This is a genomic window from Clostridioides sp. LIBA-7602 (assembly GCF_056688945.1).
In genome coordinates this window covers 2249184-3171929 of sequence record NZ_CP196991.1, presented here as the reverse complement: position 1 = coordinate 3171929, position 922746 = coordinate 2249184, and the positions used below count along the sequence as shown (strand labels likewise).

At 28.2% G+C, this 922746-nt stretch carries 830 protein-coding genes, 1 tRNA gene, 10 pseudogenes, 9 riboswitches and 8 other annotated features (2 of these 858 running past the window's edge); of the genes and pseudogenes, 682 read left to right on the top strand and 159 right to left on the bottom strand.

All coding sequences use genetic code 11. From position 1 onward, the window contains the following. The 6 genes from ACTG45_RS15065 to ACTG45_RS15040 all read left to right on the top strand — a co-directional run. On the top strand, positions 1–15 hold the 3' end of the coding sequence (locus ACTG45_RS15065; protein ID WP_021385583.1) for a hypothetical protein. The gene continues 1977 nt to the left of window position 1, outside the view; 15 of the gene's 1992 nt are visible here — the last part of the coding sequence; its start codon lies beyond the left edge, outside the window; it ends in the stop codon at positions 13–15. Then, positions 5–325, top strand: a complete 321-nt coding sequence (locus ACTG45_RS15060; RefSeq protein ID WP_479917302.1) for a hypothetical protein — start codon at positions 5–7, stop codon at positions 323–325. The genes ACTG45_RS15065 and ACTG45_RS15060 overlap by 11 nt, the downstream gene beginning before the upstream one ends. A gap of 191 nt (positions 326–516) precedes the next feature. Then, positions 517–1392: a UTP--glucose-1-phosphate uridylyltransferase GalU gene (galU, locus tag ACTG45_RS15055; protein WP_044213845.1), complete on the top strand. Its 876-nt coding sequence runs from the start codon at positions 517–519 to the stop codon at positions 1390–1392. Positions 1393–1415: 23 nt separating this feature from the next. Beyond that, positions 1416–2429 carry a UDP-glucose 4-epimerase GalE gene (galE, locus tag ACTG45_RS15050; RefSeq protein WP_021385580.1) on the top strand — a complete coding sequence of 338 codons (1014 nt, stop codon included), beginning with the start codon at positions 1416–1418 and terminating at the stop codon, positions 2427–2429. A 109-nt stretch (positions 2430–2538) separates the two neighbouring features. Continuing rightward, complete coding sequence (locus tag ACTG45_RS15045; RefSeq protein ID WP_021385607.1) at positions 2539–4473, top strand: cell wall-binding repeat-containing protein; 1935 nt, start codon at positions 2539–2541, stop codon at positions 4471–4473. Positions 4474–4629: 156 nt separating this feature from the next. After that, positions 4630–5493, top strand: coding sequence for a DUF3800 domain-containing protein (locus tag ACTG45_RS15040; protein ID WP_021385641.1), 864 nt, complete (start codon positions 4630–4632; stop codon positions 5491–5493). Positions 5494–5701: 208 nt separating this feature from the next. On the opposite strand, the gene ACTG45_RS15035 is transcribed toward ACTG45_RS15040, so the two are convergent. Further along, entirely contained in the window at positions 5702–6583 is an 882-nt protein-coding gene (locus ACTG45_RS15035) for a LysR family transcriptional regulator (RefSeq protein ID WP_021385590.1), read from the bottom strand. A 412-nt stretch (positions 6584–6995) separates the two neighbouring features. Between ACTG45_RS15035 and ACTG45_RS15030 the strand changes: the two genes are divergently transcribed. The 7 genes from ACTG45_RS15030 (at position 6996) to ACTG45_RS15000 (ending at position 18657) form a co-directional block, all read left to right on the top strand. Further along, positions 6996–7844, top strand: coding sequence for a sugar phosphate isomerase/epimerase family protein (locus tag ACTG45_RS15030; protein ID WP_021385594.1), 849 nt, complete (start codon positions 6996–6998; stop codon positions 7842–7844). 77 nt (positions 7845–7921) lie between these two features. Next, positions 7922–9844, top strand: coding sequence for an oxidoreductase (locus tag ACTG45_RS15025; RefSeq protein WP_021385605.1), 1923 nt, complete (start codon positions 7922–7924; stop codon positions 9842–9844). An 80-nt stretch (positions 9845–9924) separates the two neighbouring features. After that, a complete protein-coding gene (aroE, locus tag ACTG45_RS15020) occupies positions 9925–10788 on the top strand; it encodes a shikimate dehydrogenase (protein ID WP_021385619.1) in 864 nt (287 codons plus the stop codon). A gap of 143 nt (positions 10789–10931) precedes the next feature. Beyond that, positions 10932–12149: an MFS transporter gene (locus ACTG45_RS15015; RefSeq protein ID WP_021385647.1), complete on the top strand. Its 1218-nt coding sequence runs from the start codon at positions 10932–10934 to the stop codon at positions 12147–12149. 63 nt (positions 12150–12212) lie between these two features. Beyond that, positions 12213–12995, top strand: a complete 783-nt coding sequence (locus tag ACTG45_RS15010; RefSeq protein ID WP_021385643.1) for a shikimate kinase — start codon at positions 12213–12215, stop codon at positions 12993–12995. Positions 12996–13210: 215 nt separating this feature from the next. Then, positions 13211–15076 (top strand): HIRAN domain-containing protein, encoded by a 1866-nt coding sequence (locus tag ACTG45_RS15005; RefSeq protein ID WP_479919280.1) that lies wholly within the window; start codon positions 13211–13213, stop codon positions 15074–15076. 236 nt (positions 15077–15312) lie between these two features. After that, positions 15313–18657 carry a diguanylate cyclase domain-containing protein gene (locus tag ACTG45_RS15000; RefSeq protein ID WP_479919279.1) on the top strand — a complete coding sequence of 1115 codons (3345 nt, stop codon included), beginning with the start codon at positions 15313–15315 and terminating at the stop codon, positions 18655–18657. A gap of 130 nt (positions 18658–18787) precedes the next feature. Here ACTG45_RS15000 and ACTG45_RS14995 read toward each other — a convergent pair whose 3' ends face one another. Together ACTG45_RS14995 and ACTG45_RS14990 are read right to left on the bottom strand one after the other, a co-directional pair. Then, a complete protein-coding gene (locus tag ACTG45_RS14995; protein ID WP_021385610.1) occupies positions 18788–20152 on the bottom strand; it encodes an amidohydrolase in 1365 nt (454 codons plus the stop codon). Between the two features lie 156 nt (positions 20153–20308). Next, positions 20309–21652 carry an NCS2 family permease gene (locus ACTG45_RS14990; RefSeq protein ID WP_021385637.1) on the bottom strand — a complete coding sequence of 448 codons (1344 nt, stop codon included), beginning with the start codon at positions 21650–21652 and terminating at the stop codon, positions 20309–20311. A gap of 71 nt (positions 21653–21723) precedes the next feature. After that, a riboswitch (purine riboswitch) is annotated at positions 21724–21825 on the bottom strand. 328 nt (positions 21826–22153) lie between these two features. Here ACTG45_RS14990 and ACTG45_RS14985 point away from each other — a divergent pair. The 3 genes from ACTG45_RS14985 (at position 22154) to ACTG45_RS14975 (ending at position 25609) form a co-directional block, all read left to right on the top strand. After that, entirely contained in the window at positions 22154–22807 is a 654-nt protein-coding gene (locus ACTG45_RS14985; RefSeq protein WP_021385622.1) for a pentapeptide repeat-containing protein, read from the top strand. Positions 22808–22947: 140 nt separating this feature from the next. Beyond that, positions 22948–24219 carry a branched-chain amino acid transport system II carrier protein gene (brnQ, locus tag ACTG45_RS14980; protein WP_479918802.1) on the top strand — a complete coding sequence of 424 codons (1272 nt, stop codon included), beginning with the start codon at positions 22948–22950 and terminating at the stop codon, positions 24217–24219. 202 nt (positions 24220–24421) lie between these two features. After that, positions 24422–25609: a DUF3798 domain-containing protein gene (locus tag ACTG45_RS14975; RefSeq protein ID WP_479919278.1), complete on the top strand. Its 1188-nt coding sequence runs from the start codon at positions 24422–24424 to the stop codon at positions 25607–25609. 151 nt (positions 25610–25760) lie between these two features. On the opposite strand, the gene ACTG45_RS14970 is transcribed toward ACTG45_RS14975, so the two are convergent. After that, entirely contained in the window at positions 25761–27785 is a 2025-nt protein-coding gene (locus ACTG45_RS14970; RefSeq protein ID WP_021385602.1) for a sigma-54 interaction domain-containing protein, read from the bottom strand. A 385-nt stretch (positions 27786–28170) separates the two neighbouring features. On the opposite strand from ACTG45_RS14970, the gene ACTG45_RS14965 reads away from it, so the two are divergent. The 7 genes from ACTG45_RS14965 (at position 28171) to ACTG45_RS14935 (ending at position 35284) form a co-directional block, all read left to right on the top strand. After that, positions 28171–28839 (top strand): nucleoside recognition domain-containing protein, encoded by a 669-nt coding sequence (locus ACTG45_RS14965; protein ID WP_021385630.1) that lies wholly within the window; start codon positions 28171–28173, stop codon positions 28837–28839. A 1-nt stretch (position 28840) separates the two neighbouring features. Continuing rightward, positions 28841–29326, top strand: coding sequence for a YjiG family protein (locus ACTG45_RS14960; RefSeq protein ID WP_021385587.1), 486 nt, complete (start codon positions 28841–28843; stop codon positions 29324–29326). 60 nt (positions 29327–29386) lie between these two features. Further along, complete coding sequence (locus ACTG45_RS14955) at positions 29387–30514, top strand: M20 peptidase aminoacylase family protein (protein WP_021385645.1); 1128 nt, start codon at positions 29387–29389, stop codon at positions 30512–30514. Positions 30515–30784: 270 nt separating this feature from the next. Continuing rightward, positions 30785–31975: a MalY/PatB family protein gene (locus tag ACTG45_RS14950; protein ID WP_479919277.1), complete on the top strand. Its 1191-nt coding sequence runs from the start codon at positions 30785–30787 to the stop codon at positions 31973–31975. 131 nt (positions 31976–32106) lie between these two features. After that, positions 32107–32362: a binding site (T-box leader), on the top strand. Between the two features lie 58 nt (positions 32363–32420). Next, positions 32421–33422: an aspartate--ammonia ligase gene (gene asnA, locus ACTG45_RS14945; RefSeq protein ID WP_021385601.1), complete on the top strand. Its 1002-nt coding sequence runs from the start codon at positions 32421–32423 to the stop codon at positions 33420–33422. Positions 33423–33525: 103 nt separating this feature from the next. Beyond that, entirely contained in the window at positions 33526–33915 is a 390-nt protein-coding gene (locus ACTG45_RS14940) for a YkvA family protein (protein ID WP_021385599.1), read from the top strand. A 160-nt stretch (positions 33916–34075) separates the two neighbouring features. Then, positions 34076–35284: a dicarboxylate/amino acid:cation symporter gene (locus ACTG45_RS14935; protein ID WP_021385368.1), complete on the top strand. Its 1209-nt coding sequence runs from the start codon at positions 34076–34078 to the stop codon at positions 35282–35284. A gap of 85 nt (positions 35285–35369) precedes the next feature. Here ACTG45_RS14935 and ACTG45_RS14930 read toward each other — a convergent pair whose 3' ends face one another. Beyond that, positions 35370–36446 (bottom strand): pyridoxal phosphate-dependent aminotransferase, encoded by a 1077-nt coding sequence (locus ACTG45_RS14930; RefSeq protein ID WP_479919276.1) that lies wholly within the window; start codon positions 36444–36446, stop codon positions 35370–35372. A 228-nt stretch (positions 36447–36674) separates the two neighbouring features. On the opposite strand from ACTG45_RS14930, the gene hpt reads away from it, so the two are divergent. From hpt to ACTG45_RS14905, 5 genes are all read left to right on the top strand, one after another. Next, positions 36675–37202: a hypoxanthine phosphoribosyltransferase gene (hpt, locus tag ACTG45_RS14925; protein ID WP_044213776.1), complete on the top strand. Its 528-nt coding sequence runs from the start codon at positions 36675–36677 to the stop codon at positions 37200–37202. An 89-nt stretch (positions 37203–37291) separates the two neighbouring features. Beyond that, entirely contained in the window at positions 37292–38224 is a 933-nt protein-coding gene (locus tag ACTG45_RS14920; protein WP_479919275.1) for a phosphatase PAP2 family protein, read from the top strand. Between the two features lie 54 nt (positions 38225–38278). Beyond that, positions 38279–39505, top strand: coding sequence for a BaiN/RdsA family NAD(P)/FAD-dependent oxidoreductase (locus tag ACTG45_RS14915; protein WP_021385378.1), 1227 nt, complete (start codon positions 38279–38281; stop codon positions 39503–39505). Positions 39506–39588: 83 nt separating this feature from the next. Next, on the top strand, positions 39589–39810 hold the full coding sequence (locus ACTG45_RS14910; protein ID WP_003416009.1) for an alpha/beta-type small acid-soluble spore protein: 222 nt from the start codon (positions 39589–39591) through the stop codon (positions 39808–39810). A gap of 189 nt (positions 39811–39999) precedes the next feature. Next, the gene (locus ACTG45_RS14905; protein WP_021385572.1) at positions 40000–40170 is read left to right on the top strand and encodes a hypothetical protein; all 171 of its coding nucleotides are present in this window, start codon (positions 40000–40002) and stop codon (positions 40168–40170) included. Between the two features lie 92 nt (positions 40171–40262). On the opposite strand, the gene ACTG45_RS14900 is transcribed toward ACTG45_RS14905, so the two are convergent. After that, on the bottom strand, positions 40263–40724 hold the full coding sequence (locus ACTG45_RS14900; RefSeq protein ID WP_021385554.1) for a hypothetical protein: 462 nt from the start codon (positions 40722–40724) through the stop codon (positions 40263–40265). 191 nt (positions 40725–40915) lie between these two features. Between ACTG45_RS14900 and ACTG45_RS14895 the strand changes: the two genes are divergently transcribed. From ACTG45_RS14895 to nifJ, 5 genes are all read left to right on the top strand, one after another. After that, a complete protein-coding gene (locus ACTG45_RS14895) occupies positions 40916–41377 on the top strand; it encodes a hypothetical protein (RefSeq protein ID WP_021385435.1) in 462 nt (153 codons plus the stop codon). Positions 41378–41419: 42 nt separating this feature from the next. Further along, on the top strand, positions 41420–43183 hold the full coding sequence (locus tag ACTG45_RS14890) for a GAF domain-containing SpoIIE family protein phosphatase (protein ID WP_479919274.1): 1764 nt from the start codon (positions 41420–41422) through the stop codon (positions 43181–43183). 7 nt (positions 43184–43190) lie between these two features. Then, positions 43191–43799, top strand: a complete 609-nt coding sequence (locus ACTG45_RS14885; protein WP_479919273.1) for a flavodoxin family protein — start codon at positions 43191–43193, stop codon at positions 43797–43799. Positions 43800–43871: 72 nt separating this feature from the next. Next, on the top strand, positions 43872–44441 hold the full coding sequence (gene pduL, locus ACTG45_RS14880; protein ID WP_021385571.1) for a phosphate propanoyltransferase: 570 nt from the start codon (positions 43872–43874) through the stop codon (positions 44439–44441). A gap of 517 nt (positions 44442–44958) precedes the next feature. Then, a complete protein-coding gene (gene nifJ, locus ACTG45_RS14875; protein ID WP_021385465.1) occupies positions 44959–48498 on the top strand; it encodes a pyruvate:ferredoxin (flavodoxin) oxidoreductase in 3540 nt (1179 codons plus the stop codon). Positions 48499–48674: 176 nt separating this feature from the next. Here nifJ and ACTG45_RS14870 read toward each other — a convergent pair whose 3' ends face one another. The 8 genes from ACTG45_RS14870 to ACTG45_RS14835 form a co-directional block, all read right to left on the bottom strand. Beyond that, the gene (locus ACTG45_RS14870; protein WP_479919272.1) at positions 48675–48824 is read right to left on the bottom strand and encodes a methyltransferase family protein; all 150 of its coding nucleotides are present in this window, start codon (positions 48822–48824) and stop codon (positions 48675–48677) included. After that, on the bottom strand, positions 48817–49146 hold the full coding sequence (locus ACTG45_RS14865; RefSeq protein ID WP_479919271.1) for a methyltransferase: 330 nt from the start codon (positions 49144–49146) through the stop codon (positions 48817–48819). The genes ACTG45_RS14870 and ACTG45_RS14865 overlap by 8 nt, the downstream gene beginning before the upstream one ends. 393 nt (positions 49147–49539) lie before the next feature. Beyond that, positions 49540–50472: a CAP domain-containing protein gene (locus tag ACTG45_RS14860; RefSeq protein ID WP_479919270.1), complete on the bottom strand. Its 933-nt coding sequence runs from the start codon at positions 50470–50472 to the stop codon at positions 49540–49542. Positions 50473–50879: 407 nt separating this feature from the next. After that, a complete protein-coding gene (locus ACTG45_RS14855) occupies positions 50880–52214 on the bottom strand; it encodes a GntP family permease (protein ID WP_021385488.1) in 1335 nt (444 codons plus the stop codon). Between the two features lie 59 nt (positions 52215–52273). Next, positions 52274–53050: a 3-hydroxybutyrate dehydrogenase gene (locus ACTG45_RS14850; protein ID WP_021385548.1), complete on the bottom strand. Its 777-nt coding sequence runs from the start codon at positions 53048–53050 to the stop codon at positions 52274–52276. Between the two features lie 76 nt (positions 53051–53126). Then, positions 53127–53792: a 3-oxoacid CoA-transferase subunit B gene (locus ACTG45_RS14845; RefSeq protein WP_479919269.1), complete on the bottom strand. Its 666-nt coding sequence runs from the start codon at positions 53790–53792 to the stop codon at positions 53127–53129. Then, complete coding sequence (locus tag ACTG45_RS14840; RefSeq protein WP_479919268.1) at positions 53792–54448, bottom strand: CoA transferase subunit A; 657 nt, start codon at positions 54446–54448, stop codon at positions 53792–53794. The genes ACTG45_RS14845 and ACTG45_RS14840 overlap by 1 nt, the downstream gene beginning before the upstream one ends. Positions 54449–54456: 8 nt before the next feature. Further along, positions 54457–55635: an acetyl-CoA C-acetyltransferase gene (locus tag ACTG45_RS14835; protein WP_021385519.1), complete on the bottom strand. Its 1179-nt coding sequence runs from the start codon at positions 55633–55635 to the stop codon at positions 54457–54459. Between the two features lie 352 nt (positions 55636–55987). Between ACTG45_RS14835 and ACTG45_RS14830 the strand changes: the two genes are divergently transcribed. After that, positions 55988–56890, top strand: coding sequence for a LysR family transcriptional regulator (locus ACTG45_RS14830; protein ID WP_021385361.1), 903 nt, complete (start codon positions 55988–55990; stop codon positions 56888–56890). A gap of 227 nt (positions 56891–57117) precedes the next feature. Here ACTG45_RS14830 and ACTG45_RS14825 read toward each other — a convergent pair whose 3' ends face one another. The 3 genes from ACTG45_RS14825 to ACTG45_RS14815 form a co-directional block, all read right to left on the bottom strand. Beyond that, entirely contained in the window at positions 57118–57930 is an 813-nt protein-coding gene (locus ACTG45_RS14825) for an ABC transporter permease (protein ID WP_021385410.1), read from the bottom strand. Positions 57931–57932: 2 nt separating this feature from the next. Further along, entirely contained in the window at positions 57933–58892 is a 960-nt protein-coding gene (locus ACTG45_RS14820; protein WP_021385424.1) for an ABC transporter permease, read from the bottom strand. A 134-nt stretch (positions 58893–59026) separates the two neighbouring features. Next, on the bottom strand, positions 59027–60595 hold the full coding sequence (locus tag ACTG45_RS14815; protein ID WP_479919267.1) for an ABC transporter substrate-binding protein: 1569 nt from the start codon (positions 60593–60595) through the stop codon (positions 59027–59029). A 217-nt stretch (positions 60596–60812) separates the two neighbouring features. On the opposite strand from ACTG45_RS14815, the gene ACTG45_RS14810 reads away from it, so the two are divergent. The 3 genes from ACTG45_RS14810 to ACTG45_RS14800 all read left to right on the top strand — a co-directional run bounded on the left by ACTG45_RS14810 (position 60813) and on the right by ACTG45_RS14800 (position 64952). After that, the gene (locus ACTG45_RS14810; RefSeq protein WP_021385515.1) at positions 60813–61790 is read left to right on the top strand and encodes an ABC transporter ATP-binding protein; all 978 of its coding nucleotides are present in this window, start codon (positions 60813–60815) and stop codon (positions 61788–61790) included. Next, on the top strand, positions 61791–62762 hold the full coding sequence (locus ACTG45_RS14805) for an ABC transporter ATP-binding protein (RefSeq protein ID WP_021385557.1): 972 nt from the start codon (positions 61791–61793) through the stop codon (positions 62760–62762). It abuts the gene before it with no gap. A 150-nt stretch (positions 62763–62912) separates the two neighbouring features. Beyond that, positions 62913–64952, top strand: coding sequence for a cation:proton antiporter (locus tag ACTG45_RS14800; protein ID WP_479919266.1), 2040 nt, complete (start codon positions 62913–62915; stop codon positions 64950–64952). Positions 64953–65043: 91 nt separating this feature from the next. On the opposite strand, the gene ACTG45_RS14795 is transcribed toward ACTG45_RS14800, so the two are convergent. After that, on the bottom strand, positions 65044–65913 hold the full coding sequence (locus ACTG45_RS14795) for an AraC family transcriptional regulator (protein ID WP_021385525.1): 870 nt from the start codon (positions 65911–65913) through the stop codon (positions 65044–65046). A gap of 163 nt (positions 65914–66076) precedes the next feature. Here ACTG45_RS14795 and ACTG45_RS14790 point away from each other — a divergent pair, with 163 nt between their 5' ends. From ACTG45_RS14790 to ACTG45_RS14780, 3 genes are all read left to right on the top strand, one after another. Beyond that, on the top strand, positions 66077–67531 hold the full coding sequence (locus tag ACTG45_RS14790; protein WP_479919265.1) for a UDP-N-acetylmuramoyl-L-alanyl-D-glutamate--2,6-diaminopimelate ligase: 1455 nt from the start codon (positions 66077–66079) through the stop codon (positions 67529–67531). A gap of 274 nt (positions 67532–67805) precedes the next feature. Continuing rightward, complete coding sequence (locus tag ACTG45_RS14785) at positions 67806–70085, top strand: bifunctional diguanylate cyclase/phosphodiesterase (RefSeq protein ID WP_479919264.1); 2280 nt, start codon at positions 67806–67808, stop codon at positions 70083–70085. A 243-nt stretch (positions 70086–70328) separates the two neighbouring features. After that, a complete protein-coding gene (locus tag ACTG45_RS14780; protein WP_479919263.1) occupies positions 70329–71366 on the top strand; it encodes a GNAT family N-acetyltransferase in 1038 nt (345 codons plus the stop codon). Between the two features lie 270 nt (positions 71367–71636). Here the strand turns inward: ACTG45_RS14780 and ychF are convergent, their stop codons facing one another. Continuing rightward, positions 71637–72734, bottom strand: a complete 1098-nt coding sequence (gene ychF, locus ACTG45_RS14775) for a redox-regulated ATPase YchF (RefSeq protein WP_479919262.1) — start codon at positions 72732–72734, stop codon at positions 71637–71639. Between the two features lie 315 nt (positions 72735–73049). On the opposite strand from ychF, the gene yfmF reads away from it, so the two are divergent. The 32 genes from yfmF to ACTG45_RS14615 all read left to right on the top strand — a co-directional run bounded on the left by yfmF (position 73050) and on the right by ACTG45_RS14615 (position 105800). Next, positions 73050–74315 carry an EF-P 5-aminopentanol modification-associated protein YfmF gene (gene yfmF, locus ACTG45_RS14770; protein WP_479919261.1) on the top strand — a complete coding sequence of 422 codons (1266 nt, stop codon included), beginning with the start codon at positions 73050–73052 and terminating at the stop codon, positions 74313–74315. 14 nt (positions 74316–74329) lie between these two features. Continuing rightward, positions 74330–75616, top strand: coding sequence for an EF-P 5-aminopentanol modification-associated protein YfmH (yfmH, locus tag ACTG45_RS14765; protein ID WP_021385478.1), 1287 nt, complete (start codon positions 74330–74332; stop codon positions 75614–75616). Between the two features lie 354 nt (positions 75617–75970). After that, positions 75971–76717 (top strand): prolipoprotein diacylglyceryl transferase, encoded by a 747-nt coding sequence (gene lgt, locus ACTG45_RS14760; protein WP_479917277.1) that lies wholly within the window; start codon positions 75971–75973, stop codon positions 76715–76717. 29 nt (positions 76718–76746) lie between these two features. After that, positions 76747–77682, top strand: a complete 936-nt coding sequence (rsmH, locus tag ACTG45_RS14755; protein WP_479919260.1) for a 16S rRNA (cytosine(1402)-N(4))-methyltransferase RsmH — start codon at positions 76747–76749, stop codon at positions 77680–77682. Between the two features lie 478 nt (positions 77683–78160). Next, complete coding sequence (locus ACTG45_RS14750; RefSeq protein ID WP_021385411.1) at positions 78161–78508, top strand: hypothetical protein; 348 nt, start codon at positions 78161–78163, stop codon at positions 78506–78508. Positions 78509–78519: 11 nt separating this feature from the next. Next, positions 78520–80499 carry a stage V sporulation protein D gene (locus tag ACTG45_RS14745; RefSeq protein ID WP_479917276.1) on the top strand — a complete coding sequence of 660 codons (1980 nt, stop codon included), beginning with the start codon at positions 78520–78522 and terminating at the stop codon, positions 80497–80499. Positions 80500–80665: 166 nt separating this feature from the next. Beyond that, complete coding sequence (locus ACTG45_RS14740; protein ID WP_479917275.1) at positions 80666–82039, top strand: UDP-N-acetylmuramoyl-tripeptide--D-alanyl-D-alanine ligase; 1374 nt, start codon at positions 80666–80668, stop codon at positions 82037–82039. 43 nt (positions 82040–82082) lie between these two features. Then, the gene (mraY, locus tag ACTG45_RS14735; RefSeq protein ID WP_021385460.1) at positions 82083–83048 is read left to right on the top strand and encodes a phospho-N-acetylmuramoyl-pentapeptide-transferase; all 966 of its coding nucleotides are present in this window, start codon (positions 82083–82085) and stop codon (positions 83046–83048) included. A gap of 18 nt (positions 83049–83066) precedes the next feature. Further along, positions 83067–84422, top strand: a complete 1356-nt coding sequence (murD, locus tag ACTG45_RS14730) for a UDP-N-acetylmuramoyl-L-alanine--D-glutamate ligase (protein ID WP_479919259.1) — start codon at positions 83067–83069, stop codon at positions 84420–84422. 51 nt (positions 84423–84473) lie between these two features. After that, the gene (spoVE, locus tag ACTG45_RS14725; protein WP_021385452.1) at positions 84474–85604 is read left to right on the top strand and encodes a stage V sporulation protein E; all 1131 of its coding nucleotides are present in this window, start codon (positions 84474–84476) and stop codon (positions 85602–85604) included. Positions 85605–85621: 17 nt separating this feature from the next. After that, positions 85622–86848: an undecaprenyldiphospho-muramoylpentapeptide beta-N-acetylglucosaminyltransferase gene (murG, locus tag ACTG45_RS14720; RefSeq protein WP_021385369.1), complete on the top strand. Its 1227-nt coding sequence runs from the start codon at positions 85622–85624 to the stop codon at positions 86846–86848. Between the two features lie 270 nt (positions 86849–87118). After that, positions 87119–87859 carry a cell division protein FtsQ/DivIB gene (locus ACTG45_RS14715; protein ID WP_479919258.1) on the top strand — a complete coding sequence of 247 codons (741 nt, stop codon included), beginning with the start codon at positions 87119–87121 and terminating at the stop codon, positions 87857–87859. Between the two features lie 22 nt (positions 87860–87881). After that, positions 87882–88580, top strand: a complete 699-nt coding sequence (locus ACTG45_RS14710) for a DUF881 domain-containing protein (protein WP_021385446.1) — start codon at positions 87882–87884, stop codon at positions 88578–88580. 4 nt (positions 88581–88584) lie between these two features. Then, the gene (locus ACTG45_RS14705; RefSeq protein ID WP_021385504.1) at positions 88585–89259 is read left to right on the top strand and encodes a DUF881 domain-containing protein; all 675 of its coding nucleotides are present in this window, start codon (positions 88585–88587) and stop codon (positions 89257–89259) included. A 98-nt stretch (positions 89260–89357) separates the two neighbouring features. Next, a complete protein-coding gene (locus ACTG45_RS14700; RefSeq protein ID WP_021385508.1) occupies positions 89358–89711 on the top strand; it encodes a small basic family protein in 354 nt (117 codons plus the stop codon). Between the two features lie 188 nt (positions 89712–89899). After that, on the top strand, positions 89900–91057 hold the full coding sequence (ftsZ, locus tag ACTG45_RS14695; protein WP_021385415.1) for a cell division protein FtsZ: 1158 nt from the start codon (positions 89900–89902) through the stop codon (positions 91055–91057). 273 nt (positions 91058–91330) lie between these two features. Then, positions 91331–92605, top strand: coding sequence for an ABC transporter substrate-binding protein (locus ACTG45_RS14690; protein WP_479919257.1), 1275 nt, complete (start codon positions 91331–91333; stop codon positions 92603–92605). A 319-nt stretch (positions 92606–92924) separates the two neighbouring features. Further along, positions 92925–93770: a sigma-E processing peptidase SpoIIGA gene (locus tag ACTG45_RS14685; RefSeq protein WP_079747033.1), complete on the top strand. Its 846-nt coding sequence runs from the start codon at positions 92925–92927 to the stop codon at positions 93768–93770. 24 nt (positions 93771–93794) lie between these two features. Further along, positions 93795–94517 carry an RNA polymerase sporulation sigma factor SigE gene (sigE, locus tag ACTG45_RS14680; RefSeq protein WP_021385541.1) on the top strand — a complete coding sequence of 241 codons (723 nt, stop codon included), beginning with the start codon at positions 93795–93797 and terminating at the stop codon, positions 94515–94517. 91 nt (positions 94518–94608) lie between these two features. After that, entirely contained in the window at positions 94609–95382 is a 774-nt protein-coding gene (gene sigG / locus ACTG45_RS14675) for an RNA polymerase sporulation sigma factor SigG (RefSeq protein ID WP_021385524.1), read from the top strand. Between the two features lie 104 nt (positions 95383–95486). Continuing rightward, positions 95487–95750 (top strand): YlmC/YmxH family sporulation protein, encoded by a 264-nt coding sequence (locus tag ACTG45_RS14670; RefSeq protein ID WP_021385512.1) that lies wholly within the window; start codon positions 95487–95489, stop codon positions 95748–95750. A gap of 22 nt (positions 95751–95772) precedes the next feature. Continuing rightward, the gene (gene nrdR / locus ACTG45_RS14665; RefSeq protein WP_021385527.1) at positions 95773–96234 is read left to right on the top strand and encodes a transcriptional regulator NrdR; all 462 of its coding nucleotides are present in this window, start codon (positions 95773–95775) and stop codon (positions 96232–96234) included. Next, positions 96231–96992 (top strand): peptidoglycan editing factor PgeF, encoded by a 762-nt coding sequence (gene pgeF / locus ACTG45_RS14660; RefSeq protein ID WP_079747032.1) that lies wholly within the window; start codon positions 96231–96233, stop codon positions 96990–96992. Before nrdR ends, pgeF begins: the two co-directional genes overlap by 4 nt. 14 nt (positions 96993–97006) lie before the next feature. Continuing rightward, entirely contained in the window at positions 97007–97699 is a 693-nt protein-coding gene (locus ACTG45_RS14655; RefSeq protein WP_003416112.1) for a winged helix-turn-helix domain-containing protein, read from the top strand. 28 nt (positions 97700–97727) lie between these two features. Continuing rightward, positions 97728–99017: a HAMP domain-containing sensor histidine kinase gene (locus ACTG45_RS14650; RefSeq protein ID WP_021385406.1), complete on the top strand. Its 1290-nt coding sequence runs from the start codon at positions 97728–97730 to the stop codon at positions 99015–99017. A gap of 54 nt (positions 99018–99071) precedes the next feature. Further along, a complete protein-coding gene (locus tag ACTG45_RS14645; RefSeq protein ID WP_021385421.1) occupies positions 99072–100004 on the top strand; it encodes a YIEGIA family protein in 933 nt (310 codons plus the stop codon). A 44-nt stretch (positions 100005–100048) separates the two neighbouring features. Continuing rightward, positions 100049–100981: a YIEGIA family protein gene (locus tag ACTG45_RS14640; protein WP_021385495.1), complete on the top strand. Its 933-nt coding sequence runs from the start codon at positions 100049–100051 to the stop codon at positions 100979–100981. 1 nt (position 100982) lies between these two features. Further along, entirely contained in the window at positions 100983–101183 is a 201-nt protein-coding gene (locus ACTG45_RS14635; RefSeq protein ID WP_021385530.1) for a capping complex subunit for YIEGIA, read from the top strand. 237 nt (positions 101184–101420) lie between these two features. After that, positions 101421–102749: a DUF512 domain-containing protein gene (locus tag ACTG45_RS14630; RefSeq protein ID WP_021385483.1), complete on the top strand. Its 1329-nt coding sequence runs from the start codon at positions 101421–101423 to the stop codon at positions 102747–102749. A gap of 27 nt (positions 102750–102776) precedes the next feature. Next, complete coding sequence (gene der, locus ACTG45_RS14625) at positions 102777–104102, top strand: ribosome biogenesis GTPase Der (protein WP_021385505.1); 1326 nt, start codon at positions 102777–102779, stop codon at positions 104100–104102. Between the two features lie 33 nt (positions 104103–104135). Continuing rightward, positions 104136–104750, top strand: a complete 615-nt coding sequence (gene plsY, locus ACTG45_RS14620; protein ID WP_021385546.1) for a glycerol-3-phosphate 1-O-acyltransferase PlsY — start codon at positions 104136–104138, stop codon at positions 104748–104750. A gap of 30 nt (positions 104751–104780) precedes the next feature. Continuing rightward, positions 104781–105800 (top strand): NAD(P)H-dependent glycerol-3-phosphate dehydrogenase, encoded by a 1020-nt coding sequence (locus ACTG45_RS14615; protein WP_021385389.1) that lies wholly within the window; start codon positions 104781–104783, stop codon positions 105798–105800. Between the two features lie 67 nt (positions 105801–105867). Here ACTG45_RS14615 and ACTG45_RS14610 read toward each other — a convergent pair whose 3' ends face one another. Continuing rightward, positions 105868–106518: a TetR family transcriptional regulator gene (locus ACTG45_RS14610; RefSeq protein ID WP_021385457.1), complete on the bottom strand. Its 651-nt coding sequence runs from the start codon at positions 106516–106518 to the stop codon at positions 105868–105870. Between the two features lie 316 nt (positions 106519–106834). Here ACTG45_RS14610 and ACTG45_RS14605 point away from each other — a divergent pair, with 316 nt between their 5' ends. The 9 genes from ACTG45_RS14605 (at position 106835) to ACTG45_RS14565 (ending at position 120530) form a co-directional block, all read left to right on the top strand. Further along, a complete protein-coding gene (locus ACTG45_RS14605; protein WP_479919256.1) occupies positions 106835–107974 on the top strand; it encodes a M24 family metallopeptidase in 1140 nt (379 codons plus the stop codon). A 47-nt stretch (positions 107975–108021) separates the two neighbouring features. Beyond that, positions 108022–109440, top strand: a complete 1419-nt coding sequence (locus tag ACTG45_RS14600) for an APC family permease (RefSeq protein ID WP_479919255.1) — start codon at positions 108022–108024, stop codon at positions 109438–109440. A gap of 109 nt (positions 109441–109549) precedes the next feature. Then, positions 109550–110845 (top strand): MFS transporter, encoded by a 1296-nt coding sequence (locus ACTG45_RS14595; protein ID WP_479919254.1) that lies wholly within the window; start codon positions 109550–109552, stop codon positions 110843–110845. A 170-nt stretch (positions 110846–111015) separates the two neighbouring features. Next, positions 111016–112491 (top strand): stage IV sporulation protein A, encoded by a 1476-nt coding sequence (spoIVA, locus tag ACTG45_RS14590; protein WP_479919253.1) that lies wholly within the window; start codon positions 111016–111018, stop codon positions 112489–112491. Positions 112492–112643: 152 nt separating this feature from the next. After that, positions 112644–114590 (top strand): hypothetical protein, encoded by a 1947-nt coding sequence (locus tag ACTG45_RS14585; protein ID WP_479919252.1) that lies wholly within the window; start codon positions 112644–112646, stop codon positions 114588–114590. A 54-nt stretch (positions 114591–114644) separates the two neighbouring features. Next, on the top strand, positions 114645–116588 hold the full coding sequence (locus tag ACTG45_RS14580) for a hypothetical protein (RefSeq protein ID WP_479919251.1): 1944 nt from the start codon (positions 114645–114647) through the stop codon (positions 116586–116588). Positions 116589–116632: 44 nt separating this feature from the next. Then, positions 116633–118588: a hypothetical protein gene (locus ACTG45_RS14575; protein WP_479919250.1), complete on the top strand. Its 1956-nt coding sequence runs from the start codon at positions 116633–116635 to the stop codon at positions 118586–118588. Positions 118589–118878: 290 nt separating this feature from the next. Beyond that, the gene (locus ACTG45_RS14570; RefSeq protein WP_021385426.1) at positions 118879–119148 is read left to right on the top strand and encodes an ACT domain-containing protein; all 270 of its coding nucleotides are present in this window, start codon (positions 118879–118881) and stop codon (positions 119146–119148) included. Between the two features lie 26 nt (positions 119149–119174). Beyond that, positions 119175–120530: a DUF711 family protein gene (locus ACTG45_RS14565; RefSeq protein ID WP_479919249.1), complete on the top strand. Its 1356-nt coding sequence runs from the start codon at positions 119175–119177 to the stop codon at positions 120528–120530. A gap of 449 nt (positions 120531–120979) precedes the next feature. Here ACTG45_RS14565 and ACTG45_RS14560 read toward each other — a convergent pair whose 3' ends face one another. After that, a complete protein-coding gene (locus ACTG45_RS14560; RefSeq protein WP_479919248.1) occupies positions 120980–122020 on the bottom strand; it encodes a PTS sugar transporter subunit IIC in 1041 nt (346 codons plus the stop codon). Positions 122021–122401: 381 nt separating this feature from the next. On the opposite strand from ACTG45_RS14560, the gene ACTG45_RS14555 reads away from it, so the two are divergent. The 9 genes from ACTG45_RS14555 to ACTG45_RS14515 all read left to right on the top strand — a co-directional run bounded on the left by ACTG45_RS14555 (position 122402) and on the right by ACTG45_RS14515 (position 131041). Beyond that, on the top strand, positions 122402–123037 hold the full coding sequence (locus ACTG45_RS14555) for a biotin/lipoyl attachment domain-containing protein (protein ID WP_479919247.1): 636 nt from the start codon (positions 122402–122404) through the stop codon (positions 123035–123037). Between the two features lie 9 nt (positions 123038–123046). Next, complete coding sequence (locus ACTG45_RS14550) at positions 123047–123751, top strand: YggS family pyridoxal phosphate-dependent enzyme (RefSeq protein ID WP_479919246.1); 705 nt, start codon at positions 123047–123049, stop codon at positions 123749–123751. Between the two features lie 39 nt (positions 123752–123790). Continuing rightward, the gene (locus tag ACTG45_RS14545; RefSeq protein ID WP_021385412.1) at positions 123791–124249 is read left to right on the top strand and encodes a cell division protein SepF; all 459 of its coding nucleotides are present in this window, start codon (positions 123791–123793) and stop codon (positions 124247–124249) included. An 18-nt stretch (positions 124250–124267) separates the two neighbouring features. Next, complete coding sequence (locus ACTG45_RS14540; protein ID WP_021385428.1) at positions 124268–124525, top strand: YggT family protein; 258 nt, start codon at positions 124268–124270, stop codon at positions 124523–124525. Between the two features lie 10 nt (positions 124526–124535). Beyond that, positions 124536–125321 (top strand): YlmH family RNA-binding protein, encoded by a 786-nt coding sequence (locus ACTG45_RS14535; RefSeq protein WP_479919245.1) that lies wholly within the window; start codon positions 124536–124538, stop codon positions 125319–125321. A 34-nt stretch (positions 125322–125355) separates the two neighbouring features. Further along, complete coding sequence (locus ACTG45_RS14530; RefSeq protein WP_003426928.1) at positions 125356–125883, top strand: DivIVA domain-containing protein; 528 nt, start codon at positions 125356–125358, stop codon at positions 125881–125883. A gap of 173 nt (positions 125884–126056) precedes the next feature. Continuing rightward, positions 126057–126289: a binding site (T-box leader), on the top strand. Positions 126290–126379: 90 nt separating this feature from the next. Then, on the top strand, positions 126380–129487 hold the full coding sequence (gene ileS, locus ACTG45_RS14525; protein ID WP_021385522.1) for an isoleucine--tRNA ligase: 3108 nt from the start codon (positions 126380–126382) through the stop codon (positions 129485–129487). 297 nt (positions 129488–129784) lie between these two features. Beyond that, positions 129785–130657 carry a YitT family protein gene (locus tag ACTG45_RS14520; protein WP_021385396.1) on the top strand — a complete coding sequence of 291 codons (873 nt, stop codon included), beginning with the start codon at positions 129785–129787 and terminating at the stop codon, positions 130655–130657. A 111-nt stretch (positions 130658–130768) separates the two neighbouring features. Then, positions 130769–131041 carry a hypothetical protein gene (locus tag ACTG45_RS14515; RefSeq protein ID WP_021385539.1) on the top strand — a complete coding sequence of 91 codons (273 nt, stop codon included), beginning with the start codon at positions 130769–130771 and terminating at the stop codon, positions 131039–131041. 161 nt (positions 131042–131202) lie between these two features. On the opposite strand, the gene ACTG45_RS14510 is transcribed toward ACTG45_RS14515, so the two are convergent. After that, positions 131203–131775 carry a TetR/AcrR family transcriptional regulator gene (locus tag ACTG45_RS14510; protein ID WP_021385499.1) on the bottom strand — a complete coding sequence of 191 codons (573 nt, stop codon included), beginning with the start codon at positions 131773–131775 and terminating at the stop codon, positions 131203–131205. A 184-nt stretch (positions 131776–131959) separates the two neighbouring features. Between ACTG45_RS14510 and ACTG45_RS14505 the strand changes: the two genes are divergently transcribed. Then, the gene (locus ACTG45_RS14505) at positions 131960–132802 is read left to right on the top strand and encodes a DegV family protein (RefSeq protein ID WP_021385542.1); all 843 of its coding nucleotides are present in this window, start codon (positions 131960–131962) and stop codon (positions 132800–132802) included. A gap of 87 nt (positions 132803–132889) precedes the next feature. Here ACTG45_RS14505 and ACTG45_RS14500 read toward each other — a convergent pair whose 3' ends face one another. Further along, positions 132890–133966, bottom strand: a complete 1077-nt coding sequence (locus tag ACTG45_RS14500) for a M24 family metallopeptidase (RefSeq protein WP_021385511.1) — start codon at positions 133964–133966, stop codon at positions 132890–132892. Between the two features lie 495 nt (positions 133967–134461). On the opposite strand from ACTG45_RS14500, the gene ACTG45_RS14495 reads away from it, so the two are divergent. The 13 genes from ACTG45_RS14495 to cplR all read left to right on the top strand — a co-directional run bounded on the left by ACTG45_RS14495 (position 134462) and on the right by cplR (position 149287). Beyond that, entirely contained in the window at positions 134462–135865 is a 1404-nt protein-coding gene (locus tag ACTG45_RS14495) for an APC family permease (protein ID WP_021385372.1), read from the top strand. 90 nt (positions 135866–135955) lie between these two features. Then, positions 135956–136196, top strand: a binding site (T-box leader). Positions 136197–136238: 42 nt separating this feature from the next. Continuing rightward, positions 136239–136937 carry a 5'-methylthioadenosine/adenosylhomocysteine nucleosidase gene (locus tag ACTG45_RS14490; protein ID WP_021385395.1) on the top strand — a complete coding sequence of 233 codons (699 nt, stop codon included), beginning with the start codon at positions 136239–136241 and terminating at the stop codon, positions 136935–136937. A gap of 23 nt (positions 136938–136960) precedes the next feature. Next, positions 136961–137962, top strand: a complete 1002-nt coding sequence (gene trpS, locus ACTG45_RS14485) for a tryptophan--tRNA ligase (protein WP_479917259.1) — start codon at positions 136961–136963, stop codon at positions 137960–137962. Positions 137963–138408: 446 nt separating this feature from the next. Then, positions 138409–139611, top strand: a complete 1203-nt coding sequence (locus tag ACTG45_RS14480) for a sensor histidine kinase (RefSeq protein ID WP_479919244.1) — start codon at positions 138409–138411, stop codon at positions 139609–139611. Positions 139612–139615: 4 nt separating this feature from the next. Next, positions 139616–140386 carry a LytR/AlgR family response regulator transcription factor gene (locus ACTG45_RS14475; RefSeq protein WP_479919243.1) on the top strand — a complete coding sequence of 257 codons (771 nt, stop codon included), beginning with the start codon at positions 139616–139618 and terminating at the stop codon, positions 140384–140386. 146 nt (positions 140387–140532) lie between these two features. Beyond that, on the top strand, positions 140533–141954 hold the full coding sequence (locus tag ACTG45_RS14470; protein ID WP_021385467.1) for a carbon starvation CstA family protein: 1422 nt from the start codon (positions 140533–140535) through the stop codon (positions 141952–141954). 176 nt (positions 141955–142130) lie between these two features. Next, the gene (locus ACTG45_RS14465) at positions 142131–142613 is read left to right on the top strand and encodes a TraR/DksA C4-type zinc finger protein (RefSeq protein WP_479917257.1); all 483 of its coding nucleotides are present in this window, start codon (positions 142131–142133) and stop codon (positions 142611–142613) included. A gap of 48 nt (positions 142614–142661) precedes the next feature. Further along, positions 142662–143432: a polysaccharide deacetylase family protein gene (locus ACTG45_RS14460; RefSeq protein ID WP_479919242.1), complete on the top strand. Its 771-nt coding sequence runs from the start codon at positions 142662–142664 to the stop codon at positions 143430–143432. A gap of 158 nt (positions 143433–143590) precedes the next feature. Then, on the top strand, positions 143591–144037 hold the full coding sequence (gene lspA, locus ACTG45_RS14455) for a signal peptidase II (protein ID WP_021385553.1): 447 nt from the start codon (positions 143591–143593) through the stop codon (positions 144035–144037). Beyond that, positions 144006–144953: an RluA family pseudouridine synthase gene (locus tag ACTG45_RS14450; protein ID WP_044213762.1), complete on the top strand. Its 948-nt coding sequence runs from the start codon at positions 144006–144008 to the stop codon at positions 144951–144953. Before lspA ends, ACTG45_RS14450 begins: the two co-directional genes overlap by 32 nt. 356 nt (positions 144954–145309) lie before the next feature. Next, a complete protein-coding gene (gene pyrR / locus ACTG45_RS14445; RefSeq protein WP_021385574.1) occupies positions 145310–145843 on the top strand; it encodes a bifunctional pyr operon transcriptional regulator/uracil phosphoribosyltransferase PyrR in 534 nt (177 codons plus the stop codon). Between the two features lie 283 nt (positions 145844–146126). Further along, positions 146127–147335 (top strand): uracil-xanthine permease family protein, encoded by a 1209-nt coding sequence (locus ACTG45_RS14440; protein ID WP_479919241.1) that lies wholly within the window; start codon positions 146127–146129, stop codon positions 147333–147335. A gap of 290 nt (positions 147336–147625) precedes the next feature. Continuing rightward, entirely contained in the window at positions 147626–149287 is a 1662-nt protein-coding gene (gene cplR, locus ACTG45_RS14435; RefSeq protein WP_479919240.1) for an ABC-F type ribosomal protection protein CplR, read from the top strand. Positions 149288–149483: 196 nt separating this feature from the next. On the opposite strand, the gene ACTG45_RS14430 is transcribed toward cplR, so the two are convergent. Further along, positions 149484–151259: an Rqc2 family fibronectin-binding protein gene (locus tag ACTG45_RS14430; RefSeq protein WP_479919239.1), complete on the bottom strand. Its 1776-nt coding sequence runs from the start codon at positions 151257–151259 to the stop codon at positions 149484–149486. A 294-nt stretch (positions 151260–151553) separates the two neighbouring features. Here ACTG45_RS14430 and ltaE point away from each other — a divergent pair, with 294 nt between their 5' ends. The 23 genes and pseudogenes from ltaE (at position 151554) to ACTG45_RS14315 (ending at position 175702) form a co-directional block, all read left to right on the top strand. After that, positions 151554–152588: a low-specificity L-threonine aldolase gene (gene ltaE / locus ACTG45_RS14425; protein ID WP_479919238.1), complete on the top strand. Its 1035-nt coding sequence runs from the start codon at positions 151554–151556 to the stop codon at positions 152586–152588. Positions 152589–152876: 288 nt separating this feature from the next. Then, a complete protein-coding gene (gene dapF, locus ACTG45_RS14420) occupies positions 152877–153707 on the top strand; it encodes a diaminopimelate epimerase (protein ID WP_021385362.1) in 831 nt (276 codons plus the stop codon). 3 nt (positions 153708–153710) lie between these two features. Further along, positions 153711–154592: a YicC/YloC family endoribonuclease gene (locus ACTG45_RS14415; RefSeq protein WP_021385520.1), complete on the top strand. Its 882-nt coding sequence runs from the start codon at positions 153711–153713 to the stop codon at positions 154590–154592. Positions 154593–154621: 29 nt separating this feature from the next. Then, positions 154622–155239 (top strand): guanylate kinase, encoded by a 618-nt coding sequence (gene gmk, locus ACTG45_RS14410; protein ID WP_021385567.1) that lies wholly within the window; start codon positions 154622–154624, stop codon positions 155237–155239. A gap of 2 nt (positions 155240–155241) precedes the next feature. After that, a complete protein-coding gene (gene rpoZ, locus ACTG45_RS14405; protein WP_021385513.1) occupies positions 155242–155508 on the top strand; it encodes a DNA-directed RNA polymerase subunit omega in 267 nt (88 codons plus the stop codon). Between the two features lie 4 nt (positions 155509–155512). Then, on the top strand, positions 155513–156712 hold the full coding sequence (gene coaBC, locus ACTG45_RS14400; protein ID WP_021385549.1) for a bifunctional phosphopantothenoylcysteine decarboxylase/phosphopantothenate--cysteine ligase CoaBC: 1200 nt from the start codon (positions 155513–155515) through the stop codon (positions 156710–156712). Between the two features lie 278 nt (positions 156713–156990). Continuing rightward, complete coding sequence (gene priA, locus ACTG45_RS14395) at positions 156991–159480, top strand: primosomal protein N' (RefSeq protein ID WP_479919237.1); 2490 nt, start codon at positions 156991–156993, stop codon at positions 159478–159480. 17 nt (positions 159481–159497) lie between these two features. Then, on the top strand, positions 159498–159938 hold the full coding sequence (gene def, locus ACTG45_RS14390) for a peptide deformylase (RefSeq protein ID WP_021385382.1): 441 nt from the start codon (positions 159498–159500) through the stop codon (positions 159936–159938). 14 nt (positions 159939–159952) lie between these two features. After that, complete coding sequence (fmt, locus tag ACTG45_RS14385; RefSeq protein ID WP_021385518.1) at positions 159953–160882, top strand: methionyl-tRNA formyltransferase; 930 nt, start codon at positions 159953–159955, stop codon at positions 160880–160882. 9 nt (positions 160883–160891) lie between these two features. Further along, positions 160892–161644, top strand: coding sequence for a DUF116 domain-containing protein (locus tag ACTG45_RS14380; RefSeq protein WP_479919236.1), 753 nt, complete (start codon positions 160892–160894; stop codon positions 161642–161644). A gap of 65 nt (positions 161645–161709) precedes the next feature. Next, on the top strand, positions 161710–162411 hold the full coding sequence (locus tag ACTG45_RS14375; RefSeq protein ID WP_021385405.1) for a zinc metallopeptidase: 702 nt from the start codon (positions 161710–161712) through the stop codon (positions 162409–162411). Between the two features lie 61 nt (positions 162412–162472). Beyond that, positions 162473–163798 carry a 16S rRNA (cytosine(967)-C(5))-methyltransferase RsmB gene (rsmB, locus tag ACTG45_RS14370; RefSeq protein WP_021385566.1) on the top strand — a complete coding sequence of 442 codons (1326 nt, stop codon included), beginning with the start codon at positions 162473–162475 and terminating at the stop codon, positions 163796–163798. Positions 163799–163806: 8 nt separating this feature from the next. After that, positions 163807–164836: pseudogene (gene rlmN, locus ACTG45_RS14365) on the top strand (dual-specificity RNA methyltransferase RlmN). A gap of 19 nt (positions 164837–164855) precedes the next feature. Beyond that, positions 164856–165608 carry a Stp1/IreP family PP2C-type Ser/Thr phosphatase gene (locus tag ACTG45_RS14360; protein ID WP_021385496.1) on the top strand — a complete coding sequence of 251 codons (753 nt, stop codon included), beginning with the start codon at positions 164856–164858 and terminating at the stop codon, positions 165606–165608. A 16-nt stretch (positions 165609–165624) separates the two neighbouring features. After that, positions 165625–167646, top strand: a complete 2022-nt coding sequence (gene prkC / locus ACTG45_RS14355) for a PASTA domain-containing Ser/Thr kinase PrkC (RefSeq protein ID WP_021385376.1) — start codon at positions 165625–165627, stop codon at positions 167644–167646. A gap of 107 nt (positions 167647–167753) precedes the next feature. Continuing rightward, positions 167754–168491 (top strand): elongation factor P 5-aminopentanone reductase, encoded by a 738-nt coding sequence (gene ymfI, locus ACTG45_RS14350; RefSeq protein WP_479919235.1) that lies wholly within the window; start codon positions 167754–167756, stop codon positions 168489–168491. Between the two features lie 97 nt (positions 168492–168588). Next, the gene (gene rsgA / locus ACTG45_RS14345) at positions 168589–169473 is read left to right on the top strand and encodes a ribosome small subunit-dependent GTPase A (RefSeq protein WP_479919234.1); all 885 of its coding nucleotides are present in this window, start codon (positions 168589–168591) and stop codon (positions 169471–169473) included. A 4-nt stretch (positions 169474–169477) separates the two neighbouring features. After that, the gene (gene rpe, locus ACTG45_RS14340; protein ID WP_021385379.1) at positions 169478–170149 is read left to right on the top strand and encodes a ribulose-phosphate 3-epimerase; all 672 of its coding nucleotides are present in this window, start codon (positions 169478–169480) and stop codon (positions 170147–170149) included. A gap of 8 nt (positions 170150–170157) precedes the next feature. Next, positions 170158–170799, top strand: a complete 642-nt coding sequence (locus ACTG45_RS14335) for a thiamine diphosphokinase (protein ID WP_479919233.1) — start codon at positions 170158–170160, stop codon at positions 170797–170799. A gap of 132 nt (positions 170800–170931) precedes the next feature. Further along, positions 170932–171561, top strand: a complete 630-nt coding sequence (locus ACTG45_RS14330; RefSeq protein WP_021385482.1) for an HAD family hydrolase — start codon at positions 170932–170934, stop codon at positions 171559–171561. A 54-nt stretch (positions 171562–171615) separates the two neighbouring features. Next, the gene (locus ACTG45_RS14325) at positions 171616–172272 is read left to right on the top strand and encodes a nitroreductase family protein (RefSeq protein WP_021385448.1); all 657 of its coding nucleotides are present in this window, start codon (positions 171616–171618) and stop codon (positions 172270–172272) included. 405 nt (positions 172273–172677) lie between these two features. Next, positions 172678–173394, top strand: coding sequence for a response regulator transcription factor (locus ACTG45_RS14320; protein WP_021385509.1), 717 nt, complete (start codon positions 172678–172680; stop codon positions 173392–173394). Further along, complete coding sequence (locus tag ACTG45_RS14315) at positions 173366–175702, top strand: sensor histidine kinase (protein WP_479919232.1); 2337 nt, start codon at positions 173366–173368, stop codon at positions 175700–175702. The genes ACTG45_RS14320 and ACTG45_RS14315 overlap by 29 nt, the downstream gene beginning before the upstream one ends. 205 nt (positions 175703–175907) lie before the next feature. On the opposite strand, the gene ACTG45_RS14310 is transcribed toward ACTG45_RS14315, so the two are convergent. The 5 genes from ACTG45_RS14310 to ACTG45_RS14290 form a co-directional block, all read right to left on the bottom strand. Continuing rightward, a complete protein-coding gene (locus tag ACTG45_RS14310) occupies positions 175908–176804 on the bottom strand; it encodes an ROK family protein (RefSeq protein WP_479919231.1) in 897 nt (298 codons plus the stop codon). 157 nt (positions 176805–176961) lie between these two features. Continuing rightward, complete coding sequence (mngB, locus tag ACTG45_RS14305; RefSeq protein WP_479919230.1) at positions 176962–179640, bottom strand: mannosylglycerate hydrolase; 2679 nt, start codon at positions 179638–179640, stop codon at positions 176962–176964. Between the two features lie 73 nt (positions 179641–179713). Beyond that, the gene (locus ACTG45_RS14300) at positions 179714–180820 is read right to left on the bottom strand and encodes a PTS fructose transporter subunit IIC (RefSeq protein WP_021385439.1); all 1107 of its coding nucleotides are present in this window, start codon (positions 180818–180820) and stop codon (positions 179714–179716) included. Positions 180821–180934: 114 nt separating this feature from the next. Then, a complete protein-coding gene (locus ACTG45_RS14295) occupies positions 180935–181243 on the bottom strand; it encodes a PTS fructose transporter subunit IIB (RefSeq protein WP_021385450.1) in 309 nt (102 codons plus the stop codon). Positions 181244–181245: 2 nt separating this feature from the next. After that, positions 181246–181698: a PTS sugar transporter subunit IIA gene (locus ACTG45_RS14290; RefSeq protein ID WP_021385366.1), complete on the bottom strand. Its 453-nt coding sequence runs from the start codon at positions 181696–181698 to the stop codon at positions 181246–181248. Positions 181699–181937: 239 nt separating this feature from the next. On the opposite strand from ACTG45_RS14290, the gene ACTG45_RS14285 reads away from it, so the two are divergent. Beyond that, a complete protein-coding gene (locus tag ACTG45_RS14285) occupies positions 181938–183866 on the top strand; it encodes a BglG family transcription antiterminator (RefSeq protein ID WP_479919229.1) in 1929 nt (642 codons plus the stop codon). 152 nt (positions 183867–184018) lie between these two features. On the opposite strand, the gene ACTG45_RS14280 is transcribed toward ACTG45_RS14285, so the two are convergent. Beyond that, complete coding sequence (locus tag ACTG45_RS14280) at positions 184019–184780, bottom strand: MerR family transcriptional regulator (protein ID WP_479919228.1); 762 nt, start codon at positions 184778–184780, stop codon at positions 184019–184021. Positions 184781–184998: 218 nt separating this feature from the next. Here ACTG45_RS14280 and ACTG45_RS14275 point away from each other — a divergent pair, with 218 nt between their 5' ends. Then, complete coding sequence (locus ACTG45_RS14275; protein ID WP_479919227.1) at positions 184999–185475, top strand: Rpn family recombination-promoting nuclease/putative transposase; 477 nt, start codon at positions 184999–185001, stop codon at positions 185473–185475. Between the two features lie 97 nt (positions 185476–185572). Beyond that, entirely contained in the window at positions 185573–185725 is a 153-nt protein-coding gene (locus tag ACTG45_RS14270; RefSeq protein WP_009893656.1) for a hypothetical protein, read from the top strand. A gap of 159 nt (positions 185726–185884) precedes the next feature. On the opposite strand, the gene rpmB is transcribed toward ACTG45_RS14270, so the two are convergent. Further along, complete coding sequence (rpmB, locus tag ACTG45_RS14265) at positions 185885–186073, bottom strand: 50S ribosomal protein L28 (protein WP_003416297.1); 189 nt, start codon at positions 186071–186073, stop codon at positions 185885–185887. Between the two features lie 360 nt (positions 186074–186433). On the opposite strand from rpmB, the gene ACTG45_RS14260 reads away from it, so the two are divergent. From ACTG45_RS14260 to ACTG45_RS14170, 19 genes are all read left to right on the top strand, one after another. After that, complete coding sequence (locus ACTG45_RS14260) at positions 186434–186784, top strand: Asp23/Gls24 family envelope stress response protein (RefSeq protein ID WP_021385398.1); 351 nt, start codon at positions 186434–186436, stop codon at positions 186782–186784. Between the two features lie 18 nt (positions 186785–186802). After that, a complete protein-coding gene (locus tag ACTG45_RS14255; protein ID WP_021385474.1) occupies positions 186803–188446 on the top strand; it encodes a DAK2 domain-containing protein in 1644 nt (547 codons plus the stop codon). Positions 188447–188526: 80 nt separating this feature from the next. Next, entirely contained in the window at positions 188527–190584 is a 2058-nt protein-coding gene (gene recG, locus ACTG45_RS14250; protein ID WP_021385455.1) for an ATP-dependent DNA helicase RecG, read from the top strand. Between the two features lie 58 nt (positions 190585–190642). Further along, positions 190643–191197: a 16S rRNA (guanine(966)-N(2))-methyltransferase RsmD gene (gene rsmD / locus ACTG45_RS14245; protein WP_021385565.1), complete on the top strand. Its 555-nt coding sequence runs from the start codon at positions 190643–190645 to the stop codon at positions 191195–191197. Between the two features lies 1 nt (position 191198). Next, positions 191199–191696, top strand: a complete 498-nt coding sequence (gene coaD / locus ACTG45_RS14240; RefSeq protein WP_021385493.1) for a pantetheine-phosphate adenylyltransferase — start codon at positions 191199–191201, stop codon at positions 191694–191696. A 3-nt stretch (positions 191697–191699) separates the two neighbouring features. After that, on the top strand, positions 191700–192224 hold the full coding sequence (locus ACTG45_RS14235; protein ID WP_021385431.1) for a hypothetical protein: 525 nt from the start codon (positions 191700–191702) through the stop codon (positions 192222–192224). 189 nt (positions 192225–192413) lie between these two features. Continuing rightward, a complete protein-coding gene (locus ACTG45_RS14230) occupies positions 192414–194333 on the top strand; it encodes a BglG family transcription antiterminator (RefSeq protein ID WP_479919226.1) in 1920 nt (639 codons plus the stop codon). Between the two features lie 12 nt (positions 194334–194345). Further along, positions 194346–194624, top strand: a complete 279-nt coding sequence (locus tag ACTG45_RS14225; protein ID WP_021385399.1) for a PTS sugar transporter subunit IIB — start codon at positions 194346–194348, stop codon at positions 194622–194624. Positions 194625–194757: 133 nt separating this feature from the next. Beyond that, entirely contained in the window at positions 194758–196017 is a 1260-nt protein-coding gene (locus ACTG45_RS14220) for a PTS ascorbate transporter subunit IIC (RefSeq protein WP_479919225.1), read from the top strand. Positions 196018–196019: 2 nt separating this feature from the next. After that, the gene (locus tag ACTG45_RS14215; RefSeq protein ID WP_479919224.1) at positions 196020–196760 is read left to right on the top strand and encodes an SIS domain-containing protein; all 741 of its coding nucleotides are present in this window, start codon (positions 196020–196022) and stop codon (positions 196758–196760) included. 404 nt (positions 196761–197164) lie between these two features. Next, positions 197165–198457, top strand: coding sequence for an ABC transporter substrate-binding protein (locus ACTG45_RS14210; protein ID WP_479917240.1), 1293 nt, complete (start codon positions 197165–197167; stop codon positions 198455–198457). 96 nt (positions 198458–198553) lie between these two features. Continuing rightward, positions 198554–199471 carry a carbohydrate ABC transporter permease gene (locus ACTG45_RS14205; RefSeq protein ID WP_021385409.1) on the top strand — a complete coding sequence of 306 codons (918 nt, stop codon included), beginning with the start codon at positions 198554–198556 and terminating at the stop codon, positions 199469–199471. A 15-nt stretch (positions 199472–199486) separates the two neighbouring features. Further along, on the top strand, positions 199487–200296 hold the full coding sequence (locus ACTG45_RS14200) for a carbohydrate ABC transporter permease (protein WP_479919223.1): 810 nt from the start codon (positions 199487–199489) through the stop codon (positions 200294–200296). Positions 200297–200353: 57 nt separating this feature from the next. After that, positions 200354–202102 carry a DUF4091 domain-containing protein gene (locus ACTG45_RS14195; protein WP_479919222.1) on the top strand — a complete coding sequence of 583 codons (1749 nt, stop codon included), beginning with the start codon at positions 200354–200356 and terminating at the stop codon, positions 202100–202102. A 441-nt stretch (positions 202103–202543) separates the two neighbouring features. Then, positions 202544–203389, top strand: coding sequence for a glycoside hydrolase family 5 protein (locus ACTG45_RS14190; protein WP_479919221.1), 846 nt, complete (start codon positions 202544–202546; stop codon positions 203387–203389). A gap of 4 nt (positions 203390–203393) precedes the next feature. After that, a complete protein-coding gene (locus ACTG45_RS14185) occupies positions 203394–205700 on the top strand; it encodes a glycosyltransferase (protein ID WP_479917237.1) in 2307 nt (768 codons plus the stop codon). Positions 205701–205710: 10 nt separating this feature from the next. Continuing rightward, entirely contained in the window at positions 205711–206787 is a 1077-nt protein-coding gene (locus ACTG45_RS14180; protein WP_479917236.1) for a hypothetical protein, read from the top strand. Between the two features lie 17 nt (positions 206788–206804). Beyond that, entirely contained in the window at positions 206805–208223 is a 1419-nt protein-coding gene (locus ACTG45_RS14175) for an MBOAT family O-acyltransferase (RefSeq protein ID WP_044213747.1), read from the top strand. 16 nt (positions 208224–208239) lie between these two features. Further along, positions 208240–209448, top strand: a complete 1209-nt coding sequence (locus ACTG45_RS14170; RefSeq protein ID WP_479919220.1) for an alginate O-acetyltransferase AlgX-related protein — start codon at positions 208240–208242, stop codon at positions 209446–209448. Positions 209449–209623: 175 nt separating this feature from the next. Here ACTG45_RS14170 and ACTG45_RS14165 read toward each other — a convergent pair whose 3' ends face one another. Continuing rightward, positions 209624–211012 (bottom strand): cation:dicarboxylate symporter family transporter, encoded by a 1389-nt coding sequence (locus tag ACTG45_RS14165; protein ID WP_479917234.1) that lies wholly within the window; start codon positions 211010–211012, stop codon positions 209624–209626. 339 nt (positions 211013–211351) lie between these two features. Here ACTG45_RS14165 and ACTG45_RS14160 point away from each other — a divergent pair, with 339 nt between their 5' ends. After that, positions 211352–212686 carry a CoA-disulfide reductase gene (locus ACTG45_RS14160; protein WP_479917233.1) on the top strand — a complete coding sequence of 445 codons (1335 nt, stop codon included), beginning with the start codon at positions 211352–211354 and terminating at the stop codon, positions 212684–212686. A 108-nt stretch (positions 212687–212794) separates the two neighbouring features. On the opposite strand, the gene ACTG45_RS14155 is transcribed toward ACTG45_RS14160, so the two are convergent. Further along, positions 212795–213712 carry a ribonuclease Z gene (locus ACTG45_RS14155; protein WP_479919219.1) on the bottom strand — a complete coding sequence of 306 codons (918 nt, stop codon included), beginning with the start codon at positions 213710–213712 and terminating at the stop codon, positions 212795–212797. Positions 213713–213919: 207 nt separating this feature from the next. Here ACTG45_RS14155 and ACTG45_RS14150 point away from each other — a divergent pair, with 207 nt between their 5' ends. From ACTG45_RS14150 to ACTG45_RS14105, 10 genes are all read left to right on the top strand, one after another. Further along, positions 213920–214804: a DUF4846 domain-containing protein gene (locus tag ACTG45_RS14150; protein WP_479917231.1), complete on the top strand. Its 885-nt coding sequence runs from the start codon at positions 213920–213922 to the stop codon at positions 214802–214804. Between the two features lie 211 nt (positions 214805–215015). Further along, positions 215016–216860, top strand: a complete 1845-nt coding sequence (locus ACTG45_RS14145; protein WP_479919218.1) for a bifunctional metallophosphatase/5'-nucleotidase — start codon at positions 215016–215018, stop codon at positions 216858–216860. A gap of 233 nt (positions 216861–217093) precedes the next feature. Continuing rightward, complete coding sequence (locus ACTG45_RS14140) at positions 217094–217801, top strand: response regulator transcription factor (RefSeq protein WP_021385381.1); 708 nt, start codon at positions 217094–217096, stop codon at positions 217799–217801. Beyond that, positions 217795–219105, top strand: coding sequence for a sensor histidine kinase (locus tag ACTG45_RS14135; RefSeq protein WP_479919217.1), 1311 nt, complete (start codon positions 217795–217797; stop codon positions 219103–219105). Before ACTG45_RS14140 ends, ACTG45_RS14135 begins: the two co-directional genes overlap by 7 nt. Positions 219106–219220: 115 nt before the next feature. Then, positions 219221–219904, top strand: a complete 684-nt coding sequence (locus ACTG45_RS14130) for an ABC transporter ATP-binding protein (protein ID WP_479919216.1) — start codon at positions 219221–219223, stop codon at positions 219902–219904. Continuing rightward, on the top strand, positions 219897–222284 hold the full coding sequence (locus tag ACTG45_RS14125) for an ABC transporter permease (protein WP_479919215.1): 2388 nt from the start codon (positions 219897–219899) through the stop codon (positions 222282–222284). Before ACTG45_RS14130 ends, ACTG45_RS14125 begins: the two co-directional genes overlap by 8 nt. A 270-nt stretch (positions 222285–222554) precedes the next feature. Continuing rightward, positions 222555–223697: a pyridoxal-phosphate-dependent aminotransferase family protein gene (locus tag ACTG45_RS14120; RefSeq protein WP_479919214.1), complete on the top strand. Its 1143-nt coding sequence runs from the start codon at positions 222555–222557 to the stop codon at positions 223695–223697. Between the two features lie 23 nt (positions 223698–223720). Then, the gene (locus ACTG45_RS14115; protein WP_021385547.1) at positions 223721–224245 is read left to right on the top strand and encodes an ECF transporter S component; all 525 of its coding nucleotides are present in this window, start codon (positions 223721–223723) and stop codon (positions 224243–224245) included. 99 nt (positions 224246–224344) lie between these two features. Next, complete coding sequence (locus ACTG45_RS14110) at positions 224345–225163, top strand: DUF6597 domain-containing transcriptional factor (RefSeq protein ID WP_479919213.1); 819 nt, start codon at positions 224345–224347, stop codon at positions 225161–225163. Between the two features lie 78 nt (positions 225164–225241). Beyond that, positions 225242–225553 carry an antibiotic biosynthesis monooxygenase family protein gene (locus ACTG45_RS14105; RefSeq protein WP_479917224.1) on the top strand — a complete coding sequence of 104 codons (312 nt, stop codon included), beginning with the start codon at positions 225242–225244 and terminating at the stop codon, positions 225551–225553. A 99-nt stretch (positions 225554–225652) separates the two neighbouring features. Here the strand turns inward: ACTG45_RS14105 and ACTG45_RS14100 are convergent, their stop codons facing one another. Further along, positions 225653–227656: an alpha-amylase family glycosyl hydrolase gene (locus ACTG45_RS14100; protein WP_479919212.1), complete on the bottom strand. Its 2004-nt coding sequence runs from the start codon at positions 227654–227656 to the stop codon at positions 225653–225655. 152 nt (positions 227657–227808) lie between these two features. Then, positions 227809–228447 (bottom strand): recombination regulator RecX, encoded by a 639-nt coding sequence (recX, locus tag ACTG45_RS14095; RefSeq protein WP_021385486.1) that lies wholly within the window; start codon positions 228445–228447, stop codon positions 227809–227811. Between the two features lie 275 nt (positions 228448–228722). Here recX and nadD point away from each other — a divergent pair, with 275 nt between their 5' ends. The 4 genes from nadD (at position 228723) to leuS (ending at position 233222) form a co-directional block, all read left to right on the top strand. After that, a complete protein-coding gene (gene nadD, locus ACTG45_RS14090) occupies positions 228723–229412 on the top strand; it encodes a nicotinate-nucleotide adenylyltransferase (RefSeq protein WP_021385558.1) in 690 nt (229 codons plus the stop codon). Continuing rightward, positions 229413–229985 carry a bis(5'-nucleosyl)-tetraphosphatase (symmetrical) YqeK gene (yqeK, locus tag ACTG45_RS14085; RefSeq protein WP_021385417.1) on the top strand — a complete coding sequence of 191 codons (573 nt, stop codon included), beginning with the start codon at positions 229413–229415 and terminating at the stop codon, positions 229983–229985. 115 nt (positions 229986–230100) lie between these two features. Then, positions 230101–230451, top strand: a complete 351-nt coding sequence (gene rsfS / locus ACTG45_RS14080) for a ribosome silencing factor (RefSeq protein ID WP_021385550.1) — start codon at positions 230101–230103, stop codon at positions 230449–230451. 52 nt (positions 230452–230503) lie between these two features. After that, positions 230504–230694 (top strand) — a binding site (T-box leader). Positions 230695–230801: 107 nt separating this feature from the next. Then, positions 230802–233222: a leucine--tRNA ligase gene (gene leuS / locus ACTG45_RS14075; protein ID WP_479919211.1), complete on the top strand. Its 2421-nt coding sequence runs from the start codon at positions 230802–230804 to the stop codon at positions 233220–233222. A gap of 87 nt (positions 233223–233309) precedes the next feature. Here the strand turns inward: leuS and ACTG45_RS14070 are convergent, their stop codons facing one another. Then, positions 233310–234305: an asparaginase gene (locus ACTG45_RS14070; protein WP_021385532.1), complete on the bottom strand. Its 996-nt coding sequence runs from the start codon at positions 234303–234305 to the stop codon at positions 233310–233312. A gap of 120 nt (positions 234306–234425) precedes the next feature. Continuing rightward, entirely contained in the window at positions 234426–236054 is a 1629-nt protein-coding gene (gene aspD / locus ACTG45_RS14065; RefSeq protein WP_021385413.1) for an aspartate 4-decarboxylase, read from the bottom strand. Between the two features lie 658 nt (positions 236055–236712). On the opposite strand from aspD, the gene ilvA reads away from it, so the two are divergent. From ilvA to ACTG45_RS14045, 4 genes are all read left to right on the top strand, one after another. Further along, entirely contained in the window at positions 236713–237930 is a 1218-nt protein-coding gene (ilvA, locus tag ACTG45_RS14060; RefSeq protein ID WP_021385388.1) for a threonine ammonia-lyase, read from the top strand. A gap of 94 nt (positions 237931–238024) precedes the next feature. Continuing rightward, positions 238025–238405 (top strand): RidA family protein, encoded by a 381-nt coding sequence (locus ACTG45_RS14055; RefSeq protein ID WP_003416451.1) that lies wholly within the window; start codon positions 238025–238027, stop codon positions 238403–238405. Positions 238406–238573: 168 nt separating this feature from the next. Continuing rightward, positions 238574–239332 carry a helix-turn-helix domain-containing protein gene (locus ACTG45_RS14050; RefSeq protein ID WP_479919210.1) on the top strand — a complete coding sequence of 253 codons (759 nt, stop codon included), beginning with the start codon at positions 238574–238576 and terminating at the stop codon, positions 239330–239332. 46 nt (positions 239333–239378) lie between these two features. After that, positions 239379–240098, top strand: coding sequence for a transglutaminase-like domain-containing protein (locus ACTG45_RS14045; RefSeq protein ID WP_021385420.1), 720 nt, complete (start codon positions 239379–239381; stop codon positions 240096–240098). Positions 240099–240235: 137 nt separating this feature from the next. Here the strand turns inward: ACTG45_RS14045 and ACTG45_RS14040 are convergent, their stop codons facing one another. Next, positions 240236–241636 carry an MDR family MFS transporter gene (locus tag ACTG45_RS14040; RefSeq protein WP_021385492.1) on the bottom strand — a complete coding sequence of 467 codons (1401 nt, stop codon included), beginning with the start codon at positions 241634–241636 and terminating at the stop codon, positions 240236–240238. 3 nt (positions 241637–241639) lie between these two features. Beyond that, a complete protein-coding gene (locus ACTG45_RS14035) occupies positions 241640–242530 on the bottom strand; it encodes a TetR/AcrR family transcriptional regulator (RefSeq protein ID WP_021385533.1) in 891 nt (296 codons plus the stop codon). Positions 242531–242808: 278 nt separating this feature from the next. Here ACTG45_RS14035 and ACTG45_RS14030 point away from each other — a divergent pair, with 278 nt between their 5' ends. Beyond that, on the top strand, positions 242809–243456 hold the full coding sequence (locus ACTG45_RS14030; RefSeq protein WP_479919209.1) for a M15 family metallopeptidase: 648 nt from the start codon (positions 242809–242811) through the stop codon (positions 243454–243456). A gap of 326 nt (positions 243457–243782) precedes the next feature. Beyond that, positions 243783–246422 carry a cation-translocating P-type ATPase gene (locus ACTG45_RS14025; protein ID WP_021385475.1) on the top strand — a complete coding sequence of 880 codons (2640 nt, stop codon included), beginning with the start codon at positions 243783–243785 and terminating at the stop codon, positions 246420–246422. 51 nt (positions 246423–246473) lie between these two features. Here the strand turns inward: ACTG45_RS14025 and ACTG45_RS14020 are convergent, their stop codons facing one another. Beyond that, entirely contained in the window at positions 246474–247577 is a 1104-nt protein-coding gene (locus tag ACTG45_RS14020; protein WP_021385535.1) for a pyridoxal phosphate-dependent aminotransferase, read from the bottom strand. Positions 247578–247937: 360 nt separating this feature from the next. Between ACTG45_RS14020 and ACTG45_RS14015 the strand changes: the two genes are divergently transcribed. From ACTG45_RS14015 to ACTG45_RS14005, 3 genes are all read left to right on the top strand, one after another. After that, positions 247938–248759: a Cof-type HAD-IIB family hydrolase gene (locus ACTG45_RS14015; protein ID WP_021385490.1), complete on the top strand. Its 822-nt coding sequence runs from the start codon at positions 247938–247940 to the stop codon at positions 248757–248759. A 79-nt stretch (positions 248760–248838) separates the two neighbouring features. Continuing rightward, positions 248839–249049: a binding site (T-box leader), on the top strand. Between the two features lie 87 nt (positions 249050–249136). Then, positions 249137–250453 (top strand): argininosuccinate lyase, encoded by a 1317-nt coding sequence (gene argH / locus ACTG45_RS14010; RefSeq protein WP_074178451.1) that lies wholly within the window; start codon positions 249137–249139, stop codon positions 250451–250453. Positions 250454–250703: 250 nt separating this feature from the next. Further along, positions 250704–251042 (top strand): DUF2325 domain-containing protein, encoded by a 339-nt coding sequence (locus ACTG45_RS14005; RefSeq protein WP_021385441.1) that lies wholly within the window; start codon positions 250704–250706, stop codon positions 251040–251042. A gap of 134 nt (positions 251043–251176) precedes the next feature. Here ACTG45_RS14005 and ACTG45_RS14000 read toward each other — a convergent pair whose 3' ends face one another. Beyond that, positions 251177–252463, bottom strand: coding sequence for a D-alanyl-D-alanine carboxypeptidase family protein (locus ACTG45_RS14000; RefSeq protein WP_479919208.1), 1287 nt, complete (start codon positions 252461–252463; stop codon positions 251177–251179). A gap of 79 nt (positions 252464–252542) precedes the next feature. On the opposite strand from ACTG45_RS14000, the gene ACTG45_RS13995 reads away from it, so the two are divergent. The 5 genes from ACTG45_RS13995 to ACTG45_RS13975 all read left to right on the top strand — a co-directional run bounded on the left by ACTG45_RS13995 (position 252543) and on the right by ACTG45_RS13975 (position 260606). Further along, complete coding sequence (locus tag ACTG45_RS13995) at positions 252543–253235, top strand: helix-hairpin-helix domain-containing protein (protein ID WP_479919207.1); 693 nt, start codon at positions 252543–252545, stop codon at positions 253233–253235. A 91-nt stretch (positions 253236–253326) separates the two neighbouring features. Then, on the top strand, positions 253327–254373 hold the full coding sequence (gene selD, locus ACTG45_RS13990; RefSeq protein WP_079747027.1) for a selenide, water dikinase SelD: 1047 nt from the start codon (positions 253327–253329) through the stop codon (positions 254371–254373). A 50-nt stretch (positions 254374–254423) separates the two neighbouring features. Continuing rightward, positions 254424–255803 carry an L-seryl-tRNA(Sec) selenium transferase gene (gene selA / locus ACTG45_RS13985; RefSeq protein ID WP_479920300.1) on the top strand — a complete coding sequence of 460 codons (1380 nt, stop codon included), beginning with the start codon at positions 254424–254426 and terminating at the stop codon, positions 255801–255803. A gap of 75 nt (positions 255804–255878) precedes the next feature. Then, on the top strand, positions 255879–257762 hold the full coding sequence (gene selB, locus ACTG45_RS13980) for a selenocysteine-specific translation elongation factor (RefSeq protein WP_479917212.1): 1884 nt from the start codon (positions 255879–255881) through the stop codon (positions 257760–257762). A gap of 105 nt (positions 257763–257867) precedes the next feature. After that, on the top strand, positions 257868–260606 hold the full coding sequence (locus ACTG45_RS13975) for a PAS domain-containing sensor histidine kinase (protein WP_479919206.1): 2739 nt from the start codon (positions 257868–257870) through the stop codon (positions 260604–260606). 118 nt (positions 260607–260724) lie between these two features. On the opposite strand, the gene manA is transcribed toward ACTG45_RS13975, so the two are convergent. Beyond that, complete coding sequence (gene manA / locus ACTG45_RS13970; protein ID WP_479919205.1) at positions 260725–261669, bottom strand: mannose-6-phosphate isomerase, class I; 945 nt, start codon at positions 261667–261669, stop codon at positions 260725–260727. 172 nt (positions 261670–261841) lie between these two features. On the opposite strand from manA, the gene ACTG45_RS13965 reads away from it, so the two are divergent. The 7 genes from ACTG45_RS13965 (at position 261842) to ACTG45_RS13935 (ending at position 269717) form a co-directional block, all read left to right on the top strand. After that, the gene (locus ACTG45_RS13965; protein WP_479917210.1) at positions 261842–263203 is read left to right on the top strand and encodes a M20 family metallopeptidase; all 1362 of its coding nucleotides are present in this window, start codon (positions 261842–261844) and stop codon (positions 263201–263203) included. A gap of 87 nt (positions 263204–263290) precedes the next feature. Next, positions 263291–265180 carry a BglG family transcription antiterminator gene (locus tag ACTG45_RS13960; protein WP_479917209.1) on the top strand — a complete coding sequence of 630 codons (1890 nt, stop codon included), beginning with the start codon at positions 263291–263293 and terminating at the stop codon, positions 265178–265180. 14 nt (positions 265181–265194) lie between these two features. Continuing rightward, entirely contained in the window at positions 265195–265650 is a 456-nt protein-coding gene (locus ACTG45_RS13955) for a PTS sugar transporter subunit IIA (protein WP_021385484.1), read from the top strand. A 58-nt stretch (positions 265651–265708) separates the two neighbouring features. Beyond that, a complete protein-coding gene (locus ACTG45_RS13950) occupies positions 265709–266026 on the top strand; it encodes a PTS fructose transporter subunit IIB (protein WP_003416512.1) in 318 nt (105 codons plus the stop codon). Between the two features lie 23 nt (positions 266027–266049). Next, positions 266050–267312 (top strand): PTS fructose transporter subunit IIC, encoded by a 1263-nt coding sequence (locus ACTG45_RS13945; RefSeq protein WP_021385521.1) that lies wholly within the window; start codon positions 266050–266052, stop codon positions 267310–267312. 99 nt (positions 267313–267411) lie between these two features. Then, entirely contained in the window at positions 267412–268476 is a 1065-nt protein-coding gene (locus ACTG45_RS13940; RefSeq protein ID WP_479919204.1) for an aminopeptidase P family protein, read from the top strand. A 62-nt stretch (positions 268477–268538) separates the two neighbouring features. Next, positions 268539–269717: a MalY/PatB family protein gene (locus tag ACTG45_RS13935; protein ID WP_479917206.1), complete on the top strand. Its 1179-nt coding sequence runs from the start codon at positions 268539–268541 to the stop codon at positions 269715–269717. Positions 269718–269963: 246 nt separating this feature from the next. Here the strand turns inward: ACTG45_RS13935 and ACTG45_RS13930 are convergent, their stop codons facing one another. Further along, a complete protein-coding gene (locus ACTG45_RS13930) occupies positions 269964–271019 on the bottom strand; it encodes an FAD:protein FMN transferase (RefSeq protein ID WP_479917205.1) in 1056 nt (351 codons plus the stop codon). A 66-nt stretch (positions 271020–271085) separates the two neighbouring features. Here ACTG45_RS13930 and ACTG45_RS13925 point away from each other — a divergent pair, with 66 nt between their 5' ends. From ACTG45_RS13925 to ACTG45_RS13905, 5 genes are all read left to right on the top strand, one after another. Continuing rightward, positions 271086–271457: a NusG domain II-containing protein gene (locus ACTG45_RS13925; RefSeq protein ID WP_479919203.1), complete on the top strand. Its 372-nt coding sequence runs from the start codon at positions 271086–271088 to the stop codon at positions 271455–271457. 35 nt (positions 271458–271492) lie between these two features. Next, entirely contained in the window at positions 271493–272167 is a 675-nt protein-coding gene (locus ACTG45_RS13920) for a uracil-DNA glycosylase (protein WP_479919202.1), read from the top strand. Positions 272168–272415: 248 nt separating this feature from the next. Further along, a complete protein-coding gene (locus ACTG45_RS13915) occupies positions 272416–273255 on the top strand; it encodes a G5 domain-containing protein (protein WP_479919201.1) in 840 nt (279 codons plus the stop codon). A gap of 243 nt (positions 273256–273498) precedes the next feature. Further along, a tRNA-Sec gene (locus ACTG45_RS13910) sits at positions 273499–273595 on the top strand. A 146-nt stretch (positions 273596–273741) separates the two neighbouring features. Further along, positions 273742–274449 carry a tRNA threonylcarbamoyladenosine dehydratase gene (locus ACTG45_RS13905; RefSeq protein ID WP_479917204.1) on the top strand — a complete coding sequence of 236 codons (708 nt, stop codon included), beginning with the start codon at positions 273742–273744 and terminating at the stop codon, positions 274447–274449. Positions 274450–274575: 126 nt separating this feature from the next. Here the strand turns inward: ACTG45_RS13905 and ACTG45_RS13900 are convergent, their stop codons facing one another. Beyond that, positions 274576–275412 carry a ComEC/Rec2 family competence protein gene (locus ACTG45_RS13900; RefSeq protein WP_044213738.1) on the bottom strand — a complete coding sequence of 279 codons (837 nt, stop codon included), beginning with the start codon at positions 275410–275412 and terminating at the stop codon, positions 274576–274578. Positions 275413–275595: 183 nt separating this feature from the next. Here ACTG45_RS13900 and ACTG45_RS13895 point away from each other — a divergent pair, with 183 nt between their 5' ends. The 4 genes from ACTG45_RS13895 to holA all read left to right on the top strand — a co-directional run bounded on the left by ACTG45_RS13895 (position 275596) and on the right by holA (position 280105). After that, positions 275596–276501 (top strand): DUF2156 domain-containing protein, encoded by a 906-nt coding sequence (locus ACTG45_RS13895; RefSeq protein WP_479919200.1) that lies wholly within the window; start codon positions 275596–275598, stop codon positions 276499–276501. 8 nt (positions 276502–276509) lie between these two features. After that, on the top strand, positions 276510–277694 hold the full coding sequence (locus ACTG45_RS13890; protein WP_479919199.1) for a GNAT family N-acetyltransferase: 1185 nt from the start codon (positions 276510–276512) through the stop codon (positions 277692–277694). 112 nt (positions 277695–277806) lie between these two features. Continuing rightward, complete coding sequence (locus ACTG45_RS13885) at positions 277807–279108, top strand: ComEC/Rec2 family competence protein (RefSeq protein WP_479920299.1); 1302 nt, start codon at positions 277807–277809, stop codon at positions 279106–279108. Beyond that, positions 279062–280105, top strand: a complete 1044-nt coding sequence (gene holA, locus ACTG45_RS13880; protein WP_479919198.1) for a DNA polymerase III subunit delta — start codon at positions 279062–279064, stop codon at positions 280103–280105. Before ACTG45_RS13885 ends, holA begins: the two co-directional genes overlap by 47 nt. 177 nt (positions 280106–280282) lie before the next feature. Here holA and rpsT read toward each other — a convergent pair whose 3' ends face one another. Beyond that, complete coding sequence (gene rpsT, locus ACTG45_RS13875; protein WP_021385419.1) at positions 280283–280549, bottom strand: 30S ribosomal protein S20; 267 nt, start codon at positions 280547–280549, stop codon at positions 280283–280285. 460 nt (positions 280550–281009) lie between these two features. Between rpsT and ACTG45_RS13870 the strand changes: the two genes are divergently transcribed. The 4 genes from ACTG45_RS13870 (at position 281010) to ACTG45_RS13855 (ending at position 286076) form a co-directional block, all read left to right on the top strand. Next, a complete protein-coding gene (locus tag ACTG45_RS13870; RefSeq protein WP_479917202.1) occupies positions 281010–282662 on the top strand; it encodes a cell wall-binding repeat-containing protein in 1653 nt (550 codons plus the stop codon). Positions 282663–282851: 189 nt separating this feature from the next. Then, the gene (locus ACTG45_RS13865; protein ID WP_479917201.1) at positions 282852–284504 is read left to right on the top strand and encodes a cell wall-binding repeat-containing protein; all 1653 of its coding nucleotides are present in this window, start codon (positions 282852–282854) and stop codon (positions 284502–284504) included. A gap of 243 nt (positions 284505–284747) precedes the next feature. Then, entirely contained in the window at positions 284748–285266 is a 519-nt protein-coding gene (locus ACTG45_RS13860) for a helix-turn-helix domain-containing protein (protein WP_021385313.1), read from the top strand. 33 nt (positions 285267–285299) lie between these two features. Next, positions 285300–286076 carry an alpha/beta hydrolase gene (locus tag ACTG45_RS13855; protein ID WP_021385315.1) on the top strand — a complete coding sequence of 259 codons (777 nt, stop codon included), beginning with the start codon at positions 285300–285302 and terminating at the stop codon, positions 286074–286076. A 463-nt stretch (positions 286077–286539) separates the two neighbouring features. On the opposite strand, the gene ACTG45_RS13850 is transcribed toward ACTG45_RS13855, so the two are convergent. Continuing rightward, a complete protein-coding gene (locus tag ACTG45_RS13850) occupies positions 286540–287661 on the bottom strand; it encodes a tyrosine-type recombinase/integrase (protein WP_479919197.1) in 1122 nt (373 codons plus the stop codon). Positions 287662–288101: 440 nt separating this feature from the next. Between ACTG45_RS13850 and ACTG45_RS13845 the strand changes: the two genes are divergently transcribed. Next, positions 288102–288239 carry a hypothetical protein gene (locus tag ACTG45_RS13845; protein ID WP_479919196.1) on the top strand — a complete coding sequence of 46 codons (138 nt, stop codon included), beginning with the start codon at positions 288102–288104 and terminating at the stop codon, positions 288237–288239. Here the strand turns inward: ACTG45_RS13845 and ACTG45_RS13840 are convergent. Further along, complete coding sequence (locus ACTG45_RS13840; protein WP_479917199.1) at positions 288236–288631, bottom strand: helix-turn-helix domain-containing protein; 396 nt, start codon at positions 288629–288631, stop codon at positions 288236–288238. The two genes, ACTG45_RS13845 and ACTG45_RS13840, sit on opposite strands and share 4 nt — an antisense overlap. A 176-nt stretch (positions 288632–288807) precedes the next feature. On the opposite strand from ACTG45_RS13840, the gene ACTG45_RS13835 reads away from it, so the two are divergent. The 4 genes from ACTG45_RS13835 to ACTG45_RS13820 are packed head-to-tail and all read left to right on the top strand — an operon-like array spanning position 288808 to position 290357. Then, on the top strand, positions 288808–289017 hold the full coding sequence (locus ACTG45_RS13835) for a hypothetical protein (protein ID WP_021385649.1): 210 nt from the start codon (positions 288808–288810) through the stop codon (positions 289015–289017). 36 nt (positions 289018–289053) lie between these two features. Next, positions 289054–289797 carry an antA/AntB antirepressor family protein gene (locus ACTG45_RS13830; RefSeq protein ID WP_479917198.1) on the top strand — a complete coding sequence of 248 codons (744 nt, stop codon included), beginning with the start codon at positions 289054–289056 and terminating at the stop codon, positions 289795–289797. A 56-nt stretch (positions 289798–289853) separates the two neighbouring features. Continuing rightward, positions 289854–290156 (top strand): hypothetical protein, encoded by a 303-nt coding sequence (locus ACTG45_RS13825; RefSeq protein WP_479919195.1) that lies wholly within the window; start codon positions 289854–289856, stop codon positions 290154–290156. Between the two features lie 12 nt (positions 290157–290168). Next, the gene (locus ACTG45_RS13820; RefSeq protein WP_479919194.1) at positions 290169–290357 is read left to right on the top strand and encodes a hypothetical protein; all 189 of its coding nucleotides are present in this window, start codon (positions 290169–290171) and stop codon (positions 290355–290357) included. A 134-nt stretch (positions 290358–290491) separates the two neighbouring features. Here ACTG45_RS13820 and ACTG45_RS13815 read toward each other — a convergent pair whose 3' ends face one another. Beyond that, complete coding sequence (locus ACTG45_RS13815) at positions 290492–290662, bottom strand: hypothetical protein (protein WP_021401433.1); 171 nt, start codon at positions 290660–290662, stop codon at positions 290492–290494. A gap of 95 nt (positions 290663–290757) precedes the next feature. Here ACTG45_RS13815 and ACTG45_RS13810 point away from each other — a divergent pair, with 95 nt between their 5' ends. The 57 genes from ACTG45_RS13810 to ACTG45_RS13530 all read left to right on the top strand — a co-directional run bounded on the left by ACTG45_RS13810 (position 290758) and on the right by ACTG45_RS13530 (position 332656). Further along, positions 290758–290910, top strand: a complete 153-nt coding sequence (locus ACTG45_RS13810) for an Arc family DNA-binding protein (RefSeq protein WP_479919193.1) — start codon at positions 290758–290760, stop codon at positions 290908–290910. A 10-nt stretch (positions 290911–290920) separates the two neighbouring features. Continuing rightward, complete coding sequence (locus ACTG45_RS13805) at positions 290921–291136, top strand: hypothetical protein (RefSeq protein WP_479919192.1); 216 nt, start codon at positions 290921–290923, stop codon at positions 291134–291136. A gap of 10 nt (positions 291137–291146) precedes the next feature. After that, a complete protein-coding gene (locus ACTG45_RS13800) occupies positions 291147–291461 on the top strand; it encodes a hypothetical protein (RefSeq protein ID WP_479919191.1) in 315 nt (104 codons plus the stop codon). 83 nt (positions 291462–291544) lie between these two features. After that, a complete protein-coding gene (locus ACTG45_RS13795; protein ID WP_479919190.1) occupies positions 291545–292054 on the top strand; it encodes a siphovirus Gp157 family protein in 510 nt (169 codons plus the stop codon). A 9-nt stretch (positions 292055–292063) separates the two neighbouring features. Beyond that, complete coding sequence (locus ACTG45_RS13790) at positions 292064–292672, top strand: ERF family protein (protein ID WP_479919189.1); 609 nt, start codon at positions 292064–292066, stop codon at positions 292670–292672. 8 nt (positions 292673–292680) lie between these two features. Further along, positions 292681–293634: a DnaD domain-containing protein gene (locus tag ACTG45_RS13785; RefSeq protein WP_479919188.1), complete on the top strand. Its 954-nt coding sequence runs from the start codon at positions 292681–292683 to the stop codon at positions 293632–293634. Between the two features lie 62 nt (positions 293635–293696). Then, entirely contained in the window at positions 293697–293861 is a 165-nt protein-coding gene (locus tag ACTG45_RS13780) for a resolvase (RefSeq protein WP_479919187.1), read from the top strand. A 16-nt stretch (positions 293862–293877) separates the two neighbouring features. After that, positions 293878–294288: a single-stranded DNA-binding protein gene (locus ACTG45_RS13775; protein ID WP_479919186.1), complete on the top strand. Its 411-nt coding sequence runs from the start codon at positions 293878–293880 to the stop codon at positions 294286–294288. 82 nt (positions 294289–294370) lie between these two features. After that, the gene (locus ACTG45_RS13770) at positions 294371–294628 is read left to right on the top strand and encodes a hypothetical protein (protein ID WP_167640229.1); all 258 of its coding nucleotides are present in this window, start codon (positions 294371–294373) and stop codon (positions 294626–294628) included. Between the two features lie 11 nt (positions 294629–294639). Beyond that, positions 294640–295005, top strand: coding sequence for a hypothetical protein (locus tag ACTG45_RS13765; RefSeq protein ID WP_243194479.1), 366 nt, complete (start codon positions 294640–294642; stop codon positions 295003–295005). Continuing rightward, positions 295005–295139, top strand: coding sequence for a hypothetical protein (locus ACTG45_RS13760; protein ID WP_479919185.1), 135 nt, complete (start codon positions 295005–295007; stop codon positions 295137–295139). The genes ACTG45_RS13765 and ACTG45_RS13760 overlap by 1 nt, the downstream gene beginning before the upstream one ends. Further along, positions 295123–295245, top strand: coding sequence for a hypothetical protein (locus tag ACTG45_RS13755; protein WP_479919184.1), 123 nt, complete (start codon positions 295123–295125; stop codon positions 295243–295245). The genes ACTG45_RS13760 and ACTG45_RS13755 overlap by 17 nt, the downstream gene beginning before the upstream one ends. 96 nt (positions 295246–295341) lie before the next feature. Then, positions 295342–295527: a hypothetical protein gene (locus ACTG45_RS13750; RefSeq protein ID WP_479918925.1), complete on the top strand. Its 186-nt coding sequence runs from the start codon at positions 295342–295344 to the stop codon at positions 295525–295527. Positions 295528–295540: 13 nt separating this feature from the next. Continuing rightward, positions 295541–295780, top strand: coding sequence for a zinc ribbon domain-containing protein (locus tag ACTG45_RS13745; RefSeq protein ID WP_227824576.1), 240 nt, complete (start codon positions 295541–295543; stop codon positions 295778–295780). An 18-nt stretch (positions 295781–295798) separates the two neighbouring features. Then, positions 295799–296014 carry a DUF3850 domain-containing protein gene (locus tag ACTG45_RS13740; RefSeq protein WP_479919183.1) on the top strand — a complete coding sequence of 72 codons (216 nt, stop codon included), beginning with the start codon at positions 295799–295801 and terminating at the stop codon, positions 296012–296014. Positions 296015–296027: 13 nt separating this feature from the next. Next, a complete protein-coding gene (locus ACTG45_RS13735; protein WP_479919182.1) occupies positions 296028–296459 on the top strand; it encodes a hypothetical protein in 432 nt (143 codons plus the stop codon). Continuing rightward, positions 296449–296856 (top strand): RusA family crossover junction endodeoxyribonuclease, encoded by a 408-nt coding sequence (locus tag ACTG45_RS13730; RefSeq protein ID WP_479919181.1) that lies wholly within the window; start codon positions 296449–296451, stop codon positions 296854–296856. Before ACTG45_RS13735 ends, ACTG45_RS13730 begins: the two co-directional genes overlap by 11 nt. Positions 296857–296869: 13 nt before the next feature. Continuing rightward, complete coding sequence (locus tag ACTG45_RS13725) at positions 296870–297595, top strand: antA/AntB antirepressor family protein (protein ID WP_479919180.1); 726 nt, start codon at positions 296870–296872, stop codon at positions 297593–297595. 101 nt (positions 297596–297696) lie between these two features. Beyond that, on the top strand, positions 297697–298179 hold the full coding sequence (locus ACTG45_RS13720; protein WP_479917171.1) for a hypothetical protein: 483 nt from the start codon (positions 297697–297699) through the stop codon (positions 298177–298179). A 549-nt stretch (positions 298180–298728) separates the two neighbouring features. Next, complete coding sequence (locus ACTG45_RS13715) at positions 298729–298947, top strand: hypothetical protein (protein ID WP_107578201.1); 219 nt, start codon at positions 298729–298731, stop codon at positions 298945–298947. 68 nt (positions 298948–299015) lie between these two features. Beyond that, a complete protein-coding gene (locus ACTG45_RS13710) occupies positions 299016–299165 on the top strand; it encodes a Thoeris anti-defense Tad2 family protein (protein ID WP_479919179.1) in 150 nt (49 codons plus the stop codon). A gap of 92 nt (positions 299166–299257) precedes the next feature. Next, positions 299258–301291: an NACHT domain-containing protein gene (locus ACTG45_RS13705; RefSeq protein ID WP_479919178.1), complete on the top strand. Its 2034-nt coding sequence runs from the start codon at positions 299258–299260 to the stop codon at positions 301289–301291. Between the two features lie 55 nt (positions 301292–301346). Then, positions 301347–301772, top strand: coding sequence for a helix-turn-helix domain-containing protein (locus ACTG45_RS13700; RefSeq protein ID WP_479919177.1), 426 nt, complete (start codon positions 301347–301349; stop codon positions 301770–301772). After that, positions 301762–303003 (top strand): PBSX family phage terminase large subunit, encoded by a 1242-nt coding sequence (locus ACTG45_RS13695; RefSeq protein ID WP_479919176.1) that lies wholly within the window; start codon positions 301762–301764, stop codon positions 303001–303003. Before ACTG45_RS13700 ends, ACTG45_RS13695 begins: the two co-directional genes overlap by 11 nt. A gap of 4 nt (positions 303004–303007) precedes the next feature. Continuing rightward, on the top strand, positions 303008–304459 hold the full coding sequence (locus ACTG45_RS13690) for a phage portal protein (protein WP_479919175.1): 1452 nt from the start codon (positions 303008–303010) through the stop codon (positions 304457–304459). Beyond that, a complete protein-coding gene (locus tag ACTG45_RS13685; RefSeq protein ID WP_479919174.1) occupies positions 304452–305948 on the top strand; it encodes a minor capsid protein in 1497 nt (498 codons plus the stop codon). The genes ACTG45_RS13690 and ACTG45_RS13685 overlap by 8 nt, the downstream gene beginning before the upstream one ends. Next, positions 305926–306156 (top strand): hypothetical protein, encoded by a 231-nt coding sequence (locus ACTG45_RS13680; RefSeq protein ID WP_479919173.1) that lies wholly within the window; start codon positions 305926–305928, stop codon positions 306154–306156. The genes ACTG45_RS13685 and ACTG45_RS13680 overlap by 23 nt, the downstream gene beginning before the upstream one ends. A gap of 67 nt (positions 306157–306223) precedes the next feature. Next, a complete protein-coding gene (locus tag ACTG45_RS13675) occupies positions 306224–306790 on the top strand; it encodes a phage scaffolding protein (protein ID WP_479919172.1) in 567 nt (188 codons plus the stop codon). Between the two features lie 17 nt (positions 306791–306807). Beyond that, positions 306808–307710 carry a capsid protein gene (locus tag ACTG45_RS13670; protein WP_479919171.1) on the top strand — a complete coding sequence of 301 codons (903 nt, stop codon included), beginning with the start codon at positions 306808–306810 and terminating at the stop codon, positions 307708–307710. Further along, the gene (locus ACTG45_RS13665; RefSeq protein WP_479919170.1) at positions 307710–307943 is read left to right on the top strand and encodes a hypothetical protein; all 234 of its coding nucleotides are present in this window, start codon (positions 307710–307712) and stop codon (positions 307941–307943) included. The genes ACTG45_RS13670 and ACTG45_RS13665 overlap by 1 nt, the downstream gene beginning before the upstream one ends. 9 nt (positions 307944–307952) lie before the next feature. Continuing rightward, positions 307953–308354: a hypothetical protein gene (locus ACTG45_RS13660; protein ID WP_479919169.1), complete on the top strand. Its 402-nt coding sequence runs from the start codon at positions 307953–307955 to the stop codon at positions 308352–308354. Then, a complete protein-coding gene (locus ACTG45_RS13655) occupies positions 308348–308710 on the top strand; it encodes a hypothetical protein (protein WP_479919168.1) in 363 nt (120 codons plus the stop codon). The genes ACTG45_RS13660 and ACTG45_RS13655 overlap by 7 nt, the downstream gene beginning before the upstream one ends. Further along, positions 308710–309135, top strand: coding sequence for an HK97 gp10 family phage protein (locus ACTG45_RS13650; RefSeq protein WP_479919167.1), 426 nt, complete (start codon positions 308710–308712; stop codon positions 309133–309135). The genes ACTG45_RS13655 and ACTG45_RS13650 overlap by 1 nt, the downstream gene beginning before the upstream one ends. Then, complete coding sequence (locus ACTG45_RS13645) at positions 309128–309565, top strand: phage tail terminator family protein (RefSeq protein ID WP_479919166.1); 438 nt, start codon at positions 309128–309130, stop codon at positions 309563–309565. The genes ACTG45_RS13650 and ACTG45_RS13645 overlap by 8 nt, the downstream gene beginning before the upstream one ends. Further along, positions 309549–309734 carry a hypothetical protein gene (locus ACTG45_RS13640; protein WP_479919165.1) on the top strand — a complete coding sequence of 62 codons (186 nt, stop codon included), beginning with the start codon at positions 309549–309551 and terminating at the stop codon, positions 309732–309734. Before ACTG45_RS13645 ends, ACTG45_RS13640 begins: the two co-directional genes overlap by 17 nt. A gap of 1 nt (position 309735) precedes the next feature. Next, entirely contained in the window at positions 309736–311046 is a 1311-nt protein-coding gene (locus ACTG45_RS13635; protein ID WP_479919164.1) for a phage tail sheath family protein, read from the top strand. A gap of 27 nt (positions 311047–311073) precedes the next feature. Further along, positions 311074–311550: a phage tail tube protein gene (locus ACTG45_RS13630; protein WP_479919163.1), complete on the top strand. Its 477-nt coding sequence runs from the start codon at positions 311074–311076 to the stop codon at positions 311548–311550. 72 nt (positions 311551–311622) lie between these two features. After that, the gene (locus ACTG45_RS13625) at positions 311623–312063 is read left to right on the top strand and encodes a phage tail assembly chaperone (protein WP_479919162.1); all 441 of its coding nucleotides are present in this window, start codon (positions 311623–311625) and stop codon (positions 312061–312063) included. 263 nt (positions 312064–312326) lie between these two features. Continuing rightward, entirely contained in the window at positions 312327–312893 is a 567-nt protein-coding gene (locus ACTG45_RS13620; RefSeq protein WP_227836541.1) for a ribosomal protein L7/L12, read from the top strand. A gap of 77 nt (positions 312894–312970) precedes the next feature. Next, complete coding sequence (locus tag ACTG45_RS13615) at positions 312971–315337, top strand: tape measure protein (RefSeq protein ID WP_479919161.1); 2367 nt, start codon at positions 312971–312973, stop codon at positions 315335–315337. 11 nt (positions 315338–315348) lie between these two features. After that, positions 315349–316038, top strand: a complete 690-nt coding sequence (locus ACTG45_RS13610; RefSeq protein WP_479919160.1) for a LysM peptidoglycan-binding domain-containing protein — start codon at positions 315349–315351, stop codon at positions 316036–316038. Continuing rightward, positions 316031–317926 carry an XkdQ/YqbQ family protein gene (locus tag ACTG45_RS13605; RefSeq protein ID WP_479919159.1) on the top strand — a complete coding sequence of 632 codons (1896 nt, stop codon included), beginning with the start codon at positions 316031–316033 and terminating at the stop codon, positions 317924–317926. The genes ACTG45_RS13610 and ACTG45_RS13605 overlap by 8 nt, the downstream gene beginning before the upstream one ends. Before the next feature lie 13 nt (positions 317927–317939). Further along, the gene (locus ACTG45_RS13600; protein WP_479919158.1) at positions 317940–318200 is read left to right on the top strand and encodes a DUF2577 domain-containing protein; all 261 of its coding nucleotides are present in this window, start codon (positions 317940–317942) and stop codon (positions 318198–318200) included. Between the two features lie 4 nt (positions 318201–318204). Next, the gene (locus tag ACTG45_RS13595) at positions 318205–318624 is read left to right on the top strand and encodes a DUF2634 domain-containing protein (RefSeq protein ID WP_479919157.1); all 420 of its coding nucleotides are present in this window, start codon (positions 318205–318207) and stop codon (positions 318622–318624) included. Next, positions 318624–319670, top strand: coding sequence for a baseplate J/gp47 family protein (locus ACTG45_RS13590; RefSeq protein WP_479919156.1), 1047 nt, complete (start codon positions 318624–318626; stop codon positions 319668–319670). The genes ACTG45_RS13595 and ACTG45_RS13590 overlap by 1 nt, the downstream gene beginning before the upstream one ends. Then, positions 319663–320280: a YmfQ family protein gene (locus ACTG45_RS13585; RefSeq protein WP_479919155.1), complete on the top strand. Its 618-nt coding sequence runs from the start codon at positions 319663–319665 to the stop codon at positions 320278–320280. The genes ACTG45_RS13590 and ACTG45_RS13585 overlap by 8 nt, the downstream gene beginning before the upstream one ends. Positions 320281–320291: 11 nt before the next feature. Continuing rightward, positions 320292–321095, top strand: a complete 804-nt coding sequence (locus ACTG45_RS13580; protein WP_479919154.1) for a phage tail protein — start codon at positions 320292–320294, stop codon at positions 321093–321095. A 17-nt stretch (positions 321096–321112) separates the two neighbouring features. Continuing rightward, positions 321113–322768, top strand: a complete 1656-nt coding sequence (locus ACTG45_RS13575; protein ID WP_479919153.1) for a glycine rich domain-containing protein — start codon at positions 321113–321115, stop codon at positions 322766–322768. Between the two features lie 17 nt (positions 322769–322785). Further along, positions 322786–323133: a hypothetical protein gene (locus tag ACTG45_RS13570; RefSeq protein WP_479919152.1), complete on the top strand. Its 348-nt coding sequence runs from the start codon at positions 322786–322788 to the stop codon at positions 323131–323133. An 11-nt stretch (positions 323134–323144) separates the two neighbouring features. After that, a complete protein-coding gene (locus ACTG45_RS13565) occupies positions 323145–323315 on the top strand; it encodes a hypothetical protein (protein WP_021362020.1) in 171 nt (56 codons plus the stop codon). 133 nt (positions 323316–323448) lie between these two features. Next, the gene (locus tag ACTG45_RS13560; protein ID WP_479919151.1) at positions 323449–325218 is read left to right on the top strand and encodes a glycine rich domain-containing protein; all 1770 of its coding nucleotides are present in this window, start codon (positions 323449–323451) and stop codon (positions 325216–325218) included. A 56-nt stretch (positions 325219–325274) separates the two neighbouring features. Continuing rightward, entirely contained in the window at positions 325275–325505 is a 231-nt protein-coding gene (locus ACTG45_RS13555) for a hemolysin XhlA family protein (protein WP_054271786.1), read from the top strand. A 16-nt stretch (positions 325506–325521) separates the two neighbouring features. Next, positions 325522–325782, top strand: coding sequence for a phage holin family protein (locus ACTG45_RS13550; protein ID WP_479919150.1), 261 nt, complete (start codon positions 325522–325524; stop codon positions 325780–325782). Beyond that, the gene (locus ACTG45_RS13545) at positions 325779–326576 is read left to right on the top strand and encodes an N-acetylmuramoyl-L-alanine amidase (protein WP_479919149.1); all 798 of its coding nucleotides are present in this window, start codon (positions 325779–325781) and stop codon (positions 326574–326576) included. The genes ACTG45_RS13550 and ACTG45_RS13545 overlap by 4 nt, the downstream gene beginning before the upstream one ends. Before the next feature lie 547 nt (positions 326577–327123). Then, complete coding sequence (locus tag ACTG45_RS13540) at positions 327124–328587, top strand: hypothetical protein (protein WP_479919148.1); 1464 nt, start codon at positions 327124–327126, stop codon at positions 328585–328587. Between the two features lie 43 nt (positions 328588–328630). After that, positions 328631–330067, top strand: a complete 1437-nt coding sequence (locus ACTG45_RS13535) for a hypothetical protein (RefSeq protein ID WP_479919147.1) — start codon at positions 328631–328633, stop codon at positions 330065–330067. An 18-nt stretch (positions 330068–330085) separates the two neighbouring features. Further along, positions 330086–332656, top strand: a complete 2571-nt coding sequence (locus tag ACTG45_RS13530) for a hypothetical protein (protein WP_479919146.1) — start codon at positions 330086–330088, stop codon at positions 332654–332656. Between the two features lie 191 nt (positions 332657–332847). Here ACTG45_RS13530 and ACTG45_RS13525 read toward each other — a convergent pair whose 3' ends face one another. Continuing rightward, a complete protein-coding gene (locus ACTG45_RS13525; protein ID WP_479919145.1) occupies positions 332848–333165 on the bottom strand; it encodes a hypothetical protein in 318 nt (105 codons plus the stop codon). A gap of 422 nt (positions 333166–333587) precedes the next feature. Here ACTG45_RS13525 and ACTG45_RS13520 point away from each other — a divergent pair, with 422 nt between their 5' ends. Continuing rightward, positions 333588–335243, top strand: coding sequence for a DUF6765 family protein (locus tag ACTG45_RS13520; RefSeq protein ID WP_479919144.1), 1656 nt, complete (start codon positions 333588–333590; stop codon positions 335241–335243). 250 nt (positions 335244–335493) lie between these two features. Here the strand turns inward: ACTG45_RS13520 and ACTG45_RS13515 are convergent, their stop codons facing one another. Further along, the gene (locus tag ACTG45_RS13515) at positions 335494–335694 is read right to left on the bottom strand and encodes a hypothetical protein (protein WP_479919143.1); all 201 of its coding nucleotides are present in this window, start codon (positions 335692–335694) and stop codon (positions 335494–335496) included. A 181-nt stretch (positions 335695–335875) separates the two neighbouring features. Between ACTG45_RS13515 and ACTG45_RS13510 the strand changes: the two genes are divergently transcribed. The 17 genes from ACTG45_RS13510 (at position 335876) to ACTG45_RS13430 (ending at position 355034) form a co-directional block, all read left to right on the top strand. Beyond that, positions 335876–336082 (top strand): helix-turn-helix domain-containing protein, encoded by a 207-nt coding sequence (locus tag ACTG45_RS13510; RefSeq protein WP_021385363.1) that lies wholly within the window; start codon positions 335876–335878, stop codon positions 336080–336082. 103 nt (positions 336083–336185) lie between these two features. Then, positions 336186–336362, top strand: a complete 177-nt coding sequence (locus ACTG45_RS13505) for a hypothetical protein (protein ID WP_021385485.1) — start codon at positions 336186–336188, stop codon at positions 336360–336362. A 518-nt stretch (positions 336363–336880) separates the two neighbouring features. Beyond that, complete coding sequence (locus ACTG45_RS13500) at positions 336881–337276, top strand: BlaI/MecI/CopY family transcriptional regulator (protein ID WP_479919142.1); 396 nt, start codon at positions 336881–336883, stop codon at positions 337274–337276. A 25-nt stretch (positions 337277–337301) separates the two neighbouring features. Further along, the gene (locus ACTG45_RS13495; protein ID WP_479919141.1) at positions 337302–337685 is read left to right on the top strand and encodes a BlaI/MecI/CopY family transcriptional regulator; all 384 of its coding nucleotides are present in this window, start codon (positions 337302–337304) and stop codon (positions 337683–337685) included. 248 nt (positions 337686–337933) lie between these two features. Continuing rightward, the gene (gene gpr / locus ACTG45_RS13490; RefSeq protein WP_021385350.1) at positions 337934–338887 is read left to right on the top strand and encodes a GPR endopeptidase; all 954 of its coding nucleotides are present in this window, start codon (positions 337934–337936) and stop codon (positions 338885–338887) included. A gap of 17 nt (positions 338888–338904) precedes the next feature. Beyond that, positions 338905–339912 (top strand): stage II sporulation protein P, encoded by a 1008-nt coding sequence (gene spoIIP / locus ACTG45_RS13485; RefSeq protein ID WP_479919140.1) that lies wholly within the window; start codon positions 338905–338907, stop codon positions 339910–339912. A 29-nt stretch (positions 339913–339941) separates the two neighbouring features. Then, positions 339942–340193 (top strand): hypothetical protein, encoded by a 252-nt coding sequence (locus ACTG45_RS13480; RefSeq protein WP_021385354.1) that lies wholly within the window; start codon positions 339942–339944, stop codon positions 340191–340193. A 278-nt stretch (positions 340194–340471) separates the two neighbouring features. Next, positions 340472–342277, top strand: coding sequence for a translation elongation factor 4 (gene lepA, locus ACTG45_RS13475; RefSeq protein WP_479919139.1), 1806 nt, complete (start codon positions 340472–340474; stop codon positions 342275–342277). A 150-nt stretch (positions 342278–342427) separates the two neighbouring features. Continuing rightward, positions 342428–343765, top strand: coding sequence for a CCA tRNA nucleotidyltransferase (locus tag ACTG45_RS13470; protein ID WP_021385308.1), 1338 nt, complete (start codon positions 342428–342430; stop codon positions 343763–343765). A gap of 237 nt (positions 343766–344002) precedes the next feature. Then, positions 344003–345316, top strand: a complete 1314-nt coding sequence (locus ACTG45_RS13465; protein WP_479919138.1) for an APC family permease — start codon at positions 344003–344005, stop codon at positions 345314–345316. A 173-nt stretch (positions 345317–345489) separates the two neighbouring features. Beyond that, positions 345490–346659 (top strand): radical SAM family heme chaperone HemW, encoded by a 1170-nt coding sequence (hemW, locus tag ACTG45_RS13460; RefSeq protein ID WP_479919137.1) that lies wholly within the window; start codon positions 345490–345492, stop codon positions 346657–346659. Positions 346660–346762: 103 nt separating this feature from the next. Beyond that, positions 346763–347782: a heat-inducible transcriptional repressor HrcA gene (gene hrcA, locus ACTG45_RS13455; RefSeq protein WP_004454754.1), complete on the top strand. Its 1020-nt coding sequence runs from the start codon at positions 346763–346765 to the stop codon at positions 347780–347782. Positions 347783–347811: 29 nt separating this feature from the next. After that, positions 347812–348432, top strand: a complete 621-nt coding sequence (gene grpE, locus ACTG45_RS13450; RefSeq protein WP_479919136.1) for a nucleotide exchange factor GrpE — start codon at positions 347812–347814, stop codon at positions 348430–348432. 91 nt (positions 348433–348523) lie between these two features. Further along, positions 348524–350371, top strand: a complete 1848-nt coding sequence (gene dnaK, locus ACTG45_RS13445; RefSeq protein WP_021385295.1) for a molecular chaperone DnaK — start codon at positions 348524–348526, stop codon at positions 350369–350371. Between the two features lie 210 nt (positions 350372–350581). Further along, entirely contained in the window at positions 350582–351736 is a 1155-nt protein-coding gene (dnaJ, locus tag ACTG45_RS13440) for a molecular chaperone DnaJ (protein WP_021385307.1), read from the top strand. Positions 351737–352692: 956 nt separating this feature from the next. Continuing rightward, a complete protein-coding gene (locus ACTG45_RS13435; RefSeq protein WP_021385304.1) occupies positions 352693–353628 on the top strand; it encodes an ROK family protein in 936 nt (311 codons plus the stop codon). A 32-nt stretch (positions 353629–353660) separates the two neighbouring features. Then, positions 353661–355034, top strand: coding sequence for an MFS transporter (locus tag ACTG45_RS13430; RefSeq protein ID WP_479919135.1), 1374 nt, complete (start codon positions 353661–353663; stop codon positions 355032–355034). Positions 355035–355220: 186 nt separating this feature from the next. Here ACTG45_RS13430 and ACTG45_RS13425 read toward each other — a convergent pair whose 3' ends face one another. Continuing rightward, on the bottom strand, positions 355221–355988 hold the full coding sequence (locus ACTG45_RS13425; RefSeq protein WP_479917118.1) for a PucR family transcriptional regulator: 768 nt from the start codon (positions 355986–355988) through the stop codon (positions 355221–355223). A gap of 29 nt (positions 355989–356017) precedes the next feature. Beyond that, positions 356018–357127, bottom strand: coding sequence for an ABC transporter ATP-binding protein (locus ACTG45_RS13420; RefSeq protein WP_479919134.1), 1110 nt, complete (start codon positions 357125–357127; stop codon positions 356018–356020). 363 nt (positions 357128–357490) lie between these two features. Here ACTG45_RS13420 and prmA point away from each other — a divergent pair, with 363 nt between their 5' ends. From prmA to glyS, 21 genes are all read left to right on the top strand, one after another. Continuing rightward, positions 357491–358438 carry a 50S ribosomal protein L11 methyltransferase gene (gene prmA / locus ACTG45_RS13415; RefSeq protein WP_021385334.1) on the top strand — a complete coding sequence of 316 codons (948 nt, stop codon included), beginning with the start codon at positions 357491–357493 and terminating at the stop codon, positions 358436–358438. Between the two features lie 18 nt (positions 358439–358456). Next, positions 358457–359215, top strand: coding sequence for an RsmE family RNA methyltransferase (locus ACTG45_RS13410; RefSeq protein WP_479919133.1), 759 nt, complete (start codon positions 358457–358459; stop codon positions 359213–359215). Position 359216: 1 nt separating this feature from the next. Further along, on the top strand, positions 359217–360515 hold the full coding sequence (gene mtaB, locus ACTG45_RS13405; RefSeq protein WP_054271055.1) for a tRNA (N(6)-L-threonylcarbamoyladenosine(37)-C(2))-methylthiotransferase MtaB: 1299 nt from the start codon (positions 359217–359219) through the stop codon (positions 360513–360515). A 42-nt stretch (positions 360516–360557) separates the two neighbouring features. Further along, positions 360558–360908, top strand: coding sequence for a histidine triad nucleotide-binding protein (locus ACTG45_RS13400; RefSeq protein ID WP_021385324.1), 351 nt, complete (start codon positions 360558–360560; stop codon positions 360906–360908). Positions 360909–361071: 163 nt separating this feature from the next. After that, a complete protein-coding gene (rpsU, locus tag ACTG45_RS13395; protein ID WP_003416618.1) occupies positions 361072–361251 on the top strand; it encodes a 30S ribosomal protein S21 in 180 nt (59 codons plus the stop codon). Positions 361252–361280: 29 nt separating this feature from the next. After that, positions 361281–361724 (top strand): GatB/YqeY domain-containing protein, encoded by a 444-nt coding sequence (locus ACTG45_RS13390; RefSeq protein ID WP_054271053.1) that lies wholly within the window; start codon positions 361281–361283, stop codon positions 361722–361724. Between the two features lie 110 nt (positions 361725–361834). Continuing rightward, the gene (locus ACTG45_RS13385; protein WP_021385352.1) at positions 361835–362332 is read left to right on the top strand and encodes a TspO/MBR family protein; all 498 of its coding nucleotides are present in this window, start codon (positions 361835–361837) and stop codon (positions 362330–362332) included. Between the two features lie 192 nt (positions 362333–362524). Beyond that, positions 362525–363088 (top strand): ribosome hibernation-promoting factor, HPF/YfiA family, encoded by a 564-nt coding sequence (hpf, locus tag ACTG45_RS13380; protein WP_021385351.1) that lies wholly within the window; start codon positions 362525–362527, stop codon positions 363086–363088. A gap of 216 nt (positions 363089–363304) precedes the next feature. Next, entirely contained in the window at positions 363305–363541 is a 237-nt protein-coding gene (locus ACTG45_RS13375) for a YabP/YqfC family sporulation protein (RefSeq protein ID WP_021385288.1), read from the top strand. Between the two features lie 12 nt (positions 363542–363553). Beyond that, on the top strand, positions 363554–364888 hold the full coding sequence (yqfD, locus tag ACTG45_RS13370; RefSeq protein WP_021385305.1) for a sporulation protein YqfD: 1335 nt from the start codon (positions 363554–363556) through the stop codon (positions 364886–364888). A gap of 37 nt (positions 364889–364925) precedes the next feature. After that, entirely contained in the window at positions 364926–365942 is a 1017-nt protein-coding gene (locus ACTG45_RS13365; protein WP_021385298.1) for a PhoH family protein, read from the top strand. Between the two features lie 56 nt (positions 365943–365998). Then, positions 365999–366460: an rRNA maturation RNase YbeY gene (gene ybeY / locus ACTG45_RS13360; protein WP_021385287.1), complete on the top strand. Its 462-nt coding sequence runs from the start codon at positions 365999–366001 to the stop codon at positions 366458–366460. 5 nt (positions 366461–366465) lie between these two features. Then, a complete protein-coding gene (locus tag ACTG45_RS13355) occupies positions 366466–367185 on the top strand; it encodes a diacylglycerol kinase (protein WP_021385290.1) in 720 nt (239 codons plus the stop codon). 118 nt (positions 367186–367303) lie between these two features. Continuing rightward, positions 367304–367705: a cytidine deaminase gene (locus tag ACTG45_RS13350; RefSeq protein ID WP_021385346.1), complete on the top strand. Its 402-nt coding sequence runs from the start codon at positions 367304–367306 to the stop codon at positions 367703–367705. Positions 367706–367762: 57 nt separating this feature from the next. Continuing rightward, positions 367763–368656, top strand: a complete 894-nt coding sequence (era, locus tag ACTG45_RS13345; protein ID WP_021385319.1) for a GTPase Era — start codon at positions 367763–367765, stop codon at positions 368654–368656. Between the two features lie 11 nt (positions 368657–368667). After that, the gene (gene mgtE / locus ACTG45_RS13340; protein ID WP_021385353.1) at positions 368668–370047 is read left to right on the top strand and encodes a magnesium transporter; all 1380 of its coding nucleotides are present in this window, start codon (positions 368668–368670) and stop codon (positions 370045–370047) included. Positions 370048–370119: 72 nt separating this feature from the next. Then, the gene (locus ACTG45_RS13335) at positions 370120–370275 is read left to right on the top strand and encodes a YqzL family protein (protein ID WP_003416649.1); all 156 of its coding nucleotides are present in this window, start codon (positions 370120–370122) and stop codon (positions 370273–370275) included. Further along, positions 370241–371014, top strand: coding sequence for a DNA repair protein RecO (gene recO / locus ACTG45_RS13330; protein ID WP_021385310.1), 774 nt, complete (start codon positions 370241–370243; stop codon positions 371012–371014). The genes ACTG45_RS13335 and recO overlap by 35 nt, the downstream gene beginning before the upstream one ends. Continuing rightward, positions 371007–371606, top strand: a complete 600-nt coding sequence (locus tag ACTG45_RS13325; protein ID WP_021385335.1) for a DUF4342 domain-containing protein — start codon at positions 371007–371009, stop codon at positions 371604–371606. The genes recO and ACTG45_RS13325 overlap by 8 nt, the downstream gene beginning before the upstream one ends. A 159-nt stretch (positions 371607–371765) precedes the next feature. Continuing rightward, positions 371766–372644, top strand: a complete 879-nt coding sequence (glyQ, locus tag ACTG45_RS13320; protein ID WP_021385338.1) for a glycine--tRNA ligase subunit alpha — start codon at positions 371766–371768, stop codon at positions 372642–372644. Then, complete coding sequence (gene glyS / locus ACTG45_RS13315) at positions 372644–374710, top strand: glycine--tRNA ligase subunit beta (RefSeq protein ID WP_479919132.1); 2067 nt, start codon at positions 372644–372646, stop codon at positions 374708–374710. Before glyQ ends, glyS begins: the two co-directional genes overlap by 1 nt. 72 nt (positions 374711–374782) lie before the next feature. Here glyS and ACTG45_RS13310 read toward each other — a convergent pair whose 3' ends face one another. Beyond that, on the bottom strand, positions 374783–376330 hold the full coding sequence (locus ACTG45_RS13310) for a nitrite/sulfite reductase (protein ID WP_479917115.1): 1548 nt from the start codon (positions 376328–376330) through the stop codon (positions 374783–374785). Between the two features lie 283 nt (positions 376331–376613). Between ACTG45_RS13310 and ACTG45_RS13305 the strand changes: the two genes are divergently transcribed. From ACTG45_RS13305 to ACTG45_RS13175, 27 genes and pseudogenes are all read left to right on the top strand, one after another. Then, positions 376614–377381, top strand: coding sequence for an IclR family transcriptional regulator (locus tag ACTG45_RS13305; RefSeq protein ID WP_021385347.1), 768 nt, complete (start codon positions 376614–376616; stop codon positions 377379–377381). 289 nt (positions 377382–377670) lie between these two features. Further along, positions 377671–377868 carry a 4Fe-4S binding protein gene (locus ACTG45_RS13300; protein ID WP_003416663.1) on the top strand — a complete coding sequence of 66 codons (198 nt, stop codon included), beginning with the start codon at positions 377671–377673 and terminating at the stop codon, positions 377866–377868. A 29-nt stretch (positions 377869–377897) separates the two neighbouring features. Further along, positions 377898–378974 (top strand): 3-methyl-2-oxobutanoate dehydrogenase subunit VorB, encoded by a 1077-nt coding sequence (gene vorB, locus ACTG45_RS13295; RefSeq protein ID WP_021385349.1) that lies wholly within the window; start codon positions 377898–377900, stop codon positions 378972–378974. A gap of 2 nt (positions 378975–378976) precedes the next feature. After that, positions 378977–379696 carry a thiamine pyrophosphate-dependent enzyme gene (locus tag ACTG45_RS13290; RefSeq protein WP_021385321.1) on the top strand — a complete coding sequence of 240 codons (720 nt, stop codon included), beginning with the start codon at positions 378977–378979 and terminating at the stop codon, positions 379694–379696. 12 nt (positions 379697–379708) lie between these two features. Then, positions 379709–380248, top strand: a complete 540-nt coding sequence (locus tag ACTG45_RS13285; protein ID WP_021385325.1) for a 2-oxoacid:acceptor oxidoreductase family protein — start codon at positions 379709–379711, stop codon at positions 380246–380248. Between the two features lie 160 nt (positions 380249–380408). Further along, positions 380409–381467 carry a butyrate kinase gene (gene buk, locus ACTG45_RS13280; RefSeq protein WP_021385301.1) on the top strand — a complete coding sequence of 353 codons (1059 nt, stop codon included), beginning with the start codon at positions 380409–380411 and terminating at the stop codon, positions 381465–381467. 17 nt (positions 381468–381484) lie between these two features. Further along, positions 381485–382378, top strand: coding sequence for a bifunctional enoyl-CoA hydratase/phosphate acetyltransferase (locus tag ACTG45_RS13275; RefSeq protein WP_021385300.1), 894 nt, complete (start codon positions 381485–381487; stop codon positions 382376–382378). A gap of 30 nt (positions 382379–382408) precedes the next feature. Further along, positions 382409–383617 (top strand): aminotransferase-like domain-containing protein, encoded by a 1209-nt coding sequence (locus ACTG45_RS13270; protein ID WP_021385332.1) that lies wholly within the window; start codon positions 382409–382411, stop codon positions 383615–383617. Between the two features lie 23 nt (positions 383618–383640). Next, positions 383641–384900: an MFS transporter gene (locus ACTG45_RS13265; protein WP_479919131.1), complete on the top strand. Its 1260-nt coding sequence runs from the start codon at positions 383641–383643 to the stop codon at positions 384898–384900. Between the two features lie 577 nt (positions 384901–385477). Continuing rightward, positions 385478–386941 (top strand): alanine/glycine:cation symporter family protein, encoded by a 1464-nt coding sequence (locus tag ACTG45_RS13260; RefSeq protein ID WP_021385330.1) that lies wholly within the window; start codon positions 385478–385480, stop codon positions 386939–386941. A gap of 258 nt (positions 386942–387199) precedes the next feature. After that, on the top strand, positions 387200–388339 hold the full coding sequence (locus ACTG45_RS13255) for a M20 family metallopeptidase (RefSeq protein WP_021385322.1): 1140 nt from the start codon (positions 387200–387202) through the stop codon (positions 388337–388339). Between the two features lie 24 nt (positions 388340–388363). Further along, positions 388364–389782, top strand: coding sequence for a YfcC family protein (locus ACTG45_RS13250; protein WP_021385355.1), 1419 nt, complete (start codon positions 388364–388366; stop codon positions 389780–389782). Between the two features lie 249 nt (positions 389783–390031). Further along, positions 390032–390427, top strand: a complete 396-nt coding sequence (locus ACTG45_RS13245) for a MerR family transcriptional regulator (protein ID WP_021385331.1) — start codon at positions 390032–390034, stop codon at positions 390425–390427. A 77-nt stretch (positions 390428–390504) separates the two neighbouring features. After that, entirely contained in the window at positions 390505–391059 is a 555-nt protein-coding gene (locus ACTG45_RS13240) for a flavin reductase family protein (protein WP_021385292.1), read from the top strand. 2 nt (positions 391060–391061) lie between these two features. Then, positions 391062–391553, top strand: a pseudogene (locus tag ACTG45_RS13235) (flavodoxin). Between the two features lie 171 nt (positions 391554–391724). Continuing rightward, entirely contained in the window at positions 391725–392843 is a 1119-nt protein-coding gene (locus ACTG45_RS13230) for a C45 family autoproteolytic acyltransferase/hydolase (RefSeq protein ID WP_479919130.1), read from the top strand. Between the two features lie 149 nt (positions 392844–392992). After that, the gene (locus tag ACTG45_RS13225) at positions 392993–393862 is read left to right on the top strand and encodes an AraC family transcriptional regulator (protein ID WP_479919129.1); all 870 of its coding nucleotides are present in this window, start codon (positions 392993–392995) and stop codon (positions 393860–393862) included. 376 nt (positions 393863–394238) lie between these two features. Continuing rightward, the gene (gene srlA, locus ACTG45_RS13220; RefSeq protein WP_021385333.1) at positions 394239–394784 is read left to right on the top strand and encodes a PTS glucitol/sorbitol transporter subunit IIC; all 546 of its coding nucleotides are present in this window, start codon (positions 394239–394241) and stop codon (positions 394782–394784) included. Positions 394785–394796: 12 nt separating this feature from the next. Further along, positions 394797–395810, top strand: coding sequence for a PTS glucitol/sorbitol transporter subunit IIB (gene srlE / locus ACTG45_RS13215; protein WP_479919128.1), 1014 nt, complete (start codon positions 394797–394799; stop codon positions 395808–395810). Positions 395811–396030: 220 nt separating this feature from the next. After that, on the top strand, positions 396031–398004 hold the full coding sequence (locus tag ACTG45_RS13210; protein WP_479917110.1) for a BglG family transcription antiterminator: 1974 nt from the start codon (positions 396031–396033) through the stop codon (positions 398002–398004). Between the two features lie 48 nt (positions 398005–398052). After that, positions 398053–398412: a transcriptional regulator GutM gene (locus ACTG45_RS13205; RefSeq protein ID WP_021385328.1), complete on the top strand. Its 360-nt coding sequence runs from the start codon at positions 398053–398055 to the stop codon at positions 398410–398412. A gap of 34 nt (positions 398413–398446) precedes the next feature. Next, positions 398447–398803, top strand: coding sequence for a PTS glucitol/sorbitol transporter subunit IIA (locus tag ACTG45_RS13200; protein ID WP_021385302.1), 357 nt, complete (start codon positions 398447–398449; stop codon positions 398801–398803). A 37-nt stretch (positions 398804–398840) separates the two neighbouring features. Beyond that, a complete protein-coding gene (locus tag ACTG45_RS13195; RefSeq protein ID WP_021385342.1) occupies positions 398841–400133 on the top strand; it encodes an NAD(P)H-dependent oxidoreductase in 1293 nt (430 codons plus the stop codon). A 448-nt stretch (positions 400134–400581) separates the two neighbouring features. Continuing rightward, positions 400582–401220 carry a transcriptional regulator CcpN gene (gene ccpN, locus ACTG45_RS13190; RefSeq protein ID WP_044213709.1) on the top strand — a complete coding sequence of 213 codons (639 nt, stop codon included), beginning with the start codon at positions 400582–400584 and terminating at the stop codon, positions 401218–401220. 6 nt (positions 401221–401226) lie between these two features. Further along, positions 401227–402069 carry a pyruvate, water dikinase regulatory protein gene (locus tag ACTG45_RS13185; protein ID WP_044213707.1) on the top strand — a complete coding sequence of 281 codons (843 nt, stop codon included), beginning with the start codon at positions 401227–401229 and terminating at the stop codon, positions 402067–402069. Positions 402070–402129: 60 nt separating this feature from the next. Beyond that, entirely contained in the window at positions 402130–404757 is a 2628-nt protein-coding gene (gene ppdK / locus ACTG45_RS13180; protein WP_021385345.1) for a pyruvate, phosphate dikinase, read from the top strand. Positions 404758–404972: 215 nt separating this feature from the next. After that, positions 404973–405218, top strand: coding sequence for a zinc ribbon domain-containing protein (locus tag ACTG45_RS13175; RefSeq protein ID WP_021385311.1), 246 nt, complete (start codon positions 404973–404975; stop codon positions 405216–405218). Positions 405219–405284: 66 nt separating this feature from the next. Here the strand turns inward: ACTG45_RS13175 and ACTG45_RS13170 are convergent, their stop codons facing one another. Continuing rightward, positions 405285–406550 (bottom strand): ROK family protein, encoded by a 1266-nt coding sequence (locus tag ACTG45_RS13170; protein WP_479917109.1) that lies wholly within the window; start codon positions 406548–406550, stop codon positions 405285–405287. Positions 406551–406718: 168 nt separating this feature from the next. On the opposite strand from ACTG45_RS13170, the gene ACTG45_RS13165 reads away from it, so the two are divergent. The 4 genes and pseudogenes from ACTG45_RS13165 (at position 406719) to ACTG45_RS13150 (ending at position 409658) form a co-directional block, all read left to right on the top strand. Beyond that, positions 406719–407225 (top strand): proline racemase family protein, encoded by a 507-nt coding sequence (locus ACTG45_RS13165; protein WP_479919127.1) that lies wholly within the window; start codon positions 406719–406721, stop codon positions 407223–407225. Positions 407226–407807: 582 nt separating this feature from the next. Next, positions 407808–407873 (top strand): annotated as a pseudogene (locus ACTG45_RS13160) (transposase); the annotation flags it as partial. Positions 407874–407895: 22 nt separating this feature from the next. Then, positions 407896–409005 (top strand): IS200/IS605 family element RNA-guided endonuclease TnpB, encoded by a 1110-nt coding sequence (gene tnpB, locus ACTG45_RS13155; protein ID WP_479919126.1) that lies wholly within the window; start codon positions 407896–407898, stop codon positions 409003–409005. A 134-nt stretch (positions 409006–409139) separates the two neighbouring features. Then, positions 409140–409658, top strand: a complete 519-nt coding sequence (locus ACTG45_RS13150) for a proline racemase family protein (protein WP_479920298.1) — start codon at positions 409140–409142, stop codon at positions 409656–409658. A gap of 318 nt (positions 409659–409976) precedes the next feature. On the opposite strand, the gene ACTG45_RS13145 is transcribed toward ACTG45_RS13150, so the two are convergent. The 3 genes from ACTG45_RS13145 to ACTG45_RS13135 are packed head-to-tail and all read right to left on the bottom strand — an operon-like array spanning position 409977 to position 415671. Continuing rightward, positions 409977–411287, bottom strand: a complete 1311-nt coding sequence (locus tag ACTG45_RS13145; RefSeq protein ID WP_479919125.1) for a TolC family protein — start codon at positions 411285–411287, stop codon at positions 409977–409979. A gap of 21 nt (positions 411288–411308) precedes the next feature. Then, positions 411309–414443, bottom strand: coding sequence for an efflux RND transporter permease subunit (locus tag ACTG45_RS13140; protein ID WP_479919124.1), 3135 nt, complete (start codon positions 414441–414443; stop codon positions 411309–411311). A 4-nt stretch (positions 414444–414447) separates the two neighbouring features. Then, entirely contained in the window at positions 414448–415671 is a 1224-nt protein-coding gene (locus ACTG45_RS13135) for an efflux RND transporter periplasmic adaptor subunit (RefSeq protein ID WP_021385269.1), read from the bottom strand. A 251-nt stretch (positions 415672–415922) separates the two neighbouring features. Between ACTG45_RS13135 and ACTG45_RS13130 the strand changes: the two genes are divergently transcribed. After that, the gene (locus tag ACTG45_RS13130; protein WP_021385271.1) at positions 415923–416408 is read left to right on the top strand and encodes a MarR family winged helix-turn-helix transcriptional regulator; all 486 of its coding nucleotides are present in this window, start codon (positions 415923–415925) and stop codon (positions 416406–416408) included. Between the two features lie 112 nt (positions 416409–416520). On the opposite strand, the gene ACTG45_RS13125 is transcribed toward ACTG45_RS13130, so the two are convergent. Then, a complete protein-coding gene (locus ACTG45_RS13125; RefSeq protein WP_479919123.1) occupies positions 416521–418749 on the bottom strand; it encodes a type IA DNA topoisomerase in 2229 nt (742 codons plus the stop codon). A 112-nt stretch (positions 418750–418861) separates the two neighbouring features. Here ACTG45_RS13125 and dut point away from each other — a divergent pair, with 112 nt between their 5' ends. Further along, entirely contained in the window at positions 418862–419293 is a 432-nt protein-coding gene (gene dut, locus ACTG45_RS13120; protein WP_021385268.1) for a dUTP diphosphatase, read from the top strand. 261 nt (positions 419294–419554) lie between these two features. Continuing rightward, positions 419555–420745, top strand: a complete 1191-nt coding sequence (locus tag ACTG45_RS13115) for a C40 family peptidase (protein ID WP_021385281.1) — start codon at positions 419555–419557, stop codon at positions 420743–420745. A gap of 239 nt (positions 420746–420984) precedes the next feature. Here ACTG45_RS13115 and ACTG45_RS13110 read toward each other — a convergent pair whose 3' ends face one another. From ACTG45_RS13110 to ACTG45_RS13100, 3 genes are read right to left on the bottom strand one after another with little or no spacing between them, the layout of a single operon-like run. Continuing rightward, the gene (locus ACTG45_RS13110; RefSeq protein WP_021385285.1) at positions 420985–421557 is read right to left on the bottom strand and encodes a manganese catalase family protein; all 573 of its coding nucleotides are present in this window, start codon (positions 421555–421557) and stop codon (positions 420985–420987) included. Between the two features lie 28 nt (positions 421558–421585). Next, positions 421586–421852 (bottom strand): spore coat protein CotJB, encoded by a 267-nt coding sequence (locus ACTG45_RS13105; RefSeq protein ID WP_021385274.1) that lies wholly within the window; start codon positions 421850–421852, stop codon positions 421586–421588. Continuing rightward, positions 421852–422061 carry a spore coat associated protein CotJA gene (locus ACTG45_RS13100; protein WP_021385270.1) on the bottom strand — a complete coding sequence of 70 codons (210 nt, stop codon included), beginning with the start codon at positions 422059–422061 and terminating at the stop codon, positions 421852–421854. The genes ACTG45_RS13105 and ACTG45_RS13100 overlap by 1 nt, the downstream gene beginning before the upstream one ends. 268 nt (positions 422062–422329) lie before the next feature. Here ACTG45_RS13100 and ACTG45_RS13095 point away from each other — a divergent pair, with 268 nt between their 5' ends. From ACTG45_RS13095 to ACTG45_RS13070, 6 genes are all read left to right on the top strand, one after another. Continuing rightward, positions 422330–423190 (top strand): tRNA 2-thiocytidine biosynthesis TtcA family protein, encoded by an 861-nt coding sequence (locus ACTG45_RS13095; protein WP_021385277.1) that lies wholly within the window; start codon positions 422330–422332, stop codon positions 423188–423190. A 47-nt stretch (positions 423191–423237) separates the two neighbouring features. Next, the gene (locus ACTG45_RS13090) at positions 423238–424266 is read left to right on the top strand and encodes a 3'-5' exonuclease (RefSeq protein ID WP_021385272.1); all 1029 of its coding nucleotides are present in this window, start codon (positions 423238–423240) and stop codon (positions 424264–424266) included. 359 nt (positions 424267–424625) lie between these two features. Then, positions 424626–425132, top strand: coding sequence for a flavin reductase (locus ACTG45_RS13085; protein WP_021385273.1), 507 nt, complete (start codon positions 424626–424628; stop codon positions 425130–425132). A 403-nt stretch (positions 425133–425535) separates the two neighbouring features. Beyond that, the gene (locus ACTG45_RS13080; protein ID WP_021385278.1) at positions 425536–426210 is read left to right on the top strand and encodes an MORN repeat-containing protein; all 675 of its coding nucleotides are present in this window, start codon (positions 425536–425538) and stop codon (positions 426208–426210) included. A 211-nt stretch (positions 426211–426421) separates the two neighbouring features. Next, positions 426422–426928, top strand: coding sequence for a 3'-5' exonuclease (locus ACTG45_RS13075; protein WP_021385266.1), 507 nt, complete (start codon positions 426422–426424; stop codon positions 426926–426928). A gap of 128 nt (positions 426929–427056) precedes the next feature. Beyond that, a complete protein-coding gene (locus tag ACTG45_RS13070; RefSeq protein WP_479919122.1) occupies positions 427057–428073 on the top strand; it encodes a transglycosylase domain-containing protein in 1017 nt (338 codons plus the stop codon). Positions 428074–428313: 240 nt separating this feature from the next. Here the strand turns inward: ACTG45_RS13070 and ACTG45_RS13065 are convergent, their stop codons facing one another. Together ACTG45_RS13065 and ACTG45_RS13060 are read right to left on the bottom strand one after the other, a co-directional pair. Then, positions 428314–429300: a CPBP family intramembrane glutamic endopeptidase gene (locus ACTG45_RS13065; protein WP_479919121.1), complete on the bottom strand. Its 987-nt coding sequence runs from the start codon at positions 429298–429300 to the stop codon at positions 428314–428316. Positions 429301–429320: 20 nt separating this feature from the next. Further along, complete coding sequence (locus ACTG45_RS13060; RefSeq protein WP_479917099.1) at positions 429321–429485, bottom strand: succinate dehydrogenase; 165 nt, start codon at positions 429483–429485, stop codon at positions 429321–429323. Positions 429486–429890: 405 nt separating this feature from the next. On the opposite strand from ACTG45_RS13060, the pseudogene ACTG45_RS13055 reads away from it, so the two are divergent. The 6 genes and pseudogenes from ACTG45_RS13055 to ACTG45_RS13030 all read left to right on the top strand — a co-directional run. After that, positions 429891–430064 (top strand): annotated as a pseudogene (locus tag ACTG45_RS13055) (BlaI/MecI/CopY family transcriptional regulator); the annotation flags it as partial. 130 nt (positions 430065–430194) lie between these two features. After that, positions 430195–430289: riboswitch (guanidine-I (ykkC/yxkD leader) on the top strand. Between the two features lie 63 nt (positions 430290–430352). Beyond that, positions 430353–431057, top strand: coding sequence for a B3/B4 domain-containing protein (locus tag ACTG45_RS13050; RefSeq protein WP_479919120.1), 705 nt, complete (start codon positions 430353–430355; stop codon positions 431055–431057). A gap of 19 nt (positions 431058–431076) precedes the next feature. Further along, positions 431077–431766: a radical SAM protein gene (locus tag ACTG45_RS13045; RefSeq protein ID WP_479919119.1), complete on the top strand. Its 690-nt coding sequence runs from the start codon at positions 431077–431079 to the stop codon at positions 431764–431766. A 368-nt stretch (positions 431767–432134) separates the two neighbouring features. Next, complete coding sequence (locus tag ACTG45_RS13040; protein WP_021385207.1) at positions 432135–432509, top strand: BlaI/MecI/CopY family transcriptional regulator; 375 nt, start codon at positions 432135–432137, stop codon at positions 432507–432509. Next, positions 432502–433533, top strand: a complete 1032-nt coding sequence (locus ACTG45_RS13035) for a M56 family metallopeptidase (protein ID WP_479919118.1) — start codon at positions 432502–432504, stop codon at positions 433531–433533. Before ACTG45_RS13040 ends, ACTG45_RS13035 begins: the two co-directional genes overlap by 8 nt. 55 nt (positions 433534–433588) lie before the next feature. Continuing rightward, complete coding sequence (locus tag ACTG45_RS13030) at positions 433589–434185, top strand: peptidoglycan-binding domain-containing protein (protein WP_479920297.1); 597 nt, start codon at positions 433589–433591, stop codon at positions 434183–434185. A 190-nt stretch (positions 434186–434375) separates the two neighbouring features. Here ACTG45_RS13030 and ACTG45_RS13025 read toward each other — a convergent pair whose 3' ends face one another. Further along, complete coding sequence (locus tag ACTG45_RS13025; RefSeq protein ID WP_479919117.1) at positions 434376–435392, bottom strand: alpha-hydroxy-acid oxidizing protein; 1017 nt, start codon at positions 435390–435392, stop codon at positions 434376–434378. 336 nt (positions 435393–435728) lie between these two features. Then, entirely contained in the window at positions 435729–435911 is a 183-nt protein-coding gene (locus tag ACTG45_RS13020) for a hypothetical protein (RefSeq protein ID WP_227432649.1), read from the bottom strand. Between the two features lie 317 nt (positions 435912–436228). Here ACTG45_RS13020 and ACTG45_RS13015 point away from each other — a divergent pair, with 317 nt between their 5' ends. The 11 genes from ACTG45_RS13015 (at position 436229) to ACTG45_RS12965 (ending at position 450293) form a co-directional block, all read left to right on the top strand. Beyond that, positions 436229–436648: a DUF3785 domain-containing protein gene (locus tag ACTG45_RS13015; RefSeq protein WP_479919116.1), complete on the top strand. Its 420-nt coding sequence runs from the start codon at positions 436229–436231 to the stop codon at positions 436646–436648. Between the two features lie 193 nt (positions 436649–436841). Then, positions 436842–438620: a GGDEF domain-containing protein gene (locus ACTG45_RS13010; protein WP_234781123.1), complete on the top strand. Its 1779-nt coding sequence runs from the start codon at positions 436842–436844 to the stop codon at positions 438618–438620. Positions 438621–438703: 83 nt separating this feature from the next. Continuing rightward, on the top strand, positions 438704–440533 hold the full coding sequence (locus ACTG45_RS13005) for a diguanylate cyclase (RefSeq protein WP_479920296.1): 1830 nt from the start codon (positions 438704–438706) through the stop codon (positions 440531–440533). A 16-nt stretch (positions 440534–440549) separates the two neighbouring features. After that, the gene (locus ACTG45_RS13000; RefSeq protein WP_021385125.1) at positions 440550–442541 is read left to right on the top strand and encodes a sigma 54-interacting transcriptional regulator; all 1992 of its coding nucleotides are present in this window, start codon (positions 440550–440552) and stop codon (positions 442539–442541) included. A 263-nt stretch (positions 442542–442804) separates the two neighbouring features. Then, complete coding sequence (locus ACTG45_RS12995) at positions 442805–444064, top strand: pyridoxal phosphate-dependent aminotransferase (RefSeq protein WP_479919115.1); 1260 nt, start codon at positions 442805–442807, stop codon at positions 444062–444064. Positions 444065–444124: 60 nt separating this feature from the next. Further along, positions 444125–445912 carry an indolepyruvate ferredoxin oxidoreductase subunit alpha gene (gene iorA, locus ACTG45_RS12990; RefSeq protein ID WP_479919114.1) on the top strand — a complete coding sequence of 596 codons (1788 nt, stop codon included), beginning with the start codon at positions 444125–444127 and terminating at the stop codon, positions 445910–445912. A 1-nt stretch (position 445913) separates the two neighbouring features. Next, on the top strand, positions 445914–446489 hold the full coding sequence (locus ACTG45_RS12985) for an indolepyruvate oxidoreductase subunit beta (RefSeq protein WP_021385150.1): 576 nt from the start codon (positions 445914–445916) through the stop codon (positions 446487–446489). A 52-nt stretch (positions 446490–446541) separates the two neighbouring features. After that, complete coding sequence (gene buk, locus ACTG45_RS12980) at positions 446542–447612, top strand: butyrate kinase (RefSeq protein ID WP_021385231.1); 1071 nt, start codon at positions 446542–446544, stop codon at positions 447610–447612. A gap of 217 nt (positions 447613–447829) precedes the next feature. Next, positions 447830–448531: a YczE/YyaS/YitT family protein gene (locus ACTG45_RS12975; RefSeq protein ID WP_021385203.1), complete on the top strand. Its 702-nt coding sequence runs from the start codon at positions 447830–447832 to the stop codon at positions 448529–448531. A 58-nt stretch (positions 448532–448589) separates the two neighbouring features. Beyond that, on the top strand, positions 448590–449096 hold the full coding sequence (locus tag ACTG45_RS12970; protein WP_021385184.1) for an NUDIX hydrolase: 507 nt from the start codon (positions 448590–448592) through the stop codon (positions 449094–449096). A 174-nt stretch (positions 449097–449270) separates the two neighbouring features. Further along, positions 449271–450293 carry an AI-2E family transporter gene (locus ACTG45_RS12965; RefSeq protein ID WP_021385219.1) on the top strand — a complete coding sequence of 341 codons (1023 nt, stop codon included), beginning with the start codon at positions 449271–449273 and terminating at the stop codon, positions 450291–450293. A 146-nt stretch (positions 450294–450439) separates the two neighbouring features. Here ACTG45_RS12965 and ACTG45_RS12960 read toward each other — a convergent pair whose 3' ends face one another. The 3 genes from ACTG45_RS12960 to ACTG45_RS12950 all read right to left on the bottom strand — a co-directional run bounded on the left by ACTG45_RS12960 (position 450440) and on the right by ACTG45_RS12950 (position 452913). Next, the gene (locus ACTG45_RS12960; RefSeq protein ID WP_021385244.1) at positions 450440–450748 is read right to left on the bottom strand and encodes a DUF1540 domain-containing protein; all 309 of its coding nucleotides are present in this window, start codon (positions 450746–450748) and stop codon (positions 450440–450442) included. Between the two features lie 59 nt (positions 450749–450807). Then, positions 450808–451236, bottom strand: a complete 429-nt coding sequence (locus ACTG45_RS12955) for a hypothetical protein (protein WP_479919113.1) — start codon at positions 451234–451236, stop codon at positions 450808–450810. Positions 451237–451455: 219 nt separating this feature from the next. Then, complete coding sequence (locus ACTG45_RS12950) at positions 451456–452913, bottom strand: carbon starvation CstA family protein (protein ID WP_479919112.1); 1458 nt, start codon at positions 452911–452913, stop codon at positions 451456–451458. Between the two features lie 383 nt (positions 452914–453296). Here ACTG45_RS12950 and nadA point away from each other — a divergent pair, with 383 nt between their 5' ends. From nadA to saoL, 12 genes are all read left to right on the top strand, one after another. Continuing rightward, positions 453297–454211: a quinolinate synthase NadA gene (gene nadA / locus ACTG45_RS12945; RefSeq protein ID WP_479919111.1), complete on the top strand. Its 915-nt coding sequence runs from the start codon at positions 453297–453299 to the stop codon at positions 454209–454211. Positions 454212–454223: 12 nt separating this feature from the next. Beyond that, a complete protein-coding gene (locus ACTG45_RS12940; protein WP_479919110.1) occupies positions 454224–455525 on the top strand; it encodes an L-aspartate oxidase in 1302 nt (433 codons plus the stop codon). Beyond that, positions 455506–456342 carry a carboxylating nicotinate-nucleotide diphosphorylase gene (gene nadC, locus ACTG45_RS12935; protein WP_479917090.1) on the top strand — a complete coding sequence of 279 codons (837 nt, stop codon included), beginning with the start codon at positions 455506–455508 and terminating at the stop codon, positions 456340–456342. Before ACTG45_RS12940 ends, nadC begins: the two co-directional genes overlap by 20 nt. 262 nt (positions 456343–456604) lie before the next feature. Then, on the top strand, positions 456605–456937 hold the full coding sequence (saoD, locus tag ACTG45_RS12930) for a DsrE-related protein SaoD (RefSeq protein WP_021385110.1): 333 nt from the start codon (positions 456605–456607) through the stop codon (positions 456935–456937). An 88-nt stretch (positions 456938–457025) separates the two neighbouring features. Next, a complete protein-coding gene (saoT, locus tag ACTG45_RS12925) occupies positions 457026–457283 on the top strand; it encodes a thioredoxin-like (seleno)protein SaoT (protein ID WP_243192668.1) in 258 nt (85 codons plus the stop codon). A gap of 26 nt (positions 457284–457309) precedes the next feature. Further along, positions 457310–458395 carry an efflux transporter SaoE gene (gene saoE, locus ACTG45_RS12920; protein ID WP_479919109.1) on the top strand — a complete coding sequence of 362 codons (1086 nt, stop codon included), beginning with the start codon at positions 457310–457312 and terminating at the stop codon, positions 458393–458395. After that, a complete protein-coding gene (gene saoC / locus ACTG45_RS12915) occupies positions 458388–458846 on the top strand; it encodes a Cys-Cys-COOH (seleno)protein SaoC (RefSeq protein ID WP_021385152.1) in 459 nt (152 codons plus the stop codon). The genes saoE and saoC overlap by 8 nt, the downstream gene beginning before the upstream one ends. A gap of 34 nt (positions 458847–458880) precedes the next feature. After that, positions 458881–459972 (top strand): ABC transporter substrate-binding subunit SaoX, encoded by a 1092-nt coding sequence (gene saoX, locus ACTG45_RS12910; RefSeq protein ID WP_021385154.1) that lies wholly within the window; start codon positions 458881–458883, stop codon positions 459970–459972. Positions 459973–459985: 13 nt separating this feature from the next. Next, entirely contained in the window at positions 459986–460765 is a 780-nt protein-coding gene (gene saoB / locus ACTG45_RS12905; protein ID WP_479918797.1) for an ABC transporter substrate-binding (seleno)protein SaoB, read from the top strand. Then, positions 460741–461541 (top strand): ABC transporter permease subunit SaoP, encoded by an 801-nt coding sequence (gene saoP, locus ACTG45_RS12900; protein WP_479918796.1) that lies wholly within the window; start codon positions 460741–460743, stop codon positions 461539–461541. Before saoB ends, saoP begins: the two co-directional genes overlap by 25 nt. Beyond that, entirely contained in the window at positions 461541–462293 is a 753-nt protein-coding gene (saoA, locus tag ACTG45_RS12895; protein ID WP_021385238.1) for an ABC transporter ATP-binding protein SaoA, read from the top strand. The genes saoP and saoA overlap by 1 nt, the downstream gene beginning before the upstream one ends. A 12-nt stretch (positions 462294–462305) precedes the next feature. Continuing rightward, positions 462306–462947 carry a MerB-like organometallic lyase SaoL gene (saoL, locus tag ACTG45_RS12890; RefSeq protein ID WP_265113941.1) on the top strand — a complete coding sequence of 214 codons (642 nt, stop codon included), beginning with the start codon at positions 462306–462308 and terminating at the stop codon, positions 462945–462947. Between the two features lie 134 nt (positions 462948–463081). Here the strand turns inward: saoL and yidA are convergent, their stop codons facing one another. After that, positions 463082–463903, bottom strand: a complete 822-nt coding sequence (gene yidA / locus ACTG45_RS12885; RefSeq protein WP_021385259.1) for a sugar-phosphatase — start codon at positions 463901–463903, stop codon at positions 463082–463084. Between the two features lie 510 nt (positions 463904–464413). On the opposite strand from yidA, the gene ACTG45_RS12880 reads away from it, so the two are divergent. The 16 genes from ACTG45_RS12880 to ACTG45_RS12805 all read left to right on the top strand — a co-directional run bounded on the left by ACTG45_RS12880 (position 464414) and on the right by ACTG45_RS12805 (position 480759). After that, on the top strand, positions 464414–466108 hold the full coding sequence (locus tag ACTG45_RS12880; RefSeq protein WP_479919108.1) for a M3 family oligoendopeptidase: 1695 nt from the start codon (positions 464414–464416) through the stop codon (positions 466106–466108). A gap of 330 nt (positions 466109–466438) precedes the next feature. Further along, positions 466439–466550, top strand: a riboswitch (glycine riboswitch). Between the two features lie 103 nt (positions 466551–466653). Further along, the gene (locus ACTG45_RS12875) at positions 466654–467025 is read left to right on the top strand and encodes a GrdX family protein (RefSeq protein WP_021385187.1); all 372 of its coding nucleotides are present in this window, start codon (positions 466654–466656) and stop codon (positions 467023–467025) included. Between the two features lie 95 nt (positions 467026–467120). Continuing rightward, entirely contained in the window at positions 467121–468068 is a 948-nt protein-coding gene (trxB, locus tag ACTG45_RS12870) for a thioredoxin-disulfide reductase (RefSeq protein WP_021385149.1), read from the top strand. A 65-nt stretch (positions 468069–468133) separates the two neighbouring features. After that, entirely contained in the window at positions 468134–468451 is a 318-nt protein-coding gene (gene trxA, locus ACTG45_RS12865) for a thioredoxin TrxA (RefSeq protein ID WP_021385220.1), read from the top strand. 273 nt (positions 468452–468724) lie between these two features. Further along, complete coding sequence (locus ACTG45_RS12860; RefSeq protein ID WP_021385101.1) at positions 468725–470011, top strand: glycine/sarcosine/betaine reductase component B subunit; 1287 nt, start codon at positions 468725–468727, stop codon at positions 470009–470011. Positions 470012–470123: 112 nt separating this feature from the next. Beyond that, positions 470124–470597 carry a glycine/sarcosine/betaine reductase complex selenoprotein A gene (grdA, locus tag ACTG45_RS12855; RefSeq protein WP_079739759.1) on the top strand — a complete coding sequence of 158 codons (474 nt, stop codon included), beginning with the start codon at positions 470124–470126 and terminating at the stop codon, positions 470595–470597. A gap of 31 nt (positions 470598–470628) precedes the next feature. Beyond that, complete coding sequence (gene grdB / locus ACTG45_RS12850) at positions 470629–471939, top strand: glycine reductase complex selenoprotein B (RefSeq protein WP_079747011.1); 1311 nt, start codon at positions 470629–470631, stop codon at positions 471937–471939. 253 nt (positions 471940–472192) lie between these two features. Continuing rightward, on the top strand, positions 472193–473725 hold the full coding sequence (grdC, locus tag ACTG45_RS12845; RefSeq protein ID WP_021385181.1) for a glycine/sarcosine/betaine reductase complex component C subunit beta: 1533 nt from the start codon (positions 472193–472195) through the stop codon (positions 473723–473725). A gap of 10 nt (positions 473726–473735) precedes the next feature. Further along, positions 473736–474881, top strand: a complete 1146-nt coding sequence (gene grdD, locus ACTG45_RS12840) for a glycine/sarcosine/betaine reductase complex component C subunit alpha (RefSeq protein ID WP_021385103.1) — start codon at positions 473736–473738, stop codon at positions 474879–474881. Positions 474882–475450: 569 nt separating this feature from the next. After that, the gene (locus ACTG45_RS12835) at positions 475451–475753 is read left to right on the top strand and encodes an ArsR/SmtB family transcription factor (RefSeq protein ID WP_479919107.1); all 303 of its coding nucleotides are present in this window, start codon (positions 475451–475453) and stop codon (positions 475751–475753) included. A gap of 78 nt (positions 475754–475831) precedes the next feature. Beyond that, positions 475832–476848 (top strand): permease, encoded by a 1017-nt coding sequence (locus ACTG45_RS12830; protein ID WP_021385155.1) that lies wholly within the window; start codon positions 475832–475834, stop codon positions 476846–476848. Between the two features lie 19 nt (positions 476849–476867). Then, positions 476868–477218: a thioredoxin family protein gene (locus ACTG45_RS12825; protein ID WP_479919106.1), complete on the top strand. Its 351-nt coding sequence runs from the start codon at positions 476868–476870 to the stop codon at positions 477216–477218. Beyond that, a complete protein-coding gene (locus ACTG45_RS12820) occupies positions 477205–477621 on the top strand; it encodes an arsenate reductase ArsC (protein ID WP_021385212.1) in 417 nt (138 codons plus the stop codon). Before ACTG45_RS12825 ends, ACTG45_RS12820 begins: the two co-directional genes overlap by 14 nt. Positions 477622–477874: 253 nt before the next feature. After that, positions 477875–478450, top strand: a complete 576-nt coding sequence (locus ACTG45_RS12815; RefSeq protein WP_021385247.1) for a flavodoxin family protein — start codon at positions 477875–477877, stop codon at positions 478448–478450. Between the two features lie 517 nt (positions 478451–478967). Next, positions 478968–480047: a M24 family metallopeptidase gene (locus tag ACTG45_RS12810; protein WP_479919105.1), complete on the top strand. Its 1080-nt coding sequence runs from the start codon at positions 478968–478970 to the stop codon at positions 480045–480047. A 112-nt stretch (positions 480048–480159) separates the two neighbouring features. Then, positions 480160–480759 carry a hypothetical protein gene (locus ACTG45_RS12805; protein ID WP_021385234.1) on the top strand — a complete coding sequence of 200 codons (600 nt, stop codon included), beginning with the start codon at positions 480160–480162 and terminating at the stop codon, positions 480757–480759. A gap of 175 nt (positions 480760–480934) precedes the next feature. Here ACTG45_RS12805 and ACTG45_RS12800 read toward each other — a convergent pair whose 3' ends face one another. Then, on the bottom strand, positions 480935–481807 hold the full coding sequence (locus tag ACTG45_RS12800; protein WP_021385235.1) for a LysR family transcriptional regulator: 873 nt from the start codon (positions 481805–481807) through the stop codon (positions 480935–480937). A gap of 432 nt (positions 481808–482239) precedes the next feature. On the opposite strand from ACTG45_RS12800, the gene ACTG45_RS12795 reads away from it, so the two are divergent. The 9 genes from ACTG45_RS12795 to ACTG45_RS12755 all read left to right on the top strand — a co-directional run bounded on the left by ACTG45_RS12795 (position 482240) and on the right by ACTG45_RS12755 (position 493662). Continuing rightward, a complete protein-coding gene (locus ACTG45_RS12795) occupies positions 482240–483625 on the top strand; it encodes an aspartate-alanine antiporter-like transporter (RefSeq protein ID WP_021385236.1) in 1386 nt (461 codons plus the stop codon). A 26-nt stretch (positions 483626–483651) separates the two neighbouring features. After that, positions 483652–485196 (top strand): acetyl-CoA hydrolase/transferase family protein, encoded by a 1545-nt coding sequence (locus ACTG45_RS12790; protein WP_479919104.1) that lies wholly within the window; start codon positions 483652–483654, stop codon positions 485194–485196. Between the two features lie 31 nt (positions 485197–485227). Next, complete coding sequence (locus ACTG45_RS12785) at positions 485228–486619, top strand: aldehyde dehydrogenase family protein (RefSeq protein WP_021385100.1); 1392 nt, start codon at positions 485228–485230, stop codon at positions 486617–486619. A 188-nt stretch (positions 486620–486807) separates the two neighbouring features. Continuing rightward, a complete protein-coding gene (gene abfD, locus ACTG45_RS12780; protein ID WP_021385092.1) occupies positions 486808–488304 on the top strand; it encodes a 4-hydroxybutyryl-CoA dehydratase/vinylacetyl-CoA-Delta-isomerase in 1497 nt (498 codons plus the stop codon). 134 nt (positions 488305–488438) lie between these two features. After that, positions 488439–488714 carry a hypothetical protein gene (locus ACTG45_RS12775; protein WP_021385158.1) on the top strand — a complete coding sequence of 92 codons (276 nt, stop codon included), beginning with the start codon at positions 488439–488441 and terminating at the stop codon, positions 488712–488714. Between the two features lie 25 nt (positions 488715–488739). Then, the gene (locus tag ACTG45_RS12770) at positions 488740–490047 is read left to right on the top strand and encodes an acetyl-CoA hydrolase/transferase family protein (RefSeq protein ID WP_021385124.1); all 1308 of its coding nucleotides are present in this window, start codon (positions 488740–488742) and stop codon (positions 490045–490047) included. A 19-nt stretch (positions 490048–490066) separates the two neighbouring features. Then, a complete protein-coding gene (locus ACTG45_RS12765) occupies positions 490067–491185 on the top strand; it encodes a 4-hydroxybutyrate dehydrogenase (RefSeq protein ID WP_479919103.1) in 1119 nt (372 codons plus the stop codon). 284 nt (positions 491186–491469) lie between these two features. Then, positions 491470–492390, top strand: a complete 921-nt coding sequence (locus tag ACTG45_RS12760; protein ID WP_479919102.1) for a 5-bromo-4-chloroindolyl phosphate hydrolysis family protein — start codon at positions 491470–491472, stop codon at positions 492388–492390. Positions 492391–492504: 114 nt separating this feature from the next. After that, complete coding sequence (locus ACTG45_RS12755) at positions 492505–493662, top strand: toxic anion resistance protein (RefSeq protein WP_021385209.1); 1158 nt, start codon at positions 492505–492507, stop codon at positions 493660–493662. Positions 493663–493805: 143 nt separating this feature from the next. Here the strand turns inward: ACTG45_RS12755 and ACTG45_RS12750 are convergent, their stop codons facing one another. Continuing rightward, positions 493806–495305 (bottom strand): IMP dehydrogenase, encoded by a 1500-nt coding sequence (locus ACTG45_RS12750; protein ID WP_021385196.1) that lies wholly within the window; start codon positions 495303–495305, stop codon positions 493806–493808. Between the two features lie 811 nt (positions 495306–496116). Here ACTG45_RS12750 and ACTG45_RS12745 point away from each other — a divergent pair. The 9 genes from ACTG45_RS12745 to ACTG45_RS12705 all read left to right on the top strand — a co-directional run bounded on the left by ACTG45_RS12745 (position 496117) and on the right by ACTG45_RS12705 (position 510985). Continuing rightward, positions 496117–497538 (top strand): PTS mannitol transporter subunit IIBC, encoded by a 1422-nt coding sequence (locus ACTG45_RS12745; protein ID WP_479919101.1) that lies wholly within the window; start codon positions 496117–496119, stop codon positions 497536–497538. A gap of 25 nt (positions 497539–497563) precedes the next feature. Beyond that, the gene (locus ACTG45_RS12740) at positions 497564–499702 is read left to right on the top strand and encodes a BglG family transcription antiterminator (protein WP_234781121.1); all 2139 of its coding nucleotides are present in this window, start codon (positions 497564–497566) and stop codon (positions 499700–499702) included. Between the two features lie 28 nt (positions 499703–499730). Next, entirely contained in the window at positions 499731–500153 is a 423-nt protein-coding gene (locus tag ACTG45_RS12735; RefSeq protein ID WP_021385085.1) for a PTS mannitol transporter subunit IIA, read from the top strand. 18 nt (positions 500154–500171) lie between these two features. After that, a complete protein-coding gene (locus ACTG45_RS12730) occupies positions 500172–501320 on the top strand; it encodes a mannitol-1-phosphate 5-dehydrogenase (RefSeq protein ID WP_479919100.1) in 1149 nt (382 codons plus the stop codon). A gap of 104 nt (positions 501321–501424) precedes the next feature. Further along, positions 501425–501526, top strand: a riboswitch (purine riboswitch). 181 nt (positions 501527–501707) lie between these two features. Next, the gene (locus ACTG45_RS12725) at positions 501708–502280 is read left to right on the top strand and encodes a xanthine phosphoribosyltransferase (protein ID WP_021385179.1); all 573 of its coding nucleotides are present in this window, start codon (positions 501708–501710) and stop codon (positions 502278–502280) included. 64 nt (positions 502281–502344) lie between these two features. Then, the gene (fsa, locus tag ACTG45_RS12720) at positions 502345–502995 is read left to right on the top strand and encodes a fructose-6-phosphate aldolase (protein WP_003423115.1); all 651 of its coding nucleotides are present in this window, start codon (positions 502345–502347) and stop codon (positions 502993–502995) included. A 137-nt stretch (positions 502996–503132) separates the two neighbouring features. Next, the gene (locus ACTG45_RS12715; RefSeq protein WP_021385120.1) at positions 503133–506057 is read left to right on the top strand and encodes a sigma 54-interacting transcriptional regulator; all 2925 of its coding nucleotides are present in this window, start codon (positions 503133–503135) and stop codon (positions 506055–506057) included. Positions 506058–506773: 716 nt separating this feature from the next. Further along, on the top strand, positions 506774–509059 hold the full coding sequence (locus ACTG45_RS12710) for a bifunctional diguanylate cyclase/phosphodiesterase (protein WP_479919099.1): 2286 nt from the start codon (positions 506774–506776) through the stop codon (positions 509057–509059). A gap of 6 nt (positions 509060–509065) precedes the next feature. Beyond that, positions 509066–510985 (top strand): extracellular solute-binding protein, encoded by a 1920-nt coding sequence (locus ACTG45_RS12705; RefSeq protein WP_479919098.1) that lies wholly within the window; start codon positions 509066–509068, stop codon positions 510983–510985. A 306-nt stretch (positions 510986–511291) separates the two neighbouring features. Here the strand turns inward: ACTG45_RS12705 and ACTG45_RS12700 are convergent, their stop codons facing one another. Further along, on the bottom strand, positions 511292–512770 hold the full coding sequence (locus ACTG45_RS12700) for an arylsulfotransferase family protein (RefSeq protein WP_479919097.1): 1479 nt from the start codon (positions 512768–512770) through the stop codon (positions 511292–511294). 492 nt (positions 512771–513262) lie between these two features. Between ACTG45_RS12700 and ACTG45_RS12695 the strand changes: the two genes are divergently transcribed. The 11 genes from ACTG45_RS12695 (at position 513263) to ACTG45_RS12645 (ending at position 523700) form a co-directional block, all read left to right on the top strand. Next, complete coding sequence (locus ACTG45_RS12695; protein WP_021385161.1) at positions 513263–513721, top strand: PTS sugar transporter subunit IIA; 459 nt, start codon at positions 513263–513265, stop codon at positions 513719–513721. Positions 513722–513785: 64 nt separating this feature from the next. Then, positions 513786–514061 carry a PTS sugar transporter subunit IIB gene (locus ACTG45_RS12690; RefSeq protein ID WP_021385190.1) on the top strand — a complete coding sequence of 92 codons (276 nt, stop codon included), beginning with the start codon at positions 513786–513788 and terminating at the stop codon, positions 514059–514061. A 58-nt stretch (positions 514062–514119) separates the two neighbouring features. Next, positions 514120–515394 carry a PTS galactitol transporter subunit IIC gene (locus ACTG45_RS12685; protein WP_021385204.1) on the top strand — a complete coding sequence of 425 codons (1275 nt, stop codon included), beginning with the start codon at positions 514120–514122 and terminating at the stop codon, positions 515392–515394. 130 nt (positions 515395–515524) lie between these two features. Then, positions 515525–516577, top strand: coding sequence for a galactitol-1-phosphate 5-dehydrogenase (locus ACTG45_RS12680; RefSeq protein WP_021385173.1), 1053 nt, complete (start codon positions 515525–515527; stop codon positions 516575–516577). Further along, a complete protein-coding gene (locus ACTG45_RS12675; RefSeq protein WP_021385090.1) occupies positions 516577–517608 on the top strand; it encodes a zinc-binding dehydrogenase in 1032 nt (343 codons plus the stop codon). The genes ACTG45_RS12680 and ACTG45_RS12675 overlap by 1 nt, the downstream gene beginning before the upstream one ends. 90 nt (positions 517609–517698) lie before the next feature. Next, positions 517699–518511, top strand: coding sequence for a transketolase (locus ACTG45_RS12670; protein WP_021385185.1), 813 nt, complete (start codon positions 517699–517701; stop codon positions 518509–518511). A 2-nt stretch (positions 518512–518513) separates the two neighbouring features. Continuing rightward, positions 518514–519434: a transketolase family protein gene (locus ACTG45_RS12665; RefSeq protein WP_021385137.1), complete on the top strand. Its 921-nt coding sequence runs from the start codon at positions 518514–518516 to the stop codon at positions 519432–519434. Between the two features lie 174 nt (positions 519435–519608). Then, the gene (rpiB, locus tag ACTG45_RS12660; RefSeq protein WP_021385129.1) at positions 519609–520055 is read left to right on the top strand and encodes a ribose 5-phosphate isomerase B; all 447 of its coding nucleotides are present in this window, start codon (positions 519609–519611) and stop codon (positions 520053–520055) included. 31 nt (positions 520056–520086) lie between these two features. Next, a complete protein-coding gene (locus ACTG45_RS12655) occupies positions 520087–520752 on the top strand; it encodes a ribulose-phosphate 3-epimerase (protein ID WP_021385138.1) in 666 nt (221 codons plus the stop codon). Positions 520753–520862: 110 nt separating this feature from the next. Next, a complete protein-coding gene (locus ACTG45_RS12650; RefSeq protein ID WP_479919096.1) occupies positions 520863–522365 on the top strand; it encodes a phosphohexomutase domain-containing protein in 1503 nt (500 codons plus the stop codon). Positions 522366–522704: 339 nt separating this feature from the next. After that, positions 522705–523700: a GGDEF domain-containing protein gene (locus ACTG45_RS12645; RefSeq protein ID WP_021385188.1), complete on the top strand. Its 996-nt coding sequence runs from the start codon at positions 522705–522707 to the stop codon at positions 523698–523700. A 113-nt stretch (positions 523701–523813) separates the two neighbouring features. Here ACTG45_RS12645 and ACTG45_RS12640 read toward each other — a convergent pair whose 3' ends face one another. Continuing rightward, on the bottom strand, positions 523814–525406 hold the full coding sequence (locus ACTG45_RS12640) for a sensor histidine kinase (protein ID WP_044213649.1): 1593 nt from the start codon (positions 525404–525406) through the stop codon (positions 523814–523816). Then, entirely contained in the window at positions 525375–526091 is a 717-nt protein-coding gene (locus ACTG45_RS12635; protein ID WP_021385102.1) for a response regulator transcription factor, read from the bottom strand. Before ACTG45_RS12635 ends, ACTG45_RS12640 begins: the two co-directional genes overlap by 32 nt. Positions 526092–526543: 452 nt before the next feature. Here ACTG45_RS12635 and ACTG45_RS12630 point away from each other — a divergent pair, with 452 nt between their 5' ends. Beyond that, entirely contained in the window at positions 526544–527197 is a 654-nt protein-coding gene (locus tag ACTG45_RS12630) for an NUDIX hydrolase N-terminal domain-containing protein (protein WP_021385241.1), read from the top strand. 105 nt (positions 527198–527302) lie between these two features. Here the strand turns inward: ACTG45_RS12630 and ACTG45_RS12625 are convergent, their stop codons facing one another. The 5 genes from ACTG45_RS12625 to modA form a co-directional block, all read right to left on the bottom strand. After that, entirely contained in the window at positions 527303–528103 is an 801-nt protein-coding gene (locus ACTG45_RS12625) for a PIG-L family deacetylase (protein ID WP_021385246.1), read from the bottom strand. A 236-nt stretch (positions 528104–528339) separates the two neighbouring features. Then, positions 528340–529071: a Rossmann-like domain-containing protein gene (locus ACTG45_RS12620; RefSeq protein ID WP_021385098.1), complete on the bottom strand. Its 732-nt coding sequence runs from the start codon at positions 529069–529071 to the stop codon at positions 528340–528342. Continuing rightward, the gene (locus tag ACTG45_RS12615) at positions 529058–529753 is read right to left on the bottom strand and encodes an ATP-binding cassette domain-containing protein (protein WP_021385115.1); all 696 of its coding nucleotides are present in this window, start codon (positions 529751–529753) and stop codon (positions 529058–529060) included. Before ACTG45_RS12615 ends, ACTG45_RS12620 begins: the two co-directional genes overlap by 14 nt. Position 529754: 1 nt before the next feature. Then, positions 529755–530546 (bottom strand): ABC transporter permease, encoded by a 792-nt coding sequence (locus tag ACTG45_RS12610; protein WP_044213648.1) that lies wholly within the window; start codon positions 530544–530546, stop codon positions 529755–529757. A gap of 9 nt (positions 530547–530555) precedes the next feature. Continuing rightward, entirely contained in the window at positions 530556–531368 is an 813-nt protein-coding gene (gene modA / locus ACTG45_RS12605; protein ID WP_479919095.1) for a molybdate ABC transporter substrate-binding protein, read from the bottom strand. 549 nt (positions 531369–531917) lie between these two features. On the opposite strand from modA, the gene ACTG45_RS12600 reads away from it, so the two are divergent. Next, a complete protein-coding gene (locus tag ACTG45_RS12600) occupies positions 531918–532985 on the top strand; it encodes a GGDEF domain-containing protein (protein ID WP_479919094.1) in 1068 nt (355 codons plus the stop codon). A 958-nt stretch (positions 532986–533943) separates the two neighbouring features. Then, positions 533944–534039, bottom strand: a riboswitch (cyclic di-GMP riboswitch). 359 nt (positions 534040–534398) lie between these two features. On the opposite strand, the gene ACTG45_RS12595 is transcribed toward ACTG45_RS12600, so the two are convergent. Then, positions 534399–534599, bottom strand: a complete 201-nt coding sequence (locus ACTG45_RS12595; protein WP_021385087.1) for a cold-shock protein — start codon at positions 534597–534599, stop codon at positions 534399–534401. 1768 nt (positions 534600–536367) lie between these two features. Here ACTG45_RS12595 and ACTG45_RS12590 point away from each other — a divergent pair. The 3 genes from ACTG45_RS12590 (at position 536368) to ACTG45_RS12580 (ending at position 537635) form a co-directional block, all read left to right on the top strand. Further along, entirely contained in the window at positions 536368–537048 is a 681-nt protein-coding gene (locus ACTG45_RS12590; protein ID WP_479919093.1) for a response regulator transcription factor, read from the top strand. 262 nt (positions 537049–537310) lie between these two features. Then, the gene (locus tag ACTG45_RS12585; RefSeq protein WP_044213646.1) at positions 537311–537496 is read left to right on the top strand and encodes a hypothetical protein; all 186 of its coding nucleotides are present in this window, start codon (positions 537311–537313) and stop codon (positions 537494–537496) included. Beyond that, positions 537486–537635 carry a hypothetical protein gene (locus ACTG45_RS12580; RefSeq protein WP_021385182.1) on the top strand — a complete coding sequence of 50 codons (150 nt, stop codon included), beginning with the start codon at positions 537486–537488 and terminating at the stop codon, positions 537633–537635. The genes ACTG45_RS12585 and ACTG45_RS12580 overlap by 11 nt, the downstream gene beginning before the upstream one ends. 511 nt (positions 537636–538146) lie before the next feature. Here ACTG45_RS12580 and ACTG45_RS12575 read toward each other — a convergent pair. Next, positions 538147–538323 (bottom strand): hypothetical protein, encoded by a 177-nt coding sequence (locus tag ACTG45_RS12575; RefSeq protein ID WP_021385172.1) that lies wholly within the window; start codon positions 538321–538323, stop codon positions 538147–538149. Positions 538324–538376: 53 nt separating this feature from the next. Beyond that, positions 538377–538473, bottom strand: a riboswitch (cyclic di-GMP riboswitch). 147 nt (positions 538474–538620) lie between these two features. Here ACTG45_RS12575 and ACTG45_RS12570 point away from each other — a divergent pair. Both ACTG45_RS12570 and ACTG45_RS12565 read left to right on the top strand, forming a co-directional pair. Further along, positions 538621–538895, top strand: a pseudogene (locus tag ACTG45_RS12570) (N-acetylmuramoyl-L-alanine amidase); the annotation flags it as partial. Positions 538896–539000: 105 nt separating this feature from the next. Beyond that, positions 539001–539288: a hypothetical protein gene (locus ACTG45_RS12565; RefSeq protein ID WP_021385224.1), complete on the top strand. Its 288-nt coding sequence runs from the start codon at positions 539001–539003 to the stop codon at positions 539286–539288. A gap of 73 nt (positions 539289–539361) precedes the next feature. On the opposite strand, the gene ACTG45_RS12560 is transcribed toward ACTG45_RS12565, so the two are convergent. From ACTG45_RS12560 to ACTG45_RS12550, 3 genes are all read right to left on the bottom strand, one after another. Continuing rightward, complete coding sequence (locus ACTG45_RS12560) at positions 539362–539679, bottom strand: hypothetical protein (protein WP_479919092.1); 318 nt, start codon at positions 539677–539679, stop codon at positions 539362–539364. A 191-nt stretch (positions 539680–539870) separates the two neighbouring features. Then, entirely contained in the window at positions 539871–540671 is an 801-nt protein-coding gene (locus ACTG45_RS12555) for a CPBP family intramembrane glutamic endopeptidase (protein ID WP_021385248.1), read from the bottom strand. 76 nt (positions 540672–540747) lie between these two features. After that, positions 540748–541761: an ArsR/SmtB family transcription factor gene (locus ACTG45_RS12550; protein WP_479919091.1), complete on the bottom strand. Its 1014-nt coding sequence runs from the start codon at positions 541759–541761 to the stop codon at positions 540748–540750. Between the two features lie 783 nt (positions 541762–542544). On the opposite strand from ACTG45_RS12550, the gene ACTG45_RS12545 reads away from it, so the two are divergent. Both ACTG45_RS12545 and ACTG45_RS12540 read left to right on the top strand, forming a co-directional pair. Continuing rightward, entirely contained in the window at positions 542545–543237 is a 693-nt protein-coding gene (locus ACTG45_RS12545) for a response regulator transcription factor (protein ID WP_003423181.1), read from the top strand. A gap of 195 nt (positions 543238–543432) precedes the next feature. Beyond that, positions 543433–545508 carry a HAMP domain-containing sensor histidine kinase gene (locus ACTG45_RS12540; protein WP_479919090.1) on the top strand — a complete coding sequence of 692 codons (2076 nt, stop codon included), beginning with the start codon at positions 543433–543435 and terminating at the stop codon, positions 545506–545508. A 202-nt stretch (positions 545509–545710) separates the two neighbouring features. On the opposite strand, the gene ACTG45_RS12535 is transcribed toward ACTG45_RS12540, so the two are convergent. The 4 genes from ACTG45_RS12535 to ACTG45_RS12520 form a co-directional block, all read right to left on the bottom strand. After that, on the bottom strand, positions 545711–546037 hold the full coding sequence (locus ACTG45_RS12535) for an AzlD domain-containing protein (RefSeq protein ID WP_021385118.1): 327 nt from the start codon (positions 546035–546037) through the stop codon (positions 545711–545713). Continuing rightward, complete coding sequence (locus tag ACTG45_RS12530) at positions 546030–546731, bottom strand: AzlC family ABC transporter permease (RefSeq protein ID WP_021385123.1); 702 nt, start codon at positions 546729–546731, stop codon at positions 546030–546032. The genes ACTG45_RS12535 and ACTG45_RS12530 overlap by 8 nt, the downstream gene beginning before the upstream one ends. A 276-nt stretch (positions 546732–547007) precedes the next feature. Then, the gene (locus ACTG45_RS12525; RefSeq protein ID WP_479919089.1) at positions 547008–548393 is read right to left on the bottom strand and encodes an aminotransferase-like domain-containing protein; all 1386 of its coding nucleotides are present in this window, start codon (positions 548391–548393) and stop codon (positions 547008–547010) included. Positions 548394–548703: 310 nt separating this feature from the next. Further along, positions 548704–549126, bottom strand: a complete 423-nt coding sequence (locus tag ACTG45_RS12520; RefSeq protein ID WP_479916987.1) for a DUF3284 domain-containing protein — start codon at positions 549124–549126, stop codon at positions 548704–548706. 483 nt (positions 549127–549609) lie between these two features. Between ACTG45_RS12520 and ACTG45_RS12515 the strand changes: the two genes are divergently transcribed. The 7 genes from ACTG45_RS12515 (at position 549610) to ACTG45_RS12485 (ending at position 557857) form a co-directional block, all read left to right on the top strand. Continuing rightward, positions 549610–552513 carry a sigma 54-interacting transcriptional regulator gene (locus ACTG45_RS12515; RefSeq protein ID WP_479919088.1) on the top strand — a complete coding sequence of 968 codons (2904 nt, stop codon included), beginning with the start codon at positions 549610–549612 and terminating at the stop codon, positions 552511–552513. A gap of 31 nt (positions 552514–552544) precedes the next feature. Beyond that, on the top strand, positions 552545–552991 hold the full coding sequence (locus ACTG45_RS12510) for a PTS sugar transporter subunit IIA (RefSeq protein WP_479919087.1): 447 nt from the start codon (positions 552545–552547) through the stop codon (positions 552989–552991). Between the two features lie 120 nt (positions 552992–553111). Next, the gene (locus ACTG45_RS12505) at positions 553112–553414 is read left to right on the top strand and encodes a PTS sugar transporter subunit IIB (RefSeq protein ID WP_021385097.1); all 303 of its coding nucleotides are present in this window, start codon (positions 553112–553114) and stop codon (positions 553412–553414) included. 189 nt (positions 553415–553603) lie between these two features. Continuing rightward, entirely contained in the window at positions 553604–555010 is a 1407-nt protein-coding gene (locus tag ACTG45_RS12500; RefSeq protein WP_479919086.1) for a PTS galactitol transporter subunit IIC, read from the top strand. A 341-nt stretch (positions 555011–555351) separates the two neighbouring features. Next, complete coding sequence (locus tag ACTG45_RS12495) at positions 555352–556410, top strand: galactitol-1-phosphate 5-dehydrogenase (RefSeq protein ID WP_479919085.1); 1059 nt, start codon at positions 555352–555354, stop codon at positions 556408–556410. Between the two features lie 95 nt (positions 556411–556505). Further along, complete coding sequence (locus tag ACTG45_RS12490; RefSeq protein WP_021385157.1) at positions 556506–557192, top strand: L-ribulose-5-phosphate 4-epimerase; 687 nt, start codon at positions 556506–556508, stop codon at positions 557190–557192. Between the two features lie 17 nt (positions 557193–557209). Further along, positions 557210–557857: a class II aldolase/adducin family protein gene (locus ACTG45_RS12485; RefSeq protein ID WP_021385208.1), complete on the top strand. Its 648-nt coding sequence runs from the start codon at positions 557210–557212 to the stop codon at positions 557855–557857. Between the two features lie 151 nt (positions 557858–558008). On the opposite strand, the gene ACTG45_RS12480 is transcribed toward ACTG45_RS12485, so the two are convergent. Next, the gene (locus tag ACTG45_RS12480; RefSeq protein ID WP_021385186.1) at positions 558009–559376 is read right to left on the bottom strand and encodes an alanine/glycine:cation symporter family protein; all 1368 of its coding nucleotides are present in this window, start codon (positions 559374–559376) and stop codon (positions 558009–558011) included. A 186-nt stretch (positions 559377–559562) separates the two neighbouring features. Further along, positions 559563–559651: riboswitch (glycine riboswitch) on the bottom strand. 420 nt (positions 559652–560071) lie between these two features. Here ACTG45_RS12480 and ACTG45_RS12475 point away from each other — a divergent pair. Together ACTG45_RS12475 and ACTG45_RS12470 are read left to right on the top strand one after the other, a co-directional pair. Then, positions 560072–562192: a DNA topoisomerase III gene (locus ACTG45_RS12475; RefSeq protein WP_021385145.1), complete on the top strand. Its 2121-nt coding sequence runs from the start codon at positions 560072–560074 to the stop codon at positions 562190–562192. Positions 562193–562295: 103 nt separating this feature from the next. Then, positions 562296–563549 (top strand): hypothetical protein, encoded by a 1254-nt coding sequence (locus ACTG45_RS12470; protein ID WP_021385132.1) that lies wholly within the window; start codon positions 562296–562298, stop codon positions 563547–563549. Between the two features lie 87 nt (positions 563550–563636). Here ACTG45_RS12470 and ytvI read toward each other — a convergent pair whose 3' ends face one another. After that, positions 563637–564698, bottom strand: coding sequence for a sporulation integral membrane protein YtvI (gene ytvI, locus ACTG45_RS12465; protein ID WP_021385169.1), 1062 nt, complete (start codon positions 564696–564698; stop codon positions 563637–563639). A 274-nt stretch (positions 564699–564972) separates the two neighbouring features. Between ytvI and ACTG45_RS12460 the strand changes: the two genes are divergently transcribed. The 13 genes from ACTG45_RS12460 (at position 564973) to ACTG45_RS12400 (ending at position 581506) form a co-directional block, all read left to right on the top strand. Then, entirely contained in the window at positions 564973–565713 is a 741-nt protein-coding gene (locus ACTG45_RS12460; protein ID WP_479919084.1) for a tyrosine-protein phosphatase, read from the top strand. 11 nt (positions 565714–565724) lie between these two features. Then, complete coding sequence (locus ACTG45_RS12455; protein ID WP_479919083.1) at positions 565725–566309, top strand: HTH domain-containing protein; 585 nt, start codon at positions 565725–565727, stop codon at positions 566307–566309. Then, positions 566287–567501: a BglG family transcription antiterminator gene (locus ACTG45_RS12450; protein WP_479919082.1), complete on the top strand. Its 1215-nt coding sequence runs from the start codon at positions 566287–566289 to the stop codon at positions 567499–567501. The genes ACTG45_RS12455 and ACTG45_RS12450 overlap by 23 nt, the downstream gene beginning before the upstream one ends. Positions 567502–567674: 173 nt before the next feature. Next, positions 567675–568592: a 1-phosphofructokinase gene (gene pfkB / locus ACTG45_RS12445; RefSeq protein ID WP_479919081.1), complete on the top strand. Its 918-nt coding sequence runs from the start codon at positions 567675–567677 to the stop codon at positions 568590–568592. Between the two features lie 36 nt (positions 568593–568628). Continuing rightward, positions 568629–570548 carry a PTS fructose transporter subunit IIABC gene (locus ACTG45_RS12440; RefSeq protein ID WP_479919080.1) on the top strand — a complete coding sequence of 640 codons (1920 nt, stop codon included), beginning with the start codon at positions 568629–568631 and terminating at the stop codon, positions 570546–570548. A gap of 376 nt (positions 570549–570924) precedes the next feature. Next, positions 570925–571746 (top strand): transporter substrate-binding domain-containing protein, encoded by an 822-nt coding sequence (locus ACTG45_RS12435; protein WP_021385223.1) that lies wholly within the window; start codon positions 570925–570927, stop codon positions 571744–571746. Positions 571747–571759: 13 nt separating this feature from the next. After that, complete coding sequence (locus ACTG45_RS12430; protein ID WP_479919079.1) at positions 571760–572428, top strand: amino acid ABC transporter permease; 669 nt, start codon at positions 571760–571762, stop codon at positions 572426–572428. A 333-nt stretch (positions 572429–572761) separates the two neighbouring features. Further along, positions 572762–574288, top strand: a complete 1527-nt coding sequence (locus ACTG45_RS12425) for an FAD-dependent oxidoreductase (RefSeq protein ID WP_479919078.1) — start codon at positions 572762–572764, stop codon at positions 574286–574288. 26 nt (positions 574289–574314) lie between these two features. Next, positions 574315–574872, top strand: a complete 558-nt coding sequence (locus ACTG45_RS12420) for a DUF2238 domain-containing protein (protein WP_021385210.1) — start codon at positions 574315–574317, stop codon at positions 574870–574872. Between the two features lie 363 nt (positions 574873–575235). Then, on the top strand, positions 575236–576375 hold the full coding sequence (locus tag ACTG45_RS12415; RefSeq protein ID WP_479919077.1) for a hypothetical protein: 1140 nt from the start codon (positions 575236–575238) through the stop codon (positions 576373–576375). 110 nt (positions 576376–576485) lie between these two features. Next, positions 576486–577628 (top strand): peptidylprolyl isomerase, encoded by a 1143-nt coding sequence (locus ACTG45_RS12410; RefSeq protein ID WP_021385262.1) that lies wholly within the window; start codon positions 576486–576488, stop codon positions 577626–577628. A gap of 458 nt (positions 577629–578086) precedes the next feature. After that, positions 578087–579478 carry a peptide MFS transporter gene (locus tag ACTG45_RS12405; RefSeq protein ID WP_021385177.1) on the top strand — a complete coding sequence of 464 codons (1392 nt, stop codon included), beginning with the start codon at positions 578087–578089 and terminating at the stop codon, positions 579476–579478. A gap of 234 nt (positions 579479–579712) precedes the next feature. Next, positions 579713–581506 carry an aminopeptidase P family protein gene (locus ACTG45_RS12400; RefSeq protein WP_021385127.1) on the top strand — a complete coding sequence of 598 codons (1794 nt, stop codon included), beginning with the start codon at positions 579713–579715 and terminating at the stop codon, positions 581504–581506. Between the two features lie 82 nt (positions 581507–581588). On the opposite strand, the gene ACTG45_RS12395 is transcribed toward ACTG45_RS12400, so the two are convergent. Beyond that, positions 581589–582971, bottom strand: a complete 1383-nt coding sequence (locus tag ACTG45_RS12395) for a peptide MFS transporter (protein WP_479919076.1) — start codon at positions 582969–582971, stop codon at positions 581589–581591. Positions 582972–583226: 255 nt separating this feature from the next. Here ACTG45_RS12395 and ACTG45_RS12390 point away from each other — a divergent pair, with 255 nt between their 5' ends. Continuing rightward, positions 583227–583574 (top strand): cupin domain-containing protein, encoded by a 348-nt coding sequence (locus tag ACTG45_RS12390; RefSeq protein WP_021385151.1) that lies wholly within the window; start codon positions 583227–583229, stop codon positions 583572–583574. A gap of 17 nt (positions 583575–583591) precedes the next feature. Then, positions 583592–584626, top strand: coding sequence for a DUF6398 domain-containing protein (locus ACTG45_RS12385; protein WP_021385116.1), 1035 nt, complete (start codon positions 583592–583594; stop codon positions 584624–584626). A gap of 48 nt (positions 584627–584674) precedes the next feature. On the opposite strand, the gene ACTG45_RS12380 is transcribed toward ACTG45_RS12385, so the two are convergent. After that, positions 584675–585724 carry a PTS sugar transporter subunit IIC gene (locus ACTG45_RS12380; RefSeq protein WP_479919075.1) on the bottom strand — a complete coding sequence of 350 codons (1050 nt, stop codon included), beginning with the start codon at positions 585722–585724 and terminating at the stop codon, positions 584675–584677. Between the two features lie 274 nt (positions 585725–585998). On the opposite strand from ACTG45_RS12380, the gene ACTG45_RS12375 reads away from it, so the two are divergent. Continuing rightward, the gene (locus ACTG45_RS12375) at positions 585999–587534 is read left to right on the top strand and encodes a hypothetical protein (RefSeq protein ID WP_479916972.1); all 1536 of its coding nucleotides are present in this window, start codon (positions 585999–586001) and stop codon (positions 587532–587534) included. A gap of 226 nt (positions 587535–587760) precedes the next feature. On the opposite strand, the gene ACTG45_RS12370 is transcribed toward ACTG45_RS12375, so the two are convergent. Then, complete coding sequence (locus tag ACTG45_RS12370; RefSeq protein WP_479916971.1) at positions 587761–588447, bottom strand: aspartate/glutamate racemase family protein; 687 nt, start codon at positions 588445–588447, stop codon at positions 587761–587763. A 125-nt stretch (positions 588448–588572) separates the two neighbouring features. Here ACTG45_RS12370 and ACTG45_RS12365 point away from each other — a divergent pair, with 125 nt between their 5' ends. Both ACTG45_RS12365 and eam read left to right on the top strand, forming a co-directional pair. Beyond that, complete coding sequence (locus tag ACTG45_RS12365) at positions 588573–589976, top strand: aminotransferase-like domain-containing protein (protein WP_479919074.1); 1404 nt, start codon at positions 588573–588575, stop codon at positions 589974–589976. A gap of 380 nt (positions 589977–590356) precedes the next feature. After that, positions 590357–591625, top strand: coding sequence for a glutamate 2,3-aminomutase (gene eam / locus ACTG45_RS12360; RefSeq protein ID WP_021385198.1), 1269 nt, complete (start codon positions 590357–590359; stop codon positions 591623–591625). 91 nt (positions 591626–591716) lie between these two features. Here the strand turns inward: eam and ACTG45_RS12355 are convergent, their stop codons facing one another. Both ACTG45_RS12355 and ACTG45_RS12350 read right to left on the bottom strand, forming a co-directional pair. Beyond that, complete coding sequence (locus ACTG45_RS12355; RefSeq protein WP_021385105.1) at positions 591717–592073, bottom strand: hypothetical protein; 357 nt, start codon at positions 592071–592073, stop codon at positions 591717–591719. 150 nt (positions 592074–592223) lie between these two features. Next, entirely contained in the window at positions 592224–593318 is a 1095-nt protein-coding gene (locus ACTG45_RS12350; RefSeq protein ID WP_479916970.1) for an AI-2E family transporter, read from the bottom strand. Positions 593319–593787: 469 nt separating this feature from the next. On the opposite strand from ACTG45_RS12350, the gene ACTG45_RS12345 reads away from it, so the two are divergent. The 8 genes from ACTG45_RS12345 (at position 593788) to ACTG45_RS12310 (ending at position 606249) form a co-directional block, all read left to right on the top strand. Next, positions 593788–594609, top strand: coding sequence for an AAA family ATPase (locus ACTG45_RS12345; protein WP_021385230.1), 822 nt, complete (start codon positions 593788–593790; stop codon positions 594607–594609). Positions 594610–594629: 20 nt separating this feature from the next. Next, positions 594630–595826, top strand: a complete 1197-nt coding sequence (locus ACTG45_RS12340) for a vWA domain-containing protein (protein WP_479919073.1) — start codon at positions 594630–594632, stop codon at positions 595824–595826. A 187-nt stretch (positions 595827–596013) separates the two neighbouring features. Then, positions 596014–599412: a bifunctional germination protease/germinant receptor pseudoprotease CspBA gene (cspBA, locus tag ACTG45_RS12335; protein ID WP_479918794.1), complete on the top strand. Its 3399-nt coding sequence runs from the start codon at positions 596014–596016 to the stop codon at positions 599410–599412. Positions 599413–599422: 10 nt separating this feature from the next. Then, positions 599423–601096, top strand: a complete 1674-nt coding sequence (cspC, locus tag ACTG45_RS12330) for a bile acid germinant receptor pseudoprotease CspC (protein WP_021385243.1) — start codon at positions 599423–599425, stop codon at positions 601094–601096. A gap of 258 nt (positions 601097–601354) precedes the next feature. Then, a complete protein-coding gene (locus ACTG45_RS12325; RefSeq protein ID WP_021385202.1) occupies positions 601355–601549 on the top strand; it encodes a CDIF630_02480 family spore surface protein in 195 nt (64 codons plus the stop codon). Between the two features lie 218 nt (positions 601550–601767). Continuing rightward, positions 601768–602002, top strand: a binding site (T-box leader). 76 nt (positions 602003–602078) lie between these two features. Next, the gene (asnS, locus tag ACTG45_RS12320) at positions 602079–603476 is read left to right on the top strand and encodes an asparagine--tRNA ligase (protein WP_021385136.1); all 1398 of its coding nucleotides are present in this window, start codon (positions 602079–602081) and stop codon (positions 603474–603476) included. Between the two features lie 175 nt (positions 603477–603651). Further along, positions 603652–604110: a hypothetical protein gene (locus ACTG45_RS12315; RefSeq protein WP_021385146.1), complete on the top strand. Its 459-nt coding sequence runs from the start codon at positions 603652–603654 to the stop codon at positions 604108–604110. 195 nt (positions 604111–604305) lie between these two features. Next, positions 604306–606249 (top strand): YARHG domain-containing protein, encoded by a 1944-nt coding sequence (locus tag ACTG45_RS12310; RefSeq protein WP_479919072.1) that lies wholly within the window; start codon positions 604306–604308, stop codon positions 606247–606249. 223 nt (positions 606250–606472) lie between these two features. Here the strand turns inward: ACTG45_RS12310 and ACTG45_RS12305 are convergent, their stop codons facing one another. Further along, complete coding sequence (locus tag ACTG45_RS12305) at positions 606473–607648, bottom strand: GGDEF domain-containing protein (protein ID WP_479916967.1); 1176 nt, start codon at positions 607646–607648, stop codon at positions 606473–606475. 642 nt (positions 607649–608290) lie between these two features. Between ACTG45_RS12305 and ACTG45_RS12300 the strand changes: the two genes are divergently transcribed. From ACTG45_RS12300 to ACTG45_RS12205, 20 genes are all read left to right on the top strand, one after another. After that, entirely contained in the window at positions 608291–609655 is a 1365-nt protein-coding gene (locus tag ACTG45_RS12300) for a hypothetical protein (RefSeq protein WP_479916966.1), read from the top strand. A gap of 21 nt (positions 609656–609676) precedes the next feature. Next, positions 609677–610168 carry a zinc ribbon domain-containing protein gene (locus ACTG45_RS12295; RefSeq protein WP_021385114.1) on the top strand — a complete coding sequence of 164 codons (492 nt, stop codon included), beginning with the start codon at positions 609677–609679 and terminating at the stop codon, positions 610166–610168. A gap of 275 nt (positions 610169–610443) precedes the next feature. Beyond that, on the top strand, positions 610444–611115 hold the full coding sequence (locus ACTG45_RS12290; RefSeq protein WP_479919071.1) for an N-acetylmannosamine-6-phosphate 2-epimerase: 672 nt from the start codon (positions 610444–610446) through the stop codon (positions 611113–611115). Positions 611116–611184: 69 nt separating this feature from the next. Further along, entirely contained in the window at positions 611185–612066 is an 882-nt protein-coding gene (locus ACTG45_RS12285; RefSeq protein ID WP_479916965.1) for an N-acetylneuraminate lyase, read from the top strand. Positions 612067–612098: 32 nt separating this feature from the next. After that, positions 612099–613601 (top strand): sodium:solute symporter family protein, encoded by a 1503-nt coding sequence (locus tag ACTG45_RS12280; RefSeq protein ID WP_021385095.1) that lies wholly within the window; start codon positions 612099–612101, stop codon positions 613599–613601. Between the two features lie 138 nt (positions 613602–613739). Further along, positions 613740–614192: a NanQ anomerase/TabA/YiaL family protein gene (locus ACTG45_RS12275; protein WP_479916964.1), complete on the top strand. Its 453-nt coding sequence runs from the start codon at positions 613740–613742 to the stop codon at positions 614190–614192. A gap of 159 nt (positions 614193–614351) precedes the next feature. Continuing rightward, entirely contained in the window at positions 614352–615155 is an 804-nt protein-coding gene (locus ACTG45_RS12270; protein ID WP_021385089.1) for a sialate O-acetylesterase, read from the top strand. 57 nt (positions 615156–615212) lie between these two features. Further along, the gene (locus ACTG45_RS12265; RefSeq protein ID WP_021385200.1) at positions 615213–616100 is read left to right on the top strand and encodes an ROK family protein; all 888 of its coding nucleotides are present in this window, start codon (positions 615213–615215) and stop codon (positions 616098–616100) included. A gap of 18 nt (positions 616101–616118) precedes the next feature. Next, positions 616119–616967: a MurR/RpiR family transcriptional regulator gene (locus ACTG45_RS12260; RefSeq protein WP_021385148.1), complete on the top strand. Its 849-nt coding sequence runs from the start codon at positions 616119–616121 to the stop codon at positions 616965–616967. 62 nt (positions 616968–617029) lie between these two features. Next, positions 617030–617719 carry a Crp/Fnr family transcriptional regulator gene (locus ACTG45_RS12255; protein WP_479916962.1) on the top strand — a complete coding sequence of 230 codons (690 nt, stop codon included), beginning with the start codon at positions 617030–617032 and terminating at the stop codon, positions 617717–617719. A gap of 185 nt (positions 617720–617904) precedes the next feature. Beyond that, positions 617905–620544 (top strand): sensor domain-containing diguanylate cyclase, encoded by a 2640-nt coding sequence (locus ACTG45_RS12250; RefSeq protein ID WP_021385216.1) that lies wholly within the window; start codon positions 617905–617907, stop codon positions 620542–620544. Positions 620545–620654: 110 nt separating this feature from the next. Continuing rightward, positions 620655–623519, top strand: coding sequence for an EAL domain-containing protein (locus tag ACTG45_RS12245; protein ID WP_479919070.1), 2865 nt, complete (start codon positions 620655–620657; stop codon positions 623517–623519). A 185-nt stretch (positions 623520–623704) separates the two neighbouring features. Then, positions 623705–624712, top strand: coding sequence for an anaerobic sulfite reductase subunit AsrA (asrA, locus tag ACTG45_RS12240; protein ID WP_479919069.1), 1008 nt, complete (start codon positions 623705–623707; stop codon positions 624710–624712). Then, positions 624713–625504: an anaerobic sulfite reductase subunit AsrB gene (gene asrB / locus ACTG45_RS12235; protein ID WP_021385237.1), complete on the top strand. Its 792-nt coding sequence runs from the start codon at positions 624713–624715 to the stop codon at positions 625502–625504. A gap of 12 nt (positions 625505–625516) precedes the next feature. Next, positions 625517–626488, top strand: a complete 972-nt coding sequence (gene asrC / locus ACTG45_RS12230; RefSeq protein WP_021385099.1) for a sulfite reductase subunit C — start codon at positions 625517–625519, stop codon at positions 626486–626488. 57 nt (positions 626489–626545) lie between these two features. Continuing rightward, positions 626546–627322: a formate/nitrite transporter family protein gene (locus ACTG45_RS12225; RefSeq protein ID WP_021385242.1), complete on the top strand. Its 777-nt coding sequence runs from the start codon at positions 626546–626548 to the stop codon at positions 627320–627322. Between the two features lie 274 nt (positions 627323–627596). After that, positions 627597–629615 carry an FUSC family protein gene (locus ACTG45_RS12220; protein ID WP_479919068.1) on the top strand — a complete coding sequence of 673 codons (2019 nt, stop codon included), beginning with the start codon at positions 627597–627599 and terminating at the stop codon, positions 629613–629615. Positions 629616–629835: 220 nt separating this feature from the next. After that, the gene (locus tag ACTG45_RS12215) at positions 629836–630696 is read left to right on the top strand and encodes an alpha/beta hydrolase (protein WP_021385147.1); all 861 of its coding nucleotides are present in this window, start codon (positions 629836–629838) and stop codon (positions 630694–630696) included. Between the two features lie 96 nt (positions 630697–630792). Then, positions 630793–631662: a radical SAM protein gene (locus ACTG45_RS12210; protein WP_021385163.1), complete on the top strand. Its 870-nt coding sequence runs from the start codon at positions 630793–630795 to the stop codon at positions 631660–631662. Positions 631663–631916: 254 nt separating this feature from the next. Then, positions 631917–633917: an oxidoreductase gene (locus tag ACTG45_RS12205; RefSeq protein ID WP_479919067.1), complete on the top strand. Its 2001-nt coding sequence runs from the start codon at positions 631917–631919 to the stop codon at positions 633915–633917. Between the two features lie 162 nt (positions 633918–634079). On the opposite strand, the gene ACTG45_RS12200 is transcribed toward ACTG45_RS12205, so the two are convergent. Next, positions 634080–634712, bottom strand: a complete 633-nt coding sequence (locus ACTG45_RS12200) for a CatB-related O-acetyltransferase (RefSeq protein WP_021385176.1) — start codon at positions 634710–634712, stop codon at positions 634080–634082. Positions 634713–635124: 412 nt separating this feature from the next. Between ACTG45_RS12200 and ACTG45_RS12195 the strand changes: the two genes are divergently transcribed. Continuing rightward, complete coding sequence (locus ACTG45_RS12195) at positions 635125–636336, top strand: GNAT family N-acetyltransferase (protein ID WP_021385258.1); 1212 nt, start codon at positions 635125–635127, stop codon at positions 636334–636336. A gap of 65 nt (positions 636337–636401) precedes the next feature. Here ACTG45_RS12195 and ACTG45_RS12190 read toward each other — a convergent pair whose 3' ends face one another. Continuing rightward, positions 636402–637307 (bottom strand): LysR family transcriptional regulator, encoded by a 906-nt coding sequence (locus ACTG45_RS12190; RefSeq protein ID WP_021385255.1) that lies wholly within the window; start codon positions 637305–637307, stop codon positions 636402–636404. 373 nt (positions 637308–637680) lie between these two features. On the opposite strand from ACTG45_RS12190, the gene aroD reads away from it, so the two are divergent. Then, complete coding sequence (gene aroD, locus ACTG45_RS12185) at positions 637681–638448, top strand: type I 3-dehydroquinate dehydratase (RefSeq protein ID WP_021385195.1); 768 nt, start codon at positions 637681–637683, stop codon at positions 638446–638448. 66 nt (positions 638449–638514) lie between these two features. Here the strand turns inward: aroD and ACTG45_RS12180 are convergent, their stop codons facing one another. From ACTG45_RS12180 to ACTG45_RS12170, 3 genes are all read right to left on the bottom strand, one after another. After that, positions 638515–639192 (bottom strand): hypothetical protein, encoded by a 678-nt coding sequence (locus ACTG45_RS12180; protein WP_021385141.1) that lies wholly within the window; start codon positions 639190–639192, stop codon positions 638515–638517. 149 nt (positions 639193–639341) lie between these two features. Continuing rightward, positions 639342–639668, bottom strand: a complete 327-nt coding sequence (locus ACTG45_RS12175; RefSeq protein ID WP_234781119.1) for a helix-turn-helix domain-containing protein — start codon at positions 639666–639668, stop codon at positions 639342–639344. A 12-nt stretch (positions 639669–639680) separates the two neighbouring features. Then, on the bottom strand, positions 639681–640019 hold the full coding sequence (locus tag ACTG45_RS12170; RefSeq protein WP_021385206.1) for a helix-turn-helix domain-containing protein: 339 nt from the start codon (positions 640017–640019) through the stop codon (positions 639681–639683). 690 nt (positions 640020–640709) lie between these two features. Between ACTG45_RS12170 and ACTG45_RS12165 the strand changes: the two genes are divergently transcribed. The 5 genes from ACTG45_RS12165 (at position 640710) to hflX (ending at position 648086) form a co-directional block, all read left to right on the top strand. Further along, positions 640710–641276, top strand: coding sequence for a beta-class carbonic anhydrase (locus ACTG45_RS12165; protein WP_021385074.1), 567 nt, complete (start codon positions 640710–640712; stop codon positions 641274–641276). A 304-nt stretch (positions 641277–641580) separates the two neighbouring features. Further along, a complete protein-coding gene (locus tag ACTG45_RS12160; protein WP_021385058.1) occupies positions 641581–642042 on the top strand; it encodes a MarR family winged helix-turn-helix transcriptional regulator in 462 nt (153 codons plus the stop codon). A gap of 67 nt (positions 642043–642109) precedes the next feature. Then, positions 642110–644356: an ABC transporter ATP-binding protein gene (locus tag ACTG45_RS12155; protein ID WP_479919066.1), complete on the top strand. Its 2247-nt coding sequence runs from the start codon at positions 642110–642112 to the stop codon at positions 644354–644356. Beyond that, complete coding sequence (locus ACTG45_RS12150; protein WP_021385076.1) at positions 644349–646181, top strand: ABC transporter ATP-binding protein; 1833 nt, start codon at positions 644349–644351, stop codon at positions 646179–646181. The genes ACTG45_RS12155 and ACTG45_RS12150 overlap by 8 nt, the downstream gene beginning before the upstream one ends. Positions 646182–646820: 639 nt before the next feature. Then, positions 646821–648086, top strand: a complete 1266-nt coding sequence (gene hflX, locus ACTG45_RS12145; protein ID WP_021385067.1) for a GTPase HflX — start codon at positions 646821–646823, stop codon at positions 648084–648086. Positions 648087–648305: 219 nt separating this feature from the next. Here hflX and ACTG45_RS12140 read toward each other — a convergent pair. Then, positions 648306–648449: pseudogene (locus ACTG45_RS12140) on the bottom strand (transglutaminase-like domain-containing protein); the annotation flags it as partial. Positions 648450–648577: 128 nt separating this feature from the next. Here ACTG45_RS12140 and ACTG45_RS12135 point away from each other — a divergent pair. From ACTG45_RS12135 to ACTG45_RS12115, 5 genes are all read left to right on the top strand, one after another. After that, a complete protein-coding gene (locus tag ACTG45_RS12135; RefSeq protein WP_021385082.1) occupies positions 648578–649069 on the top strand; it encodes a MarR family winged helix-turn-helix transcriptional regulator in 492 nt (163 codons plus the stop codon). 50 nt (positions 649070–649119) lie between these two features. Continuing rightward, a complete protein-coding gene (locus tag ACTG45_RS12130) occupies positions 649120–649659 on the top strand; it encodes a flavodoxin domain-containing protein (RefSeq protein WP_479919065.1) in 540 nt (179 codons plus the stop codon). 290 nt (positions 649660–649949) lie between these two features. Beyond that, positions 649950–651314 (top strand): aldehyde dehydrogenase, encoded by a 1365-nt coding sequence (locus ACTG45_RS12125; RefSeq protein WP_479919064.1) that lies wholly within the window; start codon positions 649950–649952, stop codon positions 651312–651314. A 149-nt stretch (positions 651315–651463) separates the two neighbouring features. After that, complete coding sequence (locus tag ACTG45_RS12120; RefSeq protein WP_021385059.1) at positions 651464–652630, top strand: AI-2E family transporter; 1167 nt, start codon at positions 651464–651466, stop codon at positions 652628–652630. A 119-nt stretch (positions 652631–652749) separates the two neighbouring features. Then, positions 652750–653532, top strand: a complete 783-nt coding sequence (locus ACTG45_RS12115; protein WP_021385078.1) for an alpha/beta hydrolase — start codon at positions 652750–652752, stop codon at positions 653530–653532. A gap of 119 nt (positions 653533–653651) precedes the next feature. Here ACTG45_RS12115 and ACTG45_RS12110 read toward each other — a convergent pair whose 3' ends face one another. Both ACTG45_RS12110 and ACTG45_RS12105 read right to left on the bottom strand, forming a co-directional pair. Beyond that, the gene (locus ACTG45_RS12110; RefSeq protein ID WP_021385052.1) at positions 653652–654305 is read right to left on the bottom strand and encodes a TetR/AcrR family transcriptional regulator; all 654 of its coding nucleotides are present in this window, start codon (positions 654303–654305) and stop codon (positions 653652–653654) included. A 23-nt stretch (positions 654306–654328) separates the two neighbouring features. Beyond that, on the bottom strand, positions 654329–655693 hold the full coding sequence (locus ACTG45_RS12105; RefSeq protein ID WP_479916952.1) for a sodium:solute symporter family protein: 1365 nt from the start codon (positions 655691–655693) through the stop codon (positions 654329–654331). A gap of 658 nt (positions 655694–656351) precedes the next feature. On the opposite strand from ACTG45_RS12105, the gene ACTG45_RS12100 reads away from it, so the two are divergent. From ACTG45_RS12100 to ACTG45_RS12070, 7 genes are all read left to right on the top strand, one after another. Beyond that, positions 656352–657782, top strand: a complete 1431-nt coding sequence (locus tag ACTG45_RS12100; RefSeq protein WP_021385065.1) for an MFS transporter — start codon at positions 656352–656354, stop codon at positions 657780–657782. A gap of 111 nt (positions 657783–657893) precedes the next feature. Continuing rightward, complete coding sequence (gene hisC, locus ACTG45_RS12095; RefSeq protein ID WP_479916950.1) at positions 657894–658997, top strand: histidinol-phosphate transaminase; 1104 nt, start codon at positions 657894–657896, stop codon at positions 658995–658997. 32 nt (positions 658998–659029) lie between these two features. After that, positions 659030–659248 carry an indolepyruvate ferredoxin oxidoreductase subunit alpha gene (locus ACTG45_RS12090; protein ID WP_021385063.1) on the top strand — a complete coding sequence of 73 codons (219 nt, stop codon included), beginning with the start codon at positions 659030–659032 and terminating at the stop codon, positions 659246–659248. Between the two features lie 16 nt (positions 659249–659264). Next, positions 659265–660314: a 3-methyl-2-oxobutanoate dehydrogenase subunit VorB gene (gene vorB / locus ACTG45_RS12085; protein ID WP_021385064.1), complete on the top strand. Its 1050-nt coding sequence runs from the start codon at positions 659265–659267 to the stop codon at positions 660312–660314. Between the two features lies 1 nt (position 660315). Next, on the top strand, positions 660316–661056 hold the full coding sequence (locus ACTG45_RS12080; protein WP_479919063.1) for a thiamine pyrophosphate-dependent enzyme: 741 nt from the start codon (positions 660316–660318) through the stop codon (positions 661054–661056). Between the two features lie 2 nt (positions 661057–661058). Continuing rightward, entirely contained in the window at positions 661059–661598 is a 540-nt protein-coding gene (locus ACTG45_RS12075) for a 2-oxoacid:acceptor oxidoreductase family protein (RefSeq protein ID WP_021385071.1), read from the top strand. 123 nt (positions 661599–661721) lie between these two features. After that, positions 661722–663821, top strand: a complete 2100-nt coding sequence (locus ACTG45_RS12070) for an acetate--CoA ligase family protein (protein ID WP_479919062.1) — start codon at positions 661722–661724, stop codon at positions 663819–663821. A gap of 262 nt (positions 663822–664083) precedes the next feature. Here ACTG45_RS12070 and ACTG45_RS12065 read toward each other — a convergent pair whose 3' ends face one another. Further along, the gene (locus ACTG45_RS12065; RefSeq protein WP_021385062.1) at positions 664084–664599 is read right to left on the bottom strand and encodes a ferritin; all 516 of its coding nucleotides are present in this window, start codon (positions 664597–664599) and stop codon (positions 664084–664086) included. 91 nt (positions 664600–664690) lie between these two features. Beyond that, a complete protein-coding gene (locus ACTG45_RS12060; protein ID WP_479919061.1) occupies positions 664691–665902 on the bottom strand; it encodes an ROK family protein in 1212 nt (403 codons plus the stop codon). Between the two features lie 610 nt (positions 665903–666512). Between ACTG45_RS12060 and ACTG45_RS12055 the strand changes: the two genes are divergently transcribed. From ACTG45_RS12055 to ACTG45_RS12015, 9 genes are all read left to right on the top strand, one after another. Beyond that, entirely contained in the window at positions 666513–667955 is a 1443-nt protein-coding gene (locus tag ACTG45_RS12055) for a cell wall-binding repeat-containing protein (RefSeq protein ID WP_479916948.1), read from the top strand. Between the two features lie 68 nt (positions 667956–668023). Further along, entirely contained in the window at positions 668024–668377 is a 354-nt protein-coding gene (locus ACTG45_RS12050; RefSeq protein ID WP_479919060.1) for a hypothetical protein, read from the top strand. Positions 668378–668553: 176 nt separating this feature from the next. Further along, a complete protein-coding gene (locus ACTG45_RS12045) occupies positions 668554–669375 on the top strand; it encodes a histidinol-phosphatase HisJ family protein (RefSeq protein WP_021385072.1) in 822 nt (273 codons plus the stop codon). Between the two features lie 256 nt (positions 669376–669631). Next, positions 669632–671515 (top strand): glycoside hydrolase family 13 protein, encoded by a 1884-nt coding sequence (locus tag ACTG45_RS12040; protein WP_479919059.1) that lies wholly within the window; start codon positions 669632–669634, stop codon positions 671513–671515. Positions 671516–671751: 236 nt separating this feature from the next. Beyond that, positions 671752–672636 (top strand): hypothetical protein, encoded by an 885-nt coding sequence (locus tag ACTG45_RS12035; RefSeq protein WP_479919058.1) that lies wholly within the window; start codon positions 671752–671754, stop codon positions 672634–672636. A 94-nt stretch (positions 672637–672730) separates the two neighbouring features. After that, positions 672731–673411, top strand: a complete 681-nt coding sequence (gene pgmB / locus ACTG45_RS12030; protein ID WP_021385051.1) for a beta-phosphoglucomutase — start codon at positions 672731–672733, stop codon at positions 673409–673411. Then, positions 673408–675705 carry a glycoside hydrolase family 65 protein gene (locus ACTG45_RS12025; protein ID WP_479919057.1) on the top strand — a complete coding sequence of 766 codons (2298 nt, stop codon included), beginning with the start codon at positions 673408–673410 and terminating at the stop codon, positions 675703–675705. Before pgmB ends, ACTG45_RS12025 begins: the two co-directional genes overlap by 4 nt. A gap of 216 nt (positions 675706–675921) precedes the next feature. Then, entirely contained in the window at positions 675922–676815 is an 894-nt protein-coding gene (locus ACTG45_RS12020) for a glycoside hydrolase family 73 protein (protein WP_479919056.1), read from the top strand. 47 nt (positions 676816–676862) lie between these two features. Further along, positions 676863–679166, top strand: a complete 2304-nt coding sequence (locus tag ACTG45_RS12015) for a glycoside hydrolase (protein WP_021385047.1) — start codon at positions 676863–676865, stop codon at positions 679164–679166. A gap of 357 nt (positions 679167–679523) precedes the next feature. Here the strand turns inward: ACTG45_RS12015 and ACTG45_RS12010 are convergent, their stop codons facing one another. Further along, entirely contained in the window at positions 679524–680777 is a 1254-nt protein-coding gene (locus ACTG45_RS12010) for an MFS transporter (protein ID WP_021385055.1), read from the bottom strand. Between the two features lie 260 nt (positions 680778–681037). Here ACTG45_RS12010 and ACTG45_RS12005 point away from each other — a divergent pair, with 260 nt between their 5' ends. The 5 genes from ACTG45_RS12005 to ACTG45_RS11985 all read left to right on the top strand — a co-directional run bounded on the left by ACTG45_RS12005 (position 681038) and on the right by ACTG45_RS11985 (position 686112). Next, positions 681038–681532 (top strand): hypothetical protein, encoded by a 495-nt coding sequence (locus tag ACTG45_RS12005; protein ID WP_479919055.1) that lies wholly within the window; start codon positions 681038–681040, stop codon positions 681530–681532. A 27-nt stretch (positions 681533–681559) separates the two neighbouring features. Further along, positions 681560–682507, top strand: coding sequence for a hypothetical protein (locus tag ACTG45_RS12000; RefSeq protein ID WP_021385066.1), 948 nt, complete (start codon positions 681560–681562; stop codon positions 682505–682507). A 299-nt stretch (positions 682508–682806) separates the two neighbouring features. After that, a complete protein-coding gene (locus tag ACTG45_RS11995) occupies positions 682807–683349 on the top strand; it encodes an N-acetylmuramoyl-L-alanine amidase (RefSeq protein ID WP_021385077.1) in 543 nt (180 codons plus the stop codon). A gap of 325 nt (positions 683350–683674) precedes the next feature. Next, a complete protein-coding gene (locus tag ACTG45_RS11990; RefSeq protein ID WP_479919054.1) occupies positions 683675–685168 on the top strand; it encodes a DEAD/DEAH box helicase in 1494 nt (497 codons plus the stop codon). Positions 685169–685347: 179 nt separating this feature from the next. Beyond that, positions 685348–686112, top strand: a complete 765-nt coding sequence (locus ACTG45_RS11985; RefSeq protein WP_479919053.1) for an alpha/beta fold hydrolase — start codon at positions 685348–685350, stop codon at positions 686110–686112. Between the two features lie 104 nt (positions 686113–686216). On the opposite strand, the gene ACTG45_RS11980 is transcribed toward ACTG45_RS11985, so the two are convergent. Beyond that, positions 686217–689402: a DEAD/DEAH box helicase gene (locus ACTG45_RS11980; protein ID WP_479919052.1), complete on the bottom strand. Its 3186-nt coding sequence runs from the start codon at positions 689400–689402 to the stop codon at positions 686217–686219. Positions 689403–689731: 329 nt separating this feature from the next. On the opposite strand from ACTG45_RS11980, the gene ACTG45_RS11975 reads away from it, so the two are divergent. The 21 genes and pseudogenes from ACTG45_RS11975 to ACTG45_RS11875 all read left to right on the top strand — a co-directional run bounded on the left by ACTG45_RS11975 (position 689732) and on the right by ACTG45_RS11875 (position 711986). After that, positions 689732–691855, top strand: a complete 2124-nt coding sequence (locus tag ACTG45_RS11975; RefSeq protein WP_479919051.1) for a molybdopterin-containing oxidoreductase family protein — start codon at positions 689732–689734, stop codon at positions 691853–691855. 13 nt (positions 691856–691868) lie between these two features. Further along, a complete protein-coding gene (locus tag ACTG45_RS11970) occupies positions 691869–692291 on the top strand; it encodes a 4Fe-4S dicluster domain-containing protein (protein WP_479919050.1) in 423 nt (140 codons plus the stop codon). Positions 692292–692549: 258 nt separating this feature from the next. After that, positions 692550–693362 (top strand): ABC transporter ATP-binding protein, encoded by an 813-nt coding sequence (locus ACTG45_RS11965; RefSeq protein ID WP_479919049.1) that lies wholly within the window; start codon positions 692550–692552, stop codon positions 693360–693362. After that, a complete protein-coding gene (locus tag ACTG45_RS11960) occupies positions 693352–694119 on the top strand; it encodes an ABC transporter permease (RefSeq protein WP_021385026.1) in 768 nt (255 codons plus the stop codon). Before ACTG45_RS11965 ends, ACTG45_RS11960 begins: the two co-directional genes overlap by 11 nt. 23 nt (positions 694120–694142) lie before the next feature. Then, the gene (locus tag ACTG45_RS11955; protein WP_479919048.1) at positions 694143–695186 is read left to right on the top strand and encodes an ABC transporter substrate-binding protein; all 1044 of its coding nucleotides are present in this window, start codon (positions 694143–694145) and stop codon (positions 695184–695186) included. Positions 695187–695288: 102 nt separating this feature from the next. After that, the gene (locus ACTG45_RS11950; protein ID WP_479919047.1) at positions 695289–696347 is read left to right on the top strand and encodes a uroporphyrinogen decarboxylase family protein; all 1059 of its coding nucleotides are present in this window, start codon (positions 695289–695291) and stop codon (positions 696345–696347) included. A 218-nt stretch (positions 696348–696565) separates the two neighbouring features. Continuing rightward, the gene (locus tag ACTG45_RS11945) at positions 696566–697213 is read left to right on the top strand and encodes a corrinoid protein (protein WP_021385005.1); all 648 of its coding nucleotides are present in this window, start codon (positions 696566–696568) and stop codon (positions 697211–697213) included. A 38-nt stretch (positions 697214–697251) separates the two neighbouring features. Continuing rightward, complete coding sequence (locus ACTG45_RS11940) at positions 697252–698277, top strand: methylcobamide:CoM methyltransferase MtbA (protein ID WP_044213618.1); 1026 nt, start codon at positions 697252–697254, stop codon at positions 698275–698277. Between the two features lie 19 nt (positions 698278–698296). Then, positions 698297–700108 carry an ASKHA domain-containing protein gene (locus ACTG45_RS11935; protein ID WP_479919046.1) on the top strand — a complete coding sequence of 604 codons (1812 nt, stop codon included), beginning with the start codon at positions 698297–698299 and terminating at the stop codon, positions 700106–700108. 65 nt (positions 700109–700173) lie between these two features. After that, positions 700174–700998, top strand: coding sequence for a uroporphyrinogen decarboxylase family protein (locus ACTG45_RS11930; RefSeq protein WP_479919045.1), 825 nt, complete (start codon positions 700174–700176; stop codon positions 700996–700998). A 50-nt stretch (positions 700999–701048) separates the two neighbouring features. Further along, the gene (locus tag ACTG45_RS11925) at positions 701049–702125 is read left to right on the top strand and encodes a uroporphyrinogen decarboxylase family protein (protein WP_021385006.1); all 1077 of its coding nucleotides are present in this window, start codon (positions 701049–701051) and stop codon (positions 702123–702125) included. A gap of 30 nt (positions 702126–702155) precedes the next feature. After that, complete coding sequence (locus ACTG45_RS11920) at positions 702156–702995, top strand: MetQ/NlpA family ABC transporter substrate-binding protein (protein ID WP_021385023.1); 840 nt, start codon at positions 702156–702158, stop codon at positions 702993–702995. A gap of 95 nt (positions 702996–703090) precedes the next feature. Beyond that, positions 703091–704059 (top strand): methionine ABC transporter ATP-binding protein, encoded by a 969-nt coding sequence (locus ACTG45_RS11915; protein ID WP_479919044.1) that lies wholly within the window; start codon positions 703091–703093, stop codon positions 704057–704059. Then, the gene (locus tag ACTG45_RS11910) at positions 704052–704708 is read left to right on the top strand and encodes a methionine ABC transporter permease (RefSeq protein WP_021385024.1); all 657 of its coding nucleotides are present in this window, start codon (positions 704052–704054) and stop codon (positions 704706–704708) included. The genes ACTG45_RS11915 and ACTG45_RS11910 overlap by 8 nt, the downstream gene beginning before the upstream one ends. Before the next feature lie 28 nt (positions 704709–704736). Then, entirely contained in the window at positions 704737–705540 is an 804-nt protein-coding gene (locus ACTG45_RS11905; protein ID WP_479919043.1) for a transporter substrate-binding domain-containing protein, read from the top strand. Next, complete coding sequence (locus ACTG45_RS11900; protein WP_021385036.1) at positions 705533–706201, top strand: amino acid ABC transporter permease; 669 nt, start codon at positions 705533–705535, stop codon at positions 706199–706201. The genes ACTG45_RS11905 and ACTG45_RS11900 overlap by 8 nt, the downstream gene beginning before the upstream one ends. Before the next feature lie 237 nt (positions 706202–706438). Beyond that, positions 706439–707101 carry an amino acid ABC transporter permease gene (locus ACTG45_RS11895; protein WP_021385034.1) on the top strand — a complete coding sequence of 221 codons (663 nt, stop codon included), beginning with the start codon at positions 706439–706441 and terminating at the stop codon, positions 707099–707101. Between the two features lie 59 nt (positions 707102–707160). Next, complete coding sequence (locus ACTG45_RS11890) at positions 707161–707958, top strand: amino acid ABC transporter substrate-binding protein (RefSeq protein ID WP_021385033.1); 798 nt, start codon at positions 707161–707163, stop codon at positions 707956–707958. Between the two features lie 132 nt (positions 707959–708090). After that, positions 708091–709266 carry a M20 metallopeptidase family protein gene (locus ACTG45_RS11885; protein WP_479919042.1) on the top strand — a complete coding sequence of 392 codons (1176 nt, stop codon included), beginning with the start codon at positions 708091–708093 and terminating at the stop codon, positions 709264–709266. Between the two features lie 106 nt (positions 709267–709372). Continuing rightward, positions 709373–710122 carry an amino acid ABC transporter ATP-binding protein gene (locus ACTG45_RS11880; protein ID WP_021385040.1) on the top strand — a complete coding sequence of 250 codons (750 nt, stop codon included), beginning with the start codon at positions 709373–709375 and terminating at the stop codon, positions 710120–710122. Between the two features lie 592 nt (positions 710123–710714). Beyond that, positions 710715–711986: pseudogene (locus ACTG45_RS11875) on the top strand (dicarboxylate/amino acid:cation symporter). A 169-nt stretch (positions 711987–712155) separates the two neighbouring features. On the opposite strand, the gene ACTG45_RS11870 reads toward ACTG45_RS11875, so the two are convergent. Beyond that, positions 712156–712860 carry a Crp/Fnr family transcriptional regulator gene (locus tag ACTG45_RS11870; RefSeq protein WP_044213616.1) on the bottom strand — a complete coding sequence of 235 codons (705 nt, stop codon included), beginning with the start codon at positions 712858–712860 and terminating at the stop codon, positions 712156–712158. A gap of 161 nt (positions 712861–713021) precedes the next feature. On the opposite strand from ACTG45_RS11870, the gene ACTG45_RS11865 reads away from it, so the two are divergent. The 5 genes from ACTG45_RS11865 (at position 713022) to ACTG45_RS11845 (ending at position 719024) form a co-directional block, all read left to right on the top strand. After that, entirely contained in the window at positions 713022–713750 is a 729-nt protein-coding gene (locus ACTG45_RS11865; RefSeq protein WP_479919041.1) for an ATP-binding protein, read from the top strand. A gap of 57 nt (positions 713751–713807) precedes the next feature. Continuing rightward, positions 713808–715400 carry a hydroxylamine reductase gene (gene hcp, locus ACTG45_RS11860; RefSeq protein WP_021385025.1) on the top strand — a complete coding sequence of 531 codons (1593 nt, stop codon included), beginning with the start codon at positions 713808–713810 and terminating at the stop codon, positions 715398–715400. Between the two features lie 359 nt (positions 715401–715759). Then, positions 715760–716665, top strand: a complete 906-nt coding sequence (locus ACTG45_RS11855; RefSeq protein ID WP_021385003.1) for a patatin-like phospholipase family protein — start codon at positions 715760–715762, stop codon at positions 716663–716665. 125 nt (positions 716666–716790) lie between these two features. Further along, positions 716791–717744, top strand: a complete 954-nt coding sequence (gene msrA, locus ACTG45_RS11850; protein WP_021385038.1) for a peptide-methionine (S)-S-oxide reductase MsrA — start codon at positions 716791–716793, stop codon at positions 717742–717744. Between the two features lie 149 nt (positions 717745–717893). Then, positions 717894–719024 (top strand): helix-turn-helix domain-containing protein, encoded by a 1131-nt coding sequence (locus tag ACTG45_RS11845; protein WP_021385020.1) that lies wholly within the window; start codon positions 717894–717896, stop codon positions 719022–719024. Positions 719025–719172: 148 nt separating this feature from the next. Here ACTG45_RS11845 and ACTG45_RS11840 read toward each other — a convergent pair whose 3' ends face one another. Then, the gene (locus ACTG45_RS11840; RefSeq protein ID WP_479919040.1) at positions 719173–720126 is read right to left on the bottom strand and encodes an L-lactate dehydrogenase; all 954 of its coding nucleotides are present in this window, start codon (positions 720124–720126) and stop codon (positions 719173–719175) included. Positions 720127–720236: 110 nt separating this feature from the next. After that, complete coding sequence (locus ACTG45_RS11835; RefSeq protein WP_479919039.1) at positions 720237–721205, bottom strand: L-lactate dehydrogenase; 969 nt, start codon at positions 721203–721205, stop codon at positions 720237–720239. A gap of 347 nt (positions 721206–721552) precedes the next feature. Between ACTG45_RS11835 and ACTG45_RS11830 the strand changes: the two genes are divergently transcribed. From ACTG45_RS11830 to ACTG45_RS11800, 7 genes are all read left to right on the top strand, one after another. Then, complete coding sequence (locus tag ACTG45_RS11830) at positions 721553–721918, top strand: hypothetical protein (protein WP_479919038.1); 366 nt, start codon at positions 721553–721555, stop codon at positions 721916–721918. Positions 721919–722180: 262 nt separating this feature from the next. After that, the gene (locus ACTG45_RS11825) at positions 722181–723380 is read left to right on the top strand and encodes a DHHA1 domain-containing protein (RefSeq protein WP_479919037.1); all 1200 of its coding nucleotides are present in this window, start codon (positions 722181–722183) and stop codon (positions 723378–723380) included. Between the two features lie 52 nt (positions 723381–723432). Beyond that, on the top strand, positions 723433–723933 hold the full coding sequence (locus tag ACTG45_RS11820) for a GNAT family N-acetyltransferase (RefSeq protein WP_021385039.1): 501 nt from the start codon (positions 723433–723435) through the stop codon (positions 723931–723933). Between the two features lie 96 nt (positions 723934–724029). Next, positions 724030–724347 carry a hypothetical protein gene (locus tag ACTG45_RS11815; protein WP_021385041.1) on the top strand — a complete coding sequence of 106 codons (318 nt, stop codon included), beginning with the start codon at positions 724030–724032 and terminating at the stop codon, positions 724345–724347. 155 nt (positions 724348–724502) lie between these two features. Then, on the top strand, positions 724503–725462 hold the full coding sequence (locus tag ACTG45_RS11810; protein ID WP_479919036.1) for a VanZ family protein: 960 nt from the start codon (positions 724503–724505) through the stop codon (positions 725460–725462). Between the two features lie 115 nt (positions 725463–725577). Then, complete coding sequence (locus tag ACTG45_RS11805) at positions 725578–726366, top strand: putative ABC transporter permease (protein WP_479919035.1); 789 nt, start codon at positions 725578–725580, stop codon at positions 726364–726366. Between the two features lie 292 nt (positions 726367–726658). Further along, complete coding sequence (locus ACTG45_RS11800) at positions 726659–727978, top strand: aminotransferase class III-fold pyridoxal phosphate-dependent enzyme (RefSeq protein ID WP_044213613.1); 1320 nt, start codon at positions 726659–726661, stop codon at positions 727976–727978. A 74-nt stretch (positions 727979–728052) separates the two neighbouring features. On the opposite strand, the gene ACTG45_RS11795 is transcribed toward ACTG45_RS11800, so the two are convergent. From ACTG45_RS11795 to ACTG45_RS11770, 6 genes are all read right to left on the bottom strand, one after another. Further along, a complete protein-coding gene (locus ACTG45_RS11795; RefSeq protein ID WP_021385013.1) occupies positions 728053–728487 on the bottom strand; it encodes a hypothetical protein in 435 nt (144 codons plus the stop codon). Between the two features lie 90 nt (positions 728488–728577). Beyond that, complete coding sequence (gene hydG, locus ACTG45_RS11790; RefSeq protein ID WP_479919034.1) at positions 728578–729954, bottom strand: [FeFe] hydrogenase H-cluster radical SAM maturase HydG; 1377 nt, start codon at positions 729952–729954, stop codon at positions 728578–728580. Then, complete coding sequence (gene hydE, locus ACTG45_RS11785; protein WP_021385018.1) at positions 729955–731040, bottom strand: [FeFe] hydrogenase H-cluster radical SAM maturase HydE; 1086 nt, start codon at positions 731038–731040, stop codon at positions 729955–729957. A 35-nt stretch (positions 731041–731075) separates the two neighbouring features. Continuing rightward, positions 731076–732284, bottom strand: coding sequence for a [FeFe] hydrogenase H-cluster maturation GTPase HydF (gene hydF / locus ACTG45_RS11780; RefSeq protein ID WP_479919033.1), 1209 nt, complete (start codon positions 732282–732284; stop codon positions 731076–731078). Between the two features lie 14 nt (positions 732285–732298). Further along, on the bottom strand, positions 732299–732550 hold the full coding sequence (locus ACTG45_RS11775) for a TM1266 family iron-only hydrogenase system putative regulator (protein ID WP_003430584.1): 252 nt from the start codon (positions 732548–732550) through the stop codon (positions 732299–732301). A 332-nt stretch (positions 732551–732882) separates the two neighbouring features. Beyond that, positions 732883–733923, bottom strand: coding sequence for a M42 family metallopeptidase (locus tag ACTG45_RS11770; RefSeq protein ID WP_479919032.1), 1041 nt, complete (start codon positions 733921–733923; stop codon positions 732883–732885). Positions 733924–734397: 474 nt separating this feature from the next. Here ACTG45_RS11770 and ACTG45_RS11765 point away from each other — a divergent pair, with 474 nt between their 5' ends. The 7 genes from ACTG45_RS11765 (at position 734398) to ACTG45_RS11735 (ending at position 743301) form a co-directional block, all read left to right on the top strand. Next, positions 734398–735558, top strand: coding sequence for a DUF819 family protein (locus ACTG45_RS11765; RefSeq protein ID WP_021384976.1), 1161 nt, complete (start codon positions 734398–734400; stop codon positions 735556–735558). A 340-nt stretch (positions 735559–735898) separates the two neighbouring features. Continuing rightward, positions 735899–736060 carry a hypothetical protein gene (locus tag ACTG45_RS11760; protein WP_003424559.1) on the top strand — a complete coding sequence of 54 codons (162 nt, stop codon included), beginning with the start codon at positions 735899–735901 and terminating at the stop codon, positions 736058–736060. A gap of 192 nt (positions 736061–736252) precedes the next feature. Continuing rightward, positions 736253–736882 (top strand): endonuclease/exonuclease/phosphatase family protein, encoded by a 630-nt coding sequence (locus tag ACTG45_RS11755; RefSeq protein WP_479919031.1) that lies wholly within the window; start codon positions 736253–736255, stop codon positions 736880–736882. 237 nt (positions 736883–737119) lie between these two features. Next, positions 737120–738379 (top strand): VanW family protein, encoded by a 1260-nt coding sequence (locus tag ACTG45_RS11750; protein WP_021384988.1) that lies wholly within the window; start codon positions 737120–737122, stop codon positions 738377–738379. A gap of 181 nt (positions 738380–738560) precedes the next feature. Then, entirely contained in the window at positions 738561–739541 is a 981-nt protein-coding gene (locus tag ACTG45_RS11745; RefSeq protein ID WP_234781117.1) for a protein kinase domain-containing protein, read from the top strand. 251 nt (positions 739542–739792) lie between these two features. Next, on the top strand, positions 739793–740860 hold the full coding sequence (locus ACTG45_RS11740; protein WP_479919030.1) for an RNA ligase RtcB family protein: 1068 nt from the start codon (positions 739793–739795) through the stop codon (positions 740858–740860). Between the two features lie 524 nt (positions 740861–741384). After that, the gene (locus ACTG45_RS11735) at positions 741385–743301 is read left to right on the top strand and encodes an endonuclease MutS2 (protein ID WP_479916920.1); all 1917 of its coding nucleotides are present in this window, start codon (positions 741385–741387) and stop codon (positions 743299–743301) included. A gap of 54 nt (positions 743302–743355) precedes the next feature. Here ACTG45_RS11735 and ytaF read toward each other — a convergent pair whose 3' ends face one another. Further along, positions 743356–743979, bottom strand: coding sequence for a sporulation membrane protein YtaF (gene ytaF / locus ACTG45_RS11730; protein ID WP_021384999.1), 624 nt, complete (start codon positions 743977–743979; stop codon positions 743356–743358). A gap of 182 nt (positions 743980–744161) precedes the next feature. On the opposite strand from ytaF, the gene ACTG45_RS11725 reads away from it, so the two are divergent. The 12 genes from ACTG45_RS11725 to ACTG45_RS11670 all read left to right on the top strand — a co-directional run bounded on the left by ACTG45_RS11725 (position 744162) and on the right by ACTG45_RS11670 (position 758081). Then, a complete protein-coding gene (locus ACTG45_RS11725; protein ID WP_021384958.1) occupies positions 744162–744806 on the top strand; it encodes a helix-turn-helix domain-containing protein in 645 nt (214 codons plus the stop codon). Positions 744807–744997: 191 nt separating this feature from the next. Beyond that, complete coding sequence (locus ACTG45_RS11720) at positions 744998–746053, top strand: ion channel (protein ID WP_021384996.1); 1056 nt, start codon at positions 744998–745000, stop codon at positions 746051–746053. Positions 746054–746156: 103 nt separating this feature from the next. Then, complete coding sequence (locus ACTG45_RS11715) at positions 746157–747341, top strand: D-alanyl-D-alanine carboxypeptidase family protein (protein WP_021384995.1); 1185 nt, start codon at positions 746157–746159, stop codon at positions 747339–747341. 207 nt (positions 747342–747548) lie between these two features. Beyond that, the gene (gene rpsB / locus ACTG45_RS11710; RefSeq protein ID WP_003424537.1) at positions 747549–748262 is read left to right on the top strand and encodes a 30S ribosomal protein S2; all 714 of its coding nucleotides are present in this window, start codon (positions 747549–747551) and stop codon (positions 748260–748262) included. Between the two features lie 78 nt (positions 748263–748340). Further along, positions 748341–749252: a translation elongation factor Ts gene (gene tsf / locus ACTG45_RS11705; RefSeq protein WP_021384993.1), complete on the top strand. Its 912-nt coding sequence runs from the start codon at positions 748341–748343 to the stop codon at positions 749250–749252. A gap of 84 nt (positions 749253–749336) precedes the next feature. After that, complete coding sequence (gene pyrH, locus ACTG45_RS11700) at positions 749337–750041, top strand: UMP kinase (protein ID WP_021384989.1); 705 nt, start codon at positions 749337–749339, stop codon at positions 750039–750041. Positions 750042–750066: 25 nt separating this feature from the next. Then, complete coding sequence (gene frr, locus ACTG45_RS11695; RefSeq protein ID WP_021384992.1) at positions 750067–750624, top strand: ribosome recycling factor; 558 nt, start codon at positions 750067–750069, stop codon at positions 750622–750624. A gap of 2 nt (positions 750625–750626) precedes the next feature. After that, complete coding sequence (locus ACTG45_RS11690) at positions 750627–750830, top strand: hypothetical protein (protein WP_021384961.1); 204 nt, start codon at positions 750627–750629, stop codon at positions 750828–750830. A 28-nt stretch (positions 750831–750858) separates the two neighbouring features. Continuing rightward, positions 750859–751593 (top strand): isoprenyl transferase, encoded by a 735-nt coding sequence (locus ACTG45_RS11685; protein WP_021384985.1) that lies wholly within the window; start codon positions 750859–750861, stop codon positions 751591–751593. Positions 751594–751605: 12 nt separating this feature from the next. Beyond that, entirely contained in the window at positions 751606–752385 is a 780-nt protein-coding gene (locus tag ACTG45_RS11680; protein ID WP_479919029.1) for a phosphatidate cytidylyltransferase, read from the top strand. A gap of 684 nt (positions 752386–753069) precedes the next feature. Beyond that, the gene (locus ACTG45_RS11675) at positions 753070–756111 is read left to right on the top strand and encodes a diguanylate cyclase domain-containing protein (RefSeq protein ID WP_479919028.1); all 3042 of its coding nucleotides are present in this window, start codon (positions 753070–753072) and stop codon (positions 756109–756111) included. A 158-nt stretch (positions 756112–756269) separates the two neighbouring features. Beyond that, the gene (locus ACTG45_RS11670; protein WP_479919027.1) at positions 756270–758081 is read left to right on the top strand and encodes a putative bifunctional diguanylate cyclase/phosphodiesterase; all 1812 of its coding nucleotides are present in this window, start codon (positions 756270–756272) and stop codon (positions 758079–758081) included. A gap of 92 nt (positions 758082–758173) precedes the next feature. On the opposite strand, the gene ACTG45_RS11665 is transcribed toward ACTG45_RS11670, so the two are convergent. Next, positions 758174–758755 carry a hypothetical protein gene (locus ACTG45_RS11665; RefSeq protein ID WP_479916914.1) on the bottom strand — a complete coding sequence of 194 codons (582 nt, stop codon included), beginning with the start codon at positions 758753–758755 and terminating at the stop codon, positions 758174–758176. A gap of 128 nt (positions 758756–758883) precedes the next feature. After that, positions 758884–759609 carry a hypothetical protein gene (locus ACTG45_RS11660; RefSeq protein WP_479919026.1) on the bottom strand — a complete coding sequence of 242 codons (726 nt, stop codon included), beginning with the start codon at positions 759607–759609 and terminating at the stop codon, positions 758884–758886. Between the two features lie 179 nt (positions 759610–759788). On the opposite strand from ACTG45_RS11660, the gene ACTG45_RS11655 reads away from it, so the two are divergent. The 5 genes from ACTG45_RS11655 (at position 759789) to ACTG45_RS11635 (ending at position 764740) form a co-directional block, all read left to right on the top strand. Beyond that, positions 759789–759992 (top strand): helix-turn-helix domain-containing protein, encoded by a 204-nt coding sequence (locus tag ACTG45_RS11655; protein WP_021384994.1) that lies wholly within the window; start codon positions 759789–759791, stop codon positions 759990–759992. A 162-nt stretch (positions 759993–760154) separates the two neighbouring features. Continuing rightward, positions 760155–761309 (top strand): 1-deoxy-D-xylulose-5-phosphate reductoisomerase, encoded by a 1155-nt coding sequence (locus ACTG45_RS11650; protein ID WP_479919025.1) that lies wholly within the window; start codon positions 760155–760157, stop codon positions 761307–761309. A 12-nt stretch (positions 761310–761321) separates the two neighbouring features. Beyond that, complete coding sequence (rseP, locus tag ACTG45_RS11645) at positions 761322–762326, top strand: RIP metalloprotease RseP (protein ID WP_021384977.1); 1005 nt, start codon at positions 761322–761324, stop codon at positions 762324–762326. A 188-nt stretch (positions 762327–762514) separates the two neighbouring features. Further along, positions 762515–763570, top strand: a complete 1056-nt coding sequence (ispG, locus tag ACTG45_RS11640; protein WP_479919024.1) for a flavodoxin-dependent (E)-4-hydroxy-3-methylbut-2-enyl-diphosphate synthase — start codon at positions 762515–762517, stop codon at positions 763568–763570. 345 nt (positions 763571–763915) lie between these two features. Beyond that, on the top strand, positions 763916–764740 hold the full coding sequence (locus ACTG45_RS11635; protein ID WP_479919023.1) for a DUF5780 domain-containing protein: 825 nt from the start codon (positions 763916–763918) through the stop codon (positions 764738–764740). 478 nt (positions 764741–765218) lie between these two features. Here the strand turns inward: ACTG45_RS11635 and ACTG45_RS11630 are convergent, their stop codons facing one another. Then, positions 765219–766340 (bottom strand): DUF3810 domain-containing protein, encoded by a 1122-nt coding sequence (locus ACTG45_RS11630; protein WP_479919022.1) that lies wholly within the window; start codon positions 766338–766340, stop codon positions 765219–765221. A gap of 197 nt (positions 766341–766537) precedes the next feature. Between ACTG45_RS11630 and ACTG45_RS11625 the strand changes: the two genes are divergently transcribed. After that, a complete protein-coding gene (locus ACTG45_RS11625) occupies positions 766538–766762 on the top strand; it encodes a hypothetical protein (protein WP_479919021.1) in 225 nt (74 codons plus the stop codon). A gap of 46 nt (positions 766763–766808) precedes the next feature. Continuing rightward, positions 766809–767333, top strand: a complete 525-nt coding sequence (locus ACTG45_RS11620) for a GNAT family N-acetyltransferase (RefSeq protein ID WP_479916908.1) — start codon at positions 766809–766811, stop codon at positions 767331–767333. A gap of 110 nt (positions 767334–767443) precedes the next feature. Here the strand turns inward: ACTG45_RS11620 and ACTG45_RS11615 are convergent, their stop codons facing one another. Together ACTG45_RS11615 and ACTG45_RS11610 are read right to left on the bottom strand one after the other, a co-directional pair. Further along, a complete protein-coding gene (locus tag ACTG45_RS11615; protein ID WP_021384980.1) occupies positions 767444–767590 on the bottom strand; it encodes a hypothetical protein in 147 nt (48 codons plus the stop codon). Between the two features lie 138 nt (positions 767591–767728). Next, positions 767729–768655: an AEC family transporter gene (locus ACTG45_RS11610; protein WP_479919020.1), complete on the bottom strand. Its 927-nt coding sequence runs from the start codon at positions 768653–768655 to the stop codon at positions 767729–767731. A gap of 191 nt (positions 768656–768846) precedes the next feature. Here ACTG45_RS11610 and ACTG45_RS11605 point away from each other — a divergent pair, with 191 nt between their 5' ends. Further along, positions 768847–770718, top strand: coding sequence for a tetratricopeptide repeat protein (locus ACTG45_RS11605; protein WP_021384960.1), 1872 nt, complete (start codon positions 768847–768849; stop codon positions 770716–770718). 91 nt (positions 770719–770809) lie between these two features. Here ACTG45_RS11605 and ACTG45_RS11600 read toward each other — a convergent pair whose 3' ends face one another. Then, complete coding sequence (locus ACTG45_RS11600; RefSeq protein WP_021384983.1) at positions 770810–771745, bottom strand: magnesium transporter CorA family protein; 936 nt, start codon at positions 771743–771745, stop codon at positions 770810–770812. Between the two features lie 501 nt (positions 771746–772246). On the opposite strand from ACTG45_RS11600, the gene ACTG45_RS11595 reads away from it, so the two are divergent. Further along, complete coding sequence (locus tag ACTG45_RS11595; protein WP_021384966.1) at positions 772247–772759, top strand: flavin reductase family protein; 513 nt, start codon at positions 772247–772249, stop codon at positions 772757–772759. Positions 772760–772923: 164 nt separating this feature from the next. On the opposite strand, the gene ACTG45_RS11590 is transcribed toward ACTG45_RS11595, so the two are convergent. From ACTG45_RS11590 to thrC, 3 genes are all read right to left on the bottom strand, one after another. Then, a complete protein-coding gene (locus ACTG45_RS11590; protein ID WP_079747000.1) occupies positions 772924–773982 on the bottom strand; it encodes an NAD(P)H-dependent flavin oxidoreductase in 1059 nt (352 codons plus the stop codon). Positions 773983–774108: 126 nt separating this feature from the next. Further along, positions 774109–775002, bottom strand: coding sequence for a homoserine kinase (gene thrB, locus ACTG45_RS11585; protein ID WP_479919019.1), 894 nt, complete (start codon positions 775000–775002; stop codon positions 774109–774111). Between the two features lie 9 nt (positions 775003–775011). Next, positions 775012–776493 (bottom strand): threonine synthase, encoded by a 1482-nt coding sequence (gene thrC / locus ACTG45_RS11580; protein ID WP_479916907.1) that lies wholly within the window; start codon positions 776491–776493, stop codon positions 775012–775014. Positions 776494–776598: 105 nt separating this feature from the next. Then, positions 776599–776830: a binding site (T-box leader), on the bottom strand. Between the two features lie 869 nt (positions 776831–777699). Here thrC and trxB (ACTG45_RS11575) point away from each other — a divergent pair. Beyond that, positions 777700–778608: a thioredoxin-disulfide reductase gene (trxB, locus tag ACTG45_RS11575; protein ID WP_021384962.1), complete on the top strand. Its 909-nt coding sequence runs from the start codon at positions 777700–777702 to the stop codon at positions 778606–778608. A gap of 89 nt (positions 778609–778697) precedes the next feature. Here trxB (ACTG45_RS11575) and typA read toward each other — a convergent pair whose 3' ends face one another. Continuing rightward, positions 778698–780521 carry a translational GTPase TypA gene (gene typA, locus ACTG45_RS11570; protein ID WP_021384963.1) on the bottom strand — a complete coding sequence of 608 codons (1824 nt, stop codon included), beginning with the start codon at positions 780519–780521 and terminating at the stop codon, positions 778698–778700. 210 nt (positions 780522–780731) lie between these two features. On the opposite strand from typA, the gene ACTG45_RS11565 reads away from it, so the two are divergent. The 6 genes from ACTG45_RS11565 (at position 780732) to ACTG45_RS11540 (ending at position 786822) form a co-directional block, all read left to right on the top strand. After that, positions 780732–780974, top strand: a complete 243-nt coding sequence (locus ACTG45_RS11565) for a hypothetical protein (RefSeq protein WP_021384973.1) — start codon at positions 780732–780734, stop codon at positions 780972–780974. A 148-nt stretch (positions 780975–781122) separates the two neighbouring features. Beyond that, positions 781123–781314: a hypothetical protein gene (locus tag ACTG45_RS11560; RefSeq protein WP_003424459.1), complete on the top strand. Its 192-nt coding sequence runs from the start codon at positions 781123–781125 to the stop codon at positions 781312–781314. Between the two features lie 291 nt (positions 781315–781605). After that, a complete protein-coding gene (locus tag ACTG45_RS11555; RefSeq protein WP_479919018.1) occupies positions 781606–784104 on the top strand; it encodes a heavy metal translocating P-type ATPase in 2499 nt (832 codons plus the stop codon). Between the two features lie 159 nt (positions 784105–784263). Then, entirely contained in the window at positions 784264–784932 is a 669-nt protein-coding gene (locus ACTG45_RS11550; RefSeq protein WP_003424455.1) for a response regulator transcription factor, read from the top strand. After that, positions 784916–786193: a sensor histidine kinase gene (locus ACTG45_RS11545; RefSeq protein WP_021385000.1), complete on the top strand. Its 1278-nt coding sequence runs from the start codon at positions 784916–784918 to the stop codon at positions 786191–786193. The genes ACTG45_RS11550 and ACTG45_RS11545 overlap by 17 nt, the downstream gene beginning before the upstream one ends. 407 nt (positions 786194–786600) lie before the next feature. Further along, a complete protein-coding gene (locus ACTG45_RS11540) occupies positions 786601–786822 on the top strand; it encodes a hypothetical protein (protein ID WP_021384971.1) in 222 nt (73 codons plus the stop codon). A 244-nt stretch (positions 786823–787066) separates the two neighbouring features. Here the strand turns inward: ACTG45_RS11540 and ACTG45_RS11535 are convergent, their stop codons facing one another. Next, the gene (locus ACTG45_RS11535; protein ID WP_479919017.1) at positions 787067–787831 is read right to left on the bottom strand and encodes a DeoR/GlpR family DNA-binding transcription regulator; all 765 of its coding nucleotides are present in this window, start codon (positions 787829–787831) and stop codon (positions 787067–787069) included. 270 nt (positions 787832–788101) lie between these two features. Here ACTG45_RS11535 and fsa (ACTG45_RS11530) point away from each other — a divergent pair, with 270 nt between their 5' ends. Further along, a complete protein-coding gene (gene fsa / locus ACTG45_RS11530) occupies positions 788102–788776 on the top strand; it encodes a fructose-6-phosphate aldolase (protein ID WP_479919016.1) in 675 nt (224 codons plus the stop codon). A gap of 127 nt (positions 788777–788903) precedes the next feature. Here the strand turns inward: fsa (ACTG45_RS11530) and ACTG45_RS11525 are convergent, their stop codons facing one another. After that, complete coding sequence (locus tag ACTG45_RS11525; RefSeq protein WP_479919015.1) at positions 788904–790304, bottom strand: SLC13 family permease; 1401 nt, start codon at positions 790302–790304, stop codon at positions 788904–788906. A 380-nt stretch (positions 790305–790684) separates the two neighbouring features. After that, positions 790685–790787: riboswitch (purine riboswitch) on the top strand. A 93-nt stretch (positions 790788–790880) separates the two neighbouring features. Between ACTG45_RS11525 and ACTG45_RS11520 the strand changes: the two genes are divergently transcribed. Beyond that, positions 790881–792257: an NCS2 family permease gene (locus tag ACTG45_RS11520; protein ID WP_021384949.1), complete on the top strand. Its 1377-nt coding sequence runs from the start codon at positions 790881–790883 to the stop codon at positions 792255–792257. A 94-nt stretch (positions 792258–792351) separates the two neighbouring features. On the opposite strand, the gene ACTG45_RS11515 is transcribed toward ACTG45_RS11520, so the two are convergent. Further along, a complete protein-coding gene (locus tag ACTG45_RS11515; protein ID WP_021384948.1) occupies positions 792352–793497 on the bottom strand; it encodes a DEAD/DEAH box helicase in 1146 nt (381 codons plus the stop codon). Between the two features lie 254 nt (positions 793498–793751). Between ACTG45_RS11515 and ACTG45_RS11510 the strand changes: the two genes are divergently transcribed. The 40 genes from ACTG45_RS11510 (at position 793752) to ACTG45_RS11315 (ending at position 843800) form a co-directional block, all read left to right on the top strand. Then, positions 793752–794459, top strand: a complete 708-nt coding sequence (locus ACTG45_RS11510; RefSeq protein WP_479919014.1) for an ABC transporter ATP-binding protein — start codon at positions 793752–793754, stop codon at positions 794457–794459. A 46-nt stretch (positions 794460–794505) separates the two neighbouring features. Then, a complete protein-coding gene (locus ACTG45_RS11505) occupies positions 794506–796101 on the top strand; it encodes a putative ABC transporter permease subunit (RefSeq protein ID WP_479919013.1) in 1596 nt (531 codons plus the stop codon). 103 nt (positions 796102–796204) lie between these two features. Continuing rightward, positions 796205–797287: a lysylphosphatidylglycerol synthase transmembrane domain-containing protein gene (locus ACTG45_RS11500; RefSeq protein WP_479919012.1), complete on the top strand. Its 1083-nt coding sequence runs from the start codon at positions 796205–796207 to the stop codon at positions 797285–797287. A gap of 148 nt (positions 797288–797435) precedes the next feature. After that, complete coding sequence (locus ACTG45_RS11495; RefSeq protein WP_021384941.1) at positions 797436–797597, top strand: hypothetical protein; 162 nt, start codon at positions 797436–797438, stop codon at positions 797595–797597. A gap of 346 nt (positions 797598–797943) precedes the next feature. Beyond that, positions 797944–799212 (top strand): cation:proton antiporter, encoded by a 1269-nt coding sequence (locus ACTG45_RS11490; RefSeq protein WP_021384937.1) that lies wholly within the window; start codon positions 797944–797946, stop codon positions 799210–799212. Positions 799213–799404: 192 nt separating this feature from the next. Next, the gene (locus ACTG45_RS11485; RefSeq protein ID WP_479919011.1) at positions 799405–800193 is read left to right on the top strand and encodes an FAD binding domain-containing protein; all 789 of its coding nucleotides are present in this window, start codon (positions 799405–799407) and stop codon (positions 800191–800193) included. A 2-nt stretch (positions 800194–800195) separates the two neighbouring features. Next, complete coding sequence (locus ACTG45_RS11480; RefSeq protein ID WP_479916899.1) at positions 800196–800645, top strand: (2Fe-2S)-binding protein; 450 nt, start codon at positions 800196–800198, stop codon at positions 800643–800645. Between the two features lie 3 nt (positions 800646–800648). Then, positions 800649–802913 carry a xanthine dehydrogenase family protein molybdopterin-binding subunit gene (locus ACTG45_RS11475; RefSeq protein WP_479919010.1) on the top strand — a complete coding sequence of 755 codons (2265 nt, stop codon included), beginning with the start codon at positions 800649–800651 and terminating at the stop codon, positions 802911–802913. Between the two features lie 140 nt (positions 802914–803053). Next, positions 803054–803362, top strand: a complete 309-nt coding sequence (locus tag ACTG45_RS11470) for a hypothetical protein (protein ID WP_021384952.1) — start codon at positions 803054–803056, stop codon at positions 803360–803362. Between the two features lie 283 nt (positions 803363–803645). Next, positions 803646–804146, top strand: a complete 501-nt coding sequence (locus tag ACTG45_RS11465; protein WP_479919009.1) for a QueT transporter family protein — start codon at positions 803646–803648, stop codon at positions 804144–804146. 57 nt (positions 804147–804203) lie between these two features. Continuing rightward, on the top strand, positions 804204–805181 hold the full coding sequence (locus tag ACTG45_RS11460) for a helix-turn-helix transcriptional regulator (RefSeq protein WP_479919008.1): 978 nt from the start codon (positions 804204–804206) through the stop codon (positions 805179–805181). A gap of 42 nt (positions 805182–805223) precedes the next feature. Beyond that, positions 805224–805952, top strand: a complete 729-nt coding sequence (locus ACTG45_RS11455; protein ID WP_234781116.1) for an FtsZ/tubulin family protein — start codon at positions 805224–805226, stop codon at positions 805950–805952. 27 nt (positions 805953–805979) lie between these two features. Continuing rightward, positions 805980–807914 (top strand): McrB family protein, encoded by a 1935-nt coding sequence (locus ACTG45_RS11450; RefSeq protein WP_479919007.1) that lies wholly within the window; start codon positions 805980–805982, stop codon positions 807912–807914. Then, positions 807907–808059, top strand: a complete 153-nt coding sequence (locus tag ACTG45_RS11445) for a hypothetical protein (protein WP_479919006.1) — start codon at positions 807907–807909, stop codon at positions 808057–808059. Before ACTG45_RS11450 ends, ACTG45_RS11445 begins: the two co-directional genes overlap by 8 nt. Then, positions 808049–809173: an McrC family protein gene (locus ACTG45_RS11440; protein WP_479920295.1), complete on the top strand. Its 1125-nt coding sequence runs from the start codon at positions 808049–808051 to the stop codon at positions 809171–809173. Before ACTG45_RS11445 ends, ACTG45_RS11440 begins: the two co-directional genes overlap by 11 nt. 353 nt (positions 809174–809526) lie before the next feature. Further along, positions 809527–810567 (top strand): sigma-54 interaction domain-containing protein, encoded by a 1041-nt coding sequence (locus tag ACTG45_RS11435; protein ID WP_021384940.1) that lies wholly within the window; start codon positions 809527–809529, stop codon positions 810565–810567. 355 nt (positions 810568–810922) lie between these two features. Then, entirely contained in the window at positions 810923–812245 is a 1323-nt protein-coding gene (locus ACTG45_RS11430; RefSeq protein WP_479920294.1) for a uracil-xanthine permease family protein, read from the top strand. Positions 812246–812533: 288 nt separating this feature from the next. Continuing rightward, positions 812534–813895: a uracil-xanthine permease family protein gene (locus ACTG45_RS11425; protein ID WP_021384951.1), complete on the top strand. Its 1362-nt coding sequence runs from the start codon at positions 812534–812536 to the stop codon at positions 813893–813895. Positions 813896–813968: 73 nt separating this feature from the next. Beyond that, entirely contained in the window at positions 813969–815363 is a 1395-nt protein-coding gene (locus ACTG45_RS11420) for an amidohydrolase family protein (RefSeq protein ID WP_021384955.1), read from the top strand. Positions 815364–815424: 61 nt separating this feature from the next. Next, positions 815425–815895, top strand: coding sequence for a (2Fe-2S)-binding protein (locus tag ACTG45_RS11415; protein WP_021384954.1), 471 nt, complete (start codon positions 815425–815427; stop codon positions 815893–815895). 2 nt (positions 815896–815897) lie between these two features. Continuing rightward, positions 815898–818114, top strand: a complete 2217-nt coding sequence (locus tag ACTG45_RS11410) for a xanthine dehydrogenase family protein molybdopterin-binding subunit (RefSeq protein ID WP_479919005.1) — start codon at positions 815898–815900, stop codon at positions 818112–818114. An 81-nt stretch (positions 818115–818195) separates the two neighbouring features. Continuing rightward, entirely contained in the window at positions 818196–818867 is a 672-nt protein-coding gene (locus ACTG45_RS11405; RefSeq protein ID WP_021384946.1) for a flavodoxin family protein, read from the top strand. A 357-nt stretch (positions 818868–819224) separates the two neighbouring features. After that, positions 819225–820439, top strand: coding sequence for a diaminopropionate ammonia-lyase (dpaL, locus tag ACTG45_RS11400; protein WP_054270550.1), 1215 nt, complete (start codon positions 819225–819227; stop codon positions 820437–820439). 116 nt (positions 820440–820555) lie between these two features. Next, positions 820556–821743 (top strand): YgeY family selenium metabolism-linked hydrolase, encoded by a 1188-nt coding sequence (locus ACTG45_RS11395; protein ID WP_479916891.1) that lies wholly within the window; start codon positions 820556–820558, stop codon positions 821741–821743. Between the two features lie 128 nt (positions 821744–821871). Beyond that, the gene (gene hydA / locus ACTG45_RS11390; RefSeq protein WP_479919004.1) at positions 821872–823242 is read left to right on the top strand and encodes a dihydropyrimidinase; all 1371 of its coding nucleotides are present in this window, start codon (positions 821872–821874) and stop codon (positions 823240–823242) included. A gap of 17 nt (positions 823243–823259) precedes the next feature. Next, complete coding sequence (locus tag ACTG45_RS11385) at positions 823260–824666, top strand: amidohydrolase family protein (RefSeq protein ID WP_479916890.1); 1407 nt, start codon at positions 823260–823262, stop codon at positions 824664–824666. A 73-nt stretch (positions 824667–824739) separates the two neighbouring features. Next, positions 824740–825186, top strand: coding sequence for a (2Fe-2S)-binding protein (locus tag ACTG45_RS11380; protein WP_021384923.1), 447 nt, complete (start codon positions 824740–824742; stop codon positions 825184–825186). 38 nt (positions 825187–825224) lie between these two features. After that, the gene (locus tag ACTG45_RS11375) at positions 825225–826019 is read left to right on the top strand and encodes an FAD binding domain-containing protein (RefSeq protein WP_479916889.1); all 795 of its coding nucleotides are present in this window, start codon (positions 825225–825227) and stop codon (positions 826017–826019) included. Then, positions 826009–828300 (top strand): xanthine dehydrogenase family protein molybdopterin-binding subunit, encoded by a 2292-nt coding sequence (locus tag ACTG45_RS11370; protein WP_479916888.1) that lies wholly within the window; start codon positions 826009–826011, stop codon positions 828298–828300. Before ACTG45_RS11375 ends, ACTG45_RS11370 begins: the two co-directional genes overlap by 11 nt. Further along, positions 828301–829614: an amidohydrolase family protein gene (locus ACTG45_RS11365; RefSeq protein ID WP_479919003.1), complete on the top strand. Its 1314-nt coding sequence runs from the start codon at positions 828301–828303 to the stop codon at positions 829612–829614. It abuts the gene before it with no gap. Between the two features lie 51 nt (positions 829615–829665). Further along, entirely contained in the window at positions 829666–830751 is a 1086-nt protein-coding gene (locus tag ACTG45_RS11360; protein ID WP_021384921.1) for a hypothetical protein, read from the top strand. Positions 830752–831041: 290 nt separating this feature from the next. After that, positions 831042–831911, top strand: coding sequence for a coiled-coil domain-containing protein (locus ACTG45_RS11355; protein WP_479919002.1), 870 nt, complete (start codon positions 831042–831044; stop codon positions 831909–831911). Between the two features lie 1350 nt (positions 831912–833261). Further along, the gene (locus tag ACTG45_RS11350; RefSeq protein ID WP_479919001.1) at positions 833262–834620 is read left to right on the top strand and encodes a uracil-xanthine permease family protein; all 1359 of its coding nucleotides are present in this window, start codon (positions 833262–833264) and stop codon (positions 834618–834620) included. Positions 834621–834728: 108 nt separating this feature from the next. After that, on the top strand, positions 834729–835517 hold the full coding sequence (locus tag ACTG45_RS11345; protein ID WP_479919000.1) for an FAD binding domain-containing protein: 789 nt from the start codon (positions 834729–834731) through the stop codon (positions 835515–835517). Next, positions 835517–837823: a xanthine dehydrogenase family protein molybdopterin-binding subunit gene (locus tag ACTG45_RS11340; protein ID WP_479918999.1), complete on the top strand. Its 2307-nt coding sequence runs from the start codon at positions 835517–835519 to the stop codon at positions 837821–837823. Before ACTG45_RS11345 ends, ACTG45_RS11340 begins: the two co-directional genes overlap by 1 nt. Before the next feature lie 138 nt (positions 837824–837961). After that, positions 837962–839239: an RNA-guided endonuclease InsQ/TnpB family protein gene (locus ACTG45_RS11335; protein WP_479918998.1), complete on the top strand. Its 1278-nt coding sequence runs from the start codon at positions 837962–837964 to the stop codon at positions 839237–839239. Between the two features lie 180 nt (positions 839240–839419). Continuing rightward, positions 839420–840142, top strand: coding sequence for a selenium cofactor biosynthesis protein YqeC (gene yqeC / locus ACTG45_RS11330; protein WP_021384914.1), 723 nt, complete (start codon positions 839420–839422; stop codon positions 840140–840142). A gap of 109 nt (positions 840143–840251) precedes the next feature. Then, a complete protein-coding gene (mocA, locus tag ACTG45_RS11325; protein WP_021384916.1) occupies positions 840252–840821 on the top strand; it encodes a molybdenum cofactor cytidylyltransferase in 570 nt (189 codons plus the stop codon). Beyond that, on the top strand, positions 840818–841837 hold the full coding sequence (locus ACTG45_RS11320; protein WP_021384915.1) for a molybdopterin-binding protein: 1020 nt from the start codon (positions 840818–840820) through the stop codon (positions 841835–841837). The genes mocA and ACTG45_RS11320 overlap by 4 nt, the downstream gene beginning before the upstream one ends. Before the next feature lie 337 nt (positions 841838–842174). After that, complete coding sequence (locus ACTG45_RS11315; RefSeq protein ID WP_479918997.1) at positions 842175–843800, top strand: ABC-F family ATP-binding cassette domain-containing protein; 1626 nt, start codon at positions 842175–842177, stop codon at positions 843798–843800. A 409-nt stretch (positions 843801–844209) separates the two neighbouring features. Here ACTG45_RS11315 and ACTG45_RS11310 read toward each other — a convergent pair whose 3' ends face one another. Beyond that, on the bottom strand, positions 844210–845322 hold the full coding sequence (locus ACTG45_RS11310; protein ID WP_479916880.1) for a tyrosine-type recombinase/integrase: 1113 nt from the start codon (positions 845320–845322) through the stop codon (positions 844210–844212). Positions 845323–845666: 344 nt separating this feature from the next. Here ACTG45_RS11310 and ACTG45_RS11305 point away from each other — a divergent pair, with 344 nt between their 5' ends. Then, positions 845667–846044, top strand: a complete 378-nt coding sequence (locus ACTG45_RS11305; protein WP_021384899.1) for a BlaI/MecI/CopY family transcriptional regulator — start codon at positions 845667–845669, stop codon at positions 846042–846044. A gap of 587 nt (positions 846045–846631) precedes the next feature. Here ACTG45_RS11305 and ACTG45_RS11300 read toward each other — a convergent pair. Further along, a complete protein-coding gene (locus tag ACTG45_RS11300) occupies positions 846632–846895 on the bottom strand; it encodes a hypothetical protein (protein ID WP_021384896.1) in 264 nt (87 codons plus the stop codon). 317 nt (positions 846896–847212) lie between these two features. On the opposite strand from ACTG45_RS11300, the gene ACTG45_RS11295 reads away from it, so the two are divergent. From ACTG45_RS11295 to ACTG45_RS11280, 4 genes are all read left to right on the top strand, one after another. Beyond that, positions 847213–847788 (top strand): RlpA-like double-psi beta-barrel domain-containing protein, encoded by a 576-nt coding sequence (locus ACTG45_RS11295; RefSeq protein WP_021384908.1) that lies wholly within the window; start codon positions 847213–847215, stop codon positions 847786–847788. A 99-nt stretch (positions 847789–847887) separates the two neighbouring features. Beyond that, positions 847888–848886, top strand: coding sequence for a DUF4003 domain-containing protein (locus ACTG45_RS11290; protein ID WP_021384903.1), 999 nt, complete (start codon positions 847888–847890; stop codon positions 848884–848886). A 458-nt stretch (positions 848887–849344) separates the two neighbouring features. Continuing rightward, entirely contained in the window at positions 849345–849983 is a 639-nt protein-coding gene (locus ACTG45_RS11285; protein WP_479916879.1) for a lactate utilization protein, read from the top strand. Between the two features lie 26 nt (positions 849984–850009). Beyond that, positions 850010–850909 carry a YegS/Rv2252/BmrU family lipid kinase gene (locus tag ACTG45_RS11280; RefSeq protein ID WP_021384909.1) on the top strand — a complete coding sequence of 300 codons (900 nt, stop codon included), beginning with the start codon at positions 850010–850012 and terminating at the stop codon, positions 850907–850909. A 105-nt stretch (positions 850910–851014) separates the two neighbouring features. Here ACTG45_RS11280 and ACTG45_RS11275 read toward each other — a convergent pair whose 3' ends face one another. Then, a complete protein-coding gene (locus tag ACTG45_RS11275; protein ID WP_479918996.1) occupies positions 851015–852679 on the bottom strand; it encodes a glutamine--tRNA ligase/YqeY domain fusion protein in 1665 nt (554 codons plus the stop codon). Between the two features lie 292 nt (positions 852680–852971). Here ACTG45_RS11275 and ACTG45_RS11270 point away from each other — a divergent pair, with 292 nt between their 5' ends. The 7 genes from ACTG45_RS11270 (at position 852972) to ACTG45_RS11240 (ending at position 860931) form a co-directional block, all read left to right on the top strand. Further along, a complete protein-coding gene (locus tag ACTG45_RS11270) occupies positions 852972–853685 on the top strand; it encodes a hypothetical protein (protein ID WP_021384893.1) in 714 nt (237 codons plus the stop codon). A gap of 160 nt (positions 853686–853845) precedes the next feature. After that, positions 853846–854409: a hypothetical protein gene (locus tag ACTG45_RS11265; protein ID WP_479918995.1), complete on the top strand. Its 564-nt coding sequence runs from the start codon at positions 853846–853848 to the stop codon at positions 854407–854409. Positions 854410–854716: 307 nt separating this feature from the next. Next, entirely contained in the window at positions 854717–856417 is a 1701-nt protein-coding gene (locus ACTG45_RS11260; protein ID WP_479916878.1) for a hypothetical protein, read from the top strand. 170 nt (positions 856418–856587) lie between these two features. After that, a complete protein-coding gene (locus tag ACTG45_RS11255; RefSeq protein ID WP_021384904.1) occupies positions 856588–857205 on the top strand; it encodes a hypothetical protein in 618 nt (205 codons plus the stop codon). A 111-nt stretch (positions 857206–857316) separates the two neighbouring features. Next, positions 857317–857485, top strand: a riboswitch (Lysine riboswitch). Between the two features lie 81 nt (positions 857486–857566). Further along, positions 857567–858760: an aspartate kinase gene (locus ACTG45_RS11250; RefSeq protein WP_479916877.1), complete on the top strand. Its 1194-nt coding sequence runs from the start codon at positions 857567–857569 to the stop codon at positions 858758–858760. Positions 858761–858777: 17 nt separating this feature from the next. Beyond that, positions 858778–860070: a diaminopimelate decarboxylase gene (gene lysA / locus ACTG45_RS11245; protein ID WP_021384905.1), complete on the top strand. Its 1293-nt coding sequence runs from the start codon at positions 858778–858780 to the stop codon at positions 860068–860070. Positions 860071–860274: 204 nt separating this feature from the next. Beyond that, positions 860275–860931 (top strand): outer membrane protein assembly factor BamD, encoded by a 657-nt coding sequence (locus ACTG45_RS11240; RefSeq protein ID WP_021384890.1) that lies wholly within the window; start codon positions 860275–860277, stop codon positions 860929–860931. Positions 860932–861076: 145 nt separating this feature from the next. Here ACTG45_RS11240 and ACTG45_RS11235 read toward each other — a convergent pair whose 3' ends face one another. Beyond that, positions 861077–862162 (bottom strand): AI-2E family transporter, encoded by a 1086-nt coding sequence (locus ACTG45_RS11235; protein WP_044213561.1) that lies wholly within the window; start codon positions 862160–862162, stop codon positions 861077–861079. A gap of 191 nt (positions 862163–862353) precedes the next feature. On the opposite strand from ACTG45_RS11235, the gene ACTG45_RS11230 reads away from it, so the two are divergent. From ACTG45_RS11230 to ACTG45_RS11220, 3 genes are all read left to right on the top strand, one after another. Beyond that, the gene (locus tag ACTG45_RS11230) at positions 862354–863070 is read left to right on the top strand and encodes a pseudouridine synthase (RefSeq protein ID WP_479918994.1); all 717 of its coding nucleotides are present in this window, start codon (positions 862354–862356) and stop codon (positions 863068–863070) included. Positions 863071–863107: 37 nt separating this feature from the next. Next, positions 863108–863689, top strand: coding sequence for a tRNA 5-(aminomethyl)-2-thiouridylate-methyltransferase MnmM (mnmM, locus tag ACTG45_RS11225; protein WP_479918993.1), 582 nt, complete (start codon positions 863108–863110; stop codon positions 863687–863689). A gap of 399 nt (positions 863690–864088) precedes the next feature. After that, positions 864089–864961 carry a MurR/RpiR family transcriptional regulator gene (locus ACTG45_RS11220; protein ID WP_021384902.1) on the top strand — a complete coding sequence of 291 codons (873 nt, stop codon included), beginning with the start codon at positions 864089–864091 and terminating at the stop codon, positions 864959–864961. A gap of 113 nt (positions 864962–865074) precedes the next feature. On the opposite strand, the pseudogene ACTG45_RS11215 reads toward ACTG45_RS11220, so the two are convergent. Further along, a pseudogene (locus ACTG45_RS11215) lies at positions 865075–865344 on the bottom strand (tyrosine-type recombinase/integrase); the annotation flags it as partial. Between the two features lie 821 nt (positions 865345–866165). Here ACTG45_RS11215 and ACTG45_RS11210 point away from each other — a divergent pair. The 11 genes from ACTG45_RS11210 (at position 866166) to ACTG45_RS11160 (ending at position 873283) form a co-directional block, all read left to right on the top strand. Further along, on the top strand, positions 866166–866417 hold the full coding sequence (locus ACTG45_RS11210; protein ID WP_479918992.1) for a DUF1413 domain-containing protein: 252 nt from the start codon (positions 866166–866168) through the stop codon (positions 866415–866417). Between the two features lie 84 nt (positions 866418–866501). Beyond that, positions 866502–866741: a hypothetical protein gene (locus tag ACTG45_RS11205; protein ID WP_479918991.1), complete on the top strand. Its 240-nt coding sequence runs from the start codon at positions 866502–866504 to the stop codon at positions 866739–866741. 83 nt (positions 866742–866824) lie between these two features. Continuing rightward, on the top strand, positions 866825–867010 hold the full coding sequence (locus ACTG45_RS11200) for a DUF4177 domain-containing protein (RefSeq protein WP_169470346.1): 186 nt from the start codon (positions 866825–866827) through the stop codon (positions 867008–867010). A gap of 38 nt (positions 867011–867048) precedes the next feature. Then, positions 867049–867261 carry a hypothetical protein gene (locus ACTG45_RS11195; RefSeq protein ID WP_479918990.1) on the top strand — a complete coding sequence of 71 codons (213 nt, stop codon included), beginning with the start codon at positions 867049–867051 and terminating at the stop codon, positions 867259–867261. 107 nt (positions 867262–867368) lie between these two features. Continuing rightward, positions 867369–867719 (top strand): hypothetical protein, encoded by a 351-nt coding sequence (locus tag ACTG45_RS11190; RefSeq protein ID WP_479918989.1) that lies wholly within the window; start codon positions 867369–867371, stop codon positions 867717–867719. Positions 867720–868179: 460 nt separating this feature from the next. Next, a complete protein-coding gene (locus ACTG45_RS11185; RefSeq protein ID WP_021384867.1) occupies positions 868180–868746 on the top strand; it encodes a hypothetical protein in 567 nt (188 codons plus the stop codon). A gap of 279 nt (positions 868747–869025) precedes the next feature. Beyond that, a complete protein-coding gene (locus ACTG45_RS11180; RefSeq protein ID WP_479918988.1) occupies positions 869026–869427 on the top strand; it encodes a hypothetical protein in 402 nt (133 codons plus the stop codon). A gap of 611 nt (positions 869428–870038) precedes the next feature. After that, positions 870039–870176: a phage holin family protein gene (locus ACTG45_RS11175; RefSeq protein ID WP_479920293.1), complete on the top strand. Its 138-nt coding sequence runs from the start codon at positions 870039–870041 to the stop codon at positions 870174–870176. 11 nt (positions 870177–870187) lie between these two features. After that, entirely contained in the window at positions 870188–870376 is a 189-nt protein-coding gene (locus tag ACTG45_RS11170) for a hypothetical protein (protein ID WP_479918987.1), read from the top strand. Next, entirely contained in the window at positions 870373–870594 is a 222-nt protein-coding gene (locus ACTG45_RS11165; RefSeq protein ID WP_479920292.1) for an N-acetylmuramoyl-L-alanine amidase, read from the top strand. Before ACTG45_RS11170 ends, ACTG45_RS11165 begins: the two co-directional genes overlap by 4 nt. A gap of 673 nt (positions 870595–871267) precedes the next feature. Continuing rightward, the gene (locus ACTG45_RS11160) at positions 871268–873283 is read left to right on the top strand and encodes a cell wall-binding repeat-containing protein (protein ID WP_479918986.1); all 2016 of its coding nucleotides are present in this window, start codon (positions 871268–871270) and stop codon (positions 873281–873283) included. A 60-nt stretch (positions 873284–873343) separates the two neighbouring features. Here the strand turns inward: ACTG45_RS11160 and ACTG45_RS11155 are convergent, their stop codons facing one another. After that, the gene (locus tag ACTG45_RS11155) at positions 873344–873661 is read right to left on the bottom strand and encodes a hypothetical protein (protein WP_479918985.1); all 318 of its coding nucleotides are present in this window, start codon (positions 873659–873661) and stop codon (positions 873344–873346) included. A gap of 31 nt (positions 873662–873692) precedes the next feature. Continuing rightward, on the bottom strand, positions 873693–874661 hold the full coding sequence (locus ACTG45_RS11150; protein WP_479918984.1) for a CPBP family intramembrane glutamic endopeptidase: 969 nt from the start codon (positions 874659–874661) through the stop codon (positions 873693–873695). A gap of 414 nt (positions 874662–875075) precedes the next feature. On the opposite strand from ACTG45_RS11150, the gene ACTG45_RS11145 reads away from it, so the two are divergent. From ACTG45_RS11145 to hcp (ACTG45_RS11130), 4 genes are all read left to right on the top strand, one after another. Then, the gene (locus tag ACTG45_RS11145) at positions 875076–875363 is read left to right on the top strand and encodes a hypothetical protein (protein WP_479918983.1); all 288 of its coding nucleotides are present in this window, start codon (positions 875076–875078) and stop codon (positions 875361–875363) included. Between the two features lie 509 nt (positions 875364–875872). Beyond that, complete coding sequence (locus ACTG45_RS11140; protein ID WP_479918982.1) at positions 875873–876460, top strand: TetR/AcrR family transcriptional regulator; 588 nt, start codon at positions 875873–875875, stop codon at positions 876458–876460. A 31-nt stretch (positions 876461–876491) separates the two neighbouring features. Next, positions 876492–877283, top strand: coding sequence for a class I SAM-dependent methyltransferase (locus tag ACTG45_RS11135; protein WP_479916864.1), 792 nt, complete (start codon positions 876492–876494; stop codon positions 877281–877283). 655 nt (positions 877284–877938) lie between these two features. Further along, positions 877939–879597: a hydroxylamine reductase gene (hcp, locus tag ACTG45_RS11130; RefSeq protein ID WP_479918981.1), complete on the top strand. Its 1659-nt coding sequence runs from the start codon at positions 877939–877941 to the stop codon at positions 879595–879597. A gap of 49 nt (positions 879598–879646) precedes the next feature. Here hcp (ACTG45_RS11130) and ACTG45_RS11125 read toward each other — a convergent pair whose 3' ends face one another. After that, positions 879647–879862 (bottom strand): helix-turn-helix domain-containing protein, encoded by a 216-nt coding sequence (locus ACTG45_RS11125; protein ID WP_021384856.1) that lies wholly within the window; start codon positions 879860–879862, stop codon positions 879647–879649. Between the two features lie 10 nt (positions 879863–879872). Then, on the bottom strand, positions 879873–880340 hold the full coding sequence (locus tag ACTG45_RS11120; protein ID WP_479918980.1) for a DUF2975 domain-containing protein: 468 nt from the start codon (positions 880338–880340) through the stop codon (positions 879873–879875). Positions 880341–880618: 278 nt separating this feature from the next. Between ACTG45_RS11120 and ACTG45_RS11115 the strand changes: the two genes are divergently transcribed. Beyond that, complete coding sequence (locus ACTG45_RS11115) at positions 880619–880774, top strand: hypothetical protein (protein ID WP_479918979.1); 156 nt, start codon at positions 880619–880621, stop codon at positions 880772–880774. Between the two features lie 205 nt (positions 880775–880979). Here ACTG45_RS11115 and ACTG45_RS11110 read toward each other — a convergent pair whose 3' ends face one another. After that, positions 880980–881678, bottom strand: a complete 699-nt coding sequence (locus ACTG45_RS11110; RefSeq protein ID WP_479918978.1) for an alpha/beta hydrolase — start codon at positions 881676–881678, stop codon at positions 880980–880982. Positions 881679–881934: 256 nt separating this feature from the next. On the opposite strand from ACTG45_RS11110, the gene ACTG45_RS11105 reads away from it, so the two are divergent. Continuing rightward, entirely contained in the window at positions 881935–882492 is a 558-nt protein-coding gene (locus tag ACTG45_RS11105; protein WP_479918977.1) for a TetR/AcrR family transcriptional regulator, read from the top strand. A 294-nt stretch (positions 882493–882786) separates the two neighbouring features. Here ACTG45_RS11105 and ACTG45_RS11100 read toward each other — a convergent pair whose 3' ends face one another. Then, positions 882787–883263 carry a GNAT family N-acetyltransferase gene (locus ACTG45_RS11100; RefSeq protein WP_479918976.1) on the bottom strand — a complete coding sequence of 159 codons (477 nt, stop codon included), beginning with the start codon at positions 883261–883263 and terminating at the stop codon, positions 882787–882789. A gap of 295 nt (positions 883264–883558) precedes the next feature. Between ACTG45_RS11100 and ACTG45_RS11095 the strand changes: the two genes are divergently transcribed. The 8 genes from ACTG45_RS11095 to ACTG45_RS11060 all read left to right on the top strand — a co-directional run bounded on the left by ACTG45_RS11095 (position 883559) and on the right by ACTG45_RS11060 (position 891888). Further along, positions 883559–884323, top strand: coding sequence for a YoaP domain-containing protein (locus ACTG45_RS11095; protein WP_479918975.1), 765 nt, complete (start codon positions 883559–883561; stop codon positions 884321–884323). A 242-nt stretch (positions 884324–884565) separates the two neighbouring features. Next, positions 884566–885066, top strand: coding sequence for a GNAT family N-acetyltransferase (locus ACTG45_RS11090; RefSeq protein WP_021384842.1), 501 nt, complete (start codon positions 884566–884568; stop codon positions 885064–885066). Between the two features lie 80 nt (positions 885067–885146). After that, positions 885147–885358: a binding site (T-box leader), on the top strand. 252 nt (positions 885359–885610) lie between these two features. Further along, positions 885611–886645 (top strand): N-acetyl-gamma-glutamyl-phosphate reductase, encoded by a 1035-nt coding sequence (gene argC, locus ACTG45_RS11085; RefSeq protein WP_479916859.1) that lies wholly within the window; start codon positions 885611–885613, stop codon positions 886643–886645. Positions 886646–886686: 41 nt separating this feature from the next. After that, entirely contained in the window at positions 886687–887904 is a 1218-nt protein-coding gene (gene argJ / locus ACTG45_RS11080) for a bifunctional glutamate N-acetyltransferase/amino-acid acetyltransferase ArgJ (protein WP_479916858.1), read from the top strand. 14 nt (positions 887905–887918) lie between these two features. Further along, positions 887919–888779 carry an acetylglutamate kinase gene (gene argB / locus ACTG45_RS11075; RefSeq protein WP_021384875.1) on the top strand — a complete coding sequence of 287 codons (861 nt, stop codon included), beginning with the start codon at positions 887919–887921 and terminating at the stop codon, positions 888777–888779. A gap of 51 nt (positions 888780–888830) precedes the next feature. Further along, positions 888831–890018: an aspartate aminotransferase family protein gene (locus tag ACTG45_RS11070; protein WP_479918974.1), complete on the top strand. Its 1188-nt coding sequence runs from the start codon at positions 888831–888833 to the stop codon at positions 890016–890018. Positions 890019–890121: 103 nt separating this feature from the next. Then, positions 890122–891144 carry an ornithine carbamoyltransferase gene (gene argF, locus ACTG45_RS11065; RefSeq protein WP_479918973.1) on the top strand — a complete coding sequence of 341 codons (1023 nt, stop codon included), beginning with the start codon at positions 890122–890124 and terminating at the stop codon, positions 891142–891144. Between the two features lie 126 nt (positions 891145–891270). Further along, positions 891271–891888: a nuclear transport factor 2 family protein gene (locus tag ACTG45_RS11060; protein ID WP_479918972.1), complete on the top strand. Its 618-nt coding sequence runs from the start codon at positions 891271–891273 to the stop codon at positions 891886–891888. Positions 891889–892078: 190 nt separating this feature from the next. On the opposite strand, the gene ACTG45_RS11055 is transcribed toward ACTG45_RS11060, so the two are convergent. From ACTG45_RS11055 to ACTG45_RS11025, 7 genes and pseudogenes are all read right to left on the bottom strand, one after another. Continuing rightward, positions 892079–892777 carry an aspartate/glutamate racemase family protein gene (locus tag ACTG45_RS11055; RefSeq protein WP_479918971.1) on the bottom strand — a complete coding sequence of 233 codons (699 nt, stop codon included), beginning with the start codon at positions 892775–892777 and terminating at the stop codon, positions 892079–892081. 165 nt (positions 892778–892942) lie between these two features. Further along, positions 892943–894160, bottom strand: coding sequence for a M20 family metallo-hydrolase (locus ACTG45_RS11050; protein ID WP_479918970.1), 1218 nt, complete (start codon positions 894158–894160; stop codon positions 892943–892945). 185 nt (positions 894161–894345) lie between these two features. Continuing rightward, positions 894346–894546, bottom strand: a pseudogene (locus tag ACTG45_RS11045) (GNAT family N-acetyltransferase); the annotation flags it as partial. A 12-nt stretch (positions 894547–894558) separates the two neighbouring features. Further along, a complete protein-coding gene (locus ACTG45_RS11040; protein ID WP_021384870.1) occupies positions 894559–894759 on the bottom strand; it encodes a hypothetical protein in 201 nt (66 codons plus the stop codon). A 496-nt stretch (positions 894760–895255) separates the two neighbouring features. After that, positions 895256–895894, bottom strand: a complete 639-nt coding sequence (locus tag ACTG45_RS11035; protein ID WP_021384849.1) for an ABC-2 transporter permease — start codon at positions 895892–895894, stop codon at positions 895256–895258. Next, on the bottom strand, positions 895894–896757 hold the full coding sequence (locus tag ACTG45_RS11030) for an ABC transporter ATP-binding protein (protein ID WP_479916855.1): 864 nt from the start codon (positions 896755–896757) through the stop codon (positions 895894–895896). Before ACTG45_RS11030 ends, ACTG45_RS11035 begins: the two co-directional genes overlap by 1 nt. Further along, on the bottom strand, positions 896754–897128 hold the full coding sequence (locus ACTG45_RS11025) for a GntR family transcriptional regulator (RefSeq protein ID WP_021384840.1): 375 nt from the start codon (positions 897126–897128) through the stop codon (positions 896754–896756). Before ACTG45_RS11025 ends, ACTG45_RS11030 begins: the two co-directional genes overlap by 4 nt. A 423-nt stretch (positions 897129–897551) precedes the next feature. On the opposite strand from ACTG45_RS11025, the gene ACTG45_RS11020 reads away from it, so the two are divergent. Genes ACTG45_RS11020 through clpB form a run of 3 tightly spaced genes read left to right on the top strand, consistent with a single transcriptional unit; the run spans position 897552 to position 901140 of the window. Further along, positions 897552–897896: a replication/maintenance protein RepL gene (locus tag ACTG45_RS11020; RefSeq protein ID WP_021384882.1), complete on the top strand. Its 345-nt coding sequence runs from the start codon at positions 897552–897554 to the stop codon at positions 897894–897896. Between the two features lie 16 nt (positions 897897–897912). Continuing rightward, positions 897913–898509 (top strand): hypothetical protein, encoded by a 597-nt coding sequence (locus ACTG45_RS11015; protein WP_021384862.1) that lies wholly within the window; start codon positions 897913–897915, stop codon positions 898507–898509. A gap of 36 nt (positions 898510–898545) precedes the next feature. Then, entirely contained in the window at positions 898546–901140 is a 2595-nt protein-coding gene (gene clpB, locus ACTG45_RS11010) for an ATP-dependent chaperone ClpB (protein WP_479916854.1), read from the top strand. A gap of 214 nt (positions 901141–901354) precedes the next feature. On the opposite strand, the gene ACTG45_RS11005 is transcribed toward clpB, so the two are convergent. Continuing rightward, complete coding sequence (locus tag ACTG45_RS11005; RefSeq protein ID WP_479916853.1) at positions 901355–902782, bottom strand: MFS transporter; 1428 nt, start codon at positions 902780–902782, stop codon at positions 901355–901357. Positions 902783–902923: 141 nt separating this feature from the next. On the opposite strand from ACTG45_RS11005, the gene ACTG45_RS11000 reads away from it, so the two are divergent. From ACTG45_RS11000 to ACTG45_RS10990, 3 genes are all read left to right on the top strand, one after another. Then, complete coding sequence (locus ACTG45_RS11000) at positions 902924–903820, top strand: AraC family transcriptional regulator (protein WP_479916852.1); 897 nt, start codon at positions 902924–902926, stop codon at positions 903818–903820. 131 nt (positions 903821–903951) lie between these two features. Next, entirely contained in the window at positions 903952–904422 is a 471-nt protein-coding gene (locus tag ACTG45_RS10995) for a methylated-DNA--[protein]-cysteine S-methyltransferase (RefSeq protein ID WP_021384864.1), read from the top strand. Between the two features lie 388 nt (positions 904423–904810). Continuing rightward, the gene (locus tag ACTG45_RS10990) at positions 904811–904951 is read left to right on the top strand and encodes a hypothetical protein (RefSeq protein WP_021384801.1); all 141 of its coding nucleotides are present in this window, start codon (positions 904811–904813) and stop codon (positions 904949–904951) included. Here ACTG45_RS10990 and ACTG45_RS10985 read toward each other — a convergent pair. Then, positions 904948–905319, bottom strand: coding sequence for a helix-turn-helix domain-containing protein (locus ACTG45_RS10985; protein WP_021384829.1), 372 nt, complete (start codon positions 905317–905319; stop codon positions 904948–904950). The two genes, ACTG45_RS10990 and ACTG45_RS10985, sit on opposite strands and share 4 nt — an antisense overlap. Positions 905320–905713: 394 nt before the next feature. On the opposite strand from ACTG45_RS10985, the gene ACTG45_RS10980 reads away from it, so the two are divergent. After that, complete coding sequence (locus ACTG45_RS10980) at positions 905714–905968, top strand: hypothetical protein (RefSeq protein WP_479916851.1); 255 nt, start codon at positions 905714–905716, stop codon at positions 905966–905968. 115 nt (positions 905969–906083) lie between these two features. Here the strand turns inward: ACTG45_RS10980 and ACTG45_RS10975 are convergent, their stop codons facing one another. Next, complete coding sequence (locus ACTG45_RS10975; RefSeq protein ID WP_479918969.1) at positions 906084–906683, bottom strand: VanZ family protein; 600 nt, start codon at positions 906681–906683, stop codon at positions 906084–906086. Between the two features lie 360 nt (positions 906684–907043). Between ACTG45_RS10975 and ACTG45_RS10970 the strand changes: the two genes are divergently transcribed. From ACTG45_RS10970 to ACTG45_RS10955, 4 genes are all read left to right on the top strand, one after another. Next, complete coding sequence (locus tag ACTG45_RS10970; protein ID WP_021384806.1) at positions 907044–907343, top strand: hypothetical protein; 300 nt, start codon at positions 907044–907046, stop codon at positions 907341–907343. Between the two features lie 351 nt (positions 907344–907694). Beyond that, positions 907695–909350 (top strand): dihydroxy-acid dehydratase, encoded by a 1656-nt coding sequence (gene ilvD, locus ACTG45_RS10965; protein ID WP_479916850.1) that lies wholly within the window; start codon positions 907695–907697, stop codon positions 909348–909350. 333 nt (positions 909351–909683) lie between these two features. Continuing rightward, on the top strand, positions 909684–910622 hold the full coding sequence (locus ACTG45_RS10960) for a S8 family peptidase (protein WP_479916849.1): 939 nt from the start codon (positions 909684–909686) through the stop codon (positions 910620–910622). Positions 910623–911157: 535 nt separating this feature from the next. Next, positions 911158–911586: a flavodoxin gene (locus ACTG45_RS10955; protein ID WP_021384808.1), complete on the top strand. Its 429-nt coding sequence runs from the start codon at positions 911158–911160 to the stop codon at positions 911584–911586. Between the two features lie 186 nt (positions 911587–911772). On the opposite strand, the gene ACTG45_RS10950 is transcribed toward ACTG45_RS10955, so the two are convergent. After that, entirely contained in the window at positions 911773–912006 is a 234-nt protein-coding gene (locus tag ACTG45_RS10950) for a hypothetical protein (RefSeq protein ID WP_479918787.1), read from the bottom strand. 54 nt (positions 912007–912060) lie between these two features. Further along, positions 912061–912264 carry a hypothetical protein gene (locus tag ACTG45_RS10945; protein ID WP_479918968.1) on the bottom strand — a complete coding sequence of 68 codons (204 nt, stop codon included), beginning with the start codon at positions 912262–912264 and terminating at the stop codon, positions 912061–912063. 494 nt (positions 912265–912758) lie between these two features. Between ACTG45_RS10945 and ACTG45_RS10940 the strand changes: the two are divergent. The 4 genes and pseudogenes from ACTG45_RS10940 to ACTG45_RS10925 form a co-directional block, all read left to right on the top strand. Further along, a pseudogene (locus ACTG45_RS10940) lies at positions 912759–912812 on the top strand (MerR family transcriptional regulator); the annotation flags it as partial. Continuing rightward, positions 912813–912986 (top strand): MerR family DNA-binding protein, encoded by a 174-nt coding sequence (locus tag ACTG45_RS10935; RefSeq protein WP_479918967.1) that lies wholly within the window; start codon positions 912813–912815, stop codon positions 912984–912986. A 369-nt stretch (positions 912987–913355) separates the two neighbouring features. Then, positions 913356–913718 carry a metal-dependent transcriptional regulator gene (locus ACTG45_RS10930; protein WP_021384817.1) on the top strand — a complete coding sequence of 121 codons (363 nt, stop codon included), beginning with the start codon at positions 913356–913358 and terminating at the stop codon, positions 913716–913718. Between the two features lie 11 nt (positions 913719–913729). Beyond that, complete coding sequence (locus ACTG45_RS10925) at positions 913730–915385, top strand: PocR ligand-binding domain-containing protein (RefSeq protein WP_479918966.1); 1656 nt, start codon at positions 913730–913732, stop codon at positions 915383–915385. A gap of 201 nt (positions 915386–915586) precedes the next feature. Here ACTG45_RS10925 and ACTG45_RS10920 read toward each other — a convergent pair whose 3' ends face one another. From ACTG45_RS10920 to ACTG45_RS10905, 4 genes are all read right to left on the bottom strand, one after another. After that, complete coding sequence (locus ACTG45_RS10920; protein WP_479918965.1) at positions 915587–916717, bottom strand: tyrosine-type recombinase/integrase; 1131 nt, start codon at positions 916715–916717, stop codon at positions 915587–915589. Positions 916718–916816: 99 nt separating this feature from the next. Further along, the gene (locus ACTG45_RS10915; protein WP_479918964.1) at positions 916817–917848 is read right to left on the bottom strand and encodes a type I restriction endonuclease; all 1032 of its coding nucleotides are present in this window, start codon (positions 917846–917848) and stop codon (positions 916817–916819) included. Continuing rightward, the gene (locus ACTG45_RS10910; protein WP_021384823.1) at positions 917820–918245 is read right to left on the bottom strand and encodes an ImmA/IrrE family metallo-endopeptidase; all 426 of its coding nucleotides are present in this window, start codon (positions 918243–918245) and stop codon (positions 917820–917822) included. The genes ACTG45_RS10915 and ACTG45_RS10910 overlap by 29 nt, the downstream gene beginning before the upstream one ends. Positions 918246–918262: 17 nt before the next feature. Next, the gene (locus tag ACTG45_RS10905; RefSeq protein WP_021384833.1) at positions 918263–918670 is read right to left on the bottom strand and encodes a helix-turn-helix domain-containing protein; all 408 of its coding nucleotides are present in this window, start codon (positions 918668–918670) and stop codon (positions 918263–918265) included. Positions 918671–919772: 1102 nt separating this feature from the next. On the opposite strand from ACTG45_RS10905, the gene ACTG45_RS10900 reads away from it, so the two are divergent. Beyond that, on the top strand, positions 919773–919913 hold the full coding sequence (locus ACTG45_RS10900; RefSeq protein ID WP_153885238.1) for a hypothetical protein: 141 nt from the start codon (positions 919773–919775) through the stop codon (positions 919911–919913). Between the two features lie 15 nt (positions 919914–919928). On the opposite strand, the gene ACTG45_RS10895 is transcribed toward ACTG45_RS10900, so the two are convergent. After that, positions 919929–920312 carry a helix-turn-helix domain-containing protein gene (locus ACTG45_RS10895; RefSeq protein ID WP_479918963.1) on the bottom strand — a complete coding sequence of 128 codons (384 nt, stop codon included), beginning with the start codon at positions 920310–920312 and terminating at the stop codon, positions 919929–919931. Between the two features lie 137 nt (positions 920313–920449). On the opposite strand from ACTG45_RS10895, the gene ACTG45_RS10890 reads away from it, so the two are divergent. From ACTG45_RS10890 to ACTG45_RS10865, 6 genes are all read left to right on the top strand, one after another. Continuing rightward, a complete protein-coding gene (locus ACTG45_RS10890) occupies positions 920450–920620 on the top strand; it encodes a hypothetical protein (protein ID WP_479918962.1) in 171 nt (56 codons plus the stop codon). A gap of 193 nt (positions 920621–920813) precedes the next feature. Further along, positions 920814–921572: a BRO-N domain-containing protein gene (locus ACTG45_RS10885; protein WP_479918961.1), complete on the top strand. Its 759-nt coding sequence runs from the start codon at positions 920814–920816 to the stop codon at positions 921570–921572. Between the two features lie 55 nt (positions 921573–921627). After that, positions 921628–922020 carry a helix-turn-helix domain-containing protein gene (locus ACTG45_RS10880; protein WP_021384818.1) on the top strand — a complete coding sequence of 131 codons (393 nt, stop codon included), beginning with the start codon at positions 921628–921630 and terminating at the stop codon, positions 922018–922020. Further along, entirely contained in the window at positions 922007–922168 is a 162-nt protein-coding gene (locus ACTG45_RS10875; RefSeq protein WP_021384815.1) for a hypothetical protein, read from the top strand. The genes ACTG45_RS10880 and ACTG45_RS10875 overlap by 14 nt, the downstream gene beginning before the upstream one ends. Positions 922169–922219: 51 nt before the next feature. Beyond that, a complete protein-coding gene (locus ACTG45_RS10870; protein WP_021384807.1) occupies positions 922220–922657 on the top strand; it encodes a hypothetical protein in 438 nt (145 codons plus the stop codon). 11 nt (positions 922658–922668) lie between these two features. Then, positions 922669–922746, top strand: partial view of a DUF2800 domain-containing protein gene (locus ACTG45_RS10865; RefSeq protein WP_021384812.1) — the 5' end (the start) only. Its footprint extends 1086 nt past the window's final position; the window shows 78 of its 1164 coding nt (coding positions 1–78); the start codon lies at positions 922669–922671; the stop codon falls past the right edge of the window.

Sequence of the window (922746 nt, the reverse complement as noted above, 5' to 3'; positions counted from 1 at the left end):
AAGTATGTCAAGTAAATACAATGTTTGGAATTTTAACTATGAGTTTTTAGGATTAAACTCAGGAGATGAAAAAAATAATGAAGTTTATTATGAGATTGATTTAGATGAAATTTTAAATGAAAATTATATAGGTGAAGATATAGATGGAGATTTAGATGCTGATGGAAATAGCATTTTAGGAGAATTGATATCGGAGATGGATATAGACGAAGATGTAAGTGTTGATATGACATATCAAGAATTAGAAGTTGATTTGGAAGATTTAGATTCTTATTTGGATGATGATATAGATAGCGATATTAAAGGTATCTTAGATGAAATTTAGTGCCGATATAAGTTTCAGATAAAATATAAACAATAATATATTAACTTATAAAATTAAAGGTAGATGAAATTTCATCTACCTTATATGGTCTTAAGGCATTAATTATTGGGATAATATAGAGTTTGAAGAAAAAGTATAAATATGGTATATTAATTTGGTACAAGAGAAAATTTATGAAGAAGGGTGAAAAGATGCAGATGACAGTTAAAAAAGCGATAATACCAGCAGCAGGGCTAGGAACTAGGTTTTTACCAGCAACAAAATCACAGCCCAAAGAAATGCTTCCTATAGTAGATAAACCAACTTTACAGTATATAATAGAAGAAGCTATAGAATCAGGAATTGAAGAAATTCTTATAATAACAGGTAGAAATAAAAAATCTATAGAAGACCATTTTGATAAATCAGTTGAATTAGAGTTAGAATTAGAGCAAAAAGGTAAGACAGAGATGTTAGAAATGGTAAGAGATATATCAAATATGGTAAATATTCATTATATAAGACAAAAAGAGCCAAAAGGTCTTGGGCATGCAATTTACTGTGCAAAAAGCTTTATAGGTGATGAACCATTTGCTGTATTGTTAGGTGATGATATAGTAGATTCAAATGTTCCTTGTCTAAAACAATTAATAGATACTTATAATGAGTATAAAACAACTGTTCTAGGTGTACAAAAGATAGCTAAAGAAGATACTAATAAATATGGTATATTGGATGTAAAACATATAGAAGATAGAGTATACAAAGTTAAGGATATGGTTGAAAAACCTGCAATTGAAGAAGCACCATCAGACATAGCTATACTTGGAAGATATATAATAACTCCTGCAATATTTGATATATTAGAGAAGCAAACGCCTGGTAAAGGTGGAGAGATACAACTGACAGATGCGCTTCAGACTCTTGGAAAACAAGAGGCCATTTATGCGTATAATTTTGAAGGTAAAAGATATGATGTGGGAGATAAAATTGGTTTTCTAGAGGCGACGATAGACTTTGCATTAAAAAGAGAAAATCTAAAAGACGATTTAATGGATTATATGAGAAAAAAAGTAAGTGAAAAATAAATATTAGAAAAGAGGTAATTACTATGGCAGTTTTAGTAGCTGGGGGAGCAGGATATATAGGAAGCCATACAGCAATAGAACTTTTAGAATCAGGTTATGAAGTTGTTATAGTTGATAACTTAAGTAATAGTAGTTCAATAGTAGTTGATAGAATTAAAGAGTTATCTGGAAAACCAATAAAATTTTATAATATTGATATCAGAAATAAAAATGAAATGCATGTTGTATTTAAAGAAAATAATATTGAATCAATTATACATTTTGCAGCTTTAAAGGCTGTTGGTGAATCAGTAGAAAAGCCGATTGAATATTATAGCAATAATCTAATAAGTACTTTAAATTTATTTGAATTAATGAGAGAATATGGTGTTAAAAAGTTTGTATTTAGTTCTTCAGCTACTGTATATGGAGACCCACATACTTGTCCTATATTAGAAGATTTTCCACTTTCTGTAACTAACCCATATGGAAGAACTAAGCTTATGATAGAGCAGATGTTAGTAGATATATCAAAAGCAGATGAATCATTAGATATAGCACTTTTAAGATACTTTAATCCAGTAGGTGCTCATAAGAGTGGTAGAATAGGTGAAGAGCCAAATGGAGTTCCAAGTAATTTAATGCCTTATATAACAAAAATAGCAGTAGGTAAATTAAAAGAATTAAGTGTGTATGGAAATGATTATCCAACACATGATGGAACAGGGGTTAGAGACTATATACATGTATTAGATTTAGCTGCTGGTCATGTGAAAGCATTACAAAAACTAGAAGAAAATCCAGGTCTTGTTGTTTATAATTTAGGAACTGGGAAGGGCTATAGTGTTCTCGATTTAGTCAAAGCATTTTCTAAAGCAAGTGGAAAAGAAATACCATACAAAATTGTAGGAAGAAGAGCTGGAGATGTAGCTATGTGTTATGCAGATTCTTCTAAGGCAGAAAAAGAGCTTGGATGGAAAGCTAAATATGAACTTGAAGAAATGTGTCAAGATTCTTGGAGATGGCAAAGTATGAATCCAAATGGATACGAGGAATAGAATATAATCAAATGTATAAATGTAACAAATTTGTAAATATAAGGGATTGGTAATTTTATGTTATAATTAGACACATGTAGTAATGTTTCTAAAAGAGGGGGAAGTTATAGTGAAAAAAAGTCTAAAAAAGTATTTAGTACTAGCACTGACTTTAGTTTTAGTATTCGCATGTGGGGTACCAGAATCAAGTGCAGCCAGCAAACATGTGATTATAGTAAACTCAAGAAAAAATACTCTAGGATACTTTGTAAATAGTAAACTTGTAAAAGAGTTTAAAATTGCAACAGGGAAAAAAGGTTCAGAGACACCAACAGGGAAGACAAAAGTAGTTAATAAGATAAAAAACAGACCATATTATAAAGGTAATATACCTGGAGGAAGCCCAAGAAATCCATTAGGAGATAGATGGATGGGACTTGCATTAAAAGGAACTTATGGAGATACATATGGAATACATGGAAATAATGATGAGAGTTCTATAGGAAAGCATATTTCTGGTGGATGTATAAGAATGCATAATAAAGAAGTTAGATGGTTATTTGACCAAGTTCCAGTGGGTTCAGATGTAATTATAGATTATAGCAATGACAGTTATATAAAAATAGCAGCAAAATATAAGATAAATTTAAACCAAACAGGATGGAAAACAGAAAATGGTAAGAAGTATTATGTAAAATCTGATGGAACATACCAAAAAAATAGTTGGTTAAAAGTAAATGGAAAAATGTATTATTTTGATGCTTCAGGAGTAATGCAAACAGGATGGAAAACAATTAACAACAAAAAATATTACTTAGGAACTGATGGAGTAAGAGTATCTGGATGGAAAGTAATTGATGGAAAGACTTATTACTTTAATGCAGATGGAGTAATGCAAACAGGCTGGCAAGAAATAGATGGAAAGAAATACTATCTAGATGCTGATGGATTATCAGTTACAGGCTGGCAAGAAATAGATGGTAACAAATATTACTTTGACAAAACAGGAGTAATGCAGACAGGATGGCAACAAATAGAAGGAAAATCTTACTATTTAGATAAAGATGGTAAAATGCTAACTGGTACTCAAAAAATAGATGGAAAAGATTATACTTTCAATGAAGATGGAACTATAAATCCTACATGGGATACAGTTATAGGCGCAAATAGATTTGATACAGCTAAGAAGATAAGTTCAGTTGGAAACTGGAATGCTGAGAGTTCAGATACTGTAATATTAGTAAATGGTAATGCAATAGCTGATGGTATAACAGCTACTCCTTTAGCAAGTAGTTATAATTCAACAATATTACTTACTAATACAGATAAATTACCATCTGAGACTATTGAACAAATGAATTTATTAGCACCTAAAACAGTAATATTGATAGGTGGAGAAAATGCAATAAGCTCTAAATTAGAACAAGAAATAAAAACTACTTTTAATACAGAAACAAAGAGAATAGCAGGTCAAGACAGATACCAAACTGCTACAAAAATAGCTACAGAACTTGGAAGTAGAGAAGAAATAAAAACAGCTTATATGGTTTCTGGAAGTGGAGAAGCAGATGCACTATCTATAGCTTCTAAAGCTGGAGAAGAAAAGCAACCTATAATATTGCTTAAAAAAGATGGAATTACTGAAGAATCTTATGCATGGCTAACAGAAAGAAAATTAGAAAATGCATACTTTATAGGTGGACCAAGTGCAATTAGTGATTCAGCAATAGCAAAAATGAATGAGATAACTACTGAAGATGTTTCAGGAAATAGAATATATGGAAATAGCAGAGTAGATACTAATGCTAAAGTAATAGAGAAATTCTATGGAGATGTTGATTTACAAGCTATATTAGTTAGTAAATCAGATACTTTAGTGGATGCTTTATCAGCTGGACCATTAGCTGTAAAATTACATTCACCAATAGTTCTAGTGGATAATTCAGGATTATCATCAGAACAACAAAGAGTATTTGCAAATAAAAAAGTTGAAACTCCTTATCAAATTGGAGGAGGAGTATCTTATATAGTAATGGACAAATTAATGGATATTATTGGAAAATAATAAACCTATACATTAAGAAATAACTATAATTGAGATGTGAAATTCAATCGTCAAAAGCGTTGATTGTTTTTACATCTCAATTTTTTAGTGTAAAATTAAATTTAAGTTATATAAAAATCTTGGAATATTTTTAAAACTCATATAAAATGGATATAGATGCTATCATCATATGTTAAGAGGGTGAGTGAGATTACAAAGAAAAAATATATAATGTTTATTGATGAAAGTGGAAGGGCCGATATAAATCATGAAGACCCATTTACATTAACAGGAGTAATTTTTGAATATAAATATGCAGTGAGTCAAGGAGATTATGTCTGTTCTTTAAGGAAAGAAATGGATGTATTTAAAGAACAGTGCTTTGGTACTAGTAATATAGGAATACATTTGACAGATATATCAAGAAAATCAAGAGCATTTGAGAAGTTTGATGATTCACAAATTAAGTTTTTTTATGATGAATTACCTTTATTTCTATCTAGATTAGAGTGTACTATAATATCAGTAACAGTAGATAAAGCTAGATTAAAAAAATATTATGCACCTTCAAAGGAACCTTATGTAGTGGCTTTTATACATGTACTTCAGAACTTTTATTCGTTCGTAAATGATGAAACTGTGGAATCTGCAAGAATAGTTATCGAATCAAGAGACGACGTATCAAATCTAAAAGTACAAAAGGCATTTTTTGATGTTTTTAATAATGGAACAATATATTTAGACATAGATGAGGAATTAAGAGATAAGGTTAAAGGTTTTATAATTGCTAAAAAGGAAGATGTAGATTATAGAGAAGGTTTGGAGATAGCAGATATTTTATGTAATCCTCTTAGCAGAGCAAGAAGAGGCTTAATAGAAGCTAATCCAAAATGCATGCAATATGGAGAAAAAAATAAAATATTTAAATCTGTAAGAAATAAAATATATACTCCAACTAGTGTAAATGATATAAGAAATTGGGGATTCAAAGAGGTTCCTATTGTAGAGCCTGTTGGACCATGGCTCGAAAAAATGAGGTAGGTAGCATTGACAAGTGCTATAAAGTTTGATATAATGTAAATAACCTAGTTATTCAGGAACTGAAATTCAGTTGCTGTTGTATAACGATAATTACTGAGACTCGGATGCCGACTGTCAGTTAGGAATCTATACTTTTAAAAGTATAGATTTTTTTATTTTATAAAAATAATAAAAGAGGGTATTTAAAAATAACCCCTTTATTAATAAATTATAGTTGAGCGTTTTTAATGACGAAGTTTTTAAAGTTTTTAATTGCAGGAGGTAAATATCTATCTTTTATAACTGCTAAGTAGAAATTTCTTTCCCAACTTGGGTGAACAATCTGAATTACTTTCACTTTTGTAAAGCTGAGCATATTCATATTTGGTACTACAGCAATTCCAAAATTTTTTGCAACTAATCCAGCAATTACTTGGTCTTCTTCCACTTCATAGACTATGTTAGGTTGTTGATTTATTTTTTTAAACATATCATCAATTATATATCTAAGCCCACTTCTCTGATTAAATACTATTTGAGGATAAGGGATGGTTTCTTTTAAGTCTATAGTATCCTTTGCAGCTAATGGATGGCTATATGGTACAATTAATACTAAATCTTGTTTAGCAACAGGTATAAATTCAATTCCTTTTTCCTTTTCAAGTTTCGAACAAAAAGCAATATCGTATTTTCTTTCTTTAAGACCTTGAATAATGTCAGTCGTTACACCAGTATGAAATTTAAAATCTATTGATTTATCAGGATTAGATTTTAAAAATTTATGCACTATATCAGGGATAAAGTCAGTACCTAAGGTTCTAAGGAAAGCCAGGTCTATTTGTCCTTCACCAGTACCAGTTATTTTTAATGATTTTACACTTGAATCTAAAATTTCTAATGATTTTTCCACGTCTTTTAAAAATATTTTTCCATATTTAGTAAGTACTATGTTTCTACCTTCCTTTTCAAATAGAGCCACTCCAAGTTCACTTTCTAGCAAAGATATAGCATGACTTAAGCTTGGTTGTGTTATAGATAAATTTTCTGCTGCTTTTGTATAGTGTTCTAAATGTGCCAATGTAACAAAATAGCGTAGGTGATATAAATTCAATTTTTGTTCATCCTTTCCTGGGTATTTTTATTTATATATTTGGAGAAGCTGATCTTCAAGATATTTTTCACATTTTTATTATATATGATTATGCAGTAAGAATAAAAGCTTTTAAAAAAATTTATCGTTTTTTGTCTGAATTATAAGATAAAGATATTTATATGATGCACTAGAAAGCAAAATAAGTATCCCATAAATAAAATCTATAAACAAAATCTATGAATTGATAGGAAATTATCAATTTGTTATTAGTAAAGTCTCATGGTACAATAAATTTATAAAATCTAGATAAAGATAAATCAAAAAATACTATTGTTTTTAAAGTTAAATAATACTACTAGTAGGATAAATAAAAATATAAAATCAAAAATACTATTGTTTTTAAAGAAAATAAAGGGGGCAAATTTAACTCATGAATAATCAAAAAAATCTTAATATTCCAATTACAATTAGTTCTTATACACTAGGTACAGAAGTTTCATTCCGTGATAGAGTGCGTATTGCGAAAGAAGCTGGTTTTGATGGTATTGGATTACGAGCTGAAAATTATGTAGATGCAAAAAACGCTGGAGTTACAGATGAAGAAATGCTTGCAATTCTTGAGGAATATAATATGAAAGTTACAGAAGTAGAGTATATAACTCAATGGGGAACAGAAGAAGACAGAAGCGAAGCTCAAAGAGAAAAAGAGCAAAATGTTTATCATATGGCTCGTTTATTTAATGTTAAACATATAAATTGCGGTTTATTAGAAATGATACCTGAAGAACAAATTATAACAGCATTGGGACAATTATGTGATAGAGCAGGAGAACTTATTATAGGTCTTGAGTTTATGCCATATAGTGGTGTGCCAGACTTAGCTACTGCATGGCGTGTTGTTAAGGGATGTAATCGCGAAAATGCAATGCTTATATTAGATACTTGGCACTGGGCTAGAGCAAAACAGACAGCAAAAGACCTTGCACCTGTTCCAGCAGACAAGATAGTATCAATTCAAGTATGTGATGTTTTAGAAACTCCTTATGAAAAACTTAGAGATGAATCACTACATGACCGTGTAGTTCCAGGTGAGGGATATGGAAATACAGAAGAATTTGTGAAAATAATAAAAGAGCACAATATATCACCAAGAGTTATAGGAGCAGAAGTAATATCTGACTCTTTAATATCTAAGGGATTATCAACTGCTGCTGAAACTGTATTTAATGCAACTAAAAAAGTTTTAGATAAAGCATGGCCTGAAGTATCTCCAAAATAAATCTATAAAATAGAAAAATATACAAAGTATTATAATATGAAAATTTTAAATCAAAACTTGAAAGGAAGGAAAACCTTATGAAGATTAGTTCTATGTTTACACCTATAAAAATTGGTTCGATGACAGTTCCAAATCGTTTTGTAGTTCCTCCTATGGGAAATAATTTTGCAAATACAGACGGGACTTTAAGTGAAACTTCTAAAGCTTATTATCTTGAACGTGCTTTAGGTGGTTTTGGATTGATAACTATAGAATCTAGTGTTGTAGACAAAAAAGCAAAAGGAGGCCCTCGTAAACCTTGTTTATATGATGATAGTACAATAGATAGTTTTAAAAATGTAATAGATGCTTGTCATAATGCAGGTTCAAAGGTATCTATACAATTACAACATGCTGGTTCTGAAGGGAATGAAAAAATAGCAGGTCATCCACTAAAAGCTGCATCTGCAATCCCTGCATCGAATGGTCGTAACACACCATTAGCAATAACAACTGAAGAAATATATGAACTTATAGAATCTTATGGAGATGCTGCATTACGTGCACAAAAAGCTGGTGCAGATGCTGTTGAAGTTCACTGTGCTCATGGATATTTAGTTAGTAGTTTTATATCACCAAGAACAAATAAGCGTGTAGATGAGTTTGGTGGATGTTTTGAAAATAGAATGAGATTAGCTCGTCTTATTATTGAAAATATACGTAAAAAAGTAGGAGATTCTCTAGCAATATTATGTCGTATAAATAGTACAGATGATATTTTAGGTGGAATAGATGTACATGATAGTTCAGTAATAGCAGCATATCTAGAAGACTGTGGAGTAGATGGACTTCATGTTTCTCGTAGTATACATATACATGATGAATATATGTGGGCTCCTACAGTTTTACATGCTGGATTCAGTGCAGAATTAGTCACAGAAATAAAAAAAGCTGTTAGTATACCAGTAATAACAGTTGGACGTTACACAGAACCACAATTTGCTGAGTTAATGGTTAAACAAGGTAGATGTGATTTAGTAGCATTTGGTAGACAAAGTTTGGCTGACCCAGAAATGCCTAATAAGGCTAAAAATGGAAAGTTAGATGAAATGATACCATGTATTGCCTGCTTACAAGGATGTGTACCAAATATGTTCCAAGGTAAACCTATAGCCTGTCTTGCAAATCCTATATTAGGTCATGAGGCAGAACTTAAACCAGCTGAAACTAGTAAAGAAGTGTTGGTTGTTGGTGGAGGCGTTGGAGGTATGCTTGCAGCATGGGTATGTGCTAAAAGAGGGCATAATGTAACTTTAGTTGAAAAGTCTGAAGTTCTAGGTGGTCAAATGCGTTTAGCTGCATATCCTCCAGGTAAGGGAGATATCACTAATTTAGTTAGAAGTTACATTTCAAAATGTAATCAATATGGTGTGAAAATATGTACTAACACAGAAGCTACAGTAGAACTTATAAAAGAAAAATCACCTAATGCAGTTATTATAGCTACTGGAGCAACTCCACTTGTACTTCCTATACCAGGAATTAATGATTCAGGATTGATACATGCTGTAGACCTTCTTGATGGTAATAAATCTTGTGGGAAAAAAGTACTTGTTGTTGGTGGTGGAATGGTTGGTTGTGAAGTGGCAGCTTTCCTTGGAGAACAAGAGCATGAGGTTACTGTTATTGAGCTTAGAGAAGAAGTTGGTGCAGACGTGATTTCAGAGCACCGTAAGTTCCTTATGAATGATTTTGAAAATTATAATATACATACTGTTACTGGTGCAAAAGTTGCTAAATTTTATAATGATGGTGTCGACTATTTACTTGCAGATGGTACAGAACACGATTTAAAAGGATTTGACTCAGTAGTGCTTGCTATGGGTTCTCGTAATTATGACCCATTAAGTGAATCTGTAAAACAATTTGTAAAAGAAACTTATGTTGTTGGGGATGCAGTAAAAGCACGTAGAGCATTAGATGCAACAAAAGAAGCCTTTGAGGTAGCATTAAATATATAAAAATAAATAAATTTTTCTTTGCAAATAATTGAGTAGATTATTTGCAAAGAAAATGATAATATCGGGAGGAAATGATAGTTATGGAAATTTCAGGTAGAACAGGTTTGTTTGCATTAATAGGTACACCAGTTGGTCATTCTAAATCGCCAGTGATGTATAACTATAGTTTTGAAAAATTAGATTTAGATTATAGATATTTAGCTTTTGATATTACAGTAGACAAGGTAAAAGATGCACTTTCAGCAATAAAAACTTTTAATATAAAGGGAGCTAATGTAACTATGCCATGTAAATCTGCTGTTACAGGATATATGGATGAACTTTCTCCAGCAGCTCGTATAATTGGAGCATGTAACACAATTGTAAATGAAGATGGAAAGTTAATTGGTCATATAACAGATGGAGTAGGTTATGTTCGTAATTTAAAAGAAAATGGAGTAGAAGTTAAAGGTAAAAAGATTACGATTATGGGTGCTGGTGGAGCAGCGACTGCTATACAAGTACAGTGTGCATTAGATGGAGCAAGAGAAATCTCTATCTTCAATGCTAAGGATGATTTTTATAAAAGAGCAGAACAAACAGTTGAGAACATCAAAAAAGAAGTTCCAGAATGTGTTGTTAATCTATATGATTTAGAAGATACAGAAAAACTTTATGAAGAGATAGCATCAAGTGACATATTGACGAATGCAACTCTTATCGGTATGAAACCTCATGATAATGAAACTAATATAAAAGATGTTAGTGTTTTAAGAAAAGAATTAGTAGTAACAGATGTGGTCTATAATCCAAAGAAAACAAAAATGATTGAAGATGCTGAAGCTAATGGATGTAAGGCTATTGGTGGATTAGGAATGTTATTATACCAAGGAGCAGAAGCTTTTAATTTATATACTGGATTAGAAATGCCTGTAGAAGAGGTAAATGAGTTATGTTTTAAATAATAATTTACAAATTGTCATGGTGGGTTTTGTATTGTAGTCTAGTTAAATTTAAAGGTTTAACTGACTATACTTTAATCCCATTATGGTGATAAGTTTATTGTACATAAAAATGTTAATAAATTAACAAGAATAGGAGAAGAACTATGAACAATAAAAAATATTATCCTACTGCCATAGCGTTGTATTTTTCATATTTTTTACTTGGTATCGGAATTTCAATTTTAGGACAATATAAACCAGAATTTTCATCAATGTGGGGGGCTAAAACACTATCAGATGGGACATTAGATGTAAGTATTGTTTTGGCTGTTATTGCCGCATTAGGGTTGGGTAGACTTATATCATATCCATTTGCAGGACCTATTTCAGATAAGTATGGAAGAAAAGTAAGTGGTCTTATAGGAAATTTTCTGCATGCAATTTTCTTCGTTGGAATTGTATTTTCACCAAACTTTTATGTAGCATATGTATTTGCAATAATTGGAGGAGCTGCTAACTCGTTTTTAGATACGTGTGTAACTCCTTCTTGTATGGAGATATTTGCTAGTTTAGGAACAATAGCAAATATGTTTACTAAATTTACAATAGCTTTAGCACAATTTTTACTTCCTTTTGTAATTGGTTTTGTCGCAGCAAATTCAATATCATTTAAAGTTATTTTTATAGTAACAGCTATTCTTATTATCATAGACGCAATTTTGATAGCTGTATTACCATTTCCACCAGCTAATAATGTTACTGATAATAAAGGAAAAACAGTTAAATCAGAAAAGATGAAATTTACACCAACAAGTATAGCTCTTGTTTGTATTGGATTTACATGTACATCAACGTTTGTATTATGGTTAAATTGTAATCAGGAATTGGGGAAATTATATGGTATGGCTGACCCTACAAAAATTCAGTCTTTCTATTCAATGGGAGTAATATGTGCAGTATTAATAACTTCTGTACTTATTAAAAAATATATTAAGCCAATCAGAATACTAGTTATATATCCTATAATTGCTTTGATTATGCTATTAGTCGTATATTTTGTTCAAACTCCAACTATTTGTATGTTAGGGGGATTTGTAATAGGCTATTCAGCAGCAGGTGGTGTTCTCCAATTAACAACATCAACAGCAAATGAAATGTTTCCAACTAATAAAGGAAAAATAACATCTATAGTTATGATTGCATCTAGTATAGCGAACTATGTTATTTTAAATATAGCAGGTATTATTACAAAATCAGGTGGAGTGAATGGACCAAAATATGTTGTATTATTTAACGTAGCTATAACTTTTGTTGGAATTTTACTTGCTTTATTTGTAAATATGAGATATGGAAAAGAAAAAGTGTGTGATTATGAGGTTTAATATCAGTATAATATAATTGCAAAGTTTTTAAATTTTGTCCAGTTTGAAAGTTGAGGTGTCACTATGGAAAATATAGAAAATATAAGAGCAAAAATAGATTTATATGATGATGAGTTTATAAAATTGCTTGAAAAAAGAATGGAATGTATAAAAGATATTATAGATATTAAGAAAGAAAAAGGTCTACCTATTTTACAATCAGATTATGAAAATAAAAAAGAAGTGGCATTGATTAATAAATTAAAAGGTAATAAGTTTGAAAATGAAATTATAGATATTTTTAGATATATGGTTAAAACAAGTAAGAAAATACAAGCTAAAAATTTATTTTCTTACAATATAATGCTTGTTGGATTTATGGGTGTAGGTAAAAGTACTATATCATCATACTTAAGTCATTTATTAGAGATGGAACGAGTAGAAACAGATTCATATATAGTAAAACAACAAGGTATGAGTATTTCTGAAATATTTGAAAAAATGGGGGAGGAGTATTTTAGAAATCTTGAAAGCCAAACACTAATAAATCTGCAACAAAAGAAAGGTATTGTTGTTTCTTGTGGGGGAGGAATTGTACTTAAAGATAAAAATGTAGAGTATATGAAAAAAAGCGGAAGGATTGTTTTGTTGACAGCAAGTCCAGAAACTATTTTTCAGCGTGTTAAACATAGTGATGAAAGACCGATACTTAATAATAATATGAATGTAGAATTTATATCTGACCTGATGAAAAAACGAGAAGCAAAATACATGGCATGTGCAGATATTATTATCAATACAGATAATAAGACAATAAAAGAAATTTGTGAAGAGATGATTGTAAAGTTAACTGAATTTGATAGATAAATTTAACGTTATAGTAGATTTATATTAAGAGGAATTAAAATTTAAACTAATAATGACATCATTTACTGTTAGAAGATAAGGTATTTACATAATCAATTTTACTAATATTACTAGAATTTCAAATTCTAGTAATATTTTTTTGCGTAGAAATGTAAACTTACCGAAATAAGTAGTATAATCAATATAAATTATATCATGTAAAGGAGGATAATTTAATGGGTAATATTTTTAAACAATTGCAGGAAGTTAAGGGTTATGATGGATATAAAGAATCATTTGAAATGAATTATCTATGTATATATGAAAATATACCTTTAAGAGAGCAAGTAGAACTTGCAAATAATCTAGTAGATGGAATTTTAAATATGTATAAAAGTGAATCTAATGAAATCTATCTATTGGAGAATAATAATTCCAAACCTCTAATTTGCTATTTTGAAGTTTTTATAAAAAAGATAAATACTTTAGTAAAAGAAATGATGATTGATGAAAAGTGGTTATATAAGCTAACTAAAGAATTAATATATAAAAGTAAAAAGGCTGAGTATGTAAAACTTGGATTAATTTTAAGTGAAAAATATTTAGAGAAAGAAAATATAAGAGAAGTTGTAGATACATTTTCTAAATCTGGAGAATACGTGTTTTACTTGAGCAATACTATCAAGAAACTAGAATTTTACAATACATATTTATTTAATTTATCTAAAAAGGCTACAGGTTCAATAAAAGTATTTGCTATTGTTAACATGGAAATTTTGGACTTTAAAATAAATTCCTACCTAATTGAAGAGGGGTATAAGGATACAAAATATGAACGATTATTAATGAATTATATTATTTCTATTATTGATTTGAGTGAATATCTTGAAAGAAGAGATTTAGATAGAGAAAAGATAGATAACTTAGCACATCTAATATGTAACTACTTATTAAGTGTAGATTTTAAATACATAGGTAATAAAGTACAATTAGTAAATCAATTTTTACCAATTGTAGTCAATTATGGAACCACATTTGAAAGTTTATATTCAATTTTCTTAATAGCTATAAATGTATTGAAAGATGAAACTGTAGAATGTGATAAGGTTGAATTTGAGAAAGAAATGAATGCTGTCCTACTTAGTGAAAAGTGGAAGAACATATATTTTAAAGCATTAAGAAATGCAAGTGGAAAAACAGAAGATATGATAAAAATGTCAGAAATTTATGCTATGAATTTATCTTTTGATGATTTATTGCCGTACTTGGATAGAGATATTAGAGATTTTGAGGTGTATTGGCATATATCTAAAAAAGGAAGTACAGATTCTAGATTAAAGTTATTAAACTTTTTTGAAAAGACATTTAACATAGATGACTTAATTGGAAAAATGGAAGATATAGAGAAAGATAGATTAACTCAAGAATATTATGATGATATGTTATTTTTTATTGTTATTAAAGGCAGTAATTCATTATATCCTGAAGGAAAAAGCATATCTTTAAAAGGTATATTTGGAAATATAAATGAAGTAAGAAAAGAGTCCATAAATATTTTAAAAAGATACAGAGAAAAATTATCTCTTGGAGAATTGAAAATAGTTAAAGAAGCTTATGAAAAAGAAAAAAACCTAAGGTTGAAGGATGAATTGAGAAGACTATTATATGAGAGTAATAATTTGAAGAAAGAATTTATAAATATCGAAAAAGTAAAAGTGGATGAACATGGTAAGGATATCTATTTAACTTCAGTAGCTGTTGCTGGTTCAAGATTCAGAAATAGAGAATGCCTTGAAAAAGAATTAGAGAAGAGTAAAATATATTATCTAAATAGAGAGAAAGATAATTTGTATGATGAAAATGCTATTAAAATAGTTGGAGAAACAGGTTATGTAATAGGCTATGTTCCAAGAAAAGATAATTATATTTTAAGCAATCTAATAGATGGAGGAAAGCTATTATATTGCAGAGTAACAGAATACAATTTATATGAAGATTATATTTATGCAAATGTATACTTAAGTTATAAGGATGTAATTGAAACAGTTGAAAATTCTCTAAAAATGGTATTGGATAGGAGCAAAGTAAAAATTATAAACTAATAATTCTATATATTAATTAAGAATTGGATTATAAACAATAATATTTAGTATTATATAGTTGAAATGTAGAAAAATTTAAAATACAATGAATATATAAATAATTTTGATTTGAAATCTGTAAATATAGTTTTAATTTTGGGGAATAAATACATAAGTTTTATAAGTCAAATAAATGAATAGTAAATATTTAAAGAAATTTATATTTATATTGTTTATTAAAAATAGGGGGAGAACTTATGAAGATACAAAAAAAAATATTTATTATTCTTATATTAGTTTCAATAATTCCATCAATAATTATTGCTGGAATTTGTATACATAAGTTTACTAATAATTCTAATGAATTGATGAAAAATAACATTAAAACAGCCACAATAATAGAATCAAAGCGATTAAAGAGTTATTTTAGCCAAAAAGAAGTTACATTAAAAACAACTTCTCAAATTTCTTTAATTCAAGAATATCTATATAATGAAAATAGGAGAATTATAGATGATAGATTAAAACAAGAAAATATAAATAGTATATTAAGAGATATTAATAGTAAGGAAAAGTTTTTGCTTAGAATGTCGCTTATTGATAAAAATGATGTAGTAGTTGCATCAAGTGATGAAAATATTATTAATAAAAAGGCACTAATGTCAGGGTCAGAGTTTAAAGGTTTACCACAAGATAGTTTTAAAATCTCTAACATAAATAATAAAAAGAGTTTTTATATAAGTAAAAGAAACTTTGTAATGGGATATCCAATTTGGCTCAACAATGAATATCAAGGTTTTGTGTCCTTTATTGTAGATACAGACTATATTAAAAGTACAATAAATGATATACCTTCTTTTGATACAGGTAAAATGATTGTGATTGATTCTATAGGAAATGTAGTTTCTAATGATGGTAAATATAAATATAAAAATATAATAGACGATGAAAGTTTTTTTAATGAATGGAAATCTACAAATTTAAAAAATAATCCAGATGGGTTTATAAGTTACTCTGAAGATAATATCAAAAATATTGGGTATTATTCTGAAGTATCAGATGGATGGTTTATATTAAGTAGTGTAGAAGAGTCAGAGATAATGAAGCCAATTGATAGGGCTATATTTGTTGTATTACTTTTTATGGTTTTGATTATATTTTTTATATGTCTAATCTCTGTATATGTAAAAAAACACTTTTTAAATCCTATGGGTAAGTTAATTGAAGGCATAGAAAAAATAAGAGATGGAGATACGAGTATAAGATTTAATCTTGATAAAAATAATGAATATGCTAAAATTATCAAAGCTTTCAATAATTTGATTGATACCATGGTCAATAATTCTGAAGAGCTAAAAAGAATAAATGATGACTTAAAAGTGCTGACTTCAAACATTCCTGGAGGAGTATATAAATATAGTTGTGATGGAAACTACATATTTAATTTTGTTAATGAAGGATATCAAAATTTATTGGGATATACAAAAGAAGAGATTGAATCATTTTTCGATAACAAATTGTTAAATGTTATATATGAAGATGACCGTGAAATAGTTAAAAATGAACTAGAAAGGCAACTAAAAAATGGCAATATACTTGAAGTTGAATATAGAGTAGTTCATTCAGATGGAGAGATACGTTGGTTATTAGATAAAGGACAAATAGTAAAAGATAAATATGGAGATTCATGGGTGTATTGTGTTGTGATTGATATTACATCAAGTAAGTCAGCACAAGAACAATTAGATGTAAGTGAAGAGTGCTATAGAATTGTTATGGACCAAGAGAATAACATTGTCTTTGAGTGGAACCTAAATACAGATACAGTAAACATTTCTGACAAATGGGAGAAGAAATTTGGATACAAACCAGTGAGAAATAATCTAATTGAGAATATGTTAGAAAGGGAAATGATATACAAAGATGATATATCAAAATATATAGACCTTTTCACTAGTGCTATGGAAGGCAATAATGCATATAATGAAACAGAACTTAGATTTAGAAAAGGAAAAAATGAATATATTTGGTGTAAAGTTAGATTATCTAGTATTATTGATAAGCACAATCAATGTACACGTGTTATAGGTATTGTTGTAGATATAGATAAAGAAAAAAGAAATAATGACGAACTTAAAAATAGAGCACAGAGAGACTTACTTACAGGATTATATAATAAAATTACAACAGAAGATTTAGTTAGAAATTATTTAGAAAATGAAGGTAGGGAATGTAGTAGTGCATTATTTATAATAGATATTGATGATTTCAAGAGAATTAATGATAATCTAGGGCATTTATTTGGAGATGCAGTTTTAAATGATATAGCATCTAAATTTATAAATATTTTTAGAGAAAGTGATATTATTGGACGTATAGGAGGAGATGAGTTTTTAATTCTTCTAAAAAACTTGAATTCAGAAGAAATACTAAAGCAAAAAGCAGATGATTTAATGAATTTATTTAGACGTTCATTTACAGGAAAAAATAAAGATTATAAAATTTCTGGAAGCATAGGGATTGCTATTTATCCTCAACATGGTAAAAACTTTAATGAACTTTTTAAAAGTGCAGACAATTCACTATATGTTGCAAAAGATAAGGGTAAAGATTGCTATTGGATATGTGAAAATAATAGTCAAACTATAGATAGTAAAAGAATAAGAGCTAAAAATTTTACTTCTGTGTTAGGTGGAGAAGAAGATATTGATGATGTGTACAAGAGCAAATCTACATTTAAACAAAATCTTTCTGAGTATATATTTAGAATTTTATATGAATCTAAAGATGTTGATACAGCAGTAAATTTTATATTGGAATTAGTTGGCAGGTCTTATAATGTAAGTCGTGCATATGTATTTGAAAATTCAGATGATAATACTTATTGTAGCAATACATTTGAATGGTGTAATGATGGTATTAAACCAGAAATAGATAATCTTAGAGAAGTATACTACAGTGTAATTGGAGATTATAAGCAATATTTTAATGAGAGAGGGATTTTTTATTGTAAAGATATATCTACACTTAAAGGTGGATTATATGAAATATTGAAAGCACAGGGTATTGTATCTATGTTGCAGTGTGCAATCTTAGATGAAGGCGAATTTAGTGGATATGTAGGATTTGATGAATGTAATGGAAATAGATTTTGGACCAAGGAAGAAATAGAATCATTGACATTTATATCAGAAATCTTAAGTGTATTTTTGATTAACAAGCATAAACAAGATAAATTAATAAAATCTTATGAGACTACAAAAGTGATTATGGATAATCTTAATTCATGGACTTATGTAATAAACAAAAATACTTATGAACTATTATTCATAAACCAAAAGACATTAAGTATTGCTCCAAATGCAAAGATAAATCAACTATGCTACAAGGCATTTTGGGGTAGAGATGAGCCATGTGAAATTTGTCCAATGAATGAACTTAATGAAGAAAAAAGGTCTTGTACAATTGAGATGTATAATGACAATCTTAATGTTTGGAGTAGTGCAAATGCTTCATATATAGAATGGAATGAAGAAAAAGGGGCTTGTCTAATGTGTTGTAATGATATAACTAAGTATAAAGGTAATAAATGTAAAGTTTAATATATTTTTTCTTGTTGTTAGATAAAACGAATATATGACTAAATTATTTTCTTAAAAAAACAATTGTTTTGTATATATGATGTATAATTAGAATTATATATTCATATTTACAAAACAATTGAAATTTGTATTATTTTATGATTTTAAATTTAGAAGGAATTGTAACTTCAGCCTTTTCTTTTATTTTAGAAGCTTGTTCTTTAACCTTATTTAACAATTCAGATTCATTTACAACTAATACTTTTCTTTCTTTCATTAGCCATTTACCATCACAAATTGTAGAGTCTACATTTTCACTAGTCATAGAATAAACTATATTTCCAATTGGATTATGCATTGGTAAACTATGAATTGTATCTGGATTTAGAATAATCATGTCAGCTTTTTTTCCTACTTCAAGACTACCAATTTCTTTTTCCAATAGAGCACATTTTGCTCCATTTAGAGTAGCCATTTCTAATACCTCTTCAGCAGGAATGACTGTTGGATTTAAAGTTCTACCTTTATGTATTAATGAAGTTAAATACATATCTCTCATAAGGTCCATTCTATTATTTGAAGGTGCGCCATCAGTACCAATTGAAACTGGCATTCCTTTTTCCAACATTTCAGGAATTGATGCAAACCCTAGAACTACTTTCATAGCTGCAGCTGGATTATGAGAAACTTTTACATCATGTAATCTAAATAAATCAATTTCTTTATGAGTAAGCCAAACTGTATGAGCAGCTAAAAGGTTTGGACCTAACACACCCAACTTATCAAGATACTCAACTGTTCCAACTCCATTATTTTGTTTTACAAATGAAATCTCATCAGCTATTTCAGCAATATGCATATGTATACCTGTATCGTACTTATCAGCTAGTTGTTTAGTCCTAACAAGTAATTCGTCTGTTGTATTAAAAATAGTTCTTAATGCAAACCATATTTTAATTCTCTCATTAGATGTATTATTAAATTTGTGGAATAAATCTAATTGAGTATTGATTTCTTCATCAGTAGTTTTTTGCCATGCCTCAGGAAGCCCATCTCCTGTATCCATAACCGATTTAGCTAAACATGCTCTAAGTCCAGTTTTGTCAACCGCTTCAACCATAGCGTCTACATATTGACCACCAGATTCTAAAAATGTAGTAACACCAGATTTTATCAACTCAATACAACATGCAGTGGATGAAATTAATGAATCTTCATAATTAAAGCTACTTTCAAATGGCCAGATTCTTTCTCTAAGCCAAGTTAAAAGTACAACATCATCTGCAAGACCACGTTCTAATTGTTGAGATAAATGAACATGTGTATTTACTAATCCTGGCATTAATATTTTTCCTTTAGCATCGTATATCTCGGCATCTTTATCAGCAATATTACTATCAAACTTACCAACCTTTTTTATAATGTTATTTTCAATAAGTATACTTCCATTCTCGTATACTTCTCTATCTGCATTCATAGTAATTAGATATGCATTTTTTATAAGTAATTGTGACATAAGTATCCTTCCTTTTCTATATATTTTTGTATCTACATATTATGATAATAAATTTTCTATACAAAGTTAATAGCAAAATCAATTTATATATAAAATTGATTTTGCTATTCATAAAATTTAAAATAAATAAGATTTTATTTTATATATTTTAAACTATTAACTTAGAACTAAGTTTACAACTGCAAGTAAACCTATAACCCAAAGTGTAATACTGATTTTATTAGTTTCTTTAGCTACAACATGCATTATTATATATGAAATAAATCCAAAGCATAAACCAATACTTATACTATAAGTCAAAGGCATTAATAAAACTGTGACAAAAGCAGGTACTGCTATTTTACTATCAGCAAAATCAATTTGTTTTATGCTTTCAAACATGAACACACCAACCATTACAAGTGCAGGTGCTGCAGCATAAGTAGGAACTACACCAAGTAATGGTGTAAATATAAGTGTAGCTAAGAATAATGCTGCTGTTACTATTGAAGCAAGACCAGTTCTTGCACCTGCTGCTATACCAGAAGCAGATTCTCCAAATGTTGTAACTGTACTAGTTCCTAAGAATGAACCTATTAAAGTAGAAGAAACATCTGCATATAACATTTTTCCTAAATCTTTTATTTCGCCATTTTCATCTTCAAGACCCATTTGTTTACAGCAAGTAATAAGAAATGCTAATGAATCAAACATATCTATAAACATAAAAGAGAATATAGGTCCAATTAATGAGAATTTCAATGCTCCTACAATATCTAATTTAAAAGCAATTGGTGCTATACTAGGTGGTTTTGAAATTATTGCTGTTGGTAATTCTACAAATCCAAATATAATAGATATTATTGTTGCAACAACGATACTTATTAATATTCCACCTTTAACTTTCTTATATTCTAATATTGCCATTAAGATAAGAGCAAAAAGAGCTATTAAAACTGTTGGTGTAAAATCTGCAAGTGAAACTATAGTGTCTGGATTTGCTATTATAACACCCATATTTTTTAAACCAACAAAAGCAAGGAAAAGACCTATACCTGCTGAAGATGCTACTGCTAATTCTCTAGGAATCGCGTCTGCAATGGTCTTTCGAAGACCAGTTACTGCGAGTGTAAAGAATACACATCCAGATAAAAAGACTACCCCAAGACCTGTTTGCCACGGAATTCCTGCTCCTATAACCAAAGAGTATGTGAAAAATGCATTTAATCCCATACCAGGTGCTAGAGCAAATGGAGCATTTCCTAAAAGTGCAAATATAAGTGTACCAATGGCTGTAGCTAATATAGTAACAGTTATAAGTGCGGCTTTATCCATACCAGCTTCAGATAATATTGCTGGATTTACGAAAACTATATATGCCATTGTTAAGAATGTAGTAACTCCACCTATCACTTCTGTTTTAAGATTAGAGCCACGTTCGCTGAATTTAAACATTTTGTCTAAAAAGCTTAGTGATGAATTATTTCCATCTGGTTGTACATTGTTAGTGTTTGGTACCATTTTTACCTCCAAAAAACTTAAGATATAAACAAAAAAATATATATTCATATAGATAGAATAGAATATATATTCAAAGTTGACATTCTATTCATAGAAAACTCATTTAAGGTGAGTTTGTAGAAACTATTAGACCATATTACTAATATTATATGAACATTTTCTATTTGTTTTTCTGTTGTATTATATCGTAATATTGTATTATTTACAATAAATTTAATGAAATTATTCGTTTTTTTTGTCGATTTTATAAAAAATTAAGGTTATTATTATTAAAAATTATTATCTTCAATAATAAAATACGTATGAGAATAGAACAAGCTATACCTATATACCTTATACTATTAATGGAAGTTTATTATAGTTAAGTTTGTGATATAATTATAAATGTACTGAATACAAGAATATTTCGTAAAAACTTTTTAATATATTAAATATATATATTAAGTTAATATATTAAATAAAACAATGATAAAAAGAATATAATTTATAGTGGAGGGGAAAATGACTAAAATTATTAAAGTACAAAAGCCTAAATTTACAGGGGAATTAGAAACTATTGAAAATTTTGAAAATATACTTGATGATATACTTAATGATGAAAAAATATTTAATAAAATTATAGAAAATGAAATTATAAGTGATTTAGATGCTGTAAGAGTTAGCTTTGAGTCTTGTATATTTAGAAATGTATCTTTTGAAAATTGTAACTTAAAAAAGATTGATTTACTGGATGTGGTGTTTGAAAATTGTAATTTATCAAATACATTTTTTGATGAAGGAAGTATATATAGAGTTGAATTTAAAGACAGTAAATTGATAGGAGTTAGATTTGATGATTGTATACTTAAAAACGTTTTGTTCAAGGATGTTTTAGGTAAGTATTCTAACTTTTCATTCTCTAAATTTAAGATAGTTTCTATTTTAGATTCAAATTTTGAAAATTCTGTCTTTCAAGAAGTAAAAAATGATAACTTGGTATTCGAGTATACAAATCTTAGAAAAGCAAATTTTAATGGAGCTAGACTTTCTGGTGTAGATTTTACTACTAATAATATTGAAGGAATTGAGGTTGGAATAAACGATATTAGAGGAGCTATCTTTGATGTATCACAAGCAATTGATTTAACGAAATTGATGGGAATTATCATAAAATGAAAAAAATATTCATGAAATAAATTGGGAAAACGTTAACAATGTGTGAATTTTTACCAGATTGACATTTTTATGAAAATAAAGTAAGATTATCTTAATATTCAAAATATTTTCAAAGGGGGTAGTTTAGTGTGAGTAAGCAGATGAGAGATATTTTTATAGTTGGTTTTGCTTTATTTTCTATGTTCTTTGGCGCAGGAAATCTTATGTTCCCTCCATTTTTAGGAATGGAATCCGGCAAAGACTGGTTAATTCCTCTTGTTGGCTTTGTTGTTGCAGATGCTGGTATAGCAATGCTTGTTATTATAGCAACAGCAAGATGTAAGGGAAGCATGGATGATGTACTTAGGAGAGCTGGTAAAGGATTAGCAAGAGTAATGAGTGTAGCTGCTCTAGCATGTTTGGCACTTCTTGTTATACCAAGAACTTGCGCAACAACATATGAAATGGGTATTATACCAATATTTGGAGACCATGGACCAGTAGCTAAAGCAATATTTTCAGTAATCTTCTTTGGATTGACTTTAGCATTTACAATTAGGTCTTCTAAGGTTATAGACATAATAGGTAAGTATTTAACTCCAGCGTTATTATTAGTATTATTTGTTTTAATAGTAAAAGGTATAATTTCACCAGCAGGACCTATGAGTCCAGAGCATATGATAGATAGAAATCTATTTGGTGAAGGTATATCACAAGGTTATCAGACAATGGATGCTCTAGGAGCAGCATCTATGGCAACTATAATGTTGATGTCTATAGTAGGTAAAGGATATACATCAGATAAAGACCAAATAGGAATGACTATTAAAGCTGGTTTTGTAGCTTGTGTATTTCTAGCATTAGTATATGGAGGTCTTACTTATTTAGGTGCAACAGTTTCAACAATATATGATACTAGTGTTCCTCAAGCATCTTTATTAGTTGAAATAACTAGTATACTATTATATGGTCAAGTAGGAAAGGTAATTTTAGGTATAATTGTAGCACTTGCCTGTCTTACTACTTCTACAGGTTTAACAGCATCAATATCAACTTATTTTGAAGGAATAAGCAAGGCAACTTACAAACAACTAGTTATAGGGATATGTATAGCTAGTATGCTTATATCAAATTTAGGTGTTGATTCTATAATAGCTATATCAGTTCCAATCCTACAAACTATATATCCTGTTTTATTAGCAATAGTTATCATGGAGTTGGCTGGTAAAAATATAAAGAATGATAACGCATTTAAAGGTGCAGCATATGTTACATTAGTGGTTAGTTTATTATCTGCTGTAAATGGAATGACAGGAGCTGTTCCATTTATACAAAGCTTACCACTTGCAGGTTTGGGCTTTAACTGGGTAATACCAGCTATATTGGGTGGAATAGTTGGTAACTTCATAAAAAGCAACAAACAAGTAGCATAATAATTTGTAATTAATTTAATTTTATAATATATAATTTTTTTAGTACTATGGGTAGGTTTAATCAAAACCTAATCTACCCATAGTACTTTTTAGATTGAAGTACAATAATGTGTATATAATTTTTTATAATATAATTTTTCTTTGAAGTATGATAAAATTAGTAATAGTGATAAGAAAGTACAAATTTAGGAGGTTTTAACTAATGCTTAGAAAAATAACAGCATTTATGCTATCCATATGTTTAATTATTGGACTTACAGGCTGTAGTTTGCTTACAGGCAAGAAAGATAAAAAGGAAATTATAGATGACTTTAAAGTTGCAGTAGTGACTCAACCATTATCTGAAAACAAAGTACAGTATAATATAGTAGAAGAGTTGGCAAAAGAGTATGAAGAAGAGAATAAAATTGATAAAGACAAAGATGGTAAAGCTAAAGTTAAACAAACTATAAAGCATGTTGTATTACCAGAAAACTTTACTTCTAATATAGATAACGCTATAAATCAAATAGTAAAATTGGCTGATGATAAAGAAATTCAGGCAATTGTAGTATCTACAGATCAAGCAGGTCTTTTACCAGCGTTACAAAAGGTAAAGGAAAAGCGTTCAGAAATAATAACTATTTCTGCACCTATGGGAGATGACAAGAATCAATTAAGCCAGTATGTTGATGTGAATTTAGGAATTAATATAGAGGAAAGAGGAAAGTTGTTAGCAGAACATTCAAAAGAAATGGGAGCAAAGGCTTTTATTCATTATGCTTCTAAAGATGACTTAAAAGATGCTAATATAGCCAAAAGACTAGAGAAGATTAAAGAGGCTTGTAAAAATATAGGATTGCAATTTGTACAAGTGGATACACCAAACATGAATACTGAAGAAGATAAAAATAAAGTCAAGCAATTTTTAAATGAAGATATTGAAAAACAAGTTAAAAAATATGGAAAAGACATAAATGTATTTGGTGTAAATGAGTATGTGGACGAAGTTATATTAACGAAGGCTTTAGAGTTAAAGTATATAGTTGCAGAGCAAAGTAATCCATCACCAATACAAACATATCCTGAGGTTATGGGATTAAAAATATCTAAAAAAGATGCTCAAAATTATGATAAAATAAACGATATGATAAGTGAAAAAGCTAAGGCTGCTGGTATGTCAAATAGACTTGGCGGATATCCTATGCCAATGGATGCTTTTATACCATCATTAGCAATCTATCTTGCTAGTGAAATGGTAAAGGGTGACTTGACACAAGAAGATGTAAGTGAACCAGATTATTTAGAGGCATTTGCAGAATTAAAATTTGGAATTGGTGCTGAATTTGCACCTTTAACAGATGTACTTTATAATTATCAATTAGTAATTTTAAATCAATTAATCTATTAATATTAAAAGCTATGAGATTAGTAATAAAATACTAATTTCATAGCTTTTTCTGATAATAAATGAGTTTTATTATTTTATATAAAAACTTATAAAAAAATAAAATCTTATAGATATATAAAACTTGATAAAGTAAATATGAATTACTATAGATTTAAATTATATTATTTTCTATTATTTTTATGCCTTTTTCGGTTAAAGTGGAACCTTTTCTTCCTTTACTAGAAGATAAGTATCCATTGTGTGTCAAATATTCTAGCATATTTCTTACTTCATATTCTGTGACATTATATTCCATAAATTTCATTAGTTTTGTCCTTCCCATGGGTTTCATATATAATGATTTTAAAATAGAAATACATATGTTTTTGTCATATTGACTTAATTCATGAAATATAGAGATATTATTTGATACATGATGATTATTTAATTTTGAAGATATATTTTGAGGTAAATCATTTATTGTAAGATAATTAGAACCCATGTAAGCCATATATTCAATACAATTTCTTAATTCCCTAATATTACCCATCCAAGTGTAGGAATTTAAAGTCTCTAAAAGATATTTATCTAGTTTAACATTTTTATAGGGAAGTTCTTTTAAAAATGATTCTAAAAGAAGTGGGATATCTTCTAATCTCTTTCTAAGAGGAGGTAAGTCCAAAGTAAACATACTTATTCTATAAAATAAATCCATCCTAAATTTATTTTCTATGATTAATTTTTCTAAGTCTTTATTTGTGGCAGCTAATATCCTTACATCAATTGGAATGATGCTTGTACCACCAATTTTTCTGATTTCTTTTTCTTGTAAAACTCTCAGAAGTTTAACTTGTAAATTATGTGGCATATCTCCTATTTCATCTAAAAATATAGTACCAGTATGAGCTAATTCAAATAATCCTTTTTTTCCACCCTTTTTTGCACCAGTAAAAGAACCATCTTCATATCCGAATAGCTCACTTTCAAGTAGCTCGCTTGGTAATGAAGCACAATTTATGGCTACAAAAGGTTTATTTTTTCTATTTGAATGGTTATGTATTGATTGAATGAAGGCTTCTTTACCTGTTCCTGTTTCACCTGTTATTAATATAGGATTGTCTGTAAGGGCCATTTTCTTTGCTTTTTCAATACAATCTTTTATAACCACACTATTTCCAATAATATTATTAAATTTATATTTAGCTACATAACCTCTTTTAACAGAATCACTTCTTATTTTCTGTTCTAATATCTCTATATCGTTTACATCTTTTAAGGTAACTAAGCAACCTTCTATATTTTTATAAAGATAAAATGGTTTTTTAGAAAGTATGAATTTTTTATCTATTTCATCTATGTATATAATCATATTATCTATGTTTAAATTCTTCGTAATTTTATGTAAAAAACTCTTTGGTAGATAATCCATTAAAGATGGAGATTTTATAAGCTTTTCATCTAGTTCCAACATGTTAAGTAAAGACTTATTTACAAAGGTAACTTTGTTGAAGGTGTTAAAAAATATTAAACCATCCCCTATTTCATCAATAGTCATGTAAAGTATAGTTTTTAATTTAGATATATTATCTAATGATGTATTTAAAAAGTCATGACTGAGTGTTTCCTTGGATAATTTGTATAATCTTTCTATAAATTTTTCATTTTTTAATTTTAATACCACTAGTAATGACATATATGTATCTAATGAAATTTTTCTCCATCCTAAATCAACTATGTTTTTTATGTATTTTGGTATAAATCTAATTTGTCCTGGCGTTATAGCTGTATCTAAATCATATATTTCGTTACAATCTGGATATGTTGGTACAAAATCTATATGATTTATCCCAATTTTATATAGGTAAGTAGCCATTTCAAATGCGGATGTTTTATTAGTTGTCATAAGTAATGATTTTGTACCAGGAGGTAGTTGCATCATTTTTTCATAACCAAGCTTTGAAAGTGCTTTTGTTCCATGGATAATTTCAATATCTTCTTTAAAATGTTTTATTAAAAAATTACTAGTTAAAGGTGATAGAGAAAGTACAACGTCTCCTTCTAAATTTTCTTTTATACCATCGAGTATATTTTGTGTTTCTATTATTATCTCATCTCCAAAAAAGTTTATTAACTCTTCTTTGTAATGATTACTATTCAATTTATCGTATGTTATAAGGATTAATTTCTTTTTATCCATTTTATTTCTCCTAACAAAGTAGTATTTATTTTATTTTTTAAAGTATAAGGTAAGTTATATTATACAACAAATAAGATGATAAATTTAGAAATTCAATCAAAAAAAGGTTTTTGTAGGTTTTTATCCTATAAAAACCTATTTATAAATATTTTTTAAGAAATAAATAATGTGTGTTTTTATTTAAATAAGTATGTTTTAATAGGCAGTAAAAAAAATAAGGTATTTGTAGACTTTAGAAGTTAGTAATTATAAGCAATTTACTGAATGGAATAAATTTACAATAAAAAGATATATACAAAAACATTATTATTAAGTTATTGGCATAAATTTTGCTTATTAAAGAGATATACTAATAAATTTTATTTAAACAGGAGGGAGAATTTAAATGAGCAAATTAGAATCAACAACAGAAAAAGTAGAGGTAAAATGGTATGGGTATGTAGCATTAATCTTGGGTGCATTATTCTTTTCAGGAATATTTAAAGATGCATCAGGGCCATTAAAAGTATTGGATTTTAACAATGTATTGGGTTCTTTTGGAACATTAGGAACAGTTAATGATGGTGTAGGTACATTAGCTGCAAATTTTAGAGGAGATGGAGGCACTGGTCCTAGAGATGGGTGGTTATACGCATTGACACTGATACCATCAGTTATGTTTGCACTTGGAATAGTTAGAGTTATAGACCATTTAGATGGAATGAAGGCAGCTCAAAAACTTCTTAGTCCTCTATTAAAACCATTACTAGGATTGCCTGGATTTGCAGGGTTAACTTTAATAGCTAGTTTACAATCTACTGATGCAGCTGCATCTATGACTAAAGAACTTAAAGATGATGGATATATAGATGATAAACAAAAAGCTGTATTTTGTGCATTTCAGTTTTCAGGTGCATCTGCAATCACGAACTTCTTTGCTTCTGGAGCAGCATTGTTTCCATTTATCGGAGATGTTCCAATATTTATACCACTTGCTTTAATATTAATTATGAAGTTTGTTGGAGCAAACTTACTTAGACTATATTTAAATAAATTTGACAAGGAGGAAGTTTAATATGAGTGAGGTAGCAAAAAAAGAAGTAAAAGCTAAGAAAGGGAATGTAATAGACGCATTTATTGGAGGAGCTAGAAATGGATTTCAAATAAGTACAAATTCAATGGCTCCAAATGTTATATTCGGTTTTGCTATAATTTCTATATTTAATTTAACAGGTCTTTTGGATTTAATAGGGACAATATTTACGCCTGTAATGAGTATATTTGGACTTCCAGGTGTTGCAGCAACTGCAATAATGACAATATTTATATCAATGGGAGGTGCATCTGGAGTAATAGCAGGTCTATTTACAGCAGGTCAGATAAGCCAAGCACATGTTGCAATTCTTTTACCAATGTTATTGCTTTCAGGAGCTCAGATACAATTTATGGGTAGACTCTTAGGGACTGCTGAATTAAAGACAAAATATTATCCACATATGTTTGTTATAGCAACTTTAAATGGTTGTATTGCAATGCTTATAATGAATTATTTCGTAGTATAGGTAATTATAAGAAAAGTTTAATATAAATAGAAGATTTACATTCTGAGGAGGAGTTATATTATGGAAACTAATAAAAATTATATTGAATATGTACATAGAGTGTATGATTATTTACACACTATACCAGAAAAAGGGTTTGAAGAATACAAGACATCGGAGTTTGTTTTAAAAGAACTTGAAAAAATGGGTTTTGAAGATATTAGTAAAGGCATTGCAGGAACTGGTATTATAGTAACTATAGATTCTAAAAAAGAAGGACCAGTATTTGCTATAAGAGCAGATATGGATGCGTTGGAATTTATAATAGATGGAGAAAAGAAAATGATACATGCTTGTGGTCATGATGGTCATACTTCTATGCTTTTAACAGCTGCAAAGTTAATAAAAGAAAGAAATTTAGTAAAGAGAGGAATTCTAAAAATACTTTTTCAACCAGGAGAAGAAAAGTTATATGGTGCATTAAGAGTAATTGATTCTGGTTTATTGGATGATGTGGAAGAAATGGTAGGTATGCACTTAAGACCTGGACAAGATTGTAGATTGGGAAAGGCAATACCTGCAATGTATCATTGTGCTAGTTGTATAATGGAATTTACGATTAAAGGTGTTACTTGTCATGGTTCTAAACCGCATTTAGGAGTAAATGCAGTAGATGCTGTTTGCTTAGCAGTGAATGCAATAAATGCAATAAGAGTAAATCCAGCTGTACCAAATTCTATAAAAGTAACAAATGTATCTGTTAAAGGAGAAACATATAATAATATACCAGATGAAGCATTTATGGCTTTAGATATAAGAGCAGAAAGTAATGAGATAATAGAAGAATTAAAAGAAAAAGCAATACATGCTGTAAAAACTTCTGCCAATTCTATAAATGCAGAAGCTGTGTTGCTTTCAAAAGATGGAGTCCCAGCAGCAGAGTTTGACGAAGAGCTTGTAAACTTAGCTGAAGAAACTATAAAAGATGTATTGGGAGAAGATGCGTCTATAGGTATATTTAAAAATTCTGGTGGAGAAGATTTTCACTATTATACACAAAAACTAAAATGTAAAACTACATATATTGGATTGGGAGCTGATGCTACACCAGGATTTCATAATCCAAATGTGACATTCGATACAAAAGCTTTAGAATATGGCGTTGATATATGGTGTAGATTAGTTGAAAAGAGATTGGGTAATATATAAATTAATGATTCCACATTTAGAATTTTAAAAATTGTAGAAAAAGATTGCTTATATTAGTTGAAATGTAATTAATATGAGCAATCTTATTTTGATATGGTGAAATTATTTTTGCAACATTGAAAAAAACTATGACAATAAAAATAAGTATATTTTTAATCTATTGGACAAAAAAGTGTTACTATTATAATATGTAGAATTGTAAAATGACACCAAATTACATCTAGTAATATACGTAATAATTATAAAATTTATATTTTTAGGAGGAGTAAAATGAGTAAATATAATTTTGACCGAGTAATAGATAGAGTGGGGACAGATTGTGTAAAATGGGACTTTAGAACTAATTGTTCACCAAAAGCACAAAAAGATGGTTTACCTTTTTGGATTGCAGATATGGATTTTGAATGTGCAGAGCCAATAATAGAAGCATTACATAAAAAAGTTGACCACAAAATATTTGGATACAGTTCTAATGACAGCGAGAGATACTTTAATGCAGTTTGTGGTTGGTATAAAAGAAGATTTAACTGGGAGATAAACAGAGAAGATATTATTTTTAGCCCAGGAGTTGTACCAGCTGTTGCTATTTTAGTAAGAATATTAACCGATTCTAATGAAGGTGTAATAGTTCAAAAACCAGTGTATTATCCATTTGAAGCTAAGATAAAAAGTAATAATAGAGAAGTTGTAAACAATCCTCTGATATATGAGAATGGCACATATAGAATGGATTATGTTGATTTAGAAGAAAAGGCTAAGTGTAGTAAAAATAAAGTACTTATACTTTGTAGTCCTCATAACCCTGTGGGCAGAGTATGGAGGGAAGATGAATTAAAAAAAGTTGTAGAAATATGCAAAAAATATGACTTATGGATAATAGCTGATGAGATACATTCTGACTTAATTAGAAAAGGATTTAAACATACTCCTTTACAATCATTATGCCCAGAATATAAAGATAAAATAGTTACATGTATAGCACCAAGTAAAACGTTTAATTTGGCTGGAATGCAACTATCTAATATAATAGTGAATAATAATGAATTAAAAAAGAAATATCAAGAAGAGGTCACAGCTGTTGGAGTTGGAACTTCACCAAATCCTTTTGCTATTGTGGCTACTATAGCAGCATATAATGAAAGTGAAGATTGGCTTAATGAATTGAATGAATATTTAGATAGTAATATAAAATTTATTGATGAATACTTAAAAGAAAATTTACCAAAAGTAAAACTTGTTTATCCAGAAGGAACGTATTTAGCATGGTTAGATTTTACTGCATATGGATTGAATGAAATAGAACTTGAAGATTTAATGTTTAAGAAAGCTAATGTATTATTTGATGAAGGCTATATATTTGGAAAACAAGGAATAGGATTTGAAAGAATAAATGTAGCATGCCCACAGTCTTTATTAAAAGAATGTATGGATAGATTAAAGGCTACATTTGAAAATTTATAAGTATATGTAAAAATTTATAGGATGTATAGAAATAAAAAATATTAAACTTGACAAATTTTAACTAATCACTTATCATACTATTATGAATAAATAGAAAACATAAGAGAGTTAAATTTTATTAGATTAAATTCTTAAAGACTTTGAAAGGAAGAGTAGTTATAGAATGTAGTTAAAGCGAGTTGGTGATGGTGTGAGACCAATATGAAGTCTATAATGAAGAACATCCTGGAGTTGCTAACCGAAATTTTAAAATAGTAGGCTTAGTCGGAACCAAACCGTTATCATATTGGGATGTATCGAGTAATATCTGTACATTATGAGCTGGGTTTAAATTTATTTTAAACTAATCAGGGTGGTACCGCGGAAAGATAACCTTTCGTCCCTTTTATATAGGGATGAGAGGTTTTTTTAATGGAAAAATATATAAATCTAGGGAGTGAATAATATGAGTACAATAATACCAAAGGATTATAAAAGTAGTTTGAATGTAATTGATACACAAGTAGCTATAAAAAAATTAAAAGATTTTTTTGAAATGAGATTAAGTAATGAGCTAAATCTAATAAGAGTTTCTTCTCCATTATTTGTATTACCTGAAACAGGTGCAAATGATAATTTAAATGGAGAAAAGGCTGTAAGTTTTGATATACCATTTATGAATAAAAATGCAGAAATTGTTCAATCACTTGCAAAATGGAAGAGATTAGCTCTTAAAAAATATGGCTTTGAAGTTGGTAGTGGTTTATATACAGATATGAATGCGATAAGAAAAAATGAAGAATTAGATAACATACATTCTCTTTATGTAGACCAATGGGATTGGGAATTGGTGATAGATAAAAGTAGCAGAAATGAAAAAACTTTGAAAGATATTGTAAAAAGATTGTATGGAGTATTTAAAGATACTGAAATATTTGTATGTAGCATGTATGAAGGTATAAAAGAAATATTGCCAGAAGAAATAACATTTATAACATCACAAGAGTTAGAAGATATGTATCCAGAACTATCTCCAAAGGAAAGAGAAGATAAAATTGTAAAAGATAAGAAAGCTGTATTTATAACTCAAATAGGAAAGACACTAATGTCAGGAGAAAAGCATGATGGAAGAAGCCCTGACTACGATGATTGGGAATTGAATGGAGATATATTATTTTATAACCCTGTTTTAGATTCTGCATTAGAACTATCTTCAATGGGAATTAGGGTTGATGAAGAGTCTCTTGATAGACAATTAAAACTGGCTGAATGTGAAGAAAGAAAAGAGTTTGATTATCATAAGATGCTTTTAAATGGTGAACTTCCATATACAATTGGTGGAGGTATTGGTCAGTCAAGAATATGTATGTATTTCTTACAAAAAGCTCATATAGGAGAAGTACAAGTTGGAGTATGGCCACAAGATATGATTAAAAATTGTAGTAGTGCAGGAATTGAATTATTATAATTTAAATATATACTAATTGATAAAATTTATAGCTAATATACTCATCAAATTAATTATATCGGTTATAATGTAGAATAACCTATAATTATAAGAGGTGGTAAATATGGAATCTCTAAGAAGAGTCGTTAATATAATTTTAGATTTTTTAAAAAAAATTTTAGTGAGATTTAAAAATGCTAAATTTGGTTTACTTTTTATATTTGATTTACTCAAACTACCTGATTTTATGACTGATAAAAGAATCAATATAGTTTATAAAGTAAAAGTAGTTTCTGTTTTGATTTTCACTATATCATACTTTGTATCTGGAGTTGATATAATCCCGGAGATGCTTACTGGAGCATTTGGATTTATAGACGATATTATAGTATTAATTTGGAGTATAGGTATTGTGAATGAAGAAATTAATAGATATAGAGATATTACAAAAAAAGATAAACATTCAAATATAATTGAAAATGTAGAATTTTCTATAAAAGATGAAGAAGAATAACAATTTATATATGTTATTCTTTTTTTTATTAACAAAAACTGGTTAAATTGTTGACGGACAGTTAAAACTCTATTATCATAATAAGTGGATATCCAATATTTAGCTAAGTATTCAATGTACAAGGATGCTTAATTTAAAAAAATTATGGAGGGTAAATATTATGAAGAAAAAAATAGGTTTAGTGCCCAAACTAATCATCGGTATCATAGTCGGTATTTTAATCGGAAGTTATGCACCAGAAATACTTGTACAAATATTAGTAACAGTTAGTACTCTATTCTCAGCATTCCTAAAGTTTGTCATACCATTTATAATTATAGGGTTTGTAACAGCAGGTATAGCAGATTTAGCAACAGGAGCAGGAAAATTATTAGGAATAACTACAGCAATAGCATATGGTTCTACTCTAATTGCAGGGTTATTATCATTTGCAGTATCTATGCTAATTTTCCCAAATTTTATTGATGCAAGTGTAGCAAGTCAAATTGGAGACCCAGAAGCAGGAATGTTAGCTCCAATCTTCACAATTCCATTAGAGCCTATGGTAGATGTAACAGCAGCAATTGTGTTTGCATTTGTAATGGGACTTGGAATATCAGCTTTAAGAAATCATGGAAAGGGAGAAACTTTATTTAAATTCTTCCAAGAATTCCAAGAAATTGTGACGAAAACGTTGTCAACAGTAATTATACCTTTATTACCTTTATACATAGCAGGAACTTTTGCAAATATAACTATAGCAGGGCAAGTATGGACAATATTAGGGGTATTCTGGAAAGTTTATTTAGTGGTAATACCTTTACATTTTGTATATATGGCATGTCAATTTACAGCATCAGGAATGTTTTCAGGAAAAAACCCAGTAAAAATGTTAAAAAATCAAATACCTGGATATTTAACAGCTATAGGTACTCAGTCTTCAGCAGCAACTATACCAGTTAACGTTGGTTGTGCAGAAAAAAATGGAGTAAGTAAGCAAATCAGAGAATTTGTTGTGCCTCTTTGTGCAACAATACATTTATCAGGTAGTATGATATCAATAACAGGATTCACAACAGCAGTTTTAATGATGAATGGTATGCCACATGGAATAGGTGTATTATTCCCTTATATTGCAATGTTAGGTATAGCAATGGTTGCAGCACCAGGAGCACCAGGGGGAGCTATAATGAGTGCACTTCCTTTCTTACCAATGGTTGGAATACCATCAGATGGTGGTCTTGCGAGCTTAATGATAGCTTTATACTTAACTCAAGACAGTTTTGGTACAGCATGTAATGTATCAGGAGATAATGCAATAGCAGCAGTTGTTGATAAAATAAATGATGGAATGAGTAAAAAAGGAAACAAAGAAAAGCAAAGTGCTTAGTTTGTTAATAAACGAAAATGAGTTATCTCGCATAGAGATAACTCATTTTTTATATTATATAGAGTTATAAAATAAAGTGATTTTTCTATTTGAAAATTGATTTAAGAGATGATATTAATAATTTGTTTTCATTAGGTTTTAGTATACATACTCTAAAGAAATATTCATCTAGACCTTCAAATGAATAACAATCTCTTATTATTATCTTTTGAGGAATTAATTTCTCACGAAGAGCTTTAGCAGTAAATTCCTTTGTTTTAATTTTACATAGTATGAAATTACCTTTAGTATCATACACATCTAAGTGCTTAATCTTTTTAAGTTCTTTAAGTAAATAATCTCTTTCAGTATTCATTAAAGAAATAGTGCTTGATATAAAATTTGAATCACTAAACATGATTTCTCCCATTTTGGAAGCTATTATATTTATATTCCATAAATCTAGATTTTTATTTATTTCAGTTTTAACATCAGTGTTAGATATAAGGCCATATCCAAGTCTTATGCCAGGTGTTGAAAAAAATTTTGATGTACCTCTTATAACAAATAAATTATGATAATCATCAACTAATTGAGTACAAGAGTATATGTCTGTATCAGTAAACTCTACATAAGTCTCATCAATCATCAAAAATGAGTCTGTGTTTTTTAAAATCTCTCTCACTTCTATTTTAGTAAATGCAAATCCAGTAGGATTGCTAGGGTTGCAGATTACAACCAAATCATAATCTTTAGAGTTAATAGTTTTTATAAGATTTTCTAAATTTATATGAAAATTATCCTCTTCTTTGGCAAAGTATTTATCTATAGAACAATTAATTTTAGATAGCTCTTTTTCATATTCTGAATAAGCAGGAGAAAGTAAAAGTGCTTGTTTAGGGTTAATTGTATGTATAAATGATGAAATTAATTCTGTAGCTCCACTACCAAGTACTATATTATCTATAGAACATTTGCAGTAATTGGATATAGAAGTTTTTAAGTCTATGTAATCGGGGTCAGGATACATAGATACCATATCTATATTGTTTACAATGTACTGTTTGGCTAAACTTGATGTACCAAAAGGATTGATATTTGAACTAAAATCCATAAATTCTTCCTTTGAAAAGCCATACTTACTAGATAAACTATATAAATTAGCTCCATGATTTGTGCTCATAAAAGTACCTCCAAAAATAAAATTATATAATTGATAAAAATAACTGATTAATATACGTACATATAGATTATAATACAAAGGAATGTTTATTCCAAATTTTTAAGATAAAAAGCAAAAAAGTATGGATAAGCTGTTACTTTGAGTTCAAAAATGATGAAAAATATTTTAATTGATATTTTGGTATGCTATAATATATAGGTTAATAGATGGAAAGCGGGAGGATACAAGATGTACAAAATTACAGGAAAAATGTTGACAGAAGAACAAATAAAAGAAAAAGTTTATGAATTAGGTAAAAAGATAGAAGAAGATTTTAAAGGTGAAGATTTACTAGTAGTAGGTATCCTTAAAGGAGCTAGTGTATTTGTTTCAGATTTAATAAGATGTATAGATTTAGATGTAAATATAGATTTTATGAGTGTTACAAGTTATGGTAGTTCAACAGAATCTTCTGGAACAGTTAAAATATTAAAAGACTTAGATGTAGATATTGAAGGAAAGAATGTGTTAATTGTTGAAGACATAATAGATTCTGGATTGACATTAAGCAACCTGGTTGCAGCTTTAAAGACTAGAAGCCCAAAATGTCTAAAACTATGTACTTTACTTGATAAACCTCAAAGAAGAAAAGCTAATATACCTGTAGATTATGTGGGGTTTGTTATTGAAGATAAATTTATTGTTGGCTATGGAATAGATTATGCTGAGAAGTATAGAAATTTACCTTATATAGGTATAGTTGAGGATGTAGAATAAGACTTAAATGTGAATTAAAAGCACTAATCTCTAAGGGAGTTAGTGCTTTTTAATTAAGTATATAAAATTTTAGTGAAGGAGACATCTATATGGATATTCAATTAAGTATATTATTATTTTTCCAAAATTTAAGAAATCCAATTTTGAACTTTATATTTCTTGTATTCACAATAAGTACAGAAGCACCACTATTAATATTAATTACAACAATCATTTACTGGTGTATAAATAAAAAATGCGGACAGAAAATATTGTTTGCTATAATTGGAAACTTCGTTGTAAATTTAGGAATCAAAGAATTTGTAAAAGCACCTAGACCAATAGGAATAAAAGGTCTTGAATCATTGAGAGTTTCTACTGCTGGTGGTTACTCTTTCCCAAGTGCTCATACTCAAACTGCAACTACATTTTGGGTTAGCATTATGACTATATTTAAAAATAGATATATTCACTTAATAGGTGCAGTAATGGTCTTAGGCGTTGGATTTTCTAGACTATATTTGGCAGTTCATTGGCCTATAGACGTAATTGCTGGCTGGATATTAGGTATATTTTTTACAGTGATATTTGTAAAAATATTTGACTATATCGATGATAATAAAAATTATATTTTTCTTGTAACTTTACTAATACCATTTGTAATAGTAGCTATATTTCTAAATAGTCCTGAGTATTTTGAAAAATTTGGTATTATAGTAGGGTTTGTATTTGGATATATAGTTGAAGATATATTTGTTAAATTTAATACAGATAATAATACAAAAAAAATTAATTTTAGTAGTAAAAATAAAAACAGTAAAAATATAATATTTTCAAGAATATGTAGGTTTTTGATTGGGATAGTAACAATAGGCATGTTATATATTGGTATTAAAGTATTTATTTCAATGTTAATTGTTACTTTAAATCTAAGTGATTCCAATGTGAGTATAATTTTTATGAACTTTATAAAGAATACTGTAGTTGTTTTTTATGGAGTCGCAGGAGCTCCTGCATTATTTAAACTTTTGAAATTAAATTAAATTATTAAATTAATAGTTTAATTTAAAAAATTAAGGGAAGAAGAGAGTGATTATTTGAAAAAGGTAGTAGTAATAGGTGGAGGACCAGCAGGGATGATAGCAGCATCAACTGCATGTGAAAGAGGATTTGACGTAACATTAATTGAGAAAAATTATAAATTAGGTAAAAAACTTTCGATAACAGGAAAAGGTAGATGTAATATAACTAATGCTTGTGATATAGAAGAACTAATAGAAAATGTTCCTACAAATGGAAAGTTTTTATATAGTGCTTTTTATACTTTTACAAATGATGATGTAATAAGTATGTTTAATAATCTTGGTGTAAAAACTAAAACAGAAAGAGGAAAAAGAGTGTTTCCAGAAAGTGATAAAGCATTTGATGTTGTAAAGGCTCTTGAAAAACAACTTAAAAACAAGAAAGTAGATATATTATTAAATTCGAAAGTAGAAAAAATAATATCTAAAAATAATAAAATTGAAAAAGTAGTTCTAGCCAATAAAAAAGAAATCAAGTGCGACTCAGTTATAGTAGCAACTGGAGGATTAAGTTATCCACTTACTGGTTCTACTGGTGATGGATATAAATTTGCTGCTTCTCAGGGACACACTATTGTAGATACAAAGCCATCTTTAATTGGTATTGAAATACAAGAAAGCTTTATAAAAGATTTGGAAAAATTATCATTAAGAAATGTTGAGATAAGAGTATTTAATAGCAAACAAAAGAAAGTTTATAGTGATTTTGGAGAACTTGAATTTACTAAGTTTGGCTTAGATGGACCTATAATAAAATCTGCAAGTTGTAGAATGAAAGATACAACTAAAGAAAATTACACTATATTGTTGGATTTAAAACCAGCATTAGACGAAGAAAAGCTGGATAAAAGAGTTCAAAAAGATTTCACAAAGTATACAAATAAAAAATTTGAAAAAGCATTGGACGATTTACTTCCAAAAAAACTTATACCTGTAATAATAAATTTAAGTGATATTAATCCAGATACAGTTGTTCACCAAATTTCTAGAGAACAGCGAAAAAACTTAGTTCATTTACTAAAAAATTTAAAGTTTACTGTAAAAAGATACAGACCTATTGATGAAGCTATAATAACTTCTGGTGGTGTAAAAGTAAATGAGATAAATGCAAGTACAATGGAGTCAAAATTAGTAGAAGGTCTATTTTTTGCTGGAGAGATAATAGATATAGATGCATATACAGGAGGATTCAATTTACAAATAGCTTTTTCTACTGGATATTTAGCAGGCTTTAATTGCTAAAAATTACCTGAATTAAAAATGTTTAAAATCACATAATATTATCAGCAACACAAAATAAATTAAACAGAAGGAAGGTAATCAACATGGCAAGTAACAATAACAACAACAGAACAGTAGTACCAGGAGCAAAAGAGGCTTTAAACCAAATGAAATTAGAAATAGCTAATGAACTTGGTATGAGTAATTATCAACAAGTTGATAAAGGAAACCTTACTGCAAGAGAAAATGGTTATGTAGGTGGATACATGACTAAAAAATTAGTTGAAATGGCTGAACAACAAATGGCTGGAAAAAGCAACAGATAGTTAATAAATAATTATTTATAACTATTAGGCTATTAGTTTAGCTAAAGCTATCTCAAATATAGAAAGTAATTTCTAAATTGAGATAGCTTTTTTTTATTAAATTTTACATAGGTGCATTTTTATGTAATAAATTTTAGGAATTTGGATAAAATAATACAAATGAATATGTTACATAAGGAGTGATGTAAAATGAGTAGCGTAAATTTTGAGGATTTAAAAAACAAATTTATTAATAGTGACTTAGATGAAAAGATAAGAATATACACAACAACAGAAGGTCTATCAGTAGAACAATTCAAAGAGCTATTGAGATATTATCCAATACAACATTTATCTAAATTAGAAAAAGCTCTTGGATAATAATCTTTGATTAAAAAATTAAAAGGCAATTTATTTAATATTAAAAATAGTTTTTATTAAATAAATTGCCTTTTTATAATAATTTTATATTATCATACTTTTGATATATAATTATAGATTCTCTCATTTCCAAGCTCAATAGAACCAGTATTAATAAGAGTAACGATTCCTTCTATATCCTTAGAAGTTAAGTATTTATATGGAATCAATAAATTATAACCAGTATCATTTAGTAAGTTTTTTAATTGGATTACTTGAGAGATGTTGAAACACTCTACAGACTTAGTAAATTTTTTTCTAGAGTTAGATAAATTTTCATTTTGTATTTTTATCAAAGTTTCTATATAGTCTATATAAGATAATTTAAAGTCGTACTCCTTGACTATTTTTTCATCAAGTATATTACTAATAAAACCTTGAGATAATATATTATCTGCAAATTTATCTGCGGTTAATTTACCAGATGTTATACCTTTTTGGTATTTCCTAAGTATTTTTTTAGTATAGCAGTATATTTTATTTCTTGTTTCTAAATCAAGTTGTTCTATTTGCACACAACCACTTCCTTCTAATTGTAAAAATATTTATTTTAAAAAATTTATACTTAGCCTATAAAGTTTTACTAACTTATTTACAATAAATACTAAATTATAAAATATTTGTTATTTTTTATTATTACCAAGTATAAAAAATATTATAATTGTAAAACTTACAAATATATGTAAAATATTTAGGAGTGATGAAAATGTTAAATGGGATAATAAAGCTTTTTTATTCTGAAATTGTAAAAACAAAGATTAATAATTTAGATTCAAGTGGATATTCTTTAAGAGATGAATGTAAAGAAATCAGAAATATAACTTTAAAAATAGACAGCGTATTTTTTAAACTTTTAAAGTTAGTTTTTGGTTCAATATTACTTATGCTAGCATTTAATTTAAATTTGGTTTTAGGTATAGGAGTGTTTTTAATTGGTGTGGTTTATATTCTATATAAGAGAAATATGGAAGAACAAGTAAAAGAACATATAAATAATGTAAAGAATAATATAGACATCTCTAAAATTACTTTTATGGATGAAAAAGGAAGAACAGGTCTAAATGCACTAATTACATTGCTTCTTATAGGATTATTGACAGGATTTAACTGGATATTAGTTGCTAGTTTTGTCGTTGTTTTTGTTTTTACTATAAAGAATGTATGTTAAAATACTAATAAATAGTTTAATATATAGGGGGAGAAATTGAGTATGACTAATGGCAGTTATAAAATGAAGAATTTAGTGGAAATATCCGCTATGGTGACTGAATCTACAGATTTTTTTAATATAAAAGACGACATAATAGAAAAAATGTTAGAGGTTGTTCACCCTACAAAGGCATGTGTAAATCTATTCTATAAAAATGATTCTAAACATGCCTACTTAGTATGTTCACAAACCTTAGAATATGTACCTCAAATTTTTCCAATCAATAGTCTTAAAGGTGCAAAGATTGATTTTGACACGTATCCAGAATATATACATGAAGCTGTAAATGAAAAGAAGATAATATATGTAAAAAATGTATTTGAAGATTCTAGAGCAGAAGGTGAACGAGATTTAGCAAAATCTGAAGGTTATATTGGGAGAATAGTTTTTCCTTTTATAATAAACAATGTAGTTGTTGGATTTATGACTTGCTTTTTAAAAGAGGAGGATTATTTAACAGAACAAGATATAGACTTTATATCCTCTGTTGCATCACTTCTAAGTTTATCAATAGAAATAACTAATAAAAACAATAATGTACAAATTTTAATTGATAAGTTAAGAGGTTCAATAAGTGCTATAAATGAAGCTACTAAAAAATTATACCTTAATAAGAGTATAGATGGTTTTTTAGAAAATTTAAGTAAACAAGCTTGCAATATTACTAATAGTAAAGAAGCTTTAATAATTATAACTGGTCATGAAAATAAGGATAAAATATTTAGCTGTTATAATACTGAGCAAAAAAAGAAAACCAATTTATACCCTATGCTTGATACATTTTTGAAGAAAGAGTCATTGGGAGGATACCTAAATAACTTAAAACCATGTTCAAAAAAGGGAATAAACTTGGAAAGTTATATATATTATAAACTTCAGGATAAGAATGAGACTATAGGGTGTATAGTTTGTGCAAACAGTAAAAACTATACTAGTGATGATTTAAATATTCTTAGTATATTGTCCAAACAAGTTTCTGTTGGAATGCAATTATATGAGCACAACGAAAAAGAAGTAAAACACAAAGTTCTTGAAAATGAGTTGAATATATTAAATAAACAGCAACAACTTATTATGGACAAAGGAAAAATGGATTGTAATGATGAGAAAGAGCTTTATTTTTATCATAAACCAGCAAGAGTAGTAGGAGGAGATTTTTATTATGCTACAAGGGTAGATGATGAACACATAGTTTATATTGTAGCTGATGTAATGGGACATGGAATGGTATCAAATTATGTTGTTGCGATGATAAAAGGAGCTTTTAAAGTATTATGCAATCAATATAATACACCAAGAGAAATAATGACACATTTAAATAGCATGTTGTATGATGAATTTGATAAAATGGGTGTATTTACAACATGTTTGATAGGTACTATAGATACTAAAGAAAATATTATTACAGTATCTAATGCTGGTCACTACAGTCCTGTAGTTGTAAAGAAGGATGGGACGATAGAAAATAATTTGAATTGTAAAAAAGGAATACCTATTGGGATAATGGAAGATGCTACCTATGAAAATAATACTCTTTCAATGGAAGATTATGCAATGGTATGTATGTACACTGATGGAATTTTAGAGATAAAAAATACATCAAAAGAAGAATATGGTATAAATAGATTAGAAAACTTTCTAAAAGAAAACTTTAGATTGAATCAGCAGTTAATAGTAGAAAATCTAAAATTAGATTTAAAGAATTTCTCATCAAAAGATAATTATGATGATGATATTTTAATCGTTATGTTAAAGGATAGGTAGATTGATTATGGATTTAAATAATAAAAAACAACTTAAAAGTCCAGAGATTATGATAATAAATGGAAGCCCAAGAAATAATAAAAATTGCAGTTTTATAGCAAATGAAGTAAAGGTTAAGTTAGAAGAGAGTGGATTGAGTAGTAAAATATTTAACATATATGATATGGATATTGAATATTGTACAGCATGTGAATTTTGTGAAAAAACAGGTTTTTGCAAGTTTAATGATGACATGAAACCATTATATAAAATGTTTGATGAATCAAAAGGAACTATCGTGATAAGCCCTGTACACTTTGATTCAATCTCAGCTAAATTAAAAACTGTTGTTGATAGAACTCAAGCTATATATGCAAGTAAATATGTGCTAAAGAAGCCCTCAATTGATAGGAATAAGAAACGTATTGGTATGTATATTGCAGTAGGAGGTAGTAAATCCTATGATTCACAATTTAAAGGTGGGCAGATTGTCATGGATTTTTTCTTTAAGAGTATAAATACTAAACTTTTACACAATATATATTTAAATAATACAGACAATATACCTTACACAGATAATCAAGAATTTAAAGATATAATATATAAAAATTTAAAGATATATATTGATTCAATATAATTTGATTTTGTAGGTAATATTATGTATAATTGTATTGCAATAATTTAAAATAATTAAAAGGAGGGAATTTCAATGAAATTACCAATAGCATTATCTAATAAACATGTTCATTTGAGTCAAGCTGATATAGACGTATTATTTGGAGCAGGTCATGAATTAACTAAATTTAAACCATTATCTCAACCAGGACAATATGCCTGTGAAGAAAAGGTAGATTTAGTAGGACCAAAAGGAACTTTAAAAGGAGTTAGAGTATTAGGACCAGCTAGAGCTCACACTCAAGTTGAAATATCTTTAGCAGATGGATTCCCATTAGGAGTAAAAGCACCAATAAAAGAATCTGGTGATATAGCTGGAACTCCAGGTGTTAAATTAGTAGGACCTGCTGGAGAAGTGGAAATGAAAGAAGGAGTTATAGTTGCTTCTAGACATATACATATGAGCAATGAAGACGCTGCTAAATTTGGTGTAGCTGATAAGCAAATAGTAAAAGTTAAAACTTCTGGACCAAGAGCATTAGTATTTGAAAATGTATTAGTAAGAGCTAGTGATAGCTTCAATCTAGAAATGCATGTTGACATGGAAGAAGGAAATGCAGCAGGAGTTAAAAATGGAGAGTTAGTAGAATTAATAGTTGATTAATATTATAAATGAAATTTATGCTAGTGGATGCTCTATTTGCTAGCATATTTTTTTAAATGTAATAAATTTCTATTTGATAAAATTAATCTATTAGATTAATTTATAAAATAAAGGGGTATTATGAAAAATATAATAAAAACTTACAAAAACATAATGTAATATGGTAAAATTATATATATAAAAATTTGCATATATAAAGATAACTATTTTACTCTTTAGACCAATATATACAAATAGATAAAAAAGTTTGAAAAATCTAACTTAATTTATTATATATTGTATACAAAATTATGAAGAAAACTTAACATATTTAATTTAAAAAAAAATCTACTTAAATATGTAATTAATTTACAATTTTCAAAGGAATTTTATCTAATCTGTAGTATTATATTAGAAGATAGAGTATTTGCGCGACTATATGTGTGTTTATATTTTTGTTGTGTAAATTATATGTAAATATAAAAAATAGACTTGTTATAAACAAGTACAATTGTAGCTATCAAGGAGGATACATATTATGGCTAAGTTTATGAAAACACTTGATGGAAATACAGCTGCAGCTCACGTTGCCTATGCGTTTACAGATGTAGCAGCTATATATCCAATCACACCATCTTCAACTATGGCTGAAGTAGTTGATGAGTGGGCATCACAAGGAAGAAAAAATGTATTTGGACAAGAAGTTAATGTTGTTGAAATGCAGTCAGAAGCAGGAGCAGCAGGAGCATTCCATGGTTCTTTACAAGGAGGCGCTTTAACTTCTACTTTTACAGCATCTCAAGGTTTATTATTAATGATACCTAACATGTATAAAGTTGCAGGAGAGTTATTACCAGGAGTATTCCATGTAAGTGCTCGTGCTTTAGCATCTCAAGCTTTATCAATATTTGGGGATCATCAAGACGTTATGGCTGCTAGACAAACTGGATGTGTATTATTAGCTTCTGGTTCAGTTCAAGAAGTAGCTGATATAGCACCAGTTGCACATTTAGCTGCAATAGAAGGTAGATTACCATTTATACATTTCTTTGATGGATTCAGAACTTCACATGAAATCCAAAAAGTTGAATTATTAGAAAATGAAGATTACGCAAGTTTATTAAATTTTGAAGCAGTTCAAGCATTTAGAGATAACGCATTATCTCCAAATCATCCAGTTACTCGTGGTACTGCTCAAAATCCAGATATATATTTCCAAACTAGAGAAGCTTCTAACAAATACTATCAAAATATAGTAGGTATAGTTGAAAAATACATGGAAAAAATGAGTAATTTAACAGGTAGAAAACATAGTTTATTTGATTATTATGGAGCAGAAGATGCTAAATATGTATTAATAGCTATGGGGTCTGTAACAGAGACAATAGAAGAAACTATAGATTACTTAAATGCTAAGGGAGAAAAGTATGGTTTAGTTAAAGTTCATTTATATAGACCATTCTCAATGAAACATTTCTTAGATGCTATGCCATCTACTGTTGAAAGAATATGTGTACTTGATAGAACTAAAGAGCCAGGTGCAACTGGTGAACCATTATACTTAGATGTACGTGATGTATTCTATGGAAAAGAAAATGCTCCTATGATAATAGGTGGAAGATATGGATTAGGTTCAAAAGATACTACTCCTTCAGATATAAAAACTGTTTTTGATAACTTAGTTTCAGAACAACCTAAGAATGGATTCACAGTAGGTATAGTTGATGATGTAACTAATACTTCTTTAAATCCAGCTGAGCCAATTAAAATAGCTTCTAAAGGAACTATAAGATGTAAGTTCTGGGGATTAGGTTCTGACGGTACTGTTGGAGCTAACAAACAAGCTATAAAAATAATCGGTGACCACACTGAAAAATATGCTCAAGCTTACTTTGATTATGACTCTAAAAAATCTGGTGGTATAACTATGTCTCACTTAAGATTTGGTGATACTCCAATAAGAGCAACTTATTTAATAGATGAGGCTGACTATATTGCCTGTCATAAACAATCATATGTTTATCAATATGATTTATTAAAAGGTCTTAAAAAAGGTGGTACATTTGTACTTAACACTATATGGGACCAAGCTGGAATTGAAGAAAACTTACCAGCTCATATGAAACAATATATAGCTAAAAATGATATAAAATTCTATACAGTTAATGCTGTTAAATTAGGACAAGAAATAGGTCTTGGAAACAGAATAAACATGATAATGCAATCTGCATTCTTTAAATTAGCTGAAATAATACCAGAAGAAGATGCTGTTAAATACTTAAAAGATTCTATAGTTAAAGCTTATGGTAAAAAAGGTGAAAAAATAGTTAACATGAACTATGCTGCTGTTGATGCAGGAATAAATGCTTTAGTTAAAGTTGAAGTTCCAGCTTCTTGGACAAATGCTGTTGATGCAGATAAAGAAGAAGTTAAAGAACCAGAATTTATAAGAAATATATTAAGACCAATGACTGCACAAGAAGGAAATAACTTACCAGTAAGTACATTCAATGGTATAGAAGATGGAACATTCCCTTGTGGTACTTCAGCTTACGAAAAACGTGGTATAGCTGTTGATGTTCCTGAATGGATAACAGATAACTGTATCCAATGTAACCAATGTTCTTTTATATGTCCTCATGCATGTATAAGACCAGTATTAGTTACTGAAGAAGAATTAGCTAATGCTCCAAAAGGATTTGAGACTAAAAAAGCATTAGGTAAAGGATTAGAAGGATTAAAATATAGAATTCAAGTTAGTCCACTTGACTGTACAGGATGTGGAAACTGTGCTGACATATGTCCAGCTAAAGAAAAAGCTTTAGTTATGAAGCCAATAGATACTCAACTTGATACAGAGTTAGATAATTGGGCATTTGCAGTAAATCCTGATGAAGTAGCTCCAAAAGTAGATGTTATGCCTGCAAATACTGTTAAAGGAAGTCAATTTAGACAACCATTAATGGAATTCTCAGGAGCATGTGCTGGATGTGGAGAAACTGCATACATCAAGTTAGTTACACAATTATATGGAGATAGAATGATGATAGCTAATGCTACTGGATGTTCTTCTATATGGGGAGCTTCTGCACCATCAACTCCTTATACTTGTAACCATGAAGGTAAAGGTCCATCTTGGGCAAACTCTTTATTTGAAGACAATGCTGAATACGGATTTGGTATGTACACAGCTGTTAAACAAATAAGAGGAAAAATAGTAGATGCTATGACAGAATTAGTTTCTATGGATATCTGTGAAGATGCTAAAGCAGTATTTACAGAATGGTTAGATTCTAGAAATGATGGAGAAGCTTCTAAAGTAGCAAGTGCTAAAGTTGTTGAATTATTAGCAAAAGCAGATTGTGATTGTACAGATGCAAAAGCTAAAGAATTAGTAAAAGCTATCGAGGATAGAAAAGATTATCTAGTTAAGAGATCTCAATGGATACTAGGTGGAGATGGTTGGGCATATGATATCGGTTATGGTGGATTAGACCATGTTCTTGCATCTGGTGAAAATGTAAATGTACTTGTATTTGATACAGAAGTATACTCAAATACAGGAGGTCAAGCTTCTAAAGCTACTCCAGCTGCTGCTATGGCTAAATTTGCTGCTGCAGGTAAGCAATCTAGAAAGAAAGATTTAGGAATGATGGCTATGACTTACGGAAACGTATATGTAGCTCAAGTTGCTATGGGTGCTGATAAAAACCAATTTATCAAAGCTGTTCTAGAAGCTGAAAAACATGATGGACCATCTTTAATAATAGCTTATGCTCCATGTATAAACCATGGATTAAAAGAAGGTATGGGAAGAACTGTAGCTAACGAAGCACAAGCTGTTGCTTGCGGATACTGGCATTTATACAGATTCAATCCAGAAGTGAAAGCTGAAGGTAAAAACCCATTCACTTTAGACTCTAAAGAACCAACTGCAAGCTTCAGAGATTTCATACTTGCACAAGTAAGATACTCTGCTATAGCTAAGCAATTCCCAGAGCAAGCTGAGGGATTATTTACTAAAGCTGAAGCTGATGCTAAAGAAAGATATGAAGGATATAAAAAATTAGCTGAATAATATTAAAGTGTTATAAGCTTATGTAAAGTATAGATTTAATAAAAAGGGGCTATCTCAAAATAGAGATAAGCTCTTTTTTATTGTTGAAATGATAAAAATATATTTGATTTCATACAAAAAAGAGAGTCTCATGAACTAAAAAATTCATCTGAGACACCTCCTTTTTCTATAAAATATTAAAATTTTGTTTCTGTATTTTGAATATCTTTTTTTAGTGATATTTTAGGAAGAAACATTCCAGTTTTTTTACAGTAAGTAATATAATCATTTCCAAATTCATTTATCATCTCATTTTCTTCTTTCTTTGCTAATCTATAATTATACAATTACTAGTATAGGCCACATGATTAAAAGAGGAATAGTTGCCCATTCAAATATTATACCAAGTGTTATTAGTAAACACCCTGTATATTGTGGATGTATTATATGGTTATAAATTCCTTTTGTTACTAATATTCCTTTTCCATTCTCATATCTCCAATATTTTTTATATATTGTTCTCCAGCCCAAAACCACTAGTAAGGCACCTATGACATTTAAGATTATACATATATACATTCTGAGGTGACCAATATATTGATTTAATGTATGTCCACATAAGATGCCATCTGGTAATTGTTTGCCAAAAAAACATGCTACGAAATACATACTCATTGGTATACCAAACATTTCAAGAGTGTAAGCTATTATAAATGCTAGATAGGCTGTAGTGGGTTTTCTTTGGCCCTTTTTGTAAAAAGGCAGAAATAATTTTATCTGTTTTCACGTTTTTACTTGACCCAGGTACTTTTACTTGGGATAAAGAAGAAAGAAATAGTAAATTAAAAGCATTAAGTTTAATTTTAGAGAAAACTTTAATGGCACCTGAAGGAAGCTTTGATTTTTTTACGAATGACTTTTAAAGTATATATTATTAAATACTGTTTATACTGTATTTATTTGTATTTAATAGTTTTGAATATAGATACAAAAGAGTACCTCATTTGTGATTTTTTTAATCATTTAGAGATACTCTTTTGATGTATATTGAAAAAGAGTATTTTATCCTACAAAGATTTGTGTCCAATAAATTGAACCACCACTTTTTTGTGCTACTCCAACACCTATTTTACTAAAATTTGGATTTAGTATGTTTTTTCTGTGACCTTCAGAATTCATCCATGCATTTACAACTTCTTTTGGAGTTTTTTGACCCATAGCTATATTTTCACCAGCTGTTTTATAGCTTATCCCAAACTTCTTCAACATGTCGAATGGAGAACCATAAGTTGGAGAATTATGTGAAAAATAATTGTTATCAATCATATCTTGAGATTTCTTTGTAGCAACATTTGATACAGAAGAATCAAGTGTAAGAGGATTTAATCCAGCTTTAGATCTTTCTATATTTACTAAGTCAACGACTTCCTTTTGATAAGCTGAAAAATTTCCATTTGTAGAACCTGAATTATCATTATCTTCAGGTTTATTAGAATCTGAGTTGTTGTTATCCTCAGGTTTATTAGTAGAGCCTGAATTGTTATCTTCAGGTTTGTTAGAATCTGAGTTATTATTATCCTCAGGTTTATCAGTAGAACCTGAATTATTGTTGTCCTCAGGTTTATTAGTAGAACCTGAATTATTGTTATCCTCAGGTTTATTAGTAGAACCTGAGTTATTATTATCTTCAGGCTTATTAGTAGAACCTGAATTATTATTGTCCTCAGGTTTGTTAGTGTTATTGCAATTCTTGTCATTATGATTCTTATCTTTGCAAGAATTATCTTTATCAGGCTTAAGCTCTGGTTTTACAGAACAATTTGGTTTTGCTGAAAATTTGTATTTAGTATTACTGTATACTAAACTTTTGTTACTTAGATTTACATTGTTTTCAAGTGATGAAGCACTTGCAGTAACAGCACTAGAAGCTGTAGCTAAGGTTAACACTCCTAAAGCTAACATAGTTTTTAATTTTGTTGGTATATTTTTTCTCATTATAAACACCTCTCAATCTAAAAATTCTAAAAATGTTACTAATTTGTAACCTTTAGTGTAGGGGTACCCGTGCATCTATACTAACATAAGAACAAGCATTTTTTTACTGTAAAGATATGTAAAAAAAATATACATGGAATAAATAGGTATATTTAGGAGCATTCGATAATTTATGTTATAAATCTGTATAGTATGGAATTACTAGTATAGAGAAAAAAATATTTTTATAATAATCTCACCATGTAAATTTATGGCTACTATAAAATTTTTTATATAGTTATTGAGATTTATTCAATATATGACTTAATATCAGTAATACATTATCATTGTTTAAGTTTTTGAGAAATAAAAAAGTCATCTACTAGAATAGATGACCTTTTATATGATAAATTATAATATATTTTAGTTTAATATAGAAGTAATCCTAACGTAATTACTATGATTTCTGCTATTAATGAGCCAACTGCAACTACAATGAAAGTTTCTTTAAATCCAGTTTTATGTGTTAACTTAGATAAACTTAAGAATGTAAGAAAAACACCACTTTGTGGAACTATAGTAAGTATATTTGAAGCTATTGTAGCAACACGATGAATTAATTCTGGATTCAGACCAGTGCTTAAATAATAATCTGCGAAGTTTGGCATTACTATTCCCAATGCACCAGAAGATGAACCTGTTATTGCTGACATTGTTGAAGTTAATACAGTAAGACTTATAAGTGGGCTACCTGGTATTGACATAATAAGTTTACTGAAGACATTAAAACCTGGTGCGGTCATTATTACTGCTCCAAATGCAACAGCAGAAGATGTTGCAAATATAGGTCCTATAGAACCACTAGCTCCTATGCTCAGTGTCTGTATCTTGGATGATAAAAATTTACGGAATAAAAATGCAGATAAAAGAATTGCAACTATTAAAGCTATGTAAATTACATTTTTTTTCAAAAACTCTGAACCAAAAGTACTTCCAACTATTGCTATAATTACAAGTGCTAATAGAGGAAAAATACTGGCAAAAAATCCTGGTAATTCTCTATCTAAAGATTCTTCTTCTGATTCTGAAGTATAAGTTGCATAAGTTTCACCTTTTTTAATACTTTTGTTTAGAGCATATTTCATGTAGACAAGTCCAAACACAGCACAACCGATACTACCTGCAATACTTGGTATAATAGCTGCAGTAAGAGAAGTATTTAGATATTGAATAGGAATAACATTTTGAATGGCTGGTGTTCCAGGAATCATAGTCATAGTAATTGTCGCAATTCCAAGCCAAAGAGGTATCTGAATAAGGTTCCAAGAAATATCAAGTTTTTTAAATAGAGTTCTTGCAAGTGGAATGACTGCGAACATAACTACAAATAAACTTATACCACCGTATGTTAATATAAAACTTACTATGAATATAGCAACTAAAACTCTATAAGGATGCTTAGAGCCGAATTTGCTTAAAATAAAATCTGCTATAGATACAGTGGCTCCACTTTCTTCCATAAATTTAGCAAGTATTGAGCCTAATAAGAATATTGCAAAATAGCTCATTATATAGTTTCCAAGTGCTCCCATGTAATTATTTTTACCAGCACCTAGCATAGATGTTACAATATCCATTCTATTTAAGAGAACAACTATTAAAGTTGCTATTGGAGCAGCTATAGTTATATGAATTTCTTTAACTGAAAAATATATAATAGCTATAATACCAATAATTATACCAATTGGTGCGATAATACTCATAAATATACCTCCTTATTAGAAGGACTTGAAGAATAGTTTCTTCAAGCCCTAAATATAATCTACTGTGCAGTATATCCTCCATCTAGTAGGCAAGCTTGTCCTGTAATTCCTTTAGCTTTATCACTTGCTAAAAACATAGCATAATCTGCAATTTCTTGAACATCTAATAGACGTTTTTGTGGTACAAGTGGGTATAAAACTTCTTCTAAGACATTTTCTAATGGTATGTTACGAGTTTTTGAAAGGTCATTAAACTGACCTCTAACAAGTGGAGTATCTACATATCCAGGGCATAAAGCATTAACTGTTATACCAGAATCAGCAGCTTCAAGGGCAGCAACTTTTGTCAAGCCTATAAGACCATGTTTTGCTGAGTTATAAGCAGCTTTACCAGCAAATCCTATTACACCATTGATTGAAGCCATATTTATTATACGACCAAATCCTTGTTTTTTCATTATAGGGAATACTTTTTTAGTAGCTATAAAAGGAGCTGTTAGCATTATTTTTATCATAAATTCAAATTTATCAGTTGGAAAATCTTCTATCATAGAAACATGTTGAAGTCCAGCATTGTTTATTAATATATCTAATCTGCCATACTTTTCAACAGTTTTGTCTATAGCGTGGTTAATTTCTTCTTCTTTAGTTACATCACACTTTACATTCATGCAATCATAGCCTTCTTTTTGTAGTTCTGTTGTAACCTTGTTTAAGGCTTCTTGATTTATGTCAGAGAACATTACTTTAGCACCACTTTTTAAAAATGATTCAGCTATTTGCTTACCTATTCCACTTGCAGCTCCTGTTACGAATACAACTTTATCTTTAACCATTTTCATTTCCTCCAATTTTATTTTATTTTTATATTAATATTTTAAATAATTTAAATTATTTTTATTTTTAATCAATTTAAACAACAGATATGTTTCCATTTAATGAATCTGGTAATATTAAAGGTGCTTCAGTAGCAGAAATAACATCATCCAATGTGAAAGCAGGATTTATTTCCTTAAGTAAAATTCCATCTGATGTTACTTCCATAACTCCCATTTCAGTAACTATCAAATCTACAGCATTGGTTGCAGTAAGTGGGAGAGTACAATTATTTAATATTTTTGCAGAACCTTTTGAAGTATGTTCCATTGCTACAATAACTCTCTTAGCTCCAGTTACTAGGTCCATAGCTCCTCCCATACCTGGAACCATCTTACCTGGAATCATATAGTTTGCTATATTGCCATATTTATCAACTTGAAGTGCACCAAGAACTGTTATATCTACATGACCACCTCTGATTATTCCAAAAGATGTAGCACTATCAAAGAAACACCCTCCAGGAAGTATAGTAACTGGCTGACCACCAGCATTTACAATGGTTTCATCACTTAAATTACTATTTTCAGCTGCTCCTAAACCTAGAAAACCATTTTCAGATTGCAAGATAACGTTTACATCATCTGGAATATAATTTGCTACTTTAGTTGGTAGACCTATACCAAGGTTTACAACAGCTCCATCTTTTAATTCCTTAGAAACTCTATTTGCAATATATTCTTGTATTTCTAATTTATCCATTATAAATTACCCCCTTTAACGATGTAATTCACAAAAATACCTGGTGTAGTAACTTCATTTGGGTTAATATCGCCAATTTCAACTATTTCATCTGCTTCAACTATTGTAATCTTAGCAGCTGAAGCCATTAAATTATTAAAATTGTTCATAGAACCCTTATAAACGAGATTACCTGCCTTATCAACCTTTGATGCAAATAGAAGAGCGACATCTGCATGAATTGGCTTTTCAAGAAGGTATTCTCTATCATCTACGACGATTTTTTGCTTTCCTTCCTCAACAAGAGTACCAATACCAGTAGGTGTTAAGATACCTCCTAAGCCATAACCAGCTGCACGTATTTGTTCAGCAAGAGTTCCTTGAGGAACCAATTCAACTTCTGTTTCATTATTATTCATTTGTCTACCAGTTTCTTTATTTAATCCTATGTGGGAAGCAATTATCTTTTTGAACTGCTTATTTACAACCATTTTTCCAACACCTCTGTCAATAAAGCCAGTATCATTACAAATTAGTGTTAAATCTTTTATATTCTCATTGCATAAATAATCAATCAAACTTTCTGGTGAACCATTAGCCATGAATCCACCAACCATTATTGTATCTCCATCTTTTACATGAGATAGAGCTTCATTGATGCTAACTATTTTATTCATATTTCCTCCTATCGTGAAACCACCATTGATATTCCTTGACCGCCACCAATACAAAGCGTTGCAAGACCAGTTTTAGCTTTACGTTTTTGCATTTCATAAAGTAGGGTAACAAGTATTCTAGCACCACTTGCTCCTATTGGATGTCCTAATGCTATTGCACCACCATTAACATTTAACTTTGATGAGTCTATTTGAAGTTCGTTTTTAACAGCTAGTGCTTGAGAAGCAAATGCTTCATTTGCCTCTATTAAGTCTATATCATTAATATTAAGTCCAGCTTTTTCTAGTGCTTTTCTAGTCGCAGGAATTGGACCAGTACCCATTATTTCAGGTTCAACACCAGCCGATGCATATGACTTTATTTTAGCAAGTGGTTTAATTCCTAGTTCGTCTGCTTTTTGTTGACTCATTAATATCAACATAGCTGCACCATCATTGATACCTGATGCATTTCCAGCTGTTACAGTGCCATCTTTTTTGAATGCAGGCTTAAGCTTAGATAAACCTTCAAATGTCATACCAAATTTAGGATATTCATCTGTATCAATGGTCTCTACCTTACCACGGCGTACTAAAATATCTACTGGAACGATTTCGTCTTTAAAACGATTGCTTTTTATAGCTTTCTCAGCTTTATTTTGACTTTCTAATGCTAGATTATCTTGCATTTCTCTAGTAAATTCAAATTTAGTGGCAATATTTTCTGCAGTTATCCCCATATGGTATTGATTGAAAGCATCAATAAGACCATCAGTTAACATGCTATCTACCATAGTTATATTGCCCATCTTACTACCAAAGCGAGCAGTTTGGACAATATAAGGAGCTTGACTCATATTTTCAGTACCACCTGCGATGACTACATCATTTTCTCCAGATGAGATTGATTGAGCAGCTAGTTGAACACTTTTAAGTCCTGAGCCACATAATTTATTTACTGTATAACTTGGGACAGAATTTGGTATACCTGCATTTATAGCAATTTGTCTAGAGACATTTTGTCCAAGTCCTGCTTGTAATACATTTCCAATTATTACTTCATCTATTTCAGATAAATTAAGACCTATACGTGATATCGCTTCTTTAACAGCGATAGTTCCAAGTTGGACAGCAGAAGTATTTTTAAATACCCCTCCAAAACTTCCTATAGGTGTTCTGACTGCTGATACGATTACTACATTTTTCATGTCTAATAGCTACCTTTCTTGAATGATGATTAAAAATTTTCTGAATAAAAAGATTATGGAACACTATAATAAATTACTTCTAATACAAGCTTGATTTTAAGTATTTCGATTATTTTTATTCCTAATGCTTTAGGTTTTCCTGTTTCTAATTATAGATTACGGCGAAAAAAGCGTTTTGTCTAAGTCTAATTTTTTATATAGTGTATAAGAAAAATTTATAGGACAGAAATTTATGGCATGTTTAGAAAAATATTTTGTTAAAATATTAATGAAATTATGTTGATTTTCCTATAGAATATTATTATAAGAAAAAATATAATCTAAACTATACTTTTGAGAAAGGTGGTTTAAAATGGACATAAAACAGTTAAAATATTTTGTTGAGATAGTGAAATCTGGTTTTAATTTATCAATAGCATCTAAGACACTTCATATATCTCAACCAGCACTGAGTCAAATCATAAAAAATTTCGAAGAAAGTGAAGATGTATATTTATTTGAGAGGTATAAAGGCAGATTAAATGGGTTAACACCAGCAGGAGAGAGATTTTATGTAAATGCAGAACATATTATAAATGAATACAAAAACATGATGGAAGATTTAAGGGAAGATTCAGTTCAATTTAAAGGTAAAGTTAGAATAGGAATACCACCACTTATACTTGGAATAGCCTTTTCAGATGTAGTTGCACAGCTAGTTGCAAACAATCCAGATATAGAATTTGACATAGTAGAGAAGGGAGCCTATGATTTAAATAGAATGCTTATCTTACAAGAATTAGATTATGCAGTACTATTACACCCACATAAAATTGATAAAAGTGTAGTGACTGAACATGTGCTTCAAGAAGATGAACTTACAGCTTTTTTAAATGTAAATCATCCACTTGCTAAAAAAGATAAGATAGACTGGAACGATTTGAATGAGCAGTTACTTGCAATATTTAATCCTACTTTTATGATACATCATAAGTTAATGCAAAAGTTTACTGATGAAAATGTAAAGTTAAAAAGATACATCATGTCTGGATCATGGGATTTTTTATTGTTATCAACCACAAACTCTGACTTTATAACCATTCTACCATCACCAGTCCACGATTTCTTTGAGAATAGTAAAATTATAGAAAGACCATTTAATCATCCTATTACATGGAAAGTTGTACTATGTAGACCTAAGAAAGAACGTTACAGCCATGTAGATGAACATGTATTTAAATTTATTATAGATTTCTTTAGTAAAAAGAAATTATAAAAATGTTATTAAAATAACAAAAAAAAGCAAACAAATTTTTAAAAATTACAATAAACTATTAGTTTTTTATCTATATATATGATAGGCGATAATAGATTTTACATATCATGGTGAATTAGTATTGAAAATTATAATATACAAAATATATCTTTTTAAAATAAAAAATAAAAACAGTGAGTATCTATGGATAGTCACTGTTTTTATTTTGTTTTTCTACATAAGGATTATTAAGTATTACTAGAAAACTTTTTACTTATTATAGTCAAACTCATAACTGTTAAAAATATAAGTAGACCTGGAAATACAGCTAAATATAACTTATCAAAAATATGTCTTTGAGCATCTTGAAGCATATTACCCCATGATGCAAGAGGTAATTGTATTCCAAGACCTAAAAAACTAAGAGCAGATTCAGTTAAGATAGCATTAGCAATATTTAATGAGCCTGCAACTACAATAGTTTCTTTCAAGTTTAAAACTATGTGTCTTAATAGTATATTTCTAGTTTTAATACCTGTAGCTTTAGCAGCTATACAGTATTCATTTTCCTTTATTTTTAACGTTTCTCCGCGGACGATTCTTGAGACTTCCATCCAACTTAAAAACCCAATAATTAGTATAATAGTGGAAACTTTAGGTGTCAAATAAGTATTTAGCACAATCAAAACTAAGAAGCTAGGGATACTCATAAGCATATCTACTATCCTCATTAAGAATTGGTCCAACTTACCTCCAATATATCCACTAATAACACCTACAGCAGTACCAAATACTATAGAAATAATCATTGATAAAATACCAACACTAAGTGAAATTCTTCCACCATAAAGAGCTCTAGAAAAATAATCTCTTCCAAGTTCATCTGTACCAAAAATATGTTTTAAAGTAGGTTCTTGAAGTTTAGAAGTAGTGTCAATTGCATTAGAGTCTATATTTAATGTAAAAGAGGCTATAATTAATAGGATGATTATACTGAGAGTAATGCATGCAAAAGCAAAGGATTTGTCTTTTTTTAATTCTTTTAGAATGTTTGTAAACATAGTTAGAACCCTCCCTTGCTGGATTTAATCTTAGGGTCAATTAATAGATATAATATATCAGCAACTAGATTACCTAAAATTAAAAAGAGTGCTGATAGCATAGTTATTGCCATAATTATGGTATAATCTCTTGAAAAAATCGAATCAATCATTAGTCTACCCATACCTGGCCAAGAGAAAACTACTTCTGTAACAAATGCACCAGTAACTAATTTTTGTATACTCATACCAAGAATTGTAACTAATGATGTTAGTGAGTTTTTCAAGACATGTTTAAAGAGTATGACTTTTTCTGATAATCCTTTTGCTCTTGCTGTAACAACATACTGTTTTTTTAATTGTTCACTTACACTAGCTTCTACATAATTTGTAAAAATAGCTGTATTATATAGGCCTAAAGTTATTACAGGTAATACTAAATGTTTTACTAAATCTCCAAGACTATCATTTCCAATAGTATGCATACCTCCTGATGGAAAAACGTTAAATTTAACTGAAAAAATTGAAATGAGTATCATACCTATCCAAAAAGAAGGAATAGAAACACCTATATAATTAAAGATAGATGATATTTTACTAGTTATTGAATTTTTATTTACAGCTAAAAATATTCCAAGAGGTATAGCTACTAATATTGAAAATATTAAAGAAGTTCCCATAAGAATAAATGTATTTCCCATCTTTTCCATAATTTGTTCTGTAACAGGCATATGGTTTATATAAGAAATACCTAGATTTCCACTTAAAGTGTTTTTTAACCAACTTAAGTATCTTATGTATACTGGTTTATCAAGTCCCATGTTAACTCTTATATTTTCAATATCTTGTGCAGACATTAAAGGATTTATATACGCATCTGCTGGGTCACCAGGAGCTAATTCTAAAAGTCCAAATGATAATATAGATATTAAGATTAACATAGGTATTAAAACTTTTACTCTATTTAATATTAATTTCAACATAAATGAATTCTCCTAATTAAGGGAGATGTCTCGTTTTAGAATAATAAAACAATGCAATGGACACTAAGTTCAAAGTTGCCATATTATTTTTAGACATCTCCCTTTTTAATTAATAATATAAAATTTTACATAAATTATTCTACATATAGCTTAGACCAGTCTTCAAATAATATTGCAGGAGATGGTTTAGCATCTTCTATTCCCTTTAAACTTTTTTGAGCTGCCATTAAATTCTGTTCATAATCTATAGTGTAAATAGGTGCATCTTTAGATATATCTTGTTGTATTTGTTTGTATATTTCTTTACGTTTTTCTTTGTCTAATTCAGTAAATCCTTTTTCCCATAAAGCATCTATTTCAGTATTAGAATATTTAGTTTGATTACAGTATTGACCAGTTTCAAACATACCTCTATATGGATTTGGCTCTAATCCCCAAGCATATCCATTTACATACATATCACATTCAGTACCATTACTAAATAATATATTGAAGAAAGCTTTACTTTCATAAGGAACTATTTCAGCTTCTATACCAATTTTTTTCAACTCTTGTTGAGCTACTAAAGCATAGTTTTTATGTCCAAATCTACCTGTGTTATAACCTATTTTTAATTTATCAATTTTAACACCACTTTTAGCTAATAAGTCTTTAGCTTTATTTGTATCTTGGTTATATCCTTCAACACCTTCTTCAGTGTAGAAGTCTGCTTCTGGAACTAATATAGATTTAGCAGGTACAGAACCTTCTTTTCCATATGCTGATTCTATCATTTCGTTTCTATTCAAAGTATATGATAATGCTTGTCTTACTTCTTTATTAGCCATATTTGCTATATTTTGGTTAAATACAATATAATTTAATCTTTCTTCACTATAAGTATAAGTTTGTAAGTTTGAATTTGATTTTGCTTTTTCATATCCTTCAGCAGATGTTTTCATAATTGAAATTTCACCATTATTTAAAGCTGCTTCTTGAGATGCTTCATTAGGTATTATTTTTAATGCGATAGAGTCTGCTTTAGGTTCTCCACCAAAATAATCTGCATTTTTTTCAAATACTATGCTTTCACCTTTTTTCCATTCTTTAAATTTGAATGCCCCAGAACCAACTGGATTATTGTTTTTTTCTGATTTAGCTATATTTGCTTCTCCTTCAAATATATGTTTAGGTATTGGAGCTATTTTAGATATACCATACAAGAAAGATTCACTTGCAGTTGGTAAGGTAATCTTAACAGTTAAATCATCAACTTTTTCTACTTTAACTGGTTTTTCGCCTATCAATAAGTATTGTCTTGATGGTGAATTTTGTTTTTCATCTAAAACTGTATTGAATGTAAATAAAACATCTTCAGCAGTTATTGGTTTTCCATCATGCCATTTTAAGTTGGATTTTAATTTTATAGTTAACTCCTTACTATCTTTAAAATCTACTTTTTCCGCTAGATAATTTACTAAATTTCCTTTTTCGTAAGTATAAAGAGGAGCATAAACTATATTTGATGCAAGAGAATCTTCTTTAACATTTGCAAAAGCTCCATTGATTATGTCAGGATCACTTGCCATAGGAATTACAACAGTTCCACCAGATTTACTTTCTCCTCCTCCACTAGACTTATCTTTATCATTAGAACTACAAGCTGTGAATGTAAGCATTAATGCCGAAACTAAGATTAATGATGCCAATTTTTTGAATTTCATATTCTTATAAAACCTCCATAAAATAATATTTGACGCATATTTTCATTGTATAATAAGAATCATTATTAAATCAATATATATAGAAAATAACTATTATACTGTTTTAATTGATAGAAAAAAAGAATAAAATGTAAGAAAATGTTGTAATTTAAAATTTTATAAAATACAATCAAAAAGTGTATGTTATTTTAAGCAATTTTGCTGAGAGGAGAAAATAATGAATAAAACACTAGTTGAAGTTAGAGATTTAAAAGTTTATTTTCATACAGATAAAGGTATTGTCAAAAGTGTAAATGGAGTAAGTTTTAATATAAATGAAGGTGAAACTATTGGAATAGTTGGAGAATCAGGATGTGGTAAATCTGTAACAGCTATGTCTTTGATGAAGTTACTTCCAACATCAAAAATAGAAGGTGGGGAAATAATATTTCAAGGTAAAGACATTTTAAAGATGAATGAAAATGAACTTATGGGAATAAGAGGAAATGAGATATCTATGATTTTTCAAGAGCCAATGACATCTTTAAATCCAGCATTTACTGTTGGGAATCAAATCATTGAAGGAATTATGTTGCATCAAGATTTATCAAAAGAAGAGGCTAAAAAAAAGGTAATAGATATGATAAAGTTAGTAGAAATACCGAGAGCTGAAGAAATATATAATTCATATCCACATGAGTTATCTGGTGGTATGAGACAGAGAATAATGATAGCTATGGCTTTATCATGTAATCCAAAATTACTTATAGCTGATGAACCAACAACAGCTTTAGATGTTACTATTCAAGCTCAAGTTCTAGATATAATGAAAAATATAAAAGAAAAATTAAACACGTCTATAATGATGATTACACATGATTTGGGAGTAGTTGCAGAAATGTGTGATAAAGTAGCAGTAATGTATGCTGGCAAAATTATAGAAGTAGCAGAGGTTGTTGAATTATTTAAAAATCCAAAACATCCTTATACTATTGGACTTTTAAAGTCAAAACCTATTCTTGGAGAAAACAAAGGAAAAAGATTGTATTCAATTCCAGGACAAGTACCAAACCCAATTGGAATACCAGATTCTTGTTACTTTAGTGATAGATGTGAAAAAGTATGTGATAAATGTAGAACTCAGATACCTCCTTTAATAGAATTGAATGATGGTCATAGTATTGCATGTTGGTTATATACAAAGGAGGAGATATAAATGGAAAGGGAAACAAGTTTATTAAAAGTAGAAGGTCTTAAAAAGTATTTTGAAGTTAAATCTGGATTGTTTGATAAGGAAGTTAAATATGTAAAGGCAGTAGATGGAGTTTCTTTTGATTTAAAAAAAGGAGAAACTTTGGCTATAGTTGGAGAATCAGGATGTGGAAAATCAACTGCTGGAAGAACAATTCTTAGGTTAATTGAAAAAACTGAAGGTAAAGTTGAATTTAATGGTATAGATATATATAAGTTAGAGAAGGAACAACTTAGAAAATTAAGACCCAAAATGCAAATGATATTTCAAGACCCATATAGCTCATTAAATCCAAGATTAAATGTAGAGCAAATAATATCTGAGGCAGTTATAGAACATAATTTAGTACCAAAGAATGAAATAAAAGATAATATACTAAATGTTGTAGAGAATTGTGGACTTTCTAAGTATCATTTAAATAGGAAACCAGGTGAGTTTTCTGGAGGTCAAAGACAGAGAATAGGTATAGCAAGAGCATTAGCATTAAATCCAGAATTTATAGTTTGTGATGAACCTGTCTCTGCACTAGATGTTTCTATTCAATCTCAAATTATAAATTTGCTTATGGATTTACAGGAGAAATATAAACTTTCGTATTTGTTTATATCTCATGACTTGAGCGTGGTAAATCATATTGCACATAGAGTCTGTGTTATGTACCTAGGCTCTATAATAGAAATTGCAACTAAAGAAGAACTTTACTTGCATTCTCAACATCCATACACAAAAGCACTTATGAGTGCAGTACCAATACAAGACCCTACAATTAAGAAAAATAGAATTATATTAAAAGGAGATATACCTTCTCCAACAAACCCACCAAGTGGATGTAAGTTTCATACAAGATGCCCTTATTGTAAAGAAATATGCAAAATAGAAGTTCCAGTTTTAAAAGAAATATCAAGAAATCATTTTGTTTCGTGTCATCTAGTATAGATATTTTCAAAATTAAGAATGACATATATAATACGAATAATAGAATAAATTGAAAATTTTTTGATGCAGATAAAATTATATGCTGTTAATATTAAGTTAGTTGATATATAAGTTTAATCTATAATGTAATTATTGAAAAGAGGGGTAGATGTGTCAATTTTAGTAACATTGTTAGGGTTATTAGTTTGTACAACAATTTCAACTGTACTTAGTAAAAAGTGGAACAGTATTCCTCTTGCAATATATCAAATTGTATTAGGAGTTGTATTGTCTATTTTGCCATTTAAATTCTCATTTTCATTTAATCCAGAAATATTTGTAATATGTATCATAGCTCCATTATTATTTAGTGAAGGTCAAAATGTATCGAGAAAAGAGTTATTAGAACTTAGAAAACCAATTTTACTTCTTGCATTTGGTCTAGTTTTAACAACTGTATTTGCAGGTGGAATCTTTATACATTTTATTATTCCTGAGATGCCTCTGTCAGTTTCATTTGCTCTAGCGGCAGTAATATCTCCAACTGATTTAGTGGCAGTAAAATCAATCACACAAGGGTTAGATTTCCCTAAAAATATGATGAGTATACTTGAAGGGGAATCTCTATTAAATGATGCTGCTGGAGTAGTAGCATTTAAAGTTGCAGTACTTGCTACAGTTACAGGAGTATTTTCAATAAAAGAAGCGGGTATTCAATTTATAATTACTGCTTTTGGAGGAATAATATTAGGATGCCTATTAGGATATATAATTATAAAAATAAGACTTAGTTTACATAAGTGGAATCTAGAAGAAATTCCAATGGTAATAGTTATACAAATAATGACTCCACTTTTTGTGTATTTTGTGGCAGAAGAAGTAGGAGTGTCTGGAATCTTAGCTGTTGTAATGGCAGGAATAGCTCATGGAATTGAAAAAGAACATTTACAAAATACAACTACTAAATTAAGAATAATATCAGATAATACATGGTATGTTTTAGAGTATATATTGAATGGGTTTGTCTTTACATTACTTGGTTTTTTATTGCCAAGCATATATAGGGGACTTAGTACTAAAAATGAAAATATGGCATTGAAATTGACTTTTATTGCTGTTTTAATTGTGCTTATTTTATTCGCTATAAGGTTTATCTGTGTATATTTATGGCATGATTCTTTTATAAAAACTAAGAAGAATCCATTAAATAATTTCTTTAGAGGTTTTTTAGGTTTTAAGAATGAAGAAGTTGTAAAAGACAGTATTTCTAGACATAAATACTCATTAATAGTTGCTACTTGTGGTGTTCATGGTACATTTACACTAGCAACTGCATTGTCCATACCATTTTATCTAGCTAGTGGAGATGTATTTCCGATGAGGGATACTGTTTTATTCATATCATCAGAAGTTATTCTTATAAGTTTGATACTGGCAACAATTTTATTGCCAAGACTATTAAAAAGTGATGTACAAGAGTCAGAATATTTATTATCTGATAAAGAGGCATATCAAATAATTTTGAAAGAAGCTATTTTAAAACTCAGTAATGAAAAAGCACAAGAAGTACAACCAGTTATACATGATTTAAATGAACAGTTGGTAGACTCTGAAAAGGGAATATTAAATACTCCAGATAACAAACTTATAAGTATGATGATTGCACAAGCAGACCATCAGGGATTATTGGCAGTTCAGAAACTATTAGAAGATGGGAAAATTTCTGATAGAGCATTTAAATTGTATAGATTTTATATTACAAAATCAAGAAAATCTGTTCAGAAATCTATATTTAAGATTGCAAAGTTAAAAATAAGTATGTGGATTATAGATAGAAAAGTAAAGATAGAAGTAAAAGAAAAAATTACAAAACTAATATCTGAAAATACAGAAATAATTAAAGAATTTCATCATGCATATGCACTTTCTACTAAAACTGCTATATTATTTATAAATAAAAATACTGCTGAGAATAACAGACATGAATCATTAATAGCAATCAGATTTTATAATCGTTATTTAAATTGGCTAACTAGAAAGATTCAAAATGATGATAAGTTTGAAGCGAAAGTAGAATACTATAGGCTAATGGCAATCCAAAGTGAAAGAGATAGTGTTCAACAATTAGTTGAAACTAGACAAATATCAAGAGAAGTAGCTAAGGAGTTATTGGAGAATATTCTTTATGATGAAATGATGATGATAGAATAATATTTTGAAATATTAGCAAACAAGAGATATTAGTAAGATAAATATACTAATATCTCTTGTATTTATTAACAGAAAATTTATAATAAATAATTTACTCATCTAAAAGAGTAATATCTAAAGGATTTTTATTGTTTATATAATTTTTAGGAGATACACCATAGTACTTTTTAAATGCTCTTACAAAACTAGAATAATCATTGAATCCACATTTACTACAAACTTCACTCATAAGATTGCCATTAATTATTAATGTTTTTGCTAAAATTAATCTTTTTTGAACTATATAATTGTGTATGGATGTTCCAGTATAAGACTTAAATTTTCTCATAAGATAATATTTACTTATAAAAAATTCAGACGATATACTATCTATGGAAAGTTTATTATCTATATTTGAATTTATATAGTTTAATATTTTTTTTATGGTTTCATCATAAAAAACATCTTCTGTTGATTCTATATTTTCATTTTTTAAGAAAATTCTATTTAAGAATATCATAAGTTGTATAAATAGTGTATTCCTCAATATTTCATTTCCAAATTCATTGTTAGATTCAGAAATATTTATTTGTTCAATAAAAGTCTTAATGGATTGAATATCATGTATATTTAAACGCAACCTATTACATTTATTTTCTGTAGCTATTTTAAAACATTTTTCTAAGTCACTAGTAATATCACTATTTTTTTTCATAAATTCTGGGCTAATCCATATTGCAATTCTCTCATAAAATACATTTGAATCTATAACTGGCTTATGGATTTCATTATTACTTATAAAAAGTATATCCCAAGGCTTTAGTTTATAAGGAATCCCTTCAACAAAATAAGTGACATTTCCATCTATAAATATAATTATCTTATTAAAATCGTGATTATGGTATTCAAATTTTATATCTTTTTTGTCCCTAATATTAAATATTTTAAAATTATCATTTAAGTATCCAATTTTTTTATCCATAGTTTTTATATAAGACCTTTCTAGATTTATATTATAGAAAAGTATAGAGCATTTTTTGCAATATTTCAAGCATTTTTAACCATTCACATAGTAAAAAATTCTTAATATAATATTATATGTAGTGTAATTTTAGCAGAAAGAGTTTAAAGGGAGGAAAGCATTTATGAAATTAAATGATATTATACAAGGGTTGGATATAATCAATGTCAAAGGTGAATTAAATATAGATATTAATAATGTACAATATGATTCAAGAAAGGTTACAGAAGGTACATTATTTGTATGTATAAAAGGATTTGTATCAGATGGCCATAAGTATATAAAAGATGCTGTAGAAAAGGGAGCAAAAGCCTTTATTGTTGAAGAAGATGTAGAAATAGAAGGATATACATTTATAAAGGTAAAAGATACAAGAAAAGATATGGCAAAAATAGCTGATAATTTTTATAATCATCCATCTCAGAAATTTAATGTTATAGGAGTTACAGGTACTAATGGAAAAACTAGTATAACTACTATACTAAATGAGATATTAACTTTAAATAAAAATAAAGTTGGTCTTATAGGAACTATAAAAATTTTTGATGGGGAAAAAGACATTGTTTCAAGTTCAACAACTCCAGAAAGTATAGATTTACAATACCATTTTAATAACATGTTAGATAATGGATGTGATTACTGTGCGATGGAAGTTTCATCTCACTCATTGGCATTAAATAGAGTTGATGAGACAGACTTTAAACTGGGCATATTTACAAATTTAACACCTGACCATTTAGATTTTCATAAAGATTTAGAGGACTATAGAAAAGCCAAAGAAAAATTATTTTTTAAGACTACTATGGCTAATATAATAAATATAGATGATGAAGGTGGAAAAAAGATATACGAAAATGTAAAAAGTTTAAATGTACCTTGTTACACTTATGGTGTTGACACTAAAGCTGATTTTATGGCTAGAGATATAAAATCAGATTCAGATGGGGTATCTTATAGATTAATAACACCTTCTTATGAAGAAGTTATATTTATACCTGTTCCAGGAATGTTTACAGTATATAATACTTTGGCAGTTATAGCTGCTTGTTATGTACTTGGTATACCTAAACCAGTGTATAAAGAAGGGCTTAGACTTTCTAATGGAGTATCAGGAAGGTTTGAAACAGTTCCAAATGATAAGGGTATAAGTGTAATTGTAGATTATGCTCATACTCCTGATGCACTTGAAAATGTATTGAAAACAACTCAACAATTTGCAGAAGGAAAAATAATTTCTGTATTTGGATGTGGTGGAGATAGAGATACTGAAAAGAGACCTTTAATGGGAGCTATTGGACAAAAGTATTCTGATTTATGTATTATAACTTCTGATAATCCAAGAACTGAAGAACCAGAAGCAATAATAAAAGATATACTTGAAGGAATTGATAAGAAAAAAGAAAATTATCATGCTGTTGTTGATAGAAAACAGGCTATAGCAGAGGCCATAAGTACAGCAAAGAAAAATGATGTTGTTATTATAACAGGTAAGGGACACGAGACTTATCAAATTATAGGTAAAGTTAAGCATCATTTTGATGATAAAGAAGTTGCAAATGAATGTTTAAGTAAAATGTAACATGAAAATTTAATAAAATATACCATCTAAAAATGTAATATCAAAATCTGTTTTGATATTACATTTTTATTTTTTATATGGGAATTATTGTAAAATGGGTAATACGATAATATAAGTTATAATATCCTTGCTAGTTAATTTATTATTGTAATAAAGTTTATAATTTTGTATAATTACAGTAAATATGGAAAAATAAGTATCATTATAAAATGCTTACAGTAACTGACACAAAATAATAATTATATATATAGATTCTAGAAAGGCAGGAAGCATAATGTTAAGTGATGCAAAAAATAATAGGCACGGTTTGTCAATAATTGCTGTCATAAGTATCTTAGTAATTACAATTTCCTGTTTGATTTATGGTTCAAGGTTGAATAAGACATTAGGGGAAGAAACGAATCAATATCTTTCAGAAATAGCAAATCAAAGCGTAAATGTATTAAAAAAGCAAATTAATGGAGATATAAAGCTACTACAATCAATTTCAATATTTGTTGAAGGAGAAGGGTCTTTTGAAGTAAATAATATCCTTTCTATACTTAAAAGAGAGTCTGTTAATAGTTCATTTAAACGAATGGGAGTTATTTTACCAAATGGAACAGCATATACTACAGATGGATATATAGAAGATTTCTCTAAAAGAGATTATTTTTTAGAATCGATGCAGGGAGAAGTGGTTATAACAGGAAAATTAAAAGATGTAATAGAAGATGACAAAAATGTTAATAACGACATTAATGTATATTCTGTACCAATTTATAAGGGTAATGAGGTTAAAGGAGTCATATTTGCCACACATAATACAAAGTTGTATGAAAAGATACTTTCTGTACCAACATTTAATGGAAAAGGATATTCTTATATAGCTAAGAGTAATGGAGATATTGTTTTAAATCCAAGTAGTAAAAATGCCAATACGAACAAGGAAAATTTATTTACTTATATTGGTAAAAGCGATTCTTTATCAAAATCTACTCTTAATGGCATGAAGTCAAATATAAAAAATTTTAAGTCAGGTTCATTGAGTTATAATATGTCTGGAAGAGGATATTATTTGAGTTATGCACCAATAGGAATCAATGATTGGTATCTTTTTTCTGAAGTTCCTAAAACTGCTGTATCTGAGAAATCATATGCTATTATAAAGCTTACATTATCGGCATGTGTAGTTTTGATTATAATATTTACAGCATTAACAATTTACATATTGTTTATACAAAAAAAGAGTAAGGAAAAATTAGAAGATTTTGCATTTAAGGACAACGTTACAGGTATCGGAAATTCAAATAAATTTAATCTTGAAGGTGGCAAATTTTTATCATCTCACGAGAAAAAGAATCTAGTTTTAATTTATTTTGATATAGATAAATTTAAGTTAGTGAATGATAGGTTTGGGTATGAAGAAGGAGATAGAGTATTAAAAGAAATAGCAGATATAATTAAGAATATATTCAAAGAACAAGCCGTATTTTCAAGAATTTCAAATGATAATTTTGCTATAATATTTGAAAAGAAAAATAATAGAGAATCAGTTATTGAAATATGTGAACTTATACGTAAAAAAATGTCAATGATAAAAACTAGTTTGGGAGTAGAACTAAATTTAATTCCATCTATAGGTGTATATTTTGTTGAAGATAGAGAAACAAATATTTCTACTTGTCTTGATAAAGCTATGATTGCAAAAACTACAGTAAAAAGAAAATATTTAAAAGTCTATGAAATTTATGCAGAAAACTTAAAAGAAACTCTCATAGAGGAACGTGATATTGAGCAAGAAATGCATGATGCTTTAACTAATGAACAATTTAAAGTTTATTTACAACCTAAAATCGAATTATCAACTGCTAAAATTGTAGGTGCTGAAGCTCTTGTACGTTGGCAACATCCTAAAAAAGGATTAATAAGTCCAGGTGTGTTTATTCCTATTTTTGAGAAGAATGGTTTTATAACAGAATTAGATATGTTTGTATTTACTCAAGTTTGTAAAAATTTTAAACGTTGGGAAAATGAAAATTTCCCTACATTTCCTATCTCAATAAATTTATCAAGGGTACATCTTGAGAATCCAGATTTTATATTTGAACTTGAAAATATAACAAAAGAATATGGAATTGAACCAGATTTGATTGAAATTGAGCTTACAGAAAGTGCAATTTTTGATAATACAAAAATATTGTTTAAAATAATGCAGGATTTAAAATCTGTTGGATTCAAAATTTCTATGGATGATTTCGGTTCAGGTTATTCTTCCTTAAATATGCTTAAAGATATGCCAATTGATGTATTAAAATTGGATAGAGAATTTTTTATAACAGTAGGAGATATGAAGAAAAGTCAAATTGTAGTTTCAAGTATTGTTCAAATGGCAAAACAACTTGATATAAAAGTTGTTTCAGAAGGTGTTGAGACATTGGAGCAAGCTGAGTTTTTAAGATTTATAGGTTGTGATATGGCTCAAGGATTTTTATTTGCTAGACCAATGCAAATCGAAAAATATGAAAAACTAATATTAGATAGATATAATGTAAAAGGAAAAGAAACAAATTAAATAAACTTATAAAACATAACATAAAAATTTATAAAAAGTGAACCTTGTTTAATCAATGCTCACTTTTTTTATATAACAATACACTATTATAAGAATATTAATTGTTACAGGAATATTATTTTAGGAATTAGATGATATTTTGTAAAAAACATATAAAATATTCTGATATAAACTTTTAATGTAATAGTATGATTTATGAAATTAAGCATATTAAAAATTATTTAAAAAATTGGGAGGATAAATTTGGATAATATAATAATTAGAGAAATGGTAGCTGAAGAAAGAAGGTTCGTGTGGGAACTTGGTAAATCAAGCTTTGGATTGGTTGAAGGTTTGGCATTTAAAAAGCCAAAAGAAGCTTTTATTGCAATAGTGGATGGTCATATTGTTGGTATGGCTTCTTATAGAATTTTTCCTGCGAAAAATGGTCAAAAGATTGGATATCTAGAGACAGCCTACGTAAAAAAGGGCTATGAGGGAAAAGGAATAGGAAGTGAACTTTATAAAAAGGTAACTATGTTTTTAAAAGAGCATGATTGTAGAACTGTAACTGCCACAGTAAAAGATGATAATGTTGCATCATGGAAGCTCTTTGAAAATAATGGATATAATATTATGAGTTTTACACAGATGTTTCAAAACTATGGGTTAATTGGAACTGTGCAATTATGGATATATAGTACGCTTTTTATTGCTTCTGGATTTCATCTATGGAGTACCTCAGCACAAAAAAGTAATTCATCAATTCAACAATTAGGAATTTATATGATTTTAAACTTATTGATATTGCTCCCTGTTTTATTGTTTAATAATAATTTACCTGATTTTAGTATCATGGTAGGTGCATTTTTTTCTTTGTTGATTATTCTATTAATTGGTGGTATGTTTGCAACTTTAATTTTGCCTGAAAAATGGACATTTACTGTTACACGAGGTGGATTGTTTATATCACTATTGGTTACAGTATTAGGAGGTATATGGCCAATAATAGGTAGATTTTATCCTAAAGAGTATAAGTCAACTGCTAAATTTAGATGTAACATGGCTATTGAAGGATTGTTTGAATGGTTAGGATTATTGTGTTTTGTTTTGTGGGTAGCAGTTGAAGGACAATCACAATTTTGTGAATACATAGTTTCACTTGGAAAAACCTTGTTGATTTTACATAGCATACCTTTTTATCCATTTGAATGTTTTGGAGGAAAGCGTATTTGGAATTATAGTAAAATACTTTCAGTAGCAACAGTAGTAATTTCTGTAGGGATATTATACATATTTTAGAAATGTAATTTTATAATTAAGATTTTAGATTAAAGTTTTATTAAATAGCAAACAATTAACTTATGAATTTAATTGTTATATGTGATAGATTATATTTTATCATAATAAAAAAGAGAGCTTTTCATTATGATTATTATAAACCATTTGAAATAACTCTCTTTTTTATAAAAAATTTATATAATTATTGCAGATAATAAAAAATTTATTATTATAAGTCTAATCTTCTAGTTATCATACATATAATAGTCAAAGTGTACAACGTTAATCATTTTAGACATTAAATCTAAATAATATTACATCTCCATCTTTAACTATGTATTCCTTACCTTCTAATTTAACTAACCCTTTTTCTTTAGCAGCAGCCATAGTACCATGCTCAACTAAATCATTAAAAGCTATTGTTTCAGCTCTTATAAATCCTCTTTCTATATCAGAATGTATCTTTCCTCCTGCTTGAGGTGCCTTACTTCCAACTTTTATAGTCCATGCTCTAACTTCTTTTGGACCAGCAGTTAAGAATGAAATTAAACCAAGTAAAGCGTAAGAAGATTTTATAAGTTTATCAAGTCCTGATTGTTCAAGACCTAATGTCTCTAAGAACTCTTTCTTTTCTTCAGGAGAATCAAGTTCAGAAATTTCTGCTTCTATTTGTGCACATACAACAACCACTTCAGCATCTTCTGTTTCTGCAAATGCTTTAACTTGTTGAACATACTTATTATTTTCTCCATTATCAGCTAAATCATCTTCTGATACGTTTGAAGCGTATATAACAGGTTTAGATGTAAGTAAATCTAGTGAATTTACGAATACTTGTTCATCTTCTGTAAATTCCATAGTTCTTACACATTTACTATCTTCTAAAGTAGACATGATTGATTTTAATAAATCAAGTTCAGAACCTAAAGTCTTATCAGCTTTAGCAGCTTTTTGAGTTTTATGAATTCTTCTTTCAAGAATTTCTATATCAGAGAAAATTAATTCTAAGTTTATAGTTTCTATATCACGAAGTGGGTCTACAGAACCATCTACATGTATAACATTTTCATCTTCAAAGCATCTAACAACATGGACTATTGCATCAACTTCTCTTATATGTGATAAAAATTTATTTCCTAAACCTTCTCCTTTAGAAGCACCTCTAACTAAACCAGCTATATCACAAAATTCTATAGCAGTAGGGACTATCTTTTCAGAATTATATAATTCTTGTAGCTTGTTTAATCTTTCATCTGGAACAGATACAACTCCAACATTTGGGTCTATCGTACAAAAAGGGTAATTTGCAGATTCTGCACCTGCTTGAGTTATTGCGTTAAATAGTGTGCTTTTACCTACATTTGGTAAACCAACTATACCTAATTTCATATTAATCGTCCTCTCTCTTATTCTTTTTTATATTCTTTATATAACTTTAAACAATCAATCTATAGGATTGTAAAATTGTTTTAATTATAGACATACATATTGATTATACATCATATATATTAAGCTTGTAAACTAGACTTTAAAGCATATTGATTTAAATAATATTTGAATTTAATTTAAATAAAAATATTGCTTTTAGAAAATAATAAAAAGGATATAATTAAATAGAAGGTTTTTATATGTTAGTATATACAATTAGAAAATAAATAAATTTCAATTTGAAAATTGATGTTTAAATAAAAATAGGAGGTACATATGGTTAATACTAAGAAAATAATAAATTTGGGTAATAATATTAATCTTACTTTGATAAAAACAGAAAAGTTTAAATCAAATCTTATAAGTTTATATGTTCAAAGATTACTTGATGAAAAAGAAACTACAAAAAATGCTCTAATTCCATCAATAATAGCAAGTGGAAGTGAAAAATATCCTAGTGCTAGAGCAATATCTAATAAGTTAGATGATTTATATGGTTCATCTATGGGAGCTGATGCTGTAAAGCGTGGAGAACGCCAAGTATTGAGTTTCAAAATAATTAATATAAGTGAAAAATATTTAGATGAGAGTATATTTGAAGAAGTAGTGGAATTTTTTAATGAAGTAATAAATAACACGCTTGTTGTAGATGGTGGATTTAAAGAAGAGTATTTAAACATTGAAAAAGAAAATTTAAGGGAAAAAATACAATCAGTAATAAATGATAAAAAAGAATATGCACAAGACAAATGTATTGAGGCTATGTGTAAAGATGAAAGATATAGTATAAGTGAATTTGGTTATGAAGATGAAATAGATAGTATAACTCCAAAAGATTTATATGAACATTATAAAAATATACTTAAAACATCACCAATAGATATAGTTGTAGAAGGTGATTTTGATGAAGATAAAGTTATAGATATAATAAGTAAGAATCTAAAATTTGAAAGAGAAGATATTATAGATATACCAAGAGCAGATTTTATAAAAAATGTAGATGAAGTAAAAGTTGTAGATGAACAAATGGAAATAACTCAAGGTAAGCTAGTTATGGGTTATAGAGCAAATATAGATTATGCAGATACAGATAAATATTATGCTCTTGTTGTGGGAAGCAATGTATTAGGTGGCGGACCTCATTCTAAATTATTTGTGAATGTAAGAGAAAAAGAAAGTTTATGTTATTATATATTTTCTTCAATAGAAAAATATAAAAGTATTATGTTTATATCTTCTGGTATAGAAACTAAAGATTATGATAAAGCTGTGAAACTGATAAAAGAACAAGTAGAAAGTATAAAAGCAGGAGATATATCTGATGAAGAATTAGAAAACAGTAAACTTGCCTTAGTTAACTCTATGAAATCTATAACGGATAATATAGGTGGTATGTCTGATTTTGCTTTTTCTCAGTCTATGTCAAAGACAAATTCTGAAGTAGAAGACATAATATCTAGTATAGAAAAAGTTACTAAAGAGGATATAGTGGAAGCTATAAAAGGTATAGAGCTTGATACTATATACTTTTTGAGAAATTAATGGAGGAAATGTCTATGGAAAAAATAGTTAATGATATATTAAGAGAAGAAGTTTATTATGAAAAATTACAAAATGGGCTAGATGTATATTTTATGCCTAAAAGAGGTTTTACTAAAAAATATGCTATTTTGGCTACTAATTATGGCTCAAATGATTTGGAATTTATACCAATTGGAGAAGATAAAAAAATTAGAGTAAATGAAGGAATAGCACACTTTCTAGAGCATAAAATGTTTGAACAACCTGATGGAGGAGATGCATTTGATAAATTTTCTAAATTAGGAGTAAATGCAAATGCATTTACTAATTTTACAATGACAGCATACTTATTTTCTGCTACTGAAAATTTTTATGAGAGTTTAGAACATTTAATTGACTATGTACAAACACCTTATTTTACAGATGAAAATGTTGAAAAGGAAAAAGGTATAATAGCACAAGAAATAAAAATGTATAATGATGACGCTGACTGGAATGTATATTTTAATTGTTTGAAGGCAATGTATGTAAATTATCCTGCTAGAATTGACATAGCAGGAACAGTAGATAGCATATATAAAATAACTAAAGAAGAACTATATAAATGTTACAATACTTTTTATAATCCAGGAAATATGGCTTTATTTGTTGTTGGTGATTTGGATGTAGAAAAAGTTATAGATGTAACTAAAAAATCAAATAACTATGATGTAGATAAACTTTCTAAGAGTATAGAAAGGTTTTATCCAGAAGAACCTAAAAGTGTAAAAGAAAAAGAAGTCATAGAAAAATTTCCTATATCTATGCCTATGTTTAATATAGGATTTAAAGATAGTAATGTTGGTTTAAAAGGAAAAGAGCTTTTACGTAAAGAGATTGTAACTGACATACTTGTAGGTATGTTATTTAAAAAAGGAAGTAAACTTTATGAAGATTTATATATGCAAGGATTAATAAATGAAAATTTTGGAGCTGGATTTTCATCTCAAGTAGATTATGCTTTTAGTATAATAGCAGGAGATTCTAAGGAACCTAAAAAGGTAAAAGATATAATTATTGAGTATATAGAAAACTCAAAAAAAGAAGGTTTATCTAAAGCGGAATTTGAAAGAACTAAGAAGAAAAAAATTGGTTCTTTTATTAAATGCTTTGATTCAATAAACTTTATAGCAAACAGTTTTATATCTTATATATTTAAGGATATAAATATATTGGATTATTTAGATGTTATTAAAGATATTACTTTTGATGAAGTGGAAGAAAGATTAAAAGAACACTTTAAAGAAGAGTATTGTGTTATTTCTATTGTAGAACCTAAATAAAGATTTAATATAATAAGAATAACTAGATAAATGCTAAATCGTAAGTTTGAATACTTATCTTGTTTAAATAAGAAATAAATTTATGTAAATTAAGTTGAAAAATTTAAGAATCGTATATAAAAATGTATAAGAGGTTGGTGCATAAATGTACCAATCTCTTTGATTTTAAAGAATTTTATAGCAATTATATTGGTATAATATATGTAGTATATTATAGGTATTTGTAGAATTGATTTTAATATTTTTTGTAGAATTAACATTAATATGTTATCATAATTTAGTATAATTACAATTAATTGTAAAGATAATATATTGCTTTGGAAATATTTTTAATTAATACGAAGAGGTGAAGTTATGGATAGAGTGGCATTTACACTGTTTGGAATAGACATCATGTGGTATGGAATTCTTATGGCATGTGGAATGATTTTAGGGACTTTAATTGCAATAAAAGAATCAAAAAGAGTAGGCATTAAAGAAGACGATGTATTAAATGTAGCTATAATAGCCATTCCAGCTGGATTAATCTGTGCAAGAATCTATTATGTAGTATTTAATTGGAGTTATTATGCTCAAAATATGTCTCAAATCTTCAACTTTAGAGGTGGCGGACTTGCTATACATGGAGGTTTAATTGGTGGAATATTAGCAGGTTATATATACACTAAGGTCAAAAATATTAACTTCTTAAAAATGGCTGATACAGTTATACTTGGAATGCCTTTAGCACAAGCTATAGGAAGATGGGGTAATTTTATTAATGGAGAAGCACATGGAGGTGCGACTAATTTACCTTGGGGAATAATGGTTGATGGAGTAAAGGTGCATCCAACTTTTCTATATGAATCTATATGGGATTTTGGCATATTTATAATTTTATTGCTATTTAGAAAAAATAAAAAATATGAAGGTCAAGTTATAGTTACTTATGTAACTCTATATTCAATTGGAAGATTTTTTATAGAGGGATTAAGAACAGATAGTTTAATGTTAGGACCACTTAGAATGGCACAAGTTATAAGTCTAATTGGAGTTATTGGTGGTATAATTGCACATATTTATTTATCAAAGAGAAATAAAAACAATATTAGTGAACAATAGTTTAAATAGTGAATTTAAGGGAGGTAACTATGGAATTTCATCACGTATCAGTTCTTTTAAATGAGTGTATAGAAAATTTAAATATAAAGCCAGATGGAGTATATGTAGACTGTACTATGGGAGGAGGAGGTCATTCTAAAGAGATAGTAAAAAAACTATCAGATAAAGGATTATTTATAGGATTTGACCAAGATAAAAATGCTATAAATACAGCAAGAGAGAGATTGAGTGAATATGAAGGTAGAGTAAAGTTTGTTCATAGCAATTTTGAAAATATAAAAGAAGAGTTAGAAAAAATAGGAGTTCACAGGATTGATGGGGTACTAGCAGATTTAGGAGTATCATCTCATCAACTTGATGAAGCCGATAGAGGTTTTTCTTATATGCAAGATGCACCACTTGATATGAGGATGGATGTCAGATGTGAGTTTTCTGCATATGATGTTGTAAATACTTATACAGAAGATGAACTTGCTAAGATAATAAAAGATTATGGTGAAGACAACTGGGCTAAACGTATAGCTAAATTTATAGTTGAAGAAAGAGCAAATAAACCAATAGAAACTACAGGTGAATTGGTAGATGTAATTAAAAAAGCCATTCCTAAAAAAGCTAGAATAGATGGACCTCATCCAGCTAAAAGAACTTTTCAAGCTATACGAATAGAAGTAAATAATGAGCTTGGAGTAATTACGAAGATGATAAATGATGCTTCTTCTATAATGAATGATGGTGGAAGAATATGTATAATAACATTTCATTCATTGGAAGATAGAATAGTAAAGAATGCATTTAAATATCTAGCATCAGATTGTATATGCCCACAGCATTTGCCTATATGCCAGTGTGATAAAGAATCTGAGGTAAAAATAATAACTAGAAAACCAATATTACCAAGTGATGAAGAAATAGAAGTAAATCCACGTTCAAGAAGTGCTAAGTTAAGAGTAGCAGAAAAAATATAACTTTTACAATCTAGAATTAAAGAATAAGCTTGTGTAAATGAGAGCTATTATACACAATTAAAAAGTATGATAGATTATGTTGCATTAAAAGGTAATTGCGATACAGTTGATGGTATAAGGTATATTTTTGTTACTGATATAAGTTATGAAGATTGAAATACAAAAATATCGAGATAGATAATATAATGAAGAGATTAGTAATAGAAAATAGATAAACTAGTTGCATATTGTACTTATGGAAAATATTATCTTAATATAATATAAGTAATAAAAATAAATAAAAATTAGTATATAACCTATAGATTCAATATAAGAGTATAAGTGAATTTATAGGTTTTTTTGTTGTGTATAGAAAAAATTACAATTAGATTGTTCAATAGTGTATTAATTTAGCAATTGAATTTTAGAGGAAGAGATATGAATAATAACAAATATAGTATAGAGGAAAATCTAAAATCTATATTATCGGGGTGATAATTTGAAAAAAAATTATAAAATACATAATCTAAATGAATATAAAAATAAGAAAAAGAATAATTATAAAAAGAGAAATAATAAAAAAATAGGGACTAAATGTATTTTATTGATTACAACCTTTATAGTAATAATATTGAATCTATGTGGTTATTCAAAAATCTCAGAAATGAAATATGACATTTATTATTTACAAAAAGATTTAAGAAAAAAAGAGATAGTACTAGAGGAACTAAAGGCAAAAGAAACTGAAAAAACATCGATAAAAGAAATTGAGCTAAAGGCAAAAGAATTGCTCAATATGGACTATCCAAAAGATGGACAAATAAAGTATATAGATGTGGATAACTAGGGGGAATAGATTTGAGAAAAGTAAAGAGGATAAGTAAAAAAAGATTGGTACTCGTTCTTATTCTAGCATGTGCATTGTTTTTTTGTCTTGTTATCAGGACTGGATACCTACAACTTATGAAAGGAAATTGGTTAAGCACAAAAGCACTAGAACAACAGACCAGAGATATACCAATAGAACCTAAAAGAGGAACTATATATGATAGAAATATGAAAGAGTTAGCAGTAAGTGTAACTAAGTACACTGTATGGTGCAAACCTGTAGAAGTAGAAGACAAAAAAGAAGCAGCTCAAAAGGTAGCTGATATCTTGGATGAAGACTATAAAGATATTTATGCTTTAATAAGCAAAAAGAATATGGCTCTTGTAAAAGTTAAAAGATGGATAGATGATGATAAGGCAACTCAAATAAGAGATGCTAAATTAGGTGGAATATGGGTAGCAGAAGATAATCAAAGATATTATCCATATGGAAATTTTGCACCATATGTACTAGGACATACTTCTTCAGATGCAACAGGTATATCTGGTATAGAAATGCAATATGATAAAAAATTAAAAGGAAAACCTGGAAAATTAATAGTAAGTACTGATGCTTCAGGTAGAGAAATACCACAAGGAATGGAAAAATATTATGAACCTGTTCAAGGTAATGGGCTTGTTTTGTCTATAGACGAAGTAATTCAACACTATACTGAAAAAGCAGTACAAAAAGCTTATGAGATAAACAATGCAAAAAAGGTTACTGCAATAGCTATGAATCCTAAAACTGGTGATATCCTTGCTCTAGCATCAAAACCAGACTATGACCCTAATGATTCTAGAACACCAATATATCCATATTATCAAGAAGAACTTGAAAAGTATAATGATAAAGAAAAAATAAAAGGTTATTATCAAATGTGGAGAAATCCAGCAGTAAGTGATACATATGAGCCAGGTTCTACGTTTAAACTTATCACATCTTCTAGTGCTCTTGAAGAAGGAGTGATTAAAGATGGTGAGAAATTCACCTGTACAGGTAGTGTAACTGTTGGAGGAAGAAAGATTAAATGTTGGAGACACTATAGACCTCATGGAACACAAGAGTTTAAACAAGCAGTACAAAACTCTTGCAACCCTGTATTTGTTGAGTTAGGAAGTAGATTAGGTGTTGGAAAAATGTATGATTATATAGAATCTTTTGGTCTTATGGATAAGACTGGAATTGATTTACCAGGAGAAGCTAAAGGAATACTGTATAACGAAAAAAATGTAGGTCCAGTTGAACTGGCTACAATATCGTTTGGTCAATCTATATCAGTGACTCCAATACAACTTATAACAGCTATATCATCAATAGCAAATGGTGGAGATTTAATGCAACCAAGAGTGGTAAAATCTTATACTGATAACAAAGGTAATATAACTGAAACAGTAAAACCAAAAAAAGTAAGAAGTGTTATATCTAAAGAAACATCTAAGAAAATGTTAGAAATTGCAGAGTCAGTTGTAAGTGAAGGTGGAGGAAAGATAGCATATATACCAGGTTACAGACTTGGTGGAAAAACTGGTACAGCTCAAAAAGTTATAGATGGTAAGTATGCTCCAGGAAAATATATATGTTCATTTGTTGGAATAGCACCTTGTGATGACCCTCAAATTGTAGTTCTTGCTATTGTTGATGAGCCAACAGGAGTGAGTGCATTTGGTAGTACTACAGCAGGGCCAATAGTAAAGGAAATAATGAATGATTCCTTAAAATATTTAGGCGTTAAACCAGTATATAAAGAAGAAGAAAAAGCTGAATATGAAAAGAAACAAGTTCAAGTCCCAGATGTAAGAAATTTAAAAATAGGTGATGCTGTAAAGGCGTTAGAAGATGCGAAGTTAAAACCAGACTTAGATACAGATATAGAGCTTCCAGAGAATACAAAGGTAAAAGATATCTTCCCAAAACCTGGAGTAAAAGTTAATGAGGATTCAAGTATAACACTATATTTTGAAAAGTAAAAAGTAACAGATAATTAACATATACCCATAAACATCTTCAAAAAAACAGAAATATAGTATATAATTATAAAGTTAAGAGTTATCGTAGGCAATGTATATATAACGGTATACATTGCCTTTTGTTGCTAAGACAATATAACTAAGGTTTTAAAGGAGGAGTTTGATAATGGAGTGCTTAACAATAAAAGAGTTAGTACTTGCAACTAATGGGAAGTTAATATATGGAGATTATAATGACTGTGTAAGTGATATAGTTATAGATAGCAGGGAAGCAAATGCCCAAAATGCATTTGTAGCCATAGTTGGAGAAAATTTAGATGGGCATACATTTATAAAGTCTGCATATGATAATGGATGCAAAACTTTTATAAAAAGTGAAAGTAATGGAATAAAATTAGAAAGTTCGGATATAAATTTAATAGAGGTAAAAGATACATCTTTAGCCCTAGGAGATATCTCAAGATATTATAAAGAAAAATTTGATATTCCATTTATAGGTGTTACAGGTAGTGTAGGAAAAACTACGACTAGAGATATGATATATTCTGCCATATCTGCAAAACTAAACATATTAAAAAATGAAAAGAACTTAAATAATCATTTTGGAGTTCCATTGACTTTATTTAATTTAAATAAAGAACATGAGTGTGCTGTAATAGAGATGGGAATGTCTGGATTTAATGAAATAAAATATCTAGTAGATATAGTAAATCCAAAAATTGCAGTAATATCAAACATAGGATTATCACATGTAGAAAAACTAGGTTCACAAGAAGGTATTTTAAAAGCAAAGATGGAAATTACTTCTAACTTTAATGAAACAAATACTTTAATTGTAAATGGAGATGATAAGTTTTTATCTACATTAAAAGAAAAAGAACATGTATATAAACTAAAAACATTTGGATTCAACAAAAATAATGATATTTATTGTGAAAGTTACACTATGGAAGAAGATAGTCTTACATTTATATGCGTTATAGATGGAAAAAAAGAGGAAATATTTATACCAACAATAGGAGAACATAATATATATAATGCTATGTCTGCAATATTGGTTGGAATGTGTCTAAATATTTCTTTAGATTATATAAAAAAAGGTTTAAAAAATTTCAAAGGGACAAAAATGAGACTAGATATAATAAAAAATGAAAAATTAACAATAATTAATGATTCATATAATGCTAGTCCAGATTCTATGGATGCTGCTTTAAAGATACTTGGAAGATATAAAGGTAGAAGGGTAGCAATACTTGGAGATATACTAGAAATGGGTGAAATTTCAGAGTATGGTCATAGATTAGTAGGAAAATCATCTATGAATAATACTGATGTTATAATAACTATAGGTGAAAAATCAGTGTTTATTGGAGAAGAGGCAAAACAATTAGGATTCAACCCAGCCAATATATATCACTTTGAGAATAGAGAAGAAGTACTTAACAAGTTAGACGAATTAGTAAAAACAGGAGACACTATTTTAGTAAAAGGCTCAAGAGGCATGAGATTAGAAAAAATAGTCGAATATCTAAATAAATAAGCTTAAACTAATGAGTTGATTGACAAGGGAGAGGAGTTTTACGATGTTAGGAATAACAGAGCTTACGTACACCGCATTGATTGCGTTTTTAATAGTAATTATAATAGGACCAATATTTATACCAATGCTTAGAAAATTTAAATTTGGTCAGACAGTTAGAGATGATGGACCTCAAACACATCTAGCTAAAAATGGAACACCTACTATGGGTGGAATTATAATGATAGTTGCAATTCTAATAACTGGACTTACAAGAGTAAAAGTTAGTCATGATATGGCAGTAGGTCTTATATGTATTGCTGGTTTTGGTTTTATTGGTTTTTTAGACGACTTTATAAAAATAAAGTTAAAAAGATCACTTGGACTAAAAGCATATCAAAAAATAATCCTTCAAGTTGCATTATCTTTTTATGTTGCTTTTTATCAGTATACATCATCATCAAGTGCTTCACAACTTATGATACCATTTACAGATTTTGTAATAAATGTTGGAATATTATATATACCAATAATGATGTTTATAATCGTAGCAATAGTAAATGCTGTGAATTTAACTGATGGTTTAGATGGATTGGCGTCAGGAGTAACTTTAATAGTTTCTGTATTTTTTATGCTATTTGCAAGTTCTATTGCTGGAAACACAGAAGTTGCAGTTTTAGCAGCAGCAACTGTCGGAGCATGTTTAGGCTTTTTAGGATTTAATTCATATCCAGCAAGGGTATTTATGGGAGATACGGGTTCAATGGCATTAGGTGGAGCAGTTGTAGCATTTTCAGTTCTAACTAATTCAGTGCTTATAATACCTATAATTGGAGGAATTTATTTTGCAGAAGCTCTATCGGTTTTGATTCAAGTTGGATATTTTAAAGCGACAAGAAAGAGATTCTTTAAGATGGCTCCAATACACCATCACTTTGAACAATGTGGTTGGCCAGAGACAAGGGTTGTATTCGTTTTTTGGATTATCACAGTTGTTTTAGCTTGGATAAGTATAATAGCAGTATTTTAGGCCTAGGGGGAATTAAAAATGAACTTAAAAGGAAAAAAAGTTTTATTAGTAGGACTTGCAAAAACTGGTATATCTACAATTAAACATTTAGATAAATTAGGTGCAAGTATAATAGTGAATGATATTAAAGATGAAAATAAATTGAAAAACATACTTGATGAATTGAAATCTATAAATGACATAGAATACATATTAGGACATCATCCAGAGGATGTAGATAGTATAGATATGGTAGTAGTATCTCCAGGGGTACCACTAGACCTACCATTTATCTTGAAATTAAAAAATTCGGGTAAGTATATAATTGGTGAAGTAGAATTAGCTTTTAAATTATCAAATAATCCAACTTTTATAGGGATTACAGGTACAAATGGTAAGACAACTACAACTAGCCTGGTAGGAGAAATTTTTTCGAGAGCAAAAAGAGATACATATGTAGTTGGTAATATAGGAAATCCTGTAATAGATACTATAGAAACTTCAAATGAAGAGTCTGTGCTTGTAACTGAACTAAGCAGTTTTCAACTTGAGAGTATAGATGAATTTAGACCTAAAGTAAGTGCTATACTAAATATCACAGAAGACCATTTAAACAGACATCACACTATGGAAAAATATATAGAAGTAAAAGCAAATATATTTATGAATCAAACTGCTGAAGATTTTTGTATATTAAACTATGATGATGAGACAGTAAAAAGTCTAACTGACAAATGTAATGCTAAAGTAATTTACTTTTCAAGAACTCAAAAAGTAAATGGAGGAGTATATTTAGAAAATAATGACATAATAATAGATATAGATGATAAAATCAAATTTCTAAATAAAGATGATGTAAGTTTACCTGGAGGTCATAATTTAGAAAACTGTATGGCAGCTATAGCAATAGCATATGTCTGTAAAGTTGATTTAGACGTTATAAGAGATGTATTGATGACATTTAAAGGCGTTGAACACAGACAAGAGTTTGTACGAAACTTAGACAATGTAATATATGTAAATGATTCAAAAGGGACTAATCCAGACTCTACTATAAAAGCTGTACAGTCTTACAATAGACCAATAATACTTATAGCAGGAGGAATGGATAAAGGCAGTAATTTTGATGAACTTTTTGAAACTGCAAAGTCATATGTTAAATCAGTAGTCTTGTTAGGAGAAACTGCATCAAAGATAGAAAATTGTGCAAAAAATAAAGGATTTAATGACATACATATAGTAAAAGATATGGAAGAAGCAGTTAATACTTCTCATGAGATTTCAAAAAGTGGAGATATAGTGCTTCTTTCACCAGCTTGTGCAAGTTGGGATATGTATGAAAGTTTTGAAGTAAGAGGAAAAGACTTCAAAGATAATGTAAACAATTTAAAATAATCTCTTACCTCTAAACTTACTTAAATGGAAGAATGGAGGTATATTAGTTGGATGCCTAAAGAAAATTTGAAAAAACAAATTGACATAAGGATGAAGACTGAATTTGATGGAGTAGTATTTTATACTACTATGCTTTTAGTATTTGTAGGAATAGTTATGGTGTTTAGTGCAAGTTTTATACAATCTTCATTTAAACACAATGATGCGTACTATTTTCTAAAAAAGAATGTAATATATGCTATACTTGGGTTTATAGTTATGATTATTACATCAAGGATAGATTATAGTTTTTGGAAGAAAAATGCTACAGCAATTGGAGCTATAGCAGTAGTATTATTATTGTTAGTTTTAACCCCTTTAGGGATAGAAGCAAACGGAGCAAAAAGATGGTTAGGAATAGGTGCCTTAACATTTCAGCCCGCAGAAATAGCTAAGTTTGCTACAATAATATTAACTGCAAAATTAATTGAAAAAAATTATGATAAGATAAAATCTTTGACAAAAGGTGTTGTACCACTTCTCGTAGTTCCAGGGATATTTTTTGCGTTGATAATACTTCAGCCAAATCTATCAACAGCAGGTACTGTAATTTTAGTTACGTTTGTAATGATATTTGTTGCTGGAATGGATATGAAAATTGTATTTGCTATGATTGGAAGTGGGGCTGCTTTATTTGCTGCATTGGTAATTGCTGAACCTTATAGACTTAGCCGTGTCACATCGTTTTTAGACCCTTTTCAAGACCCTCTTGGCAAGGGGTATCAGGTAATACAAGGTTTATATGCACTTGGTTCAGGTGGATTGTTTGGTTTAGGCTTAGGAAAGAGTAAACAAAAGTATTTTTATATACCAGAGCCACAAAATGACTTTATATTTGCTATAATAGGAGAAGAGTTAGGATTGATTGGTTGTATAATAGTTATTATGCTATTTGTAGCCTTGGTCTACAGATGTGTAAGAATAGCTTTGAAGACTTCTAATGTATTTGCTTGTATGGTTGTCATAGGTATAGGGGCACAAATTGGAATACAAGCAGCTTTAAATATAGCAGTTGCAACATCATCAATGCCAGCTACAGGTGTGGCACTACCATTTATAAGTTATGGGGGAACCTCGCTCACCATCTTTATGGGAGCTATAGGCATAGTGTTAAACATCTCAAAGCATGTCAAAATTAATTAACAGGAGATGATGATTTGATGAAAGTTTTATTATCAGGCGGTGGAACTGGAGGACACGTGTATCCAGCTATAGCTATTGCTAACAAAATAAGAGATGAGCATCCAGACGCTGAGATAATTTTTGTTGGGACGGAAAAAGGAATAGAATCAGAAATAGTTCCTAAGTATGGATTTGAATTAAAGACTGTAACAGTACAAGGATTCAAGCGAAAAATAGACTTTGATAATGTAAAAAGAGTTTTTAAGCTTTTTAAAGGTTTGGAGCAATCAAGAAAGATTGTTAAGAAGTTTAAACCAGATGTAGTTATAGGAACTGGTGGATATGTTAGTGGACCCGTTTTATTTAATGCGTCTATGGGGAAAATACCAGCCATAATACATGAGCAAAATTCTTTTCCTGGTGTAACCAATAAGATTTTATCTAAAACGGTTACTAAGGTACTTACAAGTTTTGAAGATTCACATAAAAGATTTCCAGAGGCAGCAGAAGAAAAACTAGTTTTTACAGGAAATCCAGTTAGAAAAGAAATTTTATTATCAAGAAAAAATATTGCAAGAAAGAATCTTGCAATAAGTGAAGAAAAAAGAATGGTTCTTTGTTATGGTGGTAGTGGAGGCTCAAGGAAAATAAATGATGCAATGAGACTTGTAATAAAGAACATGGTAAATGAAGATATAGCTTTTATATTTGCCACAGGGAAAAGCTATTATGATGAGTTTATGGAAAGTATTAGCGATATAAATCTTAAGCCATACCAAAAAGTTGTACCTTACTTGGAAGATATGGCAAATGCACTTGCAGCAAGTGACTTAGTTATAGGTAGTGCAGGAGCAATTTCATTAGCTGAAATAACAGCTCTTGGAAAGCCATCTATAATAATACCTAAAGCATATACTGCTGAAAATCATCAAGAGTATAATGCTAAAAGTATAGAAAAGCAAGGGGCAGGGATTGCAATTTTAGAAAAAAACCTAACTCCAGAGAGCCTGAATACAGCAGTATTTAAACTTTTAGGAGATAGAGAACTTTTGGTTGATATGGCAAATGCAAGCAAAACTATAGGGAAACCTGAAGCCATAGACCTTATATACGATGAGATAATAAAAGTATACAATTCAACGCAGAAGTCATCATCTAAAAAAACAAAAAAAGAAAAAGTTGTTGAAGAAGTAAAAGAAATAAAAAAAGAAGCAACTCCAAGTATAGAAGGTCAAGCCAAAGTAATAGGAATAAAGAAAAGGTAAGTCAATATTTACCCCTAATTTATAATATATTAGATTTTCTAAATTATTATAAATTAGGGGTTTATTTGTATGTACACAAGTCTAAAGATATAAAAATATATATATCCTTTTGTATTTATTTTGATGAAATATTGATTTATTTCTATTTATTTACATTTTATTTAGATGTTTTGTAAGAAAATGAAAAAATTTGACTTTAAATATTATAATTTTCTTGTAGGAAAAATAAGCTCTAAAGGTGTATTTATTAACCAAAGGGGTTGATTATATTTGAAAAAGAGAAGGAAGTTAAATACGAATAATGTCATGATAGTTTTAGTCTTTATACTTATACTATCTTTTGGGATATGTATGATTGTAAAAAGTGATTTATTTGATGTAAAGAAAATAGATATAGTAGGAAATAAGAGAGTGACTAAATCAAATATAATGAAAGAACTAAATATAAATTTACATGAAAATATATTTGCATATGATTTTAAATATATGAAAGATAATCTTATGAAAAATCCATATATAGAAAATGTAGAAATAAAAAGAAAATTTCCAAATAAAATAACTATAAGTTTAAAAGAAAAAGAAATCTTTGCAGTATTAAAAGATGAAGATAATTATTGTTATATAGATAAGAAAGGTAATTTGTTGGAGGAACTTAGAGGTTCTAATGAAAGTAAAAAAGATTTAATAGTAGATGTAGATTATAGCGTTGATGATGATAAAGCAATAAAATTTAAAAATTATAAAACTAAAGAGAATGTATTTAAAACTTTAAATTCTTTAAAAGAAGAAGGACTTTATAGAAAAATAAATTATGTAAACTTAAGAAAAGAAAGCAATATAGATATGCTTACAAGAAGTAATATAAAAATCTTACTTTCTAATGATGATAACTTAGATTATAATATATCTAGGGTAAGTAAAATTCTGATTGACCTGCAAAATAAAAATACCAATGGAGGGACTATAAATCTCAATTATGGAAAATTAGCTGTGTATAGTCCTGAAGGATAGACAATTGTAAGGAAGTGATATATTGAAAAAAAGATTTATAAATAAAAGTATAATCATAGGAAGCATTGTATTAGGTGTTCTTGTTAGTTTACAGCTTAAAATTATTAATATAGAAAATAGAGGTATGACAACTTTTAAAAGAGGAGAGCAACTTACAGAAGAACTTAAATCTCTAAAAAAAGAAAAAGAGGATTTACAGTCAGAAATTAATAGTGTGAAGAAAGATATAGAGACTTATAGAGGTAAAAATGATGAAGGAGAACAAGATATAATTAAGTCAGAAATAGAAAAATATGAAACATTAGCTGGATATACAGATGTTGAAGGCAAAGGAATAAAAGTTGAGATAAATTCTGTAAAAGACTTAGGAAGCTCTGATAAAAACGATAGTATATTATATAACTATGATTTATTACTATCAATGATAAATAAATTAAATTCAGCACAAGCAAGTGCTATATCTATAAATGGCCAGAGAATAGTTTCTAATACATATATGTATTTAAAAGAGGATAAGCTTTACATGAATGACACTGTTATAAAAGAGCCAATTATAATAAAAGCAATTGGTGATTCTGATACATTATCTTCTGCACTTAATATAAAATATGGTATTGTCTGGGAAATAGAAACGTATTATAATGCTAAGGTAAAAGTAACTAAAGAAGACAATGTAGAAATAGATGGACATGGTGATATAAACAAAGTAGAGAGGAACTAATAGTATGAAAAAGAAAATGGTTATATTAGGAGCATTCATATTAGGCGTTTTCATATCAACTTATATAAAATCACTAGACCCAAATAAAGTGTACATAACATTGAGTCAGACTGAAAGTATTGAAAGTGAGATAGAAAATACAAAGAAAGAAATAAAACATTTAAAAGAAGCGCTTAAAAGTAACAAAAAAACTTTGAATGAATATAAAGAAGCAAAAGAGAATGGAAATGAATCTATACAAACACTTATGAAAAAAGAGCTTGAAGAAGTCAAAGAATTAAGCGGTTATTCAACTGTTACAGGGCCAGGCATAACGATTACTATGAAGGATAGTGACAGAGAATTAAAAGATGGCCAGAATCCAAATGACTTGATTATACATGACATTGATATTTTAAGAGTTTTAAATGATTTAAAAAAAGCTGGTGCAAAAGCAATTTCTATAAATGGAGAAAGAGTACTATCAACTAGCAAGATAAAATGTTCAGGAGCTACTATCACAGTAAATGATACTACATATGGACAACCATTTATAATAAAAGCCATAGGAGATATAGATTTATTGAGTGCTGCTATAAATTCTCCAGAATCATATGCTAAGTCTCTTAAAGATATATATGGAATCAATATAAAAATACAGGAAAATAATGGAAATAAAGTGGATTTATTCGCAAAATAAAGCGAAAAATATAAAAAAATAAAGAAAAAATAAGAAAATTTAATAAAAAGGATTGTAATATAGTTGCGTTTCAAAGTAAAATAAAGAGGTGAGGATTTATGATATGGGTTTTAGGAGGATTGGCATTTGGTGTGGTAGTAGGTTACTACATTCCATTTACATATTCTATGGATTATTCCATATATATGTCAGTAGCTATTCTTGCAATAATGGATTCTATTTTTGGAGCGATAAAATCCAGTTTTGAAGATAACTATGACAATGTAATTTTTGTTACTGGCTTCATAGGGAATGCTATATTGGCTATATTATTGACTTATATAGGAGAAAAATTAGGTGTTTCTCTTTACTATGTTGCTGTATTAGTTTTTGGTATGAGATTATTTAATAATTTATCCATAATTAGACGTTATGTTGTTAGCAATATTATGAATAAGAAACGTAAAAATTAAAGAGCATTTGATATATACGTAAATTATTTTATACTCAAGAGTAATATTTGACAATATAAGTAAGAAAATTAAAAAGGAAAATTTACGTTTTTGTGGAATATGTTACTTAAAGGTTAACAAAATAAAAGAAGAAAATGATATAATTAATACATACGATAACTTTGAATCATGAGAGAAGGGGGTTTATGATGCTAAACTTTGACGTAGAATTAGAAGAATGTGCACAAATTAAAGTAATAGGTGTAGGTGGCGGTGGAAACAATGCTGTCAATAGAATGGTAGAAGCGCAACTAAAAGGCGTTGAATTTATATCAGTAAATACAGATAAACAAGCTTTATATACATCAAAAGCTGAATATAAAGTTCAAATAGGAGAAAAATTAACTAGAGGACTTGGTGCAGGAGCAAATCCAGAAGTAGGAAAAAGGGCTGCTGAGGAGAGTAAAGACGAAATAGTGAAATTGCTTCAAGGAGCTGATATGGTCTTTGTTACAGCCGGAATGGGCGGTGGTACTGGTACAGGAGCTGCTCCAGTAGTTGCAGGCTTAGCAAAAGAAATGGGTATACTTACAGTAGGTGTAGTTACAAAACCTTTTGCATTTGAAGGTAAGATAAGAATGAAAAATGCTGAAGGTGGAATAGCAGAACTTAAATCAAAAGTTGATACTCTTATAACAATACCAAACGATAGACTTTTACAGATAGTACAAAAAAATACTTCGATGTTAGATGCTTTTGCAGTTGCAGATGATGTATTAAAACAAGGTATACAATCAATTTCTGACCTTATAGCAGTTGAAGGGTTAATAAACCTAGACTTTGCAGATGTTACTACTATAATGAAAGATAAGGGTCTTGCTCATATGGGTATAGGTAGTGCTAGTGGTGAGACTAGAGCAATAGATGCTGCTAGACAAGCTATTCAGTCTCCACTTCTAGAAACATCAATACAAGGAGCTAAAGGAGTTCTTCTTAACGTTACTGGTGGACCTAACTTAGGATTATTTGAAGTTAATGAAGCATCTACTTTAGTTATGGAATCCTGTGACCCAGAGGCAAATGTTATATTTGGTGCTTCTATAAAAGAAGACTTAGGCGATGAAATAATGATTACAGTAATCGCAACAGGATTTGAAGGATTACAAAGTGGTATTTTAGACTTAGATACTAAGCCTAAGTCAAGCATACGTTCTTCATTAAATACAACAGTAAAACAAGCTGTAAAAGAAATTGAAGAAGAAGTAATTGTTGAGGAAAAAATAGAAGCTCCTAAAAAAGCAAGTATAATTGAAGAAGACGATGATGAGAGCATGGAGATACCTACATTCCTAAGAAGAAGAAGATAATATGTAAGCTTATAAAGAAGTCAGTAGACTTCTTTTTATTTTGCCTAATTTAAACTCCTAAGACATAAAAATATATTGCAATATTTTGAAATGTAAAAGAAGTTTTTTAATAAATGAATAAAAACAATACATATAGAAAAAAATGATAGTTGTAAGAGTTAGTATAGTTTTTTATGATTAGACAAGGGTAGTCTTATTTGTTAATATTAAATCTGAATTAAATTGTAAATATTTGAGGAAAAAGACAAATTAAAGTCTGAAAGGGGATTAAGCATGATTAAGCTAAAAAAAATTCTTTCTTTAGTGATGGTAGGTGTTTTATCAGTATCAATTCTTGCTGGATGTTCAAAAAAAGAAGATTCTAAAGGTAAAGATGGTAAAGAAAAATTAGTTGTATGGTCTGCACCATTGACAGAACATGATGCAGATGCATGGAAACCAATATTGGAGAAATTTGAAAAGGAAAATAATTGTGAAATTGAATTCCAGATAGTACCTTGGGATAACTATGCAGAAAAATATGCAACTGCAATAAGTGCAGGTGAAGGTCCAGATATAGGATACATGTATGCAGAGATGTTTCCTCAATTTATAGAAATGGGTGCAGTTGAAGATTTGACACCTTATCTAGAAAAATCAGGAACTTCAGATAATTATCTATACTTAGATAATGCAAAAATGATGGGTGGTATTTATGGATTACCTATAGAAGCTGCTAACCCAGGTGTATTGTATTATAATAAAGACATACTAGAAAAATTAGGAGAGAAGCCTCCTAAAACATGGGATGATTTTAAAAGAATTTGTGAAAAAGCAACAAAAGATACTGATGGAGATGGAAAAATCGACCAGTGGGGTCTTGCACAAGGTTGGGGTTCTAAAGTATTTGGAAGCTTAAACTGGAACTGGTATCCTTATTTATGGCAAGCTGGTGGAGATATATATAATGATGATTTAAAATCAGTTAAATTTAATAATGCAGAAGGTTTAAAAGCTGCAAACTTTATAAATGATATGAAAAAATATATACCAGACAATGCTTTATCAAAAGATAGCAATGAAATGGTTGAAAGTGTATTTGGGCCAGGAAAAGCTGCATTTACTATAATGTTATCTTCTGCTGCTACAAGCACTTTTGATAAATCATTTCCAGATTTAAACTGGGGATATGTAACTTCATTAGAAGATAAGACAGTTGGTAGTTTTGCATCAGTAGATGATTTAACATTAATGTCAGCATGTAAAAATAAAGAACTTGGATTTAAACTTCTTGAATATATGTTAAGCAAAGAATCAATGGAAGCTTTCCATAAAGAAATACCAAGAGCTCCAGTTGCAAAAGGTGAAAAATATCAAGGAGACCCAAGATTTGAAGAAATGGTAACAAAAGATAAACATATGTATAGACCATTGACTGTTGGACCTCATGGAGTAGAGATATATGAATACTTATGGAAACAACTTCAAATGATGATAGCTGGAGATATAACTCCAGAACAAGCACTAGATGATTCTGCAAAATATGCAAACGGATTATTAGCACAATAATTTGAATTTAAATTTATAGGCTGTGTAATTTAATTTTATACAAGTAAAAAATTTACTTGATATATTATTAGGTTACATAGTCTTTTTTTTATAAAAATATACCCCAAAAAGAACTAATAACTTCTACCTAGATATCTTAGATTCTACAAAAAAGCTTATTTGTTTGATACTAAAAAAATATCTTTTGGCGACATAAAGTATAAGACATATATCATTGTTATTTTTAAATAGAATTTGTTTTGGATTCGACCATCAAAAGTGACATAAAATTTTGTACATACTATCTTATAATATGTTTAAAGGTTTTAAGGGGGGATACATGGTGTATATTGAGTACTATGTTATAGAAAACCTAGTAATAAATTATATTATTATAAGTTGTACTTCTATTCTCACTAAAAAATACAATCCTAAAAAAAATAAGTTATTGGGGGCTAGTTTAGGAGGTGCCTATTCTGTTGCTTATTTGTATCCATCAATGAACATATTATTCACAGTACCATTCAAAATAATAATTATGAGTATAATAACTTTAATTTCATTTAGAAGTAAGAGTAAAAAAGATTATGTTCATGTAGCATTAGTTTTTTACTTAGTAAACATTTTTATTTCTGGAAGCACTTATTTTATAATTTATTTTACAGGAATAAGTCATTTAAAAATATCTTTCTTAATTGCATGTACTTATGTAAGTTGTGAATTGTTAAAGTACATTTATAAAGATTTGAAAATGCTTAAATACATCAAGGAACTTACAAAGACCATAAATATAAACTTATTAGAAAAGAGTTTTTGTTGTAAAGCTTTAGTGGATAGTGGGAACTTATTAAAAGACCCAATAAGTCAAAGTGATGTAATAATAGTTAAGTCAAGTGTGTTAGAAGGGTTTATTCCAGAAAATCTATTAAATATTAATTATGAAGACATAGATATGAAGAAAGCACAAGAGATTATAGGAAGCCTAGATGATAAAACGTCAGGTAGAGTTAGGATAATACCTTATAAACATGCTGGAAGTAATAAGACAAGCATAATAATAGGTCTAAAAGCTGACTATGTAGAAGTAGATGAGCAGAAGATAGGAAATATAATACTTGGTATATCAAATTTTAATGATAGAGAATATGGAGCAATAATGAATCCAAATATATTGCCTGGATTTTAGGTGAAAATTTAAGGGGGACAAGATATGTTACGATTGAAAGAGAGAATTATAAGCTTTATTACTATGTTAGGTATTAAATTAAAAATAATAAAGCCAAAGGGAATATACTATATGGGAGGGGCAAATATACTTCCTCCTCCATTAAAGCCAGAAGAAGAAATGGAAATTTTACAAAAACTGGAAACAGATGAAAGTGTAAAATCAATTTTGATAGAAAGAAATCTGAGATTAGTAGTCTACATATCTAGAAAGTTTGAAAATACAGGTATAGATGTAGAAGATTTAATTTCTATAGGAACTATAGGTTTGATAAAAGCAGTTAATACTTTCAAACTAAACAAAAACATAAAATTGGCAACTTATGCTTCAAGATGTATCGAAAATGAAATTTTAATGTACTTAAGGAAAAATAATAAAAAGAAAACAGAAGTATCATTTGATGAGCCTTTAAATATAGATTTAGATGGAAATGAACTTTTACTATCTGATGTTCTAGGTACAGAAAATGATGAAATATACAAAATAATCGAAGAAGAAATAGATAGAGATTTATTGGTTATGGCACTCGACAGATTAAGCGATAGAGAAAAGCAAATTATGGAATTAAGGTTTGGACTTATAGATAAAGGTATCGAAAAAACACAAAAAGAAGTTGCTGGAATGCTTGGAATATCTCAGTCTTACATATCTAGACTTGAAAAGAAAATAATTTCAAGATTACAGAAAGAAATGAAAAAATTTGTATAATGCTAAATTAATTCTTCTTAAAAAGTATAAAAAAATTGGAAATGTAAATAATTTCAATAGATGAATACTTTTGAGAGAGGACTGAAAATGTATGCAAGTTAATAAGGTTGAAATATGTGGTGTTAATACATCGGAACTTCCAGTTCTTAAAAATAAGCAAATGAAGGAACTTTTATTAAAAATAAAAAGTGGTGACGAAGAAGCTAGACAGCAGTTTGTAAGAGGGAATTTAAGATTAGTCTTGAGTGTAATAAAAAAGTTTAACAACAGAGGAGAAAACATAGACGATTTATTTCAAATAGGTTGTATCGGTCTTATAAAAGCTATAGATAACTTTGATTTAAGTCAAAATGTAAGGTTTTCAACTTATGCTGTTCCTATGATTATAGGAGAAATTAGAAGATATCTAAGAGACAATAACCCAATTAGAGTAAGTAGGTCATTAAAAGATATAGCATATAAGGCACTACAAGTTAGAGAAAGACTAATTAGAACAAATTCTAAAGAACCTACAGTATCAGAAATAGCAAAAGAATTAGAATTAGAAGTTGAGTCAGTTGTAATGGCACTAGATGCCATACAAGATCCAATATCTTTATTTGACCCAGTATATCAAGATAATGGAGATGCAATATTTGTTATGGACCAGGTTCAAGACAAAAAAGATACTGACGAAAATTGGTTGCAAGAAATATCACTTAAAGAAGCTATTAAGAAATTAAATAGTAGAGAGAAGTTGGTATTAGATTTAAGGTTTTATAAAGGAAGAACGCAGATAGAAGTTGCTGATGAAATCGGTATATCTCAAGCGCAAGTATCAAGAATTGAAAAAAATGCTTTAAAAAATATGAGAAAGTATGTATAAGTAATCCATGGACTGTAAACATTATTTTAAATTTAAATGACCTATATAGGTCATTTTTTTTTAACTCAATACATATTTATTTTTAAAGAAAGGGTGAGTATAATATGATTAGAGTTTCTGATATAATGGAAAAAGAAATTATAAATGTAAAAAATGGAAAAAGGATGGGATTTATAATAGACATAGATATGGATATTCATGAGGGAAAGGTAGTCTCATTTACCATTTTTGGAGATGGAAATAGAAATTTTTTTTCAAGAGGAGGGGATGAAGAAGTTATATTTTGGAATGATATACTTAAAATAGGTTGTGATACAATAATAGTAAATATAGGTTCAGAATTAAGCTTGGATGAATTTGAGATATAGTTAAAACAAAGGAGGAATATATATGCAATGTCCTTATTGTAATTATAAAGAATCAAAGGTAATAGATTCTAGACATACAGATTTAAAATCTATCAGAAGAAGACGTGAATGTGAATCATGTAAAAAGAGATTCACTACTTATGAGAAAATAGAAACAACTCCTTTAATGGTTATCAAAAAAGATAATAGTAGAGAGTATTTTGATAGAGAAAAGATAAAGTACGGGTTATTAAAAGCATGTGAAAAAAGACCTGTATCTATAGAAGAAATTGAAAGTATAGTTGTACATATTGAAAATGAAATAAATAAATGTTTTATAGAAGAAATTGAAACCAAAAGAATTGGTGAGATGGTAATGGATAAACTAAAAGACTTAGATGAAGTAGCTTATGTAAGGTTTGCTTCTGTGTATAGACAATTTAAAGATATAAATACTTTTGTAAATGAGCTTAAAAGTATATTGATAGAAAAAGGAGACAAATGATGAAAGATTATATAAATATAAAAAATGTACAAGATATTAAAGAGTATGTTAATTTAAATGGAGATTGTAAAGAACTTGATGAAAAATTAGATTCTGTAAATCTAGTTATAACATGTAAGAATGTAGATGCAAAAAATAAAGAAGATATGTTAAAAGTATGTAAAGAATGCGATTTAGCATTTGAGAACTTAACTAGTAATTCTCAAATACATTCAGATATAGTTAACATAGTAAATAAAGATACTATAGGAAAAAGAATAGATGGAGATGCACTTATAACGAACTTAGAGAAAGTACCTCTTTTATTATTTACAGCAGATTGTGTACCTATATCAATCATAGATGCTAAAAATAAAGCCATAGGACTGGCTCATGCAGGTTGGAGAGGTACTTTTAGTAATATAGGTCATAAAACAATTAAATTAATGTCTGAATGTTATAAAACGGTCCCTGAAGATTTAGTTTGTATAATTGGCCCATCAATTGGACCTTGTTGTTATGAAGTATCTGAGGATTTAGTAGAAAAATTTAACACAATTCTTACAAATAATGATGAAAAGTTCTATATAATAAAAGAGGGAAGTTACTATTTAGATTTATGGAAAATTAATGAGTACATGCTGAGATGTAGTGGAGTTAAAAAGGAGAATATAATAAATTTAAATTTATGCACTAGTTGTAGAGCAAATGAATTCCACTCTTATAGAAAACATAATAAGGCATCAGAACGAATAGGAACGGTACTACAGATAAAATAGAGAGGAGCTTTTTAATGAATACTAAAGTGCTTGTTATAGACGATGAAATGCATATAGTTGAGCTATTAAAATTCAATTTGGAGGTGTCAAATTACGAAGTTAGTTATTCGTATGATGGGTTTGATGGATTTATAAAAGCTAAGGAAATTAAACCAGATTTAATACTTTTAGATTGGATGCTACCAAATATAAGTGGAATAGAAGTTTTGAGAAAAATAAGAAGTGATAAAGATTTAAAAAATATTCCTGTTATAATGCTTACTGCTAAAAATATGGAAAATGACAAGGTAGAAGGGCTTGAAATAGGTGCTGATGACTATATAACTAAGCCATTTAGTATAAAGGAGTTGTTAGCTAGAATTAGTTCTGTTTTAAGAAGGTATAACTTGACTAGCTTAGGTGAAGAAAATAATATACTTACTACAGGTAATTTAAAATTAGATTTATCAAAGCATGAGGTCACTAAAGGTTCTGAAAAGATAGAGTTAACACTTAAAGAATTTGAACTGTTAAAATTATTAATTCAAAATAAAGGTAAAGTACTTTCAAGAAATTATCTTTTAGATAAAATATGGGGGTATGAATACTATGGAGAAACTAGAACAGTAGATGTTCATATAAGATATTTAAGAAAAAAAATAGAAGATGAAGATAAGTCAGAAAAATATATAGAGACTATAAGAGGTGTTGGATATAAAATAGATTAAAATGGTTATATTTTAGGAGTGTTATCTTGTGGAAGAATTAAATAGCATATATTTTTTTATTGTTATGTTATCAATAGCTATTGTGATATTGTCTGTAAGATATACAATAACATTAAGAAAATATTTAAAAGAATTTATATACGTCTCAAAAAAAGTAAGTAATAATGAATATCATGCTAGACTCAATATATCAGCTAAAGGAGAACTTGGAGAATTAGCTAGAAATTTTAATCATATGATAAAAAATATGGATAAAACATTAGAAGAGGTACAGTATAAACATTTACAGTTAAGGTCTATACTAAAGAGTATATCACATGGAATTCTAGCTATAGATGTAAATGGAAGTATACTTCTGATAAATGATGAAGCAAAAGAAATGATAAAAAGTGAACCAAATCAATTGGTGGAAGGCCACAACATTAATGTTGTAATAAAAGAAGAAGAAATATTAAAACAGATACTTAGATTTATTGGCTCTAAAGATAATGAAACTGCCCATATTACTACTAAAGATGATATAGTATATAAAATAAAAGTAGACCCAGTTTATCTTCAAAATACTAATAATGTAATAATAGGTTCGATAGTAAATATAGAAGATATTACTAAAAAAGTTAAACTTGAAAATATGAGAAGTGATTTTGTTGCAAATGTAAGTCATGAACTTAAAACACCTCTCACATCTATAAGTGGATTTGTTGAAACTCTAAAGTCAAATGAAAATATAGATGTAAATACTAGAAATAGATTCTTGGAAATAATAGAGAGTGAATCAGATAGATTAAAAAGATTGATTGATGATATATTACTATTATCATTCGTAGAAAATAAAGATACCCTTCTTATGGAAAATGTTGTAGTATATGATGTGTTTAAAGAAGTATATGAAATAACACAACATTCAGCTAAAGAAAAAAATATAGAAGTTTTATATAAATGTGATGATAAATCAATAAGTATATTATCTAATAAAGACTATATAAAACAAGTATTTTTAAACTTAGTTGATAATGCTATAAAATATACTCAGGATAATGGCATTGTGCAAGTTGTAGTTTCAAAAGATGAAGAAAAAATAGTAATCAAAGTTATAGATAATGGTGTAGGTATACCAAAAGAAGATGTAGAACGCATCTTTGAACGATTCTATAGGGTAGATAAAGCAAGAAGTAGAGATGTAGGAGGAACGGGTTTAGGATTGGCTATAACTAAGCATATAGTTAAATCGCTAAATGGATGTATAAAAGTAAAAAGTGAGCTTGGTATTGGTAGTGAGTTTATTGTTACGATACTACAAAAAAATTTCCTTAAATAGAAGGAAATTTTTTTTGTTTTTTGCACAAACTATATAAGAGAAGGAGCTGAGAAAATGGAAGAAAGTTTATTGAATGCAAATTTATTTAGACACTCTTTTATAGTTGCATTAGTTGTAGGAATATTATGTAGAGGATTAGTTTTAAGAGTTACAGACAAACAGTACCCATCAAGACCACAAGATTACTTAGAACAGATAATTATATCTGGGCTTTCAGCTTCATTAGGTGCGATAGCATTGCCTGCACTTATAGATAAAGAATTTGCTGCATTGACATTTTTTGCAGTAGCAATACAACAATTTCAAGGTCTTGCAGAGCAAGAAAGAATAACATTAAAGAATATTGATAATGAAGAATTAGTGCCAAAAGGAGATGCCTATGTCGAAGAAATAGCATCTACTTATGAATCTAGAAGTTATATAAGTCTATTTTCTGCATTAGTATCTTCTATAGTTTATATTGTTTTTGCGAGAAAATATGACCTTGGATTCTTTTACTGTACAGTATTAGCTGTTGTGGCAGGAGCTATTGTTGGTGTAATTTTTAGAAGGTTTTTAAGAAGAAATAGTATAGCTGATATAGCAGATATAGTTCCTGCTAAAATAAGTTTTGAAGGACCTATCTTAATGGTTAATGGTGTAATAATAACTAATATAGGTTTGGAAAGTACAAGAGAAAAATACAAAAATGAATGTCTAGCTATAGAAGTTATACCAAGAAACTTAGGTGCATTTGGAATAGTAAATGATGTAGGGCAAAGACAAGCTATTATACATAATCTATTTATTCATATGGGTATAGATAAAGATGTAGATGAGGTTGATATTGTAGCTATATCTAAGACTAATTTAGAAAAAAGTACCGTAGTTATACCATATATGCCAATACTAAAAGATATAGATACCATGATAAAGGTAGTAAAGAGTACACCTATTATAGAGACATCAAAAGGAAAGCAGAGTGATTTTTCTAGGAAAACTTTGTAGATTTACAGGTAAAATTTTAAATTAAATATTTTAGGAGTGATTTAATGGATAGAGTATTTTTTGTCGCTGTTATTATTGGTATGACATCTAGAATTATAATGTTGAACTTAGACCAAAAACAGTACCCAACGCAACCAAATGTTTTGCTATCTCAACTTATATTAGCATTCGTTGCTTCTTCATTAGGAGCATTATTAGTTCCAGCTCTTATAAATCGTTCTTATACATCTATAACATTTTTATCTCTTGCAGCAGAACAATTTAGACAAGTAAGAGCAAATAGAAGGAATACATTACAAAACCTAGAGGAAGTTCAGCTTGTAAAGAGAGGAGCTGCATTCATAGAGGAGATAGCTAGGACTTATGAAGTAAGAAATTATATGTGTATAGTTACATCTTTTTTAACAATAGGACTGTATTATGTAATACTTGCAGAAACGAAAATAAGTGAAGGTATGAGTTTGATAATAAGTTCAATTTGTGGATTATTGTTAGCCTTTATACTAAAAAAACTACTTACTAGAAAAAGTATTGGAGATATAGCTGATGTAATGCCTGCTGAGATTAGTTTTGTGGACGAGTCTATATTGAAGGTAGGAGATTTAAAAGGTATAACAAATATAGGTCTAAAAAGTGATAGAGAAGTATATATTAATAGAGGTGTAGGAATACAAATAATTCCTAAAAATAAAGATTATGCTAATGCGGGAATATTATTTGATTCAGGTCAAAGACAAGCAATAGTATACAATATATATTCAAGGTTAGGTTTATATGGAGATTATGGAGAACCTTCATTTGTACCATTACCTAGAAGAAATAAAGATGATGAAAGTATAATGATTGCTTATTTACCAATCGATAAGAATGTAGAAAAAGTGATGGAAGCTGTAAAGTCATGTCCAATACTTTCAAGTTCTAAAGGAAAAAACTTATCACTAAAAAATTATAAAATAGGAAAGAAAGGAAGTGCATAAGATGGGAATGGATATAGGTTTAAATGAATATACACTAGCTATAGTTACACTTGATAAGAATATGAAAAATGGTGGAGGTTGCCCAATCTTTTATGCAAATGATGAGAAAGACTTGCAAAATAAAGCAATGTTAATGTCAAAGTGCGTAGGTGGAATGGTTCATGATATGACAAATGGAACGCTGATTATAGTAAAACATTAAAGTTATAAAATGTTTCTAATAACAAATAATATTCAAATTTTTAAAATACTTAAATTTGAATATTATTTGTTTTAATCTTTTTTATAGCTATTTACTTATATTGACTATTAGAATTAAAATGTGTTATTATGACATGAAATGCTTAAAAATGCTATTATAAAATATAATAAACTTACAAACTATATATGAAAATATATTATAATAAGCTTTGATGAAAACAAAAGAGTGGTGAAAAAATTGGAAGTAAATGTAAAAAAAATAAATAATATTATAAGTAAGGTTTACAAAGATAGTATTGCAGAAGAAATAGGCATAGAAGTAGGAGATTTACTTATATCTGTGAATGAACAGCCAATACATGATATAATAGAGTATAGATTCTTACTAAGTGATGAATATCTAGAGGTAGAGATACAAAAAAAAGATGGCGAAGTCTACATATACGAGATAGAAAAAGACTATGATGAAGATTTGGGTGTTGAATTTACAAATCCAATAATTGACCAAGCTAAAAGTTGTAGAAATAAGTGTATGTTTTGTTTTATAGACCAGTTGCCAGAAGGAATGAGAGAAACTCTTTATTTTAAAGATGATGATTCAAGATTATCTTTTTTGCAAGGAAATTTTGTTACACTTACAAACATGAGTGAAGAAGATATAAATAATATCATTAAATATAGAATAAGTCCTATAAATATATCTGTGCATACGACTAATCCAGAATTAAGACAAAAAATGATAAGCAATAAATTTGCAGGAAAATTATATGGTATAATGAAGAGATTGGCAGATGCTCATATAGAAATGAACTGTCAAATTGTTTTATGTCCAGGTATAAATGACAGAAAAGAATTAGAGAGAACAATAAAAGAATTAGCTCAACTTTATCCATATGTGAATAGTGTTGCTATAGTACCTGTTGGAATTACAAAACACAGAGAAAATTTGGCAAATCTAGACATATTTGATAGTGAAGGTGCAAGTAGAACTATAGAGCAGATACACAAGATGCAAAAAAAATATCTTAATGAAATAGGGACTCGATTTGCCTTTTTATCAGATGAATTTTATATATTATCTAGTAGAGAGTTACCTACATATGAAGAATATGAAGGTTTTTTACAGTTTGAAGATGGTGTCGGAATGATACGTAGATTAAAATCAGAAATTGAAGAATATTTAAATACATTACCAGAAAAGATTCTTAAAAGAGAGAAAAAAGTTTCAATAGCTACTGGTCATTCTGCGTATGAATTTATACAAAGTATGGCAGATGCTATGATGGACAAGTTTCAAAATCTTCAAGTAGATGTATATGAAATAAAAAATAAATTTTTTGGAGAGACAATAACCGTATCAGGTCTTTTAACAGCTAAAGATTTAAGAGAGCAACTTGAAAATAAAGAATTAGGAGAAGCTCTTTATATAACAAGAAGCATGCTAAAAGCAGATGAAGAAATTTTCTTAGATAATATTGAATTAAATCAATTAGAAGAACTTATGAAAATAAAAATTATCCCATGTTTGAATGAAGGAAAAGACTTTGTGGATAAAATTTTAAAATAGAAAACAAAAGATGGAAGGAGAAACAACATGAGTATAAGTAGGCCAGTTGTAGCTGTAGTTGGGAGACCAAACGTTGGTAAGTCTACAATATTTAATAAATTCGCAGGAAAAAGGATATCGATAGTTGAAAATACACCTGGAGTTACAAGGGATAGAATATTTGCTGAAGTAGAGTGGTTAGATAAGTATTTTACATTAGTGGATACAGGAGGAATTGAACCTGATAGTGAGGACATAATATTATCTCAAATGAGAAATCAAGCTATGCTTGCAATGGACATGTCACATGTCATACTTTTTATAGTTGATGGTAAGGCTGGAATAACAGCTGCTGATAAAGAAATTGCCCAGTTGCTTAGAAAGACAAAAAAACCAGTAATCTTAGTAGTTAATAAGATTGATAGCCAAAGTCAATTTGATAATATATATGATTTTTATGAATTAGGATTTGGAACTCCTTTTGCAGTTTCAGGAGCCAATAGTATGGGCTTTGGAGATTTATTAGATGAGATAGTTGAAAATTTTCCAGCAGGATTAGATACAGAGTATGAAGAAGATATAATAAGAGTAGCTATAACAGGTAAACCAAATGCAGGAAAAAGTTCTATACTTAACAAAATACTTGGAGAAGAAAGAGTAATTGTAAGTCCGATTGCAGGAACTACTAGAGATGCAATTGATACTTATTTTGAAAAGAATGGACAGAAATTTCTTCTGATAGATACAGCAGGACTTAGAAGAAAAAGTAAAATATATGAAACAATAGAAAAATACAGTGTAATAAGAGCTATGAGTGCTGTGGATAGAGCAGATGTAGTATTGATAGTAATAGATGCCCTAGAAGGTGTAACAGAACAAGATACAAAAGTAGCAGGTATAGCACATGATGAAGGTAAAGGATGTATATTTGTAGTCAATAAATGGGACTTAATAGAGAAAGATAATAAGACTATGAGTAATTACACAAAAGATATAAAAGAAAAATTTCCATTTATGATGTATGCTCCAATCGTGTTTGTTTCTGCAAAGACTAATCAGAGAATGAATAAGATATTGGATACAGTTGAGTATGTATCAAATGAACATTCTAAGAGAATATCAACTTCATCATTAAATGAAGTAATTGGAGAAGCAGTAATGTTAAATCAACCACCATCTGATAAAGGTAGAAGATTAAAAATTTACTATGGAACTCAAACAGATATTAGACCTCCTAAAATTACATTGTTTATAAATGATAAGGACTTAACTCACTTCTCATATCAAAGGTATCTTGAAAATAAGATAAGAGAAAATTTTGGATTTGAAGGAACATCCATAAAGTTTGAGTATAGACAAAAAAATAAGAAATAAGTATTTAAAATATAACTAAAAGGGGGAAATTCAGTGGAGATATTTAGTTATATAATTATCGCTGTAGTTGCATATCTTTTAGGTAACATATCGACTTCATACATAGTTGCAAAGCGAATTGCTGGAGTTGATATAAGGACTCAAGGTTCAGGTAATGCAGGTTCAACAAATGTGCTTAGGACACTTGGAAAAAGAGCAGGAGCAATGACATTTTTAGGTGATGTTCTTAAAGGTGTAATGGCTGTTTTAATATCAGAGCTTGCAGCAAGATTAGTTGGTATAGATACTCTTTTAGCTGGATATCTGGCAGTTATATGTGTTGTGGCAGGTCATAATTGGCCAGCAGTTTTAGGGTTTAGAGGAGGTAAAGGTGTTGCAACTTCGTTAGGAGCAATGCTCGCTGTAAATCCAGTAATAACACTAATGTGTCTAGCAGTATTTATATTGGTGGTAGTTATAACAAAGTATGTTTCTTTAGGTTCTGTTGTAGGAATAGGATGTTCACCAATATTTATGATTATAGTAAAAAATAAAGCTGGTTTAATAGTAGCTTTGTTTTTAACCGCATCAGTAATATATAATCACAGAGCAAATATAAAGCGATTATTAAATGGGACAGAGAGAAAGATTGGTCAAAAGAAAGAATAGTAAATATATTATACTCAGGTGGTGTTAAACATGGAGAAAGTATGTGTATTAGGTACTGGAAGTTGGGGAAGTGCATTAGCTTTAGGTCTCGCAAAAAAAGGTAACGATGTGAGTATGTGGACTCGAAAAGAAGAGCAAGCCAAAAAAATAAACAGAACTAAAGAAAATACAGACTATTTACCAGGAGTATTATTTCCAAATAATATAACTATAAGTACTGATATAGAAAAAACTATAAAAGATTGTAAGGTGATAGTTTTAGCAGTTCCATCACAGGCCGTAAGGAGTACTTGTCAAAAAATAAAACCATTTATAAAAGAGGGACAAATTATTGTTAATGTAGCAAAAGGTCTCGAAAAAGGTACTGGACTTAGATTATCTCAAGTCTGTGAAGAAGAATTACCACAAAATCCATATGTAATACTATCTGGACCATCTCATGCTGAAGAAGTAGCAAAAGATATCCCTACAACAGTAGTAGTAGCTTCTAAAGAGTTAAAAATAGCACAGAGGATACAAGATTTATTTATGAGCCCTAAACTTAGAGTTTATACGAATCCAGATATAGTTGGAGTAGAACTTGGAGGAGCATTAAAAAATATTATAGCCTTTGGAGCTGGGATATGTGATGGATTAGGGTATGGTGACAATGCAAAAGCTGCTCTTATGACAAGAGGTATTAGTGAAATGAGTAGACTTGGAATTGCTATGGGAGCTAACATGCCTACATTTGCAGGTCTTTCAGGCATAGGAGATTTAATTGTTACTTGTACAAGTATGCATAGTAGAAATAGAAGAGCTGGTATACTTATAGGTAAAGGTATGAGCTTAGAAGATACTTTAAAAGAAGTCAAGATGGTTGTAGAAGGTATAACTGCGACTGAAGTAGCACATGATGTAGCTGAAAAGTTGAATATAGACATGCCAATAACTAATGCTATATACTCTGTAATAAATAAAGGTTCAGATCCAAAGGAAGTTGGAATAGAACTAATGATGAGAAGTAAAAAGCATGAAATGGAAGAAGTAGTTTTAGGTGATGATATATAAATCATTGAAATGTAAAATAATAGATATATTTTAGCCCTCTTTTATATAAAAGAGGGCTATTTTAATTTTATTTAGCATGTTTTATTATGTATTCAATAGAAGAAATCATTTTCACAGTTAATTCATCATCATTAGAATTTTTTTCTATGTTCTTTTTTAAGAATAAGAGATTTTGATAAAACGAGATAATTATATCATTTATTATATCTAAATCTTTTGCGGGTATATATTGTGCATCTACAAGATTATTCAATAGTATTTTATTTCTTTCTTTTATACTTTTTCCTGTAATCATTAGGGAGATATCACTATCATGAGTACCTAAATCTTCTGGAAACATATTATAATACTGTTTTGTTATATAACTGAGTTCCTCGCTAGACAAGTTAAAAAATATCTTATAAAAAGCCTCAGCATTTTCAAAAGAATGTTTACAAAATAATTTCCACATAATTATATATTTCTGATATTCATCAGTAACCCCTTCTATGCACCTAGAAATACTCAGATTGTACTCTTTAAAATATTTTATAGATGCAAATGATATTAGGTGGTCTAAATTTTTAAAATAGTTGTATAGAGTTGAACTGTTGTAGCCAGCCATATTTGCAACTTTACGTAGCGTAATATTTTCTATACCTTCATTTTCCATGATATTTTGGGCAGCTTCTATGAAATACATTAATATCCTTTTCTTTTGTAATTCTTTATTTGTCATTTTATTCACCTACAAATAATCAATATAGTTTATATAATCGTGATTTTATCATTAAATTTACTATAAATCAAGAATAATGTTCTAACACCTAATATATATTGTTATTTTTTAGATAATTTAAAATAAAACTAAAATAAAAAATATTTAAAACATAATCATGATTGACAAAATAATCATGATTATGATAAAATAATCACAAATAAATTTGATTTACATACAAATGCAACAAGGATTAAAATATTGAAGATTTTAAAAATAAGATATTTATCATTGTTGTATTAAATAAATTATCTAAATATTAAGAAAGAGGTGTACTATGTCAAATAACATGAGACTAGAAAGATTAAGAAAGTATATGAGTGAAAAAAACATTGAAATTGGTTTAATATTTGAACCAGATAATCAATTTTATATTAGTGGATTTAAAGCAATAACTTATTCTAGACCAATTGTAACAGTAGTAACTAAAGATAAAATAGAACTAATAGTACCTGGATTAGAAGAATTACATGCTAAAGAAGTTGCAAAAGTTGATAATGTATATGTATATTATGAAATACCAGAAATGAAAGAACATGGAATATCGCATAAGCATTATTTAGATATAATTTTAAGTAGATATCCTAAAGGAACAATTGTTGGAATAGAAAAAGATATAGTGTCTGCAAGCTTCTCAGAATATATAACTGATAAGTCATTTGACATTAAAGATATTGGAAGTAAAATATTTGAAATGAGATATGTAAAAGATGCAGAAGAGATAGAATTTTTGAAGATAGCTGGTTATTTATCTGATATAGGTATAAAAGGGTCTTTGGAAAATGTTAGAGTTGGAATGAGTGAGTTGGAATTTGATGTAGCAGGGGACAATGCTTTGTTAAAATACGTATCTGAAAATTATCCTGATACATATATAGGGTTTGCAAACTGGACTTGTTCTGGGATTGATAGAACAGCACAACCACATTTAGATTCTAATACTAGAATACTTCAAAGAGGAGACATAGTGATACATAGTAGACAGGTTTGGTATGAAAATTATAGAGCAGAAAATGAGAGAACTTTTATCATAGGTAAGCCAACGGAAAGACAAAAAGAAGTATTTAAGATAGCAGTGGAGGCTCAACAGGCGGGATTAGATACAATAAAAGCTGGTATACCAGCAAGAATGGTTGATGAAGCAGCAAGAGCTGTTGTTGCAAAACATGGTCTAGAACTATATGCAAATCATAGGATTGGACATGGCTTAGGTTTATCAGAGCATGAAGAACCATATTTAAGATTTGACAATGAATTAATATTAGAAGAAGGTATGGTATTTTCTATGGAGCCAGGAATATATATACCTGGAGTTGGAGGATTTAGACACTCTGATACAGCAATAGTGGGTAAGAATGGTGCTACAATTATAACTAATTATCCAAGAAGTGTTGAAGACCTTATACTTGATATTTAATTAGGATATGAATATATTCAAGTAAATTTAAAATTGGAGGAATTATAGTGAAAAAGAAAATTGGATTTTGGGATTTAGTATTTATGAATATATCAGCATTATTTGGGATTAGATGGATAGCTAAATCTACTGCTTCTAGTTTTGGTTTGGGTCTTGGTTCAATACCAGTTTGGTTATTGTTTGCTTTTATATTCTTTGTACCAGCATCACTTATATGTGCAGAGTTGGCAGCAACATATCCAAAAGATGGTGGACTTGGAGAGTGGGTTAAACAAGCTTATGGAGAAAAGTGGGGATTTATGGTGTCATGGTTAAATTGGACATCAAAGATATTTTGGTATTCTTCTTTTTTGACATTTTTAGCTATAAACATTGCCTATATGCTTGGAAATCCAGAACTATCAAACAATAAAATATTTATTTTAGTACTTTCACTTATAATATTCTGGATATTATCCCTAATAAGTACTCGAGGAATGGCATTTGGAAAATTCTTTACAAACACAGGAGCATTAGGTTCTACAATTCCTGCAATATTACTTATAGTAATGGCATTTATGTCTGTAGTTATTCTTAAAAAAGCTCCATCAGCATCTGTATATACAATTCAAAATATATTACCAAAGATAGATGCAAATGCATTAGTTTCTATATCTGCCATAATATTTGCTCTATCAGGAGCTGAAACGACTGCTAATTTTATAACTGAAATGGATAATGCTAAGAAAAACTTTCCTAAAGCTATATTGACAGTAGCTGTGTTAATAGGAGGAATCTATATTCTAGGTTCAGTAGCAATAACAATGATACTTCCTCCAAATGAAATTGCAGCATCGACAGGTATACTCGATGCATTAGCTAAGGTTGCACAAGATTTAGGTATAGGAAACTGGTTTATAAGAGTGGTTGCGTTTGGAATAACCTTATCAGTACTTGGAGCATTAATACTTTATATAGCAGGTCCAGTAAAGATGCTTTTTGGAAATGTAAAAGAAGGCGTATTTCCTAAGAAATTAACTGATACAAATGAACACAATATACCATCAAATGCAGTATTGATTCAAGCTATAATCGTAAGTCTACTTCTTATAGGCTCAAATTTATTGCCATCAGTGGACAATATATATAATGTTCTTGTTACTATGACAGCATTAACCGCATTATTTCCATATGTGTTGCTTTTCACATCTTATATAAGGCTGAGAAAGACAAGACCAAATGAAGAAAGACCTTATTCAATTTCCAAAAGTAATTTGGTTTGTATAAATATAGCTAGGATGGTACTTGTAGTGACTGTTGTTGGTATACTTTTCTCAACAGCACCAGTCATGGAAACTTTAAAAGATAATATAGTTTATGAGATTGAGATGATAGGTGGAGGACTTTTTGTCATAATAACAGGTTTAATGATATGGAAGAATTATGACAAGAAAATGTTGAATAACACAGGAATTTCTCATAAGTAAAAATATATGTACGAATCAAAAAACAATACACTAATAATTTCTATTGTATTTTAAATAACTAATAGGAAGTCATTATAAAAATTTATGAGTACTTACATAAGGAGGGAATATGTCAACTGAAGCAAACAAACCAAGTATTTGGAAAAATTTCAAAGTATTGATAATACTCTTTGTAGCAGGAGCATTTATATATGCTTTACCGTATTTAAAGAACTATTATTATGATACCTTTTCACAAGCGTTCAATCTTACAAACACACAAATGGGAAGTCTAGGAAGTATTTATGGCCTCCTTGCAATGGTATCGTACCTTTTTGGTGGCTTCTTAGCAGATCGTATTTCAGCTAGAAAGCTACTTTCAGGTTCCTTAATTATTACAGGAGTATTAGGGCTTGTATTAACTCTCTATCCTCCATATATTGTTGTATTTTTAATCCATGCTTTATGGGGAATAACGACGATTCTTACTTTTTGGCCAGCTCTTGTAAAAGCTGTTAGGATGTTAGCATCTGAAAATGAACAAGGTAAGGCTTTTGGATTTATGGAAAGTGGTCGTGGAATTACCAATGCAATTCATTTATCCCTAGTATTAGTATTATTTGGTTACATTTCATCCAAAGTAAGTGATAAAACTGGTCTTACAGCTATTATAGTACTGTATTCAGCTATAAATGTAATAGTTGGAGTATTAGTATTTTTAAAGTTAAAGGATAATGAAAAAGAAGTATCAGCTAAGTTTGATAAAGAAGCTTTCTTTGCGGTGATAAAAATGCCTCATACATGGGTAATAACAATAATCATGTTTTGTTCATATTCAGCTAATATGTCATTTTACTACTTCACACCATATTCAACTGAGGCATTTGGAGCAACAGTAGTATTTGCATCTGCAATATCAATATTAGCTCAATACTGTAGACCAGTAGCATCGGCTGTTTCTGGGTTACTTGGAGATAAGGTTGGTTCATCAAAGATTATATCTTATGGATTTATACTTATGATTATAGGTCTTTTAGGTGTAATACTTACACCAACAAAAGCATCTATGATTTATATATTATTGATTGGATGTGTTGCAATATATGTATCTATGTATGCAATTCAAGGCTTACACTATTCATTACTTGAAGAAGGTAATTATTCATTATCAATATCAGGAACTGCTATAGGTATAGTTGCTACATTAGGATATCTTCCAGAAGTACTTTGTCCATTAGCAGCAGGAAAGATATTAGATACATTTCCAGGTGTGACTGGATATAAATATTACTTTATAGCTCTTACTATAGTAGCTATAATTGGATTGGTGTTTACATTTGTATGGATGAATATGACCAAAGAAAGACGTAAAGAGCTTATTCAAATGAATAATAAGTTAAGTGAAAGTATTACTAAAGTCAGTTAATATAACTCACTACTATTTGGGCTAGCATATTAATTTAATTTACATTGAAATTCACAAATTTTTCTATGTAATTCAATTTAATATTGCTGGTCTTTATTTTTCTATTTTAAGAATATTAACCCCTAACTCTAAATATAATTTAATAAGATTAGATGTATAGGAGGAATAATATGAATAATAACATATACGAAGATATATCCAAAAGGACTCAAGGGGATATATATATTGGAGTAGTGGGTCCTGTAAGAACAGGAAAATCAACTTTTATAAGAAAATTCATGGAAAAGTTGGTTATCCCAAATATAGACAATGAGTTTAAAAAAGATAGAACAAGAGATGAGATACCTCAAAGTGGTTCAGGCAAAACAATAATGACAGTAGAACCAAAATTTGTACCAGCAGATGGTGTAGAAATTAAAATAAAAGACACAGTATCTTTAAAAGTAAGAATGGTAGATTGTGTTGGATACATAGTTGAAGGAGCTTTAGGGCATGAGGAAGGTGGAAAACAAAGATTGGTATCAACTCCTTGGTCACAAGAAGCTATGACGTTTGAAAAGGCAGCAGAGATAGGAACTAAAAAAGTCATAAAAGACCATTCTACAATAGGGATAGTTGTTTTGACAGATGGTTCAGTTACTGGTATTGACAGAAAAAGTTATGTAGAGCCAGAAGAAAGAGTTATACAGGAATTAAAAAGTCTTAAAAAACCATTTGCTGTGGTTTTAAATACTCTAAGTCCAAAAAGTGAGGAAACAAGTATGCTTAGAAATGAATTGGAAGAAAAGTATGAAGTTCCAGTTCTTCCAATGAATGTAGTTGAAATGGAAGAAGATGACATCGAGGAAGTTATGGAAGCTGTATTGTATGATTTCCCACTTACAGAAATAAGAATCAATTTACCTAAATGGGTTGAAGGTCTTGAGAGAAATCATTGGATAAAAAGTAGCATAATAACAACATTAAAACAAAGTATTATAGATATAGGTAAAATAAGAGATATAGAAGGTATTATGCAAGGCTTTTCTGAGTTAGAGTTTTTGGAAGATACAGGTGTTGATAATGTAGAGTTAGGAGAAGGAGTTATAAATATTGATTTACAGACAAAGCAAGATTTATTCTATAATATCCTTGAAGAAAAGAGTGGGTTTAAAATTGAGGGAGATTATCAATTGCTTAGTCTAATAACTAGATTATCTAAAGTTAAAAATGAGTATGATAAAATAGAATGTGCTTTAGTAGATGCTAAGATAAAAGGATATGGAGTAGTAGCCCCTTCACTAGAAGAACTTAGTTTAGAGGAACCAGAAATAATGAAGCAAGGAAAACAATATGGTATCAAGCTAAGAGCTAATGCACCATCACTTCATATTATAAAAGCAGATATATCTACAGAAGTCTCTCCAATAGTTGGTAATCAAAATCAAGGTGAAGAGATGATAAAATATCTTATGGAGGTGTTTGAAGAGCAACCAGCAGATTTATGGGAATCAAATATGTTTGGTAAGTCACTTCATGATTTAGTGAAAGAGCAATTACAAAGTAAATTGTATACTATGCCAGAAGAAATAAGAGTTAAGATGCAAAAGACTCTACAAAAAATTGTAAATGAAGGAAGCTCTAATATTATAACTATTTTATTATAAGAATATAAGCTACTTATTAAAGTTAAACACTTGTTTACTTTAGTAAGTAGCTTTTTATTTATAAAAATTGACAATAAGTTCTAATTATGGAAAAATTAAATATATAAGATACGTTTTTCAACATTATTATATTAAAATATTAGGAGTAAAAGATGAAGAAGTCTGAAATATTTATTTTTGTAAGCATAATAATACTCTGTTTTGTAATTTCTCCAAACAAGGTCTTTGGACAAGAGGATAATTGTTTTGAAGATTTTGAAAGGTGGGTTCAAGAAAATAAAAATAATAAAGAAGAAATAGTTTATACTCTTCCTTGTGATATGGTAATAGACGAAGAGTTTAGATTTTATATTCCTTATGACAGTAATTTTACAATAGATACCAACAAATATAAAATACTGATAAAAAATCATGGGAGATTTATTATTGATGATAATGAACTAAATATAATAGGTGAAGGAGGAAAAGAAGGAGTAATACATGTAGAAACTGGTGGAAGTATAAGTATCGGTATAGATAACATAATTGCTACTGATGGGACAGCCTTATACGTTGAAGAAGGAGGAGACTTATATATTAAATCATCCTATGAATCTGTTGAAAAAATAAAGGCAAATGGAAAAGATGCAATAGGAATTTATACTGAAAATGATATTAGAATATTAAATAAGGATATTGAAGTGAATGGAGAGAGTGCTATAGGTGTTTATTCTAAAGGTGATGTTGAGATAGAAGAATCTTCAATAAAAGCCTATAGTAGTAACAAAGAAAATGGATTATTAAGAGCTAATAATAAGGCTGTACAATCAATTGTATCAGAAAGCAAGAAAGTTTATATAATTGATAACTCTAATGAGCTTATACCAGCTATATCTGAAGATTCTGGCTATGATATTATAACATGTTGCCAGAGGGGAATTGATGTATTTAGTGAAGAAATAAAAGTAAGTAAAGATGATAAAATAGAAGATATAAAATTTCCGAAAGATATGGTATTAGAAACATCTAGTGGTAATCAACTTGATATAGATGTAGAATGGGATTTTACTGATTATTATGAAAAGTTGAAAAAAGAAGAACCTTTTAGTATAACAGGAAAGTTTAAAATAGAAACATTAAATAGAGAAAAAATTGTAGTAAATGATGATGTTGTTCCTATTTTGGACATATCTGTTGCAGAGAAAAAAACAATAGATAATTTGGAATTAGATTATCAAAACACAAGAGATGGATATGTAGCTGTTTTGTATTTTGATATGCCATACAATGCAAATAAAGTTTTTGTTGAATATTCAGTAGATGGAATCAATTGGACATCTGAGGAACAGGAAGATATTAGAGACCAAGCTATACTTTTCTTTGAAGATTTTAAGCTACGTTGTTTTAGAGTAAGAGTGGAAGGCGGATTAAAAGAAGGTTATTCAAATATAGTTTTTAAACCAGGATTTATAATGGGGGGTGGCGACAATCAAGAGACACCAGATGATGAACGGGGAAATGATGATATTGATGGTGACCGTGGCGGTGGTGGTAGAGATGACCCAGATAGAGAAAATGATGGACTTACTTTAGATAGTGATAAGGAAGATGATAGTGTTGATGAAGAAGTTCCTGAAGATTCTAATAACATAACAGATTCTAATAATGAAGAAAAAGACAATATTAATCAAGAAGATGAAAGAAATGATAAGTCTGACAAAGAGATTATAGAGAAAGAGCAAGAAAAGAATAATACTAACACTGATAACAGAGATAATGGTGTTAAGAATGATGATTTAACTATTATAAATAAGTCTAATAAGAGTTTAATTCAAATATTAAAAAGAGACTATGAAGAAAATCAAGCATATAAAAAAAATCAAGAATATAAAAACACAACTGATGATAAAAAAATATCAAATGAAAAAGACACTTTTCAAGTAGGTAAATTTAATAATAGACTAAACTCTACTTCTAACTCTCATAGTAAAACTCATAATTTTCAAGATGGAATTGCTATTGGATTTGGAATTGTAGTTTCAACTATGTTATTTTCAATAGTAGCAATAAATCCTTGTATCATAAAATATGTAAATAAATTTATAAAATATAAAAAGTAGATAAAATCGTTTGAAAAATTTTAATATTATTAAAAAAGTTAATTGGAGAACAATATGAATAAAATAAGTAAAGTTTTTGTGCTTATAAATTTGTTAATTATAATTTTCGTAATTTTACCAAATAAGAGTTTTTCGCAAGATAATAATTGTTTAGAAGATTTTAAAAATTGGGTTATAAAAAATAAAAATAATAAAGAAGGAATAGTTTACACTCTTCCTTGTGATATGGTAATAGACAATTATTTTGAATTTAGTATTCCATATGGAACTAATATTACAATAGATACAAATCAATACAAAATACTTATAAAAGAAGAAGGTCATTTTAATATTAATGGTAATAAGCTAAACATAATTGGAGAAGGTGGAAATGAAGGTGTAATACATGTAGAGCGAGGAGGAAAATTAAATATAGGAATAGATAATATAGTTGCATTGAATGGAACTGCTTTATATGTTGAAAAAGATGCGAATTTGAGTATAAATACATATTATGATAAAGTTGGAAATATAAAAGCAAGTGGAGAAAATGCAATAGGAATTTATTCAGAAAATGATATCAGAGTGTATTCTAAAATAATTGAAGTTAATGGAGAAAATGCAATAGGAATCTATTGCAGGGGAGAAGTAGAAATAGAAAACACTTCAATAATTGCAAATAGTGTTAATAAGAAACAAAACATATTATTGGAAAATAAAAAGGTGAAAGCAATTGTATCAGAAGCTACTGATGTTTATGTTATTGGACAAAAAAATATAATAACTCCAGATATATCTCAGAATAAAAATTATAATATTATAAGATGTAATTATAGAGGGGTTAGAGCTTTTGAGAAAGAAGTGCGTATATCAAAAGAAGACAAAATAGAAGACATAATATTGCCAGAAAAAGTACGTTTAAGAACTTCTAGTATGAATTCTATAGATTTAGATGTAGAGTGGGATTTATCAAACTATTATAATGATTTAAATGAGAATACAGAATTTATTGTAATAGGTAAATTTAAAGAAGACGATTTAGATGAGAATAACATAATTGTAAACAATGATGTTATTCCTATTTTACATGTTTATGTTGCTAATAAAGAACCTATAGAGGATTTAAAAGTATCTTTCTTAAATTTTAAAAATGGTTATCTAGCTACACTAGAGTATAGTATGCCCTATAGTGCTAAAAAAGTGTTTGTAGAATATTCAGATGATGGTGTAAATTGGGTAAGTGAAGAGTTAGAAAATATTAGCAATCAGGTTATACTTGACTTTGAAGATTTTAAGTTACGATGTTTTAGGATAAAAGTAGAAGGTGGATTGAGAGAAGGATATTCAAATGTGTTTTTAAAGCCTGGATTTGTAATTGGAGGAGGAAATAATCAAATTACACCAGACGATGAACAAGAGGTTGATGATGATAGTGGTGACCGTGGAGGAGGAGGAAGAGATGACCCAGATAGAGATGACAATAAGGTTACCTCAGGTGGAAATAATAAAAATAATAATGATAATGGGCAAAATCCATTAGATTCTAATGAAGTCATAGAAGATAATGGTGAAGAAACAAATAGTAATCAACAAGATGAAAAAAGCGATAAGTCACATGAAAAATATACTGAAACAGATAAAAATGTACATAAAGAAATAAATGATGAAAATGTCAATAATAATAAAAATGACAACTTGATTGAGGAAAGTAGATTTAAAAATAGTTTAGAGCAAAGCTTAAAAGGAAGTTATAAGGAAAATAATGAATATTTCCAAAAAACATCTAAAGATAAAATAATATTAAGTAAAATAGAGGGCACTGAGATAGGTGATTCTAATGATAAACTAAAAACTGTTTCAAAATCATATGATAAGACTCAGAATTCTAAAAATGGGATTGTAATTGGAGTTGGACTCATAGTTTTGACCATGTTATTTTCAATGATAGTAGTAAATAAGGGCATTATAAAATATCTAGATAAATTTATAAGATTAAAAATGAATAAAAAAATACTTTAAAGAGACATAATTTTACTTAACAGAAGAATAAATAGGAGAAAAAAATGAATAAAAAAAATAGTATATTTGTTCTTATAACTTTATTAGTAATTATTTTTATAATTTTACCAAAAAAGAGTTTTTCACAAGAAGACAATTGTTTGGAGGATTTTAAAAATTGGATTGTAAAAAATGAAGATAATGAGGGAGACATAGTTTATACTCTTACATGTGATATGGTAATAGATGATTATTTTGATTTCAGCATCCCATATGGAACTAATATTACAATAGATACAAATCAGTACAAATTACTTGTAAAAAATAATGGTTATTTTGCCATTGAAGGAAATAAATTGGATATAGTTGGAGAAGGTGGAAGTGAAGGTGTAATACATGTAGAAAAAGGTGGGAAGTTAAAGATAGGAATAGATAATATAATTGCTTTAAATGGAACTGCTTTATATATAGAGAAAGATGCTGAATTAGATATAGCTACATACTATGGAAAAACTGGTAAAATACATGCAAGTGGAGAAAATGCAATAGGAATTTATTCAGAAAATGATATTAGAGTAGATTCTAAAATAATTGAAGTTAATGGAAAAGATGCTGTGGGTATTTACTGTAATGGAGAGGTGGAAATAGAGGATACATCAGTAATTGTTAATAAGAATAACCAACAAAATACAATAGCAAATAATACAAAAGGCGAATCAATTGTATCAAAAACTAAGAGTGTTTATATCATTGGTGATGGGAATGTAATAATGCCAGACATACCACAAGATGAAGATTATAATATTATAAGATGTAATCTTAGAGGCATTAGTGTATTTGAAGAGGAATTGATATTAACAAAAGATGATAAAATTGAGGACGTAGAACTTCCAAAAGAAGTAAGTCTAAAAACTTCGAGTGGAAAAATTGCAGATATAAATGTAGAGTGGGATTTATCAAATTACTATACTGATTTTAAAAAAAATTTAGAGTTTGTTATAAGAGGTAAATTTGATGAAAATTTTCTGAATGAAAAAAATATAGTATTAAATCAAGATGTCTTTCCAGTTATAAATATCTATATTAGAAATAAAGAGCCTATAAATAATTTAATTGTGTATTTTAGAAATCGGAAAAATGGTTATACAGCTGCTTTAGCCTATGATATGCCATATAATGCAAAAAAAGTATTTGTGGAGTATTCCGATGATGGTATAAACTGGATAAGTAGTGAATTAGAGTATATCACAGACCAAGTTGTAATTGATTTTGAAGATTTTAAGTTGCGATGCTTTAGAGTGAAAGTAGAAGGTGGATTAAGAGATGGGTATTCAAATATATTTTTAAAACCTGGATTTGTGTTAGGAGGAGGTAATAATCAAATCACACCAGATGATGAACAAGAAGATGAAGATGCTGGTGGTGACCGTGGAGGAGGAGGAAGAGATGACCCAGATAGAGAAGAAGATAATAATGGTAATCTAAATAGTGACAATAAAGATAAAGATGATAACCATAGTAATAATGATGGGAAAATTCCTAATACTCCAAATGATGATAATATAGAGTCTGGTTCTACGATAAATAAAAATCCTCCAAAAGACAAAGATGATAATAGTATAGCCAATGACAAAGAAAAAGACGATATTTTAAAAAATGAAAATGAGTTAAAAAATGAGGATAAATCTAACAAAAGTTTTATTTTAGAAAATGGGAATAAAGGCTTAAAGCAAAAGTCTGTATTTAGCACTAATAATCAGTCATATTTTTATAATAAAGATTTTTATAAAGATAATTTATATGTGAATAATAATCATCAATCAAAACTAAATAATCAAGTAAATGGTAATAACGAAAAGACAGATAAAACTAATACTAAATTATCAACTAAAAAATATAGCTTTGAGAAAGATATTTTCATTTTAATTGGAGTGTTAAGTTTAACCATGTTTTGCTCTATTTTGATTGTAAATCCTAGCACAAGAAAAAATATAATTAGATTCATACAAATAAAAAAATAATTTTTAGGAAGGTATTATTTATCAAATTATAAGTTTGTTAAGTGATACCTTTCATTATTATGAAAACTATATATTTTTATCAATAAAATGAGTATTATATATAATTTGACTAAATAGTATAAAAATAATAGAATATTGAAAAAAAATTGACAAATGAAGGTATAGGTATTAAAATATATTAAATATATACATAAAAAGTGATTTACTAACAAATAAATGAAATATATGCTAATAAATAGTTCAATTTGTGAAAATGTAAGATTTATAAAAAAATAAGGGAGGATATTATTATGAGAGCAATTTTAACAGTAATTGGAAAGGACAAACCAGGTATAGTAGCAGGAATTAGTGATGAGTTATACAAGCAAAATATTAACATAGTAGATATTTCACAAAAGATATTACAAGAGTATTTTACAATGATTATGATAGTTGATTTAGAGAAATCATTAAATTCTTTTGAGCAAACGGTTGAAGATTTAATAAATAGAGGAAAAGAATTATCAGTAGATGTAAAAATTCAAAGAGAAGAAATATTTAACTCAATGCATAATCTGTAAAAAACAGTAATCGGGAGGTGAGAATAGTGAATGTAGGAAATATACTTGAGACAATCAAAATGATAGATGAAGAACAATTAGATATAAGAACTATAACTATGGGGATTTCTTTATTAGATTGTATAGACCCTGATGGAGATAAAGCTAGAGAGAAGATATACAACAAGATTATGAATTCTGCTAAAGATTTAGTAAAAGTGGGAAAAGAAATAGAGCGTGAATATGGTATTCCAATTGTAAATAAGAGAGTATCAGTAACTCCAATATCTATTATTGCAGGTGCAACAGATGAAAGTGATTATGTAAAGTTTGCACAGACATTAGATAAAGCTGCAGAGGATTTAGGTATAGATTTTATAGGTGGATTCTCAGCATTGGTTCAAAAAGGATATACAAAAGGTGATAAGATATTAATTAAATCAATTCCAAAAGCTTTGGCAAGCACAAACAAGGTATGTGCCTCAGTGAATGTAGGCTCTACAAGATGTGGTATAAACATGGATGCAGTAAGAGAAATGGGAGAAATTATAAAAGAAACTGCAGAATTAACGAAAGATGCAAAGGGATTTGGTTGTGCAAAACTAGTAGTATTCTGTAATGCGGTTGAAGATAATCCCTTTATGGCAGGGGCTTTCCATGGTGTTGGTGAAGCTGATAGAATAATAAATGTTGGTGTAAGTGGTCCTGGTGTTGTAAAAAGAGCTTTAGAAAAAGTAAAAGGAGAACCATTTGATGTTGTAGCAGAGACAGTTAAGAAGACTGCATTTAAAATCACAAGAGTTGGTCAATTGGTAGCAAAAGAAGCCTCTAGTAGGTTGGATGTACCATTTGGAATAATAGACTTATCACTAGCTCCTACACCTGCTATTGGAGACTCAGTAGCAAATATATTAGAAGAAATGGGTCTTGAAGTTGTTGGTACTCATGGTACTACAGCAGCGTTGGCTCTTTTAAATGATGCTGTTAAAAAAGGTGGAGTTATGGCTTGTTCACATGTTGGAGGACTTAGTGGTGCATTTATACCAGTATCAGAAGATGCGGGAATGATTGATGCTGTTATTAAAGGTGCTTTAAGTATAGATAAGCTTGAGGCAATGACTGCTATTTGTTCTGTAGGTCTTGATATGATAGCTGTGCCAGGAAGTACTACAGCAGGTACACTTGGAGCTATGATAGCTGACGAGGCAGCAATAGGTATGATTAATAATAAGACTACAGCTGTTAGAATTATACCAGCTCCAGGATGTGATGTAGGTGACATGGTAGAGTTTGGTGGTCTTTTAGGACGAGCACCAGTAATGCCTATAAATACAAATTCGTCTGAGTTATTTACTCAAAGAGGAGGAAGAATTCCAGCTCCTATACATTCATTTAAAAATTAAGTATATTTACATATAGTAATATTTAGATAGAGATTTATATGACAGAATCAAATACATCTAGATATTATAATTAAAAGAATAAGTTTAAAGTTTATATGTTAAGATTGTTATAATAGTAAAGCGATATACAACCTTGTAAAAAAGTTGTATATCGCTTTTATTTTGATACTATCTAATTAATATAAAATTTTTTATGTATTTTAAACGTTATGTTATTCAATAGTAATTATACTAATTTTTCTGTTCAATATATCAACCAAATAAAAAACTAAATAAAAATAAAAAACTAAATAAAAATAAAAAAATAAAAATTTATCTAAATATTCAACACACATAATAATAAATATAAATAAAAAATAAAACGCTTGCAATTAATAAAATTGCTACAATATAAAACTCTACTGTTTAAAATATCAATTTAAAATATAAATTTATAAATCTTATAAATCTTAAGCAATTTCTTCTTCTACATCAGTGCCACGTATTTTGTCAGCAGTAAGAACCTTAAAGGTACTGAATATTTTTGAGCCTACAAATCCTGCAATTACATTAAATAAAGCACATAGTGTAGCTGTTATAAGAACTTGATTAACTGGATTATAGGCAAACATTATGGCAAAACCAGCCACAGGTGTAGCTGTACCTGGTGTCATATTTACAAGGCCCATCAAAGCTACAATAATACCAGAAAAAGCTCCTCCAAAGAAATTAGTAGAATATATTGGTATTGGATTAGCTGAAATTATGTCTGATTGAGTCAGGGGTTCAATAGCAACAGATATAATGTCTTTCTTAGAACCTAACTTCAATCTTGCAAATAATGTTGAGTTCATAAAAGCTGAACCAAAAGCTCCTAATGCTCCTATTGCCATAGGAAGACCAGTAAGACCAATTATAGATGTAAGAGCCATTGAACTAAGTGGAGATGTTCCAACTACTGTTATTAGACCTCCCAATATAATTCCCATTATAATAGGGCTAATATTAGTAGCTTCTATTAGAACTTGTCCAATTTGTAATAGTGTACTATTAACTAATGGGTCTACATTTGAAGCTATAAAACGAGATAGTGGAGCACATAAAAGGATTACTACTACTAAATCTACTCCAGGTGGGACTTTTTTCTCTATAAACTTAATTAAGAAAGAAACAAAGTATCCAGCAACAAATCCAGATAATATAGAAAACTTTAAACAAGATAATCCTATTAAAACTGCATAAACTGGAGATACACCTAAAGCCAAAGGTACAAGTATAGCAGCAGCAACTCCACCAAGGCTACCATTAGCAGCACCAACACTTCTAAAAAACTCCATACCTAGAACATCACCAAGTAAAGAAAGGTTGAATGCCTCTACTAAGAAAGTAGCACATGCAGCATTTGCTAAGGCTCCCATAGCTTTCATACCATATGGAGCTTTGTAACTAAAGATTGTGAAACAACATAGAACCAATAAAAGTAAACCTGTTCCTAATAAAATTTCTGACATAAGAAAATCCTCCTTGTATTTTTTTTAGGACATAAACCTTTGTCGTGATAACGTTATCCTTGCGAATAAATGTTTAACTAAATCAGTATCAGCATGACAAAAGTTATTTTAAAGCTTAATTGGTTTTATATTGCATCTAAAAATAAAAATAACTATAAGAGTACATAAAGTAAGTTTAAGATATAAAATGTAAATTAAACTTATACTTTATAATATAATTATATATAAATAATGCAGTCTTGTATAGGAAGATTGATAAAAAATAAATTTAATATGAAAAAAACAATTATTAGTACATAAAATATTAGCATATAAAAAAGGAATAAACATTTTTTAGAAGAAGTATTTATTAATGAAAGAAATTTTATAGGGGGAGAGTTTTTGAAAAAGATTAAATATACCAGATTAGTGATACTTGGTATTCTTATATATTTAGTATTTAATATGTTAGCAATGATTATTAGCAAAAATGTAGATACCTTGGTGTTAAAAGTAGAAAAAGTTGATGCAAAGATTCATGTAGAAGGAACTATAGAAAAAGATGTAAATGACCAAAGTAATTATCTATCAGCATACATAAGTAAAGAAGATTCTAAGAACTTTGAAAAAAATCAAAATGTAGTAATTGAATATCGTGAGCAAAAAATAGATGCAAAAGTTTACAAAATATATAAAAATAATAATAAAATAATGCTAAAATTAAAAATAAGTAACCAAATTATTGCAAATCAGGATACAAGTGTCGAAGAATTTGATATAATATATAATCAGATGGAATGTTTAAAAATACCTAAAACTTCTATAAAAACAAAAGACAATAAACGTGGTGTATATGTGATTGATGAACAATCACAAAGTGTAAAATTTGTCATATTAGAAGGAATAACTTATGAAAATGAATCTTCTGTATTTGTGGACTATTATAAAAATGACATAAATGGGGTGACAAGTGTTAATCTATATGACAAAATAATTTTAAGACCTAATTGTATAAACACAAATATAAGGATAAAGTAGGTGATAATAATGGGTTCTATTAAAGATAATTTATCTGAGATAAAAAGTAAGATTGACAAAGCTGCAAAAAAAGTAAATAGACAGAGTGAAGAAATAACCCTTTTAGCAGTCACAAAAACTGTTGATGTAGATTTAGTTAATGAGGCAATGAATGAAGGCATTACTTCTGTTGGTGAAAATAAACCACAAGAATTAGCCAGAAAGTACGATATTATAGGTGACAAATTAAACTGGCACTTGATAGGGACTTTGCAAACAAATAAAGTTAAGTACATAATAGATAAAGTTTGTATGATACATTCTTTAGATAGAATTGCATTATGTGAAGAGATTCAAAAACGTGCAGAGCAAATAAATAGAGAAATAGATTGCTTAGTACAAGTGAATATATCTAAAGAAGAATCTAAGCATGGACTTGATAAAGAAGAAGTTGTAGGTTTTGTCAAAAAAGTGTCAGAAAAATATAAAAATATAAAAATAAAAGGTCTAATGACAATGGCACCTTTTGTAGAAGATGAAAATGAAATAAGAGGTGTATTCAAAGGTCTTAAAGATTTATCAACACGAATAAAAGAGCTAAACATACCTAATGTAGGAATGGACGTTTTGTCAATGGGAATGAGTCACGATTATGAGATTGCTATAGAGGAAGGGGCTACCATTGTTAGGGTTGGAACATCAATCTTTGGAGAAAGAAACTACAATAAAAAATAATTACTCAAATCTGAATAAATTCTAAGGAGGAAGTTAATAATGTCAAATGGAATAATATCTAAATTTAAGAACTGGATAGTTGATGAAGAAGAAGATTACATTGAAGAAGAATATGAAGGTGGGATGGACGATATAGTTCAAGAAGAAGAAATAAATAGTGGCTTTAGTACTGCAAAAGCAAATAAAATTGTAAATTTACATACAACGAGTCAAATGAAAGTTGTAATAGTTGAACCTAAAGTTTATGATGAAGCTGCAACTATAGCAGACCATCTAAAACAAAGAAGGGCAGTTATAGTGAATTTGGAAGGATTGACTAATTCTGAAGTTCGTAAATCTATATTTAACTTTATGAATGGGGCAGTTTATGTTTTAGATGGAAGTATACAAAAGGTTTCTAAATCAATATTTATACTAGCTCCTAACAATGTGGATATAGATGCAAATATGAAAAAAGAATTAGAAAGTAAAGCATTCTTCCCTTGGCAAAATAAATAGTAAAAAGGCGGTTAATATATGGGAACAATAAGAATTGCACTTTATTATCTTTTGGATATAATAGCATGGATGATAGTTATAAAAAGCTTGATGACTTGGTTTCCAAATGGAAGACAAAGCAAAATTTTCGAGATTTTAGAAAACCTTACAGAGCCAATAGAAGGACCAATAAGGTCTATAATGTATAGATATACAAATGGACCTATAGATTTTTCTCCTTTAATTGCGATAGTATTATTGATGTTCCTAAGACAATTAGTGTTGGTTATATTCTAAGGTGATAGAAATGGATAAATTAAAATTAACAAATCACATAAAGGATATAGACTTGAAAAATAAAATGTTTAAAGTAATAGACAAGGCTAATAGTTGTATAAAAAACTATGATGTTAAGTTTACTGAGTTTCTTAAACCATATGAAGTGAAAAATGCTGTAGCTATATTGAATTCAACAAATGAAATAAAATACAGTGTGGATGGAGGTTATGAACAAGCTGAAAGAAGCACTGTATTTATTTATCCATTTTACATGGAATATGAAGATATAGAGGATACTCTTAGATTTTTACAGATAGAAGGGAATTTCAAATTTAAAAATATATCTCATAAAGATTATTTAGGAGCAATTATGAGTCTAGGTATAAAAAGAGAAAAAATTGGAGATATAATTATACATGATAGCTTTTGTCAAGTAATTGTAAGTAGTGATATTTGCGATTTTATAATCGTGAATTTGGAGAAAGTTTCAAGAAATAATGTAATTGTAAAGGAAATTTCCAGAGAAAACATTGTTAATAGTTCTTCAAAATATAAGGAAGTATCATTTACAGTATCTTCAGATAGGTTAGATTGTGTCATAAGTGGTCTTTACAATATATCTAGACAAGATAGTGCAAAATACATAAATGGAGAAAAAGTCCATGTCAATTATGAAAAGATAACTTCAACGTCTAAAATAGTTAAAAATGATGATTTGATTTCTATTAGAGGCAAAGGAAGAGCTAATGTAACGCAAATAGGAGATATTACTAAAAAAGGTAAAATAAAAGTTCAAGCAAGATTAATTGTATAAGGACTAATTTAAATTATAGCTGGGAGGAAATGTAATGCTAACTCCAATTGAGATAGAAAATAAAGAGTTTAAAAAAGGTTTAAGAGGATATAGAGACGAAGAGGTTGATGAGTTTTTAGATATCATCAAAGAAGACTATGAATCTCTATGTAGAGAAAATACAGCTCTTAAAGAAAAATTAGGATTATATCAAGACCAAGTAAATAAGTATGAAAATATTGAAGAAACATTAAAAGCTACTCTAATAACTGCTCAAAGTGCAGCAGAAGACACTTGTAGCGCGGCTAATAAAAAAGCTAAAATAATTGTTGAAGAGGCAGATTTAAAAGCTAGACAAATTATAGAACAAGCCAATAATCGTGTTATAGAAATAAGAAAAGAGTATGATGCTTTAGTTAAAGAATTTAAGATATTTAGAAATAAATTTAAGTCATTATTAGAAGATGAAATAAGAAGTGTTGATGAGATTTTTTATGATGTAGATGAAAAATGTGTAAATGCATTTGAAGGAACAACAGTGTATAATTATAGTAATGATGAAGCTGCTACAACTCTAGAATAAGCCTATAATTTATTTGATTTTAGGTGAAATTGTTGTGGAAGTTTGAGAAATCTATAACAAAAACTAAAAATAGGATAAAAATGTAAGAAAAATAGAAATTATTATATTTTTCAAAAATATATTGACTATTCAAATTATTTGTTATAGAATTTCATATAAACACAGATAAATTTTTAAAAGCGTTGATGGAGACAATTATCTTTAGATAATTTTACAGAGAATTGGGTATGCTGAGAACCAATGAATTTATAAAGATAAAAATCACTCTTGAGCTGCAGGCTGAACGATTAAATTCTATTAAGCTGTGCCGGTTAGTACCGTTATACTATTAGAGTGTTATGTGTGGATAGCATTAAGTTCACATATAGAATTAGGGTGGTAACGCGATTTATAACTCGTCCCTTTGTTTAAAGGGGGCGAGTTTTTTAGTATTTAAATTTATGTGAAAGAATAAAAAATTTTGGAATTATAATATTTATAGGAAAGGGTGATTTACATGGCGAAATTTAAGCCATTAGTGGACAGTTCAGTAAAACAAGCAGAAGCACAAGTTTTTGATTATTGGAAAGATATAAATATACTTGAAAAAACTTTAGAAAAAGGGGAAAATGACCCAAGTTTCGTATTCTATGAGGGACCTCCTACAGCCAATGGAAATCCTGGAGTACACCACGTTTTATCTAGAACACTTAAAGATTCAGTTTGTAGATATAAAACAATGTCTGGTTATCAAGTAAAGAGAAAAGCTGGTTGGGATACACATGGATTACCAGTTGAAATACAAGTAGAGAAAGAATTAGGTCTTACTAGTAAGCAACAAATAGAAGAGTATGGAATAGCTGAGTTCAACCAAAAATGTAGAGAATCAGTTTTCTCATTTGAAAAACAATGGAGAATAATGACTGAGAGAATGGCTTATGAAGTTGATTTAGATAATCCATATATAACTTTAGACAATAACTATATAGAGTCTGTATGGTGGATACTTAATAAATTCAACAAAGAAGGATATATCTATGAAGGGCATAAAATACTTCCTTATTGCCCAAGATGTGGAACTGGTCTTGCTAGTCATGAGGTTGCACAAGGATATAAAGAAGTAAAAACTAATACAGTTATAGCTAAATTTAAGAAAAAAGATGCTGATGAATATTTCCTAGCATGGACAACAACTCCCTGGACTTTACCATCAAATGTTTCATTAACAGTAAATGCTGACGTTGATTACTTAAAAGTTAAGAAAGGTGACGAGGTATATTATGTATCTAAACCTCTAGCTAATAAAGTACTAGGTGAAGACTATGAAGTTTTAGAAGAAATGAAAGGTAAAGACTTAGAAGGATTAGAATATGAGCAATTAATGCCTTTTGTAGAAGTTGACAAAAAAGCATTTTTCATTACAGTAGGAGATTATGTAACTACTGAAGATGGTACTGGAATAGTTCATACAGCACCAGCATTTGGTGAAGATGACTATAACACAGGTAAGAGATATGATTTACCAGTTGTACAACCAGTAGATGAAACTGGTAAATTTACAGCTACTCCTTGGGAAGGTAAATTTGTAATGGAAGATGGGCTAGATGTTGAAATAATAAAATGGCTAGCTTCTGAAAATAAGTTATATAGTAAAGAAAAAGTAGTTCATAATTATCCACATTGTTGGAGATGTCAAACTCCATTAGTATACTATGCAAAACCAAGCTGGTATATAGAGATGACTAAACTTAAAGATAAATTAATAGAAAATAACAATGGCGTAAAATGGTTCCCAAGCTTTGTAGGTGAAAAGAGATTTGGAAACTGGTTAGAAAATCTAAATGATTGGGCAATATCAAGAACTAGATATTGGGGAACTCCACTTCCTATATGGAGATGTGAATGTGGTCATACAGATTCAGTAGGTTCAAGAGCTGAATTAGCTGAAAAAGCTATAGAAGATGTAAATCCAGAGACAGTTGAACTTCATAGACCATATGTAGATGATATACATTTAAAATGTGAAAAATGTGGAAAACCAATGACAAGAGTAACAGAAGTTATAGACTGTTGGTTTGATAGTGGGGCTATGCCATTTGCTCAACACCACTATCCATTTGAAAATAAAGAGAACTTTGACCAATTATTCCCAGCTGATTATATATCAGAAGGTATAGACCAAACTAGAGGTTGGTTCTACTCATTACTTGCAGTATCAACATTTGTATTAGGAAAAGCACCATATAAGAGTGTTTTAGTTCCAGACCTTGTACTTGATAAAGATGGAAAGAAAATGAGTAAATCAAGGGGAAATACAGTAAATCCAATGGAGTTATTTGACCAATATGGAGCAGATGCATTAAGATGGTATCTACTATATGTTTCTCCACCATGGACTCCAACTAAATTTGATATGGATGGATTAAAAGAAATACAAAGTAAATTTATAGGAACTATGAAGAATGTATATAACTTCTTCACTTTATATGCAAATACAGATGATATAAATCCAACTGAATTCTTTGTAGAATATAAAGATAGACCAGAACTTGATAGATGGATACTATCTAAGTTTAATAATTTAATGAAAGATGTAGAGGAAAATTTAGCTATATTTGAATTAAATAAGACTTTAAGAATGATACAAGATTTCATAAATGATGATTTATCTAACTGGTATATCAGACGTTCAAGAAGAAGATTCTGGGCAACTGAATTAACAGAAGATAAAAAAGCAGTGTACAATACAACTTATGAATTATTACATGGTCTTTGTAGAGCTATAGCTCCATTTGCACCATATATGTCAGAAGAAATGTACAGAAATCTGACAGGAGAAGTATCTGTTCACTTAGCTGAATATCCTAAGTTTAATGAAGAATTAATAGATGCTAAATTAGAAGAAAAAATGGATTTAGCTAAAAATCTAGTTACTCTAGGTAGAGCTTCAAGAGAAGTTGAAAGAATAAAAGTTCGTCAACCATTACAAAAAGTATTAGTAGATGGTAAGTTTGAAGATACAATAAGCGATGTAGTTGATTTAATAAAAGAAGAGCTTAATGTTAAAGAGGTAGTGTTCGCTAAGGACTTAGATGAGTACATGAACTTTAGTCTAAAACCAAACTTTAAGGAAGCAGGACCATTACTAGGGGCTAAGATGAATTTATTTGTGGGAGCATTAAATAAATTAAATGCACATGAAGCTGTTAATAAACTTGAAAATGGTGAAAGTTTAACAGTTGATTTAGATGGTGAAGCTTTTGAGTTTAATAAGGATTTAGTGTTAATAGGTATAACTGCTAAGGAAGGATTTAATGTATCTGTTGAAAACAATCTTTTTGTTATACTAGATACTAAGTTAACAGAAGCATTGGTTGATGAGGGTTATGCTAGAGAATTTATATCTAAAGTACAGCAATTAAGAAAATCTAATAACTTTGAAGTATTGGATAATATAGTAATAGATTACTGTGGTGATGATGAAATTGCTAAGGCTGTTGACCATTTTGATGAATATATCAAGTCTGAAACTTTAGCTTTAGAAATAAACAGAGTAGACGATAAGTCTCTAGAAGAACAAAACTTAAATGACCATATGACAGGTATAAAAGTCACAAAAAAATAAAAAGAATAGTTAGTTAATTAAAATCCCTATAGAAATTAGTTTATAAATTTCTATAGGGATTTTTTAATACAGTATAATTCTCTATTCAATAAAATGTTGAAATATTCCAAAACTTACAATAAATAAATCTGTATAAATCATATAAATTATTTATAGCATGTGATAGAATATTAGTGGATAAACGTTTAAGTGAGGATGAATAATATTTTAGAGTAAACTACTTCTGATAAATTTATTTATAAATTTATTGTGTGTAATGCAGGGTGGTTTATTTATTATGCAAAGGGGTGCGTTTTGATGTATGGTGAAAGTAAAAAGCTAAGTATTGATAATAACATATTTTTGCAATATGGTCTTATTATATTGGGGATGATTCTATCAACCTTAGGAATAAATTTATATCTAGCACCAGCCAAGTTATTAAGTGGAGGAGTAGCTGGAATTTGTGTTATATTATATAAACTATTTGGTATAAATCAAGGGATATCCAGTTTTTTGATGAATATACCTATATTTATCATAGCTAAAAGGTATTTTGATAATAAATTTTTGTTAATAAGTTTTGTTAATATGTTATTATTTTCTGTTGCACTTGGTTTAACACAAGATATTGCTAAATATTTCCCAATAGATGATACTATGCTACAGTGTATTTATGGTGGTGCCTTAACTGGTATAGGTATGGGGTTGACTTTTAAAGCAAGAGCTACTGCTGGAGGACTTGACATAATAGCAGCTATAATGAAAAGAAAGTACGATATACCTATGAAAAATACATTTTTATTTATAAATTTCTTTGTAGTATGTGCAGGTGCGTTTTTATTTGGAGCTAAGTTGGTAATGTATACTCTAATTGCTATGTATATAATTTCTTTTACAATGGACATAGCAAAAGATTGCTTTGATAGAAAAAAATCTATACTTCTAATATCTAATAAATATGATGAAATATCTAAAGTAATAATGAATAAAATGGGAAGAGGTGTAACTTTTTTAGAGGCAGAAGGAGCATACACACAAAATAAGAAAAAGATGATTTATTGTATAATATCTGCAAATGAAATAGGTAAATTTAAGGATTTGATTTATGACATGGATAGTGAAGCTTTTATTTCTGTTAATAATGTAGAAGAAGTAAAAGGTGGAGGTTTTAAAGATAAGTTTCTTTAAAATATCAATGTTAAAAAATGACATATGTATTGTGATTACACCTAGTTAGATGTATACTGTAATTAATGGGGTACATGAAGTACTCAATAATATACTAGGAGGTATAATAATATGTTAAGAGAGAGATTTGTAGTAAGAAATCACCATAATCCACATACAAGTGGATGTTGTGGTACTGGAGGAGAAGGATGTTGTGGAGGAGATAACCATGAGCATTCACATCAACATTCTCACAGTCATGGGCATGAACATGAGCATGTAAATGGTGTGGGTCATGACCACAATCATGAAGATGGTTTTTCAGGAACTCATGAACATGGTCACGAGCATACGCACACACATGGACATGAACATTCAGATGGACATACGCATGAGCATAAGTAAAAATATTTAAAGCTTGTAAAAGATTTTTATTTTGTGATTCCATGAAGGTTTAAATAAAAATTAAATATTTTAAATAAAAATTATTGTTAATAAATAAGAAAGTGAACTGTTAAATTCAAAAACTTTAATAGTTCACTTTTATTAATTATTAAGAATTAAATTTAAATCCAATGATTGACTAAAAAAGAAGCTATATTTTCATAAGGTATTTTTTCTGTTTTTAATAGGCTTTGAACAACCAAACCATCAACTATAGACATAAGTAAGAAAGAAAATGACTCAGCATCCTGTTCATTTTCACTACTACTGTATTTTTCTAATGACTCAACAATTTCAGATTTAAGAGTAGTTCTCCATTCAATATATTTTAATCTCATTCTTTCTTTCAAATCATCATTTGAAGTAATTGCTTCACAAATAAGATACATATGTACTCTACCACGACTTTCTATAGTAGATATTTTCTCTAAGATTAAGTTAACCATTTCTATTTGAGAATTTTTTGATTTGACGTTTTTTACACAGTTTAATATAGCACTTGTTATAACTTCTAAATGAGTATCCGCAATATCATATATAATATCATTTTTAGATGCATAGTGATAATACAAAGTACCCTTACTTATATTTACATCTTTTGCAATATCAGCAAGACTAGTATTTTGAACTCCATTTTTGGCTATTAAATTGGTTGCAGATGATAAAATAGCCTGTTTCATATTGTTTGTTTTCATAAAACCTACCTTTCTATGTATATTTATAACAAATTAATAACATTATAAGCTTATGGATATTTATTGTCAATAAAGCAAGAATCTATATCTATTGACTTTTTTCCATTCAAAATATAAAATAATAATTAAATCGGTCGTACGACCGACTGAATAAATAAAAACAATATCTTATAGTGAGGTTAATATGGATAAAATAAAATTGATAGTGGACAGTGCATGTGACTTACCTAATGATATAATAGAAAAATACAACATTGAAGTTGTTGGTTTAAATGTATCTTTTGGAGAAGAAAGTTATATATCTGGAAAGGAAATAGATAACGAAACTTTCTATAGAAAAATGAGTGAAAGTAAGGTACTACCAAAAACATCATGCCCTTCACCTGATAAATTTTTAGAAGCATATCATTGCCAAGAAGAAAGTGTTTTGGTCATTAATATAAGTTCAGGTCTATCTGGTACTTATAATAGTGCACTTTTAGCAAAAGATATGTTTGAAAAGGAAGGGAACAATAAGAAAGTTGAGGTTATAGACTCGCTTAGTGGCTCAATTGGAATAGGACAACTGGTGTTAAAGGCAGCAATATTAATAAAAGAAGGAAAAGAAATCGAAGAAATTGTTTCAATAATAGATAAATATAAAGATAATCCTCCATTTTTTGGAACTTTAGAGACTTTAGAAAATGCTATTAAGGGAGGTAGAATAAACCCTATAGCAGGGAAAATTATAAATACATTGAATTTTAAGGCAATAATACAAGTTGCAGATGGAATTGTAACTCCGATAGATAAGGCAAGAGGTGAAGGTAATAGCTTAAAAAAACTAATTAATTTGGTAGAGTCTAAAATTAAAGACAGAGAAGAAAAGGTTTTATTTATAGGACATGCAAACTGCCCTGAGAAGGCTCAAAAAGTAAGGGAAGTTATGGAAAAAGATGTAAAATATAAAGATGTTGTAATCTGTGAAGTTGGCTCAGTTATGGGTACATATACTTCAAAAGGTGCAATTTTAATAACAGCTATATAAGTCATGAGCTGAAAATTAAAGCCATATAAAAATGCTTAAAAGCATTTTTATATGGCTTATTTTATTTCTATTGAGTTAATTTTATAATTAACCAACTACACATATTTCTTTATCATATTTATTTAATATCTCGCAACCATCTTCAGTAACAAGTACTAAATCTTCTATTCTAACTCCAAACTCACCTGGTAAATATATACCTGGCTCTATAGAGAATATCATTCCTGGTTGTACAACATCTGTATTTATAGAAGATACATCTCCCTTATCATGAACTTCAAGTCCTATAGAGTGACCAGTTCTATGAGTGAAGTATTGTCCATATCCTTTTTCAGTTATGTAATCACGAGCAGCAGCATCTATATCACAGAATCTAACTCCTGGTTTTACAATAGCTTCAGCTCTCTTATTAGCCTCAAGAACTATTTCAAATATTTCTCTACCTTTTTCAGGTATTTCTTTATAGAATACAGTTCTTGTCATATCAGCACAATAATTATCTTTTATACAACCTATATCTAATATTATTGCATCTCCTGGTTTTACAAGTGCATTTCCAGGTTCACCATGTGGATTAGCTCCATTAGGTCCAAATCCTATAATAGGGTCAAATGAGAATCCGTCAGCACCTAAATCTTCATATATTTTAGATAATTTACCAACAAGTTGTTTCTCTGTAAGTTCACCAGAAACAGTAGCTTTAAGTTGCTCCATACTCTTGTCATTCAATCTTGAAGCTATTCTCATTAATTCTTTTTCTTCTTCATCTTTACACATTCTTAAAGTATCTATTATATAAGATGAATTTACAAATTTACTTCCTCCACCTAATTCCATTAAGTTTAATAAGAATCTAGCTGGCCAGTTTTTATCAACACCCATAGTAGCATTTTTGTCTATATGTTCAGTTATTATTTCTACTGGATTTTGAGTATCATTAAACCAAACCATTTCAACACCTAAATCTTCTGCAACTGGGAATAATTCATTTATAAATAATTTATTATTACCATTTAAATTTAGATATAATGCTAATAATCTTTCACCTGGATGGATTAGTGTTCCTGTTAGATAAAATATCGAAGTAGGGTCACTTACCAACATTTGAGAAATATCATCTTTTTTCATTTGTTCAAGTACAGCATTTAATCTTTGAGTCTTCATAATAATTTCCTCCTAATCAAAATTCAATACAAATCAATTTTAGCATTATTAAACAAAAAAGAGTATACTTTTCTTCTAGAAATATAAAAAAAATTTGTTATATATTTTTTATATTAAATTTAATCCTCATTTTCACATTAAATGTAGAGGTAAAATGATTTTTTATTGTGAAAAATTTATATAAATGATGAATACAATCCATAAAGTTGTGTATTTAAGCTTTTTATATAATCATGAAAAATAATAAATAAAATTTTATATTAAAATAATATTGAAACAATTTTAAAAATTTAGTATGATTAGAATTAAAGTGGTAGAGCTTTTGTAATTTATCATTTTTAATAAAATTTGATTTCAAAGTATTTAGATTTCATCAATAAACGACATTAATAAATTGAAAATTTTGAAAATAATTGATTTAATGACAATGAATCTATTTTATCAATTTTGAAATCAACTTTTAACTAATTAATAGAGAGGAGAATTTAGATTAGGATGGAAAAGAAAAAAATAGGCCTATGGAGTTTGGTATTTATGAATGTATCGGCTTTATATGGTATAAGATGGATAGCTAAATCTACAGCATCAAGCTTTGGTTTAGGATTAGGTGCAATACCTATGTGGTTATTATTCTCATTTATATATTTCGTACCAGGAGCTTTAATTTGTGCTGAGTTAGCATCTACATATCAAAAAGGCGATGGAGGTTTATATGATTGGGTTAAGGAAGCCTTTGGAGAAAAATATGGATTTTTAGTTTCTTGGTTAAACTGGACAGCTAAAATATTTTGGTATTCTTCATTCTTAACTTTCTTAGCAGTAAATGTTTCTTATACAATAGGAAATCCAGCACTTGCTGATAATAAGATGTTTGTACTTATATTATCTTTAGTAATATTCTGGGCATTATCTCTTATAGCAACTAAAGGAATAAGTTTTACAAAGATATTTACTAACACAGGTGCATTAGGTTCAACAATACCAAGTGCGATACTTATAATATTTTCATTTGTAGCAGTATTTGTATTGAAAAAACATGATATAGCTTCAACATATACAATAGCTTCAATGACTCCAAAACTTAATATGGATGCATTTGTTGCTATATCAGCTATAATGTTTGGTTTAGCAGGAGCAGAAACTGCGGCTAACTTTATAACAGAGATAGATAAGCCTGAGAAGAACTTCCCTAAGGCGATATTAATATCAGCTGGAATAGTAGCTTCATTATATGTATTAGGTTCAATTGCAATAACAATGATAATACCACCAGACGAAATTACTGCTTCTAAAGGTGTGCTAGATGCACTTGCAGCTGTTTGTCAATCTTTAGGAATAGGGTCTTGGTTGGTTCAATTAATAGCTTTTGGTATAGCTTTTTCAATATTAGGAGCGATAGTTCTTTACATAGCATCACCAATAAAAATGTTATTTGGTAGTGTCAAAAAAGGGGTATTCCCAGATAGCTTAGTAGAAGTAAATGAACATAAAATACCTTCTAAAGCTGTTATACTTCAAGCAATAATAGTTACTATAATATTATTAGTGACGACATTAATGCCTTCTGTTGATGCTATATATAATGTTCTTGTAACTATGACAGCATTAACTGCTTTATTCCCATATGTGTTATTATATGCTTCTTATATTAAATTAAGAAAAGAGAGACCAGATGAAATTAGACCTTATACTATGGCAAAATCAACAAGTACTTGTATAGGTTTAGCGAAAATGGTTTTAACAGTAACTGTAGTTGGTATATTGTTATCTGCAGCACCAGTTATGCCTACATTTGCTGAAAATATCATATATGAGATAGAGATGATTGGTGGAGGTCTTCTAGTTATACTATCTGGTATATGGTTGTGGAATAGATATGAAAAGAAAACAGCTAAATAAAATGTATTTTAAGAATTTCTTTTGGATATTATAATATATAGTTGACAATTTATAGTGTAAGGAATATTATAAAATAAAGAAATTAATAAATTGAATCCTGTGATAAGAAATAGTAAATAAATATACTTTTGTACAGAGAATTAAGGGTGCTGAGAACTTAATAAAAAGTGTTTATTGAATGGGTCTTTGAGGAGTAAGGTGAAATGTAGTTTAAAACTATAGAGTATCTGATATCGTGTGTGCACGTTACAGCATATATTGAGATATATATATTCAACTTTGAGTGTATATAAATTTAGGTGGTACCACGGAAAATATATCCGTCCTATTGATTTAGGACGGATTTTTTAATATAGAAAATTTAGGAGGAAAAATGAACGTAATAGGAATTATAGGTGCAATGGATGAAGAAGTAAGTATCTTAGTTAATTTAATGGATATTAAAGAAACTGTAAAAAAAGCTAGTTTAGAGTTTCATCAAGGAACATTAGAAGGAAAAAATGTAGTATTAGTAAAATGTGGTATAGGTAAAGTTAATTCTGCTCTTTGTGCACAGATACTAATAAGTGAATTTAAAGTTGATGCTATTGTTAATACAGGTGTTGCAGGAGCTTTGAACGAAAATCTTGATGTTAATGACATAGTAATATCTACTGATGCTATACAATATGATATAGATACTACAGCATTTGGAGACCCTAAGGGAGTTATACCAAGAATGAAGACTTCTGTATTTAAAGCAGATGAAAGACTTATAGACGCTGCTTATAAATCTTCTGTAGAAGAAGTAAAGACTCACAAAGTACTGAAAGGAAGAGTCGTTACAGGAGATAAATTTATAAATTCTAAAGAATTAAAAGATGAATTAGTAAATGATTTTGGTGGATACTGTGGCGAAATGGAAGGTGGAGCTATAGCTCATGTATGTTATTTAAATGATACTCCATTTGTAATAATAAGAGCAATGTCTGATAAGGCAGATGGAAGTGCTGATGTTACGTATGATGTATTTGTGCATGATGCTGCCAATAATTCTAAGGATATAGTTTTAAACATGCTAAAATCAATATAAGTATATAAGGAGGTACAAATAAAATGAGTGAAAAAAAAGTTATATTTAGTGGTGCACAACCATCAGGAAAAATGACTTTAGGAAATTATTTAGGAGCTATAAAAAACTGGACTGAACTTCAAGATAATTATGATTGCTATTATAGTATAGTTGATTTACATGCAATAACAGTACCTCAGGACCCTAAAGTTTTGAGAGCTAATGCTATAGAATTGCTTGCTCAATATATAGCTTGTGGATTAGACCCAGAAAAAAATACTATATTTATACAGTCACATGTCAAAGAGCATGTTGAACTTATGTGGGTATTAAATACTATGACTTATATGGGTGAATTAAGTAGAATGACTCAATTTAAGGATAAATCACAAAAGAGTGAAGCAAATCTAAATGCAGGTTTATTCACATATCCAGTTCTTATGGCTGCTGATATATTGTTGTATCAAACTGATTTGGTTCCAGTTGGAGATGACCAAAAACAACATCTAGAATTAGCTCGTGATTTAGCAAATAGATTTAATAATAGATTTTCGCCTACTTTTGTAGTTCCAGAAGGATACTATCCAAAAGGTGGAGCAAGAGTAATGAGTTTACAGGAGCCAACTAAGAAAATGAGTAAATCTGATTCAAATGAAAATGCATTTATACTATTAGCTGATGATTCAGATTCTATAAAGAGAAAGATAAAAAGAAGTGTTACTGATTCATTAGGTGTTGTGAAATATACTGATGAACAACCTGGTATTAAGAATCTAATTGATATATATTCTAATTTAAGTAAAAAGAGTGTAGAAGAGATTGTAAATATGTATGAAGGTAAAGGATATGGAGTATTTAAAGAAGATGTAGCTGAAGTGGTATCAGAATCTTTAAGACCTATAAGAGAAAAATATACTGACCTTCTTAATAATAAAGATTATTTAGAAAAAATATATAGTATGGGAGCAGAAAAAGCTGAAAAACAAGCTAGAAAAACTCTTAGAAAAGTTTATAAAAAAGTTGGTTTTATAGAAAGAAGATATTAATTATATGTTATAAAGAGGATATTATTTTATGAATATCCTCTTTATTTTTACATAAAAAAAGATGAGCTTTTGCTCATCTCAAAGGGGTTAGATTATTCTTACTTTGGGGAAAGTAGAATAAAGGTAAAAGTTAACTAACGTTAACTCTGTCTTTTTTGCATATCACTACTGAGCATAAAAAAATCAGAAAACCATAGCCTTCTGAACTAACTTTAAATATGTACTTTATACCCAATATGTAATTTATGAGTTAATTTTAACTCTTATAATGAAAATTGTCAATAATATATCAAAAAAACATTTTTTAAATTTATATAATTAAATGAATTTATGTTTCTATATAGATGATATGATACAATAACTATGGAATTTATTTTTGTGTATCTAACTTACAATAAAAATAATAAATTTAAAGTATGTAAAGATTTATTTTTAAGAGGGAAAATATGAAAACATCAATTTTAATAGCATTAATAGAAAAAACAAGTCTTATTGTAGTACTATTTCTTTTGATAACAAAGTTAAAAATGTTTAAGCAAATATTTCAAAAAGAAGAGTATAGCTTTAATGATTTAGTCTGTATAGCATTAGTTTTTACGTTTTTAGCCATATTTGGTACTTATAATGGTATAAACTATATGGGGTCAATAGTGAATACCAGAATAATATCTATAGTATCAGGAGGCGTTTTATTTGGACCGATGGTAGGTATTACAGCAGGGCTTCTTTCAGGTATTCATAGATACTTTATGGATATTGGAGGTATAACATCTGTTCCATGTCTTCTATCAAGTATACTAGCAGGTGTATTATCAGGATTTCTATATAAGAGGATACCAAAACAACATAGAGTAATATATGGCATACTGGTAGGTATGGTTTCTGAAAGTTTTACTATACTACTTATATATTTAATATCGCATCCACATTCTTTAGCGATTCAAATAATTGGTGGAATATATTTGCCTTTAATTGTTGGACAGATTGGAATAGGATTTGTTATATCCATAGTTGAGGGGATTGAAAAGGATAAAAAAGATATAGAAGCAAGAAATAAAGCAGAAATAAAAGCACTTCAAAGACAGATTAATCCTCATTTTTTGTTTAATTCCCTAAACACAATAGCATCATTTATAAGATTCAGTCCAGATAAAGCAAGAGAGCTAATAATAAATTTATCAACTTATCTAAGATATAATCTGGAATATAGTGATAATTTGATAGATATAAATAAAGAGGTTGAACAGGTTAAATCTTTTGTAGAGATAGAAAAGGCTAGATTTGGAGAATTACTAACTGTATCTTATGATATAGATGATGTAAATATAAAGATTCCAAGTTTGATTATACAGCCATTGGTGGAAAATGCAATAATACATGGAATTTTAGAAAGTGGTAGGGCTGGCACAGTAAAAATATCTATAAAAAAGTTACCATATTCATTAGAAAATACTGTAAAGATATCAATTGAGGATAATGGTATAGGCATAAGTGAGGAAATCATAAATAATGTATATCGAGATAATATGCCTGAAAATAAGATTGGGCTTTACAATGTACATTTAAGGCTCAAACTGATGTATGGAAGTGGGCTTAATATGAGAAGAACTGACAATGGGACTTTGATAGTATTTTATGTAAAGGAGTAGAAGAATGAGAGCTATAATAGTGGAAGATGAGTTTCCAGCAAGAAAGGAATTGAGATATTTTATTGAAAATAAAAGTAGCATTGAGGTAGTAAGTGAATTTACTAATGGTATAGAGGTGTTAAATTTTATTCAGGAAAATAAAATAGATGTAATTTTTTTGGATATAAATATACCTCATCTTGATGGTATGCTGCTTGCAAAAACATTGAATCAATTTAAATCAAGACCTAAGATTGTTTTTATAACTGCATATGAAAATTATGCAGTCGATGCTTTTTCTTTGGGAGTATTCGATTATGTACTTAAACCATATTCTGAAGAGAGAATAATTTCAATGCTGAATAAGTTAGAAAAAAGTAAAATCAATGATGTTGAACTATCTAATGACAGTAGTAATTTATCTAATGACAAGAAAGACATAATAAATCAAAACATAGAAGAAATAACACATAAAATTAGCCTTTGGAAAGGTGATAAACTGGTTGTAATAGATATTGATGATATATATTATTGTGAAGCTAATGAAAGGCAGACATTTATATATACAGAGGAAGAGAAGTTTATATTAAAAGAAGGAATATCAGAAGTAGAAACTATGATAAATGATAAAAAATTTTTTAGAACACATAGGTCTTATATCGTAAATTTAAGCAAAGTAAAAGAAATTATACCATGGTTTAATAATACATACATATTAAAATTAAAAAATAGTGATTATGAAGTAACTGTAAGTAGAAGTAAAGTAAAAGAATTCAGGTTATTAATGCATATATAAAGTCATTTCATGTACTTAAATATGCACTTAATGTAATTAACATTTATATTAGCATAAAAAAGTATTACCATTTGAACTGGAAATAGTTTTCTTAAACTTATAAAAATTTATAGAGCAATTATATAAAAAACTAAGGGGATGAATTTATGGTAAGTTTTTTAGGTTCAATAGTGGTACTTATAGCAGGGTATTTTATCTATGGTACTTTTGTAGAAAAGGTTTTTGGAATCAATGATAAAAATCAAACTCCAGCTATAGCTTGTAGAGATGGAGTAGATTACGTTCCAATGAAATGGAAGAGAATCTTTTTAATTCAATTTTTAAATATCGCAGGATTAGGACCTATATTTGGTGCTATACAAGGAGCGTTATTTGGACCATCAGCATTTTTATGGATTGTATTTGGAACAATCTTTGCAGGTGGAGTACATGATTTTGCTTCTGGATATTTATCAATGAAGAACAAAGGTACATCTGCATCAGAGTTGGTAGGTCTTTATTTAGGCAATGGTGCAAAAATAGCAATGAGAATATTTAGTGTTATTCTTTTAGTATTGGTTGGAGTTGTGTTTGTAACAGGTCCAGCAGGATTATTAAAAACATTAACAGGTGTAAATACACAAATATGGGTTGGAGTGATAATCCTTTATTATATTATGGCTACTGTTTTACCAATAGACAAATTAATTGGTAAAATATATCCTGTATTTGGAGCTGCTTTGTTAATTATGGCAGTTGGAGTAGCAGGAGGACTAATAATAAAAGGATATAATATACCAAATATAAATTTACAAAATATGAATCCAAATGGGACACCTTTATTTCCATACTTATTTATAACAATAGCATGTGGAGCAATATCTGGTTTCCATGCAACACAATCACCTCTTATGGCAAGATGTGTTGAAAAAGAGAGTGAAGCAAGACCTGTATTTTATGGGTCAATGGTTGCAGAAGGGATAATAGCTTTAGTTTGGGCAGCAGCAGCCATGTCATATTTCCATGGTATACCTCAACTTAATGTGATATTTAATGATGGTGGAGCAGCAACAGTTGTAAATACAGTATCTGTTGGATTGATGGGACCTATTGGAGGAGCTTTAGCTATACTTGGAGTTGTGGCATGTCCTATAACTTCTGGAGATACAGCATTTAGAAGTGCTAGATTAACAATAGCAGATGCAATGAATTATAATCAAGATGCAGTAAAAAATAGATTTTTAATAGCTTTACCATTGTTTGCAGTTGGTGTTGCTCTTACATTTATAGATTTTAATATAATTTGGAGATATTTCTCTTGGGCAAATCAGACACTTGCTATGATAATGTTGTGGACTGGTTCTGCATATTTGGTTAAAGCAAATAAAAATCATTATATAACTACATTACCAGCACTTTTTATGACTGTAGTTACATTTAGTTATATAATGCAAGCAAAAGAAGGCTTTAGATTGCCAGTTAATATATCTAATGGAATAGGTGTTGCTGTTGCAATAATTCTTGGACTTTTATTCTTTAAAAAAGCTAAAGATATCAAAGAACAGAATAGCCATAAATTGGCAAGTTAGAAAATAATTACTATAAAAAATTAAAAAATTATATTTAAATTATATTCAAAAAATTGTAGGTGAATTTAAAATTTACCTACAATTTTTTTTATCGAATCTTATTTTTTATTGTATGTTTAATTTAGTTTTCCACATACTATTTTTATGATATAAATATTAAAATAGAGGTGTTAAATATGGATACTAAAAAATATAAAGATAGATTATTAAAAGAAAAAGAAAAATTAGCTAATCTAGTAGTAGATATGAAAGATAATACTTTATTTGGAGATACAACTAAACATACAAGTGAAAAGTATTCATCAGGAGAACTATCTAGTTATGATAATCATATAGGAGATATGGGAACAGATGTATATATGCAAAATATGCAAAATAGTCTAATAAATCATGAAGAGGGAAGAATGTATCAAATAGATTTAGCGTTATCTAAAATAGAAAATGGAACATATGGGATTTGTGATTTATGTCATAATAAAATAGATTTAGAAAGATTGGATATATTACCTGATACAAATTTATGTAACAATTGTGCAAATAAAGAAAATGATTTATTAGGAGATGCAAGTGAAAATCCTGATGTTGAAAATACTAATTTTTATTCAGAATATTTAACAGACTTGACTGATTTAAATAAAAATGAATTATTGAAAGATTAAAAACTGACATCACATGTTGTTTAAATGAATTGGAAAAGAGGTAATGACATGAAAAAGGTAGTATGGGGTATATGTATATGTTTATTATCACTAGTAGGTGTGTATACATATAATCATAATCAAGATAACTTAAAAGAAACTTATAGTTTGAGTGACAGTAAAATAAGTGATTATGAAGATGTGATAATCAAAAAAGGAAACGATAATGAAAAGGTCATAGCTCTGACTTTTGATGATGGTCCAGATGAGGTTTTTACACCACAAGTACTTGACATACTGAAGAACAATGATGTAAAGGCAACTTTTTTCGTAGTTGGAGAAAAGGTAGAATACAATAAAAAATTATTAAAAAGACAGTATGATGAGGGACATGAGATAGGGAATCATACATTTACACATATAAATGTTGCAAAGAATAGTTATGATAGGGTAGAAAAAGAAATAACAGATACACAGAATGTTGTAAAAAATGTAATTGGAGTAGAGCCAAAAGTATTTAGACCTCCATATAGAGCTATGAGTAAGAGCGTGTGTGATATTATAGTTTCTAAACGTATGAATATAATTCTTTGGTCCAACTTAGACCCTAGAGATTGGTCTAATCCTGGAGTGGATAGCATTATAAATACTATTCTTACAAAAGTTCAAAATGGAAATATAATACTTTTACATGATTATAACAACAAAAGAAATGATAAATCACAAACTATACAAGCTTTAGAAGTAGTGATACCTAAATTAAAAGAAAAAGGATATAAATTTGTAACAATATCGGAACTTATAGAACACTTAGATAAAAATGAGCAAGTACAAAAATAAAAAATATTTATTAAAGTATTAATGATGTTTGTATTTTAAATTTACAAGCATCATTAATATTTTAAGAGAGTTGCTCTTTAGAGTATTTTTTTTGTATAATGGTAATAGTGAATTTCAAATAAAATTGATTTTTAAATAATTTATAGGGGGAAAAATAATTGCTATATGTATTAATAATAATTTTACTTATAGGGTTAGACCAACTGTCTAAAATATGGGTATTAAATAATTTGGTAGATGTATCGACAATACCAATAATAAATAATGTATTTCATTTAACTTATGTAGAAAATAGAGGTGCAGCATTTGGATTATTGCAAAATAACCAATGGATATTTATAATAGTTGCATTGCTTGCAACAGTATTTGGATTATACTATATTAATACAAGAAAAGTACATATATTTGGTAAGTTGGGGATTATACTAGTAATATCAGGTGCATTAGGAAATTTAGTTGATAGAGTTAGACTAGGTTTTGTAGTAGATTATTTTGATTTTAGGATTATATGGGAATATGTGTTCAACATAGCTGATGTATTTGTAGTTGTAGGAACTGTATTTTTATGTATATATGTTTTATTTTTTGAAAGTAAAAGTAGGTGATTTGATGGATGAAGTAAAAGAGTTTTTAGTACTTGAAGAGGAAGAAGAAGTTAGGCTGGATGTTTACTTAGCAGAGCAATTAGGTGATATGTCACGAAGCTACATACAAAAAATTATAAAAGATGGTAAAGTAAAAGTTAATGATAAGGTAGAAAAAGCTAAGTATTTAGTTAAAGAAGAAGATAAGATTGTTATAGAGATACCAGAACCTAAAGTTTTAGAAGTTGTAGCTCAAGATATTCCAATAGATATTGTATATGAAGACGATGATGTCTTGATAATAAATAAACCTCAGGACATGGTTGTTCATCCTGCTCCTGGGAACTATGAAAATACATTAGTAAATGGAATTCTATACCATTGCAAAGATAAATTGTCATCAATAAATGGTATTATTAGACCTGGTATAGTTCATAGGATAGACAAAGATACTTCTGGTCTTCTTATGGTAGCCAAGAATAATTATGCACATAATTTTCTAGCAGAACAGTTAAAAGAACACACTATAACCAGGGAGTATGAATTTATATGTTATGGTGTAGTTAAAGAAGATAAAATAACTGTAGATAAACCTATAGGAAGAAACCCTAAAGATAGGTTAAAAATGGCTGTAGTAAAAGATGGCAGAAATGCAACTACTCATTTTGAAGTGGTAGAAAGATTTAATAAATTTACTCATATGAGAGCTAGGCTTGAAACTGGTAGAACTCATCAAATAAGAGTTCATGCTTTGTCTATAAATCATCCACTTTTAGGTGATAATGTATATGGTCCAAAAGAAAATAAATTTAAACTAAAAGGACAAACCTTACATGCTAAGAAGTTGGGATTTATACATCCCACTACAAAGGAGTATATTGAATTTAATTCAGAATTACCTGAGTATTTTAAGGACGTTATTAGAAAAATTAAATAAGAATTTACACAATACTGTAAATCATTTGTTTGGTTTTGTATAAGTGATAAATTTAGTGAAATTTAACTAAAATATTTTATATTAAAGTATTTTGCTTAAAAAAGCTTGAAAAATTTGAAATATAAATATATAATTTGAGTTAATGAATTATAAAAATTATCTTTAAACGATACAGAGATATCGTAAGACAATTGCTAAATTAGACTGTATATTTTTATATAAGAGCTTCTTGTCTTGTGATGAGGAGTTTTTTGTTGTTTAAATTAAAAATTTAAGTAAAAGTAAGGTTATAAAAATTAAAAGAAAGGAGTAGATTTGTCAAAAAGATATATTATATATTTGACAATAATTATGATATGGTAGAAAAAGCTCAATTAATGGATGAAAAGGCAATAGCAAGAGCAATTACTAGGATAAGTCATGAAATAATTGAAAGAAACAAAGGTGTAGAAAATCTAGTTTTAGTTGGAATAAAGACTAGAGGTGTACCAATTGCAAATAGAATTTCTAAAAGAATAGAACAAATAGAAGGAACAAAAGTAGATACAGGGGATATTGATATAACCTTGTATAGAGATGATTTGGAAAAAATTGATGTGGAACCTGTAGTTAAAGGAACTTATTTAGATTTTAATGTAAATGATAAAACTGTGGTTTTAGTTGATGATGTTTTATATACAGGAAGAACTGTAAGAGCAGCACTGGATGCTATTATAGATATAGGAAGACCTAAATCAATACAATTAGCCGTATTAGTGGATAGAGGGCATAGAGAGTTGCCTATAAGAGCAGATTATGTAGGAAAAAATGTACCTACTTCTAGGCATGAAATTATATCTGTCAGTTTACTAGAAATTGATGGAGAAGATTCAGTTACAATCAAAGAATAATAATTTTTAAATATTGTATAAAAGCTTAGCATTGAATAGTCAGGGAGGAGGATAAAGCTTACATAGATTGCACAAAATAAATATTATGATTTTATGAATGTGTGTCTTAATGTGGTCTTTATTCTCCTTTATTTGAGTTTTTAATGTCGTAAAATGTAAAATAATGATAGATTGCATAATAAATATATAAAGATTAAAAAGTAGAATCTAGGGAATGATAATTAATTAAAAGATATTAATTAAACAGAGGATTTATTTATATATAATAATTTTGGAGGTTTTTATGAAAAAAACGATAATGTCTTTACAACATCTATTAGCCATGTTTGGAGCGACAGTATTAGTTCCCATTTTGACAGGCTTTAATCCGTCAGTTGCGATTTTCTGTGCTGGTGTTGGTACATTGATATTTCATTTTTGTACGGAAGGAAAAGTACCTGCCTTTTTAGGTTCAAGTTTTGCATTTATACCAGTTATACTAGCAGCTAAAGAAGCATATGGTGGAGATTTAGCATATGCTCAAGGAGGTATAATAGTAGCAGGATTAATTTATATTATAATGTCAATTATAGTAAAAGTAGTTGGAGTAAATAAAATTAAATTGTATTTTCCAGCACAAGTTACAGGAGCAATGATAGTAGTTATAGGATTAAATTTATTGCCAACAGCTTTTAGTATGGCTTCAGCGAATTTTGTAATAGCATTTATAACTTTAGCAATAGCAATTTTAACTAATAAGTTTGGTAGAGGATTTATAAAGCAACTGGGAATATTAATAGCTGTTTTTTCTGGATATATAATATGCTTGATATTAGGGTTAGTAGATGTAACTACAATTACAGAAGCAAGTTTATTTGCAATACCTAACTTTACAATACCTAAATTCAGCTTAGGAGCCATTGTTATTATATCTCCAGTTGTTCTAGCTGTATTTATGGAACATATAGGAGATATGACTACTAATGGTGCTGTAGTAGGTAAAAACTTTATAGAAAACCCAGGTTTAAACAGAACTTTACTTGGAGATGGATTTGCAACTATAGTTGCAGGTTTTTTAGGTGGACCAGCTAATACAACTTATGGAGAAAATACAGCAGTACTTGCTATAACTAAAAACTATGACCCTTCAATACTTAGACGTACAGCAGTTTTTGCTATATTACTTGCTTGTGTAGGCAAGTTTGGAGGATTTCTTCAAAGTATACCAAGTTCAGTTATGGGCGGAATTAGTATAATGCTATTTTCAATGATAACTTATGTAGGATTAAAGACTATAAGAGATAGTTCTTGTGTAGAAAGTAAAATTAATATATTAATAATAGCAGTTATATTACTAATAGGTCTTGGAACAACATACCTGTCTAATAAAGGTATCTCTATAGGTATACCAATAACAAGTACAGTAAAGATAACAGGTCTTAGCTTAGCTGCAATTGTCGGAATTGTATTAAATAGAATTTTAAATAATAAGGATTTTAAAGTTGAAGAATAGTAAATAATAACTTGTATAATTTTAAATAATTAAATTTCTATAGACATTTGTAATTAATGTTGATATAATGATTAAAAATAAATGAAAGAAAGGGCAAGGTAACTGGGACAATGAGAATATAATTTATTTTTTATAATTTAAAGTATTGTAATTTTTGAAAAGCCTATTTTGGTGGCTTTATTTATGATGCTTAAATTAAGGAGAGTAGATTATAGTCTATACGTCTATTTGTTATGCCTATTTATGCAAATCTCTCCTTATATTTAAGTTCGTTAAGGAGGGATTTTTTTATGCTTTTATTAAAAGTAGAAAATTTAAAGAAATATTATGCTAATAGATTAATTTTAGATATAGATAAATTTGAAGTGTCAGAAGGAGACAAAATAGGTCTAGTTGGTTCAAATGGTCAAGGAAAAACAACATTATTAAAGGCAATACTAGGTGAAATAGAAATTGATGAAGGGAATATTTATCTTACAGATAGTTATTCATATATAAGTCAAAGCGAAAATAATATTGAAACATGTAGTAATAGTAAAGAAAAGAGTCTTTTAAATGCTCCTGATAAATTTGAAGAGTACTTATCAGGAGGTGAAAAAGTTAAGCTAAAGATAGCAGATGCACTAAGTGATAAGAAAAATATAATAATAGCTGATGAGCCAACTTCAAACTTAGATAAAAAAAGTATTGGGATTTTGGAAAATATGTTTAAAAGATATGAGGGAGCCTTATTATTAATATCTCATGATAGACGTTTCCTGGATGAGTTATGTACAACCATACTGGAGCTAGAGGATGGAAAATTAAAAGCTTATAAAGGCAATTACACTGATTATTTAATGCAAAAAGATGAAGAAGTAAAAAGAGCTGATTTTGAATATCAGGAATATGTTAAAGAGAAAAAAAGACTTGAAAAAGCTCTTTTATACAAAAAAGCTTTAAGTGATGGTGTAAGAAAAACTCCAAAACGAATGGGTAACTCTGAGGCAAGACTACACAAAATGGGTGGGCAAACTAATAAGAAAAAATTAGACTCAAATGTGAAAGCTATAAAAAGTAGAATTGATAAGCTTGAGATAAAGAATAAACCTAAGGTTTCTGCTGAAATGAAGATTAAGATTCAAGATGGTATGGAGATAATTAGTAAAAATTTAGTAGAGATAAAGGATATGACTTTAAATTTAGGAAATAAACTTTTGCTAGATAATGTTTCTTTTAAAATAAAAAGAGGTAAAAAAATAGCTTTGTTAGGTGATAATGGATGTGGAAAAAGTACTTTGATAAAAGAAATACTGAACAATAAAAATGAACATATAAAAATAAACAACAAGGTAAAAATAGGCTATTTTGACCAACATCAAAATATATTAAATGAAGAAAAGAGTGTTTTGTATAACACTAAAGTTAATAGTTCATTCGATGAATCTTTTATAAGGATAAATTTAAATTTATTTGGATTTAAAGGTGATGATGTCTACAAAAAGGTAAAAGTACTCAGTGGTGGAGAAAAGGTAAAAATAGCACTATGTAAAATAATATTGGAAGATAATAATTTTTTAGTATTTGATGAACCAACGAATTACTTAGATATAAAATCTATGGAGGCACTAGAAAAGGCACTGATAAATACTGATAAAACTATGCTTATAGTATCTCATGATAGAGTATTTACATCTCATATTTGTAACTATATTGTTGAGATAAAAAATACTAAAATAAGAGAGTTTGACTGTGATTATGACGAATATACAATTAATAGAAATAAAAAAACTCCTAGTAGAGATAATCAAGCTAAAAAAGAAAATCTTTTAGTATTAGAAAACAGACTTACAAATGTTATATCTATGTTGTCTATAGAAAAAGATAATCTAAAGAAAGAACATTATGAATTAGAATATAATGAGTTGTTAAAACAAATCAGCAAAATAAAGAATAGTTTGTCAGAAAATTAAATGTGACTAAATATAAAATGAGGTGTCTCAAAATGGACTTTTTAGTCCATTTTGAGGCACTCTTTTTGTATGAAATCAAATATATGTTCATCATGTCAAATGAAAAAGAGTCTATCTCTATTTTGAGATAGCCTTTTTTCATTTAACATGATATTGTATAATTATTTGATATTAAATTTTGTATTTAATTTAAAATTTATTCTGATTTAACTTTAAGCTTGGCTACCATTTCTTCTTCTGGAGTAACATAAATAGTACTGTTAGTTTCATAAATAACCATACCTGGCTTAGAACCACTAGGTTTTTTTACATTTTTTCTTTTAGTATAATCTATAGGTACCTGAGAAGAAAGTTTTGACTTACTAAAAAATGCCGCCAGCATAGCTCCTTCAAATATAGTATTATCAGGTACTTCTTTACCAGCACACTTTATTATTACATGAGAGCCAGGAATATTCTTTGTGTGCATCCACAAGTCATCGTTATCAGCAAGTCTCAGTGTAAGATAGTCATTCTGCTTATTATTTTTACCAACTAATATTTTGAATCCATCAGAAGAAATAAACTCATGAGGTTTTGTAGAAGGGATAGTATCCTTTTTACTGTTTTTCTTTTGAGCCTTGATATATCCAACCTTAGCAAGTTCTTCTTTTATATCTTGTAATTCAGCTAAATTTTCGCAGTTTTCAATACTTAAAATTATATTTTCCAAGTAATCTATTTCTTCCTTATTTAATGAAATCTGATGAGATATTTCAACTTTAGCATGTTTCATTTTATTATACTTTTTGAAGTATTTTTGAGCATTTTCAGATGGTGTCAAATTTTTATTTAATTCTATAGTTACATTTTTACAATTTTCATCATAAAAATTAGCAACCTCAATACTTTCCATACCTTTTTCTACCATATAGATATATGAAGTAATCAATTCACCTTTTACCTTGTAAATATCTGCGTTTTCAGACTCTGATAATTCTTCTTCCTGTTTTTTTAGTTTATTATAAAGTCTATCAAGCTTAACTGAGATACTCTTCTTTAAGTCAGATGAACGTTGATTGATTCTATCCTTAATATCTTTAGTTCTATAGAAATCTTCTAATATACGAGACATACTATCTTTATTGATATATGATAAATCACTAAATAATGTAAGATTTACACAACTGAAATCGACTACTTTATCCACTTTTTTATCTATAACAATACAAGGTGAGTATTTACTAGCATTTATATCACTGAACAAACTACAAAATTCTTTGTATAAAGAATTGAATTGTTCGTTAGAAACATCCTTTATAGAAGTACTTTGATTTACATTTGCTCGGTAACAAATTTCTTTGGCTATAGTAGGGCTTATACCTAGAAATTTAGAATATATGGGCTTAAAAATAGGCCCTTCAAATTCATTCAAGTTACTAATAAACAAATCGTTAGATATATTATCAAGAGGATTAAGTTTATCTTGTTTTGGTGGTAATGAATAGCTATGTGCAGGTAAAACTTGACGAACCCTACTGATGCTAAAAGGTACTCTTTTTATTGAATCTATAATTTTGTTATCTTCACCATGAGTTATTATTATGTTGCTGTGTCTTCCCATAATTTCAATCATAATATTTTTAATTGTCTTTTCTTTTAGTTCATCCAAAGATTCAACACTTATTTTTATTATTCTTTCAAAACCTATTTGAGAAATTTCTACTATGTTACCACCTTGTATGTATTTTCTAAGTAACATACAAAACATAGGTGCCTTTAGAGGGTTTTCTTTTTGATAATTGCTTGTAAGATAAACCCTAGGATTTGAAGCACTTGCACTTAAAACTAATCTAAAATTTTCTTTATTATTTCTTATATTAAAAATTACCTCATCATCTTCAGGTTGATGTATTTTATCTATTTTTCCACCTGTAAGTTTTGCTGATAATTCATCTACTATTGAATGTATAACTAATCCATCTAATGCCATGTATAGCACCCCTTTCTTTGACCAAAATAGTCAGTAAATTAATTATACACATAATATATGCTTTGTGACTAGGGGAAATTTAAACAAGAGAGTAATATTTAAATTGAATAATTATTTATACTTACTATGAAAGGAAATACTATATTTTAAAATTAATAATTTAAAGTTGATTAAATGTAAAATAAATATAGTATAATTATTGTGTAAAGTATAAGTTGTTACAATATATGAACTTTAAAAAATAAATCAATTTTAAAGTGTCATAGTATATAAATATGAAAGAAGGTTGAAAAAATGAAATTTATTGATTTAAGAAGTGATACTGTTACTATGCCTACTGATGAAATGAGAGAAGCTATGGCAAAGGCTCCTGTTGGAGATTCAATCTTTAGGGATGATCCTACTGTAAATAAACTTGAAGAATTAGCAGCAGCTAAAGTTGGAAAAGAAGATGCTATTTTTCTTCCAAGTGGAACTTTTGGAAATCAACTAGCTTTATTTACTCACTGTCTAAGAGGACAAGAAATTATTATTGGTAAAGGTTATCACATTGTAACTCATGAAGTTGGAGCACCTGCTGTAATAGCTGGAGTTCAACTTAGAACTATAGATGAAGATGAAAATGGAGCTCTTAATCCTGAGCTTGTTGAAAAGGCAATTAGAAGAGATGATATACATGAACCACAAACAGGTCTTATATGTGTAGAAAATGCATATTCAGGTGGAACTGTTGTAAGTCTTGACAATTTAAGAGAAATTAAAAAAATAGCTGAGAAACATAACTTACCAGTACATCTAGATGGAGCAAGATTATTTAATGCGGCTTTAACTTTAGGTGTAGAACCTAAAGAAATAGCAAAGTGTTGTGATAGTGTTATGTTCTGCGTATCAAAAGGATTAGCTGCACCAATGGGTTCTATACTTGCTGGAAGTAAAGAATTCATAGCAAAAGCTAGAAGAAAGCAAAAAATTATGGGTGGGGGAATGAGACAAGTTGGTATAGTTGCAGCTGCTGGTATAATTGCCATTGAAAAAATGACATTAAGATTAAATGAAGACCACGAAAATGCAAAGTATTTAGCTTGTGAATTAAATAAAATTGAGGGTATTGAAGTAAATAACATTAATCCAGACATAAGTATGGTATTCTTTAAAATGAGTGAAGACGTTATAAAAGAAGATGTTTTAATAAAAGAATTTTTTGAAAGAAATATAAAAATTAACAAGATGGAAAATGGTGAGTATAGATTTGTAACTCATGTAGATATTACTAAAGAAGATTTAGACTATGTTTTAAAAATACTTAAAGAGCTAATAGGTGTATGTTAATAGAAAGCTACTAAAAGAGAACTATAGCTAGTTATTAGATATTTAATTATAAAATTCATAGACAGTTTAAATAAAACATACATAAAATTCATATAGAAATATTATTATATAAACATAGAAAGAACTAGCTTAAAAACATAATATAATTACCCTAATTGTAATGGCAACTCTCCCTCACATCCTCAAATTATAGTTGTCATTACAAAACTTTTCCCATAAATTATAAGTTTATGGGAATTTTTTTATGTTATAATAGTTTAAGTGTTAATTTACAAAGGAGCGATACTTATGAAATTTTGGAAACTACATGGAATAGGGAATGATTTTATTGCAATAGATGGAAGATTCGACCAGATAGATTCATCGAATTATACTTCTTTAGCAAAAAAAGTATGCCATAGAAGATTTTCTGTAGGAGCGGATGGCTTATTAGTTGTAAAAGATTCAAAAGTTGCAGATATAGAAATGGTATATTACAATTCTGATGGTTCAAGAGCAGCCATGTGTGGAAATGGTCTTAGATGTTTTTGTAAATTTGTTTATGATAATGGTATAGTCAAAAAAGAAAATTTTACAGTAGATACATTAGATGGTATAAAAGATATAAAAATAAATCTTACAAATAGTGAAATAAACTCTATAAGAGTCAATATGGGAGAAGGAAGTTTTATAGCTAAAGATGTTCCAGTATCTACAGATAAAAAACGTTTTGTGCAAGAAAGTATAAAAGTTTTAGATAGGGAATTCAAGCTTACTTCTATGTTGATGGGGGTTCCTCATACGGTAGTTATAGTAGATGAACTAGATGTAGATGATGTTTGTAAATATGGAAAAGAGATTGAAAATAATAAAATATTTCCTGAAAAAACGAATGTAAATTTTGTAAAGGTAGAAGATAAGTATAATATACATGTCTACACTTGGGAAAGAGGTTGTGGATATACTTTAGGCTGTGGGACTGGTATGACTGCATCAGCAATAGTATGTAATTTACTTAATATGGTAGAGAGTAGTGTAAATGTAACTTCTCAAGGAGGAACAGTTAAAATAGATGTAGGAGAGTTCTCTTATATGACAGGTCCAGCAGTAAAAATATGTGAAGGTGTTTTGGAGGATTAAGTAATGGCTATAAGTATGACTGGTTTTGGAAGAGGAGAATACAAAGATGACAATTATTATTTTTTAGTAGAATGTAAAACGATAAATCATAAGTATTCAGATATAAATATACGTCTTCCAAGAAAAATTTCATTTTTAGAGGATAAAGTTAGAAATTTAGTGAAAAATTATGTAAAAAGAGGAAGAGTAGATTTATACATAAAATTTGACTTATTAGGCAAAGAAGATGTAAACTTAAACTTTGATGAAGGACTAGCTTCTCAATATATAGATATATTAAAAGAAATAAAAAATAAATTCGATATTATAGATGATATTAGTGTTATGAATGTTGCAAGGTTTCCTGATATTGTAAAAATAGAAGAAAAAGAAGACGATGAAGACTTATTATGGTCAATGTTGAATCAAGCTGTTGAAGATGCATTAATAAAATTAAAAGAAATGAGAAGAGAAGAAGGTAAAAAATTAGCAGAAGATATTACTATGAGATGTGATTTATTAAAAGCTCATATAGAAGAAATTGAAAAATATTCAAGCAGTGTTGTAGAAGATTATAGAGAAAAATTGAATTTGAGAATAAGCGAATTGTTAGATGACCCAAGTATAATGGATGAAAATAGATTGGCACAAGAAGTTGCAATATATGCAGATAAAAGCAGTATAACAGAAGAAATAGTTAGATTTAAAAGTCATATAGGTCAACTTAAAAACACTATATTTAAAGACGATTCTATAGGTAGAAAAATAGATTTCCTAATACAAGAGATGAATAGAGAGACTAATACTATAGGTTCAAAGTCCTCTGATATAAATATAACTAATTTAGTAGTAGAACTAAAAAGCGAATTAGAAAAAATAAGAGAACAAATACAAAATATAGAGTAAGAATACAATATTAGAAGGGGAATATTTAAATGTTTGTGAAAAAAGGATTATTGCTAGTTGTATCAGGACCATCAGGTGCAGGAAAAGGTACTATTTGCAAAGAACTACTTAAAGAAAATGATACAATAAAACTTTCTGTATCAGCTACTACAAGAAAGCCAAGAACTGGAGAAGTTGATGGAGTAAATTATTTCTTCATAAGTAAGGATAAGTTTGAAGCAATGATAGAAAAAGGTGAGTTTTTGGAGTATGCTCAAATTTATGATAATTTTTATGGAACTCCAAAAGCAGCAATAATGGAATGTTTAGAAAAAGGGCAAGATGTACTATTAGAGATTGAAATGCAGGGAGCAAGACAAATAAAGGAAGTTTGTCCAGAGGGAGTATTTATATTTGTACTACCACCATCACTTGAAGAACTAAAAAATAGAATTGTTGGAAGAGGTACAGAAACAGAAGCTGAAATAGAGAAAAGATTTAGCTGTGCATATGAAGAAATTAAAATGATTAAGGATTATGATTATTTTATATTTAATGAAGATGTAAAAACATCTGCTAAAGAAATAGAAGGTATAATATCATCTGAAAAGAATAAAGTTAGCAGATATAAAAATATTATAATAGAGAAATTCAAGGAGGAATTATAATTATGTTAAAACCATCTATCAATGAGGTACTAGAAAAAATAGACAACAGATACTATTTAGTAGGAACTGTTTCAAAGAGAGCAAGAAAATTAATTGATGGAGAAGAGCCATACGTTTCAAATAAAGCTAAAGAGAAGCCTGTATGTGTAGCAACTAAGGAAGTTGCAAGTGGAAAAATAACATACAGATTATTGACAGAAGAAGAAATAGAGATAGAAGAAGCTAGACACCATGCTGAGCAACACAAACAAATTTCAGAAGAGGAGTAAGGTCATGCTAAAAGATAAAACTGTTGTAATTGGCATAAGCGGCGGAATAGCTGCATATAAGGCTTGTGATGTTGTAAGTAAGTTAAAAAAACTAAATGCAAATATCCATGTTATAATGACAAAATCGGCAACAGAATTTGTTAAACCACTTACACTTCAATCACTAAGTCAAAATTATGTAGTAGAAGATATGTTTGAAGAACCAAAAACTTGGGAAGTTGAGCATATATCATTAGCAAAAAAGGCAGATTTATTTTTAATAGTGCCAGCAAGTGCAAATATTATAGGAAAAATTGCAAATGGTATAGCTGATGATATGTTGACAACTACTGTTATGGCAACAAAAGCACAAGTTTTGATGGCACCAGCTATGAATACTAATATGTATGAAAATCCAATTGTTCAAAAAAATATTCAAACGTTAAAGGATTTTGGGTATAAATTTATTGAACCAGAAAGTGGAAGACTTGCATGTGGAGATATTGGAGCAGGTAAATTAGCTAATCCAGATGTAATAGTAGAGGAAGTTTTAGCTAATCTTACTAAAGAGCAAGATTTAAAAGGTCAAAGCATTATAGTTACAGCTGGCCCAACTGTAGAAAGCATAGACCCAGTAAGATACCTAACTAATAGGTCTTCTGGTAAAATGGGATATTCTATAGCGAGAGAAGCTATATCTAGAGGTGCTGATGTAACATTAATATCAGGTCCTACAAACCTTTCTATTCCACAAAACCTTAAAAAGTTTGTGAAAATAGAATCAGCACAGGATTTGTATGAAGCGGTAGTATCAAATTTAAGTGAAAATAAAATTGTAATTCAAAGTGCAGCAGTTGCAGATTATAAGCCAAAAACCTATTCTGATAAAAAGATTAAAAAGAAGAATGATGATTTATCAATAGAACTAAGTAGGAATTATGATATTGCTTATGAAATAGGAAAAATAAAAGAAGATAGGATATTAGTAGGATTTGCAGCTGAAACTAACGACCTTATAGAACATGCCAAAGGAAAAATAAAAAAGAAAAATCTAGATTTTATTGTGGCAAATGATTTAACTAAAGAGGGTGCTGGTTTTAGAACTGATACTAATATTGTAAAAATCATAGATGTAGAAGGAAATATTACTGAGTATCCTAAAATGAAAAAAGAAGAAGTAGCTAATGTTATTTTAAATAAAATTAAAGTGTTACTTGAGAGATAAGAACTTTTTTAAATATGATATTTGTGTATTTTATCACAGCTAAAGTGGCTGAAAGCTGCAATTTAATTTTAGCGAGTAAAAACTCGCAAATGTCAGTTAAATTGTGGTTTTCAGCATTTATTTTGCCATAAAGTATAAAATATAATTAATAGTTAACTATTAAGATATGGTTAATATTATTAATGACTTGAAATTTTTTATAAATGCTGATATTTTTGACATTTTGTAAAATATATTAGAATATAAACAGTAGATTAAATTTAAGTAGAGGTTTTATAATGAAAAAATATGCAAAGGTAATAGTTAGAAGTAATACTATATACACAGATAATTTATTTACATATCAAATTCCTGTATTTTTATCAGAGTCTATAAGACTTGGACATAGAATATTAGTACCATTTGGAAAAGGTAATAGACCAACAGAAGCCTTTGTATTTCAATTTACAGATAGTTTAGATGAAAAAATAAAGATAAAAGAAATTATTGATATATTGGATGAGAAGCCAATATTTAGAGAAGAAGACTTAGAATTGGTTTATTGGATGAAAAATAGATATTTGTGTACTTATATAGAATGTATAAATTTAATATATCCAAAAGGATACAAATTAAATAATTATAAAGTGATATTATTAGGTGAAAGTTTAGCTGGATTAAACGAAGCTCAATTAAATGAAAAAATATTGACTTTGAGTGATAAAAATAGAGAGATATTAGAAAAAGTAATTGATGGTAAAGGAAAAATTAAGGTTGATAAGTTAAAATATATACCAAATCTAAATAGTTCTTTGTACACAATGAATAAAAATGGAATTATAAAGCTATGTTGGGAATACAAAAATCATAAAAATGAAAAGAAGGTATGTTATATATCTTTGAGTTTGGAAAATGATAAAATTGATGATTATATAGAACAAAATAAGATAAATGTAGGAAGCAAACAAAAAGAGATATTAAGTTTTCTTAAAAATAATGAAAATGTAGAGATAAATGATTTGTTAGATTTATTAAATGCCTCAAGACAAAGTATAAATTCTTTAAATAAAAAGAAGTTAATAACATTAGAGTTTAAGGATTACTATAGAGAGCCAAAAAGTATTTACAAATCTATATCAAAAAGTATAAAATTAAACAATGAGCAACAACAAGCGGTTGATGAGATAAAGTCAGATATGTTTGTGAATGAGAAGAAACCATACTTAATTCATGGCGTAACTGGAAGTGGAAAAACTGAAGTTTATATGGAAATAATAGAATTTGCATTAAATCAAGGTTTAGATAGTATATTTTTAGTTCCTGAAATAGCATTAACTCCTCAAACAATAGATAGGTTAAAAAGCAGGTTTGGTGATTTAGTTGGAGTGTTTCACAGTAAACTATCTGAAGGAGAAAAACATGACGTCTATAAAGCTGTAAAAGCAGGGAGAATAAGAGTTTTGATTGGAGCTAGGTCAGCTCTATTTGCACCTTTTAATTCTTTAGGTCTTATAATAATTGATGAATTCCATGAGTCATCATATAAGTCTGAGAAGAATCCAAAATTTAATGCCATAGAAGTAGCTAGATTTATGGCACTAAAAAATAATCTAACTCTTATTTTAGGTTCAGCTACTCCTTCAATTGAAGAATATTATAAAGCAAAATCTGGAGAATACAAACTTATAAATATAAAAAATAGAGCAAATGATAAACCTCTTCCAAACATCGAAGTGGTAGACATGAAAGATGAACTGGACAAGGGGAATAGGAGTATATTTAGTTTGAAGCTCCAAAAAGAAATAAGTTGTGCAATTGAAGAGAATAGCCAAGTCATACTGTTTTTAAATAGAAGAGGTTATGCAAATTTTGTATCTTGTAGAAAGTGTGGATACGTTTTTCAGTGTGAAAATTGTGACATATCTTTAACTTATCACAAGAAAAGTAATACTGGAAGATGCCACTATTGTGGATATGAGAAAGAAATACCAAAAGAGTGTCCTGAGTGCAAAAGTCACTATGTTAAGCCTTTTGGAGTTGGAACTCAAAAGATTGAAGAAGAATTAAAAAATATTTTTCCAGATATAAGAACCTTGAGAATGGATAAGGATACAACTTCAAAAAAAGGTGCTTTAGATGAAATACTAAATAAATTTAAAGATAAAGAAGCAGATGTACTCATTGGAACACAGATGTTAAGTAAAGGATTAGATTTTGATAATGTAACTTTAGTAGGGATTTTATCTGCAGATATGATATTAAATTTTCCAGATTTTAAAAGTTTTGAAACTACATTTCAACTGATAACTCAAGTTTCTGGAAGAGCCGGGAGAGCAGATAAAGAGGGTAAAGTAGTACTTCAGACATATGATACTGAACACTATGCTATTAAACATGCTATTGAATATGACTATGAGGGTTTTTATGAAGATGAGATAAAAATAAGAAAAGCATTTGGATATTCTCCTTTTAATAACATGTTGAGTGTAGTTGTTAGTGGTGAAGATGAGAGATTAGTAGTAAAAAACATAAAAAATATGCATGCATCATTGATTTATTTATTAGAAAAAAGGGGTATAAATGATTTAGGATTTATATTAGGTCCAAACCCATGTTCAATATCAAAAATAAATCAAAATTATAGATGGCAGATACTCTTTAAAGATGAAAATATTGAAATTAATCTGTTAAAGGGTATAATAAAATATATATGTATAACAAAACGAGATTTGATATTTGATAAGAATATCAATGTATCTATAGATATTAATCCAAACAGTGTATTATAAATTTAGGAGGAAATATAATGGCTTTAAGACAGATAGTTCAAATAGGAGAACCAGTATTAAGAAAAAAATCAAAAAAGGTTGAAAAAATTGATGAAAAAATAATACAATTATTAGATGATATGGCAGAAACTATGTATGATGCAGATGGTGTTGGATTAGCTGCACCTCAAGTTGGAATTTTAAAAAGAGTAGTAGTAATAGATATCGGAGAAGAACTTATAGAACTTATAAATCCTGAAATAATAGAAACATCTGGAGAGCAAATAGACGAGGAAGGATGTTTAAGTGTTGTTGGAGAGGGTGGAGATGTTCGAAGACCAAATTATGTAAAAGTTAGAGCTTTAAATAGAAATGGTGAAACAATAGAGTTAGAAGGAGAAGAACTTTTAGCTAGAGCATTTTGTCATGAGATAGACCATTTAGATGGAATTCTATTTGTTGATAGAATAGAAAAGTAGTAGGAGTTGATTTAATGAAAATAGTATTTATGGGGACACCTGATATAGCGGTTCCTTGTTTACAAAAAATAATAGATGAGAAGTATGATATATTAGGTGTTGTAACTCAGCCAGATAAACCAAAAGGAAGAGGTAAGAAACTAGGCATGAGTCCAGTAAAAGAGCTTGCAATTGAAAATAATATACCTGTATATCAACCAATCAAAGCTAGGGATGAAGAATTCATAGAGACAATGAAATCTTTAAATCCAGATGTAATAGTGGTTGTAGCTTTTGGACAGATACTTCCAAAAGACATATTAGAAATTCCTAAACTTGGATGTATAAATGTCCATGTTTCTTTACTTCCAAAATATAGAGGTGCGGCACCTATAAATTGGGTAATAATAAATGGTGAAGAAAAGACTGGTGTTACAACTATGTACATGGATGAAGGTTTAGATACTGGAGATATGATATTAAAAACAGAAGTGAATCTTGATGATAATATAACAGCAGGAGAACTTCATGATAAAATGATGAACATAGGTGCAGAAACTTTAAAAGAAACATTAAAGTTAATTGGAGAAGGAACTGCACCAAGAGAGGTACAAAATCATGAAGAATTTTCTTATGCTCCAATAATGAATAAATCATTAGGCAATATAGATTTTTCAAAAAATGCTATGGAAATACACAATTTAGTTAGAGGTGTAAACCCATGGCCAAGTGCTTATACTACTTACAATGGTGTTACAATGAAAATCTGGAAAACCAAAGTGTTAGATGAAGAAAGCACAAAAGATGCAGGTACAATAATTGATGTAAATAAAGAGGGTATAAAAGTAAGTACTAAAGATAAGGTACTTTTAATTGAAGAAATTCAGATGCCAAATAAAAAGAGAATGTTGGTTGGTGAATATATAAAAGGGAATACTATAGAAACTGGTTTAGTATTGGGTTAGGTGAAAAGTATGACAGATATAAAGAAGTATTTAACAAGTGTTGGGATTTTAATTTTAATATTAGGGATTTTGATAGGAGTTGTAAACTTTTTTATAATGAGTTTAACTCAAATATTTTCTTTAGCAATAAATGTTATAATAATATCACTAATACTTATAATACTATCTTCAACAGCAGTTACTTATAGAGTAATTAAAGGAAAAAATGTTAACTCAAATATAATGAAAATAAACTTTAAGATTGTCAGTGGATTATTTCCCATTATATCTTTCATTGCATCCTCATTTGGTATGTCAAAAAGTGAGATTAGAAGGATATATATAAAGTTAAATAATGAATATATATACAGTAATAAATATAATTTTAATCCAGAGGATATAATAATTTTAATACCTCATTGTATTCAAGAGAATAGTTGTAAATTAAAAGTTACTAATGATATAGATAATTGTAAAGAATGTGGAAGATGCAATATAGGAGAATTGACTAAGTTGAAGAAAAGCAGTAAAGTAAAAATATTTGTAGCTACAGGAGGAACTTTAGCTAGAAAAATTATAATAGACAATAAACCTAAAGCTGTTATAGCTGTTGCATGTGAAAGAGACTTAACATCTGGAATACAAGATATAAAAAAAATTCCTGTTTTAGGTGTATTTAACAAAAGACCTAACGGACCCTGTGTAAATACTAATGTAGATATGGTAGATATTGAAAAAGCTATAGACTTTTTAACAGGAAAAAATATATTAGCTTGTAATTAAACTGTTTTTAAGCTATGTGAATATTAAGAGGATGTGTAAAAATATATTTTAGGAGAGTGTTATTTATGTACCCTGTATATGGCGGTTTTTGGGGATTTGACCCAACGATGATTATATTAATTCCAGCTATACTATTCACTGCATATGCACAATTTAAAGTGAGTTCAACAACAAATAAGTATTTGAAAGTAAGAACACGTCGAGGATATACTGGAGAACAAACAGCAAGAAGAGTACTTGATTCAAATGGTCTGTATGATGTAAGTATAGAAATGGTTAGAGGACACTTAAGTGACCACTATGACCCAAGAAGAAAGGTCGTAAGATTATCAGAAGATGTATATTATGGAACTTCCATAACTTCTGTTGCAGTAGCTGCACATGAGTGTGGTCATGCAATGCAACATGCTAAAGGTTATGCTCCTCTTCAAATAAGAAGTAGCTTAGTGCCAGTAGTAAATTTTGCATCAAGTATATCTTGGTTTTTAATATTTATAGGATTTATTATGGCTGGTCCATTTTTAAAAATTGGTATACTATTGTTTTCAGCTTCAGTATTATTTCAGATAATAACATTACCTGTAGAATTTAATGCTTCAAGTAGAGCAATTGTTCAACTTGGAAATTTAGGTATTATAGATGAGAGTGAGTCAAGACAAAGTAGAAAAGTGCTTTCAGCAGCAGCTTTAACATATGTTGCAGCAGCATTGGTTTCAATACTTCAATTACTTAGATTGTTACTAATAGCTCAAAGAAGAGATGACTAAAAGTAAAGTGGGTTGTTTAGAAACAACCCTTTTTTATGTTTAATAAAAGGGAGAAATTTATATGGATGCAAGAGAAATTGGATTTAAAGTATTATGTGATATAGAGAAAAATAATAACTACTCAAATATTGCAATAAATAAACATTTTAAAAACTTAGAAATAAGTGATATGGATAGAGGACTTGCAACAGAGTTAATCTATGGTGTAATAGAAAATAAGTATTATTTAGATTACATAATCAATAAACTTTCAAAAATAAAAGTAAAAAAAATGTCAACTTATGTTAAAATCTTTTTAAGAATGGGAACATATCAAATTTTATTTTTGGATAGTATATCAGATTATGCAGCAGTCAATGAAACTGTAAAATTATCTAAAAAATATGATAAAAAGTCTTCTGGTTTTATAAATGCTATTCTTAGAAATGAAATAAGAAGTAAAGATACTATAATGGACATAACTGAGGAAGATAGTGTAAAATACTTATCTATAAAGTATTCTTATAATTCTTGGATTATAAAAAATTGGATAGATAATTTTGGACAAGAATTTACTGAAGATTTATTGGAGGCAAACGATGAAAAGCCGAGTATTTATATAAGAACCAATACACTTAAAATAAGTAGAGAGGAACTTATTGAAAAATTAAATGCAATGGGTATTGTATGTTTAAAAGTTCCTATGGTAGAAGAAGCTATTAAAGTCGAAAAAATGAAGAATATAGAAAATAATGAATTATTTAAAGCTGGTTTATTTACAATTCAAGATATAAGTTCTATGATAGTAGGGAAAGTAATTAACCCAAAAGAAGATTCGTCTATTTTGGATGTATGTAGTGCTCCTGGTGGAAAATCTACTCATCTAGCTACTTTGATGAATAATACTGGTAAAGTAATAGCTAGAGATATTTTTGAGCACAAATTAAAGCTTATAAAAGCTACTGTAAATAGACTGGGCATTAAAAATGTCTGTGTAGAAAAGTTTGATGCTTCTGAAATTGATGAAAATAGTATAAGTGAATTTGATTATGTTTTAGCAGATGTTCCTTGTTCTGGGCTTGGTATAATAAGACGTAAGCCAGAAATTAAATACAAGAAAGAAGAGGACTTAAAAGATATTACTTCTATACAAAAGAAAATTTTAGAAAATGCATCAAAGTATGTTAAAATTGGTGGAACTTTAGTATATAGTACATGTACAATTCAAGATATGGAAAATATAAATATAGTTACTTCTTTTATTGAAGAAAATAATAATTTTGAATTGACTCCAATTGATACAGTAAATGTAGACTTGGATAATCAAGACAAAGGGTATTTAAAGATATATCCTAATATTCATGGTATAGATGGTTTTTTCATAGCAAAATTAAAGAGAATAAGGTAGTGAAGATAATGGAAAAGAAAAAAGTAGTATTAAAAAATTTTACTGAAGATGAACTTAAAGAATTTATGAAGACTATAGATGAAAAGCCCTTTAGAGGAAGTCAAATATTTGCTTGGATATATAAGGGTGCAAAAACTTTTGATGATATGAATAATATACCAAAAAGTTTGAGAAATAAATTAGAAGAAGTTTCATGTATAGGACATATAGATATAGAATTAAAGTTAGAGTCTAAGGTAGATAGTACAAAAAAATATTTGTTTTTATTAGATGATGGAAATATAATAGAAACTGTGATGATGGATTATGATAGTAGGGTTACTGTCTGTATTTCCAATCAAGTGGGTTGTAGAATGGGATGTAATTTCTGTGCATCTACAATGGATGGATTGATTAGAAACTTAGAACCATGGGAGATTTTAGACCAAGTTATTAAAATTCAAGAAGATACTGGCAAGAGAGTATCAAATCTTGTATTGATGGGAAGTGGTGAACCACTTGATAATTTTGAAAATACAAAACAATTTTTAAAAATAATTAATGAAAAAAATGGTCTTAATATAGGGTATAGACACATAACTCTTTCAACTTGTGGAATAGTACCTAAAATGTATGAATTGGCAGATTTAAAAATAGCCATAAATTTAGCTTTATCACTTCATTCTCCATATGATGAAGAAAGACGAAAAATTATGCCTGTAGCAAATGCTTACTCTATTAAAGAAATATTGGATGCATGTAGATACTATAAAAAAGACAAATAGAAGGGTCACATTTGAATATTCTCTTATAAAAGGAGTAAATGACTCAGAACAAGAAGCAAAGGCATTAGCTAAGCTCCTAAAAGGTATGCTCTGCCATGTAAATTTAATTCCAATAAACAAAGTCGAAGAAAGAGAATATGAAAAGCCTGATAAAGCATTTATTTATAAATTTAGGGATAGTTTGGAGAAAAATAATATACCTGCTACAGTTAGAATGTCTATGGGTTCTGATATTAGTGGAGCTTGTGGTCAATTGAGAAGAAAATACAAGTAATTTGTAAGGAGGAAGTCGTATGGTTTATAGTTGTGCCTCCCATATAGGTAAAATAAGAAAAAACAATGAAGACTACTGTGAGGGAGAAGTTATAGATACAGAACATGGTCCAATAGGAATATTTGCCATAGCTGATGGAATGGGCGGACATAAAAAGGGTGAGGTCGCCAGTAAATTAGCAGTAGAAAATATAATTGATTTTCTAAAAGAAAACTTATTACAACATGATAATGTAAAAATAGACTATATAGATGATATATTAAAACAGGCTTATAATAATGTAAACTCAATTGTGCACAATAAATCTATGGAAGATATAGAGTTTGAAGGAATGGGAACTACATTAGTTACAGCTATAGTGTATAACAATGTCTTATATGTGGCAAATGTTGGAGATAGCAGATGTTATTTGTTAACAGATGAAAAATTTGATAAAATAACTATAGACCATTCCGTGGTTGAAGAACTTATGATGGCTCATGTTATTACAGAAGAAGAGGCGAGAAGACATCCACAAAGGAATAGAATAACTAGAGCAATTGGAACAGATGATATGGTTGTTGTAGATATTTTTAAGAAAGAAATTAAAAAAAGTGATATAATACTTCTTGCGACAGATGGATTAACTGGGTTTATTGATGATGAAGATATAAGAGATTTAATATTAGATTATGAATACGAGAGAATTAGTAATATAAGTGAAGAATTGATAAGTATGGCCAATGATGTTTCTGGTAAAGATAATGTTTCGGTTATAGTGATAAAAGTATAATTAGGACGGTGATATTGTGGGAGATACAATTTTAGGAAATCGATATGAAATCATCAGAAAGATTGGTGATGGAGGTATGGCCTTTGTATATGAGGCTAAAGACAGGTTATTAAACAGGACTGTTGCACTTAAGGTACTTAGACCTGAATTTGTAGATGACGATGAATTTTTAACAAAATTTAAAAGAGAGGCAGAGGCAGTAGCTAGTCTTTCTCATCCAAATATAGTAAATGTTTATGATGTTGGTGAAGATGGAAAAGTTCACTACATTGTAATGGAGTTTGTAGATGGTAAGAATCTAAAAGAGATTATACAAGATGAAGGTATATTAGATGAATATACTGCATTAGATATAACAAAACAGATAGCTATGGCACTTAGTGCTGCACATAAAAAAGGGATTATACATAGAGATATAAAACCTCATAATATCCTCATATCCAATGAAGGAAGAGTAGTAAAAGTAGCTGATTTTGGTATAGCTAAAGCTGTCTCAAACTCAACAATGACCAATATTGGTAGTATAATCGGTTCAGTACATTATTTTTCACCAGAACAAGCCAAAGGTAAATTTGTAACTAATAATGCTGACCTGTATTCTTTAGGTATAGTTTTATATGAAATGTTGATAGGAAAAGTTCCATTTAGGGGAGATAGTCCAATTTCTATAGCTCTTCAACACATTAATGATGATATAGATTTTACATCAGAAGAAAAAGTTAGAATTCCTCAAAGTGTAAGAACTACGATAAAAAAGCTTACAGAAAAATCTAGTGCAGACAGATACCAAACTGCTGAAGAGTTGATAGAAGATATCGAGTATATAGAAAAAAACATTGATTTAGATTTTATAAAAGAATATGATGATTTTGCAACTAAGAAAATTGATGAAAAGGAAATTAATAAAGTTGTAAATCCAATACTTGCAAAGCCAGCTCCCGAAAAAGTAGTTAAGCCTGTTGAAGTTGCTGATTTGGATGAAGATGATGATTACTATGATGATTTTTATGAAGACGATGATGAAGAAGATGAAGATGAGGAAGAGATAATGAGAGCTAAAAAGAATCAGAAACCTAAGAATACTACAAGTAAGAGGGCTAAGAAAAAGAAGAAAAAACAGGAAAGTCCAAAGTCTAGAAAAAGATTAAAAGTAATTGCAGCTGTTTTAATAGTAATATTATGTGCTCAAGTATTCCTAGCATATAAATTTTTATTTGCAGGAGGGTTTGGCAGTAAGTCTCTGAGTGTTCCTAATCTTGTAAACATGACTTTGGAAGAAGCTCAAAGTGCTGTTGAAAAAGAAGGATTATCCTTAAGTGTAAAAAGTGAAGAGTATAGTAGTGAGGTCGATGAAAACTGTATAATATCACAGACACCTGAAGGAGGAAGCACAAATGTTAAGAAGGGTGATACTATAAATGTTGTTGTAAGCAAAGGTGCAAATCAGGCTTCTGTTCCTAATGTAGTAGGACTTACTTTAAGTAATGCAAAGCAACTTATTGAGGAAAATAACTTAAAAGTGGGGACAGTTAAGTATGAGTACAGTTCAATATATAAAGAAGGTACAGTTTTAAATCAAAGTCCAGGAGCTAGTTCATCAAGAGTTCAAGAGGGCGATGAGATAAACCTATATGTGAGTAAAGGTTCAGAAAAATCAAATACACAGACACCAACAACACCAGACAAAACACCAACAACACCTGATGATGATGATACAAAAACACCTGGTTCAAACTCAGGAAATAACGGCAGTAACTCAGGAGGTTCAAACTCAGGAAATAGTGGAGGAAATTCAGGAAATAACGGTAGTAATTCAGGAGGTTCAAACTCAGGAAATAGTGGAGGAAACTCAGGAAACAACGGTAGTAACTCAGGAGATAATGGAGATAATTCAGGAGGTTCAAATTCAGGAAATAGTGGAGATAATTCAGGAGGCTCAAACTCAGGAAATAGTGGAGATAACTCAGGAGGCTCAAGCTCAGGAGGAAATGGAGAAACTCCATCTGGAACTGGCGGAAATATTGGTAAAACAGAATAAATGTTAGCAAAATAAGAGCTGTCCTTTTATGGAAAATATTTTCTTTAAAGGGGCAGTTTGTTTTGTATAAAATATGGAATTGGTTATAATAAAGGAGAAAAGAGTTTATGGAAAATAAAACAGTTTTAATTACAGGAGGCTCTAGAGGTATTGGCAAAGCTATGTGTGAAGCTTTTGCAAAAGAAGGATATAATGTATTAATAAACTTTAATAAGTCAGAAAATGAAGCTAAAGAGTTGTATACTAAATTAAGTGAAAAAAATTTTTCTGTAAAATTATTTAAAGCAGATATTTCAAATAGAGTAGATGTAGAGAATATGATAGATTATTGCATAAAAGAATTTGGGGGGGTGGACGTACTCGTAAATAATGCTGGTATAAGTCAAGACAAGTTATTTACAGATATAACTGATGAAGACTGGGATAGTATGATGAATATTAACTTAAAAGGAAGTTTTTATTGTTCACAAGTTGCTTTAAAATACATGATATCAGAAAAAAAAGGGAATATAATTAATATATCTTCGATTTGGGGAATATCAGGTGCTTCTTGTGAAGTACATTACTCTATAACAAAAGCAGGTATAATAGGTATGACAAAGGCATTAGCTAAAGAAGTTGGACCATCAAATATTAGAGTAAATAGTATAGCTCCAGGTGTTATTGATACTGACATGTTATCTGAATATAATAAAGAAGATATAAATATTCTTGTAGAAGAAACTCCTCTAATGAGGCTTGGAACCCCAGAAGATATAGCAAATTGTGCTATTTTCTTAGCATCGGATAAATCAAATTTTATCACTGGTCAAGTAATTAGTCCAAACGGAGGATTTGTTATTTAAAAAAAATGTGGTATTATATAAAAATAGGAAACAATAACACGATATACTGCTTAGAAACAGTATATGTTTATATAAATTTTATAAAGGGAGGCATTTGATGCTAGAAGGAAAAATTATAAAGGGGATTAGTGGATTTTATTATGTGGATACAAACAATGGTCTTTATGAATGTAAAGCTAGAGGAATATTTAGAAAGAAAAAAATAACACCTTTAGTTGGAGATAGAGTGAAGATAAGTGTTGTTGATGAAGACGAAAAAAAAGGTATCTTAGAAGAAATAGATATTAGAGATACAGAACTCATAAGACCTCCTATAGCAAATGTAGATAAGGCATTAATAGTATTTGCAATAAAAAATCCTAAACCAAACTTGTCTCTTTTAGATAGATTTATAGTTTTGGCAGAAAAAGAAAATTTAGAAACTGTAATAATCCTTACAAAAGCAGATTTAGATGATAATGATACGTTAGAAACTGTTAAAAATATATATGAACTTAGTGGATATAAGGTCATCCCAGTAAGTAATATTACTAAGTTAAATATAGAGAAGGTAAAAGAAGAACTAAAAGAAAATGTTGTAGTATTTGCAGGACCATCTGGAGTTGGAAAATCAAGCTTGCTAAATGAAATAGACGAAAACTTTAAACTGCAAACAGGAGTGGTAAGTGACAAAATAAAAAGAGGAAAACACACTACTCGCCATGCAGAACTTTTAAAGTTGGAATTTGGTGGAATGGTTGCAGATACACCAGGATTTAGTTCACTTGCACTTGAAGATATAGAAGAAGTTGAACTTAAAGATTATTTTATAGAATTTGATAAATTTAATGATTGTAAGTTTGGTTCAAAATGTATTCATGAAAATGAACCCAATTGTGCTATAAAAGAAGCTGTTGCAAATGGAGAAATATCTAAAGAAAGATATGATAGTTATATACAGCTACTAAATGAAATAAGACAAAATAACAGTAGGAGGTATTAGAAACATGATTAAATTAGCACCATCAATATTATCAGCAGATTTTGCAAAATTATTAGAGGATGTAAAGAAGGTAGAGAGTGCAGGATGTGAATATCTTCATATCGATGTAATGGATGGACACTTTGTACCAAATATTACATTAGGTCCACTTGTAGTTAAAAGCCTAAAAAAAGAAAATATAAATATGGTATTTGATGCTCATCTTATGATAGAAAATCCAGACCAGTATATTGAAGAGTTTGTAAAAGCAGGATGTGATATAATAACAGTTCATCAGGAAGCTTGTGTGCATCTACATAGAACTATACAAAATATAAAATCATATGGAATAAAAGCAGGTGTAGTGCTTAATCCAGCTACACCAATAGATACTATTAAGCATGTGCTACCTGATTTAGATATGGTATTATTAATGTCTGTTAATCCTGGATTTGGAGGTCAATCATTTATACCTTGTGTTTTAGATAAAATTAAAGAGTTAAAAGCCCTTATAGATAATCAAGGATTAAACATTGATATAGAAGTTGATGGTGGTATAAGCCCTAAAAATGTGGCTGAAGTTGTACAGGCAGGGGCTAATGTAATAGTAGCAGGTTCTGCAATATTTGGAAGTGATGACATTCAAGAAACAGTTAATTTATTTAGAAAGAATGCTTCTCTTGAAGAATTGGTTTAAATTTAAGAATGAAAATATGTATTATTTTAAATGGTGAAATTGAAGATTACGAAATTACAAGAAATATTATAATTAAAGAATGTTATGACTGTATAATATGTGCAGATGGAGGGGCAAATCATGCCTACAAAATGGAAATCATGCCAGATTATATATTAGGCGACTTAGATTCAGTAGACGAAGGAAAGGTAGATTTTTACAGAAATCAAGGTGTTAAATTTGAAAAATTTCCATCTAAGAAAGATGAGACTGATACAGAGCTTTGTCTTTTTTTAGCCAAAACTCTTAAAGCAAATCATATTGATTTTTTTGGAGCTTTAGGTGGAAGGATTGACCATACTATTACCAATATAAATCTATTATACTATCTAAAAGAAGATGGTATATATTCTAGAATATTCTCTGATAAAGAAGAGATGTATATAGTTATGAATGAGGAAATTACTTTACATGGAAATGCAGGTGATACTATTTCTGTAATAGCTCTAAAAGGAGATGCTAAAGGTGTAACACTTACTGGTTTAGAATACCCTCTAGATAACTATTATATGAAATACTCTGTACCTATTGGAATGTCAAATGTTATGTTGAGTAATTCTTGTAGTATTAAAGTAGAGCAAGGGTGTGTACTTGTAGTTAGAAATTTATAAAAGTCGATTTTGGCAATTGATTTTATATTACAAAGCAGATACAATCAAGTAAAATATATTTATGATTGTATCTGCTTTTTAGTATATAATTATAAATATATGATAAATTTTGGACATAAGGGGGATTTTTTTGTGGTAGATAGTATTATTTTTGATTTAGATGGAACTTTATGGGATTCAACTGAAGAAGTATGCAAGGTATGGCAGGATGTTTTAAATAAGCATAAAGATATAGACTTAAATGTCACAAGAGAGTTGTTTAGAAGCGTCATGGGTCTTTCTTTTGATGAAATAGCAAATCGTTTATTTCCAACTTTAAGTGAAGAAGAAAGAATGAATTTATTGAATGAATGTTCCTTAAAAGAATGTGACTATTTATCTGAAAATGGAGCTAAATTATTTGATGGTATAGAAGATACTCTTAGATTGCTATCTAAAAAGTATAAATTATTTATAGTAAGCAATTGCCAAGCTGGATATATAGAATCTTTTTTAAAAGCACATAAGTTAGAACAGTATTTTATAGATTTTGAATGTCCTGGAAATACTGGCTTACATAAAGGTGAGAATAATAAACTTATAATCGATAGAAATAAATTAATTAATCCAATTTATGTTGGAGATACGCAAGGTGATGCAAATAGTGCTAAGTTTGTAAGTATACCTTTTATATATGCAAAGTATGGATTTGGGAATGTAGATGGATATGAATATTCTATAGACTCATTTAAAGATTTATTAGAACATGATATATTAAAATAGGATGAGTTTAGAGATTATATTAAAATAATAAAAAAGTTATGGGGGGATTTAAAAATGGAATTACAAGATACTATTTTTAAAAGACAAAGTGTAAGAAAGTTTAAAAATCAAGATGTTTCAGATGAGGATATTTTAAAAATGATAAAAGCAGCTGGAGCAGCTCCATCAGGAAAAAATATTCAAAATTGGCATTTTGTAGTTATAAAGCGACGTGATTTGATGGAAAAAATTGCAGCTGTAATAACTAAAAAACAACAAGAAATACTTGTAGAGATGGATAAAGTATCAGCAGAAAAGGCTAATAGATTTAGAAAGTTTGTACCAAACTTTACATTATTCTATTTAAAAGCCCCAGTTTTAGTATTAGTTTTTACAAAGGTGTATAATCCATCAGGATATTATGAATTAGAACTTATAGATGCACCTAAAGAGACTATAGATAAGTTATTTATAAGAAATCCAGGTATGCAGAGTTTAGGTGCTGCAATTGAAAACTTTACCTTATCAGCAATTGAGTTAGGGTATGGTTCTTGTTGGTTGACAAGTCAAAACTATGCAGCAGATGAGATAGAAGATGTTTTAGAAGCAGAAACTGGATTTGAAAAGGGAGAGTATTTTTTAGGAGCAATGTTAGCTCTTGGAGTACCAGAAGATAACCTAAAGAGTCCATCTAAAAAGCCAGTAGAAGAAATATGCACATTTATAAAGTAAAAATGATGATTTCTATAAAAGCAAATTGAAGTAAAAATAAATATGTTAAAAATTAAAAAGTAGATTTTATTGATATTAATATTATATTTCAAATCATTGATTTAATTGATACAATAAGAGCTACTTTTTTTGTGCATATTAATTTTGAATATATTTAAATCTTTAGAAAATCTTTAGAAAAGTATATATAATATCTTAAGTTTTTAACTTTAATATTAAGTATATAAACAAAATAAAACAATACTAAACTTTGTACTAGAGGGAGGTCTTCAAAATGGGAATTTAAGTACAAATAACTAAAATAAAAAGCTATAAATATATAAAAAAATGGAAAAACTTCTATCATATTGTATAATCATAGATATAAAGAAAATTTACAAATTAATTGATATAAAGGAGATTAAAATGAATTCATATAATATTTTGGTGGTAGAAGATGAAAAAGAAATAGCAGATGCTATAGAAATATACCTATTAAATCAAGGGTATAATGTTTTTAAGGGATACAATGGATTAGAAGGGCTTAAGGTTATAGAAAATCAAGAAATACATCTGGCAATAGTTGATATAATGATGCCTAAGATGGATGGAATAACACTTACAATGAAGCTTAGAGAAAGTCATAATTTTCCAGTAATAATGTTATCTGCAAAATCAGAGGAAGTTGATAAAATAATGGGGCTTAATATAGGAGCAGATGATTATGTGACAAAACCTTTTAAGCCATTAGAGCTATTGGCTAGAGTTAATTCACAACTTAGAAGATATACTAAGTATCTAAACATGGTTGGAGATAAAGAGCAAAGTGTAGAAGCTAATGATAGCGTATTTGCAATAGGTGGATTAGAATTAAATGAAAATACAAAAGAAGTTAGTATTGATGGAAAATATATAAAAACAACTCCTATAGAATTTAAAATACTAAGTTTACTTATGAGAAATGCAGGAAGAGTTTTTTCTGCTGATGAAATATACGAAAGAGTTTGGAATGAGAATGCTGTAAATACAGATACAGTTATGGTACATGTTAGGAATATAAGAGAAAAAATAGAGATAGACCCAAAAAATCCAAAATATTTGAAGGTGGTGTGGGGTGTTGGATACAAAATTGAAAAAATTTAAAGATAAATATATAGTTACTATTATAGTTTTTATACTTATGTTATCAGCATCATTAGGAATGGTTAGTCAATATTCTACTATACAAGCAGGTGCTAAAGGTGGAGCTAAAAATCCATTTGAACAAGAAAATTTTGTAGATGATATATATAAAGGAAGTTATGTTTTATATCACAATATGAAAGAAGATCAAGAAGGAAAAATGATACAACCATCAAAGCTTTTTATAAATGAAGAAACTATGAACTATATAAAAAATGTGGGCAAAGAAAAAAACTCATATGAGGGTTCAGAAAGCTATTATACAGATGATAGTATTAATGCAGATTTTAATGAAAACTTTGAAAGTTGGGAGTCTTTTATTAATGATTCAGGAAAAAATTTAAAATATTATTTAGTTGATAAAGAAAAAAATTTCGAACTTTTTAATGAAGATAAAGAATTAAGAGCTCTTGATACAACAAAGAATGATAGTTCAGGAGAAAATTCTGATGAAAATCAAACAAAAAATACAACAATGAGTGACGAAGAAAGACAAAATAAGATTAAGGGTATAAAAGAAAATTATAGATTTTATGTTGTAATGAATTTTGATAAAGATGGAAAAGTAAATGTTGTCGATTCTTATGGAGTAAATCAAAAAGTTATTAATCAAATGCTATTATCTAAAGCAAGAGAAGATTTAATGAATACAAATTTAGGTGAAAATTCAATTTCATATAAACTAACACCAATAAAAAATGTAACATTAGTATATGCTATTCCTAAAGTAATAAGCAAAGATGATAGTGCAGGGTATGGTTATGGAAGTATTTATAACAGCGATAATATAAGTGGATATATAAACAATGTAGAAAATAATTCTTATTATAAAATTTCTGGAATGATTTTAAAAATTATGTTAGCTATAGTCGTGATTGTGGCTTTAGCATTCCCATATAGAAAATCTAAGGAGTTACTAGGATTTGATACATTATCAAGAATACCATTGGAGATACTTTTTATTGCCGTTGCTATTGTACAGGGGATTGTAGACTTATATCCAACTGGTATAATAAGTGATACCTTGAATGGAAATTATGTAGAGTATCTAATAAATAATGATATAAGTGCTAAAATGGCAAGTATATTGGTAAGCTTGATGAATCTAACTTATTGGTTTGTAATCTTCTCAATAATATTTGTATTTATAACACTTTTAAAACATATTTTAAATGTTGGAATAAGAGAGTATTTTGTAAAGAATACTGTAACAGGAATGTTTTTTGTATGGTTTAGAAAAGCATGGAAAAAGGTTATTAATCAAATTAGAACAATAAATTTAAAAGAAAAACCAAATAAAACTATAGCTATAATTCTGGGAGTAAACTTAGTAATTATAGTTATAATGTGTAGTATGTGGTTCTTTGGGATAATACTTGCAATAATTTACTCAATAGTTTTATTTAAAGTACTATCAGATTATTCTAAAAAGACAGTATGTGAATATAATCAACTTTTGGATGTTACTAAGAAAATTTCAGATGGAAACTTAGAAGTAAATATGGAAAAAGATTTAGGATTCTTTAATCCTATAAAAGATGAACTAGGAAATATTCAAACTGGATTTAAAAAAGCTGTTGATGAAGAAGTTAAGAGTCAAAAGATGAAAACAGAGCTTATATCAAATGTATCACATGACTTAAAAACACCTTTAACATCTATAATCACTTATATAGATTTATTAAAAGATGAAAGTATAACAGAAGAAAATCGCAGATTGTATATTGATACATTGGATAGAAAATCACAAAGATTACAACACTTAATAGAAGACTTGTTTGAAGTAAGTAAGGTAAATAGTGGAGATGTACATTTGAATATAGTAAATGTAGATATTGTATCTCTAATGAAACAGACACTTTTAGAGTTAGATGACAAAATTGCAGATTCATCTCTAATATTAAAAAATAATTTTTCTAGTGAAAAAATAATATTACCACTGGATAGTCAGCGTACATTTAGAGTATTTGAAAATCTTATAATAAATATAAGTAAGTATGCAATGCCAAGTTCAAGAGTGTATATTGATATTTTAGAAACAGATAATAAAGTAACTATTATGCTTAAGAATATGTCTGCAACTGAGATTGATTTTAGTGTAGATGATATAATGGAGAGATTTGTAAGAGGGGATAAGTCACGTAATACAGAAGGCTCTGGACTTGGTCTAGCAATAGCAAAAAGTTTTGTAGAGTTACAGGGTGGTAAGATGAATATAAGTGTAGATGGAGACTTATTTAAAGTTACAATTACTTTTAATAAAAAATAGATTAGACTTCTATCACAGATTATAACTATAGATTCTATAAAATAAAATTTTGTAAAAGTTGTCTTGAAATATAATGTTAATTTGTACAAATAAAAAGGTGAATCCTGATATACTGGATTCACCTTTTTTAGTTTATAAAACATATTATGTATATCCTGTTGTATTCTTATCTTTATAATTTTACTCTAGATAAAAAAATACTTTATTAATGAATCAATGAAGTTGCCAATATGGCACTTCCTATTAATCCTGCATCATCTCCTATTTCTGCTAACTTTATATTAACATTAACAGTTTCAAAAACCATTTTTTCAACTTGGTACACTATATCTTTTAAGTAAGTGCTATTATGTAGTATTATAGAACCTCCAAGTACTATAACCTCTGGGTCTACTATTACTATGATATTGGCTATTGCCTTTGACATATTTATTACCCAGTTATTTATAATTTCCATGCAATAAGGATTTTTTAATTGAGCTTGTTCAAAAACTTCCTTTGTAGAGATGTGTTTGTTTAATTTTTCAGTAGCAATTCTAGATATATTAACTCCACTACATTGACCTTCCAAAGCTCCTTTGTTTAATCCAGAATGAGAGTAAGTATCTTCATTAATAATCATATTACACAACTCTGCTGCTACATTATTAAACCCATTTACAATTTCTCCTTTATATATGTATCCACCACCAATACCAGTTGATAGAGTCATATAATACACACTTTCTGCATCTTTTCCAGAACCTACTTTAGCTTCACCATATCCTGCTACATTAGCATCATTGTTAACAGCTACAGGAATACCAAACTCGGTTTCTATAAATTTTTTTATCTCAAAATTTTCCCAACCTAGTAAATTAGGTGGATTTAAAATCTTTCCTTGTCTTAAATCTAGTGGACCTGGACACCCTACACCTATAGATTTTATGCTGTATTTGCCCCATCTTTCTTTTATATAATTACATAAGTTACCTATATTTTTGTATGGTCCTTCTGATACATTATTTTGTATCTTAATTTTATCTACCATTCCATAGTTTTCATTTAATATAGCAGCTCTTATGTTGGTTCCACCTATATCAATACCTATATAATAATTCATGATTTTTCCCCCTATATTTTGTGTACATTCATATTTTTCATAATATAAATTTTCGGATTTTATTGTATATATTATAGATTATATCAATAACTTTTAGTGTTTTATATAATCTATAAAAAGGCTTATAAAGAATGAAATCTTATATAAGCCATTTATATTATTTAATTACTATTGTTTGTACTTTACAATGTGCTAAAGAATTTATTTCTACAGTTTTTACATTTACTTCACACTTATTAGTGTTATCATAGCTTTCATCCAGCATTGCACTATAAGCACTAGTAATATTTCTATTAATATTAAAACTTCCCTTAGTATCTTTATTTTTCATACCATTGAAGATTCTAATTACAATTCCATCTCCCTTTTCTTCTTTCTTTATTGCACTTACAGTAAAATCTGAACCATCTACATTCATCAAACTGTATTCATTTTCATATATTTGTTCTTCATCTCTAAATGCAAATATAAGTCTACCATTTAAGAAGTCTGCATACTCATATATTTGTATAGGTGTTAAGAATCTCTTGGCGGTATTAGCTACATTTGCTTCATCAAACTGACTATTGTAAATGTAAAGCCCAAAGTCAAAGTTTAATTCTTTAAGTAATTGCGCATCTGGTGTTGGTATTATTTTTTCGCCAGAAGCTCTGCCTGGTCTATAAAGTAAGTTTTCTCTTCCCATATATCCAAATGACCTGAATAATGTTAATGCTATTGTATCTAGATTAACACCAACTATTTGATATTCTCTTACACTCTCAGTCAATAATGCTACCCCTCTTTGCCCATTTTCTAGAGTAACAAAACTTTGCATTGGTTCAATAGTTATGGGTTTTTCTTGCCATGATTGATTATCTCTTTCCCATAATGCAATATCTTCTTCTAATACTGTTGGTCTTTGTATTATTCCAAACTGTTGATCTGCTATAGAAAACTTAGACGCTATTTCAGTATTAAATAAAACTCTTACTCTATGAGATAATGCTCTGTCATTTTTTATATTAACATTAAACTTAATTATTTGTTCTTTAGGCTCTAATGTAATTTTCATTTTTATAGGCATTTTTACAGAAACTTTACCTTTAGCTCTTTCTTCTAGTGAAGCTGGTATCATTAATGAATATTTAAGTATCATTTCTTCCTGAACATCTGACTTTAGTACTTCTACTAAAGATACAGAATCTAAAGACGATATATAAATATCTTCTCTTGGTGGAGAGTAGTTATATGAATCTCCATCATCTCCATTATCTTCAATTACAGCTTGGTTTTTGTAAATTTTATTAGATTCTTTGTCTAGTATTTCTACTGAACCATTTTCATTGGCAGTTATTTTGTAGTATTTATTTTCTATTTCTTTGGAATTACTTATTTTTATTTCAAAGTGATTTTTAGTATCTAGTTCAAATACTAACTGAGTATATCCCATTGGTGGTATATCTTTTACTGAAAGAGCAATTTTTGCTCTATATACAGTTTCTGGTATGTATATTTTTTTGCTTGGATTTAATCTTATTGTTTGAGTTAGTACATAATCTGTAATATCTTCTTTTTCCTTTACTACATAATTAAGAATTTCTCCGTTTTTATTCTTTATTACAAAGTTTTCACCTGGAATATAAGCATCAAATTCAACAACTTCGTTTCTAACTTCTGGCAATCCGTTGAATATTGTTAATGTTATTTCTTCATTATTATTTTTGATTTGAGTGCTTATAAGCCTCATATGCAAATCTAATAAATTTATACTTAAATCTCTAGCTTGTTTGTATCTTGTGTATACATCTTCATTTGTTGTGTCACTATTGCAAGAACCAATACTATCATGAGCTGCATTTTCAAACATAAGCTTCCATATATCCTTTAGAACAAGGTGAGGGTATTCATTTCCAAGTGAATAACTTAATGTTAATAATGGCTCAAGTACATTTGTAATATAGTTTTCTAATTTGTTATTCATAATCTTAAGGTCTGACCTTGATGAGAATATTGATTTGTGTATTCTCATATGTTTAGCATTTACAAATTCTCCTTCAAGTTCTGAAAATTCATTTCTCTCATTTCTCACTGATGTAATATAGTTTTCTATACTACTTATTTCATAGTCATTTTCTACATCTATTTTATTAGCTTTTTTCAATATCTCAGGAAGATTTTTTCTTATTGGTGCTTGGTCAAATCCATTTGGGAAATACACATTGTTAGTAGATGCTTTATTCTTAAGTTTTCCAATTGTATCTTTTAAGTATTCTTTTAAATCAGAATCATCTTCTGGTATATTACCACCATAATAATAACCAAATGGTATCTGAACTGCTAATACTTTTGAACCATCTGAACCCTTCCACATAAATTCTGTTGTTTTTACCATATCATCAGAAACTCCACGCCAGAATAATGAACTATCTATTCCAAAACCTTTATATATCTGTGGCATTTGGGCTGATTGACCAAAAGAATCTGGTACATATCCAATTTTCATAGGTTTACCAAATTCATTACATCTCTCTATTCCATAATAAAGGTTTCTAACTATGGATTCTCCTGATATGACTAATTGGTCTGTTTGAGTGTACCAAGGTCCTATAATTAACTTTTTTCTTTGAACTAAGTTTCTTATTCTATCTTCATCTTGAGGTCTCCACTTTAAATAGTCATCCAAGAGAGAAGCTTGTGCATCCATCATAAAATATTTAAAGTCTTCTTGTTTTTCTAATGTATCTAAGATATCTTGAAAATCTTTCATTAGATATATTTTTGATCGTGATGTTGTAAAATACCACTCTCTATCCCAGTGACTATGTGGAACTACATGTACTTTTGTCTTTTTCATAAAACCCTCCCAAAATTTAATTGAGAATTGAGGTTAATCTCAATTCTCGATTACTTAAAATTAAGCTGTTGACTTACATTATATCCAATTCTATTTCATCAAATTCTGTATCTTCATCAGTTTCTTCTTCTTTAAAATCCACTAAAGTTGTTGATAATACTGCTATTACTAAAGCACCAAATATTGCACCAACTAAGTAAGCCCATCCAGAACCTACTGATATAAATCCATATAATCCACCAACTGGAGGCATTATAGCATGTGCACCTAATAAAGCTGCTAATCCTACACCTAAAGCACACCCTATCATATTAACAGGAACTAATTTTAAGGGATTTGTTAAAGTGAAGGGGATTGCACCTTCTGTTATTCCGATTATACCCATAACTATATTACCTTTTCCTGTTTCAGCTAATGTCTTAGAGAATCTTGATTTTCTTACAAATGTAGCTAAACCATATCCTAATGGAGGTATAACTATTGCACAGTTTACTAATATTGCTGGTAAATAGATACCTTCTAACATTAACGCATTTCCTGCCATCCAAGCTGCTTTGTTTACTGGTCCACCCAAATCAAATCCTATCATTGCTCCTAAAATTAAAGCTAATACTACCGAATTTGTTCCGTTTTGACACATTTCAGCTACCCAAGCATTTAATGAAGTATTTATATTTCCTAAAGGTCCTGCTAAGATAACACTCATTAAAAAGCCAGTTAATCCAACTGTGATAAGTGGCATTATGATAAGTGGCATCATTCCTGCTGCGGAACCAGATATTTTAATTTTTTCCTTTAAAAATTTACAAACATAACCAGCGAAGAAACCTGCTATTACTGCTCCTAAGAATCCTGCATTGGTATTACTTGCTATAAGCCCACCAATAAAACCTGCTCCTATAGCTGGTTTTTCACCTATTGAAAATGCTATAAATCCTGCTAATACAGTATTTAGTAGACCTATGCCAGTCCAACCAACTTGTTCCATTAAATAAAGCGTATGATAGAATCCTGATACATCAGCATAAGCATCTAAACTTGTTATTCCCATTGCTAAAGCTGTAAGCTTTGGTATAGCCACAACTAAAGATGAGCCTATTATAAGTGGTAATATATATGAAATTCCTGTCATTAAGTGACCTTTGAGTTCACTTAGAAGAGATTTATTTTTTTTACTCATTTTTAATTCCTCCTATATAAGTTTGTTATATTTTTTGATAATATGTTATAATTACATTAGACAATTTTTTATTTTTTTATTTTTCTCATTCTATATTAGGGTGAGATTTTTTTATTAAGAGATAGCTTCTATACACTTTGTTAAAACAGCTTCTGGTTTTTTTAAAGCAACACCTATTTTAACTTTTATTACTTTTTTACCATCAAACCTTTCCATTCCAGATATAGTTTGGTCAGATGCTATAAGTACGAAGTCTGCACTTTTGGCTTCTTCTTTTGTTATAGCATTTACTTGACCCATAGCCCCTTGTTGTTCTACTTTGATTTCATGACCCATTTTTGAGGCAGCTTGTTCTAAAGCCTTTGCTGCCATTGGTGTGTGTGCTAACCCTGCTATACATGATGTTATTGCTACTATTTTCATAATTATTCCTCCTTCATTTTATTAGTTATATATTTTACTAAATGATTTACATCACTAGAATTTTTAACTTCACTTGTAAAATCATCTTCCATTAGACATGTAGCTAATTTTGATAAAGTTTTCAAATGTATATTTCCTTCGTTTTCTTGTGGAGCTAGTAAGCTAAATACATATCTAACTTTACTATCATCTAAGGTTTTCCATTCTAATTCTTGATTTGTTTTAATATAGAGTATTGATGCTTCCTTTACATTTGCACTTTTTGTGTGGGGGATTGCAAATCCATCCCGTATTCCTGTTGGAAATTCATTTTCTCTCTTCAAAAGGTCTTCCAAAAGAGCATCTTTATTAGATGTAATACCTAAACTATAAGCACTCTTTGCAATAAAGTTTAATACTTCTTCTTTACTTTTTAAGTCTTTATCTATAAATATATTTTTTTCTTGTATTACCATATATTTTCCCACTCCATTTCTTAATGTCTTAACTTATATTTCTATTGTAAACGCTATCTTGATTAAATTAAACATAACTAATTTCCACTTCGACATGGAAATTTATATTATGATAATAACTAATTTCCACTTTAAACTGGAAATTAATTATTATCATACAATTTTATTAGACTAATTGTATAATAGGAATGTAAATAGTATAATTTTAGAAGAAATTCTATAAGGGGAGGGGAATACTTATGCATAAGAGATTACTCACTTTGTTTAAATTATTAAATGAAAGTGATGATAAAATCACTTGTAAAGCTTTAAGTAATCATTTAAAGGTGAGTGAAAGAACTATAAGAACTGATATTACTTCTATAAATGAAACTTTAGAGAAAAATGGTGCTATCATTAAAATAAAAAAAGGGGAAGGATATTATATAGATATTCTGAATTTAGGGTTATACCAACAATATTTAGCAGTAATATCTGATGATATTATGGATTCTAGCGAAATACCAGACTCTCCTATGGAAAGAAATCAATATATTTTAAAATATATTCTTTATAACAATACATATATAAAACTAGAAGATTTGGCTAATAGCTTGTATGTAAGTAAGGTCACAATATTAAATGATATAAAAAGAATAAAGCCTATTTTGTCAAAATATGATTTAATACTAGTTTCAAAACCATACTATGGAGTGAAAGTTGAAGGGAAAGAAATAGATATTCGAAGATGTATTTCTAATAATATAATAAATCGAGATTTTGAGAATTATATAATTGGAATTACAGATAGAGAAATAGAATTATTTAATAATGTAGATTTAATAGAGCTACAAAAAATAGTATTACGTGAAATCAATAAATTTAATATCAATTTCCTAGATTTTAACTTAAAAAACTTTATTATTCATTTAGCTATTACTATAAGTAGAATACTTGATGGTTACTGTTTAGATAATATATTAGACATTGTTTTAACAGACTTTGAATTAAATATAGCTGTTGAAAATATATTTGATTATATTGAGACTAAATATAATATAATTATTTTAAAGGCAGATAGGATTTATATATACAATCATTTTATATCTAAAAGTTATCCTGTAGATACCGTTTCCAAGGGGGTAGACACTAAGATTATAGAATATGTTGAAGAACTTTTAGATGTAATCAACAATCAATACACCTTTGATCTTAGAGATGATAATGTATTATTTAATGATTTAGTACTCCACTTTAAATCTATCTTAAATTCTAAATCATATAATTTAAATAAGGTTAATCCTCTTATAAATACAATAAAAAGCAATTATCCTTTAGCATTTGAAATAACTTTAAATGCTATAGAAAAAGTTTTTAAAAAGAGTATTTACTCTTTAACAGAAGATGAAGTAGGATATGTATCCCTTCACATAGGTGCTGGAATTGAGAGATTTTTTCAAAATAATATTAAATGTAAAAATGTAGTATTAGTATGTGGTTCAGGATATGGTTCAAGTAGATTATTAGAGGTTCAACTAAATAAAGTTTTCCATGAAAAAATAAATATACTTAAGTGTTTATCTTTTAATCAATTTTTGGCGAGTGAATTATCAAATGTAGATATAATAATATCAACTATTCCTTTAAGCCATAGTAGTATACCTGTTGTATTAGTAGATTTAAAACTACTAAAAAAAGATATTGAGAATATATCTAAATCAATAACTAATGATTCTCATACTTATAGTAATCTTTTGGAGAATTTTTTTGATAAAAATTTATTTATTGTTGCTCCTAAAGTTAAGGACAAGGATGAACTTATAAATTTAATGTGTAATCAATTAACTAAAAATGAAATTGTATTTCCATCATTTACAGAATCCGTATTTTATAGAGAAAGCTTGTCCTCTACGAATATAGATGACTTTTTAGCAATACCTCATCCTATGGAATTAAGTTCTATAAAAACCAAGATTTGTATTTCTATACTAGAAGAACCAATTTATTGGAACAAAGATTCTACTGTTAAGTTAGTTATAATGTTAGCTATAAATAAAGATGATTATATAAAAATGAACTCCATTTATGACATCTTTTTAAAGATAATTAATGATAGCGATATTAGAAATAATATATCTAACTGTAATAATTTTGAGAATTTTATTTCTATAATCAAATCTATAATATAGGCTTTTATAGTACATAAGCTTTATAAAAATTCAATAAAATATTTTTTATTAATTAAGTATAAATAAACGTAAGTAATGGATTTGCATATTGATGTACAGTTATTAAATAATAAGTCTCAAGTTTACTTAAACTTGAGACTTATTATTTTGTGTTATTTATTTTTTGTATATATTACTATAGCATCTCTCAAAAACTTTGCTAGCCCTGGTTGTTCTTTATCATAGTATGATGTAAAACGTTCATCACATACATACATCTGTGCTAAAGAGGCATGGGTTTCCTTAGAATATGTATTCCAAGTGTAACTCAGCCATTTATGATGTAATCTTGCAACTTCTTGAGAAAGTTCATTGGAAGCATCACCAGTTTTAAAAGCTTTTTTAAGTTTGCTAATTATTTCAATACTTAGATTTTGCCAATCTTCATAATCTTCTTTAGACATATTTTTAAGCTTTTTATTTGATGTATCTACAGCATCTTTACCATATTTTTCTCTAATTTCAGTTCCGTAATTTTTTTCATTTTCATCAATCAATTTTTCTTTAAAACCCTCAAATTTTTCTATATCTGTCATAGTACATTTTTCCTCCTTTAGAGCTATAGTTTTGGTTACATTCTCTATTAGCAAATCAATTTGTTTTCTTTTAGCTAGTAACTTAGTATGATGTTCTTTTAACGCACTTAGACTATCAAAAGTTGGTGAATTTACAATGCTTTTTATATTTTCTAAGCTAATCCCTAATTCTCTATAAAAAAGTATCTGTTGCAGTTTATTAACTTCATTTTGACCGTATATACGATAGCCTGAGGAATTTATTTTAAGCGGTTTAAGAAGCTCAATTTCATCATAGTATCTAAGTGTTCTAGTGCTTATACCAGCTATTTTACTTAATTTTTGAACTGTATATTCCATGAGTAGTACCTCCTATAAATTAAATATACACTTTTACGTAACGTCAATGTCAATATATTAAAATATAAAAATTTATATCTTTTAATAAAAATATAAAAAAATATCTTTACTGGATATTTTACACACAAGTGTCAATACTCACTAGTGAAAATTAAAAAATAAAATTTATAGATTTTCTCTATTAAAATATAGAGAGTCCGTAAAATAGGAGGAACTGTATGAATTTAAAAAGAAGCAACGAAAAACGAGAAGAGTATAGAAAAATGTATTCAGATAAAGAAAGTTTTTTAAGTTTGATTCAAAATTTTACAAGTGTCTCAATAGCAAAAGAATTAACTCTTAAAAATATAGAGTTAGAAACATCTTTTATATGTGAATATAAAGGAAAGGAAGTTGATATAATTTATAAGGTCTTTTCTAAAAAACATAAGGTATCACATTATATAGTATTGGAGTTTCAAACAGAAATGGATACTGATATTGCACCAAGATTAAAATCATATAGAGAGCAAATTTGGAAAAGCTTTATCATGAAAAAGAGCCTTGAGGAAATAGAAGATAAAAATTTTAAACTTCCTAAAGTCATACCAGTAGTTTTATATAGCGGACCTGAAAGATTAAGTAGAAAAAGAGGTATTTTAGATATGATAGAATCTATATCAGAAGAGAGTAATAATTCTAGTATAAAAAATTAAAATTACATATTATGTTTGTTGGTCTAAAATGGAAAACTATCGCATAAACTTGAATATGAAAATATTTATAGATACAAGTTCTATGTGGAGGTGTTCCATGAGAAATAACAAGTCTAAGGTATTGCTAGGAATACTATGTCTGGCAACAGGAATGGCTGTAATTTTGTCAATGTTGCTTCCTGGCTGGATTTGGTCAGCACTTACCGCATTAATACTTATTGGATGTGGAGCATTATTATTTTTTTGTTAAAATAATTTTAACTATAAAGTGTGGGGTGAGTATTGATGAAAGTAGTAACAATAAAGTTACCAAAATGGATTTCAAATATAATCTTAAAATTCATGAGAAAGAGTAAAAATGATTAAATTAAAAAGCCTACTTACGGAAGTAGGCTTTTAAACGTGGTTACTAAGCTCTTTCAATTTTACCAGAACGTAAACATCTAGTACAAACTTTTACTCTCTTAGGAGCTCCATCTATAATCGCTCTTACGCTTCTTAAGTTAGCTGACCATGTTCTTTTATTATGTTTATTTGAGTGTGATACTTGGTTTCCAGAAACCTTACCTTTACCACATACGCTACATACTTTTGCCATCTACGCACACCTCCTTAAAATGATAACTATTTAAAGACTAAAAACATATTTATATTATCATAAATAACAAAAATTTGCAATAGAAATATATATTTGCCTTACACATATTGAAGAATTTCTTATTATCATATAAAATTATATATATAATTCTATATAAAGTAAATATATTTGGAAAATAATTATTATTTTTCTTTCAATATATATACTATAGAAGAAATTTTATCCAAAAAATTTTCTAGGTTTAAATTATACCATATTTATAGTATGATATGATTATAATTTTATATAATAAATAAGTAAAAATAGTAAAAAATAAATTAAGAAATATTTTTAATAAAAATAAGCTTAAGGGGGTCAACCATGAGTGCAAAGGTAACGAATCAATATGGAAGTATAGAAATAGATAATCAAGTAATAGCTCAAGTCATATATAGAGCTGCAATGGAAAGTTATGGTTTAGTAGGTTTAGCATATAAATCTAAAGGAATAGTAGAGTTATTGAAAGGCGAAAATGCTACGAAAGGTGTTAGAGTTGAAGAAGTTGAAGAAGATGCCATAGCAATAGAACTTTATGTTATAATACAATATGGTACAAATATATCTACTGTTGCCAATAATATAATAGATAGAGTAAAATACGTAGTTGAAAAAATGACTGGTGTAAGAGTCACTAGAATTGATATTAATGTACAAGGAATAAGAGTTAAGTAATTTCATAGGAGGAAACAAATGATTCAGTATATAGATGGTAAAAGGTTAAGAGAGATGTTTATTTCAGGTGCAAACAATCTCCAAAACAATAAAGATTTGGTTGACAAGTTAAATGTATTCCCTGTACCAGATGGAGATACAGGAACTAATATGTCATTAACTATATCTTATGCCTTAAAAGAATTAGCAAAAGTAGAAACTGATAACATATCGGACATAGGAAAGGCATTATCTAAAGGTTCTTTAATGGGAGCTAGAGGAAACTCAGGAGTTATACTTTCACAAATAATAAGAGGTATAGCTAAATCTATAGAAGGAAAAAGTAAATTATCAACAGATGATTTAGCAAGAGCTTTCAAAAATGGCTCAGATACAGCATATAAAGCTGTCATAAAGCCAATTGAAGGTACTATACTTACTGTAGTTAGAGAAAGTGGAGAATTTGCAATAAAAGCTGCCAAAAAAGAAAAAGATATAGTAAAGTTTTTAAGTATGCTTGTAAAGGAATCTAATGCTTCATTAGAAAGAACTCCAGACCTTCTAAAAAATCTAAGAGATGCTGGTGTAGTTGACTCTGGTGGAAAAGGTCTTGTACTTATATACGAAGGAATGTTAGCTTCTATAAAGGGAAATAATATAGAAATAAAAAATGCTAGCTTGGATGTTAATACTTCAGCGAGTATGGACTTTGCAAAGAGTACTACTAGTACAGAGGATATAAAATACTGTTACTGTACAGAATTTATACTAGAAAGTTCTAAGGTAGAAGACACTAAAATAAGAGATATAATGATGGCTTATGGTGATAGCTTAGCAGTAGTTGGAGACGATGGAGTCATAAAGGTACATGTACACACTAATGACCCAGGAAATGTGATTCAGGAAGCTCTAAAGTATGGTCAATTATTAACTATAAAAATAGAAAACATGAAGTTACAACATGAAAACACATTATTAGATGTAGAAGAGAAGAAAGAAAAAGAAGATGAGCCTTTAGAAGAAGAAAAAGAGTTTGGATTTATAGCTACTTCTATGGGTGAAGGATTGGCAAATATATTTAAAGACTTTGGAGTTGACCATATAATAGAAGGTGGTCAAACGATGAATCCAAGCACAGAAGACTTTATGAATGCCATAAAGAATATAAATGCCAAAAATATATTTATTTTCCCAAATAACAGTAATATAATAATGGCTGCTAATCAAGCTAAAGAATTGAGTGAGAAAAACATAATAGTTATACCTACAAAAAACACACCTCAAGGATTTGCTGCATTAGTAACATTTAATGGAGAGTTAAGTGAAGATGAGAATAAGGAAGCTATGATGAATGCTTTAAATTCAGTTAAATCAGGTCAAGTAACTTTTGCTGTTAGGGATACAGTAATGAATGAAATTGATGTTAAAGAAGGTAATATAATTGGAATTGCAGAAGGAAATTTATTATCAGCAGGAGATTATGTAGATGAAGTAACATCAAACCTTATTGAAAAGTTGGTTGATGAAGATACTGCTATAATAACATTATTCTTTGGTGAAGATGTTACAGAATCTCAAGCAAATGAACTACGTACTTCTTTAGAAGAAAAGTTTGAAGATGTAGATGTAGAATTATATTATGGAGGACAACCTCTTTATTATTACTTAATTTCAGTTGAATAATGATTATAAGAACCTGTATGACCAAGTAGCTTTTATAAAGTTGGTTGTACAGGATTTTTGTGTAGTAGGTGATATATTTGTTGGATTTATATAAAGATGTTCAATATGTTAAAGGAATAGGACCGAAAAAGGCAGATAAGCTAAATAAGTTGGGAATATTTACCTTAAAAGACTTATTGTATTATTTTCCAAGGCAATTTGAAGATAGAAATAATCTAAAGAAAATAGCACAATTAGAGGATGATGAGAAAGTTACAATAAAAGCAGTAATATCGAGTATAAATACGTTTAGTCCCAAAGAAGGTATGACTTTAACAAAAATTGATGTAAAGGATGAGACTGGTTCAGCTAAATTAGTGTTTTTTAATAAGAGTTATATAAAAAATACATTTCGCCCAGGTGATTCGATATTAGTTTTTGGTAAGGTTAAGAAGAAATTTAATAGTTTAGAACTTACATCATGTGAGTTAGAATATCTTACTAATTCGCCTAAGAATACATGTAGATTTATGCCTGTGTACCAGCTTACATATGGTGTTACAAATAAAGAAATTATGAGTATAATTAGAACAGTACTTGAAGATAAAGAGTTAATTATACAAGAATATATGCCAAAGAGAATTATAGAAAAATATAGGCTATGCAATATAGATTTTGCGGTTAGAAATATACATTCACCAAGCAATAAAGAATCGTTAAAAATAGCTTTATATAGAATTGTATTTGAAGAATTACTCATACTACAGCTAGGCTTGTTTGTGTTTAAAAGTGGAAGAAATAAAGAAGATGGAATAAAATTTGAAATCAGTAAAGATTTAAAAAATATAACGAGTGCGTTACCATTTAAATTGACTAAAGCTCAAAATAGAGCATTGGATGAAATTATACAAGATATGAATTCTGATAAAATAATGAATAGACTAGTTCAAGGTGACGTAGGGAGTGGTAAGACAGTAGTAGCACTTTTAGCACTTGCAAATTGCGTTTTAAATGGATATCAAGGAGCTTTGATGGCACCAACAGAGATATTAGCAGGACAACACTATATTTCCCTTACGGAGTCCCTGAAAGATTTTGGCATAAATGTAGGTTTATTGATAGGTAGCCTTACAAAAAAACAAAAGGATACAGTTTTAGAACAAATCAAAAACAATGAAATTGATATATTGATAGGAACACATGCACTAATAGAAGACAAGGTTGAATTTAATAATATTGGTTTAGTTATAACGGATGAGCAACATAGGTTTGGGGTTATGCAAAGAAGTAAACTTTCCATGAAAGGTGCAAATCCCGATATATTAGTAATGACAGCAACACCAATACCAAGAACCTTAGCACTTATACTTTATGGAGATTTAGATATTTCTATTATAGATGAACTTCCTCCAGGAAGACAGCCAATAGAAACACTTGCCATTGAGAAGAGTAAGAGGGATAGAGCGTACAACAATCTTGTAAGAAGAGAGGTTGAATCAGGGAGACAGGTGTATATTGTATGTCCTCTGGTGGAAGAAAGTGAAGCTATAGAAGCTAAATCAGCTGTTGAACTTGTAGAGGAATTAAGAGCTGAATATTTCCAAGATTTAAGGCTTGGATTGCTTCATGGTAAAATGAAGTCGAGTGAAAAAGACGAAGTAATGGGTCGTTTTAAAAATAAAGAAATAGATATTTTAGTTTCAACAACAGTTATAGAAGTTGGTGTTAATGTGCCAAATGCGACATTAATGATAATAGAAAATGCAGAGAGATTTGGGCTTGCACAATTACATCAGCTCAGAGGTCGAGTTGGAAGAGGAAGTCATAAATCTTATTGTGTACTAATTTATGATTCTAAAACAGATGTATGCAGACAGCGAATGGCTATAATGGAAGAGACAAATGATGGTTTTAAGATTTCAGAGAAAGATTTAGAAATAAGAGGTCCTGGAGAATTTTTTGGGACAAGGCAACATGGGCTTCCAGAACTTAAGGTAGCAAACCTGTTTAAGCATATAAAAATATTAAAGTTAGCACAGCAAGAAGCTCGATATATATTAGGTGAAGATAATAATCTACAATTGAAAGAAAACATGCCACTTAAAAAAGAAATTATAGATAAATTCAAAGATATAGTGAAAGAAATTTCATTAAATTAATTTTAAATTATGTTAAAATATTATTAATGTAATAATGTGCTGAAGGGAGATTGTCATATTGAGAGTAATTTCAGGAAAAGCGAGAGGATTAAAACTAAATACTCCAAAAAATGAAGATGTAAGGCCAACTACAGATAGAGTAAAAGAATCTCTATTTAATATAATAAATTCATATGTAATGGAAAGTGAAGTTCTAGATTTATTTGCTGGGACTGGTTCTTTAGGAATAGAGTGTTTATCTAGAGGTGCCAAGGCATGTACTTTTGTAGATATCAGTAAGGAAAGTATAGATATTGTTAAGTCTAATATAAAAAAGGCAAGAGTTGAAAATGAAAGTATTATTTTAAACCTCGATTTTAAATCTGCTGTAGATAAACTTAAGTTACAAAATAGTAAATTTGACATAATTTTTATGGACCCTCCGTATTATAAAAATATGTTTATAGAAGCTATTGAAAAAATTGATAATTCTAATTTGTTGAATGAAGATGGAATAATAGTTGTAGAACATGATACTAATGATTTGTTTCCAGATAAAATATGTAAATTAGAAAAAACTAGAGATAAGAAATATGGAAATACTACATTAACTTTTTATAAGATGGAGGCATAATATGGAAAATAAACCTAGAAAAGCTATATTTGCAGGAAGCTTTGACCCAATTACTAATGGACATTTAGATATTATTTGCAGGGCTTCGAAGTTATTTGACGAATTACAAATAGGAGTATTAAATAATCCTAATAAAAAGGGTCTATTTAGCTTTGATGAGAGAGTAAAGCTTATAGAAAAAAGTACAAGCCATTTAAATAATATAAAAGTTGTAACTTTTAATGGTTTATTAATAAATTACTGTCAAGAAAATGGGATTGGAGCATTAGTTAGAGGTGTAAGAAGTGGTGCTGATGTTGATTATGAACTTCAAATGGCTCATATGAATAGAGAACTTAATCCAGATATAGAGACTATAATTTTACCAAGCTGCACAAAATACTCATTTATAAGCTCATCTTTAATAAAAGAGGTTTTGCTCTTTGATGCTGATATAAAAAATTTGGTTCCAAAGATTGTTTTGGAAGAATTAAAGAAAAAAACTACTGGGGGTAATTGATATATGAAGATAGATTTAGAAATGATTGAACTATTTGAACAGTTAGAGGAGATGTTTAGAAGTGCCTCTACAATTCCTTTCTCACATAAATGTACTGTAGATAAAGACGAAGTTTTGGCTATAATTAACGATATAAGAACTTTGATACCAGAGGAAGTAACACAAGCAGTATGGATTAATAAAGAAAGAAATAAAATAATAAGCCAAGCTAAGCAAGATGCTGCAAATATAGTTGAACAAGCAAAAAAAGAAGCTGAAAGAATACAACAAGAATATCATGAGAATATAGAAGAATTAAAGAAAAATTCTGAAGATGTGGTAAAAGCATACGTAGAATCAAGTGAACCTGTTGTTCAAGCAGACCAAAGAGCTAAGGAGATAGTTGATAGAGCTGAAAGAATAGCAAATGAGATAAGAATTGGGTCAATTGAGTATGCAGAAGATGTGCTTTCTAGTGTTGAGTACAATTTGAAGGAAATATTAGAAGAAGTAAAAAGAGATAAGAATGAACTTAGACCTAAAAAATAAATTTTAAGTTAATAGAATGGGGCTGTCGTACAAATGATTTTAAATGATTTGCGATAGCTCTTTTTTATTAGCATTTATTTTAGAACAGAGTTAAAATGTGCAAAAGTATAAAATAATATTAAATCATGTGCAATTATTTGGTATGGAATTATATATAGAAAATATAGATAATAAAATTAAGGAGGTAGTATGAAAGAGAGGGCTAAAAAAATATTAGGTTTTATTATTAAAAACAATAATGTAACATCACAAGAATTACAAGAAAAGTTTAATGTATCAAAGAGAACTATTTATTATGATATCTTAGCTATAAATGAACAACTAGGAAAAAATGGTAATATAAAAAATGTAAAACATAAATTTACATTTGAAGGGAACTTAGTTAATGCAAGAAAAATAATTTCAACCGAAGAAGATAAATTTTTAGATAGTGACTATAGAAAAATTTTTATATTAAACAAAATATTACTTGGTGAAAAAATATCAATAGAAAAACTAACAAATGAAATGTTACTTTCAAAAAACACAGTAGTGCAAACAATAACAGATGTAAAAAAATACCTTCAAACAATGGGATTGAAATTAGAGTACAATGGAAAATACAAAATTATAGGTGATGAATACGTTATTAGAGAACTATTTTTATTACTTACACAAGAAAATGTACTAGAAATTAATTGTATAAGTAAGGAAGTAACTAGATTTGATACAAAAGGATGTATAAACCTTACAGATTACTCTTTATTAAATCTAACTAAGTTTACAGAATTTGTAAATAAAAGAATAAGAGATGGGAAAACATTATACTCATATAAATATCTAAATGAAGCCAAAAAAATTGCTTATTTTAATAATTGTAAAGACCTTTTATGTGAAGAAGCAAATGAAAATGAACAGGCCTATATGTGTACTTATGTAAGTTCACTTCCTAGTTTAAATAGTGAAGTTAAGGAAGATATTGTTGAAGAATATGTAGATAAACTTATAGACAAGTTTGAAGTAAATACAGCAATAAAATTAGAAAGTAAGCATGAATTTAAAAAAAATATTTTAAGGCACCTACATTCTTCTTACAACAGAATAAGATTTAAGTTTCCTATTAGCAATCCTATGCTAGATGAGACTAAGTATAAACATGAGTCACTTTATAAAATTATAAAATCAATTATAGAGAATGAAGAAGAGTTTCCTGTATTTGAGGGGATAAGGGAAGAAGAAATAGGATTTATAGCAGCCTATTTTGGTGGATACTTAAGAGGTTCTAGAGATAATGGTCTAAGAAGAAATAAAGTCTTGCTAGTTTGTCCTAATGGTCTTATGGTATCAAAAAGCTTGGAAATACAGTTATACAAATATATACCAACTATAGAAATAGTGGGAATAGTGTCCATTAAGCAATTAAAAGAAGTAAAAGTATACTACGATTACATAATTACGACCATAGATATACAAGATGTAAGTAATGTAATAGTTGTAAATCCTCTTTTAACAGCATCAGATATTCAATTACTTATGAACAAACTAACAAGTGTAAAAGAAAATGATAAATATTTCAATCTTGAACTAATAATACAGGCTATAAGAAAAAATGGAGTTATTAATAATGAAGAAGCACTAAAGTCTGATTTATTAAACATAATACACAAGATAGATGAAGGAGAGATATATCAACCAATGTTAAAGGAATTAATTAATGAAGAAAGAGTCAACATAATAAGTAGCGTTAAAGATTGGAAGGAGGCAATAAAAATAGCATCAAAGCCTTTATTGGAAGATAACTCTATAGAAGAGTTATATATAGAAAATATGATAAAATCAGTTGAAAAATATGGACCTTATATTGTTTTAGCTGATAGATTTGCTCTACCACATGCAAGTTCTAAAGAAGGGGTAAACAAGCTTGCCATGTCTTTACTTATAGTGGAAGAGGAAGTTGACTTATTAGGAAAGCCAGTAAACATATTCATGGTATTAGCTGCTATAGATAATACTACTCACATTAGAGCATTGGCATCATTATCAGAGATGATGTATGAAGAAGAAAATATAAAGTTGATACTTAACAGTGATAAAAGTTCAATACTAGAACTTATAAATAGACAAAATTAGGAGGAATGAAAAATGAAAATATTAGCAGTATGTGGATTTGGTGTAGGCTCATCAATGGTATTAAAAATGACAATACAAAAGGTTCTAAAACAGTTAGATATAGAGGGGGAAGTAGAAAATACAGACATAAACTCAGCTAGAGGAACTGATTGTGACTGTATATTTACAAGTCAAGAACTATTAAACGAATTAAAAGGAACTTGCAATGTACCAGTATATCCTGTTAAGAAGTATATGGACTTATCAGAAGTTAAAGAAGTTGTTCAAGCTTTCTTAAATGATAAGAAATAGTGTAAATCTTCAAAAGTAAATTTAAAATAAGTAACAAAAAATAAAAGATTATTAAAAGTAAAAGTAGTAATAAGGGGAGGAGGAATTTAGTGTTAGAAAACTTAAATAGTTGACCTATCACTAAAAAAATATAATGCTTGATTTTATTTCAAATAATATTTTACGTAATCCATCTATGTTAATTGGATTGATAGCAGCATTTGGTCTTATATTACAGAAAAAGAAAGCATCGGATGTTATAAAAGGGTCATTACTTGCAGCTTTCGGAATCATAATTATGGAGACTGGAACAGGTATGTTAGTTAGCTCAATAGCACCAATTAATGGAGCTTTCCAAAGTATAAGTGGTGGTGCAGTAACAAAAGGTTTAAGTGATGTTACTTTTACTGCAAGTTATGGAGGTATTATAGGTTTAGCCATGTTTGTAGGTCTAGCTCTTCACTTAATGATAGCGAGGTTTACACCTATTAAGACTATCTTTTTAACAGGCCACATGCTTTACTGGTTCCCATTTATATTTGTAGCATCAGGAGTTGAAGCGGGATTAAGTGGTGGAGTATTAATCGCTTTTGCAGCAGTATTATCAGCTCTTTATTGGTCAATAATGCCATGGTTATTAAGAAAGTATGTATTTGATGTTATTGGAGACGAATCGTTTACACTAGGTCATCCATCAGGTTGTTTAGCACTTATATCTGGATTTATTGCAAAGTTAGTAGGAAATAAAGAAAAATCTACAGAAGATATAAACATACCTCAAAGTATATCATTCTTTAGAGAAATATCTATAAGTGGAGGAATGGCAGTATTTCTAATGTTTATAGTTGTTGGAGTAGTAATACCAGATGCGTTTAAAGATACTAATGAGTTTATTGGAACATATGCAATAAAACAAGGTCTTTCTTTTGGGGCAGGTCTTATAATAATGCTTCATGGTGTAAGAATGTTAATAAATCAAATAATGCCAGCATTCCAAGGTATATCAGAAAAAGTTGTACCAAATGCACTACCAGCTTTTGATTGTCCAATATTATTTAACTATAAGCCTAATGCTGTATTAATAGGATTCTTAGTTGCTATGTTAACATCTACAGCTATGATTTTAATATGTAACTATTTTAATGTATTTAATATGTTACTTATACCACTTGTTATAACTTCATTCTTTGAATGTGGAGCAGCAGCTGTAATAGGAGAATCTCAAGGTGGTATACGTGGAGCTATAATAGGTACAGCTGTAGCTGCAATATTTATGGTAGCTTTAGTAGGAATATCTGCTGTAATTTACTCAGGGACTATTCAAAACTGGATACTAATATTTGGAGGTAACGACCTTTCTCTATTTGGAATAATAAGTAGGTTTATAGGTTCATTACTTGGAGGAGTATTATAGATATGGAATTTAAATACATAAATGAGATAAAAAGATTAATCAATATAATTGAAAATGAAGAAAAAGCTAATATGGAAAAAGCAGTACAAATACTTGTTGAAGCAATAGAAAATAAAAAAGCAATATTTTCTTTTGGTGCTTCACATGCAGGAATACTAACAGAAGAATTGTTCTACAGAGCAGGTGGGTGTGTTCTTATAAATCCGGTATTTGCAAAATCCTTAATGCTAGATACATCACCTATAACTCATACTAGTAAGATGGAAAGATTAGAAGGATATGGCTCAGCCTTAGCTGGTAAGACTCCAATTAAAGAAGGAGATGTAGTTATAGTTCACTCGGTATCTGGTAGAAATCCAGTAAGTATAGAATTTGCTATAGAGGCTAAAGAAAAGAATGCAATAGTAATATGTATAACTAATTTAAGTTACTCAAAGAGCGTATCTTCAAGACATTCTTCAGGGAAAAATCTTTATGAAGTATGTGATTTAGTGATAGATAATCATGGTAAAAAGGGAGATGCCTGTGTAGAAATAGATGGTCTAAATCAAAGAGTTAGTCCAACTTCTACTGTAATTGCAACTACTATAATGAATTCTATTATAGCTCAAATTACACAAGAGTTAGTCAATAGAGGATTAAAGAATCCACCAATTTTTTATAGTGCAAATATAGATGGTGGAGATGAATTAAATAAGAAGATTTTTGAGGAGTATAAAAGTGTAATTCACTATGAGTATTAAGGTGAAGAATATGTTTTAATAAATTCTAAAGTATTATAACAATATAAATAAGTAGTATAAAATAAAGAGGATGTCTCAAAATAGAGATAAGCCTCTTTTTATTGTTGAAATAATAAAAAGATATTTGATTTCATGCAAAAAAGAGTGCTTCATGAACTAAAAAATTCATTTTGAGACACTTCCTTTATTGTTGAGTAATGGTATTAAATGAAGATAAAACCTTATTTACTGACTGATTAGATATGGTAAAATATTATTTTTGGAATTTTAGAAAACGTTGTCATAGAAAAAAACTATAATAAAAAAAAATGCATAGAAAAAACTGATTAGACAATAAATACATGCTTTGATAATATTTTAAATGGAATAAAAATATGTAGAATTATAATGAAAAAGAAAATAAGATGGAGGGAATAAGAGTGGGTATGTTAAAAAAATTATGTTCACTAGCTATGGTGGCAATTATGACTACAACACTTATAACAGGGTGTTCAAGCGGAAATGGAAAAGATTCAAAAAAGGATGGAGAAAAAGAAAAGCTAGTTCTTTGGATGCCACCAGTAGAAGACAATATGAAGGAAGTTTGGGACCCTATTTTAGATAAATTTGAGGAAAAGAATAACTGTGAAGTAGATTTGCAGATAATTCCTTGGGAGAATTATTCTGAAAAATTTGCAACAGCTATAAGTGCTGATGAAGGTCCAGATGTAGGATACATGTATGCAGAAATGTATCCACAGTTTATACAAAGTGGAGCAGTAGAAGATTTGACTAATTATGCAACTAAAGAAGATAAGGAACAATCTATTTATATAAAGACATCTGAAATGATGGGTGGAATGTATGGAATGCCATTCCAAGCAGCAAATCCAGGTGTACTGTATTATAACAAGGATATTTTAGAAAAAATAGGAGAAAAACCTCCTAAAACATGGGAAGATTTTAAAAGAATATGTAAAAAAGCAACACAAGATACTGATGGTGATGGAAAGATAGACCAATGGGGATTGGCTCAAGGATGGGGAGCTAAAACTTTTGGTAACCTAAATTGGAATTGGTATCCTTATTTATGGCAAGCTGGTGGAGATATATATAATGATGATTTAAAATCAGTTAAGTTTAATAATAAAAATGGTTTAGAAGCAGCGAATTTCTTAAAAGAATTACAAGCATATGTGCCTGAAGATTCTTTATCTAAAGATAGTAATGAAATAATAGAAAGTGTATTTGGACCAGGAAAAGCAGCATTTACAGTAATGCTATCTTCTGCTGCTACAAGTGTATTTGATAAATCATTCCCAGATTTAAATTGGGGATTTGTAACTGGGTTAGAGGATAAGAAAGCTGCGACTTTTGGAGCAGTAGACCATCTATCTTTAATGTCATCAGCAAAAAATAAAGAACTTGCATATAAACTAATACAGCACATGTTAAGTGTTGAATCAATGACAGAATTCCATAAAGCAATACCAAGAGCACCAATAACAAAAGGTGAACCATATCAAGGTGATGAAAGATTCAAAGAAATGGTTGAAAATGACAAGGATATATATAGACCATTGGTTGTAGGACCTCATGGAGTTGAAATATATGAATATTTATGGAAAGAACTTCAAACAATGATTTCAGGAGATAAAACGCCAAAACAAGCATTAGATGATGCTGCAAAATATTCAAATGATTTATTAGCACAATAAAAGTTTACGGCTGTAAGACGTTTCATAGTATCTTGCAGAATAAAATTAGCATTGTATCATAAGTACAATGCTAATATTTATATTGGAGAGGATAAAATGGAAAACTTAGTTAGGGATTTTGAAGCAAATTCAAAAAAGAAAAAAACAAGATTAAATATTAAACCATATATTTATATATTGCCATTAGGTATAATTCTAGTAGCATTTTATGTAATACCAATAATAATGTCAATATATTTTAGTTTTACAAAGTACAACATTATTAGTCCAGCTACTTTTATAGGTTTAGAAAACTATAAAAAATTATTTACAGATGAAACACTAAAAGTATCTATTATAAATACAATTAAATTTACTCTTATTGTAGTACCTTGCCAAACTATTTTATCATTGGTTTTGGCAGTTTGGATTACTGGAAAGGGAAATAGTAAAATAGCTTCATTTGCTAAAGGTGCGATATTTATACCAGTATTATCATCTATGGTTTTGATAGGTATGGTATGGAGAGCTTTACTAAATGGAGAAGGTTCAATTGTATATCAAGTATTAGGTGCTTTTGGAATAGAGTCATCTAAACTTTTAGGAGATAGTAAGACTGCACTACCTACACTTATGTTTATATCTATGTGGAAAAATATAGGTTATTTTATGGTAATTTATATTTCAGGTATAATGAATTTGCCAAAACATTGTTATGAAGTGGCAAAGGTCGATGGAGCTACAAAACTTCAAGAATTTATGAAAATAACAGTCCCTTTATTGAAACCAACAACAATAATGGTTGTGTTTTTAGGTACTATATGGTCATTACAGGTATTTGACTTAATCTATACTGTAACTGGTGGAGGACCAGGTATATCTACTATGAGTATAGTTATGCATGCTTTTAATTTAAACTTTAAAAATTTTAATTCTGGATATGCAATGACTGTAGCAAATGTATTATTCTTGTTGATAGCTGTAGTCTCTATTTTTCAGAATAAATTTGTAAAACGAGATAGTTCAGATATTTAGAAAGGTAGGTACAAGATGAAAGCGACAAGAAGATTATTGAGTGATGGTTTGCTATTATTTATAGCATGTGCAAGCTTAGTACCTTTTATATACATGTTGATAATATCCTTAAAGGTAACATATAATTCATATAATTTAGATATATCTTTTTCAACAGTAACCCTTCAAAACTATATAGATATATTTACTAAAAAAGGATTTGCACAATACTTTTTAAATACAGCTATAGTATCCTTCTCAGGTGTATTATTAAATTTGGTATTTAGCACATTGGCAGGATATTCTTTTGCAAAGATGGATTTTAAAGGTAGTGATAAATTATTTTTATTTATGATAATGACTTTAATTATACCATCTCAAGTTACAATGATACCACTTTATATAATAATGAAACATTTAGGGTGGATAAATAGTTACCTTGCACTTATTATGCCAATACCAACTGCATTTGGTGTATTTATAATGAGACAAGCTATTTTAGGAGTTCCAAAAGAGCTACTAGAGTCAGCAAAAATAGATGGTTGTTCAGACCTTAGGATTTTAATACAAATAGTGTTGCCTCTAACCAAGCCAGCATTAATTACACTAGCAATATTTACTTTTATGGGAGCATGGAATGAATTTATGTGGCCTCTTATAGCGACAACTAAAGATACAATGAGAACATTGACAGTTGGATTGTCTACTCTTAAGACTTTCCAGATAACAAACTATGGGCAAATGATGGCAGGTGCAACAATAACATTTTTACCGCCATTTATTTTCTATTTGATTTTACAGAGTAAATTTGTGGAAGGGGTATCTTTGTCTGGAATAAAGGGTTAGTTACTTTAATTTAAAAAATATAGGGCAGAATTATGTAAATATGGAGGAGTTTAAAATATGGAGATTTCATATGTATTGAAGGATTGTACATTTAAACACAATAAATATTCAGTTATAGAAGATGATACTTGGGAACATAAAGACTTAAACATTGTAGTAGCTAAGGGAGAGAAGTTTGCTTTTCAAATTATGCTAAAAGCAACAGAAGAATTTAATTGTACAATTGATGCAAGTAGTGCTATATCATGGAAAGGTCTTGGAAATAGAGTAAGACTTGGATTAAATGTACCTAATGAATTAGAAAATGATTTTAGTATCAATATAATGGGGTATGTTCAAGACGATACAAAAGCATTTGTAAATGATGCTATTTTGAGAGATAAAGATGTATTGGTAGAACAACATTTACCTCAAATGTTTTGGGTTGAAGGTCAAGTACCTGAGGACTTTATAGAAAATAGCTTTAATATAGGTATTGATGTATTCAAAAGTTTTGGGTATGAAGATGAAGAGAGAGTTTGTACAATTAATGTTCCTGTGGAAGTAAAAAATGTTGTATTAAAGCCTTTGGATGAAAGTAGATTCTTTTTAGATTTATGGCAACATCCAAGTTGTTTAGCTAGAATGTATAAGGTTGAACTATGGTCTGATATACATTTTGAAATAATTGATAATTATTTAAAAGAATTAGCTTCTTTAGGAGAAAAAGTTACAACGGTTATAGTTTCAGATTATCCATGGGCAGGACAAAGTTGTTACAAAGTTTATAAAAATCCATCAAACTTATATGAATACAATATGGTAAGTGTTTTAAAAGGTCTAGATGGAAAGATTAAGTGCAATTTTGAAAGTATGGACAGATATATAGATATAGCTAATAAACATAAAATGGCTCAGGAGATAGATTTATTTGGTTTGTTGGGTAATTGGTGTGCTGGTGAGTTTGGAAACCCTATAGAAGGATATAAAGACCCTATAAGAGTAAGATATTATGATGAAAATGACAAAGTATTTAAGTTTATAAATAATACAAAAGATTTAAAAGAATATATAGGACTAGTTTTAAATCATTTAATAGAAAATGGATTATGGGATAGAGTTAGAATTATAGCTGATGAACCAAATAATCCAGAAGTAGTGAAAGAGTGTATCGAGTTTATAAACTCCACTATAGGAGAGCATGGAGTTAAGTACAAGTCAGCAACACATGACCAAAACTTTTTAGATAGAGGTCAAGACGAAGTTGATGATATGTCAATAAACTTAAAGCTTACTATTCAAAATTATAAGGATATAGATAAGTTAAAGAAAAAGATTAATGACAAGGGCGGAATATTGACTTGGTTTGTATGCTGTTTTCCAGAGAAGCCAAATAGTTTTATAAGTTCTCCTTTTGTTGAAAATAGAATAATAGGATGGTATACTTATTATTTTGGTCTTGATGGATTTTTAAGATGGGACTACAATTTATGGACGGAAGACCCTTGGAAAGATGCAAGTTACAAATTCCCTATTTGGAAGGCTGGAGATATGTTCTTTGTTTATCCTGGAAAAGATTTAAAGCCAGTTAGAAGTGTTAGAATGGAGAATTTAAGATTTGGAATACAGGATTTTGAGTTATTTACTATGCTAGAAAAAGAAAAGGGCAGAGAGTATATAGAAGTTGAACTTATGCAAGAACTATTAAATAAAAAAGAAAATGCTGAAATTAAAGGCTTTGGAAATATAGAACTTGGATATTCACTTGATAATTGTGGATACAATAAAGTTAAAAAACAAGTACTGGATTTATTAGAAGGATTATAAAAAATATAAGGGGGTGTCTCAAAATGAATTATTTAGTTCATGAGGCACTCTTTTTTGTATGAAATCAAATATATTTTTATTATTTCAACAATGAAAAATAGGTCTATCTCTGTCTTGAGACAGCCCCTTTAGTTTTTCAAGTTGTATTTAGTATCTTCAAATTATATTCAAGACAGAACCTATAAATAACAATAATTAGATATAACATGATATAATTTAATTTGATATAATAGGGTATTGATAATATTATCTGTAAAATAACATTGTTAGGAGGGGAATAAAATAAAAAAAATAGCTATTGTTATAATATTTTTTTTTAGTATAGTTTTTATGGTATTTTATTTTGGAATAAAAGGAAATAGTGATTCAGTTATGATGCAACGAGGAATAAATATAGGTAATGCGTTGGAATCACCGAAAGATTTTCTCTGGGATGTAAAAATGTCAAATAAATTTTTTGATGATATAAAAAATGCTGGTTTTGATACAGTACGTATACCTGTAAGGTTTTCTGATTATACATCAAGTTCTAATGATTTTAAAATTGATGAAGAATTTTTCAAGCAAATTGATGGACATATAAATTATGCATTGGACAAAGATTTAACAGTTATTTTGGATTTACATCATTTTGAAGAAATTATGAAAGAGCCAGAAGTCAATAAAGAGAAGTTTTTAAAAATATGGAAACAGATAGCGAATAGGTATCAAAAGTATGATAAAAAATTGGTATTTGAACTGTTAAATGAGCCTAAAGAGAATCTATCTTCACAGTTATTAAATGAATACATTGAAGAAGCAATAAATATAATTAGAAAAAATAATCCTAAAAGAACAATCATAGTAGGTCCATACAATTTTTATCAAATTGATTATTTAAAAGAATTAAATATTCCTAAAGATTCTAATATAGTAGTTTCTTTTCACTATTATGAACCAAATGATTTTGCATTCCAAGGAAATGTCTATCATAAGGGATTTGAACACTTGAGTAATATTACTTGGGAAGGAACAGATGAACAGATGAGCTACCTAAAGAAAAGATTTGACACTGTAGAGAAGTGGGCAAATAAAAATAAAGTAAAAGTTTTTTTGGGTGAATTTGGAATAACAAAAGAGGCACCAGAAGCTTCGAGAAAAGCTTGGATAAAAGCAGTAAGAGAAGAAGCTGAAAAACGAAATTTTTCATGGGCTTATTGGGAACTTGCTTCTGGGTTTGGAATATATAATCAGGATGATGGAACTTGGGATGAAGATATATTAAATGTGTTAATAGAAAAGAGGTGATTTTATGAAGAAAAATTCAAAAAAAATACTTATAACTTTAACTATTATTACCAATATAATATATATATTATGGAGAATTTTTTATACAGTTCCTAAAGAAGAAGGTATGTTTGCTTTAGTATGTGCCATAATACTGCTTTTTGTAGAGATAATAGGAATGATGGAAATGTTTGTGCATTATTATGGTATGTCAAAGATTGAGTATCCTGAAAAGCCCATTATAAGTGAAGAACTTTACCCTCATGTGGATGTATTTGTTGCAACATATAATGAATCTGTTGATTTGGTGAGAAAAACCATAAATGGATGTGTTCATATGCAGTATCCAGATAAGAAAAAGGTACATATATATATATGTGATGATGGTAATCGTGAAGAAATGCGTATTCTAGCAGAAAAAATGGGTGTGAATTATATAACTAGAACGGAAAGAGAAGGAGCTAAAGCTGGGAATTTAAATAATGCAATGCAACATACAAACTCTCCTTTGATTGCTACATTTGACGCAGATATGATACCAATGCATGATTTTTTGATTGCTACAGTACCATACTTTTTGAAAAATGAGCAGGCTAAAAAAGATGGAGAAAAAGAGACATATGAAAAGGTTGGTTTTGTACAAACTCCACAAAGCTTTTATAATCCAGATTTGTTCCAATTTAATTTGCACTCTGAGGGTAGAATTCCAAATGAGCAAGACTATTTTTATAGAGATATTCAATTAGCTAGAAATAGGACAAATTCTGTAATTTATGGTGGTAGTAATACAGTTATTTCAAGAGAAGCTCTAGAGGAAGTTGATGGATTTTATACTTATTCTATTACAGAAGATTTTGCAACAGGTATATTAATTCAAAGTAAGGGATACAGATGCTATGCTATTCCGGAAGTACATGCATCAGGTTTATCTCCTACTGACTTAAAAAGTCTTATTAAGCAACGTGAAAGATGGGCACGTGGGTGCATACAAACTGGTAGACGATTAAATATTTTATTTAGAAGAGGTTTAGGATTTTGGCAGAAAATAAGTTATATTTCTTCAATTACTTATTGGTATGCAAGTATAAAACGCTTTGTATATATAATGGCACCTATTTTATTTTCTGTGTTTAATGTGATTGTAGTAAAATGTACATTACTTCAAGTATTGATATTTTGGTTACCAATGTATATTTTAAGTAGCTTGTCTCTTAAAATATTTTCTCAAAATATAAGGAACACTAGATGGACTAATATATATGAAACTATAATGTTTCAGTCTTTAATGCCATCGGTAATACTTGAAACGTTTGCAATATCTAAAAATAAATTTTCGGTGACAAATAAGGATAAATTAGAAGATAATAGAATGTATAAGTTTTTACAGGGAATACCGTATTTTATTTATATAGTGTTATCTATAATAGGAATTTTAAAAATGTTTACATCAATATTTAAAGTGGGTTCAATGACATATTCAGTTGTTTTATTTTGGCTAATTGGAAATCTTTTTAATCTTGTTATGGCTACATTATTTATATCAGGAAGACAACAATTAAGAAAATCTGAGCGTTATATTGCTGAAATTAATTTTAAGTTAAAGCAAAATTCTTATGCTCTTTCTTCAAAAACAATTGATATATCAGAAAATGGATTTGCGTTTTTGTTAGAAAACCCAGAATATATTTCTCCAGAAGAAGAGTTTGAGGTAGAGTTTAGAGAAAAATCGGGAAACGAAATGTATATAGCTAATATGAAAGCAAAGGTTGTTAATGTTGTAGAAGTGAATTCAAAATGGAAATATGCAGCTTATATTACACATATTGAAGACAATGAAGTAGATAACTGGATGTGTATTGTTCATGATAGAATACCTACTTTGCCAATGACAATATCGAATCAACTAGGTTTCTTTGATGATTTGCAAATTAACCTAAAAAAACGTATTGAAAAAAACAGAACACTATCACGAAGAAGCCCAAGAATTAATATGAATTTTCATATAGATATAAAAGATATAGGTAAATTAAGAATAGTAAATTTTAATTATCAATATGTATTATTAAATTTTGAAAATAAAAATATTTATCCTAAAGAAATAGCTTTGGAAATTAATGAAAATATTGTATTAGAATGTGATTTATGTGAGGGGAAAACTGATGAAAGAGGCATTTTATATAAAGTGAATAACATTGACAGTATAATGCAAAATTTCTTTTTAAGAAATGAAATGATGGATTGGATATTACAAAATAAGACAATTATTGTTTCAGAACCTAGTAAAAAGAAAGAAGAAAGCAAAGATGAGTTTGAACCCATGGAATATATTTAGGAGAGATGAAATGAAGACTTTAAAAGTGTTTTTTTGTTCTGTAAAATATCTTATTTTGGTGTTTATTTTCTTTATAAACGCTACTTTTACAAGTTCAGCAACAAGTGACAAAACCTTAGATTTATCTTTTAAGAAGATAGAGAATAATATAAGTTCTAATATTACACATGAAGATACAGGTATAAAAATAGAAACAGATGATTCTAAGAGTGATAAGGAACGTTATTTATATATTTATCAAAATATAAAAGAAAATTGGGGTATGTACCATAATTTTTATATTGAGATTCAAAATAAAAACAAAAGCTCTCAGAGAATAAATTTAAGCATACAAAATAAAAATATGCTTGAGTTTAGATTAAAAGAAGGTAGTGAAGTATTTTTTGAAGATAAAAATATAATATATTCAGATAAAATAAAAGATGGATGTATAGAAGTGCCAGGAGAATTTGAAGGTAAAATTTATGTAAATTTTAATAGTTTTATAAATGATAAAAGTAATGTATTACTGGATTCGAGTATGCTTTCAAATATTGTTAATTGGGGAATTACATTTATCCCATCTGATGAAGGACATAATGTTGTTACTATAAGAAAGTTATCTTTGTTAGTCGAGGATAAATTAGAATCTTTGCATAATATTAGAATAACTGGAGATGAAGAAGTACAAATACCGGTATTGGGTCAAAGTATAAGTCAGTACAATGTATTAGGTCTTGAAAATAATTCAAAGATTAAGTATTCTCTTATAGAAAAACAAGATAGTGTAAATATATCTCAAAAAGGTAAGTTGACGTTAAGTGATAAAGCCAAACCTGGACAAATTATTTTACAAGTTGACGTTAATGATAAATTTAAAGTCGGCAAAAAAATAACATTAACTCAATCTTGGAGTATTAATAAAAAAGATAAAGATGGTGTTCCATATACATTAGTATCACCTAAACAATCGCCAACAGTACAAGATATGAAAAAAATAAACTTTATGAATAATAGCATAATATTTATTCAAATTTTATTTATATCTTTAGTAATAATATGCTTTGGGATTTATTTGTATTGGAAAAAACATTCAAAAACTAAGTAAAGAGAGGAGGTTAGATTGTGTTATTTTCAAGCTTAATTTTTTTATTTTATTTTTTACCGATAACATTGGTATTGTATTATGTGTTTAGATTTAATCGAACTATACAAAATATGATATTACTAGTTGTTAGTTTATTTTTTTATGCTTGGGGAGAACCAAAATTTGTTGTTATTATGATAGCTTCTATAATAATGAATTATATATTTGGTTTACTAGTAGATAGATACAGGGAAAGTAAAATAAAAGTGAAAATTTTTCTAGTTTTAATGTGTGTATATAATATAGGTGTTTTATTTATATTTAAATATCTAGCTTTTGCACTAAGAAATATTAGCGAACTTATTAGTACTGAATTGACTATACCTAGTATTGTTTTACCTATAGGAATTTCATTTTTTACATTTCAAGGAATGTCTTACGTTATAGACGTTTATCGTAGGCATGGAGAAGTTCAAAAAAATCCTTTTTATGTGGGACTTTATATAGCTTTTTTCCCTCAATTAATAGCAGGGCCTATAGTTAGATATGAGAGTGTAGCAGAGCAAATTCTTAATAGAAAAGAGACTTGGGATAAGTTTTCTATTGGGACTTGTAGATTTATAACAGGTCTAGGCAAAAAGGTATTAATTTCAAATAACATGGCTATAGTAGCGGACTATATTTATACCATGAATAGTCAAGGAGAAATAGCTGCATCACTTGCATGGCTTGGTTCGATAGCTTATACCTTGCAAATATTCTTTGATTTTTCTGCTTACTCGGACATGGCTATAGGTTTAGGTCTTATGTTTGGTTTTAAATTTGAAGAAAACTTTAATTATCCATATATATCAAAATCAATCACTGAGTTTTGGAGAAGATGGCATATTTCTTTAGGAATGTGGTTTAAGAGCTATATATACTTTCCACTTGGTGGTTCTAGAGTAGCAAATAAAGATATTATGATTAGAAATATGTTTATAGTGTGGTTATTTACTGGAATATGGCATGGAGCAGAATGGACATTTGTAATTTGGGGAATTTTAAATTTTGTTTTCTTAATTATAGAGAGATTTATAATGTTTGAAAAGATTGAAAATCATAATTTTATAAAACATATTTATACTTTATTAGTAGTTAATTTTGGGTGGGTATTATTTAGATCCCCCAATTTAAAAGAAGCATATAACTATTTTAAAGCTATGTTTGGAGGAAGTGGGGTTATTTGGAGTGATTATACATATATGTTTTTAAAAGAATACTGGATTTTCTTTATATTTGCGTTTATTTTTAGTGTGCCTATTGCGAAGAAAATTAATAAGTTTGTTGTTGAACAAGCTAAATACAGTATGCTATTTAATGTATTTTATCCAATATCAGCTATTCTATTGTTCTTTATTTCTGTGACATATTTAGTAACTGGAAGCTATAATCCATTTATTTATTTTAATTTTTAGTTAAGGGGGGAAAAGTATGAATAGATTTTTTAAAGTAAGATTAATAACTGCAATTATGTTCTTAATTGTTTTATTCGCTTTCTCTATCTTTAATATTTGTTATTCTGGAAAAGATATGATACATGAAATAAAAAATTCAGTTGCTAAGAGAAATAGTTTAAAAGATACAATATCATCTATTGATAATACAGTAAATGATAAAGTAATATATAAGAATACATTTATTGAAACTTATGGATATTTACAAAAGTTAATGGGTAAAAATGAGTTTTCAAAGTTTAGTGTTGTAAAGGATACTTCAGGTAAAATGCATTATACATATTTTGCTAAAGCTCCAAATCAAGTTGGTGTACTAGCAGATAGGGTAAGAAAATTTTCTGAAGAAATGGAAAAACAAGACACGAAATTAGTTTATTTAATGACTCCAGATAAGTATGTAAAAGGAGTGACAAAATTTCCAAAAGGGATACCTTATTCTTACAGCAATGAGACCGCAGATAATTTTTTAAGCCAACTCAAAAAGTACAATGTGGACTATATTGATTTTAGGGAAAATATTTTAAAAAGCGGTATTCCAAAAGATGATTTATTTTTTAAAACAGACCATCACTGGAAAGTAGAAACTTCTTTTTGGGCATTTGGAGAACTAGTTGAGCAACTTAATAAAAAATATAATATGAATTTAGACAGAAATAATTATTATAGAGATAAGGAAAATTATAATTCAATTGTATACCCTAAATCATTTCTTGGTTCTATGGGAAGAAAGACAGGTATTTTATATGGTGGGATAGATGATTTTACATTAATTTATCCTAAATTTAAGACCAATTATACTTATTATACAGATTCTAAATCGCAAAAATTTGAATTAAAAGGCAGATTTGAAGAGAGCTTGATATTATCATATCCTTTTAATGCAGACCTTAATTTAATGGATGGTCAATCAGATAAGTATTTTACATATTTATTGGGAAATAGACCATTAGTTAAGATAAAAAATATAGAAAATCAAGAAGGATTAAAAGTGCTATTTGTTAAAGACTCTTTAATTGTACCAACAGCAGCCTTCTTTTCCTCTGTTTGTTCAACTATAGATATGATAGACCCTAGATATTATGATGGAGATATATTGGAATATGCAAAGTCTCAAGACTATGACTTTGTTTTTATATCTGTATATCCTCAAAATCTTACAAAAGAATTCTTTCCATTTTGTGAGTAAGTTTTTAAATAAATTTTCTAATAAAATAAAAAATAAATGGGAGTGTCTCAAAATGAACTTTTTAGTTCATGAGGCATTCTTTTTTGTATGAAATCAAATATATTTTTATTATTTCAACAATGAAAAAGAGGCTTGTCTCTATTTTTAGACAGCCTCATCTATTTCCATACTTATTTTAAGAAATATTTTTCTTACTAAATACTTCTTTATCGACTTTTCCGAGTGATTTTCCTACAGTAATTGATGATACCATAGCACCATTAACATTTATCATTGTACGTCCCATATCTAATATAGGGTCTATTGCAAGTATACCACCAACTAATGGGAAATAAGAACCAAGACCAACTCCAGATATAACAACTGAAACTGCCATTGTAGCAGTTCCTGGAAGACCTGCTATTCCAAAAGAACTAATTGTTATAACTATTAACAACATAACATAAAAACTCATATCCATGTTTACACCAGCCATATTTGCAAGTGTAACAGCCATTAAAGCGGGATATATACCTGCACAACCATTCATACCCATATTTGCACCTAAACTTGCTGTAAAGCTTGATACACCCTCATCAACTCCATGATTTTGTACTAGGCTTTCTATTGTTACAGGCAATGTTCCTAAGCTAGAACGCGAAGTAAATGCTAGAAGTAGGGCTTCAGTTGAATTTTTTATATAAGTAATGGGATTTAGTCCATTTAGAGTTATAAAAATCAAATGTATAACAAATAATATTGCAACTGATATATAAAGTGCTAATATAAAATGTAAAACAGATACTATTGAGCTAATACCTTGTGAAGTTATTGTATTTGCAAGTAGAGCAACCACAGCATAAGGCATAAATTTAATAACAGTCATAGATACACTTACAATTATCTTGTAAGATGCTTCTATAAAATCTATAAATGGTTTTATTGTTTCAAAATGTTTTTTACTTAATCTCTTTATTGATGTAGCTATAAATGTAGCAAATATTATTGTAGCTACAATATTTCCATTTGCCATAGCCATTACAGGATTTGATGGTAGTAACCCTCTTAAAGTATCTACAAGAGAATTTATTTCTTTAAGCTCTTGATTTCCTCCTAAAGCAGGGAGATTAACTCCTACACCTAACTTCATTATATTTGCAACTACAATTCCAACAATAGCAGCTATAGCAGTAGTAGTAAGAAGCATACCTAAAGACCTAAATGTAAGTGTTCCAAGATTATTATCTTTCATATTAATAATTACCTTTATAATTGATAAGAAAACTAAAGGTACTACTAACATTTTTAATAAGTCCATGAATCCAGAACCAAATAGACTATACCATTTACTTACTTCCTGTAACCAAGTGACTTGAGTTGTATCATTAGGAAAACCAGCAAAAGCTTGAATTATAATTCCTAATATAAGTCCGAGTATTGTAGCATATATTGTTCTCAATGAAAATTTGATTTTTTTCTTTTCAAATTGTCTAACAATAAAGAATGTACCTAGAAGCAAGATTATAAAAAAAATCGTTTTAAAATTTGTAATCATAAGAAATTGTGATAAGAATGAACTTTCCAATATTTTTTCTCCTTTATCTAAAAATAAATTTTTCTAAGTCTAAATAATATCAATATATTAAAAAAATGTCAATATTATATCATAATTTACTAAAATAGAATAAATTAATTTAATTTACAGAAATGTGATTAAATACAGAAAAATAGGGTATAATATGTGTTTAAAGAATTTGAATTGGGGTAAGAAAAGATAAAATAGCTTTTATAAAATTTGATTTCAAACAAAAAAATGTGAAAAAAATAACTTTGATTTATTATAAAGATGTGTACATAGAATATATATCAAATGAAAAGCTCAAAATAAGTAAAGAAATTAATTAGACATCAAAGGAGAGATAAAATGAGAGTAATAATAATTGGTGGTGTTGCAGCTGGGATGAGTGCTGCAGCTAAATTAAAAAGAATAAAACCTGAATATGAGGTTGTTGTTTATGAAAAAACAGAGATAGTATCTTTTGGTGCTTGTGGATTGCCATATTTTGTTGGTGGATATTTTGATGATGCTAATGACTTATTAGCAAGAACACCTGAAAAACTTAGAGAGTCTGGGATTGATTTAAATATATTTAGAGAAGTTGTTGAGGTTGATAGTGAATCTAAGAAAATAAAAGTAAAAAACGTAAAAACAGGTGAAATACATGAAGATTACTATGATAAATTGATGATAGCAACTGGGGCAAGAAGTATTATGCCTCCTATAAAAAATGTAGAATTGAAGAATGTTTCTATGTTAAAAAGTTTATACGATGGAGAGTATCTAAAAAAGATTTTAAGTGATAAAGAAAATAAAAGAGTTACAATAATAGGTGCTGGATTTATAGGATTAGAAGCAGTTGAGGCATGTAAGAAGTTAGGCAAAAATGTGCATGTAATTCAATTGGAAGATAGAATATTACCTCAAGTATTTGATAAGGAAATTACAGATGTGTTAGAGGAAGAAATAAGACGACATGATGTTAAATTGCACTTGGATAAAATGGTTGTAGAACTGTATGGAAAAGATAAAGTAGAAAAAGTTATAACAAATAAAGGGGAAATAGATACGGATGTAGTAATAATTGCTACTGGTGTAAGACCTAATACAGAGTTTTTGTCAAACACTAATATAGAAATGCTAAAAAATGGAGCTATAGTAGTTGATGAGTACGGAAGAACTTCTGTAAAAGATATATACTCTGCTGGTGACTGTGCAACCATAAAGAATATAGTAAGTAATGAAAATGTATATGTACCTTTAGCAACTGGAGCTAATAAATTAGGTAGGATAGTAGGAGAAAACCTAGGAGGGAGAGAAGTTTCTTATCAAGGTTCACTATCTTCAAGTTGTATAAAAATTATGGATATGGAAGCTGCTTCAACTGGAATTACAGAAAGACAAGCTAAAGATTTAGGCATAAATGTTAAATCTAAATTTATTTCTGATTATAATCAAACACACTATTATCCAGGAAGAAATAAAATATATGTAAAGCTTGTTTATGATGCAGATACAAAAGTTATTTTAGGAGGACAAGTGGCTGGGTTTAAGGATGCTGTTCAAAGAACAAATGTACTGGCTGCTGCTATTTTTGGGAAAATGACTACAAATCAGCTTGGAATGTTAGATTTGTGTTATGCTCCACCATTTGCAAGAACATGGGATGTTTTAAATGTGGCTGGAAATGTATCTAAATAATATCATTTAATTTGTGACTAACAAGTACTTAAAGGAATGAATTTACTCTGCAATATTTCATAAAGGTAAAATTCATTCCTAATTTTTTGTCAATAAAGATAAACAGAATTATTCATCAAAATTTAAATGCAAACTTAGTCTATCTTCTCCAAGAAGAGTATTTTCAAAAACATTAGTAGCATTTTCTAAGTACATACTAGGCATATCTAATGATGGACTAAAATGTGTTAGTAAAAGTTGCTTAACATTTCCTAATTTTGCAAGATTTGCAGCTTCTCTAAAAGTCATATGTTTGTTTCTAACAGCTTTTGATATGTCTAAATCATCGCCATACATAGCTTCACATATGAATAAATCACTATCTTTTATAAAGTCTGGTATTGATTCTATAGGTCTTGTATCAGTTGTAAGACTTATTTTAACTCCCTTTCTTGATTCTCCCAAAACCATATCTGGAGTGTATTTTTTTGAATCTAAAACTACACTTTGACCTTCTTGTAGCTTTTTCCATAACATTTTAGGAACTTCATTTCTAGTTGCCTTATCTATATCAAATTTAGGATTTCTTCTAAAATTAAAACTGTATCCTAAACACTCTATGGAGTGTTCTAAATCAATTGTTGAAATTTCTACATTTCTTAAAAATTCATTATCTAAAGAAAAACTGCCTTGAGGATTCTCTATAATTTTTAAAGTATATGGTATATATTCTACTAAATTTCTCATAGAACGAATACAATCAACTATTCCAACTGGGCCAATTATAGTTAAATCACTTGTACGACCGCTATTTCCAATAGTTGATAGAAGTCCTAAAAGTCCAAATATATGGTCACCATGTAAATGGGTTATACAAATCAAGTCTATATCTTTAAAGCCACATTTTTTTAGCTTCATGGATACCTGAGTGCCCTCACCACAATCAATTAGTATTTTTCTACCTTTATAATTTATGAATACAGAAGATAGAAATCTGTTTGGCATAGGGACATTTCCACCACATCCAAGTAAAGTTAAATCTATCATTTTTTCCCCTTTCTAAAATTAACACAAATCTGTTGTTTGTTTTTATTATAATATCCTATTATAATTATTTTAACATTAAATATAGCAATAGATGTGTATTTGAGTCAAGAAATATTGTCAAATAGTTTTTTTGTATTGCAATATATAAAAATTTTATGAGAAGAAATTGAATTTTATTTTTAGAAACATTTAAAGGAGGATAAATTAATGAAAATACTAAAGAAAATAACTATTTTGTCATTAATTACATTAACTTTGGTTGGATGTAGTAATGGAGAAAGTAAAAAAACTATTGAAGGTTCTAAGAAAACTCAAAGCTCTAAAGAAGATGAACAAGCAATAATAGTACATAAAGATGCAAATATATTGAAAGATAGGTATGAGCCACCAAAAGGTTTTAAAAGAGTGGATGTAGAAAAAGGTAGTTTCGAATCATTCCTTAGAAATACTAAGTTAAAAAATTATGGTGAGAAGGTAAAGTATTATAATGGTAAAACTAAGGAATCAAAAGGCATTTATGATAGTGTATTCGATGTTGATATTGGTAATAGAGATTTACATCAATGTGCAGATGCAATTATGCTTATGAGAGCTGAATACTTGTATCAGAATAAGAGGTATGATGAAATAAGTTTTGACTTTGTCGATGGTTTTAAGGCTAAGTATTCAAAATGGGCAGAAGGATATAGAATTTCAGTAAAAGATAGTGGTTCAAGTTGGTATAAATCGACTGAATATTCAACATCATATGAGAGTTTTAGGAAGTTTATGGATATAGTATTTGCTTATTCAGGAACTTTATCTCTTGAAAAAGAATTGAAGCCTGTAAAAATTGAAGATATGCAAATAGGAGATGTGTTTATAGTTGGTGGAAGTCCAGGACATGCAAGTATAATCATGGATATGGCAGAAAATGAAAAGACTGGAGAAAAGATATTTATGATAGCTCAAAGCTACATGCCTGCACAACAAACTCAACTTCTTATTAACCGTAAAAATACAAACTTAAGCCCTTGGTATAGTTTAGATTTTGAAGGCGATTTAACAATACCTCAATGGACCTTTAAAAGAGACCAATTAAAAAGATTCTAAAATAATTTTATATAAAATAAAAGAAAAATATAGATACGAAAAAATGTAATTAGATTAAAACTAATTGGATATGGACAAAATTAAATTGATAGATAAATATTAAAAATTATACTAATTAATCTTATGTATGCTTAATATTTACCTAAAAAGTTTTATATAAAATATAAATTTTATACTAAAGCTAAAACTAATTTGAGGAGGATAATTTATATTGAAAATTAGAAGATATTTAATTTTGGTAATTATAATTCTAATTACAACAAGTCAGAGTTTTATTTCTTGTGGGCTAGAGCAATCTGAAGAAATAACTATTTTTCACACTAATGACATACATGGAAGATATTCTGAAGGTAATGAACAAATACAAATAGGTAACCTAGCTACATTGAAAAAAGAAACTCCAAACTCAATTTTAGTAGATGCAGGAGATTGTTTACATGGACTTCCAATAGTAAATATGGACAAGGGTAAAAATGCGATTGAATTGATTAAGTGTGCTGGTTATGACTACATTACTCCTGGAAATCATGACTTTAACTATGGAAAAGATAGATTGTTTGAATTATCACAAATTGCTAGTTCAGGAGATAACACTTTAAAATTTTTATCATCAAATATCCTCAAAAATGGTGAAAAAGTCTTTGAGAGTAACGATATAAAAGAAATAGATGGTATAAAAATAGGATTTTTTGGACTTACAACTCAAGAAACAAAGAGCAAAACAGGATTTAAAAATGTGGAAGGATTAGAATTTGCAAATCCTATAGAATATGCAACAGAGCAAGTAAGTGAGTTGAAAAGAAAAGGTGCAGATGTAATAGTTGCAATATGCCATATTGGTACTAATAGTTTGAGTAAGCCAAATAGCATAGATATAGCCAATGAAGTACAAGGTACCGATTTAATTATTGATGGGCATAGTCATACTAAATTTGAAAATGGCAAGCAAGTTGGTGACACATTGATTGTAAGTACAGGACAATATCTAGAAAATATTGGCGAAGTAAAACTAACACTTAATACTAGTGATATAGAAAATATAAAAATAGAAAATAAATCAGCTAGATTGATAGATAAGGAAGAAGCATTAAAATATGAATTGGATGATAGTATAAGTAAAAAGATTGATGAAATAAAAGAACATCAAGAAAAAATATTAGATAAAGTTATAGGTGTAACAAAAAACACTCTAGATGGCTCATATGAAAATGTAAGGACAAAAGAAACTAATTTAGGTAATTTAATAAGTGATATTTTACTTGATAAGACTAAGGCTGATATTTCTCTATTTAATGGAGGAAATATCAGAGATACAATAGAAAAAGGGAACATAACAAGAAGAGATATTGTAGATGTATTTCCTTTTAACAATACAATAGTTACCAAAGAACTTACAGGAGCACAAATTAAAGATGTATTAGAGCAAGGAGTAAAACTCTATCCAGAAAAGAATTCAGCCTTTTTACAAGTAGGAGGAATCTCATATTATTTTGACCCAAAGCAAAAAGAAGGAGAAAAAATAACTGGTATTTTAAAAGATGGAAAGCCATTAGATTTGAATAAAAAGTATATAGTTGCAACTAATGACTATATAGCATCAGGTGGGGATGATTTTAGTTGCTTTTCAAAAGAGCCAGTATTAAATGATTTTGGAAATTTAGAGAGTATAGTAATTGAATATATAGAGTACAAAAAAGAAATATCACAAAGTGTAGATGGAAGAATTAGTATCAAGTCTAAAAAAGAGATAGCAAGTAAGAGTCAAGGGAGTGAATTGATAGTAGGGGAAAATAAAGAAAATATTAGTGATAATGAAGGTAGTATACCTAATAATGATATAAAAAATTCTGATAGTGAGAAAAGTAAAAAAATAGATAAAAGAAAACCTATAGAGAGTTCTAATACAGGAGTATATAAAAGAGAAGCTAAAGAAAAATCTCCTAAAACAGGAGACTTAGGTTTTTCAAATAGTATGATTGTATTTATAGCATCTGGTACATTACTATACTTATTAAATTTTAATCAAAAAGATTTAAAAAGCAAAAAGTCAAAATAAAAATTAATAAGTAAGAGTTAGCAAATAAAAATTTAATCTTAGATACTAATAAAAGAGCAAAGGTAATTAGTTATATAAATACTAATGCCCTTTGTTTTTTTTGTGTTTAAGTATATTTATAATTAAGTGAAATCCAATTAATAACTTATGAAATATTTATAAATTGATAAATAAAATGCTTTTACTAGTATGATATAATTTAGCTAGTATGTATGATAATGGAGGATAGAAGGATGAATAATATATTACTTTTAGAGGATGATAAATCTTTAAATAGGGGAATTAGTTTTAAACTAAAAAAAGAAGGATACAATGTTTTTAATGCATTTAGCATAGAGGAAGCAAAAAATATTTTCGTAAAAGAGGAGATAAATTTAATTATTTCCGATATAGGTCTTCCTGATGGGAGTGGTTTTGATTTTTGTGAGGAGATTAGAAATAAAAGTGATGTATACATAATAATGTTGACAGCCCTTGATGAAGAAGTGGATATTGTTACAGGATATGACTTAGGTGCAGATGATTATATTACAAAGCCATTTAGTTTAATGGTATTAATATCAAAAGTGAATGCATTTATGAAAAGGGTAAATACAGTAAAAAATTATACTTTATTGGTTTGTGATGATTTATTTTTTTATTATATAGAAAATAAGTTGATTATAAAAACAGATGATAAAGAAGAAGAGATAATTTTAAGTAAAACGGAAACTAAACTCTTAAGATATTTGATGGAAAATTCAATGCAGACATTAACTAAAGAACAACTGTTAGAATCTTTATGGGACAATAGTGGAAATTTTGTAGATGATAATACGATTGCAGTAAATATAAGAAGACTTAGACAAAAAGTAGAAAAAAATCCATCTGAGCCTAAGTATATAAAGACAGTAAGGGGTGTTGGATACATGTGGGGGGAAAGGAGTATAAAAAAATGTTAAAAAGTATGAATGTCAAAGATAGCTTGAGTATGAAAGATGATTATATAATGAGAAGAGTTATTGTATGCTCTATCTTATCTGTACTAATAGTAACGCTTGTATTTATACTCTTTGAATATAATAGATTACATAAATTATATGAATATCAAATAAGAAATACTCAAAGTATTGCTGGGATATTGATTGAGAAATATCCAAATGATGAGATAGATATAGTAAAATCTATTTACAATTCTGATTATAGTAAGGTGGCTATTGGAGAAAAAGCATTTAAAAAATTTGGATATGGATTAGAAAATAAAATGTCAAATGATAAAAATTTTGGACTATATTTAAAAACCTTTTTTAAAGAATCAGTTTCTGTTTTTGTAGTAATGTTTATAGTTGTTACAGGTATAATATATTATTTTATAAGATACATAAATAAAAGATTGAGTAAAATTTATTTTATAGTAGATAAGATGTCACAAGAAAATTACTTGAAGGATTCTACTGAGTTAGAAGATACTGGTTATCTAGTAGAATACAATGAGTATTTTAAAGAAGGTACATTTAGCAAGATAAATAACTGTCTATATGAGTTGAATAGAAGTTTAAAGATAAAGTTTATTAAATTAGAGAAAGAAAAAGAAAGTGTAAAGTCATTAGTAACAGATATTTCCCATCAACTAAAAACTCCTTTAGCATCATTAAAATTATATAATACATTGCTTATAGAAGAAGACTTAGAAGAAGACGAAGCTCAAGAGTTTTTAGTAACTAACAAAAATTCTATAAGTAAATTAGAAAGCTTAATAAATTCTTTAGTTAACATATCAAGGCTAGAGATTAGCATGATAAACATAAAAAAAGAAGATAATGATATAAAAAATACTATTTTAAATGCTGTAAAAAGTGTGCTTCCAAAAGCTAAGAGTAAAAATATAACATTAAATTTAAATGAATTCAATAGTAGAATTATACCTCATGATAAAAAATGGACTGAAGAGAGTATTTTCAATGTATTAGATAATGCTGTAAAATACACACAAATGAATGGGGAAATAAATATATCTGTAGAGGAAACTGCCAATTATTTTAAAATTATAATAGAGGATAATGGTAGTGGGATTAAAAAGAGTGAATTTAATAATATATTTAAACGTTTTTATAGAGGTATATCTGAGGAAATCGAATCTATAGAAGGTAGTGGAGTAGGATTGTATCTAAGTAGAAAAATATTAGAAGAACAGGGTGGAAATATTATGGTTTCTTCTAAAGTAGGGGTAGGAAGCAAGTTTTCTTTGTTTCTTACAACTATGTAATATTAAATGAAAGGAAAATGTAAGCCTCTACATTTATTATATAAGTATAAACAGCTCCAGAAATAAAAAGTAATAAAACTTGGGGTAATATAACTTAGAATGAGAGGGAAATTTTATGAAAATACTATACACTGAAAACTTATCAAAACACTATGGAACAGGAGAAAGCTTAGTAAGAGCTTTGGATAATGTTAATTTAGAAATAAATGAAGGTGAATTTGTTGCAATAATAGGAAAATCAGGTTCTGGAAAAAGTACTCTTTTACATATGATTGGAGGTCTTGATATACCTACATCTGGGAATGTATATATAGATAATAAAAATATATTTACATTAAAAGAAGAAGAACTTGCTGTATTTAGAAGAAGAAAGATAGGATTTATATTTCAAAGCTATAACCTAATCCCATCTCTTAATGTGTGGGAAAATGTAGTATTACCAATCGGTCTAGATGGTAGAGAAGTGGATGAACATTTTATAAAAGAACTTCTAAAATCATTGGGACTTGAAAATAAACACGATGTTTTACCAAATACATTATCAGGTGGTCAACAACAAAGGGTAGCAATAGCAAGAGCTTTAGCTACAAGACCTGCTATAATACTTGCAGATGAACCAACTGGAAACCTAGATTCTAAAACATCTGATGAAGTTATGAGTATTCTAAAGTCTATGTCTAAGAAATACAGTCAAACTTTAGTTATGATAACTCATGATGATAGTATAGCTCAAATGGCTGATAGAGTTATATTTATAGAAGATGGTAGGGTATCAAAGGTTGGTGGTAAAAATGATTAATACTACTAAAATAGCAAAAAGTAATCTAAAGCAAAATAAATCAAAAAGTATTTTAATAATAATCACTATAATACTTTCAACTTTAATGCTTTCATCTATTGGAATTTATATTATTGATGCAGGTACATATCAAAAAGAAAATACTATAAAGTATTCAGGTAATTATCATGGTGTATTAGCCAATGTAGACGAAAAACAAGCTAATATATTGAGTAATCATGCAGATGTAGAATTAACTGGTGAAATGAATGGAGTAGGTTTTGAGAAGCTAGAAGATGATTCAAATATTTCTCTAGCATACATGAATGAAGATACTTTAAGATTAAATAACTTTGAGTTTGTCAAAGGTGAGTTACCAACAAAAGAGAATGAAATTGTGTTGGATAGAGGGGCTTTAAAAGCACTTGGTTATAGTAATAAAAATTTAGGTGAAAAGATAAAAATAGCTTATAATGACTATAAAAGTGACAATAGAATTGAAAAAGAGTTCATTATAACTGGAATTTTAAAAACTAGTGAAATATCTGAAGCAGGTAAATATTATTCTGCTATTATATCAGAAACATATATGAAAAATACTAGAGATATGTCACAAGAAGATTTTAATATATATGTAAAATTAAACGATAAAAGTAATTTATCGATAGAACAAGCAAAATCAAAATTAAATAAGATTGCTAATGATATAGGACTGGATACTATTAATGTAGCTGTAAATGAAAATTATATAAATGCTTTAAAACCTGATATGGAAACCATTATGGGTGGAGTATTTGTAGGATTAGTAATTGTATTATCTAGCATTTTAGTAATATACAATATATTCTATATTTCAATAGTTACAAAGGTTCAAGAATTTGGAAAGCTTAGAGCAATTGGTGCAACTAAAAAACAAGTAAAAAATATAGTATTTAAGGAAGGTTTTATCTTAGCAGGGATTGCAATACCAATAGGAACAATTTTAGGTTATGCGCTTGCAAATATTATAATAAAATTAGTTATGGATATGAATGTAAAATCATCACAATTACCAGTTATATTATTGGTTGTAGTAATAAGTTTTATGTCTGTTGTGTTATCACTTTTAAAGCCAATGAAAGTAGCATCAAAAGTATCTATAGTTGATGCAGTAAGGTATACTGGAAATAAAATAAGTAATAAAAATAAGAGAAAAGGTCATAAAAATATAAATTTAAATAGATTATCACAAGCTAATTTAGAAAGAAATAAAAAGCGTACTTACATGACATTGGTATCTCTTATATTGAGTGGAACTATATTTATAACAGTATCAACTGCCTTAGAAAGTTTTGATGCTGAGAAGATGGCAAGAGCAAATTTTCCTTATGATATAGAAGTTAGGCTTTCTGGTTATGAAATGGATAGTGATAAAAATCCTAAAAATAATTTGAATATTTTGCAAATGAATAATCCTTTAAGTAAAGACTTTTTAAATCAAATAAAAAATATAGAAGGAATTAAAAAAATAGAGTCTGCAAGTAGTATAAAGGTTGGAATGGATGATTATGATGTTGAATTTAAACATGACCTTTTACAAAGTGTAGATGAAAATGATGTGAAATCATTAAATAATAATTTAGTAGATGGGAAAATAAATTTTGAAAAACTGCAAACAGGAGATGAAATAATAATTACTCATGTTGATACAGCAAAAGAAATGGGAGTAAAGGCAGGAGATAAAATAAAATTAACTCTATATGATGGAGATAAAGTAATAAAAAAAGAATTTAAGGTTCAAGCAATAGCTATGGGGTCTCCGAGCTTTGGTATAGGAAAAGATTTTATAGATAGAACTTTGAAAAATGATTCAACAAGTAGTTTAGGAATATATACGGAAGAAGGAAAGTATCAAGAAATAAAAGATAGCATAAAGAAAATAGCTAAATCTAATGGATTTCTAGAAACTGATTTTTTAGATAGCAGAATAGAGTCAAATAAAGCTGTGATTTCATTTATAAAAATAATGGGATACACTTTAACAGGTATAATAGGTGTTATCGGATTTATGAATCTTGTAAATACAATGATAACTAGTATAGTTACTAGAAAGAAAGAACTTGGTATGCTTCAAGCCATTGGTCTTACTAATAAACAATTAGTAAAAATGCTTAACTCAGAGGCTATATATTATACTTCTAGAATGATGATAGGAAGTATTTTATCTGGAGGAATATTAGGATATATTGCTGTTATATTCCTAAAAAAGACTGGCTTATCTTATGCAACATATGCTTTACCAATAGTACCAATCCTATTGATGGCTGTATGTATTATTATAGCTCAATTTATAACAACTTATTTAATAGGAAAAAGTTTCAATAAAGAATCACTTATTGATAGAGTAAGATATAGTGAATAAAGTATGGATATTTAATGGATAGTTTTTTAGTAATAAAAATAAGCACACAAAAAAATAATCAAATAGATTAAATTATATAGATACAGAGCAGACAATTAAAATAATGTTTGCTCTGTATTTTTTGTGCAATCAATAGCTATGTCTAATAAATGGATATTATTCATATCAGCAAATGTATCGGTACAATTTCAAAAAAATATAAAATTGTACCATATAAAATGAAAATTTTGTATAATAAGCGTATATAAAATAAAAAGGAGCTGAATATATATGAACAATAAAATTAATTATGCACCAGGACCAACAGAAACTAGGGAAAATGTAAGGTTAGCAAGAGCAGAGAAGACAACAAACCCAGATATAGATGTTGATTTTGTTGAATTTTATAAAAAAACGTGTGAAAAGTTTGGTAATATAGTTGGTACAAAAAATGATGTTTACATATTGAGTGGTGAAGGTATATTAGGGCTTGAAGCAGCTTGTGCATCACTTACAGAAAAGGGAGATAGAGTCCTTGTAATTGATAATGGTATATATGGAGAAGGTTTTAAGGATTTTGTAACAATGTATGGTGGAGAGTATGTGCTTTTTTCAAGCAAATATACAAAAAGTATAGATGTTGATGAATTAAAGGCATTTTTAGATAAAGATAGTAACTTTAAGTATGCAACAGTTGTACACTGTGATACTCCAACTGGTTTATTAAACGATGTAAGTAAAATATGCCCATTACTTAAGGAATATGGGATATTAACTGTAGTTGATTCTGTAGCAGGTATGGTTGGAGAGAGATTAAATGTAGATGAATCTAAAATAGACATAATATTAGGTGGTTCGCAAAAAGCTATCTCTGCACCAGCAGGTCTTACTATAGTTGGGATAAGTAAAGATGCGAAAAATTGCATAAAGAATAGAAAAACAGATGTAATAGGTTTTTATTGTAATTTAAATATATGGGAAGGTTATTATGAAAAAAAATATTTTCCTTATACAATGCCAATAAGCGACATAATAGGTCTTGATAAAGCTCTTGATAATATATTAGAAGAGGGAATAGAAAAAGTATTAGATAGACATGAAAAAATAGCTTATAGTGTCAGAAAATCTATTGAGGAATATGGTCTAGAATTATTTTTAGAAGAAGGATATTCTAATACAGTCACAGCTATAAAAATTCCTGAAAGTATAGGAGCTTTAAAACTTACCAATTACATGCTTAAAAATTATAATACACTTGTTGCAACATCATTAAATCAATACATGGACACTATTTTAAGAATAGGTCACATGGGGGAAAATGCTAATCTAAATAAAATAGAGCACATACTAAATGTTTTGGATAAGAGCCTAAGTGCATTAGGATTTAAAGGAAATGAAAGTTTGTTAGATTTATTTAATAAGTATTATTTTTAATAGATAGACAAGGGGGATGAAGCATGGAAATTACAGCTAAACAAAAATTTACGACGAAAGACATGGTGGAAACTTCACTATTAATAGCTTTAGTATTTATTGCAACTAAATTTATAAATATAAGGTTGCCAATATCTATAAATGGTGGACTTGTTCATTTAGGAACAGCGATGTTATTCATATCAGCGATAGTATTTGGAAGTAAGAAAGGTGCTTTATCGGGTGCTATTGGTATGTCGCTTTTTGATTTAATATCTGGATGGACTCTATGGGCTCCATTTACTTTTATAGTTAGAGGTATTATGGGTTATTTACTTGGAAAGATTGTATGGGCAAATGGCAAGAATGGAAATAATTTTTTAATTAATGTAATAGGTGTAGCTGTCTCATCAATTTGGATGTTATTTGGATATTATGTAACAGAGGTTATACTTTATGGCAATTTTGTAGTACCTCTTACTTCAATACCAGGTAATTTAATGCAAGTATTAATAGGTCTTATAATAGCACTTCCTATTTCTAAAATATTGAAAAAATGTATGAAATGATAGTAAAGTAGATTAAAATTTATGATAGCATAAATTATATTGTATAATATTAAGGTGAAGTACATAATAAAAATATTTTAGGATAGGGGCTAACTCAATATGTTATCAGTTACAAGATATTCAGTTAGAAATGCTCGTTTAAAGCCGTGGGTAAAGTTTATTTGGTATCTTAAGACAGATGAAAATATATTGTTAAACAATAAGTTACTACCCACAGATAGTATAGATATTATTCTTAATCTTTCTGATATTATAGAATATAAAATTGAAAACCAAAACTATACAACTAGTAATATACATTTTAATGGAATAAGAGATAAACATGGATTTATTATTCAACGTGGAAATATACGTGTTATGGGGATTTCTTTTTATCCATTTGGTCTTTATCCATTTTTAAAGATACCAATTTCAGAGTTTAATAGTCAAATTGTCGATTTAGAACAAGTATCAGAGGTCTTTGCAAAAAAATTGGAAGAGTCATTAAATAAAATATTATCAATAGAAAAAGCAGTCTTACATTTAGAAGAAGTATTATTATCCATATTAGAAGAAGGGGTAATAGAAAATAAATCTGTAAAGCTTTTGGATTCATTTATATATGGCAATAGTTCTAATAATGTAAAATCATTTTGTGATAATATGAATATAAATATTAAGACCTTGGAAAGAATCTGTTTAAAGTATACTGGGTATACACCTAAAATTCTAAAGAGAATATGCAGATTTAAAATGGCAAGTAATCAGCTTATTCACACCTATAAAAATAATGAAATTTTTGACTTTATTTATGAAAATGAGTACTATGACCAAGCACACTTTATAAAAGAATTTAAAGAATTCTCAGGGACATCACCAATTAAATTTATTAGTGAGAATAAGACTATTAAAGAAAATATAAGGTATAGTTACTTGTAATTACACTGTCGATTTTTTACAATACCTCTAATTTAGTTTTTGATATGATATAAGAAAAATAAATTGGAGGTTTTGTATATGAAAATTATTACAGAGATAGTGGAATTTAGTGTGGAAGAAAACTTGTCAAAAGACGAGTTTATAGAGATTGTAAATGATTTAGAAATGAAATTTCATTCTATACAACCTGGTTTTATTGATACAGAGCTTTTGTATGATGAAAAAAGCCAAAAATGGATTATGATACAACATTGGGACTCTATGGAAGACCTTAAGAATTCTTCTAGCAAGATGTTTAAGGATTCTTCAACTGAGAAATTTAGAAAAGCCTTAAAAAGTCAAACTGTTAAAATGAACATAATGCCACAAATTAAAAGCTGGAAATTATAGTATTAAATCTAAAAAGTAATTAAACCACAAGAAAATAAATTAGCCAAATAACATTTTGTATTAAAATTGTTATTTGGCTTTTAATATATATTTTAATATTTAAACATTATCATCTAAAAAAACTATTGCTGTACGAGATGCAACAGGTAGTTTTGAAGATGGTGGGGCTGAACTAAAGTATACATTATAGTCTAGTAAATTTTCTTTTTTTGTATTTCCTCCAAACTCTATCATATCAGTACTTAGTATTGTTTTATAGTTTGTATTTTGAAATTTTGAAATATCGACTGACTGTATTAGATTAGGATGGAAATTAAATATAAATAAATATTTGCCCTTACTGTACACTAAAAGTTTTTTATCATTATCCATATGTATAAGTTCATAGCTATTTTGGATAAAAACATCACCGTATTTTGTAAGTTCAAGCATAGCATTATCAAAGTTTAATAATTGTTTATATTTTAAAGTATCATTTTCTGAAAGGTTCCATTGTCTTCTAGCATACTTATAACTCCAATTATTTCCTTCTCGTGGAAAATCAATCCATTCAGGATGTCCAAATTCATTTCCCATAAAATTTAGGTAACCTTCACCAGCTAAAGAAAAAGTTATTAATTTAATTAGCTTAATTAGAGATATGGCTCTATTGATAACATGGTTATTTGAGTCTATTTCCATATTCCAGTACATTTCCTTGTCAGCCAACCAAAAAATAATTGTTTTGTCACCAACTAACGCTTGGTCATGAGATTCACAATAACCTATATTTTTTTCACCAGGACGTCTAGTTGTAAGCTCATACCACATTTTACCTAAATCCCAGTTTTCATCAGATAAGTTAGAAATAGTTTTTATCCAAAAATCTGGTACTCCCATTGCAAGTCTGTAGTCAAATCCTATTCCACCATCTTCTATAGGTATACACATACCAGGCATTCCGCTCATATCTTCTGCGATACTTATTGAATTAGGTTTAATCTCTTTTATTAATTCGTTTGCAAATTGGAGATATGTTATGGCTTCAATATCTGTATTCATGCTAAAATATTTTTTATAACTATCAAATGAAACTCCAAGACCATGGTTATGATATAACATTGAGGTTACACCATCAAACCTAAAGCCATCAAAATGGTACTCATTTAACCAAAATTTTATGTTTGAAAGTAAAAAATGGATTACTTCGGGTTTACCATAGTTAAATAGCTTTGTACCCCAAGCAGGATGATTTCCTTTTGAACCTGAGTGGAAGAATTGATGTTCACTTCCATCAAACTCATTTATTCCCTCCAAAGTATTCTTTACAGCATGAGAATGAACTAAATCTAATAAAACAGCAATTCCCATAGAATGAGCAGTATTTATGAGATTTTTTAAGTCTTCAGGAGTACCAAACCTAGATGAGATTGCATAAAAGTTTGAAACTTGATACCCAAAAGATGCATAGTATGGATGTTCCATAATAGCCATAAGCTGAATAGTATTGTATCCAGATTTTTTTATTTTAGGAAGTATATTTTCAGTAAATTCATTATACGTTCCGATAGATTCGTTTTCAGTAGCCATGCCTATATGACATTCATAGATTAGTGGAGAAGCTATGCTTTTTAAGTCAAATTCATTATCAGTCCAGACAAACGGAGTTTTTGGTTGCCATATTTGTCCATTAAATCCACCAAAATCCTTTTGAATTACTCTTTTTATATATAGTGGTATACGGTCAAATGTTTTTCCATTTGCAGTTACTTGTACTTTTACCTCTGATTTGTGAGGTAAGCTATCTTTACCAGGAATAAATATCTCCCAATTACCAGAACCAACTTTTTTGAGAAGATGAGATTTTCTATTCCAATTATTAAAGTCACCAATTAATGATAAACTGTCTGCATTTGGAGCCCATTCTCTGTAAAACCATCCATCATTTGTTTGATGAAAGCCATAGTAAAGGTGAGCATTTGCAAAAGAATTAAAATCTTTATAGTTAGTTAATATTTTTGACTTCACATCTTCATAGTGTTTCATTCGCTTTTTTATATCAGACTCAAATGGTTGCAGGTATACATCAATGTCTAAAATTTTAAATCTTTTTTGACTTTTCATTTTATTTCTCCTCCATAATAAATATTACATCTAAAAAATAATATTTATCTCATACTATCTTCTCTATATAATTGATATATATTATATAATCCTAATAAAAAGCTTAAACCACCAATGATTAATTTCATAATTTACCTCCTTAGTATTTACACTTATATATCATATTCATCGAAATTTAAAAGTTTGTTTAAAACTCTTTTAATAATATCATAATCAAAGCCTTTATAGGAAAGATGTTGAGAAATTTTTTGATATATTTTCTTTTTATCTTCCTTCTTTACCCTTTCAAACCTTTTTTTTGCTAGATACATAGCATTTTCAAATTCAGTATCCTTATCCAATTCAGACACAGCTTCATCAATTGTACTTCTATTGATACCTTTATTATATAGATTTTGCTTAATTCTGTTTTTACCACATCTATTTAAATTAACATTTGTATTAACTATTTTTTGAGCTAATACACTATCATTTACGAGATTATAATTTTTAAGAAAATCTATAACTCTATCAATTATGTTTTCATCAAATTCTGCTGATAACTTTTCTTTTATTTTTTTTTCAGACTGGTCAGCATGAGATAAAATATTTAGTGCTTTATTTTTAGCTTTTATATACATTTCATCGTCTAAAAGAGGTTTTAATTCCTCTTCATTTATTTCATTACCCTTTTTTAAATTGAATGTATAAACAAGTTCTTTAAATATAGCAATAAAAAATTTATCATCTACATAAATATTAACTCTATCATCATTTCTTTTTTGTTGTTCTATCTTAGTAATTGTGCCCATAAATCCTCCCTTTTTGTATGTAATTATATTAACAAAAGCAACTAATAAAATTTAATAAAAAACTTACATTTATATGTTATATTTTATCAAAATTAAGACAAAATAGTAAAAAGTTATTTTTATTAAAAAGTAAAGTAAAAACATGTTAAATAATTATTTTTTAAAGCATTTTTTAGCATATAAATATAATTATATACCAAAAAAAATAAATTATAAGCTTTAAGAAATAAAAAATAATGGTACAATAGTATTATAACATTAAAAGGAGACAAAATATGAAAAGCGAAAATCTAGTTAAGAAGGCGGAATTGAAAAATACTGAAAAACTAGAGAAATTTAATCGCCATAAAGGCAAAATCAAAATAGGTATATTGGGAGGTACTTTTGACCCTATACACTATGCTCATTTAGCAACAGCAGAGTTTATTAGAGACAAGTATGACATTGACAAAATTATCTTTATACCATCAGGAAATCCACCACATAAACTATGTATCACTACAGACAAGTATGATAGATATAATATGACACTTCTAGCAACTGAAAGCAACGAAGATTTTTTAGTTTCAAAAGTAGAAATCGAAAGAAAAAAAAGGACTTATACAATAGACACATTAAAATACTTGAAGAAAAAATACAAAGATGCAGATATTTATTTTATAACAGGGGCAGATGCTATTTGTAGTGTTGAAGAGTGGAAAGATGTAAAGAAAAACTTTGAGTTAGCTACCTTTATAGCTGCGACAAGACCAGGAATTAGTTTGTTAAGGTCACAAGAGACTATAGAAAAGTTAACTAAAAAGTATGATGCTGACATTATAACAGTTTATGTTCCATCACTGGATATATCGTCCACATATATAAGGGAACAGCTAAATGAAGGCAAGTCAATACGTTACTTAGTACCCGAAAATGTAGAAAATTATTTATATGAAAATAAACTATATCAATATGGAGATGATTAAATGAACTTAGAGAATATTAACCAGAGACTAAATCAAATGCTACCAGTGGGGAGGCTTAGCCACTCAAAAAATGTTGCAAAATGTGCTGAAAAATTATGTGAGATTTATGGGTGTGACAAAGAAAAAGCTTGTTTAGCAGGAATGATTCATGATTGTGCAAAGTATTTAAGCGATAAAGAAATAGAAGATTATGTAAATAAGTATGAAATATACTTAGACCCAATAGAGGATGGAAATCGCTCTCTATCTCATAGTGTAATTGGGTCATACATATGTAAGTATGAGTTTGGAATAGAAGATGAAGATGTTATAAATGCAATCAAATATCATACGACAGGAAGAGAAGATATGTCTCTTTTAGAAAAAATAATTTACATAGCAGATTTAATTGAAGAAGGAAGAAAATTCCCAGTTGTAGATACATTAAGAGATTTAGCATATGGGGGAAAGCTTGATGAAGCACTTTTGACTTCTTTTAATAATACTTTAATGTTTGTTATCAATAAAGAAGAAGAGATACATCCAAGAACAGTTATGGCAAGAAACTATCTAATTAAAGAAAAGTTATTATAAAAAACCTGCATAAAGGTAAATATATTAATAAATTTAAAGTTGACTATGTTACAAAATCATATTAATATGTTACAATAACTAAGTGTACTTTAATTAGGAAAGTGAGGAATTTTATATGACAGTGGAACAAATGACAAAAATAGCATATGATGCCATAGAAGATAAACTGGGTCAAGATACAGTTATAATAAATATAGGAAAGGTTTCTAGTTTGTGTGATTACTTTATTATCACTACAGCATCTTCTCAGAGACAGGTAAAAGCTATTGCTGATAATGTAGAAGATGAATTATCAAAACTAGGACTAGAACCAAGAGGAAAAGAAGGACAAAGCACTCAAACTTGGGTACTTCTTGATTATGGAGATGTAATGGTTCATGTATTTAATGAGGAAAACAGAGGATTTTATAATTTAGAAAAATTATGGAAAGATGCACCTTATATAGATATTGACACATTAGCATAAACATGATAATATATGTTATTATAATTAGAAAATTTCAAAAATTATATTAAATTGAATAGACTAGAGCAGTAAAAGACTATATTTTTTCAGAGAGTTAGTGGCAGGTGAGAACTAATATTATATAACTTTGAACTTACTAGATTGAAATCTATTTTCCGTAGCTGGATTAAAAGCTATCTAAGAGGGTCTATATAATGTAGGCTAATTAGGGTGGTACCGCGAAGATTTATCCTCGTCCCTAAACGTAAGTTTAGTGACGAGGATTTTTTATTTTCAAGGAATTATTTGGAAATTATAAGTAAATAATATTAAATAAGGTAGTTGAACACAACTAAAATAGGAGGCAAAATATGAGCGTATATAATTTTAAAGAAGTAGAATCGAAATGGCAAAAAATTTGGAAAGACAATAATCAATACAAGATGGATACAGCACAAACTGAAAAACCTAATTATTACACATTAGAAATGTTCCCTTATCCATCTGGAAAGATACACATGGGTCATGTTAGAAACTATTCTATAGGTGATGTTGTCGCAAGATTCAAAAAAATGGAAGGGTATAATGTACTTCATCCAATGGGATGGGATTCTTTTGGTTTACCAGCTGAAAATGCTGCTATAAAGCATGGGATACATCCACACAAATGGACAATGGAAAATATAGAAGAAATGAAAGAACAATTAAATTTATTAGGCCTTAGCTATGATTGGGATAAAGAAGTAGCAACTTCAACTCCAGAATACTATAGATTTACTCAAGAGATATTTTTGAAATTTTTAGAACATGGACTTGCATATAAGAAAAAATCTTATGTTAACTGGTGTCCTTCTTGTGAGACTGTTCTTGCAAATGAGCAAGTTGTTCAAGGAGCATGTGAGAGATGTAAAGCAACAGTATTAAAGAAAGATTTAGAGCAATGGTATTTTAAGACTACTGAATTTGCAGAAGAATTACTTAATGATTTAGATACATTAGATGGATGGCCAGAAAAGGTTAAAATAATGCAAAAAAATTGGATAGGTAAGAGTACAGGAGCAGACTTAGTTTTTGATATAGATGGAACTGATAAGTCTATGACAGTATTTACAACTAGACCAGATACAACTTATGGAGTTACTTATATGGTACTTGCTCCAGAACATGAGTTAGTTAAAGAATTGGTTGCTGGTACTGAATATGAAGCAGAGGTTGAAGCTTTTGTTCAAAAAATGCATACAATGACAGAAATAGAAAGAACAGCGGCTGATGTAGAAAAAGAAGGAATGTTTATAGGTAGATACGTTATAAATCCTTTAAATGGTAAGAAGGTTCCTCTATGGATAGCTAATTATGTGTTAGTTGAATATGGAACTGGAGCTATAATGGCAGTTCCTGCACATGATGAAAGAGATAGAGAATTTGCTGAGAAATATAATTTAGATATAATAGATGTAATAACAGAAGATAACAAAATGATAAACTCAGAAGAGTTTAATGGATTAGATGCTTCAGAAGGATTTGAAGGAATAATAGATAAATTAGAAAAAGAAGGTAGAGGAAAGAGAACTATTAACTATAGATTAAGAGACTGGTTAGTTTCAAGACAAAGATATTGGGGTTGTCCTATACCTGTAGTTTATTGTGATGAATGTGGAATAGTTCCAGTTAAGAAAGAAGATTTACCAGTTCTTTTACCAACTGACGTTGAGTTTACTGGAAAAGGGGAATCTCCACTTACTACTTCAAAGCAATTTATGTCAACAACTTGTCCTCACTGTGGAAAACCAGCTAGAAGAGAAGTTGACACTATGGATACATTTGTAGATTCTTCTTGGTATTTCTTGAGATATGTGGATAGCAATAATGAAAATGAGCCATTTAGTAAAGCGTTAGTTAATAGATGGCATCCAGTAGACCAATATATAGGCGGAGTAGAACATGCTATAATGCACTTGCTTTATGCAAGATGGTTTGTAAAAGCATTTAAGAGTATGGGGATGGTAGATTTCGATGAGCCATTTAAAAACTTACTTACTCAAGGAATGGTTCTTATGGATGGTTCTAAAATGAGTAAATCTAAAGGTAATACAGTATCACCTATGGATATAATTGATGAGTATGGAGCAGATACTGCAAGACTTTTTGTATTATTTGCAGCACCACCAGAAAGAGATTTAGACTGGTCAGAGCAAGGTGTTGATGGATGCTTTAGATTCTTAAATAGAGTTTATAGATTGGTTGATGAGTTAGCAGATGTAGTTAAAAAGGACGTAGAGTTTGGAGAATTAAATTCTCAAGATAAAGATATGAGATATACTATACATTCTACACTTAAAAAAGTTACAGCTGATTTAAGTGAAAAATTTGGATTTAATACTGCTATATCAGCTCTTATGGAATTAATAAATGATATGTATAAATATAAAGAGTTAGATAATATAAATGAAGCAGTTATAAAAGAAGGTGTACAAACTATAGTAACTATAATTGCACCATTTGCACCTCATTTAGGTGAAGAATTATGGACTATGATAGGTAAAGATGGAAGCGTATTTGATATAGATTGGCCTAAGTATGATGAAAAAGCTTTAGTAAAAGATGAAATAGAAGTTGTTGTACAAGTTAATGGAAAAGTTAGAGGAAAATTAACTGTTAACTCAAATATATCTAAAGAAGAAATGGAAAAAGTAGCTTTAGAAGATGAAAAAATAAAAGGATTAGTTGAAGGCAAAACTATAGTTAAAGTTGTTGCTGTACCTAAGAAGTTAGTTAATGTAGTTGTGAAATAAATCAAAACTATAAGATAAAATAATACCCCTATTACAAATTAATTAAAAATTTGTAATAGGGGTTTATTGTTTTAAGATTTATTATAATTAACAGTAGATTCCTTTTTCAAAGAAATCCTTGATTTCATCAAGATTATCAGTTTTTCCAAGTGCCAAGATAAGTTTTATTCTAGCTTTTTGACCTGGAAGGTCTCCACCAAATATACATCCAAGATTTTTTAAATCTCTGCCAGAGCCATAATAACCATAGCTATCAAACACTCTACCTGAGTGGCATCTAGAAACTATAACAACAGGAAGTCCTTTTTCTCTAGCATATTCAACTCCAGAAAGCATCTGAGGAGGAATATTACCTCTACCCATTGCCTCAATAACTATACCTTTATATCCACTATCAACAGCAAATCTTATAAAGTCTGCATTTTCTCCTACATATGCTTTAAATAAAGCAACTTTAGATTCTACTTTATCAGTATCTATAATTGTTCTATTTACGATATCTCTTGTAAGAACAAGTTCATTACAGTCAATTATTCCTAATGGGCCACTAGTTAAAGATTTAAATGTATTTAAAGAAAGAGTATTTGTTTTAGTAGCTTCAGAAGCCAATAATACTTCATTGTTTAAAACTACAAGAACACCTTTGCCCATAGCATCTTTAGATACAGCAGTACAAACTGATGCAGATAAATTACTTGAACCATCATATCCAAGCTCAGAGCTACTTCTCATAGCACCTGTGACTATTACAGGTTTGATATTATCAATTGTAAGGTCTAGAAAATAAGCTGTTTCTTCTAAACTATCTGTACCATGTGTTATTACAACTCCTGTAATATCTTTTCTAGCTAATAAATCATTTACATAATTTTTTAATTCCATCATTCTATAAGGCGTTATATGAGGTCCTGGAATTTCATCAAAGTTAAAGACCTCAACATCTGCAACTTTATCAATGTTGGTAACCATTGATAATATTTGTTCCCCTGATAAGGTTGGTATAGCAGCTCCCACTTTATCATCTACTGTCATAGATATAGTTCCACCAGTAAAAACTATGGCAACTTTTTTCTTAATACTCATACTATTCTCTGCCTTTCATAAATAAAATTTATAATTCCGATAGGATTATATCAAAAAAAGTAGCTAAGGTCTACATAAATTCTTTTATTCATATAATTTAGATATTTCAGTGTAATAGAACTATTTAATAGTTTTTTGCCATTCAGTAACGTAGCTATTTAGTATTTCTCTTATGGCTTTTCCTATCTTAGTGTAAGCTTCATCATATAAATTTGCTAGAGATATTCTAATTGACCATTCAGGGCCATAGAATCCATTTCCACTAAGTAAGACTACAGAATAGTCATTAGCTAATTTATAAAGAACATCTACTGGAGTGGAATTTTTATTTATAAATTTAAATAAGTCTTCTCCATAGTTTAATTTAGCCCATTCTTCAATATCAAACTGAGTATAATATGCAGCATTATTTTTACTTTCATTGATTGGAAGCTCTAAAGCTTCAAACAGTAGCTTCTGACGTCTATGACAAATACTCATATTAAGTTTTTTGTAGGCATCAACTTTGTCAATTAAGGCAAAGGCAGAGAAAAATGCCATTTGTACTTGCTGAGGAGTAGAAAGACCCGCAGTATGATTAAGAGCAACAAGTCTACTATCAGCAACAACTCTTTCCATAAATGAAAGACTAGAAGGATTAAGACTCATATCACTGTAACGCTTATCTACTGATTTTTTTAGTTCTCCAGTTAAATCATTTATCTTCTTATCAAAAACATTCTTCTTATGAAGTGCAAATGTACCAAGTCTCCATCCTGTAACTCCAAAATATTTTGAATAAGAATAAACTCCAACAGTGTTGTAAGGAAGTTTTGACATTAATGATGAAAAGTCTTCTACAAAAGTTCCATACACATCATCTGATATTATCATTAAATCTTTGTTATAATTCTCAATCACATCTATTAGGTTATTACAAGATGTGTCATCCATAGCTATAGATGCAGGATTATTTGGATTGACAACAAATAAAGCTTTAATAGACTTGTCACGAAGTTTTTCTAATTCTTTTTTTGTGTATTGCCATGTATGAGCACCTTTTTCATCAACTTCATTAGCATTTATATTTACAACTTTAAAATCGTAACGAGGAAGATTAGGTATTTCAAGATAAGGTGTAAATATTGGAGTCATTAAAGCTATAGTATCACCTTTTTTTAGGAGTTCATTAGCCATTAATGAATCAAAAATATAACACATGGCAGCTGTAGCACCTTCAACAGCAAAAATCTCTACATCACCATATTTACCTGATATATCGTATTTCATTTCTTGAACTAAGTAATCATGTACTATTTTTTCCATATGAGGTAACATTCTATCTGGAAGTGGATAGTTATCACCAATGATTCCATCAGCTAATTCATGAACAAATTCATCTCCATCAAATCCAAGTTCATTTATACCAAAGTTTATAATATCTCTAGCTAAATATGCTCCAGGCATATCTATATTTTCATTTATAAATTTAAAAAATCTTTCTTTTATACCTTTCTTTTGAGGCATTCCAGCCAAGTGACCTAAATCCCAATTAGAACGAGTTTCAGTAATAGCAAAATGACCAAAAGTAAAAAAAGCTTCTCTGGCAGTTGAGCAAGTCCAGTTTGGATTACCACGACCTGCATCAAGTAATTCCCTGTTATTTTCCTTTGCAGTGTATTTTGCAATATCTATTAATTTGTCCTTAAATTCAAAAGGGCTTATTTTTCCATATATGTTTTTGATTTCTTTATAAGTATTATTTTTCATGTTAAATTCCTCCTTATGTAATAAGTTTCACATTTTTATAATAAAATAAACAAGTTACCAAAATGATTATACTTTAATTATAATAGGTTTATAGAAAAAGTAAAGTATAAAATTAAAATGATTATTCTATTTAACCTTATTAAATGTATATTAAAATAAAAAATACCTTTTAATAAAAAATGATTACTATATAAAATAAAACTTCAATTTGATTGGCATTTTAGTTTTTTTATTATATTTTATTATTAATGTATAGTTTTCTAATTTTGAATAAAAATAAAGTAAAACTTTCTTTTACATTGAAGTTGTTTAGTAATATATATTTATTATTATTTTGTTGACTTTAATAAGGTTAAAAAAAGCTAAAAAAAGAGTCTATAAGTAAATAAAATAATATAAAATATAAATTTTAATAAAAATAATAAAGAATACATTGTTATTTTGATAAAATTGTAAAATATATTTTTAAATTATCATTTAATGTAATTTAAACGAATTGAAGATATGTGTTTATTGTATTCAATTGTTGTATTTTTAGTTTTTTTGTGATTAATTAAAAAATTATAAAAATCGTTTACATGTTGATTTTTAAAAAAAAAAGATATAGAATTATATATAAAGTAATAAACAAAAATTGGATTTACGGGAGTGGAATAAAATGATAAATGTTACCTTAACAGATGTAAAAGAAGCTAGAGAGACCATTAAAGACATAGTTAAAAAAACTGATTTACTTGAAAGCGTTAAACTTAGCGAAAAAACAGGTGCAAAGGTGTTCTATAAATGTGAAAACCTTCAAAAAACAGGTTCTTTTAAATTAAGAGGAGCTTGCAACAAAATAGCAAGTTTAACAGATGAAGAAAAAGCAAGTGGAGTTATAGCTTCAAGTGCAGGAAATCATGCTCAAGGTGTTGCATTAGGGGCGAAAATGACTGGTATAAAATCTACAATAGTAATGCCAGCAACTGCACCTTTAGCAAAAGTTAGCGCAACTAAAGGGTATGGAGCAGAAGTAGTTTTAAATGGTGCGGTTTATGATGATGCATATGCAAAAGCTGTTGAAATACAAAAAGAAACAGGAGCAACTTTCTTACATCCATTCAATGATAAATATGTTATAGCAGGACAAGGAACTATATCTCTTGAAATTTTCGAACAATTAGACAATAAAGTTGATACTATATTATGCCCAGTTGGTGGTGGAGGAATCATCTCTGGTATTGCTGTTGCAGCAAAAGCATTAAATCCTAATGTTAAAATAGTTGGTGTTCAAACTGCAAATATACCTTCAATGAAAGAATCAGTTAAAAATGGAAAAGTAACAACAGCATTTAATGATACTACAATAGCTGATGGTATAGCTGTTAAAACTCCAGGAGATTTAACTTTTGAAATAATACATGAATTAGTTGATGAAATAGTTGTGGTTGAAGAAACAGAAATTGCAGAATCAATATTATTTATGATGGAAAGTCAAAAGATAGTTTCAGAAGGTGCTGGAGCTGTATGTACAGCTGCTATATTAAGTGGTAAGTATGTACCAGCAAAAGATGAAAATGTAGTTTGTATAATATCTGGTGGTAATATAGACATAAATACATTATATAGAATAATAGGTGTTGCTTTAGCTAAAGAAGGAAGAAGATATTCATTTAGTACAATTATGGAAGACAAGCCAGGAAACTTTGCTGAATTAACTAGAATAATAAGTGAGAATGGTGGAAACATTTTAAGTGCTAATCAAGGTAAATTATCAGCAGGGGAAGCTTTAGGAAAACAAAGTGCGGAATTTATATTAGAGACAATAGATTATGACCATATAGCTAAAATAAAGAAAGCTATAGAAGAAAAAGGTTTTAAAATTATAGAATTATAATAAAAAGTGTATATAATATACAAGAAAAATAGTATAATAGTGTATAAAGATACATTTTATGTGTATTAGATTAACGAATTAGGAGGATTTTAAAATGAAACATGAAGTAATACATACTAATGATGCACCAGCAGCTTTAGGACCATACTCTCAAGCTATAAAAGCTGGAAACTTATTATTTGTATCTGGACAAGTTCCTCTTGTACCAGAGACTATGGAAGTAGTTGAAGGAGATGTACAAGCTCAAACTGCTCAATCTTTAAAAAATCTTAAAGCTATATTAGCTGAAAGTGGAGCTGATTTTTCAAATGTAGTAAAAACTACAGTATTTATAAAAGATATGAATGAATTTGGAGCTATAAACGAAGTTTATGCTGAATATTTTGGAGAAAATAAACCAGCAAGAGCTTGTGTAGAAGTTGCTAGATTACCAAAAGACGTTAAAGTTGAAATAGAAGTAATAGCTGTATTATAAGAATATATAATTTGGAACATGTAACTATTAGATTAGGCATGAATTCTTGGGTATTTTTATCCTAAGGATTCATGCCTTTTTTGCAGGCCTTTTATCAAAGTGTATTCACAAATATAGGACAATCTATTAAAATAAAGAGTGATATTTTTAGAAGAATGGAGTGATACAATGAACATTATAAATAAAATTTTCTGGCAAGAAGATAGAATTAGTATGATTACAAATCATTTAGAGGCAGATAAACATAGCCATTGGATGTTACAACTATTTATAGGAATGGAAGACAGTATTGAAATAATAGTCAATGAAAAACTAGTTAAATGTAATTGTATCGTAGTAGATAAAAATATCTCTCACTCATTTTCAGCAAGAAAAAAAGTTTATTATTCTGCTCTTATTGAACCTACATCTATATTTGCAGAACAGCTTACCTCAAAAATGAATGATTTTGGATATTGGATATGTGAAAAAGATGGATTAGATGAATTACGTCAACAAGGAACTTTTTTGATATATCAATCCAGTGAAGAACAATATTTAAAGTTTATGAAAATGCTTAACAGCTATTTGAGTTTACCTGCAACTATTAAATACTATGATGATAGAATTACCGAGTTGCTTCATTTATTACATACTTGTAATTGTTATAATCATACGATATCAAATTTTGCAGATAAAGTGGGACTATCATCAAGTAGATTATCACACCTTTTTAAAGAACAAATTGGGATACCTTTAAAAAGCTATATTTTACTTCATCAAATGGAGTGTGCTTTCAGAGAGTTGCTTTCTGGAAAAAGTGTTACTGAAGCTTCTATGATTGCTGGATTCGATACTCCATCACACTTTGCAGGAACAGTTAAGCGTATGATGGGAATGCCCGTTTCTTTATCTTTAAAAGATAGCGAGTTTTTGAAAGTATATTAAATATTCTCGTTATATAATGAAGTTGTACTAAGAAAGGGGATTTTTTATGAATAAAGAATATTTAGAAGAAACAAAGATGCTAAACTATAATGACCCACAACTTAAGGTTTTGGTATCACTTAAGAAGTGGTTAGATTTAGATGATTTTCATAAAATAAAATCTATTTATGAGTTTGTCCAAAATGATATTTTATTTGGCTATAATGCTTCTGATATGTTGAAGGCAACACAGGTACTAAATGAAGGTATGGGACAATGTAATACAAAAGCTACTCTTTTAATGGCATTATTACGTTCAGTGAATATACCTTGTAGGCTTCATGCTTTTAATGTAACAAAAGACTTTCAACGAGGTGCTACATCTAAATTGATTTCACTATTAGCACCAAAATATATTCTTCATACTTGGGTAGAGGTATTTTATCAAGATAAATGGATTGCTTTAGAGGGAGTAATAACTGATAAAAAATATTTAGAAGCAATTCAGAAGAAATTTATTAATCAGAATGGAATATTCAAAAAGTATGCAATAGCCACAAATGATTTGAAAAACACATCTATTGATTGGGATGGTAAAGATACTTTTATTCAAAAAGAAGCTATAGCATATGATTATGGTGTTTTTTCTTCACCAGATGTATTTTTCTCTACTCATTCACAACATCTATCAAAATTAAAAAACTTCATATATGTGCATCTTATTAGAAAAATAATGACAAAAAATGTATGTAAGATTAGAAACAATTATTTTGGTAAAAATAACTGAGTGTTTGATGTATAGGGACTATATAGGAAAATATAGCATAATTAAAAATGTGCTGATTAAAATAGGTAAAAAGGAGTTGTCATAGAGCAAACTTAAATTGTTCATATGACAACTCCTTTTTTATTAATTTCTTTTTGTTAACCTCTAATAATTTGACGTTCTTTTATAAAACATATAGAAATAACTAAACCAATAAATGCAAGAGTTGCAGCTGTTGAAAATGCAACATCCATTCCATGTATGTTAGACAGAATAGCTGAACTCATATGAGCTTTTTTAGTGGCAGATGTCATTATAGTAATAAGTACAGCAGAACCTATAGCACCAGATATTTGTCTAAGAGTACTATTTATTGCTGTAGCATGAGAAATAAGCTCTCTATCTAGGGATTTAAGTCCCCATGTAGTTAATGGCATTAGAACTAGTGAAATACCAATCATACGTATACAATACATCAATGATACATGAATTAAAGATGTATCTTTACCTAAAAAAGCGAAAGACAAAGTTCCTAAAAATAAACAGCCAGTTCCCAATATTGATAAAGCTTGAGGTCCGTATTTATCTAAATGACGACCTGCAACTGGATTTAATACAACCATCAGTATAGCACCTGGCATCATTAAAGAACCTGAAACTAATGCAGAAAAACCTCTTACAGATTGGATATATAGAGGAATCATTAATGTAGCAGACATCATTGAAGCGTATACAATCATAATCAATATTGTAGAAATTAAAAATGGTTTGTTTTTAAAAACTCTCAATTCCAAAAATGGTTCTTTAGATTTTAATTGGCGTAATGTAAATAAGATTAATGATATAAATCCTATAATTATTGGTAAATATGTGGCAATATTAGTCCATCCATAATTACCTTGATTAGTAAATCCAATCAACAAACCACCAAACCCTAGAGAAGATAGTATTATTGAAGGTATATCTAATTTTAGTTTTTGAGCTTCTCCAACATTTTTTAATAGAATAAATGAAAGTATAACGTCTAATATAGCAATGGGTGAGAGAAGTAAAAATAAACTATGCCAACCAAATGAATCTACCAACCACCCAGATAAAGTTGGGCCTATAGCTGGAGCAAATCCTACTGTAATACCGACTAAACCCATAGCTGCACCACGTTTTTCTACAGGGCATAAATAAAGTATAATAACTTGTAATAGTGGCATTAAAGAACCAGAACCTACTGCTTGTAATACACGAGCAACTAACATAGTTGAAAAATTATTAGAAAAAAGTGCAATGACACATCCTAGAGAAAATATAGTCATTGATGTAATAAACAATTTTCTAGTACTAAACCTATTTATTAAGTAAGCTGTTGTGGGTACAATAATACCTGCAATAAGTAGATAAATTGTTGTTAGCCACTGACCAACATCAGCAGTAATTTTAAAATCTGACATTATATTAGGTAATGCAGTTGATAATAATGTTTGGCTAAGGGAGCTTATAAAAGCACCAGTCATTACGATTGCTATTATTAAATTTCCTTTTTTGTTATTACTTTGGGTTTCCATGATTTATAACGTCTCCTTTTTTAATTGATTTTTAATACTGTTCAATAAAAGTACCTTTGGTCTCAAAATGTCTTCTTTTTCTAAATATGTAATCATTGCATCCATAATTAAAGAATCATATTGTTGATTTTTTTCCTCGATATATAATTTTTGTGTTGCTTCTAGTAACTTGGGGTTTTCAAGGAGTGAAGTATCCGTTTTTATTAGTTCCTCTATATCTTGTATCGTTTTAAAAAATAGCGATTTATTATGAATGGAAAAGTAGGCTTCATCTTCTTGTTCATATAAAAACATTGATTTTTCAATTAAAGGATTCAGATTATTAATATTTTCTACTACTAAATCTAAAATTTGTATAGTGAATTCAGCAATAAAGTATACATTCACTTCTCTCTTTTGTATGTGAATAATATACGTAAACTGATGAATTAGTGCATCTAATAAGAAAACTAAATCGAATATATTGTTTTCTATTTTATCCCCATAGTTATCGAATAAACTGAGTTTGTATTCATTCAATAAGTTAGCTCGAGATTTTTTTTGTAATTTACTTGTAGTATTACGTTGAGCTTCAGAAAAATTTTCTCTTATATAGGTATTTATAGTAGTTCTAGAAAAAATATTTTCCCATACAGCGATTATCTTTCTTCTTAACTTCTCAGATGATGGAATATCATTGTTTTCATTGATGGAATGTATAATTTCTAAGAATTTTTCATCATAATAATTGATTATTTCACAGATAAAAATTTCTTTAGTTTCAAAATGTTTATAAAAAGTAGCTTTAGACATTTTACATTCTTTGACAATATCCAGTATCGAAGTATTTTGAAAACCTTTTTGGTCAAAAATTCTTTGTGCAATAGTTATAATAAGTCTTTGCTTATCCGTCACTTTACTATCTCCTTTCATATAAAAACATAAAGTACTAAAGAGTACTTATGAGTTTCTATAGATATATTATACACTATTTGGAAAAAAAATCAATATATGTACCATTAACCTGAGAATTTTGAGAAATTTGTTGTTGTTTTTAGTCATATAGAGAAGAAATTAAGAATTTCGTAAGAATACTTTAACTATATTGCAATAAATTAGTGGTATGATTATACTAAGAAAGAAAATGTCTTGAAATTTTTCTGTATCAAATACTAATTATGGAGGTGTAGTATATGAAAAAGAAAACTTGTCTAGCCATAATTTTTGCTCTATGTATAGTTTTTGTAGGAATGTTTATTGATAGTTCTAGCGCAGGAAAGAAAATTATGACATCTGAATTAAGTAAATACAGGAGAGGCGTAAATGTATTAGCAATAAATAATATTATAGTAGCAAATAAGAAATATAGCTTACCGAAGGATTATTCTCCACAAGAGAATAATGAAGCAAAAGATGCTTTTTATAAAATGAATAAAGACGCTCAAAAGTCAGGCTTAAATTTAAAAGCTTTTAGTACATATAGAAGTTATGAATATCAAGATAAATTATTTAAATCGTATGTAAAAGAACATGGAGAGAAAGAGGCAAATAGATTTTCAGCTAAACCTGGAGAAAGTGAACATCAAACTGGACTTGCTTTTGATATTGGAGGAAATGACCAATCTAGTTGGGCAAATCAGAAGTTTAATAATACAAAAGAAGCTAAGTGGTTGTATGAAAATGCATATAAGTATGGTTTTATACTTAGATATCCAAAAGGTAAAGAGAATATAACTGGATATATGTATGAATCTTGGCATTATAGATATGTTGGGACTGAACATAGCAAAAACTTTGCAATGAATAACTTGACTTTAGAAGAATATTTACATATAGACTAAGTTATAATTTGTTAAATTTAGGTTAAAACAAAAAAATAAACTGGACTATCAATCATGTAAGATGATATAATGTAAATACAATTTAAGATAACTACTCGAAGGGGAGTAGCTTACACGAAAGTGGTAATTAATCGTCAAGACAGTAGAAATACTCGGTTAATTAGCAAGGAATTCCTTGATAGCAAGACCTTCAAAATAAGCATTAGGTATGTTTGTTTTGGGGTCTTTTTTTATTCAAGGAATTTTTATTTAAAAAAAATTTAAATTTCAAGTATACATAAGAGCCCCCAAACATAAAATAAATTTATTAAAGAGGAGGGCAACAAATGTCTTACAAAAGTACTTATCAAGAAGTAATTAAAAATTTAGACTCAAGCTTATCTGGTTTGAGTAAAGAAAGAGCAGAAGAGCTATTAGAAAAAAATGGAGCTAATGAATTAAAAGAAGCAGATAAAGTTCCTACGTATAAGCTTTTCTTAGAGAGTTTTAAAGACCCTTTAGTAATAATTCTATTAATAGCTGCTTTAGTACAAATATTTTTAGGTGAAACTGTTGAGTCTATAATAATTTTTGCAGTTATTATTATAAACTCTGTTTTAGGTGTCGTACAAACAAAGAAAGCAGAAAGTTCATTAGAAAGTTTGAAAAATTTATCTGCACCAAACGCAAAGGTAATAAGAGACAATAAAAAAATGACAATTCCAGCAAAAAATTTAGTAGTTGGAGATATTGTATTCTTAGAAGCTGGCGATTACATACCAGCAGATGGAAGACTTATAGAAGCACAATCTCTGAAGGTTGTAGAAGGTATGTTAACTGGAGAATCAGAGCCAGTTTTAAAGCATACAGAAAAAATAAGTGAAGATGTAAGTTTAGGTGACCAGAAGAATATGGTATTTAGTGGTGCCGTGGTTGTTTATGGTAGAGGTTCTTTTGTAGTAACTGGAATAGGTATGGATACTGAGATGGGTAAAATAGCAGGACTTTTAGAAAGTGCTGAAAATAAACTTACTCCATTACAACAAAAGATAGAGGATTTTAGTAAAAAACTTGGTGTAGGTATTGTAATACTTGCTCTTTTAATATTTATAATTCAAGTAGCAAGAAATTACTTTATGGCTGGAAATGGAGAAATGACACAAATCATTCTCGATTCATTCATGTTCTCTGTAGCAGTGGCAGTGGCAGCTATACCAGAAGCTTTGTCATCAATAGTAACGATAGTATTGGCTGTTGGAACAAACAGTATGGCGAAAAAACAAGCTATAATAAGAAAATTACCAGCAGTAGAAACTTTAGGTTCAACAAGTGTTATATGTACTGATAAAACAGGTACTCTTACACAAAATAAAATGACAGTTGTTGATTATTATATGTATGGAACTAACAATGATGAGTTAAATAAGGAAAAAGTAAACTATTCTTATCATGCTAAATTATTGACTATGGTTTCTACGTTATGTAATGATTCTCATATAACTAGTGATGGTAAAGAAGTTGGTGACCCAACAGAAGTAGCATTAATAAATTATTCAAGTAAAAATGATTTAGATTATGATAAATTAAGAAGTAAATATATTAGAATCAATGAAATACCCTTTGACTCAGATAGAAAGCTTATGTCTACTGTAAATAGCATATATGGAGACTATATAATGTTTACAAAAGGAGCTCCAGATATTGTATTTAGCAGATGTAAATACGCTTTAAAAAATGGTTCAAAAGTAGATATAACAGATGAGATAATAGAAGAATATAAGCATAAAAATGAAGAATTTTCAAATAGGGCACTTAGAGTATTGGCATTTGCAATAAAAGATGTTCCAGAAGAAGGTTTTACACCTTCAATTGACGACGAACATGATATGACTTTAGTTGGAATAATGGCAATGATAGACCCACCAAGAGAAGAAGTAATGGATGCTGTAAGAGAAGCAAAGAGTGCTGGTATAAAAACTGTTATGATAACTGGTGACCATAAAACAACAGCAGCGGCAATTGCAAAAGAAATTGGTATAATGGAAGAGGGAGACTTAGCCCTTACTGGAAAAGAACTTGATGCTTTAAGTGAAGAAGAATTATATAAAAAACTAGAAAGTATAAGTGTATATGCTAGAGTTTCACCAGAAAATAAAATTCGTATAGTAAAAGCATGGCAACATAAAAATAATATAACTGCTATGACTGGTGATGGTGTAAATGATGCACCAGCATTGAAACAAGCAGATATAGGAATAGGTATGGGAAGTGGTACTGATGTGGCAAAAGATGCATCTGCCATGGTACTAGTTGATGATAACTTTGCAAGTATAGTAAATGCTGTTGAAGTTGGTAGAACAGTATACAGCAATATAATAAAAGCAATTACTTATTTGTTTGCAGGAAACTTAGGAGCTATAGTGGCTATATTGTTTGCAGTATTTGCAGGTTGGTCAAATCCATTTACAGCTTTACAACTTTTATTTATAAACTTAGTAAATGACTCTTTACCAGCAATTGCATTGGGATTTGAAAAGTCAGAAAAAAACATAATGAATAAACCTCCTAGACATCCAGATGAAAGTATACTAGCAGGAGGAACATTGAAGGCAGTAGCTATAAGAGGGTGTATAATAGGTATAGTTACAATAATTGCACAATATATAGGATTACAAGTGTCTCCAGAACTTGGAGTAGCTATGGCATTCTCAACATTGATATTAGCTAGAATAATGCAGACATTACCTGCACGTTCTAATAATCAAACAGTAATAAAGCTAGGTTTTTTCAGTAATAAATATGTTATAGGAGCAGTTTTAATTTGCTTTGGGCTTTACTCTTTAACACTAATACCAGTGTTAAGAGGTATATTCTCTATACCAACAGTATTTGGACTATATCAATTAGGAATTTGTTTAGGTTTAGCATTACTTTCATCAATATTAATGGAGCTTAACAAGTTAATTAATAGAAATACAGTAAAATAATTAAAAAATCAAAGGGGCATATTGGTTTTAACAATATGCCCCTTATATAATTTACTCTATATTATCAATTATTTGGAATGCTTTTATAACTTCAGGAAGTTCTTTTTCTTCAGGCATTCTAAATCTTATAAAATTTTTATCAAGCCCAGTGAAGTCACTACCAGATATAACTCTTATTTTTAACTTTGCAAATTCTTGTTGTAAATCTACATCTTTGTTTTTATGTTCAACTGTCATTATTGATACAGTATCATTAGTTTCAGCTATATTAAGGTTTTTCCATGGAATTAATAACTGATTTTTTATAGCTTGTGTTTTTTCCTTTAATTCTTCTATAAATTGAACATCATCTAATAAATTGGCTGCAATACTACGAGATATTTCAGATACTTCGTAAGGAGTAGAAATCTTTTTAATAGGGTCAACAAGTTCTTTTGGAAGAACTGCATATCCTGCTCTTAGTCCTGCTAGACCAAAACCTTTTGAAAATGTTTTTAAGACAATTACATTATCGTAATTATTTAGAAGTTTTACAGCTGAATTTTCTTTTGGCATGTATTCACCATAAGCTTCATCTACCATAACTGCGATATTATATTTAGATGCTTCTTTTACTATGTTTTCAATTGATGATAAAGGTATAATTTGTCCTGTAGGATTGTTTGGATTGTCTATGTAAATTACTTTGTATTCTGGATTTATTTTTTCAATAAATTCTTTTTCATTAAATTTGAAATTATCCTCTTTCTTTAAAAGAACATAATCATAAATAGCTCCATGCATTTTTATGTCTGTCTCATATTCTGAGAATTGAGGTGAATATCCTAAAACCTTATCTCCTTTTTCAACAAATAGTCTATTTAAAAGGTAAATAACATGTATAGAGCCATCTGCCAAACAAATTCTATCAATGTCTAATGTTATGAAGTCTTTCCAATAATCAACTATATTGTCCTTTAAGGCAATTGAATGAGGGTATCCTCTTATCATATCAAATTCTAGAGCATTAAAAGCTTCTACAGCTTTATCTGAGTAAGATACTGTATTTATTCCTTCACCACAGTCTATCTCAAATACATTTTCTGAATGCCCAGATTCTATTGCATAACTTTTTTTCAACTGCATTTCAATAGCTTTGTTAATTTTTAATTTCATAGTTTATCACTCCTTATTTAGTCAATAGTAAATGTTATAAAAGTCGCTAGATTTAAAATATTATGAAAATATATAATAGTAAAAAACGAATATAAATATTATAATAGCTCACTTTATTTAATATGATTATATATCATATATTGTAAAATTTCTAGCATTATAAGACTATAAATTGAAAATATTCAGAAAAATACTACAAGAAACGATTTATTTTGCTCTTAAAATGAGTTAAATGGATGTTATTAATTTTGTAAATTGAAATAGTTTAAGTATAAAGTTATGATATAATCTAATAAGGGTAATTCTTTAGATTATATTAAGGAAATAGAGGTATACAATAAAAAGTTATGGAGTTGGATTATGGGATATAAATTAATTGTAACAGATATGGATGGAACTTTATTAGGAAATAATCATAAAGTTACAGATGAAAATAAAACTGCACTACAAGAAGTTATAGAGTGCGGTATTAATGTAACTTTAGCAACAGGAAGAGCCTTCGATTCAGCTAAATGCAATGTAGATTTTCTTAAAGAAGATATGCCAATAATAGCTTGTAATGGTTCATTGATAAGAGAGCAAAATGGAAATATAATATATTCAAATAAAATTGACACAGCAACATGTTTAAATATCTTAGATGTATTGGACAAATACGATATTTACTATCAGTGTAATAGTATAGATTCTATGCTTTCAAGAAAAATAGAGGGACGTGAGGACAAGTTAAGTATATTTTTAGGTAATGAGACAGAAGTAATTGTAAAAGACGATTTAAGAGATGAAATTTTAAAAAATGATATACTAAAATTTGTAATCATAGAAGAAAAAAATCCTTCTATTTTAGATGAGATAAGAAAAGAATTGATAAAGGTTCAAGGTATAAAGATAACTTCTTCATGGCCAAACAATATTGAAGTTATGAATGAAGGTGTTGATAAAGGCAATGCAGTTAAGTTTTTAGCTGAAAAGATGAATATAGATAGGGAAGATATAATTGCATTTGGAGATAATTATAATGATATAGAGATGATAAAATTTGCTGGTCTTGGAATAGCTATGGGAAATGCAGAAGAATTAATTAAACAAGAAGCTGATTATGTTACAGATACCAATCAAGATAGTGGAGTTGCAAAGGCAATCTATAAATTCTTAGAGTTAAAAAAATCACTTAGCTCTTAAAAAAGGCATATACAGGAAAAAAGAGGTTGACTATTTTATTGATAGTAATTATAATACAAATAGATAAAACATAAAAAACTTAGATTCAGTGAAGAAGAGAGTAGATATAAAGAAAATCTCAGCGAGTTAGGAATGGTGTGAGCCTAATGATAACACTTTATATTGAAAAGAGCTTTGGAGAATACTACTTGAAATTTAGTATGGTAGTAGGTAATCTCGCCTTAAGAGAATAGAGTGGGTAAACTTTGTTTATCAACTAGAGTGGTAACACGGAATATTTCGTCTCTTGGTCTTTTTGACCAAGAGATTTTTTAATTTTAACTTAGATGTAAATATTATAATTAAAATAAAAAAATTTAAAATATGAGGTGAAAGGTATGAAATTATGGGGTGGACGCTTTAGAAAAGCCGAAAATCAACTTATGGAAGAATTTAATAAATCTTTTGGTTATGACTGTGTACTGTACAAAAAAGATATTGAAGGAAGTATAGCACATGTCCATATGCAGGTAAAATGTGGTCTTTTAACAGAGGAAGAAGGAAAGACTATAACAGAAGGCTTAAAAGGGATATTTGAAGATATAGAAAATGGAAAGTTAGCATTAGATGGAGAATATGAAGATATACATAGCTTTACTGAGATAAATTTAATTCAAAGAATTGGCGATGTTGGTAAGAAACTTCATACAGCACGTAGCAGAAATGACCAAGTTGCAGTTGACATGAGATTGTATGCTAAAGAAAAGGCAAATGATTTGGTGGATTTAATATCTGAGTTTAAAGCAACTATAAAAGATGTTGCTGATAAAAATCCAGTGATGATGCCAGGTTATACTCATCTTCAAAGAGCACAAGTAGTAACATTTAAACATCACTTGATGGCGTATTATAGTATGTTTGATAGAGATGAGAAAAGAATAAAAAATGCTATAGAAATATTAGATGAATCACCTTTAGGTTGTGGAGCTTTGGCAGGAACTACACACGATATAGATAGAAATATAACTTGTGAACAATTAGGATTTAAAAAAGTAGTAGATAATTTTATGGATGGAGTAAGTGATAGAGATTATTTATTAGAGTTAATGAGTGATTTTTCGATTATTATGATGCACTTAAGTAGATTAAGTGAAGAATTGATACTTTGGAGTTCTCAAGAATTTGGATTTGTTGAGATAGATGATTTATATACTACAGGAAGTAGTATAATGCCTCAAAAGAAAAATCCTGATGGAGCAGAACTTATAAGAGGAAAGACTGGAAGAGTATATGGAAATCTGTTTGGTCTTTTTACAGTAATGAAGGGTATACCATTAGCATATAATAAAGATATGCAAGAAGATAAGGAAGGCTTTTTCGATAGTGTACATACTATTGAAATGTGCATACAGATAATGGATAGAATGATAGCTACATTAAAGGTAAATGAAGATAAAATGAAACAAGCAGTAAAGAATGGATTTTTAAATGCAACAGAAGTTGCTGATTACTTGGTTAAAAATAATGTTGCTTTTAGAGATGCTCATGGAATAGTAGGAAGTATCGTTATATATTGTGAAGACAATAAAAAGGCAATAGAAGATTTAACATTAGAAGAATTACATAAGTTTTCAGATGCATTTAAGGAAGATATTTATGATTTTATCGACTATGAGAGTATATTAAATAAAGGAATAAAAAAGAATTTAAAATAATACATTAAATTTCAAAAAGCTGTAAATTTGGGTGATACATTCAAATCTACAGCTTTTTTGTATAAAAATTTATTATATGTAAAAGTAGTAAGTTTAAAAAGAGTAATATTGGAAATAAATATAAGTAAAAAATTTTATTATTAAAATGATAATTAATATCAATAAGTATTGACAAATTTATTTCTAGATACTATTATATATAATATAAATAATAATGAAAATCAATATCAAATAAATGGGAGGAAATCTAATGAACTTATTAGTGATTGGTGGCCATGAAAGAATGGAAAAAGATTATATGGTTATGGCCAAGAAAAAAGGTTATAAGACAAAGGTATATACCACTATGTCTTCTAAATTAAATAACTCTATAGGAAAACCAGATGCAGTTGTTATACTCACATCAACAGTTTCACATAAGATGTCTAGAACGGTTGAGTCTCAAGCTAAAAAACAAGATATATTAATTGTAAGACATAAAAATAGTAGTAAGGTAGCATTTAATGAATGTCTAGATATGGTCGATGAATGTCTTGGTAATTGTTCAAAATGTAAACTTAATGATAAACAAAAACAGAAAAATACATAAATATAAATTAAAGGTACTGGCATAGTATTTATATTTAATAATCTTGAGAGCTTGTCTCAATAAATTAAATACATATTACTATAACAGTACCTATTTTATAAGAAGAAATAGATTTGATTTTTTTCTTATAATTACTATTTTTTCTTATTTCTTTTGGATTTTTTTCTATTATTTTTCTTCTTGATACTTGAAGCTATTATAAATAAAATTAAAAGTATTAAAATTCCTGCAACAATCTTAACTAAAGTCATTAAAGTATCATTACTAGTTATAAATGGAATACTACTATCAAGATTATTTTTTGCAACTAGGTCTATACTATTTTCTAGCTTACCGCCATTATATATATTCAAAGTACCGACCTTAGCTCCCTTTTTTATAGGTAAATCAATTTTGTTTAGTTCTGTTTTAACATCATAGTTACTTTGAGATTCATTTTTTCCTAAAAATATCTTATAACTATTTTTTGGTTCATAAACTAATTCATGCTGTTTTGTAAATAGTACTTTTTTAGTATCAGCATATTTTTTCTTATCAACAATAGTGGCACACTTAAAATTATCAAATCCATAATCAATTAAGATTCGTGAGTCTAAATATAAATCAGCATTAGTTGAGTTAAAGACAGCAGAGATAACTCTTCTTTCATCTTTTACAGCACTAGATAAAAGACATTTACCAGCCGCATCAGTAAATCCAGTTTTTATACCATCAACTATATCATATTTTATATCTATAGGTTGACCTTTATATGTAATCTTAGCATGTGATGTCAAAAACTTATTAGTGTTTACAAAATATCTTTCATAAGGGTATGCTTTTGTAGCCTCAAATTTAAGTGATTTAGTCTTTACAATTTGTCTAAAAATATCATTATGCATGGCTTCTCTGGCTATAAGAGCCATATCATGAGCTGTAGTGTAATGATTAGGGTCAGGTAATCCATGAGGATTATTAAAGTGAGTATTATTAGCTCCAATTTTTTTTGCCTCAGAATTCATAAGGTCAACAAATTTTTGGACATCTCCACCACCCACATATCTGGCTAATACAAAAGCGGCATCATTAGCAGAATGAACTAAAAGAGCATTTAGTAACTCTTTTACAGTAAAAGATTCTCCTTCTTTTAGATACATACTAGAACCATCTATTTGAGGTAGATTTTTAATCTCTATTACTTGATTTAAATCTTTAACCTTTTTTAGAACTAGGCAAGCTGTCCATGCTTTAGTTGTTGAAGCTGGATAAAGTTTGGAATCTCCATCTTTATTGTATAATATTTTCCCAGTTTCGTAGTCCATTAAAACTGCATGTTTAGCAACTATAGCTGGTTCATCATCTGCAAAAGAGATATTAGAACTTCCTAAAAATGAAGTGAATATCAATAAACAGATTAATAAAAGTGATAAATTTCTTTTCATTGTGAACCTCCAAATTTTAAATTCATCTTTTAGTATAGCATATATTTGTCAATAATTAAAAGAAAGGAGTGGTTAATATATGAAAAAAAAGGTAAAAATTATTTCATTTTTTGTTTTCTGTTTTTTAATATTATCATCACTAATCGTTTATAAATCAAATATTTTTAAAGATGATGTATATGTTGTAAGTAAAAAAAATTCACCTAGTGAGAAAAATCGTAATGTAGAGGACTCAATTAAAAATGAAGATAATAGTCACAATAAAGTAGTTAAAGACATAGATAAAAGTGTTCAAAATAATAAAATTACTATATACATAAGTGGGGCAGTAAATAGACCAGGAATTGTAACTATAGAACCAGATAAGAGACTTTATGATGCTGTAGAATTACTGGGAGGAACAACGAGTGAGGCTGATTTAAATGGAGTTAATTTATCCATAAAGCTAGAAGATGAGCAACATTACATAATACCTAAAATAGGTGAGACGATATCTGTAACAAGCAATAACGATTCTAACAAATCAAATCAAAAAAGCGAATCTGAAAATAAAGATAATGAAAATACATCTAAAGAAGCAAAGATAAACATAAATGTAGCTACAATAGAAGAATTAGATTCTTTACCTGGAGTTGGAGAAGCTACAGCTAATAAAATTTTACAGCATAGAGAAGACAATGGACAATTTAGTTCAATCGAAGATATAAAAAATGTAAATGGTATTGGAGATAAAAAATATGAAAATATAAAAGATTTAATTTGTGTAGACTAAAATATAATACAAAACTTACTTATAGATATGGTATTATAAATATGTATGTATATGTGTGTATATGTGGAAATTTAGTAAAGGAGGCACTTTTATGAAAAAAGAACAAAAAAAACTTACAGAGATGACAACAGCAGGTGGTTGAGCCGCTAAAATAGGGCCAGAGGTTCTGGCATCAGTTTTATCTCAATTACCTAAAAATGATAATATAGAAAACCTATTAGTAGGATTAGATACAGCAGATGATGCTGCTGTTTATAAATTAAATGATGATATGGCACTTATTCAGACATTAGACTTCTTTACACCAATGGTAGACGACCCATATGTATTTGGACAGATTGCTGCATCAAATTCTCTATCAGATGTATATGCTATGGGAGGCAAACCTTTGGTTGCAATGAATATTGTTTGTTTTCCATCATGCCATGATATGAATGTGCTTGCAGAAATATTAAAGGGTGGATTTGATAAAGTAAAAGAAAGTGGAGCACTTTTAGTTGGAGGACATACTGTAGATGACAAGGAGCCTAAGTATGGTCTTTCGGTTTCTGGGATTGTAAATCCAAATAAAGTTTTGTCAAATGCCACTGCAAAGCCTGGTGATAAGTTAATTATAACAAAACCAATTGGAGTAGGTGTGTTAAATACTGCTATGAAAGAAGGTATGGTAGAACAATACATAGCAGATAAAGTAATAGAAATAATGATACATTTAAATAAATATGCAGCGATGAGTTTTGATAAATTTGATGTAAATTCAGTTACAGATATAACTGGATTTGGTTTACTTGGTCATACTTTAGAAATGGCTAAAGCCTCTGAAGTAAGTATTGAAATTGAATCAAATAATGTACCAATCATTGAAAGTGCAATAGAAATGGCACAAATGGGAATTATACCTGCGGGTATGTACAAAAACATGCATTATGTATCTAAAGATGTAGAAATTGTAGGAGATGTGGAAGTAGCAGTTCAAGATATTTTATACGACCCACAAACATCAGGTGGGCTATTAATTTCTGTAAAAGAAGAACTTGCAGAAGAACTTGTGAGAGATATGAAATTAAATGGAGCAATAGAAGCAAAGATTATAGGGTCTGTAGTTCCAAAAGGGGAAAAATATATTACCGTTTTATAAAATATTATAGAGAAAGAGTGATTGTTTTGAGCAAAAGAGAATTGTTTGCAATGTTGCCTTCAGTGGATGAAGTATTAAGTGATAATAGAATTGTAGAAATAATAAATAAATATCCTAGAAGCTTAGTTTTAGAATCTGTTAGAGAAATAATAGATTCTAAAAGACAGTTTATATTAAGATTAAAAGAAGATGCATCAAATTCTGTAACAATAGAATTTGATGAAATAATAGAATCTGCGATAGACAGGGTTAAATTAAATTACTCACTATCATTAAAAAAAGTTATAAATGCAACTGGTACAGTTATTCATACAAATTTAGGTAGGTCTTTACTGAGTGAAGATATAAAAGATGAATTATGGTGTGCTGCCTCAAGGTACTCAAACTTAGAATACGATTTGGATAATGGAGAAAGAGGTTCAAGATATTCTCATTTAACTAGTACAATAAAAAGACTTACTGGTGCAGAAGATGTACTAGTTGTAAATAATAATGCCGCAGCAGTACTTCTTGTACTTAGCACAATGGCTAAAGGTGGAGAAGCAATTGTATCTCGTGGAGAGCTAGTTGAGGTAGGTGGTTCGTTTAGAATTCCAAGTATAATGGCTCTTAGTGGTGCAGAGCTTGTTGAAATTGGTTCAACTAATAAAACTCATTTAAAAGATTATAAAGAGGCTATTACAGAGGATACAAACGTATTAATGAAAGTTCATACAAGTAACTATAGAATTATGGGATTTACAGAGAGTGTTTCTATAGAAGAACTAGTTAATTTAGGCAAAAAGTATAAACTGCCTGTAATAGAAGACCTAGGAAGTGGAGTATTTATAGACTTATCAAAATATGGATTATCTTATGAACCAACTGTATTAGATTCTATACGACAAGGTGCAGATGTAGTAACTTTTAGTGGTGATAAGATGCTTGGAGGTCCACAAGCAGGTATTATAGTTGGTAAAAAAGAGTATATAGAAAAAATGAAGAAAAATCAGCTTACTAGAGCTCTTAGAGTTGATAAACTTACAATATGTGCTCTTGAAGCAACCTTGAGAATGTATTTAGATGAGACAAAGGCAATAGAAAATATACCTACTTTAAAAATGTTAACATATAAGATGGAAGAATTAGAAGTAAAAGCAGATAAGCTATTTGAAAAAATAACTGCTTTAAATTTAAATGCTAGTATAAATATAGAAGATGGATTTTCACAAGTAGGAGGAGGGTCAATGCCTCTTGAAACTATAAGTACAAAGGTAGTAACAATAACTCCTGAGCATATAAATGTGTCATCTTTAGAAAAGAAGTTAAGACTTAGTGAAGCACATATAATCGCTAGAGTATATGATAATAAATATGTACTAGATGTAAGAACTATATTTGATGATGAGTTTGATGTGATTGTTGAAGAATTAAGAAAAGCATTTAATTAAATAAATTTTAGATAATATTGATATTGAATTTAATTTGAGAAGTAGAAGTATTGAAGTTTGGATAGGGGGCAAAAAATGAAAAATGTAGTAATTGGAACGGCAGGTCATATTGACCATGGAAAAACAACTCTTATAAAAGCATTGACAGGAAGAGAAACTGATACATTAGATGAAGAAAAAAAGAGAGGTATTTCAATAAATCTAGGATTTACTTATTTTGATTTACCAAATAATAAAAGAGCAGGTATTGTAGACGTACCAGGACATGAGAAGTTTATAAAAAATATGCTAGCTGGAGCATCAGGTCTTGACATAGTATTACTTGTTGTAGCAGCAGACGAAGGAGTTATGCCACAAACAGTTGAGCATTTAGATATTTTAAGCTTTTTAAATATAAAAAATGGAATAGTGGTTCTAACTAAGTCTGATACTGTAGACGAAGAATTTAGAGAATTGGTAAAAGAAGATATTTGTGAAAAAATAAAAGGAACTTTTCTTGAAAACGCAGAAATAATTGAAGTTGATTCTGTATCTAAAAAAGGTATAGATACCCTTATTGAAAAAATAGATAAAATGAGTGATGATATAGAAGATAAAAACGAAAATTCTCCATCGAGACTTAATATAGACAGAGTATTTTCAATAAAAGGATTTGGTACTGTAATAACAGGAACTTTAATAGAAGGAAAGATAAGTATAGAAGATGATTTGATTATATATCCACAAGTGTTAAAAACAAAGATAAGAAGTATACAGGTTCATGGAGAAAATAAAGATACAGCTTATGCAGGGCAAAGAACAGCAATCAATATATCAAATGTAAAAGTGGAAGATATAAAAAGAGGAGATGTTTTGGCTGCACCAAATTCATTAGAAGAATCAATGATGTTAGATGTAAAATTATCATTGGTAAACCATTTGGACAAAGGGTTAAAACATTGGGATAGATTAAGATTGTATCATGGTACTAGAGAAATACTTTGTAGAGCAGTTCCACTAGATAAAGAATTAATTGAAAGTGGAGAGAGTGGATATGTTCAGTTAAGACTTGAAGAAAGTATAGTATCCAAAAAAGGTGATACCTTCGTAGTTAGACGCTATTCTCCAATGGAAACTATTGGTGGAGGTGTAATAATCGACCCATCTCCTAAAAAACATAAGAGATTTGATGAAAAGGTTATAGAAGCATTAAAAATAAAAGAAAAAGGCGAACTTAAAGATATAATAGAAGAATACTTAAAGAGGAATCTAAAAAATTATCCAAATATAAAAGAAATAATGAGTTATAGTGGTGCCCATGAAGAGCAGGTAAAAAAAGCTCTTGAAACACTTATATCGGAAAGTAAAGTATTTATTATAGGCAATATGTATATGCATATAAATCAATATAACAAATTAAAAGAAAATATAGTAAATCTTTTAAATGAATACCATAAGAAATATAGATTGAGAAAAGGAATCTTAAAAGAAGAAGTAAGGTCTAAAATAGAAAGTAATTTTAAGACTAGAGAAATGGATATTTTATTAGAAAGATTATCTACAGAAAATATCATAAAAATAGAAAATAATATAGTATCTCTATTTGATTTTGAGGTTGTTTTAAATGACAAGCAAAAAGAAATCGCAAAGAAGATAGAAAAAAGATTAAAATCATGTGGAGTTTCTTCTATATTGACAATAGATGAAGTTTCTGAAGGAAATAATAACTATGCTGAAGTATTAGAGTCAATGATAGGTAATAAGGTAGAGAAATTAGATGATTTGTATGTAATGGACAAAGACATTTATGAAAATGCAAAAAATACTTTGATAAATTATATAAAAGAAAATAAAGAGATAACACTAGGAGAATACAGAGATTTGATTGATTCTAGTAGAAAAAATTGCATGATTATATTGGAAAACTTCGATAGAAACAAGATAACTAAGAGGGTAGAAAACAAAAGAATTTTGTTTTAGCGGAAAATGTCTGTTTTTGCTTTGAGGTATAAAGAAGGAATTATAATGTCGAGTATCGTATAAATTAATTAGTATAAAATATTAATTAAGAGGAAGTGTAAAGTATTGAAGAATATAATACCTGATGTAAATCCAGATATAAAAGAAAGAGAAAATATGAGCCTTTTATTTATAATAATGGGCTCAGTACTTTTATTCTTTATTATAAAAGATACAGATAAATATGAAACTTTGTTACATGCAATATATGCCATATTTTTAATAGCCACAGGAATGGTTATATTTAATACTACAAAATTTAAAGTAGATTCATTTTCTACATTTTTAGGATTAATTTTTACCGCTACTGGAGCATTAGAATGTATATATTTATTTAATTGCTTAGGAATTAGAACAGAGTCTATAATTGGTACTAATATTACAATATCAGCAATAACCGATTTATTTCCTATACTTGGTGTATACTTAAGTTTTAAATTTGTTAAGGATAATAAACAAATTAATTCAAGTGTAATTTTATTCATAACAAGTGTGGCTTTAACAGTAGCATCTTTATTCATAATATCTGGAATAGTTGAATCTCTAGGAAAAGATAGATTACATTATTCTTTAGGCATTGTAACATCTGTGTTTATGATAATTACTTCCATTGTAAGTGGAATTGAATTAAATTCAAGTTCAAATGAAAGTAAATGGGAATATAATGAAAAAAAATTTTTTAATAGAATAATAATAATAATAATTTTATCAAGGGTTCCAAATTTATTGCATATAATGATTGCTAATAGACATGTAGAGGGGATATTATCGCAGATAATAATAAATGTAGCCTTATATTATTTATATAATTACATAGTGTCTAAGAATATTAAGAAAACAGCATTAGAATTACATGACACAAATGAAGAATTAACAATAAAAACAGAAAGCCTAAAAGAAAAGAACAAAAAATTAATCTATGAAACAGAAAAGATAGAAGAACTTAAAGAAATACTTATAAGAAGAGAATCTAGACTACAATCTACTTTAGATGTTGCAGTAAATAGTATAGTTGTGTTTAGTAAAGATGGAGAAATTACATATGCAAACAAGAGTTTTAGAAATATTTTTGGAGATTATAAAGAACAGGATAAATTAGGTGATAAAATAAAAAATTTCCACGATTTAATAGAAAGTATTCATTCTGTATTTGATAATGAAAAGAACGTGGAAAAGTTTATTAATACAAGCGATAACAAGGTTTATCAAGCCATATTTGCTCCTTTAATTATTGCTTCTCAAATAGAAGGTGTATTATGTGTATTAAAAGATAAGACTAAGAAAAAGGAATATGAACATAAGCTTATTGAAGCAAATAAGAGAAGCAGAGATTTTTTAGAAAGTGTTGGTGACGGGATAGTAGTACTTGAAGGTAGCAATAAAATATATGTGAATAATGCATGTAGGGAAATTTTTAAAAGTAACTTAGAAAGTATTGATTTCTCTCCAATATGCAAAAGTGAAGAGAGCATAGAAAAAAGATACTTAATAAATGGGGAAGTAAAGTATGTTGAAATGAGTTTTTCACAGTATACTAATGCTGGAACAGATAAAACCATTATTGTAATACGTGATACAACTTCTCGAAAAATATCTCAAATAAAACTTGAAGAAAGTCAATCATCTTATTCAAGATTTATAGATATATTACCTGATGGGATATGTCTACTAAAAGATAATTTAAGTATAAATTATGCAAATAAGTCATTTTTAGATATGCTATCTTTTACAAATATAGATGATATAAAAGACTCTAACATTAAGTTATTAATGAATGCAAATACTGAAGAAAAAATGAAATTTACTGATAATATGGCTAAGGTTTTAAATGAAAATAGAAGTGTATTTTTACTAGAGTATGAGTTGATAAATAGTTATGATGATATAGTAGAAGTAGAATTAAGTGCATTACCTTTTGCTATATATAATACTAGATACATAATGCTTATTATAAAAGACTTAGCACATAAAAAATATTCTGAACAAGCAGAAAAAGAATTGCTTGAAAGATTTAAAACAGATAAAATAAAAACTGAGTTTTTCGCAAATATGTCTCATGAGTTAAAAACTCCACTAAATGTTATATCAAGTTCAAATCAATTAGTAGACTCTTTCTATAGAAGTGAAAAGATAAAAGACTACAACAATAATATTAAGTCTCATGTAGATTTAGTGAGACAAAGCTCTTATAGACTTCAAAGACTAATAAATAATATTATAGATTTAACAAAGATGGAGTCTGGATTCTATACACTAAAACTTGCAAAATACAATATTGTATCTGTAATAGAAGATTTATTTATGAATATAGAAGAGTATACAAGTAGGAAAGATATAAAAATTCTATTTGATACAGAGCTTGAAGAAATTAATGTCTATATAGACAAGGTTGAAATTGAGAGAATCATATTGAATCTATTGTCAAATTGTATTAAGTTTACTGACAATGGAGGATGGATATACGTAAATATTTATTATAAAATAGATAAAGTAATGATAAGTGTAAAAGATACTGGAGTTGGAATACCTCAAGATAAACTAGAATTGATTTTTGAAGAATTTTCACAAGTTGATAAGACATTATCTAGAAATACTGAAGGAAGTGGAATAGGCCTTGCTATAGTTAAGAACCTAGTAAGTCTTCATGGTGGAGATATAGAAGTAATAAGTGAAGTGAACAAAGGGACAGAGTTCTTAATTTCACTTCCAATGAAGAGTTTTAATAGTGAACATTATACAGAAGATAAGAGAATATATAATATTCAAGAAAAAATAAAAATAGAATTTTCTGATATATATTATTAAAGACTCTTATAAACAAATCCTAAATCAAAATACTATGTGTTTTAGTAAGTATTTTATAAAGAATAGGCTATCATAAAGTAAGTTATTATGATAGCCTATTTTTAGTTATATTTTATATCTAGATATGGGAGCATATAATCTCCAAATTACCTTCAAAGCTAAAATCTCCAAAGTTATTTGGTAATATGAAATGCATACCCTTTTTTAAATTATATTCTACAGAATGGTGTATTAGTTTTCCATTTCCCTCCAACACACTATATAAGGAAAAAGGTGTATTATGTGTAAAATTACATTTTCCAAAGATATCTAATTTATAAACACTAAAAAATTCATTTGATACAAATGTTGTGCATTTAAAGTCTGATGTTGATACAGTTTTATAATCAGTATCAAGATTTATATGAGGAACATTCGTAACATCTATGGATTTTTGAACATGAAGTTCACGTTTGTTGCCTGAATTGTCAGTTCTATCATAATCATAAACTCTATAAGTAGTGTCTGAATTTTGTTGAGTTTCTAAAATTAATGTTCCTCTACATATGGCATGTATAGTACCACTAGGAACGTAGAAAAAGTCTCCTTTTTTTATATTAACCTTTCTAAGCAGTTTGTCCCATTCATTGTTATTTATCATATCTACAAACTCTTTATGAGATTTTGCATTATGACCTATGATAATTTCTGCATCATCAGAACAATCTATTACATACCAACATTCTGTCTTACCCAACTCTCCATTTTCGTTTTTCTTTGCATATTCATCATTTGGATGAACTTGAACTGATAAATTATCATTTGCATCTAATATTTTTGTAAGCAAAGGAAATTTATCTCCAGGTGTATTTCCAAATAATTCTCTATTTTTGTCCCACAATTTAGATAGACTTTTACCTTTATATGCTCCATTTTCTATTAAGCAATCTCCATTTTTATGAGAACTTATAGCCCAACATTCACCAGTTGTTGGCGAATTTATTTCATAATTAAATTTATCTTTAAGTGCAGTACCACCCCATATTCTATCCATAAAAATAGGTTTTAAAAATAATGGTTCCATAATCTTGTTCCTCCTATGATATTAAATTTATCCTACAAATAATTATATATAAATAGATTATAAAATCAATAGTAAAAAAGTTTTGTCCCTTGAAATGACATAAAGTATAAGGAGTTATCAAATAAGATAAACTATGATATATAATATAAAGTTCTAAATTGGAGTGATAATTATGGAATTATTTAAAGAAGAAAGTAAAAAGTATGAAATGGAATTTTTAAAACTGTTGGAAGAATGGGTTAGCATACCATCATTTTATGATAACAAAACTGTATCTAAAGATATGCCTTTTGGAAAAGGAGTCTATGATGCGTTAAATTGGTTTGAAAACCTAGGTAGAGAAAACAATTTCAAGGTCAAAAATATAGATAATCATGCTGTTCAAATTGAATATGGAGATGGAAAAGAGTTTGTAGATATATTTGGGCACTGTGATGTTGTAAATCCAGGGGAAGGATGGGATAGTGAACCATTTAAACTAAATATTATAGGAGATAAATTGGTTGCTAGAGGAGTATCTGACAATAAAGGTCCTATGATAGCGAATTTTTTAGCACTAAAAATGATAAAAGATTTAAATATTGATTTAAAACGAAAGGTTAGATTAATTGCTGGCGGAAATGAGGAAAGTGGATTTAGATGTATAAAGCACTATTATAGCAAAGAACCCTATGGTGTATGTGGATTTACTCCAGATGCTAAGTTTCCTGTACTAAACGGAGAAAAAGGTGGGGCAATAATAAAGTTAATTTCAGATATAGAGGATAAGTCTTTATACATAAGTGGTGGAATAGAGTTTAACACAATACCAGATAAAGTATATATAAAAAATACAAACAAATTGGGTAAAGATAATATATGCTGTGATTTTAATAATACTTCAATAAGTTATAATAATGGAGATTATGTTATACACGGCAAAGGTGGACATTCATCTAAACCAGAAAAAGCAATCAATCCAATACTAGCCACAATTAAACTTTTATCAGAAAATATTGATGAAGATTGGATAAAAGATTTGGATGAGTTAATAAATCAAGATAATATAGATGGAAAATTATTTGGTTTAGACATTGAAGGCAAATGTGGGATTTTATCAATTGTTCCAACAATAATAAACATAATAGATGGAAGGCTAGAATTAGTTCTAAGCGTTAGATATCCAGAAGTATTAACGCTTGAAGATATAATAAAAAAATTTAATTTGTATATGAAGAAGAATAATATTAATAAATTCGAGATTATTGGGGAAAATTTAAAGCAAGCCAATTATATAGATAGAAATTCAAAACTTGTAAAAAGTTTGCATGAGATATATATAAAGTATTCTAGAGATTTAAAAAATGATGTTAGAGTAACTAGTGCAGGAAGTTATGCTTCTGAAATGAATAATTCAGTAATATTTGGTTGTGAATTTCCTGATGGTAGTTTTGGAAATGTCCATAGTGCAAATGAATTTGCTAGCTTAGATAGATTTATAACTGCAATAGCTATATATGCAGAGGCAATAGTTGCATTATGTAACAATATATAAATACAAAATGTCCCTTATATAGACATATTATATATACAATTAAAATTTTACTTGATATATAATTGAAATCAAAGAGAAGGTGATACAATGATAACTAAGAAACATGCAGTAATAGTAAAAAGTTTAAGCAATAAAGACGGATATATGACATCAAATGAACTAGCTATCAAATTGGATGTGTCTACAAAAACTATTAAAAGATATATAGCAGATTTAAATAGTATTTTAAGCAAGTATGATTTGGTAATAGCTTCTTCTAGAGGTATAGGATATAAGCTAAGTGGCTCTAAAAGTAATATAGCAAGAGCTATTAAAGAAGCAAATAAATATATTGATGGTTTTTTAGATGACTCTGAAGAATCAAGAATGTCAAACATAATATGTATGCTTATTAATAGGAATTATATGAGCATAGAAGCAATGGCAGAAGAATTAAATCTGAGTATAGCCGCTATAAACAAATTGTCTAGTAAGCTTAAAAGAAAACTTGAAAAGTATGACTTAGTTATAAAATCTAAACCTTACTATGGAAGCTATATACATGGTGAAGAAATTAATATAAGACAATTGATTACTGACTATGCAATAAAGTTGGATGAAAAAAGTAAAATCAAAGTGTTTTTGGATGACATCAGTGAAAACGATATACACTGTATAGAAAATATTTTAGAAAAACATTTAAGAAAGAAAGATACAATAATTTCAGATAAAGATTTTAATCTTTTGCTTTCAAAAATAATTGTTTCTGTATTTAGGAGTAAGAGAGGACATAGTAACAACATAAATCTAATAGATACAAGTTATAGATTTCATAATTACTCTTTTATAGAAAGCTTAATGAAAGAAATCTCTGATAAGATTGGGTTTAAACTTATTGAAGATGAAGTAATTTACATTTCAAATTACTCTGGTGTAATAGCGTATAAAGGAACACAAGGAAGAAAAAACACAAGTGAAATTGAGGAGCGAATAAATAGTGTTATAAGTAGTGCACTTCAAGATATATTACTTATTTCAGGAAGTGATTATACAAAGGATGAGGAGTTTATGGTTGCAATATCTGACCATATAAAGAGATTTTTAAATAGAGCGAAAGCTAATATAAAATCCAATAACCCTTTACTTCATCAAATAAAAGAGAAGTTTCCAATTGCTTTTAATCTAGCTGTGTTTTTATCAAATAAACTAGAAACTGAGTTTAATTTAAAACTTGATGAAGATGAACTTGGGTATATAGCTATTCACTTTGCGGCTTCAAATGAAAGAATGAAAAAAAATACGAGTAAGAAAATCTGCATAGTTTGCCATTATGGGATAGGGACAGGGCAACTTATTTCTGAAAAATTAAAGCAGAATATAAGTGATTTAAATGTTGTAGGTGTTTATCCGGTTAGATATCTTGATATGGCTATAAGTCAAGATGTTGATTTAATAGTATCTACTGTTGAATTAAAAGGATATGAAAAACCTGTCTTATATATCGAAAATATATTTGATGATAGCTTGATAGAAAACGTAAACAAAGCATTTTACGAAAAAGAAGAAAGAAGAAAGATAATAAGTAATATGTTTGATGAAAAAGCTTTTTTTAGTATAAAGGCTAGTACTAAAGAAGAGGTTATACTTTCTCTTTCTAACAAACTGAAAGAAAGAGATTTTATAGAAGAAAGTTCAATAGAAAGCATAATAGATAGAGAAAATATTTCATCAACTGAAATAGGAAATCTAGTAGCAATACCTCACACAATAGTGAAGGGAGATAAAAAATCTATAATAGGAGTTGGGATACTTGAAAATCCAATAGTTTGGGATAAACAAGAGGTTCAGCTAGTATTTATGGTATTTTTTAATACTAAAGAAAAACATAATTTTTCAATATTTAAATACCTTTATAACTTTATAAAAGATGAAGGTGGAGTAAGAGGAATTATTAAAATATGTGACTTTGATAAACTAATGGCACTGATAGGTAATTAAGGAGGAAATTAATAATGGAAACAAACATATTTAACACAGAATATGTATTTTTAAATGTTGATACTAAGTCTAAGGTTGAGGTTTTAAAATTTATAGCAAAAAAAGCTAAAGAATTAAACTTAACAGAAGACGAAAATTTAGTATATGAAGGTTTAATGGCTAGAGAAGAACAATTTACTACAAATTTAGGTGAATCTATCGCAATACCTCATACTAAAAATGATGCGATTGAAAATCCAGCAGTAGTAGTATTGAAATTTACTGATGATGTTGTTTGGAATGAAGGTGAAGATAAGGTTAAATTGGCAATAAGCTTACTTATGCCAGGAAAAAGCAAAGAAAATATTCATCTTAAATTATTATCATCTCTTTCAAGAAAATTGATAAATAAAGACTTTAAAGATTCTCTTTTAAAGAGCAATAATGTTGAAGAAATATCTAACTTAATAAATGAAGCTTTAGGTTTATAATTAAACGCTAAGGCTAAAATAAAACAAATAATTAATTAAAAAATAGGAGGAATTTAAAATGAATAAAAAATTAGTAGCATTATGTGCTTGTCCAATGGGACTAGCTCACACTTTCATGGCAGCAGAGGCAATAGAGCAAGCTGCAAAGGCACTAGGTTATGAAGCGAAAGTTGAAACTCAAGGTGCAGATGGTGTACAAAATGAGTTAACAAGAGATGATATATTAGGAGCAACTATGATAATACATGCAGTAGCAATAACACCAGAAGGTATGGAAAGATTTGATGGTTGTGAAGTTTATGAAGTTGAGTTACAAGAAGCTATAAAAAATGCAGAAGGCGTTATAAAAGAAATAGAAGAAGATTTAGGAATATAATAAATTTTTGTGGAGGAAAGAGAATGGCAATTAAGAAAAAAGTTATAAACAGTTCAGGCGCTTCTACAACAGGAGGAAATAATGTAGGAAAGCCTACTCCATCTAATCCAACTCAATCAAAGGGAAATGGAAAATGGAAGGAAATAAGTAAGCATATAATGACAGGTATATCATATATGATACCAGTCTTAGTAATGGGTGGACTTATAGGAGCTTTATCTCAATTAATACCATATGCTATATTAGGGCTTGACCCATCTGTAGGTATAGTTGATGCTATGAACTCAGGTGATTTTACAGGATTTAAACTTACTCTTTTAAATATGGCACAATTAATGTCAAATTTCGGATTTACTTTATTTGGATTTGCAATACCACTATTTGCAGCATTTTGTGCAAACTCTATAGGTGGAAAAACAGCTTTAATTGCAGGTTTTATAGGCGGATATATAGCTAATAAACCTGTAGGTGTTCCACAATTTGTGGATGGGCAATGGACTGAAGTTGTTCCAGTTGCATCAGGATTTTTAGGTGCAATATTAATAGCATTTATAATAGGATATTTTGTAAAATGGTTAAATAAATCTATAAAGGTTTCTCATAACTGGTTAGCTTTTAAGACAACATTTTTAATACCACTAATAGCATCATTAACTTGTATGATATTAATGATATTTATAATAACTCCATTTGGTGGGTTAATTAATGAAAGTATGAAAAACTTCTTAACAGCAGCAGGAGCAGCTGGAGAATATGTATATGCAACAGCTTTAGCAGCAGCTACAGCGTTTGACTTAGGAGGACCAATAAATAAAGCGGCAGGATTCGTTGCACTTGGTTTAACTACAGAGAATGTACTGCCAATAACAGCAAGAACAATAGCTATAGTTGTTCCTCCAATTGGATTAGGATTAACAACTTTATTAGATAAAAGATTAGTAGGAAGAAGAGTATATGATAGACAATTCTATCAAGCAGGAAAAACTTCTATATTCCTATCATTTATGGGTATATCTGAGGGAGCAATACCATTTGCACTTGAAAGACCAGGTTTTGTTATACCTTTAAACATAGTGGGAAGTGTAATAGGAGCGATTACAGGTATAGTTCTAGGCGCAATTCAATGGTTCCCAGAGTCAGCAATATGGGCATGGCCTTTAGTTGACAATTTATTTGGGTATATAATAGGTATAGCAGTTGGTGCTATATTCATAGCTGTAGGAAATATATTCTATAGAAATAAATTAATAAAAGAGGGTAAACTTGTTGTGGATTATATAGACTAACATTTAAGTTTATTTATGATAACTTTGGCTGGTAATATTGTTTTAATTAATATTACCAGCCTTACCTATATGATTAATTAAAGGTGGTGGATAAAAAATATGAGTAAAATAGAAAAAATAAGAAAGTATCTAGAAAAATATGATATAGATGGAATTCTTATTAATAGTTCTACCAATAAATTTTATATTGGAAATCTATTTAGTTCATCAGGCTATGTTTTTATAACTAAAAGGAAACAATATATAATAGTAGACTTTAGATATTTTGAAGAAATTAAAAGAAAATCAAATTTATTTGATGTCATTTTAATGGATAAAAACAGAACATATTTTGATATAGTAAATGAAATTTGTGAAAATCAAAATATAAAAGAAATTGGATTTGAAGGAAGCGAGGTATCTTTTGATTCATACAAGAATATGAGTCAAAGGTTGAGTGTAACTTTAAAATCGGTTGATTTATCTACTTTAAGAAAAGAAAAAGATGAAGATGAAATAAAATATATAAAAAAAGCTTGTGAAATAGTGGATGCTACATTTTATCATATAATTGATTTTATAAAAGTTGGTATGACTGAAAAGCAAGTTGAAAATGAAATTGTTAGATTTATAAAAGAGTTGGGTGGTCAAAAAGAGTCTTTTGATACAATAGTAGCATCTGGATTGAGAGGAGCATTACCTCATGGAAAAGCCAGTGAAAAAATTATAGAGTATGGTGATTTTGTGACTTTTGATTTTGGTGCTAAATACAATAATTATTGTTCAGATATTACTAGAACTATTTGTATGGGTACTATAAACAAAGAGTTAGAAGAAATATATAATATAGTAAAAGAAGCCAATGAAGAGTGTATAAAGGTTTTAAAACCAGGCATGACTACTGGTGAAATAGATAAAATTGCAAGAGATATAATTGGCTCATATGGATATGCTGATAATTTTGGTCATAACTTAGGTCATGGTGTAGGTATCATGGTACATGAATATCCTGCATTAGCTCCTGAATCAAATGAAGTATTAAAAGAAGGTATGATTGTAACTATAGAGCCAGGTATATATGTACCAAATCTTGGAGGCGTAAGAATAGAAGATGATGTGCTTATAACACAAGATGGATGTGTGAGATTGACTATATCTACTAAAGATTTAATTGTTGTAAGTTAAAAATGAATTAGATTAATATTTTATAATAAGTAAGATAATTAGAAAAGAAGAGGTAAATTTAAATGTATAATTTTGATGATAGACCAGATAGAGTAAGTGAAAAGTGTAGAAAATGGGATTTAAATATTATAAGAGATAAGTTTGGAGATATAAGAGAAGATTTTGTACCAATGTGGATTGCTGATATGGACTTTAAAATACCAACAGAAATAGAAAATAAATTTATTGAAGCTGTAAAAAGAGGTGTATTTGGATATACATACTGTTATGATGAATTTTATGATTCAGTTATCAGATGGCAAAATGATATGCATAAAGTAAATGTAGAAAGAGAATGGATTACATTGACTTATGGAACTGTATCAACACTTCACTATGTAGTACAAGCTTTTTGTCAAAAGGGGGATAGTATAATATTAAATACACCAGTTTATGACCCTTTTGAATCATCAGCAAAAAAGCAAGGTGTAAATATAGTTTGTAATACATTAGATATTATAAATGATAGATATTATATAAACTTTGATAAATTAGAAGCTCAAATTAAAGAAAATAAACCTAAGTTAATGATGTTTTGTACACCACATAATCCATCTGGAAGAATATGGTCAATTGAAGAAATGACAAAAGTAGCAACTATATGTAAAGAAAATAATGTTATTTTGGTTGCAGATGAAGTACATGCAGAACATATTCATTATGGTGAGTTTAACTCAATACTTAAACTTGAAAAAGAGCTTTTAGAAAATGTTATTCTATTGACATCACCAAATAAAGGGTTTAATCTTGGTGGATTAAAGACTTCTTACTCAATAGTTATAAATAAGAACATAAGAGATAGATTTAGAGATAAACTAAAGCAAAACTCTATAACTTCTCCAAATGTATTTGGAATTATAGGATTGATAACTGCTTATAATGAATGTCGTGAGTGGTTAAATGGTGTAAATGAATATATAAAATCAAATTATGAACTTTTAGGAACTTGGGTAGATAAATATAATAATATTAAATTGATGAAGATGGAATCATCTTATTTAGCTTGGATGGATATAAGTGGATTAGGTATAAGTGCAAGTGAATTTACAGATAAGTTGGCTGTTGATACAGGAGTATTGTTGGAGGATGGGAGCCATTTTGTAAAAGATGGTGAGAATTATGTTAGAATAAACTTAGGAACTCAAAAAGAAAATGTAATTGAAGCTTTAAATAGAATGGAGTTATTTTTAAAGTCTTTATAAAATAATTTTAAAAAATAAGGAAATAAGTTTTGTTTCAATAAGTATAATATTATTTGAGTGATTATGTATTTGAAAATATGATAAAGAAAGCTTTATAGAGTAAAATATAAATTATTTGTAAAAACTAATAGAATGTTATGAAAAGCACCTTGAATATAATAAGGTGCTTTTTTATTGCTGTCAAATTCTTAAATTTTATTGTTGTCAGTATGATTTATTTCTTATAACATAGTTTATCGAATTTTACTATTTATTTAGTTTTTTAATAGAAAAGGCTTTGTCAGTAAGTTTAAAATTATCTTTTATACCCTTAGTCAAGTATACTTTTTTATCTTTAGTTATAAATATAGCATCTACATTATCAATACTATTAATTAAATCCATACCCTTTTCAAGTCCAAGTCCAAAGGTAGAAGTAGATAAAGCATCACAATTAATAGATTTATCAGATATTATTGTTACACTACTTAAGCCATTTTCAAAAGGATACCCTGTAAACGGATTTAGCATGTGGTGATATATTTTGCCATCCTTTTCTATAAATCTTTCATAAATTCCAGATGTAACAACAGATTTATTTGTGGTTTCTATATTTCCTATAGATTCTCCATTTTTACTAGTTGGGTCTTGAATACCTATTTTAAAAGGTTTATCATTTTTACCATTTTCTAAGGTAAATATATTACCTCCTAAATTTACTAAACCTTTTTGTATACCTTCTGATTTTAGATAGGCCACAATTTTATCAGCAGCATATCCTTTAGCTATTGCACCTAAATCAATTTTCATATTTTCTTTGGTCAATTTTATAGATTTATTTTTTTCATCCAATATAATATTCTTATAATCAATTAGAGGCAAAAGCTCTTTTATTTCAGAATCACTTGGCACTTTGGCTTTATCTGTTCCAATTGCCCACAAGTTTGATATTGGACCAACTGTTATATCAAAATACCCACTTGATAATTTAGAATATTGGATTGCCTCTTTTACAACGAAAAACGTATCGTCTGAAACTTTGACAAAACTCTTTCCAGCATTATCATTTATCTTAGAAACATCACTTCCTGGTATATGAGTACTCATTTTATTGTCAATATATCTTAAAATTGAATCACATTCATTTAAGATTTTATCACTTTTGGATTCTTTTATATTAAATACAGTAACTTCATTTACTGTACCAAGGTAATAGCTAGTTTTACTATATTTAGTATTCTGGCTTGAACTCCTAAAAAATGAAAATAAAATTAATGCTAAAATCAATATCACAAAAATAAATGTGATTTTTTTCTTATTCATGGTATATTCCTCCTATGAAATTGTGTTATTATTTTATTATAACATAATTTCATAGGAGGACAAAAAATGAAGAAAAAAGACATTCTTCTTATTTTAGGCATTTTAGTTGTTATTACAGCATGTTATGGGATAATAAATGTTATAAATTCTAAAAATGCTGGAAGTATTGAGATTTATGTAGATAATAAATTGTATAAGACTGTTCCAATAGATGCCAAAGAAGAATTTAAAATAGAGAATAGAGGGGGGTATAATATAGTCAAGATTCATGATAAAGGGGTAGAAATAGTAGATGCCTCATGTCCTGATAAGGTTTGTGTACATACTGGTTTTATAAATAAACCAAGTCAAAGTATAGTTTGTATACCTAATAGAGTTAGTATAAAAATAAATACAAATGAAAAGGACAATAATCAAGAAGATATAATTTCTAAATAAAATAATAAAATAATTGAAAGGAATTGGTGACAATTATGGTTAACTTAGAAAATGATTGGAATGAATTATTGAAAGAAGAATTTGAAAAAGATTACTATTTAAATTTAAGAAAATTTCTTATAGAAGAATATAAGACACGTCAAATATTCCCCAATATGCATAATATATATGAAGCTTTGAAACACACTTCATATAAAGATACAAAAGTTTTGATACTTGGACAAGACCCCTATCATGGAGATAATCAAGCTCATGGTTTAGCTTTTTCAGTTCAACCACAAGTGAAAACTCCACCATCTTTATTAAATATGTATAAAGAATTAAAAGACGATTTAGGATGTTTTATACCTAACAATGGATATTTGATGCCTTGGGCAGACCAAGGAGTATTACTTTTAAATACTGCTCTTACTGTTAGAGCACATGAAGCTAATTCTCATAAAAATAAAGGGTGGGAAATTTTCACGGATAGAGTAATCTCTATTTTAAGTGAACGTGAAGACCCAGTTATTTTCGTATTATGGGGAAGTAATGCACGTAAAAAAGTAGAGTTGATTGATACAAGTAAGCATTATATTTTAGAAGCACCTCATCCAAGCCCATTATCAGCAAGTAAAGGTTTTTTTGGATGTAAACACTTCTCTAAGATAAATGAAATTCTAGAAAAATTAGGAAAAGAACCTATTAATTGGCAAATAGAAAATATATAAGATTAAAAGGTAACAAAATGATAACAAAACAACAATAAACAATGACATTGTTGTAACTAATAGAAATATGTGTAAATAGTTGAAAATACTATATATGCATATTTCTATTTTTTTGTCAAGTTGACAACTCTTGAAAAAATAGTTACAATTTAGTTACACAAAAAACACAAACAAAAAAAGAAATTTACAAAGCAGAATTTTACGAAGCAAAATATATAGTGTAAAAAAATTGAGGGAGGAAAGTTTATATGAATTTTAAAAAATTGAGTAATGCTAAAGTCTCGGTGATGGCGGTTGTTTTATCAGTTGGGATATTATCGGGGTACTCTGCACTTAATAAACAAGTAACATTAGTAGTAAAGGGAGAAGAAAGAACTATATCAACATTTAGTTCTAATGTAGGAGACCTTCTAGAATCTCAAAACATTAGTTATGATGCAAATGATATAGTTACTTTAGATGAAAACTCAAAATTATCTAATGGAGATAAAATAGAAGTAATTGATGTAAAGGAAAAAACAGTTGTAGAAACTAAAGATATTCCATTTGAAGTTACAGTTGTTGAAGATGGTTCTTTATCAAAGGGAGACTCTGAAGTTAAAGAAGAAGGAAAATCTGGAAAAAGTGAATTAATATATAAAGAAACTTATCACAATGGAAAGAAAGTAGAAAAGGAATTTGTGAAAAAGGTTGTTAAAGCTGAGCCTGTAAACAAAGTAGTAAACAAAGGAACAAAAGTAGAGATGCAAGTAGCTTCATCAAGGGGAGAAAACTCAAGAAGAATGGCTTCATCATCATCTAGTAATAGTAGTAGTAACAATGGTAAAAATATGAGAGTAGTAGCAACTGCATATAGTGGTCATAGTATAACTGCTACAGGTACAAAGCCTAAGTGGGGAACGATAGCTGTAGACCCTAAGGTTATACCATATGGAACTAAGGTTTATATACCTCAATTTGATATGGTATTTACTGCAGAAGACTGTGGTGGAGCAATAAAAGGAAATAAAATTGATATATTTATGAATGACTCAAAAACAGTTTATAACTGGGGAAGAAAAACTATAGATATACGTATATTAAAATAATTATATAATCTATATTTGTACTGGAAATTATATTTTAATTAATATAGAGAGGTAACTCTTTGTATATACATAAAATATAATTTCCAGTTTTTAATTTTAAGCATATAATAAAAAAGTAAATTTTAACCATGTATAGATAAAAGCTATTTAAATTATAATTTACTATCAGATAAATCTATAAAAATTGTTGCAAAGAGTCAAAATATATGATATTATAGATTTCGTTGAGACACATTTCATTATGGGAGTGGATGGGTGCCGGTGTGCCCTCTAGTCTTCAAAACTAGTATGAGGGGTTAAGAGCCTCTTAGGTGGGTTCGATTCCCACGCATTCCCGCCAGTATATAAAAGGTATCTTTTAATATTAAAAGATACCTTTTTAAATTTAGATAATTTACTTTTAATGATATATAATATTTTGGTATTATATAATGTAAATTTTATAATACTATTATTGTTTAGATAAAAATCTAGGAGAGTGAAAAGATGGAAAATAACTTTACAACAAGAACTAGTTTTCTAGTTGGAGATGATGGAATAGAAAAACTTAATAATTCAAATGTAATAGTATTTGGAGTTGGAGGAGTTGGTAGTTTTACTGTTGAAGCTCTAGCAAGAGCTGGAGTTGGTAATCTTACTATTGTGGATTTTGATGATGTGGATATAACAAATATAAATAGACAAATACCAGCCTTACATTCAACTATAGGAAAGTATAAAGTTGATGTAATGGAGGAGAGAATCTTGGATATAAACCCTAATATCAATATAAAAAAAATAAGAAGTCTTTATAATAAAGACACTAGTGATGAAATATTGACTGAAAGATATGATTATGTTGTGGATGCAATAGATATGGTAAGTTCTAAAATACATCTAATTGAAACCTGTGAAAAAAACGGTTTAAAAATAATAAGTTCTATGGGGATGGGAAATAAATTAGACCCAACTAAAATAGTCGTTACTGATATACACAAAACAAGTACTTGCCCTTTAGCTAAAGTTATGAGGAAAGAGCTTAGAGATAGAGGGATTAAAAAATTAAAAGTAGTATACTCAACTGAACAACCAATAGAACTTAAAAAGAAAGTAATGAATGGGAGAAAAGTAACACCTGGTAGTGTATCATTTGTTCCATCTGTAGGAGGACTAATAATTGCATCTGTAATAGTTAATGAATTATTAGAACAATAAGTCTAAATATTTTAATTTATAAAGTTTAAATACGTATTTTGAAGGCTAAAAGCATCAATGTGAAACTATTTTATATTGATACTTTTAGCCTAATTATATTATGTAGTTATAGTTTTATTTTCTATATTATGTATCTATTTCATATTTATATTTTGTAAATATCATTTCTCCATCACTATAAAAGACAATATCACCTATTTTATCTGTTCTATAAATTGATACATGGTTTTGTTTCAAATTGTTGAGAACTTCTCTGTGGGGATGACCATATTGATTTTTATATCCACATGATATTGCAGCTATATCTGGATTAATTCTTTTTATAAATTCTAAAGATGATGATGAATTACTTCCATGATGCCCTATTTTTACAAAATTAATATTGTTCAATTCAAAAGAATGTAAGATTTCTTTTTCAATTGATTCCTCAGCATCACCCATAAATAAAAAAGAGTTATTATTAAAAGTTAGTTTGAAAACTATTGAATTTAAATTTGATTCTTCTTGTATATATGATGGACTTAATACATATATATTTATATTGTTATCGATATTTAAAATATCGTCTTTATAGAGATACTGAATAGAGAGGTTTTTGTCATTACAAGAATTTATTAGATTTTGATAAGCTTCACTATTTGTTGATTGTTCAGGCATATATATGGAGCTTACATTAAATTTTTTTACAACATTATCAAGACTTCCTATATGGTCAGAATCTGGATGTGTAGCTATTATCACATCAATAGTTTTTATTTTTCTCTGTTTCAAATAACTAGTAACTATATTTCCACTATCCTCATCACCTCCATCAATTAATATATTTTTATTTGTAGGTGTTTGTACTAAAATACTATCACCTTGTCCAACATCTATCATATGTATAGATAGTAGAGATTTTTTGTCACAACCGCTTAAAAGTGATATTATAATAAGTATTAATAAAAAAATTTTATTTCTCAATAAAAAATCACTCCAGTCATTACATGTTTATATAATTTTATGATGGGTAATATAAGATATATATGACTTATTATATTTTATATTTTAAACAATATAAATGAAATTAATACCAAAACAAAATTGGAGTTTTTATAGATATAAAATTTTAAAAAATTAAGCAATAAAAAAAGGTAGGAGGATTTTATGTTTTTCAAAGATATTGAACTAAATTCAAAAAAGGAATTAGACCCATATTTTGATTTAGTAGATTATGAAGCTTGTGAGTACTGTTTTAGTACTTTATATATGTGGCAACATGTTTATAAGACAGGATATTATATAGGAGAAGATTTTGCTGTTTTAGTTGGTGAATATGAGGGAGATAGTTTCTCAATATTACCACTTGCTAAAAGAGAAAAGCTTCCAGAAGTTGTAGATTTTGTGCTTGAATATTTTTCTAAAAATAATAAAAAAATATACCTAAGAGGTATTACTACTGAAGTAGTAGAATTTTTAAAAGAAAAATATCCAAATAGATTTGAGTATATAGAAGAAAGAGATTTATTTGACTATATTTATGATGCAGAAAGTTTAAGAACTTTAGCTGGTAAAAAGAATCAAAAGAAGAGAAACCATATAAATTATTTCTTAAAAGAATACGCAGGTAGATATGAAGTCAAATTATTAGATAAAGAAAACTTCAATGAATGTTTAGTATTAATGAAAGAATGGGAAAGTAATAAGGAAGAAAATGATGAATTTGATGAAAGTATGGATGATGAATTGGTAGGTATCAAAAAGATATTTAACCATTATGATGTACTAAAAGATAGAGTAAAAATGTTTGGTGTTTATGTGGATGGAAAATTAGAAGCATTCAGTATAGGAGAGCTTTTAAACAAAAATATGGCACTTATTCATATAGAAAAAGCTAATCCTGATATAAGAGGTTTATATCCATTTATAAACCAACAGTTTTTAGTAAATGAATTTAAAGATGTTGAATTTGTAAATAGAGAAGAAGATTTAGGTATTGAAGGTTTGAGAAAAGCTAAACTTTCTTACCATCCTTGTAGATTTGTTGAAAAGTACAGTGTTAGGGAGGCTTAATATACTATATGGAGATTAGGTATGCTAAAGAAGAAGAAATAGAAAGTATAAAAGAAATTTGGAGTTATTGTTTTAATGACAGTGAAAATTTTATGAAGTACTATTTCAATGATAAGTATAAATATGAAAATACTGTAATAGCTTTAGATGAAGGAAAAATTGTTTCCTCTCTTCAGCTAAATCAGTATAAGTTAATACTAAACAATAAGGTATACAATACATCGTATGTAGTAGGGGTTTCCACACTTCCTGAAGGCAGAGGAACTGGATATATGAGTAAAGTTATTAAATTTACTTTAAACGAATTGTATAAAAAAGGTCAATTAGTTTCTATATTGATGCCAATCGACTATAGACTTTATAGAAGATTCGGATATGAACATTGCTATGACCAGATTGAATATACTCTTAATACAGATGATTTAAAAAATTTTAAGTCAAGTGGAAAGATGATAAAAGCTAATATATCACAAATTGATGATTTGATACAAATAGATAGAGCTTTTTTAAATGAGGTTAATGGTAATGTGTTAAAAGATGAACATTATTATGAAAACTTATTTAAAGAAATTCAAAGTGAAGATGGGCTTTTATACCTTCATGAAGGTAATGGAAAAGATGGATATATAGTTTATTTTCTTCAAGGAGACAAAATGTTTGTTAGAGAGTTATTTTATAAAAATATAGATGCTCTTAAATCAATGCTTAAATTTATATATAATCACAATACTCAATGTAAGATAGCTACTATATCTGCTCCTATAATAGATAAAATAAGACTTATATTAGACAACCCTAAAGATTGTGAGATAAAAATAAAACCTTTTATGATGGGAAGAGTTATAAATGTAAAGAAATTTATAGAAGATATATATGTAGATGAGGATATTAATAGTTCAGTTAACTTATTAATAGAAGACAAGTTTATAGATGAAAATAATGGTCTATTTAAAGTTTCTATACAGAATCGTAAGATAGCTGTAGAAAAATTAGATAAAAAAGGTATAGAAAAGCCTCAAGAAGGTTTTGATATTAAATTAGATATAAATACCTTAACACAGTTATCATTTTCATATATAGATGTAGAAGAAGCTCTTTTCTTAAATAATCTAGAAGGGGTTTCAAAAGAAACAATAGAAATACTTAAGTGTATTTTTTCTAAAAGAAATAACTATATAAACGAATATATATAAAAAGAATACGCCAAAAGATTTTTAAAATCTTTTGGCGTATTCTTTTGTTTATAATAATTTATCTTGTTTAAAAATTTACTATTTGAAAATAATCTAAATAATATGTTTTTATATAGGAGTGATTATAATTAAAATAAGAAGACCTTTATTAATTGTATTGATATTTGTGATTGTTATATCATTTATAACCACAAGTAATAAGAAAAAAGATGAAAAATTCAATGATAAGATAATAACTATACAAGGTGTTGTTAAAGGGAAAGTTGAAAAGAAAAGATACAATCAGTATAAGGTAGGTGTTTTTTTAATAAATGATTATTCAAGAAATAAAAATTTGAAAATTGGACAAGAAGTTAATATTACAGGAAAATTTAAGAGCTTAGATAAAATGGAGTATGATGATTTTGATTATGGAAGGTACATAAAAAGTACTGGATATAGAGGTATAATATATATAAATAATTATAAAGTTGTTGGTAAAAATAAAATATATTCTTTAGTTGGAAAAATAAAGTTTTATATAAGTAAGACTTACAGATATTTATATAAGAAAAACTCAGATTTTATAAATTCTATATTGTTAGCTGAGGTTGAAAACCTTACTGATGAACAAAAAGAATTGTTCACTAGGACAGGAACTAGTCATGTAGTATCTATATCTGGTCTTCATACAGGTATACTATGTGTAATTATATCTTTTTTATTAAGAGGTATAAATAAATTGTATAAATTATTAATATTGTCGATTTTTATAACTTTATATTGTATAATGGTAGGTGCGTCTCCATCCATAATTAGGTCTATAACATTTGTTATAGTTTTCTATCTATCAATATTTATTGATAGAAAAAAGGATGGTATATCAACATTGTCTCTAATAGGGATAGTTTTAATTATGAATAACCCCTATGTTATATATAATGTAAGTTTTCAATTGTCTTTTTTAGCTACACTTTCTATATTGATATTCTACAATAAAATAAATAGTATTGTAAAATTAAGTATGGTATCATTGACAATATCATCAAATATATTAACTCTACCTATAATTTATTACACATTTAAAGGAATACCACTGCTTTCAGTTATAGGAAATTTGATTATAGTACCATTTGTAGGTGTAATAATGTATTTGAGTATTGCAAGTTTAATAGTATTTAAAGTAAGTGTAGTAATAGCTAAAATTATATCCTTTTTTAATAGGTCATTGATAGAAAGCATATTTTTTTTACTAGATAAACTCAGCAATTTAAATTTTGCATATATTAATATAGAAAATCCTAAATTTTATATTGTAGTGATTTATTACATAGGAGTGTTTTTTTACATATTTTACATAGAAGGAAAAGAGATAAAGGAGCAAGAAAATGGATTACAAGGATATTATAAGGAATGTAAAAGAGAACAATTTTGAAAAGATGTATCTTTTTTATGGAAGAGAGTATTATTTAATTGAGAATGCAATAAAAGCATTTAAAGATAGTCTAAACGAGGGAATGCTTGATTTTAATTTAGATATGATAGATGGAAAGGAAATCGTCTTAAATCAGCTTATAAGCTCTATAGAAACACTTCCATTTATGGATGATAGAAAGATAGTAATAATAAAAGATTTTGAACTATTAAAAGGAAAGAAAAAGAACTTTACTGATAGTGATGAGAAATACTTAATAGAGCATCTAGATAATACTCCAGATACTACCACTATAGTTTTTGTTGTGTATGGAGATGTTGATAAAAGAAAATCTCTAGTTAAGAAAATCGGAAATAATGGAATTGTCTTTGATTGTGATAAGCTTTCTGATATGGACTTATTTAAGTGGATAAAAAAATCTTTTACTCTAAATGAAGTTATAATAGAAAATTCTCAAATAATGTATTTTATTGAACAAGAAGGATATAGAGATAAGAGTAGTGAAAAGACTTTATCTGATTTGGAAAACGAGATAAATAAGATAAGTTCGTTTGTTGGTAAGGGTAATAATGTAACTAATGAAGTAATTGATAAATTATCTCAAAAAAAAGTTGAGAATGATATATTTAAATTAATCGATTATATTGGAGAACAAAATGCTTCTAATGCAATGAAAATATTGAATGATATGATACAAGAAGGTGAGTCTGTTTTAGGGATATTTTCTATGATAGCAAGACAATTTAAAATAGTAATGCAGGTAAGACAGTTACAACTTGATGGATATTCAACTAAACTTATAGCTGATAAATTAAAAATGCATCAATTTGTTGTAGGAAAAGCATTAAAGCAAACTAAAAATTTTTCTGATGACATAATTGTAGAAATCTTAAATTATATATTAGAAAGTGATTATAAAATAAAGACTGGTCTTATAAGAGATACCTTAGCGATAGAAATGTTGGTTAGTAAGTATTGTAAAAGACAAATTATATAAATTAATAATAGATAAAAAATAAATAGCAGGATTGTTGTAGTTTAAAACAAAGTAGACTAAATTTAGTCTACTTTATATACTATAGAATATCTAACTATTTATTTTTTATTGTATAAATTTCCAAAATAAAAAACCCCTGCATAGGGGTTATTATATATAAGAAATATAAACTGGTAATTAAGCGTTCATACCGTTTAATTTTTGAGCTAATTTAGCTACTTTTCTAGCTGCAGCATTCTTATGTATAGTTCCTTTAGAAGCTACTTGGTATATTCTTTTTTGAGCGTATTGGAACTTAGCAACAGCATCCTCTCTGTTTCCAGCTGCAACAGCATCTTCGAATCTTCTTATTGCAGTTTTTATTTGAGATTTTCTAACTCTATTTAAAGCAGTTTTCTTTTCGATAACACCTATTCTTTTCTTAGCTGATTTTATATTTGCCACCGTGTTCACCTCCCTGTATTTTTTTATCATATTCATCGTCAACATATTAGATTTTAACAGAAATAAATCTAAAAATCAAGGATTATTATTTATATATTTTAATAATGTTTTTTATTTTGATTTTTTAGATTATGGATTTTGTATAAATAATTTGCAATATCTTGTTTTGGGTTGGTATATTTTGTGTTTTGAATATTTTAATATATATAAATTAATATTTCATTTTTGGAACAAATATTTTGAGATAATACAAACTATTAACATACATTTTGATAGTATTTCCAATTATTATAAGATAATACAAGAAATTACTCATTTTTATGCGTTTAGTAAAAAAAATTTATAAAAATATAAATTTATATGGTTAATTATGATAAATTTTCCATTGATTAAGATGACTTTTTTCATTTTATAGTCTATCATTTAAGTAGAACTATAATATTTAGGAGGGATTTATACTATGAAAATATGCAAAAAATTATTAACTATGGGGATTTCACTGGCGATAGCAATTTCTATTTTTCCAATAACATCAAATGCACTAAGTTCGATTGATAGCATAAAGGGTAAAGACAAGTATGAAACTTCAGCTATTGTTGCAGATAAACAAAATTATACTAAAGCCATACTTATCAATGTGGATAATAGTTTAGCAGATGGTCTATCAGCAAGTGGATTGGCTGGAGTTGAAAATGCACCAATATTATTGACAAAGAAAAATACGATACCAGACTCAACATTAAAAAGACTTAATAATGTTAAAAAAGTGTATATAATAGGAGGAAATAATTCTATAGATAGTATAGTAGAGCGTTATCTAAAGGGGAAAAATATTGATACTGAAAGAATTGAAGGAAAAGATAGACTTAGTACAAGTTATAAGGTGAGTGAAAAGGTTTTAGAATTAAAAGGTAGTTCAGGTGATGTGTTAGTAGCAAATGGGTTTAAAGGAGAAGCTGATGCTATAAGTGCAGCCTCAGTTGCATTTAAAAATGCGATACCTGTATTACTTACTAATGGCTCAGATATGCCTGAATTCAAAATTAAAGGAAATAAAATATTTGCATTTGGTTCGACAAATACTATGAGTAATCAACTTGTAGAAAAACTAGGGGCAACTAGACTAGGTGGAAGTGATAGATATGAGACTAATAAGAAGATAATCCAACAGTTTTATGGTAATGCCAAAGAATTTTACGTAGCTAGTGGTAGTGACTTAGTTTATCCATTAATTGGTTCAACTCTAGCTAAAAACAAACCAATTGTATTAGTCGAAAATGGAAGTAACAAAAGTATACTTAAAGGTGCGACTAAAATAACAGCAATAGGAAATATTTATGATTCTATAATAAAAGAATGTCTAAATGTAACTAATAATGTAGGTGACACTAATACAGGTGTAGTCAAAAACAATACAGATGAGAAGTATCCTCTCAAAGGAATGTTAGTACAGCTTGGTCTTAACACAACTAATAAGAATGGATGGGATATAAACTATGGAGGAAATGCTCATGGAATTGAACTTCGAGCAGATGGAAAATATTATTATATAAATAAAGGAGATGCAGCAATGGGTGCGTATGCTGCTGCATTAGCAGGTGAAAAATATAATAGTCTGGGCTTTGGAGACCTAGATCCTATAACAATAATAGCAGGTAGAGAAGTAATTTCTTACAAAGAAGCCCAAAAAGAACTAGAAGTAATAAGGAATTTTTTAAATAGTTTTGATTGGAAAAATGCATCTGACTTAGAAAAAGCTACTAGAGCTGGAAAATTGGTATCAGAGGCAAAATATGGTGGTGGAGCAAATGATGTATATGATAATCTTATTGGAAAAAAAGGATTATGTCAAAGTTTTGCAAGTACCTTTCATATATTAACAAGATTAATGGGAATGAATTCACTATATCAGACAGGTATGAATGCAGGTGGTTTACCACATGCTTGGAATTATGTACAAATTGATGGTAAATGGTATGAATTTGATGGGTCTCAGATTTCAAAATTTGAACTTCCATTAGCATTTGATTCTTACAGATTAGAAAATGCGACAAAACAAATGCATAAGTCCTATGATGCTAAGGCATTATCCTTATTAGGATTTAATCAATAAATTATTTTAATTGTCAAGTAATCACTGTTGATTGCTTGACAATTCTATATCATAGATTTAGACAGTATAGAAAATTAGATTATAATATTTTTATAGACTAGAAAAGGATAATAAGATGTATACACAACTTCATGGCTGTGTTTATGCATCTTGCAGTAGAACAAATAATATCTAGGAGGGATTTATATTATGAGAATACACAAAAAATTATTAACCATGGGAATTTCACTGTCGATAGCAATTTCTGCATTCCCAATAGCATCAAATGCACTAAGTTCGATTGATAACATAAAGGGTAGAGACAAGTATGAAACTTCAGCCATTATTGCAGATAAACAGAATTATACTAAAGCAATCCTTATTAATGTGGATAATAGCTTAGCAGATGGTCTATCAGCAAGTGGATTGGCTGGAGTTGAAAATGCACCAATATTATTGACGAAGAAAAATACGATACTAGACTCAACATTAAAAAGACTTAATAATGTTAAAAAAGTGTATATAATAGGAGGAAATAATTCTATAGGCAGTAAGGTAGAAAGCGTTCTAAAAGAAAAAAATATTGATATTGAAAGAATTGAAGGAAAAGATAGACTTAGTACAAGTTATAAGGTGAGTGAAAAGGTTTTAGAATTAAAAGGTAGTTCAGGTGATGTGTTAGTAGCAAATGGGTTTAAAGGAGAAGCTGATGCTATAAGTGCAGCCTCAGTTGCATTTAAAAATGCGATACCTGTATTACTTACTAATGGCTCAGATATGCCTGAATTCAAAATTGAAGGAAATAAAATATTTGCATTTGGTTCGACAAATACTATGAGTAATCAACTTGTAGAAAAACTAGGTGCAACTAGACTGGGTGGAAGTGATAGATATGAGACTAATAAGAAGATAATCCAACAGTTTTATGGTAATACTAAAGAGTTTTACATAGCTAGTGGTAGTGAATTAGTTTATCCATTAATTGGTTCAACTCTAGCTAAAAGCAAACCAGTTGTATTGGTTGAGCATGGAAGTAACAAAAGTATACTTAAAGGTGCGACTAAAATAACAGCAATAGGAACTGTTTATGATTCTATAATAAAAGAATGTCTAAATGTAACTAATAATGTAGGTGATGCTAATACAGGTGTAGTTAAAAAGAATACAGATGAGAAGTATCCTCTCAAAGGAATGTTAGTACAGCTTGGTCTTAACACAACTAATAAGGAGGGGTGGGATATTAATTATGGAGGAAATGAAAATGGAATTGAACTTCGAGCAGATGGAAAATATTATTATATAAATCAAGGAATGGAAGCATTGGGTTCGTATGCTGCTGCATTAGCAGGTGAAAAATATCATAGCCTGTACTTTGGAGACCGTGATCCTATAAATACAATAGCAATTAGAGAACGTATTTCTTACAACGATGTTCAAAAGGAAATCTCAGTAATCAGAAACTTTCTAAATAGTTTTGATTGGAAGAATGCTTCTGACCTTGAAAAGGCTACTAGAGCTGGAAAATTAGTTACAGAGGCAGACTATGTTCTAGGAAATTATAATGTATATAATAATCTTATTGAAAAGAAAAGTGTCTGTGAGGGTTATGCAAAAAGCTTTCATATATTGACAAGACTAATGGGAATGAATTCACTATATCAGGAAGATTTTAATTTAAGACACTCATGGAACTATGTACAAATTGATGGTAAATGGTATGAATTTGATGGGACTGAAGTTGGAGCATATAAAGATCTTGGAATTAGATTAGAATTCAATTCTTCTAAACTCGAAAGTGCAACAAAAAAAATGCCTAAGTACTATGATGCTAAAGCATTATCTATATTAGGATTTAATCAATAAAAGAAAGGCTCTTTAAAGAGCCTTTCTTTTATTGATTAAATATCCAAAAATTATTATTATTAAAGATGAAGTATTGAATTAAAAATAGCAGTGGAATGGATAGAAAGACTATCATATGAAAATTATGAAAAAGATTTAAAAAATTTATTTGATTAAGTTGTAATTACTATTTATATCATATACTTGAATAGTCTAAAAAATTAGACTATAATATTTTTATAGACTAAAGAAAGGGATGATAAGATGGACATAGTAAAATTGGTTTTAAATCCTGCTAGACTTCGTATTTTACAGTATATCCGACTTCATGGCAGTGTTCGAACATCTGATATTGTAAAATATCTAAATGATATTCCTCGTGCAACAGTTTATCATCATGTAAAAATTTTAGAAGAGAACAATATGATTGAAGTGGTAAAAGAAAACCGTGTACGTGGCACTATTGAAAAAGTTTATGCACTAAAAGAATATACATCATCTATGGAAGGGGAAACATTTGTTGCACTTTCTACAGCTTTTCATGTAGGATTGATGCAGGAAATGAATGAATATTTTAGTAGAAAAGACCAAGACCATAAAAAAGATAATGTATTTTTCTCTTCAGCATTACTATATATGAGTGATAATGAATATGAAAGTCTTCTTAAAAATATGGCTGATTTATTGAAGCCATATATAGAACAAAAGCCTAAATCAAATCTAAAACTTAGAAAACTTTCAATCATATCTTCTCCACCAGTTGATAATGGTAATAAAAAATAACATATATCTTATTTTTATAGAAAGAGGTTATATATGAAATTTCATGAATTTGGAAATAAAAACAAACCACACATTATGTTGATTCATGGAGGGGGAAATGCATGGTGGAACTATTTGCGACAAGCAGAAGTTTTGTCTAACAACTATTATGTTATACTTCCTACATTGGATGGTCATGGAGAAGAATATGAAACGATATACACATCTACAGAGGATACAGCGGATAAATTGATGTCATATATAGATGAAAAGTGTGATGGACATCTTTTTGCTTTGTGTGGGGTATCACTGGGTGGCCAAATTGTAATGGAGCTTTTATCTCGAAAACCTGATATTACTAAAAAAGCAATTATTGATGGGAGTATCTGCTACCCAAGACCTACTATGGCACGATTTTGTATTGCTGGTATTCGATTTTTTGGAGGATTTTTATTCAGTGAGAAGGCTTGTCGTTTTCAAATTGCTATGATGCCAAAATTGTTACCTAAAAATATGCAGTATCCAGATAAAATTAAAAAATATTATATGCAAGATATGCCACATGTCAGAAAAGAAACATTTTACAATATATATCGTACTTATATGATGAAATATACGCTTAAAAAGAGTATAAAAACAACCAAAGCAGAAGTAATGTATTGGTATGGAGAAAAAGAAATGAAGTGTGTTAAAAACTCTGCAAAAATGTTTAAGTCTTTTGTTAGTACTTGCCAAATTTATGAAGCTAAGGGTTATAATCATGGATATTTATCTCTTTATCTTCCAAATGAATGGCTGGAAATTGTTGAACCATTTTTTCAACAGGAATAAAGTAGTAAGGTGGTTATAGGGTAATCAGTGCTTGTTTTTTAAAAATGTAGCAAATAAATGAGGTATGATATGAAAAAATTATTTTAGAGCAAATATATAATAAATGAAAACTTAATAGAAAAATGATAAATAGATTAAAAGGTAGCGCCTATATAAATAGTTGCTACCTTTTTACATTTGTAAATAAATGATAGATAAGAAAGTTTACTGACAAATTACTGACCAAACTCAATTTTCTTACATTGAAAGCCTTAATTTTACTTGTTTTAAATAAATTTATAGTTTTTTGTTATAAAATACGAAGTTGATAGTACAAAATAGAATACCAAGGAATAAGTTAGCTATTCCAATGGTTATGTCAGAATATGCAAGAATATAAAACCCTGCCAAATTACTGACCACGTGCAAAAATAGGGCAAAAAATAGTATTTTACTGACACATTACTGACACGCTACTGACACATTAACTAAATAGTAATTTGCTTATATTATTACTTGCTTCTTCGTTCATTTCGTCTAAGACATGAGAATATGTATTCAATGTAATATTAATATCTGAATGACCTAAACGCTCTGAGATTGTCTTATAATCGGTTCTAGCTAGTAATAAAAGTGTAGCATGTGTGTGTCTTAAATCATGTAACTTAATTTGTCTCAAATTATTTTTTTTAGTGAAAGTTATAAAATTAGACCTTAAATTAGTTTCTGTCCAAGGTCTAAGTTGACCATTTAAACACACTAAATCGTGTTCATTTTCCAATAGTCCTTGAAGTTTTAATTTATTCTGTCTTAGCTTCTCTTGTTTTAATTTGTCAATAACCTCTTTAGAAACTGTTAAGCTTCTTTTAGAACCGCATGTTTTAGGTTCTTTGAATTGAAAATTTCCTTTAATATAAAGTAATATTTGATTAATATTAATTATATTATTATCAATATCTATGTCTTTCCATCTGAGACCAGCGACCTCGCTAAATCTTAATCCAAGAGTAACCATTAGAAGAATTGGTATTTCTATCTTATTTCCAAGCAATTTATCTAACAATTCTTTTGTTTCTTGTTTATCATATATATTTATATTTTTTTCTTTTCCTCTCACATTAGGAATTTTTATAAAATCATTTATATTTTCATTTATTTCTCGTAGTCTATAAGCTTCTTTTATGACACTTCTTAAAAATGTAGTGTATGTATTAGCACTTCCTTTTTCATATTCAATATAAGTTTGATTTATAAAACTTTGTACTAGTATAGGTGTTAGTTCAGAAAGTTTTATGTTTTTAAAAAAAACTTGTATTTGATTTTTAGTTATAGACTCATATGTTTGTGTTGTAACAGGAGATAAGTTTAATTTTAAATCTTCTATGTACTTGTAACATCTATCAACTACAGTTAGCTCCTTTGGAGCTATAAACTTATTATTGTTTATAGTAGATTTTATCTCTATCAGACGTTTTTCAGCATCCTTTTTCTTCTCATAACTTCCATAACTTTTTTGTCTTTTTTTTCCTGTAAATTCATCCACATACTCCACATATACAAAAAATTTACATCTTCTTTTTCTTATAAAAGCTGCTGTTGAGTCCATAATTTAACCCTCCCTTAAAGTCTATGATTATATTTTACATCAAGTATAAATCTTTTTCATGTTTTTATTAGAAAATAATATTATGTTTTGATACAATTTTTTTATAATAAATGTATAAATAAATTATATTTAAAAAGATACTATATACATGATGGAATTTAAAAAAATATAATAAAAAGCTCGATTAATAATACCTTTAATTGGAAAAAACTTCCAACTGTCTACAAAATTCGATTTTTTTATTACAATTACGCTTTTTTTATTGCATTAACAAATCAAAAGTATTATTATGTAAGTAAGATAATTATCTAACACAATTCTGAATAGTCGGAAAATATTTCTAGAAATGAAAGGGTATAATTACATAGTTTTTATTAAAAAATTGTTGGGAGTTTTTAACTAAAAATAAGAACATAAGTTCTTATGATAGGGGGATATATATGTATAAGTCAAATGAAAGTATTAATGAAGAAGAACGCATTAAAAAGACCATGGAAGAATTAAAGTTATTATTAGAATTGGATGCTGAGTTTTTTGAAAGTTTATTAAAAAAAATAGAAAGAGAAGAAGAGTTTTAATTCTCTTCTTCCTTTGTTTTTATTATATAAGCATTATCAATTATTTTTTCTATAGCACTTCTATCATCATCATTGAGAGAGTATATTTTTTTCATAAGTTCTTTAACTTTTTTATTAGCATCTGAATTTTCGATTATATCAAAAGCTGTAGTAGTTGTATTAACTTCATCATTAATTATGTTTCTTGTATTACTTCTGCATAGTAAATAATCTATTGATACATCAAAATAGTCAGCAATATTTTTTAATGTATCTTGGTCAGGAAATCTTCTATCACTTTCCCAGTTGCTTACAGCTACTTTTGTAACATTTAATATTTTTCCGAACTCTTCGCCTGTTATTCTTTTTTCACTTCTTAAATTTTTTAATCTGTTTCCAAATGTATTAGTCATAATATTCACCTTCCGTTTTAATAATTAACTAAATGATAACATGTTATTAGCAATATGATAACTATTGTTAGCAAAATGTATATTTTTATTAAAAAATTCATAAAAATGTATTGACAGTTAGCAAAATGTTAACTATAATTAAGTTAACAGAATGAAAACAAAGAGAGGTGACAAAAATGATTAACAATCTTGCTAGGTATAGAAAGTTTATGGAGATGTCACAAAAAGAAATGGCTACTGTGGCTAATATGTGTCTAACATCATATTATATGAAAGAAAAGGGAGCTAGAGAGTTCACTCAGGCAGAAATGTTTAATATATATAATTGCATAAAAGAAAGGGTGCCAGAAATAACAATAGAGGAACTTTTCTATAGAAAAAGTTAGCAAAGTGAAAACTTAAAGAGAGAGAGGTTGCAACATATGAATAGTTTACAAGTAATTGAGAACGAAAATCTTATAAAAGTGGGAGTTAATGAACATCAAGAACAAATATTAAGCGCAAGAGATTTACATGAATTTTTAGAAGTAGGAAGCAGATATAATGATTGGTTTAATAGAATGATTGGTTATGGATTTGTAGAAAATGAAGATTTTATATCTCTTACTCAAAAAAAAGTAACAGCTCAAGGGAATGAAATTGAATATATAGACCATGTAATTAAATTAGATATGGCAAAAGAAATAGCTATGATACAACGTAATGAAAAAGGAAAACAAGCAAGAAAGTATTTCCTACAGATTGAAAAAGACTGGAATAGTCCCGAGAAGGTTATGGCTAGAGCGTTAATTGTAGCAAATAAAACAATAGAGCAAAAAAATAAAGAATTGCAGGAAAAAAGTAAATTTATCAATCAAATAGCATCATCAAAAAATAGTTTACTTGTAAGAGAGGTAGCAAAAATCATTTCTAAAAGCAAAGGGATAGTTATTGGAGAGAAAAGATTATACGAGAAATTAAGAGAATGGGATTTAGTATTTAAGAATTCTACCGAACCAAAGCAAGTTGCAATAGATAGAGATTATTTAGAAACCGTAGAAGGTGTTAAGGAGACATCAACTGGTACATTTACTTTTAAAACAACTAGAGTTACAGGAAAAGGTCAAGAGTATATTTTAAAAAGACTATTGAAGGAGCAGGAAGAACAATTATCAATGTTAGGTTAAATAAAACTAGCACTTTGAAAACTAAACACAGAATATTTTGAAGAGGAAGTGATTAAATGAACTATAACGAAAATTGCATAACTAGAAAAGACCTAGTAAAAGAAATGAGAGAGCTTTTAACAAGAGCAGAGGAAATAACTAAACTTATTTTAGAAAACAAGCAAGAAGATATGGATTTTATGACAGTTAAAGAGTTTTGTAATTACATTAAATGTTCTGATAAAAAGGCTCACAGTATGATTAAACAAGCAAGAGCTACAAATGCCTTTATTACAACAAAAGTTGGAACAGATTACAGAGTTGATAAAAATTCATTCAGAAATTGGGTTTTGAAAACAGGTGGAGTATTTGAACAATAGAAGGGAGTCTCTATGAAAACAATCTATAAAAATAAAGTTTATAAGGTAGAGAGAAATAAAGCGTTATACAGGATTACATACTATGACGAGCAGAGAAGTAACAAGAAGTTTAATAAAGATAAGAAAGTTAAAAGAAGTGCATTAACAAGAGATATAAATGTAGTTAACACATATTTACCAGCAGATTTAAAAATAAAATGAGCCATAAATAATTAAAGAGAAAGGTGATTGGATGCAAATAGAGCAAACAACAATACGCCTGTCTAGAGAACTTAAAGACAAGCTTCTAAAACAGGCAAAAGTTAAAGGATATACATTAAAAGATATGGTAGTTTTTATTCTAAAGGATTATCTTCAAAATATTTCTCAAGAATAAATTCAATTTCTCTACCTACAGAACGCTTATCTTTTTGAGCAAGTTGTTCGATTTTTTCAAAAAGAAGTTTATTAATTCTTAGTGTAAATCTCTTATCTTCTTCACGAGTATAAATATCTTTATTGGACATATTTTATCATTCCTCAACACAAAATTTGACGTCTTTATGACACTTTAATAATAAAATAATTAATACAGAAAGTCAATAAAAATGCTTGACGTCAAATGTATGACAAAGACGAGAGAGTAAGGTTTACTTTTAGTTTACCAGCAGCACTACTTGAAAAAATGAAAATCATAGCATCAATAGAAGGCAGTTCAATGAACTCACTTATATTACACATACTTTGGGATTACATAAAAGAAATAGAAAAATAAGGAGGTAATTATGAATAAATTCGATTTAAAGAAAGTTGAAGTAGGAAATGCAGTAAAAGTAAATTGTAAAAGACTTAATTTTGAAATTGATTGCATTGTAGTAGTAGTAACAGAAAATGAGTTGAATTTAGCTTACTACGACAAAGAAAGAGGATGTATGGAGTATCAAGCATTAACAGTAGAAGATATTAAAGATAATGATTATGAAGTTAAAAATTTGAACTAGGGGGTTAATTATGGAAAGTTTAAACAAAGTAAAACAAATGGTGAAAAAACAATTAGATTTAGCTGAATTAGAGATAAGTAAAAATAGTGTGCTTTATGAGGAACTTAGAAATAAAGACAGGGATTTAATAGATGATGCACACATGAGAGATTATCTAAGAGAAATAGTTGCATGGCAAAGAGCAAAATATGCTGTTGAAAATATTTTAGAAAGTATAAATGTAGAGATTAAATCAAAAGAACATGAGGAAAGTGAAGATTACAAGAGATTTGAATTGTTTTTAGAAGAAATTGAAAGAGATAGACCTATAGAGGTACAGATATAAGAAAAGAGCCTGTGACGAGGCTCAATTCAAATAACTATTAAAAAATTTAATTAAGCTAATTATAGCATAAATGGAGGGAAATTATGAGTACTTTATATGAATTAACTACAGATTTATTAGAAATAGAAGAAGGTTTAACAGAAATAACAGGAAATGAAGCTGAGAAATTAGAGGAAATAAAAGAAATAATAAAGCAAGAGATACAAAATAAAAACACTAGAATAGTCTCAGTAATAATGAATATTGACAGTGATATAAGCTCTATAGATTTAGAAATTAAGAGATTGCAAGAGTTAAAGAGAGTTAAAAAGAATACTCTTGATAGGTTAAAAAACAATATAAAAGATTGCATGGAGTTACTTGGTACTAAGAAGGTAGAAACGGTCTTAGGAAATATAAGCATAAGAAAATCGGCAGGTAGCTTGGTCATAAAAGATGAAGAAAAAATACCTGGTATATATAAAACAGTAGAGCAAGTTATAAAAGTAGATAAGAATACTATAAAAGACTTTATCAAAAAAGGTCATAAAGTTGAAGGTTGCAGGATTGAATATGGAACTACATTAACAATTCCAAAAGCTAAAAAAGAGTAGGTGGGAGATATGGAAACTAATAATATTTATATGAAGCTTGTAAATATACAGAGTGTTTTAAAAGCACCTAAAAATCAATTTAATAGCTTTGGTAAATACAATTATAGGAGTTGTGAGGATATACTAGAAGGTTTAAAACCTATTTTAAAAGAAGAAAAAGCGTTAGTTATATTAGATGATAAAGTTGTTCAAATAGGCACTAGATTCTATGTAGAAGCTACAGCAACTTTAATAGATGCAGAAACAGGAGAAACAGTATCTGTAAAGGCATTAGCTAGAGAAGATGAAACTAAGAAAGGCATGGATTTAGCACAAGTAACTGGAAGCGTATCAAGCTATGCAAGAAAATATGCTTTGAATGGATTATTCTGCATTGATGATACAAAAGATAGTGATGCAACAAATACACATGGGAAAGAACAAAAAAAAAGAGAAGTTAGTGAAGATGAATTAAATACATTATATTTTTTAGGCGAGTCTATAGATAAGGATAAAAATAGAGTCGATAGTGAGGTTTATAAGAAGTTTAGTAAGCTAACAATAGATTTGACTAAACAAGAGTATGAAAAGGTTCTAAATGGATATAAGAGCATTTTAGATAAGCAAAATCAAGAGTAGGTGATATATTGGACTTTAATAACGAAACATACTTTCATATAAATTTTGATGACCCTTTTACAAGAGTACCTAACACAATACTTGATAATAAAAATCTTTCTTATTCAGCTATAGGGGTAGTTACTCAGATGCTAAGATTTCAAAGGTCAGGTAGTCATAAAGTTTATGCAAAATCATTAATAAGTTATAGAAAAGATAGTAAGACAAAAGTAAGTAATGCTTTAAAGGAGCTTATGCAAGAAGGTTTTGTTATTAGGACACAAATAAGGGATAAAAAAGGACAAATGAAAGGTTATAGATATGATATTTTTGATACACCTCAAAGTGTAAATTCTGGAAACGTTGAAAATACTGAATCCCAACCGTGTGCCGATTTCCCGACTCCGGTAAAACCGGAAGCTGGTAAAACCGAAGTCGGCGAAACCGGAAGTCGGCAAAACCGAGGTCGGGAAATCGGCAACATAAAAGAAAATAGTATTAAAAAGAAAATAGGTTTAAAAGAAAATGGTATTACTACTATTGTTATTAATGAACAATCTGAATTAGATAAAACTGTCTACATAAAAAAATATTATGAATCTTATATAGGTGTAATTACTCCAAACAACTTTTTAGAGTTACTAGGCTTTCTAGATGATGGAATGGAGTTAGAAGTAATTATAAGGGCTATTGATGAAGCTGTAGGGAGTGGAGTTAAGAACTATAGATATGTAAAGACAATATTAAATAACTGGATAGAAGCAAATGTAAAAACTAGTTTAGAACTTACAGAGTATCAAAATGAGTTTGAGAGGAAGAAAAAGAGTAGGCAGGAGAAGAAACAATCTAGTAACAAGGTTGTTAATGCTCCTAGTAAAATTAAAAAAACTAACTTTCATAATTTTGATGAAACATTTACTAAGTATACAAGTGATGAGCTAGACGACATTATTAAGAAAAGTCAAAAAGTTAAATTCAAATAAAATTAAATTAAACTTCTAGGAAGTAAATATCATACTATTGCTTCCTAGAAAGGGGGTACAAAATGAGTAAAATATATGCACAAAAAAATGGGTCGTTAAATGATACAGATAGATTAGAAATAGCAAGGTTACTTATAAAGGCAGGTTATACAGTAAGACTCGATAAAGAGAAGGAAAACAATAAGAGTATTAATTGTGTAGAGTATTTTATAAAAAAAGAAGAATAAGTAGGGGGCTATTTAAATGAATACAATAAATTTAGTTGGAAGATTGGTCGCAGATGCAGAATTGAAGTATCTTCCTAATTCGGGAACACCTAAAATTTTATTTAGAGTTGCAGTAGATAGGAAATACAAAGATAGAGAGGGCAAAAAGAAAGTTGACTTTATACCTTGTGAACAGTTAGGAAAGCATGTGGAAAATCTTGCACAGTATCTTACAAAAGGTAAACAGATATATGTTTTTGGAGAATTAAATATTGATAATTACAAAGATGATAACGCATGTTGGAAAACTATTATTAAAGTTAATGTGAATAGCTTAGAATTACTTTCTAGTAAAGGGGATAGCAATAATCATAAAGAGCAATATATACCACCAGGGCTAGACCCACAAGGTTTTCAAGCAATAGATGATGATGATATACCTTTTTAATTAAATTAAATAATCTAGGGAGTGATTATACAATATTACTTCCTAGAAGTTAAATAAAAATAAATATATTGGAGGAATAGAAATGATAATAATTAGAAGCCAAGATAAATTAGATTTAATGAAAGTCAATAGAATTGAAGTGAATAGAGAACAAGTATATGCAGTATTTGAAGGAGAATCGAATTTTAGAGAGATAGGAAAATATAAATCAGAAAGAAGAGCCATTGAAGTATTAAACAGAATACAAGAGGCTATCATTGCAGGGACTAAGTTTGACATTATTAATAAAGATGGAGTTAGGTATTACAAAGAAAAAGTGTTTGAAATGCCAATTGAATAAGGAGGATTAAAATGTTTAAAGTTGATAGATATTTTAGTGGTTCTGTTGTAGATAACATATTTGAAGATGATTTGACACTTAGAAGTTACATGGCATTATATTGCTGCATCTATGGAGTAATAGAAGATGGAGAACTTGTATTTCCAACTTCTGAAAAAATGTTAATAGAGTTTGATGTTGAAAGAAAAAGAAAAAAGATAAAAAAAGGTTCAAAAATAAAGCTGATTAATACTAAAACTGGCAAGGAAAAAATATTTAATTCTATAGATAGTGCAGCATGTTTTTTAAGATTAAAACATCAGTCAGTTTATCAAGCAATAAGAAATAAAAGTCAAACTAGAAGTGGGTGGAGAGCTGAATATGTTGAGGAGGAATAATGGAAGTTTCAAGAACTGAATACGCAATTAAAAGAGCAAAAGAGCTATATAATGATGGCGAGGAAATATTAATCGCTATAGACAAGGCTAGAGAAGAATATGAGGAGATGTTGAAAAATGAATATTTTAACTAGTATTACATTAATAGTAACTAGTTTTATGGTTGGTAGGATTTATGAATATAGGTTAAATTTAAAAGAGTGTGAAAATTGTAATAGTAAAGACCATGAGAATATATGAAATTTATGTGGATAAATAATAGTAAAAGTAATTTTATGAATGAAACTAAGAACTTTATAGATTTACTTTAACTTATATAAAGGAGTAATTGTTAATATGATTACAACAGAATTTATAGTTACTTGGCAAACAACTAGAAAGTGGGAAAAAGGAAAGACATATAGTCATGTATTTACAGATTTAGAGAAAGCAAGAGCGTTTAAGAAAGATGAGGAAAATATAAAAGAAAATTATAATGTTAAGCTTTTAAGTAGAGCTATAGTCGAAATCGAAATAGATTAGGTAGGTGTTTTTAATGAATACTCTGATATATAAATATATAGTTAATGAACATAGAGATGAAGCAGATGAGTTAGATAGAGACTATGGAGAATTTAAAATATTTAATGGAGGTAAATGTTTTGGTGGATGTGGTAGGAATTTCTACACATTAGTTAAGTTTAAAAAAATGATAGTTACTTGTCCTCATTGTGGAAAAAAATATCAAATAAAACTTTTTAAAAATGGAAAAGTGAATATGAGAGTAATTGAGTAAATTAAGGGATGTGAGCTTATGATACATGAATTGCAAATATCTTCTAGTACTTTTAAAGATGTAATTAAGAATAAAAAACAAATTGAAGTAGAGCATATAGCAGATTTTAAAGCAGGAGATACAGTTATATTCCAAGCTTTTAAAGATGGAAAATTTACAGGAATTGAGGTAAACAAAGAGGTTGAGTATCTTATTAAATTGGGAAATGGGTATGTGCAATTAGGAATAAAATAGAGGAGGAATTTATATGCAAAGCAAAAAAGATGTGTGGCTATATAGTTGGGATGATGAATGTTTTAGCGATGATGAATATGAAAGTAGAGAGGAAGCTATCGAAGCGGCTAAGGAAGAACTTCTCAAATTTAGAGAGTTTGGAGAATGTATTTATGACAAAGAGTTTGGGGAACTGGTTTATGTTGGTAAAAGAGAAGATGTTAGTCTTCCAGGAATAGATGTAGAAGATGCATTAGAACGTGTTCAAGAACTGATTGACGACGAATTTGACGAATATGGAGAAGATTGGATAACAAGAATAGAAGATGAAGATAGAAAAATACTTGATGATAGATTAAATAAAGTATTTTCTAAATGGATAAATGAATTTGGATATAAACCATCTTGGTTTACTGTTACAGATAAAGAAGAAATAGAACTAAATGAGGTCGCAAATGAAGATTAATTTTACAATAGATGGAGAACCAATCGGAAAAGAAAGACCAAGAATGAACTGTATAACTAAAAGGACCTATACACCTAATAAAACTAAAGATTATGAGAATCTTATAAAGTGGCTATATCAATCTAAAGTTAAGTATCATTTTACAGGTTATATAAAAATGACTTTAAGGTGCTATTATTCTATAGCTAAAAGTAACAGTAAAAAAGTTAAAGAACAGAAAAGAAATAATGTGTTAAGACCTAGTAAAAAACCCGATATTGACAATGTTATTAAAGTGGTAGCTGATTCACTCAATGAGATAGCTTATAAAGATGATACACAGATAGTTGAGGTTGTAGCTAGTAAATATTATAGTGATAGACCAAGAATCGAGATTGAGTTAGAAGAAATATTATAGGAGGAGTATAAATATGAACGATATTATGATAAATGAAAACTTAAGAGTTGTAGCAGATGATTTGGTTACAGTTTATGAAACTGATACAGGAGAGAAAATAGTTTTTGCTAGAGAGCTACATAGTAACTTAGAAGTTAAGAGACAGTTTATAGACTGGATTGAAGATAGGATTAAACAATATGGATTTAAGGAAAATGAGGATTATTCAGTTTTTCATAAAAATGTGAAAAACTCAAATGGTGGTAGACCATCTAAAGAATATGTATTAAAGCTTGATGTAGCAAAAGAGCTTGCTATGGTACAAAACAATCATAAAGGAAGGGAAATAAGAAGATACTTTATAAGATTAGAGAAGTTACTTAATAGAACCTTATCAAATTCACAACTTAGTCAAATTAATACTATTGTGAATGAATCATTGCTTAAAATGGATGTTAAACATAATATACAAATGGAACAACTTAAAAAAGAGTGTTCAGAATACTATAGACCAACATCCAAAACCAAATATGATATATCTTCTTATATAAAAGAAAGATTAGGTATATCAAAAGTTAATGAAGAATTTGAACTTGTTAAGAAAAGAACTTTATTGGTATTAGGTGCTGATAAATGGGAGGATATACCAAAAGATGTGTTACTTAATTCGTTAAATTTAATAGATGAATCAATTAGAATTATAAAGTCTGAAAGAAAAACAAATCAGATTAGTTTCTTTGAAAAAGATAATTTCTGTTAATTAAAGAAAAAAGGAGTGCTTTCACACTCCAGTTGTCAAAAATATAGAATTATTATACTCAATAATATTATAACATAAATAATTGATAGGAGTGTGGAAGTATGAATAAAAAGACACTATTCCAAGAAGTTGAGGGAAGATTATATAACTATAAAAAATTAGAGAGTCAAATAAGAATAAAAGATATATATATTAAAAAGTTAGAAAACGAGTTTTGTGGATGTAAGGCTCTTGGTTATGAAGAAAAAACATCACCTACTTATAATATAAGTTCAAGTGTGGAAAATGAAGTTATTAAAAGAGAAGAAGATTTAAATAGATTAAAAGAAGATAAGAAAACACTAGAGATTGAAAAAGAAACTATAGAATGTGCATTAACAAGTCTAAATAGCTTTGAAACAGAGTTCTTCAATGAAATGTACATGAACAATGAAAAAATAAATATGGATTATATGTCTAATGCTATGCACATAGATAGAAGTCATTGCTTTAGAATAAGAAAAAGGATAGTTTGCAAAATCATGGATATGTTATATCCGAAAATAAAAGAGTTTGAATTGCCTATTTTTTCATGGAAAGCTTAAAAATGAGACTATTTTGAGACTTTTTGGAGACTATCGTGAGACTTTTTATTGCTAATTATGTGAGATAATAATATTGTGGAAATAAAGATTTCCCTCTCAAAACTAAATATATATTAGGCTAGGGTTAAGGGATTACTCTAGCTTATGTGAACAGACTAGGCAGGGCATGAGGATGCTGTTAGTTCAATTCTAACTATGTTCAAAATCTATATTAAGTATTTGAATTGAGATTAAAATCTCATACAATTTTGTATCTTAATTCAGAGGTCTAAAAATCGGGTGGGGCTTGGTAACCTCACTCACCATGCAAGTAGTGGTTTAATCTAGGTTCGATTCCTAGAACTTGTTACCAACAATATACATTCCCTAAAAAAGGCTAAGTTACCCCTACTTAGTCTTTTTAAATTCTAAAATTATTCTAATAAAGTTCATATTCAGTACACAAACTTTTGGTAATATATAAGTAAATCAAAGATTGTGTAGACATTAAATTAATTCAAATATATATACTTGTACATAAAATATATGATAATTTTAGGAGGTATAAACATGAAATGTCCTAACTGTGGTAGTGAGAAAATTCAAAAAAATATTAAATGGGGAGGAAAAGGAAATACTGGTAATATTGGACTAAGATATAGTTTACTAGGAGTAGCAACCGTATATTCTGATTTATGTTTGGATTGTGGTGAAATAGTTAGAACATACATAATGGAAAATACTGATGAGGATTGGCAAATAAAAAGAATAAAGAATATAAAAAAATAGAATAAGTTAAAAGACTATCTTTGTAGATGGTCTTTTTTTATATAATAAATTGAAAAGGAGAATAAATTATGAAATTTGAAGAAGTATGGGGACTAAAAGAAGGAGATTTATTTAAATGTAATCCTTATTTTCAAATAAAAAATGCTGATAATTCACATTCTATGTGGGTTCCTAGTGCTGGAGATATATTTGCAGATGATTGGGAAGTAATAAGATAAAAGTGTTATTTAGAATTATTTTGTAACTGTCGAATGGTTTTTGAAGGATATTGACCTTTGAAGTTGAATTTTATACTTTGGAGGGGATTAATATGGAAGCAGAATTATGTGCACAAGCAATTATCGCAGCAAGCAAAGTTGTAAAATCAACTGGTGCAGATGAGATGATAAAAGATTTAGTTAAAAAATTTTTAAGTAATAAAGTAGAAGAAGCGCTTGGAAAACAAAGGAGCAAAAAAGAATTAAAATTAATAGAAAATAAATTTAATGAATATATGGAAAGAAGTTATAAAAATTATATATACATGAATACTATAGTATTTAGAAATCAACAAAAAACAATTGATGATTTATATATACCATTAACAGTGTCAAAGCGTAATGTTTTTGATTCTTCTTATGAGGAGGAAGAAATTTATATTTTAATTAATAGTTATAAGGATGATTTTTTACCAAAGTATAAAAAAGTTTTATTAATAGACCAAGCAGGTATGGGAAAATCTACTATAGCTAAATATTTATATTTAAGCTCAATAAATGAATCTAAAGGAATACCTATATTAATAGAATTAAGAAGATTATCACAAGAAAAAGATATAATAGATTTTATAATGAATGAAATTAATGGCATAAGTGAACACTTTGATAAAGAAGGAGTTTTAAAATTAATTGAAAGGGGTGATTTTATATTTTTCCTTGATGGTTATGATGAAATAAATAAAGAATATAAAACTCAAGTTACTGAAAAACTCCAAAATTTTGTTGACAAAGCTGGAAATAATACTTTTTTAATGACATCAAGAGAAGAAGATGAACTTTTATCTTTTGGTAATTTTCAAAGCTTTTATATATATCCACTAAAAAAAGAAGAGGCATATAATTTAATTAAAAAGTATAATGATGATAATGAAGAAATTTCAAGATTATTAATGAAGAAAATTGAAGAAGATAAAAATTTCGAAATAATTAAAGAGTTTTTGGAAAATCCTTTAATGGTTTCTTTGTTATGTGAATCTTTCAAATACAAACAGTCAATTCCTCATAAAAAAGATGCGTTTTATAGACAAGTTTATGATGCACTATTTGAAAAACATGATTACTCAAAAAGAGCTGGATATTATAGAGAAAAGAAGAGTGGTTTAAATCTAGAAGAATTCCATAAAATATTAAGAACTATTGGATTTATAACGTTGACTAAAGGTGTTAGTTATTCTAAAGAAGAGCTTATTAATATAATCTATAACTCAAAAAGAAAAAATATAGGATTTGAGTTTAACGAAAATGATTTACTTTATGATTTAATTCATAATGTTCCTGTTTTTGTTAAAGATGGTATTGAATATAGATGGTCTCATAAATCTTTTCAAGAGTATTTTGCAGCTAGTTATATTTGCTATGACTCAGATGAAAAATCTATATTACTAAAGAAAATGTCTGAAGGAAACAGAATAAATAAGTATTATAATGTGTTAGATTTTTGTTATGATATAGATTATAAGAGTTTTATGCGAAGTATAATATTTCCAACAATAAAAGATTTAGACAAATTCTTCTATGAAGAATATCATAATGATATATATAATGATTTTGATAAAGATGAATTATCATTAAGAAAAGCTATCTTATTCAACTATGAAAAAGTATATATTTATATATTGAGTGAAAATAAAATAAATTATTTTAAGAATAAAAAAGGGTCAAGACTTGAAAGGAATGCCTATATTAGAGATAAATTTCCAATAGAGAAAAACAGTAATGCTAGTGGTATAATTTTTAATGGAATGTTTTCAGTAATGGGACTTAGAAAAGAAAATATAATAAATTTATTAAAATTATTAAAAAGAAAAGAGTCTAACCTTGTTTGTCATGTAAGGTATGATTCTCTTTCTAATGACGAATTAATAGACAACATTAGTCATGGTCTTTATGTTTTTGAAGATAATATTGATAATGAATTAAATAAAAAAGAATATTTTAAATTCGCCAATGATATTCTATATAAATATTTAAAATCTTTATTTGTAGAAGCTGGAACTGTAATTTTTAATTATGAAGAATGTATTAATATTAAAAGAGAGATAGAGAAAGAAATAGAAGAAGAACAAAATGACATAGACTTCCTATAAGAACTCCAAAAGAGTTCTTTTTTATTTCCAAAACAAACAAAAACGAGGTGGTGATGTGGCAAAATATGAATACTGGATAACAGAAGAAGGATTAATTAAGATTGAAGGATGGGCAAGAGATGGGCTTACAGATGAACAAATAGCATTTAATATTGGAATAAATGTCAAAACACTATATGACTGGAAAAAGAAGTATAGTAATATTTGTAATGCCTTAAAAAAGGGAAAAGAAGTAATTGACAGGCAAGTTGAAAATGCCCTACTAAAAAGAGCATTAGGTTATGAATATGATGAAATAACATATGAAGAAGGTCAAGAAACTAAAAGAGTGACTAAACATATAGTACCAGATACTACAGCACAGATATTTTGGTTGAAAAATAGAAAGCCAGTTGAATGGAGGGATAAGAGAGATATTGAACATAGTGGAAACATAAGCGATATTACAATAAAGGTAGGTGATGAAGAATATGGCGATTAATTTAGAAATTAATCCCGATATATTTAATCCAATCTATTTAAAGCACCAACTTAATAATAACAATAGGTATCAGATTTACTTTGGTGGTTCATCCTCAGGTAAATCTTTTTCTTTAGCTCAAAGAACAGTATTAGATGTATTTAAGGGAAACAGGAATTATTTAATCGTTAGAAATGTTCAAAGTACTTTGAAAAGGTCTTGTTTAAATGAGATAACAAAAGCTATCAGTAATTTTAAGTTAAATGAATATTTTCAAGTAAATAAAACAGATATGATAATAACCTGTAAGTTAAACAATAAGCAAATACTATTTTGTGGTTTAGATGATGTTGAGAAAGTAAAATCAATAACCCCAATAGATGGTGTAATAACTGATATATGGGTAGAAGAAGCAACAGAGACAGATTATAAAGCAGTCAAACAGCTTGATAAGAGACTTAGAGGTAAATCCAAAGTGGTAAAGAGGCTAACACTAAGCTTCAATCCAATACTTAAAGACCATTGGTTATACACAGAGTATTTTGACATATGGGAAGATGATAAACAGTATGTAGAAAAAGATAATGTAAGTATTCTAAAAACTACATATAAGGATAATAAATTCTTAGCAGAAGATGATATAAAAGCTTTAGAAAATGAAAGCGATAAATATTACTATGAAGTCTACACTCTTGGAAATTGGGGTGTACTTGGTGCTGTAATATTTAAGAATTGGAGAGTTGAAGATTTTTCAGATATTGAAAGTACATTTGATAATTTTAGACATGGAATTGACTGGGGATTTGCAGACGACCCATTTGCATATGTAAAATCACACTACGATAGGATGAGAAGAAAGTTATATATATATGATGAAATAGAAGCGGTTGGATTATTAAATAGAGAAGCTGCGCCTTTAGTTAGTAAAAAAGCAAATAGAGATTTAGTTATTTGTGATAACGCAAGTCCAAAAGATGTAGCTGAATTTAATGATTTAAGAGTCAATGCAGTTTCAGCGAGAAAAGGAGCGGGTTCTATTGAGTATGGTATCAAGTTTTTACAAGGGCTTGAAATTATAATACATCCAAGATGCCAGAATTTTAAAAATGAAATAAATAAGTATAAATATAAAGAGGATAAGAATGGAAATATCTTACCTATTGCAGTAGACAAAGATAACCATTTAATAGATGCACTAAGATATAGCTTAGAAAATGACATGGAGTATGGAGGAATAAGCTTCTTGAAGTAAGGAGGTGTTAAATATTTATATAAGTGAAACAGATTTAATAAAAGCTCAACTAAACAAAGAAAGTACTTTTAATCTTATTAATGTTATAGAACATTATATTTTAAAACATAGACCAGAGAAGTACCAAGAAGGAGAAGCATACTATTATGGTAATGCTGATATAAAAAATAAAAGAAGATATTATATTTTAGATGGTGCTAAGGTTGTAGATTTTACTAAGGTTAATAATAAAGCAGTTAATAACTATCATAAGTTATTAGTTGACCAGAAAGTAGGCTATAGTGTCGGAAATCCAATAGTCTTTAATGCAGATGATGACAATTTCACTAAGCTTTTAAATGACCTGTTAGGGGAAGAATTTGATGATACAATAACAGAACTCTATCTCAATGCTAGTAACAAAGGTATTGAATGGCTACATCCATATATTGACAGAAAAGGTGAGTTTAAATATGTAATAATACCTTCTGAGGAAGCTATTCCTGTGTGGGACAACAAAAGACAAAAGGAATTAGTTGCATTTATTAGATTCTACTACATTGAAGATATAGATGGTAACAAGATAAAAAGAGTTGAATATTATACAGAAAATGATGTAACTTACTTTATTGAAAGAGGGAATAGCTTTGTTCAAGAGCTATTATATAACGAGTATGGAACATTAACAGATGTAAAAGAAGGTCATTTCAAAGTAAATAATAAAGAGCAAGGATGGGGTAAAGTTCCATTTATACCATTTAAAAATAATGAAAAGTGTGTATCTGATTTAACTTTCTATAAATCATTAATTGATATATATGATAATAATATTTCTACTCTTGCAGATAATTTAGATGAAATTCAACAAGCTATTTATGTGTTAAAAGAATACAGCAATACTGATTTAATAGAGTTTACAAATAACATAAGATATTATCATTCTATCAAGGTAGGAGCTAATGGTGGAGTTGATAAATTAGAAATAAGCATACCAATCGAAGCTAAAAAGGAGCTTCTTGATAGATTAGAAAAGAACATAATTATCTTTGGTCAAGGGGTTAATCCCGAGTCTCAAAATACAGGTGATAAATCGGGTGTAGCACTTAAATTTTTATATTCACTACTTGATTTAAAATGTTCTAAGACTGAAAAGAAGTTTAAAAAAGCAATTAGAGAGCTTCTTTGGTTTGTATGTGAGTATTTAAAGATAAGTAGCAGTAAGAGCTATGATTATAAGTCAGTCCAAATAACATTTAATCATTCTATGATAATAAATGAAGCCGAAAAGATAGATATGGCAGCTAAATCAACTGGAATTATATCAGATGAAACTATTGTTAGTAATCATCCTTGGACTGAAGATGTTAATGACGAACTTGAAAGACTTAAAAAACAGAAAGAAGAAAGTATGAAAGAATATGAAGATGTTTTTCCAGCTAAAAAGAAAATTGAAGAAGGTGAATCTATAAATGAATAATATGGATTACTGGATAAAGATTTTTAATCAGTTAGAAGAAGATGTTCATAACAAAGGTGATACCTTTAACAAGGAACTAGAAAAACAATATGATTTAGTTTTATATAATATTATTAGAGAAATAAATAATTGGTATATGAAATTTGGTAAAGATAATAAAATAAATATGCAAGAAGCTGAAAAGTTATTAAATTCAAAGGAATTAGCTGAACTTAAATTATCATTAGAAGGATATATCGAGTATGGAGAAGAAAATGCAATTAGTCAAAAGTGGCTGAAAGAACTAGAAAGTGCAGTTAAAAGAGTTCGTATAAGTAGACTAGAAGCATTAGAGTTAAAAACAAGGCATCAAATTGAGGCATTATACTCAAAGGAGTATGAAGATATAAATACACTTATAGCAGACACATATAAAGATAATTATTATCATACTGCTTTTGAGACTCAAAAAGGTGTAGGCTTAGGAGTTTTATTAGCCATGCTTATTCCAAATATGATTAATAAAATAATTAATAAACCTTGGACTACTGATGGAATAACATTTAGTAATAGAATATGGAATAAGCATAGACCAAAATTAATAAGTGAACTTGATAAAGGATTAAAACAAACTTTAATTAATGGAGCATCTTCTGGAGACTTAACAAATAAAATTAATAAAAACTTTAATACAAGCAAAGAAGAAGCTAAGTTATTAGTAAAATCTGAGCTTGCCTTTTTTAGTTCAGCAAGTCAAAGGGATTGTTTTAATAGTCTAGGGGTTGAGAAATATGAAATAGTAAGTGCATTAGATAGCAGGGTTTGTGAGAAGAGATGCAGTCCTCTTGATGGTAAAGTCATTGAAATGAAGCATTATGAAATAGGAATTACAGCTCCACCATTTCATCCTAGATGTAGATGTGTAGTAGTGCCGTATTTTGATGGTGAAGAAAGCTATAGGTCAGCAAGAGAAGAAGATGGTGAGACTTATTATGTACCATCATCAATGAAGTATAAAGAGTGGCATGAGAAATATGTTAAAAATAATAGTAAACAAACCGGCGGAAAATATACTAAAGGAGATATAGAGTGGAATATAAGAAGAGAAGAAGAAGCAGAGCTATATTACAATAATATTAGAAATAGAAAAGATGATATTTTAAAAATAGCAAAGAATACAAATTGGTCAGAAAAAAGTATAGGTCAAATTAAAAATCATATTTTCTACAATACCCATATAATGAGAGATGGAACTAGAAGTATGCTAGATGCTGATTATAGTATGTCGGTTGCTTGGCAAAGGCTTATAAATGGAACACATGAAGATATTGATATTATTCTATTGAAACATGAATACCTTGAAAGTATATTTGAGAAAAAGTATAATATAAGTAACTTAGAAGCTCATAGAATAACAGAGAAAAAACATGATTGGTATAAAGAATTAATTAAAAGGAAAGGAGAATTTGAAGAAGATGATTGTCTTAATGAACTTATTAGAAAAGAATGATGAGTATGTTATATATAGTTATGGATATGAAGAAAATAATCTTGATGGAAGAATAAAAATATATTTAAACAACTCTTATAACTATGAAATAATAAGAGAGTCAAAAGATGAACACATCAGTAAAGCAACTACTTTAAAAGCAGTATCTAAACTTATGAAAGCTGCTAAAAATGATGTTCTGAAAAAAGAAATGAGTTATCAATGTTAAAAGCACTTGCTAAGTAATGAATTAGTAGGTGCTTTTATTTTGTAAAAAATGAAAGGAGATATTTAAAATGGATTGGTTAAAAGAATTGCTAGAAGGAATAAAAATCGAGGATAACAAAATTGATGTAGCTTCTCTTCAAAAGTCTATAGAAAAGAAAATAAAAGAGACTACAGTTACTCAAGAAGATTATGTAAATCTTGAAACACAACTTAATACAGCTAATGAAACTATTAAAAAGTTTGAAGGAGGTATGACAAAAGAAGATGTAGAGAGTCTAAAAACAACTTATGAAACTGATAAGAAAACTTTAGAAGAAACTTACAAAAAAGAAATTGAAGAAAAAGACTTTAATTACTGGTTAGGTGATGCTTTTAAATCTGTTAAATGTAGGGATGAAATAGCATTAAAAGCTCATTTAGACGTGGAAGCACTAAGAAATAGTAAAGATAGACAAAAGGCTTTTGAAGAGCAAATAAACCCTTTGAAACAGGATAAAGATTATTTGTTTAATGCAACACTAGAAGGTGAAGAACCTAAAATAGATACTATAACACCAGGAGATGCACAATTAAAATCAACTGGATTTAAATTTAACTTCAATGGTGTAAAACCACATGAAAATAATAAACAATAACTAGGAGGAATAAGAATATGGCACAACCATTAGAATATGCAAAGGAATACTCACAAGCTCTAGCACAGGCTTATCCATATGTACTATATTTTGGAGAATTATATGCTACAGAAAATAATAATAGATATAGATGGACTGGTTCTAAAACAATAGAAATACCAACTATAAGCACGACTGGGAGAGTTGATTCAAACAGAGATACAATAACAGCAGCTCAAAGAAATTATGACAATGCTTGGGAGTCTAAACCATTAACTAATCAAAGAAAATGGTCAACATTAGTTCATCCAGCAGATATTGACCAAACTAATTATGTAACTTCAATAGGTAATATTACAAAGGTATATAATGAGGAACAAAAATTCCCTGAAATGGATGCTTACTGTATATCTAAAATATATGCTGATTGGATAGCTCTAGGTAAAACAGCAGATACAACAGTTCTTACAACAGCAAATATCTTAGAGGTTTTTGATAAGTTAATGGAAAAAATGACAGAAGCTAGAGTACCTGCTGTTGGAAGAATATTATATGTTACACCAGGAGTTGACACTTTAATCAAGAATGCAAAAGAGATACAAAGAACTGTAAATATAAAAGATGGAGGGACTTCTCTTAATCGTCAAACAACTGATATTGATTCAGTTAAGATAGTTAAAGTGCCATCTAATCTTATGAAAACAGTATATGACTTTACTACTGGATGGAAAGCAGGTGCAGGAGCTAAGCAAATATTTATGTCTTTAATACATCCAAGTGCAATAATTACACCAGTTTCTTATCAATTTTCTACATTAGATGAACCAAAAGCAGTTACAGAAGGTAAATATTTATACTTTGAAGAGAGTTTTGAGGATGTATTTATATTAAATAAAAAAGCTGATGCAATACAATTTGTTGTTGAAGGAGCTGGAGCATAATGGCACAAGTAAGGAAATTAAATAGAATATTAACTATAGAAGAATGTAGAATAGATGATTTTTTAGAGATGGGATATGATTTGATAGATGAAACTGGAAAAGTAGAGAAATATGGTAAGTCTTTAAATATAAAGGATTTAGTAGCTGAAAATAATATTTTAAGAAATAAAGTTGAATCTTTAGAAGAAGAAAATAAGCAGCTTAAAGAGAAAAATAAGCTTACTAAAAAGTAGGTGAAAGTTATGGAAAATAATATAATTGATGATATAGAAAAAAGACTTGAAAGCTTTGAATATACATTAAAAGATGGAGATAAGTGGTTAATAGGTTTTGTTAAAGAAAAGATAGAGAATATAATTAAACTTGATTGTAACATAAATGAAATTCCAAAAGAATTAAAAAATATTGAAATAGATATGATAGTTGGAGAATTTCTATTTACTAAGAAAAATATGGGTCAATTAGATATAGAAAGTCTCAATTTTGAAGTTGTAGAAAAGTCTATATCAGAAGGTGATACAAAGATAGACTTTGCTATAGGAAGTGGCTCACAAACACCTGAACAACGATTTGATAGTCTTATAGCATACCTTACTACTTATGGTAAAGATAAAATATTAACTTTTAGGTGTTTAAGATGGTAAATAAAGCGAGACGAGCAATAGAACTGTTATATAGAGATAAATGTACTATAGTTGAGTATCAGCCAGTCAAAGACCCTGTAAGTAAAAGGACTAACAATAAAGAAATAGTTGTATTAGAAAATCAACCTTGTAAGCTTTCATATAAGAATATTACTTCTACAGAACAGGGAAAAGTAGCTAAACTTACACAAACTATTAAACTCTTTATATCTCCAAACATAGAAGTTAAAGCAGGTTCAAAACTTATTATAACTAATCAAAATAATATTACAAAAGAATATATAAGAAGTGGAGAATCTGCTATATACCCAAACCATCAAGAGGTAATATTGGAATTATTTAAGGATAAAGCATAATGGCTAGATGGGGTAGTGTTGATTTTAGAGAGTTTAAAAGAGCTTGTAAGAAAATGGAGAAATTTACAAAGATTGATTTAGATAAGTTTTGTAAGGATGCAGCAAGAGAATTAGCAGCACGATTACTTGGAAAAGTAATTAGAAGAACACCAGTTGATACAGGATTTTTAAGAGAGGGTTGGAGTGGAGTAGCTTATGCGAGGTCACTTCCTGTATTTAAGCAAGGTAATAATTATATTATAGAAGTTGTTAATCCAACTGAATATGCAAGTTATGTAAATTTCGGGCATAGAACTAAAGATGGTAAGGGATGGGTTAAAGGACAACATTTCTTAACTATTTCAGAAATGGAACTACAAAGTCAAGTTGATAAGATTATAGAGAAAAAGTTATTAATCTTGTTGAAAGGAGTATTTGATGCTTAATAATATAATTGATGGAATATCAGTAAAATTAGACAAATCGTTTGGAGAAAGTTATACAATTTACAGTGAGGATGTAGAACAAGGGATAAATGAACCTTGTTTTTTTATTTGCCCTTTAAATCCAAGTAAAGTACCATATCCAAGTGGCAGGACATTAAAAAAGAACTCTTTTGATGTACATTATTTTCCAAAAAGTAATGATAAATCATTTGAGATAAATGAGATAGCTGAAATGTTGTTGGAGGAATTAGAGTATATAGAAATCAATGGAGATTTAGTTAGAGGTACAAATATGAACTTTGAAGTCGTGGATAATGTGCTACACTTCTTTGTTGATTATAACTATTTCACTATGAAAAGTAATAATACAGAAAAAATGAGTGATGTTGAATTATTTGGTGGATTAAAGAGAGGTGATAAACTTGAGTAAAACATTAAGTAAAGAAGAAAATTACAAGTTCACTAAGGAGCAGATAGTTAATTCTAAAAAGTATGTAAATAGAAAAGATTTATTAAATGCAATTTTAAAAGAAAATGAATTATATTCCTTCTCAGAGGTAGAGGAAATAATAGATAAATTTATGAAAGGAGTGAGTTAATATGGCTTTAGGTGGAGGAACATTTGTAACACAAAATAAGGTACTACCTGGTGCTTATATAAACTTTATCTCAGCTAAGAGAGCAACCAGTTCTCTTAGTGATAGAGGTATTGTCGCAATGCCGATTGAACTTGATTGGGGCATTGATGAAGAAGTGTTTCAAGTAACTAGTGATGATTTTGAGAAGTATTCAGTTAAGTATTTTGGATATGATTACACTCATGAAAAGTTAAAAGGCTTGAGAGATTTATTTAAGAATATAAGGCTAGGATACTTTTATAAACTAAACAAAGGAGTTAAAGCTAGTTGCACTATTGCTATAGCGAAGTGTAGCGGAATAAGAGGTAATGACTTAAAAGTAATAGTTACAACAAATGTTGATGATAACACTAAATTTGATGTTGTAACACTTTTGGATAATAAGAAAGTAGATACACAAATAGCAAAAGTCATTACAGATTTAATTGACAATGACTATATCACTTGGAAGAAGGATGTAACACTAGAAGCAAGTGCAGGACTTGTATTTACTGGTGGTACTAATGGAGAAGCGATTACAGGGACAGAATATCAAGCTTTCTTAGATAAAATAGAAAGCTACTCATTTAATGCTTTAGGATGTTTAGCAACAACAACAGAGATTAAAAGTTTGTTTGTAGAGTTTACAAAAAGAATGAGATATAAGGTAGGAGCTAAGTTTCAGACTGTATTGTATAAGAAAAGTGATGCAGATTATGAAGGTGTAGTATCTGTAGAAAATAAAATAAAAGATGCTGGATTATTAGAATCTAGTTTAATTTATTGGTCAACTGGAGCTATAGCTGGATGTGATATAAATAAATCTAATACTAACAAAAAGTATGCTGGTGAGTTTGATGTTGATGTTAATTATACTCAAATACAGTTAGAGGAAGCTTTAAAAACTGGTAAGTTTATATTCCACAAGGTTGGTGATGAAGTTCATGTATTAGAGGATATAAACACTTTTGTTAGTTTCACAGATGATAAGAATGATGATTTCTCAAGTAATCAAAGTGTTAGAGTACTTGACCAAATTGCTAATGATATAGCAACTTTATTTAATGATAAATATCTTGGTAAAGTGCCTAACGATAAGGCTGGTCGTATATCGTTTTGGAATGATGTTGTTAAGCATCATAAAGAATTAGAAAATATTAGAGCAATAGAAGATTTTAAAACTGATGATGTTAGTGTAGAGCTTGGAAATGATAAGAAAACAGTTATAGTAAGTGATGCAGTTAAGGTTATTAATGCTATGAGTAAGCTTTATATGACTGTTTCTGTTAGTTAGAAGAAAGCTAGAAAGGAGAGTGTTAAAATGGCTAAAAATATTACTATGAAGTCAAAAGATGCAATAAGTGCATCTTTGGCAGAATGTTATGTTACCATAGAAGGAAAAAGATATTTTCTTATGCAGTGTGTAAAGGTAGAAGCTAAGTTTAAAAAGAATAAAAGTAAGATACCAATTTTAGGTCAAACAGGAAAAGGGAACAAAACAACTGGATGGGAAGGGACAGGAAGTGCAACTACTCATTACAATACTTCTATCTTTAGAAAACTTATGCTGAGATATAAAGAAACTGGAGAAGATATATATTTCGACATGCAAATTACTAATGAAGACCCTACATCTGCTGCAGGTAGACAGACTATTATATTAAAAGATTGCAATATAGATGAGGTCACATTGGCTAAATTTGATGCAGATAGTGAATATTTAGATGAAGATATAGATTTTACTTTTGATGATTGGGATATGCCTGAGGAGTTTAAATTGCTATTAGGTATGATATAGAATACACATTTATATATTATAGATGTGTATTTTTTATGTAAAAAAATAAAAATAAGAGGAGATTAAAATAATATGAGTAATTTAAGTGCTTTTTTAAGTCAAAATGCAATAAAAAATGAGAATGTAATGTATGTGGTAAGTGATAGATTTCTAGATGAAGAAGGAAAACCGGTTGAATGGAAATTAAGAGTTTTATCTTCTGAGGAAGATGAAGTATTAAGAAGAAATTGTACTAAAAGAGTGAAGGTAATTGGGAATAATGGGAAACATACAGGACAATATACAAGTGAAATTGACTATAATAGCTATGTAGCTGAATTATGTGTAGCATCTACTGTATTTCCCGATTTGAAAGACGTTGAGTTACAAAATAGTTATGGAGTAATGGGAGAAGCTCAGTTGTTGAAGGCAATGTTAACAGCAGGAGAATATGTAAATTACACTGTAAAAGTTAACGAGGTTAATGGATTTGATACCTCATTTGAAGATAAAGTAGAAGAAGCAAAAAACTAATTAGGGGCGGTGATTTTGATGCTAGTATTACTCATTACTGTATTCAAAAATTAAAGTGGAAACCTAGCGAATACTTGAATTTAGAAGTTAACGAGAGAGCATTAGCAGCCGCCTCAATACTTGTTAAGATAGAGGATGAAGAAGAAGCAATGAAAGAAGCTGAAAGAGAGAAAAAGAGAGGTAGAAGGAGATAATGTATAATGTAAAAATTGTACTATTATAGTATAATAATATTATAAAATTATTATGCTAGGGGGATTATTATGTTTTGTTCAAGTTGTGGAGCAGAAATTACAGGGGTAGGTAAATTTTGTTCAAGTTGTGGAGCTCCTGTAGAAATTGAAATCGTTATAGATAATAAAGATATTGAAACAAAACAAGATTTAATTGTTAATGTAAATAATACAGAAATAAATATGACCGAAATTTATAGAAAGTATAGAAAAGAAAAAGTAAATGCAATAAAAAATGTAATGGAAATAAGTGGTTTGAACATAAAGGAAGCAAAAAAAATAGTGGATTCTTCTTTTGAAGAGTTAAAAATTAATTTTATTGATGATACTATGAGTAATTCAGAAAAGGAAAAAATAATAAACAATCAAAATAGAAAAAATAATATTGAAAAAGCTCAACAAGAATCAGTTGCTTGTTGCCCTAAGTGTGGTTCAACATCTTTGTCGGCTCAAAAAAAAGGTTTTGGTATAGGAAAAGCAGTGGTGGGAGCGAGTTTAACTGGTGGAATAGGTTTAGTAGCCGGAAATTTAGGAGCAAAGAAAGTTAGAGTTACATGCTTGAATTGTGGAAAACAGTTTTGGGCAGGTAAAAAATAAATGTATTCATAATAAAAACACTTACTAAATTAGTAAGTGTTTTTATTATATAAATTAACAGAAAGGAGAGTGAAAAAATGGCTACAATACAAACATCTATAAGAATTTTCGATGGAATGACGCCTGCATTTCGTCATATGACAACTGCTATGAATATAGTACTGAGTTCATTTGAGCAATTACAAAGAACTTCTAGTAATGCAGTAAATGCTAATAGCATAATAAGAGCTAGAGAAGAATTGGCAAGAGCAGAAGCTGGATTTGATAGATTAGAACAACAGATAAGAGAAGCTGATGAACAACAAAAAAGATTTAATGATGATGTTAAAAAAGGAGCAAGTAGTACAGATAAATTAGTAGCAAATGCTAAAAGATTAGTAGCGACTTATGTTACTTTAAGAAGTGTTGGTGGTTTAATTAATCTAAGCGACCAAATGACGAGTACTAATGCTCGCTTGAGTATGATAAATGATGGTCAGCAATCAGATGGTGGATTAAACAAGATGATATTCCAAAGTGCAGAAAGGGCTAGAGCGTCATACCTAGATACCGCCAAAATAGTAACTCGTGTTGGAATGAATGCAGGCAAAGCATTTAGTAGTACAAAAGAGATAGTAGCATTTGCGGAACAACTTAACAAGAAATTCGTAATCGCAGGAGCAACAACAGAAGAAACCAATTCAGCACTTTTGCAGTTAACGCAAGGGCTAGGGAGTGGTGTACTTAGAGGAGAAGAGTTAAACGCTGTATTTGAGTCAGCACCTAATATAATACAAAGCATCGCCGATTATCTTGATGTAGATATAGGAAAAATAAGAGGAATGGCATCAGAGGGAATGTTAACAGCAGACATTGTGAAAAACTCCTTACTTGCAGCAGCAGAACAAACTAATGCAGAGTTTGAGAAGATGCCTTACACATTTAATCAAATTTGGACATCAATAAAAAATAATTGCATTATGATATTTGGCGTTATACAAAAAAAGATAGAGCAAGCTATGTCTAGCCGGGGTTTCCGAACCTTTATAGATAATTTTATAGACTCTTTATATGTGCTTGGAAATGTCGCTTATAACATTTTTAATGGAATTATAAATGTATTAGGAAGTCCATTTTTTCAAGCTTTTACAAATACTATTATTGTATGTGTTAGCTTAATAGCACAAGCATTAGGCTGGGTAATAACACAAGCATTAAATATTGCTAATGTATTTGCTCAGAACTGGAGTATTATTGCACCAATAGTACTTGGAGTTGCGGCTGCTATGTTAGTGTATAACAACGCACTATTACTTAGTATAGCTAATAAAGTAAAAGATATTGCGTTATCTGCTAAAACTTTAGTGATGAATTTTGCTCATATAATAGCAGAGTCTTATAGAGCAGCAGCATTAGTAGCAACTACAATAGCACAAGATGGATTGAACGCAGCAATGGCAGCTTGTCCTATCACTTGGATTTTATATGGAATTATAGCCATAGTTGTTGCCTTTTTTGTAGCTATAGCTATAATAAATAAATTCGCAGGAACATCTTATTCGGCGATTGGAATTGTTGCAGGAGCATTGTCAGGTTTAACAGCATTTATTATAAATAGTGTGTTTTTCTGGATTAATGTTTTTATATCATTTGCTGAGTTTTTTACAAATGTATTAGACCATCCAGTTTATTCAGTGAAGAAATTATTTTTTAATTTAGCCACAGCAGTATTAAATAATCTTATATCTATGACACAAGGATGTGATGAATTTGCTACTAATTTAGCAAACTCTATCATAGATGGAATTAATGGGGCATTAAAAGCTTGGAATAAATTTGTAGATGTCTTAAATAAATTTGGAGGACTTGGAGATAAGTTAGGACTTGGAAAAGCTGATATGGTTGGTCATACAAAGTCTATTACAAGTACATTACAAAAAGCTAAAGGAGACTTAAATAAATGGCTTGGAGCAGAGCCAAAAGGTTATACATCCTTTAAACAATTAGAGTATAACAATGTTGGGGATTGGGCTAAAAATGGATACGCCTTTGGTCAAAACTTAGAAAATAAAATAAAGGATGCTTTTGACATTAGCAAAATAGCTGATAAGGCAAAAAAAGATTTAGGTCTAGACGATTTATGGGACGACAAATATGGATTAGGAGATGGATTAGGTTCAGCTGGATTAAACTCACCTCTCAGTGACGTAGCAAAAGGAGCGAAAGATACCGCGGGAAATACTGCAAAGATGGCTAAGACTATGGATAAAAGCCAAGAAGACTTAAAATACTTAAGAGACATTGCAGAGCAAGAAACTATCAATCGATTTACAGGAGTAAACATTAAAATTGACATGAACAACACAAACAACATAAGTAAAGATGCAGATGTAGATGGAATAGTAAATGTACTAACTGAAAAATTAAATGACGCTATGGTTGTTTCAGCCGAAGGAATAGTTTAGGAGGTGTTTAAATGGCTTATGATTTTTATTTAGATGGAGTACAATTACCAATCACACCTGGCAAATTAGAAGTAAAGATAACGAATAAAAATAAAACTGTAGACCTTATAAATGATGGGGAAGTAAATATATTAAAGACTCCTGGTTTATCAGAGTTTTCATTTGAAGCAGAATTTACACATAATAAACTACCTTTTTATCGTGGTACTTTTAGAGATGTCCAATTCTTTTTGAGTAAACTAGAACTATTAAAAACAGATTGTAAGCCATTCCAGTTTATTGTATCCAGACAACTTGGGAATAAAGTATTATTTAATACAAATAGAAAGGTATCACTTGAGGAATATAACATAGTAGAAGATGCAGAGAATAGTTCAGATTTTAAGGTTGCAATAAAGTTAAAACAATATAGAGATTACTCAACTAAAAAATTAGTTCCTGCTGCACCTAAAAACGAGACAGGTAGACCTAATGTAAAAATAGAGCCAAAACGAGTTGATTCAGTCAATGCACCAAATGCTAAAACATACACAGTCAAGGCAGGTGATTCTCTTTGGTCAATCTGTCAAAAGCAGTTAGGGAATGGTTCATTATATAAAAAGGTATATGAACTAAATAAAACTATGATGGATAAAGCGAATAAAGGTAAGAATCTATCTAAGTATACTATTTACAAAGGGCAGGTGTTGAGGCTTGGCTGATGAATTAGTTCTTGCAAATGATAGAGATGTAAGATTAGTAATAGCTCACTTAGAAGATTTCTATGAACCTGTTGTCCTTGATGGAATCACATGGGAAATTGAAAGACGAGGAACGCCGTCTAAACTTGAATTTACAATAGTTATGGATAAGATATTAGAGTTTTGCGAAGGTAACTCAGTAAGGTTATATTATAAAGGAATAGGCATATTTTACGGATATATATTTCAGAAGAAAAGAGATAAAGAAAATCACATCAAAATAGTTGCTTATGACCAATTAAGATTTTTTAAAAATAAAGATACTTATGTTCTTGAGAACAATACTGCAAGTGAACTTGTAAAGATGTTAGCTAAAGATTTTAAATTAAAATACAATGTCATAGAAGATACAAAATATAAAATATCGAGAGTTGAAGAAAATAAAACACTCTTTGATATGGTTTTAACTGCACTAGATGATACTCTAAGAGAGAAAAAAGAAATGTATGTTTTGTATGATGATTTTGGAAGGATAACATTAAAAAATGTTGCATCAATGAAATTAGATACTGTTATGAATAATGATGTAATAGAAGATTTTGACTATAATTCATCAATAGATAGTGATACTTATACAAAAATTAAACTAGTAAGAGACAACGAAGAGACAGGAAAAAGAGATGTTTATATTGCACAAGATTCTACGCACATGAGGAGTTGGGGAATACTTCAAATGTTTGATACAGTAGACAAGAACATGAGTGAAGCAGAAATAAAACAAAAATGCGATATACTTTTAAAACTATATAATAAGAAAACTAAGTCGCTAAGTTTAAAAAACGCAATTGGAGATATTAGAGTGAGAGCAGGTTGTTTAGTACCTGTTTTTTTGTCGTTAGGAGATATAGAAGTTCAAAATTATATGCTAGTTGAGAAAGTAAAACATACTTTTGAAAATAATTCACACTTTATGGATTTAACTTTAGTAGATGGAGACGAGTTCGCTTCTTATTCTTCAAGCTCATATAGTAGTGGAAATACAAATAATAAAGAAGAAAAGAAAAATGGTCCTGTACAAAGTACTACTAAAACAAATACAGGTAAAAAAGTTCCTGCTATATTCACTGCATATTATCCAGGTAATAATTCTATGGAAGGTGGGAAAACGGATTGTAATGAAAATCCACTTGATGTAAAATCAAGAACTGTCGCTGGACCAATGAACAGAAAAGCAGTTAGAAAAAGTTGGTATACTGATGATTTTTTAAAGAAACATCCAGTTTTTGAATATGGAGATAAAGTAAAAATTATACTTCCTGGTACTGCCTATGATAATAAAGTATACACGGTTAAGGATAATGGAGGAAGAATATATGTTGAAACAAATGGAACATATCATATAGACATACTATTAGCCAATGCTAGTGAATGTAAAAAATTTGGCAGGAAGAATGGCTATATAATTATAGGTGGAGATGAAGAACAAACATATCAAGTTGAAGGTAATAACCAAAACAGTAGTACAAATAATAACTCTAAAGAAGATAAATTAATTAGTATAGCAAAAAGTAAACTGGGTTGTAATTATGTGTATGGAGCAGAAGGACCTAACACATTTGACTGTAGTGGACTTACGCAGTGGTGCTATAAGCAAATAGGTATAAACATTCCTCGTACTGCTTCTGCACAAAGTAAAGCAGGAAAAGCAGTAGATTTAAAAGATAGAAGCAAATGGAAAACAGGTGATTTATTGTGTAGAATTGGTGGAGGAAGTAATAACCATGTTGTAATGTATATTGGAAACAATCAAATAATTCATTCACCACAAACTGGAGATGTAGTAAAAATAGAGTCTGTTGATTCATATAGAAAAGGAAAAGCATACACACATGTGAGAAGATTTATATAAGCGAGGTGATAAAGTGTCACAGGATTTATTACAAATAATCAAGAAAGCTGCAATGGATGCAGTAGAAACAAGTAATCCAATAAGGGTTGTATTTGGAACAATAGAAAGTATTAGTCCTCTAAAAGTTAAGATAGAACAGAAACTATCTATTGGTGAATTTTTTTTAATACAAACAGATACATTTAAAAGATATACAGATAAAAAGATAGGAGATAAATTAGTTTTAATTCGTATGCAAGGAGGACAACAGTATTTAATTTTAGATAGGATGTGATAAAGTGTTACCAACAGATAACATTGACTATGATATTGAAGATGTATCAATTATAAATTTTGATGTAAAACAAGAACCAAGTAAGACCTTTAAATTAAATATAGAAAAAAATAAAGTAGATGGTATTTGTGATGATGTGGAAGCATTAAAACAGACCATCCTTTTAATTTTAAATACAGAGAGATACCAACATCTAATATATAGTTGGAATTATGGAGTAGAATTAAATGATTTAATTGGAGAGCCTATTTCTTATGTAATACCCGAACTTGAAAGAAGGATAACAGAAGCATTGGTACAGGATGATAGAATTGAAAATGTAGATAATTTTGAGTTTGAAAATCAAAAAGGAAAGGTCCAGTGTAAATTTATTGTCCATACCAAATATGGAAATATCAAAGCAGAGAAGGTGGTGAGTATTTAGTGTTTGAACTTATGACATTTGAAAATATAATTAAAAGAATGTTAGATAGTGTACCTGACACGTTTGACAAACGAGAAGGTTCTATAATATATAATGCTCTTGCACCAGTTGCTATAGAACTTACAGAAACATACATTGCTATGGATGAATTACTAGACCAAACCTTTGTTGATACTGCTAGTTACTATTATTTAGAAAAAAGATGCAAAGAGCGAGGAATTACACCACTATCTGCAACCAATACCATTGCAAAAGGAGTTTTCAACATAGATATTCCTCTTGATTCACGTTTCAATCTAGGAGAATACAATTATATTGCAACTGAGAGAATTAGTGAAGGAATATATAAGATGAAATGCGAAACCGCTGGACCTATTTTTGAACTTGGTCAGTTGATTCCAATTGAATATGTAGACAAATTAGAAACAGCAGAACTGACAGAAATATTGATAAATGGAGAGGATGAAGAATCTGAGGACAGTTTAAGACAAAGATACTATGATAGTTTAAACTCACAAAGTTTTGGTGGTAATATACAAAATTACAAGGATGAAGTTAATAAGATACAAGATGTTGGAGGAGTTAAAGTTTATCCTGTTTGGAATGGTGGAGGGACTGTTAAGTTAGTAATAATTAACTCTAATTTTAAAGTACCAAGTGCCGATTTGGTTAATCTAGTGCAAGAAGAAATTGACCCAAACCCAAAAGGTGAAGGCTTAGGATTAGCACCTATAGGTCATAGAGTCACAGTTGAAGGAGTCGTGAGTACAACTATAAACATATCAGCAGAGATAACATATAAAAGTGGCTACACTTGGGAGAATATAAAGACTATAGCAGAAGAAACAATAGACGACTACTTAAATGAACTTAACATGAGCTGGGAAGATGAAGAAAACTTAATAGTTCGTATATCTCAAATTGAAACTAGATTGCTAAGTATTGATGGAGTATTAGACATTGCAAACACAATGATAAATGATGCAAAATCTAATCTAACAATAGATAGTAATAGCATAGTAACGAGAGGTGAGGTAGTTGGATAAAGAGATAAATCTAATAAGTTACTTGCCGCAGATTTTACAGGATAAAGAAGAATATATAAAAGCATTTAATGCAGATAACAAAGAAATAAAGATACTACATGATAAATTAGATGATGTCTTAAATGACCAGTTCTTAGAAGATTTGACCATAACTGGTATAAAAAGATGGGAAAAAATAATGTCTATAGTTCCAAAAAGTAACGAGAGTTTGGATGATAGAAGATTTAGGATTTTTAGTAAATATATAAGTAAATTACCCTATTCAGAGAGATTTCTAAGGAATTGGCTAGATAGTATAGTTGGAGAAGGCAATTATGAATTAACTATTAATAATGCTACTTATAACATTCATTTAGAGAGTGACGCAAGGAATCAAGACTGGTTTGAGGAAGTTCATTCTTTTGTAAGTAGTATTAAACCTTGTAACATGAGTTTTGACTACACTAGAATACTTATAAGTAAAGACAATTATATGAATTTTGGAATAACCACTTTGATGGGTCAAGAAATAACTATATATCCTTGGAGTCCGCCAAACATAGAAACGTATGGAGAAATTGATATATTAACAGGAAATGGAGTTGGATACCAAGAAATAACAATATTTTAGGAGGTGATATATTGGCTATAGATAAAAGTTATTACACTATAATTACAAATGTAGGAAAGGCGAAGATAGCAAATGCAAGTGTTACAGGTAACAAAGTAGGGTTTGTAAAAATTCAACTTGGAGATGGTGGAGGAAGTGAGTATACTCCTACTGAAAGTCAGACAGAACTTAAAAATGTGGTATGGGAAGGCAACATCGGAAATATAACTACAGATGAAACTGCGCCAAACTGCATAATATTAGAGAGTTTAATACCATCAAGTGTAGGTGGATTTATGATAAGAGAAATAGGATATTTAGATGATGAAAATAATCTAATTGCAATCTCTAAATATAAAGAATGTTATAAACCTTCTATAGAACAAGGAGCAGTTGTTGATATGAAGGTTAAAACTGTGCTTATTGTATCTAATGTAAATAATATAGAACTTAAAATTGACCCTACAATAATTTTTGCTACGCTCAAAGATATACAGGATTTAGATGCTAAAATAAGCAATGTTAACACTAAAATTGATACAACTAAAGCAGAGTTAACAAGCAACATAGAAACTACTAAGGCGGAGATTAACACTAAGATAGGTGATACAACATTACTTGAAACAACAGAGAAAACAAATATAGTTAGTGCATTAAATGAGGTAAAAACTAGTGTAGATAGTATAGAAACAACAGCAGAGAAAACAAGTTATAATAATGCAACAAGTAATCTTACTGCTACAAATGTCCAAAATGCGATTGATGAAGTGGTTGCAAAGATAGAAAGATTTAATAATGAAAATATAAATATACAAAATGATATGTTACCTATATAAGAAAGGAGAGTGAGAAAATGCAAACTGAATGGAATTTTGAATCTTATGCGCCATCACAAAATATTACTCTTAAACCTGGTAAATATAAGTTTGAGTGTTGGGGTGCTAGAGGTGGTACAAAAGGTACTCCAAATTCAGATGGATTTTACTATGGTTATGGCGGTTATTGTAGTGGTGAAATTACGTTAAAAAAAGAAACTACTTTATATGTTTATGTTGGTGCTGATGGTCGAAGGGGTTATGTTTCTGGTACTAATCAAACTGGTTATACCTTTAATGGTGGTGGATATGGTTCTACTTGTAGTGGTGGTGGTGCTACTGATATAAGACTTGTTGGTGGTATTTGGGATGATGAAAAAAGTCTTTTATCTAGGATAATTGTTGCAGGTGGTGGGGGCGGAACAGCAGACCGTTATAGAGGTGGTAATGGTGGTGGCTTAAATGGTATGCCTGGTAGAGATTTCAATGGTGCTCCTGCTCATGGTGGTACACAGTTTGAAGGCGGTAAAGGTACTTATGATGATGGTTCTTTAAATGGTTCTTTTGGAAAAGGTTCTAAACCTGAAAATCCTTCTAATTGTAGTGGTGGTGGTGGTGGATGGTTTGGTGGTGCTTCTTCCAATTTTTCTTTAAAGGGAAGTGGTGGTGGAAGTGGTTATGTATTAACTAAAGATAGTTATAAACCATATGGATATATACCAACATCTGAATATTATTTTGATAATGTAGTTATGACAACTGGTGGAAATACTACTGTTGTAGGTGATTACTCAGATGGTCGTGCTAAAATAACATTGCTCCAAGCAATACCATTTTTAACTGTATCTTCTTATAATTCTACACAGGCTATGTTTAAAGCGGACCACACAGACCCTACATTACTAACTAAAATCGAAGTATTTATTGATGATGTATTAAAAGAAACCTTAACAACAGATTTAACTCTTGAAAAAACAATTAACTATACATTAGAAGATAATGCACTACACACGCTTAAAATAGTTGTTACAGACAGTGCTAATGCTATAGTAGAAAAAGTATTAAGTATAAGCAAGGGAGTTGCACCTTTGCCAAGTGGTTCTAGTTTAGAAGATGTTACTAATAAGTGGAGAGAGATTGGTACTGTTTTTAAAAATGGTAAGACTAGTATTGTAAACACTTTAGCACTTAAAAACGTTCCTGCTAGTTTAGATAATACATTAGTTGAGTTTTCTGAGAAGATAAAAACATTTTTTGATAATTCAGATGCTACTTCTGAGGAATTACAAAATCAAATCACAGAATTGAATAATCAGTTAAGTCAAAGGATTAAATATGCAACTGGCACTTATACTCCGCCTGACGGTTCTCAAAACCTTTTAACTGTTCCAACTAATTTAAACTTTGTACCAAAAACTATTATAATTAGGTATATTTCTTTTAGAGATGGTTCTCAACCTTTTAAGTATCTTAGTGCTTATCCTTGTATGAGTGGTAGAAATCAAAATCTTAGATATGATAATGGTTCATATACTCGTATTGTTGGTACTGCTAATATTAGAGATATTACTGCTGATAGTTTTAATATTGAAATGGGTATAAGTGATTTAAATGCTGGAATTAAATTTCCTATTAGTTTTTATACTAACACTTTTAGATGGTATGCTTTAGACATAGAATTTTTAGATAATTAATAAAATGAGGTGATGATATGAATAGAGGAAATAGAATAATTTACGACCAAACAGGTAAAGTGTGGTTTCAAACAGGTGAAGCGACAGGAGATATATTAGAACATGATGTAATAACAGAACTACATTGCTTATATGTTGAATATGGAAGTATAGATTATACAAAGCAATATATAGAGTCAATAAATCCAATCACAAAAGAACTTGTTTTAAAAAATATAGAAGTCATTTTGACAGATGAACAAAAGAGATTAAAACTATTAGAAGAAGAACTAAGTATGTTAAAAGAAGAAAATAAAAATAGAGATAGTGAGATAGTAAACGCAGCATTTGAAGTAGAAAATATAAAATTAAGTAATAATTTGTAGGAGGAATTAATATGTATAACTTATTAAAATTAATGATAGAACAAAAGAACTATAGTACTAAGGAAGATTTACAACATAAAATGGATGTATTCTATGCAGTAAACAGGATTACAGAAGAACAATATTTAGAGTTAACAGGTTTATTAAATAAAGAAGAAACACCAGTAGAACCAACAGTATAGAAGGTTCTTTTTTTATTCCTAAAAATATATAAATTCATTAACATTTTGCCCACACTTCATCTACACTTTGCAGACGTTTATGGTTTTAAAATTAGGTACAATAAAATCATAAATTAAGAAAGAGGTGGATTAAATGGCAACAGTTTATGAATTTAATTATACAGGAAGTGAACAAAGTGTAACATTAAAACCTGGAAAATATAAATTAGAGTGTTTTGGTGCTAGAGGGTTTGCGTTTTCTGGTACCCCTTCTTCTAAAGGTGGTTATACTTATGGTGAACTTACACTAAAAAAAGAAACTACATTATACATTTATGTTGGTGGAGTTGGTCTTGACCATCGTAAAGATGTTTTTGCATATAATGGTGGTGGGCTTTCTAGAGGTCAAGGTGGTGGTGGTGCTACTGATATTAGACTTGTTGGTGGTGAGTGGAATAATAAAGAAGGATTACTTTCTAGAATAATTGTTGCAGGTGGTGCAGGTGGAAGTTATTCTGATACTCCTGGTGGCTTAGGTGGTGGTTTTGAAGGTGGTAATGGAAGAGGTTCTTCTGAAGGTTATTTAAATTATTATACTCCAGGAGCTACACAATATGCTGGTGGTAGAGGTTATAAAGATTGTTTTAGTGGTGTTTTTGGTTGTGGTGCAGGAGCTGTGCTTGGATTAAGTGATAGTGATTACGCATATAATGGTGGTGGTGGTGGTTGGTTTGGTGGTGCAAGTAATGGTACTACTTCAAGCGGAAGTGGTGGAAGTGGTTATGCACTTACTAAAGATAGTTATAAACCAAAAGGATATACACCAACTTCTGAATACTGGTTAGAAAATACTGGCAGTGTCGCTGGAGGAAATACTACCAAAATAGAGGGCTATTGCAAAATAGAATTACTACAATCATTACCTTTTTTAACTGTATCTTCTTATAACTCCACACAAGCAACATTTAAAGCTGACCATACAGACCCTACGCTACTAACTAAAATAGAATATTTTATAGATGATGTATTAAAAGAAACAATAACAACAGATTTAACATCAGAGAAAACAATTAACTATACATTAGAAGATAATGCACTACACACACTTAAAATAGTTGTTACAGACAGTGCAAATGCTATAGCAGAAAAAGTTGTAAGTATAAGTAAGAATATAATGCCATTAGAGGATGGTGCTAGTTTACAGGATATAGCAACTAAAGTTAGCGAAATGAAAGATGGTTTAAAAAGCGGAAAAAGAAGTATTGTAAATGTATTAGCATTAAAAGATATAGATGCAAGTTTGAACAATACATTTGTTGAATTATCTGAAAAGGTAAAAGATTATTTTGATAGTGCAGATTATTTTTTTCAAGAAGCTAACAAAGGAAAAGAATTGATTGCAACTGCTATTGGCTCTCCTGCCACATCAGAACAAACATTTCAAGAGTATGCTGATTATATAACAGAATTTAAAAGTACTATAAGCAATTTGAATAGTCAAGTATCTAATTTAACGAATATAACTACAAATCCGTATGTAGGAAAAGTAAAAACTGGTTTTACTTATAATAAAACTGAAAATGGTTTCTATACTCCTATAGTTGATATTTCTTTTACTTATCCAACAACATTTTCTAATGTTAGTCAAATCTATTTAGACTTTGACCTTGTGTATAAGCGTTATCCAACAGCAGGAAATACTTCAAATACTGAAAATATTCCTGTTAAATATAGATATTTCCCTTATCCATTTGTAAATCTTTATGATTATGTAATATATTCGTATGGAAGTGCCAAATTAGATATTGTTACATCTAGTAGCGGAGTTAGAGTTAAATTATATCCAGGTGTTAATCAATATAATGCTATAATGAGCGGAGTTTATAGTTATAATATTAGTTGCATTATCATTGGAAAAGAATAAAATTAAAGGCTTAGATAACTTCTAAGTCTTATTTTAATACAAATAAGGAGGTTTTCATGAATGAAGAACTTTTCAAAGACCATTTGAAACGACACGAAGTAACAATAAATAAACATAATGATGAAATAGATGAATTAAAAGTAGCAAATATAGAATCTAAGGCAGAGTTAAAAGCACTATGTGAGAACTTGAATTCCCTTACAAGCATGTTAAAATGGCTAATTGGGACAATGATTACAACACTTGTAGGCTTCTTTATATTTGCCATACAGAGAGGAATATTTTAAATTAGGAGGAAAATAAATGGATAATTTAATAAGTTTTATACCAGAGCAGTTGCTAATTTTAGTAGCTGCTCTTTATGTTATAGGAGCAGGTTGTAAGAAGTATAAACAGTTAGATAACAAGTATATTCCAGTAGTGTTATTAGCACTTGGAATAGGTTTCTCAATATGGATGTTAGGATTAAATGCTGATGCAGTCTTACAAGGTGTAATTTGCTGGGGTATATCAATAGGTATAAATCAAACTTACAAACAATTAAAGGAGGAAAATAAACAATGAAAATAGCAATAGTACCAGGGCATACTCTAACAGGCAAAGGAACAGGAGCAGTTGGCTATATAGATGAAGGAAAAGAAAACAGAATACTAACTAATTTAATTGTTAAATGGTTAAAACAAGGTGAAGCAACTGTATATACTGGTAAGATAGATAAATCGAATAATTATCTATCTGAACAATGTCAAATAGCCAATAAACAAGACATAGACTTGGCAGTGCAAATCCATTTCAATGCAAATAACACAACTCTAAATCCAATGGGTACAGAAACAATATACAAAACTAATAATGGCAAAGTGTATGCAAATAGAGTAAATGATAAACTATCAACAGTATTTAAAAATAGAGGTGCTAAATCGGATGTAAGGGGTCTTTACTGGCTTGGTCATACAAAAGCACCAGCAATATTAATAGAAGTATGTTTTGTAGATAGTAAAACAGATACAGACTATTATATTAAAAATAAAAATACAGTTGCGAAACTTATAGCAGAGGGTATATTAAATAAGAAAATAGATAATATTGAGGTGAAACAAATGTATAAGCATACAGTAGTTTATGAGGGAGAAGTTGACAAAGTTCTAGCACAGATAATTAGTTGGAACTACAAAGAAAATGAATGTAGAGTATGTGACATAAAAGACTATATTCATGGTCAGACACAAAATCTGTATATTGTAGGTGGAGGAGCATGTGAAAAGATAAGTTCCATAACCAAAGAAAGATATACTATGATAAAAGGTAATGATAGGTTTGATACACTTTATAAAGTATTAGATTTTATTAATAGATAAATAGAGCAGAGATTTTATATAAAATAAAGAAAAATTTTTATACTTATTGAGATATATATGGTTGCAAAGTTTCTTCTTATTTCTTTAGGTATTAATAATTCTTACATCTTTAACTTTTTTCTCAAAATAGTGTAACCTGTAATCCAATTCCGATTTGAGAGATGAAAGTGTCATAGAGCAATTCTTATAGGACTTTATTGTATCTCTTTTTTTCTTACATTTCTAGAGTATTTATCTCATTAAAAAAAATGGAATATTAATTATACCATCACTTTTATTGTTTGAAATTAGAATTGAAGAGAGAAATAATATTATTAGGCATTGACCATAACAATAAGCAACACAAAGTTATTGATGAATCAATAAAGTAACTGATAGAAACTTGTTGAAATCAAGGTAGGAAGTATTGTATTTTTGAATTTTTTATAAGGTTCGATAAATGTTGACTTTTAGGCAGGATAAACAACAATGCATCTGTTCTTATGTTAACTATGCTATAATATATATATTCTTTTACAAATTTAAAATATATAAGGAGGGATTTTATATGACTACAGAATATACTTTAACAAAAGAGAACTTGTTGAGTAAAATGAGAAATCAAAGTTGTACTAAAGATTGGGACGCAGTTTACTCATATGATTTGAAAAAATTTAATAATTTAATTACTTGTAAATTTCAGAAAATTAAAACTATATTAACTAGAAGTTTCTCTTGTGAAAGTTATAGCTCAATAGATGAAGTAGTTATTGATTTTTTTTGGCCAGTTTTAAATTTTGAACAGAAGGGTGAAGAAAAATATTGTAATATTACACTTACTACTTCAAAAGTAAGTGAGAAAAAAGAAGAAACTTTAACAGAGTGTAAAAATATCAAATGGAAATTTGAACTGATTGTTCCATTAACTCAAATCATAGGAACATTAGATATGACTCAAGCTACTGAAGATACTGAAACATTATATTTTAAACAAGAAAATAGTTCTAGTGATAATATTTTGTTGCTATTTAAAAATATAGATATTTGTAAGTTTGATATGGTTTCTAATGGTGATAGTCAAAATGAATTACTTATGAAAGTAGTTAAAAATAAATTTCGTAATGAGATATCGATGTTGGCTATTTCTCTAACGCAGCAAATATTGCCAAATGTAGAATCGAGTAGATTCTCAATTAAAAGCTTTATGGAGAACCTATTGTCAATTGCCATGGGAGAGTATAAAAAAACTGTTACAGTAAAACCAAAGGAATTTTTACTCGGTATGCAAGAAGATGAAAATCACTTGAAAGGTTCTATAAGTTTTTATTTTCAGTTGGAAGGAAGTGAAAAAAGGGGAAGTCTTAAAGACTTAGAGTTTAATCCTTTAAAAGAATTACATTGTCCATTTCCAGAAACTATGACAGCATCTTTGATGATAGATCAAGATTGGATTATTAATAACATAGTAAAAAAAGCATTTAAAGATAAAAAATTTAGTATTTTAGAAGAGGAACAGCTAAATGAAGGTTATAGAATTGTTTTTTTTAACTCAGATAAGATTAAAGTAGAGGGACCAAAACAATCTGGTTTTTTTTGGCAGAATAATTTTAGTAGTTTTGAAATTAAGAATAGCTATACAATGTTGATTCAGAATGGTGAAGTTAAGTTAGAGTTTTCCTCTAAATCAAAAGTGAATGAATGTTCCTCAGCAGGAACAACTGGTGGAAGTTATAATGGAGATGTGAAAATAGAAGCTTCTCAACTTTTCCAAGGGGTGCAGAAAACGAAAAATCAATTTACTTTTATAGCAACATTTGTTAATAGTGATATAAAAGTATCTGGGAGCATGGGACTAAGCTATAAGAATAATGTTTTATCATCAATGAATGGTAAACCAAATGTAGCAATTATTTTAGATGTTTCAAGCTTAACTAGTATATTTTTTTTAGATAATTATGATGATACGAAAATTGTCATGGATAGTGTTTTGTATGCACCTAAAGACTTTATCACATTTTTTACAACTGTCTAAATTAAGAAATTGAAATTATCAAAAGATATAAGGAGTGGATATTATGAAAGGGACAGAAGAATTTATAAGAGAAGTATTGCATAATCCTAATTTTGCTAATCAGTGTTTAAGGCTTTATGAGCAACAAGATGAGAATTTCGCACAATTTTTGAAACGCAAAGGATTTATTATTGATATGACTGATTTAGATAAGACAATTAACAAGATCAGTCAAGATGATATTTTTATTTGGGGGGGATTATATCGATTTACGGAGCCAGAAGATTTAAAAGAGTATATTTTACAAATTTCACCAGCTAATCAAGAGGTAATTTTGTGTAAAGACAAAGAAGATCCTATTGTCTTAGAAGTGATTTTAGAAAAAGATCATCAGTTCATATTGAGTGGAAAAGGGGAACTAATTATACAATTTAGACAAAACTATACAGAAAATGGTCTTGTTGATGCTAATACAATGACAGGTTATTGGTATAAAGATAAAAATTCGAAAAAAGCAAAGCTTTTAGGTAAGCAAATTCTACCAACTGAAAAATCTAAGGATAAATCAGAGCAAGAAACTTGGAAAATAGTTCTTAGTAGTATTGGTATTTCATCGGTTGTGAGTGCTCTAGGCGCAATCATAACAATTAAAGGATATTTTAATTGGTGTTGTGGTTGCAATAAAGATGGTATTTGTCAATCAAGACATTGCAAGGATCAAAAAATATTAGACAATATGCGTTATGAAATGGAAATGCGAAAACAATTTGAACGCACACTTGTTGGTGAATTTAAAAATGGAATTACATTAAATGATGTGACATTTGAGCATCTAAACAGTGAGCAAAGGAAAGAGATATTTAATAAATGTGGAGTTATAGTAGAATCATGGACTAAAGAAAATGAAGGAAAGTTGCTTGAAGATGCTGAAAAAAAAGAAGCTCTTAGAATATGTCATGATGTTTTTCAAGATCATCTATTAGATTTCTATAAAATTACGGTTAAAGAAAAATTATTGAGAAAAGAAAATATACCAGAAAATGTAGAACGTACTGCATTAATCATTGCTCATGACCTTATCAAAGATCAGCAACCATTTAATAATTTAGATAAAAATGGTCATGAATATTTATATTTAGAGGCGTGTATTAATGAGTCTATTGCCACTAATAATGAACATTTATTTAGATATGAATACCAACAGAATCAGGAAAAAATCAACTCTTGGAGGCTAGAATTAAATAATAATCAGAATGAATTTATTCTGCAAACGGATTACTTAGAACATTTTGATAAGGATAAAATTGATGAATATAATAAATTATCTCAAGAGCTAAAACAAAAAAAAGAAGAATTTGAACAAAAAAGAATCCAGTATGAAGCAAGTATAAATGAGTTGGAACATGAAAATTTATTAAAAAAAGACCGATTACATGAAGAAAAAGCAAAAAAAGAAAGTGCACACACAAAAAAAGAACTACATATAAATGGTTTAAAATAACTTCTTTGGAGGTGTTATATGAACGATAATTATAATTTTGATCAGGATGAGTTTGCGATTTTTAATAATACTCAAGGAGAGTTAATTATATTATCAAATGGATTATTTGTTATTGATGAGTCTAAAGGTTTTGGTGGTGATTTATCTCAATATCGAGGAATTTTTATTTATGCAGAAAAAGTTTTCTTGAAAGATTTATTAAAAGCTAAACAAATTTTAATTTCTGCCTATGAGTTTGATTTCAAAAAAGGAGTTATTGATGTTAGCGGAACAGATGGAAAAACACCAACACCTGATACAGCAGAGAGCGAGTTTGATGGAACACATGGCGAGAATAGTGGCAATGTATATATACACAGCGATTATTTTAATGTGAATAAAGAAGATATAAGAATATTAGCAATAGGGGGTAATGGTGGAGATAGTCGGTTGAAAAGTACAGGAACAGCTGGAAATGGTGGTGCTGGCGGTCACGTGTATTTACAAATTGGATTCCAAAATGATTCATCATTAAGCAATAATATTGATGAAGAAGATTTATGCCAACAAAATCTAGATTTACAATATTGGCTACATGAAAGAACGCAAACACAAGGCGGTAATGGTGGGAGAGCTACAGCTAAAAGAGGTAGTGATGGAATACATGGTAAAGTTAAAACAAAAATATTTAGAGATTGGTTGAATATTGATACAGCAGAACTATTGGTGCATCCAGATCAGTGTCGTATGTATTTACAAAAAGCTAAACGTTATTATTGGATTGGTGATATTCATCAAGAAACAAAAGTTTATAATTTAGTATATCAGATGCTTTTACAGTTGGAAAAAAGACTTGATTATGTTTTACAAGAGAATGTGTCGTTTAATTATTTAGGTCAGGAAGTTAAACTGGGAACTATTATTGGCACAAAAAAAGATAATGTCTTTAAGATTATGAGAACAGAAACGATAGCTTTATTAAATAGATTACAACAAGGGCATGATTTTTATAATCATGAATATAATTGGGTTCCTAATTTATCTTTTTCGTTTTATTTAAGACTGGCAGAGCAAATGCAAAAATTCTTTCATGAAGCTGAACAGACATATTTAATCTATAAAAAAAATCTTAAAAATGAGCAAGTAGATATGGAACAAATTAATCAATCAAAAATGAGGTTAGATATTATTAGTGAACAGACAGAAAATACAAAACATGATCTAGAAAATGAATTAAACCATTTGGAAAATCTTATTGTGATACATGATGCGAAAGTTAATGCACGTAAAAATGATATGTTGGAAGGGTTAGCAAATTTAAAGGAAAAAGTAGACAATGCTTTTGGATATTCCTTATCAGATTTAATTTCAGCTATATCAATGTGTGGATTTGCTCCTGATTCGAAGTTAATTATGGGTAGCCAAGTTTTAGATTTTTTTTATAAAAGCAAGGAGATGATTATTAACTCTCAAGGTATTTCATATCAAAAAAGTTACATTATTGACCAAATCAAGAGCTGCTCAAATGGGCTTGAAGATATCATGGAAGGGTATAAGTCGTTGAAAGATGGTAGTAAGAAGCTAGATGATCCTGGTGCTAATAAGTTATTAGTACAAGAGAAAAAGCTTTTGGAATTTTTGGATCAATTTTATAGTGCTATTAAGGATTATAAAGAGGATCGTAATAAAATAGAAAGCTATGTTAATGAAATATTATTACGTAATGACCTAATATTAAATTATAACAAAACATTACTATCTTGGGTAAGCAAAGATATAGAAATACTATCAGCTAAACAACAAAAAGAATTGCTACAAAATGATATGCTTCAGCATGTAAAGCCTAATTTACCTTTTCTAGTCAATTTTATGACAGAAGTTTATAATCAAGCTAAGGAAAGACTTTTGGAAATCTTATATATGACTCAAAGAGCATATAATTATTGGGATTTGGAGTCAAAAAATATAATTAGTTCAATAATGAATAGCAAATTACCTGTAGAAATGACAAGCGAATTGTTTGGACAGGTTATTTCGGCAATGAAATATGACTATGCTATGACAATGGAAGGATGGAAAACTGGAGCTAATTTTTTCCCTGATAAAGAGAATGAGCCTGGGTTTATTATTACTATTAATGGTGATGAGCTAATGAATTATCTGATTGATCTTAGTACAAATGGAAGTTTTACCTATTCTCTGTATTCACATAAAAAAGATCAACAAGATAAAATAGATCCTTTTAAACGATACTATAATGTTCGGGTTAATATTGTCCGCCTTAAATTAATAGGAGAAGCTATTAAAAATAAACATATAGCAGTTAAAATAATTCATGGAACAAACGAAAATATTAGGAATGAACGAGGTGTATATAAAACCTTTATTCATTCTCCAGTATATCTAATCTATGAACATAACTATAATAGTGGTCAAACATTCACAGATGGTAAATTCGAAACAGAAGATAAAAAGTATGAAAGCAGAAGTCCATTATGTCAATGGGAATTTTTCATTGAAGATGTTGATAATAGTGAAACTAAATTTCCCTATTTTGATATAGAAGAAATTCAGATAGAATTTCATGGAACATTCCAAGTAAGAATTTAACTTTTATGTAAATATAATTATACCTTGTTTAAGATTTATTTGGAATTCTAGCTATAATCAAATCTAAAATTAGAATATTTAGCGTATTTACATATAGAAATTGATAATTAGAGGTAGCAACTAAAAATAGTTGTTACCTTTATGATGTTAATTATGAATTCTATTATATTTTTATTGTAGATACTTCCTTTTTATATAGTTATATATTTCTTTCTAATTAAGCAGTGTGATACTATTGTTATAGTAGATACTAATATTAACGATATTATTGCAGTATCTAATCTTTTTATTAATAAACCCATTATTATGTATTCCAATCCTATTAAATATTGAAAAAACATTTCTAGTTTAACAGCTTTTTCTCTATCGATACTTCCATATTTAAATTCTAATTTCTTAAAATATTTTTCATTAAAATAGTTAAATTTATGTTTAGTTAAGCCTTTTATCACATTCCCTATTATAAATATTATTCCAATAAGTAAAAATATAATATTCCAAAAATTCATGTCACGCATCTCCTTTACTATAAGATACTTTAATTTATAACACACTTAATAATATATATCAGCAATTTGTCGAACGATTTTTAGATAAAAATAGAGCAAGATTACATGAGAAAAATTCACAGAGATTTATTCTGATGATTTATGGTTAACAATGGATATAACTAGAGTGTTTGCAAAAGATAAATTATAGCTTTAAATCTTTATTTAAACAAGTATGTGGATAAGAAAAACTTATATAAATACATTTATTAAAATTATAAAAAACATGTTTCTAGAAAAAAACATATTTTTTGACTATTTATACGTTTTTAATGACCAGTTAGACGATAAGTATTGAATATTTAGAAAATTTAATCTATTATATAAATAAATAAATATATATATAATTATTTATATTAAAAATAAAATTAAGAGGTGATTTTATGAATTTAGATTTTCACTATTATGGTACATATTTAGCAGCTAAAATAGCTGGCTATAATGATTTGGATGCAAATACAATTGCTTATGCTGCTCAATATGTTGATGAATCAACTAAAAGCATGATTCTTGATGATGTAAATTTTACTCTTCCTACAGTACAGACAAATTCAGAACTTATAGGATATTATGCAGATTTTACTTCATGGGGTTATAAATGGAATCTTGATAGTTTGAATGAAATAAAGAAAGTATGGATACCATTTCATTTTTTACCTGGAAATTTAAATAATCAATTTGAGTATAAGGGTGTTAAAGAGAGTAGAGGTCTTACAATAAACTGGAAGTTTAAAGATGGAGACAATCAAAAATTTAGGTTGATGTGTTTACCAAATAGTGAAACGGTGTCTGCCATTATAAATGACCTAATCTATTTTCATAATACTGAAGAATATAAGTTACAATTTATTGGTATGAGAATGCATGTACTTGCAGATACATGGGCACATATGTATTTTATTGGTAAGCCAGAATGGTATATTAATGATGTTAAAGAATTTATTGCTGAAGAGAGCAAATACATAGAAGAAACTAAATGGACTAAAGCAGAAGAATATCGTAATAAAAGTTGGCATTCTATTAATTTTATTGGTGCTCCTGGTTTTGGTGGATATGAAGGAACTTCATATCATGGACATGGGAGAATGGGTCATATACCAGATTATGGATACCTTAATTATAGATATATTCCAAACTGGAGTAGTACTGACGATAAAGTGAAGATAGAAAAAAACAATCAAGATGATTTCTTTAAGGCATTTTGTCAAATGGTTTATGCATTAAAATGTATTAAGAACGGAAATGACTTTAGTATAAATCAGTATGATAACTTAACAGAAAATCAGAAAACAGAAGTAACAAAAGTAATAGCAACTAGAAAAGATGACCAGTCAGAAGCATGGAAAAAAGCTATAAACGCTTTAGGATATAACTCTTTAGAAAATTTTGATAAAAACAAGTGGAAAAATGAATTTATTAAATCTACTAATAAAGAAAAAACAGATTACTATTATTTTAATCTAGTAGCTAAGAAGCACGTAGATTATGTAACTGATTTTTTAGAGGAAAAAAGATTGTCTTTAGAAGAAATGAGTAGTGAATATTGTAAATTTAAAAATTTTGATGATACACAATTTGCTAAAAATAGAAATAGAGTAACAAAGATTATACTTAGAGGAGCTTATATAGTTGATGCTATACAAATTGTATATGATGAAAAATATAAGACTCCAATGCATGGTGAGCCATTAGGAGGAACAATGGTATCTCTTGATTTAGATGTTGATGATTACATAGTTAAGATAAGTGGGTCCATAGGCTTATATGAAGGTGGAGAGCCATATCCTAATTCGCCAACTATAACAATAGGAAAAATAACTTTTTTAACTAAAAAAGGAAAAACAATAACAGCAGGTCATGAAACTATGTTTAAATCACATAAAAATTTCACTTTAGAAGCACCTACAGGAAAACAAATTTTTGCGCTTAAAGGTTCATATTTAATACGTAAATTAAGAGCAGAGACTAACAAACGATATTTGGATTGTTTAGAAATTGCAAACATAAAAGATTGTTCAGTAGTTACAAGTACGAAATAACTACATATTAGATAGCTAATGTTATAATATATTTAAGAAAATAGCACAATATTTTATGTTTATATTTACATTAAAAGCACTCTTTTTATAGGAGTGCTTATTTTTTTGAAATACATTAGGGTATATAAATTATCAATAACCTTACTCAACATATCTTAGAAACGATTTAAATAGGTCTTTTTCATAGAGTAAAATATATGATATAATAAAAAAATAGAAGTGTATTCGCAGTACACTTCTATATCTGTAACTAAGCATTCTCATGAGCGGGAGTGCTTTTTTCATTTCTCCAAACAATGTTGTTTTTTTCATCAATAATTATCAAATCAATCTTATTATCTTTCAATATTTCTGTTGCAGTACAAATGAGATTATCTAAGTCAAAACTTCGAGTTATTTCTAGTTGCTTGTTATTCACAAGTCTTTTAAGTATGTAAGTATTGAAACACATTTATATTACTCCTTTAATTTTATTGTTAGAATTATTTCTGATTTAATAGAAATAATTTCTAACTTATTATAAATATAATATGTCTTAAAGTGTATGTCAATATAAAATTCTAATAAAATAGAAGTTTATTTTGACATTATAGAAATATTGATGTTATCATTTACTCAAGAGAGGTGATAAAATGATTTCATATAAACCTTTATGGAGAATGATGTTTGATAAAAATATTAAAAAAATGGAATTTAAAGAAAGAGCAAATATAAGTAATGGAACTCTTTCAAAATTAAGTAAGAATGAATATGTTGCATTAGCAGTGATTGAAAAAATATGTTTAGCTTTTGAATGTACTCCAAACGATATTATAGAAATAAAAAAAGACATAGAATAGATATTTGATAGTTGTAAAATTATGTTATAATTAAAATGCAAGAGGCTACAATCTAAGGGCGAAAGTTTTCAGAAATCACCTTCGTATGAAAGGGGGTGAGTATATGAAAACACTTATGTTTATACTTGTTATAGCGTATTATATTACTATTATAATAAAATCTATTACAACAATAGTAAAGTCTATAACAAGATTATTAGATTCTATAAGTAAATTAAAAGAATCTTTACATAAACTAAGAAATCGTCCTGACGGCAATCAAGACGATTTCAATGAATAAATCATTACTTAAATTATTTTGAATTTGAAACTTCGCTCTAGGCTAATAGATTGTAGTTTCTTTTTTATTTTTGATACGATTTTACATCTTTATTATATCGCATTTTAACAAAAAATAAAACTATGAATACTAGAAATATATTTTATTTTATCTCTAAGTATATATATTATTGCCCACCTAAAAAACTTTCACAAAACCAAAAGAGTATATGTTTTTGATAACTTACCAATATAACTTATAACTCATTTTACAAGTCTTATTTAATAAATATTTATGCCACTAAATTCCTCTAGTTTTACCAATTTAGTATTATTCTACAATTAAAACAATACAATACAACTAGTTATTATTCAATATATGTGTTTGAAAATTGAATAAGTTTATAGATATGAATAATATTTTTTATATATAAAAACAAACTAAAACAGTAGAATATATGGTAAATTTTACCTCTAGTTTTTGTGTTAAAAAGCTCCTATTATTAGTTTAAGTTAGACAAGTTGAGGAAGTGACATAAGATGGAGCAGCAAGAGGTAATAGCCAAATTACGCAGGGGAGAACTAATGTTAATGGAATATATGTGGAGGAAAAAGTCTATTCTATCTAAAAAAGAAATAATCTTAGCAATGCAGGAGAGGTATAAATGGAGGAAAAGTACTACAGAAATTTTACTTAAAAGATTAGTAAAGATGAAAGTATTAAAAAAGAAGAGGATAGGTTTTCAGTTTAGTTATGAAGTATTATTAACTAAAAAAGAATATTTAAATGCTATAAGAGAAGAAAGAAATATAAATATAGATGATGATTTTTTTACTCGAATATTTACAACTATACATAGAAGGAATCAAATAATAGAAGAAAAATTTAAAAAATTCATAACAAATATAAAAGATATGATAAAAAGACAAGTTTGAGTTTTATAGAAAGAAGGGATATATTATGATAAATAAGAAATTACCAGATGCAGAATTAAAAATTATGAAATACATATGGAATACTGGTTATAAAACTGTAATATCAAAAGATGTTGCAGATGAGATAGAAAAAATGTATGGCTGGAAACATACAACTACAATTACACTTTTAACTAGACTAACTAAAAAGGGTTTTTTAATATCTCAGCGAATTGGGAAACATGTACACTATACAGTATTAGTAAAAGAAAAAGAATATTTAAAATTAGAAGGTAAAAGAATTTTTGGAGGTTTACATAACAATCCTCTATCAGAACTGATTTCAAAATTACACGATGGGGAAAAAATAACGGAAGATAAAATAACAGAAATAGGAGATTGGATAAAAACTTGGAAAGAAGAAGATTAATAGATACAAAAAGGTAGCGCCTATATAAATAGTTGCTACCTTTTTCATATCTGTGGATAAATCTGTTGATAACATTGTGGATAAAATGTGGATGAATATATTTACTGACCATTTACTGACCAAACTCATTTTTGTGGTTCTGAAAGCGTTGAATTTACTTGTTTTAAATAAATTTATAGTTTTTTGTTATAAAATACTAAATTTTGTTAACAATTATAATTAGCATTTAATTTATACTGGAGGTTTATATGATTAGCGTAAGAACAGATTTAGCTTTAGAAGCTAGTGAAATGTGTGAAAAGTCTCAAGAAGGAAGTAGTATTCCTGGTGTAAAAATAGAAACTAAAGAATTAGAAAATTGTATTGTAACAAAAGTTGAAGTAGTAGACGGACAAGGCGCAGAAATAATGAATAAGGATATAGGAAAGTATATAACTCTGGAAAGTAATCTTATGAAGTTTGATGATGATGAATCAAGAGAAGAAATGATAAGTTATTTGAAAGAGGAATTGGTAGATATATTTGGACAAGACAAAAACAAAAAAACACTGGTAATTGGTCTTGGAAATAGAAATATTACTTCTGATGCATTAGGACCAAAGAGTGTATCAAAAACACTTGTGACTAGACATCTTTTTAAAAATTATAATAAAGACTATGATGATGATTTCACTGAGGTATCAGCTTTAAGCCCAGGAGTTATGGGAGTTACTGGAATAGAGACTAGTGAAATAGTAAAGTCATTGGTTGAGAAAGTTAAGCCAGATAGAGTAGTAGCAATAGATGCACTAGCTTCAAGAAAAATGGAAAGAGTAAACTCTACTATACAGATATCAACAGCAGGAATATCACCTGGTGGAGGTGTTGGTAATACGAGAAAATCTCTAACTAAGGAAACATTAGGAGTAGAAGTTATTGCAATAGGTGTACCAACTGTGGTTGATGCAGCCACTCTTACGATAGATGTTTTAGATATGGCAATAGACAATTTAATAGCTCAATCAGAAGAAACAGAAAGCTTTTATGAAATGTTGAAAAAGCTTAAAGAAGAAGAAAAATATCATCTAATAAAAGATTCATTAGACCCATATGACAAAAATTTAATAGTAACACCAAAGGATATAGATGATACAATCGAAAATCTATCTATAATAATAAGCGAAGGTTTAAATAGGTCTTTGCATCCAGGTAGATTGGTATAAAATAAGGAGGAACAATTATGTTTAAAAAATGCATTAAAGTAGTAACCTTGACTTTTATATTAGCATGCATTTTACCAGGAAAATCATTGGCTTTGAATCAAGATGATTTTTTAAAGTTTTTAGTAAACTCATCTTATCCAGAAGCTAAAGTCGAAGGAAATAATACAGAAGATAAAAAGAATAATAAAAATAAAGAAGAAAATAAAGAAAGCAAAAATGAAAAAGAAAAATCTGAAGATGCAAGTAAAGTTGATAGCAAAAAAGAAAGTAAAAAAGAATATATAAAACTTTATGTTGGTAAAGAAAATGTTCCAGATATTGAGTCAAAGAATTCTGACACGACTGAAACTAATACTACATCTAGCTCAGAATACAAGGATGATTTAAGAGTAACTAAAGAAAATCCAAGAATTTTAATATATCATACTCATGGATGTGAAACTTATTCAAATTCACCTGCTGGAAATTATCATTCAAGAGATAAGAAAAATTCGGTAATGGAAGTAGGAAGTGCATTGACTAGTGCCTTAGATAGTAAAGGATGGGGTGTAGTTCATACAACTAAGTACCATGACTATCCATCTTATAATAATTCTTATGCAAGTAGCTTAAAAACAATAAAAAGTATACTCCCTAAATATAATTCAGTGGACATAGCAATAGACTTACATAGAGATGCTAGGGATTTAACTAATCCAGCCACTAAAGAAAAAGACCATTTAAAATATACAACTATGATAAATGGAGAGAGAGTAGCAAAGTTTTTCTTTGTTGTAGGAGGTAAAAATACAAATAGAGCACAACTCAGAGCTTTAGCAGATGATATAACTGCTTTTGCTGAAAAGAAATATCCTGGTTTGGTGTCTCCAATAGTAGAAAAAGACTATGCTAGATTTAATCAATTTGCAGTTAAGAATCATATGCTAGTAGAAATAGGAAATAATGCAACAAGTATAGAAGAATCTAAAGCTACTACAAAGTATCTAGCTGAGATTTTGGATGAATATTTTAAACAAAAAAATTAGATTGTTAGATACAATTAGGAGCATGTTAAATGAGCCGATTAGAAAAAAATATAGAAAGTAAAAGTAAACTAAGAAAATACAAGTATATTATGAGAATCGTGTTTTTGATTACTATGATAATAGGTACATCAGTTTGTGTCTTTATAGTAGATAGTAATGCAAAAAGTATGTTAGGAATGAAACAATATGATTTTCCAAGTATTAATTTTGATATAACAAACTTTGATTTTGATATATGGAACTTTGATATAAATGGAATCATCAAAAAATTTAATAAGTAGTAATAAGTGAATAAGGTTTATTGATTAAAATAAACCTTATTTTAGTTATATATTCTTAGGATATAAAATAAAAATGCATTAACTGTGTCTTATAGGATTTACTTTAAGTTTATGATATTATATAATATTTAGTGTTAGACTTGATAATCCACATATAATGTGGATAATTTTGTTTAGTGCCAATTAGTTTATATTCAAAAGTTTTACAATTATATAAAGAGTTTTTATATAATGTAAAATAATAACTATAAGAATAATTAAGAGGAGGGAATTTTAAGGTGGACAATAAACAAAGTAGAACTAGAAATTTTAGTATAATTGCACATATAGACCATGGAAAGTCTACCTTAGCTGATAGATTAATACAACAAACGGGGCTTGTTAGTGAAAGGGACATGAAAAGTCAATTGCTTGACAATATGGACCTTGAAAGAGAAAGAGGAATTACTATAAAGCTTCAAAACATAAGATTAATGTATAAAGCGAAGGATGGAAATGAATATTATTTAAATCTTATAGATACACCTGGACATGTAGACTTTAACTATGAGGTATCAAGAAGTTTGGCTGCATGTGAAGGTGCATTACTGGTAGTTGATGCAGCTCAAGGTGTTGAGGCGCAAACCCTAGCCAATGTTTATCTTGCTATAGACCAAGATTTAGAAATATTACCAATAATAAATAAAATAGATTTACCAAGTGCAAGACCAGAGGAAGTAAAGCATGAAATAGAAGATTTAATAGGGCTTGATTCAAGTGAGGCACCTCTTATTTCTGCAAAGACTGGCTTAAACATAGAAGATGTATTAGAAGATATTGTAAAAAATGTTCCTCCACCTAAAGGAGATAATGAAGCACCATTAAAGGCGTTAATATTCGATTCTTACTATGATGCTTATAAAGGTGTTGTAGCTTATGTTAGAGTATTTGAAGGAACTGTTAAAAAAGGCATGACAATAAAAATGATGAACACTAACAAAAAGTTTGAAGTAACTGAAGTTGGTGTAATGGCTCCAGGTCAAACTGAGCTTAGTGAATTATCAGCAGGTGATGTTGGTTATATTGCAGCAAGCATAAAAGATATAAGAAGTTGTCGTGTTGGAGATACAATAACAGATTCAAATAATCCTACAGATGAACCTTTACCAGGATATAAAAAAGCTACTCCAATGGTATACTGTGGTATATATCCAGGAGAAGGAGAAAAGTATGAAAATGTAAGAGATGCTCTTGAAAAACTTCAAGTAAATGATGCTGCACTTGAGTATGAAGCGGAGACTTCAGCAGCACTAGGATTTGGTTTTAGATGTGGTTTCTTAGGTCTTTTACATATGGAGATAATGCAAGAAAGACTTGAGAGAGAATTTAATCTTGATATAATTACGACAGCACCATCTGTTATATACAGAGTTACAAAAATTGATGGAGAAGTTGTAATGATACAAAATCCTGCAAACTTACCAGAGCCATCTGAGATAAAGGTGATAGAAGAACCTATAGTAAAAGGAGATATAATAGTTCCTAAAGACTATGTAGGTGTAGTCATGGAACTTTGTCAAGAAAGACGTGGAAACATGTTAAATATGGAATATATAGATGATAGAAGAGTAATGCTTCACTATGACCTTCCTCTTAATGAGGTTGTTTACGACTTCTTTGATGCTTTGAAATCAAGAACTAGAGGATATGGCTCTCTTGATTATGAGGTTAAAGGTTATGTGCCATCTACACTTGTAAAACTTGATATATTAATTAATAAAGAGCAAGTAGATGCACTTAGTTTTATTGTTCATGAAACTCGTGCTTTCCATAGAGGCAAGGCAATGTGTGAAAAACTAAAAGGGGAAATCCCAAGACATCAATTTGCTATACCTATACAAGCTGCTGTTGGTAATAAGGTTATTGCAAGGGAGACGATAAGTGCGTTAAGAAAAGATGTACTTGCTAAATGTTATGGTGGGGATATATCTCGTAAGAAGAAACTTCTTGAAAAGCAAAAAGAAGGTAAGAAGCGTATGAGACAAATTGGTTCTGTTGAAGTTCCTCAAAAAGCATTTATGTCTGTACTTAAATTAGATGAATAAATTTTTATAAATTTAGATAAAGATATTTAAAAGCTAGAGTGATTTTAGAATTATTTCTAAATTAATCTAGCTTTTTTGTGGTATATTTTAAGTAAACTAATAGAAAATATAAACAAGAGTATATTAAAGAAAAATAAAAAGGTGATATTTATGATTAATATAGAAATTCCTAAAAAAGTAGATTATATAATTAAAGAATTAGAAAAACATGGTCATGAAGCATATGTAGTTGGAGGATGTGTTAGAGATTGTTTGTTAGAAAGAATTCCAAATGACTGGGATATAACAACTAGTGCGAGACCAGAAGTAGTAGTAGAGCTATTTGAAAAAACAATTCCAACTGGCATACAACATGGTACTGTAACAGTTATGCTTTGTAATGAACCATTTGAAGTAACAACTTATAGAATAGATGGAAATTATAGTGATGGTAGACATCCAGATTCAATAGAATTTACAAATAACATAGTTAAGGACCTATCAAGAAGAGATTTTACTATCAATGCAATTGCATACAATGCAAAGACTGGATTGGTTGACCCATTTAATGGGTATGAAGATATACAAAATAAGTATATACGTTGTGTTGGAAATCCAGTAGATAGATTTGAAGAAGATGCACTTAGAATGCTTAGAGCAGTTAGATTTTCGGCACAACTCAGTTTTAAAATAGCTGAAGGAACTAAGCAAAGTATCCACAAAAAAGCAGACTTGATAAAAAATATTTCTATAGAAAGAATCCAAACAGAATTCAACAAAATGCTAGTATCTGATTCATCTAAATTAGAATTATTAAATTCAACAGGTTTGTTGAAATTTATAATTCCTGAAATATGCGAATTAGAAGAAGTTACTCAACATAATCCGTATCATATTTATGATGTACAAAAACATACTTTAATGGCTACAGAAGTGATTGAAGATGAATTATATTTAAAGCTTACAATGTTGTTTCATGATTTGGGAAAAAAGGTAACTAAAACGACTGATAAAAACGGAATTGACCACTTTTATACTCATAGTAGAGAATCTGTAAAGATTGCAAAGCGAATTTTAAAGAGACTCAAGTACGATAATTATACTATTAATAAAGTTTTGACATTAATACAGTATCATGATTATAGGATAGAGCCAAAAAGGAAAATAATTAAAAAATTATTAAATAAACTTGAAGATGTTGAACTATTTGAAGATTTAATAAAGGTTAATTGGGCAGATACGCTTGCTAAAAATCCAAAATATGCAAAAAGTAAGATATTAAATCTTATCGAGTGTGAAAAAGAATTTAAACACATAATAAATCAAAATGAATGTTTTAATATTAAGGATTTAGCTATTAATGGAAAAGATTTGATATCTATAGGTGTAAAACCAGGTAAAGATATGGGACACATATTAAATAAGATGCTTGAAATTGTTATAAATAATCCAGAACTAAATGAAAAAGAAATACTGAAAGAAAAAGTATTAAATATATATACATTTTAGAATAGAGTATAAAAATTTTAGTTTAATTAATTTAAAAAGCTGAAAATACAGTACTTATTTAGAAAAAATAGATAATTTTTAGAGAATGTTTTAAAGATTGAGGTTGTACAATTTTTAAATGTATAGAAACTTAATCTAAAATTAGCAGATTAATATAAAAAAAAACTTTGGGAATACTAAAACCATAATTTATAAAATTAATATTTTATGCACTATAAAACAGTGAGGAGGGACAGTATGCGTACTCAACTACAAAAGACTATTGGTCTTTCAGCAGCTCTTTCTACTGTTGTAGGTATGGTTATAGGTTCGGGAGTTTTTTTTAAGCCACAAGCAATATACACTACAACTAATGGAGCTCCAGGTCTAGGTATTATAGCATGGCTTTTAGGTGGATTTATAACAATAACTGCAGGTCTTACAGCTACAGAAATCTCAGCTGCTATACCAAAAACTGGTGGTATGATGATTTATATCGAAGAGATATATGGAGAAAAGTTAGGTTTTTTAACTGGATGGATGCAAACTGTATTATTTTTCCCAGGTACATCAGCAGCACTAGGAGTAATATTTGCTCAACAAGCATCTGAGCTTTTGGGCATGAGTCCAAATAATATGTCTAATGTACTTCCTATAGCAATTGGAGTTATATTATTTCTAGCATTACTAAATATAATAGGCTCATCCCTAGGGGGAAAAGTTCAGACAGTAGCAACTGTTGGAAAAATGATACCTTTAATTTTAATAATAATTTTTGGATTTATTAAAGGTCAAAGTAGTGAAGTGTTAAGTCCATTTGTAGGCGATGGTGTCAGTGTATCAAATGCACTTGGACAAGTATTAATAGCAACTTTATTTGCATATGATGGATGGATAAATGTTGGAGCTATATCAGGAGAAATGAAGTCTCCTGATAAAGATTTGCCAAGAGCAATAGTTGGTGGTTTATCATTAGTTATGTCAGTTTATATTATAATAAATATAGCTTATCTTTGGGTAGTGCCAGCAAGTGAACTAGCAACAGTTACCTCACCAGCTACATTAGTCGCAACAAGATTATTTGGAAATTTAGGTGGAAAAGTAATAACTGTGGGTATATTAGTATCAGTATTTGGTACGTTGAATGGATATTTATTGACAGGTTCAAGAATACCATATACACTAGCTGAAATGGGAACTTTACCAGCCTCTAAAGCTCTTTTAAAAGTAAATTCTGGAGGTTCTCCTGTAAATTCAATATTACTTATAACTGTATTAGCCTGTGTATATGCATTATCTGGTCAATTTAATCTTCTTACAGATTTAACCATATTTTCGATATGGGTATTTTATGTACTGACTTTCATAGGAGTCATGAGACTTAGAAGAGAAAAACCTGATTTACACAGACCATATAGAGTTCCTTTATATCCAATAATACCAATCATAGCTATACTGGGAGGTCTGTTTGTAATAATAAATCAACTATTGACTTCAACCGTAATATCTTTAGGTGGAATATTTATAACACTATTAGGTCTACCAGTGTATTATTATATGAAGAAAAGATAAGTACTTAGTTTAAGTTAGATGAATTTGGATAAAAGTTAATTTTTACTTTTATCCAAATTTTTTATAATATTACATAATATAAGTGTTTTATATGTTACTTGATGTGATATCCTGTTTGATTTATAATTTAGTAACTGATGTTTTAAGATAATTTAAGAAATGAGGAATAAAAAATGTTAGGACTTTATATACATATTCCATTTTGTGTGAAGAAATGTAAGTATTGCGACTTTAATTCTTACAAAATGGACATAGATTCAAAACGAAGATATATAGAAGATTTAAAAATTGAAATGGAGTTATACAGTAATAAATTATACAAAGATAATAAAGATAAAGAAGATTACTGTCTAAATGGAAATGATACAATAACTAGTATATTTGTAGGGGGAGGTACACCTAGTATACTGACATCTGATGAAATAAGAGAAGTATTTACAAGCATAAGAGAAATGTTTAATGTAGATGGTGATGCAGAAGTAACTATAGAGTGTAATCCTGGTACATTGACATTAGAAAAATTAAAAGCTATGAAAGACATTGGTATAAATAGACTTAGTATTGGCTTGCAAGCTGTTCAAGAAGAGCATTTGAACTTTATAGGAAGGATACATACTTATGAAGAATTTGAGAAAAACTATAAAGATGCATTAAGTGTAGGTTTCAAAAATATTAATATAGATTTAATGTACAGTCTTCCAAATCAAACTCTATATGACTGGAAGGAAACACTTCAAAAAATTACAGACTTAAATCCAACACATATATCAGCCTATTCCCTTATATTAGAAGAGGGTACTGAGCTATATAATATGTATGAGAGCAATAAGTTTGAACTTATAGATGAAAATGTGGACATAGAAATGTATGAGTATACAATAAACTATCTAAAATCAAAAGGATATAATCAATATGAAATATCAAATTACTCAAAAGAAGGTTATAATTGTGAGCATAATATTTTATATTGGGAATGTGAACATTATATAGGTCTTGGAGCAGGAGCCTCTGGCTATATTAATAAGAATAGATATAATAATTTGGAATCTTTAGATGACTATCATTTAAGTTTAGCAAAAAGAGAAAAACCAATACAAGAAAATGAGATTCTCTCTGAAAAAGATATGATAGAAGAGAAAATATTTATGGGACTTCGAATGAACAAAGGTATAAAATTTGAAGATTTCAAAAAAAAATTTGGACTAGATTTTAAAGAAAAATATAGTAAGCAAATAGAAATGCTATCAAATAGAAAGCTTATAAATCAGAGCTTTGAAGGTATACAATTAACTCAAAAGGGAAGGGAAATATCTAATAGTATATTTATAGAATTTATGGAATAATTTTTAAAGTGTTGACAAAATAAATTTATAATGGTATATAATATATATAATCTTTTTAGCACTCAAACTTGGTGAGTGCTAACAGCTAGGAGGCATACTGAGCATGGAATTAAATGAAAGAAAATTAAATATCCTCAAAGCTATAGTTAAAGATTATATAGAAACAGCTGAAGCTATAGGTTCTAGAACAATATCTAAAAGACATGATTTAGGTGTTAGTGCTGCTACCATAAGAAATGAGATGGCTGACCTTGAAGAATTAGGGTACTTGATTCAGCCTCATACTTCTGCGGGTAGAGTTCCGTCTGAAAAAGGCTATAAGTTATATGTAAACTCTCTTATGAGTAAAAGCGAATTGGATGATAATGATAAGATTCTTATTGAGCAATGTATGAATCATAATATAAATCATATAAAAGAATTGATTCATGAAACTTCCAAGCTATTATCTCAACTAACAAACTATACGACTGTAGCAGTTACTAAGAGTTTAATAAATCAAAGTGTTATAAAGCACATACAATTAGTTGCTATGAATGACAATAATATTTTACTTATAGTTGTAACAGATAAAGGAGATTTAAAAAAAGCTAACCTTACAACTAATGTATATTTAGATCAATCTAAGTTAAACTTGATTTCTGATAATCTTACAAGGAAGCTCTTAGGTAAAAGTATAACAGATTTGGATGATAATCTAATTGCTTTTATTAAATACGAAATAAGTGAGTATTCTGGACTTATAGATGAGCTTTTAAATGCTTTGAATTCAAATATGAAAGAAGAAGATTTTTCTCTATCATTAAATGGAGCTACTAATATATTTAGCTATCCAGAATTTAATGATGTATTAAAAGCAAAGTCATTTTTAAATATGTTGGAAAAAAAGGAAACAATAGCTGACATAATTAAATCAAAGGGAATACAAAAGGACAATCTAAATATAATAATTGGTAGTGATAATGATTGTGAATTGGCACAGGATTGTAGTATAGTTACAGCAACTTATAATGTAGATAGAGACTTGGTTGGGCGAATAAGTTTTATAGGCCCTACAAGAATGGATTATGCTAGGATTTACTCTATAATAAATTATATGAGTTTATTAATTAATAGAAAGTAAAGAAATTTTAAATTGAGAGGTGTAAAGTCTTGGATAAAAAAAATGAGCAACAGGAAGTAAAAGAAGAAAATGATACTTCTATTAACCAAGAATCTGAAACTCAAGTAGAGTTAGAAGAGGAAATTGTTAATGAAGAATGTGAGGAATCAAGTGAAACAAGTGATGAAAAAGAAGTTGATGATGAAAATGTAACAGATATAAATTCTAAATTAGCAGAAAAAAAATTGCAAGACGAATTAGATGAATCAAATGATAAATATCAAAGACTTCAAGCCGAATATGCAAACTATAGAAGAAGAACTCAACAAGAAAAAGAGACAATAGGTGTGTTTGCAAATGAAAAGATAATAACTGAGTTAATACCAGTTATAGATAGTATGGAAAGAGCCTTAGATGCATGTGCAGATAAGGAAGATACTATGTATAAGGGTATAAGCCTTGTACATAAACAGTTAATAGACACTCTAGTAAAATTTGGAGTAGAAGAAATAGAAGCAGAATCTAAGGAATTTGACCCTAATTTACACTTAGCAGTTATGCAAGAAAGTGTAGATGGAGTTGAAGCAAATCAAATAGTAATGGTGCTTCAAAAAGGATATAAGCTAGGAACTAAAGTTATAAGACCTTCAATGGTTAAAGTTTCTTGCTAAATATAAATTAAAGGTTAAATTATTTAACCTAATATAAAATATTCAAATAAGTAAAACTTAATTATATAATTACTCGAGGAGGATTTTAGTCATGGGAAAAATAATAGGAATAGATTTAGGAACAACAAATTCATGTGTTGCAGTATTAGAAGGTGGAGAAGCACAAATAATAGCAAATAGCGAAGGTATGAGAACTACTCCATCAGTAGTAGCATTTACAAAAGATGGTGAAAGAATAGTTGGAGAGCCTGCAAAAAGACAAGCAGTTACAAATGCAGATAAAACAATAACTTCTATAAAAACTCATATGGGAACTGATTACAAAGTAAATATAGATGGAAAATCATATACTCCACAAGAAATATCAGCAATAATATTACAAAAATTAAAATCAGATGCAGAAAGTTACTTAGGACAAACAGTAACAGAGGCAGTTATAACAGTTCCAGCTTATTTTACAGATGCTCAAAGACAAGCTACTAAAGATGCTGGTAGAATAGCAGGGCTTGATGTTAAGAGAATAATAAATGAACCAACAGCAGCAGCACTTGCTTACGGTATGGATAAATTAGACCAAGAAAAGAAAATCTTAGTATTTGACTTAGGTGGAGGAACTTTTGACGTATCTATACTTGAAATAGGAGATGGAACTTTCGAAGTTTTAGCTACAGCTGGTAACAATAGATTAGGTGGAGATGATTTTGACCAAATAGTAATAGACTATTTAGCAGATGAATTCAAAAAAGCTGAAGGTGTAGACTTAAGAAATGACAATATGGCTCTTCAAAGATTAAAAGAAGCAGCAGAAAAGGCTAAGAAAGAATTATCATCAACAATGAATTCAAACATAAACTTACCTTTCATAACTGCTACAGCAGAAGGACCAAAACACTTAAATATAGACTTATCAAGAGCTAAATTTGAAGAATTAACTAGAGGTTTAGTTGAAAAAACTATGGAACCAACTAAGAGAGCTTTACAAGATGCAGGACTTTCTACAGGTGATATAGATGATGTATTATTAGTAGGTGGTTCTACAAGAATACCAGCAGTACAAGAAGCTGTTAAGAAATTTATAGGAAAAGAGCCTCACAAAGGTATAAATCCAGATGAGTGTGTTGCAGCAGGAGCTTCTATACAAGCAGGAGTTTTAGCAGGAGACGTTAAAGATTTATTATTACTAGACGTTACTCCATTATCTCTTGGTATAGAAACAATGGGTAATGTAATGACTAAGATAATAGAAAGAAATACTACAATACCAACTAAGAAATCTCAAGTATTCTCAACTGCTGCTGATAATCAAACAGCTGTTGATATACATGTTCTTCAAGGTGAAAGAAGTATGGCTTATGACAATACAACTTTAGGAAGATTCCAATTAACAGATATACCACCAGCACAAAGAGGAATACCTCAAATAGAAGTTACATTTGATATAGATGCAAATGGTATAGTTAATGTTTCAGCTAAAGACTTAGGTACAGGAAAAGAACAAAAAATAACTATAACATCAAACACTAATCTATCAGAAGCTGAGATAGAGCAAAAAGTAAAAGAAGCTGAAATGAATGCAGAAGCTGACAAACAAAAGAAAGAAAAAATAGAAGCATTTAACCAAGCTGAATCTACTATATATCAAACTGAAAAGACTTTAAATGAACTTGGAGATAAAATAAGTTCAAGTGATAAAGAGGATATAGAAAAAGCTATAGAAAACTTAAAAACTGTAAAAGACAAACAAGATGCTACAGCAGAAGAACTTAAGAAAGCTACAGACGAAGTAATGACTAAGTTCCAAAAAGTATCTCAAGAAATGTACCAACAAGCAGCGCAAGAACAACAAGCAGCACAAGGTGCAGAACAAGCTCAAGACAATGGACCTAAAGATGACAATGTAGTAGATGCTGACTTTAAAGAAGTAGATGAAGACAAATAAGATATATAATATGTAACGCTAAATTATAGCTAGATAATATATGATTTATGAAAATCATATAGATATTAAAGATATATGGACAATATACATCATAAAGAATATAATATATCATAGATTATATAACTTAAAGTAGAATATAAGAATTAATGATAGCTTGTAGTTTATTATTCTACAAGCTATCGTTTTGTAAAATGAAGGTGGTGTCAATTTTTGAGTACAAAAAGGGATTATTATGAAGTCTTAGGCATCAGTAAAGGTGCAGAAGCTCAGGAAATAAAAAAAGCTTACAGAAAATTAGCAATGAAGTACCATCCAGATAGAAATCCTGGAGATAAAGAAGCAGAAGAAAAATTTAAAGAGATAAATGAAGCTTATGAAGTACTATCAGATGATACAAAGAGAAAAACTTATGACCAGTTTGGGCATGATGGACTAAATGGCCAAGGAGGCTTTGGTGGTCAAGGAGGATTTAACGGTCAAGGCTTTGGTGGTTTTGAAGATATGTTTGGAGATATATTTGGTGACATGTTTGGAGGAGGCTTCGGAGGTGGAAGACAGAGAAGAAGAGGTCCTCAACGTGGTGCGGATATAAGACAAAGTGTTAGTATATCTTTTGAAGAAGCTGCATTTGGTAAAAAGATGTCTATAAAGGTAAACAGAAGTGAAGAGTGTGAAGAGTGTGATGGAACTGGAGCAAAACCAGGTACATCAAAGAAAACTTGTTCAACTTGTAATGGAACTGGTCAAGTTAGAACTGTTCAAAGAACTCCATTTGGTAATATAGCAAGTTCAAGACCATGTAGTGCTTGTAATGGAACTGGGGAAGTTATTGAGTCTCCATGTAGTAAATGTCACGGAACTGGAAATACAAGAAAAGTTAAGACTATAGAAGTAGATATACCTGCAGGTATAGATGATGGTCAAATGATAAAACTTTCTGGTCAAGGTGAAGTAGGAGAAAAAGGTGCTCCAAGAGGAGACTTATATATTGTAGTTAATGTTAAGTCACATCCACTATTTACTAGAGATGGAAATGATATTTACTTTGAGATGCCAATTACATTTGTTCAAGCAACTTTAGGTGATGAGATAGAAGTACCTACTTTGGATGGAAAAGTTAAATACAGTGTACCAGAAGGAACACAAACTGGAACTGTATTTAGACTTAAAGAAAAAGGAATTCCTAGAATTAGGGGTAATTCAAGAGGAGACCAGTATGTTAAAGTTGTAGTTGAAATCCCTAAAAAATTAAACGACAAGCAAAAAGATCTATTAAGAGAATTTGCGAAGGAGTGTGGGTCGAACGTCCACGAAAAGAAAAAAACATTTGGACAGAAGATAGAAGATATGTTTAAGAAAAAGTAATTAAAGTAGCCAATATATAATCATATTTTTGAAATCTTAGTTATTTGAGAGATTTTCAACGGATATTATGATTTTTATATTGGCTATTTTCATATAAAAAAATTAAAACTGAATATAGAAAATTTTCTGAAAAATACTTGTCTCACAATATATAATATGCTATAATATAATCAAACAATAGAAAGGGGTGATTCCAGTGGGAACGGATGTGGCACTGCCAAATGATGAAGAAAACTCAATTATAATCTATAAGATAAAATTAGATACTTTTAGTGCTGTATTAAGTACTGGAAAAACTCATAAGCTGGGATAATTATTGTAATTACCTAGACTTAAACCTTTGATAGTAAAATAGTAATGTTATATAGACAAGGTATCTAATTTTTAAATCTTTTGTATAGTGTAAATTAAAATTTTTACAAAAGATTTATCTAATTATAATTAAGTTAAGGAAAAATAATTATAAATTGATTTTATGTACGTGTGTAAAGAAATATGTATGTATTATTAGTTGCTGTACTAGATATGTATGTAAAGAAATATGTAGCTAGATATATGTATGTGTAAAGAAATATACATGTAATGTGTATTAAGGTTTTTAGTATAGATTGGATGAAGATAGAAGTGGCTTTTGCAGAAAGTTAATTTATACCTACTAAAAGATATACTTAAGATTTGTTTGATTTTTAGTTATAAATAATATTGTAGATAAAAAATAAGTAGAGATAAAGATTTAAAATACTTGTTTTAAATATAGTTTGTTTTGAACGCTTAACAAATTAAAATAATTAATAAAATAGACATCTTCTCGCAGTAAAGATATACTGTGGGAAGATGTTTTTACTTTGTGTATAAACTGTTATGAAAAATTTGCATAGTGTCACATTTTAATATACTATATATATAATAAAATATAGAGTAAAATTAAATGATTCAAAAGAGAAAGGTGAAGAAAGATGTATTATATAGGTGTAGATATAGGTGGAACAGGTATACAAGCAGGGGTAGTTGATGATAATGGTAAAATACTTTTTAGGTCGGAATGTAAGACCGTGATTGAAAAAGGCTTTGAAGGAGTACTTAATGACATAAAAGTAATGATTGATAAGTTGTTAGAAGATAATAAACTTACTATTAACAATATAAAATCTATTGGGTTTGGTGTACCTGGATTTATAAATAAAGATGATTTAGTAACCTGTGTAAATTTAAAATGGGAGAGAAAAGATTTTAATAAGGAACTAAAAAGAATCTTTCCAAATGTTGAAATTAATGGAGAAAATGATGCAACAGTAGCAGCACTTGGAGAAGCAAAATTTGGAAGTATGAAGGGTGCTAATGTTGGTGTTTTATATACTTTAGGAACTGGTGTAGGTGGAGGAATAATAATTAATCAAAAAGTTTTTTCTGGAGCACATGGATTAGGTTCAGAAATAGGTCATCAAATTATAGGAGAAAACTATTTTGATTGTAATTGTGGAAATAATGGTTGTGTAGAAACTTTTTGTTCAGCGACTGCAATTATAAAGTATTCTCAAAAGTTGATACAAGAGGGACGAGAAAGTATGATTTTAGATTTAGCAGAAGGAAATTTAGAAAATATAAATGCAAAGATGGTGTTTGATTCATATAGAGAAAATGATGAAGTTGCAATTGAAGTAATAAATAGATTTAAAGAATATTTAGCTAAGACTTTTGCAAATACAATAAATTCTTTAGACCCAGAAATTATATCTATTGGTGGAGGTATTTCTAAAGCTAGTGATATAATACTTGATGGAATAGAAGATTTGGTAAGAAAATTTGTATTGTGCAAAAAAGAAGAGATAGCTACAATTACATGTGCAACTTTAGGTTCAGACGCAGGAATTATAGGAGCAGCTTTTTTATAAGGTAAAGGAGTTGCTTATTGGAGGCATGATATATGAGTAAAATAAATGCTAGAAGAACACTTTTTTTGATAGCTATAGGTTCAGGAACTATGCTTAATCCTCTCAATTCCTCTATGATTTCACTTGCTTTACATAGTATACAAAATGATTTTCATATTAGCTTTACAACGGTGTCTTGGATTGTTTCAGCATTTTATTTAGCTAGTGCCATTGCACAACCAGTTTCAGGGAAGATAGGAGATTTAATAGGTAGGAAAGTCTTGTTTTTGAGTGGTTTGATACTTGTGATTTTGTCGGCATCTATAGTACCATTTGTTCAATCATTTTTTATATTGATTTTTATAAGAGTAATTCAGGCTATTGGAACAAGTACTCTATATCCATCTGGTGTTGCTCTTATACAAAATAATATAAAGGAAAGACAATCTTCTGCATTGGCTGTTTTAACCATCTTTGCTTCAACTACAGCAGGATTGGGGCCAACACTTGGGGGATTATTGTTGGATTTAGGTGGATGGCATGCTATATTTCTTGTAAACATACCTATTGTTATAGTTTCTATATGTTTAGGATATTTTTTATTTCCAAAAGAAACAAAAGGGAGAAACTGTATAAAAGAGACTTTAAAAAATGTTTTATCGAGATTAGATATTATTGGTATACTTTTATTTTCAATTGCAATGATTTTTCTATTACTATTCTTGTTATCTATGAAAGAGTCTCTTAATTTAGAACAACTTGTATTGGGTGTAATATTGATGTGTATTTTTATTTGGCATGAGCTTAGAATAAAATTACCATTTATAGATATTAAGTTATTTGTAAATAATCCTAAACTGTCAAAGGTTTACTTACAGTTTATTATATTAAATTTCTTTAATTATATTTTGTTTTTTGGTCTTCCTAGTTACTTTCAAGATGCACTACATTATAGTGCAAAATCGACTGGGTTATTTATGTTATTTATGTCTGGTATAGGTATATTTATATCTCCATTAACTGGGAGATGGATAGACAAATCTGGTACTAGATTGCCTCTGATGATGTCATCAATTTTTATGCTGATTAGTGCAGTACTTCTTGCGATAATTTTTGTTCATATACCAGTAGTTGGAAAGGGTATTATTTTATCATTAGCAGGTATTAGTTATGGAGTTGGAAATGTGGCATTACAGTCGTCTATGTTTAAAGAAAGCCCTCCTGATAGTATAGGAACAGCTTCAGGTCTATTTCAAACTAGTCGTTATTTAGGTTCTATTTTAGCAACAGTTCTACTTGGAATGGTATTTGAAGCAAGTATAACATCAGCTCAATTTCAAATATTAGGTTATGTTATGGTGGTTTTAGGTACAATAAGTTTTTTATTGAATTTTGTTTTAAAGAAAGAATTAAGAACAGTAAAATAGTAAATTTATGCCTTTAATAGGTTTAACATTTAATATATTTGAAAATATTGTTTGTAAAACATGAGTGATTGATATTTATAAACTTCAAGACTTGAAATGAAGAATACTTAATAGGTATACAATATTATGAATTAAAATTAAGCAGAACTTTGAACTAATATTTCAAAGTTCTGCTTAATTTAGTACTTAAATTTTTTTATATAGAAAATAAGATTTGACACTCAGATAAAAAATCATTGCATTTTCAAAGTTCTTTAAATCAAATCCAAGTATATCATTAATCTTTTCCAGCCTATAGACTAGCGTATTTCTATGTAAAAACATACTAGTAGATGTCTTAGAAATATTTAAGTCATTATTTATAAACTTTATTCCTGTATATAGAAGTTCTTCATCAATAGATTTAATCTTATTAAAGTCTATTAATTTATTAAGTATATTGTCTTTATTAATCAAGTCAAAAGTTTTATATCTAATAAGGTCAAATAAATTTAAAAATTTATTTTCAGCATTATCTTTTACAATAGAAGGCAGTAAATCAGAACATAATTGAACTCTAAAATTAAAGTCAGATTTATTATCTAACTCACCAAGATAAAAAATATAGGTACTTTGATAAGTTTCAGTTTCAATTATATTTTGTGTAGTTACATTAATATCTAAGTCGTATTTAGAATTTACAACAAAGAAATCATTGTGTTGTATTATATTTATATCATCATATAAGTTGTAAAAAATATTTTTTAGATATTCAAAATCTATATGGGCTTGATAAATTAAATAAAAGTTACCTTTTAGATTATCAAAATTATTTTCATCTAGAAAATCAACAACATAAATAGTATTATTGAAAGTAACTAAATTGCTATTAGAGTTCAAACTTTGATTTTCATACGGATAGATATTTATTTTTTTATTAAGTTGTCTTTCTAAAAAACTTTTTAAATCTTCCATAAAGTCTCCTTAAAAATAAGATTATATCCTTATCTTATAGCCAAAGTAGTTTCTTTGTCAAATATGTGTATTCTACTGTTATCAACTGAAAGTGTTAAGTCATCACCAACATTAATTCTGTTTTTACTATCAAATCTAATTGTTATCGTATTTTCACCCAGTTTTAAATGAGCATAAGTTTCTGCTCCCATGAGTTCTTTTATTTCAATCTTTGATTTAAAACAAGTGTCTGGATTGGCTTTAATAAAAGCATCTTCTACATGAATATCTTCTGGTCTGATGCCTATAACAACTTCATTATTAATATAATTATCTTTTATTAAATCGTAGTGTTTTTCTTTATCTAATTTAAATTTAATATTTTCATTTTTTGCATATATTTCATTGTTATCTTCTATTAATGTTACATCAATAAAATTCATCTGTGGTGCTCCAATGAATCCTGCAACAAAGATATTAGTTGGATAGTCATATACATCTTGTGGGGTTGCAATCTGTTGAACCACTCCATCTTTCATTACTACGATTCTATCAGCCATAGTCATAGCTTCAACTTGGTCATGTGTCACATATATAAATGTAGTTCCAAGCTGTTGGTGAAGCTTAGTTATTTCTGTTCTCATGGCAGTTCTAAGTTTTGCATCTAAGTTGGATAGAGGTTCATCCATTAAGAATACTTTAGGATTTCTAACTATTGCACGTCCTAGAGCAACTCTTTGTCTTTGTCCACCAGACAATGTTTTAGGTTTTTTATTTAAAAGGGGTGTTAAATCTAATATTTTAGCAGCTTCTTTAACTTTTTTATCTATCTCATCTTTGGATAATTTTCTAAGTTTAAGTGCAAATGCCATATTTTCATAAACTGATAAATGTGGATATAGAGCATAGTTTTGAAAAACCATAGCTATATCTCTATCTTTTGGTTCTATATCATTGACTAGTTTATCTCCAATGTATAGTTCTCCTTCAGATATTTCTTCAAGACCAGCAATCATTCTAAGTGTAGTTGATTTACCACAACCAGATGGACCTACTAAAACGATAAATTCTTTATCATTGATATCTATATTTATATTTTTTACTGCATTAAATCCATTAGAGTAAAGTTTTGATATATTTTTTAAGATTACTTCTGACATGGTGTTCTCCTTAATATTTAAATTTTAATTATATAATATCAAATTTTTTTATTCTATTAAATGTGTAAAATAGCTAAACTTTTTTGTTTAATAATGTAATTACTATTATTTTTACATATAATGTGGATTATTATGTAATCTGCAAAAGATATTAAAAAGAGATATCTATTATTATTTTAGTAGAATTTAATAATTTATGCCCTCTAGACTACTACTTCTAGGCTTAATTTAGTAAAAATTGAAAAGTCTACGTCATTAAGATATTATTAATAAAAATTTATAAAACAAAAAAGCACAATATTTATGATATAATAAAAGTTATGGAAAAACAGGAATATTACTATATAGAAGAGAGGTAAACTTATGAATAATTGGATAGAAGTAACTATAAAAACAACAACAGAAGCAGTTGAGCCTATAACAAACATACTATATGAACAAGGAGCTGGTGGGGCTGTAATAGAAGACCCAAAAGACTTTTTATTTCAAAAGAAAAATGAACTAGATTGGGATTATGTTGAAGAAGAAGTATTTAAAAAGAATGAAGAAGACAACGTACTTATAAAAACTTACGTTTCGGAAGAAAAAAATGTGATGGAATTTGTCGAAATAATAAAGCAAAAAGTTTTAGGCTTAAAAGATTTTGGTATAGATATAGGTGAAGGAAGTGTATCATTAGACCAAGTAAATGAAGCTGATTGGGCAAATGCATGGAAGGCATATTACAAACCAACAAAAGTAGGGCAAAGAGTAGTAGTAAAACCTACATGGGAAGATTATACTATGCAAGAAGGGGATTTAATAATAGAGCTTGACCCTGGTATGGCATTTGGCACAGGGACACATGAGACTACTAGTATGTGTATCAGAGAATTAGAAAAATATGTAAATAAAGATTCTAAAGTATTTGATATTGGTTGTGGTAGTGGAATCCTTGCAATAGCAGCAGCCAAATTAGGGGCAAAAGAAGTTATAGCTGTAGATTTAGACGAAGTGGCAGTAAAAGTTGCAAAAGAAAATGTAATTGAAAATAAAGTTGAAGAAAATGTATCTGTAATGCATGGCAATTTAACTGATGTAATAAAAGATAAAGCTGATGTAATAGTTGCAAATATAATAGCCGACATAATAAAGATACTTGCAAAAGATGTACAAAACTTTATGAAAGAAGATGCTATATTCATATCTTCAGGTATAATTCTGGATAAAGTTGAAGAAGTTAAAGAAAGTTTAATTGAAAATGGATTTGAAATAGTTGAAGTTCAAAAACTAGGTGAATGGTCAGCAATAGTTTCTAAGCTTAAAAAATAGAAGGTATGGTGGAGTATAATGGACAGATTTTTTGTTGAAAAAAATAATATAAATCTACAAGATAAAACTTGCACTATAGAAGGTGAAGATGTAAAACATATTTCAAAAGTCTTAAGATGTAAGTTAGGTGAGAAGCTTGAGGTATGTGACAAAGATAATAATGAGTATATTTGTGAGATAACGAATATAGATAAAAGTGTGGTTAATTTAAATATTTTAGAAAAAGTTGATATAAATAGAGAATCAGCACTTAAAATAAGGTTATATCAGGGGCTTCCCAAAGCTCCAAAAATGGAGATGATACTTCAAAAATTAACTGAAGTAGGAGTAGAAGAAATAATATTAGTTCAAACGAAGAGAAGTGTTGCTAAAGTTGATGACAAAAAAGAAGACAAAAAATTTGAACGTTGGGAAAGAATAATTTATGAAGCAGCAAAGCAAAGTAAAAGAGGTAAAATACCAAAACTAAGAGGTGTTTTAAGTTTTAGAGAAACTTTAGAAGATATGAAGAAAAATAATATAAATATTTGCCCTTATGAAAATGAAAGAACAGTTTCAATAAAGCATGCACTTAAAAAATGTGATTCTAATATAGATAGTATTGGAATTTTTGTAGGTCCTGAAGGTGGATTTTCTGAAGAAGAAATAGAACAAGTACAACAAGATAATTGTAGTGTTGTATCATTAGGACCTAGAATATTGAGAACTGAGACAGCTTCTGTTGTAGCATCAACAATAGCTTTGTATGAGCTAAGTGATTTAGGAGGAGAAAAATAAATTGAAAAAAGTAGCTTTTTATACACTTGGGTGTAAAGTCAATCAATATGAAACTGAGGCTATGCTAGAGCTATTTGAAAAAGATGGTTATGAACAAGTTAATAGTGAAGAATATGCCGACGTTTATGTTATAAACACATGTACAGTTACTCATATGAGTGATAGAAAATCTCGTCAATATATAAGACGAGTTAAAAAGAAAAATCCAGATGCAATAATAGCCGTGGTGGGATGCTATTCCCAGGTATCTCCAGAGGAAATTTTGGATATAGAAGAAGTAAATTTAGTTATGGGTACAAATGACAGAAGAAAGATTGTTGAAGAAATTAAAAAGATAGATGCAAGTAAGAAAGTTAGTACGGTTGATGACATAATGAAAGTTAAAGCATTTGAAGAAATAGAAATCAGTCAAACTAACGGAAAGACTAGAGCATTTATGAAAATACAAGATGGGTGTGATAGATTTTGTACCTACTGTATAATTCCTTATGCACGAGGACGCGTTAGAAGTAGGGATATTGATAGTATAGTCGATGAAGTAAAAAAATTGGCTAATAATGGCTATAAAGAGGTCGTATTAACAGGAATACATGTTGCCTCTTATGGAAAAGATTTAAAAGATAAGGATATTAAACTTCTTGATGTAATAAAACAAATAAATGAAATAGATAAAATAGAGAGAATTAGACTTAGTTCTGTTGAACCAATCTTATTTACAGATGAATTTGTGAATGAAGTTTTAAAGATGGATAAAGTTTGTCCTCATTACCATTTATCACTTCAAAGTGGATGTGATGAAACCTTAAAAAGAATGAATAGAAGATACACAACTTCAGAGTACAAAACTATTGTAGATAGATTGAGAAGTAAAATGCCAAATGTAGCAATAACTACAGATGTGATAGTAGGATTTCCAGGAGAGACAAATGATGAGTTCAAAGAAACATATGAGTTTTTAAAAGAAATAGAGCTTTCACAAATGCATATTTTTAAATACTCACCAAGAAAAGGAACTCCAGCTGCGACTATGGAAAATCAGGTTGACCCTCAAATGAAACATTTTAGAAGTGAACAACTTTTAAATTTAAGCAAAGTAAATTTTAATAAATTTGCCAATAAATTTATTGGAAGTGAGTTAGATGTTTTATTTGAACAAAATATAGAAGGAAATAAATTTGAGGGGCTAACGTCAAATTATATAAGAGTTGTTGTTGAAAGTGACAAAAATATACAAGGTCAGATATTAAAAGTGAAAATAAATGATGTAAAAGATGAATATGTAGAAGGAATTTTGATATAACATGTAGAAATTATAATATTTATAAGATAGGAGGTGGAAAAAATGGATTGTATTTTTTGTAAAATAGCGAACGGAGAAATACCTTCAACTAAAGTTTATGAAGATGATAAAGTCTTAGCGTTTAACGACTTAAACCCAGTTGCTCCATACCATATATTGGTAGTACCTAAAAAACATTACGATAGTGTAATTGATATTCCTGATAAAGAGATGGACATTGTGTCACATATTCATGTTGTTATTAATAAAATAGCTAAGGAGAAAGGTTTTGACCAAACTGGATTCAGAATCATAAATAATTGTGGAAGTGATGGAGGGCAAGAAGTTAAACATTTGCACTATCATATTTTAGCTGGTAAAAAGCTTCCTAATTACGAAGCGGGACAAAACTAAACTAAATTATTGAAAAATTGAGTTCCTTCTTGATAAAAATACTTGATAAAAGTAAAAATTTAGTTTATAATAAACAAAGTGTTAGGTTGTAATGCATATTATGCAAAAAAGAACATAGTTACAGTCCCAGCATAATTGCGCTATTGGAGGGAGGGAAAAAGAAATGTCAGAAGTAAGAGTTAGAGAGAATGAAACATTAGACAGCGCTTTAAGAAGATTCAAGCGTCAATGTGCAATGTCTGGCATCATGTCAGAAGTGAGAAAAAGAGAGCACTATGATAAGCCAAGCGTTAAGCGTAAGAAAAAAGCTGAAGCAGCAAGAAGAAAAAACGCTAAGAAATAGTAGTAAATAAGAATAAAGAGGTGAAGGGGATGTCCCTTAAGCAAAAGTTACAAGAGGATTTGAAATCTTCTATGAAAAACAAAGATACAGTGAGAAAATCTGTAGTAACTTTAATAAGAGCTTCCATAAAGCAGTATGAGGTTGATAATAGAGTCGAGCTTGATGAAGATGGAATTATCGATGTAATAGCAAAGCAATTAAAGCAACGTAGAGATGCATTAGTTGAATTTGAAAAAGCTGGAAGAGAAGACTTAATAAAAGAAACAGAAGCTGAAATTGAAGTTTTAAAAGAGTACCTACCTCAACAATTAAGCGAAGAAGAGTTAGAAGAAATTGTAAAATCTACTATATCTGAAGTAGGAGCAACATCTATGAAGGATATGGGAAAAATAATGTCAGTTATCCAACCAAAGGTTAAAGGAAGAGCTGACGGAAAACTTATAAATAAGTTGGTAAAACAAAACTTACAATAGATTGATATAGCCTAGAGAGAAATCTCTAGGCTTTTTATATTTTTTGAGAATAACAAGTCATATTTGAGCATATCTATAATCAAAGAAAATTTTGAAAGAAGGGGAAGAATTTGATTATATCAGTAAAGGAAATTAGAAATTTTTTGATAAACATATTTATACCATTAATAATAGGTTATTTAAGTAGTGTTTTAACAATGATTATTAGTGGGACAGATATTTCAACCTACTATTTACAACTTACAAAGCCGAGCTTTGCGCCACCAGCATTTATCTTTCCAATAGTTTGGACTGTATTGTACATATTGATGGGTATATCTTCATACTTAATATTAAGAAAGGGTTATAACTTACCTAAAGTAAGAGATGCAATCTTTTATTATGGGTTACAACTTGCATTAAATTTTGTTTGGTCTATATTATTTTTTGGATTTGGACTTCGATTTACAGCTTTAGTAGACATAATAATAATGATTTTGGTTTCTATAATAATGATTTCAAAGTTTTCTAAAATAGATAAGAGAGCTGGATACATAAATTTGGTTTATTTGATGTGGCTTGTCTACGCTGGATTTTTGAATTATTTTATATGGTTTATTAATAAATAGAATGTAAAGATTCTGTAAATTACCCTGTACTTTTAATAATATCATATCAAATAAAAAATGAATAGACTATTAAAAAGAATCATTTTCATATACAATAATATTAATTTAAATATAATAAATTTATCAAAATTGTATTTAAAGATTAACATATTAAAGTATTAGAATTGGAAAGGCTCGAAGGGAGAGGTTTTTATGCAAATAATAGTATCTGGGAGACAAATGAAATTAACTGACGGAATAAAAGGATACGTAGATGGAAAATTAAGTAGGTTAGAAAAATACCTTGATCCTGAATCAGAAGTGAAAGTAACAGTAAGTGCGAAAAAGGATAGACAAAAAGTTGAGGTCACAATAATTCCTATTAGTGGGCAAATAATAAGAGCAGAAGATGTAGAAGATGATTTATATGCAGCAATTGACATTGTTTGTGACAAATTAAGTAGACAAGTTGTCAAGTATAAAACTAAAGTTAAAGACAAAAGTCAAAATAATAAAAGCATAAGATTTGAAAATATTGACTTTATAGATAACAGCAGTGAATTTAATGATTATGATTATGATGATGAAGAAGATGAAAATATAGTTATAGAAAGAAGAAAGAAATTTAATGTAAAACCTATGAGTTCAGAAGAGGCAATACTTCAAATGGAATTGGTAGGACACAATTTCTATATGTTTAGAAATCAAGATAATTTTGAAATAAACATAGTGTATAAGCGTAAAGCTGGTGGATATGGTTTAATAGAACAAGATTAATAAAAAAATTGTATACATTGTAGACTTTATATAAGAAAAAATAAAAAGGTAATCATGTTGATTTTTTATCAATATGATTACCTTTTTATTTTTTAAATAATATATTAATTATTAGGGTATTTATTGTATAAAAATTTTATAACTAATCTGTTATAACATCAATAAAGTGCATAAATACCTATTTCAAGCATAAAATTAATTAAGGGGGTAATGCTTATGTTAGAAATATCCACTGATTTACAGGTAAATCAACCAGTTGTTACTGTTACAGGTAATACGTTTATTAGTATAGAAAATTATCTATCAATACTTGAGTATGAAGTTGATTTAATAAGAATAAAGACTAAAGTTAAAACGATTAAAATATCTGGGGATAAACTTTCGCTTAAGTATATTACTGATAGTGAGATAGGTATAAAAGGAATTATCTACAATATGGAGTATGTTGATTAGGAGGAGATACACTTGATAAGCTTTATAAGGGGATACTATGTTATAGTTGTGGAAGGAGTAGGACTTGAACAATTTTTAAATCATCTTATAAGAAATGGTATAAGTGTTTACAATGTAACTAGAATAAAAAATACTAAAATTGAGTTTCATATAGATAGACAAGATATAAAAGAATTTAAGAATATTTATAGAGGGAGTAAGTTTGAGATAAAGGTAAAACAAAAAACAGGAGTTCCTTTTATTATTAAAAGAATTTATAAGCACAAAGGTATGTGGATTTGTGCTATTCTCTCTTTATTTTTATTGATGTCTACATCGCAGTTTGTGACAGATGTATATATACAATCTCCTGAAGGTATAAAAAAAGAAGCTCTCAGAAGTGAGCTTTACAAGGTTGGAGTAAGGCCAGGAGTTTATAAGAAGAGTATTGATAGAAAAGAAGTTAGAGACCATATGATGTCGAAATTTAATGATGTGGCGTATTTATCTATTAATGTAAAAGGAACAAATATATTTGTTACTGTTACAAAAAAAGCAGAATCCCTAAAATCTACAGACCAATCAAATTATTGTAATGTAATTGCTTTAAAAAATGGTATAATAGAAAAGGTAATCCCTAGAAGTGGTAAATCCGTTATTAAATCTGGAGATATAGTACAAAAGGGAGATGTGCTTCTAAATGGAGCTAATACAAAATCAATACCAGAAGTATGGGCAAGTACTTTTTATGAATCTTCTAAAAAGGCAAGTTACGTAGATACTGTAAATAAAAAGACAGGAGAAAAGAAAAACATATACACAATAAGCTTTTATGATAAAGAATTTACAATTAGGAAAAATATAAAATATAAAAATTATGTTGTTGAAAATAAAGAAAAAAAATTATCTATAGGAGATTATACTTTTCCAATAAAGATAAAGACGAGTACCTTTTATGAAACAAAAAAAGTTGAGGTAAAAAGAAATAAAGAAGAGTTGAAAAAAGAATTATCTGAAAAAGCTTTAAAAGAGTTAGAATACATAATCCCCGCTTCGGCTAGAATAATAGATGTAAAACATAACTTTAAGGTTAATAAAAATATGTTAGAATATTTAATAACAGTTCAAACTAGTGAAAATATTGCTAAAATTTATCCTCTTAGTAAATCAGAAGCAGAAAGATTTATAAAGGAAGAAAGTAAACCAAAAGAAGGAGAAGAGGAAGTTCCTTCTAATCCAGAAAAAAGACCATTAAATGATATAAGAAATGACTTTGATGAGGATACTAAAGATAATAATAAAAATAATTCTAATGAAAATAATAGTAATCAAAATAGTAACAACAGCCAAAATAATAATAATAACTAACAAAATTAAACTTAAAACTTGAGGAGGAACAATTCAATTGATAATACAAAAAAAATTTACAATAGCAGATGGAAGTTTTGAAAGAGAATTATTTGGAAATTTTGATGAAAATGTAAAATTAATAGAGAAAACTTTAAATATAGATGTGATACTTAGAGAAGGTAATATAATTTTAATTGGAGAAGAAAAAAATGTAGATTCTGCATTAAAACTTATGAATGAATTGCATCAAACTGTATCAAATGGTAAACATTTAGATAAACAGAGTATTTCTTATTCATTATCTCTTTTACTTGAAGGTAGTGAACAAAAAATAAAAGAACTTGAGGGAACAATTGTTGTAACACAGAGAGGGAAAGCTGTTCAACCTAAGACATTAGGTCAAAAAGAATATATAAAGCTTATAGAAAATAATGATATAACTTTTGGTGTTGGACCTGCTGGAACAGGAAAGACTTATCTTGCTGTTGCTATGGCAGTAAAAGCTTTTAAAAGAGATGAAGTTAGTAGAATTATACTTACAAGACCAGCTGTGGAAGCTGGGGAAAGTCTAGGATTTTTACCAGGAGATTTAAAGGATAAAGTTGACCCATATTTAAGACCATTATATGATGCACTGTTTGAAATGTTAGGTGCTGATAAATTTAATAAATATTTGGAAAGAGGTACTATTGAGGTTGCACCACTTGCTTTTATGAGAGGTAGAACTCTTGACAATTCTTTTATAATATTAGATGAAGCTCAAAATACTACTTCTGAGCAAATGAAAATGTTTTTAACTAGATTAGGATTTGGTTCTAAAGCTGTAGTTACAGGTGATATAACACAAACAGATTTACCACAAAATAAGAAAAGTGGTCTAATACAAGCTACAGAAATTCTTAAAGGAGTTCCAGGGATTGGGTCTATAATGCTAACAGATAGAGATGTTGTAAGACATGAGTTGGTACAGAGAATAATAAGAGCTTATGAGAAACATGATAAAAGAGAAGAATTTAAAAAAGAAGAACGCAAAAAAATGAAAATACAGGAAAAGACTTTCAAAAGAAAGTAAAAGTGTAGTAATATAGATGTATAGCATTATTAATGAATAAAAAGTAGGTGTAATTAATGGATTTGATATTAGATGATAGACAAGATAAATTAGAAGTAAATGAAGAGTTAATTGAAAAGATAAAGGATATAATCATAGAATGTTTGGATTATGAAGGATATGATGATAATTATGAGGTGAGTCTTTCTTTTGTAGATAATAAAGAGATTCATGAGTTAAATAGAGAATATAGAGGCGTTGATAGAGCGACTGATGTTTTATCATTTCCTCTTTTAAGTGATGATTTTGAGGATGTTGAGTTAGAAGAAGAATCTCTAGGAGATATAGTAGTGTCTCTTGAAAGAGCTTTAGAACAGAGTATAGAGTATAACCATAGTTTTGAAAGAGAAGTATGTTTTTTAATATGTCATAGTATGTTTCATCTTTTAGGTTATGACCATGATACAGATGAAAATACAAAAGAAATGAGAGAAAAAGAAGAACACATATTGAATAAGTTAAACATAACAAGGGAGTAGTTTTTATGAAACCAGGAAAAACTCGTCAAGGTATAATTAAAGCTTTTAATGCAGCTATAGAAGGGATATTGTATACATTTAAATTTGAAAGAAATATGAAAATACACTACTTAGGTTCAGTTGCTGTACTTATAATAAGTTTGTTTTTCAACTTCTCAAAATTAGAGATGATAATGTTATTAATGTCCATATGTTTAGTTGTAGTTGCTGAGATGTTTAATACAGCTATAGAAAAGGCTGTTGATTTGGTAACTGATGAATACCATGTACTTGCTAAGATAGCAAAAGATGTTGCAGCAGGTGGTGTTCTAGTAGCAGCACTAAATTCAGTAGTGGTTGGATATATATTATTTTATGATAAATTGACAGATATATCTGGGATATTAATTTATAAGATAAGAGAATCAGAATTACATATAACCTTGATATGTATATTATTGGTTCTTATAGCTGTTGTGGTTGTAAAAGCATTGACCTCCACAGGAACCCCTCTAAAAGGTGGTATGCCAAGTGGTCATGCTGCATTAGCATTTGCTATAGCAACTGCAATTACACTTATGACTGAAAGAGTTGTTGCGTCTACTCTTGCATATATAATGGCTGTATTAGTTGCCCAAAGTAGGATTGAAGGAAAAATACATACATTTTGGGAAACCATAGCTGGGGCTTTGTTAGGTGTATTAATAGCCATATTAGTGTTTCAGCTTGGAATGTTCTACAATTAAAATGAATGTACATAAAATATTTAAAATAAAACAAATCTGTGCTAATTAAATTTTTATGATATAATGTAGAGTATTAAATAAAAATAACTTTTTATTATTGTATACAGGAGGAAATGTTGTGGATAACATAGAATTGTTAAAGTTGGCAGAAAATGCCAGACAACATTCTTATGCTCCTTACTCTGGTTTTAGAGTGGGTGCGGCTCTTTTAACTAAGAGTGGTAAAGTTTATACTGGGTGTAATATTGAATGTGCATCATTAGGTGGAACAAATTGCGCAGAAAGAACAGCTATTTTTAAAGCAATATCAGAAGGTGACAGAGATATCTGTAAAATAGCTATAGCAAGTGATAATTCAGAAAATAATGAGCAAACATATCCTTGTGGAATATGCAGGCAGGTAATTATAGAGTTTGGTTCTGATATAAAAATAATAACAGGATATACTAAAGGAGAGGTTTTTGAGCACGATATAAAGGATTTGTTGCCAAACTATTTCTCTGGAAATGATTTAAAATAGATTTAAAAAATATAAAATAATTAAAACAAGAAGATAAATAAAGTTAGGAGACAGTTAATGTTCAAATCAGGTTTTGTCAGTATAGTAGGGAGACCTAATGTAGGGAAATCTACTTTAATGAATAATGTAGTTGGAGAAAAAATAGCTATAATGAGTGATAAGCCTCAAACTACAAGAAATACAATACAAGCAGTATATACAGATGAAGAAATGCAGATAGTATTTTTGGATACACCAGGTATTCACAAACCAAAAAATAAGTTAGGTGAATTTATGGTGAAGGCAGCAACAGATGCCTTTAAAAATGTAGATTTAATATTATTTGTAGTCGATGATTCTAAAAAAATAGGTCCTGGAGATAGAAAGATAATAGAGGACTTGAGAAGTATTAAAACACCAATAATTCTAGTTGTAAACAAAATAGACCAATTAGAGCAAAAAGACGAGTTATTTGATATAATCAAAATGTATGACAATGAGGGCATTTTTAAAGAAATAGTACCAATATCAGCATTAAAAGGAAAAAACACGGATACTCTAATAAAAGTTATACAAAAGTATTTAGAAGAAGGTCCAAAGTATTTTCCAGATTATATGATTACAGACCAGCCAGAGAGAGTATTAATAGCAGAACTTATAAGAGAAAAAGTTCTTCACTATCTTAATGATGAAATACCTCATGGTGTAGCTGTTGAAATTGAAAAAATGAAAGCAAGAAATGATAAAGAAATAGTAGATGTATCTGCTGTGATATATTGTGAAAGAGATTCTCATAAAGGAATAATAATAGGAAAGAATGGTAGGAAACTAAAAGGAATAGGAAAATCAGCAAGACAAGATATAGAATTACTTTTAGGTTCACAAATAAATCTTCAATTATGGGTTAAGGTTAAAGAAAATTGGAGAAATTTACAAAATTATATAAATAATTTTGGATATAATGATAAATAAAGGTGGGTTATATGGATAGGAAACTGGATGCTTCCCAAGATTTATTATATGAAGTAAAATCATTAATTGCTAATAATAAAGTATTGGAGTTAAGAGAATTAATAGAGGAATATCATATAATTGATATATTCGATATAATGGAAAATTTAGAGGAAGACATGAAAATTCAATTATTTGAAGTTCTTCCTTTAGATATGGCATCTTCTATATTAGAAGAAGGTAGTGTAGAGTTTTTTGTTAGTATTTTATCTAAGCTTGACGTAGAACACTCAAAAAATATACTTGAACTTATGTCTCTTGGAGATATGGCAGATAAATTAAGTGAGCTTGAAGAAAAAGAGAGAGAACATATAATAAATCTTTTGAATCAAGAAAATGCTGAGTATGTAAAAGAGCTATTATTCTACGATGAAGATTCTGCTGGTGGAACAATGACTACTGGATATATATCTATAAATAAAGATATGACAGCTCTTGAAGCAATAGACCATATGAGAGAAGAAGCTGAAGAAGCTGAGACTATTTATTATATATATGTAGTTGATGATGAAGAAAAACTAGTTGGAGTATTATCATTAAGAGAACTAATAATCGCAAGAGATGCAAACATAGTAGAAGATTTAATGAGTGAAAATATAATCTCTGTTTATGTAGATGAAGATAGAGAAGAAGCAGTACGATTAGTATCTAAATACAATTTAATAGCCATTCCAGTAGTAGATAGACAAGAAAAATTAAAAGGAATAATAACAGTAGATGATATAATTGATGTAATGGAAGAAGAAGCAACAGAAGATATGTACAAATTTGCAGGAAGTTCAGAACATGAAAGAGAAGTTGCTGAAAAAGAAAATCCTACATTGAAAGAGCAGACAATATCGGCACTTAGAGGAAGATTACCTTGGTTAATTATTACACTAATAGGAGGATTGTTGGCTTCCTTAATACTTTCTAACTTAGATTATATAATGAATCCTGTATATGCTCCACTAGTGTTTTTTATACCTGTAGTAATAGGTATGGGTGGAAATATCGGAACTCAATCATCATCTGTTACAGTAATAACATTATCCAATAAAGATTTGAATTTTAGTAATGTGGTAAGAGAAGGTATTGTAGGAATTATTACAGGTCTTTTGTGTAGTATAATAACTGGTATTGTAATTTACTTTGTTATGAGAAAATTAGACATTGTACTAATTGTTTCAATATCATTATTTATAAATATGGTTTTGGGCGCAACAATAGGTGCATTTATGCCCGTTCTATTAAAAAAAATGGATGCAGACCCATCTACAGTTTCATCACCAATTATATCTACAGCTCTTGATATAACTGGAATAGCAGTTTACTTTATAATAACAACGGCATTATTGTCAAAAATTGTTTAATAACTTTATGTATGATTTATCCTCTTCTTACTAAAAATATAAGTATAAATGTAAGAAGGGGGTTTTTTAAAAATGAACAATATCAGTTGGGAAGTTTTTAAAAAAACAGGTAGTATAGATGCATATCTATATTTCTGTGATTGCAAAAACATACATGAAGAAATTGAAGAAGTAAGGGAGAAAAAAGAAGACGATGATAATCCTGAACACCCAGGGGATAGTACTTAAAGCTATAAGGTACAAGGAAAGTGACGTAATACTTACATTATTTACTAGAAAGCTTGGAAAAGTATCTGCAATAGCAAAAGGAGCCAAAAAAAATAAGAGCTCTTTACTTTCATCATCACAGTTATTTTCTTATAGCAATTTTACCTTAAAAAAACAAGGTAATATGTACAAGGTTACTCAAAGTGAAATAATAAAAAGTTTTTATAATATATCCTATGATATAGAAGCATTTTCTTATGCTACATATATTACAAAATTAGTTGAGAATTCTATACTTGAAAATCAGACTAATAATAGGCTATTTATATTACTTGCGCAGACACTGTATTTGTATACACAGGAGAATACAGATAATAGGTTTATAACAGCAGCATTCGAGTTGAAGTTTTTGGACTATATAGGATTTAAACCTATAGTAAATAAATGCATTAATTGTGAATGTAAAATTTTACAAAATTCTGTGTTTAATATCTATGAAGGTGGTATACTATGTAGTAAGTGTAGTAAACTTTTTGATAATAATATAAAATTAGACTTAACAACTGTAAGTCTTATGGAATATGTATTAAAGAATGATATTTTAACATGTAGTAAAGCTAAAGTATCAAAATATATAACACATGAGCTTGAGAATATTCTAGACAAGTATTTGAAAGTTTATGTTGATAATATTAATTTTAAATCATTACACGTATTACAAAGTGTAAAAAATAATAAGGGAGTGGATAATGATGAGTAGTAATATAACTATTGAAATGGTTGATTCAGTCTTTGAAAGAGTTCCAGGAGCAACTTATGCAGAAGCAAAAGAAGCATTAGTAGTATGTAATGGAGATGTAATTGAGGCAGTAATATATTTAGAAAATAAAAAAAATACTTGTAATTGTAAAGCAAAATCTGCTAAAGAAACTATGGAAGAAGTGTTTGGTAAGGATGGAGAAAATATAAAACTTCAACTAAAAGAACTTCTTAGAAAAAGTAGTGTAGTAAGAGTGATAGTTGAGAAAGATGGAAAAACTATGATGAACATTCCTTTAACAGTTGGGGTTGTTGGATTAGCTTTTGTTCCATTAGCTACTTTAGTAGGCTTATCAGCTGCTGTTATAAGTAAATATCGTATAAAAGTTCAAAATGAAGAAGATGGAGAAATTGTAGATTTAGGTGAATTGAATGAAGAAAAACTTCATGTTTTGAAGAATATGATAACTAATGCTGCTAAAGATGTTAAGGATGTAGTAGTTGACAAAAAAGAAGATGATAAAGATGTAACTGCTGACCTTATGAAAGAAGAATTTGAAAAGAATAAAGAAGACGAAGACGAAAATAAATAGATATAAAGTGACTTTTAAAAAATGAAGAGAAGATAATTATAAGAATTATCACTAACATTGACAAATTTTATAGAATTTGATATTCTAAAAGTTGTAGAAGAACTATTAAAATAGCCTTTCGTGTAGACGAGAGGCTTTATTGTTATAGGAGGGATTTTTATGAATTTTCAAGAGATGATACTAGCGTTGCAAAAATACTGGTCAAAGCAAGGTTGTATCATGATGCAACCTTATGATATTGAAAAAGGTGCGGGAACTATGAATCCAAATACTTTTTTAAGATCACTAGGACCTGAGCCTTGGCAAGTATGTTATGTAGAACCTTCAAGAAGACCAGCAGATGGAAGATATGGTGAAAACCCAAACAGACTATATCAACATCATCAGTTCCAAGTTATATTAAAGCCATCTCCAGATAATATACAAGAGTTATATTTGGAAAGTTTAAAGGAAATTGGAATTGACCCAAGTGAGCATGATATAAGATTTGTTGAAGATAACTGGGAAGCTGCTACAGTTGGTGCATGGGGACTTGGATGGGAAGTTTGGCTAGATGGTATGGAAATAACTCAATTTACGTATTTCCAACAAGTAGGTAATATTGAATGTGAGCTTGAGACAGGAGAAATTACATATGGATTAGAAAGATTAGCTATGTACATTCAAGAAGTTGATAGTGTTTATGATTTAAAATGGAATGATAAAATAACTTATGGTGAAGTATTTAATAAAGCTGAGTATGAAAACTCAATGTATGCGTTTGAATTATGTGATGCAGATATGTTGTTTAATCTGTTTGATATATATGAAAAAGAAGCATTAAGACTTATGGAAAAAGGACTTGTAATACCTTCATATGATTATGTATTAAAATGCTCTCATGCATTTAATACATTGGATGCAAGAGGCGCAATAGGTGTTAGTCAAAGAGCATCATTTATAGGTAGAGTTAGAAATATGGCAAAGACTGTTGCAGAAACTTTTGTAAAACAAAGAGAAGAAATGGGATTCCCTCTTTTAAAGGACGGTGACAAATAATGAAAAATTATCTTTTATTTGAAATCGGTGTTGAAGAAATGCCATCTAGATTTGTAGGCAGTACACTAGAACAATTAAAAAACAATCTTAACAAATTATTTGATGAAAATAGAATATCTTTTGACAAAATAAGTGCATATGGTACACCAAGAAGACTGACTTTGGTAGTTGAAGGATTGAGTGATAAACAGAGTGACTTAGAAGAAGAAATAAAAGGTCCTGCTAAAAAAATTGCTGTTGATGCGGAAAATAATTTAACAAAGCCAGCATTAGGATTTATAAAAAGCAAAGGATTAAGTGAGTCTGATATATACTTTAAACAAGTTGGTAAAGATGAATATATATTTGCAACTATAAAACAAGATGGAAAAGAGACTTCAGAAGTATTAAAAGATATATTACCAGAGACTATAAAATCTGTAGTATTCCCAAAAGCTATGCGTTGGGGAGGTAAAAATCTTAAATTTGCAAGACCTATAAGATGGATAGTTACATTGTTGAATGACAAGGTATTAGAGTTTGACTTAGAAGGAATAATATCTTCTAATATAACAAAAGGTCATAGATTCTTAGGAGAAAGTACAATAGAAGTAAATTCTATAGAAGACTATCTTGAAAAATTAGAAAAAAATTATATAGTTTTGGACCAAAATAAGAGAAAAGAAATTATAAGAAAACAATGTATAGAAGTTGCAAATTCTTTAGGTGGAGAAGTTGAATTTGATGAAGATTTACTTGAAGAAGTAACTTACTTAGTTGAGTATCCAACTGCTTTTTATGGAGAATTTGATACAGATTATATAAAATTACCAAAAGAAGTTGTTATAACTCCTATGAAACAACATCAAAGATATTTTCCAGTGCTTAAAGATGGAAAACTGTTACCTAACTTTATAGCTGTTAGAAATGGTGATTCTTACAGAATAGATAATGTTAAAGCTGGAAACGAAAAGGTTTTAGAAGCAAGACTTGCAGATGCTTTATTTTTCTATAGAGAAGATACTAAGAGAAACTTAGAAAGCTACATAGAAAAATTAAAAACTGTTGTATTCCAAGTAAAACTAGGAACTATTTATGATAAAACTTTAAGACTTGAAAAATTAAGTGCTGATATACTTGATAGTTTAGGTTTAGTAGATGAAAAATCAGATGCTATAAGAGCTGCTAAGTTATGTAAGGCAGATTTAGTTACTGGAATGGTAGGAGAATTTGACGAATTACAAGGTTTTATGGGAAAAGAATATGCAAAGGTTGGAGGAGAAAATGATGTTGTAAGTGAAGCTATTTTTGAACATTATCTTCCAAGATTTGCAGGAGATATACTTCCTAAAACTAATGCCGGGGTTGCATTATCAATAGCTGATAAGTTGGATTCAATAGCAGGTTTCTTTGCTATAGGAATACAACCAACAGGTTCTCAAGACCCATATGCTTTAAGAAGACAAGCTTTAGGTATACTTAGTATACTAATGGATAGAAAAGTTGCAGTAGATATAAAAGTGCTTATTGAACATGCTTTAGATAATTATTCTGAATTAGATTTTAACAAAGAAGAGGTTGTTGAACAAATAATGAATTTCTTCAATGAGAGAGTGAAAAATCTGTTTAAAGACTTAGGAATAAGATACGATGTTGTTGATGCTGTTTTAAGTTCTGATATAAATGATGTTTCTGATATGCACATGAGAGCTTTAGAACTTAATAATTGGCTAGAAAAAGATGAATTAGTAGAGATGCTTACTGCTTTTAATAGAGTTTCTACTTTAGCTCAAAAAGCAGAGTGTGATAAAGTTGACGAATCATTATTAAAAGAAGATGCTGAAATCAAACTTTACAATGAGTTTAAACAAGTAAAGGTAAAAGTTGAGGAACTATTGAAAGATAAGAAATATGGTGTTGCTTTGGATGAATTTGCATCTTTAAGACCAGTAGTTGATAACTTATTTGATTCAGTTATGGTTATGGATAATGACGAAGCCATCAAGAATAATAGACTTGGTCTACTTAAACAAATATATGATACTATGCTAGAGATTTGTGATTTATCTAAAATAGTTTATAAATAAGAAAATTTAAATTACTTACAAAAAATGAGATAGCTTATAACTATCTCATTTTTTATAAGTAAACACAAAAACTTATATCTTATAATTATCAGTTATTTTGTTTAAAATATCACTATCTAAATTTATCCATTCATAAAAATTTCCTGATGAAATCTCAGATATTTTATAAAGCATTTCGGGAATATCACTAGCTTTAAAATCTCCTATAGATTTTCCTAATCTAGTTTTGCCTATCTCAAAACTTCCTCCAACAAATAATTCAAATGCATCTGTAGATACTCCATCAACACTCTTCTTTTTACCACATAAACCGATACTACCAACTTGATGAACACCACATGAATTTAAACATCCTGATATATATAATTTAGGAGCTTTATTTAAAACTTCTTCATTATTTTGTAATTTAAAGTAATCTATGATTTCATGTAACATTTTCTGACTGTTTTGTATACCCATTTGACATATTGGAACACCTATACAGGAGATACTTTGTTCTAGTTGAGAATTACAACTAATAGTCTTACTTATTTCCAATATTCGTTTTGCTTCATTTCCATTTAAATTTAAGATGTATAATCCCTCTGTCATTCCCAATCTAATCATAGGGGATTCAATATTATCTAATTCTTGAAGTAAAATGTTTAAATCTTCTGTCGACAAGATACCTCCAACAGGATGTATATATACAGTGTATAAACCATCCTGTTTTTGAGGTATCAATCTAGAATCCTGTATATCTATTTTAATACCAAGCTTTGAGTAATCTATTTGTTCAACATTGAGTTCAAGATTACCTTTTTCTTTTTCTGCTTTATAATATTCTTTAAATTTTTCTAAAAATAACTCCTCACCAAGTGTTTCAACCATATATCTAACCCTAGCTTTATTTTTATTTTCATAATTACCATAAGCCATAAAAAACTTAATCATACCTTCGACACAGTATAGTGCATCTGTAGGTTTTATAAGTTCATCAAGCTCTAAAGCAACCTTAGGTTGTTTACCTAAACCTCCACCTAAGAAAACTCTAAAATATGGTTTACCATTTTTTAAAGTAGCTACAAATCCTAAATCTTGTATGCTACAATGAGCAGTATCTGTATAACAACTAGAATAAGAAACCTTCAATTTTCTAGGCAAATTATATGTAGTAGCATTTTTGATAAAATATTTATCAGTAGCAACTGCATATGGAGTAACATCAAAGGCTTCATCAGGGTCAACTCCCGATAGTGGAGATAATCCGACATTTCTAGGATAATTACCACCTCCACCTCTAGTAAATATGTCGTTTTTTATTCCTTCTTCCATAACATCAACAATAGAGTCTATAGACAAATCATGTAGTTGTATAGCTTGTCTAGTTGTTAAGTGTATTTTATTCAAGTCATGCTTAATAGCTATTTCATAAATTTTATTAAGTTGATATTTGGATAAAACTCCAGCAGATACTCTAAGCCTTATCATAAAAGACTTTTTGTCCCTTTGAGCATAAACTCCATATCCACCAGAGAAGCCTTTGTATTGTATTTTATTTATTTCTTCATCTAAGAACTTTAAAGAATATTCTTTAAAGTTGGGTAGTTCATTTAACAATCTTTCCTTAAAATTATCCATTGTCTCACCTCATTATTAGTCTTGTATAAAACTAAATCTATTGTATAATAGAGATATATATTATTATTATCTAGATGAGATAAAAATATAACAGAACAATATCACTAGGAGAAAAAAATAAGGAAGATATAGTAAATATTTTGTTTTTATTTTATAAAATAAGTATAATATTTTTGTTTTATAAAATATAATTAAGATAAATAGATAATTTTGTAATTTTAATATATAATGTTTAGTAGAGTGTTGAAATAGCACTTAATATTCGCAGGAGGAGTACTTGTATATGGGAGAAATAATAAATGCATTAGATAGAGCCCTAGACATAATTTTGCTGTTATATCATGAAAAGAGAGAAATGGGAATAACTGAAATAAGTAAGGCTATGGGAGTATATAAAAGTACTGTGCATAGAACCTTAGTCACTCTTGAAAACAAAGGTTTTGTTATACAAAACACAGAGAATGGCAAGTATTGGCTAGGAATAAATTTATATGCAATAGGTATGGTTGTGGGAGAAAAAATGTCATTGACTGAAATAGTAAAACCATATACGAAAAAATTAAATCAAGAATTTAACGAAGTAGTTAATGTATCTATATTAGAAGAAAGAGCTCAAGATTCTCCAAGAAGTATCATAATACATAAAGAATATGGTTCAAATCAACTACTCTCAGTAAATCCTTCAGTTGGCTCCAGTAGCGAATGTTATTGTTCAGCAGTTGGAAAATGTCTTATGGCATTTAATGATTCTATAGATTTTGAAAAATATAGAAAGACACCAATACACAAGTATACAGAACATACAATTGATAATTGGGATGATATGATGCTTTTTTTAGCAAAAATAAAAGAACAGGGATATGCCATAGATGATGAAGAATTGGAACATGGACTAACTTGTATTGGAGCACCTATTTTAGATAAAGATAATAAAGCTATTGCGGCAATAAGTTTATCAGGTCCAACTATAAGAATGAGAGAAGGGGACTTTGAGTATAAAATTAAGAGAGTTATGGAAACTGCAAAAAGTATATCCGAGCTTTTTAGATAATTTTTTAACCCGAACAACAAAAAGAGGCTATATTTAAATTGTTATTTATGAATATCAGTTTAAATATGGCCTCTTTTTATTTAATCAAAAATTAAATATTCTTAAAATTTAAAATGTTGTTGAAATATATAAGCGAATGTGTTATCTTTTAATTAAGCAATACAAAAAAATAGAACGATGTTCTAAACTACAGAACAACACCAGAACATATATAATGTCTATAAAAAATATAAATATTATATATTTAAAATTAAGGAAAAAAATATTACATAAAGGGGAGATTTGAGAAATGGAAAAAGTCAAGTTGAGTGTTGAAAGATGTAAGGGGTGTTATCTTTGTATTGAAGCTTGTAAAAAAGATGCAATAAGTCTTTCTGATTACACAAATAAAAAAGGCTTTGTAACTATCAAAGTTGATGAAGAAAAATGTATTCAATGTGGCGCTTGTTACACAATGTGTCCTGATTTAGTATTTGAGATATTATAAACTATTTTTATTGGAGGGGAGAAAAAAGTATGCAGAGTTTATTAATTAAAGGAAATGAAGCTTTAGCAGAAGGTGCTATACGTGGTGGCTGTAGATTTTATGCAGGTTATCCAATAACACCACAATCAGAAATATTAGAGATGATGGCATGGAGACAAAAAGAAGTAGGAGGAGTGTTTATCCAAGGGGAATCAGAAATAGCCAGTGTAAATATGGTTATGGGAGCAAGTGCACTTGGAGCAAGAGCTATGACTTCTTCATCTGGACCAGGATTTTCATTAAAACAAGAAGGTATTGCATACTGGGTATCAGCTGGTTTGCCAGCAGTTGTAGCATGTGTACAAAGATATGGTATAGGTGATGGATTTATAGGAGCAGGTCAAGACAACTATTGGCAAGCTGTAAAAGGTGGAGGAAATGGAGATTATCATTTGATTGTATTGGCACCTAATAGTGTTCAAGAAAATATGGATATGGCATATGAGTCTTTTGAATTAGCTGAGAAATATATGCATCCAGTGCTTATACTTTCTGATGCTACAATAGGTCAAATGGTAGAACCTTGTCTAGCTCCACCAATGAAAGAGTACGATAAGGATAAAGCTCCATGGGCAGCGAAAGGAACACCTGTAGGAGAAAAAAATAAAGTTATAACTGATATAACATATTTTGAAGACCAAGATACATGGCAAAAAGGCTATATAGAAAAAATGAGAAAAGTTCAAGAAAATGAGCAAAGATGGGAAGAAATAGAGATAGAAGATGCTGATGTAGTATTTGTAGCATATGGGATTTCATCAAGAATAGCAGAAGGTGCAGTTAGAGATGCTAGAGCAAAAGGAATAAAATTAGGATTAATAAGACCAAAAACATTGTGGCCTTATCCAAGAAAAGCATTTAAAAAATTGAATGATTCATTAAAAGGTCTTGTAACAGTTGAAATGAACATGATGGCACAAATGAAGGAAGATGTAATTATAGCGTGTGATAATAGATTCCCAGTATATTCAGTAGCAACAGCTCAATATATGGCAGAAGTAAATCAATTAATAGATTTTGCTCAAGAGATTATAGATGGAAAAGCTAAGCAAGAGGAGGTATTTTAATTATGGCTAAAAAAGCACCAGCAATAATGATGTGTGAAAATATGTTCTGTGGAGGCTGTGGACATTCTATAGTCGATAGAATCATTGGAGAAGTATTAACAGAAATGGATATATGTCAAGATACAATTATATGCTCAGATATAGGTTGTAATCATATGTTTCAATTTAGTATGAATGTAGATGTTGTCGTTCCACCACATGGTAAAATGGGTGCAGCAATGGCAGCTATGAAAAGAGTTAGACCAGATAAATATATATTTACAATAGCTGGAGATGGTGGAGCTTATGCGATAGGGCTTGGGGAAACTATGTCAGCTGCTACTAGAAATGATAATGTAATATTTCTTGTTATGAACAATAATATGTTTGCAATGACTGGAGGTCAAATGGCTCCAACTACTATAGAAGGTCAATATACAGCTTCTACTCCAAATGGTAGAAATTACGCAGATCATGGTTCAACATTTGATGTTGTAAAAGTTATGGGCAATTTGGATATAGCGTATCTAGCAAGAGGAACAATAACTAACCCTAAAGAAATAAATACAACAAAAAGATACATCAAAAAAGCACTAGAAAAACAAAAAGAAAAGAAAGGTTTTTGCTTAATAGAAGTACTTGTACCATGTCCAACAAACTGGGGATTAAAGCCAGTAGATGCAATGAAGAGAATCGAAAATGAACTTGTTCCAAAGTATCCACTTGGAGAATTTATTGATTAGGGAGGAAATGATATGTTAAATGAAATCATATGTGCTGGTTTTGGAGGACAGGGAGTTCTTACAGCAGGAAAAATTATAATGTATGTTGCATATAAAGCAGATAAGAAAATTACATGGTTCCCATCTTACGGAAATGAGATGAGGGGAGGAAGTGCAAATTGTAATGTTGTTGTAAGCGATGAAAAAATTGCAAATCCTTGTGTAAAAAATCCAGATATATTATTGGGAATGAATAGTGTATCAGTGGATAAATATGAAAGTTTAATGAAAGCAAATGGTTATATGTTTGTCAATGAATCATTAGTAAGTAAGGATAGAAAATATAGAGAAGATATTAACGTTATAAAAGTACCTGTTACTGAAATTGCACAAAATTTAGGTAATGAAAAAGCTGCTAACATTTGTATGCTAGGAGTTATGGTAAAGAATTTAGACTTATTTACAAAGGAAGAATTTGAAAGTGGAATGTGTGAATACTTTGAAAATCAAGGAAAAGGCAAGTTTAATGCCAAAAATATAGAAGCATTTGAAGCTGGGTACGATTATAAGTGAATATTTTAAATATTTAAAATAATTATTGAAATACTTATTTTTATATGTTAGTATTTAATTAATAAAATATAGAACGTCGTTCTGAGTAGCGGTACAAAGATTTTTTAAACCTTAAAATAACAGAACGATGTTCTACATAGTGAAACTAGGGGGTGTTAAATTGAAAATTCTAGTAATAAATCCTGGTGGTACATCTACAAAGATTTCTATTTTTCAAGATGAAAATGAAGTTTTGAAAAAAAATATAACTCATACAAGAGAAGATTTAAAAAAATTTTCTAAAGTATTTGATGAATATGACTATAGAAAAAAATTAATAGTGGATATTTTAAATAGTGAGAATCATAGCATAAATTCCTTTGATGCGGTAGTTGGTCGTGGTGGACTTATGAAAGCTATAAAAGGCGGCACTTATACTGTGAGTGAAGAAATGATTGATGACATGAGAAGTGAGATAAATGGAGAACATGCATCGAACCTAGGTGCATTATTGGCTAAGACTATAGCAGATGAAATAGGAGTACAATCATTTGTAGTAGACCCAGTTTCTGTAGATGAGTTTGATGATGTATCAAGGGTTACAGGAATTTCAGATATAGAAAAAGCTAGTTGGTTACATGCATTAAATCATAAAGCTGTTTCAAGAAAAATTGCACAAAAACTAGGTGGGAAATATGAGGATTATAACTTTATTGTAGCTCATCTAGGTTCAGGAATATCAATTGTAGCACATAAACAAGGAAAGATGATTGATGGAAGTGGTGGAAGGTCTGATGGACCATTTTCTCCAGAAAGAAGTGGTGGATTACTTGCATATCCTCTTGTAGAGTTATGTTACTCTGGAAAATATACTCATGATGAAATGGTAGCAAAAGTAAGTTCAATTGGAGGAATGTACGACTATTTAGGTACAAAAGATATGATAGAAATTGAAAATAGAATTAAAGATGGTGATAAAAAAGCAAAACTTATAATGGATGCATTTATTTATCAAGTAGCAAAAGAAATCTCTATGTATGGAGCTTCACTTTCAGGGAATGTAGATAGAGTTATCTTAACTGGGGGGATATCACATTCGGAAATGGTAATTAGAGGAGTCATAGAAAGAGTTTCATATTTGGCACCAGTAGAGATAGTTGCAGGAGAAATGGAGATGGAAGCACTTGCTCTTGGAGCACTTAGAGTACTTAAGGGAGAAGAAATAGCAAAAACTTATTAATATTTAGGAGAAAGAGTATGTTAAAAGATTTTAATAATTTATTAGAAGAGGCTAAAAAGCTTGAACCTGTTATTGTAAGTGTTGCTGTTGCAGAAGATAAAGAAGTATTAAAGGCTGTGAAATCAGCAACAGATTTAAACATTATAAAGCCTATTCTTGTAGGAGACAAAGAAAAAATAGAAAGTATATCAAAAGAAATTGGATTAAAAGGTCACGAAATAATAGGATGTCAAAATCCTGATGAATCAGTTAAAAAAGCTGTAGAGATAGTTAAAAATAAGGAAGCTAAAGTTCTTATGAAGGGATTAGTAAATACGAGTGTCTATATGAGAGCTATATTAAATAAAGAAACTGGTCTTAGAACAGGGAGATTATTGAGTCTACTTGCAGTATATGAATTACCTCAATACCACAAACTTCTTTATTGTACTGATAGTGGTATAAATGTATCACCAAATTTAAATCAAAAAAAAGATATAATGATAAATGCACTTCTTACTATGAAGAGTATAGGCATGGAAAATCCTAAAACTGCCATACTTACTGCAAATGAAATGGTAGACCCTAAAATACAATCTACTGTAGATGCTAACTTACTTGTAGAAATGGAGAAATCAGGAGAAATACCAAATTGTGTAGCTGAGGGTCCAATAGCATTTGATGTGGCATTTGATGCACATGCAGCAGAACATAAGGGCATTAAAAGTAATATAGCTGGTGATGTTGATTTGTTAGTATTTCCAAATATAGAAGCGGGAAATATATTAGGAAAATCATGGCTTAGATTTAATCAAGCTAAGTGGGCAGGTATAGTTTTAGGAGCAACAAATCCAATAATTTTAGGTTCACGTTCTGATACAGCTGAAATTAAAATAAATTCAATAGCATTAGCATGCTTAGCATCACAATAAGAAATTATTATTTAAGGAGGATAAATTATTATGAAATATGCAAAAAGAATGGATATGGTAAAAGCTTCAGCTATAAGAGCTTCTCAAAAGAAAATAGCTCAGAAGGTAGCAAGTGGTGGTACTGTTATATCTTTTGCTGCAGGACTTCCTGACCCAAATTTATTTCCAATAGAAGAGATAAGTGAAATAACTCAAAAAGTACTTAATGAAAGAGGCAAGTTTGCTTTAGCATATGGACCTACTAAAGGTGAAGATGAGTTATTAGAACTATTAGTAAAAAGAATGAAAGAAGAGGAAAATATTGATACAAAAGCAGAAAATATAATAATAACTACTGGTTCACAACAAGGTATATCTCTTAGTGCTATGATTCTATTAGAAAAAGGAGACATAGTAGTTACAGAAAATCCAAGTTACTTAGGTGCAATAAATGCATTTAGACCTTATGAATGTGATTTTTTAGGAGTAGATACTGATGATGAAGGAATGGTAACGGATGATTTGGATAAATTATTATCTGAAAATTCTAACATAAAGGTAATCTATGTAATACCAACATTTCAAAATCCTACAGGAAAGACATGGTCTCTACAAAGAAGAAAAGATTTTATGGAAGTCGTGAATAAATATGATGTCATAGTTATAGAAGATAATCCTTACGGAGAAATAAGATTTACACCAGAGCCTCTACCTACACTTAAATCTCTTGATACTAAAGATAAAGTATTGTATCTAGGTTCATTTTCAAAAGTATTATGTCCAGGATTTAGAGTTGCTTGGATGTGTGGTAATGTAGATATCATAGATAAGGCAGAACTTTTAAAACAAGGTATAGATTTACAGTCAAATCAATTTTCTCAAGTACAAGTAATAGAATTCTTAAAGAAATATAATTTAAATAAACATATAGAAAAAATAAGAGCTGAGTATAAAAAAAGATGCTTGTTGATGTTAGATGCTATGAAAAAACACTTTCCAGAAGAAGCTAAATATACAGAACCAGATGGAGGAATGTTCATATGGGTTGAGCTTCCTGAAAGTATAAATGTAGATGATTTACTAGACAAAGCTATTGATGCTGGAGTTGCTTATGTTTCTGGAGAATCATTCTTTGCAAATAATGGACCAAAAAACACTATGAGACTTAACTATACAACAATGTCAGAAGAACAAATAGTTAATGGAATTCAAATACTTGCAGAAGTTATAAAAAAAGAACTCAATTATGCTTGTGAATAAATATAAAAAGTGAGGGCTTAAATATGGGAGAAAAAGGGAACGGTATAAAGTTTGGAAAGTTAATGTTTCAACTTGTTATTATAGCAATATCTTGGGAATTAGTTTATATTATACCATTTATCCAATATACATTATATGATCCAATCTTAAAAGCATTAGAGTGTACAAATACTCAACTAGGTTTTCTACTTACGATTTATGGATTAGGGAATATATTTGGAGCTCCTATAGGGGGTTGGTTAGCAGATAGATTTGATTATAGAAAGATAATTTTAGGTTCTATATTTCTTAATGGATTAGTATCATTTGCATTTGCATTTAATATGAACTATCCGTTTGCAGTTGCAACTTGGGTAGGTTGTGCAATAACATCATTAGTTATGAACTATCCTTCTATGGTAAAGATACTTAGAGTTATAGGAAAAGATAATCAAGGTAAAGTTTATGGATTCAATGAAGCTATGGTTGGAGTTTCTGGAGTAGTAATGGGAGCAATATTCTTATATATTTATACATGCTTTTCAACTCCTGTATTAGGTATGAGATGGGTAATGATATCTTTAGGAATATTATCAATAGCAATGTGTCCAGTATTATGGTATGTAATTAAAGATGTAGATATTAGAGAAGATAAAGAAGAAGTAAGTGAAAAAATGTCTGCTGGTGATTTTATGACAGTACTAAAATCACCAAATACTTGGCTAGTAGGAATAAGTATATTCTGTGTATATTCATTCACAGTTACAATGTCTTATTTTACACCATATATAACATCAGTACTTGGAGGCTCTGTAGCATTGTCTGGGGCATTAGCAATAATAAGACAACATGGTCTAAAATTATTTGGAGCGCCATTTGGAGGATATTGTGCAGACAAAGTGAAATCACCTACAAAAGTACTTTTACCAATATATGTATTTGGTATAGCAGTAATAGTTTTATTCCTAGTATTACCTGCATCTACTCCAATGACTATATTTATAGCTTTAACATTTGTAGTAGGTATATTAGGCTACATGGGAAAAGGTATATACTATGCAGTTCAAGATGAAGTAAAAGTTCCAGTTAAATATTCAGCAACTACTATAGGTATAGCTGCAGCTTTAGGATTTTCACCAGATGTATTCCAATTTGCATTGATAGGACACTGGATAGATACTTATGGTAATAAAGGTTACACATATACATTTATATTCCAGATAGCAATTCTAGTAATTGGTATACTATCTTGTTTATATATATTAAAAGTTAAGAAGAGAAGAGAAAGTAAGTTAGAAGCATAAGCATTGTAAGAATACCAAAATATTAATTTTTATAGCAATACTTAAAGTTTAAAGTGTAAAATATCAAAATGTTATCAAGTTTCTAGGTTTTAGTATAAAGTTACCCCTAAAGGTTTGGAATTGAGTGGCAATTATCATCTATTTACATATTTACATAAACCTATTTAATTTAAATCTTAAAAAAATTTAAAAAATAGGTGGTAATTGTACTCAATTTTATACCTCATAATAAATACGAAAATTTAAAATCTAACTATATGCTATTCAATTATATATTAATAATTGTATATTGTACTATTTATATAATAACAGTTTCAGGCTTTTCATTACATGTATTCCAATTTATATTGTTTGATTATTTGTCAAATACATATCGTTAAAAAGTTTATAAATTTATGTTTATATATCAATTAATATTCTTAATTTTAAAAATAAATATTTATAGTTTGTGGATTAAAAATAATATAAATAGAAGATAGATTTTTTAGATATATATGAGTTAAAGATTATATAAAATATTGAAACATAGCTGTTTAAATTATTGTCTATAAATATAAAATGAATGGTGGTGAGTTAAGTGACCGATTTAGTTAACACCATTAATGGAATTGTTTGGTCACCTGTATTAGTTGCAATGTGTTTGTGTATAGGATTATATTTTTCACTGAGACTAAGATTTTTTCAAATAAAAGATGTAAAAGAAATGTTTACTCTTTTACTTGAAGGAGATAGCTCTCATGTTGGAATATCCTCGTTTCAGGGTTTTGCTACATCTATGGCTGGAAGAATAGGAACTGGAAATATAGCTGGTGTAGCTGTGGCGATAGCAATGGGAGGACCGGGAGCATTAGTATGGATGTGTATAATGGCTACATTAGGATCGGCAACTGCATTTGTAGAATCCACTTTAGCTCAGATATATAAAGATGAGCATGATGGACAGTACAGAGGAGGCCCTCCATATTACTTTGAAAAAGGTCTTGGTTGGAAAAAATGTTCAATTTTATTTTCAGTAGTCGCAATAGCAAGCTATACATTTTTTATGCCTGGTACACAATCAAATACTTTATATCTAGCAATGAATCAAGCATTTGGATTTTCAAAAATGACAATAGCAGTTACATCTTCTATTGCACTAGGGATAATAATTTTCGGAGGAATTAAAAGAATTGGTTTATTTGCTGAGAAAGTAGTACCTATAATGGGTGGAGCATACCTTATTATGACATTAGTAATAATCATAGCAAATATAAATTTGGTTCCAGGAGCTATTATAACAATGTTTAAATCTGCATTTGGATTTGGTTCGGTTTTTGGAGGAATGTTAGGTTCAGCAATATCTTGGGGAGTAAAACGAGGTATATACTCAAATGAAGCAGGAGAAGGTTCTGGAACTTATGGTGCAGCAGCAGCAGAAGTAAGTCACCCAGCCAAGCAAGGACTAGTACAAGCTTTTTCTGTTTATGTAGACACATTATTAATATGTATGGCCACAGGTATTATGATTATAATAACAGGCATGTATAATGTTACAGATGTTTATACAACTTTACCAGGTGTAGAACCAGGACCACAATATGTACAGAGTGCAATAAATACATTACATCCTCAATTAGGTGATATTTTTATAGCAATAGTTTTACTACTATTTACATTTACAACATTATTAGCATTCTCATACATGATGGAGACCAATGTATCTTATTTAGTAACTAGAATCAAAGCAGAAAAGCACGAAAAGTACATAATTAATGTCTGTAGATTTATGCTTATAGTATGTGCAGCAATGTGTTGTTTTATAGAACCACTTACAAGTTGGGCACTTGGTGATATATGTATAGGTGTATTAACATATATAAACTTAGTTGGTATATTTACATTAAAAAAACCAGCTATAAAAGCATATTATGATTATCAAAGGCAGAAAAAGATGGGAATAAAAAGGAACGATAGAACTTTTAATCCTATAGAATTGGATATAAAAAATGCTGAATTTTGGGAAAATAAGTGCATAAAAGAGAATAAGAATGGGTTAAATTAAAGATAATTTATAGAGCTTTATATATATTTTATTTTAGTTTTTATAATAAACTCAAATATGAATTCAATGTTATGTATACTAGAAAGTTGAATATTCATTGAGTTACTATATTTTACAGTGATGCTATGACTATATTTTATGATAAATCTAATCGTAGTGTCACTGTAAGTGATTAGATTATAGGTTCAATATAGTGAATTAAAGTTTATAATAGAATACAATAACTAACAAATAAATCTAGTGGGAGGTAAGATTGATATGAAAGAAAAAATAATACAAGTGGCGGATTTAAAGAAAGAAAAGATTTTAGGTTTATGTCAATCTCTATATGATGAGCCAGAAATTGCTTTACAAGAATATAAGTCTGCTAAAAAAATAGCTGAATTTTTAAGAGAAGAAGGTTTTGAGGTTGAAGAAAATTTGGCAGGTATGGCAACAGCTTTTAAAGCAACCAAGAAAAATGGCGATGGTCCTAGAATAGCCTTTATAGCAGAATACGATGCTCTTCCAGGTAATGGTCATGCATGTGGCCATCATTTGATAGCTTCCATGGGAGTTGGAGCTGGAATAGCTCTTGCAAGTATACTAGATACTTACAAAGGAGAGGTAAGTATAATTGGGACACCAGCTGAAGAAACTGGAGATGGAAAACCTTATTTAATAGAACATGGAGTATTTGATGGATATGATGCAGCAATGATGATACATCCAAATTCAAAAACTTGTGTAACACCAGAAATTATCGCAATAGGGGGATTAGATTTCATATTTACTGGAAAAGCATCTCATGCAGGAGCTAAGCCATATAATGGAATAAATGCTTTGGATGCAGTAGTATTATTATATAATAATGTGAATGCATTGAGACAACAATTGGTAGATGGAACTAGAATACATGGTATCATACTAGAAGCAGGAACTGCTGCAAATGTAATACCTGACATGGGGAAAGTAAGACTAGAAATACGAGCAAAAGAGCAAGACTACTTTGATGAGGTAGTTGAAAAAGTAAAAAATTGTGCTAGAGGAGCTGCAATAGCTACTGGTTGTGAACTTGAGTTTTACCATTTTGAGCCAACTTGCCAAGGCTTAAATGCAAACAAGGTTTTAACAGGTATCTTTACAAATATTATGGAGGAATTTGGTATATATGATGACGATGACCAGGTATTATTAGGTTCGACAGATATGGGAAATCTAAGTCAAATGATACCATGTATACACCCTTTAATGAAATTCTCTGAAAATTGCGAAGAGCTACATACAAAAGAATTTTTGAAAGCTTCTATGAATCCATATGCAAAAAATAGAGTGATTGATGGTATAAAGATATTGGCCTTAACAGGATTTAGATTATTTGAAAATCCAGAGTTAATTGAAAAAATGAAAGAGGAGTAGATTTTAAATAGAGGGGACTTTACTATGACTAATAAAACTGAAGGCAAAAAGAGAAAATTAACATTCCCAGATGCATATGTTTTGATGATAGGTCTTATAATATTTGCAGCCGTAATGACCTATATTGTTCCTTCTGGAACATATAATAGAGTTGAAGATTTAACTACTGGAAATATGCTTGTGCAAGCAGGAAGTTTTAAATATGGAGAACAACATCCAGTTAGTATAATGGATGTATTTAGAGCTATACCAAGTGGGCTTGGAAAAAATTCTGTTACAGTTTTCTTTGTACTTATCATTGGTGGTGCATTTGGTATAGTGAATTCTACTGGCTCACTAGATGCTTTGATTGGAAGAGTTATTTCTAAAAGTCAGGGAAGCAAAAAAGGTGAGATTATAATTACATGCTTAGTATTGACTTTTGGGTTAGCTGGTGGAGTTGTAGGTATGTATGAAGAATGTATTGCATTCTTGCCTATATTAATGACTTTATGTATCGCTTTAGGATATGATGCTTTAGTTGCTGCAGGTATTTTACTTCTAGGACTTGCATCAGGTTATGGTTCAGCTACTATTAATCCTTTTACTGTGGGATTGGCACAAGGTATTTCTGGACTGCCACTTTTTTCAGGAATGTGGTTTAGATGGATATTTTGGATTTGTACTATGATTTTACTTTCAACATATATAATTTTTTATTGTAAAAAAATAAAAAGAGACCCAAGTAAAAGTTTAGTATCAGATATTGATTATAGTAATTGGAAACTAGATGAGTCATCTGTCAAAGAAAAATTGTCTGCTGGAAATATTAGAGTATTAGTTACATTCTTTGGCGGTATACTTGCTTTGATGATATTGATTGTAAAATTTTCTTTGGGCATGTCAGATTTATCAGCTTATTTCTTTGCTTTAGGAATTTTATGTGGAGTGGTATATGGTATGAGTCCAAATAAAATTGCTTCTGGATTTGTGAAAGGTATGCAAGATATGGTTTATCCAGCTATTTTGATAGGATTTGCATCTAGTATAGTAGTTATATTAGAACAAGGAGTAATTTTAGATTCGATAGTTCATGGATTGTCGCTGGTATTAAATTATGTTCCTAGAATTTTTAGTGGTGGAGTAATGATGATTATGCAGTCTGTAATTAATTTCTTTATACCTTCAGGCACTGGTCAAGCTATGGTGACAATGCCTCTTATGGCTCCACTTGCAGATGTTATAGGCATACCTAGACAGGTTGCAGTATTAGCTTATCAAATGGGGGATGGATTTGCAAATGGGATAGTTCCAACACTTGGAGTTCTTATGGCTGGTATATCTATTGCTCATGTACCTTATACAAGATGGTTTAAATTTGCATCAAAGATAATACTTATGGAATTAGCATTAGGGTTTATATTTTTGATGATTGCAGTACAGATTAATTTAGGTCCTTTTTAAAGTGTTAAAAAATATATTTATATAATTTTAAAATAAAATATATTGGGATTAAACATAATTAAATTATAAAATTTATAATATAATAAATTACATTTAAGTATAGTCTCTAAAACAAAAGGTGAACTTTGTATAGTTCACCTTTTTGATTTACTTTTTTAATTTATAAAAAAAATTCTTAAAAAGACTTGACTTGAAGTTAACTTAAGGTTGTATATTAAAAAAAAGATAATTATAAGGAGTGTGATGCTTATGACAATTAAAGAAGCTTCAAAACGTACTGGAATATCAGTCGATAATTTGCGTTATTATGAAAGGATTGGTTTGATTCCACCTATTCCTAAAAATAAATCTGGAATTCGTGATTATGATGAACGTGCTATTCATTGGATTGAGTTTGTGATGAAGTTTAAAAAAGCAGGTGCTTCTTTAGAAGCTATTATTGAATATGTACGACTTGCATGTTCTGATGATGATACAAAGGAAGTCCGTAGAGAAATATTGGTGGAAGTAAAGGAAGATTTGACTACACAGATTAGTAAACTTCAAGAATGTTTAGATGTTGTTGAGTATAAAATTGAAAATTACTATAATCTGTGTGACCCTGTAACACAAAAAATGGTTAAGGAGTGGAAAGAAAAGCATTAATATAAAAAATAGTACTTGACCTTAAGTTGGGTTAAGGGAATACAATATAAAAAATAAAAGAAAAGAGGTAATTATATATGAAAAAAGATTTAGGTTCTGTAATAGGACTATATCCTACACCATTAGTAGTAGTTGGAGTAGTAATTAATGAAAGACCTAACTGGATGTTAGTAGGACATTTAGGTATTATTGGACATGACCATATTATGATAAGTTTAGCAAAATCACATTATACGAATAAAGGAGTTAAAGAAAGCAAAGTACTTTCTGTAAATATTGTAGATGAATATATGTTGTCAAAAGCAGATTATGTTGGTTGTGTAAGTGGAAGTAAAATTGATAAATCAAAAGTATTTGAATACGAAATAGGTAACGAAGGTGCACCACTAATAAAAGAATCAAAATTAAACATGGAATGTTATGTAGATGATATTTATGAAACAAATGGATTTGAAAATTTTATCTTAAAAATAAGTCATACATATGCAGCTGAAGAAATTTTAAATGAAGAAAGTAAAATAGATTATGATAAATTAAAACCAATTTTATTTGAAATGCCTGGATATACATATTTAAAAACAGGAAATACAGTCGCTAAATGTATGACACTTAAAAAGAATGAGGGGGAATAGATATGAGTAAAAAAAATATTGTAATATACTTTTCAAGTTCGTCAAACACTAAAAGAGTTGCAGAGATTATTCAAAAATACACATTGGCGGATATACAAGAGATATTTACAGAAACACCATATACAAAGGATTATAATGCACTAGTAAAGCAAGCCCAACAAGAAATACAAAAAGGTATTATGCCGAGTATTAAAAAAATATCATATGATTTAAATGATTATGATACTATTTTTTTAGGGACACCAAATTGGTAGAGTACAATTGCACCACCTATAGCAACTTTACTTAATCAGAATGATTTAAGTGGAAAAAATATTATACCTTTTATTACTCATGGAGGTGGTGGAAAAGGGCATGCTGATAAAGATATAAAAAAATTATGTCCTAATTCAAAAGTTTTAGATATATTTGATATTTATGGAGATGGAGGAAATGGTGCAGAAGAAAAAATTATTTCATGGCTTAAGGTAATAAATATGTATGAGCAAAAGTAAGATTTTAAGTTTTAACATTTAATTTATATAATAGATATTTAAATAATCCTATATAAATCTAGTACTTGTTAGACTTTTTAGAACTGTGAATTTATTATAGCAAAAAATATCATGAAAGGTTATAGCTCTAATGATAAAATCAAGTACAAGATATATATAGGAGGAAATAATATGGAAACTTTAAAAGTAAGAACTTTCGAATTATGTGGTACAAACTATGAAATAGGGTATGAGTTAGGAAAATCAATTGTAAATATACCAGAGCTGATAAGTGAACAAATTAATAAATCTAATGTTGTAACTAAAGAAGAAGAAAATCATATGGTGGAGTTATTTGATAAATATTGCCCAGGGCTTAATGAAGAATTACAAGGTTTTGCTGATGCTATTAAAGTAGATAGTAGTCAACTTTTATACTATACTATGACCTATCTTAGACCAGGTTGCAGTCAAGTTGCTTTAACACCAGAGCTAACTGAAAATGGGCATGTTCTCTTTGCTCGTAATTTTGACTTCTCGCACCATATGGAAGATTTTGCTTTATGTAAAACTAAAGTGGTTGGGAAATATGCACACATTGGAACTACAGTCATGCAATTTGGAAGAACCGAAGGTATGAATGAATGTGGCTTGGGTGTGAGTCAAACATCTTGTGGTTACCCTGTAGGAAGCCAAGAAGGTATGAGAAAACCTAAAATTGTAGGTTTACAGTTTTGGGCTGTTATTAGATATTTATTAGAAAATTGCAAAGATGTAGGGGAGGCATTAGATTATATAGAAGATATGCCTATTGCATATAATATTAATTTATTACTTGCAGATAAGTCTGGAAATATGGCACTTGTAGAAACTCTAGATGGTAAAAAAGAGATAAAGAGAATAAATGAACTTGAAAATAAGAGAGAATATTTTCTCCACTCTACAAATCATATTCATATTGATAAACTTCATAAATTAGAACCACAGTCAATGAATAATTCAATTTATAGATATAATTTAATTAAAGAATATGTAGATAATTCTAAAAAAATTAGTGAGAAGGATTTAATGGATTTCTTATCTTTAAAATATCCAAATGGTTTATCTTGTAATTACTATAATGATTTTTTTGGAACTTTAAAAAGTATAGTTATGGACTTAAATACAGGAAAGTTTAATATACTATGGGGTGGATTAGAAAGTAATATATGGAATGCCTACTATTTAAATGACAATATTAAATTTACAACACAACTAATAAATATAGATATTGAAAAAGCACCCTCTGATTTTTTCGAGTTGGTTGAATAAAAAAAATATCATTATTTTAAATAATTAATTTTTAGAAATTAAATGAAAGTTTTATATTGGCATATTGAATTAATTCTAATATTTTAGTATAGTGAAAAATAGTTTTGACTTATGTACTTGAGAATGTCAAATAGAAGAGAGGTATTATATTGGATTACTTGAAGTATTTTGAAAAAGCTGTAATATATATTGAGAATAATTTAAAAGAAAATATAACTGTAAATGATGTAGCAAAAGAATCTGGATATTCTTATTATCATTTGACACGCCTATTCAAGTCTATGTTTGGTGAAAGTGTAGGAAGTTATATAAAAAAAAGACGATTGGTCAATAGTGCAAAAGAACTTTTATATAGCGATAAAAAGGTGATAGATATAGCTATTGAGTGTGGCTTTGAATCTTCAGAAGCATTTAGCAGGGCATTTAAATCTATATATAAAGTTAGCCCTATTGAATATAGAAAAAACAGAATAGATGTATTTGTTGGAAAAAAGAAAAAATTAGAATTAGATTTTATGAGACATCTTGTTGGAAATATAACAATTAAGCCAACGATAAAAGAAATAGATGAAATAAAGATAATTGGCATAAGAGATAATGTGATATTAGAAGATAATTCATTACCTCACTTATGGGAAAAGTTCAGAAAAGTGCATCATATTGTTCCAAATACTCTACAATCAAAGAGAGCTTTTGGAATTTGTGAAGCAACATCTAAAATACATCTAGTTAGTGAAAAAATGGAGTTTAATGAAACAATAGGGTTTGAAGTTAGTAGTTATGAGTATATTCCAGACTCCTTTGTCTCAAAAACTATTAAAGGAGGAAAGTATGCTGTATTTACTCATATTGGTAGCTTAGAAAGTTTAGACAAAACTTATGAATATATATGGGGTACTTGGTTTTTAAGTTCAAAAGAAAAACTTGATATAAGAGATGATTTTGAAGTATATGATGAAAGATTTTTAGGTCCTAATAATGTAGATTCGCAAATTGATATTTATATACCTATAAAATAATCTATGATAAAATTAAAAAAGAATTTTATTAAAGAATAGATGCTCATAATAAGGCATCTATTTTTTTTATTTTTATAAGACTTAGATAATATTAATTAAAATAAATAAAAATAAGGTCTTAAATTTTTAAGCAAAATTTAAAATATAGTCGAAATAAGATTCGTATATTTCTGAAAATTCTAATTAGTACAATTTTTTCCTTCATAAAGTTGAAAAAAGATGTATTTATTTATCAAAAATATTATATTAAAATGATATTAATATAAAAAACATTTATAATAATATCATATAGTACAGAAAAAAGAAGTAATTTGTAAAATTAAGAGTGAGTAATAAAATTAAAAATTTAAAGATATTATAGGGAGGTTATAATTTTATGGAAAACGTTATTACAGGTCTAAGTAAAGGTGCAGAATGGTTTATTGGTTTGTTTCAGAAGGGAGGAGAACAGTTTATAGGTCTTGTTTCAGGAACTCTTCCAACACTAATTGTATTAATGGTAGCCATTAACTCTTTGATTAAAATCATTGGTGAGGAAAGAGTTAATAATTGGGCTTCTAAACTTGGAAGGAATTCTTTTACAAGATATATTCTACTTCCATTAGTATCAGTCTTTTTCTTGGGAAATCCTATGTGTTATACATTTGGTAGATTTTTAAAAGAAGAACATAAAGCAGGATTTTATGATGCAGCAGTTTCATTTGTACATCCAATTACAGGACTTTTTCCACATGCAAATGCAGGAGAACTTTTTGTATGGTTAGGAATATCAGCAGGGTTGACTACTTTAGGTAAAGAGACTACTACATTAGCATTATGGTATTTTATAGTTGGTTTAATCGTAATTTTTATAAGAGGTATAATAACAGAAAAAATGTATGCTTTTTTAACAAGAAAAAATAAAGTGGCAAATAAAGCTTAGGAGGTAGTTAATATGGATGAAAATAAGATACTAAAAATAGAAAAAGGAACTTCTGGTTGGGGAGGTCCTTTATATATAAAAAAAGAAGGAAATAGAAATAAGATATTATCAATGACTGCTGGTGGTATTCATGAAGTAACATTAAAAATAAAAGAACTACTGGGTTGTGAGATTGTAGATGGATTTAAAACTGGTGTTTCTGATGAAGAAGTAGCAGTAGTTATTATTGATTGTGGTGGAACTGCTAGATGTGGAGTTTATCCAAAGAAAAAAATTCCAACAATTAATGTAAATCCAGTTGGAAAAACAGGTCCTTTAGCAAAATTTATAACAGAGGAATATTATGTATCAGATGTTAGCCCTAATTGTATAAGTGTTTTAGATGGAGAAGAAATGCCACAAAAATCTCAAGAGAATAAAAGTGAAAATAAGAGTTCTATTAGAAAGCCTGACAATTATGATGAAGTAAAATCAAAAGCACAGGGCGAATATGCTAAAAAGAATATAATACTTTCTATTGGGCAAGGAGCAGGACAAGTAGTATCAAAATTTTATGATGCAGGACGAGATACTATCCAAATGGTAATGAATAATGTAATACCATTTATGGCATTTGTAAGTATGCTTATGGGAATTATTTTAGCATCTGGGTTGGGAGATTGGATTGCAAAAGTAATATCTCCACTTGCTGGTAATATTGGTGGATTATTGATTATATCAATAATTTGTACACTTCCAATTTTATCACCAATATTAGGACCTGGTGCAGTTATAGCCCAAGTAGTAGGAACTCTTGTAGGTACACAAATTGGTCTTGGTGCAATACCAGCATATTTAGCACTTCCTGCTTTATTTGCAATAAATGGACAAGCTGGATGTGATTTTGTCCCAGTAGGACTAAGTTTGGGAGAAGCAGAACCAGAAACCGTGGAATATGGTGTTCCAGCTCTATTTTATTCTCGTTTAATAACTGGACCAATATCTGTTATTATTGCATATGGTATTGCAGTATTTGCTTTAAGATAATGTTTAATGTCAATATTAGGTTTAAATTTGATTAATAAAATTTAGAATATAAATTTAAGCTAGTCAAGAGTTTTGTTAATGAGAGACTAGCTTTTATACTATTAATTAACTGTAATTACCGATTTAGATTAATACTAAATTTTCCTCTATTAAAGTGAAATTTTATGTATTAATTTGGTTTCAAGTTTGTACTAGAATGAAATCAAGGAGGAGATACAAAATGAATGTAACTGAGAAAATTCCTTCTATTGACCGCAAGATATTTAAAATATTGATTATATGTAGTAAAAAAGAGTTTGTAAGCATCAATTCAATAGCAAATGAACTGAATGTTACAACTAGAAGTGTAAGAACTTATATAAAACAATTGAATAAAGATTTAGGTAGTGATATAGCAGTAATCAAATACATAAAGGGTCAAGGATATAAACTGGAAATAAAAGATGAGAAAGTACTTAATAAGATTATTGATATGAATAGAAAAAATGTATTCTCATTAAACTCAAAGGAAGATAGAGTAGAATTTATACTAAATTATTTGATAGAACTAGATGGATTTATTACACTTGATAGTTTAGCAGATGAGATGTGTGTAGGAAGAACTACTCTAGTAAATGATTTCCAGTATGTAGAAAAAGTTCTAGCTTCGTATAATTTAAACTTAATAAAAAAACAGAATACAGGGATGAAATTACATGGAAATGAACTTGATATTAGATTGCTTATATTAAATCAGTTGTATAAGAACTCAAGAAAAGATTTAAATAATTCGAAATATTTTAAAGACATTAAAAAAGAAGAACTCTCAAGTTTGGAAGAAGAATTATTGTTTTTATTCAAAAATAACAATTTTTATGTTACAGATGAGATGCTAAGAGAGGTTCTTAACTATATAGTAGTTTTAATTTATAGAGCAAAAGAAAAGAAGAAAGTGAAAGAGTATAATGTAAAGTTTGATTTGCTTAAATCATATGATGAATACCTTATTGCTAGGGAAATAAAGCATATATTATCAAAAAGATTTGAATGTATTTTGAATGATGAGGAAATTATTTATTTGACTATACCATTAGTAAGTGGAAATGCACCAGCATCAGAATGTGCTTTAAATAGTAGTAGAATTAATAAAAATATTGATGAGTTGATGGAAAACATATTTAAGCAGATATATATTGATATGGGTATTTTGATAAATGAGGATGAATTAAGAATAGGGCTAGGATACCATCTTAGTTTTACTCTAAATAGGCTATTATTTAATATAAAGTTAAAAAATGTCCTACTAGAAGAGATTAAACAGAACTATATACTTCCTTTTAAATTAGCGCAAATAGCAGGGAGAGTAATAGAGAAGAAGTATAATTTAGAAGTCTCAGAAGATGAGATTGGATACATAGCAATTCATTTCAGTGGATACTTAGAAAGAAATAGCAGTAGATTCTATTCAATAAAGAAAATAGCAATTATATGTGGTACAGGTCTAGGAACTGCGAAATTACTAAAAATAAGAGTTGAAAAATTAATAGGTAACAATCCTCAGATTGATACTCTTTCAAGTTTTAATTTGAGAAATATTAACTTAAATGAATACGATATAGTTTTTACAACTATTGATTTAGACACATCAAATATAGGAACCATAGTATTAAAAATAAATACAATATTTGATGAAAATAAGCTAAGAGAACAGTTAAAGACAGTGTTGTGTTTAAGAGAAGGAAATATTGATACTACTAATTCTACAAATTTATTAATAAATAATTTGTTGGATGAAGATAAATTTATGATATTGAATGAAAAGACTATACTTGGGTCTTTAGAAAAAATGATGGATAAGCTTATGGATTTGGGATGTATTGATGATAAGTTTAGAAAAAACATAATTAATAGAGAAGAAAAGTCTCCTACAGTTTTTGATAAAGGTCTATTATTCCCACATTCTGTAAATGAAAAATCAGATAAATTCTTAATGGCAATTGGAATTTTAGAAGAACCAATAGAATATGCAAATAGAAGTATAAAAATAATACTCATGACAATGTTTCCATGTGAGAACCAAATGGATTCAGATTTATTAGTAAAAATTTATGAAGAAGTTTTAAAGATAGGACAAGATGTAAAATTAACAAATAAGATAAGTAAATGTAGAAGTTTTTTAGAGTTTAAAAAAGTGTTACTTAAGAATCTTATGTAGCTATAGTATAGAATAAAAAAATAATGTGTTTGTGGAAGGTGTATAAATATGAAACTACTTGTAATTTTATTTGTTGTTTATGTTCTAAATACTATATTTATAATGAAACAGAATAAATTATATTTTAAAACTTTAAATAGAGCTAAAAAAAAGGGTGATATAGTATCTACAGGAAAAAAGAAAAGTTATTTTTCTAAAGGAAGTATAGCAATTATATCTTCAGATTCAGATGGATTTATAAAGTTTGGAGAAATTCTAAAAGGGCGTACAGTGATGGCTAAGTTTAAAGAGATTGAAGAAATAGAAGGTCTAGATATATATAGTGCAGAGCAAAAATTTAAAGATGAAGAAAGTATTGTACAAGCCATAAAATTTATAAAAGAAAAAATAAATGTTTCTTTTAATTAACTTAATATAAATATAAATTATCAGGAGGAATGTCATGAAATATGAAGTTAAGATAAGTGGAATAGGCAGTTTAGTTAAAGAATTAATGGATGAAAGCAATTGTCTTATCATATATGATGAAACCATCAATGATGAGGACTTAAAGGATATATCTGTAATTCATTCAATATCGACATTAAAAAGTAATGTTGAAATAGGAGATACACTTACAATAGGAAATAGAGATTATTGTATAGTTTCAGTTGGTGATATTGCTCAAAAGACTCTTAGAGAAATTGGTCACTGTACAATCAAATTTGATGGAGAATGTGAAGTAAACTTACCAGGAGAAATACATGTAGAAATAGGAAATCCAAATATAACTATTGGAGATTTAATAACTATTTCTTAATTTGAAAAATAAAATTATTATAACAGGAGGAATTGATATGTTAGATTTAAACAGAAAACTTGCAAAATTGGAAGAAGAAGGTAAAAAAATAAAAGTAGCTCTTATAGGTGCTGGTCATATGGGTAATGGAATGGTAAGCCAAATGGCAAATATGAAAGGTATTGAGGCTTCTATTGTTGTAGATATAAATTTAGAATTAGCTCATAAAGCATTTACTGATGCAGGCATAGATGAAGAAGTTATAGATAATGTAACGAATGAAAATGATGCAGAATTAAAATTACAAGAAGGAAAAGTATTAACTTGTAATGATTTTCTTGTAGCTTGTAAGACTAAGTCAATAGATGTAGTTATAGATGCAACTGGAGGTATTGCAATTGGAGCAGAAATAGCATTAAATGCTATCTTAAATAAAAAACACATAGTAATGTTGAATGCTGAAACTGATTGTGTTGTTGGACCAATACTTAAAAAATTAGCAGATGATGCTGGAGTAATATTTACAGGTTCTGCAGGGGATGAGCCAGGAGCAGTAATGGGATTGTTTGATTTTGCAGATGCAATGGGATTTGAAGTTAGAGTGATAGGAAAAGGTAAAAATAATAAATTAGATTTAGATTGTAATCCTGATACTGTTAGAGAGGAAGCAGAAAGAAAAGGAGCTTCACCTCATATGATAGCTTCTTTTAAAGAAGGAACTAAGACAATGGTAGAAATGGCCCTAATGTGTAATGCAACTGGATTTGTGCCTGATGTAAGAGGTGGTCATGGTATTGAGGCTACAGTAAACGAAGTACCTAAAAAATATGCATTAAAGAGCGAAGGTGGAGTATTAGATAATTATGGTGTAGTTGATTTTGTAAATGGTATAGCACCTGGAGTTTTCGTTGTAGTTGCTCATAAATTAAAAGCTGTTAATGATGAATTAAAGTATTTAAGCATGGGTGATGGACCTAATTACATATTATATAGACCATATCATTTATGTAGCTTAGAGACTCCTTTATCAGCAGCTATGGCAGTTTTAGAGCATAAGGCTACAATAGTACCTAAAAATGGACTAGTTGCAGAAGTTATGACTATAGCTAAGAAAGACTTGAAAAAAGGTGAGTATATGGATGGATATGGTGCATATACATGTTATGGTACTATAGAAAAATACGATGTTGCAAAGGCTATGAATGCTGTTCCTATTGGATTAGTTAGCAAAAAGACTAAAGTAGTTAAAGATATTAAAAAAGGTGAAGTTATAACTTATGATATGGTGGAGATAGAAAAAGATACTACTTTATATCATTTAAGACAATTACAAGAAAAAATATTTGGGTAAGATTTGATGATAATATAATATAGGTAGTGCTTAAAAGGGTTGATGGTTATTTTTAAATCAGCCCTTTTAAAATTATATATTTTTGTTAAGATATTTTGTATAGAGGTATATTATAGGTCATTTATAATTAAAAATTTTAATAGTGTATTTAATTTAAATTAATTCTGCAACTTTATATTCATATTTAAAATAATATAATTAAAAATTTTAATATAAAATGAATTAAAATGACCCATTATGTATTATAATATTAACTGTAACACTAATATAGTTCTATTAATTAAAGAAATATCCCCCATTAATATATAATAAATATCTTTAAGCGAGAGAACTTAGTAAAAAAATATATCGTATTCAATAAAAAATCTGTTTACAGAATGGTATATATAGTTATATAATATACTATATAAGATGCGAAAAGATAAAAAGTATAGCACAATGAAAGAAGGTGATTATTATTCAGCTTAATGAAAGACAACTAAAAATTATAGATATAGTTAAGGAAAATGAACCAATAACGAGTGAAAATATTGCCTCCAGCTTGAATGTGACTCGTGCTACGCTTAGATCTGATTTAGCTATATTGACAATGACAGGAATACTAGACGCAAGACCAAAAGTTGGATATTTTTATTCAGGAGTCAGTGAAATTAATTTAATTGGTAAAAGTATAAAAGAGAAATCAGTAGAAGATATAATGAGCATGCCTGTACTAGCTAAGAAAGACGAAAGTATATATGATGTAATAGTCACTATGTTTTTATCTGATGTAGGCAGTATAGTTATTATAGATGAGAATGAAGAGTTATGTGGAGTTGTTTCCAGAAAAGACTTGTTAAAAGCAACAATAGGAGGTTCTGATATAAATAAGATGCCAATAGGTATGATAATGACAAGAACTCCAAATGTAGTTACCTTAACTAAAGGAGCAAGTGTTTTATTAGCTTCAAGAAAAATAATAGAACATGAAGTAGATTCGATTCCAATTGTTGAATATAAGGGAGAAGACAAAAATCATATGAGAGTTGTTGGGAGAATATCAAAAACCAACATAACTAAGCTATTCTTAGAAATAGTTGACAATTAAGGAGGTATGCTGGTGAAAAACCTAATTATATATGCAGTATCAGATTCAGTTGGGGAGACTGCACAACAAGTTGCAAAAGCATGTATGTCTCAGTTTTATGTAAATGAAACTTATGAAATAAAAAGATTTCCATACATGATTAATAAAGGAGTACTACTTGAAACTTTGGAGAATGCAAAAGCTGAAAACGCTTTGATTGTATATACATTAGTCGATGAAGAGTTATGCAGTATTGTTGAAAGATATTGTGAGAGAGAAGGTCTTAGCTGTATAGACCTGATGACAGATATACTAAGAGAAATAAGCAAGAGAACAGGAAGAAAACCTAAAAGAGAAGCTGGTATAATTAGAAAATTAGACGAATCTTATTTTAAGAGAGTTGAAGCTATAGAGTTTGCAGTAAAATATGATGATGGAAAAGACCCTAGAGGTGTTCTTCAAGCAGATATAATTTTAGTGGGAATCTCAAGAACATCTAAAACTCCTTTGAGTATGTATTTGGCTAATAAAAATATAAAAGTAGCTAATGTTCCATTAGTTCCAGAAATACCAATTCCTAAAGAGGTATTTGAGATAAATACTAAGAAGATAATAGGTCTTACTAATTCACCTGAAAAGCTTAATGAAATAAGAACTCAAAGATTAAAAGCTTTAGGTCTATCCAGTAAAGCCAACTATGCTAATCTAGAAAGAATACTTCAGGAATTAGATTATTCAGAAGAAATAATGAAAAAAATTGGATGCCCAGTAATAAATGTTTCAAATAAAGCAATAGAAGAAACAGCAGGTATAATCTTAGACATAATGAAAGAAAACGGTCTAAAGATATACAAAGAAATAGAAATTTAATAATGTCTATTAATAAAAATGATATAAATTAAAATAAAAAGATTAATGGGGGATTTAACAATGGAAACTAAGTATGTTTATAGTTTTGGTGAAGGAAGCAAAGACATGAAATCTTTACTAGGAGGTAAAGGTGCCAATTTAGCAGAAATGACTAAGATAGGCTTACCTGTCCCTCCTGGGTTTACTATAACAACAGAAGCCTGTAATGATTATTATGTTAACAATGAAAGTATAAGAGAAGATATAATAAAAGAAATAGAAGAGCATTTGGCTACTTTAGAAAAAGACTTAAATAAAACATTAGGATGCAATAAGAATCCATTATTAGTATCAGTTCGTTCTGGTGCAGTATTCTCTATGCCAGGAATGATGGATACAATTCTTAACTTAGGTCTTAATGACAATAGTGTTGTTGGTCTAGCAGAAGCTACACAAAATGAAAGATTTGCATATGATAGTTACAGAAGATTCATACAAATGTTTTCTGATGTTGCTATGGAAGTTCCAAAATATAAATTTGAGAATGTATTAGATAGAGTAAAAGAATCAAAAGGATATACAGTTGATACAGAGCTTACAACTGATGATTTAAAAGAAATAGTAAAAGAGTTTAAAGCAATATACAAAAAAGAAATTAAAAGTGATTTCCCACAAGACCCAAAAGAGCAATTAATGCTTGCTATAGAGGCTGTATTTAGATCATGGAATAACCCTCGTGCAATCGTATACCGTAAATTGAATGATATAGCTCATAACTTAGGTACAGCAGTAAACATCCAATCAATGGTATTTGGTAATATGGGAGAAACTAGTGGTACAGGTGTTGCATTTACTAGAAACCCAGCTACAGGAGAAAATAAATTATTTGGTGAATTCTTAATGAATGCACAAGGTGAAGACGTTGTTGCAGGTATAAGAACTCCTCAAAATATATCAACTCTTGCTGATGTAATGCCAGCTGTATTTGATGAATTCGTAAAAATTACTCATATACTTGAAGGTCACTATAAAGATATGCAAGATATAGAGTTTACTATAGAAAATGAAAGATTATATATATTACAAACTAGAAATGGTAAGAGAACAGCAGCAGCAGCAATAGCTGTAGCAGTTGATTTAGTTGAAGATGGAATAATAGACGAAAAAGAAGCTATAATGAGAATCGAACCTAATCAATTAGACCAATTATTACATCCAAAATTTGAAGATAAGGCATTAAAAGAAGCTAAAGTTATAGCAAAAGGTTTACCAGCATCACCAGGTGCAGCAAGTGGTAAAGTTTATTTCAATGCTGATGATGTAGTAAAAGCAAATGAAAAAGGAGAAAAAGTAGTTTTAGTTAGACTAGAGACATCTCCAGAAGATATAGAAGGTATGGTTAAAGCTGAAGGAATCCTTACAGCTAGAGGTGGAATGACATCACATGCAGCAGTTGTTGCTAGAGGTATGGGTAAATGTTGTGTTGCTGGATGTGGAGAAATAAAAGTTGATGAGTTTAACAAAGAAATAAGAGCACTTGATGATGTAGTTATAAAAGAAGGAGAATATATTTCTATAGATGGTTCTACAGGAAATGTTTATTTAGGAGATGTTAAGAAAACAGAAGTAGCTTTAACTGGAAACTTTGAGAAATTAATGAACTGGGTAGATAAACACAAGTGTATGATGGTTAGAACTAATGCAGATAATCCTAGAGATGCTCGTGCAGCTATAGAGTTTGGGGCTGAAGGTATAGGTCTATGTAGAACTGAGCATATGTTCTTTGATGAAGATAGATTACCAGCAGTTAGAGAAATGATATTATCTAATACAGTAGAGCAAAGAGAAAAAGCACTAGAAAAAATATTACCAATGCAAAGAGAAGATTTTGTAGAGTTATTCAAAGTTATGGATGGAAAACCAGTTAATATAAGATTACTAGACCCACCATTACATGAATTCTTACCTCATGATGATGAGACTATAGAAGAACTTGCAAAATCTATGGGAATAAAAGTAAGTGATATTAAGAAGAGAATAGTTGATTTAGACGAATTTAACCCAATGCTTGGACACAGAGGTTGTAGACTTGCAATAACTTATCCTGAAATATGTGTAATGCAATCTAAAGCTATAATACAAGGTGCTATAGAAGCAATAAGAGCAGGTGTTAAAGTTTCTCCAGAAATAATGGTTCCATTAATTGGTGAAGTAAATGAATTAAAGATAATAAGAAAAATGATAGTGGATACTGTTGATGCTATAATAAAAGAAGAAGGTGTAGAAGTTCCTTATACTGTAGGTACTATGATAGAAATACCTAGAGCTTGCTTAACTGCTGATGAAATAGCACAAGAGGCAGACTTCTTCAGCTTTGGTACTAATGACTTAACTCAGATGGCATTTGGATATTCAAGAGATGATGCTGGTAAATTCTTAGGTCAATATGTAGATGAAGAAATATTAGAAAAAGACCCATTCCAAGTACTAGACCAAAATGGTGTTGGTAAATTAGTTAAAATGGGAGCTAAATTAGGTAGAGAAGTTAAACCAGAATTAAAACTAGGAATATGTGGAGAGCATGGTGGAGAACCATCTTCAGTAGAGTTCTGTTACAGTGTAGGACTTAACTATGTATCTTGTTCACCATTTAGAGTGCCAATTGCTAGACTTGCAGCAGCTCAGGCATCTATAAAAAATCCTAGATAGTCATATACTGTAAAATTATATAATTAAATTAATATCCCCTATACATTCAATGTATCAAATAAATTATTTGTAAGTTGAATATAGGGGATTTTTATTTTATTATAAAAAGATAACTTATATAGTTGTAAATGAAACGTATTTAATTATATTGCATATATTATTGTAGAGAGAAATTTCAACTAGCAATTAAATTGAGTTTACTGGAGGGGATAAAGTTGACAAAGTGTCCTAAATGTGGAAAGGAAGTATCATCACGTCCAGGTAGTATATGCCCACGATGTGGATTTAAAGTAGCAGAGGAAAGTCTGAAAATGAGATGCCCAGAACCTAGTTGTAGGGCTTTGGTATCTAGGAAATTGGATTATTGTCCTAAATGTGGATGCAAACTGAAAGGATATAATATTTCTGAATTTGTTAACATGGTGAGATGTAAAATAGATGAGACATTTGATAAAAGATAATTAAATTTAGAGTTAAACTTTTGAGCCATCCAATTCGGATGGCTCTATAAAAGCATAGGTTTTTGATTATTCTTCATTCCCCTTAACGCTACCTTCATAAAGTATGGGATTATCAAAAAAATTTTGCGTTAAGACCTGATATCCTCCAGCTTTTTGTAGTTCTCTTAATGGTCTTGTATCATAGTATATTATAGACGCAGTTTCCTCTGGGAAGAATCGAGCTTTTTTTCGTTCTTCTTTTAATTTAAGCTTAAAATATTCTCCTGCATAAGCATACTGCCCAAGTAAGACTACAACTTCTGGGTCAAAATTGATTGCTACATTTTTTAACATTAGTGAGAACATTTCTGCTAAATAGCCAACCTCTATCTTTGCTAGCTCGTCTCCATTGTCTGCTTCTTCAAACACATGTTGAAGTAAATTCTTAGATTCTATCCATTGGTTTATAGATGATTCCAAAAGTTTTAATGAATTTTTCTTTAGCCTATAGCGAATCCTTTCAGCACTAACCATACGTTCAAAGCATCCTTTACTTCCACAGGAGCAAATCTCTTCGTCACTGTAATCAACAGTCATGTGTCCAATTTCTCCAATAAGAGCATTTCTACCAGTAAGCACAACTTTATCAATATAGCATGAAGAAATTCCTGCTTCTGCATACATGACAACTGTTCTTTTATTGCGAAATTCTTCTTCAAGAAGAAGTGCATTTCCAGCCATTCTAACTAGATTTTCTACTATAATTTCCTGTTTTGGATACAATTTTTCAAGCCATTTTTTTATATTAATATTTCTGCCCCAATGTGGAGCCATCATAAAAAATCTGACAATACCACATTTTTGGTCTACAAATCCAGCAATTGCAAGACTTATACCATATAACTCCTCATGAGAGACTTCTGCATTTGCTAGAATCTCTTCAATGTGACCTGCAAGTTCTTTTTGAAATGTATCCAATGTATTTTTGTAAGTGGCAGGAATTTCTATTTCTAAGATACATTCATTTTTCATGGTCAAAATTGCAAAATGAATATAATTCTCTTCAAGTGATATACACAGTATTCTTTTATTACAAGAAAACGAATATAATTCTGGGCGTTTTCCACCAATATTTGTAGAATTTCCTTTACCTACTGAAACCAAAAGTCCTATTTCTTCAAAACTCTGCATAGCTTTTTTTACTGTAGGACGGCTAATTTTGGTTGCTTCACTGATATCATTGACTGATACCTCTGTTGAATTTCTAATGATGTCAAGTATTCGTTTCCGATTTAAATATTTTAAGTCTGAAGGCATGGATGCATTTTTTACATGTTTCTCTCTATTTCCCATAAGACTATATTTCCTTTCTTGTTACATTTCATTGGTCGTTACTTTTGTTTAAATATACGATATCATATTTTCTTAATCTTTTCCAGTTCTCTGAGTTGACAATTTAAAAATAAAGTTATAAAATAAAGTTACATAACTATATTACATAATATTGAGGGGGTTTCCAAAATGGAACTAAAACCAAATGTAAATCTTAGTATTTACGAGAAATGTTTTACTGCTGTTGATACACATACAGTTGGAGAATTTACACGTGTTGTGCTATCTGGATTTCCAGAATTACCAGGAGATACAATGATTGAAAAGAAAAAATATTTGGAAGAGAATTGTGACCAGTATCGTAAGGCGTTAATGTTTGAGCCTCGTGGGCATCATGATATGTTTGGTTCTATTGTTACTGAGCCAATTAATTCAGAAGCAGATTATGGAGTTATCTATATGGATACTGGTGGATATTTGAATATGTGTGGGCATGGAACTATTGGAACTGTTACTGCAATTATAGAAGCGAGACTTGTAGAAGCAAAAGAACCATATACAGAGGTTGTATTAGATGCACCTGCTGGTTTAATCCGTACAAAGGCAGAGGTAAAAGATGGTAAGGTTGTGAATGTAACATTAACAAATGTACCTGCATTTTTGTATAAGGAAAATTTAACTACTGTTATTGATTAAAAAATAGCTACGTACACTTGTGACTTTAGTCGTGAGTTAGTAGCTAAAGTAGTCAGCATATAGGGAAACTTATATGTAGAGATAGGATAGAGCTTATCCAATACTACTTGAATTGCTGGAAACCCCTAAAGCTAACCAAACTAAAACATAAGGATGAAATAAACCTAAGTGTGAAAGTTACGAAAGTAGAAAAAATTGGTTAGATGGTATAAGGTTAAATCCTAAGTACTTTAAAATGGGCAATCAGCAGGTAAGCTCCGAATAGGAGAAACTTCAACGACTATTCCTCTTGAGGGAAGTACATTACAAGCTATTGGTAGTGGAAGTGGGTAGACCTTAACGGATAATGCCGAAGGATAAGATATAGTCTGTGCTTGCATGAAAGTGTAAGAAGTTCATAAGAGAACTGCATAGGAAGTAGCGAACTTATGTGAACGACAACCTCAAAAATGATAAAAGTTAAGACTTATGGTTCTTACATATGCTATTTAAAAATAAATATAAAAACCTTTAAAATACTTGTTTTAAAAAATTTACCTTGTTAATATTAGGATGGGTGAGTAAAAATTGAAGTAGCTCAGATATGTATATTTAGTACAATACCATATAGTATGGTGTGTAAAATATAGACATCCAGTATTACATAATCATAAAAAACAAGTAAAGTGAGGTGATAGTAGTGGAAAAAGCTTATAAGTTTAGAATATATCCAAATAAAAAACAGCAAGAGCTAATTAACAAAACTTTTGGATGTTGTAGATTTGTATATAATAAATATCTTGCTAAAAAAATAGAAGTTTATGAAAGTGATAAAGAAAATTTTACTTATAAACAGTGTAGTTCTGATTTGACCAACTTAAAAAAAGAATTAGAGTGGCTTAAAGAACCTGACAAATTTTCACTACAAAACACCTTAAAAGATTTAGAAAACGCATATAAAAAATTCTTTAAGGAAAATGCAGGATTTCCTAAATTTAAATCAAAGAAAACTAATAGATTTTCATATAGAACTAACTTTACAAATGGAAATATTATGTACTGTAGTCAATATATAAAATTACCTAAACTTGGTATAGTTAAAGTAAGGGATAAACAAGTACCTCAAGGTAGAATACTTAATGCTACTGTATCCAAAGAACCAAGTGGTAAATATTATGTATCACTATGTTGTACTGATATAGATATTGAAGCATTTGAAAATACTAATAATCAGATAGGTTTAGATTTAGGAATTAAAGAGTTTTGTATCTCAAGTTGTGGAGACTTTATAGAAAATCCTAAGTATCTTAAGAAGTCATTAAACAAACTTGCTAAATTACAAAAAAAATTATCGAGAAAAACAATTGGTAGTTTAAATAGAAATAAAGCAAGGTTAAAAGTTGCAAGACTTCAAGAACATATAGCTAATCAAAGGAAGGATTTTCTACAAAAACTATCTACTAAATTAATACGAGAGAATGATATTATTTGCATAGAAGATTTACAAGTAAAGAATATGACTAGAAATCGTAAATTATCTCGCTTAATTTCTGATGTGTCATGGTCAGAATTTGTTTGTCAATTAGAATATAAGGCTAATTGGTATGGTAGACAAATTGTAAAGGTAGGTAAATTCTTTGCAAGTTCACAAATATGCAATAAATGTGGGTACAAAAACAAGGAAATTAAGGATTTAAATATAAGAGAATGGATTTGTCCTTGTTGTAATGAAACTCATGATAGAGATATAAATGCAAGTATAAATATACTAAAAGAAGGATTAAGACTAATAAGAGTTTAAAATAAATACTTATGTAAGAACCGTAGGAACTACGGGGATAGCCTGTGGAGAATTGGTAAGACATATTTTAGTATGCAAAATTCTATGAAGCAGGAACCCTGTGACTTTAGTCATGGGAGGTTCAGGGGAAAGAGATTACATATGATATTTCATTTGGAGGAAGTTTCTTTGCATTGTGTGATGTTACACAGTTTGGTATGGATGTAACACCTGAAAATATTCCATTTCTAACTGATTTTGGCATGAAATTGATTGAATATGCCAACAAAGAAAATGAAATTCAACATCCTGAATGTGATATTACTTCTGTTGACCTTGCTGAATTGTATTGTCCTACTTCAACACCTGGATGTGATATGAGAAACGTTGTAATCTTTGGTGATTATATGGCAGACCGTTCTCCATGTGGAACTGGGACGAGTGCTAAACTTGCTACACTTTATAAAAGAGGTAAAATTGGTATTGGAGAGCCTTTTGTGTATGAAAGCTTTATTGGTACTACATTTACAGGTGTAATCAAGGAAGAAGCAAAGGCTGGAGAGTATTCTGCAGTAATACCTAAAATCACAGGAAGTGCTTATGTAACAGGAGTATCTACTTATATTATTGATAATGATGACCCTTTGAAATATGGATTCCAGGTTTCAAAATAATATTTATTCTTTTAACTGTCAATTATTCTATTAGAATAAAGAGTTACATAGGTATAAGTTCTAGGTAAAATGAAATTATATCATACAAAACTTAGAAAAGTTATAATAATTTAAAATGAGGATTATTTTACATGAAATTGAAATCTTAGATGTAGACAATTAAGTAGGTTTGTATAAAACAAATTTATAAATTGTATATTAAAAAGACTGTAGATAAATTTGCTTCTATTCAAATCTATCTACAGTCTTTTATTTAATAATAAATCAATTCTATATATATTTTTATTAAATAATTTTGTGAAAGTTGTTTAATATTTTCTATTTGCCAGTATTAAGTATCCAAGGTTTTTCTATACCATTTTTTAATGAGTTATAGTTTACAATAAGCGTGTCATAGCTATTTTTAGCATCTTCATTGCTTACTACTTGTTTTTTATAATCAGTTAGAGTAATTAATCCTAAATCATATCTTAATTTAGTATTTTTTACTTGTTTTTCGGATAATTCAAGTTGTTTTTTAGTAATGTCAATTGTATCTTCTAAAGCAAGTAATTGAGCATAACTATCAATCAAGCCTTTTTTTAGAGCTTTTTTACTGTCTTCTAATGTTACTAAACCATTTTCAGTATTGTATTTTTGTTGAAGATAATTTGCATATGTAGTAAGTCCAGAAGCATAGGTCTGTCTTTCAAGATTGTATACCTCAACCTCTTTTTCATATCGCTCATAATCTTTTTTATACTTATCCATAAGAACCTTATATTCATCATCAGTCAAACCACCTTGTTCTGGTTTTGTAGGAGCAACTGGTCTTGTAAGATTAGGTCTATCTGGTAAATCTGCTTTATTCTCATCATCATCATTAAAACTTTCTTCAGTACGCTCCAAAATCAATTGGTCGTACTTTAAGTATTCATTTACTTTACCTTCCATATATGAATCAACTGAGCCACCTACTCTAAAAGATTCAAATCTATATTCCTTATCCAATTGATAATTATCTAAATTTATATTAGTCAATAACTTAAAATAGTCTTGATTATTTTTTAGTTCTTGAAGTTTAGCTTTTTGAGTATTTTGTAGTGTCTGAAGTTCAAGTTCAGCTGACTCAGTTTCTAATGATGTTACTAATCCTAACTCTTTTTTTAATTTCATATCTTTAATTTCTTTAGTTTTTATCTCAAGATTGTTTTTTATTTTATCCAACTCATTTTCTCTTGATACTAAATCATTGTATTTATTCGTAATATCATTTGCTATTTGGTCTTCCATAAACCCTTTTGCCTGTTCACTTTGATTTTTAAGAAGTCCGATTTGGTCGTATGGAAATGAGTTATCACTTCCAGTAAAACTATCAAACTCATCTTGTACTTCCAATTTCTCTTTTAACATTTTTATTTCTTCTGATTTCATCTTTAATTTATCACTATTTTTAATTGCTGCACTGACAGCTTCTCTAGCAGTTAAAATTTCCTTTTCAGATGTCCTTTTAGTTGAGTCATTCACGATAGAATTATCAACTTTACTTATAGAAGAAGTATTATCATTTGCATAAACTGGCATTAGGTTGGCTGTTATTATTCCAACACCGCATCCAATTGCAACTATTTTACTAACTTTTTTATTCAATACAATCACCCTCCATTCTATTTAAACTTTAGCTTTCAATTTTGGTTTCTTTATTATTTTTCTTTTTATATCACCTATTTTATCTGTTATTTTACCAAATATTTTAGGCATTTTGTCTGAAAACTTATCTTCCCATTTATCAAATATTAAGTATATAGTAGGTATAAGTACCAAAGTTATAAGTGTAGATACAGTCAGACCTCCCATTATAACTATAGCTAGTGGTTGCATTGTTTCTCCACCTTCACCAAGAGATAGCGCTGTTGGTAACATACCTAAAATTGTTGTTGCAGTTGTCATTAGAACTGGTCTTAATCTTGCTGCACAACCAATAGAAACCAATCCAATTAAATCATTGTTACGATTTGTTTTTCTAAGCTGTTCTATGTAGTCAATAAGAACTATACCATTGTTAACAACTATACCTATAAGTAAGATTATACCTAACATACCTACAGTACTTAAACTTTGCCCACTGACTAGCAGAGAAAGCACAACTCCAACAAATGCAAATGGAACGCAGAACATGATTATAAATGGTTTACTAAATGATTCAAACTGAGCTACCATTACCATGTAAACTAGTGCTATAGCTATAACCATTGAGAATCCAAGACTTGCCATAGATTCGTTCATCATTTCTGTTTCTCCACCAACACCAATAGAGTAATCTTTAGGAATTACCATCTTGTTAGTTTTTTCTAGTGCTAGTTTTGTAGCAGTACCAGCATCTACATTATCAAGTGTAGCAGTTATATTTACAGAGAAGTCTCCATCAGTTCTAGATATAGATTGTAGACCATCTGCCATTTTTATATCTGAAAAAGCACCAAGAGGAACTTCTTTTCCAGTAGCAGAGTTTACTTTTAATTGTTTTATATCTTCTAGATTATCAATACTGTCTGCTTTAAATTTTAAGTTTACATCAACTTTGTAATCATCAATTGTAGCAGTAGTAACTGAATCACCATTTATTGCTGTACGTAGTAATCCTGCTATTTCACCAGTGTTTACACCGTATTCTTGAGCTTTATGTTTGTCTATTGTAAATTGAGCTTCTTGTGTTGTATCTGTAAGAGAAGTCTCAACATTTCTAAATCCTTTTATTGAACTGAATTCTTTTTCAGCTTCTTTTCCTAATATTTTTAATACATCTAAATCAGGGCCTTTCATTTCTAATGTAAAGTCTGCTCCTGTGCTTCCACCCATGACGCTACTATTTTGGCTTACATTTATTTTACAATCTGGGACAGTAGCAACTCTATCAATTATTTCTTTTTCTATCTCATCAGTAGTTCTCTTTCTATTTTTTTGAGATTCTAATTCAATTGCTATATTTGCTGTATTGTTATTTGAATCTGATGTTAAAGTTGTTATTAAAGTTTTGACTTCTGGAATATCTGAAACTTTTTTCTCAGTCATAGATACATAATAATCATTAGATTCTAGACTAAGACCTTTTGGAAGTTCTATAGAAACAGCAAGTGCTCCCTTGTCGGCAGCAGGCATAAAGTCCATACCTATAAAGCTCATTCCAATTAAAGAAGCTATAAAAATAAGTAAACTTGATATTACTACTAAGCGTTGGTGTCTCAAGCATACACTTAGTAATCTTTTATACCCTTCACTTACTTTATCAAATATGGGACTGTCTTTTTCTTGCATCTTTTCGCTATTTTTACCTCTACTTAATTTTGCAAATACACTAGGAACAAGAGTAATTGCACCTATAAAAGAGAAGGCTAGGGAAGCTATAAGAGTTTTACCTAATGCTCCAAAAGTTATTTTAGCTATACCTTCTGTAAACATAATAGGTAAAAATATTGCTATAGTAGTCAATGTTGATGCAAGTATGGCATTGGTTACGGTTCTTGTACCTTCAATAGCACAATCATCAATACTCATACGACCACTTTTCCTATATTTAAATATATTTTCAATTACAACCGTAGCATTGTCAACAACCATACCAACTGAAATTACCAAGGAACTGGCAGTAATAAGGTTTAAACTTTCTCCTGTAAAGTAGAGAACTGCTATGGCTCCTATTATGGAAATTGGGATTGCTATGGCAACAACTAGTGAAGCTCTTACACTTTTTAAGAAAGCAAAGATTACCACAAAGGCAATAACAGCACTTATAAGCAAGTTACTCATTACACTGTTTATTGATTCACTTATGTACGAACTTGTATCGTTAGCAATTTTAATTTTAAATTGAGGATTTTCTTTATTTAATTCATCTACGTATTTATACGCATTTTGCATAACTTTTACAGTATTGGCATCTTGCTGTTTAGAAATATCTATTACTAAACTGTCTTTTCCATTATATCTATAAATACTGTCTTTGTCTGCATATCCATAATCTACACTACAAAGATTATCTAATCTAACTGTATTTCCACCCTTTACAGGAATTTGAATCTGTTTTATATCATCTAAAGATTCAAGTTTATCAATTGCTCTTAAAACTATTTTATCTTCACCTTGAGTAATTGAGCCATAAGGGTATGTTTTATTACTAGATGATAATATACCTTTTATAGTTGATAAACTAACTCCATAATTTGAAAGAACAGCTGGGTCAGCTATTACATTGACCTGTGCTTTTTCTCCACCTTTAAGGTCTGCTGATGTAACACCATCTATAGATTCTATTTTAGGTTGAATCACATCCTCAGCATATTTTCTCAATGCCTGTGAACTATTTTCATTTCCTCCAGATATAACAAGCTGACCTATAGCTTGTGCATTCATATCTAATTTTAGAACTGTTGGTTTAGCTGCATCATCTGGAAGACTAGTCTGTAATGCGTCAACTTTAGACCTAACATCGTTCATTATTTCATCTAAATTAGTTCCAAACTCAAATTGAGCAACTACCATAGAAACACTTTCTTGTGAACTTGATATGGTAGATTTTACGTTTGAAACAGCTGATAGACTTTCATCAACTTTTTGACTAACTTGTTCATCAACGTCTTGAGGACCAGCACCTGTCCAAGTAGTCATAACCATTACAACAGGTATTTCTATATCAGGCATTAGATTTATTGACATTTTCTTATATCCAATACCACCAAAAACTATTAATACCAAGAAAACCATTATGATTGTAAGAGGACGCTTAACAGAAGTTTGTATAAAATTCATAGTACTATTTCTCCTTTTCTACAGGAAATATCTTAGTTCCATCAGAAATAAGACTTATCCCCCCAATAACCACTGTATCTTTTTCGCTTACACCACTTTTGATTTCTATTTTATCCTCTGTTACAATTCCTGTTTGAACTAATTTTTTCTTTGCTATATTATCTTTGTTTGCTATGTATACATATTTCTTTCCTTTTTCTTCAAATATTGCTTTTTTAGGTATTGTAACAGCACCATTTTCTTTTTCAACACTTAAGTTTACTTGAGCAGACATTCCTGCTTTAAACTTGTTGTTTGTGTTAGTAACAAGCACTTTAACAGGATATAAAGATGTCTGAGGGTCAACTACTGAAGGTACATAATCTACCTTTCCTAAAATCCTTTGGTCTTCAATTATAACTTCTACATTTCCATCCTTCTTAAATTTACCTATGTCTGATTCTGCTACATTTAAATCAACTTCTAATATGTTAGGATTAGAAATAGTAAAAGCTGGCTGTGATTGTGTTATCATTTCTTTTGCATCAAAGTTTTTAGCAGTTATTGTACCATCTACTGGAGCTGTCAAAGTTAATTTATCTAAGTTACTCATTGCTAAATTATATGATACTTGAGCTTGGTCAAGTTGTTTTTTAGCAAGAGCCTTAGCTTGAGGTATACTCTTTGAAGTTGCTGTATCGTATGATCTTTGAGCAGAGTCTAGTTGTTGTTTTGATTGTTCTAAAGCAAATTCTATTTTTTTAAATTGGTCTAAACTAATTACTTCCTGCTCATAAAGAACCTTATTATTGTCATAATTCCTTTGAGATTCATCATATTGAATTTTTGCGTTATCAAGAGCTGTTTTTGCTTGATTTACTTGTGCTTCTAATGAACCACCAGTTGCACTTGAATAACTTGCTTTAGCCAAATCTAGTGCTGCCTTACTCTGTTTTACACTATTTTCTAAATCTGGACTGCTTATACTCAATAATTCATCTCCTTTTCTTACATTTTGCCCAAGTTTTACATAAACTTCTTGAACTGTGCCAACAGTCTGTGCAGTAACAGCTGTTTCATCTTTAACCTTTGTAGTTCCTGAGAAAGCATTTGTGTTTTCAATTTCTCCTCCTACTGCTTTTTGAACAGAAACTGCTATTGGTTTCTCGGGTTCAGGTTCTTCTGTTTTTCCACATCCAACTAAAAACAGTGAACTACACATTAAGAAAACTATTAAATATCTTTTCATATCTCCTCCTATTATATATTGCACACTAGCTTGTTGTAGAATTTAAAGTGTCTTATAATTTAAGTTTAGTTTTAGGCTAATTAAAAAACTTCCCTTTATTGGCAATTTATAATTCTCTAATTTGATTATAAATTTATAATTATTATGAGTCAATAACTTTTTCTTGTTTTAAATTTATTAATAGTTTATAATTTATACTATATAAATAACGAATGGTTTATTACATTATTTATTGAAGGGATGTTACAAAGATGGATAACAATAATATACTTAAAATAGCAGACTCTTTTTTAGATTTCTTATTTGTACTTGAAAATAATATATTTAAAGAAAGTGATTTGTTAAAGAAATTTCAAAATAACTCGGATATAATGAAAGCGTATTTTGAAGAATGTCCAATGGCTCCATCGCATGCTAAGGTAATCCTTTATCTTATGACATCGAACTCATCATCAATTTCTCAAATAGCTTCTAATTTAGGAATCTTAAAATCAAATATGACACCAATTATTGATAGATTGGTAGAACATGATTTAGTTAATAAATTTCCTGACCCAAAAGATAGAAGAATTCTTAGGGTGGAATTAACAGATAAGGCATTCGACTTATTTGATGCAGTAAAAGCTATCCTTAAAGAGTCTTTAGTAAAGAAACTATCAAATCTCTCTGAGGAGGAATTAACTTTATTAGATGAACATACACTGAAGTTATCAGAGATAGTAAAAAAATTAGGCTAGATGTAATTGTGGAAGTCATTGTTAACAAAGTTAAAAAATCGTAAAACAATAAATGTCAGTAGTATAATATAGAATATTATGCTACTGACATTTATTGTTTTATGAGTATTATTTAGTTATCAAACTCTATTTTCCAACTGAAATAACCGTTATCTGGATTCTTATTATATTTTAATGTAGCATCAAACTTATTGCCATTTTTAGATGTTAAGGATTTTACTTTGGTTTCACCTTTTTTTAAAATATTTTTGACCATTGTTTTATTAACTTTCTTTTTATAAAGACTTAAGTACTTATCATTTTTCCAAATAACGAATTTACATTCTTTATGATTTTTACAAGCAAACCCTTTATCAAATTCAAGTACATCACCCTGACAAACAGGACATTTACCAAGAGATGGATTATCATCTTTATTTTTACTTTCTTTTTTGTTATCAGAATCTTTTGATACAGCAACTTCTTTTTCAGTATTAGTCATACTCTTTTTCTGTTTTTTTTCTTTTATTTTAGTAAACTTTTTAGTTTTTGAATCAAAAGTATATGCTTCTGTATTTATGTTTTTTGAAGCATCGTGTTTTATAATATTGACATTTTGGTATATAAAATTAATGATATTAGTAAGATATTCCTTTCTAGTGTATTTGCCTTTTTGGATATCACTCAAACTTTTTTCAAGTTTTCCAGTGTAATCTACATCAAATAAATCTTTAACAGGAAAAATCTCAACTAAATTTTTTCCGAGGTCTGTTATAGAATAAGACTTTCCTTTTTTATTTACATATCCAACTTGGCTTATTTTCTTCAATACATCAGCACGTGTAGCTGATGTTCCTATAGAATATCCTGACAACACTGTTGTATCTTCTTCAGGTACATTTTTACCACAATTTTTCATAGCCTTTAAAAGTGTGTCCTCAGTATACGGCTTAGGAGGAGTAGTCTGTTTAGTTAAGGGCTTTACTTCTAATACATCTACAATATCATCTTTATTTACAAGTGGAAGTAAATCGTTTTTTTCTTCCTTATTATATACTTCAAGATATCCTTTTGATTTGAGTACTTTACCCTTTGTTAAAAAAGTGCAATTATCTACTTCAGTCTTAATTTCTGTATTCTCGTATTCAGCAGGGGGCATAAAGTTTGCTATAAACCTATCTTTTATAGCATCATAAACCAGTTGCTCATCTTTAGACAAGTTTTTGGGAATTATATAAGTAGGGATTATAGCACTATGGGAATCTACTTTAGAAGAATCAAAGACCCTTTTAGTTTTAGAAAATTTAATCTTAGTTTCATATTCAAGTCCAACTTTTAGTTTGTCTAAAGTTTGAGAAACCTTTGAAGTTAAACTTTCCTCTAAAAAAATAGAATCAGTTCTAGGATAAGTTATATATCCACCTTTACCATTACCCTCATAAAGAGATTGACAGACATTTAGGACCTTGTCAGAGGTAAAATTAGAATACTTAGAAGTTATATATCCTTGAAGTGATGTCAAACTAAAAAGTTTAGGTGCATATTCTTTTGACATAGTAACTTTTTTATCTAGTATTTTACCAGTTTCAGATTTAATTGAAGCTATAATTTTATTTGCATCTTCAAGTGTATCAAATTTACTTTCTTTGCCCTTAATATATTTACCTTTATATTCACCAGCCTCAGCTTTAAAATGACCTTCTATTTCATAATAAGTTTTAGGAACAAAATTTAGTATTTCCATGTCTCTGTCATAGACTAATTTAACTGTTGGAAGAATTACTCTACCTATATTTAATAATTTTCCATTTCCATATTTCAACGTAGCAACAGAAGTAAAATTTATTCCAATCAACCAATCAGTGATAAGTCTTGTGTATCCAGCGGCTTGAAGATTTCTCATTTCATCTTCATCTTTTAAGCTTTTTATACCTCTTGTAATATCTTCTGGCGTCCATTCATTTACTAAAATTCTTTTTACTGGTTTTTTATTGTTTGCAAGTAAAAATATTAGAAATGCTATGAGTTCTCCTTCTCGGTCATTATCAGTGGCATTTATTACATATTCTACATCTTTTCTATTCAAGAGTTTTTTCACAGTATTGAATTGTTTGGTTTTAGAACTATCAATCTTAAATTTAAACTTATCTTCAGGAACAAATGGAAAATTATTCATTTTCCAAGAACCAGAATATTTATCTTTATCATAATCCTTCATATCATATAATGATACTAAGTGCCCAACTGCATAAGTAATTATATAATCATTTCCTTCAAAGTAACCATCTTGTCTAGTCTTTGCACCCAGAAAGGATGCTATAGTTTTTGCAACAGATGGTTTCTCAGCAAGTACAAGTTTCATAAAAAATCCTCCTTTAAAACACTAATAATTATATTACCACAAAAAAATAAAAAACTTCAAGAGGTCGAAATTTAAGTTATAATATTTATAGAAAGTTGAAAGGAGATATAAAATGTACAATTTGAAAGTAAAAAAACTAAATGACGATGCTATAATACCTAATTTCGCTCACAAAGGTGATGCTGGTATGGATTTGTATTCTATAGAAGAGGTGGTAATACCTTCTGGAGAAACTAAACTTATTAAAACTGGAATATGTATAGAGCTTCCTACTATGACAGAAGCGCAGGTAAGACCTAGAAGTGGGCTTGCTTTAAAACATTCAATTACTGTGTTAAATACACCTGGAACTATTGATGAAGGTTATAGAGGAGAGCTTAAAATTATATTAATAAACCATGGGAAAAATGATTTTAAAGTTGAAAAACATATGAAAATTGCTCAAATGATAGTAAAACCTATCTATGATATTAATATAGAAGAAGTGAAAGAATTAAGTGATTCTGAAAGAGGAAAAGGTGGATTTGGTTCGACAGGATTTTAAAAAGTTACAAAAAAGTTAAAAAATATAGCCATCTTTTAAAAAAGCAAAAGATGGCTATATTACTAAGTTGCAGGCTATTGATGATTAAAATTCACTTATGGTAATTTATGGTAAATAAATATTACTATAGACAAATAGTTACAAATTTGTAATAATATTAATATAAAAGAAATAATTGATATTTTAATATAGTGTCAGTTATTTCTTTTATATTTAAAAAATGAATAAAGCTACTAGAAAAGAGGAGATGAGTGGAAAGTTATGAATTTTAATCAAAAGAGAATAGCAGCCAGCATAATGGCAACTGCGATAATAATGCCTACAATGGGAAACTTAGCATATGCTGATGAGTCTGGGGTAGAGAGTGTAAGTATAGAAAACAGAACAATAACAGGGAATGCAGTAAATTTTAGAAAAGGACCAAGTACAGACCATGAATCAATGGGGAAACTTTACAAAGGAGATAAAGTTGAGTATGTAGGAAAAGAAGGTTCTTGGGCAAAAGTTAAATATAATGGAAACACAGGTTATGTGCATGGAAATTATGTAGGAATAAATAACCTTGGAAATAGTAATGAAAGTAATGATGCTTCAGTTAAGTCAACAAAAGTTGTTACAGCAAAAGGGTTAAATTTTAGAACAGGACCAAGTACAAGTAGTTCTAAAATATCTACACTAGGATACGGTACTGAAGTTGGATACATATCTGAGTCAAATGGATGGTCAAAAATAAGTTCTAATGGTAGAGTGGGTTATGTTTCAAGTAAATACTTAGGAACTAGTATAAATGAATCTACAAATGGAAATACTGGCAGTAGTTCAAATGACCTTGTAAAGGACACAAAGGTTGTAACGGCAAAATCACTAAACCTTAGAACAGGACCAGGTACAGGTCACTCTAAAGTAGCTACATTAAGCTATGGAACTGAAGTTGGAAGTATTGCTGAAAATGGAGGATGGACAAAAGTAAATCATGACAATCAAACGGGATATGTGTCAAGTCAATATCTTGCTGAAAAAGGTTCTGTTGATACTTCAACTCCATCTGATTCAACTAACTCTCCAAGTCAGGGAGCTGATAGTGTAATAAGTTTTGCAAAGACTCTACTTGGAAAACCATATGTATGGGGAGCGGAAGGTCCAAATAGTTTTGACTGTTCTGGATTCACACAATACGTTATGAAAAAATCAGCAGGAGTTAGTATACCAAGAGTGTCTAGAGATCAAAGTAAGTATGGAACATATGTAAATAGAGGAGACCTTAGAAGTGGAGACTTAATATTCTTTGATACACAAGGGTCAAATAATGGTTCTGTAAGTCATGTTGGAATATACATAGGAAATGGAGATATGATACATGCATCTTCAGGTTCATCAAAAAAGGTAACAATATCTAATATAAATAGTAGTTACTATTCAAGTAGATATGTAAATGCAAGAAGAGTTTTATAATCATTTTTTATTATAGAGCTCAATAAATAGATTTTTCTTTATTGCTTATAATATAAAAACAGGTACAATATTGATAGTATTATAGATTATTATCTATGTTACTACTTAATTGGTACCTGCTTTTTTCTTTATTTTCTTTAAGTATAGAAAATAAACTATGTTTATTTTATTTTGTAAACTTTAACAAAAACAGTAAATTATAAATTATCAAATAATAGTAGTTTATATAAATAAAAATTTTAGAACATTTTTTGAGATTCTTCTAATTCGTAAGCATCCATTAAAGCTTCACCAAATCTTTGATAGTGAATTATTTCTCTTTGACCTAAGAATTTTAGTACTTCTATAACATCAACATCATCTGTTAAATTTATAAGTTGATAATAAGTTGCAAGTGCTTTTTGCTCAGCAGCCATATCTTCATGTAAATCAGTTACAGGGTTTGACATAACAGCAATAGGTCTTACATCAAATGGAACACCATTTGAATCTGTTGGATAAATTCCGTATCCATTTTGTGCATAGTTTGAACCAAGACCTGCAGCCTTTAATTCTTCTGGGCTTGCATCAGAAGTCAACTGATAAACCATAGTACATATAAGCTCAACGTGAGCTAGTTCTTCTGTACCAATATCTGTTAAAAGTGCACGCATATTGCCAGTAGGCATTGTATATCTTTGGCTTAAATATCTTAAAGATGCTGCAAGTTCTCCATTTGGTCCACCAAATTGAGTTATAAGAAATTTAGCCATTCTAGGGTCGCAAGTTTTTATATTAACTGGGTGTTGTATAGTTTTCTGATATATCCACATGAATTTTCAATCCTCCAATACTTGATGTCTAATAATTAAATTCTCTGTCCCAAGGCCAAGGTTGTTCAGCCCATTGCCAAGGGCATCTACTTGGAGCATACCCAAAGTTAGTTAAAGGACCGTATTTATTTTCGTAAGCGTATCTAGCTTGCGCAAATTGATTACATAATGAATTGTAAGTGTTGATAGCGTTTTTATCATCAGGGTGAGTGTCTAAATATAAGTTCATATCAACACATGCAAAAGATGTCTCCTGAATTTTTCTCATAAGTTCAGCTCTAGATGAATCTTTCATTATCTTCTACCTCCTCTATATTTTTTTGGCTTAGCATATAATTCTTTGTTGTACATTTCAGAATCTAATAGATTTAGTTCTGGAAATATAGTTCCAAATTTTAATGCATCAGAAAGGCAGTACATTTCTGTAAAAATTTGATTATTAACGTATGGTCTAGCTAAAGATGGACCACAATTCTTTTTAATATCTCTAGTTTTATTTTCCAAGATGAAAACCTCCTTGTTGTAAATAGATAGGTAACTCTATCTAGTGTATAATATTCAGTCATTTAAAAATCGTTACTCATAATAAAATATTAAATGAGAAAAATAAAAAAGATAATAAAAGAAAGAGGTTATTTATGTTATTATAAGTTTATGCGTTATTGAAAATTATAAATTATTTGTTGAAATTAAAGTGAAAATTATAGTATTTTATAGATGAAGGTAGACTTTTTTGTAAAATATTATTAACATAAATATACGAGGTGATTAAATGAGTGAGCTATCAGGAAAAGGCTGTGAAATTATAGTTCCTTTTGAGGAAAGACTTCCAGTAAGAGATATAGAAAAAAGTATAATAAAAAAATATAGAAAAAATTTATGGTCCAAGTTTATGAAAGCAATAAGAGATTACAAATTAGTTGAAGAAGGGGATAAGATAGCTGTAGCAATTTCTGGTGGAAAAGACAGTATTCTTATGGCTAAAATGTTTCAAGAGTTAAAAAGACATGGACAAGTTAATTTCGATGTTGAATTTATTGCTATGGACCCTGGATATCATGCAAATATAAGGCAATTACTTATAGATAATTGTGAGTATCTAAATATACCAATACATTTATTTGATTCAAGAATATTTGAGATAGCAGATGAGATAGCAAAAGATTATCCATGTTATATGTGTGCAAGAATGAGAAGAGGAGCATTATATTCAAAAGCAGAAGAGTTAGGATGTAATAAACTTGCATTAGGTCATCATTATGATGATGTAATAGAGACAACAATGCTTAATTTATTGTGTGCTGGTAATTTTAAAACAATGCTTCCTAAACTTAATTCTACTAATTTTGAAGGAATAAAAATCATAAGACCGCTTTATTATATAAGAGAAGAGCATATTATAAGATTTATTCAAAATAGTGGGATATGGCCATTAAATTGTGCATGTATGGTTGCTGCTAAAAAAACAGGAAACAAGAGATATGAGATAAAAGACTTAATAAAGAGCTTAGAGCCAAATTTTAAAAATGTAGAAAAATCTATATTTAAGGCGGCAGAAAATGTAAACCTTGATTCAATACTTGGTTGGCAACAAAATGGGGAGAAACATTCTTTCTTAGAAGATTTTGAATAAAAATAATTAAAAAGAATCACTATAAACAATTGGAAAGGGTGTTTATATTGAAAAGAGTATATATAGACTTTGAAATGAATATGCCAAATTCTAAATCAAAGAGGGCAGTATTGAATTCTGATATAATTGCAATTGGAGCAGTTATGTATGATGAAAAAACAAAAAATATTGATAAATTTAAATCTTTAATAAAGCCAGTGAGTAATGAAGAAGTGTATCCTCATATACAGGAATTAACACATATATCTTCAGAAGAATTGAAGAATGCACCAAGTTATGAAGAGGTCATGAGAAAGTTTAAAAAATGGCTAGGCATATTTTCTGATATTGAAGGAATATATACTTTTGGCAACTTAGATTTGACATGTTTCAATAATACTGATATTAGAAGTTCTAAGAAAAACAATCATCCAAGATTTGTAAATAATATTAGGGATTTATTTATAGATATAAAAGAAAAATATATAAATTGTGGTATGAGATGTATGAACTACATATCATTAAAAAATTTACTTGAGTTTGCCAATTTAGAGTTTAGTGGAGACGCTCATGACCCATTAAACGACGCATATAATTTATTTGTTTTAGATGAGGCAATCACAAATAATGTAGCAATACAAAATCTTTTGATAATACGAGATATAATAAGACCACCATTTAACGACATAAATTGTGATTTAGATAATTGTTTTAATAAATTTAAAGAGTCACTGTATAAAAAAGAAGGAAATTATAATATTGTAGATTTTTCTATTGAAATAATAAAAACTGTGAGAATGTACTTATCAACAATTATAAATATAAATATACAAAATTTAGAGGTTATGAAAGATGTAAGTAAGAAACTGGATACTATAGATAAACTGAAAGATATAGAAGAAGGTTATTTTTACTTATTGGAAGATGTATATTTTGATATGAAAGACTTACTAGAAGATTTAATGCTTTATAGAGTACATGAAGATGAGTATAAGTATGAGGTAGAAAATATAATAAGAATGTTTGATGAAGATTTATATAATGAAAAAATATATATAAATAAAGATAATAGTATAAATATTGTTAATAAGATATAGGAAATTATTAATAATACAGTAAAACTTGATGATTATGGTAATTTTTTATAAGATTAAAGTTAAATAGAGCTAAATTAATATAAAATAATAAAAAATGTAGAAGGTATGTGTACTTTCTGCATTTTTCATTATACATTATTTTAAGTTTAAGAAATGTAGCATAGGTTTTATAATTAATATATTTTATTGATATTTTATGATTGTAAAATTCAAAAACTACTTCTTGCGAAAGTAATTTATTTGTTGTATTATAATTTACATGAATATGTAAGACAATTAAAAGGTATTATTAGAGTAGATATATTCAAAATTTTAACTATTAGTTTATATATTAAAAAGATGAAAGGTAGGATGAAGTCATGGGTTTTAGAGAAGTAAAAATTGAGGAATTACAGTTTAATCCATTTACTAAGATTGGTAAAGAATGGTTGCTTATAACAGCTGGTAATTCAGAAAAATTTAACACAATGACTGCTAGCTGGGGTGGTGTTGGAGTATATTGGAGTAAAAATGTTGTTACAACTTACATAAGACCACAGAGATATACAAAGGAATTTGTAGATAATAATGATACATTTACAATTGCATTTTTTGATGAAACATACAGAGAAGCTTTAAATATTTGTGGAACTATTTCTGGTAGAGATATAAATAAAGTAGAAAAATCAGGACTTACACCATATTTTGTAGATGATACTGTAGCTTTTGAAGAAGCTAACATGATTATGGTATGCAAGAAATTATATCATGACTCTATGCCACCAGAAAATTTTGATGCCAAAGAAAATGATAAAAAGTGGTATCCAGAGAAAGATTATCATACTATGTATATTTCAGAAATTATAAAAGTTCTTGTAAAAGAATAGCTATAGTAAAAATATCTAAAAATAATTCATTATAAAGGGAATTAATATAACTTTTTATCGAGTATTTAATATGGATACTAATGACTAATCAGATGTTAATTATTAAATAGATACTATTGTAAAAGAAGATGAACTCCATTTGATAGGGTTCATCTTTTTATTTGTTCATGTAAAAGTAATTATCTGAATAAAAATATTTATTTGAAACACTCAAGTGTGTTTTATAAATATCTTTATGTTAATTAGAAGCTCAATTTATTACTTTTATAATAGCTTTGTTTTAACATAAATAACTTCAATATTAATTTTATTCAATATATTATTATAAAAGTATAAATATCACTTAATAAAAATATATATTGTATTAGGTATTTTAAATAAATTTTTTAAAGGGTGATTTATTATGGAAAGTATAACTAGTTATTTTAGAACAATATTATGTGTATTTATATGTTTATCGTCTGTATTTATATTTATTCAATTAGCTAGAGTATTCATTAATAATAAAAAGATTAATCAGAAGAATAAAATGAAAAAAGGATTTAGATATGATAGGGATTTAATTGAAGCTAGAAGAGAAGATGTGTATGTAAAAGACAATAATATTAATAAGAATAATAGCAACAATAGCAATAAAAAATTAAAAGAAGAAAAAGTATTCAAATATGACAATGGAGACCTATATAAAGGTGAGTTTGTTGATGGAAAGAAAAATGGATTTGGAATATATATTTTTTCAAGTAAGGAAAGATATGAAGGGCTGTGGAAAGATGATAAGATGCATGGAATAGGAAAGTATACTTATAGAGATGGTTCAACATATACAGGTGAATTTAAATACGGATTAAAAAATGGTTTGGGAAAATTAACATATCCAAATAATGATATTTATAAGGGCTATTTTTTAGATAATAAGAAAAATGGCAAAGGTGTATTATACAAAAATGATGGAAATAAACAGGCAGGAATATGGGAAGATGATGAACAGTGTAAAAATTTAGATTTTAAAGATTTAAACAATAAAGAAATAAATAATTTTTATCAGAATAGATTAAACAATCATAAAGTGAAAATTTAGCAATTATAAAAAAATAATCTTTATTTTAGTGAAAAAAATAATATATGTGTGTTGTAATTTGTAAAATCTTCCTATATCATATAAAATTAAGTATTGATTAGTCCATTACATAAATATAGAATATAAATATATCCACTTGATTATGCAAAATTCTATGAAGCAGGAACCTTGTAACTTTAGTCATGGGGGGTTCAGAATAAGGAGAAGAGATATGAATGAATATGTAGTTGTGGATTTAGAAACTACAGGTTTAGATCCATATAAAGGTTGTGAAATAATAGAAATAGGAATAACAGAAATAAAAAATGACGAAATTGTAAAAAACTATTCAAGGTTGATAAAACCTAAAGGTATAATTTCTTCATTTATAACAGAATTGACACATATAAGTAATGAAATGGTAGAAAACGAAGAGCCTCTAGAATTGGTTTTACCTAGATTCAGAAAATACATAGGCAATAGAACTATAATTGCACACAATGCAAAATTTGATTTAAAGTTTTTAAATTACTATCTTAGAATATTAGATTTGGAGCCAATAAACAATTATGTATGTACACTAGAATTATTAAAAAAATGTAAAAGTTATAAAGGAAAAAATAAGAAGCTTGAAACAGCTTGTGCTTATTACAATATAGAGAATATAAATGCTCATAGAGCTGACAGTGATACTTTAGCAACTGCAAAACTATTTTTGAAAATAAAAGATGAATATTAATCTTAAATAAAGAGAAAATTAGTGAAAATATCCTTTATAAAATTGACCCTTAAACTTACAATTTTGTTCTTTGATTTATTTTGTAGAACAATGTATAATGTACCTTAGTATGAAGAAGGGAGACTAAAATGGGTTATTACGATGATGATGATAATAATAAAATAAGACGTAAAAAAGTCAATAATAGTAAAGATAGTAATAAAAAATCTAAACATTCTTATACTTCGACAAATAAAAAAAATAAAAATTCTAAGACAAGTTCTAGTAAAAGAATGAGTGAAAAAGTAGATTCACAGAATCTTATAAAAAGAGAAAGAGATAGTTTTACAAGAGATAATGTAAGACCTTTAAATACAGATTATAATCAAAGAGAAAGAAGAAGAGTTGATTACAAGCAAAGAGAGAAAAAACTAAAAAGTAAAAAAAGAAAAAAACAAAAAAGGATTAAGATAGCTAGAGCATTGTTATCTATTATGCTAGTTGCATTGATTATACTTTCAGTATCAGGAGCAATATTTACAGTTTCAGCTATAAAAGGGTCGCCTGAAGTCACTAAAAAATTAATTAGGTCTAAATATATAAGTAGCGAGGTTGTAAGTATAAAGCAAATGCCAAATGATTTAAAACAGGCTATAGTTTCCATAGAAGATGAGAGATTTTATAAGCATAAAGGAGTAGATGTTATTTCTTTAGCTAGGTCAGTGCTTAATAATGTATTTACAGATACGACACAAGGTGGAAGTACTATAGATATGCAAGTTTCAAAAAATCTGCTTACCAGCGATGATAAAACTATGAAACGAAAAATAAGGGATATGTATAATGCTAAGCAGATGAATAAGATTATGACTAAGGATGAAATTCTTGAAGCATATTTAAATAATATGTATTTAGGTAAAAATGCATATGGAGCTGCAAAGGGAGCTGAAGTGTATTTTGGTAAAAAAGTTGGTGAGTTAAATTTAGCTGAATGTGCTATGTTAGCTGGTATGACGAATAATCCTGCAAGGTATATTGACCATGGAGAGGCTAAGAAGAGACAATTGATTGTGTTGTATAAGATGCATGAGCTCGGTTATATAACCGATAAGGAATATAGAATAGCAAAAGCTGATGATACTCCATTTAAATCAGAAATTGATTAAAATTATAATAAATATAGCGTTTTCAACAGTTTGAATAACTAAAAATTCAACAAAATGGGTGGTTTGCCACCAATTTGCCACCGAAGTTACAATTCGGTGGCAAATTAATTTATAATTTCTTCAAAAATATTCACTGTTTCAGTTTTCATTTTACTAGTTACATGAGAATAAGTGTCTATAGTAGTGGTAATTTTATTATGACTAAGTCTTTTTTGTATATCTCTAACAGAAGAATCAGTCTTAGGTGTTTTGTCTATATTCCTTTGTAAATAGAAATGGAACATAAAAAATTAAAATAAGTATTGATACTTCTACTATATCAGAATGAGTAATAGTTGTACCATATGTCAGACTAGAAGTCGATATAAGAAAAGAGGTATTATTTAAAGCGTGGATTACAGCACAAAACCATACATTTTTAGTCTTCATGTAGACATATCCTAAAAATATTGAAATTCCAAATATGTATATTGAGCGATATATTAAGCCTAATACTGGTGTTTCAGGTGTATATAATGTAAATATTAGAGGTAAATGCCATAAATTCCAACACATACTTAGTGCTATAACACCTATTTTTTTACCGAATCTGTCAAAACAAATATCTTGCAAAAAGCCTCTCCAACCATATTCTTCACCAAAAAAGAGATATATAGAGAAGAATGACATCATAAAGGAGAATATATAATTCAAAATACTCTCATAGTTAGGTTGATTTCCTTGCATTATCAGGCTAAATGATATTGGAATAATTTTGGAAAGCATGAAGTAAAAAATTAATAAAGAACCAATTTTAATATTTTTTATAAGATACAAATCTTTTACACTATCAGAATAAAGAATAATAAATAAACTACTTATAATAACTAATATAGTATTTAGTGATTGAAATTGCTGATTATTTATTAAGTTTAACAATTCAATAATAAGTAAAAATAAATAAATTAGAAAAAATAATATTATTAATGAATAAAACTTATATTTATCATTAGTCATTCCTTCTGTATAAAATTTTGCAATTGAAACTGAGGATAAGGGTAATATCATCATAAATAATCCAAAGTTTTCTGGGTCAATAAATTGTTTAAAATATAATAGAAAACCTAATAAATAAGTTAAGCCAAAAGTTATAGAAAAAAATATTATAATCTGAATTTTCTTTCTTTTTGTTTCGTCTTCAATATATATTGGATTTAATAAATTAATCCATTTATCTTGTAAATTCAATAGAAAAAACCTCCTTTAGATTAGGATTTTCTTTTTTTGTTAAATAAATAAATTAATAAAAATGCAATTCCAGTTCCAATTATTATTCCTACCATAGTATCTATTATCAATTTCTTAAATATAAAAAATGCTATAATTAGACCTAAAATATATCCCCCAAAATAGGTTGAAAGTTTTCTTTTCATACAATCACCAACTTATACTCTAATTTAGTTTATTTAATTAGAGTATAGCAGTGAAACAAGTACAAAGGGTATCTAAAATATTACAGATATTAACAAATGATATAAATTTATAGTAAAAATTGTAATAGTGCAATGAATGGAAATTGTCATACTAAAATATAAGAAATATTATAATCAAAATTACCAAAATACATTAATAGACATTAAAAGCATTCTAATAATAGAAGTGCTTTTGATGTCTATTTTATTAAAGTATAAATTATTAATGACAATGTTTAAAAATATTTAAAATGCTGTAAAACCTCCATCAACAGGCATAAATATACCAGTTACATTACTTGCTTCATCTGATGCTAAAAATAAGGTGTTTTAAAAAGGTTAGAGGGGAGGTGATTTTTAAGTACAGAGAAAATAGGTAAACTTACACACTATAGTATACTAGTAAAAGAGAAAAAATATCTAAGTTTTGAAATGAAAGAATTTTTGAAGAACATATGTAAAAATTCAATTTCAAGCTCAGTGTCAGCATTATATGGCAAAGATAAGCAAGTAGACGACAATACCTTAGATTTATTATAAGAAGATGAATAATCCTGTTAGTATATTAAATGCAGTGGTAAATTGTTTCAGTGTGCAAGTTGAGAATAGAGTATTGTTTTAAACACTATAGTGTGCTAAAATTTATTTGTATTTTGTAAACTTAAAAATAGATTTAGTTTTCTAGGGTTCCGCATTTTATAATGGTCAGGTCCAAGAGAAAACGCACGATTATTGTGTACACGGAAGGATAAAAGCCTGGGAGATATTTAATAATATTTCTTTAGGCTTTTTTATTTTTATATATTTTAAAATTTAGGAGGTATTCTAATGAAAAGATTTGTTATTGAGAATGAGTTTTGGAATTTGTTTCCCAATGCTAAGCTTGGAGTTGTTATTTGTCATGATATAGACAACTCTATAGGAAATGAAGAATATGAGAAAATGATTTTGCAGGGAGAAGAAGAAGCACTAAAATACTTGAAGGATTCAGAGTTTAGTAATAATCAAGTAATTAAAGTATGGAGAGAAGCATTTAAAAAGTTTAAAACGAAAAAAGGGGCAAGGTCATCTATTGAGGCATTATTAAAAAGAGTACATAATGGAAACAATATAGGAACTATTAACCCTTTAGTGGATATCTACAATTCTATCTCACTAAAATATGCATTACCTTGTGGAGGAGAAGATATAGATAAATTTATAGGAGATATTAGGTTAACTAGAGCAATTGGAAATGAGGAATTTATTCCATTGGGGACAGATGAAAATTCATCTCCATATGAAGGAGAGATAGTCTATAAAGATGATGAAGGAGCAATTTGTAGATGTTGGAATTGGCGTGAAGCAATAAGAACAATGCTTACTGAAAGTACAAACAATGCCTTTTTATGTATTGAATTAGTAGATGAAAGTAGATTTGAAGAATTTGAAAATGCTTTAAGTGAGTTAGCTAAAAGGATTCAAGAAAATTTAGGTGGTACATGTAAAATTTCAATTTTAGATATTAACAATAAAGAAGTATCAATAAATTAATATTGGAGGTGATATAGTGATGGGTAGTTTTAGCTATAAAGACATCTATGTTGAGGATGGAAAAAGGGTATTGGAAGTGAACATACTTCCTGAAAAGTACTGCAATTTTGACTGTATATTTTGTCCTATTGGAAGGTCGTATAATAAAGTAGATGTGCCTCAATCTTTTTATGATATGAATGATTCATTGAAAGAATTAGAAAGTATGATAGAAAAGAATAGAGCAGAACTAATTTTTATTAATTCAAAGGGAGAAGCTCTATTGAATGATAAAATTTGTGATATTATTGAATTAATAAAGAGAAAAAAAGTACCTGTACGATTACTTTCTAATGGGTATCTATTGGGTAAAGATGAATATATAAAAGTAGCCAATATGTGTGATGAAGTTGTTGGAGAGATAAAAACAATATCAGAAGAAGATTTTCAACGAATTCAAAGACCAATTGTAGGATATACTCTAGATGAATATATTTCAAATATGATTTTATTTAATAGACAGTATAGAGGAAAATTTATTTTAGATGTAACAGTTATCAAGGGATATAATGATAAGTCTATTGATAAGATGAAGAGTATTATTGCTGAATTATCTCCAGATAAAGTGATTGTTGAAAGAATGAATGATGAAAAGTTTAAGAAAAAGTTTAGTGTATCTGATGAAAGATTTAAAGAAATTTCAAAAGAATTGTGTAATATTAAAATTTAAACTAATTTGTTTAAGATTACTATTTAAAATAAGATTATTTGGTAATCTTATTTTATTATTAAAATTTATTTACTGATTAGTCTAGTCTATTTTGAAAAAAAGTATTATAATATCCTTTGTATGCAAATAGAGGCATTTTATGAAAAAAATTTAGTATAACAAAAATTACCATATATTGTTGTAATTAAATATCTAAAAAAGTAAAATATTTAGAAAATTATATTTCTAAATCTAACTTTTAATATAGTATAAAAATTAGAAAATTAACAAAAAATACAAAAATTCACATTTTTTTCATAAATTGTTTGACTAAAAAATTCACATGTTGTAGAATTATGTTAGCGGGAGTTTTGGGGGAGGTGTAAAGAATGATAAAAAAAATACCACAAGCAGAACTAAAAGTAATGAAATTTATTTGGAGAGTAGATGCTACAGTGACATCAAAAGATGTTATTGAAGCAATGGAACAAAAATATGGCTGGAAACAAACTACAACACTGACACTTTTATCAAGGCTAGTAAAAAGAGGATTCTTAGATGCTCAAAAAATAGACAGATATACACATTACACAATAGTGGTAAAACATAAAGAATATTTAAGCTTTGAGACAAAGGATTTCCTAAGCAATATACATGATGATTCTTTTACAAGCTTAATTTCAGCATTACATGAGGATGAAAATTTAGGCAGAGATAAGCTGGATTTTTTAGAAAGTTATTTTGATAATTTAAAGGATGAATAATTATATGCTATATGTCTTTGACAATCTTATACAGACAACTATTATATGTAGTCTTGGTATTTGTCTATTATTATTTTTGAAAAGATATGTGTTTAAGAATTTTAGTAAGAGATTTAATTATTATATTTGGTTGATAATAGTTTTTAGAATGTTACTTTTTCTATTTAATTATACAATAATGTATGAAGTAGAAGAACCTAAAAGAAATGTGATAGGAAATGATATTATTGACATTTCTACAGGTAATAATATTATGCTATATTTATCTTATTTATGGATACTTGTAACCATAGTCATTGCAGTTTATACATTTGTAAAGTATACAAAATTTAAAAATCTTGTTGTTGATCTATCTTATGATATTGAAGATAATGATGTAAACTGTATCTATAAAAATTTGTTGAAAGAATTAAATATAAAAAAGAAAATTGAGTTAAGAGGTTCTGATGAACTGATAAGTCCAGCAGGTATGGGATTATTTAAATCTTACATATTCTTACCAGATTATCCTTATAGTAAGGATGAGTTGACTTGGATTTTAAAACATGAATTAATGCATTTTAAGAATAAGGATATTTTGATAAAGTTTGCAGTGTTGTCTGTCAAAATAATATATTGGTTTAATCCACTTGTTTATATAATGAGTAATAAAGTAAATCTAGATTGTGAATTATGTTGTGATGAAAGTGTTTTGTCTGATTGTTCTTTAAAAGATAAGAAAGATTATGCATTAGCACTTATAAAGTCAATTAAATTGAGTAAAAATTATAATAGTGGTATTTTGACAACCGAATTTAATAAGACAAATTTAGAAAAGAGACTTGATAGCATTGTTAAGAAGAAGGGTAGAAATGGAATATTAGTATTATTAATTCTGTTTACATTATTCTCAGTTACATATTTTAATTTTGAAAGTATTAGTTTTGATAATCCAAATCCTTTAAGAAATATAGGTATTTTAGAAAAATCAGGAACAAATCTTAGAGGTGAAGGTGTGCTTTCAAATGGTTTTTATGTAGATTAAGGATAATATATATAGTAAATATAATAATTTGAGGAGGAATTTTAGATTGAGAAAAATGAAAAGAATTATGTTAATTGCAAGTTGTTTAATTTTAGTAGCTACTAGTATTGTGTCTGCAGACTCAAATACGATAGAAGAATCTAAGTTGTCTACATCTAATGAAGAGAAGGCGATAAGTTCATGTACTATATTAGGTTATGAGTTTACTTATGAAAATGCACCAAAATTTGCAAAAGAGGAATATGAAAAAAATTGTAAGGAGTTAAATATAACACCAGATAAAAATCATAAAATATTTATTACAGAGGATGTTATGGATATGTATAGTTTAGATGGATATAATGGTGTTACAAAAGATCCAACTTATATTGAATTTAAAGGTACATATTTTTTGGTTACAGGACCTAGGACCTATAGATTAGATATAGCAGCAAAATCATCTATTGTAGGATACAATAATACTAAAGAAGGTAATCCAGTTCATCTGGCACAGGTTTTATGTAATAAAATTAATGGTGCTGGTCTTGTAACAGATGGACAGTTTGGACCTGCTACATATAATGCTGTAAAATCATTGCAAGGTAGATTAGGTTTAACAAGAGATGGTGTTGTTGGAAAAAATACTTGGGAAGCAGCAGGATATGCACTTTAGATAAGGAACAATTACTACATAACAGAGAGTGTTCTAATATAACTTTTTAGAAATAATGTAATAAGAAACACTCTCTTTTATGTAGATACAAGATTATACTTCATCTATAATAAAAACTATTTTGAAGTTTTTGGATGTAAAATAAGTATAAATTGAGGTCTTATTTTAAAATGCCTTTTATATTTTACAATCACTTCCATATAACCCTGCTATCAATATCCCTAATCTTCTGACATCCAGTCAAAATCATAGTCTCACATAACTCATTTCTAACCTTCTCTATAAAAAACTCCACACCATCAAGACTACCACCAAAAGAAGCAGTAACAAAAGGTCTTCCCATCAAAACAGCATCAGCACCCAATCCAAGCATCTTAACTACATCAACACCGCTCCTAACACCACCATCAGCAAGTATTGTTATCTTTCCTTTTACAGCATTAGCTATATCTGGAAGTACCTCACAAGTACCAGGAGTATAATCAAGTACTCTTCCTCCGTGATTTGAAACGATAATAGCACTAGCACCAGACTCTACAGCCATCAAAGCATCATCTACAGTCATAATTCCTTTTATAATAAAAGGTAATCTAGTTGACTCAACTAATTCTCTAATTTCACTAATCGTCTTAGGAGAAAAAGGATTCTCTTGAAGTTGATTATTAATCAATCCACAAGCATCAAGGTCTACACCAACTGCAAATGCACCTGCCTCTTCAGATAATCTAATCTTTTCTATTATCTTTGAATTTTTCCAAGGCTTTATAAATACAATCCCATTTCCATCATTATCTTTTAATACATCTAAATTATTCAATAAAAAAGTGTCCACATTGGTATCACCAACCATAGCATAAATTCCAGAATTGGAACAACCTCTAACAACAGGTTCTATGTATTCTTTTTCAGAAACTTTACCTCCCATATTCAATACAGTACCTGATACAGGAGCAGCGAATATAGGAGAACTCATTTTTCTGCCAAATAATTCTATAGAAGTATCTGGATTTGAAACATTATGTATGACTCTCATATTTATCTTTATTTTTTCTAGGCTCTTTCTATTTTCAATAAAAGATGAGCCACTTCCTTTGCCTCCCATGCCAGGAACATTTCCAGCACAAGCTAATCCATTACAAATTTTACAGACTTTACATGTTCCATTAAAGTTCTCTCTAGCTGATTTTAACAATTCATTATAATTCATATAAAAATCCTCCTTTTTTATAATATTAAAATTGAGCATTACTATATTGAAAATATCTTAATTGTAAGTGTAGAAATGATATTATGATGAGTTAAACTAGATAATACATATTAGATATTTTTTATTGTTGTAGATACTTAAAGTATAGCATATGAACTGCATTAATTATAGAAAAATAAATAGTGCTTGTTTAAGTATACATTTTGAGAAACTTTAAAAGGACTATGTATAGATTTCTTTGAAAATCTATATATAGTCCTTAAATTTATGTCAATTCCTTTTTTATTAATGAATATATAATATAGAATACAATATACAAAAAAGTTTCTCAAAATGCTACGCCAATCCCCATTTACAGAGCAACATCATTATACTGTGTAAATTTGAATCAACAATATTTTCACCATATTTCACCATAAAATCATCTAATTGTGTGTCAATAAACGAATAATATCCACTTATACTATCAATGTAGGCAGTCATTAAGTGTATACATTCATCACTCTTGTCTTTATACATATATATCTCCCCCTATATACAATATATAAATTTAGATACAAAATCGTATCATATTAAATATTTGAGTATGTCACATCTATGCAGTTCTATATTTATATCATTATATTAATAGCTAAAGTGAGTTTTGACAATAGGTTTTGAAAAACTGGATATTTAAAGCGTAAACTTGGATTTTAATATAATTAATTAATGTAAATGTATGACGATATATGTATACATGATTTAATTAATTGAAGATATTATAAACAATTGCTTTTATTAAGGTTATTTAAGTGGTAGAATAACTTGGAGATTAATAATTATAAGGAGGATATAATATGAGTTTATATAAGTTTACATATGATGATAAGGAATATTTGTTAAAAGAGGAGAATTGTAGTGCTTTAATAAATGATGAAGAAAATCCAATTCAAGGAATAAGTGTTTCAAAAATAATTGATATACTTAATGAAGTAGATGAGGTTGATTTTGACATAGAATATTATCAAGAGGCATGTCCATTATGTCTAGAAGGAGTTAAAGAAAAGAAAAAATTCTTTCCTTTCTTAGAATATCATTTTTATATTTTTAGTAAAGATGGAAAATATGTAATAAGTAACATATCTAGTGATTATGAAGGATTATCTTTTAATAAATTATCAAGAGCAAATAAAGTTGATAATAGTTATATTGTGAGTGTGATAATTTGCGAAAATTGTCAGGATTATGTAATTCAGATAGAAAATTGTATAGTTTAATGTAAAGTATGTCTTAATTTAGGAGAAATTTCTAAATTGGGACACCGACTTTTTTATCAAATAGTATGGAAAATTACTAAATTTATGAGATAATGTAAGTCGGAGGTGAGTTACAATATATATTAAATGTTCGGAAGAGATAGATGATACAATTTTAGATTTAATGTTTAGGTTAACCTTGAATGAAAGATTATTGAATAATAATGATTTTATTGAAAATAAAATTGATGTAGTAAAGAATTCAATCGATTGCTATAAAATTGAACAAAATAGTTTGATGCTATTAAAATTAAATTTTTTGTTAGCTTTATTATATGGTATTCAAGGGCTTAGTGAAAAAATGAAAGAGTATATTTTGATTTCCTATAAATATATTAGTAAAGACTTACCTAAAGATTATAAGTTTCTAGCACGATTTTATTCACAAATAGCTATTTTAAGTTTTAAAAATGAAGATATAAATAATACAAAGCTACATATAGATAAATTTAATGTTATTTGTAATGATAATAATTGTTCAATTGAAGAGATTATTTTCAAATCACAACTTATTTATATTAAGGCAAGTAAGTGTATAGAGTCTTCTATAATAATTAAAGAGATAGAAGATTTATATATAAAGGTAAAAGAAATCAACGATTTTAATTGTAAAAAAATATATTTTTTTATTGTTGGTAAAATATATTTTTTATTTTTAGATGATGCTATAATTGCTAAAGTAAATTTTTTAAAAGCAAGAAAATATGCAGGTTTATTGAAGGACATGGAAGTATCTTCGTTATGTAATATAAAAATAGGTGAATGTGAGTGTTCATTTGAAAATTATGAAGGTTCAATAGAGTATTTTAATGAAGTAATAAGTAATAAAAAATATATAAATGTAGATACAATACAAAAATATAGAGCATCAAATAATATAACTAAAATATTAATAAAAACTAAAAACTATTCTGAGGCGATAAATAATTTAGCAAAATCTGAAGTATATTTAGAAAAAATTAAAAATCAAAATTTAAAAGAAGTTGAGAAGTTCGATTTATTTATAAGTTTAGCTATGTATTATGCAAAAAGTAATGAAAACTCATTTGAACAATCAATTTGTTATTTAGATAGAGCTAAAAATATATTAAGTATTATAAAAAATGAAGAAGAATATATAATGTATGATTTGGAAGTAGATTATCATCAAGTAAAGATATATTATAGTTTTGGAGATTATAATAGTGCATTAAATACAAGCAAAAAACTACTTGAGAAATCTAAAAATGCTAAAAATTATAATTATGTGAAGTTATCATATAAGAATATATATATGTGTTTTGAAAAACTTCAAGATTATGAAATGAGCATGAAATACTTTAAAATATATTATGAGTTAAAAATGATGTATGTAAAAGCTAGAAATAGAAACTATATAGATTCTTTAAATTATAGACACGAATATATTGAAAAAGAAATAAATAACATGAGAAAAGTAAAAATTGATTTAGATAAGAAAAAATATATGGACCATTTGACAAGTGCATATAATAGAAGTTTTCTGAATGATTTTTTAGAAATGCAGGAAGTAAGCGAATACAGTACTGCGTTTATGATAGATGTAGATTACTTTAAAGACTACAATGATACCTATGGGCATTATAATGGTGATATTGCTCTTAAAAATATAACTACAATAATAAAAAAATATCTAAAAAAAGACATGCTTATGATAAGGTATGGTGGAGAAGAATTTTTAGTACTGTCTGTATGTAAAGATTATAAAAAAAGTAAAATATTTGGAAGAAAGTTGTGTAGAATTGTAAAAAAATTTTTAAACAATAATTTAACTGTTAGTATTGGTATTGATACATGTAAAAATAGTAGTATAGATATAAGGGAAATAATTGGAAATGCGGATAAGGCCTTGTATAAAGCAAAACAAAGTGGAAGAAATAGATGCTTGCATTATCATGATTTTAAGAATTTTTAACTATTTAAATAGGATTGGTGATTTACTTGAAAGGATGTTCAATAGAAGATTTAAAGAGAAATATAAAAAAGATAGAATATGATATGTTGACTAAATTCTATCTAAATTTGACAGATTTAAACTACATCTTGGATTATCACAAAGAACTCTTAAATACAAACATAGAAGTTAAGAATAAAGTTTATGTTTTATATTTAATTAGTTTAATAAACTATATAAAAAAAGATAGGGAAGCATCATACAAATATTTGATAGATTCATTAAAGGATATTAAAAAATTGCCATTAAAAGAGAATGCAGAAATAATATCTAAGATTTATATCTATCTTACATTATCAGCTATTTCTATAAGAAAATATGATAAGGCAAGTAACTTTTATTTTTTAGCAAAAAAGATTATAAAACAATATCACTTAAATGAGTTGTTAGTCTTGTTTAATATGAATTTATGTGTAGAAATAAGTGCATTATATCAGACCAAAACGGACGTAATATCCTTAGTAGAGGAAGTATCTTTTTTTACAAATTTAAAAAACAAAACGCTTGTAAGTAGAGCAAACTATATATTTGGAAGAGTCTATCTATATTTATTTAATAACTTTATAAAGAGCATGGAGTATTTAATTGAATGCCTAAGGTTGGCTCAAGAAAATAACTTATATTCTATAGAAGCTTTTTGCAAATGTATAATAAGCTTGTGTTATTTGGAAAGTGGAAACAATATAGAAGCTATAAAATACATAAAGAATGTACTAGATGTTGCACACAATAATAATTCAATATCACTAACTGAAAGAGTTGCCATAAAAATAGACCTTATATGGGCGTATCTAAAGGAAGGTATGAACAAAGAAGCAGAAGATATCTTAGTAAATGCTATAAAATTGATGAAAGTTGTTGAAGGAGTATATAAAGATTATTTGTACTCATTTATATTTTTGTATTCAGCTGAAATTGAGTTAAAGAAAGATAATTTTAATTTTGAAATAGTAAATGCATATTTGATTTTATCAAAAAACATATATAAAAGCTTTGGAGATGTTTTTATATATAATTCTAAACTAGATTATATATATAAGTTGTATGGAGACTTATATATAAAATTTGGTAGTATAGATGAAGGTATAAGCTATTATCTAAAAGGCTTAAACTTAGTTAAAAAAAGTTCATTAAACCCTAAAAAAATGTCTATATTTTATGGACTAATAGCAAATGGATATGAACTAAAAAAAGATTTTAAACTAGCAATAGAATATTATAAAAGTATGGATTGGTACTCTGATAAGTGGGAAAAAAATAATTCCTATAAAACATCTCAGGGAATTCATAAACAATATGAACTTAGACAAAAACAAGAAAGTTTAAGGGCTCTTGTGGATAATAATAAAAAGTTAGAAAATGATATTTTAAAAGATGGACTTACTCAGCTATATAATAGAAGATATTTGGAAGAACAATTAGATTTATTTAATGGAGTCAGAGATAAAAATATGGTCGCAATATTGGTAGATATAGATTATTTTAAAAGTTACAATGATAACTATGGTCATCTAGCAGGAGATAAAGTTATAATTAAGGTAACTGATATTATAAGAAATGTATTTATAGATATTACAGAACACATAATTAGATACGGAGGCGAAGAAATCTTAATATTAGTGGATTCTATAAAATCAGTAAATATTGAAGAAATTAATAATATAGAATTATATATTAAAAGAGTCTTCAAACTTCTTGAATTTGAAGGTATTGAACATATGCATTCTAAAGTAAAAAAACATATAACTATAAGTGCTGGAGTAAGTATAAAAAGATGTCGTAGTAGAAAAGATGTTGAACTATTAATTGAAGATGCAGATAAAAAACTATATAAATCAAAAAAAGCAGGTAGAAATCAATATATTATAATTTAAAATTGAGGTGATTTTATTGAGAAAAAAAATAGGAATTATAGCCTCTGATATTGAATTAAAAGAAAGAATAGAAGAATTATATAGAGAAGATGTAGAAAATGGAACTTTAATAATCGACATACTTAATCTAGACTTAATGGAAAATCAAGGACGTATACTTGTTGAAAAAGGTGCACAAGCTATAATTGGTAGAGGTGGAGGTTATAGTCTAGTAATAGATACAGTAAATGTACCTGTTATACCAATGAATATGAAATCAACTGACCTCTTAAGGGCAATAGAAATAGCAAAGAGATATTCTAAAAAAGTAGTATTGATTCTTGGAGATAATGAGGTTTCTTTTGATTATGTTGGCTGGAGAAATGTTATAAGTACTGAAATAACCGAGGAATGGTTTGAATCTAAATATGAAATAAGAAGTAAGGTTGTAAAATATATAGACCAAAAAGATGAAGTAGTAATAGTAGGTGGAGGTCTAGCTTGTTCTTTTGCAAGACAATATGGCATTGATAGTGTATTTGCAACTGCGAGTGATGAATCTATAAGAGAAGCTGTTGAGTATTGTAAGAAATTATTAGATACATTAGGTGAAGAAAAATTTAATAATGAAGTCTTACGAAATATACTTGATGGTATAAAAGATGGAGTAATCGCTATAGATAGTAATGGTAGTATAATTTTATACAATGAAAGTGCAAAAAACATGCTTAAAGTGGAGAGAAAATGTGCACTTAATAAATACATACTAGATGTATTTCCCAAAATGGAGTGGATGTTAGACTGTTTACATGAAAAAAATGATGTAGAAGATAGAAAGATAAGAAATATAAATAGCTTAATTGTTAATACTAGAACTACATTGATAAAAGTAGACAATAGCACTTATGGAGTCTTAGGAATAATACAAGATATAACAAAATTACAAAACTTAGAAAGAAAAATAAGATTTGATTTAAATCAAAAAGGTCTCTATGCTAGATATACTTTTGATGATTTTTTATTTAAAGATAAATTAACTAAAGAATTTATTGAAGAAGCTAAAAAAATTGGAAAAAGTGATTATACAACTTTACTATATGGAGAAAGTGGGTCTGGTAAAGAAATTATAGCTCATAGTATACATAACATAAGTAGAAGAAAAGATAGACCTTTTGTTGCAATAAATTGCGCTACTATAGCAGAAAATTTGCTTGAAAGTGAACTTTTTGGATACGAAGAAGGTGCGTTTACTGGTGCTAGAAAAGGTGGAAAAAGAGGACTATTTGAACTTGCACATGGAGGGACTCTTTTCTTAGATGAAATAAATAGTCTATCCTTTAATATTCAGACAAAACTATTGAGAGTAATAGAGGAACGCCAAATAATGAGAATTGGTTCTGACTATATAATACCTTTGGATATAAGAATCATAGCAGCAACAAATGAATCTTTAACTGAAAAAATAGTTATGGGTACATTTAGAGCAGATTTATTTTACAGGTTGAGTAGTTTAGAGATAAATATTCCGCCTTTAAGAGATAGAAGAGAAGATATAATACCACTGTTCAATAATTTTGTAAATGAAGTATTAAAGGATGATGGTCTTAATGGAATAAACAGCATAGATGAAAATTTTGTTTTAACTGAAGATGAAATTAATAAGCTGTATAATTATAGTTGGCCTGGAAATGTAAGAGAATTGAAAACAATAGCCCAGAAATATGTTGTGACAGGAAAAATTAAATTGAGAAAAGAACGAGATTTTAAAACTCAAAAAGTAGAATCTAGCTCTGAAATAGACAAATTTAATTCTGAAACTACAGCCAGTGTAGAAATACAAGATGAAGTTGTAGATATAAGTAAGATAAATGATGGTAAGGTATGTATAGATGTAAAAGAGGTAAATAAGTATGTTGAAGAAAAAATAATAAGCATGCTTTTTGCTCAGGGGCTTTCCAAAAATGAAGTTGCACAAGTTCTTGGGATAAGTAGGACATCTTTATGGAAAAAGTATAACAAAAATCTTTAGATAGAAATACATATATATCATTTTAAAAATAATGTTAATTTTTTTAAACAAGTGTTAAAAAAAATTAACATTATTTTTTTGCAATTTTTTGTTTTTTTAGACAAGCATATATATTTACAAGAAAAATAACTAAAATACTTAATTTAATAATGAAAAAAATCAGAATTCTAAACAAAAGTAGTTTTACATAAAGTAAAATTTATTGGCATGCTAATTGCTTAATATATAATGTGAGAGGTAAATACAATTTTAGGGGTGATGGTATGAGTCAAAGTATGGTTGGTAAGCATGCAATGTGGCCAAAAGAAAACGATGTTATATTTAGCATATCTGGTAGAGCTCAAGCAGCAGAGAAGGCTTTAGGTATGGATAATGTAATAAATGCAACAATAGGCGCTCTAATGGATGATTCAGGAAAATTAATAACAATGAAAACTGTATATGAAGAATATAAGGCACTAGATAACTGTGAGATAGGTGCATATGCGGCTCTTGAAGGCCAGCCAGATTACTTAGAAGCAGTTAAAAAAGTATTTTTCAGAGATTACTTACCAGAAGGACATATAAGAGTATTAGCTTCACCAGGAGGAAGTGGTGCAATAAAATTGGCTGTATGGAACTATACTAATGAAGGTGATGAAGTTTTAACATCTGATTGGTTCTGGAGTCCATATGTAAGTATAGCTGAAGAAGCTAATAGAAAAGTAGTAAACTACCAATTGTTTGATGAAAATAGAAGATTTAATTTTGAGTCATTCAAAGAAAATTTTGTAAATATAGCAGAAAAACAAGATAGAGTTTTTACAATTATAAATACGCCAGCTCACAATCCAACTGGATATAGTGTTGCAGATGATGAATGGGATAAAATATTAGATTTATCAAAAGAAATCGCACAAGATAAAGATAAAAAGATAATATTTTTCGTAGATTCAGCATATATTGACTTTGCAGGTGATGATAATGTCTGTAGAAAGTTTTTTAAGAAGTTTTCTAATCTTCCTGAAAACGTTCTTGTATTGGTTGGATTCAGTATGTCAAAAGGATTTACAGCTTATGGTATGAGAATGGGAGCTATAATTTGTATATCTTCAAGTGAAGATGTAGCTGAAGAGTTCCATTATTCATGTGTTCATTCATGTAGAGCAAACTGGTCAAATTGTAATAGAAGTGCCATGGCAGTATTATCTAACATTGTAAATGACACTAAAAAATTCAAAGAATATGAAGATGAAAAAGAAATATACAAAAAAATGCTAACTAGAAGAGCAGATGTATTTGTAAAAGAAGCTGAAAGAGTAGGCTTAGAAATTCTTCCGTATATAGCAGGATTCTTTGTAAGTATACCATGTGATAATCCAAGAGAAGTATGTGAAGAATTAACTAAACATAATCTATTTGCAGTTCCATTAAAAATGGGCTTAAGATTTGCAGTTTGTGCAGTTTCAGAAGAAAAATGTAAGAAAGCCCCAAGTATTATAAAAGAAGCACTTGAAAGTTTAGAAGTAAAAATAAATAATTAATTTCATTGAACAAATTGGGTGGACTATGAATTTAATAATTGTAGATGGAGGGAATTTTATATGAAACAATTGATGACAGGTAATGAGGCAATTGCACGTGGAGCCTATGAGGCTGGTGTTAAATATGCATCCGCATATCCAGGGACTCCAAGTACAGAAATATTAGAAAATATAGCAACATATAAAGATGCAATAGTTGCAGAATGGGCTCCAAACGAAAAGGTAGCACTTGAGGCTGCTATAGGGGGTTCAATTGCAGGAGCAAGAACTATGGCTTCTATGAAACATGTTGGTGTAAATGTTGCAGCTGACCCGATATTTACTTATGCATATACAGGCGTAAATGGTGGTATGGTACTTATTACAGCAGATGAACCGGGAATGCATTCATCTCAAAATGAGCAAGACAATAGGATGTATGCAAAATTTGCAAAGATACCTTTATTTGAACCAGCAACTAGCCAAGAAGCTAAAGATATGATAAAGGAAGCGTTTGAAGTTAGTGAAAAATATGATACACCAGTTTTATATAGAGTTACAACAAGACTTTGTCATTCAAAAGGTTTAGTAGAATGTTATGATAGAGAAGAAGTTGAAATTAAAGAGTATACTAAAAATGCTAAAAAAATGGTAACTGTTCCAGCAAATGCTCAAATAAGAAGGGGCGTTGTTGAAGAAAGAATGGAAATTCTTAAAAAATTCTCAAATGAAACTGACTTAAACTATTATGAAATAAATGATACAAAAATAGGTGTTATAGCTTCAGGTATGTGCTGTAATTTTGCTAAAGAAGTCTTTGGAAAAAATGCATCATATATGAAGTTAGGATTTACAAATCCATTACCTTATGAAAAAATAAAAGAATTTGCAGATAAAGTTGATAAAATATATGTAATAGAAGAAAATGACCCATTTATAGAAGAACAAATAAAAGCATATGGAATAGATTGTATTGGAAAAGATGTAATGCCTCCATATGGAGAAATGACACCAGATGTTTTAAGAAAAGCTATATTTGGAAAAACAAATGATACTATAGAATACAAATCTGAATTAGTAACACCAAGACCACCAAGTTTCTGTGCAGGATGTCCACATAGAGGATTCTTCTATGAACTTGGAAAGAGAAAAAATTTAATAGTTGGTGGAGATATAGGATGTTATACTCTTGGATTTGCTCCTCCATATAATGGAATAGATTATGTTGTTTGTATGGGTTCTGCTTTTGGAACTGCACATGGAGCTCAAAAAGTTCTTAATATGAAGGAAGGAAACGAAAAAAGATTAGTAGGTGTACTTGGAGATTCAACTTTCTTCCATACAGGAATAAATGGTCTTTTAGATGTAGTTTACAATAGAGGAAATTCTATATCAGTTATATTAGACAATAGAATAACTGGAATGACAGGTCATCAAGAAAATCCAGGTTCAGGATATACTTTACAAGGAGCAAAAACTAAAGATGTTGACATAGAAGGATTAGTTAAAGCTTGCGGAATAGAGCATGTAAGAGTTATAGACCCTAACAATTTAAAAGAAGTAAATGAAGCATTAGATTGGGCTTTAGCTATAGAAGATGAACCATCAGTAATAATTACAAGATGGCCATGTGTACTTAAAAAATTCTCTAAAGAAGATATAGAAGAATTTAATAACCCATTTAAGACTAAGTGTAAGGTTGACCATGATAAATGTATTGGATGTAAATTATGTTTGAAAACTGGATGTCCAGCCCTATCATTTGATAAAGAAAATAAATTATCAAATATAGATAGAAATCAGTGTGTAGGATGTGGAGTATGTTCACAAGTTTGTCCAAAACAAGCAATAGTTAAGGAGGAAAAATAATATGACTAAGAGTATACTTTTGGTAGGTGTAGGAGGTCAAGGAACTATACTTGCTAGTAAATTATTAACTATGGGATTGATGGAAGCTGGATACGATGTAAAAATGAGTGAAATACATGGAATGAGTCAAAGAGGAGGTTCAGTTTCCTCACAAGTTAGATATGGAGATTGTGTATATTCTCCAGTTATAGAAATTGGTGGAGCAGATATATTAGTATCTTTTGAAAAAATGGAAGCTTTAAGATGGTTCAATTATCTAAAGCCAGAAGGAAAAGCTTTAGTAAACGACTATAGAATAGATTCTATGACTGTTTTAATCGGAGGAGCTGAATATCTAGAAAGTGATATAGATGCAGAGTTAAATAGATTAAATGCAAAAGTTATAAATGCAGCTGATAAAGCTGAAGAACTAGGAAATTCAAAAATAATGAACGTTATTTTATTAGGATGTCTAGTTAAATCTATGGAGTTAGAGTCTATTGATTGGGAAAAAATTATAAGTGAAAATGTTAAACCAAAATTTATTGAATTAAACATAAAAGCTTTCCATGAAGGTATGGAAATGGTTAGCAAATAGTTTATAATAGATATAGATAAACTATAGAAATTAAGGTGAAAGGAAGAAAATTATGACTTACAGAATATTAGCCATAAATCCAGGTTCTACTTCTACAAAAATAGCAGTATACGATGGAGAAGAACAAATTCTTGTGAAGACAATAGACCATCCAGCTGAAGAGATTGCAAAATATAATACAATACAAGACCAATTTGAAATGCGTAAAGAAGCTGTTTTGAATATTCTTGAAGAAAATAATATAGATTTAAAATCTCTTAGTGCAATAGTAGGAAGAGGTGGAGTTTTACCACCAGTAAAATCAGGAGCATATTTAGTAAATGAAGAAATGATTGATGTACTTAGACATAGACCAGTGCTTGAACATGCTTCTAACTTAGGAGCTGTTGTGGCACATGCAATATCAGAGCCACTTGGAATAAACTCATATATTTATGATTCTGTTGCAGTAGATGAGCTTATAGATGTAGCAAGAGTATCTGGACTTTGTGGAATGGATAGAGCAAGTACAGGGCATGCATTAAATACTAGAGCAATGGCTTTAAAATATGCTAAAGATAATGGGAAAGATTATAAGAGTTTAAACTTAATAGTAGCTCATATTGGTGGAGGAGTAAGTATTTATCTTCATGAAAATGGAAGAATGGTTGATATGTTATCTGATGATGAAGGGCCATTTTCTCCAGAAAGGTCAGGAAGAGTACCTGCTACAAAATTAGTGGCAGCTTGCTATTCAGGCAAATACTCAGAAAGAGAAATGACTAAAAAGATAAGAGGTAAAGGTGGTATAGTTTCATATCTAAATACTGTAGATGCTAGAGAAGTTGAAAAAATGATAGCAGAAGGAAATAAAGAAGCAAAAATTATTTATGAAGCAATGGCTTATCAATTAGCAAAAGGCATTGGAGAATTAGCAACTGTAGTAGATGGAAAAGTAGATGCTATAATTATAACAGGTGGAATTGCATATTCTGAAATGTTTACTTCAATGGTTAAAAAGAAGGTTGAATTTATAGCACCAGTAGAAATTATAGCAGGAGAAAATGAGCTAGAGTCACTTGCTTTTGGGACTTTAAGAGTATTAAATGGAGAAGAAGAAGCTAGAATTTATAGTGAAAATTAATAAGAACAACTAAAAATGTTTATATATTAAAAAGTGGTATATCCATTTTTATACACGAAAGCTTAGAACATAGGTAAAAGTGTATAAAATCTGGATTGCCACTTTTTTTGTGATTGAAATTTTATATTAAATTAATGAAGAGTTATGTAAAATTTTGTATTTATATATATATTTTATTGGTATTTATTGTTATTATTATTATGAGGAGTGATTTTTGATGGGAAAAATAAATTTAAAAAGTATGATAAGATTATTTTCAGGTTTCTTTATATTTGCAATTTCTTCTGTATTGATGATTAATGCACATGTTGGGCTTATGCCTTGGGATGTGCTTCATCAAGGTTTATCTATAAAATTAGGTATAACTATAGGTCAGGCATCTATAATGGTTGGAGTTATAATCGTTATATTGGATGCAGTTTTTGGTGAAAATATAGGATGGGGTACATTACTGAACATGACATTTATAGGAATATTTATTGATTTAGTAATATTTTCTGAAGTAATACCTCATGCAAGTAACACTTATGTAGGTGTCTTTATGGTTGTTATAGGAATTATCTTAGCAGCTATAGCAAGTTTTTTATATTTAGGTGTTTGCCTGGGAAGTGGACCAAGAGATGGTCTTATGATTGCACTTCAGAAGAAAACTAATAAATCAGTACGCCTTGTTAGAACAATTCTTGAAATACTAGCATTAGTTGTTGGTTGGTTATTAGGAGGTTCTGTAGGTATTGGTACGCTTGTAAGTGCATTAGGATTAGGATATGTACTACAAATAGTATTTAGGATGTTTAACTTTGATACAAAGTCACTTAAGCATAGATTTATTATAGATGATATAAAAGATTGGAAAGAGAAGAAAAGCGATGAACATAAATGTAAATCAAGTGTTGCAATAAAAAATGAGCAAAATTAAGTATACTAAAATATATTTATATTTTATCTAATTTATGTAAAGGTAAGGAGATTTGGAAATGGAATTATGGGATTTATATAATACTGATGGAATTAAAACAGGAAAGGTTATAGAAAGAGGTAATTCTATTGAAGAAGGCTATTATCATTTAGCAGTTGAAGTATGGATTTTAAATAGTAACTCTCAAATTTTAATTCAGAAAAGGTCTAAAAGTAAAAAGACATTGCCAAATATGTGGGGAATGACAACTGGATGTATTGTTTCTGGAGAAGAGAGTTTGGAAGGAGCAATTCGTGAAGCAAAGGAAGAAATAGGGATAGATATATCAAAAGATGAAATGAAGGTTTTTAGAAGTATGATTCATGATGATACACTTTGGGATGTATATTTTGTTAAGAAAGAGTATGATATATCAAAAGCTATTTTGCAAGAAGATGAAGTAAGTGATATAAAATGGGTAAGTACAGATAAAATAAGACAATTGATAAAGGATGGTTTGTTTTTTGAATATCCAGAAATATATGAATTACTATATGATATAGATAATAATAATTTAAACTTATGATGTGGAGCAGATTTTAGTATAAATATGATTGTATAGAATTATCTTCTCTAGATTTTAATATTGTTTTATGAAGAATTAATAAGTTATTTTTAAAGTTTTTCTGATTATTTTTTAGAATTAGAATAAAAAAGAGTAGCATTGTAAAGTCATAAAGATTTGGGGAGGATTTAAACTGTGGAAGATAACAAAGAATTGGCACGTGATGGTTCAAAATATAAAATTGTTTCTATATCTGTTGTAGTAATTATTTTAATTACATTCTGGTACATGTTAAATATGGTTCTTTTAACATTTATAATGACCTTTATTTTCTATAATTTACTTGTAGCCATAAGAAAGCGAATTAATAAAATTTCTTCTAGAATTATTCCTGATTCGCTGATAATTGTAGTGTTATACTTACTATTTGCTGTATTATTGGTATTGATTAGTTATGCAGTTGTACCAATAATTATAGTACAACTTACGGAGCTAAGTAGGATTTTTAGTGATTTTGATGTAAATCAATTTGCTCAATCTCTAGGACCAAAACTTTATCCTCTTGTTTCAAAGTTAGATTTTAATAAATATGTCTCACAGGCGGGGCTACTTATAGCATCAACAGCGACAAAGGTTGGAAGCTTTGGAGTAAACATATTATTAGGTTTCTTATTGAGTTTACTTCTTTTACTTGAAAAAAATGATATTAAAAAATTTGGAAATAAACTTGCAGATAGTAAGATTTCCTTCATTTATAATTCCCTTGTGTTTTTTGGAAAGAGTTTTGTGAAAAACTTTGGTGAAGTAATGAAAGTACAAGTGATGATTGCGTTTATAAACTCTGTTGTTTCTATGATTTTTTTAGGTTTCATGGGATTTCCTCAAATATGGGCTTTAGGATTTATGATTTTTGTATTAGGTCTTATTCCAGTGGCAGGTGTTATAGTATCGTTAATTCCATTAACTGTAATAGCTTTTAATATAGGTGGAATAACGAAAGTACTTGGAGTTTTGGCAATGATTTGTATAGTACATGCAGTAGAAACATACATATTGAATCCTAAATTGATGTCAAATAGAACAAAACTTCCAGTTTGTTTTGTGTTTATTATTTTACTTGTAGGAGAGCATTATCTAGGTGTATGGGGATTATTAATTGGAGTTCCAATATTCATGTTCCTTATGGATATTTTGGGTGTTAAATTTACTTCTAGATAATATTTTACAGCAATAATTTATTTGTGCATGTGACTTATGATTTGTTTAAAAAAGAACCTATGAATAGACGTCATTAATAAAAGAAGTCTATTTTATAGGTTCCATTTTGATTTCTATAAATACTATATAATTAAATAACAAGAAATTTATTTCATTTCAAAAGTTTCACAACTTGCATTTCCTGAATTTATATGAACTTTTTCAGCTTTACAAAGTTCATTTTTATTGTATTTACATTTTACAGCTTCACAATGAATATTGTCTGTATCAACTTGATTAGTATCATTAGAACGACTAGTTATTCCAGAAGTATATTTGTCTTCAAAAGAAGCACAATAAGTATTTCCTGTAGTAGTTGCTTGCATTCCATCTACTTTTATGCTACCAGCATAACAGTATCCACTAGTATTATAAGCACAATTAGTAGCGTCACAATTTAAATTATTATTTTTCATAAATAACCTCCTAAGTTTTATTTACACTTATTATGTGAAGTTATTTAAATTTTATACACCTATTTACAATTACATTTATCACATTTAACAACTACATCTTTTGAAGTTTCTCTTCCTAAATTTCTATTGATATGATATACATCTATATTTTCAGTTGAACCACATATAGAACATTTAAAATTGTTTTCTAGTAAAACTCTTTCTCTAAATAATTTCCAGTACATAGAATTGATGTAATCATTGTAATTCACCTTGAGGCATGTTTCAAGAAAATTTATGTATAGATTATCTAAATCTCCTGTATCTAACTCTGTATATTCTGGTTCAAAATATTCACAACACCCTCTAAAATCAGGTTTGGTATCAGAAATAACACATCTAATATCATATCTATAGTCTAGGCTAGGCCCCTTGAATAAAAGATGTGTGCAAAAAGAGCAAGATGTCTCTGGTAGATTTTTTTCAAGTTCATGTAATTTATTATTCATAAGTATTCCTCCAAAAAAATTTATTTTAAGTATATAAATGTGTAGATTATTTTAAAACTTTTATTTATTTATATTAGAAATACAGGATAAATATTCCAATAAAGAGTAAATACTTATTTATTTATGAATTGAATAAAAAGAGACAATCTCTAGCTTGAGACAGTCTCTTTTTATGATTTTTATATTAAAAGTTTAATCTAAGTGTAACTTTAGTTGATTTTAGTCAGCTAGTTTAACATCTGCCTTGTTTTTTAACTTTCTACCATAATAGACGGTTAAAACAGCATATAATACAGTAAAGATAGCAGCTAAAATATAGGATATATTTATACCTAAGTTAAATCCAATTTGAGCATTGAATATATAGCTAAATATGATAAAAGAATAAAACATACCTGGAATTAAGCTTATAATATAATTTTTTTCTTTTATTATAAGGTAGACTGTAATCATCGCAAATGCAAATATAGCGATGGTTTGATTACTCCATGAGAAGTATCTCCATAATATATTAAATCCAGAAGAACTAAGTTTTGCAAATATCAGAATTGCTATGACAGGAATAAATATGCATATTGATAGTATAACGCGATGTTTCTTTTCCTTTTGGTCATAATGAAAATAATCAGCAAGCATTAATCTTAGAGATCTTAAAGCTGTATCTCCAGAAGTTATTGGTAAAACGATAACACCTATTATTGCGATGATTCCACCAATAGAACCAAGTAAATCTCTTGCAACTAAGCCTATTACATCAGGAGAGCCTATCAATTCCTTAGGTATACCTTTATTGTAAATACCCATAGCAGCTGCAGCCCAAATCATTGCAATTAAACCTTCTAAAATCATCATGTTGTAAAAAGTAGTTTTTCCTTCTTTTTCATTTGAAACTGATCTTGCTATAAGAGTGGCTTGAGTTGAGTGGAATCCAGAAACTATACCACAAGCAACTGTAACGAAGAATGTAGGGATAAGAGGAATTCCATCAGGATGAATACCTTTCCAATTCGCAAGACTTAAATTAGCTAAATCATAACCCTGTGTAAATATTCCGATTCCAACACCAGCAGCAGATAAAAGTAGGATTGCTCCAAATATTGGATATACCTTTCCTATAATTTTATCAATTGGGAATAGTGTTGCACATAAGTAATATACAAAAATAATTCCGTAAACTATCCATACAACTGGATTATTTATAGTTGACTTCATGTTTAAGATTTGTGTAACAACCAAATCTCCAGGTGTGTAAATAAAAACTGCACCAACTAAAAGCATTAATAGGCAAAGGAATATATTATAGACTTGAAAGACTTTGTTACCTAAAAATCTACTGATAAGTGAAGGCATCTGCGCTCCTTTTTCTCTTATACTAATCATTCCACTCATATAGTCATGTAAAGCTCCTCCAAATACACAACCAATAGGGATTAGTATAAATGCTATTGGACCAAATAATATACCTTGGATAGGTCCTAGAATCGGTCCTGTACCAGCTATATTAAGCAATTCAATGAGACTATTCTTCCATTTTTTCATTGGAACGTAGTCTACACCATCACTCTGAGCAAGAGCAGGTGTTTTTCTGTCATCTGGGCTAAATACTTTTTCACAATAAGCACCATATAAAGCACCTCCTATTAGTAATATAGCCAATCCAATTAAGAACGTTGTCATAATATCACCCCATTTATAAAATTTTTTGGATTCTGTATACGTATTGAAATAACCTACCAATTCTATAAAATACTAAAAGTAATATAATTTCAGAAATTAATACATACACATAATCATGTACTTAGTATACATGTGTTTGGTAAAATTTTCAATATTATAGCAATAAAGAATATAAACAAAATTCTGATAATATTTTACAAAAAAATTAAAAAACATAAAAAATAGTTTAAATAGGTAAGTAAAAAAGATAAATCAATTGATAATGTAAATGTCTATATCTTAACAATATTAAGCGGTCTAAAATTCTTGAAGAAAGAATAGTCAAGTGATATAATGAGTTTACAGGTGTATATACACTAGTACATATAGAAAGCGGTGCGATTATGGATAAAGATTTAACATATCAAATCAAAGAGCTAAAGAAAGAAAAAAATGCAATAATACTTGCCCATTTTTATCAACCACCAGAAATACAAGAATTAGCAGATGCAGTTGGTGACTCATATTACTTAAGTGAAATTGCTAGAGATTGTAAAGAAGATGTGGTTGTATTTTGTGGGGTAAGATTTATGGGAGAAAGTGCTAAGATATTATCACCTGAGAAAACTGTATTAATGCCAGTAAGTAACGCTGGATGTGCTATGGCAGATATGGTAGATGAAGAAGGCGTGATAAAACTAAAACAACAGTATCCAAATGCTTTGGTTGTATGTTATATAAACTCTACAGCTAAAGTCAAGGCATATTGTGATGTTTCCGTTACATCGTCCAGTGCAATTAAAATATTAGAAAACATAGATAATAAAGAAATTATATTCCTTCCAGATAAAAACCTAGGAGGATATATTGCAGAGAAATTTCCAGATAAAGACTTTATATTTTGGGACGGATATTGTAAATACCACAACAATATAAAGGCTGAAGAAATAATTGAATTAAAAGATAAGTATAAAGATGCAGAAGTATTGGTACATCCAGAATGTAAAAAGGAAATAAGAGATTTAGGAGATTATGTAGGAAGTACATCAGGAATAATAAAATATGCTACTAATAGTGAAAATAAGAATTTTATAATAGCAACTGAAGAAGGGATATTACATGAATTAAAGAAAAAGAATCCTAATAAAAACTTTTATATCCCTGGAGGAAGAATACTATGTACGGATATGAAAAAGACAACATTAGAAAATTTATACAGTACACTTAAAAATATGGAAAATGAAGTTACTGTAGAAGATGAAATTATGGAAAAAGCTTTAAATTCACTGCTTAATATGCACAGATTAGCAGAAGGATAGAGGGATAGACTTATGAATTTAGAACAAGATGTTTTAATAGTTGGAAGTGGTGTTTCAGGATTATATTGTGCATTAAATTTAGAAAAAAATTTAAATGTATTAGTAGTATCAAAATCTACAATTGAAAACAATAATACATATCTTGCACAAGGGGGAATTTCAACTGCTAGAAATATTGATGATATAGAGTCTTTTGTGGAAGATACAATGAAGGCTGGACAGTATAAAAATAGAGTTGAAGCAGTACAAGTTCTTGCAGATGAATCTATTGAAAATGTAGGACAAATAGTAGATTATGGCATGCCTTTAGATAGAGAAAATGGAGAGATAGATTACACAAGAGAAGGAGCTCATAGTGTAAATAGAATAGTTCATAGTAAAGATAATACTGGAGAGGTTGTTTTTAAGACTTTATTAAAGGAAGCTAAAACTAGAGAAAATATAACTCTTATAGAAGATGCATATCTTTTAGATATATTAAAAGATGGTAATAAGTGTATTGGAGCTAGACTTTTTAAGTCTCAAAAAGAGATTCATGTTTTTTCAAAAGTGGTAGTTTTAGCAACAGGTGGAATAGGTGGGCTTTTTAAAAACTCTACTAACCAAAGACACCTTACAGGTGATGGAATCGCTATAGCTTTAAGAAATGATATAAAAATAGAGAACTTAGAGTATATTCAAATACATCCAACAGCTTTCTATGAAGAGAATAGTGAAGGTAGGAGAATGCTTATATCTGAATCACTAAGAGGAGAGGGAGCTAAACTTTTAAATAAAAATAAGGAAAGATTTGTCGATGAACTTCTTCCTAGAGATGTAGTTTCAAAAGCTATTTTTGAACAAATGGAAAAAGACAATTCACCTTATGTATATTTAGATGCAACACATTTAGGTAGTGAATACTTAATTAATAGATTTTCTTTTATTTACAATGAATGTCTAGCTAGAGGAACAGATATAACTAAAGAATACATAAAAGTATCACCTGCACAGCATTACTTTATGGGCGGAATACATGTCGATTTGGACTCAAAAACATCTATGGAAAATTTATATGCAGTTGGTGAAATTAGTTGTACAGGCGTTCATGGAGCAAATAGACTGGCAAGTAACTCTTTACTTGAAGGACTTGTATTTTCAAAGAGAGCAGCCAAAAATATAAACTCAGTTATGGACAATATAAAAGTTAAATTTATAGATATACCAGATATGGACATAGATATAGAAAAGATAAAAAAAGAGAATAGAATATTAGTTATAAAAGAAATTGAAAGAACAAGTGAGGATTTTGGCGATGAATTATTTGATTATTGATAGAATGATACAGGATGCTTTAGTAGAAGATGTGCCAAGTGAAGATATAACAACTAATTCTATTGTGGATGAAAATTCTAAGTCTACTGTAGATTTAATTTGTAAGCAAGATGGTATAGTAGCTGGTTTAGGTGTATTTAAGAGAGTGTTTGAGATTCTTGGAAGTGTAGATGTAGAGTTATATAAAAATGATGGTGATAAAGTAAAAAATCGTGAAAAGATAGCTGTATTAACTGGGAATACTAGAAATTTACTTGTAGGAGAACGTGTAGCATTAAATTATTTACAGAGAATGAGTGGTATAGCTACTACTACTAGTAAATATGTTGAAAAGCTTGAAGGTACAAATACAAAGTTGTTAGATAGTAGAAAAACGATACCTAATCTTAGAATATTAGATAAATATTCTGTCAAAGTAGGTGGAGGATGTAATCATAGATTTAATTTATCTGATGGAATATTGCTTAAAGACAACCATATTGGAGCTGCTGGTGGTGTTAAAAATGCAGTTGAACTAGCTAGAAAAAACACTTCCTTTGTCAGAAAAATAGAAGTAGAAGTGGAAACATTAGATATGGTAAAAGAAGCTCTAGAAGCAAAAGCAGATATAATAATGTTGGATAATATGAGCTTAGAAATGGCAAAACAAGCTGTAGATATTATAAATGGAAGAGCCATTGTAGAATTTTCTGGAAATGTGAATTTAGATACCATAGAATCTATAGGAAAAATTGGAGTGGATGTTGTTTCTGTAGGAGCACTTACACATTCTGTCAAAGCTCTCGATATAAGTATGAAAAATCTGAGAAATATATAAATTTGATATTGATATAAATTTAATTAAGATAGACTCCCTAAATTTACTTGATAAGTTTAAGGAGTCTATTTTTTATTTATTAAAATTAATAAGAATAGAAAAATGTTAATCAATAATTTAATAAATATAGATAAATACTATATATACTTTTAATGATATAGCTATTATCTATTTTACATATAAATATAGAAGAACTTATAATATAATTGTATATGTAAAAATTTGTATAAAATTTAGGAAAAAAATGGATGGAGGAATAAAAATGAAAGTAGCATATATCTTTAATAGTACTAATGTACATAAGATTTTAGACAAAATGATAATACCACAATTAGAACAAGGAACTCATGGAGTAGATGTTCTAGGGATGTTTTTCTTTATGGATAATACATTATTCTTATCGAAAGGAAATCCAATAGGAGAAAAACTAAGTGAATTACATAAAAAAACGGATATGATAATAATGGCTTGTGACCAATGTGCTATAGAGAGAGGTATAGAGAATAACTTGGTTGATGGGGCTACGATTGGATGCTTTCCAAACTTATATGCTTGTTTAGGTAGTGCAGGTGTAGACCAAGTCATAACATTATAAAACAGTTTGGTATACAATCCATGGGAAAACTTATTTTCTGTGGATTATTTTAAGTCAAGGATAAATTGTTTGAGTAGGGGATGAACAAATGTCTAAAGTTTTAGTTGAATTTATAAATACTTGACCATCTTGTGATGAGCATGGAGTGTTTATAAAAAAAATGTCAGAAAAATATACTGATAAATTGGAAGTGAAACTGTATCAGGCAGGTAAAGATTTTTCATATGTAAAAAAATATGGAATTATAACAAAAGGAACATTAATAATAAATCAGAAAAAGAAATATGACAGATTAAATAAAGATACAATTGAAAAGGCAATAGTAGAAGCTATAAATAATAGTTAAAAGTTTAAAAATTAGGAGTAGCAAAAATGAATATATTAGAAATTGTTTTAAATGGAGTTAAAGAGACGATAGTAGCTTCTATAGTTACATTGAATGGAGCATCAGGATGGCTTATGATAAGTTTCATATTGGCAGGTATACTCCACAATGTTTTAACTCCAAGAAGGTTTCAAAAACAACTTGGAAATAAGAAATTTTCTTCTTTGATTAAAAGTACTATATCAGGAATGTTTTTACCAATATGTAGTTGTGGGGTAATACCACTTGGTATAAGCATGTATTATTCAGGAGCATATTTAGGACCAGTACTTGCTTTTATGACATCAACTCCAATAATAAACCCAATAGCTGTAGTTCTTTGTCTAGGTCTTTTAGGACCTAAAGTTACAACTATTTATCTAATATCTGGTTTTTTAGTACCATTTTTAGTAGGATTTTTGGGAAATTGTTTTGGAAAAGAAGAATTATCTTTGCATAATGATTCAGATGAAGATGTAATAGAATTAGAAGAAGAAAAAAGAAGTTTTTTAGAAAATATGATTGATGGGCTTAAGTGGTCTTTTGGAGAGTTAGCTCTTACTATTAGTAAATATGTAGTAATGGGAATGCTTTTTGCAGGTTTTATAACAACAATTTTTCCAAATAGTATAATTCAAAAATATTTGGGGAATCCAGGTTTGCTATCACTTGGAAGTATAGCAATACTTGCATGTGTTATGTATGTATGTGCAGTAGGACATATTCCATTTATAGCAGCTCTTGTTGCAAGTGGAGCATCTCCTGGGATAGCGATAACATTTCTAATAGCTGGTGCAGCTACAAATTTACCAGAGCTTATAAGTATGTTTAAACTCATTGGAAAAAGGACTGTTATTATATATTCAGTAACTTTGACATTATCCTCAATAATAATTGGATACATAACAAATTTACTTTTAGTAAACAACAATTCAGTAAATTTAGATACAACAAATTCTTCAATACAGTTGGCAAATAAACTAATGTTAAATATACCAGATAGTTTTGAATATGTATGTACAATTTTAATTATTTTATTTGCATTTAAATCAATAATACCAAAGATGAAAGATGTCATAGGGAATAATGCTTAAAAAGATAGTTATAATATCCTGTGTAGTAGTTGCATTAATAGTTTTATCAAAAATAGTGGATGATAATCTTAAAGAAGATGCCTCTATTCCAAATGTGAATAAAGAAACATTAGAGTATTTTAGAAAAAATTATAAAGAAGATATAATAACTTGTGCTGAAGAAGATTTAAATAATGATGGAGAAAAAGATTTAGTAGTTATATATAAAAAAGGTAATAATTCAAATGAAATGGTAGTGGTAGTTTCTGATAAAAACAGCCATTATATAACAAAACCAATACCAGCACCTATAGAGAATCAAACCATAACTTTTAAAAATATTGATGATAAACCACCAATAGAAGTAATAGTGTCGGGTTCTAAGAATGGTAATGTAGGGTATGCAATTTATAGGGTAGAAGGCAACAAGTTTGTTGATTTATTTGGAGAAGATATGGACAAATGTTGTTAAAAATAAAAATAATACACAAAGGTGGGAAATTTAGATGAGAGTATCTAAGAAGATTCAAGCATTAATCTTAGTTAGTGTAATGGGGGCATCTATACTAACAGGCTGTAGTAGTAAACCAAAAGAGAAAGAAGAAGCAAAAGCTGGAAAGGATGATTATACAATAACAGTAGGGTATTATAACTGTGACCATATGACTGCTGGACCAGTAGCAGAAGCAGCTGGAATATATAAGGATTTAGGTCTTAATGTAAAAACTGTCGGAAATGGTAAAGTTCCTGAAGCTATGGCAGCAGGAAAAATGGATGCTGGTTATATAGGGACAAAAGGTCTAGTGGGAGCTATACCTAAAGGTTCACCAATAACAATAGCAGCTAACAATCATACTGGAGGTTCTGAATACTTAATAGTTTCAAAAGATATAAAAGAACCCAAAGATTTAGTAGGTAAAAAAATTGCAACAGACATGAGTGATTTTTTATGGACAAGTGATTATGGGCCAGAAACAGGTCTACCAACTGACCCATCAAAATATGAAATTGTAAATATGGATTCAGACAAAGATAAATATTTAGCTCTTAAAACTGGAAAAATACAAGCTTTTACATCTTGCGACCCTTGGGGTTCTGTAGCTGAAAATGATGGTGCAGGAAAAATAATAGCATCTACTCAATATAAAGAAAAAGCTAATGGTAAAGAATATAACTGTTGTTCATTCTCATTAAACAAAAACTTTATAAAAGAACATCCAGATTTAGCAAAAAAATTGGTTTTGGCTCATACAAAAGCAATAGAATACATATATACAAATCCAGCTGAAGCTGCTAAGATATTTGCAAAATATTATAATGTAGAAGAAGAAGTTGCACTTAGAACTATTTATAAAAAGACAGTTGGAGAAGGTAGAACGCTTACTTGGAAAGTTACAGGAGAAGAATATAAAAATAATTTACAAATGTATAAAGATTTAAAAGCATTAGATGATATACCTAAATATGAAGATACAATTGATACGAGCTTATTGGATTCTTGTGGAGCAGATGATTTTGATAAATTTATAAAAGAAAAAGTTAATCCAGAGTTTCCTGAAGGTATGAGTTATGAAGATTGGAAAGCAAAGGTATTATAAATAAATGGAGAATATAAAAAATATAATAATACTTTTTATTATTATTTTGGGAAGTATATTTATAATATTTTTTAATTTTGAAGATAAAGAAGAAATAGAAGGCAAACTAAGAATAGGGGTATCTGATGATACCTCTGGTTTTGTAATAAATTATATGGTAAATAGGGACTACTTTGAAAATATAAAAGTAAGTGATATAATGGATACTTTTACAATTAATGATTGCTGAGCAAGTACAATGCAATGGGCTCTGAGTTCAGAGGAAATAGATATAGCAATCATATGTAAAGATGCAGCAAAACAGTATGTAAATGCAACTAGTGGATTTGAAATTGTTGGTACAGTAGTTCAAAATTCAGATATATTTTTATTAAGTAAGAGTAATCCCAAAAAAATTGGAATCATTCAAAATAGAAATTACCAATCAGAATTAGTGAAGAAATACTATGGAAATGTAGAAATATCTCCGTTATTAGGGACTGCATTAGCATATGGATTAGAAAGCAATCTAGTAGATGGTGTTGTAATGGACTGTATAAAATCAATCGGATTAGAAGGAATAAGAAAACCTACAACTGAATTAGGTGATTATGATACTTATGTATTAGTTGTAAGCAAAGAATTTAAAAAAAGTAAAGGATATAGTGATTTTATAAAACTTTACAATAAAAGTGTTGATGCTTTAAATAATGAAGCTACATTTAAAAAAGCACTGAAACAGTACAAGAATATAAGAAATATAGATATGGAGGAAATAAGAGATTGGAAATTAAAATTTCTAAAGATAAAATAGATAAATTAACTAAGAAAAAATCTGATAGTGGTATGGATATTTTATATAAGATAATACTCTTAGTCATTATATTTTCAGTTTGGCATTTTGCAGCGAAAGATATAGGAAGTTCTTTACTACTTCCAATGCCAGTAGATGTAATAAAAGGTTTCTTTTATTGCATAACAGATATAGAGACAGTTACTAATCTTTTTATAACATTACAGAGAGTACTTAAAGGTTTTATGTATGCACTATTGTTTGGACTTCCAATAGGATTTATCATGGGATTTTCTAAAACTTTTGAAAAAGTTTTATCTCCAGTAGTAGATTCTGTAAGACAGGTTCCTATAATGGCATGGGTGCCTCTTACTATAGTATGGTTTGGTATAGGAGATGGGCCAACAATATTTTTAATAGCTTTTTCAGGCGTTTTTCCTATAATCTTAAATACTATTCAAGGTGTAAGAGCAATATCAAAAGATTATTATAATGCGGCTAGAAGTATGGGAGCATCACCAATTGTGATATTTACAAACGTAATAGTACCAGCGTCTCTTCCTGATATATTAACTGGTTCGAGAATTGCTATAAGTACAGGATGGATGTCTGTTATCTGAGCTGAGTTTATAGCTACGAGTGCCGGTCTCGGTTACTCAATGGTACAAGCTCAAACGTTAATGCATACAGATGTATTAATTGGGCTTATGATATTTGCAGCTTTAATAGGATTTATAATAGATAGAGTATTAAAGTTTGTAAATAAAATCCTTTGTAGATGGAGGTTTGCAGATTAATGAAGTTAAGCGTAAGAGATATAAATAAAACATTTGTAAATAATAAAGTACATACAAAGGTTTTAGAAGATATAAGCATAGATATAGAAAATGGTCAATTTGTTTGCCTTTTAGGGCCATCAGGATGTGGAAAGACTACTTTACTTACTATAATAGGAGGATTTCAAAAATCAGAAAGTGGAGATGTTTTTATAAATGATAAAAAAGTTAAAAAACCAGGTATAGATAGAGCTTTTATATTCCAAAATTACGCTTTATTTCCTTGGAAAACTATAAGAGGAAATGTTCTATTTCCTATGAAACAGCAGAAAATACAAAAGGAAAAAAGAGAAGAAATGTTAGAAGAACTCTTGGTGATGTCAGATTTAAAAGGAAAAGAAAAGTTATTTCCTCATCAATTATCAGGCGGAATGAAACAAAGAGTAGCTATGATAAGAGCCTTAGCATGCAATCCAGAAGTATTGTTAATGGATGAACCACTGGGAGCTGTTGACTTTCAAATGAGACAAAACTTACAAGAAGAGTTAGAAAGGATATGGATAAAAAAGAAAATAACTGCATTAATGGTAACTCATGATGTTGACGAAGCTGTATATATGAGTGATAGAGTTATAGTAATGTCAAGGGATAAAGGTAGAGTTATTGATGATATAAATATAGATATTCCAAGACCTAGAGTTAGAGGAAGCAAAAAATATGAAGAATATAAGACTAGATTAACTGATACTTTATCGAAGTGTTATGAGGTTTAAAGAGGAGTAGATATGAGTCAAATAGAAAAATACAATAGTTTGGATAATGTACAACAAAAAATAAGACTATCCATTATGGATGTGATAATAGATAAAGGTTCTAGTGCTACACTTAAAGAAGTGACTGAATGTATAAGTAATAATTTGAAATTAGAAAAAGAATATATAGAAAATACACTACAATATTTTATTGAGAAAAATATAATAGTTGTTGATGGAGATAGTATAAATTTTATATATCCTGTATCAGCATTACCAACTAATCATAAAGTAACTTTGAGCGATGGTAGAAGTTTCAGTGCAATGTGTGCAATAGATGCTATAGGAACTTCTTGTACATTTAATCAAGATGTAAGAATAAATTCTATGTGTAGTGTTACAGGTAAAGAAATAGAAATATTTATAAAAAACGAAAAAATTGAATATGTGAATAATCCACATTTAAGAGTGCTTCATATAAATCTTGATAAATATTCAAATTGGGCGGCAAGTTGCTGAAATATAATGAATTTCTTCTGGACGAAGAATGATTTTGATGCTTGGACAAAAGAAGCAGGATTATCGGATGATGAAGATGTATATTGCTTAGATATTAATGAAGCAATAGTAGAATCATATAAAATATTTAAACTTAAACAAAAAGTATTATTATAAATATAGATGAAAAACTAAAAATAACCTTTAACTAAAAATTTTAGACCATACTATCACTAGATACTTTTAGTATCAAGTATGTATATTAAATAGAATTTAAAGCTAAAGAGTTATTTTTAGTTTTTTTTATATATCTAAATAGCTCTATTAAGTATATATTTATTTATAACCTTTGCAACTCCATTTTCATTGTTAGTATCTGTAACATAATCAGCAATTTCTTTTATACTGTTACGTGCATTTCCCATAGCTACACCAAGACCTGCATACTTTATCATATGTTGGTCATTTTCTTCATCACCAACAGCAATAGCTTTTTCTATAGGAATATCTAAATTAGTACACAATGTCTTAAGGGCAGTTCCTTTGTTAGTGGTCTTACCTAAAAACTCTAGGTAAAAAGGAGCAGACCTTACTATAGTATATTTATTGAATAAATTTTTAGGTAGTTGTTGTATAATTTCTTCTAATCTTTCTGGTTCATCAACTATCATAATTTTGCAGATTTTAATAGATTCATCAATTTTATCTTTTTGTATATATTTAACGTCTATATCATTTAATTTCGCTTCATGAAGTGTATATTTGCCAGGGATTTCGTTTGGTGTAATTAAATTTGTCATTGTATTTATGTGTATTTTGGTATTATATTTTTTACAAACGTTATTATATATAAAATCAAAGTCATCTAAAGTCATCTCTACATCATGTATAATTTTTTCACTTTTAACTTCTTGAATAATGGCTCCATTAAAACATATAACATAATCACCTTCATCCGTTAAGTTTAATTGATTTAGAAGTCCTTTGACACCAGGAAGAGGTCTGCCCGTTGTTATAACAACTTTGGCTCCAGCCTTTTTTGCTTCTTGAATAGATTCAAAGACTTCAGGAGTAATCCTTTTTTGCGTGTTTAATATTGTTCCATCAATATCTAATGCGATTAATTTGTACATATCAGCCTCCAGTAAATTATATACTCAATTTTCCTGTGAAAACGTTGACACAACTAGTGTTGAACAAAATTTCAGTGGAAAATATGATTAGTTTTGTATACTATTATACCAAGAGATAAGCAATTTAGAAAGTTTAATAATATTAATTTTTGATAAAAATATCATCTATATAATATGTGTATTTAAAAAGTAGATTTTTAATTGTTTTATAAGTATTAATTATAAAAATGCTATCGTTTGCATTTTAGTATAGATACTAAGCTTTTATATAAGAGGGCAGTTTTTATATGAATGTTTTTCTAATAATTTATGTAGTAGTCAGTTTTATACCACAAAACATTGTAATTATATTAATCATATGTTATTATTCAACATGATTACAATGTAAAGAAGATTTAATATATATAATAATTTATAAGTTGGCACTAGATAGTATATAAAAATATGTATATCAAAGATATAAAAGTATGATATAAAGATATGAAATAAAGTTGTAAAGGAGTGTTTTAAATGAAGTTTTCACAATTTAAGTATGAAAGACCCAATTATGATAGTATAAAAAAAGAATTTTTGGAGTGCGTAGAAGATATAAAAAAATCCTGTAACTATGAAGAACAGCAAGAAAATATACATAAGATTAATTTATTGAGAAATAAAATAGAAACGTTGTCAAATATAGCATCAATAAGATACAGTATAGATACACTTAATAAATTCTATCAAGAGGAAAAAAATTACTGGGATGAATATCTGCCTTTGTATGAAGAATTAAATTCTTATTTTTATGATGCTGTAATAAATTCAAAGTTTAAATGTGATTTGATAAAAAAATTTGGGGAACAATTTTTCACAATAATAGACTATTCTCTAAAAAGTTTTTCTAAAGATATAATAAGTGAATTGCAAGAAGAAAATAAATTGTGCTCGGAGTATACTAAACTTTTAGCATCAGCACAAATAATGTTCGATGGAGAAGAAAGAAATTTATCTGGTATGGGAAAGTTTATGTATTCTAATTGTAGAAATACAAGAGAATTAGCCAACAAAGCGTATTATAATTTTTTTGAAGAAAACGAATCAAAATTTGATGACATATTTGATAAACTAGTCAAACTTAGAGATAAGATATCTAAAAAATTAGGCTTTGAAGATTTTGTAGAGCTTGGATATATTAGAATGATGAGAAGTGACTATAGAGAAGATATGGTAGAAAACGTTAGAAAGCAAGTATTAAAATATGTTGTTCCAATGGCTAATGAGCTTTATGAAAAACAGGTTAAAAGACTTGGTTTAGAAAACTTAAGCTACATAGATGAAGACGTGGAATTTTTAACAGGAAATGCAAGTTTAAAAGGCGATTCAAAATACATAATTCAGAATGGGCAAAGGATGTATAGTGAGCTTTCAAAAGAAACAGATGAATTTTTTAATTTTATGCTAGAAAATGAACTTATGGATTTAGAAACAAAGAAAGGTAAAGGAGCTGGAGGTTATTGTACCTACATACCAGATTACAAGTCGCCATTCATTTTTTCTAACTTTAATCAAACTTCTGATGACATAGATGTATTAACACATGAAGCAGGACATGCGTTCCAGTTATACATGTCTAGATGGATTGATATGCCAGAGATTAATTTTCCCACACTTGACAGTTGTGAAATTCATTCAATGAGTATGGAATTTATAACATGGCCATGGATGAATCTGTTTTTTAAAGAAGATACAGATAAATATAAATTTACTCACTTGTCGACAGCAGTCAAATTTATACCTTATGGAATAATTGTTGATGAATTTCAGCATTATGTTTATAAAAATCCTAATGAGGATAAGGCAAAAAGAAAAGAAAAATGGAGATATTTAGAGAAAAAATATTTACCTCATAGAAACTATGATAATAATTCTTTTTTAGAGCGAGGTTGTTGGTGGTTTAAGCAAGGTCATATATTTAAAAATCCATTTTATTACATAGACTATGTACTAGCTCAAGTTTGTGCATTACAATTTTGGAAAAAAATGATTCAAGATAGAGATGCAGGATGGCAAGATTATATAAATATTTGTAAAGTTGGAGGGACAAAATCATTTTTAGGTATTGTAAGTATGGGAAATTTATATTCACCATTTGATAATGACTGTATTAAGTCTATCATGGGTGATGTTAAATCTTGGTTTGATGAAGTAAATGATAGCAAATTATAAAAAATTATGAGAATTTCAGTGGGTAAAAGTAAAAAATTAAAAAATATGTAAAAATCAAAGATTTGCTGTGAAAATAGTTATATTTTTAATCAGTTTGAGAAAGTAAACCAAAAAAGGTTTGTACTTAAAAAAAAAAGAAAATACAGGAAATATGTAATATCAACACTTGGAAAAAAAAGTAAAAATGTATACAAAATACATATAAAAAAACTATTGCAAATTTTATAGAATGTTTATATACTTAAGTCAACAGAGATAGAAAAAAGCTATTTATAGAAAACAAAGGATAAATTGCTTAATTTTCAATTTTCTGATAACTTAATAATCCGGATGAAGAGTATGGGAGACTGCTTTATAAAAAAGCGACCGAAGGGACAAATTTAATCCTATTTACCCAAAAGATTAGATGAAATTCTCAGGTAAAAATGACTGTACTTGGACGGGGCTCTGAAAATGATTTTAACAGGGAAGACAAATTGGGAGATTTGTTTTTCCTGTTTTTTATTTATCAAGTAATAAATAAAAGATTGAAAGAGAGTAAAAAAATGATAATAATTACAAATAATCCGAAAGTAAGAGAAGAAGTTCAAGAAAGAGAAGTTTTGTTTAAAGACACAACTTATATTGGTATCTTAGAAGCAAGTAGAGATTTGATACATGAAGGATATGAACTTTTATCTCATCCACTCTATGGGAGTGTAAAACCAAATGAAACACCTTATAGAACTGTTATACTAAAGAGAGGAAATCGTTTGGATATAAACTCTTTAACCTTAATTGAAGAAGCAATCATCACTGCAAGTAAATTTCAGAATAATAAAAAGACTCCAAAATGGACAGAAAGTGTTCAAGACGACTTTAGGGTAATTGATTATGATATATTTTATAATACAATACAAAGAATGCAGTATGAATAAAAAAAATTGTTAAAAAATTATTAAAGCAGCCTAAATATTAAATCTAATTTAATATTAAATAAAATGAGAAATCTAATTGGGGAGGATAAGTCAAAATGGAAAATGTGTATGACTTAGTAATAATTGGTTCAGGACCAGCAGGGCTTGCAGCAGGGCTTTATGGGGCAAGAGCAAAGTTGAATACTCTAATCCTAGAAAAAGACAAAACTGGTGGGCAAATTGTAATAACACATGAAATTGCAAATTATCCAGGGTCAGTTCCAAATGCAACAGGACCAAGTCTAATAGCTAGAATGGTTGAACAATGTAAAGAGTTTGGAGCAGAAATTCTAAGAGATAACATTGTAGATACTGAGCTAGATGGAGATATAAAAGTTTTAAAAGGTCAAAAAGCAGAATATAGAGCTAAAGCAGTAATAATAGGAACAGGAGCAACTCCAAGAAAAATTGGTTGCCCAGGGGAAAAAGAACTTACTGGTAAAGGTGTTTCATATTGTGCAACTTGTGATGCAGACTTCTTTGAAGATTTTGAGGTATTTGTTGTAGGTGGAGGAGATAGTGCATTAGAAGAAGCAATGTATTTAACTAAATTTGCTAGAAAAGTAACAATTGTACATAGAAGACAAGGATTTAGATGTGCTAAGAGTGTTGAAGAAAAAGCAAAAGCGAATCCAAAGATAGAGTTCTTATTAGATACAGTAATAGAAGAAATCAAAGGTGATGGAATACTGGAGTCAGTTGTATTTAAAAATAAGATTACTGGAGAAACTCATGAATACTTTGCAGATGAAGAAGATGGAACAATGGGAGTATTTGTTTTCGTTGGATTAGATGCTCAAACTGATTTATTCAAAGGTAAAGTTGATATGGATGAAAAAGGTTATATAATAACTGATGAAGACATGAAAACTAACATACCAGGTGTATTTGCAGCAGGAGATTGTAGATCTAAAACTCTAAGACAGGTTGTAACTGCAACTAACGATGGAGCAATTGCATCTATAGTAGCTGAGAAATATATTGATGAAAAGTTTGGAAACTAAAAATCTGTAAATTAAATTTAATTAATATGTAAAATAAAATAAAAATTTCAAGGGGGAAAAATAAAATGTTAGATTTAGATAAGGCTACATTTGAAGAAGAAGTTTTAAACGCAGAAGGTTTTGTATTTGTTGATTTCTGGAGTGAAGGTTGTGAACCTTGTAAAGCATTAATGCCAGATGTTCATAAACTAGCTGAAACTTATGGGGATAAAATAAAATTCTGTAAGATGGATACAACAAAAGCTAGAAGATTAGCTATAAAACAAAAAGTATTAGGTCTTCCAACTATGGCTATATACAAAGATGGGGAAAAAGTAGACGAAGTTACTAAAGATGATGCTACAGTTCCTAATATAGAAGACATGATTAAAAAATATCTTTAAGATATTGCCAAAATATTAACAACAAAATAAAAATATATTTTAGTCTAAAGATAAAATAAAAAAAGGTTTTTTATATCTATGTTTGTTAAAAAAATAATTTTAAATAAAATAATTTTTTTACAGTAAATATTTTTAATAGTATAACAAATAGTTAAGACATAAAAATACTATACTATAAAAATATCTTTAAGATTTAAGATAAGTTATAAAATGATATAATTTTGAGAAAAACTCAAATGCATATACACAAATTAAATAACAGGAGGTGCAAGTATGCGTCTTGAATTAGGGAAAATCTTTATAAAAGATATTCAATTTGGTGATGTAACAGAAGTAAAAGATGGAGTATTATTCATCAATAAGCAAGAGATGCTACAAGAGATTGGTGGAGATGAGCATATAAAATCTATAGATATAGAATTAGCTCGTCCAGGTGAAAGCGTAAGAATAACACCTGTAAAAGATGTTATTGAGCCAAGAGTAAAAGTTGAAGGTAATGGGGGAATATTCCCAGGTATAATGTCTAAAGTTGACACTGTAGGAGAAGGAAAAACTCATGCTTTAAAAGGTGTAGCTGTTGTAACTACTGGAAAAATAGTAGGTTTCCAAGAAGGTATAGTAGACATGACTGGAGAAGGAGCTAAATACACTCCATTTTCTAAATTAAATAATGTTGTAGTAATAGCTGAACCTATTGATGGTTTAAAACAATACGCTCATGAAAAAGCTGTTAGAATGATAGGATTTAAAGCAGCAATGTATTTAGGAGAAGCAGCAAGAAATCTTACTCCAGATGAAGTTTCAGTATATGAAACTAAACCTCTTCTTGAGTCAATAAAAGAATATCCAGAACTTCCAAAAGTAGGATATGTTTACATGCTTCAAACTCAAGGATTATTACATGATACTTATGTATATGGAGTGGATGCAAAACAAATAGTACCAACTTTATTATATCCAACAGAATTAATGGACGGAGCAATTGTAAGTGGTAACTGTGTTTCTGCATGTGACAAAAACCCAAGTTATGTTCATATAAACAATGGAGTTGTTGAAGACTTATATGCAAGACATGGTAAAGATATAAACTTTGTAGGTGTAATTATAACTAATGAAAATGTTTACCTAGCAGACAAAGAAAGATCTTCAAACTGGACTTCTAAATTATGTAAGTACTTAGGATTAGATGCAGTTATAGTTTCACAAGAAGGTTTTGGAAATCCAGATACTGACCTTATAATGAACTGTAAGAAGATAGAAATGCAAGGTGTAAAAACTGTTATAGTTACAGATGAATATGCTGGACGTGATGGAGGTTCTCAATCACTTGCAGATGCAGATGAAAGAGCTGATGCTGTTGTAACAGGTGGAAATGCTAACCAAGTTGTAGTACTTCCTAAATTAGATAAAGTAATTGGTCATTTAGAAGTAGTAGATGTAATAGCTGGTGGTTCTGATGGAAGCTTAAAGGCTGATGGAACTATTGAAGTTGAAATACAAGCTATAACAGGTGCAACTAATGAAACAGGATTTGGTCATTTAACTGCTAAAGGATATTAAGAAGTATCTTATTAAACGATTGAGTAATGTTAATTAAACATATTATAGATAAATTATAATAAATGTTATAGATATAAAAAAATATATTACAAATATAATAAGGAGGATTATTATGAGTTTACTTAGTAATAAAAAGGTTCTTATAATAGGTGACCGTGATGGTATACCAGGACCTGCGATAGAAGAATGTGTAAAAACAGTAGAAGGAGCAGAGGTTGTTTTCTCATCTACAGAATGCTTTGTCTGAACTGCTGCTGGGGCTATGGACTTAGAAAATCAAAACAGAGTTAAAGAAGCTGCTGATAAATTCGGAGCTGAAAATGTTGTGATTTTACTAGGTGCTGCTGAAGCCGAAGCTGCAGGTCTTGCAGCCGAAACAGTAACTGCTGGGGATCCAACTTTCGCTGGACCACTTGCTGGAGTTGCTTTAGGATTAAGCGTTTACCATGTTGTAGAGGAACCAATGAAAGCTTTATTTGATGAAACTGTATATGAAGATCAAATAAGTATGATGGAAATGGTTTTAGAAGTTGAAGAAATAGAAGAAGAAATGTCTGGTATAAGAGAAGAATTTTGTAAATTTTAATGCCTAAAAGCAAAAGGGGTGAAACTAAGAGATGGGAAAACTAAAAGCGGTACATTATATTAATCAGTTCTTTGCTGGTATAGGTGGAGAAGAAAAAGCTGATACTAAGCCACATGTGGCAGAAACTTTACCTCCAATAAGTTTACAACTTGATAAATTATTAGGTGAAGATATTGAAATAGTTGGAACAGTAGTATGTGGAGATAGCTACTTCAATGAAAATATAGACAGTGCAAGTGAAGAAGTTTTAGGAATGATAAAAGGTTTTGAACCACAACTTTTCATAGCTGGTCCTGCATTTAATGCTGGTAGATATGGAGTTGCTGCTGGAACAATAACTAAAGTTGTAAAAGATGCTTTAAATATACCAGCCCTAACAGGTATGTATATTGAAAATCCAGGTGCAGATATGTTCAAAAAAGATGTTTATGTAGTAGAAACTTCTGATTCTGCAGCAGGTATGAGAAAAGCACTTCCTAAAATAGCAAAACTTGCAGTAAAACTTGCTAATGGAGAAGAAATTGGAACTCCTAAAGATGAAGGATACATAGCTAGAGGAATAAGAGTTAACTACTTCCATGAAGACAGAGGTTCTAAGAGAGCTGTTGACATGTTAGTTAAGAAAATAAAAGGTGAACCATTTGAAACTGAATACCCAATGCCAAACTTTGATAGAGTTGACCCAAGCAACGCTGTAAAAGATTTATCAAAATGCAAAATAGCTTTAGTTACTTCTGGTGGTATAGTTCCAAAAGGAAATCCAGATAGAATAGAGTCTTCTTCAGCTTCTAAATATGGAACTTATTCTATAGCAGGAGTTATGGACTTAACAGAAGAGACTTATGAAACTGCACATGGTGGATATGACCCAGTGTATGCAAATTTAGATGCAGATAGAGTATTACCTGTTGATGTTCTTAGAGATTTAGAAAAAGAAGGTGTAATTGGAAAATTACATGAAACTTTCTATACAACTGTAGGTAACGGTACATCTGTTGCAAACTCTAAAAAATATGCTTCTGAAATTGGAGCAGCATTAGTGGCTGATGGTGTAGATGCAGTAATATTAACTTCTACATGAGGTACTTGTACTCGTTGCGGTGCAACGATGGTAAAAGAAATAGAAAAAACTGGACTTCCAGTAGTTCATATGTGTACAGTAGTACCTATTTCATTAACAGTAGGGGCTAATAGAATAGTTCCAACTATAGCAATACCTCATCCACTTGGAAATCCAGCGCTTGACCCTACAGAAGAAAAAGCCTTAAGAAGAGGCCTTGTAGAAAAAGCATTAAACTCTTTAACTACAGAAGTAGATGGTCAAACAGTATTTGAAAAATAAAAATAACACACACATATATTATATAGATAAAAATATAAACACACACTAAAAATAAAAAATAACTATACACAAAAAAATAATATAGATTTCATGAATGGGTAAATTGGAGTTATTCATTCATGAAATCTTAAAAAATGCCAAAATACATAAACAATAATAGAATCAAATATACAACAAAACAAAAATAACAACAATTAGAGTCTTTAATTAAATTAAAAAATAAGTGTTCATAAAATTTATGGAGGTGCACAAAATGACTTATCCAGTTTTAAAAGGGGCAGGCTATGTACTTATTCATACTCCAGATATGATAGTGCAAAATGGAAGTACTTGTACAGTTGAAAGAGCAACAAATCCAGATTCAGAATTTTTAAAGGAAGTAAGCAATCATATAAGAAGTTATGAAGATGTAGTTAACTACATGCCAAATCAAGTTTATATAGGAAATAGAAGACCAGAGGAATTAAGAGATTTACCAATGCCATGGTGTGAACAAAAGATTGAGGGAAATAGAAATGGTAAGTTTGGAGAAATAATGCCTCAAGATGAGTTCATAGCTTTAATGCAAATAAGTGATGCATTTGATTTGGTAAAATTATCACAAGAATTTATTGATGAAGTAAAACCAAAAATCGAAAATAACTACCCTGAAATTGCTCCATTTGTAGGTAAATTAAAGGGTGATGATATAGAAGAAGGTAAAGAATTAGTAGCAACACACATAGCAGAAGGATTATACCATAATGGGAAATTCATTGGTTATGTAAAAAGAGCACATGATGTAGATGTTAACTTAAATGCCCATACAATGTTTGAAAATCTAGTAGTAAAAGCATCTGGAGTTTTATCTGCTATTCAAATGCTAAGACATAGCAAAATAGACCCTGCTGAAATAGATTATGTTATTGAGTGTTCAGAAGAAGCTTGTGGAGATATAAACCAAAGAGGTGGAGGAAACTTTGCTAAATCAATAGCTGAGATAGCAGGACTTCAAAATGCAACTGGTTCTGATACAAGAGGATTCTGTGCAGCACCAACACATGCATTAATTCAAGCTGCAGCTCTAGTAAAAGCTGGAATACACAAAAACGTAATGGTAGTAGCAGGTGGAGCAAGTGCTAAACTTGGAATGAATGCTAAGGACCATGTTAAAAAAGGACTTCCTGTACTTGAAGATGTTGTTGGAGGATTTGCAGTACTTGTATCTGAAAATGATGGTGTAAACCCAGTTATAAGAACTGATTTAACAGGTAAGCATACTGTTGGAACTGGTTCTTCACCTCAAGCAGTTATGACAGCACTTATAACTTCAGGTCTTGATAGAGCTAATTTAAAAATAACAGATGTTGATGTATACTCTGTTGAAATGCAAAACCCAGATATAACTAAGCCAGCAGGAGCAGGAGATGTTCCAGAAGCAAACTACAAAATGATAGGAGCACTTGCTGTTAAGCGTGGAGACTTAGAAAAGAAAGAGTTAAAAGACTTTGTTTCTAATAAAGGATTACCAGGATGGGCACCAACTCAAGGACATATACCATCAGGAGCTCCTTATATAGGATTTTTAATAGATGATTTAACTACAGGAGATAGAAATAGAGCTATGATAGTTGGAAAAGGTAGTTTATTCTTAGGAAGAATGACTAACTTATTTGATGGAGTATCTTTTATAGCTGAAAGAAATACAGGTGTTACTGAAGAGACTTCAGGAATATCTAAGGATGAGATTAAGAAGATAATAGCTGAATCTATGAAAAAACTAGCACTAGACATGTTAGAAGAATAGGGGTGAGGATATGTCAAAAAAAGTAATCGCAGATGTATTCTTAGAAGTAGCTAATGCAATAGAAAGCGGCGAATTTGGCAAAAAAGTAAAAATTGGTGTGACTACACTTGGAAGTGAACATGGTGTAGAGAACATGGTTAATGGTGCACAATTAGCAAAATCTAATTTATTTGATATAGTACTTATTGGACCAAAAGTAGAAACTGACCTTGAAGTAGTTGAAGTTAATGATGAAAAAGAAATGCATGTAAAAATGGAAGAATTATTAGATTCAGGATACATTGATGCTTGTGTTACTATGCATTATAATTTTCCAATAGGTGTATCTACAGTAGGTAGAGTTATAACTCCAGCTAAAGGAAAAGAAATGATACTTGCAACTACAACAGGAACAAGTGCTACTAATAGAATAGAAGCAATGGTGAGAAATGCCATTTATGGTATCGCTACAGCCAAATCAATGGGTAATAAATGCCCAAAAGTTGGAATACTTAATGTAGATGGGGCAAGACAAGTTGAGAAATGTTTAAAAGAATTAAAAGATAATGGATATGACATGGAATTTGCTGATTCAATTAGAGCAGATGGTGGGTGTGTAATGAGAGGTAATGATTTACTTGTAGGTGCTCCTGATGTTATGGTTACTGATACATTATCTGGAAATATATTTATGAAAGTATTTTCTTCATATACTACAGGTGGAGATTATGAAGCTCAAGGTTTTGGATATGGTCCTGGGGTTGGAGAAGACTATGATAGAAGAGTCCTTATAGTATCAAGAGCATCAGGTTCTCCAGTAGTAGCAAATGCACTAAAATACGCTTATGATGTTGTAAAGGGCGATATAAGTAATGTTGCAAGAAATGAATTTGCAAAAGTTAAAAAAGCAAAATTTGATGATATTATAGCTTCTCTTACTAAAAAAGAAGTTAAAGCTGAAAAAGTAGAAATTAAAATGCCAGATAAAGAGATTGTTACTCGTCAAATAGCTGGTGTTGACATAATGGACTTAGAAGATGCAGTATCTGAGTTGTGGAAAAATGGAATCTATGCTGAAAGTGGTATGGGTTGTACAGGTCCAATAGTTTTAGTAAATGAAGCTAAAGGTGATTTAGCAGTTGAAACTTTAATTAAAGCTGGATATACTGCAAAATAGGTAGGAGTATATTAAAAGATGTGACTTTCCAATTGATGAGTTTGGAAATGTTTATGTGTACTCTTTAAATATAAATTTATTTTTTAAGTGATAATTAAGTATTTACAAGGTTATGGTTTTGAAAATCATAACCTTATTTTTGTATTTTTTCTAAGAAAGATATATCTATTCTTAAATTACTTTTACAAAACCCTAAGATGTCTTTTTCTGATAAATTATTTAATTTAAATACAGTTGTAAATCTAGTTTCATTAAAAGGAATATTTAAATTATCCTTAATTTCTGTTTCTAATTTTTATCTACCTTTCTATTCCTCCATTTCTAATTACTTTTTTCTCATTTAAATAGTTCTATAAAAAAGTAATTAGAATTTAGACTATAAAAGAATATCTTGTTGTAGAGGATATTAATTAAGATTTATGTCTAAAGGAAAATTATTTAAGTATAGAGCATTTAGTCAAAAAAATAATCAATAAATCATATCAAAAAAAATTGATGTGACTGTTGACAAAGTAAGATTAGTATAGTACGATAAACACATCAAAAAAAATTGATATGAGAGGTGAAAAATGATGATTAACTATAAAAATGATGCAAAAATATTTAAAGCCCTTTGTGATGAAAAAAGGCTTTTAATTCTCGAACTTTTAAGGAGTGGCGAAAAATGTGCTTGTGTTTTAATTGATAAAATGAATATTGGTCAATCTGCACTATCTTATCACATGAAAATATTGTGTGAATCTGGCATAGTATCATCAAGACAAGATGGAAAATGGACACATTATAGCCTTAGTAAAAAGGGCAGTGAATATGCTAGTAAGCGTTTATTAGAAATCACAACACCTAATACAGATACAGAATCTTGCAAATAAAAGTCATCTACAGATGGCTTTTATTAAAAAAAACATATCAAATAAAATTGATATGAAAAATAGAATGGAGGAATTGTTTTGGAAATATTACAAATAGGCATACTGTTTTTTCAAGACCAAATTCTTGGCATGAAATGGCTAAATAGTTTTATTGGCAACACATTATCATTTTTAGGATTAGATAATACTACACGACTAGGTGGTAGTGTTCAATTCTTTTTTTATGATGTTATAAAAATCACTATACTATTATGTATTTTGATTTTTATTATATCTTATATACAAAGTTATTTTCCACCAGAAAGAAGCAAGAAAATTTTAGGTCGCTTTCATGGTATTGGAGCAAATATTGTTTCTGCGTTATTAGGGACAGTAACTCCATTTTGTTCCTGTTCTTCTATACCACTTTTTATAGGTTTTACAAGTGCAGGGCTTCCTTTAGGAGTTACTTTTTCTTTCTTGATTTCATCTCCTATGGTAGATTTGGGAAGTCTTGTACTCCTTATGAGTATATTTGGTGCAAAAGTTGCAATTGTTTATGTAATAGTTGGACTATTAATTGCAGTTATTGGTGGTACTATTATCGAAAAATTGCACATGGAAAAATATGTTGAAGACTTTATACAAAATGCAAGTCATGTAGATATTGATTCACCATCTTTGACACGAAAAGATAGAGTTCAATATGCGAAAGAACAAGTTAGTGAAACATTTAAAAAAGTATTCCCTTATATTTTAGTAGGGGTAGGAATTGGTGCTATAATTCACAACTGGATTCCAGAAACTTGGATAGAAACAATTCTAGGTAGTGACAATCCGTTTGGTGTTATTTTAGCAACATTGGTTGGTATTCCTATGTATGCAGATATTTTTGGAACAATACCTGTTGCAGAAGCATTGCTAATCAAGGGTGCACAATTAGGAACTGTACTTGCATTTATGATGGCTGTAACAACATTAAGTTTACCATCTATGATTATGCTTAAAAAAGCTGTAAAACCAAAACTACTTGCCTTATTTATAGCTATCTGTACAATTGGTATTATCGCTGTTGGTTATATGTTTAATGTTTTGCATACATTCTTAATATTATAAAAACTAGGAGGAAATTAATATGAAATTATTTGATAAAAAAGAAGAAAAAAAATCATGTTGCTGTAGTGGAAATTGTACATCAGAAACTATGGAACATGCAGAAATGACAAAGAAAAAAGATGGAATCAAAGTTCTAGGCTCTGGTTGTGCAAAATGTATCGCTTTAGAAAATGCAACACGTACAGCAATTTCAGAAATGAATTTAGATTTCAATATTGAGCACATAACTGATTTTACTCAAATTGCTAGCTATGGAGTAATGAGTACTCCTGCACTTGTTATAAATAGCAAGGTTGTATCATATGGTAAGGTCTTAACAATTGATGAAGTGAAAGCAATTATAGAAAGGGAAAAACATGGTAGCCTATAAACCCAAAGTAGCTTTTATCTGTGTTCATAACTCTTGTCGAAGTCAAATAGCAGAAGCATTAGGAAAGAAACTAGGTTTAGATATTTTTGAAAGTTATTCAGCAGGTACTGAAGTGAAGTCACAAATAAATCAAGATGCTGTACGTTTAATGAAAAAAATTTATAATATAGATATGGAAAAAGAACAATATTCAAAGCTACTAAAAGACATACCCGAAGTTGATATTATTATTACAATGGGGTGTAATGTAGAATGTCCATATCTTCCATGTATATATAGAGAAGATTGGGGACTGAATGACCCCACAGGAAAAAGTGATGAAGAATTTATCTTTGTGATAAATGAAATATTAGATAAAATATTGTTACTTTCCAAAAGAATCAAAATGAATAGTATTTATTAAAATCTCAACTTCTCTTTTTTATACAATTATCAATCTTGCTTATAAACAGTAAATTAGTAATATAATATTAAACTAGGCTCATATCAAACACTAAAAAAGTAGATAATGTTATTAAAATGCCTGAAAATACAATAAATAAAATAGATACAATATTTTATAATAATTTTGAAATTGAAAAGATGAAGAAATTGAAAAATATTTGGAGCAAATATTTCTTAATATAGCAAATATATATTAAATAGGAGTGTTGAAAATGTCTAAAATAATAGCATTTGTAGGAAGTCCAAGAAAAAATGGCAATGTAGATACAATAATTAATGAAATAATTAAAGGAGCAAACAAAAATAATGTTGATGTAAAAAAGTATTACTTAAATGATATGAATATTAAAGGTTGTCAGGGATGTTTATATTGTAGAAAAAATTATTCATGTTCACTTAAAGATGATATGATTCAAGTATATGAAGATATAAAAAAGGCTGAGTATGTAATTATAGGTTCACCAGTTTATATATGCCAGGTATCAGCTCAAACCAAGTTATTATTAGATAGACTTTATCCACTTACAACAATAGATAAAGGTAAACATATGCCTAGATTTGGAGATAAAAAACTAATTATGGTTTATACTCAAGCAGCACCTTTATCAATATTCTTTAAAAGATATTTTAGATATACAAGTAAGCATCTTAAAGGAATGGGTTTAAATCATTATAAAACTATAATTGCGACTAAAGCATTTGAAAAAAATTCAATTGAAAATAATACTAAAATATTAAAAAAAGCCTATAATCTTGGATTTAAAATATCAAAGTATATTAATATATAAAATCTATTTCAGATATTGACTGAAAGACGGTGAATATTATATAACAATTCACCATCTTTCTTATAATTGTTTTTGTAAATATTTTACTTGAAATTTTTATATGAAAATTTGAATTATCCACATAAACACTCTATTTATAAGCTATTTTATAACTAAAAAACATTCATTTTCAATATAGTCATAAGGAACGTGGTTTTTTTGCAAAGGCTTAATCAAATGTTTAATACTTCCATAAGGAACGACTTTATTATGTATCCCATATGCACATGATGTAGGTACTGAATTTTGATTAACCCACATATATAATGAAAAAAATCCTCATAAGTATTGACAGAACTTATGAATATAAATGTAATTTGCAATTATAAATATATCTTAGATAAAACTAATGAAATCTTAAAATAAAGTTAGAAAGATATGAAAAAATTTTAGAAATAAAGTATCTATTAGATAAAAAAGAACACTAATTAGTGATATAATATAATTGAGGTAAAATTTATTATTTGGAGGCAAAATCATGAGCAGAGTAAAAAAGGTAGTAGAATTATTGGAATCCAAAGGTCTTGATGCACTGTATTTAACAAAGAAGACCAATGTAAATTATATAAGTGGTTTTCCTGATGAGGAAGCATATGCAGTGATTTGTAAGGACGGAAATTTCTTAGTTACTGATAGTAGATATATGGAGCTTGCGGAAAATGTTTGCAAAGGCTTTGAAATTATAAATTGGCATAACTTTGATAGAAGTGTGGCAAAAGCAGTAAAAAGTGTGTGTGATAAAATAGGTATAAAGAAACTTGGATTTGAAAGAACTAATATAGTATTCGATAAATATGAGGAACTTAAAAATCTAATTGAGAAAGATAATGGAGAATTAATACCTACAGAAAATATTGTAGAGACATTAAGATACGTAAAAGATGAAGAAGAAATAAAGAATACAAGAAAAGCATGTGATATAGCAGATAAGGCATTAGAAGAATTGATTCCACACATAAAAGCTGGAGTTAGCGAAATTGAGCTGGCTACAAAATTGGAGTATTTCATGAAGATGAATGGAGCACAAAATATAGGCTTTGAGACTATATTGATATCAGGTGCAAAGACTTCGTTACTTCATGGTAAACCTAGTGATAAGATTATAGAAAAAGGCGACTTTGTACTTATAGACTACGGTGCTATGTATAATGGTTATATATCTGATACAACTAGAACTTTTGTAGTTGGAGAAGCTTCTGAAAAACAACTAGAGGTATATAATTTGGTTAAAGAAGCACAAAATGTAGGTGTTGAAAACATGAAAGTTGGTGTACATGCTACAATCCCAGATGCTGAGATAAGAAAAGTTGTCAAGAAATATGAAGATTATTATTATCAAGGTATAGGGCATGGAGTTGGTAGAGATGTTCATGAAGAACCTTTCATTGGTAATTATGGTGATAAAATTATAGAAGAGGGATGTATAATAACAATGGAACCAGGTATTTATTTCCCAGGATGGGGTGGAGTTAGAATAGAAGATACTGTTCTGATTACTAAAAATGGTCCAGAAAGACTTACTAAATTCCCTAAAGATTTGATGATTTTAGACAAATAATTTAATTTATATATATTTTTTTACATAAGACATAGCATAATCTCACCATTAAGCTCTCTTTACATATTATAGTAAAGGGGGCTTAGTTTTATTGTGAGAGGTGATAATATCTATGTATAAAAACCATAAATTTATAAAAAATATAAAAAAAGCCTGGTATAAAATCAAATTAATTGACAGATGTCTAATAATCGTAATGGCAATACTCATGTTTCAATCTATATACAATTTATTTGTTAATGAAGTGAATTCACAAGATACAACAACTATTGATGTGGTAGTAAGAACAACTTCAGCAGCTATATTTGGATATTTTTTAAGTGCTAATTTTATAAAGAAATCTTCGAGAAAGTATATAAATACTGATGTATCTTCAAATATTTTTGTAGATGAGAATTCATCTAATAAAGGTCAAGGACCAAATACAAATAATATAATGAATGTAAAAAATACCATTGGATTTACTTCAGATACTGATAATTATGAAAAGAAAGTGTCTGTTAATAAAATTGAAGGTATTGAAGAAGGAGAAACTAGTGAATTACAAATTATTATAGCTACTGTAATTTGTGTTGTAGCACTAATAGTACTTTTTGTTGTAAGGAATTTTACGACTACAGCTCCAGCTTCTTTAGGTACTATTTCACAGATGAGAGATTTTGTCTCAGGATGCGTGGGTTTTTTGTTAGGTTGTCCAAGTAGACCTGATTAAAAACATGATTATTAATTAAAAAATATTGTTAAAAGTATCAGTATAATAATATTTAAATGTAAATGTATACAATTATAATTTCTAAGATTATATATTTTATTTTTATACTGATACTCTAAAATATTTACAATGTTTTACTTAAATAAAATATTGTACTATCTAGTATAAAATAAAGCTAATTTATATGAATAGATGCCATATATTCAATAAAAAGTCTCATACTATGAGATATGTATTGATTTCTTCTCCAAAGAACACCAATGTTTGCAGTAATTGCACGCTCTAATGGAATTGAACAGAGATTTTCTGTATTTTGAAATATTTCTTTATACAATATTGTTGAAGCTAAGTCATTTTCTAACAAATAGCGTATAGTAGAAAGTTGGTTTGAATGTAAAATTATATTTGGTTTAGCTTTTTCAAGTCTTTTTGTTATAATCTTATAATGATAAGAACCTTCAGATAATATGACAAAAGGTACATTTTTTAACATATAATTTGAAATAATAGGTTGTTTTGCCAATTCATTTTTTGGATTTGTAACTAAATACAATTCTGTTTTGTAGATTGTTTTTGAATCTATATCATCATAAATATCACTATCAATTATGCCAATACAAAAATCGAGTGAAGATTCTTCAATCATTTTAGCTCCAACAAATGTTGGAACTTCGAAAATTTTAAGTTCTATATCTGGATAAATTACATTAAACCTAGGCAGTATCTTTGAAAGTAAAAAAGTACCTAAAACTGTAGGAATACCTATTTTCAGAGAGGCCTTTCTCTTTTTCCCTAAGTCTAGTGCATCACTTTGAAAGTCTTCAAATTGTCTCGTAAAATTTTTTGATTTATCTAAAAAAATCTTTCCTTCAGGAGTTAATTCTATCTTGTTGCCTATTCTGTAAAAAAGTTCAAAGCCAAGTTCTTTTTCTAATTCTTTAATAGCTAGTGTTATTGATGGCTGGGAAATATGGATACTTTCAGCAGCTTTAGTCATGTTTTTATATTTACAAACAGTCTGAAAATAATATAGATAATTTATGTTCATTGGATATTAATTCCTTTCATTTATGTATTAGTGACAAGTATATAATTAACGACAATATAAGTTTTGTATATTGTTGTAAAAAAATAGAATAGTTTTAAACTATCATATCATAAGTTTTTGATATTTTCAATCTATTAAGAATAGTGCTATTATTAAATTAACAAAAGAGAATAGCTGATATACTTTGACGATAATCAACTTACAATGTAGCTGTATCAACGAATATTAAAATTTTAACTATTTAAAAATAAGTAATTATTTTTGAAATTAAATTATTAACTAAATCGCAAAGAAAAAGATTAAGATTAATAAAAGAAAATTTTTTTAACTAGAAATGTTAATTTAATAACAAAATAGAGTTTTAGGGAGAAAGGGGAGATATATTTTTTAATAATAATTGTTAATTTAATAACGATGAAAGGGAGTGATTTAGTGAAGTTTGAGTTAATGGATTTTTTAATGAATCCTTTTGTACTTATGTTTGCTGCTGTAATTACAGGAATTTTATTTGGAAAGATTAAATTTGGGAAGTTTAATTTTGGGGTATCAGGAGCATTATTTACAGGATTATTTATTGGATGGCTTGCATATAGCTTGGGAAATTCAGTAATAGCAAAAGGAGAAACAGCAGCAGGATATAAGGCAGCAACTGTCATGATGGGAAATGGAATTATTTCTCCTGACTTCTTTGATTTCTTTTTAATCATATTTGTTGCAGCAGTTGGTTTATTGGCTGCAAAAGATATGAAAGCTGTATTAAAGAAGTATGGAGCAAGATTTGTAGTCTTAGGAGTTCTTATAACTTTTATAGGTGGTTCTATGACTTATGTAATGACTTTATTATCAAGCAATAAAGGAAGCAGTGCTTATGAAGTTTCTGGTGTTTATACAGGGGCATTAACAAGTTCACCTGGATTAGCTGCTGCTTTAGAAACAGCTGGTAAACATGCAGAAGATGTATCAAAAGAGTTTGAAAAAGCTTCAATAGAGGATAAAAAAGAAATTTTAAAGATTGTTGACCCAGAAGGAAAATTAGATGTAAAAACAACTACATCACTAACTCAAGAGCAAATAGATAAATATATTGCATATGCTGAAGCAGGTGTTGGTATAGGGCATGCAGTTGCATATCCTTTTGGAGTTTTAATAGTAATATTAGGTGTAAATTTCCTTCCAAAAATATTTAGGATGGACCTTAAAGAAGAAAGAAGAAAATATGAAAAAGAAATGAAGGAAGCAAGAGATAGCGTTGCAGGTAAAACGATACCAGAAGTTCCATTTAATATAATAACATTTTTCTTAACGTGTCTAGCTGGATATTTAGTAGGAGGAATACATGTATTTATGGGTCCGTTAGGATACTTCACACTAGGAGCTACAGGTGGTTCACTAATTGTATCTCTAGTACTTGGATATATAGGTAAGATAGGGGCAGTAAATTTTAGAATGGAAGAAAAGGTTTTAAACATTTTAAAACAAATAGGTCTAGTGTTTTTCTTAGCAATAGTTGGATTAAGATATGGTGGTAAAGTAGTTGATTCAATTATGACATCTGGTATGCATCTGGCTTTTGTAGCAATAGTAGTAGGTATTACAGCTATGATGATAGGATTCTTAGTTGGTAAATATATATTTAAATTAAACTGGATTTTACTATCTGGAGCTGTCTGTGGTGGTATGACATCAACTCCAGGTCTTGGAGCAGCTGTTGATGCTCTTGATAGTGATGACCCAGCAGCAGGATATGGAGCTACGTATCCATTTGCACTGTTAACTAAAGTTATATTGGTTATAGTTTTACACAAACTTCCAATGTAAATAAGACTTTATATGGGGGGATATTTATGAATAATGAAGGAGTATTTGAAGAATTAAGTGAAAGATTAAGAAATAAAAAGTTATGTGATTTAATTATGAATGCAGATGAAGCTGCTAAAATTATAAATGATGGGATGGTTGTTGGACTTAGTGGATTTACACCTTCAGGTTACCCAAAAGCGGTACCATTAGCAGTTTCAGAAAGAGCTAAAAGTGGAGAAAAAATAAAATTGACTGTGTATTCAGGTGCATCTTTAGGCCCAGAGGTAGATGGAGCATGGTCAGAAACAGGTATAATTGAAAGAAGGCTTCCTTATCAGACTAATTCTACACTTAGAAATAATATTAATAAAGGTGATGTCAATTATATAGATATGCATCTAAGTCATTCTACTCAATTTTTAAATTATGGGACTATACCTAAAGTAGATGTAGCTATAGTAGAAGCACTTGCAATAACTGAAAATGGGGATATTATACCTACTAGTGGGATAGGAAATTCACCATCTTTTATAAAAAGTGCAGATAAAGTGATAGTTGAAATAAATCTTGCAAAACCAATGGAAATGGAAGGAATGGCAGATATATATATTACAAAAAATCCTCCAAATAGAAAGCCAATAGAAATAAATCATCCTAAAGATAGAATTGGTACGACATATATACCTTGCGGATTAAATAAGATTGCAGGAATAGTAATCACTAATATGCAAGATAAGACACGTCCATTAGGTATTGTAGATGAAGCTTCAAAGAAAATATCAAATAATATTATTGCTTTTCTGAAAGAAGAAGTAAAGTCAGGTAGATTGTCAAAAAATCTACTTCCACTTCAATCTGGTGTAGGAAGTGTAGCCAATGCAGTTTTATATGGATTGTGTGAATCTGAATTTGAAAATCTAACTTGCTATACAGAGGTTGTACAGGATTCTATGTTAGATTTAATAAGAATGGGTAAGGTTACAATGGCATCTACTACATCTGTAAGCCCATCACCAGAAGGGTTAATAAAATTTGAAGAGGATATTGATTTCTTTAAGGATAAGATTATACTGAGACCTCAAGAGATTAGTAATAATCCAGAAATAGCTAGAAGAATTGGGGTAATTGCAATGAACACTGCAATTGAAGTTGATATTTATGGAAATGTAAACTCTACTCATATTATGGGTTCAAAGATGATGAATGGAATTGGTGGTTCTGGTGATTTTGCTAGAAATGGAGCAATAACTATATTTAGTACTGAGTCAATTGCAAAAAATGGTGATATATCATCAATAGTACCTATGGTGTCTCATGTAGACCACACTGAACATGATGTAATGGTAATTGTAACAGAACAAGGATATGCTGATTTAAGAGGTCTTGCACCTAGGGAAAGAGCTATAAAAATAATAGAAAATTGTGCTCATCCAGATTATAAAGAACAACTTAGAGATTATTTAAATAGAGCCTGTCAAAATGGAGCAAAACAAACTCCTCATATATTAGATGAAGCTTTATCATGGCATAGTAAATTTATGAGTACAGGTACAATGAAAAAGTCTGAAACTTTTAAAAGTGCATTATAAAAATATTTAATAAATTGGAGGCGGATTCAAAATGGAAAAAGCAGTAGAAAACTTTGAAGATTTAAGTAAGGAATACATTAATGGTTATATTGAGAGAGCTAGAAAAGCTCAAAGAGAGTTTGAATGTTATACTCAAGAACAAGTAGATAAAATAGTAAAGATAGTTGGGAAAGTAGTGTATTATAATGCTGAATACTTAGCTAAACTTGCTGTAGAAGAAACTGGAATGGGAGTATATGAAGACAAGGTAGCTAAAAATAAAAGTAAAGCAAAGGTTATATATAACAATCTAAAAGATAAAAAATCAGTTGGTATAATTGATATAGATAGAGAAACTGGAATAACAAAGGTAGCTAAACCAATTGGAGTAGTAGCGGCAATAACTCCTTGTACAAATCCAATCGTTACACCTATGAGTAATGCAATGTTTGCACTTAAAGGAAGAAATGCAATCATTATCACACCACACCATAAAGCCATTGGATGTAGTACTAAAACTGTTGATATGATTAATGAAGAATTAGAAAAAATAGGAGCACCAGAAAACTTAATACAAATACTTGACCAACAATCAAGAGAAAATACAAGAAATTTAATTTCATCAGCAGATGTAGTAATTGCTACTGGTGGAATGGGAATGGTGAAAGCGGCATACTCAAGTGGAAAACCAGCACTTGGAGTAGGTGCAGGAAATGTTCAATGTATTATAGATAGAGATGTAGATATTAAAGAAGCAGTGCCTAAAATAATAGCAGGAAGAATTTTTGACAACGGTATAATTTGTTCAGGAGAGCAATCAGTGATAGTAGCAGAAGAAATGTTTGATAAAGTAATGGATGAATTTAAAAATAATAAAGGTTTTATAGTTAGAGATAATGCACAGAAAGAAGCTTTTAGAAATGCTATGTTTATAAATAAAGCTATGAATAAAGATGCAGTAGGTCAATCTGTTCATGCAATTGCAAAAATTGCAGGTGTTGAAATTCCAGAAGATACAAAAATAATAGTAATAGAAGCTGATGGTCCAGGAGAAGAGGATATACTTGCAAAAGAAAAAATGTGTCCAGTTATATCTGCATATAAGTATAAAGATTTTGAAGAAGGTGTAGCTATTGCAAAAGCAAATTTAAATGTAGAAGGAAAAGGGCATAGTGTATCTATCCATTCAAATACAATTAAAAATATAGAATATGCAGGAGAAAATATAGAGGTATCAAGATTTGTTATTAATCAATGTTGTGCTACTAGTGCTGGAGGAAGTTTCTTTAATGGTCTTGCACCTACTAATACTCTAGGTTGTGGTTCTTGGGGAAATAACAGTATTTCTGAAAATCTTGATTATAAGCATTTAATTAACATTTCTAGAATTGCTTATTATATGCCAGAAAATGAAGTTCCTACAGATGAAGAACTTTGGGGATAGGATTTAGAAAAAATATTCATTCTAGATTAAGATAGGAATATATTTTAATTTAGAATGAATTTAAGACATAAATTAAATTTAAAGCAGAGTATTGTACTAAATTTTAAATATTAAGAAACAGACATAAGAAGGAAGTATTATAATTAACATAAATAAAAATTTTTATAAAAAAAAGGAGTGGTTTTATTATGGCATTAATGACAGGAGCTCAATATATTGAAAGTTTAAGAAAATTAAACACTAAGGTTTATATGTTTGGTGAAGAGGTTAAAAACTGGGTTGACCATCCTATGATTAGACCATCTATAAATTGTGTAGCAGCAACTTATGATTTAGCTCATGACCCAGAATATACAGACTTAATGACAGTTACTTCAAATATCACAGGCGAAAAAATAAATAGATTTGGGCATCTTCATCAAAGTACTGATGATTTAGTGAAAAAAGTAAAGATGCAAAGACTATGTGGTCAAAAAACAGCTTCTTGTTTCCAAAGATGTGTTGGTATGGACGCATTTAATGCAGTATATTCAACAACATTTGAATGTGATAAAGCTCATGGAACTAAGTACCATGATAATTTTGTAAAATACTTAACTTATATACAAGAAAACGATTTAGTAGTTGATGGTGCTATGACTGACCCTAAAGGAGATAGAGGATTGTCACCTAGTGCTCAACCTGACCCAGATATGTTCCTTCATATAGTAGAAAGAAGAGAAGATGGTATAGTTGTAAGAGGAGCAAAGGCACACCAAACTGGTTCAATAAATTCACATGAGCATCTTATAATGCCTACTATAAGTATGACAGAAGCAGATAAAGACTATGCGGTATCATTTGCAGTTCCTTCAGATGCTGAGGGTGTGTTCATGATTTATGGAAGACAATCTTGTGATACTAGAAAATTAGAAGAAGGCGCAGATGTTGATTTAGGAAATAAGGAATTTGGAGGTCAAGAAGCTTTAGTAGTATTTGACAATGTATTTGTTCCAAATGATAGAATTTTCTTATGTGGAGAGTGGGATTTCTCTGGTATGTTAGTTGAGAGATTTGCTGGATACCATAGACAAAGTTATGGTGGCTGTAAAGTAGGCGTAGGTGATGTAATAATAGGAGCAGCAGCTTTAGCAGCTGACTATAACGGAGCAAATAAAGCTTCACATATAAAAGATAAATTAATAGAAATGACTCACCTTAATGAAAGTTTATACTGTTGTGGTATAGCATGTTCATCAGAAGGACATAAGACAGAAGCTGGAAACTATCAAATAGATTTGCTTCTTGCAAATGTATGTAAGCAAAATGTAACTAGATTTCCTTATGAAATAGTGAGACTTGCAGAAGATATAGCTGGTGGTCTTATGGTTACTATGCCTTCAGAAAAAGACTTTAAATCAGACCTTAAAGTTGGAACAAGTGGAATGACTATTGGCGAAGTATGTAATAAGTATTTTAAAGCTTCTTCAGTGGCTTCAACAGAAGAAAGAATGAGAATTTTAAGATTCTTAGAAAATATATGTCTTGGTTCAGCAGCTGTTGGTTATAGAACTGAGTCAATGCATGGAGCAGGTTCACCACAAGCTCAGAGAATAATGATTTCAAGACAAGGAAATATAAGTCAAAAGAAAGAATTAGCTAAGACAATTGCAGGAATAAAAAAAGAGGAAGCTTTAAATTTATAAAAAGTTGATATGTAAAAGGGAAATATATATCAACATATATTAATTAATGAAAAAATATAGAGTATAAGAGATAATTATAAAATTATAGTGGTTTTTAATTAAACAAGGAAATTTTTTATAAGGAGAATTTACACATGACCTGTGGAGTTAGATTTTGTGGGGGCTGTAACCCTAGATACGAAAGAGGGAAGGCTCTTACAATAATCAAAGAGCACTTCAATGGTAGAGTAGATTTTAGTGTAGCACAAGAGAACGTGGAATATGATTTGTTACTTATAATTGGAGGATGCGCAACTTTATGCGCATCCTATCAACAATATAAAGTGAAAAATGAGTGTATTAAGATGTGGGATTTTAGCCATATAGAAAGAGTTATAAATATAATTGAATCAGCAATTTGTGAAACTTAAATAAGAGCTAAATGGGGGGATTTCATTGAATTGGCGAGAATTGTATCAAGAAAAATTATGTAGCGCTACAGAGGCCGTAAAGCATATTAAAAACGGGGATACTGTAGTATTTGCACATTGTGTAGGTGAGCCTCCTGCACTAGTAGAAGCTATGATTGAAAATGCTGAACAATACAAAGATGTTGAGATTAAACACATGGTAAGCTTAGGTAGTGGAGGATATACTTCTAAAGGAATGGAAGCTCATTTTAGAGTAAATCCAATGTTTGTAAGTGGAAATGTAAGAAAAGCAATTGAGAATGGAGATGGCGACTTTACACCTGCATTCTTCCATGAAGTACCAAAGCTAATTAGAGAAAAAAGAGTAAAATGTGATGTTGTTTTAGCACAGGTAACTCCACCAGATGAACATGGATACTGTAGTTTAGGGACATCAGTTGACTACACTTATGAGGCTATCAAGACTGCTAGAACAGTAATTGTTCAAGTAAATGACCAGTTTCCTAGAACTTATGGCGAAGTAGTTAATGTATCAGAGTTTGATTATATAGTTGAAAAGTCACAACCTTTATATGAGTTACAACCTGCGAAGATTGGAGAAGTAGAAGAAGCAATTGGTAAAAATTGTGCTTCATTAATTGAAGATGGTTCTACTTTACAACTTGGAATTGGCGGAATTCCAGATGCAGTTATGTTATTTTTGACAGATAAAAAGGACTTAGGAATTCACTCAGAAATGATTTCAGATGGAACTTTAGCTCTTTATGAAAAAGGAGTTATAAATGGCAAATATAAAAATTTTGATAAAGAGAAAATGACAGTTACCTTCTTAATGGGTACTAAAAAATTATACGATTTTGCAAATAATAACCCTGCAGTAGAAGTAAAACCTGTAGACTATGTAAATCATCCAGCAATTATAATGAAACAACATAAAATGGTTTCTATAAACTCTGCTATACAAGTTGATTTGATGGGACAGGTAGTTGCAGAAGCTATGGGTCTTAGACAGTTTAGTGGTGTTGGAGGTCAAGTTGATTTTATCCGTGGAGTATCTATGGGAGAAGATGGAAAGGCGATTATAGCTATGCCTTCAATAACTACAAAAAAGGATGGTACAGTAATTTCAAAAATCGTCTCTATTGTGGATGAAGGTGCACCTATAACAACATCAAGAAATGATGTTGATTACATTGTAACTGAATATGGTATAGCAGAGCTAAAAGGAAAGTCCCTTAGAGAAAGAGCAAGAAATTTAATTAATATAGCTCATCCAAGTGTAAGGGAAAGTCTAGCATTAGAATTTGAAAAAAGATTTAAGGAGAAATATTAATAATAGAGGGGTGTTAATAATGGAAGCACTTAGAGTAGTTCCAAAAATATTTTATTTCGATACATTTAAAGAATTCAACGAAGAATTTAAAATAGGAAAAAATGATTTAGTAATTACTAATGAATTTATATATGAGCCATATATGAAGCCTCTTGGAATAGATACAAATCTAATTTTCCAAGAAAAGTTTGGAACAGGTGAACCATCTGATGAAATGATAGATTCTATGACAAAAGAAATGAAAAAATATAATTTCGATAGAATTATTGCATTTGGAGGAGGCACAATAGTTGATATATGTAAGATATTAGCACTTGATGTTCCAGAAAAATCTATTGACTTATTTGAAGGAGAAGTAGCACCTAAAAAAATAAAAGAGTTAGTAGTAGTTCCTACAACATGTGGTACAGGTAGTGAAGTAACAAATGTAGCCATTGCAGAATTAAAATCTAAGCATACTAAAAAAGGGCTAGCAGTAGAAGAAACTTATGCGGACTATGCAGTGCTAATTCCAGAGACTGTAAAAGGATTACCTTATAAATTCTTTGTTACAAGTTCAGTGGATGCTCTTATACATGCGATTGAGTCTTATCTTTCTCCAAAAGCAAGTCCATTTACAGAGATGTATTCTTTACAAGCAATAAAAATGATTATGGATGGATACAAAAAGATAGTTGATAAAGGGGAAGAAGAGAGATTTAATCATCTTAGAGACTTTGTTCTTGCATCAAACTATGCAGGAATTGCTTTTGGAAATGCTGGTTGTGCAGCAGTTCATGCTTTATCTTATTCAATTGGTGGGGCTTTCCATGTTGCACATGGTGAAGCAAATTATCAGTTCTTTACTGAAGTGTTTAAGATGTATTCTAGAAAAAATCCTGATGGAAAAATCACAAAATGTACAAAAATTCTAGCAGATGCTCTTGAATGTGACCCTAATTGTGATGTTTATGGAGAATTAGAAGAGTTTTTAAATAAATTAATAGCTAAAAAAGCCTTAAGAGAATACGGAATGGTAGAAAGTCAAATTGATGAATTTACAGATAGTACAATTGCAAATCAACAAAGATTACTTGCTAATAATTATGTAGAGCTTAGCAGAGAAGAAATAAGAGAGATATTTGCAAATCTTTATTAATTATAAATTTCATTTATATGTATAGCTAAGATAAACAATGTTAATTATATTTATATAAAAATAAAAATGAGGGAACTTAAATTTAATTAAAGTTAAGTTCTCTTATTTTTATATGGAGTTAAATATAAGTATATTTTTGATTTAAAATATGCTTATATTTAAGTCTATTACTTTATTTGAAATAATTTGTAGAAATTCAAATTCCTTGACAGTAATAAGTAAGTAATTGTATAATCAAACTGCAATATATTAATAATATTAGTGAAAATGAAAGGATATAAACTATGTATAAATCAGAAAATTTTTCCAAAAAATCTGTGTTAATAAATTCATTTTTAAGTAAATTTTTAAAAATAGTTGGATGGGGCTTAGTAGGTTTGTTTACGTTATCAGCTCTAGTACTTTCAACTATTTCTATTATAATTGGATGGGCTGTAATACTTCCTATTCAAGTATGTGCAGTGTTTTTAATTATAGGAGGAGTTTGTATCTTTAAAGGTAAGAGATTAGGAGACCAAATTTCTCGTTATAAAAAATATTGTACAATCATAAGTAATAGAAATATTATTCCAGTAGAACTTATTGCCGAAAGTACATCTAAATCACTAAATTTTATAATAAAAGATGTGCAAAAAATGATAGATAAAAACTATTTTATAAATACTTATATTGATAAAAGAAGTAATCAAATTGTGTTGACAAATGAAGATTTCATTCCACCAAGATATGAAGATGTAGCATATGAAGTCAAAGAAGAAGAACAAACTGATGAGGTTAATGAAGTTGATACAATTATAAATAAAGGAATGGATTATTTAACACAAATAAAAGAAGCTAATAAAAATATTAAATCAGAGTCAATGTGTAATAAAATTGTACAAGTAGAGGATGTTACAGGGAAAATATTTGATGTTGTAAAACATGACCCATCAAAACTTACTCAAATACAAAAATTTATGGACTATTATCTTCCAACGACTTTAAAGCTGTTGAATTCATATCATACATTGGAAGAGCAAGGTATAGACAGAGAAAATATAACGACAACTATGGAAAGTATTGAAAATACAATGAGTACAATCGTAATAGCTTTTGAAAATCAATTAGACTATCTGTTTGAAGATGAAGCAATAGATATCTCTACAGACATTACTGTTTTAGAGAACATGTTAGTTCAAGAGGGATTAACGAGTGGTAAATTTTAACTTCAATATAAAAAATATTCTGTTATTTTTGAACAATTAAGTAGTCATAAAGTAAAAAATATGTGACATATAAGTTAATCAGTACTTTATAAAGGAAGAGGAGAGAAAGATATAATGAATAATCTAGATGATATACCAGTTATGCCAACTTTAACACTTGACCCATTTGGAGAAGAATCAAATACAAGTGATATAAATAATTCTGATATGTTAATGAAAAAGGATGAAAAAGACCCAGAAGAAGAAAAATTGTCTGAATCTGAACGTAAGATGGTAAAGGAATTTGCAGAAAAAATAGATATTACAAATACAAATATGATTTTACAATATGGAGCTGGTGCCCAAAAAAAGGTGGCAGGATTCTCTGAAACAGCTTTAAAGAGTGTTAAAACTAGAGATTTAGGAGAAGTTGGAGATATGCTTACAAATCTAGTTACTGATTTAAAAGCATTTTCAGCAGACGAAAAAGAACAGGGTGGTTTTTTAGGAATCTTTAAAAAGGCAAATAATAAAATTTCAAATCTAAAAACTAAGTATGATAGCGCAGAGGTAAATGTAGACAAAGTAAGCAAAGAACTTCAAAAACATCAGGTTAAAATATTAAAAGATATAGCTATGCTTGATAAGATGTATGAGTTGAACTTAGCTTACTCAAAAGAACTTACTATGTATATTATAGCAGGGAAACAAAAGTTAAAAGATATGAAAGAATACGAAATGCCAAAATTGAGAGAAAAGGCTAGATTATCTGGCTCAACAGAAGACGCTCAAGCTGTGAATGATATGGTTTCACTTTGTGACCGATTTGAAAAGAAGATTCATGACTTAGAATTAACTAGAATGGTATCGCTTCAAATGGCTCCACAGATAAGACTAGTTCAAAATAGTAATAATTTGATGGCAGAAAAGATTCAATCAACTATAGTAAATACAATTCCATTATGGAAAAATCAAATAGTACTTGCTCTTGGAATTTCTCACTTAAATCAAGCTATGAAAGCACAGCGTGAAGTTAGCAATATGACAAATGAGCTATTACTAAAAAATGCAGAAACTCTAAAGATGGGAACAATAGAAACAGCAAAAGAATCAGAAAGAGGAATTGTAGATATAGATACAATTAAGAAAACTAATCAATCTTTAATATCAACTATTGATGAAGTGGTTAAGATACAACATGATGGTAGAATAAAGAGACAAGAAGCAGAAGTTGAACTATCAAAAATAGAAAATGAACTTAAAAGCAAGCTTCTTGAATTTACAGTTAAATAAAAGAGTATATTAGAAAAAGGGTGTCTCAAAATAAACTTTTTAGTTCATTAGGCGCTCTTTTTGTATGAAATAAATATATTTTTATAATTTCAACAATAGAAAAGAAGCTTATCTCTGTTTCGAGACAGCCTCTTTTATTTATATTATAAATTTCTATTATCCTTTAACATAACATCATGAGCTCCACCTTCAACTATACTAGTAGAAGATACAAGTGTAAGCTTAGCATTCTTTTGAAGTTCAGGTATGCTAAGAGCTCCACAGTTACACATAGTAGAACGAACTTTACTTAAAGAAAGAGTTACATTGTCCTTTAAAGAACCAGCATAAGGTACATAAGAGTCAACACCTTCTTCAAAAGAAAGTTTCTTATCTCCACCAAGGTCATATCTTTGCCAGTTTCTAGCACGTGCAGAACCTTCTCCCCAGTATTCTTTCATATAACTACCATTTATATTAACTTTGTTAGTTGGACTCTCATCAAAACGAGAGAAATATCTACCAAGCATTATAAAATCTGCACCCATAGCTAAAGCTAAAGTTATATGATGGTCATAAACGATACCACCATCAGAACAAATTGGAATATAAATACCTGTTTTTTCAAAGTACTCATCTCTAGCTTGTGCAACTTCAATTATAGAAGTAGCTTGTCCACGTCCTATACCTTTTTGTTCACGAGTAATACATATAGAGCCACCACCAATACCAACTTTAACAAAGTCAGCACCAGCTTCAGCTAAGTAAAGGAATCCTTCACGGTCAACTACATTTCCAGCTCCAACCTTAACTGTATCACCATATTTTCCACGAATAAAATCAAGAGTTATTTTCTGCCATTCAGAAAAACCTTCTGAAGAATCTATACATAAAACATCAGCACCAGCTTCAACTAAAGCAGGAACACGTTCAGCGAAGTCTCTAGTATTGATACCAGCTCCAACTACATATCTTTTAGAAGAATCTAAAAGCTCAAGTGGATTTTCTTTATGAGAAGAGTAATCTTTACGGAATACCATATAAACAAGATTACCGTTGTCATCAAGTACAGGAAGAGAATTAAGCTTGTGGTCCCATATAATGTTGTTTGCTTCTTTTAAAGTAACGTCTTTGTTAGCATAAACTATGGATGACATAGGAGTCATAAATTCACTAACTTTGGTATCTAAATCCATACGACTTATACGATAATCACGACTTGCGACAATACCTAATAATTTACCAGTTGAAGTCCCATCTTCAGTAACAGCAACTGTAGAATGTCCAGTTTTTTCTTTTAATTCAAGTATGTCTTTTAGTGTATTCTCAGGTTTAATATTTGAATCACTTACAACAAAACCAGCTTTGTGAGATTTAACACGTGCTACCATAGCAGCTTCACTTTCAATACTTTGAGAACCGTATATAAATGAAATACCACCTTCTTTAGCAAGTGCAATAGCCATCTTGTCATCAGAAACAGATTGCATAATAGCAGAAGTCAAAGGTATATTCATATAAATATCTGCTTCCTCGCCTTTTTTAAATTTAGTAACAGGTGTTTTCAAACTTACATTAGCAGGTATACAATCAGTAGAAGAGAAACCTGGAACAAGAAGGTATTCACTGAAAGTATGTGATGGTGTATCAAAATAAAACGCCATTTTTTAATCACTCCTTATATTTTTATACTTTTTATAATTGATAGTATTAATTATAACTTATTCTTTAATTTTATTAAAGTATTTTGTCAAATATTGAGATTTTTGAAAAATTTAAACTATTTTCATTAAATTTGTTTAATATATATTGCTTTATAGGGTAATATTGTATAGTAGCTAATTAGAAATTAATATTTAGTTATCCATACATTATACTTATACACTTTATGTTGACAATATTGACATAGAGAGTACAAATATCAAAAGCACAGGTCAAATAAGTCTATATTAGTATATCCAAAAGTACCTCTAATAAAATTATTTAATTGAATTATTATTGGTTTTTCTATTAAAGTTAATTAATCACAAAGTAATGAAGTTATTCTAAGTATAAGTAACTTTAAAATAATAATGTTCTCACAATTAAGTAAATTATATAGAAATAATAGAAGAATATATATAATTTACAGAGTGTTTCTTTGTCAACAGTATCTAATCTAATGTATAAAATTATTAAATAACTTAAAAATACTAATATGTTTTAAAATACTACAGAAAAAAATATACAATATATAATAAAAAAGAATATTATAAATTTAAATATTTTATAAAAATAGTATTATTTGTAACACTAGATACTCTAAAGTACTACATAAATAAAGTTAAACAAAAACTAAAATGACAAATGTCATTATCTTAAGTGACATAGAAACGATTTCTTAAAGTTGTTACTAGAAAATATAAACTCTATAATAAAAGTATAACAAAAGGGAATCATATCGATATAGAATATAATTCAAATGGAGGTAAAATTATGAGCAGTTCTAATCAATCGACAATAAAGACATCTATACAGCGAATAGGAAAATTTTTAAGTGGTATGGTAATGCCAAACATAGGAGCTTTTATAGCATGGGGCCTTATAACAGCATTATTTATACCAACAGGGTGGATGCCTAATGAGAAATTAAGTACAATAGGTGACCCAATGATAAAATACCTTTTACCACTGTTGATAGCTTACACTGGTGGTAAAGCAATAGCAGGACAAAGAGGTGGAGTAATAGGTGCAGCAGCAGCGATGGGCGTAATCGTTGGAGCTGATATACCAATGTTTATCGGAGCTATGATAATGGGACCATTTGCAGGATGGATAATCAAGAAATTCGATAAATTTGTAGATGGTAAGATACCAACAGGATTTGAAATGTTAGTAAATAACTTTTCAATAGGTATAATAGGTATGCTTCTTGCAATATTAGGATTTTATGCAATAGGGCCAGCAATAGTAGCAGGTACAGCTCTTATAGAATCTGGAGTTCAATTTATAGTTAGCAAAAGTTTATTACCTTTAGTTTCAGCATTTATAGAGCCTGGAAAAGTATTGTTCTTAAACAATGCAATAAATCATGGTATATTAGGACCTATAGGTATAGCTGAAGCAAAAGAAGCAGGTAAATCTATAATGTTCTTATTAGAAAGTAACCCTGGACCAGGTTTAGGAGTTCTATTAGCATACTGGATGTTTAGTAGAGGAAGCGTAAAACAATCAGCACCAGGAGCTGTAATAATACATTTCTTTGGTGGTATACATGAAATATACTTCCCATACATCTTAATGAATCCAGTTTTAATATTAGCTACAATGGCAGGTGGAGCAGCAGGAATATTAACTTTCTCAATACTAGGAGCTGGACTTGTAGCAGCACCATCACCAGGAAGCATATTTGCACTTATGGCACTAGCACCAAAGGGAGAGTTACTTCCAGTCTTAGCAGGGGTTGCAGTGGCAACAGCTGTATCATTCTTGGTAGCAGCGCCATTTGTTAAGAGAGCTTCAGCAAATCAAAGTGAAGAAGATGGTACTTTAGAAGAAGCTAAAGCAAAAATGAGTGATATGAAATCTGCAAGTAAGAATTCTGATAAAAGTGTTGAAGAAAAGCAACTTGAAGTAAATGAAATTAAGAAGATTGTATTTGCATGTGATGCGGGAATGGGTTCTAGTGCAATGGGAGCTTCTAGATTTAAAAATAGAATAAAAAATTTAGATTTGAATATAGAAATTACAAATTCATCTGTCGATAATCTTCCAGATGATACACAAATAGTAGTAACTCATAATACACTAGTTGAAAGAGTAGCTAAGAATAATTCAAGTGTTGAGATAGTTTCAATAAACAACTTTTTAAATGACCCAAATTTAGATACATTATTTAAAAGATTAGAATCTAAATAAAAATAAAAAGTACCACTGATTAGGAGTGGATAATTTGAAAAAAAAGAAGATTACATCTAGACAAAAAAAGATAATACTAATGATAGTAGAAAATTCAAAAAAAAATATTCCAATAACTATTTCTGAGATTGCAGGAGAGTTGGATTTAAGTTCAAGAACTGTACTTAGAGATATGTCTGGAATTGAAAAATGGTTTGATGAAAATGATTTTAATTTTGTAAAAAAACCAGGAGTTGGATTGATTTTAGAAGAAAATATAGAAAATCAAAATTTTATAATCGAGTTGTTAGAAGAAGAGAAAATAGAAAAAGAATACAGTAAGGAAGAAAGAAATTTAATTATATTATCAAAGCTACTAATTTCTAATGAGCCAGTAAAATCTTATTATTTTGCAAAACTATTAAAAGTATCTGAAGGGGTATTGAATAATGATTTTGCATTAGCAAGTAAATGGTTGGAAAGATTTGATATTGAGCTTGTTAGAAAACCAGGGCTTGGTGTTTACCTAAAAGGTCAGGAAAAAAGCTTCAGAGAAGCATATGTAAATCTTATATATGATTCATTCAATGAAAAAGAAATATTAGATATGGTCAGAAATATAAGTGAGAATATACAGACAGATAAAGCAATAGAAATTTTAAGTGAAAATAGACTTTTAAACTTAATGGATAGATGCATAATAAGAAAAGTTGAAAGTACATTAACAAAGAAGCTTTCAGATTTAGATGTGAATTTAGCTGATAGTGCATATATAGGTCTTGTAGTTCATATTTCATTAGCTTTACAAAGGATAAAAAATGGTGAAAATATAACTATGGACAAAGAATTTCTAAAAGAATTATCTATGACAGAAGAGTTTAGATTAGCCCAAGAAATCGTAAATGGTATGGAAATAGACTTTAGTATGGATATACCATTAGATGAGGTTGGATATATAACCATGCACATCAGAGGTGCAAAGCAAAGGTCATCTTCAAATCATAAAGCCTTAAACTTAGATGATATAGAAGTGATGGACATTACAAACAAGATGATAGATTTAGCTGAAGATGAATTTAAAATAAGTCTTAAAAATGATGAGAGATTGTTTAAAGACCTAGCAAATCATTTAGGACCTTCTATAAATAGATTGAATATGGGATTAGAAATAAGGAATCCTCTTTTAGATGAAATAAAAAGTAAGTATTCATATGCCTATAATGGAGTTGAAAAAATTTCTAGAATAATAAAAGATAAGCTAAATATAAATTCAATACCTGAGTCTGAAATAGGGTATATTGCAATGCACTTTGCATCAGCTATAGAAAAAAATCTAATGATGTATACTAATATAAATCTTGTTGTAGCATGTCCTACTGGAATAGGGACATCAAGATTCTTATCAACTAAGATTGAAAATAAGTTTCCAAACTTAAATATACTTGAAACCATCTCAGCTATAAATATAGATGAAGATTATTTAAGGGAAAAAGATGTGGACTTAATTGTGTCTACAGTTGAGTTAAATACAAACTTAGATTATATATGTGTAGGTCCATTTATGAGCTTAGAAGATGAACAGATAATCAAGGAAAAAATAAAGTCTATAGCTCAAAATAAACTAATTAATTTAAATGTAAAAAACGATACTAAAAATAAGAATAAAGTTTATGAGCAGATAACAGAAAGCATGAATATAGGAAAAGATATTCTTCAATTTTTAGAGGAAGTTCAATTTGAAAAATTTAAAAGTAAAGATTTAAGTGAGCTTATTGTAGATTCATCAAAAATATTTGCAAAGTCTAGTGAAGATAGAATATCTATAAAAGAAGCATTAGAAGAAAGATTAAAAATCTCAATTCCATATATAGAAGAATCAAAAATTCTATTATTACATTGTATGAGTGAAAGAATAGATATTATGAAGTTAGCAATAATAAAGTTAGAAAACAAAATCATGCTAGATTCAAATGAAGAAATTGATAATGTAGTTTTTATGTTGCTTCCTAAAAATTCACCTAGCTATCAGAGGCAAATAATGAGTGAAATAAGTGGTTCACTAATAGATAATATAGTTTTTACTAATAAGATAAATAAATTTTATATAGAAGAGATGATATTAGAAGTAAAAGATATAGTTTTTAATTTTTATACAAACAGATTAAAAACATTTATAGATAAATAAAATTATATTAAAAAGGAAGGTTGATATTATGAGTAAAGTATTAAATGAGAATAATATATTTTTAGGATTAGATAGTGTTTCAAAGGAAGAAGCTATAACTTTAGCAGGAAGAAAATTAGTTGAAAATGGGTATGTAAAAGAAGAATATATACCAGCAATGTTAGAAAGAGAAAAAGTAATGACTACATATATGGGAATGGGTGTTGCTATTCCACATGGTGTAAATGAAGCTAAAAAAGAAATTTTATCTTCAGGAATAGTTATATTACAATTTCCTAATGGAATAGATTTTGATGGAGAAAAAGCGTACTTACTAATAGGGATAGCTGGTGTTGGAGATGAACATTTAGAGATATTATCTAATATAGCAATAGTTTTAGACGATGATTTAACAGAAAGACTAAAAAATTCAAATGACAAACAAGCTTTCATGGAAGCTTTTGCCAACTAATCTTAGGAGGAACTTAAAATGAAAAAGGCAATTCAGTTTGGAGCAGGAAATATTGGAAGAGGATTTATTGGAGGCTTATTAGTTAAATCAGGTTATCATGTAGTATTTGCTGATGTAAATGAAGAAATATTAAACGCAATAAATAAAGATAAAAAATACACTATACACATAAGGGATGTAGAATGTATAGATGAAGTAATTGATAATATAAGTGGAGTTTCATCTATAAAAGAAGAAATAATAGATGAGATTGTAGAGGCTGAAATAATAACTACAGCAGTTGGACCTTTAGTTTTAACTAAAATAGCTTCTACAATTGCAAAAGGTATAAAGACTAGAAAAGAAAATGGATTAACAGATAATCTAAATATAATAGCTTGCGAAAATGCAATATATGCAAGTTCTTCTCTAAAAGAGGAAGTTATTAAGTATTTAAGTAAGGAAGAAGTGGATTATTTAGAGATGTATGTTGGTTTCCCAAACTGTTCAGTTGATAGAATAGTTCCTCCAGGTAAAAATGAAAATCCTCTTGATGTAACAGTCGAAAATTTCTATGAATGGAATGTTGAAAAACAAGGATTTAAAGGAGAGATACCAAACATAGTTGGAATGAACTTAGCTGACAATCTTATGGCTTATATTGAACGTAAGTTGTTTACACTAAATACAGGACATGCTATAACAGCTTATATAGGCTATTTAAAAGGATATAAGACTATAGAAGAAAGTATAAAAGATGAATACATTTGTAATATAGTTAAAAATGCTATGATAGAAAGTGGAGAAGGATTAATTAAAAAATACAATTTTGATTCCAAAGCACACTATAAGTATATTGATAAGATTTTAAATAGATTTAAAAATCCATATCTTAATGACGATGTAGTTAGAGTTGGAAGAGAGCCATTAAGAAAATTAAGTGACAAAGATAGATTGATTAAACCTTTAATTACAGCAAAGTCATATGGATTATCAGTTGACAATTTGATTCTTGGAATAGGTGCAGCACTTCATTATAATAATAGTGAAGATGCTCAAAGTGTAGAATTACAAGAGTTGATAAAATTGAATGGGGTAAAAAAAGCCATTGCTAAAATATCTAATATAAATGATGATGAACTTTTAGATAATATTGAAAAAAGTTATACATTTATGGAAAATTTATAAATTTGCTTGAAAAATTGAGTGTTGATAAACTATTTATGGTATATTATTCTACACAGTTTGAATTATTTGTTGAATAATAGAGAATTATAATATATAATTAAAAAGAATAAATTAATATATTTACCTGTATATTTTTGATAATACGGTTCAAATGTTTCTACTAAGCTACCATTAATAGCTTGACTACAGGAGTGAAGAAGATATAGTTTATACTTATTTTAAATTATATATTAAGTTAATTACTTTGAATTTTAAGCTCCTGTCTATGATATAGACAGGAGCTTTTTTAGTATTTTAATATAAAATACTAGTAGTATAGATAGTAAAATTAGAGCAAATATAATTTTTTTATTAATATAATTTTAGAAAGGGTTAGGTGGGAGTTCAATGAAGGCTTTACAAGAAAAGATATTGAGAGAAGGCAGTGTTTCAGGAAATGACATACTAAAAGTTGATAGCTTTTTAAATCATCAAATTGACGTAGCTTTTTTAAATGAAATAGGAAGAGAGTTCAAAGAGAGATTTAAAGGAGAAAAGGTAGATAAAATATTTACAATAGAAGCTTCAGGAATAGCTATAGCATCAATTGTTTCGCAGTATTTTGATAATGCACCTGTAGTATTTGCAAAAAAATCGGAATCTAAAAACTTAGATAAAGACGTGTATGAAACTAATGTATATTCATTCACTAAGGCTAAGGAATACTCAGTTAAAGTTTCTAAAAAGTATATAAACAAAGGTGAAAAGATACTGATAGTAGATGATTTCTTGGCAAATGGAAGGGCTGCTCTTGGTCTTAAAGATTTAATTGAGCAAGCAGAAGCAAACTTAGTTGGAGTAGGAATTGTTATTGAAAAAGGTTTCCAAGCTGGAGGAGCACTTTTAAAGGCCAATAATGTAAGATTAGAATCTTTGGCAGTAGTAGAATCTATAGATAATGGAACTGTAAACTTTAGATAATTTATGATATTATATACTTGTGTTTAGCACATATTTTAATTATGTAATTATGGAGGATTTTTTTATGAGATTTTTTATAGACACAGCCAATATTGAAGAGATAAAAGAAGCAAATGATTTAGGTGTGATATGTGGAGTGACTACCAATCCATCACTAATAGCTAAAGAAGGTAGAGATTTTATAGAGGTAGTTAAAGAAATAAGCGAAATAGTAGATGGACCAATAAGTGCAGAAGTAATAAGTTTAGAGCATAAAGGAATGATAGAAGAAGCAGAAAAATTATCTAAGATACATAAAAATATAGTTATAAAAATACCTATGACAGCAGAAGGATTAAAAGCAGTAAAAGTACTATCAAGTAAAGGTATAAAAACTAACGTTACACTTATATTCTCTGCCGGACAAGCTCTTTTAGCTGCTAGAGCTGGTGCTACATATGTAAGTCCTTTTGTTGGAAGATTAGATGACATATCACAAAATGGTCTTGATTTAATTGAAGAAATCGTTGACATATTTAGTGTAAATAGTATTGAGGCTCAAATAATAGTTGCTAGTGTTAGAAATCCAATACATGTTTTACAGGCTGCTAGAATGGGAGCAGATATAGCAACAGTTCCTCTTAAAGTTATAAACCAAATGATTAAGCATCCTTTGACAGACAAAGGAATAGATAGCTTTATGAAGGATTGGGAAGGTGCTTCTTTAAAATTATAATTGTAAAGTGTGATTATAAGTATATTAAAGTGGCTATTATGGAAATTCTAAGTAATAAGGCTAGGCTATTTTGCCTAGTCTTATTTTGGTGTATAATATATTGAAATAGATTAATTTTTTAAGTGAGGAGGCGAAAAATGGATAAAATATTAAGAGAAATACAAAGAGAAGATAAAAAAAATCCATATACTGACCAAGAACTTGCTGAAATGTTAGACGTAGCTAGGTCTGAAGTTATAGCAGTCAGAAAGAAGAATAATATTTTAGATTCAAGAGAAAGAAGAAAAACAATATTAATAAAAGATATATCAAAAATTGTAAGTGAAAACCCTCATATGTCTGAAAGAAAAATAACTGAGATATTAATAGAAAATGGATATAACATATCAAGAAGTGCAGTGTCCAAACTGTTAAAAGAAGAAAATTTGAATCAGTCAAAGAGTGGTATTAAAGATAAAGAACCAGCATCATCGGGAAAGCATGTAAAGGTAAGTAAGGCTGTAGAAGAAGATGGATTTGAAGACTTGATAGGTATAAAAGGAAGCCTAAAAGAAAAGGTAAACTTAGCTAAGTCAGCAATAATGTATCCTCCTAATGGTCTTCATACTATAATATATGGAGAGACAGGTGTAGGAAAAAGTGAACTAGCTACATGTATGTATAAATATGCTGTAAAAAACAATATCAAAGAAGAGAACAGTCCATTTATAGTGTTTAACTGTGCAGATTATGCAGAAAATCCTAATTTATTGATAGCTCAACTTTTTGGAGTAGTAAAAGGTGCATATACAGGAGCCGATGCAAATAGAGAAGGTCTTGTAGAACAAGCTGATAATGGAATTTTATTTTTAGATGAAATTCATAGATTGCCTGCTGCTGGGCAAGAGATATTATTTTCATTAATAGATAGAGGAGAATTTAGAAGGTTAGGAGAAAGTAGTTCTACTAGAAAGGCAAATGTTCTCATAATAAGTGCTACAACAGAAAATCCAAATTCTAATTTACTTCAAACATTTAGAAGACGTATACCAATGGTAATAAATTTACCTAATATGAGTGAAAGACCGAAGTCTGAAAGATATGAAATAATAATAAAGTTTTTTGAAAGAGAAGCAAAACGAGTAAACAAGAATTTTATAATAACTAAAGAAGTTATGTGTGCACTTATGAATTATAAGTGTACTGGAAATATAGGTCAGTTAAAGAGTGATATACAAGTAACCTGTGCTAGGGCTTTTAGCAAATCAATATTTTCTAGCGATAAGGTAATTATAGATTTAGATAGTTTAAGAGATTATATAAAAAGTGGATATTATGATTGTAATTGTGAAAATGAAAAGTATTCTGAGTTCTCAGTTGAAGATATATATATAGATATTAGTGAATTGGTTAGTGGGAAAAATAGAATTTTATCAGATAATGAGATAAGTGAAATATACAATTATGCAGAAAAAGAACTTAAGGTTCTGGAGAGTAAATGTTTTTCTGAAGAAGAATTAAAAAATGCATTTATAGAAAAGTTAGATAAAAAGTTTAATGCTATTAAAAATAATAAAAACTTGTCTGACAGGAGAAGTAGAATAGACTGGGGTGGACAATTAAAAGAGTCTACACTAGAGATAATGGATAAGGTAATAATATTTATTAAAGAGCAGTTTAAACATGTAAATCAAGGGCTATATTTAGCTCTAGCAATTCACATCGAACATGCTATAGGTAGAATAAAAGATGGTAAACCTATAATAAATCCGAGTTTAGATAAAATAAAAGCATCAATGCCAATGGAATATGAGTTATCCAGATATATAATGGGTATAGTAGAAGACTTAACACAAGTTACATTTCCAGAAGATGAACTTGGATATTTAGCTTATTATATAAATAAATTTTGCTATAATGAGGAAAGTATAAAAGATAAAGTAAAAGTAGTAATAGTTACACATGGTAAAGTCGGTATTGAAATGTCTAATGTCGTAAACCATATTCTTGGTATAGAATGTACATTGGGTATAGAAATAGCACTTACGGATTCACCATCAGAAGGTATAGAACATGTATTAGAGGAACTTCGGAAGATAGAAGCTAGAAAAGGGATTCTAGTCCTAATTGATATGGGTTCTTTAGTAATTCTTGGTGATGAGGTTGAAAAAAGACTTGGTATTAGATGTAAAACCGTAAACAGAGTAGATACATTATTGGCAATGGAAGCAGGAAAACTTGCAACTATTGAAGGAAAAAGTTTAGATGGGATAATAGCGGATTTAAAGAAAAATAAAAATTATGCCATGATAAATACAAATAAGTTTAGTTATAGAAAAAATGAGTATGGGAAGAAAAATGTAATTATTACATTGTGCTTGAGTGGTGTAGGCACAGCTTTAAATTTAAAGGAGCATATAGAAAAACAAATTAAGGAGTATGATACTTCAATTGAAGTAAAGCCAATTGCTTTTTTAAATAATAATTTAGAAGAAGAGTTAAATGATATTGAAACTGAATATAATATTATTGCTATCTGTGGAACTATTGATATAGATTATAAAAATGTACCTTTTATCTCTTATAACGAGGTACTTGGAAAAAATGGTATTAATAAAGTTTTAGAACACTTAAATAATAAACAACCAGCTTTAAATAGTGATAATAAATTGGATAATTTAATACATGAAGATTTGATTTTATACAATTTTGAAGGAATTTCAAAGGAGTATATAATTGATACTCTTGTTTCAAAGCTTGAAGAAGGTGGATATGTAGATTCAAAGTATATCTTAAGTGTATATAAAAGAGAAGCTATGGGAAGTGTTGTAATGGGCTCAAAGGTAGCTGTACCACATGGTCTTCCAGAAAACGTTATAAAGCCTGCAATAGCCATAGCAAGATTAAATAAACCTATTGTATGGGATAATAAATTTATGGTAGATTTGGTAGTATTATTAGCACTTAAAGAAAACAATAAAAAAGAAATACGAAGCTTGTTTTCAAAAATTAATGACCAACATACTTTAGAGGTTCTATTAAATACTGAAGATAAAAATGAAATAAAAAAGATATTAAGTTAATTTTTAATATAAAAATGTAAAAATAAGGACAATTGATTTTAGTATGAGTTTTAAAATGGATTATTTTATCTAGTCAATTATTCAATATAAGGTTAATACCTTAAAATCAGCTTATTTGGTTTTATAGTGTTAGCCTTTTTTATTTACAGATAACTCAGTATAAGATAATGTTTATTAATATTTTTGTCATTTTATTTTTATAGTATTGTTATTATATATTAAAACATAAATATAGCACTAAAATATAAGTACATAGTAAGATTTTTGGTATGTTTAAAGATATGTTGCACATAGGTTTTAAAAAAAATCAAGATATTATTATATATAAATATAAAAAATATCTAAACTATTCCAAAATTAAAATATAGAAGCTATAATAAGGATAGGTTGCTATATTAAAAAATTAATTATTAATTATTTCTAATAACTAATAGAATAATTAAACCATCTTTTATAAATTGATAAAAATGGCTATCAAGTGTTTATTTTTTAAGGATTGATTATTATGAGATTAGTAATGAAAATACAATAATTTCCTATTTTCTTAAGTAATAGAGGGTAGTAGAAAATAACATTCTTGTATAAATAAAAATATTTAAATTATTATTAATCTAAATTTGTATTATACAATAACTTACTTGAAGCTTAAGTTAAATTCGAAATTTTAAAATTATTCATACATATTTAGATTTATTATTCAAGGGGATATATATTATATGAGTGTAAAAAGAAAAACATTAAACAGCGCACAAATGGTTAGAACAATAGCGATAGTATTCATAGTTATATGTTTTTTTATGGGTATAGTATGTTTTAAATACTATTGCAAATTGAGAAATACTGTGCAAGAAGAAAGTAGTAACTATCTTCAAGAAATATCTAATAGAATAGGGAGTAATGTGAGTAAGATTATTGATGACAGTTACTCTATATTAGATACAATAGCATTAATGATAAAAAATACAAATATAGATTCTTTTCATAAAGCAAAGCCTATGATGGATTCTCAAAAAAAATATTGGAATTGTCAAGATATTATGATGATTGATGAAAATGGAGTTGCATACAATTCTGATGGTAAATCAGTATCTCTTAGTAGTGACACATACCTTCAAGATGCTGTCATAAATAAGAAAGAGTCTATGTCTACATCACAAATGATAGATAATAAGGAATGTATAGTTTTTGCTGTACCACTAGATAGTGTGGTTATTGATAATAAAAATATAGTTGCACTTGCAATAAGTTACTCTCCTGAATCTTTTGATAAAGTGTTATCTATGACTTCATTTAATAATCAAGCATATTCACATATTATCAATAAAGATGGTACTGTTGTAGTTCGTTCGTCATCTCCTATTGCTGAAAAAACAGGGTATAATATACTGAGCACTATAAGTCAATCTAAGTTAGACTCTAATAGTGATTTTAATAAGATGAAAAATGATATAAACAATAATCTTAGTGGGCAAGTAGGATTTAAATTAAATGGTTCACATGAATATATGGTATATATTCCTATTGGACAGGAGGATTGGTACTTGTTAACTTTTGTGCCAGTATCTGTAGTAAATGCAAAGTCAAACTTACTGTTGAAGATTACATTATTATTATGTGGTTTTATAACACTAGCATTTGCAATTCTTACAATAGCTTTGATAATATCTTTTTATCGACATAAGAAGAACTTAGAGTATATTGCTTATGTAGATACTGTAACTAGAGGAAATACAATACAACGATTTTATAATATCTCAGATGAATTATTGAAACAATCATCTGAACAACATGCACTTGTATATATGAATATTGAAAAGTTTAAAATGCTAAATGACCAGTTTGGAAGAGAAGCTGGAGATTCTATATTACGTGGAGTATATGATGGCATAACATCTCTTTTAGCTCCTAATGAATGTATGGGAAGATTGTTTGCAGATAACTTCTGTATACTTATAACATATAGTGAAGACACTTCTCTAACTAAAAGATTTGAAGATTGGTATAATGCCATAATGAAAAATTCTGGAAAGTATGGGTTTGAATGGGCTTCTCTTTCTATGCAGTTTGGTGTTTTTATAATTACAGATACTTCTATGGAATTTCCATACATGGCAGACCGTGCAAAGCTTGCACTGCGTGATTCTACAAAAGATTTTAAAAATAATAAGATAAAGTACTCGATTTATAATGAAAAAGTTCGTCAACAATTAGTACGTGAAAAACAATTAGAAGATATGATGGAAAGTGCCTTAGAAGAAGGAGAATTCCAAGTATATCTACAGCCTAAATATATGACTGAAAATGAAAAAATAGGAGGGGCAGAGGCATTAGTCCGTTGGATTAGTAAGTCAGAGGGAATGATTTATCCAGATGCATTTATCCCATTATTTGAGAAAAATGGATTTATTGTAAACGTAGATTTATGGGTGTTTGAAAATGTCTGTATGACTTTGCAAAGATGGTTTGATGAAGGTAAAGATTTAGTAAAAATCTCTGTAAACTGTTCAAGGATTCAATTAAAAGATGAAAAATTTTTAGATAAGTATTATGAAATTTTCTCACGTTATAATGTACCTTCACAGTATATTGAGATTGAGCTGACAGAAAATATGGTATATGAAGACACTGAACGCCTATCTGCCATTATTGATGAAATTCATTCAATGGGATTTGGATGTTCTATGGATGATTTTGGAAGTGGATACTCTTCATTAAATCTTATACAGGATATACCTGTAGATACATTAAAATTAGATAAGATATTTTTTAGAAATACTAAAAACAACTATGGTCGTACTAAGTCTGTAGTAAGTAGTATCATTGGTATGGCGAAATCACTTTCCATGACTACTGTGGCAGAAGGTGTTGAAGATTATAATCAAGTAAAAATGCTAAAAGAAATAGGTTGTGACTATATTCAAGGTTATGTATTTGCAAAACCAATGCCAATTTCAAATTTTGAAGAACTTTTATTTGGGTTACCAAAAAATGATGAGGAGTGATACTATATGCTACAATGTTTGAAGCTTAAATGTTTAAAACGCTTTTATAAAATCAAACTATCCTTGGTATTAATTTTACTTAGTATTTTTGTAACTTTTATAACTTGTGGGTGTACAAAAAATGAAACAGAAGATATTCTAACACAAAAAGTAACCCAAGATAATCGAACTCCTATTACCATTTTGGTTAAGTATGCTTTTTCAATTAATAATTTTGAAAAGGCTGTTGAAGAAAAGTTTCCTAATATTGATATTGTTCAAGTTGGAAACTATACAGCTAATACTACTCTGGCAGAGGAATATAAAGCACGTCTAGAACATGATGATTTAACAGATATAGTTATGACTTGGCCACTAGATGTAGGAGAGGAATATTGGGATGACCGACTTATTGATTTGTCTGGTATGACTTTTACCAGTAAATATAATACATCTATGCTTAAACCTATTACTAGGGATGGAAAACTTTACTATTTACCAGGTCCTGCAACTATACGTGCTATTGTATATAATAAAACGTTATTCAAAGAACATGGTTGGGATGTACCTAAAAATTATAATGAGTTTATTGAACTATGTCAAAAAATTGAGAAGACAGGTATACGTTCATTACAATTGAGTCTTGGAAATAAAGAAGTTTTAGAGACGCCATTTATTGGTTTTAACTATGCAAATAGTTTTAGTAAACCTGAAGATGCTAAGTGGCTTGATAATTATAATAATGGAAATGGAAGTTTTGGCGACCAATTTAATACGTCTCTAGATGTTTTTCAAGAACTTATCCAAAAAGGTATACTAAAGAAGAATGATTTAAACCTACATTATCAAGATAGCCAAAACATGTTATTTACTCGTAAGTGTGCTATGACAGAAGATTCTAATTTATTGGCACGTTCAGGTTTTGCTCAAACTGGCTCTACTGATGAATTTGCACTGATGCCATTTTTTAGCCCTGGAGAAGATGGAGATTGGGCTAGATTATATATGGTTTGTTACATTGGTCTTAATAAAAATTTAACTGAATCAAAAAATAAAGAAAAATATGATTTAGTAATGCAGTTGATGAATTATATTAGTACGCCTGAAGGGCAAAAAGCATTGTCTAGTGATGCAGGTGGTATGTTCTCAAGTCTAAAGGGAATGTCATTACCAAGTGAACCTGAGATAGAACCTTTATTGCCAGCTTTAGAACATGGTAGATATGCTGTTTTTCCTACTTTTAAAAATACACAAGACTCGTTGCGTGATGGTCTTGCTGGAATGATAAATGGAACTTTAGATAAAAATGATGTTATAAAAATGGTGGATAAACAGAGCACCCTTTCTTCAAAAGCTGTAAGTCCTAAAATAATTGGAAATGCTAAAAAAGATTTCTCTATGATTGAAACAGGAAATATTATAACAGATGCGATGCGTGCTAAAAGTGGATGTGAAATTGCATTATTTTTAGATAATGGTAAAGATGGACGCTATAATGGTAAAGGAGTTAGTGCTAAGCTTTATAAAGGTGATATTACTACAACAGATATACAACGAATATTTCCTGATTTAAAGCATGGAGAGACTGGTACACTATGGAAGATAAGTATGACTGGTAAAGACCTTCTTAATACTTTAGAACATTCTATAACTGTGGATAACAATAGTAGTGGATGGTTTTATTATTTCTCTGGTCTTAAAATGGAGTACTCTCCAACAGATAAACCAGGTAAACGAATTAAAAAAATTACAACATCAGAAGGAGATTCTATAGATTTAAATAAATCATATTCAATTGCTGTTATGGACTATAGTGTTCCAGAGAAATATATTAAGAAGTGTGATAAGACGAACATTAAAGTTACTGATATAATAACAGAATATATAGAAAAACAGAAAAGTGTTTCTCCTAGTGAAGACCAAAGGTTTGTAATAGCAAAACCTTAACAACTTAAATTAAGATATATACAAGTAGAAGTTAATACAGGACAGTGAAAATATGTATTATAATAATTTATATAGTCCAAATAAATAGAATTATATAGTGAATATAAGAAATTAAAAACTGTAGGCAGGAAAATACCAATAATATGGTATTATAGTGATTTTCTAATATTTAAGCAGGTGTTATAACAACATAAAAGTTGGCATCTGCTTTTTATATTAAAATAATCCTGCAAGTGAAATAATAGGTTTATTTTACTTGCAGGAGCTGTATTAATTTAAATTGGTATCTATTTCAAGATAAATTTTTTATTGAATCTTATAACATCTATACATACTTTCGCCACTTTTAAATGAGAACTTAAAATAAATTTTGTCATTAGAAAAGTCTTTTTCTATAGCTACTAAATCTTGATTTTCTCCAGCTTTTCCTCCAGTACCAATTAAAAATACTTTTTTATCACTATCTATTTCTTGAACTGAACCCATGTATTTATAGTAGTCATCTATACTGTATGAATGATATTCAGTAACTTTTTTATTTTCTTCATCCAATTTTATTTTAACAACTCTTGTAGCTTGATTTTTTACACCATTATCATATAGAGTTATATATCCATCTTCTGTAATTCTAGCATTATGTTGTCTTGAGAATTTTTGATTATCTGTTAAGTTAAACTCATCTCCTAATCCTCCTAGTGTCCAAACAATTTCTCCTGTTTTTCTATCTAATTTTATAACTTCATCTAAATTTCTAAATGAACAAATTAAGTTTCCATCACTTGGGTCAATAGTCATAGAATTAAAATGTACATAATCTAAAGCTGAGTCACTTTTGTCGCTAAAAGTATTATTTTCAACACTTTCTGAATATAGTTTCTGGTTGTCAATGCTTTCCCACTGCCATACAACTTTTCCATCTTTTATTTCTTGTAATACACTATTTACCACATAAGGTGAATTCCCCTTACTTAAGTCTGATGAAATATTTGTTGCTTTAACTTTTTGATAACTAGAAACAATGTAGTGATTATCATTTATGTATATAAAGTCATGATTTTCTAATTCAGTGCCCGCCTCTATATTTTCACTTTTTTCCATAGTAATTTTATTTATTTCATTATAATTTTCATCTAAGATTACAAGATAAGTTGGTGAATATCCAACGGCATTTATTCTTTTTGTTGAGTCTTTATCTTGTAGTAAGTATCCATATCTAATTTTTCCATCCTCTGTAGTTATTTTTTTAAAGTCAAAAGGATTTGATTCAACTTCTTTATAAAAAACTATATTTCCATCATTGTCCAATTTAAATACAAAATTATGTTCTTCATTGTGTGTAGTAAGATAATAATCACCATCATAAGGGCTATTTGCAGTAACATTATATTTTAGAAAATTTTTTGAAAGAGAATTTATATAATAATTTCTATATGAATTTTCGTTTTTGTACATAACAGATATTTTTATTTTTGAAGAGCTATTTATTTCTTTCAATTCAAAAGTAGAATTTTTAGATATATCTATTTCTTTGTCATTTATTTTTACGATGCTTGCTTTATCATGACTTTTTATTGTTATGCTATTTTGATTAGTAGAATTAAGTTGCTTTACATTTTGACTATTAAAAATGCCTTCTTTAGAAAGTGTTATATTATAACCATTTATAGTAATATCTAGTGTTGGTTTTGATTTGTTTTGACTTGCAAAGACTCGATTTACAAATAATCCGAAAATGAATAATACACTGCATAAAAATACAATCTTAAATAAATTTTTTCTTTTCATAGTTTACCACCTTTTCATATTAAGTTTTCATATTGACAACTTGATTTTATTATATGAATAAAGAAAATAGATGAATTTATTTATGCCAAAAATGAATTTTATTGGACAATTATATGAAAATTCATTCATATAAAAATAGAATGATAGAGAAAATATAAAAAAGTAAATCATATTTAGAAAGAATAATTACATAAAATTATTATTAAACATAAAAAACCATTAATAAAAAACAAAAAAAACATTTCTGTAACAAAAAAAACCACAAAAAATATAAAAAAGTATGGTTAGTTAAGTGATTAACAAGTAAAAATTAAAATAAAAATTAAAAAAAATTTATCAATGAAAGTTAGGTAAAATCCTATAACAGAGTGGTATTTTAGGGAAAACATTTTCTTTCCTTTCACAAAAAAAGCCACTTTTTGGCACGCGACATGCTTTATATAAAGGCAAGAAAAACAAGATATAAGATAAGTGCAATTAGGAGGTGTAAATATGGAGTTTATAAATTTTGTAAGTGATAAAGTTATAAACCTTAAAATGGAGTGTAAAACAAAAGAAGATTTCTTTAAAGAAATACATAATAAAGTTTTTGAATTAGGCTTTGTAAAAGAAGAATTTGGAGAAAAAATATTAGGAAGAGAGAATGTATTTCCAACAGGTTTAAATCTAGGTGATTATGGAGTAGCCATACCACATACAGATGCAGAATATATAAAAGAGCAATTTATAGCAGTCTGTACTTTTAATGAACCAGTAGTATTTAGTTCTATGGAAGACCAAGATGAAAAAGTTCCTGTAAATTTAGCTTTTGTACTAGGACTTAATCAACCACATAGTCAATTATCTGTATTAACAGAGTTAATGGGAATTATGCAAAATAAAGAGTTAGTTGACAAGTTAATAAATTCTACTGACAAAGAAGAAGTTTTAAAGACAATAAAGTCTTTATAAAAATAAAAAATAAAAGTACTAAGAATAAAAAATAGAAAAATAAAATCATTGGGAGGAAATAAAAATGAAAAAAATATTAGTAGCATGTGGAGCAGGAATAGCAACATCAACAGTAGTTTGTGACAAGGTAGAGAGATTAGTTAAGGAAAATAATATACAAGCAGAAGTGATACAATGCAAAATAGCTGAGTGTGCAACAAAGCAAGATGGAGCAGATTTAATAGTATCTACAACTATATTACCAACAACTTATAATATACCAGCAATAAAAGCAACAGCGTATATAACTGGAGTAAATACAGCAGCATTAGATAAAAAAATATTAGATGCTTTAAAATAATCCTATCATAAATACATTGAAATCATATTTTATAAAACAGAAAAAGGAGGATTTATAAATGGATAAATTATTAGCAGTAGTACAATACATTTTAAACATGGGACCAACAGTAATACTACCAATAACAATTGTAGTCTTAGGAATGATATTTAGAATTAAGTTTACAAAAGCTCTAAAGTCAGGTCTTACAATTGGTATAGGGTTTGTGGGTATAAACTTAGTTGTAAACCTATTAACTTCAACACTAGGGCCAGCAGCTCAAGGAATGGTTGAAAGATTTGGACTTAACTTAACAGTAATAGATGTTGGTTGGCCAACAACAGCATCAGCAACATGGGCTTCACCAGTTGCACCAATATTAATACCAGTTTGTTTATTAGTAAACTTACTATTATTATACTTCAATAAAACAAAGATATTAAACGTTGATATATGGAACTATTGGCACTTTATAGTAGCAGGTGCAGTTGGATATATAGTAACAGGAAGTTATATTTGGGCTATATTCTGTGCGATATTAATGGAATTATTAGTACTATTTATTGCAGAAAAAACAGCCAAAAACGTCCAGGAATTTTACGATTTAGAAGGTATAGCATTACCAACTGGTTCAACAGCTTCATTTGCTCCACTTGGATATTTAGTAGGAAAATTTGTTGAAAAAATACCAGGAATAAATAAAATACAAGCAGACCCAGATTCTATACAAAAAAGATTTGGTATATTTGGAGAGCCAATGATGATGGGTATTATATTAGGTATAATACTTGGAGCACTTGCTGGATATGATGTAGCAGGAATATTCAATGTAGGTATATCAATGGGTGCAGTAATGTTACTTATGCCTAGAATGGTTAGAATATTAATGGAAGGTTTAATTCCAATTTCAGAATCAATAAGAGATTTCTTACAAGCAAAATATGGAGACAGAGAACTTTATATAGGACTAGATGCAGCAGTAGCAACTGGACATCCAGCAGTTATATCAACAGCTCTTATACTTGTTCCTATAACTTTATTCTTAGCTGTTATATTACCAGGAAATAAAGTTTTACCATTTGGAGACTTAGCGACAATACCATTCTATATGGCATTTATAGTATGCTTTAGAAAAGGTAATATAGTTCAATCAGTTATAACAGGAACTATAGTAATAGCTATATCACTTTACATGGCTACAAACTTTGCAGATGTTCATACACAATTATTACAACAAGCAGATATGATGCCAAAAGGAACAACAATGGTTACAAGTATAGATACAGGTGGTAACTTGCTAAAATGGGGAATATTGAAATTATCTCAATTAGTTTCTTCATTTGGAATATTCTAATATGTAGTTAATAGAGATTACTCTTTTTTAGTAAAGTATGCGAAAATTTAACATTTAGCAGCTACTAGAAAAGAGTAATATTTTTTATAAATTTTTAAAAAATACAAAATACAAGAGGAGGAGATTTATCGTGAAAGCAGCAGTATTACATGGCACAAATGATATGAGATTTGAAGATATAGAAATAAAACCATGTGAAAGTGATGAAGTAAAAATAAAAGTTATGGCAGCAGGAATATGTGGGTCAGATCCTCCAAGAGTATTAAAACATTGGAAATATCCAGTTCCAGCTATACCAGGACATGAATTTTCTGGAGTAATTGCTGAAGTTGGTAAGGATGTAAAGAATGTAAAAGTTGGAGATAGAGTAGTTGCAATTCCTTTTATACCTTGTAATGAATGTGAATATTGTAAAAGAGGATTATTTTCACTATGTGATGACCATGGAATGTTAGGAGCTAAGACTTTTGGAGCTTTTGCAGAGTATGCAAATATAAAAGCTACAAATGTATTACCAATAGGAGATATGGATTTTGAAGATGCAGCTATGATAGAGCCATTAGCAGTTGCTATGCATGGAGTACTTAATATAGGTGTTCAAGTTGGAGACACTGTAGCTGTAATGGGTAGTGGAACAATGGGACAATTAGTAATACAAGGACTTAAAATAGCAGGAGCAGGAAAAATTATAGCAGTTGATATATCTGATAATAAATTAAGAGAATCAAAGGAACTAGGGGCTGATATAATAATCAATGCTAAAGATGTTAACCCAGTAGAAAAAATAAAAGAACTTACTGATGGAAAAGGTGTTGATATAGCTCTTGAATGTGCAGGTTCAAAAATAACTCAAGAACAATGCTTACTTATAACTAAAAAGAAAAGTAAAATAGGATTTTTAGGAATAGCATATTCAGATATAACTTTATCAGAAGAAGCATTTGAAAATATATTTAGAAAAGAACTAGAATTAAAAGGTTTCTGGAATTCTTATTCAGCACCATTCCCAGGACAAGAATGGACTAAAGGAATCAACCTAGTTAATGAAGGAAAAATAAAATTAAAAGAAATGGTATCTCATAGATTTTCGCTTGAAGACACATACAAAGCGTTTGAGATGATAAGAGATAGAAAAGAAGAATTTAATAAGATATTAATTTTACCACAAGGGGTTGAAAAATAATGAAGGCAGTAGTTAAAACTAAACCAGGTTATGATAATGTAGAAGTCTTGGAAGTAGAAGAACCAAAAGCTACAGGAGACAAGGTTAAAATAAAAGTAGAATATAGTGGTATATGTGGTTCAGATATACATTCATTTAAAGGAGAATATGCAAATATAAAAGCTCCTGTAACATTAGGTCATGAATTTTCTGGAATTGTTGTAGAAATAGGAGAAGATGTTAAAAATATAAAAGTAGGAGATAGAGTTACATCAGAAACTACTTTTGCAACTTGTGAGAAATGTATATACTGTGCAACTAAAGATTATAACTTATGCTCAACTAGAAAAGGTATTGGTACTCAAGTAAATGGAAGTTTTGCTGAGTATGTATTATCAAGAGAGGAAAGTATACATGTGCTTCCTGAAAATGTATCTTTATTATCAGCAGCTCTTACAGAGCCACTAGCTTGTTGTGTTCATGCTGCTCTTGAAAAGACTACTATAGAAAGTAATGATACAGTTTTAATAATAGGACCAGGACCAATCGGTTTATTATTAGCTCAAGTTGTTAAATCTCAAGGTGCTACAGTTATAATGTCTGGAGTTACAAAGGATAAAGAAAGATTAGAAATAGCTAAAAATCTTGGTGTAGATAGAACAGTAAATGTAATGGAAGAAAATTTAGCAGATGTAATAAATGAAATGACTGATGGAAATGGAGTAAGTAAAGCCTTTGATTGTTCTGGATTTATGCCAGCAGTTAATGAAGCTTTAAGATTACTTAGAAAAAAAGGTACTTTTGTTCAAGTTGGAATATTTGCTAAGAAACTAAATGAAATGGACCAAGATGCGATAGTTCAAAGAGAATTACAATATATAGGAAGTAGATCACAAAAGCCTAGTTCTTGGATTATAGCATTGGATTTAATGAATAATGGAAAAGTAAATACAGAAGCTTTAGTTACAAGAACTGTTAGTTTAGACGAATTTAAAGAGGGTATTACAGCTTTAATGAACGGAGAAGAAATAAAAGTAGCAGTAAAATCTTAAAAAAACATTTGTATTATTTTAAAAAAAATTGTAAAATCTACTGTAGGATAAGAAATGTAAGGTCTTAAAAAATAACAGGAGGAAGAAAGTATGAGCACTCTTAGAGATCATTCTAATAACATTAGAAAAAACATAATAAAAATGGTTGCAGAAGCTAAAAGCGGACATCCAGGTGGTTCATTATCAATAGCTGACATATTGACAGTGTTGTATTTTGAGAAAATGAATGTATGTGTAGAAAATCCAAAAATGGATGATAGAGATAGATTTGTTCTATCAAAAGGTCATGCAGCACCAGCTTTATATGCCACATTAGCAGAAAAAGGATTTTTCCCAAAAGAAGAACTAATAACATTAAGAAAATTTGGTTCTAAATTACAAGGTCACCCAGACATGAAAAAAGTAGCAGGGATAGATATGTCTACTGGTTCTCTTGGTCAAGGTCTATCTGCAGCAAATGGTATGGCACTTGCAGGAAAATTAGATAACAAAGACTATACAGTGTATACTATATTAGGTGATGGAGAAATCCAAGAAGGTCAAATATGGGAAGCTGCAATGACAGCATCACATTACAAATTAGATAATTTAATTGCATTTGTTGACTTAAATGGATTACAAATAGATGGTTCTAATGAAGAAGTAATGAATGTAAATCCAGTAGATGACAAATTCAAATCTTTTGGATGGAATGTAATGGTAATAAATGGACATTCTTTTGAAGAAATAGGAAATGCAGTTGATGAAGCTAAAAAAGTTACAGGAAAACCAACTGTAATAATAGCTAAGACAGTAAAAGGTAAAGGTGTTTCATTTATGGAAAATAATGCTGCATGGCATGGAACAGCTCCAAATGCAGAACAAGCAGAACAAGCATTGAAAGATTTAGAAGGAGGTCTATAGGAATGGGAATAGCAACTAGAGAAGCTTACGGACAAGTGTTAAAAGAACTTGCAGAAAATAAAGATATAGTAGTATTAGATGCAGACTTAGGAAAAGCTACAAAAAGTATAACATTTAAAGAAGTTGCCCCAGATAGATTTTTTGATATGGGGATAGCAGAAGGTGACATGATTGGTACAGCAGCAGGTCTTGCTACTTGTGGGAAAATACCTTTTGCAAGTACTTTTGCAATATTTGCAGCAGGAAGAGGATATGAGCAAATAAGAAACTCTGTAGCATATCCAAATTTAAATGTTAAAATAGCAGCTACTCATGCAGGTGTAACAGTAGGAGAAGATGGTGGTAGCCATCAAGCTATAGAAGATATATCTTTAATGAGAGGTATACCAAATATGGTTGTATTAAATCCAGCAGATGCTTTAGAAGCAAGACAAGCTATACTTGCATCTATTGATTATAATGGACCTGTGTATATAAGATTAGGTAGAGCTGCAACTCCTGATATAAACAGTGAAAACTATAAATTTGAAATAGGAAAAGGAACTGTTTTAAGAGAAGGTTCTGATATAACAGTAATAGCTACAGGAATAATGGTAGCAAAAGCTTTAGAAGCAGCAGAAGAACTTGCTAAAGAAGGAGTAAACGTAGAAGTTATCAATATGCCTACAATAAAGCCACTAGATGAAGCATTAATAAAAGAGACTGCTAAGAAAACTGGAAAAGTAATTACAGCAGAGGAACACAGTATAATAGGTGGTTTAGGTTCAGCAGTATGTGAAGCTTTAGCAGAAACTAAAGATGTAGTGATTAGAAGAATTGGTGTTAAAGATGTATTTGGTCAATCAGGTACACCAGCTGATTTATTAAAACATTATGGATTAACTACAGAAGATATAGTAAAAAACATAAAAGAATTGTTATAGATATAAATATATCCAATTAACAAATTGATTTAATATAAATCAATTAAAGCTGTCTTAAAAATAGAAAGAAATTTCTACAATGGGACAGCTTTATTTTTACGGTACTTTATTTTTATGATAATTTAAAATATTATAAAGATAAGCAAACAAATTTATAAAAAGAGGTGTTGTTTAATGAAAATATCTATTGGATGCGACCATGGTGGTTATGAATTAAAGGAATATATAAAGGAAAACTTAATAAATAAAGGTATAGAAATTGAAGATGTAGGGACAAATTCAAAAGAAAGTGTTGATTTTCCAATATATGCAAAAAAGGTAAGCCAAAATGTTCAAAGTAAAAAATCAGATTTAGGTATACTTTGTTGTGGAACAGGGATTGGTATGTCTATTGCAGCAAATAAGTTTAAGGGAATTAGAGCTGCTGTTGTTTCAGATTGTTTTTCAGCTCAAGCTACTAGAGAACATAATAATACAAATGTACTTTGTTTAGGGGAAAGAATTATTGGAAAAGGATTGGCAATGAGAATTGTTGAAGAATGGTTAAATTCAAGTTATAATGGAGAAAGACATGCAAGAAGACTACAAATGATTGATGACATAGAAAAAGAAAACTTATAAGTATATAAAATTTATAACGAGGAGGAAAGTTATGTCTATTATTTGTGCTTCAATAATGTGTGCAGACCAAATGAAGTTAAAAAAGGAGTTAGAAGCTCTTGAAGAAGCAGATGTGAAACTACTTCATTGTGATGTTATGGATGGAATATTTGTTAAAAACTTGGCTATGGGTCCAGAACTATTAAAATCAATAAGTGAAAATACAACGATACCTTTAGATATTCATTTAGCTACAGAAACTCCAGATAAATATATTGATATGATGTCTTACATAAAACCAAAATATATTTCTTTTCATGTAGAATCAAGTGCAGATGTAAAAGCAGATATACAAAAGTTAAGAGATTATGGTATAGGACCAGTGCTAGCAATAAGTCCTCAAACAAGTGTGGATAAAATAGAAGAATATATAGGTTTGGTTGAGGGTATCTTAGTAATGACAGTAAATCCAGGATTTGCAGGTCAAAAGTTTAATCTTTCTGTGCTTGATAAGTTGGATAAACTTACAGAGATACTAAAAGATTATGATAATCCTCCATTTATAGAAGTTGATGGAAATATAAATAAAGATACTATCAAACTTATGAATGGTAAAAAAGTAGATGTATACGTTGTAGGTACTTCAGCTTTATTTAATGATAAACCTCCTATTTCATATAAAGATAAGATAAAAGAGCTAAAAGAAAGTATAAAGTAACTATGTGATAAAATTATAATAAATTTCTGTTTAATAGTGAAGAATTTAGATAGAAAAGAGAAATTTTACAATATTTAATAAAAATTTTAATTAAGTAAGGAGAATTTTTTATGGGTGACCTATATAAACTGCAAAATGGTACTGATATTAGAGGAATAGCATATGAAAATGATTCTAAGGAAGTTAATCTAACTGTAGAAGAAGTAAAAAAAATAGCTAAAGCATTTCATATTTGGCTAAAAGAAAAGACGAAGAAAGATAAGGTAACTGTTGCTATAGGAACTGATTCTAGAATAACAGGAAGCCAATTTAGAAATACTGTTATTGAAACTTTAACTAATGATAATTGTAATGTAATTGATTGTGATATTGCTACAACTCCAGCAATGTTTATGACAACTATTATGGATGGATACAATTCTGATGGGTCGATTATGATTACAGCTAGTCACTTACCATATTATTATAATGGTTTAAAGTTTTTTACAGAAAATGGTGGTCTAGAAAAAGTTGACATAAAAGAGATGTTGGATATAGCTGTTAAGAGTATTAGTGTAGATTGTGAAGAAGTAGATAAAAAAGGTGAAGTGGTAGTAAAAAATCTAATAGAAGATTACTCTAATTTATTAATAGATAAGATTAGAAAGGGTGTAAACTCAAGTAAAAACTATGAAAAGCCTTTTTCTGGGCTTAAGATATTAGTTGATGCAGGAAATGGAGCTGGAGGATTTTTTGCTGAAAAAGTTTTACACATACTGGGAGCAGATACAACAGGTAGTCAATTTTTGAACCCAGATGGTATGTTCCCAAATCATATACCAAATCCTGAAAATAAAGAAGCAATGGAAAGCATATGTAAAGCAGTAGTGGATAATAAGAGCGACTTAGGAATAATATTTGATACAGACGTAGATAGAGCTGCTATTGTAGGTAAAAATGGCAAACCAATAAATAAAAATGCCCTTATAGCTGTTATATCATCAATAATATTAGAAGAACATCCAAAAACAGCTATAGTAACTGATTCTATTACTTCAGAAGGTCTTGCTAAGTTCATAAATGAATTAGGAGGAAGACATCATAGGTTTAAAAGAGGATATAAAAATGTAATAAATGAAGCCATAAGATTAAACAGTGAAGGCGAAGAATGCCATTTAGCCATAGAGACATCTGGACATGCAGCATTAAAAGAAAATTATTTCTTAGATGATGGTGCATACCTAATAGCTAAAATTTTAATAAAAGTAGCAAAACTGTCTTTAGAAGACAAGACGATAGAAGAATTAATAGAAAATCTTGAAGAAGCAAAAGAAGAAAAAGAAGTTAGAATAGGCATTAATAAAGAAGATTTTAGACCATATGCAGAAGATATATTAAGAGATTTAGATTCTAATGTTGAAGGTATTGATGGATGGTCTGTTGCACCAAATAATTTCGAGGGTATAAGAGTTAATTGTGATGAATCAAATGGTGATGGATGGTTTTTACTTAGAATATCACTACATGAACCATTGTTGGCTTTAAATATTGAATCAAATAAGATTGGTGGAGCAGAACAAATTTATTCTAAGTTAAAAATTTTCTTAGAAAAATATGATTTAAAAGGTCTTTAAGATTAATAAAAAGCATATATTTATATTAAAGAATGGATGTAAATTTATACCTAAGATTACAAATATTACAAAATTGTAATCTTAGGTAACAGAGATGTAACTGATTATGGAAACTCTATGTGATATTATAAATACAGAGAGATGAAATACATGATGAATTATAGAGAAATATAATTTAAAATGTATTAATATCAAACCAAAAAGGTATAATCAAAAAAATATGTAAATATAAACCCCAACATTTAGAAAGAGACCTCCAAGGAGGTTTTTTTCTTTTTTAAAAACATACAATGTCATGATATAATAACTTTAGTTGAATGATAAGGGGATAATAATAATATGGTTAAAAGTGAATATATTAAGCGAGTTGAAGAATTTATAAATTCATATTTTGTAGAGAGAGATGTGAAAAAATGTATGTCTTTTTTTCATAAAAATATCTGTTGGGTTGGCACTGGAAAGTTTGAAGTAGGGAATAGTATAGAAGAAGTAGAACAGTTATTAAAGGCATATGTAAAACAGTCTCCAGAAGGTTTTAGCATAGAGAAATTATGGCTGGATAGTAGAGAATATTCAAAAAATTTATATATGGTGTTTGGCGAATATTTGGTTGGTAAGAAAACTAGGAAAGGCTATAATTTTCAAGTAGAAATAAGAGTAACCTATTTATGTATCGAATGTGAAGGGGAGATATTAATAAGTAGTGTTCATACTTCTGTTGCAAATGACTTACAGAAGGTAGGGGAGTATTTTCCAATAAGTTTGATGGAAGCAGAAAATAATAGATTAGAAGCAATTGTTCATGAAAAAACGAGGGAAATAGAAGCACAGAAAGTTATGTTAATAGAGGCAAATAAAAAACTACAGCAATTAGCCATCACTGATGAATTAACAGGTTTATTAAACCAGAGAGCAATTATTGGAAATATAAGAAAAGCTATTAAAGAAAATTTTAAACAATATGCAATAATGATAATTGATATAGATAATTTTAAAAGTGTAAATGACAATTATGGACACTTAATAGGTAATGAAGTTATAAGAGCGGTAGGTCATATGGTTCAATCATTTGAATCTCACTACTTATTTTCTGGAAGGTATGGTGGAGATGAGTTTATTATCTTATCAGAAAATATAGAGAAAGCACTGTATATAGAATCTAAGGTCCATAGTAATTTACTTGAATATAACTTCGAAGGTATAGGACATAAAATAACTGTAAGTATTGGTATCTCTGAGTGGAAAAATTTTAGTTCTTTCGAAATTTTTTTAAGTGAAGCAGACAAAAAATTATATAAAGCCAAAAAATTAGGCAAAGACAGGACTATATATTAACAAAGTTTTTTAGGTTGTAAGTTGCAATATAACTATTTTGTAATGTAATACAATTTGTAATGTAATACAAAATGACAGCTATCTTACAATTTACAACCTTATATAATTTTATATTAATTAATTTTTCTGAAAGTAAGCATTACCTTAAATAAATCAGCATCTATAATTATTTCCATGCTCGCATCTTCTAATTCAATTATATTTTGAGCTATTGATAAACCAAGACCAGAGCCATCGGTTTTTCTAGATATATCACCTCTTCTAAATCTTTCTAGCAGTTCTTCTGGTTTTAAATTTAATTTGTCATTTGAAATATTTTTAAATGTTAATATTATAGTTTCTTTTTCTACAAGCATATCTATATAGACTCTAGTATTTGGCATAGAGTATTTTAGTATATTGCTAATTAGATTCTCAAAAACTCTCCAAGTTTTTTTACCATCTATCATAGTAAATACAGCATGTTCTGGTGTTTCTATTATAAAATCTAAATCACTACTTTGAATTTTATCTTCAAACTCTACTGTACTCTGAATTAAAAGTTCCCTTATATCAGTTTTTGTTATATTAAATTCTACATCACCACTACTGAGTTTAGAAGCTTCAAATATATCTTCTATCAATAACTTTAATCTTTGTGCTTTTTTATCTAAAATACTTATATAATCATTTATAGTTTCTTTATCAAATTCATTATTTTTTAACATATCTACATAGCTTAATATAGATGTAAGTGGAGTTTTTAAGTCATGAGATACATTTGTGATAAGTTCTGTTTTCATCCTTTCATTTTTTATATTAGAATCTACAGCAGCTTCAAGACCATCTGTTATATTATTTATACTTTTGGATAAGTCAGATATTTCATCGTCTCCTATTACTTCTAGCTTGTATTTTAAATTTCCATTCTCAATATTTTTTATATTCTTTGATATGTTGTTTACATAATTAAACTTGGAAGCTAAAAAGTTATATATATAAAAGTGAAAAATTGTGTTTACAAGTGTAAATAAAATAACTATAGCTATTGCCTCAGTGTAATATATGTACATAAATAATATCAAAACTAGATATTGAATAACAGCTTGTATAACTATAGATATTAAAAATACTATAGCTAATTTTTTATTTATAGTTTTTCTATTATACATACTAAATAAGTTTGAAAAGAATATATATGTTATAGACATATCTTTTAGATTATAGCTATTATGTTTAATATTTTCATATATTATGTAGACTATAGATATAATGATAAAATTGTAGATTGTTAAATTAGTATTATAAAACATTTTAGTACTTGTAAATGCATGAAACCTTAAGAATAATAGTATCAAAATTAAGATAAGTGTAAGTTCTATTTTTACCTTAGAAAAAATATTTATGACATTTTCTAAGAATTTGACTTTAGTCTGTTTATTTTTTTTATACAATGTAAAACATAGTATAGTCAGTAAAAAACTTGATAGTATAATACCTATACAAAAAAACTGTAACTCTGTTTTTGATAAATGCAGAGAAGTGCCGAAAAAATAAAAGCAAGGTATAGCAAAGTCTCTATAATAATAGTTAATATTATAAACAAAGTTATTATTCAAATCATAAACTGCTTCAAATAATATAGAAACTAATAGAAATAGTAATAATAATAAAATAAATTTTGCTTTAGAGTCATTAATAATTAAGTTTTTCAATTTTGTAACCAATACCCCACACCACCTTTAAATATTTTGGTTCTTTTGGATTAATTTCAATTTTTTCTCGAATTCTTCTGATGTGAACAGCAACTGTTCTTTCACAGCTGAAAGCATCTTCATTCCAGACATTTTCATAAATCTCGCGAGAAGAGAAAATTTTACCTTTTCTTGATAGAAGAAGTGTAAGTATTTTATATTCAATAGGTGTCATTTTAACTTCCTCGCCATCTAAAGAAATTATTTTTGTATCTGTATTTAACTCTAGACCACCACTTTTTAGAATATAATTAGTATCCTTTGAATTGTTTAAATTGCTAAAATCGCCTAAATTTATATATCTTCTAAGTTGAGATTTTACTCGTGCAGTAAGTTCTAGTGGATTAAATGGTTTAGTTATATAGTCATCAGCACCCATGTTCAGACCTATAATTTTATCCATATCTTCTGATTTTGCAGACAAGAGTATTATAGGAATATTCTTTTTTTCTCTTATCTTAAGTGTAGTTTTAAGTCCATCTAAATTGGGCATCATTACATCCATTATTATTAATTTAACATCATTTCCAATCAATATATCTAATGCTTCCAATCCATCATATGCCTTTAAAATATTAAAGTTATCAGGTCTTAAATAGAATTCTATAGCATCAACTATTTCCTTATCATCATCCACAACCAATATATTTTGAATCAATTTATTAATCCCCCTTGAAATTTTATTTTAACCAATTTTTATTTTATACTAAAAACAGGTATTAGAAAACAGTAAGCATACTCATTATGAAATAAAACTAGTATTTTTATATTGCTAATGAATATAGTAAATGTTGAAGTATAGACGTCTATATTAATATGAACTTAAAAGTTTATGAAAGTGTTTAGTATAATTTATCACACTCCTTACCTTGTTTTAGATTTATTAATTTCTTAGGTATAAAGATATATTAACAAATATAAATAACAAATGAGTTTCATAATTATTAAGAATTTATAACAAATAATTATTTTGATGTAGTTCATTATAAATACATATAAAACATTTAAGAACAAAATTTATAGATTTTAAGGATAACATGTTTATATTCTTCAATTTAGATGTATTCATATGGTAGAATATAGGAAATAAACAAAGGAAGTGAGATTATCATGTCATATAAACTTACTAGAACATCTAAAAATACTATTTTATCAGAACCTTGGCTAAAATGGGCTATGGAGATTCAGAGTATTGCTCAATGTGGTTTAACATATTCAAAAGATGTATATGATATAGAACGATATGAACAGTTACGAAATATATCAGCAGAAATGTTGAGCTATAAAACTGATATTCCAATTGAAAAAATTAAATCCCTTTTTTGTAATGAACAAGGGTATCAAACTCCTAAATTAGATACGAGGGCAGCTATATTTAAAGATGGGAAAATACTACTTGTCCATGAAAATAATGGTAAGTGGTCTTTGCCTGGTGGATGGGTTGATGTGCTTGAATCTATCGAATCGAACACAGTGAAAGAAGTAAGAGAAGAATCTGGTCTTGAGGTAAAAGCAAAGAAAATTATTGCTATACAAGATAGAAATAAGCATAACATACCTACATACGCTTATGGAGTATGTAAAGTATTTGTACTTTGTGAGGTAATTAGTGGAGAATTTATAGAAAATATTGAAACAATTGGATTTGATTATTTTACAGTTGATGAATTACCTTTACTTGCAGAAGAAAAAAATACTCAAAAGCAAATAGAGATGTGCTTTGAAGCATATAGAGATAAGAATTGGGAAACAAAATTTGATTAGAATAAATATCATAAGTAAACGAGAAAAGGTAGTATAGCACAAAAAAGTGCTATATTACAAAATCTCAAATAAATATCTTTATCATGAATTAAGTTAAAATGAATATTATAAATTAGGAGTATGAAGTATAGCAGGGACGTTTTTATCACTAAGTAATTCATCAAATGATTTATGGTCAGATTTGTAGCCGATACCTTCTCTACATTCTAACTCGTCAACAAGCTTATATTGTTCACAAGCATTTTTTACTTTTTCATAATCTTCAGAAGAATGAGCTTTGTAAACTATCTTATTATTAAAAGTTATCTTATCAGCAAATTTGGGTTTTACAAAATATTTAACATCTTTTATCTGACCAGCATTATATAAATTTTGGATAACAGAACCATTTTTTAAATGTTGTAAATGGTCATCTAACTTGTAGGTATGTGCTATATGAGTTACACTTTTGAGATTTTCTTCAAAAGTGAGAGCAATTTTCTCCATATAATTGAAATCAGTATTACCATGTGTATTTTTTTCTGGTAATAATATTATATTTTCTCTTTTTACTCCAAGATTGTTAAGAGAAGCTAAAAATTCTCTATTTCTGTACTCTGATTTTTGTATGTCTGTAAGATTTTCATATTTTTTATATTTATTAAAAACAGATATACCACATCCAGTAGACACCAAAACTACAAATACATGATTTTTTCCTCTTTCTTTTATAGCGTTTACAATAGCACTTCCAGCCCACAATACTTCATCATCTTGATGTTGTACATAGAAGACAACATAATCTTTAAATTTTCTATTACTATAATTCACATAACTATTGAAACCTGTTAAAATCAAGCATAAAATTAAAATGATAGATAAAATTCCATACTTATTTATAGTAAATTTTTTATTCTTAAGTGTCATTTAATCATCTCCTGAAAGCTGTCTTAGTTATATTATCAAACAAAATCCTAAAAATTATTTCTCAAATCCTAAAAAATATAGAGTGGATTAATGGAATAAAATTTTTTTACTAGTTTAAAATTTAAAAAAATATTTATATGTAAAACTAATAAAAAGAATGGGGAATTGATAGGAATCTAGGCATAAATATAAAAAGTGCACATTGATATTTGTGCACTCCTTATTAGTATAATTGATTATTTGCTACAAAAACAGAGTCTTTTAAGTCCTAAAATACTTGATGCACCAGCTATCGTAGTTCCATAATAGTAAACTGGTTTATTCAATGATATAAAGTTTATGATTGAGTTATTACATAATGTACTTCCTGTACAAATGATTATCTCAGCCCAAGATATTACATCTTCATAATCTCGTATGCCATCTTCAATCTTAATATTGTACTGAATAGTATCTATAAACTCAGGATTTAAATCTAATACTCTAGTTTCAAAACAATCTTTAATATTATCAATTATAGCTGGTTGATATCCTATAATTGCTACTTTTGGATTATCAAATTCATTTTTTATAAATTTAGGAAAGTTCTTTGCGCATACTTCTGGCTCATTATTTTTACAGTGAATGGTTCTATCTGTCATGCCTAAGTACTTCATAACCGCATTTAATGATGCTATAAAAAGGCTTCTATCATGAGAGCTACCATGTAAATCTAATGATAGTATTTCTTTCAAAGAACCTTCAAATGTAGATGGTGTAGAAGTAAATGCTTGTCCTTTAGCTCCTTTAAAATCGGCTTCAAGCATTATTTCTTTACCAACTATAATTGGAAAATCTTTACGTTTGGTATTTCCAATTGCTTCTTTAGCAGATAGAGATTTAGATACAATACTTATCATATCCATATCTAAATTATATTTGTCAACGTGTTCTAATAAGTAATCTTTCAAGGTATCAAATATATTCATAGAAAAAAGACTCTCCTTTCTGTTTTACTTGTTCATTTAACTCAAAAATATGGTTTATTTTTCCATTATTCATTATTCCTATCTTATGAGCAAAAAACATTGCTTCAGAAATATCATGAGTAACATGAATCACTGTTGGTCTGTACTTTAAGTAAACATCTTTTAGTATTTTACTTATATGTTTTTTTGTAATATAATCTAATGAGCTCATAGGCTCATCTAGAAGTAATATGTCTGGCTCACCTATCAATGCACGTGCAAATGCAACTCGTTGTTTTTCTCCTCCACTTAAATTTTTAGGATACCTGTTTTTTATATTTTCTATCTGCATTAACTTAGATAAGTGATTAACTTTAAATATTTGCTCATCTTTAGATATTTTTCTCAATTTAAGTGGGAATCTTATATTATCTTCAACACTCATATTTGGAAAGAGTTCAAAGTTTTGATATACAAATCCTATATTTCTGTTTTCTGGAGGCAAATTTGATATTAAATTTTCTTTGTATCTTACATCACCTTTAGCAGATGAGTATCTTCCTGCTAATGTTTCTAGAAATAGAGTTTTACCTGAACCACTGGAGCCTAATAAAACAAAGTACTCGTGGTTATTAATGTTTAAACTATTTTTTTTTAACTTAAAATTAGGCAAATCAAGTGATAAATTTTTAATTTCCAACATATTAGTTTTCATCAACCTCTCTATTAAAAAATATCTCAAAGAACATCAAGCATGTAAGTGATATAAATATTAAAATTACAGCTATACCTATTGCAATATCTATATCACCAGTAGACATATTTAAATATATTGAAGTAGGTATAATTTCAGTTTTCATACGTGTAGACCCTGCTATCATAGCTACTGCACCAAATTCACCAAGTGCTCTTGACCAAGTCATTACAGTTGCAGATATTATTCCAATTTTTAGATTTGGAAGAATTACAAACTTAAATGCCTCCCAACTATTACATCCAAGAGTACGTGCAACAAATATCATTTTTTCATTACCTTCACTTAATGAAGTGTGAAGTATTTTAATAGTAAGTGGCAGATTTACAAATACCTGAGCTAAAACTATTCCTTGTCTTGTGAACACAAAATCAAGTTTAAGAATTTTGTAAATGGAATCTCCAATACCCATTCTACCAAACAAAAGTAAAAGAGCAATTCCTGATACTAGGTGAGGAAGAGACATCGGAAGATTTATTATCTGTATAATTAGTTTTTTAAATGGTAATTTAGTAATATGTAAAAAGTAAGCTGTTGGAACAGCTAATAAAAGACATAATATGGTAGATGTTAAAGATGTCTTGATGCTGAGTACTACTGCATATTGTACTTCCACTGAATTTAAACATATAGGAACATAACTCAGACCTTTGATTATTAGCATAAAAAGTGGGGATACAATAAATAAAAAAACTATAGCAAAAAATCCAGTGAGTAGTATAGTAAAAATTTTATTTCTCAAATTCAAGCACTACTTAACTGGTTCAAAACCATATTTTTTAAATATTTGTTTAGCTTCATCTGATGCTACATAATTTATAAATTTATTAGCTAAATCTTTTTTATCACTATAGTTTACAGTTCCTGCTGATATAATTTGGTCTATGTTTTTGTCTGGAGCAATTTCTATAACTTCTACATCATTATTACCAAAAACAGAGTCTTTTGTGGCTATTGTAGCATCTGCTTTACCTGATGTTAACTGTACAATCATTTCATTTACAGTTGCAGCTGTAGAAACAACATTATCATTTATAGATTTTAAATTATTTTTTTCAAGTATTTTTTGAGTAGTCTTACCTATAGCATTAGATTCTTTATCTCCGAAAATAAGTTTTATGCCATCTTTATTTAGATCTTCTAGTTTTTCAATATTAGCGGGATTTCCTTTAGGTACAACCATTGCAGGTGTATGATGTGCCACTGTTTTATGTTCACTTACAAGTTCTTTTTCAAATGCTTTTGAGTAAATTGGCTCAGAGCCAACAATAAATGCATCACCTTTGTGACTTGTTTCAATTTGGGCTATTAGTTGTGCAGAGCCTGCATAACTATATTCAATCTTTATATTATTTTCTTTCTCAAATTTTTGAGCTATTTCATCCATTGGCTTTTTTAAGCCTGCCCCTGAATAGACAAAAAGCGTTTCTTTTTCTTTTGAATCATTAGTTGTTATAACTTTAGTATTAGTTTCATTATTAACTTTCTTTTCTTTAGAATTACATGCAGTAATACTTAACGAAATAATCATAGCTAAAGCTAATACCGAAAATTTTTTTAACATAATATATTCCCCCTTAGTAATTAATGTAAATTCTTTTTCAGTATATCATATTAAGAAAACGATGTCTAAGTTTTTGTTATGTTTTATTATATTTTATAATGTTTAGTTATGTTTTGTTGTGTTAAAAAGATTTATTTGAGGGGGTAGATATAATATAGTGTCTAGATTGTAAAGAGTTTACTGTATTAATTATTGTTTAAAATTTCTAGTGTTAACTTAGTTCATATGAATTTAATTAATAAAATATGAACTAAGAGCTATTATGTAAAATAATTATAATCTATTGAATAAATTCAAATAATAAATTTATTTTTTATAAAAATATTATATATTATGGAATTAGAGTTTTAATCTTCTATTTAATTGATATAAAGTTTATATTTATTTTTTATAAAAATATGTTAAATATTTACATATTATAATATAATAAGTCATTTTTCTAGTGTATAATATATTATATGAAATAGGCGTTATAAAGCGTAAATCATAGAAATTTTTAAGTATAGAAGTATATTTTAATTGATAATGTATATAGGAGGAGGACAAAATTTGAGTACCATTATTTATGCCTATTTGATACCATTTATAGGATTGATTTTTTTGATATTTCTTATTAAAATGAATCATTTATTTAATAAGGAGCAGAGTAAATTGTTTATAATATCAATAGTGATTAATTTAATACTTATTATAGTTACATCTACTGATTACATAATATCAAAACAGACAAATTCATCACTATGGATGGTTCGTAGGATTACATCTTTTTTAAATTTTGCAATAAGTCCATTTATTCCTATTTTACTTATAAAGATATTTAAACAAAAAAAGGATACAATTATATTTTATTTGCCATTTTTGATAAATTTTATTATTTGTTTTTTTAGTATGTTTATTAAAATTATATTTTTTATAGATATAAATAATTATTATGAAAGAGGGTGTCTATTTTTTATACCTTCTTTTACAGTATTATTATATATTTTAATATTTATAATCAATCCAGTTACTTCTCATGTGCAAGAAAAGAGAATGGAACGTATTATTGTTACATCTATTGCTGTTACAATAATTGTAGGATTACTTTTAGAAATTTTTTATTACTATCATTTTCTAAGTTATGGGTTTTCAGCATTAGGACTTATTATTTATTACATACTACAAAATATTAATTTCTTTTCAAAAGATTCACTGACAGGAGCATACAATCGCCAAATGTATAATTATATGCTAGATAAAATTAATAATTCTTTAAATTGTGTGATTGCTCTTTTAGATATTAACAATTTCAAGTATATCAATGATAATTATGGGCATGATGAGGGCGATAAAGTATTAATTTTATTTGTTGATATTATTAATAAGAATGTTAAAGATATTGCATCTCTTTATCGTACAGGTGGAGATGAATTCATGTTGATATCAACTAAAGTAAATGAAGAAGTACTCTTAAATGCTCTTAATAAATCTAAGATACAGTTAGAAAAATATGACCTTAGTTTTGCATGTGGAGTAAGTGAATATAATAAAGAAGATGACCTTGAGGAAATACTACATATGGTTGATAAAAAAATGTATATAAATAAAAATCAAATTAAAAATCAAGAAAAAGAATAATTCCAAGTAAGAAATTCTTTGAAATTCTAAGAATAATTAAGTGAAATATATTTTAAATAAAAGCATGTATTTTTTAGTATGATTTTTAGTTTTTATCTCATTAGTAGTGGAAGAAAAAATATATTTTATAAAAAAGTTTTAAGTATATTAACAAAAAGTATCAAAAAAATTATATAGAATAAAAATGTTAAAAAACACTATAAAGTATATGAAAAAATAAATTAAATTTTTTTAGATGCAGATAAAGCACCTCTTTTTCTTAGTTTATCACACAAATAGGATATAGGATAATAGTCCTTAATTTAATCTCCTCATAGAATCAGTATGAGTCTAGAATACTATGAGGAGGCAACTATATCAATTTAATTTGTAGTATTGTAAATAAATTGATATAAGAAAGTATTTTCATTTCTTTATATTTGATATTATCATAAAATACTTTCTTTATGAGTCATTACAAATTCCAACAGCTACATTGATAAAAGGCAAGGGGATTATATTTGAAAAATATCCCATTAAATTAGAAGAATTCATTTTTACATAACTTAAAAAATCGCCTTAAGTTAAATCAAGACGATTTTAATAAATAAGTGGGTACTTCAAGTTATTTTAGATTTGTTATATTTCATTAAAAAATAAAACTCTGAAATGATAAGAATATATCAATTAATTTTCATCAAACATTTCTTAAAAGTAGATAAAACTAAAAAGGGTTTTCTAGAAAATAAAATCTATCTAATTATGTTTACTAATAACATAACTTGATGTAAATAATTTTCTACTATTTTTATCCGCTCTGTAGTATAAAATTACCTAATTGTGTATGTATAAAATCGTAATAATCATATGCACTACCAATATAGGTAGATAATATATGAGTGTGTCTATCTATATTATTTGTAAATGTACTATCATATCCCCCTAAAAAAATTTCATAAAAACAAAAAGAAAATATCTTTTTGGCAACTGGCTAACATAACTTATAAAAATTTTATAAGCCTTAGTCCCTATAGTTTTGCGTCACTAAATTTCTCTAGTTTTGCCGATTTAGTTTTACTCTACAATTATATAATACAACAGAATGAAGCATTATTCAATAGACTTATTTGAAAATTGAAAAATTTATGGATATGAAAAAATTATTTTTTCGAGAAAGATTAATGACCAATTAATTTCAACTTAGTATTAATATTAAAAGATATCTAAGTGGATAGAAGAATGTTTATAGCTAAATTGAATTGATATTATAGTATGACAACATCACCAAACTATGGAAGATATTTTAACAAGTTTAATATTAGAATAGTTATTTTTATTTGGAATTGTTCATAAAGTTTTAGGATTATGTGCAAAAATATAAATAACTAAATAAAAAAAGACTCTAAAAAGAGTCTTTTCCGAAAAATCTATATATTATAATATAGTTATATTTTCTGCTTGAGGACCTCTAGCGCCTTTAACTATATCAAAGCTTACTTTTTGACCTTCTTCTAATGATTTAAATCCTGAAGTTTGTATAGCTGAGAAATGAGCAAATACGTCATCTCCATTTTCTACTGATATAAATCCAAATCCTTTTTCGTTGTTGAACCATTTCACTATTCCATTATTCATTAAAAATACTCCTATTAACCTATATCAAGATATACTTGATTTAATTGTGTACTAACACAAATACTATTGTATCATAAATTAATAAAGATGTCTACTTAATTATATAATTTCCAGTTAATATTTAAAAATTATTATATTAATAGTTAGACAATGGAACATTAATTTTCTAAAGTAGCCATTTTTGGGGAAAGGGAAACTTTTTTTGAAATATAATATAATTATAACGGAAAAGTAATGTTTTTATAAAGATTAAGATTAGAATCTAAAACATTCATAATAATATATTTACCAAAATAATACAATATATCTTATATTATAACTATATAAATCATAGAAATCAATACTTAAACAGAGTGATATAGGTGTTTTAAAAAAAACAATATATTTATAATACAAAACTATCTTAAGCTCCTTTTCCCCAAAATAGGAGACTTTGATTAGTATTTAATAATATTATTTAAGATAATATTTAAGTATTATTTAAAAATACTTAAGTTTTAAAGCCTAGTTTATAAAGGTATTGTAAAAATGAAGCACTATAATCTGTAATAATTAAAACTTGATACTTTGAAAATAGTTTTGAATAGAGTAGTGAAATGTATAACCTATTGATTGTATATGGTGCTGATATTTTAAATATAAATCAAATTTATTTTTCTAATAAAGGTTTTAATGTATATACATATGAAATTGCTAAGGTTGAAATTGTGATAGTAAAAATATAGTTTTGAATTGTATAATTCTAGATGTTACATTACTAGACTCAGATGAATATAAGATGTGTAATGCTATAAAAGAAAAGTTTAAAATACATATAATATTTTATCTAATTATGTATATAGAGAAGAAAGAGTTCAAGAATTCTTAGCTGGAGGAGATGAGTATATGACAAAACCATATAGCTTAAAAGAACTTAAGCTTAGAATATATTTCCATATGAGGTAATATAAAAAGATTACATTAGTTTCTAATGTATTAAAGCTTTCATTTTTAGTAATAAATGTGAGCTTAAGAAAAGTGCTTTTGATGGAAAATCATTTATTTGACCATTATGTAGTTTGAAATATTATTGTTTATAGTTGGAAACAAAGAACGAATGTTCTTAAAATTAGAAATATATAATCAAATCTAGGAAATGCTTGATATTAGAAGATAACATATGGCACAGGTTCATATTACATAGATTAAGAGTAAAATTAATTCTTTAAGAAAAGAGCATTAATATATTCAGACTGTATAGGGAAAAGGATATAAGTTTGTTCTATAAGTGAGAAACTATAATTAATAAATAGTTTTTATTTAGTAGAGGTGTGGTCGATGTAATGAAAATTAAATTTTATGTATAAGTATGATAATAAGTACCAATATAACTTTTTAGATCAAATAATGGACTTTTAACTATAGGTGGTTATACTTTTTCTAAAAATAAACTTATTCTTATACAATAAATCAAAAACCAAATGAAGACAAAATAAAATCTATAGTCTACAATAATTTACATTAAAATATAAAAATATTGATTTTAGTTAAAAAGTATGTCTAGTAATTTATTTTACTATGTATACTAAAATAAATTACTAGACATACAAGGACATTGTGTTAATTTTGAAGTGTTCAAATTTAAAAATATATATACAAATAATAAAGAAAATAGACTTATAATTGTTAAAGTTTCTTATAACAGTAAAGACAAACTATTAGAAAATAGACTAAAGATATTTGTCTGATTCTTTATAGAAAGAAATAATTATATTTAGGAGTGATTATAATGCAAGCTAATATATTGATAATAGATGGAGATAAGGATAATTGCCAGGAATTGAAAAATTTTTTAGAAGGAAAAGGGATAAATGTTGATCTAGCATATAACTGTGAAGAAGCTATTACAAAATTATTTAGTAATAAATTTGATTTAATATTTTTAGAGATAATTTTAACTGATGGTGATGGCTGGACTTTTTGTAAAAAAATCAGAAATATAACGACTTGCCCAATTATTCATATGACTTGTATAAATAAAGTACAAAGTATTTTAAATGCTTTGGATTCTGGTGGAGATGATTATTTAACAAAGCCTTTAAATTTAGAAATATTATATGCAAAAGTAAAAGCACTTTTAAGAAGAGAGAATTTATATGTAAATAATAATAAACATAATACTGAGTTGGAGAATTATAATAGAAATAGTGGAGTTATAAAATTAGAAAATAAAATAATAAAATTAACTCCAATAGAGAATAAGTTATTAAACTTCTTTATGGAAAATCCTGAAAAGACATTAACTACTAAAGAGATATATGAACATGTATGGATGAATGAATATTTAGAGGATAACTATAGTGTGGTAGTTGCAGTAAATGGATTAAGAAAGAAAATAGAAAAAAATTATAAAAACCCTCAAAAGATTATAACAATAAGAAAAGCAGGATATTATTTTAATAAGGTATAAAGTTTTATAAACGCTACAATTGATGAAATTGAACAGTTGTTTAAATCTCAAGTTAAAAATTTTAGTGTATCAAAATTTAAGCATTGATTATTATAAGGTAACAACTGGAGAATGTTGTTACCTTCTTTTTGATAAATAAATATATTTAGATATCATCATATTGAAGTTATAATGTTACTAGAAGGGGAGCTAAATATAAACATTGTAAAATTACAAAATTTTTTATAGATAGCTTTAATTTTAACTAGGGGGAAAGTAAATTATGAACTTTAAGAAAGTAATATTTTTATTATTATCAACAGTAATATTAGGGAGGAGTTTTTCTATTAATATCTTTGCAAATAATTTTTTAGAAACGGATATATCAAATAGAAAAAATGTTTTGTTAGATTCAAATGTCAATAATCTTGATATATATTGGCGGTTACAATGGATACTTGGAATTTAATAATGATAATAGATTAAATGTAAAAAGTATTACTGGTAAGACTTCAAATTCTCCCACCTATGTAGAAAGATTAAAAAAAGGCAAGTCTAATGGAGGAGCAAGAATTTGTGATATAGTCATAAATGGAACTCAATTATAACATTTTAATTATAAATATATAAATTAAAATGTTATAGATAAAAATCAAATAAAACATTTAATATAATACTATTTGTAAAGAATTATATTTTTTCAATCAAACACAATATATTGAATAGTAATAAGACGAATGAAATTTATTCTGAAAAATAAAACTATATTATGTAATAAAAAATGGAAGTGTATTTGTAGTACACTTCTATCATTATAATTAAGCATTCTCATTTGGAGTGATTTTTTATTTTCCAAACAATATTATTTTTTCATCAATAATTATTAAATCAATCTCATTCTCTCTTAATGTTTATTTTGTAATATCAACAAGATTGTCTAAATCGAAATTTCTTGTAACTTACAGTTACTTTATAACTATAATTCTTTTAATATATAAGTTTTAAAATCATTAATATTATGTTTCTTTTTAATAAATATATTTTAATAAAATCTTTAGCAAGAATTAATTTTTAAAAGTAGAAAAAACTAAAAAGGATATTCTAGAAAATAATGTCTATCTAATTATATTTACTTACCAATACCATCACTTGATGCAAACATGATTCTACCACATTTTCTCCGTACTCTAGGATAAAATCATCTAGCTGTGTATCTATAAAATCACAATAATCATATGAACTAGCAATATAAGCAGTTAACATATGTGTACATCTATCCATTTTATCTCTAAACATATATATTATTATCCCCCTAAAAAACTTTCATAAAAACAAAAAGAAAATATCTTTTTGGCAACTGGCTGACATAACTTATAACTTATTTTATAAGTCTTAGTCCCTATAGCTTTGCGTCACTAAATTTCTCTAGTTTTGCCGATTTAGTTTTATTCTACAATTACAATAATACAATAGAATTAATTATTATTCAATAGACTTGTTTGAAAATTGAATAAATTTATATATATGAACGTTATTTTACTTTTGAAAAATAGACTAAATATGTAGAATGTATGGTAAAACTTCCCTAAAGAGAATGGTGAGGGAAAAATAATGTATAAATATACAATCGTTTATGATGGAGAGGTTGGCAAAATCTCTGCAACTGTATTTGGTTGGGGTATAATGATGGAAAAATATTAATATGTGATATAAAAGATTATGTACCAGGTCAGACAGAAAATTTATATGTTATAGGTGGAGGAGCATGCAATAAGATAAGTTCTATAACTAAAGAGAGATACACCATGATAAAAGGTAATGATAGATTTGATACACTTTACAAAGCACTAGATTTTATTAATAGATAGATTAGATACTATATAAAATAATTATGAAAATATGGGAAAATATGTTTAATATCGTTTTGATTAAGGTATAAATTTAAATAAATAGAATGATAAGGGGTGGATAAGATGTTAATAAATGATAAGAGTTTTTATCCAAATAATATTTATCCAACAATAGACTTTCCCAAGATAAAAAGACAATTAAAATCAATATACAAAAATGATTTATCAGATTGTGGAAGTATATGTATAATAGAAAGAAAAGAATATTCTGTAAGTATAAATAGTATAGGTGAGATAAATATATATTATGATTTAGAATATGAAGATAAGATACAGAGTATAGTTGACGAGATTGAGCAGTTATTCAAGTCTCAAGTTAAAAATTTTAGTATATCAAAACTTAAGAATTGATGATTAGAAGGTAACAACTGAAGATAGTTGTTACCTTCTTTATTGATTATATCAGCGTTTTATTATAAATAGTTTATATAGTTATATATTTCTTTCTAACTAAACAATGGGATACTATTGTTATAATGGATACTAATATTAATGATGTTATTGCAGTATCTAATCTTTTTATTAATAAACCCATTATTATGTATTCCAAGCCTATTAAATATTGATAAAACATCTCTAGTTTAATAGTTTTTTCTCTATCTATTTTTCCATATTTTAATTCTAATTTGTCAAAATATTTTTTCCTAAAATAGTTGAATTTATGTTTAGCTAAACCTTTTATTACATTCCCTATTATGAATATTATCCCCAAAAGTAAAAATAGTCCATTCCAAAAATTCATATTACATATCTCCTTTACAATATATTCTATTAATTAAAAACGATTTAAATAGGTCTTTTTAACAACATAAATTATATGGTATAATAAAAAAAGTAAAGATGCACTTCCAATACATCTTTACTAAGTCAACCTATATTAAAGAGAGCATTTTCCGTTATGGAGAATGCTTTTTTCATTTTTTCGAACAATATTTATTTCTGTGATGCAACGATTTCACTCCCTGCGTTACGATATTTTAATACACAGATAAGGGCAATAATCACCACTACAATAAGTGAAATAATCCCAATTTCGCCAACAAGATAGGGACGCATTTCACCGCCTATGGATTGGTCTAAAAGCAATTGTGCGACAAAGTTATGTACGAAATGAAGCCAAACAGCAGGCCATGTGCTCTTTGATTTCATACTTAAATAAAATCTCGAATAGGATACTGAGATACACATTAGTGCTAGAACTGGAAGTTGATACCAAAGTGGGATATCAGACATATATCCAACCACAAACAACGGGAAATGCCACAAAAACCAAATCACACCAGAAACAAAAGCACCTTTGTTAAACCCAAAGAGTTCATTAAGCTTTGGTACTAAGTAGCCACCCCAGCCTATTTCTTCACCCATTGCAGTGACAAAATAGATTGCCAGATATGTTAGCAACATACTTGGCGCTTTTATAAGAGTCAGAGCCATATTACCTACGATTACGCCCTTACCATAAATCAGCAAGTAGATACTATATGAGATTCCCCAATATGCTAATGGAATTAATATACCACCCAAAATATATTTCGCATGGCATCTTCTAAAGTTTACTCCATTATCGCCACGGTGGTATATCATACTTACAATAATGGCAGCAACACCAGGACACCACATAAGAAAGTAATTAAGTTGCAACATTCCGTGGACAATAATCAGGTAGTAGAAAATTGAGCTTAAAGCAAAACAAATAATAAGAAATAACAAAATTGATTTTTTTACTTTTTTCATGAAAAGACCTCCTCTAATTGTATGTAAGAGGATTATAACACTAAATTTGAAGTAGGTCAAATTAATTTGATATATATCAAATTAATAGGTTTTCAAGTCCTTTTATTGTTTTTTCAATTTCGTCACTATTTAGATGATAATAAACTCGTCCAGATTTCTTATCGATATTGACTAAATTTACTTGTAGCAGAACCGCCATATGATGTGAAATTGTCCCAGCAGATAATCCAAGCTTATTAGCTAATTCTAGGCTATACATTGGTTTATTTTTTAAAGAAATTAATATTTGAAACTTACTTTTATCTGAAAGTGCTTTTAGTTTAATTAATATGTTATCATCAATTTCTTTAGAGAAATCATTGTCACTAAATATATCTAAATTTAACAACCCAAAATAACGTTTTGTCTTTAAAACAATTTGAGACAAAGGATTTATGAAAGTTGGATAAATCGGAAGTCCTTCCCCTTGTTTTGATATCATATTTTCTTCTCTTGTGCTCTCAAGTAAAATGGAACATTTTGAAATTAGCGTTTCAATATCAATTTCGAGATATAATTTTTTACATACAGATAAATTTGAATTTATTAGTATAAAAAGTTTATTAATCAGCTCTTTAGGTGACTGATAGAATGAAAAGAATTTCCATTTTTCACTTTCATTAAAATCCGATACAGATAGAAATTCATAGAACTCTAAAGATGAAAGTTGTTTATTTATACTACTTTTTTCTGCGATAGCACAAATTAATTCAATAAAAATTTTCCTAAAATATTCATCAGATTTTTCTTCACTATCAAATAGCTCGAAATATTCTGCCACTAGAGCAACCATGAATGTATAGAAATTCTTTTCTTCATTAATGGCATTCTTAAAATAGAAATTGTAATCTCCATTTGTGGTCTTCATTTTGTCAAAAGAGGTAATTAGTTTCTCCCAATCAATCAAATGAGCATCGTATACTTTCTCGCCAGCAAAGCCCAACCCATTTAACTCTTCTATTAATTCTATTTTTGTTGTCGAAAAATTATTACAATAAGAAAGCAGTCCTAGTGTTTCAAGGTAGTAATTAAATTCACGATTAAAATTCATTTATTTATTCCTCCTTAGTTTGATGTTTGTGATAATTATATCATATATATCAAAAACTGTATAATTAAGATATAGGATAGATATTTGATGTACAATCATCTTCATATGAAAAGGGATGAGTGTATGAAGATAAATTAATTGAACTCGAATAACATTTTAAGAGTTTGAAAGAAAAAATTACAAATAGAGACATAATAAATAAAATGAAGGTATGAAATTATAACTTTTTCTACCTTCATTTTGTTTATTATTCTGAACATGTTAAAAAAATGAAATAAATTTGTATTCTATTTATATAAATTTTAATAGGATATGTATAGTACATAATATATAGGATGCACAAAAATAGAATTTAAATAAGTAGCTATTATTGCAGTGAAATAAATACTTCTAAGTCTATTTGGGTGGAAGAATGGTGGAAGAAAATTAGTAAAATATGATTCTTCCACCATTCTTCCACCATAAAAATAAAAACTGCTCAATAAGAATTAATATACATTAATTCAGCTGAATCCAATCAAAATACTTAAATGAAAGTAATCTGAAAACAACATAATTCAAATCAATTAATTCAAATAAACCTCAATTTATCTTAAATCTTAAGAAATATTTAAGATTTAGGATAATATTTTCTTAAGATTTATGTTCTATTATATAATTATAAGGGAAAGTTACAAAAATGTAAGCTAATGTAATATAACAATTTAGTCATTGTTGAGAAAGGGAGTGAAAGATATTGTATAATAGAGATAAGTATTATTATACAATAGAGGAAGTGAAAATATGTACAATATATTAGTAGTAGATGATGATAAAGAAATTGTTGATTCAATAGAAATATATCTTAAATCGGAAGGATTTAAAATATATAAAGCATATGATGGAATGAAAGCTTTGGAAATAATAACAGAGAATGACATTCATCTAATATTAATGGATATAATGATGCCTAAATTAGATGGAATCAAAGCAACTGTAAAAATACGAGAAGAAAGAAACATACCAATAATTTTAATTTCAGCAAAAAGTGAAGATACAGATAAAATAATGGGATTAAATATTGGAGCTGACGATTATATAACAAAGCCATTTAACTTATTAGAGCTTATAGCTAGAGTTAAATCAAACTTAAGACGATATGTAACTTTAGGCAATTACGAGGATACATGTAAAGAAATTTTAAAAAGTGGAGCTTTAGAATTAAATACACTAACAAAAGAAGTGAAAATTGATGGTGAAAATATAAAAATGACTCCGATTGAGTACAAAATCATTGAACTTCTTTTAGAAAATAAAGGACGAGTTTTTTCAATAGATGAGATATACGAAAAAGTATGGAATGAAGAAAGCTTTAATTCAGAAAATACAGTCGCAGTACATATTAGGCGAATAAGAGAAAAGATTGAAATAAATCCAAAAGAACCAAGATTTTTAAAGGTGGTGTGGGGAGTTGGTTATAAGATTGAAAAATTTTAGTGGAAAACTTATAAAAGAAAAAAGTTTAATATTTAATTGCATTTTGATTTTGGTCATTTTTACATTTACACAAATGTTAGGAATTCTTATATGTTTTAACTTTTTCTCCAATAGTTTAGTTTATTCTATGGGAATTATGCTTGTATTAAATTTTATATTATATAAAATACTGACAATGTAGATGAGGTGGACAAGTTGGAAAAATATAGAGCATTAAAGTTAGTCTCATTAATCATAATATCTATCTCATTTCCATTAACTATATTGTTGGTAACAATAGGACTTGCTGAACCTAAATACAATATACAAAAAACTTCTACAAAGAATGGAATTTTTAATATATCTGATGATTTTTATGACAGTAATATGTTTGATGGTGAGACAATCTCTAATTTATTATATAATTTTAAGCTATCTATAAGCAGTGGGTTAAGTAGGGAAGAAAAAATTAAATTAAATTATGAACGCTATCAAACAAGAGGTAATAGTACAGATTCAAATAGTATTGTTTCTGATTATAATAAAAGTGTAAAAAATATAAAAGATTCTACTGAATATTTAAGTTCTCTGAAAAATATAAAAATATACATTGTTAATACAAAGACAGGAGAATTTTATACAAATACAGAATATGGTTATTTAGAGGATTTTAAAAAAAATATTAAAGGCTATTGTGATATAGAGATAGTAAATGATGGAGAAAGAAGCTCATATACTAAAAAAATAAATGGAGAAAAATTTGAGCTAAATAATGTTAGTATGGAAATCAATGGAGGATATATGCCTTTTGAGGCATATGCATCTTTTCCCGAAGAACCAACTATAGATGATGGAATAGTATATACTAACTTTCAAATCTTTAAACAAGCTACAGAAAAAGTAAGATTATTTTTTGTAGCTAGTTTAAGTTTAGCAATTATATGTTTATTATCTATAATTTTATATAGTAGAATAAAATGCGAAGCTTTAAAAAGAAATAACATATTTTTATTAATATACAGTAAGATACCTATGGAATTTAATGTAATACTAGTATCTATTTCAATAGTACTTTTGATTATGTATGTTTTTAATGTATCTTATGATATTTATATCATGATGTTAGCTTTTATATCCTTATTGGTAGTATCAAACAATATATTTTTTATACATGTTCAATTGAGTTATTTGGAAAATAAAATATGCATATTTAAGTCGAGTATTATAGTAAGAGTGATTTTATGGTTAATAAAGACTGTAAAGGAGGTCATTAACGCTATAAGGAAAGTATCTTTAGCACGAAAAGTTATTATGATAGTGATAGCATCTTTAATTTTAATCATGGCGATTAGTACTCAAAGTACAAGTTTGGGATTAGTGGTTTCTATATGGATTTTTTTAGGATTTGCAATATATATAACTAAAAGACTTTCCTACCTTAGTTATGTAATAGAAGGTACCGAAAAGATAAAACAGGGCAAATTAGATTATAAGATACAAATTACAGGAAATGATAATTTTACGTCTTTAGCTGAAAATATAAATAATATTGGAGAAGGTCTTGATAAAGCAATAGAAGAGCAAGTAAAAAGTGAAAGAATGAAGTCTGACCTTATAACAAATGTATCTCATGATTTGAAAACTCCACTTACTTCTATAATAAATTATGTAGACTTGATTAAAAAAGAGGAATCTATACAACCAGACTATATAAATGACTATATAAATGTGCTTGAATCAAAGTCAAAAAGATTAAAACTATTAATAGAAGATTTATTTGAAGCTAGTAAAGTAAGTAGTGGTAATATAGAATTACAAATTAGTAAGATTGATTTAGTGCAACTATTAAGACAAAGTATAGGTGAGCTTGAAGAAAAATTATCTAAAAGTAATTTAGATATAAAACTAAATGTTCCAAATGACAAGGTATATATATGGGCAGATGGAAGAAGAATGTATAGAGTATTTGAAAATCTTTTATCTAATATAGCTAAATATTCTTTAGAAGGAACTAGAGTCTATATTGATGTATACGATTGTGATGAAAAGGTAAAAGTAACTATGAAAAATATATCTTCTTATGAATTAAATTTTGACCCAAGTGAGATTATGGAAAGATTTAAAAGGGCAGATGAATCAAGAAATACTGAAGGTAGTGGACTAGGACTTGCCATTGCAAGAGATTTAGTAAATTTACAAGGCGGAAAATTCTATATAGAAATAGATGGAGATTTGTTTAAAGCAAATTTAGAGTTTCAAAAATATGAAGAAGAACTAACAAGTTTGGATTGAGATAATATTTGAATATAAACATGTTTTTTATAAAGAGTATAAAAATTTTATTATAAGACATTAAAATATTGATAATAAAGGTTGAAATGTAAAAAACAGAATAGTTTTAAACTATTCTGTTTTTTACTTAAAATCGAGATAACAATAACTTAAAAATTGTAAGCATAATCTATAAAATAATTTTAAAATAGTTACTTAAAGATTATAGGATAATTCCAAATAAATATATAGATATAACACCTGTAACAATAGAAATTCCAATAGATTTAAACTTGTAAGCAACAAGAAGTACAACCAAAAAAGATATAATTTTAGGGTTTGATATAGATAAATATAAATTATCTCCATTAAAGAATACATCTTTAGCAGTCAAAGAAGTAAGTATTGCTACAGGTATAAATTTCATGATTTTTTTCAAAAACTCAGGCATTTCTTTTTTTGAGAAAATTAACATAGGAAGAACTCTTGGAAGATATGTAACAATATACATTCCAATTATAATACAAAGTATGTAATAATTATTATTCATAAGATTCCTCCTTTTTAGAGTGAGATTCTTCTATGAAGAAACCAATTAAAGATGCTAAAATTGAAGCAACTATTACTACTAAATTATTTTTAAATAATGTGTATAAGATAACCGAAATAATAATTGATGATATAAATACCACAATATAAATTTTATTTTTTATTTGAGAAACTATTAATGCTATAAACATAGAAGTCAATATGAAACCAGAAATAGAACTATCTATAGATATACTTTCTCCTAAAAATGCTCCAATAAAATTAGCTAAAACTGATGAAACTAAACAGAAGAAATTGAGATAAATTGCATTTTTATCAGACCAATTTCCAGTAGTAAATTTTTCATAATTCACTGCAAAAGTCTCATCTGTTATAGTATGACAAAATGGCAATATAAATTTTGGGCTTTTATTTTTTATGTACATATTCAAATTAGAACTCATTAGAAAATGTCTTAAATTAACAATAAATGTAGTCAAAACAATAGATGTTACACTTGCACCAGTAGAAATCATTGAAGCTGCAATAAATTGAGAGCTACCTCCAAATACTAGCGTTACCATTAGTGCTATCTGAAAAGGTGAAAGCCCAGATTTCTGTAATAGTATTCCTCCTACTATGCCTATAGGTATATAACCTAAAAATATTGGGATTGAAGCAACAAAACTTTCTCTTAATTGCTGAGATTTTTCCATGATAAATCACTCCTTTTGTTTTAATGTATTAAATATTAGTAAAACAGTAAAATAGATTGGTTGTATAATTGCAATCATACCTTAAAAATAAATTTGGATTAATATGTGGCTTACTATATAAAATTGAGTTAGTTATAAAATACTATCAAATTCTATACACTAGTTATTACAATGTAATAATCTATATTAATCTCTATAATTTAATTATTATCTGGTGTAATTTTATTGTAACAACAAAAAAAAATACACACAATTAAAATATTGTGTGCAATACAATTATCTTTTCTTCTCCAATAATCTTTTTAATACAGTAAGACCTGCTTTAAGTTCTTCTGTACTTTCTGTAGCGCATACAGCTATTCTTATTGCAGAAATAGGTTTTTCCTTTCCAACAGCAAAACGCTCAGATGCATAAACTTGTACACCTTCTTTAAGGGCTTGTATTTCAAGTTTTTCTGCCATTATATTATCAGGTAGAATCAACCATCTAAATATACACTCTTCACTTCCCAAAATATTATACTCAGATAAATACTGATTAATAATCTTGTTTCTTCTCCTTGCAGATTTGCGACGAGCATTGATTAGTTTATCAGCTTCTCCTGAACTAATCATACGATAAGCAATTTCTGTTAAAAAATAAGACTGAGATAAATTAATATTATATAATGCGCTTGATAATGCCTCTCTATACTGTTTAGGTGTAGAGATATATGCAAGGCGTAGACTAGGTGCAATAATTTTTGATAAACTCGTAATATAGATTGTTTGATTTGGTATGTAAGAAGCTACTGGATTTAAATGTGCTTCATTAAGCAAACTATGAATAGCATCTTCAATCACAATTAGATTGTATTTAGATGCAATATTTGCAATCATTTTTCGTCCACTTTGTGACATTATATGTGTAGTTGGATTTTGATAATCTGGTATTATGTATAAACCTTTGATATTCTCATTTTTGCAAGCATATAACAAGCCTTCTTCACTAATCTCTCTATTTTTTTGTTTAATTGGCACTAGTTGTATTCCAAGCATTTTAGCTGCTGTCTTTATTCCAGGATAAGTTAATGGGTCTACACCTATTTTATCTCCATGTTGAAATAGACCTGCTAAAATACCTACAATTGCATTTTGCCCACCACTTGCAGGAAGTAAGCTATCTGCTGTAGTTTCAAGACCAGCTCTATACATTAATTTGACAATAGCTTCTTTTTGCCACTTGGCACCATCTCTTTGGCCATATTGAAATATAGTTTTAAAATCTATTTCCTTAACTATATGTTTAAATAAAGTATTCATTTCTTCTAGTGTGAAATCTGGATTCATTGTGCCCATTTCAATAAATGTAATTTTATTATTGCTCGACATTAAGAATAAATTTGAACGAGTATCATAAGATACAAAGGTTCCACTTCCTGTAACTCCACTTGCTAATCCTTTTTTTTCACAAATTTTAAAAGCTCTAGAGATAGTACTGACATTAACATCTAAGAAATCTGCTAATTCACGCTGTGGTGGTAATTTAGTACCTGGCAACAAAATTCCACTGTTGATGTCTTGTTCTAATTGCTCTGCAATAGCTTTATATAATATTTGTCCTTTTGAAGGTCGTTTTGGTTTCCAATTCATAGGATAATTTTCAAAAGAATTAATTGGCATAAATTTTCACCTCTTATTATTAATTTAATTACTAACTTTATCTAAAACAATGAAGTTATGTTTTTAATTTTAGTTACTATTTGATAATTAAAAGTCACAGATTAATTATCAAATAGTTTTACAATATTCATTTTTAGTTTTATTATTAAGTTTTAGATTAAGTTAGTGTAATATAAATCATTTATAAAATATTGTATCATAAAAAGTTAGTAAGAGTTTTATATTAAAAATGATAGATGGAGCAGTCTTAAGCTAAACATTAGATTTGATGTATTAAGTATTATCCAAGAAAAGAGTACTAAATTTATATCTATAAATTAATGTTCTTATTTTCTAACTCTATTTCTAAGTTCTTGATAAATTTATTGAATTCTTCTGGATGTCTTTTTCCAAACAATACTCTTACAAGAGCTGAATTAATTTTTCCAAATAAATTTCTTTCACTTTCACTTTCAGTGAAAATAAGTTTTGTATTTTCTAAATCAATATGTATAAGTTCATATCTAGTTATAATACTTTCTCTGTTATTACTTGTTCTTATCTCATAGATTCTATTTTTTTCAAAACTAGTTATTTCAACTTTAAATCTTTTGTTATTTTTCTGTTGTACAAATGAGCCTACTGCCTTTTTTTCGCTAAAATTAGGAAAATTTAATCTTGCAGATTTTGTAAATATGTTAAATATATCTTTTGCAGAATATTTCAATAAGATTTCAGTTTTAAATGTATTCATATCGTTTTCCTCTCTGTATATAAATTTAATACTTGTAAATTAATTTTTAAGTTAAAATAGTATAGTATGCCAGATAAAAGCATGTAAAATTCATGTATATAGCTAAAATCATATGTGTATAAGATAAGCATTTATACTATTATATAAAAGTAAAATTTCAAAACAGAAAGTGTTAAAAGCATAATTTATAATAATTTTTATTGTTGAGTAGATATGTATTATTATATCTGATTGAATAAGTTTTTCAATTATAAATTTATAAATATTTTTACATTATAATTTAAATAAGGGATTAAATTATTTAAAGTTATAAATAGTCAATACATTTAGCGAATTACTAATTATACAAAATGTAAATGATTATCAAATTGTATAAATGCTAATAATGCCTAGTTATTTACAGGGTTTAAATGTCTAAAAATATTAAATTAAGTATGGCATGATAGTTGCTTATATAATTTATTAAGAAAGGAGTTATTAAGCATGGAGTTGAGAGATAAACTTGTAAACATCATAAATACAGAAAATAAAAAAGACCCATTAACAGATGTTCAAATAGCAAAGTTTTTAAGTACAACTAGAGAGAATATAACTAATTTAAGAAAAGAGCTTAATATAAGTAATTCAAGGCAAAGAAGATATCCTTATCTAAAGTCAGCAATTTCAGCTATATTACAAAAAAATAAAAATATTTCTATATCAGAAATTACAAGAGAATTGATGGCAGAAGGTTTTAATATATCAAGAAGAGTTGTAGAGGAACTTTTACCTAAAGAAAGTTTGGAAATGGATGTGGTAGAAGTACCTAAAGAAGAATCAAGCGATTCCTTTGAAACTCTAATAGGAAGTAATGGGAGTCTTAAAAATGCTGTAGAACAGGCTAAATCTGCTATATTGTATCCTCCTAAGGGCTTACCTACATTGATTGTAGGAGAAAGTGGAGTTGGTAAAAGTTTATTTTCTAAACATATGTATGAGTTTGCAAAGAAGAAAAAGGTAATAAAAGAAAGTTCAAATTTTGTTGTATTTAATTGTGCTGATTATAGTGACAATCCACAATTATTGTTATCTTTATTATTTGGATATAAAAAAGGTGCATTTACAGGAGCAGAGTATGATACACCAGGTCTTGTAGAAGAAGCTGATGAAGGAGTTTTATTCTTAGATGAAATACACAGATTGCCTCCAAAGGGTCAAGAAATACTATTTTCTATATTGGACAGAGGTAAATTTAGAAGATTAGGTGAATCCAATGCTGAAAGGAAAGTAAGTATTATGTTGATTGGAGCTACTACTGAAAATGTAGAGACTAATTTATTATTGACATTCAGAAGAAGAATACCAATGCTAATAACTTTGCCACCATTACATGATAGACTGCTAAAAGAGAAAATAGACCTTATATATAATATCTTTCAACAAGAGTGTAATAGAATAAATGCGAAAATATTTGTAGATAAAAATGTGATTGAAATACTTGCACTAAAAAAGTTTAGTGGAAACATAGGGCAATTACAAAATATGATTCAGGTTCTTTGTGCAAGGGCTTTTATGAAGTTTATAAATTCCAAAGATGAAGATAAAGAATCAATAGTAGTAGTAGATATAAATGAGGTTCTAAAACTTAAGGATTCTTTTAAAGATGCAGCATTTCAAGAGATTGAATATACAGAAATAAGAAAATATTTAAAAAATGCCATATTTATACCATTTAATTTAGATGAATCCTCAGCAAAGGGAGGTCTTTTGAGTGAGGAGTATATATTACCAGAAGATATATACAAAACAATTGAAAAAAAATATTATGATTTAAAATCTCTAGATATTGAAGATATAGATATAGAAAATATTTTATGGACTTTTATTTTAAATAGATTTGCTGATTTAAAGTTCAATCTTAATAGTGATGAAGAGCTTTTTTCAATGAGTGATTTAAATAGTTTTGTAAGTGATAATTTAGTCAAATTAGTTAAAGAACTTATGAATGATATAGTTGAAAAAAACACTAGCTTAGAAGTAAATAAAAATATGTTCAAATATCTAGCAATACACTTAGAAGAAGCTATAAAAAGAATTAAGCTAAATCAAAAAATAATAAATGTAAATTTAGAAAAAATAAGAAGTGATTTTTCAAAAGAATATGAAATTGGTAAAAGTTTTGCAATAAGAATTGAAGAAGCAGTTGGTATTAAGATTCCAGATGATGAAGTTGGATTTATAACACTCTATATAAAGTCAGCTCTAAAAAATGAAGTAAAAAAAGATAAAGTAGGATTAATAATAATTTCTCATGGACGTATAGCTACAGAGACTGTAAATGTGGTTAAAGAGCTTTTAGGAGTAAAGTTTCCTGTAGCTATAGATATGCCTTTAAATGAAAAACCAATAAATATATACAATAAGGCCGTAGAATTATCAAAAATAATAGACCAAGGAAAAGGAATATTATTTTTGGTAGATATTGGTTCACTTACAAACATAGGTCAAATAGTAAATAAGAGAACTAATATAAATACTAAAACTATTGATAGAGTAGATTTATTAATGGCATTAGAAGCAGCTAGAAAGGTTTCTATGGGGGATGAAGAATTAGATGAAATGTTTTTTTCTCTGTTAAAAGATAGGATGGGATATAACTATGAGTTAGAAAAACATATAGATAAAACAAATGCAATTGTAACCTTGTGTCTTACTGGAGAAGGAACTGCCAAGTATATAAGTAAAACATTAGAAGAAAAGTATGATAATACTAAATGTTATCAAATGAGTGCATTGGATGAAAATTTATTTTGTAAAATTGAAAATTTAAAGGAGACAAACAATATATTAGCTATTGTTGGGACAATAAATCCTAAGATACCAGGTATAAATTTTATCCCATATAATAAGGAACTTTTCAAAAATTTAGATATATACTTATCAAACTCAAAAAAACAAGAAGAGAAACCAATTAAAGCGTATGAAAGAATGCTTGATGAGGATTTAGTAATTTTTGAACCAGATATATATTTTAAAAAGGATTTATTAGAGTATATATGCTCAATTCTTATAAATAAAGGATATGTAGAAAAAGATTATTTGGATTCTGTTTTACATAGAGAAGAAATGCTTCCAACATATTCTAAAGGAGCTATAGGAGTACCTCATGGAGATTCCTCTACTGTAAATAGCACAAGGTTTGTTTTTGTTAAACTAAAAAATCCTATTGATTGGAGTGTAGGGAATATAAATTTTATATTTATGCCAGTTTTTAAGACTAATGATAAAGACATTGTTAAAAATGTCCTTGAGATATTAAAAGATGAAGAATTTATGAATAATGCTAAGCAGTGTTTTAATAAAGATGATTTCAGAAATATTATATTGGATAAATTTAAACATCTGTAGCTACAGCAAAAAATTGAGAGGAGTTAGGGTAATGAATGTAGATTTAATATCATTAGACCTAGAATCTAATGATTATGAAAGTGTTATTAAAGAATTAGGAAATAAAATGTACCAAAAAAAATACGTAAAAAACACATACATAAGTGCTGTATTAGAAAGGGAAAAGACATTACCAACAGGTCTTGATATTGGCGAAATGTGTGTTGCTATTCCACACACAGATTCAAAACATATAAATGAATCCAATGTAGCTGTAGGCATATTGAAAAAACCAGTAAAGTTTAATTCAATGATAGACCCAACAGATAGACTAGATGTAGAACTTGTATTCTTATTAGCAGTAAAGAATCCAGATTCACAAGTAAAACTGTTAAAAGATTTAATGTCAGTTTTTCAAAATATAAAACTATTAAAAAGCATAAAAAATGCATCAACAAAAGAAGAAGTAGCTCAATTATTGGATTTTATAGAATTATAGTGGAAGTCTATTCTAGAAATGAAAATGAAAATTTAAATAATCAAAAGTAAGTACATTTTTTAAATCAATTTAATCTATATAAAATAGAAACTTAAATTATAAAATTAGGAGGAAATTATTATGAAACAATTCAACGTATTATCAGTTTGTGGTTCAGGAACAGTTACATCATCAATGGTGGCAGGAAAATTAAAAGAAGTATTAGGGAGTAAGGGAATTTCTATTACAACAACAGAAGCTAGACCAACAGAAGCACTAAATTTGGCACAATCAGGAAGATTTGATTTTATAACATTTACCAGCCCACTTCAAACAGGTGATTATGGAATACCAACTATAAATGCATTTGCTTGCTTAACTGGTATAGGTGAAGATGCATTTTTTGAAGAGGTTTTAAGTGTTATTGAAGGAATAAACAAGTAATACTTGGGAGTGAATTATAGTATTTAAATCTATGATTTAGATACTATAATTAGTCTAAAACTTAATTAAATACTTATAAATAAACTGTTTTTTATATATTGTTGTAAATGAAAAACAACAGAAAAAAAGATAGGCATTTAAAAGTTATTTAATGAATCTGATAAGTATTTATAAATAGGGGGATAAAAGATGTTAGAATTTATGAAATCTATAATCGATACATTTGGTTCTGCAATTATAGTTCCAATTATAATATTCATAATAGCAAAGATATTTAAAGTGACTACTAAGAAATCGTTTCTTTCTGCTGTATATGCAGGAGTTGCTTTACAAGGTTTTACACTGATATTAAATTCTTTTACACCAATAATAACACCAGTTATTAATAGAATGGTTGAAGGTACAGGGGTAAATCTACCAGTTTTCGATGTAGGCTGGCAAGCTACATCATTGGTTGCATTTTCAACAAGTGCAGGAATGATATATTTAGGGCTTGGAATATTATTACAAACAATTTTATTTTTAATAAAATGGACAGACGTATTTCAGCCCTCAGATTTGTGGAATAATTACTCATATATGGTATGGGGAGCAATGGTTATAGGAGTAACAGGAAATTTTCCTTTGGGTATAGGTTGTATGGTTTTATTAAATTTATATAGTTTATTAATATCAGAATTAGTTGCAAAGAGATGGTCTAGTTACTATAGATATCCTAATTGTACAATAATAGCCATGCATAATGTTGAAGCTTCCGTATTTGCAGTGTTTGCAGACCCTATATACAATAAATTAGGATTAAACAAAATTAAGTTAAATCCTAAAGAATTAGAGAAAAAACTAGGATTTTTGGGTGAACCAATTACTTTAGGCCTTTTTTTAGGTATGTTTATTGGTATATTAGGTAATATGACAAGAATAACTACTATGGAAGCTTGGGGAGAAATAATGAAAGTGGGGATATCTACAAGTGCTGTTATGGCAATTTTCCCTAAAGTAGCAAGTATGTTTGCTCAGGCATTTGCACCTATAACAGAAGCTGCTAGAAAAATTATGCAAAAAGCTGGAAATCGTGAGTGGTATATAGCAGTAAATGATGCTGTTGGATATGGGGAACCAGCAACTCTAATATCAGGTCTTATCTTAATACCAATAATGCTTGTAGTAGCTATGATACTTCCTGGTAATAAGGTATTACCAGTTGTAGATTTATTGGCAATTCCATATATGGTACAAGGTCTAGTTGCTATACATAATGGTAATATCCCAAAAGTGTTAGTTTCAGGTATAATTTGGTTTGGTCTAGGATTATATATTTGCACATCTACAGCACCATTATTTACAGACATGGCTACAGGTATAGGGGTTGCTATACCAGCAGGGGCAATGTTAATAACAAGTTTCAATATATTAGGGAAACCTTTAATGGGATTAGTTTTCTTTGCATTTTTAAGTTCAAACCCAATTTATATAGGTCTTGCAGTTGTAAGTTACTTTATTTTATGGGCATTATTTAGAAAAAATAAAACAAGTATACTTGATTATTTAGAAAAACAAGCACTTAAAAATGTTGCAGAAGATTCTGTAGCAGTTTAAATTTATAAGTAATAAGAGAATAATAACTAAAGGAGTTTATAGCTGATTTTATATAAGTATCAGAGAATATTTGGTAAGTATTTAAATGAAATATAGATTCCTTTTTATTTTGTATATATTTATAATTTACTGTATTCTTATAGTCGACTTTTTAAAATTTGTTTTACTATTTAAAACATACTCTTTTATGTTTATACAATAATGTAATTTGATTTTATAAAATGTAATTCATATTAACAAAACACTTTGTATATAAGGTATTTGCTTGAATAAACTATTTGTTTTTTGTATGGCATAGATATTGCTATATATAAGTATATAGCATGAAAGGAGATATTTATATGGCAGATAAAATGAGAGCATCAGTATTATACAATGTAGGTGATGTTAGATATGAAATGGTTGATATACCAGAAATAGCAGAGAAAGAAGTACTTGTAAATGTAAAGTATGTTGGAATATGTGGTTCGGATTTACCTAGGTCTATGGTAAGTGGTCTGAGTGGAAATACGGCTTATCCACTAATTTTAGGTCATGAATTTTCTGGAGAAGTTGCTAAAGTTGGAGACAGAGTAAAAAATGTTAGGGTAGGAGATAGAGTAACTGTTGCCCCATTAGTACCTTGTAAAAAATGTGATTACTGTAAAAATGGTAATTTTGGTTTGTGTGATGATTATAATATAATTGGTACGAGAGTGAATGGAGCATTGGCAGAGTATGTGAGAGTACCTGAAGAACACATTTTAAAATTACCAGATACACTGGACTATGAAACTGCTGCTGGAATTGAACCAGCAACTATAGCTTATCATGGAATTTCAAAGTCGGATATTAAAGTAGGAGATAGTGTAGTTGTGTTAGGATGTGGTCCAATAGGTCAGTTTACTATACAATGGGCAAAGGTCTTTGGTGCATCTAAAATTATAGCTATTGATATTTTTGATGAAAAGTTAGAACTTTCTAAATCTCTAGGGGCAAATTATACATTGAATTCAAAAGAAGTAAATGTAATTAAAGAAATAAAAAAAATAACAAATGAGGGTGCTGATGTTGTTATAGAAACTGCTGGTAGTAGGTTTACACAAGAGCAATCTTTGCTCATAGCAAAAAAAAGAGGGAAAATAGTCTTTGTGGGAATATCACACACAGAACTACCACTTAGTGTAGAAGCTACTGAGTGTATATTACGTGGAGAACTTACTTTGCAAGGTTCTTGGAATTCATATACAAGTCCTTATCCTGGAAGGGCGTGGACAGCAACATTGGATTTTATGGAAAAGGGTGATATTGTTTTTACACCAATGATTTCACACAAAATAGGTCTTAATGAAGTAGGAGACTTTTTAAGCAAAATGAGCAAGAGAGAGATTAATTTCAATAAAATCCTAGTAGAGATATAAACATTAAACAAATATAAAAAATAATTAAACTCTATAATTCGGATATTAGATAAAATAAAAATAATTTTTCTAAACAAACTATAGGAGGAAGAAAAATGTTAGAAAGTTTAAAAGAAGAGGTATTAAAAGCAAATTTAGAATTACCTGCAAAAGGACTAATTACTTATACTTGGGGAAATGTAAGTGGCATAGACAGAGAAAAAGGATTGGTAGTGATAAAACCAAGTGGTGTAGAGTACAGTAGTATGACTGTAGAAGATATGGTAGTTGTTGATTTAGAAGGAAATATAATTGATGGTAAATTAAAACCGTCCTCAGATACTCCTACTCATCTCGTTTTATATAAAGAGTTTGAAGAATTAGGAGGAATAGTACATACACATTCAAGCTGGGCAACGATTTGGGCTCAGATAGGAAAATCTATACCAGCATGTGGTACTACTCATGCAGATTATTTTTATGGAAGTATACCATGTACCAGAAAAATGATTAGAGAAGAAATTTGCAATGATTATGAAAAGGAAACTGGAAATGTAATTGTCGAAGAGTTTATAGGTAAAAATCCAATTTATTGTCCAGGAATAATTGTGAATGACCATGGTCCTTTTACATGGGGCAAAAATGCAAAAGAGGCTGTACATAATGCAGTAGTTTTGGAAGAAGTTTCAAAAATGGCCTATTATACAGAATTAATGAGTCCTGACAATATTATGGATAAAGTGCTTATGAATAAACATTTTTCGAGAAAACATGGAAAAAATGCATACTATGGTCAAAAATGATTATCTGGAGGTAAATTATGCTGGAGTCTTTAAAGGTCAAAATTGTGAAAATAGCAATTAAAGCAGAACATTATGGTTTATGTAAAGAAAAGGCTGGTAATTTTAGTATTAGAGATAGAGAGACTGGATATGTTCTTATAACACCTTCAGGTATAGGGAGAGAAGAATTGAAAATTGAGCATATTTGTGTGTTGGATTTAGATGGTAATGTAATAGAAGTAAAGAAAGGTATTAAACCGAGTAGTGAGGTATTGATGCATATTGAAATATATAAAGTAAGAGACAATGTAAATGCTATATCACATACTCACTCTTTATATGCAACATCATTTTCGGTAGCAAAGAAACCTATTATACCAATTGTATATGAATCTGTTAATTATGGTGGTTATGTGGATATTGCTCCATATGAGAGACCAGGAACTTTGAAACTAGCTAAAAATGTTTCAAAATTATTGCTAGATACAGATGCATGTTTATTAGAAAGACATGGATTAACAACTGTAGGTAATGACTTAGAAGAGGCATTTTTAAAATCAAGATATGTAGAAGAGGTAGCAGAAATATATTATAGGTCTTTAATGTTAAATCAGTTTAAGGAGCCTGAAGTATTAGATATTGATGAATTTAAATCATGGGAATATCCAGAAGAAGTAAAATTTTAATATAGATAATTTACATTAAGAAGATTAATTAAAGTCTAGATATGCTATTTATATGAATTAGTGTTTTTTGTAAATATATTTAGTATACTTTTTAAACAAATATAGAATTCCAAAGTCATATAAATTTGACTTGGAATTCTATATTTGTTATTTATGCATTATTTTTTAACTGGTTTTCTGGCGAATTTATATATTCAAAGTATTTTTTTGTTTCAGACACTATTATCGGAGATAGTGCAAGTAAAGCTATTAGGTTAGGTATTGCCATAAGTCCATTTACAATATCGGCAATTATCCAAACAACTTCTAATTTTAAGAATGCACCTAAAAGTACCATAGCGACAAATACAGTTCTATATCCATTCATACCTTTTACACCAAATAGGAATTCAAAGCATCTTTCTCCATAATAACTCCAACCTAAAATTGTAGTAAATGCAAATAATGTCAAACTAACTGTAAGTAATATTGGTCCAAATGTAGGAATTGCTCCATTAAAAGCTGCTTGTGTCATAACAGCTCCATTAAGGTCAGAACACCATACTCCTGAAATAACAAGAGAGAATCCAGTAAGAGTACAGATTATAATAGTATCTATAAAAGTACCTGTCATAGATATAAGACCTTGTTCTGCTGGCCATTCAGTTTTAGCCGCAGCTGCAGCTATTGGAGCACTACCTAGACCAGATTCGTTTGAAAATACACCACGAGCTATACCATTTCTAATAGCCAGTGAAATAGTTGCTCCTAGGAAACCACCAGTTGCAGCAGTAGTTGTAAAAGCACTTTTAATTATTAACATAAAAGTTTCTGGTATCTTGTTCCAAAAAGATATTAAAATGATTCCACAGATTACAATGTATATAACAGCCATAAAAGGTACTATCTTAGTAGCTACATTAGATATACTTTTAAGACCTCCAAATACGACTAACGCTACAAATACTGCTAATATAACACCTGTGATTCTAGGGTCTACACCAAAGCTGCTATTTATCGCATCTGTTATTGAATTTACTTGGGTAAAAGTACCTATTCCTAAAAGTGCAACCAATATACCACTTATAGCGAAAAATATTGCAAGAGGTCTCCATTTTTCACCCATACCATTTACTATGTAATACATTGGTCCACCAGATACTTGACCATTTTTGTCTTTAGTTCTATATTTTATTGCAAGAACACCTTCTGAATACTTAGTAGCCATTCCAAAGAATGCTGCTATCCACATCCAAAAAAGAGCACCAGGTCCACCAGCTTTAATAGCTGTAGCAACACCAACAATATTACCAGTACCAACTGTAGCAGCTAGTGCAGTACATAAGGCTGCAAAACTTGAAACATCACCACTACCTTTGTTTTCAGCAGAGAAGATTAATTTAAGAGCTCTTGGAAGTTTAGTTATCTGTATAACTCCAAGTTTAACAGTAAGTAATATACCAGTACCAACTAGTAGTACTAGCAAGGGTGGTCCCCAAATAAAAGCATCAACTTTGTTTAAAATATCAATTAGATTCATAAAAACACTCCCTCATTTTTTTGCTTTGTACAATCAATAGAATTTTTAATGAAGTAATTGACAGGAAATAAGTATAATTTATTATAATTTCTAGTGTAATAAAAAAAGCTAAATCTAAAAAAGATTCAGCTCTGGATATACACTAATTAGCAACCAAAATAAAAGTATTAATAATACTGATTTTGGTAGATAATCCCTGTCCTTTTGCCTGAGAGATTGAGCATAAAAGCCTTGCCCCTTCGGCGCCCATAATGGGTCTCTCCAGAGTTCCGTAAATTTTACAGTCCTACTTTTAAAAAGTACCTGAGAGTGTTACTCCTTCGGTGTGCTATATAGCAACTCTTCTATAAAATCTTAACCGGATATTGATTTGTCATAGCTTATTGTATTAATAATATTAATATAAGTTTTTATGTTTTGTCAACTGAAAAATTAAAAAATAGTAAAAAAATATAAAAATGTAAGTCTAATTACGAATTATAAATTTAAAAATATAAGTAATATACGTGAAAATGGATATCGTAATAAGCATACAAATTAGGCATAAAACAAGTTTTAAATAAAAAAATCTTAAATAATTAATTAGATATGATTAAATTATGGTAATATTATAGTTACGATATTAAGAAAGGTTCTATTTATTTAGATTTTAAGTGTAATATGAGATTGAATATAGAGAAAGGAAGTATTTTTAGATGGGAAAAGTATTAGTACTAGCAGAAAAACCTTCTGTTGGAAGAGATATAGCAAAAGTTTTGGGTTCAAAAAATGAAAAAAATGGGTATATAGAGGGTCCAAAGTATGTGGTTACTTGGGCATTAGGCCATTTGGTTACGCTTGCCGACCCTGAAAGTTATGGAGAAAAATATAAATCATGGAGCTTAGAAGACTTGCCAATACTTCCTAAGCACCTAAAGACTGTTGTAATAAAAAAGAGTGGAAAACAGTTTAATACAGTCAAAGCTCAAATGAATAGAAATGATATAGATGAAATAGTTATAGCAACAGATGCAGGTCGTGAGGGAGAGCTTGTAGCAAGATGGATAATAGAAAAATCACAAGTAAAAAAGCCTCTAAAACGTCTTTGGATTTCATCAAGTACAGATAAAGCGATAAAAGAAGGTTTTGCAAAATTAAAAAATGGAAAAGAATATGAAAATCTATATCATTCAGCAATAGCACGAGCAGAAGCTGACTGGATTATTGGAATAAATGCAACTAGAGCTTTGACAACAAAGTATAATGCACAACTTTCTTGTGGAAGAGTTCAGACACCTACTCTTGCTATGTTACTTAAGAGAGAAGAGGAAATAAGAAATTTTAAATCAAAAGAGTATTATGGAATAGAGTTAATTGCTACAAAGGGAAATTCAGATATAAAGTTTATTTGGAGTGATAAAAATAATAACTCTTCAACATTTAGTAAAGAAAAGATAGAGTCTATATTAAAAAAGGTTAAAAATTTAGATATAAAAATATCTGAAGTAAGCAAATCGTATAAGAAAAAATATTCACCTGCATTATATGATTTAACAGAGTTGCAAAGAGATGCAAATAAAATGTTTGGATTCTCAGCAAAAGAAACTTTATCTATAATGCAAAAACTATATGAGCATCATAAAGTACTTACTTATCCTAGAACTGATTCTAGATATTTAACATCAGATATTGTTGGAACATTAAAAGACAGGATAAAAGCTGTAAATGTTAGTGATTATTCAAAAATATGTAATAAATTATTAAAAAGCAATATTACAGCTAATAAATCTTTTGTTGATAATTCAAAGGTAACAGACCATCATGCAATAATACCAACAGAGCAGAAGGTATTTATGAGTGATTTTAGTGATAAAGAGCGAAAAATATATAATCTTGTAGTAAAAAGATTTTTAGCAGTATTGTCTCCTCCTTTTGAATATGAACAGACAACTATAAATGCAAATGTAGAAGGAGAAGTATTTAAAGCGAAGGGAAACAAAGTAATCAATTTAGGTTGGAAGGAAAGTTATAAGGATATTGAGGATGAAGATGTGTATGAAAGTATCCCAAATGTTTTAGAAAAGGATGTACTTAAAGTTAAGGAACTAAAGATGACTTCAGGTAAAACAAATCCACCTCCATACTTAAATGAGGGGACACTATTAACAGCTATGGAAAAAAATGGGCTTGGCACAGTTGCTACAAGAGCAGATATAATAGAAAAATTATTCAATTCATTTTTAATGGAAAAGAAAAATAAAGATATATATATAACATCAAAAGGTAGACAATTATTAGATTTAGTTCCAGTAGATTTGAAAACACCAGAACTTACAGCTTCATGGGAAAAAAAATTGCTGGAGATTTCAAAGGGAAAACTTAATAAAAATACATTTATAAATGACATGAAAGATTATTCAAAAGACATTGTCTTAGAAGTAAAAAATAGTGCTAATAAATTTAAGCATGACAACTTAACTAAAAATAGATGTCCAGAATGTGGTAAATTTATGCTAGAGGTAAATGGTAAGAAAGGTAAAATGTTGATTTGTGAAGATAGAGAATGTAATACTAGAAAAACTATATCACAAGTAACTAATTCAAGATGTCCTAATTGTCATAAAAAATTAGAACTTCGTGGAGAAGGAGAGGGAAGAGTCTTCACTTGTAGTTGTGGATATAGAGAAAAAATGTCATCTTTCAATAAAAGAAAGCAGGAAGAAAAAAAGAAAGCATCAAAAAAAGATGTAAATCAATACTTAAAAAATCAAAACAAAAATCAAGAAACATTTAACAATCCATTTGCAGAAGCACTAGCTAAATTGAAAAATAAATAATTTTTATGTTATTATTATACACAATTAGAACTTTAACTATATATTAGTTATATGTACTGATATAATATAGTGTATAATTTAGGCATGAAAGTAGGGCTGTTGAATGGATTTGAATGAAATATTTGAATATTATTGTAAAAAATGTGAGAATACATGGAATAATTCAAGTGTTGAATTATCTGAGAATATAGAAATATATAGTAAAAATTCGCAAAAAAAGAGTGAAAAAGAACTGGATAAATTGATAGATACATTAGCACTTCATTTAGAAAAATATCCAAGTGATTTTGTATTAAGAAGAATGTGGGTAAAAAAAGGTGAGGTTTTCTTACAAAAAACCTTAGAAAAAGAAAATATCTTTAAGTTAGAAAAAATGGATATTGAAGATAGAAAAAAATTTTTAGATATAACAAAACAGTTTATTAGAGATGCCAGAGAATTTGATGATGCTTTGCCTGTAGGTGATATTATGCAAGCTATGAGAAATGTATGGATTTCAAATGCATTACAATTATTGTTTGGTAAAGAAGTCTATTATTCTAAAGCCAACTTTGCATATAGCATGTTATATCCATATACAGATAATTATTTAGATGATACAAATATAAATGAAACTGATAAGGTTTTATTTAATAGCTGGTTAAAAAAAAGGCTACTGGGAGAAAAAATTAAAACTAATAATCATCATGAAAGTAAAGTATCTCAAATGATAGACTATATTGAAAGTGTTTATCCTAGAAAAAAATTTAAAGAAGTATATGAGTCACTATTATTAATATTTAAAAGTCAAGTGAAGAGTTTAAGACAACAAGATATAGAAAGTTATTTGTGTAAAGAAGAATTATTATCCATTTCTATTGAAAAAGGTGGTTCCTCTGTTTTAGTAGATGGATACTTAATAAGCGGACTGATGACAAAGGAAGAAGTAGAGTTTTGCATTGGATATGGTTTTTTATTACAGATATCAGATGACTTACAGGATATAAAAGAAGATTTAAAATACAATCATAAAACTGTTATGACAGAAACAGCAAAAAATGGAACTTTAGATAAAATTGCAAATAAATTAATAAATTTTACTATTGAATTAATAGATAGTTTTAAAATTAATGATAAAAATGAATCTGTAATAAGTATGGTAAAGAATGATTGCTTAATGTTGATTTTATTTTCTGTAGTGTATAATGCTGAATTTTTTTCTAAAGAATATATAAAAGAAATAGAGAAATTTATTCCATATACAATATCTTATTCATTAGATATTAAAGAAAAAATAAAGAAAAAATTTAAAAATGTAGATGTTTTAAATAATGAAAACGAATATAAAGAAATGATTGATATTATCTGTAAAGATTAGAAAAAAGAGGCTGTCTCAAAATAGAGAAGCCTCTTTTTCATTGTTGAAATGATGAAAATATATTTAAATAAAAATACAAAAATTAATTTATTTAAATGCAGTAATAATACCATTATCGTGTAGATTTTTTATGATTGTAGCTGCAATAGGAAATCCAAATAATCCAGCTATTCCAAAAAGTTGAGCTCCAACAAACATACACATTAAGGTTATTAAAGGATATAGACCAATTTGGTGTCCTACTACCTTTGGTTCTAGTATTTGTCTAACAACAGTTATAATGATATATAGTATTAGAAGCCCTACTGCTAAGTGGATATTACCATTAATTAATGAAATAATCATCCAAGGTGTCAAAATACTTCCTGTCCCTAAGACTGGTAAAATATCAACAAGTGCTATTATGACAGCTACAGTAAATGAATTTTCAACTCTCAGGATATTAAGTCCAATAAGTAGTTCTATAAATGTCACTGATAGTAGTATTGCGTAGGCTTTTAATAGTTTTAAAAGAGCATTAATGCTACTATTTTTTATATTTATTATCATTAATTGACTTTTTTCTGGAAATTGTTTTAAGATAAAATTTACTATTTTTTGATAGTCAAAAGTAAAGAAAAAAGAAGCAATTAAAGTAATAATAAGTTTTAGCATAAATGCAGGTGTTTTGCTTGCAATACTTGCGATGGCATTAAGTGCATTTGTTGAAACAGAGGCTACTAAAGACATCATTGATTGGCTTATATTATCCCAACCAAGTATCAATGCTAGGTTAACATTCGGTGTACTAGCATCTATTTTAGAAAATAAAGTATTTAGTGTTGGCTGTATATTTGATTTATATATTTCAGGAAGCCTAAAAAATATATCACTTACACTTGTAAATATTTTTGCACCAAAACTAACTAATAAAAATATGCATAATCCATAAAAAGCTAAAAGTACTACTACAGAAATAAATGTACGATTTAGGTTTGTACTATCTGTAATAAGTCTTATAATAGGTCTTAAGATGGATGCAATTATAAAACTAATTACAAAAGGCATCAACAATGGTAATAAGAACTTTAACGCAATATATACAATACTTGCTATTAAGACAACATATGTAAATTTAATTATAAAATTCTTTTGCTTTTGAATGTCCATAATATAAAACCTCCAATGTATTTGATATTATTCTAAATATGGTCTTTTTTACATAAAATATACTACTGTATATTGATTATAAACTATAAAGCTTCTGCAAAGTAAATAAATTATGTAAAATTTAGGTTAATTTTGTATAAAGATATACTTTTATATTTTACAATTGCTAACCAAATACTAAAAAATATTTTAAATAAACAATATGAAATTGTGATAAAATTAATTTATAAATATTAAACAGAAGGACAATAGATAGTTTTTAAGAGGTGGTAAGATGAAAAACTTTAGAGATTTAGGTGGTAATAAAACAGAAGATGGTAGGATTGTAAAGTATGGTTTATTTTATAGGTCTGCAAAACTATCAAATCTAAGTAAGAACGATATAAAGATTTTAAAAGAATTAAATATTAAATATATATTTGATTATAGAAGTGATGAAGAAGCTCGTAAACATCCATCAACAATAATATCAAATATAAAAAATATAAGAATTCCAGCTATGAGAGAGCTAGAAGAATCGGGAGGGAGTTTTGGCTCTATTGAAGATATGATTGATGGATTGTTTGAAAAAGATGGTGCGTTTAATATGTTAAATAATAGTTACTATAATTTACCTGTAAATAATCCATCCTATAAAAAATTAGTAGAACTCATAAAGGACTATTCTAATTTACCAATATTAAATCATTGTACAGCAGGCAAAGATAGAACTGGGGTAGGTAGTGCTATAATTCTTATGATTTTAGGTGTATCAAAAGAGAATATAATGAAAGATTATCTAAAAAGTAATGAATTTGCAGATAAAGAAATAGAACGATTTATAGAATATAAGCCTAAATTTAAAGTAATTCCAAAAGAAAAATTAAATTATATATTTGGTGTAAATGAAGAATATATGAAAACTGCTTTTAGAAGAATTGATGAAGAATACAGTAGTGTGGAAAAATATTTATATGGAGAATTTAATTTAGATAAAGAAGAAATAAAAAAATTAAGAAATCAATATCTAGAGTAAAAGGTGATTTTATGAGTTTAAATATAACAGCAAGACAGATAAGTATAATAAAAATCCTGTTAAATTCTAAAGATACAATTAGTGGACTTGCCTTAAGTCAAGAAATAGGATGTTCTTCAAAAACTATACAAAATGAAATAAAGGATATTAATAAACAGCTTAAAAATGGTAAAATTCTATCAATACGAGGTGTTGGTTATAAACTAGAGGGAAGTTTTGATGAAGTAAATTTAAATAGTAATCTGTATGATGATGTAGATAGGGTAGAATATATAATCCGAAAAATATTAACCTTGAGTAATGAAGAAAAAAATACTATAAGGCTTGAAGATTTAGCAGATTCTATGTATGTAAGCGTTTCAACAGTAAAAAATGATTTAAAAGAAGTAAAAAGAATATTGGAAAAATATTCAATTTCAATTAAGTCCAAGCATAAGCAAGGTATCTGTATTTCTGAAAGTGAAGACAGGATATTAAATTGTATAATTGATTTGAGTAACAAGAGAGACAATCAGTTGACTCTAAATGATTTTTTAAATAATGATATAAAAGAAAAAAGATTAATAAAAAAAAATGTTACTAGATATATTAAATGAAAATGGGTTGGTATTAACTGATGTAGAATTTAAAAATGTGTTGAATAACATACTGGTTATGTTAAGTAGACATAAATGTGACGAAAAAGAATTTATAGAGAGTTTTGTAGAAAATTATAGCAATAAAAGAAGTTCAATTCTAGAAAATGAACAAAACAAAGAAATTATAATAAACTCAATAAAAACCTTTTGTAAAAATTTAAAATTGGCTACATCAATAGATATAAGTCGTGATGAGATATTTGAGGAATTTTTATATAAGCATATTAGTAGTCTGTGTAAAAAAATAAAGCTAGGTATAAATCAATCACCTATAATAGCTCAAGATATCAAAATAAAATATCCATTTGCTTTTGAACTAGCTAATATAGCTAAAAAAACAATAGAAAAAGATTTAAATATAGAAATCAATGAGGATGAGGTTGCAAACATAGCTCTACATATAGGAGGAGCTGTTGAAAGGGCATCTTATAACAATAAAGATAAGGTTTTCAAGACGATAATAGTTTGTACATCAGGGATAGGTACATCAATGTTAATAAAGGCTAAATTGGAAAATATATTCAAAGAAAAACTGGAAATATTAAAGGTCATTCCTTCATACTTAGTTGAATATATAAAAGTTATAGATGTTGATTTTGTAATATCTACTGTTCCTGTTGAAATAGGAGATATACCAGTAATAAATATATCTCCAATTTTAAGTGAAAAAGAAATTAAATTAATTGAAAAATATATAGAAACAGGAAATATATATTTAGATTTAGATATAAAAAATTTGCTTGACAATGAGTTGTTTTTTACTAATTTAAATTTTAAAAGTAAAGAAGAAGTTATAGATTTTATGGCGAGTAAACTTGTACAAAAAGGTTATATAGATGATGATATGAAAAATTCTTATTTTGAAAGAGAAAAAATAGCTACAACTGAAATAGGAAATATGGTAACCATACCACATGGAGCGATTGGAAAAGTTTTTGAAAACAAGATAGCAATTGGTATATTAAAGACTCCTATTGCTTGGGAAATATCGGATGTTCGTTTAATAATAATGTTAGCACTCGATAAGGACAAAATATTAGATTATGAAGTTATATTTTCAAATATATATAAAAGAGTAGATTCTATAGCAAAAGTTATAAGTATATGTGAAAATAGTAATTTTGAAAAGTTTGTAAACCTATTTAAGTAGAGATATATAATATAGCATTGCATATACACCTATAAGTTTGGATAATATAAAACTAAATAAAATAAAAACGATAAATTTCTCTTTTAATTAAGAGAAATTTTTTGACTTTCAGAGATATTAATATGAAGTTAAGATATAAATATAAAGTAAATAAATAAAAAAGAGGTGGCAAGATGATTTATACAGTGACATTAAATCCATCAATAGATTATATAGTTAAACTAGATAAATTAAATACAGGGAGTACAAATCGTGTAAATGAAGAATACGTTTATCCAGGAGGAAAGGGTATAAATGTATCTCGTATACTTAAAGAACTTGGGAATGATAATACATCTTTAGGTTTTATAAGTGGTTTTACTGGAGAATATATAATAAAAACATTAGAAGAAAAAAATTTAAAGACAGATTTTATAAGGTTAAAAAATGGTTTTACAAGGATAAATGTAAAAATAAAAGAATCAGAAGAAACTGAGATTAATGGGCAAGGACCAAATATAGATGACAAATATATTGACTTGTTGTATAAAAAACTAGATAAATTAAATCAAAATGATATTTTAATATTGGCAGGGAGTATTCCATCCACTTTAGATGAAAAACTATATGAAAATATAATGTCTAGATTAGAAGGAAAAAATATAAAAGTTGTAGTAGATGCAACTAAAAAGCTCCTTCTTAATGTTTTAAAATATAATCCTTTTCTAATTAAGCCTAATAGTGATGAATTAGAAGATTTATTTGATGTTAAATTAAACTCAAATGAAGACATAGTAAAATATGCTAGAAAGTTAAAGAAAATGGGTGCCATAAATGTTTTAGTATCAATGGGAAAAGATGGGGCATTGTTGGTTACAGAAGAAGATGAGGTACTTATAAGTAATGTACCTAAAGGAAAAGTTAAAAATTCTGTAGGAGCAGGTGATTCAATGGTGGCAGGATTTATATCTGGATATTTAAATACAGGCAAATATGATTATGCTCTTAAACTAGGAGCAGCATCAGGTAGTGCAACTGCTTTTTCGTATGACTTAGCTAAAAGAGAATACATTGATGAATTGGTAAATGAAATATCTGTAAATAGATTTTAAAATATTTAAAAATATATAGAAAGGAAATTAGGAATTATGAAAATTATAGATTTATTAGATGAAAAATCAATTAAGTTAAATTTAAAGTCAAAAAACAAGTCAGAAGCAATAGAAGAATTAGTTGAATTAGTTGCAAACAGTGGCAACTTAAAAGATAAAGAAACTTACAAAAAAGCTATTTTAGCTCGTGAGGAAATGAGTACAACAGGAATTGGAGAAGGTGTAGCTATTCCTCATGCTAAGAATACATCAGTTACTAAAGCTTGTATAGCAGCAGCAATATCAAAAGAAGGTATAGACTATGAATCATTTGATGGAAGCTTATCAAATCTATTTTTTATGATAGCTGCACCAGATGGAGCTAATAATACCCATCTAGAAGTATTATCAAGATTATCTACAATACTTATGGATGAAGATTTTAGAAACAAACTTATAAATTCAACTTCTGAAAAAGAATTTAAGGAAATAATAGATAAAAAAGAGAGAGAGAAGTTCAGCGAAGAATATCAAGATGAAATAATTAGTGAAGAAAAGATAGTAGATGTTAAAAATAAAAGTATTAATAAATATCCTAAAGTTTTGGCAGTAACAGCATGCCCAACTGGAATAGCACATACATTTATGGCAGCTGAAAGTTTAAGTAAAATGGCTGAAAGTAAAGGGATATCAATAAAAGTAGAAACTAATGGTTCAGCAGGTGTTAAAAATAGACTTACAAAAGAAGAGATAGAAAATGCAACATGTATAATAGTGGCAGCAGATAAAAATGTTGAAATGGCTAGATTCAATGGAAAAAAGGTCATAAAAACTAAGGTAGCTGATGGTATACACAAAGCAGAGGAACTTATAGATAAAGCTGTAAATGGAGATGCTCCAATCTATCATGGAGGAGAGATAAATCACAACGAATCAAATGAAGAAAGTGAAAGTGGATTTAGAAAAGTGTACAAACACTTAATGAATGGTGTATCTAACATGTTACCATTTGTTATTGGTGGAGGAATACTTATAGCCATAGCATTTTTACTTGATGATTATTCTATTGACCCTTCACATTTTGGCTCAAATACGCCAACAGCAGCCTTTTTTAAAGGAATAGGAGATAAAGCTTTTGGATTTATGTTACCTGTACTTGCTGGATATATAGCATATTCTATATCTGATAGACCAGCATTTGTTGTAGGTTTTGTAGGAGGAGCTCTTGCAGGTGATGGTGGTTCAGGTTTTTTAGGTGCATTACTTGCAGGTTTTATAGCAGGCTATTTAGTAGAAGGGCTTAAGAAAATATTTAGTGTATTACCAACTTCATTGGAAGGAATAAAACCAGTGTTATTATACCCTCTATTTGGAACACTTTTGATGGGTATTATAATGACATTTTTAGTAATACCTCCAGTCACAGCTATTAATAACGCAATGGTTGGATTTTTAAATGGTTTAGGAGGAACTTCAAAAATAGTTTTAGGATTAGTTTTAGGTGGAATGATGGCTGTCGATATGGGTGGACCTGTAAATAAAGCAGCATATGTTTTTGGGGTTGCATCACTTGAATCAGGACAATTTGAAATAATGGCAGCAGTAATGGCTGGTGGAATGGTTCCACCTCTTGCTATAGCTCTTGCAACTACATTTTTTAAAAATAGATTTACAAAAGAAGAAAGAGATTCTGGTAAAGTTAACTATGTAATGGGATTATCTTTTGTAACTGAAGGAGCGATACCTTTTGCAGCTGGAGACCCGCTTCATGTTATTCCAGCCTGTGTTGGCGGTTCAGCAGTAGCAGGAGCACTTAGTATGTTGTTTAATGCAGCTCTTCGTGCACCTCATGGAGGAGTATTTGTTATACCAGTAGTTACTCATCCACTTGGATATATATTATCTATAGCAATAGGTGCTGTGGTTGGAATGATGCTTTTAGCATTACTTAAAAAACCATTAAATCAAGAAGCATAGTAAATAAAGATTATTTAACAATTAAAAATGTTATGTTTTATAAAAATTAATATATTACTGAATTATTCTAAAGTAGGAAATTTATATAAAAGTGAACTTTGATATTCAAAGTTCACTTTTTGTGTAAAGGTATATTAATAGCTTCATAATTTTTAACATATAAGTTAAATTTTTTAACTAAACTATTAATTATTTATAGAAAATAAAGATAAATTTAGCAAAATAGTATTAATTTCAAAAATAAATAAATTATAAAGAAAGTATAGAAAAAAAGAATGTTGCTGTCGAATTACATAGAGAAAAGCAATAAAAAACCTTTTCAAATTATGATATTATGTTTTAGTAAGTAAAAATATAGGAAGAGGGAGTGTTATTTTTGAAATTAAAAAGTAAAAAAGTATTCTCATTATTATTGACATTAGTTTTAGGAACAACAATGTTAGTTGGCTGTTCAAGTAAAGATGGTGAAACTACAAAAGAAGATACTTCTAAAAAAGATAAAGGGACTTTAAATGTAGGTGTATCAGTAGAATATGCACCATGGTGTTATAAAGAAAATGATGAAAATAAAGGTTTTGAAATTGATGTATGGAAGGAAATATCAAAAAGAACTGGTTATAAAGTAGAGTTTAAAACTGCTAAATTTAGTGGGCTTATGGGCATGTTAGACGCTGGTAAAGTTGACACAGTAGCACACCAAATGTCAACTACTCCTGAAAGAGTAGAAAAATATGATTTTTCAGATACTTACGCATATAGTAAGTATAAGTTTATAGTACCAGAGGATAGTACTATAAGTAAGATAGAAGACGTAAAAGGTAAAAAGGTAGGGTGTGTTCTAGGTGGTAATGGAGAAAAAACTATAAGAGATTTAAATGAAAAACATAACTTAGGGATTGATATAGTTACATATGATGGAGTACCTATGGAAAAGGATGTAGAAAATGGAAGAATTGATGTTGCATGGCTTTCAGAAGTTAAAGCTAAAACAACTATAGAACAAGGTAAACTTAAATTAAAGGTTGCAGATATAGATACTGGTGTATATGAAGTAAATCAATATCCATTTAGAAAAGAAGAAAAAAGTAAAGTCATTATAGAGGACGTAAATAAGGCTATAAAAGCAATGCATGAAGATGGAACATTTACAAAATTATCTGAAAAGTGGTTTGGCTTAGACACAACTAAGGAAAATTAATTGGAGGTTAAGGATGCAAGTATTTGATTTTGGATTTGCAGCAGATATATTTCCATTAATATTAAAATATTTGACAGTAACATTTAAAATGTCTCTGTTATCTTTGGGATTGGGAATTGTTATAGCTTTACTCATAGCATTAATTGTAGATGCTAAAGTTCCTATTTTAAAAACAGTATCAAGAATATATATATCATTTTTTAGAGGTACTCCTCTTGCTGCTCAACTTTTCTTTATATACTTTGGTCTAATTCAATTAGTACCAGAACTTAAAGCATTGGAATCATTTTCAGCAGCAGTAATAGTAATTGGTTTAAATTCTTCTGCTTATTTTGCAGAGAGTTTAAGAGGTGCTATAACATCTGTAGATAAAGGTCAAATAGATGCAAGTCTAGCATTTGGAATGACGTATGTACAAACAATGAAAAGAATTGTCTTACCACAAGCTATAAGGGTTGCAATCCCACCTTTTACAAATACTTTTGCAGATATTATAAAAGGAACTTCTCTTGCTTTTACTATTGGGGTTACAGAAATTATGGCAGTTGCCCAATCGGAAGCAGCAGCAAGTTATAAATATTTAGAAGCTTTTACTTGTGTAATAGTAGTATACTGGATTGTAAATCTTATATTAGGTTTTGTTCAGACCAACCTAGAAGAAAGACTTAGTGAAGTATATTAAATATTATAAGAGATATTCATAAAATTGTGTAGATGTGTTTTGTTATTAAATATTACTGGAAAATTTGATTTCCAGTAATATTTTTTTGTAACTAGAAAAAGTTAATCAAAGGCTCTGGAATTTCTATTTTGTAAAATTTTTAGATTTTATACACTAAATTTTGCCATGTGTTCTTAAATGTATTGACTTAATTATATAGTTATTTCTATTTATATATTAAGTAATGTAACAGTTTATTTATTACAATAATATATTTATTTTTATGTTATTTATAATAAATAAACTTGATGATGGGAAAACTATTATTATTTAATATGTAAAGGAGTATTTTAAATGAACGAATCGTATTGGTTTTTAAATTCAAATCCAAAGGAATATAAAAAGTTAGGCGAAAATATAAAAGTAGAGTGCCTTATAGTAGGTGGAGGAATAACTGGATTGACAACTGCATATTTATTAGCAAAAGAGGGGAAAAAAGTAGCACTTGTTGAAGCTGATAAAATAGGATATGGAACTTCAGGAAGAAATACTGGTAAGGTAACTTGTCAGCATGACATATTTTATTCTAAGATAGAGAAAAAATATGGATTAGATAAAGCAAAATCATATTATAATGCAAATAATGAAGCTCTAAACTTAATTGAGCAAATAATAAAAGAGAATAATATCAAATGTGATTTTAAAAGAGAACCATCTTTTGTATTTACAGAAAAAGAAGAAACTATAAAAGACATAAAGGATGAATATCGTACATGCAAGAAAATAGGAGTAGATTGTGAGTATCATGAAACTATATCAGATATTCCATTAGACATAAAGGGAGCTATTAGTTTCACTAATCAAGGTCAATTTAATCCAAAGAAGTATATTGATGGATTAGCAGAAATGGCAGTACATTTAGGTGTAAAAATATATGAAGAGACACCAGTAGTAGATTTAGAAAAAGGGAAAATATGTAGAGTTAAGACAAGAGAAAATAATATAATAGAAGCTGAAAATGTTATAATTTCATCTCATAGTCCATGGTATGATGGGTTGAATTTTTATTTTGCAAAAGAATATGCAGAACGTGCTTACTTAATGGCAGCAGTTTTAGAAAATAAATTACCAGATGGTATGTTTATAAGTATAGATGACCCATCAATAACTTTTAGACAATATAATGATGGAAATGAAAATTTACTAATTTTTGGAGGAGGAGACCATAAAGTTGGTCAGGGAGGAACTGAAAAAGACATATTTGATGACTTAGAACATTATGGAAAAAAGATATTTAAGGTAAAAGATTTTAAATGCAAATGGTCAGCTCAAGATAATATGAGTTTCGATAATGTTCCTTATATAGGTTATATTAATAAAAGGGAAAATAATATTTATGTGGCTACAGGATTCTCTAAATGGGGAATTACTAATGGAACTGTTGCAGGAATAATAATAAAGGATTTGATAATAAACAGTAATTCCAATTATAAGGATACTTTTAATCCATCAAGATTAGGAAGTTATTTTTCAAAAGACTTTATAAAGGAAAATGCTAATGTAGCAATGAATTATGTAAGTGGAAAGTTAAAAATAGGTAGTGGAGATATGCCTAAAAATAATGGAGAAGGAAAGATTGTTAATATTGATGGAAAAAGGTATGGTGTGTATAAAGATGATATAGGAGATTTTTATATTGTAGATACTACATGTACTCATTTAGGATGTGAACTTAATTTTAATAGTGAAGAAAAAACATGGGATTGTCCATGTCATGGTTCTAGATTCGACTATAAGGGAAATATACTTGAAGGACCAGCTCTTAAGCCATTAAAGCTTTATGGACATGGTGATAATGATGTTAATCCTAAGCTATTATAGAATTGTTTTAGAAAGGTAAAGTGTGTATGAATAAACTTTTAAAACCAATAACTATATTATTATATATAGTATATGTTGTCTGTGCTATATTTTTTGCTATAAATAGGGCTTTTGGAAGTGTAGGATTAGTAGCAATCAGCTTAATTGGTACTTTTATACTTAGACTTTTAAATAAGCATAATGAAAGACTTTTAAGCAAAGAACTATATATTGTTCTTGCCTTATTTATAATGTTTTCATCATTGTTGGGAACTTGTTTTAATTTTTACGATATAAATTATTACGATGATTTTTTACATTTATGGTCAGGGATAATATCTAGTATTGTAGCATTTTCTATGATTAGATATTTTTATATACAAAAAGATATAAGCAAAATGAGCAAAATATTTTTAGTCATATTTGTATTTATGTTTAGTATGGGAGTAGCTAGTTTGTGGGAAATAGGTGAATTTTTAATGGATACTTTTATTGGCACTACGACGCAAGCTGGTGGATTAGAAGATACTATGATTGATATGATAGATGCTTTAATAGGTACAATTATAACTATCCCTTTTATAGTAAAAAAATCTAACATATAGATTTAAATTTTTTTATATTAATTATAATGGATTTGATTAATCATATAGTTTCAGGGTTTATATGATTAATTAAGTCCTTTTTTGTGATGATTATTAGATATATTTATTATGACTTTTAGTGTAAAAGATTTAAAAATACGATATTTTATAAAAACATGATATAATTACTATGAAATAAATGCTACATTGTAAGTATGAAAATGCATTAGATAGAAATTTCATAAGTGTACAAGTATAAAAAGTAATTTGTGTAAATAAAACTTTATAGTCATAGAAATATAAAAAATTAAAGGATTTATAGGAATAGTAAATATTTTATGTGATAATATAAAATAGTAGATAAAGTATTAGGAGGAACATTGAGTGTTAAAAAAGTGGTTTGGTATTATGAAAAAAAGACAAAAAAGTGATGCAGTAAAAGAAGAAGGTGAAATAATATTAAAAAACAAAAAAATATCGTCCGAAGAAAAGTCAATAGATGAAGAAGAAAAGACATTAATCAATAAAGACAAAACTATAAATAAAGAAGATGGAGTTTTAGAACAAGAAAGATTAATATTGAATGAAACATCATTTACAGAAGACGTAATGGCTAATATTGATAACGAAATATTAACTAAAGTGGAAGTAGTGGGTGATGATAATAAAATAGTAGAAAGAATAGTAGAGGAAGAGTGGTTAGTTAGCAAAAAGACTATAGAATCAGATGAAAAAGAAGTGTTTATTACTGATAAAAACATGAACTTATGTAAAAAAGAAGTTCAAATTGAAAGTGAAAAAACAAATTTAAAGAGATTTGAAGAATTTAACCAAAATGAAAGTAATAATATAGTAAAAGATATTATTGAAAAAAAAGAAATAAGTGAATGCTTGACAGAAGAAGATTTAGATTACATAAAAGAAATAAAAATAAAAAGAGGAAAAAGTATAAAAGCAATAAACTTGTATACTAAAGAAGAGAAGATTTTCGATACCCATATACAGTGTAGCAAAAGCCTTAAAATACCACTAGGATATATAAGAGAAAATTTAAAATATGGATATATGGATTACTTTGGAGATGCAATAAACTATTTAAGTAAAGTGTTAAATGTGGAAGAGTATTGTAAAAATGAATGGAGCTATTTAGAAAATAATAAATCTCCATCTGAGATATTTAATATTCTCAATGATAAAATATTTAGTACAAGACTTTCTGATAAAAAGAGAAATGAAATTTTGACCAATGATAAAATTGAAGCATTAAAAATGAATTATAAATTTGAATGTATCGATGAAGAATATGATGAATATTTTAAAAAATATAAGTCTATAATCAAAAGAGGTGGAAAGAAAAAGATTGAACTAGTAAATAAAAAAGGTGAAGTATTAGAGATATTTAAATCTTTAGAAGAATGTTCTATTTATTTACAAAAAGAAAAAAATGAAGTTATACAGATGTTAAAGTATGGAGATACAAAAGTAGGAAGAAATTTTATAAGATATAGTTTGAGAAATATTTAATTTCATTTTAAATTCATGAGAGTTTCATTTCTGATTCACACATTTAATATTATTTTAATGTAAAATAATAAAAGTGAAGTATTGTACAATCAAAATTAAGGAGGATATTAATGTCTGAAGAAAAAAATCCAAAAGAAAATACATTAGATGAAATTAAAAAATCAGATAATGTAAGTTCTAAAAAAGATGATGTGTCAGATAAAAAGAGCACTGACAACAAAGTCAAAAAAAGAGAAATAAAATTAAATAATAAAACACTTAAAGCAGTTGTAGCAATTGTAGCAGTAGGAGCTATATGCCTAGGTGGAGGTTACATTTCTGGCAAAGAAGCTGGAAGAAAGTTACCAGCTACTTCAAAACACTACAATAGTAATGAAGTAGTGGCTACTATTGGAGACAAAAAAATAACAGGTGAGATGCTAAGAAAAAGAATGGAGCCATTATTTTATTTGAATGCAAAGACTACTATGAGTGATGACGAAATACGTTCATATGAATCAAATATGATTGAGACTATGATTACATCTGATATACTATCTACTGAAGCAACAAAAGAAAAAATAAGTATAACGGATGATGAACTAGATGCTCAATATAATAATTTAATGACTAGTATAGAATCTGCAATGGGTATGACTAAAGAAGAGTTTTTAAAACAGTTTGATTTGACTGAAAAATATATAAAAGATGATATGAAAAAAGAACTAATAGCATCAAAATATTTAAATGAAAAAGCAAAAGTGACTGATAAAGAAGCTGAGAATTATTACGATAAAAACAAGAGCAATTATTTACAAGTTAGAGCTTCACATATTTTAATAAAAACTGTTGATGATAAAGGTAAACAAGTTAGTGATAGTAAAAAAGCTGAACTTAAAAAAGAGGCTGAGGAAATACTTAAAAAAGCTCAAGCTGGAGAAGATTTTGCCACTTTAGCTAAAAAGTATTCTGAAGACAGTAGTGCAGAATCAGGTGGAGATTTAGGTTTCTTTGGTAAAGGTCAGATGGTAGAGTCTTTTGAAAAAGCTGCATTTGCATTGAAAAAAGGCGAAATATCTAGCAAACTTGTAGAAAGTGATTATGGATATCATATAATTAAGAAAACGGATGAGAAATATCAACCTTTTGAAGAAATAAAATCAGATTTAGTAAGTAGTCTAACATCAGAAAAACAAAATTTACTTATAAAAAACTTAAAAGAAAAAGATAAAGTTAAAATTACAGATAAATATCAAATGAAAGCTAAACAATAAATTAAGTCAATTTATTAAAAAAAGAAAGTTTTGATATATAGATAAAAGCTATTTTAAATACTCCATATTGAGAATTTAAAATAGCTTTTGTTATTTTAGAATAAAAACAATTTACATATATGAATTGATAAAAAAATAACTTGCAAAAAACATTAATAGAAAATATTTTGAATTTGAATTATTTAAATGAAAATAAGTAAAAATCAAAAAAATAAATACAAAAAGAATCAAATATTAAAGATATTATTTAAATATATATATATTAATATTTTCGCCTGAAAATACTGTAAAAATAATATTTTTCATAATTTTAAAAATAATAATAAAAAAATGAAAATACTGATGATATTCTATTGAGTAAACGTAAAAAAGATGATATTATAAGTATGTACTAAAATGATTAAAGTAATCTTAGTACTAAATTTAACTATAAAAAACAATGAGGGGGCGTTTTTTTTATGTCAAATACAGAAAGCGTATCTAAAAAAGGTGGTCATCCTAAGAGTTTTTGGCTTATTTGCATGACAATTTTATGGGAGAGATTTAGTTATTATGGTTTAACAGCTTTATTGGTATTATTTTTTACAGCAAGCATAGCTCAAGGTGGTTTAGGCCTTTCTACTCAAGAAGCAACATCTATGTTTGGGTTATTTACAGGTCTTATATATCTTACACCATTAGTTGGTGGCTGGTTAGCAGATAAAGTTTTAGGTCAACAAAAATGTATTTCTATAGGTGCACTTTTAATAGCAATAGGTGACTTCGTACTATTCGCTTCATCAACATCTATTGCAATGGTTTGGGTAGGCCTATCAATAATCATTTTAGGAAATGGTTTTTTTAAATCAAGTTGTTCAAATATAGTTGGGGATATATATCCTAAAACTGATGTGTCAAGAAAAGATGCAGCATACAGTTTATTCTATATGGCAGTAAATGTAGGAGCATTTATAGCCCCAATAATATGTGGATTACTTTCTGACAATGTCTTTGCAGTAAGAGGAGCAAGTGGAGATATAGTATCTTATGGATATAAGATGGCATTTTTAATTTGTGGTATAGGTATGATGTTAGGTATGATTATATTTACACTTCTTGCACCAAAATTACTAAAAGAAATTGGAAAACATCCTGTTACTAAAGGAAATAAAGGTGAAAAAATTGAGTATGGACCACTTACTAAGTTGGAGAAAAATAGAATAATAGCAATGGTTGTTTTGTTTTTATTTGTGGTCTTATTCTGGACAGCATACTATCAAACACAAAGTTCGTTTATGATTTATGTAAGGGATAATGTAAATAGAACTATATTTGGATTTGAGATGCCAGTAGCATGGCTTACATCATTAAATGCTATATTATGTGTAGCTTTATGCCCAGTATTGGCAGCTTTATGGGTTAAACTATCTAATACCAAAAGAGGTGACTTTTCTATTCCAGTTAAAATGGGATTAGGAATGATAATAATGGGTGTTGGTTTTATAGTGATGGTATTTGCTACATTAGCTAATGGTCCAAATGGAATGGTGAAGGCTAGCATGTTGTTTATATTAGTAACTTATATATTTACAACAGTAGGTGAATTGTTTTTATCTCCTATAGGACTTGCGATGTTTAATAAATTAGCTCCAGCTAAGTATGCTACATTATCTATGGGAGCATGGTATTTAACAAGTTTCTTTGCGAGTTTATTATCAGGAAAGATTGCTGGATTTACGGCTACACTTGGTTTTTTACAGATATTTGGAGGAATAGCATCAGTATTAATAATATTTGGTTTAATATTGCTGGGAATAAGAAATATATTAACAAAATTAATGGCTATGGATTTACTAACAAAAGAAGAATAATTCATGCTGAATTAGTATAAATAAAGGAAATTACATTTAAATATAAAATAAAATGTAATTTCCTCTTTAATTATGAAAAAAAGCTTTACACAGATAGATATTATAATTAAAATTATAATTGTGATAATTAGAGTGTATAAGATTTATATAAATTATATGAAAAATATTTATGTAATAAACTTTACATACTTATATATTTAGTTATTCAAACTATTATTTTGAGGAGGTCTTATTGTGAATATAAAAGACAGATTAAGTGAATTAAGAAGACTTATGGAAGAAAAAAACATAGATGCCTATATGATTCCATCTTCTGATAATCATCAAAGCGAATATGTAGGAGATTACTTCAAATCAAGAGAATTTATATCAGGATTTAATGGTTCAGCTGGTACAGTTATTGTTACTAAAGATGAAGCTGGATTATGGACAGATGGAAGATATTTCATACAGGCAGAGTCTCAATTAGAAGGAAGTACAATAAAATTATTCAAAATGGGACAAGAAGGTTGCCCAACTACAGATGAATATTTATATACAAATATTCCTGAAGGTGGAACTTTAGGGTTTGATGGTAGAGTTATATGTGCTAGAGAAGGAGCTACATTAGCTGAAAAATTATCTAAAAAAGGAATAAAGGTAGAATACCAATATGATTTAATAGATAGTGTATGGAAAGATAGACCTGCTTTATCAGACAGTAAGGCATTTTTATTAGATGTTAAATACTGTGGAGAAAGCTTCAGTTCAAAATTAGCTAGATTAAGAGAAAAAATGAGTGAAAAAGGTACTTCTACTCATGTAATAACTACTCTTGATGATATAGCATGGTTATTCAATATAAGAGGTGGAGATGTTAAATACAATCCAGTTGTACTTTCTTATGCAGTAATAACTTTAAAAGAAGTTTACTTATTTGTTGATGAAAGCAAGTTAAATGAAGAAATATTAAATGAACTAGCTAAAGAAAATGTTCAAATAAAACCATATAATGATGTATATGAGTTTGTAAAATCTATAGACAAAGCTGAAAAAGTTTTAGTAGATGGAACTAAACTTAACTATGCTATTTACAATAATATACCTTGTGAAGTTGAGAAGGTTGATGAATTTAATCCAGTGATGTTCTTTAAAGCACAAAAAAATGAGATAGAATTAGAAAATATAAGAAACTCACATATTAAAGATGGTGTAGCTTTCACTAAATTCATGTACTGGTTAAAGAAAAATGTAGGTAAAATGGAAATAACTGAAATAAGTGCTACTGAAAAATTAGAGAACTTAAGAAGAGAACAAGAAGGTTTCTTTGAGCCAAGTTTCAATACAATTGCTGCATATAAAGAGCATGCTGCTATGATGCACTATAGTGCAACTCCAGAATCAAACTATAAGTTAGAAGCTGAAGGATTATTCTTAGTAGATTCAGGTGGACAATATTATGATGGAACTACTGATATAACTAGAACTACAGTATTAGGACCTATAAGTGATGAATTAAAATTACACTTTACTTCTGTAGCAAGAGGTATGATAAATCTTTCTAAAGTTAAGTTTTTACATGGTTGTAGAGGTTATAATCTAGATATATTATCTAGAAGTTGTATGTGGAATATGGGAATAGATTATCAATGTGGAACTGGACATGGTATAGGATTTGTGTTAAATGTTCATGAAGCACCAAATGGATTTAGATGGAGAGTAGTACCTGAAAGATTTGATAGTGCAGTTCTTGAAGAAGGAATGGTAACTACTAATGAACCAGGTATATATATAGAAGGTTCTCATGGTATAAGAACAGAGAATGAAATAGTAGTTAGAAAAGCTGAAAAGAATTTCTACGGTCAATTTATGGAATTTGAAGTTGTTACATTAGCTCCTATTGATTTAGATGGTATAGTTCCAGAATTAATGAATCAAGATGAAAAAGATTATTTAAACTGGTATCATAAACTAGTTTATGATAAAATATCTTCTTTCTTAACTGACGAAGAAAGAGAATGGTTAAAAGTGTATACTAGAGCTATATAGTTTGTAACTAAATATAATAAAAAATCGAGGTATACAATATCTCGATTTTTTATTACATTTTTATTCAATTTAGAAAAATTTCTTAATTTGATAATTCTACTAATTTTTTGTTCATTATAAGTAATATAATTCCAAAGAGTAATAAGAATGATGGTATCACTATGAATACTTGCAACATCCCAAGTTGGTCTATGATAGCTTGTGTATAACCAGACAATTTATTTGCAGCAAATTTACCTAAAAACCAAACTCCCATTAAAAATGAAATATATTTTTCAGGTGAAAGTTTATTTACCATACCATATCCAACTGGAGAAAAACAAATTTCTCCTATACTTTGGAATGTTAAAAATCCAACTACCCAAAACACACTTGCTTTATGGATAGAATTATGGTCTGTTCCTGTTTGTATAACTGCTACTATCATAAATAAAAACGCTATAGCCAGGAGTATAAATCCTAGACTCATCTTCTTAGGTACACTTAAATCACCTTTAGTAGTCTGAGATAGTTTTACCCATACTAGAGCAGATATAGGTCCAAGAATGACACAAAGAAGACCATTGTATGAATCTATCCATGAAGTTGGGATTTGAAAATTACCAACAGTAAGATTTATGTGTTCCTTTGTGTATAAGGCAATAGACATAGATGCTTGATTATATGCTATCCAAAAAAATACTGTAAAGAAAGCCAAAACTAATATTACTACTATTCTTTTTTTCTCAATTAAAGTTAATGGTTTTGAAGCGAGAATTTTTTTATATTCTAGCGATTTCTTTATAGATTCTTTCCCATCACTGAATCCGTTATCTAAAGATTTATAAAACTTTTTGTTCCCAACTATGAAAAATAATAAACCTATTAGAACAGTAATTGAGGAAAATAAGAATACATATCTATAGCCATACATACTTATAGAAGCACCACTTTTCATAGCAAACCATTCGTTAGCAACTAAACCACATACCAAAGGTCCAAATAATGTTCCTAAATTAGTAGCCATATATGTAATAGAGAAGGCTCCATCTTTTCTTGGGTCATCATTAGTATAAAGATTTCCGACTAAAGTGTGTAGATTTCCTTTATAAAAGCCTATTCCTAATCCAGATAAGAATATCATGATATTTATATCCGTTTTACTATCTGCTAAATATCCTAGGAAATAACCAATTGAAACCATTATCATTCCGAGTATAATACAGTTTTTAGGACCTAAAAATCTATCACTGACCCATCCACCAATAACTGGAGAAAAATAAGTCCATGCCAAAAAAGATGCAAGCATTGATGCAGATTCTGCTGGTGTTAATCCCAAACCACCTTTAGATACTTGTTCAGCTAAAAACAATAATAATACCAACTTCATACCATAGTATGCAAGTCCTACAAAGGTAAATATCGAACAACAGAAATATAAATCCTTAGGTTGTTTAAGTTTTTCTTGAGTTTTTGAAACTGACATATGTCTAGAACCTCCAGATAAAGAATTTAACAAAAATTTACCATACTATATGAGTATATGTTTTTTTAATAGAGACGTCAACTTAAGAGATAATTTAATTAAGTTGCAAGATATGTAAAAATAGTATCATTTTTATATATTCAGTAATATTTTTTTATGAGAATATATGTTATTATTATATTAAAATACAACATATTATGGAAAGGATATGCCAATTTAGTAGTTAGATTGATTGTTTGGCAGGTGGGATGAGCTATGATAAGAAAGAAATCTGAATTACAAGTAGAAGTAAAGGAAAATTTGAATGGTGGTATTGGAAAAGTTAGGCTTGAAAACATAATACAAAATGAAGAGCTTAAAGGAAAAGGAAGACTATTTAAAAGAATAGCTTTACCAGCAGGAAGTTCAATTGGTGTGCATGACCATACAACGGATTTTGAAGTATATTATATATTAAAAGGAAAAGGAAAAGTATTTGATAATGGGGAGTTTATAGAAGTTAATGAGGGTGATGTAGTGTATACAGCTGATGGTGCAAAACATTCTATAGAGAATATAGGAGAAGAAGAACTTGAATTTGTAGCGCTAGTTTTATATATGTAAAATATGGAGGAGGAGTCATGACAAGCAAGATAGAAGAAATTAAGGACAAGATAAATAGATTTTGCAACTCCAATTTGAATCAAGAATATAAAGATATAAGTTTTAAAATTTTGCAAAACCTTTTAGATAATAACAAAGAGATAATTCATTCTTCTAGGGCTGATATATGGTCTTCAGCTATACTAAATATAGTTTTGGAGCAAAATCTTTTATATAATAAGAAGCATCCATTACATATAACAAAAAAAGAATTTTCAAAACAAATAGGTGTTTCTTTAAACACTATAAATAATAAATCATCTTTGATAAAGGAAGTTTGTAACATTGACTTCTTAAATCAAGATACTATAGCTATTTCTAATGTAGAATTTTGGGTAAAAGAGACGAATTCTAAGACAAAGTCTATAGATTTAGATTTAGAAAAGAAGAAAATATTGTATAAAAGATATATTAAGCTATCACAAGATGCTAATAGTAATATTGAATCAATTAGGTATATGGAAGAAGCCGTAAATACTGGAAAAAGTATGATTACTAAAGAAGATAAAGAGCTTGGATTTTGGAAAGGTCTATCCACTAGAGCCTATATGATAGCGCTTGAATCTCTTGCTAGGAAGTTAGAAAGTATTGATAACTTAAAGGAATCAAAAAAAGTATTAGAGTATTTAATAGGAATTAATCCTAGTGATGAGCAGGGAATAAGATATAAGTTGTTAAATATATTGATTAGATTAAATGATAGGACTTCAATAAATAAATTATTTGAGCTTTATAAAGAAGAAAAATCTGCTACATGGATGTACAGCAAAGCTCTTTATTACTTTAAAAACAAAAATGTGTTTTTAGCAAATGACTCTATTAAGGTTGCTAAAAGTAAAAATAAGTATATCGGATTATATTTGTTAGACTGGCGAAATGCCTTTGGTAGAGAATTTGTTACAGAAGAAGAAAAGGCTGAAGCGGTATATTATTATGATGAAAATATAGTTCTTTGGAATGAAGTCAAAGGTTCAATAGATTGGTTGTTAAAAAAAATGTTGGAATTTTCATAAAAAAAACTACTCCTTACTTTTATATAAGTAAAAGGAGTAGTTTTTAATTTATACATCTAGTTTTAAATCTCCTGCTTTTATTAACCCTTTTTTTCTCATAAATTCTGAAATTAGTAAGGTTACAATAGCAGGAAGTATAAAGTTAAGTAAAAGTATACCAATCCACATAGTTGTACCTCCTTTTCCAGCACTTTGCATAGCAGTTACTGTTCCAAATTGTCCAACCAATCCACAAGTACCCATACCTGAGCCAATAGGAATATTCTCCATTTTAAATATTGTTGTAGACAATGGGCCAAGTAATATTGAAGCAACAGTAGGTGGTATCCAAATTTTCCAGTTTTTTATTATATTAGGAACTTGAAGCATAGATGTACCAAGTCCTTGTGCCACTAGACCTCCTACTCCGTTTTCTCTAAAGCTCATAACAGCAAAACCTATCATTTGGCAACAACAACCAACAGTTGCCGCTCCACCAGCAAGACCTCCTAAACTAAGCATCATACAAATAGCTGCACTACTTATAGGTAATGTAAGAGCTATTCCAACAAGTGCAGATACTAGAGCGCCCATTATTATAGGTTGCATAGTTGTAGCTTGCATTATTATGTTTCCAAATGAAGTCATAAATGCAGAAACAGCTGGTCCAATAAGTTGTGCTACAAGTACTCCAATTAGTATTGTTACAGCAGGTGTAACCAATATATCTACCTTTGTTTCTTTTGAAACTAATTTTCCAATCTCTACTGCAAAAAGTGTAGCAACAAATGCTCCAACAGGACCTCCCAATTCGTTACCACAAGCTCCAACAAGTGCACAAGAAAATAGTACAAGTGGAGGTGCTTGAAGCCCATAGGCAATAGCCACTGCTATAGCTGGACCAGTAACCTGTTTAGCAAGAGGACTTATAATTTCAGTAAAAAGAGAAATGTTGAAGTTGTCTCCTAATGTGTTAAAAATTGTTCCAATTAAAAGGGAAGAAAAAAGACCGAGTGCCATGTAACTTAACGCATCAATAAGATACCTTTGAACAGAAATTTCAATATTTTTTCTTTTAGCGAATGATTTGAAATCTTTTTTTTTGTAATTGATTTCCAATTTAAAGTCCTCCTCATATAATACAAGTATAAATTTCTTTTGAATTAATTATATAACTTTTTAGCTGACAAGACAAATGTTATTTCACTAAAATTAGACTATTGTAATAGTAAGAAATTAACACTAATTTTAGTTTTAAATTTTAAATTTATGGTTTATAATTAATATAGGGATATTCTGAAATATAATAATTTTCCAGTTTATGCCAATGTTTAACTTAGGTAGATTGCTTACAAAACAAATGATTATATATTAGGCTAAAGGAAGTGGATAGATGAGATTTGTAGAAAATAAGAAATACAGAAAAATTGCCATAATTATATCTATTCCTATATTGCTTGTTGCGCAGTACTACCTTTTTAAATTTGGAATACTTAGACCAATGGTAAAGGGAGTAGAAATCGAAATTGTAGATGGGGAATATGTTAAAGATTTAGATAAATATGTAGTAAAATTAAATGAAACAGTTACTTTGTCTACTGGTGAATATATTAAAGTTCCTTCATATGCTAAAGACCCAAATATTTGGTTTAATGTGTTGGATAATTCAGGGACTTTAAAAATAGATGGAAATAAGATGACAGCATTAAAGGTTGGGTATTCTTCTGTGGGTATAATGAAAAATTCAAGAGTGTTAAAAAAAGCTACTATAAAAGTAGTAGACCCAGAAGTAGAATCACTAGATATGGAGATTAATGGGGATTTAAAACATGTTGGTGATAGTGCTACTATAGAAAGTACAATAGAGGTTGATTATGATAAATTTAAAAAATCATATAAACCTATTTATAAGAGTAGTAATGAAGATGTTCTAAAAATTAAAGGAAATACAGTAAGTGCAGTTGGAGTTGGAAAAGCTACAATATATGCTAAGTGTGGAAACAAAGAAGTAGAGAGAACCTTTAGAATTCAAGCTATAGTTGCGGAAATAAATATGAATGATGTAAAAATAGAAGTTGACCAAAATGAAAAATTAAAACCGGATATAATAACTTCTCCACCTGGTTTAAAGGCACCAACAATATATTATGAGTTAGCAGATTCAAAATTACCTGTAGAAAGAGCAATAAGTCTAAGTAATGATGGAAATATTGTAGGGCTTAGAGAAGGTAAGGAAAGAGTAAGAATAACTTGTGGAGATAAATCTAAAATAATAACTGTAACAGTAGTTAAAGAAACTATAACGAATGACTATATACAAAACTTAGTAGGGTCACATAAAATAGTAAATAATAAAATTATCATTAAGCTTGAGTGGGACTATATGAAAGATGTCTTTGATTATGATATATACCTTAAAGACAAATTGTCAGGAGAATCATTTAAGAAAATCAAATCTATAACTATAAATGAAAGTGATTTAGGAAAATCACAAAAGGTATATGCTACTATAGAAGTAGATATAAAAGATAATCAAAATTTAGATTTTGATATTTATGTTGTAGGTAAGAAAGATTCAGATACAACTAAGCCAAGTAATGTCATAAATATTACTAATGGAAATGGAAATTCAACTAATGATAATAATATTCAAGATATGAAGGTTGAAAACATATCAGCTAATGTTGATAGAGATAACAATGTTATTAGAGTTAACTGGAGTAGTGTATCTCATAAGGGTTGTACCTATAGTATATATGTAAAAAATAATACTAATGGAGATGGAGACTTTACACTGTATCAAAGTGATATACAAGGTAATGAGCATACTATAAATATTCCTGAGGGAGACTTAAATCTAGATATTTATGTTGTTGCAAATTATGAAGGAAAAAACTCTCAAAATAGTGATGTTATAAATGTAAGATAGATTTGTATACAGATTAAGAGTGTCAAGTTTGTGATTTATTGAAAAATTAAATTAAAAAAAGAGGATAGTATGAGAATATGAACATCACTCCATTTAGTAGAATTTCACAGTATCTTGTTTACTGTGTCTACTAAATAGAGTATTGTTAAACAATCATACTATCCTTTTTTATATAGGGGTTTCAAATTTTTAGTGTTAAAAGTATTTTTTGCTAACTAACACCATCTTAGATTGACTTTAATGCAGCTTCTATTGCATGTATTAGTGTTGTATCAAATAGTGGAATAGAAGTATCATTTTGTTTAATTAGAAGATCTATTTCTGTACATCCTAATATGATACCATCTACACCTTGTTTGCCAAGCTTATCTATAATTGATAAGAAAGCTTTTTTTGAAGAGTCAGATACAATTCCTACACAAAGTTCATTAAATATTGTATTGTTTACTATTATACGGTCTTCTTCGTTTGGAATTAAAACCTCAATCCCATTATTAATAATTATGTTTTTATAAAAATCTTGCTCCATTGTATATTTAGTACCCAATAAAGCTACTTTTTTTATTCCTTTTTCCTTCAATACTTCAGCAGTTACATTTGCTATGTTTATTAATGGGATATGTATCTTTTCTTGTATTTTATCTGCTACCTTATGCATAGTATTAGTACATATAACAATAAAATCTGCACCTGCATCTTGTAATTTAATTGCAGCATCAGATAGAATTTCAGCACTTTTTTCCCAATTTCCGCTAGACTGGCATTCTTCAATTTCTTGAAAATCTACACTGTAAAGTATACACTTAGAAGAATGTAGTCCACCTAATCTTTCTTTTATTACTGTATTAATAACTTGGTAATATGTAATGGTACTTTCCCAACTCATACCACCAATTAAGCCTATAGTCTTCATATTTATACCTCTCTTATTCTGTTTATTTTGAAATAGCTATTTACAAATACAAGTATAGCATCTAAAATATAAGCATACAATAATAAAATTGTATGGAGGACAATTATATTAAAAGGAGTAATTATATGCCAATAAATTCATTTGAAAACTATCCTATGACATGGAAACCAAAATTAAATAATCGAAAACCACCAATATATAAAACTTTGGCAATGTTATTAGAAGAAGATATTAAAATAGGAAATTTAAATCCTGGAGATAAGTTACCACCACAACGAGAATTAGCAGATTTTCTAGATTTGAATTTAAGTACAATAACACGAGCATTTAAACTTTGTGAAGAGAAGGGGTTAATATGTGCAAAAGTAGGAAAAGGAACTTTTATTTCTTCTGATGTAAATGTAAGTAATACATTATTATATCAAACAGAATCAAAAGATATAATTGAACTAGGTACAGTGCATCCTCCTTATGAGCAAAATACATATATCATTGATTTTATTAAAAATGTACTAAAACAACCAGAAATGGATAGATTTTTACAATACATGTCTCCTTCTGGTACATATATGCAAAAAAAATCAATTGCAAAATGGATAGAAAGAAACAATGTATATACTAGTGAAGAAAATATACTACTATCTACAGGTAGTCAGAATGCTATATGTGCAACTTTACTAGGACTATTTAAAGCTGGAGATAGAATTGCTACAGATTCTTTGAGTTTTTCTGGAATTAAATCAATAGCTAAAATGATAGGTATTCAATTGATTCCAATTCCTCAAGAAAATAATGAAATGTCAATAGAATCTCTCGAAAGTTATTGTAAAAATGAAAATATAAAAGGCATATATCTTATACCAGACTATCATAATCCAACAACACATTCTATGTCTAATTTATCTCGCAAAAAAATTGCAGAGATAGCAAAAAAGTATAATATAATAATTATTGAAGATGCAATAAATAGTATTCTTAGACCTAATATACAAACTCCTATATTTTCTTTAGCTAGTAACAATACTGTATATATTTTTAGTACATCTAAGTTTTTATGTGCTGGTCTTAGAATAGCATTTGTAGTTGCTCCAAAACGCTATATAGAAAACTTAGAAAAGGCACTATATAATATGAATCTAATGGTTTCTCCATTTACTGCGGAAATAGTACACCGTTTATTGTATTCTCCTATTATAGATAAAATTATAGAAGAGAAAAAAGATGCAATTGTAGAAAGAAATAAAATTGCTGATAAAATTTTATCAAATTATAATTTAATTGGTGATAAAAATTGTAGTTTTCGTTGGTTACTTCTTCCTGATGAATTAGATGGAAAGTCATTTGAAATATGTGCAAAAAATCTAGGCGTTCAAGTATATTGTGCTGAACGTTTTTCAGTTGGTAATTCTACAGTACCAAAAGCAATTCGTATTTGTGTAACAGCTCCAAAAGATATAGAAGAATTGGAAAAAGGGCTGAATATAATAAAGTCACTTCTTAAGAGCCAGAGTTACTTTACTATGATTTAATTAAATAAATAAAAAAGCGGAGAAATTTATTATAATAAACCTCCGCTTTTATTATTTAATGAAATACTTTATTTTCTATTAAAATTTTAACTTTAATAATCTTGAAAAAATAATCATTTTATGATAAAATAATTCTTAAAAATAGAAAAAATTAATCATTTGTTAAAAAAAATGCATAATATATTGTAATTTATTGACGAAAGTGGAAAAATATTCACAAATGTGTAAAATAACAGAAAAAATGCAAAAATAAGTTCAATTTCATTTGTTATAAAATCTATATGGCAAAGTTAAATCTGCCTATCAGAATGATATAAACACATCAGAAAGGAGGATGCTATCAAATAATATGAGTAAGTTAATTTTGATAGCGAAGAATTATGAATGAACAAACTAGAATATCCTTAGAGAGAGCTGCTGAACTAAAATCAAAAATTGATGATTATATTCAGGCTAGAAAAACTATTAACAGAGGTCTTGAAAAAGAAGAAGAGATAAATAAACGAAAACAGAAAATATTAAATTTATTAAATGGAACAGAAGAAGATTGGAATAACTACAAATGGCAATTATCAAATAGAATAACAGATGTAGATACTTTATCAAAGATTATCACTCTGACTAAAAAAGAAAAAGAATATATAAAAGAGGTTGGTACTCAATTTAGATGGGCTATATCTCCATATTATTTGAGTCTGATAGACCCAGAAGACATATGTGACCCGATAAAATTGCTGTCCATACCAACACATATAGAATTAGAAGATGAACAAGAAGATTTAGACCCAATGGGAGAAGAGTACACAAATCCAGCAGGGTGTATAACAAGAAGATATCCAGATAGACTAATAATAAATGTAACAAATGAGTGTGCTATGTATTGTAGACACTGTCAAAGAAGAAGAAATATTGGTCAACAAGATTCTCATAAGTCAAAAGCTATTATCCAAGAGTCTATAGACTACATTAGAGAGAATGAAGAAATAAGGGATGTATTGGTGACTGGAGGAGATGCTCTTACATTAAAAGATGATTATTTAGAATGGATTCTTAGCCAACTTAAAGAAATACCACATGTTGATTATGTTAGATTAGGTACTAGAACTCTTGTTACAATGCCACAAAGAATTACAGATGAATTTTGTAACATGCTAAAAAAATATCATCCTATATATATAAATACACATTTCAACCATCCAATGGAAATAACTAAAGAGTCTAAAGAAGCTTGTGAGAAGCTAGCAAATGCAGGAGTTCCATTAGGGAATCAAGCAGTATTATTGAATGGTATAAACAATGATAAATTTGTAATGAGATGTTTAAATCAAGAATTACTAAAAATAAGAGTAAAACCGTATTATATATTCCAAAGTAAGCATGTAAAGGGAACAAAACATTTTAACACATCAGTAGATGATGGTCTTGAAATAATGGAATATCTGAGAGGATACACATCAGGAATGGCTATACCAACATATATAGTTAACGCTCCAAAAGGAGGAGGAAAGACTCCATTACTTCCACAATACCTTGTATCAAAAGGAACAGATTATGTTATGCTTAGAACATGGGAAGGCAAAGTTGTAAAAATGGAAGATGAACCTGCTGTAGATATAAAGAAACTTATAAAAGAGCAAGCACAGGATTAATAAATATTTAAATTGCAAAAAAAGAAACAACTTTAAAATAAAAATAAAATGGATGCTAAATTTATACCAATTTGCATCCATTTTTTATTAGTTATTTATTATTTTGTTGTTGATTAACTAATTCAAGATATCCACTTGGGTGGAAGTAATATATCTCAGAAGTATTTTCATTTACAAAGTAACCAATGTCACCATCTGCATCTGGTAAAAATACATAACCATTAAGATTTTTAGCTTTTAATGCTTCGAAATCGCTAGCATTTCCTTGATATATGTAATCAACTTCATTGTTGTATTTTACTAAAAGTTCTTTAGCTTGTTCTTGAGTCAATTTAGTATTTTGGCTTACAGGAACATCCTTTTGAGAATCGGCATAAGAAGATTCATTTACTGGTGCAGTTAATAACAAACAAGATAAAACTAATAAAGATATAAGTGCTTTTTTCATACTAAAACCCTCTTTCGTGTTTAATTATATAAGATTCATTACTTAATAATATTGTATGTTTCCTATAATTAAATATTACCATTAAAGAGAATAATATTACAGTTACACAGCTGTAACCTTTGATTACAAAATCGTAATTAAATTGTATTTTTATTCCATCTGTATTTTATCATGTCTACGATTTACAAATTCACAGAAATATATCTTTATAACACCCATCACAGGGGCTGATAGAATCATGCCAGGTATACCAAAGAACCCTCCTCCAACAGTAACTGCTAGTATTGTAAAAAATGGACTAAGACCTAGTTGTCCACCTACGATTTTTGGTTCTATAAATGTAACTTCAACTTGCTGAATTATTATTAAATAAATCAAAGAAGTTAGTGCAGTTGTTGGGTTGGAGAATAAATTAATTATTACAACTGGTGCCATACCTATTACTGGACCAAAATATGGAACCATATTCATAACACCCATAAGTGTGCCAAATAACAGCGCATATTCAGATTTTAAAAAGTAAAGACCAATTCCAGAAAGTAACCCAACTATAAAAGAATCTAGAATCTTGCCTGTAAAGTATTTACCAATATTTAAATTTAAGCTCTGACATAACTCTATTATAAAATCTCCATATTTTTTACCTAAAGAAATATAAACTATTTTCTTTGTAAATAATAAGAATTTTTCTTTTTCTAATAATATATAGAAACAAATTATAAAACCTAAAAGGAATTGCACTATAAATTTTCCAACAGAGAATGTAGTACTAAATATTCCTCCAAGTGAGCCAATAAGCAAGTTACTAAACTTAGGCATTACACTCATAATTTTGTCGCCATATTCTTTTAATGTATTAGGGTCTACTGATTGTAAACTTTTACCTAAATCAAATAGGAACTGCTCCGTTTTATTTATATATGTAGGAACCTGAGATACCAAATCAGTTAAACTATTCACTATGGATGGAACTGTAAATAGTATAAAGGCAATTAATATAACTATTAGTACACCATAAGTAAGAAGTAAAGAGTATATTCTCTTAAAATTTAGTTTACTTTCCAAAAACTTTACTAGTGGATTGAATATATATGCTAATATAAATGCTATTATAAATGGTGTAAGCAGTGACATTAATAAACTTACCATTCCAAAAAAATATTTATAGTTATCAATAACTTTAATCAAGATGTATGAAACAACCACAGTAAGTACAATATTTAAATAAATTTTCTTGTCTTGCAAAATAACACAACCTTTCTTATATTTGTTAAATTTAAATATATCTAAATTTAAGTTCAAGTTAACATTTATAGCTTATTATACAATAAAAAGCAGTATTAATATAGTATGATTAATATGAAATTATAAATACATTAAAATTTTATATTTATGATTAAAAATAATGAAAATTAATTAAGTTATGTCTATATATAACTTAATTCTAAAAAAAGTGATGTCTTTAATTAAAATAAGTTTGTTATAATCTAAAATTTGTATAAGAAGTTATCTTTTTTTATTTTTTAAAATATATATTTCATTTAATTATGACAAATAAAGATAAAAATTAAATATTTTAGAGGTAATTTTACTTTGATATAGAATTTTAGAATAATGCTATACAAATGTATTGTATTATTATTTTTTATATTAAAAATAGTAATAACGTATCTATATACATTTAGAAAATTATTGTTTAGAAGGAGTAGAACTTATGATAAAAAAAGAAATAGGTAATTTTAAAGGTACTAGTGATTATGTGGTATCACCAGAATTAATGGCATCAGTTAACGTTGCTATTGCTCTTGAAAAACCACTTTTGATTAAAGGCGAGCCTGGGACAGGTAAGACTATGCTTGCACAAGCAATTTCGAATGAACTAAAAAAAGATTTAGTAATTTGGAATATAAAGTCGACTACAAAAGCTCAAGATGGTCTTTATGTATATGATACTGTTCAAAGACTCTATGATAGTCAATTTGGAGGAGAAGGAGTAGATGATATTAGTAAGTATATAAAACATGGTAAATTAGGGGAGGCATTTAGTTCAAAACAACAAGTAATTCTTTTAATAGATGAAATAGATAAAGCAGACCTAGAATTTCCAAACGATCTACTTTGGGAATTAGATAAAATGGAGTTTTACATAAATGAAACAAAAGAAACTGTAAAGGCTAAACAAAGACCAATAGTTATTATAACTTCAAATGCAGAAAAAGAACTTCCAGATGCATTTTTAAGAAGATGTATATTCCATTATATAGAATTTCCTGATAGAGAAATGATGGAAGAAATAGTCAAAGTACATTTCGATAAAGTAGAAGAACATCTATTAGAACAAGTAATGACTACTTTTTATTGGATTAGAAGCTTAAAAGAGATACAAAAAAAACCTAGTACATCTGAATTAATAGATTGGATACAAGCATTAACTTTGAGTGGAATTCCTATTGAAAAAATAGAGCAAGAAGTTCCTTTTGCAGGAATACTGCTTAAAAATAACGAGGATATTGAATCTATGCAAAGACGTTTGTAGTTAATAGGAGCTGGATAATTATGTTTATTAAATTTTTTTATTTATTGAGGGCAAGAGGATTAGAAGTATCTTTAAATGAGTGGATGACTTTAATTGAAGCACTGGATAAAGGTCTTTGTTATTCAAGCTTTTCAAATTTTTATTATCTTTGTAGAATGATTTTAATAAAAAGTGAAAGTAATTTTGATAAGTTTGATGCAGTGTTCTTAGAGTATTTTAAAGGAATAGAGCACCAAGAAGAAATTCCAGAAGAAATTATGAATTGGCTTAATAAAGCAGATATAATTCTAGAAGAATTTGAAAGAGTGGAGCAAAATTCAAATATAAATCTTGATGACTTGAGGGCTAAACTGGAAGAACGTATAAAAGAGCAAGATTCTCCACATAATGGAGGAAATTATTGGATAGGTACAGGAGGTACTTCTGAATTAGGTCATTCAGGAAAGGGACAAACTGGTATACGTATAGGGGGAAATTCAACCTATGGAAGAGCTGTTTTGGAAGTCGCAGGAGAAAGAAAATATAGAGATTTTAGAGATGATGAAGTTTTAAATATGCGTCAATTTCAAGTTGCCCTAAAAAGGCTTCGTCAATTCTCTACTAAAATAGATGCACCAAAAACAGAACTTGACTTAGATAAGACTATTGAAGAGACTTGTAATAATGCTGGGTATTTGAAGTTATTTTTTGAGAAGCCTAGAAAAAATACAGTGAAGCTTTTATTACTTATGGACTCAGGTGGCTCAATGAGGGGATATAGCACTTTATGTAATACATTATTCCAGTCTGTAAGTAAATCAAATCATTTTAAAGATGTAAAAGTATATTATTTTCACAACTGTCTTTATGACAGATTATTTACAACACCTGAATGTTGGTTAAGTAAGTCTATTGATACTGAATGGATATTACAAAATATAGATAAAAACTATAAAGTTATAATTGTGGGAGATGCTTCTATGTCACCTTCTGAGTTACTTAATATTGGTGGTAATTATCGTGGACCATATAATTATACTCCTGGAATAGAATGGCTAAAAAGATTTAAAAGAAAGTACAGTAAAATTGTATGGTTGAATCCAGAGTTGAGAGATGGATGGGATTCAATTAGTTATTGGTATCAGACTCAAAGATTAATACAAAGTGAATTCAATATGTTTCCATTAACTGTAAAAGGCTTGGAGAAAGCATTAAAAAATTTAATGGTGTCAAGATAAAATAAAGAATGATGGTATAATTTATTAAAAATTGTACCATCATTCTTTATTTTAGATTAGTCGCTAGAAAAGTAGAAGTATTTATGAATAGCATTGAGGAGTATAATTGAAATTCAAAAATTATACACTACGATACATTTTAGACCTACAGAAAACATATACATTAATAATAATTTTAGAAATCGAGGTGATTATAATAAATTATGAATTAATTGTAAAATACAATGGAGATATATTGAGGTTAGAACAAGAATTAGGTGTTTCAGTAGAGATACTTAATTCATCATATGCAATAATAACATCAAGTAATGAAGAAGATATAAATACACTTTTGACTTATCCAGAAATTGAATTTATAGAAAAACCTTTCATATTACAAACTCAAGATGTGCAAAGTTTCTCAAGCACAGGAATAACAGGTTTTAAGAATAGAACTGGTTTAACTGGAAAAGGAACTATAATTGGTATAATCGATTCGGGAATAGATTATACTCTACCTGTATTTAGAGATAGTGATGGAAGGTCTAAAATATTATATTATTGGGATCAATCTATTCAGGGAAATCCACCAGAAGGTTTTAGAGAGGGTACATTATATACTAATGAAGATATAAATAATGCAATAGCTGGAAATATGTATATACCTATTTCAACAACTAGTTTACATGGGACACATGTTGGAGGTATTTGTGCAACTATTGCAAGTGATGCTAGGATAATAGTGGTGAGGGTTGGAAATATACAGACAGATGTTTTTTCAAGAAGTACAGAATTTATGAGGGCAATTAAATTTATTTTAGATAGAGCATTAGAATTAAGAATGCCTGTTACATTAAACATAAGTTATGGAAGTAATGAAGGTTCGCATAGAGGAACATCCTTATTTGAACAATATATAGATGATATGTGTTTATTTTGGAAGAATAATATAGTTGTAGCGGCTGGAAATAATGCAGATAAAGGTGGTCATAAGAGAATTAGATTACAGAATAATACTGCAGAAGAAGTAGAGTTTGTAGTTGGAGAAGGGGAACGTATATTAAATATAAATATATGGCCAGACTTTGTTGATGATTTTAGTGTACATTTGGTAAGCCCATCAAATAGTCAAACACAATCAATTTCTCTGACTTCAGGTGAAATAAGAAATACTTTGGGTGAAACTAGGGTAACTGGTTATTTTTATCCTATAGCTCCATATTCTCTTACAAGGAGAGTTACCTTACAACTAAGTTCAAATACACAAATAAACCCAGGTTTGTGGAGAATTGTATTTGAGCCAATAGACATTGTAACTGGAAATGTAAATATATATTTGCCAACTTCTGAAGGATTAAATAGAAATACTAGATTTCTTATTCCAACTCAAGAACTTACTGTAACGGTTCCTGGGACAGCAAGTAGAGTTATAACAGTAGGCAGTTTCAATTCAAGAACAGATATAGTATCCATATTTTCTGGAGAAGGAGATACACAACTAGGTGTATTTAAGCCAGATTTATTGGCTCCAGGAGAAGATATAATATCATTTTTACCAGGAGGTACAAGTGGCGCATTAAGTGGAACTAGTATGGCTACTCCTCATGTTACAGGTGTTTGTTCATTGTTTATGGAGTGGGGAATTGTAAATGGAAATGATTTATTTTTATATTCTCAGAAATTAAGAGCACTACTTTTAAGAGGGGCAAGAAGGCTAAGTAATCAATCCTATCCAAATAATTCATCAGGATTTGGGTTTTTAAATTTAGCAGATATAGATTTGTACACTCTATCTAGTATAAATCAAGATTTAGAGACCGATGATATTGGATATAGAAGTATTAATAAATCATTTAAAGATGAAGAAAATAATTATAAACTTGTAGATGGTTATAATAACAATATAAAAAATGATATTAAATCAGATAGTTTTTGCAATGAGGATATGAATAGGCAAAGTGGAATTTTAGCAGGAATAAATATAATTCATACTCCTGAATTTGAAGGAGAATTAAATGCTTTAGGTATGGGTTCTGGTTTTATTAAATTAAGTGATTCATTAGGCATACTACCTATAGATGCTTCTGATTATAACAGTATACAAAGAATATTGGAACTTCCATCGATTATAAGGTCAGAATCAACTATAAAGATGTCATTACTTGGAACCATTAACCAAGGAACTTTTGGTGGTATAGTTGCAACAGAAGAGATAGGTGTAAATTTCTTTAAAAACAATCCAAACATTACGATAACAGGAAGAGGTACTCTAATAGCAATTGCAGATACAGGAATAGACTATCTACACAGAGATTTTATTTATCCAGATGGAACTTCAAAGATAGTATATTTATGGGATCAAACAAAAGAAGGAAGCCCACCTGAAGGTTTTTATATTGGAACAGAATACACACGAGAAGATATAAATAGAGCTATAGCAGACAATGACCCTAGTTTATCTCAGGATGAAGTTGGCCAAGGAACGATGTTAAGTGGTATATGTGCAGGACTGGGAAATGTAAATAGTGAATATGCAGGAATAGCAGAAGATGCTGAACTGATAATAATAAAACTTGGTAAGCTAGATGGTTTTTATAATAGTGCAATGCTATTTGCTGCATCTCAGTATGCATATAAAAAAGCTTTTGAACTTGGAAGACCATTGGTTATAAATGTATCTTTGGGTAGTAGCAGTCTAGCTGGCTTAACTAATAGAAGTAATAGTGAAAAAGCATTCTTTACTAGAGGTTTATGTATAACAGCAGGGGCAGGAAATGAGGGCAATACACAAACACATACATCTGGAAGTATACCACATGCAGGAGGTTCTGTTGATATTGAGTTGGAGTTAAGTGAAGATGAAGAAGAACTATCATTAGAGCTTTGGTTAAACAAGCCAGATAAGGCAGATGTAATAATAGTATCGCCTTCAGGTGAAGAGAGTAAAAGTGTCGGTGTATCAAGTTACAATAGAGTGACTGGTTTATTTGATTTAGAAGGAACTGATTATTTCATAACATATGTATACCCAACTACTTTTTCAGGTCAGCAGTTTACTAATATTACTTTGAAAAATGCTAAAAGAGGAGTATGGAAAATTAGACTAGTTGGAGTTTATATTATAAATGGTATATACAATTTATACTTGCCAAACAGAGTGCTTTTAAAAAGTGGAACTAGATTTAGACAGGTTGACCCTTTTTATACTATAAATTATCCTGCCATTCAAGATGATTTAATAACTGTAGGAGCATATAACACTATTAATAATAGTTTATGGCAAAGTTCATCAAGAGGTCCAACTATCGAAAATAGATTGAAGCCAGATTTAGTAGCACCAGGAGTGAGTATAATCGCCGCTTATCCTGGCAATACATACGCAACTATAACTGGTACAGCAGCAGCGAGTGCACATGTTGCAGGAGCTGCTGCAATGTATTTTCAATATACTTTTGCTGATGGAAGATATCCAAATCAAGCATATGTTCAAAAAGTAAAAACATTTATGCAAGCTGGAGCTAGAAAAAATTCAAATACAGTGTATCCAAATACAAGTGCTGGATATGGAGCATTAGATGTTAGGGGCATGTTTGATGTATTAAGGTAGGGGGGGAGTTATGGAAAAATCTTATTGTATAATTTATCAAGGTGATATAGAGACTGCACTCCAAGAAAATGGTATAAATAGGTATATGGTTTTAAATAGTCAGCTTGTAGTAATATATGTACCTATAGATTTTGATGAAACTATTTTAAATAACATATTGCAAGTAGCGTGGTGGGAGGAATCTGCCCCTATGAGTAGTTTGATTGATATAACTAACAATGTAAATAATGGAGAAACTATTACCACAGCTGCTGAAACTGAGTATATATATGAAAATCCATACAATGATATAACAGGAAGAGGAATTTTGTTGGCAGTTATAGATTCAGGCATAGATTACTTGCATCCTGATTTTATAAATGCAGATGGAAGTAGTAAAGTTTTAAGTTTATGGGATCAAGAAGCAAATACAAATCCACCACCAGAAGGTTTTATTTTTGGAAGTGAATTTACAAGAAGTGAGTTAAATATAGCCATAAGTAGAAATGATGGGAGTTTAAGCCAAGATAATATAGGTACTGGAACTTTAGCTTCTGGTATATTGGTTGGAAATGGGAGGGTAAATTCACAATATAGAGGTATTACTACAGAATCGGACTTAATAGTGGTTAAATTAAAATCATATACAGATACTTATTATGCTGGAAGGATAAATTACAGTGTTTCGGATTTTCTAGCAGCTATAACATATGTTACTAATATAGCAAGGACAGAAAATAAGCCTATAATAATAAATTTAACTATTGGAGTTAAATCAGGTGCTGTAGCAACTACTTCTATATTAGATACTTTTAATATCTTGAGTAGTGCTGGCGTAGTAGTAGTGAGTGGTGCAGGGAATCAAGGCAATACAGATATTCATTATTCTGGTAGATTTAACAGTGTAGGTGAAGTGCAAGATGTAATAATACAAGATGGAGATGATTATGCACTTGATATAACACTAAACACAAATGGCCCAGATAAAATAGGCGCACAAATAATATCTCCTTCAGGTGAAGTTAGCCATGATATAAGATATTCTCCAGATTTTTATGTATATAGAGGAAAATTTAACTTAGAAAATACTACTTATGCAATGCGATTTATTTATCCATATATTACTTCTGGAAAAGAAAACCTGGAGATAAAATTAAGCGATATAAAGCCTGGAGTATGGACTTTAAGATTGACTTCGGAACTTGTAATAGGAGGAGAATATGATATATATTTACCAAATAAAAACCTGATAGCTCCAGATACAAGATTTTTAGACCCTGATTCAATTGCTACAATAACTATGTACGCTGCTAGTGATGATGTAATCACAGTTGGCACATTTAATAATAAAACTGATAGTATGTGGATTGGTTCTTCAAAAGGGCCAATTAGAGGAAGAGGAATTAAACCAGATATAGTAGCGCCAGGTGTAGATATAATATCTACATATAAAAACGGGACATATAATACAGGCACAGGTACAGGCATTAGTAGTTCTATAGTTAGTGGTGTCTTAGCTTTATTAATGGAATACTTAGAAAAACAAGATAATATACCAAGGTTATCATTATTTACACAAGTTTTAAAAACGTATTTAATACTGGGAGCTACAAAACTTGATATATATACATATCCTAATGTATCACAAGGATATGGAATTTTAGATTTGAAAAATACAATTCAACAGATAGCAAATACCTTGTAAATAAAAAATTATATTTTATGAATAGTTGAATTTTGTTATATAGTTTATATATTAAAAAATGGTATCAGAAATCAATATTAAAATAAAAAAATAGTTGTATATTCTTTGTATAGGAAATAAAAATTTTGTATAAAAATAGGAATTAATTTTGTATTTTAAATATATATTATTAATTTAAAATCATTATAACTTCGACTTATGAATTTAATTTGAAAAATTGCTAAAACTATTACAAAATAAATAATAGAGGTGATAGTTTTGGAAAATAAAAAAGCAAGAGCATTAAAAGGAAAAGATAATAAAAGACTTAGAAGTCCACTTTTAGTTGGAAATGAGTCAACAGCAGCATGGGCTGATGTTGAAAAATTAAAACCTCATAGTAAAGTTTCAATACCTTCACTTAATAGTGTTGAAGAAGCAAAAGATTGGGTTGACAATGGAAGTAAGTTATAAAAGTTATAAGATTAAATAATGAAAATGAGTATTTATTGTGATTTTGTAGAGTAGTATGCTTTGAAGGTTTATATTGCTTTGAAGATTTGTAGTTAGTTTAATGAGCAGGGTACTACTCTACTTTTTTTATAAACATCAATAAGTATCAATTATATAAATTTATTGACTAAAAATTTATAAATTGGTATAATTTTGTTAATTAGCGGAAATAATATAAGATAAATACTGTGAAGAGAAGAGTAGATATAAAATGTAGTTTTAGCGAGTTGAGGATGGTGAGAGCTCAATACGAGGTTTATATTGAAGAACATCTTGGAGTTTCTAATCGAAAGCTTGTTTAGTAAGTAGACTTAGACGGAAGGCACCGTTATAGGCTTTAAGCATTGCTTAACTAAGAGGTCATTTATGACAATTAGGGTGGTACCGCGAGAGTAATAGTCTTTCGTCCCTTTATATAGGGATGAAGGGCTTTTTTTATTGAAATTATATTTAGAAGAAATTAATAACAATTATACTAGGAGGATTTAAAATGCAAAAGGAATTTATAACAGTAAAAGAATTGTACAGAGACAAAGAGCAGTACATAGGAAAAACTGTAAAAGTAGCTGGATGGATAAGAACATCTAGAGTATCTAAGAACTTTGGATTTATAGAGTTAAACGACGGAAGTTTCTTTAAAAATATGCAAATAGTATTTGATGAGAAAGTAGAAAATTTCAAAGAAATAGGGAAATTAGCAATAAGTTCATCTATACTTGTAGAAGGAGAATTAGTGTCTACAGAAGGAGCTAAACAACCAGTAGAGATACATGCAAAAAGTATAGTAGTAGAAGGCGAATCAGATAGTTCATACCCACTACAAAAGAAAAGACATACACTTGAATATCTAAGAACAATAGCACATTTAAGACCAAGAAGTAATACTTTTTCAGCTGTATTTAGAGTAAGATCAATAGCTGCATATGCTGTACACAAATTTTTCCAAGAAAGAAACTTTGTATATGCACATTCTCCAATCATAACAGGTAGTGACTGTGAAGGTGCAGGTGAAATGTTTAGAATAACAACTATGGATTTAAATGATATTCCAAAAACTGAAGATGGAAAAATAGACTATGCTCAAGATTTCTTTGGAAAAGAATCCAATTTAACAGTTAGTGGGCAATTAAATGCCGAAATAATGGCACTTTCTTTTAGAAATGTTTACACTTTTGGACCTACATTTAGAGCTGAGAACTCTTACACAGGAAGACATGCTTCAGAATTCTGGATGATAGAGCCAGAAATAGTTTTTGCGGACCTTGAAGATAACATGGAACTTGCAGAAGACATGATAAAATATGTTATAAGTTATGTTTTAGAAAATGCTCCTGAAGAAATGGAATTCTTTAATAGTTTTATAGATAAAGGCTTGTTAGAAAGATTAAATAAGATAGTAAACTCTGAATTTGTTAGAATAACATATACTAAAGCAGTAGAGTTATTGATTGAGTCAGGTCATGAATTTGAGTATCCAGTTGAGTGGGGATGTGACCTTCAAACTGAGCATGAAAGATATATAACAGAGCAAATATACAATTGTCCAGTATTTGTAACAGATTATCCAAAAGATATAAAAGCATTCTATATGAGAATGAATGAAGATGGTAAAACTGTTAGAGCAATGGATTTATTGGTTCCTGGTGTTGGAGAAATAGTAGGAGGTTCTCAAAGAGAAGAAAGAGAAGATGTTTTACTAGATAGAATTCATGAAATGGGATTAAGAGAAGAAGATTACTGGTGGTATCTAGAACTTAGAAAATTTGGTACTGCTACTCACTCTGGATTTGGTCTTGGTTTTGAAAGAATAATTATGTATATGACAGGTATGTCTAATATAAGAGACGTTATACCTTTCCCAAGAACTCCTAAAAATGCTGAATTCTAATAGTTATAAATTATAGTATAACTATATAATTTTAGGCATAAAAATAGTAAATAACTTGTATATTATCTAGTTTGGATATATGCAAGTTATTTTTATTATATTTGTAAATATATGATTTAATTAATTCTATTTTGCAATACAACATAATAAAATATTAGCGTTGGGAGGGGATAAGATGTGTGAATTTTGCTTTATTGAATTTAATGTGGATAATGTAGAGGTATTTGATAGGATTAAGAATTTATTTTCCTATATAGCAAATATAAAAAATGATTGTATACAAATTAATGATTTAGAATATTATATTTTAGAAAGAGTAGATGAATTTTATTATAAAGAAGAATTAGATTATTTTTGGTGGCCAACAGAGGAAGAAAATAAAATATTTTGGGAGAAATATAAACTGTTGGATGAAGAAAAAAGACAAGAGCATTTGAACTCTGTTCCATGGGATTTTGAAACTGTATTTTCTGAAATTGGTATAGGTGATTATACAATAGAAGGCTGTAAAATGATTGGAGAAAAAACTTCAAAACTTTATTTTAATCCCATAGGATATCCTTATGGAGGGAGTGAAGTGCTTCAAGAAGCATTAAAAGCTTTTGGAGTAGTTATAGTTAATGTGCTAGGATAACGTTTGTTATGATATACTATAAATGATAAAGCGATTTTGGAAAATTATAAAAATAAATGCGATTTACAGACTGGTTTTATACTAAAAGATATAAGGGGATAGTATAAAAATATATAGGATGTTAAATACAAAAAATTATTTATTGTATTATCTATCATACAGTAGGCTTTATCATTATCATGAGGGGGAGTAATAATGTCTAAGAAATGGTTGTTTATGGTTTTAGGTTTAGTACTTATATGCACAGGTTGTACAAAAAATAACTCTAAAAGTAGTCAGAATAAAGGAGATAATTCTCTTATACTATTAAAGAGTGATGAGGATAATTCTGATGGTATGACAGATGTGTATATAAATACACAAGGTAAGGATGAAGAAAAAATAGCATCAGATATACCTATAGATACAAAGAGAGATTATATAAGTGGAGAGCAATCAATATTAATTCAGGATAAAGAAAATAATTTGTATAAATATAATTTAAAGAAAGAAAAGGAAAAATTAGCATCAGACTTAATTTCTGGTGAACTTAATTCATATGAATTTATTCCTTATTCAAAGACTATGGCATACATATCATCAGAAAATTCTTTGTATGTAAAGTATGATGGAAAAGATAAAGAAAAAGTAGCCAATGATGTTGTATTATACAAGGTATCTCAAGATGGAAAGTATATATATTATGTTAATACAGATGAAGAGTTGTATCTATATAAAGAAAATGAGGATAAAGAGAAGATATCAACTGATATAAAAAGTTTTGATATTATAAACAATAAAGGTGATGTAATATTTATAAATAATGATGATAACTTATATTTAAAAAGCTTAGATAAAAATGATAAAGTTAAGATTAGTTCAGATGTATCGAATTTATGGGTAGTAAAATCTAATGATGAAGATATTATGTATATAAGTGAGTATAATTATAAGGATTTAAAAGGAGAATTGTATCTATACAAAAATGGTACAAGTGAAAAAATAGCATCAGATATTAGGTCTTATAGATATAGAGATAATAAATTTTATTTTATAAATAGTGATGATGAATTATATGAAAAAGAAGTAGGGAAAGATGAATCTAAGAAAATAAAATCAGACATTGATTATATAAGTTTAATTAAGGATGGTATTGTATTTAGAAATTCTGATGGAGATATATATGTCAAAAAAAATAATAAAGAAGAAGAAAAAATAGGAAATGACATGAAAGAAAACTCTAATTTATCTATTATTAATGATGATAAATTACTCTATATTAAATCGAGTGGTGAGCTATTTTTAGATAAAGATAAGATAGCAAGTGATGTGATTGGTTATTCATTTAATTCAGAGAACATAGTATATTCTACTCAAAATAAGGAAATACATTTTTATAATATGAAAACTAAGAAAGATAAAGTTGAAATGAGTAATATACAAAAATATTCAGAGATTTATTTAGAAAATGAATTGATTTATTCTAAAAATTTAGAGCCAAAAGATTTAATTGGTTTTTGGAAAGCTGATGAGTATAATATATTTGAATTTGAAAAACCTGACAAAATAAAACTTTATAGTAAAAATCAAGAAGAAAGTAATTATACAATCAAATATGAAGTGGAAAGTTCAGATAGCAATAGTATGGTATTAAAAAGTAAGGATAACTCATCAAATGAAAAACTTTCTGTAACTAGATATAATAGCAATGAAATTTCATTAGAAGCTGACAATGTAAGTGGTACACTTAATAAAATTTCCAAAGAAGAAGCTGATAAATTTATTAAAAGTATAAATAATGGAACAAATGATGAGAGTGATAAAGAAAAAAATGATACAAAAAACAGTAAAAATAATTCAAGTTCTAACTCTAACTCAAAAAATAGAGAAGTAAGTTATGACGATGATTATATTATATATGATAGTGATTCAAGAGTTTTGACTAGAGAAGAACTAGAGGGTTATAGTAAAGGAGAGTTAGCCTATATAAGAAATGAAATATTTGCAAGATATGGGTATGTGTTTAAAGAAGAGCCATATAAGAGTTATTTTAGTAATAAATCATGGTATCAGCCAGATTATGATATAGGAGCTGACACAGATGTATTAAACTCTATAGAAAAACAAAATATTTCATTGATTAAAGAAATGGAAAATTAACCAATAATAGATTTGAAAATATAACTTAGATTTAATAATATAATTTATAAATATTAAAGTTCAAGAACAACTAATATTCTAAAAATAATAAACCTATAAGTGAAACTCAAGTTTAAAAGTCTAACTTATAGGTTTATTTAATAGTATTTAACTATTGTAAATATAGAATATTTTTGCTAAAAAATTTACATATGAAGGATTAATATTTTTATGTATATATTCTTTAATAAAATGCAACGCAATTACGTCCTTGTTCTTTTGCAGTATATAGAGCCTTATCGCAGTGATTTATAAATTCTTTCAATGTGATTTTTTCTTCAATTTTTTTTGTGTAAACTCCAATACTAACAGTTACACATTTTGAAGGAATATCATTGCGTTCAAAATTGCAATACTCTATAGTTTTTCGTAAACATTCTGATTTAAGTTTAGCATCTTCCTCATCACAGTTGAAAATGCATATAAAAAATTCCTCACCGCCATATCTTATAGCATGTGCATTTTCATAATTTGTAAAATCTAAAATTACTTTAGCGATATTTTGCAAGCAATAGTCTCCTTTTTGATGACCATAAGTGTCATTGAATTGTTTAAAGTAATCAATGTCTAGCATCATTCCAGTTATAGGTCCTTGATTTGAATGGCTGATTAATTTTTTTTGTAGAATATCTTCAAGATATCTACGATTATTCATTTTAGTTAGGTCATCTATCATAACTTTATGGTTAAGTAAATTATTGATATGATATATTTCTTCATATTGTTGACGAATTAAAAGTTTGTCATAATAAGTAAATACACGGCTTCTATATAACATTGTAGAAACAAAAACGGCAAGTGATGTTATAAAAAATGTGTTAACAATATTACTAAACTCATTACCTGGTATAGTCTGAATTCCAGGTAAGAAAAAATTAAGAAACAAAAAACAACCTCCAAAAACGATTATTGATTCTCCAAATTTTAATACTGAAAAAGCAGCAGCAGCTAACATAATGTAACTAAATACACTTAAGTCATTTCCACCTAATTGGTCAAGCAGAGTGATTACACATCCCCATAGGCAGAAAAAGGTTACATAGATTACCCATAAGTTTATATAAAAAGTATAACAGTCCTTTTTTTTATTCCAAAGATAAGAAAATACAAACATAAATATTGAAGATACAGAAAATAATGATATGTACATATAAAAATACCATTGACGTCTTGGAGTGGCAAAAGGCCCACCTTCTCTAGCTGATATTGATATCATCATAATTATTTGAGATATTATTATTATTATACAAATAACTTTTCCAGTATGATAAAGATAATTGCAAAGTTCTTTTTCAACATTTTCTTTATGTTCTTTGTCTAGAGGAAATCCAAAAAATTTTTTTAATTTTTCTAAGTTCATATAAGCCTCCATTAAAAATAAAACATAAAAATAAGTATTCCTTTTCTTTTCTTAGATACTTGGAATACTTTATTTATAACTTAATTATATCAAAATATATTATGTGTAACAATCTAAAATTGTGTTAGATTGTATTTGTTAGTTAATATTAAGTGATTTTTTGATTAGTATTTTATTATAATTAAGTTTTGTAGACATATTTGTAATTAATATATTACATAAATGATAATAGATATAAATTTAAAAGTATTTTAATTTTATTTTGTAATCGTTGCAAATTTTTCTCCTACTAGAATTAGAGGTCTAGTGCTTTCAAGGTGTTATATTGTTTAGACTTTAGTTATATATAAATTAGTAAAATGGCAATTCATTATAAATTATTTTTTAAAAATAAATGGTGGAAAAATCTAACTTGCCACCATCTTGCCACCGAAAATAAAGAATAGAATAAATTTAAATTAAGCATAATAAAACATAAACAACAAAACTGACATTAATAAATTACTGAAATACCAACACTTGTTAAAAAATAAGAACAATAAACAAATAAAATAGATAAATATATCCAATTAAGGTATAATTAAGTTTTATATGATATAGTTATATTTGATAATTTACAACAGTAAAACTTGGAGGGAAAAAATGGATGAAAAAAAAATAAATAATATGAATTATTCACATAATAACTATTCTAAAACAACAGGCGAACCAACTAGAAAAATAAAAAATAACAACTTCACGCTCAAAAGTAAAGAAGAAAAAATTTGTCCTAGTTGTAGGAAAGAAAGTAATTCTAAAGATAATTACTGTAAATTTTGTGGAAATGAGCTTTATGAAATAGCATCCTTAAGACCATTTGAAACAAAACTGGACTTAAAATCTAAAATAAAAGAACTTTCATATCATGCAAATACAAGAGGAATACTTTTAACAACCTTTACAACTGTATTTATATTATTTATTATTGCATTGATATTTAAAGCTGTAATAACTATTCAATTTAATGACATTAGTTATTTGATAAATCCAGCACATATAATTCTAGCCCTTAACCTAGGTCAAATTAGTGTAGCTATGTCTACTATGATGGGCTCTGGATTTATAAATGCTAATATAGGTTTATTAATATTACTCATAATCCCTATTCTAGGATTAATAATATCAAATTTAATTTTTATGAGAAAAAGATGTAAAGATTCAAAAACTACATTAGCGAATTCTTTAGGGGTTGGAATTCTTTATGGATTAATTTTAGCTATTCTATCTATTTTTACTAATGTAAAAACTGGTTCACATAGTATGTTAGAATATGGCTATGCACTAGAGTATAGCTATCAGTTTTTTAGTGTCCTTTTAAATGGATTTGTATTAGGATTTATATGTACATACATAACTGCTTACAAAAAGAGCTATGAAAAGGAAAATATGTACATGTCTCTTTTTTCAAATTCTATAAAGATATTTATATTAGGCTATGTTTTAGTATTAGCAATACTATTTGTATTAACTATATCTGATAGTAGTTACTTAAATGAATTAGATATGAGTAGTTACTCAAATGGAGCAAATTTATTTGCTATATTACCACAAATAGCTAGTTATATGTGGGCTTTTGCAAATGGAATTTCAGTAACTATAATAAATTCAACAGTATCAATATTTAGTTTAGGTTCATCATCTCTATTTGGAGATACTAAATTAATGTTTTATGCGATGGGGGCTTTGTCTGCATTAATACTATTATTAAATGGATATAAATTGAGATTTAAATATAGTACAGATAATATCAAGCCTGTAATAATGTTTAGTGTGTATTATGCATTTTTAATGGGTATGCTGGCCTTATTTAGCACATTTATACTTGATAGTAATATTAATTTCTTTAATACAACTAGTTATGGAGCAACTTTAATAATGCAATTCAAAGTATTCCAAACTATTATAATTTCATTTATATATAGTTTTGTGGTATCTTTAATAGGGTATAAGCTAAATTCAGCTGATTAAATATGATTGGAGGAAATTTCTATGGAAGAAAATACTAAAAATACAGTAGATGATAAATTTTCTAAAGTTAAGAAAAAATTTGGTAATGGAAAATTTAAAGTTGAATTATATAAAGAGAAATCAAAGCTAAATAGAGAGATTGATGATATTCAAGAAAAGAAAGCAAAGATATTCTTGGAAATGGGAATATTAACATATCAAAAAATTAGAGAAGATTCTATTGATGATGAGAGTTTTGACAAGTTTTGTGATGAGTTACTAGAACTTGACAAGATAATCTATGAAAAAAATATGGAAATTAACGAAATGGAAAACGCAGAGAGTAATGTAACTTGCGAATGTGGTTATGTTGGAAATGTAAATGATAAATATTGTGCGGAATGTGGTAAAAAATTTGAGTTAGAAAATGAATATGGTGATTTTATAGTTTGTGGTTACTGTCAAAGTGAAATAGATTCAGAGTCTGAATTTTGTCCTTGCTGTGGTAGAAAAATTATAATGGAGTTAGAATAATATTGGGAAACCTATGTACAGTGTGCATGGGTTTTTTTATTGAAATCATTTAAAGGTAGCATTTATAAGAGCATTTATAGAAAATGAAAATAAATACCGAAAAAATGAAATAAAATTTCTTTTATGAATAAAAAATAGGCTTATATATGGAATAAACTAGTAAAAATATAGAGTTGACAAAAAAATATGAAAAAATATTGCAAAGAAAAAGTTTTCATGTTATTATTAATACATAAATCAAGAAAATAAATTTCAGAAATGAGGTAATTGAAAAAATGCTAGATAAGGTGAAGGGTAGATTAATAGTATCATGTCAAGCTTTAGAAAATGAACCTCTTCATAGCCCTTTTATAATGGGTAGAATGGCTAAAGCTGCTATGGAAGGTGGAGCTGTTGGAATTAGAGCTCAAGGAGTTGATGATATTATTGAAATAAAAAAAGTTACTGGACTTCCTGTTATAGGTATTATAAAAAGAAACTATGAAGATTCAGATATATATATAACACCAACTAAAAAGGAAGTTGATGAGCTTTTGACAACTGAGTGTGAGATGATAGCTTTAGATGCTACTAATAGAGTTAGACCAAATAATGAAGACTTAAAGGAAATTATAAAGTATATAAAAGAAAATGGGGTCTTAGTAATGGCAGATATATCAAACTATGATGAAGCTATCAAAGCTCAAGAATATGGTGTGGATTGTGTTTCAACTACACTATCTGGGTATACTCCATATACAAAAGTTTTAGAAGGACCAGATTTTGCATTGATGGAAAGATTAGTTAAAGACTTAGAAATACCTGTAATAGCAGAAGGAAAAGTAAATACTCCTCAAGATTTAAAGAAGGTATTTGAATTAGGTGTTTATTCATCAGTTGTAGGTTCAGCAATAACAAGACCACAATTAATAACAGAAAAGTTTGTTAAAGCAATTGAAATTAATTAAAAATTAATTTATAAATTAAAAATTTATTATATTTAACTATATTTGAAAATTAAAATTGGAGGTAAAGATATGAGAACAACAGATATGAAGGGAATTTATTCAGCATTATTGGTTTCATTTGATAAGGAAGGAAATATAAACGAAAAAGGGTTAAGACAGATAATTAGACATAACATAGATGTTTGCAAAATAGATGGTCTTTATGTAGGGGGAAGTACAGGAGAAAATTTCATGCTTTCAACTGATGAGAAGAAAAAAATATTTGAAATAGCTAAAGATGAAGTGAAAGAAGAAATAAAATTAATAGCTCAAGTTGGTTCAGTTAATTTAAAAGAAGCTGTGGAACTTGCTAAATTTACAACTGACTTAGGATATGATGCTATAAGTGCTGTTACACCTTTTTACTATAAATTTGATTTTGAAGAAATAAAACACTATTACAATACAATCATAAATTCTGTAGATAATAGATTAATAATATATTCTATACCATTTTTAACTGGTGTTGATATGAGTCTAGACCAATTTGGAGAATTATTTGAAAACGAAAAAATAATAGGTGTTAAGTTTACAGCAGCAGATTTCTACCTATTAGAAAGAATGAGAAAAACATTCCCAAATAAATTAATATTTGCAGGATTTGATGAAATGATGTTACCAGCTACTGTTTTAGGTGTAGATGGAGCAATTGGTTCTACATTTAATGTAAACGGTATCAGAGCTAGACAAATATTTGAATTAACTAAAAATGAAAAAATATCAGAAGCACTTGAAGTACAGCATGTGACTAATGATTTAATAACAGATATATTAGGAAATGGTCTATATCAAACAATTAAATTACTACTTGAAGAGCAAGGTGTCGAAGCTGGATATTGTAGACAACCTATGAAAGAAGCAACTGATGAAATGAAATCAAGAGCAAAAGAAATATACAGAAAGTATTTTTAATAAAATACTTTTAGTATGGGAGGATTAATAAAATGGTAGGATTTACTTGGATAGATTTTGCAATACTGGTAGTTTACTTATTGGCAGTTTTATTTGCAGGATTGTTATTTTCAAAAAAGGAAATGAAGGGAAAAGAGTTCTTCAAAGGTGATGGAACTATTCCATGGTGGGTTACATCAGTATCAATATTTGCCACATTATTAAGTCCAATATCGTTTTTATCATTAGCAGGTAATTCTTATGGTGGAACTTGGATTTTATGGTTTGCACAGTTAGGTATGTTTATAGCTATACCTTTAACAATAAAATTTTTCTTACCTTTGTACAGTAGGTTAGAAATAGATACAGCATATGAATATTTAGAAATGAGATACGAAAGTAAAGGTCTTAGAGTACTTGGAGCTTTGATGTTTATAATATATCAAATAGGACGTATGTCTATCATAATGTATCTTCCATCAGTGGTTCTAGCTGGTCTTACAGGAATACCTGTAAATGTATTGATAGTAGTTATGGGTGTAATAGCAATAATTTATTCATATACAGGTGGATTAAAAGCTGTTTTATGGACCGATTTTATACAAGGCATGGTACTAATTGTAGGTGTTACAGGTACATTGTTCTATTTAATAGCAAGTATAAATGGTGGTTTTGGAACAGTAATGGATACACTTACAAGTGGACATAAATTCTTAGCAACTAATGAAGTTATGTTTGATAAAAATATACTATCTACAAGTGCTTTTATAATATTTGTGGGAGCTGGTCTTAATACTTTTTCATCATATGTATCAAGTCAAGATATAGTTCAAAGATTTACTACAACAACTGATATAAAGCAACTTAACAAAATGACATATGGAAATGGTGTTTTATCAATGGGACTTGCAACAGTGTTTTATCTAATTGGAACTTGTTTATTTATATACTATACTCAAAATCCAGATTTAGCTCAAACAGTTCAACAAGACCAAGTATTTGCATCATATATAGCTTATGAATTACCAGTAGGTATAACAGGAATACTACTTGCAGCAATATATGCAGCATCTCAATCAACTTTATCAACAGGGCTTAATTCAGTTGCTACAAGTTGGACTTTAGATATACAAACTATAATAACAAAAGATATAAGTATGGAAAGACAAACTAAGATAGCACAATATATATCATTAGGCGTAGGTATACTTTCTATAGTTGTTGCAATAATCTTAGCAAATGGAGAAATAAAGTCAGCATACGAATGGTTCAATAGTTTCATGGGGCTAGTTTTAGGAGTTCTAGCAGGAGTATTTGTACTTGGAGCATTTTGTAAAAAAGCAACTAAAATGGGAGCCTATGTTGGATTTATAGTATCAGCAATCTTAGTTGTTTATCTAAAATATCGTATGCCAGAAGTAAGTTCTTGGGCATATTCTTTAATAACAATAACTACTTCTGTAGTGATTGGTACAATAGTTAGTGCAATAGAAGCTAAAGTTAAAGCAAAAGTATCTTTACCAAGAGCTGAAACTACTGTTTATTATGAAAAATAATATGATATTTAAATGATAAATTGTCTTATAGAGTGATTAGATAAATAATTTAGTTGCTCTATAAGACTGTATAATACAATTTATATGTAAAAGTATAAAAATAAAGTGTATTTAAAATTATATAGGGAGACAATGCTTATGATATTTGGAAATATAAATCATAGTAAGACATATTCAACATTACATGAAGATTTACTTAGATGTTTCGAATATGCTAAAGACAATTCATTGATAGATTATGAAAAAGGTACTTATACAATAGATGGTGATGATGTTTTTGTGAATATTGTAGAGTATAAAACTTGTGAAAAAGAAGAAAGATTCTGGGAAGCTCATAAGAAGTATATAGATGTACATTTGATGCTTGATGGATGTGAAAGAATAGATTTAAATTTTATAGAAAACTTAGAACAAAAAGAATACGAAGAAGAGGGTGATTTTTTACCTCTTGATGGAAAAAACAATGGATATGTAGAACTTAGAAAAAATGATTTTTTAGTGTGTTATCCAGAAGATGCTCACATGACAGCTATAAAAGTTTTAGAAAAAGAAAATATCAAAAAAGCTATTTTTAAGGTTTTGGTTAGATAATGAGAATTTATACAACCACTAAGGCTGAAAATAGTGATTTAACTTTCAGCGATTAGTGATATTTCGTAAATTTTAGTTAGATTACTATTTTCAGCCTTAGTTTTTTATAGTATAAATTGGAAGTAATGAAAAGATTAAAACTTATAAAGGAGTTAAATCATGGATAATATAGATGTATTTTTATTAATAGGACAAAGCAATGCTAGAGGCTTAGGAAACCAAAAAGAGAGTGTCATTCCAAATGAAAATTGTTTTGAATATTTGAGTACTGATGAAATTATAAATATGAGATGCGAGCTAGAAACTTCAGAAGGTGATGGTACTATAGCACCTGCATTTTCAAATGAATGGAATAAGCTTACTGGGAATAAAGTTTGTTTTATTCACAATGCAAAAGATGGGTCAAGAATAAAAAATTGGAATCATGATAATAACTGGTTTCTAAATGATACTATAGAAAAATTTAATGCAGGATGTAGTAGTTTAAGCAAACATTATAATATAGAAAATAAGTATGTTATTTGGATTCAAGGTGAAAGTGATGCAAAATATGGTAGTGATACTTTATACTATAAAGAAAGCCTAAAAAAGATTGCATATAGACTTAAAGAAGAATGTATGATTGATAAAATGTTTGTGAGCTTAACTGGTTACTGGCTTGGAGAAGAGGAATATTTTATTAGAACAAGACGAATTGCAGCAGCACAAGAATCTGCTTGTAATGAATGTGATATACTGTGTGTAGGAAGTAAAATTGCTATGCAATTTCATGATAAAGGTCTAACTATTGATGATGTTCATTATACTCAAGAAGGTCTTAATATGTTAGGAGAAGACTTATGTAAGAATATTTATAAATATCATACAACTAAGGAAAAAAATATATTAAGTGATACAATAGATTTATCAGAATCAAGAAAATATATCTGTGAATTGGAAAAGATAAATAAAAAATTTGTGTAATATAAGAGTTTAAGTAGTAATGTTAATTTATAAAAATAATTTGTATGGAGATATGTTATGAAAAATTACGTTTGTATAGATGTTGGAGGTACTTCAATAAAATATGGGTTTATTAGAGAAGATGGATTTATAATTGATAAATCAAGTATGGATACTGAAGCAAAAGAAAAAGGTGGAGAAGGAATACTATCTAAAATAAAACAGATAGTAAAAAAATATATAGAAGAAAATGATATAAGTGGTATATGTATATCAACTGCAGGTATGGTTGACCCAGTTGAAGGTAAGATATTATTTGCATTAGAAGAGCTAATTCCAAACTATAAAGGTATGGAATTAAAAAAAGAGATAGAAAAAGAATTTAATATAAAATGTGAAGTTGAAAATGATGTTAATTGTGCTGGGCTTGGCGAAATGTGGATTGGAGCAGGAAAGGGTGCAACATCTTCTATATGCTTGACAATAGGTACTGGAATTGGTGGTTGTGTTATAATAAACAATAAACTAATAAATGGATTTAGTAATAGTGCTGGTGAAGTAGGATATATGAATATAAATGGAAGTTCTTTTCAAGAATTAGCATCTACTAGTAGTCTAATTAAAAAAGTAGCAAAAATAAAGAATTTGAATGAAAATGACCTAAATGGAAAAATAATTTTCGATTTAGCAAGGAATAATGACGAAGATTGTTTAAAAGAACTCAATAGTATGATAAAATCATTAGCAGTTGGAATCGCAAATATTTGTTATGTAATAAATCCAGAAGTAGTAATTTTAGGTGGTGGAATTATGGCGCAAGAGGAATTTCTAAAACCTAAAATAGACAAAGCATTAAAGGAGGTTCTTATAGATAGAGTTTATAAAAATACTAATGTAGAATTTGCAAAGAGACAAAATGACGCAGGAATGCTTGGGGCATTATATAATTTTTTAAATAAAATATAAAGAATAGAAGGGTTTTTAATGAGTATTTTAGAACAATTGGAATCACCAACTTTTAAAGTTACAAAGTCAGATAAATTATTGATAGCTTATATAAAAGAGAATATAGAGGATGTATTTTATAAGCCTATATCACAAATAGCAAAAGAGAGTAATATTGGTGAAGCAACTATAACTAGATTTGTAAAAAAGATGAATTTTAATGGATTACAGGATTTCAAGGTTACTTTAGCACAAGAGATATCAACCATTAACAAAAAGAATATTATAAATAAAAATATACAAAATGATGAGCCAGCGTTGGATACAGCAAAGAAACTTTTAAATTCAAATATAACTACTTTAGAGAATACAGTAGAGATAATTAATAGTAATGATGTACACAATTGTGCAAGACTTATAATAAATGCTAAGAAAGTTTATTTTATAGGTATTGGATATTCTGGTATAATAGCACAGGATTCAAACTATAAATTTATGAGAATAGGGCTTAATTGTGTGAGCTTTGATAGTAGCCATACAATGATAATGATGTCTTCCATAATGGAAGAAGGCGATTTAATAGTAGCAATTTCACATTCTGGTGAGACTGAGGAAATTATAAAAACTGTAAAGCTTGCAAGAGCTAATAATGCTAAAATTATATCAATTACTGAAAATAAAAACTCTGAATTAAAGGATATTTCAGATGTGCATTTATCTTACGTATCAGGGGAAACTGTACTTGAAACTGGTTCAATATCTTCCAAATTAGCACAATTTTTCATCATTGATTTAGTATATACACAGGTAGTAAAAGAACTTTCTAATGAAGCTATTGAAAGGAAGATTAAAACTACAAATGCTATAAAATTGTTTAAAAATGAATAAAATAAGAAATTTGTAATGTTTTATAGAGCTTTCTTAAAAATTTAGGAATGGAGAGATATTACATGTCTAAATTAAAAGATTATAATATTGATAAAGTAATGATTTTTAATAATTTATGCACTGAAACAAAGAATCAACTTAAGGAAAAAGCTAAACTAAAAAGATTACAAAAAAAAGAAATTTTATTTTATGAAAAAGATAGCTTGGACAGTGTTTATGTACTTTTAGATGGAAAAGTGTCTATTTTTAAGATAAGTGAAAATGGTGAGAGAAAAGTAATTTTTATATTGAATAGTGGCGAAATTATAAATGATATTACATTTGACTATACTAAAAATTCTACTGTTGGATGTGAGGCATTTGAAAATTCAATAGTAGCTTATTACAGCATGGAAGAATTCTTAGAAATTATGCAAAGTGATTTTCAACTTACAAAAGATATTATTTCATATATGGAAAGACGAATAAGACGTCTATACAGACAATTAAAAAATTCAATATCTATAAAAGTAGACAAAAAGCTTGCAGCAAAATTATATAGATTAAGTAAAGAGTTTGGAGTTTGCTATGGTGAATGGACTTTAATAAATGTAAATATTACAGTTACATATTTAGCTGATATGCTTGGCTGTAAAAGAGAGACTGTTTCTAGAATGATAAAAGTATTGCAAAAAGAAGAGCTTATAAAAATTGATAATAAAGGTTTTTATGTTAAGAAAATGGAACTGTCAAAATACTTTAAAAACAATTAATTATAACTAAATAAAGGTATTATTAAGAGAATCTATTTATAGGTTCTTTTTTATTGTGTAATTTATCAATATTTGTATTAACTTTATTGAAACAGCTGAATTCTGATAGTATAATTAGTTTAACAATAAAAAGTGAATATGCAAATGTTAATACAGTGTCTATATGCAGAAAAGGATGTGTCAAAATGAAAAATAAAAAATTCGTAAGCTATGCTTTAGGTTTTATTTTTATATGTATGTTTGTGATGATTTCACTTTGGGATTTTACTTGTAATGTCAATTTATTGGTGGAAAAAAATAAAAAAATGCACTTAGAAGAGTTATCATCTCAAAGTTCAAATACTATAAATGTCAAGCTTAATTCATTAATACGATTTATGAATGGTATTTCTAAAACTATTTCAGATTCAGAAAGTATGAAGAAGGAAGAAGTAATAAAAGTATTAAATGATGTATCAAAAGAATCTAATTTTGAAAGAATTTATATTGCATATCCAGATGGCACAGTTTATAAAGATAATAAAAAAATAGATAATATATCACAACAAAGTTATTTTAAGAAAGCAATGAAAGGTGAAAGTAATATTTCTGAAATTATAAGCTCACCTATAAACAATGAAACTAGTTTTATTGTAGCATCTCCTATATATAAAAATGATGAAGTAATAGGGGTATTGTATGGTTCTTATAGTACAAGTATATTAAGTGAATTTATAGATGGAAATAGTTTTAATGGAGAAGGTAGTACATATGTTTTTGAAAAATCAGGAAAGCTTATCTTAAAATCTACTCAAATAAAAACTAATGATGACATAGATAATATTAGTGATTTTTTTAACTCAATTTCTATTGAAGAAGATTATAATTATAAGAAGTTTAATGAAGATATATCAAAGAAGAAAAGTGGATTCATAGAATATAAATTTAATGGAAAAGATAAATATGCTACATATACTCAGGTTGGTGTAAATGATTGGTATACTTTATCTTTTATTCCAAAATCTTTAGTACTGAAAGATATTTCAGAAATAAACAAACTTGCAATTATACTAACACTTAAAAACTTCATAGCACTTTTAGTTTTGATTTTAATTGTATTTTATAAGGAAAAGAAATCAAAAGATAGACTTGTAAAAGCTAACTTAGAAATATCTTCACTTACCAATAATATACCTGGAGGGGTTTTTAAGTGTACAGTAGGGACAAAATATGAATTTGTATTTTTAAGTGATGGATTTATAGACCTTTTTGAATATACTAAAGAAGAGATAAAATCTATATTTAACAATAATTTTTATGATGTAATTTACAAAGGTGATATAGATAGAGTAAAGAAGGAGTTTGAGTTTCAATTATTGGAGTCAAAGGTAGTTGAGGTAAAATATAGAATGATTACTAAGAATGGAAATTTTGTATGGGTTGTAAATAAGTGTGAACTTATAAAAGATTCTGATGGAAAAGAGTACTTGTATTGTGTGCTAGTTGATATAACAGATTTGAAAAGAACAGAAGAAGAGTTGAAGATTAATGAAGAAAGGCTTAGGATTGCGCTATCTAAGACTTCTAATATAGTGTTTGACTATGATGTTAAAACAAAGTTTATACATAATTCTAGTGATGTTTCTTCAATATATGGATTAACAAAAAATGTTAGAAATTCAATAGACTATTTTGTAAATTCAGAGATAATACACAATGATTTTGTTGATGTTTTTAAGGAATCTTTTAATAAGATAGAAAAAGGTGAAGAAAGTGTAGTATCTGTAATAAAGATAAAGCAAGTTAATGGCGAATACATATGGAATAGAATGACTTTAACTAATATATTTAGTGAAACGGATATGCCAGTTAAAGCAATCGGATTATTAGAAGATATAAATGAGCAGAAAAAAGTTGAAATGCAATACAATCAAGAAGAGCAGTATAGAAAAGCTATGTTATCTGAAGCAATTGCAATATATGAAGTTAATTTTTCTCAAGATAAAATTATATCAAGTAATATAGATTCTAAGAGGAATCTAAATTTAAGAGTTGATGGTAATTATTCTGAAGTAATAAAGAGTATTGTTGATGATATAATATTTATTTTAGATAAAGAAAATTTTAAAAATATGTTTTATCCTGAAAATGTTTTGGATTCATACAGTAAAGGAGTAAATGAGTTGAAATTAGAATATCGTAGGTGCGACAATAGTGAGCAGGTTTTTTGGGAACTTTGCACAATGCATTTATTTAAAGACTCTCAATGCAATCAACTTAAAGGCTTTGCATATATTAAAGATATAGACAAGCAGAAGAAAGATGAGATAGAACTTAAATTTAAAGCTGAACGCGATATGCTAACAGGAATTTATAATAAAGGTACAACAGAAATTTTAATAAAGCGACTTCTTAACCTAGAAAATACAAAAAAAAATAGCCATGCATTTTTTATTATTGATTTAGATGATTTTAAATCTATCAATGACAGTTTAGGTCATGTTTTTGGTGATAAAGTTTTGGTTGAAGTTTCAAAAAAATTAAATTCCATTTTTAGAGAAGATGATATAATTGGGCGTGTTGGTGGAGACGAGTTTGTAGTTTTTATGAAAAACATGAAAGATATAAAATCCATTGAAAATAAGGCAATTGAGCTATGTAATGCATTTAGAAATTATTATACTGGAGAAAATAAGTCATATAAAGTTTCTTGTAGTATAGGAATATCTGTCATGCCACATCATGGAACAACTTTTATTGAGTTGTATAAAAAAGCAGATAAGGCTCTTTATTATTCAAAAAATCAAGGAAAGGACAGATTTATTATATTTAATGATTCTATTTAAATTCTCAAATATAAAACAATTGTTTGTACACTTTAGTTAAACATTGCATAAAATTAAATAAAAATAAATTAATTGTCTTCATATGATTTAGTCATAAAAGGAGTGGTACTATGAAGAAAAAATATAGATTTGTTATTACTTTGGTTGTTTTTTTACTTTTATTAAATACATCATTGGTTTTAGGCGATTCTAATAAAGAAAAAGTGAGAGTTGGATATTGGCCTAGTTATGGTATTTCCGTTACAAAAGATGGCAACTTGTATGGATATACCTATGATTATCTTAATGCAATAGCTAAGATAAATAACTGGGAATTAGAATATATACCTTGTGGATGGGGACAAGGACTAGAAATGCTCAAAGAGGGAAAAATTGATATATTTGGAGCATTGCAAAAAAGTGAAGAGCGTGAAAAATATTATGACTATACAGATTTAAATTTTGGATATGAATATGGGGCATTATATGTAAATGATAAAAACGATAGTATATCATATAATAATTTAAAAGAAATTGATGGAAAAATAGTGGGCACCGTATCGGATAATCATTTTAAGAGTATATTTGATGAATACTGTAAAAAAAATAAAATATCTGTAAAATATAAATACATAGAAGGCTCAGAAGAACTTGAAAAAGAACTTGAAAAAGGAACTATTGATATGTTACTTACCGGCAGTATAAGAGATATGCCAAATACAAAGGTAGTTTTACGCTTTTCATCAGAACCTATATACTATGCAACGACTAAAGGTAATAAGAGGATACTAGATGGCTTAAATTATGCATTAGGTGAGATAAAGAGAGAAGATATATATTATGATGGTAATTTATTTAATAAACATTACAAAGATACTTCAATAGCTTCAGAAGGATTCACTTCAGAAGAGAAAGAGTACATAAAGAAACATCCTACAATAAAAGTTGTATCTGGCACAGATACATTGCCATTATCTTTTTATGATAAAAATACAAATTCTTATAAAGGAATATCAATAGAGATATTAAAATCAATTTCTAAAAACTCTGGTCTAAAATTTGAATATGTAAAAGTAGAAAATTTTTCAGAAGGACTAAAAATGGTTGAAAATGGCGAGGCAGATATATGTGCAAATATGTTTATGTCGCGGAGCACTGAGTTAGAGCACAACATTGTATTTACTGATGGATATCTTGAAACTACTATGTTAGGTATAGCAAAAAGCGATGTTAGAATGGATGAAAAAACTAAGGTTGCAATGATAAAATGGACAGGAATAGAGTCATTTGTAAAAGAGTATTATCCAAATCAAGAAGTTATTTTTTATCCAAGTGCTAAGAAATGTATAGAAGCCATAAAAAAAGGAGAATGTGATATATTTATTGGAAGTAATTATATATTAAATAATATAATTAATACTGAAGAATTTGATGGTCTTATGTTTATGCCTATTAAAAATCAAGTTGTAGATATTGGTATAGGTGTTTCTGGAAAAACAAACTCTACATTATTGTCAATACTTAATAAATCTATTAGTAAAGTTACAGAAGAGGAAGTGGCAATTGCAGTTACAGGTAGCACAAAATATTTAGAACATGAAGTTACAATGTTAGATTTTATACAACATAATATGATAGTATTTATTTTAATGATAGCATTTATTGTATTTATCATTTCTGTAATATTTATTTTAAATTATAAGATACAGGTAGAAAGATTAGAAAATGTAGCTTATGTCGATGAAGTAACAGGTATAAGAAGTTTATTGAAGTTTAAAATTGATGCTAATAAGCTTTTTGAAAAATATGGAGTAGATAACTTTGCTATATATTATATTAATATAGATAAATTTAAATATATAAATGACATGTTTGGTTTTGAGTTTGGAGATAATATTCTAAAGTACATAGCAACAAAAATAGGAAAGAGCCTTTTTAAAGATGAGATATATGCAAGACTATCAGATGATAGATTTATTGTAATGGTAAAGAAAAATACCATAGAAAAGCTAAGAAGAAGAGCAATAGATTTCTTTGAAACTGTTAATAATGATAAAGAAAGTACATTCAAAATAGATATAATACTTAAATGTGGAGCATATTTAATTAATAAAGATGATGTTAATATTGATGTAATGATTGACAGGGCTAAGATAGCTTGTCAAACAATAGAAACTAACTATAAAAGTAAAATAGCATTTTATGATGATAAAATAAGGCTTTCTATATTGCGTGAAAAAGAGATTGAAAATAATATGGACAATGCACTTTTGAATGAAGAGTTTGTAATTTACTTACAACCTAAATTTAATCTAAAAACAGGTGAAATTATAGGTTCAGAAGCTCTTGTTCGTTGGATGCATCCAACTAAAGGGATTATTCCTCCTAGTGATTTTATTCCTTTATTTGAAAAAAATGGTTTTATAGAAAAACTTGACCTATATGTCTGGGATAAGGTATTTAATGTAATGGCAAGATGGTTAGAAAATGGATTAGAAGTGTCACCAATTTCTATGAACGTTTCAAGAATTCATCTAAGTAATAGAAATATAGTAGCCAGTTTAACTTCTTTAATAAAGAAGTATAATGTACCCACATACCTTATTGAACTTGAACTGACTGAAAGTTTATTTTTATCGAATATAAGTGTTCTTTTAGATATACTAAATGATTTACATGATATTGGATTTATTGTATCTATGGATGATTTCGGAAGTGGATATTCTTCTCTTAGCCTTTTAAAAAAATTATCAATTGATGTATTGAAAATTGATAGAGAATTTTTAAATGAGACTATTACATCTATACGTGGAGAAAAAGTTATAAAGAATATAATTAAATTAGGTAAAGATTTAGATATGATAATTGTTGCTGAAGGAATAGAAACTGAAAGTCAATTAAATTTATTAAAAAATGCAGGTTGTGATATTGGACAAGGATATTACTTTGCAAAGCCTATGGATATAGAATCTTTTGAAAAACTTGTATTTAAGTGATTAGATTTTTAATTGAATAATATAAATATTATAAAAATATTAATAGAGCTTATTAAACTCTATTAATATTTTTTTTTATTATTTTTGAAACTGTGATAATTATCACAGAAGTATAGAGCATAAAGTGTTAAGATTTAAACAAGATAATAAGTAAGTAAAACTAAAATATAAGAAAGGTGATAAAAATGAAATTAAAATTAGATTCATCTAAATTCAATGAAGGTCTGAAGCATCTAAAAAAAGATTACAAGATATTTGCACCAGTTTTAATACCATTTAAAGGTACTTTTTCAGATACTGACACTGTAAGATACAAAGAGGTAAACGATTTCGAAGAAATGGAGTTTGCTCAGAAGGCAAATTTTTCACCAAAAGAAGTGGTGCTTCCTATAAATCAAGTCCTATTTTATTTTACTGAAAAAGAGTTTAAGGAAAGCGATTTAGACGATAAGAAAATTTTAATTTTCTTGAGAGCTTGTGACATAAATGGAATAAAGAGACTTGATGAAATATATCTAAATAATGGAGAAGAAAAAGATTATTTTTATAAGAATATTAGGGATAAAGTAAAATTTGCACTTGTAGGATGTAAAGAAAGTTTTAGAAACTGTTTTTGTGTAAGTATGGATTCTAATAAAACTGATAATTATTCAATTGGACTAAATATAGAAGGAGATGCTCTATATTTAGATATAAAAGATAGTGAATTTGAGGTATTTAATGGAGAACCAACTGAATTTAATATTAACTATGTAACTGAAAATTTAATTTCTGTAGATGTACCAGAGAATATTGATTCAAATGAAATGATAGGAAATTCAATATGGGATGAATATGATACAAGATGTATTGGATGTGGAAGATGTAATTTTGTATGTCCAACTTGTTCATGTTTTACAATGCAGGATATTTTTTATAAGGAAAATGAAAATGTAGGTGAAAGAAGAAGAGTTTGGGCTTCATGTCAAGTAGATGGTTATACAGATATAGCAGGTGGAAATTCTTTTAGAAAAAAACAAGGTGAAAGAATGAGATTTAAAGCTATGCATAAAATAAATGATTTCAAAAAAAGATTTGGATATCATATGTGTGTTGGATGTGGAAGATGTGACGATGCCTGTCCACAATATATATCATTTTCAAAATGTATAGAAAAAATAAATGATTTAGTAACTAGTAAGGAGGAAATATAAATGAATTCATATATACCAGTAAGTGCAAAAATACTAAATATAATTAAACATACTGATAAAGAATGGACTTTTAGAGTAAATTGCAATACAAAAGGGGTATTGCCTGGAAAATTCTATGAAATATCTATACCTAAATATGGTGAAAGTCCAATATCAGTATCAGGGTATGGAGAAGACTATATTGACTTTACAATAAGAAACGTAGGGAAAGTTACTAGTGAGTTATTTAATTATAAAGAAGGAGATTCTTTTTTTATAAGAGGACCTTATGGAAATGGGTTTGATGTATCTCTTTATGAAGGAAGAGAAGTTGTAGTAGTAGCAGGAGGAAGTGCCTTAGCACCTGTAAGAGGAATAGTTGAACATTTTTATAACAATAAAGAAAAATGTGAGAATTTTAAGTTAATAGTAGGATTTAAATCACCAAAAGATGTTTTATTTGCAGATGATTTAAAAAGATGGAGCGAAAAACTTGATGTTTTAGTTACTGTAGATGGAGCAGATGAAGGATATAGCGGAAACGTAGGATTAGTAACAAAATACATACCAGAATTGGATATAAAAGATATAAATAATACTTCTGCAATTGTAGTTGGACCTCCAATGATGATGAAATTTACAGTAGGAGAATTTCTAAAAAGAGATTTAGATGAAAAGAATATTTGGGTTTCTTATGAAAGAAAAATGTGTTGTGGAATAGGTAAATGTGGACACTGTAAGATGGATGATACTTATATATGTTTAGATGGACCAGTATTTGATTATTCATATGCTAAAAATCTTATTGATTAGGGGGCGAAATTTGTGATAAGAGATTTAAATACTAAAAAGGTAATGAAAAATGCTTATAGAATTACAAAAACAAAATATAAAACTTCTTTAAGAGTTAGAGTACCAGGAGGTCTTATTGACCCTGAAAGTTTAACTATAGTTTCTAAAATTGCAAGCGAATATGGTAATGGCCAGATACACATAACTACTAGACAGGGATTTGAAATATTAGGGATAGATATGGAAGATATGGAAGAAATAAATAAAATTATACAACCTGTCATTGAAAAAATGAATATAAATCAAGATGAGAAAAATGCAGGATATCCAGCAGCAGGTACAAGAAATATAGCAGCATGTATAGGAAATAAGGTCTGTCCAAAAGCTCAGTATAATACAACTGAATTTGCTAAAAGAATAGAAAAAGCAATATTCCCAAATGATTTACATTTTAAAGTAGCTTTAACTGGATGTCCAAATGATTGTATAAAAGCTAGAATGAATGACTTTGGAATTATTGGTATGGCTTTACCAGTATATGAAAAAGATAGATGTGTAAATTGTGGAGCATGTGTAAAAAAATGTTCTAAAATATCTGTTGGAGCGTTAAAAACAGAAAATAATAAAGTTGTAAGAGATGGAGATAAGTGCATAGGTTGTGGAGAATGTGTGCTGAATTGTCCAACAAATGCATGGACTAGAGATGAGAAAAAATACTATCGATTAGCCATAATGGGTAGAACAGGAAAGAAAAATCCTAGATTAGCAGAAGATTTTCTTTTATGGGCAGATGAAGATAGCATAATAAAGATAATACTTAATACCTATAAATATGTAGAAAAGTATATAGATAAAGATGCACCAGGAGGAAAAGAGCATATAGGATATATAATTGATAGAACAGGTTTTATGGAGTTTAAAAAATGGGCACTTGAAGGTGTGAAACTTCCAGAAATAACTAAGATGCATGAAAATATATATTGGAGTGGTGTTAAATATCTATAAATCAAGTAATGTATATATTTGAGTGAATTAAAAATCAAATAGAAAGAAGAGGGAATTATGCATAAAGAGACTTTGGATAAATTAACTAATGCAGCTATAAATAAGATAAATTTATTAAATACGAGTAAAGTAAAATATTTAGTATCTTCTGCGTTTGCAGGCCTTTATGTAGGTATAGGTATACTTTTAATATTTACCATTGGAGGACTTTTGACTGATGCAGGTTCACCTATGACTAAGATAGTAATGGGATTATCATTTGCAATAGCACTTAGTTTGGTTGTAATGACAGGGACAGAATTATTTACTGGTAATAATATGGTCATGTCTGCTGGTATGTTAAATAAAGGTGTTAGTATAAAAGATACTTCTAAGATATGGATATACAGTTGGATAGGAAATTTAATAGGAGCCTTGATTTTAGGTCTTATATTTGTAGGAACTGGTTTAGTAGATAAAGGACCTGTGGCTGAATTTTTTGCAAATACAGCAGCTAGTAAAGCTTCTATGCCATTTATGGCTCTTTTCTTTAGGGGAATTTTATGTAATATTCTAGTATGCGTGTCAGTGTTATGTTCATTTAGAACTAATAGTGATAGTGCAAAGATAATTATGATATTCTTATGTTTATTTGCTTTTATAACATCAGGTTTTGAGCATAGTGTAGCAAATATGACAATTTATAGTGTTTCATTATTTTCACCAGCAATAAACACTGTTAGTATTGGAGGAGCTATTTATAATTTAGTAGCTGTGACACTTGGAAATATTGTTGGAGGAGCTTTATTTATGGGGCTTGGTACCTATATATTAGGGAAAGAAAAACTTAAATAAATTTATTGTATAAACAATATAACTCTCTTAATAAATTATAATTTTACTATTATTAGGAGAGTTATTTTTATTTTTTGAAAAAATATTTGAAAGAGAAAATATATGGGAGCATGTGAATATATATAGTATATGTATATAATAAAGTGTGTAATAAAATGAATTATATATAGTATTTAATCTATAAATATTAGAATCCTTCCGGAAAAAAGGCGATTTTGAATAAGGGGATAAATGTGATAAAATGGGTTTTGTTGAAATTTTTAGGGGGGATATGATGACAAAGAAACTGGTAATATCAAAAACAAAATTATTTATTTTTATAATAGCATTTATTTCTATATTTATATATCTATTTGGAAGTAAAAATACACTAATAGGTGTAGGTATAGTAACAGCTATGTTGACTCTTTTAGAAAGAGACTTAACTATTTCTCCAATTAAAAATTTACTAAAATATTTATCAATAAATATAATTTTAGGAGTATTATCATTTTTTGCAGTACAAAATATGTATTTAGGAATTTTATTAAATTTTATAGCATTATTCATAATAGGGTATGTATTTAGTTATGACTTAAAAAGAGCAGTGTATGTGCCTTTTGGTCTAATGTATATATTTATGGTAAGTATACCTGTAGGGATAAGTGAATTTCCTATGAGATTATTAGCCTTAGCTATTGGAGCAGTTACAATAATGGTTGCCCAGTTTGTTATGAACAGAAATAGAATGAAAAATGTTGGTGATAAAGAGCTAATATCTATATGCAATGAACTGTTAGAAAAAATTAGTTTTTTAAAAAATATCATTAATGATGATAATTCTATAGATAAATCTAATATTAGAAAAATAGATAGTTGTAATTATAGAGTAAACTCTATATCCAAAAGTCTTAAAATGGTTATTTTTGATAACAGAAAAGATGACTTTTATATTAGTATTAAAGGTATAGACATAATAAATATTTTATTTTCATTAGAAAGAATAAATTTAATACTCGATAGATATAAAAAAGATAGTAAAGAATTTGAGGATGAAGATATAAAAAATATTTTAGAAGAAAGTAATAAAAATAGTAAAGCAGATATATTAGCTGTAGGGCTTAAAGAAGTAAACTATATTAAGATGTGCTTAGAAAATAAGGATACAATAACAGATAAAGAGATTTTAGGATTTAGAGATTATGTTATTGCCCAAGATACTAAAAATATAAATTTAAAAGAAATTTATAGTGTATTAGAAAATTTATATGAATTTTTGGTAGATTATAAAAAAGTAAAAACAAGAGATGAAAAAAAGGCTGAAAAAAAATCAAAGATACCTAAGGAATTTAAACGACTATCAGTATACAAGAAAAATTTTAATTTAAACTCTATAAGATTTTCTTATGCAATAAAGATTGCTTTAGCTACAGCTATAGCTGGATTTATTATGGATTATTTCCACTTAAGAGATGGAAGATGGATAATGTTAACTGTATTCTCATTAACACAACCTTATGCAGAAAATTGTATCCAAAGGTCTAGAAAAAGAATAGAAGGTACACTTGTGGGAGCTATAATATTTATTGTATTATTTTCAATAATAAAAGATAGTACATTAAGGTCATTAATAGTTCTTTTAGCAGGATATATAAACTCATATGTAGTTGATTATAGAAAATTAATGATGTGTGTAACTGTTTCAGCTCTTGGCTCAGCAGTAGTTATGGGAGACCCAAATGTTTTAACTATAAGTAGGATTTCATATGTGGCATTAGGAGCTATTATTGCATTAATAGTAAATAAGTTTATATTGCCATATGATGCTAAGACTGGTTATCAGCATGTTATAGACATGTATAAAGGAATAGTTAAAAATATAATTGATGAAGTTAATAATTCTATAGAAAATGTTAATAATGCTTACTATATAAAAAATTTATTATTGGTACCATCACTTATTGAAGACAGAATTATGTTAATAAATGCTATATATAAAGATAAACATCAAGAAGATTTTTTGGAAAATCAGAAATTACTAATAAGCAATATGTATAATCTGTATATAAATATTAATAAAAATAAAATTAAAGATGAGGATGTAGAAAAAATATTAAGAGATACTAATTATATTTCAAATTACAATGCAAATAAGTATGATGAAGGTAGAATGACACTTTTAGAAAGTATTAAAAATTCTAAAAATATAGGTGACAAGATAATTTATCTAAATTTACTACAGACTTTAAATGGTGTCAAAGAAATGTATAGAATAAGTGATATCACTAGAGTTTCAATGGAACAAACAGCATAGATATTTGATTTAATTAAACCAAGAAATAGTCATATATTAAAAAAAGTATATGACTATTTCTTTTATAGAAGATTAAAAAAATAGTATATAAAAAACAAAAAACATATATTTATGAATTTTATATGAAAATAGTTAAAATATTGATTTTTTTCATTGGTTGAAAAAACAATTTACTTAGGATAAACTATAATAGTATTCAAATATTATGGGGGTTAGATTTATGAGTAAAGATGTAAAGGTAAAACGTAATAAGAAATATGATACATTTAGTATAACTATGGAACTTGAGAGACCTTTACTTTATGATGAGGTTGAAAACAAAGATGATAAAAATAATAATAATAAAAAATTTAATATAAAGAAAAAGATATTTAAGGGAATAGGTATACTATTTGTATTGATTTTGCTTGGTTTTTTCATATGGATAAACAAAACATACGAACCTCAAAAACTAGCAAAAGAAGCTTTGGTTAGTAATAGCAAAGTCGAGGTAACTGTAAATGGAAATATTTCATTTACACCAAAAGGAAAAAAAGTTTCTAAGGGTTTTATTTTCTATCCAGGAGCTAAAGTAGAGATAGAATCTTATGCACCACTTGCTAGAAAAATAGCAGAAAGTGGATATGAGGTAGTAATTGTAAAGATGCCACTTAATATAGCCCTACTTGGAACCAACAAAGCTCAGAAAGTTATGGATTCTTACAACAATATAGAGCATTGGGTAATAGGAGGTCATTCATTAGGAGGAGTTGCAGCATCAAATTTTGCACGTGATAATAAATTAATTGATGGAGTTGTATTTTTATCTTCTTATCCAATGGGTGATGATTTGAAACAGCTAGGCAAAAAAGTTATATCTATATGGGGAAGTAAAGATGGTGTAGTCAATTTTAAAAGTCTTGTAGAATCAAAACAAAAACTTCCTGATGATACAACTTATGTTGAGATTGAAGGTGGAAATCATGCACAATTTGGAGATTATGGAAAACAAAAAGGAGATAATGATGCTATTATAAGTCAAGAAAAACAACTTAACATCACTGCTGATAGTATTATTAAATTTTTAAAGAATATATCTTAAACTAAAATTTAAAGTCTATAATTATATAAAGTATTATTTTAATTAAATATTAATAATATAATAGAATGAAGATTTGATTACAAGGGGGATTTTAATATGGAATATGATATGCCACTTTATAGACCACCAAGTGAGGCTTATAGTCTTATAATACAAGTCACGCTAGGATGTTCTCATAACAAATGTACATTTTGTAGTATGTACAAATCGAAAAAATTTAAAATAAAGCCATTAGAAGTAATAAAAAATGAAATTGATATATTTAGAAGACATTATAAACATGTAGAAAGAATATTCTTAGCAGATGGTGATGCATTGATAATACCAATGGAGAAACTAAGAGATATAATATTATATATAAAAGAAGTTTTTCCAGAATGTGAAAGAATTACTTTATATGGTTCTCCTAAATCTATAGAGAAAAAATCTGATGATGAACTTAAAGAGTTAAGAAAACTTGGCGTTAAGATGATTTACCTAGGGCTTGAAAGTGGAAATGATGATGTATTAGAAGATATTAAAAAAGGATTCAACAGTGAACAATTAATAAAAGTTGGTAGAAAAGTTAAAAAAAGTGGTATCAAATTATCATCTACAGTAATAGCAGGTATTGGAGGAACTAAAAAAACACATCAGCATGCAGTTGATACTGGAAAAATGCTAGGTGCAATTTCACCAGATTATGTGGGTGTACTTAGCTTAATGGTAGAGCCTAATACTGAACTTTACGATTTACTTCAAGCAGGAGAGTTTACAATATTAGAAGATAAATCTGTATTACAAGAAATTAAAGAGATGATAAAAAACATAGATGCCAGTGAAAAGATTGTATTTAGAAGTAATCACGCCTCAAATTATGTTAACTTAAAAGGTATATTACCTGATGATAAGCAACGTTTAATTGATGAGATTGATTACTATCTAAGTAATCAAAAACTAAAAAGAGAAGAATATAGAAGATTGTAGTTTTTGCCTATCAATATATATTAATTGGTAAGTAAAATATTAAAATTGTTTAGACTGAAAAAAACATGCTACATTAATAGCTGATTGCTATTAATGTAGCATGTTTTTTTAAAAATATAGAGAAATTATTCATAGAAAAAATCTATTAATAATGATTAAAATATGCACTAGTTTAATAGGTTTCCACGCATTATAATAAAGACATAAATTTAATTTACAAAAACTATAAATATAAAATGTGTGGAGGAATAGAAATGAATAAATATCAAAATATCTTTGAACCATTAACTATAAAAAGGATGAATGTAAAAAATAGAATAGTTATGCCACCAATGGGGACAAATTTTGGTGGTGAAAGTGGAGAGTTTAAAGATGAGCATATAAAGTATTATGAACAAAGAGCAAAAGGAGGGACAGGACTTATAATAGTAGAAAATGCTTGTGTAGATTTTCCTTTAGGCTCTAATGGAACAACACAGATAAGAATAGACCATGATAAATATATACCTGCTTTATATAAGTTAACAGAGACCTTACATAAGTATGATACATGTGTAGCAATACAAATTAATCATTCAGGAGCTTCTGCTGTACCAGAGAGAATAGAAGGCTTAGTTCCTGTATCTTCTTCAAATATACCTTCAAAAAAGGGAGGAGCAATTCCTAGAGAATTAGATGTAGAAGAAATTTTTAATATTGCAAAAAAATATGGAGAGGCAGCTAAAAGAGCTCAAATAGCAGGTTTTGATGCAGTTGAGATACATGCAGGGCATTCATACTTAATAAGTCAATTTTTATCTCCAATTTATAATAAACGTACTGACGATTTTGGTGGAAATATTGAAAATAGAACCAAATTTGCAAAACTAGTGATTGATAAAGTCAGAGAAGAAGTAGGTCCATTATTTCCAATATCTTTAAGGATAAGTGCTGATGAATTTATGGATGGAGGAAATACTTTGGATGATACTCTAAAACTTCTAGAATATTTAGATGAAGAAGTAGATATATACAATGTATCAGTAGCATTAAATGACTCTATACAATTTCAGATAGATAAGATGACATTGGAAGATGGATGGCGTTCATACATATCTAAAGCAATTAAAGAAAAATTTGGCAGACCAACAATAGTAACAGGAAATATAAGAAATCCAGAAATAGCATCAAAAATACTTGAAAATGCTGAAGCAGATTTTATAGGTATTGGTAGAGGTCTCATAGCTGATTCTAATTGGGTTAAAAAAGTACAAAGTGGTGAAGAAGGTTCAATAAGAAATTGTATTTCATGTAATATAGGATGTGCAGGTAATAGGATTGGGGCAAATAGACCTATTAGATGTACAGTAAATCCTGATTTGATAAATGGAGAGGAATATAAGCAAAGGAAGGTAAACAAAAAAACAAATGTAGTTGTTATAGGAGGAGGCACAGCTGGTCTTGAAGCAGCAGCTACAGCAGCAGAAGTAGGGTGTAATGTATTTTTAGTAGAAGAAAAGGACGAGATAGGTGGACTTGCTAAATTAATATCAACTTTTCCAGACAAAAGGAGAATATATGATTTTCCAGATTACTTGATTAAAAGAGTTAATGAATTAAAAAATTTAATTATATTTAAAAATAAAAAAGCAGATATTAGATTTGTGGAAAATTTAAAACCAGATATAATTGTAAACGCTACTGGTTCAAGACCATTACTTCCTCCAATAACTGGATTACTGGATAGGATAGACAAAGATGGAGAAAATATAAGTTCAATATTCAAACTGTTTGATGATATAGAATCTTTTAGAACGAGAGATTTGAAAGGTAAAAAAGTAGTAGTTGTTGGAGGCGGTGCTGTTGGGCTAGATGTTGTAGAATTCTTTTCAGAAAACAAAGCTAAAACTTGTATAGTTGAGATGCTACCAGTAGTAGGAAAAGATTTAGACCCTATAACGAAGGTGACAATGAATAAAATGTTAAAAGATTATAATGTTGATGTATACACAAATACACGATTATTAGAAGTTGGAAAAGATACTTTCAAAGTAAAGAAAGGTGAAGAAGAATTTTTACTAGATTTTGATTATGGATTTATATGCCTAGGCATGAGTTCTAATAAACCAATTTTAAATGATTTAAAGGAATACTTTGAACCAAGAAATGTGGAAATTCTAAATATAGGTGATAGTAAAATAGCTAGAAGAATAATAGACGGAGTTAGAGAAGGAAGAAATATAATAACAACATTAGAAAAATTAAATCTTTTATAGATAGTAAAAAGTAAAGTAACTCTCTACAAAGTTACTTTACTTTTTAGTTTTGACTTTAATACTATTTTAATTTCTGATATATTAAAAACAATACAGTAGTTCTAAATAATCTCTTACAAAAAATCAATAAAATGAAGCTTAAGAATAAATATTAATAAAATATTAAACTAATTTATCAATATTTCCTGATTGAATATACTGAATGTTTGATTGAATTTTTTTGTATGGCCAATTCCACCATTTAATTTCTAATAACTTTGAAATTGTATCATCACTAAATCTTTTTTTTATAACTTTTGCAGGTATGCCTCCAACAATAGAATATGGTGGAACATCATTAGTAACTACGGCTCTTGTTCCAATAATTGCACCATCACCAATATGTACTCCTGACATAATTATAGAATCATATCCTATCCATACATCATTTCCAATTACAATATCGCCTTTATTATCCCACGCATCTGTTATATGGCTGACATCTAATCCCCATTCTTCATAAAAGATAGGAAATGTATAAGTAGACTGTGATTTCATTGTATGATTTCCACTAGTCATTAAAAATTTTGAATTACATGCTATTGAGCAAAACTTACCAATTATTAATTTATCGTTATTTATAGGGTAATGATATAATACATTGTTTTTCTCAAAATCTCTTGGGTCATTATAAAAGTCATTATATATTGTATAATCTCCAACTTCTATATTTTCTCTTGTGATTACATTTCTAAGGTATACAGTTTGATAATCATTACTTCTTGGGTATATTTTATTTGAATTTGGAATAGTCATGTTTGAATCTCTCCTTTATAATATGATGTTTTGACTATTCCATTATTACAATACATCTCTTCACAGAATCACTCCTTAAATAGTATTTATATTTAACTTTATAATCCATATATTTTATATTTAAAACAGACTTTTGACTATGTAGCATATTATAACAATTATACATTTAGTTGATTATATATCAAGATACTAAAACTTGCAACTACTTAATATATTAAATAAAAAATAATTTTTAATTTGAATAGCATGAGTATTTGAGAGGGAACTAATTTTTATAGTGATTTGACTATAATATCTTGTATATGGTAGAATTATGCTTATATAAATATTTATTTAGTATTTGTATAAACTTATTATCCATGTTATGTAAATGGACAGTATTTATATGTACTTATTTTTAGGAGGTTTTATTATGAGTCGACTAGAGAGACTCGAAATGAAGAATGTAGAAACTAAGCATTTACAACAATTCAATCAATTATTACGTTACGTATTTCAAGTGACAAATCAAGATTTACAACAAGTAGGCTGGGAGGAAAGAGAAATAACTCTTGCTAAACTACCTGTATTAAGACAAGCTGATGTACTTGGTTGGTTTGATGAAGATAAACTAGTATCTCAAATAGCTGTTTATCCATTCAAAATCAATATATTTGGTAAAGAATATGATATGGGCGGTCTTACTGGTGTTGGAACATATCCAGAATATTCTAATCTAGGTCTTATGGATAAACTAATGAGACAAGCATTAGCAGATATGAGAGAAAGAAAACAATCTATATCTTACTTATTTCCATACTCAATTCCATACTATCGCCGTAAGGGATGGGAAATAATATCTGATAAAATATCTTTTGAAATTAAAGATACCCAGTTACCAAAGACAAAAGCTGTTTTAGGAGAAGTTGAACGTGTAAGCATAGAACATAAAGATATACGAAATGTATATGAACGTTTTTCTAAAATGAACCATGCTTGTATGATTAGAAGTGAATTAGCTTGGGAAGAATATTGGCGTTGGGATTTAGAAGAACTCACTTGTGCTATTTATTATGATAAAAATCGTAATGCACAAGGTTATGTGTTGTATTGGATTTCTGAAGAGATATTCTATATTAAAGAGATGGTATTTGTAGAAGAAGAAGCGCGTACAGGATTATGGAATTTTATAAGTGCCCATTTTTCTATGATAAATAAAGTAGTTGGCAATACCTATACAGATGAACCATTGGCATTTTTACTTGAAGATGGGGATATTGAAGAAAATATAAAACCATATTTTATGGGAAGAATTGTTGATATAGAACAATTTATAAGTCAGTATCCATTTAGAAGACAAGAAAGTGATATAAAATTAGTTTTTCAGTTGAAAGACCCTTTACTAGATTGGAATACAGGAGTATTTACATTAAATGTTTCTAAAGATGGGAAAGGTATCTTAACTGTTGGTGGTGATAAGGCTGATTTGGCGGTTGATATACAGACACTTACAACCATGTTACTTAGCTACAAAAGACCAACGTATCTTCATAAAATAAAGAGAATCATTTGTGATAAAGATATAGTAGATTTACTAGAAAATCTTATTGAGCGTGAAAATCCATATTTTTCAGACTATTTTTAATAAATTTTAAAATTTACCTGGGATTGTATCATATTATATGATACAATCCCTTTTCTAATTCGTTTTTAGTTTTTATCTATCAAATTATTGGTCTTGCTATAATTAATAACAAAATTCTTAAATCTACTAACAGCAGGAGTTAAATATTTATTTTTTATTGTAGCTAAATATATGTATCTTTCGTGTATTGGGTTTTTTATTGACAAAATTTTTACATTGAAGTATTTAAGTGCAAAGATATTTGGAACAACAGCTATTCCATAGTTAATAGAGACTAATCCTGCAACGGCAGTATCTTCTTCTGTCTCACATACAATTTGAGGCTTTACATTGACTTTTTCAAATAACTTATCAATAATTGGTCTAATCCCACTATCCTCGCTGAAGAATATAAAAGGATAATCTTCTGTATCTTTTAAATCTACGCTATCATTTGATGCTAAAGGATGGCTATATGGTACTATTACAACCAGTTCTTCTTGAAGTATAGCTGTAAAATCTATATTGGGTTCATTTGGAACAAAAGAACAAAATGCTAAGTCAAATTTCTCGTCTTTTAAACCCTGTATAATCTTTTTTGTAGTACCTTGACCAAAGGAAAAAGAGATATTTTTATTTGGTTCTTGCTCTAAAAAACTACCAAGCATATTTGGAATGAAGTGAGCCCCTAATGTGTAAATAAATCCCAGGTCTACAACACCTTTTGATATACTAGTATATTCTCTAAGTTTTTTTTCTCCTCTTTCTAATTCACCTAATGCTTTATCAACATATGTTAGAAAAAATTTACCGTATTTAGTAAGACGAACATTTCTGCCTTGCTTTTCAAATAAAAAAGTACCCAATTCTTTTTCAAGAGCTGATATAGCATGACTTAAGCTTGGTTGAGTTATAGATAATTGAGTAGCTGCTTTTGTATAGTGTTCAACTTTAGCTAAAACTCTGAAGTAATGCAAATGATTTAGGTTCATTGATATTCAATCCCTTCATAAGTAGTGAAATTCGAGCTATTTCTACATAATTATACCATAATTTATAGATTAATTCTATTAACATCGAGAATAATATGCATTATATTAAATTCAACTTAAAGAATATTATGAAAATTATAAGATACTATAGCAAATTTAATTGTAAATACATTTAATATATGAGACTTATTATATGTAGGAAATGAGAATATTCAGTAGTGAATATTTTTCTATAACAGATTGTTATAAAAAGTAGAATAAATATTATTTTTAATCTAGTATTGTTATAATGTATATTATTTTTACTGTATAATAGAATTATAGAGAAAAAAGAATCTAAAATCCCATAGGATTTTTATGTATGGAGGAAACTATGAATAAGATAGTTCAAGTAAAAAATATTAATATAGGAGAAGGTATACCTAAGATTTGTGTTCCAATTATAGGGAAAAATAAAGAAGATATTATGAAAGAGGTTAAAATATTAAAAGAAACTTGTTTGGATATTATAGAGTGGCGTGTTGATTTTTTTGAAAATGTAGAAAATATTCAAGAAGTTAAGGAGATACTTTATGAATTGAGAAGTTACATATCTGATGTGCCTTTATTATTTACATTTAGAAGTGTAGTGGAAGGGGGAGAAAAACTAATATCAAAAGATTATTATATTACATTAAATAAAGAGATTTCTAATACAGGATTGGTAGATTTAATAGATGTAGAATTATTTATAGGAGATGAAGTTGTAAATGAAATAGTTGATTTTGCTCATAAAAAAGAAATTAAAGTAATCATTTCTAATCATGACTTTTATAAAACACCAAAAAAAGAAGAGATAATATCACGATTATGTAGAATGCAGGAATTAGGAGCAGATTTGCCCAAAATAGCTGTTATGCCACAAAATGAAAATGATGTGTTAGTGTTACTTGAAGCTACAAATGAAATGTCTAGAGTTTATGCAGATAGACCAATAATAACAATGTCCATGTCAGGAATGGGAGTTATAAGTAGATTGTGTGGAGAAATATTTGGTTCTGCATTGACTTTTGGAGCTTCTAAGAAAAGTTCAGCTCCAGGACAAATATCATTTAAAGAGTTAAGTTCAGTACTTAGTTTATTACATAAGAGTATTAAATGATTTAAAAAAAGAAAAGTAATATCTTATAAATCAACTATGGCATATTTGAAATATGCCATTAAAACACTATAAATTATATATGTAATACAAAAGTATTACTCTGTTTTTTGAGTATTGTACATTACAACACTTGTATCTATCATCATCAATTACACTAGAATGTATAGGATACTTATTTTCGTTTAACCAATATTTTTGCATATTCTTTGTCCAGGATTTTGGGAATTTAAATACTTTTTTGTTTATTATAATGTCTTCATCTTCAAAAATATTAACTTCTCTTTCAATTTTTATTTTTCTACTATATATTTTATTGATAGATTCTTTATCTAGTTTTACATCCCTATACATATCAGGACAATAACAACAAACATAACTCCTGTTTTTTCGACGTTTAAATTTTACAATCTTTTCTATACTAATTTCTAGTTTTTCTTTATTGTCTTTTATAAATTTAATATCTTCTATATTGTCACTTGAAAAAAGTTCTGTCAATCTTAGAGTATCTACAGTTTCTCTAATTATCTGTTTCTTATAAGAGCAGAGCTCATTTCCCAAAATAAGGTTTAATTTATTAAGTATGTAGTCATTTTTATATTTAAACATCTTGATTTTTTCTAATTCAGAGTTATCTTTAAATTTTAACTTTTCATACCTAAAAGTTATTTTGCTAAAAAGAGTATATTCTACATCGATATATTCTTTTGCAATCTTAAATTTATCGCTACCTTCAATCACAATCATAGCCTATCCCCAATCGTTTTATATTAAAATAAGGCCATAGAACATGGTCTAATAGTGCTAATTAGCACTATAAGACAATGTTAACACAAAAAGACAAAAAAAGGTTATTTATTTCAAATAACCTTTTTGTTTATACAGAATATAAAGAATCATATTCTATTCTTTTTTATTATATCTATAATCTGCGATATCAGATTTAACTCTCTCGAATTTAAGTCTTTTAATTCTTCATTTATATCATTTTCTAAATATGTCTTTCCAATGGGAGTAACGTCTTTTATAAGAGTATCTGCAGAGATATTCAATACACTTACAAATTTTATGAATGTTTTAAGACTTGGATTCTTCTTACCACTTTCTATTTGATTTATATACCAAGGTGATACTCCAACCATATTTGCAAACTCTTTTGAAGTTAAATTCGCTTTTTTACGTTCTTCTTTAAGTCTTTTACCTATATAATTCATTACTGTCATTACTTTCCTCACTTATATTTCCTTGTATTTAATAATGCATTTTATTAACTCTAACATTGCTGCTTGTTCTTTTTCAGTTAATTTATTAATTATTTCATAACATTCCAAAGGTATAGAGTTATCAACGCCTTCTGCTGTAATAATATTTGCAAATAACAATTCAAGTGGTATATTCAGAGCAGTAGCGATTTTCATTATAATATTGATGGATGTATTTGTTTCAGCTCTTTCAATCTGACCAATATATGTTGTATGTAAACCTGCTTTTTCTGCTAGAAACTCTTGACTATATCCCAGTTTTGTTCTATAGACTTTTATTCTATCTCCTATTATTTTTCCTATATTTGCCAATTATTATCCCTCCACCTTAGATTATATTCATAGTTTAAGTTGTTTTATATAGACTATTTATACTTTTTTAGTCTGAATATAGACTATATATGTTTTTAAACTGAAATATGTGCTATTTATTTTGCATAGTCTGTATCTACAATAAACAAATATGGATAAATCACATTCCTAATTAGACAAATATTTTTTATAATTTCATACCCGTACTACAATAATAAAACGAATTAATAATATGTTAATTATAGCATTTTTTATTGCAATTACATATTATATATGTAGAATATATTTTGAAAATTTAAATAATTTTGTATTTGATAATATTAGAAGATTGAAGTATCTAGAAAACTTTTTGATAAGTACCTAGAATCTGATTATTATGCTAGTAAAACTGATATTTTTAAATATAATAAATAGAAGTAAAATAGAAAAGTGATTAAAATAGAAGATAATTTATACAAGAATATTTCAAAAAAAATATAATTAAATAAATAATAAAATGTGTGATATTAGTTTCGATAATAAAAAAATAAATATACAAATCTTTATAAACATAGGTTATATGTAATATTATGGTAGAGTAATAATTTCATAAAAATATTTAATAAATATAAATTAAGTTATATTTGTATATATTGTAGTTCAATAGTGATATAATAATAAAAAAAATTTTTAAAGAGAGAGAGATTACATATGAAAAAACTTGAAGAGATATTAGAGTATAATAAATCATTTGTAGAGAACAAAGAATATGAAAAATATGCTACATCAAAACATCCAAATAAAAAAATAGTAGTTTTATCTTGTATGGACACAAGATTAACTGAACTTTTACCTAAAGCTATGAATTTAAAAAATGGAGATGTAAAGCTAATAAAAAATGCAGGAGCTACCATAATGCATCCTTTTGGTAGTATTATGAGAAGTATTCTAGTTGCAATTTACGAATTTGATGTAGATGAGGTTATAGTTGTAGGGCATCATGGATGTGGTATGTGTAATGTTGATACAGATAAATTGCTTAGTAAAATTTTAGATAGAGGGGTATCTAATGATGTGATACTTACACTTCGTAGTGCTGGAATTGATACAAAACAATGGCTACATGGATTTGATTCTGCAGAAGAATCTGTAAAAGATAGCATTAATTTAATAAAAGAACATCCTTTGATTCCAAAAGGAATTATTGTACATGGCTTAATAATTTCACCAGAAACTGGAAAATTAGATATCGTTGTAAATGGTTATGAGAATAAATAGAATATTATAGTAGTATATAAGCAATATAGTGTTGTATAAAACGTTGTTTCAAATTTATTTTGGAACAACTTTTTTATTTGAAAATATATGAAAAGGTTTATTTTAAGCTTTTCAATAAAGAAAATATAAGTAGCTAGCTAATTAAAAAACTTACTATTATTTATTAAAATTATAACTAAATAGTACAAAAATATTTAATAAATGAAATTTATATGAATTTTTTATAAATATATTGAAAAAAAGTATACGATATAGTAGAATAACACTTAGCCGACTAAGTAATATAAAAATAAGGAGGGGAAGTATGAATAGTAATTCTGAAGAAAGATTGAATGATGTTTTCTTGCAATTAATGCGAATATATTTTATAAGAACTCATTTTTATTTTGATAAATTAGGCTTATATCATGGTCAGCCACAAATACTTTTTTCACTAAAAATGAAGAATGGCCAAAGTCAAAAAGAATTAGCAGATAAAAGAAAAGTGAAAGCATCCACTACTACAGTTATGATAAAAAGAATGGAAAAAGCTGGACTTGTAGAGAGAAAACAAGATGAAAAGGACCAAAGAGTATCTAGGATTTTTTTGACAGATAAAGGATTAGAAACATGTAATAAAGTCGAGGAATTCAATCAGGAGCTAGAAAGAGAATTCTTTTTAGGATTTAGTGAAGAAGAAAAGATAGTACTTAGAAGACTCTTAATGCAAGTAAGAGATAATTTGAAAGCAGGATGTCATAAACATGAGGATGAAAAATATTTTTAAATTTTGAAATAATATTTTTCAATTTAATGTCATTAGACTAATTAATATTACAGAAGGGAAGAAATGTATGTTTAAATTAATTAAATATTTAAAGAAGTCAGCATTACCAATAGTGGTAATAGTATGTCTATTGGTAGTTCAAGCAGTATGTGACCTTTCTTTACCAGAATACACATCCAATATAGTAAATATAGGTATACAACAAGGTGGAGTAGAAAACTCTGTTCCATCTGTGATTAGAAAGGGAGAATTGGATAAAATTACTTTATTCATGGATAAAAGTAGTAAGGATAAAGTATTAGATAATTATACTTTATTGAATAAAGAAGATTATAGTAAGTATAAAGATGAGTATCCAGGTCTAAAAGAAGAATCTCTTTATGAGTTAAATACTAAAGATAAAGATACTATAGATGATTTAAATTCTATCTTTGGTAAAGCTATTTTAATAGTAGTGGGACTTGAAGGTGATAGTAAAGAAGTAAAAGCGATGAAAGAACAGCTAATGAGTCAACTTCCACCACAAGCTACTCAAGGTGGAGATATTGATGTGTTTAAGTTGTTATCAGCAATGCCAAAAGAGCAATTAGATACATTAACTAAAGAGATGAGTAAAGGTTTTGAAGATATGCCAGAAAGTATGATAACACAAAGTTCTGTATCATATGTAAAGGCAGAGTATGAGAAAATAGGAATTGATACAGAAAAAACTCAAAATAACTATATATTACTTACTGGTGCAAAAATGCTTGGTATAGCTATGATTAGTATGGTAGCTACAATAACAGTAGGATTCTTAGCAGCAAGAGTAGCAGCAAGTGTAGGTAGAAATCTAAGAAGTGGAGTTTTTAGAAAAGTTATGTCATTCTCAAATACTGAGATGAATGAGTTTTCTACAGCCTCATTAATTACTCGTAGTACAAATGATATTCAACAAATACAAATGTTGATGGTTATGTTACTTAGAATAGTATTCTATGCACCTATAATGGCTATAGGTGGAGTAATAAAAGTTTTAAATACAAATACTTCAATGGCATGGATTATAGCAGTAGCAGTAGTTGCTATTTTATCATTAATAGTAGTGTTATTCTCAGTGGTTATGCCTAAGTTCAAACTAGTTCAAAAGCTTGTTGATAAGTTAAACTTAGTCAGTCGTGAAATAATAACTGGTATACCAGTCATTAGAGCTTTTAGTACTGAAAAACATGAAGAAGAAAGATTTGATGAAGCAAATAAAAACTTAACTAAAACAAATCTTTTTGTAAATAGAGTTATGACGTGTATGATGCCTGCTATGATGCTTATAATGAACCTTATCACAGTTCTTATAGTTTGGAGAGGTGCATACAGTGTTGATTCTGGGGCAATGCAAGTTGGAGATATGATGGCATTTATACAGTATACAATGCAGATAATAATGTCATTCTTGATGATATCAATGGTATCTATTATGCTTCCAAGAGCATCTGTTTCAGCTACACGTATAGATGAAGTAATAGTATCAGATATAAGTATTAAAGACCCTCAAAAAACAGAAGTGCAAGAATTTAAAGAAGATAAAAAAGGTCTTGTTGAATTTAAAAATGTTTCATTTATGTATCCAGATGCAGAAGAACCTATATTGACAGACATATCCTTTACAGCAAAACCAGGAGAAACAACTGCGTTTATAGGAAGCACTGGTAGTGGTAAGTCAACTCTTATAAATTTAATTCCTCGTTTCTTTGATGTTACAGAGGGAGAAATATTACTTGATGGAGTTAATATAAAAAATGTTTCTCAACATGACTTAAGAGAAAAAATTGGATATGTACCTCAAAAAGGAGTATTATTCTCTGGTACTATAGAATCCAACTTAAAATATGGTAGAAAAGACGCAACAGATGAAGAAATGAGAACTGCAGCTGAAATAGCTCAAGCTACAGAATTTATTGATTCTAAACCAGAAGCTTTTAAAACTGAAATTTCTCAAGGTGGAACAAATGTATCTGGAGGTCAAAAACAAAGACTTTCTATTGCAAGAGCAATAGCAAAAAATCCAGAAGTGTATATATTTGATGATAGTTTTTCCGCTCTTGACTTAAAAACGGATGCAGCTCTTCGTAAGGCTTTAAAATCACAAACTGCTGAAAGTACAGTACTGATAGTTGCACAAAGAATTAGCACCATCCTACATGCAGAACAAATTATTGTTTTAAATGAAGGAAAAATAGTTGGAATAGGAACACATAAAGAGCTTCTAAAAAATTGCGAAGTTTATGAGCAAATAGCTTTATCACAACTTTCAAAGGAGGAGCTAGGTAATGAGTAGAATGGGAAAAGGTCCTATGGGAAAATCTATGGGAGCAGGGCAAAAAGCAAATGATTTTAAAGGAACTATGCGAAAACTAATTGCATATTTATCTAAATTTAAAATATCAATAATTTTGGTAATTGTATTTGCTATTGGAAGTGCATCATTTTCTATAGTAGGTCCAAAAATCTTAGGTAAAGCAACTACAAAGATATTTGAAGGATTAGTGAGCAAAGTTTCTGGAGGTAATGTAGGTATAGATTTTGATGCAATTGGAAAAATCTTAGCATTTTTACTTTGCCTTTACTTGATAAGTGCATTATTCTCTTTTATACAAGGATTCATAATGAGTGGAATTTCTCAAAAAGTATCCTATAATTTAAGAAAAGAGATTTCAGTAAAATTGGATAGATTGCCAATGAAATATTTTGATACTAAGACACATGGTGAAATATTATCAAGAATTACGAATGATATAGATACTTTAAGCCAAAGTTTAAATCAAAGTATGACACAACTTATAACATCAGTGACAACTATGATAGGTGTTTTGATAATGATGTTATCTATAAGTGGTATTATGACATTGGTAGCAATTTTAATATTGCCAATATCAATGTTTGTAATTTCAAGAATAGTAAAGAAATCACAAAAATACTTTAGGTCTCAACAAGAATATTTAGGAAATGTAAATGGTCAGGTTGAGGAAACTTACAGTGGTCAAACAATAGTAAAAGCATTTAACCGTGAAGAAGAAGTAATTGAAGAGTTTGATAAATTAAATGATAATTTGTATAATTCAGCATGGAAATCTCAATTTTTATCAGGTATAATGCAACCACTTATGATGTTTATTGGAAATTTAGGATATGTAATGGTATCAATCTTAGGAGGTTGGCTTGCAATTAAGAAAACAATTGAGGTTGGAGACATACAATCATTTATACAATATGTAAGAAACTTTACACAACCTATGACTCAAATTGCACAGGTTGCTAACTTACTACAATCAACAGCAGCAGCTTCAGAAAGAGTATTTGAGTTTTTAGAAGAGGAAGAAGAAGACCAAATTGTTGAAAATGCAGTTTCAATAGATGGTTTAGAAGGAAAAATTGATTTTGAAAATGTCAACTTTGGATATAATCCAAACAAGACTATAATAAATGATTTTTCAGTAAATGTTAAACCAGGTCAAAAAGTTGCCATTGTTGGTCCTACAGGAGCAGGTAAAACTACAATAGTTAAACTTTTAATGAGATTTTATGATGTTAATAGTGGTGCAATATTGATTGATGGTCATAATATTAAAGATTTCAATCGTAGTGAACTTAGAGAAATGTTTGGTATGGTTCTTCAAGATACATGGTTATTTAGTGGTTCCATTATGGAAAATATAAGATATGGTAAGTTAAATGCTACAGATGAAGAAGTTATAGAGGCTGCTAAATCTGCACATGTTCATAGATTTATCAAGACATTGCCAGATGGATATAAGATGAAACTAAATGAAGAAGCAAGTAATGTTTCTCAAGGTCAAAAACAATTATTGACTATAGCTCGTGCTATTTTAGCTGACCCTAAAATCCTAATACTAGATGAAGCTACAAGTTCTGTTGATACTAGAACAGAAGTATTGATTCAAAAAGCTATGGATAATCTTATGGAAGGTAGAACAAGCTTTGTTATAGCTCATAGATTATCAACTATACGTGATGCTGATATGATTCTTGTTATGAATGAAGGCGATATAGTTGAACAAGGAAATCATGAGGAACTTCTAAAGAAAGGCGGATTCTATGCCAATCTTTACAATTCTCAATTTGAAGAAGATGAAGCAATGTAACAAAAAATTGATTTAGAATAGATGTATAATTCATTAAGATAAACTAAATAGATAAGATTATATTTTATAAGTATAGTCTTATCTATTATTTTATGTCTTTACAAAGTATGTATTTTATTATACTATGTAATAAGGAAAATGTTGGAGGTGGTTATCAAAATGTATATTTAATCATATTCTTTAAATTTTATTGTAAATGAAATTTAATTTTAATAGTTAATGATTGTATAAAAGTGTATATTTCTATTGCTTTTATTAATCATGTAAAAAACTACTTAAATTTAAGAATTGGATTAAATATAATATGGTAATTGCATATGAGTCAATTAAATTGACATATTTTTAATATATATTTAGAATTTTAATCCTTCTTATGATATAAGTAGCTTGTTTGTATTACTTAGATTTGTAAGGAGTTTTTTTATTGAAAAAACTACATAATATAATTGAGAGGGGGTGTATGAAAGTGATTTTTTCTATAAGATTGAGAAAATAATGCACGATTATGGTTATTATAATGTTAAATTAGAAGTGTCATTTAAGGATAAGATAAAAATAGAATTCTTGATGAATTTAATTATAGAGCCATAATCTCGTGCTATATATTAAATAAAAATAGCAGATAAGGAGAATATGGATATGGCAAAAAAAGGAATAATAGTAGGACTAAATATAAATAATAAATCTGAGGATTTTAATGAACTGATGATTGAACTTGAAAACTTATGTTCAGCATGTGATATTGATGTTGTGGGAAGTGTAACTCAAAATGCAAAGCAAGTCAATAGAGCATATTATATTGGGGCAGGTAAAGTAGATGAATTATTAAACTTAATAAAGAAAGAAAATACAGATATAGTTGTATTTTATAATGAACTTTCTACATCACAACTCAAAAACCTTGAAGAAAAGCTTAATTGCGAAATTATAGATAGAACAGCATTAATACTTGATATATTTGCACAGAGAGCAAAAACTAGAGAAGCTAAACTTCAAGTAGAAGTTGCTAGTTTAAAATATATGCTACCAAGGCTTATAGGTTCAAATGAAAATTTAGGACGTCAAAGTGGTGGTGTTGGTACTAAAAATAGAGGTTCTGGTGAGAAAAAGTTAGAACTTGACCGTAGAAGAATAGAAGAAAAGATAACTTCTCTAAATAGGGAGCTGGATGATTTAAAGTTTCAAAGAGAAACCCAAAGAAGTATGAGGAGAAAATCAAATTTACCAAATGTTGCTTTAGTTGGTTATACAAATGCAGGTAAATCTTCAATCATGAATAAATTAGTAGATACATTTAAAAATTCTGAAGAAAAGAAAGTCTTTGAGAAAAACATGTTATTTGCTACATTGGAGACCTCTGTTAGAAATATAGTTCTTTCAAATAATAAAGAATTTTTACTATCTGATACTGTTGGGTTTGTGAGTAACCTACCACATGATTTAGTAAAGGCATTTAGGTCAACATTAGAAGAAGCATGTGAAGCAGATGTATTATTACATGTTATTGATATTTCAAATCCAAGCTACAAAAATCATATTAAAGTAACTGAAGATACTTTAAAACAAATAGGTGCAGATGGTATACCTATGATACATGTGTATAATAAGGTTGATTTAATGGATGAAGAAGCTTTAAATAATATTGTAGACGATATAGATGGAATCTTTGTTTCAGTAAAAAAAGACATAAATATTGACAAAATGATAAAATGTATTTGTGATAGTATATTTAAGGATTATATAAGATGTAAGGTTTTAATTCCATATAATGAAGGGCATGTAGCTTCCTATTTTAATGATAATGCAAGTATAATAAGCACAGAATATACAGAAGAAGGAACTGTTTTAGAAGTTGAATGTAGTGATATAGAGTATAATAAGTATAAAAAATATATTTTAGAGTAGATTTTAAAAAATAATATAACTTAAAATGTATTTAATGTAAATAGCTTAAATTTGAGTTAAATTATACCTATAAAATATAAATATAGATTAGGGATTCCTAAGAAACCCTAATCTATATGATAATTGTCCTGTGAAAAATCAAAATTCACCTTTGTAAGTTATATGAAGCATACTCGTTTATTCTACTGGCATGGTTGTGTTAGTTACTATTCATATATAACTTTTGTATATGACATCCTTTCCTGCTGATTTGTTAGTATCAATATCTACATGACACAAGCGTCCATTACCAAAACGGACAAGGTTCCACTGGTGGTCATTTTATGTGCTGTGAACATAATAACATTCAATCCCTATAGCGTCTTATTATTTGTAACAAAAATAAAATTATTGACATAATAGTAATTAGTTACTATAATAAAAAGTAACTAATTACTATTTATAAACAGTGATGGAACGTCTAAGAATTAGCATATAGAGAGGGACAAAAAATGGATATAGAAACTTTAATGAAAAAAATTGTTGTGGATGATGAGAGTAGGAAACAAGCTATATTTGCAAATCTATTTGTAATGCAAAATAAACTTCAAACTGCATGTGACAAGTTAGACCCAGAACTTACAATGAAACAATGGTTACTTTTAGCACTTGCAGAATCTATAGATGAGACTGTGACACTGACTAAGCTTGGAGAGCTTATGGGATGCTCACGACAAAATGTAAAGAAATTAGCTGTTGCTTTAGAAAAAAAAGGGTTTGTACAAATTGAAAAAAATGAAAAAGATTCAAGAGCTACTTGCCTTTTAACAAAGGATAGAGTAGAAGAGTATTCAGAAAGAGTAAGAGATATGCAAATTAAAGTATTAGAGCTTTTATTTAAAGATTTTACAGAAAAAGAAGTAGAACAATTATTTTTTGGAATTATGAAATTAAGCAGAGGAATTGAGTATGTAAGAGATTATGTAGAAGATAATAATTTATAAAATAGATAAGTGAGAAATCAACTTTGTATGACATCAAAAGGAGATAATTTATGAAAAATACAGTAGTGATTTATAAAAGTAAATATGGATCAACAAAAAAATATGCTAAATGGTTTTCAGAATTATTGATTTGTGACAGTTTTGAGATTAAAGATATAAACATAGAAAAAATTATGAAATACGATACTATTATCTTAGGAGGAGGTCTTTATGCTTGTAATATAGCAGGAATTTCTTTTCTAAAAAAGCATTATAAAGAATTAAAAGGAAAAAACCTAATAGTTTTTGGTGTAGGAGCATCTCCATATAGTGATGAAGTACTAAAAAAATTAAGGGAAGTTAACTTTAAGGAAGAATTAGATGGAGTTCCATGTTTTTACTGTCGTGGAGAATGGGATGAAACAAAAATGTCGTGGATAGATAGTACACTTTGTAGTTTTTTAAAAAAAGCTATAGCGAAACAAGAGCGTAAAGGACTTAAACCAGTAGAAGCACCTTTGTTGTCAGGAGAAGTTTTTGAATGGTGTGATAAAGAATACTTAAAGCCAATACTTGAATATGTAGACAACATTAAAAGTACAAATTTATAATTATCTTTAAACATGATAAGTTATGAAAATACATTAGAGCATATTTACAAAATAATTTTATGAATAACGACATATAGTTTGATTATTTCTAATATTGTTATAATTTATAATTCATTTAATTTAAAAATACGATTACTAGCCTATTTATTTAATGAAAGGGGCTTTTTTTATTGGTAAATTTATGTTATATTTATGTGAATTTCTTAGGTTATAAATTAGTAAAATAAAAGTGTATCGAATTTCAACAATAACATAAAATAGAAGAATTCTTAAAGAAGGGATTTTAAATAATGGATATAAAGAAGTTAGTGATAATGCAAAGACAATATTATAATACAGGTAAAACTAGAGATATATCGTTTCGTCTAGAAAAGTTAAAAAGGTTGAAGTCAGTCGTATTAGAAAATGAAGAAAAAATACTTTTTGCATTAAAGAAAGATTTAAATAAGTCAAACTTTGAAGGCTTTATGACAGAAATAGGTATGTTTTATAGTGAACTTGATTTTGCTATAAAAAACATAAGAAAATGGAGTAAGACAAAAAGAGTTAACTCAAGTATGGTTAACTTTCCATCTATATCCAAGATTATTCCACAACCTTATGGCATTACACTCATAATGTCACCATGGAATTATCCTTTCCAATTAGCACTTATACCATTAGTCTGGTCAGTAGCAGCTGGTAATTGTGTTATATTGAAGACTTCTGAATACTCTGTGTCAACATCTAGTATAGTTAAAGAGATAATTGAAAATACTTTTTCAAGAGAATATGTTGCAGTTGTTCAAGGGAATCAAGAAGAAAGTGAAAAATTACTATTAGAAAGGTTTGACTATATATTTTTTACAGGAAGTACTAATGTTGGTAAAATAGTAATGAAATCAGCATCAGAATATTTGACTCCTACAACTTTAGAGCTTGGAGGAAAAAGCCCTTGTATTATTTTAAAAGATGCAGATATAGAGCTTACTGCAAAAAGGCTTACATGGGGAAAACTAATAAATGCAGGGCAAACTTGTGTAGCACCAGATTACGTATTAGTACATGAAGATAGGAAAGATGAATTAATAGAAAAAATAAAATATTATATTATTAAATATTTTGGAGATAATCCATGTAATAATGAACAATTTCCTAAAATTATAAATGAAAGACATTTTAATCGTATAGTATCTCTTATTGATACAGACAAAGTAGTATATGGTGGAGTTTGCAATAATAAGAAATTAAAAATAGAGCCAACTATAGTAGATAATGTTAATTGGGATGACAATATAATGAAGGAAGAAATATTTGGACCTATATTTCCTATTTTAACTTATAAAAACTTGGATGAAGTTATACAAGAAATTATACAGAGACCAAATCCATTGGCGCTTTATATTTTTACAAAAAATAAGAAGCTAGAAAATAAAATTTTAGAAATGATTCCAGCAGGTGGATGTTGTATTAATGATACAATTACACATATAGCTACGAATTACTTACCATTTGGTGGAGTTGGAGAGAGCGGTATGGGCTCATATCATGGAAAAGCTGGGTTTGATACCTTTACTCACTATAAGAGTGTCTTAAAAAAATTAAATTTAGATATTCCTATTAGATATGCACCATATAATGATAAATTAATTAAGATTCTTAAGAAAATAATGTAGATTATATTGTAGAAAAATGAATATAAATAAAATTGAAAACTTGTATTCTAATTATACTTTATAGAATTTAAAATTTAAATTTGCTATATTTGTTATAAAAATAGTGATTTTGTGATAAAATTTAACTATATAGAAATAAGGAGGAAAAAATGAAAATTAATTGGAATACAAAGTACACAACAATAGCAATTTACACATTTATAATAGCTGCTTGTAGTATAATATTTTATCTAGTATCATCACAAATCGATGTATTTTCTAATAATTTAGATGCTATATTTACAACTTTACAGCCTTTTATAATAGGATTTGCTATTGCATATCTTCTTAATTTTATTTTAAAATTTTATGAAGATAGAGTTTTTATAAAAAGTGAGAAATTAAAAAGCCTAAAACAAAAATCAAAAAGAGGATTGGGTCTTTTATTAACATATGCAACAGCCGCATTGATACTTTACTTGTTTATGTATTTCGTATTGCCTCAAGTAATTGAGAGTATTGTTGGACTAGCAAATGATATACCTATGTATGTAAATAATGCAACTAAGCTTATTGATAAATTAATGACTGATTTAAATCTTGATGAACAATACTTCAATTTGGCAGTAGATAAATGGAATGAATTTGTTGCATATATTATAAAGTTTGTAACAGATTTAATACCAATATTAGGAAATATGCTAAAGAATGTAGCTTCTAGTATATGGAATATTGTACTAGGATTGATTGTTTCAGTATATTTACTAATTGATAAAGAAAAATTCTATGGATTAAGTAAAAAAATAACTTATGCAGTATTTACAGAGACACAAGCTGCTAGAATTTTAGAATTGACTCATAGAAGTAACTATACATTTGGAAGATTTTTAGGTGGTAAGATATTAGATTCATTTATTATAGGTATTCTAACATTTGTAATACTTACAATAGTTAAAATGCCATATACATTATTAATATCAGTTATAATTGGTATTACAAATATCATACCTTTCTTTGGACCTTTATTTGGAGCAATACCATCTACACTAATAGTAATGTTTGTATCTCCTATAAAAGCTTTATGGTTATTGTTAATTATATTAATAATACAACAAATAGATGGCAATATTATAGGACCTAAAATACTTGGAGATTCAATTGGTATATCTGCATTTTGGATTTTATTCTCATTGTTAGTTGCAGGAAAACTATTAGGTTTTGTTGGAATGGTTATAGGAGTTCCAATGTTTGCTGTAATTTATTCTATAATTAAAGATGTTGTTGAAGGTAAATTGGATAAAAAAGGATTACCAACAGATACTTCCGATTATATGTAGCTAAAAAAAGATATTATGTGTAATTAAAAATATATAAATTAAGAAATATTTAAAGCACTGAGAAAGTTAAACTCTTGGTGCTTTTTAGATATAAAATCATTATAGAAGAGGTGTTTTTTGTGGCATTTATACAATGTAAATTTAAATCTAAATATACAGGAGGAGAAACCGATGTAATTGTAGTTCTACCTGTAGCAAATGGAAAAGAACTTTTTAGTGGTAAAGAGATATATGATTTTGAAGGTAAGTTTAAAACATTGTACTTATTTCATGGATTAGAAGATGACCAAAGCTCATGGATTAGATATACTAATGTAGAACATTATGCTAAAAATAAAAATATAGCTCTCGTAATACCAAGAGTAGAAACTAGTTTTTACACAGATATGGTGTATGGACACAAATATTTTACTTTTGTAAGTGAGGAATTACCTAAATTTGTTAGAGCTATATTTCCTTTGTCAGATAAGAGAGAAGATAACTTTGTAGCTGGAATGTCCATGGGAGGATATGGTGCTTTAAAGTTAGCACTTTCAAAACCAAAAGAATTTTCAGCAGTTGCAAGTTTTTCTGGTTCGCCTGATATGATTCATGAGTTAGAAAATCAACAAATAGAAACTAATGCAGATATTCTATTTCATGATTTTGGAAGACCAGAAGATGCTAGAAATAGCGATAATGATTTACTTTACATACTTAAGAATCTTAAAGAAAGAAATGAAGATATTCCTAAAATTTATCAATTCTGTGGTGATAGAGATTTTTTATATGAAAACAATCAGACATTTAAGAAATATGCAGAGTCTTTAAATATAGATGTTGTATATGAAGAGTGTGTTGGAGGCCATGAATGGCGTCTTTGGAATTTATGGATAAAGAAATTTATAGATATGATTGTGTAGGATATTTATAGTATTAAGAAAAAATACTATAAGATATTTTTTAATATAATAAAGACTGAAATTTTAACACCTAATTACGATTTTAAAATTTCAGTCCCTAAGAATCCGATAAAATTTTATTAGGTTCTTATGCGAGTTATTATAGGAGTGAAGTTATCAACTATATCTATATAGTATTTACTCAGTTCCTCTAAAATATCTTCACATAAATCGGTGCTATGACCAAGGTTAATGAGGAATTGTTTTGTAAAATACTTTATTACTGCTTGAGAAGAGATATCATACTTGTGTGAAATATAAACCCTAATTATCTCAGGCTTCATAGCAAGTATACCAATACAAGAAAGTATTAATTCATCATGTTCTATAGATTCTTTATCATTAACATATCTCTTCATTACCATCTCAGTTACACTTCGTTGATAGCTTAAAATAGCTTCTTCATAAGCTATATCTAAATAAAAATTCCTGTACGCTTCATTTTTTAGCAGAAAACAAAGGTCAGCATTCATAGCAAGAAAGAACATCATCATAGTGCCCTCTTCATGATAGTTATAGATTAAAGACTGCATTTCATCTCTTATATCTTCATATATTATAGCCCCTATTTCGCTTTTACTTGAGAAGTAATAACTTATTAGACCTAAATTTATATTAGCTCTTTCTGCAATTTGCCTAGTTGTCGTTTTATGATAACCTTGTTCAAAAAATAATTCTCTAGCAGCACTTACAATACTAGCTTTTGTTTCTTTTCCCTTTTCTGATTTTGACATATTTACTGTATATACCTCTCTTTTCAATCTTTTTTTGAAAATTTGCTAACTATAAATATTGTAATAGAACCACCTATTATAGGAATTAAAATTCTGTCAAAGACAGTAAGAATGCCAACCATATTTAATAATGCCAATATCACACTTACTATAACAGCATAGATAGCACCTTTTTTTGTAGCACCTTTCCAGGAAAGGCCAATTACAAATGGTGCAAATATCACGCCTGTACATAATGGTGCTGGCCAAAATAATAGTTCTAATAAACTATCAAACTTAAGTGCTATAATTGCACCTGCTACAGCTGTTAAAGCTGAAGCAATTTGAGAATATTTTAGAGTATTTTTCAAGTCATTAAATTCTATATCAGGATGTAATAATTTGTTATAAATATCTCTTGATATGATAGCACTCATCGAAGTCATTAATGAATCTGCAGTAGACATTATGGCAGCTAATATAGCAGCTAAGAATAATACAGAAATTAAAGGTGGTAAAGTTGTTGATATCATTTGAGGTAAAACCTGGACAGATGATATGTTTGGAAATAAACTACCACCAATAGCTCCAATTATTCCTATAGGAAAAGCAAGAAACAAAAGTATAAATCCTGCAATTATACTGCTTTTAACTGCATTTTTAGCATTATCAGCACATTGATATCTTAAAAAACTTTCATAAGAAAATATTGAGCCTAAAACTAATGGTAAAACTGTATACATAAAATCACTAATCGATTTATTTCCTGGAAAGAATGGTTCTTTTACCATTGATTGTAACATAAGTAAAGGGTTGTCGCCAACTAATTTTAAGCTTATATAAGCTACTATTGGCAAAAACACAACACAAATAGCAAGTTGAATAAATGCTGATACTGCAACTCCCCACATTCCCGATGTATAAGTATATATAATGATTACTATTACTCCTATGATTACTGCTACATCGTAAGGAATACCAAATGCAGTAGATACAGAACCAAAAGAGATTAATTGACTGCCCATAATGGCTAATATTGATATTGGTGTTACAAGACTTTGATAAGCTCTTAAAAATATACTATGACCATATCTAGTTTCAATATAATCTGCAGGAGTTATATCACAAGATAAACTTCTTAACTTTCCTGCAAAAAATGCGTTTACAAAACAAGCTAAAGAAGCTCCTATAGTAGAATACATACCAACCCACAATCCTCTTTCAGCTCCCCATTGAACTCCACCTACTAAGCACCCTCCACCAAAAGATGTAGCAGCGATAGTTGCGGCGAGGATGGGTAAAGGAAGATTTCTACCTGCAATTAAGAAATCGGATGCCGTTTTAACTTTTTTAGAAAAATAAAAACCAATCCATATGTATACTGCACACGTAGCAATTAAAAGTAACATAGTTTCTTCTCCTTTATAAAATATTTTTAATAAAATTTATAAAATATATTTAAAATATATTTTATATAAAAGTAGTACAATATTTGTTTTTATTAGTTTTGGATTAGTATAGCTATAATAACTTATGATACTATGTAGAATTACATAAAAAGAAAAAATTGAAAATTCTGAAATTAATGTTTGTAATGATGTTCGTCTGATAGATTCTTTTTGTAATTGTAACATGCTTTTATTTTTAAATCAATAGTACATGTATAAAAATTAAATAAATTTAAAGAGATAAAAATTATTTTTAAAATCTAGATGTAGTATGAAAATATCTTAATAAAATTATTCTTGAATAATATTATAAAAAATTAAAATTACTAAGAATCTGATAAAATAATTTGAAATATATGTTTTGATGACATTTTAAAGCAGTAAAACAATAAAAAACAAATGTAAATTAACTTAAATGGGCTTTTTACTTAAATCTAAGAGCAAAAAATAAAATCAAAAAAGTGTTTGACAATTATGAATTTTGAGAATATAATTAAATTAAAATTATACACATATAAAATTTAAAACCAAATCAAGAAAAAAATATTTGAAGTTTGGAAGAAGAAATATTATACGTGAATAATGAAAAGTGATTAAATTTTATAAGGGAGGGGTAGATGTGAGTAGTCAAGAAAGCAAACCAAAAGGAAATCTTATATCGAATTTTAGAGATGATATGAGAGACCCTAAGAAGAGAGCAATATACACATATTCAAGCTCTATAAACCTAGCATACAATTTTATAGGTTACTTTGTATCAACAGTAACAAATATCTTTTTAACTGATGTAGCAAAACTTGGTGTAATTATGGCAGGTGGTATGCAAATTGTACAATCTTTCATAAAAATTGCTGTAGCTCCTATAACAGGTACAGTATTTGACAAACAACCATTCAAAAAAGGAAAATATTATCCATGGCTTAGATATACACCCGCAGCATTAGCATTGACATATGGTATATTTTTCATAGTCCCATTGATGAAAATAAGTCCAGCATTACTTTTACCTTTAATGACCGCTTTATTATTAATAGCATCTTGTGCTCAACAGGTAGTTTTTACTATAATTTATGCTATTTACCCTGTGGTTGCTAAAACGCCTAGAGACAGAGTTATAGGCTCAACTACTACGAATATATTTAAAGAAGTTGGTAAATTCTTAGTAGGTTTTTCATATCCGTTATTATTAGTTTTATTTGCAGATGTATTAGGTGGAGAAGGAATGGGTTATTTAGGTACTTATCTATTCTTTGCAGCAGGATGTCTTTTAGTATTTTGGTTTTCTTCAACAGAGATAATAAGATCTGGTGCAGAAGATGAGGTTCTTCAAAAAGAAGAAAAACCAAAGATTAAAGCAAGTGAAATGGCAAAAGCTCTATTTACTAACGTTCCACTTATGATGGCATTTTGTCTAGAATTTCTTATATGTATAAGATCTATAGGATTAGGACCTTTAGCTCCATATTATTTTAAATATGTAATAGAAGATGAACGTGGATTAGCTGTATTTTTAGCAATAATGCCTTTAGTAAGTGTAGCGTTCATGTTTTTCGCACCAATATTTATAAAAATCTGTAGAGAGCAAAAATTAGCATCAATAATTTCTTTTTCTATATGTGCAATATGTCACTTGTTGGTTGCATGGACTCCTTGGGGAAAGACTACTTTAGGTGTAACTATGTTACTGGCAATTGGTGGTGGTTTTTCAAATGTAGTATCAATAATAAATCTTAACTTCTTTGCTGGTTCTTGTGATTATGGACACTGGAAATCAGGAAGAGACTTACCTGGTCTAAGTATGTCACTATATCCAGTTGCAATACAAGTAGGTGTATTACTTGCAACTACTATAAGAACAATTTTGATGAATTCAATGGGATATCAAGCTGATATGGTAGTTACAGAAGCAGTTAAAAGTGGTTTCATAAATATGATTTCTTATTCTATGGCAATCCCTTTAATAATAGCTGTTGTTATAGCCATCTTATATCCAGTGAGTGACAAGAAACTAAATCAAATAAGAGAAGAATTAAATCAAAGAAATGCCTAATTACCTAATTAAAAGAGATTTAAATAGATGATTAATTTTAAGATATTAAAGTAAGTAGACGCAATGGCGTTTATATAAATGAAAATACATATATAGAGGGGGCTTTTAAAAATGATAGAAAAATTATTGAGAAATACAGTAAAAGAGTTACATCAATACGTTCCAGGTGAACCAATAGAAAAAGTTAAAGAGAAATATGGTGTAAAAGAAATAATAAAACTAGCTTCAAATGAAAATCCTCTAGGACCATCACCAAAAGCAATGGAAGCTATGATTGAAATGCTAAAACAAGGTCAACTTTATCCAGAACCAGAAGCGAATGAACTTAGAAGAAAATTAGCTGACAAGTTAGATTTAAAACCAGAAAACTTTATTGTTGCTAATGGTGCGGATAACGTTATCACGCTAATAGGTGAAGCTTTTATCAATAGAGGGGATGAGGTTATATACTGTGACCCAACATTCCCATCATATAGAACTGCAACTGTAAAAAATGAAGGAATACCAGTAGAAGTACCTTTAACAAAAGACTATAAATATGATTTACAAGGCATATTAGACAAGATTACAGATAAGACAAAATTAATATGTGTATGTAATCCTAATAATCCAACAGGAACAATTGTAGATGATAAAGAGTTAGAAGCATTTTTAAAGAAAGTACCTGAAAATATTATAACTATATTGGATGAAGCATATATAGAATTTTTAACAGTACCTAATTATGTAGATGGACTTAAGTATGTAAGAGAAAATTACAATGTTATAGTAACAAGAACTTTCTCTAAAATATATGGTCTTGCAGGTCTTAGAGTAGGATATGGTATTGCTAAAGATGAGATAATAAGAACTTTATTTACAGTAAAAGAGCCTTTCTCTGCAAATCGTGTTGCTATAAGTGGAGCAACAGCAGCACTTGATGATGATGAATTTATAAAAGAAACATATGACTTGAATAGAGCTGGAATGGCTTATTTTAAGGAAGAGTTCGCAAAAATGGGATTTGATGTTGTAGATTCACAATCAAACTTCCTTTATGTAGACATGAAAACAGATATACCAAAGCTATTTGAAGATTTGAAAAAAAGAGGTTTTGTAATAAGACCAAATGCTACACATGCACGTGTAAGTATTGGAACTATGGAAGAAAACCAAAAATTTGTAGCAGTTTTAAAGGAAATATTAAATCTTAAAGAAGAACCAAGCATTGGATAATAGATAGAAATATTACGAAATGGGGTGTAGATATGAGCTTAAAAATAAACGCAGAGAGATGTAAAAGTTGTGAATACTGCGTTATATCTTGTAAAAAAGGAGCATTAAAAATATCAGATAACATAAATAAAGAAGGATATGCTCATGTAGAAGTTGATGAAAGTAAATGCATACTTTGTGGAATTTGCTATCAAGTGTGTCCAGATAATGTTTTTGAAATAATTAAAGAAGAAGCATGTCAAGAGGCTTAGAAGGAGTTGGGATAATATGAAAAAGATGTGGAAGGGGAACCACGCCATTGCAGAAGCAGCTCTAAGAGGTGGTTGTGAGTTTTATGCAGGATATCCAATTACACCTCAAACAGAGGTAATGGAATTTTTATCACATAGAATGTCTGAACTTGGAAGAACTTTTATACAATCTGAAAATGAAATGGCTGCTATATATATGGTGTATGGAGCATATGCAAGTGGAATGAGGTCTATGACAAGTTCTTCAGGACCAGGAATATCTTTAAAACAAGAAGGAATTTCATATTTATGTGCAAATCACTATCCTTGTGTAATCGTAAATGTACAAAGATGGGGGCCTGGACTTGGTTCGCTAGATTCAGCACAGACAGATTATTTAAGGGATACTAGAGGGGGAGGAAATGGAGATTATCATTTAATTGTTTATGCACCAAACAGTATCCAAGAAACTGTAGATTTAATGTATAATTCGTTTGATGTAGCGGAGAAATACAGAGTGCCTGTTGAAATTTTGACAGAAGCGGCTTTAGGTCAAATGATGGAACCGGTAGAGTTTCCAGAGTTCAAGAAGAGAGAAGAAGATTTAGGTTGGACTTATGATGGAAGTAATAGAGACCATGCAAAAGTTGCAGATAATCAAAAACCAGCTTTTTGTATGGAAAAGCGTATGAGAATAACTGAAAATGAACAACAATGGGAAGATTATCAAGTCGAAGATGCGGAATATGTGTTTGTAGCGTTCGGTATACCATCAAGAACAACTATGAATGCTGTTAGAAGACTTAGAGAACAAGGTGAAAAAGTTGGAATAATAAGACCAATAACAGTGTGGCCATTCCCATATAAGGCATTTGAAAAGGTAAATAAGAATGTAAAAGGATTTATTTCAGTAGAGTCAACAGATACAGGTCAGTTAGTAGAAGATGTTGCTTTAGCTTCAAAGAAAGTATGTAAAGAAAATGTGCCTGTTTATGGATTATTCAGTGGAAATCATATACCAAAAACACTGCAAGTAATGGACACTTATAGCAAAATAAAATCTGGCGAAATCAAGGAGGTGTTCTAATATGGCTACAGAAAAGTTAACACCTAGCGTTGTTTCAATACCAAACAAATTTTGCCCAGGTTGTGGTCATGGAATAGTAAACCGTATAATAGCAGAAGTAATAGAAGAACATGGATATGAAAAAAATCATGTATTAACTTTAGGAGTTGGTTGTGTTTGTAATATGAATTTTAGCTGGAATGGAGATAAGATGCAAACTGCACATGGTAGAGCTTCATCCACAGCTATAGGAATTAAAGTAGCACTTCCAGAAACATTAGTAATGACTTATCAAGGTGATGGAGATGCTTATGTTATAGGTCTTTCTGAAACTTTAAATACTGCATATAGAAATCATAATGTGACTGTATTTGTAATAAATAACAATAACTTTGCTATGACTGGCGGACAGATGTCATGGACTACTATGCCAGGTCAAGTTACAACAACAAGTGTAGATGGAAGAGATATAAAAACTACTGGTAGCCCATTAAAAGTTCCTGAAATGATGGCAGACTTCTTTGATGTAGCGTATGTAGCAAGAGGTTCAGTTCATAGTCCAAAAGAAATAATTAATCTAAAAAAATATATAAAAAATGCAATAGAAGCTCAATTGAATGGAGAGGGGTATTCATTAGTTGAAATATTAGCACCTTGTCCAACTAACTGGGGTGTATCATTAGAGAAATCTATCAAGTGGATGGAAGAAGAAATAGTGCCATATTACACTCTTGGCGAATTTAAGCAAAGGGATGGTGAATAATTATGGAAAAAGAGTTAGTATTTGCAGGATTTGGTGGTCAAGGAGTTTTAACTCTTGGTCTAATTGTAGCTGAGTCAGCACTTGAATTAGGAAAACAAGTAACTTGGATGCCTGCATATGGTCCAACTATGAGAGGTGGAAAAGCATATAGTGTAGTAAAGTTTTCTGATGAGAGTATAGGTGGACCTGATATGGAAGAAATAGACGTTTTAGTAGCAATGAATAAGCCATCTTTAGATTATATAAATTTAGTTAAAGAAGGTGGAACAGTAGTTATTAATACATCTGTAATAGATGATGATATAGCATTAAGAGAAGATATAAATGCAGTTAAAATAAATTGTCAAGAATTAGCTCAAAAAGTAAACAATCCCAAAGCAGCAAATATAGTAGTGCTTGGAGCATTAATTGCGAAAACTGGATTATTTGAAAAAGAATTAGCTTTAAAAACTATGTGTGATTTCTTTGAAGAAAAAGGAAAAGGTAAATTCAATATTCAAAATGAAGCAGCATTCATGGAAGGCTATAATAACGCCATTTAATAAATTACCCTTATCTTAAATGATTTATCTCAAGATTTAATAATCCTTAGTGCCAAGAGAAGTTTCATCTTGAGATAAAATTCATTTAAAATCACAACTATGAAAATATAGGAGAGTGAATTTATGAGCTTGGAAAAACTTATTAGACCAAAGAGCATTGCTATAGTAGGAGTTACTGATAAGCTTGGTTTTGGTAGAAGTGCAGCACTTAGTATAGTAAAAAGTAAAGATACAGATAGAGTATATTATGTAAATCCCAAAAGAGATGAATTATTTGGAAGAAAATGCTATAAAACGATACAAGAAGTACCAGAAGTAGTAGATTGTGTAGTAGTATGCACACCTAGAAATATAGTTCCATCTGTATTAAAAGATTCTGGAGAATTGGGAACAAAAGCAGCTGTAGTATATGCTAGCGGATTTGCAGAAGAAGGAACAGAAGAAGGCATAGATTTAGAAAATCAACTTATAGAAATATCAAATACATATGATATGAAAATATTAGGTCCAAATTGTATGGGATTATTAAATTGTATAGATAAAGTTAACCTTTGGGCAGGAGGTTCTAAATGGGATTTAGATACCAAAAAACCTGGCATAGGAATTGTAGGTCAAAGTGGATTTATAACGGCAGAGATTGTTTCAAGTGATTATTTTAATATATCTTATGGTTTCTCAACAGGAAATGGAAATATAGTTACGCTAGAAGATGCTGTTGACTTCCTTGTAGATGATAATTATGCATCAGTAATAGCCATCTATCTTGAAGGTTTAAAAAATCCTCGAAAATTTATAGATGCTCTAAAAAGAGCTGCACAAAAAAGAAAGCCAGTAATAATATTGAAATCAGGAAGGTCAGAAAAGGGAGCTATTTCGGCTGCTTCTCACACAGGAAACTTAGCTGGTTCAAGTAAAGCCTTTGAAAGTATTTTCGAAAAATATGGAGTAATTTCTGTGGAGAATCTGGAACAATTTATGTGTTTAGCACAAGCTTTTAGTGTTCTAGATGGTAATTTACCTACAAATTCTAATTTTGCAGCAATAAACTTCTCAGGAGGAGAAAATACTATTTGTGCAGATTTAGCAGAAGAAAATGGTGTAGAACTTGCAGAAATATCTTTTGAAACTAAAGAAGAAATGAAAAAATATCTTCCAGGATTTGCAACACCTAAAAATCCACTAGATGCCACAACTGCATTATTCCATGAAAAGGATATGATAGTAGGTCTATTACATACATTTGAAAAAGATGATAGAGTCGGATTTACTATGGTAGGAGCAAATATAAGAGATGAAGAAAATGAAATGCATGAGACACTTTGTCAAGCTGTAAGTGAAGCAAGAGAGCAAGGATTAAAGAAGCCTGTGTTTGCAGTTCCTACACTTGAAGGAAATAGATATCTAAATTATAGAACTAGATTAGAAAACAATCAAGTGCCTATAATGTCATCAGTTGGAACTACATTTACTTGTTTTAATAAAATGGCTAAATTTGTAGATTATGATTATTCAAAGAGAACACTAGAATTTGAGGCTGTTAAGAAAAGAGAATCAAATAATGTAGTAGCTCTATCAGAGTTAGATAGTAAGATTGAGATGAAGAAGTATGGAGTACCAGTACCAGGGCAAGGTAATGCAAAAAGCATTGATGAATTAGATGAAATCTTAAAATACATTAACTATCCTGTTGTTTTAAAAATAAATTCTTCCGAAATATTGCATAAATCTGATGTTGGAGGAGTTAAAATAGGAATTAAAAATAGAGATGAGGCAATAAATGCATATAATGAGATTTTAGCTAATGTAAAAAAAGAAAAACCAGATGCTAAAATTGATGGTATATTAGTTCAAGAAATGGTAGAAAGTGGTATAGAAATTATTATTGGTATAACTAATGATGACCAATTTGGTCCAATGTTGCTAGTTGGTTTAGGAGGAGTATTTGTAGAAGTATTTAAAGATACTACTTTATATCCATTACCTATAAATCATGATGAAGCTATGATGATGCTTAGAAAATTGAAGTCATTTAAGCTTTTAAATGGATATAGAGGAAGCGAGCCTTGTGATGTTGAAGCTCTTGCAGATATGATGGTTAAGTTAGGAAAATATGCTTATGAAAATAAAGATGAGGTTAAGGAAATAGATTTAAATCCAGTGTTTGTATATCCTAAGGGAAAAGGTGTATGTGCAGTAGATGCTTTAATAGTTAAATATAAATAGTTCATAAGTTTTGGTATTCAACCATAATCAAAGTACTGGCTGAAAATCACATTTATAAATTAAGTAGTGTGATTTTCAGTCACCCCAAATTTAAAATTTAAGTATCTTAAAGTAAAAATAGATTTTTAAAAATTATAAAATAGAACTGTATAAACAATAAAATACTACATATAAAACGAATAATAAAAGGTGTTTTAATTAGAAGAATCAATCTTGATTTTCATTAAAACACCTTCTTTATTATATCGAAAAGTCTTAAATATTATATTGTTACAGGTGGATTTGTTGGGGCTGCATATGTACGATTAGCAAATTCTTGGTCAACAAAGAATAGCCCACCTTCTCCAGCAAGTTTAACACGCTTTATATTGTCTTCACAATTTGTTTCTTCCTCTGCTTGTTCAGATATAAACCAAAGTAAGAACTGAGAAGTTCTAAAGTCTGCCTCAGAGTTTGCTACAGCTGCTAAATTGTTTATTAAAGATGTAACCTTTTTTTCATGAGCTAATGTACGCTCAAGAATATCCATTGCAGAAGTAAAGTCTGAATCTGGCATTGGGATAGCATCAAGTTGAACTTTTCCTCCTACATTATGTAAATATTTGTAGAAAAACATAGCATGGTCTGTCTCTTCTTTATATTGAACATAAAACCAATTAGAAAATCCTTTAAGTCCTTCTGCTTCAAGGTAAGAAGACATAGAAAGATAAAGATATGCAGAATATAATTCATGGTTAATCTGCTCATTAAGTAATTTTTCCATTTTAGCTGAAATCATTTTCATACCTCCAAATTTTAAACGCTCTTATAAAATATAATAATATTAAATGGAAAAATATTCAATAAGAGTATTTAAATATTTTATATATTTAATAAAAATTTATACTACCATTAAAAAATTTGTAGCTAACAATAGCTATAGAGCCGATTAATGGTGCATTTGCTCCAAAATTTGAATGTTTTACATTTATTTTTTTATATTTAGAAAAACTTGCCGAAGCAGTTAATTTTTTTAATAATGTATTTTCTATGAATGTACCTGGTATATTAAAGTCGTAACCTATTATTATAGAGCTACAATCAATCAATGTAAGTGTATTTACCAATGCATATGATACATATGTACAAAATTCATCAAGCAAAAACATGGCAAGAGTATCTTTATTATTTGCTTCATCTATTAACTTTACTAAAGAAAAATTTTTACAGTTAATTAATGGAGAGTTGGGATAAATATGGCTCAATGAGTCAATTCTTTTAATTAGATTACTAACACTTGTGTAATAATCTAAGCATCCATTATTACCACAGCTACATAATGGGCCACTAAAATTAATAGATGTATGTCCTATTTCTCCGCTTTGACCTAGATTACCAGTATGAAGTCTATTTTCTAGTACCAGACCAGCTCCGATACCATTCATTATATGTAAGTATATATAATTTGATATATCTTTACCCAAACCATACATTTTTTCAGCTAAGGCACCTGAATTAGCATCATTTATCAAAAATATTGGCAAATCGGACATTTCCTCTATAAAATTTACTATATTTAAATTTGATACATTTCCAAAGTCTGGAGGATTTAATATAATACCATTTATATTATCTACTGGACCTATTGAAGAAATACCAATTCCAATTATATCTCTCTTATTATTCTTCATTATTTTAGTAAACATCCTTTTGATTATATCTTTTAAAACATCGTTTGATAGATATTTAGGGTAAGTTTCAGAAAGTTGTTTTACAATATTACCTTTCAAATCTGCAATAATTACCTTACATATATTTCTTCTTATCAGAATTCCACAAATACAAGGTGAGATATTAGAAATATCCAATAAAATAGGTTTACGGCCTGATGAATGTGCATTTAAAGTTGATGATTCTATTTCTTTAATCATATTTTCATTAATAAGTTCCGTGACTAGATTTGATAAAGTCATTTTGGTAAGTCCTGTAGACTTTGCTAAATCAACCCTAGACATAGGTGTATTTGTAGAAAGTAATTTCAATATTATTAACTTATTTTTAATTTTTACATCTTTTATGTTAGAACCTTGCTTGTTGCTCATCGTAAATCTCCTTAAATAAAGTTAAGTGTTTTATTTATTTTCAAGCATACTATTACTTTATACTAGAATAACGTTTTTTTACTTGAAAATACCATTACTTAGAATATATCACATTATATATCATAAGACATATAAAAATATGTTAGAATTAAATTAAAAGTGAAAAAGTGAATTGACATATGATATATGGATAAATAATAAATACTTAATCACAAAGCCTGACACATAATAAATTTGATAGAAGGTGTATTTTTAATGACATTAATAAAGTATTTACTTAATAATGTATAGATTATGTAAATATGCAGTCTATATTGTTGTATACAATAAATTTTCATTTTGTAAAGAAATACAATAAATATAAGATATAAATGTCGATTTTTATTACAAATTGTTACCAAATATATGTACACCTGAACTAAAATCTTGGAAATTGTAACTAAAATGTAAATTTTTCCTCTAATCTATCTAATATTATGGAAACTTTTTGTAATTTATGATATAATAACAAATATATAATTATTAAATTATAATAAATGACTATAGCGTAGATTTAGTACTATGCTATAGTCATTTTTGAATTAAACTTGATATATCAAGGGGGAAGAATATGAGAACAATTAAAAGAGTTTTAGCATTAGGTCTAACATTAGCTATATTTCTAATAAATGTACCTAATGTAAATGCATTAACATCAGATACTATTAAAGGTAACAATATATATGAGACAGCTGGATTAATAGCAGACAAGAAGAATTATGATACAGCGATTATGGTAAATATGGATAGTTCAATAGCAGATGGTCTTTCGGCAAGTGGTCTTGCTGGTGCTGTTGATGCTCCAATTTTGCTTGCACAAAAAAACAACATCCCAAATGAAACGAAACAACGATTAAAAAATGTCAAAAAAATATACATAATAGGTAAAGAATTATCGATAAGTAAGTCAGTAGAAACTGAACTTAAAAAAACAGGAGCACAAGTAACTAGATTAGGTGGAGATGACAGAATAAAGACTAGTTATAGCGTTGCTAAAGAGGTAAGTAGTATTAAAAAAGTTGATGAAGTGATATTAACTAATGCATATAAAGGAGAAGCTGATACTATAAGTGCAGCACCTGTGTCAGTAAGAGACGTAGCTCCTATAGTACTTACAGATGGGAAAAGTGTTCCTTTTTCAACAAGTGATGTAAAATCATATGCAGTAGGTGGAAGTATCTCTATGAGTACTAGTTTAGTTAATAAGACCAACTCTAAAAGACTTGGTGGTTCAGATAGATATGACACAAATAAGAAAGTTATAAAAGAATTTTATCCAGATGCATCAGAATTTTATTTAAGCGATGGATATGATTTAGTAAATGCACTTACAGGTTCTACAATTGCTAAAGAAAATCCAATTGTGTTGGTGTCAGAAAGTAGTGATAAATCTATATTAGCAGGAGCAGACAAAATTACTAGATTAGGTACAATAAGTGATAGCATATATAATAAATGTGTTTCTGCTGCACAGAATAATGGTGACTCATCTACAAAAGGTGATTCTCCTATGAAAAATGAGACAAGCATATTAGGTGAACCAACAGCTAGTTTAGAGGCTTGTTTAAAATGGGCTAAATCTAAAAGAGCTAATGATTTATTTATAGAATTAATACCAATACTGTATGATACTGCTGTTCAAGAAGGTGTAAATCCTGTATTAGCAGTAGCTCAATCTGCAAAAGAAACTGGTTTCTGTAATTTTGGTGGGGTATTAGATGCATCATTCAAGAATCCTTGTGGACTTAAGACTTCTTCAGGAGGTTCTGATACTGATAAGAATGCCCACTCAAGATTTGATACGTGGGAAGAAGGAATATTAGCTCAAATTCAACATTTATGTTTATATGCAGGACAAGATGGTTATCCACTTTCAAATCCAGTAGACCCTAGACATGAAAAATCTTTACTTGGGAAAGCTAAAACAGTTGAAGGTCTTTCTAATAATTGGGCTGGAGGTCAATATGGACAAGATTTAGTTAGAATGATGGGGGAAATTGAAGCTACAAAGTAATTAAAGCATTAATTTAAGATATGCTTATTAAAGCTTATCAAATAGCAGACAAATAAGGAATGATTATTGTGAAAAAGAATAATATTTTTAGTATCATATTTCCCACAATTATAATGATATTAATGTTTTTAACCTTTGCTACAGATATATTTAATATACCAAATGTTCAAGCTAAAGGGATTTTCGTAATAGGGATGGTATTAATTTTTCCAGTTGCCTTTTTAATACAGGGGATAGTTTGTGTATTAAATAAAACTAATTGGATTTTATCACTTGTAGTGTCTTTAGTAACTTATATAATATTAATGTATATATTTTTAAATGATTCAGCATATGTATATGTTTTACTTTATGCAGGTTTCTATATGATTGGGCATATAACTGGTAAACTCTATTACAAAATTAAGACTTTTAAAAGTTAAATAAAAAAGCGTATGAAAGAGAAGTGTCTTTAATGATTTTCTAAAATCAAAAATAGATGCTTCTTTTTTATGTAAAAGTATGTAAATAAAATTTAACTCTTATAATATTCTTTTAACACTTGTATACAATGAACTCGTAGTATAATTGAGATAGACAAAATAAAGGGAGGGATAATATGAATTTAATAGATAATCATATTCATACTAATTTTTCAAGTGATGGAAAGGATTCAATGGAAGATACAATAAAAAAAGCTATAAGTATTGGTGTTAGATATTTAACTTTTACAGACCATTTAGAGCATGATGAAGATAGAGGTTTTTGCATTAATTATAATGACTATGTTCCAGTGTTCAATAAATTCAAAGAAAAGTATAAAAAGGACATAGAGTTATTATTAGGAGTTGAAGTTGGTTATAGAAAACATCTAAAAAATGAAATAGAGGAAATAATAAATTCTAATCCTTTTGATTTCGTATTGTGTTCAACTCATACAATTGATAATGTACCTGTTCCATCAAAAGAGTATTTTAAAGGCCTTAGCAAAAAAGATGCATATTATAAATATTTTAATAGTATACTTGAAACTAATCGTGAATTTAGAGACTATAATATATATGGGCATTTAGATTATATATCTAGATATGGAATCTATTCAGATAATAGAGTTATATACAATGATTTTAAAGATGTTATTGATGAAGTTTTGAAGTCAATAATCAATAATGGAAGTGGTATAGAGCTAAATACTTCTGGCTATAGATATGGATTAAATGCTATACATCCAAATGAAGATATATTAAAAAGATATAAAGAGCTTGGAGGGTTTATAGTTACTGTAGGTTCCGATTCTCACAGAGTAGAAGATATATGTAAAGATTTTGATGTGGCCTATGATATGCTTAAGTATCTTGATTTTAAATATGTATCTTTATTTAAAGAAAGAGAAACTTATTTTGTAAATATAGAAAAAGTTAAATCTAACAATATAGCTTAGAGTATGTTTTGAAATTAATTAACAGATAGTAAAAAAGTTAATAGTATAATATTGTATCCTCTAGAAAAATACTAGAGGTTTTTATTTTGCAAAAATAACTATATAGAATTAAATTCAATAAGATAATTTATTTTAAATTGGCTAGAATATCGTTAATATATTTTACTATTATATATTTTTATTGTGATATAATAGTAAAATATATTAACCTATCTTTAAATTATGTAAATTATTATAAAGGAGGGAGAAAATTAAATTGTCTAATAAAAATAAAGAGAGTGTAAATTTAAGCAATCCAATCAAAAAAACTACTCAAAAAAAATTAACAAAAGAAGCTATATTACATATACCTATGAGCAACTATGCCTATGGTTATGATAAAGAAACATTACATATAAGACTTAGAACTAAAAAAAATGAAGCAAAAAAAGTAATTTTAAGAATAGGAGACCAATATGTATGGGATAAAGGTGGTGCAGGAGGAGGAAATTTAAATGCATCTGGAATTGGCTGGTCTGGTGGCTCAAATATAATAATGGATAAAGAATTGGAAACCGAATTATTTGATTACTGGATAGCTAAGTGCAAACCCTTAAATAAACGCTCAAGATATGGGTTTATAGTAGAAGGTCAAGAAGAAAAGATTCTATTCACAGAAAAAAGAATAATAGAGTTGGGAAATGAAAGTTATGAGAAAGAATTGTGCGAAATAAGTAATTTTTTTGGATATCCATATTTAAATTATATAGATATACCCAAGGTACCAAATTGGGTGAAAGAAACTGTTTGGTACCAGATATTCCCAGATAGATTTGCAAATGGTGACCCATCTATAAATCCAGAAGGAGTGGACGAATGGGGAGCTATTCCAACAAGAGATAATTTTACAGGTGGAGATTTACAAGGTGTGATAGAACACTTAGATTATTTGAGTGATTTAGGGATAAATGGAATTTATTTTTGCCCTATTACAGTTGGAAATACAAATCATAGATACGATACGATAGATTATATGGAGATAGACCCTTTATTAGGGAATAAAGAGACTTTAAAAAAACTAATAAAAGAAGCTCATAAGAGAAATATAAAAATAATGTTGGATGCTGTTTTTAATCATATAGGATATTATTCTAAACAGTGGCAAGATGTAGTTAAAAATAAGGAAAACTCCAGATACAAAGAGTGGTTTTATATAAAAGATATGAGTAAAATTGATACTCCAATAGAACAAATAGATGAAAAAAACATACCCTATGAGACCTTTGGATGTGAAAAATATATGCCTAAACTTAATACAGAAAATTCAGAAGTAATAGAATACTTATTGAGTGTAGGTAAGTACTGGATACAAGAATTTGATATAGATGCATGGAGATTGGATGTCTCAAATGAAGTAGACCATGTTTTTTGGAGAAAGTTTAGAGAAGAAATTAAAAAAATAAAACCAGAGGTATATATACTGGGAGAAATTTGGCATGGTAGTTTACCATGGTTAATGGGTGACCAATTTGATTCAGTTATGAACTATTTGATGTCAGAAGCTATGAAAAAATTCTTTTGTACAGATGAGATAAATGCTGAAGAATTTAAATACATGATAAATGATATAATGGTAAGTTATCCAATGCAAGTTAGTGAAGTTACTTTTAATTTACTTGGAAGCCATGATACTACAAGGATACTGAATTATGCTAGTGGAAATATTGATAGAGTTAAACTCGCATATTTGTTTATGTTTATACAATCAGGGAGTCCTTGTATATACTATGGTGACGAAATTGGAATGGAAGGAGAACTAAGTTCAATATCTGAAGGACAAAGAAAATGTATGGAATGGAATGAAGAAAAATGGAATAAGGATATATTTGATTTTATGAAGAAGATTATTAGACTTCGTAAAGAAAATAAAGAACTTAGGTCTATGTCTAATGAATGGGTATTAGTAGATAAGGAAAATGGAACAATTTTATTAAGAAAAGAATCCATTTCTGTAATAATAAATAATTCATCTAGAGATATAACTTTAAAATTGCCAGATTATTTGGCAAATAGAAAATCAAAAGATTTATATGAAGAAAAAATAGTAGATTTAAAAGAAGAAATAATATTAAAAAAATACAAGTTCCTCATTTTAAAATAATATAAAAACGTATTTATTTTAGAGTTCATGATAATTTCATGATAAAGTTTTATACTATTAAAAAAACATTATTAATCATGATAATCAAATGCAGTACAATTTTATAAAGAAACTATTTGTAGTAAAATAAATGAAGTAAATTTTTTATTTGAATAAAAATAAATGTTAACACTTCTAATCATTCTGTAATTTAGTAAAAACAAGTAATTACTGAATAGGTAGGAGGAAGTAAAGATATGAATGACTATAAAGATCATATAGTTATAGTAAAATCTGGGGTTGTAAATCTAATTTTGGGAGTTACATTTTTATTAATTGGAATTATTATAAATGTATTTCTTGTATATATTAAATTATATTATATAGTGCTAATTACTTTTGTATTTACAATGTATGGATTAGCTTCAATTATCAATTATATGAGAAAGTATATTATTTTTGACTTACATAGTATTAAAGTTCGTAAATGTATGGGAAGTGAAAAAGAGTATTCATATCATGATATCACTAAAATTTCAATAAATAACAAGAAGCAAGGGTGTCCAGTCAAGATATATGTGGATAAAAATAAAATTGTAACTTTTTTTATATCTGATAAAAATTATATGTCTGCTATAGCTGAAATGAAGCGAAGAGGGTTACCTTTTGATAATAAAGCCATAGACTATATATCAGATACTCCATTATGGATTCCAATTTCATATAATGAAATTAAAGAGTTTTGTAATGAAGCTTCACGAAAACTTGAAAATCAGATTCAGGAAAATCTATATAAAATAGAAAAAGAGTTGGAAACAGATATATCTTTTTCTTTTGGTATAGATGTTCAACAAAATCCGTTCATATGTGTATTTTTAGTGTGTGTTATGAAGAATGAAAACTATACAAAATTTGCAAAAAAATACAGGGGAAAAGAAGCATGGGCTATATTTCCAGTGTATATGGTTGGACCAAAATTGTATAAAAAAGAAATTGAAAAAGGAAAATTTATTTGTAACATAAACTATTTAAATGCTTTTTCTGGAGTAATGTGGTCGAATTTTTGTAGAACGATAAAAAAACAAGGTGTACAAGAAAGTAAAATGGAAATGGATTTTGAATTAAAGACTAAATTAGAATAGATAATTCCATAAAAAATATCTTAAATACAAGAGATAGGATATAAAATAAATTGATTATTAGTTTAAAAAATTCTTGTAGAAAGAGGAAATAAGAATGATTGAAGCATTTATATTTGATTTAGATGGTGTAATTACAGATACTGCATACTATCACTATATGGCTTGGAAAAAACTAGCACATAATGTTGGTATAGATATAGATACAAAATTTAATGAATCTTTAAAAGGAATAAGCAGAATGGAGTCGTTGGATAGAATATTAGAATTTGGAAATAAAAAATACTTATTTTCAGAAGAAGAAAAATTGAAAATGGCTGAAGAAAAAAATAATAATTATGTATCATTAATAGATGAGATAAATTCAAATGATATTTTGCCTGGAATAGAAAGTTTGTTAAGTGATATAAAATCTAATAATATAAAAATAGGCTTATCTTCTGCAAGTAAGAATGCAACAAATGTATTAAATCATTTGGGTATAAGTGATAAATTTGATTTTATAGCTGATGCAGGAAAATGTAAAAATAGCAAACCACATCCAGATATATTTCTTATGTCAGCAAAAGGACTTGATGTAAATCCCCAAAATTGTATAGGAATAGAAGATGCAAATGCAGGGATAGATGCTATAAACTCTGCTAATATGTTTTCTGTTGGAGTTGGAAACTATGAGAATTTAAAAAAAGCAAATTTAGTTGTAGAATCAACAAGTCAATTAAATTTTGAATATATACAAGAAAAGTATAATGAGTATATGGTTAGGAGAATTATATGAAATGTTTATTTAATAATATAGATGAATGGAAGATTACACAAGACAAAATTGAAATCAAAGAAAATAGATTAGCAGAATCTATAATGAGTATAGGTAATGGTTACATGGGTATGAGAGGAAACTATGAGGAAAACTATAGTGGAGATACTCATAAGGGTTCTTATATAGCTGGAGTATGGTTTCCAGATAAAACTCGTGTTGGATGGTGGAAAAATGGATATCCAGAGTACTTTGGTAAAATTCCTAATTCAGTCAACTATATAGGGATAAGAATTTTCATAGATGATGTAGAATTAGATTTAGCAAAATGTAAAATTGAAGATTTTTATAGAGAACTAGATATGAAAAATGGTATTTTAAATCGTAGATTTATTGTACACATAAATAATAAAAAATTTGAAGTTAACATTACTAGATTTTTAAGCATATCAGTTAAGGAGTTAGCAGTAATTAAATACAGTATAAAAGCATTAAATTCTGATGCTAAAATAAAGTTCATACCATATTTAGATTCAAACATAAAAAATGAAGATTCAAATTATGAGGAAGAGTTTTGGAATGGAGTTTCTTCAAGTTCTTTAGAATATCAAGGAAGCATACTTTCTAGAACAAAGGAAAATGCATTTAATACACCAGTATTTACTGTGGGTGCAATGATGCATATTAAGGCAAGTGGTAAGATAAAAGACATATCTCATACAAATGACTATAATTACTGTGAGAATTCAATAACAATGGATATTCTAAAAAATGAGGTTGCTAGTATAGAAAAATATGTATCTATAACTTCAACTAGAGATTATAAGGAAAGTGAGTTATTAAGAAAATGTGAAGATATTTTAAATAGAGAAATACCTAAAGGTTATAATGATATATTAAATGAACATATCAAATTATGGAATGAAAGATGGCAAAGTGCAGATGTAAAAATAAATGGAGATAAAAGCAGTCAACAAGGCATACGATACAATTTATTTCAACTATTTTCAACATATTATGGAGAAGATTCAAGATTGAATATAGGTCCAAAAGGCTTTACTGGAGAAAAGTATGGAGGGGCTACTTATTGGGATACAGAAGCATTTTGTGTTCCAGTATATCTAGGGGTAGCAGATAAGAAAGTAACTAGAAACCTTCTGGAATATAGATATAATCAATTGGAGCAAGCAAAAGATAATGCAAAAAAACTAGGACTTAAAGGTGCCTTATATCCAATGGTTACATTTGATGGAGTAGAATGCCATAATGAGTGGGAGATAACATTTGAAGAAATACACCGAAATGGAAGTATCGTATATGCAATATATAATTATACAAATTATACAGGTGACTTTGAATACATAAAAGAAAAAGGAATAGATGTAATAATAGAAATAGCTAGATTTTGGGCTAGTAGAGTTCACTTATCTATAAAAAAAGATTTGTATATGATACATGGTGTAACAGGTCCAAACGAGTTTGAGAACAATGTCAATAATAATTGGTATACTAATTATATAGCTAAGTGGTGCTTAGAATATGCTGTAGAAAATGTATTAAAATTAGAAATAGAATATAGTGAATGTATTGACAGAAACAGTGTAACTAAAGAAGAAGTTGAGCTATGGCAAATGATATCAAAAAAAATCTATCTGCCATATGATGATGAGTTAAAAATAATAGTTCAAAATGATAATTTTTTAGATAAAGAATTTATAGAAGTAAAAGATTTGCCAAAAGAAAATCTTCCTCTTAATCAAAACTGGTCCTGGGATAGGATTCTTAGGTCTTGTTTTATAAAACAAGCAGATGTATTACAAGGAATTTACTATTTTGGAAATAGATTTACTAAAGAAGAAAAAAAGAGAAATTTTGATTTCTATGAAAAATATACTGTACATGAATCTTCTTTATCTTCTAGTATTTATTCCATTATTGCTTCTGAAGTAGATGACTTAGAAAAAGCTTATGAATTATACTCAAGAACTGCTAGACTTGATTTAGATAACTATAATAATGATACCAATGATGGACTTCATATAACTTCGATGTCTGGTTCATGGCTTTCCATTGTACATGGATTTGCAGGTATGAGGACATGGGATGAGACTTTATCTTTTGACCCTAAATTACCTAAAGAATGGAGAAGTTATTCTTTCAATATAAATTATAGAGATAATATTATTAATGTAGATGTATGTAGTGATTTAATTAAAATAGAAAATTTAAAAGGTAAACCAATAAAAATTATTGTATATGGTAAAAAATATATATTAGAAAAATATATAAAAATTGATAGAAATAAATTTAAATAATATTTTTATTATGTAAATAGTTAAAATAAGTTTATCTAATTATGAATTTATTTTAACTATTTTTGTTTAATAGAAAACTATATATTATAACAATAATCGTGCTTTTGGTTAAATATATTTCATAAATCTTCATAAAATCTTCATAATTTCGTAAAGAAGATGTAACAAAAATAAGATATATTGTATTCAGCAGATAAATAAGGGAGGACAATAATTATGAAGAATAAAAAATTCATTGTTATAATACTGATAATATCAGTTTTAATAGGTGTAGGAGTAAAAGAATATTTCACTAGAGATATAAATAAGGAAGATATAGAGGTCAGTAAGTATATAAAATATGCTGATTTGGCAAGTAAAAATAATGTACAAGTTAACTGGAAGCATGTAGCTTCTATTGTTGCTGTATTGAATAAAAATAACTTGAAAGATATTAAAGATTCACAAATAAAAGAAGTATCAGATTTATTTGTTAAAAATTTTTCTAAAAATAATAAAATAAATAAATTAAGTAATGTTCTGGATGAGTTAGAATTTAGTAATAAACAAAAAAGATTGGTTGATAATTATATTGATGAGCTTAAGGAGTATGGCATAAAGCCAGAAAGATTGAAGTCTGATACACAGTATATGAAGTTTATAAACGAAATTAAAGCAGAAGCTATACAAAATTACGAAGATTATAAAATACTTCCATCTATAACTATTGCGCAAGCTATAATCGAATCTAGCTGGGGCAAGTCAACTTTAGCAAAACAACATAATAATCTATTTGGTATAAAGGCGGATGCTTCTTGGAAAGGGAAATCAGTGACTTTAGAAACAAAAGAACATTTAGATACAATTATAGATGATAAATTTAGAATATATGATGATAAAAATGAATCTATAAAAGACCATGCAAAATTTTTGGCTACAAATAAAAGATATAAAACCAATGGTGTGTTTGACGCAAAAACGTATATATATCAAGCTAAAGCATTAGAAAAAGCTGGTTATAGTACTGCAAAGGATGAAAATGGAAATAGCATATATGCAGAACGTTTAATAGAACTAATTCAACAATATAATCTTCAATTAATAGATAGTGAAATTCAAAGTGAAATGTAACTTTGACGTAACATAAGGATGATATATTTATCGAGGAGGTGGCTTTTATGAAAAAAATAGTCTCGATATTTATAAGTTGTATGGTTGTTGTAACTACTCTTACTGGATGTAGTAGTGGTGAGGTGGCTAATAGCACATCATCCATGTATAGTGTTAAAAATTTGGATTTTAGCTTTGAAGTGAAACCTGAAACCTTTGAGGTATCAGTTGAATCCGGTGGTTCAAAAGAAAAGATATCTGAACCATCAAAAGAAAGGAAGGTATCAAATTTTAAAAAGACGAGTACACAAGCATCGTGGACATATCCTGATGAAAACATAGACATAAATATAAAAAAAGAGGACAATTATTTAGATGTAAATATTAAATCTAACTCAGAAAAAGAAACGAGCTTTAATTGGCCTAAAGTTGAAGGTGAAAGCTATGTACTACCACTTTATGAAGGTAAGTTTATTCCAAGTAATGATAAGTACTGGAAAGAGCATTTAAATGAATCAACTTATAATGTTATAGAATCTTTTTCAATGCAATTCTTTGCAGTAAACAAGGCAAAATATTCTGTGCTCTATATTATTGAAAATGAATTCAATAATGAAATTGAATTTAGTTCTAAAGATAAGATTAATTTTACATTTAAACATGAATATCCAAGTATCAATAAAAATAAAGAATATGGATTTAAAGTATATTTGACTAATAAAAATATTACAGATGTAGCAAAAACTTATAAAAACTATATAGTTGATAAAGGAGAGTTTAAAACATTAAAAGAAAAATCTAAGGAAAATAAGAATATTGAAAAGCTTTATGGAGCACCACAAATTTATTTTGGAGATAAATCTATAATAACAATAAATGATATTAAATGGAATAAATTAAAAGAAAACTTATCAGATGATTTGGTTAATTGGATGAAAGAACTTTTAAGTATGAAGCCTGATGATAGTGAATTTATAGAAGTGATTAATCAAATAAAAACTCAAGATTATATAGATAAATATCAAAAGAATCAAATAGTTCAAGTATTTAATGAAGTTATGCAGATGAATACTTTTTATAATGACAAAGTTTTTAACAGCAAGGATAAAGAGATAAAAAAAGTACTAGATAAAGGTATATCTAAATTAAATAGAGTAGAACTTATAGAATTTAACAAGAAGTTATTAAAATCAAAGTTGGGAGACAGTGTGAATAATGTTGATACATGGGCAAAGTATAATACAATTGATGTAATTAATGATATCAATAAATCTGGTATTAAAAATGCTTGGATAGGCTTTGATGATATGGAAGAGGGTTATATATCCCCAGAGATGGTTAAAAGAGCTAATGATTTAGGGTATCTAGTAGGACCATATGATTCATATCATTCTATACACAAGCCAGGGGAAGAAAAATGGAGTACGGCGTCATTTAAGGATAAATCTCTATATGAAAATGCTACTATAGAAAATAAAAAAGGTGAAAAAGAAACTGGATTTCAAGGAGAAGGAAGAAAGCTAAACCCTACATTGTCTTTACCAAGTGTGAAAGAGAGAGTACAAAGTATATTGGAAGAAGGATATAAATTTAATTCTTGGTTTATAGATTGTGATGCTACAGGTGAAATCTATGATGATTATTCTCAAAATCACATAACAACTCAAGCACAAGATTTAAAGGCTAGACTTGAAAGGATGTCATATATAAGAGATAATGCAAATATGGTTATAGGTTCAGAAGGTGGAAATGATTTTTCAAGTAGCACTATAGCATTTGCACATGGACTTGAGACACCAGCATTTGCTTGGGTAGATAAAGATATGAGTAAGAATAAAGAAAGTGAATATTATGTTGGTAAATACTATTCTCCAACAGGAGGAGTACCAGAAGTATTTTCAAAACAGATACCTGTAAAAGAGAAATATAAAAAAATATTTATAGACCCAGTTTACTCTCTGCCTTTATTCAGATTAGTTTATAATGATTCTGTTATATCTTCTCATCAGTGGTTATGGGGAACTTTCAAAATTAAGGACGAAGTTGGAAGTAGAATGATGAGAGAAGTATTGTATAATACACCACCTATGTATTATATAGATAGAACTGAATGGGAAAAACACAAAGATGAAATAGTTTCTCATAATAAAATATGGTCAGAGTTTAATAAAAAGGCTATTAAAAAAGAAATGACAGACTTTAAATTTATTTCTGAGGATAGATTAGTTCAAATGACTGAATATGGAGAAGATTTAAAGGTAGTAGCTAATTTCTCTCAAAAGGATGTCAAGTATAAGGATGAAGTTATAAAAGCAAATTCTCTGGTAATATATGATGAAGATAATAAAGTTGTATATAAACCAGAACAATAGATTTAATGAAAATAAAGATTGTTTAGATTTTAAGTGAAAAACAATATAATATTTATTTAGTTTATATTAAAATAGTGGCTATATTAATCTTAATAATTGATATAGTCACTATTATTTATATCTTTTTTAGTATATGACTCTAAAGTAAAATATTCAAAAATTCGATTTTGTATTTCTGATTTATCTTCAGTAGCTGATTTTATTTTAGAAATTATAGATAAAGTTCATATATATCGAAAATAAATAAACATTATGTCAAATGGCCATTCTGAAATAAGAATCAATCTAGTCATTTGACTTTAAAAATATTTTTGAAAAAATGTCAAAATGGATGTTTTTAGTTATAATATGATTTTATTATGATATTTCGTTCTTATATAGATGCTTAGCAAGAATTGAGATTAATAGCATAATTATAAACATACATATTATAGGTATATAAACTTTAAGACTAAAAACTTCAAATAATTTACCATGCATAATTTGACCAACTGGGGCAACACATTGTGATACAGCTGTAATAGTGGCCATTACCTTTCCCAATAATTCATTAGGCGTTTGTTTTTGAACAATAGTTAGAACAAATACAGCAATAATTGTCATAGACATAGCTACAGGTATAATACAAATAAATAGTAGTATAAAAGATGGATAATATCCTAGTCTGAGCATTGAAGGTGAAATTGAAATAGCCATTGGTATCATCAGAATACTAATTAGCATTAACCAGCGATATAGTGTATTCATCTTCATTTTTTTTGCAAATAAGCCTATTGAAAGTGCACCTAAAACACTGCTAAATTCGATAATTCCTATTCCTATACCATACATATTATTACTACTGTTCATCGTTACACGTAAAATATATTGTATTCCTACAAGTAAAAATGGAGTTAAAAATAAATTTAAAGAAGCTGCCAGAATCATAGCTTTACTAATATAAGGTTGTTTTATGATATAAGAGAACCCTTTTTTCATGTCACTAACTATGGTCATTACTATATCTCCATTAAGCTCTCTTTTATTAAAAGGTATATAAATAAATATCTCCATCACTGCTGATAGAAAAAATGAAATGCAGCTTATAATAAGAAGCATCTTAATTCCAATAAGACCATATAAAAAACCTCCAAGTACAGGAGCAAACATACTTGAAAGTGCACCTATTCCATTTACAATTCCATTTGCTTGTTCTAAATCTTTTTCATTTACTATTAAAGGTATGCTTGCCTGTACAGTAGGTTGATACATACAACTAATAATAGATAGGAGTATCATAACAATTCCAATCAATACAATAGAATCATTTAGAGTAGAAAAAAGACAGATAAAAATGAGAATAATTATAGAACTCATAAAATCAAATATAACCATTAGATTTCTACGATTGAATCTATCAGCTATTGCACCACCAATTGGGGACAATAGAAGTGGAATATTTGATATTGCATATAAAGTTGCAAATATATCTGCACGACCTGTTATATCTAAAATATAAGTAGAAAGAGCAAATCTTAATAATGATGAACCCAGTATAGATATAATTTGACCAAGTACCATAAGGTTAAAGTTTTTGTTAAAAGAATTATTTATTTTATCTAAATTTTGCATTTATAGAACACCTCTCTTTTTTTATGACTGACCGTCAGTCTATTAACATTATAATAAACTATATCCAAAAAGTCAATAGTATATATCCAATGAAAAATTTTAAGATAAGTTTTTACTGTTAATATAGAAATCAATATATATGAAAGATTATTATGTCTTAAAAAGGATAAGAGCTATATGGTGAATAATCAAAAATGGGTAATTTAGAAGAGTTTTTATGAATAGTATTAATATATAGATATAGGGAGATTGATGTGATTATGTATGAAAATAATAAGGTAATCTATAATTTTGAAAGATGTGAAAGACTAGAAAATACTTTTTATCTATCTCAATTTAATACATATAAAAATTTTAAGTTAGCTTCTAAAAAATCCATAGTAAATTCATTGGAGACATCTGTTTGTAATATGAATATTCATAATATAAGTCTTGTTGATACGATGGAGTGTGTATCATTAGAAGATGAGCAAATGACGGGAAAGAAGTTAATTTTAGTTGGTGATATAGATACTAATGTGATACTAGATTATGTGGGAAATAAGAGAAATAGAAGCTCTAATAAGAGAAATATACTTAAGTTAAAAATACCTTTTAGTACATTTATACAAATGCCTAGAAGAATAGAAAATAAAGAGAAAATTAATTTAAAGTATCTTATACAAGATATGACATCGTCTATTTTAGATGATAATAATTTATTTATTAGTGTGACTGCAATTATAAGTTATGAAAATAGTTCTAAAATGGAGTAATCTTTAAATTATAGAAAGGTGGATGCAATGAGAATAACTAAAACTACTTTTAATGATGTCTTTTCAAATGATATAAGTGGAAGTATTTTAAAAGTAGAAAAATATGTTGATAAAAAATGTGCATCTGTATTCGAAATTTTGACTTATACTATTATTGTTACAAATACGAGTAGATATAAAACAGGAAATATATTTTTTAAAGATTATATTTCTAAATATATAGAATTTATAAATAATACTGTAAAAGTTAATGGTATTATAAAATGTGGATTAGACCCACAACAAGGTTTCTACATAGGAAAAATAGATGCTAATTGTAAAAAAATAATATCTTTTAAGAGTGTAGTTTTGCCAAATTCAGCATATAGAGTTATAAAAAACAACGCTAATATATACTATTATTATAAGTGTACCCTAGATAAATTTCCAACAAGAATATCAGTAGAAAGCAATAGTGTTTATACCAATATAAACAAAACTGTATTTAAGCAGTTGAATATAAGTAATTCTTTAAAGATGCCTAAAAACCTAAAAGATATATTAAAAGTAAACATAAATAGTAAGATACTTGATGTTAAACCTATAAAAAATCCTACAAACAAAGGAAAAGATTTAAAACTGTGTAATTTAATAGTTTTTGGTAGTATAGAATTTGAAATGGACTATAGTTGTAGAAATAGGAGTAAGTTCAAAGTAGTGAACAAGTCTGATAATATTCAGAAAGAAAAGGGTTATGATAATGATTTACAAAATAATAATGAAAATGTAAGTGACTGTAAGAAACAAACAAGTTTTAATGAGAATAAAGTAAAAAATATAACAAAAACTTTTGGATTTTCTTGTTTTATTTGTTCACCAGTTGGAATAGTTTATGAGGATATGAAAAATATAAATGTAAAAATTGAACATACATCAATAAATGAGTTAAATACAGATGAATTATTTATAAATACATCACTTTTATTGTATTATTAACTCTTCAAAGCTAAAATTTATTAAACTAGTATTTTATTAAATAAAAAAACATAGATATTGATATATATTGTATATACAAATAATTAATAGAAATTCTTAATTTTAAGTAATTCTAAATAATAAGTATAATATAATATTTTAAAAGTGTAGATTTATGATAAAATAAGACAAATATGTTAAAAAAATGATAATCACAGAGAACTTTTGCCTTCTTCAATTAATATATTATTATTAGTAATAACTTTAAAATTATATTACTATTATATAAAAATTGGCTTAAAAGAAGGTGAAAAAAGTAAATGAAAATATGCATAACAGTAGGTCATAGTATACTAAAGGGTGGCAAAAGTACAGGTGTAAGTAGCATAGTTGATGAATATAACTATAACAAAAAATTAGCTCCTATGTTAGCTGAGATGCTTATAAGTCAAGGTAATACAGTAGATGTAATAGTTTGTCCAGAAAGACATTTTATGTCAGAAAGAGAAGAATTTTTTTATAGAGTTCCAAAAGTAAATAGTGGTAAATACGATTTATTAGTAGAGCTACATTTAAATAAAGGTGATGGAACAAAACTTGGGACAGAAGTGCTTTATTATGGTAATGAAGGGTTAGAATATGCCAAAAGAGTATCTAATAAACTTGGAGAATTATTTGAAAATAGAGGAGCTAAAAAAAGAGAAAATTTATATATATTGAGAAATACAAATCCAGTTGCAATACAAATTGAAAGTTTTTTCTGTGATAATGTGAATGATTGTAATAAAGCAAATGAAGCAGGTTATGATTGTATAGCAAGATTAATTACAGAAGGTATATTGAATAAAGATATAAGTATGTGAGATTATGGCGATTTAGGTGTTGATTAATACCTTTCAATTTTAGATACAAACTAAAACACAATATATTAGTATAATTTAAACTTGCGAAAGACATGTTATTTTGGTTATTAACAAGAAATACCCCTTGAAAGTATTGATTTATCAATATATTCAAGGGGTATTTAAATACAGAAATCTAGCTTGTTTAGAGCTAAACTATAGCTTTATATAATATCTATTTTATGTTAAATATAATAAATAATATAAAAATGTTATAACCTTGTATTATAATAATATAATGTAGAAAAATATAAGAGATAAGATAAATATGACAAGGTGGTAATATATGAAATATACATTTGAAAGTTTTAAGTTAGATGAAAAGATACTTAAGTCCTTAAAAAATTTAGGATATAATATACCTTCTAGAGTACAAATAGAGGTTATTCCAAAATTATTAGATGGTCAAAACATAGCAGTGAAATCAAAAACAGGAAGTGGAAAAACAGCAAGCTTTGCGATACCTGTATGTGAAAATATAGATGTAGAACACAATAATATTCAAGCACTTATAGTTGTCCCAACAAGAGAACTAGCATTACAAGTAAAAGATGAGATATCAGGGATAGGAAGATTAAAGAAGGTGAGATGTAGTGCTATATTTGGTAAACAACCTATAAAAGAACAAATAGCAGAATTAAAGCAAAGGGTTCATATTGTTGTAGCTACTCCAGGTAGAATAATTGACCATATAAATAAAGGTACTATTAAGTTGGAAAACATAAAGTATTTAGTAATAGATGAAGCTGATAAGATGTTTAATAAAGGTTTTGTTGAACAAATGGAAAAAATATTATCGAATTTGCCTAAAGAAAAAACGATAGGGCTTTTTTCAGCTACAATGAATGAAGAGATAAGATATATATGTGAAAAATATATGCTAAACTATAATATTATAAATATAGATGAAAATGAAGATAAAAACAATGAGAAAATAAAACAAATAGATGATAAAATAGTAAAATCGAATGAAAGAGATAAGTATGTAATTTTAAAAGAGTTAATATACAGTGAGAATCCAAAGAGTGTAATAATTTTTTGTAATACTAGAGAAAAAGTATCTAGATTATATAATAAAATGAGTAAAGATGGTTTTTTGGTAAGGCAGTTACATGCTGATTTATCACAAGAAAAAAGAATCTTTGTGATTAAGGATTTTAAAGATTTAAAGTTCAATGTATTAGTTAGCAGTGATGTAGCATCTAGAGGAATACATATTGATGATATTTCCTTAGTTGTAAACTATGATGTACCTTATGATAAAGAAAACTACATACATAGAATAGGTAGAACTGGAAGAAAAGGAAGTAGTGGAAAAGCCATTACTATAGTAGATATACAAGATGAAAAATATCTGGATGGAATACAAGAATATATAGGATATAAAATAGATGAAATACCTACAATAGAAAAAAATAGAATTATGTTAGGTAAAAGATTGTTTAATGAATATTCAAAAGACCTTTTAAAAGAAGCATTAAAAAGAAAGAAAGTCAGTAAAAGTTATCAAAAAGGAAAAGATACAAAACTAAATTCAGAAGATGAAGTGGTAAGATTATATTTAAATGCTGGGAAAAAAAAGAAAATAAGAGTTTTAGATATAGTTGGGGCGTTTAGCAACCTAAAAGGAGTTACTAATGATGATATAGGTGTAATAGAAGTTCAAGATTTGTGTTCATATGTAGATATATTGAATTATAAAGGAGATTTAATATCAAAAAAATATAAAGAAATACCTATAAAGAAAAAGATAGTTAAAGTAAAGAGAGATATGAGATAGTTGAAGTTAAGAATGTGAATTAAGTTTAATAAAATAAAATAATTTTATATTTTTAAAAAATTATTAAGTTACAAAACTTTAAAAAGTAAGCTATAATGGTCTTAAATGTTTATAACAATAGTCACTATGAATATAAGTTATAAACATGTATTTATAAAGATACTGGAGGAGGGGAATATATGGCATATTTTACCTATAATGACAAGAAATGCTACTATAACGAGATAGGAGAGGGTACACCATTACTTTTTTTACATGGTAATACTGCTTCTTCTAAAATGTTTAATGAAGTAGTTGATTTTTATAAAGATGAATATAAGGTAATATTAATAGATTTTGTAGGTCATGGTCAATCTGAAATGGTAGATAAATTCTCTGTAGATTTATGGTTTGATGAGTCTATGCAAGTTATATGCTTTTTAGAAAAAATGAATTATAAAAAGGTGAATATAATTGGCAGTAGTGGAGGGGCTCTTGTAGCATTAAATGTTGCTCTTGAAAGACCTGACTTAGTTAATAAAGTAATAGCAGACAGTTTTGAGGGAGAAGTTCCTTTAGAATCATTTGTAAAAAACGTGAAAACAGAGCGTGAAGAATCAAAAAAAGATGATGGTGCAAAAGCTTTTTATATTTATAATCAAGGAGACAACTGGGAAAAAGTTATAGATAATGATACAGAAGCTATTTTTGAACACTATAAAACTATAGGTAAATTTTTTCATAAACCTCTAGAAACTATGCAACCAGATGTACTTTTAACAGGAAGTAAAGAAGATGAATTTGTATCTTTAGTATCTCATGATTTTTTTGAAAATACTTTTTCAGCAATTCTTAAAAAAATTAAAAATGGTAAAATGCACTTGTTTGATAAAGGTGGTCATCCAGCTATCTTATCAAATGGCTTAAGTTTTGCAAATGTAGCAAAGAAATTTTTAAAAGAATAATTTAATAATACGATTATTTAAAGTTTTAGGATTTACATAAAATGTAGCTTAACTATATAAATTTTAGAATAAATTTATATAGTTAAGCTTTAAGATTAAATACTTTAATTAAATAAATCTATTATCTCATCATCAGACAAACTTTTCAAGACACCTTCATTGGATAATTCTCCATTTATAAATTGGTTTATAAGTTCTTTTTTACTTTCCTGTAATTTTATTATTTTTTCTTCTATAGTTCCTTTAGCAATTAATTTTATAACTTGTACTGAATTTTTTTGCCCAAATCTATGAGCTCTATCACTAGCTTGATTTTCCACCGATGGATTCCACCATGGGTCAAAGTGAATTACCATATCAGCAGATGTAAGGTTTAAACCAGTTCCACCTGCTTTTAAAGATATTAAAAAAACTTTTTTATCCGTACTTGTATTAAATGTATCTACGAGTTCAAGTCTTTCTTTAGCATTAGTCTTGCCATCTATATAATGGTATTCAATTTTGTACTTATCAAGTTCTTTACTTATGTTTTTAAGTACAGATGTAAATTGTGAAAACAGTAATATCTTGTGGTTTTCATTTATACTATCTCTAAGTATTTCTAAACATGTTTCAATTTTTGAACTTTTTTTACTGTAATCTTTTACTACTATACTTGGGTCTAAACAAAGCTGTCTTAGTTTTGTTAAATAGGAAAATATAACTATTTTATCTTTTTTTAGATTTTTATCTTTTATTTTATCTTGTATATCTTTTGCATATACACTATATACCTTTTTCTGTTCTTTATTTAGCTCTACAAAAAAGTTTTTCTCAATTTTATCTGGAAGCTCTTTCATAACTTGTTTTTTGCTTCTTCTAAGAATAAAAGGTTTTATCAGTTTTTTTAAATTTTTAACATTATCTTCTTTATTTATGAATAGCTCTTGAAATTTTGTTTTACTATATAAATAACCAGGCATTATAAAATCAAATATAGACCACAATTCTAGCAAATTATTTTCCATAGGTGTGCCAGTAAGTGCAAATTTATTTTCTGCATTTATACTTTTTACAGATTCAGTTACTAAAGCTACTGGATTTTTGATATTTTGAGCCTCATCTATTATACAATAATCAAACTTTATTTCACTATATTTTTCTAAATCATTTCTAAGAGTTCCATATGTTGTAAGTATTACGTCGAAATTTTGTAACTCCATAAAACATTTCTCTCTATCTCTCTTACTTCCATGTATCAATAAAACTTTTATATCTGGAGCAAACTTTTCAAATTCATTTTTCCAATTATAAATAAGTGATGTGGGTGTAACAATAAGACTTTTTTTGTTGGATAATGATAATAAAAATGCAATAGTCTGTATTGTCTTACCAAGGCCCATTTCATCAGCTAGTATACCACCGAATTTATAATAATCTAAAACTTTAAACCAATTAAAACCATTTATTTGGTAGTCACGAAGGTCTGCTTTTAAATTGTTTGGAATATCTAAATTTATACTATCAAAATTTCTAAATTTTTCACAAATGCTGTCTAATTCTTTTTTGCCCTCTATAAATTTTAAATTTTTACCTTTTATCATGTCATTTATATATAGAGCTTTATTATTATGAATTTTGTTGTTTTTTGATTTATCTATTATATCTAGATTTTCAACTAATTCAAAAAAATCTTTTGTTTCTCTCTCTGATAAGTCTATAAAATTTCCATCTTTAAGCTTATAAAAAGTACGTTTCTCTTGAAAAGCTTTCAGAATAGACTTGTACTCTTTTGGATTTATATCAGATATATTAAAATTAAATTCTAAATAATTTTGATTAGTTTGATTAATTGAAGCTTGAATTGATGAAGAATTATATATCTTTTTCAATTTAAACTTCTCAGAATAATATATATCTCCAAATTCTTTTAAAGATTCTAATTGTGAATCTAAAAATGTAAATAGGTCATAATCACTTCCTTTAAATACATAACTGTTATTTTCTTTTACAAATTGCGAAGAAGTTATTTTATTTTCAATTTTAGCTTCTTTTTGTGTGTTGGGAAGTATAAACTTTTTCTCTTCATTGTCATATATATACTTTATATCACAACAGATGTTTCCATCAATCATATCAAAGTAAAATTCAGCTTTAAAATCTTTTGTTATATTATTTGTTATATTATCATCTAAATAGACTTCTTGAGATATAGCTCTTAATTTAGGTACTAACAATCCTAAAACATCTTTAGAATCTTCTTTATCAAACTTTAATTCTTTAGATTTTGATAATACTTGATAGATTTTTGAATAATCATGAGCTTTTTTATGTGATAACAAGTATAGATTACCATCATATAAAAGTACATCATTTTTTTTAGTAAGTGGAACAGGTAGTGAATCTTGAGAAGATAAGACTATTTTATCTTCTATATTTTTAAAATTAAACTTTACTGGCAAAGCATCCTTTAATATTCTTGGATGGTATTCTTTTTTAGAAAAAATAAGGGTAAAATCTTTGTATTCAATAGCATTTAAAAACTGTTTTAAAGAACTTGCATTTATCTCCATAAACTTTTTTGAATATGATGAAGAAAAATTGTATGAAAGATTTGTACCATATTCTTCTATAATATCTACTAATTTCTCGTCTTCATCAGCAAAATAATGAATGTTAGGATTGTAAATAAATTTTTTCCCAAAATCTAATTCATATCCATTAAGTTTTGAATATGCAAATTCAGTAATATTTTTTAGAATATACATCTTATCAATTCCAATTTTAAATTCAGCAATTGCTTTATTTGAATCAACATTTATTAATACATCTAAATTAACTCTTTCTTTTTTAGTATTATCTAAAAAAGAAAGCAATTGCTTACTTAAGTCTAAGTTAGTTTTAGAATTAGTATTAGAAATTTTATCCTTATTATCACCTAATATGTCTATTAAAATAGGAGGAACATCTTTTTTATTTTTTATTTGTTTTAAGCTTTTTATAACAATAGCAACTATATGTTTACATATAAAAAGTCTTTGATTTGTACCTTTTGATTGACAATCAGCACAGCTACAGTCATTTTCAATTATCTTAAAGTGTCTTATATCTATAGTTATTGAACTAAAGTAAAAGCTATAATTATCTTCAGAATTTACTCCACCACGAAATGTCAACAGATTATTTTGTAGGTCATCAATATCTATGTCTATATAATCAACCAACTGATTAGTGTAGTATTTTACACCTCTTGACCACCTTGATGGTTCTGTATTTCTTTTTATTAATTTATATATCATATCTATTTTCATTTTATTCACCTTACCTCACTGTATATATTATAATCTAAATGCATTTAATTTACACTCTAAATCTGTAGCTTAAATTAAAGTATATATAAATAGCTTTTATCTATCATAAGATACATGTAAATAATAATTTACTATTAGATTTTTATCATATTATCTTATAAACTATGAATTAAAAATAATTATCTAAATAAATATTAAAAATATAAAGCTTTATTATTAAAATATTCTTGATATTATAATATATAGGATTTAAAGTATGATATTTGAATAAAAAGAATGTATAATAAGTTTAATAATTATATTTATTATTGGGAAAGGAGAGTGTCGATATGAATAATTGTAACTTGCTTAAAGCTAAAATACCATGTGAAGAAACTGGTATAGAAATAAAGAGAACTTTGTGTGATATTTGTTCTCCAGGAGTACATTGTGGAATTGATGCATATGTTAAAGATGGTAAAATAATAAAAATAGAAGGTACAAAAGAACATCCAATGAATAAGGGATTGTTATGTACGAAAGGTCTTTGTAATAGGGAGTATATCTATAGAGAAGATAGAATAAAGACACCACTAAAGAGAATTGGTAAAAGAGGTGAAGGTAAGTTTAAGCCAATATCATGGGAAGAGGCTTATAGTGAAATAGGAGAGAGGTTAAATAAAATAAAGAGTGATTATGGAGCAAAACATGTGGCATTTTTTACAGGTTATGGAAAATGGTATAGACCGTTTTTACAAAGGTTTGCATCTTCATTTGGTTCTCCTAACTACGGTACAGAATCTAGCTCATGCTCAACATCTGCACAGATGGCTGGAAATGTTGCTACTGGGAGAAACTTTACAATGCAAGATATGGAAAATACAAAGACTTACTTAGGGTGGGGATTTAATCCATACTACTCTAAATTTTTAAATAGTGTAAATCTAACAAAATTAAAAGAAAAAGGTGTAAAATTTATAATTGTAGACCCTAGAATAACACCAACAACTCAAAAAGTAGCAGACCTTCATTTGAGAGTTAAACCTGGGACTGATGGAGCTTTAGCTCTTGGGATGGCAAATCTATTTATACAAAGAGATTTAATAGATAAAGAATACATAGAAAAACATGTACATGGATTTAATGAATATAAAGAATATGTAAAGTCATTTGATTTAGATACTGTAAGTAAGATTACAGGAGTTTCTAAGGATGACATAGCAAAGGCAGTAGATATGTTGTCGCAAGGTCCGTTTTGCATAAATGAAAGCGCAGCTCCAATAGTGCATCATCAAAATGGATTTCAAAACTATAGAGCAATGATGTCTTTATCTGCTATAACAGGTAATTATGATAGAGTAGGTGGTAATATACCAAAACAAGATTATTTTGCTGGTAAGTTAGGTGGATTTCAGGCACTAGAAAAAGAGTTTGTGAAAGAAGTTCTACCTAAAAATATAAATGAAAGAATTGGTGGAGAAAGGTTTCCTCTATGGAATGAGATGGTGACTCAGTTTCAAGCGATGGATTTAACAAGACAAATAGAAGAAAAAACACCATATGAAATAAAAGCTTTATTTTGTCATGGCATAAATGCTAGAATGTTTCCTAATTCGGGTAGACTTTTTAAAGCATTAGATACTGTAGATTTTTTTGTAAATATAGATTTATTTATGACAGACGCATCAAAATATGCAGATATACTTTTACCTGCATGTACATCTTTTGAAAGAGAAGAATGTAAGAGTTATCCAGGTGGATATATTACATATACTAAAAAAGTCATTGATACATTATATGATTCAAAATCAGACGTAGAAATACTTTCAGATTTAGCAAATGTTATGGAGATAGATGATGATTTATTAAAGGCAGGTTATGAAGTAAGTATAAGACATATGTTCAAAGATACCTGTGTGGATGTGGACAAACTTAAAGAAAGTGATTTACCATTAAAATGTAAAGATTTTAAACCATACATAGTGGGTTCATATACAAGAGATGGATATGATACGAGTACATCTAAGTTTGAATTGAAATCTGTAATTATTGAAAAATACAAAGATTTTGGACTAGATGCACTACCAACATATACAGGATTTAATGATGATATAGATAATGATTATACTCATCTATTGACATCTGGAGCAAGAATTCCAAATGCACTACATTCAAGACTTCATGATGTCAAACTTTCAAGACTATTAAAAAATGAAGCTAGTTGCGATATTTCTAGTTTAGATGCAAAAGAATTGGATGTTATCAGTGGAGATTATATAAAAATAACTACTAAAATAGGAAGTTTAAATGTAAAAGTTAATGTTACAGACAGAGTCTTATACAGAAATATACATATGTATCATGGATACAGAGAAGCTGATGTAAATAGCATTATTTGTGATAATTTTGACCCTTATAGTGGATTCCCTGCATATAGAAGTTGTAAGTGTAAGATTGAAAAGATAAATAGATAGATGGAGGGATATAATGAAAAGTTTATTTAAATTTAATAAAGAATTATGTACAGCATGTGGAGCATGTTTACTTGCTTGTGTAGACCAAAATGATAATGATATAGATAATGGCGAACTTTTTAGACGTGTATTTACAATGGAAGATGGTGAAAATATAGAATATTTTTCGTTAGCATGTATTCATTGTGATGAGCCAAAATGTTTGGATATATGTCCTAAAGACTGTTTTAAAAAAGAAGATGGGTTTGTTTTATTGGATAATCAAAACTGTATAGGATGTAAACTTTGTGAAAAAGCTTGTGAATATGGAGCTTTGAATTATGGCAAGGATGGCAAGGCAAATAAGTGTAATGGGTGTGTTGAAAGACATGAATGTGGTATGGATTTACCTTGTGTAATGGTATGTCCTACAGGAGCATTAAAATTTAATAAATAAATCAAATATAAATAGCGACTTGCACTTAGATGTAAGATGTTTTTTATGAAAGGCTACATTGAGTTTGTATTATAACAAACTTAATGTAGTTTTTTTTATGGATATAGTTGGATACTATAATATGGTTATTGGAGATAGTTTTTTGCTATTGGACAAAGAATGGAAAACATATTAAACTTATGTTGTTCAAAGTCGAAGTATAATATAATAAATAGAAAATTGTATTATATTTGTAGTATATAAATAAGGGGTATTGAAATGGAAAACACAAATACATTAATTTTAAAAAATATTACTCATTATTATCAATCTAAAAATGGAGAACGTATACATGCTATTAATGATATAGACCTTTCTGTAAAAAAAGGAGAGTTTTTAGCTATTGTTGGTTCTAGTGGATGTGGAAAAAGTACACTTTTAAACATAATGTGTGGTATGTTAAAACCTACAAAAGGAGAAGTCTTAATTGACGGAAAACCATTGCATTTTGGGAAACATAAAATAGGATACATATCACAAATGGATACTTTACTTCCTTGGAGAAAGATAGTTGATAATATTGCTCTTGGTCTTGAGATAAGGGGAGAAGACAAAAAACATAGAATAAAATTGGCAAAAGAGCTTATGCAAACTAGTGGTTTAGCTGGTTTTGAGGAAAAATATCCATATGAGCTTTCTGGAGGGATGAGAAAAAGAGCGATTATAATGCGTGCTTTAGCACAAGACCCAGATGTTATTTTTATGGATGAACCATTTGGTCCATTAGATGTATTTACAAGAGAATTGCTACAGGATGAAATTCTAAATATTTGGGAAAAAAGAAAAAATACTATTGTGTATATTACTCATGATATATCAGAAGCAATAACATTGGCAGATAGAATTATACTTATGAGTTACAGACCTTCATCTATTAAATCAGAATATATTGTAGATTTACCTAGGCCACGTAATAATATAGAAAGTAAATCAAGCCCTCAATTTATAGAATTAGAAAAGCAAATTTGGGATGATATAAAGTCTGAAGTAATAAAAGGAAGAAAAGAGGAGATGGGTGAGTATGGAGCTTAAAAAAATACTAAAAAAATGTTATTGTTTAATTTTTATAGTGATATTTTTAATGGTCTGGGAATATCTATCTGACAATAATCTCATTAATACTTTTTTCTTTAGTTCACCATTAAACATCATAAAAGATTTAATAGCTATGTTTAATACAGGTGAAATATGGCCTCATATTTATATAACATTAAAAGCTTCATTATTTGGTTTGTTTTATGGTGTAGTATTTGGCGTAATAATAGCATTTTTATTTGGAAATATACCACTTTTAGCAGACATATTCGACCCAATATTAGTAGGATTATATGGATTACCAAAACTATCACTTGGGCCTTTATTTATAATTTGGTTTGGAATAGGGTTACAAGCCAAAATTTTTATGGCTGCAATAATGGTGTTCTTTTTGGTGTTTTTTAATGCGTATGCAGGTTTTAAAAATGTAGATATAAATTTAATAAATACATTAAAAATTATGGGTGCATCCAAGTTGCAAATTATACAAAAAGTAATATTACCTTCCTGTGTTCCTTGGATTATGGCTAGTTTACGTTCAGGAGCAGGAGCTTCGGTTTTAGGTGCAATAGTTGGAGAATATTTAGGTTCTAATCAGGGTTTAGGATGGATGGTGCAAGCAGCTGGAGGAGTTTACAATATTACAAGAGTACTATCTTGTATCTTTTTAATGATGTTTATAATGTCAATGCTTGATTATATATTAAAACATGTGGAAAAAAGAATTTTAAGATGGAGAGAGAGTATTGACTAAAAAATAATGTGAGGAGAGAAAATATGAAAAAGTTTATTTCAATTTTATTATGTGGTGTTATGTTATTAGGCATGGTTGCTTGTAGCTCTGGAAAAGAAGAAGACAAGAGTTCAAACAATGGTAAAAAAGAAACAAAACAATTAGAAAAGGTTAAAGTATCTGAACCAGTTAGAGGTGAGCTTTGGGGACCAGCATACTTAGCAAAAGCACTAGGATTCTTTGAAGAAGAAGGTTTAGATGTGGAATTTGTTACAGTTCAAAGTGATATGCCAACAGCACCAGTGTTATCTGGTGATGCTCAATTTGGTCTATATGGGCCAGAAATGATTTTAGGTTTTAATGAAAAAAATCAAGGTACTAAGTTATTACTTTCAACTACACAAAAATATCCATATTCATTTGTGGTAGCACCAAAATATAGTAGCGTAAAAGATATGAAAGGTAAAACTATAAATGGGGCTGATAGTGGTTCATCTCCTAGAGCATTTGTACGTTCTGTGTTAAAAGAAAATGGTCTTAATCCAGATACTGATGCTACATATGTAAATCTTCCCAACTCAGCATTAGTTGCAGCTTTGGAAAAAGAAGATGTTGCAGGTAGTTATGTATCTCCGTCTGCTCGTAAAATTGTACTTGATGCAGGTAATAAGTTAGTTGAAGATATATATAATCCAGAAGTTCATAAAAAATTAATTGGTTCTGAAAATTATGAAATGTATATAACATTTACTACAGACAAATACATAAAAGAAAATCCAGAAACAGTACAAAAATATGTAAATGCTATATATAAAGCTATATTATGGACAAATGAAAATTCTGCAGAAAAAATAATAGAAACATTGAAACCATTATTCCCAGGAAATGAAATGCTTGAAGATTCTGTAAAAGAAATAAAAGATAATAATATATATTCTAAAGATGGAAGTTTCACTGATGATGGGTATGCAGCTATAAATAGAATGTCTATGGCTTCAGGTGTTATTAAACAAGAAATACCTCGTGAAAAGGCTATAGATGATACTTTCTTAAAAGATGCTCAAAAAAATGTTAAGTTAGATAAATAGACACAGAGAAAGAAATTGCCTTAAAAGTTGAAATTTTTAAGGTGATTTTTTCTATGTTACTATAATAACTTATCAAACAATATATTAAATTAGGAGATGATGATGATGGAATTGACTTCTGCTGAAAGAATGAAGGCATTAATGAATAAAGAAAAGTTAGACCGTATACCAGTTAATCCAAACGTTACTTTATATGCTGCTAACATTTCAAATTATTCTTCAAAAGAATATTATATGGAACCTGAAAAAGCTTTTAAAGCTCAAATGTGTTCAATAAATTTACATAAGTACGATGCTACTCCAGGTTATGCTATTCCAGAATGGCAAACTTGGGATTTTGGTGGTGAATTAATGTTTTCAGAAACTCCAAGAATAAGATTGCCAAAAGTAATAAGAAGACCTATAGAGGATATAAAAGATGTTAAAAATCTAAAAATGCCTGATGTAGACACTGCACCATCAGCAATTAGGTCTTTGAAATTTGCTAAAATATGTGTGGAAAATGGGTTTGGATTTTCCGTTCCATCAGGTTCTCCATTTGGTGGAGTACAAAGTATTTTAGGAACAGAACTATTATTAAAATCCTTAAGAAAAGACCCTGAAGTAATACATCATCTTCTTAGGATGGTGACTGATTACATGATGGCAATAACAAAGAAAAGCATAGATATATTTGGTGTAGAAAAAATATCAACATTTTCAGCATATCCTATGGAATCTCATGGAATTATTTCTTCAAAAGATTTTGAAAGATTCTCTATTCCATATATAAAAGAGATTCAAGATATGTATCAAGCATGGGGTATTAAGAAATGGATAGTACATCTTTGTGGAGACCATAAGGAAAATTTAAAATACTGGACAAACGAATTAAAATTACCAAGCAGAACTGTATTTACATTAGGTTATGAGATGGATATGAGGGAGACAGCAGAAATTTTGGGTGATGAATACATTATTGGTGGAAATGTAAGGAATTCTATTATACATTCAGGCAAACCTGAAGATGTATATGAAGAGAGTAGAAAAGCAATTGAACAAATGAAATATTCTCCAGGAGGATTTATATTGATGCCAGATTGTGCATTAACTCCTCTTGCTCCAGCATGTAATGTACAAGCTATGGTAAGAGCAGTAGAAGATTTTGGAAGATATGATTAAGATATTTATATTGATATTATGGAATAGACTCTTTGAATATATGTTAGTTAGTAAATAGATTTTTCATATTAGACAAAAAATAATAAAAATATTAAATTTAAGATAAGATAAATTATTTTGACATAAAAGTATTTTAAAACTGACTTTATAGTTACTATTATTGTTCAGTTTTAAACATTGGAAAAATGAAAATTAAATTGGTTAAGGGGGAAATATATATGAGTAAAGAAAAAGAGGAATTGTTAAAAAAATTAGCTTATAACGTAGTTGAGATGGAAGAAGAACAAGTAGTAGAGATAGCAAAAGAGTATTTAAAACAAGATTTTGACGCATTTGAAGGAATAGATAAGGGGCTTTCTGTTGGAATGCAAAGAGCTGGTGAGTTGTATGAAGAAGAAGAATATTATGTTCCAGAACTACTTTTATGTTCAGATGCAATGAATGCAGGTATTGATGTTTTAAAACCTCACATTAAAAAAGAAGATTCAAAAAAAACTGGAAAAATAGTAATGGGTGTTGTGCAAGGTGATACTCATGATATTGGAAAAAATATAGTAAAAATAATGTTAGAAACAGCTGGATTTGAAGTTTACGATTTAGGAAGAGATATACCTATGAGTGAATTTGTTGAAAAAGCTAAGGAAGTAAATGCTGATATCATAGCAATGTCTACTCTTATGACTACAACTATGGATAATATGGAAGTTTTAATAGAAGATTTAAAAGGTCAGGGGATAAGAGATAGTTTCAAAATAATGATAGGTGGTGGTCCTATATCTGAAAGCTATGCTAAAAAGATAGGTGCAGATGGATATTCACCATCAGCAGCAAAAGCTGTTGAATTAGCAAAAAAATTAGTATCCTAAGCGTTATTTATATTATATAAAAAGGATGGTAAATTAATTTGTATACTTGCAAAGAGAGATTATTGAAGGTTTTAAATAGAGAGTCTGTTGATAGACCTCCTTGTATTTGCCCTGGTGGTATGATGAACATGGTTGTAGAAGATGTGATGGATATGAAAGGAATAAGTTGGCCTGATGCACATTTTGATGCTATTAAAATGGCAGAACTCACTTATGGTATCTATGAAAATGATGGTTTTGAAAATTGTGGAGTACCATTTTGTATGACTATAGAAGCTGAGGCAATGGGAGCTAAAGTTGATTTTGGAACTAAAATTACAGAGCCTAGAGTAAACTTTTATCCTATGGACACAATATCTGATTACGTAAAATTAAAAGAACTTGATGTAAATATTGGACGAGCAAAAGTTGTTATAGATGCAATTAAGTATTTAAAAACTAAAGATAGTGATGTACCTATCATTGCTAATGTAGTTGGTCCAATAAGCGTTGCAACATCTTTAATTGAACCTACTATATTTTATAGAGAATTAAGAAAAGATAGAGAAAATGTTCATAAGTTTTTAGAGTTTGTTACAGAAAATATAATTAAATTTGCAAAGGCACAAATTGAAGCTGGTGCAGATTTAATAGCTATTGCTGACCCAAGTGCTACAGGAGAAATACTTGGACCTAAAAAATTTGAAGAATTTGTGGTTCCATATATAAATAGAATTTTAGATTCATTAAATGAAGAAGACAATAATATTCCAAGCATAGTACATATTTGTGGAAGATTAAAAACTATATATCCTCAATTGAATAGTATTCATAGTTTAGGTATAAGTTTTGATTCAATAACTGATGAAAAACAGGTTGTATTAAATGTTCCTAACAAAGCAATTATTGGTAATGTAAGCACATATGCCCTTGAATATGGAACTGAGGATAAGGTTGGAGAAATAGGAAGAAGATGTATAAAGAATGGTATAAATATTTTATCTCCAGCATGTGGAATAGGAGCTAGGACTCCAATTAAAAATATACAATCAATGGTTCTAAGTGCACGAGAAAGTGAATGTTAAGCATATGGTAGGTGTCAAAATGTACATATTAACTGTAAATGATGGATATGGAGAAAAAAAAAGATTAAAGTTTGATTCTGGAAAAAATTTGTTAGAAATTTTAAAAGAAAATGGAATAATGATTGAAAACCCTTGTGCAGGTAAAGGGTATTGTGGAAAATGTAAAGTTAAAATCTTAAGTAATATTAAAGATAAGAATTTAGAGGAACAAAGAAGGTTTTTAAGTGAGGAAGAAGTTTTAGATAATATTAGGTTAGCATGTTTATATCAAGTAGATGGAGATATTGATATAGAATTGTTGCATGATGAAAAAAAGGTAGAAGTATTAGATGAAGGTTATATGCCTAAGTTTGATTTAAATCCTGCTGTAAGAAAAGAATGTAAGATATTTTCAGAAAAGTCTCTTTTACAAAGTGACGCAGTAGAAAAATTATTATTAGAAGATAAAGAAAGTTTACCCTTAAATGTAATAAAAAGGTTTTCTAACTTAAAAGAAGGAGAGACCTATACAATAACTAGATATGATGGAAAGATTATATCCATAGAAAATGGAGATACAAGAAGTTTGATATATGGATTTGCAGTTGATATTGGTACAACTACTATGGTGGTATCATTAATAGATTTAAATACTGGCAAAGAAATTAAAAGTGCTTCTTCTATAAATCCTCAAAAAAGCTATGGGTTGGATGTATTATCAAGAATTAATTTTGCATCAAAAGAGAAAAATGGAGCAGAAATTCTAAGTAAAGTGGTTGTTGAATGTTTAAATAATCTATTTAATTATTTGTGTGAGGATAATAAAATAGCAAAGGAAAACATTTATGATATATCAATTGCTGCAAATACTACAATGTTACATTTACTCTTAGGAATAAATCCTAAAAGTTTAGGAGTAAATCCATATAGACCGATGTTTAAAGATAGTAAGACTTTTTTAGCTTCAGATATAGGTCTAGAAGTATCAAATTATACAAGGCTTTACTGCTTACCAAGTGTGTCTGCATTTATAGGTGCTGATATTACTGCAGGTGCTATTGTCACAAATTTAAAAAAAGTAAATCAGAAGATACTTTTCATAGACATAGGAACTAATGGAGAAATGATTTTATCTGATTGTGGAAAGTTAATCGCATGTTCATGTGCTGCCGGACCAGCATTAGAAGGAATGAATATAACTTGTGGAGTACGAGCAGGTGAGGGAGCTATTGAGGGAATAAGTATTAAAGATGAGGGGATACAAATAGATATTATAGGACAGGGAAACCCAAATGGTATTTGTGGAAGTGGTATTTTAGATTCTATATCTGAAATATACAAAGCGGGTCTGATTAATAAGAGCGGAAGAGTAAAGAAAAAAGATGATTTTAATGAGGATAAATTTCTTAAAAATCTTTTGGTAGAGGATGGCAAAAAGAGAAGTATAGTATTATCTAAAAAACATAACATATATATTACTCAAAATGATATTAGACAAGTTCAGCTAGCAAAAGGAGCTATTTTATCTGGTATTTTATCTATGTTACATAATTTAAAATTAAATCCTAGAGATATTGACAAAGTAATAATAGCAGGTCAATTTGGAGCACATTTAAAGGTTGAAAGTATTGTTGGTGTAGGAATGGTTCCTATAGAATTTAAAGATAAAATTAGTTATATTGGAAATTCTTCTAAAAGTGGTGCAATTTTATGCCTTTTAGATATATCAAAAAGAGCTGAAGTAAATGATGTTTTGAAAACATGTGATTACTTAGAATTATCATTACTAGAAGATTATGAACGTTTATTTGCAAGTTGTTTAAGCTTTGATATAAGTAAGTTGAGTAAATAAGTAAGTGGAGGTGAGTTAAAATTAAAGAAAAATACAATTTTAAATGTACATATGATACTACAGGAATGGAAGAGTTAAAATTTCTAAAGGAAAATAATCTAAAAATACCAGACGTTTATCTAAAATGTGATGAAATGGTAAAGGCTACAAAACTTTTAAAAGAAAGTACAAAAAATAGAGTTTGTTATCTTCCATTATGTGACACTATGTGTGCACAAAGTTTAGGGGCAAATATTTTAATTGATGAATTGAGTACACCAAGAGTAAAAAGCTATAAATACAATGATATTGAAGAATTATTAAATCTTAAAAAAGTTCATTTAGATGAAGTAGAAGCTAATGAAGCATTAAAGGCAATAAAAAAATTATCATCTGAAAACGAAGATGTTATTTTAAGTATTGAAGGTCCAATTACTATTTTGAGTAGCTTAATAGACTTAACGACTATAGTAAAAGCTTTAAAAAATAGAAAAAATGATTTATACAAAATTCTAGAATATGTAAAAGATTTTATTGTAGAGTATGCTGTTAAAGGAGTAGAATCTGGAGCTAAAATTATATCTTATGCTGACCCAACTGGAAATATGGATATTTTAGGTAAGAGAACTTTTTGTAACTTAAGTAGTGATATAACTATAGAGATATTTAAAGAACTACAACAGAAAATAAATGGTAAAGCAAGTATACATATATGTGGAAGAACAACAACTTCACTTTTGAATTTAGGGCTTATGGAAATTGAAGAACTTAACTTTAATAATAATATGACTTATGCAGATGTTTTATTGAAAGAAGATTTATGTAAAGGAAGAATATTTGGGCAAAATTGTATTAAAAATACTAATAAAAGTGTATTCAATGAAAAGATATATACAGTCAGCATATTATAAGCATTTTAACTTTGAAGTAATATAAATTTTAATTATTGGGGCGTGTTGAGATGAAAATATTAAAAGATGAATTAACACCTAAAGAAAGGGCGATTTTATATAAGTCAGGAAAAGAAGTTGATAGATTACCATGTTCATTTTCTTTATCTGAAACAGCACCTGTTATGTATGGATTAAATATAAGTGATTATTATTATTCCTCAGAAATGATGATTGAAATGGAACGAAACTTGGCAAGAGATTTTAATGTAGATTCTATGGGCGTAGGTTTAGGTCTTAGAGGCATAGGAGAAGCCCTTGGTTCTAAGTTAAAATATCCTAAGGATTCAGTCTCTTTTATAGTTGAGCCTATACTCAAAGATTATTCAATGCTTGATTCTTTAGATATAATAGACCCTTATAAAGATGGGAGAATGCCAGCTATTATAGAAGCATTAAAAGTCTTAACAGATGAATTTTCAAATGAAAGATTTATAGGTTCAAGTTTAGCAGGTCCAATAAGTAATGTTGTAGCTATAAGAGGAGCTGAGAATATACTAAAAGATACTGTTAAAAATAAAGAAAATTTACATAAACTTTTAAAATATACAGTAAAATGCATGTTAAGATACACAGAAGTAATTTATAAAGAATGTGGGTCAAGTGTCAGTCTAGCTGAACCAGTAGCTTCGTCTAATCTGATAAGCTTAGTGCAGTTTAAGGAATTTGTAAAACCGTATTTAGAAGAATTCGTACTAGGAGTTAAAGAAATTACAGGTTCAGCACCATCTATACATATATGTGGAAAGACTAAAGACAGATGGCAAGATTTAGTTGATGTAGGTCTTTCTGCGTTTAGTGTTGATAATTGCGAGGATTTAGAAGAGGTTAAAAAAGCAATTGGAAACAGTATGGGTATCTCTGGAAATGTACCACCAGTAGAAATTATGAGAAATGGAAGTATTAATGATGTAATGGAATCAGTAAAGGAATGTATCTTAAAGGCAAGTGACAATCCATGTGGATTTACGTTATCTCCTGGTTGCCAAATTCCAGTAGGAACTCCTATTGAGAACATACATGCATTTATGAATGCTGCTAGAATGTACAGTAAAAATGCTGTAAAAGGCAAATTATGTACTTTTTAAAAATTAATAAAAATATCATTGGAGGAAGTCATGAAAATTAAAAAATTAATCAGTTTATCACTAATAGCTATACTATCATTATCATTAGTAGCATGTTCTGGAAATGATAATGAAAAAAAAGAAAGTGAGTCTGCTAAAAAAGAAGTAAAAACTGTTAAAGTAGGTACATCTGACCCTATTATAAAAGAAATGTTAGATGCAGTACAAAAAGATTATTTAAATGATGGTTATAAAATGGAAGTTACTCTTTTTGATGGAGATATAATAAGTCCAAATAGTGGAGTTGCTGAAGGAACTTTAGATGCCAATTTCTATCAACATAGTGCGTTTTTAGAGCAATTTAATAAAGATAAAGGTACAAATTTGTCAGCAGTAGGAGAGCCTATTTATTATTCAAAAATGGGTGTATACTCAGATAAATTAAAAAGCTTAAATGATGTTAAAGATAATATGAAAGTTGCTATACCATCAGATGCAACTAATAAATCAAGAGCATTAGTTTTATTAGCAGATGAAGGTTTAATTAAATTAAAAGATGGTGTCAAAACTTATAGTCCTTTAGAGGTAGTTGAAAATAAACACAATCTAGAATTTATAGAAATGGATACTGTAAAAATTCCAAGTGCACTTCCAGATGTAGATTTAGGAGTGGTTAGAGCAATACAAATAATGAAATCTGACAAAGACCCAGAAAGTGCTTTAGCTTTTGATGAGCATGGGGCAGAATATGGTATAGTTTTAGCTACTAAAAGTGAAAATAAAGACCAAGAATGGGCTAAAGCTTTAGCTAAAGAGTTAAAAGGAGAAAAAGTAAAAGCTATAATAGAAAAAAATTATGGTACTACATCAGTTCTCATAGAAGATAAATAATATAATTTTTAGATTTAACTATTTAAAAGAATTAAGCTGTTTTATGTGTGTATAAAAAACAGCTTAATTCTATGTGAAAAATTTGAGGTGATTATTTGATAAATATATCTAAATTGTATAAGTCTTTTGGAAGTTTAGATGTGTTAAAAGATATATCTCTTTCTATAGAGCAAGGCGAAATATTTGGTTTGATAGGGAAAAGTGGTGCTGGGAAATCCACACTTTTAAGGTGTATAAATCTATTAGAAGATTATGAAAAGGGTGAGATTTTAGTAGATGGGTGTGAAATAAAAAACAATTCACATCGTAAAATTAGAGAGTACAGAAAGAATATAGGAATGATATTTCAACATTTTTCTCTATTAGAAAGACAAAATGTATATAATAATATAGCTATTCCAATGAAGTGTTGGGGATATAAAAAAGATGAAATAGAAAAAAAAGTAATGGAACTTGTAAAAATAGTAGGTATAGAAGATAAGATATATCAAAAGCCTAAAGAATTGAGTGGAGGACAACGTCAGAGAGTTGCTATAGCTAGAGCTTTATCACTGGAGCCTAAAATTTTACTTAGTGACGAAGCTACATCTGCACTTGACCCAGAAACTACAAAATCTATACTATCACTTTTGAGAGAAATAAATGAAAGACTAAACATAACTATAGTATTAGTCACTCATCAAATGGATGTTATTAGAGAAATATGTAATAGAGTAGCTATATTAGAATATGGAAAGATAGCTGCATTGGGAGATGTCCAAAAGCTATTCTTGAATCAACCAGACTGCTTAAAGAGACTTTTAGGAGAGCAATCGGAGATTATGCCAGAAGAAGGTGTAAATATAAGAATATTATTTAAACAGGATAAAGCTAAAAATACATTGATTCCAGAAATGGCAAAACAAATTCCAGTTAATTTTTCAATTGTGTCTTCTAAGCTAGAAAAATTCAGAGATGATATTATAGGTACCACTGTTATAAACATGGATGCTAAAGATAAAAAAATAATTAGTGAGTATTTAAATAGTAGATGCATAATTTGGGAGGCTTTAGATAATGGATAATCCAAGTCTTGTAATAAATAAAATAATAATTCCTGCAGTATTTGATACTATTTATATGGTTACATGGGCTACTGTTATATCTTCTATAATCGGTTTTATATTAGCTATTATACTAGTAGAAACTTCAAATGAAGGACTTAGACCTAATAAATACATATATAAGATTTTAGATTTGATGATAAATATAATTAGGTCATTTCCATTTATCATATTGGCGGTGTCTATAACTCCAATTACAAGATTTGTAGTAGGTACTTCTATTGGAAAACAAGCAGCTATGTTACCTCTTATAATAGTTGCATCTCCATTTATAGCTAGATTAATTGAAAGTAATCTTAGAGAAGTTGATAAAGGTATGATTGAAGCAGCTAAATCTTTTGGTGCTTCAAATTTACAAATATTGTTTAGTATTATGTTTAGAGAAGCTATACCATCTATATGTTCAAGTATAACTCTTGCAACCGTATCAATACTTGGTAGTTCTGCTATGGCAGGAGCATTAGGGGCAGGAGGCTTGGGGTCAGTTGCTCTGATATATGGTTATCAAACATTTAACGATACTATAATGTATGGAACTGTAATTATAATAATTATAATGGTTCAAGTGATTCAAACTGTTGGAAATGTATTATATACAAAATTGAAATAAAATTAGATTTAAAAGGAGAGAACAAACTATGAAAAAGCTTAAGTTAATTATTATGCTTGTTTTAGCATCATCACTTTTAATTACAGGATGTTCATCAGGAAATAATAAAAATAAAGAAGAACAAAAAACTATAAGAGTTGCCACATCAGGAACGTATTTCCCTTTTGCTTTTAAAGAGAAGGATAAACTTAAAGGATTTGAAGTAGATTTCTGGGACGAATTTTCTAAACGAACTAATTGTAAAGTTGAATGGGTATTAACTGATTTTAGTGGATTATTTGGATTATTAGAAGCTGATAAAGCGGATGTAGTATCTGCTCAACTTACTGCAACACCTGAAAGAAAGGAAAAATATGGCTTTTCAGATGCTTATAATTATAGTGGAACAAATATTATTGTTAGAAAAGATGATAATAGTATAAAATCAATAGATGATTTAGTTGGTAAAAAGGTAGGCGTGGGTACTGGAGCAGTGGCAAATGAAATACTAAAAGAAAAGTATCCAAATGGCGAAATAAAAATAGTAAATTATTCAAGTGCAACTCTTAAAGGGAACTATCAAGATCTAGAAATGGGAAGATTAGATGCAGTGGTTGCACAGGATGTTGAGGCTTTAATAGCCATAAAAGAACAAAAATTAAATCTTAAAATGGTAGAACCTCCAATTCAATTTGGTGCTTGTTCTTTTGCACTTCAAAAAAATGAAAAAGGTGAAGAATGGACAAAAGAAATAAATAAAGTAATTGCAGATATGCACAAAGGTGGAACTTTGACTAAAATATCTGAAACTTGGCTAGGAAAGGATATCACTAAGGAGCCTACTAATGAGTAATTTTAACTTTGAATTTTGTCTAAGTATATTTCCATTTTTAATTAAAGCCTTGGGAATAACAATACTAATATCTATTGTTGCGTTTTTCATATCAATATTATTAGGTGTGATACTTGCATTTTTTACACAGACAAAGTCAAAAATTTTGAAATATATAACTAAGGTGTATATCTCATTCTTTAGAGGAACGCCACTTTTAATTCAAATATTTTTCTTTTACTTCGGATTTCCGATGGTATTTTCTTTTATGAAAGATTGCTCACCTTATTTAGCAATAGTGATTTGTTTAGGGGTAAACTCATCTGCATATATGGCAGAAATTATACGAGCATCTATTGAGAGTGTTGATAAAGGACAACAAGAAGCCTGCTATGCTTTTGGATTAAGTAAATATCAATCAATGGTTAAAATAATCTTACCTCAAGCAGCTACATCTGCAGTACCTCCTATTGTAAGTTGTACACTAGATATAATTAAGGGTTCTTCTTTAGGTTTAACTATAGGAATACAGGATTTGATGGGAGTAGCTCAAGTAGAAGCTGCTTCGAGTTTTAAGTTTTTTGAGATATATATGATAACGATACTAATTTATTGGGCGGTATCTATAGTATTAAGTAATATACAAAGTAAGGTTGAAAAAAGGATAGGAAAAGCATATTAGATTTTAGTGTTTAAAGATAGGTTATACAGATATGTTCCCTCTTGTAAATAAATTTTTAATTTTAGAAAAAATGAATTTAGTAGTCTAAATATCAAAAAAAATATGGTATCAAAAGGGTCTATATAATCAATTGATAAAATAGTTTTTTTCTATTGGAAAAATAAAGAAAATTCTATTATAATTTAACATGTGACAAAAGCTTGCAAAAAACAACATTAAGTGAGGGGGACTTATTTTATGATTTTTAGTATGAAATATTTTTTAGAATTATTTCCAATAATAATGAAATCGTTCAATGTGACTGTGATTTTGGCAATAAGTTCATTAATATTTTCGTTAATTATAGGTACAATAGTAGCGTTATCATCTTATTACAAAGTGAAAGTATTGAATCAAATATGTAAAGTATATGTATCTATCTTTAGAGGTACACCTCTTATGCCACAGTTATTCTTTCTATATTTTGGACTGGCATATATGAGCGATTTTGTTAAAAATATGGACCCAGTATTTGCAACATCTATAGTACTTAGCTTAAATATGGGAGCTTATATGTCTGAAACGATAAGGGCATCCATACTTTCAATTGATAAAGGTCAGATAGAAGCAGCATATGCAATGGGATTAACAAATTTACAAACAATGAAAAGGATAGTGATACCACAGGCTGTAAGAGTTGCATTGCCATCATTATTCAATAATTTCATAGATTTAATTAAAGGGTCTTCTGTAGCTTTTGTTGTTGGAGTAAATGATATAATGGGTGCTGCTAAATCACAAGGAGCATTGAGTTTTAAGTTTTTTGAAGTATATGGAGCAGTTATGGTGATTTATTGGTGTATAATAACTCCTTTAGGATGGGGACAAAAAAAATTAGAGAAGAAAATAAGCAATTATTAGAGTATTAAAAAAATACATATAAAGTATTTTTACATAAAAATGGTGTGAGGAGAAGAGATATGATAAAAAGAAATATTATAAAATGTTTAGTAGCAGTTTTAGCATTAACAGTTGTAACTACTGGTTGTTCAAAAAAAGAGGAAGTAAAGAATGAAAAAGTTATAACTGTAGCTTCATCTAATTCAGCTGACCCATATTCTTATGTTGATAATGGTGAGCATAAAGGTTTTGAAGTTGATATGTGGAAAGAGATTGGTAAAAGAAGTGGATATGAAATAAAAATGGAGCCAACAGGTTTTAGTTCTATATTTGGTATGTTAGATTCTGGTAAAGTTGATGTAGCAGCCAACTTCTTTGGAATGTCTAAAGAAAGATTAGAAAAATACGATGCTTCTATACCTTATGGTTCTGATGCTGTATGTATAGCTGTAAAAGATGGGAACAATGAAATTAATAAGCTTGAAGATTTAAAAGGAAAAGTTGTAGCAATTTCAGAAGGTTCTCAAGGTCAACAGGTTGCAGCTAGTGTTAATAAAGACAATTTATTTGAAGAAAAGGTTTATGGTGATGGAACTAATGGTATTCAAGATTTAGATTTAGGAAGAGTTAGTGCATGGATTGATGCGGAACTTACTGTTGTAGGTGATGCTAAAAAAGCTAACATGAAGATAAGAGTATTAGATGATAAATTATCAGTTACTAATATAGCATATTTCTTTAAGAAAAATGATGAAAAATCTAAAACTATAAAAGAAGATGTAAACAAAGCAATAGAGGAAATGCTTGCAGATGGAACAGTGAAAAAAATATCTGAAAAATGGTTTGGAATGGATGTAAGTGCTGATATACAAAAATAAGTACTCCAAAATTAAAATATAAAGTTTTGATAACTATAGATAAGTATACTAAATTTATCTATAGTTATCTGTGTATTACAATGTATTTCTATTAGTCTTTATAAATAAAAATAAGTTATGGAGGTATTTCAAATGATTGAAACTAAAATAAAATCTATCGCACTAAAAAATATGGAAAAAATCATAAAAATAAGACGACAGATACACAGTAATCCAGAGTTGGCATTTAAAGAATTTAAAACATCCAAACTTATAAAAGAAGAACTAGATAAACTTGATATAGAGTATATAGATGTTGCTGGTACAGGAGTATTAGCTACTATAAAAGGAAAAAATATTAGTGGTAAAACTATACTACTTAGAGCGGATATGGATGCTCTTCCAATAAAAGAGGAAAATGATTTAGAATTTAAATCAATAAATGATAATATGCATGCTTGTGGGCATGATGCACATGTTTCATGGTTGTTAGGAACAGCAATGATTTTAAATGATATAAAAGAAGAACTGAATGGAAATGTAAAGTTACTATTTCAACCTGGTGAAGAAAAAGGTGGTTCTGATATTGTAATTAAAGAAAATGTACTTGAAGGTGTAGATGTATTAGCAGCTGGTCATTGTTGGCCAACTATTGAATCAGGAAAAATTGGAATAGCTAGAAATTGTGCTATGGCAGCAACTAATACTTTCGAAATAACAATAATCGGCAAGGGTGGACATGGAGCAGAACCTCACAATTGTATAGACCCAATTGCAGTTGGAAATGCAGTATATTCATCTATTCAACAGATAGTTTCGAGAAAAATTGACCCAGTTGTACCAGTAGTAGTGTCTGTTTGTTCTTTTAATTCTGGTGTTTCTAAAAATATAATACCAGATGAGTGTACACTTCAAGGAACTATTAGAGCGGTAAGTCAGGAAAAAGTGATTGAAGTAAGTAAGATTCTAGAAAACATAGTAAGAAGTGTATGTAAAGCACATGGAGCAGATTGCAAGTTTGAAAAGAGTGCTGGAGGAGATGCTGTTATAAATGATAAAAATATGATAGAACTGGGAAGAAAAAGCGCTTGCAAAATACTTGGAGATGAGAATGTTGAAATGATTGATTTCCCTGCAATGACAGGAGAAGATTTCGCTATTTATATGAAAGAAAAACCTGGTTTATTTATGTATATAGGTGTAGGAAATAAAGAAAAAAATATAAACTATAGATTGCACAATAATAAATTTGATATAGATGAAAAATGCTTGAGCGTAGCATCTTCCTTATTATCTCAGCTTGCAGTAGATTATTTATGTCAATTTTAGAGTATATTTATAAAATATATTTAGTCTGTTTTTAAAATTAATACTAATATATTAATTTTGATATCGAATATATTATTTATTATATTTATTAAAAAGGTGGATAACAATGATAAAAGTAGAAAATTTGCATAAAAATTTTAAAGGGACAGAAGTTCTTAAAGGTATAAATCTAGAGATAAATCAAAGTGAAGTAGTAGCTATACTTGGTCCATCTGGTACAGGTAAATCTACACTACTTAGATGTTTAAATTATCTAGTTGAGCCTACAAAAGGAAAGATAATGATTGGAGATGTAAAGGTAGATGTAGAAAAAGCAACAAAAAAAGATATAGCAAATTTAAGAAAACATACATCTATGGTATTTCAGAATTATAACTTATTTAAAAATAAAACAGCACTAGAAAATGTAATGGAGGCATTAATAGTAGTACATAAAAAAAGTAAACAAGAAGCTAAAGAGATATCTTTAAAATTAATAGACAAAGTAGGTATGTTGGATAGAAAAGATTTTTATCCATCAAAATTATCTGGAGGTCAACAACAAAGAATAGGTATAGCTAGAGCTATGGCAGTAAATCCAAATGTAATATTATTTGATGAGCCAACATCAGCACTTGACCCAGAACTTGTTGGAGAAGTGTTAAGTGTTATAAAATCACTTGCAAAAGAAGGAATAACAATGCTTATTGTAACTCATGAAATAAATTTTGCAAAAGAAGTTGCTGATAAAATCATATTTATGGATAATGGTGTAATAGCTGAAGAAGGAACTCCTAATGAGATATTTAATAATCCTAAAAACGAAAGAACTGCAAAATTTTTAAATATCATTAGGAAAGAAGAAGCATTTAATTAAAAAAAGTATAAGTTAATTATTTTAAGATATATAAAATACTCCTATTAAATTTATAAGTTAGATAATAGATTTAATAGGAGTATTTTTTTATTCTTAGATTTATTATTTAATTTTAAATTAGAAATACAACTTATTTGCCTTTGGTTTTAAAAATATTATAAAATATTTAAATACATAAAAAAACAATGTTTGATAAAATATCATACGTATTTACAATAACATCTTAATGAAATAGTACAATGCAGTAATTAAAGTGACTATACTGAAATTTTATCTTAAATTATAAATTATTAAACTTGAGAATAATTAAACTGTATTATATATATTTTTTTATCTTGTTTATTTTATTGAAATTGATATAGAAAAAAAGTTTTAAAAGTAGAATTTTATTAAGATTTATATATAGATATGAACTATTAGAAAAATATTAAAGATACAAAAAAACTATAGAAATTGACATATATTCCAGTATTTGCTAAAGTAGCTGTTGGGGAAAATTACAAAAATTATTAATGCGCATTAGATAATTTACTTTAATTTTTTTAGAGTTTTGGGTAATTTATAATATAAAACATTAGAAGGGAAAATATAAATGAGGGACTTTTTAAAAAATTATAAGTCATCAATTATACTTTTATCATGTACCATAATAGGAGCAATAGTAGGATTAGTACTTGGTCCAAAAGCTTCAATACTAAAACCATTTGGAGATTTATTTATAAATGCTCTATTAATGATAGTAGTACCATTAGTGTTTCTTAGTGTTTCTTCAGGTGTTGCTAGTGTAAAAAACATGGAACGCTTCGAAAAAATAATGAAGAATACAGCTATAGTATTTATGGGAACAACACTTGTAATTGCAGTTTTAGGTATTACATCTGCATTATTATTTAATCCATTTAAAGGATTAGATGTATCGAGTGTAAAAAGTTTAATGGTGGCTCAAGATGCAGAAACTTTAGAATCGAAAGGAACATTATTAGACCAAGTAGTATCAAGTATTACAGTTAAAAATTTTGGAGATTTATTTTCTAGTAGTAATTTATTACAATTAGTTATATTTGCAGTTTTAGTTGGAACAGCAATAGCTATGATGGGGGATAGGGGAAATACTATAAGAAAGCTCTTATCAGAAGGAACAGAAGCAATATTAAAAGTAGTAAGTATAGTCATGTTTTATGCTCCTATAGGGTTAGGCTGTTATACAGCTACAATAATTGGAGAACTTGGAAGTAAAATAATTCAAGGATATGTAAGGGTGTTTTTAATTTATTCTATAACAGCAGCACTGTATTTCTTATTATTTTACAGTTTATATGCTTTTCTATCTGCAGGAAAACAAGGGTTTAGGCAATTCTGGAAGAATGCTATAAAACCAATAGCAACAGCATTAGCTACTTCTTCGAGTTCAGCATGTATACCATCAAACTTAGAAGCTAGTAAAAATATAGGAGTTCCTGATGATATATCAGAAACAGTTATACCTCTTGGAATAAATATACATAAAGATGGGTCAGTTTTAGCAGTAATAATAAAAGTTGCATTTTTATCAGGTATTTTAGGTAGTGGTATGGCAAATCCAGCAACAATAGGTCAATTATTTGTAACCGTATTTGTTGTTGGAGTATTTATGGCTCCTGTAGCAGGTGGCTGACTTATCGGTGAGATGCTCGTGGTTAGCATCTTCGGATTTCCAGTGGAAGCAATTCCATTGTTGACAGTTATAACTACTATAACTGATATTCCTAATACTATATTAAATACAACTGGAAATACAGTAACATCAATGTTAGTTGCAAGATTAGTGGAAGGAAAAGATTGGCTTATAGATAAAACATCATTTACTACAAAAAAAATAAGCTAATTATAAAATTAATTAATATATATAGTTAATAGATATCTTAATTTTGATGAATTAGATATCTATTAACTTTTTGAATAAAAATGTAAATTTAAGATTCAAATATAATATTTATACTTTGAATCTTAAGTTTATATAATATCTTAAAATAGATAAAATTTAAATATATATTTTATTTTTGAAAACAGAATATTTCAAACTTATTTTTATTGAAATATAACAAACCTTCATCTCTCATCTTACCAAGCTCTCTTGACATAGAACTTCTATCAACACACAAAAAGTCAGCCATTTCATTTCTTGAAAAAGGAATTGTAAACTTGTTGCTACCTGTTTGCTCTATTTGTCGTGAAAAATACATAAGTAATTTTTCACGAGTAGTTTTACGAGAAAGTAATTCTATTTTATTGTGAAGTAAAATATTCTTTTCAGCTATTAATTGTAGCATGTTTTCAATTAATCTATTATGAAATACACATGTAGATGAACAAATACCAGTTACACTTTTAAACTTTATAAATAAAACTTCGCAAGAAGATGTTGTAGTTACTGTGACATTGCTTTTATGTAGTCTAGTACATGCAAATACTTCTCCAAATAAATCTCCAGGTAAGAGCTCAGCTACAATATTCCTATTACCTTCAATGTCTTCTTTTATTATATGTGCACTTCCTTTAAGCATAATTCCAATAGAAGTAACTTCACTTCCAACTGAGAATATTATGCTATCCTTTGGATAAATCTTATCAACAACACCTAGACATTCTAACATTGCTTCAAGTTCGTCGTTTTTAATTCCTTCAAAGAGAGGAATTTTTTTTAGCAGATTTATATGTTTTTCTAAAAATTTTTTCAAATAATCACTTCCTTGTTGCATATGCAACCGATAATTTGTTTTTATTGTACTATACTAAATTTATAAAAGCAAGGAGATATAAAAATCATACTACAAAAACTTTGAAAAAAGATGTAGGTTTTAAAAATAAATATCTAAGAAATTAATACTTTAAATTAAAAAAATTTTATGAGGTGATATAAATGATGAGAAAAATAATTAAAATTGATGGGGAAAAATGTAATGGTTGCGGACTATGTGTTGAAGCTTGTCATGAAGAAGCTATAGGAATGGTAAATGGAAAAGCAAAACTTTTAAGAGATGATTATTGTGATGGTCTAGGAGATTGTCTACCAACTTGTCCAACAAATGCTATTTCATTTGAGTATAGAGAAGCTGCAGAGTATGATGAAGCAGCAGTAAAAGCAAACATGGAAGCCAAGAAAGCACAAAAGACAAATCTAGCGTGTGGATGTCCAGGTTCTCAGTCTAAATCTATAAATAGAGAAGTTTCAGATAGTAAACAGATAAACAATAATGTAGTAGTTGAAGCACAAGGGTCTCAGCTTAATCAGTGGCCAGTGCAAATAAAACTGGTACCAGCTAATGCATCATATTTAAAAAATGCAAGTCTTTTAATAGCAGCAGATTGCACAGCATATGCATATGGAAATTTCCATAATAAGTTTATGAAAAACAAAGTTACATTAATTGGTTGTCCTAAACTTGATGAAGTAGATTATGCTGAAAAACTTACAGAGATTTTAAAAGTGAATGATATTAAAAATATAGTAGTAACACGTATGGAAGTTCCTTGTTGTGGTGGTATAGTAAATGCTGTTAAGACAGCACTACAAAACAGTGGAAAGATGATACCATGGCAAATAGTTACTATATCTGTAGATGGAAAAATAGTAGATGAAGAAATTTAATTAAGTTAATTACAAAAAATATAATAAATTTTAATAAATAAAAAGGGAGGAATAAAGATGGAGAATATGTTTTGTTTTCAATGTGAACAAACAGCAGGAGGTAAAGGATGTACTATAAATGGAGTATGTGGTAAAAAGGGGGGTACAGCCAATTTACAAGATGAACTTACAGGAGTATTAATTGGTCTTTCAAGAGCAACAATTGGAAATAAAAATAGACCAACAAGTGAAACAGATAAAGTTATGATAGAGGGATTATTTACTACCATAACAAATGTAAGTTTTGATGATGAAGCTATAAAAAGACAAATTGAAAAAACTGAGATAGAAAAAAGTAAACTTGTACCTAGATGTTCAGACTGTGCAACAACTTGTAGTAGAAATGATAACTATGATATGAAGGATTTATGGAGTGATAATGAAGATATACGTTCATTAAAATCATTAATTCTGTTTGGTCTAAGAGGTATGGCTGCTTATGCATACCATGCAATGGTACTTGGTTATACAGACAAAGAAGTAAATGAATTTTTCTATGAAGGATTAATAGCTGTTGGAGGGGACTTGTCTATTGACGAACTTTTAGGATTGGTTATGAAAACTGGAGAAATAAACTTAAAATGTATGGAATTACTTGATAGAGCAAATACTGAAACTTATGGAACACCAGAGCCAACTCAAGTACCTATGAAAATTGAGAAAGGACCATTCATAGTAGTTACAGGACATGACCTTTATGATTTACACAAATTATTAGAACAAACAAAAGATAAGGGAATAAATATATATACTCATGGAGAGTTATTACCAGCACATGCATATCCAAAATTAAAAGAATATAAGCATCTAAAAGGAAACTTTGGTACAGCATGGCAAAATCAACAAAAAGAGTTTGATAATATTCCTGCTCCAATACTATTTACAACAAACTGTTTAATGCCTGTTAAAGATAGTTATAGAGATAGAGTATTTACTACAGAAGTAGTTGCTTATCCAGGTATGATTCATATTGATGAAGACAAAGACTTTTCTAGTGTAATAGAAAAATCTCTTGAACTTGGTGGATATAAAGAAGATGTTCATATGACTGGTATTAATGGAGGAGACACATTAACTACTGGTTTTGCAAGAGGTACAGTTTCATCTGTACAAGATAAAGTAATAGATGCTGTGAAAAGTGGAGATATAAGACACTTTTTATTAGTTGGAGGTTGTGATGGTGCAAAACCTGGAAGAAATTATTACACTGAATTTGTAAAGCAAGCTCCTAAAGATACTGTTATATTGACACTTGCATGTGGAAAATATAGATTTAATGATTTAGACCTTGGAGAAATCGGTGGTTTACCACGTTTAATGGATATGGGACAATGTAATGATGCTTATAGTGCAATCCAAGTGGCAGTTTCATTGGCAAATGCTTTTGACTGTGGAGTAAATGAGTTGCCTCTTAGCATGGTATTATCATGGTATGAACAAAAGGCAGTTTGTATACTTCTTACATTACTTCATTTAGGCATTAAAAATATCTATATAGGACCTTCTTTACCAGCATTCTTATCTCAGAATGTATTAGATATATTGGTTGACAAATTTGCATTAACTCCTATATCTACTCCAGAAGAAGATATGAAGAAAATACTAGGATAAAGAAAATAAATATATTTAAGAAGAGAAGTATTTGTAATTAAAATATTTTTAAATATAAGCAATTAAAATAAATAAGAGTTGTCTTTACTTAAAAGATAACTCTTATTTATTTTTTATAATATATTAAGGTACAGAAATTATTTTAATACGTCAATTTTATTACTTATAATATCTAAAACAAATACGATATTCTATAATATTTATTTTAGATATTATAAGGTATGTACAGTACAAAGCACTTTAAATATCGAAATGGTAACATCGTTATATAGAACTTGCATAAAATATATATACTATAATGAAATTATTTTAACCGAAATTTAAAATCAATAAGGTATTTTATGTGGGGGTATATGTATATGAAGAATTCTAATTTTAATATATTAACTTTTGATGGTGGGGGATTAAGAGGAGCATTGAGTATAGCTATACTTGAGAGAATGGTAAATGAGTATCCAAATTTATTAGATAATATAAATATGTTTGGAGGTACGTCTACAGGAAGTTTAATAGCATTAGGTCTTGCGTATGGTGTAAGTCCAAAAGACATAAAAGAACTCTATTCAATAGAAAATTCAAAGCATATTTTCAGTAAAAGTTATGCAGAAATGCTGAGACCGAAGTATGAAAATAAAAATTTAAAAGAAGTTTTACTAAGTATATTTCCAGAAGAACTAGAATTAAAAGACTTAAAAAAATTAGTAATGATACCAAGTTTTTATATAGGAAATGAAGAAAACTCATGGAAACCAGTTTTTTATAATAATATGCCAAGTTCTCTTACAAAGACTAGTAAAGTTATAGATGTAGCAATGGCAAGTAGTGCTGCTCCAGTGTTTTTTCCAACGTATAATCGACATATTGATGGTGGAATAATAGCAACTGACCCAAGTTTAGCATGTATAATTCATGCCATTGATAGTGGGCTTAAGCTTAAAAATACAAGACTTTTTTCAATAGGAACTGGATATGTATATAATAGTATAAAGGCAGATACTACTGAATGGGGAGCTATTGATTGGATAATTAATAAAGAACCCGATTTACCAATTATATCTATAACATTAGAAGGAAATTCTCAAATGAGCCAGTTGTTTTCTCAAAAGCTTCTTGGAGATAATTACTATAGACTAAATCCCAAAATGGAAAAAGATGTGGCTATGGATAATTATGATGAGTTAGAATACTTGATATCTTTGGGAGAAAATTGTGACATAAAAGATGCTTTTGGATGGATAAATAAAAAAAGTTTTTATAGAAAATAGATTTAATGTAGAATTATATTTATAAGAACTATTTTATCAATTGGATAAAAACAATAAAATACAAGATTATTAACCTACTTCTTAGGGAATAAATAAAATATAATTTTTTTTAAGGAGTGATAAAAATGATAAAACTTGCTACTTTTGCAGGTGGATGTTTTTGGTGTATGGTGAAGCCTTTTGATAAATATGATGGGGTTATAAAGGTAATTTCTGGATATATAGGTGGTCATGTTGAAAATCCTACATATCAAGAGGTATGTTCAGGAACAACTGGTCATGTAGAAGCTATTCAAATAACTTATGATGATGACATAATAAGCTATGATGAACTACTAAATATATTTTGGAAACAGATTAATCCTACAGATGATGGTGGGCAATTTGGTGACAGGGGAACTCAATATAAGACTGCTATATTTTATCATGATGAAGAACAAAAAAATATAGCTTTAAAATCAAAAGAAAATTTGGAAAATAGTAAAATATTCGATAGTGAAATAGTAACTGCTATAATTCCAGCAACTAAATTTTATGAGGCAGAAGAAAATCATCAAGATTATTATAAAAAAAGACCATTAAACTATAATATGTATTATAAAGGTTCAGGTAGATATAATTTTGTAAAAAGTCACTGGGATGGAAACAATATAAATAGAGAAGAATTAAAAAAGACTTTAACTCCTATACAATTTGAAGTTACTCAAAACGATATGACAGAGGTACCTTTTGAAAATGAATACTATGATAATGATAAAGAAGGGATTTATGTTGATATTGTAAGTGGAGAAGTTTTATTTTCATCAAAAGATAAATTTGATGCAGGATGTGGATGGCCAAGTTTTTCAAAGCCAGTAATAGATAAATCTATAGTTGAGAGAAGTGATTTCTCACAAGGTATGTATAGAGTTGAAGTAAGAAGTGCTAAAGGGAATTCTCACTTAGGTCATGTATTTGATGATGGACCAAAAGAAATTGGAGGTTTAAGATACTGCATAAATTCTGCCTCTCTTAAATTTATACCTAAAGAAGAGATGGAAGGTTTAGGATATGGAGAATATCTCAAACTTTTTAAATAATTAAAGTTATTTATTATAAGCTTAGATAAAAGATGAAAATATATATTTTCATCTTTTGTTTTTTTGTCAATAATATGATAAATTATTAATTGTAATCTTATAATTTATATTGATAGATTAAGAATTTAATTTTGAAAGAGAGAAAACAAATGAATTTAAAAGACTTTAATGGAAAGAGATTAAAATCAGCTAGAACTTTTAGAGCAAAGACTATAGAACAGTTATCCAATGAAACTAAAATAAATAAGAAAGATTTGAAGGCTTTTGAAGAAAATAAATATATTCCTAATATGGAAAATACATTAAAATTATCAAATGTATTAAATTTTCCAAAAGAGTATTTTTATAGAAATGAAAATATGAATGTTATTGTTGAGGATAGTCATTTTAATCCTCAATCTAAACTGCCTAGAGTAGAAGAAATTTCTTATAGAGAAAAAATGATAATTATTCATAAAATATACTCATTTATGGAGAGTTATATTAAGTTTCCAAAAGAAAATTTACCAAATAAAAGAATAATGGCGGATACTAATATAAATGATATAGAAAGCCTTGCATATAAAACTAGAGAGTTTTGGAATTTAAATAAAAGTCCAATAGTAAATATGGTAAACTTACTAGAATCTAATGGAATTATAATATCAGGTATGAATGTAGATAAAAAAGGGGCGACAATCTTTACTCAAAAACAGAGAATTGGGAAAGAAGTTAAATACTTAATATCTCTTGGAAATGACAAAAAATCAGCAGCAATTAGAAATTATAATTTGGCATATGAGCTTGGCTATATAGTATCAAGTGAATTAAAAATACCAAATAAACAATTTTCAGCAGATGAGTATGCCTGTGCATTTTTATTACCTAAAGAGACTTTTTTGGAAGATTTAAGTCATCCAGAAGATGTGGACTATTATGTAGAATTAAAAAAGAAGTGGATTGTACCTATATCTGCTATGATTTTTAGAGCATATAATCTAGGAAAGATAAATTACAAAAAATACAATTATCTTATGAATGAGATGGATAAAAGAGGATGGTTAGTAGAAGAACCACTAGATAAAATGAAAGGCTCAAGCCCAACATATTTAAAAAAAGCAGTCGAATTATTGATAGAAAATAAAATAATGAGTACAAATAGTATAGTATCAAGTTTAGAAGAATTTGGAATAAATCTTTATCCAGAAGATTTAGAATTGTTGATGGGATTAAAAAAAGGATTCCTATCTCAAAATATAAATAAAAAAAGCAAAGTTATAAAATTTGGTGAAAAAAAGTAGATTGATATTTTAGTATTAAAATTAAAAGCAGGTATAAATAACTTGAACATTAACTTAGTTAATCTATTTTTGTTATGAGTATTTACCTGCTTTTAGTTAAAATTTTAAATACAATATTGCTCTAAAGCTATATTATTTTATTATCAATTTAAAGATTCTCAGCAACTTTAATGTATTTTTTTAAAATATCACATGACTTATTGAATTTATCTTGTTCATTCTCAGTTAAGTTTATTTCTACTATAGATTCAACTCCATTTGCACCAATTATAGCAGGCACACCAGCAAATACATTGTCTTGTCCATATTCACCATTAAGTAAAGTTGAGACAGGTATAATTTTTCTTTCATTGTGGAATATAGTTTTTACTATTTCTGTTAGGGCCGTTCCAATACCAAATTCAGTAGAGCCTTTACCGTAAAGAACATCCCAACCAGCTCTTGCTGTTTTTTCAGTTAATTCATCTAAATTTAATTTACCATAAGTATTGGGATTTTCTTTAATAATATCAAATAATGGTTTACCACCAACTGAAACATGAGACCAAGGAACCATTTGAGAATCTCCATGTTCGCCCATAGAATAAGCTTGTATTGATTGTTGAGGAATATTTGTTGTCTCTGCCAAAAGCCTTCTAAGTCTTGAGGAGTCAAGTGCAGTACCTGTACCTAAAACTTTATTTTTAGGGAAACCAGAAGTCTTCCATATATAGTCAGTAATTACATCTACTGGATTTGAAATTACAATGAATATCCCATCAAATCCAGCTTTAACAATAGGCTTTATTATCGTCTTTATAACATTAATTGTAGATTCAAGTGTATCTAATCTAGTCTGATTTTTTTCAGGTAACGGACCAGCACTTATCACTACAATATCAGAATCTTTACAATCATCAAGTGAGCCACTCTTTATTTTTATAGCATGTTTCAGATAAGAAACTGCATCAGCTAAATCTAAAGCTTGAGCTTTTGATTTGCTTTCATCTATATCGACCATTAGTAACTCATCACAAACCCCTTGAGTTACCAAGCTAAATCCACAATGCGAACCAACGTGGCCAGTTCCAATTATTGATACTTTCCTAGGTTTTATTGCCAAGTTTAACATCTCCTTACACTTTGTTTTATGTATACATATTATGATACTCTACGATAATCATAGAGTTATATAAATTATTTAGATAAAACTACTTTAAAATAATTTTGAATCTAAAGTGTTTTTGAAAGTGCAATATGCTCTCTTAAAACAGAGCAAGATTTACTAAATTCATTTTGTTCCTCTTCAGATAGATTGATTTCAATGATTTCTTCTATACCATCTTTTCCGATAACACAAGGAACACCTGCAAATACATCTGTTTCATTGTATTGACCTTCTAATAGAGTAGAAATTGGTAGAATTTTTTTCTCATTATGTAATATAGCTTTTACAATTTCTACTAAAGCAGTACCTATTCCAAATTCTGTGCAATCTTTACCATTTATTATACTTATGCCTATTTTTTTATTTTTTTCAACTATTGACGGCAAATCTAACTTTCCATAAGTGTTTGGATTGTCCTTTATCATGTCTAAGATTGGTTTACCACCAATTGAAACATGAGACCAAGGAACCATTTGAGAATCTCCATGTTCACCCATAGAATAAGCTTGTATTGACTGTTGAGCTATTCCAGTTTCTTCAGATAGAAGTCTTCTAAGTCTTGTCGAATCTAAAGCTGTACCAGTTCCAATAACTTTATTTTTAGGAAAACCAGATTTTTCCCAAATATAATTTGTAACTACATCAACAGGATTAGATATGACTATAAATATGCCGTCGAAACCAGAATTAATTATAGGTTCTACTATAGATTTTATCATTCCAATGGTTGGTCTTAGTAGGTCTAATCTAGTTGTATTTTGTCTACGTAAAGGTCCTTCTGAAGAGTCAGCAACACTTATTACTACTATATCTGAATCTTGACAGTCAGCAAAAGTTCCCTTTTCTATAGATACTTTATGTGGTAAATAAGAAACTGCATCAGCTAAATCTAAAGCTTGAGCTTTTGCTTTAGCCTCATCTATATCAATCATAAAGAGCTCATCACAAACTCCTTGAGTTATCAAACTAAATCCACAATGAGAGCCAACATGTCCTGACCCCACAATAGATATTTTTCTTGGCTTTATTGCCATTTTAAATCACTCCCCCTAAAACAACGACACATTTATAAGAAAATTATAATGTTATTAAAAGCTGTTTTTATATATTTAAATATTCTATTATTTCAGAAAATTTATTTAATATGATTTTATACTAAAATTTTTAAAAAAGCAATGTTAATGTACTTTATATTAATGAATGTTAAGTAATATATGTATATTAAAAATTATTAATACGTATTAAAATATGTAATGTCACTTATATTTAAAACATTTATGAGTTAAAAGATGCGTACAAATAATAATGATATTGGTTGATAATGAGACTAAGTTGAGGTATACTATTTCTTCAAATTAAAAAATAAAGGAGAAAATATATTATGAATGGCTATACAAAGGAAGAATTGATAGAAGCACTGAGAGTGGTATCTTCAAGCATTATTAATTGTGAAAAAGTACAACCAAAATTTGCAGAAGGTACTTCTCAACATTCCCTTCTTAGAAATAGAATAAAAGCCTTATATATTTCTAAGTTATTGATAGAATCTAAAGATATTATAGATAAATATACGAAAGAAGAATTAATAGAAGCTTTACCACCTGTAAATTCAATTATTAGCAAATGTGAAAAAGGACAGATAAAGTTTTCTGAGGGGACCTCTCATCATACACGCTTTAAGAATATTATAAAAGCAATGTATATTTCAAAATCATTAATAACAGATGAGATTAGTAAAAGAGATTAAAGCTTATTTTGTAATTTAACATGTTTTAATATACTTTTTATTATATTAAGAAAATAAGTAAGAATACATGTTATGAAATATTGGAATAATATACAATTATAAATTTGTTAACACTAATATCTATATGTTAAAATATAGTAGAAGATGATTTTTAAAGAATTAGTATGAGTTCTATTTTAATACAATTAAATTAAGTATAGCTTGAAATTTGTATTTAAAAAGTAAAGTAGTCTAGAATTAAGAAAATGGAGATAGAATTAAAATGGAAAAGTTATATTATACAGACCAGTATATAAGAGATTTTACAGCAGAAATAATTGAAATAAAAGAAGTAGAAAATAATTATCATGTTTTGTTAGATAAGACAGCGTTTTTTCCTGGGGGAGGAGGTCAGTTTGGAGACCTAGGAAGAATAGATAATTATGATGTAATAAGTGTGTATGAAGATGGGAAAAAAGTATATCATGTGTTAGACAAAAAACCTATAAAGATACATAAGGTAAAGTGTAGTATTGATTGGGATAGAAGAGAAGATGGAATGCATCAACATTTTGGACAACACGTATTATCTGGATGTTTTTTTAAAACCTTTAATGCAAATACGACAGGTTTTCATCTTGGAAATGAGTATAGTACAGTAGATATAGAAGGTAATTTAGATGAGGATAAAATTAGGGAGATAGAGTTACTTGCCAATGAAATTATTCGTCAGAATATACAGGTAGAGACATTACTTCCAACAAAGAAAGAATTAAAAAAAATTTGGATAAGACGTGATTTACCAAATACTGATGAAGAGATAAGAGTAGTAAAAATAGGTGATTTAGATACGAATGCATGTTGTGGAGTGCATCCAAAATCAACTGGCGAATTGAGAATGATAAAAATAAAGAAATGGGAAAAGCATAAGTCAAGTACAAGAATAGAATTTTTAGCAGGTAAAAGGGCAGTAGATGAAGTATTAAAAAGGGATATATATTTAACTAAAATATGTAGATATTTGAGTTGTAGTGAAGAAGATGCTATAAATGGTATCGTAAATTTAAACAATAAAGTAGAAGAAGCTCTAAGTAAAAAAAGAAAACTTGAAGAAGTAGTAGCTAACTATCAAGTTAAAGAAATGATTGAAAATGCAAGTAAAATTGATACTGTTTCAGTTATTAAAAAGGTCTATGATAATGAAGATTTAAAATATGTAAATAAAATAGCAAATAAGATTACAGAAGATGAAAATAAGATTGCACTATTAGCGGTTAAGTTTGAGGATAAAATAAACCTAGTTTTTGCATGTTCTAAAAATTTGAAAAACATTAACATGGGAAGTTTATTAAAAGACGCAATAAGCCTTATAGATGGTAAAGGTGGAGGAAGTCAAGTATTAGCTCAAGGTGGAGGAAAAAATAATGGGAATTTGGAAGCTACATTTGACTATGCATTTATGAAGATAGAAAAGACACTATAAATATATTTAAGCAAAAACATCAATGTAATAAAATAGATATGGGGGAATAAATATGGAGCAACAAAAGGATTACATAGAGTTATACGAAAATGAAGAATTGATAGAGATAAGGGAAGCTCGTATAGATGATTTGGATGTAATAGCAAAATTTAACTATAATTTAGCTAAAGAAACTGAAGGAAAAGAGCTTGATATGGATGTTCTTACTAAAGGTGTAAAAGCATTATTGTTAGATGAAAGAAAAGGTAAATATCATGTCTATACAGTGTTTGATAAGGTTGTTGCACAGATTATGTATACATATGAGTGGAGCGATTGGAGAAATGGAAATTTTCTTTGGATTCAGAGCGTATACGTAGAGAAAGAATATAGAAGAAAAGGTATCTTTAATTATTTATTTAATTATATAAAAAATATGTGTGATAGAGATGAAAATATTGTTGGAATGAGATTATATGTAGAAAAAGAAAACATAAATGCAAAAGCAACATATGAGTCTTTAAATATGTATGAGTGTGATTATAATATGTATGAATATGAGGTAATACACTAGTAATATAAACCTATAATATTATAGGCGTTATTAGTATATTGATAATTATGTGAAATAAATCTGATATTATAATTATAATTTTTAGGGGGTATAAAAATGGACGTTTTCAAAGGAATGTTTTATGTATTTTTATTTTTAGATTTAGTATCAATATTTTGCTTCTTTTTTAATAAAGGAAAAATAGCATCTAATAAAATTATATTTAATGCAATAGGAGTACTTACATTTGTACTTTGTTTTATGCTTTTTAGTTATTATCCAAATAATAATATTCTTGGTAAATTTATTGCATCTATATTTTTTATATTTGGGATTGCTGGGGTTATGTTAAAAGAGAAAAACTTTTTATATGCTAGACTTCTTTTAACCTTGGTTATTGTTTCTTCTACACTTATATTGTTCGTTGTTCAATAGGAGATATTTGTATAAGAATTTGTTAAGGTCTACACTTTTAAGTGTAGGCTTTTTTATGTTTTTAATAAATATTTAAGAAAATTTTAAGAAAATTTTAAAATCGTCTTAAATATTTATTGTTACCATTTAAATATTAAGAGAGAAGGTGCTTATCAGTGGTAGAAAATAAAAAATTAGAAAAATTCTTGCTATCAATTGTATATATAATATTTTTTGTATATATTCTAGTGCTTATAAGAATAATTTTATTTAAAGATGTACCAATTTACACTATTTCCAAAGGAATATTTAGGTCTGTAAATTTAATCCCATTTTACACAATATGGGAATTTATCACAGACAGTAATATTAGCTTTATGAGAGCTATTGCAAATATCCTAGGAAATGTATGCATATTTATTCCGATGGGAATTTTCTTTCCTATATTATTTAAAAAGTTAAGTAAAAGAAACATTTTTACAGTAATTGTATTTATTAGTTTAGCATTTGAAGCAATACAATATATTTTTGCTCTTGGAAGTAGTGATATAGACGATATTATTTTAAATTCATTGGGTGGTATAATTGGTATTACTATTTACATAAATATGACTAAATTATTTCCTAATAATATAACAAAATTCAAGGCTATAATAGGTACTAGCTTGGTTTTAGGAGTTATAGGATTAGGAATTATTTCTATAAATTATCAAGATTTACTAAAGCTTAGATTTAAACCAGATAAAAAAGTATCAAAAATATTAATTGAAGAAAATAAAGAAATAATTAAAGATATAAATAAAGATGAAGTGGACATAATTGGTACATTTGAGAACTTTGAAAAAGGCGCAATAACCATTAAAACAGGTTCTAGTAATAGAGTTAAGAGACCAGAAAATATAATTGATAGTAATGGAAACATAAGAATTTATTTAAATGAAAATACAAGATTAGTATCCTATGTTATTACTGAAGAATCAAAAAGTGACATAGTTAAATATCAGGAATTTGATGTGAAGAATTTACCCTTGTTAAGGAAATATGATGCATTTTATGTTTGGATTGATAAAGAAAACCAATCAAAAGATAAACATGGAATTGTGGCTAGTAAATTGTTAATTGGATTGAATGAATAGGATATTAATTAAAAATAAAAGAATAACAAATATAAAAAACGAAAAAACTATTTCTATAATTATTTTTACATTATGCATAAAATAAGACAACTTAGTGAAGGAGTAGAGATAAATTATGGAAATAATAAGGTATATCTTATACTTTTTTATATATTCTTTTTTAGGATGGATAGTAGAAAGTATAGGATGTTCTATAGCAAGTAAAAGAATAATTAATAGAGGCTTTTTAAATGGTCCAATATGTCCTGTTTATGGCTTTGGAGCAGTAATTGTAATATCACTATTGGGAAGGTTTGATAATATAATCATAATATTTCTCTTAGGTATGATTTTAACTACAATATTAGAATACTTTACAGGATTTATTCTAGAAACCTTATTTCATGCAAAATGGTGGGATTATTCTGACAGAAAATTCAATATAAAGGGTAGAATATGTTTAAAAAATGCAATATACTTTGGTATAATGTCTGTTTTAATAATAAAATTAATACATCCATTTATAAAGTATTTTGTAGGAACAATTCCATATAGAATATTAATATCAATAGCTGTAGTTACAACACTTTGGACTATGCTTGATTTGATTGTTACTATTATAACACTTAAAAAATTGGATATAAAGTTAAGCTTGCTAGATGAGATAATTACAGACCTTAATGATATAAATGTGAAGCTTGATAAATTTGATAGAGGAGAGATACAGTCTTTATTTAAAACAGTAAATAATGATGAATTAGAAACTAGAGAAAAAATAAACAAAATAAACAGTAAATTAGACCGTATAGAATCCAATATCATATTACAAAAAAGAGTTATCAAAGCTTTCCCATATATAAAACATAAAAAACAACAAGAGCAATTAGAGCATTTTAAAGAGATTATTAGGGAGAGTAAAAGATGATTATATAATTTAATAAAAAATAAACAGAATAATAGTATTTATAAGTTGATTTGCAAAGGACTCTATAAAAATAGAATAGAGTCCTTTATTTTTTGTGGAATAATGTTTATTTGATAAGAATAAAATATATTGTTTCTGAATAACAAATATTTTGAAAATTATAAAAACATATATTGACAATTTGTGCCAAAGATAATAACATTAAGTATATAAAGAATTTTATACGAGAATATCTTTATAAATCGCAATAATTTTAAAACATAAATCTATTTAAAGAGGGGATGATTTGCCAATGAGCGAGATAACTAGTCAAATGATAAGTACAGAAGAAAAAAAATATGTTGCTAAAACTCAAAAAATACCTTACTATCCAGTAGCATTTAAATCAGGTGATGGTGCAATGTTATATGATTATGAAGGTAATGAGTATGTTGATTTTTTAGCAAGTGCAGGCTCTGCGAATGTAGGTCATGGAAATAAGGAAATCTCACAAGCAGTTAAAGAACAAATGGATGATATTACACAATATACACTTGCGTATTTCCATAGTGATCCTCCTGTAAAATTAGCTGAGAAGCTTGTGGAAATAGCCCCTGGAGATAATGATAAAAAAGTATTATACAGTGCAACAGGTTCTGCTTGTATAGATGCTGCTATAAAACTAGCAAGAGGGTATACTGGAAGAACAAAAATAATATCTATGTATGAATCTTATCATGGAAGTACTTATGGAGCTATATCTATATCTGCATTAAGTACAAATATGAGAAGAAAAATGGGTCCATTATTACCAGAAGTTTATCACTTCCACTATCCTGATAAAAATAGAACAGCTAAAGAATGTTTAGATGAGATAGAATATGCTTTTGCACACTATCTACCAGCAGAAGAAGTAGCTGCAATATTTATAGAACCGATTGCAGGAGATGCAGGAATAATAGTGCCTCCAGTAGAGTGGGTACAAGGTTTAAGTAAAATATGTAAAGAAAATGGAATACTACTTATAAGTGATGAAATACAACAAGGTATGGGAAGAACAGGTAAGTGGTTTGGTATAGAAAATTTTGGTGTTGAAGCAGACCTTCTAGTTCTTGGAAAATCTGTTGGAGGTGGATTACCTTTAGGAGCAGTTGTTGGAAGAACTGAGATAATGCAAAGTCTTGATGCACCAGCACATCTATTTACTTTAGCTGGAAATACAACAGTATGTGTAGCTGCTTTAAAATCTATAGAAATAATCGAAAGAGAAAACTTACTTCAAAAGAGTATAGAAATGGGAGATTATATTAAAGCAGGATTTGAGAAATTAAGAGAAAAATACGATATAATTGGAGAAATAAGAGCTTTAGGGTTATCTATAGGAGTTGATATAGTTAAAGGAAATGGTTCTAATGAAAAAAATCCAGATGCTACAGCTAAGATATGCTACAGATGTATACAAACTGGTTTAATAATGATATTCTTAGGACAATCTACTTTAAGAGTACAACCTCCTCTAGTAATAACTAAGGAACAAGTAGATAAAGCAATGAGCATCATAGATTCTGCAATAGATGATTACTTAAATGGTAGAATTGGTGATGAAGTATATGAAGTAACTCAAGGTTGGTAAAATAAATATTAAATAAAAATAAGAGTTATCTCAGTTTTAGAAAGTGATTTCTGAAATGAGATAACTCTTTTAAATTACCCACAAGTAAGAAGATTAGTTGATTCATTAAGGGTCATGTTTTGGATGTCATTCTTGTGAGCATCAGAAACAGTATTACGAGAATAGTTACCTTTGCTCGTATTATCTGTCAATTTAGTTATAATTAAGATTGCTAAAAGAATAAAAATTACTGTGTATAAAGCAATAACATAAGGTTTTCTTTTATATTTATATTTGTTGTTAAAAAAAGAATGACCATAATTATTTTTATTAACTTTAGATTTATTGGTATTTGTATTCTTTTTCTTGTTACTTTTCTTTTTATCATCCTTTTTTCTATTTTTAGGGTAAGGAATGACTTTGTGTGTATTATCAAGTTTGATATTTTTATTTTTTTGAATATTGCTTTCTAGGCTAGCTTTTTTTTCTCCAAATTGAATAGTTTTATTGGTATTGTTGTTATCTTTCAATGTTAATCTCCCTCCCTTAAACTTTCCCTTTAGATAATATTACTACTAACCTATAGAATATACAATAAATAATATATAAGTAACAAAATTTTATAAGTATAAATCTCTTTCTCCACGCTCTAAGGCAGTCATATTGTTAGATACTATGTTTCTTATATCTTCTCTTTCTATCTTAGCTATTTCTTCTGTGATAAGTTTTTTGCCCATAGCTTTAAGCTCATCATCACCATAATCAATTAGAAATTCATTTAATGTAGTAAGAGCATTTGGTGTACAGACATTGTGGATTTGGCGGCTTTTAGCTAAGCTCATAAATCTATCTCCAGTTCTACCTTTGCGATAACAAGCTGTACAATAACTAGGGATATATCCATCAGTTATTAATTCTTTAAGCACTTCTACAGGGCTTCTATGGTCTCCAACTTCGAATTGTTCTGTATTGTCACCATCTTCATATGCTTTATATCCTCCAACACCTGTCAGAGAACCTGCACTGACTTGTGATACACCATACTTTAGCAATTCATTTCTCATATCAGCAGTTTCTCTAGTGGACATTATGATTCCAGTAAAAGGAACAGCTAATCTAGTTATAGCTACTATTTTTTTGAACATATCGTCAGAAACTAAGTGAGGAAAATCTTCTAAACTCATTCCTTCAGCTTTTTTTAATCTAGGGAAAGATATAGTATGGAATCCTACTCCAAATTTTTCCTCTAAGTGCTCATTGTGCATCATAAGTCCTAGAACCTCAAATTTTGGGTCAGATAGACCAAATAAGACTCCAGCACCAACATCATCAACACCAGCTTCCATAGCTCTATCAAAAGCTGTTAAATGGTAATAGTAGTCATTTTTTATAGATTGACCATGCATTTTTATAAATGTTGGTTTATGATAAGTTTCTTGGAACAATATATAAGTTCCTATTCCTTTTTCTTTTAGTAACTTGTATTCATCTACGCTTGTAGCAGCTATGTTAACGTTTACCCTTCTTATATTTCCATTTTCGTTATATGTTGAGTAAATTGCATCTAAGCAATCTAAAATATAATTTATATCACAGTTCTTAGGGTCTTCACCGGCCTCTAGAGCAAGTCTTTTATGACCCATTTTTTCTAGTATTTTAACCTCTTCTTTTACTTCATCCATAGTAAGTTTTTTTCTTTTAAATTTGTTGCATGTACTGAAACCACAGTAAACACATTCATTTACACAGTAGTTTGATACATAAAGAGGGGCAAATAAAACCACTCTATTACCATATATTTCGTTTTTTATTTGCCCAGCTATACTAAATAATTTATCTAGTTGTTTTTTATCTTCTACTTCAAGAAGAGTAGCTATATCTTTATAACTAAGTTTTTCCCTTCTATCAGCCTTATCAAGTACCTTTTCAATATCATCATAAGTTGAATTTTTTGCATCCTCTAACAAAGAATTAATCAGTTCATGTTTTATGAACATTTACAAACGCCTCCATTCAATATTATCACCACGAGAATAGTCGACTTTAAGTCCTAGTGACTTGATGTTTTCTTCTAAACTTTCGTGATACTCACAAGCTTCTTGACCAGTAAAGGCTTTGTTATCATAAAGAGAATATTGTTTTCTAAATTCTTGAGGAGAAAGGTTTGGCATAATTACATTACAGCCAGCTAAAAGACCTGCATTTCTACCACTAGGGTTTATAGATGCAAGGGCTGTTGTAGCAGGTAATAAAACTTTTGGAAGTAGAAGTCTTGTAATTGAAAGCATAAGTAATGTCTTTTCTAAATCTCCATGTTTATAATCTTTAAATATTGTATCATGGTGTGGAATAAAAGGTCCTATCCCAACCATATGAGGATTTAATTCTTTTAGATATAATAAATCACGAACAAGGTCCTCATTGGTTTGAAATGGTGATTCAACCATAAATCCAGCACCTACTTGATAACCAATTTCCTTAAGGTTTTTTAGGCATTCCTTTCTAGTTTTAAGTTCAATGTTTGGCGGATGTAATTTTTTATAATGACTGTCTGTAGCAGTTTCATGTCTTAAAAGATATCTGTCTGCACCACTTAAAAAGTATTTTTTATATGAGTCATAACTCTTTTCTCCTAATGATAGTGTTATGGCACAATCCTCATATTTATTTTTTATGCTAGAAACAATTTCACATATTTTATCATCATTAAAATATGTATCTTCACCACCCTGCAAAACGAATGTTCTATATCCTATTTTATAACCTATATCACAACATTCAAGTATTTCATCAAGTGAAAGTCTGTATCTTGTGATATTTTTATTAGAAGATTGTATTCCACAATAGTAGCAATTATTTTTACAATAGTTTGTAAGTTCTATAAGTCCTCTCAAATAGATTATATTTCCATAATGTTTATTCCTCATGTCGCTAGCTTGCTTATAAAGATAGTTTCTTAAATTTTGTTCAAAGTTATATTCTTCATTGTCGATATTTTCTATTAAATATAGTAGTTCATCAAAGCTTAATGAATTTATGCTGTAAAGTTTATCTATAAAGTATTTAATCTTATTTTTAGTCATATACAAATATGTAATTATTAAATATAGTTAAATTTTTAGTAATTGAAAAGTTCAAGTGATCTTTCTAAAATACCTTTTACATATGCTATTAAAATACCATAGTTTACTATAGGTACATTGAAAGATTTTGCCTTTTCTATTCTAGATAACATTCCAGCTCTATTCATCATACAAGCTCCACAATGAACTACAAGTGCATATTTATTTATATCTTCAGTGAAGGATACTCCGGAACTAAATTCAAAAGTAATATTTTTACCAGTTTTCTTTCTAATCATGTTAGGAATCTTTACTGTTCCAATATCATCAGTCTGTCTGTGATGAGTACAACCCTCAGCCATCAAGACTTTATCACCATCTTTTAAATTTTCTAAAGCATAAGCGCCATTAATTAATTCTTTAAGGTCTCCCTTTTGTCTAGCAAATAATATAGAAAAAGATGTAAGAGGAATATCTTTTGGAGTATCTTTATCTACCTTTGGAAATACTTGAGAGTCAGTAATAACAAGTTTTGGTTTTTTGCCTAAGCTAGATAGAGTTTCTTTTAAACTATCTTCCTTTGTAACGATAGAAATTGCCCCAGTATCTAAAATATCCCTTATAACTTGCTGTTGAGGAAGTATAAGTCTTCCCTTTGGGGCTGCTTTATCTATTGGAACTACTAAAACAACTAAATCATTTGGTTCAATTAAATCTGATACCAATTTAAACTCAGTACTGTCTTTAGGCAAGACTCTTATTATTTCATTCTTTAAATCTTCAATTCCAATTTTATCTGTTGATGAGACAGAAACAACTGGACATTTAACTTTATTCTTAGTTAAGTCTAAAATTTCAGAGTGATTTTTGATTGTATCAATCTTGTTAAGAACTAAAATATGAGGTATATTCTTATCACTAAACTTTTCAATTAGTGTTAAATCTTCTTTTGATATACCAATTTGGCAATCAACTACTAGTAAAGCTATATCTGTTTTTTCCAAAACATCTAATGATTTACTTATTCTAAGTTCACCAAGTTCACCAACATCGTCAAGACCGGCAGTATCTATAAGAACACAAGGTCCTATAGGAAGGATTTCCATTGGTCTAAATACTGGGTCTGTAGTAGTTCCAGCAACATCTGACACTATTGCAGCACTTTGATTTGTTATAGCATTTATTATGCTAGATTTACCTGCATTTCTTTTACCAAAGAGACCTATATGTACTCTTATTGATTGTGGAGTAGAATTTAGACTCATTTGTACTCACCACCTTAAATTTCTTTTTTTGATATACTAGTTTTTACAGATACATGAGGTATGTTTCCCAATTTACCAGTCAAACTATTGATAGTATCCATTTCGCCAACAACTGCTATACATACAATCGATACACCTTCTTCTTCACAAGGAATTCCCATTCTGCCTTTAATAATACCTTTAAAACCTGACACAACCTCATTAAATTTAAGCTGACATTCTTTTGGCTCTTCTAAAATAGCACTTATGACTGCAACCTTTTTCATAAATATCCTCCTAACTCAGAAAATATGTCTTAAACAAATCCAAAATCAAAAAACTTTTCTTTTAAAGAAAAGTTTCTACAAAAGAAAAGTTATTAATTACACAAGTATAATGTGCTATATTAAACTATTTCCTTACAGATTAGATAACTCTTTTCTGGTAGGGTTAGCTTGTAAAAATTTAATTTAACAACAATTAACTAAAGAAAATTGAAGCTACTTATATAATAGTAGTAAATTTAAATTAAGTCTATAGAAAAACCAATTTTTGTATAAAAATAAAACTTAAATTTGGTTATTTGTTAAGAAATGACTTTAGTAAAATTTGTATTTAATTATTTTTTAAGCATATAGTTTATAAGCAATTTTAGAGTGTTTTCGATAGCTTCTATATGAGTCCTTTCATAGTGGTGACTATTGTTTGTTCCAGGACCAACACATGCTATTTGAACGTCTTCTCCCCAACGAATAGCTTCTGAAGCATCTGAACCATAGAAAGTAAATACATCGACAGTGTAGTCTAAATTATTGTCTTCTGCAACATCGACAAGCTTGTTTCTTAAATTAAAATCATACAATGATAAATTATCTTTTGCAACTATAGTCACACCATGTTCACTAGATGTTTGACTTGGTCCAGTTGGTGCTATATCTATTGCTACAAATTCTCTTGTTTTTTCAGGTAAAGCTTTAGAAACACCATGTCCAATTTCTTCGTAATTACTTATATAAAAATTGGTAGTATGTTTAGGTGTTAAGTTATTTTCCTTAAAATATCTGCATATTTCAAGAACCATTGCTACAGCTGCTTTATTATCTATATATCTAGATTTTATAAAACCAGATTCTGTAGCTTCAAAACGGTGGTCTAGACATACAAAATCTCCAACACTTATTCCTAAATCTAATACATCTTGCTTTGTAAATACTTTTTCATCAAGTCGGATAATCATTGTTTCTTCATTTCTTTCTGATGCAGCTTTTGTTTGACCATATATATGAGTAGAAGCGTATTTAAATACAACACTTCCTCTAATTTTTTTACCTTTTCTAGTTATAATAGTACAGTTTTCACCTTCTATAGCAGCCCAACATCCACCACCAACTTTATGGTATTTAAGAGTACCATCAGATGATATTTCTTTTACCATAGCTCCAAGTGTATCCATATGTGCAGATATTGTTATTTGATTTGAATCATCTTCACCAGGAAGAGTAGCTATAAGTGCACCTTTTTTTGTAAGAATAGTATTAAGACCTAATGATTCAAAATCTTTTTTACTTTCTAAAACTGCATTTTCAGTATATCCAGCTGGACTTGGGATATCTAAATATTTTTTCATTAAATTTATAGTATTAGTTAAATTTAAATTCATATTATTTCCTCCTAAAAAATATATATTCATACAAATTATAACATAAATACGAATGTTCTGAAAACTAAAAATGAAAGAAAAAAATCTAAACGTATTTAAAAAAAAAGTATATAAAATAAATTTAATTTATATTATATAGATTTAAAGTAAAAATAGTTTTATTACATAATTAATAAAGATAAATATAAAACAAAACGAATAAATAAATAAAATATTTAGTTTAATTATCTTTACAAATAAAAATTTTAGTAATAGAATAATTGTTGAAAAAGATTTTAAATTCAGATTATTCATTTCTAAAGTAATTAATCTGCAAACCTTTATTAATATATGTAAATAGTTAGGTATATATGTATTTAATTAGCACAATATAGATAAAAATATTTATTTTAATTGTTTATTTTCTGAAGAAAAGGTCTTTATTAGGAATCATAAAAAATAAAATTAATTAGGAAAAGAGAGGATGTGTATAATGTGATTGAGAATGGATTTGTATATTGTAGTTTCTTGGTTGTATTTGTAGGTGTAATTTTTTTTATGGTAGATAAATTGAAGTGGAAAATATTTGATGTCATCAATCCGATGCTTTTAATCTACTTAGGAGCAGCTATACTAGCATCATTTGGTTTGTTTGCACAAAATGATGATGTTGGAACGTATCAAAATATAATAACAGTAAATTTTTTGCCATTAATGTTAGTGTTCTTGTTAATTCAATGTGATTTAAGAAAAATATTAAAAATGGGTCCTAAAATGTTATTATCGTTTTTCTGTGCTACATTTACATTTATGCTTGGATTTGTCATAGCATTTATAATTTTTAAAGGTTCAATGGGTGCAGATTCATGGAAAATTCTTGGGGCAGCATCTGGTTCATGGATAGGTGGCTCATCAAATATGATTGCAGCAGCTAATGCTCTAGGAGTTGCGGAAGAAGGTCTTAGCTATGCAATACTTATGGGTTCTATAGGATATACAGTATGGATGTCTGTTTGTCTAATGTCTGTAAAATTTGGTCCTAAATTTAATAAATGGACAAAGTGTGACACAAGTTTTATAGATGAGGTTACATCAAAGCTTGAAAAAGAAAATAAAGATAATACAGCACCTACATTTGTAGAACTTATGACTTTACTTTCTGTTGGATTTGGAGTAGCAGCTTTCGCACAAATTGTATCTAAGATACTTCCAACTTCAGGTATACTTAATGAAACTATGTGGGTAGTACTTGTTGCATCTACAGTATCAATATTATTAGGTATGACTAAAATATCAAAACTTAAGGGAAGTACATTAGTAGGAAATGTGTTTATGTATTTACTTCTTGCAGCTACAGGTAGTAAAGCAAATTTCTTTGGGTTGTCAGAAGCTCCTGTTTACATAATGTTTGGTTTAGTAGTAGTTCTTGTACATGCTATTTCATTTATAGGACTTGCGAAACTGTTTAAGCTGGACCTATTTACTTGTGAGGTAGGAAGTATAGCTAATATAGGAGGAGTAACTACAGCTCCTATGATTGCTGGAGTTCATAATCCAGTATTAATACCAGTAGGTGTGCTTATGGGACTTTTAGGAAATGTCATAGGTACTTATTGTGCTCTTATGGTAACTCAAATATTACATATGTTAGCTTAATAAAAAATAATACAGAATTAATGATTTTATATAAGAAAAGTCATCTCAATTTAAGTGTAAGCTTTTATGAGATGACTTTTTTGTTTGACAATATAATTCGTTTAAAAAATATATTTTGACATATTTAGTGCATAATATTGGAAAATTTACTAGAATCGAGATATATTTAATTTTTGTATTGAATCGAACGTCTGTATGATGTATAATAAGTATATAGAACGAATGTTTGCAGAACGGGTGTTTTTTGAATTTATTTTAATAATTTATGAATATATACCAGAATACATAAATATATTTAAATATAAAGATTAAAAAGAATTTAAAGGAGTGTTGATAACTTATGATAATTCCATCAAGAAGAATACAAGATATAACATTAACAAATTTAAAAAATGGTGAAGTAACTTTAATTGAATTGGATGAAATATATAAGAAGATGGGATTTTTATTTGTTGTTAGTGAAGGCAAATTGAAAAAGATAAAAAAGGAGAATCATCATTAGAAATGAATGAAATAATAAATATTATAATAGTTTATAAAACCTAACTTATGTAGAATATAAATACTTAAGTTAGGTTTTTTTGTGATAAAGTTTATAATTAGTTGATTTTATAACCTAAGTAATAGTTTTAAATAAAGAGTAGATAAGTTTAAATTTTAATAAGTATTATATTACATAAGAGGTGATATTATTATGAAAATAGTAACCTACAATATTCATAAAGGCATGGATTCAAATAATAGATTAACTTTAACTAAAATGGGAATATATTTGAAAAAATTGGATTGTGATGTAATTTGTTTGCAAGAAGTATTATATCCTCAATTTTTAGCTTTAAAAACTGTTTTAAATATGGATGGTGTATTTGCTACAAATGTGAAAAAAGTAAGTATGATATATGGTATTTGCACATTTACAAAATTTAAAATATTAAATAGCAATCATTTTTTCTTAACTAGCAAAAAAGAACAACGAGGGGCACTTTGTATAACTATAGATGCATATGCAAGAATTATAAATGTAATAAATACTCACTTGGGGCTTGATAGACAAGAAAGAGCAAAACAATTGGATGAAATAATAGATTATAGGAATAGATTAGTAGGTATAGTTGTTTTGTGTGGTGACTTTAATGAGAAAAATGTCTTTTTAAGCATGTTCAATGATATGGCCATTTCACTAAACAAGTCTTATTTACCAACATTTGAAAAATCAAAATCTAGAATAGATTACATTTTTGTTAATAAAAATGTTGAATTAAAAGGATATGAAGTAGAAAAAGTTTACCTATCAGACCATTATCCTGTAATAGGTTATATTTAAATTCTAATATAAATCAAGTTAATTATTATAAAACCCTTAATTTTTTTATTAAGAAATAATAAAAAAATATAATAAAAAAATATCAAAAATAAAACTAATTATAAGACATAAATTTACAATAAAGTTACATTTGATTAAATTCCTTGTTTAAAAAAAGCTATTCAAATATAATCTAAAGTAGTTTTGAAATGGAAACTCTATCAGGCAAAATTAAGAGTGTTAAAATGAGGTGAAGTTATGGGCAGAAGTGCAACAAGGGTTTCAAGATTAGGAAAAGAAAGAAAGAGAAATCTTATAATAGTATTAGCAATTTTAGTTGTAGCTATAGGAGGATTTACTTATTTTTTTAATAACAAATTTCTGTATAATGGGAAAATCGCTAAAAATGTGTATATAGAAGGAGTAAATGTATCTGACATGACTAAAGAAGAAGCATTAAAAGCTATAACAGGTAAGTATACTCCAGAAGATTTAAATCTTAGCTATGATGGGAAAAAATATACGATATCTCCAAAAGATATTGATTTAAGATATAATACAGAAGAAGTTGTAAAAAATGCGTATGAGACTACAAAAAAAGGCTCTTACTTTCAAAACTTAAAAAAATATATTGATATAAGAATAAATAAACTAGCTCTAAAAATAGAATCCAGTTATGATGAAGCAAAGCTTAGTTCTAAAGTATCTTCTATAGCAGACAGTATTAATGTCAAAATGAAAAATGCATCTATTAGTGTTGGAAGTGGAGGATTGAATTACACAGATTCTGTTGTGGGCAGAGAGTTCGATTTATCAGCAAACAAAGAATCTATATATGATATGATAAAAAATAAAGAGCATAAATCTTTAGAACTTAAAGTAAATCTTCAAAAACCAGATATAACAACTGAACAAGTAAAAACTGTGAATTCTGTTATAGGTCAATATTCAACTACTTATTCTCAGGCCGTGGAAGGTAGGTCGTATAATGTAGGTCTGTCAGCAAGAAAAACTAGCGATGTATTACTGATGCCAGGTGAAGAGTTTTCATATAATAAACTTACAGGACCTAGTAACAAAGCTAATGGATATAAGGATGCACCAGTTATAGTTTATGGAAAATTAGAGCAATCAGCAGGCGGAGGTGTTTGTCAGACATCTTCAACAGTTTATAATGCTGCTCTTATTTCAGGAATGGAAATAACTCAAGTTACAAATCATTCATCTGCATCAACTTATGTACCTAAAGGAAGAGATGCTACTGTGAGTGATGGTGGATTAAATTTAAAGTTTAAAAATCCATATAACCATCCTGTATATATTAAAAACTATGCAGGTGGAGGAAGTGTGTCATCAGTAATATATGGTAACTCTAGTGACAAACCTAATATATCGATAGAAGTGAAGCAGACTGGGCAAAATAAGTATTCTACATATAGAATATTTAAAGATTCAAATGGAAAAGTCATAAAAAAAGAACATATATCAAATAGTTCCTATAAAGAATTAAAAAAATAAATCATTTTTTAAAGTGATATTTATACAAAAAAACAAGGAAGCCTCTGACTTTCTTGTTTTTTTTGTATAAAAGTAACATTATTGATTCTTGTTTTGATATTAGAGTCATTAATATATAGAAAATATTCCTATATATTGGTATAATTGTAAATAGATTTAGTTATATAAAATGTATGAGGAGGTGACATGGTTGAATTTTATAGGCAATAGATATGAGGTAGTAAATTCTGATGACGTTTTAGAAATTAACAAAATCTATAAAGCTAGAGATGTTTTTTACAGAAAAAATGTGCTAATAAAAGTCATAAAGCACAATAATTATATCTGTGAGGATTTTGTTTCAAATTTAATTGATGAAAGTACTGCTTTAGATGAAATAAACTCTCCTTATATACTAAAAATAATAGATGTTGGAATTCATTGTACAGAAGAAACAACACTGTATTACGTTGTAAGTGAAGACTTTAATGGTATTGGGCTAGATGAATTAATTCTAGGTAATTATCTTCATTTAGAAGCAATTGTAAATATAATGATACAAGTTTTAAAAGCTTTAGAAATGATACATAGAAATCATTCATATCATGGCAGTTTAAAATCAAGTAGTATAATAGTAGATACAGAATATAATATCAAAATTTGTGACTTTGGAATTACAAAAGCAAATAATGGGGTTAATACAAGAAGCTATGGAAATAGAAGATATTTATGTCCACATCAACTATGTATAAATTATACCGATAAAGAAAGTGATTTTTTTGCAACAGGACTTATTTTATTTGAGTCTATATTTAAAAAATTACCTTTTGGAGAATCAAATTCAGAAGAAAAAATATTACAATCTATTGATAAAGGCTTAGATTGGAATAGTATAAAAGCAATTAATGGAAATATAGAACTTATAAATGTTATAAAGAGGCTTCTTGGTAGAAATAATAAGTATACTAGGGCCAATGATATTATTGTTGATTTAAGTAAAGTGATGTATGAAAAAGCATATATAGAAGTTGAAGATGAAAAGAAGGAAGAGAAACGAGATAAAGTCGTACAGGTAAAAAAAGAAGAAAAAATTAAAGTGAGAAAGAAATTACATAAAAAACTTGTTGTTGCTGGTCTAGCAATAGTCATGATTTCGATGATTATTATTAGTTCTATAATATAAAAATTATATATTACATATTTTAAAATCAATATCTATAAATAATATACATATAGATGTAAAATTTAACGTATTCATAAATAATGAGAGGAAGTGGTTATTATGTTAGCAAAAAATAATGAGGTATCAAATATCTAAGCATATTTTAACAAATAGCCACCTGCTTTTGTAGTTTAGAATAAAAAGCTGGGGCTAAAGGTCACAGCTTTTTTGCTACTTTTTAAAGGCAGGAGCATATTAAAAAGGAGCAAAGTATGAGTAAAATAAAAATAATAGCAAGTAATAAGTGTTGGATTGAAGATATAGCAAAGAGACAACTTGAAGATATTTCAAGCTTAAATGGAGTTTTAAAAGTAGTAGGATTACCTGATTTACATGCAGGTAAAATACCTGTGGGTTTAGCTGTTGAAACTAGAGATATTATTTATCCACATATAATTGGAAATGATATAGGGTGTGGAATGACTTTGTTTAAAACTGGGATTTTAAAAAAGAAATTTAAAAAAGACAGATGGATTAAGTCTCTTGGCAAGATTAAAGACTTATCTGATATAGAAATAACAAATAGATATGAAGAAGAAAGTCCAATTTTAAATTTAGGAACTATTGGAAGTGGAAATCATTTTGTAGAATTTCAATGTGTAAATGAGGTCTATAATAAAGAAAAATTTGAAAAATTAAGATTTTCAGAGGATGATATAATGATGCTGGTTCACTGTGGCTCAAGAAATTATGGAGAGACTATTTTGAACAAATTTTATAATAAAGATGGTATCGAGGTTGAAAGTGAGAAAGCAAGAGATTATATGGAAAATCATGATAAGGCTTTAATTTGGGCAGAGCGTAATCGTGAAGTTATCAGTAAAAAAATTATGCAGTCAATAGGTACATCTGGAAATCTCAAAAAGATATTATCTATAAATCATAATTTTATAGAGAAAAGGGAAGATAAATTTATACATAGAAAAGGTACTGTTTCGAGTGAAAGTGGAGCTGTAATTATACCAGGTTCAAGAGGTAGTTTATCATATATAGTTATGCCTACTGAAAATACAGAGATATCTTTATACTCTCTGTCACATGGAGCAGGTAGAAAATGGTCTCGTTCAATTTGTAAATCTCGCCTTAAAAACAAGTATAATAAAGATACCATAAAACAAACTAAATTTAAAAGTCATATTCTATGTAATGATATAAATTTATTATTTCAAGAAGCTCCAGAAGCATATAAAAACATAGAGCAAATTATTGAAAGTTTGATAGAATATAAACTTATTCAAGTGGTGGCAACTATGAAACCACTGATTACTTATAAAGGTTAATTTTCAAAGTCAAAAAAGGTTAAAACCATATTAGATTATAAATAGCTGATTTTATTAGAACATGTAAAAGTGTTTTACTATTATCAGCTATTTTTTATGGGGTTATCAACCAGAATTTTTAATACGTTACACTTGCTTAGCTCTTTTGTTGGAAGCAGATTGACAGGCTTATTATGTGCTAATAAATAAGAGTATAAGCACTATTTTTATTTTAATAGCAAGTGTTGTAGGTATTTTTATTATGAAAAAACATCAATGAAATTATTTTTATTGACATGAAGATGGAATTTATGAAATAATATTAGGAGCACTAAGATAAATAATTAAGTAAAAATAGAAAAGGAGCAGTTTTTTATGAAGAAAAATACTAATAGTAATGAGTCCGGGGTTAAACTTCTTAATAAATAAGGAGTTTGATGCATAATAACTCCTTATTTATTAAGTCGTTCACAAAATAACTATTATCAAAGTAAATGATAAGGTAATTTAAAAGCCTATGACTTATAAATAAAGGAGAAAAAATAATGAATAGTAATACATTTGAAAGATTACAACTAAACGAAGTTAAAGAGTTAATAAAAGCATATTGTGTAAGTTCACTTGGAAAAAATCTGATAGATAAATTAACTCCTAGTGGTAATATTGGAGTAGTAAGAAGAAAGTTAGCAGAAAATAAAGAAGCTAGAAAGATAATTGAAAATAGCAATCATATACCACTTGAAGGATTATTTAATGCAGGTTCTACAATAGATAAAATTGAAAAAGGAATGATAATAGAACCAATTGAACTTATAAATATTGAAGATTTTTTAAGAGGATGTAGGAAGATTAAAGCTTTTATGCTAGAAAAAGAATTTTATTCGCCTACATTAAGTTCTTATGCTTTAAATATAACAGAATGTAAAAATATAGAAGATGAGATAAATTACTGTATAAAATCGAATAAAGTCGATTCTAATGCTAGTAAAGAATTAAAAAAAGTAAGACGAAATATAGAAATTACAGAAGGCAAAATAAAAGATAGATTAAATAAATTTATAACATCAACTATAAATAAAAAGTATATACAAGAGCTTATAATAAGTAAAAGAAATGATAGATATGTAATACCAATTAAATCCTCATATAAAAATGAGGTTGATGGGACTATATTAGATACATCATCAAAAGGAAATACTGTATTTATTGAGCCTAGAAGTATTTCAAATTTAAGTACAGAGTTGACTATGTTAAAAGCTGATGAGACTATTGAAGAATATAAAATACTATCTTATTTAACAGAACTTATATTTGATAAGATAAATCAGATAAAATTGAATATAGAAATACTTTCTGAATATGATATGGTATTTGCAAAAGCTAAGTATAGTCAAAAAATAAAAGGTATTACTCCAAAAATAAATAATAATGGATATATAAAAATAATTAAAGGAAAACATCCACTTCTAACAGGAGATGTAGTACCTTTAGATTTTGAAATAGGCAGAGATTATAGGAGTCTTGTAATAACAGGACCTAATGCAGGAGGAAAAACTGTAACTCTTAAGACTGTTGGACTATTAACTTTAATGGTGCAATGTGGATTTGATGTTTCTGCAAAAGAAGGTAGTGAATTTAGTGTATTTGAAAAAGTTTTTGTGGATATAGGAGATAATCAAAGTATTGAAAATGCATTAAGTACTTTTTCATCACACATAAAAAATATCGCAGAGATTATGAGTTTATCAAATAACTCTACTCTTGTTCTATTTGATGAGATAGGAAGTGGAACTGAACCTAATGAAGGTTCAGGATTAGCAATATCATTATTAGAAGAGTTTTATAGAATGGGATGTATAACGATAGCATCAACTCATTATGGAGAAATAAAGAAGTTTGCTAACTTACATCCAGAGTTCGAAAATGCTGGTATGATGTTTGATAAAGAAACTCTAGAACCAATGTATAAGCTAACTATAGGAAAATCTGAAGATAGTAATGCTCTTTTTATTTCAAAAAAAATGGGGATAAAAAATAGAGTATTAGAGAGAGCTAAAGAATATATAATTGATAGAAGCTACAATTTAGATTTAGTTAAAAGAAGTAAACTACAATCTAATGTTGAAGACAGTAATAATTCTGAAATTATTCCAAACTATACAGATTATAATATAGGAGATAAAGTAAAATTATTAGATGAAAATGATTTTGGAGTTGTATATAAACCAATAGACAAGTTTAATAATGTAGAAGTATTATTTAAAGATAATTTTATTTCAGTAAACATAAAAAGATTGCAGCTTAGCATAAAAGCATCAGAATTATATCCAGAAGGATATGACTTGGATACATTGTTTACTAGTTTTGAGGATAGAAAATTAGAAAAAGATATTCAGAGAGGTTCGAAGAAAGCTCTTAAAAAGATTCAGAAAGAAATTAGAGAGAATAGAAAACAAATATAAAAATATAAAAGAAGCTATCTAAATATAAAATTTTATTTTTAGATAGCTTTTTTATTAACATATCTTCATAAATCCAATGACCAACAGGATTAAACCACTTAACCAAGATAAGTTCAAATTTATTTTTTTAACAAATATATTTCCTAGTAAACAACCAAGTAAAACTGCAATTACGTTTGATAGTAAAGAAAATAGAATAACTTGTATATAATTTACACCTACAAGACCACTACCAAATCCAATCGCTAATCCATCTAAACTTAGAGCAATAGCAAGTGTAAATGCTTCAGCAGACTTAATTATTTTAGATTTACTTGTATCTAAAGTATCAGGTTCAATACTTACATTAAAATTCAATTTAAGGTCTAACATATTAAGTTTATAATTTTTTGAATGTATGGATTTTTTCTTAAAATAAGATTTAAAAAAGCTTTCAATTAGTCGAGCACTTCCTAATAAAAATAAGATAAAAAAACATATTAGCATTGTTATGTTTTGAGGTAAAAAATCTCTAACTATTGTACCTGCAAAAAGTGATATTGCCAAAATAGTTGAGCAAACTACACTAATAATTATATTTGAATATAAAGGAACTTTAACTTTATTTACGCCATATCCAAAACTTGTTACAAAGGCATCTATACAAAGAGAAGTTACTAATAAAATTGATTCAATCACAGTAGATTAACATCCTTTCTCTTAAATTTTGTACTATATTAGTTATAGTATTGTAAAAATGGATAAATTGTTACAGATAAACCAATAAATTGTTGATAAAATTTCAACATCATACAACACCTAAATAACAAATAAATCATATTAATAATATAAAACCAATCATAATAAAGCAGGTGAAAATAATGGAACAACACAGTGAGGTTGGGAACTTCGGGGATTTATTGAAAATTTTACTAGAAGAAAAATCAGTCTCAATGGGAGAATTGAGTAAAAAAAGTGGAATTGATAAAGCCACTATATCTCGTATAGCTAATAATAAGCAAAAACCAAATATAAATCATTTGGAAAAGATAGCAATACATTTAAATATTAATCTAGAAGAACTACTACAAGCATCAGGATATGAATTTAGGAACAATAATAATCAAATATTTAATACAGATAGTGATTTCAGTAATTTTGATGATATTCTTGGATTTGCAAATTTAATCAATGATAAGAGTTTTAATGGAAATATTGAAAAAGAATTGAGTAAGTGTAAATTATATGTACAGACAGATGAAGGTAAAAAACTACTTTTTGATAATTTTAATAAAAAGATAGATTCTATTGAAAAGCAAGGTCAATTTACAGATAGATTAAGAAAAATGTATGCTGACTTTTGTACAGAAGGACTTACAATAAAGAAATATTTATTGATTGGAAGTATGTTACTTTATTTTGTAATATCAACGGATGTTATTCCAGATTTTGTATTTCCAATAGGGTTTATGGATGATTTAGTAGCACTAAATATAGTTACTAAATTGCTTAAAAATGATAAGTAAATTTAAATTTGTATTTATTGTGTAAAGAAATGAAAATATAGATAAAATTCACTCTCTTATTTGTAAGTAACATACTAAAATTTTAAAACGAACAATTTAATATATATTTTGTAAGTATTTAAGTATATAAAATAAAATAATATCCAAACTAATACAAAATAGTAATAATTGTTTTGTACTGGAGGATATTTATGAATTGTAAATGGATATCTAAAAAAGATGGAAAAAAGTGCGATAGAGAAGCAGATTCTTCTGGATATTGTATCTTTCATAAAGAACATAAGTCTGATAAAGATATACAACTAATGATGGATACTATTTATAAAGAAGAAATCAGTGAATTCAATGGGTTTATATTTGAAAATGAATTTAATGCAGAGGAAATATTAACTTATGATTATAAAAGACTGAATTTTTCTGAAGTAATATTTAAAAAGAAAGTAAATTTTAAAAAATACATTTTTAAAAAGAATGTTATTTTTAACTATACAGAATTTAAAGAGAGTGTATTTTTTAATGGATGTGTATTCCTAGAAAACTGTGATTTTAATAAAACAAGATTCAGCAAAGCCTATGTAAATGACCGTATATTTGAAAAAGTAAAATTTAAAGGGCCTGACTTAGTAGTTAATAATGTAGAAAACTTTCCTCGAATGGATGGAATCATTTTTAGCACCTGTACAAAATTTGTACTAAAAAATGTTGAGTATGGTAAAAGTGAGTATAAGCATGGAAAGATAAATTATAGAATAGCTAGAAATCAAGCAACAAGAATCGGAGAATACGAAATGATAGGATTTTATTATTATAAGGAAAGGATTTATAGTAGTAAAATAATGAAACGCTCTGATTATCCTACTTTCAGTGACTATTTAGTTGAAAAGTTTTTTGACCAAATAGCACGCTATACTACAGGTTATGGAGAAAAGCCATGGAATATATTGTTAGTGATTATAGTAATAATAAGTGTTTTTGCCTTATTATACTTATTTGTAGGTATAGAAAGTTCAAATAGTACACTTGTAGCTTTAAATATAAATAACATAGGCAATTATTCATTAAGTGAGATTTTCAGAATGTATATAGACTTATGGTATTTTAGTATGGCTACATTTAGTACAGTGGGATATGGAGATATGGTTGCTACAAGTTTAATTGGGAAGGCTTTAGCAGGAATAGAAGTATTTTTTGGAGTTACAATAGGAGCAATTTGGGCATCTGTAATTATTAAAAGGATGATAAGATAATATCTGTTTAAATATGGATAGGTATTAATTACTAGATATAAATTGGACTAAATAGGGAAAATTTAAATATAAATATACTTAATAATCCAAGAAGGTGAAAAATTTGAAAAATGCAATAAAAAAAATTATAGCATTAGCCATGATACTAGTTTTTATAATACCAACTTATTCATATGCAGATGAAAAATCTGTAGACAAATACTCAAAAACATCTATACTTATAGACCAAGAGACAGGTAGAGTTTTATATAGTAAAGAACCTGATATGAAGGTACCACTAGCTAGTTTAAGTAAGATGATGACTTTTTTACTTGCAATAGAAGCTATTGAAAATAAAGAAGTAAAAGAAACTGATGTAGTAAAAATAGACAAGTCTATTGCATCAGTAAAAGGTTCAAGCTATAAACTTAAAGATGGTGAAGAAGTGCCACTTATAGAGCTTATGAGAGGTCTTATGATTGTATCAGGAAATGATGCGGCAATTGCTATAGCAAAACATATTTGTAAAACTAAGGAAGCATTTGTAGATAGAATGAATAAAAAAGCAAAAGAAATAGGGATGACTAATACACATTTTCTAAACCCAAATGGTCTTCCAATATACGATTTGAGTAATCCAAAACAACCAGCGAAAGAAAATAAATCTACTGCAAGGGATATAGCTATTCTTGGAAAATACATGTTTGACCATTATGAAAAACAAGTAACAGCTATAACTGATATGGAGACATATACAAATTCAGATAGAAGTTTTGAAAAAAGCAATACAAATGCATTATTAAGAATTATACCAGAAGTAGATGGTATAAAAACTGGATATACTGGTAATGCTGGATATTGCTTATCATTTTCTATGATTGTAGACAAAAATGATAAAAACGAGAAAAAACGTAGAGTAATAGGTGTAGTATTGGGTGCTAATCACAAAAATAAAAGAACGTCTGCTTCTTTAGCACTACTGAAATATGGAAAAGAAAATTTCAATATGAAAAAAGTAATTGAAAAAGATAGTTTTATAGGTAAGAAATATATAAAAGGAATGAAAGAATTAGAGGTTACTTTAAAGGCCAAAGATGAACTTTATACAATATTAAAAGATGATGAAAGTATAAAATCGGAAGTAAAGATTAAAAATATAGAATATCCTGTTAAAAAAGGTGATACTATGGGTACTATAAAATACTATACTAACTCAGGTGACTTACTTGGAAGTGTAGATATAGTAAGTAATAATAGTGTAGACAATGTATCATTAAAAACAAAATTAAAAATGAAACTTGCAAATTAAATTCAAAAAAATGGTATAAAATACACAAAAAAATATAAAAATAGAAAATATGGAAAAAATATTGTTATTTTTTCACCTCTATGATATACTACTAGAGGTGAAAAAATAAAATAAATCACACACAGCATTGGGATCCTTAAAAGGTGCCTATTACATGGTTTTTTAGGGAGAAGATCAAGCTGGAGGTATAAAACCAGGAGGTAGAATATGTCAGTAATATCAATGAAACAATTATTAGAAGCAGGTGTTCACTTCGGTCATCAAACAAGAAGATGGAACCCTAAGATGGCTAAGTATATATTCACAGAAAGAAATGGAATATATATAATCGACTTACAAAAAACAGTTAAAAAAGTTGAAGAAGCTTACAAATTCACTAAAGAAGTAGCTGAAACAGGAAAGCCAATCTTATTCGTAGGAACTAAAAAACAAGCTCAAGATGCAATAAAAGATGAAGCTGAAAGATGTGGAATGTACTTTGTTAATGAGAGATGGTTAGGTGGAATGTTAACAAACCACAAAACTATAAAAACTAGAATAAATAAATTAAGAGAATTAGAAAAAATGGAAGAAGAAGGTGTATTTAATGTTCTTCCTAAAAAAGAAGTTATAAAATTAAGAGCTGAAAAAGAAAAACTAGAAAAATACTTAGGTGGAATAAAAGACATGCCTGAATTACCAGGTGCAATGTTCGTAGTTGACCCAAGAAAAGAAAACATAGCTATCCAAGAAGCTCATAGATTAGGTATACCAGTAGTTGGTATAGTTGATACTAACTGTGACCCAGAGCAATTAGACTTTGCTATACCAGGAAATGATGACGCTATAAGAGCCGTAAAATTAATAACTGGTGCTATGGCAACAGCTGTAATCGAAGGTAGACAAGGTGCTGAAGAAGAAGTAGCTGAAGACCAAGAATAATAATTTGACAATTAAATGGTAAGGGTCGCCCTTACCATTTATAATATGGAATAGAATAAGTAGGAGGAAACTTAAAAAATGGCTAATATAACTGCTCAAATGGTAAAAGAGTTAAGAGAGAGTACAGGCGCAGGAATGATGGACTGCAAGAAAGCTTTACAAGAAGCTGAAGGAAATATGGAAAAAGCAGTAGATTTATTAAGAGAAAAAGGATTATCAAAAGCTGCTAAAAAAGCTGGTAGAGTTGCTGCTGAAGGTCTAGTTGCAATAGAAATGAACGATGATAATACAGTTGCTTCTATGGTAGAAGTTAACTCAGAAACAGATTTCGTTGCTAAAAATGAAGACTTCAAAGTATTCGTTAAAGATGCTGCTTGTATGGCATTAGCTACTGATAAAGAAGATATAGCTTCTTTATTAGGTGAGACTCATAGAGAAGGAATAACTTTACAAGAAGTTTTAAATAATAGAGTTGCAAAAATCGGTGAAAAATTAGACTTTAGAAGATTTGCTAAAGTTGTAACTAATGGACAAGTTGCTGGATACATCCATGGTGGTGGAAAAATAGGTGTTCTTGTTGAAATGGAAACAGAAGCTAGAGATGCTAAAGTTTTAGAATTAGGTAAAGATGTAGCTATGCAAGTTGCTGCTATGAATCCTAAGTATGTTTCAAGAGACGAAGTAGATGCTGAATACATAGCACATGAAACAGAAGTATTAACTCAACAAGCTTTAAATGAAGGAAAGCCAGCTAATATAGTTGAAAAAATGGTTAAAGGAAGATTAGAAAAAGAATTAAAAGAAGTTTGTTTATTAGAGCAAACTTTCGTTAAAAATCCAGATATAACTGTTAAACAATTAGTTGCTGATGTTGCTAAAGCAGTAGGTTCTGATATAAAAGTTGTTAAAGTTGTGAGATTCGAAGTTGGTGAAGGTATACAAAAGAGAGAAGAAAACTTTGCAGAAGAAGTTGCGAAGCAACTTAAGTAATAACCAAAGAGAGAACACGCAGGTGTTCTCTTTTTTAAAAAATAGAAAAAAATGGATATGAAGGATTGAAATAGGAGGTTTCTGATGGATAAACCAATGTACAAAAGGGTATTGTTAAAATTAAGTGGAGAAGCATTAGCTGGAGAAAGAGGTTTTGGTATAAATAATGATGTAGTTAATGATATTGCTATTGCTATTAAAAAAATACAAGAAATAGGTGTTGAAGTAGCTGTAGTAGTAGGTGGAGGAAACTTCTGGAGAGGTAGAACTAGCGAAGGAATGGACAGAACTACTGCTGATTATATAGGAATGTTAGCTACAGTCATGAATGCGATGGCATTACAAGATGCACTAGAAAATATAGAGGTTGCTACAAGAGTTCAAACTGCTATAGATATGAGACAAATTGCAGAGCCATATATAAGAAGAAGAGCAGTTAGACATTTAGAAAAGGAAAGAGTTGTTATATTTGGTGCAGGAACAGGAAACCCTTACTTTACAACAGATACAACTGCTGCTTTACGTGCTGCTGAAATGGAAGCAGAAGTTATCCTGTTAGCTAAAAATGTTGATGCAGTATATGACAAGGATCCAAAAGTACATGCAGATGCTAAGAAATTTACAGAATTAAGTTATATGGAAGTTATACAAAAAGAATTAAAAGTAATGGACTCTACAGCTACATCTTTATGTATGGATAATAAGATTCCAATAAAGGTATTTGAGCTTACAACAGAGAATATAATAAGAGCAGTAAAAGGTGAAAATATAGGTACTACTGTAAAATAATGAAGAATGAAGGAGGAGTAAAATTATGAAACTAGAAATACATAAGCAGTTAGAAGAAAAAATGAATGGGACAATTGATGCTCTGAAGTTTGAATTTGGGACTATAAGAGCAGGAAGAGCTAATGCACAAATGTTAGACAAGATAAGAGTTGATTATTATGGAACTCCAACTCCGATAAATCAAATTGGTGCTATATCTGTACCAGAACCAAGAGTATTAATGATATCTCCTTGGGATAAATCTGCTATGCATGAAATAGAAAAAGCTATATCTAATTCAGATTTAGGATTAAATCCATCAAATGATGGTGAAGTTATAAGACTTTCTGTACCTGCTTTAACAGAAGAAAGAAGAAAAGAATTAGCTAAAAAAGCTAGTAAAGCTGCAGAAGAGTTTAAAGTTAGAATAAGAAATGAAAGAAGAGACGCCAATGAAAAGATTAAGAAAATGGAAAAAGGCGGAGAATTAACTGAAGACGAGTCAAAAAAGGCACAAGATGAAGTTCAAAAAATGACTGATAAATTTATAAAAGAAATAGATGCATTATTATCTAAAAAAGAAAAGGATATAATGGAGGTATAATATTGAAAAAATATTATAACCTTTTAGGTCTTCATGTAGATGAGGTAAAACAATATTTTGACGAACAAAATGTAAATTATACCATAAAATCTATTGAAGGCAAAAAGGATAAAGATAAACTTGTAGTTCCTAGAGTTATAAAAATATCTGAGATAGGTGATAATGTAGAACTAATAATCACATACTTTTCTGACTCCTTAATTTAAGGAGTCAGAACAATATTGGAGGCAAAATATGAATAACAACATTATGTATGACATAGACTTAAATAACATACCTACTCATATTGCTATTATAATGGATGGGAATGGAAGATGGGCAAAATCTAGATTTCTTCCAAGAACTGCAGGACATAAGGCTGGAGTAGAAACTATAAGAGATATAGTAAAAGAATGCTCAAATTTAGGAGTTAAGCACTTAACATTATATGCATTTTCAACAGAAAATTGGAAGAGACCAAAAATTGAAGTTGATACACTTATGAACTTATTATCTACATACTTAAAAAATGAAATAGCTGAGCTTCATCAAAATAATGTAAAAGTGACAGCTATAGGAGATATAAGTGCTTTACCAAAAACTTGTATAAGAGAATTAAACTCAGCTAAGGAAATGACAAAAGACAATACAGGAGTTAATTTAAATTTAGCATTAAACTATGGAAGTAGGGCAGATATAAAAAATGCTCTTATAGATATAGTAAAAAATTGTGAAAGTGGTAAAATAGATATAAACAATATTGATGAAGATATTATAAAAAACTATTTAAGCACAAAGTCTATACCAGATCCAGACTTGGTAATAAGAACAAGTGGTGAACAAAGATTGAGTAACTTTTTACTTTGGGAAGTTGCTTATTCTGAGTTTTATTTCACTGATATACATTGGCCTGATTTTAATAAAAAAGAATTACAAAAGGCTATTTATATATATCAAAAAAGAGATAGAAGATTTGGAGGACTTAAGTAAGGAGATTATTTTATGCTTACAAGAATTATTGCTTCACTAGCTCTGGTTCCATTATTTCTATTTGTTGTATATGGAGGAATTCCTTTATATATAGCTGAGATGGCAATAGTTTATATTGCATTACATGAGTTTTATAAGGCATTTAAAATAAAAGATATACATCCAATCTTTGTTATCGGATATATATTTTCTATTTATTTAGCTGTAAAAAATATTTTTAACTTACCATTAGAGTATACTTATGCAATGATTTTCATTTTATTTTTAGCAGGTATAATTTATATGTTGATGGGCAAAAACAATGTTATAGATGTTTCGATTACGTTTTTAGGAATTTTTTATATAGGAGTGTTTTTAGATTTTATAGTTATAACTATAAATAGTTTTGAAAAAGGAAATATCTATGTATGGCTTATATTTGTTATATCTTTTATGACAGATATATTTGCATATTTTAGTGGCTATTTACTTGGAAAACATAAATTAATTCCTAAAGTGAGTCCTAAAAAGACTGTAGAAGGAGCTATTGGAGGAATAATAGGAAGTACACTTTGTTGTATTTTATTTGGATATTTATTTGGTATTGATTTGCTTCAATTAGCAATAATAGGAAGCATAGGAAGTATAATAGCTCAATTAGGAGATTTATTTGCATCTTCTATAAAGAGATATGTAGGGATAAAGGATTATGGAAAGATAATACCTGGTCATGGGGGTATATTAGATAGATTCGATAGTGTTATATTAGTTGCACCTTTTGTGTATAGTGCTATCAAATTTTTTATTAGATAAGATTGGTTGGTTTTAAAAGGGCAGTCTATAATTGCTAGTAATGAAAATAGCTATGTAACTTCTAAAAGCAGAGAAATTCTGCGATTGTTTAGTTACATGGCTATTTTCATTGTTTAATGTTTTAGAGGATATAATTTAGGAATTGTATAAAAATATGTATTACTTTATCAAACTGTACTATATTTGTAGTATACATGTTTTATATGCGAGAATTGCAATTAAAAAATATTTTTTTGTTTAATAATATTGATATTCTTAACTTTATTATCTTTTTATAATACATATATCTAAATATAACTAATTTATTACCCATTTATAAATTTTATTTTTAGACATAATTAATAATAGATAAGTAGATTATTGTTTTAATTTCGGGAATATAAGTACAGCTTAAGTAATATCTTAAAAAAAAGGAATATATTTCCATAATATGATAAAATAAACTCAAAGAGTTAAATTCTAGGTAAATGGTACTTTAATTATTTATTAAAAAGATTAGATATTCCATCTTCAATGTCATTTAGTTGATAATTAAATTTAAAGCAGAATGATATTTAAAAATAGCTTTTGAATTAGGTCATGATTTATTATACACATAAAAATTTTCAGAAATATAAAATATGAGTAAAAAATAGTAGATAAATATTTATTTCAAAAAGTTTGAAATTTGAGGGGGATGGATTAATGGAAATGTCAACTAATAATATTATAGATAAATTAACGAATTTAAATGGGAATTACAATTTTAGAATGATGCTTTCAAACCTAGAAAATCAGAAGAATCAATATGGGATTATGTTTATTGGAATTGATGATTTTGAGCAGATTAATAATTTATATTCTTATTCATTTGGAGATAGAGTTTTAAAAAGATTTTCTAGAGCTATTTTACCTTTTTTACCTGAAGATGTAAGTTTATATAGATTGGATGGAAATGGATTTGGGGTATTGTATCCAAATGGAGATTGTTATGAATTAATAAAACTATTTAATAGGTTTCAATATGTAGCACAATGTATAAAACAGATTAATGGACATGCTATTTCATTTACCATATCAGGAAGTGTTTGCTTTTATCCGAAAGATGGTACAGAATGTGATATATTGTACCAAAATGCACGTGTTACATTTGAGAAAGCAAAAAAACAAGGAAAAAAGACTCTGCTTGTCTATTCAAAGGATAAGTTAAATTTTTCTCAGTATTCTATAAATTTGATAGAGTATCTAAGAGAAAGTGTATTAAATGATTTTGAAGGATTTTATTTAAATTACCAGCCACTTATTTTTACTAATAATAAGAAACTACATGGATGTGAAGTATTGCTTCGTTGGAAGAATCCTAATTTTGAAATGAAACTTGGGCCAACTGAATTTATACCTTTTTTAGAATCTTCTGGGCTTATGGATAAAGTTAGTCAATGGGTAATTAGAACTGCTTTAAAACAATTGAATATATGGATAAAATATATGCCAAATTTTAAGATGAACATAAATGTATCATATCAACAGCTTGAAGACCCTAATTTCAAGTTCTTTATTTTAGATACTATAAAAAAACAATGTCTGTCACCATCTCTAATTACATTGGAATTGACAGAAGATAATAATATAAAAAAAATAGAAGAAATAAGACATTCTTTTGACTTTCTTCGAAGTCAAGGTATTAAGATTAGCTTTGATAGTTTTGGAGCAAAACATTCTTCCTTAGAAATTTTTCGTGAATTAAGTGCAGATTCTTTAAAAATTAATCATACTCTTTTAGATCGTATTACATATGATGTAACAGACCAAAAAATCGTTTCACAAATTATTAATCTGTGTCATAGCATGAATATGACAGTTTATGTTGAAGGAATTGAAGATAAAGAAACTTTAAAAATTATTGAACAGATGAGACCAGAAATACTACAAGGATTTTATTATAAAGAGCCTATAGATGCAGACAAGTTTTATGAATATTACTTTGAAAAAGATGTTGATTCATTTAATTATCAGGAAGATATTATATCAAAAGACACTTCCTTAGAAAAAGAAAAAAGTATGGTATACTCTGCACTCAATCCAACTCATCCAATAAATGTAAAAGAACTCGTAGATAATGCTTACGCAGGTATATTTCAAGTTGGAATGGATCATGAATTTACTTTTCTTACATGTAATGAAGGGTATCGTAGAATGCTTGGTTATACGATTAAGGAGATGGAAGCAAAATTTAAGAATCAAGCATTAGGATTTGTGCATCCAGACGATATAGAATACGTCAATTATGAAATTAGAAGACAACTTGGAATTAGTGATATAGTAACTATTGAATTTAGGGTAGTAAAATCTGACGGAACACCTATCTGGATACTTGGAACTGGTAATGTTGTAAGAGGGAAAGAAGGCTTTAAGAGTTTAGTTGTAGTTATCATAGAAAATGATAGGCTTAAGAAACGGTCTTTAGAGATGGAAGAATCATATTGGAAATATAGAAGAGTTTTAGATAATATTCCTGCATGTGTAAAATGTATTCGTTTTGATGAAGATTTTACCTTAGATTATATTTCTCCTAGCTTTATATCATTAATAGGTTATACAGAAAAAGAAATAAAAAATAAGTTTGATGGAAAGTATATTGATTTAATCTTTGAAGAAGATAGAAAAAATGTCCTTAGTGATATAATAAGTCAAGTTAATTTTAAAGGTATAGTTACACTTCACTATCGTATTAGATGCAAAAATAATCGTTTGATTTCTTTAGAAACAATTTCTAGATTATGTAAAAATGATAAGGATGGAAAGCAGTATTTTTATTCAAGTATAGTAGATGTAACAGATGAAACTTATGAGGAAAAAGATAAAAAATCTGATAACTTAGCTAGTCGATATCAGAATGCATTAAAACAATGGGGTGACATTTTATTTGAATATAATTTTAAAGATAATACAATCATATTTTCTGATAATTATTATAATATATTTCAAGTAGAACCAAAAGGAACAATTACTGAACAGTTATCAAATATTTATAAAGAAGATTGTAAGACCTTACTTGATGCTTTAGAAGAGGCACATAGAGGTAATAAGCCAGAAGCAATAGAAATACGTATACTCTCTAAAAATGATGTGCACTTGTGGTGTTCTATAGTCTTTAATGAACCAGATAAGATTGGAGATACTGCTATATCAATACTAGGAAAGATAAGAAATATAGATGAAGAGAAGAAGGAGTATAATAAATTAATTGAACAATCTCAAAATGATTTAATGACAGGATTGTTGAATAAAAGTACCACTGAGGAAAAAATTAGAGATATATTGCTATCAAATTATAAAAATAGGAGATATGCCCTATTTATGATTGATGTAGACAATTTTAAATATGTTAATGATACTATGGGACATGTATTTGGAGATAAAATATTAATTGATTTAGCTGAATGTTTAAAAAGAAGTTTTAGAAAAACAGATATAGTTGGTCGTGTAGGAGGTGATGAATTTATAGCATTTATGGAATACAATGGAGATAGGGAAATTATTCAAAATAAAAGTCTGGATATATTAAAAACATTGGATAGTACATTTACATATGATGATTTATATTTTGGAATAAGTGTTAGTATAGGAATCTCTGTATATCCAGAAGATGGAGAACAGTTTTATGAGTTATATCATCATGCAGATAGTGCTTTATATAGAGCAAAAGAAGAAGGTAAAAACACATATTGTATGTTTTCTATCTAAAGACAAAATATATACTATCAAAGATTAGTCTATTTTAGACATATAGATGATAGATTTATTTGAGATAAATACATATTACTGCAAAGTATACAATCATTTTTTATAGCTGATTGGTCAATTGCAAATTATATAGATATATTATAATTGAGGTAACAATAATGAAGAAAAAATATGATTTTTTAATTTATGCTGCTATTTGGCTAGTTGCTATTATTATTTTTATATTTTCTCTATACAATAGTATAGAACATATTAAAATTATAAATTATACTAGTACTATTCGCAGTGAAACTGAAAAGGTTGTTAAACAAGAATTGAATAATAAAAGAAATGATAAGTTGATAAAAGAATTAGATAGTATTTTAATAGAGCTAAGAACTGGTAAGGGTGAACTTGGATTGCAAAGGTGTGATAATAAAGAATTTCAAGAAAAATTAATTCAAATGGATACTATGTGGAAATCTATGAAAAAAGAAATTATAAAAGTTAGAAATGGAGGTTCAGGTGATAAATTATACAAATTGAGCGAAACATATTCTTCGTTATCTAATCAAGTTGTTTTTATATCTGAAAAACATTCTGACATAAAATTACATTCTTTCGCTACTACATTAGTTATTTATCTTACAATATCAATAATAAGTATCTTGATTTGGGAGTATTATAATAAAAGAAAATTTGACGAAATATTTTATACTGATAATTTGACAAAAATAAAAAACCAAGTTGCATTTGAAAATCGAGCTATGGAGATTTTACATCATGCATATAAGGGAGAGTATGTACTATTAAATATTGATATTGACAATTTTAAATATATTAATGATGTACATGGATATGAATATGGAGATAAAGTTTTAATAATAGTTGCAACTGCACTTTCCAAAACCTTTAATACTAAAGAAACTTGTGCAAGAGTTGGTTCAGATAATTTTGTAATACTTGCAAAATATAGAGATTCTCTCTTAGATGAGATTATTAAGATTCTGACTGAGGCCATAATATCTGAATTAAATATGAATGTAACTCAAACTATATCTTATTGTATAGGTGCATATTTAGTTGAAGTTGATAAATTGGATTATAAATCTATCAATTCTATAATGGATAAGGCAAATATTGCCCATAAGGTAAGTAAAAAGAGAGGAATTTCCTCTACAGTATGGTATAATGAAAACCTGCTAAAGCAATTACAAATGGAAAATAATATTTATAATCATATGCATAAAGCACTAGAAAATGAAGAATTCCATATGTATTTGCAACCTAAATTTCAAATATCTTCTTTAAATGTTGTGAGTGCAGAAGCACTTGTACGATGGTTTTCTCCAGAGCTTGGCTTTCTGTCACCAGATAAATTCATTCCATTATTTGAAAAAAGTGGATTTATTATTGAATTAGATTTTTATATGTTAAAGAAAGCATGTTCATTTATAAAAAAAACATTTATGAAAAAAAATCAATATACTTATCCTATTGCAGTTAATTTTTCAAGAGTTACTATTTACCAAAATGATTTCTACCAAAGATTTTTAGATATTGTTAGGGAATATGAAATTCCTTTTAAGTATATAGAAATAGAGGTAACTGAAAGTGCTTTTAATGAAATATCCAAGCCAGTTATTTCAATTTTAGATAAGCTTAGAAAGTTGGGCTTTTTAATTTCTATGGATGATTTTGGTTCAGGATACTCTTCATTAAGTCTTTTATGTTCTTTATCGATTAATGGCTTGAAGTTAGATAAAAGCCTACTTAAAGAAACCTTTAATAGAGAGAAAGTATATAGTATTATTCAATGTATTATTGAAATGTCACATCGTATAGACATGTCTGTTGTATGTGAAGGTATTGAAACTAAAAAAGACTTAGACTTTTTAAAAACAATTAAATGTGATGTAGGGCAGGGATTTTATTTCTCTAAGCCTATAGAAGAAAAAGAATTTTTTAATAAATATGTAATTGGAAAATAATAGAATTATTTTTTCTACTAATTTATACATTGAATTATTTTGTATCTTATTAAATAACTCAATGCATATTTATGTAGGTCAAAAAATATAAATCACTTAAAACGGTTTTTATATTTATATAAAAATTCTTCTATATTTTTTGATTGTTCCCATATTTCAATTGCATCTATATCTAGTAAATAAAGGATAGAATCATTTACAAGCTCAACATACTCACCATCTTCCGAACCAAGTGCATGTCTTTCAATTTTTAATCCTTTTTCCTTATAATATCTTTTTGTTTCTCTATATAGTGATTCTCGTTTTTGTATATAGTCCTTTACTTCATTGTTTGGAAAGTTATATGAATCTACCAATGTTTCACCATTTATAAAAGTTTTTTCAGTAGCAATTTTTTCATCCCAACAATGAATTTCATCCCAGCTAAAAAATATCTCAGTTCCATCTGGTATGAATGAAAATCTAGTGATAATGTATAAATAGTTATTGAAATTTACTTCATAATATTCAGGAATATCTTCAAATTCAATATAGTAATTTGTATAATTAAAATTGCTACTCTCTTTTTTTACAAATGGTATTTTCTCAATAAATTTATATATTGATTGTTCATTTTTAAAAATTCCTATATCATAACTTTTTTCAAATTGATTAATCTTTAATAAATATGGCATATTTTCTCCTTTTTTCTGAACTATGATTTTAAAAATTTTAATTAAATGTTTTTATATACTTTATATCATATTATAATAATGAGTTTTAAATCAATAGAACAGTATGTATTTTTTATATAGATATTTTTCTAGTTTTGTAATGTCCAGTATTCATAACCAAATATACTTTTTCTTTTACAGAGTTGGACTAATTTGTTTTTATTTGTTGATTTGTACATTTTATTGGAAACTTTCATTCTTTTTATTTCATTACCTACCTCTATTTTAAAATAGTGTTCCTTTCCAGAACGAGAAGAAATACTTACTTTATCAATAACCTTTACAAATTCAGTTTTGGGGTTGTCCAATGTAGCAATATAATTTAAAGCTGGTGTTGTAGAAAAACTAAGGATGAATGTAGAAAAGAGAACCAATAGGATAATAAATTTTGTTTCTCTTATTTTTTTTGAAATTAACATTAGAACATAAGGTACAAATAATATTATCATATAAATGAAAACAAAACTGAATTTCTCTTTTGTCGATGTATATAATAAATTTGTTGATAGAAGAAGAAGCATTATTGATAATACACATGCAGTGAAAGGAAATGGTATATAATATTTTCTTAAATTTCTTTTTTTAGGCATTTCCATTGGCATTTTAGGATATAGTAATAAATACATTATCCAACAAAATAATGAGACAAATATGTGTATGGAGAATTTGATTTTTGTGGGAAGAAAAAAAGCAATAAAAGCAAGTGTTGTTAGAGTATAACGAATGATATGAGCAATATTTCTTTCTTTTTCTATGACAGTCAAATCCCAATGATTTTTTATAAACTCGAGTTTTCTTTTTTGAGTCTGATTCATTTAATCATCTCCTGTGAGTAGTATAGTTTTTGAATCTATTACTTTGATTTATTTTAACATATTTATGTTTATTAAACTATAATTGACATCTATATTATATAAAGAATTATTTATCTAAATAGATGAAAATTTTCCAAAATAGATAAAATGTGATAGAATATATTTTGCGAGGTGATAACATGATTTCATACGCTCCACTATGGAAATTATTAATTGATAGAAAAATAAAGAAAATGGAATTTGTAAATATATCAGGTATAAGTATTTCTGTTTTAGGTAGATTAGGAAATGATAAATCTGTTTCTATGGATACGATGGAAAAGATATGTCTAGCACTAGACTGTAAAATAGAGGATGTTGTTGAAATAAAAAGAGACATTTAGGGATGCTAAAACATTTTACAATACTTTATAAAATATAAAAACAATAGATTAATTTTAGTTTGTAGAATACTATATGAAATTTCTATGAATAGTAAAAATAATTGTTTTAGTAGTGTTATAATGTTCTGATAGGGTATATTTATTATTAGAAAGGATTATTATATGAAGAAGATATCAATTTTAGGTTCTACAGGCTCTATAGGTAAACAAACTTTGGATGTAGTTAGAGAAAATAGAGATAAGTTTGAGATAGTTGCAATATCAGCTAATAGTAATATTGAGTTATTATTAGAACAAATAGTAGAATTTAAACCTAAATATGTAACAGTTTTTGAGGAAGACAAGGCATTAAAATTAAAAGAAATGTTGTCAAAAAATATAGAAATAGAAGTTTTAACAGGTATGGAAGGATTAAAAATAATATCATCACTTGATGAAGTTGATGTACTTCTAACTGCTGTTGTGGGAATGATAGGCTTAGTTCCAACTCTTTGTGCTATAAAGAAGGGAATAGACATAGCATTAGCGAATAAAGAAACGTTAGTAACTGCTGGAGAACTTGTAATGAGAGAGGCAGAAAAATATAATGTAAATATTCTACCTGTTGATAGTGAACATAGTGCTATATTTCAATGTTTAAATGGAGAAAATAAAAAAAACATAGAAAAGATAATACTTACAGCCTCTGGTGGTCCATTTAGAGGAAAGAAAAAAAATGAACTTATAAATATAACTAAAAATGAAGCTTTAAAGCATCCAAATTGGAGTATGGGGAGAAAGATAAGTATTGATTCTTCAACACTTATGAATAAAGGTCTTGAAGTTATAGAAGCTAAGTGGCTATTTGGGGTAGAACAAGAAAATATAGATGTAGTAGTTCATCCACAAAGTATAATCCATTCAATGGTACAGTATACAGATAGCTCAATAATAGCACAATTAGGATGCCCAGATATGAGACTACCAATACAGTATGCTCTTACATATCCAGATAGAATGGAAAGTAACTTTGAAAGAATGAATTTTTCAAAATTTAGTACTTTAACTTTTGAAGAACCAGATTTGGAAACTTTTCCATGTTTAAAATTGGCTTATGAGTGTTTAAAAATGGGAGGAACTTATTCTTCTGTTCTAAATTCAGCAAATGAAGTTTTGGTAAGTGAATTTTTAGAGGATAAAATTGGTTTCTATGACATACCATATTACATAGAGAAGACTTTAGAAGTTCATAGTAGCATAAGTAAACCAACATTAGAGGAAATTTTAGAAACAGATAGATGGAGTAGAGCTTATGTTACAAATCTGATAAAAAAATAGGAAGGTGAATTTATGACTATAATAGCTGCATTAATACTATTTAGTATAATTGTATTAATACATGAGTTAGGACATTTTATATTTGCAAAAAGAAGTGGTATAAAGGTAAATGAGTTTTCTATAGGGATGGGACCTAAGATATATAGTGTAAAAAAAGATACTGAGTATTCTATAAGAGCACTTCCGATTGGTGGGTATGTAAGTATGGAAGGCGAAGATGAAGAACAAGTAAGTCCAAATTCTTTTGGAAATAAATCTATATTACAAAGATTTAGTACTATTGTAGCAGGGCCAATATTTAATATAATATTAGCAGCGATACTTTTGGTACCAGTATTCTTATATATAGGTTCTCCAACCACTCAATTAGGAAAGATAATGCCAAATACTCCTGCACAATCTGTAGGACTTCAAGTAGGGGATAAGATAAATAAAATTAATGGTAATTCTGTTAAGACTTGGGATGAAGTTGCAAATATAATAAATACTTCCTCTGGTGGAGAATTGAAACTTAGTATAACTAGAGATGGAAGTGACAAAGTTATAAATGTAACACCTAAAAACAACAATGGAAAGTATGAAATAGGAATTCAGCCTCAAAGAGAAAAAGATTTTTTTGGTTCAATTGTAAATGCATGTAAAACTACTGTAGATATGACAAAGCAAATGTTGACATTCTTAGGTCAAATGATTACAGGACGTGTTCCAGGAGGAATTGGTAATGCTGTTGCAGGACCAGTAGGTGTTATTGGTATGGTATCAGATGCAGCTCGTACAGGTATCATAAATGTAGTGTATTTAGCTGCTATAATAAGTTTAAATTTAGGTATAGTAAATCTATTGCCAATACCAGCCCTTGATGGATGGAGAATACTTATGTTATTACTAGAAGCAGTTAGAGGTGGTAAAAAACTTGACCCAAATAAAGAAGGTATGATAAATGTGGTTGGTTTTGGAGCTTTGATGTTATTTATGCTTTTTATCACATATAAAGATATATTAAGGTTATTTCAATAATTTAGTTTTTTATAAAGATTAAGAAAAGGGCTATGTAGTTTTAAGTAAGAATAAATAAGTTTCAATATATGAAATTTATTCTTATTTATTTAACTATATAGCTTTTTAATTTATAATATATATATGTAGATTAGAGTATTTTTAATAGTTAAATAGAGTTAATATAAAATAATATATAGAGGTGGAATATGAGTTACGAAAGAAGAAAAACTAGAGAAGTAAGTGTAGGAAGTATAAAAACAGGAGGAGAGAATCCTATAAGTATACAATCTATGACAAACACTGATACAAGAGATGCAGATGCTACAATAGCTCAAATAAAGAGATTAGAGGAAGCTGGTTGTGATATTGTTAGAGTGGCTGTTCCTGATATTAAAGCAGCTAAGAATATAGGTAAGATAAAGTCTAGTGTAAATATACCTATTATAGCTGATATACATTTTGATTATAAGTTGGCTCTTGAAGCTATAGAACAAGGTGCTGATGGAATTAGAATAAATCCTGGTAACATTGGAAACGTAGAAAGAGTTAAAGCTGTAGTTGAGAAATGTAAGGAAAAAAATTTAAAAATTAGAATTGGAGTTAATGGTGGTTCTTTAGAAAAAGAACTTTTAAAAAAGTATGGTTCTGCAACAGCTGAAGCATTAGTTGAAAGTGCTATGGGACATATTAAGATTCTTGAAGATTTAGATTTTTATAATATCGTTATATCTCTAAAATCATCTGATATTTATAAAACTGTTGATGCATATGAATTAATATCAAAAAAAGTTGATTATCCTCTTCATGTTGGAATCACAGAATCTGGAAGTGTCCATAAAGGAACAATAAAATCTTCTATAGGTGTAGGAGCACTCCTTCTTAAAGGAATTGGAGATACTGTTAGAATATCTTTGACAGGTGACCCAGTTGAAGAGGTTGTTGTTGGTAAACAAATTTTAAGAAGTTTGGGTCTTTTGAATGATAAGATTAAGGTTATATCATGTCCTACATGTGGTAGATGTAATATAGATTTAATTGGTGTTGTAAATGAGGTTGAACAAAAGATTGGTAATATGGAAAAAGATATTACTGTTGCAATTATGGGATGTGCTGTAAATGGACCTGGTGAGGCTAGAGAAGCAGATATAGGTATTGCTGGTGGTAAAGGTGAAGGTCTTTTATTTAAAAAAGGCGAAATAGTGAGAATGATTGATGGAGACAAGTTAGTTGATGAGTTACTAGAAGAGATTGATAAGTTATAGTATACAATCGAGAGATGTTAATTGGCTAGATTTTTTAATATTTTTAGAATAGGTTTTTTCTAGAATATTTAATCATCTAGCCATTTTTAATTTGATAAATCTTAAAAAATATAAGGAATCTATATTCTAATTTAATTATATATACATGACCTAAGCTCTATTCTAGATTTATGAAAATAAAATAAAATTTAATATAATGAAAAAATACTGGGATAATGTTGAATTTTATTTGCCATTGTGATAAAATTTAATTACTAAAATTACTGGAATATTATGTAAATGTAAGTCTTAATATTTTTGGTAAATTATTTTAGTATAAATTAATAAAAGAAAGGGGGAAGAACTATGAAATATAGAAAAATATTTAGTTTACCCATTTTAGTTGTTGCCTTGTTGATTATTGGAACTACAACAACATTTTCTCTTAATACAACCAATTCAGAAGGAATAAATTCATACTCAGAAAATACACAAAGTACTACAACACATAAAGTCTCATATACTTCAAATAGTAAAGGTCTTGTTTATAACAAAAATATTCCACTATTTATAAATAATAGCAAAGTACAGTATGATGATAGTCCATACCATTGGCCTAGTAATGTTATAAATTTAACAAATGCCAGTAAAAAGGCAATTATGGACTATGAAATTACATGTTTAGCATATGATAAAAATGGAAAACCACTTGAGTTGTATTGGGATGCTCAAAATGTAGCAACAAATGGCGAAGTAGGAAGTGTTGGATTTAGTCCAGATGGTGTAGACTATGGCATTGTAGCAGGAATATCTCCTGTGTCTCCAAAATCATATTCACATATTTATAGAAAAATGCAACAACAACCACCAAAGGATATAATAAGTATGTTTGAAAAACAACAAGGTAAGGCATGGGTAGAAAAATGGCTGAAAGAATGGCAGCAAATGGAGAAAGAATATGCAAAGAAAAATGCAATAAAATCAGGAAATAAGCAAGATGAAGCTTTTCTATTGTTTGACAAATGGAAACAATCAACTGGAGAGCATGATGTAAAGTATATAATATCATGTGTAAAACAAGTAACATTTAATGATGGTAGTGTGTGGAAAAATTCAGCATATGAGAATTGGTTGAAAGGTTTTCAAGGAAAATCAGTGGCTACTAGTATATTAGAAAATTACTATAAGTAATATTTGATGAAATTAAAATTAAGTAGGCATTTAGCTAATACTAAGCTGGTTAAATTTCCAATGATTTAGTTGGGAATATAAATTACACAAAGATATTTTGATTCTAATAAAATGAATTATATATAAGATTATGGGCATGTATCAGATTTTGATATGTGCTTTTTTATTTTAAAATCTTAGATAAAATATTTATCAAAGATGATGAAAATATTTGTAATAGAATAGTTAGAAGTGAAAATATTATATAGATATTATAAGGCGAAATAGTTATATTCTATAATTGTACAATAGAATGTATTGTTATTTAACATATTTGCTTTAAAATCAAATAAAATTAGAAATATAAGCTCTATTTTACATCCAAAATATACATAGTTTCAAATTATATGTAAGCAATTTGATTGAAATAATTTATTTAACTTAACAAACAACTGACTTAACACCAGCTGTTTGTTAATAGAGTTTTGAATTGTAGTACTTAATATGGATATAATTCATAATAGGTTAATAATAAATCGACCATTTTGCCATAACTCTGAGTACCTTCAGCGACACCATTAGCTTTTAAATAAGAATTATTAAACTCATTAGAAATTTCATTGATTTTACCTTCATATTTTTGCCAGAATTCACTTTGGTTTTTTAAATCTCTACGAACAGAATCTGAAATACCAGCAGAAATTTCAATATAGGCATCATAATCAACTGTACTTAATGCAGAAGCAGTATGATTTAAAGCTAGAATATAACCAGAATAGTTAAAATCAATATTAGGGTGTTTTATAGAAGTAAGATACGCTATAAAATTAGCTTCATCTTCACTAGCAAATCCCCTTTGATGTGCCATCTCATGTTCAACTGTACAAGGAATATACAAGTCAGGTATTGCTACATTTACATTTGCTTCGCCTGTAAAAGGAAAATATATACCAGTTATTCCTGTATAACACATAAGATTTGATGAAATAATATATTTAGCCTTAGAATAATTGCCACTAACACTAGGTAATATATCTAGAATATTATCATAGCCTAGTTGAGCTCTATTTATGACACCTTTATAATCTGTATTATATTTTACAACACCATTCTTATCTTGTAATGTGAGTTTTCTAGTTTTATTTGACTTAGTTACGAGGAATTTATATAGTCTAGCAAGCTCGTTAACACTATGTTGTTTTGATTGAATAGAGCTATTGTTTTTTAAATTATATTGATTTATGAGGGTAGTTTCAAGTGGAATTCTATTATAGTTTATCCCCCAAAGCACTATAAAAAGAAAGTATACTATTGATACAATGGATAATATATTTAAAATAGCATTTTTCAAAAATGTTTTTAAATTTTTTTTCTTATTAAAAATCGTAAATATAGTAGAACATAAAAATAAAAAGACAGATATAACGATTATGTACATTGTAATTTCATAGAGAGAAAATGGAAAAATTCCTGAAATTTTACTCAGTATTTGTATAATTGTTTTGTCTATGATTTGAGAGTAATATTTTTCAACAATATGTGGAATTTTACTTGCTATAAAATTTAAAAGTAAAGCAATAGGAAAAAGAATTAAAGAAAAATATTTTGCTTTTTTGTTCATATTTCACCTCACAGAATCTAGTTTATATAAAACTATTATATATCACTTGGAGATAGATTGTAAAATAAGTATAGATATATGTATTTATAACTTTATACTAAATAAATGATAAGTTATAATATATTAATATGAATAAACAATATGTATACAACTAATAATAATAAAAAATATTAATTATATAAGGAGTAGATAAAAACATGGTAATAAAACTTACTAAAGACAATTTTAATTTTAGATTCAAGCAATATGAAGGTATGTTTTTTCATGCTGAAGTAACTGAAAGGGAAGAGTCAATTAGATATAAAATAACTAAGGATGAAGACGGCACAGAGCTAAAAGAATTTGGAAATACACATATAAAAGAGAATATGATATATGTGCCTCAAATAGAAGCATACATAGATTTAAAAGGTATAAAATAAGACTTAGAAAGTTTTAAATAAGAAAGTTTAAAAGGGGGAATCTAATATGAGTAATGCTATAGATATAACAATAAGACCTATAAGAAGAGAAGATGCACAAGCTGTTAATGAAATGAGAAGAGCATATGGTGTTATGAGAAATACTTTGGCTTTAATGAGTGACAGAGTGGATAAAACGACAGCTATGCTGGATTCTTTAGGAGAAAATGATTACATGTTTGTAGCTGAAATTGATAATAATGGAGAAAAAACTGTAATAGGTTTTGCTGGTTTACATGTAAATTCTTCTCCAAGATTAAGACATAGTGCAGAATTAGGTATAACTGTCAATGAGAACTATCATAGAAGAGGAGTAGGAAAAAAACTTATAGAACAGCTTTTAGATATAGCAGACAATTGGATTATGTTAGCTAGAGTAGGATTAGAAGTAATTGTGGACAATGAAAAAGGATTAAATTTATATAAAAAATTAGGCTTTGAAGTAGAGGGTATTAAAAGATATGCTGTAATTAGAGATGGAAAGTTTGAAGATATCTATATTATGGGAAGATATAATAAAAATTTAATTTAAAGAAGTAAGTAGTAATAGAGAAGTAGAATAAATTGTCTTTAATAGAGGTTTTTCATTAAAGATAATTTATTCTACTTCTCTATTGTATTAAAAAACTTATTTTTAAATGCTTACAAAAACATTCTATATACAAATAAAATTATTAGCAATATCAAAGCTATTTTGAAAGCTAGACTGGCAACAGTCTTGATAATTTTTACAGAAACACCTATAGCAACTATAGCAAATACTATTTTAAAGAGTAAATCTATATCCATATTTAAGCCTCCTATTCTATAATACATATAGATATTATTGACAAATATCTAGGAAAAAATTCCATCAATATACTACAATAAAATGTTTATATTTGTAATTTATTGAATATGTTATTATATAATACATAAAAGAATAAATCAAGACAACAATAAAATACTTATAAAAGGTATAGATATAACTGAAAATAGTGTTGTAAAAAACACACATTGTGAAGCAAGTGTTATATTAGAATCATATTGATTAGCCATTATAGCAGTATTTGCAGCAGCAGGCATGGAAGAAATTACTACTGGTATAGCTAAAATCATATTATCATTTACCCATCCCTTTAGAATAAAATATACAATTACAGGAAGTATCAATAATCTTATAAAAGTGACTAGATATAATTTTTTATTGACAAAACAATCTAGAGCTGAAGAATTAGCAAGTAAACTTCCAATGATAATCATGGATATTGGCGTAGTGATATTTCCTAACATCTTAAGTGGGTCATTTATAAATTGAGGTAATCTAAGCCCTGTCACGAATAAAAAAAGTCCAATAACCACAGCTACTGTAGCAGGGCTTATAAGTGATTTCATTGAAAAACCTTTGTTTGTACTACCTTTAGATAGAAGGTAAATTCCTAAAGTAAAAGAAAACAAGTTAAATGGTAAATTGAATATCGCAGTATAGAATATCGCTTCATGACCTAGAACAGCTTCAATTACAGGATAGCCCATAAAAGCAACATTTGAAAAAACAACTATATACTGATATATCCCCAAATCTTTTTCATTGTCACATTTCAAAATGTATTTTAATAAAAATGCAATTATAATTGAGACTATATACATAATCAGAGATGTAAATAATAACAATAGTATTTTTTGTATCATTTTATTATCAAAGTTAATTTGCATGGAGCTAATTATCATTGATGGCAAAAAAACCGTCATTGTTAAATTTGAAAGCTTAGATGTGCAGTGGTCATCTAATAAGTTGAATTTTCTGACAAAATATCCGACTAAAATAATTATAAATAAAACTGCTACTTGAATAAAAATGTTGCTGAAATTCATAAAATGTCCCCTCCCTATATATACATTATATACCAATTATATAATAAAATCTAATGATTATAAAATTTAAAATCTAATGTTACAATATAGTGACAAAAGGTAAAAATTCAATATTATAGCATTAATTATGGATTATAATGTATAATAATGTTTGAGAGAATATATTTTATAAAATGGGTAGGTAGCTAATAATGAAAAATACAAAATTTTCTATAAAAAAAATAAAAAATATATCCAGTGACCCTAAAGTTGTACACACTAAAGGGGCTCTTCTTGAAAAGATGGGTAAGACAGAAAGTGCAATAGAATTATATAAGAGTGCAGCATTGGATAATTATGTAAAGTCTCAATACACTTTGGGGAATATATATGAAAGTAAGAAACAGTTTAAAGAAGCAGAAAAATGGTACTCAATGGCATATAAAAGTGGAAGTGATGATGCTGCTTTTGATTTAGGTAATATGTATTATAGATTAGATGGTTACGAGTATGCTATATATTGGTATGAAAAGATAGCAACGCTAGGGTATTTACAAGCACAAAATAATTTGGGTGTATGCCATTTTAAAATGAAAGATTTTATAAGATGTGAAAAATGGTTAAAAGAAGCAGCAGACAATAACCTAGGTAAAGCTTGTTTTAATTTAGGAGTATTATATACTTTTTTAGAAAAAGATGATGATGCATATGAATATTATAAAAAAGGTTCTGTACTCTTAGATGATGATGCAAAATATAATTTAGCAATATTAAATGGGAAAAAGAAAGATAATAAATCAACAGTAAGTTTATATAAGCAATTATACAAATCAGGTCATATAAAAGGTTGTTTTAATTTAGGTATGATTATGGAAATAAATGATAATCTAGAAGAAGCAGAGAGGTATTATAAAAAGAGTGCAGATAGAGAAGATGTAAAATCTGAATACAGACTTGCATATGTATATGATAGAAAAGAAGAATTAGGAGATGCAATTTATTATTATGAGAAGGCAATAGAAAAAAATCATACACTTTCTAAATATAGACTTGCTAACCTATATAATAGGGAGAATGATATAGAAAAAGCAAAAACTTATTATAAAATGGCCGCAGAAGATGACATAACAGAGGCAAAAAATAATCTAGCAGGTATATATTTTGAAGAAAAAGATTATGAAAATGCTATTAAATATTATGAAGATGCTATAGCCGTTGGATGCAAAAGCTCCCTTGAAAATCTTGGAGATTTATATTATCAAAATCAAGACATAGAAAAAGCGATTTTGTATTATTCAAGGATTCCAAATAATGCATCTTGTCAAATCAAATTAGGAAACATCTATGAAGATTTAAACAATATCGAAGAAGCTATAATTTGGTACAAAAAAGCATCTGAAAATGGAGATACTAGGTCTAGCTATAGATTGGGATGCATATATGAAAATCTAGGTAACACAAAAAATGCTAGAAAATATTTTGAGATGGCAAGTAGCAAAAACCATATGAATGCTCGTATACACTTAGGTAGAATTTATTTCAGAGAAGGAAAATTGGAAGAAGCCAAAATGATGTTTGATACACCCGCTAATGAAAATAATGTGTATGCTCAACATATGGTAGGATTAATTTATGATATGTTTTATAAAGATTATGTAAATTCTAAGTTTTGGTATGAAAAGTCTAGAGCACAAGGCTGTGTTGAATCAATATATAATTTAGGACAAATTTATTTGAAATTAAATGATGATGTAGAAGCCGAGAAATATTATAAAGAAGGTATTAAATATGGAAGTAAGAAGTGTGAGTATATGCTTGCAGGTCTTTATTACAAAAAAAGTTTAGATATGTATACTTCTTTAGCTAATGAAGAATATGATAATTGTGAAGAGATAGTAGAAGATTTTCCTAATTTAAATATAAATTTTGATGAAGTATTAATTCCTCCATTTAAGCTACAAGAAGAAGTAATTGACGAAGAAGAGTATGTGCCTATTTATATATTAAATATAAAAGAGAGTCTAGATTCAATGTTAGAAGGTCTTGAAACTGAAATGATTATAGATGAAGAACATGATAATTAAAAAACTTTATAAGAGTATATAGATTTAAATGTATAAAAGCCCTTAGAATAAATGAAGTCAATTTATTCTAAGGGCTTTTTTTATTAATATTTTATAATAGCTTATTTCTTGACATGAAAAATGTAATCACTATACATATTATAGAGGTAATAAGAAGAATAATCCAAAATCCATTTGGATTATTAGAAAATGGCATATTTATAACATTCATACCAAAAAATCCTGATATTATTGTAGGTATTGAGAAAATTAGTGTAACTACTGTTAAAATTTGCATAACATTATTTTGATTATTACTTATAATTGCGCTGAAAGCATCCATAATTCTACTCAATATATCTCCATATATTTTAGCCATATCAAGAGCCTGTCTATTTTCGACTATAACATCTTCTAATAGGTCTTCATCGTCTGGGTATTTCTTTATACCAGCAGTTCTAACCATCTTGTTTAAAACCAGTTCATTAGATTTTAGTGAAGTAGAGAAGTATACCAAAGACTTTTCTAATTCCAATAACTGAACCAATTCTCTGTTTTTCATTGATTTGTAAATTTCTCGCTCTATTATGATTGTCATTTTATTTATTTTTCTTAAGTAATGCAAGTAATAAGCTGCATTTTTGTGAAGAATCTGAAGTAAAAAGCGAGTTTTTTTAAATGTAAAGAAATCTTTAATATGACCAACTATAAAGTCGTTTAAAATCTTAGTTTGTGCATTACAAACTGTTATAATAGCTTCTTTAGTTATTATAATACCTAGGGGTATTGTAGTATAATGAGAAGAATTAGAGTCACTTTCGTCTACTGGTATATCTATAAGTATAAGAGTATGATTGTCTTCAACATCTATTCTTGAGCGTTCTTCTTCATCTAGTGCAGATTCTATATTTTCTACATCTATATTTAATAAATTAGAAATTTCGTTGATTTCACTATGATTAGGTTCAACAAGATTTATCCAACAGCCATCTTCAAAAAAACTAAGTTTCTCTAGTTTTGAATCTATAGTTTTGTAATATCTTATCATGGCAACACATCCTTTATTCAGTTTTATATAAATCTCATCATTTAATAGTATCTATTAATTAGCTAATTTATATAACTGAATATATGTATTAGTTTTAATTTTAGATATTATTAAGTGATGAGATTGTGAAAAATTCTCTCCGCAACGGACTAGTATCCATTGCCCATCACTCTCCTTATTTATTATTTTATAGATACCTAAGTACGAAATTCGTATTTTAAGCACTCTTTAATATAATACCTTTTCCAGGTATATAAATCAAGTTTTGATTTGATTAAATAATATTTTTACCAAAATTTACATGCAAAATATAGAGGTTATATTTAATTTAAATAAAGAATATATATATTCTGAGTGAAAATATTAAATATATTAAAAAAATAAGTGTGTATTCATATATTTACTTATTTACAATAATATATTTAAAAAGGGTATTTTATTTATAGTTTGTAAGGAAAATAAGAGTACCATAAATATAAGAGAATGAGAGGGTATTGAGATATGAGTGAATTTAAAGAAATTGTGGCAGAAGAGATTAAAAACAACCCATTTGGATTGATAGGCAAAGATTGGACACTTATAACAGCAGAAAAAGAAGGTAAAGTAAATACTATGACTGCTAGTTGGGGTGGTCTTGGAGTTATGTGGGGAAAAGATGTTGCCTTTGTAGTAATAAGACCACAGCGTTATACTAAGGAATTTATAGATAATACAGATAAATTTTCTCTTACTTTTTTTGAGGAAGATTTCCGTAAAGAGCTTTCATATTGTGGAAAAGTATCTGGTAGAGAAGAAGATAAGATATCACAGATTGGATTTAATATAGAATACTTAAATAATACACCTTATTTTAAAGAAGCAAAGATGGCTATTATATGTAAAAAAATGTATAGTCAGAAAATCGAGCCTCAATGTTTTATTGCTGAAGGCATAGATGGAAGATGGTATCCACAAAAGGATTATCACACTTTGTATATAGCTGAAATAACTAATGTGCTTGTAAAAGAAGATTAAATATAAGACTACTATTACATTGAGTTGAATAGAAGAATAGTAAAAATAGATTGACATATAAAAGTATATAAAAAAGCTAAGGAAGTAAATATGTTAATAAAGATTAATCAATAACATATTTAAACTCCTTAGCTTGATAAAATTTTAAATTATAATTTTTTAAATTACAACTCAGAAATTAATTCATTGATAACATCTTCAACAGTGCTTAACTTGTCAATCTTATATGCATCATTTCCACAAAATAAAAGTGAATTTTCCACATCTCCTTTAACTGCATTGATTAAAGCTTGGGAAATACAGTAAGGAGTTTCTTTTGGGTTACAAGGAATCAAGCAATTGTAACATTTTGTTATTTCTGGACGAGTTATTTTAACTTCTTCTATAAATTTATTTCTTATAGCACGTCCAGGAAGGCCTACAGGGCTTTTAACTATATGAACATCGTCTTCACTAGCATTTATGTATGCCATTTTAAAGTTCTCATGTGCATCACATTCATAAGTAGCAACAAATCTTGTACCCACTTGCACACCACTGGCTCCCATGTCTATATATTTTTTAACATCACTGCTAGATGTTATACCACCAGCAGCAACAACCGGAATATTTCTACCAAATTTTTCTCCATAAGTATTTGCAACTTTTAAAATTTCAACAAATTCCTTATCATAGTCTATAGAATCTATGTTATCAAGTTCCTCATTAGAGTATCCAAGGTGACCACCAGCTTTTGGACCTTCAACAACTATTAAGTCAGCAGTAGTTTTTTCTTTCCTATCCCACATTTTTAAAATTACACTAGCAGCTTTTGCAGTTGAAACTATAGGAGCTATTTTTACATTACTTCCTTTTACTAATGATGGTAGCTTATTAGGTAATCCAGCTCCGGATATTATAAGGTCTACACCAGCTTTAACAGCTTCTTTTACGTATGTTTCATATTCTTTCATAGCCACCATAAAATTAATACCAATAATACCACCATTTGAGATTTCTTTAGCTCTAGAAATATGTTTTTTTATAGCTCTTAAATTTGCATTTATAGTGTTAGTTTCAAAATCTTCCTCATCGTATCCAATTTGAACCCCAGAAATTACACCAACACCACCAAGCTTAGCAACTGCACCAGCTAATGATGATCTAGATATACCAACGCCCATTCCACCTTGAATTATCGGAACTTTTGCAACTAAATCTCTAATTATTAACTCTTTTATGATAATCCCTCCTCAATGTAAACATGTTTAAAGAACTAGATTATAATACTTAATATTATTACCTAGTCCTAATTATTATACTACAAATTATAATAAAAGAGTAGTTATATTTTATAGATGAGATGATAATTATATAATATTTAAAACAGCTCCATTAGAATCACAACATAACTCTTTTATTTCCCAATCAGATTTTAATTTTGATAGGTAAGCTTTCATATTATCTACAAAACTATCATCATTTTCTTTTATTAAAGACATTATAGTAGGGCCAGCTCCACTTAAAAAGACTCCAATACTATTTAATTGCTCAGATTTTTCAACAATATCACTGTAGTTTTCAATCAGAGTTCCTCTATAATCTTGATGTAATTTATCTTGACAAGCTACTTTAAGAAGGTCAAAGTTTTTGTTTAGTAGAGCCGATACAAGTAAAGCAACTCTGCTAACATTGAATACACCATCAGAATATGGTATTTCTTTTGGTAAAACACCCCTAGCTTTTTCAGTTGATAACTTAAAATTAGGTATCATTGCACAAAATTTAAGCTCATTAGGAATTTCTATAATATCATAGTGTATATTCTCGTTATCAGTCACAGAGACAATCATATTTCCTAAAATTGCAGGAGCAACATTATCTGGATGACCTTCTATTTCTGATGCTATATTTAGCAATTGACATTTGTCTAAATTAGCATTTGATAGAGCATTTGCTGCTATAACACCAGCTACTATGCAAGATGCACTACTACCAAGACCTCTACAAATAGGTACCTCGCTTTGAATTTTTATTTTGATACCAGTAGGTATTTTGCCTGGCTTAACTCTATCAAAAAAGTACTTCATAGATGTATAAACTAAGTTATTTTCGTTTTTATAGGCATCTTCACAGCCCTCTATTTCAAGACCACTTTCGATTTCTTCAATATAAAATTTATTATATATATTTAATGCAATTCCAAGACAATCAAATCCTGGACCTATATTAGCACTTGTTGCAGGAACTATAATCTCTAACATAATAATCACCTATACTTTCAAGAATTTTTTTATAGCTAGTTTTAATTCATCTTTTTCACAAATATCTTTATGTAGTATTTCTGCATCTTTAAGATTTTTAATAGGTTTTGGTATATCTATTTTAGAAATACTTGATAATCTATCAATTATAGCAAAGTCATCAAGCTTTTCAAAATCACAATCTATAGATTTTAGAACATCTTCAGAAAACTTAAATGGACTTGCAGTACTTACAATAACAGTTTTTGTGTTATCAGAAGTTTCTTTTTTGTACTTTTCATAACAATTGTATGCAACAGCAGTATGAGTATCTATTAAATAATTATAATTTTTAAATACGCTATTTATTGTTTCTTTAACTTCTTCTTCGTTTGAATATTCCCCATAAAATGAAGATAGATTTTTTTCCATATCTTCGTTTATTTTGTAGATTCCATTATTGTTAAGGTCTGATAGTAGTTTATTTACAATGTCAGTATTTCTATTTGATATCTCAAACAACAATCTTTCTAAATTACTAGATATTAATATATCCATAGAAGGAGAAGAAGTTAATTTTAATGTTCTATTTTTATCATAAACACCAGTTTTAAAGAAATCATAAAGAACATTATTATCATTTGATGCACATATTAATTTGTTTATTGGAAGACCCATTTGTTTAGCATAATATCCAGCTAAAATATTACCAAAATTACCAGTTGGGACAACAAAATTTATTTTATCATTTAACTTTATCTCTCCATTATCAACTAATTTCATATATGAATAAAAATAATATGCAACTTGTGGAAGAAGTCTTCCTATATTAATTGAATTAGCAGAAGATAATATATAGTTATTATCTAATAAATTTTGATTAAATTCTTTGTCAGAGAAAATTTCCTTTACACCAGATTGTGCATCGTCAAAATTTCCTTTTATACCAACTACATATGTATTTTTTCCAGTCTGAGTCTTCATTTGAAGCTTTTGTACTGCACTTACACCATCTTCTGGGAAGAATACAATTATCTTTATCTTATCAATATCCTTAAATCCCTCAAGTGCAGCTTTTCCTGTATCTCCAGATGTAGCTGTAAGAATTACAACATCTTTATCTAAATTATCTTTCTTAATAGATGTTTTAAGAAGATGAGGCATTATAGTAAGTGCCATATCTTTAAATGCTAAAGTTGGTCCATGATATAATTCCAAGAAATAAGTATCATTTACTTTATTTAATGGAGCTATACTAGTGCAATCAAACTTTTCATCATATGCATTTTCTATACAGCCCTTAATCTCATCTTCAGTAAAATTACATAAAAATTTACTAAGTACAAAAAATGCTATCTGAGAATACGTTAAATTCACTAAATCTATAAGTTCATTTTCAACATTTGGAAATTCACTTGGGACATAAAGACCACCATCATTTGAGATTCCCTTTATTATTGCTTGCGATGCAGTTACTTTTTCTTTGGTGCCTCTTGTACTTGAATAATACATTTCTATAACCCTCCATATATTTTAAATTTTTAATTAGCTAATTAAGTTAAGTACAGAATATTTTAAAAATTGGTTTTAGGTAATAAAAAAAGACCCTCATCCCTAAAAAGGGACGAGAATCTGTTTCCCGCGGTTCCACCCAAATTGATTTAAAAAAATCCACTTGATACTTTAACGTAAGTAATAAAAACGTCTATTCCTACTAAAATCATTGAGATAACTTCAGATAGAAGCTCATAGGTAGTTTTCAATCTTTCTAATTAGGGAAACATTTCAGCTAATAGTTTCCTTCTCTGGTAACCGATTCAGATTTACTCTTCCTAATCAAAGCCTTTCAATATTCTTAATATTATTAATTATTCTAGATTATAAAACAGACAAAGTCAAGCATTAATATAAAAATTTGGAAAAAATGTTTTTTAAATTGTAAAAAAATTGTAATCAAATTGAGTCAAATAAAAATATTTTTTTAACTTTTTTTAAATTCTTGGGAATCTGGATTTTCATAGTAGTGAATCTGTTTTTAATATAATTAATTAAGAGAGAACAGTTACATCTCTGTAATATTACAGTTTTATATTACACTATATTACAAAAAAAGTTTACAAAACTTTAATTTGAAAAATGTAATTATATGGTATATGATATAAATATAAGCAAATAATGTTAATATTTAAACTATTAATCGTAATTGACTTAATAAAAGTATATAATTAATAATATTTAATTTGAAGAAATTGTTAATGTAAAATTACAGCTATATTCAAATTAAATTCACAAGTATTTCACATAATAATAGTATACTGTAAACAAAAGGAGGTATTAAATATGGGAATAGTACTTATAACAGCAGCATTAGTTTTGGTTATGTATGGACTTTCAATTCTATCATATATATCAGAGAACAATATATTAGAAGACACTGTAAATGATAACCAATAAGGTTTTAAATTATATAAATGAGTAAGAACTGTAAATAAAAGTCAATTTTATTTGCAGTTTTTTTATATATTTGCAAAATAAAGTTAACTAATAAAAAATAATCATTATATTTAAATAAAGAATTATTAACTTTTAAACGAATGCTTTTTATCAACCAATAAAAAATAATGTTTTATTTATAGTATATATGGATAATAATAGTAAAGTATAAAGATAATGAGAATAATATATAAGAAATAATAATATAAAGAGAGGTAAAACGTTATGGTAGATATCATTGTAATTGGTGCTGGTCCAGCAGGTTTAACTTCAGCAATTTATGCTATGAGAGCAGGATTAAGTGTTACAGTATTTGAAAAAAGTATTTATGGAGGTCAAGTTGCAAGTACCTCTGAGGTAGAAAATTATCCAGCAGTTCAAAAAATTTCTGGGGTAGAATTTTCTAATAATATATACAATCAAGCTGTTGCTCAAGGTGTTGACATTCAGTTTGATGAAGTTGAAGAGATAAACTTAGAAGGAAAGATAAAGGTTGTAAAGACATCTTCAGGTGAGCATAAAGCAAAGGCTGTTATTCTTGCAAATGGAGTTGAAAGACGTAAACTAGGTTGTGTTGGAGAAGAAAAATTTACAGGTAGAGGGGTATCTTATTGTGCCACATGTGATGGGGCATTTTTTAAAGATAAAGAAGTAGCTATAGTAGGTGGAGGAAATACTGCTTTAGAAGATGCTTTATTTTTAGCCAATAATTGTACAAAAGTGTATTTAATTCACAGAAGAGATAGCTTTAGAGGTGAAGAAGTACTGGAGAAATCCGTGAAGGCAAGAAAGAATATTGAGATACTTTATAGTCATGGTGTAGAAAAAATAGAAGGAGAAAAGACTGTATCAAAAATAGAAGTAAAGAATTTAAAAACTGAAGAGAAAAGAATCATAGATGTGAGTGGTATTTTCATTGCTATAGGTCTTAAACCTAATAATAAAATGTTTGAAAATGTTCTTGACTTGGATGAAGGTGGGTATATAATTTCAGACGAATCTTGTACAACATCGGTAGAAGGTGTATATGTAGCAGGAGATAGTAGAACTAAATTTTTACGCCAGATAATAACAGCAGCATCAGATGGAGCAATCGCAGCTGTTCAAGCAGCTAATTATATAAATATTGAATAATATAAATTTAAAATAAAAATAGCCATATATACTTAAAGATATCTTTTAGTATATATGGCTATTTTAGTAACTAGAGATAAATATATGTTCTATTTACCTTGTCTAGATTTATTATATCTTAATCTATCATGTTCATTTAAGAATCTTTTTCTAAGTCTTATAGAATCAGGTGTAATTTCAACTAATTCATCATCTTCTATAAATTCTAGAGCTTCTTCAAGAGTAAATATTCTAGGAGGAGATAATTTTATAGCATCATCTGAACCAGAAGCACGAACGTTACTCATTTTCTTATTTTTACAAGGATTGACTACCATATCATCTTTTCTAGAATTCATACCGATTATCATACCTTCATAAACTTCTACACCAGGGTCTACAAACATTACTGCTCTATCACTTAAAGCATTAAGAGAATAACCCATAGTAACACCAGGTCCTTGTGCTATTAAAACACCATTTCCTCTTGAAGGTATTTCTCCTTTGAATTCTTCAAATTTTTCGAATGAACGAACTAGAGTACCTTCTCCACGAGTTGCATTTATAAATTCACTTCTATATCCTAAAAGACCACGAGTAGGTGCTAAGAATTCTATTTTTACATAGTCTCCTTCTATTGACATAGATTCCATCATACCTTTTCTTAAGTTCAATTCGTTTATAATAGTACCAGAATAAACTTCAGGACAGTTTACAACAACTCTTTCTACTGGTTCCATTAGTTTTCCATCTTCTTTATGCATTAAAACCTCAGGTTTAGAAACACCAATTTCATAACCTTCACGTCTCATATTTTCAAGTAGTATAGATAAGTGAAGTTCTCCACGTCCAGAAACTTTATATCCATCAGTAGTTTCAAGAGGTTCAACTTTAAGCCCTACATTTACTTCAAGTTCTTTTTCAAGTCTATCTTTTAAATGTCTAGTTGTAACGAATTTTCCACTTTTTCCAACAAATGGAGAGTCGTTTACCAAGAAGTTCATTGAAAGAGTAGGTTCTTCTATTCTTATCATCTCCATAGGTAGTGGATTATCTAAATCACATAGAGTTTCTCCTATAGATATATCTGGTATACCAGATATAACTACTATTTCTCCACTAGTAGCTTCATCAACTTCAACTTGTTTTAAACCTTCATATACAGAAAGTTTTGATACTTTTCCTTTAGATATAGCAGAATCTTCTCTACATATAGCAACTTGTGTATTACTTTTAAGAGTACCTTTATAAATTCTACCTATACCAAGTCTACCTACATAATCATCATATGCAAGAGCTGATATTTGGAATTGTAGAGGTTCATTGTCGTAATCAGGATAAGCCTCAACATGATTTACAATAGTTTTAAATAGAGGAGAAAGGTCTTCACTATCATCATCCATTTCAAGTTTAGCTATACCTTGTTTAGCTATACCATAAATTATAGGGAATTCACATTGTTCATCTGTTGCATTTAAGTCTACAAATAAATCGAAAACTTCATTAACTACTTCTTCCGCTCTTTGGTCTTTTTTATCAATCTTGTTTATAAATAATATTGGTTTTAAACCGAACTCTAAAGATTTTTGTAAAACGAATCTAGTTTGAGGCATTGGGCCTTCACTAGCATCAACTAATAAAATAACTGTGTCAACAGTTTTCATAACACGCTCAACTTCAGAAGAAAAGTCGCTATGTCCTGGAGTATCAACTATGTTTATTTTGTAATCTTCATAGTTTATTGCGCAGTTTTTTGAATATATAGTTATGCCTCTTTCTTTTTCAAGGTCGTTACTGTCCATAACGCAGTCTTTAACTACTTCGTTCTTTCTAAAAACACCACTTTGAGAAAGGAAAGCATCAACCAATGTTGACTTTCCAGCATCAACGTGGGCTATAACTGCGATATTTATAATTTTATGTTTTTGTGACATTTTTGTTGCTCCCTTCGATTAAAATAACTTACTAATTATATCACAATATACTATTAGGTACAAGGAGAAATAGATTAAAATGTATTAATATAGCTTAAATTGAGCAAAAATGCTAGTTTTGTATGTAAAAATTTATTCTGTTTAAAAAAAGTTTTTAGACAAATAATAACTTTATAAATGAAAATATTAATAAAAAGCAAAGGGTGATATATGTTGGAAGTAACCAAAATAATAATCAAGTATTTCGCTAGTGAAAGTGATACTTTCTTAAAAGAAGAGATTTGTAATTTTGATGAACTATTAGAATGGTCTCATAAATTTATTGAAGGCAAAAAGACAGAAGATGTTTTATATATAAAATCTAAAGAAAACTACAAAGTAAATGTAATTAAATCTTTAGAAATTAAAGAATTAGAAATAATAAGAAAACAGCAAATACCACCATACATGTAGTACTAAAAAACTATAAGATGGCTATATAATGTTGATAATATGATAAAAATGGAATATATGGAAATAATTTATAACAAAAAAGATTTTTATAAATTTTATATTTGGGTATAAAATTATTAATTAGACATTAATTAGGAGGAACTTAAATATGATAAGAGTATGTCCAAACTGTTCAAATGTGGATGTAAATAAGTTAAAAACTTTAGTTGGAGAAGAAAATGTAAAGACTGGTTGTATAGGTCAATGTAGAGCATTTAAAAAAGAAGCTGTTGGAATAATAGACAATGAGCTTGAAATAAAAGAAACAGAAGCAGAATTCTTCGAAGCATGTAAGGAATAAACTATAAATAGAATATAAATTATAAGAAATAGAGTATATAAATTGTACAAACATTAAACAATTTATATACTCTATTTTTATGTATATATTTAATTATGAGTATACTTTTCTAGTAAATACAAATAAATATAACTAATAAATTTATTTATTAAAAAAATATTGATTAAATATACCTATAGGGGGTATAATGTAAAATATAGATTTCTAAATAAACAATTTATCAAGAGTACATATCAAAGTAAATAGTTATAAATTGATTGAAAATATGTTGAAAGAAAGGAAGGAATTATTATGAGTTCAAATAAAGTAGTAGAAAGCTATAAAATTACAGGTATGACATGTGCAGCTTGTGCAAAGGCAGTAGAAAGAGTAACCAAGAAAATGGATGGAGTATATGACCAAAGCGTAAATATAGCTACTGAAAAACTGAAAATAGAATATGACAATTCTAAAGTTAGCTTTGATGATATAAAACAGGTTGTAGAAAAAGCTGGATATGGAATTATAAAGGAAGAAAGCAATAAAAAGATTGATATGAAAATTCATGGAATGACATGTGCAGCTTGTGCAAAAGCTGTAGAAAGAGTAGTAAAAAAATTGGATGGAGTAGAGAGTATTAGTGTAAATATAGCAACAGATAAAGCTAATATAGACTACAATCCATCAAAGGTAAAATTATCTCAAATAAAAGCAGCTATTGAAAAAGCTGGATATAAGCCAATAGAAGAGGTAAGAGATAAGGTTGATGTAGATGAAGATAAATTAAGAAAAGAAAAAGAAATGAAGTCTTTATTTGTTAAATTTATAGTAGCAATAGTATTTGCAGTACCATTGTTTTATATAGCAATGGGACCTATGATAATAAAGCCTATAGGACCATGGCCTTTGCCAGAAATTATAAATCCTATGATGAATACTTTGAATTATGCATTAATTCAACTAGTTTTAGTAATACCAGTAATGATAGCTGGATATAAATTTTATATAAATGGATTTAAAGCACTTTTTTCATTAAGTCCTAATATGGACTCTTTAGTTGCAATTGGGACACTAGCAGCATTTTTGTATAGCTTATACACAACAATACAAATAGCAAATGGTCAAATTCAAGGTATGCACCATCATCAGTTGTATTATGAAAGTGCAGGAATAATAATAGCACTTATTTTACTTGGTAAATATCTGGAATCAAAATCAAAAGGAAAAACATCAGAAGCAATTAAAAAACTTATGGGATTACAGCCCAAAACTGCAATAGTATTAGTTGATGGTAAAGAAGTAGAAACTCCTATAGAAGAAGTAGAAATAGGAGATATAATATTAGTAAAACCAGGAACTAAAATACCTGTGGATGGAGTTGTAATAGAAGGGTATACATCAGTTGATGAATCAATGCTTACTGGTGAAAGTATACCAGTAGAGAAGAACGTTGGAAGTAGAGTTACAGGAGCTAGTATAAATAAAAATGGTGTTATTAGGTTTAAGGCTGAAAAAATTGGTGGAGATACAGCTCTTGCTCAGATAATAAAATTAGTTGAAGATGCTCAAGGTACAAAGGCACCTATTGCCAAACTTGCAGATACTGTGTCTGGATATTTTGTACCAATAGTAATTGCAATAGCAGTAGTGGCGTCATTATTGTGGTTTTTAGTAGGTGGAAAAGATATAGTCTTTGTACTTACTATATTTATATCAGTACTTGTAATTGCTTGTCCTTGTGCATTAGGCTTAGCAACACCAACTGCTATAATGGTTGGGACTGGAAAAGGTGCAGAAAATGGTATATTGATAAAAGGTGGAGAGGCACTAGAATCTGCACATAAAGTAAATACAGTAATATTTGATAAAACAGGAACAATAACAGAAGGAAAACCAAAGGTAACAGATATTGTATTAAATAATGTGGAAGAAGAATATCTTATTAAGATTGCTTCAAGTGCAGAAAAAGGTTCAGAACATCCACTTGGGGAAGCGATAGTTAAATATGGAGAAGAAGAAAATATAAAATTAGAAAAGGTTGATGATTTTAAAGCTATACCAGGTGCTGGTATACAAGTTATTATCAATAACGAAAATATATTACTTGGAAATAAAAAACTTATGAATGACAATAATATTGTCCTTGAAGCTTTAGAAGAAAAATCTAATGTATTGGCAAGTCAAGGTAAAACACCTATGTATATAGCTGTAGATGGAAAGTTAGCAGGAATAATTGCAGTGGCAGATGTAGTTAAAGAAAGTAGTAAAAAAGCAATAGAGATTCTTCATGATATGGGAATAAAAGTTGCAATGGTTACTGGAGATAATGTAAAAACTGCAAATGCTATAGCAACTCAAGTAGGTATAGATATGGTTTTAGCAGAAGTTTTGCCAGAAGATAAATCAAAAGAAGTTGAAAAGTTACAAAATCAAGGTAAGTTTGTTGCAATGGTGGGGGATGGAATAAATGATGCTCCAGCCCTTGCGAAAGCAGATATAGGAATAGCAATAGGTAGTGGAACAGATGTAGCGATTGAGTCTGCCGATATAGTGCTTATGAAGAGTGACTTGATGGATGTTCCAACAGCAATTAAACTTAGTCATGAAACTATAAAAAATATAAAACAAAATCTATTTTGGGCATTTGGATATAATACGATTGGTATACCTGTAGCAGCTGGATTGTTGTATGTATTTGGAGGACCTCTATTAAACCCAATGATTGCAGCAGCAGCTATGAGTTTAAGTTCAGTTTCAGTTGTTTCAAATGCACTTAGACTTAAAAATTTCAAGGCATATAAAAGAAACTAGATTAATAAGTTAAATAAAATGTATAAAAAAGAGCTATCTTTAAATTAAAAGAATTAATTTACAAATTAAGATAGCTCTTTTTTCATGTAAAATTCACAACAATGAGATAAAATATAAGTAATATAGGAAATTTTAAATAAAATAGAAAGGATTGATAGAATGAACTCGTCAATACTTGTAATTGAAGATGATTCAAATATACAAGAATTAATATCAGAATTTTTAAGTGCAGAAGGTTATCAAGTTGATACAGCTAATGATGGATTGGAAGGTATACAAAAGTTTAAACAAGGAAGTTATGATTTAGTAATATTAGATATAATGATGCCAAATCTAGATGGTTATGGGGTTTGTAAAATGATAAGAAAATCATCAAGCGTTCCAATTATATTTTTGACTGCTTTGAATGATGAAGGGGACCAACTTAAAGGGTTTGATTTAGAATGTGATGACTATATAACAAAGCCATTTTCATTTAATCTTCTTATAAAAAGAGTAGAAGCTATATTAAGAAGAAGTAACAAAACTATAAATGATAAATTTATAGTTTTTGAAAAATTAAAGCTTGATTTAAACACATATATAGCTGAGATAGATGGAGAACCTATAGAGCTTACACTAAAAGAATTTAATATATTGAAAGCTCTGATAGAGAAGTATCCTCAGGTTATAACTAGAGAAGGTCTTTTGGATAGTATATGGGGTTATGACTACTATGGAGATACTAGAATTGTTGATGCACATATAAAAAATATAAGAAAAAAAATATCATTACCATATATTAAAACTGTAAAAGGGATAGGATATACACTTGAGAAGGATATTTGATAAGTGGGAAAAGTTAAGCATAAAATATAAGTTATTTTCTATAACGACATCATTATTAATAGCATTAGCTTTAATAATATATCTAATTTTATATTTTTTATTGCCATCATATTATCATGAGTATAAAATTGAGTCTCTTCAAGAGAGTTTAAAATCTTTAGTAGATAGTTCAATTCACTTTGATACATATACTTTAGAAGAAAGACTTTATTATATGGCTAAAGACCAAAATCTAGCTATTTTATTAAAAGATAGTCAAGGAAAAATTGTATATGGAAAAAATGAAGTAGTTATTTTAAGATATAGTAAGTACATGATTAATAGTATTGAGGATGAATACAGAACATCTATACCTATATATACTAAAGATGCAAAAGATGGGCCATATACTTTAGAACTCGTTATGCCATTACAGCCAATTGATGAAGCAAACGAAGTTATAAGAAAGTTAATGCCATACATCATATCAATAGCGATATTAATAGCAATTATTGGAGCCTATATATATTCAATTGTAATAACAAAACCTCTTATAAATATAATAGAGAGTGAGAGAGAACAAGAATATAGAAGAAAGGATTTTGTCGCCACAATATCACATGAACTAAAAACTCCAATAACCATAATAAGTGGTCAAATTGAAGGTATGATTTATAGTGTAGGAAAGTATAAAGATAGGGATACTTATCTGAAAAAATCATATGAATGTACGCAAGAATTAAAAGATTTAGTAAATGAAATGATAGAAGTTTCAAAATCAGAGATACTTGAAAAAGATTTGAAATTGGTATCAATAAATATAACTGAGCTTTTAAATAGATTGGTAAAAAGACAAGTATTTTTAATAGAAGAAAAACATATGAAAACTATTTTAAATATAGAAGAAAACCTAGAAGTTAAAGCAGACCAAGAGAGAATAACTAAGGCAATTAATAATATAATAAATAATGCCATAAAATATTCTCCTGAGGGTTCAGAGCTTATAATTAGACTTTATGATAAAAATAAACGCATAAATAAAAAGACTTCTAATCAAAGAGTAGTTTTAGAAATTGAAAATACTGGTGTGACTATAGAGAAACGTTACTTGGAAGAGATATTTAATCCATTTTATAGAATAGAAAAATCTCGCTCAAGAAAAACTGGAGGAAGTGGGCTTGGACTTTATATAGTTAGTCAAATTTTTAAAAGTCATGGGTTTGATTATAGTATAAAAAACAAAGAAAACTCTGTAGTATTTACAGTTGAATTTAAAAGTTGATTTGTTTATATAAATAATATAAGTTTCAATAATAGTTCATTTTAAAATCATGAAAAATTCATACTAAAAATGTATTATATAAATATAAATAAAAGAAGTTTTAAACCATAAAATACACCAAACTATAATGATGAGATTCCCTTACATCCTCCATATAAGTCATCATTATAGTAATCCCAACAATTAAGTTACTGTGAATTTAAAAAATAACATCAAGTATATAATTTATGCTTGATGTTATTTTTATTTTGAAACAAAAAATATCTAATCTATTGAAATTTATATATTTAGATACTTTTAAATTACATTTAATGACTTAAAAATTATAATTGATATTACAAATAAATATATGCACTTTGGGAAAAATAAATATAAGAAATATTATATTTACAGAGGAGGTAGTTTTGATGGATAGATTAAAAAGAGACATGAAAAATATGAAAGAAGATATAAAAGAAGGTGTTAAAAAGACAGCTTATGTAATGAAGAATACTGCTGAGGATTTAAAAGATGATGCACAAGGTGCTATGGTAAATTTAGAAATGAAAAAAGATGAGATGATGGAAAGATACGAGCAAAAAAAATTTGCTAAAGAAATAGAAAAGCAAATGAAAGATGAAATGAAATAAGACTTTATTTATCTATAATACATTTATTCTGCTAATATATTAAAGTGAATAGTATTATTAAATTGTTTGTTAAAGAAATAGACTTTCTAAAAATAACTGTATTATATTTAGAAAGTCTATTTCAGATTAATTTTAACCATTAAATTCAATTATAAAATGATTGTTGTAGAATTAGGTTTTTTAAGGATATTTACAAAACAATAATATATATTTAGGTGTAAATATATAAAATCTGTAATTGAGTTTATAAAACATTTACATTAAATTCGGCTAAAGTATTTACTATATCAGGAGTAGGAGATTTTTCTGTAATTATAGAACTAATATCTTCTAAATGAGCAAATTTGAAGTTTCCATCAAATTTAAATTTTTTATCTTCCATAACTATAAACACTTTCTTACTTGAATTTATTATAGCTTTTTTTGTAAGACCATCTTCAATTTCAAAAGTTGTAAGTGAAGAGTTGAATACATCTACACCACAGCTACCCATAAAAGTCTTGTCAAATTTATATTTTGATATAAAGTCTATAGTTGGAGTACCAACAAAGCCATCTAAGCTAAGATTTAATAAACCCCCAGTAGAAATTATATTTAAATTATTTGGTTTTGAAGTAACTACATTTAGTATATCCAACATATTTGTGACCAGTGTTACCTTTTTTTTGCTTTCAGCTAAAAGTTTTGCAAGTAATATATTAATTGTAGAGATGTCTAAAAATATAGTTTCTCTATCCATAATTAGATTAAATGCTTTTTCTGCTATTATTTTTTTTGTTGGAATGTTGATTTCTTTTCTATCTTTTGTATCTTGATTTTCTAGAGTTTCTCTGGCTAATACAGCCCCACCATAAATTCTTCGTATTGAAGATATTTTTTCTATATTTTTTAAATCTTTTCTTATACAATCTTCTGTAACATTAAACTTAGAACTGAGTTCTTTTACAGTAACTCTGCCTTCTTTTTTTAGGATATTTAATATAGCTTGAATCCTTTCTTCTGCAAACATTTTTTCCCTCTTTTCCTAATGTAGTATTATAGTAAATATTATAAGATAAAATACAATATATCAACTATTTTAACATGGAATACAAAATTAATTTAATATAAAAAGTATATTTTTACTAATTATCTGTTTAGAATTTAATAAATAAAGAGATTATAAAATTAAAAAAAATCAAAACAATAATAAAAAAGATAAAACAATAATAAAATTATTGAAAATAATACCAAATCAATATATAATAAGAATAAATAAAGATTAAAGGGGGATATTTTAATGCAACTAATCTTAGATACAGGTAATGTGGAGGAGATTAAGGAATTATGTACTTGTTTACCAATAGATGGTGTAACTACAAATCCAAGTATTGTCTCAAAAGAAAAAAAGAATTTTAAGCAACTTATAAATGAGATAGGTGAGATTATAGGTGAGGATATGCCTATACATGCTCAAGTGCTAAGTACAAAGTATGAAGAAATATTAGAAGAGGCATTATATATAAGTAGTTTGAGAAAAAATATATATGTAAAAATACCTGTAACACAAGACGGTTTAAGAGCTATAAAAGACCTTCATAAAAAAGGGATAAAAATAACTGCTACTGCAATATTTACAGCACATCAAGGTTTTCTAGCTGCAAAAGCTGGAGCAAATTATATTGCGCCTTATGTAAATAGACTTGATAATATATCTGGCGATGGAGTATCCATGGTTTCAAAGCTTATAAAAATAATAGATACCTATAAAATGGATACAAAAGTACTTGCCGCTAGTTTTAAAAATGCACAGCAAGTTATAGAATTAATGCAACATGGAGTACATAGCGTTACAGTACCATATGATATATGTAAAGCTATGATGAATCACCCATTGACAGACTGGAGTGTAGATAAGTTTATAGAAGATTGGGAGAATACTTTTGGAAAAGGTAGTAAAACAAATAATCTTTAGTATTATGATTAAAAAGTAGTTTTATACACAATTATATAAGTAGACTTGTATGAAAAGATGAAAATATGAATTTTTTTTAATAATCCAAGCTATTATTATTTTAAGTTAATTCATATTTTCATCTTTTTTAGATTTCTAAACCTATAAGTTTCCACCATGGGAATGTCACACATATTATTATAAAATAAGTTAAAGGAATCAGAGTTAAACCATACTTAAAAATAACCTTGCTATTATATAGATTTTCACCATGCCCAACCATTATTGTGGCATGATGGAATGGTAATATGTATTGTATACTTACTATAATGTAGACAAATAGACACAAAGTAATGCTATTTTCTCTTAGTATGTGCAAACTACCAAGTAATGGTATTACCACAGATGATGTAGTAACAGCACTTCCTAGACATATGTTCAATACTATTGTCAGAGTTATTAAAAATAAGATTGAAATAATTTCTGAAGAGTTTGGTATAAACCTTATCAGATAATTTCCCATTATATCTACAACTCCAGAGTACTTTAATACTCCTCCAATTGAAAATGCTGCTATGAAAAAAATAAGTACTTTCCAATTTATTTCTTTTAAAGTATTGAATCCAACTATTTTTCTCAGTGATAAAAGAAGTACACAAATTGACATTATAATTAGAGTATTTACGTTATGCATAAACTGGGTTAAAAACATAAAAAACATTATTCCTAGGCACAAAAAAGTATATTTTTGTTCTTTATTTAATAAATTAAATTCCTTTTTAAAATTAGAATATGAAAACTGAAATTTATTGGAATCAAGATTTCCATGAGAAATAAATTCTATTGAAGATAATTCTTTTTTAAAGATAAAAATAAATAAAAAATAAGTTATAAAACATGTAATTATGGTTGGAACAGACATATAAAAAGCCCATTGACCCCAATTTATATCACAGTTTCCAAGTTCTAATACAACATAGTTTAAAAGAGTATCCCCATTTATAAAAAACATTGATGTAAATGTAGATGCTGTAAATATGCTAAACAAAAGTATAGATTTTGAATCTTCAGTTATTTTCTGCTCTTTTAAAAACTCTTTGTAAAAAGCTGATACTAGAATAACCCTTGGAAATGGTTGTGGGATAAAAAATATTAACAGTATACCCAAAATATATGATAAAAGAATCATTTTTTTAGGTGTATCTACAATATTTAAAATTAGTTTTTCAGAAATAATCTTTGCAACTCCTGTTTTTGTAACTGCATTAGTAATTATGTAGGCAAGAATTATTATATAAAAATTCTCTGTAAATAAAAATTGTAAAATTATACTTAAGGGTGCAATGTTAAAAATAAATGCTAGAATTACAAAAAATAATGCAACCACAGTTTTTTCAACAGAATCTATGGCCCATATTAATATTGTTAAAAAAGATAAGCATATAGAAAATTTTATATTAAAACTGTAATTAAGAGAGAAGTAGAGAATTATTGTAATTATAACAGTCATATAAAATTGTTTTGGCTTAAGAATAATACCCATTTTCATATTCACCTCCATAACTTATTATATCATAATGAAGGTAAATACATTGTATCAAAAGCTTGTTTATTGATTATCTGATTTACAAAAACTTTAATTTTCTGAGAGTCTTTATGAGTTATAGTTAAATCTTTCACTTTATTTTTCTAAATAAAAAATTTATCAATTTATTATAATATAATCTTAGACTAAGCTTTATATTTCAATTATAAATAAATTGTATTAAAATATCATATATTTTTCGAAAATGTAAAGAATATAATTATAATCTGAATTAAAGAAATTAATACTTAATATAATCGAATATTAATACAAAATCAGTATAATATATACGTATATATTGACAAAATTAACTATATAAATTAAAATAATATTCGTAAAGAAAAAATAATGTTTTGTATTGTATAACATATAATTTTGACAATATGGGTCATAAGTTTCTACCGGAATACCGTAAATATTCTGACTATGTATACTATTATTTAGTTAATTAAATATTTAATTAATTGAATTATGAAGGATACGGCTCAGCTTATCAATTACTGTGTCGTTTTTTTGTAAAATTTAATAGGAGGTGTTGTTATGCAAACAACAAACAGTAGTACCATGCAGAAACTTTTTCCAATTTTGACTAATAAAAATGTCGATATGAAGAAGGAAGTAATTGCAGGAGTAACTACTTTTTTAACTATGGCTTATATAATAGCTGTAAATCCAAATATTTTATCTGAAACAGGTATGCCAGCAGGTGCACTTGTTACAGGGACATGTTTAGCAGCAGCATTTGGATGTATTTTAATGGGTGTAGTTGCAAATCTTCCTTTTGCTTTAGCATCAGGCATGGGTCTTAATGCATTTTTTGCATATACAGTAGTTTTACAAATGGGTGTTCCTTGGGAAGTGGCTCTTACAGCAGTATTTGTAGAAGGTATTATTTTTATAGTGTTATCAGTAAGTGGAGTTCGTGAGGCTGTTGTAAATGCAATACCAAAAAATATGAAATTAGCTGTTACAGGTGGTATTGGTATATTTATTGCACTTATAGGTTTAGTAAATAGCGGAATTGTTATTGGAGACCAAGCTACTCTTATCAAAATGGGTAGATTTACACCAGCAGTAATAATAACTTGTATAGGGTTAATAATTATTGCCGTATTAGATAAAAAAAGAGTTAAAGGTTCTATACTTTTTGGAATAGTAGTAAGTTCATTACTTGCTTGGGGATTTGCTTTTATGAATCCAGAGTATGCACAAAAATTAGGTATATATTTACCTGGTGGATTATTTAAATTTGAAAGTTTAGCACCAATAGCAGGTAAAATAGATTTAGGATATGTATTACATCCAACAAATATAGGTGGATTTTTAGTAGTAGTTTGTACGTTCTTATTTGTTGATTTCTTTGATACAGTAGGTACATTGGTTGGTGTTTGCTCTAAAGCAAATATGTTAGACGAAAAAGGAAATGTTCCTAATGTAGGTAGAGCTTTACTTACAGATGCAGTTGCAACTACAGTAGGTGCAGGACTTGGAGTATCTACAGTTACAACTTATGTTGAAAGTTCAACAGGAGTTATAGCAGGTGGAAGAACTGGATGGACAGCAGTAACAGTTGGTATTTTATTCTTGGCTGCAATGTTTTTCTCTCCTGTATTTATAGCAATTCCATCATGTGCTACAGCACCAGCTTTAATATATGTTGGATACTTAATGCTTGGTACAGTTAAAGATATCGAGTTTGATAATATAACTGAAGGTGTACCAGCGTTTGTTACGATTGCTTGTATGGCATTAACTTATAGTATAGGTGATGGTTTGACTTTAGGTATATTAACTTATGTTTTCGTAAATGTATTTTACAATATATTTGGAGCTAAAAAGGCAGAGGACAAGAAACATGTTTCTATAGTAATGATTGTTTTGGCTATATTATTTATAATAAAACTTTGGCTATTATAATAGATATTATTTAAAAAGTTAATTTAATAAAATAAAGAGCTATAATTTCTCATATGTTTTGATGAGAAATTATAGCTCTTTCGTATTCATTAGACTATTTAATTGTATCTATTAGTTTTCCATTTTGTAAAGTTTTAGGCGTAATTGTTATATTGAATTCTTTTTGTAAATCCTTTATAATATCTAATTCTTGTTTTGTTACTATTGAGATTGTATTACCACTTCGATTTCCTCTAGCAGTTCGACCACATCTATGCAAGTACTCATTTTTACTTTTTGGAAAATCTAAATTAAAAACATGACTTACATCTACTATATCCAGTCCACGAGCAGATAAATCAGTTGTAATCAAAACTTTTGCTTTTCCAATTTTAAATTTATTTATTGCATTTTTTCTATCTTCTTTTGCCATATTTCCAAAAATCCCTATTGCTTTATAGTTATGATAATTTAGTTTTGATACTAAAACTTCTATATTTTTTTCATTATTTACAAATACAATTGCTCTTTTTGGATTTGTGGCAGCTAATGTCTTTCTAAGAAAAGTGAACTTATCTCTTATCTCACCTAATAAATATGAGTGATTTATATTAGGATTTATTTGTGACTTTTCTTTCGTCTTTATTATTTCAAATTCTTTCATAATTTTATCACAAACTTTTATAGTATTATCAGTAAGGCTTGCAGAGCATCCTATAATTTGTCTATCTTTTAATGTAGTTCTTATTATATCTTCTATACAAGTTATATTTTTTCCATTTAATAGATTGTCCACTTCATCTAAGACAATAGTTTTTATATTATGCGATTTTAATTTCTTTTGTTTTATTAAGTCTAAAACTCTTCCACAAGAGCCGATTACTATATGTGGTTTTATTGTTTTTATATTTTTTATTTGTTTTTGTATATTTACTTCCCCGATTAAAGCTAAAGAGGTCAAAGGAATTTCTGAGTTTTTAGCTAATAATTCCACTTGATTTGTAATCTGCATTACTAATTCATGTGTAGGTGCAAGTATAAGAGCTTGTGTCTCTCTTTTTGACGTATCAATTTTTTCACATATAGGTAGAAGGTATGCTAGTGTTTTCCCTGTACCAGTCTGAGAGTTAATCAATAAATCTTTATTTTGTATTATATTTTCTATAGCAAGTGATTGAACTTCTGTTGGAGAAGTTATGTCTTGTTTTTTAAGCCCATCTATTAGAGTAGAACTTATTTTTAATTGTTCAAATGTATTCATGTTTTGCTCCTTCTATTTAATCATTATATTATTATAGTCAACTATTTTTTATTATACATTGTTTAGGCAAATCGAACTATACATTCTTTTATAATTATGTGCAATTTAGAATTAAATATAATTTGTATTTCTATATTTCTGATGATTTTGTATTGTATAAACTTTAAAAATAAACAAATAAAAGTTGTAATTATTTGATATTTGTTATATATTATATATAACAAATATCAAAACTATAATTAAGGAGGAAAATTATGTTAAAGATAATCAATGTATCTAAATCATATAAAAATAAAAAAGTAGTAAATAATGTTTCTTTTGATGTAAATGATGGAGAACTTTTTGGGTTTATAGGTCATAATGGAGCAGGTAAAACTACTACTATTAAAGCAATAGTTGGGATACACGATTTTGAAGAGGGAGAGGTACTTGTAAATTCTAAATCTATAAAAAAACAGCCTGTTGAATGTAAAAAAGAAATGGCATATATACCTGATAATCCAGATTTATATGAATCATTAACTGGAGTACAATATCTCAATTTTATAGCAGATATATTTGAAGTTGATAAAAATGAAAGAGAAGAGTTAATAAAATATTATTCAAGTAAGTTTGAACTTAATAAAGCATTAGGGGATTTAATATCTTCATATTCACATGGTATGAAACAAAAATTAGCCATAATTTCAGCCTTAATACATAATCCAAAAATTTTAATTCTTGATGAACCTTTTGTAGGTCTCGACCCAAAAGCATCATTTATATTGAAAGAGATTATGAAGGAGTTTTGTGAAAAAGGTGGTTGTATATTTTTCTCAACACACGTTTTAGAAGTTGCTGAAAAAATTTGTGATAAGATTGCCATAATAAAAGATGGAAATATAATTGCCTATGGAACTACAGAAGAAGTTAAAGGAAGTAATTCACTTGAAAGTATCTTTATGGAATTAATAGAAAAATAAAATGTTTTTTATACAATATAGTATCTAAAGTGAGGAATGATAAAATATGAGCAATCTAAGTATATTAATAAAAACTAATATAATAAATGAATTTAAATTAAATGCCTTAAAAAAAGCAGATGGCAGAGAAAAGCAAAAAATAATAGGAATGGTATTTTCGATTATTATTATAGCAGGTCTGTTGATTTTTTATGTAACTAGTTTAAGTCTTTATTTAGTTGATATTTTGAAACAAATAAATCAAATGGAAATGTTACTGATATTTGGATTTGGACTATCAACATTGACAACAATTGTTACATCATTATACAAAACTTCATCATATCTATTTCAAGCAAAAGATTTAGACCTCTTGACTAGTTTACCAATAAAAGAATCTACTGTATTAGCAAGTAAAATAGTGATGCTAATTGGAGCAAACTATTTATTTTCTTCAATATGTATGATTATACCAGCAGTAGTTTATTTTTTAAATTCTGATGTAAGTATAACCTATTTCCCTTATTTAATATTATTATTTTTAGCTTTGCCTTTATTACCAATAGTTGTTTCATCAATAATTTTTCTATTTATAGGGCAGATATCATCAAGAATAAAATATAAAAATTTAGTGTTAATCATAGGTAATGTTATATTGATTCTATTTTATACTCTATTTATGTCAAAATTGAATTCTATATCAGTTGAAATGTTAAAAAATAGTGCATCTATTTCAGAGACTATTAGAAAAATATATCCACCTACATATTATTTTGTTGATGCTCTTAAAACAGGAAGTATAACTTCATTTTTGGTATTTATAGCAATATCAATAATACCATTTTTTATGTTTGTAACTTTATTTGCTAAAAGATTTAAAAATATAAATTCTAAGATGCGTGAAAGTTATAAATCAAAAAGTTATGAATTCAAGAGTCAAAAAATTTCAAGACCATCAAAAGCTCTATTAAAAAAGGAGTTTAAGAGATATTCTTCTTCATTCATCTACTTTTTAAATTCGTCTGTTGGTCTGTTATTTCTAATAGTAGGGACAATTTTAATATTAGTATTTGGTGCAGATAAAATGGCTGAATTACTAAAAATGAATATTGATTTTAGCCTTATAAAAATGCAGTTATTAGGTGTAATATTCTTTATAATAGTAATGAATTGTACAACATATTGTTCGATTTCTTTTGAAGGAAAAAATCTATGGATATTAAAGTCTTCTCCAATAGATGAGAAAGAAATATTCTGGTCAAAGATATTGATGAATTTTTTATTAAATGCACCATTATCTATTTTATGTCTAATACTGGTATCTATAAGATTAGGTTTTGAAGTTCAATTTATTATTGTATCAATTTGTCTAATTACAAGTCTTTCAATGTTTGTAGCTTTGATGGGTTTATTAACAAATTTATTATATCCAAACCTTGATTGGAAAAATGAAGTGGCTGTGGTAAAGAGAAGTGCAAGTATGATAGTTACAATGTTAGCATCATTAGTATATATAGTTATACTTGGAGGTATCTATATATTACTGGGAATTTCATTTTTAAATATGTATATTGTTTTAGCAAGTGTGCTTACATTAATATTAGATTTTATGATATGGAGAATTATTTCTACTAAAGGAGTAAAAATATTTAAAAGTTTGTAGATGTGTTTGTGTCTAATAGAGACTTATTTTTTTTAGTATTGCAAAGAATATGTTAAGTAGTATACTATGATATAGTGATATGAAAAAATTTAGGAGAAAATGAATGAGAAAACTATCCAAAAAAGAAAAAGATTTTATTCAATATGGATTTTTACTATTTTTGATATGTATTACTACTTATTTAGTGTTAACTACTTTAGATATAAAACTAATACCTAAAATTATAAGGCTAGTAAATAAGGCTTATATATTCTTTGGAATATTAATAATATTAGTATATATGCTAATTGAAGCTATTGTAACTCATTTGATAATAAATGCAGTTCAAAAAACAAAAGTAAAATTTATTGGTATTAAAATGGCTACAATGGGATTTTACTATAATTTAGTTACTCCATTTGCATCTGGAAGTCAACCCATGCAAATATATGCACTTACAAAATATGATGTGAGTCTTAGTAAGTCAGTAGCTATAGTTACTAATAAGACAGTGGTATTTCAAAGTACAGTTACTCTGTTTTGTGGAATTTTAATTTTGTTAAATAAGTCATTATTAATGCAACAAGTACATTCTGTTAGAGTTTTAATAACAGTTGGTATGATTATGAATGTAAGTATGTTGTTAGGTGGACTACTAATAGTATTTAGTCCCAAACAAGTAAAAATGGTAGCAGAAATTTTGATTAATCTTTTATCTAAATTTAAGACGTTTAAATTCTTAGATTCAAAACGTGATAGAGTAAATCATTATATTGATGATTATAATTACTCTATAAAAATATTTATCAAAAATGTGAGAGTTTTAGTTTTAAGTATATTACTTACTGTATTACAACTAATCGCGTATTTTAGTATAGTCTATTGTGTGTATAAAGCTTCAAATTTAAAAGGAGTATCTTATATACATATAATGACACTACAAGTATTTTTGTATATGGCAATATCACCAGTACCAACACCAGGAAATGTTGGAGCAAATGAGGTTACATTCTTTACTATGTTTTCAAAAATAATTCCAAAAGAGTTATTAGGGTATTCAGTACTCTTATATAGTGGGTTTGTATATTATTTTATATTAATAATTTCAGGTATATTTACGTTTAGGACGCATTATACATTAAATAGTTGGAAAGAAGAAGAAATAGTAAATTCTAATTTAGAAGAAGTCATTGAAAAATTTAATTAGCAAAATAATTAGGGAAATTCTAGATATAAATATAGTGTTAAATAAGCTATATTGTATTGAGAAATTTCCCTTTTTTGATTAAAATTATAGAAATTTGAAATAATAAGTAATAAATAGAAAAATTTATATTGTTTTGAAAGGAGAAAATATGAAAAAAGATAGAAAAGATGAAAATAAAAGTAAGATTTTTAGAATGAAAAAAAATCTTGATAATAAACTTGAAGTAGCTGAAGAATTACAACCAAATAAAAATATAGGAAGTATGCTTGGATATAGAATAGATAAGAAAAAAATGAATAGACCAAGCTAATGAAAATGTTGAAAATAGTACATTTTAAAAAAAATATATAATGAAATGTTTTATTGTTAAATTTAAAGTTATTTTAATAAGAAAAAAAGTCGAAAAATATCTAAAAAAGATATACATATAAATAATGCTATTATATATATACTATAAACTTGACAAAATCAACCTTTTAACGACTGGTAAAAAATATTAAAATTATATAAGCGTTATTTAATTATCAAAAATGAAGGTTAAGTTGCAGAGTCCAAAAAATATGATTGATAACATTTATTTGTGTGCTATAATTATATAGTAAAATGAATAAACGAGTATGTCATATAATGCATGCATATTGGGAGGAGAGACTGACATGGAATCATCTATACACACAATTGCCAGTAATAATTTATTGGTGATTTTTGCTGTTGTAAGTATAACTGGAATAATTTGTAGCAAGCTTAGCGAGATATTGAAAGTTCCTGATGTTGTACTATTTTTACTTGTAGGAATTCTAATAGGACCATCATTTTTAAAATTTATAGATATTCGCGGATTTCAAATAGAAAATCAACTAATACTTACATTTGGTTCTGCATTTATCTTATACTTAGGTGGAAAAGAAATAAGTTTAAAAGTGTTGAGAAATGTAAAGATATCTGTATTCTTACTAGCTACTTTAGGAGTTGTGATATCTGCTTTTATAATGCAACAAGTAATAAGCTTTGCTTTTGGAATAAGTGCAATGACTGCTTTATTAGCAGGAACTATAATAGCATCAACAGACCCAGCTACTCTTGTACCTATATTTAATCAGGTAAAAATAAAGGATAGAGTAAAACAAACTGTAATAAGTGAATCAGCTTTTAATGATGCAACAGGAGCTATATTAACATCAGCAGTGTTAGCTGTAATTTTATCAAATAAATTTTCATTAAGTGAAAATATTTATGAATTAGGAACAATGGTTATTGTCGGAGTTGTGATTGGTTTAATTACAGGAATACTGCTTTTGAAATTGGTTAATGATAAACCATATGGAATATTCAAAGATTTTGCACCAATAATATCTGTTATTTCAGTTGTAGTTGCGTATGAATTATCTACAAAATTAGGTGGAAGTGGATACATGTCTTGCTTTATTGTAGGTATAATAACTGGGAATAAGAAAAACTTTAGAATTTGGTTAAGTCAAAAATCTTACGATGCAGATTTCTATGTTGCTGAAACTTTAGGTACTATTTGTCGTATGGCAATATTTATAATATTAGGTAGCCAAGTTAATTTAGCTCAATTAGGTAAATATTTTGTGCCATCTGTAATTACAGTACTAGTTTTAATGTTTATAGCAAGACCACTTTGTGTTTTAGTTTGTACACTTGTGGATAGAGAAGCAAAATGGAGTAAAAATGAAATGTTATTTATGATGTGGGTAAGGGAAACTGGAGTAATACCAGCTGCACTTTGTGGTATCATTTCAGCAATGAAAGTTCCTGGATACGAAGTAATTTCATCAGTAGTATTTATGACTATACTAATCACATTAGTAATACAAGGAAGTACTACAAAATTGGTAGCTAAAAAACTTGGATTATTAGAAGAAGAAGTGATAAATATAAGTGAAAAAGTATCAACTTTTTAAAATTTCACTTTAAATAATACACAATAATGGCTATTTTAAAATTATCTAATGATAATTATTGAAATAGTCATTTTTTATGTAGAACTAATTTACAGAATTTACATATTGGATATATTTATTATCAAAATTTGTTGAAGCTATGATATAATTAGTTGTATTTAAAATAAGAATAGCAAATAAGGGAGGAAATTTATGTTTACGGTTATGGATATTGTACAGCCAAATACAGTAGAAGAAGCGTACTCAATTTTAAATAAAAGAAAAACTAATCAGGTGATTGGTGGAAGTGCTTTTTTAAGAATGGGGAAAAAAAGAATAGGGACAGGAATAGAATTATCTAATTTAAATTTAGATTATATAAAAGAAGATGAAAACTATATTGAGATTGGTTCTATGACTACTTTTAGAACATTAGAGATAAGTCCAATAATCAAAAAAAATTTTGGACAAATAATAGAGAATTCAGTTAAAGATATAATAGGAATTCAGTTTAGAAATGTAGTAACGGTTGGAGCTACAGTATTTTCTAAATATGGTTTTTCTGACTTGATAGTAGCATTACTTTCATTAGATACAGAAGTAGAATTATATAAGGCTGGAAGGATTAGTCTTGAAGATTTTCTTAATAGAGATTATGAGAAAGATTTACTAATTAAGGTATATATAAAGAAGACAAATAAAAATGCTTCTTATAAATCACTGAGAAATGCAAAGAGTGATTATCCTCTCTTAAATGTATCTGTATCAAAACACATGGGAAAATTTAAATTATGTGTAGGTGCAAGACCTCAAAAAGCTATGATTGCAAAACAAGCTAGTGAATTCCTATCTAATAATGAAGTTAATGAAGTTAATATAGATAAAGCAATAGAAATAGCATCAGAAGAATTAACTTTTGGTTCTAATATGAGAGCATCTAGGGATTATAGAAAAGCTATGAGTAAAGTACTTTTAAAAAGAGCTATAATGGAGGTTATTTAATAATGTTAGTGAAGCTTAATATAAATGGAAAGAAAAAAAGTGTAGATATAGAGCCAGAAGAATATCTAGTTGACACTTTGAGAAAAGTTGGTAATCTGAGTGTAAAAAGAGGTTGTGACACAGGATGCTGTGGTCTCTGTACAGTTTTAATTGATAAGAAACCTACATTATCTTGTGCAACATTAACGTTGAGGGTTTTAAATAAAGAAATAACTACAATTGAAGGTTTAGAAAATGAAGTTAGAGAATTTAGTGAGGTTTTGGTAAAAGAGGGAGCTGAACAGTGTGGCTTCTGTTCTCCTGGCTTTATACTTACTGTACTTGCAATGAAAGATGAGCTTGAAAATCCTACAGATGAAGAAATAAAACATTATCTGACAGGAAATCTATGTAGATGTACAGGGTATATGGGACAGTTAAGAGCTATCAAAACTTATCTGGAGGTAAAGTAGAACATGAATATAGTTGGAAAAGGAATCAAAAAAATAGATGGAATGAGTATCACAACAGGGAAACCTGTATATACAGATGATTTATCAGCAAAAGATGCTTTGGTGGTAAAGATACTTAGAAGTCCTCATGCTTATGCAAAGATAAAAGATATAGATACATCAAAGGCAGAAATGGTCGATGGTGTTGAATGTGTTTTAACATATAAAGATGTACCAAAATCTAGATTTACACTTGCTGGTCAAACATATCCAGAACCATCTCCATATGATAGATTAATTCTTGAAGATGTTGTGAGGTATGTAGGTGATGAAGTAGCTATAGTTGCAGCTGTAGATGAAAAAACAGCAATTAAAGCAATGAATCTTATCAAGGTAAAGTATGAAGTACTTACACCTGTTTTGGATTTTGAAGAGGCAATGGGAAATAAAGCTATAGTGCATGATGAAGATAGACATTGTAACTTTGACATAGGTATGCAGAGAGAAAATAATATAGTATCACATCATGATTATACAAAAGGTGATATTGAAAAAGTATTAAGTAATTGTGATATAGTGATTGAAGAAACTTACTATACTCAAGCTCAAGCACATGCAATGATGGAAACATATAGAGCCTACAATTACTTGGACCATACTGGAAGATTGGTTGTAGTAAGTTCAACTCAAATACCATTTCATGTTAAAAGACATTTATCTCGTGCTTTAGAGCTACCAGCTAGTAAAATTAGAGTTATAAAACCTAGAATTGGCGGCGGGTTTGGCGGAAAACAAACTGCATGTGTGGAGATTTTTTCGGCAATTGTAACTTTAAAAACAGGTAAACCAGCTAAAATAATTTATGATAGAAAAGAAACTTTCAATTGTTCAACAAGTAGACACGCAATGAGATTAAAGGTTAGGTTAGGTGCTACTAATGATGGAATAATAAAAGCTATAGATATAAATGCACTTTCTGATACAGGTGCATATGGAGAGCATGCCTCTACAACTATTGGTTTGGTTGGAGAAAAAACTTTACCAATGTATAATAAAGTTGAAGCAACAAGATTTATTGCAGATGTAGTATACACTAATAAAATGCCAGCAGGAGCACTTAGAGGATATGGAGCTTCTCAAGGATGTTTTGCTGTTGAATCAACTATAAATATGCTTGCTGATAAATTAAACATGGACCCAACAGATTTAAGATTAAAAAATGTAGTAACACAAGGTGAAACTACATTTGCATATGGAAAAACTTTAAATAGTGTGGATTTAGTAAAATGTATAAATAAGGGCAAAGAGCTTATTGGATGGGATGAAAAATATCCTTGTAAACATCTTGATAATGGAAAAATTAGAAGTGTAGGTATGGGAATTACTATGCAAGGGTCTGGTATACAAGGTCTTGACAAGTCTTCAGCTGAAATTAAATTAAATGACTGTGGAGATTATACACTTATGATAGGTTCTACTGATATGGGTACAGGAAGTGACACAATCCTAGCTCAAATGGCTGCTGAAGTACTTGAAACAAGTATCGAAAATATAACAGTCATATCAGCTGATACTGATTTGGTTCCATATGACCCAGGTTCATATGCTTCAAGTACTACCTATGTAACTGGTATGGCAGTAGTTAAAGCTGCTCAAGATTTAAGGGGAAAAATAATTTCTGCTGGAGCAACTAAACTGGGTGTTGATAAAGATGAAGTAGAATTTGATGGTGTAAACTTAACTAGCAAAAAAGGTAGTACATTATTGTTTGATATAGCAGTAGATTCTACAATTGGACCAGATACTAATCAATTGATAGGTTTTGCTTCTCATGGTAGTCCAGTATCTCCACCTCCTTTTATAGCTGGTTTTGCAGAAACTGAAATCGACAAAGAAACTGGTAAGGTTGATTTAGTAAATTATGTAGCTATAGTAGATTGTGGAACAGTTATAAATAAAAATCTAGCTAAGATACAAGTTGAAGGTGGAATTGTTCAAGGGATTGGGATGGCGTTATTTGAAGAAGTTAGATATACAGAAAAAGGTAGTATGGATACAAATACATTTATGCAATATAAAATTCCAGCTAGATGTGATATTGGAAATGTAGAAGTAGATTTTGTTGAAACTTATGAACCAACAGGACCATTTGGCGCTAAGTCGGTTGGAGAAGTTGTTATAAATACACCTTTGCCAGCAATACAAGAAGCCGTATTTAATGGTGTTGGTGTGAGAATAAATACACTTCCTATTACACCTGAAAAAGTATTTATGGCTATGAATAAATAATTATTTATGAAGATTTTAGACTAGTTTTACATGTTAAACAACCAGTTATGTCATACCTGTTGAAAGATATTTAATAAGTAGTTATTATAATATTATGAATTTTACTTATAAAATATAAAATTAACTAAGGGGATGATGTTTTGGCTGGAAATCTAAATAACATGAGAGCAGTAAATAATTTTAGAGGAGATAAAAACATTTTAGAATGTTTAGTCAGCTTTGAGGGTCGTTCGATAAGTCAGAGAAAAGTAAGAGTGTTTTTTAAGGAAAAGCAAAACCAAATAGAAATTGACTTTGCAGAAGAGGAAATTTCTAAACTTGTTGAAAATGTTGTTTTAAATACATCATATCAAGAAATGCTGTATGATGAGATAGAAAAACAATTAGAAATTGATTGTGTAGGTACTTGGATGATATTATCTAAATTAAAAGATAGCAGAGTTCATTGATTTTGACATAAATTATTAGAGCCTAATTTTAAGGCTCTTTTTTAATGTTTTTATAGAATAATAGAAAATTAAAATTGAATTTGTATACAATAATTATAACATATATTTAAAATATAGCTATTTGAGTTTATATGTATCATATTGTATAATATAAATTGAATTAATAAAATAGTTCGTTAAAATAATTTGTTTATATAAAATAACTGTTTAAGTTTATAGAATTTGTATAAAATAAAGTTATATTATTAATTTTTAGCAAGAAAATTTTTACTAGGAGACAGATATGAGAAGAAAGAGTATTAATATAGCATTAACAGCAGTTGTTACAGCAATTTATGCGGTTTTAACCCTGTCATTGGGATTTATAAGTTATGGTCCAATACAATTTAGAGTAGCAGAGATTATGATGCTTTTAGCGTTTTTAGATAAAGGATACATAGTAGGTCTTACATTAGGATGTTTTTTAGCAAATGTTATAGGTCCATACGGTGTACCTGATATAGTATTTGGGACATTAGCTACATTTATAAGTGGGAGTTTGATTTATTTTACTAGAAAAATAAGTGGACAAAGTAAGGGTACATTGATTATAGCTTCTATATGGCCAACTATCGTAAATGCAGTTGTAGTTGGATTGATGTTAAACATATTTTTTGGACTTCCTTTGATTTTATCTATGATACAGGTAGGTTTTGGAGAATTTGTGGTTGTGACAGTAGTTGGAGTACCATTTTTTAGTTTTTTAATGAAAAAATATAAGAATGTCATTGATATTAAATTTTAAAAAATACACTATCATTTCATAGATTAAGATTAGTATTAATAATGAGGGGGATTTTATTTGTCAAAGATAAAAAGATTGACTGATGTTTGGACATATATTAATGATAAGCAGAAGTTTACAATCAAAGAGTTGTCAGAAGAGTTTAATCTTTCAACTAAGACTATTCAACGATACTTGACAGAATTAAACGAAATGGGACTTCCAATTCAGACAGAAAAGGGTAGGAATGGAGGGTATAGGGTTTTAAATAATAGTTATATACCTCCTGTTGTATTTACAGAAATAGAAGTCATGTCTATCTTCTTTGCCCTTAAATCACTTCAAATTTATAAGTCAATGATAATAGATAAAGAAATTGATTCTATAATAAGAAAAATAAGTTATGAGCGTAAAAGCAGTATAAAAGAAGGGATAGATAATATAAAAAATTATATTGAGTTTATACCTAATGAAGGAAGGTATAAAAGTAGTGATATAGTTGAAATTTTTAGAGCTTCCTCAGAGTCCTGCATTTTAAATATTAAATATAAGTCTGGAAATCAATTATTAGAGAAAAATGTATGCCCTATGGGTATATTTTTAAAGAGGTGTGTGTGGTTTACACCTGTATATGATTATGAAAGTGATAAGATTATATTAATTTGTATGGAAAATGTGATTGAATTTAAAAGGATAGGTAAGAGTAAAAAGAAAAATATAAGTTTGAAAGAGTGGATAGATACAGTATATGTGAAAGCATATGAAAATATGTCATTTACTAAAAAATTTGGTGAAAGTATTAAACTATGTGTACTATTAACTAAAGAAGGTATATCCAAAATAAAGAATAATTCTTATGATTTAGATGTAGAAATAAAGGAAGATGGTAGTGGTCTAATTGATACATTCATAGAGCAAGGTGAAATAGATTGGTATGTATCTACTTTATTTTCAATAGGTAAAGATGCAAGAGTGATAGAGCCAAAATTTATAAATAAATTGCTTTATGACAAGGCTAAAGAGTTAAAATATTTTTTTGAAGAAAATATGTTATAATATTTAAAATGTTAAAACCAAATAATTATTAAGGAGATATGTATGATAATGGAAGATTTTAATAAGAATGCTAAGATAATTGGTATTGGAACTGAAGGTATTAATATAATAAATGAAATAGAAGAAAAAATAAAAGAAAATGTAGACATAGAAAGAATTAATATAAATCAAGAAGTTGAAAAAGAATATGTCAGAAGCCTTTTAGATGGAGTAGAGATATTATTTTTAGCATATTCAACTGAAGACAAACAAAGTAGAGAGATTATAAAAGCTATTTCATATATGTCAAATGAAAGAAGAATTTTATCTATAGGAATGAATTGTTCAGAGAAGGAAAATAAAGAAGATTTAGAACTTGGGAGAGAATTTAAAATCAATAATGATAATATCTTTAAATTTGTTGATTTAATGAATATTATGATAGAGTCTATTTCGGATTCCTGTATGATAAATATAGATATAACTGATTTAAAGGAAGCTATTATAGGAGATAAGGGAATTAAGTATTCTTTTGAAGAATTTGAAGATACAAAAGAATATAGTGACATAGCTAACGTTTTATTTGAAAAAATGGAGTATTTAGGTGAAGAATTCATAAACAAAAAAGGCATTGTATTTGTTGAAGGAAATATGGACTTTTCTCTAGTAGAATTGAATGATTTAATAAATAATATTCAAAGTAAAATAGAAGAAAAATATGAAGTGATATTTTCTTTATACTTAAAAGAAAATTTAGACGGAAAGATTAAAGTTGCTTTGTTATATAATTAGTATGTTTTAGATATTAAGGAGAAAGATATGTCTGAAAATATAAGAGTTACAGAATATTGGTTAATGGAAGAATTTTTTTATCAGGAAACAGATACACCACAAGTTTTTAGAGAAGAAAGTATAATTGCACTTGGTTTTGATATAAAAATAAATTTAAAAGAAGTACTCAATATGGGAAAAAAATCAGAAAAATATATCAATGACAACTGTAATGACAAAGACTTTATAAAAAGGTTTATGTCAATTAAAAAGGGTGATTACTTTTTATATAAGGCATATCAAAATATAGAAGAAAAAATTAAATGTAGTGTATCTATTGGTATAGTTGAAGAAAGCTTTGAAAATGGTTATGAATTAAGTCATATTTTGGGGCATACATTACCAGTAAAATGGATGTACAATTTTGATACAGTTTCAAGTTGCAAAGCATATACAAGTGAGTTTTATAAATTAAGTAATGATGATATTAGTCCATACTTAGAAATTATTAAGTTACAAGATGAGAAATCATTGAGAAAAATGATAGAAGCGAGTGACAATAATAAATGGTATCTAAAAAACTATTATTATAAAAATGTAGATAAATGTATAGACAATGAAGAGCTATTTATTCAGCCTACTAATATAGAGCAATTAGAATATCTGAAAAATATAAATACAGATGATTATATCTTATTACATAATAGTGAGAAAGTAATCTGTGAGAATGACCATACAATGAAGAGTATATTTGGGGTATGTCAAGTCATGGAAGGATTCGATAAAGAGAAGATAAGTATTTTAGAAGGTGGATATTATCTACCTGTTAAGTGGATAGAGTATGAAAAAGAAAATATAGATGGGAACGCTTGGGTTATATTTGAAAATAATAGTTTAGTTGAAAAATACACAAAAAGGTTTGCTAATAAAATGCCTTTAAATACTATATTTTATGGCCCCCCAGGAACTGGTAAAACATATAATGCAAAACAAATAGTTTATAATCTGATAAATGAAACTAATTTAAAAAATCGAGATTATATAAGTAATGTAAATTATAGAAATAATGTGGAATTTTGTACATTTCATCAATCATATGGATATGAGGAGTTTATAGAAGGGCTAAAGTCTGATGGTAAGGGAAATTTCAAACCAGAGGATGGAATATTAAAGGATATATCTATAGAAGCATGTTATGATGCATTGAAGTTTGAAAAAAAGTTGAATCTTGAGTTGGAAAAAAATAATTTGACTTTAGAAGAGATAAAAGCTAGAAAAAAGAAATTGATATTAGAAAATATAGAGTTTAGTGACAGTTTTAATTTTGAAGAATCAGAAAGCTATGTTTTAATAATAGATGAAATTAATAGAGGAAATATATCTAAAATATTTGGTGAGTTAATAACATTACTTGAGGAAGATAAAAGACTCACTAAATCAAATCAAACTATTGTCAAGTTACCATATTCAAAAGAAAAATTTTCTTTACCTCCAAATTTGTATATAGTTGGAACTATGAATACATCAGATAAATCAATAGCGCTCTTAGATATAGCTTTGAGAAGAAGATTTAGTTTTGAAGAAATTATGCCAGATTATGATTTATTGTCTACTGTAGATGGTATAGATGTTAAAAGTATGCTATATACAATTAATAAAAGGATAGAGTTTTTATATGATAGAGACCATGTTATTGGACAAGCTTACTTACTTAATGTAGATAATATTGATGATATAGTGTCAGTATTTAGAAGTAAAATAATACCACTCCTTCAAGAGTATTTTTATTATGATTCAGAAAAAATAGGTCTTATTTTAGGTGGTATAGGAAAAGATGAAAAAGATAAATATATTGTTTACAAAGAAGAACTTATGGCCTCTGAATTGTTTAAAAAAAATAATACATCTGTGATTGAAAATAAAGTTAACTATTGTATAAAGCAAAACATATCTAGTGAGGAGTTAAAAAATATATATGAGTAAAAATATATATGTTAAAGAAACTTACGAATGGATAAGAGTAGGTAATGGTGAAAATGAGCTTACAGAAATTGAATATGAAAAATTGCTTAAATATATAGATAATAATAATGATGTATTAAAGAGTAATATAATAGATATTAAGTAAAAAACTTAGATTTATAAACTATGTAGGTGTCATATGCTTTGAAAATGTAATACTTGAAGTACTTCCAAAATTGTCATTAAGTGATAATCTTGTAAAAGACAGAGAAATGTTATTACAGATGCTTTCTATATGTAATAAAATTCCAATTATAATGAATGAAAGCATAAGATTAAGTTTAAAAAATTATAATCTTTTAAATTTCTTTGTTATGTATTTTATTGAAAATATGCAAACACAAATTAAAAGAGGAATTCACTTTGAATATGTAAATAAAATAGAAAATTCAAATGTTATAAGAGGTAAAATATTATTGAGTACATATGCAAGAGAAAAAGGTATCTCCCCAATGAAAATAAAATGTGAGTACGATGAATATAGTGAAAATAATTTCTTGAATCAAGTTCTTAAAAAAGCATGTGTATCTATTTTATGTAGAATAAATGATAACTTAATTCAAAGTAAGATTAAAAAAATTTTGAGTTATTTTCAAAATGTAGACCTAATTTATGTAGATAAAGAAAAACTATTAGATTATAAATTTTATAAAAATAATGATAGATTTAAAGATTGTTATTTGTTGGCTAGGCTTATACTTCTAAATTTATCTATGGATAATAGTCAAAACAATCAAGAGGCCTTTTCTATATTATTTGAAATAAATACTTTATATGAAGAATATATAGGTGTCTTAATAAAAAATATATGGGATAATTCATTTAGAGAAACTTATATACAAGATAAGAGTAAATTTCTTTTAAAAAATGAACAAACAGGAAAGAAAAATTTTAATCTAAGACCAGATATAGTATTATATGATTTAAAAGATGAATATGAAATTATAATTGATACAAAATGGAAGGCTATTGAAGTAGATTCAAATGTTTTTTATAGGTCAAGTGATATATATCAGATGTATGCATACATAACAACCTATGAAAATGCAAAAAGATGCATATTGTTATATCCTTGTATTCAAAAGGATAAAAATTATAGTTCTTGGAAATTATCAGAATCATTTAAAGGTAAATTTATAGAAGCAAAAACTGTGAGATTAGATGATGTGAAAAACACAAAAGATGATTTGAAAAAAATAATTTTTAATTATAAATTTTAGAAATAAGAATTATAAAAATAATAAAAATACTTTAAAAAAGGGTAAATATGATTCTATACGTATAGAAAAATTTCTGATGTATAGAAAAAAATTTATAAAAATCTTAAATTTAAAATTTTGAAAAGTATTTATATGTAAAGTGTGGCATTCTAATTGCTTGTTTAATATAGGATGTGCGTAAGATTAAGAAAGGTATATCTACTAATTTGCGATTTGGGAGATATACTTTTTATTAATCTTAACTTGAAAAATAAAATATTATTAAATTATAACTAAACTTTTCTGTTATGATATAATTAAATAGATAATTTGAAGGATTATTATATAGAATACTTATTTGGAGTTGATATTTTATGGATAAACACAGTGATTCAGTAATGTATGGTGGAATGGAAGTATACAATATTTGGGGGACAACAACAGTAGACTCTATAATTGGAGATTCTGATGTAATGCGTGCTCTAAAAAATAGAATTCGCAAAATTGGAAATAGTGATTCTACTGTAGCTATAACTGGAGAAAGTGGTACTGGAAAAGAGTTAATAGCAAGGGCCATTCATCTCGCAGGAAACAGAGGGAATAAAACATTCGTTGCTATAAACTGTGCTGCTATACCAGAACCTCTACTGGAAAGTGAACTTTTTGGATATACAAAAGGAGCTTTTAGTGGAGCAGATTCAAAAGGTAAGATTGGTAAATTTGAATTGGCTAATGGTGGAGTTGTATTTCTAGATGAGATAGGAGATATGCCAATTCAACTACAATCGAAGTTATTGAGAGTGTTACAGGAAAAAAAGTTTACGAGAATAGGCTCAAACGAACTGATTGATATAGATGTTAGAATCATATCAGCTACTAATAGAGACTTATTTGAATTGGTTAAAGAAAATAAATTTAGAGAAGACTTATACTATAGATTAAACGTAATACCTCTAGAAGTACCTCCACTTAGAGAAAGAGGAGACGATATACAAATACTAATAAATAATTTTATAGATAAATATTCCAGAAAAATGAAGAAAAATGTGTACCATATAGAACCAGATGTAGAGCAAATGTTGCTTAAATATCCTTGGCCAGGGAATATTAGAGAGTTGGAAAACACTATAGAATTAGCCTTAAATCTCCTTGAAGAAGATGGAATAATACATAAAGGCATAATAAACAGAAAGATAATTGAATATTTTAAGCTAAACAATATAAATATAAAACTACTTGAGGAAAATGACTATGAGATAAGTATGGAACAAGAGATACTTACGCTTGAAGAGTTTGAAAGAGCATATATAAAGAAAGTGTTGAAGTTTTATGGTAATGATACTAAGTCTAAAAAGTTAGCTGCTAAAAAACTTGGAATATCATTAGCCACTTTATACAGAAAAATAGATGTATAATAATTAACTTTTTAATTCTCAATTCTAAAATTTGAAATTATAAAATTGATAAAAAACACTTGGAAAATAATTTTCCAAGTGTTTTTTTGTGTAATAGTATTTTATTATCCAAAAATAAAAAAAATTTAAAAGAATTAAAAAAAATAAATGCTTTATCAAATTATCAAATACTAACAAATATAATAAAATTTATATGTGTAAAACAATTCTGTTAAAAAATTGGCATTATAATTGCTTCATAGTAAATTGAGATGACAAAATAAAAAAAGAAAGGATGTTGTATGAGATAATAATAACTGTCATTAAAAAATAGTTGGGAGTGATAACCTTGAGTAAATATCAAAAAAGTGTTTCTATGTTTGATATTGATGGAAGGCCACCAATTTTAAAGTGTCTGCCACTATCAATGCAACATATATTAGCAATGATAGTTGGAACTGTTACAGTACCTATAGTCGTAGGAGGAGCTGTGGGTGTTAGCCCTACGCAAATAACGCTTTTAGTCCAATATGCATTAATAATAGCTGGCATATCGACACTTATACAACTATATCCAATAGGAAATATTGGTTCAAGATTGCCTATAATTTTTGGAGTTGGATTTACTTATGTACCAACACTTGTAGCAGTTGGAGGAAATTACGGACTAGCAAGCATTTTGGGTGCACAACTAATAGGGGGAGTTGCTACAGTATTAATAGGATTATTTATAAAAAAGATAAGAAGATTTTTTCCTAATATAGTTGCAGGAACAGTAGTTTTTACAATTGGATTATCTTTATATCCTATAGCAATAAATTATATGGCAGGTGGTGTAAATAGCCCTACTTATGGCTCTATGCAAAATTGGGCAGTAGCAGCTATAACACTAGTGGTAGTTATAGGTCTTAGTCAATTTGCGAAAGGGTATGCAAAACTGGCGGCAATATTTTTGGGAATTATAGTTGGATATTGTGTATCTTTAGTTTTGGGTATAATAAATTTTGACCCTATTAGAGAGGCAGCTTGGTTTGCAGTACCTAAACCACTTGAATTTGGATTAGAATTTGATATGCCTGTAGTAATATCAGTAGTAATTGTAAGTATAATCAATGCTGTTCAAGCAATTGGAGATTTATCAGCTACTACAATGGGAGGTATGGACAGGGATATTACAGATAAAGAATTATCAAGTGGAGTAATAGGAAGTGGAATTTGTACTATGATAGGAGCTTTGTTTGGAGGTTTGCCACCATCATCATATAGCCAAAACGTGGGGATGGTAGCTATGAACAAAGTAATAAGTAGATTTGTGCTTGGAATAGCTGGTATATTTATGTTATTGTCGGGGTTTGTACCTAAATTTGGTGCATTAATGACTACTATACCATATTCAGTTTTGGGAGGAGCTACAATATCTATATTTAGTATGATAACAATGACAGGTATAAAGTTAATTATTACAGAAGAGTTGTCATCAAGAAATATTACCATTGTTGGTTTGGCAATTGCTTTAGGCATGGGAATAACATCAGTCCCAGCAGCCCAAGAAGCATTTCCTTCATTTGTAAAGTTAGTATTTGGAGAATCTCCAATAGTAATTGCAACATTGGTTGCATTCGTTTTAAATCTAATAATACCAAATAAAAGCCTAGAGGATGAGGCTAAAGAAAGAGCTGTTATGGAAGAGGCCAATTAAGATATGATAATTTGAAAGGGTTGTTTAAATTATTTATTATGAGATTGTTAGATTATTTTTGATAGCTATTCATTTTAATAAAAAATTTATCAAAAAAATGTATACCAGACAATTAATATTTATTCAAAAAGAAAATCGGGGAGGGTATATTTGTTAATTTTTTATAAAAATAGCTCAGTTTAGCTGTGTTTATCGGTTGAGCAATAAATTCATGGTCATAAAAATATTTATAGAAAATAATTATAAAAATATTTAGTCAAGATATTTATGTATGGGAGGATTTATTTTATGAAAACACGTAATACTTCAAAATATGATGTCGATGGGATACCACCACTAAAGGAATCAATACCTTTAGCTTTACAACATCTGTTAGCAATGATAGTAGGAAACATGGTACCTGCGATATTAATAGCAAACGTGGTAGGACTTAACCAGGGGCAAGCGACAATGTTGATTCAAGGTTCTATGTTAGCAGCAGGTTTGGCAACGTTTTTACAATTATATCCAATACCTTTATTTAAAGGATTTAAGTTAGGTTCAAGATTACCTGTAATGATGGGAATGAGTTATGTATTTTTAGGAGCCTGTCTTTCAGTAGCAGCTAAGGATGGTTTAGCAGCTCTATTTGGAGCACAGATTGCTGCTGGGGTAATCGTATTCTTTGTAGGATTTGGAGTTAAGAAAATTAGACATATATTCACTCCAATAGTTTCTGGAACAATAATAGCATGTATGGGACTTGGATTATTTGCAACTGCTATAAAGAATTTAGCAGGTGGAGAAGGGGCAGAAACGTTTGGAAGCCCAGTAAACTTTACAGTAGGAGTTATAGTTGCTTTTGTAATAATAATGATAAATAAATACGGTAAGGGTCTAGTAAAAAATTCTTCAATATTAATAGGAATATTAGTAGGTTATGCTATATCTTTAGTTTTAGGATTGGTTGATTTCTCAGCAGTTCAAGGAGCAGCTATAGTATCTTTACCAACACCAGCAGCTTTCGGATTAGAGTTTAGACCAGAGTTAATAGTAATGTTTACTATTATTTACATAATAGGTATAGCTGATATGATGGGTGCATGTACAATAGCTACAATAGGAGCAATGGATAGAGAGGTAACTGACGAAGAGTTATCATCAGTTGTTTTAGGAAATTCTATAACTTCTATAATTTCATCATTATTTGCAGCTCTTCCAACTGGAGTGTTTAGCCAAAATACAGTAATAGTATCTATGAATAAAGTTACAAGTAGATTTGTAATAGCACTTGGCGCACTTGTATTGTTACTAGCAGGAATATCTCCAGCATTAGGTGCAATAATGACAACTATACCATCTTGTGTTGTTGGTGGAGCAACGTTAGTTGTATTCTCATCAATAGCAATGTCTGGTTTCTCTATTATGAGTATGGATGGATTTACTGAAGAAAACAATCTTATAGCAGGAGTATCTATAGCAACAAGTATGGGTCTTACAACTGCACCACAAGTTTTAGACCAATTCCCAGCAACAATTGGAACTGTCCTTGGAGGGTCAAGTATAGTTTCTGGAGCAATAATAGCTATATTACTTCAAACATTATTTAAATTAAAATCAAGTAAAAAGTCTGAAAACGTTACTTCAAACCTTGAGGAAAATATTGGATAAATGTATTAGATATGATATGAGAAAGCCATATGATAAAATGTTGTAATGAAAGTATTAATAAGGGGGATTTAAGATGATTGATATACTAATAAAAAATGCAATAGTTGTTACAGTTAATAAAGATAGAGAAGTCATATTTGATGGAGCAATAGCTATTCAAGGCGACAGAATTTTAGATATAGGAAATACAGCTGATATTGAGCCAAAGTATCTTGATGCTAAAAAGGTTATAGATGCTAATGGAAAAGTGATATTCCCTGGTTTTATAAATACTCATAATCATTTATTCCAAGTGTTATTAAAAGGTTTAGGTGATGATATGGCACTTCATGAGTGGTTAAATACAATGATGTTTCCATCAGCAAAATTCTTAACAGAGCAAGATACTTATGATGCTGCAATGCTTGGATGTATGGAAGGTTTAAAAAGTGGTATAACTACAATGGTTGATTATATGCATACACATAATAGACCAGGTCTTACAGATGGAATAGTAAAAGCATATAAAGATTTAGGTATAAGAGGAGTTGTAGGTAGAGGCTGTATAGACTTAGGTATTCATAAAGAGCTTATAGAAGATGTGGAAACGGTTGAAAAAGACCTGAGAAGGGTATTTGATAAATATCATAACTCAGAAAATGGAAGAATAAAAATCTGTGTAGCACCTTCTTCAATGTGGGCTATATCTGAAGAAATGGGTAAAATGCTTTGGAATATAGTTAAAGAATATGACTCATATTTTACAGTTCATATATCTGAAACAGAATTTGCAAGAACAGCAACAAAGGATATACATGGAGAAATCGATATAAAATTACTTGAAAAATGGGGTATAGTAGGTCCAGAAGTTGTAGCAGTACACTGTGTATGCGTAACTGATGAAGACATGGAAATGCTTAAAAAGTACGATATAAAAGTTTCTCATAATGTGGCAAGTAATATGTACCTTGCTTCTGGGGTTGCACCTGTTCCAGAAATGTTAAAGAAAGGTATAAATGTAAGTTTAGGTCTTGATGGTGCAGCAAGTAATAATGCACAAGATATGATAGAGCTTATGAAACTAACAGCTTTACAACATAAAGTAAATAATTGTGACCCTCTTGCTATTTCTGCAGAAAAAGTTCTTGAAATGGCTACAATAGAGGGAGCAAGAACTCTTAGAATGGAAGATGAAATAGGTTCTTTGGAGACTGGAAAAAAAGCTGACTTAGTAATATTTAACTCAATGCTTTCTCCAAAATCAATACCTCTTCACAATCCTGTATCGACTTTGGTATACTCAGCTAGTATGCATAATGTAGAAAGTGTCCTAGTTGATGGAAATATAATACTTGAAAATGGAAAAGTAACTACAATCGAAAGTGAAGAACAAGTATTATTGAATGCACAACATGCAGCAGAAGAATTATGTAAGAGAGCTAATGTAACTAATAGAATGGAAGGGCATAAGTGGAATAGCTTATACTAATATTAAAATGAGATTGTAATAATATTCTATTACAACATTAGTTTATCTGTAGGAGGAGAAAATGGAAAAAATAAAATTAAATATTAATGATTACATGTATGAAATAGAAGTTGAAAAGAGTGAAACCCTTTTACATGTACTTCGTGAAAAATTAAATCTAACTGGAGCGAAACAAGGTTGTAATAGTGGCAGTTGTGGAGCATGTAAAGTTTTGATAGATGGAGTTGACGTTAAATCTTGTAAACTTCTTGCAAGAAACTGCGAAGGTAAAGTTATATACACTATAGAAAGTTTTGCTAATGGAGAAAATCTTCATCCAATACAAGAAGCTTTTATAGAAGTTGGAGCTGTGCAATGTGGGTATTGTACTCCTGGTATGATTATAACTACACAAGCTCTTTTAAATAGAAATGCATCTCCTAATGAGGATGAAATTAGAGAGGCCTTTAAAGAAAATCTCTGTAGATGCACAGGATATGTGAAAATTATAGAAGCTGTAAAATTATCTGCAGCTAGATTAGGGGGTAGATAATTATGGAAAAAGTAATAGGAAAATCATACCCTCTAAAAGATGCAGCTTTAAAAGTCACTGGTCAAATGAAATATGTGGCTGATATGAAACCACAGAATGTGCTTCATGCTAAAATGCTTTTAAGTCCTGTAGCACATGCAAAGATAAAAAGTATAGATATAAGTGAAGCAGAGAAAGTAGTCGGTGTTAGAGCTATAGCTACTCATCTTAATACATCACAAAGAAAATACAACGGTTCTTTGAGATTCTATGAACATAATATACCTGAAAACGAAGTTATATTTTCAGATACAGTTAGATTTGTTGGTGACCGTGTTGCAGCAGTAGCAGCAGAAACGCCAGAAATAGCAGAGAAAGCTGTAAATCTTATAAAAGTAGAATATGAAGAATTACCAGCTGTATTTACTATACAGGATGCAATAAAAGAAAATGCTATATGTATACATGGGGATTCAAATATAGTTTCCCAAAACAACATAAATGGAGGAGATGTAGAAAAAGGATTCGAAGAATGTGATTATATATTTGAAGATGAATACTCTACTCCAGCGATACATCATAGTGCAATAGAGACTCACAGTGTAATTGCACACTATGATTATAATGATAAGCTAACTGTACATACACCTTGCCAAAATACATTTGGATTTAGAATAATACTATCTCAAATTTTTGGGATGTCACTAAATAAAATAAGAGTTATAAGACCTGCTATTGGAGGTTCATTTGGTGGAAAATTAGAACTTACAATTGAACCAGTAGCAGCAGCATTATCAAAAATGACTAGAAGACCAGTTAAAATGGTTCTTACAAGAAAAGAATCTATGATATCAACAAGAACTCGTCATGGGTCTTTTGTAAAATTAAAAACTGGTGTAAATAAAGATGGAGAAGTAATAGCACAAGATATAAAAATATATACAAATACAGGAGCTTATGCATCAAGTGCTTTAAATGTTATAGGTGCACTTAGCCATAAAGTATTTAAGGTTTATAAAATACCAAATATAAAATTTACTGGAATGCCTGTGTATACAAATACACCAATAGCAGGAGCTATGAGAGGATATGGTTCACCTCAGATATTTATGGCTCAACAGGCTCAATTTGCTAAGATAGCTAAGGAAATAGGTATGGATTTAGTTGATTTCCAAAATAAAAATGCAGTAGAGCCAGATGATGTTGATATAATTTTCCATGGTTCTCTTGGAAATCCTAGAGTATTGGATTGTATAGAACAAGGTAAGAAAATGTTCAAGTGGGATGAAAAGAAAAATCTTCCAAAAGAAGAAGGAAAATATTTAAGAGGTATAGGTATGGCAATAGGTGCACATGGTAACGGAGTTTTTGGTGCACATAGGGACGTCGTTACATTGACTCTTAAATTAAATGAAGATGGTACATTGACACTACTTACAGGAGCACATGATATGGGTAATGGTGTTGTAACTATGCAAACAATGATGGTAGCTGAAGTTTTAGGAATAACACCTGATAAAGTTGATACATTTGAAACTGACACTGATGCATGTACATTCAATCTTGGAGATTATGCGAGTAGAGGTGTGTTTGTAGAAGGTGGAGGAGCTAAAAAGACAGCAGAAAAATTAAAAACACTTATATTAGAAGAAGCAGAAAAACTACTTGAAACATCGAGAGATGAATTATATTTAGATGGTGGATATGTAATTAGTAAGCTTGATGAAAATATCAAAGCATCATTGTCTGATGTTGCAGTATATAGTCAAAGTAAGTCTTTAAGAGAATTGACTGTTGTTGAAGACTATTCTTCTCCAGCTGGACTTACTTCATATGGTGTACATTTTGCTGAAGTTTTAGTAGATAAAGAAACTAAGGATATTAAAGTGGTTGATTTTGTAGCTGTACATGATGTTGGTAGAGTTATAAATCCTCTAAACTTAGAAGGTCAATTAGAAGGTGGAATTCATATGGGTCTAGGTTATGCATTAAGTGAAGAGTTGGCATTTGATGAGCAAGGTAGACCTAAAGCTACTGATTTTAAAACATATAAATTATTTAGAACTGTAGATATGCCAAAGTGTCAAGTTGCATTTGTAAATGGTTATGAAAAAGCTGGACCTTTTGGTGGTAAGAGTATTGGAGAATGTGCTGTTGTACCAGTTGCACCAGCTGTTGCAAATGCAGTATACAATGCAACTAATGTAGAAATACATTCATTACCAATAAAATTAAAGTAATAGAAGTTAAAGTAGAAATAAAAATTTATTGTATTGTAAATGGATAATAAAAATAGATTTATTTGATGAGGAGATATTGTTATGGCAAAGATATTAGGTATCTGTGGAAGTCCACGTAAAGGAGCAACAGAATATGCAGTATTAGAAGCTTTGAAAGAAGCTGAAACTATACCTGGTATAGAAACGGAGTATTGGTCAGTTAGAGGGAAAAAAATAAGTCCTTGTGTACATTGTGATGCATGTATAAGAAAAGAAACTATGTGTATCATAAAAGATGATATACAAGAATTAGAGCAAAAAATATTAGAAGCAGATGGAATTATAGTAGGTTCTCCAGTATATGATATGAATATAACTGCTCAACTTACAGCAGTATTTAACAGGCTTCGTCCAATGTATTTAGTACATCCAGGAAAGCTTCAAAATAAGATTGGGGCAGCAATAACTACTGGTGGAACTAGATATGGTGGTCAAGAACTTACAAAACTTCCTATAATAAATTTCTTCCTAATGCATGAAATGTTAGTATCTGGAGGTTTAGGTGGATGTTATATAGGTGGTACAATATGGAGTAAAGATGGAAAAGCAAAAGGTGCCCAAGAGGACGAGACAGGTATGGATACTGTAAAAAGACTTGGAAAAGGAGCAGCAGAAGCTGTTATGGTTTCTAAGTTTGGTCTTGAAAAATGGAATGTTGTAAAAGAGGAATTGGATGTTAAAAAAGACGAGAAGTCACCTCTTAGAGACCATTAAAAACTTATTATATTATGAATATGTAAATAGTGATGTAATAGATTATTGCATCACTATTTATGTTTTAATTTAGATTTTATAGATTTGATATTAAAAATGTACAAACAGAGTATTTTAAGAATTGTTTTTAAATTTTAAAAATGAGAATTAAAAAGTGAGAAGATAGAAAAGGTTTTTCAGTTATTAAATTCCACACACATTGTATTAACTAAAGGTAGATAAGAAAAAACAATAAAAGCATTGCAATTTCTATATTAAACAGTCATAGAAAAATATCCAACATATATTTAGTGTTGGCATGTTAATTGCTTATATATTAAAGTATAAAAATTTAACAATAATTTGGAGGTATTTTAGATGTTAAAAGAGATTAAATGGAAAGTAAATAATTTGCCAAAAGGTGACAAGGAAAATTGTATTAAATTCTTAAATGAAGAAGAAATAACTAAGGTTAGAAATTTTCATAAAAGCTTTCCTCAATATAAAGAAACTCCATTAGCAAACCTAGAAGGTTTAGCAAAAAAATTAGGAGTTGCAGGAGTATATGTTAAAGATGAATCTTATAGATTTGGATTAAATGCATTTAAAGTTTTAGGTGGTTCTTACTCTATGGGTAAATATTTAGCTCAAAGATTAGATACAGATATATCTGAATTAGGATATGATAAATTAACTTCAGATGAAATAAAAGAAAAATTAGGAGAAATAACTTTCTTTACAGCTACAGATGGAAATCATGGTAGAGGAGTTGCTTGGACAGCTAATAAATTAGGTCAAAAATCTGTTGTGTTAATGCCAAAAGGTTCTTCTGAATTTAGATTAAATAAAATCAAAGGAGAAGGAGCAGACGCTAGTATAACAGACTTAAACTATGATGATGCAGTAAGATTAGCTAATGACTATGCAGAAGCTGATGACCATGGAGTAATGGTTCAAGATACAGCATGGGATGGATATGAAGAAATACCAGCATGGATAATGCAAGGATATGGAACTATGGCTCAAGAAGCGATAGAGCAATTAAAAGAATATGGAGTAGATAGACCAACACATGTATTTGTGCAAGCAGGAGTTGGTTCACTTGCTGGAGCAGTTCAAGGATATGTTGCTTCAATATACGATGAATGCCCAATAACAGTAGTAGTAGAAGCTGATGAAGCTGATTGTTACTATAAATCAGCAGAAGCAGGAGATGGAAAGCCAAGATTTGTTGGAGGAGATATGCCAACTATAATGGCTGGTCTTGCTTGTGGAGAGCCAAATACTATAGGATTTGAAGTATTAAAAAATCATGCTGCAGCATTTGTTTCAGCACCAGACTGGGTTTCTGCTAAAGGTATGAGAACATTAGGTAATCCTTTAAATGGGGATGCAAAGGTAATCTCTGGAGAATCTGGAGCAGTCACAACTGGTCTTTTAATAGCAGCTATGGAAAGAGAAGATTTAGCAGACTTAAGAAAAGATTTAAAATTAGATGAAAATTCAAGAATACTTTTAATAAGTACAGAGGGAGACACTGACCCTGATAAATACAGAAGTATAGTTTGGGATGGAGAATATCCAAGTATATAAATAATGATTAAAATATCATTATTAAGTAGCAATTTACATATTTAGAAGATATATAAATTTTAAAATTTAGAAAATATATAATACATACATTATAAAAAATCTAGGGGGATAATGAAATGTTAAATGAACAAAGAAAACAAGAAGTAACTGAAATATGCCAAAAATTAATTCAAAATCCTAGTTCTTCTGGAAATGAAGAAGGCGTTGTAAAAGCAATAGAAGAATCTTTTGCAAAATTAGGTTTTGACAGTTGGTCAAGAGACAGATATGGGAATATAGTAGGATGCATAAAAGGAAACAAACCAGGTAAGAAAATATTATTTGATGGTCATATAGACACAGTTCCAGTTCCAGACGAAAGTAAATGGAGTGTTCCTCCTTTTGAAGGAAGAATAGTAGATGGCAAAATATATGGTAGGGGAACTTCTGACATGAAAGGTCAATATACAGCAATGATGTCAGCAGTTGCATACTTTGCAAAAGATACTAATAAAGACTTTGAAGGTGAATTATACGTAGCAGGAGTTGTTCATGAAGAAATATTTGAAGGAGTTTCAGCTAGAGAAATAAGTAAGGCTGTTGAACCTGATTATGTTGTAATAGGTGAATCCTCAGAATTAAACTTAAAGATTGGTCAAAGAGGTAGAGGAGAAATAGTAGTAGAAACTTTTGGAAAACCAGCTCACTCTGCTAATCCAGAAAAAGGTGTAAATGCAGTTTATAAAATGGCTAATGTAATCCAAAAGATACAACAATTAGTACCTCCAACTCATCCAGTTTTAGGTGATGGAATACTAGTTTTAACAGATATAAAATCTTCTCCATATCCAGGGGCTTCAGTAGTGCCAGATTACTGTAAAGCAACTTTTGACAGAAGATTATTAGTTGGAGAAACAAGAGAAGGAGTATTAGCTCCAATACAAGCATTACTAGATGAAATGATGAAAGAAGATGCAGAATTAAATGCAAAAGTTTCTTATGCAGTTGAAAAAGCTGATTGTTATACAGGAAATACTATAGAAAGTGAAAGATTCTTCCCAGGTTGGTTATATGACGAAGAGGATGAATTTGTTCAAGCAGCATATAAAGGATTAAAAGAAGCTGGAATAGATTCAGAAATAACTCAATACTCATTCTGTACAAATGGAAGCCATTATGCAGGTGAAGCTGGAATAAAAACAATAGGATTTGGTCCTTCTAAAGAGAATCTTGCTCACACAATAGATGAATATATCGAGCAAGAACAATTATTTATAGGAACAGAAGGTTACTATGGAATATTAAAATCTGTATATGGTAAATAATATTTAGTTCACAATAAATTATTTAAATATAGTCTAGGGGTGCTAATGTAGCACCTTTAGAAAATACAACTGCATTTGGATAAGGGTACTTAAAAAATACTTTAAAGCTTAAAAGTTAGGAGGTATATATGGGAACAATACTAAGAGGTGGAACTATAGTTACCTCTGATAAAACTTATATAAGTGATTTAAGGATAGAAGATGAGAAGATAGTTGAAATAGGAAATAATCTAGAAATAAATGATGATAAGGTTATTGATGCTACAGGTAGAATTGTAATTCCTGGAGGAATAGATACACATACTCATTTTGATATGAATGCAGGTGCTATTATTACTGCTGATAATTTTGAAACAGGAACAAGAGCAGCTATAGCTGGAGGAACCACTACTATACTGGATTTTGCAGAAGCTAGTGAAGGTGAGAATCTGCTACAAGGTGTAGAGACATATCATAAAAAAGCAAGAGGAAATTGTTATTGTGATTACGGATTTCATATGACAATTACATGTCTAGATAAAGATACCTTTGCTCATATGGAAAAGCTTATTTCAGATGGAATAGTATCTTTTAAGATGTATATGGCATATGATGGCATGAAAGTAGATGATGGAACAATATATAAGGTTTTAAAGAAAGCTAAAGATTTAGGCTGTATAGTTGAATTTCATTGTGAAAATGGCGATTTACTAGATGTATTGATAGAAGAAAATATACAAAATGGTAATTTAGAGCCCAAATATCATCCGCTTACAAGACCTAATATAGTTGAAAAAGAATCTGTTTCAAGACTTGCTGATATAACTAAATTATCAAACTCAAAATCCTATGTAGTTCATTTAAGTTGTAAAGAGTCGCTTGAGACTGTGAAAATTGCTAGAGAAAAAAATATAGATATGATAGTAGAAACATGTCCACAGTATCTACTATTAGAAGACGATTTATATGATAAGGCTGAATTTGAGGGTGCTAAATATGTAATGTCTCCTCCTTTAAGAAAAAAAGAAGATATAAGTTATCTTTGGGAAGGGTTAGCTAATGGAGATATCCAAACAGTTGGCACAGACCATTGTTCATTTAATTTTAAGGGGCAAAAAGATTTGGGACTTAATGATTTTAGTAAGATACCAAATGGAGCACCTGGTGTTGAACATAGGTTATCTCTTTTATATACATATGGAGTTTTAGAAAATAAAATAAGTGCAAATAAATTTGTAGAAGTAACTTCTACAAATGCTGCAAAAATATTTGGGATGTATCCTAAAAAAGGTGAAATAGCTGTAGGAAGTGATGCAGATATAGTTATTTTAAATATTGATAAAGAAGAAACAATTAGTTATCAAACTCAAAAACAAAATGTAGATTATACTCCATATGAGGGGTTTAATGTTAGATGTAAAGTAGAAGATGTGTTTTTGAGAGGAAACCATGTAGTGCAAAGTTGTAATATTAAAGAACAGGCAATAGGTCAATACATTAAAAGAAAAATTACTAAATAATGCGGGGGGAAATAAGAATGATGGATATACTTATTAAGAATGCCATAATAGTAACTGTAAATAAAGAGAGAGAAGTTATTTTTGATGGGGCATTAGTAGTAAAAGATAACAAGATTGCTGATATTGGGAACTCTAAAGAAATAGAAAGTAAATATACAGACGTTAAAAAAGTGATAGATGCTAAAGGTAAAGTTTTATTCCCAGGTTTTATAAATACACATACTCATTTATTCCAAACTTTATTAAAAGGATTGGGAGATGATATGGTACTTAAAGATTGGCTAGAAACTATGACGTTTCCAGCAGCTAACTATTTAGAACCAAAAGATACTTATGATGCTGCAATGCTTGGATGTATTGAAGGTCTTAGAAGTGGTATAACGACTATGGTTGACTATATGTATCCTCACAGTAAGCCAGGTCTTTGTGATGGAATAATAGATGCTTATAAAGAATTAGGAATAAGAGGAATACTTGGAAGAGGATGTATGAATACTGGTGCTCAATTTGGAGTTCATCCTGGAATAATGCAAGATGTAGAAACGGTTGAAAAAGATGTAAGAAGATTATTTGAAAAACACCATAACACAGAAAATGGAAGAATCAAAATAGGAGTAGCTCCAGCAGCAATATGGTCAAATTCTCAAGAAATGCTTGAGATGCTATGGAGAGTAGTAAAAGAATACGATGATGCTTTATTTACAGTACATATATCAGAAACTCCTTTTGATAGAGAAGCAGCAAAAGAATTGCATGGGCAATATGACATAGATGTTTTAGAGAAATTAGGAATACTTGGACCAAACGTACTTATGGTGCATTGTGTGTATTTAACTGAAAAGGATATGGAACTTACTAAAAAATATGACATGAAAGTATCTCATAATACAGCAAGTAATATGTACTTATCTTCAGGTGTTGCACCAGTACCAGAAATGCTTAAAAAAGGAATAACTGTTAGTTTAGGAGTAGATGGAGCTGCTAGTAATAACTCTCAAGATATGCTTGAGCTTATGAAATTAACAGCACTTCAACATAAAGTTAATAAGTGTGACCCATTAGCAATGTCAGCAGAAAAAGTTCTTGAGTTAGCAACTATAGATGGGGCAAGAGCTATTGGAATGGAAGATGAGATAGGTTCATTAGAGATAGGTAAGAAAGCAGATTTACTAATATTTAATCCAATGCTTTCACCAAAAGCAATACCTATGCATAATCCAGTATCTACATTAGTATATTCTTCTAGTATGAAAAATATAGAGAGTGTTATAGTAGATGGAAATATAATAATGGAAGATTCAAAGATATTAACAGCTAATGAAGAAAAAGCACTAAAAGATGCTCAAGATACAGCTGAGAGACTTTGTGTAAGAGGAACTATAAAGAATAGAATGGAAGGTCATATATGGAATAGTCTTTATTAATAAATTTGATTTTATTTATAAAGGAGTATAATAAAAACTTTAGCTTAAAAATATGAGTTTTGAGGTGATTTATTTGATTATCAAATGTACCATAAATAATAAAGAAAAAGAATTAAGTATAAGACCAGATGAGTTTTTAGCAGATACACTAAGAGAAAATGGATATGTAAGTGTTAAAAAAGGATGCGATACAGGCTCATGTGGATTATGTACAGTAATGGTTAATGACAAGGCAGTACTTTCTTGTAATTATCTTACAGCAAGAGTAGATGGTCAACATATTACAACACTTGAAGGTGTCTTGGATGAAGCAAAGAAATTTGGGGATTTTCTTGCAGATGAAGGAGCTGACCAATGTGGATTTTGTGCTCCTGGATTTATAATGATGGTTTTGGCTATGAAAAGAGAGCTTCAAAATCCAACAGAAGAAGAAGTTATAGATTATGTAAATGGAAACCTTTGTAGATGTACAGGATATAAAGGTCAATTAAGAGCAATACATAAATATTTGAACACTTAAGTTTTTAAGTGAAAATTAAATTGATATGGGGAGAGAATATGATAACTATAAAGGAATATGTAGTTCCAAAAAGTTTAGATGAAGCTTATGAACTGCTAATATCAAGAAAAAACAACATAATACTTGGAGGCTGCGGATTTTTAAAGCTAGGTAGTAAAAATATTGGCTCAGCAATAGATTTAAAAGACTTGGCTTTGGATTATATAAATGAAACTGATGATAGCATATTAGTCGGAGCAGATACAAGTTTAAGAACTTTAGAATTAAATAAGGTTATTAAAAATTACTGTAGTGGAGTAATTTCAAACGCTGTTTCTAATATAGTAGGAGTTCAATTTAGAAGTGGAGCTAGAGTAGGAGCTAGTGTATTTGCTAAATATGGATTTTCAGATTTAATACCTTCATTACTAGTAGTAGATGCAAAGGTTAAGTTATATAAAAAAGGGGTTATGAACTTAGCTGATTTTTTAGAAAGTGAGCTTGAAAAAGATATATTAATAGAAATTATATTACCTAAAAAGAATGCTACAGGTGTATTTGATTCTATAAGAAAATGTACAGGTGATTTTGCAGTATTAAATGGAGCAATGTTAAAAGAAGGAAGTACTTATAAAGTTGCAATAGGAGCTAGACCAAGAAGAGCAAAAATTGCCTATAAAGCAAGTGAAATACTAAGCTTAGAAAATGATATAGAAAAAGCTGGAGAAGCATCAAGTGAAGAACTTTCATTTGGAAGCAACATAAGAGGAAGTAAAGAGTATAGAAAAGATATGGCAAAAGCTTTAGTAGTAAGAATGTATAATAGTATTGGAGGTGAGTGTGATGGTAAATAAAGAAGTAAGAAAAATAGATAGTGAAGCCATTGTTACTGGAAAACCAATATATACAGAAGATTTAATCTTTCATAAAGATGTTTTGACTATTAAACTTCTTAGAAGTCCACATGCTTTTGCAAAGATAAAAAACATCGATATAAAAAATGCATTAAAAGTAAAAGGTGTAGTAAATATATTCACTTACAAAGATGTGCCAAATTATAGATATTCAATGGTTGGTGAATCATATCCAGAAGCATCACCTCATGACCAATTAATACTGGAAGATATAGTTAGATATGTAGGAGACGAGGTTGCTATAATAGCTGCCGAGGATGAAAGAGCTGCTATTAAAGCTATGAAACTTATAAAAGTTGAATATGAAGTAATGACTCCTATATTGGATGCAAGGGAATCAGAAGGAAATAAAATTTTAATACATGAAGAAGATGATTTATTTTGTCCATTTGATTTTGGATTGGATGCTACAAAAAACATCGTATCAAGAGAGAAAATGGGCAAAGGGGATGTAGAAAAAGAGTTTAAAGAGAGTGATGTAATAGTAGAACATTCTTATATGACTCAATCACAAGCCCATTGTATGATGGAGACTCATAGAGCTTATACGTATATAGATACGAATGGTAGATTAGTAGTAACTTCTGCAAACCAATCGGCTTATCATATGAGAAGACAGGTTTCTAGAGCATTAGGTATACCTCTTTCAAAAGTGAGAGTAATAAAGCCAAGGATAGGTGGAGGTTTTGGTGGAAAAAATATAGCTGTAACAGAGATATATGCGTCATTTGTGACTTGGATGACGAAAAGACCAGCAAAGCTTATTTATACTAGAGAAGAAACTTTTGCAATGACTAATACTAGACATCAGATGTTTTTTGATATAAAGATTGGGTCAGATAAAGAAGGAAATATAAAAGCTATAGATATGAAAGCTTTGAACAATACAGGTGCTTATGGTGATAATGGACCTTCAGTTTGTTCTGAGTCAGGGCATAATGTACTTCCAACATATAATAATGTACCTGCAATAAAATTTGATGGAAGAACTGTATATACTAATTTAGTTCCAGGGGGAGCATTAAGAGGATACGGAGCAACACAAGGTACATTCGCACTTGATTGTGCAATTGATGAATTAGCACATAAACTTAAGATGGACCCAACAGAAATAAAATTGAAAAATATTATAAAAAAGCAAACTGAAGGCGGAATAATGAATTTTCCAATAAGAAGTTGTGCACTTGATGAATGTATAATTAGAGGAAAGAAACTTATTGGATGGGATGAAAAATATCCTGTCAGAGAGATTGGAAACAACAAAGTAAGAGCTGTTGGGATGTCTGTGGGAACTCATGGTTCTGGTATAGCTAACATAGATATGGCAATAGTAAACATGAGAATGGATGAAGATGGAACTTATAAATTGTTTTCTGGGTCTTCAGACTTAGGAACTGGTTCTGACACAATACTTGCACAAATAGCTGCAAAAGCATTGAATACATCCATTGACAGAATTTCAGTTTATACAGGAGATACAGATATGTGTCCATATGATACTGGCGCATATGCTTCTTGTACTACTTATGTAACTGGAAATGCTACAATAAAATCTGCTGAAAGTTTAAAACAAAAGATATTAAAAGTAGCACAGAAGAAACTAGAATTACCAATAGATGATTTAATTTTATATGAGGATAGAGTCTGTTATAGTGAAGATGTAGATAAGTTTGTTCTATTAAGTGAATTAGGAAGAGAATCTGTTGGTGGTGGAAATCAAGAGGTTTTATATTCATCTGAATCCTATGGTATACAAGAGAGTGCTAAGCCATTCTTAGCAGGATTTGCTGAAATCGAGTTAGACAAAACAACAGGAGAGTTTAAAGTAATAAATTATGCTTGCTCTACTGATTGTGGTACAGTTATGAATCCTGCACTTGCTAGAATACAAGTTGAAGGCGGTGTAACTCAAGGTATAGGGCTTGCAATGTATGAAGACCCTAGACATGGTTCTGATGGAAAGCTTCAGACTTCTAACTTATTACAATATAAAGTTCCAACAAAAAAAGATATAGGAAATATATTTGTTGATTTTGTAGATAGTTATGACCCAACAGGCCCATATGGAGCTAAATCTTTAGGAGAAATAGTTATTCATACACCTGCACCAGCAATAGCAAATGCAATATACAATGCTACTGGAGTTCGTGTAAGAGAACTTCCTATAACTTCTGAGAAGGTTTATATGGCTATGAAAAAATTAAATCAGGGAGGTAAATAAATGATTGCTATAAAAAGTAAATACTTAATATCTTCTGCTGATGAAATATATACAAATTATGCTGTTGTAGTAGAAAATGACATTATAAAAGATATATTACCAAATGAAGAAGTTGAAATAAAGTACACAAATATTGAAAAAATAATAGATAAATCAGATGCTATAGTAATGCCAGGATTCATCAATGGTCATATGCATCAATATGGAGTGCTTTCTAGAGGAATACCAGCAAATGTACATTTTACTGATTTTGAAGGTTTCTTAAATGACTATTGGTGGCCATTTATAGAAAATAGAATAGGATTAAAAGAAGTAAAGGCCACAACTAAAGCATCAGCAATAGAGCTTATAGAATCTGGTGTAGTAGCTTTTTGTGATACTCTAGAAGCTCCAAATACAGAAGTAGGAACTTTAATTGAGCAAGGTAAAATACTAGAAGAGATAGGGATGAAAGCGATTTTATCCCTAGAAAGCTGTGAAAGAATAAGTTACGAAAATGGGCTTAGATGTTTAGATGAAAATTCTAATTTGATAAAGTGGAGCAGAGAAAATAGTAAATTAATAAATGGAATAATGTGTACTCATACAAGTTTCACATGTTCAGATAAATTTATTAAAAAAGCTAAAGAAGATGCAAAAAAATTAGATGCACCAATGCAATTCCATTTATGTGAGAGTATATATGAACCAAACTATGCTGAAAAACATTTTGGTAAAAAAGCAGTTGAATACTATAATGATTTAGAGATATTAGATGAAACTGTATTAGCTTCTCAGTGTGTAAAAGTAAATGATGAAGAAATAGATATATTAAAAGAGAAGGGTGTAAAAGTGGTTCATATGCCTCTTAGCAACTGTGAAGTTGGTGGAGGTTTTTCTCCAGTACCAAAAATGATTAAAAAAGGTATAAAAGTAGCACTTGGTACAGATGGATATATAAATGATTTTTTTGAAGTTATGAGAGGTGCATTTTTAATGCACAAATCAGTCGAAGAAGATGCATCTGTAATGCCAGCCAATTTAGTATTTAAGATGGCAACTGAGCATGGTGCCCATGCATTAGGTCTTCAAAAATCTGGTAAAATAGTAGTTGGTAATAAGGCTGATATAATAGTTATGGAAGATGAATTCAAGACTCCTGTGACTCTTGATAATATATTTGACCAGATAGTAGTACAAGGCAAAAAAGAATTTATATCAAATGTATACATAGATGGTAGACATATTTTAAAAGAAAAACAGTTAGTTGATTTAGATAAAAAAGCTATTGTTAAAGAGATGAAAGAAGTTGCTTGCGAATTTTGGAAATTTTAATGAATGTAAATATAAATCAATGTAAATATAAATGAAAAGGGGAAGCAGATAATGTACAATTTTTTAGGTAAAGAATTAAAATCACCACTTATAATAGGTTCAGGACCATTAACATATAGTGCAGCTGGATGTAAAATATTAAGTGATGCAGGAGCAGGGGCAGTTGTTACTAAGACTATAAGAAAAGAAAGAGCTATAAATCCAGCACCACATATGGTTAGAAATACAGCTAATGCTCTTTTAAATAATGAGAAATGGACAGATTTTGAACCAGAACAATGGATAGATTTTGAAATACCACAAATGAAAAAAGATGGGACTGTCTGTATAGCTTCAATAGGTCATACAATCGAAGAAAGTAGTGAATTAGTAGAGAAAGTTGCAAATGCAGGAGCTGACTTTATTGAATTAGTATCTTATGACTATAGAGATTTGATACCAATGCTTAAAGATGCTAAAGAAAAAGTAAATATACCAGTAATAGTTAAACTTCCTCCTATGATAGATGAAATAGGAGCTTTTGCTAAAAAATTAGAAGAAGCAGGAGCAGATGCAATAACTGCTTGTGATTCTGTAGGACCAGCATTTAGAATAGACATAGAAACTGGTCAACCTTTATTAGGTGGAAATGGAATAGGATATCTAAGTGGAGAAACTATCAAGCCAATAACTTTACAAAGAATCTATGAAATAAAAAAAGAAGTTAATATACCAATAATTGGTTTAGGTGGATGTGTTAGTGGAGATGATGCCTTAGAAATGATTATGGCAGGTGCTGACTTTGTTGGTATATGTTCAGTGGTAATTTTAAAAGGTGCACAAGTAATATCTAAAATACATGATGATTTAAAATCTAACCTTAGTAGACTAGGGTATAACACTATAGAAAATGCTTGTGGTATAGTACATAAGCATATGGGCGATGTAAATGAAAGACTTAGCTTTGAATTTACTTATGATGAAGAAAAATGTACTAAATGTAAGATGTGTGAGAGAGTCTGTGCATATCAAGCAAGAAAATTAAGCGATAAGATGGAGTTAAATGAAGAAGAGTGTAGATATTGTGGTCTTTGCATATCAGTTTGTAAACCAAAAGCACTTGGAAGAAAAATTTCATGTTCAGAATTGAATGCATAGGTTTTTTATAAAGAATAATTAAAAAATAAAACTTTAGATAGAAATAAAAGTAGGTGTCTCAAAATTAACTTTTTAGTTCATGAGGCACTCTTTTTTGTATAAAATCAAATATATTTTCATCATTTTCAACAATAAAAAAGAGCCTTATCTATATTTTGAGTTAGTCTCTTTTAGTTTATTTGTAATTGTTTTATATTTTGATTAATTATTAATAACTTTTTTATAGATATGTTAACATTGTATAGCATTTGTATAAAATGTTATAATAATTAATAGGGATGGTGATGTAAGTGCAAGATAAGATTTTAGAATTATTACATATTATAAATAAAGATGTAGTTAGTATAAAAGATGATATGTCTGAAGTAAAACAGGAAATAAAAGTGTTAAAGGACAATATGTCTGAAGTAAAACAGGAAATAACAGTGTTAAAGGACGATATGTCTGAAGTAAAACAGGAAATAACAGTGTTAAAGGGCGACATGTCCGAAGTAAAACAAGAGATAACTGCGTTAAAGGACGACATGTCTGAAGTAAAACAAGAGATAAATATATTAAAAGAAGATATGTCTGAAGTAAAGCAAGAAATAAATGTATTAAAAAAAGATATGTCTAAAATAAAACAAGAGATGAATATAATAAAGAAAGATATATCTGAAGTGAAACAAGAAGTAAACATAATGAAAAAAGAAATGAATGGATTAAAACAGGAAATAAGCGTAGTAAAAGAAGATATGTCTGGAATAAGACAAGAAATGACTATAATGAAAGAAGATATATCTGGAGTTAAATCAGAAACGAACTCTATGCAAAATAAAATAGACAGTATTAGTGAAGAGATGAGTGAAGTTAAGGAAGAAGTAGTCACTGCAAATGAGAAATTATATGGAATTGAAGTAAAAATTGATGTTCTAGAAAATCAAGAAAAATCAATAAAAGAGATACAGGAGGAGCAGAGTAATATTTTAGGAAGTTTATTACATAATTCTGAAATAAATAAAGCTACTCATGATAGTATGGAGCATAATATAGCACATATAAAAGGTGATACAAATGCCATAAAAGAAGATGTTGCTGAAATAAGAAGAGACTTAGATTTAGTGGAGTTAGCTACTAGTAAAAATTGGAGTGATATTGTCAAACTAAAATCAGTCAGATAGCATTTTAATTCACTAATTTATCATCCACAAAATAAAAAATCTTATATAAAAATACTTATAATGTTACTGTTATTTATTATAAATTTTAGAAATGAAAATAAAAATTTGAGAAAAGACCGTTAAAAAATTATTTTAAGGTCTTTTTTTTATAGGGATATAATGAAATTATAAAAATAAAACTTAAGATTTAAATGCAAAAATGCGATAGAACGGTTGAAATAAGTAAAATTTTATCAATAAAAGTATAAAAATTTTATACCAAATAAATGTGTGTAAATATTGGCATCAAAATTGCTCTATAAAAGTTATAAATAGTAATGTAAATAAAGTTCTTATTACACAAATAATATTACTATTTTAATTATAGATATCAATATATATCTATAAATAGATAGAAACTTGTATGTTTTATGTTGCAGATACAAATATAGTAAAGGAGAGTACATTGATACAACTGAGATACATAGCTTATTAAGTTTTTCTGTCTTATGAGAATTATATTATAAAATATTCATAAATATTTTGAGTTTAAATTAAAAATTATTTTATGCTTAAATTAATTATTATTTAATTAATTTAATAACAAAAACAGTGAAAGAGTAAATAATATTATTTACAGGGGGTAAAGCAGAGTATATTAATGAATTGTACTTTTAGCCCCGTACATAGAGAAATCTATGTAGGACACAACTTTAAAACCAGTAAATCCTAAAGCCTTACAACTACAATAAAAGATAGAAAGAAACTTTTATGAATGTGGTGAAAACCAGAAACAATAGTAAGGATGGTATATGGTGAGAGCCTAAGTACTTAATAATGGACATTTGGTCGCCAAGCCTAGAAATAGGAAGGTCAAACGACTATCTCGAAAGAGAGTACACTATAAGCTATTGATAGTGGAAACGGGTTGCTCTTAGCAGGTAATGCTGAAGATGAAGAAATAGTCTACGCTCATATGAAAGTATGAGGTCACTGGATTTAAAGTGGCATCTATAAAGTAGCGTTTATAGGTAAATGTTTAAAACTTACAAAATATAAATACTTATGAAAACTTATAACTTATAACGATTAAGATTGAAAGATTTAACTTGGATTAAATATATTGTAAAAAATTAAAAATTCATAGCTATAATATTCTTATGTTTGTAAGCTACTGTATAATAACATATACAAAATGATAGAATAAGTTTATTTGTTAATAATTAAATTTATTGTACATATTCTTTAAGTTTAAGAACTTAAATGTATAAGGGAGTATAAGCAAAATTTATAAACATCATTCAATTTAATATATTAGATTTTTAAGTATTTATATAATTCAATAAGTTTTATGTAACGGGAGTTTTTATTATGAAAGCAAAAAGTACATCAAAATTTGAATTAGACGGAATACCACCACTAAAGGAAGCCGTACCTTTAGGGTTACAACACTTAATGGCAATGGTAATAGGAAGCTGTTTACCAGCTATATTGATTGCAAATGCAGCTGGGCTTAATCATAAAATGTCAACACTGTTGATTCAAGCAGCATTAATTTTTGCAGGTATATCAACTTTATTACAGTTATATCCAATACCTCTATTTAAAGGGTTTAAATTGGGAGGAGGAATACCAGTTATAATGGGAGCTACAGCAATGTTTATAGGTGCTGGAGTCTCTGTTGCAGGGAAGTATGGATTGCCAGTCTTATTTGGTTCTCAAATAATAGCTGGTATAGTAATAATTATAATTGGTTTTGGCCTTAAAAAAATACGATTTATATTTACTCCAGTTGTATCTGGAACAATAGTCGCATGTATGGGTCTTGGACTTTTTCCAATAGCAATAAAAAATTTAGCTGGAGGTATGGGAAATGAAACTTTTGGACAGCCAATTAATTTTATAGTTGGAATCTCTGTATCTCTTATGATATTAGGATTAAACAAGTATGGAAGAGGATTGTTTAAAGATGCATCAATATTAGTTAGCATAGTTTTTGGATACATTTTATCACTAATTTTGGGTATTGTAAATTTTTCTTCAATTCAAGAGTTTACTTTGGTTGCGCTTCCAAAACCACTTATTTTTGGTCTAGATATAAGAATCGAAGTTGTAGTTATGTTTTCAATAATATATTTGGTTGAGATAGCAGATATTATGGGTGCATGTACGCTTTCTGCAGTAGGAGGACTCAATAGACAAGTAACAGATGAAGAACTTTCTTCTGCTGTTTTAGGAAATGGAGTACTATCTACGATAGGCGCATTATTTTCTGCAACTCCAATGGGGATGTTTGGTCAAAATTCTGCAATCGTTTCCAATACAAAGATTGTAAGTAAATTTGTATTAGCTATCGGAGGAATTGGGCTATTTTTAGCAGGAATATCACCGTTGTTAGCTAATCTAATAAGAACCATTCCTCCTTGTGTGGTTGGGGGAGCAACACTCGTTATATTCTCAACTCTTACAACATCTGGTTTAAGACTTGTTAGTATGGATGGGTTCAATCAAGAAAATAGCATGATACTAGGTCTCTCTATGGCTTCTGGTATAGGATTCATGGTGGCTCCTCAAGTTCTTGAAAAATTTCCGAAGTTTATAGAGACATTGCTTGCAGATTCAAGTGTAGTTTCAGGAGCAATGGTAGCTATAATAGTTCAAGCCTTGTATATGATAAAATTTCCTAAAAATAAGAACAATAAAGTTGAAGATAAAAAGGAAAGTTTATAGTGTAAATCGTTAATATATGTGAATCAAACGTATCACATTTATTGATATAAATTGAAAGATATATTTAAAAGTTTTAAATTTTAATGAGTCTGATGATAGGGGGAGAAGATGGTTACTATAAAAGAATATACAGTTCCAGAAAGCTTAGAAGAAGCATATAAAATTCTAACTTCTAAAAAAAATAATGTTGTTTTAGGAGGATGCGGATTTATAAAATTAAGTAATAAGAATATAGGAACAGCAATAGATTTGAAGGCTATAAATCTAAATTATATAAAAGAAGATGAAAAAAATATTTTTATAGGTGCAGACACATCTCTTAGAAGTATAGAAATAGACAAAACTATTAAAAATTACTGTAGTGGAATAGTTTCAAGTGCTGTTTCTAATATAGTAGGAGTTCAATTTAGGCAAGGTGCTAGAATTGGTGCTAGTGTATTTTCAAAGTATGGTTTTTCTGATTTAATACCAGCACTTTTGGTTGTTGGAGCAAAGGTAAGATTATACAAAGAAGGAGTCTTAGAATTAAATGAGTTTTTAGATAATAAGTCAAGTAAAGACATATTAGTTGAGGTAATACTTCCAAAAAGAGATGCAATAGCTGTTTTTGACTCAATAAGAAAGTGTACAGGAGATTTTTCTATACTAAATTCAGCTATGTTAAAAGAAAATAATACTTACAAAATAGTAATTGGAGCAAGACCTCAAAGGGCAAAAATAGCACTTGAAGCAAGTGCCATATTAAGTAAAGAAAAAAATATAGATAAGGCATCTATTATTGCAAGTGAAGAATTAACTTATGGAAGTAATATGAGAGCTAGTAAAGATTATAGAATAGATATGGCAAGTGCACTAGTTAAAAGGATGTATAATGTTATTGAGGGAGGAAGTCGATAATGATTACTAAGGGGATAAGAAAGATAGATAGTACAGCAATTGTTACAGGAAAGCCTCTATATACTGAAGACCTTATAATGCATAAAGACGTTTTGACGTTAAAGTTACTTAGAAGTCCATATGCACATGCTAAAATAAAGAATATAGATACATCAAAAGCTGAAAAAATTCCAGGTGTTGTGGGTATTTATACTTATAAAGATGTGCCACAAGTTAGATATTGTGTCCCAGGTCAAACAGAGCCAGAAGCATCTCCTTATGACAGAGTTTTACTTGAAGATACAGTTAGATTTGTTGGCGATGAGGTAGCTTTAGTAGCAGCCGAAGATGAAAAAACAGCAATTAAAGCTTTAAAGATGATAAAGGTAGATTATGAAATTTTAAAACCTGTATTTAATGCAAGAGAAGCAGAAGGAAATGAGGTTGTTATACATCCAGAAGAAGATATAGTAGAACCGTATCCTTTTGGGTTAGACGCAAAAAATAATATAGTATCTAAAGAGTTTTTTGAATTTGGAGATGTTGAAGCCAAACTTGAAGAAAGTGATTTTGTGGTTGAATCTTCATATAAAACTCAAAGTCAATCACATTGTATGATGGAAACTCATAGGTCTTACTCATATAAAGACATAAATGATAGGATTGTTGTAGTCTCATCATTACAATCACCACACAATGTAAAGAGAATACTTAGAAAAGTGTTGGGTATTCCATCTTCAAAAATAAGAGTAATAAAGCCTAGAATAGGTGGAGGATTTGGAGGAAAGAATATAGCAGCTACAGATATATTTACTGCATTTGTTACTATGAAAACTGGTAGACCAGCAAAGTTTATTTTTACAAGAAGTGAAACTTTTGTCGGTTCTAATAGTAGACATGAAATGTTTTTTGATGTCAGAGTGGGTGCAGATAAAGAAGGCAATTTAAAAGCAATAGAGCTAAAGTCATTAAACAATACAGGTGCTTATGGTGGTAATGGTGTTTCTGTTTCTTCAGAATCTGGGCATAATACATTGCCAATATATAACGATATTGATGCTGTTAGATTTGATGCTAGAACAGTTTATACGAATAGATTACCAGCAGGAGCACTTAGAGGATATGGTGCTACACAGGGAATATTTGCAATAGATAGTGCTATTGATGAATTAGCCAATAAGATTGGAATGGACCCACTTGAATTTAGAATTAAAAACATAATAGATAGATACACTAATGGAAAAGCAGCTGAAGAAGAAATATTAAGTTGTGAGTTAAAACAATGTATAGAAAAAGGTAAGAAATTAATAAATTGGGATGATAAGTATCCATGTAAAGATATAGGAAATAACAAGGTAAGAGCAGTAGGCATGGCAGTTGCAAATCATGGTTCTGGTATACCACGTGTGGATATGGCAACAGTTACTATACGAATGGATGAAGATGGAACATATAAGTTGTTATCTGGTCTTGCTGATTTAGGTCAAGGAGCTGATACAATTCAAGCACAAATTGCTGCTGAAACTTTAAATACTACTGTAGACAGAATATCTGTTTATACAGGTGATTCAGACTTATGTCCATATGATACAGGAGCATTTGCATCTTGTACTACAACAGTTACAGGCAATGCAACAATAAAGACAGCAAATAAATTGAAAGAAATATTACTTTCAGTGGCAGAATCAAAGCTGGGATTTAAAAAAGAAGATTTAGAGCTGGGAAAAGACAGAGTTTTTGTTAAAAATGATAATAGCAAATTTGTATTATTGGAAGAATTAGGTAGAGAATCAGTAGGAGGCATAGGGTTTGCTAGTGATGATGTACCAGTTGTTTTAGAAGCTACAGAGTCTTTTGGTATGTTAAAAAGAATAAAACCATTTATAGCAGGGTTTGCAGAGATAGAACTGGATAAAAATACGGGTGAATATAAGGTAATAAATTTTGCATGTGTCCCTGATTGTGGAACTGTTATAAATCCAACTTTAGCTAGAATACAAGTAGAAGGTGGAGTAATGATGGGTATAGGGTTTGCAATGTATGAGGACCCTATATTTGATAAAGACGGAAGATTATTAACAGATAGTTTTTTACAATACAAAGTTCCTACAAAAAAAGAAGTAGGAAATATATTAGTAGATTTTGCTGACAATTTTGACCCAGGAGGTCCTTATGGTGCTAAATCATTAGGAGAGATAGTAATACACACACCAGCTCCTGCAATAGCAAATGCAATATTCAATGCTACTGGTGTTCGTATGAGAGAGCTACCTATGACATTTGAAAAAGTTTATATGGGAATGAAAAACAATAACAAACCATTATAATATGTAATATAATATATAAAAATATGTAAATTTAAATTATTTTGTAAAATAAAGTAATTAAATAGACATTATATATGGTGTTTTGTAAAAATACCATATATAATGTCTAGTAGAGTATATTCTAAAGGAGGTGAGTTTATGCCAAGTAGAATAAAAAATATACACTATGGAACTCAAAGACAACAATTAAAAAACTTAACTAAAAAAGAATATCAAGCTCTACGAGAGATGTGTTTCTTAGCAAAAAATTTATATAATGTCGGTACATATAATGTTAGACAACACTATTTTAATCAAGGAGAACATCTTAATTATGAAGCCAATTATCACGTATGTAAAGAAAACGAAAATTATAAATTTCTCAATAGTAATATAGCACAACAGATATTGAAAGAAGTTGATAGTTCATTTAGGTCATTTTTTGGATTAATTAAATTGGCTAAAGAAGGAAAGTATGATTTTAGAGGAATAAAATCACCTAAATATCTGAACAAGGAAGGATTTTTTAGCATAATAATAGGTCAAATAAGAATTAAAGAAGATGGTATTCTAAATGTACCTATGTCTCCAGCATTTAAAAAATTATATGGGAAAGTAAGTATAAAAGTTCCTCAAAATATATTAGAGAAAAAGATTAAGGAAATAAGAATAATACCTAAACATAAGGCTAGGTTCTTTGAAATTCAGTATTGTTATGAGATACCGAAATCAGAGGAAGTTTCAAATCAAAAAAATGCACTAGCTATAGACTTAGGTTTAGAAAACTTATGTACATGTGTTACCAATCTAGGTGATAGTTTTATCATAGATGGAAAAAGGCTTAAATCTGTTAATCAGTGGGCAAATAAGCAGAATGATAAAATAGAAGCTTTAAAATTAAAAAAGAACATAACAACAATTACAAGAAGGCAATTTAAGGTATGGAATAAAAGGAATAATCAGGTTAAAGATTATGTAAATAAAACTTGTTTTTATATAATTGATTACTGTGTAAAAAATAATATTGGCAACTTAATTGTAGGATATAATGCTAAGTTAGAAAAAAGTGATAATGTGGAGAGGAAAATATATAGAAATTTTATAAGAATTCCTTTTGGAGAGATAAAAGGGAAGTTAGAATATCTATGCAAAATAAAAAATATTAATTTTATTAGACAAGAAGAAAGTTATACCAGTAAATCTGATTTTTTTGCTGATGATTTTATACCTGATATCAATTTGGATAATGTACAAAAATATGACTTTAAAGGAGAAAGAATAACTCGAGGTCAATATAAATCTAGCATGGGTATGATTATAAATGCAGATGTAAATGCTGGTCTTAATATATTAAAAAAATCACAAATAGCTGATTTATCCAATTTGAAGAATAATCCTCAAATATTAAAACAGCCACAAAGAATAAGAATATCTTAATTATATTTAAAGATAAACTGATAGCGTAAGCTTACAGCTTAGCGGCGAATTGGATCCGCCTTGTTGTTTACAACAGAATCTATTTACTTTAGGGTTTATGGAATTTCAAAAATCACTTTTACTAAAAAGTTTAATTATAAAAATTAAGAGATTAAAAAACTAGTTATAAGAGGTGAAAGTGTGGAATTATCAAATATAATTGGAAAGAATGAAATAATAACTGTAGTTGGAGCAGGAGGAAAAACTTCATTTATAAACTACTTTGCAGATTTTTATAGAGATAAATTAAAAGTTCTCCTTACAACAACAACTAAAATATACGTACCAGATAACTATGAAAATATAATTATGACAATAGATGGAACTGTTATTCCATCTATTTGTCATGGAGTAACAGTATGTGGAAGCTATATAAATAATGAACATAAAATAGTAGGTCTTGATTCATCTATTTTGGACAAAATTGTAGACAAATTTGATTTAGTCTTAATAGAGGGAGATGGTTCAAAGAAAAAAAGACTTAAAGGATGGAATGATAGAGAACCAGTAGTATATCATAAAACTACAAAAACTGTAGGAATATTAGATATTACTTCATTTGGAATGGATATTAATGAAGAAAACATACACAGATTAGACATATTTAAAAAAATAGCAAATATAGATACATATAATACTAGCAGTAATTCTACAGTGAATCTTGAAAATTTAAAAAATATAGTATTAAATCCAAATGGACTATTTAGAAACTATTGTGGGCAAAAAGTATTATTCATTAATAAAGTTGAAAATGAAAAGTATAAAAATTTAGCTATAAGATTAATAAAAAGTATTAAAGAAGATGAAAGTAAAATGGAGATATTTTATGGAAGTATAAAACAAAAGTTTTGTACAAGATATTGAAGTATTAAAATAGTTTATATGATATTATATATATAGATAATATCAATAGCGATATTATAAAAATCATAGAACTATCAATATATTATTATAAATAACAAGGATGATATATATGATAAATGCAGTAATAATGGCATCAGGTTTTGCCAGAAGAATGGGAACAAATAAACTTTTATTAGATTATAAAGGATGTTCTATAATAGAGCATGTATTTAAAGCAGTTAGTAAAATTAATTTTCATCAAGTTGTAGTTGTAAGTCAATATAAAGAGGTATCATTATTATGCAATAAATATAGTTTTAAATATGTGGATAATAAAAATGCGAATATAGGTCAGAGTGAATCCATAAAATTAGGTATTTTAAATAGCTCAAAATGTGATGGCTATATGTTTTTTGTGGGAGACCAGCCATTTATTGACAACATATATATAGATAAAATTATAAATACTTTTAAATTAGATAGAGATTTTATAGTAATTCCAAGAAATAAAGACGTATGTGGAAATCCAGTTATATTCCCATATAGTAAAAAAGAAGAATTATTGGCACTTAAAGAAGATGAAAAGGGTAAAACCGTTTTAAAAAATTCATCAAAAATAAAGTATGTAGAAGTTCCTAAAGAAATATTATTGGACATTGATACAAAAACGGACTATGAAAGAATTGGGGGTAAATTATGAAGTTAATAAAAACTATAGATGCTGTTGGACAAGTTTTATGTCATGACATAACTCAAATAATACCTGGAGAATTTAAAGGAAGAAAGTTTAAAAAAGGTCATGTAGTAAAAGAAGACGATATTCCAGTTTTATTATCTCTTGGTAAAGATAATTTGTATGTATGGGAAAAATCAGAAGGCATGATTCATGAAAATGAAGGTGCGTTGTTTTTAAAAGAATTAACTGCTGGAGAAAATCTAGATTTTAGTGAAATAAAAGAAGGAAAGATAGATTTTATAGCAGCATGTGATGGACTTTTAAAGATAGATGTTGATGCACTTTTTGATTTGAATTGTGTTGGAGAAGTAATGATGGCTACTCTTCATAATAATTTTATAGTAAATAAAGGTCTAAAAGTAGCTGGAACAAGAGTTATACCTCTAGTTATAGATGAGAAAAAATTAGAAGAAGCAAAAAAAGTGGTTGCAAATAGAAAAATAGTAAATGTAGTGCCTTTCAAGCCTAAAAAAGTAGGGATTGTAACTACTGGAAATGAAGTATTCTATAGTCGAATTGTCGATAAATTTGGACCAGTAATAGAAGAAAAAGTAAAGGGTTTTGGTTGTGAAGTTATAGGACAGACTATATGTCCAGATGATAAAGAAATTATAAAAAATGCAATAAAAGAGTTTATAAGTCAGGGAGCAGAACTTATCTGTTGTACTGGTGGGATGAGTGTAGACCCAGATGATGTAACACCAACAGCAATAAAAGAAACTGGAGCTGATTTGGTAACATATGGGTCACCGATATTACCAGGAGCAATGTTTTTACTTGCTTACTATGGAGAAGTTCCAATTATGGGTATCCCAGGTTGTGCAATGTATCATAAAACTACAGTGTTTGATATAGTTCTATCTAGAGTCTTGATTGATGAAAAGCTTGATAAGTATGATATAGCTAGATATGGTCATGGAGGACTTTGTATGAACTGTGATGTATGTACTTACCCTGCATGTAATTTTGCTAAAATATAAAGAGACTATAAAAGAGTATTTACAAATTAAGTACTCTTTTTAAATATGAAACAAAATAAACTAATGATACTTTAAAAAAAGCATCATTAGTTTATAAGTTACAATAAAGTAATTACAGTATATAAAAGAAGGAATAAAGTTGCAATTTGATTTCTTTATAAGTATAATATAATAGATTGTTAATTTTTATGAATTTACAACTTTTACTATACCTTAAATAAATATTTCACTAACTTAGTATAAAAAATATACTGTTTAAGTGATAATAGATAATAAAAGCGTTATCAAAATTTTATGATAAAATAAATTATGAGCAAAAAGAAAGGAAAATATATTAATGTTACAAGTTATAGGTGTTGGACTTAGATTTGGTGATAAGGAATTATTTAAAGATGTTAACTTAAAATTCACTAAAGGTAATTGCTACGGAATAATAGGAGCCAATGGTGCGGGAAAATCTACTTTTTTAAAAATATTATCAGGAGAGATAGAGCCAAATACAGGCAATATATCTATAACTGATAAAGAAAGAATGTCAGTCTTAAAACAGGACCACTTTGAATATGAAGAAGAAACTGTTTTAAATGTTGTTATAAGAGGGCATGAGAGACTTTGGGATATAATGAAAGAGAAAGATGCCTTATATATGAAAGAAGATTTCAATGAAGAAGATGGAATCAAAGCTGCTGAGCTTGAAGGAGAGTTTGCGGAACTTGATGGATGGGATGCAGAAACTAATGCTGAAAAAATACTTATGGGTCTTGGCATAACTAAAGATATGCATTACAAACAAATGAAGGAACTAGTTGGTGGGGAAAAGGTTAAGGTATTGTTAGCACAATCACTTTTTGGTAAGCCTGAGATACTATTAATGGATGAGCCTACCAACCACTTAGATTTTAAATCAATAAACTGGTTGAATAACTTTATAATGGATTTAGAAGAATCTATAGTTATAATAGTATCACATGATAGACATTTCTTAAATCAAATATGTACTAATATAGTTGATGTAGATTTTGGTAAAATACAAATGTATGTTGGAAACTATGATTTCTGGTATGAATCAAGTCAATTGGCTTTACAACTTGCTAAGGACCAAAATAAAAAGACTGAAGAAAAGATAGCTCAATTAAAGGAATTCATAGCTAGATTTAGCTCTAATGCTTCAAAGGCTAAGCAAGCTACATCAAGAAAGAAACAATTGGATAAATTAGAAGTTGAAGATATACAACCATCAAGAAGAAGATATCCATATGTAGGATTTACACCTGCTAGAGAAATTGGTAATGAAGTTTTAGAAGTACACAATTTAACTAAAACTATAGATGGAGTTAAAGTTCTTGACAATGTATCATTTAGATTAGATAGAGATGACAAAGTAGTATTTATGGGTGATGAAATAGCTACTACTGCTCTTTTAAATATAGTTATGGGAGAACTTGAACCAGATAGTGGAGAGTATAAATGGGGAGTAACTACTTCTCAAGATTATCTTCCAAAGAATCATAATAAGTTTTTTGATGGAGTAGAATATTCTTTAGTTGACTGGCTTAGACAATTCTCTGAAGAAAAAAGTGAAAGTTTTATAAGAGGATTTTTAGGTAGAATGTTATTCTCTGGAGAAGAAGCTTTAAAAGAAGCTCAAGTTATATCTGGAGGAGAGAAGGTTAGATGTATGCTTAGTAAGCTAATGCTTTCAAATGCAAACGTACTTGTGTTAGATGACCCTACTAACCACTTAGACTTAGAAAGTATAACTTCTGTTAATAAAGGACTTGAGAAGTTCCCTGGAGTGCTTTTATTTACTTCTCATGACCATGAGTTTATATCTACTATAGCAAATAGAATTATAGAGATAACTCCAAATGGAATAATGGATAGAAAGATGGACTTTGATGAGTATTTAGAAAGTAAAGATATACAAGACCAATTAGCTAAAATGTATGGAAAAAGTAAATAATCATTAATTTAAAAATTGTTTTTAAAATATAATTATTAATATAAAAACCTTTTAATGTTTGTGTACATGCTATGTAAGAGTGTGTAAGTTTTTAATCAAATATTAGAAGGTTTTTTATTTTATTAAAATATTCGATTTTAGAATGGATAGGTGATATGACTTGAATACAATAATATGTAAAGTAATGAAAATATATGCAAGATAAGTATGATGTTGTAAATTGAAATATAAACTTCTATAGAAAAATATCATAACTAATTGCAATAAAGCAAAACAAAAAGGATTATTTAAGTGCTTGTCAGTTAGAGATAGATACATTTAATATTATAGAAAGAAGATAATAAAACTAGTGCTAGTTTATCAATTAATATTTAATGTATTTATCTCAATAGACCAAGCTAATTTTATATTAATTAGCATTAAATAAACTTTCAGAAATTCTGTCAGAAGCTTCTTTATCCATCTCCTTAAGAACATGGGAATAAACACTTAAAGTAGTATTTATATTTGAATGTCCAACCCTTTCAGATATGACTTTTATAGGTACCTTAGAATTTATAAGTAAAGTAACATGTGAATGTCTTAAATCATGAAATCTAATATGAGGTAAATCATTCTTTTCTAAAAATCTTTTAAATCTTTTACTCATAACATCTTCAGCAATAGGTTCACAGTTCTTATTAAAAAATAACAAATTTTTACTATTTCTAATAGAAGATTTTAACAAATTTTTATTTTGCTTTATTTTGTGTTCTTTTAACAAAAAAATCAATTCTTTTGGAGCAGATATTTTTCTAACAGAGTTTTCTGTCTTTGGCTCTTTAAGAATTACAGAACCATTAATTCGAGATGTTATCTTGTTTACTGTTATTGTATTTTCTTCAAAATCAATATTATCCCAAGTCAGACCTAAAACTTCTGAAATTCTAAGACCTAATCCAATTGCTAAATTAATAGGTAATTCCATGTTTGTATCTTTTGCTAAATCTAATAATTTTATCATCTGCTCTCTATCATAAATTTCATTTTTAAATTTTTTATATCTTGGAGTCTCTATATTATCCATAATATTTTCTTTTATTAATTTGAGTCTATAAGCTCTTCTCATTGCAAGTTTCAATATATTTATATGAATCTTAATTGACTGAGGATTTAATTTATAAGATAGATTATCTATGTAATTTTGTATGTGAATAGGATGTAAGTCTTGTATTTTATATTTACCAATAGATGGATTAATATAATTCTTACAAATACCAACATAATTATTGTATGTAGCTAATGAAATATTTTCATTGTATTTATTTAGAAAATCTAACAGAAATTCTGAAACTGTAATTTCATTTGGAACTAAGAATCCATCTTTATATAAGCTTTCTTTTACCTCACTTAGCCTTTTGCTTGCTTCTCTTTTTTTATCAAAGATACCCATATTTTTTTGTTTCCTTTTGCCAGTGTTTTCATCTGTAAATTCAAGGTAAACAACATAGTTCTTATTTCTTTTTCTAATAAATGCATTCATATATAACCCACCAATCAAAATTTTATACATTTATTATAACATATATACAAACTCAAAAATAGTTTTTGAAATAAAGTTACATTTATTTTAAAATACCAGGTATATTTATTATAAAATGTATATATTATGTCAAATATTAGAATTTTAATTTAATAATCTGTTATACTTATAGAGAAAAGATATTATTTTTTATATTAATAGATTATATGTTTGATTTATACTAAAAATATAAATTTTTTATATTAATAAAATTGGATTAAATATTTTAAATAAAACCTTTGACTCCAAAAGTCTATTAATATAGTATTTAATTATAGATAAGTTTGAGAGGAGTGTAAAATCATATGACTATTACTAAGATACCACCAGCAGAATTAAAAGTCATGAAATTTATTTGGGGTTCAGATTTTACAGTAACATCAAAAGATGTCATTGAAGCCATGGAAAAACTATATGATTGGAAACAGACTACAACATTAACACTTTTATCAAGATTAGTAAATAAGCAATTCTTAAGTGCAAGAAAAATTGATAGACATACACATTATACAGTTCTTATTGGGGAAGAAGAGTATTTGCATTTTGAAACAAAAACTTTTCTAGATAATATGCATGGTAGTTCTATTGAGAGTTTTATGAAATCATTGTTCAAGAAGGGGGTAAATGAGGACGAATTAAATTCTGTTGAAAATTGGGTTAAAAATATTAAGAAAGATGAATAATTTAATGTAGTTAATTATAATAATTTGGGGTATATATTTTTATTAAAAATAAGATTACATAGTTTTGAGTAAATTACATATTTTACATATTTAAATATATAAAATATGTAGGTATATAATATCATGCTAGAATTCATATATTTTGTCTTCTTCTAATGTGAAATTAATTGTCAAAAAATAAATATTTTTTATAATAGTTAGTTAAATGAATACTATATTAAAGTATAATGTAAAAATTATAATTTTTTAGAAGTATTTTTATTTTGTTATTGTGATGTTAATCTAATAAGTTTGGTGTAAAATCAAACCTATTAAAATTTAATTTTATATTAGGTTTATAGTTAATATCAACACAACGTAATACTAAGGACTACTTTACAAGTCAGAAATTTTGTCAATTAATCACGTAAATTAATTGTTTTAGATATGTAAAAGGTATAATTTTATTTTTATTACTTATAGAGCTTAAAGTATATAGTGGGTTATATTAAATATATTTGTATTTATAAATTTGAGATAAATATTTAGATGTATATTAATAATTGTTAAAATAAAAAGTTCCTAGTTTTAGGAACTTTTTTATCTGCTTAATACAAAGTATGAGTTTTTGCTTCAGCAATAGCTCTTGCTGCACTTTTATGTTTTTCAGTATTTTCTTTTTTGTAGAATTTAATCACTTCATCTAAATCTTTATTTTCAATGTTATCTTTCTTATTTTCAAGAATATAATTTACAATTGATTCATTTATCAAATCTGTCAAAATCTTATTTTCATCATTAGTTATCTTAGACATTTCTTGTAATAGAATTTCATTAACTTCTACTGTAATTTGTTTTGTATTTTTTATCATATTATTCACCTCTTGAAAAAATTATATCATCTCAAAAAAATAAAATCAATATGTTTTAAAATTATAGAATTTTAATTCTTAAATTCTAAAAAATAGAATGATTAAATAAAAACAATTTTATATATTAAAAGATTAACAAAACATATTTAGACAAAAAAGCTCTCTTCTATATAGTTCTAAGATAGAGGATTTATAAGGGGTTAAGGTGAATTAAATATAAGACAACTTCTTAAAGCGAATGGGTGTGGTATTTAAATCTAAATGTAGACATATAATATTAAATATGCTAATATATCAAAATAATAAGGGGGGAATTTATGAAGCTTAAGGAAGCATTGATTACATGTGTTGTATGTAGTGTATGTTTAACTCCATTATTGGTAAATGGAGAAACAAAAATAGATGCAGATCATTGTAAAGAATCTATAGTAAATATAGATACTATAGTAAAGTCTGGTAAAAGCTTTAATTCCAAATATAATCAAGGTATGAAAGACTATAAAAATAGTGATGAGTATAAGTTAAAATTACAAAAGAAGAAGCTACAAAATCAGTTAGGAATTAAAATAAAAAAGTTAGTACCCATAACTTTTGAAGTAAGTTATTATACAAGTCTTAACCAAGAAAATGGATATGGAGCTATAACGGCTACAGGAGATGATTTAGAAGATGGTTTTGTGGCAAACAATCACTTGAGTTTTGGAACTAAGATTATTGTAGATGGAAAATTAAAAACGGTTATGGATAGGGGGTCTAGTAAGTATTTTAGTAATTCTAATGCAATAGATGTATTTGTGCCCAAATGGAGTAATGAAAGTGAATCAGAGTACTATGATAGAGTTAACAATATGGGAAGGCATTATAAAAAAGGTTACATTATTGTTGAAGAATGATGCTTCTTAAAGTAATATGTGTTGATTGTAACGTTTAATATATATATAATGAATATAAAACTATTAAAATACAATGAGATATATTATTAGGAGGGCAATATGGAAGAATCTTTTATAAATGGAAAAGTAAATTTATTAGTAGAAAATTACAAGGCGTTAAATGAAGTTAAAGGTTCTTGGCAAATGGGACTAATCCAACATAGCTGTGCACTTGCATTTACCCTTAAGAACAAGAGAATAAGCCCTAGATTAGTTGAAGAGCGAATAGAGCTTATTAAAAAAAATACTGGAGTATTCTCTAATTTTAGAGGATATAATATATTTTATATGGCAACCCTACTTTCGTTTGAATCAAATCCAGAAAGTAGTTTTAAGATGATTTTGGAAATATATAAAGAACTTAAAAATGAAAAATTTTGGGGAGATACATATTTACCACTTACAGCATCAATAGTCTATGAGAATAGAGAAAAAATGGATTATATTACATGTATATCAAAAATGAAAACAATATATGAGTATATGAGGAAAAAGCATCCATTTTTAACATCTAGTGATGACTATTGTAATATAGCACTTATTGCAATTCATTCAAAAAATTTAGAAGAAGATTTAGAATATATAGAAAAATGTTACGAGTTTTTAAATAAAAATGGTTTTTATAAAGGAAATGACTTACAATCATTATCCCAAATTCTTTTGTTTAGTGATGATAGAACTATGGTTAAATGTAAAAAAACTATTGAGCTTAAAAAAGCATTTAAAGAAAGTGATTGTAAAATGAACTATTATGGATATCCAATAATAGGTGCAATTTCATTATTAGATTATAGAGAAGATGAAATAATAGAGAAGATAAAAAATGTTTCAAATAAACTTAAAGAAGAAAAAGGTTTTGGAAATTGGTCTTTAGGAAAAAGTAATAGAGTGATGATTAGTTCAGCTATAGTAGCTTCTATTTATGCAGATTCTATCCAAAATGAGAACAATATAGACTCTATAACGAATAATATATTTTTAAATATTGTTGTTGCTATACAAATTGCATGTGTAATGGCAGCGACTAGTGCAGCTATAGCATCTTCTTCATCAAATTAATAAAATATTATTTAAGTTGGATATAGTAAATTTAATAATGCAATTTATATGTTTAAAAAAGAATTAATATTACTTTTAAACTAACAGTGATATTTGATAATATGAAACATATAATTAATATATAGATTTTAATAAATACATAATACTACATACAATATAGGGAAAGTAGAAGAAATACATCTGCTTTCCTTTTTTGATTAAAAAATAGCTACGTACACTCGTGACTTTAGTCATGAGTTAGTAGCTAAAATAGTCAGCATATAGGGAAACTTATATGTAGAGATAGGATATAACCTATCCAATACTACTTGAATTAAAAAATAGTATTATGGATAAATTTATGAAAAACTTATTTAAGTTTTATATTGTATTTTTTTTTAGATGTACTAAAATAAACTTATAAAGAAAATAAAGTTTATGACCAATTAGTACATATTACAAATAAGGGGGAAGTTAAGATGGATCAAAATCTAAATTGGCTTAATGAAAAAAGAATAGAAAAAACAATAAAATCTCTAGAAAACAATAATATGAAAGGGTATTTGGTAAATAATAAGGAAGAGCTTCTTAAAAAAATTGAAGAAATAGTAAAAGTGGGTTCTCTAGTAGGATGTGGAGGCTCTATGACTTTATTTGAAACAGGAGTAATTGATTTTATAAGAGAAAAGTACGATTTTCTTGATAGATATGCAAAAGACATTAAACCAGAAGAAATGAAGGAAATCTATAGAAAATCTTTTTCGGCTGATGCTTATTTTACAAGTACCAATGCAATAACAGAAAATGGAGAACTTTACAATCTAGATGGAAATGGAAATAGAGTAGCTGCCATGATATATGGACCTGACAAAGTGATAGTTATAGCAGGAGTAAACAAAATAGTTAAAGATATAGATGAAGCTATAAAAAGAACAAAAACAATAGCTGCTCCAGCTAATTGTAAAAGATTAAATACAAATACTGGATGTAAGACTACGGGCATATGTATAGACTGTTCAAGCCCTGGAAGAATATGTTGTAGTTACACACTTATAAAAAGACAATTAACACCAGAAAGAATAAATGTAATTTTCCTAAACGAAGATTTTGGATACTAAAAGAATAAAATAAGTAAGGAGAAATAATGAAAAAAGTAAAACTTATATACAATCCTAATTCAGGTGAAAAAAAGATATTATCAAATTTGGACACGATTATAGAATTATATCAGGAACGAAATTATTTATTGATACCCTATAGATTGAATATTAAAGAACCGGTAAAGAATGCATTTAAGGAAGTGGATAGTTCTTATGACCACGTACTTATAGCAGGTGGTGATGGTACCATAGATTTAGTGGTAAATGCAATGAAAGAATTAGACATAAGAATTCCAGTTGGAATTTTGCCTACAGGAACTGCAAATGATTTTTCAAATGCTCTTCAAATTTCATTTGATATAAAAGAAGCTATAAAGAAAATCATAAATTCAAAACCGAAGAAAATAGACATAGGGAAAGTTAATAATAAGTACTTTATAAATGTGGCAAGTGCTGGTATGTTTACAGATGTATCACAAAGGATAAACACAGACTTAAAAAATTCATTTGGAAGAATTTCTTATTATATAAAGGGAATAGAAGAAGCATTGTATATGAGGAAGTTTAAGATAAAAGTATCTTCTGAAGAAATGTATTATGATGGAGATATGTATCTTATGTTGATTTTTAATGGCAAAACAGCAGGAAATATAAATCTAGCATACAAAGCTGAGATAGATGATGGTTATTTAGATGTAATTATTTTTAAGGGAATGCCAATTCCAAAATCAATACCAGTTTTGATAAGTGTGCTTAGAGGTGATTACTTAGATCAATATAATGGAAATGAAATACTGTACTTTAAAACTAAAAAAGTATATATAGAATGTGAAGATTCTCTTATAACAGATATTGATGGAGAAAAAGGTCCAGATTTTCCTCTTAGCATAGAATGTATAAAAGATGGAATAGAGGTTATGGGGATTAGTAGTGAAAAACGTTAATGGTTTAAAGTAAATTATAAAAACTCAAATAAAAAATTACTTCTAACTAAGGTTATTTATAGTAGAAGTAATTTTTTATTTAAGTCTTCATTTTTTATTGTAAGATTATTTAGCAGGTTTAAAGGAACTTTTTAGAGGAACTATTCTATTAAACACAAGTTTTTCATCAGTTGTATATTTGTTATCTATACTAAAGAATCCATTTCTAACAAATTGGAATTTATCAAAAGGTTTAGCATTCTTTACTTGTGTAGGCTCAACAAAACCTTGTAGTATTTCTAATGAATTAGGATTTATTTGTTCTAAGAAATGCTTACCTTCATTTTCAGGCACATCATCAAGAATTAATGGTTCAAATAATCTAAATTCACATGGTATAGCTGATTTAGCATCAACCCAATGTATTGTAGATTTTACTTTACGACCTGTAAATCCAGAACCACTCTTAGTTTCAGGGTCATAAGTTCCATGTATTTCAGTGACATTTCCATTTTCATCCTTAACTACATCAGTACATTTTACGAAATAAGCACCTTTTAAACGAACTTCATTTCCTGGGAAAAATCTAAAATATTTCTTAACAGGTTCTTCCATAAAATCATCCTGCTCTATATATAATTCTCTAGAAAAAGGAACTAATCTCTTTCCTTGAGATTCATCTTTAGCATTATTTTCTATTTCAAGCATTTCAATTTTATCTTCTGGGTAATTAGTTATAACTAGCTTTAAAGGTCTCAAAATTCCCATAGCAAGAGGTGCTTTTGGTTGTAGATTTTCTCTTAGGAAATAATCAAGCATTTGGCTATCTACTGTAGAATTAACTTTTGATACCCCTATTTCACTACAGAAATTGCGTAATGCTTCTGCTGTATAGCCTTTACGTCTGATACCAGATATTGTAGGAACACGAGGGTCATCCCAACCATCAACAACACCTTCATCTACAAGTTGTTTTAATTTTCTTTTACTCATAACAGTATTGTTTATATTAAGCCTAGCAAATTCTATCTGTCTAGGTACATTTTCCATTTCACACTCTTTGACAAACCAATCATAAAGAGGTCTTTGGTCTTCAAATTCTAGAGTACATATAGAGTGAGTTATTCCTTCAATTGCATCTTCAATTGGATGAGCAAAAGCATACATAGGATATATGCACCATTTATCTCCTGTATTGTGATGTGTTGAATGAGATATTCTATATATAATTGGATCTCTAAGGTTTATATTTGGAGAAGACATATCTATTTTAGCTCTTAATGTTTTTTCACCATCTTTAAATTCACCATTTTTCATTTTTTCAAATAAATCAAGGTTTTCTTCAATAGTCCTATTTCTATAAGGACTTTCTTTTCCAGGTTCAGTTAAAGTACCACGATATTCTCTCATTTCTTCTTGTGTCAAGTCACATACATAAGCCTTACCTTTTTTTATTAATATTAAAGCTCTTTTGTACATTTCATCAAAGTAGTTAGATGCAAAATTTAACTCGTTCCAATCAAATCCCAACCACTTAACATCTTCTTTTATAGATTCTACATATTCAACATCTTCTTTTAATGGATTTGTATCATCAAATCTTAAATTAGCTTTTCCGTTAAATTCCTTAGCTAATCCAAAATTAAGACATATACTTTTTGCATGACCAATATGTAAATATCCATTTGGCTCAGGTGGAAAACGAGTTATTATACTGTCATGTTTTCCTGTTTCTAGGTCATTTATAATAATATTTTTTATAAAGTTAGATGAGTTCGTTTCATTTGACATATTTTATACCTCCTATTTAATTTGCTTATAATACAGTACACTACACTGTATTGCATAATATTAATTTTAATCCAAGATTAGAAAAAAATAAAGGTGTAATTAAGAGTATTATGCAAAATATTAACTTTTATACTAAATTTATGTTTTTTACAGTTTATTTACAAAAAATGAGATTTGTTGAATTAATCCTCAAAAGACTGTATTATAATATGTATATTGTTAAGAATATTATGTGAAGTTAGTTATCTAAATTTATTTTAAATCTGTTGACAGATTTGTAAAGGAGACGATTATGGGAAAGGTTGCAAAAATTTTATTGAGTTTGCTTGTTATTGCTTTAGTGTTTATAGGTATTGTTGTATACATCTTGACACCAAAAGAGAGATATGATGTTAGTTCACAAAATAATGAAATTATAGATGAAGAATACTTGTCAAAAGGTTCATATATAAATTCCATGGAGGTAGTAAAAAATCCACTTAGAATGGTTGGAAAAGTGTCTGTTTCAGAGGATGAGTTTAGAAATTTAATATATACATTAATGCAAAAGCATGGGATTAAAGAGCTTGAAAATAATTTTGTTGAAATGAAAGATGGAAAAATAAAAGTAGCAGGACCATATAAGGTACTTGGATTAATAAATAGCCAATATGAGCTTGAGTTAAGACCTACTTTAAAAGGAGAAAATCTAATTGTGAGTCTTGAAAATGTGAAACTTGGTAGATTCAAGATAAGTGATAAGATGTTAGAAAAAATATTAAGTAACTATAATAAAAAAGTTCCATTTGAAGTTAATGGAAATAAGATTACTTTAGAAAAAAGTTATCTTTATCCAGTGACTCTTAAAAATATATCTATAAAAAAAGGAAATATTGACTTAGATATGGAAGTAGAAATAGATTTGAAATCACAAATAAATGGGGCATTAGGGTATTTGAAAGATTCTGGAAAGGCTCAAGATATACTAAATCATTTAATTAATTTAAAGAAAACAGCTGTTGGTTAAAAATATAGAAAACTTATATTTATATTTTTATTATATTTTATATAATATTGAAGTACTTTAAAATCAAAATTTGTAAAATAACATTTATTATGTTAGAATATTTTATGATATTAAGTTATAAGTATGTAATATTATTTAGTTACTAGATTGGGGGGAAATGATGAATAAAGTCTATATTGTAACAACATATACAGGAACTTTATTATCTTACTTAATAAGGAATATAAGTAAAAAACTGTATACACATGTGTCAATATCACTAAATGAAAATTTAAAGCCAATGTATTCTTTTGGGAGATTAAATCCAAGAAATCCGTTTATTGGTGGATTTGTTGAAGAAAATATAAATCAAGGATTATATGCTATAAGAAAAAATACTGTGTGTAGAGTATATTCATTAGAAGTAGATAATTTACAATATGAAAGTCTATTTAGAAATATAAAATTAATTAGTGATTATAGAGAAGATTACTATTATGATATAATGGCACTGATATATTTGCCAATGAATATTTATAGACAATCTGAATATAAATATGTATGTTCAAACTTTGTTGCTGATATGTTAGAAAAAAGTGAGATAGACATTTTAAATAAACAAGCATTTGAAGTAACTCCAAATGATTTTTATAATTTATCTGGTCTAACCTTGGAATATGAAGGTTTATTATCAGAATATAATTCTAGACAACATTCTTATGTATCAAAAATTGCAAACATCTAAAAATTTATTTTAGAGTTTATCATATAAAAACTATTGCTAGATAATTAGGCTGAAGATAGTAGTTTAACTTCGAGAGGATTAAGAATTCGTAAATCTTAGTTAAAACACTTTCTTCAGTTTTTAAGTTTCTGTGATTATTTGCATTTTTATAGTATTTTTGGGGTATATAGATTAGATATAATTAAATAAAATAGATATATAAATGTATAAAGATATCTTAACATATAAATAAATATGATAAATATTTATTTTTTGTAAATATATGGATATAATAGTAATAATAACATTTTGTAGAGAGGAGTATTAAATGAAACGATATCTTAAAACATATGGAGTTGCACTAATAATTGTAGTAATTTATGCATTTATTAAATTACCTGTACTTAGATTAGATTTCACATCTTTATTTTCAGTAGGAATAATTTTCTTTGTTGTGGCAGGAATATTGGATATGATGTTGGATAGAAATGAAAGAACATCTAAACTTGCCAAATATAATTTTTCAATAGCAATAGCTTTACTTGTGTATATTGTAGTTGTACCTTTTATAGCCTCTACACCTGTGTTTCATGCAAAGGCATATAAAGAACTATTAGGAAAAGTGACTGAAAGTAAATTTACTGATGATATTAGTCCTGTTAGTGTAAATGACATTCGTCTTGTAGATGAAGATATGGCCATGAAATTGGGTGATAAAAAGCTTGGAGAAGTTCCAGCTATAGGTAGTGTGTCAAAATTAGGAAAATTCCATATACAAAATGTGGATGGAGAGTTGTACTGGGTAGCACCTCTTGTTCATAGAGACATAATTAAATGGGTGACATCTTTAAGTGGTACAAGTGGTTATGTAAAAGTATCCGCAAGTAATCCTCAAGATGTTCAATTAGTTCAAGAAATAGATGGAAAGCCAATAAAGATAGTATACCAACCAGAAGCTTACTTACATCAAGATTTACAAAGACATTTATATATACATGGTATTGTAAATGTCGGTATGACAGATTTTACCCTTGAAATAAATGATGAAGGGAAGCCTTATTGGGTTGTAAGTTTATATGAGCATAAAATTGGTTATGGAGGAGCAAATGCTACAGGAATAGCCACTGTTGACGCAGAAACTGGAAAAATAAATGTTTATAATGTTAAGAATACACCTAAATGGGTAGATAGAATCCAGCCACAAGAATTTATAACAGACCAGATTAAAGACTGGGGTGTTTATGTTAATGGATTTTTAAATTCTGTTATATCAGAAAAAGGAGTATTAGTACCAACAGAAGGAACATCACTAGTTTATGGAAATGATAATAGGTCTTATTGGTATACAGGTATAACATCTTCTGGTGGAGATGAATCTACAATTGGATTTATGTTAGTTGACTCTAGAACAAAAGAAGCTAGATTATATAAACAACCAGGAGCTACTGAGACAGCTGCGATGAAATCAGCTGAGGGTAATGTTCAAGAAAAAAATTATGAAGCAACATTCCCTGTAATGTATAATATATTAGGTCAGCCAACATATGTATCATCATTAAAAGATAAGGCTGGTCTTGTAAAAAGAGTTGCATTTGTATCTGTTGAAGATTATAATGTGCTTGGTATAGGTGAAGATAAAAACGAAGCATTAAGAAACTATAAAGATTCATTAGAGTCTAAGGGAAATGATTTAAAACTTGATAATGACTTAAAAGACGAAGTCATAGAAGGTACAGTAACGAGAATAAGCCCAGATGTACGAGGCGGAAATACTAATTATTATGTAACTTTAGATTCAAATAAAGAAATAATATTCAAGGCCACTTCAAAAGTGTCTAGTGAATTGCCATTGACTCAAGTTGGAGATAAAGTTAAAATATCGTATTCAAAAGAAGCATCTGGTGTAATTGAAATGTCAGAATTTGATAACCTAAATATTGCAAACTTTGAAGACAAAAAAGCAAAAGAGGGAACAGGAACTGACGAAAATACAAACTCTCAAGATTCTGGAAATCAAGAGAATGTATAGTTTAACTTAAAAAGTCTGAAAATAGTATTTAATATGTTAATAGCTAGTTTTTATAAAATTTATTTTTATAAAAACTAGCTATTTTATTTCAATTCTTTGTAAATTTAATGTCATAAAATTAATATAATATTAGTACAACTTTGCAAATAATACTTCAAGGAGAATGTACTATGACAAATATGGAAAAAGAGATATTGCTTTTAATTAGCAGGGTTAGATGTGTTACAGAAGCTCAATTTAGAAAGATTTATGGAGACCAAAAGAGATATAATAAAAAAAACTTTAAAAAAACTTTGAGAAAAATGTGTAGTGAGTATACATTAAAAAAATATCCTTGTGATGTGGATTATTATAATTATAAAGACCTCTCATATGTATACTATTTAAATGGTAGTAAACTTTTTAAGGGAGATGATTTAATAAAGGCTCTAGTAGGGTCAGAATTAGTTGTTAGAATCAATACTGCAGGTTGTGATGTAAAAAGATTCTACCGAAATGTTAGTGTGGATGATATGAAATATGATTTATTTATTGAATATACAGACCAATTTGGTAATATAAAACAAGTTTTAGTAGATGTTGATTTAGATAATGAAATAGATATTTCTAAATATGAAAATCTTTCTAGAAAGATAGATAAATCTACAATTCCATTTTTTAAAGTGCCAAACGTTTTGGTAGTTACGCCAGATAATCTATCTGAATTAAATGACTTAGAGAGATACGATAATGAGTATAGCATAAATTTTATAGATTTAGGGTTAAATAAACTATTTAATTGTATATAAGCTAATTTTAAAAAAGAAGACTATGGATTTGCCACATTTTGTAAAATAATTGTTGCAATATTATATAGAATGTGATAAAACTATATTAATAAATTAATTAAAAAATAATGAGCCTAGGGTAGAGGTAGCTATATTCAATAGTATTCAATAAGAGCTGGTAAGTGTTGATGATTGATGAAAGGGTCTATAGCCGAAGAAAATTTGTTGACGGACGGATTTTCTGGACTTATGCATAATATGTATAAGGCTGTCACTTTTAAAGTGGTGAGCTACAAGGTTACTTGGTCTATGAGATTTACACGTCCAAAGTATACCTTTGGGCGTTTTTATTTATCAAAATTTAACTTGAGGGGGAAAAAGCATGAGTATAATTGTTCAAAAATATGGTGGAAGTTCAGTAGCAGATACTGATAAAATAAAATCAATTGCAGAAAATATAATAGAACGAAGAAAAGAAAATCCACAAATGGTGATAGTTGTATCTGCCATGGGTAAATCTACTGATGAATATATAAAATTGGCTAAAGAATTGAGTAATGAACCTAGTAAAAGAGAATTGGATGCATTGATGTCTACTGGAGAAATGATTTCAGCTTCTTTATTATCAATAGCATTAAATGCACTTGGATGTAAGGCTGTAAGTTATAATGCTTATCAATTAAATATAAAAACAAGTGGTCTTCATGGAAAGTCTCAAATTGATGATATAAATGTAAATAGAATTAAAAATAGTTTAGATGAAGGAAATGTCGTAATAGTAACTGGATTTCAAGGAATCAATGAAGATGGTGATGTAACTACTCTTGGAAGAGGTGGTTCAGATACATCTGCTGTAGCTCTTGCAGTCAAATTAAATGGAAAATGTGAGATATATACAGATGTTGATGGAATCTATTTTACAGACCCAAGAAAATATTCAAAAGCTAGTAAACTTGATGAGATTGAATATGAAGAAATGCTTGAATTAGCAAGTTTAGGGGCACAAGTAATGCACTCAAGAAGTATAGAACTTGCACAAAAATATGGTGTTGAAATTTATGTTGGACGTACATGTGGTACAGTAAAAGGAACATATATAAGAGGGGGAAAAGACATGAAATTAGAGGATAAAGTAATAACAGGATTAGCTACTAGTGATGATGATAGTTCTATAACAATAAAAGATTTTAAAGCAGAAAATATATCTAGTTTATTTGAAGATATAGCAACTATTGGAATAAGTGTAGATATGATAAGTCAAACTGCACCTATTTTAGATAAGATAAGTGTATCATTTACAGTTCCAAAAGAAGAACTAGGTGAATGTAAAAAGATAGTATCTAAATATACAGATGAAGAACATGTAGTAATTGATAATAATATCACTAAATTTTCTTTAGTAGGTCTTGGTATGAAAAATACTTCTGGAGTTGCTGCTAAAGTATTTAAGATATTTAATGAAAATGGTATAATGATAAAACTTATAACTACATCAGAAATTCGTATAACTTGTGCTATAAATTCTGATGATAAGCAAGTAGCTATAGAGAAAATAGCAGAAGTATTTAATATATAAAATTTGGGGAGGATATTATGAAACTTCATGGAACTATGACCGTAAATGATAATGAATTATATATTGGAGGAGTGAGTTGTTTAGAACTTAGTAAAAAATATCAAACTCCACTTTATGTATTTGATGAAGCTTTAGTAAGACAAAACTGTAGAGAATATGTAGAATATTTTAAAGCAAAAGATGGAAAAAATAAGGTTGCTTATGCAGGTAAGGCTTTTTTACCTCTTTACATGTGTAACCTTATAAATGAAGAACAAATGTGCCTAGATGTAGTTTCAGGAGGTGAATTATATACAGCTTATAAGTCAAACTTTCCTATGGAAAAAGTTTTCTTCCATGGAAATAATAAGACTAAAGAAGAAATAAATATGGGATTAGATTTAGGTGTAGGTAAATTTGTAGTAGATAATTTTTATGAATTAGACTTGATTGAAACACTATGTGAAGAAAAAGGTAAGACTCAAGAGATATATTTTAGAATAACACCTGGCATAGAAGCTCATACACATGATTATATAAAAACTGGTCAGATAGATTCTAAATTTGGATTTGCCTTAGTAAATGGAGATTTGTTTAGAGCTATAGAAAAATTAAGTGAATACAAAAATATCAAACTTGTGGGTCTTCATGCTCATATAGGTTCGCAAATATTTGATGTAGAGCCATACATAGATACAGTAGATATAATGATGAACTTGGTAAAAGAAATAAAAGAAAAATTCAATATACAATTAACAGAAATTGACTTAGGTGGAGGTGTAGGAGTTTATTATAGTAAAGAAGATAAGCCTAAAACTATAAAAGAATTCTGTGAGACTATAATCACTAAAGCAGAAAGTTCATGTAAAGAGCTTGGAATAGAAATGCCTATACTGGTAATAGAGCCAGGTAGATCAATAGTTGCAAATGCAGGAAGTACATTGTATACAGTAGGCTCAATAAAAGATATAAAAGATGTTAGAGTGTATGTAAGTGTGGATGGAGGTATGACAGACAATGTAAGACCTTCTCTGTATCAAGCTAGTTATGAATGTAGTATTGTAAATAAAATTAACCATGAGACTATGAATCATGTAACAATAGCTGGAAAATGTTGCGAGAGTGGAGATATATTGATTGGAGATATAGATATAATGGATATTAAAAGTGGAGACATACTTATAACAACATCAACAGGTGCATATGGATATTCAATGTCTTCGAATTATAATAAGATACCAAGAGCGGCGGTAGTCTCAGTATTTGATGGAAATGACAAGATAATATGTAAGAGACAAAGTTATGAAGACTTATTGTCTTTAGAAATATAGAATAAAAATTAAATATTAAAGTTTATTTTAAGTAGATTTGCTAAGGTGTATATAGCTCTAAATTAATTTTTAGTTTGTTGTAGTTATACATAGCATATCTACTTATTTTTCATTTTACTAACAAATTTCTTGTAATAAATATAAAATATTTTAAAAACTTCCTAATTATGATAAAATTTAAAGTATATAACAAGGAGGGGTTTAATGAGAGGAAGAGTAATTTTATTAATATCGATATTATCTATATTTCTTGTAGGATGTTCATTTAATAATAAAGATGAAATAAATTTAACTGAGCAAGGAAAAACATACTTAGAAAAACATGACTATAAAAAAGCTATGGAATCATTGTCCTCTGCATTAGAAGAAGACAATACTAATGAGAATGCAAGGGCTATGTACATGCAAGCTATGAGAATGTCAAATATGATTGAGTTTGAAGAAGTAAAAAATTACGAGGATGCAATTAAGGAACTTAAGCTTATAGAGAAAATAAAAAATGGTTCATCTGTTATTAAAGAAGAAGCAACCAAAAAGAAAGAGGAATTAACGAAGTTAGAAAAAGAGCAAAATGAAGCAGAAGAGCAAAGAAAGAAAAAGGCAAAAGATACAGCAGGAGAAGATAGATATAGAGTAGAATCTGATGCAAGGAAAACTTCTTACAGTAGAAATAATAAAAGTAATAAATCTAGTTCTAAAAATGACAATAAAAAATCAGATGATGATAAATCTGATAATAATAATGGTTCTTCTCAGAATCAAGAAAAACCAAATAATAATCCAACACCAACACCACCTTCTCCAGAGACTAGTGGGGGCTCAGATAGTGGTGGAAATTCTCAAAACTCAAATAATCAATAAAGATAAAATACATATATGTAATTAACAAAATATGTATTATAAAAAATTAACTCTTAGCAAACATAATTTGCTAAGAGTTAATTTTTTTAAAATAATAGAAAGGAGTTAATTTGCAATTAAAAATTAAGCGTGCAATAAGTATAAGTTATTGTAATCGATTGTCTATATATTTATCAACATAAGTTTTTACAACAGCTGCTATTGGTACTGAAAGGAAAACACCTATAAAACCAAATAAAGATTGACCTATTAAAATTGCAGAAATTACCCATATAGCACCTATTCCAACTTGATTACCCATAACTTTTGGTTCTATAAAGTTTCCATCTAATTGTTGTAATATAAATATAAATATAACAACCCATATAGTTTTTTGTGGGCTATATAAGATTGTCATAGCTATTGGAGGTATTGCACCAATGAAAGGACCAAAATATGGTATTATATTACCTAAGAATATTATTGAAGCCAAAAATAAAGCATTTTCTATTCGAATAACAAATTGAAATCCTAAGAATGCAATTATACCAATAATAAGAGAATCTAATATTCTACCAATTAAATAATCATAAAAAATATCGTGAGTAGTCCTAAAGAATTCTATAATATCATCTGCTTTGTTTCTAGCAGTAGAAGAGTATAGTAATTTCTTAAATCCCAACGCAATTTTTTCTTTGTCATATATAATATATATAGACAGTATAAATCCCATTGTCATATTAAATAGCATAGAAGATATGCTAAGTGTATAGGCTAATAGATTTTTAGGAATTCTACTAATAAAACTATTTGCCTCTTTTAATACATTATCTAAGCTATGCTGTATATGAGGAATTAAAGTTTTTAAAAAATCTATGTTTGACATATTTTTTTCTATAAAATTGTTTATATAATCAGTATACAGAGGCATTTCATTTATTAACCTATTTAATGTATTAGCAATTGATGGAATCAATAATCTAATGCCAAAAGCTAAAATAAGCCCTATAAGTATATAAGCTAAAAAAATGGCTAAAAGCCTATGTGTTTTAAATTTTATTTCAAAAAGCATTACTAATGGATTTAGAAGCAAAGCAAGCAAAATGGCTAGAAAAAATGGGCCAAAAAACTTTAAGAATCCTTCAATGCTTGATATAAAATCTGATGGAGTATTAACAAATTTAAAAAATAAAATTCCAATAAACACAACTATTAAATAGTATTTTACATTTTCTTTTGAAATATTAATCACTTCCTTAAAATAGTGTTTAATCAGCTATTACATATTAATAGTATGTGAAAAGAAATTACAATTATTTAGGAAAATTAAATAATTTTTTGGCTTGTTTTTAATTAAGGTCTAGTATAGTATAATAATGTAGCAAAATTAACATTGATAAAAATATTAAATAACATATAATTTAAGATAAGAAAGGATTATGTATGAGAATTAATAAGTATATAGCATCTTGTGGAATTGCGTCTAGAAGAAAAGCAGAAGAAATTATTCTTGAAGGAAGAATAAAAGTAAATGGAAATGTAGTGAGAGAATTATCATTTAACATTGAGGAAGAAAAAGATATAGTAGAACTTGATAATAAAAAAATAAAACTAAGCGAAGAATATGTCTATATAGTATTAAATAAACCAGAAGGATATATAACTACAGTAAAAGATCAGTTTAATAGACCAAGTGTAATAGATATAATTAAAGATATAAAAGAAAGAGTATATCCAATAGGAAGACTAGATTATGAGACTAGCGGATTATTAATACTTACTAATGATGGAGATTTAACATATAAACTTACTCATCCAAAACATGAGATTAATAAAACATATGTAGCAAGTGTGAAGGGTATTGTAAGTAATGATGAAATAAAAAAATTTGAGAGAGGATTAAAAATAGAAGATTACACAACAGCACCTGCTAAAATAAGAGTAACTAAAGAAAATAAAGAAAAGAATTATTCTGTGTGTGAAATAACTATACATGAGGGAAGAAATAGACAAGTAAGAAAAATGTGTAAAGCTATAAATCATCCAGTTTTAAATTTAAGAAGGATTTCTGTAGGTAAAATAGTATTAAAAGATATAAAAGTTGGAGAATATAGACACTTAACGAAAGATGAAATAAAATATTTAAAATCAATAAAATAAGAGTGAAATAAGGTTAACAGTAGGGAGAAATAGTATTATGGCATATGCAAAATATTTAACTAAAATTACAGATATAAATAAATTTTATTTAGAAAAGGTTGTAAGTGAGGGTGATATAGTAATTGATGCTACTATGGGAAATGGATATGATACAATATATCTAGCTGAGAAGGTCGGAGAAAAAGGGTTTGTATATGCTTTTGATGTACAAGAGGAAGCAATAAAGTCTACAAGAAAAAAGTTAGAAAAAGAAGGATATATGAACAGAGTAAAATTGATATTAGATGGTCATGAAAATATGGATAAATATATAAAAGAAGAAGTTTCATGTGTTTTATTTAATTTGGGGTATCTTCCCAGAGCAAAACATTCAATTATAACCAAACCAGACACAACTTTAAAAGCTCTAAAGTTGAGTTTAGAAAGATTAAAAGAAAATGGGATAATAAGTATAGCTATATATACAGGACATGATGGAGGTCAAGAGGAAAAAGATTGTATATATAATCTTATCAATAATTTAAACCAAGATGAATTTAATGTTTTAGAATCTAAGTTTTTAAATCAAGTCAATAACCCACCACAATTGATTTTAATTGAAAAGAAAAAATCACAGTAAATACTAAAAAAAACTTGACAAGATTCTATTAAGAGTTAATATATATATTGTGACCCCTTAAAAATACTTTAAATAATAAGCATACGATAGTTTGCTTTCAAAATAAAATATACACTTGAATATGCAAAATAAGATGGGAAACTTTTAAATGAGTAAAAATTGAAAAATTTAAAAGAAATATTGGATAAATATTAAAAAATGCAAGGAAAGATGGTATAATAAATTTAATCGAAAATACTATGTGATGTATAAGGTACAGAAAAGTTAGAATTTTATGAGTTTAAGAAGGTATGATAAAAACTAAGATGAAGTTGAGATAAAAACTAAATAATAGAATTTTTAGAAAAAAAGACAGTTTAACAAAAACAAAATAGTTTATATAACTAAAAGGAGAAAAAAATGGAAGAAACAAATGAAATGAAGGACAGTAAACATTTGATATCAAATATACAATCTCAGTATACGAGATTGAGTAAAGGTCAAAAACTTATAGCACAATATATTTTAAATAATTATGATAAAGTTGCATTTATGACTGCATGTAAATTAGGTGAAACTGTAGGTGTAAGTGAGTCTACTGTTGTAAGATTTGCAAATGCCTTGGGTTATAGTGGATATCCTAAATTACAAGCAGCACTTCAAGAACTCATAAAAAATAAGCTAACTACAGTACAAAGAGTTGAAATGGCACATGATTATTCCGATGATTTTGCAATATTGAACAAAGTTTTAAAGAGTGATATAGATAATATAAGGTCTACATTAGAAGAAATTGATGAAAGAGCATTTAAGGAAGCTTCTAATAAACTTTTAAGAGCTAGAAAAATATACATTCTTGGTATGAGAAGTTCTTTTGTGGTAGCTCAATATTTAGGTTTTTACTTAGATATAATACTTGACAATGTGCATATAATTAGAATGGATATGGGAGATGCTTTTGAGCAGATTGTAAGAATAAATGAAGAAGATGTTATAGTTGCGATTAGTTTCCCTCGTTATTCAAAAAAATCTTATCAAATTGTTGATTATGCTAAGGAAAAAGGAGCACATGTAATATCATTAACAGATAGCTTGTTTGCACCAGTAGCATCACTTGCAGATAATACTCTTTTAGTTAAAAGCAATATGGCTTCGTTTGTAGATTCTTTAGTTCCAGCACTTAGTATTTCAAATGCTCTTGCTATATCTGTTGGAATGAAGGAAAAAGAAGATATTAAACAACACTTTGATGATTTAGAACAAATTTGGAAGAGATATTCTGTATATGAGTAAAGTTTGCATATTAATAAATAATTTCAAGGATTAAAACGTTTAAATCTAGCCCTATTTAAACAAAGATATTATAAAAAAACTGACTGACACTTAACTGACAGTCAGTTTTTTGTTTATCTGAATAACATTTTGCTTAAATTATTAGAGGCTTCTTTGTCCATTTTCTCTAAAACATGAGAATATGTATTCATAGTTATTTTTATATCTGTATGACCCAACCTTTTAGAAACCACTTTCATATTAGTACTTCTCAAAAGTAGCAAACTAGCACTTGTATGTCTTAAATCATGTATTCTTATTTGTCTCAAATTGTTTTCTTTGATAAATATGTGAAAATTTTTTGATAATACCTTTGGTAGCCAGGGGCTGAAATTTCTATTTAGATATACTAACTGTGTTTTATATTAACTATGTGGTATGTAAATGACTTTGATTATACTAAATTAAAAGAGATTGATGTAGTTTTACATTAACTAAATAGTATGAGAATTATTGTTGTTTAAAAAAATTTAAAATCAAAAGAAGAAAAAGACTATGATAAGTATAGATTTAATTTTAATTATCATAGTTTTTTATTGTGAATATAGATAACTAAATATAAGAGCTGGTCAATCAATAAGTTCAATATCAATAGCATTATTTGGAAAGAAAGCCTTAATAGAGCAGGAATCACTTTTTAAATTGTTGGATTACAAAGTAAATTAAAACTATAGCCACTTTTAAATGCTGAAAATGTGCAGTTTTTTGTTTCAGACATAAGATAATAGTATTGTGGAAATGAAATGTTTCCATCTCAAAATTAAAAATATATTAAGAGATTATTATAGATTATATGAACATACTAGGCAAATCATGAGGATGCTATTTGTTTAATTCTGACTATGTTCAAAATCTATTGACTATATTAAGTATTTGAATTGAGATTAAAAATCTCATACAATTTTATTTTAATTCAGAGGTCTAAAAATTGAGTGAGGCTTGGCAATCTCACTCACTATACAAGTAATGGTTTAATCTAGGTTTAATTCCCAGAAACTGCAACATATTATGTATCTCCCTAAAGATACTAAGTTCGTCCATATTTAGTATTTTTTACTTTTTAGATTATGATTTTTAGTATAACCATGAGACTATATTTGACTGTAAGATAATAAGCTGTTACTATATATCTAATAACCATTAGTTTATAAAGAGGTGGTCAAATATGAAAATAGATTCAAGTACAACTCTACAAGATTTATTTGAAATATCAAAAAATACAATTTCTGATTTAAAAACTAATGAGGTATTTATAGTCAAAGAATTATTTAGGGGTTTCGAGTGGAATAGAATTTCTGAAAGTAGTCGTGCACAATTAGGTTCAAAATTTTTTAACTACGCAAATAATGATGGTAATTCCCATATAGAAGTTTTAGATAAGACACTAAAAAATCAGCAAAAATATAAAAAACTTTAATTTAAAAGGATTTAGCTAGTGGACTAGGTCTTTTAATGTGTGATGATAATATGAAAGAAAATAATTAATTAAAGAGGTATAAATATGAAATGTCCTAACTGTGGAAGTGAAAATATAGAAATAGGTATTTTAACAACTGGAGGTATATATGCTGAAACTATTGGATTGAAGTATATAGGAGATGGAAAGTTAGATAAAGTTATAAATAAAACTCTTCCTGTACAATCCATTATCTATTCAGATTTATGTTTAGACTGTGGTGAAATAGTGAGAACTTACATAAAAGATAATACCAATAAGAAATGGTGTAAAAATAAAAAATAGATTAAATTAAAAGGTCATTTTGATAGATGGTCTTTTTTATACTATGGCAATATAAAAGAAAATAATTACTAGGAGGTATGGATATGTATGAGTATAAATTTTTTCAGTTACCAGCTACACCACTTTTTAATAAAGGTAAGACTATAAATGATGTACGGATACCTATTTTAGAAGAGGAATTTAATAATCTAGGAAAAGATGGATGGGATTTATTTCAGATAAATTGGATTGAAGGTATTGCTGTATTTAAAAGAGAAATTAAAGAATAAATTAGTGTATAATAAAATAAAACATAAGGGAGATAACTATGAAATGTCCTAATTGCGGTAGCGAAAATATAGAGCAAGGTATTTCTACAGTTAGCGAATCAGGATTTGTTATATATAAAACTGGTTTAGAATATAATACAAGATTTTCCTCTAAGGTATCTAAAACATATTCTGACTTATGCTTAGATTGTGGTGAAATAGTGAGAACTTATATAAAGGGGAAGACTGACAGAAATTGGTGTAAAGATTAGAAATAAAAATACATAAGATTTAAAATGATTATCTTTATAGAGGGTATTTTATCTTTTAAAAATTAAATCTATGGGAAAATAACCTAAATTAGTTAGGAGTGATAACTATGAAGAAAAATATTTTAGGGACATTGCTACCATTACTAACAATGATTATAATATTTGTTCTATCATTTGAAAATATAATAACTAATAGTTTAGGATTAAGCAATATGGATATAAAAGGAGCTCTTATTTTAGGTATAGTATTATTTATTCCATTTTCATTTTTAGTTAATGGTATAATATGTGCTATCAAGCAAATAAATTGGAAAATTCCAGCATTAATATCACTTCTAGGCTCGATTATTATTATGATATATCTAAAATTTGATAGTACAGAAATGGCATTGTATTTATCATATTATTTTATAGCATATTGTATTGAATATTGGGTAACTAGTTCAATGAAAAAATAAATTAAAAGGTTATCTTAACCGATGGTCTTTTTTTATACAATAAATTAAAAGGAGAATGAAATTATGAAATTTGAAGAAGTATATAAAAAGATTAAAGAATTAATAGAAATTATTTAAACTAATCTTAGGGTCTGTTGGCTAATAATTAGCTTTATTCTTTATTATATGATATAATGTAAAATAGAGATAAGGAAGTGGTTAGTATAGGAATATTAAAAAGTGCTGAATTAATTAGGAAGATAGCACAAAGAATTGCTAGAGAAAAAGGAATAAGAGAGCAAGAGGCATGAAATGATGCTGTTACAGAGTATAAACAAAAACATAGATACTTAGTCTAGAGAATCATCTTTATAGATGGTCTTTTTTTATGTAAGAAGTTTGTGTAATAAATTAAAAATAAATGTAAAAAATATTATACAACTATAATAAGATAAAGTAATGTTTTTAAGGAGAAAAAGATATGCTCAATCAGTTTAATGAATTTCTTGGTAACTATATAAATATAATTTCTGTAATTGCATCATTTGCATCAATAGCAGCCTTGATTATATCAATTATAGCTTTTATGGAGTCTAATAAACAAGCCAAATTGATATTAAAATATAGAAGAAATAACGAGAATAATATGGCTGGTGATTATTATGAAAATGGTAATGGATATATTAGACTTGATTCGAATAATATAGATGATAAATCTGATATATATACTAAGATTCATAGTAATAACTTAGTTGATTTTGTAATAGAAAATAAAAGTACAATTGTTGCAAAAAGCCCTATATTAAGTTTGAAATTTATTAATATGGAAGTGGATATTGAAGAAAATAATAACTTTGAACAAATAAATAGTGAGCTCAGATGGCATCCAAAAGATAATACCACAATTCATAAAGGAATAAATTTTAGAATAGAGCAATTTAATTTTAAAAACTGTGTTATGCTTAAAAAAGAAGTTTATATAGAGGTGGTATTATCAGCTGATAATATGAAGACAAAAGAATTTAGAATACCAATAAAAGTATATTAAAGAACACTAGCAAGTGTTCTTTTTTTGTCTAATGGATTGAAGGCAGTAAATGAATAAAAGAGAAGTTGTGTATTTAAATTTAGAAGATATAAAACCTTATGAAAATAACACTTTAAAGATTCAATTAAACTTAAGTAAAATGTTTGTATAAATCTTGTGATATATTTAAAATCTTTTTAGAATAATTATAAATTTATATTGATAAACAACTGTAAGAGTAGACTTGTTTTATAGTATAATAAATTAATATATTATGCAGAAAATTAAGGAGATATACTTATGCAGACCTTAGATGTATACATGAAAAAATTATGTCCACAATATCTAATCAAACATAGTGAAATCGTTGATGAAGTAACTGTTGATGTACGTACACCAACAGAATATGGTAGTATAACTAAATTAGAACATAATATCTCTGTTATTAATGAAAAAGAATATGACTTTTTGCACAGGAATAAGCCTATTGCAGGAATTATTGTTTTATATGGTTTAATAAAAAATCGCAAAAAGATAAAAAATAAACTCCTATCTATTAGTGATAACAATAGTAAAAAGATAATAATTGCTTGTTCTAAAGGTAGGATTCGTAGTCCAGTTGTTTGGATGTATTCTAGATATTTAAAAATAGATTCTAAAGTATTATTGGATGGAATAAATTCTCTAAAAAATAATTCTTAAAAGCGAAAATTTGAGTATTTTGTAATTGTCGAATAGTTTTTGAAGGATATTAATCTTTGAAGTTGAATTTTATACTTTGGAAGAGATTAATATGGATGAAAAGTATTTGAAAGAATATTTATTTTATTATGAGAAATTAAAAGTTAAGAAGAAAAAATAAGAAACTATAATTTAATAATAATAGAAAAAATAAGTATATAAAATAATAGAACTGTAGTAGATTTAAATGCTAAAAATAATATGTTGATATGGTTTTATCCAGCATTGACTTTGTTTATTGCAATAGATAGTTGAAAAGTTCGATTTAATATCAGGTACAATATTAAAATACACATTTATAAATTATAGATGTGTATTTTTTATATAAAAAAATACAATAAGAGGAGATTAAAATAATATGAGTAATTTAAGTGCTTTTTTAGCCCAAAATACGACAAAAATTGACGATGTAAAATATGTAGCAAATGACAGATTCTTAGATGAATAAGGAAAACCAGTCAAGAATGGATAATTTAATAAGTTTTATACCTGAGCAGTTACTAATTTTAGTAGCTGTTCTCTTTATTATGGGTAAAGGATGCAAAAAATATAAATAACTAAATAATAAAGATATTCCAGTAGTCTTATTAGCACTTGGAATAGGTTTTTCAGTATGGACTCTAGGATTAAATCCAACCTCAATCTTACACGTTGTAATTTGTTGGGGGATATCAATAGGTATAAATCAAACTTACAAACAGTTAAAGTAGGAAAATAAATAATGAAAATAGCAATAATAACAGAGCATACGCTAACAGGTAAAGTAACAGGAGCAGTTGGTTATATAGATGAAGGAAAAGAAAATAGAATACTAACTGATTTAATTGTTAGATGGTTGAAACAAGGTGGAGCAACTGTATATACTTATAAGATAAATCGAATAATTATCTATCTGAACAATGTCAAATAACAAATAAACAAGACATAGACTTAGCAGTACAAATTCACTTCAATGTAAATAGTACAACACTAAATTCTATGGGTGCAGAAACAATATACAAAACTAATAATGGCAAAGTGTATGCAAATAGAGTAAATGATAAATTAGCAACAGTATTTAAAAATAGGGATGTAAAATCAGATGTAAGAGGTCTTTACTGGCTTGGTCAAAAGCACCAGCAATTCTAATCGAAGTATGTTTCGTAGACAGCAAAATTGATACAGACTATTATATTAAAAATAAAAATACGGTTGCGAAACTTATAGCAGAGGGTATATTAAATAAGAAAATAGATAATATTGAAGTGAAACAAATGTATAAGCATACAGTAGTTTTTTAAGGAGAAATTGAAAAGGTATTAGCACAAATAGTCAGTTGGAATTATAAAGAGAGTGAATGTTTAGTTTGTGATATAAAAGATTATAAGCCATATCAAACAGAAAATTTATATATTATAGGTGGAGGAGTATGTAATAAGATAAGTTCTATAAATAAAGAAAAATACACTATGATAAAGGGGAATGATAGATTTGATACACTTTACAAAGCGTTAGATTTTATAAACAAATAGATTTAATTGATAGAAATATATTGAAATTAGAAAATATTACATATAACTAAAAGTGGTAGGTTAAACTTATCACCTTTTTTTATATATTTTCATTACCTAAGTTATACCTGTGAATGTGTATTTAAAATACATTCTTAATAATATAAAATTTAATTAAAAATGGACAATTCTTCAATGGATAATTTACTATTATTTATATATTAGAATACATTTTAGAATTATTGCTAAAAATGTAAAAATATGTTAAATTCTATATAAAATTATATTATTGTTAAAGAGGGTAATATCAAATGAAATGGGTTAGTAAAAAAATATTTATTTTAGTATTATCAAGTATAACAATACTGTCTTCAGTTGGAGGAGTAAACGCATTAGAAATTAAAATGAATAGCAATTTAAAAAAACAGATAGAAAAGAGGACTACTATACCCGCTTTAGATACATTGACAATGGTACAAGCTTTTCCAGATGCAAATTTTAGAGCATATCTTTGTGATATTCTATCTATAAAAGATGAAAATGTCCTTATATCTACAGACTCTAAGGATAGAATTGAAGCTATAGATGAATTGGCTGTATATGAAAAATCAATAAAAGATTTATCTGGAGTTAATTATTTCGTTAATTTAAAATGGTTATATTGTAGTAATAATAACTTGGAAATATTAGATGTAAGTAATAATCTAGAACTTGAGACTCTAAGTTGTTATGGAAATAACTTGGAAACATTAGATGTAAGTAATAATCTAAAACTCACAGGTTTAAATTTTGGTGGTAGTAATATTAAAACATTGGATATAAGTAAAAACAAAAAACTTGAAATACTATATTGTTATAATAATAACCTAAAAACATTAGATATAAGTAATAATCCAGAACTTACACATTTAAGTTGTTTTGGTAATGGCTTAAAAATATTAGATGTAAGTAATAATCCAAAACTTAAAGAATTATATTGTGATGATAATGACTTGAAAACATTAGATGTAAGCAATAATCCAAAACTTGAAAACTTATATTGTCGTGATAATAACTTAAAAACATTAGATGTAAGTAATAATCCAGAACTTAAAGATTTAAGATGTGGTGGTAATGACTTGAAAACATTATATGTAAGCAATAATCCAAAACTTGAAAACTTATATTGTTATAGTAATAACTTAAAAATATTAGATGTAAGTAATAATCCAGAACTTAAAGAATTATATTGTTATAGTAATGACTTGAAAACATTAGATGTAAGCAATAATCTAGAACTTACACATTTAAACTGTATTAATAATATGCTTAAAACATTAGATGTAAGTAGGAACAAAAAACTCATATCCCTTTATTGGGAAAAACAGAGAGAACCAAAAGAATCATCTGGAGGAGGTTCTTATACTCCAAAGTCAATAGTAACAAAGAAAGATTCTTTAGTAGGTTCTGATAGATATGAGACTTCAATAAAAATAAGTAAAAAAGGCTGGGATAATGCAGATAATGTAGTACTTATAAATAGTTCTAGTATATCCGATGCACTATCAGCTACACCATTTGCAAAAGCTAAAAATGCCCCAATACTGCTTACTCAAAATGATGATTTAAATCAACTAACAGAAAATGAAATAAATAGATTAGGTGCAAAAACTATCTACATAATCGGTGGATTTAATTCTGTAGATGCTAGTATTGAGAAATATTTAAAAGGCAAAGGTTTAAATATAATAAGAATATCTGGGAATGATAGATATGATACTTCAATAAAACTAGCAAAAGAATTACATAAAGAAAATAAACTGTCTAAATTAGTTTTAGTAAATGGAGAAAAAGGACTCGCTGATGCAGTAAGTATGGGAGCAGTATCAGCAAAAGAGAAAATGCCAATACTTCTTACTAACGAAAATGATGATATGAAAGCTATAGAAGAATTGATTGATAATAAGGATATATCAAAATCATATGTAGTGGGTGGAGATAGTCTATTTAATAAAGATATTGGAGATAAACTTCCATATGTAATTAAAATAGCTGGAGAAGATAGAGGAGAAACTAACTCAAAAGTAATAGACTATTTTTATGATAATAAGATTTTAGATAATTTATATATTGCAAAAAATGGAGAAAATAGAGAAGATGATTTAGTTGACGCTTTATCAGTAGGAGTACTTGCAGGTAAGACAGAATCACCAGTAATATTAGTTGGAGATGGAATAAGTGATACTCAAAAAAGTTTAATAAATAAAAGAGAATTTAGAAATATAATTCAAATTGGTGGAGATGGAAATGAAAAAGCATTTAGTGAAATAGAAAATTTAGTGAAGTAGATAGATTAGAAGGTAGTAACTAGAGTTAGTTGCCACCTTCTTTTTTAATAAATTTAAAGTTTATAGAACAATATACCTTTTTCTAATTAAATAATATAACATTGTTGTTATAATAGTTGCTAATATCATTTTTATTATTGTAATGTCTAATATTCTTGTAAATAAGCCTATTGCTATGTATTCAAAGCTTATTGCGTAGCGATAAAGCACTTCCAGTTTAACAGTTCTTTTTCTATCTATATTTCCATACTTTAATTCTAATTTATCTAAATATTCATCACTACAAAAACCAATTTTATGTTTAATTAAGGCTATTATTGTAGTTAATATTATAATTCCTATTCCAATAAGTATAAGATTGATATTCCCCAAATTCATAGTAGATACCTCCTCTAGCATAATAATTTTTTTATGTATGATGTTTATATTCTTTTGTAAAGAGGAAAGGAAGATAAAATAATGATACAAATATAAGTCTTTCTAAAATAATATAATAGCTAAGTGACATTTCAGAACTATTACAAATAACATCCAAACTATTAATTAAAGCATGAATTATAGAACAAAACCATATATTTTTAGTTTTCAAATAAACATAACCTAAAAATATAGAAAGTCCGATTCCATAAATTAAATGAATTACACTTCCCATTATTGGAGCATCTGGACTATAGAATGTAAATTGTAAAGGTAAATGCCATAAACTCCAACAAACTCCTACAATTATAACACCTATTTTTTTACCAAATTTATCAAAGAAAATACTTTGTAAAAAACATCTCCAGGCATATTCTTCAGACAAAAAAGGATAAATATATATTAGTGATATTATAATAAGGTTAAGATAAAATAAAATACCATTATAATTAAGATTATTTCTACTTATTATTAATCCAAGAATAATTTGAGAAAATATAAAGTAGACAACTAATAAAGTACCTGTTCTTACATTTTTTAGAATATACAGTTCATTTGATTTAAAAGAATGAATAATAAGATATAAACTGCTTATTAAAATTAATATAGAATTCACTAATTGATATTGATTGAGGTTTATTAAGTTAAATGATTTAGCAATAAATAATAAAAAATAACTAAGAAAAAGTAATATTACTAATGAATAAAACTTATACTCATTATTAGTTTTTCCTTCTGAGTAAAATTTTGCAATAGCGACAGAAGATAAAGGCAATATCATCATGAATGATGCAAAGTTTTCTGGGTCAATAAACTTATTGAAATATAATAGTAAACCTAGTAAATAAGTTAAACCAAAAGTTATAGAAAAAAATATTATAATCTGTATTTTCTTTCTTTTTTCCTCGTTTTCAATATATTTTGGATTTAATAAATCAATCCATTTTTCTTGTAACTTCAATAGAAAAACCTCCTTTAAGATATTATTTTCTTTTTTATAATAACCAACTTATATAAGATTTATCTTTCTTAATCAAAGTATACCAGTAAGATAAGTACAAAAAGTATATAAAGTATTACAAATATATATAATAAAAATTAATAATGAGATAATGAATAGCAAAAAAATAATTATTTTGCAGAAATAGATTTAAATTTCTCAAAATTTATACTATAATTTATGTAAATAAGTAGATATCCTTATAAAATTAAAAAATTTGTATCATTTGAAATATCAGTATTGATGATTTTTTAGTATATGTACAAAGATAAAGAGAAGTGTATCAAGTGCCACTCGGACTGATTATGTAGATGTTTTTATAGGAACTAAATTTGGTTTAGCATAAAATACAAATATAGAATTTAGGTGCTTTTTATGAAAAAAATTTTATGGATTTTACATAGCTTTATAGTTATTACGATTAATTTTATATTAAAAGAAAAAAATTATAACTTTATTTTACTGGCAATCTTTTTTATACTACTATTAATTCAAAATGGAGTATTAAAAACAGGTTACCAAAATAGAGCTACCTTTTATCAAGATAATTATTTTAATGAAGAAGATAAAAATGATGAGATAAAACTTATGACTATAAAGAATTTTATATTTTTGTCATTACCATTATGCTTTAATATAATATTTAACTATTTAACTTCTTAAATTGCATTTAGATTTATTTTAGTAATAGATAAATTAAATTTAAATATTAGATAAAAAGGTAGTAACTATTTAATTATAATTACTACCTTTTTTGTTGCGGATAAAAATATTAATAAATTGTGGAAAACTCATACAAAAACTGTGAATAAAATATTTAACTTACATGTATATACAATCTAAAATATAGAATGTTGAAAAATCAATGTTTATAGATGAAAATATAAGATAAATCTTATTCTGTATATGAATAATAATGTTATAATTTTTTAAACAGAGGAAAAGGTAATAAGGCTTTTGTCTTCCTTTTTCTATGCAATAAAACTTAAAGCTAAGTCATTCAATTTTTCACAGGAATTAGGGCTGACAACAATAAGCGTGATTTTTCAAGTTCCAGCGAGAGCCAAAGTACGAAAAGTGAAAAACTCTCTATTGACATAGTTAACTCGATATGCAACAATAGTTATATAACGTATGTAATTAAAAAATTGCCAATAAGGAAGTGAAATTTAATGCCACCTAAAGCAAAAATAACAAAAGAAATGATTTTGAATACTGTATTGGAGATTACAAAGGAAACAGGGTTTGAAACTGTAAATGCTAGGAGTATTGCAAGTAAATTACAATGTTCTACTCGACCTATTTTTACTTGTTATGAAAACATGGATGAATTAAAAAGCGAATTTCTTACTTTTGCATATGAATACTATGAGCAGTATGTTAATAATTATCGTAATTCTGTAAATGTCAGTCAATATTTAATCATTCCTCTTTCATACATTGAATTTGCTCAAGAAGAAACACATTTATTCAAGCTATTATTTATAAATGATATGGATTTGAATATGACAAAGACTAATGATTTTTATAAAGAGATTGACAATGAAAAAAAGGCAATATCTTTTTCAGAAACCGTTGGAATAGAATTAGAACATGCAAAAGTAATATTTTTGGATTTATTCCTTTATACCCACGGCATAGCAGTTTTAACAGCTACGAAAAAATTAATATTAGATAGAAATAGTACTGAAAAAATGGTGAGAAATATACTGTCAGCTTTTATAAGACAAGAAAAACCAGATTGGAATTTATCTATTTAATGTTTATTAACTAATATAGAAGAGGTGCAATATGAAAATAAACCAATACTTAATTGATTTTTACAATAATTATGATGAAGATAGTCGACTGGCATTAAAACATGGATCAGTTGAGTTCCTCACTACTATGCATTACATTGAGAAGTATATAAAGCCTGGCAACCACGTGCTTGAAGTCGGTGCTGGAACTGGACGATATTCTCACACACTGGCACGTCAAGGATATGACGTTGACGCGGTGGAGTTAGTAGAGCATAATATAGATATTTTCCATAAAAATACCCAATTAGGTGAAAATATAACCATTACTCAAGGGAATGCCATGGATTTATCTGCTTTCTCTGACAATGAATATGATATTACACTACTGTTAGGTCCGTTATACCATCTTTATAGCATAGAAGATAAACAACAAGCTCTGCGAGAGGCAATTCGTGTAACAAAACAGGGTGGTGTGATTTTTGCTGCATATGTCATATCTGATGGCTGTCTTCTTGACGAAGGATTTAAACGTGGCAATATAAATGTTACTGAATATATTGAACAAGGATTGATTGATTCTCTGACATTTGCTGCCAAGTCCAAACCAAAGGATTTATTTGAACTTGTACGTAAAGAAAATATTGATGATTTGATGTCTGTATTTCCTGTAACACGATTGCATTACGTCGCGACAGATGGCTGCACCTTATTTATGCGTGAATCAGTAGATGCGATGGACAACGACGCATTTGAATTATATTTGAAATACCATTTTGCTACTTGTGAACGTGAAGATTTATTAGGTATTACAAGCCATGCGATTGATATATTCAGAAAATAAGCATATGGATTTCAATTTACATGCACTATAAAGTATTAATAAAGAAAGTGTCATAATATATTTAAGAAAATAGCACAATACGTTTTTACTAAGTTACTTGTATTTATTAAGATAGTGGCATTTTTAGATTTGCTACTATCAAGTATACACTTAAAAACTTTAAATGGTATGAGTTCTGTATTAAACTGGACTCATACCATTTTTTACTTGAATACATTCATTATTGTAGAAATAAATATAATAATTTGTAAGTTTGACAATTTCATTTAGGCTATTTATATTAATTAAGTAGAGTATCATTACTTTAAGTTACCAAAAAAATATTCAATAAAAAAGAAAAAACTCTTTTAAAATAGTACTTTCTTTTTTATTGAATAGATAAAATTGTAATAACAAAATGAATGAAAATTATAATAATATAGGATAATTTAATTTAAATCTATAGAAAAAAATCTGAAAATTTTCATATAAAAATAATATTTAACAGCTAATTATCATCTGGTCAAATTTTATATTGCTAAAGTTAGTATATACTTCCTGAAAACTGTATGTTTTGTAAAAGAATACTTATATAGCTTGGAAGCTTTAATATAATTTTATAATCTATAACATATTTGGATAAACTATGTAATGATATAAAAGGAGGTATAAGCAAATGGAAAATTCTATGTTTTGCTACCAGTGCGAACAAACAGTAGGTGGAAAAGGATGTACCAAGATAGGTGTTTGTGGTAAAACACCAGAAATAGCAGCACTTCAAGATTTATTAATTTATCAGTTAAAAGGAATAAGCTGCTATGCTAAAGCTATTATAGACAATGGAGAAAAAATAGATAAAGAAATAGTTTCTTTTGTAGAAAATAGTCTGTTTACAACTTTAACGAATGTTAATTTTGATGGTGATGTTCATGAAGAGATGCTTAGAAAATCACAAGAGATAAAGCAAAAACTAAGAGAAAAAATTAAAGAACCTATTAAAAGTAATGAATATACTGAATATAATTTAAGTGATACAAGAAGTCAAATGTTAGAAGACGCTAAGAGAGCTGGAATAATGTTTGATGAGAGTTTAAATCCTGACATACGCTCACTTAGAATGACTATACTTTACGGATTAAAAGGTATAAGTGCTTATGGACATCAAGCTAGAGAACTTGGATATTATAATAATCAAGTAGATGAATTTTATTTTAGAGCATTATCAGCAATTACAGATGACGATATTTCTCTAGAAAATTTAATAACATTAACTCTTAAGACTGGAGATATGAGTGTTGCTGTAATGCAAAAACTAGATGAAGCTAATACTACTATTTATAAAAATCCAGAGCCTCATAAGGTAAATGTAAACATAAAAAAAGGTCCATTTATAATAGTATCAGGGCATGATTTAAAAGATTTAGAAATGTTACTTAAACAAACAGAAGGAAAAGGAATAAACATATATACTCATGGAGAAATGATTCCTTGTCATGGATATCCAGAATTAAATAAATACTCTCATTTAGTAGGTAACTTTGGAGGAGCGTGGCAAGACCAGCAAAAAGAGTTTGATTCTATACCAGGATGTATACTAATGACAACAAATTGTTTGATGAAACCTAGAGATTCTTATAAAGATAGAATTTTTACAACTAGTGTTGTTGGATGGGATGGCGTAAAGTATATAGGTAAAAATGAAAATGGAGAAAAAGATTTTAGTGAAATAATAAATAAAGCACTAGAATTAGGTGGATTTAAGGAAAGTGAAGAGCCACACGAAATATTAGTTGGATTTGGACATAATGCGACATTAAGCAATGCACCTGTAATAATAGATGCAGTTAAGACTGGAAAGATAAGACATTTCTTCTTGATTGGAGGATGTGATGGTGCAAGACCTGGTAGAAACTATTATACAGAATTTGCTAAACAAGTTCCTGAAGATTGTATAATTCTAACTCTTGCATGTGGGAAATACAGATTTAATAAGTTGAATTTTGGGGAAGTGGCTGGATTACCTAGACTATTAGATGTTGGTCAATGTAATGATGCTTACTCGGCAGTAAGAATAGCCTTAGCTTTGGCCGATGCGTTTGACACAGATGTGAATAGTCTTCCTCTTTCAATAATATTGTCGTGGTATGAACAAAAAGCAGTAGCAGATTTATTGGCATTACTATCACTGGATATAAAAAATATTTATTTAGGACCAAGCTTACCAGCATTTATAAGTCCAAATGTACTACAGTATTTAGTTGACACATTTAATTTAATACCTATTAGTACTCCTGAAAAGGACTTAGCAACATGTCTAAATGTTCCAGCAAAATAATTAGAATTGTATATTATAATCAAAAAAGAGTGCTTTTAAACACTCTTTTTTAATCGTTTTCATCTTCTACATATTCAAGTATATCTCCTGGCTGACAGTCTAAAGCTTTACAAATTTCATTTAAAGTAGTAAATCTAATGGCTTTTGCTTTGCCAGTTTTTAAGATTGATAAATTAGCATTCGTAATGTCTATTTTTTCAGCTAAATCTTTAAGTGATATTTTTCTTTTTGCCATCATTACATCTAGATTAACTATAATTGCCATAACATCACCTCTATATCGTCAAGTCATTATCTTCTTTTATTTTTATAGCTTTATCAAATGTTTCAGCAATTACAAAACACATTAGCGCAAATATAAAAGAAATAATCATAAGTGGTGAAATACCTCCATTATTGTCTCCAAATATCATTATAGGAGTAGCATTTGAGCCATAACCAATTATACATTCAATTATAGTATTTACTAATAAACAACACCCCATTATTTTAAATCTTTTTACATTTTCAAATATAAAAGGTGAGTATTTAGTACTATTAATTATAAATATTAAGAATAAAATAACTATAAAGTAGTCAGAAAAATATAGTATTCTTGCAATTAAGGTAATTAATTTGTCATAACTAAAATCATATAAAAACATAGGTATCATACACAAGAATATTATACCAGCAACACCTAAAATTGATAATATAAAATATAGAAATACTGATAAAATATTGCTAAAAAATCTTGTAATCATAAAATATTCTCTCCTTAACATAGATTATATTATTGATTATAATACATAATTTATTGTTTTTCAATAATAAATTATTGATATAACATATAAAAGTATTATAATATATATTAAAAATAACACTATATAAGGTAGTAGGTTTATATGAAAAAGAATATAAGTTTTAAAATACTAAATAATATTGTATTGATTAGAATAATTTTGATTTTATTATCACTTATTTTAGTGCTATTAGTACTAACACCATATTTTAAAAGTGGCGTGGCATTACAGATACGAATATGCCAACCGTCATATCAGTAGCTATATATATGTGTGCTATCCAATATGTTGTATCATTGTCTATATTAAAAAAATTATGTAAATTAGTAGCAATCAATAAACCATTTTCAAAAGAAATACCTAAAGACTTAAAAAATATCTGTATGTGCATTTAGTGAAATTTTTATATTTAATTTTGTAGTGTTAATATTATTGCTATGTTAATTAATTATTAGTGATTGCTTACGATTTTGTATATCTTCAAAGTTTTTAAATAATAATTAATTTATTGTCTATCTAATTATCTTAACAACCTAAAAATAAAATTAATTAAATAGACGTTGATAAATAATTTAATCATGATAATAATACTGTTATTTTTTATTTAAATAAAGCAACTATCCATTCATCTAAAGCATTTAATTCTTCTGGAGTGTTAAACCAGTGTTTGCTATTTTCCATAATAGTCAAACTGCAATTAAATTTTTGAGTAAATTTCTCTACAACACTGATTTCAGTAAGTTCATCATACTTACCATATAATATTTTTGTTGGTACATTCCATTGAGTAATAGGGTGTTGCTTTGCATATAACAGATATTCCCATGAAAGAGTATATCCAAATGAAGTTGGAATAATTAGTTCATGTTTAAGTTGTTCTTCTGATACATTTGCCCAATTCATCATATTGGAAATGAGTTGTTGCATATCGAGAATTGGAGATACAAAAATACATTCCTCTAATTTCTCATTTTTAAAACTTAACATGCTAAACCATGCTCCAATGCTATTTGCATATAGTGAAACTTGGTTCCAATGGTATTTTGCATATTCCATAATACTCGATAACTCTGGAATAACATGCCAGGGGTCAAATGCATCATTTTCTTTTTTACGTTCTCCATGTTCAGGTAAATCTATACTTAAAACCTGATATTTATGATGAACAGCAATATTGGCAAAAGCTTCAGCTTCTTCTTTACGACCAGATTGTCCATGTATGTAAATATATAATTTACTTGAAGGATTTCCCCAAAGGATTGAAGGAATTCCATGAATTTGAAAATGTTTTTTTTCCATAAAAATCTCCTCTCAGTTTGATACATTAGTTATTTTTATTTAATCAAACTATAATTTGTATTGTAAAAATACAACCTAAGACAATACTAATTATATTAGGTTAAATACTAATTTAATTAGTATTATATTAAAACATAATTAAATTGTCAATGTTTTATGAGAGTATAAAGTATTTTATAAGTTTCGATTATTGACGAAACTAATTAGATTAGCTAAACTAATAAAGTAATTAATTTTAAATGAAAGAGGGACAATTATGCGTGTTAATAGAGAAATAGTTGTACAAACTGCATCAGATATAGCTGATAAAAATGGGCTTAACAAGGTTTCTTTAAAAGTTGTTGCAGAAAATATAGGTATACGTACACCATCTTTATACAATCATATAGAAAGTCTAGATGACTTATTGCTTGAAATAGCTCATAAGGGAATGAGAGAAATGAATAATCAGATGATAAAGGCAGCTATTGGCAATTTTGGAGATACAGCTATAAAATGTATAAGTATTGCATATTTTAATTTTATAATTACTCATCCTGGTGTTTATGAAACTATTCAATGGGCCACTTGGCATGGAAATAATGAAACATTAGAAATCTTTGATGAATATAAATCTTTATTAGAAAAACTTATTCTTTCTTGTAATCTAAAAATAAAGAAAACAGATGAAGTATTAAATTTAATAATGAGTGTACTTCATGGTTATTCGACTTTACAGCTTGGAAAAGCACTTACGAGTCAAGAAGAAGCCATAAAAGGTTTAATTGATTCTATTGATACTGTGCTATCAGGTATTCACAAAAAATATGATTAAGTAGGGAAGTCTTAGAACGATATGGTAATATAATAAATGTTTGATGTTATATATTTATTGGCAGATTATAAAGAAGTAATAATAAAATATTTCTACTGTCTATATATAAAATTATTAGTTTAATAGTTAATTTGACATATTAAAAGGATATAAAAAAATAAATTAGTGCTCTCTAGTAGTAAGATTTTTAAAGTGTATTATTAAAACAGAAAAAAGATGGTGTTATTTTTAAGTCTTAATAAAAAGCAAAGCTACTAAAAAATATTTAATAGACTTTGCTTTTTGTTTAATTTATTATATTAACAATTTCATAGGTGTAAAACGTATACCATCAGTAGTTTGCTCAACATCAGTATCTTTAAACCCTAATTTGTGATAAACTTCAACAGCATAAGGTGATGAATTTACAGTTATTTCAGTTAAATTGATTTTATTATAAATACAATATTCTATTCCCGTAGTCATTAATTTTTTTGCAATGCCACGTTTATGATAATTTTTATCTATAAATAGCATACATATATGATTTAAGTCTCTAATAGCTAAGACTCCAATTACCTTTTCACAATCAAAGCAGCCCCAAAAGAAGAGTGATTTTTCTTTGACTTTTTCAATAATAGAGTTATATTCTATAAATTCATGAAATGACTTAATTCCTTCATCACAATAATCTGGGGACTCAAATTCTTCAAATACATTCCATATTAAATCTAATGCATTTCTAATATCTTGTTCTTTTAATTCTCTTATTAAATATTCTTTACAAATCACAAACAACACCTCTATTATTAAAAATTTTTACTATAAGTATATACCTTAAATATATTCAATTCAATACAATTTATTTTATAAATTTAGAATATTATGATAATATATAATTTATATACAGTATAGGCTAGATTATAAAATTTATTTAAACATACAATTTAGCAATTCAAACAAATCTAAAATGATGTTTTTTAAAATAAGTATATATATGACATAAGAGTGTCTTATTTAAAATGATAAAATAAAAATATATAAATTATATTTATAAACTATTATGTAATTGGAAAAGGAGATAAGTATGCAAATTATTGATATAAATATGAATAATATTGACAATGAACATATATGCTGTTCAATTTCTGAAAAAAAAGGGGAAAATTGTGTCTTTTCTAAAAAACTTTGGATGAAAAATAATTTTGATAGAGGTCTTGTATTTAAACGACTTGATGTCAGAGGCAAAGCTTTTATAGAATATATTCCATCAGAAAATGCATGGTGCCCTATCATTGCAGATAATTATATGTTTATTGACTGTTTTTGGATATCTGGAAAATTTAAAGGGCAAGGATATTCTAATCTATTGCTACAGGAATGTATAGCTGATGCAAAATTAAAAGGAAAGTATGGATTAGTTGTGCTTTCATCTAGTAAAAAAATGCCATTTTTATCTGATGCTAAATATCTAAAATATAAGGGATTTTGTTTAGCAGACATAACAGAGCCAAATTATGAGTTATTGTATTTCCCATTTAATGATAATGCTCCTATCCCATATTTTAAAGATTGTGTGAAACAAAGAAAATTAAACGAAAATAGTATAGTTTTATATTACAGTAACCAATGTCCACACACAGAAAAATATGCTCCTATTTTGAAGAAAATCGCAAATTCTAGAAGTATAGATGTAAATCTCATAAAATTTGAAACAGCAAAGGAAGCACAAAATGCTCCAGCCCCATTTACTACATACAGTCTTTTTTTTAATGGTGAATTTATAACTAATGAGATACTATCTGAGAAAAAGATTGAAAAATTATTAGATAGCAAAATTAAAAAAATTTAACTAAAGAGTGATATAAATATTTTAATTTAAAATTATCGTATTTTATAATTTAATATATTTTGAATGTTTATTAAATTGATATATGATAGTATAAAACAATATAGTATTAGGAGGTGATGAATATGAAAAGACTCTTTCAACAGATTAGAATGTATTTAAACAATAACAGAAAGATTATCATTGTGTCTGATTAAGAGTTTTTTGATAATAATTATAGTCTTTCTTTTAAAAAGGAGAGAAAAATGATATTAAAAACAAAAAGATTAACTTTAATTCCACTATCACTTCGTCAACTTGAGCTTTGGATTTTTGATAATTCAAAACTAGAAAAAGAATTAAACTGCATTTATTGTGCAGAACCAATGACTGAATTTTTTTATGATATTGTAAAAGGACAACTAAATATTGCTAATAAAGATAAAAAAAATATACTATTTTATACATTTTGGTTTATTATGTTAAATGAAAATCGCACAATTATAGGTCTAGTTGATTTTAAAGATATACCAAATTCTTATGGTGAAATTGAGATTGGCTATGGCTTAGGTGACAATTATAAAAAGCAAGGATATATGACAGAAGCTGTTGAAAAAATGTGTGATTGGGGTTTAAGTCAACCAAATATTTCTTCTATAATAGCTGAAACTGACATTAAAAATATTGATTCACAAAATGTTTTATTGAGATGTGGATTTAAATTATATCGCAATTTGGATACAAAATGGTGGAAATTAAATATATAGAAAAAATTTCCAAAATTTTATAAATTATATTGACAAAGCTAAAAAAATAAACTATTATATAAAACAATAAGAAAATAAATTGAAATTCTATGAAAAAGAGAGTAGCATAAAAGTAATTGATAGAGAGCTGGGAATGGTGGAAGCCTGGTAATGAATTTTATTGTGAATAGAGCTTTGGAGGAGGTTACCAGAATTAATAGTATGGTAATTGGTGAGTCTCGCCTTAAGAGATTAGAGTGGGTAAGATTATCTTATCAATTAGAGTGGTAACGCGGATGTATTCGTCTCTTGGTCTTTGACCAAGAGGCTTTTTTAATTTTAAGAATTCATTTGCAGATACTTTTTAAATTGATTTATAAGGATTATTATAATTTTACCAATAAGAGTGGTACCGCGGAAATTCGCCTCTTAGTATTTACAATGCTAAGGGGCTTTTTGTTTTATTTGGAAGATTTTAATTTATATATTATCAAATGATTATTATATGATAAAAAATAAAAATAGGATTCGAATACTATTTTAATATAAAAATGGAGGGAATAAAATGAGTAAAATAAAAGCTGGGATTATTGGTGCAACTGGATATGTGGGAGCAGAATTGCTAAGATTATTAATAAATCATGATAAAGTCGAAGTGACAGCGATAGGCTCAAATTCGTATGTAGGGAAAGATATAGTTGAGGTATACCCAAGTATAGGCTATAAAAATAGCATGATATGTATAGAAAATGAAAAAGTTATTGACATGTGTGATGTTGTATTTACTGCTCTTCCACATGGAGTTAGTGAAAAATTTGCAATAAAAGCAATTGACTCTAAAAAGAAAGTCATAGATTTAGGTGCTGACTTTAGAATAAAAGATGAAGAAATATATAATGAGTGGTATGGAGTATCTTTTATAGATAAAACTTTACATAAAAAAGCTGTCTATGGATTAAGTGAAATATATAAAGATGATATAAAAGATGCTAATATAATTGCAAATCCGGGATGTTATCCTACTAGTATTTCTTTACCACTGATGCCATTATTAAGTTCTAAGTTAATAAAATGTAATAATATAATAATCGACTCTAAATCAGGTCTAACAGGGGCTGGTAGAGAATTATCAATTAGTAGTCACTTTACTGAAGTTAATGAAAATATAACTGCATATAAAATAGGTAAACATAGACATACTCCAGAAATAGAACAAAACTTAAGTGAAGCATATAAAGAAAAAGTAAATGTAGTTTTTACACCAAATTTAATTCCAGTAAATAGAGGAATACTATCAACTATATATTGCGTAAGAGAAGATAATATTTCTATAAATCAGATACACAAGAAATTAACTGATTATTATGAATATAAAGAATTTATAGAAGTTCTTCCATTAGGCAAAGTAGTTTCTCTAAAGAATGTTAAGTTATCAAATAAATGTGCAATATCATTGCATGAAAATGGAGATACATTGATAATTTGCTCAGCCATAGACAACATGATTAAAGGAGCAGCAGGACAAGCTATACAAAACATGAATATAATGTTTGGTATTGACGAAACTACAGGTTTAAAAAATATAGCACCATCATTTTAGGAATGAAAAAATACTAAACTCATACAAATAGGAGGATAAAGATGGAGATTATAAAGGGTGGAGTTACAGTTTCAGAAGGATTTTTTGCTTCAGGAATTCACTGTGGCTTGAGAAAAAATAAAGAAAAAAGAGATTTAGCCTTGGTTTATTCAGATGTTTTATGTGATGCAGCGGCAGTAGTTACTCAGAATAAAGTAAAAGGAAACCCTGTTTATGTGACACAGGAACACATTAAAAATGGAAAAGCACAAGCTATCATAGTCAATAGTGCCAATGCTAATACCTTTAATGGTAAAGAAGGACTTATAAATGCTCATAAAATGGCTAAATTCACTAGTGAAAAATTAAATATTAAGGAAAATGATGTTTTAGTTGCATCTACAGGTGTTATAGGAAAACCATTAAACATAGATTTGATAGAAGAAAATATGGATGAATTAGTAAATAATCTAAGTAAACAAGGTCATATAGGAGCAAGAGAAGCTATTATGACGACTGACATTATAAAAAAAGAAATAGCAGTAGCAATAATGTATGGAGATAAAAAAATAACTATTGGAGGAATGGCAAAAGGCTCAGGTATGATACATCCTAATATGGCTACAACTTTAGGATTCATAACTACTGATGCAAATATTGATGGAGCTTTATTAAAAGAAGCCTTAAAGATAGCTGTTGATAAGAGCTTCAATAGAGTTAGTGTAGATGGAGACACAAGTACTAATGATATGGTAATGATTCTAGCAAATGGAAAAGCAAAAAATGAGAAGATGAGCAAAAAGGATGAACATTATCAAGTATTCTTAAGTGCACTTACATATGTTTGTATAGAACTTGCTAAACTCGTTGCTAAAGATGGAGAAGGATGTACAAAACTAATTGAATGTTATATAAATGGAGCATTAAGTGAAGAACATGCAGTAAAATTAGCAAAAACAGTTATATCTTCTTCACTAGTAAAAACAGCTGTGTTTGGAGCTGATGCAAACTGGGGAAGAATATTATGTGCTTTAGGATATGCAGGTGAAGAAATAGACATGGAAAAAGTGGATATTATTTTTGAGAGTATGAAGGGGTATATTGAAGTATGCAAAAATGGCAATGGGCTAGATTTTAATGAAGAAAAAGCAAAAAAAATTCTTGAAGATGATGAGATAAGCATCTTAGTAAATTTAAATATGGGAAATGCTCGAGGAAATGCATGGGGATGTGATTTAAGCTACGATTATGTAAGAATAAATGGAAGTTATAGAAATTAGGAGGAAATATTTTAATGATTAATATAGAAAAAGCAAATACACTTATAGAAGCTTTACCATATATAGAAAAACATCAAGGTAAGACTATTGTAGTTAAGTATGGTGGAAGTGCAATGAAAAAAGATGGTTTAAAAGAATCTGTTATGGAAGACCTTGTACTAATGAGTTATGTTGGAATCAATATAGTTTTAGTACATGGTGGAGGAGCCGAAATTAATAAAATGTTAGCAAAAGTAGACATAGAAAGTAAGTTTGTAAATGGGCTTAGATATACAGATGAAGAGACTATGGAAGTTGTAAAAATGGTACTTGCTGGTAAAGTGAATAAAGATTTGGTTAATAAAATACATACAAAAGGTGGAAAGGCAGTGGGACTTTGTGGAATAGACAATAATATGCTTTTATGTGACCCATATAAAAACTATGAACTTGGATTCGTAGGTGAAATCAAAAAAGTAAATGTGGAACTTATAGAATCTTGTTTAAAGTCAGGTTATATTTCAGTAATTGCTACTATAGGAGTTGGAGAAGATGGAGAAACTTATAATATAAATGGGGATACAGCAGCTTCTGCCATAGCTAAGGAGTTAAATGCAGATAAATTGATACTACTTACAGATGTACCTGGTCTATTAAGACAGCCAGATGAAGAAAAATCATTAATAACAGAAGTTATACTAGAGGATGTAGACAAATTATTTGGAGAAGGGATAATTACTGGAGGTATGATACCTAAAATACATAGCTGTGTAGATGCTTTAAATAATGGAGTAAATAGAGTACATATTTTGGACGGAAGAGTTCCTCATTCTATAATAACAGAATTATTTACTGATAGTGGTATAGGAACATTAATAAGAAAAGAAAATGAATAAAAATGAAAGTAATATATAAGAAAATTATAAATTTAAGAAGGGATGATAAGAATGAATAGCAACAATACAATTTCAAAATGGAATGAATATTTTATAGATACATATAGTCAACCTAATTTTGTTATAGATTATGGTAAAGGAAGTTGTTTTTTTGATACTGATGGTAATAAGTATATAGATTTTACAAGTGGATACGGAGTATCTTCTCTTGGATATAGCAATAATAGTCTAAAAAATGCTCTAAAAGAGCAAGTAGATAAGCTACTTCATACTTCAAATTTATATTTTAATGAACCAGTATTATATGCTGGAGAGAAAATAATTAATGCAAGTGGAATGGATAAAGTATATTTTTGTAATTCTGGAACAGAAGCAAATGAAACAGCATTTAAAATAGCCAGAAAGTATAGTAGTGATAAGTATGGTGAAGGTAGAGGAACCATTATAAGTTTAAAAGACTCTTTTCATGGTAGAACAATGATGTCTTTGATGGCAACTGGTATGGATAAATATCATAAGTATTTTTATCCACTTCCCGAAGGCTTTAAGTATATAGAAAGAAATAATATTGAAGACTTAAAAAATAACATAGATTCAAGTGTTTGTGCAATAATTCTCGAAGCAATTCAAGGTGAAGGCGGAGTTAATGTGCTTGAAAAAGACTATGTTTTGGAACTAGTAAAAATATGTAGAGAAAAAGACATAGTACTGATTTTTGATGAAGTTCAATGTGGTATAGCAAGAACTGGTAAGTTTTTTGGATATGAATACTTTGATGTAAAACCAGACATAGTTACAGTAGCGAAAGGGCTGGGAGCAGGAATACCAATAGGTGGAGTAATAGTAAATGAAAAACTTTCAAAAGTACTAGGAAAAGGGGACCAAGGTACAACATTTGGAGGCAATTTATTAGCTATGGTAGCAGCTTCAGTTGTATTAGATGAGATATCTAAAGAAGGTTTTTATAAAGAGATAACAGAAAAAGGGGACTACATAAGAAAATCTATTGAGGATTTTAATAGCAAGATTGTACTAAACACAAAAGGTCTTGGTTTGATGATAGGAATTGAAACTAGTGTTGAATCTAATATCATAGAAGAGAAAGCTAGAAAAAAAGGATTGCTTATTTTGACTGCTGGTAAAAATGTATTAAGATTTTTGCCACCATTAACAATTAGTTACAAAGAAATAAATGAGGCTCTTAAAATTTTAAAAGATATACTACTAGAAATTAACTAAATATTCAAAAATAAATAATTAAAATAAGTAATTAAGATATATAAAATAAATAACTCGCAAATTTAATTAACTTTAAAAAGTTTACAAAAAGGGGAGAATTAATATGAATAATATAAGTTTAAAGGGAAAGAGTTTTTTAACATTAAAGGATTTTACAAAAGAGGAGATTAGATATTTATTAACTTTATCTAGTTATTTAAAAACTAAGAAAAAGGTTGGCATAAAAGGAGATTTATTACAAGGAAAAAATATAGCTTTATTGTTTGAGAAAACATCAACAAGAACTAGATGTTCATTTGAAGTAGCTGCTCATGATGAAGGAGCACATGTAACTTATCTAGGTCCTAATGATTGTCATATGGGAAAAAAAGAGTCTGTATCTGATACAGCAAAAGTCTTAGGAAGATTTTATGATGGAATAGAATTTAGAGGATTTAAACAGAAAACAGTTGAAAGCTTAGCAAAATATTCTGGTGTACCTGTTTGGAATGGACTTACAGATGAATATCATCCAACACAGATACTTGCAGACTTTTTGACAGTGATTGAAAATGTAGATAAGGATTTGAATAAAGTTAAATTTGTGTACGTTGGTGATGCTAGAAATAATATGGGGAACTCATTAATGATAGGGTGTGCTAAAATGGGAATTCATTTTGTAGCACTTGCACCTAAAGAGCTTTGGCCAGATGAAGAATTAGTTAAAGATATGAAGGAAATAGCTAAGAAATCTAAGGGAGATATAATATTGACAGAAAATATTGATGATGTAAAAGGTGCAGATGTTATATATACAGATGTATGGGTTTCTATGGGAGAAGAAGAACAATATGAAACAAGAATAAATCAACTTAAGAGTTATCAAGTAAATATGGAGATGATAAAGAAAACAGAAAATGAAAATGTTATATTTTTACACTGCCTTCCAGCATTCCATGACTTAGAAACTAAAGTTGCTCAAGAAATTTATGAAAAGTTTGGATTATCAGAGCTAGAGGTTACAGATGAGGTATTTAATTCAAAATATTCCAAGGTATTTGAAGAAGCCGAAAATAGAATGCATACTATAAAAGCAGTTATGGTTTCTACTATGACTGACGTAGATATGAACAGTAGTTTAGTATAGATATTTTTTATTCTAGCTCTTGATTTAAGAAAAATGCATAAAATATTCTAAATATATTATTCAAAAACTCGTATTATATGTTAAAATAACTTATGTATCAACAAATTAAGAGGGAGGATTTGAGATATGAAAAAAATCATATTAGTTTTAACAACTTTTTTATTGGCAATATCTTTAACAGCATGTTCAAGTGCAAAACCAGAAGATACAGTTGATAGTTTTTTCAACAGTGCAAAGAAGTTTGACTTTGAAGGCATGAATAAGGTAATGGAAAATAATGACGAGAAATATAAAGATGTATTAAAAGAGCTAGACACAAAAGACCCAAATGCACAGTATGTTTTAGATTATCTAAAACAGAATGCATCTAAAATCACATATACAATAAAAGATAGTGAGATTAAAGATAATAAAGCAACAGTAAAAGTAGAGTGTAAATTTGTAGATTCAACACCATTACTTAAAGAGATAGTAGCTGAAGCATTTACAAAGATGCTTGGTATGAGTTTTTCAGGGCAAGACTTAACTGATGAGAAAACAACTGAAATGTTAGTATCAATTATGAAAGAAAAACAAAAAAGTGTTAAAGAGACTTATGTAACAAAAACTGTAGAGCTTGAATGTTCTAAAAAAGATAACAAATGGATAATAAGTTCAGTTAATGATGCAGTAGCTGATGTATTATTATCTAATCTTGTTACAGCAGGACAAGATTTATCTAATTCTATGGGTACTATTCAGTAGTATAAACTTAAGTTTAATAGATATAAAAATATTTAAAAAGGATACCAGTATTGGTATCCTTTTCTATTAAAATACTATAATACATGGTCAAATTTTATATCATCAAGGAACTATAATATAAAACTATAAGTTCATATTTTTTAAACTAAACAAACACACGTATATTTTATAAAATATAGTATCTAAAAATTTATTTAGCTAGCTTTAGATATTTGTTGATAGCTGCTTCAGCTAAACATTTTGATGAATCAATAATATTAATTGAAGAATGGAATTTTTCAAAAACTACATTTAAGTCGGTACAAGCAATTATTACATTTTCAATAGATTCTTTTTTCACATCTTCAATAAGTTCATTCCAAATATCAATATTATATGGATTTCCTTTATCTGTTTTTATACTTTGAATAAGAGTATTTAATTTCGTCTGCCACTCATCTTTAAATATAAACTCATGCCCATTATGTAGTATGCCATCTTGATAAATTTTAGATTCAAATGTTGAATTAGTTGAAAAAAGAGTTACTTTTTGTGGGATAATAGGAAGTTTCTTAACTGTTTCTTCTACAATATTTAACAAAGGTATATTAATTGATTTTTTTAATTCTTTAAAGTATATATGTGCTGAATTACATGGCATAGCAATAAAACTTACTCCAATTGATTCAAGTTTTTGTAACCCATCAATAATAGTTTTTTTCATAAGTTCGTGATTTATTGGACGGTCAATATAAAATGGAGTAGGTAATGAATATATCATCATCTTTGGGAACTCATCATCATATTTTGCACCATACTGAGATTGACATTCATCAATAACTAAATCCATAAAGGGAGCAGTTGATCTTGGACCCATTCCAGCTAAAATTCCAATTAATTTTTCATTCATAAAAATTATCTCCTTAAATATATATTTTTATATTAGGTATAAAATATCAAAACTTATTCTATAAGAGTATAAAAGTCTGTTTTTATAATAGATAATATTATACAATTATATAGTATAAGGTTAGTAGTGATAATATGTTTTTACTTGTATATTTTTGATATAAAATTATTTTAAATCGAGATTATCTAATATTTTTAGAAATATTTTTATAGCAGTATCTAAGTCATCTACAGAAACACTTTCATCAGGATTATGACTTATACCTCCAGCACATCTTATAAACACCATTCCAATGTCAGTTATATTGTCCATTTCTTGAGCATCATGACCAGCTCCACTGTAAATATAAAAAGGATTAAGATTTAAATCTATAAAACTTTTTTCTATAGTTTTAGTTATTTTATTGGAACATGGTACAGGAACATTTTCAAAAGAAAGTTCGCTTTCATAATTAAGTTTTCTATTCTCACATATATGAGATATTTCGTTGAATATCTTTTCTACTGAGCTATCAAGAACTTCTTGAGAACAAGAACGTACGTCGAGAGTAAATTCCACTCTTTCAGGTACTACATTTGATGAAGATGGATAGAAATTCATCTTTCCAACAGTAGCAACTAAATTAGTAGTCATTTTAGCTATATTTTCAATGGCTAATACACATTCACAGGCACAACATCCAGCATCAAATCTCATATCCATTGGTAGTGTACCAGCATGACCAGATTTACCATTTACTGTTATCTTAAAACTTTTAAATCCTGTAATACTTGATACAATTCCAGCAGGAAGAGATTTATTTTCTAAGACAGGCCCTTGCTCGATATGAAATTCTAAATATGCATCTATATCTTTTCTAGGATGTAAATTTATCAAGTTTTTAGTATTAAATCCAAACTTTGTTACAGCTTCTTCAAGTGTAATTCCGTTTTCATCAACAGATTTAAGAAGCACTTCTTTAAAAGTACCAGCAAAAACTTTACTTCCCATTAAAGATGTTTCAAATCTAGTTCCTTCCTCTTCAGCGAAGGCAACTAGCTTAATGTTGAAAGGATAAGACTTATTATTATTTTTTGACTCTTCAAGTCCAACTAGAGGAACTATTATTCCTAGCATACCATCAAATATACCTCCACATTTTACACTATCTTGATGAGATGCAACTACTAATGTAGGGGCATTTGGAGTATTAGATTTATATGTACCTATAACATTTCCAATATCATCAATTTCAATATCGAGATTTAAATCTTTCATCCATGAACTTATTAAATCAATAGATTTTTTATGTTCATCAGTTAATATAAGTCTTGTAAGACCATTTGTTGTTGAACTTATTTTTCCTAATGTTTGTAGATAATTCATACATTTTTGACCTAGCATGTGTACCTCCTAAATATGTGTTTTTTTATTTTAGATAATATTAGCTTTTATACTATAATTTATGAATTTTCAAATAGTTTTATATGTACAATGAAATCATATTTTTCAATGTTAACAATGACATAAAAATATAAATAAAAAGGGTATAAGCTTTAAATGAAAAACACTAAATGAAATTTTCCTGATTATAGTACTTTTGTAAAGAAATATCTCTTTCCAGTCAAGGGATAATTTTCGAGTGCAAATACTTTATTGTATCCAAACTTCTCATAAAATTTAGGAGCTTGAAAACTGAATGTATCTAAAAAAGCATATTTACAACCTCGTTCTTTAGCAATTTTTTCAGTAGTATGTAAAAGTTGACTTCCAATACCTTTATATCTAAGCTTTTCACTAACCTATAAGTATTTTATAGAAAGCCAATTACCATGAGTAACACCTATTAATCCTGCAAGAATCTGACCTGTTTTATCTCGAGTATATATTCCTAAATCTACTGGATTTTTATCCTCAAGATTAGCAAGGTTATATTTTAATAATCCTTGAAAAATAACATCTTCATCTTGCTTTTCTACTTTTTCTGTAATTTCTAATTTCATGCTTGAATTGTCTCCTTATACAATCTTTTATCTATTTTCATTTTTTATCGATATCAATTGAAATACTCTAGTTTAATATTATTCTAATAGTCATTTATGCTGATGTCAAATTAAGAAAATTTATGTTTAACTTTATATTGTAAAGATTAAAATTTTTTAAAAAAAAATAGAGCTTTAATTCTATTAATAATGACTAATAAATTTAGTAATTTTGGATATTAAGTATTAAAATAATTTAATTTACTGTGTATAAGAATTATTTTTAAACATAGTCTTGTTTTTAGATTCAAGAATGTAATTAATAATTAAATTTATATGAAAATCATGTTGCAAGAACATACTGATAAAAGAGTAAAGTATTATTAAAGATAAATATTTAAAATAAAATACCTAGTAGATATAAAATGTAAAAATAAAATACTATCAAAACAAAATTGATAGTATTTTTAATAAAATCTTACTTAAACAGTTTTAATAAAAACTCACATAAAATATCTTATATTTCTTTTTTGCTATAAATTTTTGATGATATAAAATATGAAATCACAAATAGCAATATAGCAATAAATGGAATAGAATATAATAGTGTATTAAGCATAATTTCTAGTGAAAGAGGTGAACTAATACTTTCTAAAATATTTTTAGAAACTAATAAAAGTAATGTTGGAACTAAAAAACATAAAATCATTAATACACGAGCTCTTTCTGTACCAAATTTGTAAACAAGTGGTAAGATAAGACTACCAAAACATATTGAAATAGATAAGACTAATGCATTAATAAGTAGAGTTTCACCTAATATAAAATTATGTTTAAAATAACCAATAATGATACTAAGTATAAGTGAAACCAATACACCTATAAAGCTAAATATTAACATAGTCAGATATTTACTTAGTACAATATCATTACGTTTAATCGGCATTGTAAGTACATAACTATCCCATTTATTCAGGTCATCATATGAGAATGTTGAAACAATCATTGTTGTACATAGGACTACAATAATACCTACAAGGTTATTAGCATCTCCACCTCCAAAAGAAGATATAAGCCCAAACATAATTACAAATAAAAGTAGAAATTTTATATTACCTTTTAAATTAATTAAATCTTTTAAAATTAGACCTTTCATTATTTATCACCTCTCACATAAAATAACATAATTTCTTCTATAGACGTATTATCGACTACAAAGTTTGGATGTTTTGCTATAAATCTATATTTATCATTAAGAAGTACTTCATATCCAAATTGGCTTTTACGATAATATGAATAATCTTCTTTTGAAATATTATCAAAATCACTAGGTTTACATTTTAAAATTCCCATATTATTAATTAATTCATCCTTGTTTTCACTAAAGACTATATTACCTTTATGTATAAATGTAATATAGTCTGCTATTTTATCTAAGTCACTTGTAATATGTGAAGATAAAATAATAGAGTGTTCTTCATCTTGTATAAAATCTAAAAATATATCCAGTATTTCTTCACGAACAATAGGGTCAAGTGAACTAGTTGCTTCATCCAGTATTAATAATTTTGGATTATGTGATAAAGCTACAGCGATACTAAGTTTCATTTTATTACCCTTTGAAAATTCCTTAATTAGTTTATTCTCTGGAACTCTCAACTTTTTTAAATAGTCTTTGAATAGTGCATGATTCCAATTTTTATAGATTTTACTCATAATTTTTGATACATTATCTAGATTTAAATTTTCATGAAAATTACTTCCCTCAAATACTACACCAATTTGTTCTTTAATTTCTTTTTCATTTTTTTTGTTATCAAGACCAAATATTTCTATATTTCCACTATCATAAGAAATTAAATTTAAAATTGCTTTTAATGTAGTCGTTTTTCCTGCACCATTTTCACCTACAAATCCCATTATGCTTCCTTTTGGTACTGAAAAAGATACATTTTGTAGACTAAAATCTTTATAAGTTTTATTTAAGTTTTTTATAGTTATTGCATCCATAATTATCATTCTCCCTTATATAATAAAAGTAAAATATCTTTTAACTCGTCATATGTAATACCACTACTTTTAGCTGTATCAACTGCTTTTTGTAGGTACTCTTCAATTAAACGAAATTGCTCTTCTTTCACAAAATCCATGTTTTTACTAGATACAAAGCTACCTTTACCAGTAACTGTCTCAATAAATCCGTCACGTTCTAAATCACTATATGCTCGTTTTGTAGTAATTACGCTTATTCTAAGTTCCTTTGCCAATAGTCTCATACTTGGAAGAGCTGAGCCTTCTGGCAATTCTCCACTTATAATCATACTTTTAATTTGTGTAGTAATTTGTTCATATATTGGCTTTCCACTTGAATTACTAATAACTATATTCAACAAGACACCTCCTTAAATTGTATATATAGTATATACACATTATATAAATATATATATAATATGTCAACTGTTTTTAGAAAAAAAGTAATTCTAAATATTATGTGTTTGATAAAAGGAGTTTATAAGAGACTAGTTTTTCAAATATATTAAAATTTTTTTAAAAAAATTTATAAATATTATTAAAAAATCTTACCAATAAATTGGAAATACTAACTTAAAAAAATAGTAAAGTTTAGCTTATAGATAAACAAAAGTTTACTTAATAGATAAACTTTTTGCATTTTCGCTTTTGACATACATATTTTTTTGTAATATATTTATATTATCAATTAGAGGTAAGGAGAGTGATAAGAGATATTTAATTTAGATAAGACATTAAAAAAAGACCTAAATCAGGAATATACAGAGAGTAAAGATTTAGTTATGAATAAAAGTAAATATATGAATATTTGCTTTAAGAATTATATTAAAGTAGTAGAGGGAATGTATACTAAAAGAGATTTAATTCCATTAAGATTAATAAACTCTATGGATAAAAATAATAAGATTAGAAAAACACTACATGAATTATCTTGTGAACTTGAATATCCAAAAACTTCTTTATCTTCATTGTTTACAGAGCTGAAAAAAATGGATTTTTTACAGAGAGTGAAAAATGGTGAGTATATGATAAATCCGCATATAGCTTATAAAGGTAGTAGAGCTGATAAAGAAAGTTTATTAGCAGAATATAATCAGATAAAAAGACCTGATAAGGTTAGTAAATAAGGAAGAAGGTTTTTATATGAGTTTAAAACTTGATAGAAATGTTCTACAGTGGTTTGATTATGTATTTGAGAATGAAAAAACTAGTTTAAGACACTACAATTTTGATTGCACACTAAAAGAGATTAGTCGTGCTAGTTTAAATAGAGTAGCTTTTATATTAGAAAAAAATAATTCTAGGTACTGGAAGCTTTATTTTGAAATACCAGCCGAAGTCACTTTAAAACTTAAACAAAACATTCATCCTTTATTTAGGGAGTATATATATGAACAAATATCACTGTATAACGATAATCAAATTTACAATTTTGTAAATTCAAACATATTAAAAGTGTTTAACAATATTGCTATTTATCAATATAATATTTTAGAAAATCTATATACTATTGATTTTAGAAAGAGTTTTATAGATAAATGTCAATATTTATTAATTGGTGAAAAAAGACTTATAGATGAAGATTTATACTTAAGAGCAAAATCAAAAGAAGTATTTGATTTTTTTAATTCAGATGAAACTTTCAATCTAACATTAAGTTTTGACATACAAAAAAATGAGAATCTACTCGATAGTCTTTTGGAGCTTAGGAAATCAATAATCATAAATGAGAGAATTTAATTTATTTGGATATAATATTAAAATGGAGGGATTTATATGGACGTAGAAAAAATGACTTTAAGAGTTCAAAAAAGTTTAAATGAGGCTTATAATGAAGCAGTAAAAAATCATAACCAACAAGTAGATGTAATTCATCTTTTTTCAGCACTTATTAATCAAGAAGATGGATTAATACCAAATATAATCGAAAAAATGAATATATCAATTGATTCTTTGAGAAATACTGTAAACTTTGAACTGGATAAGCTTCCAAAAGTATATGGAGAAGGCGCTGACTCACAAGGAGTATCAGCCACTAGAAAAATAAATGAAGTACTAATAAAGGCAGAGAGTATTTCTAAAGAATTTAAAGATTCATATATAAGTGTAGAGCATGTCATGCTTGCAATGATGGAAACAGAATCAAAATCAGTTGTTGGTAAAATATTAAAACAGTATAATATAAATAAAAATGATTTTTTAAATGTTTTATCACAAGTTAGAGGGAGCCAAAGAGTCGAAACACAAGACCCAGAAGGGACATACGATGCACTTGCTAGATATGGAACAAATTTAGTAGACTTAGCTAAGAAAAATAAATTAGACCCTGTAATTGGAAGAGACGAAGAAATAAGAAGAATTATAAGAATTTTATCAAGAAGAACTAAAAATAATCCTGTGTTAATTGGTGAGCCAGGTGTAGGTAAAACTGCAATTGTTGAAGGGCTAGCAGAAAGAATCGTAAGAGGAGATGTGCCAGAAGGATTAAAAGACAAAATTGTATTCTCGCTTGACATGGGGGCTTTAATTGCTGGTGCAAAATATAGAGGCGAATTTGAAGAAAGATTAAAGGCAGTTTTAAAAGAAGTTCAAAGTTCTGATGGAAAGATTATATTATTTATAGATGAGATTCATACTATAGTTGGAGCTGGTAAAACAGAAGGTTCAATGGATGCAGGTAATCTTATTAAGCCTATGCTTGCAAGAGGTGAGTTAAATTGTATTGGTGCAACTACTTTTGATGAATATAGAAAATATATAGAAAAAGATAAGGCACTTGAAAGACGTTTTCAGCCTGTAATTGCAGAAGAACCTACAGTTGAAGACACAATATCTATACTTAGAGGTTTGAAAGAAAGATTTGAAATACACCATGGAGTAAGAATACATGATAATGCTATTGTAGCAGCAGCAAAACTTTCTCATAGATATATACAAGACAGATTTTTACCAGATAAAGCAATTGACTTAATTGATGAAGCAGGAGCTATGATTCGTAGTGAAATAGATTCATTACCAACTGAATTAGATGTTGTTAGAAGAAAGTTGTTTATGCTAGAAACTGAAAGAGAAGCATTACTTAAAGAAAATGATGATAAGAGTAAGTCAAGACTAGATGATATTCAAAAAGAAATAGCAGAATTAAAATCTAAAAATGATGAAATGACTGCTAAATATGAGAAAGAAAAGAGTCAAATATTAGATATTAAGAACTTAAAAGCACAATTGGATGAGGCTAAAGGCAAAGCTGAAAAATATGAAAGAGAATATGATTTTAATAAAGCAGCAGAGGTTAAGTATGGTGAAATACCTAAATTGGAAGAACAGATAAAGAAATACGAAGAAAGTATGAAAGATGGTTCTGAAAATTCACTTTTAAAGGAAGAGGTTACTGAAGAAGAAATCTCTAGTATTGTATCAAAGTGGACAGGGATACCAGTAACTAAACTAGTTGAAGGTGAAAGAGAAAAATTACTTAAACTAGAAGAAGAACTTCACAAGAGAGTCATAGGACAAGATGAAGCAGTTACAGCAGTTTCAAATGCAGTAATACGTGCAAGAGCTGGTCTAAAAGATGAAAGAAAACCAATTGGTTCATTTATTTTCTTAGGACCTACAGGTGTTGGTAAAACTGAACTTGCAAAAACTCTTGCTAGAAACTTATTTGATAGTGAAGATAATATAATTAGAATTGACATGTCTGAATACATGGAAAAACATGCTGTATCAAGATTGGTTGGACCTCCTCCAGGATATGTAGGATATGAAGAAGGTGGGCAACTTACAGAAGCAGTTAGACGTGCTCCTTATTCTGTAATATTATTTGATGAGATAGAAAAAGCACATGAGGATGTGTTTAACATGTTCTTACAGATATTGGATGATGGTAGACTTACTGATAATAAAGGTAAGACTGTAGACTTCAAAAATACTCTTATAATAATGACTTCTAATATAGGCAGCAATTATCTATTAGAAGCAGGAGGAAATATAACAGAGACTACTAACAACTTAGTAATGAATGAAATGAAACACAGATTTAAACCTGAGTTTTTAAATAGAGTAGATGATATTATAATGTTTAAGCCTCTAGACCAAGAAAATATCAAGAAAATTATAGATATATTTATGACAGACTTAAAAAATAGATTAAAAGAAAAAGATATTACTATTGAGGTTACAGATTCAGCTAAAGATGTTATGGTGAGAGAGGGGTATGACCCTGTATATGGAGCAAGACCTCTTAAGAGATATATAGGAAATACTTTAGAAACTGTAATTGCAAAGAAGCTTATTGCTGGAGAAGTGTATAATGGATGTACTATAGTTATAGATGGAAAAGATGAAAATATTGACGTTTTAGTTAAATAATAAAAAAGAAGCAGGGTATAAGATATCAAATATTTTACCTGCTTCTTTTTTATTTACAAACTATAATAAGATATATGCTTTGTCAAACTAATAAGAATATTTTTAAATCAATATATTCAAACTAAATCTGATTCAAAGTCAGTATTTATAATAAGTTTTCTATAATATATTCAAAGTTTTAAGATACTCATAACTTTAAGATAATTGTAAAAAATTATTGTTCATTCTTATCATGTTTAAATAAATAAAAGCCAATTAATATTGCACCTATTAAACAAAGAAGTGTAATAATAATATAAACATTTCTCATTCCAAATACAAATATTTTATCATTACCAACTACATAATCATTAACCCTATACCCAGCTTTAATACTCATAAAATTATATAAAAGTGTTGTAGAAATAGTAATACCTATAACTTGACCTAAATTTCTTACAAGAGAATTTATACTTCCAACAACTCCTAACTTACTTTTAGAACAATTTGACATTATTAAAGCATTATTGGCTGGTTGAAATAGAGCTTGTCCTATTGATATTATTGATACAGAAATTACGAATAAAATAAGGATAGAACTCTCTTTCAATCTTGACATTAAGAAAAATCCAAAACTCATAACAATAAGACCAATTAAAATAATTTTTTCTGACTTGATTTTATCTGATATATTCCCAAATACAGGTGAAAAAATGGCTAAAAGCAAAGGTGATAATATCATAAATAAACCTGCATGAATTGGGGAAAGTTTCATAGTATTTTGTAAATAAAATGGAATTAAAATACTAGATGATGCAATACAAATAAATGATGTAAGAGCACAAATTAAATTCAGTGAAAATTTAAAATTTCTAAAAATTTCAAGGTCAAGAAGTGGTTGAGGATGTTTTTTTTCTAATATCAAAAATAATATAATAAAAATAATTGATAGCAATAGTGTAATTAATATATATGGATTTAACAGCCCTATTTGTTGGGCATAAATTAAAGCACTAAAAAATAATGTTGTTCCTAAAAATTGAAGTATAGCACCAATCTTATCCATCTTTTCTGAAGTTCTTTTACTATTTGGAAGAAATTTTGCATTTAGAAAAATTACAATAATACCTATTGGAATATTTATAAAGAATATAAAATTCCAATTAAATATTGATAAAATAAGTCCTCCTATAGATGGTCCAACCATATTACCAACAGCTACCGCAGTAACTAAAATTCCTAGAGCCTTACCTCTACTTTCTTTTGGAAATAATTCTGTGATAATTCCATGATTGTTTGCCATATAAGCAGAAGCACCTACTCCTTGGATAAAGCGACAAATTATAAGTAAAGTTAAAGAATTACTTAATCCACATAATAATGAAGCTACCGTAAAAAGAATAGTTCCTAACTGAAATATTCTAGATTTACCAATAATATCTCCAAGTCTTCCAAAAAATAATAGTGTTGAACAAATAATAATTGAGTAACTTGCTATTACCCATTCAATAGATGATATAGACACATTTAATTTACTTGCTAGAACTGGAAGCGCAACATTTATAATACTAGAATCTAATGTCGCCATAAAAGTCATTGCAATGACTACAAATAATACTGTTATACTTTTTTTATTTTCATTTTTTTTAAAAGATTTTGTCATTTTTATTACCTCCTTATTATAATGACTGGTATTATTTTGATGTTTACAATAATAATTACATTTTATATAATAACGATATGAAATAATGAATACAACAACGATATTGCTTATAATTAGCACTATTTTGATAAGAGGTAAATAATGAATGATAAAAGCGCATATTTCGATAGAAAAGGTCAAGAAAGCTTCATAGATATATTTTTTAAAGACGACATAAAAAATGGAGAAAATTTTAAAAGACATTGGCATGAGCATCTACAAATATATTATTTTGTTGATGGTATAGCATACCTGGAATGTGGAGCTAGTAATTTTAAAGCAGTGTCTGGAGATGTTGCAATAGCAAATAGTAATGAATTACATTATTTAGAAAGCCTATCAGACAATCTAAAATTCTATACTATTCGTATTGAACCTACCTTTCTTTTTAGTAATCAAGTTGATTTGTTGCAAACTAAGTACTTAGCACCAATGACTCTAAATCATATTGTATTTAATAATTTAATTCAAAAGGATTCTTTTATTTTACAATGTATTAAATCTATACTTGATGAATATCACAATAAAGATACTGGATATGAGTTATCTATAAAAGCTAGTATTTATCAATTTATAGTATTCTTATTAAGAAATCATGTTGATAAAATCTTTTCAGAAGAAGAATTTATAGAAAGAAAATATTCTTTAAAAAAATTTGAATGTATATTTGATTTGATAGAAGAAAAATATATGGATAAAATTACATTAAAAGAACTTGCTAGTACTGTGAATTTGAGTGCACACCATTTTTGTAGAACATTTAAACAAATAACAGGTAAGACTACAACTGATTATATAAATGGAGTAAGACTTGATAAAGCTATATATTATTTAAAACAAACAGATTTAAATATGACAGAAATTGCTATGAGATGTGGTTTTGATAGTATAAATTATTTTAGTCGTTTATTTAAAAAGAATTATGATGTATCTCCAACTAAATATAGAAACGAACATGGTGATATTTGTAGTATTCTTTTAAAAGATAACAATAAATAGCTCATAAATATACTTTACAGAAAATGTAGGTTTTGAATTTTTTTATAAATATTGATAATACCTAAGATACAAAAGAGTAAATTACTAATAAAATAAAAAATGTAAATTAATATGAAAGGATATCATACCTAATGAAAAATATTTTTTATTATGAAACTAAAATTGGAAAAATAGGAATAGCAGAAAAAAATAATTTCATTACAAACTTGTTTTTTGACACATCTATTTTAAATTCTGAAGAATATTTAGTTAAAGAAAGCAAAATTATAAAAGAAGCAAATAAACAACTAAAAGAATACTTAGAGGGAGATAGAAAAGAGTTTGATTTGCCACTAAAGTTGTCAGGAAGTGAATTTAGGAAAAAAGTATGGAATGAACTTTGTAACATTCCATATGGAGAAACAAAGACTTATGTAGAACTAGCAAACATAATTAATAATCCAAAAGCATACAGGGCGGTAGGTCTGGCAAATAGCAAAAATCCTATTTCTATTTTTATACCTTGCCATAGACTTGTAGGCTCCAATGGTAGTTTGAGAGGCTATTTAGGAGGAATAGAGGTAAAAGAATATTTATTGAAACTTGAAAAAGAAAATAAATAATATATTGCAAAAAATAAAGGTTTAAAAATAATGATTATTATATGAAAAATAAAATTCATATAAAAGAATTACAAAAAAATCAAATGAATATAAAAGATTTATATATTTATAAAAAATTTTATAATAAAAATTACCTTGAAAAATATATAAAAATATAAAAAATATACAAGATTCTACAATAATAGATTTTTTTGTTATTATTACGAGTTTTTTATTGCATCTGTAGAATAAAAGTATTATTATATAGTTAAGATAATTATCTAGGTAAATTTTGGATAATAGCAACATATTTTATAAAATAAAAATATAATTACATAAACTTTATTAAAAATTTGTTAGAAATTTCTGACTAATATTAAGAACGCAAATTTGCTGGGGGATGGTGTATGTGGAAAAATCAAATACTACTGTTACAAGAAAAGAAAAAATTGAAGATATAGGAATGAAATTAGAACATTTATTGAGTGAAAATATTACTTTTTATGAATTATTACTTGAGGTTTTGAATAAAGAAAAAGAAGAGAATTAATTCTCTTCTTTAAGGAATCTTTTTAGGTAAGCATTATCAATCATTTTTTCTATAGCTTCTCTATCTTCTTTTTCAAGGGAATATATTTTTTCTAAGAGTTTTTTTGTTTTTTCACTGACTGATAGATTTTCTATGATTAATTTATCTTCTTTACTTATTTTTGTACTTTCATTTACACCCAGTAGATAATCAGTGGATGTTTTCAATACTTTTGCTAATCTTACTATAATTTCACTTTTAGGTTCTCGTAAATTGTTTTCATAACGTGATAAACTAGCTTCAGTTATACCAACTTTAGTAGCAAGTTCTTTTTGATTTATATCCAATTCTTTTCGTAAATTTGCTATTCTATCTCCTAAACTTTCCATATGTACATCACTCCTTACCGAAATTATAAGTTATTTTTATAAAAAGTAAAATAAAATTACCAAAAATATAAAAAAAAAAGATTAAAATAAGAAAATATATTGAAAATTACCGTTTGTATATGTATAATATGAGTTATACAAATGGTAATTGGTAAAGAGGTGATATTCTTAAAATGAAAAATTTAAATAATTAATAAAGATATATTATTTTAGATACATTTAATTTAAATATAAATAAATATTTTAACAATAAAATTACCAAATGTATAAGACAATACTATAGTATCGACAATTTGATGTTTTAATAAATTTAAATTTTTAAATAAGCTAGAAATCAATTATGTGAAATTGATTCTTATAAATTAAAATAAGTTGAGTAGATGGAGGAATTAATGTGATAATAATTAGAAGTCAGGATAAAACTGATCTAATGCAGGCTAATCAAATTAAAATAAATGATAGTGAGGTTTATGTAGTATTTGAAAGCTTTAATACTATAAAAATAGGAACCTATGAAAGTAATGCAAGAGCTATACAAGTATTAGATAATATACAAAATTTTATTGAGAATGGAACAAAATATGATTACATAACATCTAACAAAGTTAGACATAATATTAATAAAATATTTCAGATGCCAATTAAGTAATGAGTGTATGTTTTATGTTTAAGAACTAAAGCCTTCTTTCCTTTTATAAAAGCAGGAAAGAAGGCTTTATATATTTATGAATATTGAAGTATTTTTGTTTTTAAGTTTAGATTATTTAATGGTATATTAGAGACCAATTAAATAACAAGAATTCTCCTAAAACAGCCAATATTAAATATATGATAGCTTCATTTTTATAAAGAGAGGTAGTTTTTTTATTTATATCATCATCGATTGTAATAGCAATTTCATCTTGAATGATATTTTTACATATAGGTGCTAAAACAGTATTTTTCTTCAATAGATTAAATAACTTACTTACATATATCCATATGAAATATCCTAAAACAGCCCCTAATGTATTCATCATTAAATCGTCAATATCTGTAGCTCTAAGATTAAATAATTGACAAAATTCAATTGCTACTGAGAAACCTAATCCAGTTATTGATACATTAATAATATTTCTAAATTCTTTCCAAATTAAAGGAAGTAAGAATCCTAAAGGCATAAACATAATTATATTTAAAATATATGTTAAAGCGCCAACTGAACTAAATGGTATTATATTTATTTCATTAAATCTAATAATTTCTTTATATTTTCCTATATCCCATATGCTTCCAATACCAGCTTTACTAAGTGCCAAGTAAATATATAATAAAAAAATATATACCCATACTAAATGTATTACTACATTCTTTTCACATTTCAAGTTTTTTCTTTTTATAACAATTATTTGATATATTAAACACGGAAGTATAGCGCAAAGAAATGAATAAAGTGTCCACATAATTGTATTTTATCTCCTTTCAAAATTTATGTTTTTAGCTATATAATTACTATCTTTATATTAAGCTTTAAATTTTAAAAATCTTTTAATAAAATCTTAAAAATTTATTAATTTATAAAAACATATTAATTTATAAAAACATGGTTATTAATCTTAACAAAATATAGAAAATCAAAGCTCCTAAATTTATATGCAGATGTTTAAAAAATTTTAGCATATGCATAAATATTATAAATATATGGAAATAATAATAGTATATTTTGGTAAAATAGGAGGGATTCTATGAAATGGATTAAATGGTATAGTATTACATGTATATGTATTTTTATAATTGTAGCTTTTTGTATGCTAGTATTTCCTAATAGAACAAAGTCGATTGATACTTCATATGCATATAGTTTTATTGAAAAGAAAGTTCCAAAGAGTGCTGTATATCAAGGATATAAGAAGAACCCAATTAATGGGACGACTACAATTTATTACAGTTACAATAATTCAACTCATATAGTTAAATTGTCACATCCAGAAGGTTATTCAAGAGAGATTAACTGGAATAAAGTCTCAAATATTAGGTTTGATTAATACAAGGGAATTATTGAGGATAAAAACACAGTATTTATGGCAAATGTATAGAAAACAACCTTAGAATTATTGCTAAAAGCTACAAAATAATAGTTTATTTTCGCAGTTATTACTTAATTAATGCTGTAAGTAAAACGAATCCAGAATTGTTTTATGAATATTAGGCTTTGTTTGTTAGTTTGCGTTATCATAAAAATACCTATCTCTGCTTGTGTAATATATTTATAGTAAATCGTAATAATTTTGCATTAGTATATACTAATATTTTTTAGATTTTTCGTAATTAATTAATAGAAAAATGTATTATAATAATATTATGAAAATTTAAAAAAGTAAGAAAGAGGTAATATTATGAGAAGTGATATAAAAAAAGGAATAGAAGGAGCTCCAAAGAGATCATTAATGTATGGAATGGGTCTTACTAAAGAAGAAATTGAAAGACCTTTAATAGGTATAGTAAATGCACAGAATGAAGTAATTCCTGGACACCTCCATCTCGATGAAATAGCGGAAGCAGCAAAAAATGGTGTTAGAATGAGTGGTGGTTTACCATTAGAATTTCCTGCTATAGGAGTATGTGATGGTATAGCTATGGGACATGTTGGGATGAATTATTCACTTGCTTCAAGAGAATTAATAGCAGATTCAATAGAAGCTATGGCTATGGCACATGGTTTTGATGCTTTAGTACTTATACCTAACTGTGATAAGATAGTACCAGGCATGTTGATGGCTGCTGCAAGACTTAATATACCAAGTGTTGTTGTGAGTGGGGGACCTATGCTTGCAGGTAAAAAAAATGGAAAAGTATATGATTTTAATTCTGCAATGGAAGGTGTTGGGGCTTGTAAAGATGGAACAATGAGTCAAGGAGAATTAGAAGAATTAGCTATGAATTCTTGTCCTGGATGTGGTTCATGTTCTGGGCTTTTTACGGCAAATAGTATGAACTGTTTAACAGAAGCATTAGGTATGGGTATTCCATATAATGGGACTGCTGCATCACATTCTGGAGAAAGAAAAAGAATAGCAAAATATGCAGGTATGTATGTTATGGAACTGCTTAAGAATGACATAAAACCTAGAGATATTTTAACAGTGGATGCATTTAAAAATGCGATAACTGTAGATATGGCAATGGCTGGTTCTACAAATACAGTACTTCATTTACCTGCAATAGCTTATGAAGCAGAAATAGAGCTTAACTTGGATTTTTTTGATGAAATAAGTGAAAAAACTCCTTGTTTAACAAAATTAAGTCCAAGTGGGAAGCATCATATTGAAGATTTACATATGGCAGGGGGAATTCCTGCTATAATGAATGAACTTTCAAAGATAGAAGGAATAAACTTAGACTGTAAAACTGTAACAGGCAAGACTATAGGAGAAAATATAAGAGATTGTAAAATAGAAAATGAGGAAGTAATACATACATTAAAAAATCCATATAGTGACCAAGGTGGACTTGCAATATTGAGAGGAAATCTTGCTATAAATGGGGCTGTTGTAAAAAAATCAGCAGTTGCAGAAGAAATGTTAGTTCATGAAGGGCCAGCAAGAGTTTTTAATTCAGAAGAAGAAGCTGTGAGTGCTATATTTAATAAAAAAATAAATAAAGGTGATGTTATAGTTATAAGATATGAAGGGCCAAAAGGAGGTCCAGGAATGAAAGAAATGTTATCTCCTACATCAGCAGTTGCGGGAATGGGACTTGATAAACATGTTGCACTTCTTACTGATGGGCGTTTTTCGGGAGCAACTAGAGGAGCATCTATAGGTCACATTTCTCCAGAAGCTATGGAAGGTGGTTTAATTGGAATAGTTGAAGAAGGTGATATAATTTCTATCAATATACCAGAAAAAAAATTAGAGTTAAAAGTAAATGAAATTGAGATAGAAAATAGAAAATTAAAATTTAGACCTTTAGAGCCAAAAATAAAACATGGATACTTAAGTAGATATGCTAAACTGGTAACATCAGCAAACACAGGAGCAGTATTGAAATAGTAGATTATGTTTAAGAGAGTTAAGGAAAGCTAAGTTAATATTAAATATAAAAAGGATATCTTAAATGCTCCAATGCTAATGAGGTGTCCTTTTTATATTAACTTATATACAGATATTGAATTTCTTACATATTAGAATATAAGTATAATTTTATTTTTAATATAATTCTCTAGATATTATTTATTTTATATACAATAAAATATGACTCCTAAAAATAAAAAATACATCATAAATATAAATAAGTGGATATAAGTTATTAAGCTGATTTATAAACTTACTATGAAAGCAAAATTATAATTTTTATAAGTAATAAAATTTTTAGGAGGATATGCAATGAATAAAAAAATGAAACTAATTCCCTATGAAATAAATGAGAATCTAAGAGGAGCAAAGAATAAGTTTCCATATGGAATAAAACAAATGAATGCGAGAGGAATGTGGGATGAAGGATATACTGGTAAAAATATTGTAATTGGTATAATAGATACAGGTTGTGATATTTCTCATCCTCTTTTAAAAGGTAAAATAATTGGTGGTGCAAACTTTAGTGATGATAGTAATGGAAATAAAAATATATATGAGGATTTTAATGGGCATGGAACTCACGTAGCAGGAATTATAGCTGCATCTAATTATAATAATGAGGTTATGGGAGTAGCTCCAGATTGTAAATTATTAATAGCAAAAGCATTAAATAAAGATGGTGTTGGGACATATCAAAGTATAATTAATGCCGTTAATTTTGCTGTAAATAAGAAAGTTGATATTATATCCATGTCTCTTGGAGGAAATAAAGATGACAAAAATTTAAAAAATGCAGTTTTACAAGCAGTAAAGAATAATATTTCTGTAGTGTGTGCAGCAGGAAATAATGGAGATGGAGATTCTAGTACAAGTGAGTATAGTTATCCAGCTAGCTATCCTGAGGTAATAGAAGTAGGTGCAATAAATGAAAGCTATTTAGTTGAAAAGTTTAGTAACTCAAATACTACAATAGATTTGGTGGCTCCAGGGAGAAATATTATATCAACCTATATGGATAATAAACTTGCTATTATGAGTGGAACTAGCATGAGTGCGCCATATGTATCAGGGTCACTAGCATTAATCAAAGAATGGGCTAGAGAAGAATTTGAGAGAGATTTAGATGAAGCAGAGTTGTATGCACAATTAATAAAATGTACAAGAGCACTTGGAATACCTAGAACAGAACAAGGAAATGGGTACCTATATTTAAATCTTTATAAATACAAGAATACTGGGAAAAGATAATCTGTAATTTGATAATAAAAGATAGATATTGTACACAGTCAATACAAAATAGTAAAAAATATTTAAGTGTAGAATTTTATAGAGATAGATGACAATATTAAATAATAAAGCTATAGATACATTAGTTAATTAGGATTAGAAAAAATATACAGTATTATAGATAGCACATCTGAGAAAAGGTGTGTTCTTCTATATATCTGTATAGATAAAAATTTGTATATAAGAAGTATAAGGTAAATTAAGGTTAATATATGTATATGAAGATGTAAGATGCTTTGTAATATGGACAAGGATACTATTAGTGAAAAATATTCTTATGAAAGATTTAAAAATACAATGAAATATTATATATAAACAAAGAAGTATAGAATTTAATTGATAAATATTATCAATAATTATTGAATTTCAAAATCAATTATGATATTATATATTTAGAAAAACAAAGAGATTTCAAATAAAGAAATCTTTTATTTTTTAAATCCTAGTTAGCAGTAGCTAACTATTGGTTGATTAAAAAATATTACAGGAGGTAAGAATGAGTAAAATATATATTGTTTATTGGAGTGGAACAGGAAATACTGAGAAGATGGCAAATTTTGTAGCTGAAGGTGTGAAGCTAAAAGGTAAAACAGCAGAAGTTTTAGATGTAAGCTTATTAAAACCAAGTGATTTAAAAGAAGAAAATAAATTTGCATTAGGTTGCCCATCTATGGGAGCAGAACAACTAGAAGAGGGGTATATGGAACCATTTGTAGCAGAATTAGAATCTATGGTATCAGGTAAACAGATTGGATTATTTGGTTCATATGGTTGGGGAAATTGCGAATGGATGAGAGAATGGGAAGAACGTATGCAAAATGCTGGTGCTACAATTATAGGTGGTGAAGGAATTACAGCAATGGAAGACCCAAATGAAGAAGCCAAAGATGAGTGTATAGAATTAGGTAAAATGTTAGCTGAATAAGTTGTGAGTATATATAACAACTAATAATAACAACATTATATAATACTAAGAGAGACTAATATTACAATACATAAGAAAATATACTTAATAAAAATAGATAAAATATTAGTCTCTTTTAGTATAAATCAAATTTATAAATTAATATCGTTTTTTATATGATACAATCTCATCATAGAAAAACAATAATCATTTGATAATATAAGTGATAAAGGTTGTATCTTGTGCAAAACAAAGCATATCTGCTCCAATATTAACCCATGTTTCAATACTTTTCTTTTCTGTTGAAGGAAGGGTAACGAAGGGCATATCATATTTTTTACATATCTCAGCAGCTTGAGAAATCATATCTCTTATTTCAACTTTATTCATATGTCCATAAAATACCATATCTAAAGATAAATCACTAGGACTTAATGCTATAATATCAACACCTTTGACTTGTACTATTTCTTCAATGTTATTATAACCTGCTTTCTACTCAAGCAACATTATTTTTAATATTTCGTTATTTGCGTTTTTTATATAGTCTAAATAATTAATATTACCATAATAAGAAGCTCTTTGAGGATTACACTCTCTTATACCATTTGGATGATAAGTGCAAGTTGATACTGCTTTTTCTGCATACAGTACTGTATTAATAAATAGGAAAACTATAATATCTGTTCCCATATCCATTATAGGTTTAACAAGAGTAGGGTTGCTGTTTGCTAATCGAACTAAAAAAGCGGCACCACCATCATGTATAGCTATTATACTGTTGATGAATATCTTTACAGTCTAAAGCACCATGCTCACCTTTAATTCAGACAAAATCATGTCCAGACAGACTAACTAATTCACTTACAGATGAATCAGACAGTGAAGCTGCCACTCCATACAATATCTTCCCTTTATTAAATTTTTCTTTAATCGTAATTATGTATTTTTACATTTATATCATCCTTTCTTTTAGCAATTTGTTTTTGCACTTCAAAGAATACAACTTCAGCATAGCTTGAAGTCAATACTTTTTTGTTGACTATTGTATAATGGATTTCTATAATGTTCTTATTCATATAAAATTTTTGGGAGTGAAAGAATATGAAATATTCCTTTACTGATGTATCAAAAATAACAAATATTTCTTCATCGGCTGTTTGGTTTTATGAAGAAAAAATTTACTTCTTCCTATTAATAGAAAGCCAAGTAGTGTTCGTTATTTCTCTGAAGAAGACATAGAGCATTTGATATTCATAAAAGAATTAAAAAATGCTGGCTTATCTATTAAAGATATTCATGAATGTTTTCATTTTTGTGATATGGGAGATGATACAATAGATAAAAGAATCAAATTGTTTCAGCAACACAAGCAAGATATTAAAAATAAAATACATGAACTAGAAGATTTGTATGGATAAAATAGATTATAAGATATGTTATTTAAATGAAAAAAAGATGTGTAAAAAATTGTTTTTGTGAAATAATTAAATAAATTTTTAATTTCTATAATATAAAGAATAGCATCAATTTGAACTATTTAAGTACGTTGTTCTAAGACGTATTTTACAAAAGATTAGATAATATTTTATATAGCTATTTCTCTATGTAATAAAAAAGAAAATTATGATAATATATATTAATGTAAGTGGTAAATATATTTCCATTTATAAATATGAGTATTTTTAAATGCTATAAATATAAATACTATGAATACTATGAATTTTTAAATATATAGTTAGATTTTTAAAAATATTATAATAGAGTTGTTACATTTGGAGGATGTTAGAATGTATGAATCAAGAGAAAATTATTTGGAGACAATACTTATTTTAGAAAAGACAAAGGGAATTGTAAAATCTATTGATATAGCTAAAAAGCTAAATTATAGTAAGGCAAGTGTAAGTAGAGCTATGAGAATCTTAAAAGAATATGGTCTTATTATAATGGAAGTTGATGGTGACATTATTTTAACTAAAGAAGGAAGAAAAAAAGCAGAAGAAATTTATGAAAAACATATTTTAATCACTAGATTTTTGGTAAATACATTGGAGGTTTCATCTGATATAGCTGAAAAAGATGCATGTAGAATAGAGCATATTATAAGCACAGAGACATTTGAAGGAATAAAAAAATATTTAGACAAAAACTAAGAGGTGAGCTTATGGAGTATTTTAGTGAGTCGAATAATGAAGTGCAAAAATTTGATTGGGGAGAGGTTACATGGATACATGAGCCATCAAAAACACAATTTAATAGGCTTAGTGCTGGAATTGTAAGGTTTTTTCCAAAGAACTGCCAAGAAAAGCACTTTCATTTAAGTGAAGAACAGCTTTTATATGTAATTCAGGGAGAAGGAATACAAGTTATTGATGGTAAAAAGGTCAATATAAAGGAAAAATCAATAGTTTATTGCCCACCATATTCAGAACATGAAATTATAAATACTGGTAAAATTGATTTAGTAATATTAATCACTTATGTCCCTCATAAATTTTCAAGTTTGAGACAGCTACCTATAGTATTTTCTGAAAATACTATACAAGAATTAGTTAATATAAATATAATTGAAAATCTTGCAAATCAAATATCTAATATATTGAAGCTTAGAATATCTGTATATGATTCAAAACATAAAGCAATATTTGAGACTAAAAAAGAAACTAAATTTTGTGATATTTGTAAAAGTATAAAAGTGTGCAATAGAAAACTTGCCAAGAGCATGAATGATAATAATTTTGAAAAAATGTATCAATGTGAGTATGGTGTTTCTAGTTTGGAGATACCTATAGTATTAGAAGAAGATGTAGTTGGATATATAGAATGTGGGGATTTCATAATATACAAATCTATTGATATAGATAAGAATTTATCTAAACTGTCACGTAGTTCAAATATTGACATAAAATACATAAGTAAAATTTACAATGAACTTTCATTAATTCCAAAGAGTAGACTATATGTGTTAAAAGAAAATTTATTAATGATGTCTGAATTTATTCAGGAAATAGCTAAGAGAAATTTCTTTGAAAATCAACTTAGCATAAAAGATGAGGAGATATTGAGGAATCGAAAGGAAAATATAAAGCTTGAAGAAGCACTTAAAAAAGCAAATAGTAAATTATTAGAAGAAAAGTACATTATCAATCCAATAGATATGTTCAATAATACTCTAAGAGAATATCCTTTTGAATTAGAACTTTCTATAGAGAAAGCAATCAAAGACATGAATTTAGACGGTGTTTATAATCTAATAGATACTAATAAATTAATGTATAATGATGTTAGAGATATTATTCAAGAAATGATATTTGTATTATCTAGAACTGTACTTAGGGACTTAGAAGATTTGAAGCTTATATCTTCTCTAAGAAATAAATACAATAAAAAAATATCACTTACAAATAGTGATGAAGATTTATGGAATATATTATTACAATTTTCTAAAGAGTGTATTGATAAGAATAGAGAGTTTTGGAGACAAGACAAGAGGAATTTGATTGAAAGTGTGAATGAATATATACAAAAATATTATAAAGAAAATATAAATTTAAATAGTATAGCAGAGGTATTTTTTATAAGTCCAAATTATTTGAGTTCTATTTTTAATGAAAAAAATAAAGTTTCAATAACTGAGTACATAAATCTTCTTAGGATAGACGAATCTAAAAAGTATCTATCAAATATAAATATGAGTATTAGCGATATTTGTAAGAAAGTAGGTTTTAATAATAGTAGTTATTTTTCACAAATATTTAAGAAGTTTAATAATATAACTCCAAATGAATATAGAAAAAATATGTTAGACAATAAAGAATAGACAATATTATGTAAGATATATGTTTTATTGGCTAGATTTATAATTAATATCTTGTATGAATGATAGATATTATAAATTCTAAAGCATTGAAATTGCAAAGGTATAGCTGATTATATAAAATTGATTATCTTAGTTTTTAAAATAGGTAAATTAGATTTTGCCACCCGTTTGCCACCGTATTATACTTTTGGGTGGCAAACTCTAATTTGTAATTTTTTCAAATATATCTACAGTTTCATTTTTCATTTTATCAGTTACATGTGAATAGGTATCCATTGTAGTTGATAGTTGGCTATGACCCAAACGGTTTTGTATGTCTTTAATGTTAGCTCCATTTTCTAATAATAGGGTAGCATGAGTATGTCTTAAACAATGAAAATGAAAGTCGTTGTTTAAAGCTCCTCGAATTTGTTTTACTATAGTATCTAAAGTGTGGGTGTTTACTTGTTGACCATTTTCTTTAGTACATACCCAATTACTATCAAAGTAAAATTCACCATATTTTAATTTCATTTTCTTTTGATGTAGTTTATGTTCTTTTAGTATCCTTATTAAAGTATCTCCTGTAAATATAGTTCTACAAGAACTTTCTGTTTTTGGTGGACTTAATTCAAATATTCCATTCTTCTTTTTAATCAGTGTATGTTTTACTGTAATAGTTTTGTTATCAAGATATATATCGTTCCATGTTAATGCAATAATCTCTCCTCTTCTCATGCCAGTATAAAATCCAATTAGTAGGACTATACGCTGAAATGAATCTTGAGGAAATATATTCAGCATTTGATTAAATTCATCTAATGTAATAGTTTTAACTTTGCTAGATTCTGTTTTAGTCTTAGCATTTGGTATACTTACATATTGCATAGGATTTTCTCGTATATGTTTGTAAGGATAGACTGCTGATTTTAATGACCTATGTAATATGTTTTTTAATATTTGTAATGTATTTTGAGAATAATTCTCTTTGTATTTTTTATTTATGAAGCTTTGTAGTATCGCGGGTGTTAAAGCTTTTACTTTGTAAACTCCTAGTTTTGGTTTTATATGTTTTTCTATATTTATTCTATAGCTTTCTTGTGTGTTGTATTTACAGTTAAGTAAAACATATTCTTTGTACCAAAAATCTAGGTAGTCTGATAAGCTGATGTTGCTTTCTTCAAATACTATACCAAAGTTTTCATATTCATTTAGTGCTTCTCTTAGTGCTTTTTCTGCTTCCTTTTTTGTATTGCCACCAACTCTTTCTACTTTTTTTCTTTTACCTTCAACTATTCCTAGGTCAAAGTAGTAATACCATTTGTTGCTTCTTTTTCTTACTCCACCTTTCATAATAGTAACCCCCTTTTCAGAATGTACGTTTGTTTTATGTTTATATAAAAGAGCAGTTAATCTGCTCTTAAATAACTAGTTTAATTATAAAGATAATATTTATTTTATGTATTTTTCTGCAATAAAGATTAATTCATTTTTTAGCTCATTTATGTCTATTACAGCGTCCATTTTATATTCTAAATAATCTTGACTTCCATTAGGCAAGCGAATCATCTTATGGGCTCCTAGCTCTATTTTACATATCCAATGCTCAAGATTATTTTTATACATTATATTAACTTCATTATTTACTTTTTTATAAGTGATTTCATTTTTATCAATTTTTTTAGATAAAATATCTTGAACTATATTAATAGCCTTCAATTCATCATCAGTAATTACTATATTACATTTATCAATTTTTTCTACAGTAGGAGCTTGCTTTTCTTCTTTTTGTTTTATAAGTTCAGTATCAGTTTTACTTTTTTCTTTCTTTTTGCTATCTTTTACTTTCTTTTTATCATATTCTTCATTATCATTTTCCAATAATGTTTTTAATTTCTCATTCATAAAATCGTTGACAAATTGGGACATAGACCTTTTGACTATAGGTCTGAATTTTTCTACTACATTTTGTGTTTTAACACCATTGTAGAAATCATTTATTATAAACCTAACAAATTCATCTGATGGGTTTTCTAATTGTGAGTTTAACTGGGATTTTATTAGATTTGTATATTTTAATTCTGAGGCTATATTAAAAATAGTATCTATATTAAATGTACTTTTAGTAAATTTTTTCAAATGTGATATTTTGTTATCATCCATATTTAATAGATTTAATACTAAAAATGGCTTATCATCCATCTTATTTTTTTCTTCCAAGTCAGTGAAAAATTTATAAATTATTCCATTTGTAAGTATTGCAAATTTTGCTTCTGTTGCTGTAAAATATCTAAATAATTGCGCATCATGTTTTTTGAGTTTATCTGTAGCACATTTTGCTTCTATTAAAATTAAAGGTTTACCATTTTCAAGTATAGCATAATCTACTTTTTCTCCTTTTTTTACACCTACATCTGCAATAAATTCTGGCATAAATTCTAAAGGATTAAAAATATCATATTCTAATATTTGAAATAAAGGCATCAATAATGCTTTTAGCTAAGTAGCTAGTTGTTGATGAAAATTTTATATCATATTTTTTTTCATCAAACAATAGATATAGAGCAAATAAATTTGCTTCATGTTCAAGTTTAGAATCAGAAGAGCCAAAATGATTTACACCTTTGTGTTCTAATATAATATGTCCTAATTCATGAGCACAAAGTATAGATTGTGACTCTTCAGTAAAGTTTGAATTTAAATAAATTATTTTTTTACCTAATACATCTGTATAATAACCTTTCATTCCATCTGGATTATAGTTTTTGAATCTTATAGTCACATCAAGTTTTTCGCACAATTCAAATGGATTGTTAGTTTCAAAATTATTTATAACATAATTAACTACATTAGCTATATTCTTTATATCATTTATTCCCATTACTCCCCCTAAAAATATTATTTTTTATATTTAAAACTGATTAGTTTTATTTGTTGTAATAAATCATTTGCAAAATCTATAACTTCTTCATCACTTAATTTTTTTATATTATAATCTCCATAGGCCATAAGTGTTGGTTGCTGGAGAATAAATTTTATGGCATCATTTGCATTATCAAATGACTTTGGTAGAGATTCAGAACAATTATTACTTTTGATGTCTGTTTTACCTAATAAATAATCAACACTTACATTAAAAATTTTTGATAATTCAGCAATCATATAGGCATCTGGTACTGTTTTCCCCTGTTCATAGTAACCATATGCACTTTTACTTAATCCAATTTTTTTTGAGATATCTTCTTGTGTAAAGTTAAGTTCTTTTCTTAGTTCTTTTAATCTGTTTTCAAGTTTTTTATTTGACAATATTATCAACTCCTTATATCTTAAATATACAATTAATAATCGTAAAAGTAAAGAAAACAATTTTAAATTGTAGAAAAAACAATCTAAAGTTGACAAACAAGTATAAATTGTTTATTATTAATTTATAAAGAAATTCAGTATAATAAATATATGATTAACTTCATTAATTTCAAAGTGAAATGGGTTAGAACTTTAAAAAGTAAATACTTAAATTGTTTGATAGATATATGAAATTACTTGGGATGAAAAATTTTAATAGACTATATTTATTATAGTATAATGTAGTATTAATTGTAATATTATTGTATAAAAAACACTTACTTTATATAAAGTAGGTGTTTTTTATACAATAATGTTGAGATTGATAGTTAAAACTATATGAATATTTAACTTATCTATTATTAAAATCTATACAGAAAAGTTTACTAAATAAATAACAGAATATTTTGACATAAATGATTTTATAAATTAAACTTGTGAGGAAGAAATGGAATGGATGAAAAAAGAGTAAAATTAATTGATGATGAAGATAAAGGGGTGGGTGAAATACTGACTCCTGGGGGTAATCAAAATATAAACAATGTGTTAGATTTGTACAAATAAGGAGATAATACATATAAGCAATCACTGCATATAGTGTAAATAAAAAAGAGAAGGCGTTTAATTTTAAGTAAATTTAAATAGCTTATCAGAAACTTGAAAAGTTGTATAAATAGAAAAAGAAGAGAATTTTATCTCTTCTAAATCTATATACCACATAGTTAATATAATAATGTTTCTTGTTACATTTGTAAAATAAATATATTTATTTTTACATACCACATAGTTAATATAAGGAATATATATAGTTTATATTGTATATTATAGCATATTTATGTTACTATATTACTACAGACTTCCATAATTTGTAAAATTAATATATTTATTGGTTAGCAATTATGGAAATACATAATAACATCATTTTAAACCATTTATCAAATTATTTCAATATATATTAAATAATTTGATAAATGATATATCATAGAAGACTACTTAGTTATCATAGACAAGAAAATTTTTAATAGGGGTATTATAAAATATTTACAGGTGGAGGAATGTAGTAATGGATGAAGTTGAAAATGTAAAATCTAAAGAAGTTAAAAAAGCTAAAGAATTTATTGAATTATTAAGTATTCTAAAAGTTGTTAATAAAGATAAGTTTTTAGAATCTAAAGGTTTGTTAATGGGGTTAAATACAAAATAAAAAAACAGAGTAATACTACTCTGTTTTTTTATTTTCACTATCTGCTTCTTCTATTGATGCCAATATAAATTTTTTAACTACACCTCTCATTTCATCATTAAGTTTCAAATACATTCTAGTCATTTCTTTTATTTCTTCATCTGCATCAATATCTTCTAAAATATCTACAAACATGTTATCTTTTCCACCAGTTCCATTTAATAACCAATCTTTGTTAATTCCAAATATATCATATAATGTTTCTAATGTTCTTTTTGAAATTGGTTTTAATCCTTTTTCATAAGATGCAATAAGGCTTCTTGAAACATGAATAGCTTCTGCAACCTGAGCTTGAGTTAATTTCTTTGCAATTCTTATTTCTTTTAATCTTTGCCCTATTTTTTTATCTATTGTATTCACTAGATAACCTCCTTTAAGAAACATTTTATCATTATAACTGTTACTTTTCAACTAAAAATATTAAAATTGTTCTTTCTTAACTTTTTTTATTAAAACTATTGACTTAAGTTGAAAAGTGACATAAAGGGAGGCGAAAAATGATTTTGAAAGAGCATGATGAATTTAAAATAAGTAAGATTGATGCCAAAGAGTTCATTAAATTCTCTGAGATAATAAAGGTCAAATCACCAAGATGTTATCTGGAGACAAAAGGTATGTTAAGAGGAATAGTTTTACAAATTGAAAGTCGAGAAAAAAATAAGGATTAAGGTGCAGATAAAAATATAAGTATGCTATGCATGAAGGCATTAAATTATGCCTAAAAGTCAACTATAAATAATTGATAAAAAGGTACAAAGCTAAAATGACATTTTCTATATAAGTGGGGAAAGATGACTAAAGTAGGTTCACTAGGTGTAGATTTTAACAACACAAAAATAAAAAACTAGGGAGGAAGAAATTATGAGTAATAATTTAATGGAGTTTGAAGGGAAGGAAGTTGAGGTATTTGAATTCGAGGGTAAGATTTTATTTAATCCCAAACATGTGGCAGAGTGTTTAGAGATTTCAGACGTTAACAGCAGTATTAGAAAATTTAATGATAATCAGGTAGTTAAACTGACTAATTCAGATATGCACAATATGCATATCCGAAAATTAAATAATGCTGGAGAAAATTTTATTACTGAAAGTGGAGTATATAAATTAATATTTAAATCAAGAAAAGAAGAAGCTGAGAAATTTCAAGATTGGGTTACAGATGAAGTATTGCCATCTATTCGTAAAACAGGTACATATAGTAAAAAACCTAAAGATATTAAGGATGAATCAGAAATAAAATACATGAATGCTCAAGCAAGATTAAAAAATGCAAGAGCGAGGGAAGCAAAGATATATTTAGAGTTAGCTGATAAAGTAGATATAAAAGAATATAAACAGATTATGTACTCAAAGACTACTGAACTTATTTCTGGAGAAGCATTAATACCTTTACCTAAGAGGGAGAAAAAAACTTATTCAGCTACAGAGATAGGTAAGATGTTAGGAATTTCAGCTAACAAAGTAGGAGGATTAGCAAATGCTTATAATCTGAAAACAGATGAATATGGAATTAAGGTATGGGATAAAGCTAAATATTCAGATAAACAAGTTGAAAACTTTAGATACTATGAAAATGTAATACCTGTTTTAGAAAAAGCTTTAAACGCTTTTGAAAACTAAAAATTACAAAACTTAATAACAGAATATTTTGATAATATGGAGGTTGGATTAAATAATGGATAAATCAAATGAAATAGTTAAAAGATTAAGTAATAGCTTAAGGGCTTTAATAGAAGTTGAGGTAACTAAACAAGAGACTGATAGAGTTAGAAGTCAAACTCTTGAACAAAAGGTAAAAGTACTAGAGCCTAAAGATATAGTTGTTTTGATAAAAAGAAGCTATCCAAATTATTTAATAACAATAGAAGAAGCAAGAGGAATCTTAAAATTAGATACAAATTTTATGCGTAGATTGGTAAGCACAGGGTTAATAAAATCACTAGCTAGAGGTGATGGTAGAAAAATTTCAAGATATGAAGTTGATGATTTTATTGAAAGAAATCAAGGTAGAAATTTGGATAAACTTTTAGAAGAAGCAGAGAGGGGGGATAAAGTTGCTGAGTCTTGATACTAATAATAAGAATATAGTAACTCTTAAAAAAGATGGTAAGTTTTTAGTAGATATAGTATTTAAGGATGTTAAAACTGGCAAGAACATATCAGTTGCTATATTAAATAAAAAGTGCTGGTCAAATAACCAACACACAAAAAAATAAAAAATAAAATATAACACAAATAAAGTATAACACAAAAAGGAGAGATTTAAAATGGTTGAAGTTAATGTAAATGTAAAAGTTAAAGTGGAAGCACCAGAATTTACAAATGCACTATTAGTAGTAGCGAATGCTTTAGGAGGTCTTAATTTAGGACAAGCAATGCAAATAGAACCTATAAATATAACAGATATAAAAGAAGAGAAGAAAGTTGAAACTAAGAAAGCTGAAAAGACTAAAAAGGTAGAAGTAAAAGAAAATGTTAAAGAAGAGAAAACAGAAGTCGAAGAAAAAGTAACAGAGAATAATGAAAATACAACTAGAGAGGTTAAATACACAAAAGAAGAGGTAAGAAGTAAGGCAGCACAAGCAAGTAAGGCAGGCAAAAAAGATAAGCTTAAAGAATTATTTGGAGAATTTGGGGCTAGTAAGTTAAGTGAAGTAAAAGAAGAAGATTATACAGCTTTTATGGAGAAATTAGAAAGTTTATAGGAGGTACATAAATGGCACAACATGCAAGACTTAGTGCAAGTGGAGCACATAGATGGCTTAACTGCACTCCTAGTATAAAATTAGAAGAA

Coding starts and splice junctions, on each gene's coding strand:
- ACTG45_RS15060 (WP_479917302.1), top strand. CDS start 5: ATGTCAAGTAAATACAATGTTTGGAATTTTAACTATGAGTTTTTAGGA.
- galU (WP_044213845.1), top strand. CDS start 517: ATGCAGATGACAGTTAAAAAAGCGATAATACCAGCAGCAGGGCTAGGA.
- galE (WP_021385580.1), top strand. CDS start 1,416: ATGGCAGTTTTAGTAGCTGGGGGAGCAGGATATATAGGAAGCCATACA.
- ACTG45_RS15040 (WP_021385641.1), top strand. CDS start 4,630: ATGCTATCATCATATGTTAAGAGGGTGAGTGAGATTACAAAGAAAAAA.
- ACTG45_RS15030 (WP_021385594.1), top strand. CDS start 6,996: ATGAATAATCAAAAAAATCTTAATATTCCAATTACAATTAGTTCTTAT.
- ACTG45_RS15025 (WP_021385605.1), top strand. CDS start 7,922: ATGAAGATTAGTTCTATGTTTACACCTATAAAAATTGGTTCGATGACA.
- aroE (WP_021385619.1), top strand. CDS start 9,925: ATGGAAATTTCAGGTAGAACAGGTTTGTTTGCATTAATAGGTACACCA.
- ACTG45_RS15015 (WP_021385647.1), top strand. CDS start 10,932: ATGAACAATAAAAAATATTATCCTACTGCCATAGCGTTGTATTTTTCA.
- ACTG45_RS15010 (WP_021385643.1), top strand. CDS start 12,213: ATGGAAAATATAGAAAATATAAGAGCAAAAATAGATTTATATGATGAT.
- ACTG45_RS15005 (WP_479919280.1), top strand. CDS start 13,211: ATGGGTAATATTTTTAAACAATTGCAGGAAGTTAAGGGTTATGATGGA.
- ACTG45_RS15000 (WP_479919279.1), top strand. CDS start 15,313: ATGAAGATACAAAAAAAAATATTTATTATTCTTATATTAGTTTCAATA.
- ACTG45_RS14995 (WP_021385610.1), bottom strand. CDS start 20,152: ATGTCACAATTACTTATAAAAAATGCATATCTAATTACTATGAATGCA.
- ACTG45_RS14990 (WP_021385637.1), bottom strand. CDS start 21,652: ATGGTACCAAACACTAACAATGTACAACCAGATGGAAATAATTCATCA.
- ACTG45_RS14985 (WP_021385622.1), top strand. CDS start 22,154: ATGACTAAAATTATTAAAGTACAAAAGCCTAAATTTACAGGGGAATTA.
- brnQ (WP_479918802.1), top strand. CDS start 22,948: ATGAGAGATATTTTTATAGTTGGTTTTGCTTTATTTTCTATGTTCTTT.
- ACTG45_RS14975 (WP_479919278.1), top strand. CDS start 24,422: ATGCTTAGAAAAATAACAGCATTTATGCTATCCATATGTTTAATTATT.
- ACTG45_RS14970 (WP_021385602.1), bottom strand. CDS start 27,785: ATGGATAAAAAGAAATTAATCCTTATAACATACGATAAATTGAATAGT.
- ACTG45_RS14965 (WP_021385630.1), top strand. CDS start 28,171: ATGAGCAAATTAGAATCAACAACAGAAAAAGTAGAGGTAAAATGGTAT.
- ACTG45_RS14960 (WP_021385587.1), top strand. CDS start 28,841: ATGAGTGAGGTAGCAAAAAAAGAAGTAAAAGCTAAGAAAGGGAATGTA.
- ACTG45_RS14955 (WP_021385645.1), top strand. CDS start 29,387: ATGGAAACTAATAAAAATTATATTGAATATGTACATAGAGTGTATGAT.
- ACTG45_RS14950 (WP_479919277.1), top strand. CDS start 30,785: ATGAGTAAATATAATTTTGACCGAGTAATAGATAGAGTGGGGACAGAT.
- asnA (WP_021385601.1), top strand. CDS start 32,421: ATGAGTACAATAATACCAAAGGATTATAAAAGTAGTTTGAATGTAATT.
- ACTG45_RS14940 (WP_021385599.1), top strand. CDS start 33,526: ATGGAATCTCTAAGAAGAGTCGTTAATATAATTTTAGATTTTTTAAAA.
- ACTG45_RS14935 (WP_021385368.1), top strand. CDS start 34,076: ATGAAGAAAAAAATAGGTTTAGTGCCCAAACTAATCATCGGTATCATA.
- ACTG45_RS14930 (WP_479919276.1), bottom strand. CDS start 36,446: ATGAGCACAAATCATGGAGCTAATTTATATAGTTTATCTAGTAAGTAT.
- hpt (WP_044213776.1), top strand. CDS start 36,675: ATGTACAAAATTACAGGAAAAATGTTGACAGAAGAACAAATAAAAGAA.
- ACTG45_RS14920 (WP_479919275.1), top strand. CDS start 37,292: ATGGATATTCAATTAAGTATATTATTATTTTTCCAAAATTTAAGAAAT.
- ACTG45_RS14910 (WP_003416009.1), top strand. CDS start 39,589: ATGGCAAGTAACAATAACAACAACAGAACAGTAGTACCAGGAGCAAAA.
- ACTG45_RS14905 (WP_021385572.1), top strand. CDS start 40,000: ATGAGTAGCGTAAATTTTGAGGATTTAAAAAACAAATTTATTAATAGT.
- ACTG45_RS14895 (WP_021385435.1), top strand. CDS start 40,916: ATGTTAAATGGGATAATAAAGCTTTTTTATTCTGAAATTGTAAAAACA.
- ACTG45_RS14890 (WP_479919274.1), top strand. CDS start 41,420: ATGACTAATGGCAGTTATAAAATGAAGAATTTAGTGGAAATATCCGCT.
- ACTG45_RS14885 (WP_479919273.1), top strand. CDS start 43,191: ATGGATTTAAATAATAAAAAACAACTTAAAAGTCCAGAGATTATGATA.
- pduL (WP_021385571.1), top strand. CDS start 43,872: ATGAAATTACCAATAGCATTATCTAATAAACATGTTCATTTGAGTCAA.
- nifJ (WP_021385465.1), top strand. CDS start 44,959: ATGGCTAAGTTTATGAAAACACTTGATGGAAATACAGCTGCAGCTCAC.
- ACTG45_RS14865 (WP_479919271.1), bottom strand. CDS start 49,146: ATGTATTTCGTAGCATGTTTTTTTGGCAAACAATTACCAGATGGCATC.
- ACTG45_RS14860 (WP_479919270.1), bottom strand. CDS start 50,472: ATGAGAAAAAATATACCAACAAAATTAAAAACTATGTTAGCTTTAGGA.
- ACTG45_RS14855 (WP_021385488.1), bottom strand. CDS start 52,214: ATGAGTATTATCGCACCAATTGGTATAATTATTGGTATTATAGCTATT.
- ACTG45_RS14850 (WP_021385548.1), bottom strand. CDS start 53,050: ATGGTTAAAGATAAAGTTGTATTCGTAACAGGAGCTGCAAGTGGAATA.
- ACTG45_RS14845 (WP_479919269.1), bottom strand. CDS start 53,792: ATGGATAAATTAGAAATACAAGAATATATTGCAAATAGAGTTTCTAAG.
- ACTG45_RS14840 (WP_479919268.1), bottom strand. CDS start 54,448: ATGAATAAAATAGTTAGCATCAATGAAGCTCTATCTCATGTAAAAGAT.
- ACTG45_RS14835 (WP_021385519.1), bottom strand. CDS start 55,635: ATGAAAAATGTAGTAATCGTATCAGCAGTCAGAACACCTATAGGAAGT.
- ACTG45_RS14830 (WP_021385361.1), top strand. CDS start 55,988: ATGGACATAAAACAGTTAAAATATTTTGTTGAGATAGTGAAATCTGGT.
- ACTG45_RS14825 (WP_021385410.1), bottom strand. CDS start 57,930: ATGTTTACAAACATTCTAAAAGAATTAAAAAAAGACAAATCCTTTGCT.
- ACTG45_RS14820 (WP_021385424.1), bottom strand. CDS start 58,892: ATGTTGAAATTAATATTAAATAGAGTAAAAGTTTTAATACCTATGTTA.
- ACTG45_RS14815 (WP_479919267.1), bottom strand. CDS start 60,595: ATGAAATTCAAAAAATTGGCATCATTAATCTTAGTTTCGGCATTAATG.
- ACTG45_RS14810 (WP_021385515.1), top strand. CDS start 60,813: ATGAATAAAACACTAGTTGAAGTTAGAGATTTAAAAGTTTATTTTCAT.
- ACTG45_RS14805 (WP_021385557.1), top strand. CDS start 61,791: ATGGAAAGGGAAACAAGTTTATTAAAAGTAGAAGGTCTTAAAAAGTAT.
- ACTG45_RS14795 (WP_021385525.1), bottom strand. CDS start 65,913: ATGGATAAAAAAATTGGATACTTAAATGATAATTTTAAAATATTTAAT.
- ACTG45_RS14790 (WP_479919265.1), top strand. CDS start 66,077: ATGAAATTAAATGATATTATACAAGGGTTGGATATAATCAATGTCAAA.
- ACTG45_RS14785 (WP_479919264.1), top strand. CDS start 67,806: ATGTTAAGTGATGCAAAAAATAATAGGCACGGTTTGTCAATAATTGCT.
- ychF (WP_479919262.1), bottom strand. CDS start 72,734: ATGAAATTAGGTATAGTTGGTTTACCAAATGTAGGTAAAAGCACACTA.
- yfmF (WP_479919261.1), top strand. CDS start 73,050: ATGGTTAATACTAAGAAAATAATAAATTTGGGTAATAATATTAATCTT.
- yfmH (WP_021385478.1), top strand. CDS start 74,330: ATGGAAAAAATAGTTAATGATATATTAAGAGAAGAAGTTTATTATGAA.
- lgt (WP_479917277.1), top strand. CDS start 75,971: ATGGATAGAGTGGCATTTACACTGTTTGGAATAGACATCATGTGGTAT.
- rsmH (WP_479919260.1), top strand. CDS start 76,747: ATGGAATTTCATCACGTATCAGTTCTTTTAAATGAGTGTATAGAAAAT.
- ACTG45_RS14740 (WP_479917275.1), top strand. CDS start 80,666: ATGGAGTGCTTAACAATAAAAGAGTTAGTACTTGCAACTAATGGGAAG.
- mraY (WP_021385460.1), top strand. CDS start 82,083: ATGTTAGGAATAACAGAGCTTACGTACACCGCATTGATTGCGTTTTTA.
- murD (WP_479919259.1), top strand. CDS start 83,067: ATGAACTTAAAAGGAAAAAAAGTTTTATTAGTAGGACTTGCAAAAACT.
- spoVE (WP_021385452.1), top strand. CDS start 84,474: ATGCCTAAAGAAAATTTGAAAAAACAAATTGACATAAGGATGAAGACT.
- murG (WP_021385369.1), top strand. CDS start 85,622: ATGAAAGTTTTATTATCAGGCGGTGGAACTGGAGGACACGTGTATCCA.
- ACTG45_RS14705 (WP_021385504.1), top strand. CDS start 88,585: ATGAAAAAGAAAATGGTTATATTAGGAGCATTCATATTAGGCGTTTTC.
- ACTG45_RS14700 (WP_021385508.1), top strand. CDS start 89,358: ATGATATGGGTTTTAGGAGGATTGGCATTTGGTGTGGTAGTAGGTTAC.
- ftsZ (WP_021385415.1), top strand. CDS start 89,900: ATGCTAAACTTTGACGTAGAATTAGAAGAATGTGCACAAATTAAAGTA.
- ACTG45_RS14690 (WP_479919257.1), top strand. CDS start 91,331: ATGATTAAGCTAAAAAAAATTCTTTCTTTAGTGATGGTAGGTGTTTTA.
- ACTG45_RS14685 (WP_079747033.1), top strand. CDS start 92,925: ATGGTGTATATTGAGTACTATGTTATAGAAAACCTAGTAATAAATTAT.
- sigE (WP_021385541.1), top strand. CDS start 93,795: ATGTTACGATTGAAAGAGAGAATTATAAGCTTTATTACTATGTTAGGT.
- sigG (WP_021385524.1), top strand. CDS start 94,609: ATGCAAGTTAATAAGGTTGAAATATGTGGTGTTAATACATCGGAACTT.
- ACTG45_RS14670 (WP_021385512.1), top strand. CDS start 95,487: ATGATTAGAGTTTCTGATATAATGGAAAAAGAAATTATAAATGTAAAA.
- nrdR (WP_021385527.1), top strand. CDS start 95,773: ATGCAATGTCCTTATTGTAATTATAAAGAATCAAAGGTAATAGATTCT.
- pgeF (WP_079747032.1), top strand. CDS start 96,231: ATGATGAAAGATTATATAAATATAAAAAATGTACAAGATATTAAAGAG.
- ACTG45_RS14655 (WP_003416112.1), top strand. CDS start 97,007: ATGAATACTAAAGTGCTTGTTATAGACGATGAAATGCATATAGTTGAG.
- ACTG45_RS14645 (WP_021385421.1), top strand. CDS start 99,072: ATGGAAGAAAGTTTATTGAATGCAAATTTATTTAGACACTCTTTTATA.
- ACTG45_RS14640 (WP_021385495.1), top strand. CDS start 100,049: ATGGATAGAGTATTTTTTGTCGCTGTTATTATTGGTATGACATCTAGA.
- ACTG45_RS14635 (WP_021385530.1), top strand. CDS start 100,983: ATGGGAATGGATATAGGTTTAAATGAATATACACTAGCTATAGTTACA.
- der (WP_021385505.1), top strand. CDS start 102,777: ATGAGTATAAGTAGGCCAGTTGTAGCTGTAGTTGGGAGACCAAACGTT.
- ACTG45_RS14615 (WP_021385389.1), top strand. CDS start 104,781: ATGGAGAAAGTATGTGTATTAGGTACTGGAAGTTGGGGAAGTGCATTA.
- ACTG45_RS14610 (WP_021385457.1), bottom strand. CDS start 106,518: ATGACAAATAAAGAATTACAAAAGAAAAGGATATTAATGTATTTCATA.
- ACTG45_RS14605 (WP_479919256.1), top strand. CDS start 106,835: ATGTCAAATAACATGAGACTAGAAAGATTAAGAAAGTATATGAGTGAA.
- ACTG45_RS14595 (WP_479919254.1), top strand. CDS start 109,550: ATGTCAACTGAAGCAAACAAACCAAGTATTTGGAAAAATTTCAAAGTA.
- spoIVA (WP_479919253.1), top strand. CDS start 111,016: ATGAATAATAACATATACGAAGATATATCCAAAAGGACTCAAGGGGAT.
- ACTG45_RS14585 (WP_479919252.1), top strand. CDS start 112,644: ATGAAGAAGTCTGAAATATTTATTTTTGTAAGCATAATAATACTCTGT.
- ACTG45_RS14580 (WP_479919251.1), top strand. CDS start 114,645: ATGAATAAAATAAGTAAAGTTTTTGTGCTTATAAATTTGTTAATTATA.
- ACTG45_RS14575 (WP_479919250.1), top strand. CDS start 116,633: ATGAATAAAAAAAATAGTATATTTGTTCTTATAACTTTATTAGTAATT.
- ACTG45_RS14570 (WP_021385426.1), top strand. CDS start 118,879: ATGAGAGCAATTTTAACAGTAATTGGAAAGGACAAACCAGGTATAGTA.
- ACTG45_RS14560 (WP_479919248.1), bottom strand. CDS start 122,020: ATGTCAGAAATTTTATTAGGAACAGGTTTACTTTTATTGGTTCTATGT.
- ACTG45_RS14550 (WP_479919246.1), top strand. CDS start 123,047: ATGGGTTCTATTAAAGATAATTTATCTGAGATAAAAAGTAAGATTGAC.
- ACTG45_RS14545 (WP_021385412.1), top strand. CDS start 123,791: ATGTCAAATGGAATAATATCTAAATTTAAGAACTGGATAGTTGATGAA.
- ACTG45_RS14540 (WP_021385428.1), top strand. CDS start 124,268: ATGGGAACAATAAGAATTGCACTTTATTATCTTTTGGATATAATAGCA.
- ACTG45_RS14535 (WP_479919245.1), top strand. CDS start 124,536: ATGGATAAATTAAAATTAACAAATCACATAAAGGATATAGACTTGAAA.
- ACTG45_RS14530 (WP_003426928.1), top strand. CDS start 125,356: ATGCTAACTCCAATTGAGATAGAAAATAAAGAGTTTAAAAAAGGTTTA.
- ileS (WP_021385522.1), top strand. CDS start 126,380: ATGGCGAAATTTAAGCCATTAGTGGACAGTTCAGTAAAACAAGCAGAA.
- ACTG45_RS14520 (WP_021385396.1), top strand. CDS start 129,785: ATGTATGGTGAAAGTAAAAAGCTAAGTATTGATAATAACATATTTTTG.
- ACTG45_RS14515 (WP_021385539.1), top strand. CDS start 130,769: ATGTTAAGAGAGAGATTTGTAGTAAGAAATCACCATAATCCACATACA.
- ACTG45_RS14510 (WP_021385499.1), bottom strand. CDS start 131,775: ATGAAAACAAACAATATGAAACAGGCTATTTTATCATCTGCAACCAAT.
- ACTG45_RS14505 (WP_021385542.1), top strand. CDS start 131,960: ATGGATAAAATAAAATTGATAGTGGACAGTGCATGTGACTTACCTAAT.
- ACTG45_RS14500 (WP_021385511.1), bottom strand. CDS start 133,966: ATGAAGACTCAAAGATTAAATGCTGTACTTGAACAAATGAAAAAAGAT.
- ACTG45_RS14495 (WP_021385372.1), top strand. CDS start 134,462: ATGGAAAAGAAAAAAATAGGCCTATGGAGTTTGGTATTTATGAATGTA.
- ACTG45_RS14490 (WP_021385395.1), top strand. CDS start 136,239: ATGAACGTAATAGGAATTATAGGTGCAATGGATGAAGAAGTAAGTATC.
- trpS (WP_479917259.1), top strand. CDS start 136,961: ATGAGTGAAAAAAAAGTTATATTTAGTGGTGCACAACCATCAGGAAAA.
- ACTG45_RS14480 (WP_479919244.1), top strand. CDS start 138,409: ATGAAAACATCAATTTTAATAGCATTAATAGAAAAAACAAGTCTTATT.
- ACTG45_RS14475 (WP_479919243.1), top strand. CDS start 139,616: ATGAGAGCTATAATAGTGGAAGATGAGTTTCCAGCAAGAAAGGAATTG.
- ACTG45_RS14470 (WP_021385467.1), top strand. CDS start 140,533: ATGGTAAGTTTTTTAGGTTCAATAGTGGTACTTATAGCAGGGTATTTT.
- ACTG45_RS14465 (WP_479917257.1), top strand. CDS start 142,131: ATGGATACTAAAAAATATAAAGATAGATTATTAAAAGAAAAAGAAAAA.
- ACTG45_RS14460 (WP_479919242.1), top strand. CDS start 142,662: ATGAAAAAGGTAGTATGGGGTATATGTATATGTTTATTATCACTAGTA.
- ACTG45_RS14450 (WP_044213762.1), top strand. CDS start 144,006: ATGTTTTATTTTTTGAAAGTAAAAGTAGGTGATTTGATGGATGAAGTA.
- pyrR (WP_021385574.1), top strand. CDS start 145,310: ATGGTAGAAAAAGCTCAATTAATGGATGAAAAGGCAATAGCAAGAGCA.
- ACTG45_RS14440 (WP_479919241.1), top strand. CDS start 146,127: ATGAAAAAAACGATAATGTCTTTACAACATCTATTAGCCATGTTTGGA.
- cplR (WP_479919240.1), top strand. CDS start 147,626: ATGCTTTTATTAAAAGTAGAAAATTTAAAGAAATATTATGCTAATAGA.
- ACTG45_RS14430 (WP_479919239.1), bottom strand. CDS start 151,259: ATGGCATTAGATGGATTAGTTATACATTCAATAGTAGATGAATTATCA.
- ltaE (WP_479919238.1), top strand. CDS start 151,554: ATGAAATTTATTGATTTAAGAAGTGATACTGTTACTATGCCTACTGAT.
- dapF (WP_021385362.1), top strand. CDS start 152,877: ATGAAATTTTGGAAACTACATGGAATAGGGAATGATTTTATTGCAATA.
- ACTG45_RS14415 (WP_021385520.1), top strand. CDS start 153,711: ATGGCTATAAGTATGACTGGTTTTGGAAGAGGAGAATACAAAGATGAC.
- gmk (WP_021385567.1), top strand. CDS start 154,622: ATGTTTGTGAAAAAAGGATTATTGCTAGTTGTATCAGGACCATCAGGT.
- rpoZ (WP_021385513.1), top strand. CDS start 155,242: ATGTTAAAACCATCTATCAATGAGGTACTAGAAAAAATAGACAACAGA.
- coaBC (WP_021385549.1), top strand. CDS start 155,513: ATGCTAAAAGATAAAACTGTTGTAATTGGCATAAGCGGCGGAATAGCT.
- priA (WP_479919237.1), top strand. CDS start 156,991: ATGAAAAAATATGCAAAGGTAATAGTTAGAAGTAATACTATATACACA.
- def (WP_021385382.1), top strand. CDS start 159,498: ATGGCTTTAAGACAGATAGTTCAAATAGGAGAACCAGTATTAAGAAAA.
- fmt (WP_021385518.1), top strand. CDS start 159,953: ATGAAAATAGTATTTATGGGGACACCTGATATAGCGGTTCCTTGTTTA.
- ACTG45_RS14380 (WP_479919236.1), top strand. CDS start 160,892: ATGACAGATATAAAGAAGTATTTAACAAGTGTTGGGATTTTAATTTTA.
- ACTG45_RS14375 (WP_021385405.1), top strand. CDS start 161,710: ATGTACCCTGTATATGGCGGTTTTTGGGGATTTGACCCAACGATGATT.
- rsmB (WP_021385566.1), top strand. CDS start 162,473: ATGGATGCAAGAGAAATTGGATTTAAAGTATTATGTGATATAGAGAAA.
- ACTG45_RS14360 (WP_021385496.1), top strand. CDS start 164,856: ATGGTTTATAGTTGTGCCTCCCATATAGGTAAAATAAGAAAAAACAAT.
- ymfI (WP_479919235.1), top strand. CDS start 167,754: ATGGAAAATAAAACAGTTTTAATTACAGGAGGCTCTAGAGGTATTGGC.
- rsgA (WP_479919234.1), top strand. CDS start 168,589: ATGCTAGAAGGAAAAATTATAAAGGGGATTAGTGGATTTTATTATGTG.
- rpe (WP_021385379.1), top strand. CDS start 169,478: ATGATTAAATTAGCACCATCAATATTATCAGCAGATTTTGCAAAATTA.
- ACTG45_RS14335 (WP_479919233.1), top strand. CDS start 170,158: ATGAAAATATGTATTATTTTAAATGGTGAAATTGAAGATTACGAAATT.
- ACTG45_RS14325 (WP_021385448.1), top strand. CDS start 171,616: ATGGAATTACAAGATACTATTTTTAAAAGACAAAGTGTAAGAAAGTTT.
- ACTG45_RS14320 (WP_021385509.1), top strand. CDS start 172,678: ATGAATTCATATAATATTTTGGTGGTAGAAGATGAAAAAGAAATAGCA.
- ACTG45_RS14310 (WP_479919231.1), bottom strand. CDS start 176,804: ATGAATTATTATATAGGTATTGATATAGGTGGAACCAACATAAGAGCT.
- mngB (WP_479919230.1), bottom strand. CDS start 179,640: ATGAAAAAGACAAAAGTACATGTAGTTCCACATAGTCACTGGGATAGA.
- ACTG45_RS14300 (WP_021385439.1), bottom strand. CDS start 180,820: ATGAGTAAAAAAAATAAATCTCTTCTAAGTGAACTCAAAGGTCACTTA.
- ACTG45_RS14295 (WP_021385450.1), bottom strand. CDS start 181,243: ATGAAAATAGTAGCAATAACATCATGTATAGCAGGGTTAGCACACACA.
- ACTG45_RS14290 (WP_021385366.1), bottom strand. CDS start 181,698: ATGGTAATACAAGAAAAAAATATATTTATAGATAAAGACTTAAAAAGT.
- ACTG45_RS14285 (WP_479919229.1), top strand. CDS start 181,938: ATGCATAAGAGATTACTCACTTTGTTTAAATTATTAAATGAAAGTGAT.
- ACTG45_RS14280 (WP_479919228.1), bottom strand. CDS start 184,780: ATGGAATATACAGTTCAAAAATTAAGTAAAATAGCTGGTATAAGCACT.
- ACTG45_RS14275 (WP_479919227.1), top strand. CDS start 184,999: ATGAATTTAAAAAGAAGCAACGAAAAACGAGAAGAGTATAGAAAAATG.
- ACTG45_RS14270 (WP_009893656.1), top strand. CDS start 185,573: ATGAGAAATAACAAGTCTAAGGTATTGCTAGGAATACTATGTCTGGCA.
- rpmB (WP_003416297.1), bottom strand. CDS start 186,073: ATGGCAAAAGTATGTAGCGTATGTGGTAAAGGTAAGGTTTCTGGAAAC.
- ACTG45_RS14260 (WP_021385398.1), top strand. CDS start 186,434: ATGAGTGCAAAGGTAACGAATCAATATGGAAGTATAGAAATAGATAAT.
- ACTG45_RS14255 (WP_021385474.1), top strand. CDS start 186,803: ATGATTCAGTATATAGATGGTAAAAGGTTAAGAGAGATGTTTATTTCA.
- coaD (WP_021385493.1), top strand. CDS start 191,199: ATGGAAAATAAACCTAGAAAAGCTATATTTGCAGGAAGCTTTGACCCA.
- ACTG45_RS14235 (WP_021385431.1), top strand. CDS start 191,700: ATGAAGATAGATTTAGAAATGATTGAACTATTTGAACAGTTAGAGGAG.
- ACTG45_RS14230 (WP_479919226.1), top strand. CDS start 192,414: ATGAAAGAGAGGGCTAAAAAAATATTAGGTTTTATTATTAAAAACAAT.
- ACTG45_RS14225 (WP_021385399.1), top strand. CDS start 194,346: ATGAAAATATTAGCAGTATGTGGATTTGGTGTAGGCTCATCAATGGTA.
- ACTG45_RS14220 (WP_479919225.1), top strand. CDS start 194,758: ATGCTTGATTTTATTTCAAATAATATTTTACGTAATCCATCTATGTTA.
- ACTG45_RS14215 (WP_479919224.1), top strand. CDS start 196,020: ATGGAATTTAAATACATAAATGAGATAAAAAGATTAATCAATATAATT.
- ACTG45_RS14210 (WP_479917240.1), top strand. CDS start 197,165: ATGGAGGGAATAAGAGTGGGTATGTTAAAAAAATTATGTTCACTAGCT.
- ACTG45_RS14205 (WP_021385409.1), top strand. CDS start 198,554: ATGGAAAACTTAGTTAGGGATTTTGAAGCAAATTCAAAAAAGAAAAAA.
- ACTG45_RS14200 (WP_479919223.1), top strand. CDS start 199,487: ATGAAAGCGACAAGAAGATTATTGAGTGATGGTTTGCTATTATTTATA.
- ACTG45_RS14195 (WP_479919222.1), top strand. CDS start 200,354: ATGGAGATTTCATATGTATTGAAGGATTGTACATTTAAACACAATAAA.
- ACTG45_RS14190 (WP_479919221.1), top strand. CDS start 202,544: ATGTCAAATAAATTTTTTGATGATATAAAAAATGCTGGTTTTGATACA.
- ACTG45_RS14185 (WP_479917237.1), top strand. CDS start 203,394: ATGAAGAAAAATTCAAAAAAAATACTTATAACTTTAACTATTATTACC.
- ACTG45_RS14180 (WP_479917236.1), top strand. CDS start 205,711: ATGAAGACTTTAAAAGTGTTTTTTTGTTCTGTAAAATATCTTATTTTG.
- ACTG45_RS14170 (WP_479919220.1), top strand. CDS start 208,240: ATGAATAGATTTTTTAAAGTAAGATTAATAACTGCAATTATGTTCTTA.
- ACTG45_RS14160 (WP_479917233.1), top strand. CDS start 211,352: ATGAGAGTAATAATAATTGGTGGTGTTGCAGCTGGGATGAGTGCTGCA.
- ACTG45_RS14155 (WP_479919219.1), bottom strand. CDS start 213,712: ATGATAGATTTAACTTTACTTGGATGTGGTGGAAATGTCCCTATGCCA.
- ACTG45_RS14150 (WP_479917231.1), top strand. CDS start 213,920: ATGAAAATACTAAAGAAAATAACTATTTTGTCATTAATTACATTAACT.
- ACTG45_RS14140 (WP_021385381.1), top strand. CDS start 217,094: ATGAATAATATATTACTTTTAGAGGATGATAAATCTTTAAATAGGGGA.
- ACTG45_RS14135 (WP_479919217.1), top strand. CDS start 217,795: ATGTTAAAAAGTATGAATGTCAAAGATAGCTTGAGTATGAAAGATGAT.
- ACTG45_RS14130 (WP_479919216.1), top strand. CDS start 219,221: ATGAAAATACTATACACTGAAAACTTATCAAAACACTATGGAACAGGA.
- ACTG45_RS14125 (WP_479919215.1), top strand. CDS start 219,897: ATGATTAATACTACTAAAATAGCAAAAAGTAATCTAAAGCAAAATAAA.
- ACTG45_RS14120 (WP_479919214.1), top strand. CDS start 222,555: ATGAACAATAAAATTAATTATGCACCAGGACCAACAGAAACTAGGGAA.
- ACTG45_RS14115 (WP_021385547.1), top strand. CDS start 223,721: ATGGAAATTACAGCTAAACAAAAATTTACGACGAAAGACATGGTGGAA.
- ACTG45_RS14110 (WP_479919213.1), top strand. CDS start 224,345: ATGTTATCAGTTACAAGATATTCAGTTAGAAATGCTCGTTTAAAGCCG.
- ACTG45_RS14105 (WP_479917224.1), top strand. CDS start 225,242: ATGAAAATTATTACAGAGATAGTGGAATTTAGTGTGGAAGAAAACTTG.
- ACTG45_RS14100 (WP_479919212.1), bottom strand. CDS start 227,656: ATGAAAAGTCAAAAAAGATTTAAAATTTTAGACATTGATGTATACCTG.
- recX (WP_021385486.1), bottom strand. CDS start 228,447: ATGGGCACAATTACTAAGATAGAACAACAAAAAAGAAATGATGATAGA.
- nadD (WP_021385558.1), top strand. CDS start 228,723: ATGAAAAGCGAAAATCTAGTTAAGAAGGCGGAATTGAAAAATACTGAA.
- yqeK (WP_021385417.1), top strand. CDS start 229,413: ATGAACTTAGAGAATATTAACCAGAGACTAAATCAAATGCTACCAGTG.
- rsfS (WP_021385550.1), top strand. CDS start 230,101: ATGACAGTGGAACAAATGACAAAAATAGCATATGATGCCATAGAAGAT.
- leuS (WP_479919211.1), top strand. CDS start 230,802: ATGAGCGTATATAATTTTAAAGAAGTAGAATCGAAATGGCAAAAAATT.
- ACTG45_RS14070 (WP_021385532.1), bottom strand. CDS start 234,305: ATGAGTATTAAGAAAAAAGTTGCCATAGTTTTTACTGGTGGAACTATA.
- aspD (WP_021385413.1), bottom strand. CDS start 236,054: ATGAAAAATAATACTTATAAAGAAATCAAAAACATATATGGAAAAATA.
- ilvA (WP_021385388.1), top strand. CDS start 236,713: ATGATAAATGTTACCTTAACAGATGTAAAAGAAGCTAGAGAGACCATT.
- ACTG45_RS14055 (WP_003416451.1), top strand. CDS start 238,025: ATGAAACATGAAGTAATACATACTAATGATGCACCAGCAGCTTTAGGA.
- ACTG45_RS14050 (WP_479919210.1), top strand. CDS start 238,574: ATGAACATTATAAATAAAATTTTCTGGCAAGAAGATAGAATTAGTATG.
- ACTG45_RS14045 (WP_021385420.1), top strand. CDS start 239,379: ATGAATAAAGAATATTTAGAAGAAACAAAGATGCTAAACTATAATGAC.
- ACTG45_RS14040 (WP_021385492.1), bottom strand. CDS start 241,636: ATGGAAACCCAAAGTAATAACAAAAAAGGAAATTTAATAATAGCAATC.
- ACTG45_RS14030 (WP_479919209.1), top strand. CDS start 242,809: ATGAAAAAGAAAACTTGTCTAGCCATAATTTTTGCTCTATGTATAGTT.
- ACTG45_RS14025 (WP_021385475.1), top strand. CDS start 243,783: ATGTCTTACAAAAGTACTTATCAAGAAGTAATTAAAAATTTAGACTCA.
- ACTG45_RS14020 (WP_021385535.1), bottom strand. CDS start 247,577: ATGAAATTAAAAATTAACAAAGCTATTGAAATGCAGTTGAAAAAAAGT.
- ACTG45_RS14015 (WP_021385490.1), top strand. CDS start 247,938: ATGGGATATAAATTAATTGTAACAGATATGGATGGAACTTTATTAGGA.
- argH (WP_074178451.1), top strand. CDS start 249,137: ATGAAATTATGGGGTGGACGCTTTAGAAAAGCCGAAAATCAACTTATG.
- ACTG45_RS14005 (WP_021385441.1), top strand. CDS start 250,704: ATGAACTTATTAGTGATTGGTGGCCATGAAAGAATGGAAAAAGATTAT.
- ACTG45_RS14000 (WP_479919208.1), bottom strand. CDS start 252,463: ATGAAAAGAAATTTATCACTTTTATTAATCTGTTTATTGATATTCACT.
- ACTG45_RS13995 (WP_479919207.1), top strand. CDS start 252,543: ATGAAAAAAAAGGTAAAAATTATTTCATTTTTTGTTTTCTGTTTTTTA.
- selA (WP_479920300.1), top strand. CDS start 254,424: ATGTTGCCTTCAGTGGATGAAGTATTAAGTGATAATAGAATTGTAGAA.
- selB (WP_479917212.1), top strand. CDS start 255,879: ATGAAAAATGTAGTAATTGGAACGGCAGGTCATATTGACCATGGAAAA.
- manA (WP_479919205.1), bottom strand. CDS start 261,669: ATGGAACCATTATTTTTAAAACCTATTTTTATGGATAGAATATGGGGT.
- ACTG45_RS13965 (WP_479917210.1), top strand. CDS start 261,842: ATGGAATTATTTAAAGAAGAAAGTAAAAAGTATGAAATGGAATTTTTA.
- ACTG45_RS13960 (WP_479917209.1), top strand. CDS start 263,291: ATGATAACTAAGAAACATGCAGTAATAGTAAAAAGTTTAAGCAATAAA.
- ACTG45_RS13955 (WP_021385484.1), top strand. CDS start 265,195: ATGGAAACAAACATATTTAACACAGAATATGTATTTTTAAATGTTGAT.
- ACTG45_RS13950 (WP_003416512.1), top strand. CDS start 265,709: ATGAATAAAAAATTAGTAGCATTATGTGCTTGTCCAATGGGACTAGCT.
- ACTG45_RS13945 (WP_021385521.1), top strand. CDS start 266,050: ATGGCAATTAAGAAAAAAGTTATAAACAGTTCAGGCGCTTCTACAACA.
- ACTG45_RS13940 (WP_479919204.1), top strand. CDS start 267,412: ATGAGTAAAATAGAAAAAATAAGAAAGTATCTAGAAAAATATGATATA.
- ACTG45_RS13935 (WP_479917206.1), top strand. CDS start 268,539: ATGTATAATTTTGATGATAGACCAGATAGAGTAAGTGAAAAGTGTAGA.
- ACTG45_RS13930 (WP_479917205.1), bottom strand. CDS start 271,019: ATGAATAAGAAAAAAATCACATTTATTTTTGTGATATTGATTTTAGCA.
- ACTG45_RS13925 (WP_479919203.1), top strand. CDS start 271,086: ATGAAGAAAAAAGACATTCTTCTTATTTTAGGCATTTTAGTTGTTATT.
- ACTG45_RS13920 (WP_479919202.1), top strand. CDS start 271,493: ATGGTTAACTTAGAAAATGATTGGAATGAATTATTGAAAGAAGAATTT.
- ACTG45_RS13915 (WP_479919201.1), top strand. CDS start 272,416: ATGAATTTTAAAAAATTGAGTAATGCTAAAGTCTCGGTGATGGCGGTT.
- ACTG45_RS13905 (WP_479917204.1), top strand. CDS start 273,742: ATGGAAAATAACTTTACAACAAGAACTAGTTTTCTAGTTGGAGATGAT.
- ACTG45_RS13895 (WP_479919200.1), top strand. CDS start 275,596: ATGTTTTTCAAAGATATTGAACTAAATTCAAAAAAGGAATTAGACCCA.
- ACTG45_RS13890 (WP_479919199.1), top strand. CDS start 276,510: ATGGAGATTAGGTATGCTAAAGAAGAAGAAATAGAAAGTATAAAAGAA.
- holA (WP_479919198.1), top strand. CDS start 279,062: ATGGATTACAAGGATATTATAAGGAATGTAAAAGAGAACAATTTTGAA.
- ACTG45_RS13870 (WP_479917202.1), top strand. CDS start 281,010: ATGAAAATATGCAAAAAATTATTAACTATGGGGATTTCACTGGCGATA.
- ACTG45_RS13865 (WP_479917201.1), top strand. CDS start 282,852: ATGAGAATACACAAAAAATTATTAACCATGGGAATTTCACTGTCGATA.
- ACTG45_RS13860 (WP_021385313.1), top strand. CDS start 284,748: ATGGACATAGTAAAATTGGTTTTAAATCCTGCTAGACTTCGTATTTTA.
- ACTG45_RS13855 (WP_021385315.1), top strand. CDS start 285,300: ATGAAATTTCATGAATTTGGAAATAAAAACAAACCACACATTATGTTG.
- ACTG45_RS13850 (WP_479919197.1), bottom strand. CDS start 287,661: ATGGACTCAACAGCAGCTTTTATAAGAAAAAGAAGATGTAAATTTTTT.
- ACTG45_RS13845 (WP_479919196.1), top strand. CDS start 288,102: ATGTATAAGTCAAATGAAAGTATTAATGAAGAAGAACGCATTAAAAAG.
- ACTG45_RS13840 (WP_479917199.1), bottom strand. CDS start 288,631: ATGACTAATACATTTGGAAACAGATTAAAAAATTTAAGAAGTGAAAAA.
- ACTG45_RS13835 (WP_021385649.1), top strand. CDS start 288,808: ATGATTAACAATCTTGCTAGGTATAGAAAGTTTATGGAGATGTCACAA.
- ACTG45_RS13830 (WP_479917198.1), top strand. CDS start 289,054: ATGAATAGTTTACAAGTAATTGAGAACGAAAATCTTATAAAAGTGGGA.
- ACTG45_RS13825 (WP_479919195.1), top strand. CDS start 289,854: ATGAACTATAACGAAAATTGCATAACTAGAAAAGACCTAGTAAAAGAA.
- ACTG45_RS13820 (WP_479919194.1), top strand. CDS start 290,169: ATGAAAACAATCTATAAAAATAAAGTTTATAAGGTAGAGAGAAATAAA.
- ACTG45_RS13815 (WP_021401433.1), bottom strand. CDS start 290,662: ATGTCCAATAAAGATATTTATACTCGTGAAGAAGATAAGAGATTTACA.
- ACTG45_RS13810 (WP_479919193.1), top strand. CDS start 290,758: ATGTATGACAAAGACGAGAGAGTAAGGTTTACTTTTAGTTTACCAGCA.
- ACTG45_RS13805 (WP_479919192.1), top strand. CDS start 290,921: ATGAATAAATTCGATTTAAAGAAAGTTGAAGTAGGAAATGCAGTAAAA.
- ACTG45_RS13800 (WP_479919191.1), top strand. CDS start 291,147: ATGGAAAGTTTAAACAAAGTAAAACAAATGGTGAAAAAACAATTAGAT.
- ACTG45_RS13795 (WP_479919190.1), top strand. CDS start 291,545: ATGAGTACTTTATATGAATTAACTACAGATTTATTAGAAATAGAAGAA.
- ACTG45_RS13790 (WP_479919189.1), top strand. CDS start 292,064: ATGGAAACTAATAATATTTATATGAAGCTTGTAAATATACAGAGTGTT.
- ACTG45_RS13780 (WP_479919187.1), top strand. CDS start 293,697: ATGAGTAAAATATATGCACAAAAAAATGGGTCGTTAAATGATACAGAT.
- ACTG45_RS13775 (WP_479919186.1), top strand. CDS start 293,878: ATGAATACAATAAATTTAGTTGGAAGATTGGTCGCAGATGCAGAATTG.
- ACTG45_RS13770 (WP_167640229.1), top strand. CDS start 294,371: ATGATAATAATTAGAAGCCAAGATAAATTAGATTTAATGAAAGTCAAT.
- ACTG45_RS13765 (WP_243194479.1), top strand. CDS start 294,640: ATGTTTAAAGTTGATAGATATTTTAGTGGTTCTGTTGTAGATAACATA.
- ACTG45_RS13760 (WP_479919185.1), top strand. CDS start 295,005: ATGGAAGTTTCAAGAACTGAATACGCAATTAAAAGAGCAAAAGAGCTA.
- ACTG45_RS13755 (WP_479919184.1), top strand. CDS start 295,123: ATGAATATTTTAACTAGTATTACATTAATAGTAACTAGTTTTATGGTT.
- ACTG45_RS13750 (WP_479918925.1), top strand. CDS start 295,342: ATGATTACAACAGAATTTATAGTTACTTGGCAAACAACTAGAAAGTGG.
- ACTG45_RS13745 (WP_227824576.1), top strand. CDS start 295,541: ATGAATACTCTGATATATAAATATATAGTTAATGAACATAGAGATGAA.
- ACTG45_RS13740 (WP_479919183.1), top strand. CDS start 295,799: ATGATACATGAATTGCAAATATCTTCTAGTACTTTTAAAGATGTAATT.
- ACTG45_RS13735 (WP_479919182.1), top strand. CDS start 296,028: ATGCAAAGCAAAAAAGATGTGTGGCTATATAGTTGGGATGATGAATGT.
- ACTG45_RS13730 (WP_479919181.1), top strand. CDS start 296,449: ATGAAGATTAATTTTACAATAGATGGAGAACCAATCGGAAAAGAAAGA.
- ACTG45_RS13725 (WP_479919180.1), top strand. CDS start 296,870: ATGAACGATATTATGATAAATGAAAACTTAAGAGTTGTAGCAGATGAT.
- ACTG45_RS13720 (WP_479917171.1), top strand. CDS start 297,697: ATGAATAAAAAGACACTATTCCAAGAAGTTGAGGGAAGATTATATAAC.
- ACTG45_RS13715 (WP_107578201.1), top strand. CDS start 298,729: ATGAAATGTCCTAACTGTGGTAGTGAGAAAATTCAAAAAAATATTAAA.
- ACTG45_RS13710 (WP_479919179.1), top strand. CDS start 299,016: ATGAAATTTGAAGAAGTATGGGGACTAAAAGAAGGAGATTTATTTAAA.
- ACTG45_RS13705 (WP_479919178.1), top strand. CDS start 299,258: ATGGAAGCAGAATTATGTGCACAAGCAATTATCGCAGCAAGCAAAGTT.
- ACTG45_RS13695 (WP_479919176.1), top strand. CDS start 301,762: ATGGCGATTAATTTAGAAATTAATCCCGATATATTTAATCCAATCTAT.
- ACTG45_RS13685 (WP_479919174.1), top strand. CDS start 304,452: ATGAATAATATGGATTACTGGATAAAGATTTTTAATCAGTTAGAAGAA.
- ACTG45_RS13680 (WP_479919173.1), top strand. CDS start 305,926: ATGAACTTATTAGAAAAGAATGATGAGTATGTTATATATAGTTATGGA.
- ACTG45_RS13675 (WP_479919172.1), top strand. CDS start 306,224: ATGGATTGGTTAAAAGAATTGCTAGAAGGAATAAAAATCGAGGATAAC.
- ACTG45_RS13670 (WP_479919171.1), top strand. CDS start 306,808: ATGGCACAACCATTAGAATATGCAAAGGAATACTCACAAGCTCTAGCA.
- ACTG45_RS13665 (WP_479919170.1), top strand. CDS start 307,710: ATGGCACAAGTAAGGAAATTAAATAGAATATTAACTATAGAAGAATGT.
- ACTG45_RS13660 (WP_479919169.1), top strand. CDS start 307,953: ATGGAAAATAATATAATTGATGATATAGAAAAAAGACTTGAAAGCTTT.
- ACTG45_RS13655 (WP_479919168.1), top strand. CDS start 308,348: ATGGTAAATAAAGCGAGACGAGCAATAGAACTGTTATATAGAGATAAA.
- ACTG45_RS13650 (WP_479919167.1), top strand. CDS start 308,710: ATGGCTAGATGGGGTAGTGTTGATTTTAGAGAGTTTAAAAGAGCTTGT.
- ACTG45_RS13645 (WP_479919166.1), top strand. CDS start 309,128: ATGCTTAATAATATAATTGATGGAATATCAGTAAAATTAGACAAATCG.
- ACTG45_RS13635 (WP_479919164.1), top strand. CDS start 309,736: ATGGCTTTAGGTGGAGGAACATTTGTAACACAAAATAAGGTACTACCT.
- ACTG45_RS13630 (WP_479919163.1), top strand. CDS start 311,074: ATGGCTAAAAATATTACTATGAAGTCAAAAGATGCAATAAGTGCATCT.
- ACTG45_RS13625 (WP_479919162.1), top strand. CDS start 311,623: ATGAGTAATTTAAGTGCTTTTTTAAGTCAAAATGCAATAAAAAATGAG.
- ACTG45_RS13620 (WP_227836541.1), top strand. CDS start 312,327: ATGTTTTGTTCAAGTTGTGGAGCAGAAATTACAGGGGTAGGTAAATTT.
- ACTG45_RS13615 (WP_479919161.1), top strand. CDS start 312,971: ATGGCTACAATACAAACATCTATAAGAATTTTCGATGGAATGACGCCT.
- ACTG45_RS13610 (WP_479919160.1), top strand. CDS start 315,349: ATGGCTTATGATTTTTATTTAGATGGAGTACAATTACCAATCACACCT.
- ACTG45_RS13575 (WP_479919153.1), top strand. CDS start 321,113: ATGCAAACTGAATGGAATTTTGAATCTTATGCGCCATCACAAAATATT.
- ACTG45_RS13570 (WP_479919152.1), top strand. CDS start 322,786: ATGAATAGAGGAAATAGAATAATTTACGACCAAACAGGTAAAGTGTGG.
- ACTG45_RS13565 (WP_021362020.1), top strand. CDS start 323,145: ATGTATAACTTATTAAAATTAATGATAGAACAAAAGAACTATAGTACT.
- ACTG45_RS13560 (WP_479919151.1), top strand. CDS start 323,449: ATGGCAACAGTTTATGAATTTAATTATACAGGAAGTGAACAAAGTGTA.
- ACTG45_RS13555 (WP_054271786.1), top strand. CDS start 325,275: ATGAATGAAGAACTTTTCAAAGACCATTTGAAACGACACGAAGTAACA.
- ACTG45_RS13550 (WP_479919150.1), top strand. CDS start 325,522: ATGGATAATTTAATAAGTTTTATACCAGAGCAGTTGCTAATTTTAGTA.
- ACTG45_RS13545 (WP_479919149.1), top strand. CDS start 325,779: ATGAAAATAGCAATAGTACCAGGGCATACTCTAACAGGCAAAGGAACA.
- ACTG45_RS13540 (WP_479919148.1), top strand. CDS start 327,124: ATGACTACAGAATATACTTTAACAAAAGAGAACTTGTTGAGTAAAATG.
- ACTG45_RS13535 (WP_479919147.1), top strand. CDS start 328,631: ATGAAAGGGACAGAAGAATTTATAAGAGAAGTATTGCATAATCCTAAT.
- ACTG45_RS13530 (WP_479919146.1), top strand. CDS start 330,086: ATGAACGATAATTATAATTTTGATCAGGATGAGTTTGCGATTTTTAAT.
- ACTG45_RS13525 (WP_479919145.1), bottom strand. CDS start 333,165: ATGAATTTTTGGAATATTATATTTTTACTTATTGGAATAATATTTATA.
- ACTG45_RS13520 (WP_479919144.1), top strand. CDS start 333,588: ATGAATTTAGATTTTCACTATTATGGTACATATTTAGCAGCTAAAATA.
- ACTG45_RS13515 (WP_479919143.1), bottom strand. CDS start 335,694: ATGTGTTTCAATACTTACATACTTAAAAGACTTGTGAATAACAAGCAA.
- ACTG45_RS13510 (WP_021385363.1), top strand. CDS start 335,876: ATGATTTCATATAAACCTTTATGGAGAATGATGTTTGATAAAAATATT.
- ACTG45_RS13505 (WP_021385485.1), top strand. CDS start 336,186: ATGAAAACACTTATGTTTATACTTGTTATAGCGTATTATATTACTATT.
- ACTG45_RS13500 (WP_479919142.1), top strand. CDS start 336,881: ATGGAGCAGCAAGAGGTAATAGCCAAATTACGCAGGGGAGAACTAATG.
- ACTG45_RS13495 (WP_479919141.1), top strand. CDS start 337,302: ATGATAAATAAGAAATTACCAGATGCAGAATTAAAAATTATGAAATAC.
- gpr (WP_021385350.1), top strand. CDS start 337,934: ATGATTAGCGTAAGAACAGATTTAGCTTTAGAAGCTAGTGAAATGTGT.
- spoIIP (WP_479919140.1), top strand. CDS start 338,905: ATGTTTAAAAAATGCATTAAAGTAGTAACCTTGACTTTTATATTAGCA.
- ACTG45_RS13480 (WP_021385354.1), top strand. CDS start 339,942: ATGAGCCGATTAGAAAAAAATATAGAAAGTAAAAGTAAACTAAGAAAA.
- ACTG45_RS13470 (WP_021385308.1), top strand. CDS start 342,428: ATGATTAATATAGAAATTCCTAAAAAAGTAGATTATATAATTAAAGAA.
- ACTG45_RS13465 (WP_479919138.1), top strand. CDS start 344,003: ATGCGTACTCAACTACAAAAGACTATTGGTCTTTCAGCAGCTCTTTCT.
- hemW (WP_479919137.1), top strand. CDS start 345,490: ATGTTAGGACTTTATATACATATTCCATTTTGTGTGAAGAAATGTAAG.
- hrcA (WP_004454754.1), top strand. CDS start 346,763: ATGGAATTAAATGAAAGAAAATTAAATATCCTCAAAGCTATAGTTAAA.
- dnaK (WP_021385295.1), top strand. CDS start 348,524: ATGGGAAAAATAATAGGAATAGATTTAGGAACAACAAATTCATGTGTT.
- ACTG45_RS13435 (WP_021385304.1), top strand. CDS start 352,693: ATGTATTATATAGGTGTAGATATAGGTGGAACAGGTATACAAGCAGGG.
- ACTG45_RS13430 (WP_479919135.1), top strand. CDS start 353,661: ATGAGTAAAATAAATGCTAGAAGAACACTTTTTTTGATAGCTATAGGT.
- ACTG45_RS13425 (WP_479917118.1), bottom strand. CDS start 355,988: ATGGAAGATTTAAAAAGTTTTTTAGAAAGACAACTTAATAAAAAAATA.
- ACTG45_RS13420 (WP_479919134.1), bottom strand. CDS start 357,127: ATGTCAGAAGTAATCTTAAAAAATATATCAAAACTTTACTCTAATGGA.
- prmA (WP_021385334.1), top strand. CDS start 357,491: ATGAATAATTGGATAGAAGTAACTATAAAAACAACAACAGAAGCAGTT.
- ACTG45_RS13410 (WP_479919133.1), top strand. CDS start 358,457: ATGGACAGATTTTTTGTTGAAAAAAATAATATAAATCTACAAGATAAA.
- ACTG45_RS13400 (WP_021385324.1), top strand. CDS start 360,558: ATGGATTGTATTTTTTGTAAAATAGCGAACGGAGAAATACCTTCAACT.
- rpsU (WP_003416618.1), top strand. CDS start 361,072: ATGTCAGAAGTAAGAGTTAGAGAGAATGAAACATTAGACAGCGCTTTA.
- ACTG45_RS13390 (WP_054271053.1), top strand. CDS start 361,281: ATGTCCCTTAAGCAAAAGTTACAAGAGGATTTGAAATCTTCTATGAAA.
- hpf (WP_021385351.1), top strand. CDS start 362,525: ATGCAAATAATAGTATCTGGGAGACAAATGAAATTAACTGACGGAATA.
- ACTG45_RS13375 (WP_021385288.1), top strand. CDS start 363,305: ATGTTAGAAATATCCACTGATTTACAGGTAAATCAACCAGTTGTTACT.
- ybeY (WP_021385287.1), top strand. CDS start 365,999: ATGGATTTGATATTAGATGATAGACAAGATAAATTAGAAGTAAATGAA.
- ACTG45_RS13355 (WP_021385290.1), top strand. CDS start 366,466: ATGAAACCAGGAAAAACTCGTCAAGGTATAATTAAAGCTTTTAATGCA.
- era (WP_021385319.1), top strand. CDS start 367,763: ATGTTCAAATCAGGTTTTGTCAGTATAGTAGGGAGACCTAATGTAGGG.
- mgtE (WP_021385353.1), top strand. CDS start 368,668: ATGGATAGGAAACTGGATGCTTCCCAAGATTTATTATATGAAGTAAAA.
- ACTG45_RS13335 (WP_003416649.1), top strand. CDS start 370,120: ATGAACAATATCAGTTGGGAAGTTTTTAAAAAAACAGGTAGTATAGAT.
- recO (WP_021385310.1), top strand. CDS start 370,241: ATGATAATCCTGAACACCCAGGGGATAGTACTTAAAGCTATAAGGTAC.
- ACTG45_RS13325 (WP_021385335.1), top strand. CDS start 371,007: ATGAGTAGTAATATAACTATTGAAATGGTTGATTCAGTCTTTGAAAGA.
- glyQ (WP_021385338.1), top strand. CDS start 371,766: ATGAATTTTCAAGAGATGATACTAGCGTTGCAAAAATACTGGTCAAAG.
- glyS (WP_479919132.1), top strand. CDS start 372,644: ATGAAAAATTATCTTTTATTTGAAATCGGTGTTGAAGAAATGCCATCT.
- ACTG45_RS13310 (WP_479917115.1), bottom strand. CDS start 376,330: ATGGATAATTTTAAGGAAAGATTGTTAAATGAACTACCCAACTTTAAA.
- ACTG45_RS13305 (WP_021385347.1), top strand. CDS start 376,614: ATGGGAGAAATAATAAATGCATTAGATAGAGCCCTAGACATAATTTTG.
- ACTG45_RS13300 (WP_003416663.1), top strand. CDS start 377,671: ATGGAAAAAGTCAAGTTGAGTGTTGAAAGATGTAAGGGGTGTTATCTT.
- vorB (WP_021385349.1), top strand. CDS start 377,898: ATGCAGAGTTTATTAATTAAAGGAAATGAAGCTTTAGCAGAAGGTGCT.
- ACTG45_RS13290 (WP_021385321.1), top strand. CDS start 378,977: ATGGCTAAAAAAGCACCAGCAATAATGATGTGTGAAAATATGTTCTGT.
- ACTG45_RS13285 (WP_021385325.1), top strand. CDS start 379,709: ATGTTAAATGAAATCATATGTGCTGGTTTTGGAGGACAGGGAGTTCTT.
- ACTG45_RS13275 (WP_021385300.1), top strand. CDS start 381,485: ATGTTAAAAGATTTTAATAATTTATTAGAAGAGGCTAAAAAGCTTGAA.
- ACTG45_RS13270 (WP_021385332.1), top strand. CDS start 382,409: ATGAAATATGCAAAAAGAATGGATATGGTAAAAGCTTCAGCTATAAGA.
- ACTG45_RS13265 (WP_479919131.1), top strand. CDS start 383,641: ATGGGAGAAAAAGGGAACGGTATAAAGTTTGGAAAGTTAATGTTTCAA.
- ACTG45_RS13255 (WP_021385322.1), top strand. CDS start 387,200: ATGAAAGAAAAAATAATACAAGTGGCGGATTTAAAGAAAGAAAAGATT.
- ACTG45_RS13250 (WP_021385355.1), top strand. CDS start 388,364: ATGACTAATAAAACTGAAGGCAAAAAGAGAAAATTAACATTCCCAGAT.
- ACTG45_RS13245 (WP_021385331.1), top strand. CDS start 390,032: ATGACAATTAAAGAAGCTTCAAAACGTACTGGAATATCAGTCGATAAT.
- ACTG45_RS13240 (WP_021385292.1), top strand. CDS start 390,505: ATGAAAAAAGATTTAGGTTCTGTAATAGGACTATATCCTACACCATTA.
- ACTG45_RS13230 (WP_479919130.1), top strand. CDS start 391,725: ATGGAAACTTTAAAAGTAAGAACTTTCGAATTATGTGGTACAAACTAT.
- srlA (WP_021385333.1), top strand. CDS start 394,239: ATGGAAAACGTTATTACAGGTCTAAGTAAAGGTGCAGAATGGTTTATT.
- srlE (WP_479919128.1), top strand. CDS start 394,797: ATGGATGAAAATAAGATACTAAAAATAGAAAAAGGAACTTCTGGTTGG.
- ACTG45_RS13210 (WP_479917110.1), top strand. CDS start 396,031: ATGAATGTAACTGAGAAAATTCCTTCTATTGACCGCAAGATATTTAAA.
- ACTG45_RS13205 (WP_021385328.1), top strand. CDS start 398,053: ATGAAACTACTTGTAATTTTATTTGTTGTTTATGTTCTAAATACTATA.
- ACTG45_RS13200 (WP_021385302.1), top strand. CDS start 398,447: ATGAAATATGAAGTTAAGATAAGTGGAATAGGCAGTTTAGTTAAAGAA.
- ACTG45_RS13195 (WP_021385342.1), top strand. CDS start 398,841: ATGTTAGATTTAAACAGAAAACTTGCAAAATTGGAAGAAGAAGGTAAA.
- ACTG45_RS13185 (WP_044213707.1), top strand. CDS start 401,227: ATGCTGGTGAAAAACCTAATTATATATGCAGTATCAGATTCAGTTGGG.
- ppdK (WP_021385345.1), top strand. CDS start 402,130: ATGGAAACTAAGTATGTTTATAGTTTTGGTGAAGGAAGCAAAGACATG.
- ACTG45_RS13170 (WP_479917109.1), bottom strand. CDS start 406,550: ATGGGAAATAGAGAGAAACATGTAAAAAATGCATCCATGCCTTCAGAC.
- ACTG45_RS13165 (WP_479919127.1), top strand. CDS start 406,719: ATGGAACTAAAACCAAATGTAAATCTTAGTATTTACGAGAAATGTTTT.
- ACTG45_RS13140 (WP_479919124.1), bottom strand. CDS start 414,443: ATGAATTTTATACAAACTTCTGTTAAGCGTCCTCTTACAATCATAATG.
- ACTG45_RS13135 (WP_021385269.1), bottom strand. CDS start 415,671: ATGAAAAGATATTTAATAGTTTTCTTAATGTGTAGTTCACTGTTTTTA.
- ACTG45_RS13130 (WP_021385271.1), top strand. CDS start 415,923: ATGGATAACAATAATATACTTAAAATAGCAGACTCTTTTTTAGATTTC.
- ACTG45_RS13125 (WP_479919123.1), bottom strand. CDS start 418,749: ATGAAACTTGTACTTGCTGAGAAACCATCTGTTGCAAAAACTATAGCA.
- dut (WP_021385268.1), top strand. CDS start 418,862: ATGTACAATTTGAAAGTAAAAAAACTAAATGACGATGCTATAATACCT.
- ACTG45_RS13115 (WP_021385281.1), top strand. CDS start 419,555: ATGAATTTTAATCAAAAGAGAATAGCAGCCAGCATAATGGCAACTGCG.
- ACTG45_RS13110 (WP_021385285.1), bottom strand. CDS start 421,557: ATGTGGATATATCAGAAAACTATACAACACCCAGTTAATATAAAAACT.
- ACTG45_RS13105 (WP_021385274.1), bottom strand. CDS start 421,852: ATGAAAGATTCATCTAGAGCTGAACTTATGAGAAAAATTCAGGAGACA.
- ACTG45_RS13095 (WP_021385277.1), top strand. CDS start 422,330: ATGAGTGAGCTATCAGGAAAAGGCTGTGAAATTATAGTTCCTTTTGAG.
- ACTG45_RS13085 (WP_021385273.1), top strand. CDS start 424,626: ATGGGTTTTAGAGAAGTAAAAATTGAGGAATTACAGTTTAATCCATTT.
- ACTG45_RS13080 (WP_021385278.1), top strand. CDS start 425,536: ATGGAAAGTATAACTAGTTATTTTAGAACAATATTATGTGTATTTATA.
- ACTG45_RS13075 (WP_021385266.1), top strand. CDS start 426,422: ATGAATGAATATGTAGTTGTGGATTTAGAAACTACAGGTTTAGATCCA.
- ACTG45_RS13070 (WP_479919122.1), top strand. CDS start 427,057: ATGGGTTATTACGATGATGATGATAATAATAAAATAAGACGTAAAAAA.
- ACTG45_RS13060 (WP_479917099.1), bottom strand. CDS start 429,485: ATGAAAAGAAAACTTTCAACCTATTTTGGGGGATATATTTTAGGTCTA.
- ACTG45_RS13050 (WP_479919120.1), top strand. CDS start 430,353: ATGAAAAGATTTGTTATTGAGAATGAGTTTTGGAATTTGTTTCCCAAT.
- ACTG45_RS13045 (WP_479919119.1), top strand. CDS start 431,077: ATGGGTAGTTTTAGCTATAAAGACATCTATGTTGAGGATGGAAAAAGG.
- ACTG45_RS13040 (WP_021385207.1), top strand. CDS start 432,135: ATGATAAAAAAAATACCACAAGCAGAACTAAAAGTAATGAAATTTATT.
- ACTG45_RS13035 (WP_479919118.1), top strand. CDS start 432,502: ATGAATAATTATATGCTATATGTCTTTGACAATCTTATACAGACAACT.
- ACTG45_RS13030 (WP_479920297.1), top strand. CDS start 433,589: ATGAAAAGAATTATGTTAATTGCAAGTTGTTTAATTTTAGTAGCTACT.
- ACTG45_RS13025 (WP_479919117.1), bottom strand. CDS start 435,392: ATGAATTATAATGAATTGTTAAAATCAGCTAGAGAGAACTTTAATGGA.
- ACTG45_RS13020 (WP_227432649.1), bottom strand. CDS start 435,911: ATGTATAAAGACAAGAGTGATGAATGTATACACTTAATGACTGCCTAC.
- ACTG45_RS13015 (WP_479919116.1), top strand. CDS start 436,229: ATGAGTTTATATAAGTTTACATATGATGATAAGGAATATTTGTTAAAA.
- ACTG45_RS13005 (WP_479920296.1), top strand. CDS start 438,704: ATGTTGACTAAATTCTATCTAAATTTGACAGATTTAAACTACATCTTG.
- ACTG45_RS12995 (WP_479919115.1), top strand. CDS start 442,805: ATGAGTCAAAGTATGGTTGGTAAGCATGCAATGTGGCCAAAAGAAAAC.
- iorA (WP_479919114.1), top strand. CDS start 444,125: ATGAAACAATTGATGACAGGTAATGAGGCAATTGCACGTGGAGCCTAT.
- ACTG45_RS12985 (WP_021385150.1), top strand. CDS start 445,914: ATGACTAAGAGTATACTTTTGGTAGGTGTAGGAGGTCAAGGAACTATA.
- buk (WP_021385231.1), top strand. CDS start 446,542: ATGACTTACAGAATATTAGCCATAAATCCAGGTTCTACTTCTACAAAA.
- ACTG45_RS12975 (WP_021385203.1), top strand. CDS start 447,830: ATGGGAAAAATAAATTTAAAAAGTATGATAAGATTATTTTCAGGTTTC.
- ACTG45_RS12970 (WP_021385184.1), top strand. CDS start 448,590: ATGGAATTATGGGATTTATATAATACTGATGGAATTAAAACAGGAAAG.
- ACTG45_RS12960 (WP_021385244.1), bottom strand. CDS start 450,748: ATGAAAAATAATAATTTAAATTGTGACGCTACTAATTGTGCTTATAAT.
- ACTG45_RS12955 (WP_479919113.1), bottom strand. CDS start 451,236: ATGAATAATAAATTACATGAACTTGAAAAAAATCTACCAGAGACATCT.
- ACTG45_RS12950 (WP_479919112.1), bottom strand. CDS start 452,913: ATGACAACGTTCTTAATTGGATTGGCTATATTACTAATAGGAGGTGCT.
- nadA (WP_479919111.1), top strand. CDS start 453,297: ATGGATAAAGATTTAACATATCAAATCAAAGAGCTAAAGAAAGAAAAA.
- ACTG45_RS12940 (WP_479919110.1), top strand. CDS start 454,224: ATGAATTTAGAACAAGATGTTTTAATAGTTGGAAGTGGTGTTTCAGGA.
- nadC (WP_479917090.1), top strand. CDS start 455,506: ATGAATTATTTGATTATTGATAGAATGATACAGGATGCTTTAGTAGAA.
- saoD (WP_021385110.1), top strand. CDS start 456,605: ATGAAAGTAGCATATATCTTTAATAGTACTAATGTACATAAGATTTTA.
- saoE (WP_479919109.1), top strand. CDS start 457,310: ATGAATATATTAGAAATTGTTTTAAATGGAGTTAAAGAGACGATAGTA.
- saoC (WP_021385152.1), top strand. CDS start 458,388: ATGCTTAAAAAGATAGTTATAATATCCTGTGTAGTAGTTGCATTAATA.
- saoX (WP_021385154.1), top strand. CDS start 458,881: ATGAGAGTATCTAAGAAGATTCAAGCATTAATCTTAGTTAGTGTAATG.
- saoA (WP_021385238.1), top strand. CDS start 461,541: ATGAAGTTAAGCGTAAGAGATATAAATAAAACATTTGTAAATAATAAA.
- yidA (WP_021385259.1), bottom strand. CDS start 463,903: ATGTACAAATTAATCGCATTAGATATTGATGGAACAATATTAAACACG.
- ACTG45_RS12880 (WP_479919108.1), top strand. CDS start 464,414: ATGAAGTTTTCACAATTTAAGTATGAAAGACCCAATTATGATAGTATA.
- ACTG45_RS12875 (WP_021385187.1), top strand. CDS start 466,654: ATGATAATAATTACAAATAATCCGAAAGTAAGAGAAGAAGTTCAAGAA.
- trxB (WP_021385149.1), top strand. CDS start 467,121: ATGGAAAATGTGTATGACTTAGTAATAATTGGTTCAGGACCAGCAGGG.
- trxA (WP_021385220.1), top strand. CDS start 468,134: ATGTTAGATTTAGATAAGGCTACATTTGAAGAAGAAGTTTTAAACGCA.
- ACTG45_RS12860 (WP_021385101.1), top strand. CDS start 468,725: ATGCGTCTTGAATTAGGGAAAATCTTTATAAAAGATATTCAATTTGGT.
- grdC (WP_021385181.1), top strand. CDS start 472,193: ATGACTTATCCAGTTTTAAAAGGGGCAGGCTATGTACTTATTCATACT.
- grdD (WP_021385103.1), top strand. CDS start 473,736: ATGTCAAAAAAAGTAATCGCAGATGTATTCTTAGAAGTAGCTAATGCA.
- ACTG45_RS12835 (WP_479919107.1), top strand. CDS start 475,451: ATGATGATTAACTATAAAAATGATGCAAAAATATTTAAAGCCCTTTGT.
- ACTG45_RS12825 (WP_479919106.1), top strand. CDS start 476,868: ATGAAATTATTTGATAAAAAAGAAGAAAAAAAATCATGTTGCTGTAGT.
- ACTG45_RS12820 (WP_021385212.1), top strand. CDS start 477,205: ATGGTAGCCTATAAACCCAAAGTAGCTTTTATCTGTGTTCATAACTCT.
- ACTG45_RS12815 (WP_021385247.1), top strand. CDS start 477,875: ATGTCTAAAATAATAGCATTTGTAGGAAGTCCAAGAAAAAATGGCAAT.
- ACTG45_RS12810 (WP_479919105.1), top strand. CDS start 478,968: ATGAGCAGAGTAAAAAAGGTAGTAGAATTATTGGAATCCAAAGGTCTT.
- ACTG45_RS12805 (WP_021385234.1), top strand. CDS start 480,160: ATGTATAAAAACCATAAATTTATAAAAAATATAAAAAAAGCCTGGTAT.
- ACTG45_RS12800 (WP_021385235.1), bottom strand. CDS start 481,807: ATGAACATAAATTATCTATATTATTTTCAGACTGTTTGTAAATATAAA.
- ACTG45_RS12790 (WP_479919104.1), top strand. CDS start 483,652: ATGAATAATGAAGGAGTATTTGAAGAATTAAGTGAAAGATTAAGAAAT.
- ACTG45_RS12785 (WP_021385100.1), top strand. CDS start 485,228: ATGGAAAAAGCAGTAGAAAACTTTGAAGATTTAAGTAAGGAATACATT.
- abfD (WP_021385092.1), top strand. CDS start 486,808: ATGGCATTAATGACAGGAGCTCAATATATTGAAAGTTTAAGAAAATTA.
- ACTG45_RS12775 (WP_021385158.1), top strand. CDS start 488,439: ATGACCTGTGGAGTTAGATTTTGTGGGGGCTGTAACCCTAGATACGAA.
- ACTG45_RS12765 (WP_479919103.1), top strand. CDS start 490,067: ATGGAAGCACTTAGAGTAGTTCCAAAAATATTTTATTTCGATACATTT.
- ACTG45_RS12760 (WP_479919102.1), top strand. CDS start 491,470: ATGTATAAATCAGAAAATTTTTCCAAAAAATCTGTGTTAATAAATTCA.
- ACTG45_RS12755 (WP_021385209.1), top strand. CDS start 492,505: ATGAATAATCTAGATGATATACCAGTTATGCCAACTTTAACACTTGAC.
- ACTG45_RS12750 (WP_021385196.1), bottom strand. CDS start 495,305: ATGGCGTTTTATTTTGATACACCATCACATACTTTCAGTGAATACCTT.
- ACTG45_RS12745 (WP_479919101.1), top strand. CDS start 496,117: ATGAGCAGTTCTAATCAATCGACAATAAAGACATCTATACAGCGAATA.
- ACTG45_RS12735 (WP_021385085.1), top strand. CDS start 499,731: ATGAGTAAAGTATTAAATGAGAATAATATATTTTTAGGATTAGATAGT.
- ACTG45_RS12730 (WP_479919100.1), top strand. CDS start 500,172: ATGAAAAAGGCAATTCAGTTTGGAGCAGGAAATATTGGAAGAGGATTT.
- ACTG45_RS12725 (WP_021385179.1), top strand. CDS start 501,708: ATGAAGGCTTTACAAGAAAAGATATTGAGAGAAGGCAGTGTTTCAGGA.
- fsa (WP_003423115.1), top strand. CDS start 502,345: ATGAGATTTTTTATAGACACAGCCAATATTGAAGAGATAAAAGAAGCA.
- ACTG45_RS12715 (WP_021385120.1), top strand. CDS start 503,133: ATGGATAAAATATTAAGAGAAATACAAAGAGAAGATAAAAAAAATCCA.
- ACTG45_RS12710 (WP_479919099.1), top strand. CDS start 506,774: ATGAGTGTAAAAAGAAAAACATTAAACAGCGCACAAATGGTTAGAACA.
- ACTG45_RS12705 (WP_479919098.1), top strand. CDS start 509,066: ATGCTACAATGTTTGAAGCTTAAATGTTTAAAACGCTTTTATAAAATC.
- ACTG45_RS12700 (WP_479919097.1), bottom strand. CDS start 512,770: ATGAAAAGAAAAAATTTATTTAAGATTGTATTTTTATGCAGTGTATTA.
- ACTG45_RS12695 (WP_021385161.1), top strand. CDS start 513,263: ATGGAGTTTATAAATTTTGTAAGTGATAAAGTTATAAACCTTAAAATG.
- ACTG45_RS12690 (WP_021385190.1), top strand. CDS start 513,786: ATGAAAAAAATATTAGTAGCATGTGGAGCAGGAATAGCAACATCAACA.
- ACTG45_RS12685 (WP_021385204.1), top strand. CDS start 514,120: ATGGATAAATTATTAGCAGTAGTACAATACATTTTAAACATGGGACCA.
- ACTG45_RS12675 (WP_021385090.1), top strand. CDS start 516,577: ATGAAGGCAGTAGTTAAAACTAAACCAGGTTATGATAATGTAGAAGTC.
- ACTG45_RS12670 (WP_021385185.1), top strand. CDS start 517,699: ATGAGCACTCTTAGAGATCATTCTAATAACATTAGAAAAAACATAATA.
- ACTG45_RS12665 (WP_021385137.1), top strand. CDS start 518,514: ATGGGAATAGCAACTAGAGAAGCTTACGGACAAGTGTTAAAAGAACTT.
- rpiB (WP_021385129.1), top strand. CDS start 519,609: ATGAAAATATCTATTGGATGCGACCATGGTGGTTATGAATTAAAGGAA.
- ACTG45_RS12655 (WP_021385138.1), top strand. CDS start 520,087: ATGTCTATTATTTGTGCTTCAATAATGTGTGCAGACCAAATGAAGTTA.
- ACTG45_RS12650 (WP_479919096.1), top strand. CDS start 520,863: ATGGGTGACCTATATAAACTGCAAAATGGTACTGATATTAGAGGAATA.
- ACTG45_RS12645 (WP_021385188.1), top strand. CDS start 522,705: ATGGTTAAAAGTGAATATATTAAGCGAGTTGAAGAATTTATAAATTCA.
- ACTG45_RS12630 (WP_021385241.1), top strand. CDS start 526,544: ATGTCATATAAACTTACTAGAACATCTAAAAATACTATTTTATCAGAA.
- ACTG45_RS12625 (WP_021385246.1), bottom strand. CDS start 528,103: ATGACACTTAAGAATAAAAAATTTACTATAAATAAGTATGGAATTTTA.
- ACTG45_RS12620 (WP_021385098.1), bottom strand. CDS start 529,071: ATGAATATATTTGATACCTTGAAAGATTACTTATTAGAACACGTTGAC.
- ACTG45_RS12615 (WP_021385115.1), bottom strand. CDS start 529,753: ATGTTGGAAATTAAAAATTTATCACTTGATTTGCCTAATTTTAAGTTA.
- modA (WP_479919095.1), bottom strand. CDS start 531,368: ATGTTAAAAAAATTTTCGGTATTAGCTTTAGCTATGATTATTTCGTTA.
- ACTG45_RS12595 (WP_021385087.1), bottom strand. CDS start 534,599: ATGAATAATGGAATAGTGAAATGGTTCAACAACGAAAAAGGATTTGGA.
- ACTG45_RS12590 (WP_479919093.1), top strand. CDS start 536,368: ATGCAAGCTAATATATTGATAATAGATGGAGATAAGGATAATTGCCAG.
- ACTG45_RS12585 (WP_044213646.1), top strand. CDS start 537,311: ATGAACTTTAAGAAAGTAATATTTTTATTATTATCAACAGTAATATTA.
- ACTG45_RS12575 (WP_021385172.1), bottom strand. CDS start 538,323: ATGTTTAGAGATAAAATGGATAGATGTACACATATGTTAACTGCTTAT.
- ACTG45_RS12565 (WP_021385224.1), top strand. CDS start 539,001: ATGTTAATAAATGATAAGAGTTTTTATCCAAATAATATTTATCCAACA.
- ACTG45_RS12560 (WP_479919092.1), bottom strand. CDS start 539,679: ATGAATTTTTGGAATGGACTATTTTTACTTTTGGGGATAATATTCATA.
- ACTG45_RS12555 (WP_021385248.1), bottom strand. CDS start 540,671: ATGAAAAAAGTAAAAAAATCAATTTTGTTATTTCTTATTATTTGTTTT.
- ACTG45_RS12550 (WP_479919091.1), bottom strand. CDS start 541,761: ATGAATTTTAATCGTGAATTTAATTACTACCTTGAAACACTAGGACTG.
- ACTG45_RS12545 (WP_003423181.1), top strand. CDS start 542,545: ATGTACAATATATTAGTAGTAGATGATGATAAAGAAATTGTTGATTCA.
- ACTG45_RS12535 (WP_021385118.1), bottom strand. CDS start 546,037: ATGAATAATAATTATTACATACTTTGTATTATAATTGGAATGTATATT.
- ACTG45_RS12530 (WP_021385123.1), bottom strand. CDS start 546,731: ATGGAAAAATCTCAGCAATTAAGAGAAAGTTTTGTTGCTTCAATCCCA.
- ACTG45_RS12525 (WP_479919089.1), bottom strand. CDS start 548,393: ATGCCAATTAATTCTTTTGAAAATTATCCTATGAATTGGAAACCAAAA.
- ACTG45_RS12520 (WP_479916987.1), bottom strand. CDS start 549,126: ATGAATACATTTAAAACTGAAATCTTATTGAAATATTCTGCAAAAGAT.
- ACTG45_RS12515 (WP_479919088.1), top strand. CDS start 549,610: ATGGAGTTGAGAGATAAACTTGTAAACATCATAAATACAGAAAATAAA.
- ACTG45_RS12510 (WP_479919087.1), top strand. CDS start 552,545: ATGAATGTAGATTTAATATCATTAGACCTAGAATCTAATGATTATGAA.
- ACTG45_RS12505 (WP_021385097.1), top strand. CDS start 553,112: ATGAAACAATTCAACGTATTATCAGTTTGTGGTTCAGGAACAGTTACA.
- ACTG45_RS12500 (WP_479919086.1), top strand. CDS start 553,604: ATGTTAGAATTTATGAAATCTATAATCGATACATTTGGTTCTGCAATT.
- ACTG45_RS12495 (WP_479919085.1), top strand. CDS start 555,352: ATGGCAGATAAAATGAGAGCATCAGTATTATACAATGTAGGTGATGTT.
- ACTG45_RS12490 (WP_021385157.1), top strand. CDS start 556,506: ATGTTAGAAAGTTTAAAAGAAGAGGTATTAAAAGCAAATTTAGAATTA.
- ACTG45_RS12485 (WP_021385208.1), top strand. CDS start 557,210: ATGCTGGAGTCTTTAAAGGTCAAAATTGTGAAAATAGCAATTAAAGCA.
- ACTG45_RS12480 (WP_021385186.1), bottom strand. CDS start 559,376: ATGAATCTAATTGATATTTTAAACAAAGTTGATGCTTTTATTTGGGGA.
- ACTG45_RS12475 (WP_021385145.1), top strand. CDS start 560,072: ATGGGAAAAGTATTAGTACTAGCAGAAAAACCTTCTGTTGGAAGAGAT.
- ACTG45_RS12470 (WP_021385132.1), top strand. CDS start 562,296: ATGGATTTGAATGAAATATTTGAATATTATTGTAAAAAATGTGAGAAT.
- ytvI (WP_021385169.1), bottom strand. CDS start 564,698: ATGGACATTCAAAAGCAAAAGAATTTTATAATTAAATTTACATATGTT.
- ACTG45_RS12460 (WP_479919084.1), top strand. CDS start 564,973: ATGAAAAACTTTAGAGATTTAGGTGGTAATAAAACAGAAGATGGTAGG.
- ACTG45_RS12455 (WP_479919083.1), top strand. CDS start 565,725: ATGAGTTTAAATATAACAGCAAGACAGATAAGTATAATAAAAATCCTG.
- ACTG45_RS12450 (WP_479919082.1), top strand. CDS start 566,287: ATGTTACTAGATATATTAAATGAAAATGGGTTGGTATTAACTGATGTA.
- pfkB (WP_479919081.1), top strand. CDS start 567,675: ATGATTTATACAGTGACATTAAATCCATCAATAGATTATATAGTTAAA.
- ACTG45_RS12440 (WP_479919080.1), top strand. CDS start 568,629: ATGAAAATTATAGATTTATTAGATGAAAAATCAATTAAGTTAAATTTA.
- ACTG45_RS12430 (WP_479919079.1), top strand. CDS start 571,760: ATGCAAGTATTTGATTTTGGATTTGCAGCAGATATATTTCCATTAATA.
- ACTG45_RS12425 (WP_479919078.1), top strand. CDS start 572,762: ATGAACGAATCGTATTGGTTTTTAAATTCAAATCCAAAGGAATATAAA.
- ACTG45_RS12420 (WP_021385210.1), top strand. CDS start 574,315: ATGAATAAACTTTTAAAACCAATAACTATATTATTATATATAGTATAT.
- ACTG45_RS12410 (WP_021385262.1), top strand. CDS start 576,486: ATGTCTGAAGAAAAAAATCCAAAAGAAAATACATTAGATGAAATTAAA.
- ACTG45_RS12405 (WP_021385177.1), top strand. CDS start 578,087: ATGTCAAATACAGAAAGCGTATCTAAAAAAGGTGGTCATCCTAAGAGT.
- ACTG45_RS12395 (WP_479919076.1), bottom strand. CDS start 582,971: ATGTCAGTTTCAAAAACTCAAGAAAAACTTAAACAACCTAAGGATTTA.
- ACTG45_RS12390 (WP_021385151.1), top strand. CDS start 583,227: ATGATAAGAAAGAAATCTGAATTACAAGTAGAAGTAAAGGAAAATTTG.
- ACTG45_RS12385 (WP_021385116.1), top strand. CDS start 583,592: ATGACAAGCAAGATAGAAGAAATTAAGGACAAGATAAATAGATTTTGC.
- ACTG45_RS12375 (WP_479916972.1), top strand. CDS start 585,999: ATGAGATTTGTAGAAAATAAGAAATACAGAAAAATTGCCATAATTATA.
- ACTG45_RS12370 (WP_479916971.1), bottom strand. CDS start 588,447: ATGAAGACTATAGGCTTAATTGGTGGTATGAGTTGGGAAAGTACCATT.
- ACTG45_RS12365 (WP_479919074.1), top strand. CDS start 588,573: ATGCCAATAAATTCATTTGAAAACTATCCTATGACATGGAAACCAAAA.
- eam (WP_021385198.1), top strand. CDS start 590,357: ATGAATGAACAAACTAGAATATCCTTAGAGAGAGCTGCTGAACTAAAA.
- ACTG45_RS12355 (WP_021385105.1), bottom strand. CDS start 592,073: ATGAAAAAAGCACTTATATCTTTATTAGTTTTATCTTGTTTGTTATTA.
- ACTG45_RS12345 (WP_021385230.1), top strand. CDS start 593,788: ATGATAAAAAAAGAAATAGGTAATTTTAAAGGTACTAGTGATTATGTG.
- ACTG45_RS12340 (WP_479919073.1), top strand. CDS start 594,630: ATGTTTATTAAATTTTTTTATTTATTGAGGGCAAGAGGATTAGAAGTA.
- cspC (WP_021385243.1), top strand. CDS start 599,423: ATGGAAAAATCTTATTGTATAATTTATCAAGGTGATATAGAGACTGCA.
- asnS (WP_021385136.1), top strand. CDS start 602,079: ATGCAAAAGGAATTTATAACAGTAAAAGAATTGTACAGAGACAAAGAG.
- ACTG45_RS12315 (WP_021385146.1), top strand. CDS start 603,652: ATGTGTGAATTTTGCTTTATTGAATTTAATGTGGATAATGTAGAGGTA.
- ACTG45_RS12310 (WP_479919072.1), top strand. CDS start 604,306: ATGTCTAAGAAATGGTTGTTTATGGTTTTAGGTTTAGTACTTATATGC.
- ACTG45_RS12305 (WP_479916967.1), bottom strand. CDS start 607,648: ATGAACTTAGAAAAATTAAAAAAATTTTTTGGATTTCCTCTAGACAAA.
- ACTG45_RS12300 (WP_479916966.1), top strand. CDS start 608,291: ATGGATGAAAAAAAAATAAATAATATGAATTATTCACATAATAACTAT.
- ACTG45_RS12295 (WP_021385114.1), top strand. CDS start 609,677: ATGGAAGAAAATACTAAAAATACAGTAGATGATAAATTTTCTAAAGTT.
- ACTG45_RS12290 (WP_479919071.1), top strand. CDS start 610,444: ATGCTAGATAAGGTGAAGGGTAGATTAATAGTATCATGTCAAGCTTTA.
- ACTG45_RS12285 (WP_479916965.1), top strand. CDS start 611,185: ATGAGAACAACAGATATGAAGGGAATTTATTCAGCATTATTGGTTTCA.
- ACTG45_RS12280 (WP_021385095.1), top strand. CDS start 612,099: ATGGTAGGATTTACTTGGATAGATTTTGCAATACTGGTAGTTTACTTA.
- ACTG45_RS12275 (WP_479916964.1), top strand. CDS start 613,740: ATGATATTTGGAAATATAAATCATAGTAAGACATATTCAACATTACAT.
- ACTG45_RS12270 (WP_021385089.1), top strand. CDS start 614,352: ATGGATAATATAGATGTATTTTTATTAATAGGACAAAGCAATGCTAGA.
- ACTG45_RS12265 (WP_021385200.1), top strand. CDS start 615,213: ATGAAAAATTACGTTTGTATAGATGTTGGAGGTACTTCAATAAAATAT.
- ACTG45_RS12260 (WP_021385148.1), top strand. CDS start 616,119: ATGAGTATTTTAGAACAATTGGAATCACCAACTTTTAAAGTTACAAAG.
- ACTG45_RS12255 (WP_479916962.1), top strand. CDS start 617,030: ATGTCTAAATTAAAAGATTATAATATTGATAAAGTAATGATTTTTAAT.
- ACTG45_RS12250 (WP_021385216.1), top strand. CDS start 617,905: ATGAAAAATAAAAAATTCGTAAGCTATGCTTTAGGTTTTATTTTTATA.
- ACTG45_RS12245 (WP_479919070.1), top strand. CDS start 620,655: ATGAAGAAAAAATATAGATTTGTTATTACTTTGGTTGTTTTTTTACTT.
- asrA (WP_479919069.1), top strand. CDS start 623,705: ATGAAATTAAAATTAGATTCATCTAAATTCAATGAAGGTCTGAAGCAT.
- asrB (WP_021385237.1), top strand. CDS start 624,713: ATGAATTCATATATACCAGTAAGTGCAAAAATACTAAATATAATTAAA.
- ACTG45_RS12225 (WP_021385242.1), top strand. CDS start 626,546: ATGCATAAAGAGACTTTGGATAAATTAACTAATGCAGCTATAAATAAG.
- ACTG45_RS12220 (WP_479919068.1), top strand. CDS start 627,597: ATGACAAAGAAACTGGTAATATCAAAAACAAAATTATTTATTTTTATA.
- ACTG45_RS12215 (WP_021385147.1), top strand. CDS start 629,836: ATGAGTAAAGATGTAAAGGTAAAACGTAATAAGAAATATGATACATTT.
- ACTG45_RS12210 (WP_021385163.1), top strand. CDS start 630,793: ATGGAATATGATATGCCACTTTATAGACCACCAAGTGAGGCTTATAGT.
- ACTG45_RS12205 (WP_479919067.1), top strand. CDS start 631,917: ATGAATAAATATCAAAATATCTTTGAACCATTAACTATAAAAAGGATG.
- ACTG45_RS12200 (WP_021385176.1), bottom strand. CDS start 634,712: ATGACTATTCCAAATTCAAATAAAATATACCCAAGAAGTAATGATTAT.
- ACTG45_RS12195 (WP_021385258.1), top strand. CDS start 635,125: ATGAGTCGACTAGAGAGACTCGAAATGAAGAATGTAGAAACTAAGCAT.
- ACTG45_RS12190 (WP_021385255.1), bottom strand. CDS start 637,307: ATGAACCTAAATCATTTGCATTACTTCAGAGTTTTAGCTAAAGTTGAA.
- aroD (WP_021385195.1), top strand. CDS start 637,681: ATGAATAAGATAGTTCAAGTAAAAAATATTAATATAGGAGAAGGTATA.
- ACTG45_RS12180 (WP_021385141.1), bottom strand. CDS start 639,192: ATGATTGTGATTGAAGGTAGCGATAAATTTAAGATTGCAAAAGAATAT.
- ACTG45_RS12175 (WP_234781119.1), bottom strand. CDS start 639,668: ATGACAGTAATGAATTATATAGGTAAAAGACTTAAAGAAGAACGTAAA.
- ACTG45_RS12165 (WP_021385074.1), top strand. CDS start 640,710: ATGAAAAAACTTGAAGAGATATTAGAGTATAATAAATCATTTGTAGAG.
- ACTG45_RS12160 (WP_021385058.1), top strand. CDS start 641,581: ATGAATAGTAATTCTGAAGAAAGATTGAATGATGTTTTCTTGCAATTA.
- ACTG45_RS12155 (WP_479919066.1), top strand. CDS start 642,110: ATGTTTAAATTAATTAAATATTTAAAGAAGTCAGCATTACCAATAGTG.
- ACTG45_RS12150 (WP_021385076.1), top strand. CDS start 644,349: ATGAGTAGAATGGGAAAAGGTCCTATGGGAAAATCTATGGGAGCAGGG.
- hflX (WP_021385067.1), top strand. CDS start 646,821: ATGGCAAAAAAAGGAATAATAGTAGGACTAAATATAAATAATAAATCT.
- ACTG45_RS12135 (WP_021385082.1), top strand. CDS start 648,578: ATGGATATAGAAACTTTAATGAAAAAAATTGTTGTGGATGATGAGAGT.
- ACTG45_RS12130 (WP_479919065.1), top strand. CDS start 649,120: ATGAAAAATACAGTAGTGATTTATAAAAGTAAATATGGATCAACAAAA.
- ACTG45_RS12125 (WP_479919064.1), top strand. CDS start 649,950: ATGGATATAAAGAAGTTAGTGATAATGCAAAGACAATATTATAATACA.
- ACTG45_RS12120 (WP_021385059.1), top strand. CDS start 651,464: ATGAAAATTAATTGGAATACAAAGTACACAACAATAGCAATTTACACA.
- ACTG45_RS12110 (WP_021385052.1), bottom strand. CDS start 654,305: ATGTCAAAATCAGAAAAGGGAAAAGAAACAAAAGCTAGTATTGTAAGT.
- ACTG45_RS12105 (WP_479916952.1), bottom strand. CDS start 655,693: ATGTTACTTTTAATTGCTACGTGTGCAGTATACATATGGATTGGTTTT.
- hisC (WP_479916950.1), top strand. CDS start 657,894: ATGATAGAAAAATTATTGAGAAATACAGTAAAAGAGTTACATCAATAC.
- ACTG45_RS12090 (WP_021385063.1), top strand. CDS start 659,030: ATGAGCTTAAAAATAAACGCAGAGAGATGTAAAAGTTGTGAATACTGC.
- vorB (WP_021385064.1), top strand. CDS start 659,265: ATGAAAAAGATGTGGAAGGGGAACCACGCCATTGCAGAAGCAGCTCTA.
- ACTG45_RS12080 (WP_479919063.1), top strand. CDS start 660,316: ATGGCTACAGAAAAGTTAACACCTAGCGTTGTTTCAATACCAAACAAA.
- ACTG45_RS12075 (WP_021385071.1), top strand. CDS start 661,059: ATGGAAAAAGAGTTAGTATTTGCAGGATTTGGTGGTCAAGGAGTTTTA.
- ACTG45_RS12070 (WP_479919062.1), top strand. CDS start 661,722: ATGAGCTTGGAAAAACTTATTAGACCAAAGAGCATTGCTATAGTAGGA.
- ACTG45_RS12065 (WP_021385062.1), bottom strand. CDS start 664,599: ATGATTTCAGCTAAAATGGAAAAATTACTTAATGAGCAGATTAACCAT.
- ACTG45_RS12060 (WP_479919061.1), bottom strand. CDS start 665,902: ATGAGCAACAAGCAAGGTTCTAACATAAAAGATGTAAAAATTAAAAAT.
- ACTG45_RS12055 (WP_479916948.1), top strand. CDS start 666,513: ATGAGAACAATTAAAAGAGTTTTAGCATTAGGTCTAACATTAGCTATA.
- ACTG45_RS12045 (WP_021385072.1), top strand. CDS start 668,554: ATGAATTTAATAGATAATCATATTCATACTAATTTTTCAAGTGATGGA.
- ACTG45_RS12035 (WP_479919058.1), top strand. CDS start 671,752: ATGAATGACTATAAAGATCATATAGTTATAGTAAAATCTGGGGTTGTA.
- pgmB (WP_021385051.1), top strand. CDS start 672,731: ATGATTGAAGCATTTATATTTGATTTAGATGGTGTAATTACAGATACT.
- ACTG45_RS12025 (WP_479919057.1), top strand. CDS start 673,408: ATGAAATGTTTATTTAATAATATAGATGAATGGAAGATTACACAAGAC.
- ACTG45_RS12020 (WP_479919056.1), top strand. CDS start 675,922: ATGAAGAATAAAAAATTCATTGTTATAATACTGATAATATCAGTTTTA.
- ACTG45_RS12015 (WP_021385047.1), top strand. CDS start 676,863: ATGAAAAAAATAGTCTCGATATTTATAAGTTGTATGGTTGTTGTAACT.
- ACTG45_RS12010 (WP_021385055.1), bottom strand. CDS start 680,777: ATGCAAAATTTAGATAAAATAAATAATTCTTTTAACAAAAACTTTAAC.
- ACTG45_RS12005 (WP_479919055.1), top strand. CDS start 681,038: ATGTATGAAAATAATAAGGTAATCTATAATTTTGAAAGATGTGAAAGA.
- ACTG45_RS12000 (WP_021385066.1), top strand. CDS start 681,560: ATGAGAATAACTAAAACTACTTTTAATGATGTCTTTTCAAATGATATA.
- ACTG45_RS11995 (WP_021385077.1), top strand. CDS start 682,807: ATGAAAATATGCATAACAGTAGGTCATAGTATACTAAAGGGTGGCAAA.
- ACTG45_RS11990 (WP_479919054.1), top strand. CDS start 683,675: ATGAAATATACATTTGAAAGTTTTAAGTTAGATGAAAAGATACTTAAG.
- ACTG45_RS11985 (WP_479919053.1), top strand. CDS start 685,348: ATGGCATATTTTACCTATAATGACAAGAAATGCTACTATAACGAGATA.
- ACTG45_RS11980 (WP_479919052.1), bottom strand. CDS start 689,402: ATGAAAATAGATATGATATATAAATTAATAAAAAGAAATACAGAACCA.
- ACTG45_RS11975 (WP_479919051.1), top strand. CDS start 689,732: ATGAATAATTGTAACTTGCTTAAAGCTAAAATACCATGTGAAGAAACT.
- ACTG45_RS11970 (WP_479919050.1), top strand. CDS start 691,869: ATGAAAAGTTTATTTAAATTTAATAAAGAATTATGTACAGCATGTGGA.
- ACTG45_RS11965 (WP_479919049.1), top strand. CDS start 692,550: ATGGAAAACACAAATACATTAATTTTAAAAAATATTACTCATTATTAT.
- ACTG45_RS11960 (WP_021385026.1), top strand. CDS start 693,352: ATGGAGCTTAAAAAAATACTAAAAAAATGTTATTGTTTAATTTTTATA.
- ACTG45_RS11955 (WP_479919048.1), top strand. CDS start 694,143: ATGAAAAAGTTTATTTCAATTTTATTATGTGGTGTTATGTTATTAGGC.
- ACTG45_RS11950 (WP_479919047.1), top strand. CDS start 695,289: ATGATGGAATTGACTTCTGCTGAAAGAATGAAGGCATTAATGAATAAA.
- ACTG45_RS11945 (WP_021385005.1), top strand. CDS start 696,566: ATGAGTAAAGAAAAAGAGGAATTGTTAAAAAAATTAGCTTATAACGTA.
- ACTG45_RS11935 (WP_479919046.1), top strand. CDS start 698,297: ATGTACATATTAACTGTAAATGATGGATATGGAGAAAAAAAAAGATTA.
- ACTG45_RS11930 (WP_479919045.1), top strand. CDS start 700,174: ATGGAAGAGTTAAAATTTCTAAAGGAAAATAATCTAAAAATACCAGAC.
- ACTG45_RS11925 (WP_021385006.1), top strand. CDS start 701,049: ATGAAAATATTAAAAGATGAATTAACACCTAAAGAAAGGGCGATTTTA.
- ACTG45_RS11920 (WP_021385023.1), top strand. CDS start 702,156: ATGAAAATTAAAAAATTAATCAGTTTATCACTAATAGCTATACTATCA.
- ACTG45_RS11910 (WP_021385024.1), top strand. CDS start 704,052: ATGGATAATCCAAGTCTTGTAATAAATAAAATAATAATTCCTGCAGTA.
- ACTG45_RS11905 (WP_479919043.1), top strand. CDS start 704,737: ATGAAAAAGCTTAAGTTAATTATTATGCTTGTTTTAGCATCATCACTT.
- ACTG45_RS11900 (WP_021385036.1), top strand. CDS start 705,533: ATGAGTAATTTTAACTTTGAATTTTGTCTAAGTATATTTCCATTTTTA.
- ACTG45_RS11895 (WP_021385034.1), top strand. CDS start 706,439: ATGATTTTTAGTATGAAATATTTTTTAGAATTATTTCCAATAATAATG.
- ACTG45_RS11890 (WP_021385033.1), top strand. CDS start 707,161: ATGATAAAAAGAAATATTATAAAATGTTTAGTAGCAGTTTTAGCATTA.
- ACTG45_RS11885 (WP_479919042.1), top strand. CDS start 708,091: ATGATTGAAACTAAAATAAAATCTATCGCACTAAAAAATATGGAAAAA.
- ACTG45_RS11880 (WP_021385040.1), top strand. CDS start 709,373: ATGATAAAAGTAGAAAATTTGCATAAAAATTTTAAAGGGACAGAAGTT.
- ACTG45_RS11870 (WP_044213616.1), bottom strand. CDS start 712,860: ATGCAACAAGGAAGTGATTATTTGAAAAAATTTTTAGAAAAACATATA.
- ACTG45_RS11865 (WP_479919041.1), top strand. CDS start 713,022: ATGATGAGAAAAATAATTAAAATTGATGGGGAAAAATGTAATGGTTGC.
- hcp (WP_021385025.1), top strand. CDS start 713,808: ATGGAGAATATGTTTTGTTTTCAATGTGAACAAACAGCAGGAGGTAAA.
- ACTG45_RS11855 (WP_021385003.1), top strand. CDS start 715,760: ATGAAGAATTCTAATTTTAATATATTAACTTTTGATGGTGGGGGATTA.
- msrA (WP_021385038.1), top strand. CDS start 716,791: ATGATAAAACTTGCTACTTTTGCAGGTGGATGTTTTTGGTGTATGGTG.
- ACTG45_RS11845 (WP_021385020.1), top strand. CDS start 717,894: ATGAATTTAAAAGACTTTAATGGAAAGAGATTAAAATCAGCTAGAACT.
- ACTG45_RS11835 (WP_479919039.1), bottom strand. CDS start 721,205: ATGGCAATAAAGCCAAGAAAAATATCTATTGTGGGGTCAGGACATGTT.
- ACTG45_RS11830 (WP_479919038.1), top strand. CDS start 721,553: ATGAATGGCTATACAAAGGAAGAATTGATAGAAGCACTGAGAGTGGTA.
- ACTG45_RS11825 (WP_479919037.1), top strand. CDS start 722,181: ATGGAAAAGTTATATTATACAGACCAGTATATAAGAGATTTTACAGCA.
- ACTG45_RS11820 (WP_021385039.1), top strand. CDS start 723,433: ATGGAGCAACAAAAGGATTACATAGAGTTATACGAAAATGAAGAATTG.
- ACTG45_RS11815 (WP_021385041.1), top strand. CDS start 724,030: ATGGACGTTTTCAAAGGAATGTTTTATGTATTTTTATTTTTAGATTTA.
- ACTG45_RS11805 (WP_479919035.1), top strand. CDS start 725,578: ATGGAAATAATAAGGTATATCTTATACTTTTTTATATATTCTTTTTTA.
- ACTG45_RS11800 (WP_044213613.1), top strand. CDS start 726,659: ATGAGCGAGATAACTAGTCAAATGATAAGTACAGAAGAAAAAAAATAT.
- hydG (WP_479919034.1), bottom strand. CDS start 729,954: ATGTTCATAAAACATGAACTGATTAATTCTTTGTTAGAGGATGCAAAA.
- hydE (WP_021385018.1), bottom strand. CDS start 731,040: ATGACTAAAAATAAGATTAAATACTTTATAGATAAACTTTACAGCATA.
- hydF (WP_479919033.1), bottom strand. CDS start 732,284: ATGAGTCTAAATTCTACTCCACAATCAATAAGAGTACATATAGGTCTC.
- ACTG45_RS11775 (WP_003430584.1), bottom strand. CDS start 732,550: ATGAAAAAGGTTGCAGTCATAAGTGCTATTTTAGAAGAGCCAAAAGAA.
- ACTG45_RS11770 (WP_479919032.1), bottom strand. CDS start 733,923: ATGAATTTAAATTTAACTAATACTATAAATTTAATGAAAAAATATTTA.
- ACTG45_RS11760 (WP_003424559.1), top strand. CDS start 735,899: ATGATAATTCCATCAAGAAGAATACAAGATATAACATTAACAAATTTA.
- ACTG45_RS11755 (WP_479919031.1), top strand. CDS start 736,253: ATGAAAATAGTAACCTACAATATTCATAAAGGCATGGATTCAAATAAT.
- ACTG45_RS11750 (WP_021384988.1), top strand. CDS start 737,120: ATGGGCAGAAGTGCAACAAGGGTTTCAAGATTAGGAAAAGAAAGAAAG.
- ACTG45_RS11740 (WP_479919030.1), top strand. CDS start 739,793: ATGAGTAAAATAAAAATAATAGCAAGTAATAAGTGTTGGATTGAAGAT.
- ACTG45_RS11735 (WP_479916920.1), top strand. CDS start 741,385: ATGAATAGTAATACATTTGAAAGATTACAACTAAACGAAGTTAAAGAG.
- ACTG45_RS11725 (WP_021384958.1), top strand. CDS start 744,162: ATGGAACAACACAGTGAGGTTGGGAACTTCGGGGATTTATTGAAAATT.
- ACTG45_RS11720 (WP_021384996.1), top strand. CDS start 744,998: ATGAATTGTAAATGGATATCTAAAAAAGATGGAAAAAAGTGCGATAGA.
- rpsB (WP_003424537.1), top strand. CDS start 747,549: ATGTCAGTAATATCAATGAAACAATTATTAGAAGCAGGTGTTCACTTC.
- tsf (WP_021384993.1), top strand. CDS start 748,341: ATGGCTAATATAACTGCTCAAATGGTAAAAGAGTTAAGAGAGAGTACA.
- pyrH (WP_021384989.1), top strand. CDS start 749,337: ATGGATAAACCAATGTACAAAAGGGTATTGTTAAAATTAAGTGGAGAA.
- frr (WP_021384992.1), top strand. CDS start 750,067: ATGAAACTAGAAATACATAAGCAGTTAGAAGAAAAAATGAATGGGACA.
- ACTG45_RS11685 (WP_021384985.1), top strand. CDS start 750,859: ATGAATAACAACATTATGTATGACATAGACTTAAATAACATACCTACT.
- ACTG45_RS11680 (WP_479919029.1), top strand. CDS start 751,606: ATGCTTACAAGAATTATTGCTTCACTAGCTCTGGTTCCATTATTTCTA.
- ACTG45_RS11675 (WP_479919028.1), top strand. CDS start 753,070: ATGGAAATGTCAACTAATAATATTATAGATAAATTAACGAATTTAAAT.
- ACTG45_RS11670 (WP_479919027.1), top strand. CDS start 756,270: ATGAAGAAAAAATATGATTTTTTAATTTATGCTGCTATTTGGCTAGTT.
- ACTG45_RS11665 (WP_479916914.1), bottom strand. CDS start 758,755: ATGCCATATTTATTAAAGATTAATCAATTTGAAAAAAGTTATGATATA.
- ACTG45_RS11660 (WP_479919026.1), bottom strand. CDS start 759,609: ATGAATCAGACTCAAAAAAGAAAACTCGAGTTTATAAAAAATCATTGG.
- ACTG45_RS11655 (WP_021384994.1), top strand. CDS start 759,789: ATGATTTCATACGCTCCACTATGGAAATTATTAATTGATAGAAAAATA.
- ACTG45_RS11650 (WP_479919025.1), top strand. CDS start 760,155: ATGAAGAAGATATCAATTTTAGGTTCTACAGGCTCTATAGGTAAACAA.
- rseP (WP_021384977.1), top strand. CDS start 761,322: ATGACTATAATAGCTGCATTAATACTATTTAGTATAATTGTATTAATA.
- ispG (WP_479919024.1), top strand. CDS start 762,515: ATGAGTTACGAAAGAAGAAAAACTAGAGAAGTAAGTGTAGGAAGTATA.
- ACTG45_RS11635 (WP_479919023.1), top strand. CDS start 763,916: ATGAAATATAGAAAAATATTTAGTTTACCCATTTTAGTTGTTGCCTTG.
- ACTG45_RS11630 (WP_479919022.1), bottom strand. CDS start 766,340: ATGAACAAAAAAGCAAAATATTTTTCTTTAATTCTTTTTCCTATTGCT.
- ACTG45_RS11625 (WP_479919021.1), top strand. CDS start 766,538: ATGGTAATAAAACTTACTAAAGACAATTTTAATTTTAGATTCAAGCAA.
- ACTG45_RS11620 (WP_479916908.1), top strand. CDS start 766,809: ATGAGTAATGCTATAGATATAACAATAAGACCTATAAGAAGAGAAGAT.
- ACTG45_RS11615 (WP_021384980.1), bottom strand. CDS start 767,590: ATGGATATAGATTTACTCTTTAAAATAGTATTTGCTATAGTTGCTATA.
- ACTG45_RS11610 (WP_479919020.1), bottom strand. CDS start 768,655: ATGAATTTCAGCAACATTTTTATTCAAGTAGCAGTTTTATTTATAATT.
- ACTG45_RS11605 (WP_021384960.1), top strand. CDS start 768,847: ATGAAAAATACAAAATTTTCTATAAAAAAAATAAAAAATATATCCAGT.
- ACTG45_RS11600 (WP_021384983.1), bottom strand. CDS start 771,745: ATGATAAGATATTACAAAACTATAGATTCAAAACTAGAGAAACTTAGT.
- ACTG45_RS11595 (WP_021384966.1), top strand. CDS start 772,247: ATGAGTGAATTTAAAGAAATTGTGGCAGAAGAGATTAAAAACAACCCA.
- thrB (WP_479919019.1), bottom strand. CDS start 775,002: ATGTTAGAGATTATAGTTCCTGCAACAAGTGCTAATATAGGTCCAGGA.
- thrC (WP_479916907.1), bottom strand. CDS start 776,493: ATGTATTATTCAAGTACAAGAGGCACCAAAGAAAAAGTAACTGCATCG.
- trxB (WP_021384962.1), top strand. CDS start 777,700: ATGGTAGATATCATTGTAATTGGTGCTGGTCCAGCAGGTTTAACTTCA.
- typA (WP_021384963.1), bottom strand. CDS start 780,521: ATGTCACAAAAACATAAAATTATAAATATCGCAGTTATAGCCCACGTT.
- ACTG45_RS11565 (WP_021384973.1), top strand. CDS start 780,732: ATGTTGGAAGTAACCAAAATAATAATCAAGTATTTCGCTAGTGAAAGT.
- ACTG45_RS11560 (WP_003424459.1), top strand. CDS start 781,123: ATGATAAGAGTATGTCCAAACTGTTCAAATGTGGATGTAAATAAGTTA.
- ACTG45_RS11555 (WP_479919018.1), top strand. CDS start 781,606: ATGAGTTCAAATAAAGTAGTAGAAAGCTATAAAATTACAGGTATGACA.
- ACTG45_RS11550 (WP_003424455.1), top strand. CDS start 784,264: ATGAACTCGTCAATACTTGTAATTGAAGATGATTCAAATATACAAGAA.
- ACTG45_RS11540 (WP_021384971.1), top strand. CDS start 786,601: ATGGATAGATTAAAAAGAGACATGAAAAATATGAAAGAAGATATAAAA.
- ACTG45_RS11535 (WP_479919017.1), bottom strand. CDS start 787,831: ATGTTTGCAGAAGAAAGGATTCAAGCTATATTAAATATCCTAAAAAAA.
- fsa (WP_479919016.1), top strand. CDS start 788,102: ATGCAACTAATCTTAGATACAGGTAATGTGGAGGAGATTAAGGAATTA.
- ACTG45_RS11525 (WP_479919015.1), bottom strand. CDS start 790,304: ATGAAAATGGGTATTATTCTTAAGCCAAAACAATTTTATATGACTGTT.
- ACTG45_RS11520 (WP_021384949.1), top strand. CDS start 790,881: ATGCAAACAACAAACAGTAGTACCATGCAGAAACTTTTTCCAATTTTG.
- ACTG45_RS11515 (WP_021384948.1), bottom strand. CDS start 793,497: ATGAATACATTTGAACAATTAAAAATAAGTTCTACTCTAATAGATGGG.
- ACTG45_RS11510 (WP_479919014.1), top strand. CDS start 793,752: ATGTTAAAGATAATCAATGTATCTAAATCATATAAAAATAAAAAAGTA.
- ACTG45_RS11505 (WP_479919013.1), top strand. CDS start 794,506: ATGAGCAATCTAAGTATATTAATAAAAACTAATATAATAAATGAATTT.
- ACTG45_RS11500 (WP_479919012.1), top strand. CDS start 796,205: ATGAGAAAACTATCCAAAAAAGAAAAAGATTTTATTCAATATGGATTT.
- ACTG45_RS11495 (WP_021384941.1), top strand. CDS start 797,436: ATGAAAAAAGATAGAAAAGATGAAAATAAAAGTAAGATTTTTAGAATG.
- ACTG45_RS11490 (WP_021384937.1), top strand. CDS start 797,944: ATGGAATCATCTATACACACAATTGCCAGTAATAATTTATTGGTGATT.
- ACTG45_RS11485 (WP_479919011.1), top strand. CDS start 799,405: ATGTTTACGGTTATGGATATTGTACAGCCAAATACAGTAGAAGAAGCG.
- ACTG45_RS11480 (WP_479916899.1), top strand. CDS start 800,196: ATGTTAGTGAAGCTTAATATAAATGGAAAGAAAAAAAGTGTAGATATA.
- ACTG45_RS11475 (WP_479919010.1), top strand. CDS start 800,649: ATGAATATAGTTGGAAAAGGAATCAAAAAAATAGATGGAATGAGTATC.
- ACTG45_RS11465 (WP_479919009.1), top strand. CDS start 803,646: ATGAGAAGAAAGAGTATTAATATAGCATTAACAGCAGTTGTTACAGCA.
- ACTG45_RS11455 (WP_234781116.1), top strand. CDS start 805,224: ATGATAATGGAAGATTTTAATAAGAATGCTAAGATAATTGGTATTGGA.
- ACTG45_RS11450 (WP_479919007.1), top strand. CDS start 805,980: ATGTCTGAAAATATAAGAGTTACAGAATATTGGTTAATGGAAGAATTT.
- ACTG45_RS11445 (WP_479919006.1), top strand. CDS start 807,907: ATGAGTAAAAATATATATGTTAAAGAAACTTACGAATGGATAAGAGTA.
- ACTG45_RS11435 (WP_021384940.1), top strand. CDS start 809,527: ATGGATAAACACAGTGATTCAGTAATGTATGGTGGAATGGAAGTATAC.
- ACTG45_RS11430 (WP_479920294.1), top strand. CDS start 810,923: ATGTTTGATATTGATGGAAGGCCACCAATTTTAAAGTGTCTGCCACTA.
- ACTG45_RS11425 (WP_021384951.1), top strand. CDS start 812,534: ATGAAAACACGTAATACTTCAAAATATGATGTCGATGGGATACCACCA.
- ACTG45_RS11420 (WP_021384955.1), top strand. CDS start 813,969: ATGATTGATATACTAATAAAAAATGCAATAGTTGTTACAGTTAATAAA.
- ACTG45_RS11415 (WP_021384954.1), top strand. CDS start 815,425: ATGGAAAAAATAAAATTAAATATTAATGATTACATGTATGAAATAGAA.
- ACTG45_RS11410 (WP_479919005.1), top strand. CDS start 815,898: ATGGAAAAAGTAATAGGAAAATCATACCCTCTAAAAGATGCAGCTTTA.
- ACTG45_RS11405 (WP_021384946.1), top strand. CDS start 818,196: ATGGCAAAGATATTAGGTATCTGTGGAAGTCCACGTAAAGGAGCAACA.
- dpaL (WP_054270550.1), top strand. CDS start 819,225: ATGTTAAAAGAGATTAAATGGAAAGTAAATAATTTGCCAAAAGGTGAC.
- ACTG45_RS11395 (WP_479916891.1), top strand. CDS start 820,556: ATGTTAAATGAACAAAGAAAACAAGAAGTAACTGAAATATGCCAAAAA.
- hydA (WP_479919004.1), top strand. CDS start 821,872: ATGGGAACAATACTAAGAGGTGGAACTATAGTTACCTCTGATAAAACT.
- ACTG45_RS11385 (WP_479916890.1), top strand. CDS start 823,260: ATGATGGATATACTTATTAAGAATGCCATAATAGTAACTGTAAATAAA.
- ACTG45_RS11375 (WP_479916889.1), top strand. CDS start 825,225: ATGATAACTATAAAGGAATATGTAGTTCCAAAAAGTTTAGATGAAGCT.
- ACTG45_RS11370 (WP_479916888.1), top strand. CDS start 826,009: ATGGTAAATAAAGAAGTAAGAAAAATAGATAGTGAAGCCATTGTTACT.
- ACTG45_RS11365 (WP_479919003.1), top strand. CDS start 828,301: ATGATTGCTATAAAAAGTAAATACTTAATATCTTCTGCTGATGAAATA.
- ACTG45_RS11360 (WP_021384921.1), top strand. CDS start 829,666: ATGTACAATTTTTTAGGTAAAGAATTAAAATCACCACTTATAATAGGT.
- ACTG45_RS11350 (WP_479919001.1), top strand. CDS start 833,262: ATGAAAGCAAAAAGTACATCAAAATTTGAATTAGACGGAATACCACCA.
- ACTG45_RS11345 (WP_479919000.1), top strand. CDS start 834,729: ATGGTTACTATAAAAGAATATACAGTTCCAGAAAGCTTAGAAGAAGCA.
- ACTG45_RS11340 (WP_479918999.1), top strand. CDS start 835,517: ATGATTACTAAGGGGATAAGAAAGATAGATAGTACAGCAATTGTTACA.
- ACTG45_RS11335 (WP_479918998.1), top strand. CDS start 837,962: ATGCCAAGTAGAATAAAAAATATACACTATGGAACTCAAAGACAACAA.
- mocA (WP_021384916.1), top strand. CDS start 840,252: ATGATAAATGCAGTAATAATGGCATCAGGTTTTGCCAGAAGAATGGGA.
- ACTG45_RS11320 (WP_021384915.1), top strand. CDS start 840,818: ATGAAGTTAATAAAAACTATAGATGCTGTTGGACAAGTTTTATGTCAT.
- ACTG45_RS11315 (WP_479918997.1), top strand. CDS start 842,175: ATGTTACAAGTTATAGGTGTTGGACTTAGATTTGGTGATAAGGAATTA.
- ACTG45_RS11310 (WP_479916880.1), bottom strand. CDS start 845,322: ATGAATGCATTTATTAGAAAAAGAAATAAGAACTATGTTGTTTACCTT.
- ACTG45_RS11305 (WP_021384899.1), top strand. CDS start 845,667: ATGACTATTACTAAGATACCACCAGCAGAATTAAAAGTCATGAAATTT.
- ACTG45_RS11300 (WP_021384896.1), bottom strand. CDS start 846,895: ATGATAAAAAATACAAAACAAATTACAGTAGAAGTTAATGAAATTCTA.
- ACTG45_RS11295 (WP_021384908.1), top strand. CDS start 847,213: ATGAAGCTTAAGGAAGCATTGATTACATGTGTTGTATGTAGTGTATGT.
- ACTG45_RS11290 (WP_021384903.1), top strand. CDS start 847,888: ATGGAAGAATCTTTTATAAATGGAAAAGTAAATTTATTAGTAGAAAAT.
- ACTG45_RS11285 (WP_479916879.1), top strand. CDS start 849,345: ATGGATCAAAATCTAAATTGGCTTAATGAAAAAAGAATAGAAAAAACA.
- ACTG45_RS11280 (WP_021384909.1), top strand. CDS start 850,010: ATGAAAAAAGTAAAACTTATATACAATCCTAATTCAGGTGAAAAAAAG.
- ACTG45_RS11275 (WP_479918996.1), bottom strand. CDS start 852,679: ATGTCAAATGAAACGAACTCATCTAACTTTATAAAAAATATTATTATA.
- ACTG45_RS11270 (WP_021384893.1), top strand. CDS start 852,972: ATGGGAAAGGTTGCAAAAATTTTATTGAGTTTGCTTGTTATTGCTTTA.
- ACTG45_RS11265 (WP_479918995.1), top strand. CDS start 853,846: ATGAATAAAGTCTATATTGTAACAACATATACAGGAACTTTATTATCT.
- ACTG45_RS11260 (WP_479916878.1), top strand. CDS start 854,717: ATGAAACGATATCTTAAAACATATGGAGTTGCACTAATAATTGTAGTA.
- ACTG45_RS11255 (WP_021384904.1), top strand. CDS start 856,588: ATGACAAATATGGAAAAAGAGATATTGCTTTTAATTAGCAGGGTTAGA.
- ACTG45_RS11250 (WP_479916877.1), top strand. CDS start 857,567: ATGAGTATAATTGTTCAAAAATATGGTGGAAGTTCAGTAGCAGATACT.
- lysA (WP_021384905.1), top strand. CDS start 858,778: ATGAAACTTCATGGAACTATGACCGTAAATGATAATGAATTATATATT.
- ACTG45_RS11240 (WP_021384890.1), top strand. CDS start 860,275: ATGAGAGGAAGAGTAATTTTATTAATATCGATATTATCTATATTTCTT.
- ACTG45_RS11230 (WP_479918994.1), top strand. CDS start 862,354: ATGAGAATTAATAAGTATATAGCATCTTGTGGAATTGCGTCTAGAAGA.
- mnmM (WP_479918993.1), top strand. CDS start 863,108: ATGGCATATGCAAAATATTTAACTAAAATTACAGATATAAATAAATTT.
- ACTG45_RS11220 (WP_021384902.1), top strand. CDS start 864,089: ATGGAAGAAACAAATGAAATGAAGGACAGTAAACATTTGATATCAAAT.
- ACTG45_RS11210 (WP_479918992.1), top strand. CDS start 866,166: ATGAAAATAGATTCAAGTACAACTCTACAAGATTTATTTGAAATATCA.
- ACTG45_RS11205 (WP_479918991.1), top strand. CDS start 866,502: ATGAAATGTCCTAACTGTGGAAGTGAAAATATAGAAATAGGTATTTTA.
- ACTG45_RS11200 (WP_169470346.1), top strand. CDS start 866,825: ATGTATGAGTATAAATTTTTTCAGTTACCAGCTACACCACTTTTTAAT.
- ACTG45_RS11195 (WP_479918990.1), top strand. CDS start 867,049: ATGAAATGTCCTAATTGCGGTAGCGAAAATATAGAGCAAGGTATTTCT.
- ACTG45_RS11190 (WP_479918989.1), top strand. CDS start 867,369: ATGAAGAAAAATATTTTAGGGACATTGCTACCATTACTAACAATGATT.
- ACTG45_RS11185 (WP_021384867.1), top strand. CDS start 868,180: ATGCTCAATCAGTTTAATGAATTTCTTGGTAACTATATAAATATAATT.
- ACTG45_RS11180 (WP_479918988.1), top strand. CDS start 869,026: ATGCAGACCTTAGATGTATACATGAAAAAATTATGTCCACAATATCTA.
- ACTG45_RS11170 (WP_479918987.1), top strand. CDS start 870,188: ATGAAAATAGCAATAATAACAGAGCATACGCTAACAGGTAAAGTAACA.
- ACTG45_RS11160 (WP_479918986.1), top strand. CDS start 871,268: ATGAAATGGGTTAGTAAAAAAATATTTATTTTAGTATTATCAAGTATA.
- ACTG45_RS11155 (WP_479918985.1), bottom strand. CDS start 873,661: ATGAATTTGGGGAATATCAATCTTATACTTATTGGAATAGGAATTATA.
- ACTG45_RS11145 (WP_479918983.1), top strand. CDS start 875,076: ATGAAAAAAATTTTATGGATTTTACATAGCTTTATAGTTATTACGATT.
- ACTG45_RS11140 (WP_479918982.1), top strand. CDS start 875,873: ATGCCACCTAAAGCAAAAATAACAAAAGAAATGATTTTGAATACTGTA.
- ACTG45_RS11135 (WP_479916864.1), top strand. CDS start 876,492: ATGAAAATAAACCAATACTTAATTGATTTTTACAATAATTATGATGAA.
- hcp (WP_479918981.1), top strand. CDS start 877,939: ATGGAAAATTCTATGTTTTGCTACCAGTGCGAACAAACAGTAGGTGGA.
- ACTG45_RS11125 (WP_021384856.1), bottom strand. CDS start 879,862: ATGGCAATTATAGTTAATCTAGATGTAATGATGGCAAAAAGAAAAATA.
- ACTG45_RS11120 (WP_479918980.1), bottom strand. CDS start 880,340: ATGATTACAAGATTTTTTAGCAATATTTTATCAGTATTTCTATATTTT.
- ACTG45_RS11115 (WP_479918979.1), top strand. CDS start 880,619: ATGCCAACCGTCATATCAGTAGCTATATATATGTGTGCTATCCAATAT.
- ACTG45_RS11110 (WP_479918978.1), bottom strand. CDS start 881,678: ATGGAAAAAAAACATTTTCAAATTCATGGAATTCCTTCAATCCTTTGG.
- ACTG45_RS11105 (WP_479918977.1), top strand. CDS start 881,935: ATGCGTGTTAATAGAGAAATAGTTGTACAAACTGCATCAGATATAGCT.
- ACTG45_RS11095 (WP_479918975.1), top strand. CDS start 883,559: ATGCAAATTATTGATATAAATATGAATAATATTGACAATGAACATATA.
- ACTG45_RS11090 (WP_021384842.1), top strand. CDS start 884,566: ATGATATTAAAAACAAAAAGATTAACTTTAATTCCACTATCACTTCGT.
- argC (WP_479916859.1), top strand. CDS start 885,611: ATGAGTAAAATAAAAGCTGGGATTATTGGTGCAACTGGATATGTGGGA.
- argJ (WP_479916858.1), top strand. CDS start 886,687: ATGGAGATTATAAAGGGTGGAGTTACAGTTTCAGAAGGATTTTTTGCT.
- argB (WP_021384875.1), top strand. CDS start 887,919: ATGATTAATATAGAAAAAGCAAATACACTTATAGAAGCTTTACCATAT.
- ACTG45_RS11070 (WP_479918974.1), top strand. CDS start 888,831: ATGAATAGCAACAATACAATTTCAAAATGGAATGAATATTTTATAGAT.
- argF (WP_479918973.1), top strand. CDS start 890,122: ATGAATAATATAAGTTTAAAGGGAAAGAGTTTTTTAACATTAAAGGAT.
- ACTG45_RS11060 (WP_479918972.1), top strand. CDS start 891,271: ATGAAAAAAATCATATTAGTTTTAACAACTTTTTTATTGGCAATATCT.
- ACTG45_RS11055 (WP_479918971.1), bottom strand. CDS start 892,777: ATGAATGAAAAATTAATTGGAATTTTAGCTGGAATGGGTCCAAGATCA.
- ACTG45_RS11050 (WP_479918970.1), bottom strand. CDS start 894,160: ATGCTAGGTCAAAAATGTATGAATTATCTACAAACATTAGGAAAAATA.
- ACTG45_RS11040 (WP_021384870.1), bottom strand. CDS start 894,759: ATGAAATTAGAAATTACAGAAAAAGTAGAAAAGCAAGATGAAGATGTT.
- ACTG45_RS11035 (WP_021384849.1), bottom strand. CDS start 895,894: ATGAAAGGTCTAATTTTAAAAGATTTAATTAATTTAAAAGGTAATATA.
- ACTG45_RS11030 (WP_479916855.1), bottom strand. CDS start 896,757: ATGATAATTATGGATGCAATAACTATAAAAAACTTAAATAAAACTTAT.
- ACTG45_RS11020 (WP_021384882.1), top strand. CDS start 897,552: ATGAATAAAAGTAAATATATGAATATTTGCTTTAAGAATTATATTAAA.
- ACTG45_RS11015 (WP_021384862.1), top strand. CDS start 897,913: ATGAGTTTAAAACTTGATAGAAATGTTCTACAGTGGTTTGATTATGTA.
- clpB (WP_479916854.1), top strand. CDS start 898,546: ATGGACGTAGAAAAAATGACTTTAAGAGTTCAAAAAAGTTTAAATGAG.
- ACTG45_RS11005 (WP_479916853.1), bottom strand. CDS start 902,782: ATGACAAAATCTTTTAAAAAAAATGAAAATAAAAAAAGTATAACAGTA.
- ACTG45_RS11000 (WP_479916852.1), top strand. CDS start 902,924: ATGAATGATAAAAGCGCATATTTCGATAGAAAAGGTCAAGAAAGCTTC.
- ACTG45_RS10995 (WP_021384864.1), top strand. CDS start 903,952: ATGAAAAATATTTTTTATTATGAAACTAAAATTGGAAAAATAGGAATA.
- ACTG45_RS10985 (WP_021384829.1), bottom strand. CDS start 905,319: ATGGAAAGTTTAGGAGATAGAATAGCAAATTTACGAAAAGAATTGGAT.
- ACTG45_RS10970 (WP_021384806.1), top strand. CDS start 907,044: ATGAAATGGATTAAATGGTATAGTATTACATGTATATGTATTTTTATA.
- ilvD (WP_479916850.1), top strand. CDS start 907,695: ATGAGAAGTGATATAAAAAAAGGAATAGAAGGAGCTCCAAAGAGATCA.
- ACTG45_RS10960 (WP_479916849.1), top strand. CDS start 909,684: ATGAATAAAAAAATGAAACTAATTCCCTATGAAATAAATGAGAATCTA.
- ACTG45_RS10955 (WP_021384808.1), top strand. CDS start 911,158: ATGAGTAAAATATATATTGTTTATTGGAGTGGAACAGGAAATACTGAG.
- ACTG45_RS10945 (WP_479918968.1), bottom strand. CDS start 912,264: ATGGATATGGGAACAGATATTATAGTTTTCCTATTTATTAATACAGTA.
- ACTG45_RS10930 (WP_021384817.1), top strand. CDS start 913,356: ATGTATGAATCAAGAGAAAATTATTTGGAGACAATACTTATTTTAGAA.
- ACTG45_RS10925 (WP_479918966.1), top strand. CDS start 913,730: ATGGAGTATTTTAGTGAGTCGAATAATGAAGTGCAAAAATTTGATTGG.
- ACTG45_RS10920 (WP_479918965.1), bottom strand. CDS start 916,717: ATGAAAGGTGGAGTAAGAAAAAGAAGCAACAAATGGTATTACTACTTT.
- ACTG45_RS10915 (WP_479918964.1), bottom strand. CDS start 917,848: ATGCCTTTATTTCAAATATTAGAATATGATATTTTTAATCCTTTAGAA.
- ACTG45_RS10910 (WP_021384823.1), bottom strand. CDS start 918,245: ATGGGAATAAATGATATAAAGAATATAGCTAATGTAGTTAATTATGTT.
- ACTG45_RS10900 (WP_153885238.1), top strand. CDS start 919,773: ATGGATGAAGTTGAAAATGTAAAATCTAAAGAAGTTAAAAAAGCTAAA.
- ACTG45_RS10890 (WP_479918962.1), top strand. CDS start 920,450: ATGATTTTGAAAGAGCATGATGAATTTAAAATAAGTAAGATTGATGCC.
- ACTG45_RS10885 (WP_479918961.1), top strand. CDS start 920,814: ATGAGTAATAATTTAATGGAGTTTGAAGGGAAGGAAGTTGAGGTATTT.
- ACTG45_RS10880 (WP_021384818.1), top strand. CDS start 921,628: ATGGATAAATCAAATGAAATAGTTAAAAGATTAAGTAATAGCTTAAGG.
- ACTG45_RS10870 (WP_021384807.1), top strand. CDS start 922,220: ATGGTTGAAGTTAATGTAAATGTAAAAGTTAAAGTGGAAGCACCAGAA.